This window comes from Paraflavitalea speifideaquila, assembly GCF_032395985.1.
GTDB classification, from domain to species: domain Bacteria; phylum Bacteroidota; class Bacteroidia; order Chitinophagales; family Chitinophagaceae; genus Paraflavitalea; species Paraflavitalea speifideaquila.
In genome coordinates this window covers 2,303,229-3,206,286 of record NZ_CP135920.1, presented here as the reverse complement: position 1 = coordinate 3,206,286, position 903,058 = coordinate 2,303,229, and the positions used below count along the sequence as shown (strand labels likewise).

Annotated in this window: 1157 protein-coding genes, 4 tRNA genes, 2 other RNA genes and 67 pseudogenes (1 of these 1230 running past the window's edge); 634 read left to right on the top strand and 596 right to left on the bottom strand. The window is 46.1% G+C overall.

The annotated features are described in order from the left end of the window. Positions 1-429: 429 nt before the first annotated feature. Together RS881_RS21990 and RS881_RS21985 are read right to left on the bottom strand one after the other, a co-directional pair. Positions 430-735 carry a hypothetical protein gene (locus RS881_RS21990; protein WP_315823052.1) on the bottom strand — a complete coding sequence of 102 codons (306 nt, stop codon included), beginning with the start codon at positions 733-735 and terminating at the stop codon, positions 430-432. A gap of 538 nt (positions 736-1,273) precedes the next feature. Further along, positions 1,274-1,582 carry a hypothetical protein gene (locus RS881_RS21985; RefSeq protein WP_315823051.1) on the bottom strand — a complete coding sequence of 103 codons (309 nt, stop codon included), beginning with the start codon at positions 1,580-1,582 and terminating at the stop codon, positions 1,274-1,276. Positions 1,583-1,686: 104 nt separating this feature from the next. Between RS881_RS21985 and RS881_RS21980 the strand changes: the two genes are divergently transcribed. From RS881_RS21980 to RS881_RS21670, 69 genes are all read left to right on the top strand, one after another. After that, complete coding sequence (locus tag RS881_RS21980) at positions 1,687-1,902, top strand: hypothetical protein (RefSeq protein ID WP_315823050.1); 216 nt, start codon at positions 1,687-1,689, stop codon at positions 1,900-1,902. 107 nt (positions 1,903-2,009) lie between these two features. After that, positions 2,010-2,213: a hypothetical protein gene (locus RS881_RS21975; protein WP_315823049.1), complete on the top strand. Its 204-nt coding sequence runs from the start codon at positions 2,010-2,012 to the stop codon at positions 2,211-2,213. 1,141 nt (positions 2,214-3,354) lie between these two features. Continuing rightward, positions 3,355-3,437: transfer RNA gene (locus RS881_RS21970), tRNA-Phe, on the top strand. 296 nt (positions 3,438-3,733) lie between these two features. Then, positions 3,734-3,940, top strand: a complete 207-nt coding sequence (locus tag RS881_RS21965; protein WP_315823048.1) for a hypothetical protein — start codon at positions 3,734-3,736, stop codon at positions 3,938-3,940. Positions 3,941-3,944: 4 nt separating this feature from the next. Continuing rightward, on the top strand, positions 3,945-4,241 hold the full coding sequence (locus tag RS881_RS21960) for a hypothetical protein (RefSeq protein WP_315823047.1): 297 nt from the start codon (positions 3,945-3,947) through the stop codon (positions 4,239-4,241). Between the two features lie 138 nt (positions 4,242-4,379). Next, a complete protein-coding gene (locus RS881_RS59835; RefSeq protein ID WP_350340162.1) occupies positions 4,380-4,733 on the top strand; it encodes an ERF family protein in 354 nt (117 codons plus the stop codon). Further along, positions 4,679-4,948 carry a hypothetical protein gene (locus RS881_RS21955; protein ID WP_315823046.1) on the top strand — a complete coding sequence of 90 codons (270 nt, stop codon included), beginning with the start codon at positions 4,679-4,681 and terminating at the stop codon, positions 4,946-4,948. The genes RS881_RS59835 and RS881_RS21955 overlap by 55 nt, the downstream gene beginning before the upstream one ends. Beyond that, positions 4,939-5,112, top strand: coding sequence for a siphovirus Gp157 family protein (locus RS881_RS59830; RefSeq protein WP_350340161.1), 174 nt, complete (start codon positions 4,939-4,941; stop codon positions 5,110-5,112). The genes RS881_RS21955 and RS881_RS59830 overlap by 10 nt, the downstream gene beginning before the upstream one ends. Positions 5,113-5,675: 563 nt before the next feature. Further along, entirely contained in the window at positions 5,676-6,110 is a 435-nt protein-coding gene (locus RS881_RS21950) for a NinB/YbcN family protein (protein WP_315823045.1), read from the top strand. Positions 6,111-6,522: 412 nt separating this feature from the next. Continuing rightward, positions 6,523-6,963, top strand: a complete 441-nt coding sequence (locus tag RS881_RS21945) for a hypothetical protein (protein ID WP_315823044.1) — start codon at positions 6,523-6,525, stop codon at positions 6,961-6,963. A gap of 41 nt (positions 6,964-7,004) precedes the next feature. Beyond that, the gene (locus tag RS881_RS21940; RefSeq protein WP_315823043.1) at positions 7,005-7,406 is read left to right on the top strand and encodes a hypothetical protein; all 402 of its coding nucleotides are present in this window, start codon (positions 7,005-7,007) and stop codon (positions 7,404-7,406) included. A gap of 210 nt (positions 7,407-7,616) precedes the next feature. Further along, entirely contained in the window at positions 7,617-8,672 is a 1,056-nt protein-coding gene (locus RS881_RS21935) for an RNA-directed DNA polymerase (RefSeq protein WP_315823042.1), read from the top strand. Continuing rightward, positions 8,563-8,859 (top strand): DUF8468 domain-containing protein, encoded by a 297-nt coding sequence (locus RS881_RS62585; RefSeq protein ID WP_527250412.1) that lies wholly within the window; start codon positions 8,563-8,565, stop codon positions 8,857-8,859. The genes RS881_RS21935 and RS881_RS62585 overlap by 110 nt, the downstream gene beginning before the upstream one ends. Positions 8,860-9,062: 203 nt before the next feature. Continuing rightward, positions 9,063-9,302, top strand: a complete 240-nt coding sequence (locus RS881_RS59820) for a hypothetical protein (protein WP_350340160.1) — start codon at positions 9,063-9,065, stop codon at positions 9,300-9,302. Beyond that, positions 9,238-9,849, top strand: coding sequence for a hypothetical protein (locus RS881_RS21930; RefSeq protein WP_315823041.1), 612 nt, complete (start codon positions 9,238-9,240; stop codon positions 9,847-9,849). The genes RS881_RS59820 and RS881_RS21930 overlap by 65 nt, the downstream gene beginning before the upstream one ends. 60 nt (positions 9,850-9,909) lie before the next feature. Next, positions 9,910-10,161: a Lin1244/Lin1753 domain-containing protein gene (locus RS881_RS59815; protein ID WP_350340237.1), complete on the top strand. Its 252-nt coding sequence runs from the start codon at positions 9,910-9,912 to the stop codon at positions 10,159-10,161. A 360-nt stretch (positions 10,162-10,521) separates the two neighbouring features. Further along, positions 10,522-10,737: a hypothetical protein gene (locus RS881_RS21925; protein ID WP_315823040.1), complete on the top strand. Its 216-nt coding sequence runs from the start codon at positions 10,522-10,524 to the stop codon at positions 10,735-10,737. Then, positions 10,737-12,251, top strand: a complete 1,515-nt coding sequence (gene dnaB, locus RS881_RS21920) for a replicative DNA helicase (protein WP_315823039.1) — start codon at positions 10,737-10,739, stop codon at positions 12,249-12,251. The genes RS881_RS21925 and dnaB overlap by 1 nt, the downstream gene beginning before the upstream one ends. Continuing rightward, positions 12,251-12,658 (top strand): DUF1064 domain-containing protein, encoded by a 408-nt coding sequence (locus RS881_RS21915; protein WP_315823038.1) that lies wholly within the window; start codon positions 12,251-12,253, stop codon positions 12,656-12,658. The genes dnaB and RS881_RS21915 overlap by 1 nt, the downstream gene beginning before the upstream one ends. Continuing rightward, positions 12,655-13,503, top strand: a complete 849-nt coding sequence (locus tag RS881_RS21910) for a hypothetical protein (protein WP_315823037.1) — start codon at positions 12,655-12,657, stop codon at positions 13,501-13,503. The genes RS881_RS21915 and RS881_RS21910 overlap by 4 nt, the downstream gene beginning before the upstream one ends. 45 nt (positions 13,504-13,548) lie before the next feature. Further along, positions 13,549-15,255, top strand: a complete 1,707-nt coding sequence (locus tag RS881_RS21905; RefSeq protein WP_315823036.1) for a DNA cytosine methyltransferase — start codon at positions 13,549-13,551, stop codon at positions 15,253-15,255. Beyond that, the gene (locus tag RS881_RS21900) at positions 15,252-15,455 is read left to right on the top strand and encodes a hypothetical protein (RefSeq protein WP_315823035.1); all 204 of its coding nucleotides are present in this window, start codon (positions 15,252-15,254) and stop codon (positions 15,453-15,455) included. The genes RS881_RS21905 and RS881_RS21900 overlap by 4 nt, the downstream gene beginning before the upstream one ends. After that, positions 15,452-15,865 carry a hypothetical protein gene (locus RS881_RS21895; RefSeq protein ID WP_315823034.1) on the top strand — a complete coding sequence of 138 codons (414 nt, stop codon included), beginning with the start codon at positions 15,452-15,454 and terminating at the stop codon, positions 15,863-15,865. Before RS881_RS21900 ends, RS881_RS21895 begins: the two co-directional genes overlap by 4 nt. A gap of 3 nt (positions 15,866-15,868) precedes the next feature. After that, entirely contained in the window at positions 15,869-16,288 is a 420-nt protein-coding gene (locus tag RS881_RS21890; RefSeq protein ID WP_315823033.1) for a hypothetical protein, read from the top strand. Then, entirely contained in the window at positions 16,285-16,506 is a 222-nt protein-coding gene (locus tag RS881_RS21885) for a hypothetical protein (RefSeq protein WP_315823032.1), read from the top strand. The genes RS881_RS21890 and RS881_RS21885 overlap by 4 nt, the downstream gene beginning before the upstream one ends. A 181-nt stretch (positions 16,507-16,687) precedes the next feature. After that, positions 16,688-17,029, top strand: coding sequence for a hypothetical protein (locus tag RS881_RS21880; RefSeq protein ID WP_315823031.1), 342 nt, complete (start codon positions 16,688-16,690; stop codon positions 17,027-17,029). A gap of 195 nt (positions 17,030-17,224) precedes the next feature. Next, the gene (locus RS881_RS21875) at positions 17,225-17,434 is read left to right on the top strand and encodes a hypothetical protein (RefSeq protein WP_315823030.1); all 210 of its coding nucleotides are present in this window, start codon (positions 17,225-17,227) and stop codon (positions 17,432-17,434) included. A 46-nt stretch (positions 17,435-17,480) separates the two neighbouring features. Then, the gene (locus tag RS881_RS21870; protein WP_315823029.1) at positions 17,481-17,681 is read left to right on the top strand and encodes a hypothetical protein; all 201 of its coding nucleotides are present in this window, start codon (positions 17,481-17,483) and stop codon (positions 17,679-17,681) included. A gap of 6 nt (positions 17,682-17,687) precedes the next feature. Then, complete coding sequence (locus tag RS881_RS21865; RefSeq protein WP_315823028.1) at positions 17,688-17,930, top strand: hypothetical protein; 243 nt, start codon at positions 17,688-17,690, stop codon at positions 17,928-17,930. Then, the gene (locus RS881_RS21860) at positions 17,927-18,247 is read left to right on the top strand and encodes a hypothetical protein (RefSeq protein ID WP_315823027.1); all 321 of its coding nucleotides are present in this window, start codon (positions 17,927-17,929) and stop codon (positions 18,245-18,247) included. The genes RS881_RS21865 and RS881_RS21860 overlap by 4 nt, the downstream gene beginning before the upstream one ends. Before the next feature lie 19 nt (positions 18,248-18,266). Continuing rightward, entirely contained in the window at positions 18,267-18,743 is a 477-nt protein-coding gene (locus tag RS881_RS21855) for a hypothetical protein (RefSeq protein ID WP_315823026.1), read from the top strand. 201 nt (positions 18,744-18,944) lie between these two features. Then, complete coding sequence (locus tag RS881_RS21850; RefSeq protein ID WP_315823025.1) at positions 18,945-19,547, top strand: hypothetical protein; 603 nt, start codon at positions 18,945-18,947, stop codon at positions 19,545-19,547. After that, on the top strand, positions 19,544-19,747 hold the full coding sequence (locus tag RS881_RS21845) for a hypothetical protein (RefSeq protein WP_315823024.1): 204 nt from the start codon (positions 19,544-19,546) through the stop codon (positions 19,745-19,747). The genes RS881_RS21850 and RS881_RS21845 overlap by 4 nt, the downstream gene beginning before the upstream one ends. Positions 19,748-19,887: 140 nt before the next feature. Continuing rightward, complete coding sequence (locus RS881_RS21840) at positions 19,888-20,325, top strand: hypothetical protein (RefSeq protein WP_315823023.1); 438 nt, start codon at positions 19,888-19,890, stop codon at positions 20,323-20,325. A gap of 127 nt (positions 20,326-20,452) precedes the next feature. Next, the gene (locus RS881_RS59810) at positions 20,453-20,737 is read left to right on the top strand and encodes a helix-turn-helix domain-containing protein (protein ID WP_350340159.1); all 285 of its coding nucleotides are present in this window, start codon (positions 20,453-20,455) and stop codon (positions 20,735-20,737) included. 197 nt (positions 20,738-20,934) lie between these two features. Further along, positions 20,935-21,303, top strand: coding sequence for a terminase small subunit-like protein (locus tag RS881_RS21835; protein WP_315823022.1), 369 nt, complete (start codon positions 20,935-20,937; stop codon positions 21,301-21,303). Next, positions 21,293-22,945 (top strand): hypothetical protein, encoded by a 1,653-nt coding sequence (locus RS881_RS21830; RefSeq protein ID WP_315823021.1) that lies wholly within the window; start codon positions 21,293-21,295, stop codon positions 22,943-22,945. Before RS881_RS21835 ends, RS881_RS21830 begins: the two co-directional genes overlap by 11 nt. 80 nt (positions 22,946-23,025) lie before the next feature. Then, positions 23,026-23,673 (top strand): hypothetical protein, encoded by a 648-nt coding sequence (locus tag RS881_RS21825; RefSeq protein ID WP_315823020.1) that lies wholly within the window; start codon positions 23,026-23,028, stop codon positions 23,671-23,673. 28 nt (positions 23,674-23,701) lie between these two features. Beyond that, complete coding sequence (locus RS881_RS21820; protein ID WP_315823019.1) at positions 23,702-24,172, top strand: hypothetical protein; 471 nt, start codon at positions 23,702-23,704, stop codon at positions 24,170-24,172. An 83-nt stretch (positions 24,173-24,255) separates the two neighbouring features. After that, on the top strand, positions 24,256-24,834 hold the full coding sequence (locus tag RS881_RS21815; protein ID WP_315823018.1) for a hypothetical protein: 579 nt from the start codon (positions 24,256-24,258) through the stop codon (positions 24,832-24,834). Between the two features lie 612 nt (positions 24,835-25,446). Then, entirely contained in the window at positions 25,447-25,764 is a 318-nt protein-coding gene (locus tag RS881_RS21810) for a hypothetical protein (RefSeq protein WP_315823017.1), read from the top strand. 207 nt (positions 25,765-25,971) lie between these two features. Continuing rightward, a complete protein-coding gene (locus RS881_RS21805; RefSeq protein WP_315823016.1) occupies positions 25,972-26,238 on the top strand; it encodes a phage portal protein family protein in 267 nt (88 codons plus the stop codon). 133 nt (positions 26,239-26,371) lie between these two features. Next, a complete protein-coding gene (locus tag RS881_RS21800; protein ID WP_425476387.1) occupies positions 26,372-27,097 on the top strand; it encodes a phage portal protein family protein in 726 nt (241 codons plus the stop codon). Positions 27,098-27,105: 8 nt separating this feature from the next. Beyond that, the gene (locus RS881_RS21795) at positions 27,106-27,417 is read left to right on the top strand and encodes a hypothetical protein (RefSeq protein WP_315823014.1); all 312 of its coding nucleotides are present in this window, start codon (positions 27,106-27,108) and stop codon (positions 27,415-27,417) included. Continuing rightward, positions 27,414-27,629, top strand: coding sequence for a hypothetical protein (locus RS881_RS21790; RefSeq protein WP_315823013.1), 216 nt, complete (start codon positions 27,414-27,416; stop codon positions 27,627-27,629). Before RS881_RS21795 ends, RS881_RS21790 begins: the two co-directional genes overlap by 4 nt. A gap of 799 nt (positions 27,630-28,428) precedes the next feature. Further along, entirely contained in the window at positions 28,429-29,622 is a 1,194-nt protein-coding gene (locus tag RS881_RS21785) for an ATP-dependent Clp protease proteolytic subunit (protein WP_315823012.1), read from the top strand. A 64-nt stretch (positions 29,623-29,686) separates the two neighbouring features. Continuing rightward, positions 29,687-29,842, top strand: a complete 156-nt coding sequence (locus tag RS881_RS21780) for a hypothetical protein (RefSeq protein WP_315823011.1) — start codon at positions 29,687-29,689, stop codon at positions 29,840-29,842. Between the two features lie 142 nt (positions 29,843-29,984). Further along, entirely contained in the window at positions 29,985-30,686 is a 702-nt protein-coding gene (locus RS881_RS21775; protein WP_315823010.1) for a hypothetical protein, read from the top strand. An 88-nt stretch (positions 30,687-30,774) separates the two neighbouring features. Then, positions 30,775-31,206, top strand: coding sequence for a hypothetical protein (locus tag RS881_RS21770; protein WP_315823009.1), 432 nt, complete (start codon positions 30,775-30,777; stop codon positions 31,204-31,206). Between the two features lie 69 nt (positions 31,207-31,275). After that, a complete protein-coding gene (locus RS881_RS21765) occupies positions 31,276-31,746 on the top strand; it encodes a hypothetical protein (RefSeq protein WP_315823008.1) in 471 nt (156 codons plus the stop codon). A gap of 159 nt (positions 31,747-31,905) precedes the next feature. Then, on the top strand, positions 31,906-32,274 hold the full coding sequence (locus RS881_RS21760) for a hypothetical protein (protein ID WP_315823007.1): 369 nt from the start codon (positions 31,906-31,908) through the stop codon (positions 32,272-32,274). A gap of 17 nt (positions 32,275-32,291) precedes the next feature. Continuing rightward, positions 32,292-33,266, top strand: coding sequence for a cupredoxin domain-containing protein (locus tag RS881_RS21755; protein ID WP_315823006.1), 975 nt, complete (start codon positions 32,292-32,294; stop codon positions 33,264-33,266). Positions 33,267-33,719: 453 nt separating this feature from the next. After that, positions 33,720-34,151, top strand: a complete 432-nt coding sequence (locus RS881_RS21750) for a hypothetical protein (RefSeq protein WP_315823005.1) — start codon at positions 33,720-33,722, stop codon at positions 34,149-34,151. A 108-nt stretch (positions 34,152-34,259) separates the two neighbouring features. Then, positions 34,260-34,760 carry a hypothetical protein gene (locus tag RS881_RS21745; RefSeq protein ID WP_315823004.1) on the top strand — a complete coding sequence of 167 codons (501 nt, stop codon included), beginning with the start codon at positions 34,260-34,262 and terminating at the stop codon, positions 34,758-34,760. A 196-nt stretch (positions 34,761-34,956) separates the two neighbouring features. After that, positions 34,957-36,120: a coiled-coil domain-containing protein gene (locus RS881_RS21740; RefSeq protein WP_315823003.1), complete on the top strand. Its 1,164-nt coding sequence runs from the start codon at positions 34,957-34,959 to the stop codon at positions 36,118-36,120. A gap of 96 nt (positions 36,121-36,216) precedes the next feature. Further along, positions 36,217-38,457 carry a coiled-coil domain-containing protein gene (locus RS881_RS21735; RefSeq protein WP_315823002.1) on the top strand — a complete coding sequence of 747 codons (2,241 nt, stop codon included), beginning with the start codon at positions 36,217-36,219 and terminating at the stop codon, positions 38,455-38,457. Between the two features lie 516 nt (positions 38,458-38,973). Further along, positions 38,974-40,224, top strand: a complete 1,251-nt coding sequence (locus tag RS881_RS21730; protein ID WP_315823001.1) for a hypothetical protein — start codon at positions 38,974-38,976, stop codon at positions 40,222-40,224. 32 nt (positions 40,225-40,256) lie between these two features. Continuing rightward, complete coding sequence (locus tag RS881_RS21725; protein WP_315823000.1) at positions 40,257-41,876, top strand: hypothetical protein; 1,620 nt, start codon at positions 40,257-40,259, stop codon at positions 41,874-41,876. 61 nt (positions 41,877-41,937) lie between these two features. Then, positions 41,938-42,729: a hypothetical protein gene (locus RS881_RS21720; protein WP_315822999.1), complete on the top strand. Its 792-nt coding sequence runs from the start codon at positions 41,938-41,940 to the stop codon at positions 42,727-42,729. 775 nt (positions 42,730-43,504) lie between these two features. Next, positions 43,505-44,446: an SGNH/GDSL hydrolase family protein gene (locus RS881_RS21715; RefSeq protein WP_315822998.1), complete on the top strand. Its 942-nt coding sequence runs from the start codon at positions 43,505-43,507 to the stop codon at positions 44,444-44,446. Next, entirely contained in the window at positions 44,443-46,173 is a 1,731-nt protein-coding gene (locus RS881_RS21710) for a hypothetical protein (protein WP_315822997.1), read from the top strand. Before RS881_RS21715 ends, RS881_RS21710 begins: the two co-directional genes overlap by 4 nt. Before the next feature lie 537 nt (positions 46,174-46,710). Further along, the gene (locus tag RS881_RS21705; protein ID WP_315822996.1) at positions 46,711-47,985 is read left to right on the top strand and encodes an alpha/beta hydrolase family protein; all 1,275 of its coding nucleotides are present in this window, start codon (positions 46,711-46,713) and stop codon (positions 47,983-47,985) included. 39 nt (positions 47,986-48,024) lie between these two features. Next, the gene (locus tag RS881_RS21700; RefSeq protein ID WP_315822995.1) at positions 48,025-48,303 is read left to right on the top strand and encodes a hypothetical protein; all 279 of its coding nucleotides are present in this window, start codon (positions 48,025-48,027) and stop codon (positions 48,301-48,303) included. An 11-nt stretch (positions 48,304-48,314) separates the two neighbouring features. Beyond that, positions 48,315-48,452 carry a hypothetical protein gene (locus RS881_RS21695; protein WP_315822994.1) on the top strand — a complete coding sequence of 46 codons (138 nt, stop codon included), beginning with the start codon at positions 48,315-48,317 and terminating at the stop codon, positions 48,450-48,452. Between the two features lie 295 nt (positions 48,453-48,747). Beyond that, positions 48,748-49,116, top strand: a complete 369-nt coding sequence (locus RS881_RS21690) for a hypothetical protein (RefSeq protein WP_315822993.1) — start codon at positions 48,748-48,750, stop codon at positions 49,114-49,116. Further along, positions 49,113-49,676 carry a lysozyme family protein gene (locus RS881_RS21685; RefSeq protein ID WP_315822992.1) on the top strand — a complete coding sequence of 188 codons (564 nt, stop codon included), beginning with the start codon at positions 49,113-49,115 and terminating at the stop codon, positions 49,674-49,676. Before RS881_RS21690 ends, RS881_RS21685 begins: the two co-directional genes overlap by 4 nt. A gap of 39 nt (positions 49,677-49,715) precedes the next feature. After that, positions 49,716-49,970: a hypothetical protein gene (locus tag RS881_RS21680; RefSeq protein WP_315822991.1), complete on the top strand. Its 255-nt coding sequence runs from the start codon at positions 49,716-49,718 to the stop codon at positions 49,968-49,970. Positions 49,971-50,047: 77 nt separating this feature from the next. Beyond that, the gene (locus RS881_RS21675) at positions 50,048-50,296 is read left to right on the top strand and encodes a hypothetical protein (RefSeq protein WP_315822990.1); all 249 of its coding nucleotides are present in this window, start codon (positions 50,048-50,050) and stop codon (positions 50,294-50,296) included. Positions 50,297-51,195: 899 nt separating this feature from the next. Beyond that, positions 51,196-51,690 carry a hypothetical protein gene (locus RS881_RS21670; protein WP_315822989.1) on the top strand — a complete coding sequence of 165 codons (495 nt, stop codon included), beginning with the start codon at positions 51,196-51,198 and terminating at the stop codon, positions 51,688-51,690. Between the two features lie 272 nt (positions 51,691-51,962). Here RS881_RS21670 and RS881_RS21665 read toward each other — a convergent pair whose 3' ends face one another. The 3 genes from RS881_RS21665 to RS881_RS21655 form a co-directional block, all read right to left on the bottom strand. Next, positions 51,963-52,265 (bottom strand): hypothetical protein, encoded by a 303-nt coding sequence (locus RS881_RS21665; RefSeq protein ID WP_315822988.1) that lies wholly within the window; start codon positions 52,263-52,265, stop codon positions 51,963-51,965. Between the two features lie 589 nt (positions 52,266-52,854). Continuing rightward, positions 52,855-53,115 (bottom strand): hypothetical protein, encoded by a 261-nt coding sequence (locus tag RS881_RS21660; protein ID WP_315822987.1) that lies wholly within the window; start codon positions 53,113-53,115, stop codon positions 52,855-52,857. A 17-nt stretch (positions 53,116-53,132) separates the two neighbouring features. Further along, positions 53,133-53,414: a helix-turn-helix domain-containing protein gene (locus tag RS881_RS21655; protein WP_315822986.1), complete on the bottom strand. Its 282-nt coding sequence runs from the start codon at positions 53,412-53,414 to the stop codon at positions 53,133-53,135. Positions 53,415-53,653: 239 nt separating this feature from the next. Between RS881_RS21655 and RS881_RS21650 the strand changes: the two genes are divergently transcribed. From RS881_RS21650 to RS881_RS21640, 3 genes are all read left to right on the top strand, one after another. Further along, on the top strand, positions 53,654-54,019 hold the full coding sequence (locus tag RS881_RS21650; protein ID WP_315822985.1) for a recombinase family protein: 366 nt from the start codon (positions 53,654-53,656) through the stop codon (positions 54,017-54,019). 56 nt (positions 54,020-54,075) lie between these two features. Next, a complete protein-coding gene (locus tag RS881_RS21645; protein WP_315822984.1) occupies positions 54,076-54,372 on the top strand; it encodes a recombinase family protein in 297 nt (98 codons plus the stop codon). A 75-nt stretch (positions 54,373-54,447) separates the two neighbouring features. Continuing rightward, positions 54,448-55,101, top strand: coding sequence for a recombinase zinc ribbon domain-containing protein (locus RS881_RS21640; protein WP_315822983.1), 654 nt, complete (start codon positions 54,448-54,450; stop codon positions 55,099-55,101). 76 nt (positions 55,102-55,177) lie between these two features. Here RS881_RS21640 and RS881_RS21635 read toward each other — a convergent pair whose 3' ends face one another. Then, positions 55,178-55,531, bottom strand: coding sequence for a HesB/IscA family protein (locus RS881_RS21635; RefSeq protein ID WP_315822982.1), 354 nt, complete (start codon positions 55,529-55,531; stop codon positions 55,178-55,180). 163 nt (positions 55,532-55,694) lie between these two features. On the opposite strand from RS881_RS21635, the gene RS881_RS21630 reads away from it, so the two are divergent. The 5 genes from RS881_RS21630 to RS881_RS21610 all read left to right on the top strand — a co-directional run bounded on the left by RS881_RS21630 (position 55,695) and on the right by RS881_RS21610 (position 60,652). Next, positions 55,695-56,162, top strand: coding sequence for a DUF7935 family protein (locus tag RS881_RS21630; protein ID WP_315822981.1), 468 nt, complete (start codon positions 55,695-55,697; stop codon positions 56,160-56,162). 115 nt (positions 56,163-56,277) lie between these two features. Next, entirely contained in the window at positions 56,278-57,840 is a 1,563-nt protein-coding gene (locus RS881_RS21625; RefSeq protein ID WP_315822980.1) for an acyl-CoA mutase large subunit family protein, read from the top strand. 31 nt (positions 57,841-57,871) lie between these two features. Continuing rightward, the gene (locus RS881_RS21620; RefSeq protein ID WP_315822979.1) at positions 57,872-58,423 is read left to right on the top strand and encodes a GNAT family N-acetyltransferase; all 552 of its coding nucleotides are present in this window, start codon (positions 57,872-57,874) and stop codon (positions 58,421-58,423) included. A 54-nt stretch (positions 58,424-58,477) separates the two neighbouring features. Beyond that, entirely contained in the window at positions 58,478-59,833 is a 1,356-nt protein-coding gene (locus tag RS881_RS21615; RefSeq protein WP_315822978.1) for an amidohydrolase, read from the top strand. Between the two features lie 129 nt (positions 59,834-59,962). Further along, positions 59,963-60,652 (top strand): glycine-rich domain-containing protein, encoded by a 690-nt coding sequence (locus RS881_RS21610; RefSeq protein WP_315822977.1) that lies wholly within the window; start codon positions 59,963-59,965, stop codon positions 60,650-60,652. Positions 60,653-60,793: 141 nt separating this feature from the next. On the opposite strand, the gene RS881_RS21605 is transcribed toward RS881_RS21610, so the two are convergent. From RS881_RS21605 to RS881_RS21590, 4 genes are all read right to left on the bottom strand, one after another. After that, complete coding sequence (locus RS881_RS21605; RefSeq protein ID WP_315824567.1) at positions 60,794-62,407, bottom strand: glutamine--tRNA ligase/YqeY domain fusion protein; 1,614 nt, start codon at positions 62,405-62,407, stop codon at positions 60,794-60,796. Positions 62,408-62,616: 209 nt separating this feature from the next. Next, positions 62,617-63,339, bottom strand: a complete 723-nt coding sequence (locus tag RS881_RS21600) for a LytR/AlgR family response regulator transcription factor (protein WP_315822976.1) — start codon at positions 63,337-63,339, stop codon at positions 62,617-62,619. 13 nt (positions 63,340-63,352) lie between these two features. Next, positions 63,353-64,096, bottom strand: coding sequence for a sensor histidine kinase (locus RS881_RS21595; RefSeq protein ID WP_315822975.1), 744 nt, complete (start codon positions 64,094-64,096; stop codon positions 63,353-63,355). After that, on the bottom strand, positions 64,072-64,359 hold the full coding sequence (locus tag RS881_RS21590) for a hypothetical protein (RefSeq protein WP_315822974.1): 288 nt from the start codon (positions 64,357-64,359) through the stop codon (positions 64,072-64,074). The genes RS881_RS21595 and RS881_RS21590 overlap by 25 nt, the downstream gene beginning before the upstream one ends. 246 nt (positions 64,360-64,605) lie before the next feature. On the opposite strand from RS881_RS21590, the gene RS881_RS21585 reads away from it, so the two are divergent. Then, positions 64,606-65,040: a dioxygenase family protein gene (locus RS881_RS21585; RefSeq protein ID WP_315822973.1), complete on the top strand. Its 435-nt coding sequence runs from the start codon at positions 64,606-64,608 to the stop codon at positions 65,038-65,040. Positions 65,041-65,608: 568 nt separating this feature from the next. Further along, positions 65,609-65,788: a hypothetical protein gene (locus RS881_RS21580; RefSeq protein WP_315822972.1), complete on the top strand. Its 180-nt coding sequence runs from the start codon at positions 65,609-65,611 to the stop codon at positions 65,786-65,788. Here the strand turns inward: RS881_RS21580 and RS881_RS21575 are convergent. From RS881_RS21575 to RS881_RS21565, 3 genes are all read right to left on the bottom strand, one after another. After that, on the bottom strand, positions 65,764-66,351 hold the full coding sequence (locus RS881_RS21575; protein ID WP_315822971.1) for a YggS family pyridoxal phosphate-dependent enzyme: 588 nt from the start codon (positions 66,349-66,351) through the stop codon (positions 65,764-65,766). The two genes, RS881_RS21580 and RS881_RS21575, sit on opposite strands and share 25 nt — an antisense overlap. Positions 66,352-66,533: 182 nt before the next feature. Next, positions 66,534-67,688, bottom strand: coding sequence for an acyl-CoA dehydrogenase family protein (locus tag RS881_RS21570; protein WP_315822970.1), 1,155 nt, complete (start codon positions 67,686-67,688; stop codon positions 66,534-66,536). A 249-nt stretch (positions 67,689-67,937) separates the two neighbouring features. Beyond that, complete coding sequence (locus RS881_RS21565) at positions 67,938-68,114, bottom strand: hypothetical protein (protein WP_315822969.1); 177 nt, start codon at positions 68,112-68,114, stop codon at positions 67,938-67,940. 407 nt (positions 68,115-68,521) lie between these two features. On the opposite strand from RS881_RS21565, the gene RS881_RS21560 reads away from it, so the two are divergent. Further along, positions 68,522-69,169 carry an alpha/beta hydrolase family protein gene (locus RS881_RS21560; protein ID WP_315822968.1) on the top strand — a complete coding sequence of 216 codons (648 nt, stop codon included), beginning with the start codon at positions 68,522-68,524 and terminating at the stop codon, positions 69,167-69,169. Between the two features lie 588 nt (positions 69,170-69,757). On the opposite strand, the gene RS881_RS21555 is transcribed toward RS881_RS21560, so the two are convergent. The 5 genes from RS881_RS21555 to RS881_RS21535 all read right to left on the bottom strand — a co-directional run bounded on the left by RS881_RS21555 (position 69,758) and on the right by RS881_RS21535 (position 71,514). Beyond that, positions 69,758-70,039, bottom strand: a complete 282-nt coding sequence (locus tag RS881_RS21555) for a hypothetical protein (RefSeq protein WP_315822967.1) — start codon at positions 70,037-70,039, stop codon at positions 69,758-69,760. Positions 70,040-70,152: 113 nt separating this feature from the next. Beyond that, positions 70,153-70,692 carry an SRPBCC family protein gene (locus RS881_RS21550; protein ID WP_315822966.1) on the bottom strand — a complete coding sequence of 180 codons (540 nt, stop codon included), beginning with the start codon at positions 70,690-70,692 and terminating at the stop codon, positions 70,153-70,155. Between the two features lie 15 nt (positions 70,693-70,707). Continuing rightward, complete coding sequence (locus tag RS881_RS21545; protein WP_315822965.1) at positions 70,708-71,085, bottom strand: DoxX family protein; 378 nt, start codon at positions 71,083-71,085, stop codon at positions 70,708-70,710. Between the two features lie 4 nt (positions 71,086-71,089). After that, positions 71,090-71,362 (bottom strand): VOC family protein, encoded by a 273-nt coding sequence (locus RS881_RS21540; RefSeq protein WP_315822964.1) that lies wholly within the window; start codon positions 71,360-71,362, stop codon positions 71,090-71,092. Next, on the bottom strand, positions 71,359-71,514 hold the full coding sequence (locus RS881_RS21535) for a VOC family protein (protein ID WP_315822963.1): 156 nt from the start codon (positions 71,512-71,514) through the stop codon (positions 71,359-71,361). Before RS881_RS21535 ends, RS881_RS21540 begins: the two co-directional genes overlap by 4 nt. A 195-nt stretch (positions 71,515-71,709) precedes the next feature. Between RS881_RS21535 and RS881_RS21530 the strand changes: the two genes are divergently transcribed. Then, positions 71,710-72,612 (top strand): GlxA family transcriptional regulator, encoded by a 903-nt coding sequence (locus tag RS881_RS21530; RefSeq protein WP_315822962.1) that lies wholly within the window; start codon positions 71,710-71,712, stop codon positions 72,610-72,612. 258 nt (positions 72,613-72,870) lie between these two features. Here the strand turns inward: RS881_RS21530 and RS881_RS21525 are convergent, their stop codons facing one another. Next, positions 72,871-73,329, bottom strand: a complete 459-nt coding sequence (locus tag RS881_RS21525; protein WP_315822961.1) for a CE1 family esterase — start codon at positions 73,327-73,329, stop codon at positions 72,871-72,873. Between the two features lie 494 nt (positions 73,330-73,823). Here RS881_RS21525 and RS881_RS21520 point away from each other — a divergent pair, with 494 nt between their 5' ends. From RS881_RS21520 to RS881_RS21510, 3 genes are all read left to right on the top strand, one after another. Next, positions 73,824-74,066, top strand: coding sequence for a hypothetical protein (locus tag RS881_RS21520; protein ID WP_315822960.1), 243 nt, complete (start codon positions 73,824-73,826; stop codon positions 74,064-74,066). A gap of 1 nt (position 74,067) precedes the next feature. Beyond that, on the top strand, positions 74,068-74,292 hold the full coding sequence (locus RS881_RS21515) for a hypothetical protein (protein ID WP_315822959.1): 225 nt from the start codon (positions 74,068-74,070) through the stop codon (positions 74,290-74,292). A gap of 81 nt (positions 74,293-74,373) precedes the next feature. Then, positions 74,374-74,871, top strand: a complete 498-nt coding sequence (locus RS881_RS21510; protein WP_315822958.1) for an SOS response-associated peptidase — start codon at positions 74,374-74,376, stop codon at positions 74,869-74,871. Positions 74,872-74,935: 64 nt separating this feature from the next. Here the strand turns inward: RS881_RS21510 and RS881_RS59805 are convergent, their stop codons facing one another. From RS881_RS59805 to RS881_RS21490, 4 genes and pseudogenes are all read right to left on the bottom strand, one after another. Next, positions 74,936-75,463 (bottom strand): DNA polymerase Y family protein, encoded by a 528-nt coding sequence (locus RS881_RS59805; protein ID WP_425476386.1) that lies wholly within the window; start codon positions 75,461-75,463, stop codon positions 74,936-74,938. Beyond that, positions 75,461-75,996, bottom strand: a pseudogene (locus RS881_RS61680) (DNA polymerase Y family protein); the annotation flags it as partial. The pseudogene RS881_RS61680 and the gene RS881_RS59805, both read right to left, overlap by 3 nt. 106 nt (positions 75,997-76,102) lie before the next feature. Beyond that, entirely contained in the window at positions 76,103-77,977 is a 1,875-nt protein-coding gene (locus tag RS881_RS21495) for a helix-hairpin-helix domain-containing protein (RefSeq protein WP_315822956.1), read from the bottom strand. Beyond that, positions 77,913-79,247 carry a PHP domain-containing protein gene (locus tag RS881_RS21490; RefSeq protein WP_315822955.1) on the bottom strand — a complete coding sequence of 445 codons (1,335 nt, stop codon included), beginning with the start codon at positions 79,245-79,247 and terminating at the stop codon, positions 77,913-77,915. Before RS881_RS21490 ends, RS881_RS21495 begins: the two co-directional genes overlap by 65 nt. 30 nt (positions 79,248-79,277) lie before the next feature. Between RS881_RS21490 and RS881_RS21485 the strand changes: the two genes are divergently transcribed. Further along, positions 79,278-79,436 carry a hypothetical protein gene (locus RS881_RS21485; RefSeq protein ID WP_315822954.1) on the top strand — a complete coding sequence of 53 codons (159 nt, stop codon included), beginning with the start codon at positions 79,278-79,280 and terminating at the stop codon, positions 79,434-79,436. A 1,056-nt stretch (positions 79,437-80,492) separates the two neighbouring features. Continuing rightward, on the top strand, positions 80,493-80,657 hold the full coding sequence (locus RS881_RS21480; protein ID WP_315822953.1) for a hypothetical protein: 165 nt from the start codon (positions 80,493-80,495) through the stop codon (positions 80,655-80,657). A gap of 384 nt (positions 80,658-81,041) precedes the next feature. Here RS881_RS21480 and RS881_RS21475 read toward each other — a convergent pair whose 3' ends face one another. Further along, positions 81,042-81,797, bottom strand: coding sequence for a hypothetical protein (locus RS881_RS21475; RefSeq protein ID WP_315822952.1), 756 nt, complete (start codon positions 81,795-81,797; stop codon positions 81,042-81,044). 846 nt (positions 81,798-82,643) lie between these two features. Between RS881_RS21475 and RS881_RS21470 the strand changes: the two genes are divergently transcribed. The 5 genes from RS881_RS21470 (at position 82,644) to RS881_RS21450 (ending at position 85,006) form a co-directional block, all read left to right on the top strand. Then, entirely contained in the window at positions 82,644-82,778 is a 135-nt protein-coding gene (locus RS881_RS21470) for a hypothetical protein (RefSeq protein WP_315822951.1), read from the top strand. A gap of 432 nt (positions 82,779-83,210) precedes the next feature. Beyond that, on the top strand, positions 83,211-83,384 hold the full coding sequence (locus RS881_RS21465; RefSeq protein ID WP_315822950.1) for a hypothetical protein: 174 nt from the start codon (positions 83,211-83,213) through the stop codon (positions 83,382-83,384). Further along, positions 83,381-83,617 carry a hypothetical protein gene (locus RS881_RS21460; RefSeq protein ID WP_315822949.1) on the top strand — a complete coding sequence of 79 codons (237 nt, stop codon included), beginning with the start codon at positions 83,381-83,383 and terminating at the stop codon, positions 83,615-83,617. Before RS881_RS21465 ends, RS881_RS21460 begins: the two co-directional genes overlap by 4 nt. A gap of 447 nt (positions 83,618-84,064) precedes the next feature. Beyond that, positions 84,065-84,283: a hypothetical protein gene (locus tag RS881_RS21455; RefSeq protein WP_315822948.1), complete on the top strand. Its 219-nt coding sequence runs from the start codon at positions 84,065-84,067 to the stop codon at positions 84,281-84,283. Between the two features lie 48 nt (positions 84,284-84,331). Then, positions 84,332-85,006 carry a hypothetical protein gene (locus RS881_RS21450; protein WP_315822947.1) on the top strand — a complete coding sequence of 225 codons (675 nt, stop codon included), beginning with the start codon at positions 84,332-84,334 and terminating at the stop codon, positions 85,004-85,006. 32 nt (positions 85,007-85,038) lie between these two features. On the opposite strand, the gene RS881_RS21445 is transcribed toward RS881_RS21450, so the two are convergent. After that, complete coding sequence (locus tag RS881_RS21445; protein WP_315822946.1) at positions 85,039-85,437, bottom strand: helix-turn-helix domain-containing protein; 399 nt, start codon at positions 85,435-85,437, stop codon at positions 85,039-85,041. A gap of 545 nt (positions 85,438-85,982) precedes the next feature. Here RS881_RS21445 and RS881_RS21440 point away from each other — a divergent pair. Continuing rightward, positions 85,983-86,654 carry a hypothetical protein gene (locus tag RS881_RS21440; protein WP_315822945.1) on the top strand — a complete coding sequence of 224 codons (672 nt, stop codon included), beginning with the start codon at positions 85,983-85,985 and terminating at the stop codon, positions 86,652-86,654. A 100-nt stretch (positions 86,655-86,754) separates the two neighbouring features. Here RS881_RS21440 and RS881_RS21435 read toward each other — a convergent pair whose 3' ends face one another. From RS881_RS21435 to RS881_RS21415, 6 genes are all read right to left on the bottom strand, one after another. Next, positions 86,755-86,991, bottom strand: a complete 237-nt coding sequence (locus RS881_RS21435) for a hypothetical protein (protein ID WP_315822944.1) — start codon at positions 86,989-86,991, stop codon at positions 86,755-86,757. Positions 86,992-87,380: 389 nt separating this feature from the next. Then, on the bottom strand, positions 87,381-87,764 hold the full coding sequence (locus tag RS881_RS21430; RefSeq protein WP_315822943.1) for a hypothetical protein: 384 nt from the start codon (positions 87,762-87,764) through the stop codon (positions 87,381-87,383). A gap of 294 nt (positions 87,765-88,058) precedes the next feature. Further along, positions 88,059-88,268 (bottom strand): anti-sigma factor domain-containing protein, encoded by a 210-nt coding sequence (locus tag RS881_RS59800; RefSeq protein ID WP_350340234.1) that lies wholly within the window; start codon positions 88,266-88,268, stop codon positions 88,059-88,061. Next, positions 88,202-88,366: a hypothetical protein gene (locus RS881_RS21425; RefSeq protein WP_315822942.1), complete on the bottom strand. Its 165-nt coding sequence runs from the start codon at positions 88,364-88,366 to the stop codon at positions 88,202-88,204. The genes RS881_RS59800 and RS881_RS21425 overlap by 67 nt, the downstream gene beginning before the upstream one ends. Positions 88,367-88,484: 118 nt before the next feature. Further along, a complete protein-coding gene (locus RS881_RS21420) occupies positions 88,485-88,841 on the bottom strand; it encodes a hypothetical protein (protein ID WP_315822941.1) in 357 nt (118 codons plus the stop codon). A 1-nt stretch (position 88,842) separates the two neighbouring features. After that, positions 88,843-89,385, bottom strand: a complete 543-nt coding sequence (locus tag RS881_RS21415) for an RNA polymerase sigma factor (RefSeq protein ID WP_315822940.1) — start codon at positions 89,383-89,385, stop codon at positions 88,843-88,845. A gap of 333 nt (positions 89,386-89,718) precedes the next feature. Here RS881_RS21415 and RS881_RS21410 point away from each other — a divergent pair, with 333 nt between their 5' ends. The 7 genes from RS881_RS21410 to RS881_RS21380 all read left to right on the top strand — a co-directional run bounded on the left by RS881_RS21410 (position 89,719) and on the right by RS881_RS21380 (position 93,011). After that, positions 89,719-90,048 carry a hypothetical protein gene (locus RS881_RS21410; RefSeq protein WP_315822939.1) on the top strand — a complete coding sequence of 110 codons (330 nt, stop codon included), beginning with the start codon at positions 89,719-89,721 and terminating at the stop codon, positions 90,046-90,048. 121 nt (positions 90,049-90,169) lie between these two features. Further along, entirely contained in the window at positions 90,170-90,364 is a 195-nt protein-coding gene (locus RS881_RS21405) for a hypothetical protein (RefSeq protein ID WP_315822938.1), read from the top strand. A gap of 149 nt (positions 90,365-90,513) precedes the next feature. After that, positions 90,514-91,263: a DUF6090 family protein gene (locus tag RS881_RS21400; RefSeq protein ID WP_315822937.1), complete on the top strand. Its 750-nt coding sequence runs from the start codon at positions 90,514-90,516 to the stop codon at positions 91,261-91,263. A 405-nt stretch (positions 91,264-91,668) separates the two neighbouring features. Then, positions 91,669-91,965: an NAD(P)/FAD-dependent oxidoreductase gene (locus RS881_RS21395; RefSeq protein WP_315822936.1), complete on the top strand. Its 297-nt coding sequence runs from the start codon at positions 91,669-91,671 to the stop codon at positions 91,963-91,965. After that, positions 91,923-92,288 carry an NAD(P)/FAD-dependent oxidoreductase gene (locus RS881_RS21390; RefSeq protein ID WP_315822935.1) on the top strand — a complete coding sequence of 122 codons (366 nt, stop codon included), beginning with the start codon at positions 91,923-91,925 and terminating at the stop codon, positions 92,286-92,288. The genes RS881_RS21395 and RS881_RS21390 overlap by 43 nt, the downstream gene beginning before the upstream one ends. Next, the gene (locus RS881_RS21385; protein ID WP_315824565.1) at positions 92,177-92,671 is read left to right on the top strand and encodes an NAD(P)/FAD-dependent oxidoreductase; all 495 of its coding nucleotides are present in this window, start codon (positions 92,177-92,179) and stop codon (positions 92,669-92,671) included. Before RS881_RS21390 ends, RS881_RS21385 begins: the two co-directional genes overlap by 112 nt. 10 nt (positions 92,672-92,681) lie before the next feature. Continuing rightward, on the top strand, positions 92,682-93,011 hold the full coding sequence (locus RS881_RS21380) for a 2Fe-2S iron-sulfur cluster-binding protein (RefSeq protein ID WP_315822934.1): 330 nt from the start codon (positions 92,682-92,684) through the stop codon (positions 93,009-93,011). Positions 93,012-93,313: 302 nt separating this feature from the next. Here the strand turns inward: RS881_RS21380 and RS881_RS21375 are convergent, their stop codons facing one another. After that, positions 93,314-93,661 (bottom strand): hypothetical protein, encoded by a 348-nt coding sequence (locus RS881_RS21375; protein ID WP_315822933.1) that lies wholly within the window; start codon positions 93,659-93,661, stop codon positions 93,314-93,316. Positions 93,662-93,787: 126 nt separating this feature from the next. Here RS881_RS21375 and RS881_RS21370 point away from each other — a divergent pair, with 126 nt between their 5' ends. From RS881_RS21370 to RS881_RS21350, 5 genes are all read left to right on the top strand, one after another. Next, a complete protein-coding gene (locus RS881_RS21370) occupies positions 93,788-94,066 on the top strand; it encodes a hypothetical protein (RefSeq protein ID WP_315822932.1) in 279 nt (92 codons plus the stop codon). Between the two features lie 101 nt (positions 94,067-94,167). After that, on the top strand, positions 94,168-94,368 hold the full coding sequence (locus RS881_RS21365; protein WP_315822931.1) for a hypothetical protein: 201 nt from the start codon (positions 94,168-94,170) through the stop codon (positions 94,366-94,368). Next, a complete protein-coding gene (locus RS881_RS21360; protein ID WP_315822930.1) occupies positions 94,368-96,197 on the top strand; it encodes a glycoside hydrolase family 127 protein in 1,830 nt (609 codons plus the stop codon). The genes RS881_RS21365 and RS881_RS21360 overlap by 1 nt, the downstream gene beginning before the upstream one ends. Beyond that, entirely contained in the window at positions 96,167-96,385 is a 219-nt protein-coding gene (locus RS881_RS21355; RefSeq protein ID WP_315822929.1) for a hypothetical protein, read from the top strand. Before RS881_RS21360 ends, RS881_RS21355 begins: the two co-directional genes overlap by 31 nt. Continuing rightward, a complete protein-coding gene (locus RS881_RS21350; protein ID WP_315822928.1) occupies positions 96,357-96,554 on the top strand; it encodes a hypothetical protein in 198 nt (65 codons plus the stop codon). The genes RS881_RS21355 and RS881_RS21350 overlap by 29 nt, the downstream gene beginning before the upstream one ends. Before the next feature lie 190 nt (positions 96,555-96,744). On the opposite strand, the gene RS881_RS21345 is transcribed toward RS881_RS21350, so the two are convergent. The 15 genes and pseudogenes from RS881_RS21345 to RS881_RS21275 all read right to left on the bottom strand — a co-directional run bounded on the left by RS881_RS21345 (position 96,745) and on the right by RS881_RS21275 (position 109,452). Next, entirely contained in the window at positions 96,745-97,014 is a 270-nt protein-coding gene (locus RS881_RS21345; protein WP_315822927.1) for a DUF4890 domain-containing protein, read from the bottom strand. Between the two features lie 146 nt (positions 97,015-97,160). Beyond that, positions 97,161-97,781, bottom strand: coding sequence for a LytR/AlgR family response regulator transcription factor (locus tag RS881_RS21340; RefSeq protein ID WP_315822926.1), 621 nt, complete (start codon positions 97,779-97,781; stop codon positions 97,161-97,163). A gap of 200 nt (positions 97,782-97,981) precedes the next feature. After that, on the bottom strand, positions 97,982-98,515 hold the full coding sequence (locus RS881_RS21335) for a hypothetical protein (RefSeq protein WP_315822925.1): 534 nt from the start codon (positions 98,513-98,515) through the stop codon (positions 97,982-97,984). Positions 98,516-98,540: 25 nt separating this feature from the next. After that, on the bottom strand, positions 98,541-100,070 hold the full coding sequence (locus RS881_RS21330; protein ID WP_315822924.1) for a SusD/RagB family nutrient-binding outer membrane lipoprotein: 1,530 nt from the start codon (positions 100,068-100,070) through the stop codon (positions 98,541-98,543). 51 nt (positions 100,071-100,121) lie between these two features. Then, a complete protein-coding gene (locus tag RS881_RS21325; protein ID WP_315822923.1) occupies positions 100,122-102,284 on the bottom strand; it encodes a TonB-dependent receptor domain-containing protein in 2,163 nt (720 codons plus the stop codon). Then, entirely contained in the window at positions 102,271-103,230 is a 960-nt protein-coding gene (locus RS881_RS21320) for a TonB-dependent receptor plug domain-containing protein (RefSeq protein WP_315822922.1), read from the bottom strand. The genes RS881_RS21325 and RS881_RS21320 overlap by 14 nt, the downstream gene beginning before the upstream one ends. 217 nt (positions 103,231-103,447) lie before the next feature. Further along, entirely contained in the window at positions 103,448-103,837 is a 390-nt protein-coding gene (locus RS881_RS21315) for an alpha-L-rhamnosidase C-terminal domain-containing protein (protein WP_315822921.1), read from the bottom strand. Between the two features lie 124 nt (positions 103,838-103,961). Further along, positions 103,962-104,108 carry a transposase domain-containing protein gene (locus RS881_RS21310; protein ID WP_315824521.1) on the bottom strand — a complete coding sequence of 49 codons (147 nt, stop codon included), beginning with the start codon at positions 104,106-104,108 and terminating at the stop codon, positions 103,962-103,964. Further along, positions 104,109-105,007, bottom strand: a pseudogene (gene tnpC / locus RS881_RS21305) (IS66 family transposase); the annotation flags it as partial. A gap of 37 nt (positions 105,008-105,044) precedes the next feature. Next, positions 105,045-105,548 (bottom strand): hypothetical protein, encoded by a 504-nt coding sequence (locus tag RS881_RS21300; protein WP_315822920.1) that lies wholly within the window; start codon positions 105,546-105,548, stop codon positions 105,045-105,047. Positions 105,549-105,724: 176 nt separating this feature from the next. Further along, on the bottom strand, positions 105,725-106,108 hold the full coding sequence (gene tnpB, locus RS881_RS21295) for an IS66 family insertion sequence element accessory protein TnpB (protein ID WP_315822919.1): 384 nt from the start codon (positions 106,106-106,108) through the stop codon (positions 105,725-105,727). A gap of 3 nt (positions 106,109-106,111) precedes the next feature. After that, positions 106,112-106,429: an IS66 family insertion sequence element accessory protein TnpA gene (tnpA, locus tag RS881_RS21290; RefSeq protein WP_315814461.1), complete on the bottom strand. Its 318-nt coding sequence runs from the start codon at positions 106,427-106,429 to the stop codon at positions 106,112-106,114. A gap of 1,165 nt (positions 106,430-107,594) precedes the next feature. Beyond that, complete coding sequence (locus RS881_RS21285; RefSeq protein ID WP_315822918.1) at positions 107,595-108,596, bottom strand: AAA family ATPase; 1,002 nt, start codon at positions 108,594-108,596, stop codon at positions 107,595-107,597. Positions 108,597-108,777: 181 nt separating this feature from the next. Then, positions 108,778-109,041, bottom strand: coding sequence for a helix-turn-helix domain-containing protein (locus tag RS881_RS21280; protein ID WP_315822917.1), 264 nt, complete (start codon positions 109,039-109,041; stop codon positions 108,778-108,780). Positions 109,042-109,275: 234 nt separating this feature from the next. Next, positions 109,276-109,452, bottom strand: a complete 177-nt coding sequence (locus tag RS881_RS21275; protein ID WP_315822916.1) for a helix-turn-helix domain-containing protein — start codon at positions 109,450-109,452, stop codon at positions 109,276-109,278. A gap of 559 nt (positions 109,453-110,011) precedes the next feature. Here RS881_RS21275 and RS881_RS21270 point away from each other — a divergent pair. From RS881_RS21270 to RS881_RS21250, 5 genes are all read left to right on the top strand, one after another. Continuing rightward, entirely contained in the window at positions 110,012-110,302 is a 291-nt protein-coding gene (locus RS881_RS21270) for a hypothetical protein (RefSeq protein WP_315822915.1), read from the top strand. A 175-nt stretch (positions 110,303-110,477) separates the two neighbouring features. Further along, positions 110,478-110,729, top strand: coding sequence for a hypothetical protein (locus tag RS881_RS21265; protein ID WP_315822914.1), 252 nt, complete (start codon positions 110,478-110,480; stop codon positions 110,727-110,729). A 164-nt stretch (positions 110,730-110,893) separates the two neighbouring features. Beyond that, on the top strand, positions 110,894-111,130 hold the full coding sequence (locus tag RS881_RS21260) for a hypothetical protein (protein WP_315822913.1): 237 nt from the start codon (positions 110,894-110,896) through the stop codon (positions 111,128-111,130). 255 nt (positions 111,131-111,385) lie between these two features. Continuing rightward, positions 111,386-111,643 carry a hypothetical protein gene (locus RS881_RS21255; RefSeq protein ID WP_315822912.1) on the top strand — a complete coding sequence of 86 codons (258 nt, stop codon included), beginning with the start codon at positions 111,386-111,388 and terminating at the stop codon, positions 111,641-111,643. A 29-nt stretch (positions 111,644-111,672) separates the two neighbouring features. Next, positions 111,673-111,963 carry a hypothetical protein gene (locus tag RS881_RS21250; RefSeq protein ID WP_315822911.1) on the top strand — a complete coding sequence of 97 codons (291 nt, stop codon included), beginning with the start codon at positions 111,673-111,675 and terminating at the stop codon, positions 111,961-111,963. 261 nt (positions 111,964-112,224) lie between these two features. On the opposite strand, the gene RS881_RS21245 is transcribed toward RS881_RS21250, so the two are convergent. Genes RS881_RS21245 through RS881_RS21225 form a run of 5 tightly spaced genes read right to left on the bottom strand, consistent with a single transcriptional unit; the run spans position 112,225 to position 116,767 of the window. Then, a complete protein-coding gene (locus RS881_RS21245; RefSeq protein WP_315822910.1) occupies positions 112,225-112,722 on the bottom strand; it encodes a RagB/SusD family nutrient uptake outer membrane protein in 498 nt (165 codons plus the stop codon). 56 nt (positions 112,723-112,778) lie between these two features. Then, on the bottom strand, positions 112,779-113,708 hold the full coding sequence (locus RS881_RS21240) for a RagB/SusD family nutrient uptake outer membrane protein (protein WP_315822909.1): 930 nt from the start codon (positions 113,706-113,708) through the stop codon (positions 112,779-112,781). A gap of 31 nt (positions 113,709-113,739) precedes the next feature. After that, a complete protein-coding gene (locus tag RS881_RS21235) occupies positions 113,740-114,543 on the bottom strand; it encodes a SusC/RagA family TonB-linked outer membrane protein (protein ID WP_315822908.1) in 804 nt (267 codons plus the stop codon). Between the two features lie 14 nt (positions 114,544-114,557). Next, positions 114,558-115,487, bottom strand: a complete 930-nt coding sequence (locus RS881_RS21230) for a TonB-dependent receptor domain-containing protein (protein ID WP_315822907.1) — start codon at positions 115,485-115,487, stop codon at positions 114,558-114,560. A gap of 2 nt (positions 115,488-115,489) precedes the next feature. Further along, on the bottom strand, positions 115,490-116,767 hold the full coding sequence (locus tag RS881_RS21225; protein WP_315822906.1) for a SusC/RagA family TonB-linked outer membrane protein: 1,278 nt from the start codon (positions 116,765-116,767) through the stop codon (positions 115,490-115,492). Positions 116,768-117,411: 644 nt separating this feature from the next. Here RS881_RS21225 and RS881_RS21220 point away from each other — a divergent pair. From RS881_RS21220 to RS881_RS21200, 5 genes are all read left to right on the top strand, one after another. Next, complete coding sequence (locus tag RS881_RS21220; protein WP_315822905.1) at positions 117,412-118,329, top strand: TonB-dependent receptor plug domain-containing protein; 918 nt, start codon at positions 117,412-117,414, stop codon at positions 118,327-118,329. Between the two features lie 121 nt (positions 118,330-118,450). Continuing rightward, the gene (locus tag RS881_RS21215) at positions 118,451-120,094 is read left to right on the top strand and encodes a TonB-dependent receptor domain-containing protein (protein WP_315822904.1); all 1,644 of its coding nucleotides are present in this window, start codon (positions 118,451-118,453) and stop codon (positions 120,092-120,094) included. A 38-nt stretch (positions 120,095-120,132) separates the two neighbouring features. Beyond that, positions 120,133-120,300 carry a hypothetical protein gene (locus RS881_RS21210; protein WP_315822903.1) on the top strand — a complete coding sequence of 56 codons (168 nt, stop codon included), beginning with the start codon at positions 120,133-120,135 and terminating at the stop codon, positions 120,298-120,300. A gap of 22 nt (positions 120,301-120,322) precedes the next feature. Continuing rightward, complete coding sequence (locus RS881_RS21205; protein ID WP_315822902.1) at positions 120,323-121,921, top strand: RagB/SusD family nutrient uptake outer membrane protein; 1,599 nt, start codon at positions 120,323-120,325, stop codon at positions 121,919-121,921. Positions 121,922-122,000: 79 nt separating this feature from the next. Further along, positions 122,001-123,125 carry a multiheme c-type cytochrome gene (locus RS881_RS21200; protein WP_315822901.1) on the top strand — a complete coding sequence of 375 codons (1,125 nt, stop codon included), beginning with the start codon at positions 122,001-122,003 and terminating at the stop codon, positions 123,123-123,125. A 152-nt stretch (positions 123,126-123,277) separates the two neighbouring features. Here RS881_RS21200 and RS881_RS21195 read toward each other — a convergent pair whose 3' ends face one another. The 10 genes and pseudogenes from RS881_RS21195 to RS881_RS21150 form a co-directional block, all read right to left on the bottom strand. Further along, positions 123,278-123,652, bottom strand: a complete 375-nt coding sequence (locus RS881_RS21195; protein WP_315822900.1) for a group III truncated hemoglobin — start codon at positions 123,650-123,652, stop codon at positions 123,278-123,280. Positions 123,653-123,668: 16 nt separating this feature from the next. After that, complete coding sequence (locus tag RS881_RS21190; RefSeq protein ID WP_315822899.1) at positions 123,669-124,790, bottom strand: hypothetical protein; 1,122 nt, start codon at positions 124,788-124,790, stop codon at positions 123,669-123,671. Further along, complete coding sequence (locus tag RS881_RS21185; RefSeq protein ID WP_315822898.1) at positions 124,781-125,161, bottom strand: glycoside hydrolase family 2 TIM barrel-domain containing protein; 381 nt, start codon at positions 125,159-125,161, stop codon at positions 124,781-124,783. The genes RS881_RS21190 and RS881_RS21185 overlap by 10 nt, the downstream gene beginning before the upstream one ends. Beyond that, positions 125,158-126,090, bottom strand: coding sequence for a glycosyl hydrolase 2 galactose-binding domain-containing protein (locus RS881_RS21180; protein ID WP_315822897.1), 933 nt, complete (start codon positions 126,088-126,090; stop codon positions 125,158-125,160). Before RS881_RS21180 ends, RS881_RS21185 begins: the two co-directional genes overlap by 4 nt. Then, a complete protein-coding gene (locus tag RS881_RS21175) occupies positions 126,087-126,368 on the bottom strand; it encodes a hypothetical protein (protein WP_315822896.1) in 282 nt (93 codons plus the stop codon). Before RS881_RS21175 ends, RS881_RS21180 begins: the two co-directional genes overlap by 4 nt. A 14-nt stretch (positions 126,369-126,382) precedes the next feature. After that, positions 126,383-127,477, bottom strand: a pseudogene (locus RS881_RS21170) (alpha-L-fucosidase); the annotation flags it as partial. Positions 127,478-127,484: 7 nt separating this feature from the next. After that, on the bottom strand, positions 127,485-127,700 hold the full coding sequence (locus RS881_RS21165; protein WP_315822895.1) for an alpha-L-fucosidase: 216 nt from the start codon (positions 127,698-127,700) through the stop codon (positions 127,485-127,487). A gap of 325 nt (positions 127,701-128,025) precedes the next feature. Next, positions 128,026-129,717 carry a carboxylesterase family protein gene (locus RS881_RS21160; protein WP_315822894.1) on the bottom strand — a complete coding sequence of 564 codons (1,692 nt, stop codon included), beginning with the start codon at positions 129,715-129,717 and terminating at the stop codon, positions 128,026-128,028. Beyond that, positions 129,666-130,061, bottom strand: coding sequence for a hypothetical protein (locus tag RS881_RS21155; RefSeq protein ID WP_315822893.1), 396 nt, complete (start codon positions 130,059-130,061; stop codon positions 129,666-129,668). The genes RS881_RS21160 and RS881_RS21155 overlap by 52 nt, the downstream gene beginning before the upstream one ends. Before the next feature lie 98 nt (positions 130,062-130,159). Beyond that, positions 130,160-130,441 carry a hypothetical protein gene (locus tag RS881_RS21150; RefSeq protein ID WP_315822892.1) on the bottom strand — a complete coding sequence of 94 codons (282 nt, stop codon included), beginning with the start codon at positions 130,439-130,441 and terminating at the stop codon, positions 130,160-130,162. 148 nt (positions 130,442-130,589) lie between these two features. Between RS881_RS21150 and RS881_RS21145 the strand changes: the two genes are divergently transcribed. Both RS881_RS21145 and RS881_RS21140 read left to right on the top strand, forming a co-directional pair. Next, entirely contained in the window at positions 130,590-131,342 is a 753-nt protein-coding gene (locus tag RS881_RS21145) for an XAC2610-related protein (RefSeq protein ID WP_315822891.1), read from the top strand. A gap of 36 nt (positions 131,343-131,378) precedes the next feature. Continuing rightward, a complete protein-coding gene (locus RS881_RS21140) occupies positions 131,379-131,594 on the top strand; it encodes a hypothetical protein (RefSeq protein ID WP_315822890.1) in 216 nt (71 codons plus the stop codon). A 73-nt stretch (positions 131,595-131,667) separates the two neighbouring features. Here the strand turns inward: RS881_RS21140 and RS881_RS21135 are convergent, their stop codons facing one another. Next, positions 131,668-131,934 carry a hypothetical protein gene (locus RS881_RS21135; protein ID WP_315822889.1) on the bottom strand — a complete coding sequence of 89 codons (267 nt, stop codon included), beginning with the start codon at positions 131,932-131,934 and terminating at the stop codon, positions 131,668-131,670. Positions 131,935-132,032: 98 nt separating this feature from the next. Between RS881_RS21135 and RS881_RS59795 the strand changes: the two genes are divergently transcribed. Then, positions 132,033-132,428, top strand: a complete 396-nt coding sequence (locus RS881_RS59795; protein ID WP_350340156.1) for a C10 family peptidase — start codon at positions 132,033-132,035, stop codon at positions 132,426-132,428. A gap of 478 nt (positions 132,429-132,906) precedes the next feature. Here the strand turns inward: RS881_RS59795 and nhaA are convergent. From nhaA to RS881_RS21110, 5 genes and pseudogenes are all read right to left on the bottom strand, one after another. Continuing rightward, positions 132,907-133,964 (bottom strand): annotated as a pseudogene (gene nhaA / locus RS881_RS21130) (Na+/H+ antiporter NhaA). 514 nt (positions 133,965-134,478) lie between these two features. Further along, positions 134,479-134,700: a hypothetical protein gene (locus RS881_RS21125; protein ID WP_315822888.1), complete on the bottom strand. Its 222-nt coding sequence runs from the start codon at positions 134,698-134,700 to the stop codon at positions 134,479-134,481. A gap of 69 nt (positions 134,701-134,769) precedes the next feature. Beyond that, positions 134,770-135,330 carry a sensor histidine kinase gene (locus tag RS881_RS21120; protein WP_315822887.1) on the bottom strand — a complete coding sequence of 187 codons (561 nt, stop codon included), beginning with the start codon at positions 135,328-135,330 and terminating at the stop codon, positions 134,770-134,772. Next, on the bottom strand, positions 135,212-136,150 hold the full coding sequence (locus RS881_RS21115) for a histidine kinase dimerization/phospho-acceptor domain-containing protein (RefSeq protein ID WP_315822886.1): 939 nt from the start codon (positions 136,148-136,150) through the stop codon (positions 135,212-135,214). Before RS881_RS21115 ends, RS881_RS21120 begins: the two co-directional genes overlap by 119 nt. Next, positions 136,150-136,845 carry a response regulator transcription factor gene (locus RS881_RS21110; protein WP_315822885.1) on the bottom strand — a complete coding sequence of 232 codons (696 nt, stop codon included), beginning with the start codon at positions 136,843-136,845 and terminating at the stop codon, positions 136,150-136,152. Before RS881_RS21110 ends, RS881_RS21115 begins: the two co-directional genes overlap by 1 nt. Before the next feature lie 272 nt (positions 136,846-137,117). On the opposite strand from RS881_RS21110, the gene RS881_RS21105 reads away from it, so the two are divergent. The 7 genes from RS881_RS21105 to RS881_RS21075 all read left to right on the top strand — a co-directional run bounded on the left by RS881_RS21105 (position 137,118) and on the right by RS881_RS21075 (position 141,253). Further along, on the top strand, positions 137,118-137,516 hold the full coding sequence (locus tag RS881_RS21105) for a tetratricopeptide repeat protein (protein WP_315822884.1): 399 nt from the start codon (positions 137,118-137,120) through the stop codon (positions 137,514-137,516). Next, positions 137,455-137,910, top strand: a complete 456-nt coding sequence (locus tag RS881_RS21100; protein WP_315822883.1) for a tetratricopeptide repeat protein — start codon at positions 137,455-137,457, stop codon at positions 137,908-137,910. Before RS881_RS21105 ends, RS881_RS21100 begins: the two co-directional genes overlap by 62 nt. A 41-nt stretch (positions 137,911-137,951) precedes the next feature. Continuing rightward, on the top strand, positions 137,952-138,464 hold the full coding sequence (locus RS881_RS21095) for a hypothetical protein (RefSeq protein ID WP_315822882.1): 513 nt from the start codon (positions 137,952-137,954) through the stop codon (positions 138,462-138,464). Beyond that, the gene (locus RS881_RS21090) at positions 138,347-139,912 is read left to right on the top strand and encodes an MFS transporter (RefSeq protein ID WP_425476385.1); all 1,566 of its coding nucleotides are present in this window, start codon (positions 138,347-138,349) and stop codon (positions 139,910-139,912) included. The genes RS881_RS21095 and RS881_RS21090 overlap by 118 nt, the downstream gene beginning before the upstream one ends. Continuing rightward, entirely contained in the window at positions 139,803-140,126 is a 324-nt protein-coding gene (locus RS881_RS21085; RefSeq protein ID WP_315825060.1) for an MFS transporter, read from the top strand. The genes RS881_RS21090 and RS881_RS21085 overlap by 110 nt, the downstream gene beginning before the upstream one ends. A gap of 41 nt (positions 140,127-140,167) precedes the next feature. Next, positions 140,168-140,386: a cyclic nucleotide-binding domain-containing protein gene (locus tag RS881_RS21080; protein WP_315822881.1), complete on the top strand. Its 219-nt coding sequence runs from the start codon at positions 140,168-140,170 to the stop codon at positions 140,384-140,386. Positions 140,387-140,743: 357 nt separating this feature from the next. Continuing rightward, a complete protein-coding gene (locus tag RS881_RS21075) occupies positions 140,744-141,253 on the top strand; it encodes a type 1 glutamine amidotransferase domain-containing protein (RefSeq protein WP_315822880.1) in 510 nt (169 codons plus the stop codon). 102 nt (positions 141,254-141,355) lie between these two features. Here RS881_RS21075 and RS881_RS21070 read toward each other — a convergent pair whose 3' ends face one another. The 12 genes from RS881_RS21070 to cobA all read right to left on the bottom strand — a co-directional run bounded on the left by RS881_RS21070 (position 141,356) and on the right by cobA (position 148,534). Further along, positions 141,356-141,616: a hypothetical protein gene (locus tag RS881_RS21070; RefSeq protein ID WP_315822879.1), complete on the bottom strand. Its 261-nt coding sequence runs from the start codon at positions 141,614-141,616 to the stop codon at positions 141,356-141,358. 127 nt (positions 141,617-141,743) lie between these two features. After that, the gene (locus RS881_RS21065) at positions 141,744-142,400 is read right to left on the bottom strand and encodes a hypothetical protein (RefSeq protein ID WP_315822878.1); all 657 of its coding nucleotides are present in this window, start codon (positions 142,398-142,400) and stop codon (positions 141,744-141,746) included. Positions 142,401-142,640: 240 nt separating this feature from the next. Beyond that, positions 142,641-142,916, bottom strand: coding sequence for a hypothetical protein (locus tag RS881_RS21060; protein ID WP_315822877.1), 276 nt, complete (start codon positions 142,914-142,916; stop codon positions 142,641-142,643). A gap of 79 nt (positions 142,917-142,995) precedes the next feature. Continuing rightward, positions 142,996-143,652, bottom strand: coding sequence for a TonB-dependent receptor domain-containing protein (locus RS881_RS21055; RefSeq protein ID WP_315822876.1), 657 nt, complete (start codon positions 143,650-143,652; stop codon positions 142,996-142,998). Then, positions 143,649-144,212: a hypothetical protein gene (locus RS881_RS21050; RefSeq protein ID WP_315822875.1), complete on the bottom strand. Its 564-nt coding sequence runs from the start codon at positions 144,210-144,212 to the stop codon at positions 143,649-143,651. Before RS881_RS21050 ends, RS881_RS21055 begins: the two co-directional genes overlap by 4 nt. After that, positions 144,209-144,868, bottom strand: coding sequence for a carboxypeptidase-like regulatory domain-containing protein (locus RS881_RS21045; RefSeq protein WP_315822874.1), 660 nt, complete (start codon positions 144,866-144,868; stop codon positions 144,209-144,211). The genes RS881_RS21050 and RS881_RS21045 overlap by 4 nt, the downstream gene beginning before the upstream one ends. A gap of 227 nt (positions 144,869-145,095) precedes the next feature. After that, complete coding sequence (locus RS881_RS21040) at positions 145,096-145,752, bottom strand: LytR/AlgR family response regulator transcription factor (RefSeq protein ID WP_315822873.1); 657 nt, start codon at positions 145,750-145,752, stop codon at positions 145,096-145,098. Beyond that, on the bottom strand, positions 145,746-146,192 hold the full coding sequence (locus RS881_RS21035) for a sensor histidine kinase (RefSeq protein WP_315822872.1): 447 nt from the start codon (positions 146,190-146,192) through the stop codon (positions 145,746-145,748). The genes RS881_RS21040 and RS881_RS21035 overlap by 7 nt, the downstream gene beginning before the upstream one ends. 14 nt (positions 146,193-146,206) lie before the next feature. Beyond that, positions 146,207-146,713, bottom strand: a complete 507-nt coding sequence (locus RS881_RS21030; protein WP_315822871.1) for a histidine kinase — start codon at positions 146,711-146,713, stop codon at positions 146,207-146,209. A 344-nt stretch (positions 146,714-147,057) separates the two neighbouring features. Continuing rightward, on the bottom strand, positions 147,058-147,576 hold the full coding sequence (locus tag RS881_RS21025; protein WP_315822870.1) for a Crp/Fnr family transcriptional regulator: 519 nt from the start codon (positions 147,574-147,576) through the stop codon (positions 147,058-147,060). Positions 147,577-147,764: 188 nt separating this feature from the next. Then, a complete protein-coding gene (locus RS881_RS21020; RefSeq protein WP_315822869.1) occupies positions 147,765-147,920 on the bottom strand; it encodes a hypothetical protein in 156 nt (51 codons plus the stop codon). Continuing rightward, positions 147,902-148,534 carry a uroporphyrinogen-III C-methyltransferase gene (cobA, locus tag RS881_RS21015; protein ID WP_315822868.1) on the bottom strand — a complete coding sequence of 211 codons (633 nt, stop codon included), beginning with the start codon at positions 148,532-148,534 and terminating at the stop codon, positions 147,902-147,904. The genes RS881_RS21020 and cobA overlap by 19 nt, the downstream gene beginning before the upstream one ends. A gap of 190 nt (positions 148,535-148,724) precedes the next feature. On the opposite strand from cobA, the gene RS881_RS21010 reads away from it, so the two are divergent. From RS881_RS21010 to RS881_RS20920, 19 genes and pseudogenes are all read left to right on the top strand, one after another. Continuing rightward, positions 148,725-149,237 carry an NAD(P)/FAD-dependent oxidoreductase gene (locus RS881_RS21010; protein ID WP_315822867.1) on the top strand — a complete coding sequence of 171 codons (513 nt, stop codon included), beginning with the start codon at positions 148,725-148,727 and terminating at the stop codon, positions 149,235-149,237. After that, positions 149,204-150,523, top strand: a complete 1,320-nt coding sequence (locus RS881_RS21005) for an FAD-dependent oxidoreductase (protein WP_315822866.1) — start codon at positions 149,204-149,206, stop codon at positions 150,521-150,523. The genes RS881_RS21010 and RS881_RS21005 overlap by 34 nt, the downstream gene beginning before the upstream one ends. Beyond that, positions 150,411-151,223 (top strand): ferredoxin-like domain-containing protein, encoded by an 813-nt coding sequence (locus tag RS881_RS21000; protein WP_315822865.1) that lies wholly within the window; start codon positions 150,411-150,413, stop codon positions 151,221-151,223. The genes RS881_RS21005 and RS881_RS21000 overlap by 113 nt, the downstream gene beginning before the upstream one ends. 170 nt (positions 151,224-151,393) lie before the next feature. Next, the gene (gene nirD / locus RS881_RS20995; RefSeq protein WP_315822864.1) at positions 151,394-151,744 is read left to right on the top strand and encodes a nitrite reductase small subunit NirD; all 351 of its coding nucleotides are present in this window, start codon (positions 151,394-151,396) and stop codon (positions 151,742-151,744) included. A 383-nt stretch (positions 151,745-152,127) separates the two neighbouring features. Beyond that, a complete protein-coding gene (locus RS881_RS20990) occupies positions 152,128-152,253 on the top strand; it encodes a hypothetical protein (RefSeq protein ID WP_315822863.1) in 126 nt (41 codons plus the stop codon). Between the two features lie 68 nt (positions 152,254-152,321). Next, positions 152,322-152,552 carry a hypothetical protein gene (locus tag RS881_RS20985; protein ID WP_315822862.1) on the top strand — a complete coding sequence of 77 codons (231 nt, stop codon included), beginning with the start codon at positions 152,322-152,324 and terminating at the stop codon, positions 152,550-152,552. Between the two features lie 53 nt (positions 152,553-152,605). Then, positions 152,606-152,866 carry a hypothetical protein gene (locus tag RS881_RS20980; RefSeq protein ID WP_315822861.1) on the top strand — a complete coding sequence of 87 codons (261 nt, stop codon included), beginning with the start codon at positions 152,606-152,608 and terminating at the stop codon, positions 152,864-152,866. Positions 152,867-152,903: 37 nt separating this feature from the next. Further along, complete coding sequence (locus tag RS881_RS20975; protein WP_315822860.1) at positions 152,904-153,263, top strand: hypothetical protein; 360 nt, start codon at positions 152,904-152,906, stop codon at positions 153,261-153,263. Between the two features lie 42 nt (positions 153,264-153,305). Further along, a pseudogene (locus RS881_RS20965) lies at positions 153,306-154,027 on the top strand (MFS transporter). Beyond that, on the top strand, positions 154,024-154,398 hold the full coding sequence (locus RS881_RS20960; protein WP_315822857.1) for an MFS transporter: 375 nt from the start codon (positions 154,024-154,026) through the stop codon (positions 154,396-154,398). Before RS881_RS20965 ends, RS881_RS20960 begins: the two are co-directional and overlap by 4 nt. Further along, on the top strand, positions 154,371-154,649 hold the full coding sequence (locus tag RS881_RS20955) for a hypothetical protein (RefSeq protein ID WP_315822856.1): 279 nt from the start codon (positions 154,371-154,373) through the stop codon (positions 154,647-154,649). Before RS881_RS20960 ends, RS881_RS20955 begins: the two co-directional genes overlap by 28 nt. A gap of 58 nt (positions 154,650-154,707) precedes the next feature. Continuing rightward, positions 154,708-156,114 carry a molybdopterin-dependent oxidoreductase gene (locus RS881_RS20950; RefSeq protein WP_315822855.1) on the top strand — a complete coding sequence of 469 codons (1,407 nt, stop codon included), beginning with the start codon at positions 154,708-154,710 and terminating at the stop codon, positions 156,112-156,114. Then, positions 156,114-156,941 (top strand): molybdopterin oxidoreductase family protein, encoded by an 828-nt coding sequence (locus RS881_RS20945; RefSeq protein ID WP_315822854.1) that lies wholly within the window; start codon positions 156,114-156,116, stop codon positions 156,939-156,941. The genes RS881_RS20950 and RS881_RS20945 overlap by 1 nt, the downstream gene beginning before the upstream one ends. 103 nt (positions 156,942-157,044) lie before the next feature. Next, the gene (locus tag RS881_RS20940) at positions 157,045-157,896 is read left to right on the top strand and encodes an NAD(P)/FAD-dependent oxidoreductase (RefSeq protein WP_315824563.1); all 852 of its coding nucleotides are present in this window, start codon (positions 157,045-157,047) and stop codon (positions 157,894-157,896) included. Positions 157,897-157,958: 62 nt separating this feature from the next. Beyond that, entirely contained in the window at positions 157,959-158,204 is a 246-nt protein-coding gene (locus tag RS881_RS20935; RefSeq protein ID WP_315822853.1) for a (2Fe-2S)-binding protein, read from the top strand. Positions 158,205-158,309: 105 nt separating this feature from the next. After that, the gene (locus RS881_RS20930; protein ID WP_315822852.1) at positions 158,310-158,456 is read left to right on the top strand and encodes a hypothetical protein; all 147 of its coding nucleotides are present in this window, start codon (positions 158,310-158,312) and stop codon (positions 158,454-158,456) included. Next, entirely contained in the window at positions 158,450-159,619 is a 1,170-nt protein-coding gene (locus RS881_RS20925; protein WP_315822851.1) for a rubredoxin, read from the top strand. Before RS881_RS20930 ends, RS881_RS20925 begins: the two co-directional genes overlap by 7 nt. Beyond that, the gene (locus RS881_RS59790; RefSeq protein WP_350340155.1) at positions 159,592-159,804 is read left to right on the top strand and encodes a rubredoxin; all 213 of its coding nucleotides are present in this window, start codon (positions 159,592-159,594) and stop codon (positions 159,802-159,804) included. Before RS881_RS20925 ends, RS881_RS59790 begins: the two co-directional genes overlap by 28 nt. Before the next feature lie 116 nt (positions 159,805-159,920). Then, complete coding sequence (locus RS881_RS20920) at positions 159,921-160,394, top strand: acyltransferase family protein (protein WP_315822850.1); 474 nt, start codon at positions 159,921-159,923, stop codon at positions 160,392-160,394. Positions 160,395-160,508: 114 nt separating this feature from the next. On the opposite strand, the gene RS881_RS20915 is transcribed toward RS881_RS20920, so the two are convergent. Continuing rightward, complete coding sequence (locus RS881_RS20915) at positions 160,509-161,090, bottom strand: molybdenum cofactor guanylyltransferase (protein WP_315822849.1); 582 nt, start codon at positions 161,088-161,090, stop codon at positions 160,509-160,511. 112 nt (positions 161,091-161,202) lie between these two features. Here RS881_RS20915 and RS881_RS20910 point away from each other — a divergent pair, with 112 nt between their 5' ends. After that, positions 161,203-161,808 carry a TetR/AcrR family transcriptional regulator gene (locus RS881_RS20910; protein WP_315822848.1) on the top strand — a complete coding sequence of 202 codons (606 nt, stop codon included), beginning with the start codon at positions 161,203-161,205 and terminating at the stop codon, positions 161,806-161,808. 9 nt (positions 161,809-161,817) lie between these two features. On the opposite strand, the gene moaCB is transcribed toward RS881_RS20910, so the two are convergent. The 10 genes and pseudogenes from moaCB to tnpA (RS881_RS59785) form a co-directional block, all read right to left on the bottom strand. Next, the gene (gene moaCB / locus RS881_RS20905; protein ID WP_315822847.1) at positions 161,818-162,729 is read right to left on the bottom strand and encodes a bifunctional molybdenum cofactor biosynthesis protein MoaC/MoaB; all 912 of its coding nucleotides are present in this window, start codon (positions 162,727-162,729) and stop codon (positions 161,818-161,820) included. 2 nt (positions 162,730-162,731) lie between these two features. Further along, the gene (locus RS881_RS20900) at positions 162,732-163,172 is read right to left on the bottom strand and encodes a molybdenum cofactor biosynthesis protein MoaE (RefSeq protein WP_315822846.1); all 441 of its coding nucleotides are present in this window, start codon (positions 163,170-163,172) and stop codon (positions 162,732-162,734) included. Between the two features lie 17 nt (positions 163,173-163,189). Beyond that, the gene (locus RS881_RS20895) at positions 163,190-163,423 is read right to left on the bottom strand and encodes a MoaD/ThiS family protein (RefSeq protein ID WP_315822845.1); all 234 of its coding nucleotides are present in this window, start codon (positions 163,421-163,423) and stop codon (positions 163,190-163,192) included. A gap of 50 nt (positions 163,424-163,473) precedes the next feature. Beyond that, positions 163,474-163,968, bottom strand: coding sequence for a TSUP family transporter (locus RS881_RS20890; protein ID WP_315822844.1), 495 nt, complete (start codon positions 163,966-163,968; stop codon positions 163,474-163,476). 248 nt (positions 163,969-164,216) lie between these two features. Then, positions 164,217-164,462 carry a hypothetical protein gene (locus RS881_RS20885; protein WP_315822843.1) on the bottom strand — a complete coding sequence of 82 codons (246 nt, stop codon included), beginning with the start codon at positions 164,460-164,462 and terminating at the stop codon, positions 164,217-164,219. Next, positions 164,414-165,220, bottom strand: coding sequence for a molybdopterin molybdotransferase MoeA (locus RS881_RS20880; RefSeq protein ID WP_315822842.1), 807 nt, complete (start codon positions 165,218-165,220; stop codon positions 164,414-164,416). The genes RS881_RS20885 and RS881_RS20880 overlap by 49 nt, the downstream gene beginning before the upstream one ends. Then, positions 165,154-165,303, bottom strand: a complete 150-nt coding sequence (locus tag RS881_RS20875) for a hypothetical protein (protein WP_315822841.1) — start codon at positions 165,301-165,303, stop codon at positions 165,154-165,156. Before RS881_RS20875 ends, RS881_RS20880 begins: the two co-directional genes overlap by 67 nt. A 121-nt stretch (positions 165,304-165,424) precedes the next feature. After that, positions 165,425-165,658, bottom strand: a complete 234-nt coding sequence (locus tag RS881_RS20870; protein ID WP_315822840.1) for an Rdx family protein — start codon at positions 165,656-165,658, stop codon at positions 165,425-165,427. 94 nt (positions 165,659-165,752) lie between these two features. After that, positions 165,753-166,523: a GTP 3',8-cyclase MoaA gene (locus RS881_RS20865; RefSeq protein ID WP_315822839.1), complete on the bottom strand. Its 771-nt coding sequence runs from the start codon at positions 166,521-166,523 to the stop codon at positions 165,753-165,755. A 514-nt stretch (positions 166,524-167,037) separates the two neighbouring features. Continuing rightward, a pseudogene (gene tnpA / locus RS881_RS59785) lies at positions 167,038-167,445 on the bottom strand (IS200/IS605 family transposase). 455 nt (positions 167,446-167,900) lie between these two features. Here tnpA (RS881_RS59785) and RS881_RS20855 point away from each other — a divergent pair. The 6 genes and pseudogenes from RS881_RS20855 (at position 167,901) to RS881_RS20830 (ending at position 171,251) form a co-directional block, all read left to right on the top strand. Next, positions 167,901-168,098 carry a hypothetical protein gene (locus RS881_RS20855; RefSeq protein WP_315822837.1) on the top strand — a complete coding sequence of 66 codons (198 nt, stop codon included), beginning with the start codon at positions 167,901-167,903 and terminating at the stop codon, positions 168,096-168,098. Between the two features lie 14 nt (positions 168,099-168,112). Further along, positions 168,113-169,009, top strand: coding sequence for a DUF1800 family protein (locus tag RS881_RS20850; RefSeq protein WP_315824562.1), 897 nt, complete (start codon positions 168,113-168,115; stop codon positions 169,007-169,009). Further along, positions 168,900-169,585 (top strand): annotated as a pseudogene (locus RS881_RS59780) (DUF1800 family protein). The gene RS881_RS20850 and the pseudogene RS881_RS59780 overlap by 110 nt, the downstream one beginning before the upstream one ends. A 121-nt stretch (positions 169,586-169,706) precedes the next feature. Beyond that, positions 169,707-169,919, top strand: a complete 213-nt coding sequence (locus RS881_RS20840) for a hypothetical protein (protein WP_315822835.1) — start codon at positions 169,707-169,709, stop codon at positions 169,917-169,919. A 71-nt stretch (positions 169,920-169,990) separates the two neighbouring features. Then, the gene (locus RS881_RS20835) at positions 169,991-170,164 is read left to right on the top strand and encodes a hypothetical protein (RefSeq protein WP_315822834.1); all 174 of its coding nucleotides are present in this window, start codon (positions 169,991-169,993) and stop codon (positions 170,162-170,164) included. After that, positions 170,130-171,251: a DUF1501 domain-containing protein gene (locus RS881_RS20830; protein WP_315822833.1), complete on the top strand. Its 1,122-nt coding sequence runs from the start codon at positions 170,130-170,132 to the stop codon at positions 171,249-171,251. The genes RS881_RS20835 and RS881_RS20830 overlap by 35 nt, the downstream gene beginning before the upstream one ends. Positions 171,252-171,426: 175 nt before the next feature. On the opposite strand, the gene RS881_RS20825 is transcribed toward RS881_RS20830, so the two are convergent. The 11 genes from RS881_RS20825 to RS881_RS20775 all read right to left on the bottom strand — a co-directional run bounded on the left by RS881_RS20825 (position 171,427) and on the right by RS881_RS20775 (position 177,422). Then, complete coding sequence (locus tag RS881_RS20825) at positions 171,427-172,185, bottom strand: alpha/beta fold hydrolase (RefSeq protein WP_315822832.1); 759 nt, start codon at positions 172,183-172,185, stop codon at positions 171,427-171,429. Continuing rightward, on the bottom strand, positions 172,182-172,577 hold the full coding sequence (locus tag RS881_RS20820) for an epoxide hydrolase N-terminal domain-containing protein (protein WP_315822831.1): 396 nt from the start codon (positions 172,575-172,577) through the stop codon (positions 172,182-172,184). The genes RS881_RS20825 and RS881_RS20820 overlap by 4 nt, the downstream gene beginning before the upstream one ends. Before the next feature lie 218 nt (positions 172,578-172,795). Then, the gene (locus RS881_RS20815) at positions 172,796-173,290 is read right to left on the bottom strand and encodes an MBL fold metallo-hydrolase (protein ID WP_315824561.1); all 495 of its coding nucleotides are present in this window, start codon (positions 173,288-173,290) and stop codon (positions 172,796-172,798) included. A gap of 129 nt (positions 173,291-173,419) precedes the next feature. Continuing rightward, positions 173,420-173,689 carry a hypothetical protein gene (locus tag RS881_RS20810; protein ID WP_315822830.1) on the bottom strand — a complete coding sequence of 90 codons (270 nt, stop codon included), beginning with the start codon at positions 173,687-173,689 and terminating at the stop codon, positions 173,420-173,422. 44 nt (positions 173,690-173,733) lie between these two features. Further along, positions 173,734-174,261 (bottom strand): TetR/AcrR family transcriptional regulator, encoded by a 528-nt coding sequence (locus RS881_RS20805; protein ID WP_315824560.1) that lies wholly within the window; start codon positions 174,259-174,261, stop codon positions 173,734-173,736. A 99-nt stretch (positions 174,262-174,360) separates the two neighbouring features. After that, positions 174,361-174,741, bottom strand: a complete 381-nt coding sequence (locus RS881_RS20800) for a LytR/AlgR family response regulator transcription factor (protein ID WP_315822829.1) — start codon at positions 174,739-174,741, stop codon at positions 174,361-174,363. 5 nt (positions 174,742-174,746) lie between these two features. Further along, a complete protein-coding gene (locus RS881_RS20795) occupies positions 174,747-175,073 on the bottom strand; it encodes a LytR/AlgR family response regulator transcription factor (RefSeq protein ID WP_315822828.1) in 327 nt (108 codons plus the stop codon). Next, on the bottom strand, positions 175,070-175,996 hold the full coding sequence (locus RS881_RS20790; RefSeq protein ID WP_315822827.1) for a sensor histidine kinase: 927 nt from the start codon (positions 175,994-175,996) through the stop codon (positions 175,070-175,072). Before RS881_RS20790 ends, RS881_RS20795 begins: the two co-directional genes overlap by 4 nt. Before the next feature lie 108 nt (positions 175,997-176,104). Next, positions 176,105-176,542, bottom strand: coding sequence for an ankyrin repeat domain-containing protein (locus tag RS881_RS20785; protein ID WP_315822826.1), 438 nt, complete (start codon positions 176,540-176,542; stop codon positions 176,105-176,107). 38 nt (positions 176,543-176,580) lie between these two features. Next, the gene (locus RS881_RS20780; RefSeq protein ID WP_315822825.1) at positions 176,581-177,141 is read right to left on the bottom strand and encodes a GNAT family N-acetyltransferase; all 561 of its coding nucleotides are present in this window, start codon (positions 177,139-177,141) and stop codon (positions 176,581-176,583) included. After that, positions 177,114-177,422: a hypothetical protein gene (locus RS881_RS20775; RefSeq protein WP_315822824.1), complete on the bottom strand. Its 309-nt coding sequence runs from the start codon at positions 177,420-177,422 to the stop codon at positions 177,114-177,116. The genes RS881_RS20780 and RS881_RS20775 overlap by 28 nt, the downstream gene beginning before the upstream one ends. Positions 177,423-177,756: 334 nt before the next feature. Here RS881_RS20775 and RS881_RS20770 point away from each other — a divergent pair, with 334 nt between their 5' ends. The 11 genes from RS881_RS20770 to RS881_RS20720 all read left to right on the top strand — a co-directional run bounded on the left by RS881_RS20770 (position 177,757) and on the right by RS881_RS20720 (position 183,891). After that, positions 177,757-178,563 (top strand): acetyltransferase domain-containing protein, encoded by an 807-nt coding sequence (locus RS881_RS20770; RefSeq protein WP_315822823.1) that lies wholly within the window; start codon positions 177,757-177,759, stop codon positions 178,561-178,563. A 136-nt stretch (positions 178,564-178,699) separates the two neighbouring features. Further along, positions 178,700-178,906, top strand: a complete 207-nt coding sequence (locus RS881_RS20765; RefSeq protein ID WP_315822822.1) for a hypothetical protein — start codon at positions 178,700-178,702, stop codon at positions 178,904-178,906. Between the two features lie 19 nt (positions 178,907-178,925). Further along, the gene (locus RS881_RS20760; protein ID WP_315822821.1) at positions 178,926-179,201 is read left to right on the top strand and encodes a hypothetical protein; all 276 of its coding nucleotides are present in this window, start codon (positions 178,926-178,928) and stop codon (positions 179,199-179,201) included. After that, positions 179,108-179,536: a GNAT family N-acetyltransferase gene (locus RS881_RS20755; protein WP_315824559.1), complete on the top strand. Its 429-nt coding sequence runs from the start codon at positions 179,108-179,110 to the stop codon at positions 179,534-179,536. Before RS881_RS20760 ends, RS881_RS20755 begins: the two co-directional genes overlap by 94 nt. Before the next feature lie 52 nt (positions 179,537-179,588). Further along, positions 179,589-179,804 (top strand): hypothetical protein, encoded by a 216-nt coding sequence (locus RS881_RS20750; RefSeq protein ID WP_315822820.1) that lies wholly within the window; start codon positions 179,589-179,591, stop codon positions 179,802-179,804. After that, the gene (locus RS881_RS20745; protein WP_315822819.1) at positions 179,774-180,568 is read left to right on the top strand and encodes an ankyrin repeat domain-containing protein; all 795 of its coding nucleotides are present in this window, start codon (positions 179,774-179,776) and stop codon (positions 180,566-180,568) included. Before RS881_RS20750 ends, RS881_RS20745 begins: the two co-directional genes overlap by 31 nt. Positions 180,569-180,600: 32 nt before the next feature. Continuing rightward, positions 180,601-181,479, top strand: a complete 879-nt coding sequence (locus tag RS881_RS20740; protein ID WP_315822818.1) for an ankyrin repeat domain-containing protein — start codon at positions 180,601-180,603, stop codon at positions 181,477-181,479. After that, positions 181,431-181,853: an ankyrin repeat domain-containing protein gene (locus RS881_RS20735; RefSeq protein WP_315822817.1), complete on the top strand. Its 423-nt coding sequence runs from the start codon at positions 181,431-181,433 to the stop codon at positions 181,851-181,853. The genes RS881_RS20740 and RS881_RS20735 overlap by 49 nt, the downstream gene beginning before the upstream one ends. 14 nt (positions 181,854-181,867) lie before the next feature. Next, positions 181,868-182,455, top strand: a complete 588-nt coding sequence (locus RS881_RS20730; RefSeq protein WP_315822816.1) for a VOC family protein — start codon at positions 181,868-181,870, stop codon at positions 182,453-182,455. 93 nt (positions 182,456-182,548) lie between these two features. Further along, positions 182,549-183,409 carry a retropepsin-like aspartic protease gene (locus tag RS881_RS20725; RefSeq protein ID WP_315822815.1) on the top strand — a complete coding sequence of 287 codons (861 nt, stop codon included), beginning with the start codon at positions 182,549-182,551 and terminating at the stop codon, positions 183,407-183,409. Between the two features lie 50 nt (positions 183,410-183,459). After that, positions 183,460-183,891: a GNAT family N-acetyltransferase gene (locus tag RS881_RS20720; RefSeq protein ID WP_315822814.1), complete on the top strand. Its 432-nt coding sequence runs from the start codon at positions 183,460-183,462 to the stop codon at positions 183,889-183,891. 73 nt (positions 183,892-183,964) lie between these two features. On the opposite strand, the gene RS881_RS20715 is transcribed toward RS881_RS20720, so the two are convergent. The 3 genes from RS881_RS20715 to RS881_RS20705 all read right to left on the bottom strand — a co-directional run bounded on the left by RS881_RS20715 (position 183,965) and on the right by RS881_RS20705 (position 186,085). After that, the gene (locus tag RS881_RS20715) at positions 183,965-184,807 is read right to left on the bottom strand and encodes an FKBP-type peptidyl-prolyl cis-trans isomerase (RefSeq protein ID WP_315822813.1); all 843 of its coding nucleotides are present in this window, start codon (positions 184,805-184,807) and stop codon (positions 183,965-183,967) included. A 331-nt stretch (positions 184,808-185,138) separates the two neighbouring features. Further along, entirely contained in the window at positions 185,139-185,357 is a 219-nt protein-coding gene (locus tag RS881_RS20710; protein ID WP_315822812.1) for a DHH family phosphoesterase, read from the bottom strand. Continuing rightward, positions 185,270-186,085, bottom strand: coding sequence for a DHH family phosphoesterase (locus RS881_RS20705; RefSeq protein WP_315822811.1), 816 nt, complete (start codon positions 186,083-186,085; stop codon positions 185,270-185,272). The genes RS881_RS20710 and RS881_RS20705 overlap by 88 nt, the downstream gene beginning before the upstream one ends. A 219-nt stretch (positions 186,086-186,304) precedes the next feature. Here RS881_RS20705 and RS881_RS20700 point away from each other — a divergent pair, with 219 nt between their 5' ends. Next, positions 186,305-186,721, top strand: a complete 417-nt coding sequence (locus RS881_RS20700) for a nucleoside-diphosphate kinase (protein WP_315822810.1) — start codon at positions 186,305-186,307, stop codon at positions 186,719-186,721. Between the two features lie 52 nt (positions 186,722-186,773). On the opposite strand, the gene RS881_RS20695 is transcribed toward RS881_RS20700, so the two are convergent. Continuing rightward, entirely contained in the window at positions 186,774-187,514 is a 741-nt protein-coding gene (locus RS881_RS20695) for a TraB/GumN family protein (protein WP_315822809.1), read from the bottom strand. Then, the gene (locus RS881_RS20690; RefSeq protein WP_315822808.1) at positions 187,511-187,750 is read right to left on the bottom strand and encodes a hypothetical protein; all 240 of its coding nucleotides are present in this window, start codon (positions 187,748-187,750) and stop codon (positions 187,511-187,513) included. The genes RS881_RS20695 and RS881_RS20690 overlap by 4 nt, the downstream gene beginning before the upstream one ends. Positions 187,751-188,057: 307 nt before the next feature. Here RS881_RS20690 and RS881_RS20685 point away from each other — a divergent pair, with 307 nt between their 5' ends. The 11 genes from RS881_RS20685 to RS881_RS20635 all read left to right on the top strand — a co-directional run bounded on the left by RS881_RS20685 (position 188,058) and on the right by RS881_RS20635 (position 193,835). After that, positions 188,058-188,924: a DUF3857 domain-containing protein gene (locus RS881_RS20685; protein ID WP_315822807.1), complete on the top strand. Its 867-nt coding sequence runs from the start codon at positions 188,058-188,060 to the stop codon at positions 188,922-188,924. A 26-nt stretch (positions 188,925-188,950) separates the two neighbouring features. Further along, a complete protein-coding gene (locus RS881_RS20680; RefSeq protein ID WP_315822806.1) occupies positions 188,951-189,094 on the top strand; it encodes a hypothetical protein in 144 nt (47 codons plus the stop codon). 28 nt (positions 189,095-189,122) lie between these two features. Continuing rightward, entirely contained in the window at positions 189,123-189,734 is a 612-nt protein-coding gene (locus RS881_RS20675) for a hypothetical protein (protein WP_315822805.1), read from the top strand. Continuing rightward, entirely contained in the window at positions 189,731-190,003 is a 273-nt protein-coding gene (locus RS881_RS20670) for a DUF3858 domain-containing protein (RefSeq protein ID WP_315822804.1), read from the top strand. The genes RS881_RS20675 and RS881_RS20670 overlap by 4 nt, the downstream gene beginning before the upstream one ends. Positions 190,004-190,039: 36 nt before the next feature. After that, positions 190,040-190,381, top strand: a complete 342-nt coding sequence (locus RS881_RS20665) for a hypothetical protein (protein ID WP_315822803.1) — start codon at positions 190,040-190,042, stop codon at positions 190,379-190,381. A 37-nt stretch (positions 190,382-190,418) separates the two neighbouring features. After that, on the top strand, positions 190,419-191,303 hold the full coding sequence (locus tag RS881_RS20660; protein ID WP_315822802.1) for a DUF3857 domain-containing protein: 885 nt from the start codon (positions 190,419-190,421) through the stop codon (positions 191,301-191,303). Positions 191,304-191,350: 47 nt separating this feature from the next. Then, positions 191,351-191,944 (top strand): DUF3858 domain-containing protein, encoded by a 594-nt coding sequence (locus RS881_RS20655; RefSeq protein ID WP_315822801.1) that lies wholly within the window; start codon positions 191,351-191,353, stop codon positions 191,942-191,944. Positions 191,945-191,949: 5 nt separating this feature from the next. Continuing rightward, entirely contained in the window at positions 191,950-192,765 is an 816-nt protein-coding gene (locus RS881_RS20650) for a DUF3857 domain-containing protein (RefSeq protein ID WP_315822800.1), read from the top strand. Continuing rightward, entirely contained in the window at positions 192,762-192,956 is a 195-nt protein-coding gene (locus RS881_RS20645) for a hypothetical protein (RefSeq protein WP_315822799.1), read from the top strand. Before RS881_RS20650 ends, RS881_RS20645 begins: the two co-directional genes overlap by 4 nt. Continuing rightward, positions 192,941-193,420 (top strand): hypothetical protein, encoded by a 480-nt coding sequence (locus RS881_RS20640; RefSeq protein WP_315822798.1) that lies wholly within the window; start codon positions 192,941-192,943, stop codon positions 193,418-193,420. Before RS881_RS20645 ends, RS881_RS20640 begins: the two co-directional genes overlap by 16 nt. A 241-nt stretch (positions 193,421-193,661) precedes the next feature. Next, a complete protein-coding gene (locus RS881_RS20635) occupies positions 193,662-193,835 on the top strand; it encodes a hypothetical protein (RefSeq protein WP_315822797.1) in 174 nt (57 codons plus the stop codon). Here RS881_RS20635 and RS881_RS20630 read toward each other — a convergent pair. The 8 genes and pseudogenes from RS881_RS20630 to RS881_RS20595 form a co-directional block, all read right to left on the bottom strand. Continuing rightward, positions 193,822-194,328: a UbiD family decarboxylase domain-containing protein gene (locus RS881_RS20630; RefSeq protein WP_315824558.1), complete on the bottom strand. Its 507-nt coding sequence runs from the start codon at positions 194,326-194,328 to the stop codon at positions 193,822-193,824. The two genes, RS881_RS20635 and RS881_RS20630, sit on opposite strands and share 14 nt — an antisense overlap. A gap of 123 nt (positions 194,329-194,451) precedes the next feature. Continuing rightward, a pseudogene (locus RS881_RS20625) lies at positions 194,452-195,404 on the bottom strand (UbiD family decarboxylase); the annotation flags it as partial. A gap of 35 nt (positions 195,405-195,439) precedes the next feature. After that, positions 195,440-195,754 (bottom strand): UbiD family decarboxylase domain-containing protein, encoded by a 315-nt coding sequence (locus RS881_RS20620; protein ID WP_315822796.1) that lies wholly within the window; start codon positions 195,752-195,754, stop codon positions 195,440-195,442. Positions 195,755-195,919: 165 nt separating this feature from the next. Beyond that, positions 195,920-196,246 (bottom strand): hypothetical protein, encoded by a 327-nt coding sequence (locus RS881_RS20615; RefSeq protein ID WP_315822795.1) that lies wholly within the window; start codon positions 196,244-196,246, stop codon positions 195,920-195,922. Beyond that, the gene (locus tag RS881_RS20610; protein ID WP_315822794.1) at positions 196,243-196,794 is read right to left on the bottom strand and encodes a DUF6089 family protein; all 552 of its coding nucleotides are present in this window, start codon (positions 196,792-196,794) and stop codon (positions 196,243-196,245) included. Before RS881_RS20610 ends, RS881_RS20615 begins: the two co-directional genes overlap by 4 nt. A 464-nt stretch (positions 196,795-197,258) precedes the next feature. Next, positions 197,259-199,124 (bottom strand): triple tyrosine motif-containing protein, encoded by a 1,866-nt coding sequence (locus RS881_RS20605; protein ID WP_315822793.1) that lies wholly within the window; start codon positions 199,122-199,124, stop codon positions 197,259-197,261. A gap of 16 nt (positions 199,125-199,140) precedes the next feature. Further along, complete coding sequence (locus tag RS881_RS20600) at positions 199,141-199,335, bottom strand: hypothetical protein (RefSeq protein WP_315822792.1); 195 nt, start codon at positions 199,333-199,335, stop codon at positions 199,141-199,143. Continuing rightward, positions 199,319-199,969 (bottom strand): hypothetical protein, encoded by a 651-nt coding sequence (locus tag RS881_RS20595; protein WP_315822791.1) that lies wholly within the window; start codon positions 199,967-199,969, stop codon positions 199,319-199,321. The genes RS881_RS20600 and RS881_RS20595 overlap by 17 nt, the downstream gene beginning before the upstream one ends. A gap of 230 nt (positions 199,970-200,199) precedes the next feature. On the opposite strand from RS881_RS20595, the gene RS881_RS20590 reads away from it, so the two are divergent. The 3 genes from RS881_RS20590 to RS881_RS20580 all read left to right on the top strand — a co-directional run bounded on the left by RS881_RS20590 (position 200,200) and on the right by RS881_RS20580 (position 202,105). Then, a complete protein-coding gene (locus RS881_RS20590; protein WP_315822790.1) occupies positions 200,200-200,817 on the top strand; it encodes a carboxypeptidase-like regulatory domain-containing protein in 618 nt (205 codons plus the stop codon). After that, the gene (locus tag RS881_RS20585; RefSeq protein ID WP_315822789.1) at positions 200,745-201,845 is read left to right on the top strand and encodes a SusC/RagA family TonB-linked outer membrane protein; all 1,101 of its coding nucleotides are present in this window, start codon (positions 200,745-200,747) and stop codon (positions 201,843-201,845) included. The genes RS881_RS20590 and RS881_RS20585 overlap by 73 nt, the downstream gene beginning before the upstream one ends. An 80-nt stretch (positions 201,846-201,925) precedes the next feature. Further along, positions 201,926-202,105, top strand: coding sequence for a hypothetical protein (locus RS881_RS20580; RefSeq protein ID WP_315822788.1), 180 nt, complete (start codon positions 201,926-201,928; stop codon positions 202,103-202,105). A gap of 91 nt (positions 202,106-202,196) precedes the next feature. Here the strand turns inward: RS881_RS20580 and RS881_RS20575 are convergent, their stop codons facing one another. Further along, positions 202,197-202,322 (bottom strand): hypothetical protein, encoded by a 126-nt coding sequence (locus RS881_RS20575; RefSeq protein ID WP_315822787.1) that lies wholly within the window; start codon positions 202,320-202,322, stop codon positions 202,197-202,199. 98 nt (positions 202,323-202,420) lie between these two features. Between RS881_RS20575 and RS881_RS20570 the strand changes: the two genes are divergently transcribed. The 11 genes from RS881_RS20570 to RS881_RS20520 all read left to right on the top strand — a co-directional run bounded on the left by RS881_RS20570 (position 202,421) and on the right by RS881_RS20520 (position 208,905). After that, entirely contained in the window at positions 202,421-203,014 is a 594-nt protein-coding gene (locus RS881_RS20570) for a hypothetical protein (RefSeq protein ID WP_315822786.1), read from the top strand. Next, positions 203,011-203,286, top strand: coding sequence for a TonB-dependent receptor (locus RS881_RS20565; RefSeq protein ID WP_315822785.1), 276 nt, complete (start codon positions 203,011-203,013; stop codon positions 203,284-203,286). Before RS881_RS20570 ends, RS881_RS20565 begins: the two co-directional genes overlap by 4 nt. 18 nt (positions 203,287-203,304) lie before the next feature. Beyond that, positions 203,305-203,541, top strand: coding sequence for a hypothetical protein (locus RS881_RS20560; protein WP_315822784.1), 237 nt, complete (start codon positions 203,305-203,307; stop codon positions 203,539-203,541). 99 nt (positions 203,542-203,640) lie between these two features. Further along, positions 203,641-204,804 (top strand): RagB/SusD family nutrient uptake outer membrane protein, encoded by a 1,164-nt coding sequence (locus tag RS881_RS20555; RefSeq protein ID WP_315822783.1) that lies wholly within the window; start codon positions 203,641-203,643, stop codon positions 204,802-204,804. 39 nt (positions 204,805-204,843) lie between these two features. Then, complete coding sequence (locus RS881_RS20550; protein WP_315822782.1) at positions 204,844-205,473, top strand: PKD domain-containing protein; 630 nt, start codon at positions 204,844-204,846, stop codon at positions 205,471-205,473. Further along, complete coding sequence (locus RS881_RS20545; protein ID WP_315822781.1) at positions 205,464-205,736, top strand: hypothetical protein; 273 nt, start codon at positions 205,464-205,466, stop codon at positions 205,734-205,736. The genes RS881_RS20550 and RS881_RS20545 overlap by 10 nt, the downstream gene beginning before the upstream one ends. Before the next feature lie 140 nt (positions 205,737-205,876). Next, positions 205,877-206,590: a Calx-beta domain-containing protein gene (locus RS881_RS20540; protein ID WP_315822780.1), complete on the top strand. Its 714-nt coding sequence runs from the start codon at positions 205,877-205,879 to the stop codon at positions 206,588-206,590. Continuing rightward, entirely contained in the window at positions 206,584-207,084 is a 501-nt protein-coding gene (locus RS881_RS20535; protein ID WP_315824557.1) for a glycoside hydrolase family 16 protein, read from the top strand. Before RS881_RS20540 ends, RS881_RS20535 begins: the two co-directional genes overlap by 7 nt. Before the next feature lie 138 nt (positions 207,085-207,222). After that, a complete protein-coding gene (locus RS881_RS20530; RefSeq protein ID WP_315822779.1) occupies positions 207,223-208,035 on the top strand; it encodes a tRNA dihydrouridine synthase in 813 nt (270 codons plus the stop codon). Beyond that, complete coding sequence (locus RS881_RS20525; protein ID WP_315822778.1) at positions 208,020-208,259, top strand: hypothetical protein; 240 nt, start codon at positions 208,020-208,022, stop codon at positions 208,257-208,259. The genes RS881_RS20530 and RS881_RS20525 overlap by 16 nt, the downstream gene beginning before the upstream one ends. A 259-nt stretch (positions 208,260-208,518) precedes the next feature. Next, positions 208,519-208,905, top strand: coding sequence for a hypothetical protein (locus tag RS881_RS20520; RefSeq protein ID WP_315822777.1), 387 nt, complete (start codon positions 208,519-208,521; stop codon positions 208,903-208,905). A gap of 88 nt (positions 208,906-208,993) precedes the next feature. On the opposite strand, the gene RS881_RS20515 is transcribed toward RS881_RS20520, so the two are convergent. The 3 genes from RS881_RS20515 to xylA form a co-directional block, all read right to left on the bottom strand. After that, positions 208,994-209,899, bottom strand: coding sequence for a DUF1338 domain-containing protein (locus tag RS881_RS20515; RefSeq protein WP_315822776.1), 906 nt, complete (start codon positions 209,897-209,899; stop codon positions 208,994-208,996). Positions 209,900-209,909: 10 nt separating this feature from the next. Then, positions 209,910-210,980, bottom strand: a complete 1,071-nt coding sequence (locus RS881_RS20510) for a saccharopine dehydrogenase family protein (RefSeq protein ID WP_315822775.1) — start codon at positions 210,978-210,980, stop codon at positions 209,910-209,912. A gap of 300 nt (positions 210,981-211,280) precedes the next feature. Next, positions 211,281-212,609 (bottom strand): xylose isomerase, encoded by a 1,329-nt coding sequence (gene xylA, locus RS881_RS20505; RefSeq protein ID WP_315822774.1) that lies wholly within the window; start codon positions 212,607-212,609, stop codon positions 211,281-211,283. A 202-nt stretch (positions 212,610-212,811) separates the two neighbouring features. Between xylA and RS881_RS20500 the strand changes: the two genes are divergently transcribed. From RS881_RS20500 to RS881_RS59765, 13 genes are all read left to right on the top strand, one after another. Next, complete coding sequence (locus RS881_RS20500) at positions 212,812-213,462, top strand: cupin domain-containing protein (protein ID WP_315822773.1); 651 nt, start codon at positions 212,812-212,814, stop codon at positions 213,460-213,462. Further along, positions 213,423-213,596 (top strand): helix-turn-helix domain-containing protein, encoded by a 174-nt coding sequence (locus RS881_RS59775; RefSeq protein ID WP_350340233.1) that lies wholly within the window; start codon positions 213,423-213,425, stop codon positions 213,594-213,596. The genes RS881_RS20500 and RS881_RS59775 overlap by 40 nt, the downstream gene beginning before the upstream one ends. 137 nt (positions 213,597-213,733) lie before the next feature. Next, a complete protein-coding gene (locus RS881_RS20495; protein ID WP_315822772.1) occupies positions 213,734-214,255 on the top strand; it encodes a carbohydrate binding family 9 domain-containing protein in 522 nt (173 codons plus the stop codon). After that, positions 214,228-214,485, top strand: a complete 258-nt coding sequence (locus RS881_RS20490) for a DOMON domain-containing protein (protein WP_315822771.1) — start codon at positions 214,228-214,230, stop codon at positions 214,483-214,485. Before RS881_RS20495 ends, RS881_RS20490 begins: the two co-directional genes overlap by 28 nt. Beyond that, complete coding sequence (locus RS881_RS59770) at positions 214,466-214,924, top strand: DUF5916 domain-containing protein (RefSeq protein ID WP_350340232.1); 459 nt, start codon at positions 214,466-214,468, stop codon at positions 214,922-214,924. Before RS881_RS20490 ends, RS881_RS59770 begins: the two co-directional genes overlap by 20 nt. Further along, positions 214,851-216,383, top strand: coding sequence for a DUF5916 domain-containing protein (locus RS881_RS20480; RefSeq protein WP_315822769.1), 1,533 nt, complete (start codon positions 214,851-214,853; stop codon positions 216,381-216,383). The genes RS881_RS59770 and RS881_RS20480 overlap by 74 nt, the downstream gene beginning before the upstream one ends. After that, complete coding sequence (locus RS881_RS20475) at positions 216,373-216,525, top strand: hypothetical protein (RefSeq protein ID WP_315822768.1); 153 nt, start codon at positions 216,373-216,375, stop codon at positions 216,523-216,525. The genes RS881_RS20480 and RS881_RS20475 overlap by 11 nt, the downstream gene beginning before the upstream one ends. Positions 216,526-216,934: 409 nt before the next feature. Then, complete coding sequence (locus tag RS881_RS20470) at positions 216,935-218,521, top strand: SpoIID/LytB domain-containing protein (RefSeq protein ID WP_315822767.1); 1,587 nt, start codon at positions 216,935-216,937, stop codon at positions 218,519-218,521. A gap of 83 nt (positions 218,522-218,604) precedes the next feature. Continuing rightward, the gene (locus RS881_RS20465) at positions 218,605-219,345 is read left to right on the top strand and encodes a SpoIID/LytB domain-containing protein (protein ID WP_315822766.1); all 741 of its coding nucleotides are present in this window, start codon (positions 218,605-218,607) and stop codon (positions 219,343-219,345) included. Further along, positions 219,324-219,467, top strand: coding sequence for a hypothetical protein (locus RS881_RS20460; protein WP_315822765.1), 144 nt, complete (start codon positions 219,324-219,326; stop codon positions 219,465-219,467). Before RS881_RS20465 ends, RS881_RS20460 begins: the two co-directional genes overlap by 22 nt. A 43-nt stretch (positions 219,468-219,510) precedes the next feature. After that, positions 219,511-220,050 carry a M23 family metallopeptidase gene (locus RS881_RS20455; RefSeq protein ID WP_315822764.1) on the top strand — a complete coding sequence of 180 codons (540 nt, stop codon included), beginning with the start codon at positions 219,511-219,513 and terminating at the stop codon, positions 220,048-220,050. 456 nt (positions 220,051-220,506) lie between these two features. Beyond that, on the top strand, positions 220,507-220,644 hold the full coding sequence (locus RS881_RS20450; RefSeq protein ID WP_315822763.1) for a hypothetical protein: 138 nt from the start codon (positions 220,507-220,509) through the stop codon (positions 220,642-220,644). Positions 220,645-220,738: 94 nt separating this feature from the next. Beyond that, positions 220,739-220,954 (top strand): DinB family protein, encoded by a 216-nt coding sequence (locus RS881_RS59765; protein ID WP_350340231.1) that lies wholly within the window; start codon positions 220,739-220,741, stop codon positions 220,952-220,954. 234 nt (positions 220,955-221,188) lie between these two features. On the opposite strand, the gene RS881_RS20440 is transcribed toward RS881_RS59765, so the two are convergent. From RS881_RS20440 to RS881_RS20425, 4 genes are all read right to left on the bottom strand, one after another. Next, entirely contained in the window at positions 221,189-222,088 is a 900-nt protein-coding gene (locus RS881_RS20440) for a glycosyl hydrolase family 28 protein (protein WP_315822761.1), read from the bottom strand. Then, positions 222,058-222,261, bottom strand: coding sequence for a glycosyl hydrolase family 28 protein (locus tag RS881_RS20435; RefSeq protein ID WP_315824556.1), 204 nt, complete (start codon positions 222,259-222,261; stop codon positions 222,058-222,060). Before RS881_RS20435 ends, RS881_RS20440 begins: the two co-directional genes overlap by 31 nt. Then, positions 222,252-222,857, bottom strand: a complete 606-nt coding sequence (locus tag RS881_RS20430; protein ID WP_315822760.1) for a glycosyl hydrolase family 28-related protein — start codon at positions 222,855-222,857, stop codon at positions 222,252-222,254. Before RS881_RS20430 ends, RS881_RS20435 begins: the two co-directional genes overlap by 10 nt. A 95-nt stretch (positions 222,858-222,952) precedes the next feature. Beyond that, positions 222,953-223,318 carry a DUF2200 domain-containing protein gene (locus RS881_RS20425; RefSeq protein ID WP_315822759.1) on the bottom strand — a complete coding sequence of 122 codons (366 nt, stop codon included), beginning with the start codon at positions 223,316-223,318 and terminating at the stop codon, positions 222,953-222,955. Positions 223,319-223,719: 401 nt separating this feature from the next. Here RS881_RS20425 and RS881_RS20420 point away from each other — a divergent pair, with 401 nt between their 5' ends. Next, entirely contained in the window at positions 223,720-223,956 is a 237-nt protein-coding gene (locus RS881_RS20420; RefSeq protein WP_315822758.1) for a hypothetical protein, read from the top strand. Positions 223,957-224,172: 216 nt separating this feature from the next. Here RS881_RS20420 and RS881_RS20415 read toward each other — a convergent pair whose 3' ends face one another. After that, a complete protein-coding gene (locus RS881_RS20415) occupies positions 224,173-224,391 on the bottom strand; it encodes a hypothetical protein (protein ID WP_315822757.1) in 219 nt (72 codons plus the stop codon). Positions 224,392-224,535: 144 nt separating this feature from the next. Between RS881_RS20415 and RS881_RS20410 the strand changes: the two genes are divergently transcribed. Next, positions 224,536-224,934 carry a carboxypeptidase-like regulatory domain-containing protein gene (locus tag RS881_RS20410; RefSeq protein ID WP_315822756.1) on the top strand — a complete coding sequence of 133 codons (399 nt, stop codon included), beginning with the start codon at positions 224,536-224,538 and terminating at the stop codon, positions 224,932-224,934. Positions 224,935-226,818: 1,884 nt separating this feature from the next. Here RS881_RS20410 and RS881_RS59760 read toward each other — a convergent pair. Together RS881_RS59760 and RS881_RS20405 are read right to left on the bottom strand one after the other, a co-directional pair. After that, entirely contained in the window at positions 226,819-226,995 is a 177-nt protein-coding gene (locus tag RS881_RS59760; RefSeq protein WP_350340154.1) for a nuclear transport factor 2 family protein, read from the bottom strand. Then, a complete protein-coding gene (locus RS881_RS20405; protein ID WP_315822755.1) occupies positions 226,941-227,165 on the bottom strand; it encodes a nuclear transport factor 2 family protein in 225 nt (74 codons plus the stop codon). The genes RS881_RS59760 and RS881_RS20405 overlap by 55 nt, the downstream gene beginning before the upstream one ends. Positions 227,166-227,653: 488 nt before the next feature. Between RS881_RS20405 and RS881_RS20400 the strand changes: the two genes are divergently transcribed. Next, entirely contained in the window at positions 227,654-228,220 is a 567-nt protein-coding gene (locus RS881_RS20400) for a hypothetical protein (protein WP_315822754.1), read from the top strand. A 47-nt stretch (positions 228,221-228,267) separates the two neighbouring features. Here the strand turns inward: RS881_RS20400 and RS881_RS20395 are convergent, their stop codons facing one another. The 4 genes from RS881_RS20395 to RS881_RS20380 all read right to left on the bottom strand — a co-directional run bounded on the left by RS881_RS20395 (position 228,268) and on the right by RS881_RS20380 (position 231,118). Next, positions 228,268-229,833 carry a hypothetical protein gene (locus RS881_RS20395; protein WP_315822753.1) on the bottom strand — a complete coding sequence of 522 codons (1,566 nt, stop codon included), beginning with the start codon at positions 229,831-229,833 and terminating at the stop codon, positions 228,268-228,270. Continuing rightward, positions 229,830-230,273 (bottom strand): ATP-binding protein, encoded by a 444-nt coding sequence (locus RS881_RS20390; RefSeq protein WP_315822752.1) that lies wholly within the window; start codon positions 230,271-230,273, stop codon positions 229,830-229,832. The genes RS881_RS20395 and RS881_RS20390 overlap by 4 nt, the downstream gene beginning before the upstream one ends. A gap of 216 nt (positions 230,274-230,489) precedes the next feature. Next, positions 230,490-230,753: a DUF4159 domain-containing protein gene (locus RS881_RS20385; RefSeq protein WP_315824555.1), complete on the bottom strand. Its 264-nt coding sequence runs from the start codon at positions 230,751-230,753 to the stop codon at positions 230,490-230,492. An 86-nt stretch (positions 230,754-230,839) separates the two neighbouring features. Beyond that, on the bottom strand, positions 230,840-231,118 hold the full coding sequence (locus RS881_RS20380) for a DUF4159 domain-containing protein (RefSeq protein WP_315822751.1): 279 nt from the start codon (positions 231,116-231,118) through the stop codon (positions 230,840-230,842). Positions 231,119-231,309: 191 nt separating this feature from the next. Between RS881_RS20380 and RS881_RS20375 the strand changes: the two genes are divergently transcribed. The 20 genes from RS881_RS20375 (at position 231,310) to RS881_RS20280 (ending at position 243,862) form a co-directional block, all read left to right on the top strand. Beyond that, complete coding sequence (locus tag RS881_RS20375) at positions 231,310-232,335, top strand: AAA family ATPase (protein ID WP_315824554.1); 1,026 nt, start codon at positions 231,310-231,312, stop codon at positions 232,333-232,335. Positions 232,336-232,418: 83 nt separating this feature from the next. Further along, entirely contained in the window at positions 232,419-233,264 is an 846-nt protein-coding gene (locus RS881_RS20370) for a DUF58 domain-containing protein (protein WP_315822750.1), read from the top strand. Positions 233,265-233,350: 86 nt separating this feature from the next. After that, entirely contained in the window at positions 233,351-234,157 is an 807-nt protein-coding gene (locus tag RS881_RS20365; RefSeq protein WP_315822749.1) for a BatA domain-containing protein, read from the top strand. 159 nt (positions 234,158-234,316) lie between these two features. Then, the gene (locus RS881_RS20360; RefSeq protein ID WP_315822748.1) at positions 234,317-235,231 is read left to right on the top strand and encodes a hypothetical protein; all 915 of its coding nucleotides are present in this window, start codon (positions 234,317-234,319) and stop codon (positions 235,229-235,231) included. Positions 235,232-235,578: 347 nt separating this feature from the next. Continuing rightward, positions 235,579-236,316 carry a DUF4175 family protein gene (locus RS881_RS20355; RefSeq protein ID WP_315822747.1) on the top strand — a complete coding sequence of 246 codons (738 nt, stop codon included), beginning with the start codon at positions 235,579-235,581 and terminating at the stop codon, positions 236,314-236,316. Beyond that, positions 236,304-236,588 carry a hypothetical protein gene (locus tag RS881_RS20350; protein ID WP_315822746.1) on the top strand — a complete coding sequence of 95 codons (285 nt, stop codon included), beginning with the start codon at positions 236,304-236,306 and terminating at the stop codon, positions 236,586-236,588. Before RS881_RS20355 ends, RS881_RS20350 begins: the two co-directional genes overlap by 13 nt. After that, a complete protein-coding gene (locus tag RS881_RS20345) occupies positions 236,585-236,815 on the top strand; it encodes a hypothetical protein (protein WP_315822745.1) in 231 nt (76 codons plus the stop codon). The genes RS881_RS20350 and RS881_RS20345 overlap by 4 nt, the downstream gene beginning before the upstream one ends. Beyond that, a complete protein-coding gene (locus RS881_RS20340; protein WP_315822744.1) occupies positions 236,769-236,984 on the top strand; it encodes a hypothetical protein in 216 nt (71 codons plus the stop codon). Before RS881_RS20345 ends, RS881_RS20340 begins: the two co-directional genes overlap by 47 nt. Next, positions 236,984-238,069, top strand: coding sequence for a hypothetical protein (locus RS881_RS20335; protein ID WP_315822743.1), 1,086 nt, complete (start codon positions 236,984-236,986; stop codon positions 238,067-238,069). Before RS881_RS20340 ends, RS881_RS20335 begins: the two co-directional genes overlap by 1 nt. 100 nt (positions 238,070-238,169) lie before the next feature. Further along, a complete protein-coding gene (locus tag RS881_RS20330) occupies positions 238,170-238,805 on the top strand; it encodes a hypothetical protein (protein ID WP_315822742.1) in 636 nt (211 codons plus the stop codon). Between the two features lie 165 nt (positions 238,806-238,970). Then, positions 238,971-239,123: a hypothetical protein gene (locus RS881_RS20325; protein WP_315822741.1), complete on the top strand. Its 153-nt coding sequence runs from the start codon at positions 238,971-238,973 to the stop codon at positions 239,121-239,123. Then, the gene (locus RS881_RS20320; RefSeq protein WP_315822740.1) at positions 239,105-239,470 is read left to right on the top strand and encodes a PmbA/TldA family metallopeptidase; all 366 of its coding nucleotides are present in this window, start codon (positions 239,105-239,107) and stop codon (positions 239,468-239,470) included. Before RS881_RS20325 ends, RS881_RS20320 begins: the two co-directional genes overlap by 19 nt. Positions 239,471-239,499: 29 nt before the next feature. Next, positions 239,500-239,802, top strand: coding sequence for a hypothetical protein (locus tag RS881_RS20315; RefSeq protein ID WP_315822739.1), 303 nt, complete (start codon positions 239,500-239,502; stop codon positions 239,800-239,802). A gap of 47 nt (positions 239,803-239,849) precedes the next feature. Further along, positions 239,850-240,605: a TldD/PmbA family protein gene (locus tag RS881_RS20310; RefSeq protein ID WP_315822738.1), complete on the top strand. Its 756-nt coding sequence runs from the start codon at positions 239,850-239,852 to the stop codon at positions 240,603-240,605. A gap of 212 nt (positions 240,606-240,817) precedes the next feature. Beyond that, entirely contained in the window at positions 240,818-241,012 is a 195-nt protein-coding gene (locus RS881_RS20305; protein WP_315822737.1) for a hypothetical protein, read from the top strand. A 50-nt stretch (positions 241,013-241,062) separates the two neighbouring features. After that, positions 241,063-241,680, top strand: a complete 618-nt coding sequence (locus tag RS881_RS20300) for a metallopeptidase TldD-related protein (protein ID WP_315822736.1) — start codon at positions 241,063-241,065, stop codon at positions 241,678-241,680. Continuing rightward, on the top strand, positions 241,673-242,104 hold the full coding sequence (locus tag RS881_RS20295) for a metallopeptidase TldD-related protein (RefSeq protein ID WP_315822735.1): 432 nt from the start codon (positions 241,673-241,675) through the stop codon (positions 242,102-242,104). The genes RS881_RS20300 and RS881_RS20295 overlap by 8 nt, the downstream gene beginning before the upstream one ends. A 116-nt stretch (positions 242,105-242,220) precedes the next feature. After that, on the top strand, positions 242,221-242,724 hold the full coding sequence (locus RS881_RS20290) for a PmbA/TldA family metallopeptidase (RefSeq protein WP_315822734.1): 504 nt from the start codon (positions 242,221-242,223) through the stop codon (positions 242,722-242,724). Further along, complete coding sequence (locus tag RS881_RS20285; protein WP_315822733.1) at positions 242,709-243,071, top strand: hypothetical protein; 363 nt, start codon at positions 242,709-242,711, stop codon at positions 243,069-243,071. The genes RS881_RS20290 and RS881_RS20285 overlap by 16 nt, the downstream gene beginning before the upstream one ends. A 35-nt stretch (positions 243,072-243,106) precedes the next feature. Continuing rightward, the gene (locus RS881_RS20280) at positions 243,107-243,862 is read left to right on the top strand and encodes a TldD/PmbA family protein (RefSeq protein WP_315822732.1); all 756 of its coding nucleotides are present in this window, start codon (positions 243,107-243,109) and stop codon (positions 243,860-243,862) included. Positions 243,863-244,125: 263 nt separating this feature from the next. Here the strand turns inward: RS881_RS20280 and RS881_RS20275 are convergent. The 17 genes and pseudogenes from RS881_RS20275 to RS881_RS20200 form a co-directional block, all read right to left on the bottom strand. Next, positions 244,126-245,190: pseudogene (locus RS881_RS20275) on the bottom strand (endo-beta-N-acetylglucosaminidase H); the annotation flags it as partial. Between the two features lie 356 nt (positions 245,191-245,546). Next, complete coding sequence (locus RS881_RS20270; protein ID WP_315822731.1) at positions 245,547-247,187, bottom strand: SusD/RagB family nutrient-binding outer membrane lipoprotein; 1,641 nt, start codon at positions 247,185-247,187, stop codon at positions 245,547-245,549. Between the two features lie 86 nt (positions 247,188-247,273). Continuing rightward, positions 247,274-248,086 (bottom strand): SusC/RagA family TonB-linked outer membrane protein, encoded by an 813-nt coding sequence (locus RS881_RS20265; RefSeq protein WP_350340153.1) that lies wholly within the window; start codon positions 248,084-248,086, stop codon positions 247,274-247,276. 62 nt (positions 248,087-248,148) lie between these two features. Further along, a complete protein-coding gene (locus tag RS881_RS20260) occupies positions 248,149-248,478 on the bottom strand; it encodes a hypothetical protein (RefSeq protein ID WP_315822730.1) in 330 nt (109 codons plus the stop codon). Then, positions 248,457-248,729, bottom strand: a complete 273-nt coding sequence (locus tag RS881_RS20255) for a hypothetical protein (protein WP_315822729.1) — start codon at positions 248,727-248,729, stop codon at positions 248,457-248,459. Before RS881_RS20255 ends, RS881_RS20260 begins: the two co-directional genes overlap by 22 nt. Continuing rightward, positions 248,717-250,390 carry a TonB-dependent receptor plug domain-containing protein gene (locus RS881_RS20250; protein WP_315822728.1) on the bottom strand — a complete coding sequence of 558 codons (1,674 nt, stop codon included), beginning with the start codon at positions 250,388-250,390 and terminating at the stop codon, positions 248,717-248,719. The genes RS881_RS20255 and RS881_RS20250 overlap by 13 nt, the downstream gene beginning before the upstream one ends. A 217-nt stretch (positions 250,391-250,607) precedes the next feature. Beyond that, positions 250,608-251,774, bottom strand: a complete 1,167-nt coding sequence (locus RS881_RS20245; RefSeq protein ID WP_315824551.1) for a TonB-dependent receptor domain-containing protein — start codon at positions 251,772-251,774, stop codon at positions 250,608-250,610. Then, entirely contained in the window at positions 251,684-252,259 is a 576-nt protein-coding gene (locus RS881_RS20240; RefSeq protein WP_315822727.1) for a hypothetical protein, read from the bottom strand. The genes RS881_RS20245 and RS881_RS20240 overlap by 91 nt, the downstream gene beginning before the upstream one ends. Before the next feature lie 184 nt (positions 252,260-252,443). After that, on the bottom strand, positions 252,444-253,445 hold the full coding sequence (locus RS881_RS20235) for a TonB-dependent receptor plug domain-containing protein (RefSeq protein WP_315822726.1): 1,002 nt from the start codon (positions 253,443-253,445) through the stop codon (positions 252,444-252,446). Then, the gene (locus RS881_RS20230; protein WP_315822725.1) at positions 253,439-253,942 is read right to left on the bottom strand and encodes a secretin and TonB N-terminal domain-containing protein; all 504 of its coding nucleotides are present in this window, start codon (positions 253,940-253,942) and stop codon (positions 253,439-253,441) included. The genes RS881_RS20235 and RS881_RS20230 overlap by 7 nt, the downstream gene beginning before the upstream one ends. 60 nt (positions 253,943-254,002) lie before the next feature. Then, positions 254,003-254,179, bottom strand: a complete 177-nt coding sequence (locus tag RS881_RS20225; RefSeq protein WP_315822724.1) for a DUF4974 domain-containing protein — start codon at positions 254,177-254,179, stop codon at positions 254,003-254,005. Between the two features lie 8 nt (positions 254,180-254,187). After that, positions 254,188-254,940 carry a FecR family protein gene (locus RS881_RS20220; protein WP_315822723.1) on the bottom strand — a complete coding sequence of 251 codons (753 nt, stop codon included), beginning with the start codon at positions 254,938-254,940 and terminating at the stop codon, positions 254,188-254,190. Between the two features lie 72 nt (positions 254,941-255,012). Beyond that, on the bottom strand, positions 255,013-255,213 hold the full coding sequence (locus RS881_RS20215) for a hypothetical protein (protein ID WP_315822722.1): 201 nt from the start codon (positions 255,211-255,213) through the stop codon (positions 255,013-255,015). 58 nt (positions 255,214-255,271) lie between these two features. Further along, entirely contained in the window at positions 255,272-255,388 is a 117-nt protein-coding gene (locus tag RS881_RS59755) for a hypothetical protein (protein ID WP_350340230.1), read from the bottom strand. Between the two features lie 28 nt (positions 255,389-255,416). Then, a complete protein-coding gene (locus RS881_RS20210) occupies positions 255,417-255,752 on the bottom strand; it encodes a sigma factor (protein ID WP_315822721.1) in 336 nt (111 codons plus the stop codon). Between the two features lie 239 nt (positions 255,753-255,991). Further along, positions 255,992-256,252, bottom strand: a complete 261-nt coding sequence (locus RS881_RS20205; RefSeq protein WP_315822720.1) for an Ada metal-binding domain-containing protein — start codon at positions 256,250-256,252, stop codon at positions 255,992-255,994. 8 nt (positions 256,253-256,260) lie between these two features. Continuing rightward, positions 256,261-256,857, bottom strand: coding sequence for an alpha-ketoglutarate-dependent dioxygenase AlkB family protein (locus RS881_RS20200; RefSeq protein WP_315822719.1), 597 nt, complete (start codon positions 256,855-256,857; stop codon positions 256,261-256,263). A gap of 315 nt (positions 256,858-257,172) precedes the next feature. Here RS881_RS20200 and RS881_RS20195 point away from each other — a divergent pair. Beyond that, positions 257,173-257,246: transfer RNA gene (locus RS881_RS20195), tRNA-Pro, on the top strand. Positions 257,247-258,048: 802 nt separating this feature from the next. On the opposite strand, the gene RS881_RS20190 is transcribed toward RS881_RS20195, so the two are convergent. The 4 genes from RS881_RS20190 to RS881_RS59750 are packed head-to-tail and all read right to left on the bottom strand — an operon-like array spanning position 258,049 to position 259,884. Beyond that, positions 258,049-258,933, bottom strand: coding sequence for a TIR domain-containing protein (locus RS881_RS20190; RefSeq protein WP_315822718.1), 885 nt, complete (start codon positions 258,931-258,933; stop codon positions 258,049-258,051). Then, on the bottom strand, positions 258,891-259,223 hold the full coding sequence (locus RS881_RS20185; RefSeq protein ID WP_315824550.1) for a hypothetical protein: 333 nt from the start codon (positions 259,221-259,223) through the stop codon (positions 258,891-258,893). The genes RS881_RS20190 and RS881_RS20185 overlap by 43 nt, the downstream gene beginning before the upstream one ends. Positions 259,224-259,270: 47 nt before the next feature. Further along, positions 259,271-259,468 (bottom strand): hypothetical protein, encoded by a 198-nt coding sequence (locus tag RS881_RS20180; protein WP_315822717.1) that lies wholly within the window; start codon positions 259,466-259,468, stop codon positions 259,271-259,273. Further along, the gene (locus RS881_RS59750; protein ID WP_350340152.1) at positions 259,423-259,884 is read right to left on the bottom strand and encodes a toll/interleukin-1 receptor domain-containing protein; all 462 of its coding nucleotides are present in this window, start codon (positions 259,882-259,884) and stop codon (positions 259,423-259,425) included. The genes RS881_RS20180 and RS881_RS59750 overlap by 46 nt, the downstream gene beginning before the upstream one ends. 492 nt (positions 259,885-260,376) lie before the next feature. Here RS881_RS59750 and RS881_RS20175 point away from each other — a divergent pair, with 492 nt between their 5' ends. Next, positions 260,377-261,555 carry a hypothetical protein gene (locus tag RS881_RS20175; RefSeq protein ID WP_315822716.1) on the top strand — a complete coding sequence of 393 codons (1,179 nt, stop codon included), beginning with the start codon at positions 260,377-260,379 and terminating at the stop codon, positions 261,553-261,555. On the opposite strand, the gene RS881_RS20170 is transcribed toward RS881_RS20175, so the two are convergent. From RS881_RS20170 to RS881_RS20150, 6 genes and pseudogenes are all read right to left on the bottom strand, one after another. After that, entirely contained in the window at positions 261,493-262,080 is a 588-nt protein-coding gene (locus tag RS881_RS20170) for a hypothetical protein (protein ID WP_315822715.1), read from the bottom strand. The two genes, RS881_RS20175 and RS881_RS20170, sit on opposite strands and share 63 nt — an antisense overlap. After that, entirely contained in the window at positions 261,987-262,496 is a 510-nt protein-coding gene (locus tag RS881_RS59745) for a recombinase family protein (protein WP_350340151.1), read from the bottom strand. Before RS881_RS59745 ends, RS881_RS20170 begins: the two co-directional genes overlap by 94 nt. 54 nt (positions 262,497-262,550) lie before the next feature. After that, a pseudogene (locus tag RS881_RS20165) lies at positions 262,551-263,102 on the bottom strand (recombinase family protein). Between the two features lie 262 nt (positions 263,103-263,364). After that, a complete protein-coding gene (locus RS881_RS20160) occupies positions 263,365-263,694 on the bottom strand; it encodes a hypothetical protein (RefSeq protein ID WP_315822714.1) in 330 nt (109 codons plus the stop codon). Positions 263,695-263,721: 27 nt separating this feature from the next. Then, the gene (locus tag RS881_RS20155; protein ID WP_315822713.1) at positions 263,722-263,985 is read right to left on the bottom strand and encodes a hypothetical protein; all 264 of its coding nucleotides are present in this window, start codon (positions 263,983-263,985) and stop codon (positions 263,722-263,724) included. Between the two features lie 216 nt (positions 263,986-264,201). Further along, on the bottom strand, positions 264,202-264,450 hold the full coding sequence (locus tag RS881_RS20150) for a hypothetical protein (RefSeq protein WP_315822712.1): 249 nt from the start codon (positions 264,448-264,450) through the stop codon (positions 264,202-264,204). A 156-nt stretch (positions 264,451-264,606) separates the two neighbouring features. On the opposite strand from RS881_RS20150, the gene RS881_RS20145 reads away from it, so the two are divergent. From RS881_RS20145 to RS881_RS20070, 17 genes are all read left to right on the top strand, one after another. Then, on the top strand, positions 264,607-265,035 hold the full coding sequence (locus RS881_RS20145; RefSeq protein ID WP_315822711.1) for a helix-turn-helix domain-containing protein: 429 nt from the start codon (positions 264,607-264,609) through the stop codon (positions 265,033-265,035). Positions 265,036-265,229: 194 nt separating this feature from the next. Beyond that, positions 265,230-266,354, top strand: a complete 1,125-nt coding sequence (locus RS881_RS20140) for a type II restriction enzyme NmeDI-related protein (protein WP_315822710.1) — start codon at positions 265,230-265,232, stop codon at positions 266,352-266,354. A gap of 141 nt (positions 266,355-266,495) precedes the next feature. After that, a complete protein-coding gene (locus RS881_RS20135) occupies positions 266,496-266,957 on the top strand; it encodes a hypothetical protein (RefSeq protein ID WP_315822709.1) in 462 nt (153 codons plus the stop codon). A gap of 112 nt (positions 266,958-267,069) precedes the next feature. Beyond that, positions 267,070-267,522 (top strand): DUF3347 domain-containing protein, encoded by a 453-nt coding sequence (locus RS881_RS20130; RefSeq protein ID WP_315822708.1) that lies wholly within the window; start codon positions 267,070-267,072, stop codon positions 267,520-267,522. A 109-nt stretch (positions 267,523-267,631) separates the two neighbouring features. Continuing rightward, positions 267,632-268,129: a DUF3347 domain-containing protein gene (locus tag RS881_RS20125; protein WP_315822707.1), complete on the top strand. Its 498-nt coding sequence runs from the start codon at positions 267,632-267,634 to the stop codon at positions 268,127-268,129. Between the two features lie 91 nt (positions 268,130-268,220). Next, positions 268,221-268,400: a heavy metal-binding domain-containing protein gene (locus RS881_RS59740; protein ID WP_350340150.1), complete on the top strand. Its 180-nt coding sequence runs from the start codon at positions 268,221-268,223 to the stop codon at positions 268,398-268,400. A 67-nt stretch (positions 268,401-268,467) separates the two neighbouring features. Further along, positions 268,468-269,448 carry a multicopper oxidase domain-containing protein gene (locus RS881_RS20120; RefSeq protein WP_315822706.1) on the top strand — a complete coding sequence of 327 codons (981 nt, stop codon included), beginning with the start codon at positions 268,468-268,470 and terminating at the stop codon, positions 269,446-269,448. Positions 269,449-269,462: 14 nt separating this feature from the next. Next, positions 269,463-269,960, top strand: coding sequence for a cupredoxin domain-containing protein (locus RS881_RS20115; RefSeq protein ID WP_315822705.1), 498 nt, complete (start codon positions 269,463-269,465; stop codon positions 269,958-269,960). A 118-nt stretch (positions 269,961-270,078) separates the two neighbouring features. Continuing rightward, the gene (locus RS881_RS20110; RefSeq protein WP_315822704.1) at positions 270,079-270,522 is read left to right on the top strand and encodes a multicopper oxidase domain-containing protein; all 444 of its coding nucleotides are present in this window, start codon (positions 270,079-270,081) and stop codon (positions 270,520-270,522) included. Positions 270,523-270,527: 5 nt separating this feature from the next. Beyond that, positions 270,528-270,980: a hypothetical protein gene (locus tag RS881_RS20105; RefSeq protein ID WP_315822703.1), complete on the top strand. Its 453-nt coding sequence runs from the start codon at positions 270,528-270,530 to the stop codon at positions 270,978-270,980. Between the two features lie 152 nt (positions 270,981-271,132). Further along, on the top strand, positions 271,133-271,264 hold the full coding sequence (locus RS881_RS20100) for a hypothetical protein (protein ID WP_315822702.1): 132 nt from the start codon (positions 271,133-271,135) through the stop codon (positions 271,262-271,264). 117 nt (positions 271,265-271,381) lie between these two features. Next, the gene (locus RS881_RS20095) at positions 271,382-271,669 is read left to right on the top strand and encodes a hypothetical protein (RefSeq protein ID WP_315822701.1); all 288 of its coding nucleotides are present in this window, start codon (positions 271,382-271,384) and stop codon (positions 271,667-271,669) included. Positions 271,670-271,868: 199 nt separating this feature from the next. After that, positions 271,869-272,123 (top strand): P-type ATPase actuator domain-containing protein, encoded by a 255-nt coding sequence (locus RS881_RS62295; protein ID WP_315822700.1) that lies wholly within the window; start codon positions 271,869-271,871, stop codon positions 272,121-272,123. Then, the gene (locus RS881_RS62290; RefSeq protein ID WP_484557627.1) at positions 272,120-272,839 is read left to right on the top strand and encodes an HAD-IC family P-type ATPase; all 720 of its coding nucleotides are present in this window, start codon (positions 272,120-272,122) and stop codon (positions 272,837-272,839) included. Before RS881_RS62295 ends, RS881_RS62290 begins: the two co-directional genes overlap by 4 nt. Then, on the top strand, positions 272,818-273,438 hold the full coding sequence (locus tag RS881_RS20080; RefSeq protein ID WP_350340149.1) for an HAD-IC family P-type ATPase: 621 nt from the start codon (positions 272,818-272,820) through the stop codon (positions 273,436-273,438). The genes RS881_RS62290 and RS881_RS20080 overlap by 22 nt, the downstream gene beginning before the upstream one ends. A 23-nt stretch (positions 273,439-273,461) precedes the next feature. After that, positions 273,462-274,244 carry a hypothetical protein gene (locus RS881_RS20075; RefSeq protein ID WP_315822698.1) on the top strand — a complete coding sequence of 261 codons (783 nt, stop codon included), beginning with the start codon at positions 273,462-273,464 and terminating at the stop codon, positions 274,242-274,244. A 94-nt stretch (positions 274,245-274,338) separates the two neighbouring features. Continuing rightward, positions 274,339-274,842 carry a class I SAM-dependent methyltransferase gene (locus tag RS881_RS20070; RefSeq protein WP_315822697.1) on the top strand — a complete coding sequence of 168 codons (504 nt, stop codon included), beginning with the start codon at positions 274,339-274,341 and terminating at the stop codon, positions 274,840-274,842. 575 nt (positions 274,843-275,417) lie between these two features. On the opposite strand, the gene RS881_RS20065 is transcribed toward RS881_RS20070, so the two are convergent. Together RS881_RS20065 and RS881_RS20060 are read right to left on the bottom strand one after the other, a co-directional pair. Further along, the gene (locus RS881_RS20065) at positions 275,418-276,122 is read right to left on the bottom strand and encodes a tetratricopeptide repeat protein (RefSeq protein ID WP_315822696.1); all 705 of its coding nucleotides are present in this window, start codon (positions 276,120-276,122) and stop codon (positions 275,418-275,420) included. Positions 276,123-276,178: 56 nt separating this feature from the next. Next, on the bottom strand, positions 276,179-276,853 hold the full coding sequence (locus tag RS881_RS20060; protein WP_315822695.1) for a hypothetical protein: 675 nt from the start codon (positions 276,851-276,853) through the stop codon (positions 276,179-276,181). Between the two features lie 180 nt (positions 276,854-277,033). Here RS881_RS20060 and RS881_RS20055 point away from each other — a divergent pair, with 180 nt between their 5' ends. Beyond that, entirely contained in the window at positions 277,034-277,651 is a 618-nt protein-coding gene (locus RS881_RS20055; protein ID WP_315822694.1) for a hypothetical protein, read from the top strand. Between the two features lie 111 nt (positions 277,652-277,762). After that, entirely contained in the window at positions 277,763-278,188 is a 426-nt protein-coding gene (locus tag RS881_RS20050; protein ID WP_315822693.1) for a hypothetical protein, read from the top strand. A gap of 123 nt (positions 278,189-278,311) precedes the next feature. Here the strand turns inward: RS881_RS20050 and RS881_RS20045 are convergent, their stop codons facing one another. The 3 genes from RS881_RS20045 to RS881_RS20035 are packed head-to-tail and all read right to left on the bottom strand — an operon-like array spanning position 278,312 to position 279,790. Further along, positions 278,312-278,908 (bottom strand): PD-(D/E)XK nuclease domain-containing protein, encoded by a 597-nt coding sequence (locus RS881_RS20045; protein ID WP_315824549.1) that lies wholly within the window; start codon positions 278,906-278,908, stop codon positions 278,312-278,314. Then, positions 278,905-279,204 (bottom strand): P-loop NTPase family protein, encoded by a 300-nt coding sequence (locus tag RS881_RS20040; protein ID WP_484557654.1) that lies wholly within the window; start codon positions 279,202-279,204, stop codon positions 278,905-278,907. Before RS881_RS20040 ends, RS881_RS20045 begins: the two co-directional genes overlap by 4 nt. 46 nt (positions 279,205-279,250) lie before the next feature. Continuing rightward, the gene (locus tag RS881_RS20035) at positions 279,251-279,790 is read right to left on the bottom strand and encodes an AAA family ATPase (RefSeq protein ID WP_315822691.1); all 540 of its coding nucleotides are present in this window, start codon (positions 279,788-279,790) and stop codon (positions 279,251-279,253) included. A gap of 574 nt (positions 279,791-280,364) precedes the next feature. Between RS881_RS20035 and RS881_RS20030 the strand changes: the two genes are divergently transcribed. The 4 genes and pseudogenes from RS881_RS20030 to RS881_RS20010 all read left to right on the top strand — a co-directional run bounded on the left by RS881_RS20030 (position 280,365) and on the right by RS881_RS20010 (position 287,650). Continuing rightward, on the top strand, positions 280,365-281,819 hold the full coding sequence (locus RS881_RS20030) for a pyridoxal phosphate-dependent decarboxylase family protein (protein WP_315822690.1): 1,455 nt from the start codon (positions 280,365-280,367) through the stop codon (positions 281,817-281,819). 36 nt (positions 281,820-281,855) lie between these two features. Next, positions 281,856-282,601: pseudogene (locus RS881_RS59725) on the top strand (SDR family NAD(P)-dependent oxidoreductase). Between the two features lie 49 nt (positions 282,602-282,650). Beyond that, positions 282,651-282,761 (top strand): annotated as a pseudogene (locus RS881_RS20015) (transposase); the annotation flags it as partial. A 794-nt stretch (positions 282,762-283,555) separates the two neighbouring features. Next, the gene (locus RS881_RS20010; protein WP_315822687.1) at positions 283,556-287,650 is read left to right on the top strand and encodes a sugar-binding protein; all 4,095 of its coding nucleotides are present in this window, start codon (positions 283,556-283,558) and stop codon (positions 287,648-287,650) included. 239 nt (positions 287,651-287,889) lie between these two features. Here RS881_RS20010 and RS881_RS20005 read toward each other — a convergent pair whose 3' ends face one another. Continuing rightward, positions 287,890-288,840: a DUF4421 family protein gene (locus RS881_RS20005; RefSeq protein WP_315822686.1), complete on the bottom strand. Its 951-nt coding sequence runs from the start codon at positions 288,838-288,840 to the stop codon at positions 287,890-287,892. A 55-nt stretch (positions 288,841-288,895) separates the two neighbouring features. Between RS881_RS20005 and RS881_RS20000 the strand changes: the two genes are divergently transcribed. From RS881_RS20000 to RS881_RS19990, 3 genes are read left to right on the top strand one after another with little or no spacing between them, the layout of a single operon-like run. Beyond that, positions 288,896-289,171 carry a hypothetical protein gene (locus tag RS881_RS20000; protein WP_315822685.1) on the top strand — a complete coding sequence of 92 codons (276 nt, stop codon included), beginning with the start codon at positions 288,896-288,898 and terminating at the stop codon, positions 289,169-289,171. Next, positions 289,090-289,743, top strand: a complete 654-nt coding sequence (locus RS881_RS19995; RefSeq protein WP_315824548.1) for an acyloxyacyl hydrolase — start codon at positions 289,090-289,092, stop codon at positions 289,741-289,743. The genes RS881_RS20000 and RS881_RS19995 overlap by 82 nt, the downstream gene beginning before the upstream one ends. After that, positions 289,632-290,000 carry a hypothetical protein gene (locus RS881_RS19990; RefSeq protein ID WP_527250431.1) on the top strand — a complete coding sequence of 123 codons (369 nt, stop codon included), beginning with the start codon at positions 289,632-289,634 and terminating at the stop codon, positions 289,998-290,000. Before RS881_RS19995 ends, RS881_RS19990 begins: the two co-directional genes overlap by 112 nt. Before the next feature lie 55 nt (positions 290,001-290,055). On the opposite strand, the gene RS881_RS19985 is transcribed toward RS881_RS19990, so the two are convergent. After that, complete coding sequence (locus tag RS881_RS19985; RefSeq protein WP_315822683.1) at positions 290,056-290,199, bottom strand: hypothetical protein; 144 nt, start codon at positions 290,197-290,199, stop codon at positions 290,056-290,058. A gap of 71 nt (positions 290,200-290,270) precedes the next feature. Here RS881_RS19985 and RS881_RS19980 point away from each other — a divergent pair, with 71 nt between their 5' ends. Continuing rightward, the gene (locus tag RS881_RS19980; RefSeq protein WP_315822682.1) at positions 290,271-293,060 is read left to right on the top strand and encodes a S41 family peptidase; all 2,790 of its coding nucleotides are present in this window, start codon (positions 290,271-290,273) and stop codon (positions 293,058-293,060) included. Further along, a complete protein-coding gene (locus tag RS881_RS19975) occupies positions 293,057-293,530 on the top strand; it encodes a S41 family peptidase (protein ID WP_315824547.1) in 474 nt (157 codons plus the stop codon). Before RS881_RS19980 ends, RS881_RS19975 begins: the two co-directional genes overlap by 4 nt. Before the next feature lie 102 nt (positions 293,531-293,632). On the opposite strand, the gene RS881_RS19970 is transcribed toward RS881_RS19975, so the two are convergent. From RS881_RS19970 to RS881_RS59720, 3 genes are all read right to left on the bottom strand, one after another. Next, positions 293,633-294,103, bottom strand: coding sequence for an rRNA adenine methyltransferase (locus RS881_RS19970; RefSeq protein WP_315822681.1), 471 nt, complete (start codon positions 294,101-294,103; stop codon positions 293,633-293,635). A 291-nt stretch (positions 294,104-294,394) separates the two neighbouring features. Beyond that, entirely contained in the window at positions 294,395-294,676 is a 282-nt protein-coding gene (locus RS881_RS19965; protein ID WP_315822680.1) for a hypothetical protein, read from the bottom strand. Between the two features lie 298 nt (positions 294,677-294,974). Beyond that, positions 294,975-295,145, bottom strand: a complete 171-nt coding sequence (locus RS881_RS59720) for a helix-turn-helix domain-containing protein (RefSeq protein WP_350340148.1) — start codon at positions 295,143-295,145, stop codon at positions 294,975-294,977. Positions 295,146-295,288: 143 nt separating this feature from the next. Here RS881_RS59720 and RS881_RS19960 point away from each other — a divergent pair, with 143 nt between their 5' ends. From RS881_RS19960 to RS881_RS19925, 8 genes are all read left to right on the top strand, one after another. After that, on the top strand, positions 295,289-295,576 hold the full coding sequence (locus RS881_RS19960; protein WP_315822679.1) for a DUF6597 domain-containing transcriptional factor: 288 nt from the start codon (positions 295,289-295,291) through the stop codon (positions 295,574-295,576). Beyond that, positions 295,569-296,069 (top strand): helix-turn-helix domain-containing protein, encoded by a 501-nt coding sequence (locus RS881_RS19955; protein WP_315822678.1) that lies wholly within the window; start codon positions 295,569-295,571, stop codon positions 296,067-296,069. Before RS881_RS19960 ends, RS881_RS19955 begins: the two co-directional genes overlap by 8 nt. Positions 296,070-296,144: 75 nt before the next feature. Then, entirely contained in the window at positions 296,145-296,309 is a 165-nt protein-coding gene (locus RS881_RS19950; RefSeq protein WP_315822677.1) for a hypothetical protein, read from the top strand. Positions 296,310-296,538: 229 nt separating this feature from the next. Beyond that, the gene (locus tag RS881_RS19945; protein ID WP_315822676.1) at positions 296,539-297,717 is read left to right on the top strand and encodes an FAD-dependent monooxygenase; all 1,179 of its coding nucleotides are present in this window, start codon (positions 296,539-296,541) and stop codon (positions 297,715-297,717) included. A 137-nt stretch (positions 297,718-297,854) separates the two neighbouring features. Next, the gene (locus RS881_RS19940; protein ID WP_315822675.1) at positions 297,855-298,319 is read left to right on the top strand and encodes an RDD family protein; all 465 of its coding nucleotides are present in this window, start codon (positions 297,855-297,857) and stop codon (positions 298,317-298,319) included. Between the two features lie 71 nt (positions 298,320-298,390). Then, positions 298,391-298,921: a hypothetical protein gene (locus RS881_RS19935; RefSeq protein WP_315822674.1), complete on the top strand. Its 531-nt coding sequence runs from the start codon at positions 298,391-298,393 to the stop codon at positions 298,919-298,921. A 9-nt stretch (positions 298,922-298,930) separates the two neighbouring features. Then, positions 298,931-299,224, top strand: coding sequence for a hypothetical protein (locus tag RS881_RS19930; RefSeq protein WP_315822673.1), 294 nt, complete (start codon positions 298,931-298,933; stop codon positions 299,222-299,224). 254 nt (positions 299,225-299,478) lie between these two features. Beyond that, complete coding sequence (locus RS881_RS19925; protein WP_315822672.1) at positions 299,479-299,724, top strand: hypothetical protein; 246 nt, start codon at positions 299,479-299,481, stop codon at positions 299,722-299,724. A gap of 431 nt (positions 299,725-300,155) precedes the next feature. Here the strand turns inward: RS881_RS19925 and RS881_RS19920 are convergent, their stop codons facing one another. Continuing rightward, positions 300,156-300,473, bottom strand: coding sequence for a hypothetical protein (locus RS881_RS19920; protein WP_315822671.1), 318 nt, complete (start codon positions 300,471-300,473; stop codon positions 300,156-300,158). Positions 300,474-300,625: 152 nt separating this feature from the next. Continuing rightward, the gene (locus tag RS881_RS19915; protein ID WP_315822670.1) at positions 300,626-301,072 is read right to left on the bottom strand and encodes a CYTH domain-containing protein; all 447 of its coding nucleotides are present in this window, start codon (positions 301,070-301,072) and stop codon (positions 300,626-300,628) included. 419 nt (positions 301,073-301,491) lie between these two features. Between RS881_RS19915 and RS881_RS19910 the strand changes: the two genes are divergently transcribed. The 4 genes from RS881_RS19910 to RS881_RS19895 all read left to right on the top strand — a co-directional run bounded on the left by RS881_RS19910 (position 301,492) and on the right by RS881_RS19895 (position 302,795). Continuing rightward, a complete protein-coding gene (locus RS881_RS19910; RefSeq protein WP_315824546.1) occupies positions 301,492-301,824 on the top strand; it encodes an SRPBCC domain-containing protein in 333 nt (110 codons plus the stop codon). A 193-nt stretch (positions 301,825-302,017) separates the two neighbouring features. Then, a complete protein-coding gene (locus tag RS881_RS19905) occupies positions 302,018-302,395 on the top strand; it encodes a hypothetical protein (RefSeq protein ID WP_315822669.1) in 378 nt (125 codons plus the stop codon). A gap of 17 nt (positions 302,396-302,412) precedes the next feature. After that, positions 302,413-302,661, top strand: a complete 249-nt coding sequence (locus RS881_RS19900) for a HEAT repeat domain-containing protein (RefSeq protein WP_315822668.1) — start codon at positions 302,413-302,415, stop codon at positions 302,659-302,661. Continuing rightward, entirely contained in the window at positions 302,646-302,795 is a 150-nt protein-coding gene (locus RS881_RS19895; protein WP_315822667.1) for a hypothetical protein, read from the top strand. The genes RS881_RS19900 and RS881_RS19895 overlap by 16 nt, the downstream gene beginning before the upstream one ends. Before the next feature lie 19 nt (positions 302,796-302,814). On the opposite strand, the gene RS881_RS19890 is transcribed toward RS881_RS19895, so the two are convergent. The 3 genes from RS881_RS19890 to RS881_RS19880 form a co-directional block, all read right to left on the bottom strand. Continuing rightward, complete coding sequence (locus RS881_RS19890; RefSeq protein WP_315822666.1) at positions 302,815-303,417, bottom strand: fatty acid desaturase; 603 nt, start codon at positions 303,415-303,417, stop codon at positions 302,815-302,817. Positions 303,418-304,098: 681 nt separating this feature from the next. Beyond that, positions 304,099-304,533: a phosphotransferase gene (locus RS881_RS19885; RefSeq protein WP_315824545.1), complete on the bottom strand. Its 435-nt coding sequence runs from the start codon at positions 304,531-304,533 to the stop codon at positions 304,099-304,101. Between the two features lie 5 nt (positions 304,534-304,538). Then, entirely contained in the window at positions 304,539-305,036 is a 498-nt protein-coding gene (locus RS881_RS19880) for a phosphotransferase enzyme family protein (RefSeq protein ID WP_315822665.1), read from the bottom strand. A 565-nt stretch (positions 305,037-305,601) separates the two neighbouring features. Here RS881_RS19880 and RS881_RS61675 point away from each other — a divergent pair. Then, complete coding sequence (locus RS881_RS61675) at positions 305,602-306,651, top strand: hypothetical protein (protein ID WP_315822664.1); 1,050 nt, start codon at positions 305,602-305,604, stop codon at positions 306,649-306,651. 5 nt (positions 306,652-306,656) lie between these two features. On the opposite strand, the gene RS881_RS19870 is transcribed toward RS881_RS61675, so the two are convergent. Next, positions 306,657-306,779 carry a hypothetical protein gene (locus RS881_RS19870; protein ID WP_315822663.1) on the bottom strand — a complete coding sequence of 41 codons (123 nt, stop codon included), beginning with the start codon at positions 306,777-306,779 and terminating at the stop codon, positions 306,657-306,659. A gap of 186 nt (positions 306,780-306,965) precedes the next feature. Between RS881_RS19870 and RS881_RS59705 the strand changes: the two are divergent. Then, positions 306,966-307,369 (top strand): annotated as a pseudogene (locus RS881_RS59705) (winged helix-turn-helix transcriptional regulator). A 96-nt stretch (positions 307,370-307,465) separates the two neighbouring features. Further along, positions 307,466-308,170 carry a hypothetical protein gene (locus RS881_RS19855; protein ID WP_315822660.1) on the top strand — a complete coding sequence of 235 codons (705 nt, stop codon included), beginning with the start codon at positions 307,466-307,468 and terminating at the stop codon, positions 308,168-308,170. 130 nt (positions 308,171-308,300) lie between these two features. Here RS881_RS19855 and RS881_RS19850 read toward each other — a convergent pair whose 3' ends face one another. The 8 genes from RS881_RS19850 to RS881_RS19815 form a co-directional block, all read right to left on the bottom strand. Further along, the gene (locus tag RS881_RS19850; protein WP_315822659.1) at positions 308,301-308,750 is read right to left on the bottom strand and encodes a helix-turn-helix domain-containing protein; all 450 of its coding nucleotides are present in this window, start codon (positions 308,748-308,750) and stop codon (positions 308,301-308,303) included. A gap of 47 nt (positions 308,751-308,797) precedes the next feature. After that, positions 308,798-308,989, bottom strand: coding sequence for a DUF6597 domain-containing transcriptional factor (locus tag RS881_RS19845; protein WP_315822658.1), 192 nt, complete (start codon positions 308,987-308,989; stop codon positions 308,798-308,800). A gap of 255 nt (positions 308,990-309,244) precedes the next feature. Beyond that, the gene (locus RS881_RS19840) at positions 309,245-310,246 is read right to left on the bottom strand and encodes a T9SS type A sorting domain-containing protein (protein WP_315822657.1); all 1,002 of its coding nucleotides are present in this window, start codon (positions 310,244-310,246) and stop codon (positions 309,245-309,247) included. Positions 310,247-310,254: 8 nt separating this feature from the next. Then, the gene (locus RS881_RS19835; RefSeq protein ID WP_315822656.1) at positions 310,255-310,584 is read right to left on the bottom strand and encodes a hypothetical protein; all 330 of its coding nucleotides are present in this window, start codon (positions 310,582-310,584) and stop codon (positions 310,255-310,257) included. A gap of 116 nt (positions 310,585-310,700) precedes the next feature. Continuing rightward, positions 310,701-311,261: a hypothetical protein gene (locus RS881_RS19830; protein WP_315822655.1), complete on the bottom strand. Its 561-nt coding sequence runs from the start codon at positions 311,259-311,261 to the stop codon at positions 310,701-310,703. Continuing rightward, a complete protein-coding gene (locus RS881_RS19825; RefSeq protein WP_315822654.1) occupies positions 311,162-311,554 on the bottom strand; it encodes a hypothetical protein in 393 nt (130 codons plus the stop codon). The genes RS881_RS19830 and RS881_RS19825 overlap by 100 nt, the downstream gene beginning before the upstream one ends. Before the next feature lie 327 nt (positions 311,555-311,881). Then, the gene (locus RS881_RS19820) at positions 311,882-312,226 is read right to left on the bottom strand and encodes a YciI family protein (RefSeq protein WP_315822653.1); all 345 of its coding nucleotides are present in this window, start codon (positions 312,224-312,226) and stop codon (positions 311,882-311,884) included. Positions 312,227-312,387: 161 nt separating this feature from the next. Then, positions 312,388-314,808, bottom strand: coding sequence for an ABC transporter permease (locus RS881_RS19815; RefSeq protein WP_315822652.1), 2,421 nt, complete (start codon positions 314,806-314,808; stop codon positions 312,388-312,390). A gap of 132 nt (positions 314,809-314,940) precedes the next feature. Here RS881_RS19815 and RS881_RS19810 point away from each other — a divergent pair, with 132 nt between their 5' ends. Further along, complete coding sequence (locus tag RS881_RS19810) at positions 314,941-316,794, top strand: M1 family metallopeptidase (RefSeq protein WP_315822651.1); 1,854 nt, start codon at positions 314,941-314,943, stop codon at positions 316,792-316,794. Between the two features lie 60 nt (positions 316,795-316,854). Next, positions 316,855-317,010: a hypothetical protein gene (locus tag RS881_RS19805; protein WP_315822650.1), complete on the top strand. Its 156-nt coding sequence runs from the start codon at positions 316,855-316,857 to the stop codon at positions 317,008-317,010. A 73-nt stretch (positions 317,011-317,083) separates the two neighbouring features. On the opposite strand, the gene RS881_RS19800 is transcribed toward RS881_RS19805, so the two are convergent. After that, positions 317,084-317,395 (bottom strand): SMI1/KNR4 family protein, encoded by a 312-nt coding sequence (locus tag RS881_RS19800; protein ID WP_315822649.1) that lies wholly within the window; start codon positions 317,393-317,395, stop codon positions 317,084-317,086. Positions 317,396-317,723: 328 nt separating this feature from the next. Here RS881_RS19800 and RS881_RS19795 point away from each other — a divergent pair, with 328 nt between their 5' ends. Together RS881_RS19795 and RS881_RS19790 are read left to right on the top strand one after the other, a co-directional pair. Beyond that, on the top strand, positions 317,724-319,058 hold the full coding sequence (locus tag RS881_RS19795) for a hypothetical protein (protein WP_315822648.1): 1,335 nt from the start codon (positions 317,724-317,726) through the stop codon (positions 319,056-319,058). A 17-nt stretch (positions 319,059-319,075) separates the two neighbouring features. Next, positions 319,076-321,157 (top strand): right-handed parallel beta-helix repeat-containing protein, encoded by a 2,082-nt coding sequence (locus tag RS881_RS19790; protein ID WP_315822647.1) that lies wholly within the window; start codon positions 319,076-319,078, stop codon positions 321,155-321,157. A gap of 732 nt (positions 321,158-321,889) precedes the next feature. Here the strand turns inward: RS881_RS19790 and RS881_RS19785 are convergent. Together RS881_RS19785 and RS881_RS19780 are read right to left on the bottom strand one after the other, a co-directional pair. After that, complete coding sequence (locus RS881_RS19785) at positions 321,890-322,243, bottom strand: hypothetical protein (protein ID WP_315822646.1); 354 nt, start codon at positions 322,241-322,243, stop codon at positions 321,890-321,892. Positions 322,244-322,684: 441 nt separating this feature from the next. After that, the gene (locus RS881_RS19780; RefSeq protein WP_315822645.1) at positions 322,685-323,128 is read right to left on the bottom strand and encodes a VOC family protein; all 444 of its coding nucleotides are present in this window, start codon (positions 323,126-323,128) and stop codon (positions 322,685-322,687) included. Positions 323,129-323,490: 362 nt separating this feature from the next. Here RS881_RS19780 and RS881_RS19775 point away from each other — a divergent pair, with 362 nt between their 5' ends. The 5 genes from RS881_RS19775 (at position 323,491) to RS881_RS19755 (ending at position 326,677) form a co-directional block, all read left to right on the top strand. Continuing rightward, positions 323,491-324,129: a hypothetical protein gene (locus RS881_RS19775; RefSeq protein WP_315822644.1), complete on the top strand. Its 639-nt coding sequence runs from the start codon at positions 323,491-323,493 to the stop codon at positions 324,127-324,129. After that, the gene (locus tag RS881_RS19770; RefSeq protein WP_315822643.1) at positions 324,123-325,022 is read left to right on the top strand and encodes a hypothetical protein; all 900 of its coding nucleotides are present in this window, start codon (positions 324,123-324,125) and stop codon (positions 325,020-325,022) included. Before RS881_RS19775 ends, RS881_RS19770 begins: the two co-directional genes overlap by 7 nt. Before the next feature lie 278 nt (positions 325,023-325,300). Beyond that, positions 325,301-325,753 (top strand): AraC family ligand binding domain-containing protein, encoded by a 453-nt coding sequence (locus tag RS881_RS19765; protein ID WP_315822642.1) that lies wholly within the window; start codon positions 325,301-325,303, stop codon positions 325,751-325,753. 22 nt (positions 325,754-325,775) lie between these two features. Continuing rightward, positions 325,776-326,192, top strand: coding sequence for a helix-turn-helix domain-containing protein (locus RS881_RS19760; RefSeq protein ID WP_315822641.1), 417 nt, complete (start codon positions 325,776-325,778; stop codon positions 326,190-326,192). A gap of 2 nt (positions 326,193-326,194) precedes the next feature. Beyond that, positions 326,195-326,677, top strand: coding sequence for a DUF983 domain-containing protein (locus RS881_RS19755; RefSeq protein ID WP_315822640.1), 483 nt, complete (start codon positions 326,195-326,197; stop codon positions 326,675-326,677). A gap of 354 nt (positions 326,678-327,031) precedes the next feature. Here RS881_RS19755 and RS881_RS19750 read toward each other — a convergent pair whose 3' ends face one another. The 7 genes and pseudogenes from RS881_RS19750 to glk all read right to left on the bottom strand — a co-directional run bounded on the left by RS881_RS19750 (position 327,032) and on the right by glk (position 331,085). Beyond that, on the bottom strand, positions 327,032-327,418 hold the full coding sequence (locus tag RS881_RS19750; RefSeq protein WP_315822639.1) for an alpha/beta hydrolase: 387 nt from the start codon (positions 327,416-327,418) through the stop codon (positions 327,032-327,034). Between the two features lie 13 nt (positions 327,419-327,431). Then, positions 327,432-327,743, bottom strand: a complete 312-nt coding sequence (locus RS881_RS59700; protein WP_350340228.1) for an alpha/beta hydrolase-fold protein — start codon at positions 327,741-327,743, stop codon at positions 327,432-327,434. Then, complete coding sequence (locus RS881_RS19745) at positions 327,692-327,895, bottom strand: hypothetical protein (RefSeq protein WP_315822638.1); 204 nt, start codon at positions 327,893-327,895, stop codon at positions 327,692-327,694. The genes RS881_RS59700 and RS881_RS19745 overlap by 52 nt, the downstream gene beginning before the upstream one ends. An 11-nt stretch (positions 327,896-327,906) precedes the next feature. Next, positions 327,907-328,314, bottom strand: a complete 408-nt coding sequence (locus tag RS881_RS19740; protein WP_315822637.1) for a carboxy terminal-processing peptidase — start codon at positions 328,312-328,314, stop codon at positions 327,907-327,909. Beyond that, positions 328,251-329,735: a S41 family peptidase gene (locus RS881_RS19735; RefSeq protein ID WP_315822636.1), complete on the bottom strand. Its 1,485-nt coding sequence runs from the start codon at positions 329,733-329,735 to the stop codon at positions 328,251-328,253. The genes RS881_RS19740 and RS881_RS19735 overlap by 64 nt, the downstream gene beginning before the upstream one ends. Further along, positions 329,722-330,006 (bottom strand): hypothetical protein, encoded by a 285-nt coding sequence (locus RS881_RS19730; RefSeq protein WP_315822635.1) that lies wholly within the window; start codon positions 330,004-330,006, stop codon positions 329,722-329,724. Before RS881_RS19730 ends, RS881_RS19735 begins: the two co-directional genes overlap by 14 nt. Positions 330,007-330,168: 162 nt before the next feature. Then, positions 330,169-331,085 (bottom strand): annotated as a pseudogene (gene glk / locus RS881_RS19725) (glucokinase). Between the two features lie 546 nt (positions 331,086-331,631). Between glk and RS881_RS19720 the strand changes: the two are divergent. From RS881_RS19720 to RS881_RS19700, 5 genes are all read left to right on the top strand, one after another. After that, on the top strand, positions 331,632-332,129 hold the full coding sequence (locus RS881_RS19720; RefSeq protein WP_315822634.1) for a GYF domain-containing protein: 498 nt from the start codon (positions 331,632-331,634) through the stop codon (positions 332,127-332,129). 29 nt (positions 332,130-332,158) lie between these two features. After that, on the top strand, positions 332,159-332,866 hold the full coding sequence (locus RS881_RS19715; RefSeq protein WP_315822633.1) for a hypothetical protein: 708 nt from the start codon (positions 332,159-332,161) through the stop codon (positions 332,864-332,866). Next, a complete protein-coding gene (locus tag RS881_RS19710) occupies positions 332,857-333,048 on the top strand; it encodes a hypothetical protein (protein WP_315822632.1) in 192 nt (63 codons plus the stop codon). Before RS881_RS19715 ends, RS881_RS19710 begins: the two co-directional genes overlap by 10 nt. Before the next feature lie 261 nt (positions 333,049-333,309). Continuing rightward, positions 333,310-333,606 carry a carboxypeptidase regulatory-like domain-containing protein gene (locus tag RS881_RS19705; RefSeq protein ID WP_315822631.1) on the top strand — a complete coding sequence of 99 codons (297 nt, stop codon included), beginning with the start codon at positions 333,310-333,312 and terminating at the stop codon, positions 333,604-333,606. 241 nt (positions 333,607-333,847) lie between these two features. Further along, positions 333,848-335,356, top strand: coding sequence for a saccharopine dehydrogenase C-terminal domain-containing protein (locus RS881_RS19700; protein WP_315822630.1), 1,509 nt, complete (start codon positions 333,848-333,850; stop codon positions 335,354-335,356). A gap of 37 nt (positions 335,357-335,393) precedes the next feature. Here RS881_RS19700 and RS881_RS19695 read toward each other — a convergent pair whose 3' ends face one another. The 6 genes and pseudogenes from RS881_RS19695 to RS881_RS19670 form a co-directional block, all read right to left on the bottom strand. Then, a complete protein-coding gene (locus RS881_RS19695) occupies positions 335,394-336,080 on the bottom strand; it encodes an SIR2 family NAD-dependent protein deacylase (protein WP_315822629.1) in 687 nt (228 codons plus the stop codon). A 308-nt stretch (positions 336,081-336,388) separates the two neighbouring features. Continuing rightward, positions 336,389-336,550, bottom strand: a complete 162-nt coding sequence (locus RS881_RS19690) for a hypothetical protein (RefSeq protein ID WP_315822628.1) — start codon at positions 336,548-336,550, stop codon at positions 336,389-336,391. A 115-nt stretch (positions 336,551-336,665) separates the two neighbouring features. Then, positions 336,666-337,159 (bottom strand): annotated as a pseudogene (locus RS881_RS19685) (DUF4349 domain-containing protein); the annotation flags it as partial. A gap of 35 nt (positions 337,160-337,194) precedes the next feature. Further along, positions 337,195-337,383 (bottom strand): hypothetical protein, encoded by a 189-nt coding sequence (locus RS881_RS19680; protein WP_315822626.1) that lies wholly within the window; start codon positions 337,381-337,383, stop codon positions 337,195-337,197. A 266-nt stretch (positions 337,384-337,649) separates the two neighbouring features. Next, positions 337,650-337,736, bottom strand: coding sequence for a hypothetical protein (locus RS881_RS19675; RefSeq protein WP_315824544.1), 87 nt, complete (start codon positions 337,734-337,736; stop codon positions 337,650-337,652). 50 nt (positions 337,737-337,786) lie between these two features. Further along, on the bottom strand, positions 337,787-338,056 hold the full coding sequence (locus tag RS881_RS19670; RefSeq protein WP_315822625.1) for an EVE domain-containing protein: 270 nt from the start codon (positions 338,054-338,056) through the stop codon (positions 337,787-337,789). A gap of 829 nt (positions 338,057-338,885) precedes the next feature. On the opposite strand from RS881_RS19670, the gene RS881_RS19665 reads away from it, so the two are divergent. Genes RS881_RS19665 through RS881_RS19655 form a run of 3 tightly spaced genes read left to right on the top strand, consistent with a single transcriptional unit; the run spans position 338,886 to position 340,283 of the window. Continuing rightward, positions 338,886-339,107 (top strand): ferritin-like domain-containing protein, encoded by a 222-nt coding sequence (locus RS881_RS19665; protein ID WP_315822624.1) that lies wholly within the window; start codon positions 338,886-338,888, stop codon positions 339,105-339,107. Continuing rightward, on the top strand, positions 339,104-339,430 hold the full coding sequence (locus tag RS881_RS19660; protein ID WP_315822623.1) for a ferritin-like domain-containing protein: 327 nt from the start codon (positions 339,104-339,106) through the stop codon (positions 339,428-339,430). The genes RS881_RS19665 and RS881_RS19660 overlap by 4 nt, the downstream gene beginning before the upstream one ends. A 10-nt stretch (positions 339,431-339,440) precedes the next feature. Beyond that, a complete protein-coding gene (locus RS881_RS19655; RefSeq protein WP_315822622.1) occupies positions 339,441-340,283 on the top strand; it encodes a ferritin-like domain-containing protein in 843 nt (280 codons plus the stop codon). 178 nt (positions 340,284-340,461) lie between these two features. On the opposite strand, the gene RS881_RS19650 is transcribed toward RS881_RS19655, so the two are convergent. From RS881_RS19650 to RS881_RS19640, 3 genes and pseudogenes are all read right to left on the bottom strand, one after another. Continuing rightward, positions 340,462-340,797 (bottom strand): DinB family protein, encoded by a 336-nt coding sequence (locus RS881_RS19650; RefSeq protein WP_315822621.1) that lies wholly within the window; start codon positions 340,795-340,797, stop codon positions 340,462-340,464. A gap of 407 nt (positions 340,798-341,204) precedes the next feature. After that, positions 341,205-341,420 carry an AAA family ATPase gene (locus RS881_RS19645; protein WP_315824543.1) on the bottom strand — a complete coding sequence of 72 codons (216 nt, stop codon included), beginning with the start codon at positions 341,418-341,420 and terminating at the stop codon, positions 341,205-341,207. 18 nt (positions 341,421-341,438) lie between these two features. After that, positions 341,439-341,857 (bottom strand): annotated as a pseudogene (locus RS881_RS19640) (ATP-binding cassette domain-containing protein); the annotation flags it as partial. A gap of 889 nt (positions 341,858-342,746) precedes the next feature. On the opposite strand from RS881_RS19640, the gene RS881_RS19635 reads away from it, so the two are divergent. The 3 genes from RS881_RS19635 to RS881_RS59695 all read left to right on the top strand — a co-directional run bounded on the left by RS881_RS19635 (position 342,747) and on the right by RS881_RS59695 (position 344,689). Then, positions 342,747-343,550 (top strand): lipase family protein, encoded by an 804-nt coding sequence (locus RS881_RS19635; protein ID WP_315822620.1) that lies wholly within the window; start codon positions 342,747-342,749, stop codon positions 343,548-343,550. A 322-nt stretch (positions 343,551-343,872) separates the two neighbouring features. Then, a complete protein-coding gene (locus RS881_RS19630; RefSeq protein ID WP_315822619.1) occupies positions 343,873-344,550 on the top strand; it encodes a DUF6597 domain-containing transcriptional factor in 678 nt (225 codons plus the stop codon). Next, positions 344,474-344,689, top strand: a complete 216-nt coding sequence (locus RS881_RS59695; RefSeq protein ID WP_350340143.1) for a helix-turn-helix domain-containing protein — start codon at positions 344,474-344,476, stop codon at positions 344,687-344,689. Before RS881_RS19630 ends, RS881_RS59695 begins: the two co-directional genes overlap by 77 nt. A 57-nt stretch (positions 344,690-344,746) precedes the next feature. On the opposite strand, the gene RS881_RS19625 is transcribed toward RS881_RS59695, so the two are convergent. The 6 genes from RS881_RS19625 to RS881_RS19600 all read right to left on the bottom strand — a co-directional run bounded on the left by RS881_RS19625 (position 344,747) and on the right by RS881_RS19600 (position 348,289). Then, positions 344,747-345,172: a hypothetical protein gene (locus RS881_RS19625; protein WP_315822618.1), complete on the bottom strand. Its 426-nt coding sequence runs from the start codon at positions 345,170-345,172 to the stop codon at positions 344,747-344,749. Next, on the bottom strand, positions 345,117-346,313 hold the full coding sequence (locus RS881_RS19620; RefSeq protein ID WP_315822617.1) for an ABC transporter permease: 1,197 nt from the start codon (positions 346,311-346,313) through the stop codon (positions 345,117-345,119). The genes RS881_RS19625 and RS881_RS19620 overlap by 56 nt, the downstream gene beginning before the upstream one ends. A gap of 67 nt (positions 346,314-346,380) precedes the next feature. Further along, the gene (locus RS881_RS19615) at positions 346,381-346,839 is read right to left on the bottom strand and encodes an ABC transporter permease (RefSeq protein ID WP_315822616.1); all 459 of its coding nucleotides are present in this window, start codon (positions 346,837-346,839) and stop codon (positions 346,381-346,383) included. A gap of 53 nt (positions 346,840-346,892) precedes the next feature. Continuing rightward, positions 346,893-347,207, bottom strand: a complete 315-nt coding sequence (locus RS881_RS19610; protein WP_315822615.1) for an ABC transporter permease — start codon at positions 347,205-347,207, stop codon at positions 346,893-346,895. Between the two features lie 100 nt (positions 347,208-347,307). Next, positions 347,308-347,598, bottom strand: coding sequence for an ABC transporter permease (locus RS881_RS19605; protein ID WP_315822614.1), 291 nt, complete (start codon positions 347,596-347,598; stop codon positions 347,308-347,310). A 265-nt stretch (positions 347,599-347,863) separates the two neighbouring features. Next, on the bottom strand, positions 347,864-348,289 hold the full coding sequence (locus RS881_RS19600; RefSeq protein ID WP_315822613.1) for an MBL fold metallo-hydrolase: 426 nt from the start codon (positions 348,287-348,289) through the stop codon (positions 347,864-347,866). 151 nt (positions 348,290-348,440) lie between these two features. On the opposite strand from RS881_RS19600, the gene RS881_RS19595 reads away from it, so the two are divergent. From RS881_RS19595 to RS881_RS19580, 4 genes are all read left to right on the top strand, one after another. Next, positions 348,441-349,721: an ABC transporter permease gene (locus RS881_RS19595; protein ID WP_315822612.1), complete on the top strand. Its 1,281-nt coding sequence runs from the start codon at positions 348,441-348,443 to the stop codon at positions 349,719-349,721. Beyond that, a complete protein-coding gene (locus RS881_RS19590; protein ID WP_315822611.1) occupies positions 349,640-350,749 on the top strand; it encodes an ABC transporter permease in 1,110 nt (369 codons plus the stop codon). The genes RS881_RS19595 and RS881_RS19590 overlap by 82 nt, the downstream gene beginning before the upstream one ends. Then, the gene (locus RS881_RS19585) at positions 350,746-350,907 is read left to right on the top strand and encodes a hypothetical protein (RefSeq protein WP_315822610.1); all 162 of its coding nucleotides are present in this window, start codon (positions 350,746-350,748) and stop codon (positions 350,905-350,907) included. The genes RS881_RS19590 and RS881_RS19585 overlap by 4 nt, the downstream gene beginning before the upstream one ends. 458 nt (positions 350,908-351,365) lie before the next feature. After that, on the top strand, positions 351,366-351,680 hold the full coding sequence (locus RS881_RS19580) for a hypothetical protein (RefSeq protein WP_315822609.1): 315 nt from the start codon (positions 351,366-351,368) through the stop codon (positions 351,678-351,680). Positions 351,681-351,852: 172 nt separating this feature from the next. Here RS881_RS19580 and RS881_RS19575 read toward each other — a convergent pair whose 3' ends face one another. The 16 genes from RS881_RS19575 to RS881_RS19500 all read right to left on the bottom strand — a co-directional run bounded on the left by RS881_RS19575 (position 351,853) and on the right by RS881_RS19500 (position 360,147). Beyond that, positions 351,853-352,158: a hypothetical protein gene (locus RS881_RS19575; RefSeq protein WP_315822608.1), complete on the bottom strand. Its 306-nt coding sequence runs from the start codon at positions 352,156-352,158 to the stop codon at positions 351,853-351,855. 11 nt (positions 352,159-352,169) lie between these two features. Beyond that, on the bottom strand, positions 352,170-352,625 hold the full coding sequence (locus RS881_RS19570) for a hypothetical protein (protein WP_315822607.1): 456 nt from the start codon (positions 352,623-352,625) through the stop codon (positions 352,170-352,172). A gap of 136 nt (positions 352,626-352,761) precedes the next feature. Beyond that, on the bottom strand, positions 352,762-353,361 hold the full coding sequence (locus RS881_RS19565; protein WP_315822606.1) for a hypothetical protein: 600 nt from the start codon (positions 353,359-353,361) through the stop codon (positions 352,762-352,764). After that, positions 353,310-353,522 (bottom strand): hypothetical protein, encoded by a 213-nt coding sequence (locus tag RS881_RS19560; RefSeq protein ID WP_315822605.1) that lies wholly within the window; start codon positions 353,520-353,522, stop codon positions 353,310-353,312. The genes RS881_RS19565 and RS881_RS19560 overlap by 52 nt, the downstream gene beginning before the upstream one ends. Positions 353,523-353,731: 209 nt before the next feature. After that, a complete protein-coding gene (locus RS881_RS19555) occupies positions 353,732-354,130 on the bottom strand; it encodes a hypothetical protein (protein ID WP_315822604.1) in 399 nt (132 codons plus the stop codon). Between the two features lie 19 nt (positions 354,131-354,149). Further along, a complete protein-coding gene (locus RS881_RS19550) occupies positions 354,150-354,818 on the bottom strand; it encodes a hypothetical protein (RefSeq protein WP_315822603.1) in 669 nt (222 codons plus the stop codon). A gap of 511 nt (positions 354,819-355,329) precedes the next feature. Next, the gene (locus RS881_RS19545; RefSeq protein ID WP_315822602.1) at positions 355,330-355,500 is read right to left on the bottom strand and encodes a hypothetical protein; all 171 of its coding nucleotides are present in this window, start codon (positions 355,498-355,500) and stop codon (positions 355,330-355,332) included. A gap of 198 nt (positions 355,501-355,698) precedes the next feature. Next, positions 355,699-355,995 (bottom strand): hypothetical protein, encoded by a 297-nt coding sequence (locus tag RS881_RS19540; protein WP_315822601.1) that lies wholly within the window; start codon positions 355,993-355,995, stop codon positions 355,699-355,701. A 62-nt stretch (positions 355,996-356,057) separates the two neighbouring features. Next, positions 356,058-356,495: a hypothetical protein gene (locus RS881_RS19535; protein WP_315822600.1), complete on the bottom strand. Its 438-nt coding sequence runs from the start codon at positions 356,493-356,495 to the stop codon at positions 356,058-356,060. A gap of 11 nt (positions 356,496-356,506) precedes the next feature. After that, on the bottom strand, positions 356,507-357,229 hold the full coding sequence (locus tag RS881_RS19530; protein ID WP_315822599.1) for a kelch repeat-containing protein: 723 nt from the start codon (positions 357,227-357,229) through the stop codon (positions 356,507-356,509). Positions 357,230-357,243: 14 nt separating this feature from the next. After that, entirely contained in the window at positions 357,244-357,528 is a 285-nt protein-coding gene (locus tag RS881_RS19525) for a hypothetical protein (protein WP_315822598.1), read from the bottom strand. A gap of 331 nt (positions 357,529-357,859) precedes the next feature. After that, positions 357,860-358,354: a cytidine deaminase gene (locus RS881_RS19520; protein WP_315822597.1), complete on the bottom strand. Its 495-nt coding sequence runs from the start codon at positions 358,352-358,354 to the stop codon at positions 357,860-357,862. Between the two features lie 265 nt (positions 358,355-358,619). Beyond that, entirely contained in the window at positions 358,620-359,201 is a 582-nt protein-coding gene (gene lepB / locus RS881_RS19515) for a signal peptidase I (RefSeq protein ID WP_315822596.1), read from the bottom strand. After that, positions 359,177-359,281: a hypothetical protein gene (locus tag RS881_RS19510; protein ID WP_315822595.1), complete on the bottom strand. Its 105-nt coding sequence runs from the start codon at positions 359,279-359,281 to the stop codon at positions 359,177-359,179. The genes lepB and RS881_RS19510 overlap by 25 nt, the downstream gene beginning before the upstream one ends. Before the next feature lie 7 nt (positions 359,282-359,288). Continuing rightward, positions 359,289-359,621, bottom strand: a complete 333-nt coding sequence (locus tag RS881_RS19505; RefSeq protein ID WP_315822594.1) for a hypothetical protein — start codon at positions 359,619-359,621, stop codon at positions 359,289-359,291. Further along, the gene (locus RS881_RS19500) at positions 359,572-360,147 is read right to left on the bottom strand and encodes a DUF5684 domain-containing protein (RefSeq protein ID WP_315822593.1); all 576 of its coding nucleotides are present in this window, start codon (positions 360,145-360,147) and stop codon (positions 359,572-359,574) included. Before RS881_RS19500 ends, RS881_RS19505 begins: the two co-directional genes overlap by 50 nt. Before the next feature lie 173 nt (positions 360,148-360,320). Between RS881_RS19500 and RS881_RS59690 the strand changes: the two genes are divergently transcribed. From RS881_RS59690 to RS881_RS19455, 10 genes and pseudogenes are all read left to right on the top strand, one after another. After that, positions 360,321-360,548 (top strand): MerR family transcriptional regulator, encoded by a 228-nt coding sequence (locus RS881_RS59690; protein ID WP_350340142.1) that lies wholly within the window; start codon positions 360,321-360,323, stop codon positions 360,546-360,548. Between the two features lie 73 nt (positions 360,549-360,621). Further along, a complete protein-coding gene (locus RS881_RS19495) occupies positions 360,622-360,912 on the top strand; it encodes a hypothetical protein (protein ID WP_315822592.1) in 291 nt (96 codons plus the stop codon). 87 nt (positions 360,913-360,999) lie between these two features. After that, entirely contained in the window at positions 361,000-361,338 is a 339-nt protein-coding gene (locus tag RS881_RS19490; protein WP_315822591.1) for an RNA polymerase sigma factor, read from the top strand. A 348-nt stretch (positions 361,339-361,686) separates the two neighbouring features. Continuing rightward, a complete protein-coding gene (locus RS881_RS19485) occupies positions 361,687-362,820 on the top strand; it encodes a FecR family protein (RefSeq protein ID WP_315822590.1) in 1,134 nt (377 codons plus the stop codon). Then, the gene (locus tag RS881_RS19480) at positions 362,817-363,035 is read left to right on the top strand and encodes a hypothetical protein (RefSeq protein ID WP_315822589.1); all 219 of its coding nucleotides are present in this window, start codon (positions 362,817-362,819) and stop codon (positions 363,033-363,035) included. Before RS881_RS19485 ends, RS881_RS19480 begins: the two co-directional genes overlap by 4 nt. Next, complete coding sequence (locus RS881_RS19475) at positions 362,948-365,098, top strand: SusC/RagA family TonB-linked outer membrane protein (protein ID WP_315824542.1); 2,151 nt, start codon at positions 362,948-362,950, stop codon at positions 365,096-365,098. Before RS881_RS19480 ends, RS881_RS19475 begins: the two co-directional genes overlap by 88 nt. A gap of 115 nt (positions 365,099-365,213) precedes the next feature. Then, on the top strand, positions 365,214-366,182 hold the full coding sequence (locus RS881_RS19470) for a SusC/RagA family TonB-linked outer membrane protein (protein WP_315822588.1): 969 nt from the start codon (positions 365,214-365,216) through the stop codon (positions 366,180-366,182). Positions 366,183-366,226: 44 nt separating this feature from the next. Beyond that, positions 366,227-367,099, top strand: a complete 873-nt coding sequence (locus RS881_RS19465; protein WP_315822587.1) for a RagB/SusD family nutrient uptake outer membrane protein — start codon at positions 366,227-366,229, stop codon at positions 367,097-367,099. Further along, positions 367,084-367,221, top strand: a complete 138-nt coding sequence (locus RS881_RS19460; RefSeq protein ID WP_315822586.1) for a hypothetical protein — start codon at positions 367,084-367,086, stop codon at positions 367,219-367,221. The genes RS881_RS19465 and RS881_RS19460 overlap by 16 nt, the downstream gene beginning before the upstream one ends. Before the next feature lie 20 nt (positions 367,222-367,241). Further along, positions 367,242-368,045 (top strand): annotated as a pseudogene (locus RS881_RS19455) (RagB/SusD family nutrient uptake outer membrane protein); the annotation flags it as partial. 389 nt (positions 368,046-368,434) lie between these two features. On the opposite strand, the gene RS881_RS19450 reads toward RS881_RS19455, so the two are convergent. The 6 genes from RS881_RS19450 to serA all read right to left on the bottom strand — a co-directional run bounded on the left by RS881_RS19450 (position 368,435) and on the right by serA (position 374,772). Further along, positions 368,435-370,834 (bottom strand): TonB-dependent siderophore receptor, encoded by a 2,400-nt coding sequence (locus RS881_RS19450; protein ID WP_315822585.1) that lies wholly within the window; start codon positions 370,832-370,834, stop codon positions 368,435-368,437. 107 nt (positions 370,835-370,941) lie between these two features. After that, a complete protein-coding gene (locus RS881_RS19445; protein ID WP_315822584.1) occupies positions 370,942-372,180 on the bottom strand; it encodes a tetratricopeptide repeat protein in 1,239 nt (412 codons plus the stop codon). A 2-nt stretch (positions 372,181-372,182) separates the two neighbouring features. Next, the gene (locus RS881_RS19440; RefSeq protein ID WP_315822583.1) at positions 372,183-373,007 is read right to left on the bottom strand and encodes an ATP-binding protein; all 825 of its coding nucleotides are present in this window, start codon (positions 373,005-373,007) and stop codon (positions 372,183-372,185) included. Next, on the bottom strand, positions 372,977-373,201 hold the full coding sequence (locus RS881_RS19435; protein ID WP_315822582.1) for a hypothetical protein: 225 nt from the start codon (positions 373,199-373,201) through the stop codon (positions 372,977-372,979). The genes RS881_RS19440 and RS881_RS19435 overlap by 31 nt, the downstream gene beginning before the upstream one ends. Positions 373,202-373,236: 35 nt before the next feature. Next, positions 373,237-373,512 carry a tetratricopeptide repeat protein gene (locus RS881_RS19430; protein ID WP_315822581.1) on the bottom strand — a complete coding sequence of 92 codons (276 nt, stop codon included), beginning with the start codon at positions 373,510-373,512 and terminating at the stop codon, positions 373,237-373,239. Positions 373,513-373,521: 9 nt separating this feature from the next. After that, positions 373,522-374,772: a phosphoglycerate dehydrogenase gene (gene serA / locus RS881_RS19425; protein WP_315822580.1), complete on the bottom strand. Its 1,251-nt coding sequence runs from the start codon at positions 374,770-374,772 to the stop codon at positions 373,522-373,524. 522 nt (positions 374,773-375,294) lie between these two features. Here serA and RS881_RS19420 point away from each other — a divergent pair. The 5 genes and pseudogenes from RS881_RS19420 to RS881_RS19400 all read left to right on the top strand — a co-directional run bounded on the left by RS881_RS19420 (position 375,295) and on the right by RS881_RS19400 (position 378,169). Next, positions 375,295-375,867, top strand: coding sequence for a serine hydrolase domain-containing protein (locus tag RS881_RS19420; RefSeq protein ID WP_315822579.1), 573 nt, complete (start codon positions 375,295-375,297; stop codon positions 375,865-375,867). Between the two features lie 124 nt (positions 375,868-375,991). Continuing rightward, positions 375,992-376,135 (top strand): hypothetical protein, encoded by a 144-nt coding sequence (locus tag RS881_RS19415; protein WP_315822578.1) that lies wholly within the window; start codon positions 375,992-375,994, stop codon positions 376,133-376,135. A gap of 48 nt (positions 376,136-376,183) precedes the next feature. Further along, complete coding sequence (locus RS881_RS19410; protein WP_315822577.1) at positions 376,184-376,621, top strand: hypothetical protein; 438 nt, start codon at positions 376,184-376,186, stop codon at positions 376,619-376,621. Positions 376,622-376,671: 50 nt separating this feature from the next. Then, the gene (locus RS881_RS19405; RefSeq protein ID WP_315822576.1) at positions 376,672-376,887 is read left to right on the top strand and encodes a hypothetical protein; all 216 of its coding nucleotides are present in this window, start codon (positions 376,672-376,674) and stop codon (positions 376,885-376,887) included. Continuing rightward, positions 376,808-378,169: pseudogene (locus tag RS881_RS19400) on the top strand (NAD(P)H-hydrate epimerase). The gene RS881_RS19405 and the pseudogene RS881_RS19400 overlap by 80 nt, the downstream one beginning before the upstream one ends. 643 nt (positions 378,170-378,812) lie before the next feature. Here the strand turns inward: RS881_RS19400 and RS881_RS19395 are convergent. Continuing rightward, a complete protein-coding gene (locus tag RS881_RS19395; protein WP_315822575.1) occupies positions 378,813-379,889 on the bottom strand; it encodes a beta-N-acetylhexosaminidase in 1,077 nt (358 codons plus the stop codon). 130 nt (positions 379,890-380,019) lie between these two features. After that, positions 380,020-380,310, bottom strand: a complete 291-nt coding sequence (locus tag RS881_RS19390; RefSeq protein ID WP_315824541.1) for a glycoside hydrolase family 20 zincin-like fold domain-containing protein — start codon at positions 380,308-380,310, stop codon at positions 380,020-380,022. A 479-nt stretch (positions 380,311-380,789) separates the two neighbouring features. Between RS881_RS19390 and RS881_RS19385 the strand changes: the two genes are divergently transcribed. Continuing rightward, complete coding sequence (locus tag RS881_RS19385) at positions 380,790-381,230, top strand: hypothetical protein (protein WP_315822574.1); 441 nt, start codon at positions 380,790-380,792, stop codon at positions 381,228-381,230. A 648-nt stretch (positions 381,231-381,878) separates the two neighbouring features. On the opposite strand, the gene RS881_RS19380 is transcribed toward RS881_RS19385, so the two are convergent. The 4 genes from RS881_RS19380 to RS881_RS19365 form a co-directional block, all read right to left on the bottom strand. Further along, a complete protein-coding gene (locus RS881_RS19380; protein WP_315822573.1) occupies positions 381,879-382,250 on the bottom strand; it encodes a tetratricopeptide repeat protein in 372 nt (123 codons plus the stop codon). After that, positions 382,247-382,669, bottom strand: coding sequence for an anti-sigma factor family protein (locus RS881_RS19375; RefSeq protein WP_315822572.1), 423 nt, complete (start codon positions 382,667-382,669; stop codon positions 382,247-382,249). The genes RS881_RS19380 and RS881_RS19375 overlap by 4 nt, the downstream gene beginning before the upstream one ends. 81 nt (positions 382,670-382,750) lie before the next feature. Beyond that, positions 382,751-383,017, bottom strand: coding sequence for a hypothetical protein (locus tag RS881_RS19370; protein ID WP_315822571.1), 267 nt, complete (start codon positions 383,015-383,017; stop codon positions 382,751-382,753). A 34-nt stretch (positions 383,018-383,051) separates the two neighbouring features. Continuing rightward, positions 383,052-383,405: an RNA polymerase sigma factor gene (locus RS881_RS19365; RefSeq protein WP_315822570.1), complete on the bottom strand. Its 354-nt coding sequence runs from the start codon at positions 383,403-383,405 to the stop codon at positions 383,052-383,054. A 107-nt stretch (positions 383,406-383,512) separates the two neighbouring features. On the opposite strand from RS881_RS19365, the gene RS881_RS19360 reads away from it, so the two are divergent. Beyond that, positions 383,513-384,475: a hypothetical protein gene (locus RS881_RS19360; RefSeq protein ID WP_315822569.1), complete on the top strand. Its 963-nt coding sequence runs from the start codon at positions 383,513-383,515 to the stop codon at positions 384,473-384,475. A 222-nt stretch (positions 384,476-384,697) separates the two neighbouring features. On the opposite strand, the gene RS881_RS19355 is transcribed toward RS881_RS19360, so the two are convergent. Next, positions 384,698-385,624 (bottom strand): hypothetical protein, encoded by a 927-nt coding sequence (locus RS881_RS19355; protein WP_315822568.1) that lies wholly within the window; start codon positions 385,622-385,624, stop codon positions 384,698-384,700. An 89-nt stretch (positions 385,625-385,713) separates the two neighbouring features. Between RS881_RS19355 and RS881_RS19350 the strand changes: the two genes are divergently transcribed. Together RS881_RS19350 and RS881_RS19345 are read left to right on the top strand one after the other, a co-directional pair. Then, positions 385,714-386,001, top strand: coding sequence for a CBS domain-containing protein (locus RS881_RS19350; protein WP_315822567.1), 288 nt, complete (start codon positions 385,714-385,716; stop codon positions 385,999-386,001). Beyond that, positions 385,941-386,150: a CBS domain-containing protein gene (locus RS881_RS19345; protein ID WP_315822566.1), complete on the top strand. Its 210-nt coding sequence runs from the start codon at positions 385,941-385,943 to the stop codon at positions 386,148-386,150. Before RS881_RS19350 ends, RS881_RS19345 begins: the two co-directional genes overlap by 61 nt. Positions 386,151-386,316: 166 nt before the next feature. On the opposite strand, the gene RS881_RS19340 is transcribed toward RS881_RS19345, so the two are convergent. Then, positions 386,317-386,448: an ester cyclase gene (locus RS881_RS19340; protein WP_315824540.1), complete on the bottom strand. Its 132-nt coding sequence runs from the start codon at positions 386,446-386,448 to the stop codon at positions 386,317-386,319. Positions 386,449-386,557: 109 nt separating this feature from the next. On the opposite strand from RS881_RS19340, the pseudogene RS881_RS19335 reads away from it, so the two are divergent. Then, a pseudogene (locus RS881_RS19335) lies at positions 386,558-387,654 on the top strand (IS630 family transposase). Positions 387,655-387,972: 318 nt separating this feature from the next. On the opposite strand, the pseudogene RS881_RS61670 reads toward RS881_RS19335, so the two are convergent. Then, positions 387,973-390,095: pseudogene (locus RS881_RS61670) on the bottom strand (endonuclease MutS2). A gap of 265 nt (positions 390,096-390,360) precedes the next feature. On the opposite strand from RS881_RS61670, the pseudogene msrA reads away from it, so the two are divergent. From msrA to RS881_RS19300, 5 genes and pseudogenes are all read left to right on the top strand, one after another. Further along, positions 390,361-391,052 (top strand): annotated as a pseudogene (msrA, locus tag RS881_RS19320) (peptide-methionine (S)-S-oxide reductase MsrA). Between the two features lie 75 nt (positions 391,053-391,127). Further along, positions 391,128-391,703, top strand: coding sequence for a Crp/Fnr family transcriptional regulator (locus RS881_RS19315; protein WP_315822562.1), 576 nt, complete (start codon positions 391,128-391,130; stop codon positions 391,701-391,703). A 130-nt stretch (positions 391,704-391,833) separates the two neighbouring features. Next, entirely contained in the window at positions 391,834-392,604 is a 771-nt protein-coding gene (locus RS881_RS19310; RefSeq protein ID WP_315822561.1) for an acyl-CoA thioester hydrolase/BAAT C-terminal domain-containing protein, read from the top strand. A gap of 346 nt (positions 392,605-392,950) precedes the next feature. Continuing rightward, the gene (locus tag RS881_RS19305; RefSeq protein WP_315822560.1) at positions 392,951-393,364 is read left to right on the top strand and encodes an Xre family toxin-antitoxin system antitoxin; all 414 of its coding nucleotides are present in this window, start codon (positions 392,951-392,953) and stop codon (positions 393,362-393,364) included. A 3-nt stretch (positions 393,365-393,367) separates the two neighbouring features. After that, positions 393,368-393,820, top strand: coding sequence for an RES family NAD+ phosphorylase (locus tag RS881_RS19300; protein WP_315822559.1), 453 nt, complete (start codon positions 393,368-393,370; stop codon positions 393,818-393,820). Positions 393,821-393,992: 172 nt separating this feature from the next. Here RS881_RS19300 and RS881_RS19295 read toward each other — a convergent pair whose 3' ends face one another. Continuing rightward, complete coding sequence (locus RS881_RS19295; RefSeq protein WP_315822558.1) at positions 393,993-394,259, bottom strand: hypothetical protein; 267 nt, start codon at positions 394,257-394,259, stop codon at positions 393,993-393,995. A 392-nt stretch (positions 394,260-394,651) separates the two neighbouring features. Here RS881_RS19295 and RS881_RS19290 point away from each other — a divergent pair, with 392 nt between their 5' ends. Genes RS881_RS19290 through RS881_RS19275 form a run of 4 tightly spaced genes read left to right on the top strand, consistent with a single transcriptional unit; the run spans position 394,652 to position 396,489 of the window. Beyond that, positions 394,652-395,251 (top strand): hypothetical protein, encoded by a 600-nt coding sequence (locus tag RS881_RS19290; RefSeq protein WP_315822557.1) that lies wholly within the window; start codon positions 394,652-394,654, stop codon positions 395,249-395,251. Then, complete coding sequence (locus RS881_RS19285; RefSeq protein ID WP_315822556.1) at positions 395,197-395,403, top strand: histidine kinase; 207 nt, start codon at positions 395,197-395,199, stop codon at positions 395,401-395,403. Before RS881_RS19290 ends, RS881_RS19285 begins: the two co-directional genes overlap by 55 nt. A gap of 23 nt (positions 395,404-395,426) precedes the next feature. After that, a complete protein-coding gene (locus tag RS881_RS19280) occupies positions 395,427-395,816 on the top strand; it encodes a LytS family sensor histidine kinase (RefSeq protein ID WP_315822555.1) in 390 nt (129 codons plus the stop codon). After that, positions 395,797-396,489: a LytR/AlgR family response regulator transcription factor gene (locus RS881_RS19275; protein ID WP_315822554.1), complete on the top strand. Its 693-nt coding sequence runs from the start codon at positions 395,797-395,799 to the stop codon at positions 396,487-396,489. Before RS881_RS19280 ends, RS881_RS19275 begins: the two co-directional genes overlap by 20 nt. A 126-nt stretch (positions 396,490-396,615) precedes the next feature. Here the strand turns inward: RS881_RS19275 and RS881_RS19270 are convergent, their stop codons facing one another. The 4 genes from RS881_RS19270 to RS881_RS19255 form a co-directional block, all read right to left on the bottom strand. After that, entirely contained in the window at positions 396,616-396,759 is a 144-nt protein-coding gene (locus RS881_RS19270; RefSeq protein WP_315822553.1) for a hypothetical protein, read from the bottom strand. Continuing rightward, entirely contained in the window at positions 396,744-397,343 is a 600-nt protein-coding gene (locus tag RS881_RS19265; protein ID WP_315822552.1) for an ABC transporter substrate-binding protein, read from the bottom strand. The genes RS881_RS19270 and RS881_RS19265 overlap by 16 nt, the downstream gene beginning before the upstream one ends. A 68-nt stretch (positions 397,344-397,411) precedes the next feature. Beyond that, entirely contained in the window at positions 397,412-397,906 is a 495-nt protein-coding gene (locus RS881_RS19260) for an ABC transporter substrate-binding protein (protein ID WP_315822551.1), read from the bottom strand. Beyond that, positions 397,903-398,244: an ABC transporter substrate-binding protein gene (locus RS881_RS19255; protein WP_315822550.1), complete on the bottom strand. Its 342-nt coding sequence runs from the start codon at positions 398,242-398,244 to the stop codon at positions 397,903-397,905. Before RS881_RS19255 ends, RS881_RS19260 begins: the two co-directional genes overlap by 4 nt. A gap of 73 nt (positions 398,245-398,317) precedes the next feature. Here RS881_RS19255 and RS881_RS19250 point away from each other — a divergent pair, with 73 nt between their 5' ends. The 3 genes from RS881_RS19250 to RS881_RS19240 are packed head-to-tail and all read left to right on the top strand — an operon-like array spanning position 398,318 to position 399,998. Then, positions 398,318-398,557 carry a hypothetical protein gene (locus RS881_RS19250; RefSeq protein WP_315822549.1) on the top strand — a complete coding sequence of 80 codons (240 nt, stop codon included), beginning with the start codon at positions 398,318-398,320 and terminating at the stop codon, positions 398,555-398,557. Continuing rightward, a complete protein-coding gene (locus RS881_RS19245) occupies positions 398,557-399,834 on the top strand; it encodes a M1 family metallopeptidase (RefSeq protein WP_315822548.1) in 1,278 nt (425 codons plus the stop codon). The genes RS881_RS19250 and RS881_RS19245 overlap by 1 nt, the downstream gene beginning before the upstream one ends. Positions 399,835-399,839: 5 nt before the next feature. Further along, positions 399,840-399,998, top strand: coding sequence for a hypothetical protein (locus RS881_RS19240; protein WP_315822547.1), 159 nt, complete (start codon positions 399,840-399,842; stop codon positions 399,996-399,998). A gap of 132 nt (positions 399,999-400,130) precedes the next feature. On the opposite strand, the gene RS881_RS19235 is transcribed toward RS881_RS19240, so the two are convergent. The 3 genes from RS881_RS19235 to RS881_RS19220 form a co-directional block, all read right to left on the bottom strand. Continuing rightward, positions 400,131-400,220 carry a DUF6576 domain-containing protein gene (locus RS881_RS19235; protein WP_315824539.1) on the bottom strand — a complete coding sequence of 30 codons (90 nt, stop codon included), beginning with the start codon at positions 400,218-400,220 and terminating at the stop codon, positions 400,131-400,133. Positions 400,221-400,611: 391 nt separating this feature from the next. Further along, complete coding sequence (locus tag RS881_RS61665; RefSeq protein ID WP_425476363.1) at positions 400,612-400,971, bottom strand: rhomboid family intramembrane serine protease; 360 nt, start codon at positions 400,969-400,971, stop codon at positions 400,612-400,614. Between the two features lie 214 nt (positions 400,972-401,185). Next, a complete protein-coding gene (locus RS881_RS19220; RefSeq protein WP_315822546.1) occupies positions 401,186-401,803 on the bottom strand; it encodes a C40 family peptidase in 618 nt (205 codons plus the stop codon). A gap of 330 nt (positions 401,804-402,133) precedes the next feature. On the opposite strand from RS881_RS19220, the gene RS881_RS19215 reads away from it, so the two are divergent. The 9 genes from RS881_RS19215 to mqnE all read left to right on the top strand — a co-directional run bounded on the left by RS881_RS19215 (position 402,134) and on the right by mqnE (position 410,137). After that, positions 402,134-403,120: a PHP domain-containing protein gene (locus tag RS881_RS19215; protein WP_315822545.1), complete on the top strand. Its 987-nt coding sequence runs from the start codon at positions 402,134-402,136 to the stop codon at positions 403,118-403,120. Continuing rightward, entirely contained in the window at positions 403,018-404,376 is a 1,359-nt protein-coding gene (gene dnaE / locus RS881_RS19210; RefSeq protein ID WP_315822544.1) for a DNA polymerase III subunit alpha, read from the top strand. The genes RS881_RS19215 and dnaE overlap by 103 nt, the downstream gene beginning before the upstream one ends. Continuing rightward, positions 404,373-405,731, top strand: coding sequence for a helix-hairpin-helix domain-containing protein (locus tag RS881_RS19205; protein WP_315822543.1), 1,359 nt, complete (start codon positions 404,373-404,375; stop codon positions 405,729-405,731). Before dnaE ends, RS881_RS19205 begins: the two co-directional genes overlap by 4 nt. A 155-nt stretch (positions 405,732-405,886) precedes the next feature. Continuing rightward, a complete protein-coding gene (gene trxA / locus RS881_RS19200) occupies positions 405,887-406,222 on the top strand; it encodes a thioredoxin (protein ID WP_315822542.1) in 336 nt (111 codons plus the stop codon). Positions 406,223-406,506: 284 nt separating this feature from the next. Continuing rightward, on the top strand, positions 406,507-406,983 hold the full coding sequence (locus RS881_RS19195) for a hypothetical protein (protein ID WP_315822541.1): 477 nt from the start codon (positions 406,507-406,509) through the stop codon (positions 406,981-406,983). Positions 406,984-407,144: 161 nt separating this feature from the next. Beyond that, positions 407,145-407,330, top strand: a complete 186-nt coding sequence (locus RS881_RS19190; RefSeq protein WP_315822540.1) for a Na+ dependent nucleoside transporter N-terminal domain-containing protein — start codon at positions 407,145-407,147, stop codon at positions 407,328-407,330. Positions 407,331-407,338: 8 nt separating this feature from the next. After that, the gene (locus RS881_RS19185; protein WP_315822539.1) at positions 407,339-407,911 is read left to right on the top strand and encodes a NupC/NupG family nucleoside CNT transporter; all 573 of its coding nucleotides are present in this window, start codon (positions 407,339-407,341) and stop codon (positions 407,909-407,911) included. Further along, positions 407,911-408,843, top strand: a complete 933-nt coding sequence (locus RS881_RS19180; RefSeq protein WP_315822538.1) for a NupC/NupG family nucleoside CNT transporter — start codon at positions 407,911-407,913, stop codon at positions 408,841-408,843. The genes RS881_RS19185 and RS881_RS19180 overlap by 1 nt, the downstream gene beginning before the upstream one ends. A 124-nt stretch (positions 408,844-408,967) precedes the next feature. Then, the gene (gene mqnE / locus RS881_RS19175) at positions 408,968-410,137 is read left to right on the top strand and encodes an aminofutalosine synthase MqnE (protein WP_315822537.1); all 1,170 of its coding nucleotides are present in this window, start codon (positions 408,968-408,970) and stop codon (positions 410,135-410,137) included. Here the strand turns inward: mqnE and RS881_RS19170 are convergent, their stop codons facing one another. The 7 genes from RS881_RS19170 to RS881_RS19140 all read right to left on the bottom strand — a co-directional run bounded on the left by RS881_RS19170 (position 410,138) and on the right by RS881_RS19140 (position 413,438). Then, a complete protein-coding gene (locus RS881_RS19170) occupies positions 410,138-410,410 on the bottom strand; it encodes a hypothetical protein (RefSeq protein WP_315822536.1) in 273 nt (90 codons plus the stop codon). Between the two features lie 48 nt (positions 410,411-410,458). Then, positions 410,459-410,608 (bottom strand): hypothetical protein, encoded by a 150-nt coding sequence (locus RS881_RS19165; protein WP_315822535.1) that lies wholly within the window; start codon positions 410,606-410,608, stop codon positions 410,459-410,461. Positions 410,609-410,658: 50 nt separating this feature from the next. Continuing rightward, complete coding sequence (locus RS881_RS19160) at positions 410,659-411,012, bottom strand: hypothetical protein (protein ID WP_315822534.1); 354 nt, start codon at positions 411,010-411,012, stop codon at positions 410,659-410,661. Between the two features lie 72 nt (positions 411,013-411,084). Then, positions 411,085-412,011, bottom strand: coding sequence for an L-serine ammonia-lyase (locus RS881_RS19155; protein ID WP_315822533.1), 927 nt, complete (start codon positions 412,009-412,011; stop codon positions 411,085-411,087). Continuing rightward, positions 411,945-412,469: a serine dehydratase beta chain gene (locus RS881_RS19150; RefSeq protein ID WP_315822532.1), complete on the bottom strand. Its 525-nt coding sequence runs from the start codon at positions 412,467-412,469 to the stop codon at positions 411,945-411,947. The genes RS881_RS19155 and RS881_RS19150 overlap by 67 nt, the downstream gene beginning before the upstream one ends. Before the next feature lie 210 nt (positions 412,470-412,679). Continuing rightward, the gene (locus RS881_RS19145) at positions 412,680-413,042 is read right to left on the bottom strand and encodes an FKBP-type peptidyl-prolyl cis-trans isomerase (protein WP_315822531.1); all 363 of its coding nucleotides are present in this window, start codon (positions 413,040-413,042) and stop codon (positions 412,680-412,682) included. A gap of 60 nt (positions 413,043-413,102) precedes the next feature. Continuing rightward, positions 413,103-413,438 (bottom strand): hypothetical protein, encoded by a 336-nt coding sequence (locus RS881_RS19140; RefSeq protein WP_315822530.1) that lies wholly within the window; start codon positions 413,436-413,438, stop codon positions 413,103-413,105. Positions 413,439-413,566: 128 nt separating this feature from the next. Here RS881_RS19140 and RS881_RS19135 point away from each other — a divergent pair, with 128 nt between their 5' ends. The 4 genes and pseudogenes from RS881_RS19135 (at position 413,567) to RS881_RS59675 (ending at position 415,005) form a co-directional block, all read left to right on the top strand. Then, complete coding sequence (locus RS881_RS19135) at positions 413,567-414,034, top strand: hypothetical protein (protein ID WP_315822529.1); 468 nt, start codon at positions 413,567-413,569, stop codon at positions 414,032-414,034. A 40-nt stretch (positions 414,035-414,074) separates the two neighbouring features. Next, positions 414,075-414,344 carry a hypothetical protein gene (locus tag RS881_RS19130; RefSeq protein WP_315822528.1) on the top strand — a complete coding sequence of 90 codons (270 nt, stop codon included), beginning with the start codon at positions 414,075-414,077 and terminating at the stop codon, positions 414,342-414,344. Next, positions 414,341-414,496, top strand: coding sequence for a hypothetical protein (locus RS881_RS19125; RefSeq protein WP_315822527.1), 156 nt, complete (start codon positions 414,341-414,343; stop codon positions 414,494-414,496). The genes RS881_RS19130 and RS881_RS19125 overlap by 4 nt, the downstream gene beginning before the upstream one ends. 3 nt (positions 414,497-414,499) lie before the next feature. After that, positions 414,500-415,005 (top strand): annotated as a pseudogene (locus RS881_RS59675) (cupin domain-containing protein). Between the two features lie 77 nt (positions 415,006-415,082). Here RS881_RS59675 and RS881_RS59670 read toward each other — a convergent pair. From RS881_RS59670 to RS881_RS19105, 3 genes are read right to left on the bottom strand one after another with little or no spacing between them, the layout of a single operon-like run. Further along, positions 415,083-415,880, bottom strand: a complete 798-nt coding sequence (locus RS881_RS59670; protein ID WP_350340141.1) for an APC family permease — start codon at positions 415,878-415,880, stop codon at positions 415,083-415,085. Between the two features lie 43 nt (positions 415,881-415,923). Continuing rightward, complete coding sequence (locus tag RS881_RS59665; protein WP_350340140.1) at positions 415,924-416,484, bottom strand: APC family permease; 561 nt, start codon at positions 416,482-416,484, stop codon at positions 415,924-415,926. A gap of 43 nt (positions 416,485-416,527) precedes the next feature. Further along, on the bottom strand, positions 416,528-417,619 hold the full coding sequence (locus RS881_RS19105) for an aromatic ring-hydroxylating oxygenase subunit alpha (RefSeq protein ID WP_315822524.1): 1,092 nt from the start codon (positions 417,617-417,619) through the stop codon (positions 416,528-416,530). A gap of 45 nt (positions 417,620-417,664) precedes the next feature. Between RS881_RS19105 and RS881_RS59660 the strand changes: the two are divergent. After that, a pseudogene (locus tag RS881_RS59660) lies at positions 417,665-418,287 on the top strand (3-keto-alpha-glucoside-1,2-lyase-like domain-containing protein). A gap of 315 nt (positions 418,288-418,602) precedes the next feature. Here the strand turns inward: RS881_RS59660 and RS881_RS19090 are convergent. The 8 genes from RS881_RS19090 to RS881_RS19055 all read right to left on the bottom strand — a co-directional run bounded on the left by RS881_RS19090 (position 418,603) and on the right by RS881_RS19055 (position 424,103). Next, positions 418,603-418,893 carry a hypothetical protein gene (locus tag RS881_RS19090; protein WP_315822522.1) on the bottom strand — a complete coding sequence of 97 codons (291 nt, stop codon included), beginning with the start codon at positions 418,891-418,893 and terminating at the stop codon, positions 418,603-418,605. Continuing rightward, a complete protein-coding gene (locus tag RS881_RS19085; RefSeq protein WP_315822521.1) occupies positions 418,884-419,249 on the bottom strand; it encodes a hypothetical protein in 366 nt (121 codons plus the stop codon). Before RS881_RS19085 ends, RS881_RS19090 begins: the two co-directional genes overlap by 10 nt. Positions 419,250-419,399: 150 nt before the next feature. After that, positions 419,400-419,993 carry a YARHG domain-containing protein gene (locus RS881_RS19080; protein ID WP_315822520.1) on the bottom strand — a complete coding sequence of 198 codons (594 nt, stop codon included), beginning with the start codon at positions 419,991-419,993 and terminating at the stop codon, positions 419,400-419,402. A gap of 309 nt (positions 419,994-420,302) precedes the next feature. Then, positions 420,303-422,510 (bottom strand): ABC transporter permease, encoded by a 2,208-nt coding sequence (locus RS881_RS19075; RefSeq protein ID WP_315822519.1) that lies wholly within the window; start codon positions 422,508-422,510, stop codon positions 420,303-420,305. Next, the gene (locus RS881_RS19070) at positions 422,483-422,734 is read right to left on the bottom strand and encodes an ABC transporter permease (protein WP_315822518.1); all 252 of its coding nucleotides are present in this window, start codon (positions 422,732-422,734) and stop codon (positions 422,483-422,485) included. Before RS881_RS19070 ends, RS881_RS19075 begins: the two co-directional genes overlap by 28 nt. Before the next feature lie 148 nt (positions 422,735-422,882). Continuing rightward, positions 422,883-423,407, bottom strand: a complete 525-nt coding sequence (locus RS881_RS19065; RefSeq protein ID WP_315822517.1) for an acetyltransferase domain-containing protein — start codon at positions 423,405-423,407, stop codon at positions 422,883-422,885. Further along, positions 423,362-423,820, bottom strand: a complete 459-nt coding sequence (locus tag RS881_RS19060; RefSeq protein WP_315822516.1) for an acetyltransferase domain-containing protein — start codon at positions 423,818-423,820, stop codon at positions 423,362-423,364. The genes RS881_RS19065 and RS881_RS19060 overlap by 46 nt, the downstream gene beginning before the upstream one ends. Next, on the bottom strand, positions 423,801-424,103 hold the full coding sequence (locus RS881_RS19055) for an acetyltransferase domain-containing protein (protein ID WP_315822515.1): 303 nt from the start codon (positions 424,101-424,103) through the stop codon (positions 423,801-423,803). The genes RS881_RS19060 and RS881_RS19055 overlap by 20 nt, the downstream gene beginning before the upstream one ends. Positions 424,104-424,662: 559 nt before the next feature. On the opposite strand from RS881_RS19055, the gene RS881_RS19050 reads away from it, so the two are divergent. The 7 genes and pseudogenes from RS881_RS19050 to RS881_RS59655 all read left to right on the top strand — a co-directional run bounded on the left by RS881_RS19050 (position 424,663) and on the right by RS881_RS59655 (position 430,162). Continuing rightward, positions 424,663-425,127 (top strand): carboxypeptidase-like regulatory domain-containing protein, encoded by a 465-nt coding sequence (locus tag RS881_RS19050; protein ID WP_315822514.1) that lies wholly within the window; start codon positions 424,663-424,665, stop codon positions 425,125-425,127. After that, positions 425,124-425,726, top strand: a complete 603-nt coding sequence (locus RS881_RS19045; protein ID WP_315822513.1) for a TonB-dependent receptor — start codon at positions 425,124-425,126, stop codon at positions 425,724-425,726. Before RS881_RS19050 ends, RS881_RS19045 begins: the two co-directional genes overlap by 4 nt. Before the next feature lie 197 nt (positions 425,727-425,923). Further along, a complete protein-coding gene (locus RS881_RS19040) occupies positions 425,924-426,706 on the top strand; it encodes a TonB-dependent receptor domain-containing protein (protein WP_315822512.1) in 783 nt (260 codons plus the stop codon). Between the two features lie 191 nt (positions 426,707-426,897). Further along, positions 426,898-427,422: a hypothetical protein gene (locus RS881_RS19035; RefSeq protein WP_315822511.1), complete on the top strand. Its 525-nt coding sequence runs from the start codon at positions 426,898-426,900 to the stop codon at positions 427,420-427,422. 166 nt (positions 427,423-427,588) lie between these two features. Next, positions 427,589-427,765, top strand: a complete 177-nt coding sequence (locus RS881_RS19030) for a hypothetical protein (protein ID WP_315822510.1) — start codon at positions 427,589-427,591, stop codon at positions 427,763-427,765. Positions 427,766-427,794: 29 nt separating this feature from the next. Then, positions 427,795-428,631 (top strand): DUF4876 domain-containing protein, encoded by an 837-nt coding sequence (locus RS881_RS19025; RefSeq protein ID WP_315822509.1) that lies wholly within the window; start codon positions 427,795-427,797, stop codon positions 428,629-428,631. Between the two features lie 3 nt (positions 428,632-428,634). Further along, positions 428,635-430,162 (top strand): annotated as a pseudogene (locus tag RS881_RS59655) (DUF6850 family outer membrane beta-barrel protein). Between the two features lie 1,488 nt (positions 430,163-431,650). On the opposite strand, the gene RS881_RS19010 reads toward RS881_RS59655, so the two are convergent. The 13 genes and pseudogenes from RS881_RS19010 to RS881_RS62580 all read right to left on the bottom strand — a co-directional run bounded on the left by RS881_RS19010 (position 431,651) and on the right by RS881_RS62580 (position 440,436). Further along, a complete protein-coding gene (locus RS881_RS19010) occupies positions 431,651-432,007 on the bottom strand; it encodes a group II intron maturase-specific domain-containing protein (protein ID WP_315816028.1) in 357 nt (118 codons plus the stop codon). Then, complete coding sequence (locus RS881_RS19005) at positions 431,992-432,705, bottom strand: reverse transcriptase domain-containing protein (protein ID WP_315822506.1); 714 nt, start codon at positions 432,703-432,705, stop codon at positions 431,992-431,994. The genes RS881_RS19010 and RS881_RS19005 overlap by 16 nt, the downstream gene beginning before the upstream one ends. Then, on the bottom strand, positions 432,684-432,947 hold the full coding sequence (locus RS881_RS19000) for a hypothetical protein (RefSeq protein ID WP_315822505.1): 264 nt from the start codon (positions 432,945-432,947) through the stop codon (positions 432,684-432,686). The genes RS881_RS19005 and RS881_RS19000 overlap by 22 nt, the downstream gene beginning before the upstream one ends. Before the next feature lie 1,155 nt (positions 432,948-434,102). Further along, positions 434,103-434,639, bottom strand: a complete 537-nt coding sequence (locus RS881_RS18995) for a hypothetical protein (protein WP_315822504.1) — start codon at positions 434,637-434,639, stop codon at positions 434,103-434,105. Next, positions 434,585-434,884 (bottom strand): hypothetical protein, encoded by a 300-nt coding sequence (locus RS881_RS59650; protein WP_350340139.1) that lies wholly within the window; start codon positions 434,882-434,884, stop codon positions 434,585-434,587. The genes RS881_RS18995 and RS881_RS59650 overlap by 55 nt, the downstream gene beginning before the upstream one ends. Positions 434,885-435,068: 184 nt before the next feature. After that, the gene (locus tag RS881_RS18990; RefSeq protein WP_315822503.1) at positions 435,069-435,257 is read right to left on the bottom strand and encodes a hypothetical protein; all 189 of its coding nucleotides are present in this window, start codon (positions 435,255-435,257) and stop codon (positions 435,069-435,071) included. A gap of 744 nt (positions 435,258-436,001) precedes the next feature. Then, the gene (locus RS881_RS18985; protein ID WP_315822502.1) at positions 436,002-436,292 is read right to left on the bottom strand and encodes a tyrosine-type recombinase/integrase; all 291 of its coding nucleotides are present in this window, start codon (positions 436,290-436,292) and stop codon (positions 436,002-436,004) included. Further along, on the bottom strand, positions 436,244-436,858 hold the full coding sequence (locus tag RS881_RS18980; RefSeq protein WP_315822501.1) for a tyrosine-type recombinase/integrase: 615 nt from the start codon (positions 436,856-436,858) through the stop codon (positions 436,244-436,246). Before RS881_RS18980 ends, RS881_RS18985 begins: the two co-directional genes overlap by 49 nt. Beyond that, a pseudogene (locus RS881_RS18975) lies at positions 436,855-437,420 on the bottom strand (tyrosine-type recombinase/integrase). The gene RS881_RS18980 and the pseudogene RS881_RS18975 overlap by 4 nt, the downstream one beginning before the upstream one ends. Continuing rightward, on the bottom strand, positions 437,408-437,749 hold the full coding sequence (locus tag RS881_RS18970) for a hypothetical protein (protein WP_315822499.1): 342 nt from the start codon (positions 437,747-437,749) through the stop codon (positions 437,408-437,410). Before RS881_RS18970 ends, RS881_RS18975 begins: the two are co-directional and overlap by 13 nt. Positions 437,750-437,915: 166 nt before the next feature. After that, positions 437,916-438,887 (bottom strand): MTBMA_p00010-related P-loop-containing protein, encoded by a 972-nt coding sequence (locus RS881_RS18965; RefSeq protein ID WP_527250430.1) that lies wholly within the window; start codon positions 438,885-438,887, stop codon positions 437,916-437,918. Positions 438,888-438,954: 67 nt separating this feature from the next. Next, complete coding sequence (locus RS881_RS18960) at positions 438,955-439,944, bottom strand: toprim domain-containing protein (RefSeq protein WP_315822497.1); 990 nt, start codon at positions 439,942-439,944, stop codon at positions 438,955-438,957. Positions 439,945-439,992: 48 nt separating this feature from the next. Next, positions 439,993-440,436 carry a hypothetical protein gene (locus RS881_RS62580; protein WP_527250429.1) on the bottom strand — a complete coding sequence of 148 codons (444 nt, stop codon included), beginning with the start codon at positions 440,434-440,436 and terminating at the stop codon, positions 439,993-439,995. 281 nt (positions 440,437-440,717) lie between these two features. Here RS881_RS62580 and RS881_RS18945 point away from each other — a divergent pair, with 281 nt between their 5' ends. Both RS881_RS18945 and RS881_RS18940 read left to right on the top strand, forming a co-directional pair. After that, positions 440,718-441,074 (top strand): helix-turn-helix domain-containing protein, encoded by a 357-nt coding sequence (locus RS881_RS18945; protein ID WP_315822494.1) that lies wholly within the window; start codon positions 440,718-440,720, stop codon positions 441,072-441,074. A 351-nt stretch (positions 441,075-441,425) separates the two neighbouring features. Further along, entirely contained in the window at positions 441,426-442,022 is a 597-nt protein-coding gene (locus RS881_RS18940) for a hypothetical protein (RefSeq protein WP_315822493.1), read from the top strand. A 244-nt stretch (positions 442,023-442,266) separates the two neighbouring features. On the opposite strand, the gene RS881_RS18935 is transcribed toward RS881_RS18940, so the two are convergent. The 12 genes from RS881_RS18935 to RS881_RS61660 form a co-directional block, all read right to left on the bottom strand. Next, positions 442,267-443,775 carry an RHS repeat domain-containing protein gene (locus RS881_RS18935; protein ID WP_315822492.1) on the bottom strand — a complete coding sequence of 503 codons (1,509 nt, stop codon included), beginning with the start codon at positions 443,773-443,775 and terminating at the stop codon, positions 442,267-442,269. Continuing rightward, on the bottom strand, positions 443,772-444,155 hold the full coding sequence (locus RS881_RS18930; RefSeq protein ID WP_315822491.1) for a hypothetical protein: 384 nt from the start codon (positions 444,153-444,155) through the stop codon (positions 443,772-443,774). The genes RS881_RS18935 and RS881_RS18930 overlap by 4 nt, the downstream gene beginning before the upstream one ends. Before the next feature lie 8 nt (positions 444,156-444,163). Continuing rightward, positions 444,164-445,648 (bottom strand): hypothetical protein, encoded by a 1,485-nt coding sequence (locus tag RS881_RS18925; protein ID WP_315822490.1) that lies wholly within the window; start codon positions 445,646-445,648, stop codon positions 444,164-444,166. A 268-nt stretch (positions 445,649-445,916) separates the two neighbouring features. Further along, a complete protein-coding gene (locus tag RS881_RS18920; protein WP_315822489.1) occupies positions 445,917-446,492 on the bottom strand; it encodes a DUF6443 domain-containing protein in 576 nt (191 codons plus the stop codon). A 281-nt stretch (positions 446,493-446,773) separates the two neighbouring features. After that, positions 446,774-446,914, bottom strand: a complete 141-nt coding sequence (locus tag RS881_RS18915) for a hypothetical protein (protein WP_315822488.1) — start codon at positions 446,912-446,914, stop codon at positions 446,774-446,776. 5 nt (positions 446,915-446,919) lie between these two features. Continuing rightward, complete coding sequence (locus tag RS881_RS18910) at positions 446,920-447,360, bottom strand: hypothetical protein (protein ID WP_315822487.1); 441 nt, start codon at positions 447,358-447,360, stop codon at positions 446,920-446,922. After that, positions 447,311-448,888, bottom strand: coding sequence for a hypothetical protein (locus RS881_RS18905; RefSeq protein WP_315822486.1), 1,578 nt, complete (start codon positions 448,886-448,888; stop codon positions 447,311-447,313). Before RS881_RS18905 ends, RS881_RS18910 begins: the two co-directional genes overlap by 50 nt. 594 nt (positions 448,889-449,482) lie before the next feature. Further along, a complete protein-coding gene (locus RS881_RS18900; protein WP_315822485.1) occupies positions 449,483-450,520 on the bottom strand; it encodes a hypothetical protein in 1,038 nt (345 codons plus the stop codon). Positions 450,521-450,688: 168 nt separating this feature from the next. Then, a complete protein-coding gene (locus tag RS881_RS18895) occupies positions 450,689-451,408 on the bottom strand; it encodes a hypothetical protein (protein WP_315822484.1) in 720 nt (239 codons plus the stop codon). After that, entirely contained in the window at positions 451,402-452,043 is a 642-nt protein-coding gene (locus RS881_RS18890; protein WP_315822483.1) for a hypothetical protein, read from the bottom strand. The genes RS881_RS18895 and RS881_RS18890 overlap by 7 nt, the downstream gene beginning before the upstream one ends. 509 nt (positions 452,044-452,552) lie before the next feature. Then, positions 452,553-454,157, bottom strand: coding sequence for a molecular chaperone DnaK (gene dnaK / locus RS881_RS18885; protein WP_425476362.1), 1,605 nt, complete (start codon positions 454,155-454,157; stop codon positions 452,553-452,555). Between the two features lie 8 nt (positions 454,158-454,165). Then, entirely contained in the window at positions 454,166-454,474 is a 309-nt protein-coding gene (locus RS881_RS61660) for an Hsp70 family protein (RefSeq protein WP_425476361.1), read from the bottom strand. 355 nt (positions 454,475-454,829) lie between these two features. Here RS881_RS61660 and RS881_RS18880 point away from each other — a divergent pair, with 355 nt between their 5' ends. Beyond that, entirely contained in the window at positions 454,830-455,486 is a 657-nt protein-coding gene (locus tag RS881_RS18880) for a YdeI/OmpD-associated family protein (RefSeq protein ID WP_315822482.1), read from the top strand. Between the two features lie 8 nt (positions 455,487-455,494). Here the strand turns inward: RS881_RS18880 and RS881_RS18875 are convergent, their stop codons facing one another. Both RS881_RS18875 and RS881_RS18870 read right to left on the bottom strand, forming a co-directional pair. Beyond that, a complete protein-coding gene (locus RS881_RS18875) occupies positions 455,495-455,896 on the bottom strand; it encodes a helix-turn-helix transcriptional regulator (RefSeq protein WP_315822481.1) in 402 nt (133 codons plus the stop codon). Between the two features lie 92 nt (positions 455,897-455,988). After that, positions 455,989-456,252, bottom strand: coding sequence for a hypothetical protein (locus RS881_RS18870; RefSeq protein ID WP_315822480.1), 264 nt, complete (start codon positions 456,250-456,252; stop codon positions 455,989-455,991). Positions 456,253-456,664: 412 nt separating this feature from the next. On the opposite strand from RS881_RS18870, the gene RS881_RS18865 reads away from it, so the two are divergent. After that, complete coding sequence (locus RS881_RS18865) at positions 456,665-457,114, top strand: VOC family protein (protein WP_315822479.1); 450 nt, start codon at positions 456,665-456,667, stop codon at positions 457,112-457,114. Between the two features lie 6 nt (positions 457,115-457,120). On the opposite strand, the gene RS881_RS18860 is transcribed toward RS881_RS18865, so the two are convergent. From RS881_RS18860 to RS881_RS18845, 4 genes are all read right to left on the bottom strand, one after another. Continuing rightward, positions 457,121-457,300, bottom strand: a complete 180-nt coding sequence (locus RS881_RS18860; protein WP_315822478.1) for a GtrA family protein — start codon at positions 457,298-457,300, stop codon at positions 457,121-457,123. Positions 457,301-457,308: 8 nt separating this feature from the next. Further along, complete coding sequence (locus tag RS881_RS18855) at positions 457,309-457,551, bottom strand: hypothetical protein (protein WP_315822477.1); 243 nt, start codon at positions 457,549-457,551, stop codon at positions 457,309-457,311. A gap of 505 nt (positions 457,552-458,056) precedes the next feature. Then, the gene (locus tag RS881_RS18850) at positions 458,057-458,260 is read right to left on the bottom strand and encodes a tyrosine-type recombinase/integrase (RefSeq protein ID WP_315822476.1); all 204 of its coding nucleotides are present in this window, start codon (positions 458,258-458,260) and stop codon (positions 458,057-458,059) included. 129 nt (positions 458,261-458,389) lie between these two features. Next, entirely contained in the window at positions 458,390-459,127 is a 738-nt protein-coding gene (locus tag RS881_RS18845) for a tyrosine-type recombinase/integrase (RefSeq protein WP_315822475.1), read from the bottom strand. Positions 459,128-459,383: 256 nt separating this feature from the next. Here RS881_RS18845 and RS881_RS59640 point away from each other — a divergent pair, with 256 nt between their 5' ends. From RS881_RS59640 to tnpB (RS881_RS59635), 8 genes and pseudogenes are all read left to right on the top strand, one after another. Continuing rightward, the gene (locus tag RS881_RS59640; RefSeq protein WP_350340226.1) at positions 459,384-459,761 is read left to right on the top strand and encodes a 2OG-Fe(II) oxygenase; all 378 of its coding nucleotides are present in this window, start codon (positions 459,384-459,386) and stop codon (positions 459,759-459,761) included. A gap of 404 nt (positions 459,762-460,165) precedes the next feature. Then, positions 460,166-460,558, top strand: a complete 393-nt coding sequence (locus tag RS881_RS18840; RefSeq protein WP_315822474.1) for a hypothetical protein — start codon at positions 460,166-460,168, stop codon at positions 460,556-460,558. A 344-nt stretch (positions 460,559-460,902) separates the two neighbouring features. Then, positions 460,903-461,478, top strand: a complete 576-nt coding sequence (locus RS881_RS18835) for a hypothetical protein (RefSeq protein ID WP_315822473.1) — start codon at positions 460,903-460,905, stop codon at positions 461,476-461,478. After that, complete coding sequence (locus RS881_RS18830; RefSeq protein ID WP_315822472.1) at positions 461,466-461,915, top strand: ankyrin repeat domain-containing protein; 450 nt, start codon at positions 461,466-461,468, stop codon at positions 461,913-461,915. Before RS881_RS18835 ends, RS881_RS18830 begins: the two co-directional genes overlap by 13 nt. 303 nt (positions 461,916-462,218) lie before the next feature. Next, positions 462,219-463,567: pseudogene (locus RS881_RS18825) on the top strand (ISNCY family transposase). Positions 463,568-464,373: 806 nt separating this feature from the next. Continuing rightward, positions 464,374-466,122: an arginine--tRNA ligase gene (gene argS / locus RS881_RS18820; protein WP_315824536.1), complete on the top strand. Its 1,749-nt coding sequence runs from the start codon at positions 464,374-464,376 to the stop codon at positions 466,120-466,122. 104 nt (positions 466,123-466,226) lie between these two features. Next, positions 466,227-466,544: an IS66 family insertion sequence element accessory protein TnpA gene (gene tnpA, locus RS881_RS18815; RefSeq protein ID WP_315815416.1), complete on the top strand. Its 318-nt coding sequence runs from the start codon at positions 466,227-466,229 to the stop codon at positions 466,542-466,544. Between the two features lie 3 nt (positions 466,545-466,547). Then, positions 466,548-466,856: an IS66 family insertion sequence element accessory protein TnpB gene (gene tnpB / locus RS881_RS59635; protein ID WP_350340138.1), complete on the top strand. Its 309-nt coding sequence runs from the start codon at positions 466,548-466,550 to the stop codon at positions 466,854-466,856. Positions 466,857-466,887: 31 nt separating this feature from the next. Here tnpB (RS881_RS59635) and RS881_RS18810 read toward each other — a convergent pair whose 3' ends face one another. From RS881_RS18810 to RS881_RS18790, 5 genes and pseudogenes are all read right to left on the bottom strand, one after another. Beyond that, positions 466,888-467,034 carry a transposase domain-containing protein gene (locus RS881_RS18810; protein ID WP_315824535.1) on the bottom strand — a complete coding sequence of 49 codons (147 nt, stop codon included), beginning with the start codon at positions 467,032-467,034 and terminating at the stop codon, positions 466,888-466,890. After that, a pseudogene (gene tnpC / locus RS881_RS18805) lies at positions 467,035-468,416 on the bottom strand (IS66 family transposase); the annotation flags it as partial. A 265-nt stretch (positions 468,417-468,681) separates the two neighbouring features. Then, positions 468,682-469,034: pseudogene (tnpB, locus tag RS881_RS59630) on the bottom strand (IS66 family insertion sequence element accessory protein TnpB). A 3-nt stretch (positions 469,035-469,037) separates the two neighbouring features. Continuing rightward, a complete protein-coding gene (gene tnpA / locus RS881_RS18795) occupies positions 469,038-469,304 on the bottom strand; it encodes an IS66 family insertion sequence element accessory protein TnpA (protein ID WP_315818468.1) in 267 nt (88 codons plus the stop codon). A gap of 94 nt (positions 469,305-469,398) precedes the next feature. Further along, entirely contained in the window at positions 469,399-469,665 is a 267-nt protein-coding gene (locus RS881_RS18790; protein WP_315822471.1) for a hypothetical protein, read from the bottom strand. Between the two features lie 145 nt (positions 469,666-469,810). Between RS881_RS18790 and tnpA (RS881_RS18785) the strand changes: the two genes are divergently transcribed. From tnpA (RS881_RS18785) to RS881_RS59615, 6 genes and pseudogenes are all read left to right on the top strand, one after another. After that, positions 469,811-470,077, top strand: a complete 267-nt coding sequence (gene tnpA / locus RS881_RS18785) for an IS66 family insertion sequence element accessory protein TnpA (RefSeq protein WP_315818468.1) — start codon at positions 469,811-469,813, stop codon at positions 470,075-470,077. Between the two features lie 3 nt (positions 470,078-470,080). Next, positions 470,081-470,463, top strand: a pseudogene (gene tnpB / locus RS881_RS18780) (IS66 family insertion sequence element accessory protein TnpB). Positions 470,464-470,639: 176 nt separating this feature from the next. Then, complete coding sequence (locus tag RS881_RS18775) at positions 470,640-470,885, top strand: hypothetical protein (protein ID WP_315815411.1); 246 nt, start codon at positions 470,640-470,642, stop codon at positions 470,883-470,885. Between the two features lie 125 nt (positions 470,886-471,010). Beyond that, positions 471,011-472,077 (top strand): annotated as a pseudogene (gene tnpC / locus RS881_RS59625) (IS66 family transposase); the annotation flags it as partial. After that, entirely contained in the window at positions 472,075-472,224 is a 150-nt protein-coding gene (locus RS881_RS59620; protein ID WP_350340209.1) for a transposase domain-containing protein, read from the top strand. The pseudogene tnpC (RS881_RS59625) and the gene RS881_RS59620, both read left to right, overlap by 3 nt. A 22-nt stretch (positions 472,225-472,246) precedes the next feature. Further along, entirely contained in the window at positions 472,247-472,525 is a 279-nt protein-coding gene (locus RS881_RS59615; RefSeq protein ID WP_350340225.1) for a BsuBI/PstI family type II restriction endonuclease, read from the top strand. A gap of 229 nt (positions 472,526-472,754) precedes the next feature. Here the strand turns inward: RS881_RS59615 and RS881_RS18760 are convergent. Together RS881_RS18760 and RS881_RS18755 are read right to left on the bottom strand one after the other, a co-directional pair. Further along, positions 472,755-472,838, bottom strand: a tRNA-Leu gene (locus tag RS881_RS18760). Between the two features lie 91 nt (positions 472,839-472,929). Beyond that, positions 472,930-474,081, bottom strand: a complete 1,152-nt coding sequence (locus RS881_RS18755) for a sensor histidine kinase (RefSeq protein ID WP_315822469.1) — start codon at positions 474,079-474,081, stop codon at positions 472,930-472,932. 187 nt (positions 474,082-474,268) lie between these two features. Here RS881_RS18755 and RS881_RS18750 point away from each other — a divergent pair, with 187 nt between their 5' ends. From RS881_RS18750 to RS881_RS18735, 4 genes are all read left to right on the top strand, one after another. Beyond that, on the top strand, positions 474,269-474,925 hold the full coding sequence (locus tag RS881_RS18750) for a glycosyltransferase family 2 protein (protein WP_315822468.1): 657 nt from the start codon (positions 474,269-474,271) through the stop codon (positions 474,923-474,925). Continuing rightward, on the top strand, positions 474,913-475,284 hold the full coding sequence (locus RS881_RS18745; RefSeq protein WP_315822467.1) for a hypothetical protein: 372 nt from the start codon (positions 474,913-474,915) through the stop codon (positions 475,282-475,284). The genes RS881_RS18750 and RS881_RS18745 overlap by 13 nt, the downstream gene beginning before the upstream one ends. A gap of 43 nt (positions 475,285-475,327) precedes the next feature. Beyond that, on the top strand, positions 475,328-475,537 hold the full coding sequence (locus RS881_RS18740) for a hypothetical protein (protein WP_315822466.1): 210 nt from the start codon (positions 475,328-475,330) through the stop codon (positions 475,535-475,537). Between the two features lie 138 nt (positions 475,538-475,675). Next, positions 475,676-475,748 (top strand) — tRNA-Gly (locus RS881_RS18735). A 322-nt stretch (positions 475,749-476,070) separates the two neighbouring features. On the opposite strand, the gene RS881_RS18730 is transcribed toward RS881_RS18735, so the two are convergent. The 4 genes from RS881_RS18730 to RS881_RS18715 all read right to left on the bottom strand — a co-directional run bounded on the left by RS881_RS18730 (position 476,071) and on the right by RS881_RS18715 (position 478,216). Then, positions 476,071-476,310, bottom strand: coding sequence for a hypothetical protein (locus RS881_RS18730; RefSeq protein ID WP_315822465.1), 240 nt, complete (start codon positions 476,308-476,310; stop codon positions 476,071-476,073). Positions 476,311-476,419: 109 nt separating this feature from the next. Then, the gene (locus RS881_RS18725) at positions 476,420-477,040 is read right to left on the bottom strand and encodes a hypothetical protein (protein ID WP_315822464.1); all 621 of its coding nucleotides are present in this window, start codon (positions 477,038-477,040) and stop codon (positions 476,420-476,422) included. Further along, positions 477,025-477,336 (bottom strand): hypothetical protein, encoded by a 312-nt coding sequence (locus RS881_RS18720; protein WP_315822463.1) that lies wholly within the window; start codon positions 477,334-477,336, stop codon positions 477,025-477,027. Before RS881_RS18720 ends, RS881_RS18725 begins: the two co-directional genes overlap by 16 nt. A gap of 67 nt (positions 477,337-477,403) precedes the next feature. Beyond that, a complete protein-coding gene (locus RS881_RS18715) occupies positions 477,404-478,216 on the bottom strand; it encodes a hypothetical protein (protein ID WP_315822462.1) in 813 nt (270 codons plus the stop codon). A 410-nt stretch (positions 478,217-478,626) separates the two neighbouring features. On the opposite strand from RS881_RS18715, the gene RS881_RS18710 reads away from it, so the two are divergent. Further along, positions 478,627-479,568: a hypothetical protein gene (locus RS881_RS18710; RefSeq protein ID WP_315822461.1), complete on the top strand. Its 942-nt coding sequence runs from the start codon at positions 478,627-478,629 to the stop codon at positions 479,566-479,568. A gap of 93 nt (positions 479,569-479,661) precedes the next feature. On the opposite strand, the gene RS881_RS18705 is transcribed toward RS881_RS18710, so the two are convergent. From RS881_RS18705 to RS881_RS18665, 9 genes and pseudogenes are all read right to left on the bottom strand, one after another. Continuing rightward, positions 479,662-479,835 (bottom strand): T9SS type A sorting domain-containing protein, encoded by a 174-nt coding sequence (locus tag RS881_RS18705; RefSeq protein WP_315822460.1) that lies wholly within the window; start codon positions 479,833-479,835, stop codon positions 479,662-479,664. Beyond that, entirely contained in the window at positions 479,835-480,518 is a 684-nt protein-coding gene (locus RS881_RS18700; protein ID WP_315822459.1) for a hypothetical protein, read from the bottom strand. Before RS881_RS18700 ends, RS881_RS18705 begins: the two co-directional genes overlap by 1 nt. Further along, positions 480,494-480,823, bottom strand: a complete 330-nt coding sequence (locus tag RS881_RS18695) for a hypothetical protein (protein WP_315822458.1) — start codon at positions 480,821-480,823, stop codon at positions 480,494-480,496. The genes RS881_RS18700 and RS881_RS18695 overlap by 25 nt, the downstream gene beginning before the upstream one ends. Positions 480,824-480,879: 56 nt before the next feature. Further along, positions 480,880-482,286: a DUF8202 domain-containing protein gene (locus tag RS881_RS18690; protein WP_315822457.1), complete on the bottom strand. Its 1,407-nt coding sequence runs from the start codon at positions 482,284-482,286 to the stop codon at positions 480,880-480,882. A 43-nt stretch (positions 482,287-482,329) separates the two neighbouring features. Beyond that, positions 482,330-490,528, bottom strand: a complete 8,199-nt coding sequence (locus tag RS881_RS18685; RefSeq protein ID WP_315822456.1) for a beta strand repeat-containing protein — start codon at positions 490,526-490,528, stop codon at positions 482,330-482,332. A gap of 85 nt (positions 490,529-490,613) precedes the next feature. Continuing rightward, positions 490,614-491,207 carry a right-handed parallel beta-helix repeat-containing protein gene (locus RS881_RS18680; protein WP_315822455.1) on the bottom strand — a complete coding sequence of 198 codons (594 nt, stop codon included), beginning with the start codon at positions 491,205-491,207 and terminating at the stop codon, positions 490,614-490,616. Continuing rightward, positions 491,114-491,659: a hypothetical protein gene (locus tag RS881_RS18675; protein ID WP_315822454.1), complete on the bottom strand. Its 546-nt coding sequence runs from the start codon at positions 491,657-491,659 to the stop codon at positions 491,114-491,116. Before RS881_RS18675 ends, RS881_RS18680 begins: the two co-directional genes overlap by 94 nt. After that, positions 491,641-492,174, bottom strand: a complete 534-nt coding sequence (locus tag RS881_RS18670; protein ID WP_315822453.1) for a hypothetical protein — start codon at positions 492,172-492,174, stop codon at positions 491,641-491,643. Before RS881_RS18670 ends, RS881_RS18675 begins: the two co-directional genes overlap by 19 nt. 639 nt (positions 492,175-492,813) lie before the next feature. Next, positions 492,814-494,162: pseudogene (locus tag RS881_RS18665) on the bottom strand (ISNCY family transposase). Between the two features lie 491 nt (positions 494,163-494,653). On the opposite strand from RS881_RS18665, the gene RS881_RS18660 reads away from it, so the two are divergent. From RS881_RS18660 to RS881_RS18635, 6 genes and pseudogenes are all read left to right on the top strand, one after another. Then, the gene (locus RS881_RS18660) at positions 494,654-495,169 is read left to right on the top strand and encodes a response regulator (protein WP_315824534.1); all 516 of its coding nucleotides are present in this window, start codon (positions 494,654-494,656) and stop codon (positions 495,167-495,169) included. Between the two features lie 29 nt (positions 495,170-495,198). Next, positions 495,199-495,384 carry a helix-turn-helix domain-containing protein gene (locus RS881_RS18655; RefSeq protein WP_315822452.1) on the top strand — a complete coding sequence of 62 codons (186 nt, stop codon included), beginning with the start codon at positions 495,199-495,201 and terminating at the stop codon, positions 495,382-495,384. 9 nt (positions 495,385-495,393) lie between these two features. Continuing rightward, positions 495,394-495,699 carry a hypothetical protein gene (locus RS881_RS18650; protein ID WP_315822451.1) on the top strand — a complete coding sequence of 102 codons (306 nt, stop codon included), beginning with the start codon at positions 495,394-495,396 and terminating at the stop codon, positions 495,697-495,699. Beyond that, positions 495,696-495,830 (top strand): annotated as a pseudogene (locus RS881_RS18645) (chloride channel protein); the annotation flags it as partial. The gene RS881_RS18650 and the pseudogene RS881_RS18645, both read left to right, overlap by 4 nt. 40 nt (positions 495,831-495,870) lie before the next feature. Then, positions 495,871-496,341 (top strand): chloride channel protein, encoded by a 471-nt coding sequence (locus RS881_RS18640; RefSeq protein WP_315822450.1) that lies wholly within the window; start codon positions 495,871-495,873, stop codon positions 496,339-496,341. 121 nt (positions 496,342-496,462) lie between these two features. Beyond that, on the top strand, positions 496,463-496,696 hold the full coding sequence (locus RS881_RS18635) for a chloride channel protein (protein ID WP_315822449.1): 234 nt from the start codon (positions 496,463-496,465) through the stop codon (positions 496,694-496,696). A 44-nt stretch (positions 496,697-496,740) separates the two neighbouring features. Here the strand turns inward: RS881_RS18635 and RS881_RS18630 are convergent, their stop codons facing one another. From RS881_RS18630 to RS881_RS18605, 6 genes are all read right to left on the bottom strand, one after another. After that, positions 496,741-498,450, bottom strand: a complete 1,710-nt coding sequence (locus RS881_RS18630; protein ID WP_315822448.1) for a sensor histidine kinase — start codon at positions 498,448-498,450, stop codon at positions 496,741-496,743. Further along, positions 498,396-498,824 carry a hypothetical protein gene (locus RS881_RS18625; protein ID WP_315822447.1) on the bottom strand — a complete coding sequence of 143 codons (429 nt, stop codon included), beginning with the start codon at positions 498,822-498,824 and terminating at the stop codon, positions 498,396-498,398. The genes RS881_RS18630 and RS881_RS18625 overlap by 55 nt, the downstream gene beginning before the upstream one ends. After that, complete coding sequence (locus RS881_RS18620; RefSeq protein ID WP_315822446.1) at positions 498,785-499,018, bottom strand: hypothetical protein; 234 nt, start codon at positions 499,016-499,018, stop codon at positions 498,785-498,787. Before RS881_RS18620 ends, RS881_RS18625 begins: the two co-directional genes overlap by 40 nt. A 193-nt stretch (positions 499,019-499,211) precedes the next feature. Beyond that, complete coding sequence (locus RS881_RS18615) at positions 499,212-499,823, bottom strand: two-component regulator propeller domain-containing protein (RefSeq protein WP_315822445.1); 612 nt, start codon at positions 499,821-499,823, stop codon at positions 499,212-499,214. Positions 499,824-500,528: 705 nt separating this feature from the next. After that, entirely contained in the window at positions 500,529-500,711 is a 183-nt protein-coding gene (locus RS881_RS18610; protein ID WP_315822444.1) for a hypothetical protein, read from the bottom strand. Further along, a complete protein-coding gene (locus RS881_RS18605; protein WP_315822443.1) occupies positions 500,708-501,265 on the bottom strand; it encodes a cupin domain-containing protein in 558 nt (185 codons plus the stop codon). The genes RS881_RS18610 and RS881_RS18605 overlap by 4 nt, the downstream gene beginning before the upstream one ends. 426 nt (positions 501,266-501,691) lie before the next feature. On the opposite strand from RS881_RS18605, the gene RS881_RS18600 reads away from it, so the two are divergent. The 8 genes from RS881_RS18600 to RS881_RS18565 all read left to right on the top strand — a co-directional run bounded on the left by RS881_RS18600 (position 501,692) and on the right by RS881_RS18565 (position 507,340). Further along, positions 501,692-502,468, top strand: a complete 777-nt coding sequence (locus RS881_RS18600; protein ID WP_315822442.1) for a hypothetical protein — start codon at positions 501,692-501,694, stop codon at positions 502,466-502,468. Continuing rightward, positions 502,465-502,596, top strand: a complete 132-nt coding sequence (locus RS881_RS18595) for a hypothetical protein (protein WP_315822441.1) — start codon at positions 502,465-502,467, stop codon at positions 502,594-502,596. Before RS881_RS18600 ends, RS881_RS18595 begins: the two co-directional genes overlap by 4 nt. Next, on the top strand, positions 502,572-502,724 hold the full coding sequence (locus RS881_RS18590; protein WP_315822440.1) for a hypothetical protein: 153 nt from the start codon (positions 502,572-502,574) through the stop codon (positions 502,722-502,724). Before RS881_RS18595 ends, RS881_RS18590 begins: the two co-directional genes overlap by 25 nt. Before the next feature lie 2 nt (positions 502,725-502,726). Then, complete coding sequence (locus RS881_RS18585) at positions 502,727-503,287, top strand: DUF885 family protein (RefSeq protein ID WP_315822439.1); 561 nt, start codon at positions 502,727-502,729, stop codon at positions 503,285-503,287. Then, on the top strand, positions 503,284-503,415 hold the full coding sequence (locus RS881_RS18580; RefSeq protein WP_315822438.1) for a hypothetical protein: 132 nt from the start codon (positions 503,284-503,286) through the stop codon (positions 503,413-503,415). Before RS881_RS18585 ends, RS881_RS18580 begins: the two co-directional genes overlap by 4 nt. A 35-nt stretch (positions 503,416-503,450) precedes the next feature. Further along, a complete protein-coding gene (locus RS881_RS18575) occupies positions 503,451-505,718 on the top strand; it encodes a S9 family peptidase (protein ID WP_315822437.1) in 2,268 nt (755 codons plus the stop codon). A 99-nt stretch (positions 505,719-505,817) separates the two neighbouring features. Next, positions 505,818-506,489 carry a M61 family metallopeptidase gene (locus RS881_RS18570; RefSeq protein WP_315822436.1) on the top strand — a complete coding sequence of 224 codons (672 nt, stop codon included), beginning with the start codon at positions 505,818-505,820 and terminating at the stop codon, positions 506,487-506,489. Further along, positions 506,486-507,340 (top strand): M61 family metallopeptidase, encoded by an 855-nt coding sequence (locus RS881_RS18565; RefSeq protein WP_315822435.1) that lies wholly within the window; start codon positions 506,486-506,488, stop codon positions 507,338-507,340. The genes RS881_RS18570 and RS881_RS18565 overlap by 4 nt, the downstream gene beginning before the upstream one ends. Before the next feature lie 7 nt (positions 507,341-507,347). Here the strand turns inward: RS881_RS18565 and RS881_RS18560 are convergent, their stop codons facing one another. Beyond that, positions 507,348-509,033 (bottom strand): GH39 family glycosyl hydrolase, encoded by a 1,686-nt coding sequence (locus RS881_RS18560; RefSeq protein ID WP_315822434.1) that lies wholly within the window; start codon positions 509,031-509,033, stop codon positions 507,348-507,350. A 336-nt stretch (positions 509,034-509,369) separates the two neighbouring features. Here RS881_RS18560 and RS881_RS18555 point away from each other — a divergent pair, with 336 nt between their 5' ends. Together RS881_RS18555 and RS881_RS18550 are read left to right on the top strand one after the other, a co-directional pair. Continuing rightward, positions 509,370-510,692, top strand: a complete 1,323-nt coding sequence (locus RS881_RS18555; RefSeq protein WP_315822433.1) for an acyltransferase family protein — start codon at positions 509,370-509,372, stop codon at positions 510,690-510,692. Beyond that, positions 510,649-511,307 (top strand): annotated as a pseudogene (locus RS881_RS18550) (HAD family hydrolase). Before RS881_RS18555 ends, RS881_RS18550 begins: the two are co-directional and overlap by 44 nt. 321 nt (positions 511,308-511,628) lie before the next feature. Here the strand turns inward: RS881_RS18550 and RS881_RS18545 are convergent. The 9 genes from RS881_RS18545 to RS881_RS18510 form a co-directional block, all read right to left on the bottom strand. Next, entirely contained in the window at positions 511,629-512,306 is a 678-nt protein-coding gene (locus RS881_RS18545) for a sodium:solute symporter family transporter (RefSeq protein ID WP_315822432.1), read from the bottom strand. Between the two features lie 5 nt (positions 512,307-512,311). Further along, positions 512,312-512,959: a sodium:solute symporter family transporter gene (locus RS881_RS18540; protein WP_315822431.1), complete on the bottom strand. Its 648-nt coding sequence runs from the start codon at positions 512,957-512,959 to the stop codon at positions 512,312-512,314. A 41-nt stretch (positions 512,960-513,000) separates the two neighbouring features. Next, positions 513,001-513,231, bottom strand: a complete 231-nt coding sequence (locus RS881_RS18535) for a sodium:solute symporter family transporter (RefSeq protein WP_315822430.1) — start codon at positions 513,229-513,231, stop codon at positions 513,001-513,003. Positions 513,232-513,564: 333 nt separating this feature from the next. Beyond that, positions 513,565-513,741: a hypothetical protein gene (locus tag RS881_RS61655; protein ID WP_425476360.1), complete on the bottom strand. Its 177-nt coding sequence runs from the start codon at positions 513,739-513,741 to the stop codon at positions 513,565-513,567. After that, positions 513,698-515,053 (bottom strand): L-arabinose isomerase, encoded by a 1,356-nt coding sequence (gene araA, locus RS881_RS18530; RefSeq protein WP_425476359.1) that lies wholly within the window; start codon positions 515,051-515,053, stop codon positions 513,698-513,700. Before araA ends, RS881_RS61655 begins: the two co-directional genes overlap by 44 nt. Before the next feature lie 520 nt (positions 515,054-515,573). After that, complete coding sequence (locus RS881_RS18525; protein WP_315822429.1) at positions 515,574-515,780, bottom strand: class II aldolase/adducin family protein; 207 nt, start codon at positions 515,778-515,780, stop codon at positions 515,574-515,576. Between the two features lie 2 nt (positions 515,781-515,782). Then, a complete protein-coding gene (locus tag RS881_RS18520) occupies positions 515,783-516,274 on the bottom strand; it encodes a class II aldolase/adducin family protein (protein WP_315822428.1) in 492 nt (163 codons plus the stop codon). Between the two features lie 44 nt (positions 516,275-516,318). Then, positions 516,319-517,428: an FGGY-family carbohydrate kinase gene (locus RS881_RS18515; RefSeq protein WP_315822427.1), complete on the bottom strand. Its 1,110-nt coding sequence runs from the start codon at positions 517,426-517,428 to the stop codon at positions 516,319-516,321. Further along, positions 517,362-518,057 (bottom strand): FGGY family carbohydrate kinase, encoded by a 696-nt coding sequence (locus RS881_RS18510; RefSeq protein ID WP_315822426.1) that lies wholly within the window; start codon positions 518,055-518,057, stop codon positions 517,362-517,364. The genes RS881_RS18515 and RS881_RS18510 overlap by 67 nt, the downstream gene beginning before the upstream one ends. A gap of 652 nt (positions 518,058-518,709) precedes the next feature. Here RS881_RS18510 and RS881_RS18505 point away from each other — a divergent pair. The 4 genes from RS881_RS18505 (at position 518,710) to RS881_RS18485 (ending at position 522,792) form a co-directional block, all read left to right on the top strand. Further along, complete coding sequence (locus tag RS881_RS18505; protein WP_315822425.1) at positions 518,710-518,946, top strand: hypothetical protein; 237 nt, start codon at positions 518,710-518,712, stop codon at positions 518,944-518,946. Then, positions 518,943-520,241 (top strand): alpha-N-arabinofuranosidase, encoded by a 1,299-nt coding sequence (locus tag RS881_RS18500; protein WP_484557636.1) that lies wholly within the window; start codon positions 518,943-518,945, stop codon positions 520,239-520,241. The genes RS881_RS18505 and RS881_RS18500 overlap by 4 nt, the downstream gene beginning before the upstream one ends. A 689-nt stretch (positions 520,242-520,930) precedes the next feature. Next, positions 520,931-522,211 carry an alpha-L-arabinofuranosidase family protein gene (locus tag RS881_RS18490; RefSeq protein ID WP_425476358.1) on the top strand — a complete coding sequence of 427 codons (1,281 nt, stop codon included), beginning with the start codon at positions 520,931-520,933 and terminating at the stop codon, positions 522,209-522,211. 158 nt (positions 522,212-522,369) lie between these two features. Further along, positions 522,370-522,792 carry a DUF2147 domain-containing protein gene (locus RS881_RS18485; protein WP_315822422.1) on the top strand — a complete coding sequence of 141 codons (423 nt, stop codon included), beginning with the start codon at positions 522,370-522,372 and terminating at the stop codon, positions 522,790-522,792. A 16-nt stretch (positions 522,793-522,808) separates the two neighbouring features. On the opposite strand, the gene RS881_RS18480 is transcribed toward RS881_RS18485, so the two are convergent. The 8 genes from RS881_RS18480 to RS881_RS18445 all read right to left on the bottom strand — a co-directional run bounded on the left by RS881_RS18480 (position 522,809) and on the right by RS881_RS18445 (position 527,397). Beyond that, the gene (locus tag RS881_RS18480) at positions 522,809-523,720 is read right to left on the bottom strand and encodes an outer membrane beta-barrel family protein (protein ID WP_315822421.1); all 912 of its coding nucleotides are present in this window, start codon (positions 523,718-523,720) and stop codon (positions 522,809-522,811) included. Positions 523,721-523,724: 4 nt separating this feature from the next. Then, a complete protein-coding gene (locus RS881_RS18475; protein WP_315822420.1) occupies positions 523,725-524,396 on the bottom strand; it encodes an outer membrane beta-barrel protein in 672 nt (223 codons plus the stop codon). Further along, a complete protein-coding gene (locus tag RS881_RS18470) occupies positions 524,333-524,716 on the bottom strand; it encodes a hypothetical protein (protein ID WP_315822419.1) in 384 nt (127 codons plus the stop codon). The genes RS881_RS18475 and RS881_RS18470 overlap by 64 nt, the downstream gene beginning before the upstream one ends. A gap of 121 nt (positions 524,717-524,837) precedes the next feature. Then, positions 524,838-525,203, bottom strand: a complete 366-nt coding sequence (locus RS881_RS18465; protein WP_315822418.1) for a carboxypeptidase regulatory-like domain-containing protein — start codon at positions 525,201-525,203, stop codon at positions 524,838-524,840. A gap of 273 nt (positions 525,204-525,476) precedes the next feature. Next, positions 525,477-525,761 (bottom strand): helix-turn-helix domain-containing protein, encoded by a 285-nt coding sequence (locus RS881_RS18460; protein WP_315822417.1) that lies wholly within the window; start codon positions 525,759-525,761, stop codon positions 525,477-525,479. A gap of 61 nt (positions 525,762-525,822) precedes the next feature. Beyond that, positions 525,823-526,653: a hypothetical protein gene (locus tag RS881_RS18455; RefSeq protein WP_315822416.1), complete on the bottom strand. Its 831-nt coding sequence runs from the start codon at positions 526,651-526,653 to the stop codon at positions 525,823-525,825. A 40-nt stretch (positions 526,654-526,693) separates the two neighbouring features. Continuing rightward, a complete protein-coding gene (locus RS881_RS18450) occupies positions 526,694-527,254 on the bottom strand; it encodes an NUDIX hydrolase (RefSeq protein ID WP_315822415.1) in 561 nt (186 codons plus the stop codon). After that, entirely contained in the window at positions 527,251-527,397 is a 147-nt protein-coding gene (locus RS881_RS18445; RefSeq protein WP_315822414.1) for an NUDIX hydrolase, read from the bottom strand. Before RS881_RS18445 ends, RS881_RS18450 begins: the two co-directional genes overlap by 4 nt. A gap of 145 nt (positions 527,398-527,542) precedes the next feature. On the opposite strand from RS881_RS18445, the gene RS881_RS18440 reads away from it, so the two are divergent. Then, positions 527,543-528,412: a serine hydrolase gene (locus RS881_RS18440; protein ID WP_315822413.1), complete on the top strand. Its 870-nt coding sequence runs from the start codon at positions 527,543-527,545 to the stop codon at positions 528,410-528,412. A 99-nt stretch (positions 528,413-528,511) separates the two neighbouring features. Here the strand turns inward: RS881_RS18440 and RS881_RS18435 are convergent, their stop codons facing one another. From RS881_RS18435 to RS881_RS18425, 3 genes are all read right to left on the bottom strand, one after another. Further along, on the bottom strand, positions 528,512-528,775 hold the full coding sequence (locus tag RS881_RS18435; RefSeq protein ID WP_315822412.1) for a CBU_0592 family membrane protein: 264 nt from the start codon (positions 528,773-528,775) through the stop codon (positions 528,512-528,514). A 136-nt stretch (positions 528,776-528,911) separates the two neighbouring features. After that, positions 528,912-529,262, bottom strand: a complete 351-nt coding sequence (locus RS881_RS18430) for a hypothetical protein (protein ID WP_315822411.1) — start codon at positions 529,260-529,262, stop codon at positions 528,912-528,914. 29 nt (positions 529,263-529,291) lie between these two features. Next, positions 529,292-529,669 (bottom strand): winged helix-turn-helix transcriptional regulator, encoded by a 378-nt coding sequence (locus RS881_RS18425; RefSeq protein WP_315822410.1) that lies wholly within the window; start codon positions 529,667-529,669, stop codon positions 529,292-529,294. A gap of 95 nt (positions 529,670-529,764) precedes the next feature. On the opposite strand from RS881_RS18425, the gene RS881_RS18420 reads away from it, so the two are divergent. Continuing rightward, entirely contained in the window at positions 529,765-530,505 is a 741-nt protein-coding gene (locus RS881_RS18420; RefSeq protein ID WP_315822409.1) for an SDR family NAD(P)-dependent oxidoreductase, read from the top strand. A 336-nt stretch (positions 530,506-530,841) separates the two neighbouring features. Here RS881_RS18420 and RS881_RS18415 read toward each other — a convergent pair whose 3' ends face one another. From RS881_RS18415 to RS881_RS18380, 8 genes and pseudogenes are all read right to left on the bottom strand, one after another. Next, the gene (locus RS881_RS18415) at positions 530,842-531,120 is read right to left on the bottom strand and encodes a hypothetical protein (RefSeq protein WP_315822408.1); all 279 of its coding nucleotides are present in this window, start codon (positions 531,118-531,120) and stop codon (positions 530,842-530,844) included. Beyond that, positions 531,101-531,532 carry a hypothetical protein gene (locus tag RS881_RS18410; RefSeq protein ID WP_315822407.1) on the bottom strand — a complete coding sequence of 144 codons (432 nt, stop codon included), beginning with the start codon at positions 531,530-531,532 and terminating at the stop codon, positions 531,101-531,103. Before RS881_RS18410 ends, RS881_RS18415 begins: the two co-directional genes overlap by 20 nt. Positions 531,533-531,742: 210 nt before the next feature. Continuing rightward, a pseudogene (locus tag RS881_RS18405) lies at positions 531,743-533,214 on the bottom strand (glycosyl hydrolase). Between the two features lie 352 nt (positions 533,215-533,566). After that, on the bottom strand, positions 533,567-533,776 hold the full coding sequence (locus tag RS881_RS18400) for a hypothetical protein (RefSeq protein ID WP_315822406.1): 210 nt from the start codon (positions 533,774-533,776) through the stop codon (positions 533,567-533,569). Continuing rightward, entirely contained in the window at positions 533,773-535,086 is a 1,314-nt protein-coding gene (locus RS881_RS18395) for a TonB-dependent siderophore receptor (RefSeq protein ID WP_315822405.1), read from the bottom strand. Before RS881_RS18395 ends, RS881_RS18400 begins: the two co-directional genes overlap by 4 nt. A gap of 110 nt (positions 535,087-535,196) precedes the next feature. Further along, positions 535,197-535,478 (bottom strand): TonB-dependent receptor plug domain-containing protein, encoded by a 282-nt coding sequence (locus tag RS881_RS18390; protein ID WP_315822404.1) that lies wholly within the window; start codon positions 535,476-535,478, stop codon positions 535,197-535,199. After that, positions 535,460-535,738, bottom strand: coding sequence for a peptidase associated/transthyretin-like domain-containing protein (locus RS881_RS18385; RefSeq protein WP_315822403.1), 279 nt, complete (start codon positions 535,736-535,738; stop codon positions 535,460-535,462). Before RS881_RS18385 ends, RS881_RS18390 begins: the two co-directional genes overlap by 19 nt. Positions 535,739-536,469: 731 nt before the next feature. Next, positions 536,470-536,733, bottom strand: a complete 264-nt coding sequence (locus RS881_RS18380) for a LytR/AlgR family response regulator transcription factor (protein WP_315822402.1) — start codon at positions 536,731-536,733, stop codon at positions 536,470-536,472. 515 nt (positions 536,734-537,248) lie between these two features. On the opposite strand from RS881_RS18380, the gene RS881_RS18375 reads away from it, so the two are divergent. From RS881_RS18375 to RS881_RS18315, 12 genes and pseudogenes are all read left to right on the top strand, one after another. Then, the gene (locus tag RS881_RS18375; protein ID WP_315822401.1) at positions 537,249-538,271 is read left to right on the top strand and encodes a catalase family protein; all 1,023 of its coding nucleotides are present in this window, start codon (positions 537,249-537,251) and stop codon (positions 538,269-538,271) included. Positions 538,272-538,294: 23 nt separating this feature from the next. Continuing rightward, a pseudogene (locus RS881_RS59610) lies at positions 538,295-539,009 on the top strand (LodA/GoxA family CTQ-dependent oxidase). Beyond that, complete coding sequence (locus RS881_RS18360) at positions 538,967-539,350, top strand: hypothetical protein (RefSeq protein ID WP_315822398.1); 384 nt, start codon at positions 538,967-538,969, stop codon at positions 539,348-539,350. Before RS881_RS59610 ends, RS881_RS18360 begins: the two are co-directional and overlap by 43 nt. Positions 539,351-539,477: 127 nt before the next feature. After that, positions 539,478-540,200 carry a LodA/GoxA family CTQ-dependent oxidase gene (locus tag RS881_RS18355; protein WP_315822397.1) on the top strand — a complete coding sequence of 241 codons (723 nt, stop codon included), beginning with the start codon at positions 539,478-539,480 and terminating at the stop codon, positions 540,198-540,200. A gap of 28 nt (positions 540,201-540,228) precedes the next feature. After that, positions 540,229-540,867: an NAD(P)/FAD-dependent oxidoreductase gene (locus tag RS881_RS18350; RefSeq protein WP_315822396.1), complete on the top strand. Its 639-nt coding sequence runs from the start codon at positions 540,229-540,231 to the stop codon at positions 540,865-540,867. Next, the gene (locus RS881_RS18345) at positions 540,864-541,295 is read left to right on the top strand and encodes a hypothetical protein (protein ID WP_315822395.1); all 432 of its coding nucleotides are present in this window, start codon (positions 540,864-540,866) and stop codon (positions 541,293-541,295) included. The genes RS881_RS18350 and RS881_RS18345 overlap by 4 nt, the downstream gene beginning before the upstream one ends. A gap of 129 nt (positions 541,296-541,424) precedes the next feature. Continuing rightward, positions 541,425-542,045, top strand: coding sequence for a RhuM family protein (gene rhuM / locus RS881_RS18340; protein ID WP_315822394.1), 621 nt, complete (start codon positions 541,425-541,427; stop codon positions 542,043-542,045). A 152-nt stretch (positions 542,046-542,197) separates the two neighbouring features. Continuing rightward, positions 542,198-542,623: an SMI1/KNR4 family protein gene (locus tag RS881_RS18335; RefSeq protein WP_315822393.1), complete on the top strand. Its 426-nt coding sequence runs from the start codon at positions 542,198-542,200 to the stop codon at positions 542,621-542,623. 30 nt (positions 542,624-542,653) lie between these two features. Next, entirely contained in the window at positions 542,654-543,202 is a 549-nt protein-coding gene (locus RS881_RS18330; RefSeq protein ID WP_315822392.1) for a plasmid pRiA4b ORF-3 family protein, read from the top strand. A 948-nt stretch (positions 543,203-544,150) separates the two neighbouring features. Further along, the gene (locus RS881_RS18325; protein WP_315822391.1) at positions 544,151-544,888 is read left to right on the top strand and encodes a tetratricopeptide repeat protein; all 738 of its coding nucleotides are present in this window, start codon (positions 544,151-544,153) and stop codon (positions 544,886-544,888) included. Positions 544,889-544,997: 109 nt separating this feature from the next. Next, positions 544,998-545,216 carry a hypothetical protein gene (locus RS881_RS18320; protein WP_315822390.1) on the top strand — a complete coding sequence of 73 codons (219 nt, stop codon included), beginning with the start codon at positions 544,998-545,000 and terminating at the stop codon, positions 545,214-545,216. A 135-nt stretch (positions 545,217-545,351) separates the two neighbouring features. Next, on the top strand, positions 545,352-545,876 hold the full coding sequence (locus RS881_RS18315) for a PH domain-containing protein (protein ID WP_315822389.1): 525 nt from the start codon (positions 545,352-545,354) through the stop codon (positions 545,874-545,876). Positions 545,877-545,965: 89 nt separating this feature from the next. On the opposite strand, the gene RS881_RS18310 is transcribed toward RS881_RS18315, so the two are convergent. The 10 genes from RS881_RS18310 to RS881_RS61640 all read right to left on the bottom strand — a co-directional run bounded on the left by RS881_RS18310 (position 545,966) and on the right by RS881_RS61640 (position 553,678). Further along, a complete protein-coding gene (locus RS881_RS18310; RefSeq protein ID WP_315822388.1) occupies positions 545,966-547,162 on the bottom strand; it encodes a RagB/SusD family nutrient uptake outer membrane protein in 1,197 nt (398 codons plus the stop codon). 62 nt (positions 547,163-547,224) lie between these two features. Then, positions 547,225-547,455: a hypothetical protein gene (locus tag RS881_RS18305; protein WP_315822387.1), complete on the bottom strand. Its 231-nt coding sequence runs from the start codon at positions 547,453-547,455 to the stop codon at positions 547,225-547,227. 41 nt (positions 547,456-547,496) lie between these two features. Further along, entirely contained in the window at positions 547,497-549,113 is a 1,617-nt protein-coding gene (locus tag RS881_RS18300; RefSeq protein WP_315822386.1) for a SusC/RagA family TonB-linked outer membrane protein, read from the bottom strand. 49 nt (positions 549,114-549,162) lie between these two features. Next, complete coding sequence (locus tag RS881_RS18295) at positions 549,163-550,452, bottom strand: TonB-dependent receptor plug domain-containing protein (protein ID WP_315822385.1); 1,290 nt, start codon at positions 550,450-550,452, stop codon at positions 549,163-549,165. Positions 550,453-550,819: 367 nt separating this feature from the next. Continuing rightward, positions 550,820-550,957 carry a hypothetical protein gene (locus tag RS881_RS18290; RefSeq protein ID WP_315822384.1) on the bottom strand — a complete coding sequence of 46 codons (138 nt, stop codon included), beginning with the start codon at positions 550,955-550,957 and terminating at the stop codon, positions 550,820-550,822. 8 nt (positions 550,958-550,965) lie between these two features. After that, positions 550,966-552,045: a hypothetical protein gene (locus RS881_RS18285; RefSeq protein ID WP_315822383.1), complete on the bottom strand. Its 1,080-nt coding sequence runs from the start codon at positions 552,043-552,045 to the stop codon at positions 550,966-550,968. Further along, the gene (locus tag RS881_RS18280; RefSeq protein WP_315822382.1) at positions 552,042-552,488 is read right to left on the bottom strand and encodes a QcrA and Rieske domain-containing protein; all 447 of its coding nucleotides are present in this window, start codon (positions 552,486-552,488) and stop codon (positions 552,042-552,044) included. Before RS881_RS18280 ends, RS881_RS18285 begins: the two co-directional genes overlap by 4 nt. Before the next feature lie 13 nt (positions 552,489-552,501). Further along, the gene (locus RS881_RS61650) at positions 552,502-552,837 is read right to left on the bottom strand and encodes a di-heme oxidoredictase family protein (RefSeq protein ID WP_425476357.1); all 336 of its coding nucleotides are present in this window, start codon (positions 552,835-552,837) and stop codon (positions 552,502-552,504) included. Beyond that, on the bottom strand, positions 552,834-553,064 hold the full coding sequence (locus RS881_RS61645; RefSeq protein WP_425476356.1) for a hypothetical protein: 231 nt from the start codon (positions 553,062-553,064) through the stop codon (positions 552,834-552,836). The genes RS881_RS61650 and RS881_RS61645 overlap by 4 nt, the downstream gene beginning before the upstream one ends. Further along, positions 553,061-553,678 carry a di-heme oxidoredictase family protein gene (locus RS881_RS61640; RefSeq protein ID WP_425476383.1) on the bottom strand — a complete coding sequence of 206 codons (618 nt, stop codon included), beginning with the start codon at positions 553,676-553,678 and terminating at the stop codon, positions 553,061-553,063. The genes RS881_RS61645 and RS881_RS61640 overlap by 4 nt, the downstream gene beginning before the upstream one ends. Before the next feature lie 401 nt (positions 553,679-554,079). On the opposite strand from RS881_RS61640, the gene RS881_RS18270 reads away from it, so the two are divergent. Continuing rightward, a complete protein-coding gene (locus tag RS881_RS18270) occupies positions 554,080-554,436 on the top strand; it encodes a hypothetical protein (protein WP_315822381.1) in 357 nt (118 codons plus the stop codon). Positions 554,437-554,443: 7 nt separating this feature from the next. Then, positions 554,444-554,581 carry a hypothetical protein gene (locus tag RS881_RS18265; protein ID WP_315822380.1) on the top strand — a complete coding sequence of 46 codons (138 nt, stop codon included), beginning with the start codon at positions 554,444-554,446 and terminating at the stop codon, positions 554,579-554,581. A gap of 95 nt (positions 554,582-554,676) precedes the next feature. Here the strand turns inward: RS881_RS18265 and RS881_RS18260 are convergent, their stop codons facing one another. Then, entirely contained in the window at positions 554,677-554,823 is a 147-nt protein-coding gene (locus RS881_RS18260; protein ID WP_315822379.1) for a hypothetical protein, read from the bottom strand. A gap of 31 nt (positions 554,824-554,854) precedes the next feature. Further along, positions 554,855-555,085 (bottom strand): winged helix-turn-helix transcriptional regulator, encoded by a 231-nt coding sequence (locus RS881_RS18255; RefSeq protein ID WP_315822378.1) that lies wholly within the window; start codon positions 555,083-555,085, stop codon positions 554,855-554,857. 86 nt (positions 555,086-555,171) lie between these two features. Here RS881_RS18255 and fabF point away from each other — a divergent pair, with 86 nt between their 5' ends. After that, positions 555,172-556,410: a beta-ketoacyl-ACP synthase II gene (gene fabF / locus RS881_RS18250; RefSeq protein WP_315822377.1), complete on the top strand. Its 1,239-nt coding sequence runs from the start codon at positions 555,172-555,174 to the stop codon at positions 556,408-556,410. A gap of 33 nt (positions 556,411-556,443) precedes the next feature. Here fabF and RS881_RS18245 read toward each other — a convergent pair whose 3' ends face one another. The 3 genes from RS881_RS18245 to RS881_RS18235 form a co-directional block, all read right to left on the bottom strand. Next, on the bottom strand, positions 556,444-557,283 hold the full coding sequence (locus RS881_RS18245) for a CvfB family protein (protein ID WP_315822376.1): 840 nt from the start codon (positions 557,281-557,283) through the stop codon (positions 556,444-556,446). A gap of 165 nt (positions 557,284-557,448) precedes the next feature. Then, the gene (locus RS881_RS18240) at positions 557,449-557,934 is read right to left on the bottom strand and encodes a Gfo/Idh/MocA family protein (protein WP_315824532.1); all 486 of its coding nucleotides are present in this window, start codon (positions 557,932-557,934) and stop codon (positions 557,449-557,451) included. Positions 557,935-558,082: 148 nt separating this feature from the next. Beyond that, a complete protein-coding gene (locus RS881_RS18235) occupies positions 558,083-558,442 on the bottom strand; it encodes a Gfo/Idh/MocA family protein (RefSeq protein WP_315822375.1) in 360 nt (119 codons plus the stop codon). 108 nt (positions 558,443-558,550) lie between these two features. Here RS881_RS18235 and RS881_RS18230 point away from each other — a divergent pair, with 108 nt between their 5' ends. The 3 genes and pseudogenes from RS881_RS18230 (at position 558,551) to RS881_RS18220 (ending at position 560,002) form a co-directional block, all read left to right on the top strand. After that, a complete protein-coding gene (locus RS881_RS18230) occupies positions 558,551-558,802 on the top strand; it encodes an SDR family oxidoreductase (protein ID WP_315822374.1) in 252 nt (83 codons plus the stop codon). A gap of 20 nt (positions 558,803-558,822) precedes the next feature. Then, complete coding sequence (locus RS881_RS18225) at positions 558,823-559,284, top strand: SDR family NAD(P)-dependent oxidoreductase (RefSeq protein ID WP_315822373.1); 462 nt, start codon at positions 558,823-558,825, stop codon at positions 559,282-559,284. Positions 559,285-559,556: 272 nt separating this feature from the next. Further along, positions 559,557-560,002: pseudogene (locus RS881_RS18220) on the top strand (DUF6934 family protein). A gap of 278 nt (positions 560,003-560,280) precedes the next feature. Here the strand turns inward: RS881_RS18220 and RS881_RS18215 are convergent. Beyond that, a complete protein-coding gene (locus RS881_RS18215) occupies positions 560,281-560,973 on the bottom strand; it encodes an ArsR/SmtB family transcription factor (protein ID WP_315822371.1) in 693 nt (230 codons plus the stop codon). A gap of 69 nt (positions 560,974-561,042) precedes the next feature. Between RS881_RS18215 and RS881_RS18210 the strand changes: the two genes are divergently transcribed. The 10 genes from RS881_RS18210 to RS881_RS18165 all read left to right on the top strand — a co-directional run bounded on the left by RS881_RS18210 (position 561,043) and on the right by RS881_RS18165 (position 568,358). Continuing rightward, positions 561,043-562,200, top strand: a complete 1,158-nt coding sequence (locus tag RS881_RS18210) for a cytochrome P450 (RefSeq protein WP_315822370.1) — start codon at positions 561,043-561,045, stop codon at positions 562,198-562,200. 242 nt (positions 562,201-562,442) lie between these two features. Beyond that, a complete protein-coding gene (locus RS881_RS18205) occupies positions 562,443-562,904 on the top strand; it encodes an NUDIX hydrolase (RefSeq protein ID WP_315822369.1) in 462 nt (153 codons plus the stop codon). Between the two features lie 27 nt (positions 562,905-562,931). Continuing rightward, the gene (locus RS881_RS18200) at positions 562,932-564,149 is read left to right on the top strand and encodes an XdhC family protein (RefSeq protein ID WP_315822368.1); all 1,218 of its coding nucleotides are present in this window, start codon (positions 562,932-562,934) and stop codon (positions 564,147-564,149) included. Then, on the top strand, positions 564,146-564,736 hold the full coding sequence (locus RS881_RS18195; protein WP_315822367.1) for a nucleotidyltransferase family protein: 591 nt from the start codon (positions 564,146-564,148) through the stop codon (positions 564,734-564,736). Before RS881_RS18200 ends, RS881_RS18195 begins: the two co-directional genes overlap by 4 nt. A 200-nt stretch (positions 564,737-564,936) precedes the next feature. Continuing rightward, the gene (locus tag RS881_RS18190; protein WP_315822366.1) at positions 564,937-565,350 is read left to right on the top strand and encodes an SMP-30/gluconolactonase/LRE family protein; all 414 of its coding nucleotides are present in this window, start codon (positions 564,937-564,939) and stop codon (positions 565,348-565,350) included. Beyond that, positions 565,347-565,868, top strand: coding sequence for an SMP-30/gluconolactonase/LRE family protein (locus tag RS881_RS18185; RefSeq protein WP_315822365.1), 522 nt, complete (start codon positions 565,347-565,349; stop codon positions 565,866-565,868). The genes RS881_RS18190 and RS881_RS18185 overlap by 4 nt, the downstream gene beginning before the upstream one ends. Before the next feature lie 91 nt (positions 565,869-565,959). Then, entirely contained in the window at positions 565,960-566,682 is a 723-nt protein-coding gene (locus tag RS881_RS18180) for an alpha-L-fucosidase (RefSeq protein WP_315822364.1), read from the top strand. Next, on the top strand, positions 566,628-567,416 hold the full coding sequence (locus RS881_RS18175; RefSeq protein ID WP_315822363.1) for a discoidin domain-containing protein: 789 nt from the start codon (positions 566,628-566,630) through the stop codon (positions 567,414-567,416). The genes RS881_RS18180 and RS881_RS18175 overlap by 55 nt, the downstream gene beginning before the upstream one ends. A 94-nt stretch (positions 567,417-567,510) precedes the next feature. Next, positions 567,511-568,224, top strand: a complete 714-nt coding sequence (locus RS881_RS18170; protein ID WP_315822362.1) for a ThuA domain-containing protein — start codon at positions 567,511-567,513, stop codon at positions 568,222-568,224. Further along, on the top strand, positions 568,212-568,358 hold the full coding sequence (locus RS881_RS18165; protein ID WP_315822361.1) for a hypothetical protein: 147 nt from the start codon (positions 568,212-568,214) through the stop codon (positions 568,356-568,358). The genes RS881_RS18170 and RS881_RS18165 overlap by 13 nt, the downstream gene beginning before the upstream one ends. A gap of 280 nt (positions 568,359-568,638) precedes the next feature. On the opposite strand, the gene RS881_RS18160 is transcribed toward RS881_RS18165, so the two are convergent. Beyond that, a complete protein-coding gene (locus tag RS881_RS18160; RefSeq protein WP_315822360.1) occupies positions 568,639-569,487 on the bottom strand; it encodes a polysaccharide lyase in 849 nt (282 codons plus the stop codon). A gap of 325 nt (positions 569,488-569,812) precedes the next feature. Here RS881_RS18160 and RS881_RS18155 point away from each other — a divergent pair, with 325 nt between their 5' ends. From RS881_RS18155 to RS881_RS18135, 5 genes are all read left to right on the top strand, one after another. Next, positions 569,813-570,421 carry an amino acid kinase family protein gene (locus RS881_RS18155; RefSeq protein ID WP_315822359.1) on the top strand — a complete coding sequence of 203 codons (609 nt, stop codon included), beginning with the start codon at positions 569,813-569,815 and terminating at the stop codon, positions 570,419-570,421. Next, on the top strand, positions 570,418-570,843 hold the full coding sequence (locus RS881_RS18150; protein ID WP_315822358.1) for a PUA domain-containing protein: 426 nt from the start codon (positions 570,418-570,420) through the stop codon (positions 570,841-570,843). Before RS881_RS18155 ends, RS881_RS18150 begins: the two co-directional genes overlap by 4 nt. A 10-nt stretch (positions 570,844-570,853) precedes the next feature. Beyond that, the gene (locus RS881_RS18145) at positions 570,854-571,054 is read left to right on the top strand and encodes a hypothetical protein (protein ID WP_315822357.1); all 201 of its coding nucleotides are present in this window, start codon (positions 570,854-570,856) and stop codon (positions 571,052-571,054) included. A 120-nt stretch (positions 571,055-571,174) separates the two neighbouring features. After that, on the top strand, positions 571,175-571,435 hold the full coding sequence (locus tag RS881_RS18140; protein ID WP_315822356.1) for a hypothetical protein: 261 nt from the start codon (positions 571,175-571,177) through the stop codon (positions 571,433-571,435). Beyond that, positions 571,432-572,091, top strand: coding sequence for a glutamate-5-semialdehyde dehydrogenase (locus tag RS881_RS18135; protein WP_315822355.1), 660 nt, complete (start codon positions 571,432-571,434; stop codon positions 572,089-572,091). The genes RS881_RS18140 and RS881_RS18135 overlap by 4 nt, the downstream gene beginning before the upstream one ends. Before the next feature lie 2 nt (positions 572,092-572,093). Here the strand turns inward: RS881_RS18135 and RS881_RS18130 are convergent, their stop codons facing one another. The 4 genes and pseudogenes from RS881_RS18130 to RS881_RS18115 all read right to left on the bottom strand — a co-directional run bounded on the left by RS881_RS18130 (position 572,094) and on the right by RS881_RS18115 (position 577,678). After that, a complete protein-coding gene (locus RS881_RS18130) occupies positions 572,094-572,624 on the bottom strand; it encodes a DUF7737 domain-containing protein (RefSeq protein ID WP_315825059.1) in 531 nt (176 codons plus the stop codon). Next, a pseudogene (locus tag RS881_RS62285) lies at positions 572,552-576,782 on the bottom strand (DUF5724 domain-containing protein); the annotation flags it as partial. The gene RS881_RS18130 and the pseudogene RS881_RS62285, both read right to left, overlap by 73 nt. A 32-nt stretch (positions 576,783-576,814) precedes the next feature. After that, a complete protein-coding gene (locus tag RS881_RS18120; protein WP_315822354.1) occupies positions 576,815-577,198 on the bottom strand; it encodes a hypothetical protein in 384 nt (127 codons plus the stop codon). Positions 577,199-577,222: 24 nt separating this feature from the next. After that, positions 577,223-577,678, bottom strand: coding sequence for a hypothetical protein (locus RS881_RS18115; RefSeq protein ID WP_315822353.1), 456 nt, complete (start codon positions 577,676-577,678; stop codon positions 577,223-577,225). A gap of 84 nt (positions 577,679-577,762) precedes the next feature. Between RS881_RS18115 and RS881_RS18110 the strand changes: the two genes are divergently transcribed. Beyond that, the gene (locus RS881_RS18110; protein ID WP_315822352.1) at positions 577,763-579,334 is read left to right on the top strand and encodes a phage tail-like protein; all 1,572 of its coding nucleotides are present in this window, start codon (positions 577,763-577,765) and stop codon (positions 579,332-579,334) included. A 215-nt stretch (positions 579,335-579,549) separates the two neighbouring features. On the opposite strand, the gene RS881_RS18105 is transcribed toward RS881_RS18110, so the two are convergent. From RS881_RS18105 to RS881_RS18090, 4 genes are all read right to left on the bottom strand, one after another. Further along, on the bottom strand, positions 579,550-579,771 hold the full coding sequence (locus tag RS881_RS18105; RefSeq protein WP_315824531.1) for a LytR/AlgR family response regulator transcription factor: 222 nt from the start codon (positions 579,769-579,771) through the stop codon (positions 579,550-579,552). Between the two features lie 157 nt (positions 579,772-579,928). Further along, complete coding sequence (locus RS881_RS18100) at positions 579,929-580,258, bottom strand: LytR/AlgR family response regulator transcription factor (RefSeq protein ID WP_315822351.1); 330 nt, start codon at positions 580,256-580,258, stop codon at positions 579,929-579,931. Positions 580,259-580,357: 99 nt separating this feature from the next. Next, positions 580,358-580,546, bottom strand: a complete 189-nt coding sequence (locus tag RS881_RS18095; protein ID WP_315822350.1) for a hypothetical protein — start codon at positions 580,544-580,546, stop codon at positions 580,358-580,360. Further along, positions 580,540-580,962, bottom strand: coding sequence for a histidine kinase (locus RS881_RS18090; protein WP_315822349.1), 423 nt, complete (start codon positions 580,960-580,962; stop codon positions 580,540-580,542). The genes RS881_RS18095 and RS881_RS18090 overlap by 7 nt, the downstream gene beginning before the upstream one ends. Positions 580,963-581,540: 578 nt before the next feature. On the opposite strand from RS881_RS18090, the pseudogene RS881_RS18085 reads away from it, so the two are divergent. Both RS881_RS18085 and RS881_RS18075 read left to right on the top strand, forming a co-directional pair. Next, a pseudogene (locus RS881_RS18085) lies at positions 581,541-583,813 on the top strand (TonB-dependent receptor). Next, positions 583,810-583,986: a hypothetical protein gene (locus tag RS881_RS18075; protein ID WP_315822346.1), complete on the top strand. Its 177-nt coding sequence runs from the start codon at positions 583,810-583,812 to the stop codon at positions 583,984-583,986. Before RS881_RS18085 ends, RS881_RS18075 begins: the two are co-directional and overlap by 4 nt. A gap of 136 nt (positions 583,987-584,122) precedes the next feature. Here RS881_RS18075 and RS881_RS59605 read toward each other — a convergent pair whose 3' ends face one another. From RS881_RS59605 to RS881_RS18065, 3 genes and pseudogenes are all read right to left on the bottom strand, one after another. Further along, a complete protein-coding gene (locus RS881_RS59605; RefSeq protein WP_350340224.1) occupies positions 584,123-584,512 on the bottom strand; it encodes a putative sulfate exporter family transporter in 390 nt (129 codons plus the stop codon). Positions 584,513-584,583: 71 nt separating this feature from the next. Then, a pseudogene (locus RS881_RS59600) lies at positions 584,584-584,976 on the bottom strand (putative sulfate exporter family transporter); the annotation flags it as partial. Continuing rightward, positions 584,943-585,365, bottom strand: a complete 423-nt coding sequence (locus RS881_RS18065) for a hypothetical protein (RefSeq protein WP_315822345.1) — start codon at positions 585,363-585,365, stop codon at positions 584,943-584,945. The pseudogene RS881_RS59600 and the gene RS881_RS18065, both read right to left, overlap by 34 nt. Before the next feature lie 1,029 nt (positions 585,366-586,394). Between RS881_RS18065 and RS881_RS18060 the strand changes: the two genes are divergently transcribed. Beyond that, positions 586,395-586,922, top strand: a complete 528-nt coding sequence (locus RS881_RS18060; protein WP_315822344.1) for a hypothetical protein — start codon at positions 586,395-586,397, stop codon at positions 586,920-586,922. A 195-nt stretch (positions 586,923-587,117) separates the two neighbouring features. Here the strand turns inward: RS881_RS18060 and RS881_RS18055 are convergent, their stop codons facing one another. Further along, on the bottom strand, positions 587,118-587,522 hold the full coding sequence (locus tag RS881_RS18055; RefSeq protein ID WP_315822343.1) for a hypothetical protein: 405 nt from the start codon (positions 587,520-587,522) through the stop codon (positions 587,118-587,120). A 447-nt stretch (positions 587,523-587,969) separates the two neighbouring features. Between RS881_RS18055 and RS881_RS18050 the strand changes: the two genes are divergently transcribed. From RS881_RS18050 to RS881_RS17990, 13 genes are all read left to right on the top strand, one after another. Next, entirely contained in the window at positions 587,970-588,344 is a 375-nt protein-coding gene (locus RS881_RS18050) for an FAD-binding oxidoreductase (RefSeq protein WP_315822342.1), read from the top strand. Continuing rightward, positions 588,325-588,627, top strand: a complete 303-nt coding sequence (locus RS881_RS18045) for an FAD-binding protein (protein ID WP_315822341.1) — start codon at positions 588,325-588,327, stop codon at positions 588,625-588,627. Before RS881_RS18050 ends, RS881_RS18045 begins: the two co-directional genes overlap by 20 nt. Positions 588,628-588,671: 44 nt before the next feature. Next, on the top strand, positions 588,672-588,941 hold the full coding sequence (locus RS881_RS18040) for an FAD-binding oxidoreductase (RefSeq protein WP_315822340.1): 270 nt from the start codon (positions 588,672-588,674) through the stop codon (positions 588,939-588,941). A gap of 124 nt (positions 588,942-589,065) precedes the next feature. Beyond that, positions 589,066-589,452 (top strand): FAD-binding oxidoreductase, encoded by a 387-nt coding sequence (locus tag RS881_RS18035; RefSeq protein WP_315822339.1) that lies wholly within the window; start codon positions 589,066-589,068, stop codon positions 589,450-589,452. Beyond that, positions 589,440-590,786 carry a (Fe-S)-binding protein gene (locus tag RS881_RS18030; RefSeq protein WP_315822338.1) on the top strand — a complete coding sequence of 449 codons (1,347 nt, stop codon included), beginning with the start codon at positions 589,440-589,442 and terminating at the stop codon, positions 590,784-590,786. Before RS881_RS18035 ends, RS881_RS18030 begins: the two co-directional genes overlap by 13 nt. Positions 590,787-591,120: 334 nt before the next feature. Then, positions 591,121-592,149, top strand: a complete 1,029-nt coding sequence (locus tag RS881_RS18025; protein ID WP_315822337.1) for a methionine ABC transporter ATP-binding protein — start codon at positions 591,121-591,123, stop codon at positions 592,147-592,149. Next, positions 592,142-592,456: an ABC transporter permease gene (locus RS881_RS18020; protein WP_315822336.1), complete on the top strand. Its 315-nt coding sequence runs from the start codon at positions 592,142-592,144 to the stop codon at positions 592,454-592,456. Before RS881_RS18025 ends, RS881_RS18020 begins: the two co-directional genes overlap by 8 nt. Before the next feature lie 20 nt (positions 592,457-592,476). Beyond that, positions 592,477-592,704 carry a MetQ/NlpA family ABC transporter substrate-binding protein gene (locus RS881_RS18015; protein ID WP_315822335.1) on the top strand — a complete coding sequence of 76 codons (228 nt, stop codon included), beginning with the start codon at positions 592,477-592,479 and terminating at the stop codon, positions 592,702-592,704. Further along, a complete protein-coding gene (locus RS881_RS18010) occupies positions 592,691-593,146 on the top strand; it encodes a MetQ/NlpA family ABC transporter substrate-binding protein (RefSeq protein WP_315824530.1) in 456 nt (151 codons plus the stop codon). Before RS881_RS18015 ends, RS881_RS18010 begins: the two co-directional genes overlap by 14 nt. A gap of 210 nt (positions 593,147-593,356) precedes the next feature. Next, complete coding sequence (locus RS881_RS18005) at positions 593,357-593,752, top strand: hypothetical protein (RefSeq protein ID WP_315822334.1); 396 nt, start codon at positions 593,357-593,359, stop codon at positions 593,750-593,752. A gap of 2 nt (positions 593,753-593,754) precedes the next feature. Further along, positions 593,755-596,322, top strand: a complete 2,568-nt coding sequence (locus tag RS881_RS18000; protein WP_315822333.1) for a VPS10 domain-containing protein — start codon at positions 593,755-593,757, stop codon at positions 596,320-596,322. A 76-nt stretch (positions 596,323-596,398) separates the two neighbouring features. Further along, the gene (locus RS881_RS17995; protein WP_315822332.1) at positions 596,399-597,205 is read left to right on the top strand and encodes a TonB-dependent receptor; all 807 of its coding nucleotides are present in this window, start codon (positions 596,399-596,401) and stop codon (positions 597,203-597,205) included. Beyond that, on the top strand, positions 597,172-598,590 hold the full coding sequence (locus tag RS881_RS17990; RefSeq protein ID WP_315822331.1) for a TonB-dependent receptor domain-containing protein: 1,419 nt from the start codon (positions 597,172-597,174) through the stop codon (positions 598,588-598,590). The genes RS881_RS17995 and RS881_RS17990 overlap by 34 nt, the downstream gene beginning before the upstream one ends. A 30-nt stretch (positions 598,591-598,620) precedes the next feature. On the opposite strand, the gene RS881_RS17985 is transcribed toward RS881_RS17990, so the two are convergent. Beyond that, positions 598,621-599,250: a sugar phosphate isomerase/epimerase family protein gene (locus RS881_RS17985; protein ID WP_315822330.1), complete on the bottom strand. Its 630-nt coding sequence runs from the start codon at positions 599,248-599,250 to the stop codon at positions 598,621-598,623. After that, positions 599,247-599,570 carry a hypothetical protein gene (locus RS881_RS17980; RefSeq protein WP_315822329.1) on the bottom strand — a complete coding sequence of 108 codons (324 nt, stop codon included), beginning with the start codon at positions 599,568-599,570 and terminating at the stop codon, positions 599,247-599,249. The genes RS881_RS17985 and RS881_RS17980 overlap by 4 nt, the downstream gene beginning before the upstream one ends. A 191-nt stretch (positions 599,571-599,761) precedes the next feature. On the opposite strand from RS881_RS17980, the gene RS881_RS17975 reads away from it, so the two are divergent. The 10 genes from RS881_RS17975 (at position 599,762) to RS881_RS17930 (ending at position 605,240) form a co-directional block, all read left to right on the top strand. Beyond that, entirely contained in the window at positions 599,762-599,923 is a 162-nt protein-coding gene (locus RS881_RS17975) for a hypothetical protein (RefSeq protein ID WP_315822328.1), read from the top strand. A 275-nt stretch (positions 599,924-600,198) separates the two neighbouring features. Beyond that, entirely contained in the window at positions 600,199-600,369 is a 171-nt protein-coding gene (locus RS881_RS17970; protein ID WP_315822327.1) for a hypothetical protein, read from the top strand. An 83-nt stretch (positions 600,370-600,452) separates the two neighbouring features. Then, entirely contained in the window at positions 600,453-600,938 is a 486-nt protein-coding gene (locus tag RS881_RS17965; protein WP_315822326.1) for a hypothetical protein, read from the top strand. Then, positions 600,935-601,375, top strand: coding sequence for a sensor histidine kinase (locus tag RS881_RS17960; RefSeq protein WP_315822325.1), 441 nt, complete (start codon positions 600,935-600,937; stop codon positions 601,373-601,375). Before RS881_RS17965 ends, RS881_RS17960 begins: the two co-directional genes overlap by 4 nt. Further along, a complete protein-coding gene (locus RS881_RS17955) occupies positions 601,327-601,515 on the top strand; it encodes a hypothetical protein (protein WP_315822324.1) in 189 nt (62 codons plus the stop codon). The genes RS881_RS17960 and RS881_RS17955 overlap by 49 nt, the downstream gene beginning before the upstream one ends. Continuing rightward, entirely contained in the window at positions 601,512-602,267 is a 756-nt protein-coding gene (locus tag RS881_RS17950) for a LytR/AlgR family response regulator transcription factor (RefSeq protein ID WP_315822323.1), read from the top strand. The genes RS881_RS17955 and RS881_RS17950 overlap by 4 nt, the downstream gene beginning before the upstream one ends. Before the next feature lie 309 nt (positions 602,268-602,576). Next, complete coding sequence (locus RS881_RS17945; protein ID WP_315822322.1) at positions 602,577-603,356, top strand: hypothetical protein; 780 nt, start codon at positions 602,577-602,579, stop codon at positions 603,354-603,356. Positions 603,357-603,550: 194 nt separating this feature from the next. After that, positions 603,551-603,811, top strand: coding sequence for a hypothetical protein (locus RS881_RS17940; RefSeq protein ID WP_315822321.1), 261 nt, complete (start codon positions 603,551-603,553; stop codon positions 603,809-603,811). A gap of 489 nt (positions 603,812-604,300) precedes the next feature. Next, positions 604,301-604,636, top strand: coding sequence for a hypothetical protein (locus RS881_RS17935; protein WP_315822320.1), 336 nt, complete (start codon positions 604,301-604,303; stop codon positions 604,634-604,636). Continuing rightward, positions 604,614-605,240 carry a TlpA family protein disulfide reductase gene (locus RS881_RS17930; protein WP_315822319.1) on the top strand — a complete coding sequence of 209 codons (627 nt, stop codon included), beginning with the start codon at positions 604,614-604,616 and terminating at the stop codon, positions 605,238-605,240. The genes RS881_RS17935 and RS881_RS17930 overlap by 23 nt, the downstream gene beginning before the upstream one ends. A gap of 90 nt (positions 605,241-605,330) precedes the next feature. Here the strand turns inward: RS881_RS17930 and RS881_RS17925 are convergent, their stop codons facing one another. The 10 genes from RS881_RS17925 to RS881_RS17880 all read right to left on the bottom strand — a co-directional run bounded on the left by RS881_RS17925 (position 605,331) and on the right by RS881_RS17880 (position 612,300). Next, positions 605,331-606,149, bottom strand: coding sequence for a hypothetical protein (locus RS881_RS17925; RefSeq protein ID WP_315822318.1), 819 nt, complete (start codon positions 606,147-606,149; stop codon positions 605,331-605,333). Next, positions 606,098-607,657: a GAF domain-containing protein gene (locus RS881_RS17920; protein ID WP_315822317.1), complete on the bottom strand. Its 1,560-nt coding sequence runs from the start codon at positions 607,655-607,657 to the stop codon at positions 606,098-606,100. Before RS881_RS17920 ends, RS881_RS17925 begins: the two co-directional genes overlap by 52 nt. Before the next feature lie 632 nt (positions 607,658-608,289). Further along, positions 608,290-609,135 carry an isocitrate lyase/PEP mutase family protein gene (locus tag RS881_RS17915; RefSeq protein WP_315822316.1) on the bottom strand — a complete coding sequence of 282 codons (846 nt, stop codon included), beginning with the start codon at positions 609,133-609,135 and terminating at the stop codon, positions 608,290-608,292. A 418-nt stretch (positions 609,136-609,553) separates the two neighbouring features. After that, positions 609,554-609,802, bottom strand: a complete 249-nt coding sequence (locus RS881_RS17910; protein WP_315822315.1) for a hypothetical protein — start codon at positions 609,800-609,802, stop codon at positions 609,554-609,556. Between the two features lie 9 nt (positions 609,803-609,811). Further along, a complete protein-coding gene (locus tag RS881_RS17905; RefSeq protein WP_315822314.1) occupies positions 609,812-610,303 on the bottom strand; it encodes a LytS family sensor histidine kinase in 492 nt (163 codons plus the stop codon). Next, the gene (locus RS881_RS17900; RefSeq protein WP_315822313.1) at positions 610,287-610,886 is read right to left on the bottom strand and encodes a hypothetical protein; all 600 of its coding nucleotides are present in this window, start codon (positions 610,884-610,886) and stop codon (positions 610,287-610,289) included. Before RS881_RS17900 ends, RS881_RS17905 begins: the two co-directional genes overlap by 17 nt. Next, a complete protein-coding gene (locus RS881_RS17895; RefSeq protein ID WP_315824529.1) occupies positions 610,864-611,343 on the bottom strand; it encodes a type 2 periplasmic-binding domain-containing protein in 480 nt (159 codons plus the stop codon). Before RS881_RS17895 ends, RS881_RS17900 begins: the two co-directional genes overlap by 23 nt. Positions 611,344-611,366: 23 nt before the next feature. After that, entirely contained in the window at positions 611,367-611,597 is a 231-nt protein-coding gene (locus tag RS881_RS17890) for a hypothetical protein (RefSeq protein WP_315822312.1), read from the bottom strand. 107 nt (positions 611,598-611,704) lie between these two features. Next, positions 611,705-612,094, bottom strand: a complete 390-nt coding sequence (locus tag RS881_RS17885) for a hypothetical protein (protein ID WP_315822311.1) — start codon at positions 612,092-612,094, stop codon at positions 611,705-611,707. Then, a complete protein-coding gene (locus RS881_RS17880; RefSeq protein ID WP_315822310.1) occupies positions 612,043-612,300 on the bottom strand; it encodes a hypothetical protein in 258 nt (85 codons plus the stop codon). Before RS881_RS17880 ends, RS881_RS17885 begins: the two co-directional genes overlap by 52 nt. Before the next feature lie 347 nt (positions 612,301-612,647). Between RS881_RS17880 and RS881_RS17875 the strand changes: the two genes are divergently transcribed. From RS881_RS17875 to RS881_RS17855, 5 genes are all read left to right on the top strand, one after another. Further along, positions 612,648-613,571, top strand: a complete 924-nt coding sequence (locus tag RS881_RS17875) for an alpha/beta fold hydrolase (protein WP_315822309.1) — start codon at positions 612,648-612,650, stop codon at positions 613,569-613,571. A 211-nt stretch (positions 613,572-613,782) separates the two neighbouring features. After that, positions 613,783-615,309: a M14 family metallopeptidase gene (locus RS881_RS17870; RefSeq protein WP_315822308.1), complete on the top strand. Its 1,527-nt coding sequence runs from the start codon at positions 613,783-613,785 to the stop codon at positions 615,307-615,309. 35 nt (positions 615,310-615,344) lie between these two features. Next, a complete protein-coding gene (locus RS881_RS17865; RefSeq protein ID WP_315822307.1) occupies positions 615,345-616,574 on the top strand; it encodes a hypothetical protein in 1,230 nt (409 codons plus the stop codon). Positions 616,575-616,905: 331 nt separating this feature from the next. Continuing rightward, entirely contained in the window at positions 616,906-617,115 is a 210-nt protein-coding gene (locus RS881_RS17860) for a c-type cytochrome (RefSeq protein WP_315822306.1), read from the top strand. Between the two features lie 109 nt (positions 617,116-617,224). Next, entirely contained in the window at positions 617,225-617,728 is a 504-nt protein-coding gene (locus RS881_RS17855; RefSeq protein WP_315822305.1) for an anthrone oxygenase family protein, read from the top strand. A 355-nt stretch (positions 617,729-618,083) separates the two neighbouring features. On the opposite strand, the gene RS881_RS17850 is transcribed toward RS881_RS17855, so the two are convergent. From RS881_RS17850 to RS881_RS17835, 4 genes are all read right to left on the bottom strand, one after another. Next, on the bottom strand, positions 618,084-619,433 hold the full coding sequence (locus tag RS881_RS17850) for a cytochrome-c peroxidase (protein WP_315822304.1): 1,350 nt from the start codon (positions 619,431-619,433) through the stop codon (positions 618,084-618,086). A gap of 80 nt (positions 619,434-619,513) precedes the next feature. Further along, complete coding sequence (locus tag RS881_RS17845) at positions 619,514-619,762, bottom strand: hypothetical protein (RefSeq protein WP_315822303.1); 249 nt, start codon at positions 619,760-619,762, stop codon at positions 619,514-619,516. 232 nt (positions 619,763-619,994) lie between these two features. Beyond that, positions 619,995-620,150 carry a hypothetical protein gene (locus tag RS881_RS17840; RefSeq protein WP_315822302.1) on the bottom strand — a complete coding sequence of 52 codons (156 nt, stop codon included), beginning with the start codon at positions 620,148-620,150 and terminating at the stop codon, positions 619,995-619,997. 84 nt (positions 620,151-620,234) lie between these two features. Beyond that, the gene (locus RS881_RS17835; RefSeq protein WP_315822301.1) at positions 620,235-620,687 is read right to left on the bottom strand and encodes a GNAT family N-acetyltransferase; all 453 of its coding nucleotides are present in this window, start codon (positions 620,685-620,687) and stop codon (positions 620,235-620,237) included. 227 nt (positions 620,688-620,914) lie between these two features. Here RS881_RS17835 and RS881_RS17830 point away from each other — a divergent pair, with 227 nt between their 5' ends. Genes RS881_RS17830 through RS881_RS17820 form a run of 3 tightly spaced genes read left to right on the top strand, consistent with a single transcriptional unit; the run spans position 620,915 to position 623,047 of the window. Beyond that, the gene (locus tag RS881_RS17830; protein ID WP_315822300.1) at positions 620,915-621,430 is read left to right on the top strand and encodes a hypothetical protein; all 516 of its coding nucleotides are present in this window, start codon (positions 620,915-620,917) and stop codon (positions 621,428-621,430) included. After that, the gene (locus RS881_RS17825; protein ID WP_315822299.1) at positions 621,412-622,815 is read left to right on the top strand and encodes a PKD domain-containing protein; all 1,404 of its coding nucleotides are present in this window, start codon (positions 621,412-621,414) and stop codon (positions 622,813-622,815) included. Before RS881_RS17830 ends, RS881_RS17825 begins: the two co-directional genes overlap by 19 nt. 37 nt (positions 622,816-622,852) lie before the next feature. Then, the gene (locus RS881_RS17820; RefSeq protein ID WP_315822298.1) at positions 622,853-623,047 is read left to right on the top strand and encodes a T9SS type B sorting domain-containing protein; all 195 of its coding nucleotides are present in this window, start codon (positions 622,853-622,855) and stop codon (positions 623,045-623,047) included. Between the two features lie 26 nt (positions 623,048-623,073). On the opposite strand, the gene RS881_RS17815 is transcribed toward RS881_RS17820, so the two are convergent. Both RS881_RS17815 and RS881_RS17810 read right to left on the bottom strand, forming a co-directional pair. Further along, positions 623,074-623,220 carry a hypothetical protein gene (locus tag RS881_RS17815; RefSeq protein ID WP_315822297.1) on the bottom strand — a complete coding sequence of 49 codons (147 nt, stop codon included), beginning with the start codon at positions 623,218-623,220 and terminating at the stop codon, positions 623,074-623,076. A 21-nt stretch (positions 623,221-623,241) separates the two neighbouring features. Next, positions 623,242-623,991, bottom strand: a complete 750-nt coding sequence (locus tag RS881_RS17810; protein ID WP_315822296.1) for a Nif3-like dinuclear metal center hexameric protein — start codon at positions 623,989-623,991, stop codon at positions 623,242-623,244. Between the two features lie 405 nt (positions 623,992-624,396). On the opposite strand from RS881_RS17810, the gene RS881_RS17805 reads away from it, so the two are divergent. Further along, complete coding sequence (locus RS881_RS17805) at positions 624,397-624,894, top strand: hypothetical protein (protein WP_315822295.1); 498 nt, start codon at positions 624,397-624,399, stop codon at positions 624,892-624,894. 312 nt (positions 624,895-625,206) lie between these two features. Next, positions 625,207-625,473, top strand: a pseudogene (locus RS881_RS59595) (DoxX family protein); the annotation flags it as partial. A gap of 63 nt (positions 625,474-625,536) precedes the next feature. Here RS881_RS59595 and RS881_RS17800 read toward each other — a convergent pair. Continuing rightward, entirely contained in the window at positions 625,537-625,884 is a 348-nt protein-coding gene (locus tag RS881_RS17800; RefSeq protein ID WP_315822294.1) for a hypothetical protein, read from the bottom strand. A gap of 119 nt (positions 625,885-626,003) precedes the next feature. On the opposite strand from RS881_RS17800, the gene RS881_RS17795 reads away from it, so the two are divergent. Beyond that, positions 626,004-626,501, top strand: a complete 498-nt coding sequence (locus RS881_RS17795) for a methyltransferase family protein (protein WP_315822293.1) — start codon at positions 626,004-626,006, stop codon at positions 626,499-626,501. A gap of 5 nt (positions 626,502-626,506) precedes the next feature. Here RS881_RS17795 and RS881_RS17790 read toward each other — a convergent pair whose 3' ends face one another. The 6 genes from RS881_RS17790 to RS881_RS17765 all read right to left on the bottom strand — a co-directional run bounded on the left by RS881_RS17790 (position 626,507) and on the right by RS881_RS17765 (position 631,175). Then, entirely contained in the window at positions 626,507-626,968 is a 462-nt protein-coding gene (locus RS881_RS17790; RefSeq protein ID WP_315822292.1) for a cation:proton antiporter domain-containing protein, read from the bottom strand. After that, entirely contained in the window at positions 626,944-627,555 is a 612-nt protein-coding gene (locus RS881_RS17785) for a cation:proton antiporter (RefSeq protein ID WP_315824528.1), read from the bottom strand. The genes RS881_RS17790 and RS881_RS17785 overlap by 25 nt, the downstream gene beginning before the upstream one ends. Positions 627,556-627,568: 13 nt before the next feature. Next, positions 627,569-627,763: a hypothetical protein gene (locus RS881_RS17780; RefSeq protein WP_315822291.1), complete on the bottom strand. Its 195-nt coding sequence runs from the start codon at positions 627,761-627,763 to the stop codon at positions 627,569-627,571. An 84-nt stretch (positions 627,764-627,847) separates the two neighbouring features. After that, entirely contained in the window at positions 627,848-630,058 is a 2,211-nt protein-coding gene (locus RS881_RS17775) for an alpha-galactosidase (RefSeq protein WP_315822290.1), read from the bottom strand. Positions 630,059-630,072: 14 nt separating this feature from the next. Then, positions 630,073-630,588, bottom strand: coding sequence for a methylated-DNA--[protein]-cysteine S-methyltransferase (locus tag RS881_RS17770; protein WP_315822289.1), 516 nt, complete (start codon positions 630,586-630,588; stop codon positions 630,073-630,075). Between the two features lie 131 nt (positions 630,589-630,719). Further along, positions 630,720-631,175 (bottom strand): DUF6642 family protein, encoded by a 456-nt coding sequence (locus tag RS881_RS17765; protein ID WP_315822288.1) that lies wholly within the window; start codon positions 631,173-631,175, stop codon positions 630,720-630,722. Between the two features lie 446 nt (positions 631,176-631,621). Here RS881_RS17765 and RS881_RS17760 point away from each other — a divergent pair, with 446 nt between their 5' ends. The 7 genes from RS881_RS17760 (at position 631,622) to RS881_RS17730 (ending at position 637,938) form a co-directional block, all read left to right on the top strand. Beyond that, a complete protein-coding gene (locus RS881_RS17760) occupies positions 631,622-632,374 on the top strand; it encodes an ATP-binding cassette domain-containing protein (protein WP_315822287.1) in 753 nt (250 codons plus the stop codon). A 191-nt stretch (positions 632,375-632,565) separates the two neighbouring features. Next, positions 632,566-633,219: an ATP-binding cassette domain-containing protein gene (locus tag RS881_RS17755; RefSeq protein WP_315824527.1), complete on the top strand. Its 654-nt coding sequence runs from the start codon at positions 632,566-632,568 to the stop codon at positions 633,217-633,219. A gap of 146 nt (positions 633,220-633,365) precedes the next feature. Next, the gene (locus RS881_RS17750) at positions 633,366-633,959 is read left to right on the top strand and encodes an RNA polymerase sigma factor (RefSeq protein WP_315822286.1); all 594 of its coding nucleotides are present in this window, start codon (positions 633,366-633,368) and stop codon (positions 633,957-633,959) included. A gap of 99 nt (positions 633,960-634,058) precedes the next feature. Further along, positions 634,059-635,288, top strand: coding sequence for a FecR family protein (locus tag RS881_RS17745; protein WP_315822285.1), 1,230 nt, complete (start codon positions 634,059-634,061; stop codon positions 635,286-635,288). Between the two features lie 194 nt (positions 635,289-635,482). Then, the gene (locus RS881_RS17740; RefSeq protein WP_315822284.1) at positions 635,483-635,884 is read left to right on the top strand and encodes an STN domain-containing protein; all 402 of its coding nucleotides are present in this window, start codon (positions 635,483-635,485) and stop codon (positions 635,882-635,884) included. Next, positions 635,863-636,105: a carboxypeptidase-like regulatory domain-containing protein gene (locus RS881_RS17735; protein WP_315822283.1), complete on the top strand. Its 243-nt coding sequence runs from the start codon at positions 635,863-635,865 to the stop codon at positions 636,103-636,105. The genes RS881_RS17740 and RS881_RS17735 overlap by 22 nt, the downstream gene beginning before the upstream one ends. Before the next feature lie 96 nt (positions 636,106-636,201). Next, positions 636,202-637,938 carry a SusC/RagA family TonB-linked outer membrane protein gene (locus RS881_RS17730; protein WP_315824526.1) on the top strand — a complete coding sequence of 579 codons (1,737 nt, stop codon included), beginning with the start codon at positions 636,202-636,204 and terminating at the stop codon, positions 637,936-637,938. A gap of 115 nt (positions 637,939-638,053) precedes the next feature. On the opposite strand, the gene RS881_RS17725 is transcribed toward RS881_RS17730, so the two are convergent. Beyond that, entirely contained in the window at positions 638,054-638,248 is a 195-nt protein-coding gene (locus RS881_RS17725) for a hypothetical protein (RefSeq protein ID WP_315822282.1), read from the bottom strand. Positions 638,249-638,434: 186 nt separating this feature from the next. Here RS881_RS17725 and RS881_RS17720 point away from each other — a divergent pair, with 186 nt between their 5' ends. From RS881_RS17720 to RS881_RS17700, 5 genes and pseudogenes are all read left to right on the top strand, one after another. After that, positions 638,435-638,851: a hypothetical protein gene (locus RS881_RS17720; RefSeq protein ID WP_315822281.1), complete on the top strand. Its 417-nt coding sequence runs from the start codon at positions 638,435-638,437 to the stop codon at positions 638,849-638,851. Positions 638,852-638,959: 108 nt separating this feature from the next. Next, on the top strand, positions 638,960-640,327 hold the full coding sequence (locus RS881_RS17715; RefSeq protein ID WP_315822280.1) for a RagB/SusD family nutrient uptake outer membrane protein: 1,368 nt from the start codon (positions 638,960-638,962) through the stop codon (positions 640,325-640,327). A gap of 20 nt (positions 640,328-640,347) precedes the next feature. Beyond that, the gene (locus RS881_RS17710) at positions 640,348-640,788 is read left to right on the top strand and encodes a RagB/SusD family nutrient uptake outer membrane protein (protein WP_315822279.1); all 441 of its coding nucleotides are present in this window, start codon (positions 640,348-640,350) and stop codon (positions 640,786-640,788) included. Positions 640,789-640,954: 166 nt separating this feature from the next. Then, complete coding sequence (locus RS881_RS17705; protein WP_315822278.1) at positions 640,955-641,197, top strand: hypothetical protein; 243 nt, start codon at positions 640,955-640,957, stop codon at positions 641,195-641,197. Next, positions 641,119-641,540 (top strand): annotated as a pseudogene (locus RS881_RS17700) (DUF4202 family protein). The gene RS881_RS17705 and the pseudogene RS881_RS17700 overlap by 79 nt, the downstream one beginning before the upstream one ends. Before the next feature lie 114 nt (positions 641,541-641,654). Here RS881_RS17700 and RS881_RS17695 read toward each other — a convergent pair. Further along, positions 641,655-641,861, bottom strand: coding sequence for a hypothetical protein (locus tag RS881_RS17695; protein ID WP_315822277.1), 207 nt, complete (start codon positions 641,859-641,861; stop codon positions 641,655-641,657). Positions 641,862-642,211: 350 nt separating this feature from the next. Between RS881_RS17695 and RS881_RS17690 the strand changes: the two genes are divergently transcribed. Then, positions 642,212-642,649, top strand: a complete 438-nt coding sequence (locus RS881_RS17690; RefSeq protein WP_315822276.1) for an N-acetylmuramoyl-L-alanine amidase — start codon at positions 642,212-642,214, stop codon at positions 642,647-642,649. Here RS881_RS17690 and RS881_RS17685 read toward each other — a convergent pair. Continuing rightward, complete coding sequence (locus tag RS881_RS17685) at positions 642,588-642,869, bottom strand: hypothetical protein (protein WP_315822275.1); 282 nt, start codon at positions 642,867-642,869, stop codon at positions 642,588-642,590. The two genes, RS881_RS17690 and RS881_RS17685, sit on opposite strands and share 62 nt — an antisense overlap. Then, positions 642,838-643,299, bottom strand: a complete 462-nt coding sequence (locus tag RS881_RS17680; RefSeq protein ID WP_315822274.1) for a serine hydrolase domain-containing protein — start codon at positions 643,297-643,299, stop codon at positions 642,838-642,840. The genes RS881_RS17685 and RS881_RS17680 overlap by 32 nt, the downstream gene beginning before the upstream one ends. A gap of 345 nt (positions 643,300-643,644) precedes the next feature. Between RS881_RS17680 and RS881_RS17675 the strand changes: the two genes are divergently transcribed. The 5 genes and pseudogenes from RS881_RS17675 to RS881_RS59590 all read left to right on the top strand — a co-directional run bounded on the left by RS881_RS17675 (position 643,645) and on the right by RS881_RS59590 (position 646,119). After that, positions 643,645-643,968, top strand: a complete 324-nt coding sequence (locus RS881_RS17675; protein WP_315822273.1) for an ArsR/SmtB family transcription factor — start codon at positions 643,645-643,647, stop codon at positions 643,966-643,968. A 6-nt stretch (positions 643,969-643,974) separates the two neighbouring features. Continuing rightward, positions 643,975-644,439 (top strand): SRPBCC domain-containing protein, encoded by a 465-nt coding sequence (locus tag RS881_RS17670; RefSeq protein ID WP_315822272.1) that lies wholly within the window; start codon positions 643,975-643,977, stop codon positions 644,437-644,439. A gap of 22 nt (positions 644,440-644,461) precedes the next feature. After that, the gene (locus RS881_RS17665) at positions 644,462-645,040 is read left to right on the top strand and encodes a YdeI/OmpD-associated family protein (RefSeq protein WP_315822271.1); all 579 of its coding nucleotides are present in this window, start codon (positions 644,462-644,464) and stop codon (positions 645,038-645,040) included. An 82-nt stretch (positions 645,041-645,122) separates the two neighbouring features. Next, positions 645,123-645,461 (top strand): DoxX family protein, encoded by a 339-nt coding sequence (locus tag RS881_RS17660; protein WP_315822270.1) that lies wholly within the window; start codon positions 645,123-645,125, stop codon positions 645,459-645,461. Positions 645,462-645,556: 95 nt separating this feature from the next. Then, positions 645,557-646,119, top strand: a pseudogene (locus RS881_RS59590) (DUF4256 domain-containing protein). Positions 646,120-646,143: 24 nt separating this feature from the next. Here RS881_RS59590 and RS881_RS17645 read toward each other — a convergent pair. Continuing rightward, positions 646,144-647,037, bottom strand: a complete 894-nt coding sequence (locus RS881_RS17645; RefSeq protein ID WP_315822268.1) for a helix-turn-helix transcriptional regulator — start codon at positions 647,035-647,037, stop codon at positions 646,144-646,146. Between the two features lie 118 nt (positions 647,038-647,155). Here RS881_RS17645 and RS881_RS17640 point away from each other — a divergent pair, with 118 nt between their 5' ends. From RS881_RS17640 to RS881_RS17620, 5 genes and pseudogenes are all read left to right on the top strand, one after another. Then, positions 647,156-647,875 (top strand): class I SAM-dependent methyltransferase, encoded by a 720-nt coding sequence (locus RS881_RS17640; RefSeq protein WP_315822267.1) that lies wholly within the window; start codon positions 647,156-647,158, stop codon positions 647,873-647,875. Positions 647,876-648,034: 159 nt separating this feature from the next. Continuing rightward, positions 648,035-648,813, top strand: a pseudogene (locus tag RS881_RS62280) (glycoside hydrolase family 78 protein). Further along, entirely contained in the window at positions 648,711-650,072 is a 1,362-nt protein-coding gene (locus tag RS881_RS17630) for a family 78 glycoside hydrolase catalytic domain (RefSeq protein ID WP_315822265.1), read from the top strand. Before RS881_RS62280 ends, RS881_RS17630 begins: the two are co-directional and overlap by 103 nt. Next, entirely contained in the window at positions 649,985-650,716 is a 732-nt protein-coding gene (locus RS881_RS17625) for an alpha-L-rhamnosidase-related protein (protein WP_315824523.1), read from the top strand. The genes RS881_RS17630 and RS881_RS17625 overlap by 88 nt, the downstream gene beginning before the upstream one ends. Beyond that, positions 650,602-650,916 (top strand): alpha-L-rhamnosidase C-terminal domain-containing protein, encoded by a 315-nt coding sequence (locus RS881_RS17620; protein WP_315824522.1) that lies wholly within the window; start codon positions 650,602-650,604, stop codon positions 650,914-650,916. The genes RS881_RS17625 and RS881_RS17620 overlap by 115 nt, the downstream gene beginning before the upstream one ends. A gap of 379 nt (positions 650,917-651,295) precedes the next feature. Here RS881_RS17620 and RS881_RS17615 read toward each other — a convergent pair whose 3' ends face one another. From RS881_RS17615 to RS881_RS17575, 10 genes and pseudogenes are all read right to left on the bottom strand, one after another. After that, complete coding sequence (locus RS881_RS17615) at positions 651,296-651,772, bottom strand: MFS transporter (RefSeq protein WP_315822264.1); 477 nt, start codon at positions 651,770-651,772, stop codon at positions 651,296-651,298. A gap of 16 nt (positions 651,773-651,788) precedes the next feature. Next, positions 651,789-652,409, bottom strand: coding sequence for a hypothetical protein (locus RS881_RS17610; protein WP_315822263.1), 621 nt, complete (start codon positions 652,407-652,409; stop codon positions 651,789-651,791). 82 nt (positions 652,410-652,491) lie between these two features. Next, a pseudogene (locus RS881_RS59585) lies at positions 652,492-652,611 on the bottom strand (transposase); the annotation flags it as partial. 63 nt (positions 652,612-652,674) lie between these two features. After that, entirely contained in the window at positions 652,675-652,821 is a 147-nt protein-coding gene (locus RS881_RS17605; protein ID WP_315824521.1) for a transposase domain-containing protein, read from the bottom strand. After that, a pseudogene (tnpC, locus tag RS881_RS17600) lies at positions 652,822-654,203 on the bottom strand (IS66 family transposase); the annotation flags it as partial. Between the two features lie 232 nt (positions 654,204-654,435). Continuing rightward, positions 654,436-654,818, bottom strand: a pseudogene (gene tnpB, locus RS881_RS59580) (IS66 family insertion sequence element accessory protein TnpB). A 3-nt stretch (positions 654,819-654,821) separates the two neighbouring features. Next, complete coding sequence (tnpA, locus tag RS881_RS17590; RefSeq protein WP_315814461.1) at positions 654,822-655,139, bottom strand: IS66 family insertion sequence element accessory protein TnpA; 318 nt, start codon at positions 655,137-655,139, stop codon at positions 654,822-654,824. A gap of 530 nt (positions 655,140-655,669) precedes the next feature. Next, positions 655,670-656,392: a hypothetical protein gene (locus tag RS881_RS17585; RefSeq protein ID WP_315822262.1), complete on the bottom strand. Its 723-nt coding sequence runs from the start codon at positions 656,390-656,392 to the stop codon at positions 655,670-655,672. 47 nt (positions 656,393-656,439) lie between these two features. After that, on the bottom strand, positions 656,440-656,883 hold the full coding sequence (locus tag RS881_RS17580; protein ID WP_315822261.1) for a hypothetical protein: 444 nt from the start codon (positions 656,881-656,883) through the stop codon (positions 656,440-656,442). Further along, positions 656,856-657,329, bottom strand: a complete 474-nt coding sequence (locus tag RS881_RS17575) for an SWIM zinc finger family protein (protein ID WP_315822260.1) — start codon at positions 657,327-657,329, stop codon at positions 656,856-656,858. Before RS881_RS17575 ends, RS881_RS17580 begins: the two co-directional genes overlap by 28 nt. Before the next feature lie 253 nt (positions 657,330-657,582). Here RS881_RS17575 and RS881_RS17570 point away from each other — a divergent pair, with 253 nt between their 5' ends. Next, positions 657,583-658,572 (top strand): Fic family protein, encoded by a 990-nt coding sequence (locus RS881_RS17570; protein ID WP_315822259.1) that lies wholly within the window; start codon positions 657,583-657,585, stop codon positions 658,570-658,572. Between the two features lie 256 nt (positions 658,573-658,828). Here the strand turns inward: RS881_RS17570 and ssrA are convergent. From ssrA to RS881_RS17545, 5 genes and pseudogenes are all read right to left on the bottom strand, one after another. Continuing rightward, positions 658,829-659,201: a transfer-messenger RNA gene (gene ssrA, locus RS881_RS17565) on the bottom strand. A gap of 265 nt (positions 659,202-659,466) precedes the next feature. Continuing rightward, positions 659,467-659,751, bottom strand: a complete 285-nt coding sequence (locus tag RS881_RS17560) for a hypothetical protein (RefSeq protein ID WP_315822258.1) — start codon at positions 659,749-659,751, stop codon at positions 659,467-659,469. 740 nt (positions 659,752-660,491) lie between these two features. Next, entirely contained in the window at positions 660,492-661,880 is a 1,389-nt protein-coding gene (rseP, locus tag RS881_RS17555) for an RIP metalloprotease RseP (RefSeq protein ID WP_315822257.1), read from the bottom strand. Positions 661,881-662,138: 258 nt separating this feature from the next. Further along, a complete protein-coding gene (locus RS881_RS17550; RefSeq protein WP_315822256.1) occupies positions 662,139-663,308 on the bottom strand; it encodes a 1-deoxy-D-xylulose-5-phosphate reductoisomerase in 1,170 nt (389 codons plus the stop codon). 178 nt (positions 663,309-663,486) lie between these two features. Continuing rightward, a pseudogene (locus RS881_RS17545) lies at positions 663,487-664,978 on the bottom strand (GH3 family acyl-acid amido synthetase). Positions 664,979-665,522: 544 nt separating this feature from the next. Here RS881_RS17545 and rplU point away from each other — a divergent pair. Then, complete coding sequence (rplU, locus tag RS881_RS17535; RefSeq protein WP_315822254.1) at positions 665,523-665,825, top strand: 50S ribosomal protein L21; 303 nt, start codon at positions 665,523-665,525, stop codon at positions 665,823-665,825. Between the two features lie 149 nt (positions 665,826-665,974). Further along, positions 665,975-666,172, top strand: coding sequence for a 50S ribosomal protein L27 (locus RS881_RS17530; RefSeq protein ID WP_315824520.1), 198 nt, complete (start codon positions 665,975-665,977; stop codon positions 666,170-666,172). A gap of 109 nt (positions 666,173-666,281) precedes the next feature. Here RS881_RS17530 and RS881_RS17525 read toward each other — a convergent pair whose 3' ends face one another. Continuing rightward, entirely contained in the window at positions 666,282-666,512 is a 231-nt protein-coding gene (locus RS881_RS17525) for a hypothetical protein (protein WP_315822253.1), read from the bottom strand. Positions 666,513-666,580: 68 nt separating this feature from the next. Here RS881_RS17525 and RS881_RS17520 point away from each other — a divergent pair, with 68 nt between their 5' ends. From RS881_RS17520 to RS881_RS17490, 7 genes and pseudogenes are all read left to right on the top strand, one after another. Beyond that, a complete protein-coding gene (locus RS881_RS17520) occupies positions 666,581-666,784 on the top strand; it encodes a helix-hairpin-helix domain-containing protein (protein WP_315822252.1) in 204 nt (67 codons plus the stop codon). Further along, positions 666,781-666,936, top strand: a complete 156-nt coding sequence (locus RS881_RS17515) for a hypothetical protein (RefSeq protein WP_315822251.1) — start codon at positions 666,781-666,783, stop codon at positions 666,934-666,936. The genes RS881_RS17520 and RS881_RS17515 overlap by 4 nt, the downstream gene beginning before the upstream one ends. Before the next feature lie 237 nt (positions 666,937-667,173). Continuing rightward, complete coding sequence (locus tag RS881_RS17510) at positions 667,174-667,533, top strand: hypothetical protein (protein ID WP_315822250.1); 360 nt, start codon at positions 667,174-667,176, stop codon at positions 667,531-667,533. Further along, positions 667,458-668,336 carry a PHP domain-containing protein gene (locus RS881_RS17505; protein WP_315822249.1) on the top strand — a complete coding sequence of 293 codons (879 nt, stop codon included), beginning with the start codon at positions 667,458-667,460 and terminating at the stop codon, positions 668,334-668,336. Before RS881_RS17510 ends, RS881_RS17505 begins: the two co-directional genes overlap by 76 nt. Positions 668,337-668,816: 480 nt before the next feature. Further along, positions 668,817-669,277, top strand: a pseudogene (locus RS881_RS62575) (phage tail-like protein). A 395-nt stretch (positions 669,278-669,672) separates the two neighbouring features. Next, complete coding sequence (locus tag RS881_RS17495) at positions 669,673-670,965, top strand: tail fiber domain-containing protein (protein ID WP_315822247.1); 1,293 nt, start codon at positions 669,673-669,675, stop codon at positions 670,963-670,965. Between the two features lie 24 nt (positions 670,966-670,989). Beyond that, a complete protein-coding gene (locus RS881_RS17490) occupies positions 670,990-671,964 on the top strand; it encodes a T9SS type A sorting domain-containing protein (RefSeq protein WP_315822246.1) in 975 nt (324 codons plus the stop codon). Positions 671,965-672,158: 194 nt separating this feature from the next. Here the strand turns inward: RS881_RS17490 and RS881_RS17485 are convergent, their stop codons facing one another. From RS881_RS17485 to RS881_RS17470, 3 genes and pseudogenes are all read right to left on the bottom strand, one after another. Then, on the bottom strand, positions 672,159-672,293 hold the full coding sequence (locus tag RS881_RS17485; RefSeq protein WP_315822245.1) for a Rieske 2Fe-2S domain-containing protein: 135 nt from the start codon (positions 672,291-672,293) through the stop codon (positions 672,159-672,161). 337 nt (positions 672,294-672,630) lie between these two features. After that, positions 672,631-673,691, bottom strand: a pseudogene (locus RS881_RS17475) (NAD(P)/FAD-dependent oxidoreductase); the annotation flags it as partial. Positions 673,692-673,774: 83 nt separating this feature from the next. After that, a complete protein-coding gene (locus RS881_RS17470) occupies positions 673,775-674,182 on the bottom strand; it encodes a DUF4142 domain-containing protein (RefSeq protein WP_315822242.1) in 408 nt (135 codons plus the stop codon). Between the two features lie 112 nt (positions 674,183-674,294). Here RS881_RS17470 and RS881_RS17465 point away from each other — a divergent pair. Then, positions 674,295-675,394: pseudogene (locus tag RS881_RS17465) on the top strand (IS630 family transposase). A 168-nt stretch (positions 675,395-675,562) separates the two neighbouring features. On the opposite strand, the gene RS881_RS17460 reads toward RS881_RS17465, so the two are convergent. From RS881_RS17460 to RS881_RS17445, 4 genes are all read right to left on the bottom strand, one after another. Continuing rightward, positions 675,563-675,913: a hypothetical protein gene (locus RS881_RS17460; protein ID WP_315822241.1), complete on the bottom strand. Its 351-nt coding sequence runs from the start codon at positions 675,911-675,913 to the stop codon at positions 675,563-675,565. 280 nt (positions 675,914-676,193) lie between these two features. Continuing rightward, positions 676,194-677,516 (bottom strand): IS4 family transposase, encoded by a 1,323-nt coding sequence (locus tag RS881_RS17455; protein ID WP_315818148.1) that lies wholly within the window; start codon positions 677,514-677,516, stop codon positions 676,194-676,196. An 80-nt stretch (positions 677,517-677,596) separates the two neighbouring features. Next, on the bottom strand, positions 677,597-677,782 hold the full coding sequence (locus RS881_RS17450; RefSeq protein ID WP_315822240.1) for a DUF6496 domain-containing protein: 186 nt from the start codon (positions 677,780-677,782) through the stop codon (positions 677,597-677,599). Between the two features lie 11 nt (positions 677,783-677,793). Then, complete coding sequence (locus tag RS881_RS17445) at positions 677,794-678,255, bottom strand: Hsp20/alpha crystallin family protein (RefSeq protein ID WP_315822239.1); 462 nt, start codon at positions 678,253-678,255, stop codon at positions 677,794-677,796. Positions 678,256-678,462: 207 nt separating this feature from the next. Between RS881_RS17445 and RS881_RS17440 the strand changes: the two genes are divergently transcribed. The 4 genes and pseudogenes from RS881_RS17440 (at position 678,463) to RS881_RS17425 (ending at position 681,221) form a co-directional block, all read left to right on the top strand. After that, positions 678,463-678,933, top strand: coding sequence for a ferritin-like domain-containing protein (locus tag RS881_RS17440; RefSeq protein WP_315822238.1), 471 nt, complete (start codon positions 678,463-678,465; stop codon positions 678,931-678,933). 157 nt (positions 678,934-679,090) lie between these two features. Further along, positions 679,091-680,187 (top strand): annotated as a pseudogene (locus RS881_RS17435) (IS630 family transposase). A 22-nt stretch (positions 680,188-680,209) separates the two neighbouring features. After that, positions 680,210-680,757, top strand: a pseudogene (locus RS881_RS59575) (DUF4142 domain-containing protein). 248 nt (positions 680,758-681,005) lie between these two features. Beyond that, the gene (locus RS881_RS17425; protein ID WP_315822237.1) at positions 681,006-681,221 is read left to right on the top strand and encodes a hypothetical protein; all 216 of its coding nucleotides are present in this window, start codon (positions 681,006-681,008) and stop codon (positions 681,219-681,221) included. Positions 681,222-681,379: 158 nt separating this feature from the next. Here the strand turns inward: RS881_RS17425 and RS881_RS17420 are convergent, their stop codons facing one another. Continuing rightward, positions 681,380-681,526: a lmo0937 family membrane protein gene (locus RS881_RS17420; protein ID WP_119054256.1), complete on the bottom strand. Its 147-nt coding sequence runs from the start codon at positions 681,524-681,526 to the stop codon at positions 681,380-681,382. Between the two features lie 164 nt (positions 681,527-681,690). On the opposite strand from RS881_RS17420, the gene RS881_RS17415 reads away from it, so the two are divergent. The 5 genes and pseudogenes from RS881_RS17415 to RS881_RS17400 all read left to right on the top strand — a co-directional run bounded on the left by RS881_RS17415 (position 681,691) and on the right by RS881_RS17400 (position 684,177). Next, positions 681,691-682,614 carry a YihY/virulence factor BrkB family protein gene (locus RS881_RS17415; protein WP_315822236.1) on the top strand — a complete coding sequence of 308 codons (924 nt, stop codon included), beginning with the start codon at positions 681,691-681,693 and terminating at the stop codon, positions 682,612-682,614. Between the two features lie 25 nt (positions 682,615-682,639). After that, a complete protein-coding gene (locus tag RS881_RS17410) occupies positions 682,640-682,894 on the top strand; it encodes an FAD-dependent oxidoreductase (RefSeq protein WP_315822235.1) in 255 nt (84 codons plus the stop codon). Between the two features lie 29 nt (positions 682,895-682,923). Continuing rightward, positions 682,924-683,478: pseudogene (locus RS881_RS59570) on the top strand (NAD(P)/FAD-dependent oxidoreductase); the annotation flags it as partial. Between the two features lie 89 nt (positions 683,479-683,567). Further along, positions 683,568-683,858: an NAD(P)/FAD-dependent oxidoreductase gene (locus RS881_RS59565; protein ID WP_350340223.1), complete on the top strand. Its 291-nt coding sequence runs from the start codon at positions 683,568-683,570 to the stop codon at positions 683,856-683,858. A 31-nt stretch (positions 683,859-683,889) separates the two neighbouring features. After that, entirely contained in the window at positions 683,890-684,177 is a 288-nt protein-coding gene (locus RS881_RS17400) for a PLDc N-terminal domain-containing protein (protein ID WP_315822233.1), read from the top strand. Between the two features lie 97 nt (positions 684,178-684,274). Here the strand turns inward: RS881_RS17400 and ligD (RS881_RS17395) are convergent, their stop codons facing one another. The 3 genes from ligD (RS881_RS17395) to ku form a co-directional block, all read right to left on the bottom strand. Next, on the bottom strand, positions 684,275-684,595 hold the full coding sequence (ligD, locus tag RS881_RS17395; protein ID WP_315822232.1) for a non-homologous end-joining DNA ligase LigD: 321 nt from the start codon (positions 684,593-684,595) through the stop codon (positions 684,275-684,277). Between the two features lie 19 nt (positions 684,596-684,614). Continuing rightward, a complete protein-coding gene (gene ligD, locus RS881_RS17390) occupies positions 684,615-685,085 on the bottom strand; it encodes a non-homologous end-joining DNA ligase LigD (protein WP_315822231.1) in 471 nt (156 codons plus the stop codon). Between the two features lie 229 nt (positions 685,086-685,314). Further along, entirely contained in the window at positions 685,315-686,088 is a 774-nt protein-coding gene (ku, locus tag RS881_RS17385; RefSeq protein WP_315822230.1) for a non-homologous end joining protein Ku, read from the bottom strand. Between the two features lie 506 nt (positions 686,089-686,594). On the opposite strand from ku, the gene istA reads away from it, so the two are divergent. The 6 genes from istA (at position 686,595) to RS881_RS59555 (ending at position 689,609) form a co-directional block, all read left to right on the top strand. Beyond that, entirely contained in the window at positions 686,595-688,148 is a 1,554-nt protein-coding gene (gene istA / locus RS881_RS17380; RefSeq protein WP_315814078.1) for an IS21 family transposase, read from the top strand. Positions 688,149-688,167: 19 nt separating this feature from the next. After that, on the top strand, positions 688,168-688,350 hold the full coding sequence (locus RS881_RS17375; protein WP_315815414.1) for an ATP-binding protein: 183 nt from the start codon (positions 688,168-688,170) through the stop codon (positions 688,348-688,350). Between the two features lie 2 nt (positions 688,351-688,352). After that, on the top strand, positions 688,353-688,799 hold the full coding sequence (locus RS881_RS17370; protein ID WP_315824518.1) for an ATP-binding protein: 447 nt from the start codon (positions 688,353-688,355) through the stop codon (positions 688,797-688,799). Then, positions 688,792-688,923, top strand: coding sequence for an ATP-binding protein (locus RS881_RS59560; protein WP_350340136.1), 132 nt, complete (start codon positions 688,792-688,794; stop codon positions 688,921-688,923). The genes RS881_RS17370 and RS881_RS59560 overlap by 8 nt, the downstream gene beginning before the upstream one ends. Before the next feature lie 69 nt (positions 688,924-688,992). Beyond that, positions 688,993-689,403 carry a porin family protein gene (locus tag RS881_RS17365; protein WP_350340135.1) on the top strand — a complete coding sequence of 137 codons (411 nt, stop codon included), beginning with the start codon at positions 688,993-688,995 and terminating at the stop codon, positions 689,401-689,403. A 53-nt stretch (positions 689,404-689,456) separates the two neighbouring features. After that, a complete protein-coding gene (locus RS881_RS59555; protein ID WP_350340134.1) occupies positions 689,457-689,609 on the top strand; it encodes a hypothetical protein in 153 nt (50 codons plus the stop codon). 113 nt (positions 689,610-689,722) lie between these two features. Here the strand turns inward: RS881_RS59555 and RS881_RS17360 are convergent, their stop codons facing one another. From RS881_RS17360 to RS881_RS17320, 9 genes are all read right to left on the bottom strand, one after another. After that, positions 689,723-690,907, bottom strand: coding sequence for a two-component system sensor histidine kinase NtrB (locus tag RS881_RS17360; protein WP_315822229.1), 1,185 nt, complete (start codon positions 690,905-690,907; stop codon positions 689,723-689,725). Further along, positions 690,904-691,158: a response regulator gene (locus RS881_RS17355; RefSeq protein ID WP_315822228.1), complete on the bottom strand. Its 255-nt coding sequence runs from the start codon at positions 691,156-691,158 to the stop codon at positions 690,904-690,906. Before RS881_RS17355 ends, RS881_RS17360 begins: the two co-directional genes overlap by 4 nt. Before the next feature lie 10 nt (positions 691,159-691,168). Continuing rightward, positions 691,169-692,056 (bottom strand): sensor histidine kinase, encoded by an 888-nt coding sequence (locus tag RS881_RS17350; protein WP_315822227.1) that lies wholly within the window; start codon positions 692,054-692,056, stop codon positions 691,169-691,171. Then, on the bottom strand, positions 692,050-692,325 hold the full coding sequence (locus RS881_RS17345; RefSeq protein ID WP_315822226.1) for a hypothetical protein: 276 nt from the start codon (positions 692,323-692,325) through the stop codon (positions 692,050-692,052). The genes RS881_RS17350 and RS881_RS17345 overlap by 7 nt, the downstream gene beginning before the upstream one ends. Beyond that, positions 692,310-692,723 carry a PAS domain-containing protein gene (locus RS881_RS17340; RefSeq protein ID WP_315822225.1) on the bottom strand — a complete coding sequence of 138 codons (414 nt, stop codon included), beginning with the start codon at positions 692,721-692,723 and terminating at the stop codon, positions 692,310-692,312. The genes RS881_RS17345 and RS881_RS17340 overlap by 16 nt, the downstream gene beginning before the upstream one ends. A gap of 9 nt (positions 692,724-692,732) precedes the next feature. Next, the gene (locus tag RS881_RS17335; protein WP_315822224.1) at positions 692,733-693,140 is read right to left on the bottom strand and encodes a helix-turn-helix domain-containing protein; all 408 of its coding nucleotides are present in this window, start codon (positions 693,138-693,140) and stop codon (positions 692,733-692,735) included. A 36-nt stretch (positions 693,141-693,176) separates the two neighbouring features. Further along, positions 693,177-694,088 carry a sigma-54-dependent transcriptional regulator gene (locus RS881_RS17330; protein ID WP_315822223.1) on the bottom strand — a complete coding sequence of 304 codons (912 nt, stop codon included), beginning with the start codon at positions 694,086-694,088 and terminating at the stop codon, positions 693,177-693,179. Between the two features lie 193 nt (positions 694,089-694,281). Further along, on the bottom strand, positions 694,282-694,818 hold the full coding sequence (locus tag RS881_RS17325; RefSeq protein WP_315822222.1) for an RNA polymerase factor sigma-54: 537 nt from the start codon (positions 694,816-694,818) through the stop codon (positions 694,282-694,284). 47 nt (positions 694,819-694,865) lie between these two features. Then, entirely contained in the window at positions 694,866-695,693 is an 828-nt protein-coding gene (locus RS881_RS17320) for an RNA polymerase factor sigma-54 (RefSeq protein ID WP_315822221.1), read from the bottom strand. 172 nt (positions 695,694-695,865) lie between these two features. Between RS881_RS17320 and RS881_RS17315 the strand changes: the two genes are divergently transcribed. Together RS881_RS17315 and RS881_RS17310 are read left to right on the top strand one after the other, a co-directional pair. After that, positions 695,866-696,534 (top strand): CHASE3 domain-containing protein, encoded by a 669-nt coding sequence (locus RS881_RS17315; protein WP_315822220.1) that lies wholly within the window; start codon positions 695,866-695,868, stop codon positions 696,532-696,534. Beyond that, complete coding sequence (locus RS881_RS17310) at positions 696,509-697,261, top strand: sensor histidine kinase (RefSeq protein WP_315822219.1); 753 nt, start codon at positions 696,509-696,511, stop codon at positions 697,259-697,261. Before RS881_RS17315 ends, RS881_RS17310 begins: the two co-directional genes overlap by 26 nt. 6 nt (positions 697,262-697,267) lie before the next feature. Here RS881_RS17310 and RS881_RS17305 read toward each other — a convergent pair whose 3' ends face one another. Beyond that, the gene (locus tag RS881_RS17305) at positions 697,268-698,104 is read right to left on the bottom strand and encodes a glucose 1-dehydrogenase (RefSeq protein ID WP_315822218.1); all 837 of its coding nucleotides are present in this window, start codon (positions 698,102-698,104) and stop codon (positions 697,268-697,270) included. A gap of 110 nt (positions 698,105-698,214) precedes the next feature. Between RS881_RS17305 and RS881_RS17300 the strand changes: the two genes are divergently transcribed. The 4 genes from RS881_RS17300 (at position 698,215) to RS881_RS17285 (ending at position 700,727) form a co-directional block, all read left to right on the top strand. Beyond that, positions 698,215-699,000, top strand: coding sequence for a Gfo/Idh/MocA family protein (locus RS881_RS17300; protein WP_315822217.1), 786 nt, complete (start codon positions 698,215-698,217; stop codon positions 698,998-699,000). Between the two features lie 59 nt (positions 699,001-699,059). Beyond that, positions 699,060-699,224 (top strand): hypothetical protein, encoded by a 165-nt coding sequence (locus RS881_RS17295; protein WP_315822216.1) that lies wholly within the window; start codon positions 699,060-699,062, stop codon positions 699,222-699,224. Positions 699,225-699,339: 115 nt separating this feature from the next. Continuing rightward, positions 699,340-700,038: an alpha-amylase family glycosyl hydrolase gene (locus tag RS881_RS17290; RefSeq protein ID WP_315822215.1), complete on the top strand. Its 699-nt coding sequence runs from the start codon at positions 699,340-699,342 to the stop codon at positions 700,036-700,038. A gap of 206 nt (positions 700,039-700,244) precedes the next feature. Next, positions 700,245-700,727, top strand: coding sequence for an alpha-amylase domain-containing protein (locus RS881_RS17285; protein ID WP_315822214.1), 483 nt, complete (start codon positions 700,245-700,247; stop codon positions 700,725-700,727). A gap of 544 nt (positions 700,728-701,271) precedes the next feature. On the opposite strand, the gene RS881_RS17280 is transcribed toward RS881_RS17285, so the two are convergent. Then, positions 701,272-701,745, bottom strand: coding sequence for a hypothetical protein (locus RS881_RS17280; RefSeq protein ID WP_315822213.1), 474 nt, complete (start codon positions 701,743-701,745; stop codon positions 701,272-701,274). A 330-nt stretch (positions 701,746-702,075) separates the two neighbouring features. Here RS881_RS17280 and RS881_RS17275 point away from each other — a divergent pair, with 330 nt between their 5' ends. Beyond that, positions 702,076-702,282 (top strand): response regulator, encoded by a 207-nt coding sequence (locus RS881_RS17275; protein WP_315822212.1) that lies wholly within the window; start codon positions 702,076-702,078, stop codon positions 702,280-702,282. Continuing rightward, on the top strand, positions 702,254-702,505 hold the full coding sequence (locus tag RS881_RS17270) for a response regulator (RefSeq protein WP_315822211.1): 252 nt from the start codon (positions 702,254-702,256) through the stop codon (positions 702,503-702,505). The genes RS881_RS17275 and RS881_RS17270 overlap by 29 nt, the downstream gene beginning before the upstream one ends. A gap of 123 nt (positions 702,506-702,628) precedes the next feature. Here RS881_RS17270 and RS881_RS17265 read toward each other — a convergent pair whose 3' ends face one another. From RS881_RS17265 to RS881_RS17255, 3 genes are all read right to left on the bottom strand, one after another. After that, a complete protein-coding gene (locus RS881_RS17265; protein WP_315822210.1) occupies positions 702,629-702,886 on the bottom strand; it encodes a hypothetical protein in 258 nt (85 codons plus the stop codon). A 60-nt stretch (positions 702,887-702,946) separates the two neighbouring features. Continuing rightward, a complete protein-coding gene (locus RS881_RS17260; protein WP_315822209.1) occupies positions 702,947-703,174 on the bottom strand; it encodes a hypothetical protein in 228 nt (75 codons plus the stop codon). Positions 703,175-703,376: 202 nt separating this feature from the next. After that, a complete protein-coding gene (locus RS881_RS17255; RefSeq protein ID WP_315822208.1) occupies positions 703,377-703,502 on the bottom strand; it encodes a YtxH domain-containing protein in 126 nt (41 codons plus the stop codon). Between the two features lie 153 nt (positions 703,503-703,655). Here RS881_RS17255 and RS881_RS17250 point away from each other — a divergent pair, with 153 nt between their 5' ends. Then, complete coding sequence (locus RS881_RS17250) at positions 703,656-703,994, top strand: response regulator (RefSeq protein WP_315822207.1); 339 nt, start codon at positions 703,656-703,658, stop codon at positions 703,992-703,994. Between the two features lie 154 nt (positions 703,995-704,148). On the opposite strand, the gene RS881_RS17245 is transcribed toward RS881_RS17250, so the two are convergent. The 9 genes and pseudogenes from RS881_RS17245 to RS881_RS17205 form a co-directional block, all read right to left on the bottom strand. Then, positions 704,149-705,063: a TonB-dependent receptor plug domain-containing protein gene (locus RS881_RS17245; protein WP_315822206.1), complete on the bottom strand. Its 915-nt coding sequence runs from the start codon at positions 705,061-705,063 to the stop codon at positions 704,149-704,151. After that, the gene (locus RS881_RS17240) at positions 704,976-706,436 is read right to left on the bottom strand and encodes a TonB-dependent receptor (protein WP_315822205.1); all 1,461 of its coding nucleotides are present in this window, start codon (positions 706,434-706,436) and stop codon (positions 704,976-704,978) included. The genes RS881_RS17245 and RS881_RS17240 overlap by 88 nt, the downstream gene beginning before the upstream one ends. Positions 706,437-706,714: 278 nt before the next feature. Beyond that, complete coding sequence (locus RS881_RS17235) at positions 706,715-707,113, bottom strand: hypothetical protein (protein WP_315822204.1); 399 nt, start codon at positions 707,111-707,113, stop codon at positions 706,715-706,717. Continuing rightward, entirely contained in the window at positions 707,107-707,538 is a 432-nt protein-coding gene (locus RS881_RS17230; protein ID WP_315822203.1) for a hypothetical protein, read from the bottom strand. Before RS881_RS17230 ends, RS881_RS17235 begins: the two co-directional genes overlap by 7 nt. 12 nt (positions 707,539-707,550) lie before the next feature. Then, the gene (locus RS881_RS17225; RefSeq protein ID WP_315824517.1) at positions 707,551-708,015 is read right to left on the bottom strand and encodes a TlpA family protein disulfide reductase; all 465 of its coding nucleotides are present in this window, start codon (positions 708,013-708,015) and stop codon (positions 707,551-707,553) included. Positions 708,016-708,051: 36 nt separating this feature from the next. Next, the gene (locus tag RS881_RS17220; protein WP_315822202.1) at positions 708,052-708,597 is read right to left on the bottom strand and encodes a heavy-metal-associated domain-containing protein; all 546 of its coding nucleotides are present in this window, start codon (positions 708,595-708,597) and stop codon (positions 708,052-708,054) included. Positions 708,598-708,618: 21 nt separating this feature from the next. After that, on the bottom strand, positions 708,619-708,903 hold the full coding sequence (locus RS881_RS17215; protein ID WP_315822201.1) for a heavy-metal-associated domain-containing protein: 285 nt from the start codon (positions 708,901-708,903) through the stop codon (positions 708,619-708,621). 279 nt (positions 708,904-709,182) lie between these two features. Then, a pseudogene (locus tag RS881_RS17210) lies at positions 709,183-709,549 on the bottom strand (HYC_CC_PP family protein). Between the two features lie 333 nt (positions 709,550-709,882). Further along, positions 709,883-710,374 carry a hypothetical protein gene (locus tag RS881_RS17205; protein WP_315822199.1) on the bottom strand — a complete coding sequence of 164 codons (492 nt, stop codon included), beginning with the start codon at positions 710,372-710,374 and terminating at the stop codon, positions 709,883-709,885. A gap of 597 nt (positions 710,375-710,971) precedes the next feature. On the opposite strand from RS881_RS17205, the gene RS881_RS17200 reads away from it, so the two are divergent. Continuing rightward, positions 710,972-711,118: a hypothetical protein gene (locus tag RS881_RS17200; RefSeq protein ID WP_315822198.1), complete on the top strand. Its 147-nt coding sequence runs from the start codon at positions 710,972-710,974 to the stop codon at positions 711,116-711,118. A gap of 159 nt (positions 711,119-711,277) precedes the next feature. Here RS881_RS17200 and RS881_RS17195 read toward each other — a convergent pair whose 3' ends face one another. The 5 genes from RS881_RS17195 to RS881_RS17175 all read right to left on the bottom strand — a co-directional run bounded on the left by RS881_RS17195 (position 711,278) and on the right by RS881_RS17175 (position 715,298). After that, positions 711,278-712,207, bottom strand: a complete 930-nt coding sequence (locus RS881_RS17195) for a putative porin (protein ID WP_484557635.1) — start codon at positions 712,205-712,207, stop codon at positions 711,278-711,280. 53 nt (positions 712,208-712,260) lie between these two features. Continuing rightward, entirely contained in the window at positions 712,261-713,049 is a 789-nt protein-coding gene (locus RS881_RS17190) for a putative porin (RefSeq protein WP_315822197.1), read from the bottom strand. Positions 713,050-713,459: 410 nt separating this feature from the next. Then, positions 713,460-714,281, bottom strand: a complete 822-nt coding sequence (locus tag RS881_RS17185; protein ID WP_315822196.1) for a purine-nucleoside phosphorylase — start codon at positions 714,279-714,281, stop codon at positions 713,460-713,462. 175 nt (positions 714,282-714,456) lie between these two features. Next, a complete protein-coding gene (locus tag RS881_RS17180) occupies positions 714,457-714,762 on the bottom strand; it encodes a hypothetical protein (protein ID WP_315822195.1) in 306 nt (101 codons plus the stop codon). Then, the gene (locus RS881_RS17175) at positions 714,756-715,298 is read right to left on the bottom strand and encodes a hypothetical protein (RefSeq protein ID WP_315822194.1); all 543 of its coding nucleotides are present in this window, start codon (positions 715,296-715,298) and stop codon (positions 714,756-714,758) included. Before RS881_RS17175 ends, RS881_RS17180 begins: the two co-directional genes overlap by 7 nt. Before the next feature lie 640 nt (positions 715,299-715,938). Here RS881_RS17175 and sucC point away from each other — a divergent pair. Beyond that, a complete protein-coding gene (gene sucC / locus RS881_RS17170) occupies positions 715,939-717,150 on the top strand; it encodes an ADP-forming succinate--CoA ligase subunit beta (protein ID WP_315822193.1) in 1,212 nt (403 codons plus the stop codon). A 368-nt stretch (positions 717,151-717,518) separates the two neighbouring features. Here sucC and RS881_RS17165 read toward each other — a convergent pair whose 3' ends face one another. After that, entirely contained in the window at positions 717,519-717,764 is a 246-nt protein-coding gene (locus RS881_RS17165; protein ID WP_315822192.1) for a hypothetical protein, read from the bottom strand. 579 nt (positions 717,765-718,343) lie between these two features. On the opposite strand from RS881_RS17165, the gene RS881_RS17160 reads away from it, so the two are divergent. The 4 genes from RS881_RS17160 to RS881_RS17145 all read left to right on the top strand — a co-directional run bounded on the left by RS881_RS17160 (position 718,344) and on the right by RS881_RS17145 (position 721,011). Further along, complete coding sequence (locus RS881_RS17160) at positions 718,344-718,562, top strand: sigma factor (protein WP_315822191.1); 219 nt, start codon at positions 718,344-718,346, stop codon at positions 718,560-718,562. Positions 718,563-718,571: 9 nt separating this feature from the next. Then, complete coding sequence (locus RS881_RS17155; protein WP_315822190.1) at positions 718,572-718,730, top strand: hypothetical protein; 159 nt, start codon at positions 718,572-718,574, stop codon at positions 718,728-718,730. Between the two features lie 145 nt (positions 718,731-718,875). Next, a complete protein-coding gene (locus tag RS881_RS17150; RefSeq protein ID WP_315822189.1) occupies positions 718,876-720,111 on the top strand; it encodes an IS701 family transposase in 1,236 nt (411 codons plus the stop codon). Positions 720,112-720,525: 414 nt separating this feature from the next. Beyond that, positions 720,526-721,011, top strand: a complete 486-nt coding sequence (locus RS881_RS17145; RefSeq protein WP_315822188.1) for a GNAT family N-acetyltransferase — start codon at positions 720,526-720,528, stop codon at positions 721,009-721,011. A gap of 52 nt (positions 721,012-721,063) precedes the next feature. Here the strand turns inward: RS881_RS17145 and RS881_RS17140 are convergent, their stop codons facing one another. The 4 genes from RS881_RS17140 to RS881_RS17125 form a co-directional block, all read right to left on the bottom strand. Continuing rightward, positions 721,064-721,558: a SprT-like domain-containing protein gene (locus RS881_RS17140; protein ID WP_315824515.1), complete on the bottom strand. Its 495-nt coding sequence runs from the start codon at positions 721,556-721,558 to the stop codon at positions 721,064-721,066. A gap of 57 nt (positions 721,559-721,615) precedes the next feature. Beyond that, the gene (locus RS881_RS17135; RefSeq protein ID WP_315822187.1) at positions 721,616-721,921 is read right to left on the bottom strand and encodes a hypothetical protein; all 306 of its coding nucleotides are present in this window, start codon (positions 721,919-721,921) and stop codon (positions 721,616-721,618) included. A gap of 207 nt (positions 721,922-722,128) precedes the next feature. Further along, positions 722,129-722,635: a bactofilin family protein gene (locus tag RS881_RS17130; protein WP_315822186.1), complete on the bottom strand. Its 507-nt coding sequence runs from the start codon at positions 722,633-722,635 to the stop codon at positions 722,129-722,131. 34 nt (positions 722,636-722,669) lie between these two features. Then, entirely contained in the window at positions 722,670-723,065 is a 396-nt protein-coding gene (locus RS881_RS17125; RefSeq protein WP_315822185.1) for a hypothetical protein, read from the bottom strand. Positions 723,066-723,207: 142 nt separating this feature from the next. On the opposite strand from RS881_RS17125, the gene RS881_RS17120 reads away from it, so the two are divergent. From RS881_RS17120 to RS881_RS59550, 9 genes and pseudogenes are all read left to right on the top strand, one after another. Continuing rightward, positions 723,208-723,828, top strand: coding sequence for a hypothetical protein (locus tag RS881_RS17120; RefSeq protein ID WP_315822184.1), 621 nt, complete (start codon positions 723,208-723,210; stop codon positions 723,826-723,828). Beyond that, the gene (locus tag RS881_RS17115; RefSeq protein WP_315822183.1) at positions 723,791-724,849 is read left to right on the top strand and encodes a tetratricopeptide repeat protein; all 1,059 of its coding nucleotides are present in this window, start codon (positions 723,791-723,793) and stop codon (positions 724,847-724,849) included. Before RS881_RS17120 ends, RS881_RS17115 begins: the two co-directional genes overlap by 38 nt. A 14-nt stretch (positions 724,850-724,863) precedes the next feature. Further along, on the top strand, positions 724,864-725,799 hold the full coding sequence (locus RS881_RS17110; RefSeq protein WP_315822182.1) for a tol-pal system YbgF family protein: 936 nt from the start codon (positions 724,864-724,866) through the stop codon (positions 725,797-725,799). Between the two features lie 123 nt (positions 725,800-725,922). Next, positions 725,923-726,330 (top strand): hypothetical protein, encoded by a 408-nt coding sequence (locus tag RS881_RS17105; protein WP_315822181.1) that lies wholly within the window; start codon positions 725,923-725,925, stop codon positions 726,328-726,330. A 260-nt stretch (positions 726,331-726,590) separates the two neighbouring features. Beyond that, positions 726,591-727,358, top strand: a complete 768-nt coding sequence (locus RS881_RS17100) for a transglycosylase domain-containing protein (RefSeq protein WP_315822180.1) — start codon at positions 726,591-726,593, stop codon at positions 727,356-727,358. A 4-nt stretch (positions 727,359-727,362) separates the two neighbouring features. Next, positions 727,363-727,728, top strand: a complete 366-nt coding sequence (locus RS881_RS17095; protein WP_315822179.1) for a hypothetical protein — start codon at positions 727,363-727,365, stop codon at positions 727,726-727,728. Beyond that, positions 727,725-728,333 carry a penicillin-binding transpeptidase domain-containing protein gene (locus RS881_RS17090; RefSeq protein WP_315824514.1) on the top strand — a complete coding sequence of 203 codons (609 nt, stop codon included), beginning with the start codon at positions 727,725-727,727 and terminating at the stop codon, positions 728,331-728,333. The genes RS881_RS17095 and RS881_RS17090 overlap by 4 nt, the downstream gene beginning before the upstream one ends. Positions 728,334-728,639: 306 nt before the next feature. Further along, entirely contained in the window at positions 728,640-728,930 is a 291-nt protein-coding gene (locus RS881_RS17085) for a hypothetical protein (RefSeq protein WP_315822178.1), read from the top strand. A 790-nt stretch (positions 728,931-729,720) separates the two neighbouring features. Beyond that, positions 729,721-730,832 (top strand): annotated as a pseudogene (locus RS881_RS59550) (tetratricopeptide repeat protein). 183 nt (positions 730,833-731,015) lie between these two features. On the opposite strand, the gene RS881_RS17070 reads toward RS881_RS59550, so the two are convergent. The 22 genes and pseudogenes from RS881_RS17070 to RS881_RS16965 form a co-directional block, all read right to left on the bottom strand. Next, positions 731,016-732,101 (bottom strand): redoxin domain-containing protein, encoded by a 1,086-nt coding sequence (locus tag RS881_RS17070; protein WP_315822175.1) that lies wholly within the window; start codon positions 732,099-732,101, stop codon positions 731,016-731,018. Between the two features lie 12 nt (positions 732,102-732,113). After that, positions 732,114-732,593 (bottom strand): bifunctional phosphoribosyl-AMP cyclohydrolase/phosphoribosyl-ATP diphosphatase HisIE, encoded by a 480-nt coding sequence (gene hisIE / locus RS881_RS17065; RefSeq protein WP_315822174.1) that lies wholly within the window; start codon positions 732,591-732,593, stop codon positions 732,114-732,116. Further along, positions 732,559-732,708: a phosphoribosyl-AMP cyclohydrolase gene (locus RS881_RS17060; RefSeq protein WP_315822173.1), complete on the bottom strand. Its 150-nt coding sequence runs from the start codon at positions 732,706-732,708 to the stop codon at positions 732,559-732,561. Before RS881_RS17060 ends, hisIE begins: the two co-directional genes overlap by 35 nt. A gap of 79 nt (positions 732,709-732,787) precedes the next feature. Beyond that, complete coding sequence (locus tag RS881_RS17055; RefSeq protein ID WP_315822172.1) at positions 732,788-732,958, bottom strand: hypothetical protein; 171 nt, start codon at positions 732,956-732,958, stop codon at positions 732,788-732,790. Continuing rightward, the gene (gene hisF, locus RS881_RS17050; protein WP_315822171.1) at positions 732,955-733,716 is read right to left on the bottom strand and encodes an imidazole glycerol phosphate synthase subunit HisF; all 762 of its coding nucleotides are present in this window, start codon (positions 733,714-733,716) and stop codon (positions 732,955-732,957) included. Before hisF ends, RS881_RS17055 begins: the two co-directional genes overlap by 4 nt. 5 nt (positions 733,717-733,721) lie before the next feature. Beyond that, positions 733,722-734,281: pseudogene (locus RS881_RS17045) on the bottom strand (LysE family translocator). A 72-nt stretch (positions 734,282-734,353) separates the two neighbouring features. Then, on the bottom strand, positions 734,354-735,067 hold the full coding sequence (hisA, locus tag RS881_RS17040; RefSeq protein ID WP_315822170.1) for a 1-(5-phosphoribosyl)-5-[(5-phosphoribosylamino)methylideneamino]imidazole-4-carboxamide isomerase: 714 nt from the start codon (positions 735,065-735,067) through the stop codon (positions 734,354-734,356). Further along, positions 734,962-735,444, bottom strand: coding sequence for a GNAT family N-acetyltransferase (locus RS881_RS17035; RefSeq protein ID WP_315822169.1), 483 nt, complete (start codon positions 735,442-735,444; stop codon positions 734,962-734,964). The genes hisA and RS881_RS17035 overlap by 106 nt, the downstream gene beginning before the upstream one ends. A gap of 41 nt (positions 735,445-735,485) precedes the next feature. After that, the gene (gene hisH, locus RS881_RS17030; protein ID WP_315822168.1) at positions 735,486-736,070 is read right to left on the bottom strand and encodes an imidazole glycerol phosphate synthase subunit HisH; all 585 of its coding nucleotides are present in this window, start codon (positions 736,068-736,070) and stop codon (positions 735,486-735,488) included. A gap of 22 nt (positions 736,071-736,092) precedes the next feature. Further along, entirely contained in the window at positions 736,093-736,533 is a 441-nt protein-coding gene (locus RS881_RS17025; protein ID WP_315822167.1) for a tryptophan synthase subunit alpha, read from the bottom strand. Further along, entirely contained in the window at positions 736,454-736,900 is a 447-nt protein-coding gene (locus tag RS881_RS17020) for a tryptophan synthase subunit alpha (protein ID WP_315822166.1), read from the bottom strand. Before RS881_RS17020 ends, RS881_RS17025 begins: the two co-directional genes overlap by 80 nt. A gap of 58 nt (positions 736,901-736,958) precedes the next feature. Continuing rightward, the gene (trpB, locus tag RS881_RS17015; RefSeq protein WP_425476355.1) at positions 736,959-738,179 is read right to left on the bottom strand and encodes a tryptophan synthase subunit beta; all 1,221 of its coding nucleotides are present in this window, start codon (positions 738,177-738,179) and stop codon (positions 736,959-736,961) included. 108 nt (positions 738,180-738,287) lie between these two features. Then, on the bottom strand, positions 738,288-738,806 hold the full coding sequence (locus tag RS881_RS17010; protein WP_315822165.1) for a GNAT family N-acetyltransferase: 519 nt from the start codon (positions 738,804-738,806) through the stop codon (positions 738,288-738,290). 222 nt (positions 738,807-739,028) lie between these two features. Continuing rightward, entirely contained in the window at positions 739,029-739,511 is a 483-nt protein-coding gene (locus RS881_RS17005; RefSeq protein ID WP_315822164.1) for a phosphoribosylanthranilate isomerase, read from the bottom strand. A 95-nt stretch (positions 739,512-739,606) separates the two neighbouring features. Then, positions 739,607-740,275: an indole-3-glycerol phosphate synthase TrpC gene (locus RS881_RS17000; protein ID WP_315822163.1), complete on the bottom strand. Its 669-nt coding sequence runs from the start codon at positions 740,273-740,275 to the stop codon at positions 739,607-739,609. Positions 740,276-740,482: 207 nt separating this feature from the next. Then, a complete protein-coding gene (locus tag RS881_RS16995; protein ID WP_315824512.1) occupies positions 740,483-740,986 on the bottom strand; it encodes an anthranilate phosphoribosyltransferase in 504 nt (167 codons plus the stop codon). A gap of 64 nt (positions 740,987-741,050) precedes the next feature. Then, on the bottom strand, positions 741,051-741,161 hold the full coding sequence (locus RS881_RS16990) for a hypothetical protein (protein WP_315822162.1): 111 nt from the start codon (positions 741,159-741,161) through the stop codon (positions 741,051-741,053). Between the two features lie 20 nt (positions 741,162-741,181). Continuing rightward, positions 741,182-741,472 carry a hypothetical protein gene (locus tag RS881_RS16985; RefSeq protein ID WP_315822161.1) on the bottom strand — a complete coding sequence of 97 codons (291 nt, stop codon included), beginning with the start codon at positions 741,470-741,472 and terminating at the stop codon, positions 741,182-741,184. Positions 741,473-741,474: 2 nt separating this feature from the next. Next, positions 741,475-741,995, bottom strand: a pseudogene (locus tag RS881_RS16980) (anthranilate synthase component II). A gap of 137 nt (positions 741,996-742,132) precedes the next feature. Next, a complete protein-coding gene (locus RS881_RS16975; RefSeq protein ID WP_315822160.1) occupies positions 742,133-742,258 on the bottom strand; it encodes a chorismate-binding protein in 126 nt (41 codons plus the stop codon). Positions 742,259-742,272: 14 nt separating this feature from the next. After that, positions 742,273-743,181, bottom strand: a complete 909-nt coding sequence (locus tag RS881_RS16970) for an anthranilate synthase component I family protein (protein WP_425476354.1) — start codon at positions 743,179-743,181, stop codon at positions 742,273-742,275. Beyond that, positions 743,154-743,513 (bottom strand): hypothetical protein, encoded by a 360-nt coding sequence (locus RS881_RS16965; RefSeq protein WP_425476353.1) that lies wholly within the window; start codon positions 743,511-743,513, stop codon positions 743,154-743,156. Before RS881_RS16965 ends, RS881_RS16970 begins: the two co-directional genes overlap by 28 nt. 596 nt (positions 743,514-744,109) lie before the next feature. Between RS881_RS16965 and RS881_RS16960 the strand changes: the two genes are divergently transcribed. The 3 genes from RS881_RS16960 to RS881_RS16950 all read left to right on the top strand — a co-directional run bounded on the left by RS881_RS16960 (position 744,110) and on the right by RS881_RS16950 (position 746,447). Beyond that, positions 744,110-744,604 (top strand): hypothetical protein, encoded by a 495-nt coding sequence (locus tag RS881_RS16960; protein ID WP_315822159.1) that lies wholly within the window; start codon positions 744,110-744,112, stop codon positions 744,602-744,604. 790 nt (positions 744,605-745,394) lie between these two features. After that, positions 745,395-745,976, top strand: coding sequence for a hypothetical protein (locus tag RS881_RS16955; RefSeq protein WP_315822158.1), 582 nt, complete (start codon positions 745,395-745,397; stop codon positions 745,974-745,976). Between the two features lie 189 nt (positions 745,977-746,165). Next, positions 746,166-746,447: a GNAT family N-acetyltransferase gene (locus RS881_RS16950; protein WP_315822157.1), complete on the top strand. Its 282-nt coding sequence runs from the start codon at positions 746,166-746,168 to the stop codon at positions 746,445-746,447. 69 nt (positions 746,448-746,516) lie between these two features. On the opposite strand, the pseudogene hisB reads toward RS881_RS16950, so the two are convergent. The 10 genes and pseudogenes from hisB to RS881_RS16900 all read right to left on the bottom strand — a co-directional run bounded on the left by hisB (position 746,517) and on the right by RS881_RS16900 (position 753,330). Then, positions 746,517-747,655, bottom strand: a pseudogene (gene hisB / locus RS881_RS61635) (bifunctional histidinol-phosphatase/imidazoleglycerol-phosphate dehydratase HisB). A gap of 81 nt (positions 747,656-747,736) precedes the next feature. Next, the gene (locus RS881_RS16940; protein WP_315822156.1) at positions 747,737-748,120 is read right to left on the bottom strand and encodes a four helix bundle protein; all 384 of its coding nucleotides are present in this window, start codon (positions 748,118-748,120) and stop codon (positions 747,737-747,739) included. A 67-nt stretch (positions 748,121-748,187) separates the two neighbouring features. Continuing rightward, positions 748,188-748,601, bottom strand: coding sequence for a c-type cytochrome (locus tag RS881_RS16935; protein WP_315822155.1), 414 nt, complete (start codon positions 748,599-748,601; stop codon positions 748,188-748,190). Between the two features lie 12 nt (positions 748,602-748,613). Next, a complete protein-coding gene (locus tag RS881_RS16930; RefSeq protein ID WP_315822154.1) occupies positions 748,614-749,867 on the bottom strand; it encodes a PQQ-dependent sugar dehydrogenase in 1,254 nt (417 codons plus the stop codon). Positions 749,868-749,961: 94 nt separating this feature from the next. Beyond that, complete coding sequence (locus RS881_RS16925) at positions 749,962-750,132, bottom strand: aminotransferase class I/II-fold pyridoxal phosphate-dependent enzyme (RefSeq protein ID WP_315822153.1); 171 nt, start codon at positions 750,130-750,132, stop codon at positions 749,962-749,964. Continuing rightward, positions 750,120-751,013, bottom strand: coding sequence for a histidinol-phosphate transaminase (hisC, locus tag RS881_RS16920; protein ID WP_315822152.1), 894 nt, complete (start codon positions 751,011-751,013; stop codon positions 750,120-750,122). Before hisC ends, RS881_RS16925 begins: the two co-directional genes overlap by 13 nt. Before the next feature lie 107 nt (positions 751,014-751,120). Further along, positions 751,121-752,407, bottom strand: a complete 1,287-nt coding sequence (gene hisD / locus RS881_RS16915; RefSeq protein WP_315822151.1) for a histidinol dehydrogenase — start codon at positions 752,405-752,407, stop codon at positions 751,121-751,123. Between the two features lie 62 nt (positions 752,408-752,469). Continuing rightward, positions 752,470-752,679, bottom strand: a complete 210-nt coding sequence (gene hisG / locus RS881_RS16910) for an ATP phosphoribosyltransferase (protein WP_315822150.1) — start codon at positions 752,677-752,679, stop codon at positions 752,470-752,472. Next, the gene (gene hisG, locus RS881_RS16905) at positions 752,652-753,125 is read right to left on the bottom strand and encodes an ATP phosphoribosyltransferase (RefSeq protein ID WP_315824510.1); all 474 of its coding nucleotides are present in this window, start codon (positions 753,123-753,125) and stop codon (positions 752,652-752,654) included. Before hisG (RS881_RS16905) ends, hisG (RS881_RS16910) begins: the two co-directional genes overlap by 28 nt. Before the next feature lie 46 nt (positions 753,126-753,171). Next, the gene (locus RS881_RS16900) at positions 753,172-753,330 is read right to left on the bottom strand and encodes a hypothetical protein (RefSeq protein ID WP_315822149.1); all 159 of its coding nucleotides are present in this window, start codon (positions 753,328-753,330) and stop codon (positions 753,172-753,174) included. A 507-nt stretch (positions 753,331-753,837) separates the two neighbouring features. Between RS881_RS16900 and RS881_RS16895 the strand changes: the two genes are divergently transcribed. The 4 genes from RS881_RS16895 to RS881_RS16880 all read left to right on the top strand — a co-directional run bounded on the left by RS881_RS16895 (position 753,838) and on the right by RS881_RS16880 (position 761,079). After that, the gene (locus RS881_RS16895) at positions 753,838-756,255 is read left to right on the top strand and encodes an alpha/beta hydrolase family protein (protein WP_315822148.1); all 2,418 of its coding nucleotides are present in this window, start codon (positions 753,838-753,840) and stop codon (positions 756,253-756,255) included. Between the two features lie 902 nt (positions 756,256-757,157). After that, complete coding sequence (locus tag RS881_RS62570) at positions 757,158-757,727, top strand: DUF2961 domain-containing protein (RefSeq protein WP_315822147.1); 570 nt, start codon at positions 757,158-757,160, stop codon at positions 757,725-757,727. Continuing rightward, positions 757,694-758,278 (top strand): DUF2961 domain-containing protein, encoded by a 585-nt coding sequence (locus RS881_RS62565; RefSeq protein ID WP_315822146.1) that lies wholly within the window; start codon positions 757,694-757,696, stop codon positions 758,276-758,278. Before RS881_RS62570 ends, RS881_RS62565 begins: the two co-directional genes overlap by 34 nt. Before the next feature lie 434 nt (positions 758,279-758,712). Then, positions 758,713-761,079 carry an ABC transporter permease gene (locus tag RS881_RS16880; RefSeq protein ID WP_315822145.1) on the top strand — a complete coding sequence of 789 codons (2,367 nt, stop codon included), beginning with the start codon at positions 758,713-758,715 and terminating at the stop codon, positions 761,077-761,079. A gap of 71 nt (positions 761,080-761,150) precedes the next feature. Here the strand turns inward: RS881_RS16880 and RS881_RS16875 are convergent, their stop codons facing one another. From RS881_RS16875 to RS881_RS16850, 6 genes are all read right to left on the bottom strand, one after another. Beyond that, a complete protein-coding gene (locus tag RS881_RS16875; protein ID WP_315822144.1) occupies positions 761,151-761,630 on the bottom strand; it encodes an MBL fold metallo-hydrolase in 480 nt (159 codons plus the stop codon). Then, positions 761,618-761,887: an MBL fold metallo-hydrolase gene (locus RS881_RS16870; protein ID WP_315822143.1), complete on the bottom strand. Its 270-nt coding sequence runs from the start codon at positions 761,885-761,887 to the stop codon at positions 761,618-761,620. The genes RS881_RS16875 and RS881_RS16870 overlap by 13 nt, the downstream gene beginning before the upstream one ends. After that, complete coding sequence (locus tag RS881_RS16865) at positions 761,884-762,111, bottom strand: hypothetical protein (protein WP_315822142.1); 228 nt, start codon at positions 762,109-762,111, stop codon at positions 761,884-761,886. The genes RS881_RS16870 and RS881_RS16865 overlap by 4 nt, the downstream gene beginning before the upstream one ends. A 185-nt stretch (positions 762,112-762,296) precedes the next feature. Next, positions 762,297-762,563 (bottom strand): FN3 associated domain-containing protein, encoded by a 267-nt coding sequence (locus tag RS881_RS16860; RefSeq protein WP_315822141.1) that lies wholly within the window; start codon positions 762,561-762,563, stop codon positions 762,297-762,299. Next, positions 762,548-762,817 (bottom strand): family 20 glycosylhydrolase, encoded by a 270-nt coding sequence (locus tag RS881_RS16855; protein ID WP_315824509.1) that lies wholly within the window; start codon positions 762,815-762,817, stop codon positions 762,548-762,550. The genes RS881_RS16860 and RS881_RS16855 overlap by 16 nt, the downstream gene beginning before the upstream one ends. Further along, entirely contained in the window at positions 762,814-764,133 is a 1,320-nt protein-coding gene (locus RS881_RS16850; protein ID WP_315824508.1) for a beta-N-acetylhexosaminidase, read from the bottom strand. Before RS881_RS16850 ends, RS881_RS16855 begins: the two co-directional genes overlap by 4 nt. Before the next feature lie 386 nt (positions 764,134-764,519). On the opposite strand from RS881_RS16850, the gene RS881_RS16845 reads away from it, so the two are divergent. From RS881_RS16845 to RS881_RS16730, 24 genes and pseudogenes are all read left to right on the top strand, one after another. After that, positions 764,520-765,314, top strand: coding sequence for a universal stress protein (locus RS881_RS16845; RefSeq protein ID WP_315822140.1), 795 nt, complete (start codon positions 764,520-764,522; stop codon positions 765,312-765,314). Positions 765,315-765,393: 79 nt separating this feature from the next. After that, entirely contained in the window at positions 765,394-766,089 is a 696-nt protein-coding gene (locus RS881_RS16840) for a LysR substrate-binding domain-containing protein (RefSeq protein ID WP_315822139.1), read from the top strand. Next, a complete protein-coding gene (locus RS881_RS16835) occupies positions 766,062-766,328 on the top strand; it encodes a LysR substrate-binding domain-containing protein (RefSeq protein WP_350340222.1) in 267 nt (88 codons plus the stop codon). Before RS881_RS16840 ends, RS881_RS16835 begins: the two co-directional genes overlap by 28 nt. Before the next feature lie 105 nt (positions 766,329-766,433). Continuing rightward, positions 766,434-767,666: a threonine synthase gene (locus tag RS881_RS16830; protein ID WP_315822137.1), complete on the top strand. Its 1,233-nt coding sequence runs from the start codon at positions 766,434-766,436 to the stop codon at positions 767,664-767,666. Between the two features lie 131 nt (positions 767,667-767,797). Further along, positions 767,798-768,091 (top strand): class I SAM-dependent methyltransferase, encoded by a 294-nt coding sequence (locus RS881_RS16825; protein ID WP_315822136.1) that lies wholly within the window; start codon positions 767,798-767,800, stop codon positions 768,089-768,091. After that, positions 768,073-768,447 (top strand): class I SAM-dependent methyltransferase, encoded by a 375-nt coding sequence (locus RS881_RS16820; protein WP_315822135.1) that lies wholly within the window; start codon positions 768,073-768,075, stop codon positions 768,445-768,447. Before RS881_RS16825 ends, RS881_RS16820 begins: the two co-directional genes overlap by 19 nt. Positions 768,448-768,675: 228 nt before the next feature. After that, the gene (locus RS881_RS16815) at positions 768,676-768,888 is read left to right on the top strand and encodes an RNA polymerase sigma factor (RefSeq protein WP_315822134.1); all 213 of its coding nucleotides are present in this window, start codon (positions 768,676-768,678) and stop codon (positions 768,886-768,888) included. Next, positions 768,870-769,259: an RNA polymerase sigma factor gene (locus tag RS881_RS16810; protein WP_315822133.1), complete on the top strand. Its 390-nt coding sequence runs from the start codon at positions 768,870-768,872 to the stop codon at positions 769,257-769,259. The genes RS881_RS16815 and RS881_RS16810 overlap by 19 nt, the downstream gene beginning before the upstream one ends. Positions 769,260-769,335: 76 nt before the next feature. Next, the gene (locus RS881_RS16805; protein WP_315822132.1) at positions 769,336-770,145 is read left to right on the top strand and encodes a FecR family protein; all 810 of its coding nucleotides are present in this window, start codon (positions 769,336-769,338) and stop codon (positions 770,143-770,145) included. Positions 770,146-770,278: 133 nt separating this feature from the next. Continuing rightward, entirely contained in the window at positions 770,279-770,356 is a 78-nt protein-coding gene (locus tag RS881_RS59530; RefSeq protein ID WP_350340221.1) for a hypothetical protein, read from the top strand. A gap of 30 nt (positions 770,357-770,386) precedes the next feature. Next, the gene (locus RS881_RS16800; protein WP_315822131.1) at positions 770,387-770,617 is read left to right on the top strand and encodes a hypothetical protein; all 231 of its coding nucleotides are present in this window, start codon (positions 770,387-770,389) and stop codon (positions 770,615-770,617) included. 35 nt (positions 770,618-770,652) lie between these two features. Beyond that, the gene (locus tag RS881_RS16795; protein ID WP_315822130.1) at positions 770,653-771,087 is read left to right on the top strand and encodes a carboxypeptidase-like regulatory domain-containing protein; all 435 of its coding nucleotides are present in this window, start codon (positions 770,653-770,655) and stop codon (positions 771,085-771,087) included. Next, positions 771,053-771,391 (top strand): TonB-dependent receptor plug domain-containing protein, encoded by a 339-nt coding sequence (locus RS881_RS16790; protein WP_315822129.1) that lies wholly within the window; start codon positions 771,053-771,055, stop codon positions 771,389-771,391. The genes RS881_RS16795 and RS881_RS16790 overlap by 35 nt, the downstream gene beginning before the upstream one ends. Further along, the gene (locus RS881_RS59525) at positions 771,370-771,480 is read left to right on the top strand and encodes a hypothetical protein (RefSeq protein ID WP_350340220.1); all 111 of its coding nucleotides are present in this window, start codon (positions 771,370-771,372) and stop codon (positions 771,478-771,480) included. The genes RS881_RS16790 and RS881_RS59525 overlap by 22 nt, the downstream gene beginning before the upstream one ends. Positions 771,481-771,524: 44 nt before the next feature. Next, complete coding sequence (locus RS881_RS16785; RefSeq protein WP_315822128.1) at positions 771,525-773,177, top strand: SusC/RagA family TonB-linked outer membrane protein; 1,653 nt, start codon at positions 771,525-771,527, stop codon at positions 773,175-773,177. Continuing rightward, positions 773,156-773,383, top strand: a complete 228-nt coding sequence (locus RS881_RS16780; protein WP_315822127.1) for a hypothetical protein — start codon at positions 773,156-773,158, stop codon at positions 773,381-773,383. The genes RS881_RS16785 and RS881_RS16780 overlap by 22 nt, the downstream gene beginning before the upstream one ends. 8 nt (positions 773,384-773,391) lie before the next feature. Next, positions 773,392-773,808 carry a hypothetical protein gene (locus RS881_RS16775; protein ID WP_315822126.1) on the top strand — a complete coding sequence of 139 codons (417 nt, stop codon included), beginning with the start codon at positions 773,392-773,394 and terminating at the stop codon, positions 773,806-773,808. Positions 773,809-773,846: 38 nt separating this feature from the next. Further along, positions 773,847-774,599 (top strand): SusD/RagB family nutrient-binding outer membrane lipoprotein, encoded by a 753-nt coding sequence (locus RS881_RS16770; RefSeq protein ID WP_315822125.1) that lies wholly within the window; start codon positions 773,847-773,849, stop codon positions 774,597-774,599. Between the two features lie 79 nt (positions 774,600-774,678). After that, positions 774,679-775,424 (top strand): annotated as a pseudogene (locus RS881_RS16765) (SusD/RagB family nutrient-binding outer membrane lipoprotein). 115 nt (positions 775,425-775,539) lie between these two features. Further along, positions 775,540-776,514 (top strand): TonB-dependent receptor plug domain-containing protein, encoded by a 975-nt coding sequence (locus RS881_RS16755; protein WP_315822123.1) that lies wholly within the window; start codon positions 775,540-775,542, stop codon positions 776,512-776,514. Next, positions 776,436-777,740 carry a SusC/RagA family TonB-linked outer membrane protein gene (locus RS881_RS16750; protein ID WP_315822122.1) on the top strand — a complete coding sequence of 435 codons (1,305 nt, stop codon included), beginning with the start codon at positions 776,436-776,438 and terminating at the stop codon, positions 777,738-777,740. Before RS881_RS16755 ends, RS881_RS16750 begins: the two co-directional genes overlap by 79 nt. Then, positions 777,716-778,678, top strand: coding sequence for a SusC/RagA family TonB-linked outer membrane protein (locus RS881_RS16745; RefSeq protein WP_315822121.1), 963 nt, complete (start codon positions 777,716-777,718; stop codon positions 778,676-778,678). Before RS881_RS16750 ends, RS881_RS16745 begins: the two co-directional genes overlap by 25 nt. A 31-nt stretch (positions 778,679-778,709) precedes the next feature. Then, positions 778,710-779,515: pseudogene (locus RS881_RS16740) on the top strand (SusD/RagB family nutrient-binding outer membrane lipoprotein). Continuing rightward, the gene (locus RS881_RS16730; protein ID WP_315822119.1) at positions 779,512-780,318 is read left to right on the top strand and encodes a SusD/RagB family nutrient-binding outer membrane lipoprotein; all 807 of its coding nucleotides are present in this window, start codon (positions 779,512-779,514) and stop codon (positions 780,316-780,318) included. The pseudogene RS881_RS16740 and the gene RS881_RS16730 overlap by 4 nt, the downstream one beginning before the upstream one ends. Before the next feature lie 258 nt (positions 780,319-780,576). Here the strand turns inward: RS881_RS16730 and RS881_RS16725 are convergent, their stop codons facing one another. Both RS881_RS16725 and RS881_RS16720 read right to left on the bottom strand, forming a co-directional pair. Further along, complete coding sequence (locus RS881_RS16725) at positions 780,577-780,924, bottom strand: MBL fold metallo-hydrolase (RefSeq protein WP_315822118.1); 348 nt, start codon at positions 780,922-780,924, stop codon at positions 780,577-780,579. A gap of 72 nt (positions 780,925-780,996) precedes the next feature. Next, the gene (locus tag RS881_RS16720; protein WP_315822117.1) at positions 780,997-781,851 is read right to left on the bottom strand and encodes a helix-turn-helix domain-containing protein; all 855 of its coding nucleotides are present in this window, start codon (positions 781,849-781,851) and stop codon (positions 780,997-780,999) included. A gap of 520 nt (positions 781,852-782,371) precedes the next feature. Between RS881_RS16720 and RS881_RS16715 the strand changes: the two genes are divergently transcribed. Next, positions 782,372-782,920, top strand: coding sequence for a hypothetical protein (locus RS881_RS16715; RefSeq protein ID WP_315822116.1), 549 nt, complete (start codon positions 782,372-782,374; stop codon positions 782,918-782,920). Positions 782,921-782,923: 3 nt separating this feature from the next. Here RS881_RS16715 and RS881_RS16710 read toward each other — a convergent pair whose 3' ends face one another. The 9 genes from RS881_RS16710 to RS881_RS16670 all read right to left on the bottom strand — a co-directional run bounded on the left by RS881_RS16710 (position 782,924) and on the right by RS881_RS16670 (position 794,156). Then, positions 782,924-783,487, bottom strand: coding sequence for a hypothetical protein (locus RS881_RS16710; protein ID WP_315822115.1), 564 nt, complete (start codon positions 783,485-783,487; stop codon positions 782,924-782,926). Between the two features lie 29 nt (positions 783,488-783,516). After that, positions 783,517-785,037 carry a sodium:solute symporter family protein gene (locus tag RS881_RS16705; RefSeq protein WP_315822114.1) on the bottom strand — a complete coding sequence of 507 codons (1,521 nt, stop codon included), beginning with the start codon at positions 785,035-785,037 and terminating at the stop codon, positions 783,517-783,519. Continuing rightward, positions 784,995-785,252, bottom strand: coding sequence for a hypothetical protein (locus RS881_RS16700; protein ID WP_315822113.1), 258 nt, complete (start codon positions 785,250-785,252; stop codon positions 784,995-784,997). Before RS881_RS16700 ends, RS881_RS16705 begins: the two co-directional genes overlap by 43 nt. Before the next feature lie 105 nt (positions 785,253-785,357). After that, complete coding sequence (locus tag RS881_RS16695) at positions 785,358-785,555, bottom strand: hypothetical protein (protein WP_315822112.1); 198 nt, start codon at positions 785,553-785,555, stop codon at positions 785,358-785,360. After that, a complete protein-coding gene (locus tag RS881_RS16690; RefSeq protein WP_315822111.1) occupies positions 785,556-788,009 on the bottom strand; it encodes a PIG-L family deacetylase in 2,454 nt (817 codons plus the stop codon). It lies immediately after the preceding gene. A 340-nt stretch (positions 788,010-788,349) separates the two neighbouring features. Further along, complete coding sequence (locus RS881_RS16685; protein WP_315822110.1) at positions 788,350-790,341, bottom strand: M14 family zinc carboxypeptidase; 1,992 nt, start codon at positions 790,339-790,341, stop codon at positions 788,350-788,352. 8 nt (positions 790,342-790,349) lie between these two features. Beyond that, positions 790,350-790,694, bottom strand: a complete 345-nt coding sequence (locus RS881_RS16680) for a hypothetical protein (RefSeq protein WP_315822109.1) — start codon at positions 790,692-790,694, stop codon at positions 790,350-790,352. Positions 790,695-791,079: 385 nt separating this feature from the next. Then, complete coding sequence (locus RS881_RS16675) at positions 791,080-793,158, bottom strand: TonB-dependent receptor plug domain-containing protein (protein ID WP_315822108.1); 2,079 nt, start codon at positions 793,156-793,158, stop codon at positions 791,080-791,082. Continuing rightward, positions 793,098-794,156 carry a TonB-dependent receptor gene (locus tag RS881_RS16670; protein ID WP_315822107.1) on the bottom strand — a complete coding sequence of 353 codons (1,059 nt, stop codon included), beginning with the start codon at positions 794,154-794,156 and terminating at the stop codon, positions 793,098-793,100. Before RS881_RS16670 ends, RS881_RS16675 begins: the two co-directional genes overlap by 61 nt. Positions 794,157-794,279: 123 nt before the next feature. On the opposite strand from RS881_RS16670, the gene ggt reads away from it, so the two are divergent. The 3 genes from ggt (at position 794,280) to RS881_RS16655 (ending at position 796,691) form a co-directional block, all read left to right on the top strand. Continuing rightward, positions 794,280-795,995: a gamma-glutamyltransferase gene (ggt, locus tag RS881_RS16665; protein ID WP_315822106.1), complete on the top strand. Its 1,716-nt coding sequence runs from the start codon at positions 794,280-794,282 to the stop codon at positions 795,993-795,995. Positions 795,996-796,143: 148 nt separating this feature from the next. Continuing rightward, positions 796,144-796,596: a DUF1572 family protein gene (locus RS881_RS16660; RefSeq protein ID WP_315822105.1), complete on the top strand. Its 453-nt coding sequence runs from the start codon at positions 796,144-796,146 to the stop codon at positions 796,594-796,596. Then, the gene (locus RS881_RS16655) at positions 796,566-796,691 is read left to right on the top strand and encodes a DUF1572 family protein (protein ID WP_315822104.1); all 126 of its coding nucleotides are present in this window, start codon (positions 796,566-796,568) and stop codon (positions 796,689-796,691) included. The genes RS881_RS16660 and RS881_RS16655 overlap by 31 nt, the downstream gene beginning before the upstream one ends. A gap of 149 nt (positions 796,692-796,840) precedes the next feature. Here RS881_RS16655 and RS881_RS16650 read toward each other — a convergent pair whose 3' ends face one another. The 3 genes from RS881_RS16650 to RS881_RS16640 all read right to left on the bottom strand — a co-directional run bounded on the left by RS881_RS16650 (position 796,841) and on the right by RS881_RS16640 (position 798,141). After that, positions 796,841-797,020: a hypothetical protein gene (locus RS881_RS16650; RefSeq protein WP_315822103.1), complete on the bottom strand. Its 180-nt coding sequence runs from the start codon at positions 797,018-797,020 to the stop codon at positions 796,841-796,843. A gap of 139 nt (positions 797,021-797,159) precedes the next feature. Next, positions 797,160-797,324: a hypothetical protein gene (locus tag RS881_RS16645; RefSeq protein WP_315822102.1), complete on the bottom strand. Its 165-nt coding sequence runs from the start codon at positions 797,322-797,324 to the stop codon at positions 797,160-797,162. A 277-nt stretch (positions 797,325-797,601) separates the two neighbouring features. Further along, a complete protein-coding gene (locus RS881_RS16640; protein ID WP_315822101.1) occupies positions 797,602-798,141 on the bottom strand; it encodes an AAA family ATPase in 540 nt (179 codons plus the stop codon). A gap of 413 nt (positions 798,142-798,554) precedes the next feature. Here RS881_RS16640 and RS881_RS16635 point away from each other — a divergent pair, with 413 nt between their 5' ends. The 5 genes from RS881_RS16635 to RS881_RS16615 all read left to right on the top strand — a co-directional run bounded on the left by RS881_RS16635 (position 798,555) and on the right by RS881_RS16615 (position 803,402). Then, positions 798,555-799,031 (top strand): AsmA family protein, encoded by a 477-nt coding sequence (locus RS881_RS16635; protein WP_315822100.1) that lies wholly within the window; start codon positions 798,555-798,557, stop codon positions 799,029-799,031. After that, on the top strand, positions 798,968-799,555 hold the full coding sequence (locus RS881_RS16630) for an AsmA family protein (protein ID WP_315822099.1): 588 nt from the start codon (positions 798,968-798,970) through the stop codon (positions 799,553-799,555). The genes RS881_RS16635 and RS881_RS16630 overlap by 64 nt, the downstream gene beginning before the upstream one ends. After that, on the top strand, positions 799,542-799,817 hold the full coding sequence (locus RS881_RS16625; protein ID WP_315822098.1) for a hypothetical protein: 276 nt from the start codon (positions 799,542-799,544) through the stop codon (positions 799,815-799,817). Before RS881_RS16630 ends, RS881_RS16625 begins: the two co-directional genes overlap by 14 nt. A gap of 172 nt (positions 799,818-799,989) precedes the next feature. Next, positions 799,990-801,882, top strand: a complete 1,893-nt coding sequence (locus tag RS881_RS16620) for a hypothetical protein (protein ID WP_315822097.1) — start codon at positions 799,990-799,992, stop codon at positions 801,880-801,882. Continuing rightward, positions 801,879-803,402 carry a translocation/assembly module TamB domain-containing protein gene (locus RS881_RS16615; protein ID WP_315822096.1) on the top strand — a complete coding sequence of 508 codons (1,524 nt, stop codon included), beginning with the start codon at positions 801,879-801,881 and terminating at the stop codon, positions 803,400-803,402. The genes RS881_RS16620 and RS881_RS16615 overlap by 4 nt, the downstream gene beginning before the upstream one ends. Before the next feature lie 109 nt (positions 803,403-803,511). Here the strand turns inward: RS881_RS16615 and RS881_RS16610 are convergent, their stop codons facing one another. Then, positions 803,512-804,714: a bifunctional 3,4-dihydroxy-2-butanone-4-phosphate synthase/GTP cyclohydrolase II gene (locus RS881_RS16610; protein WP_315822095.1), complete on the bottom strand. Its 1,203-nt coding sequence runs from the start codon at positions 804,712-804,714 to the stop codon at positions 803,512-803,514. A gap of 670 nt (positions 804,715-805,384) precedes the next feature. Here RS881_RS16610 and RS881_RS16605 point away from each other — a divergent pair. Then, a complete protein-coding gene (locus RS881_RS16605) occupies positions 805,385-805,696 on the top strand; it encodes a carboxypeptidase-like regulatory domain-containing protein (RefSeq protein ID WP_315822094.1) in 312 nt (103 codons plus the stop codon). Positions 805,697-805,863: 167 nt separating this feature from the next. Then, entirely contained in the window at positions 805,864-808,629 is a 2,766-nt protein-coding gene (locus RS881_RS16600; protein ID WP_315822093.1) for an outer membrane beta-barrel protein, read from the top strand. A 77-nt stretch (positions 808,630-808,706) separates the two neighbouring features. Here RS881_RS16600 and RS881_RS61630 read toward each other — a convergent pair. The 16 genes and pseudogenes from RS881_RS61630 to RS881_RS16520 all read right to left on the bottom strand — a co-directional run bounded on the left by RS881_RS61630 (position 808,707) and on the right by RS881_RS16520 (position 824,306). Further along, positions 808,707-809,566, bottom strand: a pseudogene (locus tag RS881_RS61630) (DUF1338 domain-containing protein). Positions 809,567-809,619: 53 nt separating this feature from the next. Continuing rightward, positions 809,620-810,882: an aminotransferase class III-fold pyridoxal phosphate-dependent enzyme gene (locus RS881_RS16590; protein WP_315822092.1), complete on the bottom strand. Its 1,263-nt coding sequence runs from the start codon at positions 810,880-810,882 to the stop codon at positions 809,620-809,622. Beyond that, complete coding sequence (locus RS881_RS16585; protein WP_315822091.1) at positions 810,858-811,730, bottom strand: phosphotransferase; 873 nt, start codon at positions 811,728-811,730, stop codon at positions 810,858-810,860. Before RS881_RS16585 ends, RS881_RS16590 begins: the two co-directional genes overlap by 25 nt. After that, complete coding sequence (locus tag RS881_RS16580) at positions 811,703-811,909, bottom strand: hypothetical protein (protein ID WP_315822090.1); 207 nt, start codon at positions 811,907-811,909, stop codon at positions 811,703-811,705. The genes RS881_RS16585 and RS881_RS16580 overlap by 28 nt, the downstream gene beginning before the upstream one ends. Before the next feature lie 4 nt (positions 811,910-811,913). Next, positions 811,914-813,029, bottom strand: coding sequence for an MGH1-like glycoside hydrolase domain-containing protein (locus tag RS881_RS16575; protein ID WP_315822089.1), 1,116 nt, complete (start codon positions 813,027-813,029; stop codon positions 811,914-811,916). Between the two features lie 5 nt (positions 813,030-813,034). Further along, the gene (locus tag RS881_RS16570) at positions 813,035-813,802 is read right to left on the bottom strand and encodes a trehalase domain-containing protein (protein ID WP_315822088.1); all 768 of its coding nucleotides are present in this window, start codon (positions 813,800-813,802) and stop codon (positions 813,035-813,037) included. Between the two features lie 5 nt (positions 813,803-813,807). Continuing rightward, the gene (locus RS881_RS16565) at positions 813,808-815,043 is read right to left on the bottom strand and encodes a beta-galactosidase small subunit family protein (protein ID WP_315822087.1); all 1,236 of its coding nucleotides are present in this window, start codon (positions 815,041-815,043) and stop codon (positions 813,808-813,810) included. Then, positions 815,040-815,915 carry a glycoside hydrolase family 2 TIM barrel-domain containing protein gene (locus tag RS881_RS16560; RefSeq protein WP_315822086.1) on the bottom strand — a complete coding sequence of 292 codons (876 nt, stop codon included), beginning with the start codon at positions 815,913-815,915 and terminating at the stop codon, positions 815,040-815,042. Before RS881_RS16560 ends, RS881_RS16565 begins: the two co-directional genes overlap by 4 nt. Then, entirely contained in the window at positions 815,876-816,898 is a 1,023-nt protein-coding gene (locus RS881_RS16555) for a sugar-binding domain-containing protein (protein ID WP_315822085.1), read from the bottom strand. Before RS881_RS16555 ends, RS881_RS16560 begins: the two co-directional genes overlap by 40 nt. Positions 816,899-816,961: 63 nt before the next feature. Then, on the bottom strand, positions 816,962-818,488 hold the full coding sequence (locus RS881_RS16550; RefSeq protein WP_315822084.1) for a RagB/SusD family nutrient uptake outer membrane protein: 1,527 nt from the start codon (positions 818,486-818,488) through the stop codon (positions 816,962-816,964). A gap of 23 nt (positions 818,489-818,511) precedes the next feature. After that, on the bottom strand, positions 818,512-820,878 hold the full coding sequence (locus RS881_RS16545) for a SusC/RagA family TonB-linked outer membrane protein (RefSeq protein WP_315824505.1): 2,367 nt from the start codon (positions 820,876-820,878) through the stop codon (positions 818,512-818,514). Then, positions 820,806-821,006: a TonB-dependent receptor plug domain-containing protein gene (locus RS881_RS16540; protein ID WP_315824504.1), complete on the bottom strand. Its 201-nt coding sequence runs from the start codon at positions 821,004-821,006 to the stop codon at positions 820,806-820,808. Before RS881_RS16540 ends, RS881_RS16545 begins: the two co-directional genes overlap by 73 nt. Before the next feature lie 32 nt (positions 821,007-821,038). Beyond that, positions 821,039-821,590 carry a carboxypeptidase-like regulatory domain-containing protein gene (locus tag RS881_RS16535; protein WP_315822083.1) on the bottom strand — a complete coding sequence of 184 codons (552 nt, stop codon included), beginning with the start codon at positions 821,588-821,590 and terminating at the stop codon, positions 821,039-821,041. A 657-nt stretch (positions 821,591-822,247) separates the two neighbouring features. After that, entirely contained in the window at positions 822,248-822,523 is a 276-nt protein-coding gene (locus RS881_RS16530; protein WP_315822082.1) for a hypothetical protein, read from the bottom strand. After that, a complete protein-coding gene (locus tag RS881_RS16525; RefSeq protein WP_315822081.1) occupies positions 822,481-823,470 on the bottom strand; it encodes a tetratricopeptide repeat protein in 990 nt (329 codons plus the stop codon). The genes RS881_RS16530 and RS881_RS16525 overlap by 43 nt, the downstream gene beginning before the upstream one ends. Before the next feature lie 35 nt (positions 823,471-823,505). Next, entirely contained in the window at positions 823,506-824,306 is an 801-nt protein-coding gene (locus RS881_RS16520; protein ID WP_315822080.1) for an alpha/beta hydrolase, read from the bottom strand. Positions 824,307-824,525: 219 nt separating this feature from the next. Here RS881_RS16520 and RS881_RS16515 point away from each other — a divergent pair, with 219 nt between their 5' ends. The 11 genes and pseudogenes from RS881_RS16515 (at position 824,526) to RS881_RS16460 (ending at position 834,285) form a co-directional block, all read left to right on the top strand. Further along, a complete protein-coding gene (locus RS881_RS16515; RefSeq protein ID WP_315822079.1) occupies positions 824,526-825,479 on the top strand; it encodes an ATP-grasp domain-containing protein in 954 nt (317 codons plus the stop codon). A 137-nt stretch (positions 825,480-825,616) separates the two neighbouring features. Next, positions 825,617-826,726: pseudogene (locus RS881_RS16510) on the top strand (carboxylate-amine ligase). 523 nt (positions 826,727-827,249) lie between these two features. Continuing rightward, entirely contained in the window at positions 827,250-827,711 is a 462-nt protein-coding gene (locus RS881_RS16505) for a zinc metalloprotease (protein ID WP_315822078.1), read from the top strand. 44 nt (positions 827,712-827,755) lie between these two features. Then, positions 827,756-829,024, top strand: coding sequence for a M43 family zinc metalloprotease (locus tag RS881_RS16500; RefSeq protein WP_315822077.1), 1,269 nt, complete (start codon positions 827,756-827,758; stop codon positions 829,022-829,024). Beyond that, positions 828,964-830,313 (top strand): T9SS type A sorting domain-containing protein, encoded by a 1,350-nt coding sequence (locus RS881_RS16495; protein ID WP_315822076.1) that lies wholly within the window; start codon positions 828,964-828,966, stop codon positions 830,311-830,313. Before RS881_RS16500 ends, RS881_RS16495 begins: the two co-directional genes overlap by 61 nt. A 107-nt stretch (positions 830,314-830,420) precedes the next feature. Next, complete coding sequence (locus RS881_RS16490) at positions 830,421-830,933, top strand: hypothetical protein (protein ID WP_315822075.1); 513 nt, start codon at positions 830,421-830,423, stop codon at positions 830,931-830,933. After that, positions 830,908-832,058: pseudogene (locus tag RS881_RS16480) on the top strand (amidase). Before RS881_RS16490 ends, RS881_RS16480 begins: the two are co-directional and overlap by 26 nt. Before the next feature lie 15 nt (positions 832,059-832,073). Beyond that, positions 832,074-832,484, top strand: coding sequence for an imidazolonepropionase-like domain-containing protein (locus RS881_RS16475; RefSeq protein ID WP_315822073.1), 411 nt, complete (start codon positions 832,074-832,076; stop codon positions 832,482-832,484). Continuing rightward, entirely contained in the window at positions 832,388-833,701 is a 1,314-nt protein-coding gene (locus tag RS881_RS16470) for an amidohydrolase (RefSeq protein ID WP_315822072.1), read from the top strand. Before RS881_RS16475 ends, RS881_RS16470 begins: the two co-directional genes overlap by 97 nt. A 97-nt stretch (positions 833,702-833,798) precedes the next feature. Next, complete coding sequence (locus tag RS881_RS16465; protein ID WP_315822071.1) at positions 833,799-834,119, top strand: hypothetical protein; 321 nt, start codon at positions 833,799-833,801, stop codon at positions 834,117-834,119. After that, positions 834,112-834,285, top strand: coding sequence for a hypothetical protein (locus RS881_RS16460; protein ID WP_315822070.1), 174 nt, complete (start codon positions 834,112-834,114; stop codon positions 834,283-834,285). The genes RS881_RS16465 and RS881_RS16460 overlap by 8 nt, the downstream gene beginning before the upstream one ends. A 17-nt stretch (positions 834,286-834,302) precedes the next feature. On the opposite strand, the gene RS881_RS16455 is transcribed toward RS881_RS16460, so the two are convergent. Genes RS881_RS16455 through RS881_RS16440 form a run of 4 tightly spaced genes read right to left on the bottom strand, consistent with a single transcriptional unit; the run spans position 834,303 to position 835,571 of the window. After that, positions 834,303-834,479, bottom strand: a complete 177-nt coding sequence (locus tag RS881_RS16455; RefSeq protein ID WP_315822069.1) for a hypothetical protein — start codon at positions 834,477-834,479, stop codon at positions 834,303-834,305. Between the two features lie 29 nt (positions 834,480-834,508). Next, positions 834,509-835,144: an alkaline phosphatase family protein gene (locus RS881_RS16450; protein WP_315822068.1), complete on the bottom strand. Its 636-nt coding sequence runs from the start codon at positions 835,142-835,144 to the stop codon at positions 834,509-834,511. 41 nt (positions 835,145-835,185) lie between these two features. Then, a complete protein-coding gene (locus RS881_RS16445) occupies positions 835,186-835,368 on the bottom strand; it encodes an alkaline phosphatase family protein (protein ID WP_315822067.1) in 183 nt (60 codons plus the stop codon). Beyond that, a complete protein-coding gene (locus RS881_RS16440; protein ID WP_315822066.1) occupies positions 835,356-835,571 on the bottom strand; it encodes a hypothetical protein in 216 nt (71 codons plus the stop codon). The genes RS881_RS16445 and RS881_RS16440 overlap by 13 nt, the downstream gene beginning before the upstream one ends. 253 nt (positions 835,572-835,824) lie before the next feature. On the opposite strand from RS881_RS16440, the gene RS881_RS16435 reads away from it, so the two are divergent. The 9 genes from RS881_RS16435 (at position 835,825) to RS881_RS16395 (ending at position 839,008) form a co-directional block, all read left to right on the top strand. Next, the gene (locus RS881_RS16435) at positions 835,825-836,082 is read left to right on the top strand and encodes an SGNH/GDSL hydrolase family protein (protein ID WP_315822065.1); all 258 of its coding nucleotides are present in this window, start codon (positions 835,825-835,827) and stop codon (positions 836,080-836,082) included. A gap of 4 nt (positions 836,083-836,086) precedes the next feature. Next, positions 836,087-836,356 (top strand): SGNH/GDSL hydrolase family protein, encoded by a 270-nt coding sequence (locus RS881_RS16430; protein ID WP_315824502.1) that lies wholly within the window; start codon positions 836,087-836,089, stop codon positions 836,354-836,356. A 92-nt stretch (positions 836,357-836,448) separates the two neighbouring features. Beyond that, positions 836,449-836,838, top strand: a complete 390-nt coding sequence (locus RS881_RS16425; protein ID WP_315822064.1) for a hypothetical protein — start codon at positions 836,449-836,451, stop codon at positions 836,836-836,838. Beyond that, entirely contained in the window at positions 836,826-837,305 is a 480-nt protein-coding gene (locus RS881_RS16420) for a hypothetical protein (protein WP_315822063.1), read from the top strand. Before RS881_RS16425 ends, RS881_RS16420 begins: the two co-directional genes overlap by 13 nt. 127 nt (positions 837,306-837,432) lie before the next feature. Next, a complete protein-coding gene (locus RS881_RS16415) occupies positions 837,433-837,822 on the top strand; it encodes a hypothetical protein (RefSeq protein WP_315822062.1) in 390 nt (129 codons plus the stop codon). Between the two features lie 14 nt (positions 837,823-837,836). Further along, a complete protein-coding gene (locus RS881_RS16410; RefSeq protein ID WP_315822061.1) occupies positions 837,837-838,067 on the top strand; it encodes a hypothetical protein in 231 nt (76 codons plus the stop codon). After that, on the top strand, positions 838,022-838,354 hold the full coding sequence (locus RS881_RS16405; RefSeq protein ID WP_315822060.1) for a hypothetical protein: 333 nt from the start codon (positions 838,022-838,024) through the stop codon (positions 838,352-838,354). The genes RS881_RS16410 and RS881_RS16405 overlap by 46 nt, the downstream gene beginning before the upstream one ends. Continuing rightward, entirely contained in the window at positions 838,354-838,623 is a 270-nt protein-coding gene (locus RS881_RS16400) for a hypothetical protein (protein WP_315822059.1), read from the top strand. The genes RS881_RS16405 and RS881_RS16400 overlap by 1 nt, the downstream gene beginning before the upstream one ends. Before the next feature lie 64 nt (positions 838,624-838,687). Next, complete coding sequence (locus tag RS881_RS16395; protein ID WP_315822058.1) at positions 838,688-839,008, top strand: cupin domain-containing protein; 321 nt, start codon at positions 838,688-838,690, stop codon at positions 839,006-839,008. A 112-nt stretch (positions 839,009-839,120) separates the two neighbouring features. Here the strand turns inward: RS881_RS16395 and RS881_RS16390 are convergent, their stop codons facing one another. The 3 genes from RS881_RS16390 to RS881_RS16380 form a co-directional block, all read right to left on the bottom strand. Further along, on the bottom strand, positions 839,121-839,711 hold the full coding sequence (locus RS881_RS16390; RefSeq protein ID WP_315822057.1) for a hypothetical protein: 591 nt from the start codon (positions 839,709-839,711) through the stop codon (positions 839,121-839,123). Between the two features lie 123 nt (positions 839,712-839,834). Beyond that, a complete protein-coding gene (locus RS881_RS16385) occupies positions 839,835-840,482 on the bottom strand; it encodes a hypothetical protein (RefSeq protein ID WP_315822056.1) in 648 nt (215 codons plus the stop codon). Beyond that, positions 840,446-840,829, bottom strand: coding sequence for a glyceraldehyde 3-phosphate dehydrogenase NAD-binding domain-containing protein (locus RS881_RS16380; RefSeq protein ID WP_315822055.1), 384 nt, complete (start codon positions 840,827-840,829; stop codon positions 840,446-840,448). The genes RS881_RS16385 and RS881_RS16380 overlap by 37 nt, the downstream gene beginning before the upstream one ends. 423 nt (positions 840,830-841,252) lie before the next feature. On the opposite strand from RS881_RS16380, the gene RS881_RS16375 reads away from it, so the two are divergent. The 3 genes from RS881_RS16375 to RS881_RS16365 all read left to right on the top strand — a co-directional run bounded on the left by RS881_RS16375 (position 841,253) and on the right by RS881_RS16365 (position 843,272). Continuing rightward, positions 841,253-841,519, top strand: a complete 267-nt coding sequence (locus RS881_RS16375) for a hypothetical protein (RefSeq protein ID WP_315822054.1) — start codon at positions 841,253-841,255, stop codon at positions 841,517-841,519. 271 nt (positions 841,520-841,790) lie between these two features. After that, on the top strand, positions 841,791-842,711 hold the full coding sequence (locus tag RS881_RS16370; protein WP_315822053.1) for a transglutaminase domain-containing protein: 921 nt from the start codon (positions 841,791-841,793) through the stop codon (positions 842,709-842,711). Positions 842,712-842,891: 180 nt separating this feature from the next. Then, the gene (locus tag RS881_RS16365; protein WP_315822052.1) at positions 842,892-843,272 is read left to right on the top strand and encodes a hypothetical protein; all 381 of its coding nucleotides are present in this window, start codon (positions 842,892-842,894) and stop codon (positions 843,270-843,272) included. Positions 843,273-843,403: 131 nt separating this feature from the next. On the opposite strand, the gene RS881_RS16360 is transcribed toward RS881_RS16365, so the two are convergent. Then, the gene (locus RS881_RS16360; RefSeq protein ID WP_315822051.1) at positions 843,404-843,799 is read right to left on the bottom strand and encodes a hypothetical protein; all 396 of its coding nucleotides are present in this window, start codon (positions 843,797-843,799) and stop codon (positions 843,404-843,406) included. A 14-nt stretch (positions 843,800-843,813) separates the two neighbouring features. Next, positions 843,814-844,101 (bottom strand): hypothetical protein, encoded by a 288-nt coding sequence (locus tag RS881_RS16355; protein WP_315822050.1) that lies wholly within the window; start codon positions 844,099-844,101, stop codon positions 843,814-843,816. Positions 844,102-844,402: 301 nt separating this feature from the next. Between RS881_RS16355 and RS881_RS16350 the strand changes: the two genes are divergently transcribed. The 4 genes and pseudogenes from RS881_RS16350 (at position 844,403) to RS881_RS16335 (ending at position 847,680) form a co-directional block, all read left to right on the top strand. Continuing rightward, positions 844,403-845,224, top strand: a complete 822-nt coding sequence (locus RS881_RS16350; protein WP_315822049.1) for an aminopeptidase P N-terminal domain-containing protein — start codon at positions 844,403-844,405, stop codon at positions 845,222-845,224. Then, positions 845,203-845,648 (top strand): annotated as a pseudogene (locus tag RS881_RS16345) (M24 family metallopeptidase); the annotation flags it as partial. The gene RS881_RS16350 and the pseudogene RS881_RS16345, both read left to right, overlap by 22 nt. Before the next feature lie 45 nt (positions 845,649-845,693). Beyond that, entirely contained in the window at positions 845,694-845,861 is a 168-nt protein-coding gene (locus RS881_RS16340; protein ID WP_315822047.1) for a hypothetical protein, read from the top strand. Between the two features lie 733 nt (positions 845,862-846,594). Next, positions 846,595-847,680 carry a WD40/YVTN/BNR-like repeat-containing protein gene (locus RS881_RS16335; protein ID WP_315822046.1) on the top strand — a complete coding sequence of 362 codons (1,086 nt, stop codon included), beginning with the start codon at positions 846,595-846,597 and terminating at the stop codon, positions 847,678-847,680. 232 nt (positions 847,681-847,912) lie between these two features. On the opposite strand, the pseudogene RS881_RS16330 reads toward RS881_RS16335, so the two are convergent. Next, positions 847,913-848,202 (bottom strand): annotated as a pseudogene (locus RS881_RS16330) (DMT family protein). A 113-nt stretch (positions 848,203-848,315) separates the two neighbouring features. On the opposite strand from RS881_RS16330, the gene RS881_RS16325 reads away from it, so the two are divergent. Beyond that, positions 848,316-848,846 (top strand): ferritin, encoded by a 531-nt coding sequence (locus tag RS881_RS16325; protein WP_315822045.1) that lies wholly within the window; start codon positions 848,316-848,318, stop codon positions 848,844-848,846. 190 nt (positions 848,847-849,036) lie between these two features. Here RS881_RS16325 and RS881_RS16320 read toward each other — a convergent pair whose 3' ends face one another. From RS881_RS16320 to RS881_RS16305, 4 genes are read right to left on the bottom strand one after another with little or no spacing between them, the layout of a single operon-like run. Then, positions 849,037-849,663 (bottom strand): coiled-coil domain-containing protein, encoded by a 627-nt coding sequence (locus tag RS881_RS16320; protein WP_315822044.1) that lies wholly within the window; start codon positions 849,661-849,663, stop codon positions 849,037-849,039. After that, a complete protein-coding gene (locus RS881_RS16315; RefSeq protein WP_315822043.1) occupies positions 849,614-851,053 on the bottom strand; it encodes an SMC hinge domain-related protein in 1,440 nt (479 codons plus the stop codon). Before RS881_RS16315 ends, RS881_RS16320 begins: the two co-directional genes overlap by 50 nt. Before the next feature lie 17 nt (positions 851,054-851,070). Further along, a complete protein-coding gene (locus tag RS881_RS16310; protein ID WP_315822042.1) occupies positions 851,071-851,988 on the bottom strand; it encodes a coiled-coil domain-containing protein in 918 nt (305 codons plus the stop codon). Further along, positions 851,921-852,559 carry an AAA family ATPase gene (locus RS881_RS16305; RefSeq protein WP_315822041.1) on the bottom strand — a complete coding sequence of 213 codons (639 nt, stop codon included), beginning with the start codon at positions 852,557-852,559 and terminating at the stop codon, positions 851,921-851,923. The genes RS881_RS16310 and RS881_RS16305 overlap by 68 nt, the downstream gene beginning before the upstream one ends. A 371-nt stretch (positions 852,560-852,930) precedes the next feature. Here RS881_RS16305 and RS881_RS16300 point away from each other — a divergent pair, with 371 nt between their 5' ends. The 6 genes from RS881_RS16300 (at position 852,931) to RS881_RS16275 (ending at position 855,212) form a co-directional block, all read left to right on the top strand. Then, on the top strand, positions 852,931-853,122 hold the full coding sequence (locus RS881_RS16300; RefSeq protein WP_315822040.1) for a hypothetical protein: 192 nt from the start codon (positions 852,931-852,933) through the stop codon (positions 853,120-853,122). 6 nt (positions 853,123-853,128) lie between these two features. Next, a complete protein-coding gene (locus RS881_RS16295) occupies positions 853,129-853,515 on the top strand; it encodes a hypothetical protein (protein ID WP_315822039.1) in 387 nt (128 codons plus the stop codon). After that, the gene (locus tag RS881_RS16290) at positions 853,497-853,799 is read left to right on the top strand and encodes a hypothetical protein (protein ID WP_315822038.1); all 303 of its coding nucleotides are present in this window, start codon (positions 853,497-853,499) and stop codon (positions 853,797-853,799) included. The genes RS881_RS16295 and RS881_RS16290 overlap by 19 nt, the downstream gene beginning before the upstream one ends. Then, positions 853,796-853,951, top strand: coding sequence for a hypothetical protein (locus RS881_RS16285; RefSeq protein ID WP_315822037.1), 156 nt, complete (start codon positions 853,796-853,798; stop codon positions 853,949-853,951). The genes RS881_RS16290 and RS881_RS16285 overlap by 4 nt, the downstream gene beginning before the upstream one ends. A gap of 146 nt (positions 853,952-854,097) precedes the next feature. Then, positions 854,098-854,538 (top strand): hypothetical protein, encoded by a 441-nt coding sequence (locus tag RS881_RS16280; RefSeq protein WP_315822036.1) that lies wholly within the window; start codon positions 854,098-854,100, stop codon positions 854,536-854,538. Positions 854,539-854,585: 47 nt separating this feature from the next. Continuing rightward, entirely contained in the window at positions 854,586-855,212 is a 627-nt protein-coding gene (locus RS881_RS16275; protein ID WP_315822035.1) for an NUDIX hydrolase, read from the top strand. A gap of 106 nt (positions 855,213-855,318) precedes the next feature. On the opposite strand, the gene RS881_RS16270 is transcribed toward RS881_RS16275, so the two are convergent. Together RS881_RS16270 and RS881_RS16265 are read right to left on the bottom strand one after the other, a co-directional pair. Beyond that, the gene (locus RS881_RS16270) at positions 855,319-855,684 is read right to left on the bottom strand and encodes a methylated-DNA--[protein]-cysteine S-methyltransferase (RefSeq protein ID WP_315822034.1); all 366 of its coding nucleotides are present in this window, start codon (positions 855,682-855,684) and stop codon (positions 855,319-855,321) included. Then, positions 855,662-856,162: a helix-turn-helix domain-containing protein gene (locus tag RS881_RS16265; protein ID WP_315822033.1), complete on the bottom strand. Its 501-nt coding sequence runs from the start codon at positions 856,160-856,162 to the stop codon at positions 855,662-855,664. The genes RS881_RS16270 and RS881_RS16265 overlap by 23 nt, the downstream gene beginning before the upstream one ends. 136 nt (positions 856,163-856,298) lie before the next feature. On the opposite strand from RS881_RS16265, the gene RS881_RS16260 reads away from it, so the two are divergent. Next, positions 856,299-856,754, top strand: a complete 456-nt coding sequence (locus tag RS881_RS16260) for a hypothetical protein (protein ID WP_315822032.1) — start codon at positions 856,299-856,301, stop codon at positions 856,752-856,754. A gap of 32 nt (positions 856,755-856,786) precedes the next feature. On the opposite strand, the gene RS881_RS16255 is transcribed toward RS881_RS16260, so the two are convergent. The 7 genes and pseudogenes from RS881_RS16255 to RS881_RS62275 all read right to left on the bottom strand — a co-directional run bounded on the left by RS881_RS16255 (position 856,787) and on the right by RS881_RS62275 (position 862,141). After that, positions 856,787-857,344 (bottom strand): N-acetylmuramoyl-L-alanine amidase, encoded by a 558-nt coding sequence (locus RS881_RS16255; protein WP_315822031.1) that lies wholly within the window; start codon positions 857,342-857,344, stop codon positions 856,787-856,789. A 494-nt stretch (positions 857,345-857,838) separates the two neighbouring features. Then, positions 857,839-858,195: a group II intron maturase-specific domain-containing protein gene (locus RS881_RS16250; RefSeq protein WP_315816028.1), complete on the bottom strand. Its 357-nt coding sequence runs from the start codon at positions 858,193-858,195 to the stop codon at positions 857,839-857,841. Between the two features lie 52 nt (positions 858,196-858,247). Further along, positions 858,248-858,937 (bottom strand): group II intron reverse transcriptase/maturase, encoded by a 690-nt coding sequence (locus tag RS881_RS16245; protein WP_315822030.1) that lies wholly within the window; start codon positions 858,935-858,937, stop codon positions 858,248-858,250. Next, complete coding sequence (locus tag RS881_RS16240) at positions 858,934-859,140, bottom strand: hypothetical protein (RefSeq protein WP_315822029.1); 207 nt, start codon at positions 859,138-859,140, stop codon at positions 858,934-858,936. The genes RS881_RS16245 and RS881_RS16240 overlap by 4 nt, the downstream gene beginning before the upstream one ends. Positions 859,141-859,748: 608 nt before the next feature. Next, a complete protein-coding gene (fsa, locus tag RS881_RS16235) occupies positions 859,749-860,420 on the bottom strand; it encodes a fructose-6-phosphate aldolase (RefSeq protein WP_315822028.1) in 672 nt (223 codons plus the stop codon). 124 nt (positions 860,421-860,544) lie between these two features. Further along, positions 860,545-860,642: signal recognition particle sRNA small type (gene ffs / locus RS881_RS16230), an RNA gene on the bottom strand. Positions 860,643-860,855: 213 nt separating this feature from the next. Then, a pseudogene (locus RS881_RS62275) lies at positions 860,856-862,141 on the bottom strand (type IX secretion system plug protein). A 170-nt stretch (positions 862,142-862,311) separates the two neighbouring features. On the opposite strand from RS881_RS62275, the gene RS881_RS16220 reads away from it, so the two are divergent. Together RS881_RS16220 and RS881_RS16215 are read left to right on the top strand one after the other, a co-directional pair. Next, positions 862,312-862,875 (top strand): ABC transporter permease, encoded by a 564-nt coding sequence (locus tag RS881_RS16220; RefSeq protein ID WP_315822027.1) that lies wholly within the window; start codon positions 862,312-862,314, stop codon positions 862,873-862,875. Continuing rightward, the gene (locus RS881_RS16215) at positions 862,872-863,540 is read left to right on the top strand and encodes an ABC transporter permease (protein ID WP_315822026.1); all 669 of its coding nucleotides are present in this window, start codon (positions 862,872-862,874) and stop codon (positions 863,538-863,540) included. The genes RS881_RS16220 and RS881_RS16215 overlap by 4 nt, the downstream gene beginning before the upstream one ends. A gap of 80 nt (positions 863,541-863,620) precedes the next feature. Here the strand turns inward: RS881_RS16215 and RS881_RS16210 are convergent, their stop codons facing one another. After that, positions 863,621-864,262, bottom strand: a complete 642-nt coding sequence (locus RS881_RS16210) for an RNA methyltransferase (protein WP_484557634.1) — start codon at positions 864,260-864,262, stop codon at positions 863,621-863,623. Between the two features lie 178 nt (positions 864,263-864,440). Between RS881_RS16210 and RS881_RS16205 the strand changes: the two genes are divergently transcribed. The 5 genes from RS881_RS16205 to RS881_RS16185 all read left to right on the top strand — a co-directional run bounded on the left by RS881_RS16205 (position 864,441) and on the right by RS881_RS16185 (position 866,779). Then, a complete protein-coding gene (locus tag RS881_RS16205) occupies positions 864,441-864,938 on the top strand; it encodes a hypothetical protein (RefSeq protein ID WP_315822024.1) in 498 nt (165 codons plus the stop codon). 20 nt (positions 864,939-864,958) lie between these two features. After that, positions 864,959-865,189, top strand: a complete 231-nt coding sequence (locus RS881_RS16200; RefSeq protein ID WP_315822023.1) for a hypothetical protein — start codon at positions 864,959-864,961, stop codon at positions 865,187-865,189. A gap of 104 nt (positions 865,190-865,293) precedes the next feature. After that, entirely contained in the window at positions 865,294-865,476 is a 183-nt protein-coding gene (locus RS881_RS16195; protein WP_315822022.1) for a hypothetical protein, read from the top strand. Then, positions 865,473-866,030 (top strand): hypothetical protein, encoded by a 558-nt coding sequence (locus tag RS881_RS16190; RefSeq protein ID WP_315822021.1) that lies wholly within the window; start codon positions 865,473-865,475, stop codon positions 866,028-866,030. Before RS881_RS16195 ends, RS881_RS16190 begins: the two co-directional genes overlap by 4 nt. Beyond that, complete coding sequence (locus tag RS881_RS16185) at positions 865,973-866,779, top strand: BamA/TamA family outer membrane protein (RefSeq protein ID WP_315822020.1); 807 nt, start codon at positions 865,973-865,975, stop codon at positions 866,777-866,779. Before RS881_RS16190 ends, RS881_RS16185 begins: the two co-directional genes overlap by 58 nt. A gap of 191 nt (positions 866,780-866,970) precedes the next feature. Here the strand turns inward: RS881_RS16185 and truB are convergent, their stop codons facing one another. From truB to RS881_RS16095, 18 genes and pseudogenes are all read right to left on the bottom strand, one after another. Beyond that, positions 866,971-867,516, bottom strand: coding sequence for a tRNA pseudouridine(55) synthase TruB (gene truB, locus RS881_RS16180; RefSeq protein WP_315824501.1), 546 nt, complete (start codon positions 867,514-867,516; stop codon positions 866,971-866,973). Between the two features lie 23 nt (positions 867,517-867,539). Continuing rightward, complete coding sequence (locus tag RS881_RS16175; protein ID WP_315822019.1) at positions 867,540-867,662, bottom strand: hypothetical protein; 123 nt, start codon at positions 867,660-867,662, stop codon at positions 867,540-867,542. A gap of 89 nt (positions 867,663-867,751) precedes the next feature. Next, positions 867,752-868,558, bottom strand: coding sequence for an efflux RND transporter periplasmic adaptor subunit (locus tag RS881_RS16170; RefSeq protein WP_315822018.1), 807 nt, complete (start codon positions 868,556-868,558; stop codon positions 867,752-867,754). Beyond that, positions 868,555-868,797, bottom strand: coding sequence for an efflux RND transporter periplasmic adaptor subunit (locus tag RS881_RS16165; RefSeq protein WP_315822017.1), 243 nt, complete (start codon positions 868,795-868,797; stop codon positions 868,555-868,557). The genes RS881_RS16170 and RS881_RS16165 overlap by 4 nt, the downstream gene beginning before the upstream one ends. Continuing rightward, positions 868,794-868,997 carry a hypothetical protein gene (locus RS881_RS16160; protein WP_315822016.1) on the bottom strand — a complete coding sequence of 68 codons (204 nt, stop codon included), beginning with the start codon at positions 868,995-868,997 and terminating at the stop codon, positions 868,794-868,796. Before RS881_RS16160 ends, RS881_RS16165 begins: the two co-directional genes overlap by 4 nt. 67 nt (positions 868,998-869,064) lie before the next feature. Then, positions 869,065-870,219 carry a TolC family protein gene (locus RS881_RS16150; RefSeq protein ID WP_484557626.1) on the bottom strand — a complete coding sequence of 385 codons (1,155 nt, stop codon included), beginning with the start codon at positions 870,217-870,219 and terminating at the stop codon, positions 869,065-869,067. Then, positions 870,198-871,169: an efflux RND transporter permease subunit gene (locus RS881_RS16145; RefSeq protein WP_315822015.1), complete on the bottom strand. Its 972-nt coding sequence runs from the start codon at positions 871,167-871,169 to the stop codon at positions 870,198-870,200. Before RS881_RS16145 ends, RS881_RS16150 begins: the two co-directional genes overlap by 22 nt. 14 nt (positions 871,170-871,183) lie before the next feature. After that, a pseudogene (locus RS881_RS16140) lies at positions 871,184-872,843 on the bottom strand (efflux RND transporter permease subunit). A 25-nt stretch (positions 872,844-872,868) separates the two neighbouring features. After that, the gene (locus tag RS881_RS16135; RefSeq protein WP_315822014.1) at positions 872,869-873,330 is read right to left on the bottom strand and encodes an efflux RND transporter permease subunit; all 462 of its coding nucleotides are present in this window, start codon (positions 873,328-873,330) and stop codon (positions 872,869-872,871) included. Between the two features lie 272 nt (positions 873,331-873,602). Then, positions 873,603-873,884 carry a hypothetical protein gene (locus RS881_RS59500; protein WP_350340218.1) on the bottom strand — a complete coding sequence of 94 codons (282 nt, stop codon included), beginning with the start codon at positions 873,882-873,884 and terminating at the stop codon, positions 873,603-873,605. 264 nt (positions 873,885-874,148) lie between these two features. Continuing rightward, positions 874,149-875,393, bottom strand: a complete 1,245-nt coding sequence (locus RS881_RS16130; RefSeq protein WP_315822013.1) for a DUF58 domain-containing protein — start codon at positions 875,391-875,393, stop codon at positions 874,149-874,151. A gap of 76 nt (positions 875,394-875,469) precedes the next feature. Then, positions 875,470-876,405 (bottom strand): AAA family ATPase, encoded by a 936-nt coding sequence (locus RS881_RS16125; RefSeq protein ID WP_315822012.1) that lies wholly within the window; start codon positions 876,403-876,405, stop codon positions 875,470-875,472. Positions 876,406-876,480: 75 nt separating this feature from the next. Further along, positions 876,481-876,765: a DUF4350 family protein gene (locus tag RS881_RS16120; protein WP_315822011.1), complete on the bottom strand. Its 285-nt coding sequence runs from the start codon at positions 876,763-876,765 to the stop codon at positions 876,481-876,483. Positions 876,766-876,806: 41 nt separating this feature from the next. Continuing rightward, entirely contained in the window at positions 876,807-877,190 is a 384-nt protein-coding gene (locus tag RS881_RS16115) for a hypothetical protein (RefSeq protein WP_315822010.1), read from the bottom strand. Positions 877,191-877,273: 83 nt separating this feature from the next. After that, positions 877,274-877,633 (bottom strand): hypothetical protein, encoded by a 360-nt coding sequence (locus RS881_RS16110; RefSeq protein ID WP_315822009.1) that lies wholly within the window; start codon positions 877,631-877,633, stop codon positions 877,274-877,276. Between the two features lie 22 nt (positions 877,634-877,655). Next, positions 877,656-878,153, bottom strand: coding sequence for a DUF4129 domain-containing protein (locus tag RS881_RS16105; RefSeq protein ID WP_315822008.1), 498 nt, complete (start codon positions 878,151-878,153; stop codon positions 877,656-877,658). Then, entirely contained in the window at positions 878,150-878,470 is a 321-nt protein-coding gene (locus RS881_RS16100) for a hypothetical protein (RefSeq protein WP_315822007.1), read from the bottom strand. The genes RS881_RS16105 and RS881_RS16100 overlap by 4 nt, the downstream gene beginning before the upstream one ends. A gap of 65 nt (positions 878,471-878,535) precedes the next feature. After that, a complete protein-coding gene (locus RS881_RS16095) occupies positions 878,536-879,489 on the bottom strand; it encodes a stage II sporulation protein M (protein WP_315822006.1) in 954 nt (317 codons plus the stop codon). Between the two features lie 239 nt (positions 879,490-879,728). Between RS881_RS16095 and RS881_RS16090 the strand changes: the two genes are divergently transcribed. Together RS881_RS16090 and RS881_RS62560 are read left to right on the top strand one after the other, a co-directional pair. Then, on the top strand, positions 879,729-880,352 hold the full coding sequence (locus RS881_RS16090; RefSeq protein ID WP_315822005.1) for an RDD family protein: 624 nt from the start codon (positions 879,729-879,731) through the stop codon (positions 880,350-880,352). A 13-nt stretch (positions 880,353-880,365) separates the two neighbouring features. Continuing rightward, the gene (locus tag RS881_RS62560) at positions 880,366-880,476 is read left to right on the top strand and encodes a DUF8484 domain-containing protein (protein ID WP_527250405.1); all 111 of its coding nucleotides are present in this window, start codon (positions 880,366-880,368) and stop codon (positions 880,474-880,476) included. A gap of 60 nt (positions 880,477-880,536) precedes the next feature. Here RS881_RS62560 and RS881_RS16085 read toward each other — a convergent pair whose 3' ends face one another. The 11 genes from RS881_RS16085 to RS881_RS16035 form a co-directional block, all read right to left on the bottom strand. After that, complete coding sequence (locus RS881_RS16085) at positions 880,537-880,755, bottom strand: hypothetical protein (protein WP_315822004.1); 219 nt, start codon at positions 880,753-880,755, stop codon at positions 880,537-880,539. 5 nt (positions 880,756-880,760) lie between these two features. Next, positions 880,761-880,985 (bottom strand): hypothetical protein, encoded by a 225-nt coding sequence (locus RS881_RS16080; protein ID WP_315822003.1) that lies wholly within the window; start codon positions 880,983-880,985, stop codon positions 880,761-880,763. Positions 880,986-881,015: 30 nt separating this feature from the next. Further along, entirely contained in the window at positions 881,016-881,441 is a 426-nt protein-coding gene (locus RS881_RS16075; RefSeq protein WP_315822002.1) for a hypothetical protein, read from the bottom strand. Between the two features lie 21 nt (positions 881,442-881,462). Then, positions 881,463-881,897 (bottom strand): DUF5362 family protein, encoded by a 435-nt coding sequence (locus RS881_RS16070; protein WP_315822001.1) that lies wholly within the window; start codon positions 881,895-881,897, stop codon positions 881,463-881,465. A gap of 604 nt (positions 881,898-882,501) precedes the next feature. Beyond that, positions 882,502-882,921, bottom strand: a complete 420-nt coding sequence (locus RS881_RS16065) for an O-methyltransferase (protein ID WP_315822000.1) — start codon at positions 882,919-882,921, stop codon at positions 882,502-882,504. Continuing rightward, entirely contained in the window at positions 882,888-883,187 is a 300-nt protein-coding gene (locus tag RS881_RS16060) for a hypothetical protein (protein WP_315821999.1), read from the bottom strand. Before RS881_RS16060 ends, RS881_RS16065 begins: the two co-directional genes overlap by 34 nt. A gap of 160 nt (positions 883,188-883,347) precedes the next feature. Beyond that, positions 883,348-883,839: a dihydrofolate reductase gene (locus tag RS881_RS16055; RefSeq protein ID WP_315821998.1), complete on the bottom strand. Its 492-nt coding sequence runs from the start codon at positions 883,837-883,839 to the stop codon at positions 883,348-883,350. Positions 883,840-883,843: 4 nt separating this feature from the next. Continuing rightward, entirely contained in the window at positions 883,844-884,626 is a 783-nt protein-coding gene (locus RS881_RS16050; protein WP_425476352.1) for a thymidylate synthase, read from the bottom strand. A gap of 179 nt (positions 884,627-884,805) precedes the next feature. Then, positions 884,806-885,546, bottom strand: a complete 741-nt coding sequence (locus RS881_RS16045; protein WP_315821997.1) for a hypothetical protein — start codon at positions 885,544-885,546, stop codon at positions 884,806-884,808. Between the two features lie 186 nt (positions 885,547-885,732). Continuing rightward, the gene (locus tag RS881_RS16040; protein ID WP_315821996.1) at positions 885,733-886,200 is read right to left on the bottom strand and encodes a hypothetical protein; all 468 of its coding nucleotides are present in this window, start codon (positions 886,198-886,200) and stop codon (positions 885,733-885,735) included. Then, on the bottom strand, positions 886,182-886,991 hold the full coding sequence (locus RS881_RS16035) for a hypothetical protein (protein WP_315821995.1): 810 nt from the start codon (positions 886,989-886,991) through the stop codon (positions 886,182-886,184). The genes RS881_RS16040 and RS881_RS16035 overlap by 19 nt, the downstream gene beginning before the upstream one ends. An 880-nt stretch (positions 886,992-887,871) precedes the next feature. On the opposite strand from RS881_RS16035, the gene RS881_RS59495 reads away from it, so the two are divergent. The 4 genes from RS881_RS59495 (at position 887,872) to RS881_RS16020 (ending at position 890,671) form a co-directional block, all read left to right on the top strand. Then, complete coding sequence (locus RS881_RS59495) at positions 887,872-888,054, top strand: carboxypeptidase-like regulatory domain-containing protein (protein WP_350340129.1); 183 nt, start codon at positions 887,872-887,874, stop codon at positions 888,052-888,054. Continuing rightward, complete coding sequence (locus RS881_RS16030) at positions 887,978-888,721, top strand: TonB-dependent receptor plug domain-containing protein (RefSeq protein ID WP_315821994.1); 744 nt, start codon at positions 887,978-887,980, stop codon at positions 888,719-888,721. The genes RS881_RS59495 and RS881_RS16030 overlap by 77 nt, the downstream gene beginning before the upstream one ends. Positions 888,722-889,133: 412 nt before the next feature. Then, positions 889,134-890,063 (top strand): TonB-dependent receptor domain-containing protein, encoded by a 930-nt coding sequence (locus tag RS881_RS16025; protein WP_315824499.1) that lies wholly within the window; start codon positions 889,134-889,136, stop codon positions 890,061-890,063. Next, positions 890,021-890,671 carry a hypothetical protein gene (locus tag RS881_RS16020; RefSeq protein ID WP_315821993.1) on the top strand — a complete coding sequence of 217 codons (651 nt, stop codon included), beginning with the start codon at positions 890,021-890,023 and terminating at the stop codon, positions 890,669-890,671. The genes RS881_RS16025 and RS881_RS16020 overlap by 43 nt, the downstream gene beginning before the upstream one ends. 150 nt (positions 890,672-890,821) lie before the next feature. On the opposite strand, the gene RS881_RS16015 is transcribed toward RS881_RS16020, so the two are convergent. Continuing rightward, on the bottom strand, positions 890,822-892,060 hold the full coding sequence (locus RS881_RS16015; RefSeq protein ID WP_425476380.1) for an IS701 family transposase: 1,239 nt from the start codon (positions 892,058-892,060) through the stop codon (positions 890,822-890,824). A gap of 248 nt (positions 892,061-892,308) precedes the next feature. Between RS881_RS16015 and RS881_RS16010 the strand changes: the two genes are divergently transcribed. Genes RS881_RS16010 through RS881_RS16000 form a run of 3 tightly spaced genes read left to right on the top strand, consistent with a single transcriptional unit; the run spans position 892,309 to position 894,844 of the window. Continuing rightward, a complete protein-coding gene (locus tag RS881_RS16010) occupies positions 892,309-892,989 on the top strand; it encodes a SusD/RagB family nutrient-binding outer membrane lipoprotein (protein WP_315821992.1) in 681 nt (226 codons plus the stop codon). Continuing rightward, a complete protein-coding gene (locus tag RS881_RS16005; RefSeq protein WP_315821991.1) occupies positions 892,887-893,870 on the top strand; it encodes a SusD/RagB family nutrient-binding outer membrane lipoprotein in 984 nt (327 codons plus the stop codon). Before RS881_RS16010 ends, RS881_RS16005 begins: the two co-directional genes overlap by 103 nt. Before the next feature lie 23 nt (positions 893,871-893,893). After that, entirely contained in the window at positions 893,894-894,844 is a 951-nt protein-coding gene (locus RS881_RS16000; protein ID WP_315821990.1) for a DUF1735 domain-containing protein, read from the top strand. A 788-nt stretch (positions 894,845-895,632) separates the two neighbouring features. Here RS881_RS16000 and RS881_RS15995 read toward each other — a convergent pair. Then, positions 895,633-895,791, bottom strand: a complete 159-nt coding sequence (locus RS881_RS15995; RefSeq protein WP_315821989.1) for a hypothetical protein — start codon at positions 895,789-895,791, stop codon at positions 895,633-895,635. A gap of 916 nt (positions 895,792-896,707) precedes the next feature. Here RS881_RS15995 and RS881_RS15990 point away from each other — a divergent pair. The 5 genes from RS881_RS15990 to RS881_RS15975 all read left to right on the top strand — a co-directional run bounded on the left by RS881_RS15990 (position 896,708) and on the right by RS881_RS15975 (position 899,314). Continuing rightward, positions 896,708-897,016: a hypothetical protein gene (locus RS881_RS15990; protein ID WP_315821988.1), complete on the top strand. Its 309-nt coding sequence runs from the start codon at positions 896,708-896,710 to the stop codon at positions 897,014-897,016. Between the two features lie 153 nt (positions 897,017-897,169). Further along, positions 897,170-897,337, top strand: a complete 168-nt coding sequence (locus RS881_RS62270; RefSeq protein WP_484557625.1) for a chryseobasin-related MNIO class RiPP peptide — start codon at positions 897,170-897,172, stop codon at positions 897,335-897,337. A 352-nt stretch (positions 897,338-897,689) separates the two neighbouring features. Further along, positions 897,690-898,514, top strand: a complete 825-nt coding sequence (locus tag RS881_RS15985) for a multinuclear nonheme iron-dependent oxidase (RefSeq protein WP_315821987.1) — start codon at positions 897,690-897,692, stop codon at positions 898,512-898,514. A 132-nt stretch (positions 898,515-898,646) separates the two neighbouring features. After that, positions 898,647-898,946: a glycosyltransferase family 2 protein gene (locus RS881_RS15980; RefSeq protein ID WP_315824498.1), complete on the top strand. Its 300-nt coding sequence runs from the start codon at positions 898,647-898,649 to the stop codon at positions 898,944-898,946. Positions 898,947-898,960: 14 nt separating this feature from the next. After that, positions 898,961-899,314, top strand: a complete 354-nt coding sequence (locus RS881_RS15975) for a glycosyltransferase family protein (protein ID WP_315821986.1) — start codon at positions 898,961-898,963, stop codon at positions 899,312-899,314. Here RS881_RS15975 and RS881_RS15970 read toward each other — a convergent pair. The 4 genes from RS881_RS15970 to RS881_RS15955 form a co-directional block, all read right to left on the bottom strand. After that, positions 899,301-900,431 carry a glycosyltransferase family protein gene (locus tag RS881_RS15970; RefSeq protein ID WP_315821985.1) on the bottom strand — a complete coding sequence of 377 codons (1,131 nt, stop codon included), beginning with the start codon at positions 900,429-900,431 and terminating at the stop codon, positions 899,301-899,303. The two genes, RS881_RS15975 and RS881_RS15970, sit on opposite strands and share 14 nt — an antisense overlap. Before the next feature lie 262 nt (positions 900,432-900,693). Then, positions 900,694-900,939, bottom strand: coding sequence for a hypothetical protein (locus RS881_RS15965; protein ID WP_315821984.1), 246 nt, complete (start codon positions 900,937-900,939; stop codon positions 900,694-900,696). Then, on the bottom strand, positions 900,927-901,172 hold the full coding sequence (locus tag RS881_RS15960; protein WP_315821983.1) for a hypothetical protein: 246 nt from the start codon (positions 901,170-901,172) through the stop codon (positions 900,927-900,929). Before RS881_RS15960 ends, RS881_RS15965 begins: the two co-directional genes overlap by 13 nt. 98 nt (positions 901,173-901,270) lie before the next feature. Then, the gene (locus RS881_RS15955; protein WP_315821982.1) at positions 901,271-902,161 is read right to left on the bottom strand and encodes a helix-turn-helix domain-containing protein; all 891 of its coding nucleotides are present in this window, start codon (positions 902,159-902,161) and stop codon (positions 901,271-901,273) included. Positions 902,162-902,469: 308 nt separating this feature from the next. Between RS881_RS15955 and RS881_RS15950 the strand changes: the two genes are divergently transcribed. Then, positions 902,470-902,802 carry a hypothetical protein gene (locus RS881_RS15950; RefSeq protein ID WP_315821981.1) on the top strand — a complete coding sequence of 111 codons (333 nt, stop codon included), beginning with the start codon at positions 902,470-902,472 and terminating at the stop codon, positions 902,800-902,802. Between the two features lie 201 nt (positions 902,803-903,003). After that, positions 903,004-903,058 carry the 5' end (the start) of an LA_2272 family surface repeat-containing protein gene (locus tag RS881_RS15945; RefSeq protein WP_315821980.1) on the top strand. Its footprint extends 557 nt past the window's final position, so only the first 55 of its 612 coding nucleotides appear in the window; the start codon lies at positions 903,004-903,006; its stop codon lies off the right edge, out of view.

The following is a 903,058-nucleotide window of genomic DNA, read 5'->3' as shown; positions in this document are numbered from 1 at the left end:
GAAGATTTGGAAACTATCTACAAAATTTTTGTAGCTTGATTATCAATTACCTGAATTCCTTATTTTAGCTTTCTTGCCCTCCGTATTACGTCAAGTTCCTCTTTTGTTACCCCTTGTTTTTCACAGAGCTTTTCAAGGAGATCAATGATGGCCCGTTGCTGCCTGACCTTTGTTTTCGTATTTGTGGCTGATTCGATGATCATATAAATGCATAGGGCATTTACCAGGAATCCGAATATTATATACCATAGCAAGTCTGACTGGTTCATATATAAGGGATTTATAATAATATTTACCGCCTTCCAAACAACTTATCAGCTTGTCGATTATTCTCTAATTCAAAATATCCCCGATCTAAAATTTTGACCTGAACACTTTTCTGAGTGAAGATTTTAACTGTTTTAATGCTAATAAAAGTTTCACCCAATTTTAAATTGACGACAGTATTATTATCAGACCTAAAGGCGTTTTTATTGTGATATATAACTGATCAAGGGCATTATCCACATTCTTAAATGTGATACTTTGAAGGCCAGAAAATGCCCTACCTACATCTGTATAAGCAAGACGGAAAGTAGTGTCACTCTCCATTACTACATAACTAATACTAGCAATAAAAACTAATCCTGATTTTGCCTTCCCTATTTCCTTAAAAGGTGCAGTAGCAACCTGGGATAATTGACCTAACGCAGATCCACAGCAAAACAATAAAAGCAAGAAGGAGAGGATTTTCATATTGAGTAAATAAATATTTAAAAGGATCAAATTGGGAAATAATAAGTAAAACCACTTACTGCCTTGCAATATACCACAAAGTGGGTATTGCAAATTGGTAAGGAATGCTTAGTTTCATAACCCCAATCGCACATATTTACACAGCATACTTACTATCACAACTATTCAAAGGCGTCAGTTTTAAAATCCGGTGTCTATAATCACTATTCTTTTACCTCAAAACCCTCTTCACATGAGCTATCCTAATGAAGCGGTAACGCCTTGTTTTTTGTGTGCTAGACCTCATTGTTCTTACTGGCATCTGGACGAGTCTCGGCGGCAAAGATATTGTCCATTTCACCCAGCAACTCGTTTTCTTTCTCTTTATTGCCGCCCGAATGTAATCGAGCCATTACCTTTACCCAGGCTTTATTGCTTGTCTCTTGGACAGCTTGGCCCTCATGCAATCTGTCAAAATTAATGTGCATCGAATTTTGTAAACCCGCTAAACCGTTCACAAGTAAAGTTTGGAGGAACAGATTATGTTCCTCTATTTTATTTATATAATCTCCCAAGGTTTTTTTACACCTGTAGGATCCAGTTCGTAATCTTGTTTAGGAAGCTTAGTCTTTGCATTTTGCAAAGATTCCTTGTACTGCTTTATTCTTTCCATAAGTTTTGCTGAAACTTGGGGCCCATTGCCTCTCTTCTCTCTACTTCTCAATTGCGCAAAATATCCTGCATTATACCCCAATGACAAAGCAATTTTTGTCTCATTTTGCCCAGAATTAGCCTCGATTATAGATTCTATCAAAGAATCCATCTCCTTTGTTGAATATTTTTCAATGTCTTTGGCTGATGATTTCACAATATGAAAAATTTGCAAAATGCAAATAAAACATTGCATTTTATTTTGAACATTGCAAAATGCAATGTAATATTGCTTTCAGAAACGCTACCAAAAATAATACAATGGCAAACAAATCTGAAAGAAAGGGTAAAAAGATACCAGACTCGGTAGTAGGAGCCCTGGCTGATGCCTTCGAAAATTCCACCTATACCATTTTGCGATGGTTTAAGGAACATGATGACCGATTAACAAGTGATAAGGCCCGTCGTGTTTATGAGCAACATGGTTTTGAGTATTGTCCTTCGGTATTGGAATCAGAAACGCTAACGAGTAAATGATCTGGATTCTGAAGTGAGGATTGATTAATGAAGGGACAAAGTAACAACTCAGAAACCGGAAAGTCAATACCCACTTAGTAGTAATTATTTTAATACGATAACAAAACATGAAAAGCATAAAGCTGACAGAACGCTTCAAACTGATTGCAGACATTAAGCACACAGTATCTCCTGATGCTCTTAAGGAATTGACAGAAGCTGGGATTGAAGCAAGGGCTAAGTGGACAGGCAGTCATTTCCGATTTACTGTTCTCATTCGTGCCAAAGAGGCAACAATTGCAGCATCCATACTTGAGAAATATGCAGATTAAGGTTAACTGATGAGCCGTATTTCGGCGAAACCGGGAAGCATAATGAGGCACTTGAGTCACCTCGCTACCGGTCTTAACCAGAAAGCGCAAACCGAAGCTGGCGGAATAAGTACCCGCAGATGTGCTTAGCAAGCGAGATTGGAGAGGGACGAGGTGATGAATAAATCTTGAGTTAGGTTAACTGATGAGGGTTGAATACCCGAAACGGCCACGGCGTGAAAGTCGCCGGGTTCGTCTTAACCAAGGAGTATGATAGTGAACTTGACCATAGAGGAAGCATTAAAAGCCTGTACCAGGATCATGAACCCCAACCGGAAGTAGTATGGAGAAGAAGGAAATCATAGAACCTGCGCCTTTTGATCGGTCATTCATTGACTGGTATGCTTCCCTTCTTGTTGAACGAGTAATTGAATTAGTGGAAAACCCTCAATCCCAACCCTGTCAAACAACTGAGCAATGATTATCCTAACAATGACCGCTATCCTTTTTGTGCTTACCCTTTTCCTAACATTCAAAATTGTTAAGCATGGTACGAATCTTAAATAAAATATGGCTTGCTTTCATGGCTTTATGGGTGCCGTTGTTTATAGATTCTCCCATAGAGCTTGATCCTGACACCGAAATGTTTTACCATGATTAAGCGTATAGGAATGCTACTGATAGCCTGTATTGCACTTTGTTTCATCAAGGTTGATGCAGAGGATTACTATACCAAAGATTAGGCCCTATGACAACCATCACAGCTACGCTAAGTATTATCATTCTGATATTGGACTGGGTGACAACCAGGTCAGCAAAAGCGGTTAAGGCGCTGAACTCTCAGGCACAGGGTGCCGATTAATGGGTACGATTGATAAGAGCGGTTGTTTTATGTCGGCCGCTCTTCTTTAAAAGTTCTTTGCATCGGGTTTAGGGAATACTGGGTGGTGGCATGGGGCCGCCCCAGTTTTTAACCCAAGCTCTTAAAATATTACAACCAGCACTGCCGGCATTCCTTTTCCAGGGGATGCACGAAAAGATTAACAGGCTCGATGTAGGTGGTTTACGCAGTGCTGGTAAACTCTTTAATCACAGGGTACGGGCGCGCTGCAATAGCTGTAAAAAGTGATTTGTCTCGACGGAGGAAATACCCGCCCTTCAAGGAGCAGTGGGCATAATGGCGAATAGGAATGTCATCCGGCTGAACACCGGTGCTAAGAGTTGGTTCGAATCCAACCTGCTTCACAAACCTTTTAATGTAGAGAAGCTGTGGGGAGGAGCCACAGATAGGCGACAGGCGCCGAAACTTCTGTAGGGATAACCTGGATAACTCTATTCCGCCTGCGGCAAAATCGGTTGTCGGTGAGCCAATGGATGACAGAGAAGGATTTCCGATACTGTAAGCCAGCCGCGTAAGTGCTGGCATTCTTTAGGAAGATTTCTTTTTCATAATGGCAAGCAATGATTGGTAAACCAGGGACCGGTATACGGGCCGGTCCTTCTATTCAGTCTCTTATTTATTCATCATAAAACAAATCGAAATGATTGATCCAAAAGAACAAGCTGCAGCTGAGCAACTTTCCCCTGAACTGCCAGCCGAAAACACGAATGCTGCAGGACAGGAAGGCGAGGCCGCCCCCAAGAGGTTATTGAGTAATCTTGTTTATGCCTACTCATTAAGTAAACATAAGCCCCGGTCACGTGAAATTACCGGGGCTTATAAAAAGCTAAATCTAAAAGCGAGATAAAGTTATGGAAATAGAAGTACAACGGAAGGTGAAGGACACAATATCCATCAAAACTCCTTCCTATTACAAATACATGCCGGGTGGTTTTTCCTGCATTACCGAGGAGGGCAAGGTGATTAACGTTTCCAAACGGGGTTTAACTGTATGGTCTCCCGAGGATGGAGATTTCTGGAGGAGTAGTGTTGAAGAACTATTTACCCCGATGTATTCACCGGCCACTAAGGAAGAGTTTGAGGCGGCCTACCAGGCTTCCATTCTCCAGATTACCGGCGCCCACGATTCAATATTGTTAACTGCATAAACATCCTTGCTATGCAAAAAAGCGAATCAATAAAAGCATTGCCGCAGCCCTTCTGCTGTTTCATGTAAAGGTTGGAGCGATTAAGAAGGATGCTAAGAACCCCTTTTTAGAGCCGGATATGCAACCTTATCTAACATTTTGGACCACATACAAACCCCTCTTACCGAGAGTGGACTAACCTTTACCCAGGTTCCCACTGGTGACGGGGGGTTGACAACTATGTTGATGCATGCCGAATCAGGTGAATACATTATTGGCGAGTATTTCATGAAGCCGGTTAAAAATGATCCACAAAGCTTAGGGTCCGCTATTACCTACCAGCGTAGATATTCCCTTTGTGCTGTGCTTGGGTTGAATATTGAGGAAGACGATGATGGTAATGGTGCCAGTGGGAAGGATGGTAAAAGGAGCCAAAGAAAGACAGCAAAGAGGGTGAATTGCCATGGCTTAATGAGGGCACTAAAGAGTGGCAGGGTGCAGTGGAGAAGATGATGGCAGGAAAGAGCAGTGTAGAAGCCCTTAAGAAGTATTTCCGCATTTCTGCTGCTAATGAAATCACTCTATTAAAGGCACAACAAAAACAACATCTAATGCTCCAGCCAACTAATACGATGTACAATATCCGGACAGAGCACGTTGCTCTGATCCGGGAGTTGAAGAAAATGGCGGGGAACTTACCCCCGAGTTGGAACAGGCTTTGGCATTAACTGAAGATGAGTTCCAGGATAAGGCGGTCAGTTATGGGTTTGTGGTGAAGTCCTTTGATGATATAACTACAGCCATTGAGAATGAAATAGCCAGGTTACAGGTTTTGAAGGGAAATCAGTTAAGCGGAGCGAAGCCTTTAAAAGCCGCTTGGATGAGGCTATGAGGCAGTTTAAAGTGGAGAAGATAGTTACACCTACACTTACGCTTTCTTACCGGAAATCCAGCCCCTGAACCTTGTAGATGGGTTTGAGGACAATATATTAAAGTACGCAAAGGTTAGCATCGTTTGGGACCCTGAAAAGTTGAAGGAAGCCACTGAAGATGATTTAAAGATTATCCAGGGGCAGATGTTGACCTGCTGGACTACTTCGACCTATCCCCTCGATTAGTAAGAAGCGGATAACTGAAGCCATTAAAGGTGGCAAATCCGTTCCTGGTGCATCCTTGGATGAAAAGAAAAACCTTCAAATCAAATGAGCCAGCTTTCCGCTATAGAGTCTATTCTATCTCAATCCGAGACTGGGAAGGTGATGTTGGCTGACCCTGTGCAAGTGAGCCTCCCTCACAATATGACTTTTAATGTTTATGGTGCATGGCTTGGGCCTGATGGGGTATATCTTATGGATGGTACTGGTGATTGGCATGGACCAATATTGGAGACTCAGTTGAATGCACCTGCTATAATAGCCTGCTTACATCATCGACTTGAATCCTTAATCATGTCCCATGCGTAACCTTGAATTGAATGCCTCCATTGACAATACCGGTAAGTTAACGGTGCACAATCGTAAAAGGCTGGATCAATATTGCCTGGATAATAAAGGCAAGGAAATCAAGGTGAAGTTTGAGCGGAAAGCGAAAACGCGATCATTACCCCAAAACAACTATTACTGGGGTGTTGTGGTGGTAGAGGTCAGGCTTGGCCTGCTCAATATTGGTTATGATATGACTACTGAGGAAGTTCATGAATTCCTGAAAGGAAATTTCAATAAACAACAATTGGTCAACAGTGATGGTGTTGTAATGGAGTTTGGTGGTAGTACCACTGAAATGACCACCGTCCAGATGATGGAGTACGTGGACAAGATAGCCCAATGGGCAGCTGAATACCTGAGTATAACGATACCGCTACCAGATCAGGAATTAAAATTCAACTACTAATCCGCTCCTATGAAAACCCAAACCGCCCCTGTAAACATCCGACCTGCCCGACTAATGGCCCCTGCAGGCGCCCTCCGAAGCCCAAGAAAAACGAACCCGAATCCGCCCTGTAGGTAAGAAGCAAGCCAAAAGGATCCGCATTTACTCCGCCCAAAAGAAAACTGAATTCAAAGACAGGCCCGTTTGTTCCGTCGCCCTAATCGAAGCCAAATCACATGAGATCATTACGGCCTTCCAGGATTGCCAGTACTGGGCAACTGAAAAGCATCATCCGGCCGGCCGATTAGGAGATAGGTTACATGACGAGTGCGTGAAGCTGTGCACGAACTGTCATCGGGTAATAGAAACACATCCCACCCTGGCTAAGAGCCTGGGGCTATCAAAAAAGCAGATTAATTAAAACATCATAACAATGGAAAATTTGGTTATTACAAAAGAGAACGCCTTAAAGGCCTATAACGCTGGATGCGACGACGTAAAAGCCGTGTTATCCAACTTGTTTGGTCCACAGACATTCAAGTCACAAATCGTCCTCGAACGGGTTACAACCCTCGAACAGGCCTGCGAGGAATTGGGGATTGATTTTGACGACCTGTTTGATAATTGCGAGGATGACTACGAAAAGGCAGAGGTGGCCATTAAGACATTTGCTGCAGCACTTCGGGAGGGTAAGCCAGCAAAGGAATGTTTTTACTATCCCTACTTTCTCCGTTCTTCCGGTGGCGGTTTTTCGTTCTACGATTGCGATTGCGGTCTCGTTCTTTCGTGCGTCGGTGCCCGCCTTCGCGTGGATACAGCTAAAAGGCTGAACACCTGGGCAGGTGCATGGAGGCATACTACAAGACATACCTGACCGGCGAATAATTTCTTTCACCTTCTTAATCAATAAAACGCATGTTACCAGAAATCAAAGAACAAACCAAAAAGGACTTCGAAGCTGCTGCCCAAAAGCTGGGTATCTCCACTGAATTGCCAAATGTCAGCATGTTACGGCCTGACCTGGCCCTTTACATCACTGCTCATTACATGCTGGCGGTGCTTATTGAGGCATCCAAGGATGGTAAGCAGTATGACATTACCAATCATTCAAAGCGGAAATATAGCGCATGGTTTGAGGCTGAGGAAGGATATGTACCAGGTTCTTCCGGTGGCAGTTTTTCGTACTTCGATTTCGGTCACGATCTCGATTCTTCGAACGTCTGTGCCCGCCTTACCTCCAACACCTGGGAGGAATGTAAAGAATTTGCTGAGAAGTATATCGACTTGTGGGAGATCATAATGTTATTGGTTTCCTAAACCGAATAGGTTGTGTACTGTAAGCCTGTAGTTCTTCCAGTGGCAGTTTTTCGTACAACGATTACGATAACGATCACGATAATTCGAACGTCAGTGCCCACCTATATAGCTTTCTAAAACAGTACAGACCTTGGCTCTTGCCAGAAAAATACATTCTTTTTCGAGGGCATTGGTATCTACGGAGAAGGTGACCTCTTAAAATAAAGGCTGATGAAGCGAGTAGGTAATGTTTATCAACGGATTTGTAGCATTGAGAACCTGGAAGCTGCGGATATGATCGCCCGGAAGGGTAAGAAGGACCAATATGGTATCAAGGTCCATGATCGAAACCGGGAGGCTAATATCCTGGCTTTGCATCACAGCCTACTTGATAAGACCTTTAAAACGTCTGCCTACACTACATTTTTTGTGTACGAGCCGAAGGAAAGGGAAGTATTCCAGTTGCCTTATTATCCGGACAGGATCGTACACCATGCTGTAATGAACGTAATGGGGCCCATTTTCGTCTCTACGTTCACGGCTGATACCTACAGCTGCATTAAAGGCCGGGGAATTCATGCGGCTGCCAAGGCCGTTAAAAGGGCTCTTGCAGATGAACAGGGAACCATGTATTGCCTGAAGTTCGATATCAGGAAATTCTATCCCAATGTTGATCACAGAATACTAAAGCAGCTATTAAGAAGGAAGATAAAGGACCAGGATCTACTATGGCTCCTTGATGAGATCATAGACAGCGCCCCGGGCCTGCCGATCGGCAACTACCTATCCCAATACTTCGCCAATTACTACCTGACTTTCTTTGACCACTGGGTTAAGGAGGTGCTGAAGGTGAAATACTACTTCCGTTATGCGGACGATATCGTGATCCTGGCGAGTAGTAAAGAGTACCTGCACGGTCTATTGATCAAACTTGCCGACTACCTGGCCGATCAGCTGTGCCTGGCTGTAAAAGGAAACTACCAGGTATTCCCGGTATCTGCGCGGGGTATTGATTTCGTGGGTTATATATTCTACCACACCCACACCAGATTAAGAGAAAGCATAAAGAAACGATTTGCCCGAATGATGGCCAGGAATCCAAACATGCGATCCTTTGCTTCCTATTATGGCTGGGCATGTCACGCGGATTGCAGACATCTACTAAAAACCTTAACTAATGACAAAATTTTCCGACCTGGGCATAACCATCGAAAGAAAGGGTTATACCGGGGACAAAATCAAAATCGACTGGATATTGAACCGCCTGATTTTAATACACGCCTATGAGATAAAGGATTCTATCTACAAAGACAAGGGCAAATGCCTGCACATGCAGATATCAGTTAACGGGACAATGCATGTGGTGTTTATAGGCTCTAAGTCTTTAATGGAAATACTCGAAAAGGTGCCAAAAACAGCCTTCCCATTAGAGACGACAATTCTTAAAGAGAACAACCTATTCATTCTTTCATAATCCTGAAATATGGAAATAAGCTATATGAGCATACCTGGTATAAAACAATGTTTGAAACGGGAGTTCCCTAAAACACCTGACATGGAAACGGTAATAGATACCGTTTGTAATCGCCTTGATGTGACCAAGGAAGAAATCCTTGAAAGCGCAGAAAGCGGAAGATTGTTTATGCCAGGCATATTGCTCAATACCTAATATGCTTATTGAGTAAGGCGACAGTCACGTCGGTAGCAGATCGGTTCGGTGCGCGGCATCATTCTACCGTAATCCATGCCCGTGACAGGCTAAAGGATTTAATATCTGTACACGAATACACACGTAATGAGGTAGAGTGGTTAAAAATGAGGTATATAACGCTTACTTATCAAAGTAACTCCTATGCACTACGAAAAAGCGAGAGATATAGCCATTTCAATCTGCGAGAAACTGGCTCCAAATTGTGAAAGGGTGGCTCCTGATAAGACACGGATCAATATTGCAGGAAGCATCCGACGCCAAAAATATGAGGTAAAGGATATAGAAGTGGTTTGTCAGCCTCTTTTTCTGCCACAGGTTCATGCGGATCTATTCGGAGCTACCCAGGTCATGGTGATTAGTCCAAGGTATGTTGAGGTGGTGGCCAAGTTGGGCAAGGTGATTAAAGGGGAGCCGACAGGCCGGTACATGCAGATTGTGTTACCACAGGGTATCAACCTAGACTTGTTCATGCCGGTGCCCGACGACTATTACCGGCAACTGGCTATCCGGACCGGGAGTGCCGACTATGTGGCCAGAAACATAGCAGTAGGCTGGAATAAGATAGGCTGGGTAGGCACCGACCAGGGATTGCGTAAGAAGGCAGACTGTATTGGTACAAAACAGAAGGATGGGAAGATACTTTGGAAGTGCATCAACCCGTATGCTGAACGGCCGCCCGCCTGGCAGTCCGAACGCGAGTTTTTCGACTGGATCAAAGTACCATGTATAATGCCCAAACTCCGAACCATATAATCACTTAAAACCTATGGCAAGACCGAAAAAAATGGAGTTGATTATTTTTCCCATGACTGTATATCGGGGAAGACCCTATTCATAGTTGAGCAGAAATTTGGCAACGATGGTTATGCATTTTGGTTCAAGCTCCTGGAGTTCATTGGTACTCAGGATGGCCACTATCTGGATTGTAATAACGTCGCTGACATGGAGTTTCTACAGGCCAAAACCCGGCTATCCAGTGAGACAATCTACCAAATATTGGATTTGCTGGCTGGTTTGGAGGCAATTGATCGGGAATTGTGGAGTAAAAAAGGTTGTCTGGTCTGATGGGTTTGTAGGCAGAATATCTGACGTATATGTTAATCGTAGGCAGAAAACCCCTGAAAAACCGAGTTTCTACACTGAAAACCCAGGCGAAGCAGATGTTTCTACATCAAAAAGTACACAAAGTAAAGTAAAGGAAAGTAAAGGAAAAGAAACTAAAGAGACTCCTAACGGAGTCATGGCCTCAGGCGAGGCCGACATACAGGCCCAGTTGAAAAGGATTATGAAACACTTTGTGAAACAAATACTGGCAAGGATGCGAGGGAGGTGTATACGGCTATAAAAACTTTTGTAACCGAACACAAGCCACATTTTGCCGAACCGTATGTTGATGCTTGGAACATTTTTGCACCAAACAATGGATTGGAAAAAGTAAAAAGCATTACACCCGACCGGCGGAATAAGATTCGCATCCGTACAAGGGAACCCGAATTTGATTTCTTCAAAATCCTTTCCTCTATCCGGCAAAATCCATTTTACACAGGCGATAATAACCGGAATTGGAAGGTTGACTTCAACTACGTGATCGAGAGTCCGGCAAAATACCAACCAATCATTGAACGATACAAAGAGCATTGATGAACAGCAAAAACACTTTTTGGGATAGGAAGCAGGATAAGCGACGTCCAGCGGTGGATATGAGCAACATGGTCTACGGGAAAGTGCCACCGCAAGCAAAGGATATGGAAGAAGCTGTACTTGGTGCATTGCTGCTGGAAAATGTGTTTGATGTGGTTTCCGAAATTCTTAAACCGGAATGCTTTTATGTTGACGCCAATCAACGGATATACGGAGCAATGTTTCGCCTTCAGCAAAGGAACCAGCCCATTGATATATTGACCGTGGTTGAGGAATTGAGGAATCAAGACGAATTGGAAATGGTAGGAGGCCCCTATTATGTAACCCGGCTCACTAATTCAGTGGTCTCGTCAGCAAACATTGAAACCCATTCACGCATCATACTGCAAAAGTACATACAGCGGCAAATCATTAAACTCTGCGGTGAGGCTATCGGTATGGCTTATGAAGATTCGACTGACGTTTTCGATTTGCTTGCCGAACATGAAATGGGTATCACTGCATTAACTACCGGTAGTCTGAAGCAAACATATAGCGCACTGGATTCAATTATGGTGAACACGGTAACGAGGATAGAGCACCTACGTAAACAGAATGTAGATATTACTGGTATACCAAGTGGCTTTCCTGCACTCGATAAAGTAACAAATGGATGGCAAAACACTGACTTAATTATTCTTGCGGCCCGACCGGCAGTTGGGAAGACGGCCTTTGCTCTTAACCTGGTTCGTAACTCTTCTCTTGACCCTTTTAAGCGTACACCAGTAGCTCTTTTCAGCCTAGAAATGAGCAAGGAACAGCTCTGTCAACGGATGCTGTCTGCTGAAAGTGATATCTGGCTGGAAAAGATTTCCCGTGGTAAAATGGATGATCACGAAATGAACCAATTGTATGAAAAGGGCATACAAAGGCTTGCGCAGGCGTCCATTTTTATTGACGACACAGCAGCATTGAATATCATGGAGCTGAGAGCAAGAGCCCGCCGATTAAAACGGAAACACAACATTGGACTGATCATTATTGATTACCTGCAGCTGATGAGCGGAATGTCCGGCAAAGGAGGGAACCGGGAACAGGAAATATCTGGAATATCAAGGGGATTGAAACAGATAGCCAAGGAGCTAAATGTACCAATCATAGCCCTATCACAATTAAGTCGTGCAGTAGAATCACGGAAAGAAGGGAATAAGATGCCGCAGTTGTCGGACTTGCGAGAATCCGGCGCTATCGAACAGGACGCTGATATGGTCATATTTATGTACCGACCTGATTACTACGATCAAAATACCAATGAGCACGGCGAATCTACCAAAGGGGAAACGCATATCCGGATCGCAAAACACCGGAACGGTTCGCTGGAAACGATCAAGCTACGGGCATTGCTTCACATTCAGAAGTTTATTGAAATGGAGGACATGAATCTTCCATCCGGCTTACCTACTGGCCAGGGGCAAAAGTGGTCACCTGTTCGTACAAATTTTTACGAAACTGAAAGAGACGATCAGCCTTTCTAATGCGCTTCACTATACAACATATCGCTAATAGCAAGGTAGCACACCTGAACCAGCACTTATTAGGTGGCCAGCACAAGAAGGAGAAGCGGAGCAAGTACAACAACCGGAAAACTATGGTAGACGGGATCGAGTTTGACAGTGTGAAGGAGGCGAAGAGGTATGGAGAATTGAAGCTGATGCAGAAGGCTGGTCATATTGGTTTCCTGGAACTACAGGTAAGTTTCGAACTGAAGGTGAACGACGAGAAGATCTGCACCTACATCGCCGACTTTGTTTACCTGGATGCCAAGACCGGCGAAAGAATCGTGGAGGATGTGAAGAGCGAGGTAACCCGGAAGATACCCCTGTATCGAAGAAAGAAAAGCCTAATGAAGGCCATTTATGGAATAACAATTAAAGAAGTATGAAAATAGTCACCTCTGTAAGCGGCGGTCAAACATCGACATATTTAGCGGCAAACTATCCAGCCGATGCATTGGTGTTTGCATTGGTGAGGATTGAGGATGAAAGATGCCGGTTTCCAGACAGGGTTATCATAAAGGAAGTAGAGGATCGCATACAAGCCCCTTTTATAGCCACCGCAGAGGATGATACCATCATTTACACAATGCTGGACCTGGAACAGTACTTGGGTAAACGAATTGATTGGGTGACAGGTCCAACCTTCGATTGGGTTATAGCCAACCGCGGTGGTTGGCTACCTAATAAGCTGCATCGCTATTGCACGACAGCTTTGAAGATTGAACCAATGTTTTATTGGTGGGCAAAAACCTATGGATTAAGCCAGCCTGTAAAAATGAATATTGGTTTTCGAGCGAATGAGATAAAGCGGGCTAATAAGATGGACAGAAAACTTAATGATGATGGATTACTCGAAATGAAAGCATCCTTTGAAAAGCACCCCAATGGTGATAACAAATGGATTTCAGTTCCTTGGCAAAGGCCACAATATCCGCTTATACAGGATGGAATTTTCAAGGATACAATCAGTAGGTATTGGGCAGGTAAATCAGTCCGTTTTGCAGATTACAATAATTGTGCTGGGTGTTTTCACAGAAATCCTCCTTTCCTAAAATATCAATTCCAAGTACAGCCAAATAAAATGCAATGGTTTAGGGAACAGGAGGGCGGAAAGAATGGCTTTTGGCGGTCAGATGGTTCTTATGCCAAGATAGAAAAGGCTTATGCCCAGCTTATCCTACATGCAGATGACTTTACATCCTGTGATAGCGGGTATTGTGAGATAGAGTAAAACGAAGAATTACACAACACTGATTGATCAATTAAAGGAACTGAAATGACCGACCCATTATTCATAGTAGTAGATCTATTCTGTGGCGCCGGCGGGACAACAACTGGCTTTGCCCTTGCTGAACTAGAAGGAAGTGGAATTGCGAAGGTGGTTGCCTGCGTGAACCACGACCCGAAGGCTATCAAAAGCCACTGGCTGAACCATCCAGAGGTTACCCATTACGAGGAGGATATCCGGACGCTTGACCTTACGGCCTTGGTTGCTTTGGTGAAGGAATACAGGCGAATGTACCCCAATGCCTACCTGATCCTTTGGGCAAGCCTGGAATGCACCAACTTCAGCAAAGCAAAGGGTGGCCAGCCTCGCGACGCAGACAGCCGGACCCTTGCCGATCACCTACCCAGGTACATAAAGGCCATTGATCCGGATTACGTGCAGATAGAAAACGTGGTAGAGTTCATGTCATGGGGGCCGTTGGATGAGAATGGTAAACCGATCAGCCGGAAGAACGGTGAGGACTGGATGCGGTGGCGCAGCGATATCTGCAAATTGGGTTACCAGGACGAATGGAAGGAATTAAACAGTGCGAACTATGGCGCCTATACTTCCCGCAACCGCCTCTTTGGAGCGTTTGCCAAGGATGGCCTGCCCATTACCTGGCCGGGAGCGACGCATGCAAAGGTCAAAGCCAAAGGGCATGCCTTGTTTGCCACTGGTCTTTCGCCATGGAAGCCGGTAAAAGATGTGCTCGACTTCGCAGATGAGGGCGAGAGCATCTTCACGCGGGACAAACCGCTATCGGATAAAACCCTGGAACGTATCCTGGCTGGTCTTCACAAATACGTGGCAAAGGGAGACACATCCTTCATCAGCAAGTATTACAGTGGCCGGCCAAATGGGAAGGTGAATAGTGTGAATGATCCTTCCTCCACTGTAACAACCGTAGCAAACCTGGCCCTTGTTCAGTCTGTTGGGTTTACGGCTCAATCAGTGGAGCAGCCTGCCGGTACTATTACGACTGTTGATCATCATTCCCTTGTTAAAGCAGCTTTTATACAGCAACGTAACACGGGAGAACCGGAAAGCAAGCTGGTTGATGTAAACGGACCGGCCAGGACGATTACGGCTACAGGCGGCAACCAGGATCTCGTGCAAGCGAAGTTTCTCACAATCTACAATGGTAAAAGCCTTTGCCGATCGGTAACAGAGCCGGCGCCAGTGATCGCCTGTAACGATCGGTTATCTCTGGTGCAACCTGAATACTTTATCGATAAGCACTACGGTAGCAATCCTCAAAACCAATCGATCGATCAGCCGGCAGGAACAGTGGTTACGAATGATAAACACAGGCTGGTTCAGTGTATACCATTCATTATGCCAACCAACTTCGATAACAAGCCAACAAGCATCGACCAGCCATCCCCAACCATTACCGCGAACCGAAAACATCACTACCTCGTACAGGCGGAAAGTGGTGAATTGGCCATCGCAATCTTAGAAGGAGACAGTCAGGTAATGATCGCCATTAAGCAGTTCATGGCGGCGTATGGGATCGTCGATATTAAGATGCGCATGTTACGTGTGCACGAACTGCTGGCTATTCAAGGTTTCCCGGCCGATTACAAACTGGTAGGCAACCAGGCGGACCAAAAGAAGTTCATCGGCAACTCGGTCGTACCGCAGGTTGTGAAGGCTTGGACAGAGGCCATGGCCAGTAAATTAATTGACAACCAAAACAAAAAGGTAGCATGAGTAACAACAATAGGCTGATTGGTATTCGCCCCACGATTGTATATGGCAATCCCAAAACAAAGAAGGCGAAGGACTATAAAAACGATGTTCGCCGCCTGAACAGTGAGTACAGCAACATTGACTGGAACCAGATGGTGGACAGGATAATGGAAGTCCCTTTGCCTGATGTGAAGCAGAATAAGAAAGGAGGAAAACCATGATCACTAGCAAAGGATATTCAAAGGACCCATCTATCCAGCCGGACGGCATTGTGCTTACCCTGCCGGTAGCCTTCTTCGAGGATCGCGGGATGACGACAGAGGAATTCAAACCAATGTTTGAACGGTACATGCGTCAGGAGGATGCTATCTGGAACTTCAAGCTCACCAACCTGCCGCTGCATGATGTTGCCTTTGTTTACCTGGTCTTTGACAAGCAGATCCAGTACCGCTGCCAGTTCATCATGTATGAACGGAATGTATCAAAGGAGTTCTATGACGCGCCAGATGGGCAGGTCAGGTCCTTTCCTCCTACGAATTGGGTGCTGTTTACCGGGCCAGTTGTGAAGCCGCCGTATGAGTGGCCGCAAAAGGGCTTCCAGGGATTTCGTTACTCAACAAAACTTTTTTAAAAAATGAAACTACAAGACCAAGTATGCAGCTCGGATCAGGCCAAGCGCCTGAAAGAACTTGGAATAGCACAAGACAGTTTATTTGTAATTACCTACGGTACAGGACGAACGGTTACCAGAGACGAAGCAGAAAAGAATGATTTGGCTGGTAAGGCTGCTTTCACAGTAGCCGAACTGTTAATGATTTTGCCAGAAGTCATTGAAGTTCCTAACACCCCACATTCAGCAGTATTTATCCTGGAAAAGGGATATGATCACTATTCGGAATCCGAATGCTATACCGCAGGTTATAAACTGAATGGGGACTGGTTTATAGGATCAGGATTTCCAAACGCTTCAGAGGCACTTTGTGAGGTATTGCTGACGCTGCTCAGAGAAAAGTTCTTAACGGCCGAAGAGGTCAATAAAAGACTGCAGGCATGACAGACCAAGAAGCATTTGAGCTTATGATAAAGTACGGAGGTGAACAATCCCTGCTAAGAATCAATGAAATGATCCTGGTTGCTGGCGTGGAGGTAGCAACCAAAAATATCATTGAGGTTTTTAAGAAGCATCACGGAACGATTCCACCAGATGTAGAAGAATGGATCATACAAGGGGTCCGTTATGCTCAATGGAAAATGCAACAACCACTTAATTAACAGCCATAAAATGAAAGTATTAACATTTTCCAGGGTCTTCCCTGGTAAGCACCCGAAAGCCGGGCAACCGACCTACTTTGTAGAAAAAGTACTGTATCATCTTTATAGGAAGGGTCATTATTCGATCGAAAAGTGTTGTGAAATAGCGCGTCAACTTGGTTTTCCTGAGAGAATTCATCCAATGCGCTTCATTGATACATTCCAGGATTACGTATGTGATTTACCTAAGGCACACACAATACGTGCCGGCAACCGCTGGAAAGCAGGCGACCTGGCCAGTCTACGGGTATGGACAGGAAGGCCTTACAATAGCAAGCAGATCGAGTTTGCCCAGGTGGAGGTAAAGAAGACATGGGATATATCAATTGCTGATGATTTCCTGCACCTGGGTAATGGCATTTCAGGGTTTAATGAGGACCATCCATTAATTCAACTAATAGCCAAAAATGATGGATTGTCCCCAACAGATTTTATATCCTGGTTTCAGCCCCAAAAATATCCCCTGATTTTCATGGCCAGATAATCTGCTGGAATGACTCGATTGAATACACCGGAAAACCAGCAGGCCTGGAGAAGGAGGTAACCAATGGTGCATAATGCTCAGACCTGCGACCGTTGTCAACGCTTGACAGAGTATCCTACCGTATGCACTTATCCCGATAGCGATGATACTACAACCCGTTGTCCTACGTGCATCGAAGAGGAAGGTCATTTCTGTATGGGATGCGGGGAATTCTGTGCGGGTCAGGCGGATTTCGACTTTAAACATCCCGGGTATTGTGGTGCCTGCTGGGATGAAATCGAGGAACAAGCAGACGATGAGTTCTTCGAATGGCTGGACGCCGAGGATCCAAACGAAGACGATCCCAACGATTACAATGACGCCTATGACGATGAAGAGTTCCCAAACGGGTCACTCGATTATTAATCAGTAAATAGAATGAATAACCATGTCAACGTCACATCACCTTCAGATGGGTATAGCCAAAGTCTTGACCTGGGAAGATAAAGACCTGGCCAGCTTCTTCCAACTACCGGGTGAAAAGGTCCGGAGTGAACTGGAACAACGCCTGGCGGCCGGCGAGGTCTACATCGGATCACAGAACTGCGAGGGCTTCGACCCCGTTAAGGGGTGTCCGGGGCATATTGAAATGGATTCTATAACCCAACAATAGTATATCATGCCAGAATTAATAATAGTTCCAACATTCACATTTGAACAGGGTGATGTGTTCTCCGGTGATCACAAGGTAGAACGCCCTATCTGCGTCGAGTATTACAACGGCACCATTGTGCTTAATCAGGGCGAAAATGGCTGCGTGAACATTTTGCCGGAATACTTCGACAAATTGGTAAGGGAGATAAAAAGGCATAAGAAGGACGCTGAATGGGCCTTAAACGGTAAAAAGCCTGTAAAGCCATGAGTAAGAAGCGAAAACATACAACCACAAAGAACACTATGGCGAAGCCGCCTGTAACAAAGTTGATGATACTATCTGTCGAGTGTAATGGTCGGTTTGACCTGGTGACCGACTTCCCAACAGAAGAGGCATTTGATAAAATATTCAGGGAATGGTACGACCACCCGGATACAAAAATGTGGTGTGCCGAAAGCCTGATCATGTACATCAAAGCGAAGCAGCCCAAGAGAATATGCCTGCTGAGGGAAGACTACGATAAAATCACCAAGGGCAAAGTAATACCTGCCACGAAAGAAGAATGGGAGGCAGAAAATAACTAACCAGCAAAACATAAATACCATGCAACAATACAGAAAAGAGACTGAAGAATATCTAAGGAAAGTCGGTTGGTTCAGAGGGATGACGGCCGAATGGGATTACGATTCTTTAGCCCGAGTCCTGGAAATGTATGCAGATGAGGTAAAATTGGAGCAGGCAGGCCCAAAGTGGGTAAAGGCTACTGATCGCCTACCGGCTGAGGGGCATTACTCTATAAAGTATGAAGGCCAACCAATGGGGGCTTATTGCAGGCCGGATGATATTGGCGGCTCCTATTTCAGCACTCCCGATAAGATAGTCTATGATGGGTCTTTCTATAAAATTGAATGGCTCGACGAATCAGGTGCCCAGCCTGCAATTGAAGCTACTCCATTGGAACGAGCGCCAACTGATGCCTATAAGTTCTGCAACCACCACCATGAACTTACCCCGGATTACGAGATAGTCAATTTCGGCGATGGCGATTTCGTGGCCAATAAGGCTGCTATCCCCTGCTGAAGGCTCTTAACGAAGCAGGCTTGCGCACCAGGTCACACCACATAGACACTCCCGGCCAGGGCTGGTTCACTATCCTTCTGGACAATGTAGACCTCGAAATAAAGAAGGTGTTAGAAATCCACGCCGACCGCCACCGGTATGATGGGAAGACAGAGGTGCTCATACGATGGGGATACCGTAAAGGATAAAACAACACATTATATGGAACAGAAAGAATACTGCCCTGCGGGCTGCGAACATAAACATGACAATGATCAATCCTCCTGGAATTGGATCAGCGAAACCAGCGGCACCGGTGAGAACTTCAATTTTAAGGTAGAGACAGGTGTTTGCATGCTATGTGGTGATATCCGGTTGGTTGGCCACAGAGATGGCAAAAGGTTTGATGAAGTCTTCAATATTCACTTTCCAGAGGCTGTAGAGGCCATTGTAAAACAATGTAATTGGTTAAATACGGGAGACGGATATATCCCTTTTGTTCGACAGACCACAGACGTATTAAAGGAACTGGAAGGACTGCGTCGATGGAAGTCGGAAATGCTGGAAGTATGGCAACCGTTATTGGATTGGGGATACGCCCGGAAGGATATTACGGTCGGAACCAACATTACAAAGGAGATCCAAAGGCGCCTGAAGCACTATGATGAACTCACTGCCCAACCTTTTTATTCTAAAGATAAAATACTGGCCGCGATCCGGGAGGAGCTGACCAGGTCAGAAATGATGGGCGAAGACAAGGGCTACTACTATACCATCGCCGGCATTGTAGGCAGCGCATTAGAAAACTACAACCAAACTCCATGAACCCAGCATACAAAGTACTCTACGACCACGTAATGAACGAGATCCACGACAACGAGCAGGCCCGCAAGATCGTAGACTTCGCCCTCCTGGAAGGAATGACCGTGGGCGTAGAGACGAAAGACCCGGAAGCGGGGACCAGGAGAATGATGGAGGAGATAGACCGGCTGGTGGAAATCCATAAGCATCAGCAGAGGAAATAGAACTGATTTTTCACGTGCAACACGTTATGCACAGTCGGTCACCCTATGTTCATAACTGATATTGGCCGGCTTCAATAAAACCTCCATCTTTGCCATACCACTTACATCGAGCCTGTTTTTACTAAAACAGTGCTTTTCTCATGTCCCTCATTAACACGCCTGGTCTTACCCATTTGGAAGAGGTTTCTATTCTCTTGAATAAGATACAAGCAGAGCTCGCCGCTCTTCGACAGGAAATCTCCATTCCAACACTCGAAAGAAATCAGCCACCATTATTTACTACTGCTGACGGGGTGAAAATTTATGATCCCAGTACAGTAGTGTATGTTAATGTGTTACTGGTGTTTCCGGGCAAACCTTCTGTGCTCTCAGGAATCTTTGCAGAGGAATTAGCAAAAAGCGTTTATGATTACCCTGGAACTAAATTATGGCGTGTCTATTCCACACCTGAAGCAGCGGAAAAGGGGTATGAAGCATGGCTTTTGGAACAGCCTGTTCTGACTGGTTATGACCTATTCAAATGGAAGGATGGCGCAAATCTTAGCGAATTGATAAAATCAAAACTTCCAAAGCCATGAGAAAATTAGCAAGAATATTATTTTATGCCATTGTGATTAACTTCATGGTAACCCAGTCAATTGACACATACAGCCATCCAGACCTGACACGTACTCGGGTACTATACAGAACTCCAAAAACATTCTTATGGAACTTCAGCAAGTAAGCTACCGCCACCTACTTCCTGCCCGCATCAAAGACCTTCGTAAACAGGCGAGTTATACTATCAAGCAGGTGGCGGACCAATTGGGAGTCAAGATAGGCCGATATCAGCACTATGAAGCTGGGAGAGCTACACCGGATATTGATATGCTCATTGCAATAAGCCATATTTATAAATTATCCTCGACCAGTTACTTAGCAGTGACCCGCCCAGGGAAGGCGAGTTCGAACGAAAATATAACGCATTGTCACCGGAACGCCGTCGAGTGATCGATCTCATGCTGGCGAATGATGCTAAATAATTTAGTATTTTTGAAACATGGCGAAGCATACAAAAAGCGATACCAGTAAGGAGGCAAATAAACGTGGCAGGCCGGAGGTATACACTCCTGAAATTGCTGATTTCATTTGTGAGCAGATAGCCACTACTTCAAAAAAGCCTTCGCACAATATGCAAAATGCCAGGTATGCCTGCCGTCTCAACGGTTCTTAAGTGGTTGAGAGAGAACAGGGAAGATTTTTCAGCACAATACGCGCGCGCGAAGGAGGAACAGGCGGATTTCATGATCGAAGAGATGATCGAAATAGCTGATGATGGCACTAACGACCTCATGACCATTGAGAAAGGAGACATTTCCTACGAGGTTGAAAACAAGGAAGTGACTAACCGGTCCAAGTTGCGGGTTGAAACAAGGAAGTGGATTGCCAGCAAACTGAAGCCAAAAAAATATGGGGAGAAGCTGGAGACTAAGAATGAGAACACTAACTACAACTCTAAGCAACTGACGACCGAGGAGATTAAGGAGATCGGTAAAGCTCTGGAAGATGAATGTTGAGGTTGACAAAGAATCAGTCCTGAAAGTTGCCAGGTTTAAGTGCCGGCAATCGCTTTTGTTCATGACGCGGTACCTGTACAAAAAGAGGCAGGGCCGAAAGTACATTGTTGCTGAACCCCACGAGCTTATTGCAGCCGCTCTGGAAAAGGTGCTGAAGGGCGAGACGAAGAAACTGATCATCAACATTGCCCCTCGGTATGGAAAGACGGAGCTGGCGGTAAAGAACTTCATAGCCCATGGTCTGGCCCTCAACCCAGCGGCCAAGTTTATCCACCTGACATATTCTGCAAAGCTGGCATTGGACAATTCAGAAGAGGCCAAGGATATTGTCATGTCCGAACCCTTCCAAGAGTTGTTCGATGTACAGATCAAGAAGGACAGCAAAGCCAAGGATAAGTGGTATACGACAGTAGGTGGCGGTGTGTATGCTGCCGCTACCGGTGGCCAGGTAACGGGATTTGGTGCAGGTAAAGTAGATGAGGAGGACAAGGAAGAGAACAGCACGATCGATGGTGATGCCCTGGACGAGTTCTTCTCCGGCATGCAAGAGTACTCCACCAAAGGAGAGTTCGGCGGCGCCCTGATCATCGATGACCCTATCAAGCCCGAGGACGGCCATTCTGTTACCAAAAGAACCCGTATCAACGAGAGGTTCGAGTCTACCATCCGTAACCGGGTGAACAGCCGCCATACACCAATTATCATCATCCAACAGCGCGTACATGAGAACGACCTCAGTGGCTACCTGATGGAAGCTGAACCAGGCGAATGGACCATATTGCGTCTGCCTTGCCTTAAGGAAGACGGCACAGCCTTATGGCCATTGAAGCATACTGTCGAGGAGTTATTGAAGCTACAGAAAATCAGTAACTACGTTTTTGAGGCCCAGCTGCAGCAAGACCCCAAGCCGATCAAGAAGGGTGGCGAATTCTATAAGCTGTTCGACCTGAAGCGAAACACGGTGGTCAACAAGTTGCTGAATGGTTTACCATACCTGTACAACCCAAATATTGCCTTACACGTCACATTCGACTTTAATGTTCACCCATACATGACTTGCCTGATCCACCAGATCGTAGGCAAGAAGGTTATCCAGATAGCTGAGATATGCTTACGGTCGCCCCGCAACAGAACTGAGGACGTATGTCGGGAACTGTGCAAAATTTTTAAGGGGCACAAGGCAGGCATGTTTATCTACGGTGACCCGTCCGGTCGTAAGGAAGACACCAGGAGCGAGAAGGGCAGTAATGACTATACTATCATCATGAGGGAGCTAAAGGAGTTCAGGCCCTCCCTACGTGTGGCAGAATCAGCGCCCAGTGTCGTCATGCGCGGCAAGTGGATTAACGCAGTCTTTAGTGAGAGCTTGGAAGGACTCGAATTCATCATAGGCGACAATTGCCAGCACACCCTGGCAGATTACCAATTTGGTAAGGAAGACAGCGACGGAACCAAACTGAAGGAGACTGAGAAAGATACTGTCACCCAGATAACCTCACAAAAGTACCACCACTGTACAGATGCAAACGATTACTTCTACTGCTTTGCCTTCTCCTCCTATTTCTTCAGGTATCAAAAAATGGGGTCCTCATCAGGTGGTGGCCATAAAACCGGAAAGGTAGCTAACCGTAATACGTACTAAGAATATTTGATAGGCACTACTAATAACATTAGCCTAAAAATATTAGTAACTCATTACTACCTTAGAGCAACAATTCTACAATGGGTTACCTATATCCCGCTGACTATAATAAAGCAATCCAAGACGTCTCCCTTCAACAAATCATTTCGGGTGATAGGACCCTCCTCGTTTCTGCTGAACTCTTTGCACAGTCAGAGATAACTTCCCACCTCGTTCAGAAGTATGACACAGAAAATGAGTTTACAAATACTCAAGCCTATAATCCGCAGGTAAATTATCATGCGGCCGATAGGGTTTATCTGGATGCACCCGCATTCAGTAGTGCTTCGACTTATATCGAGGGGCAATTGTGCCTGCAAGGCGGTAAGGTTTACCAGTGCATAGTTGCTGTTCTGGTGCCCGGGGTATTCAACCCCTCGCACTGGCTATTATTGGGTATCCAGTATGATCTATTCTATGCCAACTATCCCCATCCGGTATTTGATCTTAAAGGGCAATACAAGGGTGGCGACCAGGTGTGGTACAAGGATCACATCTACACGGCGCTTTTAGGAACCCGATATTTTGGCCATGATACACTAATCCAGTTCGGTAATACCAACTCGATACCTCATCAAAACTATTTTCCTGACGACCCAGTAAATGGCTCCAAGGCCTGGAAGGATGATGGAGAATTTGTTATACCTGCCGGCAATCTGCTTTACAACCTCACCAAGTCAAACGGTTAGGTTATTCCAAGCAAGGGAAGATCTTATATTGGTAGCTGGGGTAACTGATGACATGGATGTGGGTGCAGATTCCTATAATCCACCTGCAGTTGGTGAACCAGGGTCGCTGATCGGCTGGAAATTCGGTATAGAACGTCGTGGGACCTTTGGCACTATGACCGAAGGTGTAGACTATGAATTTGATCAAGTCGACAATGAGTTCCGTCTATTGAAGCCAGGCGATAAGTTTGCCAACAATGAGGTATTTGTAGTACACTTCCTGCCGATCACGGACCAACCGGTACCAGTTCCCTCCAGCGGATTGAACGCTTACCAAGTCATCATGACCTACTTCACCAAGGGCGACAATCGAAACCAGCAGATGGTGGCTTACATGCTTGATATCATGATATACCGCATGTACACCCGTATTGCGCCAAAGAACATACCAGAGGATCGCAAACACAACTATGACATTGCTCTCATTTGGTTGCAGAACGCTGCCAGGGGAATACTATAACTGCTGACCTTACAAAGAAACAACCGGCTCAGGGGCCCGTATCCGTTGGGGAAGCAACATAAAGCAACAAAACAGCTACTGATATGAGAAATAAAGCCCTGCTTACAGATATTGATCTTCCTGCACCGCAACCAGAACGGTACGGTATAACCAAGGAAGAGATTATGAATAGAATGTTAATGCGGCTTGGAAGGCCATTCGTTGTCCCTTACGACCACCTGCGCTACGAATTTGGGTTTAGGAGAATGCCTGGCGAGCAAATCATGCTCGCTAAGTTGGTAAAACCGTCAGCAAGTGAAGATGAGTTGCAGATATCACCGGATTATGAGGTCCACGAATCAATAAGAAAATGGGCCATGGATAATCGAGTGGAATGCCGGTATGAACCTGAACGGCAACATTATGTATTCTGGACCCATGCCCTATTCGAAAGGTTAGAGTCCATAATTGCAGAAAAACAGAGTGACTTTCATAGGACAAGAGGTTGGTGGAATCTTACAATGGTTGTGCTTCCTATTGAGATTGCTCGTGCAGCCTATGAATGGATGATAGAGCGATACTTTTGTAGTGCCCCACCAGATCAGAATGGTAAGTGGAAAATTCGAGGTCTTACAATTATAGAGGCCGTCAATGTTAATCCAGACTTTGTTGAGGTTTTATAATGGGACGATTACCTGGACGATATGCCCCTCCTAAACCCATAAAGCCTGGTACTGAGCAAGAGGCAAGAGCACATGAAACCGACAAGTTACTTGCAAAAGCTTTACGGGGTACCTGGTTAACCAAACTAAAAATACTTTTCATAATCTATTTTGTAGATAATGGCACGAGTAGCAGGAATAAAGAATAAAGCAACTATCATCAAGTCAGACAGTGAGGACCGGTTTCTTGCTGACTGTTTGGAGCGATATACATATTGGAAGGCCATGGCCGCCAAAATCAAAGAGGAAGGTGGTTCCGGCGCTAGGGAGATAGAGTATGCCGAGTATTTCAAGATCGGCGTCAACAAGTTTTCAAACATTGAGGGATAAGTAATGACAACCACGGAAGCCATATCGATCAAAGTACCGTTTCGGCAGCATACATTGTCCGGATGTGCTAGCTACTCTAAGGCCAACCTATTCAATGATGGGCGGTTCATAGAAGGCGTCGAGGATCTCAAAGTTGGGGAAACTCTGGCTGGTATGAATAGAAAAATGGACAGGTACCGACCAGATATGTACATCGAGCCACTTTTCTGTATCCCATCTAACTTAACCTTACAAGAAAACCGGTTGGTAGATGAAGTTGTGTTTGGCATTAAGTGGGACCTGGTAAGTGAGCTCGAGAAAAAGAACTTCTTCAGACCTTTCTTCGTGTCCTTTCTCCGACCGTCTGGCATGGCTCATTGTATATTGGTCGTACAAAACCTTGAAACGGATTTGCTCCATGTGGTCGATAGCAAGCTGGACGAAGTAGTAATACTGAGTAAGTGGGAGCTGATCAAGAATTTGCATATCATTTCAGTGGACCACCTCTGTCTATGGAATCAAACGAACCCAGAGCATTCCGTGTTTATGTATAAGGATGAAAACAAGCATTTATTCCCATGAGCAACGCACTCAAATCCATAAAAGCTACTACTTCCCTGTCACGGATCCGACTGTCGTGCAAAAGGGATCTTTGGTTAAACAGGCCGCACAAAAGGACTTACGGAACTATATTTCCAAGGTACAGTTTCAGCGGATTCGCCAGGATATCAAAACCTGGCGCGATGCGATTTCAGAGGCGGAGCAACAATGGTACCCCACAGAGTAAGAATGCAGCGGCTGTTCCAGGATACAATTCTTAATGGCCATGTATTGGCCTGTCTTGAACGCCGGTATGACATGACCCTCCTGCGTGATTTCAAAATTTGTGACGATAAGGGTATCGCAAACGATGATCTTAAGAAGCTGTTCCGAAATGTAACCACCAATACCAGTGGTCAGGAGGAGAATAGTGCCGCGTGGTTTGATGATTTTATGAAGTATTCCTTACAGTCTCCCCAATTTGGGTATAGCCTCATTGACCTGGGGACGTTGTGAATAATACCTATCCTAATATAGGGATTATCCCCGCCAGAATGTTTCACCAGACCGGTTAATTGTTTCGACATTCGTATACTCAACGGCTGGTGCGAAGTTCTTGGATGAGCCTTACGCTGATTGGCATGTATGGGTGCCAACCCCTTCGGATATTGGAGCAAGTAAATGCGGGTACGGATACCTATACAACGTGGCCTACTACGAGATATTCCTGCGCAACAACATGGGATACAATGCCGACTTCATTGAAATATTTGGACAGCCAATTCGGAAGGGCCGAACAACAAAAACTGATGAGGAGGAGCGAGGGGCATTCGAACAGGCATTGGCAGCTTTTGGTTCATCAGCATATATTCTGCTTGATGAAGGCCAGGATGAAGTCGAATTGATCGAATCCTCAAATGCTGGTACTGGTTGGCAATCCTATGAGAATTTTGAACAAAGATGTGAGAAAAAAATCAGCAAAATCATTTTGGGGCATGCCGATGCCCTTGATTCAATACCGGGTAAGTTAGGGGCTGGCCAGGGTGAAGAGTCGCCAGCATCGGCCGCTATGCGGGATAAACAGGTAAAAGATGGGGTGTTTATTCAAAATGTTGTCAATAGCAAGCTTATACCCAGGATGCGGAAACACGGGTTCGATATACCCCTTAACTTCCACTTTGAATTCGTTAATGACTCCGAGAAGGAGGAGTTTCGCCGCCGGGAGGATACCAGTAATAAGCTGACCACAGATATCGCTGTTGCCATGAAGAATGCCGGCTTACAGATGGATCCAAAGTACTTTGAAGAACGAACAGGAATTAAGCTGGTTATTCCTCAACAACAAGAGGGCATCCCTCCAATAGAGAACCAATAATTAAAACTATGAGTACCAAGCGACCATACGACATTACGAAAGATTTCAGGCCAACTGGTTGCAAGGCCATTGACCAGGTAGCCTCCTGCATAATTTTCTACCAACAACGGTGCATTGCTCTAAAAGCCATACACCTAAAGGAACCATATTACAGTTGGTTCAAGATGGGTCTGGAAGTACTAAATGGCCGCCCCATGTTGGAGGGAGAAGAGATGGCCTTTAACGGTATTGATATAGAAAAGGGAAGCCGGTTCCAAACTGACCCGATCCTACCGGAGCGGTGGCCGGTATCTCGTGAAGACGTAATGAATCCGCAATGAGCGATACTAAATCACAAACAAGAGAGCGTGGGCACATAACCTACCTGCCACCACTGTATGACAGGTATTTCCGGGGTTATGTGGCTTATAATGCTACCAGCTCAAGTAGTGTCATGGCTGATATTGTGAAAAAGCACTTTGACTCGATGCCGGCCATAGAGCGCGAAAGATTCTTGAAGCTGGCTGAAAATCCTTCGAAAAACAGCTATTGATAACTTACCTTAGCAGTATGCCTATTTACTCCTTTGAGGAAATTGTCGAGCACATCCGCTGGGCTGAAACACCAGAGGATGTAATTCTTTGGGTGAACCAGGTTATGGATGAGGCAGCACAATACTGCCCTTTTCACCTACGCCTGATTACTGAGGCAGCCAGGCAGAAACGTTTATTCTTTCAAGCTATTCAATCACCATGACACTTCAGGAAGCAAACACTTTAGATTACGGAGTCTATATTATTTACTGGAAAATGGAGGAAGGGGGCGGCAGCTCTCTCGCTTCAGTAGGCGGACTCCATAATGGTGATAGATGGCTGGCCCCTCCAATTGGACATCTACCATGGAAATAACCTTCGGTGCTGGTTATTGGGACAAAGTGGAAAAAAACGGAATTGATTTTAAGTAATCGTAACCTTATAGATTATCAGGGAAATAAAAGCTATTAATATATGGGATTGATCCATATATGCATGATGATTACGGGTGTTATTGTCTTCGCCACTTACCTGTATTATGGTAAGGGAATGTTACGCCAGCTATTTGCTGCAATAGTCCTGGCCTTAATATTTTACATTTTGACTTTTTGTTTAATTGGCCATAACGGTTCCTGGAAAGTATTTATATGGATATTAATGCCCATATTAGTTTTCTGTTGTTATAGAAACCTTATCGAATATATTGATCAACGAATGAAGTAATATTCGTGTTCTGGCCCCTAACTAATAAATATTTGTAACTCACATCTAACTTACTTCTCCTTCCCTGATTGCTGACATTTATACTTTTATGTCAGCATGAATCCCACCATTTCGTTTTTGTACACAGTTGATATAGATGCTGATGAGCCCATAATGCTCATTGACAAACATATCGGCTTTGATGAAACCGATGGTTATGGTATCATGGGAGATCTTTTCCAGAAGGAATTGCTGGCGCTCGATGGTATGGGTAAAAAGAGGATTGAAATATGGATTAACAGTCCAGGTGGCGTTGTTGCTGATGGATACAACATCCACAATGCAATGCTGAAAAGCAAGACTCCTGTTGATACCTATTGTACTGGTATTGCCGCCAGTATCGCTGGGGTATTATTTGTGGCCGGCCGCAAGCGAGTTATGGCAGATTACAGCCAATTAATGTATCACAATCCCTATGGGGGTGACGATGACAAAGGGCTGGCTGCAATTCGAGATAGCATCGCCAAAATGGTTAGCAGTCGTTGCGGGAAATCTGTGGAAGAAATCCTGAGTATCATGAATAAAACTACCTGGATAGGAGCAGAGGAGGCAAAGGAAATCGGATTCTGCGATGAAATCCAGCATAGTGGCGAAATAAATAAGAAACGCAGTATCGGCATAATCAACGATGCCCGAGCTTTTTGGAAGGAAGCAGCCACCATCACCAACAGTCTGTTATCACCTAACAATAATTCTTTAAACAGTCAATCAATGAAGAAGATCGCAAACCGCCTTAACCTGGTTTCGGACGCATCCGAAGACAGTGTAATCGAGGCCATCAATAAAATGGAAGAAGCCAATAATGGTCTCAAGGCAGAGATCAAGACCCACCTCACTGATATCCAAAATCGCAAGACGAATATGGAGAAGAAGGAGGAGGAATGCAAAGCCCTTGAAGAAGAACTCGAGAAGGCTAAAAATGAGCTTGAAGAGATGAAGAAAAAAAAAGCCAAGGCTAAGGCAGAGGCAGAGGAGCAGGAAGAGGAAAAAGAGAAAGAGGAAAAAGCCAAGAACCTGATCAATGGCTTTGTTACAACCGGTCGTATTAAGAATGATCCCACCATTATCACCAGCTGGGTGAACAAGGCCAAGGAAGATCACGATGGCGTAAAGGCTATGATTGAGGGCTTACCAATCAATAAGGTAGCTGCCAAAATTGAAGTGCAATCCACCTCAATCACAAAACGCGAAGGTTCCCAAGTGGCAAATACCATGGCAGGGGTACTTAAGAAACTGGGCGGCAAGATATAAGGCCCGTCCTTTTTTTGAAATTGAATGCTAAATTATTTAGTAATTATTAAACCAGCATAGTCAAATGGAAGCTTTAAATATAACAGACACCACGTATGCCGGCGAAGCGGCCAGCTACATGATCACCAAAGCGGTGGTTGGTGCAGATACCATTGAAAAAGGCTGCATCTACGTGGAGGATGGCATCAAAAGAAAAGGACCATCCCTCGTTTGGATGTGACCAACATCATGCAGCGTCGTGCTGCAGTGCCTACGTCCAGCGGCCAAATTACCGTTGACGCACGTGCGTTGGAGCCAAACGATCACATGCTTTATCTGGAATTTAACCCCGGGATTTTGAGCAGCATTGGTATGCGGTGCAGATGAATCCAGCTTTGCTGGATGCGGAAATGCCGCCAACTGCCAATGAATATGTGACCATCATGGTCATGAAGCGCCTGAATGAGTTCTTCGAGAACGGAATCTGGAAAAGCCGTAAGCAATACGACCTTGAAGGGGATGCGGTAGATCCTACCACCAAGGGTGGCGCGGCCAATGATGCCATTTACTTTTATTGGGATGGCATTGTTAAGAAAGCCCTGGATGATCCCAACACGATTGATGTGAGCTCTCCAGTTGCATTAACTGGTGGTGCGTCTGGCAACATAATCGATGAATTCCAACGTGGATACCAACTGGTACCTCCTGCATTAATCGGCAAATATGGTCCTCTCGGGCTTAAGCTGTTTATCAGTATCCCTGATCAGCAGAAGTATGAAAATACTATGCAGCTGAAGACCACCTTCAAGAACCAGGATACAACCGAAAAGGGCATCAACCGGTACAACGGCTATGATGTGGTACCCTTGGCAGGCATGCCGGAGAATACCTATTTCTGGGGTATGGGTGTTCCTGATACAGGATCCAACCTTTGGATGGGTATCAACAGCCAGGAAGATAATGAGCTGCAAATGCAAAAGCTCCAGAACAATGCTGAGATGTGGTTCATCAAGGGCCTGTTCAAGACCGACGTACAAATCGGTTGGACTCAAGAGCTGGTAATGTACACCTCACAGGTTGCGTAAACGAAAAATAAAGCGCCCGGTCAAGCGCCGGGCCTTTTCATAAGGTATTCAATTTCAAAGATAATTCATACATCAAAAGGAACAATCAATGAAAAAGCTTTTCGCCATTCTGGCATTTTCTTTCGTAATGGTACTGTCTACCGTTGCACAGAGCACAACGCCACGTTTCGGTATAACTCCGAATAACGACAATACTGGTCGATCCCTGACCTACAAGTTTGCGGCTAAAACAGATGCTACAGGCAACGATACTTTCAAGATCGTGCCCAACGCATACAAGACCATCTATCGGGTAACCCTCACTGACTCACTGGGCTTCAATGTCACCAGTACTCTTAACTGTTATGCAGGTGATCAAATCCAAATCATTGCATCTGGCGCCAGTGGTACGAAAGTAACTTTTAAAGGATCGAATTGGATATCAGCTGGCACAGCGACTCTATCATCAGGCTTGAGAGCGGTCCTTAACCTGGTATTTGATGGATCAAAGTGGGTCGAAGTCTCACGGGTAGTACAATAGCTTTTTCAAATACCGCATGATCCATAAACCGATAATCCTACCCTGAATAATCAACAACAAAATTTTGTTATGGGAATCAATAAGAAATCCGAACAGGCTTTAAAAGACCTTAAGAATACTTTGCGAAAGTACTCTCATATTGAAGAAGTACACTTCACTGCAGAAGGAGAGCATTATTTCTCGTGTCATGAATATGCTGAACCAATCATCGACGAGCTTGGCAAGCAAAAAGGAAAGAAACAAACCAGGAAGTATGGATTCCTGCGTTCAGAAATGAAAGTTGCCCGGGTTGTAGGCGAACGGAAGTTCTTCAAAAGCGTGTCAGTCGAAACCCCGAAGCCGAAATCGTTGAAACTCTTTCCAGGGACGAAGTGCTGGAATATGAGTATTCAGCCGATGCAGGCGGCGATGGCGGGGAAACTGCCAAGACCCAAAAAGGTCCCAAAGGAAACAAGACTAAGAAGGCTGAACCAGCCGATGCAGGCGGCGATGGCGGGGAATAATGCTGCACATAAAAACATCACCGGTAGGGATCGATAAGCAGATCCAGGGGTTTCAGGAATACCTATACCCACTATTGAAAAACGATGGCCGGTTGATGACAGTACTTATGATAGCTATGGCCGCTGTTACCGAAACCAGGTAGATGCCGGCTACATTCCGGAGGTCTTTGTCAGTTCAGAGCAGACGAACAATACTGTGTATAAAGAAGCCTGGTTTGACGATACTACCAGTAAAGCCATGAGCTTTTTTGATATGTATGATGAGACCAAGTATGATAAAGGATCCTCTTTGGCTAAGGTAGATATGGTTTTTGTGGTCAGTGTTCCATTGCTCAAGCCTACCCTCCAGCACAGAGGGGATGAAGAGATCAGGCGTGATGTTGAGCAATTATGTGCTACGCCACGATTCAACTTCACAATGAACACCTTCAAGACCGGGTTTAAAAATGTGTTTAGCCGGTTTGATGGGTATCTGAAAAAGGACCAAGTGACTTTCCGGGATTTACACCCCATTCATGTGTTCAGTATTGGCTTTAGCCTGCTGTACGATATCAATGATTGTTAATTTTTAAACAGCAAATAATGTCAGCTTTAAATCAGTTTTCCTGCTTAACCATCAGTGCCAACACTGGTATAGGTGCGTGCCCGGTTAACTTTAAGAATATTGTTGGTGCCATCCTCACCCCAAAAGGGTTCAAGGCTACTACGGCCAGTTTGGCGGCTTTCAAGACTGCTTTGATCAATGCTGCCCAAGCTGCTCAGAAGTCTTCAAGGCTGTATCCTGTGTACGACTTCAGGCCATTGGCGGATAACAGTGAAGCCCCAGTCATCCAGACCTTCCCTACCGGTCAAAAAGTCGTTGTTCGTGAAGGAGTTTCAGACTGGACCTTCCAGTTTATTGCAGGGGGCATTGATCTGCTTAAACGCCTGCGCCTACTGAATGCAGCCTCCACCTCTTACGACTTTTATTTTGTAGATAGCCAGAACTTCATTCTGGGTGTATCAGATGAAGAAAACGACGCCCTGATGGCGATTCCTTCCGATGGTGGCTTCTTCTGGGCTCATCCCTGGAAATCAAATGATGGTAGTAAGGTTGCTGAATACAGCCTTCAATTCACATTCCTGCCCAAGTATATCAATGAATTACTGGGCTACGTAAAGGCTGACTTCGACGTTCAATCCACAGTATTTGGGTTGAAGGATGTTGTGCTTTCCAGCCCCAGTGTCAACGTAACCTCTGGCTCCTACAATGTTGCTGTGAAACTGAAAGATGGCGGGGAAGATATGGGAGGCAGGTACGAAACAGAGCTTGAGACTATTGCTAACTGGGCGCCAAAGAACAAGGCGACCGGTGGTGCGATTACTGTAACGTCCTCCACCTACGTTCCAGGCACACCAGGTTATTTTACGCTTGCTTTGAGTACTGCTGATCCTGATTATCCTGACATTCCTGGCAACATCACCTTCGGCCTGGCAGCCCCGCTGGTATTGGCCGCTAATGGCCTGGAAGGTTTCGAGAGTAACACTGTGGATATAGCCAGCAATACCGCACCGTAATGGGCACCTTTTTCTTCGATAGTGTCGGGTTTAATGATGAGGTCGTCAAAAGGATGACGGAAAAAGAATTCATTGATCATCAAATGCACGAGAACCATTACACCCGACTCAGTAAATCTGAAAAGCGAAAGGTTCTAAAAAAGATATTCAAGCTAATCACGGGCTCTGGTCCCGATCAAATAACAGAACGGCGGGATGAATAATACCTGCCGTTTTTAATTATGCCATACTACGTAACCGCCATACAAGCAATTAACCCAATGACGGGCCAACTGGTCAACTGGATTGGTCCTTATATCCATGCAAGAACTGAGCAACTTGCTCAGAAGATTTGCCAGAAGAACGGGATTGGGTTCTGTACCATAATTGGCGAACTGGTTTCAGAAAAGGAGGCGGAGGGGATGGTATGGTGATCTGGCCAGGGGAACGAATAATACATTCTCAATGACAACGGTGGACGATGCACTGGAAGGCTGGGAAAAGGTAAACCTTGACCTGCTCATTGAAGAGACCTTCGATGAGACTGCAGAGCAATTTGCCGATTTCAATGCAGAGCAGATGTATGCCGGTGAACTAAACGATGGCAAAAGGATAAAACCGCCATATAGGCCATCTACCGTATCGATCAAGAAAAAGAAGGGGCAGCCAACAGATAGGGTCACTTTACGAGATAAAGGTGATTACCATGAGGGACTTACCGCCTCAAGGACTGGCCAAGAGTATGAGATCAGCAGTCCGGTCAGCTATGCAGAGTACATCGAGAAGAAGTATACCCTGGAAATCTACAGCCTAAATGAGGAGTTCATGGAGAAGTTTAAGCCAGTATTTAACGGCGTGTTGGCCAATAAGATTTCCGATGTTTCTGGGCTTTCATTTTCAACCTAAATACGATGAAGTGTGATACCTGCGGAAGCACATACAATATCCAACAACACCAACGAAGGGACAATATCGTCGCTGCTATCAAGTATGCAAAAGAGAACCTGGTCTTGGTTGCGGTTTACCAGGAGGCGGGGGAATGGACATTCGGGACAGTCGAATATCTCCAATCAATCGGTATCCCTTTTCGGGAAGTGTATTCAGAGCATTCACGATTGCCCACTTGACCGGTTTGAGACCTGCCTCTGTGATGGTGACTTTACAGCTTTAATCCTTGAGGGGAAACCCTCCAAGGAAAAGCTTGCAGCAATATGGGCTACAATTTATCAGGATTATGCCGATGCTGTCATGGGCGATACCGAGGTAGCTATCACCAACTATATACGGAAAATATCCCTGCTCGAATTTAAGATAACCAAAACAACGGCAATTCTTGAACTTATTGCCACTACTGAAAAACTTGGTGAAACAGTTGATCCTGAAATGTATAGCATGTTAATTCATGTTGGCGCCGCTGATGGGCGGAAGCCTGAAGGTGATACACTGGAAGCCTCTTGGTATAAACGGATAGCGGGGAGAATAAAGCGGTGGCAGGGGAGGTTGAGTTTGAGGTGAATGCCTTAACCGCAATAAAACAAACTCAACTGTCTGGAGGAACCACCAGCCGCGAAAGCTTCCAGTCTTTAATCGTACAAATCGAGAAGTATATGAAGTATCATATCAATTCCAGGGAAACAACTGTTGCCCGTTTCATTGCAATGATCATGGACTATCAACGCTACCTGATCGCTCAAAAGAAAAATAAAAAATAATGCCAGGTAAAGGGCGGATAGATTCAATAATCGACATCCCATCAGTCAAGTCGGAATATGACGAGTTGAAAAAGATGCTGGGTGACCTGGGCTTTTCTATCAAGAATGCCGGGAATGCTGATGCTTTGAAGAATCCATCTATTAGTATGAAGGACTTACGTAAGGCAATTGCGGAGGTACTGGCAGAGCAAGAAAAGCTTATAGACAATACAAAAAAGACGCAGAAGGCAAAAAGTGAATTGGAACGGGCTGAGGAAAAGCTAATTAATTCCTACTCCGCTGAGGCTAGGTCCCTGGCTGAGATCAAGGAACAGCAGACACTAGTAAATAGGGCAAACAAGCTTTCTGCCCAGGAAACACTTGGGTTGATCGATGCCTATAAGCGCCTGGAGATAGAGTACAATAAGGCTCAGCGTGAGGCTAAGAATTTACTAGCAGCCCAAGGAGCCGGTAGCAAGGAAGCTCAGATTGCCGCGCACCGTGCTTTTGAGTTAGGAGAACAACTTAAAAAAATTGATGCTGCCGTCAACCAGCACCACCGCAATGTCGGTAATTATACCAATGCACTGAAGATACTTGAAAAGGAATTGGGTGATGTGAAGAAGAAAATCGAGGACTATACCAAAAGCGGCAATCAGAATGCTGATGTGTTGGAGGAGTTGCGGAACGAACAAGAGCTTTTGCAGCAACTGGTCAACAATCAAACTGTTGGGTTCTCTGCTCTCGCTGCTGAGTTGAAGGAAAACGAAAAGGCGTTGCTGGCCCTGAAGGCTGCCGGCAAAGAAGATACAGAAATGTATCGCGAGCTTTTTGTACATATTGCCCAAGCAAAGGACGAGTTGAAAGATTTCAAGGAGGAAATGGCCAATCGTGGATCAGGGGAATTAGCGCTAACTGCAGCCATAGAGGCCGCTCAAACTCTTACTGCGGTATATGGTATAGCTGAAGGAGCCACAGCCCTTTTCGGCGAGGAAAACGAACAGTTGCAAAAGACCATGGTTAAGCTGCAGGCCGTTCTTGCTATCCTAACTAGCCTGGAAGCTCTTAACAATACGCTCAAAAGGAATCCTCCCTTCGGATTGCTATTTCTATTGGACTGCAAAAGGTACAACTACTTCATACCAATCTGCAGACTTATGCAGAATCAAAAATATAATAGTTAAGTATGCTGCCATCGCTGCCCAAAAGGCCTTGAATGCAGTGATGATGGCGAATCCGATCATGTTACTGATCGGGGACTGGCTCTGCTAACATTGACTTTGTCCTCCTTTACATCAGCCAGCGATCATGCTACTAAATCTCAGAAGGAATTCAATGAGGCTTTGGAAGCTAGCGCAAAGAGACGAGAATCTATACTTACTGGACTACAAGCAGAAGGGGACAAAACCCTCAACACCTTGAAATCGCAGTTTGCCGCTGAAAAGGATATGCGTGCAGCTAAGCTTGAAAACCTGAAGTTACAGTTGGAGCAGGCGAAGCAGGAGGATGAGATGAACCAGCGTAACCTTTCAAACCTACTGAAAGCTCGCGGTCCCAGGCGCCGCCTGAGTGATGAAGAAAAAGAAGAGGAGGCCAAGGCTAGAGAGTTGAAAGAAGCGGCTAACTCGCAATACCTGAACCTCATGAACCAGCTAAATGCTGCCGAATTGGAGGATGTAAGAGCTACAAAGGAAGAGGAGGTCAAAATTACTGAGCAATCCATTGAGATAGAGAAAGTTGCTCTTACGGAACGGGCAAAGGCGCAATCCGAGATCGCCAGCAATGAACGTAAAACATTTGAAGAACGTATTGCTGCTACCCGACGTTTTGCTACCCTGCAACAAGAGATTGTCCGAAAAGATCTTCAAAAGCAGCTTCTTGATCCCAACCTTAAGAATGAGCCAAAGCGAAGAGAGTTTATCGAAAGACAGGCACAAGCGGCTATTCGGCAGGCAAGGTTGGAAGGACAAAAGCAGGTTGAAGCCTTGGATCGAGAACATCAGAAGCGCCGTAGAGCTGCTCAATTCGAGATCGCAAAAACAGCGATGGAGGGCGAAGCGGCTGTTGCGGATAAGATAGCCGATAACGAAAAGAAGGGATATGAGGTGCGCCTGGATGCTGCCTACAAGGCCTATGAAAAGCGGCGCCAGGTTATTGAGGCCGAGATGAAAAAGGACTTAGCAGCAGACGGATTGATTGAGGAAGAAAGGGTCACTATCCATGCACGGGCTGCAGAAGCAATCAATCAGCTCACCAGGGACTATACAGACAAACAGACTGAGATATATAGGGCGGGTAATGAAAAGGCCATGGAGGTTTTCCAAAGCTCCTATGACCGCCGTGAATATATTATCCAGGCTGCCAACTATAAATCATTAACAGCTATTGAGCAGTCCTTCCGGCAAAGGCAAATCAGTACCACTCAATATGAGAAGATACAGCGCGAGTTGGAGTACGACTCCCGCATCCGGTCTTTAATGAATGAAGTGAATCGCCAAACAGGCCTTCTGATTGCGACAAAGGAGGGCACGAAGGAGAGGGCTGAGGTTGAAGCTGCACATTCTAAGGCTGTTTATGAATTGAATAAGGCACAGAGAGAAAAGGATCAGGGTGAGGAAAATACCAGTTGGCAAGAGCGGATTGCAAAACTTCAGGGGTGGTCTGCCGCCTCCCTTAATATCATATCCAGTGTTGGTGAATTGAGGTCTATTCACTTTGATAGGGAATTAGCTCAATTGGATGAACTGACCGCTGCCAATGAAAAGTTGAAAAATGCTGAAATTGATCGGATTACTAAGTCTTCTTTGAGTGAACAGGATAAGGCAGCCAAGATCGCTGTAATTAACGCCCAAGCAGAATCTCAACAACAAGAAATAGACCGGCGCCGACGCAGGGCGGAGATTGAGAAGGCCAGGTTTGACAAAGCAGCAAATATTGCAAATATTATCACCTCCACTGCCCTGGCAGTTGTCACCATGCTGGCTGATAAAACAGTTCCCGGTTTCATAAGAATTCCTCTTGCAATTTCGGTTGGGACACTTGGTGCTGCTCAACTGGCTAAGGCCATCGCCACACCCCTCCCAAAGTTCGCTAAGGGTACAGATAGTTCACCCGAAGGTTGGGCTGTTGTTGGTGAGGAAGGATCGGAAATGAGGATTGACCCAGGTGGTAAGGTTTCTATGACTCCCAATCAGGCAACCATTACCTGGTTAGAGCGAGGAACGAAGATCGTGCCCCATGATGAACTTAACGAATCAATGTATCGTAGCATGATGCGAAATACTGCTATGATGATATCCGGACAACCAGATGATTCAACCAATAAAAAGCTGGATGCGGTAAAGGATGCTGTGATCTGGTTGGCAGGAGAGATGAAGAAGAACCAGGCTAAAGCAAAGGCGCCAATAGTAAATATTTATGACATGTCTGTGTGGCATGCGCACATCAAAAAAATGTGTTTGACTAATGGGATTCGGAGCACGGAAAATATTCATGTATTCCCTGGTAGAGCTGATTACTAAGCAATACTATTACCAGGATGCTGCCGGTAGAATTCAACTGGGAGGCTTTCATTTCCTGCAAGACGACCCAGATGGATGGCTCGATAGCAAGGTGTCTTTCGGTCGGAGTACAAAATATTATGGGCTCAATAGGTCCTTTGTTGTTCCTCTGCGGTTTTTTGGAGATGGAGCAGCAATAATTCGAAATATACTATACCAACGACGCGGAGTTGAGCAACCTGTTGGTTTTGAGGTCAGGAAATGGAACCCTGAAAATGATGTCTATGAGCTTTACTATGTTGGGGTTCTTGATCTGACAAAAGCAAATAATAAAGTTGCAGAGTCCATTACTGTCAATGTTATGGAGGGAGGAGTGGTTCAGCTGGTGAAGGCTTATGAAAACCGGACCTATCAAATTCCTTGCGATGGTTCCATCCCTGAGAATATCAAGGTTAAATTAGATGGAGTTCTTTTAATGATGTTTTCAGGTATGATTTTATCCCAATTACCATGGATACAGGTAACTGGGTACAGCCCTTGGTATTCTCAACCAACGATGGGGATAATATCAATATCACCAAGGGAGACCCATCTTACGATGATGCAAATACCCCCACACCGCCTGAGTATGTTAAGAATAGCTCGAACTTTCTTTTTAGTTCAGGTCAGGGAATAACAATCACTCTGGATGGTTTTCTTAAATTAAAGCCAGCAACAGATGACCCCAATACTGAATATGCCCTTCGATGGTTCACAGATAAGGATCGAGATGGATTTGTAGTAAATGTTACTGATGTAATAACAGAGGTTCAGGTGCCCACTAATTTCTCTATCACATTACAACCAAATGAGAAACTGTTTTTAATCGGATTTGCCGGTTTTGGTGCGGTTGAGATAATGGAAGGGAACCTAAATATTACCTTTTCGTCGAGATATAAGACTACAGAGACGTGGGCGATTACTGCCTATGACTTGTTCAAATTATTGGTTGCCGAGATCAATAAGTCTGGTAGTACTGGCCAGCAAATATTGAATTACCAGGCGGAGAGTAGGTTGTTATCGGCTTATAAAAACCTGGTCCTTTGTTCAGGCGATGCCCTACGTGCCGGAAATGATCCGTCCTACCCTGGGCCCATTGTCATCAAAACGTCGCTTTCAGACTTCTTTGATAGCATGAATGCTATTCTATGCGCATCACTTGGAAATCAGCAATTACCTGAACTAGGAGAGGTTCTTTTCTTTGAGGAGCGGGAATATGTTTTTTACCCAAGTGAGGTAACACTGAATATTGGTGAGGTAAGCGACTTAGGGATTGACATTGCTACTGATTATTACTGGAATCAGTTAAAAATAGGCTATCCTAACCAGTCGTATGATCAGCGGGCAGGAAAATACGAGTACAATACCACGGCTATTTATGGGGCTCCCATCAAATCAATTGCTAAGGAAGTCGACCTTGTTAGCAAGTATCGAGCTGATAGCTACGGGATTGAGTACACACGATTCAATAGCGGGGGTAAATCTACTACCCACAACAATAGTGACAACAGTGTATTCATTCTAAACATAGATCCTCCGAATGGGGAGTTCAGCCGGTACAGTGCTGATCGCGGGGCATTAACCTTGACCTCTGGTTCCTCCAACGTCGCTCTACCCCTCCCCAACACGATAGGCGACTACTTCAAAAACAACGAACAATATACCGTATTCACTTTTGTTCGCTCCCTAAACATGCCACAGTTTGGTATAACCTGGGAGTCAACGGCGGCGCTACGGGCTCAGGTGTAGCAACATTCACATTGTTAAAGAATGGGGTTATAGTGGACACAATAACCCAGGGTGCAGGCATATTTATACGATCCAGCGACCTAGTTGGAGAGATTTTCGAAGCTGGAAATACCCTGGAGATAAGGTATTCGGTCCCTGTCGGTTTGTCGATGGATCTATTGGGAGGTTTCTTTCTTGCAAAGTCAGAACAGATAGTATTATACCCATTACGTAGGATTGTTTACGATGCTGTTTCCGGCGTTCCTAATCCAGAAACAGCGTTTAACATTGAGGATCTTACGCAAAAACGGATGCTTCAGCGGCATTACTCTTGGCTAAATGGTGTGAACTATAATCTTGCGCCCGACTCCATTACCTTTCAAACCCTTGACCGAAACCAAGAACTGGTCACTATTCTGAATGGACTGGCGACAATCGAAAATGCTTCTTTACCAGTAAGTACATTGGGTAACCCCATGTTCTACCCCTTCCTGTTCAGCTTTAAAACTAAGGTGCCGCTCAACTTCGCTGCGATCATGAATGGCGCCGCTAATGGTCATATTCAGTTCACCTACAACGGTGTCGATTTATATGGATTCCCATTGGATGTATCTCAACAGCCTGCTCTCAACGAGTCACAGGTATGGAAACTATTGTGTTCTCCCTTGACTGATCTCTCTGATTTAGTAAACCTTGACATTGATGGTTTAAATTATCTCGATATGCCTGGATTATCAGCATTCATCTCGCACGCTTGTCCGGTTCATTTTGTGAAGTTGAACTTCCAGAACCCCTCCAAATACCATACAGCTACCATGGATCAGGATTGGTTCAAGAACCGGATAACTAAGTGGGCAGCAAACAATGACTACTTCAACCCCTGGCAGAACGATGACACAATTCGCCTGCAGTGTTTGACCAATGGGTTAGGCCCTGTAACAGTAGATATGCTCAACTGCAAAGCTGAGATCGTAGGTAGCTATGAATTGGATGTGAAAGCCAGCAATGCAGTCAAATCACCCTATATCCTATATGAAGGGAATATCCCATTGCTCGATATTCCGGAGGATGTCTATTACCTGTTGCTTAAAGCTGGTACCGGCACAGCAATCGTAAACTACATTTCAGAGCCTCTCTGGATCAGGGAAAGCTGGCCTGAAACCATTCTGTTCGAATACAGCAATAAGGTCAACAAGCAAGCGATGATATTCGACACAGGATACAATCCGTCTCTACGAGTCGAAGGAAGGATCGGCAGATATGAACCAGGAAGCCATTTCGCCACTTATGAAAATCAGCCGGCTGATATCGAAATGATGGACGGCATTGCATTCGATACCTACAATTTAGAAATAGGATATCACAATGGAGGTGTTCCGGACTACAAGATCCGCAAGATTGCCAGAATCATGCTACTATCAGATACTTATATCGATGGCACAGCCTATACAAGAAACGGAGATTCGAAGTTCGACCGAACAAACTTCCCGGGCCAGCCACGAGAATATTGGTCACTTGGCATAAGGCCGAGAGATAACCGCGACGGTATTACTGTTTCCACCGAGGGGACCATTGATACCAACATCAGCATTGTATACAACATTCAGGGAACAGCTTACGGTGACAATAGCGGTGTAAGCAATGTTTTCCAAGTAACCGAAGAAAACCAATAAGATGCCTATTAATTGGAATGTCAGTATTAAAGCCGAACCCTCAAACCCTGCCAACTGGCTGGTGGCTGCAATATATGATGCGACTGCCCCCAATGTGGTTGTAGATTTCAAGGTCTTACCCAAACCTTACGGGGATACAAAGAATATTACTTTCCTATCCCTGGAATTCATTGTGTATGACTTCAAGCTTTTTGAGTCACCGACTGAATCGGTTGCAGGTACAGTCCGAAACACTTTCTCATTTCAGCCGGCTCAGGGAACGATCACAACTATAAGGGAGGACTTAGTATTGACCGGCGGTCTAACACCTGGCTTTGATGTGGGAGCCATCTTATATACAGACAATACACTGAAAAACTGGGTGTATGATATTGAGCGTCGTGGCTTTGGAACCATGGAAAAGAATATTGACTACAGACTTACGCTGGATGGTGTTCCAGAGGACAGTATAGCAGCCAATGGTTGGGAACTCATAAACGATGGGGATGTGTTTGGAGACCAGGAAAAGTTTATACTTCACTTTCAGCCTCAGATTACTGCAGCCAATACTGGTGGAGGTGGCGGCGGAAGTGCTAACCTCGTGACTGGGGTAGCTGTCCTAACCAACAATATTGCGTTGGATATATCGTACATGAAAAAGCTGTGTCTTTTGCAGGGTGGAGTTGGTGTTACTCATTTCACAGTTACTTTACCACCGCTTTCTGAGGTAGGCGAAAATCAGCAGATTGGCTTTGTGAGTGAAGGTGGCAACCATATTTCCGCAACTCTTGATGCAGCCGGTTCGGAGGTGATAAACTTTAATGGGCCGAAAGCAGATATTAACATGCTACAGGGGAGGAAATTTGGTTCATAAAAACAGGAGGTGCCTGGTATGTCCTATTTGCAGATGGTAACTTCAAAACAGTTGGGCAGATTGTAGACAGCTATTTCACCATAGAGCCTAATTGTCTATTTGCCAATGGTGCACTTGTTTCAAGGGCTGAATATGCACGGCTATTTAAACGAATTCAGCCAATTGCTGTACCAGACACACAATGGAATATAACTCAAAGTGTAAATGGCCGTACAGTTTATATTAACAGAGGGAAGTTTACCCTGGGGGATGGAGCTACAACAATTCGGTTACCTATGATTTATACAGTTGGTAATCGGAAGGCAGTTGATGGGTCAACTCGTTTGGCTGGATCGTTCGAGGCCGACCAAGTAGGCCAGTTTGAGGGAGTAATAAATATACCACAGGGTAACAGTTATACAGGCGGAGGTGGAAACGACAGGACTGGCCGAGGATCAGCGAGTCCAAACGATCTTGTGATAAATCAAACCTTCAACACAAACAAGGAAAACAAAGAAGCCAACTTTGGTATCTATGCTCTAATTCGGGTGTAGAAATGTAACTCACTTACAAGGCATCTTTTTTTAATACTACTACTTTTATTGGCATGAAACGAATGCTAAAAATATTAGTATTTCTATTGACTGCACAGACAACAGTTGGACAGATATACTTGAAGCCAAATAACAGTTATGGAATAATTACAAACAGATCACGACCAGACTCTACGCAGTGGTTGCCAACAGGATGTGGACCAGCAATTGGTGTCGAGTCCTTAAGGAGCATTGATCAACACATGTCTGCGCTTTATTATGACAGTTGTGGCCATAAATTATATGTGTTTGATCCTTCTTTGTTCACGTGGCAAAGGTCGGGCGCAACCCAATTAAACGATACCGCTTTTGTAGTTGGCAAGGATACAATTACAATACATGGAACAGGTGGGGGCGGCGGAGGGTCCGGTACAGTAAACAATGGTACCCAGTACCGTATTGCATATTATGCAGCAAACGGAACCGCTGTTAGCGAGAATGCAGCCATTACCGGCAACCGCGCCCTGGCAAGTAATGCTAACGGGCTTCCTATTGCTTCTACCGTGACAACTACCGAGTTGAGTAATTTATCCGGTACAACGAGTGGAATACAAGCGCAATTGAATGCAAAGTCCGGTCCTATCGTGTCCGATTATAAAACCCTTTCCCAGGTCAAGATATACAGTGCTGCACAGGGAGTTGCAAGCAGCAGCAACGTTACCAACTACAGCCATACTGCTGTTGACTCTGTGAGATATAAATTCTCTACTACCCTTGCCGGCCAGATAGGTGCTGAATTTGGTGGTTGGCTTGCAGCATCTACCAGCGGAGATAGCATAAAAGTAACAGCACCCTTTGGCGTTTTGACTGGGGATAGCCAGATTGAAGGACATCCAGGTAGGCATGGCAGGTTACACCCATTGGTATCTGGAACCCCACAAAACATTTTCAAGTACGATTACCCGGACAGTACGGGACAGTTATCCTATCATCTACGACAGCTCACCAATTACCGGTGGTATAATCATGGCATTGGCGGGCAAACCACCGTACAGTTACGGCAAAGGTTTTTACGCGATTGTTTTGGTGTTGTAAGTAATCCGAGCGACGGAAGGGGTACGCAAACTCTTAACCGTTTACCAAATGTTGTGGTTATCATTTGCGGGATAAACGATGTATTCGAATCAACCATAACCCCGAAATGACCATTGCCAACCTGGAATGGTTTGCAGCAGAGTGCCAGCAAAGGGGCGTAAAGTGCGCTGTGGCTAACCTGCCTGGGGACGCTATAAATACACAAACGGCGCTTCGCAGAATAAGCCAAATAAATAATGCCCTTAAGAATGGTATTTTGGATCAGTATGGTGCTGCCGTGGTGGATTACAACAGATGGTGGCAGGACCCCGCATACGGCGATAATGTACACCCAAATCCTTCTTTAATCGTTGATGACATTCACCCAAGTATGTCTGGTTATGACAGCCTTGCCAAAGTAATTTTTAGAGAAGCGAAATTACCGGTTTTAACCAAAGCAATTTTTATCAACGAGCTGGACCCTGCGGGCTTTACTGGGTACTCCCGTCCTGCTGGAGTTACCATTAACGGCGCTCCTTACACAATTTCCAGTGCAATAGATACTGTTAATATTAATTCCTACGTACCGGATAGTACGTGGATTAAGATCACTAGCAGCACAAATATTACTGGTACATCCTATAGCGGTTTTAGTTCAATCCTCTGGTACTTAGATAACAACGTACAGGATAGCACCTGGTTCACCAGAAAGGGGTTCTATACTGGTAATACAAAAACGAGCCAGAACATCTCCAACCTACTTATTCAGAACCCCGACTATTCTACACCCAGGGCTTTCAATATTAAATACACGGACGGCACCGATGCGCTTGTAGTAAATGCAGCCAGTAATGTAAACATGATCGTGGGTGGTACCAACCCAATTGCAGCAAACGTGTTAAGTGTTTATGGATCGATTGGTACCAATTCTAACGTTGTAGCTACGGGTGCTGGTAGCCAGTTAGGAAACCTGCAAGTAGGTAATTCTTCCGGGGCAATGACCACCGGCTTTGGTATTGGGGTTTATTCTAATGGGATATTTAATGAAAGCAATGGAGGTTCTGGCACTCCTGGTTTTACCTTTAAGCATTGGGCTAGTGCAATTAATGGCGGAGTGGGACAGAATACAGGAGTGCGTATCGCGCATAATTTCAACCAACTTACTGGTGACAACAGTAGCACCTTTCAGCTTCGCATTGACCCAATTCTAAACAACACGACTTTTGGCGCCATTAGTAATACATACGGTGGGATTTTGTTCGATCCGACAATAACCAATCAGGGCGGCTCATTCCTTACTGGCTTTCGAAACAATGTGGGCAATAACTATTTCAACGTCCGCGGTGGGCGTACCATTGTTGGCGATAGTGCCCGCCACGGGTCAGCGCTATTAGAAATGACCAGCCCGAAAAGGGGTTTCCTTCCTCCCAGAATGACAACCGCCCAAAGGGATAGCATAGGCTATATTTCCTCTATTGCAATCGTAGGAGGTTCCTATACGGTTGCGCCTTCTATAAGCATTACAGGAGGTACAGGTAGTGGTGCCACTGCCAATTGTTACATACCTACCGGTACAACGATTGCCGCCCAGGTGGTAAACCAGGGGATAGGCTATAAGCCAAGTGTCCCTGTCACCGTAACTCTCACAGGCGGTACCGGTAGCGGAGGAGCCGCAACTGCCACGATCAGTGGCCCCGACAGCGGGCTGGTGATCTACAATACTACTGTGGATAGCCTCCAATACTATAACGGTACGAATTGGGTTAATATCGGAGGGGTGGAACTACTGGAATTACCTCTATTAACTCTCAATCTGGACCAGCCATTACCATTGCCGAAGGAACCGGTATCGATATAACCACCACAACAAATACTGTTACCATAAACGTAGATCCTGCCTACATAAGCACTGCTGTAAAGGATAGTGCCGGATACTATACTATAACGGGCAACACCACGAATGCAACACCCACAATTATTGGAACAGTACCGATATCCAATGGCTATGTAATTGCCATAGAGGCTACTTGCGTTGCAATCACCTCTGATGGGAACCATAGCTATTCGGGAGTTAGGTACCGTTCGTTTGGTAAAGATGCAAGCGGAACGTTAACCAATGGCGTACTCGCCACCCTTGTCGCGGATAATTACATGTCTACCGGGGGCGGTTTAACTACAGCCACGTTTACCCTTACAAACAGCGGTGCGTCGGCAGCAGCCATCCAGGTAACTGGTGAAGCATCTACAACCATTAACTGGAAGGTACGATTTAAACTACTTACACTTAATATACCATTCTAACAGCATGAAAAAGTTTTTATCCTTTTACTGGCGATCATAACCCTGCAGGTGCAGGGGCAAAACTTGTGGGCGGGAGGTTATACGGAAAGCATGATTGCAAATTCAGGGCCCAACCTTTTTTTCGTCCGTAGACTATGGAATTGTTCAAAAGGGCGACACAACTTATTATACCCGGGTAAACGATAATAGCACTACGGTTTACCGGCAGGTTGGCTTTGGGGTGATCAAATTTCCCAATATCCAACCAGGTAAATACTACCCCGTGGTGGTTCTTATACATGGTCGCGGTGAACTTTCTGAAGGAAAGCTTGAAAACCTTCGTAACGTTATAATCGGTTTTGACTACGGTACCGGGGTGCGCCAATATGCAATAGCCTCTCCAGACTTCAAAGAGGCTATAAGGACCGGCCAGTATATAGGCGTGGTGCCAACCTATGCAAACAACCTTTCCGTTAGCGATATAAACTATATCCTCGACCAGGTCGAAATGGATTTTCCTGTAGACAGGACGAAGGAGGGCCTTGTTGGCTTTTCACTTGGCGGCGGCGCCGTGGTTCGATACATTACATCTTCGCCTTTAAACGCCGGCCGGCTGGCCTTTGCAGTAGCAGCTGCGCCGGTCAACTGGGCAACCGATTGGAAGATAGTAGCGGATGCCCGGCTACAGTTTATAGGGATTACAACAGAAGCGGATAAGGTAGTAGATCCATCCAACATAAAAGGGATGGTGGACAAACTTAATTCCTACAATCCAGCCATTAAACCCAAGCTGATCATCTTGCCTGGTGATGGCCACGGAGGCCTGAACGAAATTATTTCCCTTTCTCATCCACTGGTTCCCCAAACCATTGGAGCATACCTGGCCACTGTTTCTACTGCTGATCGCAAGCAGTACCCCACCAATACAACAACTACGCCTCCAACACAGCCTCCTACGACTACTTTAACGGCCATTGCAAAGGAGATTGGAATAACCACAGTTAGCACGGTCACGCTGGATGGATCGGACTCTAAAGGGGCCACAGGTGCCAGCTGGGGTTGCATTAATGTACCAGCTGGGGTAAACCCCTACACCAACTTCTTTCCTAAAGGATCCGGGTGGTATACTGTTACCGCGACATTGCCAAAGGAGGGGGCATACACGTTTGTCCTTAACGCCTATAATTCTACGGCCACTGCCCGGGATACAATCGTGGTGACCTACCAAAAGACCACGGTACCGGTTCCCGTTGTGCCGATGAGCTACGATAGCAATACTGGATACCTGGTGCTATCGGATGGTTCTCGCATCCTGGCCACGGCTACTGTAGACTTCAGCACGAAGAAAGTAACCATTAAGGACCAAGCGGGAGTAGTATATACCTGGTAAGTCGTACATCCAATCCCTATATCAAACAACGTCCTTGAAATGCCGCCAAACAAAGAAAAAGACGATGCTATGTTGGCAAAAGCAAAAGCCTCCGCATTTAATTGGTTAGCCACTGCGCTTATTAGTGTCGTGATCTGGATTGTTACAGACATGCGTAGCGATCTTAAAACGGTTATGAGCGTGATACCAGTAATGCGGTTACAGATCGAGTATCTGCAGGATGGACAGTTAAAGAGCCGACTGAATTCCATTCCCGTAGTGCCATCCCCGGCAAAGCATGAGGAACCAATTACTTATGATTCACTAACTAATAAATGAAATATTAAATTATGCCAAACGTAACCACACAAAAGCAGTATTCTCTTAATTCAAGGGACCTGCTGCGCGGCCTGCTGGTAGCAGTGATCAGCGCTGTTCTTACCGCCTTACTTCCTGTAGTTGAAAGCGGCAGCTTTGATTTTAATTGAAAGCCATCGGGGCAGTAGCTGCAACGACCGGTATTTCCTATCTCCTCAAAAATTACTTTACTCCGACAGAGGTTGTGGTAACCAAAATTCCCGAAGACCTGGCTAAGGATGTAAAGGAGGGGAAGGCAAAAGTAAACATCAGTTAATCACCCGGCCGGGTGACAACCGGCCACAACTTTTATACAATGGCAAAGAAAAATGGTAAAACAGCAGTAGGCCGGCTGCTTCAGAAAATCGGCAATGCCATCGCTAGTCTTTTAAAGGACTGGACGAGGCAACCAAGAAACTGATTCCCTTGGCTTCAGAGTTGGTCAACAATATGAAAGCTATAACAGATTCACATCTTGGAGACGTTCTGACCTCCATCATTCCTGGAACAGTCGATGATAAAATCTATGCTAAGCTGAAGGAGTTTATTCCTAAAGCAGTCTCTGCAATTGCCTTAGCAGACGAGTTTGCCAATATCCAAGATCCCAATGAAAAGCTTCGGGCTATTCTCGCAAAAATAAACGTAGCACCGACTGAGGGTAAGAAAGTGTTTTACACTGGCTTTGCCCGGCTCTTCTTGGAATGTATTGCAGATGGGGACCTTTCATGGGTGGATTCAGGTAGGCTTGCTGATTATTACTATGAAAACGAGCATCTTTTAAAGGAGGCGGCATGACCGAAAAGCAAATTATCACCTGGATTAGCCGGGAGCTCGGGCCGGTAATTGAGAAGGCCCTAACAGAGGCTAAGGTAAGGAACCCAGCATTGCTCTACACCAAAGACTGGCTCGTGGCAATGGCCTACCGGGAGACAGGTTTGCTTATTGCAAAGCTATTGGCTCAAGGAGGCAAGACGCCCGCTATCTACAGCCTCATGCGCGGCGACTACGGCCAGCGGCCTGGCGAAATAGAAAAATCTTTCCATGGCTTCGGCCCCTGGCAGATCGATATAGGTTCTTTTCCAGAGTTCGTAAAGTCTGGAAACTGGAAAGATCCATACAAGACCTGTGTGAAGGCAATAGAAGTCCTGGAAGGCAAGCGAAAGTACTTGCAAAGCAAATTCCCTAACCTGTCGGGCGAGGCCCTGGAAAGGGCTATAACAGCAGCCTACAACTGCGGGGAGGGGAATGTAAAGAAAGCCCTCGAAGCTGGCGAAGATGTAGATAGCCGCACTCATCAGAAAAATTACAGCAAAGAGGTTTGGCGATTCAGAGAGATAGCCAGACCAATTATTTAACTAAAAAGCCGGGGACGGGGTAACCGAACAAAATAAAAGATGAAATCACCGAAGCCTTACAGTCTTGGTGGAACAGTATTGTACGTTCCTGAAGCTACCGATGGTCTATGTTCAAATAATGGCGCAAAAGTGCTGCCAGCTGTGATTGTACGAACCTGGGAGAATACCAGCTATGAAAGCGATGAGGTTAATTTGAAAGTATTCACGGATGGGGAAATAAACGCATGGCGAACATCGGTTCCCTATTCCGAAGGCAAGGAGCCTAATACCTGGCACTGGCCCGAAGTAGAGTAAGAATTTTCTGAGGTATACTTTGGACAATCATAATTTTTACCATAATCCGGGAACAGGGCCACTGAACAATTAATAACATGGGGACTTTTAAAATAGAAATTACCGCAATAGGTGGTCACGGCCAGCAAAGAGACATAAAGGATGGAGAAACGATCGATCTGGGAGCAATGCCCGAGGGTACACCCGATGAAATAGCCGTTGATTTTGTAAAGGTTCTGCAGGCTGCTGGCTGCGATGTAAAGGAAGCAAAAATAGTCCATTGGCCAGGTGATCCTTCACAGGTGAGTGATGACCTAATTACTGGCGTTCGAACAGGCAACTTTTAGCAATCAATTTTCTCATAAGCAGTATAGTTTTGGTTATAGCGGCCGGCATGTCTATGCTGGCTTTTTTTTTCGATAAGGATTTTTCCTATTTCCCAGATTCAGGTTTTTCCTAATTGGCGGATTCGGTTCTTTGTAATAAAAAAATTATGAAACAGAAACGCACAATTGAATTAGGGGACAAGGTTTTCTTTACAGTTCCAGCCCACAACAGAGAAGGAATAGTCGAAAGTATCGACGAAAATGGGTATGCAAAGGTGAAGGTGTTTGAAACGGAAACTGATTACATCCAACTTCACCGATACCTACAATGCCCCGTCGTAGACCTTCGTCATATCGACCATGTAAACACTTTTTCAGGAACCTCGATGCCATGGGATACGCCAGGTTTGGCAGAGTCGCTTACCAAAGCCAATAAAGGTAAAAGGTGGAATTTGAAATGCCAACTCATCCCCAGGTTGGGTACATCGAGGAATTCTTACCCAACGCAAATGCGCGGATAAAGATTTATGCCGTCAAGGACGAGCAAGTCGAGGAGGCTTACACCTTCGTTGAAGTACCTGTTAGTGAGTTCAAGCTTGTAAGGGAGTAACTATTTTTTGGATATACGGGAACCCGTAAGAAAATGGATTTGGCGGCATCTATCTTTGGGAAAAGGATATTTATGGAGAACGAACTATTGATGCCGTTTATTAATCAATCCCCCATTTATGTCTTAGGCTTCGAACTCGGACAGGTCTGGCAAATACTGGAATCCGGAGAGTGTATTGATTACCGTCCAATCCATAAGGAGAACGTTGAGCAATTTAGGCTGATGGGGAGGCATTAGGAGTCAATATTGAAATATCTGACGGGGACGAGACCTGGTCTTTCCTGACTGTGAGAACCGCAATCCATGGATTATGACAAAATACATGAGGCTTGAACAGGGTACACATACCTTCAGAGTCGATGGGTATTTAACCTTGTATGTAGATAACGGGTTTACCTCGCTCCATTGGGATAATGTGTTTCAGGTAGAGCGTACCCAAATGACCCTTCCCAAATCTAAACGGTATGAATGCACTTGTCCGGCTGGCATAATGGAAGACGATAAGGCACGCTTTGCCCAACAGATCACCCTGCAGCTGCACGATAATAGCCTGGATAAAGCGCGGCGATTTAAAGAAGGCCTATCACCTATGGTCTGCATAGATCCGTGCATTGTGGAAGCCATACAGAAGCTATGGGAGCAAGGGATCGAAACGCAGGGCTGTTGTTGTGGGCATGGTGTTTTGCGAGGGTTCGTTAATGTCCACGAAAAGGATTATTGCAGGATGTTTCAGTTAGGATACGAGCAACGGCCGGTTGAAGTGGTAGGAGGGTCTGTTATGGGACTCTATACCTTCTATCTATAGGCAATATATGATACATTGTTTTAGTAAGATTGAATGTTTGAGCCCCTTGGTGTCTACCTGGGGCTTTTTATTGAGGCTTTTCGTAACCATATCGTTCAAGCTCCATCTCGAAAGCATTTAGATATTTTTCGGGGATCGATCGTGCACCATTAAAAGCCTTTAAGAAATTGTCCGGATCATAACCGATCATATTGGCAAGTGCACTACGGAAATCAATGGATGATCAATTAGCCAAGTTACTATTGATTCAGAGCGTTCCTTGTTGGGGTATTTCATTCTGCAAAGTATTTCCCTTTCTTAATAAAACGGATAGCCTGTGGTTGTATTACTACTCCTTCGGGGCAATCGTCGCTATAAACTCCCTCCATTACACAATAGCTATCCAATTCGCTCTGAGCATCGAAAATATCCCTCTGGAACTCAGCAGCCTCTTCTATTGCATCGACAATATTGTCTGCGTTCAATTCATAGGCGCATAAGACTGGCAATGCCTGTGCATAGGCTTCAAAGTGCTTATGGTATTTATACCCCACTGCTTTGACATCGGAAAGGTGGTAACTTACCTTTCGTTCCATATCTGCATTTGGCGTATCCGTGAACCGAATATAGAACCCCATGTTTTGAGATGATTAAGTGGTAAAGATAGTAGGAAATAAATAAAATGACCTGTTTTACGGTCATTTTATTTTTAAATGGAAATCAAAACCACTGGATAGGTTAATCCCCATGGTATTATGAAGCTAATAACTCGGCCTCCTTCTGTTGCCGGTATGCCTTTTAAACGCCTTCCAGGCTTTCCTCATTTCACGCTCGTGTTGGTGCATGCATAACTCTGCAACAGCGTCTTCTTCCATTCCCAGGTAAAGCGATAGAGCGAGGGTGTGCTTTGGTTTCGACTTGCCTGGAAAAACAACCATCCGTTGGACGTCCCGGACACTCTTTTTAAGAACGTTAGCGACCTCTTCCATGGTTAAAGGATAGGGATCGGTCGTAAACAATTGATCGAATCGAGTTATGTGGCCAGCGAGTATCTGGCTTCGTAAAAAATAGTGGGTATCATTTTTCATGCCGCGAAGAAACTCATCCGGCGCCAAGGTGATGTTATACGAAAAGGATCAAATTGGCAAGAAACTACAAAGCGGATCAATTACAGTACAGGTCATCTTATAGAAGTTCCATTTCTTTCTTTTGGTTGGCAATTAACTGGAACATTTCTGTAGGTGTTACCTGAAAGTAGTCGGCTATGGATATTATCTGGTCCGCATTAAGAAGGCCCGGATTCTCTATTGCCCTTCTCATCCGAGGCACGCTTATTTCGATGGCATCGGCTACAAGCCGCGTGGGGTACTTTTGGGCGGTGAAAATACTATGAAACTGGGTTAGGGCCCTTCGCTGGATCAGACCGCCAATTCCGATTCGTTTCAAATCCTCCATATTGTAATTTACGAAAATCCTTCCGAGAAGAATTGCTCCAAAGTAATGCCATGGGCTTGACAAAGGCGTTCCAGGGAGGAAAGGCGGAGATCGGTTCCCTTTTCGTAGGCAATGTACTGGGACCGATTAAATCCGTTTTTAAAGGCGAAAATCTCTGCAGCTGTATAGCCTGCATCGATGCGCAGTGCCTTTATTCTCGCTGCCGTTTTAAGCGACAACGGCAGCAGCTTCTTTACCTTCTTAGACTTAACCTTTCCTTTCTTCGTGGCCATTACCCAAAACTGACGCAAAACCTATTGTTACACAACCTATTATTGCCGGTTCGGTAATTAACGGACTTTTCACGAAAAAAGTGTATCTTGGTAGTCTGTCTTACGGGTCAACGTAGATAAAAGGTGCCGGGAACGGGGAAACAAAATTGCCAATTACTCAGCTGAATCCCTCGAGACCTGGGCCTTTTATTTTTTGATCAACCAAGTGGAGAGGGCACCACAGACGCCTGGTGCCCTTTTTTTCGTACATTAATACCATGAATGCGATCGGATACATTCGGTTGAGCGAGGAAGATCAAAGTAATTATTCCCTAACCTTCCAGGAGCAGGGGATAAAGGATTATTGCCAACGTAATAAACTAAACCTGCAAAAGCTTTTCACTGACAATGGGCAGAGCTCCTACACATTCGACCGTAAAGCGTTTAACAACTTAGAAGCTGAATTAAAAACGCTGAAGCCACAATACCTGGTATTGTACCACTTGGATAGGTTCGGCCGGAATATGGCTGAGGCGATGCTTAAGGTGAGAGCCTACCTGGAAAAGGGAATAAGGGTTCGTGACATATCGGAGCCGATTGATCTGGATGATGAAGACCCCAATACTTTTTATTGCGATCCATGAAGTTTATGGCGGCGGAGAGTGAACTACACCGGATCCGGTCCAGGACCAAAAGCGGTTTGCGTCAGGCCAAGTTGAATGGCCGGTATTCCGGAATGGCTCCCTTTGGTTTCCTTAATGCAAAGGATACTGATGGGCGGGCCATTCTTACAATTGACGAGGACAAGGCTACAATTGTACGTATGATCTACCGTGAGTATTTAGACGGAATGCCAGTCGAACAATTAAGAGCCATGGCTTCACCTTATGGCCGCCTCCCTAAAGGATCCAGTGCGATGCAGAAGATGCTGGGAAATCCAGTTTATGCCGGGCTGGTTCATGTCCCTGGAACTAAAGGGAACCAGCCAAGCTGGTAAAAGGAATACACCCCAATCATTTCCGAACAGGATTACTGGCTGGTACAGGAAAAGCTTCATGCAAAAACGATCACTGTGCAGAATAATGAAGATGTGCCTTTAAGAGGGGTCCTGCATTGCTGGTGCGGGCGAAAGATGACTGCCGGTAATAGTAAGAGTAAATCCGGACGATATTACTGGTATTACCTCTGCAAAGACCATAAGAAGAACCTTTCTGCAGTTACCCTTCACTCCCAATTCTTGGAAATCCTTGATCACTTGAGCCTTACTATGGAGGCATTAAAGCAGTTCAAGGAAGTTGCAGCCAGCAAACTGGAATCCTATCTGAATTTACGCGAGGCTAATTTATCTACCATCCGAAACCAGTTGACAATAATCGAAAATAAAATATTGGCAGCAGAGGAACGCTATTTAACTAAGCCAGATATTTCGGAGTCTTCATATAACAAAGTTATGACTGGCTATAAGGCAGAAAGATCACGACTCTACGAGCAACTTGCCAAAGGCAATACCAACCAGGAAGCTTACTGGACTATGTTTAATGAGCTGTTATTGCGAATGACAGATATACGTGGAGAATATGAAAGATCACCATTAGGAAAAAAACAAAGGATTGTTGACTATGTGTTCGACCATTCCCTTTACTATCAAGAAAACAGCTATCGAACACCCAGGGTGCATGAGTTATTTAGCCATAACTTAAAGACTCTGAACGAAAAGGGCTACTGAAGATCAGCAGCCCAATAGTCTCTTTAGGAGAAAGTTCGAAAAGTACCCTTGAAGGGAGTTGAACCCGCCCTAACATTCAGGTTATTCTTTTAGACTGAAAGGAAGTACCACAACCGCAGGTTTTACTGGCATTGGGGTTGGTGAAGGAGAAGCCACGGGCATTGAGGCCATCCTGCCAGTCGATCTGCATACCCATGAGGTACAGCCCGTGGGACTTATTCATAATAAAAATAAGGCCATCCAGCTCATACTGTTCATCATCGGCCTGTTTATCATCAAATCCCAGCACATAGCTAAGGCCCGAGCATCCGCCGCCCTTTACCCCTATCCGCAGGTATTTGCTGGTATCAAAACCAGGGTCACCCATAAGGCGAGTGAGCTCCTTGTGGGCATTGGGTGTGAATTGTACGGGGGCAGAAACTGTTTCCATTACACAATATTTACTCCAAAAGTACAAATAATGGCATGAACAGTCAATGGCCTAACAAACAATTGACAATCATAGGACCTGGCAGACTATAACCGCCCTAAAAACCGTTAGAGAGAACTCAAAAACCATTTCACTACATTTGTTGACTCAAAAACTAACCCGAATGACACTTTCCTGGAATCAACTGATCTGGCAGCTGATCATAGCCTTAACCCTGGGCGGTACCCTGGCCTATTTGTTCTGGAAGCAGCGCAAAGAGGCTAAACAGGCCCAGGAAGCCCGTAAGAAAACAGAAAAAGTGGAAGCCACTCAAACCACGGCTACCAAACAACTGCAATTACAAGCCTATGAAAGGCTGATCCTGCTGGTTGACCGGATTGCCCTGCCCAACCTGATCAGCCGCCTCAATGAACCCGGCTTGACGGCCCGCGAAATGCAGGCAGGGTTAATACACAATATCAAAGGAGAATTTGAATACAATGTAACGCAGCAGATGTATGTAACTCAGGAAGCCTGGGAAGCTGTATGCAACCTGAAAGACCAGAATATGTTGATCGTAAACCAGATCACGTCTTTTTACCAGCTGAAGCCACGGCACAAGACCTTAACCGTAGTATATTGGAAATGCTGATGCAAAATCCTAAAGCATCTTTACATGGTGTGGTAGCAGACGCCTTGAGCTATGAGGCCCGCAAGCTGATGGCCTGATGGAGCTACCGCGCAATATTTGAAATCAATGATTGCTTATGCCTGAAAAAAAGATCTTTACAGACAGTGGAATTGAGATCCGGGAATTGTATGATGCCCAACAGCTACAGGGCATTCCTCCATTGCCGCCTCCAGGTGATTTTCCTTTTACCCGGGGTGTGCAGCCGGATATGTACCGGGGTAAGTTGTGGACCATGCGGCAATATGCCGGTTTTAGCACTGCCGAAGAAAGCAATAAACGATATCACTATCTTCTGTCACAGGGCGTAATGGGTTTAAGTGTTGCGTTTGACCTGCCCACTCAGATAGGTTATGACAGTGATCATGCCCTGGCTGAAGGAGAAGTAGGCAAAGTAGGTGTAGCCATTGATAGCCTGGAAGACATGCAAACGCTGTTCAAAGGCATCAAGCTGGAGGACGTATCGACTTCCATGACCATTAATGCTACGGGATTTATCCTGCTTAGTTTGTATGTAGCCCTGGCCAAACAGCAGGGCGCCGACCTGAAAAAGATCACCGGCACCATTCAGAATGATATTCTGAAGGAGTATGCTGCGCGGGGCACGTATATCTATCCGCCCAAACCTTCCATGCGTATCATTACTGATATATTTGAATGGTGCAGCCAGGAATTACCCAAATGGAATACAATCTCGATATCCGGGTACCATATCCGGGAAGCAGGTAGTACAGCGGTACAGGAAATTGCCTTTACGCTTAGCAATGGAAAAGCCTATGTAAAGGCAGCCCTGGAAAAAGGGCTCGACATCAATGTATTTGGCAAACGCTTGTCCTTCTTCTTCAATGCGCACAATAATTTATTTGAAGAGGTGGCCAAGTTCCGCGCTGCCCGAAGTATGTGGGCCGTAATGATGAAAGAGCTGGGAGCCACGGATCCCAAGGCCATGATGCTGCGTTTCCATACACAAACAGGAGGCAGTACATTAACGGCCCAACAACCACTGAACAATATTGCCCGCGTTACCGTTCAAACACTGGCAGCGGTATTGGGCGGCACTCAATCACTGCATACCAACGGCTATGACGAGGCACTTAGTCTGCCCACAGAAGAAGCGGCCCGGATAGCACTGCGTACACAGCAAATTGTAGCTTTTGAAAGTGGTGCGGCCGATACGGTTGATCCACTGGCAGGCTCGTATTTTGTAGAATCCCTCACCAAACAAGTAGAAGAAGAAGCCTGGAAGCTGATGGGTAAAATAGATGCCATGGGCGGCAGCGTAAGCGCTATTGAACAGGGCTTTATACAAGATGAAATTGCCCGTAGCGCCTATGATTACCAGCGACAGGTAGAGCGCAATGAAAAGATCATTGTAGGCGTCAATAAATTCCAGGTAACTGAAACCAATACTACTCCTGGTTTTAAGATAGATGACTCCATCCGCCAGGTACAAAGTGAAAAACTGGCCATCCTGCGCCGGCAACGTAACCATTCTAAATGCGACCAGCTTTTGCAATTGTTGAGCGATAAAGCGGGCAGTGATGAGAATATCATGCCTACGGTGATCGAAGCTGTAGAAAACAAATGCACCCTGGGTGAAATTGCCGACACATTGCGAGAAGTATACGGGGAATACAAATAGGCCAGGAAGTCGAAATTCGTATTTTTGTACTATGTACCTAGCCACCACAGTTGGTTCTGACAAAGAACTGGAACAGATCCTGCAATTGCAGCAACTGAACCTGAAACAACATATCAGCCAGGAAGAAAAAGACGCCCAGGGCTTCTTAACGATGCAGTTCAGCCTGCCCATGCTGCAACAACTGCACGCCTTTGCCCCCAGCGTTATCGTGAAGCATGAAGATGAACTGGCTGCTTATGCCATGACAGTAACTTTGGAAGGGCGGCAAGCATATCCCGACCTGGAGCCTATGTTCCAAAACTTTGAACAGTTACAATGGAAAGGAAAACCCTTGTATGATTACCAATTTTATGTGATGGGACAGATCTGCGTTTCCAAAGCACACCGGGCCAGGGGATTGTTCGACATGCTCTATCATCACCACAAAGAGGTATACAGTCCCCGCTACGATTTTATTATCACAGAAATTTCCACCACCAATTACCGCTCCCTGCAAGCCCACAAACGGGTAGGTTTTGAAACCATTCATACCTATGAGGACAATATGGACACCTGGCATGTAGTAGTGTGGGATTGGAAGTAGTGAATTGTGAGTAGTTCGCAATTATTGTACTATATTGAAGCACAATCATTCTTCATGCGTTTAACAACCAAACTACTCTGCCTCGTACTGCTGGCATCATATACCAATGGTATTGCGCAGCAAAATATATCCATACAAATAGATCAAAAAGCCAGCGCTATTCAATCCAAGCTGGTTGAGTGGAGACGTTACCTGCACGAACATCCTGAGCTTTCCAACCGGGAGTATAAAACGGCTGAATATGTTGCCGCCCACCTCAAAGCATTAGGCCTGGAAGTACAAACAGGTGTGGCTAAAACCGGCATAGTAGCCATCCTGCGTGGCGGCAAACCTGGCCCTGTAGTGGCGCTGCGGGCCGATATGGATGCCCTACCGGTACAGGAACGCGTAAATATCCCTTTTAAGTCAACGGTAGTAGCTGATTACCTGGGGCAATCAGTACCAGTAATGCATGCTTGCGGACACGATAGCCATGTGGCCATGCTAATGGGTACTGCCGAAGTACTGGCGGGTATGAAGAAGGATGTACCAGGTATCGTGAAGTTCTTTTTCCAGCCCGCTGAAGAGGGCCCTCCCGGCAATGAAGAAGGTGGCGCTCCACTCATGGTAAAAGAAGGGGTTATGGACAACCCTAAAGTAGATGCCGTATTTGGAATGCATATTGAATCGGATATTGAAGTGGGTAAGTTTGAATACAAACCCGGGGCATTTATGGCCTCTTCCGACTGGTTTACGATTAAAGTAAAAGGCAAACAATCGCATGGTTCACAACCCTGGAAAGGTATAGACCCCATCGTAGTATCTACCGAGATCATTGGGGCCCTGCAAACCATTGTGAGCCGACAATCCGAACTTACGAAGGCACCTGTGGTGATCACCGTAGGCAAGTTTCACAGTGGCGTACGTCCTAATATCATCCCAGAAGAAGCGTTGCTGGAAGGCACCATCCGCACACTCGATAGTAAGATGCAAAAAGAAACGCATGAGCGCATCCGTAAAGTAGCCACTACGGTAGCAGATGCCCTGGGCGCAGTAGCCGAAGTAACCATTGATACCAAAACACTGGTTACCTACAATGACCCCGAACTGGTAAAAATGATGCTGCCTTCGCTCGAAACTGCAGCCGGAAAAGGCAATGTTACAGAACGGGAATGGGTAACTGGCGCTGAAGACTTCTCCTTCTTTGGCACCAAGGCACCCTCCTTTTTTATCTATTTTGGCGGTATGCCCAAAGGCGCCGATAAAGCCAAAGCCCCACCTCACCATACACCCGATTTCTATATTGATGACAGTCGACTAGATGTGGGTGTGAAAGGTTTTTTACAATTGGTATTTGACTATGCCAAATTGAAAGCGGGTGGCGATGCAAAAACAATTCCAAGAAGGGGTTTTAATCGCATACAGAATTAATTCACTACGGGCTCGGTCCTAACATAATATACATTACTAATTTACTATCCATTGCAAGGTTATTAACGTTGCTCTAAACACATAACATTGGGGTAATATTGGCGAGTTATTTTTGTAAAAGAGTTCTTTATGATTATTGATGAAACCCTGTTGTGGAGCAAACTGGAAAGTTTCTCGCCCAACAACCCTTACGATGCATTAAGCTTCTCGCAAAGGCTGGCACAGGAAAATGGATGGCCGCCTTTCTTTACAGACCGGGTCATTTTCGAGTACAAACGATTCCTTTTTCTATGTACGATCAGTCCCCACCCGGTAACGCCCTCCGATGAAGTAGACCAGGCCTGGCACCTTCACTTAGTCTACACCAAATCCTACTGGAACGACCTCTGCAAAGACATCCTCGGAAAAGACCTTCACCACACGCCCACCACCGGCGGCCCCGCCGAAAGAGACAAGTTCATCAGCTACTACGAATCGACTTTACAGCTTTACTTCGACAAATTTGGCCAGGCACCTCCCGATGATATCTGGCCACCCTCCCACAAGCGATTTGGCACAGCAGATTTTGTAAGAGCCAACACCGACACGCACTGGATCGTCCCTAAAAAGCCCTGGCATAAAAACATAAGCGGATTGGCGCTAATCGCTATCGGTTTAATAGCTGCAGCAGTCAGTTCCAATCCTGCCTTCCTTTTCCTCTTTGGTATATCGGGATTGTTGGTTCTAGCTTATACATCGAACAACCGCTTACGGGGAGAGGGCGGTAGCGGATGTGGCGGAGGAGGAGGTTGCGGTGGCGGTTGCGGAGGAGGAGATTAAAGTCGGTTATTTTGTTTCACCTGGCTGCTTGATGAAATCTGGGGAACCATGAGCGGTCAATAAAAAAGTCAGGCTGTTTCCAACCTGACTAGTTCTGTTTTATTGAACAATCCGTAATCCTTTAAATCCAAAGAATCATGGTTAGTTTTTCTTCTTCTCTTTAGCCCAGGTATCCTTCAGGGTAACTGTGCGGTTAAAAATCAACCTTTCTTCAGAAGTATCTTTATCCAGGCAGAAATAACCTTTGCGCAAGAACTGGTAGCGTTCTTCAAAGCGGGCCGTTTTTAAAGCGGGCTCTGCATAGGCTGTTCCAATTACCTTCAAAGAATCAGGATTGATATAGTCCTTAAAATCTCCTTCTTCACTGGAAGGATCTTCCACTTTGAATAGGCGGTCATACTCCCTGATCTCGCAACTAATGGCCTGTGGCACACTCACCCAATGCAGGGTACCTTGTACTTTTACTCCCGATGTATCGGAACCACTTTTGCTTTCAGGGATGTAAGTACATTTTACTTCTACAACCTTTCCGTCAGCGTCTTTTATCACTTCTTCACAACGGATGATATAGGCGCTTTTCAGCCGCACTACCTGTCCGGGTGCCAATCTGAAGTATTTCTTGGGTGGGTTTTCCATGAAATCTTCCTGCTCTATATACAATTCCCTGCTGAAAGGTACATCACGGTGGGTACCTGCCGGATCCTCGGGATTGTCTTCGCTTTTCAGCATTTCCATCTGCCCTTCGGGATAATTGGTAATGGTCACCTTCAAGGGATCGAATACCACCATACGGCGAAGGGCGATCTTATTAAGGTGCTCACGGATACAGAATTCCAGCAAAGACAGGTCGATCATATTATCACGCCTGGCCACTCCTACCCGCTCGCAGAAGTCGCGAATAGATTCAGGCGTGTAGCCTCTGCGTCGGAAAGCGCTGATGGTAGGCATCCTGGGATCGTCCCAACCGGTAACATGTTTTTCCAATACCAGTTGCTTCAATTTACGCTTGCTCATCACTGTATAGTTCAGGTTGAGGCGTGCAAACTCATATTGGTGGGAAGGAAATATTTCCAGCTCTTCAATCAGCCAATTATACAAAGGACGGTGGGGAATGAACTCCAGCGTACAAATAGAATGGGTGATATGTTCGAGTGAGTCGCTTTGTCCGTGGGCAAAATCGTACATGGGATAGATGCACCAGGCATCGCCCGTACGGTGATGTTTAGCATGTTTGATACGGTATAGGATCGGATCACGCATGTGCATATTGGGTGAACTCATGTCCGCCTTTGCCCGCAATACTTTTTGACCATCTGCATATTTGCCATTGCGCATATCTTCAAACAGGCGCAGGTTCTCTTCAATGCTCCTGTCGGCGTATTGATTCCTGGTACCGGGTGAGGTGGGTGTTCCTTTCTGGGCAGCGATCTCTTCACTGGAAGAATCATCCACATAGGCCAGGCCCTTTTGGATCAGCTTAACGGCAAAACCATATAGCTGTTCAAAATAATCAGAGGCATATAATTCATTGGCCCATTGGAAGCCGAGCCATCGAACATCGGATTTGATACTGTCCACATATTCAGTGTCCTCTGTAACGGGATTGGTGTCGTCAAAACGGAGGTTGGTTTTACCGCCGTATTTCTGCGTTAAACCAAAGTTGAGGCAAATACTTTTGGCATGGCCAATGTGCAGGTAGCCATTAGGCTCCGGCGGAAAACGGGTAGTAATAGAGGTGTACTTGCCCGCCTTCAGGTCTTCTTCAATGATCTCCTCTAAAAAGTTGAGGCTTTTTCTTCTGCTTTTTTAATCTCAGTCATAGTACCTGTATTTACAAATATGCCACGGTCTTTCGACACCCGTGGCATATGGTAAATGCGAATTTACGAAGAAATTTCGGGATCCGGGAGGGCGGTTATTGGATTCTTCCCGTATAAAACGCTGATTATGTAGGATTCAGGGGGCTATCGTTTCAGCAAACGGTTCTGGAGTAGCTGCTGGAGTACAGTTTCCCGTTCTGTACGGCTAATGGGAATATGGTGCTGGCCAATCCGGATGTCGTTGCCTTCAATGCTTTCGACCTTGGCGGCGGCTACAATAAAAGACTTATGGGTGCGTACAAAACGGCCGGCTGGCAGGTATTCTTCAATGCTGCGAAAAGTAAGGTAGGTAATGTATTTTTTATCGGTGGTATGAACAGCCACATAGTTTTGCAGGGCTTCAATAAATAGTATTTCCTCATATTTCACTTTTATGAGCTTGTTATCACTTTTTATAAAAAAGTAATCAGGCTCTGTCCCGGCACCAGTTGCAATAACTGTTGTAGCTGGCTCACACAATGATTTTGCCCTGATGGCCGCTTTCAGGAAACGCTCAAAAGAAAAAGGCTTCAGCAGGTAATCAATTGCATTCAATTCAAACCCCTCCACCGCATATTGAGGATAGGCAGTAGTAAAAATGACCAGGGGTGGTTTGGTTAATGTTTTCAGGAATTCGAGTCCCGTCATCCGGGGCATCTGAATATCCAGGAAAATGAGGTCAATCTTTTGCTGCATGAGCAGGTCAATCGCCTTCATGGGAGTGTCGAACTCTCCTGCCAGTTGCAGGAATTCTACATCCTGGATGTATTCCTTCAACCCGGTACGGGCCAAGGGTTCATCGTCGATGATAATGCATTGTAGTGTCATGACAGATGAAGATTTAGCGATACTTTAAAGGTAGCATCATTATTATCGATCTGCAATTCGTATTTCCGGGGTACAGCAGTTCCAACCTCCGTTTCACATTACTAAGGCCAATCCCGCCTTGCGGCTCTGTGGATCGATGGTGGGTTTCTTTGGAATTTTCCACCCTAAAGTGGAATATTCCATTCCCCCTGCCCAATGTTACCTGTACAAAATTCCGTTGATCGCTATGGTGTGAAATATGTTTAAAGGCATTTTCGACAAACGGGATAAGCAATAAAGGGGTAATCCGGAATCCCCGCACCTCAGGCGCTACATGTACCTCCACTTCATAATGGTGGTCCTTGCGTAATTGCTGCAGCCGGATGAAATCTTGCAGATAGGTCACTTCCTTTTCAATCTCAATGGTATCGGCATTACAGTCATATAGCTGGTAGCGTAACAGGTCGGAGAATTGTAATAAGGTCTGACGGGCCGTGGCATTTTGTTTATCAATGAGAAAATAGATCGAGTTCAGTGAATTAAACAGGAAATGCGGGTTGATCTGTGATTTCAGGAAATTCAGTTCAGCTTCCGCCTTTTCTTTAGACACCTCTCCCAGCCTACGCTGGGCCCGGGCATAATCCATCAGCAGCTTAAATGCAGCACCAGTACTTACCAATAGGATATGAGGAATTACATTGTCATAAAATCGCCGCTTAGGATCGGTAAATACATTGAATAGTGAAGGCCGGTTCATGATCTGACCTTCGAGGTACATTTTGAGCCAGCTGAATCCAGTAACGACCACCAGAAAGGTAATGGCAAAGAGTAGATATTTCTTTTGTACAGTAGTTGTGGTATCAGCAGGTAATTGGTAATATAGACCATGAGCGCCAGATCGGCTACTTTAAGACCGGTGATCAGCCAGCCAATATCACGGGGATAATCCTGGTAACGGAAGAAATGCCAGCCGCTAAACAAAATCAGCCAGCCCAGCAGGTGGTCGAGTTTATAGCGCCGGAAGATCGTTTGTTTGTTCATACCTCAAAATAAATATACAAAAAGCAGCCGTTATTTTTCTTACACCTGAGGCCCAAACCCCTACACGAAATGCTAATTAGCGGCATTTGCCTTTTTTGTTTTCACCTGGTTAGGTCAAACAGGGTATATACCGTACTCCTGAAATACGCTTTTCATCAAGTGATAGATACCTGATGTGTAAGATTTTTCCAGTTGGGCTATTGTTGTGTTCATTTTACAGGAAAATAATCATCTAAACGGTTTACTATGAAAGTAATCATACTGCCAATATTTCTGTTGTTTTTAAATTTAACCTCCTGCGCCCAAAAGAAAAGTGGCGGTCAGATCGGAGGCCCTTGTGAAGGCTGTGATGCTATTTTTGAATGTCCGGTACCTTTTGATCAACTCAACTGGATTGACACCTTACCCGATTTCAAGGATGCAGGCCCTAAAATGCTGATCACAGGTACTATTTATGAAGCAGATGGGAAAACACCAGCCCGCCATGCAGTGCTGTATATATACCATACCGATCAGCGGGGAATCTATGCAATGAAAGGAAACGAGAAAGGATGGGCCAAAAGACATGGCTATATCCGTGGGTGGATACCTCCCAATGAAAATGGACGTTATGCCTTTTATACATTGAAACCGGCAGCGTATCTCAGGGAATCCATACCAGCACATGTTCATCCAGAGTAATCAAGGAAGCTGATAAAACGCTTTATTTTATTGACGAATACCTGTTTGACGGTGACCCATTATAAACGACAGCCGAAAGAAAGAAGCAGCTCCAATATGGCGGCAACGGTATCATTAAACTTACCAGTAAGGATGGCTTGCTGATTGCTAACCGGGATATTATTCTGGGTTTACATATTCCCAATTATCCACTAAAAAAGGGCTGTAGAAACAGCCCCTGATTCATTAATCAATAACCTATGAAAAACACTATCTTTTGCCTTTAATACTTACATAAAACTACTCTCCGGAAGGGCCATTGCATAATCTATTCGATGTTTGAAAGAGAAACCGGGTTGAATGACCAGAACAGGTCGATTGCCTGAACCAGGATTAAGGGGATTGTAAGGTTTTTGCCGAACGGAACGGATCATCCCACCACCCAACAGAAAAATTACTGCAGGAAAAGCTGCATTGACCATGCTTGTTAACACAAAAAAGAGCTGTAGAAACAGCCCTTAACCATTAATCAATAACCTATGAAAAACACTATCTTATATCCTATTTGCACAATAAAATTACTGTTGGAATGACAGGTGCTATAATTTATTCGGTATTTGCGCTTAAATGGAAGATGACAGGCCCTAAAATGGCGATTTCAGGCTTTGGAGCGGGCGCCAAAAAGCAGGCTACCAATTCGCACCATATTGCTGCCACAGGTAATAGCCAGCTGATAATCACTGCTCATCCCCATGGAAAGTATGGGTAATGGGGAGCCGGCAGGGAAGTATTCGTCAAAAAGCCCCTGAGGTACATAAATTCCTTTTTAATAGATAGCTGATCCCCGGTAAAGGATGCCATGCCCATGAGACCCTGTACGCGCACATGACTCAGCTGCCCCTCGGCCTGGCTGGTACGCAGGCTTTGCAGTACTTCGGCCAGCTCTTCCTGGCTGAAACCAAACTTGGTTTCTTCCCGGGCAATATGTACCTGCAACAGGCAATTAATAACCCTCAGGTTCTTAGCCGCCTGTTTGTCTATTTCCAGCAATAATTTATAACTATCCACCCCATGAATCAGGTGCACATAAGGGGCTATGTATTTCACTTTATTGGATTGCAAATGGCCAATGAAATGCCAGCGGATATTGGCGGGTAAAAGCATTTGCTTTTCCACTAATTCCTGTACATAGTTCTCACCAAAATCGCGCTGTCCCAGGTCATACAGGGCCTTGATATCTTCTGCTGGCTTTGTTTTGGATACAGCTATAAGGGTTGCCCGATCGCCTAGTTCGTTTTGTATTTTGAGATATTGCTCTTTATTGACTGCCATTATTCAAGTATTGTTTTTGGTATTCGGTTCTGCAAAAGCAGGGTCAAAACTAATACTAAAACCTGAATCAGTTACCAGGGCCAGTAAGCTTGAGAAAGAGTTCATCACAAGTAGTAGATAAAAAATATGCCAACGACACAGGCGGGAGTCGTTGGCAATTATTGAGTTTATTTGACGGAAAGTTATTTCAGGATAGAACGGCTGATAACAATGCGTTGTATTTCGGACGTCCCTTCATAGATCTGAGTGATCTTGGCATCGCGCATCAACCTTTCCACATGGTATTCTTTTACATAACCATAACCACCGTGGATCTGAACAGCTTCTACCGAAGCCCACATAGCTGCTTCGCTGGCAAACACCTTGGCCATGGATGAACTTAAGGCATAATCCTGGTGCTGATCTTTATCCCAGGCGGCTTTGAGGCACAATAAGCGGGCGGCTTCAATACGGGTAGCCATATCGGCCAGCTTGAATTGAATGGCCTGGTGTTGCATCAATTCTTTGCCAAAGGCTTTTCGTTCTTTGGCATATTTAAGCGACAGCTCATAAGCGCCGCTGGCAATTCCCAGTGCCTGTGAAGCGATACCAATACGGCCTCCGGCCAGGGTTTTCATGGCAAAGGTGAAACCAAAGCCATCTTCGCCAATACGATTGGCTTTGGGCACTTTTACATCATTTAACAAGATACTGTGGGTATCGCTGCCGCGAATACCCAACTTATTTTCTTTGGCACCTACCACAACGCCCGGCCAATTTTTCTCTACAATAAAAGCATTGATCCCTTTACTTCCCTTGGCAACATCTGTTTGAGCCATTACCAGGTATACAGAGGCTGAAGAACCATTGGTGATCCAGTTCTTGGTACCATTCAACAGGTAATAATCGCCTTTATCTTCGGCCGTAGTACGTTGGGAAGTGGCATCACTACCTGCTTCCGGCTCGCTTAACAGGAAGGCCCCGATATATAATTCGCCATCCTTACGCCCCTGCGCCAATGGTGTGAGGTATTGTTGTTTTTGTTCTTCGGTTCCATAAGCTTCCAGTCCCCAGCTTACAAGGCTATTGTTCACACTCATACATACGCTTACGCTGGCATCGATCTTACTGATCTCTTCCATGGCCAATACATAACTCACGGTATCCAGACCACTACCCCCATATTTAGGGTCTACCATCATGCCCATAAAACCCAGTTCGGCAAGTTTAAGAACCTGTTCTTTGGGAAATTTTTGGTGTTCATCTCTTTCAATAACGCCTGGCAAGCATTCCTGCCTGGCGAAATCTCTGGCCGCATTGCGGATCATGAGTTGTTCTTCTGATAACTGGAATTGCATATGGCCTGTCTGTTTTTGTGTTTAGGAACAAAAGTAATAGAAATTATCACAAAAACTAACAAATGTTCGTATTAAGAGTTGGGTAAGGGAATCTCGGATTGATCCAGAAAGATGGCTTTCCCTTTGGCTTTGCCGGTAGCCACCATTTCATCGGCCCGGCTGAGGGCCCTCCGATGCGTAATACGGCATCACAATGATCGATCAACTGTACGGCCACGGGATGAAAGATCTCCTTGAAAATGGCGTCTCCTATCTGTTTACTGCCAGCTGCTTCCAGCAAGGGAGGGCAAACCATTCACCTAAAACCGGTAAATGGCCCATACGATAAATGGCCAGGGCAGTATCGGTCATGTGTTTTACATTGGCAGCAATGAGTAAGGGATCGTCATTGGTACCGGAACGGTAAGGGCCGGCTACCAGGATCATAAGTGACTTTTTTGACATATTATCATGGTTATGGTAAATGCAAAAATAGCAGATATGCTATTGCCTGATTGCTGTATTTATTTTCGATGCTGGCTATTTGAATAAAAGGTAGAAAAGACGCATATAAGCCAGATCGTTTTGCTAATTTCATTACATTTAAAATTCAATAATTGCGGGCCTTCCGGCCAATTATCATCAATCGAACATTTTCCTACACAACCTTAAAAGATAGCCATGTTATTGCTTCGTTTCTGCTGCCTGCTGTCACTACTTCAATTATTCCAGCCACTACATCTCCCGGCACAAACGGCCGGCGATACTACCGGTCCCAGGTGGGTAATTAAAGGCAAGGACTCTCTTTTTATAAACCCTATTATTCCAAAACTCCAGGTAACCGCCCCACCCTTGTGGTGATCATACATGGTGATGCTCCTTTTAACAAGCCCAGTTACCAGTACCGGACAGCTCGCTTGATCGCTTCAAACAATGAAAATGTAATGGCTATTGGCATATTAAGACCTGGCTATACTGATCCTGACAATCATCATTCTACAGGCGAACGGGGATTAACATCTGCTGATAACTATACACCAGAAGTGGTTGACAGGATCGCTTATGCGATCGGTATCATTGCGGATCAGCACCATGCAGGAAAGATCATTATTGCCGGTCATTCGGGCGGAGCAGCTATTACGGCCAATATTATCAGCCGTCATCCAACACTGGCGCAAGGCGCTGTATTGGTCGCTTGCCCCTGCAATGTGCCCGAGTTCCGAATACACATGAAAGAATTAACCAAAGCGCCCAGTGTATGGGATGTACCCGTAAAGAGCTTATCGCCGCATGAAGGTGTAAAGAAAGTAAGTAAGCGCATTAAAGTGATGGTGATCTCGGGCGATCAGGATGATGTAGCCCTACCCCGTTTCAGCCAGGAGTATTATGCCTTATTGCAAAAACAACAGGTGCCAGTGGAGTTTATAAATATTGCAGGTGAAGGCCATGAAATATTGCTCAATGAAAAGGTACTGGAAGCTATTGGAAGGATGGTTAAATAGTAGAAGGTAACAAAGGTTACACTACCTGAACCACTCCTGATGTCTTGCATCACGCTTCAAATACCGAAAAACATCCGACCGGATCTATCGCTACTAAGATATTGGATCAAATAATTCCCTGATATTTCTTTGACCAGGAAGCCAGCCAATGGCTCTGGCGGCTTTTGCCCATTATAGATCAGATAGAGCGTGTCTGAAGTTTCTCTCACCTTCCCCTGGTATGAGTACGGTCGTATTTCTCCGGTACTGCTATCTCGATGGTGTATGGTATAAAGAAACCCACTATCACGGTAGAAATTGAATTGTCTTGGCAATGTACTGTCCTCATTCCATGCAAGGCAAATAATTTGATTTAATTCATGCATCGAATTTTCATTTGCTGGCTGGCCGCTTAGCTTACCCGAAGATTTACAGGCCCCAATGATCAATATGACAATAAGTAAAACGTTGAAGAATCGAAACATAAGTCAGAGGAATTAGCGATTCCTGTTGTCTAAAATGGAATACCAACAACTGATAATTTTCAACAACAAAATACAGCGACAATTGCTTAAGATTTGTTAAACCCTGGTAAGAACATATACTGAGCTATAATTTCCCTTCTTTTTCCAATTGTCTCACATAGATATCCAAGCTCTGAGCCAGGGCGTCTTTGACGCTCATACTGCGCAGGCTTCCTTCTATCAGTTTCCAATCGATCCGTTTTAACTTGAGCCCATGGCTGCGGAGAAAAGGACGATTACTTTGGAATACAATGGAACCATTACGGCCCGAGACCCTGAAATGCTCGAACTGAGGTGTAGCATAAATACGCTCTACCGGGTAGTGCCTCATAAAGCCCTCAATACGTACTGTGATCTCTCCTTTCACAGCGCTAAATTACTAAACATTTTAGCAATTAGCAAATCCAATTATCCTATTCTTACACTTGCCAGGTTGCACACGCAAGTGGGTTGACAACCAAAACTATAAGCTTACATTTTCTATTGTTTCTCCAGAATGCCTTTCAGGTTGCCCAGGCTGGTATCCAGGTCTTTGCCCAGCAGCTTATCCATATTCATGAACAGGAGCATGATGTTCATGGGATATTTCATACGGCTGCTCAAACCCCAGGATAATTTTGTTTGATTGCCATCAATCGACTCTGTAACAAACGGCGCGTGGCCTATGGCTTCAAAAGGCTTGACAAAACGCAACTCTACATCCAGGCGCTCACCTTCGATAATTCTTTTGATCTCCTGCTCGCCTTTGCCAGCTTGCTTGTTTCCTTCCCAGGCATAAATAAAACCTGCTGTGCCGTCAATTCCTTTGAACTCTTTCTTCAGGTTAGGATCCATCATTACCCATTTATTGAAATGGTCCTGGTTTTTCAGGTATTTAATATAGTTGAATACTTCCTGGCGAGGCTTGTTGATAATGATGCTACGGCCGATCGAATAATCACTTTTGACAAATAAGGCTAGCAGGAGCAGGAGGACAACCAGTCCTCCTATTATACTGAGAAGGATGATAACGAAATTCATAGTTTGCAGTTTTAATTATTGTTTGACCAATTGATATTTCTTCCAAAGTGCATAGAGCAGGAACATAATTGCCAGCATAATAAGCGGCAATACGATCAGCCCCAAACCATCACCGGCAAAAGCCCTTGAAGCAAAAGCGCCCAGGAAGTTGAAGGCAAAACCAGCAAAGGCCCATTCTTTGATGGTTTGATACTTTGTTTGCACAATGGCTATTACGCCGAGCAGTTTGGCTACGCCAAAAATAATAAGCGCATACATGGGGTATCCCAGGTGACGCATCACTTCTTGTCCGGCTTCCTGTTGGGTAACACCTCCTATTCCATCAAGGAACATGGCCAGGGCAAATACAATTGTTAATATCCAATAGAGGATTCGGGTGGTCTTCGGTTTCATGTTATTATTGATTTTGGGTATAATTGATCATCCATTGAACAGCATACTTATCGGTACACATACCGAAATAAGCACCCCAGAAAGTTTTATTGAGGGGCATCCCTACCTTGCCACCAGCCGACAACGCGTTAAAGATCTTTTCCGTTTCCGCTTCACTTTTGGTGTGGATGCATATATGCATATTGTTGCCTATGATCAACTGGTGCTCCATCGATTCCAATAAATCAGTAGCCATGAGGGTGCCGCCATTGGCCACTGTAAGGGAAATATGGATCATCTTTTGTTGATTTTCCGGAGGCATTTTTCGCCACCAGGCAAATCCTTGTACCGGGAGAAGATGGTAAATTCACCACCCAGTACTGATTTGTAGAAATTCATAGCTTCTTCTGCCGTTCCCCTGAAATGTAGATAGGGATTGATTGTTAACATGGTTATACGTTTGTTTGCGTGATAGGACACAAAACTACTGCGCAGCTTCCTTTCTCATACTGTGTAAATGCGACATTCTTAGGTGGGTATTTGCGACACGCTTTTCTACTACATTTGTCGCATGGTACATGTATCAATCCTTGCGCTCAAAAACGCAGTACTGGCCTCTATTGCAGATAGCAGACATGTTTTTCCATGGTCAATGAGTTCCTGCAGCAAGCAGGTAAACCGCCTTTATTCCAGGTACAATTGGCAGGGCTTACAGCAGAGGTAACATTGAATAAGGGCCTCTATACCCTGCATCCGGATGTGTTGTTAAAAGACATTACGCATACCGACCTGGTGATCATACCCTCAATGACGGGTGATATGCTCAGTTCAACGTATACGAATATTGATTATGCACCCTGGATCGCACAGCAATATAAGAATGGCGCCGAAGTTGCCAGTCTTTGCGTAGGCGCTTTCCTAATGGCATTCTCGGGTATTCTGAAAGACAAGCAATGTACTACGCACTGGCAGTATGCCAATGAGCTTAGGCATTTCTATCCTTCGATTAAAGTGGTGGAAGAAAAAGTAATGACAGTTCAACAGGGCGCCTATTCCAGTGGCGGCAATAATGCCTATTGGAACCTGCTCTTATACCTGGTAGAAAAATATACCGACCGGCAGATCGCCATCCATACGGCCAAGTATTTTGTAATTGACCTGGACAGGCATCAACAAACCCCTTTTGTAATATTCAATGGCCTCAAAGATCATGAAGATGAGGTGATCAAAAACGCCCAGGAGTTTATTGAAGTGCATTATGAGGACAAGTTAACAGTAGATAGCATTGCCGATAAGTTCAACATTACGCGGCGGACCTTTGAAAGAAGGTTCAAAAAAGCCACCTTTCTTACGGTAGCAGAATATATTCAACACGTGAAGATCGAAGCCGCCAAAAAGCAACTGGAAATGGGCAGACGATCTATTACAGAAGTAATGCTAACGGTAGGCTATTCGGACACGCAAACGTTTCGGGACGTATTTAAAAAAATTACCGGTATGACGCCCGTGGATTACCGGGATAAATATAATTCTGTGTTTAGGATTTAGGGATTAGGTGTTAGCACTTTTACTACGATACTGGCTAAATCTTAATACCTAATAGCACTTTCAACTTATGGCAACTGGTATTGTTTAAAGAATTCCCACAAAAGGTCGTTGGCGTTTATAACTTTGGAAGGTGTATCGCCATTGAGGCTTCCGGTAAACCGCCCGGCCAGGCATGTCCTCCATCCTTTGTTAAATAATAATGGATTGCCGTATTGTTGTTACAGCCCACCCAGCGGGTAAATGTATAACTGCTGTTATTTACTGCCACCTGTGCTTTGGTGACACAGGCATTTTTGAAGACCACACATTGAATACAGAATCTAATGGCGGCGCATAGACACCAGAAACTCCATTTCCCCGGCCACCGGTATAAGGGATGTGTTCATCCAGTACAGAATGCATATGCAGGATGGGTACGGCTCGACTGGGATTGCAGGGTTGTGTAACAACCATTGTAGAAGCATTGGGAGCAATGGCGGCAATTTTATCAGCAACCTTACAAGCGAGGCGGTAAGCCATCATAGCTCCATTGGAATGGCCGGTGGCATATACTTTCTTGGGATTGATCTTATAAGCGGTCACCAGTTTATTAAGAAGCTGGGTAATGAATTTTACATCATCAATATTGTTGGTAACAGCAAAATCACAGCAGGTACCGGCATTCCAGGTACGGGCGCCTAAAGGACCTGTGCTCTTTACCCCTTCCGGGTATACCACGATGAATTGTTCGGCATTGGCTTTTGCGTAAGCCGGGAGGAGGTTTCAAATTGTGTGGCAGATCCACCGCCGCCATGCATCGCAATAACGAGGGGGAATCCGGTATTTTCATAATAAGCGGGGGTAGGTTCAGCAAATAGGTTCTTTCCCTCCCATCAACCGTAATGGAGCCTTCCAGCCGATAAACCTTTTCCGTATCAGTATCCTCTTTCTTTTTACTGCAACCCATGCCTGCCGGTAGCAGGCCGCTTACCAATAGGGTATAAATGATCAATTTCTTCATAAATAGTTGCTTAATGCCGTGCATCTTAGGTTTACCGCAGGGGCCTTATAAAACGAAAAACACCCAGCGATATTATTTCTTATGACTCCTTTGACAGCAGAAGGTTTAAGTGTTAATTGGCCAGGGGCAAATAAAGCCACGCTCTTTACTACTAATTAATTTAGCATTTCGTATCTTTATACTTATATTTCATCATCAAAAAACTGATCGTATGGAAGCTGCAGGTGATGTTTTTGAGATTATCTTCAATGATAAGCCGATACTGGTGCGTGAATTGCCTGGTTCTGGCAGGCCCCTTTTCCTGATACCGGTGCAGGAGGGGAAACCGCTGGTAATTACCACTGCTACAGGTGCTGATGGCGCGGTATTCTGGACTTCGATACCGGAAGGCAGGCAAGCCCTGGCACAATCGATTGGTAAACTCATTGAGGCGCATTTCAGAAAAACAAATTAATATGTGTTATTACAATGGCGTACGGGTAACCCGCATTGAGTACATCAGGCTGAAACAGCTTGAGAAATTAATTGCCAATTATGATTTCCTGAGCAATCCCCTGCATGTAGGGTTTGACTATTCCAATCATCCTGTATTAAAAAGAAAGAAGGGCAGGACGATTTTGAGTTGGTGCAAATGGAATGGGGGTTTATCCCCGCTTACCAGAAAACCCGGGAATCGGTAGGCAAAATGCGGTTTTGGGTATAAGGATGAAAGCGGCCAGTTTCACCCGCCCATTACCACCCTGAATGCCATTTCGGAGGAGTTGTTATTACCGAGGAAGATCTACCGCCAGGCGGCCCTCTCCCGCCGGTGCCTGGTACTTTCTACCGGCTTTTATGAATGGCGGCACCTATTTCCTGCAAGCAAGAAAACGGGCAAGCCAGTTAAAACGGCTGTCAAATATCCCTACCATATCACTGTAAAGGATAAGCCCTACTTCTTCATGGCAGGCGTATGGCAGCCCTGGACAGATGTAAATACGGGCGAATATGTAGAGAGTTTTGCCATCATTACCACTGCCGCCAATGGCCTGATGGAGCAAGTACACAACAGTAAGAAAAGAATGCCTACCATACTTCCCGAAGACCTGGCTTTTGAATGGCTGCTAGGCGATCTTTCGGAAGAACGTATTACTGAAATAGCAAGGTATCAATACGCTCCTGCAGAAATGGAAGCTTATAGTATTGCCAAAGATTTCCGGGAAGCATTGGACCCTGCGGCGCCATTTGTATATGAAGAATTGCCGGCGTTGGCGGTGTGAGAAAAGGCAACGAGGCAGCAAGGCATAAAGGCAACGAGGGGGAAGGTATTGAGGAAGCGAGGCATCAGGTGTTAGCGCTCATTCCCCGGGCGCGGGCGACAAACTTTTCACCGTATTGATGTTTGATGCTGTCTATAGCCTGGTACAATTGCACCATGTGTTCTGTATCTTCAAACATATTGATCTGGTCATTACCTGGCACCAGGTGAGAGAAACGTATGCCTACTAACCGCACGAGCATACGACGTTCATACAATTTATCAAACAGTTCCCGCACTACTTTAATGAGCTTGTGATCGGCCCCGGTAAAAGCAATGGTCTTTTGCCGGGTAACGGTATCAAAATTGGAATACCTCAGTTTTACCGTTACACAACCGGTTAGCTTATTTTCCTCCCTGAGTTGAAAAGCGATCTTCTCGGTCATACGCACCAACTGGGCATACAGCAAATCCATGTCGATGGTATCCTGCTCAAAAGTATTTTCGGTGGAGATGGATTTTTGTTCATGGTACGGCACTACGGGCGATTCATCGAGGCCCTGTGCTTTACGCCAAAGTGACAATCCATTTTTACCCAGCAGGTTGGTCAGCATTTCTACCGGTATTTCGCTGAGTACCTGAATGGTTTCCACGCCCATCTTCAGCAGGAGGAAAGCCGTTTCCTTGCCTACACCAGGCATTTTGGCAATACTAAGTGGCGCCAGAAAGCTCTTTTCCTGTCCCCAGGCCACCCACATTTCGGCATTGGGTTTTCCTTCATTGGTAGCCACTTTACTGATGAGTTTATTACCGGCCAATGCATAAGAAATAGGCAAGCCGCTTTCTTTCACCACTTTCTTTTTGAGGTTGGCAGTAAAAAGCTGTGATCCAAAATATTTATCCATCCCGGTAAGGTCAACATAAAACTCATCAATGGATGCTTTTTCAAAGAGGGGACGGTATCGGCAATGATATCCGTAACCAGGTGGGAATACTTGCTGTACGATTCCATATCACCCTGGCGGATGATGGCTTGTGGGCACATGCGCCGGGCCAGCTTCATGGGCATGGCCGAGTGAACACCAAATGTGCGCGCTTCATAGCTGCAGGAAGCCACTACTCCCCTGTCGCTGCTGCCACCAACGATTACCGGCTTTCCTTTAAGGCGGTTGTCTTTCAGGCATTCTACGGATACAAAAAAGTATCCAGGTCAAAATGTGCGATATGTCTTTGCGAAGGGATGATCATATTGGTTAGAGGTTTGCGTAGGTTCTTTCTTTGTAGCCGATCTTTTCCATGACGCTTACTTCCACGCTGTGAAAGCCGAAGTCTTCCACTACCTTACCACGTATATGGTAAAAGCCTTTTCCTTTGAAGGGATATTGTTGGAAAGAAGGAGGGAAATGAACGGTATCTACCCAATCCATTTGTTCATCCAGGAAAGCCCCGAACGACATGGTGGTACCATTGGCAGTGGGTACTACTTTATAATCTATAAAATAGAGCAACATATTTACCTGTTTGCCCAGGTACTGTGGTAATGCTTTGGCCGGCAGGCGGGAATAGGTTTGCTCTAACATCAGTTCAAAAGGATTGCGGAAAGGGAAACCGATAATTTCCATTTCATCATACATATCATCCACGGGATGGTCTATTAAACTGGGTAGTTTAAAAGCAATCGGCTTCTCTTTGAACAAAGGCTGTGCTACCACCGGCGCCTGGTGACGCTTTTGCAGGAAATTGGCTTCCCACAACAATTGCTTTTTTGACTGGCCGGTAAACCTGAGTGCACCTGCCGATACCAGGATATTCAGTTGCTCGGGATGAATGGCGGTTCTTTCTATAAAATCCTGTAGGTGCAGGTAGGGCCCATTGTGTTCTCTTTCTTTGACGATGCCCTGTGCGGTGGCTCTTTCCAGGCTAGTCAGGTGCACAAAACCTGTATATACCTCTTTACCTTTTAAGGTGGTATAGTAATGGCTTGTATTTATACAAGGCAGGTGGGGTATACCGCCGACTTTGCGCAGCTCAATGAAATACAGTTCGGTATTGTAAAATCCGCCGAAATTATTGATCACACCTACCATGAACTCAATCGGATAATAGGTTTTGAGGTAGAGGTCCTGGAAGCTTTCAACGGCATAGCTGGCAGAATGGGCTTTACAAAAACTATAACCAGCAAAAGATTCCATCTGCCGCCATACTTCGGCAGTCAATTCAAGGGCATATCCTTTTTGGGTGCAGTTGTTGAAGAACTCATCTTTCAGTGCAGCAAAATGATCGGCACCGCGCGCTTTGCCACTCATGGCGCGGCGCAGGGAATCGGCTGCCGCCAGGTTCAATCCGCCAAAATGGTGGCCTACTTTCATCACATCTTCCTGGAATACCATTACACCGAATGTTTCGCTGAGTATTTGTTCCATTACAGGATGCAGGTATTGGGTGGTATGGGGCGCCAGGTAACGTGAGATGTATTGCCGCATCATACCACTGCTGGCTACGCCGGGCCTTATGATAGAACTGGCCACTACCAATACGGGATAGTTATCGCAGCGGAGTTTACTCAATAGCTGGCGCATGGCCGGGCTTTCAATATAAAAGCAGCCGACGGTATTTACCTCCCGCAGCTGTGCCTGCACACGGGGATCTTTCTTAAACTTTTCGACCTCATCAATATGTATGCGGATGCCCTGGTTTTCCTGTACGAGGCGGATGGTTTCTTTGATATGCCCCAGGCCACGCTGGCTAAGCACATCCAATTTGTCCAGGCCAATATCTTCTGCGATATGCATATCAATTTGGGTAGTGGCAAAACCTTTGGGCGGAAAAAAAGTAGTGGTATAGGCATGTATGGGCTTTTCGCTGATGAGCATACCGCCTACATGTACGCTGATATGGCTGGGAAAATTATGGATGAAGGGGCTATAATATAGTATTTTCCAAATCACTTCATCTACAATACCACGAGCCAGGGGCGATTGGCTAAGTGCTGCTGTTTCTTCGTTGGTAAGCTGGTATTTTTGGCCCAGCCTTGTAATTATGGCGAGGTAATCAACAGGCCGGTTATTGGTTTGGAACCAGGCAATGCCTTTGTGGTAATCGTCGATAGAGGCGGGTCGTGCACGCAATTTTTCCAGGCTTCAAAAGCCAGGGGGTAACAAAAGGCATCTTAGAAAGGCCCTGTATCTCCGCATCGGGCAGGCCAAATACTTTTGCCAGCTCGCGTACCACGGCCCGTTGCTGGAAGGTAACGTACGCGCCCATGAGGGCTACGTATTTTTCGCCATAGCGTTTGAAAATATAATCCATGATCTCATCGCGCTCGAGCCAGGAGAAGTCGATATCAAAATCGGGTGGCGATGTTCTTTCGGGGTTGAGGAAGCGTTCAAAGTAGAGGTTAAGCTCCAGGGGATCAACATCGGTTATTTTAAGGCAATAGGCTACGATGCTATTGGCGCCACTGCCCCGCCCTACATGGTAAAAACCGCGGCTTTTGGCATAGCGGATGATATCCCAGGTAATGAGGAAATAGGCGGTAAAACCGAGGTCATTGATCACCCGGAGCTCTTTGTGCAACCGATCGGTCGCTGCGGAATGAAGGCCGTAACGTTGCTGCAGCCCGTCGATGGCCAGTTTCCGCAGCAGTATTGCATCATCTTCTTTACTGATGGTAAAGTATTGCTTGTTTTTATGGGTATTAAAATCCAGTTCAATAGTACAGGCATCAATGAGCCGGAGGGTATTGGTAATAATATAAGGCACTGATTGAAAAGCCTGCAACAGGTATTGCTGTGGCACAAAGTATTCGCGGGCATCGCATACGGCGCCGGCAGGTAATTTAGACTCCACCACATTGTGGTGCATAGCCCGCAGCAGGCGATGTACATAATAATGATCTTCGGTTTGAAAAGTAACGGGCTGGCGGATGATGCATTTATCGCGGTATTGTGGCGGCAGGTTGTACAGTTTGTTTACCTCTGCCGGCAATATACCTACCAGCTCATGGCGCAGTAATGTATCGAGCGGCTTGGCCCCCAGGGGATAAATAACATAGCCATCACTGCTTTGATTGAAAAAAGAGGTGATGGTTGTAGCTGCCGGAAATGGTTCATTGTTTTTAAGATAAGTGGAAATAAAGGCATTGATCCATTCAAAGCCTTTGTTGGTTGCTGCCAGCAGGATATACAATAAGGTATCGCCATTGCGGATCTCGGCGCCCAGGATGGGTTTAATGCCTGCCTGCCTGCATTGTTTTACAAAGGGCCAGGCATCGGCGGTATTGTTAATATTGGTCAGGGCCAGGGCTGCAGCCCCTTTTTCCAGGCCTTCCTGTACCAGGGCCCCGGTACTGAAAGTGCCGTATTTAAAGCTGTAATATGTTTTACAATTCAGGTACATGTATCTATTCTTTCTACTACGGTTTATGCTATGATTGATCAAGCCTTGCCCGGTATGGGCAAAGGGGTGCTGTTGCAGGATTTCGCCTGCGTACCAAAAGCCTATGTAAATGGTGTTAGCGTATCACGAATTGATGTGGCTTATCAACAGGGAGGGACAAACGCCTGCATCAATGTACTGATGATATAAAATTACTAAAAATATTAGCCGAAGGAACGGAGGCCAGTTTACCGCTCTGTTTGGCAACACGTTTTGTATGATCTAAAGTAAAGTATAAAACCAATAGGAAGGAAATGATTGATCAGACAAGGGTTAGCGTGTATGGGGACAGGTAATGGAGCAACGAAAATATAACGACCTGTACTTTGAGGAATACGACGAAATAGTAAGAAAGGACTGCTTGTGCTTTTAAACAGTATGCCATTGATTGTAATTAATACAGCCTGTTCTACAAAAAATACACTTTGCATGTCAGAAAATACAAATTGTCTTATTCAAAATACAAATTGTAATATAGAAAATACTATCTGTATATAAGAAAGTAACGATTTATTACCTTAAAGAATACGTTCTTGTTCTAATTTAGATTATGCACATAGATGCCAGGTATATGGTGATCAAAGACCTGATCGAAACCAATAGAATAACAGCATTTGCACAGATATTCATCACCTTACCAAAATCAATACTGGCCAGGGACCTAAGAAAAACCCCGGCCGCATGGCCAAGTTAATTGAACATCCGGAGGAACTAAGCTACAAGGATATTAAAAAAATAAGTTCACTCATTGGGGTGAGCTGCAGTACGATCATTCGCCTGTTTGACAAAGAATTTTCATAACCCAAAAACATATAAAAGCCAGTCAACATTAACCATACATTATTTACATCGTTTTGTACCATTAGCCTATCCTTATCATTTATCTGATGTTCTGTGAAAACCAAGATTTACACAACGGAGCGCCTAAACTATCCTTTGAGATAGCTCCTTCCGGCAAGTTATTACAGGGTCCCCGTTTTAAAAAGTCCCGGCCGTTTTTATCGGTCGGGATTTTTGCAGTCTCTACATTCAATGACAATGAAGATCGTAACAACGGAGGAGTATGATTATGCTTTCGTTCGCGGCCAGTAAAAAGGAAGTTTTGTCACTTTATTAAGCAGATTCCGTATTATGCCAACTACCATTTGTATTTAAAAAAGTATCCCATGTATTGCAGAAAGTACTTTTTGTAGTAAGGAAACCCAGGTGTTCATTTTACTTTCGATCATGCATACGGATGTACGTTTCAAAACAGTGCGGGACCTTATCACAACCAACAGTATTACCAGGTTTGAGCAAATATTTGACACTTTACCCAAATCAATGCTGGCAAAGGCATTAAAAAGAACACCAGTCGTATGGACGACTTGATAGCCCGGCCTGAAGAACTAAGGTACAAGGAGCTAAAAGCTATCAGCGAGCTATTGAATGTACCAGGCAGCGCACTCATCCGTTTATTTGATAAAGGTTTTCCTGATTGTCTTTTTAACCATGAGGACCAACAAGCAGCACCCAAACTTATATACAATGTTATGTACCATTAACCTATCCTTATCGCCAACTGATTTCCTGTGAGCAACCTGCCTACATAATGGAGCGCCTAAACCATACTTGCAGTTGGTTTCTCCCGGTAAATCATTACAAGGTCCCCGTTTTTAAAAAGCCCCGGCCACTAAATGCGGCCGGGGCTTTTTATTGGAAGAAGCTACAAACAATTGGCTTCTTCGTGAGCATATCATTGCACAAAGGGCATGCTTATGGCAGATCGACTGCTACCACCTGCAAGGAACTTTGGTTTTTACTCAATGGATATTGCTTACCATTGAGCAGCCTGACAAACTCGATTCCAAACACCAGAAAAATGGGATCGGTGCTATTGGGCAGAATTGACAAGGACATATTACCTGCAACGGTAGCTGTTTTGTTGTACAATTCGTAAGGTGCACTGACCCTTGATGCGATAATAACACCCGTATCAAAATTGATGGCAGCCGCCGCCCCAAAGAAAGAATAATGGGTGGCGCCGTCAGGAGCAATCACATCCTTTTCTGGAACGAAGGAGGGCAAAGGCATGGTGCAAACGCCTGTGGCTCTATTAATGGCGGGTTCATACCGCCATTGTAATACCACATCAAGCGGGGCATCAATATTGAAATTGAGCCCAGTAAGCACGGTAAGATCGCCCTGGGTTACACTGCGCTGGCCCCAATCATTCACGGGATCGGCCTGCAAGGCCTTTACCATTAATTGAGCAATACGGCTAACCACGCGGCCGTCTTTTGCTTTGTTCATTTCATTGGCCCATACCAGGCGGAAGAGCTTACCGGATTTACCGGCCCGGCCAAATTCCATGCCGTTGTAACGGGTGTTTTGAAAGGCGGCATCGTTCCTGATCCGGTCGCCGTTTACACCTCCTTTTTTACGCGCCAAGTATCCATCCTGGGTTTCATAGAATGTTAATTCATCGAAGGTGCCTTTTAGTTTTACTATTTGGCTTATTTGCTTTGGCATAATTAAAGTTTTTAAAAATGAATAATTAAAAGACTCCGTTGCCCGCGGTGCAACGCTTATAAACAGGCCTTTACATAGGTACAGGGGCGCCAGCTACTCTTGTATTTTTGTAAAAGCTGTTCATTTTCTTGTCTGATACTATTTTCATACACTATCCATACACCATCCATACACTATCTATACCCTATCTATACACCATCCATACACTATCCATACACCAACTATACTCCTCCACTACCCATCCCTGCCTTTTTACTACTTAGTATCTTCTCGATATCCGGCTGTATCAACAACACAGCACAAACGTAAATACAAACTGAAGCGATTCCAAATGAGCATGACCGAAAGCGGTCATTGTGACCGGTTATGACCTATAATGACCTGTTGAAAGCAATGCAGTAAAGAACATGACCGGTCATAACCGGTCATAACCAGACAATACCGGACCTGGCATTTGGAAAGGGTGCGTTTGCTGTTGTAGGTTTGTATCGAAAAGCTGATCACGATTCATCACCACCCCGGGCAATGATTAATGAAGCCACCGGAGTTGCAACACGTTGGCATGATCAGTACTTCACTTCTGTAACTGGAAAAACTTTATCAGAGCTGCCGGAAAAGACTAATAGGGCCGTGTGAACGCCAGCCACCAGCCACACAGGATCTTTCCTGAAGCACCTGCAGCATAGGATAAAGCAGCCATAGTAAGCCGGCAGCTTAGTTTATTAGCGGTTATAGAACATTGTCTATTTATTACTCACCTTTTTAATTATCAATTATGAGTATTCAAGAAAGAATGCAAGCGCCTACGCCTCCGTTTTTCTCAAGCTGCGGAATATATCTATTCTGTTGGCAGCGATCAGCGGAGCCTTGCTTACTACACCGGCTGTACTGCCCGCCATTGTAACCCAGGTGGCAGGCTATCTGGCTGTAGCCGGCACAGTGGCCGGCGCCGTAAGTCAGGCAGCAGTAGCCAAGGAATAACGCACTGCTGGTTGAACCATTACATGGAACCGGGGCTTTCCCCGGTTTCTTACACCTAACAAAAAACATTGAACAATGCGTAAAATCATCTGCCCGTATTTCGAAGCGAGCAATACGTGGCGCCATTTTAATACCCAAAGACGGCTATTATCAAATAAGGAAAGCGGGGATCAGCGGTGAGCGGGTAAAGAAAGACCCGCGGTTTCACAATACCCGGCTGGTAGCAAGGGAGTTTAGCCAGTGCTCCAAATGGAGCCGCCTGCTACGGCTGGCACTCCTGAGCGGAACGGGCTTTAAGCAACGAGCCGCTGTTTTACAGGGCGCTTTGCAAAAGTTATTGAATACGGACCCTGATAATAACCTGGGAGCCGCCACCTGCTGAACTGCGACCTAAGCAACCTTGCGGGCTACAACTTTCATGAAAAGGAACCCTTGCACGAGGTGCTGAAGCTAAGGCCAAAGACGCAGCACAATGAATCAGGTAAGTTAATTAGTATTGAATTGCCCGGCTTTAAGGTATTGAAGTCTATTGCTGCGCCTATGGGCAGCAGGTATGCACAGGTATTTGCCATTGCGGCTACAATTGACCTAACAGGGAAGCAATGAGGGTAACTGAACAGCAAGGGCCCCTGGTTGGGATTGAGGCCAACTGGCAGCCACCACTACAACTATCCATGCAACTGCATGCAAGCAGCCACCAATTGTGTATAGTAGCCCTGGGTATTTATTGGTACCATGAAGTAAAGAAGGCAAGAGGTGTAAAACTTTACCGCAAACCCGGCTCATTGGCCATTTTGAAAGCCTGGCCTACGGATGGGGATGGAAAGCATATCTATTGACGTTGTATTTTTTTAACAAAAAAGTTTATGAATGCTTGTGGAATATTATGGAGCGTGAATCTCAATATAGGAACCTGATCCTACCATCACAGAGCCTAAGCGCCCAACCAAGCAAGTCTTCTTTTTGTACCAATAAGTCCTGTATGCCAGGCAGCAGCTATCCTCACTCAATGCCATAGCCTGCGGCAACTAAACAGGAAGAATAAGCAGTTCCCATTAGCCGGTAGCCACCGGACGCCTCCATCCTTTTTTATTATTCCACCTTATCCTTCGATTGCGTGCATTGAAAAGATGCACCAGGTTGTATTTCATTAAACAAATCGAATTGTTATGAAAAGAATGCCGGCTTACCAGCCCCATGCGCGGATGCGGCCCTTAGCCCATGGACCGCCGCTAGTATGCAACGACTTGAATTTATTCTTAACCTAACACATAACACCAAATTTATTGTATGAAAAAACCGAAGCGTCCCCCGAATTACAGGTATTAACGACCAAAGATGTAGAAGCCATTACCGGGCTACTTGAGCGACAGGCACGCCGATTAATAAGGCGGGTGCGGAAATACTTTCAAAAGCCACCATGGGCCAAAATAGTGGTTACCGAATTTTGCCATGTAACGGGCTATAAAATAGAGGCTGTCTACAATTTCCTGAATCTTGATTAGGGCTATGATTATAACAACCTTAGAACTTTTCATCTAAAACTTGCAATTATGAAAACCAATAGATCATTTTTCTGGACCTGGTTTCAACGGTATGCCCATGTACTTAAAAACCTGCCAGACAAGTCAGAGAAAGAATTTTGTTTTTGGATACAGCAGTTGCAGACAGTGCTGGCAGGCTGTAGCCATAAGCAGCTATATGCGCTTATTGAATGGCCGGAGGAAAATGAAATGCCTCGACTGGTGATATCGGCCCGGGGCGATTACCGGCATTTTAACCGGGTGGAAACGCTGGTAAATCAGGCGCCCTTATCGCCGCCCTGGGAGGTGGTAGCTTTTGAGCCGCCCCGGCCAATGGACTACCTGCTGGATCGCTTTTTCCCGGATCTCGCTTTTGCTCCGGAGGAACTTTACTTTATACCGATGGAGCTATACGAGGATTATACTAATGAAGGGGCCAGGCTTACGGTTTACTCGGCCAATTATATGGAACCCTGCAAGCGACACTTGCTTGCAGTGGAAACCGTGATCTATAACCTACTGGGCGAAAGAAGCTGTATTCAAGATATAGCCAAGGTGGAGGTAAAACAAATAGGCGCATTGACCGAGAAGCAGGTGGAAGAAACCTGTATGCTTGAAATGCTACCTGAATTTATAATAGAGACTATGACCTCCGGCTATGAAATAGATGCTGAAGGAAAACTTAGACTAAGGAAACCGTGGTAGGGTAAAGCGCGGGCCTGCAGGGCAGGCAATGGCTAGAACAATCTACAGCACTCTCCGTGTATGTATGGCGCGATTAGTAGCACCTTATCCTTTTGCTCTTTGCTTGAAAAAGCCTGCGCTATCGTTTCTTTTTGCCGGTGTTTTTTACTGGCAGGCTTTTTCTTAATTTCTTTTTCAGGTGCATCAACAGGGAATGCTTTGGCAGGCAAGAACTCCCTGGGCGAAATACCAAAGTAATCGGCCAGGGCATTGATGTGGCGGATGTTGTATTTAGCTATTACTTTAGGGCTTTCAGCCTGACTAACAAAAGCACGGCCAACGCCAATAATACTAGCAATGTCTAATTGAGTAAGACCTTTATCAGTTCTTAATTTTCTTACAAAATCAATTACGTATTGTTCTGCCGGGGTTATATGTTCTTGTTCACTCATTGTATACTAAGTAAGAAAAGAATAAAAGAAATAATGCTCATTATATAGAGCATATTAAAATATTGCATATATTGCATTCAAATTACGGTTATGACCTAACGCAGTAATATAATACATTTGCGACTACTTCAATAAATGCATTGAAGCTGTTCGCTTTGATTCTCGCACTTGGAACCTACGAAATTTCATCCCACGAGACACAAAGTGAAGAGCCCGCGCACCATAGTGCGGGTTCTCTCTTATCGTGGGCGGGCTTCCTAGGGCCTCAAGTGCGGTAAGTAGAGGCCCGCACTATGGTTTTTTATTAGTACCCGCCTCGACCAACTCCCCTCGCACACACCCGATAGGTATCGGGATCACTCACTACCACCGGGTATCAGGCCCACCTATTTATTGTCCGCTACCGGCGGATGATGCAGCAATTATTACCTGTAACGCCAGGGCAGCCAACAACTGCCTGCAGTAGCTGCATGCCTGCGGTTAACAATTCTATTATTCATACAATTTACTACTTATGAAAAATGTACTAAAAAAAGCTGCAAAAGGTGAATAAGCCATTCAACCGGCTTGTTTGGCTATCTAATGAGGCAAGGCAACACCCCATGGACTACCTGAAAGGTTTTTTTATGGACAGTGATGTGAGTGAATTAAGAAGTGAATTATGGGAATGGCTGGTTTCGGCACTGTCCAGTAATGATCCTGCGCTTAATGATGGCATTAGCAGGGCCAACCTGCTGTGGCTGTACAAACAACTGAATGAACTTGTAGAAGCAAGTTATTTAGTTAAGAAACAGAACTTGAAAAGCCAGCACATGAAGGAAGCCAAGAAAAACCCGCTACCAAGTTGGTGTGACAGTGTCACACCAACCCATTATTTTAATTATTGCATTATGAAACTGGAGCTTATCATTACGCTCAATGACAGCGTATTTTTGACCATCAAGGAACGAAGCATCCGTAAAATAAAGCAGTTTAAACAGATAATACCGGTGCTCAATATCAAATTCCCGAAAAGTGAAGGGTATGATATTAACCTACGCATTACCTGTACACAAACGGAAAATGTAGCCCGGGGTGAACTGGTATCCATGGTAGAGAAAGGCAGTCCCAAACGCTTTTTTCCCGCATCAGGCATGAATGGCAAGACCATCGGGACTTTGAAACAGCGGTTAATATTATTTGCCTGGATTCGATGGTTGGATGAACAGGATCTATAACAATTTAGTATATTAGCTATGGCCCCTTCATTGGTGGCCGGCAGACTGCCCCCATGGCGCAACTGAAGGTAATAGTGTATACTATCTTTGGTTAAGGCCGCTACCTCTTTTGTATACAATACACCTGCAGGGGTTTTAAGGTCCAACCGGAATTGAGCCGGCTGGCATTGTGGGTGATGTACAATTTACTGTTTACACAATACACATTAAAGGGAAAGAGCCTGCCCGCGGTGTTGGTGTATGTCATCGCGGCTTCGCTGGGCAGGAGCATGGTATGGCCATCTTTTACTTTGGCATTCAAGAGGGCCAGCACGCTTAAAAAGGCCTGCTCCTGCATGGGGTGGTCAATTACGCGGTCGAGGCTGTCGAAGAAGGCAAAAAGGGCTGCTTTGGAGGTATAGTGATAAAGTGCCGGATGGGTTTTATGAGTTTGCTTTTCAAAAACTGCAGGTCGACTTTCAGGGCCGTTGTAGTATATAGTTTATTTACATCATGGGGTGTTTGCCGGGCTGCGAGGGGCAGCATCCAGAGCAATAGTGGCAGCAAGAGCATGGTAGGGTATGGCGTAAGCATAGGGTAAGATAAAAAATCGGGTTAACCGGCAGCCTTGCAGGGCTGTATATTTTCCTTTATAATGTTAGGGCCTACGGGGTGGACGTAAAAAGCCCGTTGAACACAGGTTCAACGGGCTGCTGGTTTTGCAACCTGCTACTATAGGTTATCCATTCACCCACAAAGTCCAATGTCTATCGAACTTGTACCACTTACCATCGGAGCCTTCCCATTTCCATTCAGGTACTTCGGCCCATGCTTTACCATCAGTGCTCCATACCAGTTTTTATCGTGGATCTTTAACCATTTGCCTTCTTTATCGGCCCAGGCGCCATCCTTTACATCGGCCCATTTCTTACCATCAGTACTCCACCACAGGCCGGCTTTCTTATCCAGCTTGTACCAATAGGTAACACCATCTTTCATACCGGCCCAGGTGCCGGTGGCCGACCTGGTCCAATCGCCTACTGTTATAGTATGCGCCGTAGCAGGCATGGGCCTATAAGCTGCCTGTACATTGGCGTTAGTAGCGATCAGTAAGGGCAGAGCAAATGCCATCAGGTTCATTGTCCTTTTCATTGTTGTAAATATTAAATGTTAATAATTATTGATTCCCCGGTTAAGGTATTGGCAATGGTGATTGCCTGTTAATACTGTAAGTCGGCTGTAGTGTTTCCTTTATTCATTTTTGTGTGGGTGTCAATATATATACGATGTGGGTTTCTGAAAGGTTTTATGTGTACTGCTTAATTGGTGGGCATAAAGAAGCCGCCTTTGTGGGGCGGCTCCGTACATCTGTACTGATAATGCCTGCATATCAGTATATTTTATTTCAGGATTGTACTTTACCCATTACATAAAGCTGGGTAAGATCGGGTACAGGGCTTCCGCCGGCTTTTCGAGGGTGATGGCAAAGGCCTGGGCCTGTTGAATATTTTTTAACTGGCAAAGGCCATCGCAGTTATCCAGCATACCGGCATCTACAGGCTTGCCATCTACGAGGGCCCATAGCTGGTATTGCCTGCCTGCCGGTGCGGGGGCAGGCTGTTGGCAATCAGGTATACGTTTTTGCTGTGGGTATCCCAGTAAACGGTAGCCAGGCTGTTTTCTTTGCCTGCAATACCTGGCATGGATATTTTGAGTATACCGGGCGCCGCCATCAGCTGCATATTGTTGTGCAAGGCAGTAAGGCGGCCCTGAAAGGCTTTGTTATCGGCCAGCAGGTTATTGTGTTCATTTTGCAGGGAAATATAATCGTTGGCGGCCTGGGTATATTTATTATAGAGGAAAAAAATTGAAGGCTACGCTGGCCACCAGCAACACGAGGGAGGCGGCCACCAGGTATTTGCTAAGAGGGCGCATGGTAGGTACAGGAGCGCTGACTACAGGCGCCGGGGTAGCAGCAGGAGGGGTAAATTCATCCTGCAGGGTAATTAATAATTGGTCTTTAATATTACGGGTTACGGGAACGGCCGGGGCGGTATCTTTTAGCCATTGCTCGGCCTGCTCAACAGCGGTGGCAATTTCGGGATACAGCAGGCGGAGCCGTTGAAGTTCGGCCACTTCATCGGCATTGGCTATGCCCAACATATAGCTTTCAATGACGCCGCTTTGTATGTATGCCTGTATATCCACTTTACAATTTAACCTGTTGTCGTAATTGCACTATTGCTGCCCTGATCCTTGTTTTCACAGTACCCAACGGGATGTTGAGCATCCCGGCAATCTCTTCCTGTGTATATCCCTGAAAATAGGAAAGCTCTACCAATATTTTATAATCGGCTTTTAAGTTTTGTATGGTCCTGCGTAGTCCCAATTCATCAGCCGGCTGCGCGCTGTTATCGGCCAGTAAAGTATACTCTTCGGTTAATGAATGGTTGCGTTTGCTGTTCTTCCAATCCCTGCTGCGCAAGGTATCAATGGAGGTAGTACGGGCTATATTATACATCCAGGTGAATAACCTGCCCTTGGCCGGATCATAATGTTCTATCTGCCGCCAGATCTTTACAAAAACCTCTTGTAATACATCACCGGATACTTCGCCATCCTGCAGAATACCCATAATTACGCCATTGAGGGTAGGTGCATAGTTATCGTACAGGTAGCTAAAAGCTGCCTGGGTGCGTTGTTTCAGCGAACTAACCAGTTCCTGCTCAGTATATGTTGGTGATCCTTTCAAAAGCGATAAGTAAATCAGATGCACCTTATATACGAGATCGCAAAGGAAATAGTTTACCCGGCCGCTCTTTTGGAGTAATACTGAAAAGCCAGGGGTGTTTTATGGGCTTATAGGCTATTGTGCAACTGTATTAGCCGGGAGCTTGCCAATACATAGCAAATATGTATATTTGTTACCGGGCGCATTATTAGTCTTTTACTGCCCAAACGCCAGACCGGGAAAACCCGATTCCCCCTTCTCCCGCAGTATACCCTTTACCATTGTTCAGTAGATGATGCCGACTCATAGGCCTATCCAATCGATTTTGCTCATATAAACTAAAATAAGATGCAAATGAAACGTTATCTACTTCCCTGCCTATTGTTGCTGGTAGTTTTTATGTTTTCCTGTGGTAGTAATACCCGGATCACGGGCTCCTGGATTGATCCGGATATCAAAGGAAAGCCCAAAGAAAATGCGCGTGTATTCATTGCCTCGCTAAGCCGTTATATAGAGGTGCGCACCAAACTGGAAAGCGCCCTGGCAGCGCAAGCGGCACAGCGCGGCATCAAGGCCATCAAGAGTACGGAGTTTTTCCGCCAACCTTTTATGAAAAACTGCCTGCCCGGGAGGCATTGCTGGACAAGATCAAAGAATCGGGTGTTGATGCCATCCTTACGGTAGGATTGATCAATAAAGAAAGTGAGACGCGTTATGTGCCGGGCAATAACCGGTATTATGCCCCCTACCCTTTTACCGGTGGTATGGCGGCTTTTATACGTATTATAATTACTGGTACCCCAATATGTGGGATCCCGGCTACTACACAACGGATAAAACGTATTTCATGGAAACCAACCTGTACGATGCCAGCAATGAAAAGTTGATCTGGAGTGCGCAATCGGAAACAATGAACCCCGGCAGCATCGACAATTTTGTCCGGGATTATCCCAAAAAGCTGGTAGAACAATTGGTAAAAGACGGATTGCTAAAGAAATAACCCGGCCAACCTCCTTTATCGTGTTACTTACCAGCCTGAAATCAGGCTGGTAAGTATTTTTTTCCCTATTTTAGTCCCTTCGGTGTACTACAATACCATCAGGCATGCAGGAAGAACTTACTAAACATGGGAGAAATATATTCCACACAATGAAAGGAACCACGCACACTTTTAGAGAAAAGGTAAAGGAGATATTCATAGAAATATGCATTATAGTTTTTGCGGTCAGCCTGTCTATTTGGCTACATAGCTGGTCGGAACACCGGCACGAGCAAAAAGAAGTGGGTGGATTTTTACAGGGTCTTAAAAAAGACCTTACAGAAGATATTAAGTTACTGGAACAGCAAAAGAATGTAGTTACGGGATTGAACGCTAATTTTCAATCAATAATAAGGATTAACAGCAACAGCAATACAAGGGGCTATCATGACAGCATCATTAGCCGTAACCTGGTATTTGAAATACCGGTTACCCGCCCCAGTGCCGGACGGTATGAGGGCTTTAAATCAAGTGGCAAAATAGGAACAATTGAAGATGAAAAGCTGAAGCAGGATATCCTGGAATATTATCAGCAAATTATTCCCGACATCAGTTATGGTGAGAATTATGTAAACTCGGTACAGGTGAAGATCATTGACCTGGCCATCGACCGGAATGATAAAACATCGCTCACAGACTTTGTAACAACACGCAAAATGAGGTCCCTACTCATGCTGGCCTCACAAAATTTCGATGTCAATATCCGTGGTTATGACGAAGGGCTTAAAAAGCAAAAGCAATCGTTGCAGCGATCAACGAATCGACTGGGGAATAAACGCCGTCCCTGTCCTGTTGGCTTGCACGGCAACTGGCAGCGCCTTGCCTGGTTGGAAGCCAGGTTTAGCTGGTTGACAGATTGAATAGTAAGAGCAAGGCAGGCCGGGCTAATATTGGGAATCAAATTACCTTAAGGCATACGTGTTGATGAACAATGCCACGATGAGCCAGGGTGAAATATTTACGCTTCAAGAGAGATAGGCTTTTCTTTTAGAGGCCAACAAACAAATTTTCCGGCATCGCTTCCACCTGAATGTCAGCGAACTATCTGTCTTCACCGTTGTTAATACTGCAGGCAAAAACGGGTTTGGTTCGTGATTTTTCCAATTGCGTAAACATGTTTTCCAAATACGGTTGATAATGAACTATCTGCGTCGTAATTTTGCAGCCTGTAAAAATCAACCATTATTACACCTACCTACGAATGCTTGCTACCATGAAAGGGGTAAAGAGCCCGCTTTTATTTAATTTAATGCGTATTATACATAATGATTACAACTGATATTTGTATTGTTGGCGCTGGCCCTGTTGGATTATTTGCTGTTTTTGAAGCTGGTTTATTGAAAATGCGTTGTCACCTGGTCGACGCTTTACCGCAACCAGGCGGGCAGCTTTCAGAGATCTATCCCTATAAGCCCATTTATGATATTCCGGGTGCCCCGGAGATCAAAGCGCAGGAATTGGTGGATAACCTCCTGAAGCAGATCGCTCCCTTCTCTCCTACTTTCAGCTTGGGGAAAGGGTGGAAACCATTGAGAGGCAGGAAGACCAGTCATTCATTGTAACGACCTCGGACAATACAAAGATCCACTGCAAGGTAATTACGATTGCCGGAGGACTGGGATGTTTTGAGCCCCGCAAACCAGCCATCGAACAGCTGGAAGCGTTTGAAGGCAAAGGGGTAACGTATATGGTGAAAGACCCTGAACTGTTCAGGGATAAGAATATTGTACTGGCCGGTGGCGGCGATTCGGCACTGGACTGGACGATCTATTTATCGAATGTAGCCAAATCGGTAACGCTGGTACACCGTGGGGATACGTTCAGGGGGCTCCCGATTCGGCGGAGAAAGTATTTCACCTGGCCGAGACCGGCAAGATCAACCTGATCCTGAAATCGAATATTGTAAAGATCAATGGCAATGGCAAACTGAATGAAGTGCTGATCGAAGGCAGCGACAAATCGGTCACCAGCATGTCGACGGATTACCTGATCCCTTTATTTGGCCTGAGCCCCAAACTAGGACCTATTGCAGATTGGGGTTTGCAGATCGACAAATCGGCTATCAGTGTTAATACGGCTGATTATTCAACCAATATAGCGGGTATTTATGCAATTGGGGATATCAATACGTATCCTGGTAAATTGAAGCTGATCCTTTGCGGATTCCATGAATCGGCCATGATGGCGCACAGTGCATTCAAACACGTGTACCCCAATCAGCGCCTGAGCTTTAAATATACCACGGTGAATGGTGTGAACGCTTTTTAATAAGATTAAGATGATCAATATAACCGTACTTAATAAGACAGGAGAAGAAAGGTTGTTGGAAGTTCCTGAAGACATGGGCTTAAACCTCATGGAGATCCTGAAGGCACATGAATACAATGTACTGGCTACCTGTGGCGGCATGGCCATGTGTGGCACCTGCCATGTGCAGGTACTGGAAGGCCAGGATAACCTGCCATTGCACAGTGATGCGGAGTTGGATATGCTGGATACGCTGCCTGATGCAACAGGAGCCAGCCGATTGTCCTGTCAATTGCAGATTGATGAAAACATGGATGGCGCGGTGTTTAAACTAATGGCTGAAGAAGATATTGCCGTATAGGATATCAAGCTGTAGCCGGAGGCTACAAAATATCCTCGCTCGCCAGAGGCGAGCGAGTGCAGAAAACAGTTTTGACAAGCTTCTTTAGTCCAGGGTGAGCCGCCCCTTCGAGGGCGCCCCATCCGTTAACAAGCTACTGACATTAATAGAACAAGCCTGAAATCACTTTCAGGCTTGTTCTATTATATACATTATTCTATCTTTTTCCATTCGGAGGACCCCATTCTGTTCTACCTTCATGCCGGCTACTTTTCCTGTAGCATTCCGGGTAAACTCCACAATCGTTTCTACCGGCACACCGGTTAATATGAATTTGCTTTGTGTAAGTGCATGCCCCGGAATGGCCCGCCATCGATTGGAAACAATGCATGGCCTGTTCTTTTAACGGCAATGGTATTGGAGCCTGAAACTGTCTGGTATTTGCCTGTATAGGTATCTATATAGTACCCTAAAGGAATGGCTTTATACAAAATAGATTCCTGAAACAAGAGCAGGTCTAAACAAGCCAGGGATATAAGCCAAAGCAACCGTGCCAGGAACCGGTGGGTCTTTCGATTGTGCTTACTCCAAAATAACAGACAGCCTGCGATAGTGCCCTGCAGCACGCCCAACATTATAATTGTCTTTAATACACCTATCACAGTAAACATACAACTGGGTATAATTTTGCGGAAGGTTAATAAACACCTTGCATTGGTTAAAATACGCGTATTGCAATCGTTTGCACCTTTTTAAATTTGAACTGGTACCACAAGGTTAACTTAATTGAACTCTATATGAAAATAAAATGTTCTGTACGCAATGGCGGCCTTACTGCCCTGGTTGCTGTGATGGCGGCTGGCATACCGGCCATTGGCCAGGAAGCCAAGGCTGGCAATAACTTGCCCAACCTGGCCATAGTAGCCACGCCCAGCGCCGCCGGCCGGTTTGGCAATTCGCTTGATGCGCTTAATGACGGGCTCACCCCACCCCGGCAGGCAATAACCGGGGCGGCGGCAACCGGTCATTTCCCCGCTCGCAATACTGGGTACAATATGAATGGGCAGAGCCGGTAAGTACGGCAACGATTGGGGTATACTGGTGGAATTACAATGGCAGCCTGCGGCTACCGGAAGGATACCGCCTGCAATACTGGGACGGAAAGGATTTTGTACCGGTGAAAAATGCAACAGGTTTTGGTCTTACCAACAACCAATACAATACGACGCATTTTGATGAAGTAAGGACCACGAAGCTCAGGCTGGAATTGGATTCGGCTGACAGGGCCAGTGCCACGCTACTGGAATGGGCTGTATACAAAACCAACAACTCTCCCACCCCGGCCCCGCTGGTCATAGCGGGGTTGACCGTGATGTAATGACGGGAGGTAATACCTGGCTGGCAGGTACGGTTAAATCGGTTACACCTGTGAGCAATACAGCATGGACCAAGGTATCGGGCCCTGGAACAGTTAGTTTTAGCAATGCCGGTGATAAAAATGGCACGGCCCGGTTTTCGGCACCCGGACGATATATAATAAAGCTATCCGCCACGGAAGGCCAGCAAACAGCAGCTTCCACGCTTACGGTCAAAGTGCATCAGCCACCTAAAAACAAGCGTCTCGATGTAGTATATACCAAGCGGTACAAAATTGACAGTAAACTTTGGAGTGACAGGGCCAAGGCCATGATCGTAAACTGGATACCTTTTTGTATTGACCAGAATGAACGTACGGATATTACCACGGGCGAAGGAGGTATTGACAATTTCATTGAAGCGGCCAAAGCGCTACGCGGCGAGCCTCATGCCAAACACAAAGGATATGTATTTTCCAATGCCTGGGTACATCAAACGGTAGAATCAATGTGTATTGCGCTGATGGTAGATGCACAGGGAGATGCGGCGATTATTGCCGCGCAGGAGAAAATGAAGAAGAAGCTGGAAGAATGGATACCGATTATTCTGGCGGCACAGGAACCCGATGGCTACCTGCATACGGCGTATACGCTACGGGATACTGCCCGCTGGAAAGAAAGATGGGCGATTAGAAACCGTGGTGATCACGAAGGTTATGTAGCTGGTTATTTTATTGAGAGTGCCATCAACCATTATACGCTCACGGAAGGAAAGGATAAAAGGTTGTATGATGCTGCCAAGAAACTGGCGGACTGTTGGGTGGCCAATATTGGCCCCGGCAAGAAAGCCTGGTATGATGGTCACCAGGAAATGGAGCAAGCGCTGGTTCGTTTTGGCCGGTTTGTAAATGATATGGAAGGCAAGGGCAGTCATGGTGATAGTTATATACAACTGGCCAAATTCCTGTTGGACAACCGCAAGGATGGCAGTGAATATGATCAGAGTCATGTACCGGTACAACAGCAATACGAAGCGGTAGGGCATGCTGTACGGGCTACCTACAACTACTCGGCCATGGCTGATGTAGCGGCAGAAACAGGTGATGTAGATTACCAGAGTGCGGTCATGTCGTTGTGGGATAATATGATCAATAAGAAATACTATCTCACGGGAGGCATTGGCAGTGGTGAAACATCGGAAGGTTTTGGTGGTAATTACTCCCTACGCAATAGCGCCTACTGTGAATCTTGTTCCAGTGCTGGCCTTATCTTCTTCCAGTATAAAATGAACCTGGCGTATCACGATGCCAAATACGCCGACCTGTACGAAGAAACGATGTACAATGCGCTGCTGGGTTCTATTGACCTGGAAGGAAAGAACTTTCTCTATACCAATCCGCTTTCTTCGGCACAGGCACGCTATCAATGGCATGTATGCCCTTGTTGTGTAGGTAATATTCCACGCACCTTACTCATGATCCCTACCTGGACCTATGTAACAGGTGAGAATGGTATTTATGTGAACATGTATGTAGGTAGTACTATTAAAGTAGAACGTGTTGTAGGTACGGATGTGGAAATGGTACAAAAAACAGATTATCCCTGGAATGGTAATATTGGCATTACGGTGAACCCGAAGGTATCCAAAAGCTTTACGGTGTATGTACGGGTGCCCAATCGCACTACCAGTGAATTGTATACACCAGTACCGCAGGTGAGTGGCTTGCAATCGCTGAAAGTAAATGGCCAGGCAGTAGCTGTGAAGATCGAAAATGGTTATGTGGCCATCCGCCGCGCCTGGAAAAAGGTGATAAAATTGATGTGGTACTGCCTATGGAAATACAAAAGGTGACGGCTGATGAAAAGATAGAAGCGGATAGGGGCCGCGTGGCCCTGCGGGTGGGTCCACTGATCTATAATGTAGAAACAGCTGATAATGGAGGTGATATCAACCGGTTGATTGGCAAAAACGCCTTTAACGCTGGAATGGAAGCCAGCATTCTTAAATGGTGTGATGACGATCAAAGGTACCTGGAGTGACGGCACGCCCTTAATAGCTATTCCTAACTATGCCCGGCTGAACAGGCTGGCCACTACCCCATTGCCATCCACTGCGCAACAAACGGCTCCTACGCGCCCCAATGAGCCGCCACAGGCCCGAATGGACCGGGTAGCCGCCTCGGCAGTGTGGATCAAGGAGAAGGAATAATGCGCACAGACAGATAAGTGATCATAATACTTAGGGAAGGAGCATCCCATTAAATACGGGATGCTCTTTTTTGTGAAAATCAGTCCTTGGTTATGCTTTTCGTTTGCCTCTGAAACCCTGGCGGGCTTCGGCTTTATTTTCTTTTTATGGGCCAGGTATTCTTTGAATTGCTCCTCTGTCAATACGGTTTTCAGGGCTTTTTCGCGCTCCTGATTAGCCGCCTTGATCTTTTGAGCTTCTCTACTCTATCACCACCTTCTGTTTTGATACTGGCAGCCCTGGTGTTAAATTCTTCATTAATAGCCAGCACTTTAGGCACCTGATCGGCATTCAGTCCCAGCCTTACTGTCATTGAATCCGTCATTCGTTTTGCTCCTGCTACCTTCTTCCCCTCCTGGGCCTGTGCAACCGTGATACCATTGCCAATAAAAATGGCTAATACGATCAATAACTTTTTCATGGTTTTTTACTTTTTAGGGAGGTATTGACTGTAATTGTACCAAAAGGTTTAATGTTGGTTCAGGGCTCCCTACAAAAACTTAAGAGGGCCATGAATGGCCCTCCGCAGCAAAATCAATTTGCACATGAGAAAATCGCTTACACTTCTTATGATCCAATAACCAGGCTCCTGCCACCAGGGTGTTCCCGGGTTAGCCAGGAAATTATATTACGCTTACTCGCCCAACCATTGTCTGAACAAGGGAGCTCTAAGTTTGCTGATAATGATATTGGCTTGGTCGCCGGGTGTGAGATCAACCCGCAAAGTGCCATTGAACCAGATAATGATCTTTTTTTTATTGCGTGGCGGCTTACAATCATTTGCCGGCTGATGCGAAAAAAATCGCGGGGCGATACGGTATGTTCAATCTCTTCTATGCTTGCTTTGAGGATATGGTTCCTGTCGTCCTTTGTTTTCAGGTATACGGTTTTATTTTCACAATAAAAGAAAGCCACCTGGCTGATATGGACTGAAATGAGGTGCCGGCCTGTTTTGACCAGGAACCGTTCTCTTGCCAAATGCAGGCCTTGCACCGGCTCATCGTCTTTCAACAATAAAGCAACACAGGAGTTTAACAGCTTCTTTAAGAGTTCAGGCTCTCTTGCTTTGAGGAGGTTAAAAAGGTTCATCAGCTCATGATCAGTGGATGACTCTTCGGATTGTTTTTCATTTCTTCCTTTCACAGATGTAGTAGGCAGGGAATTGATGGTTGATATTTCCTGTTGCATAAATGGCTATCGTGCTAGGTTACATGTATAATTTGACAGTGTAAATTATGCACAGGAAAAGCGGAAAAGGATGCCAGAACTACCAATTTCGTAATAGTACGATGAAAGCAGGTGATGCATTTCATCGTACTATTTAGGGCTTTTATCGGTTTTAACATTATTTGGACAGGCTGGCTGTTGTACCCGCACCATCCACCTGGTCATCGAGGTACACGGAGCGAAACCGAAAGTATCTGTACATTGGGGCTGATAAGATTTCCATTGCCCCCGGCATCCTCTATCTCAAGGCGCAAACCATAGTTTAGGCCAGGGGTGATCAGGTTCTTTTTAAGAATGATCCTGATGGGCGCCATCCTGGTGCCCGGCTCAATAGTGATCTCATTCAAAGGAGTAACAAATGAATAAGCATTGCCGGGCAAGGCGGTTACCGTTGCAGGCAAGGCCGCATTATTCAGTTTGAGCTTAACTTTCACCTGTGATACAGGCAGGGTTGAAGAATTAAATCTAACGTATCCGAGCAGCAGGTTTTCTTCGGCAGGAGTGGCCGCAACGGCAACAGAATAAACGCTTGTAGCCGCGGGCTGGCCCTGACCTGTTCGTAAGAGCTCAACGATGCCGGCCACTTCGTTATTCAGTATTTTATTAGCAGCAGTGTCGGCCTCCTTTAAGCAACCCGTAAGGGTGAAAGCAGCCACAAAAATGGCACCAGACAATAAGCAATTATTGAGTTTCATATATTCATTTTAGCTTTTAAAAATATTATTTCACATCCCAGAATATGCGGGATGTAAATACATTAATTTCTCCCTGTGCATTCACGTTGTTAATATTTGTGCTGTACTCATCCTGGGGATAATATAACCTAACAGGTCTTTCAGGCAGCCGGGCCCGGTTTATTGAGAGCGGAATAGCGGGATAATCATTCCTACGGAATTCGGACCAGGCTTCCAGTCCATTAAAATTCGCCATAGCTACCCATTTTTGATATAGGATAGCCTTCACTTTATCGGGAGCAGTTACAAAGTTGGCACTTTTGCCTATCAGGTTGGCAGCAGCCTGGTCGGATGCACCCAATAACCGGAATGACTCGCGGATACCTTGTTCATAGAGCGTTTGGGGATTGCCTAAACCAGCAATACCAAATCTTTGAGCAGCTTCTGCTTGCAGGAACAAACATTCGGCGGCTGTAAAAATAACCTGTGGAGCACTGGCCTGCCCCCTAATAATGCGGGCTGGCCCAACATTAGAGCTATTGGCTGAAAGATATGCGTTGTTAGTCTCGCCACCGAAAGGCACTCCTGAATAGTCGGCCACATTACCCATATAAGCATCTGTGGCGCCAGCCGGTCTCCGGCTATCGGGCACAGCAGCCAGGTACTTTAGGCGGATCGTATCATTGTTTTGCTTGAGTGTGTCAACCAGGTATTGACTCATCCGATAAAGCCGGTAGCCTGTTGTGGTAGCATCATTTTCATCGTAGCCTGCCCAAAAATAGAATGGATTCATTTTACCGGCAGCTTTCAAATAGCCAGGATTGGAGGTTACATCCCCACCTGGATTAATGAAACCACTACCTTCTGTCAATATCTTTTGTATCTCTGTACGCACAAAATTCTGACGGGCAGGCATATTGTTTAACCGCATTAAAATGCGCAACTTGGCGGTATTGGCAAATCGCACCCAATCGGCCGGATCATGGGCATCATTAATGGTATAAATATTACCAGGAAAGGTAACCGGAAAATCGTGCTTCTTCAAATCTGCAATGGCTTCATCCAGCATTACGATCAATGAATCATAAATATCCTCGCCTTTATCATATTTTGGTTGAAATACGGCAAGGCCTTTAAACGCTTCGGAAAAAGGTACATTGCCATAAATATCTACCAATTCCTGGTAGCGAAGTGCCTTGATTATTTTTGCAGGCCCTTTCAGATAAGACAGTCCCTCTTTATCAGCCACCCTGATCACATGCTGCAAATCGGTAAGGTTATCAAAAATACCTGTCCAGTAATTGAAATTACCATTGGTAAAGTTGTAAGTTTTCTCCGGGCCTCCTGTTGTAAAACTGGTAGAATGCGCCCAAAAACCACCCCAGTAATTACCAATAAGGTTGGCCCCACCCGCAAGTGAGGTAGCGTAGGCATTCAGCCCATTGGTGAAGATCAAAGCCGCTCCGGCCGATTGTGCGCTATTGGGGTTTTTATTTACATCAATAAACTTCTTGCACCCTATGCCGGCAATAGCAACAGCAATAGTCAGTATACTTAAATGTTTATTCAATTTCATGTCATAGTTTTTTTGTAATACAATTCAGGCTTCTCTTAATACGCCTGTCCTTTAAAAGGTCATAGATAAGGTAGCACCGTAGGACCGTACAGGTGGTGTATTAAAAGTGTTGTTGATACCAAGGGAATTACCTGTTGTATTGGCAAATTCAGGATCGGTATACACATTATCCTTAGGCAATAAAGTGAGCAGGTTCCGGCCAATAAGGCTTAGGGTGGCGGTTTTAATAAATTTTATTTTGCTTATTACAGTTGCGGGCAGTGTGTAGGTAAGGTTCACTTCACGTAATTTCCAGAAATCACCTCTTGTAACGAAGTTTTCACCTGCATTCTTGAAGTTAACATCCCAGTAAGTATAATGTCCGTCGGCCACCGGAATACTGGTATTTTCCACATACTTGCCGGTACCATCATCATATACTGAATTGGGTACAATAAAATTCTCCCGTCCGTATTTGGCCGTGATGGCAGCAACACCTGTAAATACCATACGTGAGCCTAGTCCGTGGAAAACATAATAACCGCCCCGGTATTCTACAGTTGTAGCCAGAGACAGGTTCTTCCAGGTTAACCGGGAAGTGATGCCCATTGTATGTTTGGGAATGGTACGCCCAATTGGCATTTGCGTTTGCGCTGTAATTGGATAGCCGGTATTTCTGCTTACAATGATCCTGCCCAGGCTGTCGCGCATAAAGGCAGTGGTCGTTAAATAGGGATATGGGCTCCCTTTACGGGCAAAGGTAAATGCAGTAGTTACCCCTGATTCAACATAATTATTGCCAAGCGCCAGGGCATCCATATTGCCATATAGAGATTTTACCACATTATCATTGTAGGAATAATTCATATTCAGGTCCCAGTTCAGGCCCCTGGACTTTATGACCTGCAATTTCACCTCGGTCTCAAAGCCTTTATTATCCAGTCGCGCTGCATTTAACCGGGCATTCCTAAAACCTGTTCCCGCACTCATTTGTACGTCTATGATCTGTCCGTCGGACACCTGCTTATAGTAAGTAAAATCAATCCCAATACGATTCTTCAGTATGGAAAGTTCAAAACCACCTTCAAATGATTTTACAAATTCGGGTTTCAGGTTATCTGACGGAATGGTATTATCAATGGTGGCGGCGCCTAAAGAGCCATACGGGAATCCTGCTCCTGTAGAATACAATAGATCAAGGCTATAAGGGCTGATATTATCATTGGCATTTCTATTGTAACCAGCTCTAATTTTCAGGTAATCGAGCAATCCGCTTTTAAGTGTAGGAACGGCATCTGTTAAAATAAAAGACAGATCGGCTCCATAATACCAATATTGATAAGCAGAAGCATTGCGCCCTTCCTTATAGAATATGGATGTACCATCCCGGCGTGCAGCACCATGCAGGAATAAATAGTCATTGATCCCTACAGTAAGGTCGCCATAAAAACCAAACTTCCTGGTTCTGGTATAGGTTTGATCACCGGTAAGTTCACCAGTCCTATTGGATATATTAAATACCTCTGGTATCAGGAGCGCACCTGAGCCTACTGAAAAAGAATTGGTGGTTCGCTGTTGTATGTTGTTTCCGAGCACAAGCGTAGTCGAAATATTGTTAAAATCCCTGGTGAAGGTCAACAAAAAGTCGGAGTTAACCCTGTTATTGGAGCTCGCTCGTGTAGCCACATCACCCAGGATATTGGCTCCTGCCCTGTCAATGCCATTATAACTATTGACCCATGGGGCAGGTACATAAGCTTCATTGTGGGCATAGTCACTATAGATAAATTGACCTGTTGTCACTTTCTCCTCGGTATTCGAATTCACTAATCCAAGGCGGTAGGTAGCGCTAAGCCAGTTGTTAACTGCATATTGCAGATCAAAGCTGGCATTGAAGTTTTTGATAATGCCATTACGACGCTGATTATCCAGTTCGAACCAGGGATTGTTGACATAATCATTATAGTATCCATTGGGGTTGGCAAACTTATTATTGCGCCAGTCGCGCAAATCGTTTAAAGGCACATGCGCTGCCGCATTGAGCACATTGAGATAAAAATCAGAGGCAGTTCTATCGAATTTATCCTGGGCATAAGTAGCCTGGAAACCTGCTTTTACTTTGCCAATAGTGCGGGAGCTATTGAACCTGAATGCATCACGGCGGCGGGTATCGCCAGGTACAACACCGCTGATCACAGCATCCTGGAATGACAAGTAAAAGTTACTTTTTTTCATCGCCCCCTGCAAGAGATATATCGTTCTGAAAAACACTTCCAATATCCCATACCTTTTTCTTTTCATTAGGGCGTGCGCTATAAGGCACCATCAGGGTATCTCCATCTTCTGTAACCCGTCCAAGCGGCCTTCTTGATCCGTCATATTCATCACCATAGGATTGGTTTTCAAAAGCGCGGTAATTTTGTGCGGGGGTATTACCATATCCGGACCCAGAACCAAACCTATTTTGAAAATCAGGCATAAAACTCACCTGCTCAGCATTGGCGGAGGTAGTAAAAGTGACAACATTGCGGCCACTGCGCCCCCTTTTGGTAGTAATTACTACCGCACCATTTACCCCATCAGATCCGTACAAGGTTGCCGCCTGTCCACCTTTTAGCGTATTTACACTTTCAATATCATTGGGGTTCAGGTAATCCAGTGTACTGTTAGGCACTGGTACACCATCCAGTACAATCAAAGCCTGGTTATTACCGGTAATTGACCGGTTGCCACGCAATACCACGCGGGTATTGGCCTGTACGCTACTGTTGACGTTGGTGACTACAAGACCAGCTATCTTACCGGTTAAAGCGCCGGCCAGATTTGGGTTATTGGCTGCCGTAATTTGTTCATTTTTAATAATGGTAGTGGAAAAACCCAATTCACGCGGTTTGCGGCGGATACCCAGGGCAGTAACCACCACTTCATCGAGGCTACCGGTCTTTTGCAACGATACTTTATAGGTATTGGCTGCACCAACCGTTAACGCCTGGTTATTGGTGCCGGTAGCAGAAACAAGCAATACCGAACCCGATTGTACCTCAATTGTAAATACACCCTGTTCATTGGTGGTAGTACCTTTAGTAGTACCCTGAATAACTACGGAAGCAAAGGGAATGGGAAGCCCCTTTTCATCGGTAACCGTGCCCGTAACGGTTTTGGACTGGGCTGTTGCCAACACCCCATAAAGAAGAAGGGCCGTGACCAGCGATAGAATTTTGACATGGACTTGTGCTTTGGTTAAAAAAAAAGAATACACACCAAGACAAATTCAAAAACAAAAACGCTCGCTGTATTGGCTGAATAACCTGAAATACCGGATAGAGTTCACTTTATTACACCCCAATACATCCTGGCTGTTGTAAGCCAGCGTAAGGCAACCACCCTATCGCTATAATTTATAATACAATGACCTGCCTGCCACTCCTAAGTAGTTTTACGGAGTTTTTCCATATAAAAGTACCCGTTAGGCCGGGTGGCAAAGTAATGGTAGCCTGTATACCCTGGGCACCTTTTCGTTCAAAAGCAACCAGTATATCTCCATCGGGATGGGGTAAGCGGCCACTGGCTTGTTGCAGTTCGCCAGGCTCCGGCTTTATCTGCACTTTCCGGAAACCCGGCGCTGCCGGTGTAATACCACAAATGGTAGCCAGGAAATCATAATTGGGACTGGCGCTCCAGGCATGGCAGTCGGACCGGGTAGGATCGGGATTCTCGGCAAAGGTGGTAAGACCATTTGCCAACATATCGCGCCAGGGTTTTAGCTGGGAGTAATACAATTGTCCCATGCCCGCTTTCTTCAGGGCAAGGGTAACACCGGGAAAGGTAATCCAGCTGGCTGGCCAGTGGCTTTTTAACAGTGTGTCTCCGAGTAGCCTAAAAAATCGTATTGTTTAGTTGCCTAATTTTGCTTTAAGCCGTAGTGATGGCTTGTGTTTTTTTCCACTGGTGGGGTAAGAGTTTCCTGAGTTGCCCGGTAGTCATCTCGTTGATGTTATGACTAAGCACTTCGCGGAGCCACTCATAAGGGTTTACGGTATTAAGTTTGCAGGTAACCAGCAGCGAGTATAAGAGGCCTGCTCTTTTGGCCGCTTCATGCGAGCCACAGAACAGGTAGTTTTTGCGTCCGACAGCCAGGTTTTTCATACAGCGCTCTATGGGATTATTATCAATATGCAAATGATTAGTAGAGGCATAGAGACTTAAGCCGTCCCAGCGTTTGATGCTGTAAGCTATAGCCTGTGCTATAGGGCTTTTCGGTTTTAGCTTTACATACTCCTGCTTCATCCACTCTCCCAGTTCTTTTAAAATAGGCACAGATTGTTCTGTCCGCCGCACTTTGATCTGGTCCGGGTTGAGCTGCTCTTCTCTACATTGCTCCTCGATCTTATAAAGCTTCGCTATCTCGGTCAAAGCATATTCTGCCCGAACTTTATCATTGCCTTTCGCCTCATAAAAATGACGACGGGCATGGGCCATACAAAAGAACACATGTATTCCTTTGATGTCCAACTCTTCATAGACATCATAACCATCTACCTGCAAGTGACCCTTAAAATGTTGTAAGATATGTTTGGCTGCCAATGTATCCCTCCCCGATGATAATCAAAGTAGATCAGTTGCCCGTTATGCGTTAAGTACGTCCAGTAATACCCCTGGTGGGTATCTTTCTTCTTATTCCTGTCCAGAACCTGTATGGTTGTTTCATCACCATGCCAATAATCATATTGGTACATCTCATGCAGGTGCAGATGGCCCAGTGGCGCTACCACGTTCGCAACCTGCCGTACCCAATCGGTAATGGTTGAATAAGCAATGGTGACATTACTTCTCTTGAAGCAGTCCAACTGACGATTCAGCGGTTTATGATCTATAAACTTATCTATAATGATCTGTGCTAACAACTCCGGCGTGGCAATGCTCTTAGACAAGGCTTGCTCTGGAAGATGCGCCTGCACTATACGATGCTGATCAGGCCGTTCTGCTACAGAGCATTTATACTGAGGGATAATAGTACGTTGGAGAAATATTTCTCCCGGCTTCCAGCCAAGCTGTTCCTTTACTTCTTCTCCCACCTTCTCGCATCCGCTCACATCTTCCGGAGGCTCTATCACGGTCTCTTCCACCCGTAGATGATCCGGAAAGGCATTGGCTAACCCGTTTTCCCGTTGAACCTGTTTTTGCTTTTACGTAACTTATCTTTTGAACATCAGCAAGGTTGGTTGCTTTATACCCCTGCTCAAAGGAAAGGCCTAATTCCTGCTGTTGCTGTAAAGGGGAAGGAACAAACTTCTCAGTCTTAAAACCACCCAGTAACTTCGTTAGTTGATACAATTGATATTGAAGCTGCGTTACCTGATCGCGTAATTCTTTATTGCTTTGTAATAGCTCCTGGTTGTTTTGTGGTAATTGTCCATTATTTTGTTGCTGTAGTTGCAGCATTGGAAGCAGTTGCTCATAGAGCGCTTTGTAATCTATATTTTCTGCTGCTGCTGACATTATACAAAGATAGCCCGGCTATGCATTTAAGCTATATCGTATAACCGAAAGTTATACAGCCGATGCGTGGATAAACCCGCATTCAAAAATGATTTTAAAAAACAGCACCAAAAATGTGGATAACCCGGCCTGTTTTTCTTAAAATAAAAAACGTTGCCATTTTTTCGATGGCAACGTCAAATATATTCAACCCATGATCCATAAGGATTACATCGTACCGATGTACCGCTTTCGAAAAACGCTTTCTTCAAAGAAACGCCCTGTAAGATCATACTTAATTGTTTAGCCGTAATACTACTGTGAGTGCCTTCCATAATACCTGCCGGTAACTCAAAGGTACCTTCCTCTAATCGCTTATAGTATAAGCTAAAACCATCCCCTTCCCATTCTAACGCCTTCAGGTGCGTTTGCCGTTTGTTCAAAAAGATAAATACATCACCCGTCTGAATTTCCATTCCCAGTTCGTTGGTAACAAGCCCGCTCAAACCGTCAAAACTCTTCCTTACATCCGCCCACTTATGATACAACCAGTAATGGGTGCCGTTGTTGATCTGTAACATAAGTTAACTGATTAAAGCTTTTAAAAAACTCACAGATGGCTCCCGGTAAAAACGGATGCCCCGGTATTCCGCAAAGAGATCCTGGGAAATGGAAACCTCTTGCTGCCCTGTCACTGTTAGCAAAGTGAAACTACTTTGATTCTCCATCGGCTTATCTTCCAACCGGGCGTGATATTTCTTCTGCCAGTAGTGATATGTACCAGGTGAAAGATCATACAACTCACAAAAATCTTTTACTGTCATCGAACTGGCTTCATGTTCAGCTATCAACGCGAACATTTTTTGCTCCTTCGATAAGCCACTTGATTGCTTTTGTTCCATACGTTTACATTTTTGATAAGCCCAAAAGTAAACTTTTTATAATATCTTAATTTTTAGCTACTCGGAGGTACACTTTTAACAGTGCAGGATTGATGGGTAGCTGTTGTGCATTAACAACGGACACTATAAGCAGGAGTGGCAAAAGGATAGCAGGCAATCTCATTACAAATAGCATTAGCAGGTGAAGAATAGTATGCTAAATGTATTGAAAAAAAGAGGCCGGCACAAGGCAGGTGGATAACAAACAGAGCAGGATGGCTACTTTGCTACCAGGTCCTCTGCTTGATCACTGGCGATAGCCCCCAAACTATCTACAAATATTTTAAGGCTTTCATTCTTCGCACAAGCCTCCTCAATATCTTGTCGTTTCTTCCAGTTTCTCAATATATCATCGTACGCTCTTATGCTTTGAGAACAATTTTTATCATTGGAAGAAATGGTGTTCATATTTTTTTAGCAAGTGCACGGTTCAGCTTGTCAACACAATTAAGGAAAGCAGCCTTTTTTGAATACCGGAAGCAGCCAGCATTCTATTTCGCTTACGCAAATAGCAAAAGTATCCTATCCTTATACACTTCCCATATATCAGGCTTGATGGCACTTATCAATCTATCCCTGACATCTAAGCATAGTTGCGCTTCCGGTTTTTGTTTATTATTCCCATCACTACTACTTAAATTGAATGGGGCTTCCTGGCAGTGATCTGTATCAATCTGGATAACCAGGTAATCATTCTCAAACAAAATGTCACGCAACTCTTCCCGGCCGCAATATTTCAATACTTCATTCCAGCCACCTGGTGCTACCTGCTTGCCGTTTACAACTTTTGGTTGAATCTGTCTTATGACTACCTCAAAACTTGCGCCCTTAAAAACTTTAAAATGATATGTTTAACAATCCTATGTTCCGAGGCACCTTCGGTAATTTGTGCAACATTCATATAGCAAGCAGTCGGTTTTGGATTTTAAAATTATCAGGCAAGCCGCCAATAAAGCCGCTCGTCCACACTTCAGACAGCTTCATTCTTCTTTCGGCTTTATATTCTATTCTTTGGGCCTTCGTATGCCCTTCGTCATTTCGCCTTACAACAAACAAGCGCTGGTTGTCATCCTGTAAGTTCAGCCCATCCAGTATAGCAGGGTTTTGAGTGGTAACAATTACCTGCTTACCTTTTTTGCGCCAGCTCTACAAGGCTTCTGATAAGCTGCATACATAATTTGGGATTGAGTGAAGTATCAATATTATCAATTGCAAAAAAAGCCGGCGTATCATCTGACAGGAAAAGGACAGAATAAAACAGAAGATACAAAAAGCCCTCATTGGTGCTTCTTTGGTCAAAATACTGAAGTTGGGGATTCAGGTATTTATCTTTAATATTTAGGGTAAAGTCATTGCTCAATGAGCTTTCAGGCAGGTCAAATTTTTCATACCAGTCAAGGAGGATTAAATTACTTTTTATAGCCTTCAATAATTCGTTGTTCTTTTCATTTGCACCTAAGTCTTTTAAATATTGAAACAAACCTTCTCCTTTAATTCCCAGTGGGTATATTTGATTGGTTTCTTCAAATTTTCTTAGACTGCTTTGTTCGGGTGCATAAATTATAAAGTTTGAAATGACAGGATTGGTATTAATCAAACCAATATTCATATCCCCAATTACCTCGATTAATTTTTCTATACTATAAGTTTGGGGATCAGAATTTACTACCACTAAAAGGGTATCCCGAAGTGACTCAATTCTTTTAATTAACACTTTGTTATCTTTCAATAAAACATTAGCTTTTGCAGCACGCAAAGCAGCATTATTTTCATTCAAAATAGGAGCGATCTGATTAACCGAAAGTTTATAAGAACGCTCACTCGATTTATTTACCCACTTTCTTGGATTAGCCGGGTCATGTGTTAATGGGTAAGTATAATTGCTAAAAAACTCATTATCGGTTTTATACGATATTAGAATCTGTTTATTTTCATTAATATTCTCAAAAGCAGCATACATAAATTCCGGATTGGTAACCCGTACCCCTCTGCTACCCAGAAATTCATAATCCAGTTTATCAGCACAAGCTGCTGCGCCAAAAGCAAGTGCTTCTAAAATATTAGATTTTCCACAACCGTTTTCTCCAATAAGCACATTGAAAGTACCTAACTCCAGCGTTAGGTCCATTACTGATTTAAAATTTTGAATGTAAACCGATTTAACTATTTCCTTACTCATATTGTATGGCAAATATAGGCGTATTTGCGCCTGTTTTTGAAGGCCGGTTCCGGCCTACCGGCGCTCCGGATAGCGTAAAGGCGCTTATAAGGTATGCAAAATAATGTATATTAGATAAACAAGGCTGCTTTTACCTTTTCCTGGCAGTCTTTTTTACAGCCCCCTTCCTGGCAGCTACTTGCTTCACCGGCGCTTTCTTTGTTACCAGCTTCTCCACTACCCCATCAACCGGGAAGGCTTTTTCGGGCAAAAACTCACGGGGCGACATGCCAAAGTAACCGGCCAGGGCATTGACGTGGCGTGCATTGTACTTACTAGGCTTTTTATTGCCTTCAACATCGCTGATAAAAGAGCGTGATACGCCAATAATAGCAGCAAAATCCTGCTGGCTCATTTTTTTGTAGTTCTCAATTGCAAAATGAAATCAATCATGTATTGCTCAATAGGTGTAATTGGTTCGTAGTCACTCATGGTACCTGTATGTAAAAGAATATTAAAAATAGTAAACCCATTATTTACCCGCTTTTTTGGATGCAGGCCTGTTATTCTCTTTCTTCACCGCCTTTTTACAGCCCCTTCCTGGCAGCTACTTTCTTCACCGGCGCTTTCTTTGTTACCAGCTTCTCCACTACCCCATCAACCGGGAAGGCTTTTTCGGGAAAAACTCACGGGGCGACATACCAAAGTAATCGGCCAGGGCATTGACGTGGCGCACATTGTATTTAGCCGGCCTATTAACCCCTTCAACATCGCTGATAAAAGAGCGTGATACGCCAATAATAGCAGCAAAATCCTGCTGGCTCATTTTTTTGTAGTTCTCAATTGCAAAATGAAATCAATCATGTATTGCTCAATAGGTGTTATTGGTTCGTAGTCATTCATGGTACCTGTAAGTAAAAGAATATTAAAAATAAAATTGCCGTTCATGCACCGCGTATGAATATTTTACATATATTTACATCAAATTACGGTTATGCCATAACGCAGTAATATAATATATTTGCGATTACTTCAATAAATGCTTTGAAGCTATTCGCTTTGATTCTCGATTTGAAACCTAGGAAACTTCAGTACACGAGTTGAAAGGTGAAGCGCCTGCGCACCATAGTGCGGGCTCTCTCTTATCGTGTACGGGCTTCCTAGGGCCTCAAGTCGGTAAGCAGAGGCCCGCACTATGGTTTTATAGCGCGCATACATACCATTGGCGCCCGCCGGCAGCTTACACGTCCATTTCCATCTATCATTCATCAGGTACTCCAAAGCTCCTCCTTTGGATCACTCAGCATCATTGCAATCAACATCACTTTCCGCACAGCAGGAAGGCAGGCCGCCTGTTTTCTTAACCACCAAAAAAATGTAATGTTATGAGCAATCCTTACGAGGAGCTGCGCATAGGCCAGGGGCATGTGTACCCGGCAGATGCAGCCAAACTATTAATGTACTTTTTTGAAGACTTTTCGCTGGAAGATGTGCAATCATACCTCAGCAAATTGCTGGTATGCGCCCTTACCGAAAGCAGCGATCAGTTTACTACCTGTACCGATCGCAGCAATATTCTTTTCTTTTGCGAGCGGCTATGGCATGCAATACAAGCCTGCAGGCTACTGCAGCAAAAAAGTAAATGCAGCAACCCACCTTCTTCATCACTTCATTAAACTACTACCATGGCCACAATCACAAAAAACAATTGCCAAAGCCTCATCCCCCCGTTCTCACCGCCATTACTGCAGCGCCTGCCCCGGCGCCCGGCCTGCCATTAAATGCGGCCCAGCTGGAGGCCCTCATTGTGCAGTTTATGATAGAAAAAACCTGCCACCCATACGTGCAAAAGTGCGCAAAGTAGGGCTTACCGTAGCAAACTATAACCGGCCCGGCCAGTGCTATATACCCTACCTGCGTTTTTTTGGCAAATGGATGCATGATGCCGGTTTTGTAGAAGATACCTATGCCAAATTCATCAGCATTAAAGGCATGCTCATTATCATTCCCGGCGCCCCGCCCCCGCCCCATGCTATGCTGCAGCCGGTGGCCCGGCAGCCCCTGCCATACAACACAAGTAGTTGCCCGCTTGGTCATATATAGGTATACACCGGGTACAGGCTACTGCATTGCCCCCTGGCCTGGCAGTAAAGCTGCCAGGGGCAGGCGGTACGTTGTAAAGAAATGGCTGGCCGTTGTAAAGTGCCGGTATTCCCTTAGCAGGGGTTGGTGTTCCTTTACAAGGGTTGGCTGGCCGTGGTAAAGCTATGGCAGCCTGTTGTACTGCGCCGCCTGCCGGTACCCAACGGATGGCTATCCGTTATGTACCGCTCATCAACAGTTGTAAAGCAGCGGCTGGCCGTGTACAAGCCATGGCTGGCTGTTGCAAAGGCCCCGGCGGGGGTTGTAAACGGCTGATTGGCCGTTTAAAAGAAATAGCCCTTTTTATTGACAAATCTCATAGCAGCCCTCAAAAACCATATACTACCGGCCAACACAATTAATATTTATCAAATAATAATACCTTACCGGGCACCTATATACTAATAAACTATACAGTACCGTTATATACAAAACAGCTATCCGGAAAGCATCTATCAGGTATCCTGCATGCACAACCGCCCTTAACCCCGTACCTGCCGCTCATTATTCTTGTACAAGCCATTGGTTAATCGTTTATCAGTAGCAGCCTGTGCCACTACAAAGCGGCATGCGCCCAATAAATTATTTTAAACCTCAAAAATTCAATTATCATGAAAATGCCAAGATTAAAAACCGACTTCACCGTATTTACTGATCCTGAGCTGGAAATTAAAGCGCAGGCCATTGTAGCAGCAATGACAGACAATGTTTGGTTTACCGCCCCCGTGCCTAGCCTTACGGTCGTAAATTTGCAGATAACCACTTACTCGGCCGCATTGGCCAAGGCGCAAACCCGCGATAAAGCCGAAGTTGCCAACAAAAACCTGGTGCGCGGCACATTAGAAAAACCTTATTCGACCTGGCCGGGTATGTAGCTTTTACGGGCAGCGGCAATGAGGCAATATTGGTAAGCAGTGGTTTTGAACTGGTAAAACCTGCCAGCAACCAACCGCCTATTGGGATGCCCGAAAATTTTTCGGTAGGCATTGGCATCAATGAAGGCGAAATAGTATCTACCGTTGACCGTGTAATGGGCGCCAAATCTTATATTCACGAATACACTGCCGACCCGCTTACGCCCGCCAGCGAATGGACGCAACAGTTTACCACCGTACGCAAATGCACTTTTGGCGATCTTGAGCCTGGTAAAAATACTGGTTCAGGGTGGCAGCCATTGGCCCCCGCCAGCAAATAGCCTATACCAACGTTCAGTTGCGTATGGCTGCCTGATGCAGCATCAACTATTTGCTTTCCATTATACCGAAAGGCAGGCAGGCACCAGCATTACTGGCGCCCTGCCTGCCTTCGCGGTTAATTTTTATCTGCTGCTGCAGGGCCTTGCCCATGCATCAACTGTTAACTATCATCTGTTATCTATCCTTCCTCTTGCTCATACCGCTCTACACACAAACTACAATGCCAGGCTACGGGTTCACTATTGCCTGTACACCATGCTCTAATTTGCCAGCGGATTGCTTTGCAACTCTACATCGGGCAGGGCAAACAGGAACTTTGAAGGGGTTGGTTTACGAATGGGTTGTTTGATCACATTGCGTACTTCAGTAATCAGTTGCGCAGCCCTTCCGGTGCGTACCATATCAAACCAACGTTTGGCTTCGCCTATGAACTCATACCCTCTTTCACGAAATACCATATCGTCAAATGCAGTTTGAGACAATCCAGCTGGTAAGTCGGCCAAGAGACTTGGCGCATCAAAACTCACCCCATAAGCTCTTCTACGCACGGTATTGATAGCAGTATAAGCCTCCACTGTAGGGCCATTGACCTTATTGTCGGCTTCTGCAAAGATCAGGAGTATATCAGCAAAGCGGTACAGGTAAAAATCGTTGCCATTACCGGTATCGATCGGCGCATCGGGGTCTTTGTATTTTCCCAAACGGATATCATAAATATCTGTTTCCACTTCCGCTTTTACCACCTGCCCATTGATCACGTAGGTAGTATAAAGGCTAAACTGGCGGCGCAGGTCGCGTGTATCCCAGTTCTTGATCAGGGAGCCTGTGAAATAATGCCGCCAAATTTATTACCACTTACTGAATAACCGGCAGCCTTGGCTTTTGAATCGGCATAATATGAGGCCAGGAAAGAACCACGGTCTACAGCTTGCGTAAACTTCAGCGAAAATACATCTTCGGCATTGGTAGGCAGTACGGGCGAATACACAACAGCCAGCTGGGTTTCGAGATTATACCCATAGCTGGCTTTGTTATCAATTACTTCTTTGGCCTTCTCCCTTGCTTTTGGGTAATCGCCCTGCGTTAGGTACACATCTGCCAATGCTACCTTGGCGGCCCCTTGTGTGGCACGGCCTGGAGACAATGTTTTGGCAGGCAATATGTTTTCTGCAAACTTAAGGTCGTCAATGATCTGGTTATAGATCACCGGTATCTCTGCTTTGGCCAGCGGCCAATTGTTGAAATCCAATATAGGTTTTAACCGCAATGGTACTTTCCCCCACACCCTTACAGCAAAGTAGTAACAAATAGCCCTAATGAAACGTGCTTCGCCATAAGCCTTATCTTTTATGGCTTGCGTCAGGGTTTTATTGGAATCCAGGGAAAGGATGAGGTAATTAGCCCGCCCAATAGCTTCATACAAGGTAGTCCAGGGCGGCCCCATACTATTGGGATTGCTATTGATGTTGTTGTAATTGCCCCAGGCCACTTGTGAAGGACCGCCATCAGCATATTCACTCATCAGTTCCAGCCCCAGCCCCACCGTCGATTCCCATAAGCGCCCACGGCTTCGCGTAAGCGGTTCATAGGCGCCTGTAATTAATTGAGTCAATAATTCAGGCGTCAGTTCGCCCAGCCGCTGGGTGGCTTTGGGGTTTTCTTCCAGCAGTTTCTTACACCCTGTTTGGCCGGCGGTTACCAGCAACAAAGCAATGAGTAAAGTATAAAAAGTAATTGGTTTCATATTGCAAATAGTTTACAGTAATTGGTCAAGGTTAAAAACTGATACCGAATCCCAGGTTATAGGTTTTGGCTGATGGGTAAGCGCCCAGGTCTACCCCCTGCCGCCGGTCATTGCCATTAAAGCTATTCACTTCAGGATCGTACCCGCTATAACCGGTAAAAGTGATCAGGTTTTGCGCACTGAGGTAAACATTCAGGCTCTTAATGGCCTTGCTTTTCAATTTGAAAGTATAATCCAGCCGCACATTGCGCAGGCGAAAGAAATCGCCACTTTCCACAAACCGGGATGAACGCAAGTGGAAATTACCGGCTGTTTGGCTGGGTCTTGGATACAGCTCATTGGCTTCTTTCAGTTTATTGAACTGGTTGGAAATTACAGGGGTCGTTAAATCGTACCTGGCAAAATTGTTGAGCAGCATTCCGCTAACGCCCGCCCAGATCATACTTAATGAAAGTTGCTTGTACCGTACTGAAGGTGAAATGCCATAATACAAATCGGGATAGGGACTACCCGTTACCTGGTTGTCGGCTGCATTGATCACATCCCGGCCATTGCCGTCTTTATCGCCATTGAGGTTTTCATGGAGGGGTATACCGTCCTTATCAAGCCCCAGGAACTTAGGGGTGAAGAAAACCGAAAGTGGCTGCCCTACCCTGATAATACTATTGGAACCCGAGGCATCATTACCACCGGCGATGGTGGGTATATCTTTGTTGTCTTTTGTTTTGGTAACCTTGTTCTTGTTTTGTGAAAAATTAAGGTCTACGTTCACGCCCCAGTCGTCCGTATTGATGATGGTGGCACCCAGAGATACTTCCCATCCTTTATTTTCCACCGCACCTACGTTGTCTATGATCTGCCCCGGGCCTGTACCGATGCCCGCACTAACACCGCCTGATGGCGGTAACTGTACCAGGGCCAGCAGGTCGGAAGTTTTTTGATATAGTAGTCGAAGGTGATGCGAAATCTGTCACGCAGCAACCCCAGGTCGAGGCCGATATTGGTTTGCGCAGTCGTTTCCCATTTCAAAGCTGGATTGGCAAAAGTGGGAGCAATACCTACGGCCAATCCTGCACCAGCACCCTGCCCTGTATTTACCGTTTTGCCCAGCAGCAGTGATTGGTAGGGCTTAATGGCCGGGTTACCCGCCTGGCCCCAACTGGCGCGCAACTTAAGGTTGGATACCCAGGTAAATTTCTCCATAAACTTTTCACCCGTAACACGCCAGGCCGCCGATACAGAAGGGAATACGCCATACTTGTTGTCTGCTGCAAACACCGAAGCGCCATCACGTCTTATGCTGGCGGCAAACAGGTATTTATCGCTCATATTAAAACGAACCCGGGCAAATGCCGACAAAATAGTGTTCTCGGTGATATCTGTTAGCGGCTTGCTGATGGCATTGCCCGAGCTGAAATTATAGTTCTTCAGGTCATCACTGCCAAAACCGGATGCAGCCAGATCGGTTTGGTCATAACGGTCGCGCTGATAAGAAACACCGCCAATGGCTTCCATGGAAAGGTCACCGGTAAACGCGTGTTTGTATTCCAGGAAGTCTTCCACCAGGGCCGATGTTTTGTCATACTGTCCCAGTTCGGCCGATCCGATATTATTACCCAACCGGGGCAATATGCGCGGATAATACAGATCACGGCGTATATGGTAAAAGTCGCCTGACAGGCGCACGGTATTGGTAAGCCCTTTTACAATGGCCCACCTGATATCTATACCTCCCTGTATCCTGGTAGTGGTATTGCGGTCCAATATCTCCCTGGTCATCGCTACCGGATTTTCTGCATCAATCCCATTAAATCCAAAGGGGTCACATCGGTATAGGTACCATCGGCATTTTTGATGCCTACAGTGGGCAAAGCGCGTAGTACGGAGCCTATACCCGATTTACCAAAATTGCGCGTATTATCGCCAACAGCAGGAGAAAAACCATTCTGTACAGCCCTGGATACTGTAAACCGGGTTTGGATACTAAAATGATCACTTAGTTTATTATCCAGGTTTACCCTGATGGAACCACGTTTATAATTACTGCCTGCCACAATACCCTGCTGGTCTACATAACCACCGGATACATAATACCGGCTACGGTCTGTACCTCCCGAAACACTAAGGCTGTTATTCAGGAGCAATGCGGTGCGGAAAACTTCATCCTGCCAATCGGTGCTGACGGTAGGCGTAAAATTGACCAATTCAGCAGGAGCATTGCCTCCGGTATTGGCATAGTACCGCCTGGCAAAATCAATATACCCGGTACTGCTCATCATCTCCAGCTTTTTGCGCACCTGCTGTATGCCTACCGAATTTTCAAATACTACCCTTGGCTGGCCTGATTTGCCCGATTTGGTAGTAACCATCACTACCCCATTGGCACCCCTTGATCCATAGATAGCCGTGGCCGAAGCATCTTTCAACACTTCTATGGATTCGATATCTGATGGATTAATGGTGGCCAATCCGTTTACACCCCGTACATCATCATTAAACTGTGGCAGTCCATCTATAACATACAGGGGTTCATTACCGCCGGCAATAGAAGAAACACCACGTACGCGGATACTGATACCGGCACCAGGCTGACCTGATGTTTGCTGTACCTGTACGCCGGGCATGCGGCCCTGCATGGCCTGTTCTACGCTTACTACCGGCATTTCCCGGATCTTATCACCCCTAAGAGAGGTAACAGCACCGGTAAGATCGGTTTTCCGTTGAGTACCATAGCCCACTACCACTACTTCACCCAGGTCTTTTACATCTTCCTGTAGCTGTACGGTAACCGGGCTACCGGCCGTAACTGTTAATTCTTTGGAGGCATAGCCTACATAGGTAAATACCAATACGACCTTATCGGATGGCGCAGCAAGGGAGAAGGCTCCATCTTCGGCAGTGGTGGTAACAAGGTTGGTATTTTTGACCTGTACGGTTACGCCAGGCAGGGGTTTGTTATCAGGGGAGGATACTTTACCGGAAACCGGCTTGTTTTGTGCCAGGCATGGTATACCCGCAAGCAAAACAAAAATTACTACAAGTAACTTTGTTGTTGGCATATTAGCAATTGTTTTTGGTTAAATGGATGTTTCAGAAAACATCTATCGTAAGTTCAATATTTTTTACATAAGTACATGTTTATTAACGGAAACGTTTGCAGATAAGAATTCTCTTTAAACACTATTACGGTTTAGCTCAAACCATACAAATCTTAAACTTATCAGGTAGGCCTCCTTATCTCCCTCCACTAACCATCGCTCATCATCAACTCAACGTGTATTACCACACCGCGTACAGCAATAAACAAAACGCAGCACAGGTAATGAGCAACTTTAATTGTCGTGTTTACAATTAAAGTTAAAATCTGACAAAACCCGGTTAAATACCATAAACGGTTTATGAACTGTTCGTGATATTTTCGTTACATCCTTATCAAGGCATTTATAGCAAGGCTGTGAAAAACGGCGGGGTAGTTTATTGCCATACATCTTATCCAGAACCTGATCACGAAGTACCCTACAATATCTAAAATACATCAACATCACTTACCCTGGTAAGCGAACGATTGTACATAAACACTAAACAAACAAATCAAATTGCTTATGATTAAGCTTATTGCAGGCGCAGGATTAGCCTCCTGGCTATGTTTTTCGCCTGTTGCAGCCAAGGCTTTTGTTACCGGCCTGCCGTTTCATAAAAAGGCATGATGGCCATCACTGTTTCGGGTATCGTAAAGGATGCCAAAGGCGATCCATTAGCCGGCGTAACGATACAGGTAAAGGATTCACAAAAAGGTACGGCCACCGATGCCAAAGGGGCATTTAGCCTGGAGGTAGCTGATGGCGAAAGCATCCTGGTATTTTCTGCAACAGGTTATACACCGCAGGAAATAAAAGTGGGCAACCAAACCAGCATAACCATTACGCTGCAATTGCGCGCTGCCAGCCTGGATGAAGTTGTGGTGGTAGGTTATGGCAAGCAGAAGAAAGGTGAAATTACGAGTGCCGTTGCCAGTGTAAAGGCGGAAGATTTCACTAAGGGTTTTGCGCGGGATGCGGGTCAATTGATACAAGGAAAGGTGGCCGGCGTAGCCGTGGTAACTGCCAGTGGCGACCCCAATGCTACCACCTCCATTTCCCTGCGTGGTAATAGTACCATCATGTCATCCACCCAACCGCTGGTACTGATCGACGGTATTCCCGGACAGCTTAATACGGTAGCCCCGGAGGATATTGAATCTATTGATGTATTGAAAGATGGATCGGCCGCTGCCATATATGGTACCCGGGGTACCAACGGGGTGGTATTGATCACTACGCGCAAAAAGGGCAGCCGCCCTTCTACCATCATGTATGAAGGGCAGGTGAACATACAAACCATTGCACGCAAGATGGATTTCATGACTGCCGATGACTATCGCGCGGCCATCAAAGAGGGCATCTTCCCGGCAGCCAACGACCTGGGCCAATCTACGGACTGGCTGGACCTGATCAGCCGTGATCCGCTCAGTCAAACGCATAACCTTACGCTTCAGGGGGCAATGCGCAAACCAACTACGTGGCTTCGCTCAACGTGCGGCAATGGCAGGGGTTTTTCAAGCGTTCAGAAAACAAACAGTTGACGGGCCGGGCGGATATTAACCATTCCATGTTTGACAACAAGTTGAAAATAAACCTCAACATCATTGGCCGCAACCGGAATTTTTCAATGCGCCTAATTACTCTTATATATACCGGCAGGCGTTGATCCGCAACCCTACGGATAGTGTGTACAATGCAGCTGGCTTTTACCGGGAAGATCCCAATGCCTATAACTACGACAATCCCTTGCGTCCTATAGAGGAAGTGAGTGGTGAGTCTACCGTAAACGAAATGCGTTACAATGCGAATATCGTTTTCACACCGATCAAAAACCTGAACCTGAAACTGTTGTTGTCTTCTGTAAAGTTGACCTCTCAAAATGGCTATGCAGAAAACCTGCGGCACAAGTCGTCAGAGGTACTTAAAAGGACTGGGTATGCTTCGCGCAGTACTGATTATACGCGCGATAACCTGCTGGAGCTTACAACTGATTATACGCGCCAGTTTAACCAACACCGGGTAACGCTGCTGGGTGGTTATAGCTGGCAGGATGTAACAAATGAAGGATTTAGCCTGAACAACTCTGATTTCCCTACCGACCTGTATACTTATAACCGCATCCAATCGGGCGACGCGTTGTATTTCAACAACAATACGATGGGTATGAGCAGTTATAAGAATAACCACAAGCTCATCGGCTTTTTTGCCCGATTGAATTATGTATTTGACGAAAAGTACATGTTGATGGCCAGCCTGCGCCACGAAGGCTCTTCCAAGTTTGGCGCCAACTACAAATGGGGTAATTTCCCTGCGGTATCAGCCGGATGGCGCATCAACCGGGAATCCTTCCTGGAAAATGTGGACTTCATCAATGACCTGAAACTGAGGGCCGGTTTCGGAGTTACGGGTACTGTACCATCTACCCCCTACCTGTCGCTCATTAGTATGAACTATAACAGCGGCAGCCGCTTTTTGTACAATGGCCGCTGGATACAACCGATCGAGCCAGTGCGTAACCCCAACCCGGATCTACGCTGGGAAAAGAAAACAGAGTACAATTTCGGATTGGACTTTGCCATCTGGGGCAGCCGCATCAGTGGTAGTATTGATGTGTACCAGCGCCATACCAAGGACATGTTGTACGATTTCCCGGTACCGGTTCCTCCCAACTTAAGTAGTGTTACAACAGCCAATGCGGGCGAGATGAAGAACCAAGGGGTGGAAATATTGCTTAACTATGATGTGATCCGCACCAAGGATTTCGAATTCAGCAGTAATATTACCTGGTCAACGAATAAAAACAAGCTGGTATCGATCTCTTCCGATTCCCGTTTCAAACTGGCCAATGATTTCTTTGATGCCGGACATACTGGGGAGCCTATCCAGCTAATCACACACCGGGTAAAAGTGGGCCTGCCAATTGGCAACTTCTATGGGTATAAATCAATCGGTATTGATGATGCCGGCAAATGGATCATCGAAGACAAGGATGGCAATCCCAAATCGATCCTGGATGCCAAAACGGATGACCGGAAGATATTGGGCAATGGTGTTCCCAAACAAACAGCCGGTGTAAACCTGTCCTTCCGGTACAAGCGCCTGGACCTGGCAGTTAATATGCGGGGCGCCTTCGGTTACCAGATCCTGAACTTCCAGCGGATGTATTATGAGAACCCTTCTGTTAAGGCCTACAATATGCTTACCAGCGCTTTGGATAAAGTATATGGAAAAGTACGCTTAACCTCCCCCTGGCTTATGTATCGCATTATATCGAGAATGGCGACCACTGGAAGATCGACAACGTAACGCTTGGTTACAATATCAATACTACAGGCATTAAGTATATGAGAAGTCTGCGTGTATATGCATCGGCACTCAACCTCCTCGTGATCACCAAGTATAAGGGCCTTGACCCTGAGGTAAACCGCCTGGGCCTTGATCCCGGTAATGACTCCAGGGATAAATACCCCACTATGCGGACTTTCACATTAGGCGTCAACATTACTTTTTAACTAAAGCATTAGCACTCACTTTATGAAAAAGCAATCAATTCTCTGCTCAATTTACCTGGCCCTTGGCGTATCTCTCCTACTGGGCGGCTGTACCAAGCTGGATGAAGAAGTATATGACCAGGTATTGGAAACTTCTTATAAACCTACAGATAAGGACATTCCTTCCATTATCGGCTCGGCCTATACACCGCTTCGTACGGTGATGATTGGCTGGCAGGGAGATTTTGACCTGCAGGAAGAACCGGCAGATATTATCGTAACGCCGGTGCGGCCCAATGGCTGGTATGATGGCGGTACTTACCAACGTATGCATAAACATGAATGGAATGCTGCGGAATGGCAACCGATCAATAGCTGGAATCAGAATTACCGGGGCATCAATACAGTGAACCGCATCCTGTCGCAGATCGATGAGGGGTCTATTCCCGTATCGACTGGCAAGGCCGAACTGATCGCAGAACTGAAGGGGCTGCGTGCGTTCTATTACTCAGTACTTGTAGACAATCATGGCAATGTGCCGCTGGCGGTGAACTTCAAGGATGCATCATTGCCCAAGCAAAGTGCGCGGGCAGACGTATACAAATTTGTAGAAAAGGAATTGCTGGACAACCTGGCGCTACTAAGCACCAAGAATGATCAAACGACTTATGGCCGTTTCAATAAATGGGCTGCGCACGCCACACTGGCCCGCCTGTACCTCAATGCGGAAATATATACAGGTACGCCTCAATGGGAAAAATGTATTGAACAATGTAATGAGATCATCGACAAAGGGCCTTTTGTATTGGAAAGTAATTTCAAAACCAATTTTCTGACGAATAACCATACATCGAAAGAGCTGGTATTTGCAGTACCGTTTGACGAGATCCTTGCTACGGGCAATACGATTCACATGAAAACGCTGGCCACGGCCCACCTGAATGTATTGGAAATGGCGGCTCAACCCTGGGGAGGTAACTGTGCGGTACCTCAATTCATTGACACCTATGATCCCGATGATACGCGCTTGAAAGATACCTGGCTACAAGGACCTCAACGCAACGTGAGCACAGGCGCGCTGATCCTCACGTATACCAAACCCGTGCCCAGCATTGACAGTACAGGATTTTTTGATGGTTTCCGGATTGGTAAATACGAGATCAAAGCGGGCGCCCGCAATGCACTGAGTGTTGACTATCCCGTATTCCGCCTGGCTGGTATCCTGATGATGAAAGCCGAAGCGCTGCTCCGTACCAATAAGGCCGCTGATGCTGCGGTGATCGTCACCAATGTAAGAAAAAGGGCCTTCCCTGCTCCCAATGCAGCCAAGGCCACAGTTACAGGGGCCCAGCTATTGCTGGGCAGCTCTTATAAATATGGCTGGCAAAACAAGGATGGTTCTATTGCTGAATACCAGGGCGGAGATGATATTCCCTTTGGCCGTATGCTGGATGAACTGGGCTGGGAATTTGCAGCAGAGGGGCAACGCCGTCAGCAGTTGATCCGGTTCGGTGTATACCATCGTAAGACCTGGTTCAACCACCGTCCTAAAAACGATGGCAAGAAACGCATTTTATTCCCGATACCTCAGGTAGAGATCGACAAGAACCCCAACCTGGTACAAAATCCGGATTATAAATAGGCAAGCAAGATTCCTTATATAGCAGTTAGTTTGGTAACCCCTTGTTTTTACAAGGGGTTTTCCTCCTTATATTAATATTATGAAACGATTCCAACTGGCCATCGTTGCCACGATTGCCCTCCTCATACTCACCCTGTCGCAATGTATGGAAGCGCCGGAACCTACTATCAGTGCCGCCACCGATTGGCGGGGCAGCCAGTATGCGGGCGCTGCAACCTGCGGCACCTGCCACCGGGATATTCATACAAGTTACCTGGCTACCGCACACCGGCACACTTCTGCCAGCCCTTCTCTTACCAGCATTAAAGGCAGCTTTGAGCCAGGCAGGAATGCCTTCCATTATCGCGCTAATGTAAAGGTGGCTATGGAACAGCGCAATGGCTGGGTGTACCAGGTGGCTTATATGAATGAGGTAGAAAAGCAGGCTTTTCCTTTTGGAGTGGTAATGGGATCAGGCCGTAAGGCGCAAACCTATTTGTTTTGGATGGATGACAATGTATTCCAGTTACCTGTATCCTGGTCGAAGGTGGCCAATAACTGGGTAAACAGTCCCAGTTATCCCGCCGACAAAGTACGATTTGACCGGCTGATCAATATCGGTTGTTTTGAATGCCACGGCTCTTTTATTGAACGCAAGGGCATGCAGCAAGAGGGAGAAAGGCTGGTAGATTACTTCGACAAAACAAAGGTGATCTATGGTATGGATTGTGAACGTTGTCATGGGCCAGCCGCCGACCATGTAAGCTTCCACACGGCGCATCCTGAAGAAAAGGAAGCACAACATATTGCCATTTATAAGAAGTTGACCAGGCAACAGCAGGTAGAGCTTTGCGCACAATGCCATTCAGGAGGCCATACCTCCAAAGGATCCATCTTTTATTTCAAGCCCGGCGATTCGCTGACGCAATATTTCACTGCCAACGTAAAAGCTGGTGGAGATGTACGACAATTGGATGTACATGGCAACCAATACCAGTTGCTCAGCGGTAGTGCCTGTTATATCAAAAGCAATATCCTTACCTGTACCTCCTGCCACAATACCCATGTGCAGGAAAGAGACAATATGCCGGTGCTTTCCCAACGTTGTCAAAACTGCCACCAGCAGCAGGCACATAGTTTTGATGGGCAATTGCCGGCCAATGCGATCAACAGTAATTGTATCGACTGCCATATGCCGGCCCTCCCTCCCGCGCCATTACCCTGAAGCAGGAACAAAAAGTGGCTGCTGATGCCAACCTGGTACGCACGCACCTGGTTGCTATTTATCCGGAGATCACTAAAAGGTTTATGGATTCATTGAAGGCCACGAAGTAAAGCTACGAGCTGTGAGCTGCGAGCGAAATGCAGTAAGGCGCGTCAATGCCGGGCGGCGATTTTAGCTTTCATGATCTGTGCAATGGACTGTGCCCGGTCGATGGCTTCATTGGCTTTATCGCCTGCAAATAGCTGGCGTACGGTTTCCTGCCACAGGTAAAGCCACCTGTCGAAATGCAAGGGATCGAGGGGATACAAGGCATTCAGGTCTATATGCTTCACCATGGGATTGCCTTTGTAAGATTGCTTGCCCAGGAGGAGGGTTTCCCAGAAGGAGATCATTACGGGAATATGGGCTTCCCAGCTAAAATAAACTACGCGCGTGAAGAAATGACCGATCAGGCGATCGGGCACCACTTTCTTGTAGAATTCATTCACCAGCAGCTCTATATCTTCACGGGTTTGTATGTCATGCATAAGAATACAAAATTACTCATTTGCCGGGAGTTCCTGTTGAGGGGATCACCGTTTTTGGAGTCGCATTCCATCCTTCTATGTTCACCAGGGGAGTCAGGGACTTGTCGTTCCATTCGATGAAAACATACTTTCGTGTATAAGGTAACAGCGTGATATAATTATCGCTGTAGAAAGCCGGCAGTATCCGTTCTTTGGTCAGGGGATGCAATATTGAAATACGATTAAAGAAGGCAATAGCGCCAGTCTCATTTATTAGCTCTACGCCCATTTGGCCGGGCTTTTCAATCGTTGCGTTAAGAACCAATGTGGCTGGCTTCAGTTCGTTGAGACCTGTGTATTGTCCATTGGCAGCAGGCAGCCAGTATATATTGTTGCTAAAGGTGCGTTTGTTGGTATTGCTTAAATGAATAGACAGGAATATTCCTTTCGCAGCCCGGAGTTTATCCAGGGTATCCTTTATGCTCTTAAATGTATTGACAGCGCCGGCATCCAGTTTCACAATGCCATAGCCACCAGGCAGCGCTGTACTATGCCCATCCATGTCGAAAGCTTCCACGGTCAGGAAACCATTATTAATGGAAGTGAAACGATTGTTAACTGTCATGACGGTACCTTCAACGGGGTTATACATGGCATGTACAGGCTCGCCGCCATTACGCAGGCCATAGAGGCAGGCATTGGGATCGAGGTAGTAATCGTACATCTGGCCGCGCAGGGCTGTCCAGGGGTTTTGTGTTTTCCAGATGATGGTACCGGTGTACCAACTCCACATGTGGGCGCTGAAACCTTCCATGAGGGCACGGTACTGATCGTAATTAACCAGTTGTGCTTTCATGGCAAAGTCACGCGCATCTTTTACGGGGCCGTAGCGGCTAATATAATCCTGGTAGCCTATATACTTATGGTATTCCCATACCGGATCAGCTTTCTCGCGGGCACGTTGGCCATTAGCGGCAGCCGTATACACGGGAGGGGCCATATTCTCCATAGGTAGGAATCGTTTCAGGGATTCATAATCGCCCAACCCTACCGACCCCACTTCTGAGTTGAAGGGGTAGGTGCGGAATTTCCAAAAGGTATCAGTAGGCTGAATATTGTAAGGACCATCTCCATTTCCTTTCAGTATGTTCATCGACATGCTGTCGGAATTGAGTAATCAAAGAATACGCGTGTACCATCCAACTGGGGCAAGAGGGAATCGCGCATAGCCGTGAGGATATCATCGGGCGGCGTAATCTCATTGCCGCCGCACCAGATAGCCAGGGAAGGGTGATTGCGGATGAGTTTGATCCCATCGGCCACGGAACGCAGGAACAGGTCGTGGTCATCAGGATATTTGCGCCTCGTGGCCTGGTCCTCTGCTTTCTTAGGGTCTTGCCAGCGGCCATTGCAATCGCCCGACATCCAGAAGTCCTGGAATACCAGCATACCATATTTATCGCAGGCTTTATAAAACTCCGGCCGTTCCAGTAAAGCTCCTCCCCATATACGAATGAGGTTGAGGTTCATATCACGGTGGTAACGTATTTCCGCATCATACCTTTCATCAGTAAGGCGCAGCATGGCATCGGAGATGATCCAGTTGCCGCCTTTGATGAATATCTTTGTCCGTTGACGTTGAACTGACTGCTCAAGGTGGTAGTATTCCATACCCGTTGGATCTCCCGCACGCCGAAGGTTAGTGATTCTTTATCGCAAGGCTTGCCACTGACCAGGAATTGTAATTCGGTAGTATACAGCTCCTGACTGCCATAACCTGCCGGCCACCAGAGCCGGGGATTGCTGAGTATGGCATTGGGTAAGGTAACCACTGTGGTGCTATTGGCCGGCAATGTAACCTGCTTCGATATCTTCTTTCCTGCCAGGCTGTATTGCAGTACACCCTGCATGGGTTTATTGGAGGTATTTTCCAGTTCGGCGGCCATCTTAATAATAGCTGGCTGCTGCGGCCCCGAAGGAATCCTTTTACCCGGCACCAATGTTACCACATGCGGATTCTTCAGATTCACCATGCCGGTCTTTTCAATATACACCTTGTCCCAGATACCGGTATTGCGATCCCGGATAGGCTGTATCCAATCCCATCCTGCTACGTATTGATGGGATACATTTTTGGCTATGCGGCCATCACCACCTTGACCGCCATTGGGATTGCCTACCGGATCGGGCGGATACACAATCACTGCCAGCCTGTTACGGCCATCTTTACTGAGCCATGGAGTGATATTGTATTCCTGCCTCAGAAACATGCTTTTGTGGGTAGCAGCATTGAGCTGATGACCATTAAGGAACACATCACAAGCATAATTGACGCCACGGAATTGCAGCCACACCTGCTGACCGGTAACAGGATAGGCTTCTTTAAAATCCTTGACAAACCAGTAGGTATAATATTCCCGGCCAGTAGTATAAATATCGGGTATCAATTCATTGTTCATGCCATAAAGGGATCGGGAACCTGTTGATGATACAGCATGTTGGTGAGTACTGTGCCGGGTACAACAGCAGGTTTCCAGCCTGATAAATCATAGGAAGGAAGAGACAGATCGGTTCCCCGGGCTTTGGTGGTAGCTACGGGTGCATATTGCCAACCGGTGTTCAGTTCATAACGATCCTGGGATACTGCCTGCAGGGAAAAGAGGCAAAGTAATATGGAGAGTGTACGTGGAAACATCTTGTGGGTTGTGAATAGTTCAACTGTTACTTCGATGAGCACTTTTGCCGGGAAAGCTATTTGTTCTCCGGGGTGAAAGCAAAAGCCAATGCCGGATAAGATGCTGTTGATTTCAACAGGGCAGCAGGCAGGGATATATTCACCGTTTCACCTTGCTGTACCCATTTAACGGGTTGACCAGTTTGTAATAATTTGATCTTAGTGCCTTTCTTTGGCAGGTTCCCTCTCCACTCAATCATTGCAGGCAAAGGCTCTCCTTCTTTTAAGCATACCAAAGCATATAAGGTAACGGAATCCTTGCTTCGGGTAAAAAATGTACTCCCCTGCTGATAATTATTAATGGTACGGGTGCCATAGATCGCATCACCATTTACCTTCATCCATTCGCCAATGGCAGCCAATCGCCCGGTGGCCTCTGCAGGCAAGGTTCCATCTGGTTTGGGCCCAATGCCCAGCAATAGGCTGCCTCCTTTGGCTACAATTTCTATGAGTGAATGGATCACTTTGGCAGGCGATTTAAACTGATCATTGGCCACAAACCCCCAATTATTGGCCAGGGTCATACAACTTTCCCAGGGATAAGCCAGTTGTTTCTCAGGTATGCGCTGTTCGGGTGTTTGGTAATTCTCATAAGGTCCATGTACGGTACGGTCTACTACCAACAGGCCAGGTTGATTGCGCCTGGCCATCGCGGCGATTTTGGGCATGTCAATATCCTGGCTCCATTCAGGTATGGGTGCACCCCAGGAAAGCACTTCAGCATTCACGGTTTCGCGCGGACGTACCCAGCCGCCATCCAGCCAAAGGATATCCATGGCGCCATAATTGGTCATCAGTTCCTGGATCTGGTGATAGGTAAATGCTTTGTATTTATCCCAGCGCCAGGGATATTTGCGTATATCGTAATTATTGTTGCGGTTGGCGGTAGCATATTTAGGCCACCAATAATTTTCTGTATGCCAGTCGGGTTTAGAAAAATATGCGCCGATCATGAACCCTTCCTTGCGGAATGCATCAAATACATGCTTTGCTACATCGGCCCTGGGGTGAGCGGCAAAGGGACCATTGGAGATCTTAAAGTCCGTTTCTTTGGTATCGAACATGCAAAACCCATCATGGTGCTTGGTGGTAAATACCAGGTATCGCATCCCGGCTCCTTTACCAGCAGCCGCCCACTGATCGGGATTGAACTGTACGGGATTGAAGTCTTTTTTTTAGCCCCCAGTACCATTTCTTGAAATCGTCATAAGCCATATTGCTGTCCCGGTCGATCCAGTCTTCCGAACAAAGGGCCCAGGATTCGATCATACCAGGCACTGCATACAGCCCCCAATGGATGATCATACCAAATTTCTGGTCCTGCCATTTATCCAACTTTGTTTTTACCAATGGATCGGCTGGCCATTCATAGGTGGCAGATTGGGGTGAACACCCTGCTGGGCATTAACAGTACAAAACAGTAATAACAATAAAAGACTGAATAAACTACGCATAATGCCCTGCCGCTTTTGGTTAAAGATGCTAATTTTATGATGAACGCTATTTGTATCCTATTACTACCCTTCGACTACCCTTCAGCTACCCTTCGGGTACCCAACAAACCTACTTATGAATTAATGAGGTTCCTAATTCATGTGGCGGCTTTTGGCCGAAATCAGGTAAGATTACCTATAACGACCTATTATGGCTAATTTTGTCCCTACTGCATCTCTTCAGCAGTCAATTGCCAGTTATGATCATAGAAGCCGGCCATCTTAAGACCTGTTGCCCCGCTGTGCAACATATCCAATCCAAAGATCATAAAATCGGGGAACCCACTGGCGCCGGCAAAGTATTGATTGGCTGAAGCGGCCTGCATACCTTTTAAGCCGCTACCGGTAACTGCTGCCACCGAAGCAAGGGAAGAATTCTTAATAGGCCACACCAGGTAGGCGCCATGCTGATCACCAGTTAATAGTTGTTTTCCAGCAGTGATGATATTTTTATCAACCTGTATGGGGCAATCGCTTAACAAGATAGTCCAGGCGCTGTTGGTGGATTTATTGCCATACAAGATCACGCCACGGTCTTTGTACTGTTCGGGTTTATAATCTTTATCGGCAATGATATCTACTGCTCCATTGCCCCGGTAGTACCAGGTTTCTGCATCGAAACGGGCTTTCTCCAGTGCCCAGGCATTTTCTTCCTTGGAACCGGTGGTACCATACACGAATACCATATTGTGGTTAAAAGCATCTTTGAAAGTGCCATACCGGTGCGGGCCTTTTTGCCAGGCATCGGGCTGCGTAGTGATCATCCATTGGTTGTTTTCTTTTACCAGCACCAGGCTATCCTTATTGCTTTGGATGGTATAGCTCAAAGTGGGGGCTCCGTCTAATATTACTTTAACCGTAGTACCGGCAGTAAAATCACTCAAGGCAAACTTTAGCAAACGTACATTGCTGGTGGTACCGCTAATACTGCCCGCCGCCCTGTCTCTACGCAATTGCAGGCGACTGTATTGCAAGGGGTGGGTTTGTTGCAAAATGGTTGCCCAGCGAAAAGAAGCAGAAATACCAGGACTAGCTGTGCTGAAATCAATGGTATTCACACTGCTGTCGGGCAGGCGGTGATGCCATTGAAAGAAATCGAACAAGGGCTTCCAATCCACACTATGATCACCAAACCAATGGCTGCCGCCGGGATATTCATAGTAGCTAAGGTCGGCATGAAAATCACCCAATAACTTCCGCATTTGCCGGGCATAAGTTACCGGCACCGTTCTGTCATCATCGCCATGAAATATATACACCCCATGGGCTTTATAATTAGTAGCCAGCTTGGGCACATCACTTTGGTTGCCCGAACGCAGGAGCAATTGCTCCAGGGGATTATTGCTGCTGTCCGGTATCAGCCCATCGGCCGATCCATATCCCTTCATGGTGGGATAACCGGCACAGGGTGCAATGGCCGCCCACTGATCGGGATAGGTAGCGCCCAGGAACCAGGTACCATGGCCACCCATAGAATGACCAGTGAGGTAAATATTTTGCGGGTTGGGTTTGAACTTTTCTTTGGCAATACCCAGTACTTCCATAGCGTCCAGCCTGCCCCAGTCTTCCCAGTTAAAACCCCGTGGGCGGCGGTTGGTAGCAGCAACCAGCGTACCCCAGTCTTTGGGTTTGTAAGCCCGGGCCTGGTTAATGGCTTCTACCCCTGCCCCGTGTACGGATAAGAACAGGGCGCTATTGCTGTTGTGAGGCGTTGATTGGGGTGTCACCGAATAATACTGCAGGCTTCCATCAATGGCACTGGTGAAAGTGCTGTTGTATTGTTCGGCAGGTGTTACTGCTTCAATGCTTATCTTTTTTTCATCCAGCATCCTCCCTTGTCCAGCAAGGTAACTGTACATTCATATTTGCCTTTGGTTTCAATACCGCTGCCATCAAAACTGAAGGGCACTTTACGGGATGACAGGGCAGGAATGGCAGGTACGCTTATCGACACCTGTTTGCCCTGCAAAACACTTTTGAGCAAGAGGCCTTGCAATGGCTTGCCGGAGGTGTTGAGCACCACGATGGCGCCCTGCAATACACCCGACTGCAGTCCCGGCACCACAAAAGGCATGGTAAGATCATCTGCACTGAGTTGTACTGGTTTACCAGGAAAGCTAAGACTGGCCACTGCGGTAGCGCCCCGCACATAAAATTCATTCAGTCCTTTTTTGAGTTGGATGGGCAGGTACAAATAACCCATGCTATAAGGATCGCCTGTATGCTGTTCTCCATTTACAAATACGCCACTATTGCCTTTTATATTGAGCAGTGCGGTTTGTGCTTTGGAAGAAGTATAGGTCAGGTAGATATAACTACCGCCGGCACCCAGGCCACCCCTGGTAGCGCCCGGCGTAACACCCGGCCAGCCGGCGCGCCACCTCTTGCGGCTCCTCCCCGCAGGCGGAGCCGGTGGGTACTATCGGCCTCAATGGGTTGCCAAATGATGGGCTGCCCTTTATCATTGGCGCCAATACTGTCACCCGCTATTGGGGTTTTCAGGGTTTGGGTATACAGGCGATAAGCCAGCTCATCGCTATATACTGCTTCGCGGCCATAGCGGCTGGGCAGGTTGGCGATCAATCCTTTTCAAAATAGATCTCCTGACTAAAGGCAGGGAACTGTGCCAGGAGGGCAAGTATCAATGCAGCGGTAAGTATTGATCTCTTCATGGTTGCGGGAACAGAAACGGGTTTGAAAATGTAATAGCCAGGTTTACGGACTAAAAATATTGATTAATGAGATATGTTGCGTCAAACAAATTATTGTATCCCTTTTCACACTTTTCCATAATGGGTTACGAGTTATTATTGGTACCTTGGATAGATTCACCCCTTCACAAAAAAACCTACTTATGAATCGCTTGCTGCAGTACTTTCTGCCGGCCCTTTTTCTTATCACACCTTCTGTACTTTGGGCACAATCAGCAACCCATTCTGTGATCCTGTTTAAGGATTCTTCCTGCCGGCTGGTGTTGAAACCACTTGACTCCGTCGACAACCCCGCCAATGAAGAAGTGAGCAATGCTACCTTAACTTTTTATAAATCAGGAAAGCTTATTTTTATTGATTCGCTATACAGCTATATGCCAGGTATTGAATTTAAAGATTTTAATAACGATAAGATTAAAGACATCGTTATCCCTTTTGTTTCCAGCGCCCGTAGCTGTATTTATAATCACCTATACCTTGTTGACCCAATCAAAAAGCAGTTGAAACGAGTGGCGGGGTTTGAAGAGCTGCCCAATCCTTCTCTTTCAGATACAAAATATAATATTATTACAACCCTGGCGCTATATGGCAGTACGCAAGCCTTCGCGTTTTACCGGATACTACGAAATGGTAAACTCATTGACCTGGGGCCTTATGTTAAATTAGATTTGGGAGGCCCAGACGATAATCAATTAGAAAAAGCTATACACCAAATTCTATTGCAGGACAAGAAAAACGCTGCAATAGTACGCAAGCATGTAAACAAGAAATAACTTGCCAGTGCTGGCATTTTCCTGATCATTGGCACCATGATCATCTATTCACAGTTCAACTTCCTCACCAATGAAAAACTGGGTTATGATGACAGTAACCTGGTGATGGTTGATATTCGTTATAACAGGGGTATTAAACATCAAGATGCGCAGGTATTAAGGGACGAATTGATGAAATTGGTGGGTGTTTGCCATGGCAGGTATATTGGTAGCCTTGATCGCACTGGTAACGATAAGCTTCCATGCCATTAAAGCAGCCATGGCCAACCCGGTTAAGAGTTTAAGATCGGAATAAAAACAGGGGCTTAGGCCCCTGCCCTACTATTTAATCTTCTTCTTCATCTTCTTCCAACCAATCCATATAATCACTATACCATTCGCCCAGTTCATCCAACAGTACCTGTAACTGTACAGGATCGTTATTGAAAAAGCCGGCAACATCGTCAATCTCTTCTACGATATCAATATGGGCATTGTCATCATCGTCCTCTACCCTTTTAGCGATAAAACGAGGCTCCTGGGTATGGAATATATACTCATTATCCGGATCAGTAACCGGATCGTCGGCGATCATGAATTTAGGTAAAGCCATAATTGATATTATTAAATAATTGAAACCAAAGGTACTACGTAAAACGATTGATGCTTACACCCCATCCAGGGTTTATTTACGCTCAAAATACGTTTTGATTGGGTAGGGCTGGTCCTTTTTCGTCCTTTTGTTCTACAAAAATTAGCCATGTTAAAAAAACAATTCCTGTACTAATTAGCCTCCTCTCCTGTGTTCATCTCCAGGCGCAACAAACTGCAGCAGAAAGGCCAGGCCGGCCCTATTTATTAAAGACCAATTGGGACCAATATGGCCTTTATACCAAATATACTCCCAATAATGAAGTATTAGGCTGCTGGAGCACCGCTATGGCTCAGATACTATATCACCACCGGCTACGGCCCAGTGGCCTGGTCAACTACCAGTGCAGTAAGGGCTTTGTGATTACGGACACCCTGGATAAATACGCCTTGTCCTGGACCGATTTTAGCGCCTCATTAGACTCCACTTCCTCCCCCGGGTTATTGAAACGGTAGCCCGGTATTCGATGCTCACCGCCGAAGCCATACGCAAGGATTTTGGGAGCTCCAGGTACCTGCAAATGGTAAACCCTGCCGGGCAGATCGAAAAGTACTTTACCTGTAAAGCTACTTTCTATGCTGCTTTCAGCGGAGACATTCCTATTTCACCCGCCCAGGTGGAATCCATAGCCAAAAAAAGAAAACATACAACACCTCATTGGCCCAGACAGTGTGCAATTGATCATACAACAGGAAATCAGCCACCAACGCCCTGTATATTTCCATTTTGGCAATTTTACTTCCTATGGGCATTCCACTGTTATTGATGGATACTTTGAAGAAGCCGGCATTTTTGGGTACATATCAATTATGGATCAGGCGGCAAACGTACCGGATGGTACAAGCTGTTTCAACCAATTGATGTGGTTGATGATATTAAACTAAGGGCCTTTGTAACCATTAGCCCTTTGCAGACAAAGGCAGGAAAATAAGATCATGCTTTCTTCAATGATAGCTTCAACGCTACGAAACCAAGCACCCCGGCCAACACTGAACCTAGGATGATGGCTATTTTGGAACTGATCACGAGGGTTTCATCGGTAAAAGCCAGGTGGGTGATAAAGATGGACATGGTAAAGCCAATACCTGCCAGCAAACCGGTCCACAACAAGTGTACTTTACGAACACCCAGTGGCATTTTGGATAATCCTAATAGAACGCTCAACATGCCAAACAGGAAAATTCCCACGGGTTTACCTATCAGTAGACCGAGCATAATACCCAAACTATTGGAAGACCCAAGGTCTTCCCTCCAGGTGCCGGGTATTGCAATGGCCGTATTGGCCAGCGCAAACAATGGAAGGATAAAAAATGCTACGGGCTTGTGCAAAACATGCTGCAAATTATAAGAGGTTGATCTTTCATCACCATTCCCAAAGGGAATGGCAAATGCAACCAACACACCAGTAATGGTAGCATGTACACCCGAGCGGTGCATAAAAAACCACATCACTACGCCCAATACCAGGTATATCCATACCAGGTGTATCCGTAGCCTGTTAAGTATCAGCAAAATGGCAAAGATGCCTAAGGCTAGCCCAAGGTAAAGGGCCGAAATGCCTTTGGTATAAAAGAGGGCTATAACGAGTATAGAGCCCAGGTCATCAATAATGGCCAGGGCAGCCAGGAATACTTTTAATGAAGCGGGTACACGATTTCCCAACAGCGAAAGCACACCCAGGGAAAAAGCGATATCGGTTGCCATAGGAATGGCTACGCCATCCTGCGCCGGCGTACCGTAGTTAAATACAAAATGGATCAACGCTGGTACTGCCATACCACCAACGGCGGCAAAAACCGGTAACATTGACTTTTTAATTTCAGCCAGTTCACCATTGTAAAACTCCCGCTCCAGTTCCAACCCTACCATCAGAAAAAGATGGCCATCAGGGCATCGTTGATCCAAAACTCAACAGGCTTATTACCCACTTCTGTATGCCACAAATGAATATAGCTTTCGCCCAGGGTGGTATTGGCAAGGATCAATGACACCAAAGTACAAGCCACGAGGATCAGCCCCCAGCCTTTTCACTATTGAAGAAGTCCGTAAATAACCTTGTCAATCTCATAATGGGTCAGTATTGCAGTTTTGATTTTCGACCCGCTAAGATACAACTATAAGTATGTTACAACATTAACTTTCAAGTATTTAATAGCTGGCTATAAACCGGAGCTGGTATTCATTAATGAGGGCATGCAATGATTTGAAGCGCCCCCGTCCGGCACTTCCTTCAGCGCCATTGATCTGCCTGCATTTTTCATTCAGTTCATCAATGTAAGCGATCAGGCGCTCATTAAAGACTTTTTCCTGTAGATAACGCTAGCAGCATTTACTTCTAACAGGTGGGTTTCCATGCTGTCTTCTGCAAACCGGCGTAATTCAAGAACTTCGGTTAGCGTGTGATTCATACTGTACAATTTATTGTCAGGAATTCATGTTGACCAAATACTCATTCGGGCGATCGGCTTTTTGTGTTCCATTGCCAATAATCAGACCCTATCCTTACTATTTTGACCACGCAGTAGCTCTTTTACGTTTCAATGAATTCTCCTGCACCTTTTCCAGCTCACGCTTTAACTCTATATTTACCGACATCAGGGAATCATTTTGCAATATCAATTCCCTGTTCTTCAGCTTGTACGATACCCGTTGCTTGAAAAGGCAGGCGCTCAATGATAATAAGGCCAGGATAAATAGTATAAGGAAAATGGAGTAATTAAATTTCATGCTGCTCGCTTTCCGCAGCAAATTGGTTCCGCATGATTAGGCACCGCTTAGTTTGACATTATAATTGGATTAGAATTTGGCAGCAGGCAGTATAATGTGGAATAAAGTCCCTTCTCCCTGTTGAGAGTTAACAGTAATTTCGCCTTTGTGCAGTTTAACAATCCGGTGTGCCAGGGACAAGCCCAGGCCAAACCCGCCGGTACCATTGGTATGATTGACGCGGTAAAAAGGCTGGAATATGTATTTCAATTCACTTTCGGGTATCCCAATCCCCTTGTCTTCCACGGAAATAATAAACTGATGATGTTCTGTATCCAGCTTTACAACCGCTTTGTGATCGGCCGAATACTTGCAGGCATTTACTACAATATTGCGTACTGCCAGGGAAAGCAGTTCGGCATTGCCAAAAACAATCAGCGCATCATCTTCCAGGGGCATATTGCCGAAGGAGAGGGAAACAATATACTCCGGACCGATCTTATTGATATCCGCCGGTAGCGCTAGTATTATCTCATCTACCCTTACCGGTTGGAGCTCCAGTCCGCCAGGGTTGCCCGAAGCTTGTGCAAACTCCAGCAGGGTTTGCGTAAGTTTGCCCAGGTGCCGCACATCCTGGTAAACACTCTGCATTACCCCCGGTATTTATCTGCTTCCCGGTCTTTTTGAGCGACACTTCCAGCTGGCTGGAGATGGAGGTTAACGGCGTAGACAATTCATGGGAAGCATTGGCAATAAAACGCCTTTGCATATCAAAGCTTTCCTGCAAACGGTTCAGTAATTGATTCAATGTTTCGGACAGGTATTGCCATTCATCATGCACCTTACCTGCACGGATACGCCGGTTGAGATCCTGGGCGGAGATCTCGTTGATATCGTCTGCAATCTTTTTAATGGGCTTCAGCAGGCCACCCGAAAAGAAGTAACCAGCGGCAAAAGCAATGATACTACCTGTTAAAAAGCTAATCAGCAGGATATGCCGAAGCTCCTGCAGTTTATTCAATCCCAATTCATCATAGGCTGCCGCCACCACCACCACCCGTCGCTTGTCGGGATCAGCATGGTGATATGCCACAGCTTCTTTGGTACCGATCCTGAAATAAACCGTTCCTTTAACCCGGGCATCATCCAATATGGTTTTATCTACTGTAAGAGTATCACCGGGTTCATCGCTATAGCTATACACTTTTTGGCCCAGGTAATCATAGGCCTGCAAGGTCTTTTCCTTCAGCGACATCAAGGTAGAGGAATCAATGGTGCGCAGCAGGTTCTGATCAAACAGGTTGGGCTGATCAAGTAATCGTGCGCGGGTAATGGCCCGATTGGTCAACAGCAGGATAATATCCTGGGTACGTTCTGTACGGGAGAAATAATAGACGGACCCGCAAACAAAAAGCAGGATCAGCAATACAATGCTTCCAAATAGCAGGGTGATTCGAAGTCTTACCGGCATCAGGAGGAGCTTTCCTTTAAAACATATCCCATTCCCACTTGTGTTTGTATCAGCCGCTGCGAAAAATGCTTGTCGATCTTGTTTCGCAGGTAATTGATATACACATCAATCACATTCGTATTGGTATCAAAATCTATTTCCCATACATTTACGGCGATATCAGCGCGGGATACTATCCTGTTCTTGTTGCGCAGCAGGTATTCCAATAGCTGAAACTCTTTCATGGTGAGTGATATCCTATTGCCTGCACGTACTACCTCCATTTTATCGAGGTCCATCGTAAGGTCAGCAGCGCTTAAAATATTACCCACCGGTATTTGCTGGTTCATGGTACGTTTCAGCAATACCCTGATCTTCACCAGCAATTCTTTGAACTCAAAGGGCTTTACCAGGTAATCATCGGCCCCGGCATCATACCCCTCCATTTTATCATTCAACCTGCCCAATGAGGTAAGCATAATAATGGGCACCTGCGCATTTTTACTGCGAATGATCTTGCATAGATCATACCCATTGATGCCAGGCAGGTTAATATCCAGTATCACCAGGTTAAAATCATGCGCCATAAATACACGCTCCCCAATCTTGCCATCATAAGCTACTTCTACATGGTAGCCATTCTCTTCCAAACCCGCTTTCAAGGTATCGGCAATCTTATGCTCATCTTCCACGATCAATATCTTTCTTTCTTCCATAGGCTGCTACAGATGGGTAATTTCACTACTAAGTTACGGCAGAAAAAGCAGCTACGAGCCATGAGCTGCGAGCTACGAGCTTGGACGGATAAAAGTCGGCCTGATGCGGGCACTAATTCTAATCTTATTCTAATCCCGCACTAATAAGTGACTAATCACACTTTTTTAAGTTTGTTCAGACCGGTGCTCCTATTACAAATGGTTAAGAAATGTACTTCAAACCTGCCGCGTATTCTGGAAGGAAACGTGGCAATCAAGCAATCTAATCAACAATGAAAAAAACACTCCTACTGGTTAGCAGCCTCTGTTCATCCGTAGCGCTGGTGGCGCAAACTGTTCCCGATGCCATACAGCTTATTTACCATGAGCGCTACCAAAGCGCCAAAACCTCCTTACACCAGGTTCTGCAGGCCGATCCTGGTAATGGGGCAGCCTGGTATTACCTGTCACAAGCCTACCTGCCGCTGAAAGAAATTCAACCGTTGGCAGATAGCCTGCAACGGGCAAACGTCGCAGTAAAAGACAATCCATATTATAAAGCAGCCTATGGCCAGCTTTTGCTGGCGCAAAATAAGGTTGATAGTGCCCGCACGTATTTTAACCAGGCCATTGGGGAAGGGCGTAAAAGACCCGGCCATCCTCCTGGCGGTAGCCAATGCATGGATCAATGAGAAGAACGGTGATCCCAACACAGCTTTGCAGGTATTGGATATGGCTGCCAAAAAAGACGCCGATAACCCTGCCTTTAATGTATTAAGGGGCAATGCTTACCGTAAGCTCACCAATGGCACGGAAGCCTACCGCGCCTACCAGGCTGCGTTGAATGAAGATGGCAAAAATGCAGCGGCACTCTATCAGATGGGGAAGATATTTGTGGCTCAGAAAATGCCGATGGCTACCTGGAATATTTCAACAAAGCCATTACTGCCGATCCGCTGTATGCACCAGCCTGGTATGAACTGTACTACGATGCCTATTTTAAAGATGCCGCCAAAGCACTCGATTATTTCCGGCATTACCTGCAGCTATCCGACTATAATGCCGCAAATGAGTACCAGCATATAGACCTGGTATACCTGAATAAGCAGTTTGATTCGGCCATTACCATGGCCAGAAATACCCTGGCCAACCTGCCTGTTGATTCCATGCCCCGCCTTTATAAGTTGATGGCCTATAGCTACATGGGATTAAAAGATACCACCCAGGCGCTTCATTCCATGACCACCTATTTTGCACAGGAAGACGATAGCAATTTTGTGGTAAAGGATTATGAGGTCATGGCCGATCTGTATAGTGCTACAGCAGGCAAAGAAGATTCTGCACTGGTATTCTACCAAACAGCGGTTACCAAAATAACCGATTCTGCAGCCCTGTTTAATTATTATAAAAAGCTAAGCGATCTGTATAAGGATAAAAAGACAATGCCAATCAGGCTATTTGGTTGGGTAAATATTACACCAACAATGGCAAGGCTACCAATATCGACCTGTTTAACTGGGGTATTGCGCATTTCAAAGCCGAAGAATATGCACAGGCCGATACCGTATTTGGCAAATACATTGAAAAGTATCCCGAACAGAGTTTTGGGTATTATTGGCGGGCAAGAGCCAATTCACTGAAGGACTCGGCAATGGAAAAAGGACTGGCCATACCCCATTACCATGCATTGGCAGGTGTATTGGAGAAGGATAGCGCCAGCGCTACTGCCACCACGAAGAAATGGCTGGTAGAAGCTTATGGATATATTGCCGCTTATGAAACCAACCAGGAAAAGGACTATGCCGATGCTATTGAGCACCTGCAGAAGATATTGGAAATAGACCCGGCCAATAAGGATGCGCAGCAATACATATCCATCCTCGAAAAAAAGTCAGTGCCGATAACAACGGCAATAACAATAAATAAAAAGTACCATCCCACGATAAGGCGACCAGCTTTCTTGACTGTTGATTTCTTGCTAGATAGACGGGAGAACTCTTTCTCCTGGCTTTTTTATTCCCGCTTTCTACCGGCCTTACCTGCTGCCAGACAAGGCTCCCCACAACCCCTCGTTTTACATGTACAGGTTGGTTATATTGTGTACCTTCGCGGCTTCATTAAGCAGAATTTACCTATGGCTGGTGACCCGGAAAGCGTATCTCCTGTAAGAGCCCGTATCGCAATTGCTGTTTTCTTTTTTGTTTCAGGCTTTGGCTTTGCCACCTGGGCTTCACGCATTCCCACTATCCAACAAAAATTACACCTTAACGAGGCGCAATTAGGTGCGGTATTATTTGCCATGCCGGCCGGCCTCATGCTCACCCTGCCCCTTACCGGCTTTTTGCTTCGCCGTTTCAGCAGCCGTTATATTATGCTGGCAGGTGCCCTGCTTTTCAATATCATGATGTGCCTGGTAGGCTTTGTTGATCAAACCTGGCAATTGGTGGTGGTGCTGTTCTGTTTTGGCTCGGCCCGTAACCTGTTCAATATTTCGGCCAATGCCCAATCTATCGGTGTGCAGGCATTGTTTAGCCGCTCCATCATTGCTTCCCTCCACGGTATCTGGAGTACAGCGGGTTTTGCAGCTGCTGCCATCGGCACGCTGATGGTATCGGCCCATATTGCCACCTCCTGGCACTTCGGGGTGGTAAGTATCCTGCTGACCAGTTTATGTTGCTACTTTTTCAAAGACAGTGTACACCAAATGCCCTCACCGCATGAGCGCAAGGGTAGCTTTGTGTGGCCCAACAGAACGATGTTGAAATTTGGGCTGGTAGCCTTTGCTTCCATGGCCTGTGAAGGCACGATGTACGACTGGGCAGCCATCTACCTGCGCAAAGCCACGGGCGCGCCGGATGGGATCGCCACAGCGGGTTATGCCATTTACATGGTAGCGATGACCCTGGGCCGTTTTACGGGCGACTGGATGGCCAACCGCATCGGCATCAAAAAATATGCTCAAATACAGTGGCATACTGATGGCCAGTGGGCTGTTGCTGGCCGCACTGGTACCCGCTACCTATGTGGCCGCTTTTGGATTTATGATGGTAGGATTTGGTGTATCCTGCGTGGTACCCATGACCTTTAGCATGGCAGGCAAGGTTAAGAATATGAGCGGCGGCCCCGCCATTGCAGCGGTATCCACCGTCGGTTATTTTGGCTTTTTGCTGGTACCACCCGTGGTAGGTTTTATTGCCCATGCCTTTAATTTGCGCTGGTCATTTGCCATTATGTCTCTCCTGGGCCTTCTAATCCTCTGGATGGTAGGTAAGATCTCCGTGCAAACAGCTCCACAGCATTAACAGAAAACATTGTTACTTTACAGTACCATCAATCAGGCAAAGTGCTACCCTATGAGTCAGTTTTTAAGACAACATTTAGAAAAATAACTTCGTTTACCAACAGTGAGTTTGATTATATTCTGCTCAACAGTACGGCCAAAGAGCGCTATGAGCAGTTCCTGCAACAATACCCCACCCTCACCCAACGGCTCCCCAAAACGCTTATCGCCGCTTACCTGGGCGTTTCCAGGGAAACATTAAGCAGGTTGTATACTGTTTAATGTGATCTACCTCACACCAAAATCGTGACCTTTGTCCTGTGCCGGCATCCGGGAAGGATAGACCTTTGTGCTATCAAATTACCGGCAACAATGAAACAAATCACCAAAGGTATTATTACAGGAGCAATGGTTATCGCCTGTTGCACCCTTGCTCTTGTGTATAACCAGGCAACAGCACAAATCAATCAATCTGGAAAAATGAAAAAGAAGATACTCTTTGTGGTCACCAGCCACGACAAAAGGAAGTACCGGCGAGCCCACCGGGTTCTACCTGGGCGAAGTATCGCATCCCTGGGAAGTATTGCAACAGGCAGGTTATGAAATTGATTTTGTAAGCCCCAGGGAGGCAAAGCACCCGTGGATGGCTTTAACCTCGACGACGCTACGAATAAGAAGTTTTGGGAAGAAAAAAAGTACCGCGAGAAAGTAGAGCACACACTGCTGCCTTCGGCTATCGATCCCAAAGACTATGCGGCTATTTATTTTGCCGGCGGCCACGGCGCCATGTGGGATTTTGCAGACAATGAAGCACTGGCCAAAATAGCGGCTGCCATTTATGAAAATGGCGGGATCGTGAGCGCCGTATGTCATGGTCCGGCTGGATTGGTCAATATCAAGTTGAGTAATGGCCAATACCTGGTGAATGGCAAAAAGATCAATGCGTTTACCAATGAAGAAGAAAAGGCGGTTAAACTGGACAATGTGGTGCCTTTCTTACTGGAGAACAAACTCATTGAGCGGGGAGCCAGGTTTGAGAAGTCCGGCCTGTGGCAGCCGCATGTAACGGTTGATCAACGGGTGATTACGGGACAAAATCCCCAATCGGCCAAAGGTGTTGGCGAAGCGCTGCAGACAGCATTGCAATAACTACCGGCAAGTGCCTGAGTGGAATAAGCTTAGTAAAGTAATGGGCAGCCTGCAGATGGAATTTTTATCTGCCGGCTGCCCATTACTTTCATTGGTAAAGCATTATTTCCCCGGCTGTACATCAGCAGCATCCTGCTGATACCAGCCACAGGCATGTTGCCCACTTTGCCTGTGGCGCCAGCCGCCAAAACGGAAAGACAAAGCAGTTGTTGCAATGAACAGTACAATAGAAAATACAACGGCTACCTTGGTGATTGTTACCAGCGCTGGTTTCCGGGAAAACCCACCGAAAACATACCCGACAATAAATACCATGCTCGCCACAAACAATACACGCATTAAAATGATGATAATAAACGGCATAAAATATAATTTAAAAGTGATAAAATAGGTCAGGCCACTTCACCCGGGAAGCTGGCCGTTTGGCAGCGAGCGACGTTTACGGCTGCCATTAGTGACCTGACCAGAAGAAGCGCTTTGACCAGCCTCCTTATTTCAATTCTTTCAGTAACTCATCTACTTCCTGCCTGCCCCAATGAGGATTGCTCCCTACAGCGCCCTGGGCACTCAATTGCTGGGAGGCTTGTTCCAATAATACCTTTGCTTTCTTTTTATCGCCTCCCCACATTTTAGGAGTAGAATACTTCTCCCATCCTTCCAGGTAACTGGCCCTGGGGTTGTTGGGATTGGCCGCCAATGCCTGCTGTATATATTTGGCAGCCATGGGGCCATGTTTGCGACCATAGGTCATGGGATTGATAAATACTTTTGCCCGCTCGGCCATACTCAACACGCAATACACTTCCGACAATTCCTTTTTTTGCTTCACAGTATCCAGTAAAGCAAGTGCCGTATTGATCTGCTCTCCGGCCAGGTTGGCAAATGGTTCTATCTTGTCACCATCATTTTGATACAACCAGCCTACTTTGGCATTGCAGTAAGCAGCATAGTACCAGGATAACCAGTTTGTTTTTTGCTGCGCCGCAATACCGGCAAAATCCAATGCCAGCTGCCGGTAATCTTTCACGGCCACCGCTTTTTCCAGACGGCCAATGGCCTCTTGCAATTGCTGCTCCTGTGTATCCTGCGCCCATGTTGCCGCAATGACCATACAGGCGGCCATCATCATAAAAATCGCTTTCTTCATATTATTTAGTTTTTAATAATGACGTTACAAAAAGAGGTGGCACCATTGCCTTTGCTGAGCCCCGTAGGGGATCTCGCTTTGTAGAAATCGTTTTCAAAGGCATTGTGCGCTGTAGGCGCACCACCCACGGTTCGTCGCCTACGGCGCCGCATCAAAAACGCTACATGTTGCTACAAAGCGGAGACCCCTCAAAGACCCATCGAATATTGACTCCTTAACTAAGCAACATTGGTTCACGATCTACAGATTCTCATTGATAAAATCATCCCTTCTGTCAATGCCAAAGCTCATGAACAAGCCCGCATACCAGGTCCTTACAGCCACTTGGGTAATAGGCAGTTTGTGTAACCCATTGTAACTATAGTTGTATCCAAATACCTGTTCCCTGCCAAATACGTTGTTCATACCAAACCCAATACCGGAGAAATCCTTATTCTTCCATCCTTTGAACATCGTGAAGAGGTAGGCAAAACTTAGGTTCAATCCACTGTACGTATTGGTAGTCCCCTTATCCAATACATAAGACGTTCCTTGCGCATCGGTTTGAAATTATAATAAGGTCGTCCCGTAGCCAGTGTATAAGAAAGGTTGGCACTCAGGTTAATGGCCTGAAATAGCGTTTCACTACCAGCGATGCGGTATGTGGGGTAGCAAAGGAAGGCCGCAGGGATGCCGGATAATCCATGAACCTGCGTTTGGTATCCAGGTAGGTATAAGTAACCCAGTAATCGATATTTTTGAATGTTCGTTTATCTCTGAAAAACAATTCTATCCCCTGCGTATATCCCGTTCCATCATTGCCCACGGTTGGCTGCGTGGTGATCAGTTTACTATAACACTTATAATATCCTTCGATCCTAAGCAGGCGGTTACCCGATTTGTATTGGTAATTGATAATGTAATGATCTGCCCGGCTAAAGAAGAGGTCTTTATTTTGCAGCAATTGTATCCCTTCGGGCTTTTGGTAAAATACACCATAAGCAATATTGATCTGGCCGGCCTCCGGGAAGCGATAAGCCAAACTGATCCGGGGCGCCACATTGAGGCGTTGCAGTAAGGTTGTATACTCTGCCCGCACACCTACCTTAGCAGCTATATTACGGGCAATATATACATCCCCTTCGGCAAAAGCTACTGCCAGGTTATCCTGCAGGGTGGTTTTTGTATCATTGCGGGTATACTGGTCTTTACTGTAGAAATATTCACCGCCCAGGCGGAGGGCCTGCCTGCGCCGGAAAAGCCTGGTGATCACCGCCCTGGCCTGCGCAAAATCAGACCTAACACTTCGTGCAATATTCTTTTCGCTGTATGGATAAACAGGAATAAAGACAGGGTCTTTTTATCATCCAATAATTGATTATGCACATCTTCTTTAAAATAATTGTAAGCAATAGCGGCATCTATTTTCCATTGACGGCCCAGCGACTCGCGATAAGAAAGGTTATTGTACACATTGAACCCTTTCAACTCAAAAGCCGACAACAAAGCCGCACTATCTACATCCTCCCGGCTCATCCCCGTTCGACTATAACCATAATTGGTATAGAACTTTACCATACCCGTTTTACTGGCCTTGATGCGAAAATTGGCATCACCGGTAAGGTATTCAGGGCCATGCGTAAAATCGGGCCTTGCATCTGTAAGCCGGTTGTACAAGCGGGAATTACCATAACGTGCATTAATACCGTAACTACTTTTCCGGTCCTTACCAAGTTCCTGCCACCCTACTCCCATCGACATGGGAAAAAGGTGCAGACTGGCCGATGATTGATCGGGCAGATCAACCGTTTCCAATATCAGCGCACTGCTCATGGCCTGCCCATATAAGGCCGAATAGCCACCGGAGCTGAACAGGATGCCCTTAAACAAAAAGGATTGAGCCTGGCAGGCTGTGGTACCCCTGGTACACTGGAAAAATTAGGATGCGGCAGCAGGGCACCATCTACAAATTGTTTGGCCTCCTCACTGGTGCCCCCGCGTACAAACAACCCTTCCGTTTCACCTACCTGTTGCGCCCCTGGCAAGGAGCGTAGGGCATTGGCAATATCGCCCCCATTGCCCGCAACGGTTACCGCATCAATGGGCGTTAAGGAAGCGCCTTTCGCTTTATCGCTGGCCTCAAAACTGCCGGCGCCTACCACCACTACTTCACCCAGGCTTTTCCCTTCCTCTTCAAGTATTATTTCAATGGCAATAGAATCATTCACACTCACGGTTACTTCTTTAGGCAGGTAGCCTATGGAAGAGGCTTTCAATACCACCTTATCCTGCAGCGGCACCCGCAATGTAAAAGCACCCACCGAATCGGCCGTAGCACCCACGCGGGGCTGTTTAACAGTAATCGTGGCCGCCGCCAGGGGCTCTCGTTTATTGTTCATGACCTTACCACGAACCGTTACCTGCGCTGTAACCGGCAGGCCAGTGAGCAGCAGTACACTAAAAAGCATGGATACAGTAGTATGTTTCATGGTTCAATACTTTAAAAGCAATAATGACATCCCAAAAGTATTTGAACCAGGTAGTGGCTGACGGCAAGAATAGACTTTGGTAAAGCCTGAATAGACGTAAGGGGAAAATGAGGAGACTTGTGATAACCGGAAATAGAGTAGCGATAGGCTAACCCACAGGGCTGCAGGAAGAACCTGGGTTTATCAGAGAGCAAGTAATTGTTCTACACCAGCTTTAAAGCCTTCACTCAGGGAAGTTCCAGGGCGCCAATACAGATCAGGTCACGCTTAACGGCAGTCACCTTATCAGCAGCCACAATAAAGGATTTATGGGTACGGATAAAACGGAAGGCGGCCAGTTTTTCCTGTATGGCTTTCATGCTCATTTTGGTGATCACCGGCTTGGAGGTGGTGTTGAGGAAGATCTTGATATAATCCTTCATTCCTTCAATGTATAGTATAGCAGGTATGGAGACCTTCACCTGTACATACTCTACATAGACAAAAAAATAGTCGATGAGCGCTTCTTTAGGTGCAGGCTTTTGCTGCAGGTTAAACAGTTCCTGTGCCTTATTACAAGCTTTCAGGAAACGATCAAAGGATACCGGCTTTAGCAGGTAGTCCACCACATCGAGGTTGAACCCTTCCAGCGCATATTCTTTATACGCCGTTACCAAGATGACCATGGGTGGATTTTTCAGGGATTGCAGGAATTGTAATCCATTGAGGCCAGGCATTTGTATATCCAGGAAAATGAGGTCGATGGTTTCTGTATGCAGCACTTCTGCCGCCTCCATGGCATTGCGGCAGCGTTTCACCAGCTGCAGGAATGGCACCTGCTGTATATTATCCACCAGCAGGTCCAGTACCAGTTTTTCATCGTCTACTGCAATACATTTCAGCATGATAAAGCAAGTTTTAAGCTGGCATTGTACACCTCGCCATTGTCCTGTATGTTCAGGGTATATTGATTGCCGTATAAAAGCTGCAGGCGGTTGCGTACATTGGCCAGGCCTATGCCCGAATTATTATCCTTAGAAGTATTGTCACGGCTGTAATTGTTTATCACCTGAAAATACAAATATTGTTCTTTTACCTGCAAGGATATTTTTATATAGGGATCTTTCACCAAACCAATGCCATGCTTAAATGCATTTTCCACAAAGGGAATGAGCAGCATCGGCTCAATAGTACAATTAGAATCGCTGTTTTCCATAGTTACCTGCACAGTTACATCGTCGCTAAAACGCAGCTGCTGCAATTCGACATAGTTGTTCAGGTATTCAATTTCTTTAGACACTGCGAACCGTTCGCCATTGGTTTCATACAACATATAGCGCAGCATGTCGGATAATTGGATCAGGGCCGGTTCCAGTAAGGGTGATTTTTACGGGCCAGGGAAACCATATTCGTCAATACGTTGAACAGGAAATGAGGGCTTATCTGCGACCGCAGGAATTTCAGTTCAGAGGCCAATCTTTCGGCCCTGGCTTCCTTCTCAGCCCTTTCGGCCAATATCCGGTCTGTGATCAGCCGGTAAATGATGGAAGCAATTAAAAATGGAATGGGCGGAAAAAGAAAATAACCTGTGTTCAATCCCCGGGTCAATGACTCCGGGCAAAACAACATGACCGCCCCCACTTTCAGGTAATAGGAGCCCCACACGATGATACCTAAAAAACAAATGTATAAAGGCCAGCGTTTCCGCGTCAGGAAACGAGGATAGAGATAAAAAGCATTCAGGTAAAATAAACCCACATGGTACAGATTGCCAAGCAGGAAAAAGCCATTGGGCAAGCCCGTATCCATTTTATGGAATACGATCAAGGGCACCGTCAATAGCGCGGTCCAGATAACAAGATGCATTCCGGGTGAAAAGTATTTAATACGATCAGGCATAATATTAAATCGGCAATACATGCAAGATAGCCACTATATCTGCATCCTGTAAAAAAGAGTAGACCAGGGAGTTGTATGGGTAGACGAAACTATCGGGGGCAATTGTAAGACACCCTGCCGTGCAGGCTTATCCACTCAAATGCCTCTGAACCCTGCCTGCATATCCACTACTACTTGCACTGGAAGCGCCTAAAACAGGCCTCCACAGAGGGCGCCAGTGCAAGTAGTTGTGAATGCCTGGTGAATGTTCAGTGAATATCCCGGCTAGTGCACTAGCATCCCTATGCACCCGGTAAAGGGTGCATAGGTAATTAATGGTGCTCAGGAGCCAATGCCTTCTCCCTCCTGTGTAGGCGCAGCAGCGCCGCTTCGTCCAGTATGGTGATATCTTTATTATCAACAGTAAGAATTTGAGCCTGGGTAAGATCGCTGATGATGCGGAATACGGTTTCGTAGGTGGTGCCGGCATAAGAAGCAATGTCCTGCCGGGTGAGGGAGATATTGATAAACCCTTCGGGGGTAAGACCAAATTTCTCCTTGAGGATCAATAAGGCATAGGCAATACGTCCTTTTACCGGCATATGCGCCAGGTTGCGCATACGCTTTTCTGACTCCTGCAATTCCTCTGCATAAAACATCAGCAGGTCGTAGGTGAAATCGGTATTTACCTTGAGGGTGGTTTTAAAGAAAGCCAGGTCAATAAAACAAACGGTACAGGTTTCCAGTGCCGAAGCCGATACGGGATAAATGGTTTCTTTGCCCAATCCCCGGTGGCCAATAATATCGCCCTTGCGGGCAAAGCGGATATTCAACTCTTTCTCCTCCCCCATTTCTTGTGCACTTTGGCTTTACCATCATACAGGAAGTAGATGCCGGTTACCGGTTCCCTTCCCGGAATATCAGCTCTCCCTTTTAAACTGGTAACTTTTCTTATTGGCCTCAATGGCAGGTATCCATTCTTTTAAACAACGCTTACATAAAAAACAACTTTGTTGGTCGCAACTGGTTTTAACCTGCTTCATGAACGTGAAGATAATACGATCTGTTCATTTACCTGCGCAGGCAATAAGGAAGGGTGTAACCTGACGACTTCTCCAATAACAATAATGGCGGGATTACCCAGTCCTGCATGTTGTGCGCTGAATACAATATCCTTTACAGAACCCAACACCATTTTTCTTTGGAAGTAGTGCCGTTCTGTATAATGGCTACTGGTGTAGTTCCCTTGCCATAGGCCGCAAATAGCTCCATAATGGCCTCCAGCTTACTCATAGCCATCAGTATAATGACGGTAGCAGTAGACTGGGCCGCCAGTCTAATATCAGCCGACAGCTCGCCCGATTGTGTGGTACCTGTTGTAACCCAAAAGCTTTCATTCACACCCCGGCAGGTAAGGGGTATCATTTGAGATGCCGGTACTGCCATTGCACTGGAAATGCCAGGTATTACCTGTACAGCAATACCGGCTTCGCGGGCTGCGGTGATCTCCTCCTGGGCCCGGCCAAAAACAAAAGGATCACCTCCTTTTAAACGCACTACATGACCGTGAGCCAGTGCCATTTCAACCATGAGCTGGTTGATCTCCTGTTGTGACAAAGCATGACAGCCGTACCGCTTGCCAACAAAACGGGTAATAGCCCCGGGTTTTGCATAGATCAGCAAAGCGTCATTGGCCAGGGCATCATACAGTATTACATCCGCCTCTTGCAATGCTTTGATCGCTTTCAGGGTAATTAATTCAGGATCTCCGGGACCTGCACCCACGAGGGACAAACGGGGTATCGGCATATATACAATTATTATTTATGTGATATTTATCAGGATTAAATGTTTTTAATACGCATAATTATTCCTAAATTTATGACACAAGTCACACAAATACTAATTTTTCAATGATGATTACTTGCCATATTATTACATTGTTTTTTTCTAATGCTTGTTTGTCAGTTCCCATTAACACTTAAAATCAGGGCACTGCATGAAAATCGTCATCATTGGTAACGGAATGGCCGGTTACAAGTTTTGCGAAAAACTACTGGCCAAACAAGGAAATCAGGCTTATGAGCTGATCGTATTTGGAGAAGAAATGAGGCCCGCCTATGACAGGGTACACCTCAGTGAATATTTTGCCGGCAAATCTGCAGACGAACTGACACTCGCCCCTGCTGAATGGTATGCCAGCAATGGTATTCGCCTCCATTTGGGCGATCCGGTACAAAGTATTGACCGGGCTCATCAGACGGTCCATTCATTTAAAGGTATTACGGAAAGCTACGACTACCTGGTACTAGCTACGGGTTCGGCTGCTTTCGTGCCACCCATCCCCGGCGTGGAGAAACAAGGTGTATTTATTTACCGCACGATTGAAGACCTGGAGATGATGACCACCTATGCCAGGCATGCCAAAAAGGCGCTGTTATTGGCGGCGGTCTACTGGGTCTGGAAGCTGCCAAAGCCATGCTCGATCTGGGCATTACCGATACGCAGGTGATTGAATTTGCTCCCCGTCTCATGCCCCGGCAAATAGATGAAGCCGGTTCCCGCACGTTAAGCGCCAAACTGGAAGCATTGGGCCTCCGGATGCGCACCAATACCAATACTACTGCCATCCTGGGCGATGAACACATTACGGCCATGCAATTTGCCGACAATACGGTGATTGATGTAGACATGCTGGTGATTTCGGCAGGCATCAAACCGCGTGATGAACTGGCCCGGCAATGCGCCCTGGAAACGGGTCACCGTGGCGGCATTGTTGTCAATGACCAATTACAAACTACCGATCCACATATTTTTGCCATTGGCGAATGTGCGTTGTATAAAGGCATGATCTATGGCCTGGTAGCACCTGGTTATGATATGGCCGATGTAGTAGCCACCCACCTTACCGGTGGTAGCAAGACTTTTACGGGCTATGACATGAGCACCAAACTCAAACTGATCGGCGTGGATGTAGCCAGCTTTGGCGAACCTTTTGTACACCCGAATGACGGCCGTTGTATGGTATGGGAAGACACACTCAAAGGCATCTACAAACGCATTAATATCAGCCATGATGGCAAGCATTTGCTGGGCGGCATACTGGTGGGCGATGCAGACCAATACAATATGTTGTTGCAAACCTGCAAAAACAAAGTAATACTGCCGCCCAACCCCGAAGATGTGATCCTGGGCGCCCGGGGTGGCGTTGCCGAAGAAGGGGCAGGCGTTACCAGCCTGCCCGATGATGCCCTCATTTGCAGTTGTGAAAGCATTACCAAGCAAACTATTTGCCAGTCGGTTAGTGAACAGGGATGCGAAACGGCAGATGCAGTAAAGAAATGCACCAAAGCAGGCACCGGCTGCGGCGGCTGTGTGCCCATGATAAAAGATCTTGTGACGCATACCCTGCAGGCACAGGGCAAATATGTACGCAATGTACTTTGTGAGCATTTTGCCTACAGCCGGCAGGAGCTGTTTGATCTGGTAAAAGTACATGACCTGAAAAGTTATGATGCGGTATTGGACAAACTGGGCAAAGGTGATGGCTGTGAAATATGCAAACCTGCCATTGCCTCCATTATTGCCAGCCTCTGGAATGAAATGATCCTTCAAAAGGCAATGCCACTGCACAAGACTCAACGACCGTTACCTGGCCAATATCCAAAAGGGAGGCACCTATTCGGTGGTACCCCGTATACCGGGTGGAGAGATCACACCCGAGAAACTGATCGTAATAGGACAAGTAGCACAAAAATACCATCTCTATACCAAGATCACGGGCGGCCAGCGGATTGACTTGTTTGGCGCCCATGTAAACGACCTGCCTGCTATTTGGGAAGCGCTCATTGCCGCAGGTTTTGAAAGCGGCCACGCCTATGGCAAAGCTTTGCGCACGGTAAAAAGTTGTGTAGGCAGTACCTGGTGCCGTTTTGGCCTGCACGACAGTGTTAGTTTTGCCATCCGCATTGAAGAAAGGTACCGTGGCCTGCGTGCGCCACACAAGCTCAAGTCGGCCGTATCGGGTTGCATCCGGGAATGCGCCGAAGCACAATCAAAAGACTTTGGCATTATCGCCACCGATAAAGGCTGGAATCTTTATGTATGCGGCAATGGTGGCTCCAAACCACAACATGCGCGTTTACTAGCCACCGACCTGGACAGTGAAACCTGTATCCGGTACATCGATCGTTTTCTCATGTTTTATATAAAGACCGCCGATCCATTGACAAGGACAGCCACCTGGCTGAACAAAATGGACGGCGGTATTGCTTACCTGAAAAATGTAGTGGTTCATGACAGCCTGGGACTGGCCGAACAACTGGAAACGGAAATGCAATTGCTGGTAGACAACTACAAATGCGAATGGAAGGAAGTAGTGGACAGTCCCGAACTACGCAAACGATTCAATCATTTCGTCAACGCACCGGAAGATAAAGATCCTACTGTACAATTTGAGCCCATGCGTAGCCAAAAACGGGCTACGGAATGGAAGTAAGATAGACCGGAAGTCCGAAAGCCACACGAGCTATATATAATTTCCTCTAACGATTGAATGCCTGCGCTGATCAAACAGCGACAGCCTGCTTGTTTTTGTATTGCCCCAAGGTCCCGTCCCGCGTATGCGGGACAGGGGCACTGGCTTCTTATTGACCAAACTTTATTATTATGCTGACACTTGAACAAACGCTCACCTGGTTTACCGCCTGCCGGGTAGAAGATGTACCGGAAAATGGTGGTGTATGTGTAAAATATAAAGATGAGCAAATAGCGTTATTCCACTTCTCCCGTCGCAATGAATGGTATGCTACGCAAAACCTTTGCCCCCATCGTCAACAGATGGCATTGAGCCGTGGGATGATCGGCTCTCAAAACGAAGAGCCCAAGGTAGCGTGTCCCTTTCACAAGAAAACATTTTCCCTGCGCTCGGGCGAATGCCTAAGTGGCGATGAGTATGTACTTAAAACCTATCCTGTGAAGGTGGAAGATGGGTTGGTATTTATCGGGGTGCCGGAGTGAGTTGTTAGTAGTGAGTTGGAGTAGAAAAACGGACATAGCGAAGAACCGGCATTTTCAAATGCTCAAATTGTCAGATTCGCACATTAAAACAATAAAGCCCGCGGAGATTGGCGTCGCACACGGGCTTATGATCTTAAAATGGATTTCTTCACCTTAAAACCAGCCCAAAGTAACATGAAAAAATGGTATTCTAAAACAGGGCTGCCTGTTCTTTTAGTTGTTGTACCTTCTCTGCTGCGGAGGCGCAACTAACGCTTACAGGCCAGCTGCGTACCCGGACAGAGTTCCGGGACGGACAAGGGGCTCCCCTCCCATCGGGAGCCAAACCGGCATTCTTTACCTCCCAACGCAGCCGCTTATCGGCCGGCTATGAAACCTACCGGTTGAAATTCGGGCTCACCGTACAGGATGTACGGGTATGGGGCCAGGATGTATCCACCATTAACCGGACCACTACCCAGGACAATAATGGGTTTATGTTGCATGAAGCCTGGGCCGAGATCTTTTAACGGACAGTTCGTCCAAAAAGCAAACGCTGAGTGTAAAGCTGGGCCGGCAGGAACTGGTATACGACGATGTGCGCCTGCTGGGTAACCTCGACTGGCTGCAACAGGCGCGGCGGCATGATGCAGCGCTCCTGAAGTTCAATAGTGGCCCCTGGATTTTGCATGCAGGACTGGCCTTCAACCAAAACAAAGAAAATGGCAGTGGTACTATATACAATAGCACCCCACCCGGCTATGCAGCCAATACCAATGGCGGCGCTGCCTACAAGAGTATGCAGTTTCTCTATGCCGGTAAAAATTAAGCGCCGGCAATACCTCCCTCCTCATTTTTGCCGATCAGTTTTCCAGGTTCAGGATGGATAATACAGTAAAGGTGTATGAACCTGGCTCCTGGAGCCGGTTTACAACGGGCTTGTACTATACCAATACCTTTCAACGGATCAACCTTACGGGTTCAGCTTATTACCAGTTTGGTAAAAATGCCAATGGGCAAAAGCTCCAGGGAGAATTGGTGTCCTTAGCCGGTCAATACACACTGTCTAAAAAAATTCAGTGCGGGCCTGGGATACGACTACACCAGTGGCGGCAGCTCGGGCAGTACCAGCCGGGCATTTGATCCGCTGTATGGAACGCCGCATAAGTTTTGGGGATACATGGATTATTTCTATGTAGCCAGTGGCTTTGGCAATAAAGGGTTGCATGATGGCTATCTCAAAACCAGATACAAGGCTTCGGATAAATTGATACTTACAGCGGATGGGCATGTTTTCAACAGTGCCTCGGAAGTCCTTGCTACCAATGGCAATAAGCTTAGCCGGTACCTGGGTACGGAAGTGGATATCGTAGCCACTTATGCCCTTACCCCCGTCATTGGTTTTGAAGCTGGTTACAGCCACTTCTTCAGTACGGGTACGCTTAGTTCGCCCACGGTGAAGAATGTAACGAATGCGAAGCAAAACAGCAACTGGGCCTATTTGAGTATCAATATCAAACCCACGTTCCTGGTGAAATAATCAACGGTTTCATTAACCATTACAAAGTTTAAACTCACTGCTATGTCAACGATCGATCAACAACCGCTTCATAAATTAAATATCTTTTCGCTGAAGGGGATACAAATGCGCACCTTTCATATTACCTGGCTCACCTTTTTCTTTTGCTTCTTTGCCTGGTTTGGTATTGCGCCCCTGATGCCGCTGGTGAGTGAGCAATTGCATTTAACCAAGGCCCAGAAAGGGAATATTGGCATTGCTTCTGTATCGGCTACCATTATTGCACGGCTCATCGTGGGCCGCTTGTGCGATACCTGGGGCCCCGCAAAACCTATACTTTATTATTGTTATTATGCGCCGTTCCCGTTATGCTCATCGGGCTAAGCCAAACCTATACCAGCTTCCTCATTTTCCGGCTGGCCATTGGTGTGATTGGCGCATCCTTTGTGTTGACACAATTTCATACCTCCGTCATGTTTGCCCCCAATATCAAAGGTACCGCCAATGCAGTGGCAGGCGGATGGGGCAATACGGGTGGCGGCGCTACGCAGATCATTATGCCATTGATCGCCGCTGCCTTTGTAGGCCTGGGCTGGGTAAGCAAAGAAAACAGCTGGCGCCTGGCCATGATCGTACCCGGCATCCTCTTACTTATAATGGCCTTCCTGTATTTCCGCTATACCAAGGATACTCCACAGGGTAATTTTGATGAAGTAGCACGCTATACCGGCAAAAAGAAAATACCATCCTACTGGCGGCCAAAGATTATCGCACCTGGATATTGACCATTGCTTATGCGGCCTGCTTTGGAGTGGAGATCACGGTTGACAATTTTGCGGCCTCCTATTTTCATGATGAATACAGTGCCGGGCTCATCATGGCTGGTTTAATGGCCAGCATCTTTGGATGGCTCAACATATTTGCCCGTGCCATTGGCGGCATTGTATCGGATAAGGTAGGTAATCGTTTTGGCTTCAATGGCAAAGTGAACTTACTTACCGGGTTACTATTACTGGAAGGTATTGGCATCATCCTGTTTGCCAAAGCAGGCAGCCTGGGCGCTGCCATTGCGCTCCTGTTCTTTTTGGTCTTTGCCTTAAAATGGCCAATGGGGCTACCTATAGCATTGTGCCCTTTATCAATCCCAATGCCGTAGGCAGTGTGGCAGGTATTGTAGGCGCCGGTGGCAATGTGGGCGCCATGCTGATTGGGTTTCTGTTCAAGTCCATGCCTTATGCAGATGCATTCTTCTACTTAGGCATGGGCGTATTTGCAGTGGGCATCATCATTTTAGTGTACCGGCTTATCAGTAAGCAGGAGGAAAAACAGAAGCTACTCCTGCGCTGCAGGCCGCGAAGTAGAGTCGGAAAGTCGGAAAGTCCGGAAGAAAGACCTGTAGGCGGCTAAATAATCCGAAGCAATCGCTTCTGAATTCTGTATTCTGGCTTCTATATTCTGTATTCTTATGACTGAATCGTTCAAATCAACCTGTTGTTATTGTGGCGTAGGCTGCGGCATCCTGGTGCACAAAGAAAAAAATGGCAGCCTGCGGGTGGAAGGCGACCCTCATCATCCTGTCAATAAAGGCATGCTCTGCAGCAAGGGCATGAACCTGCACTATACGGTGATGGATACCAGTGACAGGTTGCTGTACCCCGAAATGCGGTATAGCCGCCACCAGCCCCGGCAAAGGGTCAGTTGGGACGAGGCGCTAGACCGGACAGCGGCGGTATTCAAAACCCTGATCCAAAAGTACGGACCAGATAGTGTGGCTTTTTATGCTTCGGGCCAATGCCTCACTGAAGAGTACTATGTGATCAATAAACTCATCAAAGGTTTTATTGGCAGCAATAATATTGATACCAATTCACGCCTGTGCATGAGCAGTGCAGTAGTAGGTTATAAAATGGCGCTGGGCGAAGACAGTGTGCCCATTAGTTATGACGATATTGAATTGGCCGATTGCATCCTGGTGGCTGGGGCCAATCCCGCCTGGTGCCATCCCATTCTTTGGCGAAGGGTGGAAGCTGCCAGGGCCACCAATCCCAACCTCAGGGTCATTGTAAGTGATCCACGTAAAACGCAAACCTGCTCACTGGCCAATGTGCACCTGCAATTAAACCCCGGTACAGATGTGGTATTGCACCATGCTATAGGCCGCTGCCTCATCGAAGAAGGCCAGGTAGATCATGACTTCCTTACACACCATGCGGAGGGATATGAAAAATACCGGCAAACGGTATTTGAACGCAGTGTTGCCGAAGCTGCCATTATTTGTGGTGTGCAGGAAGCAGCCATCCGGCAGGCTGCCGCTTATATCGGTCAGGCCAAAGGATTCATCACCATGTGGACGATGGGGCTTAACCAAAGTGTGATTGGTGTAAACAAAAACCTAAGCCTTATCAACCTCAACCTTATTACAGGGCATATTGGCAAGCCTGGCTCGGGGCCTTTCTCCCTCACGGGACAGCCCAATGCGATGGGCGGCCGGGAAGTAGGTGGATTGTCGAACCTGTTACCTGCCCACCGCGACCTGCTCAATCCGGAGCACCGCGCAGCAGTGGAACAATTTTGGGGAGGCGGCAAAATAGCCCCGAGGCCAGGATTGACGGCTACGGAAATGTTTGAAGCATTGAATGATGGACGACTAAAGGCCATCTGGATATTGTGTACCAACCCATTGATCAGCCTGCCCGATGTGCGCCTGGCCGAGGAGGGGTTAAAGAAAGCCAAATTTGTAGTGGTACAGGATATCAGCAACAGGCCCGAAACGCTTGCCTATGCCGATGTAGTATTGCCAGCCGCTGCCTGGACAGAAAAAGAAGGCACGATGACCAATTCGGAGCGGCGCATCGGTTATTTACAAAAGTAGTGGACGCGCCGGGTGAAGCACTGCCCGACGCCACCATCATTTGCCGCTTTGCACAAAAGATGGGGTATCATGGTTTCAACTACAACAATTTTTCAGAGATCTACCAGGAGCATGCGGCTTTAACAGCCGGCACCCGCATTGATATCAGCGACCTGAATTACGATATACTCAAAGAAAAAAGGAGTGTACAATGGCCCTACAATAAAGGGATCAATGGCTATGGCACGCCACGCCTATTTACTGATAAACAGTTTTACACACCTTCGGGCAAGGCCATCATACATTCCTTTCCGGACAACAATGAATCGGAATTGCCGGATGCGGACTTCCCACTCATCCTCACCACGGGGCGTATCCGCGACCAATGGCATACGATGAGTAAAACGGGTAAGGTGAATAAGTTAAAGCAACATATTGCCGAAGCATTCCTGGAAATACATCCGGAAGATGCTTTTACACGCAACATCCGCGACCAGGAGGTAGTGGTGATCAACAGTCGCCGGGGAGAGGTACGGGTAAAAGCCAGGCTCACCACGGATATTAAACCGGGGGTGGTCTTTCTGCCCATGCATTGGGGTAAGGTGCTCAACAGTGATCTGAACCGGGCCAATAACCTGACCAATAACCTGGTAGACCCCAAAAGCAAGGAGCCTGACTTTAAATTCAGCGCGGTACAGGTACAACGTTATCAAAAGCCCCGGCAAAAGATCATTGTCATTGGCGCCGGAGCAGGGGCCTGTGGTTTTGTAAAAGTTACCGGGCACTCAATACCCAGGATGAAATTGTGGTGTTCAGCAAGGAGGACTTTCCTTTTTACAACCGGGTAATGTTGCCGGACTATATCAGTGGCACTCAGGAATGGCATCAGCTGGTAAAGATGACGGACCGGGAAGAATATGACTACAATATTACCCTGCACCGGGGCTAAGCATTGAGCAGGTAGACCGGGCCGGTAAAACAGTTACCGATAGCCAGGGAAAGGTACACGAGTATGACCTTTTGCTAATGGCTACCGGCAGCCGCGCAGCTATGCTGCGCGACATACCGGCGCTGCAAGGCATTTTCACGATGCGCAGCCGGGTAGATGCCGACAATTTCAAGCAACATGTTGACCCTGGAAAGGGGAAAGTGGTCATTGTAGGCGGCGGTTTATTGGGTATTGAACTGGCAGCCTCATTGCGTGAGGTACAGGTAGAGGTAATGGTGATCCAACGTATTTCACGGCTAATGGACCGCCAGCTCGATCCCCTCGGCAGCCAGTTATTGCATGAAGAGCTTACGGATAAAGGCATTGACATCTACTACAATGATGAAATAGAACGCTTCCTGGGCACGCAACAAATAGAAGGCATCCGTTTAAAAAGTGGTTTAATGATCAACTGCCAGGCTATTGTAATGGCTATCGGTACGGTTCCCAATATTGAGCTGGCACGGTCCAGTGGGTTGGAATGCAAACGCGGGGTAGTAGTGGATGAGTACCTGCGCACCAGCGATCCGCATGTATTTGCTATTGGAGAAATAGCCGAGTTCAAAGGATTTCTCTATGGTATTACGGCTGCTGCCGAACAACAAGCCGACATAGTAGCCCGCTACCTGGGTGGTGATATATCCAAATATTATGAAGGTTCGCTATTGATGAATATTCTTAAGATGCATGGCACAGACCTTTGTTCACTCGGTTTGGCAGAATGCCCGGCCGATCCGGCTTATGAAGAAGTTGTATTTATTGATAAAGCCAAAAGGTATTACAAAAATGCATCATTCATAATGACCGGCTGGTAGGCGCCATCCTGATTGGAGATAAATCGGAGTTCCTGGAATTCCGTGACCTGATACAAAACAAGATGGAGTTAAGTGAGAAACGTTTGCAATTGTTAAGATCGGGCAAGAAGGCAGAAGCTGTGATAGGCAAACTGGTGTGCAGTTGTGGCAATATTGGGGAAGGCAATATCATCAATAAGATCAGAGAAGGATGTACTGAGCTAAAAGCCCTTTGCCAGGCCAGCGGTGCGGGGATGGGCTGCGGCAGTTGCAGACCGGAAGTACAGGCAATTTTGGAGGGGAAGTGGCAAGTACCGGGAACCTGGTAGCGAGTGGCTAGAAAGGTATACAACCCGCTCCCGAAAGCCCTCGGGACTATTCACTACCAGCCGTAGTTTTAAACGCTCAATGTTCAATTTTCAAAGCTCAATTGTATGAAGTACACCTACACCATCAAGATCAATTTCAGGGGAGGCATTATTTCTCCCGGCGACCTGCTGAATATACTCATCGCCGCAGGTAAGGCCGGTATTACGGAAGTGCGGTTTGGCCTGAGGCAGCAATTGCTTTTGATGTGGTGAATGAAGATTGCCCGGTATTAAAGGAACAATTGCAGCAATTGGATGTACAGTATGAGGTGGATGAAGACCGTTATCCCAACATCGTGAGCTCCTACCCTGCTGAAGAAGTGTTCATCAATCAAACCTGGCTAAGTGAGGGGGTATATAAAGACATATTCGACCTGGTGGATTACCAGCCCCGGTTAAAGATCAATATATCGGACAGCAATCAAAGTTTTACACCCTTGCTTACGGGTAATATCAACTGGGTAGCGTCGGCCCATGCCCCTCATTTCTGGCACCTCTTTATCCGTTTTCCCCGGACCAATGTAATTTATGAGTGGACCGAAATGGTATATACCAACGATGTGGCCCGGTTATCAAAACATATTGAAACCCTGATCTTTCAACAGGCTGATCTATTTTACGACAATGCACAGGCCAACGGCGATGAGTTGTTCAGGCAAATAACACAGGAAACTTATATTACGAAGACAGCCATTGCCCCCGCAAAACTCCCTGCCTTCAACCTTCCTTATTATGAAGGATTGAACAGGTACCATGACAAATACTGGCTGGGTATTTACCGGCGTGATGAATTGTTCCATATTGGTTTTTTGAAAGACATTTGTCGTCTTTGCCTACAAACGAAGATCGGGCAGGTATGTTCTACACCCTGGAAATCATTGATCATTAAAAACATTGCAGAGAAAGACCGTCATCTCTGGAATAACCTGCTGGCCAGGCACCAGGTCAACGTGCGTCATGCAGCCAATGAATTGAATTTCCAGGTGGAAGACAATTGCAAGGAAGGGCTGCAGCTCAAACGTTACCTGTTGAGGCACCTGAATAATGAAGATACCCGCACTTTTGGGATCTGTATTGGCATCAAAACAAGGAGGAAAAGCGAAGTATTCAGCAGCCTGTTGGTACGGCGCCGGCCTTTGCTCACCATTGCGGGTATAGAAATGTTCTTTGTATATGATATTTTATGTGCGCAGGATTTTAATCCCAATGAAAGGACAGGTTTCGTATTCAGCCAGGGCAATCCCAAAGCGTTTTTACCGGAACAATTGCGCCGTGCCATCCTGCTTTATTACAGGCAGCAATTGGAAAATATTACAGCCAGTGAAAAGGCAGCTACCCCTAAAAAGAAATGCCTGCTGCGAGCGACCAGCAGGTAGAAGTGTATCAATGCAAACACTGCCTCACCGTATATGATGAAGCTTTTGGCGAACCGTCCAACCATATTCCGCCGGGGACATCCTTTGCCTCCCTGCCAGCCGGTTATTGCTGCCCTTTGTGTGAAAGCCCTATAAGCGATTTCAAGCTGGCAGCAAAACCAGCACTGCTTTTACGGACGGTATAAACGATTGTCTATGCCGCTGTTTTAGTACTTTTGGCCTCCCTATGCCCCAAACAACCATGGTTGTCCATCCTGTACAGCAACCAGCCATAGTAAATACAAAATAGGATGCAGGCTCTATGAAGTTTAATGCGCTGACCGGGTTCCGGTGCCTGGCAGCCAGTTTGGTTTTTGTATATCATAACCGAAAATACTGGCTCAACGATCTACACCCTGAAATACTTCGCTTATTTAATGAATTCCATATTGGTGTTTCCCTCTTCTTTGTACTCAGTGGTTTTCTCATCACCTATCCTTATGCAGACAAGCCGCTGCAATCTGTTGGGTCTTATAGCCGTTATATTCTATTAAGGTTAGCCAGGATAATGCCTTTGTATTGGTTAATTCTCACCTGCTATTACCTGGATCCGCTTTATGGCAAAGGAAGGTTTTCCTGGCTTACCTATTCACTTATCCATGCATTCTCCGACAAACATAACCTGGATGTCCTGGCCCAGGCATGGTCACTCAATGTGGAAATGGTCTTTTACCTGCTGGCCCCTTTGTTGTGTCTGCTGCAGCGCAAACATAATATCTACCTGATCGCTTTTTAGGGTTTTATTTTTCGGAGCATGGGCTATTGGTCTTGCCTGGGATTGAGAAAAACATTTACCAGCTCTGTCGCCGGTGGCTACAGCCTCCTCCCGCACCGCCAGTTACTTCTATACCTATAACCCATCCAGCTCAGCAGGAGAATTAAAATTGCGGAAGTGCTTTTCCTGCCCCTCCTCCAAGGGAATGGGAAATACGTCAAGCTGTTGTAAAAGGAACTTCATACTGTATCTTACCAGCTCCTGGCTTTGGTAGCGGCGCAGGGTAGTAGCCAGGGCGGTAGCCGTATAAACAGCACACAATGGCTCGGGCTCACCCTGGTCGGTAAATACATAAGCCGCTGCCTGGCGGTTGTTGTAAATCGTCATTAATTGTTCCAGTGTACTCAATTCCATCAGTGGCATATCGCAGGCCAATACCAATAGATCCTGCTGCGGAAATTGTTGGTGTACGCTTAGCACACCCAGTAAGGGGCCCTTCACTGTAAGGCTGGCATCATCCTTTACCAGCTGTTCAGTTGCCAATAAATCTGCATAGGTTTCGTATTGAATGGCATTCACCGAAACAACCACCTGCAGCTGCAAAGCAGCCAGTTTATCCAAAGCTGATTGCACCCAGGTTTTCTCACCCAATCGCAGCATCCCTTTGTCGATACCCATACGCGAACTTTCTCCGCCTGATAATACTACACCCAACATGCTCATTTGATTTAATACAAGGTACTAAGGAGTGATGGAAAATCTGAAAATCGTTCGTAAATTAGACATCCTGTAGCCCACAATATTTAGTGAATAATACCTTGCCATCATTATGGGAATCAAAGAGAGAAAAGAACGCTCAAAATTAAAGGTCCGTGCGGACATCCTCAAGGCAGCGTTGTTCATCATTAAAACAGAAGGAACCCATGCGCTCAGCATGCGTAAAATTGCCGACAGCATCGAATATGCTGTTCCTGTGATCTATGACCATTTCGACAACAAAGAGGCCATTCTAATTGAGTTGTGCCGGCAAGGGTATACGGCACTGATCAGGCAAATCGTACAGAAGGAGAAAAGTGCCAATGCCCCGAGAGAAAAGCTGGAAGTAATAACCAATGCCTTGTGGAATTTTGCCATCAAAGAACAGGAACTATACCAGCTCATGTATTCGGTAGGCATTGGATGCCGGGATGTGGAACAAACATTTCCCGAATTGTGTACATTTAATAAACTGGTGAAAGATGGGATCAGCACCCTACCTCAAAAGGGCAAACTGGCCGACAACTTGCTTCACTGTAAATACCTCAGCTTTATTTCCATGGTTCATGGCCTGGTATCAGCCAACTACTTCCTGAAAGATATTGATCCAGCCACCAACCGTAAGGTACTCAAAGAATTTATCGACCACCTGGTTCGCTCCAAAAGCTTTTCCCAATAAGGCCTGGGTTTAATCATGCCGCATTCCTTCGGCCACCCTGAATATATGCAGTATATAGGGGAATAAAGCATCCATTGTTTCTGTAGCACCACGTGTAGATCCCGGCAAGGTCAATACGAGGGTATTGCCAATAAATCCGGCCAGGCCCCTGCTCATCATGGCAAAAGGGGTACGCTCCTGCCCATAAGCACGAGCAGCCTCCATAATACCAGGCACCTGCCTGTCGAGTAAGGGGGCAATGGCTTCGGGTGTTACATCGCGTGGAGAAAGCCCCGTACCGCCGGTAAACAGTACCAGATGATACCCTTCATTGCTTAATGCTCCTGCTTTTTCCTGAATAATAGTAAATTCATCGGGAATGATGTCATACAAAGACGCTGCCAACCCATGTTGTTCCAGCTTTCCAATAACGGCTTTACCTGCCAGGTCTTGTTTACTGCCGGCAGCAATACTATCCGAACAAACGATCACTGCACAACGCAATGACTTGGTGAGCCGGTCTTTAAAGTCAGATTTCCCACCTTTCTTTTGCTGCAGGCTGATAGAAGTAATTTCAATGCCCTTATCAATGGGCTTTAGCATATCATACATGGTAAGCGCTGTTACCGATGCGCCATGCATGGCTTCCACTTCCACGCCTGTTTTGTAAATAGTATGTACTTCTACTGAAATGACCACCGTCAGGTCTTCAATGGCATAAGTAATAGCGGTATACTCAATGGGAAGGGGATGACAATCCGGAATCACATCACTTGTCTTCTTTACTGCCAGTAAACCAGCCGCCCGGGCAAATTCAAATACATCGCCCTTGGGCACCTGCCCGTTTTGAATGGCAGCAATGGTTTCGGGCTTTGATACCGTTAACCGGGCTACAGCAATGGCCATGCGCAGGCTGCTCACCTTATGGGTAATATTCACCATACTTATTTATTTTCCTTCCACTGATGGGTTTGATTATCAAATAATTCCCTGCCCCAGATAGGCAACTCGTTCTTAATACGCTCCACTACTTCTTCACAGGCAGCAATGGCTGCTTTCCGGTGCCCGGACGAGGTGAATACAAACAGGCAAATATCACCGGCAGCAATACTGCCCAAACTGTGGTGAATATGCATACAGGTAAGGGAATACTTTTGAAAGATATCCTCCCGGATAATGGCCATTTTTTCCAGGGCCATTTCTTCATAGGCCGTATACTCAATAGCTACCACCTGTTTCCCCTCCACCACATCGGCCCTCACCTGCCCCATGAAAATACTGTGTGCGCCAATATCTGTTTTGGTGCTATGCTTTTGAATGCTCTCCGCTACAAAGGAAGGGGCTATTGCGCCCTGTACAAATATGTTCCTGATCTTCTTCTCCATACTCATTAAATAATCGGTTATCCGCCTGAATAAGGCGGCAATAAGGCAATGACAGAAGATGATTGCAACACGGTATTGCCGGTAGCGATGTCTTTATCTACTGCCACCAGGTAGGGAATACTTTGCAAGGCCGGGAACAGGGTTTCCAGCTTGCGCCTCAAAGCATCAGTATCAGCAACCGCCTCTACCTGCCATGTTTGACTGCCCGCCATTTCGGCAAACTGTCCAAAAAGCCGGATCGTTAATCCCATGATCGTTTACTTTTCCAGGTTCTTCAAAATTACTACTTTATGCAGTAGTATCAGGCGGTGGTGAATACCAGCTTGAATACCGCCAGCAACAATACGGCAGCCAGGATATATTTTAATACGGAGTTCTTAAACCTTGCCGCGCCCAGGTAGGCGCCTGCCAGTCCGCCGATCAACGCAATTCCAATATATGCATACATGGACGGAGTAAAAACAGCTGTTTTCGATTGTATCATGCTGACAAGTCCGGAAAAGGAATTCACAAAAATAAAGATGGCACTGAGTGCCGCTGATTGTTTGATAGTAACCCAACGCAGCAATAAAAGGATGGGCGACAGGATAATACCTCCTCCAATACCGATCATTCCAGAAAGCAACCCGATACTCCCTCCAATGATAAATAACCAGGTACGATTGGCAGGCCTTAGTTCTCCCGTTGATTTGCCTGCCGGCATCAGGAATCGCACGACAGAGATCAACAGCACCACACCCAGTATCTTTTTATAAATATCATCATGAAGGGTGATCCGGGCGCCTATATATGCCATGGGAACTGAAGCCAGTACCAGCGGCCAGCAGATATCTTTTTTAAAATGTTGCCCCGGTAAAACTGGATAAACGATACGCCACTAACAAAGAGGTTCAATACCAGCGCAGTGGGTTTCATGACTGCCGGAGCAACGCCAAAAGCGCCATCAAGGCCAGGTAACCACTGGCGCCCCCATGGCCTACAGACGCATATAAAAAAGCAACCAGCAATAAAAGACAGTAGAATAATATCAGCGTTGGCTCCATGTTATACAGGTAATAGATGTACGTTGACCAATTGACCCTTGGAAAGGTCTCCCGTTTCTTCCGGAATTTCGATCAAACAATTACATACTGCAAAGGAATGCATCCGGTAGGATTCCTGTGCCTGTAGTATCAGCACACCTTCTGCATTCCAAAAACCTTTCAGGAACTGGGTGAGTCCGGGTTTACGGGTGTAATCATTCAACAAAGGAATGCGAATGGAAGACAGGTTGGTTTGCGCATAACCCATTTGCTCCCGGATACAGGGATAAACATATTCATAGAAGCAGGTGAGCACGGAGGAAGGATTTCCAGGCAATCCAAATACCAGTTGCTCATCTCTTTTGCCAAAAACAAGGGCTTGCCAGGCTTTTGCTTCAGCTTATGGAATATGGGGGTTACACCACATACTTCCATTGCTTTGGCTACATAATCATAATTACCTACACTGACACCACCGGTGACCAATACCAGGTCGGAGACGGATAAGGCTTCGGCAATTGTTTGTAATAGTTTATCAAAATCGTCTTCTACACTTACAAAGCTCACCGGTCCTACCTGCATTTGTTGAAGGGCCGTACGTAAAGTGAAGGAATTGGATTCATACACCTGGCCGTACTGTAGTGATTTGCCGGGCGTTTGCAATTCATTGCCGGTTACAATAATAGTAATGGCTGGTGCTGGGTATACTTGTACTTCATGAATGCCGATACCTGCCAAAAAACCAATGGCTGCGGGTGTTAATAAGCTGCCGGTAGGCAGGGCCAGGGCACCAGCCTTTATTTCAGAACCAATGGGCCTTACATTGGCCCCTGTTTGTATTGCTTCATCATCGATCAGGAGTTGATCGTCATCTACCCGCACTTTTTCCTGCATCACTACTGTATTGGCTCCTGCGGGCAAAGGCGCACCTGTAAAAATGCGCACTGCCTGCCCCGTGGTTATTGAAAAAGGGGCGGTAGCCCCTGCCGCCATCTCCCCACTATGGAAAGCGGCTTTTTTCCCCATCCTTCATAATGAAATGCGTATCCATCCATGGCCGATTGCTCAAAGGCAGGCAGGGATACGGTTGAATAGATACTGGCAGCCAATACTTTTCCCAGCCCTTTTCAAGGGGAATGGTCATAGGAACAGGCAATAAGGTATGGGTAGAGATCAATAATCTTGCTTCCTGCACTGACAACATAGTAGGTGTTTCTTTTGGATTAGACATTATTTCTTATCAGAATGGCCAAGGCTCCTGGCGGGGTTTACAACATCACGAATCAACTGTTTTAGCGCTTTGATCTCTGGAAAATGGCCTGCTTCCTTTCGATCAAAGACGATGTCTTCATTAATAAAGATGGTATAACGGCCGCCTGTTTCGGAAGGCTGGAGGGTCACACTTTTGATCTCTTCACTAAAGGTTGTCAGCAATTCCTGCGCCATATAAGCAGCTCTTAACATCCAGCCGCATTTGGGGCAATATTCAATAGTTATGGTTGGCTTCATTTATTGGAATAGGTTGAAATATTCGTTAATGGTTAACTTATTCGTTCGTTTACCCTCCTATGGCAATCATGCTACGGTTTTGCAAGGACAATGGATCGGTATGTGTATAATCGTCGGTAAACTGTCCTCCCCGCTCTGCTGCTTTTGCCGCTATGCAAGCCCTGATCAAGGGCTCCAGGTCCTCTCCCCGGCGCAGCGCCCCAAGCAAGTCGGTTTCTGTTTTGGAGAACAGGCAATTTTTCATCTTACCATCGGCAGTAAGCCGCATCCGGTTACAATCGCCGCAGAAAGGAGTGGTCATGGTACTGATCACTGCAAAAGTACCGGCATGACCGTTTACCTGGAAATTTTTAGCGGTATCATGTTTCTTATGTTTGATGGGCTCAAAGGAATAATCTTGTGCTACGATATCCAGGATCTCCTGTAAACCGATCACTTTGGCATGATCCCAATGATTGCCGGTAAAAGGCATGAACTCGATGAAGCGTATATGCAGGGGCAGTGCCTTCGTCAAGGCTATGAACTGGGTGATTTCTTCATCATTCACCCCCTTCATGGCAACAACATTGACTTTTACCCGCATACCCCGTGCAGCCATGAGGAGAATATTGTCGTACACTTTTTGAAATTGGTCTCTCTTGGTCAGCAATAGGAATTTGTCGGCTTGTAGTGTATCCAGGCTAATATTGACGGAGCACATGCCGGCAGCTTGCAGGTCGGCAGCAAATTCACCCAGCCTGATGCCGTTGGTGGTCATGGTAAGCTCTACGGGATATTTGCCCAATTGCCTGATAATGGCGCCTGCTTCTTTGCGTACCAAGGGTTCGCCACCAGTGAGTCGGATCTTTTTACGCCCAGCTGCACAAACAGACCGGCAATATGATCCAGTTCATCCGGTTGCATGAGGTGCTTATTGGGCAGGCTGGCTATTTTTCATCGGGCATGCAGTAAAAGCACCTGAGATTGCAACTATCTGTCAGTGAAATCCTCAGGTAATCATGAACCCTGTTATATGAATCAATCAGCATGCGCTATAGGTTGAAAATAAACCCCTTACCGGGCCTGCACTTACTCTCTGATCCAGGTCATAGAAAAGCGCGGAAATGCCGTATAAAGATACCGCAAAAATGGTGTCGGAGCTATGTTTTTATGTGGAACCTGAGTTAGTAGAGCAACCGGCTTTCACTGCCCCAGCGGGGCGCCGTTTTGTAACCGGGCGTGTCGACAAGTATTACTTGCCACGTAGGGGCAAAACCAACCCACTCAAAGGGGGTTAACTTCGTCTGTAGGCTCTGTAAAAAGGTAACGCTGGTCATATTGTATACCAAAGTCCTCTAACATTTTAAGGTATTCACTCGCAAAACTGACCTTTTATGATGTTCCTGCTGGTTATGGATGTATTTCACTACCGTATCCAGCTGAGATTTGGCATGGCTAAAAGCCCCATATCCATTTTGCCACTGGAATTTCCGCCTGGTTAACCTTTCCTAATTAATCCATTCGGAAGACTCTCCTTTGACCAATTGCATCATATCCGAAATGGATTGTCCAGGGTGCAATCCCACAAAAAGATGAAGGTGATCGGCCATGTTATTAATGGCCAGCATTTTGTGTTTATGGTTTTGAACGATGCCAGTAATATACATTCGTAAACGTTGATCCCAGGAGGTGTCCAACAAAGCTGCTCTGTATTTGACTGCAAATACGCAATGAATGTATAACTGTGTGTAGGTATTGGCCATTGGATTTTTGTCATATACGAATTTTATTCAATTAAAGATGTATACGGCAGTGGTGCACCTACGGCGCACATGCTATCCGTTGAACAATGGTTCTACAAAGCGGTGCCCCGAGGGGGCATGGATGCCGCATTGCATTCCTGTACATGACTTGTCTCTGACTACCCGCAACACGCGTGCACCTACGGCACACATACTATCCATTGAACAATGTTTCTACAAAGCGGTGCCCCGAGGGGGCATGGATGCCGCATTGCAGCCTCTCCTTCAATATTTTCTTTAACACCCCGTTAAACTTTGGATAAAGATGAAGGTCTCAAACTCGTTATGCCTGTTAAAAACCAGGCTTATCCAATCAGGTCTGGTACACATCATTTGTGGCAGCTTTTTTGCCGGGTATCCTGATACCCACATCAGCAGCCGGCCAGGTATAAGCATCACCCTGCAAAAATCTTGATATGAAAAATTCCATCCGGATATTTTACACCAGCTTCCTGGTATTGGTACTGGGCGTTTTGGCCAGTTCCTTCTTCCTGCGCCCCATCGTTCCACCGGCCCATTTCAGCTTTCCTTACAAAAAAGCAAAGCTCACTGAAAGGCAGGCCGCCGCTCACCTGCTCAACCGCTTTACTTTCGGTGCGCGGCCGGGGATGTAGACCAAGTAGTGGACATGGGATTGGAGAAATGGTTCCGCCAACAGCTGGATGCCAACCTGCCCAATGATACGCTTACCCAATTGCTTGGTCAATACGATGCCTTGAAATTGACCAATGACGAGGTATCGGATATCTACCCCAAGGGCGGACAATTGGTGCGCATGGCTATAAGGGATGGGTATATTGATAAAGACTCGGTGAACAAGAGTGACCAAAAGGCTTACCGCGACCAATTACAAGCCTATATGCAGGCCAAGAACCTGAAACCCCTGCAATCATTGTACAGCCAATTCTTCAACCAGAAGATATTAACAGCCACTTATTCCAATAACCAATTACAAGAGGTGTTGACGGATTTCTGGTTCAACCATTTCAATGTGTCACTTACCAAGAATGATTGCGGCCCTTATGTACCCGCCTATGAACGGGATGTAATACGCCCCAACGTATTTGGTAATTTTGAAACCATCCTGGTAGCTACGGCCAAATCGCCAGCCATGCTGTATTATTTAGACAATTTCACCAGTATGGGCGAAGACATGCCACCGGCCAACCCACGAGCTGCCCGCTTCCAAAAACAACGGAACCAGCGGCTGCAGGATATGGAGTCTGATACATCGGCCAAGGCCATGGCAGCTAAAAAACTACAACAGCAACGCAAAGCCCGCGGACTGAATGAGAATTATGCCCGGGAAGTCATGGAATTGCATACACTGGGAGTAGATGGGGGTTATACGCAGCAGGATGTAACCCAGGCGGCTAAAATATTAACGGGCTGGACGGTTTATCCTTTCAACGAATATGGTGGTAATGCAGCCCGGAAAGCACTGGAAAAACTGGGTGAAGAAAAATGCAGCAACAAGGATTTGTGCGGGAAGGGGATTTCCTTTTGCTGCCAATCGGCACGATAAAACCAGCAAAATAGTACTGGGCAGGCAATTTAAAGGCAATGGAGGTTATGAAGAAGGGGTTGAGCTTTTGAATATGCTGGCACACCACCCTTCCACCGCCAAGTTCATTTGCCGCAAACTGGCCGTACGTTTTGTCAACGACAATCCACCACAAAGCCTCAACGATAAAATGGCCCAGACCTTTTTGGCTAAGGACGGTAATATCCGGGAAGTGTTGATCACGATGGCTACTTCGCCCGAATTCTGGAACAAAGAAGCCTTACGCGAAAAACCAAGTCGCCCTTTGAATTGGCCATTAGTTCGGTGCGCAACCTCAATGCCACTATTCGTCAGCCTTACCAGTTGTATACCTGGATCAATAAGATGGGGCAAAGATTGTATTATTACCAGGCGCCCACTGGCTTTCCAGATAATGGCAAGTACTGGATCAATACCGGCTCTTTGCTGAACCGTATGAACTTTGGACTGGCGCTGGCCTCCAACCGCATACCGGGCATTACAGTAGACCTGGCCGCACTGAATAATCATCATGAACCCGAGAGTGCTGAAGCGGCATTGAAACCTACGGCAAAATGATCATGCCCGAACGCGACCTTGAAGCTTCTATCAAACGCCTCACTCCCTTGCTTAATGATCCGGAACTTGGTCAAAAATAGATGAAGCAGCGGGCAAAACCACCGCATCGAAAGAGCCCACTATGGTGCAGGGTGATGAAGCAACGGAGACCATGGATGAAGGCAATGCACTGATGGCTACTAAAAAGCAGGGCGGCAAAAAGAACCCTAATAAAATACCCAAGAATCCGAACAAGAACAATTACGCATCCCTACCAATGGCCAAGGGCAACAATACCATGCTTTCGCAGGTGGTAGGTATCATTATTGGTTCACCAGAATTTCAACGCAAATAGCAACACAGATGTAGGGATTGGAAGGATTTCGCAGATGAACCTATAGCGTTATAAACTTATAAACTTTTTCTATGTCAACGAGAAGAGGATTTTTAAAATCAGGCGGCCTTGCATTATTTGGCATTGGTGTAGGTGGCGTACCCACCTTTATTGCCAGGGCTGCCAATAGCCAAAAGATCATAGGACCTTATAAAAGAATAAGATACTGGTTTGCATTTTCCAGCGTGGCGCCATGGATGGTTTGATGGCGGTCACCCCTTTACGGATGAATACCTTAAAGCAGCCCGCCCTACCCTGTTTATGACGGCAGCCAAGGGCGATAACAACGGTCAATTGATCGACCTGGATGGCCGCTTTGGTCTGCATCCTTCCATGGCTTCTTTTGAGCCCTTGTTCAGGGAAAAACGCCTGGCCATTGTACATGGCATCGGCTCCCCCAACAATACCCGTTCGCATTTTGATGCGCAGGATTATATGGAATCGGGCACCCCCTTCAATAAAGGCACTTCCAGTGGCTGGCTCAACCGGGCGGTAGGATTGCTGGGACATGATGCCACGCCTTTCCGTGCTGTGAGCTTAACCTCTTCCATGCCCCGCTCTTTCTATGGCGACAATCCCTCGGTATCCATCAGCAACCTGCAGGATTTTACCATCCAGATGCGCGGCAATCCTATGGGCACCAATGTAGCAGCCAGGAGTTTTGAAGACCTATACGATCAAACTTCTTCTTCCCTGCTGAATAAAACAGGTAAGGAAAGTTTTGATGCTATTAAGATGTTGCAGAAAGCAGATGTAAAGAATTATAAACCTGCCAACAACGTAGTATACCCAGCCAGTGCGCTTGGTAGTTCATTAAAGCAAATAGCCCAGCTCATCAAAATGGATGTGGGAATGGAAGTAGCTTTTGCTGAATCTGGCGGCTGGGATACCCATTTTAACCAGGGCGCAGTAACCGGCATCTTCTCCCGCAATGTGCTGGACCTTAGCAGCAGCATCACGGCTTTCTGGAACGATCTTAGTGCCTACCAGGATGATGTAACGGTGATGACGATGACCGAATTTGGCCGTACGGTAAAACAAAATGGAACAGGCGGCACTGATCACGGTCGTGGTTCCTGCAATTTTATACTGGGTAATACTGTTCGTGGAGGCAAAGTACATGGACTTGTCAATCCGCTAGCGGTAGAGAACCTGGAAGATGGGCGCGACCTGGCTGTAACCACCGATTTCCGGGCAGTGTTCAGTGAAGTAGCCAACAAACACTTACGTATTAATAACGATACCGTCTTATTTCCCGAATGGAAGGGACAAAAGATCGGTGTGATGAGTTAGCAAGCATTCAGGAAACAAAAGGTGGGCCACCCTGCAGCGCTGCAATGCGGGGCAGCAGGGTGACTCACCTTTTACGTAGGAAGAGGTGACACCTTTCGTCTGCTTCGCAAAGGAAAGGTGTCACCTCTATGAATCCGGGGAGTTGTTTACTACATAGCTATACTTTCCCTTTTATCTAATTGGCATCTGCACTCCAAAAGAAGGCATTCAGCTCTCCCACCCATGCCTCCGGCACTTCCAGTGCGGCAAAGTGACCACCTTGGGGCATCCTGGTAAACCGCTTTACATTCACCATGCGCCGGGCCCATTCAATAGGCATGGGCGCTTCGGCGGGAAAAACAGCCACACCTGATGGTACTTCCACTTTTACCGGCGCTTTAGGCCCTTGTGGTCCATAGCTGGCCCTGGCATTCTCCAGGTAGGTGCGTATTGTACTATTAATAGTTTCAGTCACCCAATAGATGGTGATATTGGTCAGCAACTCATCTTTGGTGAAACTGTTTTCAATATTGCCTTTATTGTCACTCCAGGTATTGAACTTCTCCAGTATCCAGGAAGCCAGGCCCACCGGTGAATCATTGAGCCCAAATGCCAGGGTTTGTGGTTTGGTGGATTGTATCATATTGTATGCACCTTCTGAATACCACCAGTACTGAATGAACTGCCCAAACTGTTGTTCGGCGGGAGACATCGTTGACCAATCTTCCGTACCATTGGGGTAACCCACATCTGTCAGGTGAATGGCCTTCACCGTTTGAGGATATTGAACAGCCATTGATTTAATGATGCCTGTTCCCATATCGCCCCCGGCAGCTACAAAATTTTGATAGCCCAATACATCCGTCATGAGATGCGCAAAGATCCTGGCTGTGCTATCATCCGCCAGTGACACATGATCCGAGAAACCAAAACCCGGTATAGAAGGCACGATCACATCATACGACTCATCGGGGTTACCGCCATGGCTGGCAGGATCGGTAAGCAGGGGATCACCTTATAAAAACGGTAAAAGCTATCAGGCCAGCCATGAACAAGCAACAAAGGCTTGGGATTTTTACCCTTTCCTTTCACATGGATAAAGTGGATACCAACACCGTCAATAGTTGTTTTAAAATGGGGAAACTGATTCAAAGCAGCCTCTTGTTTACGCCAGTCATATTGATTGATCCAATAATCGACCAGTTCTCTTAGATAAGCGGGATTGGTGCCATAACCCCATTCCGCATTCGCTGGTGCGTCAGCCCATCGTGTACGCTGTAAACGGGTTCTAAGATCATCTAAAACTGGTTGTGCAATTTCAATGTGGAAAGGTTGTGCTTTGCTCATAGTTGTATATGTTTTATTGGTTTGGGTAATTGAATACCCGGTTAATGCAATGATTGATAATAGGTTAAGTATATACTGCATACCTGGGCGCGATTTCTGTATGCAAACTACAAGACCCTGGTGACAACAGTATGTCAGCAGTGTTATTTAAAAATAAAAAAAGGTGCTATCCCTAAAAGATAACACCCTTTATACATAAGATCAGGAAAGCAACAAGCCTATTTCACCGTCCTGTTGGATCCATAACTGGTAAGATCTACTATTTTGCCAGCTACAGGCAGCTCTATTTTCCATGTACCTGGTAAACCCGCTGCTTGCTGTTGCAATACACTAATGGGCTCCCTGTAATGGGTAAAAGTGGTATGATGCACAGGAATGGTAAGCGCCGGATGCAGTGCATTGATGATCCGGATGGTTTCCGCTGCATCGAGGCCCCGCCTGCCCAGTGCACTTCCGGCACCCACCGCTCCCACATGTGGCAGCAGCAGGGAAAGATCCCCATATTGTTTGAATTGCGCAATCTCATCAAACCACACCGTATCACCTGTCCAATAGATTCGGTATACCTCCGCTCCTTTTTTGTATTCAATAATATAACCATTCACTTTCCCCAGTTCCGTATTAAGTGGCTCAGCAGCGTGCATGGCTCTTACTGCCACGATATGCAATACCTCCTCCCCTTTTATGAAACTTAGCTCCTTATTCCATTCCAGTCCGGTGGCATCCGTAAACCCCCAGCTTTGGATCAGTTCTACATTGGAGGGGAAGGATCGCTTTCAGCCCTTTTGATAGAACTTCCCTGGCCTGCTGATCCATGTGATCGGCATGCAGGTGGCTGATCATCAACAAATCAATACCAACCGTATCAAAAGGCGCCGGCGGCACCAACCTTTTACCGGTACATTTAACTGGCCCGTCATCGGGTCCTTCTTCAAATAGAATGCAGCATCCGATACAGGCCCCAGCATAGGGTCGGTCAATATCCGGAAACTACCTAATTGCAAAACATAGGTAGGACCGCCGATCCATTGAAAAGTAGTGGGGCTTTGAGATTGTGCTGTTAAAACGGGCAAAATTCCGGTGGCGAGTGCCAACCAATTGAGGGTCTTCATGGCTTAAATAGACAAATCTGTCTGTTTTAGGTTAAAAAAACGAATTACCTGAGTAATTGCTGTGCTGTATGCCTGGCATTCTGGATGGGCCAGGCGTCGCGGTATATTTTACTGCCAATAATGGCAGCTTCAAACAATAAATAGATTGTAGCGGCTGTGTGTAACCCTGTTTCGCTTTCACCTTTGGCTGCCAGGTACAGGTCAAGTATTCGTTGCTTAACCGATGTTTTATGGGCCACCACCTCTTTCCGGATAACAGAATCTTCAAGCGGTAATTCGTCAAGCATTTTGATGAACCGGCACCCTTTGAAGCCATTCGCCTTATTGTTTTTCTCCAGGAAATCAAATAGACCCAACACCTTTTCGACCGGTGTATCAAAATTCAGGAGAAAGGCCTCAATAGCTATGAACCAATCTTTCCTGGCCGCCCGGATATATTCAATTCCCAGTTCTTCCTTTGAACTATAGTATTGGTACATACTGGCCTTGGCCACTTTTGACTCTGCCAAAATCTGGTTGATGCCCGTACTATTGTATCCCTGCTCATAAAAAGCCGGGAAGCAGTTTCCAATACTCTTTCTTTGGGATTAGAATGCCTGGACATGCAACAAAAGTAGGGATAACTACAATAACAGACAAATCTGTCTGTTACGCTTTTCTTAAGAAACGGTTCATCGTTTCAGCAACCGCTGGTCAACCAGCCCCATCAGTGCATCGCGGTAGTTGCGGCTTACAGGAATGATCTTGTCTTTGATCAGCACCGTATTGCCTTCAATGGCTTCGATGCGGGAGCAGTTGACCAGGAAGGATTGGTGTATTTTAAGAAATGCGGCAGCAGGCAATTGGCTTTCCAGTCCTTTGAGGGTGAGATAAGCCATGATGCGTTTATTATCCGTATAGATATTTACATAATTGCCCAGGCTTTCAATGTAAAGTATATCCTTCAGCTCTACTTTTTCGATGCGCTTTTCACTGCGTACAAAGATCCAGGAAGGCAGGGAGGCAGGAGAAGAAGCATCACGCAGTTCGGCAAACTCTTTGGCCTTCTGCACAGCCTTTAAAAACGAGGAAAGGCAACCGGCTTCAGCAAGTAATCAATGATATCCAGTTCATACCCATCCAGGGCATATTGAGGAAAGGCAGTGGTTAAAATAACCAATGGTGTAACGGTTGCTTTTTTCAGGTAATCCAGGCCCGAACGTTTGGGCATTTCAATATCCAGGAATAGGATATCGGCCTTATTGGATTGCAGGAAGGCTTCGACCTTGATCACATTTTCAAACTGACCGGCAGGCTCCAGGAAAGGCACCTGTTCCACAAACTCCTGTAATATTTTGCGGGCAATGGGCTCATCGTCCACCATGATACAACGTAGCTTCTTCATGTCATCAGGGTTAAATGAACAGTATAAACGGGAGGCTCCTTCACAATTTCCAGTGTATAACGATCCTTATACAGCAAATCCAGGCGGCGGGTAACATTACTTAAACCAATACCACCGGCAGTAGGTTCCTGCACTTCATAAGCATTGGTACAGGTAAACAGGATACTGCCGGGTACCTGTTGTAAGCTGATACTAATATGATTCACCTGATTATCTTCCCGCGTACTGAATTTAAAGGCATTTTCAACAAAAGTAAGAAAGATCAAGGGGGCAATTTTCACTTGCTTATCAACCATATTGATGGATAGATCAACATATAGGTTACTGTCACTGCGGGCCCTTTGCAAGGCCACATAATTTTCGAGGTAAATGGCTTCCTTTTCCAGTTCCACCCAATCCACATCCGCCTCGTATAGGTTGTACCGCAGCAGATCGGCAAACTGTAGCAGGATATCCCGCGCCTGCTGGTTTTCCCGGTCAATGGAGCCATAGATGGTATTCAATCCATTGAATAAGAAATGGGGATTGACCTGTGCCCGCAGGTATTTAAGCTCTGTTTCCAGTTGTGATATCTGAATATTCTTTACCTGCTCACCTTGTTCATACGACTTTTGAGAATAATAGACCATGGTGGACATAACCAGGAACCACAAAGCATTAAAGAAATTCCAGTGCAAATAGGATCTTACTGTCATAGGCTCATCGGGCCACACTTGTGCATCCCAGTACTGCTGGTTTAAGCTTCGCAGGTAGGTGTACAAAACAACAATAATACAAAGGCCTGCTATATACAGTAAGGTTCTTTTCTTTTCCAGCAATACCGGTATCAGAAAACGGATATTGCCATACAACAAGAGGGCGATCATGGCATAAAACAGCAGTAAGGATTGCAGGGACCATACAAATCCTTTTTCATGATCCACCCGCGGGAATCCATGATCCCATACAGGATATAAATACCCCAGAAGAGCCAGTGAAATAAGTTTCTTTTTGAAAGAAGGCAGGCAGGACTTTTATTTTGGTGGATGTATTTATAGGTGTGCTTGTTTTTCTTTATCCTGTTGGTATTGTTTGATCAGGGCAATAATGGCTGGTCGTTGAAAATAGTGGGCCCAACCCATGGGGGTAGTACCTGCTATTTTATCGTGTATGGTAAGATCGGCGCCGGCCTCCAGGGCCAGTTGCGCCAGGGCCGTATCGTCCTTTTGTGCAGCGATGTGCAGTAAGGTACTTTGCCATTCACCATATTGGCGGTTCACTTCACCTGGTTTGCCGGACAACAATTGGGCTGCACGTTCTTTCCAGCCAAGCTCCCAGGCTTCGAGGGCGGTATAGGATACGCCTTGCCCGATCAACCATTCTGCGGCAGCAGGCTGGTTAAAATGTGCCGCCAACTGCAGCAAACTCATGTCATTATTAAGGGGCTTATTCAATACCTCCGCTTCCAAATAAACTGCCGCCCTTTCCATAGCATCTGTATCCCCCCTACCCGTAGCTTCGGCCAACGCTACCAAAGCAGGCGAAGGTGGATTGGTGATGTATTTTTATTGGTTAACCACCAGGTACATCCATAACTAATGAACCGGAAGCCTACCTGCTCATAAGTACGGCGGCCAATATGATTGGCATTCAACATCACATACCGGTACCCCCTTCCTTTGGCATACTGGCAGGCTGCCGTTACAATGGCTTTACCAATGCCCTGCTTTTGCAGGGAAGGCAATACACCCACATTGTACATACCGGCAATACCCAATGGTCCGGTAGTGAAAAAAAGGCAACATTGGCCTACAATGGCTCCATCCAGGAAAGCGATGAAACGTTGTATCTTTTCCGGATGCACCCGCAATAAAGCATCGGAGATGGCGCCACCATTTTCGGCATAAGGAAGATCTTTAACCCCCTGTACAGGAATATCATTGGCGGCACGCAGCTCCAGGCCTGCCGGCGCCGCATACCCGGTTTGAACAGCCCCTACCTCCAGCGACATCCAACAGGGCTGCCAACCAGGCTGAAAACCCCGGGCCAGCAAAGCAATACCTATATCAGCCGGACAGGCAGGATACAATGACCAATACCCGATATTATCGGCCCCTTTCGACCGGAAAAATCCATCATACCATCCAAAGCTTGCTTTAGGTGATCAGCCACTAAAGAAGGGAATACGACAGCTGATCCATTGAAAGGGGTATTCGTATAAGTTAGTCCATCAATCGTATTAACAGTGCCACCCAATGCTACCGCATTGAGGTAAAACAATTGCCGGTGGTTTTCAGCAATGGCCTGCTCCAACTGTCCTGCACTGGCATTTCGGAGCACCTGGGTATCGTTGGCCGGAATGGAAGTCATAGTATTAGTTTAATGATTCAGATCTTGACCTCAATCGTAAATCTGTCCCACCATCTGGCGGGAGCCATTCGTTTGCTATGACAAACTGCCCGAAGCTCACAGCTCATAGCTTGCATTCCCCCACTCGCCTCTCTCCAAAACTAACAGAAAATTATATGCACTTTCCAACTATGTTTAGCCCCCACGCCCCTTTTCACGGCAATTACACGGATTATGTAGAATTTCATACAGGATATCACAAATGTTTTTTGATGCCCTGATTTGCCTGAAATTCAATCTGTCAGACATAAGAAGGCAGGCCTAAGGGAAAGTATAGCCATAAAAATTCAACCGCATGAACAACACTATTCTCTACACCCGCCTGCAGTCTATCGACCTGTTGCGCGGCGCTATCATGGTCCTGATGGTTATTGATCATGTACGTTGTTATTCGGGCATTCCGGCGGGTGGTCCGGACCCTGCTATCTTTTTCACCCGCTGGATCACCCATTTCTGCGCCCCTGTATTTTGCTTTTTTGCTGGCGCCGCTGCTTACCTGCATGGAAAACAACTCAATGACCAACGCAAGCTGGCGCTTTTCCTGGTTACCCGTGGCCTATTGCTGGTGGTGTTGGAACTTACCCTGGTGCGTTTTTGCTGGGCTTTTAAGATCGATTATACCCGGTTTGTGTTTATGGGCATCTTGTGGATGCTGGGGTGGTGTATGCTGATCATGGCTTTGCTGGTTCGGCTTAAACCCCTGGTGGTGGGCATCATTGGTATGGCCATTATCATTTTTCAACCCGTTTTTGCCTGGGCGCCCAGGGCGCTGCCCCCATCCCAACAAGCGGCCTTTGCCAGGGTATGGGAGTTTATCTATCCAACAGGACAGGATTGGCCGCCTCCTTTTGCCATCCTGTACGTGATCGTACCCTGGATAGGTGTTATGGCAGCCGGTTATGCGTTTGGTCTTATCCTGCAAATGGATGCTGCCCGGCGTCGCCGCATTTGCCTGCAACTGGGCTTATGCGCCACTGCTTTTTTTATTGTAGGCGCCAGTACCCTGCTAATACGGGAGCCGCAGGAAGAAAATGCCCCACCCTTTATTTTCCGGCTCCTCAACCAGCGCAAATACCCCGCATCCCCTGGTACCTGCTCATGACCCTGGGCCCCGTAATTGCCCTGATACCCTATGCTGAGAAAGCAAGCGGATGGCTGGCAAGGGCACTCTGTACCATTGGCCGGGTACCCCTCTTTATTACCTTTTGCACATTCCCCTAATCCACCTCAGCGCACAATTGGTTAACTTTATTCGTAACGGGTTCATAGCGCCTCAATGGTATTATACCGCACCATTTTCTTCCGTCCCTTCTCAATACACCTGGAACCTGGGGCTGCTATACCTGGTGGTACTGCTGGATGTTCTACTGCTTTACCTGGCCAGCCGGTGGTATGCCGCCTATAAGCAGGCACACCCGGCCAACCGGTGGCTCAAATATTTGTGAACCAGATATAACAGCAATTATGAAACTCAATCACCGCATCGGCCGGTTCATTATGGGACTTAAACGGCCCTCCAAATCCACCAATATGCGCAGACTGCGTGAATGGGGCGAAACGCTGGAAGCCTTTACCATCCGGGAAGTTACAATGAATGACCTGCCAGCTTTGGCAGCCCTGCATGTGCAAACCTGGGCTGATACTTACTGGACCATAAAAATCCACCCACTTACGAGATACGTGAACACCAGTGGCGTGAGCAATTCAGGAAACAAGATGGTAGCTGGTTTTGCTTTGTAGTCCAAAACCGCGAAGGCAAGCTCATCGGCTTTGCCAAAGGCGAAAAATACAATCACCATGACCTCCCCGATTTCGGTGGAGAACTCAATAAGATCTACCTGCTGCTGGAATACCAGCGCCTGGGCTTGGGCAGGCTACTGGTGGGCCATGTAGCCCGTCGATTCCTCGACATGGGTATTACCTCCATGGTATTATTTGGTACACCCCAAAATCCATCCAACCGGTTTTATGAAGTATTGCATGGGGAAAGGTTGTATGACAAGAAAGGAGAATTTCATGGAGGCTATGGTTGGCGTGACCTGCAGAAGCTGGCAGAAATATGTCCTATTGATTAATCCCTGCGTCATAGAGAGAACCGCAGTTACCACTTTAACACAATAGCACTCCATGATACAACCCATTGAAATGAAGCTGGAATTACCTATGAAGGTATACAACGATACCGCTACCACCAGTAAGGTATGGGCAATGTTAATAGCCAGCCATAACGGACAAGTAGACAAAGTAAAAGCACTGGCGGCTGAATGTCCGGGCCTGTTATATGCCCAATACAACTATACGCCCCCATTCACTTGGCCGTACGGGAAGGGCATACAGCTTTAGTAGAATACTTGTTGAATGAAGGAGCATTGGACCCATCCTACCGCATTTATCCATTTTTAGACAGTCTTCTCACCATCGCTCAGGATAGGGAACACCATGCTATTGTCCGTTTGCTTGAACAATACCTCAGCAATCCTTCTCTTTGCCAATTCACCGGCGATACCGGTGGCACCCTCTATAACCGAACACCAACGGAAACAGCATTTGAACAAGCAGTAAATAAAGATGACCTGGAACAAGTTGAAAAATTATTGGATGTGCATCCTTCCTTTGCACTGGATGACACCTTCTTTTGGAGCGAAGGTATTTTGATGATGCCTGCCAAAGTAGCCAACTATAGAATGGTGGAGTTATTAATGCGCTATGGCGCCAGGGTTCCCCCTATATTAAAGTGGGCACAGTTTTATTATTTTGAACGATATGAAAGTGCTGTTTTTATGATGGAACATGGTATGAACCCGCATGTAATGAGTTGGCATCATGTAACCCTATTGCATGATATGGCGCAAAAGGGTTTCCTGGATAAGGCAGCCCTGTTGATAAAGTATGGTGCCAAGATCGACCTTGTTGATGAAGAGTACCGGTCTACTCCACTTGGTATGGCTGCCCGCTGGGGCCGGGAGGATATGGTAGACTATTTGCTGCAACAGGGTGCCGATCCCAATCAATCAGGCGCCCCCTGGGCCACACCACTTGCCTGGGCTAAAAAGAAAGGGTATACCAACATTGAAAGCAAACTTCGCCGTGCAGGCGCGCTACATTAAATACAACCAGGTGCCGGTAAAAAATAAATGCCATGTACATAACACCATTACCAATAACAGCCAACCTGGAACAATACCAACAGCAGGTAGACAGCTTATATACCGGTTGCATGGCACGCGAAAAGGATGCATTGCAGTTCATGTATAACCATCACCCTCAATGGTGGAGAAAGACAGAGGCAGAAATGCTCAATACCCCCATTGCAAAAGAAAATGCCACCAATGCCCTTGCCTGGTTTTATGCATTCACCAGTTGGGAAACCCTGATGGCCTGGGTGGCAGCTATTACAGAACCAGGCGCTCAAGCCGCAAGGTTTGAAGAAGCTGTGGATACCATCGTAGCCGGTGATATCCCAGCATTAAAGACATTGTTGCATAATGATCCTTCCCTGATCAACGCAAGATCACTACGCTCCCATCATTCAACCCTGTTACATTATACGGGCACCAATGGCGTGGAAGGTTACCGCCAGCGTTATCCGCCCAATGCGGTGGAAGTATTGCAATTGCTATTGGCCGAAGGTGCTGAAGTAGATGCCCAGGCGGGGATGTATGGTGGCGGTTCTACTACCCTGGGATTGGTAGCTACCAGTATCCATCCGGCCAAAGCCGGTATTATGACCACCCTGTTGGATATTTTACTAAAGGCCGGAGCAGTGATCGACCAGCCCGGCGCTGCCGGCAACGGACACTATGCCATTAATGGTTGCCTGGCTAATGGCCGGCCCGAAGCGGCCGACTACCTGGCCCGCCATGGCGCCCTGCTCGATCTGGAAGGCGCAGCAGGTGTAGGCCGACTCGACATCGTAAAAGCTTCTTCGGGAAAGATGGCAGCCTGCAGCACAATGCTACCCGCCAGCAAATGGAAGCGGGTTTTATTTGGGCCTGCGAATTTGGCCATCCACCTGTAATAGATTACCTCATTGGCCAGGGCCTTGATCCCAATATAGCGGTAAATGGTATGTATGGATTGCATTGGGCCCTTATTGGCGGTCACCTGGAAGTAATACAATTACTCCTGCAACATCGGGTGTCGCTGGAAGCCCGCAATCAGTATGGCGGCAATGCCATTGGCTGCGCCGTTTGGTCGGTATGCAACAGCGATGGCGTCTATCGCTGGCCCGAAAGAGAAGTGGATTATATGCTGATCATTGAAACCTTGCTCAGAGCAGGTGCTTCCATTGAGCAGGGTATGCTGGCCTGGCTGGCACAGCAAAACGATATGCCTGCATCCACCAGGCAAAGCCTGGATACACTTTTTCGCCAGTACGGCGCCATCACCTGATCAATTATCCCACCATGCCAACAACCCATAACGAACAACTACCACCGCAAAAACCGGCCATCTTATTTTTTGAAGTAGACGAAGTACATACTATGCAGGAGGCTATTGCTGCCCGTGGCGGTAAAACCAGCCGGCCGGAAAAAGTGAACTGGATCAAGATAAACTTCTTTGAAGTGCGTGATCCCGATGGGCATATCCTTTGGTTTGGTAAATCCTATCATGAATTCTATGCCGATGTCCATACCGAAGTAGGCAAAGGACAATTACGCACCATTATGCCTTGTATGCCCCTTAGCAATATACCTGCCGGTATTGCCTGGTATCGCGATGTACTGGGATTCAGCATCAACTACCAGCAGCACGACCTTGGCGTGATGGATCGGGATAGTATACGCCTCTTACTCATAGCACGCAGCCCGCAACATAATGGCATTGGTAGCTGTGCTTTTTATATCCACGACGCCGATGCACTCTATACAGAATTATTGGCTAAAGGTGCGCTTATTGCTGCCCCACCCATAAGTCAACCCTGGGGTCTGCGGGAATTTCACGTATCAGATCCCGAAGGGAATACCCTCACCTTTGCCCAAACATTCGAATAACCTGTTTTATTTTTTAGTTCAAGCTGCGATTTTGTGTCTACTTTGGTCTTTCAATAAATAATCCTAACTACATGAGAAAAAGACACTCTTATCATGCTTTATTATATTGTTCGCACTCCATTCTATCCAGGCGCAACTAAAAAGCCCATTGTCATTCCTTTTACCTTAACCAGCGAAGGGCATATCCTGGTCAAAGCTACCATCAATGGTGTGGAAGGTGATTTTATTTTTGATACAGGGGCTGGTATCAATATGGTTACCCAAAAATTTGCGGACAAACTGGGATCACTACAGAAAACAGATGGTTTTTATGTAGGCCACCGCGCCACTGGAGAAGCTATCTCTACCGACCTATGGGTGATCAAAGACCTCCAAATGGGGGCATTCGCCTGCACCGGTCAAAAAACCGCAGTAGCAAAGGTCGATTTCCCGTTGGATGGATTGATATCGCTTATGCCATTTATCAACTCACCGATCACCATCGATTATAGCAACAAGCGCCTTACCATAGAATCCAATTCATCCCTGCAGCAATTACTGCCTCAAAGCAAGATCATTCCCTTACAGATCTCTTATGAACGCGAAACAGTGGTCGAAATATTTACGTATGTAAGATTGAACAACCAAATTACCGCTCAAATATCACTCGATTGTGGTGCCGGTTTTAATGTCTTTAGGTTTAACTCCCGGTACATGGCCCCACTGGGTATCGACAGCCTGAAAGCCGTGAAAAAGTATATTAAAAGCCCCTTTGACACGACCAAAGGGAATACCTATTATACAACTGACCTGGCTGAATTACGTACCATTTCCAATGGCACCACTGCCAACAATATCAAGGCTACTTTTATAGAGGGACTGATTGTAGAAGGGATCACCGGCATGAACTGGCTGGGCGACCAGATCACCATTGATATTGCCCATAAGCGAATGTTGGTACGATCAAAACATTGACAGTCCTATTACAAGGCAATTCAATTACAATCAAGAACACCGTACCATTCATGCAGATCAATCAGGCAACCAGAGAACACCATCCCATACTGATCGATATATGGGAAGCCTCCGTACGCGCCACCCATCATTTCCTGACCAATGAAGACATCCTGTATTTCAGGCAGCGTATACCGGAGCAATATTTTAACCTGGTAGACCTCTACTATATTAGCAACGAGCAACAAGAGATTACCGGCCTGCTGGGTTTATCGCCCGGCAAGATAGAAATGCTGTTTATCCATCCCCGCCATTTCAGGAAAGGCTATGGCAACCTGCTGACCGGTTATGCCATCAGGCAGCACCAGGTAAACCAGGTGGATGTGAATGAACAAAATCCCCAGGCTGTAGCTTTTTATCTCCGGCAAGGCTTCCGGATTATCAACCGGCTCGAAAAAGACAATGAAGGAAAAGATTTCCCGATACTGCAAATGGAGTTGTAGTAGCAAGCAGTAAAAATAATAAAAGAGGCCGCCTTAACAGGTGGCCTCTTTTATTATTGGAAAAACTATAATCTTAGTGACCAGGGTGCGGTTGAGCGGCACCAGGTGCGGGTGCTGTGGGAGCAGGTGCAGGTGCATTCGCATCTGTTACATCCACGATCTCAATATCAAAGATCAGGCTTTCATGTGGCTTTCCACCAGGACCGGGCCTGTCGCCATAAGCCTGGAAGAAGGGAATGTACAAAGTACCTTTACCGCCTTTCTTAAAGAAAGCCAGTCCCTCATCCCATCCGGGAATTACTGAACCAGTACCCAGTACCAGGTCGAGCGGAGGCCTGCTGCCATCCATATTGCTTTCAAATTGCGTGCCTGTTGAAAATACCTTACCAGTATATTTAACAGCCAGTTTTTTACCTACAGCAGCTTGTTCGCCAGTACCCAATTGTTTGATCTGTACATAAGTACCGCCGGCAGCTTTTTGTGTAGTGATCTTATTCTTGGCCAGGTAGTCTTCGATTTCCTTAATAGCCGGTGCTTTCAATTTTTCACCTTCAGCAGCGAGCTTCTGTTGCTCAACTTGCTGACGGGCTTGCTCTTTGGTGCTTTCAGCCATCTGGTCTTTCTGCGCCAGGCTATCGGCAGTAAATACATCCAATACCTTAAAGGTGATGAAGATCTTGTCTTTCTTGGTAATGAATGGAGGCAAGCCACCTGGATTCTTTTTAAACAGTGTATCAGCCAGCATTACTACTACTGCGCTATCGCCTTTGCGCAACAAGGGGAAAATTTCAGCCGGGTGATACATTGGGCCGATGCTGTCTACTTGAGCATAAGAAGGCATTTTACCATAAGTTTCGCCCAACAGGGAGTCTTTGCTACCCCCTTTAATGCGTTGTGAAACATGAAACTTCAGCACCTGGCCGCGTTGTACAGGCTTTCCTTTACCATCAGAAATTACTTTGTATAAGAGGCCGCTTTTTGTTTTTTTTTGAAACCACCGCCTGAACATGCTGCCATTAACAGGATTACTGCCAGGCTACCAAGAAGAATCGTTGTCCTTTTCATTTGAGTTAATTGTTTTTATAGGTCACCTGCCACTTCACCAGCGGCAAAAATATAGTGCTGATTCTAAGAGAAATTTCAAGTATACTGGCTTCCGGTCTTACTGACTTCCCGACTTGGGGATTTAATCCTGTAATTCCAGCGCGCTCAGTTTCATCGCTTCCAGGAAATCCTGTACCGTTTGATCAAGGGGCGCTGCTGCGTCCACCGGCCGCATTGAAATGGCCCCCGCCTTCAAAATATTTACGGGCAAAGGTATTCACATCAAAATCGCCCTTGCTGCGGAAACTCCATTTGCGTTCCTCGTCACGGTCAATCACCAGTGCAGCCAGTTTGATACCCTGTATACTGAGCGGGTAGTTAACCAGGCCGTCGGAATCGCCGGTCTTGATCTCATACCGCAACAGGTCTTTTTGGAGATCGCTATCAATGCAGTATTGTATTCATAATAGATCTCCATGCGGTGCAGTAGTACATGACCAATGAAGCGCAAACGGTTTTCCAGGAAATTGTCATAAACGTTTTCATGTACCTGCGTATGGTTCAATCCCCTGCTTTTCAGGTCCGATACCATGGCGTGCACGGCAGCGCTGGCGGCCGGGAACCGGAACGAACCCGTATCGGCCATTACTCCGGCATAGAGGCATTCGGCTATCGCGAGGTTGATGGTATCGCCATGGCCCGAGCCGGTAATAAAATCATACACCATTTCGCAGGTGGAGCTTTTAGACGTATCGCTGATGCCATAAGCAAAACTTTCCACTTCGGGTTGTTGGTGATGGTCGATCAGGATGCGGGTATTGGCTACCGCCCTTATTTTGGGTGCCAGGTTCTTAGTTCGTAATAACACATTGAAATCCAGGCAAAAAAGCCATTCAGCTGCCTGAAGCAAGCCTTCTGATCTTTCCCGGTTCAGTTCAAAATCTACGACTGTATCACAACCCGGCATCCAGTTGAGCCACCTGGCCCAATTGGTGGGCGAGATCACTGTAACCTGGTGGCCAAGCTGTTTTAGAAAATGGTAGAGGCCCAGGGCTGATCCCATGGCATCCGCATCGGGCTTCTGGTGCATGGTTATCACCACCGTACGGGGAGTAGTAAGTAATGGATATAATTCCTGGATAGGTAGCATAAAATGGTGGCAAAGTTGCAGAAATAAAGTCCAATGACCAACTATTTCAAAGGCAGAAATTAAGGATTTACAACGGTTGCCGCCAATTGCCTATTGGATTACCCCTACACCCGGTACAACAGCACCTGACAACTCACAAGCCTGTGTAAGAATCCTGGTACCCAAGCCCTAAATCCAGAATCAAGACTTATATTTGCGGCCAAAATTGAGTAAAACTATATGAGCAACCGCACGTTTACGATGATCAAGCCCGATGCAATGAAGAATGGTCATGCCGGAGCGATCCTGGACAGGATCATTAAAGAAGGCTTCAGGATCGTAGCCTTGAAACAAACGAAACTGAGTGCTGAAAAAGCCGGCGAATTCTACGCTGTACACAAAGAACGCCCCTTTTATGGCGAATTGGTATCTTTTATGAGCAGCGGGATCATCATTGCCGCTATCCTCGAAAAAGAAAATGCGGTGGCTTCTTTCCGCAAACTGATCGGTGCTACCAATCCGGCTCAGGCCGAAGAAGGTACTATCCGTAAATTATATGCTACTTCCTTAGGCGAGAATGCCGTTCATGGTAGTGACAGTGATGAGAATGCCGCCATCGAAGGCAGCTTCTTCTTTAGTGGATTGGAGCAGTTTTAATTTGAAAATATCGCAATTTGAAAATGTGCTAATGCCATCCACGTAGAGCGCATTAGCACATTTTCAAATTATCAAATCCGCCCATTAATTCTTCAACGGCGTCAAGGTATACCCCTTCTTCTTCAACAAATTGATCACCCCTTGTTCCCCCCAGGTGGCCGGCACCTACGGCAAATAAAGTAGAACGGGGGCCCATCATATTGGGCATATTGGCTACCCAACGACGGTTACGGCCAAACAACAGGAGGTCCATATACTGCTCCATACCAGGATCACTCTTTTGTACCAGTGCGTCCATTTTCTGCAAATCCTGTTTACGGTACACATCCACCATTTCCAGTGTTACCTGTTTGTAACTGTCAATACTATCAATATACGCTACCAGGTCCTTGGCCTGTTTGTCGTAAGGAATGCTGTCAAACAACCCAGCCTGGAACTCGGCCGTTTCCAGTCCCTTTATTTCTTTCTCATATTGCTTGCTTTCCGCCATGATCTGCTGTTCCATGCCGTTCTTCTTTTCATTGTCGCAGGTCATCACCTGTTCGCCGATCAGGCTGGAAACAAAATAGGGCTTAAAGCGGTTCATAAAGGAAAGCGACATGGGCATTTTATGTGCTTTGAAGTATTTGTCTACCCGGTCATATTCTTCTTTGGTAAGCAGGTCCGATAGTTTCTTACCGTCATTCATCTTCAGGTATTTCATGGCTCCCATCAGCTCATTCATATCGTCCATATCCAATTCAAAATAGATCACCTGCACATCTTTGATCGCCTTTTTAAGGTTGGCGCTCAAGCCGGCATCCTTATCACAAAGAATATGCATGGTGCCAAACAGGTAAGATGGTTTTCTAAGCCATTGCCTGTTATCTCCCACAACAGGGTATTTTGGCCGGCTGCTTTGCCGGGCGTTTTGGGTTTAGCGGCAGCCGGTTTGGCGCCCATCGTTTTCACCTGGGCTGTCTTTTTCGTTTGGGAATACCCTAAACCGGCCATGGCTACCCAACAGATCACCATAAAAGATGTTTTCACGAACATGGTCAAGTGCTTTATTTTTTTATTTTACCAATCAAGTCTTTTTTTACCTTATCATTGTGCTCTAATACCCCCTAGTATGCATACCCTCCTAAACCCCAGGTACCAGGTACCTGATCTTTCATGCCAGTCCTTTCCCAACCATCCACCTCCACAGACAAAACTAATGGGCGGTATTCACAAAAGCCAATAAAAATAATTATTCCTGTTAAAGGTTCTGAATAATAGCCGGTTAGTTCCTGCGTTATTACGCAAGACTATAGCAGCTGGCAGAACCTCCCAGGTTCAAAAACTAAACAACAATATGAGAAAAATGATCGCCCTGATCACAGTTTTGGGGCTTACGCTGTCTGCTTTTGCCCAAAAAGACAAGGATATTCCTGCTTTTGGCACGGTTGATAAAGCCGACCTGTTGTTAAAGGAATGTGAATTTGACAAGGATGCCGAGGCATTGGTATTATTCGACGTGGGCGAAGCCTATCTCGACATGATGGGTTCCATTGAACTGGTCCATCATGTACGCATTAAGATTTTAAAAGATAAAGGGCTGAAGGTTGCCGATATCCATATTCCCTATCATAGCTACCGGAATGACGAGTCGATCAAAAGCCTGTCGGCCCAAACCTATAACCTGGATGCCGCAGGCAATATGGTGATTACGAAAGTGGAGAAAAAGCTGATCTACGAAAAGCCGCTGAGCAAACGATATTCCGAACAGGTCTTTACCTTTCCCGAGGTAAAAGCAGGCAGTATTATTGAATACAAGTATGTACATACCAATATTGGCCTGACCAGTTGGTATTTCCAGCGCGCCATGCCGGTAAAATACAGCCGTTACCGGGTAAGTTTTCCGGATGAATATGAATTCACCGCCACTCCTTATTGTGTATTGCCGGTAGAGAAGAAGTCGGAAAACAAAGCCCGCCGAACTACACAGACACTTATCATGTCTAATATCCCTGCACTGCGGGATGAACCCTATATTTCTTGTGATGATGATTACCTGCAACGGGTTGAGACCAGGGTTTTAGCCTATAATCCGCCTTATGGACTCCGTCAAAACAGGCAGCCCAACTGGCCACAAATTATTAAATACCTGGCGGAAGATGAGGATTTTGGTGTACAGCTTAAAAGGGAGATCCCCGTACGGCCGACCTGGATGAGGCTTTGAAAAAGCTGACGGACCCCTACCAAAAAATGGAGACCATTCATAACTATGTACGCAAAAACATGGAATGGAATTCCTATGGCGGCATTTGGGCATTGAATGGCGTTAAGAGTGCCTGGAAAGATAAAAAGGCACTTCGGGTGAGATCAACCTCATCCTGGTCAACCTGCTGAAAGATGCCGGTCTCAAAGCCTCCCCCTATTGGTAAGTACCCGCCAGAATGGCCGTGTCAATACCTCATTTGCCGATTGGCGCCATTTCAATAAAGTATTGGCCTATGTTACCATAGGAGAGAAAGTATATGTGCTCGATGCCACAGAAAAACATACTCATTCCAAGCTCATCCCCTATGAAGTAATGTATTCGGAAGGGCTGGTGATCGAAAAGATCGATACCTGGGAATGGGGCTGGCGCACCTTGTGGGATGAAAAACCGCACCTCCGGGAAACAATTTTTCTAAGGGCCAATATTGATGAGAAAGGGCTTATGCAAGGCGAAGCCAGCGTTTCCAGCTATGATTATTCACGCGTTCGACGCATGCCCATATTAAAAGAAGGGAAAGATAAACTGGTAGAAAAATTCTTCACAGCCGGTAATACCAGCCTAAAAGTGGATAGCATCACCCTCAAAAATGAAGAGGTAGATTCCTTGCCACTTACCCAATCTATTCAATTCAGCCAGCCCATTAATAGTTCCGGCGATTACAAATACTTTTCGATCAACCTATTTACCGGCCTGGAGAAGAATCCCTTTCTGGCCGACAGCCGGTTCTCGGACGTATTTTTGGTTCCAACCAGCATTATCAACTGGTGACCAATATCACCATCCCGGAAACCTATGAATTTGAGGCGCTGCCCAAAAGCATGCGGATGATAATGCCCGATACCAGCATTGCCATCAGTCGCTATATTAACTCAGAAAACAATGTATTAAACGTTCGTATCTCCCTGGAATTCAAAAAACCTTATTTTACAGCTGAAGAGTACCCCGATTTTAAGGAATTTTACAAGCAATTATTTACATTACTGAATGAGCAATATGCCATTCGTAAAAAGCTAAACCCTGACGTACATGAAATTTGAGCCTGGTATGGTAAGCCCCAACGTAGAAAATTGCTATTGATCGTATTATCCTTTTTCCTGAGCGCAACCAGTTGGGCGCAGCCGGAATTTGAAACCTGGAATAAACTTACCCAGGAAGAACGGGAAATGAAGGTATGCGCTTTTGACAGCGAAGCAGTAGCCATTGTACTGCTCGATGAAGCTGTTTCTGATTATGATGATCAACGCCAACTCATCACCCATCGCCATATCCGGATCAAAATACTTAAAGAGAAAGGGATTGAACATGCCAACATTGCTATCCCCTTTTACGCCAAGAATGATTTCCAATCCATTGACATTATTGAGGCCCAGGCTTTCAATTTCGATGCCAACAACATGCAAACCATTCAGGGGTAGACAGGAAATCAATTTTTACTGAACCCCGCAATGAAGCGTGGCACCTGAAAAATTCACCTTCCCCGGCATCAGGGTGGGCAGTATTATAGAGTACCTATACCGAAGCACAGAAAAGAACTACTTCAACCTGGACGATTGGGAGTTTCAACACGAATTACCGGTTGTACAAAGCAAATACGACCTGGGCATTCCTCCCAATTATGAGTTCGCTTATATGGTACACAAAAGCGATCAACTGCCTATCACTGTAAAACCCAATTCAAGGGATGGAAGGATATTCTTTGAAATGAAGAATATTCCCGGTTTGCGCGATGAGCCCTATATGGATGCAAGGAAGGATTACCTGCAACGAGTTACCTTTCAACTATCGGCCTTTAACAATGGGAGCTTTGGAAGCAGAAAGTACATGACCTCCTGGGAGGAAGTAACCCGCGAATTGAACAACGCGCCCTATTTTGGCACCCAGATCGGCAAGAATATCAGTGGTACCGACGACTTCATTGCCCAAATGAAAGCACTGCCTTCGGCCATGGAAAAAATGAAGCGCATCTATAATTATACCCGTAATTATATGACCTGGAATCGCTTTTATGGCTATGGTAGTTCGGACGGTGTAAAAGCTGCCTGGAACAAAAAAACCGGCAATATCACCGAGATCAACCTGATCCTGCTCAACCTCCTAACCGAGGCAGGACTGGAAGCCTACCCTATGCTGGTGAGTGAGCGGCAACATGGCAAAGTGTATACCCAGTATCCGTTTGTCGACCAGTTCAATGCTACCTACGTAGCCGTTCAGATTGACGGTAAAAAGTATTTCCTGGATGCTACCGATCCTTATGGCCAACCCGAAATGGTGCCTTTTGAGATACTAAATACCACCGCCTTTATTGTAAACCGGAAAAAGGCGGCATTATTCAAATAACCGATGAGTCACTGCAATTTAAAGACAATATCACCATTACCCTTAAAATGGGCGCCAGCAATATGCTGCAGGGCGAGGTCTATTTGAATAGCCAGCAATATGCACGTATTGACCGCTTGCGCCGTTGGAAACGAAGCCGCGAGAAATATGTGAATAGTTTTCAGAAAGCCGGCACTTCCATTATCGTAGACAGTATTGAAAGTAAAAATGATGACCAGGATTCCCTGCCCCTGAACCAGCATATCCGTTTCAGGGTACAGGCCAACAGTACCGGTGATTATATCTTTATGCCCATCAACTTGTTCTCGGGCTTTGAAACCAATCCCTTTATTGCCACCAACCGGTTCAGCGATGTTAATTTTGGGTATCGGCAAAACATCAGTTTCAGCACCTATATTGAGGTACCCGACGGATACGCGCCCGATGCCTTGCCCAAATCACTGCAATTGGTCAACACCGATAAAACAGTGATCTTTATCCGGGAATTGTTTGATGATCCGGCCAATAAAAAAGTACTGGCACGCGTACGGATCGAATTTAAAAAGAGCCTGTACACCGTAGATGAATATAGCGAACTGAAGGAGTTTTATAAGAAGATGTTCGACATGCTCAACGAACAAGTTGTATTTAAGAAAAAGTAATGGTTATGAAAAAGCGATTGTTGATAGCTATGCCCGCTTTATGCTGGTGCTGCTTGGTGGCAGCCCAGTTACCCAGTTATGATGTAGCCTCTATACCAGAGGAAGCCAAAAAGAAAACCTCGGTGATCAAGCGGTATGAAAATACCATTTTTGAGGTAACTGGGATTGACCGGGCTACTTTAAAGACCCATGAGGTATACACCCTGCTAAACGACACCTATCGTGGAGCACTGAACTTCAGTGAATACAACAACAAGTTCCATATACTGGAGGATGTTGAGATCAAAGTATATGACGCCAAAGGCAAACAGATCAACAAGTACCGGAAGAAAGATCTATACATGCAAGCCTCGTCGGGTGACGGGTTGATCGATGACAGGAGCTTTTACAGCATCAACATTCCAGTGGCCGTTTATCCGGTTACAGTAGAATATATATACGAAGTACGTTACAAAGGCACCCTGTTCTATCCCTGGTACACACCAGGCCATGGAGTACTGCAATCGACCTTTACAGCCAAGGTGCCAAAGGATATGGACCTCCGGTACCTGGCAAAAAACGTTACATTAACGCCCAAGATAACGGAAGAAGAAAAATATAAAACCTACCAATGGGATGGCAGTAACCTGCCACGTATAGAACAGGAAGAAGGCTCTACCAGCAGCCGGGAAAGTATTTACCCCTGCATTGTACTGGCTCCTTCCCGCTTCAAAATGGATGAGTATGATGGCAATATGAGCTCCTGGAAAAGCCTGGGCGCCTGGTACAATACCATGCACAAAGGATTGGATGTATTGCCCGAAAGCAGGGTAATCTTTTGAAAGACCTGGTAAAAGATGCCAAGGACGACCGGGAAAAAGCAAGGATCATTTATGACTACCTGCAAAAGAATTTCCGTTATGTCAGTATTCAACTGGGCATTGGTGGCTGGCGCTCACTATCGGCCGATTTTACCGACCAAAAAAGTATGGCGATTGTAAGGGACTCTCCAACTATATGTATGCCGCATTGAAAGCCGTAGGTGTAAAAAGCTATCCGGCATTGATCAGCGCCGACTACAACAAAGAACCATTAGACCCCAGCTTCCCTATGAGCGGCTTCAACCATGTGATCCTTTGCGTACCGCAGCCCAAGGATAGCATCTGGCTGGAATGCACCAGTAAAACCAACGACTTTGGGGTATTGGGCAGTTTTACCGAAAACAGGAATGCCTTGCTGATCACAGAAGATGGTGGTGCACTGGTAACTACTCCTTCCAGTAAACCAGCCGACAATAAGTTCGATATAACAACGGTGGTTGCCTTACAAATGGATGGCTCGGGTAAAACAACGAGTACCTTCAAAACTACGGGCGAATACAAGGAAATGATGGGCAGTGTGATCGATGAAAAGAAAGATGACCAGAAAGATTTTATCATCAATGGCATGGGCTTTAAGCAGCCCGATGAATTTATACTGCAGAAAAAGAAGCCTTGAAAACGTTGACCACCGAGTTGGAGATGCGTATTGAAAAAGTGCCCGAATTCATTGCCGGAAACAAAATGTTCTTTAGCCCCGGATGTATAAACTTTTCGGCAGCAAATTACCCACGTCCGAGAAACGAAAAAGGGATTTTTACTTCCACAATCCCTATCAAAAACCGACACCACCCTGTTGCAACTGCCCGAAGGATTTGCGGTAGATGCCCTGCCCCAGTCTAAAAGCATTACATGTCCCTTTGCTGCCTATACTACCCAATACTGGTATGATGATAGCAAAGAGCCGTTTATTCCACCAGCTCTTTGGTATTGGAGCAACACCGGATACCCGCTGCTCAATATGCCGAGGTAAAAAATTCTTTGAAGAAGTATTACTGGACGATGCCCAACGAATAGTGATCAAGAAGCAGTAACCACTGCTTCTTCTCCATACATCTGTCCTTTGAACTTCAGCGATGGCGAAGGCAGCATGGCGCCCAGTCCCAGCTCAGGCCATTTCTTATCCACCGAAGCAATGGTTTCATCGGCGGCCACAATGATATTGGGCCAGTCGCGCTGAAAATCATCAAAGGCCTTGGTCTTGATCGTACCATCAAAACCCATACAGGCCCATTTTTTACCTGGCTGTTGCAACGAAAGCTGTTCGGCCGGCAAACTATCGCGCCGGGGGTCGAGGTTATTACAGAAGCGCCATAAAGCCACCGGCAGGTCATTGGCATCTACCGTATGCTCTACATACAACACCATTTTAATACCTTCAATAACATGACTCTGGCATAACTGCTGGTGCAGTTCCCGAACATGCCCCTTACGCTCCTTCTTAACGGATACGACCAAACAGGGAATATCAAGCGCCAGTAAGCCCGTATTGATACTATGAATTTCCGGGAACTGCGAAAGGATCATGGCATCATCTACCTTAAAATCCGTAAGCTGCAAAAAATAAGTATCGTCTGTTTCTTCTTCCAGCTTAGCCGTTCCGTCGATACACATTTTTCCACCAAAGCCTAATTTACTACAACTATGGTCCAGTACATCCATGGGCCCTTGTGAGAAATAGATATCAGTAGCCGGATTGAGGTGCTTAAAAATATATTGCGCCAGTGTTTTATAATCCGTGATGGGCACTTTACCATCTGCTAAAACCAGTATCTTATTAAACATCATCTGCCCGGCACCCCACATGGCATTCATCACTTTTTGTCCCTGACCGGGGTATTCCTTGTTGATCTTCGTGATCACCAGGTTGTGAAATACCCCTTCTACCGGCATATCCATGTCAACGATCTCGGGCACCATCGTCATCTTGATCGGCGCCAGGAAAATACGTTCCGTAGCTTTCCCCAGCCAGGCATCTTCCTGTGGTGGAATGCCAACAATCGTAGCCGGATAAACCGGGTTCTTGCGGTGTGTAATGGCGGTAATATGAAAACGGGGATACCAGTCGGGCAGGGAATAATAACCTGTATGGTCGCCAAAGGGGCCTTCCCAGATCAATTCATCAGCCGGGTCTACATATCCTTCTATAACAAAATCCGCGTCGGCCGGCACTTCAATGGAAGGCTGTGTAATACATTTCACCAGCTCTACTTTTTTCTTGCGCAGGAAACCCGCCAGCATGTACTCATCCACATTCTCGGGCAAAGGCGCCGTGGCGGAATAAGCATATACCGGATCGCCTCCCAGGGCTACTGCAACCGGCATTTTTATGCCCAATTTCTTGTATTCACTGAAGTGTTTGGCACTCACTTTATGCCGGTGCCAATGCATACCCGTTAATTGCGGACCAAATACCTGCATGCGGTACATGCCTACATTGCGGGTATTGGTGTGGGGTCTTTGGTATGAATGATGGGCAGCGTCACAAAAGGACCGCCATCCTTGGGCCAGCAGGTGATTACCGGCAACTTATTGATATCTGCCTGCTCTCCTTGCAAGATCACTTCCTGACAGGCGCCCCGGCCACTTTTCACTTTGGGCATCCAGGAGGCAAACTCGCTCAATTTGGGCAGCAGTTTCAATTTATCCAATATACTTTCCTTGGGAGAAGAAAGCAGCTTAAAAGGTCTTCTATATTACGTGCTACATCATCCAGGTGCTGTACCCCCAGCGCCAGGCACATGCGGCGCTCACTACCATAGGCATTCATCAATACAGGGAAATCGTATCCCGTATTTTCAAACAACAGCGCTTTGCCACCGCCCGGCGTTTTACTGATACGATCAGTGATCTCTGCTATCTCCAGTTTGGGGTCAACATAAGTCTTTATACGAACCAATTCACCCGCCTGCTCCAGGGTGTCAATAAAATGCTGCTGATGCTTGTATGCCATGCTTTTGTATTTGCGGGTGCAAAGGTACGGCAGAAATGAAAGCCGGCCAGAAGGAAAAGCGTAGCGCTCAATCCCGCCTTTTTGCCGGCTTTAGACAGGGCCTACAACAACTGCGGCGCCCAAAAAGGCGCCACAGCATCCTATTAGCAGGTAGTGAGTGATTGATCAATAAACATTCCGGGGGCAACCCAAGCGGCTTCCGCCCCTGCCGCCCCTGCCGCCGCCACCACTTTTGCCCGAACCGCCAATGCCAATGGTGAGCGTAAGACCCTGGAAATAATACCAGTCCTTTGTTTTAGCATTACCCCGCAAAGCATCTACAGGCGGATAATTAGGATCACCATCCTTTAGCTCACCGCCCCGGTACGACATTTCCACCGCCTTCAGCCCTTTTTCCTGTGCCAGTATAAAGGGGTCTACATACCGCGTACTTACATCGTCCAGGTAATCTGTAAATGTTTTACGCAGTCCCACCTCATAAGCGAGGATCACATTATTACTGATGCGGAATTTAATCCCCCACCAAATGGAATGGCAAACTGTGTAAGCTTGTATTCCTTCCTGTCAGGATAGGCCGCGAGCCCCTGCCCTTCTGTACTCAATGGTTTCAGATATACTTTATTTCCCAGGCTGTCAAAAGCATAAGGTTTGAAATGAAACAGGCCAACGCCAGCAAATACATAGGGAGATATCTTCTTATCTTCCATATTGAACAACGTGTATTCCAATAAGAGGTTACCCTCCACGATCCGGCTTTGGAAGCTAAGGTTACGGGGACGTAATTTGGCATCGCTATTCTCCCGGTCGCTGCCTTCAATGGTTCCATATTGGATTCCCGTACGAATGGCAAAATGAGGCGTAAAATCATATTTCAGACCAGCACCAATACCCAGGTTGGATTGATTGAGCGTAAATGCCCGGCCTTGTAATTCGCCCTGGTAATTGGTCACCCCACCAAAAAGCGTCAGGTGCAAACGGCTTGATTCCTGGGCATAACTAAATACAGGTAACAATAAACACAATAGTGCGGACTTTCGCATACGTAAGATAGATTTTTGGGTTTCAGCAGCTATTTGGCTGTGATAAGTTCTTGGGACAGATCAATCTCTACGGATGCGGTCAATATAAGGGGATAAAAGCACCTTAGGAATGGTACATGGAACGCAAGTTTCGCGCCAATTATCAAACCGGGAAAGTTCAATTCACCACAATGGTTCGGATGTGGATAAATCAATTCATCCTGCCGGTATTTAGGGGTATTTAAAGATACGGGCAACCAGGAAAGAGGGTTGGGTATCAGGTACCGGTCAATTTGATGGTGAGCAGGAATTGGAAAAGATTGGTATCGGTAGACAATTGTAGTTTTTGCGCAAGCGGTACCGACTGATTTCCACACCACGCACGGATATATTCATTAACTGCGCAATTTCTTTGGTTGATAAATTCATCCTCAGGTAGGCGCATAATTTGATCTCATTGGCTGTTAACTGCGGATAATGTTCTTTCAATGCCACCAGGAAATCACTATGCACCCGGTCAAAATGGAAAGCAAACTGCTCCCAGCCCTGATCCATCTTGTCTTCTTCATGTAAGATACGCAACAATTTTTCAACTCTTCCCCATCATCAGCATTAACGGGCATTTTCTTCAACCGCGTCAACTCTTCTTTGATCCTGGTAAGTAATTCTCCTTTTTGCACCAGGTGCATGGCCGAGGAAGCCAGCTCTTTATTCTTGTGATCAATTTCTGATTCCAGTTTTTCATTGCGCAGCTTCACGATTTCCTTGTCCGACTTTTCCAGCTCCAGTTGATGCAGGTACTGTAATCTTTTTTGTTCTTCTTCATGTCGTTGCTGCTGACGGATGAATTTCTTTTGCTGCCGCCGGTATAAACCAAAACCAAGTCCACACAAGGCCAGTAAGTACAACCCATAAGCCCACCAGCTTTGGTACCAGGGTGGTAATATCCTAAAAGCATAACTGCTGGCCTGGGATTCATTGCCAAAATTATTACGTGCCTTTACTTCAAAAGTATAATAACCCGGCGGCAGGTTGGTATAATCCTTTTCCGTTTTGCGCGACCATTCCGACCATCCCTTATCGAATCCCTTGAGCTGGTAACTATAGGTAATATTGGAGGGTTGCCCATACAAAGAACTGGAGTACTCAATATGCAAGGAGTTCCATTTCCAGGCAATGGATGGCACAGCCTCCTGCTTTTGCTCGTTGCCATCATTGACCTCCCCAAAATAACCACCAAATATCAACCTGTCCGAAGGGCCGGTCGAAGTAACCGTATTGATATGTGCCTGCAACAGGTATTTATTCTTCCTGTACTGCTCATAGTTAATATGATAAAACCCATTTTCAGCACCCATGAATATATTGCGGGCATTGATGGCATAGATATGCTCAAAGCCACTTACCATTTTCCCATTCAATTCGGGCAGGTAAACGATCCGGGGAGTAGCTGCCGAAAAATCAATCACCCCTAATTGCTTTTCATGGATAAACCAAATATTACCATCTGTATCTTCCCTTAGGTAACGCAAACTGGTATTACCCAATATATTTTTGTACCAGGCCGAGCTTTCAAACTGGTCTGTGTGGTCATTATAAGTATATACTCCCTTTTCAGTAGCCACAACAACCTGGTTCCGGATATTATAAACATGGTTGTTCATAAAAGAAGGCAATCCCTCTTTATCCGTATATAGTTTAATACGTGCCGGGGCAGTACTCAAATCTATGCGGTATACACCCCGATACGGATGGGAGGCCCAGGCAATATTGTTATTATCAAACGTTATAAAACGAGCTGGTTCATCCAGCCCAACCACCGGACGGCCTGTATGAAAGGAATTATTCTTATAATCCAATATCTCCAGGCCGTGATAGGTACCCGCTAATACCTGATCTGAAGGCAATACCTTGCTTACAGGCAGGTAGGTCCAATATCCCCAGCCAGGTTTGGCGTTAACAGGAATGGCCCCTTGTGGGTTCACCAGGAATGAACCATCATGATGCCCCAATAGCACATGACCATTAACCTCCGACAAACCCCATACCTGCCCTTTGGTGTTGGGAACCAGCATGAACTGTCCCTTTACAAAACTTAGGTCATCCATTATAGTAAGGGGAACTGTATACAGGCCATTGGTGGTACCCAGGTAAAGGTGATTTTGATGGATCAGTGCAGCATAACCCGATCCTTCATTCAGGTTTTCCGGGTAAATATGTTTGATGGCATTATCATAAGCAATGAAATCAATGCCATTATCCAGCCCCAGCCAAAGGTTGTTATTCCGGTCACGGAATATGCTGGTAATATTGTTATTCTGCAACCCTTCTTTGCGCGAAAAACTTTGCACCAGCTCCCCTTTCCTGTTAAAAATATGACAGCCCCCAAGCTGGTAGCCAGGGCAAACCAATTGCGCCCCAGTGCCAGCCCCCATAAATGGTTTCCCGGGAAATCAGGTTCAGGTCGGCTGAATGGAAGGGCGATAGCCGGTTACCAGTCAATAAAAAGACCCCATCCTTCAGCGTAGCCAGCAGGGAACTGTCTTTACCCATTCGTATCATGGCGCTGGTATACAATCCGGGGAATATCTTCCCGCCGCATCAATGGCTGCCAACTTCCCTGGTTGAACTTTAACAGGCCATGACTCATGTCCTGCGCCACCAGTTGGTTATCGTGAATACCCATAAAGGCCCATTCGGATACAGCCGGGTACACGGTCACTGTTTGATTGGTCAGTTGTAAGATCTTATGGACTGAACGGAAAAAGATATCATTGCCCCAGGGAATAATATCCCAGACATCAGCAAAAGACCGCTCTTTCTCCGGTATGAGTTGCTTGATCGAGGTAAAAACCAGTACCCCTGTCGTATCGGGCGAAAAGTACCCAATCTCATCCTGGCCGCCGGCATAGATGCGCCGGTCTTTGCCAATGGCGATCGACCGTACAATGGTTTTATTGGGCAAGGGGTAGATACGCCAGTGGGTGCCATCAAAACTGAGCATACCCTCGTTATTAGCAAAATACATAATACCGTTCACATCCTGCTGGATGTCCCAGTTTTGTGTACCTCCCCATAAATATGTTTGGAATAGTTGATGATCTCGGGCAAACCGATGGTGTTTTGCCCCAGGCAGTACATTCCTGCCAGTAGAAATAGCAGTAGCAATCGTTTTGATCCTTTCATAAGCAGGCAAGGTATTCAGGAGCCTTCCAGCATCTCCCTTTTCACAGGCATCACCCGGCTCTTTGGCGTATGTGAAAGTAAGATTTTTCGATGATGTAGTATTGTTGTACCTAAAAAGCGCGATATGATTGAATTACAATAGGGTGATGTAGTGGTGATGTAGTCCGAAAATATGCGCATGCAGTACTGAATGATAATTTTATTCTCTGTTCAATCATCCAAAATTGTTTGCTTATGAAAATGAAAGTTGTACTGCTAAGCCTTGCAGTACTATTCCAAACACTGCTAACGAGCCAGGTCTACGCCCAGACCATACCGGTCAACGGCACAGTAACCAGTAAGATCACCGGCTCGCCTGTTTCAGGCGCCACCATTGCCATTAAAGGAACTAGCACGGCTACCTCTTCCGATGCACAGGGTAGGTTCTCTATCACCGTACCCAAGGCAGGTAGCGTATTGGTCATCTCCCATATTGCGATGACGCAATACGAGTACACCGTACGCGATGCTACCGCCCTCACCGTTACCCTCGAAGAGAAGAACAGCAGCATGGATGAAGTAGTGGTAGTGGGTTATGGCACCCAGCGTAAAGGGGCCGTTACTACTGCCATTTCTTCTATAAAGGCAGGTGACCTGGATAATATGCCCGTCCAACGCCTTGAACAATCCCTCCAGGGAAGATCATCGGGCCTCACGATTACCAGTGGTTCGGGCCAACCCGGCGATGGCGCCACCGTAAGGATCCGGGGCACCACTACCACCGGCAACCCAATCCCCTGTACATTGTGGATGGAGTTCAGATTGAAGGCGGTATCGAATACCTCAATCAAAGCGATATTGAGTCCATTGATGTATTAAAAGATGCAGCCTCGGCCTCTATCTATGGCGCCCGCGCGGCCAATGGCGTTATCATTGTAACCACCAAAAAGGGAAAAGCCGGCAAAATGACCGTTAGTTATAACGGTTACTGGGGTACCCAAAAAGCCTGGCGCAAACTCAAGCTGCTGGATGCCACCCAATATGCCCATATGCTCAATGAAGCCTACGTAGCCAACGGACAGTCGCCCCGCTTCGCCAATCCTGAACAGTTTGGTAAAGGCACCGACTGGCAAAGCCATGTTTTTGACAATGGCGCCCCCATCACCAATCATGACCTGGGCTTGAGTGGTGGTTCGGAAAGATCTACTTATTATGCTTCTTTTGGCTACCTCGATCAAAAAGGTATTGTTGCACCCGACAATTCCAACTTCAAGCGTTTTACAGCCCGTTTTAACGTTACCCATAAGATCACCAACGCCATCACCTTTGGTAGCAATATTGGTTATACCCGTATCTCCTCGGTAGGGGTGGGTACCAATGGTGAGTGGGGTACGCCCCTTAACCGGGCTATTAATTTAGATCCCATCACCCCACTGATCGTTACCGACCCGGCCCTGGCCAATGCCCCTCCCTACAGCAACCAACCGGTAGTGCGGGATGCCAATGGCAATCCCTACGGCATCTCCAACCTCGTTACCTCTGAGATACTGAACCCCGTTGCCGCATTGAAGGTAGCCCAGGGCAATGGCTGGTCCGACAAGATCGTGGCCAATGCCTTTGGAGAGGTAGAACCTATTAAAGGATTAAAGCTGCGCAGTACCATCGGTACCGACCTGGCCTTCTGGGGCGATGAAAGCTTTTCGCCCGTTCATTACCTCAATACTACTAACCAGGTAACCCTCAATGGCTATACGCGCAATTCCAACCGGGGTGTTTTATGGGTTTGGGAAAACCAGCTCTCCTACCACCGTACCATTGGTAAACACGATGTGACTGCCATGGTGGGTACTACCGGCCAAAAAATACCGGCAAGACCCAGGGAGGTACCAAACTGGGCCTCCCCGTAAACGATATCAAAGATGCTTCCCTGGGATTCGATGTACCGCCAGCCAACCAACGGTTCTGGGGCGGTGAATACCAGGGCACCTTGTCATCCCTGTATGGACGTGTGATCTATAGCTTTGATGACAAATACCTGTTAACAGGTATCATACGCCGTGATGGATCTTCCAAATTCGGTCCCAATAACAAATACGGTTATTTTCCCTCTGTTTCAGTAGGCTGGATAGCTTCACGCGAAGACTTTTTCCAGCAACAGATGCAGTAAGCTTTCTCAAAGTACGCGGCTCTTATGGCATTACCGGGAATGACCGCATTGGCGATTTCAATTACCTGGCCACTGTAGGTCTTGGCAGAAATTATACGATGGGCTTATCGCCTGTATTGATCCAGGGAGTGAGCCCCAATGCCATTTCAATCCCGACCTGAAATGGGAAGAAACCTCTCAGCTTAATATTGGTTTGGATGCCGTATTGTTCCGTCACTTCAACCTCACCTTTGATGTGTATTCCAAAAGACCTCAGGCATCCTGGATCGCACCCAGGTACCAGGTTATGTAGGCAATACCGGCCCTATTGCCAATGTGGGCAATATGGAAAACAGTGGCGTGGAATTGGAATTGGGCTACAACAACAGAATTGGGGATGTTACTTTTAAAGTAAGTGGCAATATCTCTTACCTGAAAAATAAAGTAACCTTCCTGGGTTCAGATAAAACCTTCCTGCCTGGCCAAACCTTTGGCCCACAAGGCGTGGAAATGACCCGCACGGTATTGGGCAATGCTATTGGTTCCTTCTTTGGATTTAAGACCAATGGATTATTCCAGAACCGGGATGAGGTATTGAATTATAAGAATAAAGACGGTGGTTTGCTGCAACCCGATGCACAACCCGGCGATATCCGTTTTGTTGATTATAACAATGATGGCAAGATCAATAACGACGACCGCCATATCATTGGCGACCCTACGCCCAACATCAGCTATGGTTTCACCGCCGAAGCGGCCTGGAAAGGATTTGATATCCTGGTGTTTGGACAAGGGGTAGCCGGCAATGATGTATTCCAGGCCCTACGCCGCTTTGACCTGCCCACAGCCAATTGGACAACGGAAGCACTGAGCCGTTGGACAGGTGAAGGCACTTCAATAAGTTCCCCCGCATTGTATACAATGATGTGAATGGCAATTATAGCCGCAGTTCAGACCTGTACCTGCAGGATGGTGCTTATTTCCGCATCAAGGTTTTACAAATTGGTTATACCCTGCCGGCCTCCTTGATCCAAAAAGCAGGACTTAGCAAACTGCGCATTTACCTAACGGGTAACAACCTGTTCACCTTTACCAAATACAATGGCTTCGATCCCGAGATCGGTGGTGGCAGCTATGGTATTGACCGGGGTATTTATCCCCAACCACGCAGTTTGATGGCAGGAATTAACATTGGTTTTTAATCCACAAAATCTACAACAATGAATCGGCAACGAATCAATATAAAATGGTGGCCTGTACTGATGGGCGGATTGCTGGTTACAGCATCCTGCAGCAAGCGTTTCCTGGAGCTGGAACCCAAGGGCACACAACTGGAAGACAACTTTTATAAGAACCAGGAACAAGTATTCCAGGGACTGGTAGCTGTATACGATGTAATGCAATGGGGCAACTCGGGGGTATACCATGAAGATGCCATTACTATCAGCAGCATCTGATGATGCCTATGCAGGCGGTAGTGACGCATCGGATCAACCAAGTTGGGTAGCTTATGATAATTTCACACTCGATCCCTACCGGGGACCGCAACAAGGGCTTTGGCAAAGAACTATACTGGCGTATACAGGGCCAACCTATTACTGTCGAAAATTGAAAAAGTAAATGGCCTGCCCGCTAATTTTAAATCGCGGGTAATTGCAGAAGCCAAAACCCTGCGCGCCTATTTCTATTTTGACATTGTGCGTTTCTTTGGCAGGGCGCCACTCATTACGGGTGCCATACCTACCAGTGAACTGTACAACCAAAAGCAGGCAGAAGCGGCGGCTCTTTTCACACAAATTGAAAAAGACCTGACAGAAGCAAGGCCCGATCTACCCTTAACTCTACCGGTTAGTGAATACGGGCGCCTGACCAAGGGTGCCGCTACCGCCATCCTGGCCAAAGCCATCCTGTACCAAAACAACAATGCCCGTATGGGCGAAGCAGCCAACCTGCTGAAAGAGGTCAACACTTCCGCCGCCTATCATTTACTGGCGAACTATGGGGATATCTTCAGGCCCGATAATAAGTTCCATGGCGAATCCATTCTGGAGATCCCGCATTCCAACCTGGCCGCCTGGGGCGATTGGGGCTGGATCAATGGGGGCGAAGGCAATGTGGCTGCCCAGTTTGTAGGCGCAGCGGATTATAGCGGTCCCCTATATTCCGGAGGCTGGGGCTTCTGTCCAATTACGGAAGACCTGGTAGCAGCAATGAAAGACGATCCGCGCTTTCCCCATACGATTATTGATGGTAATGCGATGAAGGCCCAGGGCGCCAAATACAATGCACGGTATCAGAACACTGACTACTTTATACGGAAATATGCGCCGGTAACCGCCTATCGCTCGAATGTAGGTACTGCCGAGATCAACTGGCCCATCAATGAAATTGAAATACGGCTGGCCGATACTTACCTGCTGGAAGCAGAAGCCCTGGTACGTGGTGGCGGTGATGCCGCTCGCGCCAAATCCTTGCTGGATGCAGTACGCGGAAGGGTAAACCTTCCCTCTATAACTGCCACACTGGACAATATCTATAAAGAAAGAAGGCTGGAACTGGCTACTGAAGGACATCGTTTCTTTGACCTCGTACGTACGGGCAAAGCTGCCGAAGTATTGGGGTCACGTGGTTTCAAAGCCAATAAGAATGAGGTATTGCCCATACCACAGCAAGAAATCGATGTAACCAATAAAGTATTGGAACAAAACAAAGGGTATTAAGCGACCCACATTGAAATGGATCATTTTAAAATTACCATTATGCAACACAGGAATATTAATACAACCTACTATTGGCTGCTGCTTTTGCTGGTGCCGGTGTTTATACCGGGATGCAGCCCCAAGAGCAGCTTTGGCGATATAGGCAATAAACCCCAAGCCGCTTTTACAGTAACGCCCATAGCAGGTAAGGTAAATACTTACCTGCTCACCAGTACAACGGCTGATGCTTTTTATTACCGCTGGAATATTGGCGATGGCGGTGGCGCCCGCACCGGCAGAAAAATAGATACTGCTTATTATCCTGAAAAAGGAGAGTATACTGTAAAACTGTTGCTGATGTCTGGCGGCGGCATCGACTCTACAACTGTCAAAGTGAGCGTAGCAGCCGATGACCCCAATGGCTGTGCCGGCCGGAAAGCCCTGCTTACCGGTTGCGCTTCCAAAACCTGGATATTGGACCAGCCAGGTGGCGGCGCCCTATGGGTAGGCGATCCTGGTGGCGGCCAGTGGTGGGCCAGTGGTGAAGGTGACGTAACAGGCCGCCCTTGCTCTTTCAATGATGAATACACGTTTAAGAAGGATGGTACTTTCATTTTAGATGTCAAAGGCGATATACGGGTGGATGATGAGGAGGCAATCCCTGGCCCGCAGATATCGGTTTGCCAGTAGGATGTGCTACCGTAGCTCAATTGCCCGCCAAATACCAGCCCTGGGGCGGCGGCAGTTTCAATTTCAAGATCATTGGCAACAGCAAATTGCAGGTTACCGGCAATGGCGTTTATATGGCCCTGTACAAAGCCGGCGACCTGGGCACTTCCGGAGCACCCGAATCATCCATCACTTACGACATCATTGAAATGACTGCGACCAAAATGGTGATCAACAAGAAGTACGACTGGGGCCAATGGAAGTTCACCTTCAAAGCGAAATAATAACCAATGTGCTGATTTGAAAATGTGCCAATGTGTAGATGGCTTAACGGGAAGGGCTAAGACAATCCCGTTTTTGCCCAACAACACGTGCCAATTTAGTGCTTTAGCAAATTATATTTATGATTACAAGATGGCATTATATGATCCAGTTGATTTCTGCAATAATCTGCTCCCTATCATTCACCTTTACCTCTGCAGGATGCAGTAAAAGCAAGGGCGGCCCTGATAACAATGAGGCGCCCCCTGTCATCTCTATTAATGATGTAACCCTGTTTGAAGGCAATAGTGCAACAACCGATTTTGAGTTCCTGATAACGCTCGACAAAAAATCGAGTAAGGAAACCAAGGTAAGCTATACCATTACCAGCGGAACCGCTAAGGAAGGAGAAGACTATACAGCTGTGGGCAGCCAAACGATCACCCTTGCAGCAGGAGAAACCCAAAGGAAGATCATTATACCGGTAATAGGTGATGACATCAAGGAAGGCGATGACAATTTCACTGTGCAACTACAAAACCCCATCAATGGCAGCTTGCTAAAATTGGTGGGCAGTGGCACTATCCGCAATGATGATACCAGGGTAGCATTTCCCAATACAGGATACGAAGCCCCCACCTCCTACCCTGGTTATTCATTGAAATGGAGCGATGAGTTCAATGGCAGTTCCCTGGACCTCACGGCCTGGAGCCACCAGAATGGTGATGGCTGTCCCAATGTTTGCGGATGGGGTAATAATGAACTGGAATATTATACTGACCGGCCAGAGAACCTGTTTTTCCAAAATGGGAAACTGATCATCGAAGCCAAACCCGAAAGTTTCAGGGCAAAGGATATACCTCCTCCAAGATCATAACCCAGGGCAAAAAGCCTTTCAAATTTGGGCGTATCGATATCCGCGCGGTATTACCAAAAGGCAAAGGCATTTGGCCAGCTTTATGGCTGATGCCTGATAAAAGTGTATATGGTGGATGGCCCAAAAGCGGGGAGATCGACCTGATGGAAGTGGTAGGTCATGAGCCCAACAAAACACATGGTACCCTGCACTATGGTCCCGGGCCTGGCAGCATTCAGATCAGTCGCAATTATGTGTTACCTGCCAAAACCTTCAGTGATGAATTTCATGTATTCTCCCTGGAATGGAAGCAGGACCAGATCAAATGGTTTGTGGATGGCAACCTGTTCTCAACTGTCAACAAGGCCGATCTGGGCGCTAATAACTATCCCTTTAATGAGGAGTTCTTCCTGATCTTCAACCTGGCGGTAGGCGGTAACTGGCCGGGCAATCCCGATGCCAATACCTATTTCCCGCAATGGCTGGTTGTGGATTATATCAGGGTGTATCAATAAATTCTGAGTGGCTAGTGGTAAGTGGCGAGTAGCAAATGCTTTAATTAGTTGACAAGCAACAACTGAGGCCCACTTGCTACTTACCACTAGCCACTCATCTTTTCTTCCTACCTTTGCGGCCCAAATAAGCCTAGCAAATTGATTAAGATTGGCCACATTACCCTACCCGACTTCCCCCTTCTCCTGGCGCCCATGGAGGATGTAAGTGATCCTCCCTTCCGGGTGGTATGTAAGGACAATGGGGCCGATCTGTTGTATACCGAATTCATTTCCAGTGAAGGCCTTATCCGCGATGCCATCAAAGCCCGGCGCAAACTGGATATTTTCGATGAAGAAAGGCCCGTGGGCATTCAGATCTTTGGCGGCGATGAAGAACGCATGGCCATGGCAGCCCGCATTGTTGATGTGACCAATCCAGATCTACTGGATATTAATTTCGGATGTCCTATTAAAGGCATTGTAAACCGGGGCGCCGGCGCCGGTGTATTGAAAGATGTAGACCTAATGGTAAGGCTTACCACAGCCTGTGTAAAAAGCACCCGCCTGCCGGTTACCGTAAAAACCCGCCTGGGCTGGGACGACAATAGCAAAAACATTGAAACGGTAGCCGAACGCCTGCAGGATGCAGGTATCCAGGCACTGGCTATTCATGGACGCACCCGCTGTCAATTGTACAAAGGAGAAGCCGACTGGAGCCTCATTGCCAAAGTGAAGAACAACCCCCGCATACATATCCCCATTTTTGGAAATGGGGATATCAATACCCCGCAAAAGGCTTTGGAATATAAGAACCGTTATGGGGTAGATGGCATTATGATTGGCCGTGCAGCGATTGGTTATCCCTGGATCTTCCGCGAGATCAAACACTACCTGCAAACAGGCGAATTACTCCCCCACCCACAGTTGCCGAAAGAGTGGCAGTATGCCGCAAGCAATTGTATAAGTCCGTAGCCTGGAAGGGGCCTATTGCCGGCATTTATGCCATGCGCCGCCAATACCTCTATTACCTGAAAGGGTTACCAGAGTTTGCTGCCCTCCGCAAACAATTGGTCACCGCTACCGTGGCCATTGAAATAGAAAATGCCCTGGATGAGATCCTCGCTAAATACGAAGACTTTGAAATGGAGCATGCCCCCATTGTATTGAAGGATTACCACGAGAACTGTGCTTTATAATAAGGTTGCCCCCTGCCACACGCATCCAATAATATAAATATATTTATACATATATTTACAGGGCAATACCTCCTATGTTGAAATCAATACAGCGTCCAATCTTTCTGGCATTACTACTGTGCCTGGGTGTCATGGCCCATACACAAGAGCAATTTATCAATCCGGTAAATCTCGCCACCAAGAGCGGCGAAACCGTGCTCTCCACGGCCATCTCAAAAGCCCTGATCTCTTTAAAAACGGAACACGCGAGTTTAAGGCAGTGATCGGCTTGTTTCCCATCATACCCAACCCCGATATTATAGATTCACTGGAGAATCAGAATAAACCATTACTACTGAATGTGGAAGGGCAATTCCCTATCAGCAACCTGGATTTTCTAACTACCGCGAACAATGGCACTGGGGGCAGCATCAATGCCACCCTGCGCATGAATGACAGTGTTCAAAATATTCCCATCAGCATTACCCTGACCATACGCCGGGAACCACCCGTTGCCGCCAATGGCACTATACCCAGGTATCGTCCGCGGTTAAACATGGCCTTTGCTATTGACCCAAAAACCTTTGGACTTAACAACTCCCCCTTCCATGTAAATGATGTGATACTGATAGAGATCACCAATGGGGTGATTAGCCGGGTGTATTAATAAATAACTATGGTGTAACAAGAACAACAAAAAACCGGTGCTAAATGGGGTATAGTACCCCGCACCAGGGGCCTGGCGGCCCCTCATGTTATCTTTTAGCTGCTTGCTCCATATACGTACTCTCGAAAATCTTATCCGCATTCCCTGCCTCAAAACCTTCCCGCCGGTGCGCAGCCGTGATCTGATGGGCCGGCAAATGGCGGAATGGCTCCAATACCCTGCGCTCGGCAAACTCCACATAAGAACCTGGAATGGTTTTATGTTCCCCACCTGCAAAAACCGCATCTACCATCCCGGCTACCGTACTGCTTTGTAACAGGTTGCCATCCGGGCTTTGCTTGATCTTTCCGCCAGCATCATTGAGCACAATACCATTTTGCTCCAGGAAAGCATTGAAGGTTGCCAGTGTATTATAAGGCGCCTTCAAATTATGCACTGAAAGTGTATAATGATTCAGGTAGTACCGGTTATAAATAGCCCAGGCAGCGTATTCCGATTCGCCCGCCAGCGCTTCATAATCGGCCAACTCAGGCAGTTCCCAGGAACTACTGTGCAGGTAATGATCCACAGCCGCCGCATCATCCAGGTTGATACCATCTACCGGATCGGTGGCTACCTTATCTGTATACCGGTGAATGATGGCTTGTGTGGCAGCGCTTAAATCGGTCACCCGCAATTCAGATACAAATATGCGGGGCTGCCCGGCAACCGGCGGCGCATACCAGAAAGCATTCAATTTCTTTTCCTTGAAATAGTAATAATCGCGCTTTTGATACCCATAATGCAGGAACACTTTTTCCAGTGAGCCAATGCCCAGGTGCGGCACGCCCAGCGTTCGGAAAGCAATATGATCGTTCTCTATTTCCTCCCCGCCAGCAATGATACCCACCTTGATCATGGCCTGGATGATCGCTGCTACATCGGGCACCCGCGCCTGGTAGCGCTGCATGAGCCCTGCTAAGACTTTATCGAGTGTTTGGTTGGTGGTTGACATATCGAAAAATTTAAGTGAACGATTGTTCATCGGCATAAAGGCGACCCCAGCGTGTGGCATAAAACGCATCCAGGCCAATATCCTCTTGTTTCACAAATCCTTTGCCAGGTAGTTGCCCCCTGGCCACCATTTCTACCACAGCAGCTACCGAAGCAGCTGTAGTCCAGGAAATGGCCCGCCAGTTGCGCCCATTGATATCCCGTGGATGATAGGCCCGGTAAAACTCTTCCCTTTTTAGGTCCTGCCCATTCCATCCTTCTACCACAGCATAAACATAAACTACATCTTGTTTTACCGGCGGTTTGGCTTCCGTCAATATTTGTTCCAGCAACTCTCTTTTTTCTTTCAGGATCAGTTCATACAACAGGAACCGCATCAGCCGCGCATGACCCGGATAGCGGATCGTTTTATAATTGAGCGTATCCACTTTCCCATCGAGCGTTTCGCACAAGGTACCCAGTCCGCCGGAGGTGGAAAAAGCTTCAAACTCCTGCCCTTCAATATTGATCGTTTCCAGTCCTTCCAGCGAAGGTACCATTTTGCGCACCCCATTGTGGATCACCTCTGCATCATTGATGTATTCATTGATCACACCCGCCGGCGACCAGGTAAAGGAATAACCCATCAGTCCATTGGGGTACCTGGGCAATGCCCCTACCCTTAATTCTATATCCCTGATTTTGGTGAATGATTGTGCCAGGTGGGCACCCGCAATACCAATAAAGCCGGGCGCCAGTCCACACTGTGGTATCATGGCAGCTTTGGCTGTTTCCGCCATTTCCCGGATAGCGGCTGTAGTAGCTACGTCCTCCGTAAGATCAAAATAATGGATGCCCAGGGCGTGTGCTGTGCGGGCTACAGCCAGGTTAAGGTGATAGGGTAAGCAGGATACAACCGCATCCTGACCGGCCAGCAATTGGCGCAAGGCCTCCGGATCGGCCACATTGCCATCTACCGTGGGAAATGTAACAGGGGCCGCAGGCGCCTGGCGGTCAATACCAGTAACAGTAAACAGATCGGCCAGTAAGGTGCCCACCAATGAGCCTACCTTACCCATGCCGGTAACAGCAATTCGTTTCACAGTAAATTGTTTAAAATGAATAAATAACCGGGGCGGTTACCCCGTCATCAAGAATAGCAATAAAAAGGAAAGGAGTTGATTATGGCACGTTCGCACAGGCGCTCCGCAGGAAAGCCATGTACGAATAGAATATTTTGAAGGAGTAATTCATTTTGTGCCTTGCAATATTAGTAAAAAGGTTGGGATTGGGAAATGAGGCACAAGGACGTTCAACTTGTAACAGGTTGCAAGGCATAACCACAGCAAAACCAAAGGGCGCCCTTCGCAGGACGCCCTTTCAAATTTATTGGGAATACAACCTTACAGGTAATTATTGATGATGTTCTCCATGTATTCCTGCTTACCACTGCGCGTGGCAGGCTCACCATTTTTAATGGCATAATCTCTCAGATCTTCCAGGCTGGATTTACCCTGCTCAAAAGCTTTGGCTTCTGCGCTGTCATAAGAACTGTAACGATCCTCACGGATCTTCTTATAAGCGCTTTTCTGCAGAATGGCATCAGCCGTAATGAGCGCACGGGCAAAAGTATCCACCCCGCCAATATGCGCCAGGAACAGATCCTCAGGATCGGTTGAATTGCGGCGGATCTTGGCGTCGAAGTTGATACCGCCACCCTTAAAGCCACCGCCTTCGAGGATGATGAGCATCGTTTCAGCCAACTCATTCAGGTTGGTAGGAAACTGGTCTGTATCCCAACCATTCTGGTAGTCGCCCCGGTTGGCATCCATGCTGCCCAACAGGCCCGCATCAACAGCCACCTGCAGCTCATGCTGGAACGTATGGCCGGCCAGGGTGGCATGGTTCACCTCCAGGTTAAGTTTAAAGTCGTTCAACAGATCATATTGACGCAGGAAACCAATCACTGTTTCGGCATCATAATCATACTGGTGTTTCGTAGGCTCACAAGGCTTCGGCTCAATGAAGAAGGTTCCTTTGAAACCATTCTTCCGTGCATAATCCTTAGCTACATGTAGAAAACGAGCCAGGTGCTCTTTTTCCTTTTTCATATTGGTATTGAGCAGGCTCATATACCCTTCCTGTCCTCCCCAGAAAACATAGTTTTCTCCACCCAGTGCAATTGTAGCATCCAGCGCAGCTTTTACCTGGGCAGCAGCATGGGTAAGCACATGGAAATCGGGATTGGTAGCAGCCCCGTTCATATAACGGCGGTTGCTGAACAGGTTGGCCGTACCCCACAGCAGTTTCACCCCACTGGCATCCTGCTTTTGTTTGAGGTATTGTGCAAGCGTAGCCAGTCTTTTATCATTGTCTTCCACATCATTGGAATACTCTACTACGTCAACGTCATGGAAGCAATAATAGGGCAGGCCCAGTTTGGTAATGAACTCAAAAGCTGCATCTGCCTTGTCCTTCGCCTTTTCAATAGGGTCTTTCTTTACATCCCAGGGAAACAGGTGCGTGGCCTCACCAAAAGGATCAGCACCCGATCCGCAGAAGGAATGCCAATAGGCCACCGCAAAGCGCAGCCAGTCCTTCATGGGCTTGCCGGCCACCACTTTACTTTCATCATACCAACGATAGGCCAGGGGATTATCTGTTTGCAAGCCTTCATACTTAATGGCGGGAATTCCTTTGAAGAATTCAGTAGCACCCGTAACAATTTTCATATAATCGTTTTTTAATTTCACACAATCAGCAAATATTACCCAATTTGCCCTCCCGAACAACCGCTATTTTAGAAAGAAAATATGCTATCTTATCAAATGATGCTACATTTATGGCCAATGGCTGATAAAATCCTTTCTATACACCAGTGAAAACACTCATTCAAAAGTAGAACCAGATGCCAATCAAAGCTTTGCCTGCCGGGTGTATGAAACCCCACATTTTGAAACCAACTGGCATAAGCATCCTGAATATGAACTGATCACCATCCTCAGCGGCCATGGAACGGCCCTGATTGGCGACCATGTATGTGATTACAAAGTGCACGATGTATTCTTTATTGCCGGCAACCTGCCTCACTGGTTTCGTAAAAACCATCCCCAAATGTCCTGCGCCGTACTGGTGGTACATTTTACGGGCGACTGCTGGGGCCCTGGCCTGTTGCAAATGCCCGAAATGAAGGCCATCCAAGCCTTATTGAAAAAGAACAATGGTATTCTGCTGCAAAAGCGCCTGAAGAAGGAAATTGCGCCCGGCATACACGCGCTCCATGCTGCAAATGGTATTGAAAAGCTCCTATTGTTGTTCCAGCTACTCCAAAAGATCGGCACTTCCAGCCAATACAAAATACTCACCGAAGATTTCCACGATCCCGCCGTGGCCGTAAACCCCGCTATAGAGAGGATCATCGATTATTCCTTCAAGCATTTCCTGAAGCCCATCACCCTCGAAGAAATTGCTGCTATAGCCAATATGACCATCCCCACCTTTTGCCGTTTCTTTAAGAAGAACATCAAAAGACGTATTTTGATTTCATACGCGACCTGCGCATCAGCCATGCCTGTAAACTGCTGACCAGCACCAGCAAACCCATCCTGGAAGTATGTTATGAAAGCGGCTATAAAAGCTGGGCCCACTTCAGCAAGCAGTTCAAGGAAGTAAAACAACAGACACCCAGCCAGTTCAGAAAGCTGTTTATCCAGAGCTAACTCTCCCCTCATAGGGTGAAATCCGTCGTTTGGCCGGATATCACGACAAATTGACCGTTGCTAAACTTTCTCATCAATATCTTTTTCTATTCCAGTAACATTGTATTCATACGCCCTTCTAACGCCATGAGAAATATTTGCTTGACTATCCTGCTATTGAGGCACTTTTTGCCGGGGCACAAACCAACCCCGCAGATTCCTTTACAAGAAAGAAATACTATACCCAACACTTGAAAAGTGAGATCACCCTTGACGGTATACCCTCCGAAGAAGCCTGGCATTCAGTGGATTGGGGTGGCGACTTTATCCAATGGCAACCGCATGAAGGAAAACCTCCCTCGCAACCTACCAGCTTCAAAATTTTGTATGATGAAAAGTACTTGTATGTAGCCTATCGTTGCCATGATGCAGCCCCCGACTCCGTTATCAGGCGTATGGGCAGGCGCGATGAGTTTCCCGGCGACTGGTTGGAGATCAATATTGATAGTTACCATGACCTCCGTACGGCTTTTTCATTTACCCTTTCCGCATCCGGTGTACGAAGTGATGAGTTTGTAACCGGTGATGGCGCTAACTGGGATGCCAATTGGAACCCCATCTGGTTTGCCAAAACGCATATGGACGATCAGGGATGGACAGCAGAAGTAAAGATCCCCTAAGCCAGTTACGGTATGGCAATGAATCGGATAAAGTATGGGGTCTACAGATCAACCGCCGTTTGTTCCGCAAGGAAGAACGCTCCTACTGGCAGCATATTCCGCAAAACTCCGGCGTATGGGTAAGCAGGTTCGGTGAACTCCATGGGCTCAAAACATCCCCCTGCACAGGCAAGTGGAAATTGCTCCTTATGTCATCGCCCAGGCCGATAAATACAAAAAGAACCTGGTAATCCCTTTGCCAAGGGTTTTGATACCAAACTAACTGCGGGCCTGGATGGGAAGCTGGCGGTTACGAATGACCTGATCCTCGACTTTACCATCAACCCGGATTTTGGACAAGTAGAAGCGGATCCCTCGCAGGTACGTATTGATGGCTTCCAGAACTTCTTCACAGAACGTCGCCCTTTCTTTATAGAAAGCAGGAATATCTTCGATTACCAGCTTACCGGTTCTGAAGCAGGCGGCGACTATGATTCCGACCTCTTGTTTTATTCCCGGCGCATAGGCAGCCCGCCCCACGGGTATCCCAACCTGAACAATGGAGACCACGTTAAATATCCCCAAAACACATCCATATTAGGCGCTGCCAAATTCAGTGGCAAAACCAAAAAAAGGCTGGAGCATTGGTATATTGGAAAGCATCACCCAACGCGAAATGGCAACCATTGACCATGCGGGCGACAGGCGGAAAGAACTGGTAGAGCCCCTCACCAGTTACTTTGTAGGCCGGTTGCAAAAAGACATCCATTCCGGGAATACGATCATTGGTGGTATCTTTACAGGCGTTAACCGCGAGAACGGGCTCAATGATATCCTGCACAGCAGCGCCTACTCGGCCGGCCTGGATTTTTTACAGTACTGGCGCAACCGTACCTGGTACCTGCGCGGCAATGTTGTTTTTAGCCATGTACAAGGCAGTAAAGAAGCCATTCTCAATACGCAAACTTCTTTTGAACACCTCTTTCAACGTGCCGGCGCCCCCGAAGTATCGGTCGACAGCAACCGCACTTCGCTCACTGGCATGGGTGGTACAGTGCGCTTTGGCAAAAGCGGAGGGCGGCCAGGCAAACTGGGCCAGATACTACGGTTTGAAACGGGCCTCACCTTTCGTTCACCTGAACTGGAATTGAATGATATTGGCTTTATGCTCACGGCCAATGAGGTCAATCATTTTACCTGGATAGGCGCCCATTATCAAAAACCATTCTTCCTGTTTCGCCAGGCCCGGCTGAACTACAACCACTGGTTCAGGTGGGATTTTAGTGGACAGTTTATCTACCATGCCGTCAATTTCAATTCCCATGCTACTTTCAAAAACAACTGGCAGGCTGGTACCGGTATTACCTGGAACTCATACGATGTATCCAATACAGCTTTAAGAGGCGCGCTATCGATGCGAAGGCCTGCCGCCTTAGCCCACAACTTGTATGTGAACAGTGACTTCAGGAAAAAGGTATTCTTCAACCTTAACCTATTTAATATCTGGGGATTTGATCATACGATCAAAAGCAATGAACCATCCATCACTGTCAATTACCAGCCGGTTAATGCACTAAAGATCAGTCTTGCCGCAGCTTACACACATTACTGGCGCCGGCAGGATCAATACGTAAGTACGGTCAATTACAATAATAACATGCGCACCATTGTAGGTGAAGTAAAACAAAACACCCTTCGTTTCACAGGCCGCCTAAGCTATAATATCACCCCCGACCTGACCCTCCAGTATTATGGACAGCCTTTTATTACCAGGCCGCTCTATGATAAATTCGGGTATGTATCGGCCCCATTGGCCAACAAGTACGACAACAGGTTCCAGGTATATAGTCCAGGGCAGATCAGCTTCGCCAACAACAGGTATTCTGTAGACGAAAACATGGACGGTACCACGGATTATAGTTTCAGCAAACCCGACTTCAATTTTGTACAGTTCCGCTCCAACCTCGTGGTACGTTGGGAATACAAGCCTGGATCAGAGCTTTACCTGGTATGGTCGCAAGGCAATACCCCGGATGCATCAGCCGATCTTGACAGGCCATTGGCAAATAGTTTATTTGACAATGCGTTTTCAAATGGACAGGCCCGGAACATCTTCCTGGTGAAATGCACCTACCGGTTTGTACGATAACAAAAGCATCCTGTGCGCCAATTTGCCCGATCTTAAAACAACCTATACATACAACCGTTACACTGCCAGCAGAAACCCGCAAACCATTGGGGATGTAGAAAAATATTTTATCCAACTGATCTTATCGACTGTTTCCTCCTAACGATATGATTGCTACCTTTTCATCAACACTAACGCAGTTCAATAGCTGACATCGAAGCCATATTCATGCAAAAAACCTCATGGTAAGTTGAAAACTTCTGTGTAATATTATATGGCATATTACATCGTAAACCAACCTATCTATCCGATGAAAAAGAATCTTCCGCAATGGTATGCCACCAGGCCACCCTGCTGTTATGAACCCTCTTCTTTATTCCCTACTTAGTTACTTATTTAAACCAGTTGTGTAGCCTGCCTGCTATTTATGCCCATTAGTAACAGGGGTGTATCCCCTGTTGAAACCCCTATTGCCCGGCATTACCGGAAAAGCAATAGGCAAGGGCCCCTCCTATCTCTAATAATGCTGTACATATTCCATCAATCATTGCAAACCAATTAAAGCTAATTGTATGAACAAAAAATTTACGTTCACCAGCCGCAAAGCCCTGGCATGGCTGCTTTGTGCATGTGTACTATTATTGCAAACGCAATTGCAGGCACAACAGATCAGTGTTATTGTACAAGATCAGCAAACCGGTTTTGCTGTTGCCGGAGCTACGATCAACGTAACAACACCCAGCGGGAAATCATTTTATTTACAAGCTGCCAAAAACGGCAAAACGCAGCTATCAACCGGCTCAGGAAGGTATAATTTCTCTATTACAGCCCCCGGTTACCATACGCTGGAAACCTATTTTGACGCCTCTGCCATCACCACTATTGAAGCCAATATCAACCTCGACCCCATTAACAACCCACCATCAAATGAGGCCCGCCAGTGGCCAGGTAGTAAAGACCAGCTCATCCTTAGTGGTTATATACGCGATGGGGATGAGAATGCACCCCTGGAAAGTGCAAGCATTAAAGCCGGCGCTTATACCGCTATTACAGATCGCAAAGGTTTCTTCTCCCTGGAAATACCCGTTGCAGCCAATATCATCACAGAAGGAAAAACACCGCCCACTATCACCATACAGGCATCAAAAAAAGGTTACGCAACTTATACCATTCAAAACTTTTATGCCATACCCGATACCTATACCTTGAAACTAGCCCTTACTTCAGCCGCCACTTTGAAACAACAGCCGGGCAATATCCCACCAGCTGTAACCGAAACATACCACCATGGGCTATTCGATAGAGCCGAGAGCGATGAGCAAGAACGATACAAAGAGCCCACTACCCAGCCTATTGCACAAAAGAATGAGGCGGCAGCCATCACCCTGGCAGTGGCCGTACCCGGCACCATCCGCGTAGGCACCAGTTGTTCCTGTACGAGTTGCAGCGTGGTGCAGGTTATGAGCCTGGAAGCCTATACACAAAGCGGACTGGATGATGAATGGATTGCCAGTTGGGGAGCGGCATCCTTACAGGCCGGGGCGGTAGCTTACCGTACTTATGGCGCCTGGTATGTATTGCATCCTGTTGCTGGCAGCTATGATATTGCCGCCACCACCTGCAACCAGGCCTGGCAAAACGATATAGCCACGAGTACAAAGAATGCCGCCATTGCAACAGCCGGCACTGTATTACTAAAGAGCGGCGCCATTTTCAGGTCCGAATATTCGGCCGAGAACAACAATTCAGGATGCGGCAATGGCTACAGCGGTACCGGCACATCCTGGCCTTGTATATCTGACGCCCGTTGTGCCGGCAGAACCAAGAACGGTCACGGACGGGGTATGTGCCAATGGGGCTCCAGTTTTTGGGCCAGCGATAAAACCTATCTGTGGATACTGAATCACTACTACAACCCAGGTGGTGTAACGGTACAACTGCCTGCCTCGCCCGCTGTGACCACTCTCTCCTTTACAGTAAAAGACCAAAACACAGGAACGGCTATTGCCAGCGCTTCGATCGCTGCAACCAAAGTAGGTGGTAGCACTACAACCCTCACTACCAATGCCAGTGGTCAGGTAGTTTTTGGAGCGGATACCGGCCGCTATAATGTTACCATCTCTAAAAGCGGCTACATGGCCCTTACTACTTTTTCATAGGCAATGCAGCCGATGATTCCATAGCAGCCGACATTAACCTCGATGCCACAGGAGCCGTCACCCCTATACCAGGTGTTCCTTCGGTGATACGTGTTGCTACCAGTTGCGCCTGTACCACCCCATGCAGTTCCCTGTCCCTGCAGGTCATGAGCCTGGAAGCTTATGTACAAACCGGCCTGGATGACGAATGGGTGTCCAGTTGGAATGCCCCTTCCTTACAAGCCGGTGCAGTAGCTTACCGCTCACGCGGCGCCTGGTATGTACAACACCCTGTTGCCAATAACTATGACCTCTCTGCTGCCGCTTGCCACCAAACCTGGCAAAGCGACCGGGCTGCCTCCGTAAAAAGTGCCGCGATTGCTACCGCCGGTACGGTACTGGTCAAGAACGGCGCCATCATCAAAGCCGATTATGCAGCAGAGAACAACAATGCGGGTTGCGGGGATGGGTTTAGCGGAAATTCAACTACCTGGCCCTGCATTGCAGATGCACGTTGCGCGGGAAGGGCCAATAATGGAAATGGAAAAGGTATGTGCCAGTGGGGTTCCAGCTTCTGGGGTACTGACCAAACCTATACCTGGATATTGAATCACTATTATGGTCCGGATACCGTCACCATACAAACGCCGGGATCTTTACTGACTACCAGGGCTGCTACCAGCAATAGTACCACTGAAACCTTTGCCAGCCACCTACGGTTATGGCCCAATCCTGTTACCGGTACCGAAGTAAAACTCACTTTCACCATGAAAGAACCGGCACAACCGGCCATGATCTTATTGATGGATCACAATGGCCGCCCGTGCGTCAACAAGCTGTTATAGTACAACAGGGTAATAACCAGCACAGCCTGACAACCGGTAAATTAAAAGCCGGCTTTTATTCCGTGACCATTCGCTTACAAACAGGCAGAACAGCCAGTCAAAAACTACTGGTAACCGAATAACAACGAAGCCTATTTTTTATTTCTAACAATAAAACCAACAACGATGACACCTTCCATGAGAAAAATGTCGCTGGGTATGCTGATCCTAATTGTGATCTCCTTATCCTGTAGTAAAGATCAAACAACAGCCGAACAGGAAGCGCTTATTGACCAACAGGCCGCAACCACCAATGCAGCAGGTGCTGCTGATGTATTGGCCCGGATCGCTTCACCTGTTCCAGGTAAAACTGTTACCTACCCCTATGGCATCATTGACCCCCGGTATGCAGCAGGTTATCATACCGGCGATGATTATGCAGCACCCACGGGTACTAATGTAGTAGCCGTACTGGGTGGCACGATTGGCTGGTCCAATAACAACGGCGGGGCCTATGGCAGGTGGATCGGCCTGCGCGCCACCAATGGCCGGGATTATGTGTATTGCCATCTTTCCGTACGCTCAGTAAGCACCGGCGCTACCGTAGTAGCCGGTCAGAAATTGGGTGAGGTAGGCGCTACCGGCAACGTAACAGGCCCGCACCTCCACTTTGAAGACCGCCCACGGGGTGGTGGCTATGGACAGGTACGTAAACCAACCTGGTAAGAGCTGCGCATAGCAGGATACCGACTTAACGGTATTTGGGGAGGGTCACCCTCCAAGGGAGGCTCAAAGGAGCTTACCGAAATCTATTTGGGGTGGGTCGCCCTCTCAGGGGCGGCTCACCCTCATCTAAAGAATGTTCCCCTGCTTTTCATTACCTTTAGGTTCTTACTCATTTCCGCCCTGCGAAAGAGGCCATTATTTTGTCCGGATCCACCCTTTAAATGTCTGTCTTACCCCTCCCATTACCCGTTTGAGACCCTAATTTTGCGCACTAATTATTCATCAATAATTGCTTAGGTATGAAAACGATGCTATTTACTTTTGCCACGCTGATGGCATTTGCTTTTGTTCTCCCTGCTGATGTCCTTTCCAAAAAGAAAGGAAGAGCGCCATTCAACTACTAAAATCTAACGAAAAAGACCTGAAAAAGAGCTGAAAGGCCTTAGCGAAGCACAGTTGAAATGGAAATCGGCGCCCGACCGCTGGAGCGTGGAAGATTGCATGAAACACATCGCTGCTTCCGGACAGGCAATTTGGCAAATGACAGAAGCAGGGATCAAGCAACCTGCCAACCCTGAAAAAGAAGTGAGTTAAAAATGAGTGATGAGCAGGTCGTACAATCGGTCGAGGACCGCTCTACCAAACACCAAACCTTCGACCAATTAAAACCAGAAAATATTCCTTATAAATCCGCAGAGGAAGCACTAGGGGCCTTAAAAGTGACCAGGCCAAACTGATCGACTACTTAAAGTCAACTTCCGATGACCTGCGCAACCACGTGGTGGCCCTCCCATTTGGCCAGTTTGACTGCTACCAGATGATCCTGTTCCAGGCCGGACACACCAACCGCCATATCCAACAGATCAGGGAAGTAAAAGCCGATCCGGGTTTTCCCAAAGAGTAAGGTACGGACAGCTACCTCACCAGCAAATGCCCCGGTAAGGGCATTACAGTCTCATAGCGCCCCGAACTTAGCCGGGTAAGGCATTCCTGCGCAACCAAAAAGTCGCGGCAATGTATTTCTGTGCCCCTTACTCAGCAAGGCTACAGGCTATCCAGGTAAAAGTGTAGGGGACCTGCCTTATCATTGCCCGGAAGCCCACTACCAGGTTATTTTCTTTTGCCAGCCAGCCCAGGTTTACCGCTTTGGGGAGGCCCCATTATTGATTACCAACTGTTTAGCAGCTTTACTAATATCCCCGCCATCTACTTTAATATTTTCTGTAGCGGCTCCTTCTACCTGCAGAAAAACGGCTGCAGGCGTTAATACCCGGGTAGCTGTAAACAGCAGATCCTTAGTATTCACCAGCCTCAGCAATTCTGTTCCGGGACTGCCCTGCACACTCAACCCGGTAATGGTGGCATCCTGCACATTATCCAGGATGATGGCAGGCCGCGCATCTGGCTTTTCATAAGTAAAGCGCACATTATTTAAGGTCAACCCCTTTACATTACGTGCATACAACCCATAAGCCGGCGGCCCAAATGGCCTGGTACCCCATACCCCAAAATATTCAGCACTCAACTCGGGCACTTCGCGTTTGGCCGCCTGCTCTTTTGTGCCGCCGCCAGCATATACAACATGCACATCGGTAAGGCTGATATTTTCCAGGAATACCTTCCCCACCCCATTGAGTGTGATACAGGAATTAAGCTCTCCATCAAAAACATTGACCCCAAAATGGATGTCGGGATGATTAACGGGTTTCCCCACCACCGTGGCCCGGATATTATTAAAGGAGATATTGCGTACGAAGGAAGGAGCCGCATTGGCCTCATTAGCCGAAGCGTTACCGCCCGTAAACCCAATACCAATCGGGCCTGTTACGTTGCGCATCACTATATTGGAAAAATGCAGGTTCTCTATCCGCGCTTTGCCCGAGCTGATCTTGACCGGGCAGCCATAGGTATCATAGATCAGGCAATTGGAGATGGTTATATTCTGCGCTTCGCCGCCGCCAAAACGGAAGATGGACCAGCGTGTACTGAAACTGCAATTGGTAACTGTTACAAACTGGTTACTGCCAAAAGGGCACACGCATCATCCTGGCATTGCACATCGCAATTGCTGATGTGTACATACTGTGTATCATTGAAATGAAAACCATCATTGTTTTTATTGACGCGGTTGTAGATGCGGATATTGTGCAGCTGAACATGCCTGCACTTCAGGATGCGGAAACAATGGTAAGCACTGTTGGTTAAAAATATATCCCTGACCTGAAACCTTGTACATTGATAAAAATGACCAGGTGGGGGCGGTCAAAATTGCCCCCTACCCCTTTTTGTCCGGGCCCCGTATTATCTCCTTTCCCATTGTAAAAGGCCAGTCCATTCCCATCAATTGTACCATACCCTTCGATAGCTATATTCTCAGCATTCACTGCGTAGATGAACACAATATTGCCATTGCCGGAAGGCACGCCTTTTCCGGCGGTATAATCCTCCCGGCGGGTACTGCCCAATAACCGCCCATTGGTGGCAATGTGCAGTGTAACACCCGATCTCAGTTCAATGGTGCCACAAATAAAATCACCCACCGGTATCAACACTGTACCTCCACCAGCACTGTTACAGGCATCAATGGCGGCCTGGATAGCAGCGGTATCCAGTGTTTGCCCATCGCCTTTGGCGCCAAAATCCCGAACATTGTATATACTACCAATGGGTAATTTTTCATCCAGGGAATTGTCGGCCGGGGTGGCCATAGCGGGCATGCCAATAAGACCTGCACCTGCTACCGTAAGGGCAGGAACAGCCATCTTTTCAAACCATTGACGACGGGAAACAGGTGCTGATTTTTTCATACCCCGAATATGCAGGATTATCCTGCTGCCTTGTTCCAAAAAAAAATGGCTTTTGGCTAAGCTATTTTAGCGGGGTGGATGCATGGATCTGCAAGCTATGCGCCACGCAGTATCTTCTCCATCTTCCTGCCTTTGGCCAACTCGTCTACCAGCTTATCCAAATACCTGGCCTGTTGTACCAAAGGGTCCTCAATTTCCTCCACACGATACCCACAGATCACGCCTGTAATGAGGTGGGCGTTGGGGTTCAGTGTAGCACGTTGAAAGAATGTTTCAAAAGTTACTTTCTCCTTGATGAGCTGCTGTAACTGCTTATTATCAAATGCTGTTAACCATGTTATGACCTGGTTTAATTCCTCCTTTGTCCTGCCTTTCTTCTCCACTTTTGCCAAGTACAAGGGATAGACCGAAGCAAAGATCATTTTAGGAATACGGTGGTCCTGGTTGTTGGCTTTGTTCATACCTCCTGTTTTAAGGTTAATAACTCAAATTATTTTACCCCGCGAAAGCCCGATAAACGAACGCTTTTCATCGTGCAAGGCAATTTCTATGGCTTCAAATATACCCACTTCGCTATATTAATATCCATTTGGACAATTAATATTGGCTTATAAGGGCCTTATCAGCTTTTTAAGCAATTAAGTTACTACTGCCCCCAAAAACCATTCAACATTTGCGCAGCCCTCCGGCATTCCGGATTTACTCGATTTTTACGAACTTAGCAGTGGATAATCGTTTTCAGACCTATTTGATACAGATTATCTCTTCCCGTACAGTAATATAAGCACAAAGTAAAAAACAACACGATGAAAAAAGTAACAGGCATCGGCGGCATTTTTTCAAATGCAAAGACCCCAACAAAATGAATGAGTGGTACCAAAAACACCTGGGTTTAAACACCGGCCAATACGGGGCATCATTTGAGTGGTATGAAGATGCAGCAGGTAAAAAGAAAGGGCTTACCCAATGGTCAGCTTTTCCTGAAACAACAAAATATTTTGAACCAGCAACGCAAGACTTTATGATCAATTACAGGGTTGACAACCTGGAAGGATTGGTGGAGGAATTAAAAAAAAGAAGGGGTAACGATTGTAGATAATATCGAATCGTATGACTATGGCAAATTTGTACATATTCTCGATGCCGAAGGAAACAAAATTGAATTGTGGGAGCCCCCTGCTGAGTAGGCCACCTGCCACCGGAATTACATTCACCACCGCGGGCTCCATGCATCCCCCAAAAACAAAGAGGATGTATAGTTTCATTGAGTAATGACGGTTTTGATATATACCGTTTAATACCGGACCCGGATGGATCATGGAATAAAATCTTCCTCCAATACCAGCGCCTCATACTGCAACTGCTGGCAGACCAGCCACTTTTTCCTTCCATAAGATACTACCAGGAACACACCAGCCGGAATGACCGCCACCCAATAGAAAACGTGGTTAAAAATACCAGCCAGTACAGCAGCCAATACACCGGCACTTATATACAAAGGCGGATGAAACAGGTAGGACAGCCTTACCCGCATAGCTTACCTGCGCGATGAATTCATAGCATAATAATTTAATTGCATCGGCAGGGATTCCATAACTGTTAAAATTATTTGGAATACCGGACAGGGATATTGTATTTTTGTCCACAAATTTAGTGGACTATAAGTAAGCCAACAAATATGTTTCTTAAATACCTTACCACATTCATACTGGCATTCCTATTGCTGCAACCAGTTTGGTCGCAATCAGCAAGCCGTACCATCACGGGCACCGTCACTTCTGATGAAGATACGAATCCACTCGAAGGGGTATTGGTATCCGTCAAAGGCAGCAACATGGTATCGGGGTCGCAAGCCGATGGTGTTTATTATATTCCCGTCACAACAAAGGATTCTGTTTTGGTATTCAGCCACAGCGAGTTCCAAACCAGGGAAGTAAAATTGACAGGAGCCAGTGAATACAATATTGTATTGCATAAAAAAAGGAACCGTCCACTAGCGGTTTATCCTTCCGTTCCCTTCCTTACTGCATGCGCCAATCAGGAGCAGCTTCATTTATTTATTTTGAACAGCCTTTAGGTTTTAAAGAAGTCCTTTGGTCAGGCAGCCGAAAACAGCCTCGGGCGACGAGCAAGGAGCTGTTGAGCCACGTGCCTTTTGCTTCAAAAAAGTTTTCTGCCCTTCGGCAGGACGTAGCCTGATAACGACCACCGGATCAAAGAACTTTGTGAAACGGTTGCCCGCGGTGCAACCTATCTACATCCACTGTTGCCCTGGGTGGGAGGCGCCAGCTTCCCTGCCACTTTGTGCAAAAATGGGCTGTTTTTGTGTTTAGTGCTATTAGCATACTCTATCTATAGGGAAGGTATACTGAAGGTATACTGAAGCTATAGAGAAGCTATACTGAAGGGGTACTGATTACTGATTATTGATTATTCTGAGCTTTGTATATGCTTTACTGTTGTCTTCTGTGCTTTGCTTCTGGTCCTTATCCTTTCCTTTCTTTTCTTTTTCAGTAACACTGCAGGGCAAACGTACGACACTGGATAGGCCATTTCCAAATGTGTTTTTGTCGTTTCGGCTATTTTATGTCGAAAGCGCTATAAATCGACGTAATTGACGTCGATTTATAGCCGAAACGACATAAACCGGCAATGGGGTATTGGAAACGGGTATCTGACTGTCGTATGTTTGTAATCGAAGAATGAATCGCAGATAGAATCGCTGATTAATGGATTAAAGTGATTTCGCGGATTATGAACTTTTGCTTCGCTGGATGTCTTTTGAGGGGTTTGGCGGAGTATCAATAAAGAAGCTGATCGACTGTGTGGACGGGGCCCCTAAGCACGGTTGATGTACGAGGAGTGTTGTGCAACACTTGGGAATACCAGCTTGGAGCGACGAGCTACGAGCTGTGAGCCTTAGGAGTCAGCAGTCAGGTTTTAGGTTTCAGCCTTGGCTTTTAGCGGCCAGGTTGGGCTATTAGCGGTTGGGTTTTAGCAGTTAGCCCGAAGGTTTCGCTATTAACAGTTTGTTGATGGCTACCGGTTGAGGGCTATTGCCACTGGTTTTCATTTTGCTGCTGTGATCTATAAAAAGCCCCGGTGAGCCAGCCGCCAGGGCTCGACGGCACAAGTACGCCTGGCACAGTTACCGGGCTGCAAACTTGCGCCAGGAACAGCAGAATGGAAGACAGGTTTTGGCCGGGAATATAAACCGAAAGGTTTTAACTGTTAGGGTCTAATGGTTATGTAGTTTATTTTCTAACGTTTAAATGTATCATTGAATATACAGGAGATGATCTCCTGTAATGGTCTAGTATTTTTATGAAGCGGCCCCGTTCGTAAGAGCGGGGCCATTTTTTTATCGCTGATTGAATCGCTGATTGAAGGATTATATGGATTTCTCGGATATGTGTTGGCACGTAGGTGCGCCAGGGGCTAAGAGGTGACGCCTTTTCGTTTTCGGGGTAAGAGAAAGGTGTCACCTCTTTCCTGATGAAGGTGAGCCGCTCTACAACGCTGCATTTGCCAGTCTGCAGAGCGACCCACCTTTCGCCAGGGGCAAACAAATAAAATTTGGATGACAGTTCCTTGCGCCAGGGGCTAAGAGGTGACACCTTTTCGTTTTCGTGGTAAGGGAAAGGTGTCACCTCTTTCCTGATGAAGGTGAGCCGCTCTACAACGCTGCATTTGCCAGTCTGCAGAGCGACCCACCTTTCGCCAGGGGCAAACAAATAAAATTTGGATGACAGTTCCTTGCGCCAGGGGCTAAGAGGTGACGCCTTTTCGTTTTCGTGGTAAGGGGAAGGTGTCACCTCTTTCCTGATGAAGGTGAGCCATTCTCCAACGCTGCATTCGCCGAGCGACAGAGCGACCCATCATTGTACCTTGCACCAGCCGAAATAAATTAGGATGATAATTCCCTGCGTCACTCCCTGGAGCTGCTTTTAACACCCGCTAATTACTTTTTGGTAATGATATAAGAAGTCATGTTTTTGATCAATCCCTTGTTCAATTCATATACATCACAATAGTACATATCAAATACTTTCCCGTCATTGCCTTTACAGGTTACCTCACCATTTACGGCGACCTGATCGCCGTCAACAATAATATGCTCTTTGGTTGAGGAAACCATTTCCATTCCTTGCATGGCAACAAAAAAGCACGCATCTCATCCTTACCTGAAACTACCTGATCGCCCACCATATTCCAGGTTACATCTTCGGCCAGGTGATGAAGAATTGTTTCCGGTTGGTTATTATCGAATGCTGCAATTACTTCCTGTATGATCTGTCTGTTGTCCATAACTGAATTTTTAGTGTGTATTTGTTCAACACAAACTTATGAACAACAACCTGCTTGAAGGGAGTGCGGAATTGACAATTTCCGGGGCTAATGCGACATATACCCCATCCACTCCCAAAGATTACCCCACCTTGCCCAGTTCCCAACCTACCACCTCCCCGTCTCCCGGCCCTTCTGCCTCCCCCGTCTTTCGCTCTTTTCCAACTTACGGACTTTAAGTCTTTCCTGTCTCCCTGTCTTCCTTACCTTCTGAATCCGCGAAATCAGTAAGATCTTATAATCAGTAATCCCGGACATTTCGGCCATCAACGGTCATAAATTTGGAACAGCTTATGATAAACAGTAGGTTTGTCCTGTTACGCATAAATGACAAAAGGACGGACAGGTGTAAGTAATGAGCGGGTTTGACAGGAATAAACCCAATTATTTCATCTTATCACCTGATCAACTTTCGGATCTTCCGGACTTCTCTTTAAAACGACATACCTATGGATCAATTTTTCCATATCCGGATGCTCATGAGCATTATTGTCAGCCTAAGTATTGCTACTTTATTGAAAGGAGTAGCCCGGCTCATAGAACATCCAACCAGGGTAAAATTGTATTGGGTACACCTTGCCTGGGTGGCCTATGTATTTCTTTCTCTCGTCGATTTTTGGTGGTGGGAGATCAGGCTCAAAGGGATCAAGGAATGGAACTTTCAAACGTACCTGTTCATCATTTGTTATATCGTAGTCTTTTACATTACCTGCTCCCTGCTCTTCCCCGACGACATGAAAGAGTACGATGGATACAAAGAATATTACTATTCCAGGAAGAACTGGCTTTTCTCCTTTCTCGGCATTTCATTTCTATTCGACATTGGTGATACGCTATTAAAAGGTGCTGATTATTACCAATCGCTGGGCACGGAATACCTGGTCAGGATATCAATCCATGTACTACTTTGCGTGGTAGCCATCCGCTCCCGAAATGAAAAAGTACATGCTGCCCTGGTGATCTTCTTCCTGCTGTATAACCTGTTTTGGTTTATCAGGAAATACCAGGTATTATAAAGTGAAGCTGGCAAAAGTCAGGGATTGGGCAATACCTATTACAAGGGCTAAACAAGCTGCCGCTGAATAGCTGCACTATTACCCGTAGCCGACTTCAATACCTCACCGGCTGATTCATGCACCTCATTCAATAACTTCCTTTCCAACTGCAATTTATCATTCAGGAACTTGTGTTTCATTTCAAAGTCATTGATGAGCTCACTCCATTTTCTGACATAGATCTTATACTGCCCCGACTTAAAAGCCAAGGACCTTTCGCCATGTGGTTTGGCATTGTCCAATGCCGCCTCTATCTCTCCCCTGCTGTTAAAGTCTGTGCCAACGAGATAAAACTCCCAACTCATATTATTGCCATTGAACTGTGGCTCATGCATGATCACGTTCATGTATTTTTTCACTTGTGTAAGTTCGTTTTCGCCCAGTTTCAAAGCAGGGTGTTTCAACTCCACCACGATATTCCTGATCTCATTGGTCAATATATCCTGGCGGCAAAGGAAAATATCCATCTCCCGGTACTTATCTTCATGGTCAATAGGCGTTACTGTATTCCCGCCACGCAACAGATGAACATGCCGCCGCAGTGCCTCGTCAAATTTAGGTTCGGCCGCCGTCACCAGGTGATATTGTTCCCCAAAGATCCAGTAATGCGCCTCTACCAACTTTTGTAAATGATCGCGTTCATTGGCTTTTAGCTCCTTCCGAACAATCAGGTCACGCAGCTGGTCAATTGTTTTATACCGGTCTTCAATGAGCCTGATGGTATGATTTACATGGGCAAGCCGGGTTACTTTGATAAGATCGGCCATTTGTTTCCTTTCATCATAAGAAAGTTCTATAACGCCATCGAGGATATCAAACAACTTATCGCGCTCGAGGCTGTCCAACAACAGGTTCAACAAACGCACAAAGGTTTTCTTCTGCTCTATATTGAGGTTCAGGAAAATCTTCGGCTGTATTTCGTAGAGGTTTCGTACCAGGCTTTCCAGCTCTATTTTCCGGTGTACATCCCAGGGATTGTCACTGAATACAGGGAAGATCCGGTCCTCTTCATATTGATTGATCAGGATATCAGTATACATTTTAAGATAAGGTTTGCGTTTGTCGAGCAAATAAGAAGACAGCCATTTGTGTAGAAACCGGAAAACCGGATCGATGCGCGTGCCACCTAATAATGTCAGTTGCGGATCGGCAGCATTGCTTTTGAACCTGAACTGGTCAAAATAAGTGCTCTTGATATAAACGCTGTGGTAAAAATGATCTCCCTTATTGTTGAGTGAGGTAAACTCTTTATACCGTTCTACGTGATCAGATCCCATGTAATAGTATTTGGAAAACTCTTTATTGATCTTCGCATTCCAACGCACATAGCTCACTTCAAATTCCTGACCGCTATCGGCATGGTTTACCATAAAGTGGTGTGTATCGCCAATGATGGTGGAATAATCCAGGGCCTTTCCATTGATCAATAAAGCATACTCATTGTTTTTATTAAGCTCCAGGTACCAGCCAAATTCCAGGCAAAGGAAATCCATTAACTCTTCTTCCAGTTTGGCATCTGTGATCTCCGGCAGGATATTGTAGAAGGTGACAATAGTACCCGTTGGCTTTCTCACACCCCGTACACCTGAATCGGGGCTCGTATATTTATTGATGGATTCAAACTTGATATTGATAAAATACTCGTAGTGCTTTCTTTTTCTTCATACACGGTATGCCAGATGGCTTCTGAAGCAAACTTGAAAAAGGTGAGGCGGCCTACCCCATTTTTGCCATGGACCGCCGACGTGTTTTTGGGTGATTCTATTTCAATGGCTTTCTGCGAATCAAAGAAGGGCGAAAACTTATCGGCCAGTTGCGTCCGGTTAATGCCATACCCATTGTCAATAATGGCTATCCTGGATACAAAGCCCAACTCATTCGCCTCATAATTGAATTGGACGGTAGTAGCCTTTGCATCAAATCCATTCCAGATATACTCGGCAATTGCCTGTTTAAAATCAAACTTGCTAAGTACTTTCTGGATACCTTTTCCTGTAATCTCAATATTTGCCATTGGTTGCCGCTTAGAAATGTTAATTTATTTAGCTAAAATACGGCTATAATGCTAAATAAATTAGCATTCTACTGCATTATTATCCACAGATGTGGCAGCAACATCGCATCCTGTTGTCGTATACATTCATTTTGAGCCTGGTAGGGATCGCAGATTTCGCGGATATGGGCGGATGGCCTGGTTTGGTACTGATAAGTGGTATTATTTGTTTGATTATCAAACATTCATGGCGTAGAAGATGATATTCAGGCCAAATTTGGTATTGTCTTCCGCCATAAACCGTTTATTGCGGAAATCGTAATCCCATTCGCAGCCATAATCTTTATTACTGTACAATACTGCAATACGGCCGTTGATCTCAATGGCTTTGAGGTAATCATGTACCAGGTCATCACCCCAGCCATTCAATTCAAAAGAAGTGGGAGGAGGTCCCTTTTCAAAAGTGAAGAAGGAGCGGTATAGCTCGTGTGTGGAAGGTATTTTTTTTCAGTGCATGGGCCCCAAAGGTAGCGCCCATCTGTGCTTCAAAGGATTTGGCAAACAAACCATCAATATCGTGGTTACAATCATCTACAAATACAAAGCCCCCATTCTCCACATATTTTTTTGAAATTGGCCTGCTCCCTGCCATTGAACTGCACCAGCTTATGACCACTGAGGTAGCAGAAGGGGGCGGAGAAGATGTCCTCACTGCCCAATTCAATGATCCGCTCCTGCGGATTTACAGGAATGGTAGTGTATTCGACCAATGAGTTCAATAAATTTGAAGGCATGCGCTGGTCGGTATCCCAGTCGCCGGAACGATAGCTCAATCGTGAAAAGATAAATTTATTGCCCTGATTCATAGAAAACCTGATTACGCCTGAATAGTTGTTCCGGATAAAATTTAAACTACATTAAAATGCTGATTTTTTTCATAAGGGGCAAAAGAAATCAATCATTATGACGTCAAAAGCCCGAACTTCCGTCGCTACCAGAAAAATAGTTCAATAGGCTATTAAAAACCTTACTGTCAACATTGCTTTCCTAGAAACTAATTTTAACCAAAACTACTATTGACGTTGGTATTAACAGAAACAACAATCAGCGAACTGCTGAAAAAGGTATCCCTACTGAAAAAGAGATCCAGAAAGTAATTGTTGGGCAGGATGAAGTACTGGAAGAATTACTGGTAGCCTTACTGGCCGGTGGTCATTGTTTGCTTGAAGGGGTACCCGGCCTGGCCAAAACCCTCATGGTACGTACCCTCTCACAGGCAGTACACCTTAGTTTCCGGCGTATCCAGTTTACCCCCGATCTCATGCCTTCGGATATCATTGGCACAGAAATATTGGAAGAAGACCTGGTGACGGGTAAAAGGATGTTCACCTTCACGAAGGGGCCTATATTTGCGAATATCCTCCTGGCGGATGAGATCAACCGCACACCGCCCAAAACACAGTCGGCGCTATTGGAAGCCATGCAGGAGTTTGAAGTAACCTATGCCGGCAAAACCTATCACCTGGATCGCCCCTTCTTTATATTGGCCACCCAAAATCCGATAGAACAGGCTGGGACCTATCCGCTGCCCGAAGCCCAGCTCGATCGCTTTTTATTGTATGTAAAGATCGGCTACCCTTCAGAGCAGGAAGAAATTCAAATACTCAGCAATACGACGGGTATTCGCAAAAATAAGGTAGAAGCCATAGTAAGCGGCGAGGAGATCATGCAGCTACAAGGCCTGGTAAGGGAAGTAACGATCAATGATGACCTCACGGGCTGGGCCGGCAAACTGGTGCGGGCCACGCGCCCCAATAGCACTACCGCCAGCTATGTAAAGGAATGGGTACGCTGGGGTGCAGGACCAAGGGCCGGACAGGCATTGATACTGACCGCCAAAGCCAGGGCGCTGCTTCATGGCCGCTATGCGGTGACGGAAGCCGACATTCAAACGATGGCCTATCCCGTACTGCGGCACCGTATACTAATGAATTTTAAAGCGGATGCTGAACAGATCAGCCCGGATATGGTTACAGCCAACTTATTAAAAGTAATTGAAAGGCCGGTGAGTGGTAAGTGGTGAGTAGGGCGTTAGGTTCGTTTCAATTTGTGTCATTCGTGTAATTCGTGTTCCATTAATTCGTGTTCTTAGACCCTCACATATTATTGTCACTGAGAAATCTGTCGCTGGCGGCCAAAACGACCATTGATGGTTTTATGACGGGCGCCAACAAAAGCTCGATCAAGGGCAGTGGTATGGAGTTCAGTCAATATCGGAGTTATATGCCCGGCGATGACCTGCGCTGGATGGATTGGAAAATGTATGGGCGCAGTGACCGCTATTATATCCGCGAATCGGAATCGGAAACCAATATCAGTGTACGGTTGCTGGTAGATGCCAGCGCTTCCATGGATCACCGGGATGGGGCCTATACAAAAATGGAATACGCCCGGTACCTGGCAGCCTGCCTGGCCTACCTGGCCAATAGGCAGGGTGATGCGATCGGATTGTATGGCCTGCGCGAAGATGGCATCTTCACGCTGGCGGCACGCCAGGGATTTCAACACCTTAACCGTCTCTTTTATCAGCTCGAACAAACGGGCCCCGCCGGAAAATTCACGCAGCCTGTTCATTACAAAGATATCTATGCAGGCGGGCGCAGCAGGGAATTACTGATTTTCATAACTGATATGTACCAACAGGAGGATGAAATATACAAACTGCTGGACCTCCTGGGTGCCCTGCATCATGAGATCATCGTACTGCACCTGATGGGCCGCAATGAAATGGAACTGGATTATGCAGGCTATAGCACTTTGGAAGACCTGGAAACAGGAGCCACCATCCAGGTAGATGCCGAAGCCATCAAACAACCTTACCAGGAAACGCTGAACAATTATTTAAGCAATATCAAAAAAGAATTGCTCGGTCGCCATATAGATTATCGACTCATGATCACCGATGAACCGGTGGATCAGGCATTGAGGGAGTATTTGCGATTACGGAAGTAGGAAGAGAATACAGAAGACAGGAGACAGGAGAAAGGAGAAAGAAAACAGAAAACAGAACACAGAATTTAGAATACAGCATTTAGGCATTGTTACAATTATTAAACCCCATAGCATTAGTAGCAGCCACAGCGGTCATTATACCGGTGCTGGTACACTTATGGAATGTACGCAAGGGTAAAACCTTGCGTGTAGGCAGCACGGCTTTATTATCGGCCAGTGCACGCAAGCGCGCCACTTCTTTCCGCATCAATAACTGGCCTTTATTCCTATTGCGTTGTTTAGTGGTGCTGTTGGCCGCCTTCCTATTGGCAAAGCCCGTATGGATGGATCGCCCCAGGGCAGCGAAACAAGCCGGGTGGGTACTTATCCCCCAACACCAATTAGGTATAGCCTATGCACAATATGGTACAGCCATCGACTCCCTATTGCTTGCCGGTTTGGAATTGCACAACCTATCTCCCAACTTTGAAAAGATACAATTAAAAGATACAGCAGGTAACGCAACCCCAACAGATACAAACAGCCATAGCAGCTTATCTACCTGGTCGCTGTTAAAAGTGTTGGATGCCCAACTCCCTGCCGGATTTCCTCTCCACTTGTTTGTAAACAATCGCTTGTCATCTTACCAGGGCGCCAGGCCCTCTACCCGCCTGGCCCTTCATTGGAACAGTTTTAGCTCCGGCGATAGTCTGCAACGCTCGCCTTCTTTTTCCTGGGTAGCTGATAAAGGAACCATCAGGAGCATGGAGGGGGTGAGTACGCCTGCCGGAAATTATTTTATCCAACACAACAATGCAGTCAGCTTTGCAAGGGGGCAGATACCTCCATCATCCGCATTGCGCTCTATGCGGGCAAGCACCTGGCAGATGCCCAATATATTGAAGCAGCCATAGCGGCCATCCGTGAATTTACCGGCAGAAGGATCAACCTGCAATCATTGACCGCAGGAGAATATCCCCCGACCGAACAACACCTTATTTTCCTATTGATGAATCAAAGGCCCTCGGACAAGACCAGTCAAAACCAGGCTTTCCAAAAACCTGTTATCCCTATTGACCACCGATGGCATCCTGTTCCAATACGATACGGGCAACGCCGTAACTCTCGCTTCCTGGCAACAGGAAGGCGCCCTAGTAACAGGCGAAACTGTACACGATAAAGTTTATCAATACATTCCGGGCAAAACCAATGGCATTCCCGTATGGACTCTTGCCAATGGCCAGGCATTACTTACGGTGACGGAACAGGACAATAAACTGGTTTATCGCTATAAAGGCCGGTTCAATCCCTCCTGGGGTGATATGGTATGGGAAAGCGGTTTTGTAAAAACCATCTTACCCCTGGTGATTCCGGCTTTGAGCCGTTTGAACTCCGAAGACCTGCGAATCATCAGTGATGAACAGGTAATACCACCACTGGACCTGGAGAATGATAAGGATACAAATGATGGTAACTGGCAAGCTGAACGGCAAGGCTGGCTTCGCCACAATGCCCAAGACCTTACCACCCTGTTTTGGGTACTGCTTTTCATCATCCTGTTAATAGAACGCATTTATACTTATGGGCTACAACGCATAAAAATGCCTGATCAAAAGAGTCAACATATCATTCATGCACTGGCGGGTAAGTGGAGCAGAAATAACCTATGGGCCTCCCTGCTGAATGCGATGGCATTGGGGCTGGTTCTGGCAGCATTGGCATTTTTTATTTTTCACTTACCTGTGTGGGCTGTAATAACCACCGGTGCACTGGCCACTGTATTGTTCTATTGGCTCAGGCGATCGAAGCCCCTCACACCCGTCGAACTGTCCAGTTTCCTCAACCGGTCCTATCCAGCGCTGGAGGAGAGCACTCAGTTATTGTTGATTCCCGAACAATCTCTGAGCCTGTTGCAAAAGATGCAAGTGCAAAAATATCACCCTCCCTGGCAGGCATGCCCGAGCCGCCAGCCATGCGCAAGCCATTAAAAAAGCATTCCTATTGTTAGGCTCATCGCTAGCCGCTACTGTATTGATCGCGCTGCTGGCATCCCTGCTAGCAGCCAACAGCAGTTACAACAAGCCCAACACTCAGGCAGCAACCACTCATCCACCCGAACAAATCTTACCGGGGATTGCATCCTTCGGGATACAGGTTACTCCACCGGCGTATACCAATAATAAAAGCAGGCAACAACAACAGTTTTCTCTCAAAATAGAAGAAGGCAGTACGGTACAATGGGAAATACGGACCAATCAAAAGTACAGCAACTACAATTCATTTTCAATAGCCAGGATACGCTTGCCTTTGTACCCGTATCCGACGACAGTACGCATTGGACGTTGCAAAAAACATACAAGAAGCAGGTTTTTACCAGCTGAGCCTGGCCGGCCATGCTTCTCAACTGTATACGCTTGAAGTGATTCCCGACCTGCCGGTCAACATCAGCATCATCACGCCACAACAATACACAACCATCGATCCCGGTGGTGCAGCTTTATCCCGTCTTTCGGTTCAACTAACAGACGACTATGGGATTCATAACGCAGGTATTGTAGCTACCCAGGCCAGCGGCAAGGGTGAAAGTGTGAGTTTCAAAGAACAACAACTGTCCTTTCCTGTCAGCTATAACGGTCAGCAGCAAATGACTCTCAACAAAGTATTGGACCTGCATGGGCTGGGCCTCCATGCCGGTGATGAATTATACTTCTATATAAAAGCATGGGACAACCACGGACAAGAAAGCCGATCTGACATGTATTTCATTTCCTTACCCGATACAGCCGAACTGCTGAGCATGTCGGGCATGGAATCGGGCATCAACCAGGTACCTGAATATTTCCGAAGCCAACGGCAAATCATTATTGATATAGAGAAGTTATTACAGCAACAAGCCAGTATTCCGCTGGATACCTTCCACCTGCGCAGCAATGTATTGGGCGATGATCAGAAACTGCTGCGCCTGCGTTATGGCAAATTTGTGGGGAAGAATGGGAAAGCGGTGGGCATAGTCCCGATGATGGGCATGACCACGGTCAGGAGGAGGATCATGAGGAAAAGGTGGTTCCCATAGGGGATATCAAAGCGCTGGAAGACCAGTATGCGCATAAGCACGACAATGCAGAAGATGCTACTTACCTGGAACCAGCGCAAAAGGCACAACTGAAAACGATCCTCACGGAAATGTGGAGCAGTGAATTAAAGCTCCGCACTTATTACCCGCGCGAAGCGCTGCCCTATGCTTATAAAGCGTTGCGCCTGCTCAAAGACATGCAGCAAAAATCAAGGGCCTATGTAAGTAAAACATCTATTAAGATGCCGCCCTTAAAACCTGAAAAAGGTTGACGGGCGATTTGGATAAAATAGGTGATGCCAACAACAAGAAAAACAACGGAAGTGATAAGCAACCGGAAATACGCTTACAGCAAGTCATGGGTGTACTGGAACAACTAAAACAAGAAGCTGGCATTACAGCTCAACAAATGCTTTTGCTGATCGAAGCAGAAAAAGATTGGCGCCAGGGCGGTGAAAGCACCGGCCGACTACCTGGCTGCTTTGAATGGCATCCGTAAAATAACAAACCAACCCGGTAAAGCAAGCAAAGCAACGATCCTCCAGGTACAAGCAGCGCTGCAAAAGATGCTGAAAGAAGGCGCACTACTGCCCCAAAAAGAAACCAGTACGGATGATAATGAGCTGGCTGATCATTACTTTAACGAATTAAACAAAAGCAGGCGCTGATGAGAATAGAAACAGGCATCCTCATCGCTTCCCTGCTGCTGGTATCTGTACTGGTATGGAAAGAAATCAGCAGACCTGCCAGGGCGCACCTAGCGCTTCGTATCATAGCGAGTATATTGGCGGTGACAGGCATGGCCTTCCTGGCAATACCCATTACTTATACGGTTACTACGCCCTCCAATAACAACAACAAGGCCATCCTGCTTACACCAGGTTATCCCAAAGACAGCCTGCATAATAAAGGAGGTGAGCAGTTATACACGACCCACCCTTGGCTGGTTGCCAGTCATATTACTTATCTGCCCGACCTGGGCTGGTTCCTGGCCCAACATCCGGAAATCAATGCATTGGAAGTATGGGGATATGGGCTGACAGAAGAAGAACTAGCTGTTGTATCCACGCAGGGTATTGCTTTGCAGTATCATGCACGGGCTACACCCACCGGATTCACGGCAGCAGGCTGGCCCCGGCAGTTAAAACAGGGTCAATGGCTGGATGTACAAGGTGCTTACCAACCCGCCAACAAGGATACGGTAAAAATTGTACTAACTGGTTTGGGAGCCCGGTTTGATTCTGTTACGATTGGCCCAAACGCCACAGGCTATTTTAACCTGCGCTGCCAACCCAAGCACCAAGGCAATACGCTATATGAACTGGAAGTCATTAGCCCGGGCAAAACCATTGCCCGCGAAAAACTCCCGGTACATATAGCACCTGCCCATCCGCTACGGGTATTACTGTTAGCCGCCTCCCCGGATTTTGACAATAAATTCCTCCTTACCTGGTTGTACGAAAACCAGTACCCAGTAGCTATCCGCAATACGATCAGCAAAAACAAGTACAGCCGCCAATTCCTGAATAGGGATGGCCTTCGCATACAAGATATGAGCACCGGCCTGTTGGAGCAATTTGATGTAGTGATCATGGACGATCAACAACTCACCACGCTGACCACCGCAGAAAAAAACACCCTGCGGTCGCAAATACAAAAAGGGCTGGGGCTGATCCTGCAAACCGATAGCGCCCATTCCTTTCGTCAATTATCTACGGAACTACAGGTAAAAAACAAGCTGCCTCACCCGTAGGCCCACGATCATTGGCCATGCCAGCCCTTTTGCAAAGACCAGTCCCCTGCTGCCCACGGATTGGTTTTCTATTGAAAGCAGCAAACAGGCACAACCGCTGGTGATGGATGACCAGGGCGCGGTAGTAGTATCGGCAGCTATTGCGGGAGCGGGCAAACTGGTATTGAATACTGTGAACAATACGTATAGCTGGTTGCTGAATGGCAACCGGCAGGACTATGCCCAGTTCTGGACCTTGCTGCTCAACAAAGCTGCCCGGCCTGACTGGCAGGGAAGCCGGTGGCAAGGGGTGAGCGCCTTCCCCACCCTGGGTAGCCCCGTGCAATTGGCCCTGGATAGCAAGGGCGCGGGCATCCCGCTCATTGAAACCCCAGCCGGGCAAGTAGGGGTAGCCCAGCAAGCCTGGCTGCCCCAAAGCTGGACGGGCCAGTACTGGCCCACCATGGCTGGCTGGCAAACTATCCGCCACGGGACGGACACTATGCACTTATATGTTTATGAACGGACTGACTGGCAGGGGGTACAAGCTACCACTTCGATTATGGCCAATACACGGTATACCGCAATTTCCGGTAAAGCGAGGTCGTCTAAAGCAACGGTACAGGGACAAACAAAGAAAGCGTTACCACCGGTCATTTTTCTCATGGTATTCTTGTTGTCTTGTAGTTATTTGTGGTTTGAGGGAGGGTCGGGAAGTCCGGAAGACGGGAAGTCCGGAAGGAAAACGGACAATTAACTACAGTATAGCTTACCGACTTTCGGGCTTTACTGGCTTTCGGACTATTCAGGAAGTCAGGAAGGAAGGAATGACGGCTTCGATAGGTTTATGACCTTCCTATTGAGTTATAATAATTGCGCATATATCCTTTTTATCAACCATTAAAAACTGAGGGACTCTGCTTTGAAACGAAAAGATTTTATCTACTACACGGGGCTGGGCCTAGGCTCGCTCATGCTTCCGAAAATGTCCGCCTTTGGGCGTGATATTGACCCCGCAGAAGCGCTGCAGGGGATTGATTCGGCGGTTAAAAAGAATTGGCCAATGTTGGCTTGAATGCGGCGAAGGCCAAAGGCGCCAGTTATGCGGATGTACGCATTGGCCGCTACCTGCGGCAGTTTGTTGCCACGCGGGACAAACGGGTGCAGGGGGTAGCCAATACCGAAAACTATGGCGTGGGCATCCGGGTGCTGGTCAACGGCGCCTGGGGATTTGCTGCGACGCATACGGTAACCAAGGAAGCTATTGCCAAGGCCGCCGAACAAGCGGTAGCAGTAGCCAAGGCCAATGCCAAGATCCAGGGCGAACCGGTACAGCTGGCCCCACAAAAAGGGTATGGCGAAGTAAACTGGAAAGCCCCTATTGAGATCAATGCTTTTGAAGTACCCATTAAAGAAAGGTAGACCTGCTGCTGCAGGTAAATGATATTGCCATGACGAATGGCGCCAGCTTTGTTACGGCGATGATATCGGCAGTGAACGAGCAAAAGTATTTTGCTTCTACTGATGGTTCTTATATTGACCAGGACATTCACCGCATCTATCCCACTTTCAATGTAACGAAGATAGACCGCGCGGCCGGCAAGTTCATGCAACGCAATGCGCTGAGTGCTCCCATGGGTATGGGCTATGAATACATGCATGCCCGCCCGCAAGACAAACTAAGTGGTATTGTTACGCGGTACAAAGACCGCTATGATATGCTGGAGGATGTAAAAATGCCACCAAGGATGTAGATGATAAACTGAAAGCGAAGTCAGTAGAACCCGGCAAGTACGACCTGGTGTTGGACCCTTCCCACTTATGGTTAACGATCCATGAATCAGTAGGCCATCCTACTGAACTGGATCGGGTACTGGGTTATGAAGCCAATTATGCCGGCACCAGTTTCCTCACGCTGGACAAATGGCAATCCAAGAAATTCAATTTCGGCAATAAACTCGTCAACATAGTAGCCGATAAAATGCAGAAAGGTTCGCTGGGAGCAGTGGGCTGGGATGATGAAGGGGTAAAATGCCGGGAATGGGACCTCATCAAGGACGGTATGCTGGTGAATTACCAGGCTATCCGTGATCAGGCGCATATTCTTGGACTAAAAGAATCGCAGGGGTGTTGCTACTCACAAGGCTGGGATGATATTCAATTCCAACGGATGCCCAATGTATCCTTACGCCCCGGTAAAGACAAACTGAGTGTGGATGATATGATCAAGAATGTAGAGAAGGGTATTTACATCATTGGCGACGGCTCGTACTCAATTGATCAACAACGTTACAATTTCCAGTTTGGCGGACAAACGTTTTACGAGATCACGAATGGTAAAATAACCGGGATGCTCAATGATGTGGCTTATCAAGCCAACACGCAGGAGTTCTGGAATTCCTGTGCTGCTATTTGTGATGAGAGCGATTATCGCCTGGGTGGTTCCTTCAACGATGGCAAGGGGCAACCTTCACAAAGCAGTGCGGTATCACACGGTAGCGCAACTACCCGATTCAATGGCGTGAATGTGATCAATACGGCCCGGAAGATCGGGTAAGGTTATTCCTCTCACCCAGAGTTTGTCGAAGGGTATCACTGAAGACGGTTTCGACAGGCTCTTTTAGACCAGGGTGAGCCGCCCTTGGAGGACGACCCACTCTTGGACAGGCTCAACCTGACAACCAAATTATTATCAAACTTTTTTAAAGCATAATAACCAGTTATGGCAATAATAAGTAAAGACGAAGCGCAAGCGATACTGAAAAAGTGTTGAGCTTCGCCAAAGCTGATGAAACAGAAGTAGGTCTCGGCGGACAACAAAGCGGCAATATCCGCTATGCGCGCAATGCGGTATCTACTGCAGGAGAAGTAAGTAACCTGAACCTGAGTGTAAGCTCTTCTTTTGGTAAAAAACGGGCAATGCTACGATCAATGAATTTGATGATGCATCGCTCGAAAAAGTAGTACGCCGTGCAGAAGAGCTGGCACGGCTGGCTCCCGAAAATCCGGAGTACATGCCCCTGCTGGGCCCTTCCAACTTTACTGAATCGATTGGTTTTATTCCTTCTACAGCCGCTATGACACCGGATACCCGGGCCGAAATGGTAGCGAAGAGCCTGAAGGTGTCCAAAGAGAATAAACTGGAATCAGCGGGCTTTTTGCAAAACAGTGCAGGCTTCCGCTCTGTGATGAATTCCAAAGGGCTTTTTGCTTACGGCAAAAGCACGGATGTATCGTTTTCAGTAACTGTACGTAACCAGGAAGGTACTGGTTCGGGTTATGTAGACCATAGTTTTAATGATGTAGGCAAACTGGATACGCTGGCGCTTACTAAAATAGCCGCCAACAAAGCTACGAGTTCAGCCGGCGCCAAAGCTATTGAACCAGGCCGTTATACAGTGATCCTGGAACCATTGGCGGCCAGTGATATGCTGGGTGGTATCATCCGTGGTTTTGATCAGCGCACAGCCGATGAAGGCCGCAGCTTCATGAGTAAGAAAGGTGGCGGCACACGCCTGGGCGAACAACTGTTTGATGAAAAAGTAAATATCATCAGTGACCCCATGAATGCCGAATTACCAGGCGCTACCTGGAGCGGTGATGGGATGCCGGTTGAAAAACAATTTGGGTAGAGAATGGGGTGGTGAAAAACCTGGCCTGCGGCCGTTTCTGGGCGCAGAAAAAGGCATCAAAGCCCTGGCAGGTCCTGGTGGTGGCCGCTTTGGCGGTGGTGGTATGATCATGGCGGGTGGGACGGCTTCTATTGAAGATATGATCAAGAATACCGAGAAAGGTATCCTGGTTACCCGTTTCTGGTATATCCGCCTGGTTGACCAGCAAACATTGGTACAAACAGGCCTCACGCGTGACGGAACTTTCTATATTGAGAATGGCCAGATCAAGTTCCCGGTAAAGAACTTCCGCTTCAACGAAAGCCCTATTATTATGCTGAATAATGTAGAAGAACTGGGCAAACCCGTTCGCAGCGGCTCCTCCATATTGCCACCGATGAAGATCAGGGACTTTACGTTCACTTCTTTGTCAGATGCAATCTAGGAAGACAGCTTTCGCTTCAGACGGTAATAATCAATAATTATTGGTTATTGATTATTACTGTTCGATAGAATGATCCTATTTTCCCGAAATCCATTCTTTAATTACAAATAAAGAAATTGAAAAGAAGAAACTTTATCGGCATGGCGGGAATGGGTGCTGCCGGGGCCTTACTTCATGGCATACCCGCTATTGGCAGAACAATTGCTGAAGCCGACCTGCTGATGGTCCGTGCTGATGCAGCTGCTAAAAAACGGATGGCCGATATAGCGCTGCAGGCAGCCCGCAGTAAAGGGGCTACTTATACGGATGTGCGTATAGGCAGGTACCTCAACCAGGCGGTGATCACCCGCGACAACCGGGTGCAGAATGTGGCCAATACGGAATCCTATGGTATCGGCATTCGCGTGATCGCCAATGGCAGCTGGGGATTTGCCGCTTCCGAAAAAATGGATACTGACAGTATTGCCAAAACTGCGGCCCTTGCAGTAGCCATTGCCAAAGGCAATGCCAAACTATTGACGGAACCGGTTCGGCTGGCACCTCAAAAGGTTTTGGTGAAGTCAATTGGAAAACGCCCATCGAAAAGAATGGCTTTGAAATACCGGTGCGGGAAAAAGTAGACCTCTTGCTAAGTGTAAATGATGCCGCACTGAAAGGCGGCGCCAACTTTGTCAATGCAGCCATGTTCATGATCAATGAACAAAAATACTTCGCCAGTTCTGATGGCTCTTACATCGACCAGGACATTCACCGGATATGGCCCACCTTTACGGTGACCAAAACAGATAAAGCGTCGGGTAAGTTTCAAACGCGCGACAGTTTTAGCGCCCCCATGGGTATGGGGTATGAATATCTATTTGCCTCGCCCGAACACAAGATCACCGGCGGCCCTACTACCCTGTACAAAGGCCGGTATGATATGCTGGAAGATGTAAAACTGGCCACGATCCAGGTAGGTGAAAAATAGGCGCCAAAAGTGTAGAACCCGGCAAGTACGACCTGGTGCTGGACCCCACGCACCTGGGCCTCACCATTCATGAATCTACCGGTCACCCTACTGAGCTGGACCGTGTACTGGGTTATGAAGCCAATTTTGCCGGTACCAGTTTCCTGACGCTGGACAAATGGAAAACGAAACAATTCAATTACGGCAGTAAGTTGGTGAATATCCAGGCGGATAAACTACAACCCGGCTCCCTGGGCGCTGTAGGTTATGACGATGAAGGGGTACAAAGTGGTCAATGGGATATCATTAAAGATGGTATCCTGGTCAATTATCAAACCATCCGCGACCAGGCGCATATCCTGGGCTTGCAGGCCTCACAAGGATGTTGCTATGCGGATAGCTGGGATAGTGTACAGTTTCAACGCATGCCCAACGTATCGCTGATACCCAACAAACAAACCCGGAGTGTGGCCGATATTATTAAGGGTGTTAAGAAAGGCATCTATATCCTGGGCCGTGGCTCCTACTCTATCGACCAGCAACGTTACAATTTCCAGTTTGGCGGTCAGTTGTTCTATGAGATCAAGGACGGTCAAATTACGGGCATGCTCAATGATGTAGCTTATCAGTCGAACACTCAGGAGTTCTGGAACTCTATGACGGATATTGCGGATAAAAATGATTACCGCCTCTTTGGCACGTTCAATGATGGTAAGGGACAGCCTTCGCAAGCCAGTGCCGTATCGCACGGTTCGTCTACAGCTAAATTTGAAGGTGTAAATGTGATTAATACTGCACGGAAGATTGGTTAACTTCTTTTAACTAACCTTCTTTAAATCAACAACACAATAATCAGTAATTAATAATTAATAATTACTGATTATTGTGTTTGCGTGTCTAACAATGCCCCGTTATAGTTTATTGAGCCAATCTATTATATAATCTGGATCTTCTTTCCAGGTCGATTGTCCCAGTACATAGTGATTCCGTCCTTGTTGTATATATCAATGGTGCACAAAAAGGCCCCGTCCGGAAGAACGGGGCTCGACTGAATAACACAAACTACAAACCACAATTACTGAATCTTTACCGAAGTGACAACATCATTGGCATTGGGCGATAGGCCAGGAAAATTGGCATTGCTGGATGTCAAGGTCCAGGAAGTGCCGGTAAAATTATCATTGGAATACATGATCACTGTCCAGCCGGCAGGTACAGTAATCGACGAAGCCCAGTCGTTCACAAAACCATAGGCCTGCAATTGGGACAGGGTATAATTGCCCTTGGGTATATTACTGGTAGCAGTACCACCATAGTTGGTGTGCTGGTAGAACTTCACACCTGTTGCACCTCCGCCATTGTACACTGCAGGCTGACCATACAATACATTGGAGAAACTGCTGAGGTAAGTGCTCACATCGTTGTTGGGTAAATTATAGGTAAGGTAAATACCATAATTGCCATTCACGGTTTGTGTGGCCAAGGAAGCCGCTGTAGAAGAACTGGTAGAGGTGATATTCACTGCGGCCGGGCCCAGGTTGGCCGCCGTAAGGCCAGGCACATCAGGTACAGAGAAACTACCATAAATGGCATTCCAGCTATAATTGACCTTGGAGCCTACGGTTACACCGTTGTAAGAAAGGCGGGAAGCAGCCGGACCATAATAATAAAAGGAAATGATCTTATTGGGCATGAGTGCGCGTAAGGCTGTTACCAGGTATACAAAGGAGCTGGCATTGGGCTGCCCGGTTCCGTTGACACCATAGTCGCTGTACTCATCGTCGAAATCAATACCATCGAGTCCATAGGTATTGACAGCATTGGCCAATAATTGGGCAAAAGCCTGGGCAGCCGCCTGGCTGGGGAAATTACAGATACCGGCACCCTGGTGGTTGCCGAGGATGGACAACAGTACCTTAGTGCCCCTGGCCTGCACAGGCTGAATGGTGGTAGCCCGGTTGTTCAATACGGTTGTTACCTGGGGATTAAAGAACAGGGTAGCTGTCTGCGTGGAGGTATTGTAATTGATATTGGCCGCAAAGATGATCCCGATATCGAAAAGCGGCTGACCGGTAGCGAGAGAATATTTTCCTACATTGGCAAAATCGTTGCTATTTACTTCTACGTATACTACGGTTTTGGGGCCGCTTACCCAACTGCGTTGAGGCCTACTTCATCATCTTTGAGTTTGGGGTTTCCTCCTCTCCGGGAAGGCCCTTCTTACAGGAATACGTTAAGCTTACAATCAATAAGAGCAGGAATACCGCGACATTTTTTCTGATCAAATAGAATAGGTTTACCATAAAAGGATGATTTTAAATAATAGAATAAAATACCGTGCACAGCATTTCAGTTTATTACCATAGGCGATACCATTTGAGGGTGAGGGATAATTGTTTACGTAGTTGATACCAGGTTAGGGTCAGGCAAAGAAAGCCCGGGCCCATGCCCGGGCGCTTTCTTAGAGGTATAATACAAGAAAATGGGAATCGGAGGTTAAGGCTTTTTATCCCACCAAACCCTGGTGCCTGGATTGTCGGGCCCACTCATGGTAGCAACGGCTTTATCATAACCAGCCTTGTTGCTGTTCCTGAATTTGGAAGGGATGGGCAAGCGCTTGATAAAACCGGTTACCTGTCCATTGCTGTTGTTAAGGACTACGGGGAACAACTTGGGATAGCCTGTACGACGGAATTCAGACCAGGCTTCTTGTCCGTCGGGATAAACGGCCAGCCATTTTTGTGTGATGATGCGTTCCAGTTTTTCTTCCGTACCGCCTGCAGCATTCCATTTGATGGTGATGGTGCTTAGGTTGGCATTGCCAGCCGGTACGTTATTAGCGCCTGCGACTTGTGATTTAGGATCTACATAAGGAGCGGCTTTGCTGACAGCATCGGCTTTATAAGCCGCAGCGGAACCGGCGCCCCACTCTTCAAACGAACGGTCAATACCGGTTTCATAAGCTGTTTGTATATCACCGGCATTGGCCCAGCCACGAAGTGCTGCTTCGGCTTTCAGGAACCAGGCTTCGGCAGCCGAAGCAACCTTGGCTTTACCCGTGCCTTTGTCAAAATAATCGCCACTGGCGGATTTGGCCACGGGTTTTGAATAACCGGAATAACGCGCCTTGGCATCAATGGCAACGCCATTCCTGATACCAATATACTGTCCAGATACTGCCGCATCAGAAGCTGGGGCCAGGTATTTAGAAACACGGGGGTCACCGTATCCAGTCAACAAGGAGCTAAGCGGCGCTCCGGCGCGGATATCATCCCAATCATTGATGATCACACCAATGGGGCTTTCCGTACCATAGGCTACGAGTGCATTATCGCTCACAGCAGCCATGAGGCCGCCATTGGCCGGATCCAGCGCTTTTTCACCCTGTGTTTTGGCGGTAGCGGCATCGGCATATACAATGCGCAAGGCCAGGCGCAAACGCAGGGTATTGGCCAGGCGTAACCACTTGGCAGGATCGCCACCAAACATCATATCTGCCTTTTTAAAAGCTGTACCTACTTTTTTAGTGGCAGCCGCATAAGGTTTCAGGTTGTTCACCGCAATATCCAGGTCGGCAAAGAAGGCTTTATAAGCATCCTGCTGGGAATCGTAGTCGATGGAGAGATCGGCATTGGGCTTGCCATAATGGCTATAGATCACGGGGCCAAAAATATCAGCCGATTTGTGCATCCCAACAACACTGAGGATCTTCGCAATGGCCGTTGCATCGGCCAGGTCGGCCGAAGTATATTCCTTACTGAATCTTTCGTAATCAGCGGTTGCCTGCATCACCCCATCATAAGCAATATTCAAAATCCATTCATTCCAGCCATCCATCATGAAATAATTGCTATTGTTGTTGTTGCCATTAAAAGGTGTGGGGGTCATCATATAGCCACTGTAGATATCGGCATTGAGGTTTTGCTGTAACTGGTATTGCCAGTTAACATAGTGTACCAGGTTGCGCTGGCCATTCTGCAAGGGCAGGATAACTTTTTGAAAATCGGCCAGGAATACATCGGGTTTCACACCCGCGGGATTGGTATTGGTTTCCTGGAAATCTTTGGAGCAGCCGGTTCCCAGCGTAGCAGCAATGGCACAGGCTGCGGTTAATTTATATAGGGAAGTTTTTAACATGGTTTAAATCGTTTTAAGCATTTTTGAAATTCCTGCTCTTACTTAGCCTTCCGCAAGTTCAGGACTGGATGAGAAGGTTTTTGTTACTAAAATGTACATTTCAGGCTAATACCATAGCTTCTGTAAGCAGGTAAGCCAAAAGCATCAATACCTGTACCACCTGCATTTACACCAGCCACCTGCTCAGGATCGAATGGCGCTTCTTTCTTAAAGAAGAACAGGTTATTTCCAATCAAAGCCACGCGCATATCTTTCACCACTTTGTTATTGAAGGGAAGCTGGTAGCTAATGGCAATCTCACGCATCCTTACTGCAGTAGCGCTGTAGGTATAAGCGGCACCGGCAGGGGTTTTACCACCAATATACTTGTAGTAGGTTTGTGCATCTACCGTACCACTCCAGGCATGTCCACCTTCATCCACCGCATTGTTGATGGTCACCGTATTGCCATTGTTCCTGGCATCAGCCGATCTTTGACTTACACCCATCTGATCCAGGTAACCCTGTGTAATGCTCAATACCTTACCACCAAATTTACCATCGATCAGCATGTTTACATTAAACCGGCCAAAAGAGAAGTTGTTGTTCCAGCCCACAATGTATTTAGGATTGGGATTGGCAAAAATGCTGTCTACAAACAAAGGCAGGTGCGTGGTCGTGTTAACGATCACGCGGCCCTGGTTATCTGTTTTAAACGTACGGCCGTACAGGTCGCCAAAAGAACCATCCAGCCTCAACGCCGTATAACTACCGCTGCTGCCAAGGGTATAAATAGACTCCTTCGTTACGTTGGCTACGATCTTGGGATCAAACAACTCAATGATCCTATTCTTATTATGCGAGAAATTAAGTGTTGTGTTCCAGGTAAGTTTTTTGGAATTGAACACTTTGTACGACACTGAAGCCTCAATACCTGTATTCTGGATATTACCAGCATTGAAATCTGATTTGGTACCACGTGCTAACTGAAGATTGATACCACTAAAGTACTGGTTGTAGGTATTCGACTTATACCAGGTGAAGTCAAGCGAAAGCCGGTTTTGGAGGAAACTCCATTGTGTTCCGATCTCAAAAGATTTGCTTTTTCAGGCTTGAGTTCCAGTCCTGATACGTCAAGGATCGGATAGCTGCCGGGAGGATTGGCAATACCACCCTGATTAAAAGTATACAGCGGATTGGTGCTGAATGCACTTACATCATTACCCACCTGTGCATAAGACACTCTCAGTTTGGCATAGTTGATAGCAGCAGGCATTTGGAACAGATCGGTCAGTACACCACTGGCGCCCACTGAAAAATAATTGTATCCCTTTTTTCAGTAGGTGTAAAGGCCAGGGCCGAAGACCAGTCATTACGGTCGCTAAAATCAAGGAACAACTTGTTCTGGTAATTCAGCTGTACAGAACCAAAAGCTGAGTTCACCCTTCTTTGTGCGGGCGAACCATTATCTGAATTGTAATTACGCAGATCAATGGTAGCCCTTTCCAAAGCTGATTCCAGGAATACATTGGGAACTGTAGGGGTACCATTTACGGTGAGCATTTTACCTTTTGATCCTGTATGGCGGCGCCCAAGGTAAAGTTCATTCCGATATCCTGTGTCAGTTGTCTGTCGCCACTCAACAATACATCACCATACAAATTCGTGGTATTGATCCTGGTGGTATTGAGGTTACCATTGAAGCGGGCCAGCGTACCTTGGGTGGTAGCATAGATATGCCGCTCATACTGGTTTACAAAGTTGTTGATATTACCCCTCAATTGCACTGTGAGCCAGGAGTTGATCAGGTACTTGGCCGACAAGGAAGCATATACATTCTGGTTTTTATTATCAACCGTATTGCGGTTCATGACCCAGTAAGGATTTTGCTGGTAATCCTGGCCACCCCAGCCACCACCATTGGCCTGGTCTTTATCATAGTTAATATTCCACCAGTTTTGTGCATTCAGGTAACGGGTAGGTGAAAAGTATTCATAGTTCTTATAGCTGTTGAAATCAAGTCCACGGGGAAAGAGGTACAAACCAGTCAATGGATTGTAATAGATACCCGGTGTACTACGGTTGTGCGTATTTTGGATACTACCGGTAAAGGTTCCATCGAGTACCAGTTTATCCTGCAATAAACGGGTAGTTTGCCTGAAGGTAAGCGTATGCTGCTTCAGTGTGCTGGTAGGCAGGATACCTTTATTCTCGGTATTGGAATAAGAAAGATAGTTGGAAGACCTTTCATTACCGGTAGTGAGACCAATGCTATTGATAAAGGTGAGCCCGGTTTGAAAGAATTCTTTTACATAATCGCCTGAAGTATTGGTCGCTCCTTTTGCGCCCCAGGAATCTTCACTGCCTGGGCTCACTGCATCGGGTGCTGTAGACTGTTTATAATCGTATTGCAATTTGGGCAGTACATAGGCCTTATCCATCGTAATACTGCTGGAGAAATCCAGTTTAGCTGTGCCTGATTTACCTTTTTTGGTAGTAATGAGGATTACCCCATTACTTCCCTGGCTGCCATAGAGGGCCGAAGCGGAAGCTCCTTTCAGTACGTTGATCGATTCAATATCATCGGGGTTCATGGTACTGAGGATATCCCCGCCATCGGGTGCACCATTATAGAGACCGGCATCGGGGCCACCTATTTGATTGGCAATGGGCAAACCATCTATTACATACAACGGCTGGCTGTTACGGGTAGATTTATCACCACGCAATACGATACGAACGGAACCACCGGCGCCGCCTGAAGTACGGTTTACCTGTACGCCGGCCACTTTACCGTTGAGGCTATTCAATACATTCGTATTCTTTACTGTAGAAAGCTCATCGGCGCTAATGGTTTGTGTGGAATAAGTAAGCGAGCGTGCTTTGCGGGTAATACCCAGGGCGGTAACAACCACTGTTTCGAGGTTCTGTGCATCGGCCTTCAAAACGATGGTGAAGGAACTGGCATTATCACCAATGGTTACAATTTGCCGGGTAAACCCTGTAGATGAAATTTCAAGGGCATTATCAGCGCCGGAGACGGCGAGGGAGAATCGTCCACTTTCATTCGTAGTGGTTCCTGCACTGCTTTTGTTGGCTTTTACACTGGCAGAGGCGATGGCCTTTCCCAGCGAGTCGGTCACCACCCCAGTCACGGTGCGACCTTGCGTAAATGCAAGTGACGAACAAAATAGCAGGAGAAAACCAAGAAGCAATCGTTTCATAAGCAATAATTTTAGAGGTTTGATGTTTGGTCCTCTAAAAGACTCACAGTCAACAAATCGGTACCTATTGCTTTCAAAAAAAAATCAACCGCCCTGTTAAAGTGTATATTGGAAACTAAAGCCAATGCTCCGGTAGGCCGGCAGGCCAAAGACATCTACCCCTACCCCGCCTGGATTAACACCCGCTACCTGTTCGGGATCGAAGGGGCGCTCCGTTTCAGGAAAAACAGGTTATTGGCAATGATACCCAGGCGTATATCACCCATCTTTTATTGCGCAGGGGCAGCCGCCAGGCAAATGCCACTTCTCTCAAGCGGATAGCTGTGGCACTGTACATGAAAGCTTCGGCCAGTGGGGTTTTTCCTCCTATATATTTATAATACCTTTCTGCTTCAATACCGCCTTTCCAGAGATGTCCTGATTCATCTACTGCATTTTCCAGGTATACCATGCCCCCGTTGTCTCTTGCTTCACCCGTTTTACGGCTGATACCCATTTGAGCCATATAACTTTCGGTAATACTCAGTACCCTGCCTCCAAACTTGCCATCGATAAGCCAGCTGATGGTACAGTTGCGGAAAGAGAAGCTGTTTTGCCATCCCAGGATCAGTTTTGGATTGGGATTGCCCAGGAAAAGATCGTCTTCCACAAAAGGAAGGCCTTGTGAGGACATGATGATATGCCCCGCGGCATCTCTTCTGAATCCGCTGCCATAAAAATCGCCGTAAGACCCTCCCTGCTTCAGGATGCCATCGTAGCCGCCGGTACCTCCCTGCAGGCGGTACAACTGGTTGGGCGTACTGCTGGGTATCACGGCCGGATCGAACAACTCAATTACCTTATTGGTATTGTGGGAGGCATTGAGTATGGTGGTCCATTCAAAGGAACCCGATTCAATGACCTTATACCGCAAGCTTCCCTCTATGCCCATATTGCGGATATTGCCGCTGTTGATATCGGCATAACCACCCGAACCAAGGCCCGGCGGCAATGCTACACCTTTAAAATACTGGTTAACAATATTCGATTTGTACCAGGAAGCATCCAACTGCAGCCTGTTGTTAAATGACTTCCATTGTACACCTATCTCCAGTGACCGGTTCTTTTCGGGTTTCAGCACCATGCCGGGAATGACAACAATGGGCGCACTGCCCGGCGGTTGGGCATTGCCATTGGTAAACGTATACAAAGGGTAACTGCTGAAGGAAGCGATGTCATTACCCACCACAGCATAGGAGGCGCGCAGGCGCAGGTAATTGATCCAATGCGGGAGGTCCATCATTTCATTGACGACTACAGCTGCACCAACTGAGAAATAATTATAGCCGCTTTTTTCGGAAGGTGTAAAGGCCAATGTAGAAGACCAGTCATTCCGATCGGACAGGTCGAGGTATAATTTGTTCTGGTAGTTAACTTGTACTGTGCCCAGCAAAGACTGCACCTGCTTTCGGGCAGGGCTATTTGTTTTTCATCAAAATTCCGGATATCAATGGTGGCCCTGTCCAGCGCCGATTCCAAAAACACATTGGGCACGGTGGGCGAACCACCTACATACAACAGTTTACCGTCATGTTGTTGAATAGAGGCCCCGGCTGTAAAGTTCAATTCCCAGTCATTGTTCAATTTCTTACTGCCGCTCAGCAAGATATCTCCATAGGCTGTTGTATTGGTGGTTTTGCTGGTATGCAAATTACCATTGAACCGGGACAAGGTAGCTTGTGTAGTGGCATAAATATCCCGTTCATAGTCATTGATAAAATGATTGAAATAGCCACGCGCCTGCAGGGTGAATCCGTTATCCAGGTAATATTTAAGCGAAGCGGATAAGTAAGCATGCTGGTTGCGGTTTTGTACTGTATTGCGGTACATGACCCAATAGGGATTTTGCTGGTAATCCTGACCGCCCCATCCGCCGCCATTGGCCAGGTCTTTATCATAGTTGATATTCCACCAGTTTTGCGCATATAGATAACGAGTTGGCGACAGGTATTCAAAGGTTTTAAAATTGTTGAAGTCGATGCCCCGGGGCAGCAGGAATAAACCGGTGAGGGGATTAAAATAGATGCCGGGGTGAGCCGGTTGTGTGCTTGCTGGATGCTGCCCAGGAAGCTGGCATCCACCACGAGTTTATCATGCAGGAATTTACCTGTTTGCCGGTAACTAAGTGTATGTTGTTTGAAGGTGCTGCTGGGCAGGATGCCTTTATTGCTGGTATTGGAATATGATAAATACTGGGAATTTTTTGGTGTGCCTCCTGTAATGCTGATGCCATTGATAAAGGTGGTGCCGGTTTGAAAAAATCTTTCATGTAATTACTGCCGGGTAAAGTAGTGCCTTTAGCTCCCCAACTGTCTTCACTGCCGGGACTGCTGGTATTGCCCATAGTGGACTGCCCATAATTGGATTGTGTTTCGGGGAAGAGGATGGGTTGCTCTGTGGTGAAACTGCTGGACAGGTTGATACGGGCAGCACCTGCATTACTACCCCGGGTGGTGATAAGGACTACTCCGTTGCTGCCCTGGCTACCATAAAGTGCCGATGCGGCGGCTCCTTTTAAAATACTTACGCTTTCAATATCATCGGGATTAATGGAGCTGATGATATCACCGGCATCGGGAGCATCGTTGTACAAGCCAGCCACGGGTCCGCCGGTAGGATTTACCAACGGCAATCCATCCAATACGTACAAGGGCTGGCTATTACGGGTTGATTTATCGCCACGCAGCACCACCCGAACCGAACCTCCTGCCCCACCGGAAGTACGGTTTACCTGCACCCCGCTCACTTTACCATTGAGGCTATTGAGGATATTGGTGTTTTTAACGGTGCTGAACTCTTCGCCCGATACCTTTTGCGTGGCATAGGTTAAAGACCGGGTTTTACGGGCCAGGCCCAATGCGGTAACGGTGATCTCATCCAGCCGGTCTTCTGTTTTTTGTAAGTTCACCAGCATCTGTGGTGTTTTATCAGTAACCTGGATGGTTTTATGCCAGGATTCATAACCTACAAAGGAGATCATGAGTGTATAGGCGCCTGAAGGCACATGATCTACCAAAAATTGCCTTCTGCATCTGTTAGCGCCGCCCGCCTGATCTCTTTCAACATCACCGAAGCGCCACCCAGGGGCAAACTGTCCTTACCCCGAATGATGCCCTGTATGGCATAAAGTAATTTATTGTCAGCCGCCTGCGCTTCCTTTTCTTTGATGACGATGATATTATCGGTAATTACATAGGTAAAGGGCAGGTCTTTCAGACAATAGTCGAGCACAGTTTCAACTGAGGCATCCTGTACCTTGATATCTATTTTCTTATCGTTTTTGATGAGCCGGCTGTCATAGAAAAGTGACAAGCCACTTTGTTGCTGTACGAGGTTAAATACCTTACCGAGTGGGATTCCTTTTGGACAATAGTTATTTTCTGGGCAGGGGAGTCCAGTCTTAGCAGCAGTAGTAAAATAGTAAGCAAAGCAACGATAATCCGCATTCCAGCAGTTTACAGAATGAAATTCATTCAGCTTGTAGCAATTTATATCTTTTGCTCCTGTTACCATAAAAATTCATCATATTTATCCCTCAGGTTGCACCCCAATTGGAAAGGGCCTGCCGACGTATTAGGGGTAAACCAATAGATGGTCATTGTCGATGGCGCATTTGATGCCTCCCTGTTGCAATGCGTTCACAATACCCGAAAGCCGGATATTCCTGTTGATCCTGCCGTTGAACCTGGCACTGGAAACTGTATCCTTGTATTCAATATCAACATCATACCAGCGCGATACCTGCTGCATGATGGAAGCTACGCTGGCATCATTGAACTGAAAAAGCCCTCTTTCCAGGCAATGGCTTCATCCAGGTCGGCATTGGGCACGATCCTGAAGGTTTCTTCGTTAACGGCCAAAATAGCCTGGTTGCCGGGCGTTAAAAGCGCCTGGGCTGCATTCCGCTTTGCAGCCACTTTGCCTTCGAGCAAGGTTGTTTTCCAGTCTTCCCCGGCATAAGCGCAAACATTGAAATGCGTACCCAGTACCTGCACATCAGCCCGTTTTGTACGCACAGTAAAGGGGCGGGCGGCATCTTTGGCCACTTCAAAATAGCCCTCTCCATCCAATTCCACGATCCGTTCATTGCCAGTAAAAGCCACCGGAAAACGTAAGGAGGAGGCTGCATTGAGCCAAACTTCGGTTCCATCGGCCAGGATCAGCTTGTATTGACCGCCCCGGGGCACTTCTACTGTATTAAACAACAGTGCAGTCGTACTATTCGTATTGGGCGTTGTTTCGGTGGTAGTATAAGACAGTTGTCCATTGTCGCACTTGGAAATTTGGGTATTGCCCTGTTGTGCCAAAGCTCCATTGGCCAAGGTATCCAGCACAATAACTGAGTTATTGGCCAGGATCAGCCGGGCTTTGTTGTTGCCGGGATTGATATCTCCCTTAACAACCTCCTGCGGGCCTGTTACACCGTTAAAAGGTTTTTTATTGAGGGCCAAAGGTAAAAGGTGGTAATGGCAGCCGCTGTTATGACCGCAGCCACTGCAATCTTTTTCCATAAAGCAATGACCCGTATTGGGGGCCGGCCCGGTATAGCAGTCCTACCCGCCAATTTATCGGCAGCCAGTATTTCATCTGCCATTTGGGCGATCCGTTCCTGGCTGGGGAGGGTATGCGTAGCCGGTTGCGTGTTCAAAAGCAGTTACCTGGTCTGTTACCGTATATTCGGGATCGTCTTTCAGGGCACCTGCCAGTACACGCAGCTCTTCCTGGCTAGCAGTACCAGCCAGGGCTTTGTCCAGTAAATCCTTGATTTGAGCTTCGTTTAGCATGATGCACCCAATTTTATTCAGTTAAAAGACGCGTTGGTCCTGTTTTAGTACCTATGGATCATAAAAAAACCAGCAGCGCATAGCCTGCCTTTTCCAGGTATTCCCGGATAAATTTCAAAGCTCTTACGAGCGTGTTCTTCACCGATTGTTCCGAAAGCCCGATCTCATTTGCTATTTCTGTTGCTTTTAAACCGCTCTCCCTGCTAAGCCGGTATACTTTTTTTCTGCTGGCGTGGAAGCTGGTCTACTGCTTTTTTGATCAATGCTTCCGTGCTTTTAAAGGCCAGCATCATTTCTGTATCGGCGGGGGCTGTCTCGTCGGCAGCGATATTGGCAACTGCTTTATGGTGAATAGATTGATCCCGCAGAAAGGTGAAAGCCTGGAAATAGGCGATGCGGAGTATCCAGGCGCGTGGGTGGCGGATCTCTTTCAGTTTGTCGCGGTGTATCCAAAGCCGGAGAAAGGTTTCCTGGATAATGTCTTCCGCTACCGGGCCCGATTTCGTCACTTGCACAATCATAGGAAACAGGATGGGCATATAGTCCTGAAAAAGCTTACGAAAAGCAGTTTCCTCGCCTTCCGCTATGCGGGCAAACAGTATTTTTCATCAGACGGTTGAGCATGGGCATCCAATGGCGACAATCCTTTTTGCAAATAAATATAAAAAATGGGCGAATCGGAAAGAAAGTTTGAGACGGCTGCTGAATCGGAGTCCTTTATCACGGTTATTGAGGGGTAAAGGTTAATTTGTTGATTAAAAATAAGGAGCCGGCCCCTTTATTTTGATTGTTTCCACTTTTGGTATTCCCGGGGCATACAATGGGCACAGGGGCGGTAACCTGCCTCAATAGCTTCCTGTATGCTGGTAAAAAATACCCGGTTGGCTACTTTCATCCGTTTGCCCGAAGTACAGGAGAGCCTGCCGTATATTTTACCAGGCCGGTAGCCGCCCCATTGGATCACGCCCTTTTTAATGAGGGCAAGTGTTTGGGCTTTCCTATTGGACGGGTTGGTTCCAATGTCGAGGTGATGGATCATGATGACTGTTATTCGATCATTGTTCTGAAGGTGAGGTTGATCCGGGGTCGTATGATCCTGGTGGAGGGCGGTATGCTGTGCAGCCAATGTGTTTGTGTGACTCCTTTCATGACCAGCAAACTGCCATGTTCCAACAGTATGGAGGTGGTTAGTTTGGTGTGCTTGTGTTTGAACATGAATTTCCGTTCGGCCCCCAAACTAAAAGAGGCGATGGTGGTATTGAGGCCAAGGGCGGCTTCATCATCGCTGTGCCAGGACATAGCTTCTGAACCATCCTGATAAAGATTCAATAGGCAGGAATTAAAGGCTGTTGCCAATTGCTTTTCTATGGCGGTTTTCAATTCCAATAATTCCACTGTCCAGGGCAAAGCCTGCCGGGTGACGCCGGAGTAGGTATAGGCGTACTGGCGGTTGCCATACCAGGCTACTTTTCTTTTGGTGCTGCGCAGTTGGCCGCCTACAAAAACCTGGTCATTTTTCCAGGGGATATTGTTCAATAAAGCCTGGAAGTAATGATTGGCATTGAGTGGCAGCCGGCCATAATACATGACTTCCCCATCATAGGGAAGCAGGTTGGCGCCATAATTGGTAAATAGATCCATCATACTTGACAGGCATTGAACAGAAGTAGCTTTCGTCTTAATTTGCTGCAAAGGTATTGGCGACGTTGCAGCCTTCAAACCTATTTCTTGCGCATTTCAGGATACGACATTTCTACGTAGTGGCTTAGGAATCATGCTGTGGGATGGAATGATCAATGGGCGCTGCCTGGGGTTTTTTTTGTTGGGGGCATAAAAAACGGGAATTTTAGGGTAAAAATGTACCTGTTTTCAGGAAATATGAATTTTTAGCTTACATTTGCACCCCCATTCGTAACTACTTGCTGATGAAGCTGGTAGTACTTAACTTCGTAAAAGTTTCGGGACGTAGCGCAGCCCGGTAGCGCACTTGCATGGGGTGCAAGGGGTCGCTAGTTCGAATCTAGTCGTCCCGACGAAATTGGACAAGGCAGCAGCAATGCTGCCTTTTCTAATTGGGTCTTAATAATTTACATAACGTCTTCAAAAAAAAACATCTACAACCTAAAACTCAACTCCCTCTTTGCAGACTCCAATACGGAAATTTGGTTAGGGTCTTTAAATTTGAATTTATGGATGTTCGTCAACCCTTTCTCGATGCTTTGTAATAGTTGGGGCGTATTGGTAAGGCTCCTTGCCGAGGTGTAAAGCGCCACCGAAGCCTGGTATCCGAGAAATGGCTTCTCGATATCGCCTACATGTTCAGCTAACCAGTCAACATAATCCGGATTCGGTTTTCTTGTAAAGTGGCAATGGCTGCTAACCTTTTTCCCGGCGAGGTACTGGCAGTTAAATAAGGTAATAATGTTTCGGTATCCGACGCTTTCGCCTTCATTTTTCAACAATATCCTGCATGAGACGCGTCCTACTGTTGCTACTTGGCATCTGCTTTCGGAGATTTTCATAAGCAAAGGCCAGTGCCTCTATCTCAACTTGGATATTTTTTCCTGCATGCAGTGAATCTTGACTTACCTGGTCGATTCCTCGGATACTTTTGCCACCTCCTTCACCAAATGTTCAATGATGGTACCAAATTGGGCATTTAATTTTGTACTGTTTAGAATAGCTTCCTTGGTAAAAGCGCTTAGATCATTAAGTTGCTTTTCCCGAATAAACATCGGCAAAGGCATATCTACTTGTCCTTTCTTATAGAGCAACGGAAAAACAATATTGGCGTCAATTGTTTTTGTTTTGTTTCAACGAATAGCAACTCATTGTTTACAAAAATACTTGTAAGCTCCGATGCGTCAGAAAATACAAACAAAAAACTTTTGATTTCTCCAACGCCTCCTTGTAAGCAATACTCCAATCGGTGCCTGGCAACGTCTCACTGCTATCGAAAAATATCTGCGGATTGTATCCTAATTCATCATTCAAATACTCCGTCAGCCCCGGCAGCAACACCTCCCGCACCCATTGATAGACAGAGCGGGGAAAACTGATAAACACATCGTACTTATACTTCTCTGGCGATTTGCTTTGCGCACCGATCAACACTTCCTTACTTTTCTGATAGGCTTCCTTTTTCTCCAGGTAATAATTGGAGCCTAAAAATCTTTCAATATCCGTGAAGTCGCTGGCTAAAAAATCAGCTAGTTTTGCATAAATAAAACCCATTCCTTCGGGATCGTTGGTCCCCTGCTCTACCACAGCCAATTTCTCCCCAAAACTGAAATAATCAACCTGTGGAATTTTGATCTGCTCCAACACAAATCTTGGTTCAATCCACTTGGGCAGCCAATCACTGAAACAATCCCGTAAAATATCTGCAATGCGGTCTAACCATTCTTGTGACTCTTTGTATTCTATCCTGGTACCAAAGCGCGAAGGCAAAGGCAAAATCGTCAAAGCCATTCGATCCACAGACAACCTTTGCCGTGCCGATTGCGCAAAACTCATAATATCACGAATGCCGAATAAACTTTGGTAATTAGCCGTAAACATTGGTATCACCACATCTGGCAACATTATAGTGCAAACGCCGCTAGCATCACTAAGCCCAGTCCGGCTGTCGATCAACACCAGATCGAAATCTTTCAACCACTCATTCCTCAAATCCTCTAAATGCTTTCCGCCACCATCCGGTTTGAAAAAGTGTCCCACTTGAAAGCCTCCAGGTCAGATGAATATTTTGCAGGATTTTTGTCACGGCCGCTGTATAGCAAATAAATGGGCTGACTGAACTCCGTGGTAATCGTCCACAGGTAATCTTTGTAATTGGCGGCCCGGTTGTTTTGAAATTCCATCAGCAATTGGAGCAAGCCGTCGGAGGCCCTGTTGATCTCAAATTTATGGAAGTAGCGCTCAAGACCAGGCGCCTCCAGATCCCAATCGACCATCAACACTTTTTTGTTCCGCCTAGCCAGCTCGAAGGCAATATTTGCAAGTGACATACTTCGTCCTACGCCACCTTTGTATGAATAAAATGTAACAATGGTACTCATTGTTGTGCGAATTTGGGTGTTTGGGTTTGTTGGGCCTGTGCACCTTTAAAGAATTCCCTGTAAAAAGCATTAGCAGCCTCTATTTTCCAATCCTCCTGCCAATCAGGAGCAGTCTCAATAGCACCGGCAATGGCCTTTCCCAATGGTCTTAATTTTTCCGACAACTCTTCCGCTTTCTGGCTATCCGGTGACATGCGCAGAATGAAACAATCCTGAATCTCGACTTTTGAATAGAGGATAAATTAACTGGCATCGTTTCACCGTCATGGATTACAGTAGGAAAGATCAGTCCTTCCGGCCTTTGTACCGTTCTTAAACCGATTTTAGACTCCCGTTCCAGCATGTGGCTGATCTCGCAACTGCACCAAACGCTGTTGAGATATGCTTTTGACCAAAGCGGGATGATGGTTCTAGACTTCCCTAAGGCAATACCTAGTGACAAGGGCCAATTGGTGCCACTTTCCAGTTGCTCATCAATAAAAAAGTTGGGATGACGCCCAAGTTCAAGAAATACGTGAGCACTTAACAACGGGATGAAATGTTTTCCAATCCATGCTCTGACAAGATCGTCCCTCCGATAGCTGATAAACACATCATGTTGGTAGGCCATATTGAATGGTGTTTGTACAGTCCGCAAATGCTGTAATGATATCGGTTTTCAGTAAAAGTCGACACCGTTTTTCACCTTTTCTGAGAAGATATTAAATTACTTATGAAGGTTTATTGAATGTCTAAGCCTCTGAATTTCTATCAAATCCTCCAAATATTGGTTCGAAATTGGTCCAGCCAACCCGACCAGAAAAAATGAACCCTTCAGATCGTTGGATTTGAAGGGTTTGTAGTTTAAAGAGATTTGTATTGCATTTGCGTCCCAATGACAATCTATTGTGCCAGAATTCCTTACGAGGTTCGAAAAGAGATGAGCAGGATTCAAAAAGGTTCAAGTAATATGGAAAATATTAATGGCTTCTGGACCAAAAACAACGGAGCTTACAGGCAGTGGCCAGGAAGGTATTGTAATAGGTAAAAACATCTATCATGCAATAGCCATTTATCCCCTGCGTTAAACATATACCTAACAACCCTTAAACCTATTTGTCGTATGAAAGAATTTTACACTATTGTAACGCTTCTATGCTCTCTTACTTCTATCAGCCAGGTGCCGGAACCAATTATAGTCACTACTCAAAGCATTAATATTACTGGTTCATTGGTGGTTGGCAGTTGGATGAGTGAACACCCTAAACAAACATACCCTGACTACCCAAAAATGTACTACGGATTTGCGGAAGGCGATGAGATTGTAATTGATATTGCTACCGAAAACAAAAAAGGAACTCAGGGAATTGAAGTGACAGAATTTGAATCCAAATCAGTTGTTTACTCCAACCACCAGTTTAAAACGCTTGACGGCATAAGAATAAAGGTTCCTAAAACATCCGTGTACAAATTTGAGTTTGGAACAAACCACGTATTCGACCGGCAAGCTAAGGTAACCATTAAGCGTATTCCTGCGTCCGATGTTACTAAGAGTTTTAATTGTAATGTAACCTGGAAAACTATAAATGACACCACTTTTACAGTGGTTGAGGAAAAGAAGAAACTAAGCAGCTCCTATGAGGCTCTAACCTTGCAAACACCAATTGACCAATATGTCAATAGCGGAAGAAATGCCCTGCTCCAGGGAGGTAAGTCAAGAATCATTTGCCCGATAACGTTGCCTGAAAATACGGTTGAATGGTATTACACCTTTGCCACTTCCAGAAGCAAAAATGATGTAGCTTCTACAAAAGCCAGTATGAAACTGTTCAGTGAGCTTGCAGGTTTATTAGATCGTACAGGTATTCTATCGCTTGGGGTTAATGCGCTTACACAACCGCCGGGGGCTGATTATTGCGATGTTTACCTACTGAAACCTGAACACTTTCAGGCATTCCTGAATAAAGATGACGGTAAATGGGGTTATATTGCTGAAGGAACAAAGGAGAACTTAAAATTGGGTATTGTTAGAATAAAGAACTGTTGCACAAATAATACCTACTACCTGGGCTTTAGAAACCCTGATTCGGGTGTGGGTGTTAGTGTAATGTATGAAATTGTGGCTGTAGTAGAAAAGGCAAAATATGAAATTGTACAGGTGAAAAAGCCAGTTTCTTATGTTGTAAAAAAGTGCCGGTATTTGGGAATTAGTAATTTGCTTGGTTATAATAAAGCAATGTTACACCCTGTTATCGTATTTAGTAATATGTTTAAGCCGTTGAATTTCTATCAAACCGTCTAAATACTGGTTCGAAATTGGTCCAGTCACCCCGACTTGACAGGACAAATGGGATTTTTTTCCGTTTGTCCTGTTTTCATTTTCGCCAAAAGCATTGTCCAGCGTGTATATGATGCGTACCGCTTCATTGATGCGGTTAGTTCGAAATGAAAATCCGTCAAAAGTTAATTTTTCAGGATACATCGAACTAATAACTTCCCGCTTCTTTTCAATATCCCCTGTTTCATACGCATAATCCAGCTTTAAAAGGTTGTTCAGTCCCTTGTCCAGCAGGTCTTTTATATTTACCTGGTCTTGGTCAAAGGTGCTTAGCTTGGCTTCCAGCTTTTCAAGTTTACTGCTGTACGCTGTTTTCATTTCCCGGAAATCAGCAGGCTCTATTTGCTTTGAGGAAAGCAGATCCCTTATATAAGATAGCTTCCCTTCCAGTTCCTTTATCTGTAATTGCAGTTGTTTTTGATCGTTCTGCAAATGGTTGGTCTGATCGTACCATGCTTCGGAAAGTGTGATCTTGTACAGGTCTGCCATTTCCGGGCGGGGCATGTATTTTTGAGTTCATAAACAAACAGGCTGTTTGCGTTATCTGCCCTGAACCGGCAGGTGCAACCCGTGGTGCAATGATAATAGGTGTAATACTTGGTAAGCCCTTTTGATTTGCTACCAGTTAACAACTTGCTACATTCGGGGCAAATTAAAAACCCGCGTAGGGGCAATTCGGGGCTGGTAAGAATTTTGAGACGGTAAGGCACTCTTTTCCTGCCGTCCAAAACGTCCTGCACTTGGTAAAACAGTGCTTCTGAAATAATAGGTTCATGCAAACCCTTGACAAATCGGGCTTCTTCGTCCTTATATTTGGCGATAAATATTTTCCCGCAATAAACAGGATTGCGTATAACAAACCAGAAAAGGCTTTTAGTTCCCTTAAACCCCTTCTCCTTTGCCATTTTAAAAACCTGTTCCGTGTTGTACACTCCTTCGGCTATCTGCTCAAAAGCCCATCATATAATACTGGCCTGCGGTTCTTCGGGAGCAATATATTTATTGTTGTGCTCGTCTGTTTTGTTTTTATAACCGATAGGTGCTAAACCCATATAACGTCCTTCTTTCCTTGCCCTGCGCATGCCATGAATAACATTCAATGCCCTGCGGTCGTTCTCTACTTCAGGAGCAGCTAAATAAAAGGCCAGCATCATTTTATTTTCGGGTACGGACAAATCCATCGGCTGTTCTATAGACTGCGGTTCTACGCCCAACTTCCGAAGTATATTGATCATTTGGTACGCATCCCCGGCGTTACGGCTGAACCTGTCCCATTTAAGAAAGAGTACTACATCAGCCTGCCCCTTGTGCTACTTTAATTCCAACAGGTATTTTTTCCATTCGGGCCGGTTAAAGGTTTTGGCAGAATGATCCTCAAAAATCACCTTACGAATGGATATTTTGTTGATGTCGCAATATTTTTGCAGCAGTTCATGCTGGCTCCGTTGGGAATAGCCTTTGTCTGCCTGTTCATCGGTACTTACCCGGATATACAAATCAGCTATTTTCATTGGTTGTATCTTCTATTCTGTGGTTGTGTCCCCGATATTCATGACAATACAGTTTTGGGTTTACAAAAACTTGCTTGTGTTGGTTACTTATAGGCTAAAACAGTGGTAACGGCATAGCATTCCCGGAGCTGGTCTAAATATTCTCGCTCAAAATCCCCAAAATGTTCTTTAAAAACGGTTATATGACCGCCTGCCCTGCGTATCCACTCTGCTAAACCGGCATCCCTTAACGACGCTAACAAGTAAAAAGTTTTGCCATCTTCTAAGAAAAGGTTGTTTCTGTGTTGTATTTGTAAATATTCCTGTCCCGTACAGCAGCTTTCATTTGTAGCTGGTAAAATGGCCCTTTATCCCAAAGCTGAAAGTGAAGATGTGGTCTATCTTTCATAAGGGAGATACGCTTAATCCTTGCTCTTTGCGGTTTCTCTTTCAGTTCGCGCTTGTTGTACATGCAATAGCTATAAATAAACTCCTGCTGTAATAACAGCGGCATAGCCTTTTCCCATAGGCTGAAAACGCCATCGGGTGAACGTTCTTGTTCTGGTTCGCCTTCTATCAATGAGCCACATTGCGTTTCAACCTGCTGCCACATTTCGTAACAAATGCGGTTTAAGGCTCTTTAATCATCTGTTAAAAACTGGTTGTACTCCTTTTCTGTGCCGCTGATGAAATGATGAAAGCACTTAATGCTATCAAGTGATTTATTCAATATGCCTAAGCAGGGTAGCAGGAATGTGAGGTATTTGTTATGGTAATGACTAACCATAATATAGGTGATAACAGTATCCCTTGTTTGTTGCACCTGCGCGGCTGACGGCAATTTCAAAACCTCATCAATGGGCAAACCTTCCATTTTGTCAGCCAATTGGCAAATACTGCCCAAAATGGGCTTGGGTTTAACAGAAATACCGTCCCCGTTATTTTTCGAACAAAGTATTTCTTGTGGTTGGCTGCAATCTCCATTAAGCCATTGGGGTGATAGTCTTTAAAATAGTCGGTACTTCGGAAAAGCATTAGCCGTTCAAGGGCCTTGCAGGTATGTAGGCATGGCGTTTCAACGGGCTGATTGCAGCTACAGGCAATATGCAGCTTATCCGGTTCAATGCTGACGGTCATTTCGTGGGATACATCCCGGCAAGTAAGCCGTTTTTAAAGTAGTATCTTCCATGGAAAGAAATTTTAGTTTGGGATAAAACCATTCCCTCTTTCTTTGAAGGCGTTCATCCACCTGCCTTGTCAACACATCCTGGCTTAATATGTAGGGCTCATTCTCCAAGTGGATGGTGTAGGGCTCGGATGAACTGCGTAACCCGATACCCTGTGTCCTGGTGTTCTTATGGGTTGCCATGTAGTATAATTTATATTACTCCCGAAGATAACAGCATAATGACCTTATATTCAATTAATTAAAAGTATATTCTAGAGTAATAATGGCATAGTTTAGCAGTATTATATCCAAAATTTGCGTATATTACCACTTGCCTAAAAAGGTTAAATTTGTACCATGATAAATACTGATATGCCGAATAAAGTACACGAAGGAAGGAACGTAAAGCGTTTTAGGGAAATGTTAGGGATTAAGCAGGAAGCTCTAGCCTATGAGTTGGGCGAAGATTGGACGCAAAAAAAAGTTTCCATAGTAGGACAAAAAGAAACTATAGAACCGGATATTTTAGAACAAGTGGCTAAAATCCTGAAGGTTCCAGTCGATGCCATAAAGAACTTCAGTGAAGAAGCGGCTATTAATATTATATCGAGCACATTGCATGACAATGCCGGTTCAATAAACAACAATTGCACCCTTACCTTTAATCCCGTAGATAAATGGATTGAAGCGTTAGATGAAAATAAGAAGTTGTACGAACTACTTCTAAAGGAAAAAGATGAGAAGATTGTTTTACTGGAAAAGCTGGCAGGTGAAAAGAAAAAGTAGCAAGTCCCTGATATTATAATAAAGCCACCATACGGTGGCTATTTTTATGCAGACTACAATAAATTTATGGTATGAAAAATACCCTTACCCCTGTTATCCGGCAATATAAAGAAGATAGCGAATCCGTGTACAACACCTGGTTTATCAACAATGAAGAACGGCTTAAAGCCTTTCGTTCCATACGGCGCGGCGTAATGCAGGTTATTGATGATATTAAGTGCAAGCGCTTCCCCAATGACTTTAAAGGATCTTCCCTGGAATTTGTGCTCACCTGTATTACTGAACAAAAGCAAGTATTTGAAGGTGCAGCCCATCCGTTTTACTGGAAACCTAAACTTCGTATCCCGGATATTTATGAACAGGATGCCAATAAACAAGCATTTGGCCAGTTTTTAGAAAACTGCCTGAATGCAAAATCTGAAGAACAGCTTATACGTGAGATCCTCCAGTTAGACAGTCTAAAAATTAAAGGTCTTGGACCTGCGGTGGCCAGTATTCTTTATTTCCTGCATCCCACTATCATTCCTCCTTTTAATACCGCCATCATCAATGGGTTCAACTATTTGTTCAAAGACAAAAAGAAGCTCGGTAGTTGGAGTGAATATCTAAAACTGCGGGAAGTATTGATAGATGCTAACAGCCAACACCGTACCGAATTATCAGGTGATTTGGGTGCGATAGCCGGATTACTATTTGAAATTGGCGCACAAAAATTGATACTCGGAACAGATGAATACCTCTCTGAAGAAGATAGAAAGAAACTCGAAAAAGTAATAGAAAAACGACACAAAATTGTGCAGGAGGAAAAAGAAGAAGAAAATTTACATACTCTGATGCAGTACCATTTGTTAAAGATTGGCAACGCCCTGGGCTATGATGTTATTGCTGCTGCCAATGATCGTTCCAAAAGTTGCCACGGGCAAAGTTTCTCTTTTATGAGCCTACCTACATTTCCCGTTATGAAATGTGACAGGGAAGTATTAACAACTATTCAGCTTATTGATGTTGTATGGTTTCAAAAAGGCACCAATAATGTGATTGCCGCTTTTGAAGTAGAGAAAAGTACCAGCATTTATTCAGGCATCCTGCGGTTGTCTGATTTAAGTTATACTATTGCTGATGGTGATGAAGTATTTTACTTAATAGTACCAGATAACCGGGAAAAAGACGTTGTATTGCAACTGTCCCGTCCGGCAATCAGGCAAAATAATGTACCTATCAAATATATCCTGTTTTCGGATTTACGGCAACATTGCGATGCGTTGTGCAAGTTTGGCGACAGCCATCATATAATGGAAAAGATTGCCAAATCGGCATAACGCCTGAAATTTTATAAATTTTTCCTATGATTATATAACCGGCTTAAAGGGGTACAGAACTACCTTTAGGGTGAAATTCCGAAAAAAAAATTGAACTTTTTTTTGTTGGTTTAAATAGTTTTACCTTTGCATTGAATTACAATGAAAAGAAACAGGGCCATACGATTAAAAGCATTCTTTCTGCTGGCGGTGTTTGTCTTAAATACGCTAGTGGGGTTTGCCTGTGCTGTTGGCCTGGATATGGGGTTTAATACAAAGCATCATCACCATGATGATCCGATTGCCGCAAACATAACCCACCGCCATGACGAAGGTGTAACACTGCATCACAATCATCATGAAGAGGCGGACAATGCTAAAAAATCAGCCACAGACGATAATTGCTGTAATAATGATGTTATCAGGTTTACGCAGTTAGACAAACTACTGGCCCATGCGGTAAATACAAGTATAGAAGCGCCTGCTATATTAGTATATTTTCATTTTCTTTACCAATCTTATATATCCCCTTTTACCCAAAGAACAAGGCAATTGCAGGTAGTCCGACCTTATGTTGAAAGTTCTCGTGGGATACGTGTGTCCATTCAGTCCTTCCAGATTTGATTTTTGCAGTGAACAGGTAGGTTAAACCTTCTGCTAATTATATATTTCAATGCCTTCAGGGGCTTTGGATTATGTGGTATTTCCATTTATGCAAATAATTAAATCTACTAAGATGAAAACGTTCATTATTTCAGCAATAATCGCGGTTACCCTTTCATTTACCGCAAAGGCAGATTACTATAACCCATCCAGTCAGGTAATATTTATGGCTGCCGATACTCAAACTCCTGCCTTATCGCAATTACTTACCTTATATTATAACATTAAAAATGCTTTGGTAAGTGGTAATGCTGCTAACGCGGCCACCCAAGCGGAGGAGTTTGTGAAGGCCGTCAATGGTATTGATATGAAAACCCTTTCGGAAGCGGATATGAATGCCTTTATGCCTTTGCAGGAGAAACTGGCTTTTGATGCCAAGCATATTGCTGAAACCAAAGAAATTGGCCATCAGAGGGAACATTTCCAATCATTTTCTACCAACTTTTACAAGTTGGCCAAAGCAGTGAAATTGTCTGATCAGGTAATTTACCAGGATTATTGCCCTATGAAAAGGCATACTGGTTAAGCAGTGACGCGGCTATAAAAATCCCTACTTCGGCAATCAAATGCTTACCTGTGGTAAGATAAATGATACCATAAAATAATTCCTTTTAAAATCTCCGCAGAAGCTATGGATGCTGAACTTACATAGCTTCTGCAATTCAGTTACTCACCACAAAAAAATAAAAATGAAATATCTTATTTTGTCCGCAGCTTTTGGTATAGCCATCTTTACAGCTTGCAATAGCAACAGTAATAATCAATCTAAGGTCAGTAACGATAGCGCAGCAACAAATCCGGAAAGTAAAAGCACTCTACCAACGGCTGCAGAGGCGAAAACAACCTCTCCTGTTAAGGAAATCATTGCAGGTTACCTGCAGTTGAAGAATGCGCTGGCAGATGACAAAGGGAATGATGCCGCCACAGCAGGTAATGCAATGGTAGCAGCCTTTCAGAAGGTGGATAAATCTGCATTAACTGCCGAACAAAAGAAAACTTACGAAGATGTGGAAGATGATGCCAGGGAGCATGCAGAACATATTGGAAAGAATGCGAGGTTGACCAATACAGATAAAACATTAATTATGGATTGGGCCAGGAAAACAAAAGACAGCCTTACTGCAAAAAATTAAAACAATGTTCAAACGTATTGCAAAAATTGTCCTGCGGATAGTGAAAGCCGTTTTTGTCCGGAAGAAACAATGTTGCCAATAAAAAATAGCCATGCAAAAACTATTAATAGTAATTATATTGCTTTTTATGAGCCCATTTATATGGGCGCAACAGGGAAGTAAGAAGCAGGAACAGACTGTTGTATATACTTGTGTAATGCATCCAGAGGTGCAAATGAGTAAACCCGGCAATTGCCCTACATGCGGGATGAAGCTGGTAGGGAAAAAGTGAAGGGATCTGTAAAGCAACCCAATCAGCATAAAATGCAGATGTCTAAAGACACCTCAAACCGATGCCCATGAATATGGGTGATAAGGACACTATGCAAATGCCTGTAAGGGAAAATAACAACCCGGGGCAACCCATCACTTATACCTGTTTAATGCACCCGGAAATTCATACTTCCAAACCGGGTAATTGTCCTAAATGCGGTATGAGGCTGGTAAAGGAAGAAACAAAAGTATTGCCTCCTACCCATCATCCAGCCCATGATAGCATGCAAATGCCCATGAAAGACAGTTCTAAACAAATGGATAATATGAACGGCATGAATATGGGGGATAACGGTACACTTACGGAGAATATAAAGACAGCAAAAGCGAATTTAGGACCTGTAAAAACAATTGTAACTACTACACCGCCACACACTGTACGGTATGACTTATATATTGCTGATACAATGGTGAATTTTTCGGGAAAAACAAAAAGTGCTATTGCGGTGAATGGACAAATCCCCATGCCAACACTCACTTTTACCGAAGGTGACACCGCGGAGATTTATGTTCACAATAATTTAAACGAAGAAACAGCTTTACACTGGCATGGGTTATTTCTACCCAATAGAATGGATGGGGTACCCAATCTAACCCAGATGCCCATAAAACCGCACGCTACTTATTTGTATAAATTCCCTATTGTTCAACATGGCACCCATTGGTACCATAGTCATTCCGGCTTGCAGGAACAAATAGGTATGTATGGTGCTTTTATCATGAATAAAAGAAAAGAGTGGGATATTCCCACACTCCCTGTTGTGTTAAGTGAGTGGATAGACATGAAACCCGGAGAAGTGCAACGTAGCCTGCACGCCGCTACCGATTGGTTCGCTATAAAGAAAGGGGCTACTCAAAGTTATGCAGAGGCTATAAGAACAGGCCATTTTAAAACAAAGGTTACCAATGAATGGAAGCGCATGACGGCAATGGATGTAAGCGATGTATTCTATGATAAATTTTTAATAAATGGAAAAATAAAAACGAACAACCACAATTTAAAGTAGGCGATAAAGTAAGGTTGCGAATAGCTAACGGCGGTGCTTCTGACTACTTCTGGCTTACTTATTCAGGCGGGAAAATAACAGTAGTTGCTACAGATGGAAACGATGTGGAGCCTGTTGAAGTAGATAGACTAATTATTGCAGTATCTGAAACCTATGATGTAGTGGTTACTATCCCTGATAACAAGAGTTATGAATTTTTAGTAACACCGGAAGACCGCACCAAATCAGCTTCATTATGGCTTGGCAGCGGCGAAAAAGTGCCGGCCCAAAAGCTGCCCAGGCTCAAATACTTTGCAGGTATGAAGATGATGAATGACATGATGGACATGAAAGGTGATTTAATACCGATGGAAGGAATGGAAATGCGCAACCAGATAATGGATATGAATACGGTGATGTATCCTGAAATAACCGGTGAAGAACCACCCAAAAAGAGAAAAAGAAAGGTACTACACAAGGGCATGATATGCACAATATGTCAATGTCCGGTAAAGATGATATGCAGGGAATGAATATGACATCGGAAACGCCCGATATTGTAACCCTGAATTATGAAATGCTGCGTGCCCCGGTAAAACCACTTTACCGTCAGGCCCATTAAGAGAACTACATTTTACCCTTACCGGGAATATGAACCGCTATGTTTGGAGCCTGGATAATAAAGTGGTTTCAGAAAGTGACAGGATTCTCATTAAAAAGGGAGAAAACGTAAGACTTATTCTCTATAACAATAGTATGATGCGCCATCCCATGCACCTGCACGGTCATGATTTCAGGGTACTGAATGGGCAGGGAGACAATGCACCCATGAAGAATATCATAGACATGATGCCCATGGAACGGGATACCATAGAGTTTGCCGCTACAGAGCCAGGTGGTGACTGGTTTTTCCATTGTCATATTTTGTACCACATGATGAGTGGTATGGGCCGGATTTTCAGGTATGATAACAATCTGCCAAACCCGGAAATACCCAACCCCAAACTGGCACAGCGGAAATTATTTGCTGATGACCGGATGATACACCCGATGGCAAGAATAGGTTTGAAAGTAACGGCAGTGACGGTGAACTGATGTTTATGAATACCCGATACCGCCTGCAGACTGAATGGCGTGTTGGCTTGAAAGCACACCACGGTTATGAAAGCGAAAGCCATTTTGGAAGGTATTTCGGAAAAATGCAATGGCTGTTTCCTTATATTGGTTGGGATTTCCGTAACCGGACCTTAGATGATCCGTTTGAGAAAAACTTGTTCGGACAGTTACTGGCTCCAAAGAAAAATTTATTCGGACAAACCAATACAAAAAATTTCCGGCAGGTTATCCATGCAGGCGTTGAATATACACTTCCTATGCTCATTATAGCTGATGGATCTGTTGACAGTGAAGGCAAATTTCGTTTCCAGCTAAAAAGAGAAGATATACCCATATCAAAACGTTTACGATTCAATTTTTCGGCCAATACTGATAAGGAATATATGTTCGGTTTCAGGTATATCGTCACCAAATACTTTAACCTCTACTCATTTTGATAGCGATATGGGTGTGGGGGCTGGATTAACATTAGTCTATTAAACTTAAACTATAACTTTTATGAGAACCACCCTTAATTTAACTGTAAAAAGCTGTTATCGGCCTTGGAGCAATTACTGCATTATCCTGCAGCAGGTCAAAAAATGATGACATGAACATGGGAGAAAAGAATATTGATTATCCAGCCGCCTATGTGGTGAATGGTGAAAGTAGCAGTATTTCTGTTATTAACCTATCCACCAATACGGTTTCAGACAGCATTGAGCTTGCACGGCTTATGTAACTAATCAGTTGGCAGCAAGCGTTTCAGTTATAAAAGTGTCTGATCATTCCAAAATAAAGGATTTGACTGTGGGCAAAAGCCTAACGGCATTGTGATTAAACAATAAAAACTTCACACATGGAAAATCAGCATAACCATCACCACGGCCATCAGGAGCATAAAGGTCATGACCATGCTGCTATGCAAACGTTGGAACATGCACATCATAAACAAGAGGACGAACATAATGGTCAAGACGAACATGCCGGGCATCATACCGCAGATTTTCTAAAAGGTTTCTGGCTATGCCTGGCGCTTACCATTCCTGTCCTGCTGCTGTCGCACATGATACGGCAGTGGATAGGGTTTAAACTATCTTTTGCTGGTGACAAATATTTGCTGCTTGCACTTAGTAGCTTCATTTAGGGGATGGTGGCTGGCCCTTTCTTACAGGCCTGATACGGGAACTAAAACACCGGAATCCCGGCATGATGACATTGGTGGCGGTAGCCATTACCACTGCCTACATATACAGCGTAACTGTGGTATTCGGACTAAAGGGTATGGACTTCTTTTGGGAGCTGGCCCCCTGATTGATATTATGCTACTTGGTCACTGGCTGGAGATGAAATCGCAGATGGCTGCTTCCCGTGCGCTGGAGTCACTGGTGGCATTATTGCCAGCAGTGGTGCATGTGGAGTGGAATGGAGAAATAAAAGACATTTCTTTGCGGGAATTACAAAATAGCGATGTAATCGTGGTAAAACCTGGCGAAAAAGTGCCTGCGGATGGCTTGATACTGGAAGGCAGTTCTTATCTCAATGAAAGTATGCTTACGGGAGAGAGTGTGCCGGTAAAAAAGAGAAAGGCGCTAAAGTGATTGGCGGCTCTGTAAATGGTGATGGTGTTTTAAAGGTACAGGTTACCGGCGCTGGTAATGATAGCTACCTCAACAAAGTAATTAACATGGTACAGTCAGCCCAGAGCGCTAAATCCAAAACACAGAACCTGGCTGGCAAGGTAGCCATGTGGCTAATCATTGTTTCCATCAGTGTAGGCATTATTACTTTTATCACATGGTTGGGGCGTGGACGGGAATTGTCTTTTGCGCTGGAACGGATGGTGACTGTCATGGTCACCTCCTGTCCACATGCTTTGGGGGTGGCAATCCCGCTGGTGGTAGCTATATCAACTTCCCTATATGCGATACATGGGCTACTCATTCGTAACCGTACGGCTTTTGAGAATGCACGAAATATCACTACTATTATTTTCGACAAGACTGGTACGCTAACCAAAGGTTCACATCAAGTACAAAAGATTATTCCATTGAACGAGCAGTTTTCTGCTGATGATATTCTTCAATATGCTGCAGCTCTTCAGCAAAGTTCGGAACACCATATTGCACATGGCATCATGCAAAAGCTAAAGGAAAAGAACCTGGAACTATGGAAATCTACGGATTTCAATTATATGCAGGGGGTGGGTGTTACTGGAACGGTAAATGGAAAAACATTGTGGCGGCAGGTCCCAATTATTTTAAACAGGAAAACAGGGAAATACCAACTGTTCCTATGGAAGTTGACCAGGCGGTAGATACTGTGAATTTTGTATTGATAGATAAGGAGCCGGTTGGTATTATTACGTTGGCGGACAGCATACGGGAAACCGCTGCAGACGCGATTGCAGATTTAAAAGCGATGAAAATAAAATCATTCCTTTTAACCGGCGATAATGAAAAGATAGCGGCTGCTGTGGCGAAAAAGCTGAATATGGATGGCTATTTGGCCAATGTGTTACCACATGAGAAGCAAAGTAAAGTAAAAGAGTTTCAGAGCAAGGGCAAAATTGTTGCTATGACTGGTGACGGGGTGAACGATGCCCCGGCGCTGGTTCAAGCAGATGTAGGTATTGCTATTGGTTCAGGTACAGATGTGGCGGCAGAAACAGCCGATATTATACTGGTGAACAGCGACCCAAAAGACGTGGTGCAGATGATCACCTTTGGTAAGGCCACCTACCGGAAAATGATTCAGAATTTGTTATGGGTGGTGGGATACAACATAGTGGCCATTCCACTGGCGGCAGGTGTATTGTATCCAACGTTCTTATTAAGCCCGGCAATGGGGGCCATCTTAATGAGCGCCAGTACCATGGTGGTAGCCATCAATGCCAAACTGCTAAGAGTAAAATAATTGTTAGTCAACCAATACTGCTTATGGCAAAGAGTAAACATTATTATATTCGTAAATCACACCGCTATTTAGGGCTTATTTTAGGCATCCAGTTTTTGTTATGGACAATTGGCGGCCTCTATTTTAGCTGGAGCAATATGGATGAGGTGCATGGAGATTTTCAAAAGAAGAAAGCCCCTTTATTACCTGCTGATATAGTGGCAGTATCACCCACTGTTATTGTGGACAATATAAAAAGGGTACACCCTGTGGATTCATTTATTTCCATACAACTTATTGAAATATTTGGCAACCCTTTCTACCAGGTAGGTTTGGCAAGCGTCAACCATGACAATACAGGCGAACATTCTATCCACGCCTTGAACCATCTGGCTGATGCTGTTACCGGACAATTACGCGGGGCATTGACTAGAGAGGAAGCTATTGCAGTTGCAAGCAGTAGGTTTAACGGTGAGGCGAAGATTAAATCTGTTGAGTACCTGACTACGGCAAACGGCCATCATGAATACAGGGAAAGTCCTCTACCCGCTTATGCAGTTACATTTGAGCATCCTACCGCTACCACCGTGTATGTAGCCAGCGAACTAGGGACCGTTCAAAAGTTCCGCAATAACAAGTGGAGGGCTTTTGATTTGTTATGGATGCTGCACACAATGGATTACCAGTCGCGGGACAATATCAGCAATATTCTGTTACGCATTTTTTCCATATTGGGCCTGGTAACAGTAATCTCCGGATTTGCACTTTATATAATCAGTTCCAGAACGCTAAAGAAAAGTTTCAAAACACGAAAAATGACAGCATAATGTCATCACTTGGTTAATATTTATCATTATGTCACACGTGCCAACTTACATACCAGCTTTAAAGTTCAACCGGCTAACCAGGTTTTATGATACTGTGCTGGAGAAATTGCTTCGGGAGAAAAAATGGAAATCCTATTTGCTCGAAAGTTTCATGAATAAAGAGTCTCGACAGGTTTTGGACATTGGGTGTGGTACAGCCACATTAACTTTAATGCTAAAACAAAAGTTTCCTGCTGCAACAGTTACAGGGTTAGACGGCGATACAAAGGTATTGACCATTGCTGAAAAGAAGGTAAATACACAGCGGGCAGAGATAAAACTGCTGAACGGTTATTCGTATGACCTTCCATTTTCAGATAATTATTTTGATGCAATAAGCAGCAGTCTTATGCTTCATCATTTGACTACAGAGGACAAATATCGTCCCTTTAAGGAAGTGCTAAGGGTATTAAAGCCTGGAGGTGAGTTTAATATCGCAGATTGGGGAAAGCCGGCTACTATTGGTTTCCGGATTTTATTTTATCTGGTTCAACTGCTGGATGGCTTTGCCACCACAGAAGACAATGTAAAGGGATTGATCGTTGAAGCAGCTCACTGACCGAACAATTAAAGTACAGGATTCCGAAGTCTATGAGGTCACGACCTCTGCCGTCGCCTTGGTCGAACCACACATTCAGACGTCGGTTTACCTTAAAAGATGCTCTTGTTTCCTGCCGGAGCGGAGAGAAGTACCAATAATCATGGTTCCTGACATGGTCGGGGTAGTGGCCCAATGAGGCCAGATAGTCCACCAGATCAATTTGTTTTGCGTCTGCACACATTAATTTTTTCATACACACGGTTTTCGGGTTCACAATTAGGTATGCACAATAGAAAACGGCCTGCAAACAATTGGCTATCAAATAGCTATGTTTGCAAGCCGTCTTAAATCCATCAAAAATAAGTTCGAAATTTGTACAGGCAGGGCGACTATAAAAAATGAACCCTTCAAATCGTTGGATTTGAAGGGTTTTTAGTTTTAAGGAATTACTACTGTATTTTCCTTTAATACAATTGATTGTTACAGAAATTCTAGTGGGTTCGAACTGGGAGGGGCAAAATGCAAAAGGGTTCAAATAATAATCCTAAAAGCCTATTGGCCGGAATGAAGGGAAGCTTACACTTTCGCCAAATCTACAAATGCTTCATGTATAATTCCGAACTGCTCACCAACAACGAAGTAAATTTATCCATCTCTGCCGGGTTGCTTCTGGCAATGCCAATTAACGTCAACACATGCATTGCCCGGTTAATCTGTAGTAGTTGTAACAATTTGTACTGTAGCTCTCTTAAAGCGCTATCCGGTATACTTTCCAACAAGCTTCCATAAAAATCAGCCATGCAAAAGTCTTCGATATGAAGATAGTAAAGCAGCCAGGCCGAATTAAAATGAATGAACTCATTGATGTGAAAGTGCTTCCTGGCACTATACAGATCCGACAGATACCATTTCGAATTAAATAAGCCGGGCACTTCTTCGGGGCGGTCATGCTTTAAAAGCCACTCTGCATAAATAGTTTTGGCAACAAGGTATTCTGGAAACAGGTTGACCGTCTCATACATTTCGGCTTCAGCGGCCTTTTTATCACCTAGTAACAAATATGCATTATATAGGTAATTTCTGAATACAGGATTGTGGGGCCATCGGCTGATTCCTTTCTTTAATCCTTCAATGGCCTTTTTAAGTGCCTTATGTGACCTGTTATTATCGAAAAGCTGTTCATATAGTTTTCCTAATTCTTCTTTTTCCTCCATGCCATATAGCCATGTTTGATCTTCAACACTCTCTTCCCAATCCACTCCTTTACCTGCATCTTCGACCATTTTACGAAAATCCAATCCGCGCTTTTTTAATTCGGGACGTGTAACGGCGCACATGTTGATATAGGATACTTCTACACCAAAGCGTTGATAATTATCTTGTGAAAGATTGTTGATAAACGATTCCCATTCCTCTTTACTCCAAAAATGCAGTCTATACCTTCCTCCTCATCCACAAAATCGTCATCATCTTCCTTGAAGGGTTCACCCTCCAAAATGGTATAGCCATACCCACCTTCCCCGGCATATTCCTTAACACGGGCAAGCGCAACAGGTTGTTTATTATCTGAACTCACTATCAAATGTGGCAGGCCATTCTCATCTCCGGTATGTATTTCAATCAAGGGTATCTTCTCGTCATCATCTTCAAGTAAATAGCAGGTAGTGCTAACAAAATCAGGGTGCTGCGGAATATGATATTCGGTTGCAAGATCATGTCCGGCAAAAATGATATTATGCGCCAGTGAATATTCGATCTCTATCATTTCTGTTACCTCACTGTGAGTATCAAGCCAATCCTCCAAATGATCCTGAAACATATTAAACTCATAATAGGTGTCTTTTACACCAAGGCATAAAAGATCAACCAAATAGCCTGCATAAGTAAAGTTCCCATTGGTATGTTTGCGAATGATAATCACATGAGCCATCCGGCTTGTTTCCCAATCGGCATTTACCAGGCAACGGTCAATAATAAGGGTTCTCGCACGTGATTGAATGTATTTTTCGGCAGAATGGGGCTTTGTCATATTGACAAAATTAATAGGCCAACCATTTCTATAAAAGGGAGTTATCCACAGACCTTTAAAGTCTGCGAGGGGTATATAAATCGGATTACAATACCTTTGCCGGCATCAATTCCTACTATAATGTCCGACTATAAGCTTTTACTCAACCGATGTCAGTATGTTAATAAAATTTCCGCTTCGTTGATAGACGATTTTTTAGTGTATTATGCGGCCAGGCAGGATAAGGTGGAGCGTGAATTCGAGTCCAGGGTCTCCCGATTCAAAGATGTTGAAAAGGAAATGCCGTCTAATTGGAAGGGCATGATTAAAGCACAATACATCGGTCAGCGAATTTTTAAAGCCAGCGGCCTTATACATAAATACCTAAATAGTGCTGCTGTTAAAGCCCGTGATGCCGAGGAGCAGGAATTCCTCAGGACCATGGCAGCTTATCCATGGCGGTTTAGCTTCAGCGAGATCCGGGCTAACCCGGCTTCAGATTTCTACGAAATGGAAGATGTTTTTACGGGCGACATTTCTCTTCTGTATTCGCCCTCTGTTACAAGGATACTATCAGATCATCCTGTATTGCTATGGTTCAACCTTATAGGCTACAATGGTTCCTGCTGGCAAACCTATGGCCCGGTAACTGCTTTCCGTGGATTCTCTGCAGATGATATCTTTTTTTATGCAACCGAGTTGAATCCTGCTATTGAATCGGAGGCCGATCTGATAGCCGATGTTGACGACAACCCCATCAGGTATATGGTCCCTGGCCTGCGGCGCCAATTATCCGTTGGTGACTCAGCAGGAAAATGAAGTGTTGCAGGTGACCGGTGAAGGAACTTATACCGGAATCGACGTGCAGGCATTAAGAAAAGACTTCCGCGTTGAATATGCAGAAGGGGTGTTTAAATTAAGTCATGAGATTTGGGTGAGCCACCGCACTTCGCTGAAACATTCTACGAAGAAGCATCGGGTAAAGTCCTTCTGTTTGCGCTAACTGACCGGGGCTACCAGGAACTGTCGGCCCTGCTGGTTGCATATGGAATGGAAATCCCCGCCGAACCCGATATTCGTTTACACATTCCCATGGGTTTAGTTATTAAAAAGACGCTCAAAAAGTTGCTAGTCCTTAATCCATACAGCCAATTATTTGAAAGACGAACATCTCCTGAAAGCCAGGCAGAAATGTCTAAAATCAACGGATTCCTGGCCCTTGCACTTCCTTATATCAATGCAGGGCAGCAGCCAGACATAACTGCGCTTGCAAGGGAAGCCGGAATTGACCTGGAACTGGCAGCCGAAATACTTCAAACGTCAATGGGAAGAATTAACGAAATGAGGAAATTTTGATATGGCCAGAATGCCAGGTAATTAATACCGTATTTAATACAGCCGGCTACTGTTACACTGGCAATTACAATTCTTTGACGCGGTGATCAGCAATGTTCCTTTGTTCAGAAGAGAACGCAACGCCTATGGCCAGTTTTTACGCTCGTCTCCCGCATAAGGTTGTAAATATCCTTTTTCAAAAATTTGATCCAGCGCCTCACTGGCTGAACCGTCCAGTTTCAATTCAAGCACATAGATGAACCGTTTTGTTTTTACAATAACGTCAACGCGGCCTTTGCTGCTATGTACTTCTGCCGAGATATCTATACCAACATTTTTAAACGTGAGAAGGGTAATAATATGAAAAATAGACTCCGTATCCGCACGCCAGAGGTCATAAGGGACACTTCCGATCACGGCATTTAATTCGTTGACGATACGGTGTATATCGCCTTGTTCAAATGCGGCTCTGAGATCGGCAGTGACCGATATTGAAGTGCCTGGAAAAACTTCGCGGTAAGCGCTGAGCAAATTATCCAGCAAGCTCACCTTCACTTCGCGATTCGGGTAATCCAGCGTATACAATTGTGTATCGGGGTTATAGCTTTTGATCGTAAGATAGCCTGTTTGAAATAACAAGGGTCCTGAAACTGGGTTCTCGATTTGAAAACTACCTAATGATATGTCTGATTCACGGACGTTTTCGAAATTATATTCTCTTTTCTTCTTGAGGAGGTTCACCAAAAAGAAGGAGAACCATTGGCAAACCAGAAGTTTCTAAAAGCCTCTTCTTTCATGAAGGAGAGTAACGAAAATGGATTATACAACGTCTCCTTTCCATCCCAACTATAACCAATATACCAGTTTTTAATGTTTTCCAGCAATTGAACCTTATCTATGCCGAGTACCCTGGGTAATGTATTAAGCTCATCCGAAAAGTTTGTTTCCAATTCCTGCTGGGTAATTCCCGCTATATTGTTGAAATGCTTACTTAAGGTAATATCTTCCAGATTATTGAGGTCAGAAAAAATACTCACTTTTGAGAACCTGCTTACTCCGGTAAGAATTAAGAGGCGAATGTGTTTATCCGCATCTTTCAGTATAGAATACAATTTTTTTAAAATAACACGGTTTTCTTCGGCCCCTGGGAATATCATCCAGATAATCGATCAGGGGTTTGTCATATTCGTCGATCAGGATCGCAACCTTGCCTTTTGGGGCAGCTTTGGTAATTAATTCTTTAAATAACTGATCGTAAGCAGTGCCCGTTAGCTTAACCTGTAAGCGGAGGGCATTTTCGTGTAATGCGCCTTCAATAGCGCTTTGCAATCCGATTGTACCAGTACCAATATTCGAAAATGAAATCCTGATAACGGGCGTTTTATTATCCCAATCCCATTTATCGTGAATCCAAAGCCCTTTAAATAGCGTTTCACTCCCGCTGAATAGTTCTGATATGGTATCCAGCAATAAGCTTTTCCCAAAACGACGAGGCCGGCTCAAGAAATAATACTTCCCATAATTTACCATACGGTGTATTTTTTCCGTCTTATCTACATAAACGAATCCACCTTCCCGGATTTCTCGAAATGATTGTAAGCCAATGGGATACTTTCTTGCCATACTGCAAATATAATTCATTGAAAATTAATGAACCAGATCTGATTAACCTTCAAAAAGTCTATTTCAGAATTAGTGCCGAATGCTGACCTTTAATAATTCGACCATTCAGCATTTTGTTAACAATGATGCCAGCATAAAACGGGTTTGAAAAGATTAATTTCCTGCTAAAAGAGAAGTATAGAAAAATGTTAAGTCATTCAAAAGGCAAAGAATATATGTATGAATGGGACTCTCCGGAAGGTTCGACGAGGCTGATACGACGTAAATGAATCTGAAACATCCATGAAATCTTATTGACAAAAGGCTTCTTTCGACTGATCTCATACAAATCAGTCTCCTCGCCTGGCTCATATAGCTCTTTGATCCTGTAAAAGCTGTCTCTACTTTAGTCCATTACTTTGCCAGCATGCCTAAATGTGCTAATAAAATTCAGCAGTCCTACCTTAGTTTTGGTTAACTTAGTTTCCGGGTTCAGGATCTGATAGGTTGGGATTGATGAAAGTGTAGTTGCTTTAAAGTTAATCTCATTCGGCAGATCCAATCTTACCTTCTACGCTTAATTTAAACCTATTTTATGATCACGAAAAATGAGAAGTATAACTCCTCTCAACATGATCCGGCAGATTGGAGTCCGACGGACTTTGCTGCATATGGTCATCACATGATCGAAAAGATAAGGGAATACTTCGAGTCTATGAAGCATCGTCCAGTCTGGACGCCATTTGAGACTAATGAGTGGAACGAAATATTTGAAGCACCCATGCCTGCAAATCCAGAATCTTTTCTGCAAATCGCAGATGATACCTGGAATTTTGTAATCCCTGGGAACCCCACCTGGCAACACCCAGGATTTCATGGCTTTTTCAATATAACGGCGTCTTATCCCTCAATACTAGCTGAACTTTTAAGCGCTTCGATCAATATAAATGCTGTCAATTATACTGCAGCTCCAGCTGCAGCCAGGCTAGAAAAACTCGTACTAATTTGGATGGGGAATATGCTCGGTTTAAGTCCTTCCTATGATTCCCTACTGATGGCAGGAGGATCTTCGCTAGGAAATTTTTACGCATTAGCCGCCGCGCGGGAACAAGTACTAGGTTCTGCCGGAAGGGTTGCCGGCATGACTACTGCTAATTCAGCACCCTTGAGATTATACACAACACGGCAGGCACATAGTTCTGTTACCAAAGCGGCTATCGCGTTGGGTATTGGTACAGATAATGTAATAATGATACCTGTTGATACCCATGAATGTATGGATATTCAGGCTCTCAAACACACTATTATCACAGATCGGTCCAATGGGTTGATGCCCTTTGCAGTTGTAGTCACGATAGGCTCAACCACAATTGCATCAATCGATCCTATCAATTCTGTGGCTGTTATATGCCGGGAAGAAAATGTTTGGTTACATGCCGATGCTGCATACGGTGGATTCTGGCGTATTGTTCCAGGGCTCCGGGAAGCAATTGGAGACCTTTCGGTGGCTGACTCTGTGGTAGCAAGTCCTACCAAAAGCCTTTTTATTAGTATGGATGGAGGGGCGCTATATGTAAAGCGAAAAGGGGCACTCCAACAGGCATTTAAGCTGAACTGGAATTTTTTGGAAACAGATGCCGCTGAAGAACCAATGGACCTTTCGTTGCAGTTGGGAAGGGCTTTCCGTTCATTGAAACTATGGTGGGTTTTACGTTCTTTTGGACTTTCTGGTATACAACGTCATATGACCCATGCAGTAACACAAGCGGCTTGGTTTACTGAGGAGGTTGCAAAAAATAAAGAATGGAAAGTGGTCAATAATTCAATGCTTCCGGTAGTGTGTATTTGCCATCAACATCCTTTATTTGAACAATCTGTACAAATGATCATTGAAGCCGTTAATAATAACGGCCGTTGGTTTATTACGGCTGCAACATTCCGGAAGAATACTGTTATAAGGATCTCTTTTGGTGGTTTGGGTACAAAAGATACAGAAGTAGCAGCATTATGGGCAACCCTGCAGGATGAAACTGAGCGACGGATCAGATAAATAGAGGTATTTTCTATTCGCTTAAAACAAACAAAAATGAGCAGATCTATACTGGTAACTGGTGGTTCAGGCGGAATAGGTAGTGCAATTGCCCGACGTTTTGCCACGGCTGGTGACCGTGTGGCTGTGCATTGGTTTAGCGGGGAGCAACAAGCTATTTCGGTACTTGAAAACTTACCTGGAGCAGGTCATATCACGGTGCAGGGAAATTTGACTGAGCCGGATGAAGTTGCCCGGATTGTGGAAAAACTGCAGGGGCATTCAATGGTATTGATGTCCTGGTAAACAATGCAGGTATATATATGTTGCATCAGGCGTCTAAAACAACTTACATTGAATGGCAGTTTGCGTGGAATCAGATAATTAATACCAACCTTATTGGCCCGGCTAATATAAGCTATTGTGCATTGAAATACCTTCCACAACCCGGTGGCCGTATTATCAATATTGGTTCACGATCAGCTTTTAGAGGAGAACCTGAACAACCGGCATATGCCGCCGCCAAAGCAGGTCTGTTTGCAATGAGCGGGTCTCTTGCCAGAGACCTGTCAACCCTCGGCATCAGCGTGTCTGCCGTAGCTCCTGGTTTTGTGGATGCAGGCATGGCTATACCTTTTATGGAAGGACCTGAGGCGCCTGCATTGAAAGCGCAAAGCGGATTTAATCGGGTTGCACGTGCTGAAGAAGTAGCGGAAGCTGTATACTACCTGGCCTCACCTGATGCGGAATTTGCAAGTGGCACTATCATCGACTTAAATGGAGCATCATATTTAAGACTATGATAATGGTATTTGCAACTTCAATACCCCGCAAGCTTGACGGGAAATGGCACTGGATGCTGTAGAGTTTATCAGGCGGTTTGCTTTACACATCCTGCCAAAAGGTTTTGTACGGATCCGGCATTATGGTATCCTGAGCAGCAACCTGAAAGTAATAGCACTACCATATACCGGAGCCTGGTTATTAAACTTACTGCATTAAACAAGAGTTTGATCATTTTCTGCGTCTCCAAGAGCTTTATCATAGAAAGTGGAAAATTCACGCTAATATATATAACAATTAAAGACTATAAATAAAGTCCAGACATAGAAAATAAATAATCGACTTTCGCTTGGAGGCAGTAGGCTCTCCTGTGTTCCCGTACTACTCCTGTCTGCCTGTGCTATATTCCCAGACCCTGGCCGAATCTCCCTATTCGTCTTAACGCTGGGTTGATGTGGTACTGATCTATGGAACATCCAGGACCTCGGCATTTAGGACAGTTTTCGGGCTCTATAGCTTATATTAGGGTTATATTCAAAAAAATCAACTGCAACAGTAATTGCCTGGCTAACACAAAGCTGTCTTTTAAAAAACATTCCATTTTACCCTAATTAGCTACATTCCCGTTATACTTTTTGGCATTGGCCTGTCACTTGAATTACCTTACACCACTTAACACCTAACGCATTTTTCCGTGCCCCCTTCCCTAAACAGGTTTTAGTCTTTTAGCCTTTTGCGTTTAGTGTTTAGTGTTTAGCGTAAACGTTTAGCTTGCCGTACCCCCTCATCATTTTTTATCACATTCCCTACTTCACCTGAACAGGTTGCTATCAACGCGTTGAGCACCCTGATCAAACAATCATTGCCATATTATTAAACACCGGCCTGGTGAATGGCTATCTTATGGGGTTAGCCCAACAGGCCTTAAAACCAGATGCCATTATGAAAAAAATATAGTACTAATTGCATTACTGTTGGCTTGCCTGTCGCCCTGGCGGCTGCTGGCGCAAAGTGATGGACAACCAAGGGGCGCCAACAATATGCCTTACACGCGCTACGAATCGGAAAACGGCAGTTATGGCGGTGGCGCTTCGTTACAATCCTCTGTACAGTTTGTTCAGACAGACATTGCTTCCGAAGCTTCCAATCAACGATATGTAAGCCTGCCCTCCAACGGCTCTTTTGTGCAATGGAAAACCAGTGCCGCCGCCAGGGGTGTGAACTTACGATTTACCATGCCCGATAACAGCAGTGGTACAGGGCTTACCGGCTCATTGAACCTGTACGTTAACAATGTACTGGTAAAAACGATCAACCTCTCCTCTTACTGGGCCTACCAATATTTTGATGTAGGCGGCGAAGGCGATCCATTTCAAACACCCCGCACAAAAACCTTTATGCGTTTCGATGAAGTGCATTTTACGGTTACCAATACCATCAATACAGGGGATACGGTTAAAATTCAAAAAACAACTGGTGATGGTATTACCTATGGGGTTGACTTTATTGAGCTTGAATCTGTGCCGGCTGCCATTACGCTGCCTTCGGGTTATTTGTCTATAACCGACTTTGGCGCGGTAGCCAATGACGCCAACGACGATTATGCCGCTTTTAATAGCTGTATAGCTGCAGCCAAATCACAGGGACGGAATGTATATATACCGGCAGGCCGTTTTTTACTAAGTGATAAAATAATGCTGAATGTCACGAATATGAAGATCATGGGTGCAGGCATCTGGTACACGGAAGTGTACTTTTCGACCGACAAACAATTTTACGGAGGCTTCCTGGCCCGGAGCAGCGGGGTGGAAATTTCCAACTTTACACTGGGAACGGCCAATAATGACAGGTTAAAATATGATGAACCCAACCCACGCGACGGTCAGAAATACAAAATTTACAAAGGCTTCATGGGAACCTACGGCACGGGCTCGAGCATACACCATATTTGGGTAGAACATTTTGAATGCGGATTCTGGATAGGCGGCTATGATGCGCCTTACCCGGTAGATGTAACCCGTAACCTTAGCATTGCCAATTGCCGCATAAGAAATAACTATGCGGATGGGGTTAATTTTTGTATTGGCACCTCCAACTCTACGGTAACGCAATGCAGTTTGCGTAACAATGGGGACGATGCATTGGCCATGTGGCCTGCCAGTGATATCCAGGGATCTGTACAGGAGCGCAACAATACGTTCAGCAATAATACGATTGAACATACCTGGCGAGCCGGCAGTATTGCCATCTTTGGAGGAACAGGCCACCAGGTGCACCACAATTATATTAAAGATGGGGTGGCTGGCTCAGGTATTCGCTTTACCAATGATTTTGCGGGTTTTGGCTTTGAGTATCCCGGAGATCTCACTCATTTTTATGAGAACACGATCGAAAACTGCGGAACCAGCTATGATCTGTGGAACCAAATGCGGGGCGCTATAGAAATTTTTGCAGGTTCGGGCATCTTTAATATGCAGTTCGATAATACCACCATTCTCAACGCACAGCGTGATGGCATTCGCATCAGCGGCAGCAACCTGCATCATATCGTATTTACCAATACGATCATAAATGGTACAGGTAAAGACCCGGTAACGAGGGATATTCCTGCAGATGTGTACGGCGGCTTTGGTATTTATTGTGATGCCAATTCGCAGGGGATGACGTTCAACAACCTCTCGGTGACTGATGCAGAATCGGGAACCTACATCAACAGGAACCCCTCCTTCCAGCTTATTTTTCAGAATGTGAATGTACCGGTTACAGGTGTTAGCATCAATCCGGCTGGCGATACAACCCTGGCACTAAATCAGGTTATCCAATTAACACCGGTAATTATACCTACCGATGCCACCAATAAGACCGTAAGCTGGAGCAGCAGCAACACGCAAGTTGTTACTGTTGATGCTTCCGGGAAAATAACTGCAGTGGGTACGGGTACGGCTACGATTACCGTTACAACAACCGATGGCAACAAAAAAGCCACCAAAAATATAGTGGTTAGTCCTGCCGTAAATATAAAGGCCACCGACGATGCAGCCGGTGAAGGCGGCAACACGGGTGTTTTTACCATTAGTACGGCTGGTATTACACAGGCTGTTACCATACAATATGTCGTTAGCGGCACTGCTACAACTGCTGATTATACGGCCAATCCGGTCCTGAGCGGTTCAGTTACCCTTACCCCATCGCAGCTTTCCCAAACAATTACGATAACACCGGTTGATGATACGCAGTTTGAAGGCGCTGAAACAGTACGGATTTCCCTGTTGCCTGGCGCCGGTTACAAGCTGGGCCCCGATACGACGGCTGTCATTACCATTGCCGATAACGATAACCCGCCCTGTACGGCACCGGTTATTGCGCTGGTAAATGGTACGCCACCGGTTATAAACGACCTCATAGAACCTGTTTGGTCATCGGCACCAGTCAAAGACATCAACCAGGTTGTATTGGGCAGCCGTCCTTCAGATTACAACGGGAAATGGCGGGGGCTGTATGACAACAATTATCTGTACCTGCTGGTAGAAGTAAACGATGCCAACCGGATTAATGATTCAGGCGGCAACTGGTGGGAAGACGATGTAGTGGAGGTATTCCTCGATGGCAATAACAGCAAGGGCAGCAGTTACGATGGCATGAACGATTTTCAACTGGGCTTCCGCTGGAATGACAATACTGTACATCCCGGTGGTAATTCAGTAAACAATACAACGGGCATCAATTTCAGGATGTATGCCACGGCTTCGGGCTACAATGCAGAGATCGCCATTCCCTGGACAACCATTGGCATATCACCGGCTATAGGCAAAGCCATTGGCTTTGATGTACAGATAGACGATGATGATAACGGCGGCACACGCGATGCGCAGATCACGAGTTTTGCCACCAACACCACCGCATTTCAGAACCCTTCGGTGTTTGGCACGGTGTATATGACGACCTGTAGCGGCCCCATTAACCAGCCGCCAGTTGTAAATGCAGGCGCGGATACAACCCTGAATGCGGGTACTACAGGCATTACCCTGCATGGAACAGGTTCTGACCCAGAAGGCAATACAGTTACTTATAGCTGGTTGCAAGTGAGCGGACCTTCCGTTGCCATTAGCAATGCTGCTACTGCTAATCCGGTTCTATCAGGATTAACAGATGGCAATACGTATGTATTTCAGTTAACTGTAAGTGATGGCGCATTAACTGCTTCAGATAATGTGTCAGTAGCTGTGCTATCAGTATTCAATGGTATACGTGCCTACCCTGCCGGTGGTACTATTACGATCGATGGGGTTATAAACGAATCTGCCTGGAGACTGAATAACAGTATTGCTAAAAATGTGATCGGCACTTCGAATAATACGGTAACGTTTGGCGCATTATGGGATAATAATAACCTGTACCTAGCCGCCCAGGTATTGGATAATACGCTTAACAATGACTCGCCCGATCCCTGGAATAACGATGCCATAGAGTTTTATATAGATGCCAATAATAATAAACTCACCACCTATGATGGCAACGATAACCAGTTTATAAAAGGCTGGAACAGCAGCTCTCTTTTCAGTAAAGTAGCTGTTAGTGGTGTGCAGCATGCCTGGGCTGCCATTAGTGGCGGATATGCCATTGAAATAAGCATACCCTGGTCGCAATTGGGTATTACTCCCGCAGCAGGCAGGCAAATAGGTTTCGATATAGGTAATGACGATGATGATAACAGCGGCGATCGCGACGCCCAGGCTGTATGGCAGGGCACTATTAACAATTATCAGAATACTGCTGCTTTCGGTACGCTGGTACTTGAAAGTAATGCTCCAGCCCGGGTGAGTAACCAAATAGTGCAAAACCTGCGTATTGTAACTGATGTAAGCAGCATGCAGGTAGTACCCAACCCGGTAAGTACGGGAAGTGCCACTGTACTGATCCAGGGGACATCAGAAACAGGAACTGTAAAAGTATTCGATATGGCTGGCCGCCTGGTATATACAACCAGGGGCAGTTATGGATACCATTGCATTTGCCATCACTACCCAAGGGATTATATACGGTTCGGTTTGAAAGCAGGACCTTGTTGATCAGTAAACAACTATTGGTAAAATAGGCGGCGTGCAGCATTGAAGATGATACAGGGAGGCCGTCTCAAAAGAAAGGGACGGTCTCTTTGTTTTTACGGCTGGGAACTGTGCTTGCCCGGGTGAGCGGGCTTACATTTTTATTCGCTTGGCTGCCTTGTCGAACGCCGCCTTCAATTTGCGCGGCGCGGCGAGACGGTAACCCACTGATAGCTGAAGCACAATACGGTCGTCTTCCGTGGTTACATTCGATTTACCTTGTCTGAAGGCCGATTCCAGCAAACGGCCATACAGGCCCGAAAAAAGCGCGGACCATTATAACCAATACCGGCACGTGCATCCAGGCGTAAAATGAAATTGGCTTGATTGCCTTTTCCTGTTGTACCATTACCATACCGGGTGGTGATGCGGCTGAAGATATAACCTGCATTAGGAGCCATACCCAGCGCCGCATACCACCTTTGCTGCAACACGAAATTGTAGAAGTAGCCTGCGCCGAGCAGGATCTCAAGATTAGTTCCCTTCTGGTTAGAACCACCGGGTGCAGGTGCGGCTTTATTGTCGTTGATATAATACCGGTACAGTAACTGGGGTATGAAACTGCCGGCGCTTTTCAGTTGCCTTTCCGATAGTGTGGATAGTGCATTTACGGAAAAAGAAGCATTAAAATTATACGCTGTGCTGCCCTGGTATTGGGTGAAAACAAGATCGGGAAATTGAATATAAAGCTTGCCGGGTGACCAGGAAGGGTCGAAGCGGTCTGTATTTTCAATGTAGTACCCCTTGGTGCGGCTGTAAGATAATTCCTGCAACCAGTGGCGGCCATTGAAAGCCAGGGCCAAGCCAGCACCCTTGGTTTTACCCCTTTCCACGTCATCATTATTACCCGGCAGGAAACGAGGCACCCATGTGATATAAGCCGAAATAAAACGATAGCTGACCCCAATACGGGTAACGGTTGAAGCATTGGGGCTAAGACGGATTTCTGTAGCCGGACTTTTGACGGCGAGTTTCTCCACATCCGTGCTCTGCGTCAGCCATAGTGTCAACCACTCACTCATCGGCTCTATTTTTCCGGAAGAAACAGGCGCTACCATCATGCTGTCGGTTGGCTTGATCTGTGCACACAGGATAGAATAAGAAAAGGATAGCAACAGCAGGCATATTCTCATAAGCAAAAGTAAGTTACTCATTTTATATACCTTTATTCGATCTTAACCACCCAATGCTAAACCACTATACAGACTTATGACCACTGCAAGGGTGCTCGCTTTTATCCTGGTGATGGAATATCCGGTATTACTAATTGCCCAAACAGAACAGTCGAAAGGCAAATTCCGGTTCATCAGCCTCAAATTTCATTCCGGAAGGCATTTCTACACTGGTACCGAATTAAAAGATGCGCTCAAAAATGGCTACAACTCTTTTGAGGTAAGGGTGGGCTGGCAATCCCAGGGAAAGCAGGCCTGGCAAAGGGAACACCTCTACCCTTCCTATGGCATTGGTTTTACAGCGGCAATGTAGGGGATATAGAAATATTCGGAAGACCGCACGCTGCATTTGGTTTTATCACTTTCCCATTCAGCAATAAGCGCCGGAACAATTTTCAGATTGAGCCAGCTCTTGGCCTTACCTACAACCTCAAGCCTTATAATCCCGAGCACAATGTGATCAATGACGCCATCGGTGCAAAGTTTGCGGTATACTTCGCCTTGAACCTAGGAGGGAAATACAAAATCAACCGGGAGATAGATCTGTTGTATGGATACGACATTACTCATTTCAGCAACGGCAGGACGGTAACTCCCAACCTGGGGCTAAACATGATGGGATTTAGTGTTGGCGGCCGGTACAACTTCAATGCTGCACAAAGAAAAACTGACAATTCCATTTTCCCGACTACTCTACTTGATGCCAGGCCCCATTTGCAGCCAGCGCAGCCCCATCAAAGATCAGAACTGATAATATCGCCATCTACCAGGCCCTGGGCACTGTACAGAACAAAGACGATGCAGGCACCGGCCATCGTTACCTTGTTTCCACAACGGTATTGGAATACCAACATAAGTTCAATACAAAACATGCAGCCAGCATAGGGTTTGATCTCTTTATTGACCCCAGCATGCGGGATACGGCGGAATATCCCGCCAATAAAATGGCCCAGGAGCAGGTATTTCCTGCCCTGCATGCTGGTTACGAGTTTATATTCTGGAAATTGAGCATTCGGATGCAGGCAGGAGTGCACCTCAGCAGCATGGGCCGTAAGCTGAAAGGCAATACCTTCATCCGGCCTTCGGTTCGTTATGAATTTAATAAGCACCTGTTTGCACAGCTGGGATTAAAAACCATGTAGGGAGGTACAGCCGATTGGGTTGAATGGGGTATTGGCTACCATATATTTCAAGCCATTAAAAATTGACCCCATGCCCGGCATTGATGGTGGCAGTGGATGTTTTGGAAAGGATATTTGGAGAAGGCAGGGAATAGTAGGGCGGGATGAGCAATCCAAGGCCCAAGCCGCCCATCAAACAAGGGGCAGGGCTGACTTCCATTTCCCAGGAATACCGTATTTTCAGCCTCTTATGCACTCCATACATCCCATTCATAAAAAGTATCATCGCTAATGAAAAAACTAATCACAGCCTTTATCCTGTTCGGATCCGCCCTGACCTTAAACGCGCAACAGGAAGCCCGCCTGCTTCGCTTCCCATCTGTGTACGGTAACCAGGTTGCCTTCACGTACGCAGGCGACCTCTATATTGTTCCGGCTTCAGGCGGGGTGGCACGGCGGATCACCAGCCATCCCGGTTATGAAATGTTTGCGCGTTTCAGTCATGATGGTAAATCAATTGCCTTCACGGGTCAATATGACGGCAATACAGAAGTATTCACCATTCCTGCTACCGGCGGCGAGCCGAAACGGATCACCTACACGCCCACCCTGGGCCGTGATGATGTGGCAGACCGAATGGGGCCTAATAATATTGTGATGGGATGGACGCCCGACGACAAAAATGTGATCTATCGCGGCCGCGGTACGTCCTTCAATGCATTTAAAGGGAAATTGTACCTGGCTCCACTGAATGGAGACCTCAGCCAGGAGTTGCCATTCACGGTCGCATCCTGGGCGTCTTATAGCGCCGATGGTTCCAAACTTGCCATGAACCGGGTATTCCGGGAGTTCCGTACCTGGAAAAATTATCGTGGCGGCATGGCGGATGATATTTGGGTAGTGGACCCTGCAACAGGAAAAGCAGAAAATATCACGAACAACCCGGCACAGGACATTTACCCCATGTATTATGGAGACAAAATATACTTCGTGAGTGAGCGCGACAAAACCGCGAACATTTTTGTCTATGATACGAAAACAAAGCAGACGCAAAAGATAACGACCTTTAAAGAGTTTGATGTCAAATTCCCCTCCTTAGGTGATAAGGCTATTGTGTTTGAGAATGGGGGTTATATTTACCTGCATGACCTTACGAACGGGCAGACTAAAAAGCTGAATATTGTTATCGCAGAAGACCTCGCCTCGGGGCGTTCCAAACAGGTCAACGCGGCCGATTTCATCTATAGTTGGGATGTTTCACCCGATGGCAAACGCGGCGTGTTCGGCGCACGCGGAGACGTATTCACTGTTCCAGCCAAAACAGGTGTAACACGCAATCTCACTCAATCCAGCAATGCGCATGACCGCAACGTTGGCTGGAGTCCCGATGGAAAATGGATCAGCTATATCTCCGACCGTACAGGAGAAGATGAATTATACCTGCAGCAACAGGATGGATTACAGCCAGCTAAACAACTTACAAAAGGCGGAGGGGCTTATAAATTCAACCCCTTGTGGAGCCCTGACAGTAAATCGCTGTTGTTCAGCGATCGTGCACAGGACCTATTCACCATTGATATTGCTTCAGGAACCAAAACGCTGGTAGCGCATTCTGATGCAGGTACTCTCCGGTCCTACACGTTTGGGCCAGACAGCAAATGGATCGCTTTTACTGTTCCCGGAAAAGCACGTGAGTTCAGTGTGATCAAACTGTATAACACTGACACCAAAAAAACCATCACTGTTACTGATGCCTGGTACAATAGCGGGGCGCCACAGTTCAGCCCCGATGGAAAACTCTTGTATTTCGTATCACAGCGTGACTTCAATCCCACTTACGGCAATACAGAATGGAATCATGTCTACACGGATATGTCGCGTCCCTATTTTGCCCGGCTTAGTGCTGATTCTAAATCACCCTTTGCCGAGAAAAACGACGAAGTAGCTGTAAAGGAAGAGGCAGACACGAGTACTAAAAAACCAGGTAATTCAAACAAGGCAGCACCTGCAGGCAAGGGGGTTACGGTGGTAGTAGATGAAGAAGGCCTGGCGGACCGTATTGAAAGCCTGCCGGCATCACCCGGCTCGTATGGCGGACTTGTACCTGTGGAAGATGGCGTTTATTATTCCTCGGCCGGCCGCAGCGGAGCCGGAGTCAAGTTCTTTAGCCTCACGGATCTGAAAGAAACAGAGATCGGCAGCTTCGGCGGATACAGTATTACACCGGATGCGAAGAAAATTATGTTCCGGTCAGGAAATGATTTTTATATTGAAAGTCTCAGCAAGTCGAAGATCACTCCAACCAATAAGATCGACCTAAGCGGATTGAAGATCACGGTAGACCTGAGAGCTGAATGGAAACAGATCTATGACGAAAGCTGGCGTCAAATGCGGGACTATTTCTATGACCCCAATATGCATGGGTTAAACTGGAAAGGCATGCACGACAAATATGCTCCGCTGCTACCCTACGTGAATCACCGCGACGATCTTACCTACCTGATCGGTGAATTGATTGGAGAATTGAATATCGGACACGCGTATGTTAATAGCGGCGACAGGCCTTCGATCAACCGTATTCAGATGGGTATGTTGGGAGCAAGATTCAGTCGCGACAAAAGCGGATACTATCGTATTGACAGTATTCTGTCGGGAGAAAGCTGGAACAAGACATTGGTATCCCCGCTACGGGTAGCAGGGGTGAATGTAAAAGCAGGAGAATATATTATCTCGATCAATGGAACCTCCATGAAGTCGGTCAACAATCTTTACGAGGCATTAACGGGCAAAGCGGGTCAGTTGGTGGAGATCGAAGTGAGTAGTTCTGCATCGGCTGCCGGGGTAAGGAAGTTATTGGTAAAACCGATTGCCGACGAATCGGCTCTTTACTACCACGAATGGGTGCAGCAAAATATAGCTAAAGTAACGGCGGCCAGTGGCGGCAGGATTGGCTATGTGCACATTCCCGACATGGGACCGGAGGGACTTAACCAGTTTGCCAGATATTTCTATCCTCAGCTTGACAAAGAAGCGCTTATCATTGATGACCGTGGTAACGGGGAGGCAATGTGTCGCCTATGATCATTGAGCGGTTATTACGCAAGCCCGGACTCGGAACGGTGATGCGCAACAGCAAAACGGCTTCCCTCAAACCGGACGCGCATGTAGGACCCAAGGTTTGTCTGATCGATCAGTACTCAGCTTCCGATGGGGACTTGTTTCCCTGGCAATTTCAATACTATGGTATTGGTCCTTTGATTGGCCAACGTACCTGGGGTGGCGTAGTTGGCATCAGTGGTTCGCTGCCATTTATTGATGGAGGAGATATGCGGAAACCAGAATTTGCACACTTCGCCCCGGATGGATCTAAATTCATCATAGAAGGAGAAGGGGTTCATCCTGATATTGAAGTAGCGAACGATCCTTTTAGTGAGTACAAAGGTATCGACACTCAACTGGCACAGGGCATAAAAACGCTGTTGGAGAAATTGGGCCAGGGCGGCAAGACGGGCGTACCCAAGATCCCGTCCTTTCCTGACAAATCGAAATAGGGATTTAACAGTCAAGACCTGATTGGACACACGATAATAAATAAGAAACCCGCAGCGACGCTGCGGGTTTTACTTTTTCAGCCCTGTGGAATGCCTGCACTCCTATGTGTTGTACCGCTCTCCTGCTGTTGTTCGGTTTAATCTTACTAGTTGCACCCGTTCTATTGCTTTATTGATACCGGACTTAATCATGTTGCCATAGCCATCGTCCGATAAAAAGGAAACAAAACTAAATGCTAACTGATAATGATCATAAGCCCGATCAAGCTCGTTCATATCCTCGTAACATTTGGCAATATTCAAATACAGTGAAGGGAAAGCGGATTTAATTTCCAGGTTATCGATTTTAAGAGCGTAATCCATTGCTGTTTCGTCCCATTTTAATTTATCGGCAACAGTGGGCTGATGCCGGGCAACATAATGGGCGGCAATAAATTTCTCGGTAGTGGTTGTAGCTTCATTCCACGCTTGTTGAAACTGATTGGCAGCCTCTACAGGTTTCCCCTTACCCTCTAATTGCATCCCCTGTGCACAAAGGATAACAATATTGTTTTCCGGATCGAATTGCATCATGTGATACCAGTTAAAAGCGCTTCTTTAAGCATTGAAATCATCAGTGGTGGCAGCAAAGTTATATCAATTTGTAAGTCAATCCCAATCGCAGGATATTTGAGTAGGAATTGGCGTTTGATTCATTTTTAAATCCCGTCAATCCAATTGAATAACCCAATATCAAGCCTACTTTCTCAAATTGGATCTTTGCCTGCACTCTTGGTCTGAAATCAACAACAGCTTTTGTTTTGTAATCAACCGAGACACGTTGGCTTTTATCAAATGACACTGCTTCGCCGGTAATATGGCCTTTTAAAGAAAAAGCAACATCAAATCCCCGGTCAGGTCAAGCAATGCCTTACCGGCCCTTATTCTCTTTCCTATAAAAGGGTTTAGAGTTATGAACGAATTCTTGAAAGTTGATTTTCCGGTGGTGGCATATTTTGAATAAAGAAAGGCGACTTCTGCCGCGGAGTCAATATCTATGGTACTTTTCAATGCTTCAAAAGCCAGCCCTGCACCGTACAGGAGGTTGCCCTTGGTTATACGCTGACCTGACAATTCAAATGAATAAAAAAGTTGGGCTTTTTGCAATAAGGGTTATATGTCGATGAACCAAAGGGGCTCTGCCCCATCCATGAAGTGGTTGCCGAACCACTGCCCCGGAAATAAGATATACCACTGTAAGCGCTGATATTTACTTCGCTTTTTTGGCCAAAAGAATGTGTCATAGAGACAACCAAAATGGGTATTGAAAGAAATACGCGTAAAAAGTGTGTCATAGCAAGGTTTATACTGCTGACAATAAAAATGAACAGGTCGTTGCAATTTTGTTTGCAGCTAAAGTCTTTACCATTCTAAGTCATTGAATTTCTACCAAATGCTCCAAATACTATTTCGAAAATGGCCAAAGGGTATATGTATTATCCCGTAAATCTGTTGGGGTGGAACCCGTTTGGGCCCTGAAAAATTTGGAACAATAAGCATGATCAATAGCTCCGAGTTCAAAGGCGATCTCCTTAATGGGCCTGGTGGTTGACTGGAGCAACTGTTTGGCTTCCATTTTATAAGCCGGTGTGAGCCATAGTCATAATAATCATTTCAGTGAGTAACAGTCCAGGGTAAAGATACTAGTATAGGGGACTGTAATAAAAAAGCACGAATTGATCAGCAGTAAGGGTTGGGCCAAATAGGTTAACTTTCCGTATGCTACACCAGGAATTTGAACCGCCGGAAGCGCTGCGGGATAGCATCAAGTGCTTTTGGTATAACCAGATAGAGCTGGGAGAACAGGAATCCAGCTTTGAAGTATTACCCGATGGCTATGCCGAAATCATCTTTCATTTCGGTAGCCCTTGTAGCGTTTATAACAATGGCAGCTTGCAGCCATTGCCATCGCCCTTATCATGGGGTTGCTTAATCAGCCTGTTCTTTTTACTCAAGAAACCGCTTAGAGATTATTGGCATCCGGTGTTTTCCCTGGACGGTGTTTGATTTACTCGGCCTACCATCGGGTAAAGGCGGCGTGCACGTATTTGAACATCCTATCGCTCAGTTGCAGCCCGCCTTACATCAATGGATGGAAGCTGGTAAAATAGCGGAAGCGCTAGCTTATGTACAGGCGTATTTCCTGACTACCAGATCGCAGATCGCCATTGATAGTATGCTCTACAAAGCGGGAGTTGCCATTCGAAAAGCAAATGGCAGCTTGCCTGTAAGTGATGTAGCGGCAGCCGCGCATGCCACGGTTCGTACCCTGGAAAGGAACTTCAAGCAATCCTCTGGCCATACAGTTAAAGACGTATCCAGCCTGATGCGCTTTGAACAGGCACGAAATCATTTATGGATTCACCCGAATACCAATATTGCCGGCCTGGCCCAGGAGCTGGGCTATACAGATCAATCGCACCTAAGTAGGGAATTCAAACGGTACAGCGGCACTACACCAGCGGCCTTTGCGCGAAAAGCAAAAAAGGGAAACAGGTAGTAAAGGATGATTTTGTCGCGTTTGTACAAGACTAAGACCAGCACATGGCAGAATTTTGTGTTTCATTTATTCTGTATGCAAGCTACCCTTGAAAACAAGTCATCAGCACCATCTTATGCTACTTACGATGTGATCATTTCCGGCGCAGGACCTGTAGGTCTCTTTCTGGCCTGTGAATTGGCCCTGGCCAAATGTACCGTTCTGGTACTCGAAAGGCCGAAGATCCGCACTCCCCTTTGAAGCAACTTCCTTTCGGTATCCGGGGACTCTCCGCACCTACCATTGAAGCGCTTTACCATCGCGGGTTGTTAGGCGAACTGGAGATACATAAACGCCTTAAAAGTCCCCATGCAAATGCTGTACAAGGACCTCGTCGTCAGGCAGGTCACTTTGCCGGCATTCCCTTCCTTGAGGGGATATTGACACCACACAGTGGAAGTTCCGCTTGCCAGGTTCCACTCCCACCAGTTTGATCACTGAAATGGAAGAGTTGGAAACGGTGCTGATCCGTCGTGCAGAAGCGCTGGGCATCACCATCAAGCGCGGCTTTGCGGTTACCCAGTTTCATCAGACAGCGGAAGGCGTAACTGTTGAGTCAGGTGATCAAAGCTTTACAGGTAAATGGCTGGTGGGCTGCGATGGCAGTCGCAGTGTTGTTCGCAAGATGGGCGGTTTTGAATTTGCCGGTACGGAGCCCACCTTCACCGGCTACACTACGCTGGTTGACATTGCGGATCCGGAACAACTCAGTCCAGGTCGGAATCTCACCCCCACCGGCATGTATATGCAATCACAGCCAGGTTACCTGATGATACAGGATTTTGATGGTGGGGCCTTTCATCAATCAGGAAAACCCATCACACCTGACCATGTACAGGAGGTGCTACGCCGTATTTCAAATACTACTGTTACGATCAGCGCGCTGCACATTGCTACGACCTGGACCGACCGGGCCAGGCAAGCCACCTGCTACCGCAACGGACGGGTGCTTTTGGCAGGGGATGCCGCGCACATTCATTCTCCCCTGGGAGGCCAGGGGCTTAACCTTGGATTGGGTGATGCCATGAACCTGGGTTGGAAACTCGCTGCCACGATTCATGAGCAAGCACCAGCGCATTTATTGGATAGTTATCACGCTGAACGATACCCCATTGGGGCAGGGGTACTGGATTGGTCACGCGCGCAGGTTGCCATTATGCAACCAAATCCAGCGGCCCGTGCACTGCATGCCATCGTACGTGACCTGGTGAATACCCGTGATGGCGCCACCTATTTTGCCGGAAAGGTATGGGGAATTTTCAACCACTATAATCTTGGCGGCAACCATCCGCTGGCAGGCTACCCTGTTCCCAATTTTACGTTTGAAAACGGTACAAGTCCTGGTGAGTTAATGCACGATGGCAAAGGCATGCTGCTTGACTTAGGGATGAATGCTTCTCTAAAGACCCTGGCCAATGAATTTGGCTCCCCAATCAAGTATGTTTCAGCCTCACTTGGTATCGAAATGAAGGGCGATTTAACTGTCAGCGCTGTACTGATACGGCCTGACGGCATTGTGGCCTGGGCTGCTGACAAGGACCTGGATTATGATGCACTTCAACAGGCTGTCATGCGCTGGTTTGTTAGCAACTCGCCAATCAACCAGTAAAGCTGTCCTTCCGCCCGCCTTACATAGGCATTTTTTTCATATAGGCATGAGTTTAGGGCGGTATCCGATTAATTATGTATTTTGGCAACCAGTAAAATAATTGTCTTACCGTTTATTGACCCTAAAACCCCAACCCCATGCAGCTTGAAAAAGCCCCTGAAGATCTACTGGCAGATGAAATTATATATGAAAGAGCCAGTGCCGGCAAGCGCTTCGCTAATTACATCATTGATATGATTGTATTTTATGCGCTGGTGATTGGTTTTGCCTTCCTACTCATTGAGGTAGCACCAAATACTATTGAATCCTATCCGGAATCCTCTGGGTTTAATCTCCTGGACAGGTTAATTGCCATTGCACTTTATGGGTTGTATATGTCTTTGGTAGAGACTGTGCTCAAAGGAAAGTCTTTGGGTAAGTATATTACTCAAACCAAGGCTGTGAACCTCGATGGTAGTCCCATTTCCGCTGGCACCGCTTTTGCCAGGGGTTTTAGCCGGGCTGTTCCTTTTTGCGCATTTAGCGCCCTGGGTAATGAATGTAATCCCTGGCAAGACAGGTGGACCAATACGATGGTCATTAATGATGTAAAGCGCATATAAGCTTAACTACCATGGCTATTCCTTTTGAGCTTCATATCACCACTTCTCGCCTATCAGAAAATGAGGTTCCGGTGTTTCAATCTTTTTGCCTGAAATATCAGGCAAAACCGCTGTTAATAGAGCTTGAGTGTGGTGATTATATTGAGCAACCCATGTTCAACAAGGTGGTATATTGTGAAAACCTACAGGAAGCACTGCAAACAGCCAGGGCAGTATCCGATGAAATACAGACGAATAATTGGCCATTGAAACGCCTGAAGATCGAAATCCCCGACTATCTAGCCGGGCACCTGCAACTTGAGCCATCCGGGCATCGTCCCTATTTTGAATGGCATGGGAAGATACATGGTGAGATTACAGCCAGTTTACGCGAATTATGCCGTTTACATAAAGTACACCTTTCTTTAAATGCCCTGAAACGAGCGGAGCATTTCCGGTTCATTACTTTAAGAGAGTATGGTAGTGCAGGGGTGTTCCACCAAAGAGTGAACAGCCTGAAAGCGGCTCTTTCAGATGCCGACTGGCCCTTGCTGAAGGATATCTCTGAATACTGTGTATATGATAATAATGTTAACCTGGATAATGGCTGGCTGCCTAAATAATGATCTTTAATGAACTTATCAAACGATAATAATTTACTAATACTGGCCTACGAGGCCATTTTACGCCGGGCTGCTCAACTGGAACATCCTATCATGTTGAAAGGAAGTTATGTCACCAGACAGTATTTTCCAGATCCTGGGCTTAGAATTCCTAATGACCTCGACTGGGTTTACCTGGAGCGCCTGGAGGATGAAGACTATGCCACAAAAGCGTTCAACGACTGGATGATCCAGCTTACAGAGTTACATGAAAATGACGGTGTACGTTTTGAGAGTTTTGGGAAAAACACTTTTGGAGAATGATCGATTATTCCATGGCTGACGATTTTCCCACAGTGAATACTGATCTTTTTGCTGGGTAGATGGGGAGGAAGTGAATCCGTTACAATTAGACATTTCTTTCAACCTGCCGGTAAATGTTTCACCGCACCCCTTTTATATAAACCAGTCAGAGGTGGGTCGTTTATACTCCCTTATTCAGCTCCACTGGCACTACAGGTTTCCTGGAAATTGCATCAATCGTTGGTACGAGCCCGGTTCAAGGACCTTTTGATCTGATGCACCTGGTGGTACACCCAACATTTACTTCTACCGTATTGGAACAGTCCATTGCGGAATTGGTCAAGGAGTGTGCTTTAGACAATACTGATCCTGCAAGGCTTTGGTATTTACTGAATGGGGATTGGGATGAGATTTTTCACATCAGGCATGTAGAAACACCCTGGGATTATTGGCGTCATGAAAAAGGAATGCTTTTTCAGGGTGGGTACCTGCCGATATTAACGATACGGCAAGGAGGATAACGGATGCAGAACAATTACCAGAAACCTTACCAGGGTTTATAGATCAGTTTAAACAGGCACTTCAGGCTGCGGGATTCTATAACATAGATATTACATCACTTAACAAGCGTGCGGGAGAAGTAAGTTTAGTTGATTTTTTTCAGACAGAGGCCCCACCCAAGTCTACAGTAACCGAAAAAAGCAAGGCAATTGGATGCAATTTCTAAGGCAGCTTTTAATTCAGGCAAATAAAATCAGGGCAACAATAGCTCAAAAAAGGCATCAAGCTCAACCTATTTAAACGGAGTACTTAAACCGTGTATTGGGTTCATGGCAAATCATAAAGCCGGGATGGAAGGTTTCATTAAGAGATGCATCCAAACTGGTCATAATGCCATCAATGGTTCCCCAAAAGACCCTACCAAATCCATCTGATTGGGGAGAGAAAATGGCTAGCCAGATAGGTTCGGGGATAGCAAAGTAAACAAAAGATCCTTAAAAGTATATCCCTCCTCCTCTCCCTTGCCCATTCCAAATATTTGAGCAACATACAAATCCAATCCATCGCCTTGAACAGATATGGGTTGCCACTCAATACCACGAAGCGAACGCGGTACTTTTGATTGAATGTAATCAAAGTTGTATCGTTCCAATATCTTCAATTCGAAGTTGGAGCCAAATTTACACTCCGGAGGCCCTTGCGGATAATTAACACCATCCCACTCAAAATGGGGTATTTTAAATGGCAGCCCTGTTATGGCTGATCCCACAGGAAGTAGAATTTCAAAGTCAGCGTCCATATAAACAACAAAAAAGGTTAAACAGTTGTGCAAGCGTTTCCGCCATGTTCAGCTCCCTCCCAAACACAACACTCAGTCCCCATGGAAAGATATCGATATTAATAATTAGTTGGCTGACACCACTACATAGTTTCCCGAACCCAATTCTTATAGGGATCGATGGCCAGGTTGGAATTGTAATACTTCGCATCTTCAGTGACCTCCTTCCCTACCCAATCCGGGCATTCAAAATACTCATCTTCCTGCTCCAATTCTATTTCGGCGATCAACAACCCAGCATTATCGCTCAAAAACTCATCTACCTCCCAGGTTTTATTCTTATACACGATATTATACCTGATCTTCGATAGCTCTGAAATCGAGAAATTGTCCAGTAGTTCATTAGCTTCATTACCGGGTATTTCATACTCATATTCCAACCGTGAAGCACCGACTGAAAGGCCTTTGATCGTTAAAAGCCTGCAGTTCCTTTCAGGCGAACCCTGATTGTCTTTTCCGGGTCCGTTGTTAAGTAACCTTGCCTGATGGGAAATCCGATGGGTTTCTCCATTTTTGCCATGCCTCAACATTGATCAGAATTTTCTTTCTATTTCTTTACCCATAAGCCGGAAAGCTATCAAATATTTCAGAAAAATGGGAAGATTAGTCTCCCCTTTTCTTATTTAGCTTTTAGCGATTCGTATTGCGAATATGTAGCTCACGCCATTTGCTGAACTCAAATCTGAAGGCCATGGTAGCTGTTTGCTTCGCTGGGGGCTTTTGGGGCGATTGGTCCTGCAGGCCCTGTTTTGGGCCGGTGGCTAAAAATATTTGCGCAACTGAAAAGCTGCTCTTATGTTTGCAACCGATTAGTTGCACACCTAATTACGCAACTGGATAAGTTAATATTAACCATATAAAAAGAAAATATGAGCAACAAGATCGCTGTAAATGCAACCATCAACGCTGATGTAAAAAAGCCTGGGATTATTATACGCAACCGGAACATATTACTCAATGGAACTTTGCCGACCCCTCCTGGCAATGCCCCAGCGCATCGAATGACATGCGGGTTGGCGGAAAATACTCAGCCAGAATGGAGGCTAAAGATGGCAGTTTTGGATTTGACTTTGAAGCTATTTACGATGAAATTGCAAGTGGCGAAAAATTTACTTATACTATGTTGGACGGCCGGCAGGCAACGGTTGTGTTCAGCAAGAATGGCAACCAAACGGATGTTGCTGTAACGTTTGACCCGGAGACAGAAAACTCGGTAGAACTGCAACAGGCTGGCTGGCAAGCGATCCTGAACAGCTTCAAAAAATATGCAGAAGCCAACTAAGAATTCTGATCAGGCTGTAAGTTCAGCGAATAGTTATGAAAAAACAAGGCACCTTCGATGGAGGTTGCCTTGTTTGTTTTACAGACATCCAACTGTAGCCATCGATGTGGCTGCCTTATATGATGCAAGGTTCTTAAAACACCAATTCGTTTTATTGTTGCCCGTAGAATTCAATAATGTTTTTATTACATTTATGGCAAAACACGATTTGATGGCCTTTTATGATCTGCCTAAACATGAACGGATGGCTGTTGTGGAGGATATCCAACAACAGGTACTACAGGAGCTAAGAAAACCTCCGCCGGCAAAAACAGTGTTGTTTTTTCAGGACGAGGATACGTATATCAGAAAATCAGCTTATTTGTCTGTGGGCAGGATCTATGCCGCACATGAAAACCTGCGCAAGGCAATCATTACAATGCTGGAAGGCCTGCTCCTTGCAGCCAATTTCAAAATAAGGCAAACGGCCATCAATGCTGCGGGAGAAATAGGCAAGGTGGATTTCGCAGTAGTACAGCATTTTTTGATACGGGACTATTTGACCCGCATCACTCTCCCCGCAATGCGGTGATAGGCAGCATTAAAAAAATGGGCGAAGTGAATCCGCTACCTGTTTTACAATGGGCCGCCGGCTACCTGCAGCATCCGAAAGTAGAGATCCGCCGGGAGATATGTCATGGTATTGAATTGCGGGGACGCAAGTATCCGCAGGATATCCTGCCGCTGCTCAAAACGCTACAGCATGATAAACCAGCCCGGGTTCGTAACACGCTGGTGCATGTGTTGGGACAAATTGCCTACAAAAAGGTTGCCTGGAAACGGTGGTGCAGGATCTAAAAACCTGGGAAAATAAAGGGCTTGTTGCCGATGCACTGGCCGAAATTATTGATGTACACAACCGGTACAACAATTTCTCGTACTATACTCAGCAACAAGCCCGCCGGTATATTGAGTCTCAAAAAGTCATATAGGGGTTACGCCACAAGCTGCTTAGCTGGTCATCGCTTCGCCGGATTTCATTTGCTTATAGGTGTCAAGAAAACCATAGGATATGTCACCTTCTCCATCGCATAGCTCTTTATAGGAAGTGGGGAGTTTGAACCAGGGAATGGTTGGATATTTATGGTGCATATAATGATAGCCATTGTTGTAGGTAATCAAATTAATATAACGGTTTAAGTTGCTACGGGTACCTGTACGTGTATTAAAATGGTCGGATACCTCAGACCAATATAAAAAGCTGTAATGGCACCATAGCATTGGTATGATCCAATAAAGCAGGAGGATATGAGCAAGATTGAAAATGGTAAAACAGGTTAGTATGAGTGTCCAGAACAACGCTATTTTCAATCCACTGTACCGGAATGGCTTCAAGGTTAATTTTTGCAGGTAGAACCAGCCGGCATATCCTACTACCGGTTTTATGAACCACAACCAAAAGTAATTGGCGCCGGGTGTTGAAAAGCCAAACTTTTCATAATCGGTTAATAGTTTATCCTTGCCGGGTTTACCCAAATGGCTATGGTGCTTCAGGTGTTCTTTACGATATATCTGTACGGTGGTAAAAAAGGGTAAGCTGTACAAAAATTCCAACTTATAATGCCACTCTTTTTTGAGAACAGGGTATAATGTGATGCATTATGGAGCATGCATTCTCCCAATGTAAACTGGAAGGCGCCAATTATCCAAAGGGAGGGAATGTACAGCCAGATTGACCAATAATGGGTATTTAGCCAAATAATAGCTACAATAACAGTCCAGTTACGCAATATCCCAATCAATGAATAGCATGAAGTGGGCTTGAGCCAGTCTTTTGAAAATGTAGAAGCATGCATAGACAACCGTTTAGCATATACTCAAATAAGTATTCACCTGAGCTACTTCAGCGCTTGCTATATGCCGCCAATCAGGGTCTTCTATACAGTAGGGAAAAGATGTGGGATGTTTAGTTGTAACAACTGAATGCAATATACGTAAATCAACCCGAATAGATCTGATTGGGCTGAAGCCATGCCAATTCCCATAAAGAAAAGCACTGCAATTAAGAAGGATGCCATTGTTTTCATGCCTAAAGCTGTTTGCGGGATGATGGGCCAGCCTTGTGCCAATTTTATAACCCCGTGCAAATGAAAGAACTACACGCTACCGGAAAGTTTAGGGATGTACGGATACAATACAAGGATTGTTCGTTTTTGTATCGTCTCGCAGTAAATGTCTTTTATTATTTCTCCCAATAAGTATCTACTACATGCCTTAAGAATCCGGTATAAAGTTTTACATGGGCTGGCTGGGTAAACGCATAAAACTGATCGTGTGTGGTATGAAACGCCATATAAAAAGCCAGAACCCCAGGGAGAGGTAAGGCACCCCGGCCAATTCCTGTTCACTAACAGGGCGGATGGCACGATACCCTTGCAGGAAAACAGCATAGGCTTCCCGGGCTGCTTGTTGTGTCATTCTTCCGGCAAACACATCGAGGGTAAGGTGTTGCCAAAAGGTCATGATATCATTTATCAGGAAGCCATAACCCATAAAATCAAAGTCAAAGAAGGTAACGTTGTCGCCTTCAAAGTGAAAGTTTTTGGGCAGGAAATCAAAATGGCAATAGCCTTTTGGGAATGCGGCAGCATTTAGATGTAATAACTTTTTCTCTACCTGGCTTGCCATCAGTTGTAGCCACACATAGGTTTCCGGATCATGCGCCAACACGGGCTTCAAACTTTCCAGGGGTTTGTAAAGGGTTGTTTCAGGTCAAAATGCCACCTGGCTGTTGCTGGTTGTAAGGAAGCTGATACCTGGTGAAAGCGTGCCATTTCGCGTCCAAGGGTAAGGAGTTGGGTTTCACTCAGCATCCTTTCGGAACGGCCAGGTGCATAGGTGAATAATACCGCATACCGATCTCCTTCTACTGCATGCAAGGATTGAATGGCTTCGCCGGAAAGCGCGGGGATGGGATAAGAAACCGGTATATGGGCTTGTTTCAATGCCAGCAGCAATTGTACTTCTTCTTTGATTTGCGGTAAACTACGATGGGGAGAACGATAAATGCGCAGTATATAACGGTGTTGGGAGGACTCCACCAAATAAGTATCGCCTACTCCCCTCACCAGGAGTTTGCATTGTACGTGGGGCAATGCATATTGTTCAGTGATCAAGGAGGCCAAAGCATCAGGACAAAGGGTGGAATAAAGGGCAGGAAAAACAGGCTTCATGTGTTAAAGATATACTACAAATTGTTTATCTTTATACTGATGATATAATCATCTAACATTTCAACAGTGTCTTACTTACCAATCCATCGTATAATAACGCTCAACCCGGCCAATTGGCCGGGTTGATGCTTTCTACTTTCGGCCGCCCGGCTACTATATTCCTACTATTGGGCTACTATTGCCCTACTATTACCCTGGCTTTGATTAGCGTTTACCTACGGATTACCCACCTACTGTCCATGACTTTCAATGGAACAGTCTGCCCTTTATCAGCCTTTCAGGTGCCGTAATACCAGTATTATACTGTATTAAGTACTGATCATCTTATCGGATTGATGTGTTTATGCCCTATTCATTAAATACTTTCAAACAGGGTCCCATATCAGCATGAATGGCTGCCCAGGCTGACCAGGGAGGGTAATCAATGTTTTCTAAATCTTAGCAGCATGTTTTTTTCGGGTAGCAGGCATCGTAATTTTATTAAAATTATTTTTTATGGCTAAGCAAGCAGGCCACATCAAATTAACGGGCTCCATGGGAGGGGTCATCTATTACAAGGGGAAGGATGGAAGCTACCAGGCCCGGGAAAGAGCGGCCCCTCCCCGAACAAGTGCGCAAGAGTAAACGTTTTGTGCGCACGCGCGAAAATGCAACGGAGTTCAAGCGGGCGGTGCGGGCGGGGATGCTGGTGCGTTATTCTTTGCGGAAGTTGGTAAAGGACCTGCGGTTGGCAGATACCTCCATTTCGGGCAAGCTGCATGGGCTGCTACTACGGGTGGTAAGATCCGACCAGGTGAATGACCGCGGCAAGCGGTTGGTGTCGAAAGGGGAAGTGGACCTGCTGGAGGATTTTATTTTTCAGGAGAACAAACCATTCAGTAGTGTGTTCCAGGCAGGTCCCATGAGTACAATGGATACGGCTACAGGCCAGGTAAGTGTATCCGTCCGTGCCTTCAATCCACAGGAATGGATAGCTGCACCGGATGATGCTACGCATTATAAACTCGTGCTCAACAGCCCTGCTATCCATTTTGAGAAAGAACGACGTGAACAGGAGCTTACAGAAAGTAACTACTTGTTATTAAGTGAACCTATGGCCGGCCCGCTATGCCTGGAGCATATACAAGCGGCGCAACCGGGTTATTGTTTGCTGTCGGCCCTGGGAGTTGTGTTTTATAAACAAACAGCGGACGGACAGTTTACGCGGGTGGAAGGTGGGGTTATGAAAATATTGCAGGTGGCTATGGCTGCGGGTGAAACACCTTTTAGGAAGCAAGGGCCAACGCAAGTTACAGCAACGCTTGTACAGGAAGAAGTAAAGGCTCCTGCTTGTGTGGCAGTTGCTACCAAAAAAGTAGTATCAGAATGCGTAATGCCGCATACCGCCATCCACCAAGGCGACGGTACCGGTGATGTAGCGTGCACGGGGCGAAACCAGGAAGGTAGCCATATTGGCCATGTCTTGCGGCGTTCCGAAATCGCCCAGGGGATTTCGCGGCTGGCAAAAGCTTTGCGCTCTTCTTCATTGAAAAACGGCGGATATTGGCGGTATCAATCTGGCCCAGGCTCGACAAAGCCGCTGCGGCGATGTTTTGAGGCGCATCGGGTGCAGTAAAATCCCTAGACATAGGTAATGGGTTCCACGCCACCAGCCTTGATCACTTCTTCTTTGAGGCTATTTAACAGGTCTTCATTTCTGGCTGTGGCCAATACTTGTACACCTTCGATTGCCAATTCTTTCACAATAGCGCGGCCAATACCCTGGCTGGCGCCCGTTACTACGGCTGTTTTCCTTTTAAATACAGGTCCATATTGCTATTCTCCTTGTTAAAATTGAACTGTTGATTGAAAATTCTTTGCAAAAGTAGGGGCAGGTTTTAATTTTACAGGTGATACGATCAATTGTCCGGTACGAACAAACATGTAAGTATGGCAGCCAGAAAGAAAAATTCGACTTATACACGCAATGAGGAAAGTCTTATTGAATGTGACCTTAGTTATGCCATCAGTAAGATTGGCGGCCGGTGGAAATTGCAAATATTAAGTATGCTGGAAGATAAAAAGTGCAGGTATAGTGAACTCAAAAGGAGTTTTCCTTTATTACTGAACGGATGTTGACCTTGCAACTGCGTACGCTGGAACAGGATGGACTGATCAACCGAACGGTTTATGCCGAAGTACCTGTTCGGGTTGAATATGAACTAACGGCCATCGCCATCGAGTTGGTGCCTATCTTACAACAACTAAGTACCTGGGGCGGCAAGAGCCGGCAAAACGATTTGCAGTCAGCAGTTATTCTCTCTCCGCAAGAATACAGGGAAGATCCGCTGTGATCTAATACCCCTGAAACGTATAAAATAAAGTCAAAGCTGTCGAAAGCCTGCCAGGATTTAGGAGAAATGTGGGAGCCTTGCAGAAAGTCTATAGCCATGAGAAAATTATTAACGATCGGATTATTGTTGGTCGTGGCCAGTACGGCTGCCCAAACCAATACCATTGCTCACTTTTCGGTGTGGCACCCCAAACCGGGGCAAGGGGAACAGTTTGAGAAGGGCTATAAGAAACACCTGCAATGGCATGCCGCCAATAAGGACACCTGGAGCTGGTATGGCTGGTACGTAATATTAGGACCGCGGGTGGGTTATTTCATAGATGCTACGTTTGATCATAGCTGGAGTGATTTTGACAAGCCGGTTAATCCGGCAGGTGATCATGCCGACAATGCTTTGCATACGGAGCCTTTTGGCAACTTTAAGTTATCGTATAAAGTTAAGTTCCTCCCGCAACTTAGTATAGCCAATGCGACCAGTCTGCAATCAACCTTTCTGCGGTACATTACGCTGACGGTTACGGATATTGAACAAGCCAAACTTTGTATTGAAAAGTTAAAGACCAATTACCAAACAAAAGGAGTGCAAAACTTCCTGGTGTATGAGATGGCAGATGGTGGCTCGCTGAACCAATTGTTAGTATTGATAGGTTATAACAACATTGAAGCATTTGGCAAAATGGATAATATCCGGGAAGAGCTATCCAGGATCGAAAATTTACAGCAGGTGAAGGTCTTTACGGAAGTGGTTTCCGAGACCTGGCGGTATCAAGCTGCCATGAGTTTATTCCCCTCTTCCTTCTAACATAGCCAGCATATATTTTATCTTTTACCAACATAATACTGTGAATAGTTTCAACTGCAAAACTATTGCCTGGTGGTGGCGGAGAATTGTATAAACCGGTCGTTTTTATTCTTGAACAGTTCTCCAGGGGTTACGCCGGCATATTTTTCACTTCGCGTATGATGTGGGCCTGGTCGGCGAAGTGTTGTTCGGGAAAGAGCTTGCCTGCTTTGATCTGCTGCAGGGATGCCCTGAAACGTAAAATATTACAGTAGGTTTTTAGTGAGAGGCCAAACTGCTGGTTGAAGTAACGATTGATCTGCCGGCTGCTCCAGAACACTTTGGCCGAAAGTACTTTCACGGTCATTGCTCCTTGAGATGCGTAGATAAGGTCAAATAGTTGTTGCTTTCTGCTATCAGTTTTCCCGGTAATGTTTTCTTTTATGTTGGCGGTGGCCTTACTACCAAAAGCGCCAAAGTCATGGAGTCCATCAGGCCCTATTCCCCAAAAGTCGTTAGGCAGTTGGTGACCTTCATTGAGTAAATGGGAGAAACTGGTTTTGAACAGGTATTCTACGGCCAGTAACTTAAAGCTTACCACGAACATGGTAGTTTTCGGTGGTATAATCGCTTGTGAGGGGTTCAGTTCTAAACCCAATAATACGACATGGAAGGGTACAGTAGCAGAATGGGAAAAATGAGATCAATACGTCCATCGGGCAATACGATCACCTCGCGCGCTGTCTCCTCCTGCATGGTCAGCATCCAATAGCTTTCTACAAAATCCTCCAGGGAGGGATCGGGTTGTATCACCTGGTATGCCATATTGTTGGTATCCATATCGGGCTGTTGGTACGATTAACCTTTGCTAACAGGCTACAAATTAGCATCATTTTAGGAAAATGCAGAAGAATACAGGAGACAGAAGACAGCATACAGAAGAAGGCAATGAACAGAGAAATAAGCGGGCGGGGGTAAAAACAGCAAGTCCGTAAGCATTTTCGATTATTACGAATTTACTTACGGACTTACGGTCTTCCGACTTCCGGACTTTCGGTCTTTCCGACTTCCATTCTTCCGGACTTCCGGACTCTCTTACTTCACCAATAGTTTTTGTGTACTGCTGGTGGTAGCATTTTTAATGGTGACGATATAGGTGCCGGCTTGCAACCACTTCGGATCAATAATATAATTGTTGCCGGTAGTGATGGCTTCAAACACTTTCACACCTGCCAGGGACACCATGGAGATAACGGTTTTCTCTTTGGCGTGATTCACAAACTCAAGGTATACTTTATTGCTGGTGATTACGGGATTGGGATAAAGTTGAAACTTATCGGGATTGATGATCTTCTTAACGGCTGCTACTTCTCGGGTATGTTGATAAGCATGGGTACAGTACTTAGACATATCGATACCAATGGCGGCTTCCTTACCGGCCACTTTTGCGGTAGCCAGGGTAGCGGAGTTGTACCATTTGGTATTGACGGCAGCAGCACCTGTAGCACCTGTTACCAGGCGCAGGCGATAATCGAACTTGGTGGTGCGGGAGCTTTCGCCATTGTAGATATAGTCGGTATTGGTGATCACAGCAATCACTACCCCACTGGCTGGTGGCGTATCCAATCGCAAGCTACAGTTGCCGCTGGATACAATCTGACTGTATACAGGCACGCCGGTAGTGGAGCGGTATACCAGTTGACAGGTCATATTAGCACCAATGGGTTCAAAGTTAACGGTCACCATATTGCCCGTAACGTTCAAAGGGATTTGGTTGGCGCCCGACCATCCGGGCAAGGTGCGTGCTTCGGGTGTAAGCAATCCTGCATTGTTGGTGGTCACTACATAAGGAGTAGCGGTCCATGCTGCGGGGTTGAGCCAGGAGGGTTGCCATTCGGCCTGAATGGTTTGTCCAAAGTGGGCATTGAGCAAAGCCAGGATGGCATTTTTCCAGGGCCCGAAATCGACCAGGGCTTGTTTGGCGCGGTATTCGGAAATCAGCCGGCGCATTTGTGCTACACCGATACCGGAAGCAATACCTTCCAATACGCGGTTGGGCGCATTGCGCCAGATCCAGGGTACAGCACCATCACCCAAGGTATTGCCTAAAAGGTGGGGAAGGAGCTGCTGTATTGATGGCCGCCCAGGTAAGTGCGCCAGGTACACAATTGCTGACCGCTGGAATTATAACGGTTCACGCCTTCGGCCGAAGGACCGCCAAAGCTGCCATCCTGCAACCAACCTGAATAGCATTCTATGGGCATAAAGGGCGCGATGAAATCGGTACCATTCAAATCGCCCATGGATCCAAAATTGTTGTTCCTTCTGGCATCTGCTGTTTGTTGCAACCATACATTACCGCCTTCATGAAACCAGGCGGATTGTTTTACACCGGGCAGATCGGCCAGTACGGAATGGATGCCTTCATGTACCATGGCGCTTTTTGCGATTCCCTATCGGCATAAGGACAAGCTGGATCATAGCTATAGATGGGGTAATAAGAAGCCAATACCATTGGCCAGTTAACGCCGTTGTAATTAATAGCGCTTTGTCAGCCACCTAAAGCAGTATTGGGGGCATTGTCGGTACATAAGCCGGAACCATACAAGTATACGGCGCTGCGGTAACCATTTTTGGCCCGCAGGTCGGGTGGCCAGCCCATCTGGTCACGGAAGTAGGCAAAATCGGTATTCAAGCGCGCCAACATGGGGGTTATGGCGGCTGTGGTAACTAGTGCATTCTTATTGGGTCCCCAGCGGAATGTCCACCACTGTGATGACTGCGTACCTACTACCTGCGGACAATCATTCAATACGTTGCCGGGGGTAGGCAGGGATGGAAATTCATCGCGGAAATTGTAGCTAATGGTAGGAGAATAGGAAGGCCAGGTAAAGGGATTACCGGTGCCCCCTCCTACTGCTGTGCCCATCACGCGCCATTCCAATAAACCAGTAGACTGGGTGGTATTGCGCATGGTAACGCGTATCCTGCTCATGTTAACGGCGGTAAAGCTCAAGGTATTAAAGGCATTGGTTGCCAGGGGTACATTGCCCAGGTTGACCCAGGCCGAACCATTCCAATACTCCGCATAAGCGGTGGTAGGGGTAAGCACGCCTCCCCATCGTTGAACCAATATACCTGAATGGAACTTACTGAGTAGGTTTGTGCCCAATCGTACTGTACCCATTGCAGTGAGTTTGGATTGTTCCAGTTGCCATAAGCGCCATGGGATTTATCGTTGGAATTGGCGGGTGTGAAATTATCATTTAAGGCAACAATTGTTTCCCAGGAAGATACAAAGGAAGTAGAAGCGGTGGCTTGTGGTGCAATATTGGCTTGGGCTTGCACCGTCAATGCCCCCATAACAAGGCAATAAAAGAGTAAACAGGTTTTTAACTTGTTCATAAAACAGGTTTTAATGTAAGTAATAGTGAGGCATTACGATCCTACCGCCAGGAGGCGCTGCCAATAGCAGGCGCTGCCGGCGTATCGTGTATGATACTGCGCAGTAAATACGGGTAGGGATGCCTTTTGCAAAAGGGGGAAAAAATGAATGGAGTGTTGATACCGGCAATAAATATACTAAGACATCAAAAGAACCGGCTACCAGATATTAACCTGTTATAGGGGATATTTACTTGTTATATTGACAATTAAAAGAAGCAACCCACTTTATGGCGGTCTTACCTGTCGCCCAAGCGAATTGCTTCTTTGCACTGATTGACACCAACATTAATCCTTCTCGTCGGGGGTAAGTACGGCCCTTACTTCTACATTACCACCCGCTTTAAGAATGGGATTGGTTTGGGCCAGTTCAACGGCCTCTTCAATGTTGTTGGCCTTTACGATCATATACCCATTGATGAACTCGGTCGCGGCGGTATAGGGACCATCGGCTACCAGATTACCTCCCTTTACCAGCTTGGCCTGGCTGGCAGAAAGACGATTGCCTTTATCGGCCAATTTGTTTTGGGAAGCAATGCCGCCCAGCCAGTTCATCCTTGCCTGTATTTGTTCGGGTGATGGATTGGCATGGGGGTTCCGGTTGCTCCTGAAGATCAATACGAACTCTTTCATGGTATATACAATTTATGGTTTGCCCTTACGACGATTGAATCATGTCGAATAGGACAAACCATATTATATTTTTCAAAAAAGAAGTTTTCCATCAAGAGGTGACACCTTTCCTTTGACTCGAAAACAAAAGGTGTCACCTCTGATATGACCTATTAGATGTGCTACTCGTCCCGTAAGGAGCGGGTGGGATTGGAAAGGGCTGCTTTTACGGTGAGTGATGCGGTGGTAAACAGGGCAATGATCACCAAGGCTATAACGGGCAATACAAATTGCCACCAGCTCAGGGATACCCTGAAGGCATAGCCATTGAGCCATTGCACAATCAATAGATAGGCCACGGGCAGGGCTACCAGGCTGCAAAGCAAGATGAGCCTGATCACATCCCAGGTAAGGAGCAACAGGATATTTTGAACAGAAGCACCCAATACTTTGCGGATACTGATCTCTTTGATACGCCGGGCAGTTGAATAGGCCGTTAGTCCCAACAAGCCCAGGCAGGTAATAAAGATGGCCAGGGAGGAGAAGATCAGGAAGTTGCGACTGAAATGTACTTCCTGCTGGTATTGACGGTTGTAGAAATCATCCAGGAAAAAGAAGTCGAAAGATGATTCCGGGAAATAACGGTTCCAGGTTTGCTCCAGGGCCGCAACTTTATTGCGTATTTGTCCGGCATTGAGCTTTACAGAGAAATAGTCGGCCGGTATCCAGCTCAGTGCCGGATCCATAAACAGGATAAAGGGGGTATAATTCTGTTGGAGTGATTGCTGGTGGTAATTTTTGATGACCCCGATCACTTCATTGGGTTGTTTGTCGACTGTTTCCAACCATACCTTTTGACCAATGGCAGCCTGTGGGGAGGTAAAGCCGAATTGATGTACGGCAGATTCGTTAAGGATAACCCCTGTAGAATCGGCAGGCCTGCTACGGTCGAATTCTCTTCCGGCAATGATCTCCAAACCATAGGTGCTAATAAATTCATGATCGGCTTTCAACATTTCATAGAGGCGTTCATCGGAGGCGGAAGCACCAAGGCGTTTATTGGCCAGGGACTTGCCCACCGCTTTACCGGGCACCGCACCAGAAGCAGTTACAGCCTGCACGCCAGGGAGGGATCGTAGGGATGCCTTGAGGTTTTGTATCTTCTGGGCATAATCATTGGTTCTTACAGGTGCCTTGATCACAATGGTCTGATCGATGTTAACGCCGGTACTTTTGTCCATCATATAACTGATCTGGCGGTATACAGCTACCGTACCAGCAATGAGTAAGATGGAAACTACAAACTGGAAGGCCACCATACCTTTGCGCAACAGCACGCCTTTCTTAGAAAAAGAGAATTTCCCCTTCAATATGGTGATGGGTTTGAGCTTTACCAATATCATCGCGGGGTAAATACCCGATACGAGGGTACAAATCAAAAATACCAGTCCGGTATGTATAAACAGGTCCTTATTGAGTAACAAGCCATCCAGTCCATTGGTGCTCAGGAAAAGTGGCAGGAAGGAAACAGAACCCATTACCACCAGGATAGCAAATATGAGGGCCAGGAGATTAACGATCAGTGATTCCAGCAGGAACTGACCAACCAGTTGGGTTACGGGAGCACCATTTATTTTACGGATACCTACTTCGCGTGCCCGGTCCATGGATTTGGTGGTGGCCAGGTTGATATAATTGATGTAGGCAATGAGTAATATGATGTAAGCAATGATGTTGAGGAACCCGATGAAAAAGCGGTTGCCCTTGGCTTCTATTTCGTAGGGCTTGGCGGCATTGAGGTGCAAATCTCTTAAAGGCATTAACCGGATGCCCCATTTTTGTTCTTTCATGGCGGGCCCTGTTTTATACTTTTCGGACATGGCTGGGAACTGGCGTTCTATTTCAGACACCAGGGCGCCGGGGACCAACTTAACAAAGGTGTAGGATTCATGCTGGTACCAGAATTCCTTTTGCCATTCGGGCGTGGAAGCCCAGGAGAGGAGGAAATTCAGTTGCAGCGTGGAGTTTTTGGGCATGTCTTTAAACACACCGGTCACCATGGCCTGAAAGGTCCTGGACTGGGTGGATACATCCAGCATTTTGCCCATGGGATCGGCATTGCCAAAATATTTCCGGGCTGCGGATTCGGATATCACGAGGCTATTGACGCCCTGCAGCACAGTAGCCGCATCCCCTTTTAATAAGGGATATGAGAAGAAGGAAAAGAAATTGCTGTCAGCATATACCACATGGTCTTCACGAAACTTGACATCATTGTTCCGTATGACACGTTCTGCTCCCTGCCAGTTAACACGTGTATAGGAGGCAATACCGGGCAGGTTTTCTTTCATGGCGCGGGCATACCCATTGGTACTGGTAGCCCAATCGTCGATCAGGTCGGCTCCTTTATAAAACTGGCTTTCTACACGATAAATATTATTCGCATCGGGATGGGTATTGTCATAACTTTCTTCAAAGCGTACGTAACCGCCAATCAATAGAAAGGCAGCGATGCCCAGGGCAAGACCCAATATGTTAATAGAAGTATAGGCTTTGTTGCGGAGGAGATGGCGATAGGTGACAAGCAAGATGTTCCGGATCATGGGTTAGTTTTGATGTCGAAATATACTACATTCTGCGCATCAACTAATTGATTTCCTGCATAATCCTTATCTTGGCATCCCTAAAATCACGCTATGCACCGTTGTCTGCCAATTTGCCTTTTTCTACTTATCGTGTCATTCGCCAGCCAGGCCCAGGACCCGCCCTTGTATATGCCGCGTGAAGTACAGCAAGCTTATAAAAATAAAACCCGCTGGCACAGGGGAACACCCACAGCCTTTTACTGGCAAAACAAGGCCCGGTACAATATTGAAATCACCGCCGCCCCACCCAGCCGCACGATCCAGGGCAAACAGGAGATTGTGTATTTCAACAACAGTCCTGCACCCATCCAATACCCCACTTTCCGGTTATTGCTCAATATCCATAAACCAGGCGCAGCACGGTCGGGTAATAAAAGAGCCTCCTACCTCACCTCTGGTGTACATGTGGATAGCTTTTCAGTAAATGGTGCATCCCAAACCTGGCCCGACCCCGATGGGTTTGTATTGCAACGGGTGAAGTTGCCACAGCCGGTAAAGCCAGGTGATTCCGTACGTTTTAGCTTTAACTGGCATTATGATGTATCGGTATCCAGCAACCGGGAAGGCATGATCGATTCTACTACTTTCTTCCTGGCTTATTTCTATCCGCGTATTGCGGTGAATGATGATATCAGTGGTTGGGACCGTAGTACCTTCGACGATCAGCATGAATTTTACAGCGACTTCAATGATTATACGGTAACGGTAAAAGTACCCGCCAATTTCATCGTATGGGGTACAGGCTCCTTACAGCAACCCGAAACGCTGTTGCAACCAGCGATAGTCAACCGCTACAAGCAATCGCTGACCAGTGATGTGGTGATACCGGTGGTAACGAAGGCAGATTGGCAGGCTCAACGGGTAACTACACAAAATGCGGTGAATGCCTGGCAATTTACCGCCAGCAATATTCCGGATATGGCTTTTGGGATCAGTGATCATTATGTATGGGAAGCGGCCAGTACGATCGTAGATGATGCTACGGGACGGCGGGCCAGTGTACAGGCAGCATACCATGATACGGCCAAGGACTTTCCGCATATGGCCCGGTGGACGCAGCATACCCTCCATACACTATCTCGCAACTGGCCGGGCATCCCTTATCCGTATGAGAAAATGACGGCATTCCAGGGGTATGCGGATATGGAATACCCCATGATGATCAACGATGAAACCTGTGATTCGGATACGACCATGACCAAACTGATCGCCTGGCATGAAATTGCGCATACGTATATGCCCTTTTATATGGGCATCAATGAAACCAGGTACGGATTCATGGACGAGGGCTGGGCTACGACGTTTGAATACCTGATTGGTCACGCAGAAAATCCAGCGGTGGCCGACAGTCTGTTTAAAATGATCCGGGTGGCGCCGATGGTGCAGGATCCTTCTGCTCAATTTGAAGTACCGGTTATAACGCCCGGCATTTCGTTGACTGGCTATGCGCTCACAGCCAATCAATACACCAAGGCGGCGCTGGCTTACCTGGCAGCTAAAGACATGATGGGCGATGCGCGTTTTAAAAAGTCGCTGCACAGATACATGCAGGCGTGGAACGGTAAACATCCGATACCCTGGGATTTTTTCAAGCTGTTTATCGCGCCCGACATGCGTAGTATTGATTGGTTCTGGAACAACTGGCTCTTTAGTTTTCACCATATGGATATAGCGGTAAAAAGTCTGGTAAAGGGCCCCAAGGGTTATACGTTGACCGTTGACAATGTGGGCGGCTTTGCCATTCCATTCGATGTACAGGTAGTGTATTCAGATGGCAGTAAGGACAGTTTTCACCAGACGCCTGCTATCTGGCGTGGCAATGAGCGTCAGGCTACTGTAGGACTTAATACCAATAAATCTATCGTCTCTTTAAAGCTGGATGGGGGCATTTTCATGGATAGTAATGAGGCGGACAATATATGGAAGGCGCCTGTAAGAAAATAGGGCTGCTTTCAAACATAATTAACCTTTGGGCTGTAGTTGCCAATAATTCAACTGCAGCTGATGAGAACCTGGGAGCCCACCAATCCACCCATTGACTGGAAAGTGATCTTACATACCTGGGGTGTTTACCACCTGATACGTACGCTGGCAGCGGTGGGGAGTTTTATTGTTTTTATAGTAGCTACTCATTCGGCTGCCGGCAAACCCTCCAGGTAATGATCACTCTTTTCCCTGAACAATTATTTTCTTTAGATCATCCAGGAGGTGGCTCTGGGGCCGGAGTCCATAGCTATAAGTTTTTTTCGTCTTCATCCTCCAGCACAATGGCTTTGTCACATTTACCGCTTTCGATGCGCTTCCTGATGAATACCAGGAAAGCTGTAAGGTTGGGAGCAATCTGGAACTTCAGGCTTTCATCCCTGCCGAAGTTAATTACCTGTCCCTTTATTCCCTTGGTATCCGGATCGAGATCAATGCCGGCAAAATTACCAGAATGGTCACAAAATATTGGTATCCAATGCGTATAAAGTCTGCCAATTTTATGGTTTTTCAGGATGTGAGCTGTGCAATTTGGGATCCTGGAATTCGGGATGCTCCTCATTAATGACCTTACGGTTATTATATTGCGTTAGTACCCTTGAAATGCTTAAAAACTCAAATCCCATAAAAGCCCCTTGAATTGTCTGGGAGCCAAACAGGTTTTCACCATTATTTATTTTATACAGCTGGATCAGTTCAGCTGGCAGGTCAAATGGGAAGGCAGCCAAAATACTTTGCACAAGCAGGTATTGAAACGCCTGGGGTACGATGGGAACATTCCCGGACGCAGGGAAGGTTCCCAGTTAAATAATGTGGACTGATTGTTTTGACAGGTATTGTTTTTTGCAAAGATTGTGGGTACAACGATTTGCAAAACCAATACTTGCTATATGAGAACAGTTCTCTTTCTCCTTCTATTGCTGTGCACGCTTAGCAGCGGTGCACAATCCTTTGGCGCCGGAAATATCGTGGTAGTGCGAATAGGTACCGGCCCCGCTCCTATGACAGCCGGCATGGCGCAACCGGTATTCCTGGATGAATACAACCCTTGCGGGGAGCTACAACGTAGCATTGCGCTACCGGTTGCAGTAAGTGGCGCTCACCGCCGTCTTACCCTCCCACCGCTGGCAACAGATTACACCGAAGGTTTTATCAGTCGATCAGAAGATGGACAATACCTGGCACTGGCCGGTTATGATGCAGCTACGGGCACAGCCGGTGTGACTGCAACCACCAGCGCCTCGGTCAACAGAACCGTGGCCGTAATTGATGGTGCCTGCACGGTAAACACCACTACCGCTTTTAGCAACCGGTTTAATACCGTGGTGGTACGGGGTGCGGTTGTAAATGGTACTGACCTATGGGTAACCGGCGGCAATGGCGGCATCGTATATGCCACCGTGGGCAGTACGGGTACCAGCAATACACTGGTCACTACCCTGACAGGCCGTTGCCTGGGTATTTATGACGGGCAGCTGTATGCCAGTTCTACAGCTACGGGTGTGCGCCTGGCGCGGGCAGGCAGTGGGCTACCCACCACCACGGGACAAACGATGCAAAACCTGCCGGGTTATCCTTCCTCCGGTGGCAGTCCCTTTCAATTTTTTATGACGCGGCTCAATGGCAGTGATACGGTGAATGTGGTGTATATAGCAGACAACAATGTGCTGCGTAAGTACTCGCTGGTATCCGGCAGCTGGATGGACAATGGTACGATTGGTGTATTTACCGACAAATACCGGGGCGTTGCAGGTGTAGAGCAGGATGGTATTGTAACGCTGTATACTGTACGCAGAAATGATATAGGTGGTGAGGTGATCCGGTATATCGACAGCACCGGATACAATGCCAACTTCTCCAGCCTGAAGGCGACCATCATTGCACAGGCCGACAGCAATACTGCTTTCAGGAGTGTGGCCATGGTGCCACAGGCATTAGCGCCACTTATGCGCACAGCCAACAAAGCAACGCCAGTCAATAGTTTGCAAGTGATGACCAATGGGCATCCCGGTGCCGTACTGGCTGCGGTTACCACCCCTGTCCCAGTAAAGGGCGTAGTGCAGGTGCATGACCTCAATGGCCGGTTGCTCTATACGCGGAACGTTATCACGGTAAAAGGCATTAACCGCTATCCGCTGCTAATGGGCGCCAGTGGCCGCGGTGTATACACCGCCAGCTTTATTGCTCAGCAGAGACAACTGCTCACCAGCAAGTTCATTTATTAATCCTTAAAGGCATTTGCATGAAACAAACTATACTACGTATGGTGGCTTTGCTGTTGGTATTGACGGCTGCCACTGATAAAATATACGCCATTAGTGCACCGGGCTTGTCGGCTCCTGTGAATAACAGTACAGGTTATGTTCGCAATCCTTCTTTCCTGTGGCAGTCGGTCACCAACGGTTACAGTTACGATATACAAGTGGCTACTGATGCGGGCTTCAGTAATATCATCGTTGCCCGCAATGATCTGTACATCACGCGCTTTGTACCGGTGAGCCAATTACCGCTGGGCAATGTGTACTGGCGGGTACGGGCCAAGGACCAGGCGGGTACGGATATCAGCAGCTGGTCGGCCACCTATACCTATACTGTAGCCCATCCGGCAAGAACCTATACCGTTCCTGCCGGTGCCACCCTGCAAGCCATTAAGGACAGCTTACGCAAAGCCATCCTAAATACGCCGGCGGTTCTGGCTTTTACGCCCAATGCTACGTATGAACTGGATGCGGGGCTTACCGGCCTATTTGCCATTGATACGGGCAATATCAATGACCTCATCATTGAAGGCAACAATGCGCAGATACTGATCAAAAACCACGCGCATGTAGGCTTTATGAAAATAGCCAATAGCAACCGGGTAACGGTACGACGGTTATTTGTTGACTGGGATCCCCTGCCCCACTCCCTGCTGGATGTGACCGGGGTGAACAATTCGGACAGCAATACCCTCAACATCAATGTACGGTTGCGTGGAGTGACGGGCAAAATGTCGCCCTACTATCCGGCCATTTATAACAATCCTTCGTTTACCAATTACTGGTCGTGGGCCTACCTGGTAGATCCTGCCGATCCCGGCAGTTTGAAGAAGATCAACAACAATACGTTTGGAATTGGGCCGGCTGATGTAACGCCGCTGGCCTGTAAGGATACGCCCAGTTACAATATTTATCGTACCGGCAGCAAGGCTGGTAAATACTTTGCGGTGGGTGATGTGCTATCTATTGTAGCGCGTGACAATGTGGGGCCGTTGATGAGCACCCGCAATTGTACGGACCTGGTATTTGACAGTGTGGTTAACTATGCCAGTCCCATTGGCTGTTATTATTCCTACGATGGCAGTGATATGAAGGTGCTCAATTGTCAAACGCCCTTGAAAGATGCCAGCAGACTGGTATCGGCCAATGCGGATGGGGTGCATTGCCGGGCCAATGCCATTGGTCCCTGGGTGGAGAACAGCACTTTTATAGGTAATGCCGATGATGGGGTGGCGCTGTACAATAAGGGCATCTTTGTAAAAACAAAGGTGAGCACGACTACGCTTACGCTCACCAACAATGAGTTTATGAACCTGAAGAAGGGGCATGTGTTCCGCATCTTTACACCTAAAACGGGCAAGGTGATGAGCCCCAATTTCACCGTGGATACCGTTTACCTGCAAAGCGGGGCTTACCGGGTACAATTTTCGCCGGCCATTCCTACGGCGGATTATGATAGCATGGTAGATATTGGGCTGACCGACCTGCAGCAAAATGTGCAACTGTACAATACTTCGTTGCGCAATGAACGGTTTATGATCAGTAATAGCCGCTTTACGGTGCGGGCGCGGGGTAATATCATCCGGTCGGCCAAGGGCATGGTGGAAAACAATCAGTATTATGGTTGTTCTTCGCCTGCGATTGCGTTGTACAATGAGGCGGATTTCTGGTACAATGGTTTGTACAGCCGGGATATCTGGATACAGAACAATGATATCCGGACCTGCGGATTTGACAACCTGGGAGCAGATGCAGGCTCCATCAATATCCGTATCAATAGGATCGACTCGGTAGGGATCAACAACAATTTTGTTGATAGCATGTCGACGGTTTCATTCGATCATGCCAATATCCTGATCAGGAACAATACGATCCGGAACTTTGCGCAGCATGGGATATCTCTTTTCAATGCAGCCAACTGTACGATACAGGACAATACTTTTATCAGTGATACGCCGGGGTTTCTATGGCCAGGAAATCATTATGGTATTTATATCAATACCACCTATGGAACATCGATCATCAGTAATAACTTTTCGGGGATACGCGAACGCCCAAAACGTTGATACAACGAGTGAATGATACGGGTACAACGGTAATACCTTAGGGTATAAGGGCACGAGTACAAAGAGGTGACACCTTTCCCTTGCCACGAAAACGAAAAGTGTCACCTCTCATCTCGGCCCGGATTGTCCTACCAAGGCAGTCCGGGCTTTTTGCGGCCTCATTTCGCCACGTTTTAGCGCAAAATAGACAGTTCATGGGGTGCCTTAAGGTTGTCTTAAGGTAGCCTTAACCTTGTCTTAAGGTAGGGTGCACTTGTAAGATACCGGAATGCCAGGAAAATGGTCAGAATAGGGTTAGTCGAGGAACAGAATAATTCAATGCAATTATTTTAAAGATTTCATGTGTATTCTGAATGAAAGATGTAAGGGAGGAGATAATAAAATAGAAAACTACCAGACTTCTCATTATGATTACCAATATTTTAATTGGTTAATTATTTTATCTATTGCTGCTTTTTTATTCAAATCAACTCGTATTGATGCAAGCCTAGAATATAAATATCAGCGCTTATTATTAATTTTTAATTCCAATACCATTTATTTTTATTCCTACATTAATATGCAAATCAATTGGATTTAAGTGACAAAGTTTATATGTTCCAAATAGTGCAGTAGGAGAGTTTCCCCAGTCAGTAAATCGCCCAATTGAATCAAGGAGTCAAACTTAGCTGAATCGCGTACCACAATATTCTTTTTATTTTAACACCTTGATCTCTAAATAAAGGACTTGCTTTAAATTTCCCACAACAAACAAACGACATTCCCCCTTCTTCTATCAATCCCTGAGCAACCGGCAGACACATCCATTGTCCATCGTTCTGGGACAATCGTTATTGTGCTATAACTGGTCGCCTGATCAAATTGTGATGAATAGTAATACAAGTCAGGTGGGAAACGAGAATGAGAAGAATCAGCTAAAGCAATGTAGTTTAACAAATCAGAAAAACAAGAATCGACCTCGTATTGTTCAAAGTGCAATTGAAATGTTCCTTTTTCTAACTGATAACTTGCGGATTTTGTCTGCCCTTTGCATTGAGTTTGCAACAGTAAAATTATACAACTCATATAAAACAAAAACTCTTTCATGAAATAGCTTATTTAATTTCCAGTTTTTTTCTTCGAGGCGCAGTGATAATTATTTCTGGCAATGCGTCTTTTTTGTACTTCCAGAGTATCGTGTACTGAACTTAATCAAAAGGCAATCACGTTTTAACCATTTTACGCATACTCTAACCGCGGCAACTATAATGGGAACGGTTGGTAGTTGTAATCATGCTGTACGGAGAAAAAGCGCGACAAAGAAAAAACAGGCTGGAGAGGTTGCTGGTACAAGGTTAACAAGAATTATACACAGGCACAAACAGGCGGGGTTGAACTTTTGAAAATACTACCATTCGCAATACGAGCTGAATAAAACGCCAGTCTGAAGCCCGGCATTAAGCGGAAGTCTGGGTCGAAGCAGCAGTAAACAAATCAACCCTATTCAATCAGATGCAAATACTAATTGTCAGCATCAAATAGTAGCTATTAGTCGGAAGATTCTTTGATGCGCCGTTTGGATTCTTCCAGCGACATATCTTCTACATGGGTAGCGATCCACCAGATATTTCCGGCCAGGTCCTTAACACAGCCATACCGTTCGCCGGCATGGTGCATGGTCTTTACTTCGGCCATGGAAATGCCGCCTGCCTGTAAAGCTGCTGCGTAGGTTTTGTCGCAATCCGGTACATACAGGTAGAGGGATGCTGGCATGGGGCCAAACTGTGGTGTAGGTTCACCCATCATGATCACATTACTACCAATTTTCACCTCGGCATGCATGATGGCGCCATCATGCCGATCCAATTTATATTTCAGTTCTGCGCCAAATGCTGCTTTTGTAAACTCAATCAAGCGGCTCACATTCTCGGTCATGATGTAAGGAATGATGTTCTGGTGCGGGTATGGCATGGGATTTACTGGCTGATCCATATACGTGAAGGTTTAACATTGAACGATAGCGATTCCATGAAAGTGGGCGATTGTCAAAGATACTCAACACCCAGCTGTTTCCGCCCGTACCTGTCAGTTAGTTTTTTTTTGGCTATATGATATTTGTTCTTACCTTCATTTCCAGTTGTTTTTCTACAGATCACTAACTATGGCTACCGGGTTCAAACAAGGTAGTCATTCTCTTCCACCTCACATCAATTCCTTCGGTTAGCGCCCTGTTTTATTGCAAGGTTACTTGTATTGTTAATGCTATGTCACAATCAGTACGATATCAGCAAGGTTATGTCCCTGTCATTTCGCATTAAATGATATTGATTCCATCAACAAAATTCAATCAACTTATGAGAAAGATCGTTTTCGTTGCTGCAGGTCTGTTTACTGCTGCCGTTTTTTATTTCAGTTGCCAGGATCCTGCTACCAAACCCGGGGATCAGGAGAAAGATAATGTAGCCGGTACTAAGTTTGATTTCAAAATCTATTTTGATTCGGCCAGGGCTCCTTATAGCCTGGAAAAGGGCTCCGATAGTGTAGCACTTATCTCCTTTGCCTGGAATGAGTTCCTGGCCCTTCACTGGAGATCAGGTTATGGCAACAGTGCTGGTCGTGACATGCCCGATCGCAGTTGGAATTATAATACGCCCGGTAAGTATCCCGACCTGGCCGTGTGGGAAACCTATGCCCACCGGAGTGAACTAAGGCCCTTTGACGATAATTTGCAGGAATTCAATGTAGGCCCCCATTACAGTATGGGTTCAGGCTATGAACCAAAGCCTGGCTCCAATGCCAGCTTTAAATTGTGGAATAACCTCGATGAGAATAACGAGATCGGAAGTTGCTATCTGTATGGTCGCACGGATGCTTTTCCCAACAAAAGCAACCTGGTATTGTACCAGGCCAAGTGCAATTATGACGAGTACAATTATCTATTAACATACGCTAATAAAAAGCGATCTTATACGAAAAGGAAGCGAGGGTGGTGAAGAGTATTGCCACGGATACGTCTTATTGCCCCCGGCACCGGTACGATGGCACTTGTTATACATGCCCTCCACTATTCTTCCAGTTGCCCTGCGGTGAAAATCCACGCGGCGACCTTAACAGGGGGAGAATCGGTGTTATGGAAGTAAAAACAGCCTGGAGAAGATTGGCGCCTGATGAAGACAGCAATACCTTCATTACCCGCACAGTAATCTCGTATGAACAGGATTCTATTTCCAAAAAAGTGTATCATATCAATTCGCAATATGCCCTGATTGGTATGCACATCATTCATAAAACTCAGTTTTACCAGAATTTTATCTTTGCTACCTGGGAGCATGTTGATGTAGAAAAACACAAGATGGGTTATGTTGAGATCCTTGATCATAATAAGGAGGGACCACTGACGGTGGATTATCCCCGCCTGCATCCCATACCCAAGGTGGTACAAGCCTCTTCCGATTATATACATGCCGAATTAAAGAAACGAAACAAGGACAATGTACTGCAATATTACCGCCTGGTGGGGGTGCAGGGAGAACCCACCAGCGATTCTACCACCTTTAGTTATTTCCTGGCCAATTATGTAATAGAATCCAACCCTTCGCTGGCCAGGTTTCACGGTGACAATGTGCATGACCCTTTCAATAACCAGCCCAATGGATTGCACAATGGAAATTATGTTACCATGGGCGGATGCCAGGGCTGCCATGGCGTGAATTCGATCAGGCAAGGCGGGGACTTTTCCTTCCTCATGAACAGTTTTGGCAAACCTGTTGATACACCGGATATTGCTTCTCACCGGAATAAATTGCTCCTGTATGCCGAAGGCTTTGATAAAGCCAAAAAGATGCAGGAAGCCATTGCTTTGAAAAACAAACAGCAGAAGAAATAAGGGGAAATGCCCAGGCTTTCAGTAAAGAGGGTGTAAAAAGTACGATACACCCTCTTTTTATTCGGGTCCCTGTCGGAGACTTGAGACCGTTTAAACGATTCTCAAGCCCTAATTTTATTTTTGATACTTCCTCTTACTATGTCAGGCCCAGGGAGAGCCGCTCTCAGAGAGCGACCCACCCAAAGTCACCAATCAGTAAATAGTGCCATTAAAGCCTTAAATTATACCATATTCATTGCACTTTTCGGATGTAGCTTTGCTTCACAATTCAGCGCACCATGGCAAAGGAAAACATACCGGTGTATGATATTTGCAGCATCAGCCAGGAAAAAGGGGCCAATGACGACTTACTGGTGGACCGGCTTTCGAGCTACCTGCACAAGTACTACGAACAGCTTCATTTTCCACACCGCCATTCCTTTTATCACCTGGTACTTTTTACCAAAGGAAAGGGTACGCATTCTATCGACTTTACCACATTTGATATAAAACCCTTCCAGGTTTATTTTATGATACCCGGGCAGGTGCACAGTTGGCATTTTGAGGGTAATATGGAAGGCTTCATCATTAACTTTTCGGAGAACCTCTTCAAGGTATTCTTACAGCATCCGCATTACCTGGATCGCTTCCCATTCTTTAGCGGCATTAGTGAGGAAGGGGTAGGTCAATTGCCGGGGATATACACCAGGAGGTGGCCCATCTATTTGAGTCGATATTGGAACAGGGGGTAATAACCAACAGCTCCCAACAGATATGGTCCGGGTATTGCTGCTGCAAGTGTTTCTACTGATCGACCAATCGCTTGCAGCACATAACAATAAGGCAATACCACAGCAAAAGCTCATCTTGCTCCGGGGGTTCAGGCGGTTGATCGATACGCATTACCGTTCTATCCGCCTGCCGAAGGAGTATGCTGATCTGTTGTATGTTACGCCCAACCACCTCAATGCCTTGTGCCAGGACCTGATGGGCAAAACAGCGGGTGAAATGATACGCGACCGGGTATTGCTGGAAGCCAAACGTTTGTTGACCAATGCCCGGATGACGGTAACAGAGATCGCTTATGATTTGAATTTCCAGGACAACTCTTACTTCAACCGGTTCTTTAAAAAGTATACGGGTATGACGCCGGATGAGTTCCGGAAACAATTTTACACAGAAAATAACTGATCATGGAAAATATACATGTAATAGGAATGCCAACAACCGCCAAAGAACCTACTCCCAGTGCTTTGAATATGTTTAGGTGCAAATGTCCACGTTGCCGCAGGGGCAATATGTTTGTGGAACCCAATCCCTATAAACTTATGCGTACGATGAAAATGTATGAGGAATGTCCGGTGTGTAAGCAGGCTTTTGAATTGGAGGTGGGGTTTTATTATGGCTCCAGTTATGTAAGTTATGCCTTGTCGGTGGCCGTCAGCGTAGCATCGCTGGTTGCCTGGTGGGTGTTGATTGGTTTAAGTACTGCCGACAACCGTTTCTTTTACTGGATGGCGGTGAATGGTGTGTTGTTGATCGGATTGCAGCCCTTACTGATGCGGTTGGCACGGTCGCTTTGGCTGGCTTTCTTTGTGAAGTACGATCCCAACTGGAAAGTGGAGGCGCCGGAGCAGCCGGAAAGGGTCAATAAAGACCAAATGAATAACTGGTAATCATAAAAGAGAAATGGGGCCTGCCGTCGCAGGTCCCATTCATGGCTATACTTTCCAAAGGATCAATCATTTACCAACCAAATCAATAACGTGAGAACAAATCTACGCCCCGCCCGGCCATGGTACAACGGCAAATAGGTAGAGGCCGATTCATAGCGGTTAAAGCCCTTTTTTGTCGGTAAAGGAGGAAGCAACCTTTCTAAGACTTCGATGACGGCATCAACAAAGCCAGCGGCTTTGAAATAACCGTCACCAGCCAGAGGCTGGCGACTGTGGGGAGGCTCTTTAGGGTGAGCCGCCCTTAGAGGGCAACCCGCCCGCAGAAGGCGGCTCACCCTAAGCAAGTTGGTCTATTTAATGAGCTGCCAGGGGATACAGTAAACGAAGTGCATTAAAAACAGCGAGGTGCATAATGGTGGCATGATCTTCTTGCGGGAGGTAGTCGAATTGAACGGTAACCTGTTTGCTTTGGGTTGTTTTGATCTTATCCACCAGCAGGTTGGCATCCACTTCCATTACGCGGGGATTGGCAGTGGGTGTAAGTCCCTCCTTCCCTACCCCCACATAGACATCGGTTTTTTGTGCAAACTTGCCGGCCAGGAGGGCGGATGGTTGATCCAACAGGGATCCATTGTTCCACCATAAACTGGGGCTGATAATAATATATTTATTAAACAGCAGGGGATGCTTCAGTAATATCTCGGCTGCCAACAATCCACCCAGCGATTGTCCGATCAGCATATTGTCTTTGCCACTACCCTTGTATTTTTATTGATAAAAGGTTGTAGTTCTTTCTCCAAAAAGGAAATAAACTGGCCGGAACCACCGGCTGTTTTAAACTGTTCCTGCTCTTTTTAACGCTGGTAGGGAAAGTAAAATCCCTTTTCCGGTCGGTATTTACAATACCAACCAGGATGGAGGGCGGAACGCGGTTGATCCAGGAAAAGTTATTGAATTGAATGAGCCCGGCAATATGTATAAAATCTTCATCGGCAGCGCCATCCAGCAGATAGATTACCGGGTATCGTACCGTATCCTGTTTATTGTAACCTTCGGGGAGATAGATATTGACGGTTCTTTTTCGCCCAATTGTTTAGACCACAGTTCATCCACGAGGCCCATCACAAAGGGTTTGCTACTGTCTGAGCTGGTTGTTCTTTGTGCCTGCGTACCTGTTGCCAGGAAGATGGATAGCAGTACCAGGGAAATTATTCTCATGCAGGTGTGGGTTAGCTTATTTGCAGGCGCAGGTAATCATACATCACATATACGGCTTCTGATAAGAACAGGTCGCGTTTCAGGGAATTGAGCCAGGCTTTGTTGCTGTCATTTTTGAATTGCTCTTTTGTTTTAAGCGACTCTTCCATATCGGTCGTATTCTTTACACCCATGGGTTTTGCGGATACCAGTTGTTTCCGTATATCGCGTACTTTGGCCTGGAGTTCTTTTTCGGCAGCCCGGTATTTTTCCAACTGTAAGGCATAGATGCCGGTCCTGTTTTGCATCCACTGCAGGTTTTTGGTAAGGGCGCTTAAGGTAGTATCCTGCTGCATACGTCCGCCGGAAATAGCCACTACCTTGGGTATGGCTCCCTGCTCATCAATACGGCGAATGGTACGGCCTGGATGGTATCCCAAGCGAGGGCAGTAGGATTGTTCTTTTCCTGCATCTTATATGGCTCGTAGATACCAGGCAGTTTGATATCGGGTTCTATTCCTTTCAGTTGGGTAGCAGCACCTGTAATACGGTAGTATTTCTGCAAGGTAACATGCAGGGTGCCCAGGTCGGTATTCACGGCATTTGCTGCAGCCACCCGGTTATCGCCTATGCCAAAGGGACGTTGTACAGATCCCTTGCCATAGGTAGAGTTGGCGCCTACAATAACACCCCGGTGATAGTCCTGTATGGCAGCAGCAAATATCTCGGCAGCCGAAGCGCTCATTTCGTTGACCAATACAACGAGGGGCCCATCATACAATACGGCTTTACCTTTAACACGACTCACATAAGGCTCACCAGCGGGGCCTTTTACCTGTACTACCGGTCCTTCTTTGATGAAGAGGCCAATCATATTGATCACTTCGCCCAGGCTACCGCCGATATTATCTCGGATATCAATGATAATGCCTTTTACATTTTCCTGTTGCAGGCGGGCCAGTTCACGCGCCATATCGGCTGCACAGCTACGTCCATTGGCATCGCCAAAATCGGTATAGAACTTGGGGAAGGAAATATAGCCTAGTTTAACGGAGTCTTCAATGATGGCACTCTTTACAAAGGTGTCATCCAATTGAAGGGCTTCCCGTTTGAGGGTCACGTCTTTCAAACTGCCATCGCTTTTGCGAAAGGTAATGGTAACGGCTGTTCCCTGCTGGCCGCGGGTAAGCTTGATCACTTCACTCATAACAAAACCGGCTACTTCTACGGGCTTACCGCCTTGCTGGGCCACTTTTACAATGACATCGCCTTTTTCTACCTGGCCCGATTTCCAGGCCGGACCTCCGATCATCAGTTCGCCAATGCCAATCTTACCCTGCATATCGGCCAGCAAAGCACCTATGCCATAATATACGCCACTTAGGTTTTCCTGAAATTCGCGGCGATCAACTGGTAAGAAATAGTTGGAATGAGGATCATACAGGTTGGTAATGCTGTTGACATAGGTATTGAACGCCTCTTCATCAGTAGTTAACTTTTGCAGGTTGGCGATATTGCGTTTTTCAATGCGCAGGATGGTTTGGCGGGCTTTCTCTTCCATTTGGGCATCGGTCAACTTATTGGCCGTATCCCTTGCATGGATATCCAGCAGGTCTTCATACTGCCCCAATACCTGAAACTTGAGGTAATTGCGCCAGCGGTTTTTCAGATCGTCGAGTGATTTACAATAATCCAGTTTATCGGTATGGGTATTGTATACCTCCTGGGTATTGAACTTAAAAGGTTGCTTGAGCAGTTCTTCTACCATAGCTTCCGACTCTTTGAGCCGTTGGCGGAAGGAAGTATTCACGACTTTATAAAAGTGTACTACCTTCCCTTTCATTTCATCATCCAGCTGCAATTGATATTTTTGAATTCCTGCAGGTCTTCCCGGAGAAAAAGCGTTTGCCGGGATCCAATTGTTCCAGATAGGCTGCGAACACCTGGGTAGAGAATTTGTCGTCCAGCTTTTTAGGGGCATAATGTATTTGCTGGAGCATCTCGGCGGTATTGTGAAAGACGAGGTCTACATTCTCGGTCACTTTACTTTTCTGGGCAAAAGAAGGAGTTACCTGCAAAGCCACTACTATACCAACACACAGGAAAAACTGATAACCACAACGCTTATTCATACTAAGACAATTTCGGATTTAGCATTTACAATTCCGGATGCTTCGGGTATTACAAATACTCGATAACCAGGGCGCCTTACAGGTAATGCCGGGAACACTTGCAATCAAATTTAACATTACAAGGGATACATTGTTCTCCGTTCATGTATATATTGGAATTAATTACCATTCTCCATAAGCTCCATAATAAGCAGCGCCCAGTAAGCCTGTTTTATCGTTTTTAATGATGCGGATCGGCACTTCCTGTAATAGATGCTGCATGCGGTCGCTATCCATATAATGGCGGTAAAAAGCTTCCTGCAAAAGCAAGGGAGCTATCTTGGGGGAATACCACCGCCCAGGAAAACGCCGCCGGTGGCCTTCATTTTAAGCACCAGGTTGGAGGTTTCGCGGGCAAGATAGCGGATGAACAGATCCATTGTTTCTACGCAAATGGCGGCTTTATTATGAAGGGCGGCCTGGCTGATCACGGCCGAATCATCTTTCTCGGATGTCAATTGTTCGGATAACCAGGCAGGCACGTCCCGCTTCTTCACATCGCGCAAAAAGGTAAATATGCTGGTGATGGCAGGTCCTGCGGCTACTTTTTCCCAGCTTACTACCCCATCGTTTTGCTGGAGGTACTTACACAGGTCCATATCCAGATCGGTACGGGGTGAAAAATCGCAATGGCCTCCTTCTGTAGGGAAAGGGAAATAAGCACTGCCATTCCAAAACAGGCCAGCCTGGCCCAATCCGGTACCGGGGGCTATAATGGCCATATTGCCTATAGCCTGGCCCTTACCGGGGTGTATGGTAATTAAGTCATCCGGTGTCAATCCCGCCAACCCATAGGCCATGGCTTCCAAGTCGTTGATCATGACCACTTTCTCAACACCGATATCCCGGGCAATGGCAGCCTGGTCCAATACCCAACTTAGGTTGGTCAGATCTACCTTTCCATTCAATACAGGACCGGCTACTCCCAGGCTAATACGATCGGGCAAAGCCAGGTCATAGTCTGACAGGAAATGTTGTATGATCGAAGTCAGCGAGTTGTATTCAGCCGAAGCATACCTGGCGGATTGGGCCAGTTTCATACCCTGGGCGCTAACCTTATAAACAGCCAGGTTGGTTTTGGTACCACCTAAATCCCCGCCAGTACGGTAATGCCGGCGGCAGGTACCTGGTTACGGCGAGGCAATGACAAAGGGATGGGTTGCTGGCTGATAGCTCCTGTAGTTTCCATAAAATAATGCTATAAATGAAGTAGTTGTAAAAATAGAGTTTAGAATACAGAATACAGCATTTAGCATACAGAATCTTGGGGGTAAGTACCGGATTAATAGTTGGCTTCAGGGCGGCAGTAAGTGGCTGGTGTTAAAAAGCCAGGGTGAATGGGTATACGTTAATACCATCGGCTCAAACGCTTCTGAATTCTGTCATCTGTATTCTTGTATTCCAACGCTTTTAACAATTTTTCCGGCCAGGTTATTGGAATAAGTGGGGGCAAGTTATTAACTTGCATAGAACCTGGAAAACATCCACTTCCGATTCTTTTCTCTATTCCAATCCCCTGAAACACTACCCGACATCGTACCTCTACAATTGCTGAATGAGCTTTTGTGTATGCTTATCGATGAAATATGAACAAGTATTTATTACTCCGCGACAACAAGCAAACGGGGCCTTACTCGGTAGAAGAGTTGAAAGAAAAAGGTCTCAAGCCTTATGACCTGGTATGGTTAGATGGCCGAAGTGCTGCATGGCGTTATCCCAGTGAAATAGCCGAATTAAGCAGCTTTGCCCCTGCTGTTGAAGAACAACCTTATGATCGTTTCTACAAGAAGAAACCAGCGCAACAAGCCACTGCACAATCATCCGCTAAAAACGGCATCCAACAGGAAACTGTGCATACCGAAGCCGTTGTGGTTACCACACCAGTAGCCGTCACAACGAACGTTCCTCAAAATATTTCGACCAAGAAGATCTATGTCACCTTGCCTGCGGGAGCTGGCAATCGCAATAACAATACGACCACTACGGCCAATACCACGCCAGCCAATACCGACAAGACTGAAGCCGATGCCAATGCTGCTTTGCTGTTGGATGAAAAGTTTGCCCGGCTGCGGGAAGAAAAATAAAGCAAGCCGAAACAGCGGCCGCCAATCCGGTGATAGCCGATAAAGTCATTGGCGAGTCTATTGACGATCCTATGCCGGTAGCTGCTGTAGGTTTTTCAGCGATTGTTGAAAGGAATCATCCCCAGCAGGATGAGGGCTTGGCCCGCGTACTCCATTTGCGGCCTAATAACCATAAACTGGTCATGCGCAGTATTGCCGCCGCCTGCCTGTTATTGGGCGGTGTGATCATTGGGCTTATTATCAGCAATAGTCGCAATCAAAGGGACAGTGCAGCATTGGACCAAATGGTGAAACAGATCCAGGAGCGGGACCGGAAGAACCAACAGCTGGTGGCCCGGGAAGCCGCCGCTACGGTGCCCCTTCAGGAGAACCAGTCAACCAGTGATGCCAATGTGGCCACTGATCAACAACAACCAACCGTTGAACCAACCAGCCATAAGCAGGAACCTATTGGCCAACCTGTGAGCCATAAAACCGAGGCCCTTACCATCAAAGAATCCTTACCGGTGAAGGATGTATCACAAAGACAAACGGTAAAGGTCATTCCCGCCCTTGTTACGAATAAACCCGAAGAAACCCCTGTAAGCCGTCAGGAGGCGGAACAGACCCGTAAAAATATACACCAGCTGGTAGCCCTGGACGCCAATAAATACAAGATTGGGGTATTGGGCGGTATTTCTGATCTGCAGCTTACTATATCCAATAACAGCCTTTACCCCTTGATGAGGTGCAGGTAGAGGTGCGTTACCTGGGCCCCGAAAAGCGGGTAGTAAAAACCCAAATGCTCCTGTTTAGTGATGTGGCACCGGGTGAACAGAAAACAGTTGAGGCGCCCCGTACCAACCGGGGTGTAACAGTTGATTATGTTATTACCCGTATTAACTCCAAAGCCCTGGGGCTGGCCCATGCAGGATATTAAATTCCGGTTAACTTAATAACGTATTATAGTACTTCAAAAGCGATCAGCATGCTGATCGCTTTTGAAGTCCAGGATCTTCCGTCTCCCAGTGCCTCGCTATTTACCCACGCAGCCACAAACCATGGCACAAAAATTGAATAACTGTCATCCTGCGATTGCTTTATCATTCCCCCTCTCCCTTTTTAACCGTTGCCTTTGTGGATACCTGCCTGCCTTGAACAGCAGGATATTGGATTTGTACCATCGCTAAAACCATTCGTTATGAAAAAGACCATTGCCACGCTGGTTGTTATTATCATCGCGGTATTCAGTCTGCACGCCGTTCGCGTAATGCATCAATCGTCTATTACGGGGAAAATTTCACCTTCCGATGGAGCGGAAGTAGTGATCGCTATTAATGGAACAGACTCTCTTAAATTAAAGTCAGCCGACAGGGGCTTTAGCTTTATTGTAAAGCCCGGCGCCTGGAAAGTGTTGGTGAATGCTAAAAATCCCTACAAGGATGCCACGCTGAATGCCGATGTAAAGAAGGTCAAACGACTGACCTGGGCGAGATAAAACTACAACAATAACTCATTTTAAGGACGGCTCAGAACGAGAAAACCGGGCAGCTTACAGCGGTCCGGTTATTCTTTGTCTGGAAAAGTCCGGAAGACCGGAAGTTTGTACAAAACCAAGCGAAGTTACTTACCTACTTTCCGTCTTCCGGACTTTTGGACTTTCCGACTTTCAGACTGCCCTTCTTTGGGGCTCAAGGTCTTCCGGACTTTATTATCTTGCAAGCCATATCCGCAATTGCATGAAACATATTGTTGTGTTTGGCGCTGGTAAGTCGGCCACCTGCCTTATTGAATACCTGATCACCACTGTACAGGCCAACGCCTGGCAACTTACGGTAGCAGATAATAACCTGGCCCTGGTCCAATCCAAAACAGGCGGAGCGCCGCATACTCAGGCCGTGGCCCTGAATGTGGAAATGGAGGCCGATCGAAAGGCATTGGTAGCAAGCGCCGATATCGTGGTCTCTCTCCTCCCTCCCTCCCTGCATTTCCTGGTAGCCGGGGATTGTGTAGCATTGGGCAAACACTTGCTTACGGCCTCTTACGTAGATGAAAAGATTTCGGCATTGGCGCCCCGGATCCAGGACCAAGGACTCCTGTTCCTCTGTGAAATGGGGCTGGATCCCGGTATTGACCATATGAGCGCCATGCAACTCATACACCGCATCAAAAGTACTGGTGGGCGTATTACTTCTTTTAAATCGCATTGTGGCGGGCTGGTGGCACCTGAGAACGATGATAATCCCTGGCATTATAAGATCAGCTGGAACCCACGCAATGTAGTATTGGCAGGAAAAGCAGGGGCCGTGTACAAAGAAGATCAGCAGGAGGTTCACCTGCCTTATGAGGCGCTTTTCGATGCCAACCGGGTAGTGAAGGTGCCCGAACTGGGCCTTCTTGCGTATTATCCCAATCGTGATTCACTTAGTTATATACCCGTATACCAGTTGGAAGAAGCCGCCACTTTTATACGCACAACTTTGCGTTATCCGGAATTTTGCTTTGGCTGGAAAAACGTGATCGAACTAAAGCTGACGGATGAAACGGAGCAATATGATACGGATGGCATGACATTGCAACAGTTCTTTCAGCAACATTTTAATACGCATGGTTTTTCGGAATGGATAGAAACGCAATTGACAGCCAGGTTTGCCCAAACCAAACAGCTATTGGAGAAACTACAGCAATTGCTGCAGGCTGAGCAGGAGGTGGATGAGAAGGATCGCAAGGCATTGCAGGATTTCATGATGGTGGATGATCAGGGGCAACTGATGGACTTCAACCTGGATGAGGTAAAAACAAAGGCTGCGGCCACGGTAGCCGGCCAGATGCATGAAGCCAATCTATCTATGAAGCAATTGTTCTTCCTGGGTATGGAGGACGACAAAACGCTGATCAATAAAGGCACCTGCAGTACGGCCGATGTATTACAATTTGCCCTGGAATCCAAACTGGTATTGGGCAAGGAAGATAAGGACATGATCGTGATGTTGCATGAAATAGGTTATGAATCAGCAGATGGCGACTCCCATTATATCACCAGCACGCTTATTGTAAAAGGAGAAGACCAACTACGTACGGCCATGGCAAAAACGGTGGGGCTGCCACTGGGTATTGCAGCCAAACTCATTTTGCAAGGCAAGATCCAACTTACCGGCCTGCATATACCCATTCATGCGTCTATTTATGAACCAGTATTGAAAGAGCTGGAAGAACAGGGTATTGTATTCTTTGAACAAGGGTCATAAAGTGGCCCTTTTCAGGCCACTTCACAAGCGCTTATTTTTATATACCCCTTAGGAGATTACTGAATTCTTTTACTCCTTCTGTGGCGGGCTTTTCAATCAAAGTAAGATGGCCAACGGAAGAAGTATAGGGTATTTTTTTATCAATGATGTATTTCGGAATATGGTGGGCGGCATAGTTGACCAGCCCAGCGGCTGGATATACCACCAATGAAGTACCTACCACAGCAAATATATCAGCCTGCCGTACGATCCGTACGGCTTCTTCGATCATGGGTACGGGCTCTTCAAACCATACGATATGGGGCCTTAACTGGGCGCCATCTTCGGCCTTATCGCCCCACTTGATATCTCCTTTGATATCATATACCAGGCTTTCATCTTTTTCACTGCGCATTTTGAAGATCTCCCCATGCAGGTGCAATACCTTAGTGGAGCCTGCCCGTTCGTGTAAATCGTCGATATTCTGTGTTACGATATGTACATCAAAATCATTTTGCAGATCGGCCAGTCCAAAATGGGCGGCATTGGGTTGAGCTTGCAGTACATTGCCACGACGCTGGTTGTAAAACTCCAGCACCAGCTTGGGATTTTTGTTCCATGCCCTGGGTGTAGCCACTTCTGTTACTTCATATCCCTCCCATAGACCATCACTATCTCGAAAGGTTCTCAATCCACTTTCGGCACTGATGCCTGCACCGGTCAGGACTACTAATTTCTTTTTCATAAGATGATCGTATTTCAGTTGTTGTTTTTCTATTTTTATTAAGGGGGCTTCATGAGAAGGCAGGCGTGAATAGGAGTTGATATTAAAAATAGGTAACTAAATAGCAACAATCTTTGTTTGGCTACCTCTTTTGACCGCAGCAGCCCATTGCCGATCCACGAAAATACAGAAGGCGCCTGGCAACACCAAAGCTGCCAAACGCCGTTCTGCTATAAAAAGACCCAGCAATGAAAAACATACATCAAGGAACAAAGGTGAATCACCCTGCTGCCCGGTCTAAGCAGCGTTGCAGCGTAGTATACCTTAAATTATTCCTGGGTAGTGGGTGGCGCAGGCTGTGCTACTGCTACTCTTTTGGCAGGACGGTACTTACGGAATAACCACCATCCTGCTAACAATACCAGCCATGCGGGCCAAAGTGCAAGCAATAAAATGATTAGCTCTCCTACCCATGCCAGTCCTTCCCCCAATGCGAGTAATACTTTTTCCCAAAGCCGGGCGGCGTTTCCTGATCCCGGGCCTGGGGTCCAATACCTGGAAAAAGCTCAGTTCAATGGTGCTATAAGCGGCAGCATGGGTAAGGTAATTGATGCGGCCAGCCGCAGCCTCCATATTTTCCTGTATATCGTTGATCTCATTTTGTACCTGTAGTATCTCTTCCATGTTTTTGCCTGCTTGAGCAGGTCCAGGTAACGAAGTCTCACCTGGCGTTTGGCCTCCAGCCGTGATTTGGTATCTACCACTTCGCCCGTTACATCCTGCGAGGTGATTCGCTTCACCAGTATTTTTTCTTTACCGGGGGTAAGGGCCAGCACGGTATTATCAAACTGATCAACCGGCACTTTAATGGTAAGGCTGTTCTCTACTTTGTAATCCGATTCGCTTTGTTCTTCCCTGGCTATATAACCACCGGATTGTTTGACTGCGTTACGCACCAGATCGTTGAATTGGGTATAGGCTTTTACTTCTACCGACAAGGTGGCGTTCTTAATGATCTTTTTATCCCAATCGGGATTATCTGCAACCGCTTGTTTAGGGGTTGGCGCCTGGTGTTGCTGCTTTTTATCACCGGCCGGCATTTCATGATCTACCTGCTGCGCAATGGTATCAGCAGCTATATCAAGTGTTCGTTTTCCATTTTGTATTCGTCTGGGGCCGGGGCATGGGCTTGTGTGGCAGCAATTAATGCCAGCTTTGCTTCAGTAGGAAGGGATACTTCTTTTGACGCTTTATTCTTACAGGCATTGGTAGTCAGGAGCAGTACCGCCAATAGGGGTAACTGCCATTGTGTGTTGAATTTCATGGCTATACTTTTAGACGTAAGTGAAGATTAGATGCAGTAAATTTTATTTTACATAAAACAATTTGCAAATGATTATTTCCTGCTGTGGACTGTGCATACGGCTGTTTTTCCATACCCGTGGAGGTATAGTTAACATGCACTCAATAAAATGTATTGGATTTACAGCAAAGGGGCCCGTAGCAGGCCCCTTCAATGCGGACTTGTAATTATTTATACCCTACATGCAGAAAGGGTAACCCTTTGGAGGGTAATCAATAAAGGGGCGCTTACTCTCCTGCCAGTTCCATTACCACCGCCCATTCTTCGCTGGTAACCGGGCCTACAGACAGCCTCCCCAGGCGCACCAGGGCCATATTGGCCAATCTTTTATCGGCCTTGATCTGGGCCAGGCCTACGGGTTTCTTTAATTTTTATAGGGCGCCAGGTTCACCACTACCCAGGCATCCTCATCGGTAGTAGGGTCCTGGTAAAACTCTTTGGTTACTTTGGCTATGCCCACGATCTCCAGCCCTTCATTGCTATGGTAATACAATACCTGATCGCCTTTTTTCATTTCCTTCATAAAGTTGCGGGCTGCATAGTTGCGCACACCATCCCAATAGGTTTCCTTGTCTTTTACAAATTGATCCCAGGGATATTTGAATGGTTCGGATTTTACAAGCCAGTAAGCCATGGTAGTAATTTAATAACAGGTTGTAATTAAAAAGTAAAAATACATCCCCATAGGAAATTAAGCAGCGCTTACTACGGATTTCAATAAAAATGGATTTATGATCTTTAAAAACATAAAAATCGGGTTTGGTAAATCCAACAGGAGGCCTTCTTACGTAAGTAATTCAACTACCTCCAATACTGACTCCGCATAAGAAGAAAGTCGACCAAACCAATAGCCTGCTAAATCATCTATACTAAATGACATTTTTGTTCATATGATCGATCATGTGGTGTTACCCAGGAGCTAAAAGGCTCACACGAGGGCTGGCTTTTGCCGGCCTTCCCTTTTTATACCTATTACTACCGCCATAAGATCTATGAACCTCAACACCCTCCATCAAATCTTTTCTACCCATTCAAACCTTCTGTTTCTTCACTACGTATATATTGGTGCATCAGCATTTTTGTTATAACAAACCAGTCTGATTGTCTTTATTAAGCTTATAAAGTTCAGTCTCAAGTGCCCCAGTGTAAGCCTTCTGATCTCTAAAACATGTTTAATTATCAACAAATCTATTCAGTTAAATACTGAACAATGATGTTGGTCCTGGTAACGGATCATGTCCACACCTGATCATTTATTGTATCCACCAAAGGTTACGCTGTAACCTCTATTGTATCATTCAGCAAAAAAATTGTATGAAACAAAAACACTTGTATGTTTCTGAAGATCAGCATGCCATTACTGCAAAGGGAATGGCAAGAAGGCGCTTTTAACCCAAACAGCCGGGCTGGTTACAGTAGCGGCTCTGGCAGACGCCTGTAAGAAAGATAAAAATAATGATGACATGGGCATCAATCTCGGCAGTGGGGATATAGGTATATTAAACTATGCCTATGCACTGGAGCAATTGGAAGCAGCTTTTTATTTACAGGTTATCATGACCCCCTTTAGCGGCATCACGGCTACAGAAACCGCTTTGCTTACTGATATCCGGGATCATGAAGTAGCCCATCGTGAATTCTTCAAAAAAGCACTGGGGATAAAGCGATCCCGGGCCTGGAAGTGAATTTTGCGTCGATCAACTTCAGCAGCCGCGACAGTGTATTGGGCACAGCTAAAGCATTTGAAGACCTGGGGGTCTCGGCTTATAATGGCGCCGGCAAATTGATTACCAGTCCTGACTATTTATTGTTAGCCGGTAAAATTGTATCCGTGGAAGCACGCCATGCGGCCTTTATCCGCGACCTGATCTCCAATGGTTCCTTCGCCGATAATACGGTGATTGACAGCAATGGGCTGGACATGGCCAAAGCACCGAAAGATGTATTGGCCACGGCCTCGTCTTTCCTGAAGTCGAAGCTGAATGCAAATAACTTACCCACTTCCTAAAATAAAACACATGAATATCCATCATATTATTACAGAAGTAGAGCAGGTAGATCCTGAAATATACGACCGGCTCAATCCCCGTCGTAAGGTAATTCAGCAATTTGCGAAGCTGAGTGGTAAGCTGGCATTGGCCGCCGTGCCCCTGGCCCTGGGTAGCTTGTTTAGCAAGGCTTATGGCCGTGGTACCAATGGTACGGTGCTGGATGTATTGCAATATGCCTTAACATTGGAATACCTGGAAGCCGAGTTCTATACCAAAGCGGTTATGAGCGGCATTGTTCCAGCCGGACCACCCACGGGCGCTTTTACTACCATCCGTGATCATGAAAATGCGCATGTGAACTTTCTGAAAACAGCCATTACCGCCAGCGGTTCTACACCACGCACCAAACCAACGTTCGATTTTAGTGCCGGCAATGGCTCGGGCAATGGTCCGTTCAAAGATGTATTCACCAATTATGGCTTATTGCTGGCAGTAGCACAGACCTTTGAGGATACGGGCGTTAGGGCCTATAAAGGACGTGCAGCAGAATTGATAGCCAATAATGATGTACTGACAGCGGCACTGCAGATACATTCTGTTGAAGCCAGGCATGCGGCCCATATACGGTACATGCGCCGCAACTTTTTGAGTAATACCACCATTAAACCCTGGATCACAGGTAAAGATACCGGCGGTATCGGTGCTGCTGTACAGGCAAGTTATAATGGGGAGGACCTAACCACTCAGGCAACTATTGACATTGTAAATATCAACGGAACGGGCATTTCTGTTAATGCGGCTTCGGAAGCATTTGACGAGCCGCTGACTGAAGCAGCTGTACTGGCCATTGTGGATCCGTTCATCGTGTAAGACTAATGGAAGGAGTGTTCTAGTGATGAAAATAGAATGGTTCTAGCTTGACCTGTGCGGTGGCGGCTGCCATCGTACAGGTCTTTTTATCACCAGCCTTTCCTGTCACGCAGGGAAGTGATATGCGCTACATGGTGTTTACCATGCCAGGCATACATGCCCAGTAAATGCCAGAGACTCATCTCTTTTTATGTTCGGGATGCATGACGGTTCTTTTCCATTGGTCATTGCTCAGGTCGCGGATGGCGGCATGCCAGCGGGTATGTAATGCATACAATAAAGTAATAGATATATTTACGGGCACCACTTCTACATCGCGCAAACCGGCCCATAACCCTTCTTCATATGGCTTTATTACAGGATTATCTTCTGTAAGTCCCAGCTTAAAACGGGTATAAGCATTCATATGGCTATCAGGTACGTGGTGCACCACTTGTTTCACGGTCCAGCCACCATCCCGGTAAGGGGTATCGAACTGGCGTTCGTCCAGGTTTTCTATAGCCTCTTCCAGCAAACCCGGTAAGAACTGAATGTCCTGTAACCAGGCCTTTTTTGTTTATCAGAAAAGGGTTGGGGTTCGTATTTACCAATAGGATAACGTAAGTCCATGTTAATTTGAGAATTTGAAAATTAGGTAATTTGAAAATGATCCATTTTGGGCACCCAAAGAGGTGACACCTTTCTTTTGCTGCGAAAACGAAAAGGTGTCACCTCTTCGCTTTAAATCGATAATTTAACAATTAAGACAACCTATCACCTTACAGCCTTGCAAAGCACAGGCATTTTCAAATTTTCAAATTACCACATTAAATCATTACTCCCCTCTCAGATCATGGCCGGTTAAATGAATGAACACATCTTCCAGGTTGGCTTTCTTTACCTCCCTGGGGCGTTCAAAACCAGTAGCCACCAATTCATCGATCATTTTATCGGGAGTTTCAGGGCAATGATCTTCCCGGCATCAATAATGGCAATGCGATCACACAACATCTCTGCTTCATCCATATAGTGGGTGGTAATGATCACGGTAGTACCCTGGGCGCGGATTTTCAAAACAAGGTCCCAGAGGTTGCGCCGCGCCTGTGGGTCGAGGCCAGTGGTGGGTTCGTCCAGGAAAATGATCTTAGGTTGATTGATCAGGGTGGTAGCAATGGAAAAACGTTGTTTTTGACCACCGCTTAATTCCTTGAACTTGTTTTTGGCTTTGTCTTCCAGGTTTACGCTTTTCAGCAATTCGCGGCCATCAACGGTCCGGTTATACAAACCGGCAAACAGGTCGATCAATTCCAGGAGGTTAAGGCCGGGATAGAAGCCGGATGTTTGCAGTTGTACGCCAATGATCTTTTGATCTCATTGGGGTCTTTATCGAGGTTAAACCCGTTGACGATGACCTCGCCAGCCGTTTTATCGCGCAGGGTTTCAATGATCTCCAAAGTAGTGGATTTACCGGCTCCATTGGGACCCAGCAGGCCAAATATCTCTCCTTCCCGCACGTCGAAGCTGATGCCTTTCACAGCTTCAAACTGGCCATATTTTTTAACAAGGTTCTTGACCGAAATGATCACCTGACTCATAAAGACAATATTTGAGGCTGCAATCTAAGAAAGAATCGTCACTCATGGGCTGCCAGGGATGAGTTCCAGCAGTTCACCAGACCCATGAAAAAAATTACACTATGAAAAAGCCCCTCCACGTAGTGAGGGGCCTCATACACTGGGCAGGGGTTCATCGTACTTATAGGGTCACTATGAACATTTGGACATTGATGTTATGGCTAGCACCAGTACGTACTACAATCCCTGCCGGCATCTATAATCCACCAACGCATTACGGGTTATGCTAACCGTAAGCAAAACAGATTTAAGTAATGGTAAGTGGATTTTAATAGGAATGGACAGACGAATGCCATCAAATGAAAATTGGCAAAATATAAGCAATTAGGATTGACTTGAATTACCTATCAGCAGAGGAAATTGGATGTTGCCAGGCAGTGTTGATGAACAAAGTCATCATTGCAGAAAAAGTGGATTTTGAGTAAGGTAGTAAGGTTGAATGAGTGTGGCACAAATGGTATGCATCAAACGGTAAACTCTAATACTAATTTACTATAATATCTATCACGTAACAAATATAATTTCAATACTTGATCCCGAACAATAACAGAATATAGGGTGATCCTGGTCAATGACTATTTCGTCCACATTTTTCTTTTTCTTGTCATGAATCCTAATCTGCATCAACTCATGGGATAATAGGGGACTTTATAGGAAAATTCAATAGATTTATATAAAACAGTCTTATTATGCGGATACCGGGACATACTCCTTCATGCATACCCGCCTTATGGTACCACCCCTTGAATAAGCTTATTTTTGCACGCTTCTTGCACTCCTGCCCGGCCTATATGCTGCCAATGCCCAATCTATCCTGAAGCCTGGTTTTGAGATCCACGAATACCTGGAAATGCTGCGCATCAATGGCAGGATTGCGGATTCGGCCCTTATGAAGGAGCAACCACCCAAGCCATTACAATACCGGTTGATCCATCGCTCGCCGGAAGTGGGATTGAAGAACCAATGGGACCTATGGCTGAGGAAGGATGACCAGGTGGGGGTGATCAGCCTACGGGGTACGGTGGCCGATGCAGCCAGCTGGTTGGAAAATTTCTATGCAGCCATGGTACCGGCCACGGGACAGGTACAATTGAATGACAGTACAAACTTCTCTTATAAACTGGCCGAAAGCCCGGAGGCTACTGTACACGTAGGCTGGCTGATTGGCATGGCCTCTATGGCCCCTGCTATTGCCGAACAAATCAAGGCCTATCGGCAAAAAGGGGTGCAGGAATTTATCATAATTGGGCATAGCCAGGGCGGCGCCCTGGCGTTTTTGTTGCGTTCCTGGCTGCATTACCAAACAGCAGCCGGTGTATTGCCGCGTGATATTGTGTACAAAACCTATTGCAGTGCTGCGCCTAAACCGGGCAATATGCAGTATGTATACGATTATGATTTCATTACCCGGCCAGGTTGGAGCTATACGGTGGTCAATGCATCGGACTGGGTGCCTGAAACACCCTTTAGCCTGCAGTCGTTGAAGGATTTTAATGAATTGAATCCATTCACCAATGTAAAACCTGCCCTTAAAAAACAGCCCTTGCTGGTTCGCTGGTACCTGAACCATGCTTTTAATTCCATGGACCGTGTATCGCGGCGCTCACAAAAAAGTTTCGTAAGTACCTGGGCAAGGTGGTATTCAAACAGGTAAAAAATACTTGCCACAATTGAGGGAACCTGCCTACTCACCAGGTAGTAATTTTATGCGAGCGGGCAGCCCCATTATCCTGATGCCGGATGCAGTTTATCATCAAGAATTTGTATCCGATGGAAAAAATGTTTTCCTCCACCACATGCCCCCGGCCTATTATGCCCTGGCACAACGATTGTATGGAAAGCAGTGAGTGGGCGCTTGCTTCGGAGAGAGGCAGGGTTAAAGTAAAGAGGTGACACCTTTGCTCTTACGAGACGGACGAAAGGTGTCACCTCTTTGCTAGTCTATAAAACGTTATATTTGAGACAATCAGCTTTCCATGAACACCAGGTATTATACCATACCGCCTCCGCCTGTTCTGGCACCCTTTGTACGCTTTTTCTGGGTATTTGAGCACGATATAGCGCCAGGCAGTACCTACGTATATCGTTCCATGGCCGATGGTTGTGCCGAAATGGTATTCCACTACAAGGGTTTGTTCAGCCCCATTGCCGCCGATGACAGTATTACGCCGCTGTACAATTACTCTCTGCTGCAAGCGCAGTCCAAACACTTTAAAAGGTTTGTTACTCAGGAAAGTTTTGGCATTTTTGGCGCCTACCTCTACCCTTTTGCCATTCCACAACTATTTGGGTATGCGGCCACGGATATCATCAATCACATGATTGACCTGAAAGATCTCCTCGGCGTCGAAGGAACCTTACTGGAAGAAAGGATCATGTTGGCCATCAGCAATGAACAACGGGCCCAGCTCCTGGCAGCCTTCCTGGAAGCACAACTGCATAAGAACAAGCAACGGGAACCCACTATTCAAACGGCAGTGAAGCAAGTGATCCATGCTCAATCGCTCATGAACATAGAGCAGCTGTCGAACCATTACAATTTATCGCGGCGGCAGTTTGAACGCAAGTTTACGGAATATGCAGGCTTCACCCCAAAGTGTATTCCCGCATTATCCGTTTCAGGAAGCGCTTCAACAATATGGGAGCACCTTTAAATCGCTAACCGACATTGCCTACGAATGTGGTTATTATGATCAATCACATTTCATTCACGACTTCAAGGAGTTTTCGGGTTATCATCCCGGCCAATACTTCAAGGGAAGGCCGGAAGGTATAGAGTATAAGGAAGTATGATGGCTTTCTATTTTTGCGGCGGTACGAACCCCTCCACAATAACCTTTACTAACCGTATCACTCCATCCAAGATGAAAACTGCTCGTTGGCCAGCTCCGCATACCGCAAAGCAATATTACCGGCAAAATCATAACCAGCCAGGGCAAAACGGGCAGTATCGGTCTTAAAAGTGGCGTCTATATGCTGCCCTGCTTTATTGATGCGTTCCACCGCTGCTGCATCAGCAAATAATTGTTCACCCATGGACATATAGACCACCAACAGGTCATTGTTCCAGGCCACATTGTGTAACCGGGTTTCCGGCAGCAGGTTTCCCGGACTGTTAAAACAGGTGATCAACAGTAAGGTACCCTTGATATTATTGGACCTTGGGCGCACGGCCAGGTAATACCCATTGGTAGTATCACTTTTATCAAATACTACTTTTTCAACAGATTGGGCATTTGCCTGAAAGGGGAATAAGGCGATTGTCGCTAACAACAATACCAGTACAGTAAACAGGATACGGCGAACGGTTGAATAGATCATAAATAAGGGAATGGATATTATTATTCTGTTTTAAACTCTTCGAGGGGCTTGTGAGCGCCGCCCTGATACTTTGAAAGCTCACGGTGATCAACGCAATGATCACCGCCAGCAGCCCTGCCACTACAAAGATCCACCAGCTGATATTGGCCCGGTAGCTAAAAGCTTGCAACCATTCATGCATTACCCACCAGGCTACGGGTGTGGCCAGTACGATGGCGATCAATACCAGCTTCAGGAAATCCCTGGAAAGCAAGCCAACAATATTGGTAACACTTGCACCCAATACTTTGCGCACGCCAATTTCTTTGGTCCGTTGCTCGGCAGTAAACGCAGCCAACCCAAACAATCCCAGGCAGGCAATAAAGATGGCCAAACAAGCAAAAACGGTGGCCAGTGTACCTACAATGGATTCACTTTTGTATTGTTGCCGGTACCCTTCATCAATGAAAGAATAGGTAAAAGGGAAGCCAGGATTCATGGTACGGCAAAGTGTTTCCATAGCGGCCAGGGCCTCTTTTGTTTTACCAGGCTCCGTACGCACCAGCAGGTTATCGTAACTGTATTTTTCGTCCATCCGTATGATCATGGGTGTGATACGGTCGTGGAGGGAATTAAAATGAAAATCCTCTACCACCCCGATGATCGTTCCCTGCTTACCCCAGATAGAGAGAGGTTTGCCTACGGGGTCTTTATAACCAATACGGGCTGCCGCCGTTTGGTTGATCAGGAAGTTGTTGGAATCTGCAAATGCCGGGGAGAAGTCCCGTCCCGCAATAATATTCACCTTTAGCACTTTGGCAAAATCATACCATACACCCGTTTGATTGAAGGATATCATATCATTCGGGTCCTTACCTGGCCAGGTAACGCTTTCGGTGGTATTGCCGTTATATAAAGGATTAAGAGCCGCATGCGTCACCGCACGGATGCCCGGCATTTTCAGTAGTTCATTGCGGAAGGTGGTATACTTGTCGGCCAGGCCATGCTGACCGGGTATGCTGACCAGGTTCTCGCGGTCGTACCCAATATTTTTCGTTTGTATATAGTGCAGCTGCTTGTACACCACCAGCGTGCCGGTAATCAACAGCATGCTCATGATAAACTGAAATACCACCAGGCCGCGACGGAATAATATGGCCCCTGCTCCAAAACGCAGGGCGCCTTTAACACCCGAACCGGGTTGAGGGAGGAAAGAAAAAGGCCGGATAACTTCCTGCTAAAATACCCATAATAACCAACAGGCCGGAAAGGATGAACCATACCTGCGGCTGGCCAAGGGACAATACCAGTTGTTTTCCGGTCAGGTGATTAAAGGCTGGCAGGAATACCATCACCAACGCAACGGCTATAACCAGGGCAATGAGGGTTAGCAGCAAAGCTTCTCCCATAAATTGCCGGATCAGGGAAGCGCGGGCTGCGCCGATGGCTTTGCGAACACCTACTTCACGGGCCCGTTTTACAGACCGTGCCGTAGCCAGGTTGGTAAAATTGATGCCTGCAATCAACAATAGGAATATAGCCACGATAGCCAGCAAACGAACGGATTCGATACGACCTCCATCCTGGTAACCATTTTTAAAACCAGAATAGAGGTAGGCATTGGCTTCAGGTTGCAGGAACAACTCAATATGAAAAGTGGAATTAAAATCAGTATTTCTTCCTTTCAGAAAGTCTTTCAGCTTTGCATCAAACTTTTGACATCTGCATCAGCGCTAAGTTGTATACGGGTTTGCGGTCCGCCATTGGTCCAATCCTTCGCCCAACTGTTGCGACGGAGAAACTCATCCCAATTGAGCAGGTAATCATATTGTTCGGGTTCATTGGCAGGCAAGGTTTCAAATACAGCTGTCACCTGGTAATTGACTGTATTGTCGAACCTGATGGTTTGACCAATGGCCTGCTGGGGAGTACCAAAATAAGTTGCTGCCAGCTTACTGGAAATAGCTATTCCTGAAGGCGTATTAAGCGCATTGGCAGGCGTACCCTCCAACAGGGAATGCTGTACATGGCAAACCAATCGGCCCCGGCATAACGGCCTATCTGTCTGATGATCTTATCACCTACTGTCAGTACATGCCCTTCGGGCCAGGTTATACCAGCCGCATGTACCACTTCCGGGAATTGCTTTTAAGCTCCCCGGCCAAAATACCTGGTGTATCTCCATCGGCAACTACTTTACCGGATGAATATTCCCGTTCCATGATACGAAACAATGTAGAACTATTCTTGTACTGCCTGCCGATGCTTAATTCATCCTTGACCCAGAGAAATATGAAAAGACTGGCCGCCATTCCCAAAGCAAGGCCAAGGATATTAATAGCCGAAAAAGTTTTATTGCGGATCATGCTCCGCCAGGCAATCGTACAAATGCTTTTTACCATGCAGGGAATTTTGAAACAGTTTGAACCAAAAGCAATGCCCGTCTCTATACAGCTAATAATCAATCAAATACAAGAAATCTACCCAATCAAACTGTACGTTTATGATACAAATTACGTACGGTTTTAGGATGGCTGAAAGGCTATGCAGCAATGGGTTTACTTTCCCTGTTTGAACATCATGGGTTCGCCTGGTTGCAGGAAGATCGTTTTCTCCTGTATGAAGGGGCTTGCCGCGATGGAAGTGCGCAAAGTGGATTCTTTTTCTTTAAAATGTATCCAGCCCTTGTAATGGATGGGAATAAGGGTATTGGGCTGGAGTAGCCGTAATACGCAGCCCTTTTACTTTACTGGTTTCAATGGAAATGGTTTCCCAATTATCCAGTTCCGTTACCTGTTTCATTTCCCGGGCTGCTTTTTTGGTAGAGAGTACCCTTGCCGAAGTAGCTGCGAGGAATGCCTTTCCATTGGTATCCAGGTTGTCTTTATGCTGGTGATGGCTTAATAAAACAAGGTCAATATTTTGCAAGCTGGTCATGGGTACCGCCGGGTTTTCGGTTTTACGGGAGGCTGCCCCAAACCCATGATAGTACAAGCCGCCGGCATTGTCGAGCGTAGGATCGGTCAGTATACGGTAGCCGTTCATCTCCAACAGTATGCAGGCCGTATCAATATGGGTAATGGTAAGGTTCATTACTGGTATCGGCAGGCTTGTACCCCCTTGTAACAAAAACGTACGCCTGCTGTATCGTTAATGAACATATTGCTTTTTAACCCAACCTGATTATCAGTCTCTTAAAAACCGGTACTATTGTAGTGGTTGACTACATTATAACTTATCTGCTATGATTCGCAACATGCTTTTGACAGCTTTCAGGAGCTTACAAAAAAACAAGTTCTTTTCCCTCCTCAATATTACCGGCCTTGGCATTGGCATGGCTGTTTTCTTGCTCATTGCGTTGTATGTAAAGTTTGAGCGCAGTTATGAGGACTTTATTCCAGACAAGGATGATATATACCGGGTAAAACTGGATACCTGGCTCAACAATGAGCTGATCATGTCTTCTGCCGAGAATTATCCCGGTGTAGGGCCAGTCCTTCGCCATGAACTTCCCGGAGTAACGGATTATGCACGACTATACAATGTAGGCTATAAGAACAATGTGGTCATTACCTATAAGGAAGCCAAACCCGAACCCATTGCGCTCAAGCAACAGCATTTTTTATATGCCGATTCTTCCTTCTTGTCCATGATGGGTTACCCAATGGTAAAAGGAGATGCCCGGACAGCATTGGCAAGACCATTGACGGCCGTGATCTCTGAAACGTATGCAGCTTTGTATTTTAAACGGGAAGACCCTATTGGCAAAACCTTAGTGTTGCAAGACGATGACCTTAATATGGAGCCGGCACAGGTAACGGGTGTATTCAAGGACCTGCCGGAGAATACGCATTTACAATTTGATGTACTATTCTCCTACAAGACCCTGTTTGGGCGCGGCAATGAAAGTCCAGGACGGTATGACAATGGATGGAGCCGGAATGATATGTACACCTTTATCAGACTGCAACCCGGAACGGATCGCCAGGCCATTGAAGCCCGCTTGCCGGCAATCGTAGAAAAATATAAACCCGGTTCAAAGAATAATGGGCAACAATACGTGTTAGGCCTTCAACCATTAAAAGACATTCACCTTAGGTCGGCCCTGGCCGAAGAAGCCACTGCCAATGGCAATGAACGGATCGTTGTGTTCATGTCCGTAATCGGGCTTTTTATCCTGGTCATTGCCTGGATCAATTATATTAATCTCGCCACAGCCCGGTCGGTGGAAAGGGCCAAAGAGGTAGGAGTACGCAAAGTGATGGGTGCTTTCAAAGCACAGCTCATCAAACAGTTTCTTGTGGAGGCAGCGCTGGTCAATCTTATTGCCATAGCAGTAGCGGTATTGCAGATACTGATGGCCCTCCCTATTTCAATAGTTTATCGGGACTCTCACTTACTCACTCATCACTTTACCAATCCTGGTTTTTATCAGCTATTACTTTGTTATGGATTGGCGGCACTTTATTATCCGGCTTTTATCCTGCGCTGGTACTCTCTTCCTTTAAGCCGCTCACGGTACTAAAAGGAAAGCTGCAACACAGCGGCCGGGGCATTTTATTACGCCAGGGCCTGGTGGTGATACAGTTTATTGCATCCATCGTTCTCATAGCCGGCACCATCATTATTTACCGGCAACTGAACTTTATGATGAACCGCAACCTGGGTATGAACATTAACCAGGTGATGGTAATGGAGCGGCCCGCCATTACCAATCCTGATCGCGCCATCTTTATGCAATCCATAGACCTGTTTCGTAATGAGCTGAAGAAAATACCCGGTGTAACAGCTACTGCAGCCTCCCTGACGGTGCCGGGCAAACAACGGGAATACAAAGTATTGGTGAAAAGGATCGGTGGCCAGCATAATGATTCGGTAGTCGTACGGGCCAATAGTATGGACCATGATTTTCTGCAAACATTTCAAATGCAGTTAATAGCCGGCCGCAACTTTTCGCCCGCCTATGAAGATGAAGAAAACAGTGCAGTGATCGTTACCGAGTCAACAGCCCGGTTGTTGGGTTATACAAATGTGGCCGATATAGTAGGGCAGACCATTTCCATACCTGCTTTTGATGATTCACCACGAACCATTGTAGGCGTAGTCAACGATTACCACCAGGTATCACTTAAGAAAACGATCGACCCTGGTTTATTTGTTTTCTCAAAATACCAGGGTGAAATGTATTCCGTACGGATCAATAGCGATCAACCTGCACAAACGGTAGCCGCCATTCATCGGGCCTGGGATAGGGCCTTTGCGGGCAATCCTTTTACCTATTTCTTCCTGGATGAATATTTTAACCGGCAATACAGCAACGAGCGCCAGTTTGCTACCCTGTTCACAACATTTGCCATCCTGGCGATTGTGATCGGATGCCTGGGGCTGCTGGGGTTGTCGGCCTATACAGCCAGTCAACGAATCAAAGAAATTGGTATCCGCAAAGTATTGGGTGCTTCGGTAACAGATATTGCCAGCATGCTTTCAAAGGACTTCTTGAAACTGATATTCATTGCTATCGTAGTGGCCATCCCCTCACCTGGTATATCATGAACAATTGGCTACATGATTTTGCCTACCGGGTAGCCATTGGCTGGTGGGTATTTGTAATTGCCGGTATGAGTGCATTGCTGATTGCTCTGATCACCGTTAGCTTTCAAGCCATCAAGGCCGCCACGGCCAATCCGGTGAAGAGACTAAGAGCAGAATAAGAAGCGAAGGGGAACCACAGGTTGATGAAAAGTATACCCTAAAGTAATAGGGCACCCATGTAAAAAACATTGCACGGACTTCCAACCTTATCGCTTTTTCCACTCTTATTGAAAACCCTATTTATGCTTGCTAAAACAGCCCCCTGCTTGTTGTCTTACCTGAATCGCCTATATATCCTGTGCAGCTTTTTCCTGTTTACGTGCCAACAGATGACCGCTCAAATTACACCGGCGGCACAAAAGACCATTCAAGCCGTAATACAAAGGCAACAGCAGTTGCAACGAGTTACTTATACCATCCACCGATTAGACACATTCACTACAGCCACTATTTTGGAACATACTGGTCATTGCGATATTACAATGGACAGTACAGATCCTCTTTTTGGTTTTTCTTTCAGGGCCAACCGGGATGATATACCCTCCGAAACTGTATACACGGGGGCAAATCTTTTCAAATGGATACTGAAAAGCGTATCTATACTATGAATCTGAAACCAGGAAAAGGAATTATGGGCTCACCTGGCGGACAAATGGTTTTTCCTGACCTGGTAAAATTAGATACGAATGGTGTGATCAGCGCCAGTGTTACTGAAAATGATTCCTGTTATGTATTGCGGTTTGATTATGCAGACAACGCTACCTATAACGCCGAGCAAAGATTCAAGCTGCTGTTTATTGATAAACATAGCCTGCTGCCCATGGGCCTATACGATCACCTGGTATCACTGGGCAAACGGCAGGTGCTTACCAGGCAGGTACAAACCCTATAGAAAGAGCGTTTCTGTGCAGTTGTACCGCCTTCTACTTGTATTTGCGATAACACCTGTTCCCGGGCCTGCTTTCCATTTTCGGTTATGTACTGAAAGCTCCTGCCCTTCACCTCTTGCTCATAATGCAGCTTTGCCTGCCCGGCACTCACATAACTGATGGCATACCTCAACTCTACTTCCCGCGTCGTTGCCGGAAAACTGATATAGGCTTTAATTCCCTTGCCCGTAATATTGTTTTGGCTTCCAATCGTCCGTTCTCCCATACCCCTGTGGTGCCGCCAATACTCCATACACCATACAGGTATACTTTCACATCCCCATGCCAGGTTTCCATACCCATTACTTCTGTAGGAGAGGGAAAACGGTATTGCGCCTCGCCGCTATTGTATACGTCGAACAGGATAGCAGTATGGGCCGACTGTGGAAAACGGAAACGGTAAATACCCGTTTTCTTGCCTGGTGTAAAGTCAACCGTCACCTCCTCGTCGATCAGGTACGTGCTATAATGCCAGGGGCGGTTGATCTCAGGTCATGGTCATAAGCCATTTTTGCCTGCCAGCTTTCCCGGCTAAGGGGCTTGATGCAGGGCTTTATGGAGAATACCTGCCCCAACCGGCGCGAAACAATGTTTAAGGGGAAACTGGTGATCTGGTTATCCAGGTAATCTTTTCGTTGCGGTGCTACCCGGATCATTTGGTTGGGAAGCTGGATGGTGGGATGGGTAGGTTCCAGTAATTGGCCCACATTTCCGATGGTAGGATCAACGTATTCCAGGTTGGATCTTTCCATCACCTGCCGGGGAGCCCTGGCAGGCTGGCGGGCATATAAGATGGCCATGGGGTACAAGAAAAGTGAGAACAGCAGGGCTGTTTCATATTGTAGGCAAACATTTTCGTTGAATAAAAATCTACCTGCAATAAAACCGGGAGGCACTAATAAAGGCATTAATAAACCCATTAATTGAGAAATTAATGGGTTGTTTTTTAAGTTTTTAGATAAAATAATGAGATTAGGGTTTCACTGGGCTCCGCCCAGGTTACCAGGTTGGCAGAAGAATCGGTCCACGCCCTTCTTTTGTACTTTAGTGAATGGGTGGCTGTTCCTGGTTTTTGGGAACAGGCGGAAGCCCGCAACTATCCGTTTCAAGTTGTTCATCTATATCACAATGACTAAAAGGTTGTGGCGTGCCATCCGTTACGTGGCCATGCAGTGAGGTCGAAGACTCCCACCATATTACATTAGCCCCCAGGTCGTGTTCCCGCTTTTGCGTATTCCCTATCACTGTCACCAGATCACCCGTACGCAGGGTGGTGCCCAAAGTAGAATCATCGGGAGTAAGATCTGATGAGGCTGCCTTGCCGATCTGCCCACCCACAAAGGCCCCTGCCAGTACGGCTACCGCCGCAATAATGGCTGCCAGCAGCAGGGCCAGAATACAGAGAATAACCGTTGCGCATCCCGAAATAAGGATGGCTGCGATCACTACCCCCACCACAGCCCCGGCAATGCCGCCATACAAAGCACCTTTGGCAGCATTACATACCTGGGGGTTGAAATAATATACCCGCATCACCTCCGAGCGCCCGGGAATTGCATCGCCAACACAAAATACATAAGCGCCGCTGGCTTCTATGAGTGGCCAGTAACGCGATTTAACAACAATATCCAGCCGGTCGTGCATGGCAGTAAAGGAAACAGGTCTTCCGTTGTTTCACTGAAGCTGCCCACAATTTCATTGACTGCACCCGCAATACAATTTCTAACTCCATCACCCTGTGAACAACGATCGCTTACAAATAAGCCAATCATGATAATGCCGGCTACCCCTACCAGGCCAGCCATAATCGCCGCACCACCGGTAGCCCCTACAGCTACCCAAAAATGGTCAGTACCCCGCCCACTACTTCAATCGCTTTTAAAATGCCCAGTATCCCCAATATAGTAGACAGGACGCCTAATATGGTACCAAATTGGGTGATCGGTTCCGGAACAATGTCGGATGAATCCGGTGTACTACAACCCGGCAAAATTGGATTACATGCCATTTTGTTTTATTTAAAAAGTTTGGAAAACCTGCATAACAAATACCCGATCAACATGCCTATGAGCATACCCAACAGCCATGACCAGGGAAAAACATTCCATTTCCATGACCAATAGGTGGTGAGAAAAACTACGATGATCACATTAAAGAACGCGGGAATGGCAACCTGCGATAACTTCAGGCGGGCCATCACCACAAACAGAAAAAGGATCACGATCCAGTAAAACAGGATCAGCGCTACCGTTACCTGGAAAAACTGCTGTGTCGAAAAACTCAACGCTCCTTCATATTGTATATTCAATATAGTAAGCGTAATACCTGCCAGGGTTCCCGCTATCAGCCCCGTATTTCCGCAAAGGCCAATATGTTTCAGGTAGGTACTCAGCCATTTTATCATAGCATTCATATCCGGAGGTTTTAATTGTTTATGCGAAGCATTTGGTGACGCCGCCAACCAATGAACTATCGGCCAGCCGGCCAATAACACTCACCTCTTTTTCAATGTAGGCAGCAGGTGTACCTTGCAGGAAACCCGGCACTTCTACATGCAAGGTGGCCAGGAACTGTTCATGGGGAGCAAAAAAATGGCTGGCAGGACTGATGCTCGCCACCAGGTCGGTAGGCAGCACACTCAGGAAGATCTGGCGACTGAAATTGGAATTATTCAAAACCGGGATATGCATAGAAAAGTTTCTGCCCGATTCCGTAGTAAAGCTGCCATCATGCACCTGCGAACCATAGTTATTGATGAGGTTGGGATCATTGGGGTGTTGGATCTTTATATGCACCCCTGCCCGTTGATCACCATTCAGGGTACTTTGGTCAAGAGGAAAATTAAGCTCTACCTGGCTGGCAGGGCCCAGCGAGATCATTTTAGTAGCAAACAACTGTTCGATGGTACCAATACCAAATGGAGATATATAGTAATGTACCAGGGCATTGACAGCCGGCACGGTAGGAGATATATTCCTGACAACGACTTTGGCCTCGGGCAATAGGGTAAATGGCCCCCAGTTATTGGTGGTAATATCCGGACTGTTCCAACTAGGCACACCGCCTCCCTGCAGTACTTCCACCTGACTATAGATAGCCATATCGGGCTTTTCAATCGGCTTATCAAAAGTGACACACTTACACCGCCCTCTTTTTGTAGGATGTGGGCTTCGGCAATTACAAAGCCTGGACAAAAATTTCCGGTTGCAGATGCACGATTGGTGGCAGCAGCAAGTGCCGCACGTGATGAATGTGTTTGCTCCATGTTGGCATGTTGTTTTACGGTGATGTAAACCAATACAGTAGAAAGGCGAAAAGGCAGGATGCTAAAAATCAGTGAAGATCAACCAATCACAATGACCGGGTATACGGAAGTGTAACCTTCAATACAAATCTACTATTACCAACAGGGAAAAACAATACTACTTTAATGGTATTTTAAGAAGCCGGGCAGTGAGCCGGTTATTATTAAATACAGGATCACAAACCAGTTACTTCCGTAAAGGATCGCTCGAAATCCTGTCCATCATTCTCCCGGTATTCTTTGGTAAACTTGAGGTAGGCGTCTTTGGCCATACCATGCCGGCCTAACAATACCAGGCATTTGCATTTTCAGGCCAGGGCATCTGCATTGAGCTGATCAAAAAAGAAGATGCAGTTGGTATCCTTAATAATAAACTCAGCTTCTGCAGCCAGGTCGGCAGTGGATATATAATGTAGTAAGGTATCAATGGTTTTGCCCGATACTTCCGATTTAATATTACCCAGCCAACTGTAATGCATGGTGCTAAGGAATGCCCCCTGCCTACCATTTGCATCAACGGGTTTACATAAGCTTTGTTGATGGGGCCTTTAGTAGCTACCAGTTCCATATAATGCTGGTAATCTATCCGGATAGAATCATGCAGGATATCCAGCTTCCACCTGCCCGATTCTTTACCGATATGGCACTCCCCACTTTTTCGAGGATACCCTTTAGCTTTACCACGTTGACGGAAAAATTGTTCCGGGCATCCTTGATGGGTTTATCCCCCACAAGGTTTCATACAACTTTTCAGAGGCAATGCCCTTGCCATCTTTAAAAGTATAAACCAGTACCAATAAGAATAACTCTTTCAGTATAGGCGTAAACATTTTGGTGATAACGTTCCCTTCTTTGTCAATTACCTCTAATTGACCAAACAGGTAAATAGCAGCACGGTCTTTATTGCCGGCTGGTGCTCCCTGGTCAGCCGCCTCATAGCCTAAGATGGCCGGTGTGGGTATTTTGCCGGACAAAACAGGCTACTGCGGTACTTCCTGCTGCGCAAGTTGACCCGCCCTTTTCTTTCGCCACATCATCAGCAATACACCGGCAGCCACCAGGCAACCGGCTCCCAGGAACCAGATCCAGTCGCGCGAAGCATTGGCCTTTGCGGCGGCGCCACCGCTATTTTGTTGGGCGGAAAATCGATGGTATACACCTTTACCCGGGTAATATTCTGTTTGTTGGTGAACAAAGTTACCGCCACCAGTTTCTTACTGGCCGGACAATAATACAGATCGGCAAAGGATTCAATATCGTGAAAGGCATAAGGAATGGTATCTCCCATCAACTGGTACCCGGGTGATTGCAGTGACCCTTTCATTAATTGCAATACCGAGTTAAACCGGTCGATCGGATGGATCAAAGCATAAAAATCGCGGGTAGCAGGATCAATCACCAGGCTATTGGCAAAACAAAATTGCTGCGCCGGGTCCTTCAGGTGATAGATACTTTTAAATGAATGACTCTTCACGGACCAGGCAATCAGCTCATAATTGTATTTCGGGTTGATCGTCTGGTCGCCAGTTTTACTGCCAAATCCCCCATAATATAAGCTGTATCGCCGGCATTATTGACGCCCAGCGCAGCCAGGTACCTGGGCATAAAGAAATCACCGTCGGGGTCTACCGGCTCCCATTCCCTGGTCGGGAAATGGTAGCGCTGTACTTCATTCCTGTATTGCAATTGCCCATACCCGCCAATAATATATAAGGAGCTGTCTACCGGTGATAGAAATTTATTGGCTTGCCAATAAACCGTCAATGGTCCTCCTTTAAAATTCAAATCCCATTTACCAGCCTGTGGCAACCAGGCGCTTATCGCCTGTTCGTCAATATTAAAATTATATAAGGTATTCCCGGCTGCACTAAAAATAGATTGGTTACCGGGTGGTAAGGTATCATGCCCCATAGATAGTCTTAATCCTGTCAGTTCTCTTTGCTTAAAAGAATATTGATACAATGAATCCGATGAAACGATATAGAGGCGTTCACTATTCTTATCAAAAGCTACACTGGCCACACCCCGCGTATCCAGTGTTACGGCCCCCACCCAATTTTGATGGCGTGGTTTGATCCATACCGGGTTTTTAACCACCGCCACCCGGTTCTTTATTTCATCCACTCCTTCCGTGCCATCAATTTCCGAAAGGGGGTAATAAGCCACTGGCACACCACCTGTCGAAATCCGGATATCCTTGATATTCATAGGCGGGATATCGGTTATTTGAAACCCTGATAGATCATTGGTACCAAAAAGACCCGATAACAAGCAGCTTGTGAAATATTGGCCTTACCCGTAGCTATCAGCCGGTTATTGAGGTAAAAACGGGTATCCTGTGTTTGTCCATCCAGCGTAAGTTTAAACTGGTTCCATTGATTGTACAAGTGGAGTGAATCAATGGTAAATTCACCGGAAACCGTTTCCCCGATCACAAAGTTGAACTTCTGTAATTTCTGATTATAAACAATATCGATGTTCTGGTTATTACTGGTCACCAGGCGCATGATATAGCCAAAGTAGGTTTCCAGGTTGGGCGTAAAACCAAGATCGAAGCTTATTTCGGTTGGCTGTTTAAAGCATAGGGGGCTTTAGGCGTCAGGTTAAGGGAGGTTCTTTTTCAGGAACAACCTCATGACTGGAAAACCTTAATCCATGCGACTGACAGAAAGCATTGTGGGCAATCAATAAAGAACATACCAATAAAAGGAGTCTCCCCATAAGCAAGCGAAACTAATATAAAGTACAAATTACTTATTCTGCCGTATTAAACGGGATAGATGCCCGCAAATTTTACTACAAGAAGAAATGATAAATAATGGAGACTGAAATAGTTATTTATAACTGTATGTCAAGTTCATCCCCAGTAAAGGCCAGCGGCATCAACATACTGGCTGTGGGGATAATATACACTTTGCCTGTTTTGCCGGCCAATATCAACCGCACCGGATGTTGGGTGCGTTGTTCAAACTCCTGCAACCGTTGGCGGCAAATGCCACAAGGGCTTATTGGATGATCAGCGGGAACGCCATCACCTTCATAACTCACCGCCAGGGTTTCAATGGCCTCACCAGGGTAAATAACACCTACTGTTGACAACAATACACTTTCGGCACATAGGCCCGCCGGATAAGAAGCATTCTCCTGGTTGGCACCAATAACCAATTGCCCATTTTTTAACCGGGCTACCGCTCCCACCCTAAAGCGGGAATAAGGCGCCCAGGCATTTTGTGTCACCTGCCGGGCTTCTTTCAATAAAAAGGCATCTTCCTTTTGCAGGTCTTCAATGGAATCATATACGTCGTAAGAAAATTTGTATTCTGCTTGGTTCATGCTTACAATTTAAGGAAAGTCAGGTACAATTAAAGTCCGAAAGTCGGGAAGTCGGAAAAGTCCGGAAGACGGAAAAGTCCGGAAGACGGAAAGACAGAAAAGTCAGGAAGTCGAAAAAGCCGGCAAGTCCGAAAGTCAGGAAAACAGTAGGCCCGAAACATCATTTTATTAGTCAGGAAAGAAAAAGCCCGGAAATCAGCAAGTATTTTACCAATCAGCGAAATACTTTCGGACTTCCGGACTTCCAGTCTTACCGACTGATCTATTAATGAATACTGCTAAACATACGGCTCCAGCGAACGCCCTTATCCCAGCTCATCCAGATGAGCCATGCTTCACCTACCACGTGATCTTCAGGCACAAAACCCCAGAAACGGCTATCCTGTGATTGATGGCGGTTATCACCCATCATCCAGAAATAATCCATTTTAAAGGTATAGGTATTCGTGGGCGTACCATTCAGGAATACTTTACCATCGCGCATTTCCAGTTCATTGTGTTCATATACCCGGATGGCCCGCTCATACATGGCATAATTATCGTCCGTAAGTGTAATGGTAGCCCCTTTCTTAGGCACCCACAGTGGTCCGAAATCATCTACCTGCCAATGGTGTTTACCATCGCGCGGAAAGATCTTGGAATCCTGTTGCTTCAATACAGTAAAGCTATCGGCCACGCCATTCTTGATCATTTTATCCTTGGCTTCATTGGTTAGCAGCATGCGATAGCGGTTGCCGCCCAGTGGAATGATCTCCGATTCATCAGCCTTGTCAAAATCATACTCTTCTTTCAGTACATCAAAGTCCAGTTGCTGGCCCTTTGTTACAACATCATAATACAACTGCATCTTGGGCGGCAGGAAGGCTTTTTACCATTGATGTACAATACTGCATCAATGATCTGCAAAGTATCGCCTGCAATCGCCACACATCGTTTAATATAATTCTCTTTTTTTATCTACAGGGCGCACAATGAAGGGATACTGCTCGGGATCATTCAGGATAACCTGACGGCCCACGTCCATATTGCGGTTACCCAATTCCCAGGCTACATCATAATAAGGGTTTTTGGATTGGAATTCCGGCAGGTTGATCACCGTATCGCCCGCAGGGAAATTGAACACCACCACATCATTCCGTTTTACCGGACTGGCAAACCAGCGGGTATAAGGAATGTGGATCAATTCGGAATACGACTTGCTATGCGTAATGGGCAGTTCATAGTGTACAAAAGGTACCGCCAGGGGTATTGGGAATACGGGGACCATAACTAAGCTTGCTCACGAACAGGAAATCATTCACCAGCAAGGTCTTTTCCATGGATCCGGTGGGAATCGTATAGGCCTCAAATACAAAAGTGCGGATCAGTGTAGCTGCTACAATAGCAAATACCCCGGCATCGATCCATTCCCGGGCAGCCGTCTTTTTATGTTTTTTAACGATTTCCGGACCATAATACTTCTCTTTGGCGCTAAAACCAATCACAGGCAGGTAAAGGAATCCGAGCAATACCGTAGCGGCATGCTCTAAAAAGCGAAACTTGCCAAAAAGTTTAACAAACTCTACCAGTATCCATAAACTGATAAACCAGCCTCCCACCGGGATGAACTGCCAGAAAAACCAATGCGTTTTTAGCCCCGATACCTTTACCATTTCCCAGGTATTCAGGAAGGGTACAAATGCTTTCCAGGCCGGAATACGCGCCTTTTGGAACATTTTATACAATCCTACGGCAGGCAATAGTACAATCAGCAGCGAGATAATAATGATAACGGTCAGATCGTGTGAACTCATGCTGTGCTTTTTAAAAAATTCCGGGCAAAAATACCATATTAATTCTCATTGAAACAGGGTATTAACCAGGATTTTACGAATATATTGCCCCCTCCGGGTGGTCCATTTTTGGAGGCTAAAAAGTATTTGAACAGTTCTATTAGTTGTAATATCTTCCGGTTTGTTACCTATTTATGGTATTATTTTCCATACGCGACGTCCAAAACCTTACTGGTATTAAAGCACATACACTCCGCATTTGGGAACAGCGGCATAGCATCCTCAACCCCAGACGCAAGCAAAGTAACCACCGGCTTTATGACAACAACGACCTGAAACGCTTGCTCAGGGTTGCCTTCCTGTACCAACAAGGATACAAAAATACTGAAAGCAATAGATACTCTCGAACGCCCGGTGCCTAAAACCCGGCGCCGGGTATTATTATATACACTACTTGGTGAGCGACATGAGATACCCCTGCTATTCATGCAGTATATGCTCAAAAAAAATTGTATCCCCTCTATTTACCTGGGCAGTAATGTAAAGACAGAAACCTTGAAAGCAATATGCACCCAATTTGAAAAGCAGCATCCCGACCAGCCCATTACCCAAGTGTATTTTCACCTCATTACCAATCTCATTAAATCCGACCTGGGCGATTACCTGCATAAGGTAGGTGGCTTGTTTCCTGGTAAAGAAGTGATCTATGGAGGTTCCAAAACAGGCACTTATATAGCCCGTGGCATCCCGGTTAATGTAACCCTGATCCGGGAACGGCCGAGCTAAAAGCATTTTGCGAGGCCAGGTAACAATCTGGTAATTTTAATTTCGGGGAGAAAATGTAATTTAGGCCCATCTAACTAACTGCCTGCGATGGAAATCGAAATTACCAAAAAGCTCCTGAATGGTTCAGAAGTGAGCTTTGAAACTGTGTATTATACTTACAGGGATAAGTTATATTTCTATTTTTTAAAGCGCATCAAAGACCAGTCTGTTTGCAAAGACCTGGTACAAGATACCTTTATTAAACTGTGGCGCTACCGCGCCAGCTTAAGGACCGACCTGAGCCTGTCCTTACAGATCTTCCGCATTGCCAAAACCTCTCTTATTGATGTGCTGAAAAACAAGCCCAGCACAGGATCATTAATGTGCCGGAAAAAGAACTCCATACCATTGCCGAGCAGGAAAGAGAAGAAGAGAATGAACATGTAGTTTACCTGAAGCGGGAGATCAAAACACTTCCTCCCATCCGCAAAAGATCATCGAATACAGGTTGCAGGGATTGACCAACCAGGAAATAGCCGACCTGCTGGCCATCTCAAAAGAACCGTAGAAAATCAATTGAACAAAGCATTCAGTGAGATCAAAAAAAAATGCAGACATCCCTACCCTGCTCATTTGCCTCATTATAAAAGCCAACTGCTGATCCATTAAAATTCACATACATACCGCGCTTTTTATCAGTACACTTTCGCCCTTCCCAGGCTAGCTTCAAAATTCTTATGTTAATAGATTATTACCGGTAGGTACATTTTTACTTCCAATCGTATTTATATATCGATGGAAATAACGAAACAACAGATCAGTCTGTTCCTTGCCAATAAATTACCTGCTGCTGAAGCCCAACAGGTAGCCGACCTTCTAACCGCCCACCCCCACCTGCTGGATGAATTTTTCAGTGAGGCGGAATGGGAAAGTTTTGAAACCCATGAGCAGGTGCCCGCCCATATCAACCAGGAAATGCTTGCCTTTATCAAAAAACGCCAACAGCCGGGTATCATCAGGCGCCTTACCAGGGGGTGGCTAAGAGTAGCTGCCGCCCTGCTGGTAGTCGTGGCAGGATGGCTTTTGTACCAGCAATTGGATCACCAGCCCTTACCTGAAAAAAATACCCCGCCAGCACAAGCCAGGGTAATCCAACAAGAGATCGTTTTGTCCAATACCACCAAAAAAGAAATGAGTTACAGATTAGAAGATGGCTCCGAGATCATACTGTCAAAGAACAGTACCGTCAAATACATCAAGCCCTTCGACGCACATAAAAGAGACCTACACCTTACCGGTGAAGCCCTGTTCAAAGTGGCCCAAGACAAGGACCGGCCTTTCACCGTATTTGCCAATGGATTTTCGACCACCGCTTTAGGCACCTCTTTTAGGATCAAGGCTTATACGGCTGATAAAATGGCCCATGTACAATTGTATACGGGACGTATCGTAGTAAAGAACCTGCGGCAGGCCAATAATGCCCTGTACATGGCGCCAGGCGATCAATGCTCTTTTGATTATACGGCCGTTAGTTTGGCAAGGGTTACAACCAGTCAATCGCCTACTGTAACAGCCATACCTAAAAAGCATCCCTCCCTTGTTGCCACCGGAGGTATTGAAGAAACAGCCGAAAGCATCATTTTCAAGAATACAAACCTTATCACCGTCATGAACAAGCTGAGTGAAGTGTACCGGGTACGCATCAGCTATGACACAGCAGCCATACAAAATAAAAAGTTCATAGGAACCATTGCCAGGGAAAGCACACTGGAAGATGTATTAAATACCATTACACTGCTCAATGATCTACAATTTATTAAGAAGGAAGAAGTTTACTTCATAACAAAAAAAAACAATAGCCTGACAAAAGCCAATATTGGAACACCCCAAACCGGGGATGACATTGTATTACCTAAACTAATAAAATGAAAAATTTTACCCATGCACGCGCATTTGTTTGCCTGCTAACCGTGTTGTTGCTCACGGGCAAACTGTATGCTCAACAAAAAAAAAAGGATGCACTAAAGGGAATTGTTCAAAATGAGAAAAAGAACCCCTGGCGGGAGTATCTGTTACTATCCAAAACAGAGCCGCTGGTTTTAGCAAAACAGTTCAAACCGATGAGAAAGGGATCTTTGCATTGAGCACCCTCACTGTTGGAGGGCCTTACAGCTTTGCCTTCTCTTACGCGGGTTATGAAAAGAAATTATTGACCGGCTACCAATACAATGAAGAGGAAGAGATCAGCTTAGCCGTTCAGCTGGCGCCATTGCCCAAACAATTGGATGAAGTAGTGGTAGTGGGTTATGGAACACAGAAAAAAGTAACGGTTACCGGTGCTGTCACCACTTTGACTTCCCGCGAGCTGCAGCAAAGCCCTGCTTCCAACCTGACCAATGCCCTGGCAGGCAGGTTACCAGGCTTAATTGCAAGCCAATTTTCCGGTGGTGAGCCTGGTAACGACAAAAGTACGCTGCTGATACGCGGCTCCGGCACTTTTGGTGGTAGTACAGCCCCCATTGTTATTGTGGATGGTATTGAACGTGACTTCAGTAACCTCGATCCCAATGAAGTTGAAACATTTACCATCCTGAAAGATGCCTCTGCTACTGCCGTTTATGGGGTGCGGGGCGCCAATGGGGTAATCATTGTGACGACCAAACGGGGCAAAACATCTGATAAAGCCGTGGTGAGCTTTAAAAGCTCCGTAGCCCGCAGTTCATTGATCAAAGTGCCCGAATATTTAGGATCTGCTGATTATGCCATGTTGTACAATGAAGCCAGGTTGAATGATAACCCCGGGGCCAATCCAGCATCATTGGGGCTTTTCAGTGATCAGCAAATTGAGAATTTCCGGAAAGCCAAAGGTGATAACTCCGATGGTTTGGGCTACAATCTGGATCTGCTGGACTATGCCTTTAAGCCCAACTGGATGCAGAACTATAATTTAACCGTTGCAGGCGGTACCAACAGGGCCCGTTATTTTGTTTTGGCCGGCTATATGAATCAGAAGGGTAACCTCAACCATACTATAGACGATCAATACAATACCGGTTCCGCTTATAAACGGTATAACTTCAGGTCTAATATTGATATCAATGTTACCGACAACTGGTATGTACGCCTGGACCTGGGCGCCCAGATCGGTGATCGCAATACGCCTGGTGTATTCAACCGCGATAACTCTTTGCCAACGGTGAAGAACATCATTATGCTGGCCAATACCCAGGCTCCTTATCTCCCCATCACCTTGCAAAACAATAACAACCCGGCCAACGCTGGCAAAATTGCCAACTTCCCCAATGGCATGTTGTTTGGAGACGCTTTGTACCGGTGGAATATATTGGGTGAATTGTCAAGAGCCGGATTTTCACAAGAGAAAAGTACAGCCATGCAGGGTGCTTTTATCATGGGGCTTAAACTTGATGCCATTACCAAAGGCCTGAAGATAGAAGGTACTTTCTCTTATGATTTCAACAATATCTCCACCATCGACCGGTCAACTGCTATTGACAAAGATGGATATAAGCAATATGCCACTTACGCCTATTTTGCACCTAATGCAGGAGCCAACGTATACATGAATGGCGGCAAATATGAAGGCGTTTATACTGGCCGGCGGGATGTAGACAATACACTGAACAATGGCCTGAACAATGGCAACAACACTTCCCGGATGTTTGCCATGGTTAAGCTGGATTATGCTCGCTCCTTTGGATTGCACAATGTGACTGGTTTGTTATTGGGTACCCGTGAACTAAGGACCATCGGCAACCAGGTGCCTTTTGCCAACCAGGGTTTGTCGGCACGCGCTACCTACAACTATGATGAACGTTTCCTGGGTGAAATAAACATGGGTTATAACGGTTCAGAAAACTTTGCCAAAGGAAAACGGTATGGCTTTTTTCCCGCTATCGCTGCCGGCTGGATCTTGAGCAATGAAAAATTCATGAAGGATGTTTCCTGGATCGACTTCCTGAAAATCAGAGGATCATTCGGGATGGTAGGTAACGACCAGATTAGTGGCAACCGGTTTTCCTATATTCAATTTTTGCCCCGGGCGGGAGCAATGATTACTACTTTGGCACAGACTACTCCAATCTGTACAACTCCAGTAACCGGATATCGGAAGATCAGCTTGCTAACATGGATGTTACCTGGGAGAAAGCAAAGAAAACCAATATCGGTCTTGACCTCGCTTTCCTGAAAAACGACTGAATATAATTTTCGATATATTCTTTGAGCACCGGTACGATATCCTTACCAGCTTAGCTGACCCCAACAGGATCGGATTCCCACAGGTATTTGGTAAGGTCGCGCCGTTGATCAATGCCGGAATCGTAGACAACAAGGGATTTGAAATTGAAGTAAGCTGGGCTGATAGGATCGGTAAAGATTTTAGCTATAGGATACGTCCTAATTTCTCCTTCGCTCGCAACAAGGTCATTTTTATGCGGGAAGTAGTACGCAAGTATCCCTGGATGTACCGCACCGGCCAACGACTGGGTCAGCAATTTGGATATGTATTTGATGGGTTTGTGCAAGATCAGGCGGAGGCGGATGATATTACCAACAATGCCCGCCAGTTTGGAAGGGTCATCCCGGGAGACCTCAAATACAAGGACCTGAATGGAGATGGAAAGATCACCCAACTGGAAGATCAGATGGCGCTCGGTCATCCCCGTACACCCGAAATACAGTTTGGTCTGCCCTTCGACTTTAGCTATAAGAACTTTGACCTAAGCTTCCTGTTCCAGGGTGCGGCCAATAGTTCTATTTTCCTGTCCACCTCTGCTATATGGGACTTCCCCGCCATCACCAATATTCAATCTGAAGGGGATCGTATTGGAAAAGTAAAAGCCATTCACCTGCAAAGATGGAGACCAGGTTTGTCGGCCAAGGAAAATGCCAATGCCAAATACCCGGCTCTGCATTATGGCTCTTACGAGAACAATAAACTGACCGGTAACAATTTCAATAGCTCCTTCTTCATGTATGATGGTCAGTATATCCGTTTGAAGAATGTGGAAATAGGTTACAATATGCCACTGTCATTGATCAAAAGATGGAAGCTGCAAAAGTACGGTTTTATATACAAGGCTCTAACCTTTTTACCTGGGATAAACTGGGCGACCTGGATTTTGACCCGGAAATGGGTAATACCAGCGGCAGCAATAACAGCGATGGTTATTGGTATCCCATCAATAAGGTCATCAATTTGGGTCTTGAAATTTCACTCTAAATCATGTCAGCTATGTTCAATAAAAATAACAACCAATTATTACTCTTGACCTCAGTACTGATCCTGACAAGCCTATCCTGTAAAAGGGATTTCATGGATCGGAGGCCGGATGATAAAATGTCTGAAGCACAGGTTTTTGCCGATTACACCAAGGTCAATAAACTGGTAGCTGTACTGTATGGCGATATGCACAATATTGCCCGGGGATTTGCTTACCTGCAGCACTTTTCTTTAAGTTCTGCCACTGACGAGTGTGAAGGCAGTGGTGTGCAAAGCGCCCAATCTACCAATTTCAATACCGGCAACCTGAATCCGGCCAGTATTGGCAACAATTCAACAGGCGACCAGTACAAGTGGGACTGGTTGTATACCGCTATCCGTAAAACCAATGTGATATTGGAAGGGGTGAGAAAATACAAAACACCCGATAATCCATTAAGTACTGGCGACCTCAATGTACGCCTGGGTGAGACTTATTTCTTCAGGGGTTATTACCACTTTCTGTGCGTCCGGTTATATGGCGAGATCGTATACATGGCTCATGCTGGTGATATTACTGAAGATATGAACTATAAGCGTGAGTCATTCCACGTAATTGCCGATAAGATCTGTAAGGATATGGATTCGGCCATTGCCCTGTTGCCCGCCAATCAGCCCAATGCCGATTTCTTCCGGGCAGAAAAAGGCGCCGCCCTGTCAGTCAAAGCCATCGTACGCTGGATGCAGGCTACCCCCTATACAATGGTGGTACTTTTCCCGGCAGCGAAAATCGCATCGGTAAAGATTATGGCAATAAACCCGAACGCTGGACCATTGCCCGCGATGCAGCCAAAGCTGCTCTGGATCTGCAAGGTTCCAATGGCGGACCCCGCTATTCCTTATATGCCAAATATTCCGCCAGTGATTTTGTCAGCGGCTCTAACAATAAGGTATATACCCGGCTGCGGGAAATGTTTCATGATATAGATGCCTTTAAGAACGAAGCCATCTTTATCAATTCCATTGATAAAAACCAGGCCTGGCAGGGTGACAATTATCCCCTTCGGCCAACGGCCAGTCGCGCAATACACCTGTACAGGAACAGGTAGACGAATATGAATACAAAGCACCCGACAATTATGGTTACCCCATCTACGCTGCCAATGCAGCAGCCAATGGATATGATGACAAAAACCCTTATGAAAGTGTGCAACGTGATCCCCGCTTTTACCGTGATATCATGTACCATGGTAGCACCTTCAGAAGTGCAGTGATCAATATTGCAGATGGAGCGGATAAATTAGGCGCCGTAGTCAATAGGTCTACTTATACCGGTTATTTCCACCGTAAGTTTTACCGCGAAGAATACTTTGGTGGGTCGCCCACTTTTAACATGAGTTTCCCCTTGATCCGCCTTCCAGAGATCATGTTGATCTATGCCGAAACATTGAATGAAACCAATGGATCTGCTGCCGATATTGTCAATATCCTGAATACCATCCGTACCCGCTCTTTTATGGTACCTGTGCCTCCTTCTATCCAAGGAGATAAAGCAAAAATGAACGAGTACCTGCAGCGCGAACGCCGGGTCGAATTGTATTATGAGAACAACCGTTTCTTTACCACCCGTCTGTACCTGGACCCTACCAGTCCCACAGAGTTGGCCAAAGAAGCCGCCTGGAAAGCTGCTGGAGCTACCAATGACGAACGTTCACAGAAATGCGCCCTGCCTTATCCCAAAAGTCAGCGTATGATCAATGGCATGCGGCCTGTAGAAGATCCTGCCGGTAAGATCGTGATCGGAGGTAAGAAATACCGCATGGAACGTTATTGGAAGGAAGACCGTGTATTCCTGCCACAATTCTATTTCTTCCCCTTGCAGGCAGAGGAAGTCGCCCGCTGCCCAAGTTTGGGACAGAATCCCGGATACTAAATAACCAGTTCCTATTAATTTAACGAGGCTGATCAAATTGAAATTATTTCAATTTGATCAGCCTCGTTAAGCTTTGAAGAAACAATTTTAACTTAGGTAATTCAATGTGTGCCTGGATGACCTACCCCGTTTTCACCACAATCATTGCCTGATAACATGGCCCGGCAGCAACCGGCACACTCCATTTGCTGCCTATGTACAGCAATACCATCCAGGGCCGGTTTTTGGCAGGCATGATCAGTGAGCGCTGGCAGGCAATTTACCAGTTACAAAGGTGGGCCACTCTGCAGCGCTGTATCAGCCGGGCGGCAGCGTGACTCACCTTAAAGCAGCGACAAGCTTAAACGACATTGATTCACCATTGTCGATTGCCGATTCACGACTGCCGATCAAAACCTAAAGCTCACATTCGCACTCACCCTCCGGGGCATCATGGGTTCTACCGTGGTCCAGCCTTTATAATATTCTTTATCCGCCAGGTTGTCTACTTTCAAACCAACCCGGAAATTACTGCCATTGTAAAACAGCGAAGCATTGAACACCGTATATTCAGGAATGGCAAATACCCCATTGGTCGTATTATTCGTGATCTTGTTCACACTGGCATAGTTACCACCAAAACCAAGTCCCAGCCCTTTAAGATCTCCATTCAATAAAGTATAGCTGATCCATCCATTGGCCAGGTTTTGCGGCCCCGCACCTACCGGCCGCAGACCAACCGTGGTTTTATCCGTTTTATCATTCTTGCTTTCATTATAAGCATAGCCGGCAATTACACTCAATCCAGGTATTGGATTGGCAATGATATCTGCTTCAATACCCCTGCTAAACACATTACCATCCTGGATCGTATAACCTGCTTTCTCGGGATCAGGTCGCGTGACATTCGTGACAAAAATATCATAGTAGCTCACCGTACCAGCCAGTTTACCACCAAACAGCTCCATCTTCACTCCCCCTTCCCACTGGTTGGCTTGTTGTGGTTTGAAATTGCTCACACTACCATCCGGTTGTGTGGCAGCTGCCACATTTTTAAACCCATTCATATAGTTGGCAAATACCGACACCTGGTCTTTCACCACACTGTACACCAGGCCAAACTTGGGCGAGAAAGCTGTTTGAGCATAAACGCCGGTGGTTTTACCATTGCCAATATTGTACGTGCCTTTATTGTCAAAACGGTCTACCCGCAGGCTTACCATGGCCAACAGCCGATCCGTTATATTCAACACATTCGATGCATAAGCACTATAAGTATATTGCGTAGTAATATTTTTGGAAGGCGTTATCAGCGCAACCTTAGCATCTGCTGCCGCTTTGTTGAGCTGACCATACCGTACATCATCCGTCTTCACACTGTTCACCAGGTCAAACAGCGCATAAGCCTGGTTATTATTGCCCTTGTTGCTGAAGTAGTCGAGGCCGGCCACCAACCTGTTGCGCATGCCCAATACCTTAAAATCGCCAATAAAGTTTTGTTGTATATCCAGCGTGGTGCCGGTCGAGTTCTGCGAACCTACATAACGGCTAAGCAGGGTATCCGTGGCGCCAAGGAACATCACATAAGAGTACAAGCCCTGTGATTTTCGCACACTTTGCGATACGATCGTTTGTGAAGTCCATTGGTCCGATATTTTATAGTTCATCTGGCCATAGAGGTTCATGGTAGGCGTTTTGATCGTAATATCATTGGCCGTAAAAGAACGCTTCCAGTCAATACCCAATTCATTGGGCGTGGTAGCAACCAATTTACGCGTACGATTCAGGAATACCATCAGTGGGTTGGTACCTTCACTGCTGAAAAACTCTGCATTGAAATGGAAATTGAGCCGGTCGCTGGCTTTATAGATCACCGAAGGCGCTACAAATACCGATTTCTTAAAACCGGCATCCTGCCAGCTGTTCTCATAATGATAAGCAGCATTTACCCGGAACAATACATTGCTGTCCTTTCCCAGGGGCGTATTGAAATCGGCCGCTACCCTATTGAGGCCAAAAGCGCCGCCGGTATAACTAATCTCTCCACCAAAACGATCATAAGGCTTTTTGGTAACGATATTGATCAGGCCGCCAAAAGAAATAAGACTGCTGCCAAACAAAGTACCCGATGGGCCTTTGATCACTTCCATCCTTTCAATATTCGCTGGATCAAGACCGCCATTGCTCAAACCGGCAATGCCATTGATCATGGATGGCTGTACCACAAATCCCCTTAAGGTAAAATAAGCAGCACCATCACCACCACGACCGGTTGATGACCATAACTTATCAATACCTGGTGCATTTTTCAAAGCATCATCCACATTCACAATGAGCTGTTCTTTCATCAGCTCATTACTGATCGTAGAATAAGCTTGCGGGTTTTCCATATTCTTCAGCGGCATGCGCGAAACATAATCACTTGATTTACGAACAAACTTGCGCCGGCCACTGGTAATCGTCACCGTTTCCAGTTCTTTCTCCGACAACTTTAGCTCTATGGAAACAGCAATGGTTTCTTTATCAGTTACGATCACCGTTTGCGTAGTAGTTTCATAGCCCGTGAGCGATATCTCCAATTGATAGGTGCCAGCCGTCAGGTTCCTGGCGATAAAGCTGCCATCATCCGCAGTTACGGCTGTTCTTTTTAAACCTTTGAATTGAATGGTTACAAAAGCAGCGGGCTGGCCATCGGCCGTGCTGATCTTTCCTTTGATAATGCCATTGCCCTCTTCGGGGTCATTGGCCAGGGCCTGTAAAGAGGCCACCAGTAAAATTAGTATGGATAAATGCCGGAGTAATTGCTTCATATTGCGGTTCAATTTTGAAGCCGCAAATGTCCGTCCGACTGCCTGCAATCCATTTCCTAATGCGGAAAATGGGTTTACGGGATAGGGAAATTACTTCCCAAACACACTTACCCAGGTATACAGCACAAAGCTGATACCATAAGCATATAAAAGCGTAACCGTAGCAGGGTGCCCAACAAAACACACGCGATGACGATGAATCCAAAGAGCGCCAGCGCCATCGAGTACCATTGTACCAGCAGGTTGCCTTTCAGGCGAATAGGGAAGATCATATGCCCCAGCGGCAATCCCAGTGACATAATGACCAGGCCGGCAAACACAACAGGCTCGGGATTACGCGGCAGGAATAAGCCCGTGATCACTACGGCAAGGCCAGCTACCAACGAAGTAATAAGCGCAATGGCATTCGTCTTTTCACGATTGCTCAGCGCATATTTGCCATCTTTATGAAATAAGAGGAAGAAGTTGGCCAGTGGGTTGATCACCCAGCTGGTGATCACAAACAACAGATACAAGGCCATAATACCCAATCCTATAACCGCAATACCGTCGCCACCCCGTTCAGAAAGACGGGTAATGACCTGAATGCCTACGTAAATACCCAATGGAATGACCCAGCGGGCTCTTTTTCCTTTATTGTTGATCCAAAAACTGTATTGCAATAACCATTTGTAAGGAGGGATCTTTGATTTCAACGCCTGCTTCAATCCTTCGCGGGCGCCTTCCAGGTTGGGATGCAGGCGCAGGGCTTCGCGGAAATGGGCGGCAGCTTCTTTGTGCCGCCCTTTTTCCAGTTTATTCCAGCCTACCGTAGTATGTGTATAAGGATTTTCAGGGTCTTTCTCCAGCGCATCCTGCATCGTTTCAATGGCATCATCTACCCTTTTCAACTTATTCAAAGCAGTAGCGCGCACATTGAGGCAGGTAATATTTTCAGCATCTACCGCCAGTCCTTCATTGGCTTTTTGCAAGGCTTGCTCAAACTGCTTTTCTTCCAGTAATACCAGTCCCCACAGGCCAAAAAATTCGGCACTCCAGGGACTTAGTTCAACTGCCCGTTGCAGGTAGCGCAGGGCCTGGGCATTTGAGTCGAGTTGGTAATAACCAAAGGCCAGCAGGTAAAAGTAATACCCTTCATGCGGCATCAGTTGGATGGCCCGCTTGATCACTTCGATGCCTTCTTTGTATTGTTGCTGATCAAATTTGCACCGGGTCAGTAAGCCCAGCCCATAATCATTTTCCGGATCTATGCGCAATGCATCGGCCAATTGCCGTTCCGCATCTTTGGGTCGCCCCTGCGCCAATAATAAATTAGCCCGTTCCAGCAAGGGCGCTACATCCGTCATGATTACTTTTTGATCTTAAGGAATTTCAGGATATCATCGTACAACCCGCCTTCATTGGCATATAAAGCATAATTGCGGGCCGATGAAAACCATTCCAGTGTAGTAGGACGGTGTTGCTTTGCCGCCTTCAGCAGGTCTTTGGTGCCCAGTGGCTGCAGGTTGCCGCTGGCCATCGAATCGCGCAGCTTATCTTCTACCGCAATATCGATCATCGCTTTGATATCAGCCCCTGAATAATCCGGTGTTTCTTTCGCCACCTTGCGCGTATCAATATCCTTTACGGGCTTATCTTTCAACATGGCTTGTATGATCTCTTGGCGCGCTGTTTCATCGGGCGGCTCAACAAAGATCACCCGGTCAAACCGGCCCGGCCGGCGGAAGGCTGCATCCACACTCCAGGGAGCATTCGTAGCTGCCAGGATCAATACCCCTTCATTGTCCGATTGTACCCCGTCCATTTCGGCCAGGAACTGATTGATCACATGCCGCATCGCCGATTGACGCAAATCACTGCGACTGGCACCCATCGCATCCACCTCATCAAAAAAGAGTACACAAGGTGCATTCTTACGCGCCAGTTCAAAAATACCATGCAGGTTCTTCTCACTGTTGCCAATCCACATATCCAGGATATCGTGTAGGCCGATACTGATAAACTTAGCATGGATCTCACCAGCAGTGGCTTTGGCAATATATGTTTTACCACATCCCGGTGGGCCATATAATAAGATACCGCCGCCTATTTTTTTCCCATAGGCCTTGTACAGGTCAGGATTCTTCAGCGGCTGGATGATCTTCATTGATATTTCATCCTTGATTCTCGCCATACCCCTACATCGGAGAAGTTGATGGTAGGTTTCTCTAAAAAATAACTGCTGGCGCTGCGTTCCAGGTCCAGATCATCATCAAGATCATCTCCTTCAGGGACGGAGGCGCTGCCGCCTGGCATCCGTAATTTGGTATCGATCTCCTCATCCCTGAAATCCGGATTCAACGCTATGACCTTTTGGTAGATCTCCACCGCCTGTTGTAACGAATGCTCTTTGATAAGGCATTTTACAAAAACACCATCGCATCCGAAGGCAGGTCGGGATACAACTCTTCATATATAATGATTGCGGCTGAATACTTCTGTTGGTAAAACCAGGCTTCCGCCAGGCCCAGTTTGGCTTTGCTATTGCCATAACTGAGGCGCAACACTTCACTGTATTGCTCTGCCGATTCGCCATACATCTTCTCCCGCATGAATACTTCCGCCAGGTGCAACCGCAAGGGTACATTGTCGGGAGAAATTTGCAAGGCTTCCTGTAAACTCTTGATATGATCACTCATGCTATGAAATTAATACAACAAGCGCACCTTGATGGTTTCCTTGACCTCTTTTAACAATTGGAACGCTGTGTTCGAGATCTTCCTGTCTACATCCAATACGACATAACCGATCTCATCGTTGGTTTTAAGGTATTGCGCCAGGATATTAATATGGTGTTTGGACAATTGCGTATTGATCTCCGACAAAACACCTGGTACGTTGCGGTGAATATGCAAAATGCGGTGCGTACCTTCCTGCGGTGGCAGGTTAATGGCCGGTACCGTATGTGAGCCATTCGTAAGCCCCATTTCCAGGAACTGGAAAAGCTTATTGCTCACATCTTCGCCAATATTCATCTGCGCTTCTTCCGTCGATCCGCCAATATGCGGCGTCAGGATCACATTGGGCAATTCCTGTAAAGGTGTTTCAAACTTATCGCCATTCTTTTCAGGCTCCCAGGGAAATACATCAATAGCTGCGCCGGCAATTTGTCCGTCCAGGATGCATTTACGCAACCCTTCCAGGTCTACCACCTCTCCACGCGCGTAGTTGATTAAAATAGAGTCTTTCTTAAAATTCTTTAAGGCATTCTTATTGATCAGGTTCTTTGTCGCATTGTTATCAGGTACATGCAGCGTAATAATATCTGCTTGACTTACAACATCTTTGAGCGATTTTTTGGCAATCGCATTACCCAGGGGCAGCTTGGTTAATGAATCATAAAAGATCACTTTCATGCCCAACGCTTCGGCTAGTACACTCACCTGCGAGCCGATATTGCCATACCCGATGATACCCAGGGTTTTGCCCCTCAATTCATAACTCCCCTTCGCTTCTTTCATCCAGATACCCTTATGGGCCGCATTGTTTTTATCGGGAATACGGCGAATGAGCATGATGGATAAACCGATCACCAGTTCCGCTACCGAACGCGTATTGGAATAGGGCGCATTGAATACGACCACACCATGCTCGGTAGCGCTTTTCAGGTCAACCTGGTTTACGCCAATACAGAAACACCCAATGGCCTGCAGCTTTTTGGCTGCTTCCAATACCCGGGGCGTGATCTGTGTTTTGGACCGGATACCCAACAAGTGTACGTCTTTTACTTCCCGTACCAGGTCGTCTTCCGTAAGCGCTCCACCCAGTTTCCTGACCGACGCATAACCGGCATCTTTGAAATTTTTCACCGCTGCATCACTGATGTTTTCCAGGAACAGGATGTTTACTTTCTCTTTCGGATAACTTGTATTTTTTTCTCGCTCATAATGATGGCTCATCTTTTGCGTTAAGTAATCGAATCGCAGATTTCAATGATTTATAGGGATTGCGCAGACCAAACGCAATTTTTATCGATTATACAGTTTATACGGATAATTACAGATAATAGGAAGGGCAGGTTCAGCAGCCTGGAGAATGTGAAGAATATCTATCATTCCAACGAAAACATTGAATATTATCCACCAATCTGCGAAATCTTTTACAATCCGTACAATCTGCGTTCCGGGGTGCAAAGATGTCGCATAAATCGCAGATTGTGAAAGATTCATCAGATTTCCCTGATTTTTACAGGACAGCAATCGAAGAATTGAAAGATTTACCGGATTATCCAGCTAAGAAGAAACAGCATCATAACATTAAGAGGTTCACCGAATTTTCGTTGGTTAAGATGGAAACTAATATTTATCAACAGATTACAATAACTAAAAATCTGTGAAATCGGCTTAAAATCAATTAAATCAGCGTTTATTTGGTATTTTTGCCGATCACTAACCCAGAATAAAACAGTCCTTTTGAAAACCATGTTAAGGTTCATACCACTAAGCCTTTTTGTGATTGGCTGTGCACAACTCAGTGATAAACAGCCTGTATTAGTAGCGCAGTCCAATGGACAAGCCACCCTGTCGGCTGCCAGCTCGCATGCAAGCAATTCAGACTCATCCAGTTATTACATTTCCCTCGTTAGGGGTTTTATAGATACCACCTTTGGTGAACGGCTCAATGGCAGTATCCTGGTAGCCCGCAAAGGGCAGGTACTCTATGAGGAATATGCCGGTTTTGCCAACCCACGGGGTTATGGCGATTCCATTACAGCCACCACCCCCTTTCACCTGGCTTCCGTAACCAAAACCTTCACCGCCATGGCCGTACTGAAGCTGTGGGACGAAGGAAAACTCAATATTGACGATCCCGTGAGCAATTACCTGGCAGGGTTTCCCTGTGCCGGCGTGACCGTCAAAATGCTGCTCAATCACCGCAGCGGCATTCCCAAGTATGATCATTATATGTCCAGCCTGGGTTGGAACCGTCGCAAGATCATGAACAACCAGGATGTACTGGATTTCCTGATCGCCAACCGCAAAAGATCGCTGTAGGCCGCCCCGACCGTGGTTTCAGCTATTCCAATACCAATTATGCCCTGCTGGCCCTGGTGATTGAAAAGTAAGTGGCCAGTTCTATGGCGATTACCTCAAGCACACTTTCTTTGACTCCCTCGGCATGCGCGATACCTATGTATTCACCCGCGCCGATTCGGCCCGCAGCCTCCCCTCCTATTATTACAATGGACACCAATATGCCTTCGACTTCCTCGATATGGTGTATGGTGACAAAAATATTTACAGTACCCCCGCGACCTGGTAAAATGGGACCAGGCCCTGCGCAATGGCATGTTCAGGCAATCCACCCTGGATGCCGCTTATACCTTACAGCAATGAAAAAGCAGGCACCCACAATTATGGCCTGGGTTGGCGTATGTATGTACTGAAAAATGGGAAAAAGCTCATTTACCATACTGGCTGGTGGCATGGCAACCGCACCATCTTTGTGCGTTTGCTGGAAGAGGATGTAACCATTGTAGCCCTTTGTAATAACGACTCCCGCAACATCTATACCGCCAAAGAAATGGCCGATTATTTTGGCGATTATATGCAGCATACCGACCGCGATGACGAAGATGGCCGCGTAGCACGCAACACTGTGGTACGTAAGCCAACAGCACGTAAACGTGCTAATGTGATCGTGCGTAAATCATCGTCTAAAAAACACCTGGTTGCCAAAGCCAAAGTAAAAACCACCAAGAAAAGAAGCACCACCACCTCTTATGCCGGCAAGGCAGGCAAGAAATGACGTGAGCATGTGCATGACGAGTGGTATATTAGCTTAATCATTAGTCAGCCATGCACATCTACTCTGCCAACGAGATACGCGCCTGGGATGAATATACCATCCTGCATGAACCTATTGCTTCCATCGACCTGATGGAACGTGCTTCCCTCGCCTGTTATGACTGGCTACAGCAATACCAGCCTGCCAATGCCAGCTATTCTATTTTTTTGCGGCAAAGGCAACAATGGAGGCGATGGACTGGCCATTGCCCGTTTACTAGCCGATAATGACCAGCCTGTAACCGTATTCATCCTGGAGTTTGGCCACAAAGGGACTGATGATTTCCAAACCAACCTGGCCAGGTTGCATGGCGGCAAGGCCATCGTTAAATTCATTTCATCCGAAGAAAATATCCCGGTCATCCCGGAAACCGATACCATCATTGATTCCTTATTGGGCTCTGGCCTCAACAGGCCGCTGGAAGGACTTACCGCAAAAGTAGTAGAACATATTAACCAAAGTAGCCAGCCAGTTATAGCCATTGATATTCCTTCGGGACTGTTTGTCGACAGCAGTTCTACCGGCAATACCGTTATCAAGGCTACCCATACCCTAAGCTTTCAATGTTATAAACCAGCGCTCCTGGTAGCAGAGAATGAACACTATATTGGTCACCTGCATATACTGGATATTGGCTTGCATCCTGCTTATCCTAAGAAACATCCAACAACCCTTCACTGGATCAACCAGGCCCTGGTACAAACCATTATCAGGCCGCGCAGTCAATTTTCACACAAAGGCACTTATGGCCATGCCGCCATTGTAGCAGGCAGTATGGGTATGATGGGCGCCGCCACCCTGGCCGCCAGGGCTTGCCTGCGCAGCGGCGCCGGCAAACTCACCATGCATATTCCTGCCATAGGGTATACCATTATGCAGTTGGCCGTTCCCGAAGCCATGACCTATACCGCCGGCAAAGAATACATTGAACTGGCTGTCAACCTCGCTCAGTATGATGCCATTGGCGCCGGCCCTGGATGGGGCCAGCAGGCCAGTCACCAGGCATTACTGGAAAGCATTTTTCAGCAAAGTAAAAAGGCACTCGTGCTCGATGCCGATGCACTGAATACCTTGGCGCAACATCCATCATTACTCCAACAATTGCCCCCAATACCATCCTTACCCCCACCCTAAGGAATTTGAGCGCCTGTTTGGTAAAGCCGCCAATGACTTTGACCGCATACAACTGGCCATCAATAAGGCATCAGAACTAAAAGTGGTGATTGTACTCAAGGACGTTACACCCTGGTGGCAACACCACTGGGCATGACCTATTTCAACAGCACAGGTAATCCTGGTATGGCTACCGGCGGCAGCGGCGATGTACTTACCGGCATCATTACCGGATTAGCCGCCCAGGGATATGCTGCAGCCGATGCAGCCATTGCCGGCGTATTCCTCCATGGACTGGCCGGCGACCTGGCCGTATCTTATACCTCTCAGCAATCCCTCATCGCCTCCGATATCGTTGAATACCTGAGCGATGCCTTTCACCAATTAGTCGTTTAATTTACCATCAGGGTTCATAAATGAGTGACCTGCCATTCCCCGTCAATCGTCAACACTTGTCCGTCATTCATCAAACTTTATTGCTTACCGCTCACCCGGCCTGTTACTTCGCAGTACAAAAAACAAACATGTACCAAACAGGACAAAAGGCAGCGACTTCAATGGCAGTATGGTTTATTTCAGCGATCTTATTATTAACACATTTCAATACCCAGGCCCAGTTGGGAGCATCCTTCCATACAAGCCATTGAAGGCAATACTGTTCATATACACCACAAACTCATCCCTATTAGCCGCAGCCAGCGGGAGGAACTGATGGAAAAAGTAGTGAACCGCGCCCTCCTATCGAAAGACGGGAAAAATGAAAGCTGATCTAAAGGGTTCATTCCTGACTACGATCCGCCTGACCCCTAATTCGTGTATAAGCATCTTCCAGGTGGCAGCACGTAGACTCCCGGCAGAATATAAAGTATCCCGGAAATCATTCGTGATGACCTTTAACGAAGTGCACCTCTGGTTAGGCGTTTCTATAACTACCTCCCGGATATCTTTGAGTGCATATACCTGTCATTTCCAAAAGCTGATCGGATTTTTAATGATCAGGTAATTACTTTTTCCCGCACAAAAATTCCCTCAGGATCACTTATCGCTCCGGCTCTGCCGATTGCTGCGTTTGCCGGAAATCATAAAACTGTATCCCTTGTTTTTGGAATAAGACCAGGTGTCCCTCCATTCTTTTGGTAAAGCTGTTGAAATCCTTTTGCGCAGGCTGTGTCCAGGCTGTTTCGGCCAGGGCACAAAGGCGCGGAAAGGTCATAAAATCGAGCCTTTGTTCTGTGCGAATGGTCTCCGTCCATACATTGGCCTGCAGGCCCAATACCTGTGGCAATTGAGTGGGTTGCACCGGATAATCGGCCACCGAAAACCTATACACATCCTCCAGCGGCGCATACAACTTTTTTGCGCCCCATTTACGGCCTACTTTATGCGTACTGTCTTGTACAAAGTCAAAGTAAAAAGGCAGGCGCGGGCACATCACTACTGAATAACCTTTGGCTAAAGAAGTGGTCAGCTGCTGCGGATGTTCCTGCCGCCACCAGAACACAATGGTTTGCTGTGGTTCCAGGCTGGCCTGCGTGGCCTCATCCCATGCCAGCACTTTATTGCCCATCTTCTTCAGGCTATCAGCCATACGGCGGATAAAATAAAACTCTACCCCTTTGGCATCTTTCAAGCCTTCTTTGGCCATCAACTGTTGTATATCCGGATTGGCCATCCATTTCTCATTGCCAAAACTTACCTCATCACCACCAATATGGATCATTTGAGATGGGAACAGCGCATCCGTTTCTTTCAGTATATCCGTTAAATATTGATAGGTAGCTTCCTTACCTGGATTAAAAGTAAACTCGGGATGTTTGGCCGAACCACCACCGCTGTATTGGGGATAGGCGCGGTTGGCCGCCGTGGCATGACCCGGCATATCAATTTCAGGGATCACCGTAATAAACCTGGCAGCAGCATAAGCCACCACCTCTTTGATCTCTGCCTGCGTATAGTACTGCGCAGGCGCCAGGGCATCACTATAATTACCCTGACCACCAGCTAATGCCAGCGCCGGGTACTTCTTGATCTCGATCCGCCAGCCGGGCTCATCCGTCAAATGCCAATGAAAGCGGTTCAGCTTATAAAAAGCCAGTTGATCCAACAGTTGCTTCACCTTGCTGGTACCAAAAAATGCCGCGATTCATCGAGCATAAAACCACGCCAGCCATACAGGGGACTGTCCGTAATTTGCCAACAAGGAATAACAGCTTCTTTATTCAGTGAAGCGAGTTGTAACAGCGAGATCACACCATAAAAACACCCCCTCCCGAATTACCCGTAATTGTCACCTCACGGGGCGTCATATTCAGTGAATAACCTTCGGCAGGCAATTGCTTGTTGCCAGCCAACAACAACTTAACCACCGATCCCTTGGCCGCCTTGCCCAGCTTTACCTGACTGTTGTGCAACTTGTACAATTCCTGCTGCAGGTATTGCGCAATGCCTTGCAATGAATCGCCTATTGCAATGATCGTCGTTTGTTGTCCGTATCTGAATACACCGCTTAGTTGTTTGGCAACAGCTGGCTGGGGTATTACCGGGCAGGACGTTTGCGCCCATGCAGATGAGATCGAAAAAGGAAGAGAATACAGGCTATATAAGATTTCAACAATTTATCTTTTGCATGATACATCCATTGTTTCCGCATCAAGGTAAGCCATTCATTATTCGATAATAAGGTCAAACGTTTGCGGATATTTTTGCCTCTGCCAAAAGCCTTTACCCATGGGCAGACTGCAAAAACCTGCAAGTAGTTTCGCTGTACTAAACACCTGGCGGCCGCACGCTTTGAATATTGCTCAATCCCCATTATATTTAGTACCTGTTTAACCACCAAAACAACCCTCCATGAACGAAGTATTTCAACTCAACAATGAAAAAGCTGGCAATCGCTGCGCTTAACTGATGACAAACTATACCTCATCAACAGTTCGTATAAAACACCCGACGAGTTTATTAAGGGCTATGAAAATACGGGGCTGGCCCGTTTGCTGAAGTCTAAAAAGAAATCGACATGTATGCCATCACCGAATTGCAGCATGCCGAAAAAGAGCCTGTTGAATTGAACATCCGGCATGATGGTAAAAAGACCATGCTCAAATTCAGCAACAGTGCCGACTTACAAGCCGTGACTACCTTCCTGTCTGCCCAAAAGAAGTTCACCTACAAAACCCACCAGTTAAGCCTCATCAAGGCCATCCAGAGTCAATTAATTGGTGTGGGGCTCATTTTACTATTTGGATGGGTGTTATATAGCGAAGCGCAAACCATCGAAGCAGGAGGCTCTATTGACACTTCAGGTCGCCGGGCCCTGACCAAACGACTGATGGCCTGGGTGGCCGAAACCCTGGGCTCGCAAGGCGTATTGATCGTATCCGGAGTGGCCCTGGCAGCTTGCGGTTATTATATTTACAGAAACCTGAAAACGCCGCCCAACCAGGTGGTGTATGCGTAACAAATACATTACACAGCGCCATCTTCCGGTTAAACCAACAGGGAGATGGCCTTTTATTTGCCTGCTAATGCTGTCGCAGGATGAGGCAACCAATCACATCACCCAGCCGCATTACAGCTCATTCCACCCCCGATCTCCACCCCATCACCCCAACCTCCCACCTCGAACTCCCCAACCCCTAAAGCGGCTCTAATCGCCTATAACACGAAGCATTCACTTTTTCGTCTCAATCCTTACCGGAGCCGTGGTTGATGGCAGGAGCGTACTAGCAAAACTGCCTTAACCTTGCCTGGCGTCCCACGGGGACTTGCCTCCGACTTGCACTGGAAGCGCCTAAAACAGGGGGCTACAGAGGGGCCAGTGCAAGTCGGAGGCAATGTGCAGTGCATGTGCAGGCAAGTCCACCAGGATCCGGCACAAGTAGATAAGCCCCTTAATTTTCCAACAATCACCCGCCTGCATTTGATCTTTTTGTAAATAACAATATATTTACACCCACACTTAATTTCATTGAAATATGACAGACGAACTGGGCTTGGTTATACTGGCCATAAGCGTTGGTCTTGGCGCCCTTTGGTACCGGTGGAGGATGAGAAGGATCAGGGAGCGGGACTCACAGGATTGGAGGAATGGGAAGTGGTAAATAACTTACAACTTCTTCATCAACTCCTGCGCTTTGGCATAATTGGGTGCATCGGCAGGTATTTTTTCCAGCCAGTCTTTGGCGTTGTCTTCATCTTTTTCTTTCAGGTAACTAAGGGCTTCATAAAAGGCAGCCTCGTATTTAAAGGCTGATTCGCCCTTGAACAGCTTTTCAAATACCGCCCGGGCGGCAGGCGTCTGATTGGTTTGTAATAAGGAAACACCAAAATAAAAGAGGGCAAAGCTATTGTCGGGCTGGTACTGGAGCACCTCGGCCAGGTTCACAGCAGCTACATTGAATTCGCGGTTATTAAAAGCCGTCGTGGCTTCCAGCAATACAGTATCCAGGTGACTGCCCCGTTCTACCTGCGCCATCATTTTCGTATCTGCATATTTTTCGTATAGATTGCCGGCAAAGGATTCCATACCAGCAATGTCACCACCAACAAGGCCGCCACCGCCATGGCAGCGCCCAGGTATCGCTTCATCGACACTACCTTGCCAGTGGGCGCTACTGGAGCTGTCTGCACCGGCGCTACCATTGCTTCCTCACTTGTAGCAGTATTGGACTTTGTTCCAAAATAAACTGGGCGCATGGTTTGCAAAGCGGCCTTTAACTGTTCCCGCTCTGCCTCACTGGCAAAGTGCTCCTGCAAGGAAATATCTACCTCCCGGTACAAAGCCAGTTGCTCTTGCAACTCCTTGTCGGCAGGCAGGGCGGCCTCAAAGGCCTGCTGCTCCTCGGCCTCCATCAGGCCATCCGCATACCGGGCAATATCTTCTAATGTATATTTCATAAACGTAACTTCTAAGGTTAATAAATGAGCAAGCCCTTACCAACTACACAACACTTCTATTCACGGCTGCCGACTGCCGATTCACGATTGCTGTTTAAAAGCCAGGCGTATCATCTGTGTTAGCGATGCCATACATTCACTTTTCTTCTTCCGGAGATAACCATAAGTCACCTTCAACTGTTCCGCAATCTTTTCCTGGTCTTCACCACCCATGCATTTCCGGATGATCTCTTTACAGGTATTGCCCATCTTTTCAAAACACTGCAGGAATACCTGCATTCTTTCATTGTTGTGCTTCAACTGCTCGGCCAGGGCAAATACATCCTCCCCTATAGATAAATCATCCACTTCTTTTGTTACCGGCTGCCGCTCTCTTTTTTTTTCAATTCATTGAGCCATTTCCTTTACATACTATAATAAGGAAAGGCTCAAACGGGCAGGTCAGTTGTAACCCCTTGTGTTTTGCCTGGTTATAGACATCTATCAATGACTCCTGGAAAATATCGGCCGCATCGTCCTCCGATCCGCTATTGGCCAATATATAATGTCGCACCTTGCCGGCATACTTGTCATAGATCTCCCGCACCACCAGGGTGTCATTATCCAGCAGGGCTTGTACGTATCGCTGATCGGTATGAATAACGGTTGTAATAATAATAGGTTTATAAGTGAGTGATATACATGGCACAAGGGCCAGTTTCGTCCCTACCCGTAAAAATAGCCAAAAATATTTCATGATAAGGGGGTAACAAAAATACCAGGCTGCTGATATACCTGTGAACACGCAAGGGGCGGACGCCGAAAAGCCCAATCAAAGAGTAGGCACTACAAAAACTGATCAATATGAAACGTTCATTATTTGCAGCCACTGTTATAGCTGCTTCCTTCGCCACACTGGTATCTTGTAAGAAAAACAATGATGGTCCTGAATATACCCGTGCAGAATCTTTCTGGGATGCACATAAAATACCTACCCAAAGTTTTACCGGCAATGCGGCTACCGGCTTCTCCATCATCGGTGAAAAAGGTACCAAGGTAAAATTCCCCGCCAATGCCTTTGTTGATGGCAGCGGTAATATAGTAGCCGGTAATGTAACTGTTACCCTCAAGGAAGTACTTAGTAAGAAAGATGTTATTTTCTCCGGGGTAATGACCGAATCGAATGGCCAGCTCCTGGAATCAGGTGGTGAGCTGGAAGTAAAAGCCCTCAAAGATGGTAAAGACCTGCGGGTAAATCCAGCCCTGGGCGATACCGGCATCAAGGTAGAAGTACCCAAGGTGATGAATAACCGGGATATGGGATTATTTGTACAACAAAAACGCGATCAGCCACAAGGTGGCGGCAGCGGTGGTGGTCAACAACCACAAAACCCTACCACCTGGGTTCCTGCACCTTACTATCCCTTTGGCAATGGACCTAACAGCTATAGCTTTACACTGCCAGGTTTTACCTGGGTAAACTGCGACCGTTTCTACAGCGATCCCAATCCCAAAACAACGGTAACCGTTTTACCAGTCTTCCAGGACAACAACCAGGTAACTGACCTGCAAGTGATCCTTGTATTCAAAAACATCAGTACCGTGATCACCTTCCCTTTCAACTATAGCATTCAAAAGTTTGAATCATACCAGAACTCACTGCCTATTGGCTCACAAGCTCACCTGGTATTGATCGGAAAAGACAATGATGGTTTCTTACAGTTTGGCACGCAGCCCATTACTATCAGCGCCAACATGCACATTGATGCGCCGATCCACAAAGCCACACAAGCTGAAGTAGATGCATTCCTGGGTTCAATACAATAAACAGGTCGCAGGAATCAGGGAGAGGTGGTCGGCAAAGCGCCTCTCCCATTTTTAAACAGGCTTATCTCCGGGACTTTTTCAGTCGGTTTACCGTACCTACCAAGGCCGTCTCCATCAGGAGGCAGCCTTTTGTTGTAGCAGGGAAAGCACAACTTTGTCCTGTATTATGGCCTCATGAATGGCACACAAGTGAAATTTCTAAAATAGTAATGGGCTCAACCATTAATAAGTATGGGTAGTCACCGATTCTATCGTGCCCGTAGTGCCATTGAGCTCTTTAAAACTAAGGGGCCCTGATTTTACCAATGGCCTGCCAGCGGCATCATACGTATAATTATACCGGGCATCGAAAGTGGCCGTCAGCACACCCGTACGGAAAACATGGCCTGGATTGTTCAATTGTAACCTTACGGACGGCAGCAGCACCGGATGATGAAGGGGTGTATGCAGCAACGCAAAACCATCTACATTGGTTTTATTATCGTAATTCTCATACGTATCGGTATAGAAATTCTCCATCATGGGCCCTATGGCGAAATTGTGGTATTCGATCATTTTCAGGTTGCCATCGGCATAATAACTGAAGGTGAGGGTTTGCTCAGGCAATAAGCCCGCCCCCAGGTCCAGTTCCCATTGCAGCTTTTGCAATTGCTGGTTCGCAGAAAAGGAAAGGACACATTTTCTGTACAAAACGCCCGCTTTGCTGACCACCCTAATAGCAGCTACCTGGCCATTAACGTATTCATAGTCAAGCCTGTCCTTAATAATATCGGCTGCAATATTTTTATTGACCTCTATTTTTTGTATCCTTTTTCCGGCATAAGTTGGCTCATAAAACATAAGTCCCGATTGATGAACCAATTGCGTAATATACCCCGAATCATTATAAGTAAATTTATAATAGGGTGAAGGCAAACGTTGGATGCTCATTTCTTTCAGTTGTACCATCGCCGTATCGCTTCCTATGACGGGCTCAGGCGGAGGATTGGGGCAATCATCTTTGCGACAGGCAAAAAGGGATAAGGTACATAGGATCAGGAGGAATGATTTTGTATGCATGGTTATATTGTTTTGATCCAGTTTATTACGCAGGACGTAATCGGCAGGTTGCCAATGGCAATAGTACACACACAATTGGGTAGAAAACATCCCCAAATCCGGTGATGAATTCCAGTCCCGTATCATCAAAATGTCGTATATTACAATGATCGAATGCATCACCAAAACAATAAAGCTGTATGAACAAAAAAGTAGCTGATATACTATTGCGCAAAGGCAGTAACATTACCACTGTGCAACCCGGCACATCCGTACTGGAGGCATTGAGGATCATGGCCGATCAGAACATAGGTTCTGTGATGGTGATGGACGATGGCCGTTACCAGGGTATAATGACCGAACGTGATTACTCCCGTAAGATCATCCTGAAAGGAAAAGTTCTACCGATACACCTGTATCAGAGATCATGTCCAATGATTTTCCCCGGGTTACCACCGCCGACTCTATCGACTATTGCATGCAACTGATGTCGGACAAGAACATCCGTTACCTGCCCGTATTTGATGGGGAGCAGGTGCTGGGTATTATTTCCATTAATGATGTAGTAAAGGAGACCATCCTTTCACAAGAAGAAACCATCACACAACTAAAAGATTACCTGCATTCAGCGCGGTAAATAATTGATACTCAATTACCCCCTGAGTAATAAAGGCCCTGCCAGCGCGGGGCTTTTTTGTAGGTTAGATATAAGAACGAAATATACAAATTAATCTTCACCTACCTCCTGCCCTTTAACAGGTTTTACTGTGCAGCAAGCCCCAACAGGGCGAAGGATCAGATTATCAGGGTACAAACCCCAATTGTTTCATCAGCGTCAGCTCATCCGTCACCCGCCAATGTTCAATGATCTTGCCATTGCGTACCTTCTCGATATTCATCTGGTTTATGCTCACCTTCCCGCCTGTGGGTGGCAGGTTAAAAAGCTATCGAGCTGCGTGCCCGTCATTATATTTCCTCAACCTAGTGTAATGACAAATTAATTATGAAACATTTTGTATATTAGTGCTCTAAATCGACACTAATATGGCATTATCCTTAAAGCTTAACCGGAAAGAACTATCCTTTCTAGAGTCTAAAAAGCAAGGTAAGGATTTGGGGTTGCGCAGATATAACCGCATTAATGTGCTATTGCTTCTTCACAAAGGGAAGAAGGCGTCAGAGATAGAGGAGTTCCTGGGAGTCGACCGTATCACGGTCTGGCGCACAAAGAATCGTTATCTGGAGCAAGGGATAGAGGCGGCCATTGAGGAAGAAAGTCGTACAGGTCAGCCGGTGAAGTATACAAGCGATCATGAAGCTGAATTGGCCTCATTAGCCTGTGGTCCGTGCCCTGCAGGCAGAAAGCGTTGGACAATACGTTTACTCACAGAAGTGATCCGGTCCAAACCCGGTTTTGAACAGATCAGCCGCGAAAGTGTGCGGCTGGTGTTAAAAAATGAATGTAAGCCTTGGTTAAGGAAGATGTGGTGCATTCAGGAGATAACCCCGGAATATCGTAAACGAATGTACCGGCTCCTGGATCTTTACAAGCAGCCATATGACGATAAACACCCGGTGATCTGCCTGGATGAAAAAAGTAAACAGTTATTAATGGACAGCCGTTCACCGATAGCGGCCAAACCCGGAAATCCGGAAAAGTATGATTACGAATACAAGCGAAAAGGAACCTGTAACATATTCGTTGCAGTTGTACCCAAAGCCGGAAAGCGTATCGTGAAGGTAACAGATACAAGAACAAAGGCGGACTTTGCCTGCTTCGTTGAAGAACTGCTGAACAACCATTTTCCAGAAGCCGATTACATACAGTTAGTCGTGGACAACTTAAATACACATTTTGAACGTTCCTTTTATGAAACAATGGGGCATCAAAAGCTTCCCGGATACTGAAGCGAATAAGATTTATTTACACCCCGAAACATGCAAGTTGGCTGAATATGGCAGAAATTGAAATCAATATTATGGATAGGCAGTGTACCGGCGGCAGGATAGAATCAAAGAAAAAATTGATCACTGACATCCACGCCTGGAGCAAAAAGCGCAATCGTAATAAATGTGACATCGAATGGAAGTTTACACAGCAGGACGCAGATAAAAAACTTTCTAAACACTACGTTTCATAATTAATTTGTCACTACACTAGGTTAGGCCCCTCATGAAAGCTTTGTAAATTATCCTTTCGCTATGCAGGAAGAACGATGCTAGTGCCCCTGTAACGCCTGCTCTATTTCGTAGCGTTTTACTTCGTGAGGATAGTTTACATAATATAACTGGTCTTCATTCATTCTATAGCCACTGAGGTAGGATTGTTTGGCAATCTCCAGGTGTTTCTTTTTCTGCCGTCGTTTCAGTTAGTTTGCTGTCATAAACCAGGTAGGTTTGCGCGGCAGTTGGCAGGCCATACAGCCATACCAAGACAAGGAATACATATTTCATGCGTATTACTGGGGTTGGTCGGGTGCTTTCTCCGTTACCACCGTCAAATCGCCAATATCCACGGTAATGGGCATCAAGCCCAATTGTACCACTGCCTTGCGACCACGTATTTCTTTTACAAACCCTACCTGGTGGTTCTTTTTCATCAGCACTTTATTGCCAATTACGATTTCACCACCCACTTCCTCGTATTTGCTACCGATCTTCTTTTTTACTTTCTCATTCACCTGTTTCTGATTTTGTCCAAATAACAGGGCATGCAATTGCTTCATCAGATCGCGTTTATCTTCCTGACTGGCAGCTTTGCGCCAGTCCAGTACGACCTGCTTCAGCTTGCGGTCCATATCCTTCAGGTAGGCAATACGTTCTTCCGTTACTTTATTCTGGTGTTTCAGTAACTCCACCTGCTGGTAATGCCGCTCTTTATCCATGAGCGCTTCCATATCCTTCTTCATCCGCTCATTTTCCTTCAGCAGCTTATTGAGTTCTTTTTCTTTCTTTTCTATTTCCTGCAAGTCCTGCTCTGTACGGTTGAGCAGCTTATCCAACCTGAAATGATCTTCTTCTACCAACTTACGCGCCCGGGTGATCAAGGCGGGATCAAGGCCAATACGCTCCGCAATGGAAAAAGTGTAGGAACTACCCGGCTTGCCGATGATCAGTTTGTACATTGGCAGCAGGTTCTTCTCATCAAAGCCCATCGCCCCATTGATTATGCCTGGTGTTTTATTGGCCATCACCTTCAGATTGAGGTAGTGCGTGGTAACAATACCCATCGAATGCTTGCGAACCAATTCTTCCAGGATCACTTCTGCAAAAGAGCCACCCAGGTTGGGATCACTACCACTACCCAGTTCATCAATAAAGAACAACGTTTTTCCATTGGCCACCTCCATAAAATGTTTCATGTTCTTGAGGTGCGAGCTATAGGTACTCAACTCAAATTCCAAGCTTTGCGTATCGCCAATATGGATCATGATCTGCTTAAAGATGCCGAACTGTGATGTAGGATGTACTGGCACCAGCAAACCACTCTGAATCATCAATTGCAATAGCCCAACCGTTTTCAAGGTCACCGTTTTTCCACCGGCATTGGGCCCGGAGATCACCAGGATGCGGTTCTTTTCATCCAGGGTTACCTGTACCGGGATGGTAGGTTTTCCCGAACGTTTATTGTACAGGTACAACAACGGGTGATAAGCCTGCACCAGGTGTACATGGGCCTTATCGTTCAGGATGGGCAGGTTGCCGTTTACATCCACTGCCAGTTTGGCCTTGGCGCGGATAAAATCATATTCACCTAAAATATCATGGTACGATTTAAGCAGTGGCGCATACATGGCCAGTTTGGCCGTCAGCTCCCTCAGGATACGGTACACTTCACGGCTTTCTTCATTTTCCAGCGAAAGATCTCATTATTGAGCTCGATGGTTTCCTCTGGCTCAATAAAAGCTGTTTTACGTGTATCACTTTCGCCATGGAGGATACCTTTTACCTGCCTTTTTTGCTCGGCAAAGACCGCTACTACCCGCCGGCCATTGAGGAAGGCCTCTTCAATATCAGCTGCATGCCCCGCTTTCACCAACTTTTGTACGATCCGGTCAAACAGGCGGCGCAACTCATTGCGGCGTTTGTACAGGTTTAAGCGTATGCGAGACAGCTCTTCTGAGGCATTATCTTTCACATTGCCACTCTCATCCAACACATCATCAATGAGCTCAAGAATGGCTTTTTCATAATATGTTTCGGCTATCACTTTCGCCAATGCCGGGTAGGCTGTTCGCCGTTCCGTATCAAACCAGCGGAATATACTTTGCAGGCTCTCGGCCAGCTTGCGCACCAACATGAGCTGTTCTTCCGACAATACCGCGCCGGGTATCCCCAGGAGTTTCAGCTCCCGGGCAATATTGAGGATGTGATCGTTGGGGAAATACATGGCATGCTGCAACAGCAGCTTGTGTTCATGCGTTTGCTGCAGGTCGAGGTCTATAAACTCCTTGCGGGTGTGGATCCGCAGGTCTTTTGCTTTTTCTTTGGCATACAGGGTTTTACAATGCTCTTCTAACAAAGCCTTCACCTTCTCAAATTCCAATTGCACCAATGCCGACTCGGGAAAAATTTCATAAATGATTATCGCAGATATCCTCTTATTTTTAGGTGGTGCAAAGGTACAAAGAGTTTACGGGTTTCTAGTTTCGGGTTTCCGGTTGCTGCCATACATAGAAATTGTTGATTAAGAGCAGGTTTCTTGCGTTTTTGACGTCTAATGCTGCATCCGGAATACCATATCCCGAATTCTGTATGCTTTGTTAAAAGCAGCCTCCTGTCGGCCGGGCTGCAAACCTACCAGCGTTATTTCGCGTTTATAGTGTAGTAAAAATCCAATATCGACAATGGCTGATTTAACAAAAAGACGCAGCATGAAACTGATGTTTACAACGACCGTTATTTCGATGGTAACCTTACTGTCCTGTGCAGTGCGAGAAAATCCTCAAAAATATATGACAAGCAGTTTAACAGCTCCCTCATCGGAGGAAACTACCCTCCGCACTGACACCGCTACCTTTGGTACCGGCTGCTTCTGGTGTACGGAGGCCATTTTTCAACAACTGGAGGGTGTACTAAAAGTGTCCTCTGGTTACAGCGGCGGTCACGTAAAAATCCAACTTATAAAGAAGTTTGCGAAGGCACTACTGGCCATGCCGAATGTGTAGAGATTGTATACGATCCCCAAAAGATCAGTTTTGATGAATTGCTGGAAGCATTCTGGCAATCCCATGACCCCACTACCCTCAACCGTCAGGGCAATGATGTAGGGTCCCAATACCGCAGCGCCATCTTTTACCACAATGCCGAACAAAAGGCCAAAGCGGAAAAATACAAAGCCGAACTGGGGAAAAGTGGCGCCTGGGACAAACCCATCGTTACAGAGATCACGCCTGCTTCGGAATTTTATGTTGCCGAAAACTATCACCAGGATTACTACAACAACAATGGTTCGGCCCCTTATTGCTACTATGTGATCCGCCCCAAGTTGGAGAAGTTTGAAAAAGTGTTCAAGAACAAAATGAAGAAGACACATTGATCATGTGCAGTTCCGCATAAAACTAAAAGCCCTATTCTGTATTGAATGGGGCTTTTACATTAAACTACTTGCCGTATGACAGATACATTTTATCCTTTACTACAACAATTTGAAAAATACATACCGGTAAATGAAGCCTTGAGGCTGGAGCTACAACAACGCTGTCAGTTACAAACTTTTCAAAAGGGGGCCCTGATACACCACGCTTCCAGGGTAGCCACCCATAGCTATTTCATCATCAAGGGCCTGACCAGGACTTATTTCCTGAAAAACGGCGCAGAGATCAGTGAATACTTTTCCTGCGAAAATGAATGGATCAACTCTCCTAAAAGTTTTATCCAGCAAACCCTGGACATTTATCATATTGATGCCTTAGAAACCACGGAGGCCTATGCTCTGCATGTGAAGGACCTGGTGTACCTGTTTGACAATTTTCCCATCATGGAGCGTTATGCCCGGTTATCCATGGGCAGCGTATTCGGCCACCTGATGGAACGGATTACTTCCCAGCGCTTTAGCACAGCAAAGGAGAAATATGATCACTTTCTGCAAACCTACCACGATATCTACCACCGCCTACCCCTGGGCATGGTGGCCTCCTACCTCGGCATCACGCAATCCACCCTCAGCCGGCTAAGGGCCCCAAAATGATTATTTGATCCAGGACAAAAATAGTATCACGCCAATGCCCAACTTTGTGTAAAATTATTACATGCACCCTGCCGATAAAATAATAGCTATCCTGCTTTTAATAAGCTGCCGACTTTTTGCGCAAGATACTTTGACCACTAAAAACACCGATGCCATCCTATATACAGGCCCCGGCAATAACCAGCCCTTGATCGTAGCATTGGGCGGCTCGGAAGGCGGCAATGCCTGGGCCAGTAATTATTGGAAACAGACAAGGGACCAATTCATAGAAAAGGGTTATGCCTTTTTGGCCATTGGTTATTTCAACACGAAACATTCACCCAAAATATTGGATAAGATAGCCATTGAAGATGTGTACAATGTCATTGTCAGCGCCAAGACAAATGCCAAAATAAAAGGGAAGAAGATTGCCGTTGTAGGAGGTTCACGCGGCGCTGATCTGGCTTTACTGTTAGGATCTTATTACAAAGACATCACTTGCGTTATTGGTATGTCGGGCAGCCATGCGGTATTCCCCGGCCATACCGATCATTTCACCACCTCCTGTTGGACCTTTGAGGGCAAGGAACTGCCCTTTATTCCGGTGAATGAAGCAGCCGTACCTTTTCTCATGAAAAGAGACCTGCGGGGCACTTTTGAGGCCATGCTTAAAGATACAGTAGCTGAACAAAAGTCTTTGATCAGGGTGGAAAACATCAATGGCCCCGTGTTACTGATGTCTGGCACCAAAGATGATATCTGCCCTTCCACACCTATGTCAGAAAAAGTAATAGCCCGGTTGAAAGCCCACCAGTTCAAAAGCTATACCGAGCATATTGCCTATGAAGGAGGCCATGCAGAACCCACTAAACATTTTGATAAGGTATTTGACTTCCTGCAATTGCATTTCGTGGATAAATAAGCTGAACTTCTCCCATCTTACTGCCCGAAGGCAGACCAAGATACATTGCACTTTACCGTACTGGATATTCTCTTACTCAATATATGGCATGTACAACACCATACGGCATAACTCAACCTGTTCGTAAGACAAACTACCCATTCGGCACCGGACTGGATATCCCAAACTGAAGAGATCATCCATTAATACAAATTTTAAAACAGGCATAATGAACACATTATCAAATAATAAGAAATATCTTATCCAAGGACCGATTGCGGAATAGGAAAATATTCCGGTTATACTCGGAAAAATGCCTATATTTATTGTTCAATAATTGGTGCAGGTTATGACAAGTACAGAGCAAATGAGAGTAGCCCTTCTCAAAGAAGTCCCGGGGCAAATTAATGATAGTGAGATCCTTGATTTTCTATACACCAAAGAAGTCAATTATAAACATATCAATGCCATAAAAGACCTCACAGCCTTTACCGATGACACCATTTCTGATTGGTTGAATGTAAGTGTAAGAACCTTCAGAGAATACCGTAAACCCAAAAGTACTTTTAAAGAGAATGTAAAGGAACATGTACTACTGCTCCTGTCGCTTATTAAGCATGGCAAAGAAGTATTCGTTTCTCCCAAAGCATTCGACACCTGGCTGGACACGCCTAATTTTTATTTCGATAATAAAACCCCTTCCACTTTTTTAAATACCATTACCGGCATCAAGTTTGTCGATGACCGCTTAACCGCTATGGAGTTTGGAGACAATATTTAAGCTATGGAAGTATTCAGGATCGCTAAGGAGGCCTTTTCAAAAGTTTTAACTTCTTCAGGTAGTGCCAACCGATGGAACAGGAAAGGCCAGCAAGTTCTTTATGCAGGCTCATCAAGATCCCTTTCTTCCCTGGAACTTATCGTTCACAAGGGATCAGTAGTGCCTACTGAGACTTATAAAGTAATGGTGATCTCGATAGCAGATGAAGATTATTTATGTAAGAAAATACATATCAAAGACCTTCCAGCCAACTGGCGCACCTTTGCCGCCTATTCCGCATTGCAGAAAATCGGCTCGGATTGGTTCAATAAACAAGAAACGCTGATATTAAAAGTTCCTTCGGCGGTAATCCCCTACGAATACAATTATATCATCAATACGGAACATGCCGTCTTTAAGGACAAAGTTCACCTGGCAAGAACAGAAGAATATTTCTGGGATTCAAGGCTGCTATAATCTTTTAATGCAAAGAAAATTACTCCTATGTTTTTGATCAGCACGACTGCCCCATTGAATACAATTATAGCACATCAATGCCCAATAGCACTATCAACCTCCTTATATAAAGTCCATGTGCCCGTGCAATCAAATTCTTTAGGAAACTCATCTTCTGTTTTATAGTGTACGGTCATCTCCCATTCTCCTTCAAAACGATCTTCCACCAATGTTCCTGAATAATGTATATCCGTAGCAGGTTCATTTTCATAAACGACAGGTATCGGGTCTTTTGATCTTTGAATTTCCAAACATAAGCAGGCAGCACAAACGATTGCGTTAATATATCCTTACCCTTCATCACCAACGTATACCACCGGTAAGCGCCATCCTGTTGCCGGGTTGTTACTTTCGCATCAACTATTTCGCCACCACCTGACCATACAAGGCTATCAGGCAACCGGTAGCGTATCCTGAGTGTATTACCCTTTGTTGGATGAACAGGAAGAACGAAGGCCGACTGTGCAAGACCAGTTATATTAACTACAATAAAACACAGTGATAATAATATTCTTCTTATCTTTTGAAAAACAGGAATATGCGAAAATGGGGTAACAATAACATAGTTTTTTTACCAAAAGAAGCGAACAAGCCAGGCAGATAGAAAAATGATTGACTAGTTTATAGAAAGAACAGATGAACAGGCATAGTAAAACGACGATTAAATATTACCGCATCCCAAGTTTCATTCGTCAGTCTTACCCCGAAATTGATCCCGGGCAGTACTCTATTTGTCAGCACAGGATGGCCATTTGATCAAAATCCAGGACATTTAAGGCTACAACCAAGGTTATGAGCTCTACTATTGTTATTCCGCAAATGAAAGAAAAAGTGTTTACCAGGGGCACCCAATACCTCATTGCTCTTTGGCAACGCTCGTTTACCGATCCCTTGTATCGTTTGTTACTGCATGTTGCCTTCTGGGTTTTCCTGCTTTTTTATTGGCTCCGGGAAAATATGATCGTTCATATTGAAGTGGCCCAGGATTATGCCATCACCCTTACAGGCGTAGCCCTTGGCCTCTTCTTGTTTTACGCCCTGGTATATGGTATTATACCGTTGATAATAAAGAGGCGCTGGCTCCTGGCCATCATCAGCTGCGCTTTGTATTACCTGGTGGCTGTTCTGCTGCGTACGTATCATATAAGCCAGTTGGTGGAACAATACAAAGGAGCAAACGGCTGGTTTGCCGGTCAGGATTTTTGGGATAATTTTTACAGCCACCAATTGCAACCTCACCAGTTATTCACTTATTTCTTCAACAGCATTACGGGCCTCATCACCATTATCTACATCCCCTTACGCTCAAATTTGTACGCTATGCTTATCATAAGAACATGCTGCAAAGCCAGCTGGAAAAAGAAAACATACAACTGGAATTCAATTTCCTGAAAGCGCAAGTTAATCCCCACCTTCTTTTTAATTCACTCAACAACCTGCAATCCTATATCGTACATGATGAAAAAGAAAATTCGGTTGAGTTACTGAACCGCCTGGCAGATCTGTTGCGTTTTTCATTGTATGAAGGTCAGGGGAATGGGTGAGCCTGCAACAGGAAGTTACCCCGTTGCAAAATTATATTGCAGTTGAAAGGATACGGTATGATGAGCAATCCAGCATAACCACCGATATTCGTACCACTCCAGTAAGTTATCCGTTGCCAGCCTTATTATTGATGCCCTTGGTAGAGAATGCCTTCAAATACAGCGCGGCCCTGCCCGAAGCATCAGTACAGATACAATTAATTACACAAAACGATGTGTTGAAATTTGTAACCAGAAATAGCTATGCCTATGCCGGAACGCCACAACACGGGGGCATTGGTCTGCAAAACGTACGCAAAAGGTTGCAGCATCACTTCCCAGACCGTCATTTGCTGGAAATCCAGGATACACAACACATTTTTACAGTCACATTAACAATATACCCATCAGCACATGAACTGCCTAATCGTTGATGACGAACCAGAAGCAAGAAAACTACTGACCACCTATGTATCTTCCATCCCAGGATGTAAGATTGTAGGCGCCTGCCGCAATGCCATGGAAGCCTATGAAGCATTACAAACCGGCAAAACCGACCTGCTATTGCTGGATATTCGCATGCCTGTTATATCAGGTACCGATTTCTTGGGGTCGCTCAAAAACCCTCCGCTCGTTATTTTCACTACAGCCTATGACAAATATGCCATGGAGGGATATGAGCTCAACGTGGTTGATTACCTGTTGAAGCCCATTGCTATGCCACGGGTTTTACAGGCTGTAGAGAAAGCCTGGGACCGGTTCAAAGAAAGGATATTCGTTACCCCGCCGCCACCACCTGAATATACTTTTGTAAAGCAGGAAAATAAACTGGTAAAAGTATTGTTTAGCGATATTCGCTTTGTAGAAGGGATGCAAAACTATATCAAGATCCACCTGGCCGATTCCATCATGATCGTTTCTTCCACAATGAAAGCCTTTGAAAAATACTCCCCCGCCCAGTTTATTCGCGTGCACCGCTCTTATATTGCATCGGTAAATTATATTACTGCCATCCGCAACAGCCAAGTAGAAATGCCAGGCATGGAGTTACCTATCGACATTAGCAATAAGGATGACTTGTATAAATCGTTGGGTAATGAACAATAAAAAAAAGTAACCGGCCATCAGGCCGGCCATTAACTTCTTTTCAACCTGCTTAAGAGCCCTACTCTACCGCAGTAATGATGCAGGTGATCACTACTTTAAAGAGCATGATATTAGTGGTGGAATTTATTATTTCTCCAGATGCGCCCTTCTCAACTCTAGCAAATTCAACCCATTGGCCGGAAAACCTTTTACCCATAATTGTTCGAGGTGAATTACTTCATCGTACCAAAGTGGCACTACCGGAGCATCCTGTATTACCAGCTGATCCATCTGCTGGTACAGTTTATAACGCAAACTGTCATTATCGGTAATGATGGCCTCTTCATATAATTTATCAAAGGCAGTGTTCTTATAACGGGTATAATTAGGTGGTGCCGGATTCTTACCATAAAAACACTCAGGTAGTTTTCTGCTTCGGGATAATCAGCCATCCAGCTGCCCCGGAAAAACAAAGCTTGTGATTTGGCCGTTTGTTCCAGCAACAAACTTTTCTGTACTACTTCCACCTGTATCTTCAGGCCTACTTCTTCCAATTGCCGGGCAATAAAGCTGGCCAGGTCTGAATAAATGGCAATGGTGAGTAATTTCACAGGTGGCATTCCCTGACCATCGGGAAAACCTGCCTCACGCAATAAACGACGCGCTTTAACAGGATCATAAGGATATCCTTTCACTACTGAGGAATCGAAAGAAGGCAACCCTGAAGGGATAAAACCGCTTTCGGCGGGTGTACCAATCGAATTACGCAGGTACATCATCATTTTACGGCGGTCGAACCCATAATTGATCGCCTGCCGGATAGCTTTGAGCCGCAAGGGGGAGTTTTTAACCAGTGGGTTGCTGCTGTCTACCATGATACCCAGGTATTCTGTATTAAGATAGGAATGTTTGGTTAACCTGATCTTGCCTTCCCAGTCTTTCCTTAGTATTCCTTTTTAGTTAGCACTTCATCTTTGAAGGAGGCTTCTATATCATTGATAAAATCCAATTGTCCCTGACGGAACAACAGGAATTCGGTGGCTTTGCTATCATAAAAACTGGCTTTGACCGCATCCAGGTAAGGCAGGCGATTGCCTGCACTGTCTTTCTCGAAATAACGTTCATTTTTTACCATGATCAGTGCCTGCCCTTCCTCCCAATTCTTGAGGGCAAAAGGGCCAGTACCAACCGGATGGCTCCTGAAATCAACGCCATAGTGGGCCACTGCTTCGCGGGCCACGGCCGAGCAATACTGCATGCTTAACAGCCCCAGGATGGGCGTAAATGGGCGCAACAGGGTAAGGCGGAAGGTAGAATCATCCAGCGCTTTGAACCCGTCAGTAGCGGCAATGCGGTTGTTGAATATCCAGGCCCCGCTGCTGGCAGTAGCCGGATCGGTGATGCGTTTAAAGCTGTATTCAATATCCCGGGCGGTCATTTTACGCCCCTTGCCCCTGGAAATGCCTCATTATGGTGGAAATACACATCATCCCGCAGGTGGAAGGTATAGACCAGCCTGTCAGCACTCACCTCCCAACGGTAAGCCAGTGAAGGCACAATGCGTAGCTCATTGTCTGTTTCCACCAACGTATTGTACAACTGGTGGACGGCCCAGATAATGGATTGATTCTTGGCAAAAGCCGGGTCCAGGGTGGCAATACCACTGTATTCATTGTACCTGAATACCTGCTTATATGCGGTAGAATTACTGCCGCATGCGCTCAACAGGACAACCGGGGAAAAGAAGAGGATAAAAAATAGTGGGTTAGCTTTCATAATCTGCGCTAAATTTAGCACTTCAAAAACATATCGCTTTGATCTGCTCAAAAATTATCACCTGTCGTCCTTTTTGGGGAACACTCCTGGGTTCCCTGCTGTTTTTCATCGGAAACTCCTGTTCAGCCCAGCCGTTGAGCCAGAAAAAGGCTTTTCCCGGCAGGATACCTTACGCGGCAGCCTGCGGCCCGAAAGAACCTGGTGGGATGTACAGCGGTACGATGTACACGTTACCCCCGATTACAACAGTAAAACCATCAGTGGTGTGGTATACATGCACTTCAAAAAAGTGGTAAGGCTAGCACTTCCCTGATGCAGATCGACCTGCAGGAACCCATGATCCTCGACAGTGTAACGTATGATGTGCAGGAAGGCAAAACAACAAAGCATTTTACTGCTCCCCTTCGCCGCGAAGGCAATGTATATTGGGTCGAAACAAAAGCTTTTCAACGGTACCTCAACAATGAAGACCCACTCCTTACCCTTTATTTTCAGGGCAAACCCCGGGAAGCAGTTCGCCCACCCTGGGATGGTGGCTGGATATGGAGCAAAGACAAACAAGGGCGCCCCTGGATGAGTGTGGCCTGTCAGGGTTTAGGTGCCAGCGTTTGGTATCCCTGCAAGGACCACCAAAGCGATGAGCCCGATAAAGGCGCCTCCCTTACTATTACTGTTCCCGATACCCTGGTAGCAGTAGGCAATGGCCGCCTGGTCAACAAACGCCCTGCGGGCAATGGCCTTATAACCTATAGCTGGAACGTAACCAACCCCATCAACAATTACAACCTCGTTCCATACATTGGCAAATATGTAACCTGGCATGAAGACTTTGCCGGCGAAAAAGGCAAGCTCGATTGCGATTACTGGGTATTGGACTACAACCTTGAAAAGGCCAAAGAGCAATTCAAGCAGGCGCCTAAAATGTTGAAATGCTTTGAACACTGGTTTGGCCCCTACCCCTTTTATGAAGACAGCTACAAACTGGTAGAGTCACCCCACCTGGGTATGGAGCACCAAAGTGCTGTGGCCTATGGCAACGGATTCCAGAATGGTTATCGTGGCCGTGACCTGTCGGGTACCGGCTGGGGCAATAAATGGGATTTTATCCTGGTACATGAAAGCGGCCATGAATGGTTTGCCAATAATATTACCAGCAATGATATTGCCGATATGTGGCTTCATGAAGGCTTTACCAATTATTCTGAAACCATTTATACTACTTGTGAGTTTGGTGTGGAAGCTGGCAATGATTATTGCATTGGCACGCGCAAAGCCATCCAAAATGACATTCCCATTATTGGGCAGTATGGTGTAAACCAGGAAGGAAGTGGAGATATGTATTACAAAGGGGGCAACCTGCTACATACCATTCGCAATATCATTGGTGATGATTCAACGTTCCGCCAGATATTAAGGGGGCTGAATAAGGAGTATTACCACAAAACCACCGATACAAAAGATGTAGAAGCTTATATCAGCCAACGCGCCGGCATTGACCTTTCAAGGTTTTTGACCAATACCTGCGCACCACGCAGCTACCCACCCTTGAGTACAAAACAGCAGCAGGCACCATTGAATTTCGCTATGTAAACTGTGTGAAAGGGTTTGCCATGCCACTCAGGGTGAAAGCCGGCGATCAAAAGCTATTGATCACACCAACGGAAGTATGGCAATCGCAAAAGATCGACAATTATGATGGGAAAGGTTTTGAGGTAGATCGTAATTTTTATATCAATACCAAGCAAGCTAAGTAAGGTTGAAAAGTTAAAAGGATAATAAGGAGAAAGCCTTCCTTATTATCCTTTTAATTTTATTGGGCAATACATATGTACTTGGTTACCTTGTTAACTAATCAAGTTTTCAACCTGTCAACTTCCCGCCTACCATTACCTAATCCGCTTCGAGTACTCCTCTAGTTTCTCCTTCTCGGCCTTGGTAAGGCTGCGCATACCCGATTTGTTGATCTTGTCCAGTATCCGGTCAATTTCCTGTTGCCGGCTATGCTGTTCTTCATTGTACTTCTGATCAATCGTATAGTTGCGTTGGTGTGTTTTATAGAAAAATTATCGATCAGCAACAAGTGTGGCCTGGTAATAATGAGATAAATGAAAACAATGGCTGGTACACTGATGATGAGTATCGTAATATAGTTTGCCAGCAGCGCCTGCGGTTGCATCACTAAGGCCACGATCATACCAATCACGGCACCGCCCAGGTGGGCATCATGGCCAATATTCCCGGTTTTCGACCTGATACCATAAATGGAAATAAGGGTATACAACAAACCAAAAAGCCAGCCCGGAATGGATATGGGAATGAAAAAAAGCCCTATGTCGATACCAGGAAACAATGCTATGGCTGCAAAGATTACCCCGAAACGGCCCCCGAAGCGCCCATTGAACTATAATCACCACTATGGCGGTGAATAAATAACGAAAGCAAATTGCCACCTACCAGGCCCATAAAATAAACGATCAGGAAACCCCACCAGTCCAGGACGATACTTAAGGAGCCACTGAAAAATACAAGGCAAACATATTGAAGATCAGGTGCAGCCAGTTGGCATGCAAAAAAACCCGAGGTGATGAGCCGTTCATATTGGCGGTAGATCAATATACCATCCACATTAAACTTAAACCGGTCGAAGAACACTTCGTTGCCAAATCCCTTCCAGGACATCAGCATATTAGTCACAATCAGCAGAAATATGATAATTCCAGTCACCATTTAGTAAGGGATTTTTAAACGGAGAACAGCTACTTGCGACTGAAATATATTGATCCTTTGGCAAAACGTCAAATCGGAGTATTTGGGGGCAGGAATCCGAATTTCTGCGGACTCCTGTATTCTGTTTCCAGTATTCTATATGGGGTATGCTTACCTGATCCGCCCCCGCCGGCAAAATGGGAAGAATAATATCCTTCGCTGATGTCATTGATCATTACCCGCCGGAGGTGGAGGCATGTACAAATTTATTATTGCGCAGGTAAACGCCTACATGCGAAACGCCTGCTTTACGTCCGCGCGTTTTAAAGAACACCAGATCACCTACTTCTAATTCTTCTTTGCGGAGTCGTTTACTATTTTGGTATTGTTGGGCGGAAGTGCGGGGCAACATCAGGCCATACATGGTAAAAATAAAGGTCTGGGCAAATGCTGAGCAATCCACCCCGTTTTTGTCATTGCCGCCGTATTTATAGCGGGTGCCATACCAGTCTTCAATAAAACTGATCATTTTCCCATCGGTAAGTTCTTCCACCGGCGAGTCGAGTAGGATGGAATATTTGAATTGAAGGGGATCACTCAATTCCACCGTAGCCCCTGTATGCACCGAAGGGCCGGGACTATACCGTTCATTATTGCTATTGCCCACCATATACCGGCGCGAACTATCCCCTGGTTTAATAGAAATATTTTCAATAAATCGAGGCGATCCTGAGGTAGATCTGTTACTGGCATTGGATGGTGCAGCAGTTGTTGTTTTCCGCTGGGTACTGCAACTGGTAGCCGCCAGGGCCACCAATCCGATCAACCATCCATATTTTAACATATTATACATTAGCCACCTATTAAAAACAAATGCCGCAAAGGTAACAAATACATTGCCAAAACAGCAAGAAACGGCAATCGACAATCGGCATTCGGTAATAAGTTCCTGATAGATGTAGTGGCTGACAAAAAACAAACTCGCTATTTAGCAAGTTTTTAGGAGTTCAGCGAGCCATTGCCGACTCATTTTATTAGTAACAACCTGTGGGGAAATATTGCCATTTGTTTAGCAATTCTTCAGGAACTTTGCAGTTGACTTTGTGTTATCACTAACCAGGAATCTGAAAACGTCGATTTAATGTGTAAATTCTCTCATCTTCACGTCCATACCCAGTTTTCTTTGCTCGATGGAGCAGCCTCTATTCAATCATTGTATAAAAAGGCTGTTAAGGATGGTCAGCCGGCCATTGCCATTACAGACCATGGCAATATGTTTGGCGCCTTTGAATTTGTAGCCGAAGCCTATAAACACAAAAATGAGGATGGCTCCCTGAAGGTAAAACCCATTGTGGGCTGCGAATTTTATGTGGTGGAAGACCGTCACCGCAAGATATTCTCCAAAGAAGTAAAAGACGAACGCTATCACCAGGTATTACTGGCCAAAAATAAACAGGGCTACCAAAACCTCATCAAGCTCACTTCACTGGGTTATATAGAGGGTATGTACTCCAAATATCCGCGTATTGACAAGAAACTGATCGAGCAATACCATGAAGGATTGATTGCTACCACCTGCTGCATCGGCGCCTATGTACCCCAAACCATTCTTCATGATGGGGAAGATAAAGCCGAACAGGAGTTCAAATGGTGGCTCGACCTCTTTGGTGAAGATTATTTTATTGAAGTACAACGCCATGATATCAAGGAGCAGATTCAGATCAATGAGGTACTCCTGAAATTCGCGAAGAAGTTCAATGTACCCATCATTGCTACTAATGATAGTCACTATACTGACCAGGATGATTACAATGCCCACGACATCCTGCTATGTATCAATACTGGTGAAAAGAAAAGTACACCCGGTTATGATGATATTGTCAATGATGACCTTAACGTAAAGGAACGCCGGTTTAAATTCCCGAACGATCAGTTCTATTTCAAAACGCAGGATGAAATGAAGAAACTCTTCAGCGACATTCCTGAGTCCATCGACAATACCAATATGATCGTTGACCGGGTAGAAGTATTGAACCTCAAAAGGACATCCTCCTGCCTGCCTTTCCGTTGCCCAAAGAATTCCAGACTACTGAGGACAGTAACCTTAATCAGTGGACTTACCTGCACTACCTTACTTATGAGGGTGCCAGGCAACGCTATTCAGAGCTAACCCCTGAAATAACAGAACGGCTCGATTTTGAGCTCTTCACCATCAAAACCATGGGTTTTGCGGGTTACTTCCTGATCGTGAGTGACTTTATCAAGGCGGGCCGTGACCTGGGTGTATTCATTGGCCCTGGCCGGGGTTCGGCAGCCGGTAGTGTGGTGGCTTATTGTATAGGCATCACCAATATTGACCCTATCAAGTACAACCTGCTGTTTGAACGTTTCCTCAACCCCGACCGTAAGTCGATGCCAGATATTGATACGGACTTCGACGATGAAGGCCGTCAAAAAGTAATAGACTATGTGGTAGATAAATATGGTAAAGCACAGGTGGCCCAGATCATTACTTATGGTACTATGGCCGCTAAAATGAGTATCAAGGATGTGGCGCGCGCACTTGATCTTCCGCTGGCTGAATCGAATGCCCTGGCCAAGCTGGTGCCCGACAAACCTGGTATTGAACTGGGCCGGGTATTAAAAGCCCCCATGACGGCTAAGGAAGGGGAAAAATCGCTCGAGGAAAAAGAAGGCCTGGGCCCGGATGAATTGGAAAATGTAAAACGCATACGCGAGATCTATAAAAGTGATACGCTGAACGGATCGGTATTGCATGAAGCCGAACGTTTGGAAGGCTCAGTACGCAATACCGGTATCCACGCTGCCGGTATCATCATTGCCCCCAAAGACCTGACGGAACTGATCCCCGTATCTGTTGCCAAAGACTCTACACTCTGGGTAACCCAGTTTGAAGGTAGTATCATTGAAGATGCCGGAGTAATCAAGATGGACTTCCTGGGTTTAAAAACCCTGACCATCATCAAGAATGCCCTGGCAATGATCAAGCAGAACCATGGTGTGGATATCGTGATCGACGATGTGCCCCTGGATGATGAAAAGACCTATGAGATCTACCAAAAAGCGGATACCATTGGTACTTTCCAATTTGAAAGTCCCGGTATGCAAAAATACCTGCGCGACCTGAAGCCTGACCAATTTGCTGACTTGATTGCGATGAACGCCTTGTATCGCCCGGGTCCGCTGGCCTATATCCCCAACTTCATCGACCGGAAACATGGCCGGGAGCCCATCACCTATGATGTTCCGGAAATGGAAGAATACCTGGCCGATACCTATGGAATTACGGTATACCAGGAGCAGGTAATGTTGCTTGCCCAAAAACTGGCCGGCTTTAGTAAGGGTGATGCCGACGTACTGCGGAAGGCCATGGGTAAAAACAAAAGGCGGTACTGGATAAAATGAAGGCGCAGTTTGTAAAAGGTGGTTCTGCCAAAGGCCATCCTGAAGACAAGCTGGAAAAGATATGGACCGACTGGGAAGCCTTTGCCCAATACGCCTTCAACAAGTCGCACTCTACCTGTTATGCTTTTGTGGCCTATCAAACTGCCTACCTCAAAGCCCACTACCCTTCCGAATACATGGCGGCCGTATTGAACAACGCCGGCGCCATTGAAAAGCTCACCTTCTTCATGGAAGAATGCAAGCGGATGGGCAAGATGGTACTGGGCCCGGATATCAACGAATCTTTCAAGGGTTTCTCTGTAAACCTGGAAGGCCATATCCGTGTAGGATTGGGCGGATTAAAAGGGGTGGGCGAAGCAGCCGTGGATAATATCATTGCTGAACGGGAGGCCAACGGACGATTTAACAATATTTTTGATATGATCAAGCGTGTGAACCAACGCGCGGTGAATAAAAAGACCCTGGAATGCCTGGTTTATGCTGGCGCCTTCGATAACTTTAAAGAGTTCCACCGGGCCCAATATTTCACGATACCACAGGGTGAAACAGCCTCCGGCCTCGAAAAGATCATCAAATTTGGCAATATTTACCAGCTCGAGAATAACAGTACGGCCAATACTCTTTTTGGCGATCTACCCAAGGCGCTGGACATTCCGCTGCCCAAAATTCCTCCTTGCGAGCCCTGGACACTGACTGAACTGCTGGACCGGGAAAAAGAGGTGACAGGGATGTTCATCAGCGGCCACCCGCTGGACCATTTCCGCTTTGAAATAAAGCACTATGGCTTTACCACCCTCCAGGATTTCAATGAATTTAAAGATGCCATTGGGGTTCAGTCAAACCCTGGGCGTTCCTTCCGCCTTGCCGGACTGGTAACGGATGCGCAGCACCGGGTAACCAAAACCGGGCGGCAGTTTGCCTCCTTTATAGTGGAGGATTATACGGGCAAAAGTGAGTTTATGCTCTGGAGTGACGATTATATGCGGTTTTCCCACTACATGGAAAAAGGCAAAAACCTATTCATAACCGGTTTTTTCAAGCCCCGCTTTAATAAGGTCGAATTTGAATTCAAGGTTGATAAGATCGTTTTGCTGGAGAGTATCAAACAAAATCTTACCAAACAGGTTATATTAGATATTGAAGCAAGGCACGTGAGTGAAGAGATGGTCAATTTCTTTGAAAAGAATGTTAAAACCCACCCTGGAAAGGCTGGTTTGAAGTTCAATATCAAGGAGATGAAGAAACAGTATAAGATCAGCCTGTATAGCCTGGAAACGGGCTTTGAAATGAATGACGAAATGACGGCCTGGCTGCAGAATAAACCCGAGGTAGATGTACAGGTTGTCACTGTGTAAATGTGGATAACGACATACGGGCAGGAATACTGAATTGGTTATAAATTTGCCGGTTCTTAGTAGTGAGTTTAGGAACAAAGTCCCATAAAGGGAAACCCGGTCCAGGCTTACCATCAAGTAATAAAATAATTAACTTTACAACTAAATTTAGATTTATGGCATTAGAATTCACCGATGCGAACTTCAAGGAGAAGGTAATCGCTTCCGATAAATTGACTGTGGTAGACTTTTGGGCTGAGTGGTGTGGACCTTGCCGCGCAATCGGACCAGTTATTGAAGATCTTTCTAAAGAATACACGGGTAAAGTAAATGTGGGCAAAGTGAATGTAGACCACAACCCACAGATATCTGTTGATTACGGTATCACTTCTATCCCTGCAATCCTGTTTATCAAGGGTGGTAAAGTGGTAGACAAGCTGGTTGGTGCACAACCTAAAGCAAACTTTGTAAAAAGATCGAGCAACACATCTAAGTGTAGCCGTCACCTATAAAAAAGCGACTCCGCCTGGCGGGGTCGCTTTTTTATTGGCCCCACCGGCAACGATAGCATGGTTTTTGGTGTTATCCCCCAACCAACAATACCGCTTATACCGGTACGGTAACCGTAAACAACCATTATTACAGGTACAGTGGTCAATTGTAATGCTGCCGTTGTTACAAATGGCTATGTGACCATTAAACTGGAGGGAGCGCCTTTTACCGGGTAAGTATTAACAATGGCGCTTTCAGCTTATCTATCACGCGCTGCTCTATTAGGCCCACTACAGCCAACGTAGTGCCCTTCGACATTGGCTCCAGTCAGGCTGGCCCCGGCACCACCATCAGCGTTTCAAGCGGAAATGTCCCTGCAGGTCAGTTAGCAGCTTGTGGTACTTCCCTTACCGAAGTGATCAATTATACACTCAATGGCATTAGCTACAACTACAATGGACTGGCCGACTCGCTGAGCGCCATCCGGTATGATCAAAACCAGGAAACGGATATATCGGGCTCACGGCCCAATGGCAACGCTAATATCCGTTTTTCATTTACCGGTGCTGCTCCTACAGGATCCAAACCCATGTATTACCTGACTGTATGGAACAATGGAAAGTATTATATTATGGCCGGGAGCCCCAGCGTTAACGTTACAGAATTCGGTGCGCCTGTCAACGGCTTTATTGCCGGTAATTTTAGAGGTAATGTAAAAGATTCAGCTACCGCTGCTCAGTTCCCGATCTACTGTACTTTCCGGGTTAGAAGAAGCAATTAACCTTCTTTTACCCTTATCGGCTTACCGGGTATTGTAAAACCAATGTTGGCTTTACAATACCCGTTTTTTATGATATTTCCCGTTCCCCCAGGTCTAACCACGCATAAATAGTTCTTCTACCAGCCAGTTTTTGTCCTGAAACCTTGTCTAATTAAACAGGATTGCGATTTATCGTTATATTGCCCAATCTTTTATTTAACCAAACTACCGGCATGAATCCCGTCCTGGTCAATATTTCCCGCGGTGCACTCGGCATGTTCTTCCTGATCCTGATTTGTTACCTGTTGAGCAACAACCGGCGGGCCATTAACTGGAAGTTGGTAGGTATGGGCCTTTTGCCCAGGTGATGTTTGCCATGGGGGTATTGCATACTACCGTCTTTGGCCAGCCTGTATTCTGGCTCCTGTTTGGATGTATCCTCGCCTATACCATCTTTAATAAATTCAACCGGGTAAGAAATAAGGTCGAAGGCAATCATATTACCTATGATGCTGCCAGCTTAACATATGTATTAATCTGGCAATTGTTCTTTGTTATAGGGCTTATTCTGGCGCCCAGGCTGTTAGGGAAATGGTCCAGCCTATCTATCTTTATTAGTTGCCTGGCTATATTGTTTTTTAGTTTCCGCATAGGTAAAAAGCATGCAGAATTGATGAAATGGTCAATCCTGTTATCCTGCGTATTCATTACAGTAGCCGTTTACACCAAGGTGTGTAACCCGCAGATATTTAAGATCATCCTGCAATCTGCATCAAACGTATTTGTTGAGCTCATCAATATCAGTCATAGAGGTACCGAATTTATGTTTGGTAAGCTGGCCGATGACAAACAAAGCTGGGCTTATGTGTTTGCCATTCAGGTATTACCCAATATCATTTTTTTGCCGCCCTCTCGTCCGTACTCTATTACCTGGGTGTATTACAGGTAGTGGTGTATGTATTTGCCTATGTACTCAATAAATTAAAGATTTCCGGTTCAGAAAGCCTTTCAACAGCTGCCAATATTTTCCTGGGGCAGACCGAAGCTCCTTTAATGATACGTCCTTACCTCGACAAGATGACCCGGTCGGAGATACTCTGTATCATGATTGGAGGGATGGCCAATACTGCAGGAAGCGTGCTGGCCGCCTATGTAAGCATGCTGGGAGGGTCAGATGTGGCGCAACAGCATTATTTTGCCTTGCACATGTTAAGCCAATCCATCATGAGCGCCCCTGCTGCTATTGTTTGTTCCAAAATACTCTTTCCACAAACGGATGAGCACATGGTATCCAAAGACCTAACTGTCCCCAAGGAGAAACTTGGCGACAATTTTCTGGATGCCCTATCGCTTGGAACCACAGACGGGTTAAAACTGGCGGTCAATGTGGGCGCCATGCTGATCGTATTTACAGCTATCATGTGGGTAGTGAATGGGCTGATGGGCTGGGTAGGCAGCATCACTCACCTGAATGAAGAAATTGCTATTTCGACCGGAGGCAGGTATACGGAACTTTCCCTGCAAATGGTACTCGGCTATTTATTTTCACCTGTGGCCTGGATGATTGGGGTACCGCAGGGTGATATGGTAGCCGTTGGGCAATTGCTGGGCACGAAAACCATCTTAAATGAATTTGTAGCTTATATCTCTTTGGGAGAAATGAAAGCCGCTAAAGTGATCCAGGATCCCAAATCCCTGCTGATCGCCACATATGCGCTTTGCGGATTTGCCAATTTTGCGTCTATTGGTATCCAGATTGGCGGTATCAGCCAGTTGGCTCCCAACCAGCGCCGAAACCTTACGGAATTGGGTGTAAAAGCCTTGATTGGCGGCACCATTGCCTGCCTCATGTGCGGCTGTATTGCGGGGGCGTTAATGTAAGGCCTTTCCTATTATAAATGCCTCTAAATGGTAATGTTCCCCGTTTAATTCCTCCGAATCCGGGGAGTTAAAACAAACATTTTACCTCTTTGATTGTAAGAACACTGATGTAACTTTGCCCATCATGAGTATTTCCATCCAGCAGATCATTGCCGCTGAACCCGATGCGGCGCTCCGCACCATCGCCAATAAGGTACTGAACAAGGAACGCATTACGCCTGAGGATGGCGTAACGCTGTTTGAAAAAGCCAATGCCCCCTTTGTTGGCGCCCTGGCCAACTTTGTACGTGAACGCCTGCATGGTAATAAGACTTATTTCAACCGCAATTTCCATATAGAGCCTACCAATGTTTGTGTATTTGCCTGTAAATTCTGTTCTTATTCCCGCCTCTATGCCCATCGAGAGGAAGGTTGGGAACTGACCACTGAACAAATGCTCAATATTGTAAAAGGGTACGATGGGAAACCGGTTACTGAGGTACATATTGTGGGTGGTGTACACCCCAAACTGACCCTCGAATTCTTTGCCGACCTGCTGCGCAAGATCAAGGCTCACCGTCCTGAATTGCACATCAAAGGTTTTACCCCGGTTGAACTGGATTATATGTTCCGCAAGGCGAAGAAAACACCCGAAGAAGGAATGGCCTATTTACATGAAGCGGGGCTGGACTCTTTACCCGGCGGCGGCGCCGAGATCTTCCACCCCGAAATACGCCAGCAGATCTGTGACGATAAAGTAGATGCCGATGGATGGCTCCGGATACATGAAGCAGCCCATAACCTGGGTATGCATACGAATGCTACGATGCTCTATGGGCATATTGAGCAATACTGGCATCGTGTAGACCATATGGAAAGGCTAAGACAATTACAGGATAAAACAGGCGGCTTTAATACTTTCATTCCGCTCAAATTCCGCAACAAGCAAAATGAGATGAGTAATGTGTCGGAGTCGGGCATTATTGAAGACATGCGGATGTATGCCATTGCCCGCCTGTACATGGATAATTTCCCGCATCTCAAGGCCTATTGGCCCATGCTGGGCCGCCAGAGTGCCCAACTCACGCTGTCGTTTGGTGTGAATGATATTGATGGTACTATTGACGATTCAACGAAGATCTACTCTATGGCTGGTTCAGAAGAGCAAACGCCGGCCATGAGCACTGCCCAACTGGTGACGCTGATCAAACAGGTAAAACGCCAGCCTGTAGAGCGGGATACGCTGTACCATGAATTAAGGGATTATACGGAGATCGATATTAAGGAGATCGAAGTAAATCCATTGCTGAATTAATTAATCGCCCAGCGGCTCCAGCACCCAGGTTTCGCGTCCCTGCATCCATTCCCGTACTTTATCTTCTTCGATAATACGGGTAATGAGCCTAAGTGAGCTCAAGGCTGTAAAATCAATATCAATGCGCCGTTTGACCGCAAACCGGCAATCCCGGAAGAAATCGTGTGCGGCTTCATAGCTATCAAACTTATTCTCTTCTATCCGGTGTTCTTCGAGGAACCTGGTGAGTTGTTCATCAAACTGCTCCTGCGGCTGCTCGAGCAAGCGGGTCATATCTTTTGATGTATACATCACCGGTAACCCAATAACCACCCCGCTCTTTCAATAAGCGGTGCAGCATGGCACAGAGCTGTTTTTTTCGTCCCAATTCAGGTACATCAGTAAGCCTTCATTCACAATGGTAACGGGTCCGGGTGGCAATAGGGCCACGACCTGGTTAAACTGTTCTTCATCCAGTGCATTGAGGGGCACTATAAGTAACCTGCCTTTGGGGGCCAGGTGTTTTGTGGCAATCAGCTTGTTTACCAGGTCCTTTTTTGGGGAATGAATGCGGGCAGGTCTGTATCTACATAGGTAACGGCCTTATGAAGTACGGTATCCAGGCTACGGCAGGAAAAGCCAGAAGAGAGTTCCAGTATTCCTTGCGGGTTGATGTCTGAAAGCGCCAGATCAATGGTTTTGTACCGGTTCTCAAAATGGATGATACGTCCCATCAATACGCGGGAACGTTTTTCACGGGCGGATTTGGTGAAGGCTTCCAGATCGCCTACCATGGCGGCTGTATCCCGGGCAAAAGGAATATCGGTAAGGGCCTTCATCATGAGTAAAGCACCGGCAGAAGGACTGATGGTATTGAAATCGCGTTCTCCGGTCATAAGGCGCATTTATTAGTAGCCTAAATGTACAGAAATAACACATTGCCATCGGTAACGCTGCCGGTCACCCCTTTAACATTCGGGCAAACTAATGGGTATATGAACGGCCAGGCCGCCTTCGGCTGTTTCCTTGTATTTAAAGCTCATGTCTTTGGCTGTATCCCACATCGTTTTGATCACATTGTCGAGCGATACTTTGGCAAAATCGGGGGTGCTTTGGAGTGCGAGCTGGGAGGCTGTAATGGCTTTGATAGCTCCCATGGTATTGCGTTCAATACAGGGTATCTGTACCAGTCCACCGATGGGGTCGCAGGTAAGTCCCAGGTGGTGCTCCATGGCTATTTCGGCAGCCATTAAGGCCTGTCTTTGTGTACCTCCCATGACTTCCGTTAGACCGGCAGCAGCCATGGCAGAAGAGACCCCTATTTCGGCCTGGCAGCCACCCATGGCAGCGGAAATGGTAGCCCCTTTCTTGAAGATGCTTCCTATTTCGGCTGCAGTGAGCATGAACTGGAGTATTTTATCTTCCTTATAGCCGTCGCAAAAAGCCACAAAGTATTGTAATACAGCAGGTATTACCCCTGCGGCGCCATTGGTAGGGGCTGTAACCACGCGCCCAAAAGAGGCATTTTCTTCATTGACTGCCAGGGCAAAGCAACTCACCCAGTCGAGTGTATATTTAAAATGATGGCCTCCATCCCGGATAGCCTGCAGCCAGGAATCATAATTGGTATAGGGTCTTCCTTCCAATAGTTTTTTATTGAGATCGGCGGCCCGGCGTTTAACCTGCAAGCCACCGGGCAATACTCCTTGTGTATTGCAGCCGCGGAAAATACATTCTTTCATTACCCGCCAGATTTGCAGCATTCCCATGCGTGTATCTTGTTCGGACCGCCAGCTATTCTCATTTTCCATCACCACTTCGCTGATGCTTAGGCCTGTCTTACGGCACCAATGCAACAGATCATCTGCTTTATCAACGGGAAAAGGTAATTGCACAGCAGCAGTACCGGTTGCCGCATCCTCTTCTTCTCTCTTAACAAATCCCCTCCTACGGAATACCAGGTTTCGGCTACTGAATCACCATTATGAAAAGCAGCCAGGAAGGTCAGTGCATTGGGGTGATAGGGTAAGGATTCTGTCATGAGGAAATCAATGTCCTCTGCCGGGTCGAAATCTATTTCATGCTTGCCATGGAGCAGCAGTTTTTTCATGGTCCTGATGGCTTCCGTTTTAGAGTCGATCAGGTGTACATCGAAGGTTACGGGATCATCGCCACTGAGGCCCAATTGTACAGCGATATCTGTACCATGGCCTTTGCCTGTTTTGGCCAGGGAGCCATAGAGTAATACGCGTACAGCCTCTACCTGGAACAGTTGGCCTTTATCTTCCAGGGATTGTAAAAAACGTTGAGCAGCTCTCCAGGGACCAAGTGTATGAGAGCTGGAGGGGCCCACCCTATTTTGAACATGTCGAATACAGAAATAGCTTCGTGTGGCAAGGAATTATTGTTTGCTGCAAAGGTAAATTAAATAGGCAATAGGTTTTCCTATAGTACTTCGTATAAGGAGATTTCGTAGATCATGATCGAATTGGGGGTACAACTTCCGTACTACCCACTTTTTTACCGTCCTTGCCATATGCGAGGGAGGGTGGCAGCCAGATCCTTATTTTTCCCCCACCTTGATCATTGGCAGGGTAATACGCCAGCCTTCGAGCATTAATTTCAGGCTAAGTACTGTATGGTCATCCCGCTCTACCTCAGTTCCATTGGTGAGCTTGCCGGTAAACCCTACTTTAATGGAGGAACAAATAGCGGGACTGATACCTGTACCTTCTTGTATTACCTGGTAATAGAGGCCGCTGGAGTGTTTGGTAGCGCTGATGCCATAGGAAGTCAGGTAGTCGGCCAATGTCATCTGCTCTGGGGCAGGCGCTGTAATATCGCGTGGTACGCAGTCATTCTTATCTTTAAAACAATTAGCCATCAGGCATGCTACACAAAACAGGCACAAGGCGATTTTCCGCATAATTGTTTTTTGCAGTGATGAGTTTGTTAAAAGACAGCGGTACCAGGATGATAGCTGCACTTAGGCTTTTGCCTCTTTCTCCTCCAGTTCCTGCCGGGCTTTCAATTGCCGGTAGTACTGCTCTTTCTGGTCCCATTGATGCCGCTTGTAAAAGATAGAAACAAAAACTGTAATTACAAATACTGCAATGATCAAAACATAGGGATTCATCATGGTATTCATGGCCATATCGGCTCTTTTGTACCATAGCTTACCCGTAAAAATAATGGCCAGTACAGGCAGGGAAAAGATAAGTCCCATTGGGATGCCCGCCAGCAATTGTGTTTGCCATTTTTGGTCCCTCAGGCGGTTGGCCTCCCAATATTGGATAAACTGTTTTTCCCGATCATTCAGCATATAAGGAATTTAAACATGGTATAAAAAGGGATTTCCTACTACAAAGGTCTTGCAAAAATAGCATACCTGGCTGCATATTACTTGCATACCAATAATTTATGATTAACTTGTGCGAAATCAGCAATACCTTGAAATTAGCTATCCTTTTAGCCCAGTACTTTTATCAGCACAAGCAATTGAACCTGCCATCGATTGGTTCTTTTAGTCTCGATGCAGCTGTAACGGTGCCCGACCAGAATGATAAGAATTTCCGTGAATTCCTCAAATATGTACAGTTCAAACAGCAGCCCATTGCCAAAGCGGATGAAACGCTGATCGATTTTATCCGTGCGCATACGGGCAAGATCAAGCCATTGGCAGAATCGGACCTGGAATCCTACCTGGCGGATGGTAAGCTCCTGCTCAATATTGGCAAGCCTTTCCATATTGAGGGGATTGGCACGCTCCACAAGAATAAGTTGGGTATTTATGAATTCATTGCCGGTGAACCAAGCCTGGAACGCATGGAGATCGTGAATGAGCCCAAAGAGGTAGAAAGAGAAAGGCAGTCGCCCCCAAGGCATCTAAAAGAAATCGGCTTTCGACGAAAGTTATAGCCGTATAGAAGCTCATAATGTTCGCCGCAAAAGATTGTTGGTGGGTACGCTGGTCATGATTGCCCTGGCTGTAATTGTATGGGGAGGTTATGTGTTATACAACAACAATGATGGCAAGGAACTCACCACCCCTACTCAGGTACCAGTCGATACCCAGGTGGTAGTACCCGACACCACGGCTAAAAAGCCAGTTGATTCCATTGCAGCGCCTTCTACAGCCGGCGCGCCGGCAGGCAGTTATAAATTCATTTTTGAAACCACTACAAAAAAGCCAGGGCGCTTAAACGGCATGCTTTCCTATTGCCTTTGAACAAGGACATTAAACTGGAAACAACTGATTCCATTACCTTTAATATCAGCGTTATTTTAGCCGCCACACCGGCTGATACGATACGCCTCAAAGATTCGCTCAATGCCTGGTATTATGGCACCAAACCTGTTAAAGTACGTATAGAACCATAACCCATGCGTTCGACAGCCGAGTACTGGATCCAGCATTTGCAACTCACTGAACATATTGAAGGTGGTGCATTCCGCGAAGTATACCGTTCTCCTTTGCAGTTGCCGCCATCGGCCCTGCCCGCTACTTTTGGAGCGTCCCGCAATAGCAGCACCAGCATTTATTTCCTGCTCAAAGACAACCAGTTTTCCGCCTTTCACCGCATCAAAAGTGATGAAGGATGGCATTTTACTACGGTGATCCCTTGATCGTGTATGAATTGGAAAACAATGGTACCCTTACCCAGCACCTGTTGGGCAATGACCCGGAGCAAGGGCAACAATTTCAATGTACCATAAAGGCTGGCAACTGGTTTGCCTCCCGCGTGCAGCAGGGCGGCGCTTATTCCCTGGTAGGTTGTACTGTTTCGCCTGGGTTTGATTTTGCCGATTTTGAACTAGCTGATCGGGAATTACTGTCGGCAGCATATCCTGCTTATAGCAGTTTAATAGAAGAACTGACAAGAGTTTGAATACAGATCATTGATTATTTCGCTCATCGTCGATTAGCGGAAAGCATTTTCACGTTTCACTTCTCACGTCTCGCGTCTCACGTCTCTCCTTTCACGTCTTTCAATTGACGCTTAAAATACAAATACAACGGCACGCCGGGGGCTATAATGGCCAGCCCCAGTAAGGAGTTTACTACCGGCACCTCTGCTGCCCTGTACCGCGCGATATCATTCCATACGGTACTTACTACATAGAAAGCAGCAAAGGCGATAAAGAGTAAGGGCACAACGGGGTATCCCCAGGCTTTATAAGGCCGTGGATGATGGGGCATTTTTTTGCGTAGTACGAATATCCCAATGGCGCCAAACAAGTAAGCTACCCAGGCTGTGAAGGTGAACATATCGGCCAGCATATCGAAAGAACCACTCATGATGAGTACTGATGACCATACTCCATGCAACAACAGCGCATTTCCCGGGGTATGAAAACGCGGGTGCTTTTTACCTGTCCATGCAAAGAACAATCCGTCTTTTCCCATGGCATAGGTAACCCGCGATACTGCCATGGTATTGCCATTAATAGCGCCGAAGGTACAGATCACAATGAGGGCTGCTACAATAGCACTGCTGGTTTTACCCAACGCAATGGCAATTGCATCGGCAGCCACCAATGATGAACCGGCCATTTGATCGACCGGTAATACATACAGGTAAGCCTGATTTACCAATAGGTATACGCCAATACAGATAAACAAGCCGGTTACCAAACTGCGCGGGATATTTTTACCTGGCTGTTTGATCTCCCCGCCTACAAATGTGACATTGATCCAACCATCATAGGCCATGAATGCCCCGGTTAGGGCGGCTACCAAACCGCCCACCAGTTCCCAGTTCATTTTGGGTTGGGCTGAAGGTTGTACAAAGTGGGCTACTGACCCATTACCTGATAAAAACACCAAAGATCAGCAGTCCGATCACGCCCACTTTGATCAGGGTGGAAATAACCTGTAGTTTACCACTGGCCTTTACGCTGCGGTAGTTGACCAGGGAAAGTGCCGCTACCAGCAGGATGGCTACTAATTTTACTCCAATATTTTGTAAGGGGTATAAGGAACCCAATCCGGGAATATGTACTAGCCAGGCTTGTTCAACAGGCAGGGGTAAATGGGGTAACTGAAGAAAGTAATCTGCATATTGCGCGCACACGAAAGCGATAGCTGCAACTGAGGCCGAATTGATCACGGCAAAACCAGCCCATCCATACAAGAAGGCTACAAAGTCGCCATACATGTGCCGGAAGAATACATACAAGCCTCCTGTTTGCGGAAACATAGCTCCTACTTCGGCATAGATGAGTGCTCCAAATAAAGAGAAAATACCAGCAAGAATCCAGGTAATGGCCAGCCATAAGGGGAGGCCAGTTGCGCCGCCATGGCGGCAGGCTTCATAAAGACGCCTGACCCAATGATACTGCCTACAATAATGGCTGTAGCTGTCCAATAGCCAAGTGAACGCTGCCCCGGTATACTATCTGCTGAATGCTTCATGCTTCAGAATCCATAAATGAAGCAATTATGCGATGAAAATGATGTGTACCCTGCTCCCGCGTTACTGAATACCTGCCATGTTGGTAAAAGCGTGAACGCACGCCTTTCTGTACGGCCTCTACCACTTCTTCATCTTCCCTTTCTACTGTGTCCAGGTCGGCCCCTGCCCCGGTATTGAATTTATCTTCCTTCCATACATAAGTAAGAAAGGATACTTTACATTGATGAAGTGATAAAGGCTGCACTATATTGATGCTAAGTCCCCAGGGATAGAAATTGAACATCATATTGGGAAATACAAAGAAATAATAGGCTGCTACTTTTTTGCCATAGTCGGGCGAACTTTCAGGCAGCTCAAAACAATCTTCATCCTCTTTTGCAATGCCCAGTTGCAGGTTGGAATAGGTAAAAAGTTCGGTGGTATAGTTGCCAAAGTCGATTACGGCATTGAGTCCTGCATGTACAAAAGGAATATGAAACCCTTCGAGGTAATTTTCACAGTACAAGGCCCAATGGGCCTGAACAATATAATCTTTGGAGAGTTGTGGTTGATACACGAAATCCTGTACGGGCAGCCAGGCGACCCGGTTCATCATATCCTGCAGGTAGGGCTGCATGGCTGAACCTTGTTGCAGGGAAGCAAATAACCAGGGCCCCCATTGAAATAGTGGCAGCTGGCTAAGGTCGTCATCGGCGGTAGGAAAGTTTTCTACTTCCTTGAATTCGGGCATGGAATGAAATCGCCCATCCAATTTAAACAAACGCCCATGATAGCGGCAACGCAGCTGGGCTACTTTACAAGGTTCATGCACTACAATGGTGCCCCGGTGTGTGCATACATTGCTAAGGCAGTGCAGCTTATTTTCTTTGTCTTTGGTGAGTACCAGGGGCTCATGGAGGTAATTTTCCAATAAGGTAAAGGGATGGCATTGGCCCGGTTCATGTACTACACCTGCATCGCCAATGAATTGCCAGGAAGGTGCAAAGATTGTTGTTTTGGTCTTTTCATATACTGCCGGGTCCACATAAAAATCTGTGTGCAGTGTTTTGGCTTTGGCAATCTGCGGGTCAACAAAAAAGCGGGACATGTTGAAACGATTGTATCAGTAAGATAAGAAAGAGTTGAAGTAAAAATGGTATCTTCCCCAATAAATCTGTATACAGTGAAATATTTATTGTACCTCTTCCTTTTTGTTACCCCTGTTGTTACGCTTGCCCAGAAAACCAAGCGTCTTTTTAATGGCAAGGACCTCACCGGCTGGACGATCCATGGCACTGAAAAATGGTACGTTGACAAGGGCGAGCTGGTTTGTGAAAGTGGCCCCGACAAACAATACGGGTATCTTTCTACCAATAGCAAATACAAGAATTTTGAGCTCACTCTCAATTCAAGCAGGAGGCCAATGGCAATAGCGGCGTATTTTTCCGTTCATCTATTGAAGGGGTAAAGATCAGCGGCTGGCAGGTGGAAGTAGCCCCTCTTAACAGCCACACGGGGGGTATTTATGAATCTTATGGCCGTGGCTGGCTGATTCAGCCCAAAAAAGAAGATGAGCAATGGTTAAAACCCGGCGAATGGAATGAATTGCGGATAAAAGTAGTGGCTGGAGAGGTAACCACCTGGCTTAATGGCCACCAAATGGTCTATTTCAAGGATGATAAAATTGCGGGGGCTGATGGATTCATTGCCCTGCAGATCCATGATGGCGGCGGTATTAAAGTTCGCTGGAAAAAACTCCGTATAAAATCTTTATAAGGATTTGGTTTAATTTTTGCTAATATTGTACCCGGGACAGGATAACTACCCTTCACGAACATGGCGCCTGTCCCGTTCAGCTATTGCATTGTCTATCACCTTCCCTATGCAACCCTCCCCGCCTTTACACCGTCATTTATAGAGTTTTTATCCATACCCTCTCCTTTTTATCTCTGCAACCCGTTTTTATCCGTAAAAAGAGCCTTTGGCTGTTGAAGTCAAAGGATTTGATCAGGTACCGGGGGCATTGTATGCCCAATCTTTTTGAAGATGCTGCCGGGCTGTTGCAAGATAGCCTGGCGGTATTTTCAATGTCTATTGCAGCAGCTCATTGTAGCGCGTAATGATCTTAACAAAATCTTCAGCTTTGTCCATCCGGAATGATTGCTGTGCAACAAATTCCTTCAGTTGTCCGGGATGTGCAGGCAATTTTTTCAGCAGTTCTTCTTTGTCTTTGGGCAGGTTGGTCATGACCCCATCCTGCAGCAGGTAATAATATTCCTCATCTTCCAGCCGGCTGTGATTGTTGGTACTGACCATTTGTTTTTCTTCGACCAGCACTTTTGTAACCAGTTTTAGTAAAACGGCCTTACCTCCTACCAGCACCTGGTAATAGGTATCGGGGGTATATTTATCAATAGGAGGATACCCTTTCCGGAAAAGTAAGGAGTCTTTATTCTTACGGGAGGGGTGTACAACACAAATTCTTTTACCTGGCTTTCTGCAGCAAAGGCATTGCCTTCAAATTGAAGCATCAAACGGTTACGGGCACAATCAAAGCGCAGTTTGAATTGCTTTACGACCCGGCCGCTTTTAAAAAACACGACCCCATCCACCCAGTCTTTGAACAAGTAGGGATTGCCGGAAGCGTTGGAGATTTGGTCATCGCTAATCGAAGATTCAGGGTCTTGGGCCAATCCCTGCTGCGCCACCAGTAAGAGGCACCAAAGCAGATATTTCATGGCAAATGGTTTATGTTAATAAGGTACGAATTCTTTGCGGAAGTTGGGACAACCATTCTACGAAAGGTCATTTCCGCAGATAACATCACCCAAATCACCTGACGCTATGTAAAACATGTAATTATACCTAGAGACATTGGGTAAACGCCCTCATTCTTTTTCAAACCGTTGTATTTTGGCAATATTTTTCCGTTCGATCTCATTCAGTAAATGCATTACGTTATCCAATCCAGGCCGGTACCAATCCTGCTTCCTGAAATACATATCTATTTTACCACCCTTTACGAAACGCATGCCATAACGGGCAAAGATCTCATTGCGCATCAACTGCAACTCCTCCTTACTTTTCAATTTGAACCAGGCATCCTCCATCAGCTTATACGACAGTTGCGGGTATTTCCCATCCACAAGTTCATCCAATCTCGTAGGATCCTTAAAACCCATTTCGGCCGTATCACCTGGCGTATATAAATTATCTTTCTGGTTGGTAAGTATCAATGCTTGTTGGGGCTTTTGTCCCGGCTCTAGGTAAATCGTAAAAATGCCTTGCAGCGCCCCCGCCTTGAATCGCCCATTCTTCAACTCCACCGTATCATAGGTATCGATATCCCTTACCCAGGTTTGCTCACCCTCCTTCGTTTCGCCCCAATGACCAGCAAAGCTTTGCATGATCAGGCGCGTATCGACTTTCATGACGATCAACGACCACTCCGATTCCGATTCCCCGAAATGATAACTACCCACATACTCCTGCAGGTTGTTAGTGGTCCAAAACTTAATATCTTTTACATTGATCGGGTCTTCCCCCAGGCTTTAAAGATGTACTTGGGCGTTTGCGACCAGGATACATTCGACAGGAGTAATCCTAGAACAAAAATGGTATATTTCATATCCTTATTAATTCAATTTGATGGTACAGCAATTGGTGAAATTGAATTCAGGCCGTAATATAATACTCCCGGAGTTCAATACAATAACCTATTCAGATAGGCCCATAAAAAGCCCCGGGCAAAAGCTCCAGGGCTGTACTAAATAGTAAACAAAACAAAATTTTTATTCGCTGCGCAAACTCTTAATTGGATTGGCCAGCGCGGCTTTTACTGCCTGGAAACATACTGTAATGATGGCTATCAGCAATATTGCCAGTCCCGCCATCACAAATACATCCCAGGTAATGCTGATACGATAGGTATAATCTTCCAGCCATTTCTGCATCAGGAACCAGCCCAGTGGCACAGCAATGACCAGGGAGATCAGGATGAGCTTTAGGAAATTATTGACCAGCAGCATGAACAAGCCCGAAATGGAAGCGCCCAACACTTTGCGGATACTAATTTCTTTATTACGTTGTTCGGCCATGAAAGCTGCCAGGGCAAATAAACCCAGGCAGGCCACTATAATGGCCAATACAGCAAAACAGGTAAAGATGAGGCCCGTACGTTGCAGGTCGGCATACATATTGGAAAAGCTTTCATCCAGGAAGGTAAACCGGATGGGTTGATTGGGTGCAAAACCTTTCCAAATACCGCCAATTGCAGCCAATGCCTGCTTCACCTCCCCTGCCTTAATTTTCACCGACACGATATCATTGCTGCGTCCCAGTGTTAAACAAAGCGGCTCCACCTTTTGCTTCATGGTTTCAAAGTTGAAATCTTCCACGATCCCTATCACGGTGAGGTGCTGCCAACCATTGGTGATCATTTTCCCAACCGGGTTGGGATAACCAATGGCTTTGGCCATGGCCTGGTTGATAATGGCGGTTTGTGTATCGGTAGGCAGCTGGCTCGAAAAATTTCTGCCCGCCACCAGTTTCATGCCCAATGCAGGGATATAACTATCATCGACATACCATTTCTGTCCTCCTACAAAAGCTTCCTCCCTGGTTTTCCCTTCTTTCCAAAAGGAATTTCCATCCCGCTTGGTGCCTGCTACGGGCAGGTAACCACTTACGGTTACATTTTTTCCCTGCGGCAATTTCAATAGCTCGGTTTTAAGCACATCTGTTTGCCTGCCTAGTGTATTGGTACCTTGTATCATTACCACCTGGTCTTTTTCAAAACCAATCTTGCTATTGAGGACATACTGCATTTGCCGGTAAATGATGAGCGTGCCAATGAGCAGAATAATAGAAGTTGTAAACTGGAAAACCACCAGGGTACTGCGCAGGCCTGAATTTTTACTTCCACGGCTTAACTGTCCTTTCAATACCTGGATGGGCTTAAAGGCGGATAAATAAAAAGAAGGATACAAGCCGGCCAGGATGCCAATGAACAAGGCTGCAGCAATAAACAGTGGGATCATCCACCACTCTGTAAGCGGCGCACTCAAGGCCTTACCCGCCATTTTATTAAAGAAGGGCAAACCAGTCCAGGCCAGTATTAAACCAATTACAAATGCACAACAACTGTATAAGATCGACTCAACCAGGAATTGTTTAATAAGGCCACTGCGTTGTGAACCGATCACTTTACGCAAGCCCACCTCTTTAGCCCTATTGGCGCTTCTGGCGGTGGAGAGATTTAAAAAATTGATACAGGCTATCAGTAGAATAAAACAGGCAATGGCTGCATACATCCACACAAAACGGATATCCCCGCGCGGCTCCCAATCCCACATATCATACGACTTCAAATGAATATCCCGGATGGGCTGCATGTACAACCGCAGTTTGCTCAGTTGTTCCGCCGCATTTACCTTGCCGGCCGTATTCATGGCGGTCAAATAATACTTTTGAATAATGCCGGCATTCCCCTTCTTTTCAAATGCTTTTATATCCGTACCGGGCTTCAGTTGCAGATAAGTGCTGTAATTGCTGGCCATCCAGTTATTTTGCTCGCCATCCCATAAAGACACTCCCGTGAGGGTAAGTAAATAATCATACTGCAGATGTGAGGTGGTGGGCCAGTTTTCCAATACGCCGCCAATTTTATAGGGCCGTTTTTGATCATTGTTTAAAAACATGATCTTGCCTACCGGGTCCTGACGGGGAAAGAATTTATCGGCTTTGCGCCGGGTGATCACCATGATATTGGGTTCCGCCAACGCCGATGAGCGGTTACCATATACCATTGGCAATTGAAGAATATCCAACAATTCCTGGTCGGCATAAGCAAAACCTTCTTCGTACGTATTGTTCGGATCATCATTTCTCCGAAGTTGGTTACTACCTGCCCCATCAAAGAGGTTACTGGGCATTAGCCGGCCAGCTTTTTCGACCTCGGGGAAATCATTTTTCATGGCCTTGGCAAAAGGGGCCGGCATACTGGGGCTTTTTCTTCTTTGCCCTTTTCCATATAACCAACAATGGCCCGGAAAATTTGCGGACCATTGGCGTATTCTGTATCATAATTCAGCTCATGCCTGATCAACAAGCCGATCAGCAAACAAGCCCCAATACCAATGGCAAACCCACCGATCTTGATAGCTGTGTACATCTTTTGCTTCGACATATTCCGAAAGGCAATGCGCAGATAGTGTAAGAACATATCATTTTATTTCAGTGAACAACATGGGTTCACGAAATATACCAAAGAGAATGCCTATCGCCATTAAGCTAAAGATCAGTCACTTACACAACACTTACAGCATGCCGGTGTTCGCTTATGATACAACCACTGTAACCATCCGGTCGGTTTACAAATAACTTAGCCACCAATGCTCTTTATGGTAAGTTTTGTACCGGTCGTACCACTTACAAAGTGGATACAGTAATACGACGACCAGGCCCCATACCAGGTAGGTAACTCCCAGTGAAAAGCCATATCCCTCCAATTGAGCTGAGGACCGGCCTGTCCATAGTGCATAATCCAGCACCATATCACGCCAAGGGTGACCGCTGAAGGTGGTAGCAAACATGGCCAGCAGGTGGGCCAGGTATAGATGCAGGATATAATAAAAGAGTGGTACCCTTCCGAAAACCGTTAGTTTTTGTCCCAGCCAACCGGGCTTTCTTTCTGTCCAGGCCAGAAAAAGTAATGCCGGCCCGATGGTTACCAGGAGATACAATAAGGAAGGAGGATATTTATTGATCTTCAGGAATGACAGGAAGGTAAGCAGGGGTGAAGATTGTGTACTCCAGGGATGTGGGTCACCATATACATTGATGGCCCGGATCAGGATAAACAAGGCGATCGATGAAAACCAAGTATCATTAACCATTTGCGCCTTTGTGCTGCCGGATAATTTTTCGTGTAGAGTGTTCCCAGACAGTAGCCCAGGGCCATTACGCCCACCCAGGGAATGATGGGATAGCCGACCAGCACCATAAAACCATTGTAGAAGAAAGGATGTTGTTCATGCAGCAGGGCCCAACCAAAGTTTTGCCAGGTATCACCTGATACACGGATACCATCCAGCAAATTATGACCTCCTACCATTAGCAAGCTTAGGGTCAGCAGCGCCCATCGCGGTAAATGGATCAAAGCTGCCAGTAAGATCATAGAAAACCCCAGTGCCCAGATCACGGTAAGATCTATTCCACGTCCTACAAAATTGAAATACCAGGCCCAATGTACGACGGTTAGCTCCAGCACAATAAGCCATACGCCTCTTTTAAGCAGGAAGGCGGACAATTCTTTTAGACTTGCGTTGACCGCTTAGGAAGGCAGAAATACCGGATAGGAACATGAATACGGGGGCGCAATAATGGGTGATCCAGCGGGTGAAGAAAAGGACGATATTGGTTTTGGTAAGATCAAGCGGGTCATTGACGAGGGCATCGGCATGAAAATAATCACGCACGTGATCCAGGGCCATAATGACCATGATAAGGCCCCGCAAGAGGTCGATGGACTCAATACGGGTAGTGACGGCTGCCCGTGGAGGGGCAGCCGCAGGAATGGCTATACTTTGCATGGCTATACTTTTAAGGATCTAAATATACAGACATTTTATCGGTACAATGCAAATAAAACAGAATTTTATTCTGAACAGTGTGCATATTACAGATTTTTATTCCAATCAACAACCCAGTTCTTGCGATAAATCCTGTTCGCACCTGATTGGCTGGTGCCAGGAAACTGTCGAAGCGGGTTGGACGACCTCCTTTGGACAAAGGTGAGTCACCCTGCAGCCCGGCACAACAGCGCGGCAGGGTGGATCTGGTGGGTGTCAATACATCACCCTACTTCATGCCGGGCCAATCATTTTTGTTTTATGCAACCAACAATAATGAATCAGGCACTACAACACCAACAACCTGCAAAAACATTCAAACACAGCTACCTAAGTGTCCATTTTCCGTTTTTCGTAAATGGTTTTTCCGTCTTCGCATACCCAAAGGAAGGATTAGATCTCACCTTCGCGGCCGGAATCAATTTGGTTAAAGGACAAAAAGGTATTTGGTATGCAGCCGTGCCCCACCCGGTTGTGTTCGTTTGCTATGAAGACTAGCCCCCTAAACAAAACAGGTATTGTGCTGACTGTATTGCTGCTCTGCGCGGTAGCTGCAGTAGCGCAACAATCCAGCGCATCCCTTTCCGGCCGGTTGCATGAAGCCAATGGGCTGTACAGCGCCAAGGCTGTTCTGGTGCAAGCACAAAGAGATGGCATCAGGTACAAGATCATCAGTGATACTACCGGCGGTTTCTCTTTTCGCCATCTTCCCACGGGTGTTTACCGTGTTAATATCCTGAGTCAGTTCTATACGACCAATACCAGGATCGTTCATCTTCGCAAAGACGAACATATTGATATGGTCATTGAAAAAGTGGCTACTGTACTGTCTGAAGTATACATTACGGCTTCCGAATCCAGGGGTATGACCAGCGCTTCTGTTATCGACCGCAAAGCGATGCAGCACCTGCAGCCCTCCAGTTTTACGGACCTGCTGGAACTGCTGCCGGGGGCAGGGCCAAAGACCCTAACCTCACCGGCATGAACCAGATCAGGCTACGTGAAGTGGGCGTCGATGCCAGCCGGTATGATATCACTTCATTGGGCACCTCCTTCCTGATCGATGGCAATCCCATTAATACCAGCGCCAACCTGCAAAGTACGGCCAACTATTCGCTAAGCAGTCCCAACGATTCACGCAATGCGGTCAACAAAGGGGTGGACATGCGCACGCTCTCCACTGACCAGATAGAAAAAGTAGAAATCGTGCGGGGCATTCCTTCTGTGGAATACGGCGACCTGACCAGCGGGCTGATCCAGATCACGCGCAAAAAGGCGCAACTCCTTATACCGCCCGTATCAAAAGTGATGGCTTCAGCAAACTGTTTTCGCTGGGCAAAAGGCTTCTATATTCCGTCTAAAAATATTACGCTGAATGTTGACTTCGGTTTCCTCGACGCGAAGGATGAGCCGACGAATAATTTTGAAACGTATAAGCGAATAAATGGCAGTCTGCGCCTGGAAAAAGCTGGAACAATAGCAGACGTGAACAGAAATGGAGTATCAGCCTGGATTATGCTGGCAATATTGACAATGAACGTGTTGATCCCGATAATGGGTTTGCACCTATTGACAAATACGTAAGCCGCAACAACAACTATGGTTTTAGCACCAGTCTCAAAAGGAATATCACTAAAGCAGGAGGAGGCATAAAATATTGGGAACTCACGGGCAGCATCAGTTATACCAACTCACCGCTGGATCAAACCAAATGGGTACAACCCAAATCGGCTGGCATCCGCTTCAATGCTATCACGGCTGGCGATCATGATTTGAGTTATATGGGTGGGGGTTATGCTTCTCAACTGCGGGTAGATGACCAACCGCTCAATGTCTTTTTCAAAGCGCTGACCAAGGTGGAATTCCATACGGCAGGGATCAGGCATGAAGCCAAGATAGGATTGGAAACCAGGTATAGCAGGAACCTGGGTGATGGACAAGTTTATGACCTCAATTTTCCACCCAATCCCGATGGCATTCCGGTACGTCCACGCGCCTTTAACAACATTCCCGGTATGCTCAACCAGGCCTTGTTTGCGGAAGACATGTTCACTTTCCATGTTGGGAATCACCCGGTGACAACGGCTGCAGGTATCCGGGCCATGAGTCTGCCGGGCATGAACAGCCGTTATACGATTGCCAACAAACCCTACATTGATCCCCGTATCAACGTCAGGTGGCAGCTACCACGCACGATGGTTGCCAACAGAACGATGATCATAACACTGGGTGGCGGATATGGTGTGCATACGAAGATGCCCACCCTGGATCAGCTATATCCCAATGACCAATACGAAGATATAGTTCAGCTTAACTTTTACCACAACAACCCCGCTTACCGCAAGGCGAATGCAGTAACGTATATAATTGATCGCCGCAACTTCGACCTGGCCCCAGCCATCAATTACAAATGGGAGGTCAACAGTGATATAGAATGGGCCGGTAACCGTTTTTCCATCACCTACTTTAAGGAACGAATGACCACCGGTTTCAGGGATATCGGTCATTACCAGACGCTGGCTTATAAAAATATGATAGTAAGTCTGTCGATGCGGCCAACCTGACGGCTCCTCCACAAACCAGCGATTTCTCCTATACCTCCGGCAACCGCTATTTTCCTTATAGTATACCCTCCAATGGAAGCCGGATCATCAAAGAGGGTATTGAATACCAGTTTACTTCCAAACGGATTAAAGGCATCAATACGCGGTTTACGGTTAATGGCGCCTGGTTCAATACTACGTATACGAATAGCATGCCTACCTACAAAACGCTTTCCAATCTACAGGTGGCCGAACAATATGTGGGGCAATTTGTGGCTACCTATGCAGAGGATGCCCAGTATAACTACCTGCGTCAACAACTCAACACCAACCTCATTATTGATAGCTACTTGCCCAAACTGGGCCTCATCATATCCACCTCCCTGCAAAATATATGGTTCCTCAGCCGGCAAAATGCTGTCGCTGCATCCCTGCCCACCAGCTATAAGGATATCAATGGGAATGTTTATCCCTATACCAAGGCCAGCCAGGACGACCCCATTCTGAAATTCTTCGACAGGGTGTATACCCCTGCTGACTTTTACAAATGGACGATCCCCATCGACCTGCAGGGCAATATTAAAATAACCAAAGAATTCAGGAAAGTAGCTGCCATTTCCATGTTTGTGAACAGGCTGTTTACCTATACGCCGGACTATACGAACAATGGAGTAAGGTATACAAGGCCCAGCTTCAGCAGCCCTTATTTCGGTATGGAACTAAACTTTAAATTTTAATCTATAGGTATATGCAACTATCCAAATTACTTGTATCGTTTCTCGCCGCAGGATTACTGATGGCGGGCATTGGCTGTAAAAAAGCGACCATTCCGTAAAAACATCCACCGTAAGCTTAACACTTACCACTCCTGCCAACCTGCAAGGCGCCACTACCTCCAACCTGGTGGTTAGTTTCCGGGAAGTGAACACCAATATTACTACTACACCTACCCTCACCGGTGCTGGTCCTTACACCATTACGTTGCCACAAGGATCGTATGAAGTGACGCTCGAAGGGGATATCAAATACACGGATGGAACGGAACAAAGCAGCAAAGTACGCGGGTACAAAAAGACGTAGCAGTAACAGGCGATAATACCACGATCACGTTGCCCCTCTTCCTGTACAATGCTACGGCCAAGTTTGTATTCAAAGAGATATTCTTCACCGGTACGGTTACCCCGGAAGGCAAGGCCTACAATGGTGATAAATATTTCATCCTGTACAACAACTCGGCCGACACGCTGTATGCTGACCGCTTACTCATTGCGGAGGCCGCTTTCTTAACCACTACCAAACGCCAATATTCGCCCGATATCATGGCCGAAACATTCTCTGCCGGATCCATCGTCATGATCCCCGGCACTGGCAAAGACTATCCTGTATATCCCGGCAAACAACTGGTGATCGCCAATAATGCGATCAACCATAAAGCTATCAACGCGAACTCAATGGACCTTAGCAAATCGGACTTTGAACTGACGCTGTTGCCTTCTATCAATGTCGACAATCCGCAGGTAACTGACCTGATCAACGTTACTTCTGCCATGACCATGCACAACCGGGGGTTTAAGACGTATGTAATTGCACGTATGCCCGCCGACATGACGGTAGATGGATATAAAACACAAAATACTTATCAGTATTCCTATCTCAATACAGCAGGCAATACGACCACGCTCACCGGATACAAGATCTCGAATAGCTGGGTTATGGATGCTGTTAATCTTTCTGTAGCATCGATCTTTGAGTGGATCCTGGTGGCGCCCTCACTGGATATGGGCTGGAGTTATTGCGGCAAGGTAGATTCGGACGCTACGCGCTACAACAAAGCGGTAAGGCGCAAGGAATTGTCTACCAATCCGGATGGCCGTGTGATCCTGAAAGACAACAACAATTCAACTGTAGATTTCGAGCCAGAGGTAAAACCCTCTTTAATGCCCTGATAAATGCGTTGGCAAAATAACATATCCTTACTCTTACTGATCCTGGGCATGCGTACAGCGGATGCCCAGGATTCTCTTTCAACAGGGTTGTTGAAAGAGCAACTTTCTCCTATTACCTCGCTGCGGGATGGCATTTATGCCAGCCCTTCCTTGCGGGCGTGGCAACGGCAATACAACTATGCGCAACTCGGGGTTTCCTTCCGTAATTATAACCAGGATCGCTACCTGCAGCAGGAAGGCAGCGGCCAACGGGTATTGACGCTTCATTCAGAAACCTACCTCCGGCAAAATGGCACTACTACTCTATGGGGCAATGCCACCTACCACAACCGCAAGTTAAAAAGGTACGGTTCAATGAAACCTCGGATTACCAACTGGTTTATCCTTATGTAACGAGTGACTCGGTAGGCGGCGACCTCAAAGCTGAAAGCTATGGCTTCCAGGCGGGACTGGCCAAGGGAGTTGGGCAATACCAATTGGGCCTGCAGGCTGGCTATAGGGGGAACAAACTTATCGCGACCGGGACCCCCGGCCCAAAAATACCAGTTCCACACTCGACCTCGTACTGTCAGCTTCCCGCCGGCTCAATAGCCGGTACGCTTTGGCATTGGACATTAATGGCACCAAGTACAATCAGAATAATTTACTGTCGTTCCTCAACGCCCTGGGTACGCCGATGGTTTACCAGGAAGCAGGTCTTGGCATGTACAATGAATTGTTGAAGGGTACAGAAAGCCAGGGCAAAGTCAACCAGGTTTATAAAGGGCTTGGCTATCGTATTGGGGTGCAATTGGCGCCGCTTCAATACCAGGGCTGGTTTGTTCGCGCAGGCTTTTCGCAGTTCAATATAGAAAAATTCAAAACCTCGATCATTGAGGCGCTCAGCACCAGCCGTAAGCAAAAGGTGATGGGCACTGTTGGTTACCTGAACGAAACCAGTAAGGGGCATTTCCTGGCGCAGGTACAGGGCAGCCTGGAGAAACGAGAAGGAATAGAAAGTAAGTTCATTTTACAATCAAGGGATTCCAACAATGTGGTCAGGTTGTACAAACTGGCCGACGAATTGCGTTATAGGCACAACTATACACGGTTGACGGCACGAACTGTTTATGGCCAAACAACCGGTTCCATTAGGTGGTATGGCGGCCTGGAAGCAGGCTACACCAATAGTAGTCAGCAATATGTACTACCCACCAGGGAATTATCTTATAGTCAATGGCAGGCAGGCATTGACCTCACGGCCATCCGATGCTTTCGTACTACCACGATAAGCCTGGTCCTACAGGTGCAAAAGCAACAAAACATTGACCATACGGGCTACTGGCCGGACCTGGCTACCGACCGGGCGCACTATTACATGCTCACGAGCAACCTGGCCTACCTGTCGGCCTCCCGCATGATCTATGGCGGTTGCCTGCGGGTAGATTTCCCGCTTACGGATAAGCTGGGCGGCACTGTACGCATTGATGGCGGACACGAAACGGGCATCGGCCGTACTGATTTCAGTGCTACGATGGCCGTAAGATTTTAAAGGCTAAACGGCATAAGGCTACTATGCGCTCCATAACGGACAGACCCAAAGGCCGACCCCGGTAATGGCTAAGTTTGCCTGCAAATCAAAGTTCCCTGATCAGGCAGTTTTTCCATCGCTGAATACTGCTGAACGTTTGAGGCTTTACGGAAGGCGCCTTCGGCAAAGCCCGGTGAGCTAGCAGTGCGGTGCAAAAAGACCACCCGATCAAAGAACTTTATAAAGCAGTTGCCCGCGGTGCAACTTATCTACATCCACTGTTGCCCTGGGTGGGAGGCGCCAGCTTCCCTGCCACTTGGTGCAAAAATGGGCTGTTTTTGTGTTTAGTGCTATTAGCATACTCTATCTATAGGGAAGGCATACTGAAGCTATAGAGAAGCTATACTGAAGGGTTATTGATTACTGATTATTGATTGCTCTGATCTTTGTAAATTCTTTACTGTTGTCTTCTGTGCTTTGCTTCTGGTCCTTATGCTTATCCTTTCTTTTCTTTTTCAGTAACACTGCAGGGCAAACGTACGACACTGGCCAGGCCATTTCCAAATGTGTTTTTGTCGTTTCGGCTATTTTATGTCGAAAGCGCTATAAATCGACGTAATTGACGTCGATTTATAGCCGAAACGACATAAACCGGCAATAGGGTATTGGAAACGGGTAGGTGGATGTTGTATGTTTGTAATCGCAGATAGAATCGCAGATTTAATCGCAGATTAAGGGATTAAAGTGATTTCGCGGATTGAATCGCAGATGCAAGGATTAAATGGATTTCGCGGATTATGAACTTTTGCTTCGTTGGATCGCTTTTGAGTGGTTTGGCGGAGTATACATAAAGAAGCTGATCGACTGTGTGGACGGGGCCCCTAAGCACGGTTGATGTATGAGGAGTGTTGTGCAACACGAATTGAGGCGTTTGGAATAGCTGTTAGCGGTTAAGCATTAGCTGTTAGCAGTCAGGTTTTAGGTACCAGCTACAGGCGGTTAGGTTTTAGCAGTTAGCCTTAAGGTCTTGTCATTAGCAGTTTGTTTGATGGCTACCGGCTGAGGGCTATTGCCACTGATTTTTGTTTTGCCGCTGTGATCCGTAAAGTGCTTTGGAGAGCCAGGCGCCGGGCACTAAAAAGGAACACAAGCAGCGGAATGAAAAGCAGGTTTTGGACGGAATGTAAACCGAGGGGCTTTAGCTGTTTGTATCTAATGGCTATGTAGTTTATTATTTAACGTTTAAAATGTATCATCGAAAATACAGGATATGAATTCCTGTTAGGATTTAATATTTCTATGAAGCGGCCCCGTTCGTAAGAGCGGGGCCATTTTTTATCGCAGATTAATGGATTTTAATGGATTTCGCATATGGAGTCGTGGATTAGAATCGCTGATTACGTAGATCATATACACGAATTATGGAGATAATCGAGTAGGTTGTGAGGGATTAATTCCCTCACAGACCTCTCACACCACCGTACGTACCGACCGGTATACGGCGGTTTGTCAGAATAACTTAGTTTGGTGAGTTGTTTTCCAGTAATAGTAGTTTGCGAACCCTACGTATCCATGCCTGACAAAGTATTCATTATTTAATGCCCTTGTCAATATTGGACTGTGTGCAATGCGGCAATAGCCCCTACGGCTATTTGACCACTCATAGGCTTTCCCAGGATTGATTCCCAGCCTTTTCAGGTTAATCCACCGCGTTTTTGGTCTTTTCCATTGTTTCCATATTCCCATCCTTAGACGCGTTCTTACCCATCTGTCCAGTTCCTCCATTCTGCTTTTGGCTTTGGCTATCCTAAAGTAGTTCACCCAACCAACGATTGTCGCCTCCATCTTCTTTATCTTGTCTTCCACTTTACCGGGGATTTACGCTGAGTTCGCTCTTTCATCTTTTCTTTAATCTTTCTCAGCGATTTGGGCGCAATACGTATTTGCCAGCCCTTTTCGCTTCGGTAAAAAGAAAAACCCAGTAGCGTACTGTCATTGGGGCGGCTGACTTTACTTTTTGTGCGGTTTACTTTTAACTTTAGCTTCTTTTCTATGAACTCTGTGATTGTAGTCAGCACTCGAGCCGCTGACTTTTCACTTTTCACATAGATGCTACAGTCATCTGCATATCGTACATACCGGTGGCCTCTTGCCTCTAACTCTTTGTCCAGTTCATTTAAAACAATGTTGCTCATCAGCGGTGATAACGGAGAACCTTGAGGAGTGCCTTCTTTGCGTTCTATCACTACTCCATTCTCCATTATTCCGCAGTTCAGGTACGCTCGCAGTAGCTTCAGTGTCCGCTTGTCCGTTATCTTTTGGGCCAGCGCCGACATTAACCGGTCGTGGTTCACCCGATCGAAAAACTTCTCCAGGTCCAGCTCTACTACCCATTCATTGCCGTCGTTCAGGCTGGTTTGAGCCTGATACACTGCCTGATGAGCACTGCGATTCTCTCTAAACCCATAGCTATAATTGGAGAACTCCGCTTCATACTGCGGACTCAACCACTGGGCTATTGACTGCGTAATTAGCCTGTCGATTACTGTAGGTATTCCCAACATCCTTTACCGCCTCCGTTTTCCTTGTCTATTTCTACTTTCTTCACTGCCTGGGGGCGGTACGTGCCTTCTAAAATACTAGTACGCAGTGTTTGCCAGTTGGTATTCAGGTAGTCGCGAAGTTCATCGGTCTGCATACCATCTATACCTCCAGCCCCTTTATTGGCAGTTACCTGCTTAAAGGCTTTTTGTACATTGCGGATATCTAATATTTCTTCCAGCATACTATTACTTAAAAAAATCATCCCAGCGTTATTCCCATTGGTTGCATGATGAGGCTCAACTCCTCCTGTGTTTTACTTTTAGCTTCCGGCTTATCCTCACACAGGTAGTTTTCTAATGTTCTTCTATTGTAATCGCCTCAATCATAAACGTCTTGTTCATTTTCGCCATTCTAACATTCGGCCCTTCGGTTTGGCTGTGAGTCTTCCGTCTTTGCCCTTTACGGGGAGATGGCTCGTTTCCTTCCTACTACGGCTTCGGCTGACTTCTGCTCTAAGCGAAGAATCGCCTGCAGACCTCCCGGGGTAAGTATATCCGCTTTCCGTTCATGTAGCCTCTGCATTTACGTTCTGACAGTCTGCACAGTGTAGGGTTTCTGTTTGTGTTGCAACATCACCCATGTCAGCCCGCCTTGTATGCAATTTCTGTTCGTAGGCTCGAACGTTTGCCGCCGGCTTCTTTCAGATTCCACCTCGCGATGGACACCCTTGCCCTTGGCTAATACTATGCACTGTAACACGTATTCGGGACTTTCACCCTAGAGCTGATATACATGCCCGGCACACAACAAAAGCCCCTCGCATTTGTGCGAGGGGCTCTATATTAAATCACTGATTGTTGTATAAATCCCGGCTACATTTATTCCTCAATTGCAAAGCAGTGAGTAGCAGGTTTATGATACTTCGCTTTAAACTGTCAAATTTGTTAGCCAAATTGCAAGTATCAATGGGACAACCATAATTAGCAGAACGTATAGAATATTTCTGTATGTAAAAACATTTCTTTCACCATTATGCTCTAAAATCTCATTCGACTTCCTTTTATAATATAATTGATATACAATAAAAACAACAAGAGAACTATCGGAAGTAAAACCAACCTATTAAAACCATATTTATTAGAGAAAACACCGACATTAAAACCCGTAACAAATCTGAGTATTGAATGAATCAGCCCTACATGTATAATGATTGCTAATCCGACCATAGATGCTGCCAAAAATGGAGATCTAAAGCCCTTCCGCCACTCAAAAAATCTATAAAAAAATAAAATATAAAATTGTACATACCTCTATTTGTCAAATAAGTTTTCTGTAATACTCTTTCCTGTTGTACTCGTTACTATTAAATCAGCAACAAAATAAGTTAAACCAATACCCCAACCAATAGGACCACTACCTAAAATAAAGGTCTGCGCAACTCCAATAGCCAAATCAGCGGTATGATGATTCTGCCATCCTTTTTAGATGTAAGTCCATCAACGATTGTTATACCTAAAGATGCCATACCTGCACCGGTAGAAATTTTGCCTGCAGCTGATGAAGTTCTACTTAGTCCATTTGCAGATTTAACAAGTCTAGTAAGGTCATCAGCATTGTCTAAATTTTGTTGCATTGCATTGGCAACCAATTTAAAACCTTGCTCAGCTCCTTGTTGAACAGCACCAACACCAGTGCCTGCCGCGCTTGCAGCTTTCCCAAGAGCTCCCAAATCAAATGCTGGAACTTCTTCAAACTTCCCTCCATCATGTAAAGCCCACGTTTGATTACCATTCTCGTTCGATTTATATACGGCTTCTTTTCCTAAATTTTCAGCACCTTTTCCACGAACTGTTTCTAATTGTTCCTTTGTCGTTTCTGAATTTACATTAACATCCCAGGTCACATGCGTCTTGCCATCTTTGGTTTTATATTTAACCCAGTCATCGGGAGCCATCCCATCGGGGTCAATAAAACGAATTGGATTATCAAATGCATAGTTATAAGGGAATGCCTCCGCATTTTATCCGCCATTGGATCCACAACATGCCACCTTCCAATCTGTACATCATACATCCTGGCGCCATAATCGTACCATTCCAACCCACTGCCATCACTGAACTCTTTCTCCTGTTTTTCTTTACCGTTGTATTCGTATTTATTATCCAGTTTGCCGATGGCTTTGGAACTTATCCCTGCCATTGTCAATCCAAAAGGATAGTAATCACTGTCCTCATTTTAATGCTTCTCCGGATTTTGGGGAAGCTGCTTTATAGGTTGTTCAAAGAACTGCTAACAGTCTCCAAAATATGATTTTTATTTTCAATTGAAAGAAAAAAATCCGGGTTGGAGGCCCGGATTGGTAAGCTGCAATCATTACTGATGATCAGCCTTGATCATTAATGTGCTGACCGAACTTAATAAGCACATCCTGTATGCTGCTGCCGACTACAATAATGCGGCTGCCGTATTCCTGCAGGAAGGCTTCTTCCTGCTCCGGCTGTACTTTCATAATGACGAGGTCGTCTGCACCTTCGGGATGGCCGGGTGTTTGTTTGATGATGTAAACGTTCATAATAATGGATTGATTGGTTAAAAATAAAAGGCAGCAAAAACTGCATAGCGACCAGCCATTGGCGGCGTGTGCGCAAGGCCAAAAGGAAACGGAATAAAAAAGAAGGCTTCTGTGGGTGAGGGCTGTGTTTTTATGCCGTAGTCTTTTGGCGGGTCCTGTGGGTGGGCACGCCGCAATATCTTTGCGTGGCAGTTTTATGCTGGTTGGATTGGACTTACTTCTTCTCTTTGAACTTCCTGCTTTACTCTCTTGTGTGTCGGCCCTGTACGGCTTTCCCGCTAAAGCAACCTGCGTTAGCCTTTGTGTGCAGGCTTGCTTTTAGCGGCGCTGCGGTGTTGGCTACTTAGCATAATGTGCCTATAGGATGGCGCTATCGGGCATGCTTGCATAAGGGCGGCCAGCGCCATGCGCAGCGAACCTATAGGAACACATTATGTTTAAGTAGCTTCCGCCGGTTTTTTGCTGGCGTGAGTGGCGCTGTGTGGCTTTGGGGCGCCACGGCTTTTTGTGTGCGCATCGGGATGCAGGGATGTACCGCCCGCAGGTACGAGGACGGATACATGGCTGCATGTGTTTAGCGACAAAAAGCATGACAGCAAAAACGGCGGCAACAACGCAGGGGCAGCGAGTGGGTTGGCCTTGTGTGTCAGGTCGCTGCCCGAGCCGTATCTGTGGGTGGGTCTGGCTTTGTTGGATGGTTTGAACTTTGTCCAGTTCTCCAGGGACAACTGGATTCGAACCGGTTCAACTCATGGGATGGTGTTGCTGTAACTCGTTTTGGAGGTCGTCCAGGTTGTTGAGCTGGTAACGTTGGGTGGAGCTTACATACTTATGCCCGGCCATGTATTGTACCTGCCGCAGGTTGTTTTGACGTAACCAGTGGGTGATAACACTGCTCCTGATCTGTTTGGCATTGATCACCTTTGGATTGAGTTGCCTGAGTTGATCGAACAGGTGTTTTACCCGGTTGTTGATGTTGCGTTCGCTTACTTCTTTTTTTTTCTTCCTTCTGTAAACAATGCTCCTTCCTTCCATTTGTTTTTGTCCAGGTATCGCTGTAATGCTATGACCTGGCTGGCATGAAGGGGTAGTATTCTTTCATTAGTTCTTTTGGTTCCCCTGATCTTTATTTTACCCTCTTTAAGCTGTATGTCTTTTTGTTCTATTCTTACCAGTTCTCCTACGGTTACTCCCTGGTAGACCAGTATGCCGAACATGATCTTTTTACTCTGGTCAACATTTAACTGTATGTTGTATTGTTTGTAGAGTTCTTCCAAGTCTTCTATGCTTAACAGGTTGGCGGGTAATTTTCTTACCAGCCCTTTGATGAACACACCAGCAGCCGGGTTATCTGTTCGCCTGCCTTCATAGATGAGGTAATTGCAGTAGTGACGTATTACACACAAGATATTGTGCAGGCTTCTTTGGGTAATACCCTGCTGTCGGCAGTGCCGCATAAAGTCTAACAGTTCATTGTAGGCAAAACTGTCTGCAATGGCTTCCTGTGCTGTCCAGGTTAAAAACCGTTCGATGTAACCCGTGTAACGGTCTACCGTTGCAGGGCTGTATCTTTTCTGTTGCAGGTATTCGGTAAAAGTCATGATGTTTCATTTGCAAGGTGAGTGTATATCTGTGTGCTGTCCAGGTCGCCATGCCCTAAGAATTCCTGTATCTTTTCGAGCTTCATACCGCTTTGCAGTAAGTGCGTAGCGATGCTGTGCCGCAGGGTATGGGTACCCACCTTCTTTTGATCTTTGCTTTCTTTACTAATTGCTTTATCCGAACGTACAGGCTTTGCTTTTGCATGGGGTGACCTTTATTGGCATCTATAAACAAGGATTCCGTTTTGTGTTCCTGCAGCAATAGCAGTCTTGCATAGTCAACGTACAGGCGCAGCTCTTCATAATTCTTCGCGGCGATGGGCACATACCTTTCCTTGTAATGCTTGCCTTTGCGGACGTGCAGCAGTTTGCGGTCGGCAACAATGTCTTTGAGCTCAAGATTGGCCCCTTCATTTAATCGTAACCCACAACCGTAATAGACGGCCAGCATGGCCCGGTCCCTTATCCCTAATACCGTATCACTGGTGGCTTCATAGAGGCGCTTTATTTCCCCTTTCGTGAGGAAGGCAGGCTTACCCCTTACTGCTTCTATTCGCTCCAATATAAAGCCCCTGTCGCTTCTGCCAGTCTCCCGGATATAACGACTGAACAGGTTGAGGGCTTGTATGTATTTGTTGAGGTGGGCGGAACTGAACGGTTTACCGGTACGCTCACCGGTCTTTCCTGCAGGTGCCCGATAAACTGGCTGGCGTCGGTAGCTTCCAGTTGGGTTAAGAAGGGTTTGTCGTTTTGCTCCTGGTAGTGCAGGAACGCCTGCAGGTGGCCGGGCAGCACCTGTATCGTGCCACCGGAATAGTTGAGTAACTGTAACCATTCTTTGTACGCCTGGTGCAATAAAAGGTACTCACTGCTTTGCAATGTCTTTTTCATGATAATAATTTTTTTGCTAATAGTCTTTCCGGATGAACTACTGAACCACTGGCAGTAAATGCAGGATTGATCTGTGTTTGAGTGGTTCATTTGGGTTCAGTGAACCACTACTGAACCACTGAACTACTACTTTTGATCGTGGTAAGGATGGCCTGCAGGTGCTGGTCTATGGAGCTTTTGAGCTGCTCGTATTCCTGCAGGTTGGTAATGGTGTATTCATAGCTGTTGCGGTAGCGGTTGCCATTGCCTTTGATGTAACCATAGCGCACCAGTTCAGACAGGTAGCGTTTGAGGTTACCGGGATTGATGCGCAGGCGCTCCCGGATGTCCTGGCATTAAAGCTGGCTTCGCCGCTTTGCTGCTGCTGCCGTTTTAGTTGTTCTAAAAACTCCCTCGTTGCCTTCGTTAGTTCATCACTCTTTGAGAACAGCACATCTTTGAGCAGGTTAAACGCTGCTTCTATGTCTTCCACTGTTGTAGTGATGTACAACTGACCGTTGGCATCTTTCTTAACGGCTCTTTGATACTGATGGTAAAACGTCACTGCTTCAATGAAGCCTAACAGCAAGGTCATGGTGCGGCGGGGCTTAAAAACTTGTTCCGGGAGCTGGATGTATTTGGCATAGGGATTAATGATCTGGATGGGACGTAAGACCCGCTGCATGTTTTTAAAGAGTTCCTTGTATTGGCTTTCTCTTTCCCTGTTTACTTCTCCTGCGGCCAGCTTTGTCTGGTACTCGTTGATGCGCCTGTCCTGGTCTTTGGTCATGTCGGTATACAATAACAGGCAGCGGTTGGCATTGTCCTCATAGATCTTTTCCTTCGTGGTGCAGCCGCTCACGCATACCGGGCCTTCTACCGTCAGGGTGATCGTTTTTAAGTTGCCTTTACTGTCCTTTAACGTTACCGTCTTGCTGATCTTTCGTTTGGTCTGTAACTCACGCAGTGGATAGAATACGGTCATAGCGCCGTCCAGGTCCTCGATCAATATCAGTTTGTTTTGCAGTTCATGCTGTTTAAAGTAGTACAGGGCGTTTTCGGTGATCTGCGTGATCTCGATTTTGTCTTCCTGGGGTATAAGGTCACTGATGCGCTCCTGCAGCCAGGTCTTGCCGCTGCCGCTGCTGCCCAGGAACATGATGTGCAACGGTACGGCTTGTTTGCGGGTGCAGTAGACCAGGTAAGCAATGAGGCTGTTGGTGGTCTCACCGACGATGCCACTTTGCTGTATCAGTCTGGCTGGTACGTTGCAGCAAGTTTGGTTTCTGCAGCTCGCTGATCGCCGCCTGCCGCTGTACGGGAGATAATTCAGGGAGTTGTTCCTGTTTTGGTTGCAGGGATTCGATACGCTGCAGGCGGTAGCTCTCCAATGCTGTGATGAGTTGTATAAATGCCTGCGTGGTGGCTTGCGTGGGGGTTTCAAAAGTCTCGGTTACACTCATGATGGTCTGCTCGCGCTGCACCTGGTTGTACAGGTCTATGCTATACCATTGCGGATTGTGCAGCTTTTCTTTGTGCAGGATTTTAAGGGTGACCTTCATCCGGTCAAGGCCGGTGACCTTGATGCCGCCTAAGATTTCAATGTACAACTCGCCATTGTCATAAATGAGCAGTTCCGGGTTGACTGTGTTGAACTTGCTTTGTGGTGATGAAGGTCGCGGGATGGTTTCAGCAGCAACCTTTTTGCTTTCATCCCGGCTAACATGCGGGACAGGATTTGAAAAAGAAAGGTCTGTCCGCTGTTCGATTAAGTCAATCAGCAGTTTTGCATTATGTCCCTGCAGTAAACTGTTTACGTCCTCACCTGCAGGTAATGATACTTTACTTATGTTGACTGCAGGTAAAAGCTGTTTTAAAGTAACGGTATGCTTGGCTGTAGCCGCGTCTCCGGGCTCATCGGCATTCAGCATGAAGATGATCTCTTCCAACTGCGGCAGGGCTGTAATGGCTTTGATATGTTCTTCCGTTAAGCCATTTGTTCCATACAATGCTAATATTTCATAGTGGCTGATTATAGCCGCTTGTTGTAACAGGCTCACGGCATCTATGATGCTTTCCGTCAGTATGAGCCTTGTAGTGCCTGGTTTAGGGTAGTGCGGGTACAACCCTTCACGGCTTGCTAAATAAAAATGCCGTTGCGCCCGTCCTGAGCTTGTCGAAGGGTCGTTGGTAATGCTCCTGCCGTACAGGCTCACGATGTTGCCTGCCGCATCCTTCAGCGGGAACAGGATACAGTCTTTGCCCTACACGTTGTAACCGCCTGCGGGGCGGGGTTTCAGCAGGCCATACTGTACCATGCTTTGCACCAGGTGCTGGTGTTTGCTTTCTGCATGCAGCCCGCCGCTGTTAAAAGCTGTTTCGGTTAGCTTATAGTTGATCGACCGGCTTTGCAGGTAGTCCACCGCTTTCCTGGACCGGTACAGGCCGCTTTTATAATAGTAGAAGACTTCCGTAAGCAGGGCTGTTTTATCCAGGCTGTTTTGCAGTGGTTGGCTTTGCGCTATAAACAGTTTAGCGGCTGGCGCCGGCGCAGCGGCAACTCCGTTGCCGCCCGCAAGGGCGGCGGCTTTTATTAATGCTTCGTGTTTGGTGCAGTGCTCTTTGAGCTGGATAAACTGGATTACATCTCCGGTGCCGGCCGTACAGTTGCTGCTGAAGCAGCAAAAGGTATTGGTGGCGGGATAGATCTGCAGGGAGGGTGTTTTGTCATTATGGAAGGGGCAGTGCAGCCGCTGGTGTTTGTCCGGCTGCAGACCGTAATGCTGTAAGACCTTACTGATAGTGAGCTGCTACTTGATGTCCGGTAGCTCCATTGTGGATAATTTAACGGGTTGTCATTTCGGGCACAAAAGTATCCTTAAATGACACTTTTCCAAAACAGACAAATCCTAAATTATCCACATAGTGGCACCTTGTCCTTTATAATTAGCGCCGCATAGGATACTTTTGTGTGGATAAATACTCAAAAATGAAAGAGAAGTTGGCGGACAGGATAGTTCTTTTACGCAAACAGGCGGGGTTCACCCAGGTGGAACTGGCCGATAAAATAGGGGTTTCCAAATCGCAGTACATACGCTATGAGACCAAAGATGTGCAGCCGCCGGCCAATATTATGAACAAACTGGCCGATATGCTCGGCACTTCTGTTGATTACCTGATCAGCGGGGATAAAACAGAGAAGGCTAAAGCATCACTGAAAAACTCTGAACTGATACAACGCTTTAAAGAGGTAGACGCCCTGCCCGAAGAAGAACAGGGCGTGCTGATAAAAATTATCTCCGCTTATGTGAGAGACTACAAGGCTAAACAGGCCTATGCTTCCTAAAATTATGAAGCCACCAGTACAAGCGGCTTCATAATTTTTAATCAGGCACAAGATGCTTTCTCACAAACCCGCCCCTCAATCTTGCGCCAGTTTCGGGGCCTTCCATTATTTTATCGAAACGGACCTACCCTGTATCTTTGCATAAGCTGAAAGACCCAGAGTCCAATCACAAGATTCTATTTCTCAGTATCTGCCATTCATTCTTGTACCATTGCAGAGGTCAGGTTCAAGGTTGATAGGCCTAAAATATTAACAGTAAGGCTTATATTTGTTACCTATGTTTGGATTCTTCAAAAAAATACATATGTATGCCCCGTTGCGGAGGATGTAAGGCTATGGATAGAGAATACTATGATTTGGCTTATTACCCAATTTGGAGAAGAAAAGATACAAACTGGAAAGATGCTATGGCCCATTCCCGACCACTTCCCGGTTTTGCTTGATGGCAGTGAAAAAATGGCTACAGGCATACTTGATATTGTGGCAAAGCAGATGGATGCTAATCCAGACGTTATCCAATTAGAATTTTACAATGAGCAGTTACTGGAGTTTAAGGGAGCAATGGGTAATACGATTTATGGACAACAGTATGAAAACGATCAATATTCCACCGGCCTTTATGGTGGCAAACATGAAAATAAGTATTTAATAGCTATTGAAATTGGCCAGTTAAAAGCAGTGGATAAAGTAGTCGCTACCCTTGCTCATGAAATTGCACATATAAAAATACTGGGAGAGAAACGTTTGAATGAGAATGATGAATTCCTTACAGATTTAGTAACTGTGTTTTTGGATTGGGTGTTTTTAATGCCAACGCATCGTTTCAATTTTATGCCAACAGTGAAAAATGGGGATATAGTAAGCAGGGTTACCTTACGCAGCAAGAATGGGGTTACGCATTGGCTTTATATGCTTACATCAGGAATGAAAAGAAACCTGATTGGATAAAGTTCCTTGCCCCCAATATCCAATCAGATTTTAAAAAAGTGAATCTTATATTAATCACAATACAGATAAAGTATTGGTATGATCCAACATATTATCCACGGAAGGTTGGAAATCCATCCCTGCCTAATCCACGGCTAAAGAAAAGTATCCACAGCAAGTAAAGAATTGCAGCTAAAAATAACATGATCCGAACCCATCTCGGTATGCCTATATCCTTTTTTTCTTCATGTATTGTAGTTTAAGCTTAAAAGTTACTGTTTGAACTAATAGAGGGCCTGATTTCCCTACGTGATTCTACCAACTTAAAGTCATTTTCTTTTTTTGTCCCATTCAAAATTTGATCTCGTGGTGAAGGTCCTAATAACGAAATAGCTGCTTTCGTGCCTGCAATGGTTTTTTGAGTCTTCGATATCCAGCCTTGCCATTCTTCGGCAGAAGCACCTGTGCCTGGTTGGGCTGGAAGTTTATTCTGATTAAGTATGGCCTGTACTTTGCTTTCATAAGCTCCTTGCAACTCATTAAACTGTTGCTCCGCGTTCTTATTTTTCCAAGTAATATCAACCTGTACGCCATTTGTCGCAATACTAAACCCGGTTACAGTTTGATCGGTATTTACCTGTACTTTTTCAATCTGTCCTTTCAGATCATCAATAGCATCAATCATCTTTGTGCCAAGGTTTCCGAGAGTATTTCCCCTTGTCACAAAAGGCCCTGTATGTTGATTGCCTGTACCTGGTTCAAAATCTTCATAGATACTAGCCGGCCTAGGTGCACGCCCAGCTTCCTGATTAGGAATATAAGTACCTGATGTCCTGTACAATGAAGCTCTTGGAACATAACTATTTACCTGCCGGTACAACCTAACATTGTTAGTATATTTAATACGTGGTACTGCATATCTTACTCCACCGCAACATCCACTTGGCTCCATACCATCCTCATCAACCAATTTTATGGGATTGTCAAGAACATAGTTATAAGGCGACCAATCTGTCATTTTTTCACTCATCTGATCCACCACATGCCACCTTCCAATCTGTGCATCATACATCCTGGCGCCATAATCGTACCATTCCAACCCACTGCCATCACTGAACTCTTTCTCCTGTTTTTCTTTACCGTTGTATTCGTACTTATTATCCAGTATACCGATGGCTTTGGAACTGATGCCTGCCATGGTGAGCCCAAACGGATAGTAATGGGTTTCCTCAATGATAGGACCAGTTATATGCTGTACGCTCAGGTTATCAAAGAACACATCCCAGTTCTGGGTCTCATTGCTGACGTAAATATACAGAAAACCATTTTGGGTCATGGGGATGGTGGCATTCCCTATGGGTTTTACTGCATTGGGGTCGCTGACGGGAAGGGCGCCACTGCTGGCTTCTACATATTTGAGTTGCTCATCCAGCAAAATCCAGTTGAGGTAGGCCTTGGGTTTGCTGTTGCCAGCCTGGGAAGGCTGGTTAACATTCTGAAAATTGGTTACGGCACTTGCCAGGGGGCCAGGATTTCCGCTGAGCTGGGACAAGGTACCCTTGCCCTGGCCTGCTACACCTACAATGCCGCCCGCTAATGAAGACAGGATGGTGGGCACCATATTCGCACCATCATTGTAACTACCCCCACTGCGGTAAAAATGGCTTACACCAATACCAACTGTATCGCCACTCATAACCTTGAGCACAATAGCCGGGCCGATTTTATTACCGCTGGCATTGACCTTGGCTACAAGGTCATTGGGATTGGTCACAGGTTTAGGATCGGCTGGGTAACCGCCCGGTACGCTGTTCTTGGCAACAGCGGTTTGAGCGATATTAGCAAAAAGTTGCTCTTCCTTGGAACGGTAAGCATTTTCCATGGAAGCCAGGTACTGGGCAGTATCTTTTGTTCGGTAAGTACCATGCGCACATTGCCCAGGTGGTCTTTGAGGAAGTAATCGTACTGGAATTGATATGCGCTGTCGCCATTGACGAACCTTCTTTTTACATAGCGCAAACGGCCCTCCTCCTGGCCTATATACTGCAGGGTATCGTTTTCATATATAATTCCATCCAGGTACAGGGTTGTTTTATCTGGCTTCCCGGTTTCCCGTATGATCTTCTTTAATTTAACTCCCAGGTTATCATACACATATTCTATTACTCCTTGTTCTTCACCCTGATCTTCACGGGTAAGTTCAGGTGATTGTATTCAATAGCCTCCAGGCTGGGATCGTAAATGTCCTTATTCAGGTCTTTTTTAAGGTTACCATTCAGATCATACTGATAATCTGTAGCATTTTCATTTTTAGTTCCTCCCAGGGCAGTCATGTATGTTGACGAACTACGGAAATCACCCAGTTTGGTTTCAGTGTCATTGGTCTTGTCCCATACGTTTTTCAGGCGATTGCTATAACCCTGTTTATGATAGGCATAAAACAAATTGTCGATAGTATTACTTCCCCCTGGCTTCCATCCCTTCTGATCCATACGCAGGATATTGCCATTGGCATCATAACTTAGGTTGCTGACGGTAAAATCAAGACCGTCACTTTTATCCCAGCCCTGACCATTTTGCTGATTGAAATCGGCGCCTGTAAGCCGGTTGGCTGCGTCGTAGGTAAAATCATACTTGCGCGGCATTCCGTCGCCTCGTGACTTCCACAAAGTACCAGTGATATTACCACTGAACTGGGTATTCCAGAACCAGGTGTAATAGCCTTTGCTATTGCTGGTTTTATCATAGGCCAGTTCATAAGCAAACCAGTGATTGAGTTGGGAGGGTGTTTCCAGATAAGAACGATTCATGCCCAATGACCAGCCCCGGATATTGTAATCATATTCCAGGGTTTCAAGAGGTGTTCGCCCAACCCCGCCTGCGGGTGCCAAGGCTTTCTTTTTCAGTTGCCCCAGGGCATCATATTCATTGGCGGCAATAACCTGTTCCGGCTTGCTGCGGGATTGATTGTTGATGGTGGTGTTGACTGTCTTTTGGGTAGTGAGCAGGCGGCCCAGCTCATCATACTCCATTCTGGTAACAAGGGTATGTGTCTGCGGATTGGTCCCTTGTTTATCCTGATAGTAAACGACTATAAGGGGCTGACCGTTAAAATTATATTGGGTAGTAGTAATATCCCTGGCCCCGGTGATATTAAAGCTTTTGGTTTGAACTACCCGCCCCTTTTGGTCATAGATATAAGTAGTAACCGGGCCATTGGTTACGTTGGTTTGCCATATACCTGTTTTGAGTCCCCGGGTATTGACAGACCGGGTTACAGGTTCTGCATAGGGATATGCTGTAGTACTGGGATTAAGCAAATAGCTGTCAAAACGATTGTCTATATCGCCCCATGAAGACCCATGCCATCCGGTCCAGTCATAATCATCATAAAAGGTAACGGTAAGCAGGTTACTGAGTGTAGCCAAAGGAAAGGAATTATTCAGGCTATACCTTTCAACTATTCCAGGATTGTAGGTTTCATACCTGCCCATGTTTTGTGTGGTCAGGTAGTTCTGCATATTGGATTGGGTGGTATGGGTGGGATCGGTATAGAAACCAGTTACAACCGGCCGGTTCAACTGATCATACTTGGTGAATAACCATTTGTTGGCAATCCTTTGATTGGCATCCTGGACAAGGACCAATCTGTCCCATTTGTCGTACACCATCCATACTTCACCGGCGCCGGGTACTTTTTCATGATCATGCGGCGGCGAGTATCGTACTCATAACGAAAGGACAGTTCATTTAGGATAACGCTGCTATTCCAGGTGGTATTCCAGTTGTTTAATTTCAGTAATTCAACACCCCTCGGCTGTACAACGAGTCGGAGGTTATTAAAATCATCATACAGGTAATAGGTACAAAGCCAGCCGTCATAATCGCTGCCGCTGCCATTATCGGCAGTGGCAGTTAATTGTACCTTTTGAGGATGACCTGGCCTTCCTTGTCTTTGAATTCAATGACCTGTTTGTCTTGTTCATCGACAGAAATGGTCTTATAGAGTTGGCCGGCTGTGTATACGCCAGTCACTGTGTAGGTGCCCCAGCTGTTGGTAACATCATCTACTCTCCATTGCTTCACATCATCGGAAGGGGTATTGAAGTAGTATTTTGTTTTGATGGAATGCCGGTTGGCTTCACTGGCCTGGGGATTGGTACCAACCCAGCTGACGCCGGGTGCAAAGGTCTCCTGTACCCGGTTGAGGGGAGAAGCTTCAAAGGTGGTCTGACCATAGGCCCAGTTGAGGTTGTTTGGTCCCACATTGGTTTCTCCGGATTGACCGGTCAGTTGATTATTGTAAAACTGTGCCTGTTGCTGAAAGGGATTGGCTTTAAAGAGACCATCATTAATAGAGGGATTGCTACCGGCATTGTTGGCGCCGAAGGGCAGGTACTTGTATTGTTCGCGGCCAAACTCATCGTATACTACTGCGCTCACCATGTCCACCGGACTGTTGCCAGTGGTGAGGGAACCTTGTTTGACCACGGTTTGCAGGGGGCGGCCCAGGCCATCGAAGTAAGCCGTGGTTTGTTGAACGTCGCGCAGGGGCGGGTAACCAGAGTAGTAGGGTTTTGCTCTGGCGCTTTGGCATCCCAGGTTCGTACAAAGTTAACTTTAGTACTGCTGCTATAGGGATTCTTTAGCGGGACAGGGGTTTGTGCCTGGACCAGGGTTTGCAGGTACAGGAAAACCAATAGCAGGCACGAGCTGAGTTTATACTGACAGTTAGTTATATACTTATTCATGATTGTGAGGATAGGGAAGGGTTATTGGTTTTGGTTTTTCTGGTACTGATAATCGATGGTCTTAAGCACGTTTTTGTATTCATCGCGGATGATCTTCAATCGGCCGAAGGCATCAAACTCGTAGTAAGTAATGCGGTTATTGGCATCGCATTGAGAGGTCATACCTATCAGGGGTTCATAAGTATAGGTGGACATTTGAGCGCCTTGGGGAATAACCTAACCTCATCCATATTGGCAGAAGCTATTTCAATAGCAGACACGTTGATCAAATTCCAGGTGAATAATTGCCAGATACCCCTGGTAATACCCGGTATACCCGACTGGCCATTGACAGTTGCAAAACCTCCGGTATTGACCCAAAGTGTAACGGTATAATTACCCGATGGTACAGTTTTCCGTATAGTTCCTGAAAAGGATTTAGTACCACTGAAACTTTTAGTGGCGTCAATGGTTGAGCCGGGGTTTATTTCCCAACCTCCCAGTCCATCCGATTCGAAAGAGGTGTAGGCCATACTGCCCATCGAACTACCCACTACCTGGGCGATTGGTAGTTGCCCACTATAATCCCAGATATAAGATGTATTTATATCGCCCTCTTTTTGAAACACTGAGGATGTTACCTTTATCATCATATCCATAATAACGGACCCGTATTTCAGATGAATTATTCAACTGCTTGGTCTCAGCCGTTTCCGAAGCAATAATACCATTACCCCAATCTTTATAATTGATCTTATAAGATTGCAAAAATGTACTATTCTTAAGAGAAGATTGTTCGATAACAGGCGAAATCATATTCTTTTGAACCATTGACGAATAAGGGACAATGGCAGAAAAGTCACTCGGGTATTTAAATTCTGTAGTTAATATATCGCCATTACTCTTGTATGCTGTCTTTTTCTTCAATAAGTCTTTCGCGTTATACAGATATTCAGTTATTGTAGATAATGATCCAGCTACAGAGTATAATTTTTCTACCGATTGTGTAAGTAATATGGATTGGGACCTTAAAGCTGGATAGATCATGTTGGTTACGCCATAGATCATGGGCAGACCAAGGAAACAGGTGCCAATAATCTGTCCAGAACTGTTCTCATGACCAGGCCCACCTGGGCCTACTATCAACCGATCGGCCCAAACAATTCCATTTGTCCCATTTCCCGTTCCTGAATAACTGTTCTCCACCTGTTTCAGTACACTAAACTGACTCGTCTCCGGTTGGAACAAATAATCTACTGATTTCACCAGTTTCCCATTCGCATTATCCTGAAAATTCTTAAGCCCGGCCGGCTTATAATCAAAGTAGATATCAAGATGTAATTGATCATTAGGTAATCCCAGTCCTGGCATTTGGACACCCGGGAAAAGAAAGTATCCAGGAAACAATTCTGTGCTGGAATAGGTATACCATTTATACTTTGTTGCCCTGTAGGGCTTGTTATAGTAAACATCCAGATGCTTGATATTATTTTGCTCTGTCACAACACTGTCGTATCCTATATTTCCACTTACACTTGCTTCAGACTGCAAAGCCACTTTTTGTTTATCAATTTCAAACTGTGTGGTAAAATAAACCGGCCTGTCCATTAGTTTTCCGGCAGAATAAGTTTCCATTAATCCATTCTGATTGCTGTCGGCCTGAAATTCATAGCGATAATTAACCGATGAGCTAATTTCGTTCCCAAAAGCGTAATTTGAAACATTCTTTACTCTTAATCCTCCTGCATATTTATACCTGATCCCATCTCCTGTCAGTTTACCATACTTATACCATGATCCGGTTACAGTATAAGTAAGGCAGCTTTTATCTACCGTATTGCCTCCTAGTTTTACTTCAATACTATAATTACCAGGGGCAAGTTTTTGAAGTGGAAAATCTACAGCATAAATATTACCACCTTCATTAATTAATCCACCAAACGCATTAAAGGATACTTCATGAAGTACTGCTCCTGATGCATTCTTGAGTCTGATAAATGTAAGTGTGGTGCTTGGAGAGGAAGCCATGCTTTGTACCCTGGCTTTAAACTTCATATTGATCAAAGCAGTCGACTCTCCAGGCAATACATCAATTACACCAACACTAAAATTGAAGGTTTGCGAATAATTTGCCGGCATATAGGATACTCCCGTCAACGAAACAAAATCCTGGTTGGCTGCGTTAAAATTGTACAGTTCTGCATTTTGATCAAGCTCAAAAGATTTCTCGGGATCGTAGGTATTTTGCTCATAAGTAAACTGTGTAGTACCCCTGTTGGATAGACAATCTTTTTAAGTATGAAAGCCTGGCTAAAGTTGGGGGCTACCTCCCGGTTAGCACCTGATCGGGAGGTATAATACTTAAGAGGAGACTCGAGGTATTCTACATTCTGATCGGTAATCCCTTGTTCAAAATTGGGAGTACAGGTATACACAGGTGGCAATGAACGCCTTATCATCCCAGGATATGCCCATGAAAGCCCTGGTATTAGATTGTCTCCATTGGCAGCATTGTTAAAATATCCCCAGTGATCTCTGGAAGTGCTGTTTTTAAGGGCAATAGTGTTTCGTCGTATTCGAATAAATGTGAAAGTACTGTTGAGCCATCACCAGATTGTTCCTGAAGTTGTGTTAATTTTAATCGTTTCTTTATCCAATTGCTGTCTAATTGTGCGTTACCCCACAAGGAAGTACCTAAATCTATCGTATTGCCCGTTGATGCATTCGCGGTGAAATAATCCTGAATGAGGTTTATTCTTTTATGATTGTCCCTTTCGTATTTACCACTGTGACAGAGGTGAGTCTTTTATCTCCCTGCACATCTACTCTGTTATCATAATTAAAAGAAACAGAGCCTCCTGAAAAGTCAATACTGCTCAGTAATAGATTATTATACTTGTTGTGGGGCTGGGTATTTCTTACAATGTTTCTATGTGATCCACCAATATCCAACACATAATCAGAAGGTGAGTTCAAAGTGACAGTATACCCTGAATTATTGGTTAAATAATTAAAGGTTACTATTGTATTGTTGTTTGTCTGTACTTTGGTTAAATACCAGGCAGTTATACGATTGGGGACCGTTAGCGGGCCTGCTGTTTCACTATATTCGAATTGGTCAAAATAATAGTTGGTACCATCACTGCCAGTTGCTATAATCTGACAGCTTTGACTTAGACCGCTAAAGGGCGGTACAATAGTACTAATTAGAAATTTCACTTTCATATTTGAAGATGGGTCTTCAAATACAGCTGAGGTATCCTGCTTTCTTATTACGAATTTTCCGGAGTTACCCAAAAAATTACAATAGAAAACATCCGGCTCAAAATCGGCCCATACATACGGATTAGTTGGATCGAGAGTAGAGCCACCCAATTTCCGTGATATATCATAGGTATTTCCTCCAAAAGGTAGAGACAGTGATGTTATCATGCTTTTTGTAGGTGCCCCGATCAGATCAAATGAATTGGGCGCTAATGCCTTACTTGTTAAATCATCCAACCCCATCACATTCCTGCTTATTGTTCCGCCAGCCTCCAAAGACCACCCTAATCCGATCCTAGAAGATTCTTCCCCCACTTTGATACCAGCCGCATGATATGCTATACTTATAGGTATTGAAATATCTTTTAGATTAATAGTGTACAAAGGGATGTTTATATTAGGAACACCCGTGTAGGTACCCACCTTGTAATCACCATACTTTTGGATAGCCGCTACACTGGGTGAGGGGCCGATCACCTTCGGTAAATCAACACCCGTTGCTTGACTAAATCCAACAAGACCCAAAAGAAAACATTGAAAAAGAATAACACACAAAATCTTCTGATCATAAAATCTATTGAGAATTAAAAACTATATCCAACACGAAATTTAATAGCCTGGGCCTTAGGCAGCTGCTGATAGCTCAAAAATCCCACATCAATTGGACCTTTGTTTTCTTAAAGGTTTTACTCTTTAAGGAAATGATCTTACTGATGCCCACCAGTCCACTCTGCTGCCATTCTTCAGCCCGTTTCTGTTCCTGAGGCGTGAGTGTTTGTGTATTCGACAGGGGCTGGTAATTGTATTCAAATCCACCAGAGGCAAAAAGCTGCCCTTGAGTTTTACGTCGAGAAAAGAACGCAGACCGGCCCCCTGGCTGCTAATGGCAATATGGCGGATATCCTTACCCCACCCTACTTTGTAACTGCCGCCAATACCAATAATACTTTTATCGCTGAGCTTATAGCCCACGGAAAGCCCCAAATCGGAAGTGGTAGGGAAGAAATTGCTGGATTTCTGGGTTTGCAGGTTGGTGCCATATTCCAGGCGCTTCCAGAATGATTTAGTTTTTTGGTTATTGGGCTTAAAATCGGGCATATCCATATCCGCACCATCAGCACCCAATTTATTGATCTTGTCTTTCAAGGCATTGAGCTGTGCCTGGGCAGCCTGCAGGTTTTGTTGCAGAAGTTGTTGAGCATTAGGACCGGCAGCAGACAATTGATTTTGCATCAACTGCTGTACCTGGCTGCGGGTTTGTAATCCTGCCAGGCTTTGATTGCTGCCATAGCCGGCAGGTACGGCAAACAGCCCTGCCAACTCAGAATGCTGCTGCATAAAACTTTGAAAGGCGGGCAGTTTATTGAGCAGGGACAATGTTTTGGTGAGGAGTTTATCAGGATCATTCAGCATGTCCTTGTATTCCTGTAGTTGTTGGGAATAATAAAAGAGTTCTTTGTTAAAATCCTGGTAACCCCTGGTAGTCCCTTGGGCAGTGTAGTATACCGGCTCAGGGTGGCTTTGATCTGTTCTTTGCGTTCCCTGATAAAGGCTTTGATCTGTTCGCTTTGCTGTAGTTTACCCTGGAGTTGTTGCACCTGCTGAAGAGAGCCTGTTACTTTCTTCGCTTCTTCAGAATTAAGCAGACCACTGCTTTGCTGCAGGAAAGAAAGGGAGGTTTTGAGGGAATCCACATAGGGCATGTATTGTCCGCCGCTGCGGCCGGTGATGGCCGTTGGATCCTTTAACTGTGCTTGTAGCCGGGCATATTTTTCGGCTGAACCATCAAAGAGTTGTTTGGCGGCCGTGGAGTCGGTCTTCATTAATTTCCGCCGGAGTTTTTCCTCCTTCCTGGCCAGGCGCTGCAGGTACTTTTCCGTTTGCCGGGTTAGTTGGGCTTCGAGCTTATCCGTCTTCCTTTGAATACGTTCGTTAAACCGTACGGGGAGGCTAAGCCAGTGGCTTACACTTGACTGAGAGTCCTGTGCAACTAAGATGCACGGACATGCAAAATGCAATAAAAGTATAAGCAGCCATTGGCTTCTCATTCGGCGAATAGTAATTCAGAGGTTAAGCAAATGCAGGAAGGACAAAGCTTTTGTAGCGTTGCGCTATCCTGTTACGGTTTACCGGGCGCGAAATAAGTACGATTTCTTTAAACCACCAATTAAAAATTAACACCTTTTTTATAATCCCCGAACGGGTGATGTCAAATTAAAATCAGCATCAGTATTACATCTCCTGATTCTTAAAAGCCACACTATAGCTTTTGGTGGAATTTCCTCGCTTTAAGGAAATCTTTAATTGTCCCATGTTTTTTGACTTTGTAGTCAACTTTTTTAGGACCAGACAACCAATAAAAAGGGGGTGTATCAGAAGTACGATACACCCTCTTTTTATCCGGGTCCCTGTCGGAGACTTGAGGCCGTTTAAGCGATTCTCAAGCCCTAATTTTATTTTTGATACTTCTTCTCTATATTTAATCACTGATCATTCTATAAATCCTAGCTTATGTGTATTAAATCCGTGCAATCCTTCTAATCCTCAAATCAGTGATTTATTTTACTTCTTCATACTCGGCATCGGTCACATTTTCGCTGCTGCCGCCAGCGTTGGGTTGACCACCGCCGTTAGCACCTTGCTGACCACCATCAGCGCCAGGTTGTGCACCTGCTGCTGCCTGTGCCTTATAGATCTCTTCAGAAGCGGCAGTCCAGGCATTGTTCATTTCTGCTACTGCTGTATCAATGGCCGCTATATCCTGTGATTTGTGTGCATCTTTCAGCTTATTCAAAGCTGTTTCGATAGGCCCTTTCTTATCAGCAGGGATCTTTTCGCCAAACTCTTTCAGTTGCTTTTCGGTTTGGAAGATGAGGCTGTCTGCCTGGTTCACCTTTTCTACTTTTTCACGGGCTTCCTTGTCGGTAGCTTCATTGGCACGGGCTTCGGCTTTCATCTTTTCTACCTCTTCCTTGCTTAAACCACTACCTGCTTCGATGCGGATCTTTTGTTCTTTACCGGTGCCCTTATCTTTCGCAGTCACGTGCAGGATACCATTGGCATCGATATCGAAGATCACTTCGATCTGCGGTACACCACGGGGAGCTGGCGGGATATCCGCAAGGTTGAATTTACCCAGGCTCTTGTTCTGATTGGCCATCGGACGCTCACCTTGCAGTACATGGATCTCCACACCGGGCTGGTTATCGCTGGCGGTGGAGAAAGTTTCAGATTTCTTCGTCGGGATTGTGGTATTGGAATCGATGAGGCGCGTCATTACACCACCCATGGTTTCAATACCCAGGGAAAGCGGTGTTACGTCGAGCAACAATACATCCTTTACTTCACCTGTCAATACTGCACCCTGGATAGCGGCACCTACTGCCACTACTTCATCAGGATTTACTCCTTTGTTGGGCTTCTTACCGAAGAACTTCTCAACGATCTCCTGTACTTTGGGGATACGTGTAGAACCACCCACGAGGATCACTTCGTCGATTTGAGAAGTATTTAAACCGGCATCCTTCAGGGCTTGCTCGCAAGGTTTCAGGCAACGCTCAAACAGTTTATCGGCCAACTGCTCAAATTTAGCACGTGACAGCTTCTTCACGAGGTGTTTGGGAACACCGTCCACTGCCGTGATATAAGGCAGGTTGATCTCTGTTTCGCTGGAAGAAGACAATTCCACTTTTGCTTTTTCAGCAGCTTCTTTCAAACGTTGTAAAGCCATAGGGTCTTTACGCAGGTCGATGTTCTCATCTTTCTTGAATTCCTCTGCCAACCAGTCCATGATCACTTTATCGAAGTCGTCACCGCCCAGGTGGGTATCCCCATTGGTTGATTTTACTTCAAAAACGCCATCACCCAGTTCCAGAACGGAAATATCGAATGTACCACCACCCAGGTCAAAAACAGCGATCTTTTGATCGTGCCTGCCTTTATCCAGGCCATAAGCCAGGGCAGCAGCGGTGGGCTCATTCACAATACGGCGTACGTTGAGACCGGCAATTTCACCGGCTTCTTTGGTAGCCTGACGTTGAGCGTCATTAAAATAAGCAGGAACGGTAATTACCGCATCTGTTACATCCTGACCGAGGTAATCTTCGGCTGTTTTCTTCATTTTCTGCAGCACCATTGCCGAAATTTCCTGCGGCGTATACAAACGACCATCTATGTCAATACGTACGGTATTATTGTCACCTTTACCACTTTATAACTCCAGTGGCTGATCTCTTCGGTCACTTCGTCGTATCGACGACCCATAAAACGCTTTACGCTGGTAATAGTATTTTGGGGATTGGTAATGGCTTGACGTTTTGCCGGATCACCCACTTTACGCTCTCCATTTTTCAGGAAAGCCACTACAGACGGGGTTGTACGGCGACCTTCGTCATTGGCTATCACCACGGGTTCATTACCTTCCATAACCGACACGCAGCTATTGGTAGTACCCAGGTCAATTCCTATTATCTTTCCCATATTTGTGTTGAATTTAATGTTCACTTATGGTTATCAATGATTATGCCGTGGCTGTCAGAAGTGAAAAAATGTCAGGTGGCCGATGGCCAGGCTGCCTGGTATCTTAGAAAGTGATTGATTTGCAGACCAGTGCAAGTGTTTTCCTCCCTATCCGGGGCTTAGAATCCAACATATCTAATTGATTATCAATCAATACAAGTACCAAAGTTATATAACACATGTGTGAACCATGTGGCTAACCAGTAGGGTTTATTGGAGAATACCGCTGCCTGACATATAGATAGTAGCGGGATGATGCCAGGTTGGTAGGTGGTTGCCTGACATCCTTTCTGTAACTTCCGCTAAAATAAAAGAAATGGCTGCCACCCTTGCCATCAAACTAAAGATCAAAGAAGGCTATACGCTCCTTACTCTCCACGCTCCCAGCAATTTTGAGGCAACTTTGTCACCCTTACCCGACAAGGTAACCATCACTGAAAACGGGAAAACTTATCAGCAGATCCATTGGTTCGTACTCAACCGGGCGCAAATGGAAAAAGACCTGCCCAAGGTGCTCAGGTTATTAAAAGAAGGGGTAATCTGTTGGACGTATTATCCCAAAAGCAGTTCTGGTATTCAAACTGACCTCGCGCGCGACAAGGGCTGGGGAAAACTGCTTACCATCGACATTCAGTGGCTTACGCTGATTTCTTATAGTGACACCTGGTCGTCTTTTGCCTTCCGGCTCAAAAATGAAGCCGATGTGATAAAGGCCGCAAAACCCAAAGAAGAGCGGCTTATCTTTCAATATGCCGATCCCAAAACAAAGACCATTCGGCTACCTAATGACCTGGCCAAAGCGTTGACCAAAAACAAACAAGCCGCCAAAGCATTTGAAGCGCTGCCCTACAGTCATCGACGGGAATATATAGAATGGATCATCACGGCTAAGAAAGCGGAAACAAGAACGAAAAGAATTGAGGGAATGCTGGAAAAATTGCTGAAGGGATGGAAGAATCCGGCTAATAACTAATGATACTGCTATAGCATAAGCAGGCAAGTTGTATGGCGATGGCCTTGATATCGGGCAAAGAGCAGGTCACTTTGCCAGTTGATAGCCTTCAATAAAACAATGTGGAATAAAGGTCCTGGGCTGTACCCGGGCCTTTTGTTTTTCATCAACTGCATATTGCGGTAATGCTGCGGTCCGATACCTACCTCTTTTTTAAAGAGTACGCTGAATGAGCTGATGCTTTCAAAGCCTACTTCATTGCAAACTTCTGTTACGCCTTTATTTTGGGCCAATAATTCCTGGGCTTTGTCCAGCCTTTTGCGGGTAAGGTATTGATGGGGTGTTTTACGGTAGATGCGGCTGAATAAACGATGAAAATGGAAACGTGAAAAACAAGCCTTGCAGGATATCCTCCAGGTTAATGGGTTCATGGTAATTCAGATCCATGAATAACTTGGCAGCCACTATCCGTTCGTATATGTCGGGCGTGAGTTCCATTGGCCATTTTCTTATTTCAAATATACTACAATAAATCGGCGTTCCTGAATAGTCCGAAAGTCGGGAAAGTCCGGAAGTCGGGAAGACGGGAAAGTCCGAAAGTCAGTAAAGTCTGAAAGTCGGTAAGCAATACAGCATCGCTGTCTTTTCTTCCGGCGTTCCTGAATAGTCCGAAAGTCGGGAAAGTCCGAAAGTCGGTAAGCAATATAGCATCGCTGTCTTTTTCTTCCGGCGTTCCTGAATAGTCCGAAAGTCGGGAAAGTCCGGAAGTCGGGAAGCAATACAGCATCGCTGTCTTTTTCTTCCGGAGTTCCTGAATAGTCCGAAAGTCGGGAAAGTCCGGAAGTCGGTAAGCAATACAGCATCGCTGCCTTTTTCTTCCGGCGTTCCTGAATAGTCCGAAAGTCGGGAAAGTCCGGAAGTCGGGAAGACGGGAAAGTCCGAAAGTCAGTAAGCAATACAGCATCGCTGCCTTTTTCTTTCGGCATTCCTGAATAGTCCGAAAGTCGGGAAAGTCCGGAAGTCGGTAAGCAATATACTAATCACGGTCTTGCTTCCGGTCTTCCCGACTTCCCGACTTCCGACTTCCCGTCTTTTCCGACTTCTCAGCACAAAAGCAAGATCCAATAAGTGGTTTCCTCGCCCATTCAATAGCTTTGGTTACTCAAATAACAACTTATATGATTACCAAAATGTCGCACATGTCCATATTTGTCCTGGATCAGGACAAGGCATATGATTTTTATGTCAATAAGCTGGGGTTCAAAGTACATACTGATGTAACGATGCAGGGAGGAGATACGGGTTGTGATGATGAAGGCGGATTAAAGCAGGAAGATGGAAGTCCGGCTCCTTTTCGCTGGCTTACTCTCAATGCCCCCGATCAACCGGACCTGGAGATCATCCTGATGCCACTGGCAGGCTTTGACGAGGAATCTACCAAGGCCATCAAACTCTTACTAGACCGTGGACTGATGGGCGCCGGCGCATTCTATACCCCGGACTGCCGGGCTACTTATGAGGAACTAAAAGCGAAAGGGGTAGAATTCAAATCAGCACCCAAGGAACAGTTCTACGGCATTGAATGTATTATTACGGATGGTGTGGGCAATTGGTTCAGTATGACAGAGCCCTTGCCACAACAGGGATAGCCATGATTATTTATGATCAGTAGCAGGTGCCGAAGGATCATCTTCGGCATTTTCTATTTTAAAGGTAAAGTTCTTTTGGGTGAGGTAACTGAAGGAAACGACAATGATGGTGGTAAGGGCTTTGGCAATGGTGGGAAAGATCCCGAATTTGTCTACAAACAGTGTGATGAAAACATAGTTGAGCACTATACAAATCACCACCAATAAAAATACCGGAATAGCTGTACACGTCCCTGGAGGGTAGAACCCGGGAACACAATATTCCTGTTGAGGAAATAACCGGTGGGAAAACTGATGGCAAAAGCGATGAGGAAGGCTGCGATTTTGGCGCTGATGGTAACAAAGGGCAATGGAGGTCCTGCCCTTTCAGGACAAAATGGAAACTTACCCAGTATAAGAATATATCCAGCAGGGTATTTCCCCGCCACAGGCCGCATACCGGAAAGTTTGCGGGGTCATGTATTTACGGAAGGGCGGGTAAAAGAAGTCGATTATAGCAATGATTGCGTCCTTGAACATCAGTATTTTCTTGCGCTGCAAAAGTAATTCAATTCACTGTTCCTTCCATACCGTTTTATGTTGATAGTGGTAATATCTTCGCATCATTCGGCGCACATATAATAAAATCCCATAAACCGTAGTACTATAACGATTTACGTAGTTCTACTTTGACGGCGATCAATAAAAAGTATACTTGACAATTAATCAGTTAAAAAGCACATATTTGATACTGAACTTGTTGTTTAACCCTAAATCTGCAAAAAGCTGTTCTGAATAAGAGCAGCTTTTTGAATTATACCCGCTGATTGGAAACGCTGATTACACGGATTGGAAACGCAGATTTTGCGGATCATAAATGCCGGCCTCGCAGGTCCTTTAGCCCGGTAGACCATGCAGCCTTGTGCTAAAAATTGGCATCCCTCTTTCTTCCTAAAACTGTGTTTACAAAATCCTGTCAAGCGGGCATTTGATCTTGCCCTTTTCTGCATTGCTTACATGAGTATAAAGCAAGGTCGTCTTACTATCGTTGTGTCCTAATAATTCCTTTATCAGGCTTATATCTGTGCCATACTCCAGCAGGTGGGTAGCATAGCTGTGACGCAATCCGTGGATGCCTATTTTTTTATTGGCCTTCGCCTTTTTCATAGCATTTTAAAAACCTGCTGTGGGCTTCGAATACTATATGCCCCACCATACTGTCCTTCAAAAGATACTCAACCGGTTTATTTTCCCGGTAATAGGCGCTCAATGCTTCCAACACCGGGACGGGTAGATTTACATAACGGTCTTTTTACCTTTTGCGCCTGCTATCAGCACCTGCATAGCCTGACTATCTATATCTCTTATGCGAATGTTTACAATCTCGCTAACACGCAGCCCCATTCCGTAGCAGAGCCTCAGCATCAGATTATGTCTGGGGTGTACTGTATGTTCCAGTATTTTCGTTATCTCCTTTTCGCTAACCAGCCTGGGTAGCAAAGAAGGCTTCTTAGGTCGGGGGATATCTGTACAGAATTTTTCCCTTCCCAATACTTGTTCAAAGTAAAACTTAACAGCATTAAGGTGGGAATGCCATGTATTTTCAGACAACTTTACTTCGTGGACACAATATAAAAAACAGCTACGGAGGCGCTGTGGGGAAAGCTCATCTACAGGATAGCTTTTAAGTATGTACAGTAGTTGTGCAAATTCTATCGTGTATGTTTTTATCGTACTATGGCTATACATTTTCAGTTCAAGCGTTTCACGGAGCTTTATGAAAGCCGGCTGATTTACAGGATGGACCTGAAGAATGGTTTCTTTACGGGCAGGAACAGGTTCCATTCCAAACATCTTTCTGTAAGCATTTGTATCATAAACATACCAGCATTGCTTAGATTGGCTCCAGGCGGAAGCGGTAAGCGCTCTGACCTCGCTGATCAGCGCTTTATCATAATCAAACCTTATCCAGATCACATCCTTTTCCTTGTGTGTGCCTGGCTCAAATGAAATCTTGCTGATATTTTTAACCATCGTAAGCCATTTGCAATAATGGTAATACAAAATGCGCAAGCGCAATTTGCTGCATAACCTATTGATGTTATATAAAATAAGTGATAATGAATGAATGAATGAATTTGCAGAATAATTTAACTTGAGTATATTTGAGAGTTTGGCTGCCATTTTAAACGACCATTATGCAATTGTACAGTTTGACAAATAACATATTTACAATTGACAACTTTTGGACAAAACAAGAGTGTGAAGATTTTATTTCAAAAGTGAACTAATTGGTTATGAGCCAGCAACAATTGACACAGAAAAAGGACAAATTGTAGTAGAAACAGTTCGTAATAATAATCGTGTTGTTTACAAAGACACAATTTTAGCAGACAAACTTTGGCAAAAACTCAACCCATTTGCACCTGCACAAATTGGCAACAGCAAAGCAGTCGGACTCAACGAACTATTTCGGTTTTATAAATATCAAATAGGGCAAGAATTTAAAAGACACAGAGACCAAAGTTTTATTCGTAACGACATAGAGGCAAGTTATTTTACTTTCATGATTTACCTTAACGATAATTATGAAGGTGGTGAGACAACTTTTACCAATTTGACTATTCAACCGAAACAAGGTACAGCACTTATATTTTTCACGACCTAGAACACGAAGGCAGTTCAGTGAGACAAGTCATAAAATATGTTTTGCGAACAGATATAATGTTTAGACTTAATCCAGAAGATTAATAATTTTTCATTGTCATTTGTGGACGAAAAAAAGGGTAGCCAATATTGGGTTTTATGCAAGTTGGGCCTGACATCGTAGCATCAGCAAATTACAAATCCAGGCTGTATCAGGCTGGACGAATAAATCTCAACATTAGTTCTTAAATTCAACTTTATATTTTCAATCAGCAGCGGTTACCGGCAGACGGAATGCTAATACCCAACCTGCATAAATCCCTGCTCGTTATGGGCAATTAATTGACAATGGCAATCTTTAAGGAAATAACCGATAATAATGAACTATACCTGTACATGAACGGTAATATCATATACAAACGTTGGTTGGACACTGAACAATCAAAAGTGTTTGATATTATGGCTTATGACAAGTATACTTTAGCAAGCATCAGAGATTTGGAATACGAAAATCCCGGAGAACTTATTTCAATAAAGGCCAAGCTGACTGTGAAGAAGACCGAAGACGGTGGCAGACAGAACGGATTTGTTAGTGGATACAGACCGAATCATGTCTTTGAGTACAACAAAGATCAACTCTTACAAACATATATTGGTGACATTATTTTCGAGGGGCAATCCACAATCGAACCCGGTGAGACAAAAGACGTAACTGTTCGGTTTTTAGTTAATCAACCAATTGAAAAATATCTTGACAAGGGTAGAACATGGTGGATTCATGAGGGAGAAAGGATTGTTGGAGAAGCTGTCATTATATAACTACCCAAAACAAAAGTATTGCCAAAAGCGGGGCAGACGGAAGATCAATCAGCTGCAAATCAATTCTGTACTGCATCTGGGCTTGACGGAATACTGTTCAACACGACTTGTTAACTTATACTTTTATTACTTTATTCGGCTGTAGTTCCGGGCTGGACAGGCAATGAATATCCCGCCTTCGGCAATACCCGGTCGTTGGCAGTAAGTTTAGAGTGACTTCGTAACAAACAACATAACATGTCTTTTTAAAAAAACTTTTCGGCACGAATAAAAAACAAGAACCTAAGAGTTCGGAAGACGATTTACCTTGGATAGAAGCATCAGAAAATCCTTGGGGCTTAAGATTGCTTGATTTACGACCAATAAGTCAGGCAATGCTTTCAACTTCCCAAGACCCTCAAATGGCAACAAACGCCATTTCCTATGGAGCAGAAGACGGTACATTTTTCTGGGGACAGAAGCCAAACAGTAACAGAACAATCTCATCAAATATTGTATTGCCCATTGACGGCGTTCTAGCACCAGGAGTGTTATTTACACCTAATACAATGGAGCATAAATGGGCTATCTATTTCGACGGGGAATTTTTGATTTTCATTCGTAGCTGGTTAAGACAGGTTTTTGTAATTGCTAAAACTTCACAACAAAACGACCATTTGTTTATTGAGAACATAATTGGTGAATTTACTGAAGGGGAAACGAATGAGTTCTCAAATTCCTTTTTAAATTTTCTATTAATCAGTCATTCAATCGGACAAATTGTTCCTGCCCCTTTGTTAAAAGAATTTGAGACAAATACAAGAAATGCAGTACTTTGGGCATTTTCAAGTTATGGGAACATGGCACATATAGGAACATTCGACGAAACATTCATAGCACCGGCAACAGAAAAATGCGTTCGCATTCTTTGTTGCATATAGCAGTTGCAAAGTCTAACATAAATGAAATTGAGAACCAAGTAAAAAATGGAATAAATGTAAATTCCTTAGCAGGTGATGGGTTAGCTACTTTGCATTGGTCAATAGCAACGGAAAGCATCGAGCCAATGCAAAAACTTTTAGAACTAGGCGCAGACCCAAATGTAAAAACTACGCAAGGTGCGACCCCTATTATGAATGCTGTGGAGTCTAACAAAATAGAGCATTTAAAGACACTTTTGAAATCAGGTGCTTTTGTGAATGCAAAAGATAATAGAGGATTCACGGCTTTGCATAGAGCTGCTGAGATGGGTCATCTAGAATTGTTGAAATTGCTACTAATGAATGGGGCGGACAAAGATATTGAAGCAGAAGGTCACACTGCTTTGACGTTAGCTAAAGCAAGAGAAAACAAACAAATAGCCGAACTATTAAATTGAAATAAAACCTACGCCCAACATTGCATTGGCAATATGGCGGGGCGACGAATATATTCTCAACTTTTGGTTCGCTATTCGGCTTCGATTACCAGCAGACAAATAAAGCCAAGCAACAGAATAAACAATCTGCTTTTATATCTTTAATTAGCAGCGGCACCTGGCAGACGGTACACAGAATACCGCCACATCGCCAATGCTTTACCGTTGTGCGCTATTAGTTAGAGTCTGTCCATAAAGTCATAAAATTTTGATTAGTAATTAGTTGGGTTGATCTTTGAAAAGATATTTTTGCAATTTTGTGTCATGCGCATGAAATTATTTGAACCCTTGCAATTGAAGTTTCAGCAAGCTGACTGGGCCAACAATCCGGAATTTGGATTGATGGATACCATCCTTGATCATCACCCGAGGTTGTTGAATTATGTGGCAGAAGATATTACGGAAGGCAACAAACGCAGTGATTTTGGCAGACAAGACGTTCCCAGTGTAGAACAGATCGTGAGGGCGGCAATTTATAAAGAGTTGAAGCAATTGGATTACCGGGAGTTGGAATACCATCAGGGTGATTCCCGTATTTGCGCCCGGTTTGTAAAAATTGATGATCTGCGTCCATACAGTTTCCAGGTGTACCACAAATACATCTCACGAATCAAAGCAGAAAATCTGGAACGGTTGCTGGTAGAACTAAACAAGATAGCCATTCACGAAGGGCTGGAAGACATCAATCAATTGCGCCAGGACAGTACGGTAGTAGAAACTAATATTCACTACCCTACAAACAATTCCCTGGTGTGGGATTGTATTAAAGATAGTCACCGGTTGCTGGAGCAGTTGCAGGAAGAAGCGAGCCAGCTTGAATGGCAGGATTATCGCAAACGAGCCAAGCGGTTATTTTTAAGATTAATAATACACGAAGCGCAGACAAGCGGGCAGACCTATTCAAAAGCAATTGAATATTTTCACCAATAGCATTAACCAGGTAGCCAATGCAGTAAAAAAAAAAGTCAAGCTTTAGTTTTAGAGGAATGTGCATCGAACTATCCCTGGAACAATTGCTGCCCGTAATGGAGCATGTATATAGTATTGCTGAGCGTAAAGAGCTTATGGGCTTGAAAGTACCGAATGAAGAGAAAATATTTTCAATCTATGAGCAGCATACAGATATCATTGTTAAAGGTCAGCGGGAAGCTGCATTTGGTCATAAGATCAATCTGGTGACAGGTAAAAGCAATCTGATTGTAAGCTGCGAAGTGTTAAGGGGCAACCCATCAGATAAATCGCTGTACGCGGGAACCATTGATAAAATTAAGAAGACATATGGGGTCGTTCCCCGTGATATTGTAACCGATGGTGGCTACGCTTCTAAAGATAACCTGAAGTATGCAGAGAAAAAGGGTATTGTGAATATTGTATTCAATAAGATAGTAGGCAGTCTTCAAAATAAAGTAAGCAGTAAGAACCGGGCAACCAGATTAAAGAAATGGAGAAGCGGCATAGAAGCCAATATCTCCAACATAAAAAGAGGGTTTGGATTGTTCCGTTGTAATTGGAAAGGATTTGAACATTTTGAGGCCAAAGTAATGTGGAGCGTTATTGGGTATAACATACGGGTAATGACGGCGGCCATGCTGTCTTTACTAAAAACAGCCTGATACCGCCTACTTATAAAGCAGTACAGGGAAAGGCATGTCCTGGAGTAAAAGAAAATGGTAAAAACGCTTATCATGCCTCAAAAAAATGATAAACCCTGAAAATACCTGAAAAAGTCATTTAAAATAATATCCATAATGTCTACATTATTTATAGACTGTTTGGTTAGACAATAGAAATTGAGACTTTATGGACAGACACTAGTTAGACACTCACTGCTATTTGTGGAAAGGCTTATTGTTTGAATCTTATGTAAAAACAAATGCGACTAAAGCATATTTTAGTTCTGACAATTTTCTTTAGTTCTTGTAAGCAAGACACCCCCAAAGTGACCTTACTAAAACGCAAGGTTTTGTAGTTCCTGATACGACGATTGAATCTACCTCACAAAAAAACCATTGATTATCAATGATATATTATCCGTTCTATTGTCTTATTTTTGCACCCTCAAAATTAAAACATGGCACTGGTTTCGATAATTCAAGAAGTAGTAAGCAAGCAATTTGAGCATTTATATAAAGTTCATATTCCATCTTCTGAGATTCAAGTCAATGAAACCAAGTCCGAATTTGAAGGCGACTATACAATTGTTCTCTTTTCTCAAGTAAAAGCATTGAAAAAGTCCTGAAGTCCTTGGTCAGGAACTTGGAGATAATCTCATCCAAACAAATCCCGAACTTTTCGAGAAATATAACGTCATTAAAGGTTTTTAAATCTAAGTCTCTCTGATAGTTTTTGGCTACAATTTCTGCATTCAGAATTCAACAATTCCAACTATGGCCGAAAAGAGAAAAGCGGACATCGGGTGATGGTCGAATACTCGTCGCCTAACACCAATAAGCCGCTCCACTTAGGTCATCTGAGAAACAATTTTTTAGGTTGGAGTATCGCCGAAATCTTTAAGGCGAACGGAGATGAAGTAATTAAGACTTGCATTGTAAATGATCGCGGTATCCATATTTGCAAAAGTATGCTGGCCTGGCAATTATTTGCAAATGGAGCGACCCCTGAATCAACACATACAAAAGGAGATCATTTTGTAGGAAATTATTATGTCAAATTCAATGACGAATTATCAAAACAGACCAAGCCGATATTAGCTAAAATTCAGAGTAAAGATTTTAGCTTATTTGACGAGAACGATCGAATAAAGTTGCAAAAACATGTAGAGGCTAAGGAAAAGCTGGAGTCTCTACTAGAAAAAGCCATTGTCTCGTTAGACCAAAATGCTGTTGAGAAAATTGACTCAAGACTTAAAGAATTAATCGAAAAGGCAATACAACATAGCATTAATTGGAAAAGTATTATAAAATTTTTTGATGGGTCAGAATTTGACAATCTTGACACAAAAGAAAAAGAGGCCGCACAAAAGCAATTACAGAAACTTCTTAAGCCTATTATTTCCATCGAGGAAAAGATCGAGGACGAAAATGGAGAAATAAAAGAAATAGCGCAAAATAAGACTGAGTTGATGAAAGCAACTCAACAAATGTTACTGGATTGGGAAGCAGGAAAACCAGCTGTCCTCCAACTCTGGAAAGAAATGAACAGTTGGGTGTATGCCGGCTTTGATGCTACGTATAAACGCATCGGGAGTGATTTTGACAAGATCTATTATGAGAGTGATACCTACCTATTGGGTAAAGACCTGGTAGAAGAAGGATTAAAGAAAGGGGTGTTCTTCCAGAAAGAAGATGGCAGTGTGTGGATTGATCTTACGGCTGACGGGCTCGATCAAAAGATCGTTCGCCGCCGTGACGGCACTTCGGTATACATTACACAGGATATTGGACTAGCAGTCAATAAATATGAAGAATACAAATGCGATCAAAGCATTTATGTGGTAGGTGACGAACAGAACTATCATTTCAAAGTATTGAAGCTGATTGCACAAAAATTAGGTCTACCTGCTGCCGACGGAATTTTCCATCTTAGCTATGGTATGGTGGAATTGCCCACCGGCAAAATGAAAAGTCGCGAAGGTACGGTAGTAGATGCTGATGACCTGGTAGATGGTATGGTACAGATAGCCCAACAAAAAACGGAGGAACTGGGTAAGGTAAAAGACTTTAATGAAGATGAATTGGCCGGTTTATACGATACGCTTGGATTGGGCGCCCTAAAGTTCTTCCTGCTGCGGGTTGATCCTAAAAAGAGAATGGTATTTAATCCTGAAGAGTCGATAGAATTCACTGGCTTTACGGGGCCGTTTATTCAATTCACACATGCCCGTACTAAATCAATCTTAAGAAAGGAACAGCCAAGCAAAGCTAAACTTACAGGTTCTCTACTGCCCTTAGAAAAGAATGTGATCATTGAATTAGAAAAATATCCCACCATTTTAGAACAAGCGAAGGTTGAAATGAATCCATCAGCCATTGCGCTGTATGTGTTTAAGCTGGCTCAAACCTTCAGTACTTTTGTAACTGAATTGAGGGTACTAACAGCCGAAACGGAGGAGAAGAAAGAATTAAGGTTACAACTGTGTCAGATGACAGTGAACGTTATTTCTTCAGCTATGCACATTCTAGGCATCAAAGTTCCCGACCGGATGTAATTGATCAATCTCAATACATACTACCGAAGTGTACCTCCGAGGAGTTAAAAACTAAGGCGTCGAAAAATGTTTACTTTTTGGGTTTATCAAAAAAAAGTAAACAAATGGAACAGAAACAAGTAAATGGGTTATCGAAGGAGCAAAAGATGTTTGCACTGATAGCCGAACATGAGGCCAGTACAATGACAGTAAAAGATTTTTGTGAGTTATACGATCTGTCGGTTGGGAGGTATTACTACTGGCAAAAGAAATATCACGCCCGGTTAGAAGATAAGCCGATAGTGAACCAAAGTAGTTTCACTTTGCTTAACGTGACGGAGTCGCAAGAAGTTTCCAGTGCCCAGGATCTCTTTGCGGAATACCGAGGTATCCGTTTTTACCAGGAGCCATCTGTAAGTTTTTTTAAAGCTCTAATCAGTTAACTCATGTTACAGATTAACAACAGCACCCATTACTGGCTGTATCACAAGTGGGCGGATGTAAGGAAGAGTTTTGACGGTTTGAGCGGGCTTGTCACCAACGAACTGGGAATGGAAATGCAGACAGGTGACGTATTTATTTTTTTGAATAAACGGCAAACACATCTGAAGGCATTAGAATGGGAAGGGGATGGTTTTAGCTTATACTATAAGCGATTAGAGGAAGGGACCTTTGAGTTACCGGCAGGTATTATGGAAGGCACTCACAGTAGTATTACAGTGTGTCTCCGAGTAGTGTGTCTCCGAGTAGCCTAAAAATCGTATTGTTTAGTTGCCTAATTTTGCTTTAAGCCGTAGTGATGGCTTGTGTTTTTTTCCACTGGTGGGGTAAGAGTTTCCTGAGTTGCGCGGTAGTCATCTCGTTGATGTTATGACTAAGCACTTCGCGGAGCCACTCATAAGGGTTTACGGTATTAAGTTTGCAGGTAACCAGCAGCGAGTATAAGAGGCCTGCTCTTTTGGCCGCTTCATGCGAGCCACAGAACAGGTAGTTTTTGCGTCCGACAGCCAGGTTTTTCATACAGCGCTCTATGGGATTATTATCAATATGCAAATGATTAGTAGAGGCATAGAGACTTAAGCCGTCCCAGCGTTTGATGCTGTAAGCTATAGCCTGTGCTATAGGGCTTTTCGGTTTTAGCTTTACATACACCTGCTTCATCCACTCTCCCAGTTCTTTTAAAATAGGCACAGATTGTTCTGTCCGCCGCACTTTGATCTGGTCCGGGTTGAGCTGCTCTTCTCTACATTGCTCCTCGATCTTATAAAGCTTCGCTATCTCGGTCAAAGCATATTCTGCCCGAACTTTATCATTGCCTTTCGCCTCATAAAAATGACGGCGGGCATGGGCCATACAAAAGAACACATGTATTCCTTTGATGTCCAACTCTTCATAGACATCATAACCATCTACCTGCAAGTGACCCTTAAAATGTTGTAAGATATGTTTGGCTGCCAATGTATCCCTCCCCGATGATAATCAAAGTAGATCAGTTGCCCGTTATGCGTTAAGTACGTCCAGTAATACCCCTGGTGGGTATCTTTCTTCTTATTCCTGTCCAGAACCTGTATGGTTGTTTCATCACCATGCCAATAATCATATTGGTACATCTCATGCAGGTGCAGATGGCCCAGTGGCGCTACCACGTTCGCAACCTGCCGTACCCAATCGGTAATGGTTGAATAAGCAATGGTGACATTACTTCTCTTGAAGCAGTCCAACTGACGATTCAGCGGTTTATGATCTATAAACTTATCTATAATGATCTGTGCTAACAACTCCGGCGTGGCAATGCTCTTAGACAAGGCTTGCTCTGGAAGATGCGCCTGCACTATACGATGCTGATCAGGCCGTTCTGCTACAGAGCATTTATACTGAGGGATAATAGTACGTTGGAGAAATATTTCTCCCGGCTTCCAGCCAAGCTGTTCCTTTACTTCTTCTCCCACCTTCTCGCATCCGCTCACATCTTCCGGAGGCTCTATCACGGTCTCTTCCACCCGTAGATGATCCGGAAAGGCATTGGCTAACCCGTTTTCCCGTTGAACCTGTTTTTGCTTTACGTAACTTATCTTTTGAACATCAGCAAGGTTGGTTGCTTTATACCCCTGCTCAAAGGAAAGGCCTAATTCCTGCTGTTGCTGTAAAGGGGAAGGAACAAACTTCTCAGTCTTAAAACCACCCAGTAACTTCGTTAGTTGATACAATTGATATTGAAGCTGCGTTACCTGATCGCGTAATTCTTTATTGCTTTGTAATAGCTCCTGGTTGTTTTGTAGTAATTGTCCATTATTTTGTTGCTGTAGTTGCAGCATTGGAAGCAGTTGCTCATAGAGCGCTTTGTAATCTATATTTTCTGCTGCTGCTGACATTATACAAAGATAGCCCGGCTATGCATTTAAGCTATATCGTATAACCGAAAGTTATACAGCCGATGCGTGGATAAACCCGCATTCAAAAATGATTTTAAAAAACAGCACCAAAAAATGTGGATAACCCGGCCTGTTTTTCTTAAAATAAAAAACGTTGCCATTTTTTCGATGGCAACGTCAAATATATTCAACCCATGATCCATAAGGATTACATCGTACCGATGTACCGCTTTCGAAAAAACGCTTTCTTCAAAGAAACGCCCTGTAAGATCATACTTAATTGTTTAGCCGTAATACTACTGTGAGTGCCTTCCATAATACCTGCCGGTAACTCAAAGGTACCTTCCTCTAATCGCTTATAGTATAAGCTAAAACCATCCCCTTCCCATTCTAACGCCTTCAGGTGCGTTTGCCGTTTGTTCAAAAGATAAATACATCACCCGTCTGAATTTCCATTCCCAGTTCGTTGGTAACAAGCCCGCTCAAACCGTCAAAACTCTTCCTTACATCCGCCCACTTATGATACAACCAGTAATGGGTGCCGTTGTTGATCTGTAACATAAGTTAACTGATTAAAGCTTTTAAAAAACTCACAGATGGCTCCCGGTAAAAACGGATGCCCCGGTATTCCGCAAAGAGATCCTGGGAAATGGAAACCTCTTGCTGCCCTGTCACTGTTAGCAAAGTGAAACTACTTTGATTCTCCATCGGCTTATCTTCCAACCGGGCGTGATATTTCTTCTGCCAGTAGTGATATGTACCAGGTGAAAGATCATACAACTCACAAAAATCTTTTACTGTCATCGAACTGGCTTCATGTTCAGCTATCAACGCGAACATTTTTGCTCCTTCGATAAGCCACTTGATTGCTTTTGTTCCATACGTTTACATTTTGATAAGCCCAAAAGTAAACTTTTATAATATCTTAATTTTTAGCTACTCGGAGGTACACCTTTCTAAGTAACAGGGTCAGTATCCTGGGTATCTCCTTCCTGTTATTGTCATCAAAGTATTCTTCTATGGCTGTTAGCAGCAGGCCATATTGTTGAGCTGCCTGTACAAAATCGGATACATGATGGTTAAAACATTCTACTACTTGCGTGCCCTCGTCCGTATCAAACCGGGCCTTGCTGCCGGTATATTGTTTGAAAGGATGTAGTTCTCCAATATACAGATGTCCGCCAGGTTTCAATACGGCGGCTACTTTCTCAAAGTGTACCTCCGAGTAGCTAAAAATTAAGATATTATAAAAAGTTTACTTTTTGGGCTTATCAAAAATGTAAACGTATGGAACAAAAGCAATCAAGTGGCTTATCGAAGGAGCAAAAATGTTCGCGTTGATAGCTGAACATGAAGCCAGTTCGATGACAGTAAAAGATTTTTGTGAGTTGTATGATCTTTCACCTGGTACATATCACTACTGGCAGAAGAAATATCACGCCCGGTTGGAAGATAAGCCGATGGAGAATCAAAGTAGTTTCACTTTGCTAACAGTGACAGGGCAGCAAGAGGTTTCCATTTCCCAGGATCTCTTTGCGGAATACCGGGGCATCCGTTTTTACCGGGAGCCATCTGTGAGTTTTTTAAAAGCTTTAATCAGTTAACTTATGTTACAGATCAACAACGGCACCCATTACTGGTTGTATCATAAGTGGGCGGATGTAAGGAAGAGTTTTGACGGTTTGAGCGGGCTTGTTACCAACGAACTGGGAATGGAAATTCAGACGGGTGATGTATTTATCTTTTGAACAAACGGCAAACGCACCTGAAGGCGTTAGAATGGGAAGGGGATGGTTTTAGCTTATACTATAAGCGATTAGAGGAAGGTACCTTTGAGTTACCGGCAGGTATTATGGAAGGCACTCACAGTAGTATTACGGCTAAACAATTAAGTATGATCTTACAGGGCGTTTCTTTGAAGAAAGCGTTTTTCGAAAGCGGTACATCGGTACGATGTAATCCTTATGGATCATGGGTTGAATATATTTGACGTTGCCATCGAAAAATGGCAACGTTTTTTATTTTAAGAAAAACAGGCCGGGTTATCCACATTTTTTGGTGCTGTTTTTTAAAATCATTTTTGAATGCGGGTTTATCCACGCATCGGCTGTATAACTTTCGGTTATACGATATAGCTTAAATGCATAGCCGGGCTATCTTTGTATAATGTCAGCAGCAGCAGAAAATATAGATTACAAAGCGCTCTATGAGCAACTGCTTCCAATGCTGCAACTACAGCAACAAAATAATGGACAATTACTACAAAACAACCAGGAGCTATTACAAAGCAATAAAGAATTACGCGATCAGGTAACGCAGCTTCAATATCAATTGTATCAACTAACGAAGTTACTGGGTGGTTTTAAGACTGAGAAGTTTGTTCCTTCCCTTTACAGCAACAGCAGGAATTAGGCCTTTCCTTTGAGCAGGGGTATAAAGCAACCAACCTTGCTGATGTTCAAAAGATAAGTTACGTAAAGCAAAAACAGGTTCAACGGGAAAACGGGTTAGCCAATGCCTTTCCGGATCATCTACGGGTGGAAGAGACCGTGATAGAGCCTCCGGAAGATGTGAGCGGATGCGAGAAGGTGGGAGAAGAAGTAAAGGAACAGCTTGGCTGGAAGCCGGGAGAAATATTTCTCCAACGTACTATTATCCCTCAGTATAAATGCTCTGTAGCAGAACGGCCTGATCAGCATCGTATAGTGCAGGCGCATCTTCCAGAGCAAGCCTTGTCTAAGAGCATTGCCACGCCGGAGTTGTTAGCACAGATCATTATAGATAAGTTTATAGATCATAAACCGCTGAATCGTCAGTTGGACTGCTTCAAGAGAAGTAATGTCACCATTGCTTATTCAACCATTACCGATTGGGTACGGCAGGTTGCGAACGTGGTAGCGCCACTGGGCCATCTGCACCTGCATGAGATGTACCAATATGATTATTGGCATGGTGATGAAACAACCATACAGGTTCTGGACAGGAATAAGAAGAAAGATACCCACCAGGGGTATTACTGGACGTACTTAACGCATAACGGGCAACTGATCTACTTTGATTATCATCGGGGAGGGATACATTGGCAGCCAAACATATCTTACAACATTTTAAGGGTCACTTGCAGGTAGATGGTTATGATGTCTATGAAGAGTTGGACATCAAAGGAATACATGTGTTCTTTTGTATGGCCCATGCCCGCCGTCATTTTTATGAGGCGAAAGGCAATGATAAAGTTCGGGCAGAATATGCTTTGACCGAGATAGCGAAGCTTTATAAGATCGAGGAGCAATGTAGAGAAGAGCAGCTCAACCCGGACCAGATCAAAGTGCGGCGGACAGAACAATCTGTGCCTATTTTAAAAGAACTGGGAGAGTGGATGAAGCAGGTGTATGTAAAGCTAAAACCGAAAAGCCCTATAGCACAGGCTATAGCTTACAGCATCAAACGCTGGGACGGCTTAAGTCTCTATGCCTCTACTAATCATTTGCATATTGATAATAATCCCATAGAGCGCTGTATGAAAAACCTGGCTGTCGGACGCAAAAACTACCTGTTCTGTGGCTCGCATGAAGCGGCCAAAAGAGCAGGCCTCTTATACTCGCTGCTGGTTACCTGCAAACTTAATACCGTAAACCCTTATGAGTGGCTCCGCGAAGTGCTTAGTCATAACATCAACGAGATGACTACCGCGCAACTCAGGAAACTCTTACCCCACCAGTGGAAAAAAACACAAGCCATCACTACGGCTTAAAGCAAAATTAGGCAACTAAACAATACGATTTTTTAGGCTACTCGGAGACACACAAAAGAATTGGCTTTATCTAATTGAAGCAGTTACTTCACATGGTCCCGTTTCGCCGAAGCGAGTAATTGAATTAGAAGATCTTCTCAAAGATTGCAAAGCAGGTAAAGTATATGTTTCTGCATTCCCAGACTTTGCAGAATTTAAAAAACATTCAACAAACATAGCTTGGGAAACAGAGGTTTGGGTAGTTGACTTTCCTGAGCATATGATACATTTCAATGGTGACCGTTTCATGGGGCCGAGATAGCCTGAGTCTGCAATTTGATTATATACATTCGGTAGCCAATTTCATCTCCCAAAAAGTAACCTTTCGGTTATCGACGTTAACGAGGCGATTACAAAGGAGCATACATTTGTATTTGCACTTTGAAGCTATTGTGATGGAGTTATTAGAACAAAGTTTGATATTCAAAACAGAATAATGCTCCAAAAACAAAAAAGCCTCCTAAGTTTTAAGACTTAGAAGGCTTCTAAAGTGCCCAGGACAAGATTCGAACTTGCACACCGGTTAAGGCACCACCACCTCAAAGTGGCTTGTCTACCAATTTCAACACCTGGGCGACCTGTCCTCCTTCCAGACCTTGATCTGAAATTCGGGAGGCAAATGTAGTATGTTTTTACCAAAATACCGAAGTCAACTTAAAAACCACCTCATTTTTTTAACACGATCCGGAAAGTCGTGCCCTTATTGAGTTCTGATTGTTTTACAAACAGTTGCCCCTTGTGGTATTGCTCAATAATGCGGCGGCTAAGGCTCAACCCCAGTCCCCACCCTCTCTTTTTGGTGGTAAATCCCGGCTTGAACACCTTGTGTATATTCTGCCGGGCAATACCCTTGCCCGAATCAGTCACATCTATCAGCACTTCTCCACCGGGCTGCCTGATCTGCACCGCAATATTCCCCTTCCCCTCCATAGCATCCAGCGCATTTTTCAGCAGGTTCTCTATCACCCAGTCAAACAAAGGAGGTGATATATGCGCCGGAATATGCGTTTCACCTTTGGTATCCAGCGAAAACAATACTTTACCCGGCGCTCTTTTACGAATGTATTCGATCATCGTTTCCACCTGCGCCACTACATTGTGCTCCTCCAGGTGTGGCGTACTGCCTATTTTTCCAAACCGGTCCGATACCAGCTTCAGCCGGTTCACATCCTTTTCCATTTCCACCACCATCTTTTCATTATCGGGATTATCTTTCAGCATCTCCACCCAACCCTGCAACGAAGAAAGAGGCGTACCCAGTTGGTGGGCCGTTTCCTTGGCCATGCCCGCCCATACACGGTTCTGCGACGATTTAAAACTGGTAGTAAGCGCCGTGATCGTTATAATAATAAAGAGGCTCACGATCAGCAACTGTACCAGCGGGTAATAACGCACCTGGTTCAGCAGGCTGGTATGTCCATAATAATAGCGATTGGTACGCCTGCTGTCACGCGGATCGGCCCAAACGATCGGCTCATTTTGTTTGCTGAACTCTTTCAACCGTTGCTTGGCATAATTGCTATCCTGCACAATACTGGCCGAATCAAGGTTGATGTATTGCGTAATATTATTCTTCTCGTCCGTTTCAATAATGGGGATCGTCCGGTTCTCCGAAATAATAATACTCACCAGCTTATCACTCATACCCGTGGTATCATTCATCAGCAACTTGCCTGCCTCCACCCATTGTTCTACCTTTTGCCGCTCCTCCCGCGCTATTTGTTTGGCCAGGAACTGTGAATAGAAAACCGTACCGCTTACAATCGCAATGGCAATGATCGCCAATCCCGTTCTCCAGTTAAACAGCGGTTGAATCATGTACAGGCAGATTTGTTGATTTTAATCAGGTTGACGTTGCCAGATAGCGTTACAAAGCAACTTGCAAGATAAAGTTTATGTAAATCGGTCGCATACCCCACGGAAAATACTAAGAATCTATAAAATCCGTTCCTTTGCATCCCCGCGTATGCGGAATCATCCCGGAATAACCGATATGACACAACCTTTGGTATCAATAGTAATCCTCAACTGGAATGGACGGAAGTTCCTGCAACAGTTCCTGCCATTCATTCAGGCATCTACCTGGACCAATAAGCACCTGGTGGTTATTGACAATGCATCAACAGATGATTCCATTTCCTTTCTTCAATCAAATTATCCCCAGGTACAAATTGTGCGCAATGCGGCCAATTATGGATTTGCCAAAGGATACAATGAAGGACTGAAAGCCGTAAAAGGCGATTATTATGTGCTGCTGAATTCCGATGTAGAAGTAACGCCCGGTTGGATAGAGCCCGTCATCGCCCTCATGGAATCTGATCCGGCTATCGGCGCCTGTCAACCCAAATTTTTGCAATTCCAGGATCGTACCTTATTCGAATATGCCGGTGCAGCCGGTGGATGGATGGACTACCTGGGGTATCCCCTCGCCCGTGGACGCATATTTGATGTATGTGAACCCGATCATGGCCAATATGACAGCGCAGAGCCCATTTTTTGGGCCAGTGGGGCCGCCATGTTTGTAAAAGCACCTCTTTACCACCAATTGGGTGGCCTGGACCCTTTTTCTTTGCCCACCAGGAGGAAATTGACTTCTGCTGGCGGCTCCAACTGGCAGGTTATCAGGTATATGCCTGCCCCCAATCGGTTGTGTACCACGTAGGTGGCGGCACCCTGCCCAAGGGCAATGCCCGGAAAGTATTCCTCAATTTCCGCAACAACCTCATCATGATGGCCAAAAATATGCCCAAAGGCATGGCCACCTGGAAAATATTGTACCGGTTTTGGCTGGATACCATTTCAGCCTTCAAATCATTACTGGCCGGTGAAGGCACCTATTTCCTGGCTGTATTCAAAGCCCATCTTGCTTTTACAGGCTGGTTGCTTTTTAAACAAAAGCAAAGTATTTTTCCAGCCAATAGAAAAGGTAAACTGCAAGGATACCTTCATAAAAGCGTGGTGTGCAGCCATTTTATAGAAGGCAAAAAAACCTTTGCAGAAATTATTGGTCAGAAAAGATGATTTTTCAATTGAACCATTATTTTTGCATCGCAATCAACTGATTATGGATCAACATCAAGAGATAGAGCAAAGCAGCAGCAAAGACTTTAAAAGTAACTGGGTAAACTCTTCTGTATTCTTATTTTACCTCCAGGTATTTTGTTTGGCAGCATTCGTATTAGGTGGCTGTTATAGCTTGTACAAACACAGCTATAAAGGAAAACCTGAAGTGAACGTACCCTCCAACACGCTCTATACACCCGAGTACAAATAGGTGATAATTAATCAGAAATAATCTCAAAAAGATTTTGCAGTAATTAAAAGTTTCCTATTTTTGCACTCCCAAATAACGAAATAAGTTCTTTAAAAAATAATCGGTCCTTCACAGTGAATTCATGAATGACTGATACAAGCGGAAGTAGCTCATTTGGTAGAGCACGACCTTGCCAAGGTCGGGGTGGCCGGTTCGAGCCCGGTCTTCCGCTCTGAATAAAAAAAGCAGATAGCATTGTTATCTGCTTTTTTCGATATTCGTAACCCAGTCACCCGGGTGGCGGAATCGGTAGACGCGCAGGACTTAAAATCCTGTTTGCCGAAAGGCGAGTAAGGGTTCAACTCCCTTCCTGGTACAACAAAGGGCTGCTTATTAAAGCGGCCCTTTTTTATGGCACCTGATCCATAACATTCCAACCAACATCCACCTTCTCCTCTACCCTTTCTACAAACTACAATGATAATCCCCGCTATTATTTTCTACGCCTGCCCCTTAGCCGATTGTTGCATTTACCATTAATAGCCCCATTTTACCTACCCGCACCTTAACTGACCAACACGTGGATGCACGGTATTTTTGTAATACTCAGCCTTTTCCCGAAGGGCCCTGGCCGCATCATTCCTATTGCGGGTTTCAATGGCTTGCACTTCCTCCTCAAACCGCTTGTATTCCGCTACTTTTTGCTCCCAACAACTGATATTCCTGGTCGCCCGCACATAGCTATCACCACCAGGTTTGATCCTTCCTGCTTCCAACGCACTTTTACCTTGCACAGCTCATACTCCGTTTGCCGCCTGTCCAACTTGATGCCATCAATAAAACTATATTCGTTCGCCATTGTCGCAACTGCTTGTGAATTATTGTGCGCCAATGTCTGGTCCTTTATCTTTTGTTGCAGTGCTTTCTTTTTTGCTCCTCTTCTTGTTGATATTGCAGCAATTCATATTTCTTTACCCCACAGGGACTATTATCATGGCTCATCTTTTCTACTTGCTTGGCCAGGTCGCCCTCCAGTTTTTGCTCTCGTTTCTCAGTGGCCTCAATACTTTTCACGAGGGCTGTCTCTTCATACACCTCAAACAAAGAAGGGTCAAAACTAGCCATCGCATTTTCCAGGTCTTCGATACTGGTTATGGTAAAACGGGTGCCCTCATAAATGTATTTCAGGATAAAAAAATTGCCCTTGCTCGTTTTCAGGTACCCCAATCCATAATTACCCAGGTAACCAAAAGCTGCCAGCTCACCGGGATAATCCTTGCCATATAGATACAGTACGTTTTTTCCATCAGCCGTGCGGTATTCCCAACCCTTGTACCTGCCATCACAAAATTCCTCACTGACGCCCTTATTATACAGCATTTTTGATTCCAGTAAAGCTGCCATGGGATTGCGGTGGGTATTGCCCGTTTTTACGTAGTGCTTTAAAACAGGCACATTGGATTGCCTGTTTTTCTCAATCCGGTTAAAATAAGCATATTCATTCCCCTTCATACCAACCAGCATAAACAGGAATTGCTCCTGGCGAATATCCAACTCGCAGGTAGGTCTGCCCAACCTGGCAATAGGCGTAGCCCCGTTATACCCCATTTGGTGTTGACCATAAAACAACCTTCATAACTGGCCGCACCTACTTTGCTGATAAACGTAAACCGTTTATCAAAATACATTTTCTCAGTAGGCGTTACCGCTTTGGCGGGCGTAACCCCTTTCAGCACATCACTTTCATACAGCTTTTTTTCCTGCGCCATACAAAACAAGGCAGGAACCAACATAAGGAGGACCAGGTTGATACTTTTCATGCGTTGAAAGTAATAAACCCGCTGGAGCCCCCATTACATGATGATGTAGTAATGAATAGAGAAATGGTTATTTATAGGGCGCAAGTTCCTCCTTGAATGACGCCAGTTCACCCTTGGTAATACCGGGACCGTCGGTTACTTTCCACACCATTTCCTGGATACGGGAATAGATCTTGTTCCATGGCGCCTCTTCATATCCATCCTGGTACATCTGCTGCGGATTCCAATGTTTGGTGAGTTTCAGCTTGGGATATTGCGCTAGTAAGGCTGCTAATTGCTGCAGGCCCTTATGATTGGTAATCACAGCAGGCATATACTTTCCTTTACCGATCGGATAATCTTTCACATCATCAGTATCCTGGATGTTTTCCTCCCAGGGCATCGCCAGGCTTTTATTCAGGCACACCAGGCCAATGTATACAGTAATGGTATCACGTAAACCGCCAGGCCCTATCCCTGTAGGAGGGATGGTGATCCGTATCCGGTCCATGAACATCCCATTTTGGTACCTGCTGGATGCCGCACTCAACATCACCAACGCAGGCTCGAAAGTGATAAAGGTAGGCGCACCTACCTGTACACTATCCCTGTTAATCTCGATGTTCACATCGGCATAAAAGGTATTGGCATTGCCCAACAACAATTTTGGATTGGGGTCAAATGCCTTATTGGGCCTTTGCACAAACCGCATACCCCGTGGCAACTTAAAAGGCGTTCCTTCAGGAATACCTTCATTTTGTCCAAGGCCGGGTTCCTTGCCAATACCGGGAATTACAATTTTGAGATCATCCAGGTTCTTCTTCACCATATCCTGGGGCGACTGGGCCCGTAGTTGCATGGAAGAAATAACTGCCAGCCATAAGAGGGTGATACGGAGCATATTTCAAATTTAAGGCGGCAAATATGCTACAATCGGACTGCAAACTACCCCCAACATCGACTAATCGACCAATAACCCGACCAAATGATGCGAAAGGTAACTCAATAATATACACGAAAATTGGCACTTCAACAAATATCCGGCAAAAGTTAACCCTAAAAAAATAGTTAAATTCTAAAACTACGTTTAGACATATCAGGTAAATAATAATTATATTTGATTATACACTACGCATTGCACAGTTAGCAAACGCATCAATACTCTCCACCATTATTGATCCCTGCCTTAGGCACTGGCAACAGTGCCCGGATTTCTATTGCAGTTACCTGATGGAGTTTCCCAAAAATCCTTAAAAGAGTAGGGCGCAATGCCGGAATGCGACAAAGAAGGCTACCATTAACACCTTGTATATGAAAAGCATCAACATCGCCATCATGGCATCAATGCTGCTCCTGTTGGCAGCCTGTAACAAACAAGCAACCATTCAACCCGGTCCATTATCCACTACATCAACAGAAAAAGCATTGGCTGCACCAGCTCCAGCGCCTTGCCAGCCAGTCTTTTTTAACCTGGTGGTTGATCCCGCTACAGGCAACAGCTTCCTGTTTAAAGTGGTGGGCTCACCCACCGTTCCGCCGGTTACCGTAACACCCGTACTCGGCAGCCTGGGCACCAACCAGTTAATTACCTGTTCAGGTGCACCCATCAAATTTGCCACCGGTATATCTTACGAACCTGGCACCAATACCTTTTATGGTACTACAGGTATTGCGCCCAGCTCACCTGTTAACCATATCCTGAAGTTCGTGGATCCCAATTGCATTAGTATCGCACCGGCTGTTAATACTTGCGGTATTGTTCTTAACCTAAGCGATGTAGAACGTGATCCAACAACAGGAACTTATTATGCCATTAACCGGGGTACCGTTAATCCCAATAACCGCATCGTTAAACTGGGGTTGCCAGGCAGCGCTACTGTAAACTGTTTGCCCGCCTTCCTCTCCCCCAGCCTGTTTTTACGTGGATTGACCGTTACGCTGGGCGGCAAATTGTATGTAATGGCAGTAACTGGCACTACAGGCCGGTTACTGGATATTAATACGGGTACAGGAGCTATCTCCTTCACCTATTCCTATCCCGGCCCCATTACACCCGGCCCTGGTGTAAATATCCCTGAAATGGGCTTGCACCATGATTCATTATGTATCAACCGCTTTATTACCGGTAATTATGACCCTGTAGGTCCTCCTGTTCTCATGACAGATGGTATCCCTGCCGGATTACCTGGCGGTCCGGTGTATGCCCCCTTGTCGGGCGTGCTGAAACCAACGGTAGATTTTTCCCGTCCATAACATAATGGTATTCCTAATGACAATAGGAACTTGCGTAGTGTAACTAAAAGGGCGCCTCCCTGCAAAGAGAAGCGCCCTTTTTAATATCATGCCTTATCTGCTTATGAGGAATTTCACGGACTGAACGGTACCATCGGCTGCTATTACTTTAGCCACATACAGGCCCGCTGGATAACCTGCCACATTACAACTGAACCGCGTAATGGACGATTCCACCAGGTTGCTTTTCTCCACCCGGTACAGTTTGCCGGCGGCATCAGTGATCACTATTTGCGCGGATTGTTTTTGGAAGACTGTATATCCAAATTCAACTGGTTCTGCACCGGATTAGGCCGCACCTCAACAGTAAAATAAGGCTCACCAGACAGGCTAGCCATGGCAATGGCAGAATAACGCACCCTCCCATCTAAATCGGTTTGCTTAATCCGGTAGTAATACCGGGGGCCTTTTACTACCTGCTCATCCTTGATCGTGTAATAAGAGGGCACACTCGTAGTACCCTTTCCAGGAACAGTGGCTATAGCATGATAGCTTCGTCCTTTATCATCACTTCTTTCTACCTCAAAACCAGCATTATTTTGTTCGGAAGCAGTAGCCCATTTTACTTCAATGTACCGGTTGTCTTTAGCGCCGGCCCGTACATAGAGCCATTCCACTGGCAGGGGCGCCATATTGGTCACCAGGTTCAGCACATCCGTATTCAGACCACCATTGTGAATGAAAGAAGTTGTACTGATCCCACCAAAGCTCATCAGGGCAGGTACATCCGAAGTCAACACTTCCACACAACTGGGGCAAAACCACTGCACCGGTGTCTTAAACTCATATAGTAGCACCTGCGTTCCACCGGCAATATTTTGCACTGCCTGCGCCGAGCCCACTACCTGAAAATACCAGTAGCCATCATCAGGACCTCCAAAACTAGTTACATCAAATATGGCCAACTCCAACCCACCAGTAAAAGATCGACTGGTGCTGCACCGGTAAAAGCTGTTTGTTCAGCTGTTATTTCCGGTGTGGCGCCGGGCGGTGTGGGAGGCGCCGGTGGCGCGGTGGGCGCCGGCATAGCTGCTGTTTTTGGAATACGCCAGGTGAGGTTCATATCGCCCCAGGCATTGTTGGGCGCCGTAGCAAAACCAGCACCCGTAGCGGTAGCCATTAGCTGTATCCTGTTGAGACCAACATTGGTAACCGTTACATCCAGTCTTTGTGCCTGCAGCAAAATGGAAACCGCCAGCAACAGGCAGACCAACAATAGAACCCTTTAATACTTTTCATAGTTAATATTTTAGTGAGCAGCAGGCTCCCTGCTTATGGTAATTGTTGCATGATCACAAAGGCTGCCAGTTTGAATACGTTGGCCGGATGCATGTTCACATTATTCACAATGACTGTCCGGTCAGATGGCGCCGCAGTATAATACACCCTACCATCGAGGTTCACATCGAAAGGACTATATACATTGCTAAAACCTGTATAAGCAGGATTGGCCGTGGTATTGCCCGCATGGGTAAGTACCGCACTGACCACACCGGATGCGTCCGAAGGTTTGGCCGAATGCCGAATGGAGGGATCGCCATCTAAATTGCCGGCCCATAGCCCCCATACGCTACCGCCCAGGTCTTTGCGGGCATTACTGCCATAAGTTCCTGTTGCAGCTACGGTGAGATCAATAGCGGCCACTCCGGTACTAAAGTCAGCCATATTCAAGGTCATCACACCAAGGTGGTTACGATGACGTACTGCCACCCTGTAACTACCATCGGGCACATTGGCAAAGGCCACAGGCTGCAGGTAATTCGTATCCACAATATTACCATTAGCCAGCAGCAAAGCTGCCCTGGAAGCTACTACCGTAGTGGGATTTGCATGATCGCGCAGCTCTACCAGTACCCAATCCACTACTGCCGCTGCAGTAGCATTGGGACTTACTGATGGTGTGGTACTTTGTCCGTAAGGATCAGTAGCCGGCAACACACCTGCCGCTTTAAGGTCGGTCCTCATGGCGCTGCCATTCCAGGCACCCTGCAGCACGGCCTTAATGGCCAGGCGCAACGATTGCGGTCCAATAGCCACCGTAAACACAGCCCCATTGGCAAGGGTCGTCACACCGTTGAATACAGCCTTATTGCCGGCATAGCTGGTAGCAGGTACCTGCTGTATCGTACCCGTAGTGAAATTACCATCACCATCATTATCGATCAACAGGGTGAAATCGGCGGCAGTGGTGCCATTATGCGTTATACCCGTAAGGTCGAACTCCAGGGCAACAGGCCTGACCTGGTTATTGAAATTACTGATACTCGTTTTCCATTCCTGTGTCAACCGTTGGCTAAACAAAGCAGGCAGGTCGGTATTGCTCAGCGTAAGCGCTGTTGAATTGCTGCCCCACAATAAGTACGACGTATCGCTGCCAAATACATTGGTATTGGCCAGGTTGTCTGTTGCGATGGAACCTAATCCCATTGCCAGGATCGCGCCAGGGTGAATGCTCTTCGCTTGTCGTTGGTCAAGCCCTTCTATATCATCACGACCAATGCCGGCAATATTATTCTTGTACAGCGCATTGGCTATGGCATCCCAGATCACGGTACTATTCGTGTTGAGGTAATGGCTGTTGGGCGTTGCCTGATCGATCGTATACCCATTTTTGATGGCCAGGTAAGTACTCACCCGCTGCCGTTCATTGTTATTGAGTTCCCTGTCGAAGGCGATCACTTCAGAGATCGGACCACTCCAGTATTCTGCACCCCACGGACTATTACCTATCCGGGCGCCGCCTGTTCCCGTATTCAGGGTTTAGCAACAGGTGCAACCAGGAGGTCATTTTACTGTACAGGTTTGCCTGCCCTCCTGCACCGGCCCAGGTACCGAAAAGCTCATTGGGCACGTTCACCTGCCAGAAACCGTTGGCAGTAATAACATCATTAGCATAACCTATAAAATTCCCTGAACCGCTTGTATATTGAATGATCCCGGCGCCCTGGTTGGTAGCTGCTGTACCATATCCGAGGAGATAACGGCTCGCACCAATATTGTTCAGGCTGCCTACACCGATCAGCGTTCTCGCGGAACTACCTATCGGCAGCTTGGTCACATCCAGGTTCAGATACTGGTTGGTGCCGTTGAATTTCACGACGGGATTATAGTTGATATTGTCTGTAACATTTTGCTGGTACACGGGCTGTATGCCCGCAGTGGCCTGGTTGGCATTGTTCACTTCATTGCCATAATCCACCCATACATCCACCGGCGTACCATCTGTGTTATTTTGTATACCCCGGTCAGCCCTTACCCACAGGTTGGTGGCTCCTACCCCACCCGGTGATTTAATAAAGGCAGCCACGGTGAAGTATTGACCGGTAGTAAGGTCAACTTTGGCAGCCCAGTGCTTTTTACCATTGATGGTGATATCATACATGGGGAGGTAGGTATCTGCATTGTCAATCGTAGCATCTCCACTCACAACGAGGTACGATTGTTTTGGATTGGGCAATGCATCGTATGGGAAGGCTACTTCCACCTGTCCTACCGTACCCGTTTCCTGTACCGTCCACAACCTGGTCATGCGGTAGTTTACATTCGCATTGCCGGCCATGGGCGTTTTAAAGGTCACAGCGGCATTGTCATCGCCCCAAATGAGATAAGATTTGTCTGCTGCAAAATTGTTCACATTGCCAATATTGGTTTCGGCAACAGTCCCTAAGCCGATGGCGATACGCAAACGGGTAGTATCCGTATTACGGCTCTGTTTCTGGTTCAGTCCTTCGAGGTCATCACGGCCGATACCCGTAATACCATACTTATAAATGCTGTGGGTTGTCTTATCCCATATCACCGTATTATCCGTAGCCAGATAGCTGGTATCGCCATTAGCCAGCGTAAATCCGTATTTAAGCGCCAGGTAAGTTTCTATACGAACCCTTTCATTGGGGGTAGTTTCCATACCATATACAATGATTTCCGGTAAGGCGCCATTAAAAGGCTCTACAATGCCCTTGAGATTGCCAATACGGGCAATAGCATCCGTGTAATTAATAGAACCCGCAGTACCGCCGGTAAGCGTAGTGACCTGCTGGACACCATTTCTGTATGTCAGTGCATTCGTACCATTAAATATCGCCGATCCTCCTTTAAAGGTATGCGTACCCAATACCGGAACATTGTTCGCCAGTACAGGGCCTGTCGCCCATATATTAAAATAGCTGTCCCATATCATTTGGGTGGTGTTGAAATAGGATATATAAGCCTGCTTATCAGCAGAGGTTCCCAGGTGAAGTATGAAATTACGTCCTGCCAGGCTTGCAGGTTTCGCTACAAAGAAATGACTGATGGGAATATTGCCATTGGCGAATCCCATTTTTGATACAGTTTCAAAATAATCGTTGCTGCCATCAAATTTCATGATCGGATTGAAGTTGATGTTATCCAGCATATTGTTTTTATACAATGGCTGACTGGCGCCTGTGGCCTGAACAGCATGGTTGATGTCCGCACCAAAATCATCCCACTCATTGATAGCTGTTCCATCCACGGTAGAAGAAGTACCAAAGTCAGCACGCACCCACAAGGCAGGCGCTGCTACTCCACCCGGCACTTTCAGGTCAGTAGCAAAGGTGAAGAACTGACCGGTATTGAAATCCTTCGTAGCTACCAGGTGATTCACACCATTGATCACCAGCGGCGTCAACTGGATGTATTCATCCGTAGCATCAAACACATTATCACTGCTCACTACGAGGTATGATTTATTGGGATTGGCCAATGCATTGGCAGGAACAGCCACCCGAACATTACCCACCGTACCCGTTTCCTGTACCTTCCAGAGGCGGGCCATACGATAGTTGGCATTGGCAGCTACGATGGCTGTACGGAAAGTAACCGCCGCACTATCATCGCCCCATACGAGGTAGCTCTTATCCGCTGTGAAACTATTCGGATTGGTGGTATTGGTAGAATCAATGCTGCCCAGGCCCATGGTAACCTGCAGGCCGGTATTGATGCTGCGGCTTTGCTTTTGACTCAGGGCCTCTTCATCATCCCGGCCAATGCCGGCAATATTCTTTTTATAAGCGGCATTCGCAACAGCATCCCATACAGTGGTAGTGCCATCGGTAGCGAGGTAACTGGTACCGCCATTATTGAGCGTAATACCGTATTTCAAGGCCATATAGGTATTTACCCGTTGTTGTTGAACTGGCGTCAACGCATTGGTATAAATAATTGCCTCCGCTATCCGCCCATTATAGTTGTAGGCCCCTGCGTTCCAGCCAAGCTGGAACGCGCTATTATTGCCAACATACTGGCTGGTATTATTGCCATTGCTCACATTCATACCATTTTTGAAAATGGACTGACGGTTGGCAGCCAGTGAAATATTACTGGTAGCCATCCAGAGAATGGATTGATTGTTGATAACGCCGGCATCATAGGTTGTCCGGTTGGAAACATAAGGCGGATCCCAGTACACAATATTATCGCTCCAGGTAGCATGCAGCGAGAACTGCGTGCCCGTAGCGACGTTTTCTGTCCACACAAGCGCATTGACAGCCGCTACCTGGCTATTCACTACAAAAGTAGCGGCGCCAGTATAGGTCCCTGTTTTCAGGATAGACGCCCCCAACATACCACTGCTGCTGCCATTGAAAAGAACAACCGGATTGAAGTTGATATTATTGGTGACGTTATTCAGGAAGGTCGGCTGATTAGCGGCCGCAGGCTGCTTCACATTATTGGCAAAGGCGCTCAGGTCATTCCATTCATTGATCGCTGTATTGTTGACAACCGATGAGGTTCCAATATCCGCACGCACCCACAAAGCATGACCCGATACGCCACCCGGAGACTTTAACGGCGCACCGAAGGTGTAATAAATATCAGTACCGGTAAACAAGGCCGAAGAGAAGGTAATAGTGCCATCAGCTGCCACCGGCACTTCCTGGCTGAAAGTAGCAAAGGTGGGATCACTGCTGATGAGCAGGTAATTGTCGATGCCAATGGGTTTTATCTTGAACGTAATGGTCTGGTCCACCCAGTTTGTTTTCTGCACTTTCCATACACGGGCCATACGGCGGGTGACATTGTGGGCGCTGCCCGCAACAGTTACCGTAAAGTTGGCAGCCGAAAGTCCATTGTCACCAAATACCAGGAAGGATTTATTATTGCTAATGGTATTACTATTGGTTTCATTGGTGATAGGAATACCGGTACCCAGTGCCAGCGTTACAAAACCGGTATCGGCACTAAGCGATTGTTTGGTATACAATGCCGTGCTGTCATCGCGGCCAATACCGGTGATCCGGCTCTTATAGGTAGCATCGGCTGTCCAGTAAGTGGTGTTATCCGATGCGAGGTAGCTGGTAGTGCCATTGTTCAGAGTGATACCGTACTTCAGGCCGAGGTAGGAATCTACTGATTGGCGCTCTGCATCGGTAAGTACCCGGTTATAAACGATCACCTCACTAATATTACCCAACCAAAATAACCCCCTGCCCGCATTGATCCTTGACCCTATGGAAACAAAGTTGGCCGTAGCAGGACTCAGGGTTACGCTACCCTGGTTGTCCAACCTGAAATTCTGGTACAGTTTAGCGCCGTTGGCAAGATTGGATTGTGTTCCGCTAAACAAATAAGGTCGACCATCAACATAGGTACTTAATCCGCTTACAGACTCGATGGCAGAGCCATTCGCTTCCAGGAATTGCAGCGTTGTCGCCATTCTAAATTCTGCACCATTGGCGGCGGCCAAGCCTCCGCTGCTCACGAGTTCTCTGCCGGTAGCAAATCCCGATCCGGAGGCTGCTACAAATATGGTAGAGCTATCCGGATGCAAGCGGGTAGTATTGATATCCATGAAATCATCCGTACCATCGAACTTCAATCCATAGTTGAAATTGATAGCTTTCGCATCCGTAGCCGGTTGACCTGCTACCACACCTTGCAGCGCCTGGTGGCCATACCCCGCATAATCTTTCCAAGCGGCGCCGCTGGTATTGCCATCATCGGCACGCAGCCAGAAGTTGATGCCTTTATTAACCCCATTGGGGCCTTTAATATCTGTTGCAAAGGTGAAGTAGACGCCATCGGGCAGGTTGCTGGTGTTCAGGGTAACCGTGCTATCGGCATTCAATACATAGCGGGTATCACTTCCATTAAACACGGCGTCTGTACTTACAAGCAGCCAGGTTTGCGCATTGCCGCCCTTCAGCTTAAACGTAATATTCTGATCGGCCCAGTTGGCTGTTTTATCCACCTTGAATATTCTTGTCATCCGGTTGGTGATGCCGCTGAAACCCGTTACCGGTGTTACAAAGGCGGTGCTGGCGCCGTTATCGCCAAATACAAAGAATGATCTATTATTGGTGATAGTGCTTGTATTCAGTGCATTGCCGGTAGCCACTGTATTACCCAGTGCTATCGTTACCACGCCAGTATCAATACTTAATGATTGCTTTTGGTTCAGCGCGGTAACACTATCGCGGCCAATACCGGTGATGTGCTTTAAGTAACCGGCATTGGCAGCAGCATCAAAATAAGTGGAACCATCACCGGCCAGGTAGCCGGGCACCCCTGTAAGATTCAGGGTAAGGCCGTATTTCAATGCCAGGTATGATTGTATTTTCTGGCGATCGGTGGCCGTCATCGCAGATGAATTGTTGTACACTACAAATTCTGCTATACGGCCATTGAAGTAATCAGCGAAATGGAACACGCCCAAAGAGAAGGGCTGGTTATTACCAGTAATGCCCGTGAATGTACCATTGGTGGTGCCCACATTCGTATTGTTGAAATAGATATTGAGCTGTGAAGGCGTCTTGGTGAAACCATATAAGTTGTACCGTGGGTTGGCATAACTAACCGGCGGTGTGGGGAGTGCGGTGGTATTTACAGCCCAGTTTAAAGGCGGATAAAAGTAAACATGGCCATTACTATACGGCGCCCAGGCAGTAACACGTTCGTTGTTACTTACATATTCAGCAAACAAGCCACTACCCTGGCCATTGGAGCCTGCTCCATCAGCAGCAGTTACGGCAAATACCGCAATATTATCTATAGAAGCAGTGCCAAACAACGAGGCAGCGTTCATAACGTCTACGTTCCCGAATTTTAAAGCAGGTTGATAATTGATGTTAACCGGCAGCAGTTCTGGTTGCTGGGCCACATTAAGTTGTGTAAACGTTTTGCCATTGCCGCTGTAATCGCTCCACAGGGTAGCAGCAGCATCATAATCAGCCCGCCACCAGGCAGCGATGCCGGAAGTGACATTTCCGGGTGCAGTTAAAGCGTTAGCAAAAGTAAAGTAAGCACCATTGGGAAGTTGGCTGCTATTCAGTGTTACACGGCGGTTGGTAACGGGCAATACCAGGTCGCCCGCGCCAAAGCTCGCATCTGTACTGATAATGATAAACTGGGGCGCACTAAGACCAGTATCCGTACCGATGGTAATCGTTTGATCAGTCCAATTCGTCTTTTGCACTTTCCAGGTCCTGGCCAGGGCTATATTCACACCCGTAAGGCCAGTCACCGCAACGGAATAGGCTTTGGCAGCGCCATTATCACCTGCTACAAAGAAGGACCTGTCGGCAGTAATGATACCGGCATTCGCCGCATTACTGGCAGCAAGAGTGTTGCCCAACGCTACTGTGATATAACCAGTATCTGTACTGACAGACTGTTTTTGCAATAAAGCAGAAAGGCTATCCCTGCCAATACCAGTGATATGTTTGGAATAAATCGCATTGGCAGTGGCATCCCAGTATTTGGTAGTGCCATCACTGGCCAGGTAATCCACAGGCAGCGTGATGCCATATTTGATAGCCAGGTACGATTCTATCTGCTGACGTTGGGTAGCAGTAGTACCTGCCGCATTATTGTACACGATCAGCTCGGCTATTTTTCCATTGAATGCCTGTGCCGTAGGAATGATACCACCTACATAGAAAGGACTATTCGATCCTGCAATATTGTTCATAGCTGCCGTAGTAGTACCTACGACGATCCTGTTCCTGCTGGCGCTCATCGTGGCCGGCGAACGCAGGAAACTCCAGAGATAAGGAGTACCCAGTGTGCCGCCCCAGGCGCCCTGCGCCCGGTAACCATAAGGTGCATCCCAATAAACAATACCATCACTCCAGGGTACATGCGCATGAACATACTGCCCGTTGGAAACCAGTTCACCAAACAGGTCCTGGTTTTGAATATTATCTGTGGTAGCTATAGCGTATAGCTGTATATTATTAGTGCCGTTGGAGGTAAACATACTGGGCGCAGTCAGGTAATCATTCACACCATCGAACTTCAGCATCGGGTTGAAGTTCACGCCCGTTGGCAATACAGTCGCCTGCCGCGCAGTTTCGGTTTGTGTCGCACCATTGCCACTACCGCTGAAATCGCTCCACGCAGCGCCACTGGCAGCACCATCATCGGCACGCAGCCATAAGCCGATACCCGTCGTTACGTTACCAGGGCCCTTCACGTTAGCGCCAATGCTAAAATAGATGCCATTGCCCAATTGCGAGGAAGGGATGGTAATGCTACCTGCACCATTCAATGCCAGCTCCTGGCTGATCGTGGCAAAACTGGGATCTGTACTGACCAGCAGGTAGTTGTTGACGCCTGCCCCTTTTATTTTTAAAGTGATGTTCTGATCTGTCCAATTCGTCTTCTGTACCTTCCATACCCTGGCCATACGCCGGTTTGCAAACCCAGCAGTCACAGCAGCAGTATACGTAACTGCAGCGCCGTTGTCGCCAAAGACCAGGAAGGACTTATTGGCGCCAATAGTACTTGTATTGGAAGCATTGTCTGCCGCAATACTGCTACCCAGCGCCAGGGTAATAATACCGGTATCGGCACTCAGCGATTGCTTCTGGCTCAGGAAGGTGCTATCATCCCGCCCGATACCCGTAATATGTTTCAAATAACCGGCATTGGCAGCACCATCCCAATGAATCGTAGTACCATCAGAAGCTACATAATTACCCGGCAGGCTAATACCATATTTAATAGCAAGGTAAGCATGTACCCGGTCGATCTCTGCCGCAGTCAGTTCCCTGTCGAAAGTAACCACTTCCGCTATATCGGCTGTAGTGGTGCAACACCAGCCCGCATTATAACCACCGCCCACGAACCATTGTTCCGCATTGAAACTACCTTTATTGTATGCTGCTGTACCCAGGGTGGCCCCGTTATAATACAGGGAATGGGCGCTGGTATTGGTGAGCGAGGAAAAGAGGCCGGGTTTCCCCAAGGCGCCGGGCACAACGGGATTCTCCCACCCATTACGGTGGGTTTGGATATTCGCGCCATTCCTGCCAAAGACGATCGACTCCCCATTGGTATTGTAATCATATCCGCCGGAAGCATTGTCGTATACCACGTATACACGGCTGCCGTCTGCAGCAGCAGTATTTTTATTGAAAACAGCAAAAGAAGTAATATTCGGACTATTCAACCAGGTACTGCCATTACCGGCTGCCTGCATCGCAGCACCGTTAAAATAGCCCGTGGGGTTGAAGTTGATCCCTGCTTTTTTATAGGTAACGGTACCGGTTGAAGTGCCTCCATCAGGCGCACCACCAAGACTGAAATTAACCCACTTGTTCACCACCTGCCCATCCGTAGTGGGCGCACTGGTATTATTCATAAGCCCGGCATCGGCCCGCAGCCACAATTTTATATTGGCATCTACATTACCGGGGCCCTGTGTACCGATGTACAACCTGTCACTAAATTCAGAAGTACCGCAATTATTGGCGGGTATCAGTAGCGTAGCTGTCCAGAAACCAACTCCCGTGGCCCCCGGCCCGGTATTGTAGGTAACCGTCCGGGTATTATTACCGCTGGTAAGTCCGGTTAACCTGGTCACGAAATACTGACCACTATTAGCCGAAGTAGCAGGATCATTGGCATAAATATCCACCGTATAGCCAGTCGGCACAATAGCCGGCAAATTGATCACCAGTTGGTATTGTCCGCCCCCAATGAGGTCGAGGAAACCAGCACCGGCCGGTTGACACCTTCATAGCCACAATTGCCTGTATTGATCACATCAATACCGCCCCGCTATTGTTATAGATCGAATTTTGTGTGATCTGTATTTTATCGGGCTGGTCTATATGGATACCAGCACCACCGTTATCATATACAACACAACCCGTGACGGCCACGTCGGTAACCGCCGACCCGCCATGCAGCCAGATACCATGGTTCACATGGTTGTACACCGTATCCCCGGTAAGGTCAATGTCCGATACGGCATTGGCCACATTGGCCACAATGCCACTACGCCCACCCGGCAATCCTTTGAAAGATGAATTGATAATATCTACATTGCTGCGTGGTGCATTATTGTAGAATTCTATACCATCAAAATTATTCGTGAAAGTAGAATTGGTCAGTTGAAAATTGGTATTGGCGCCTCCCACATAAATACCATCCGTATCAAATTCATTGACAGTAAGACTGTCCAGCGTAATGTCATTGGCGGTACCCATAAATACAAGCCCCAGATCAGCATCATCTGTATTGCCGGGCTTATCTCCATTCAGTAGGGTATTACGGATATTGACATTGCCGGCAGTGCTTTCAAAACGGATAAACTGCGCACCACCATACAAGCCGGGTATCGTATTCTCCAATACCGCATGATTAATGGATACATTACTGGCAGCACCCTAAACCAAATAAAATAAATATCACTTTCATGCAGGCGTACCGTATCCATCGTAACACCGTCCACGGTATTGTCAAACCAGATGGGATAATCGCCATCGTCATCGGCGCCAATCGTATTCAGATCGATCACCACCTGCTTTAGCTGGATATTGGTATTGACAAGATCCGAGTAAAAACCCATCGACACGCCCGTGGGCAAAGAATCGAGGGTAACGTTGCGCAACAAAACATTATTAGCGGTCTCTACAGGACCGCCGGTATTATCGAGTACAATGGCATTCTGAAAACCGCTGACATAACTATTGGTAAAGGTCCAGCCGTTGACAGAGGCATCCCGGAAGACGATACCTTCACATCCCCTGGTATTGCCCTGCGTACTCAGGTTGATGCCATCCATTACCAGGTTGGTTTGCATACCCCCGGCAAAGTAAATGGCCCTGCCAACGTTGGGGAGGAACTACCGCAGGGCTCCACATCAGTAGAACGAAGGTTGCGGAGCGTAAGACCCGTAGACCCTCCTTCCACATATACCAGCGAGTTGAGGTAATTACCCGTTGTACTGCTGGTGGTAATATTTTCTACCACTACACCAGTCGTATTGCCACGCACAATGATATCTATATCACCATTATTGGTCAGCGTAAAATTACGGACCGTCACATTATCCGCCTGGATATCGAAAGGATTGATGATGGAATTCGTTCCGTTGGAGTTGATCGTGATCTTGTGCTGTCCATCAATGGTCACCTGGCTTTGCTTGATCGTAGGAAGCGAGGTCAAAATAGTGATTTGCCCATACACATTAAATACGATATTATGAGGCCCCGCTCCGGCTGCATTCACATCAAGAATGGCCTGTCGGAAAGAGCCGGGTCCGGCATCATACGTATTGGTAACAGGAAAAGTTGCCGCCGCAGCGCCCCCTGCCAATCAACAAGCCTGCTAGTAAAAGCAGCAGGTAACTCACAGGATGGCATACGTTTTTAATAGGAATGAAGGATTCATTTTTCTCATAAACACTAGTATTGTAAAGGCAAAAGATTACTTGACCCTTTGGTAATACAAAAGGCAATGAATGAAATGATCATTGCTGTCACCACGAGACCATACTTCCTATAAGAAGCATTGGTCTACACCAGTTGGATCAGGGGTGCTACTATGAATAAGAAACCAGGAATTGAGCCGGTTACACAATCATCAAATGTATAATTTGTGTATTTAACACCGTGTAGTAGAACTTTAATTCCCGTGTAGTAAAAAATTTTACAAATACCTGTTGGCAGTCAAAGTATAAAGAAAGCAGAAGTTAGAAGCAGGAATTATTATTCCCGCTTCCGGCCTTCTGTTCCGTCCTGCAATTACTATAATTAGTGTCTGTCCATAAAGTCTCAATTTCTATTGTCTAACCAAACAGTCTATAAATAATGTAGACATTATGGATATTATTTTAAATGACTTTTTCAGGTATTTTCAGGGTTTAGCATTTTTTGAGGCATGATAAGCGTTTTTACCATTTTCTTTTACTCCAGGACATGCCTTTCCCCTGTACTGCTTTATAAGTAGGCGGTATCAGGCTGTTTTTAGTAAAGACAGCATGGCCGCCGTCATTACCCGTATGTTATACCCAATAACGCTCCACATTACTTTGGCCTCAAAATGTTCAAATCCTTTCCAATTACAACGGAACAATCCAAACCCTCTTTTTATGTTGGAGATATTGGCTTCTATGCCGCTTCTCCATTTCTTTAATCTGGTTGCCCGGTTCTTACTGCTTACTTTATTTTGAAGACTGCCTACTATCTTATTGAATACAATATTCACAATACCCTTTTTCTCTGCATACTTCAGGTTATCTTTAGAAGCGTAGCCACCATCGGTTACCATATCACGGGGAACGACCCCATATATCTTCTTAATTTTATCAATGGTTCCCGCGTACAGCGATTTATCTGATGGGTTGCCCCTTAACACTTCGCAGCTTACAATCAGATTGCTTTTACTTGTCACCAGATTGATCTTATGACCAAATGCAGCTTCCCGCTGACCTTTAACAATGATATCTGTATGCTGCTCATAGATTGAAAATATTTTCTCTTCATTCGGTACTTTCAAGCCCATAAGCTCTTTACGCTCAGCAATACTATATACATGCTCCATTACGGGCAGCAATTGTTCCAGGGATAGTTCGATGCACATTCCTCTAAAACTAAAGCTTGACTTTTTTTTTTACTGCATTGGCTACCTGGTTAATGCTTTGGTGAAAATATTCAATTGCTTTTTGAATAGGTCTGCCCGCTTGTCTGCGCTTCGTGTATTATTAATCTTAAAAAATAACCGCTTGGCTCGTTTGCGATAATCCTGCCATTCAAGCTGGCTCGCTTCTTCCTGCAACTGCTCCAGCAACCGGTGACTATCTTTAATACAATCCCACACCAGGGAATTGTTTGTAGGGTAGTGAATATTAGTTTCTACTACCGTACTGTCCTGGCGCAATTGATTGATGTCTTCCAGCCCTTCGTGAATGGCTATCTTGTTTAGTTCTACCAGCAACCGTTCCAGATTTTCTGCTTTGATTCGTGAGATGTATTTGTGGTACACCTGGAAACTGTATGGACGCAGATCATCAATTTTTACAAACCGGGCGCAAATACGGGAATCACCCTGATGGTATTCCAACTCCCGGTAATCCAATTGCTTCAACTCTTTATAAATTGCCGCCCTCACGATCTGTTCTACACTGGGCACGTCTTGTCTGCCAAAATCACTGCATTTGTTGCCTTCCGTAATATCTTCTGCCACATAATTCAACAACCCCGGGTGATGATCAAGGATGGTATCCATCAATCCAAATTCGGATTGTTGGCCCAGTCAGCTTGCTGAAACTTCAATTGCAAGGGTTCAAATAATTTCATGCGCATGACACAAAATTGCAAAAATATCTTTTCAAAGATCAACCCAACTAATTACTAATCAAAATTTTATGACTTTATGGACAGACTCTAATTAGGTATATCAATAAATAAAGAAGTGTTGTGAATGATCCTTTCCATTGCCCTACCTGGAAAAGCGGGGCATTAGGAAAGAATACAACTTAGGAAAACCTGGGGAATACCTTCACTGCAAAGTTGAACGATATCCCGCGTGTACATGACCCGAAGATTGATTGCACAATATTTTGAGTAAAAACCGGCAGCCGGAAATGAGATAGCCCACCTGGCAGAAAAAACCAGGGTATAGGCTGTTGATGCATATACCCTGGCAGGTAAGCGTCAGCGTTTTTCATAGGACCTTCAGTTCTTGAATAAAACATTGGAATAATTATTTTTCTACCTCAACAAAGCTATTCTTTACGAATTAAATTTCCCCTACTACAATTTCTACAAGTATGTAGTATAAGTTCGATTGGTGTATAGAAGAAATCGTATATTACAGTCTGTTTAGTCAGGCTTCATCCTCCAACCACCAATCTGATACTCACCATGAAAGATCAAAACTATCATGTCCTGATTGCGGACGACCATGCTATTGTACGTTACGGAACCTCTTTTTAATAAAAGAATTACTCCCCGCCGGCACCGTCCGGGAAGCCCACACCTTCGATCAGGCCCTCAAATTACTGGATACAAATAAGTTCGATCTGCTGGTATTGGACATCAATATTCCCGGCGGCAACAACCTCCAGATGATAGACGTAATAAAGCTGCGCCAGCCAGATATTAAAATACTGATATTCTCAGGTTATGATGAACAGGTATATGCCCTTCGCTACCTGCAGGCCGGCGCAGACGGATACGTAGTAAAACAAGCACCTGAAACTGAATTAAAAACGGCTATCCAAACCCTGCAAAACAACGATAAGTATATCAGTCATACCGTTAGGCAAAGCCTGCTCGATGGGCTTTCCACTAAAAATCACTTTCCCTGAATCCCCTTACCTCCCTTTCCAACCGGGAAATGGAGATCATGCAACAACTGGTGATGGGCGCCGCCGTAGCAGAAATAGGAGCAACCCTTGGTTTACAGATCTCAACGGTAAGTACCTATAAAAGTCGCATCTTTGAAAAATTGAAAGTAACCAATGTGGTGGACCTGGTAGAAAAAGTAAAACTGTATGATCCTTCTACCATAAACCATGAATAATGACCGGCTTTGAACGCAATGAAAAAAATAGCTTCCTCCTTTGAACAACTCTTTATTTTCCGTCATCTGCTAAAATGGACGCTACTGACCATCCCGGTAGCAGTTGTAGCAGGTTCGCTGGCAGCATTATTCCTATGGCTGCTGGACGAAGCTACCCAACTGCAGTGGAATAATGGCTGGCTCCTATTCCTGCTTCCATTGGCAGGCATTGTTATCCATTTCTTATATAAGCTATGGGGTAAAAATGCAGAGGCAGGCAATAACCTCATCATGGATGAAATTCATGAACCCGGTGGCGGGTGCCAGCCAGGATGACCCCATTGGTAATGGTAACCACACTTATTACCCACCTATTTGGTGGCTCCGCAGGCCGTGAGGGTACCGCTGTTCAGATGGGAGGCAGCATGGCCAGTGTATTGGGAATGTGGTTCAACCTATCTAAAGAAGATACCCGTATTATATTAATGACAGGTATTGCTGCCGGTTTTGGGGCTGTTTTTGGCACCCGCTTACAGGAGCCATTTTCGCATTGGAAGTATTGGCCATCGGCAGGATCAATACAATGCATTGGTGCCCTGCCTCATGGCAGCTGTATTTGCCGATATAGCTTGCAGCGCATGGGGCATCAAACATACACACTATCACATCAATACATTTGTTGCCGCCCCTGATTCATTTACCTTTCTGCACGTTGACTTTCTCCTGCTTGCCAAAATAATCCTGGCAGGTATCACCTTCGGCCTCTCGGGCTACCTGTTTGCCCGCTTAACCCATGCTATTAAAGTCCAGGGCAATCACTTCATTACAAAACACAAATGGCTGATCCCCGTTATTGGAGGCTGCCTTATTATTCTATTAACGCTATTACTCGATACCCGCGACTACCTGGGGCTGGGCGTGATGCCCAACCATCCGGGCGGCGCTTCCATTACCACGGCATTTCAGGCCCAGGGGTAAGCACCTGGAGTTGGTTTTGGAAACTATTATTTACAGCCATTACAGTAGGCACCGGCTTTAAAGGCGGGGAAGTGACTCCCTGTTTTTTATTGGTGCCGCCCTGGGCAATACCCTGGCAGTAATGACCGGCGCGCCGGTTGATCTGCTCGCCGGCCTTGGTTTTATCGCCGTCTTTGCCGCTGCCACCAATACCCCCTTGGCCTGTACCCTCATGGGCGTAGAATTGTTTGGAACAGATCACGTACTATACTATGCAATAGCCTGCTTTACCGCTTACTATTTTAGCGGACATTCCGGTATCTATTCTTCCCAACGTATAGCCATATCCAAGTCGGGCGAAGGATCGAAGCAGTAGAAGTTATTAGCTTTAGCGATGACGGAGCAAGGGAATACTCAAAACTAATCGCCCAATGCGCTACCTACCGCTTGCCGGTTCCGAAACAGCAACGTTACCTTTGTTCCACTTTCGTGGCTGCTGCTCACCAACAAACGGCCACCTACCAATGCCAGCAACTCCTTAATTATGACCAGCCCAAAGCCTGCATGACCAACCGTATTATTGGGTTGATCACGCTCGGTTAATTCAGCATTACACCACCTCACCATGTCCGCGTGCATACCAATACCCGAATCTTCTATTACAATATGAAGCGTATCGCCCGGAACAACATATATTTTAATGTACCCTTTAAACGTCACTTTCACGGCATTATCAAGCAGGTTGTGAATAATTACACCCAACAGGTGAAAATTACTGCGCATGCTTATCCCGGCAGGCACTTCATCCAGTACAACAGTATCCTGTACCCCGGCAATGTCCCTGAATATTTCTACCTTATCGCGGATCACAGCTGCCAGATTTACTTCTTCAATCACCACCTGCTTATCCATCGATGATAGCTTAATGTATTGTAGTAAGTTATCCGTGAGGTGATACATCCTATATCCCGCTTCATACAACATCTCCGCATTCTTATGCGCATCATCCGGATCATCCCTAACCAACGATTGGTTGATGAGCCGTTTAGCCGAAAACATCATATACCGAAGCGGGGTTTTGATATCGTGCGTAATGGCCGTTATAAGCCGTTCCTGCAATTGTGTCTGCTTACGAAGCACCTCTTCCGATTCCTGCAACTCATTCAACGTAGCTTTCAGGGCAGTTGTTCGCTCATCAATCCGCATTTCCAACATCTTATTTTTATGCCTTACATATTGAAGCCGGAACCGGGTATAGATCCATATACAAAGTAAACCCAACACCACCATACACCCCTTAAACCATCCCCTTTCATAATAAGCTAAGGGAATAACCAGCACCACATTTTTATAGCGATAACTATTCATTCCAAAACCGTTCAATTTACGGATCTCCAACTGATAAGTACCTGAAGGCAGCGATGCCAGTGAAACACTTCCGTCTGTCCCGACCTTATTCCATACCTTTTTTTCAGCATGACGATTCAAAGCAAACTCCAGGCGAAGATTATAAGGATTGCCAAAGTAGGGCGTAGAAACATATAATTTAAACAGATCGAACTCCCTCGTAAAAACAAAGGTATCCAGGCCAGACATTCGTCTTCCATCTACCTCGGCCCTATCAATAAAAATGTCTTTATCCGGTAATTCTATATCGCGTTCGGCAGACTGGATCATGACCAGTCCATTCATGGAGGGAAAAGACAAATGACCATCAGGCAGCTTTATACCGCAAGGCTGACATCCCCCATTAAACTCGTTGGTATAAAAACCAGCATACTTATCATAGTAATGATAATAAATATCAGTTATTTTATTATCTGCATAGTCAAGCAGGTCTTTTTTTTTTGCCATCCTGAACAGGCCTTTATTGGTGGTGATCCAACAATAACCATGGTCATCCTCCATGAAACAATGGGAAGCATACAGGAAATGCTCCCCATCAAGCGGAAATTTAGTAAGGCGATCATTCCTGAATAGATAGAAGCCATCTTCGGCCGTGGTGATCCATACCTCATTAGCCTTGGCAATATACAGGCTACGGATATGCTTGCCCTCCAGGCCTTTTATCGTTTCTATCTTACGACTGGAGAGGTTAAGTGTATAAAGGCCTTTTTGGTACCCACCCAAAGCATCTCAGTCGTTTCCTGCTGCATATAAGTAATATCCCGCATGCCGTCAGTAAAATATTCCGGGGTAGCATCCATCATGTACAAGTTCATTACATATAAGCCTGTACTGGCGCCAATCCATAATCTGCTGTTTTTGTCTTCATAAAGCTGGTTGATCAGCGGGGTAAATTTCCATTCATCCAGCAATTGCCGCCCTCCTTTAGCCAGCTTATAAAGGGAATTGCGGTGTTTTACCCATATATAACCACTAGCATCCGTAAGCATGCTGTAACTGTCGTTGGTTTGCAACTGACGCATGGCTGGCAATATGCCTGGCTGGAACGACAAACCCATTACCTCTCCCGCTGCCGTAATGACCTGCCCATTACCCAAACTTGTTTGCGCATAAAACACATCATCACCACCAGATTGCCCGGATCGTAAAGCACTGAATGGCCTGCGGGTAAAAACATACAGCCCCGGGTAAGGCTGCCCAGGAAAAGCCGCCGGTACTCATCATCATAATAGGCCGACACAATATTATTGCCAGCCAGGTCAAAACCAGTGAGCAGTAATTGTGTATCCAATTCACCCGTAGTAAGTTGCTTTACCAGGTAAAGCGATCGGTTGAGATAAATGAATACATCTTTTGATATAAGATTCCAATACAGTTGCAGCTTCCCGCTGCTTTTGCCAAAAGCAGTATTTAATAATATATCCCCTGCAGGCTGCCTTTTTTGACAATGCCTTCCCCGTCTATACTAAATACTTCCTGATCATCTACATAATACAAGGCACTGCCCAGGTTGAAAAACGCCAGAAATCCGCATGCCGGAAATCAGTCAGGAACAGTCGTTTTTTATTTTTATACAATGACACCACTTGCCCGGTAACCAGGAAATAATCCTGGTTATTGATCGGTATGGCATAGCCGTCAAACGAAATAAAATTTTTATACAGGTTGGGCAATCCCGACGCGGGGTAAATATGGAAACGCCCATCTTTGCTATGAAGGGTACTCCAGGAAGCCTGCTGTATATGGCTGCTGTCCAGTCGGGCCTCTCCGTTTTGAACATATACAACCTGACCTACCTCATTAATGGTGTACAGGTTATCTACCTCGTTGCCGGGCATGATGGTATAAATACGGCTGGAAGCAAGTGCGAGGTTACTTTTGTTAAATACCCTGAACCGTTGCCCATCAAATCGGACCAGGCCATTTTCGGTGGCCAGCCACACAAACCCCTTTTTATCCGGGGCAATGAACTTGATACTATTCTGTGGCAAACCATTTTCATCTGTGTAGTGACGTAGCGCGTATTGCAGGGTATCTGCAGCACGTAAGCAGCTACAGGCCAATAGGCCACTCATCAAAAGGGATAGGTCTTTCATGGCGGGGAATCCGGAAAGTAAGCGATTAATGTTCTACAATAAAGTTGCGTGGAGAGTTGCTATCATTCCCTGTATCCCAACAGGAGCGATCTTATAGTCGTCAAAAATACACAAATAATGGAAACCTAAGTGGAAACCTGTAACAGCAAATAGAGAGAATTTAATATACAATGGAATATAAAACCAATAGCACTCATCCAATCAAACTTATACAAATATGTTTGACCTAAGATTTACAGGGAATTATTAATCGCAATGAACGTATACCCAAATTAACATATACAAAAAAAATAAGGGTTGCCAATTACTGCAACCCTTTGGTGAGCGCCATTTCCAGTTATGTGCTTCAGTAGGGCCAGTCAAGTTGAACGCCGGCCCAATCCCTACGTTTTGCTTCCTGCGGCTTTCCTATAAGCCAATACAAAGCTAGGACCATAGGTACTACCGCTAACCGGCTTTTACGTATCTGGTATGATTTATTGAGTAATTGACCTCAAATGCCCTGTAATTACCATTCATTACCTCGTTGCCTTAATGCCTCCTTGCCCAGTTGCCTCATTGCCGCCTTAATCAATCTTATGCAGGTATTCGTTCAGGAACTTCTTGGGGGCTGTCCGGTGATCTTCTTAAAAACCCGGTTGAAGGTCACCGCATTGGTAAAACCTGTTTGGTAGGCAACCGTGGCAATACTATCAAAATCCTGCGCTACGATCTTTTGCAGGCCTCATTGACACGTACCTCATTGAGGAAGGTAATATAGGTTTTACGCGTATGTTTTTTAAAGTATCGACAAAAAGCCTGTGGCGTAAGATGGGCGATAGAAGCGATTTGATGCAAACTGATATTCTCCGTGTAATGCGCCATCGTAAATTGATAAACATCATTCATACGCAATCCCTCTGATTCACTGATCGAGTATTCGGCCCCGGCATTGGCGAGCGTACGGTATTTTTGATCGTGGTCATCAACTGCAGCAATTGGATAAACATAGCCAGTCGAATGCCGTTGCGTGCTTCTTTTACCTGCAGCATTTTATCCATTACCTGCGGTTTATAAGCTTGGGGTATCTGCATACCCGCTGCCGTGGCCTCCAGGAACTTCTTCACTCCCTTCATTTCCGGTAGGTGCAGGATATTACTGAACAGCCCGCCCGGGTCAACAAACATCGTCAGCGCATGGATTTCCTTCTTATTCCGCTTTTCAAAATAGGCCGGATCACTTTTAAACAAATGCGGCTGGTTGGCCCCAATAATAAAAATATCACCTGGCTTAAAACGTTGCATCGAATTACCCGCAATTAACGTTCCTTCACCTTTCATTACCCAGGTAATTTGTATCTCATTATGGCGGTGCAGGTGGTTGTAAAAGTAGGGCAACACATCTTCCTGCACGATAATAGAATACTCCGTAGCTACTGGTATCGTAAACTGTACAACTTTCATACTTAACCAATATTACCACCTTTTTTTGAAAACAAAACCAGGCAGGTTAATATCGGTTAATAAGTGATTAAATGATGCATCTTAGAAAGGTGGGCCCAGGCAATCCAAACCATACATAAGTCATTGATTATTTGCAAATAATAACAATTGTCACAACAACACCAATCTCATCATTCCCTGGGTTAATATTGATACCCTCCTGCATCTCCCGGAAGCTAAATACTGTATTCCTCCTGTATTCTGTATTCTGTATTCTGTATTCTGTCTCCTGCATCCCCCTCCCAACAAATCCTGCCTGATCCTTAGCCAATCTTAACTCCTTTTATAAATGGTAAGGCACGAATCAATATTTTACTGAACTTTCAACCCTTAACCATCATGACCTTATCAACCATCAACCCATCAACTTTTCAACTAATTACTGCTATGAACCAAGCCCTCAGTTCAAAATTCGCCTTACTACTTTGTATGGTACTCTGTTTCCAGATGGGAACAGCCCAAACAAATACCCTTTACCAACAAACCAGTGAGGTCAATAACCTCATGGTGCAATACGATGCCGACCGGGGAAGCCTGAGCCGCTTCTATGCTTTAGAAAGCTCGCCCGACCGCCGCCAGCGTTTGCAGCAGTTACAAAATGACTATTTAAAACAGCTTCAACAACTGAAATTTGAATCCCTGTCCACAGGCAGCAAAGTCGATTACCTCCTTTTCAAAAGGAATATGGAGGCCCAATTGGACCTGTTGAAAGAAGAAGAACAGGAATATAATAATGTAAGCAAATGGTTTGGTTTTGCCGATCAGATCTATGAAGTGGAAAGGATCCGTCGCAGAGGTACCCAGCAAGATGCTCAAAAACTGGCGGCTACCATGAACGCCCTGGCCCTGCAGATCAATACCACGGCCAGGCAACTCGACAAAGAAACAGGTATTGACATCAGCCTTAGCCGCCGGGCCGGCGGCATCGTTCGCGGCCTGCAAGCCGCTTTAAGAAGCGTAAATGAGTTTTATACAGGGTATGACCCCGCTTATACCTGGTGGACGCCAGAGCCCCTGAAAAAGCTGGAAAGTGCATTGAGTGATTATGCCAGAAGCTGGCAGCAAAAGAAAAATCCGCCCCGGCCGGTAAAGATGATGGCAGCGGTATCATCGGATTCCCCATCGGACAAAAAGAATTGGTACGCCAGCTGCAAGCCGAAATGATCCCCTATACCCCCGAAGAACTGGTAGAGATCGCCAACAAAGAGTTTGCCTGGTGTGATGCCGAAATGCTGAAAGCTTCCCGCGAAATGGGCTTTGGCGATGATTGGAAAAAGCCATTGAGAAAGTAAAGAATACCTATGTGCCACCCGGCAAACAACCAGAAGCCATCATGAAGTTGTACAATGAAAGCATCGACTTCCTGAAAAAGAATAAACTGGTGACCATTCCCCCATTGCCGAAGAAACCTGGCGCATGAGTATGATGAGCCCCCAACGCCAATTGGTAAGCCCCTTCTTCCTGGGTGGCGAAATGCTCATCATCTCCTATCCTACCAATACCATGGCCGAAGATGATAAACTGATGAGCATGCGTGGCAACAATCCCCATTTTTCACGCGCTACTGTGCACCATGAACTGATTGCTGGTCACCACCTCCAGGGCTTCATGAATAACCGTTACAAAGCCTATCGCGATTTCCGTACCCCCTTCTGGACCGAAGGCTGGGCTTTGTATTGGGAAATGATCCTTTGGGACCTTAAATTCCCACAATCGCCCGAAGACCGTATTGGCATGCTTTTCTGGCGTATGCACCGTTGCGCCCGCATTATCTTCTCCCTGAATTATCATTTGGGTAAATGGACGCCCCAGCAATGTATCGACTTCCTTGTAGATCGCGTAAGCCATGAACGCGCCAATGCAGAGGGAGAAGTACGCCGCTCCTTTACTGGCGGATATGGTCCTTTGTACCAATTGGCATATATGATTGGCGGATTACAATTCTATGCCATGAAAAAGAACTGGTCGATAGTGGCAAGATGACCTTTAAACAATACCATGATGCCGTGTTACAGGAAAATGCCATGCCGGTAGAGATGGTACGCGCCATCCTTACCAATCAATCTTTATCAAAGGATTTCAAAACCAATTGGCGATTCTATACCAAATAGCGAAACGTTCCGATTCACGACCCAACCATCATTGTATGTTCACCCATAAGCACATCATCATTTCCACTTGCCTGGTGGCAGGCACCCTGTTGACCAATGCCCAACCCAATAAACCCACCGGCTACCAGCCCGGCCGGGAAGAAATACGGCAACGGTACCGTGATGCAGCCGAATTGGATAGCCTGGCACGCAATACCGTTTTTAAGATGACGGTGCAAGCCAACTGGCAGGCAGATAATAAAAGCTTCTGGTACCGGAATAATGGGAAAGACAGTACAACAGCCTATATCTATGTTGACGCTGTAACCGGTAAAAAAGCGCCGGCCTTTGATCATGACCAGCTGGCTACCGCTCTTAGCCAGGCTTCGGACAAAACAGTAAGCGCACAAAGATTAGGTATCAGCGCCCTGGTATTTAACAACCAAACCAAGCAGGTTAGTTTCCGCCACCAGGATAAATGGTGGCTATATGATGCTGTACAACTAACTTGTAAACCAACGCCCCCACCCGATACCGCAACAGCCAATACCCCCAACCCACGCCGCCGGCCACGGTGGGACCGCGATAGCAGGTGGGACAGCGCTTCGCCCGACAAACAATGGGTTGCTGTTATCAAAGACTACAATGTTTTTATCAGGTCTGTTGCCACCAATGAATTGATCCAATTTACCAGCGATGGCAACAAAGAAAAGCCCTATGGACAATTGGCCTGGTCGCCCGATAGCAAGTACGCCATTGGTTATAGAATTGATCCGCGTGAACAAAAGGAAGTATATTATATCCTTAGCTCACAACCCAATACCATGCGTGGTCAGTTGCGTTCCCAACGTTATGCCCAACCGGGTGATGAGTTTACCAGCTATGAAATGTATGCCTTCCGGATAGCCTCCAAAAAGGCTGTAAAGATCAACACCGAGAAATATGATTTCCTTGGTTCACCCTATATCCGCTGGCGAAAAGACAGCCGTTATTTTACCTATGAAAAAGCCGACCGTGGCCACCAGCGTTTCCGCATCATTGAAGTAGACAGTGAAACGGGCAATACCCGCAATATCATTGATGAACAAACCAATACCTTCATCTATGAACAACGCATCTTTACCCATTACCTGCCTGAGACGGATGAGATCATCTGGAGCACTGAAAAAGAGGGATGGCGCCACCTGTACCTGGTGGATGCCACCAGGGGCATTGTCAAAAATGCCATCACGGCCGGTCAATGGCCGGTGCGTGACATTGACAGTGTAGATGAAAAGAAAAGGGAAATATGGTTCCGCGCCAGTGGCATGCAATCTGGCGAAGATCCCTACAATGTACATTACTATCGCATCAGCTTCGATGGTAAAAAACTGGTATCACTTACACCCGCTCCCGGTAACCACACCCTCAGTTATTCGCCCGACAGAAAGTACTTTATCGATACGTATTCCTCACCAGCTGTAGCTCCGGTCACCTCCCTGCATCGAACAGCAGATGCCAAACCCGTTATGGAATTGGAAAAAGCGGATGTAGCTGCCTACCTGGCATTGGGCGTACCCCTGCCCGAAGTATTTGTAGCCAAAGCAAGAGATGGTAAAACCGATATATGGGGGGTAGTATGCCGGCCCCGCCATTTTGATCCCAACAAACGCTACCCCGTTATTGAAAATATCTATGCCGGTCCACAGGATGCCTTTGTGCCCAAGAACTTTATGACTTATGGCGAAATGCAAAGCATGGCCGAACTGGGTTTTATTGTAGTACAATGCGATGGTATGGGTACCGCCAACCGGTCCAAAGCATTCCATGATGTATGCTGGAAAAACCTGGCCGATGCCGGCCTCCCCGACCGCATCTTATGGATCAAGGCACTGGCTGAAAAATATCCCTATGTGGATGCTACCCGGGTGGGTGTATATGGAACATCAGCCGGTGGACAAAACTCTACCGGTGCATTGCTCTTTCATCCCGAATTTTATAAGGCAGCTGTATCAGCCTGCGGCTGTCACGATAACCGGGTAGACAAGCAGTGGTGGAATGAACAATGGATGGGTTATCCCATTGGCAGGCACTATGAAGACCAATCCAATATTACCAATGCAGCTAAATTGCAGGGAAAACTCCTGCTCATAGTTGGTGAAGCCGATACCAATGTACCCCCCGAATCAACCTATCGCCTGGCCGATGCACTGATCAAATCCAACAAAATGTTTGATTTCCTCACCATTCCCGGCATGGGCCATAGTGATGGCGGTCCCTATGGTAGAAAAAAAGAAAAGAGATTTCTTTGTAAAACAATTATTGGGCGTAGATCCGCCAGATAGAAATACCGGAGAAATAAAATAATATAAGGAAGCCTCCCGCTTGTCCGGCAACAAGGGGGCTTTCGCTTTGTAGAATACATATTAAAACAGTATCCGTTTATGCATTATTCCATACGCAGGATCGCGTTGCTGATCAGTATGCTCCTCATGAGAGAAGCAATCACAGCCCAACAGTTCCATTTCGCCGTTTCCATGGAGCAGCCAGCCAGTCATTATTTTCATGTGGAGCTGCACTGTTCCACCATAAAAGATACGGCAACGGACTTCAAAATGCCGGTATGGACACCCGGCTATTACCAGCGCATGGACTATGCTAAAAACGTAGAACATTTCACCGTAAAGAACCAGGCAGGTGACACCATTGCCTGGCAACAAAGCGCCGGTAATACCTGGCATATTTCCCATTGTGGCCAAACGGCCTTTACCATCAGCTACGATGTAAAGACCACCCGCTTATTTGTAGGTACGCCCTATGTAGATGAAGAGCGGGCCTTTATCAGACCGGCGGGTGTATTCATCTACCCTGCAGGAAAGCTTAATCTTCCCTCAACAGTACAGATCAAACCCTATTGCGGGTGGAACCATGTAGCCACCGGACTAGATTCAGTGGCTGGTAAAGCATTTACCTATACAGCAGCCAACTTTGATATCCTGTTTGACAGCCCATTGCTGATCGGCAACCTGGAAGAGCTGCCTGCTTTTACTGTGCGGGGCATCCCCACCGGTTCATTGGCTACAAACTGGGTGAATTTGACAGGCAGGCATTCATGAATGACCTCCAAAAGATCATAACCACAGCTACCAACCTCATGGGTGATATTCCCTACAAACATTATACGTTTTTGTCAATTAGCCCCAGAGGAATGGGCGGCATTGAGCAATTGAACTCTACCGCTATCTCATTCAGCGGAGAGTCGCAAAAAGATACTGCCTCCCGCATACGGGCCCTCAACTTCCTGGCACATGAATATTTCCATCATTACAATGTAAAGCGTATCCGTCCTATCGAGTTGGGCCCCTTCGATTATGACAATGGCAGCCGTACCAACCAGCTATGGGTATCAGAAGGCCTTTCCGTCTATTATGAATACCTTGTTGTTAAGCGCGCCGGCCTCAGTACGGAAGAAATTTTGCTCAATGCTTTCACCGGTAATATCAAGGCTTTTGAAAAGGGGATCGGTAAACGGTACCAATCCCTGCAGCAGGCCAGTTATGAGACCTGGTCGGATGGACCATTTGGCCGCAAGGATGACAAAGAGAACAAGACCATTTCTTATTATGACAAAGGCCCGGTGGTAGGAATGCTGTTTGATTTTGCCATCCGGCATAAGACAAACAATAAAAAGTCGCTGGATGATGTGATGCGCACCCTTTACAAGGTATACTACCAAAAGAAGCAAAGAGGTTTTACAGAAGAGGAGTTGCGCCAGGTGATCATCAAAATTGCCGGTGATCCATTGACCGAATTGTTTGAGTATGTCTATACCACCAAAGAGCTGGATTATACCAAATACCTGGGCTATGCAGGATTGACCCTTGACACAACAACATATAAAATAACACGGGTACCCAACCCAACTTCCTTACAAAAGACAATTTTAAATTCCTGGCTGGGAAAGTAACCAACCCTTACCATTCCACTTTCAACAACACCACACCTTGTCTTTCGATGGTAATGGGAACGATCAGTTTCCCATCCAGCACCGCTACATTCCGTTGTACACTGGTTTGCTCCAACTGGCCGGCTTTTTCCAGTTGACTCACCTGCCCAGGTGTAGGCTGCTGGGGTGATCCCATCTGCTTCCACACCTCATAGGAATTGCTGTGGTGTTTATCTACGACATATTGTGTAAGGATAACTTTCCTGGCGGATACTCCTTCCATCACTACCTGCACATTTTCAGGTTGGCCTGCCAGGTCATCATCATGATAGTTCCAAATCATTATAGTGGCACTCTTTTTATAGCTGGCTGCCATTCCACCAATATCCGTAGCCGGCTTCCGTATACCTGAATCACGGATCATAAATAAAGGCGTCATCCGGTTGCCCGTTACTTCGACCCGCTTGCCCTTCATCATGCCAAACATGCGAAATACATTCAGCACCGGTTTATCAACGCCATTCGTAGCCAGGTCGCGGAATCCATAAAACCAGGGTTGGTTCTCAAACTCAAATGACCAGGATACTGCCCCCAGGAAATTAACACCCCAATGATCGGCCAGTAAGTACTTACGGGCAAAGGAGGCTGCTGTATAAGAAGAATACATCGTGCCATTGCGGTAAGCATTCTCGGGATTGGTAGCCATACCACAGGCGGCACACCCTTCAGGGTCAGACTCACCGATCACGATCGGCAGGTTCTTCACAGCAGCTATGGAAGCTACCAACTTAAACCCTTCTGATATATCGCGCAGTTGATTGCCTATCCCCATCCGCACATGCCCATCCACTACCTTCGGCGCCCCTTTGGCATGGAAAGCAATGAAGTCAAGTGGCGTACCGATCTTACCCGTTACATAATTGGTATCACTGGTACAATGCTGAATAAAGGTCTTGAGAAATTTGGCAGCCATATCCCAGGAAGGGCCCGTGGCATCCGGTCCGCCAAGCCGGGCCGTAGGCAATGCCCGTTTCACGGCATCGGCTGTGTAGTCATACAATTTACAAAACTCCTGCACCGTACCTTTCCAGTAGCCGATATTGGGTTCATTCCACAATTCCCAATACCAGCTTTCCACTTCTTTCTTTCCATAGCGTACCACACAATGTTTTACCCATTCATATACCAGGGCGCCCCACTTCTTATAATCATTGGGTGGATAAGCCCAGCCGGTATAGATAAGGTTGTAAGGCTGGCCCGGCTGCCAGTAATGCCGGTAGGGATCAGGTTTTACCGACAACGCTTCGGGCATAAAACCGATCTGCGCCAGGGGCTTCATACCGCGCTGCACATAGGTATCAAAAATACTGTCTGCAATACGCCAGTTATATACAGGATTACCCTGAGCGTCTTCGGTATACGCATTCGTAGAACCCCATTTTAAGGCTGCCGTACCATCGCCTGTAGTAAGCAGGTTGTGCGCCCGTACATATACCGGCACCGGACTCAGCGCCGCCAACTCGGACAGCAACTTTTTCCCATCCTTCATATACGTATAATTGGGTTCATCATACCCAAACCAGGCCCATACGGGTCTCATATCTCCGGTCGTTTTGGACAGATCGGCCCGTATCACCACCGGGTCATTTTGCCCATAAGATGTTATTGTACAGGAGAACACCAGCAGGAAACTGGCTACGGCAAGTTGTTTCATAGTTCGTTAGTTTTATCCGATCTCTATTAACCACCCTTTATCGTTGAACAATTTTTCTACCCGTCACAAAAGGGTGGTGATGATCCAATCATTAAAGTGTTAATTTAACAATTAAACAACGAACCTGATCAACTCATCAAAAGAATATTTGCTCTTTGCTTCCAAAGATCGCTCACCATTTCGTTTTCCAGAAAGTGGTACGGAAAGAGGTGACACCTTTCGCTTGCGACGCATAGGAAAGGTGTCACCTCTCCTGCATCGCATGGCAAAGCTGTCACCCCTCTGCAAGCATTATTTTCCTGAAACTGTAACTTTTCCGGGTATCCAATCGTTTCAGTGAAAACCAACTTCATGGTGGCTACCCCAAATCGCACCTTATGGCTTGACTACCTGCGTTCTGCACTCACTGTACTGGTGGTGGCCCACCATGCGTCGCTGGCGTATACTACTTTTGCCACCTTTCACCCGGAAGCTTATATACTTTCCACCCACCCGGTAGTAGACACCCACCGGTGGATCGGCATGGACATCTTTGAAAACTTCAATGACGTATTCTTCATGTCCCTGATGTTCTTTATCAGCGGCATTTTTGTGCTCCCTGCCCTGCGTAAAAAGGGGGTAGCCGCTTTTTGCGCGACCGGTTTTACCGCCTCTTCATTCCTTTTTTTTGTGGCGGTATCCCTATTGATGTTACTAGCCTACTACCCTGCTTATTACCTGGCCCATCACCGGCACAATATCAAAGACTATATTATTGATTTCTTTACCACCGAGCAATGGCCTGTAGGGCCACCCTGGTTTATATGGGTATTGTTTGCTTTCAACCTGGTACTCGCTTTGCTTTACCCAATGGTGAGTGGCCTGCTCACCAAGGCAAGCGCCTGGCTATCAGCATTGCAGAACAAACCCGGCTGGCTTTTCCTCTTTCTATTCCTGGCTACCTTCCTATTGTATGTACCCTTGGCATTTGCAGTAGGGCCTGGTACCTGGACGGGCTTTTATCCGTTTGATTTCCAGCTCAGCCGCGTGGTGCTCTATTTTGGATATTTTATACTGGGCGTTTTGGCAGGCAGCATTGACCTGGGAACAGGCCTCTTCGCCAATACTTCAGCACTCAAACAAAAGTGCCCTATATGGACTATTTTATGCGTGGTGATGTATGTGTTGCTCACCATCGTTCCGGATATACTCACCAATCTCGTTAAAACAAAACAACTGGATGAACTACCCGCCTGGTTATTGTATTTTTCTATTTATACAGCATCTTGTACAGCCAGTTGCCTGGCCTTTCTCTCCATCTTTAAAGCAAGCGTTCAATCGCCCGAACCGGCATGGCAATCGCTCACAGCCAATGCCTATGGCATTTACCTAGTGCACTATATTTTTATAGTTTGGTGCCAATACCTGCTGTTGCCATTGCCTGCCCATGCTGTTGTAAAATTCAGCATCACTTTTATCATCGCTCTTGCATTAAGCTGGCTCACCACTTTTATAATAAGAAAAACACACTCATCCGTAAATACCTGTAATACCCCTCCCCACCTTTTCACTCTTCCCCTCTTTCCGTCTTGCCGTCTTCCGGACTTCCGGACTTCTCAACTTATCTTTGCCTCCTATGAAAGCATTCTTATTCGACCTGAATGGAACGATGATCGATGATATGGGTTATCATATAAAGGCATGGCATACCATCCTTACTAATTTGGGCGCCAATATTTCTTTAGAACGTACCAAGGAGGAATGTTATGGCAAGAACCATGAACTGTTGGAGCGCATATTCCCCGGTCGTTTTACCGAGGAAGAAAAAAATGCCATGAGTTATGCAAAGGAAGAACAATACCAGCGCGAGTTCAGGCCCCAACTGCAGCTAATAAAGGGACTGGATCAATTCCTGGAGCGGGCATTCCGCCAGCACATCAAAATGGCCATTGGTTCTGCAGCCATCACTTTTAATATCGACTTTGTGCTCGATGGCCTCCCATACGGCATTATTTTAGTAGTATCGTAAGTGCCGATAATGTAATAAAAAGCAAGCCCGATCCGGAGACCTATCTCAAATGTGCTGCTGAACTGGCAATAGCGCCGGAAGATTGTGTGGTCTTTGAAGATGCCCCCAAAGGTGTGGAAGCCGCTCAAAATGCCGGCATGCAGGCAGTGGTCATCACGAGTATGCATACCAAAGAAGAGTTTGCCGCTTACGACAATATTATTGGCTTTACAGAAGACTATACTGCACCCTGGTTGCAGAAAACCTTACTTGCCGCTACGGTTTAAAGCCGCTCACAAGCCATTAAAAGCCTTTTGACATCAGCCTCTTAGCGGCCCTTTCCACCTGACAATTCACGCTGCCTGCCTGCAACCCCAGGTACCATTTCCCGCCCATTCCATACATCCAATAGATCCCGGTTCAGGCAAAATAACAACAGCAGGCCTCTCAGCCTGCTGCTATTCAAAAAAGATATATTACCAGATTCGGCTTACCAGAACTTCACGTACAAAGCAATCAGTATCATCAAGGTGATCACGATCAGTACCAACGTAGCTGGTTTCACCTTGAACATAGAGCTGTCGATCTCAAAAGCCTTGGGATTCACCTTAGGACCCCTGAGGCTGATGGCAACCATTGTTGCTACAGTAATAACAAATGACCAACCCATATTGATCAGGAATGGAATTTCGGTAATGGTCTTCAATACACCACCTTCCATTTTTTTGGTAGGTATAGGCAGTATACATCAGCGTTTCTTTACCAAAAATGCCTATTGCATAGTTGTTGAAGAAAATAGCCAGGGCAAAACCAAGGATCACACCTACCAGGGCAGCTGCACCGGTAGTTCGTTTCCAGAACATACCCAGTATGAACATGGCAAAAACACCAGGACTGATAAAGCCTGTATACTTTTGGATAAAGGTAAAGCCACCTTCGCCACCAATACCCAGCAAGTCTTCCCAGGTAAAGATGAGTGAGATAATGATAGCTGCCAATACGGTCATACGGCCAATCCAAACCATCTTTTGCTCATCTACATTCTCGTTCACATATTTCTTATGAATATCGAGGGTATAAATGGTAGAGATACTGTTGAGCTTACCCGCCAGTGAAGCCACAATAGCTGCCGTTAAGGCCGCAATCGACAATCCTTTCAGGCCATTGGGCAGGAAACCCAGGATGGCTGAATAAGCACCGTCTTTGCTCGCTAATTGTGGCAGGTGGCCATTTTTATACAATACCCAGGCGGCAATACCCGGCAACATAACAATAATAGGCATCATCAGTTTCAGGAAACCGGCAAAGAGGATACCTGTACGCGCAGTCTGCAGATCAGCTCAAGGGCGCGCTGAGTGATGTATTGGTTACAACCCCAATAGTTGAGGTTCACGATCCATTGACCGGCAAAATACATGGCAATACCGGGCAACACCACATACTTCTGGATCTGCAGGTTGTTGGGCGTATCAATCACCCCCACTGTCGATTCAGGTTTATCCAATATCATCTTAAAGTGCTCTGGCGAATCTTGCAGCAGCGCATTGAAACCAGCCAGCGCCCCTTGTCCTACACCCAGTTTTTCGGCAACGATCGTCAACGCCAGGTAAGTAGTAGCCAGGCCGCCAATGATCAATACCGCTACTTGTATTACATCGGTATAACCAATTACTTTCATACCTCCCAGGGTAATGATCAGCGCACATACCGCCAGCACCAGCATGATGGCATGCAAATGTTGACCACCCAATAAACCATTAATGGCCACCGCACCCAGGTACAGAATAGAGGTCAGGTTTACAAACACATACAGGAATAACCAGAATACCGCCATGATCAAAGCCACAGTTTCATTGTACCGTGTTTTGAGGAATTGCGGCATCGTGTAGATCTTGTTCCTGAGGTAGATGGGAATGAACCAGATGGCAATGATGATCAATGCCAGGGCGGCAATCCATTCGTAGGCAGCAACAGCTGTACCTACAAAAAGCCTTCACCACTCATACCAATAAACTGCTCGGCCGAAATATTGGAAGCGATCAGCGAAGCGCCAATGGCCCACCAGGTCAATGAACCTTCGGCCAGGAAGAAATCCTTGGTATCCATCGCAGCCTTCTTCTTGCGGCGGTAGATCCAATAGCCATAAGAGCCAACCAGGATGAAGTAGAGTACGATGATTAAATAATCGTAAGACACGAGACTGTTATTCATACGCAGTAACCGTTTTGAGATTGGTTATTTAAGTTGGTTATTAATGGATGAGAAAGGCTTATTAGGCAGATAATAACGACTGTTAGTATGACCAATACCGACGAAGTTTATTTTCATATGTTAAGCACTTTCCAAACGTGAAAAATAGCGATTATTTTAATAACAATCACACGGAATTCATCATTCCTTGTACCAGGAATCTCATTTTTATGCATTCCTGCTCACCCATTTCCCGTTTATTTAGCTTTTACTTATGCTATCTTATCAATCTTGTATGTTATCTTAACAAGATGCTATCAACCCTCCTTAATGCTGGATGCTATAGGCTTAATGCTATCTATAATACACCTCATTCCACCTCAGCTCATTCTTCAGTTGGTACAGGTTCGTATCCTTACCGATCAATACAAACTCTACCCCTGCCATCTCTGCAAAGTCCTGGAAGTATTCGGCCGTAAGATTTTGACTATACCCTGTATGGTGCGCCCCCTGCCAGTATCCAGGCAGCACAGGCTGTTTTCATATCCGGTAATGGCTTCCACAATACCCGTGCTACAGGCAGCTTGGGCAGGTCATGTTCAGGTTTCACCGCTTCCACCTCATTCACCAGCATCCTGAACCGGTTGCCCATATCAATCAGCGAAGCATTCAGTGCTTTACCAGGAGCACTGTTGAATACCAGGCGTACCGGATCGGCCTTGCCGCCAATACCTAGCGGATGGATCTCGCAGGATGCCTTGCCATCAGCAATGGATTCACAGATCTCCAGCATATGTGCACCCAGTACCTGTGGATTGATGGGATTGAAATGATAGGTGTAATCTTCCATGAATGAGTTACCACCCGGCAAGCCCTGTCCCATCACCTTCATGGCCCGTACCAGGGCAGATGTTTTCCAGTCGCCCTCACCCGCGAAACCATAACCACTGCCCATCAAACGCTGGGCGGCAATGCCTGGTAATTGGACCATGCCATGCAGGTCTTCAAAGGTGTCAGAGAACCCTTTAAAATTACCTTGCTCCATAAAAGCACGTAACCCTAATTCTATCTTCGCGGCATCACGCAAGGAGTTATAACTACTGCCACCTTTCTTCAATACATCAGCCACTTTGTATTTGTCGTTATACTCCTGTACCAGTTTGTCTACCGTTCCATCACTTATTTCATTGATCACCTGCACCAGGTCGCCAATACCATGTGTATTCACGGAAAAACCGAATTTGTATTCAGCTTCTACTTTGTCGCCATCCGTTACTGCCACATAACGCATGTTATCGCCAAAACGTACAAAGCGGGCACCCTGCCAATCATGCCAGCCGGCTGCTACCCGTGTCCATACGTTGATACGTTCCAGTACCTCTTCATCCTGCCAATGCCCGACCACCACTTTGCGGTTGAGGCGCATACGCGTCATGATAAACCCAAACTCCCGGTCGCCATGCGCACTTTGGTTCAGGTTCATGAAGTCCATGTCGATCTCTCCCCAGGGAATATCACGGTTAAACTGCGTATGCAGGTGCAGTAAAGGCTTGTTCAGGATCTTTAACCCACCGATCCACATTTTGGCCGGTGAAAAAGTATGCATCCAGGCAATGATACCGATACAGTTTTCGGCCGTATTGGCTTCCTGGCATACTTTATAAATTTCTTCCGGCGATTTCACCGTGGGTTTCCATTGAACCGTAACGGGTATTTTTGAAGAAGCATTGAGCGCCATAGCAATAGTCTGTGCATGTTCAGCAACCTGCTTCAAGGTCTCGGGGCCATACAGATGCTGACTACCGGTTACAAACCAAACTTCCAAAGTCTTTAAATGGATCATCTATCGTTTATTTACTGAGTTTATAATCTTCTTATAATGTCAATGTCCTAAATTATTAAAGCAAGCCTATCACACACCCTGGCGCAAGTATGCCTTTGAAAGGTGGGCCGCTCTGCAGCCTGGCAGATGCAGCGTTGTAGAGCGGCTCACCTTCATCAGGATAGAGGTGACACCTTTTCGTTTTCGTGGCAAGGGAAAGGTGTCACCTCTTAGCCCCTGGCGCAAGTATGCCTTTGAAAGGTGGGTCGCTCTGCAGCCTGGCAGATGCAGCGTTGTAGAGCGGCTCACCTTCATCAGGATAGAGGTGACACCTTTTCGTTTTCGTGGCAAGGGAAAGGTGTCACCTCTTAGCCCCTGGCGCAAGTATGCAGCGCTGGCTTTGTGATGCAGGGTACTTGTGCCCAACCATTAGCCCGAAAGTCAGTAAAGTCTGAAAGTCGGTAAGTAATGAAGTACCCGCATTGCCCTTTTTCTTTCCAACTTCCCGTCTTCCCGTCTTCACGTCTTCACGTCTTTCCGACTATTCCTGCCCATAATACGAATCCGGTCCATGCTTGCGTTCAAAATGCTTTTTGATCAGCGCATCCTTTAAGCGGGGCGCCTTCGGATTGATCTGTTCCGTTAACAAGGCCATTTGTGCAATATTTTCCAGTACCGCACTATTGTATACTGCTTTGGCAGCTGTTTTACCCCAGGTAAAAGGCGCATGGTTACCTACCAACACCATTTCTAATTCTTCATAGTGTAGCCCTTTTGATTGCAAGCAGTTAATGATCTGAAGCCTGTTTCATGCTCATAATCGCCTTTGATCATAACATCGTCCATAGGAGGCGCACAGGGAATATCTACGGTATTATGATCTGCATGCGTAGTACCGAAAATAGGAATATCCCGCTGCGATTGCGCCCAGGCAGTGGCATAGGTAGAATGGGTATGAACAATACCCCCAATTTTATCCCAATGCTTATACAATACAGCATGTGTTTTGGTATCCGACGAAGGGCGCATAGCTCCCTCCACCACTACACCATCAAAATCAACGACCACCATATTGGCGGGCGATAAGGAAGCATAAGGCACCCCGCTGGGCTTAATGGCAAATACCCCTGCCTGGCGGTCTACCGCACTGACATTGCCAAAGGTAAAAAGCACCAACCCCAGTGCTGGCAACTGCATATTCGCTTCATACGCTTCCTCACGGATATGTTGATAAACACTCATAGCTTAGAATTCAGAATACAGAATTTAGAATACAGCATGCCGGGTTAATTTACTGCTGTTAACCCTGGCTTGCCTTTCACAGCTCGTAGCTCGAGGCTCACAGCTCGCAGCTTTTCAAGCCTGGTCTTCAATAAAATTACCCAAAGCATGGTATCGCTGGTATCTTTTGCATACAATGCTATTTTCTGCTGATCGGGATGATATTCCATATCAAAGCCCTGCCCCATGGCAGCCATGGCATCTTCTACCCTGGTATAGATGCCGGCAGCAGTAGCAGCAAACATGGCTGCACCGGCTGCACAGGTTTGTTCAGACCGGTGGATGCGGATGGGCATATTCATTACATCGGCCATCATTTGCATGATGAAAGGCGATTTGCGGGCTACGCCACCCAGGCCGATCAATCCTTTCACCGGTACCCCTTCCTGGTTAAAACGATCAACAATACTTTTAGCACCAAAGCAGGTAGCTTCCACTACCGCCCTGAAAATACGCGGTGCATCACTGCCCAGGCCCAGGTTGCTGATCACTCCTTTCAAGGCCTGATTGGCATCCGGCGTACGACGTCCGTTAAACCAGTCTACCGCCAGTTCGCTGTGGTCATCAAACGACAATTGTGCCGCCTGAGCACTTAGTGCAGGAATGAGTTTGTCCAGCATCTCTGCCGATAGCCTGTCGGCCGTTTCTTTATTGATGATTGCCGATTGAGCCAATAACTGTTGGGCAGGCCAGGCCAGTACATTCCTGAACCAGGCATAGGCATCACCAAAAGCGCTTTGGCCCGCTTCCAGCCCGATCATACCGGGTATTACCGATCCATCCACCTGACCACAGATCCCCTTTACCAGTTTGCCTTCCATATCCGCCCTGGGCGCCACCAGCATATCGCAGGTGGAAGTACCCATTACCTTACTTAAATGATAAGGTTCTATCTGGCCACCCACAGCACCCATATGCGCATCGAAGGCGCCCACACCGATCACCACCTCGGTAGAAAGGCCCAGTCGTTCGGCCCAGGCAGCAGTGAGCTTGCCTGCCGCCTGATCGGCCGTATAGGTATCTTTAAAAAGTCGGGAAGTAAATCCTTTTAGCAAGGGATCAAGCGAAGTAAAGAACGTGTCGGGCGGCAAGCCACCATATTCAGCTGCCCACAATGATTTATGTCCGGCCGAACATACCCCCGGCGGATATCCTGCGCCCGCTGCCCGCCGGTAAGCAGGAAGGGGATCCAATCACAATGTTCCACCCAGGAGTAACAAGCTTTGCGCACGGGCTCATCCACCCGCAGCACATGCAGCAGTTTGGCCCAGAACCATTCCGACGAGTAAATACCGCCCACATATTGCAGGTAATTAACGTCAAACTGTTCTGCATGCGCATTGATCTGAGCCGCTTCTTTGATGGAAGTATGGTCTTTCCACAACACAAACATGGCATTGGGGTTCTGTTCAAAACCCGGCAGCAAAGCCAGGGGTGTACCCGTTTCATCTACTGCTACGGGTGTAGAACCGGTCGTGTCTATGGAGATCGCTTTCACCTGGGCAGCTACTAAAGGGCCAGCCTGTTGCAAACAACGCTGAATGCTTTGTTCCAACCCTTCCACATAATCCAGCGGATGCTGGCGGAACTGGTTAATCCCGGCATTGCAATACAAACCTTCTTTCCAGCGGGGATAGGGAAATACCGCAGCGGCCACTTCTTCCCCATTAGCAACATTAACGACGATCGAGCGTACAGAATCTGTTCCGTAATCCACTCCTATTACATATTGATCCTTTTTCATTCGGCAATTCGTGTCAAGGTAACACTTATGTGTTTATGTGCAAAAGAATTAACAAAAGTTGATATTACAAAATCAGGTGCGGCTAAACCCGACCTCTCCTACCGGCCGGGATACAAAACTACCAAAGTAAACCAATTCACAAAGCTCAAAATATGATGCACCTTTTACAAATAATAACCAGTTCCCTCATTTACACACCTCCCGTACCTACCTGCCCAGCCCCTGGTTTGCCATTTACCTATTCAAATAATTAAATGTAGTTGTGACAATTATTGAATTAATTACTTTAATTTGCTGCCACCTTTTGCTATTGCTATATGGAAAAGACCCTTTCCCACACCCGGCCTCTTGTCCTGTCTGCTATGCAGTCATGTTACTTCCTGCATGGAATGACCTCATCAAATCAGCGATCCGCAACCGGTTATACTACCTTACGGCACAAACACAAACCCCGTTTATTAACATACACATTTGCAAGGGAATGAACCAGTCAACCTGTATGCAAACAGGCAGGGGAATTGATTTACCGTTGCCAATACCATGGTTTAATCGTAGTAACAAGTTCGCCGTTTCTAAGGCAGGCTTACTATATTTGAATAACAGTACCTATTACACTTATTACAAGAAACGAGTTCAAACTAAATATCTTTCCATGAAGCATTTGTTTATCCTTCCCCTGGCATTAGCAGGTTATATCACTGCGCTGGGACAGAATGAGATCACGGTCAATGCCGATTCGGCCAAAACACTGATCAGTAAGCAGATCTACGGTCATTTTGCCGAGCACCTGGGCCGTTGTGTATATGGTGGTTTTTATGTGGGCGAAAATAGTAAGATACCCAATACCGCCGGTGTGCGCAATGATGTGGTAGCGGCCCTCAAAAGCTGAAGATTGCCAACCTGCGCTGGCCCGGCGGTTGTTTTGCGGATACCTACCATTGGAAAGATGGCATTGGCCCCAAAGACAAACGGCCCCTGATGGTGAATACCTGGTGGGGCGGCGTAACAGAGAACAATAGTTTCGGCACCCACGACTTCCTCAATATGTGCGAGCTCATTGGCACCGATCCCTACCTGGCCGGCAATGTGGGCAGTGGTACGGTTCAGGAACTTACTGACTGGGTGCAGTATGTGAACTTTGCCGGCGAAAGCCCCATGTCCAACCTGCGCAAACAAAATGGCCGTGAAAAGCCCTGGAATGTAAAGTTTTGGGGCGTGGGCAATGAAGCCTGGGGTTGTGGCGGCAATATGCGTCCCGAATACTATGCCGATATCTATCGCAAATATGCCACCTTCATGACCGGTTGGTCCGAAGGGCAGATCATGCGCATTGCTTCCGGCGCCAGTTCCGATGATTATAAATGGACGGAAGTGTTGATGAAGAATATTCCTGGCAATATGGTAGGCGGTGTAGCCCTGCATCATTATTCAGTGATCGACTGGGGACGTAAAGGCCCCGCCACCGGATTTACCGAAGAGCAATATTTCACCACCATGCAGCGTGCGCTGCTAATGGACTCGCTGGTTATCAAACACTCGGCCATCATGGACAAATACGATCCGCGCAAACGCATTGCGCTGGTAGTGGATGAATGGGGTGGCTGGTATGATGTAGAGCCCGGTACCAATCCCGGTTTCCTGTACCAGCAAAATACCATGCGCGATGCCATGATTGCGGGTGTAACACTCAACATATTCCACAACCACAGCGACCGTGTACGGATGGCCAACCTGGCACAAACGATCAATGTATTACAGGCTGTATTGCTCACCAATGAAGAGAAAATGATCCTTACGCCTACCTACCATGTCATGGAAATGTACAATGTGCACCAGGATGCCAAACTGTTGCCCATTAGCATCAAAAGCAATGACTATACGCTGGGTGGTAAGAAGCTGCCTGCGGTATCTTGTTCAGCGTCACGCGATACATTGGGTGTAACGCATATTTCGCTGGTGAATATCGATGCCAAAAATGCACAGGATATTTCCCTGAACCTGAAAGGCGGCAAGTATACCGGAGTTACCGGCAGGATACTGGCTTCGGGCAAGGTGCAGGACTATAATACCTTTGAAAACCCGGAAAAGATAAAGCCTGCTACTTTCAATGGAGCTGCTTTAAAAGGCACCCAACTTACGGTAAAATTGCCTCCTTGTTCGGTAGTGGTGTTGGAATTAAAATAAACAAGTCAATGAAAAGAATAGCCATATTGTTGGCAGGTGCTTCCTTTTAGCCTGCCCTGTCAAAGCACAAACCACACAGGTATTCACGGTAAAGGCCAACCAGGTTAAAACTACCATACAAAAAACCATGTGGGGTATCTTCTTTGAAGACATCAATTTTGGCGCCGATGGTGGTATCTATGCCGAGCTGGTGAAGAACCGGTCATTTGAGTTTGCCCAGCCACTGATGGGCTGGAAAGAACAAAAACAAAACAATGCACAAGGCGCAGTGCTCATCATCAATCGTGGTGAGCAACTGACCAATCCCCGTTATGCCCGCTTTAAGGTTACTACCGCCAGTGGTTATGGCATTACCAATGAAGGTTTTCGCGGTATGGGTATTACGGCTGGTAATCAATACAACTTTTCTTTACTGGCCCGTGTACCCGAAGGCGCCCTGCAACTCCGCCTTGAGCTGGTCAATGCAGCTAATCAGTCCATCGCCACCACCACCCTCCCGCTGGCAGGCACGGAATGGAAAAAATATACGGCTACCCTTATACCCAAGGCTACTGAAGCCAAAGCCAAACTCAATATCTGGTTTGAAGGCACAGGCCTGGTAGATGCCGATATGCTCTCTCTTTCCACAAAACACCTGGAAGAACAGGCCGGGCGGCCTGCGTGCCGACCTGGTACAACTGCTGGCCGATATGCAACCTGGCTTCCTCCGTTTTCCCGGTGGATGTATAGTGGAAGGCCGCGACCTGGACAACCGTTACCAATGGAAAAAGACCATTGGAGATATCGACCAACGGGAGGTGATCATGAATCGCTGGAATACAGAATTCCGCCACAAGCCTGCCCCCGATTACTACCAATCCTTTGGACTTGGCTTTTATGAATACTTTCTCCTGTCGGAAGATTTTGGCGCCGAGCCTTTGCCCATCCTCAATTGCGGCATGGCCTGCCAGTTCAATACAGCCGAAGTAGTACCTGCTGACGCACTGGACCCTTATATACAGGATGCGCTGGACCTGATCGAGTTTGCCAATGGCGATGCCAATAGCCGGTGGGGCAGGGTGCGTGCGCAAATGGGACATCCGGCTCCTTTTAATCTAAAGCTGCTGGGTGTAGGCAATGAGCAATGGGGTGAACAATACATTGAACGGTACAAGTTGTTTACCAAAGCCATCAGGGAAAAGTATCCGGCCATTCAACTCATCAGCAGCGTAGGTCCCTATTCTGATGGCCCCCTCTTTAATTACCTCAACCCTACCCTGCGCGGTTTGAAGGCCGATATACTGGATGAACATTATTACCGCGCCCCGGAATGGTTCCTGAAAAATGCCCGCCGCTATGATGATTATGACCGTAATGGCCCACGCATTTTTGCAGGTGAGTATGCAGCGCACAGCAAGGGCCCAGACAATACAGAGAATATCAACAACTGGCAATCTGCCCTATCTGAAGCCGCTTTCATGACCGGTCTTGAACGCAATGCCGACCTGGTGTATATGGCATCTTATGCTCCCCTGTTCGCCCATGCCGAGGGTTGGCAGTGGTCACCCGATCTCATTTGGTTCAATAACCTGCAATCGTACGGCACGCCCAATTACTATGTACAAAAGTTGTTTTCTGTTAACAGGGGAACCCATGTCATCAACATGACCCTCAATAATGAAACAGCTGCCGGTCAAAACGGCCTCTATGCCAATGCCTGCATTGACAGCACCAACAAAGAAGTGATCCTTAAAATAGTGAATACAGGTGCTACACCACAAACCGGGGAGGTGCATATTGATGGCGTGAAGAAGTTAGCAGCAAACGCCTCTGTTGATATCCTGCAACAAACAGACCTGCAGCAGGTCAATTCATTTGCCCAGCCAGCCGCCATTAGTCCGAAACAGGCTGCCATCGCGTTAAAAGGTAAGAAACTCAACCTCACGCTGGCCCCTTATTCGTTCCAGGTGATCAGGGTAAAGATATTGTAAACTCATTTGAGCTAGTGGTAAGTGGCTGGTAGCGAGTGGTAAATAAGCACTTGCTGCTGGTCACCTATTTTTCACACCTGGCGATTTTTCCCTATCTTCGATCTGACCCCAACAACGAACATGAGAACGGTAACCGTATTTTCTATCAAATCCTGATTATGAAAAAGTTCCTCTTGTTGTTGTTGCTCTCTACCTCCCTGGGCGCCTATGCCCAAACCTTCCAGGCTGATGATGTAACCGGCACCTGGCTTACGCAGGACAAATCGGGCCAGGTATCCATATACAAGACAGATAGCAAATACTATGGTAAGATCATTGGCGGCAATAGCCAGGAACATTTTGATGTACACAATCCTGATGCCCAAAAGAGAAAAGAACCACTGATCGGTTTGGTGATCCTGAAGGATTTCAAGTTTGATGGCGATGACCAATGGGGAAAGGGCACTATCTACGATCCTAAAAGCGGTAAAACCTATAGTTGCACCATGACCATCACTGATAAAAACACCCTAAGGATCAGGGGTATATCGGTATCAGCCTCTTCGGAAGAACAGAGATCTGGAAGAGGATTAATTAATTAGTAAATTAGACCATTAGTTAATTAATTCGGTTTCTCTCCTCCTCATTACCAAAACTCCTTTGCTTCACATTGATCTTATTGTTACCAAATTGCCAGGTCAGGGAGAGCCTGAAGAAACGGCTACTGTTGTTCTCCTGGTACACCTGTTTAATGCCATTCACTACCGAGGTATAATCTTTTAAATAGGCCGTATTGAATACATCATTACACAGCAGTGATAGCTGCAACTTATTGTTCAGCAGACTTTGTTTCAGCGCGATATTCAAGCGCGATTGATAACCTATGGCATACAGACCCCGCTTAAAAGGAGAGCTATACATATAGTCAACCTGCAACTTAGTGGTTTTGCTAAGCGAAAGGGTATTGTTGGTGGACAGGTATAGCTGTCCACTATTTTGCGGAACGGCTTTGAGATGACTGGTAAATTGGCTCCTGGAAGCCAGCAAGTACAGGGTGTTCTGACTTTGCCACCAGGGCGTTATGTTTACGGTATACGTTTCTCCGATCCCGTAATAATATTCCTTAAAATAATTCTGCCTCGATATCACCAGTGTATTCGTTTGCGGGTTGGAAGTAAACACAGGGCCAAAGCCCCCGCTGGTGATATTGAAGAACAGGTTGGTCCTCAATACCCCCTTGTATACATGCGTAAGGTCCATATTGTCATTAAAAGAAGGCTGTAGAAAAGGATTGCCTTCCGAATAGCTGGTACTGTTGATATAAGAACGGAAGGGATTGAGCAGCGAAAATCCGGGTCTGTTGATCCGCCTGCCATAATTCAATATATACTGATGGTTCTGACTGGGCTGATAAGCCAGGTACACTGTGGGGAACAATTTGAGGTAGTTGTTCTTAGTCCGTTGGTCCAGGATTTTGGAATAACCGGAAGTTTGTGTATTCTCCAACCTTAGTCCCGCCTGTACACTCAATTGTTTATTGATTTTTTTGTGCTATTGATGTAAACAGCCTGGTTATCCTCGCGGTATACAAACTCATCCGACCGTTTAGGGTCCAGTTCAGGCGTTCCGGAGATCGTGTTGAAATATTGCACATCCCCCTGCTCCCGGTAGTACTTAACCTGGCGCCATAAGCAAGCGCCAGGAATTTCAGCGGGTGTTCCATGTCTACCCGCACACTGCCATTGTCAATATGCTGGTTCGAGAGATTGCTGGCTGCCTGGTCGGTATACCTGAACTGCCCTGCCGGTGAAAATACATCGGCCACAAAGTGGTTGTCGAGGGATGCTTTGTACCTGAAGTAATCTACATCAACGGCAATCTTCCTGCCTGCTGAATCCAATTGCGATACCAGGTGTGCATTGAAAGTATGGCTACCAGTTTGTTCTTCCCGCTGGCCTTTATTGACAATGAAAGAATCGATACTACCCCCGTCATTCAGGATATTGATATGCACCAGGTCCCTGCTATCCGGGTTGGCCCCATTCAACAGGTAATGCACGCCAATGGTAGTACGTGGTGTAAGGTCATAATCCAATGTCATGCGGCCACCGAATTTATTTTCCTGTTGCCGGCCATCGTAATTCAATTCCCAGGACCCGTTGGGATAATGTGTGGCCAGGGCCTGGTGTATCTTCCTATTCCCCATTTGCCATTGCCGCTTAGCGACAATTTCCATTGGTCCTTATTGTACAAAAGTGAATTGCTCACCGACCCCGCAGCATAGGTATTTTGATCATAGGCCACGGTGGTGGTGTTTCTCCAGGCATTGCGCACGCCCTTTTTAAGTACGATATTGATCAGCCCGCCATCACCACTGGCTTCGTATTTGGCAGGCGGATTGGCGATCACCTCAATACGTTGGATATCGCTGGCCGGAATGGACGCCAGGAACTGCAGCAGTTCCTGGCCCGCCAGTTCCACCAGGCGGCCATCGATCATGATCCTGGCAGCCCCCTTACCCAGCATGCTGATGTTATTTTGCTGTATCACCAAACCAGGGGCGGCACCCAGGGCCTGGATAGCATTGCCCCAATGGCCGCCACACTATTCTCTACATTAAATACCAACCGGTCGGGCCGGTATTCGATCAGTTTCTTTTGCTGACCACCGTAACGGCGGAAAGCTCGCCGGCACCTGGTTGAAGAATAATGGCGCCCACGGTCGTATCCTGTTCCAATTTGATTTCCCTTTCCCAGGTAACAAAACCCAGGAAACTGATGGTTAGCCGGTAATTTCCTTTCGCAGCCCTCAATTCAAACCTGCCATCCTCCTTACTAAGCCCGCCGGCTATCATTTTGCCCTCCGGGCTGGCCAGTACCACATTGGCCCAGCCTATAGGCCCTTCCTTGCCCCTTAATGTTCCTGTCAACAACACCTGCGCATGTGTACAAAAGGGCAGCAGGAATAATAGGATAGCGATACTAAGCGTGCCATTTTTCCGGTTGGTGTTCATTCCTTTTTCACGTAATAATTAATTTGACACAAACCTGGCGAAAGGGCCACTACCAATAGTCCGACTTCAAAAAGTCGAACCCATTACTGTCCCGGAAATCGGTCCGACTTCTTCAAACAGTAGTTCGACTTTTTCTAACTAGATAATAATTAATTACTTACAAATCAGCTTTGTTGCCGCGCCAAGGTGGGCCTCCCTGCAGCCCCGCAAAGCAGGGAGGCAGGGAGACTCACCTTTACAAGGTTTTGAATAGGCCGGCATTCGTTTATTAAATTAATGAGATTGAATTCTATACTGGGTAGGCGTCATACCGGCATATTTCTTAAAGGCGGTATTGAAGGAAGATTTTGAATTGAAACCCACTTCATAAAAGACTTCCTGAATGTTCAGCTGCTGCCTGGCAGGGTCTTTTAGTATGCTCATGGCTTTACGGATGCGGTATTCGTTGATGAAGTCGAAGAAGTGTTGTCCGAGGTGGTGATTGATGAGAATGGAGAGGTCCCTGGCTGGTATTTTCATCTGTGTAGCCAGTCCATGAACGGTGAGGGAGGGTTCCAAAAAGGCTCCTGCCGGTCCATGAAGCTTTTTAACTCCTGTACCTTTTGTTCCATTTCCCGGTTTACCCGCACTTCCGTGGCCGGCTGGTCAATTGCCTGCCCGGTAACCGGGGCCGATCAACCGGGGTGGTCAATACCATTTTCTCCACAGGCTGAATGCCGGAATCCACTGTTCTGAAAAGGGAAGGATTGTACAAGGCTTTCATCACAAACCAACACAATAACAGGGTGGCATTCATTCCTACCAGTAGCTGTGCATTGGCAAAGAAATCGCTATTGCCGGTATACCCCACCAGGTCCTTCAACCATACAATGGAATGTACCACCGTAACAATGGTTACCAGTTGAAACAGCCAGCGGTAGGTAATAGAACCTGCATCGGCATAGTTTTCGAGAAAGATCCGTTTGTATTTGCTTAGCACGAGGTAAATACCTGCGATGTAGAAAACAAATTGCACATGCCCCAATACATTGCCTACTAAATAATCAGGACTTTCGCGATAGGTTTCGAGGAATTGGATCTTGGCCGCCTCCTCCAATAGATAAAACCGGGGAATCAATACCAGGTTGGCCACTACCAGGGGCAGGGCATGCAGCAGGTGCACTGGTCTTAGCCTAAAATCCGAATAGCAAAGGGCCAGGGCATACAAATAAAACAGGGGATTGATGAGCCAGGAGAGGCGGGACTTGAACAATAGCAGGTTCAAATGATCCAACATGTATTGGTCCAAAAACCAGGCGCTGATATCAATGGCATTGAATAAGATGAAAAGCCCCAGCAGGAAATTGGCCAGCTTATTCTTTGTTTTAACCGTAAATAAGAACAGGGAAAAGAGAATAGAAATAAGAACAAAAACCAGGCTGATTATACTGAGTAAATTGAACTTTTCCATTTATTGATTTTGCCTTAACGGCTATTCACTTTCCGCCGCCCTATATCAGGTTATGGGCATTGGGGATGATATTCAGGAAATTATGGAATTTGGAATTGTATTTCCTTTTGTCCAGCTTATAATAAAATGCACCCCGCTTGGAGCTCTCTTTCTCTTTTTCCTTTTGTTTTACCAGTAAACCGGTAGATAATACCTTGCGGCTGAAGTTGCGCTTATCGATCTCGGCATCATAAATACCTTCATACAGGGTTTGCAACTGGGGAAGGGTAAATTTATCGGGCAACAATTCAAAGAGAATGGGATGTAAGGCGGCTTTGTATTGTAAGCGATCCTTAGCCATATCGATCATTTCCTCGTGATCAAAGATCAGGCGGGGATGTTTGCGTATGGGGAACCACTCGGCATGGTAATCATCATTGAGCTGTTGCTGGTATTTGCGGATGTCAATGAGGCTGAAGTAGGTGATGGAGGCCGTACGTTCCAGGGGATCGCGGCGGGGATCGCCAAAAGCATGTAATTGTTCCATGTATACACCGCTAAGTCCTGTTAATTCCTTTAATACGCGGCCGGCGGCCTCTTCAAAACTTTCTGTGGGTTTCACAAAGCCCCCATGAGGCTCCATTTACCTCTTTCCGGTTCAAAGCCACGTTGTATGAGTAACAGTTTCAGTTCTTGTCCGTCAAAGCCAAATATGATGCAATCTACAGCTACAAGCAATCGGGTTTGTTGAGAGTAACGTTTCATGTGCAGTTTAAAATATGGATAAAAGTAATAAAGATTAGACTATGACAAAGTTTTTATATACCATCCTTGCTCATTTTACCCTATTTTTAGTTTGGTGTTCTAACCTCAATCGTATGCGTAAAACGGTCAACCCTGTTTTATTACTGTGGGTACCCCTGCTGGTGGTATCCTGCCAATCAGCTATGACTCCTCAAATAGTACAAAAGCCATTACCGAAAAGCTGAGGAAGCTGGAAGGCACCTATGCGGTAGCGTTTAAAGACCTGACTACCCAAACAACCCTATTCATCAACGCAGACACGAGCTTTCATGCGGCCAGTACCATGAAAACACCGGTACTGATAGAGGTATACAAACAGGCGGCGGCAGGCCGCTTATCCCTCCAGGACTCCATCCTGGTCAAAAATGAGTTCCATAGCATTGTTGACAGCAGCACTTATAGCCTTAACCCGGATGATGATAGTGAAAAAAAGCTGTATACCCTCATCGGCACCAAAAGAACCTTGTACGACCTGGTTTATGACATGATCATCATGAGCAGTAACCTGGCCACCAATATCGTGATCGAACTGGTGGAGGCCAAAAAAGTAACCCAAACCATGCGCGACCTGGGCGCCAATAGCATCCAGGTAAGGCGGGGCGTGGAGGACAGCAAAGCTTACCAACAGGGATTGAATAATACCACCACAGCCCTTGACCAGTTGGTGATCTTTGAAAAAATAGCCACCGGCCAGGCGGTAGACTCCGCTTCTTCCCAGGCCATGATCAAGATCCTGCTCGACCAGCAATTCAATGAGGTGATACCCGCCAGGCTACCCAAAGAGGTGAAAGTAGCCCACAAAACCGGCAATATTACCGGTGTGCAGCACGATGCCGGTATTGTATTCCTGCCCGATGGCAGGAAATATGTACTGGTCATTTTATCAAAAGGCATTAAAAACGAAAAGGCTGCCATAACAGCCATGGCTGGTGTAAGTGAGCTGATCTATCAATACGTAACATCGCAAGTTCGCTAATGCTTAAACCCTGGATTCATAAGCGAAAGGCAAAACAAGTATTTTTATTGGCTATCGCTCTTGTATTAGGTCAATGTTTTATACATCACGCAAACGTTGCTAATTAGCCGCTTGTTTATTTACTGCTCCTTTCTTCATTCTATGCTTAATAATCGTCACCACGGGTATGAAGACCCAAATAATGTTCACAGCCATGGAGGGATAGGCCTGGTGGTAAGCAGTATTGATGATGAGCAAAGCACTGCCTGCAATATTCAAGACATAATAGGTCATCGAATCGGCAGCCAGCTTTTTATTCATATTCAAAGCATAGGCTACCAGCACAAACAGGGAGCCTATCCAGCCAAGGATCTCTATCAGCATAATTAGCTTTTAAACGAGGTTTGACATCATCACTTCGTCCAGGAACCGGTTTTCTGATCTCAGCCAGGTATATTTTCTCAATATCCCTTCACGCACAAAGCCTGCTTTTTCATACAAACGGATGGCCCGCTCATTTTCAGTAGATGCACTCAGCTCTATGCGTAAAATACCTTTTGCCGGCACAGTTCAATGATCTCCCGAAGCATGATCTTTCCATGGCCCACCCCGCTTTATCGGGATGTATGGCCAATCCACCCAGGTAGGCGATATGAGCGGCACGATAGGTCTGTGGCAGTAATTTAAACATGCCGGTAGGCACGCCCTCACTTTCATAAATATACATCACCTGCTTTTCCAGCAGCTCATTAAAAATAGGTTCAAACGCGGCTTCATCCATCACTTCATACAACAGGTAGGGATTGGTAGCCGGATGCATATACAATTCAAATACAAAGGGAAAATCTTCCCGGCGCATCGTTCTGGTCATAGTTACGGAGATTTATTAACAAACGGCCATTAAGCGGCCGACAACTTTTCTTCTTTCATTTTCTTTTTCAGGCGGGCAATGCCCCAGTCTGACAAGCTTTCCAGCAGCGCTTGCATGGAATACCCATCGGGCGTTAATTCATACTCCACACGCGGGGGTACTTCGGCATATACGATGCGTTTTACCAGGCCATCACTCTCCAACTCCCGCAGCTGCAATACCAGCATGCGCTCCGATACCCCGGCCAATCCCTTACGCAATTCATTGTAGCGCATCCTGCCTTCCAACAGGCGGCATAAGATGCTGGGTTTCCAGCGGCCACCGATCACAGAAAGGGTATGCGCCATACCACAATGAGCATCAATAATGACTTTATTACGCGTATTGGTTGAACTACTCTTTCTCATACTTACATTTTTGTTAGTACTTAACAATTGTGATAGTACTTACAAATATACAACTACTCCTGTAGCTTTGTAAAACAATAAAACAAATAAGTATCATGAAACCTCTTGAAAACAAAGTGGCCCTGGTAACCGGCGGCAGCCGGGGTATTGGAGCAGGCATTGTAAAACGGCTGGCAGCCGAAGGTGCAATCGTAGCATTTACCTATGCCCAATCGGCGGCAGCAGCTAATAGCCTGGTAAAAGAAATAACAACAGCAGGCGGCAAAGCGCTGGCCATACAGGCCGACAATCAATCACCCGAAGCCCTGCCCCGGGCGGTAGAAGAAACTGTTAAAACTTTCGACCGCATCGATATACTGGTGAACAATGCGGGTTTGTATGTAGCGAATACCATCGAAGGATACAGTCTGCAAAATTATGAAGATACCATGAATGTAAATGTACGTGCTGTATTCCAGGCCTCCCAGGCAGCAGCCAGGTATATGCAGGCAGGCAGTCGCATCATTACGATAGGCAGCAATATGGCCGACCGGGTAACCAACTCCCACGGAGCCTTGTATGCCATGAGCAAATCGGCCCTCATTGGCCTCAATAAAGGGATGGCCCGCGACTTAGGTCCCAAAGGTATTACAGTAAACCTGGTACAACCCGGCCCGGTAGATACGGATATGAACCCGGCCAATTCGGACTTTGCCGACCAGCTGCGCAGCCGTATGATCATTCAACAATATGGCACGCCCGCACAGATTGCCGGCCTGGTAGCCTACCTGGCAAGTGAGGAAAGCGCTTTTATGACCGGTACAGCCATCACCATTGATGGAGGATACAATGCCTAACCGGTAAGTATATCGTTCGAGAGGTGACACCTCTTGCTAATAAAGGTGAGTCACCCTGTCGCACTGCTTTGCCGGGCTCTAGGGTGGCCCACCTTTTGTCTACCTTGCAGATGAAAGGTGTCACCTCTACAAGAAGGTGAGCCGCGCTGCCAGACTGGCAAATGCCGTGCTGCAGAGCGACCCACCTTTGAACCTGTAAGATGAATCCTCCTTCCAAGGTGGGAGTGCTCCACCTTTAATTACTTTATTTTGATACCACTTAGCTCATATTGACAACTGCCCCTGGCTGGTTGCTATAATTACACTGGCCAGTAAGGGTAAAGGTTTGCCCTTTGTTCACCCGTTGCGTAAATGGCAGAGCAGGCGTATCATGATCCGCTGGGTGGTTCTACCATTCACTTTAAAGAGAAAAGGACATAAGCCTTTATTGCGTACGGAAAACTCCACCTGCATATCGGCATCACTGCCATTGCGAAAGGTCCACAGGGTTTTCTCATCTGTGAGGCATAGATTGGCCGATGTACTGGGTGTAAGTGCATGTACTACGGAATCTCCTGCCGGCACCAGGGGCAACTTATCCCATTCTTTTGATCCTTTACCTCTTGCCCTGCACAAAAGCGGAAATTATACCGGCAGTTATTGCTATTGGGTTTCCCTTCTGCACACTGCACAACAAAACGGATGGCCCCATTATCCTGGGGCGCATTGAAAGCATGCATGTATTGGGTATTGGGAGGTATGGGCCCGGCAGTTTCTTCTCCCAATCGTACATACTGGTTTCCCCCACATTCCTGCTTTTAAGTACCTTGATCATCAGGGCACAGTCGCCCGCATTGTAAAAATTATACACGAAATACTTGTGGTTGCCCGCATTTTGATACATAGCCGTGGTGTCGCTGGTATTACAGGTACGCGCTGGTGTAGTTAAGCGCGGCAATGTTTCGCCATTGGTTTCCACCCTTTCCAGCTTCATATAGGTTTTGCAGGAAAACAGGCCAACGGTCAGAAAAATAAATAGCCATCTCATAAAAGCTAATTTTTATGGTGAACAATTTAAAACCAGCTACTAATGAGTATTGCCTATTGGGTACTGTTACCTGGAGAGGAATCCTGTAGTATTAACAGGGGACGGAAGTAAGTAATAAAAAGGGAGAAGGTACCCTTAAGGTAGAAAAACTTACAGAAAACACCAATTAAACCTTATACAGTAGGCCATGTACAATATGGCGGTTGCCTACTAAGATGTTGGCTTTTTCCTGGGAGGTACTTTTCCGGAATACCTGACCTTTATCCCTTTTTTATGGGCCTGCCTGGTCAGTGTACCATAAAAGCTATCTGTTACCAGGGCAGTAATTGTTTGCCGCACATCGAATAAAAAACGTTCGGAAGTTGCAGCATCCTGTACGGGCGTGCCCGTCATGGCCAGCAGGTAGGGCATGAGATCGTACCCACGCCGTTTTTAAATTCCTCCGGTAATACCGTGCTCCAATTCTGACTGCTGTATGTCCCGCCATCTACCTGAAACAAACTAATCACTTCTTTGGTCAGCGCAGCACCAGCCCGCTTCACTACTTCACCATACCATTTATCAAACTGCCACCTGACTGCTTCGGGATTCAATTGATCACAGGGCAGGCCAACCCCACTGGCACTCCTTAAACGACCTATAGCCGTATGCCCTATGCGAACAATAACCCAATTGCCGGCAGGCGAATGCCAATTGAGCTTGCCATCGGCATCCGTTTTATCCGTCAGGTCAACAATGGCATTGAGCGGCACACATACCGAATCGGGCAGCTGCTGTACCGTTGATTTTTTACTCACCCGCCCAATAGCAGCATGCTTGCTTTCATATTGGTTGATGACGGGTTCATCAGACAAATAAATACCGGACACTTGTAAAGCCCGCTTCCATTGGGCTGCGTCTACCTTTTCCGTGCCTGGTTCCGGGCCCGTTTTATCAAATACAAAGCGGTAGTACAAAGCGCTTACAGCCGAAATGGCATGTGTTATCACTTCAATAGTATCCTGCCCCTCATGCCGGGGAGGTTCCAGCCGGGTAATAGTAGTAAAATCATACCCATCATTGCTTACCTGTACCAACAATCGATGCCCCTGGTCATTATTGCCACCAGTACGAATGGTAATGGAGCGACAAGTAAAAGGTTGCGGGTATTTGTATTGTATCCAACAAGCCGAATCACTTTTAAAACTACCCTTGCCCCCACCGTCAAATGCCAGGAACTGTACTTTAGCACCGGGTAGGCTGCTGGTAACTTTCGGTATCAATACCGTATCACTAAAAACCTGGGTACTATTGGCCGGATAGGCCAATACCGCAATATCCTTGTAATAATCCTCCTTGGTTTCAGGCTGTGGCAGGGAAATACCAAGCATTTCCCCTCCTTTTACATATTCCTTACTCCATACCAGTTTTTGCATCGCCCCTTGCGGAGTGATCCAGGGGCCACCTGCCAGGCCAAAATCATTATTGATAGGTAAAGCCAGTTTAAGCCCCCGTCTTTTCGATTCCTGCATGGCAACATGTACCATGTCCCACCATTCCGGACTAAGCTCCCGCACCGGCGGATTATGAAGGGAAGAAGAAGTAGTATCCTGGATGCTCATGAGGTAGGCGCCGCCGATGCGCGCTGCTTTCATCGCGTCCAGATCGGCTGTGATGCCCGCCTTGGAAATTGCGCCATGCATCCAGTACCAGATCATCCAGGGGCGGGTGCTGCTCCGATGATGACGGAACAGGGCTTCTGTAAGCGGTCCCATGGTATCCGCCGTGGGAGTATAATGAGTCAACTTTTCCTGTACCAGGGAGGCCGGATGGCCAGTCAGGGACGGGATATTACTTGTTTGATCATTTTGTAACCACCAACCAGTAAGGGATAGGGACAGCAAGCCCGCAATCATGAATAAATTCTTGTGCATCATCAGGTAACCTTATCGCGTGCGAAGTTAGGGCAACCGATGGTTTCTGGTAAAAAAAAACAGTCCGGGCATCCACCCGGGCCGTTATGGCCATTCACATTAAGTGTACTTTAGACGACGCTTATAGCTTGAACGAAACACTCGAGATAAAATGAGCTGGTTTTTGGGGTGTGCCGTTGTTATTCCAAAAACGTTCATTCGACAGGTTATTGCCCTTCAGCGATACCCTGAATGTAGGCGCATCGTAGAAAACGGTTCCACTCAGCAAAGTATATTCCGGCACTTTGAAGGAGTTCGCCGCATCAAACCAGGCTGCACCTACATAGTTCACTCCCCACCTATACCCAAACCTTTTACTTTTCCAGTCGGCACGGTATAGCTTATCCAGATATTGCCGATATGGTTAGGACTGAAAGTCACATTTTTGTCTTTCAAGGCAGTGGTAGCCTTGGTATATTCATTTTCATTGTACCCATATCCGGCAACAATGCTCATTCCCTTCAGTGGACTTGCAATCACCTCGGCTTCTATACCCCTGCTGCGCTGGGTACCATCCTGGAAAGTAAAATTCTGGCCATTCACCTGTTCTGTTCTTGTAGAATTGGTCACATCGATATTATAAATGCTGATGCTACCATTCAGTTTGGTATTGAAGAGATCAAACTTAACACCCCCTTCCCATTGATTGCCATATTGCGGTTTCAGCACCAGGATGGTGTTGTCCGGTTGTGTAATGGGCGCCAGGTTCACAAATCCATTCATGTAATTGCCAAACACCGAAAGCCTGTTCCGTATCAATTGATACACCAGTCCGAATTTGGGTGATACAGATGTTTGCTCGTAGGCGCCAACATATACACCCGTGGCAGGGGTCAGCGTTCCTTTGGTAGAGAACCGGTCAATCCGCACACTCAGCATTGCCATTAATTCGGTGGTAATATTCACTACATCCGAAACATAGATGCTGGCATTCTTTGAAACAGTATTGGTAGCAGCAAATCCACGTTGCGCCGAAGCGGCTTCCAGGGCAGGTACACTGACATTCCTGATGGGCCGGCGGATATTGATGGTATCAAAATTGACCGTTGCCCGGTAAAGTTCATTGTAGTTGTAATTATAATCAATACCAGCTACCAGGCGATTACGCACGCCGCCGATCTTAAAATCACCAATAAAGTTCTGCTGCACTTCTATATTTCCAAATGTTTCCGGTGTTTGGTTTCTTATTACCCGGGCATAGGTGGAGTCAGTGATCATATTCAATGACGTCCAATACAGGTTCTTGTAAAATCCAACGGAATACAAGTAGTTGGTTTGTGATTTCCATTGGTCGGATATCTTGTATTCCATCTGTGCCTGGATATTGTTGATCCCATTATTAACAGCAATGCTATTGTTGATATACGACTTGTTGTAGTCCAGTGGCAGGTCTTTGAAGTTGCGGGCGCTGATATTGGCAAGATTGCCCAGGGCGAAAGATACTACGGTGTAATTACCCCGTGTTGCTTCCATGTCCAGCATGAACTTCAACCGGTCGTTGACCTGGTAAGAAAAAGTAGGGGCGATCGTATAATTCTTTACAAATCCCTGATCCTGGAAACTACCTTCCGATTGAGCGGCTGCATTTACACGCACCAGCATGGTCTTTTCCTTATTGATGGGGGTATTGATATCGGCTGTTACCCGGCCAAATTCATAGCTGCCTGCTGCGAAACTGATCTCTCCACCGAATTTCTCATAGGGACGTTTGGTTACGTAATTGTAAACGCCCCGAATGTCACATTACGGTTGCTGCCAAACAAGGTACCGGATGGCCCTTTGATGGACTCCACCCTTTCGAGGATAATGGGATTCAGGGGAACGATGGCGCTGGTGGCCATACCATTCCGCATGCCGATGGTGGTTGAAAATCCACGCATGCTTAAACCCATGGAGCCGCCCGCTGAAAAATTGGGTACCGCCCCTGGGATATTGCGGTACAGGTCGGTGCGTTCAATCACCACCTGGTCCTGCATCAGGGCACGTCCCACCACATTGTACACCTGGGGTTTTCCAGGTTGCGCAAGGGCATACGGGCCACATATTCGCTGGACTTGAAAACAAATTTGCTTTTGGAGTTGGTAACTGTTACTTCCTGCAACTGGTTGTTGGAAATGGTGATCTGGAGATTAACAGTAACCGTCTTTCCCTCTTCCACCACCACTTTTTGGTGAAGGGTTTCATAGCCAATAAGGGTTACTTCAATTCCTGTTCGCCGGCCGGCACTTTTGATAAGGTAAAAATCCTTCTTCATCGCTGATCACACTACGGTCGGTACCCATTACCAACACAGTCACAAAAGCTGCTGTCAGACGATCGTTCGTCGTTACCCTTCCTTTAATCGTGCCGGAAGGGACTTCCTTCCCCATTGCCAATGATACAAATGAAAAACTTACTAATACCAAATACAGGATCTTCTTCATAACAGTTCGTAAAATTTGGCGCGAAATTGAGGGATCTCAGCTGTTATTGAAGTAGAGATCAGGAAAACCTGGTTACTAATTTGGAAAACAAAATCGCAGATTACACAGATTAGAATGGATTTCGCTGATGAATCGCTGATTACCTTAAATTGGGAGGAATGTGCGGATGGAGGCACGAGCACGCAACTCGCCTTGCCTGGATTGCATGATTGCGTTATTGAGGGAAACAGGTTGACAAGTTGGAAGGTTGAGCGGTTGTAAAGTTAGTAATATGTTTATCATGCTACGTGTTGAAGGGGTGGCATGGGGTATTGGGCCAGTTTATGCCGCCAACGTTCTTTTTCTTTGTCCATGGGCTTGCTGCGGAGTGGCTCCTTGAGCCACCATGGTCATGGCTATACCGGTAAAATCGCGGTACATCCAAAACTGACGCCACTTTACTACGAAAGCGGCACCCTTCAGGTACCCTTTGCCTACCCCAGAACCGCCCCTGGACCCGTTGATCAGGCAGATTGGAGTGGATTGCGTGCCCCCGATTTCATACAGCTGCCTTCCATTATTTTCAACGCACCAATTTCTCCACCTCCCCCGCATACGCAGGCCCTACGGGCAGCAGTATACTCCCCACCCATACATTACTCTTATCAATTTTGGTAACGCGACTTTTAGCTACAAGGTAGGAACGGTGAATGCGGATAAAATCGTCAACAGGCAACAGGGCCTCCACTTCGGCCATGGTGAGCCGGGAAAGGATCTTTTGTGCAGTCAATGCAAACTGCATATAGTTACCACTGCTTTCTACATACAAAATATCATTCAGCTCCACCCGTATTTGATCATATCCACTTTTGATGAAGATGGTCCGGGAGGAAGGTGCAGACAGTGTGCTGCTTTTCCGAAGTTCGTATTGTTGGCTGGCCTTATTACATGCTTTCAGAAAGCGGGCCTGGGAAAAGGGTTACGAAGATCAACTCATGCCTTCTCCACCACAACTTCCCTGGTGTGACTGCTATAGCCGGGGATAATTCCTTAGTGTGCAATGCCATGGGTGATAATTTCCAACAAGATAAATCCTTAAACAAAAGAGCCGCGGGCAAATGTGATGAAACCGCCCAAAAATGGGGCAGAGAGAAAAACCTGGGATCAAATTAATGGCAACAGGTGCATTTACCTGGAAAAAGCTGCTGGCCTTCCCGGTAATGTATTACCCCAATGGTCAACCGGACGTATAAATACCGTAGTTTCTCTGCCAGGATCAGGTGAAAACACGGATTTTTGGAGGTCTTTTGCCGGTACATTTAGTACGCCTTCCTATATCGTTAACTAAAAATCCATCCGCTTATGAAGCTTCAACAGAAAGCAAGTTCCTCCACACCCAATTGCGGCGCAGATCCTGCCCTGGCGCTCAAGCAAATGTTTATCGACATGACAATGGGTACCCGCATCAATGCCGGTCAATGCCCTGTACGGCGCGCTGTATTCCTGAAATTGCATGGAGTAGCCAAAGCCGATTTCATTGTAACACCCGGCCTGCCGCAGGAATACCGGGTGGGCATCTTTGCCAAAGAACGGTATGATGCCTGGATTCGTTTTTCGAGTGATACGGTTCCCGGCGCTCCCGATCTCAAAACCACCGTAGGCGCAGGGATCAAATTATTCGACGTACCCGGCAAGAAATTACTGCCCGGTGATGAGGATGCCACTACTGCCGATTTCCTGCTGCAGAACATGGACATCTTTTTTGTGGATACGGCAATGGACATGTGCGAGTTTACGTATGCAGGAGCCGTATTGCACGACTATGGTAAATACCTGGCCGATCATCCCCGTACTGCCGAGATATTAAAAGAGATGGAAAAAGTAGTGCCCAGTTGTTTGACCACGCCTTACTGGAGCGGCCTGCCCTATTCCTTTGGCGATAAAAATGTAAAGTATAAACTGGAACCCATTCCCCCACCCTTTGGCGCTCCTCCCAATCAAAACAACAGCGACTACCTGGAAGCCGACTTGCAGGCCCGGTTGAATATGGGCGAAGCACAGTTCAGGTTCATGGTGCAATTCCAAACCGATCCCGCAACAATGCCGCTGGACAAAGCCACGGTACCATGGTCGGAAGAAGATTCACCGCCCATACAACTGGCTACGCTGGTGATACGCCAACAGGATATCAGCGTACAGGGACAAGCTGCTTATGGCGAAAACCTGTCTTTCAATCCCTGGCGTACTTTGCAGGAGCATGAACCACAGGGCAGCATCAGCGATGTACGCAAAACGGTGTACCAGGCTGGCGCCGCCCTGCGCCGTTTCAAGAATGGGGTACCGGCAGTAGAACCACAGCATCCCCGTGAACTGAATCAACCATAATCCATCCTACCAAAAACACTATTATGAAGCGCAATGATATCAAGAAAGTCGCCATTTATCCGGCTATAGGCATTGCCCGCATTGGCAATTCGCCCGAATATTTTTTAGCCTCCGATATTCCCGATCAGGCGCCTTCGCCCGATGGTGGTTATAAAGCCGGCAACAACCTGTTCAAAAGCAAGTACCCCGGTTTCGTGTATATGCTTTGGACGATGAAGGCAATCCACTTGGTGAAATCTATACGGGCATCGAAGGGCTGGAGGTGAAAATAGAATGGACCGTACATATCGCCAACCGAAAAGCTGCCTGGTACCAGTTCAACAATGCGTTGGACCTGGGCGCCAACAGCATCAGCAGTACCCACCGCAATGGAGGTGTAACGGGTACCGACCGTAGCAACCTGGTGATTGACCCTGGGCCCCGCACCATCACCGGCGTCAGCAAAGAAGGAGCCGAATACCAATTTAATACAGGCACTTTTTTGATACGCCTGTATCGTTGGGCGAAATACGTACGGACAGCAAGGGCCGCCTGCTGGTATTTGGCAGTGACGGCAAAAGCGTTTCCCGCTTTGGCATTCCCGCCATCACTTTTGCCAACAATGATGGCTGGCATGATGACGTATCTGACGGAACGGTAAGAGCTACCGTTACCATCAATGGCGACAAAATGGAGGCCAGTCCAGCCATGGTAGTTTGTACACCCCCAATTTCGGGCCAGGCCTTTTCTCACTGGTAACCATGTACGATGTGGTGTATGACCTGTATGTACGGGAAGGCTGGCTGCCCGCTCCTGCTAAGATCAGTTTCTGGGAACATATTTACCCTATGTTCCACCGCATGAGCAGCGCGCAATGGGTCAATGAAGGCTTTTTCATGCTGTTTGGCACCAACTCACCCAGCGATTTCAACAATCCCGACCTGATCAAAGTATTGAGCGATCCTGCAGCGCAGCACCAGGCCCAGCGCACGCATGTATTCAAATGGTTTCGCAATACGGCATCCGATACTTATCAACCCGATCTGATCCCCCTTATTATGGCGACCTCTTTGGTGATTATGAGAAGCAGCCGCATGTAGACTTGTCGGTAACAGCTACGCAGTATGCCCTGTTGAACCGCTGGGCCGAAGGTGATTTTATAACGGGTACTCCCCGGTTGCGGTACCCTTTGAGGAATTGACTCCCGCGCAACAGACAGCCGCCTTATTGAAAGCCCCCTTGGAAGAATGCCTGGGTGGCCCTTTCCATCCGGGTATTGAGATCACCTGGCCCTTCAGGCATTTAAGTATGTGGATGGAACCTTTCCGCCTGAAACTATTACCCGCCAATAAACCGGTATCGGACGATTATGGTCCGTTGCTTACCCCTGCTATTGCCTTGGGCCCTGGCGGTCCGGTGGATGGCAGTGGTCCCGGTTCTATTACGCGCTGGCTGGGTGTACCCTGGCAAACGGATGAAGCCAGCTGCCTCTCGGGTTATGATACCACCCTCTACTTGCCCATTCCTTCTTTCTGGGCAGCGCGGGTACCCAATCATATATTGAGTATGGACAGTTATAACCGGGCTACCCATGAAGGACTGAATACGGGCCAGCGGTTGAAACATTTTGCTTACCGGGTTGACTGGCTGCGCGATTTCAGCGCCTCTTATGTGGGCCGTATCAATAATATGATTGCTAAATGGCATGAGTTGGGTGTCATCAGTCAACATACCAGCACAGCAGGTGAATTTTTACCTACAGAGTGGTGGGTAGAAACACACCGCGATGGACCAGGTGGTGATGACCCCACGTATATCCAGGTATTGCGGGCCGAGCAGGACCTGCTGCAGCCGGTGCTTAAGGGCAAGAAAGCACTGTTCATGACCGAAGAAGCACCAAGGGCAGTAGCACCGCGGGAAAGCAGGCCATTGAAAAGACACGAACTATAAAAAGCCAATCAACTTACCCGTAGTAATAGTGGGTGGCGGCCCGGCAGGGGCCGCCACTGCTATTGCTTTACGGCGGCAGCAAATACCCTGCGTAGTATTGGAAGCAGGCACCAGCAATGTTCGCAAACCTGGTGAAACGATACCTCCTAATGCACGCGTTACTTTACAGGAGTTGGGCATCACTCATTTATTGGCCGATGCACAACACCAGCCTTGCACCGGCAATACGGTGGTATGGGGTAATGACCAGCCACATGACAGATACTTTTTTACAGAACCCATGGGTGATGGCTGGCATATTAACCGGGCTTATTTTGAGCATCAGCTGAGTGAAGTGGCCAAAAGTATGGGCGCTTATTGGCTGAAGGGTAATCATTTCAAAAGCTGGGAGCAACAGGAAGATCAATTGTTGATCCATTGCAGCACTACCCAAGGCCATCCCATTACGATCAAAGCAGCTTTTGCTATTGATGCCAGTGGCAGATCAGCCATTCTGGCCAGGAAGGCAGGCGCTACGCGGCAAAGCCTCGACCGACTCACGGGTTATTATGCCATTGTTCCTGCCCCCTGGCTTCCCTGGGCAGTACTACTTTTATTGAAGCTACCGCCGATGGATGGTGGTATGCAGCCGCCCTGCACGACAACAGTACGGTTATCAATTTCATGACCGATGCGGATATACACCCTATCGACCACCAGCCATTACCAGATTGGTTGTTCCAACAATTCCGTCAAACTGTTCACCTGCAACAGCGCTTATCCATAGCAACAGCAACGGACCTGCACCAGGTGATGGCCAAACCAGCTTCCACTTCTTTCCTCACTTCACCAGCCGGACCGCATTGGCTGGCGGTAGGTGATGCGGCCTGTACCTATGATCCACTCACTTCTTATGGTATTACCGCTGCCCTGGGGAGCGGTCTTTATGCAGCGCTTGCCGTTGCCGATTTCCTCAACGGCAATGAACTGGCCACAGATGCTTACTGCTATATACAACAGACCACCTTCAACAAATGCCTGGCCATGTTGCAGCAACAGTACAGTCATGAAAAGCGCTGGGTGGGGAGTGAGTTTTGGCAAAGGAGAAGAAAGTAATTTGGTTAATACTCTTCGTCAGGAAATCGTTAATATTGGTATTTGTTACCGAACATTGTTTTAGGCAAATAATTGAGTACATGTTTATTAGCAACGTTCTAAATTTAACGGCAAATCGATGATCAAGATATGAGCAATACGCCCGAAAAGAATATGAATTTCCTGCTGTACCATTCTGAAACAGCAAAGATTACCATACAAGTGATTGCCGGAAATGAGACCGTATGGCTTACGCAAAAGTCTATGGGTGAACTTTTCGGAGTAAATGTACCGGCCATAAGCAAGCACTTGTCAAATATATTTGAAGAGCAGGAATTACAGGAAGATTCAGTTGTTTCCATTTTGGAAACAACTGCCACAGAAATTATTTATAACGAAGCAGATGCACAAAAACTCTTCATGGGCTTAACCTCCTGGAAAAATGCTCCTGAAGGAAAAATATTAAAATCAGATGTATGTATAGCTAAAAACTACCTATCAGAACAACATATCAAGGAGTTGGAGCAAATAGTTTCTGCTTATCTCGACCTGGCAGAAAATCGCACTCAACGGCAAATTCTAATGAAAATGGATGATTGGACCACATTCCTCAATGGCTTTCTTGAATTATCAAACTATCCCATTTTACATGACCAAGGGAAAATCACACAAGAACAGGCGAAGGTCAAAGCTGAACAGGAATTCAATAAATACAGGGTTATTCAAGATCAAAACTTTGAGAGTGACTTCGATAAAGAAATAAAAAAATAATGCCCACAAACAAGCCTTGAGCCACTCCGCTTTGCCTCCTATTTATTCTGACTACCTGGACAAATTTACATAACCAGCAAAAATTTTCTATTTACTGCCAATCCCTAACCTAAAGGTTGATATCCCCTCATCCATCAACTCTACATCCGCTCATGAATCCTTTTGCCAGTATAGAAGACAAACTTGGTTATCCATTGCCCGGGTCTTGCAAAGCCTTCTTTTTAGCAACTGACAATCACCAATACATCGATAAGATATGCCCCCGCATTTTACAGGATGGAGATACCGCCGATGGCCGTATAGAAGGCATGGTGACCATCGACAGCTTTTGGAAGTACAACGATTACTGCAATGAACATTTTGAGGACATGCAGGCTCATTTTGAGAGCCCTACCAGTTATGTGGAATCGGCTCACCTCTACACCATAATTTTAGGTGTCAATATGTGTATCTGCATGGCACTAAATGGCTTACACAAAGGCAAGGTATATAGTGTAGACAATGGCGATTTTGGTATTATCTACCAGGCCGACAGCCTGGATCAGTTTCTCCAGCAATTATTCCGACCTACTGTATAATGCCAAATCCTCCTTATCTTACCACCCGCTATGAAAGAAATACTGCAACTGAAAGTATCTTTAGTCCATTCAAAACCATTGATTTGGCGCCAGGTGCTGGTGCGCCAGGATATTACTTTTTCCGACCTGCACCAGGTATTGCAAATAGCCATGGGCTGGGACAATACGCATTTGTTTGAATTTGACCTGCAAGGCTACCGGATAGGGATCGTAGATGAAAGAGAAAAAAACATGGGATATGGCAGCGACCAGGTACTGGATTCTAAAACAGTAAAGATCAACGATATTGTTACGGCCTCCCGTGAGGTGTTTAAATACCTGTATGATTTTGGTGATGGCTGGGCCCATCATATCAAAGTTGAAAAATCCATGGCCCCCGATAAAGACATCATCTATCCTCTATGCCTGGATGGCGAAATGAACTGCCCGCCCGAAGACTGTGGCGGTATTCACTTCTTTTACCATTGCCTGGAAGTGCTGAAAGATAAAAAGCATCCTGAATACAAATTCATTGCCCAGCAGTTTGATAAAAATACAATCCCGACCTTTTCGATAAGAAAAAGATCAACCTGGAACTAAATAAGTGGAGCAAGGAATAAATGTATCGCATCCGGGTGTTCACAGAAGCAGACCGGCCTTACCTACAACAAATACTCCTACAGGTAAGGCAGCGCAGTTTTACCTGGCTTGATACCAGCAGGTACCATCTGGAATCTTTTGACGAGGAAACTGAAGGTGAACATAAAAGAATACCTCCGCCATGACCTTTTATAAAAACCATGGGTTTATAGAGAAAGAAAAAGGCGAATCGAGTGATGGTCCTTATATCTTACTTGAATATAAATAGGCTCACCCACCGCATTACGGGAATCCGTACACTTTTGTCAGTGCGAACTGGGTAATTTTACGCAAACATTAAAAAATTGACTTTAGTCATATCAAAAGCGTTTATTGTTTGCAATTATATGTCGAATTTAACCGTTATCCAGGACTATATCTGACTCTGACCGATACAAGTAATGTAGTACGCTACCCTTCATCATTATTTGCATTCTGGCAGTATTTGTCTCGACTAAGGGGAATTATTCCACCCAAATTTCACATTCATTGATGTGCACAAGGTCGCATAGCAAATAGTATTGCAATATGACAGGAGAGAATTGTCTTTGGCTTAACCAACATTTATCTATTGCCCACAAACAATAGGATACCTAACATTCTTAATACTATCATCATGAGATATGTTCCCCGATTAATCCCCGACAGCTCCAAAGTGCTCCCCATTATTTTAAAGGAAATATCTATAAGCCGTCAGATAAAAATCAAGTAAAAAATATTGCCTTGTGGATAAGCGGGATATTCCTTCTACTTGGTTCGCTTGCGTGGGTAGAATACCCGTTATTATGCCTGCTAATGGGACTTATGGGTATAGTTATGCTTCCTCCAGGCCAAAGCATGATAGAAAAGCGTATGCGCTTTAGACTAACCACAAAATTAAAAATTATAACAGTCGGCAGCCTTGTTATTGTGGCTACGCCATTGATGAATAAGTATACAGACCTTGAAAAACAAGCCGCTGTTCAACAAAAAATCGCCGCGAGCATCCTCGATGCAGAAAAAGCCAAAGCAGATGTACAAGCACAACAGCGAAAAGACAGCTTCGACTATTATATTAGAAAAAGCAATAGCCTAAAAGACCGACGTAAAACGCATGAAGCGGTCAAACAATTAGACTATGCAGCCACTTTTGCCAACGGACAATTTGAGACCGATCAAATTGAAAAAGAGAAAAATGAGATTAAAACAACTGAAACCATTAACCTGGTTAAAGCAGGCAAATATAAGGATGCCTTACCAGTCATTTCGACGCTTTTACTCACTGACCCTGCTAATTCAAATCTGCGCTACCACCAGGCTATGTGCTACAGTAAAACAGGTGATGTACAGGAAGCTGTTAACACTTTAAAGCCACTTATCCAGTCAGGGAATCCGGAAGCGGAAAAACTTCATAATAAAATTAATCCTATCCGCAAAAGAGTAGCATATTATGTTACCCGCTGTTGGGACGGATCAACATCCGGAGCTAACGGCAGTGGAGCCTGCTCACACCATGGCGGTGTAAAAACTGGAATGAACCTGTTTACGAAGAATACAGAAAATATGAATAACCAAATGAAAAACAACCTTTTCCAATCTACTCCATTGGTAAAAACCAGCTTCATGCAGCATTTGCTCAAGCAGTTCCCCAGGAAAATGCAGTTATAGAGGTAAATAACCTTTTGGCAGAAAAGCCTGTAAAAGATATTACCAAACAAAATATAGGAGATATTGAAAAAGATACCAGCTTAACCTGAACAGGGAATTCAGATTGAACATGGAAGAGTTCTATACTGTTTATCTTAATTATTGCCTTACCGACAAAGTGTTAAATACGCAAGAAATTGAAGAGCTGAACCATTTAAAACAGGTATTGGGCTTAGATAACAAAACGATTAACAAGCTACATACCAAACTTGGCGAAGTCATATATAGAAAATCATTCCAGGAAACAATTGCCGACGGAAGGTTGACAAAAGGTGAACAGGATTTTTAAACCAGCTTGAAGCAACCCTGCAGCTCCCAAAAGAATTGGTCGAAAAATATCTACCGAAATGAGATCAAGTTATATTGAAAACTATGTGACTACAATTGTTGCAGATCAGCGTTTTCACCAGCAGAAGAGCAGGAATTGGTTGCCATTTCCAACAGCCTCAATGTAAACATCCAACTAAGTGACAAAACAAAGGATCAGCTTAGAAAGTTAAAGTTGTACTGGGCGCTGGAAAACCTGGACCTACCCATCATCCAACACAATTTGACACTTTCAAAATCAGAAGCCTGTCATTTAATGATACCCAACGTACGTTGGCATGAGCTTCGCAGTGTTAGGCAAAGAACTGGCCATAGTTATTCAACAAGCATCAAGATAGCTAAGGGCTTTTACCTGCGCTCAGGAAATAGCAATTCAAGAAGCTACAGTGTAGATACGATGACCTTAATTGACACAGGCAGTTTATACCTGACCAATAAAAGAATCATTTTTGCCGGAGCAAAGAAGACATCCAGTATTCAATTGGGGAGGATTATTAACCTATCGCCCTATGCAAATGGCGTTGAAATAGACAAGGAAACAGGCAAAAGCCCTACTCTCGAAATTAAACAGCATGCAGATATATTTTGCATCATGCTGGAAAGATTATTGAATGAACGGTAGTTATTAAGCATTAACAATACTGATTTAACCTAAAGAAAAGGGCCGCCTGGAAAGGCAGCCCCACATTTAGTAACGAGAAAAAACAAAACTTAATAATTGGGATTTTGTTGGGCATTTTCATTGGCATTGCGAACACTTTCCGGTATGGGCAACGTCCATTCACGGTCATTAGGTTCCAGCTTACAATCACCAGTGGGAGATATCGCAGGTTTACCGCAGGTACTACCCCGTTCGATGTAGCGCGTGGTTCGCTTCAGGTCAAAGAAGCGGTGGCCCTCTCCCATCAGCTCCCTTCTTCTTTCGTTGGCAATGGCTTCCTGCAACAGGTCGCCCGTTAACCCTGTTACCGGTACATAACCATTGATGCGGGCAGCCCGCAATGCGTTAAGGTCATCCAATGCCGGCCCTTCCTGTGCATTCCTGGCGCGGGCCTCGGCCCTGATCAGGTACATTTCACCTGTACGGAAAGCAGGGAAATTGGTCTGCCCATCAGATACTGATCCTTTCCCCCGGTATTTGGTGAGCGACAGTTCGCCGCTGACCGGGGTAAAAAATGCGCTGTAACGGATATCATTATTCCTGATGAGGCCTGTAGTGCCTGCAACGGTAGCTATTTCGAGGGCTGGCCTGAAGTAGCTGCGGCCATTGGTAGCAAAGTACACCAGGAAAGTAGGCCCCTGCTGGCCCGTTTCAAATTGTACATTCCAGATGATCTCACCTCTGCTGGTTTGATTGTACATACCCGAAAAGGCAGCCTGATCAAGGTTTACCAGGGGGCGTTCAGCAATCACTTTCGTAGCAGCAGCAATCGCTTCGGGCCACATGCCGGCATACAAATACACCCTGGCCAGGATAGCCTGTACTACCACCAGATCAATATTGGGGCGGGTAAGACCCGTTACCGGATTGATAGGCACATCAACATTACCCAACAAGGTAACAGCCCTGGAAAGGTCATTGAAGATAGAATCATAATACTGTTTATTCGGTAACCGGGCAGGTTTCACATTGGGTTGCACTACGAATTGAGTACTGTAGTAAAGCGCCAGGTCGGTCGTACTGTTCCGGTCGTACTTAACAGCGAAATAGCGCATCAGGTCAAAATGCGCCAGGGCACGCAAGGCATACGCCTGGCCCTTAAGACGGTTAGACAGCAATTGCTTATCGGGGGTAGTAAATTTATCAATATCCCGCAATACGATATTGGCGTTGGATATTACCCCATAAGGTGCTGCATACAGTGTAGCCAACTGCGGCGTATTGGGCTGGTACAGCCAATCGGCCATGGTCCTTGAGTTGGACAAGGTTTGCAAAGTTTCGTATAAATTATCGCTCAACACGTCGGGCATCAATACCCATCCCGAACCGGTACCACTGCCCGATCAATATAATTGGCATTGCGCAGGGCTGCATAAGCCCCATTCAATACCTCTTCCACTTGTTTTATACTGGAAGGATTGGCCAGGGCGTCCAGGTTAAATTCAGGATACAGATCGATCAGCTCCTTTTTGGAACAACCTTGCAATACCAGGCTCACTAAACAGAAGGGTACAATAAATCGCTTTGCTATTGTAAACATACTATATGCTTTGTAGTTATAAGAGAAACGCTAAGATTGGTTTAGAAACCGATTGACAGGCCAAGGGTGGTTTGGATCAGTGCAGGATATTGAGCACCGGTCAATGAGCTACCCACCATTTCAGGATCAAAGCTCCTGAAGTCCGTTTTTGTCCACCAGTTCTGTCCCTGAACAAATACCCGCGCCGACCTGATCTTGGCCGTATTGAGCCAGGTAGCAGGTAAGTTGTAACCCAGGGTTACGTTGCGCAAACGCCAGAAACTGGCATTCTCCAGGAAACGGGTAGTTTGGGTTTGAAAGGCATTACCATTCGATGAGGTAGGACGAGGTACATCCGTTTTATCTCCCGCTTGTTTCCACTCCCTCAAAACATCTACCACCATATTATCCACGAAGTAGGTAGGATTGGTGACATTGGTCCGGTCGTTATTGTACATATACCTGTTGAGGAAGAAATTAAACTGGGCGCTCAACTCGATGCCTTTAAAAGATAGAGATGTAGAGATGCCTCCAAACCAGGGCGCATCTGAAGTACCCAGAATTACTTTATCATTCGTATTGTAAGTAGGTGTGGTCGACTTGTCCAGCTTGTTGTACAAGGCATTGCCGGTATTGGGGTCTACACCTGCATATTCAACCAGGTACAAACTATTGATGGGCCGTCCTTTGGCCAGGATATTAAGACCTACCACCGTAGAGTCGCGCTTCAACTCCAGCACTTTATTTTTGTTATAGGTAATATTCCCTTCTATTGTCCAGCGGAAATTCCTGGTGAGTATTACATCGCCGCGCAGTGTTAGCTCTACGCCCCTATTCCTCAGCTTACCAAAATTACCATCAATGGTAGCGAAGCCATTCAAAGCAGGGTCGATGGGAATACCATAGAACAGGTTTTGCGTTTGCCGGTCATATAACTCAACAGTTCCTGACAAGCGCTGTTTCAACAAGGTAAAATCAACACCCAGGTTGATCGTACGGTTGGTTTCCCAACGCAGATCAAGGTTACCCGGACTGCTAATACCCCATCCACTTACACCCGCATAGCTACTACGGGCAAATAAAGGCAAGGCATAATTGGCGCTGGCATTGTTGCCATTGGTACCAATGCTCAAACGCACTTTTAATTCATTGATCAGTTCCACATTACGCAGGAATGATTCATTACTCATGACCCAGGTAAGGCCTACCGATCCAAAATTGCCATAGCGATTATTGAATCCAAAGCGGGATGATCCATCACGCCTGCCCACCAGGTTGAGGTAATACTTGCTATCATAACCATAGTTGATCAGCGCAAAATAAGATTGCAGTCCGCTTTGTCCGCCGCCACCTGCCAGTTGTGGAATATAGTTGGGATTGGTTACACTGCCGGCCGTAATACCCGTTTCGTTTTCAAAACCATTGGTAAAGCCAAAGCCAAGGAAACCAAAATTGCGGCTATTATTCTTGACCACTTCAAAAAACAGTCCGCCATCCACTTCATGTTTACCAAACGCTTTTTTATAGTTGAGGGAGGTAGTACCCGTATAACGCAGGTTGCGGGAGAAATTCCTGTTCAGAGCCCCTTGCCGGGCCCTGCCCGCAGATACCCGTGGGCTGGTAAAGACTTCCCCTTCTGTTTGGCCGTAATCAATACCCCAGTTGGTGCGTATATACATTCCTTTTACAAAGGGCACATGGTATTCGAGGTAGGCAACACCAATGCCTTTAATTGAAGGGTAGCATTGTGATTGAGGAATAACTCCATGGCGCCATTGGGCTGGCCCGAAGTAAATTGGCCCGTCCCGGCGCCACCGGTTTCCTGGTAATCGCCCGTACGTGGATCAATATCCCTTTCATAAGGATTGCCCCAACGAATGGCATTGAGGGGAGAATTGGTGGTGTGGTAACCGCTTCGGCAGTATTGTTGAATTTGGCATAGCCACCTTGCAGACTGATACCGAAACGCCAGTTCTTTACATTGTTATCAACGTTTACACGCACTGTGTAACGTTTCAGACCGGTTGTTTTTAATATACCACCCTGGTCCAGGTACGACAATGATCCGAAGAAGCGGCTGGCCTGGCTGCCGCCGCTGGCGCTGACCTGATGCTGTTGGGTAACACCCGTTTCAAAAAGTGCATCGCGCCAGTTGAAGTTTACTTTGCGCAAGCTATCTGCCTGGGCTGGTGTCCAGCCAAAGGGATTACCCCGCTGCAACTCATAATCTATTTTTTGCTGGCTCTTCATCAGTTCCAGCCGGTCTTTGGGCAATTTGCTAAAGCCTGCCTGGCCATCATAATTCAATTGTAGCTGGCTGGCCTTTCCGCGACGGGTATTGATCACAATAACGCCATTGGCCCCACGCGATCCATAGGCAGCAGTAGCTACCGCATCTTTTAGTACTTCTATCCTGTCGAAATCGGCCTGGTTAACAGCAGAAAAATCTGCCGCCGAGATCTCAATACCATCCATAATGTATAATGGAGCATTGTTACCATTAATAGAACCATTGCCGCGTATGCGCACCATACCATTGGCACCCGGCTGACCACTATTGGCGTTCACGGATACACCAGCAGCCTGCCCTTGCAGCGCCTGGTCAAAAGAGGCCATGGGCTGCCTGCGTACTTCGGCCGATGATACCACCGCCGAAGCGCCTGCAAACTTTTTACGCTGTATCGTTGTATACCCGGTTACCACCACTTCTTCAATCAACGTACCTTCTACTTCCAGGGCAATGAGGAGCGTATTACCTTTTACAGGTGCAATGGTTTTGCGATAGCCCACCGAAGTGATCACCAGATTTTTAGTGGCGGCAGGCACTTCAATCACAAAGGCGCCTTCTGCATCGGCTCTGGCAGCTACTTCATTCTTTTCTGTACTGATGGTAGCGCCGGGCAATGGAGCACCCGTTTTGGCATCTGTAATTTTACCGCTGATCTTTTGGGTTTGGGCAAAGGTGAGATGAAAGCAGAGTAAGGACAATACAATGGTTAACCCATAGCATTTTCGCATGAGACAGTAGTTTTGATTGTTAATAAATAGCAGCCATTCACAGATAAGGTTTCCATCACAATAACAGGCCACTATCCGCCCATAAGCAAAGCGGATGCATGTAGCTCATAACAGGACAGCTGATAACACGTGTAACCAGGGTCTTTCAACAAGATCCGGGAACTAAATTCGCAGTAAACTTGATTTGAATGTTGGTTAATATCTGTGCAACAGGTTGTATCCTACCAACGGATCGCAATAGGGCATCATATACCATTAATGGGAGATAACTGGTTATGAACAGCATGGATCGCCCTGTATCATTGATCCCGCGCGGGATACAAGCGATCGATGTATAGCAGGTTGGCTGATTTTAGCAGGTTGCCGGTCAGAAGTAAGTAGACAGCCCAATCTGGAAACCAGCCACCCTGGTAGCGGGGTTACCCAGCAGGTCCCTGCGCCACTCACGCCGGTAATTGGCCCTGAATACGGTTTGAGCAGTAGGTCGGAAACTGATGGCGGGCACCAGGGCTATTACATGATCATAAATATTACCCCCGTTTGTTTGAATTTGCCCACATTATAGTCGGCATACTCAGCACGCAGTGCAATATTGATCACCGCATGGTCCCAATCAAAGATCCGTTTCCTGATCACCGGTTGAACGATATCAATAAAACCGCCTTGTTGTTTGCGGCCAAACTGTTCAGTATAATTATCCGGTAATTGTACAAAGGTCCAGGCCCATTCGCCATTGAGGAAAGTTTTAAGCCCTGGCAACGTGCTATTGAAATCAACCGCTGCCACATCTACCCGGCGCTTTTTATCCAGCACAATGCCATCTTCTTTGAATTTATTGTACACGCCGCCCATATAAGAGAGGCCCAGTTCACCCAGTTTCCGGTGTTTAATAGCAAACTTACCGGTAAACAAAGGACTGCCATTGAAGCTCTCTTCAAAACGGTCTTTGTTTTCCTTACTGGCGGGTAAGAAGGTCCTGTTTTGTGTATTGGCAATGATCTTGTCATCAAAGCCATTGGTGAGGTACAGTTCATAAGCATATACCCAATCGTTGCTGAATTTTTTACCGTAGAGGCCAAACCCTACATTACTCCAGGTAGCGGGTAATAACTGTGTAGCCGAAATGGGCCGGTCTACAAACTCCCATTTGGGGCCGTCATGGTTTTGGTTAAAAGCGCCAATGGGATTCATAACGATACCTCCGCGCAGGTTAAGCAGGGGCGCCAGTTCAAGATCAACCGATGCAAACTCAATATTGATCTCCTTGGTGCCGTCTTCAAACTCTATTTCTGTAAGGAACCTGATGCGCCGGGATATGGAGGAGGACAGGAAAAGGGTAAGCCTTCTCATCTGAAACTGGTGCCCTTCACTTACGCCATTTTCACCCAGGTATTGATAATTGGCTTCGGCATAACCGCCAATGGCTACGGGTAATTTGCCCAATTGCAAAAAGGGCCGGTTATATACCGCATCCATATTCATTTGAAAGGAATCGGTTTTTACCGGTATCCGCCGCAACAATTCAGGATCGATCTGCGCTTGTAGCGTAAAAGTGATCAGGCATCCGAGAACAATAAGTAAAGCTGGTTTCATGATTTGCGCAGGTCTATAAATAATTGATGATTGTTTATCGTAACAGGAAAGGTGCGCAGGTCGCGCTCGGCAGGGCCATTGGTCACCCGTCCTTTGTTATCGTATTCACTGCCATGAGCAGGGCAATGCAGGTGCGTACCTGCCGCCTGCAGCTCTGCCCCCTGGTGGGCGCATTGCATCCAGATAGCGGTATATTCCGTATCACTGAAACGATAAATGCAAATGGGAAACTTTAGTTCTTCATTCCGCACCACGATATAAGGGCGATAAGTTGCCTGGCCCTGTTGATTGGTTTTAAAATCGTCCTTGTCGATGGTCATACCATCCTTATCCAACCGCCCGTTCACAAAATGCGTGGTTTTACAAGCGGTCAGTCCCACTGCCAGGCCCGTCATGGATAAACAGGCGGTACAGCTGCTCACAATAAATTCCCTTCGTTTCATGCTGGAGATAATGTTATAAGGATTCAAGAAATTGGATCAGCTTGCGCTTGTCTTCTGCACTTAATTGTTTGTAGCCATTACTACTGGGTAACCCTTCACCACCATGCAGGCCAATGGCTGCTTCAATACTGGTAGCCCGCCCATCGTGCAATAAAAAGTACTGGCCACCTTGTGATTTTTTAGAGAGCCCCAGTCCCCATAAAGGAGGAGTGCGCCATTCGGGCGTAGTAGCCGTTCCTTCGGTATACCCATCATCAAGGCCCGGCCCCATGTCATGTAAAAGGAGGTCAGTATAAGGAAAGAAGGTTTTATGCGCCAGGGCTTCAATGGGAGAAGCGCCCGTTTTCATTTCGGGCAGGTGGCATTTGCCGCAACCGATCTGCGTAAAGATCTTTTACCGGCCACCACTGCGGCATCGTCTGGTGTACGTTGCACCGGGGCTTTCAATGTTTTAAGATAGGCCACCACATCGATCACTGTTTGATTGGTTACCTCCGGATCCACTTCCAGGTTACTATACGTATCGTAAGGATCATAGGTAGAGGCAATACCCATATCCTGGTTATAGGCATTCACCGTTTGGTGCAGCAGGTCATAAGCTGCTGCTTTTTTCCAAAACGGCCAATGTATTTGCCTTGCCGCGTAGCCGCCTGTGGCCGTTCGTACAGGTAAGCCGGGATGGCGATCCAGTTGGGCTTACCCGAAATACCATCACCATCCAGGTCCAGGGGATCGGCATGGGCCAATAGATCGTCATCACTTACAGCATCCAGAAAGCCCAGTCCTGTATTGGCAGGTGGGGTGAATTTGGAGAAGGTGGCGCCTGGTGGTATTTGCTCAGGCTGGTAATTGCCAATGGCCCGGTGTTGCAATTGGGGACCTCCCGCATGCAGGAATTTGTTGCCCGTACTATCCGTTTGTCCAAAACGGGTAAGGGTAGAAAAGGGATGGCCCTTGCCATCACCGGCATGACAGGTGCCGCAGGAAGTAGCTACAAATAGCGGCCCCAGCCCTTTATCGGGTGTAAAGATGTCGTCATTAAAAGCTACATCGCCCCGGATAAATTGTAAGGATTGTTCGCCTGTCAATCCTTCTACCGGACCATCCAGGATATCCTCCTCAGCAGGGCCTTTGGGCAATAGTTTCTCGCAGGCAAGAAACAAGGCAATGGTGGTTACCAGGCACCCCATCACAATCCCTTTTTTTAGTTATGGCTCGAAACATTTTTAGTCTTGTCTAAATTTATATTTATACAAGACTAATCCTTTTTAGGATATAAGCAAAATATTACCAGGCAATTGCAGGGGAACATGCCTTCCTAAAAAGACATGTTGTTGCATAAATAGCCTGGTGGCCAACTGGATGGCCGTGGGGTAAGCCTGGTTGAATAGCGTTCCGGTAGCAGCCTGCTCCATTCAGGGTGCATAGAAGAGGCATGGTTGAAGCCTGGTTGGTTCAGTTAGAATGGTAAGATATTCCGTATACATTCCGTATACATCACGTAGATATTACCTATATAACACGTACTTATAAAGGACGTAATATCTAGGTATTATCTAGCTAATGTGATCGTGATCAATACGTAATACCTATGCTCTTACCTCACATCTTCAATAGGCATGGGACGGATGGACCATGGCTGGTCCGGTCTACTGCCGACTTCCCGTCTTCCCGTCTTCCCGTCTTCCCGTCTTCCCGTCTTCCCGTCTTCCCGTCTTCCCGTCTTCCCGACTTCCCGACTTCCCGTCAGGCGGCGCCCACTACGCCCGGCAGCATTTCCTTTAAAAAACTTAATCAAGCGGTTAAAGAGATCTATCAACATAGAGATAAATACATCGGCATTCTACAGAAGGCTGTGCAGGGTATTGAAGGATATATGATTGCCAATACCGCCACCGGTGGGGGCTATTACTGGCGATCATCTGGTATTATTTGGCAAGAGGCCTAATAAGGTTGTGCGTGCTGGTAAAAAAGCAGGAAAAGTGGCCCTGGCGGGCGGACTGGTGGGCTCGGCGCTCAGTGAGGATTTTCAGGAAGGGGGAATGGGAAACTGTACAGGATATGGGCAGGCATGGGATGAATGTCCCGGGTAAGTGTATTTTGTTTTTTTACAGCAGTGGCCATAACCTATAATTTTGAGGAGGTACAACCACTACTATATTACAAATTTTGTGTCAAATGATTGGGCTTATTTCAAATGCTGTTCCCGCAGGCGTTGTTTTACCTGCCTGATACCCCGGGTATAGTTTTTCCGGGCTTCGCCCAGGATAATATCGCGGTGGGGATTGAGTTTATCGGCATATTGATCGGCCCACATGCCAATGGCGATGACCACGGGCAGCAGGTCGATGCCCTTTTGGGTTAAGCTATAAATAAGTTTCTGCTTGTGCTCTTTGCTTTTTTTTCTTTACAATGATCTTTTGCTTTTCGAGCATGGCCAGCCTATCGGCCAATATATTGGTCGAAATAGCTTCGGTCGATTCCAGGAACTCGCCATAATAGCGTTTTCCAAAGAACATGAGGTCCCTTATTATTAAGAGTGTCCATTTATCACCAAAGACCTCCAGCCCGAAATTTAAAGGACAGTCTGACCGCATAAATATCCTGTTAAAGTACCATGCAAAAATACAGGAGTTATTTTGTACTTTTGCCATTCACTTGTAAAATACAAGTGGTTTAATTTATGAAAAGAGTAGTTATAACCGGCCTGGGAGCCCTGACTCCTTTGGGCAATGATGTAGCCACCTTTGGCAAAAATTTATTTGATGGACAGAGCGGCGCAGGCCCTATTACGCATTTTGACGCCACCCTCTTTAAAACAAAATTCGCCTGCGAGATCAAAGGTTTTAATGCTGCCGATTTCCTGGATAAGGCCGATATCCGTAAAACGGACGCTTTTACGCAATATGCGCTGGTGGCGGCCGACCAGGCAGTTAAAGATTCGGGCCTGGATTTCAGTAAGATGGACCCTTTTGCTACGGGTGTTATCTGGGGCTCGGGCAATGGGGGCATGCAAACTTTTGAAGAACAGGTAAAAGAATATGCCACGGGCAATTTTGTACCGCGTTTCAGCCCCTATTTCTGTCCCAAGATCATCGTCAATATCGCCGCAGGACTTATTTCCATGAAGTATGGCCTGATGGGCATCAACTATGCCACTGTATCGGCTTGTGCCACTTCCAATACCGCCATCATGGATGCATTTAACTATATCCGCTGGGGTAAGGCCAAAGTAATGATCACCGGTGGCTCGGAAGCGCCTGTTACCGAAGCCTCCATTGGAGGGTTCAGTTCCATGAAGGCCCTTTCTGCCCGCAATGACGATCCTGCCGGAGCCTCCCGCCCCTTTGATGTAAACCGCGATGGTTTTGTAATGGGTGAAGGCGCTGGCGCCCTGGTGCTGGAAGAATATGAACACGCCAAACAAAGAGGCGCCACGATCTATGCTGAACTGGCAGGCGCCGCTATGACGGCCGACGCTTATCACATGACGGCTACGCATCCCGAAGGCCTGGGCGCATATATGGCTATGAAGTTTGCCCTGGAAGATGCTGAACTAAACACTGCCGATGTAGACTACCTGAATGCGCATGCTACCTCTACGCCAGTGGGCGACCTAAGCGAAGTGACGGCCATTGCCCGTTTATTTACCGAGAAAGACAACCTGTCGGTAAGTGCTACCAAATCCATGACGGGGCATTTACTGGGCGGTGCAGGCGCTATAGAAGCCATTGCAGCCATTTTAAGTATCAGGAACTCCCTGGTGCCTCCTACCATCAACCTCGCCAATCCTGATCCTGCCATACCCGGCTGGATGCATATTGTAAGTGGCAAAACCATCGAAAAGAAGGTGGATGTAGCCATGAGTAATACCTTTGGCTTTGGTGGGCACAATGGTATTGTGGTATTCAAGAAAATATAAAAGGAACTATTATACGGTAGCAGGGGGAGCGAACTATTCGCCTTCCCCTGTTGCTTTAATACCAGTGGTGGTAAAAACAATCTTCTTTTGTTTGTACAGGCCGCCGGTGGTCATTTTAAAGGTCTTTTTGCTCATACCAAAAAAGCTATAGATCTCATCGGGCGATGATTTGTCGTTATACGGCAGGTACCCATTGTTTTCCTCCAGGAGGCGCATTACCCTGGCAGCCTCATCTTCCACCCGCTGGTAGCCGGGTTTACCAATCACCACATCGATCTTATTATCGGGAGATATAGACTTGATATATCCTTTGAAGGCATAACCTTCGGAAATATGGCGGTAAATTTCATTGAAATGGAGTACCCCGGTATGCTGGTTATTAATGATCATGACATAGCCAATATCGGTACGGCGATATACGATAAGATCTACCATGTCCATTTCCTTTACCGTCAGCACTTCATTGCTCAGGAATGGCTCCAGTTTTTCGGTGGCAGCTACCCGGCCTGTTTGGTCATCGATGTAAATTTTCACCAGGTACCGGCCACCGGGCCGCATACCCATCAACTGTTTTGATTTGGGAACAAATATATCTTTCATCAGGCCCCAGTCCAGGAAAGCCCCCTGTGGCGTAACGGATACCACTTCCAACATCACGATCTCCCCTACCGTACCCAATGGTTTTTGGGTGGTAGCAATGAGCCGCTGCTCCGAATCGTGGTAAACAAATACGGTGAGCTCATCACCTTCTTTGGCGCCACGTGGCACAAAACGTTTGGGCAACAGGATGCCATCGCCCCCATCTTCCAGGTACAACCCAAAATCCACTGTTCTGATTACCTTCAATGTATTGTACGCTCCAACCTTGATCATATTGTATATCAGTTACTATTTAATTAACACCCAGTTATATCCCTTAGAGTCCGAAAGACCGGAAGTCCGAAAGACCGAAAGAAAAACTTTCAGTATCCTTCGATTAGTGTAGGGGACATTGTTCAGGCGGACATTTGTTCTCGAAATAATGGGTAAAGGTAATCCTTATTCGTCAGCAGCATACTTAATACCCGCTGCTTTACGGATGGCATCCAGGGTATCCATTAAAGCCAGGGTATCGGCAAAGCACATGATGGGGCTTTCAGTAAGTCCTTTTTGCAGGCACGCTGTTACGTGCCGGGCCTCGTATTGATAGCCAAAACCTTCTTCTTTAGTAACTTCAATGACCTCCCTGGTATCCAGGCGGCCGGGATACCATTCGAGGCGGGCGGCGGTATCAAAAAAGCGGGTGGTAAGGCGCAGGCGTCCTTCGGTACCACAGATATCAGCCTCCGTAGCCAGGTCGGTGGCAAAAGTGGAGAATAATTGGGCTATGGCGCCATTATTATATTTGAACAACACAGCACACTGCTCATCCACGCCCGTAGCGGCAGGTGTCATAGTAGCCTCTATACTATCGGGCTTGCCCAAAATGCTCATGGCCAGAAAGGCATTGTAAATACCGATGTCCATGATGGAGCCACCCCTAATAGCGGATCGTATAACCGTGGAGATACAGGGGGCAGGGGCCTAAAGCCAAAGTTGACCAACACACTCTTCACCGTTCCCAATTTTCCCTGGCTGAGCAGCTCTTGTACTTTGGTATACTGGGGCAGGAACTTAGACCAGAGGGCTTCCATTAAAAGACCTGCTTCTCTTGTGCCAGTTGGATCATGGCTTTGGCCTGGCGGGTATTCAGTGCAAATGGTTTTTCACACAGTACGGCTTTCCCATGTTGCAGGCATAGTAGTACATGTTCATAGTGCATGCTGTGTGGCGTAGCAATATAAATAACATCCACGGCCGGATTGGCCACCAATGCCTCGTAGCTATGGTGTATATATTCTACCGGGAAAACTGTAGCAAAAGCAGTTGCTTTTTCCTGGCTTCTGGAAGCTATGGCCACCAGTTTTGCCTCTTTTACCAGTTGAAGATCGGCAGCAAATTTTTTGGCAATATGCCCGCAACCTAAGATACCCCAGCGAATCATGTGAGCCATACAATTGTTTTGAATAAGGCCTAAAAATAGGAAAGAAGACAGGAATATCAGGGCACCAAATTTCCAGGAGGTGTAGGCGCATTGGACGGGAATATTATCTTTGCGCCCATGCACACCATAGCCGGCAAGAATATTTTAGTACTGGGCGCCAATTCGGATGTAGCCAAAGAAGCCATTAAACTGTACGTAGCGCAAGGACATACGGTGATAGCGGCTTCGCGCAGCACACAGGAGTTGCAGCAATTTGTAGCCACGCAAATAGCCCATCCGGGAAAAGTGGTGGTACAGCATTTTGATGCGGTGGCATTTGATACCCACCAGGCTTTTATGACGGCCTGCCTGGCAAACCGCATATTGTAGTATATGTCGCCGGCTTCCAGGTGACCAATGAGGAAGCGCTGGTCAACTTTACAGGCACCTACCAGATGATGAAAGTGCATTATTGTGGCGCTGTTTCCATCCTCAATATCATTGCCATGGATACCTCGAATGATGGTCTGGAAAGGATTATTGGTCTTAGCTCCTTATCGGGTGTGCGTGGCCGGAAAAGTAATTTTGTATATGGCAGTACCAAGGCCGCCTTCACCACCTACCTGGCCGGATTGCGCCAATACCTCCTACCCCGTCAAGTAATGGTCAATGCCATTGTAGCCGGTTATATCCGCAGTAAAATGACGGCTCACCTTACCTTACCTGAATCACTACTGCTGGAACCTTCTTTTATTGCACAAACGATCGTACAGCCGCCCAATCGCTTTACCATTGTGCCTGGTTTCAAATGGAAGATCATATACAATATCCTGCGCCTGCTGCCGGAAGGATTGGTGGCCAAGCTGCCGTGAGGGAAATTGGCCCCGCAAGCATGCGGGATGAATTGGCAATGGGTTGTTTCGTGAAAGAGTGAATGGTGATCTGTTTTTAACTTCATATATTAATAGGTATCATGTACACACCCTTTAATTACTGTTATACAGTTCGATTCTAAAAAATTATAGGATACTGACATCCATATCCAACCGCTTATCGTTTATTACTCCGTAAACAGCATTTAACTGGCTCTGACGATCATAACTAGCATGGCATTGAACCCATCTAACTATCGTGAAATTCAGCTATGAGAAAACCAGTTTACCCGTATCGTAAATGCGACGAAAACACCTATGAATTCGTCAGTATAGGAAAGAAAAACATTGTTAAGAATGTCGAATTTACGCCAACAGCTATTGAAGGTATTATTAACCTTGGGTTCGGCGACCTATTGGACGATGGAAGTCTCAATGACCAGGTTAATTCAAACAACGGAGATATTGCCATGGTAATATCTACAATCATAAACATTATCACAGCCTATACTTTGGTTAATCCTACGGTCAAAATCTTTTTCAAGGGAGCACAGAGGATAGAACAAGATTTTATGGAAGAGTTATAAAGACCTACTACCAGGAATTTACAAGCAATTTTGTGATTACCGGCCTGAGATTAGACACTATGACTGAAGAACTCTTCAACACTGACCAACCTTATATATATAAAGTTTATTTTATTCAAAGAATTGCTTAACTTTACACTATGTTATCAAAAAAGGAAAAATCAGCTATACCAAAGGTAACTACCTATTTTTTGATGAAAATGGAGTGGTGCTTGGTAAAACCGTTTCAGACGGGCCTACAAAATTTCAGAAAAGCTGGCCAGCGCCAATGAAATACTGAAAAAGCAACTTTGCTTCCTCCCTATAATAAAAAGTAAAGCAGTCTTCCAATTCAAGGAAGTTCCCGATAAAAGAAGAGGGTTTAGCCGGCTTGAAATCCAGCTAAACCCTCTTCTTTTAAATACGCTTGTTAGCAGTTTTTGATATGGATACCCAATTGAGCCACTGCCTTTTCACCTTTGGCAGTGAGGATCACCGTTCGTTCATGGGCTTTTCTGCGCAACCAGTTAAGCGCCAGCATTTGATCCAGCAAAGCGGCGCCCAGTGCACCGGCCAGGTGGTGCTTCCTTTCTGTCCAATCGAGACAGGGGCGTGCAAACAAACGCTTTTGCTGCTTCAGATCAGCGATATCAATACCCAGTTCCTCAAACCAGGTAGTTCCCTTAGTAGTAACCTCGTATTCATCCTCCCGGAGGTGGATGATTTTTTGCTGAACCAATCCCTGTGTGAGGTTGACGGCTACTTTACCAGCCAGGTGATCATAACAGGTACGGGCATATTGAATATCGCCATTCTTAAAAGACTTGCTGGGGTGTACCTGTTCCTTACCCGGTATTAGCTGTGAAATGGCCTCCAGGGCTGTGGCTACTTCCGATTTGGCAAACCGGTAATACCGGTGCTTGCCCTGCTTCTCCATTTTTAAGAGATCGGCTTCCATGAGTTTAGTCAGGTGGTTGCTGGCTGATTGAGGTGAGATACCGGCCATCAGTGCCAGTTCGCCGGCAGTATACGCCCTGCCATCCAACATACTCCACAACATGGTAGCGCGGGCTGGTTCCCCTATCAGGGTTGCCATTGCAGCAAACTGTTGATCAAATTCCATATTTCATTGTTGAATGAAGTGTAGTGATATAAAGGTAGGTATTATTGCTGCCGTAAAACAAATATACCCATGACTCAACCGGTATTATTCCGGCATTCGGACATGCACGATCCGTACAAGCATTATATGCACATGCTGGAACAGGAAAATCTATTTTATGATGCGGATAATAAGCTCTGGGCCGCCTATAGTTATCAGTGTTGTTCCTTGCTATTGAACCATCCTGCTGCATGGATACCAACTCCTGCTGTTCCGGCTGCGGGCGTTTTAAATGATGCAGCCAACCTGTTATTGGAACACCTGGTAAGGCTTAGCAATCCACCGGCTCATACAACGATCAGCAGCATTACTATGCAGGTATACCAATGCTTGCAGCCCGTTCCTGTTGATCCTTTATTGAAAAGATTGCTGGCAGCAGGTGCTATTTCCGGACAGGTAGATTGGGTAAATGGCATTGCCAAACAATTGCCTGTATTGCATTTACTACAAGGCTTTGGTTTTACTGATGATGATAGCAAAATTGTTTTGCAATACATCGCGCAGCTTGTACAAATCATGTTGCCGGTAAAAAATGAACAGCAGGTAAAACAGGTCAATGAAGCGGTGGATAAATTGTATGGTATTGCAGAACAATATATTCTCCATCATAAGGCGCTTGCTGCCATCATTGGTAAGAACGGTCCTATTCCGGCCCACGAATGCCTGCTGCTTGTTACGGTGAATTTACTGGGCCTGTTGATCCAAAGTTATGAGGCAGGCAGGGGGCTTTTGAGTAATGTTTTGCTGCAAGCTTTGTCATTTCCAGGCCAGGAAAAATGGCGGAATAATCAAATAACATGGGAAGCATTCGTAACAGAAACGCTGCGATACAATCCACCCAACCATCAAACACGCAGGATACTACAAGAAGACCTGTTATTGAACAACCGGCTGCTACCCCAGGGAGCGATGGTGGTGTTGGTATTGGCATCGGCCAACAGAGACCCTGCACGGTTTAGTGATCCTCATTTATTTGATCCCTGCAGGCCGGGCAATGCAGATCACTTAAGTTTTGGACGGGGCGCTCATGCCTGTATTGCACGGTATAGCCTTTTGCCCCTGGTAGCTGAAGTCATGAAAAGCCTGTTCACTGAATATCCGCAAGTGCGCTTATCAACTGGCTCAATCAGTTACGAACCGCTTATTCATGCGCGCCTGCCCGCTGCTATGTTCTTGTCTTTATACTAAGAATCAACTTATCCTACCAGGTATAGCCATAAAAACCATCCGGCAATAGCGGGATGGTTTTTCCTGACCCCTTGGTCAGCAGATATTTTGATGGATCTTACTCCGGTTAGGCGAAACCAACCTGGAGTGCCCATGAATGATCTGTTGATTTCATGAATACCTCCTTTTCTTTGGTGAATCCTAAAGTTAGGGAAAAATGATCATGCGTTATGTTGGCAATAATAATTTTAACTTTAAGGCAGATGAGTAAACAAAGCGCAGGCATCCTGTTGTATAGGAAGGCCCACAATCATATAGAAGTGCTGCTGGTATATCCGGGCGGCCCCTATTTTACGGGCAAAGATGCCGGCAACTGGACGATTCCCAAAGGGGAATTTACGGAAGAGGAAGCGCCTTTACAGGCGGCCATACGGGAAATGGAAGAAGAAACGGGCTTCACGCCGGAAGGTACCTTCGTGGCGTTGAACCCCATCAAACAAAAGAGCGGTAAAATTGTTCACTGCTGGGCGGTGGAAAGTGACCTGGATGTAACAACCATTGTCAGCAATACTTTTGAACTGGAATGGCCTCCCAAATCGGGGCGTAAGAAAACCTACCGCGAGATAGACAAAGCCGCCTGGTTTACCATTACAACAGCGAAAGAAAAGATCAATGAACGGCAAATACCGCTGCTGGAAGAGTTGGAGCAAATAGTACACAGTTAGGCGGGTTTTAGTAACTTACCGCTGGTTATGAAAGAGATCGAAGACATCATAGGCGCTTATCAAAAAGCCACTGTCGCCGGTAAGCAAACCGCCCTGGCTACTGTAGTACATGTAGAAGGATCATCCTACCGAAGACCGGGGGCCAGGATGCTGGTAACAGCGGATGGCGAATTGACAGGCGCCATCAGTGGCGGATGCTTGGAAGGTGATGCACTCCGGAAAGCATTACTGGCCATATCGCAGCAAAAGAATAAGCTGGTGACTTATGACACGACGGATGAAGATGATCTGCAATTTGGCGTACAACTGGGCTGTAGTGGCATTGTACACATCCTGTTTGAACCTATTGACGCTTCACTTCCTCTCCACCCCATTAGTTTATTGGAAAAAGCCATGGCTACGGGAAAAGAGACAGTGATCGTAACCCTGTTTTCCCTGCGTGCTTATGATGGTATACAACCTGGCACCTGCCTGCTGCATACGGAAGCAGCTACCTATAGCCGGATAACAGATACCGCATTGGAGAATGACATTCACCGGGGTATACAAGAAGCCTTGCACAGCGACACCTCCCTGCTCCGTGAATATACGCCCGGACCTGTTCCCATTACAGCCCTGATAGAATGGTTACAACCTCCACCCTCGCTGGTGGTGGCAGGTGCAGGCAATGATGCCATTCCGCTGGTTAAGATGGCCCATATCGCAGGCTGGCATATTACGGTAGCTGATGGAAGACCCAGCCAGGCCAACCGGCGCCGGTTTCCGGAAGCCAGGCATATCATTGCCGACAAACCACCGGCAGTAATAGCACAGTTGAAGACCAATCCGCAAACAGCCTTTGTACTGATGACGCACAATTACAATTATGACAAAGAAATGCTGCAACTATTGCTGCAGCGGTCCTGTAGTTATATTGGGGTATTGGGGCCAGGAAGGAAACTGGAACGCATGTTACAAGAAATAACAGCAGCAACCGGCCAGCCCATAGAGGCAGCTACAAAAAGCCATCTATATGGCCCTACGGGCCTGGACATTGGGGCAGAAACTGCCGAAGAGATCGCCCTATCGGTAATGGCAGAGATCAAGATGGTGCTGGCGGGAAAGAAAGGACAATCGCTGCGTGATAAGAAAGGATCGATACATGAGCATGAACACGTGATTATACGGGATGAAACGCCCAGGCCCAGCAACACAGCGGTAAGCTGCACCATTACCGATCAACTCAATAATCCTACGGAGATATGAATACAGCCGTATTGGTATTGGTTGCCGGCGCTTCTTCAAGAATGGGGCAGCCCAAAATGTTCCTGCCCTATAAGGGCAGCACTTTATTGGACCACCTGCTTGAGGCAGCAACTGCGGTGAGTGATCCGGCTTTTGTAGTAACGGGCGAACACCATGCTGCCATTGCTTCGGCCCTTCAAGGCGCTCCCATACACCTGATCCACCATCCTCAATGGCAGGAAGGTATGGGCTCTTCCATTGCTGCAGGGGTAACGGGCATACTGCAAGCCGGTTATACACCCAACGAGATCATCCTTACAGTTTGTGACCAACCTTTTGTAAATGGGGATCTGCTGCACCACCTGGTTATTACCAAATACGGATCGGGCAAGGACCTGGTAGCCTGTGCTTACAACAACACGATTGGAACCCCTGCCTTGTTTGACAAGAAATACTTCAAGGCGCTGATGGCGCTACAGGGACAACCGGGTGCAAAAAAGCTCCTGCAACAATCGCCTTCCGAAGTGGCTACGGTGGACTTTCCATTGGGAAGCATTGATATTGATACGCCTGAAGATTATGAACAATTAGTTAATTTGAGAATTTGAGAATTTGAAAATGCCTTTGAGGAACCAAGGGATCGTTTGGGATAAACTATTGGATAATTTGAAAATTGGATAATTTGAAAATGCTTTTGAGGAACCAGGAGGTAGTTGGGCTTGGAGTATGCTTTTGTGTAAACGATTGAGAAGTAAAATTTGAAGAATTAACCAGGCTTGCTTAGCATTGTATACTCAATAACGCCAATATGATCACCAGCCGGTCCTTTTTACCCCTTGTTGTAACGGTTCTCTCTGCAGGACTGCTTTCCTGTAGCTCAACCGGGAAAGCTACTTCCACTACCGGAGCAGATACTTTATCACCTGTATATGAAAATGCACAGCCCCAGCTGATCGCCCGGCAGTTTAAATTTACAGAAGGTCCGGCTGCGGATGCAGCTGGCAATATCTATTTCACCGATCAGCCCAATGATAAGATATGGAAATATGATACGGAAGGTAAACTCACGCAGTTCCTCGATAAAACCGGCAGGGCGAATGGTCTTTATTTCGACAGGAATGGCAACCTGATCGCCTGCGCCGATGATGTCAACGAACTGTTATCGTTCACACCCGACGGCAAGGTGACGATCCTGATGGACAATTACCTGGGTAAAAAATGAATGGTCCGAATGACCTGTGGATCGACAAGAAGAATGGTATTTACTTCACCGATCCCTATTATCAACGGGATTACTGGACCAGGAAGCAACCCGAACTGGACAAACAACAAGTGTATTACCTGGCGCCAGGCAGCAAAGCACCGGTGATGGTAGCCGACAGTTTTAACCGCCCCAATGGCATTGTAGGCAGCAAGGATGGGAAAACGCTGTATGTAGCAGATATCGGCGCGGGTAAGATCTATCGCTACAGCATTAATAAAAACACCACTTTAAGCAACCGGACGCTTTTTGCCAACCAAACGGCCGATGGTATTACACTGGATAATGAGGGAAACCTGTACGCGGCCGGCAATGGCATCACGGTGTATAATCGCAAAGGAGCAAAGATTACCCATATTGATATCCCTGAAAAATGGACCGCCAATCTTTGTTTTGGCGGTAAGAACAGGGACCAGCTATTTATCACCGCTTCTACAGCCGTATATGTTTTACGAATGCGCGTAAAAGGAATAGAATAAATACTGCCCGATTGGATTAGGGTACTGGGCTCTACAAACGACATACCTGTATTCACCGTAATTATATCATTCATTAATACCTGTATAACCGATGCGTGCTTTATTCAACTACCGTTCCCTGCTCCTCTCCTGTTTATTACCTGCAGGATTGCTGGCCCAAAAGAACCAACAGGCGCCTGCTCCTGTATTGCCGGTACCCACTGCGCAGCAGCTGGTATGGCATGAAATGGAAATGAATGCCTTTGTACATTTTACGACCAATACTTTTACGGACCTGGAATGGGGGTATGGGGATGAGCAACCCGGCATTTTCAATCCTACGCAGACCAATGCGGGTCAATGGGCCAGGACACTGAAAGAAACAGGTTTTAAAACGCTGATCTTAACCTGCAAGCACCATGACGGCTTTTGCCTTTGGCCCAGCAAATACACGGAACATTCTATTAAACACAGTCCCTATAAGAATGGGAAAGGAGATATTGTGCGGGAGGCCAGCGATGCTGCCAAAAAGTATGGGCTGCAATTCGGGGTCTACTTATCGCCCTGGGACAGGAACCGGGCCGATTATGGCCAGGCTTCTTATCTTACTTATTACCGCAATCAATTAAAAGAATTGTTTACCAACTATGGACCGGTTTTCGAGATGTGGTTTGACGGAGCCAATGGAGGTGATGGTTATTATGGCGGGGCCAAAGAAAAAGAAGGATCAATGGGGCTACGTATTATGACTGGCCCACCACTTTGCAATTGGTGCGCGGTATGGCGCCCAATGTTATCTTCTTCAGCGATGCTGGTCCTGGTGTGCGGTGGGTAGGCAATGAACGGGGTGTGGCCGGCGAAACGAACTGGAACACTATTTCTACGGACACCTTATTTGCCGGTAAAGCGAATATAGAAAACCTACTCAATACCGGGTCGCCTGATGGACAACAATGGGTACCTGCAGAAGTGGATGTATCCATCAGGCCAGGCTGGTTTTACCATGCCAAAGAAGACAGCCTGGTTAAAACACCTGAAAAGTTATTTGACATCTACCTCACCTCCGTAGGGCGTGGATCAACGCTGTTATTGAATGTGCCGCCCGACCGCCGGGGTTTGTTTCATGAAAACGATGTGAAGGCATTGTATGGATTTGCGGCGCTGCTGAAGAAGGAATTTGGGAAGAACCTGGCTTTCAAAGCAGCAGTACAGGCTGATAGTTACCGTGGCAACCAGGCGGACTTTGCAGCCAGCAACCTGACCGATGGCAAAAAAGAAACTTACTGGACTACAGATGATGATAAAACGACGGGGAGCTTTGAAGTAACACTTCCAGCCAGCTCGCCTGTAAAATATATTGTACTGCAGGAATATATTCAACTGGGTCAACGGGTAAAATCCTATACAATCGAAGCCTGGCAGAACGGCGCCTGGAAAAAAATAGCCGACGGCACCACCATTGGGCATAAGCGCATTGTTAAGATCGCCCCGACCACTACCAATAAGATCAGGGTACATATTACCGGTTCCAAAGCCTGCCCTGTTATTTCAAACCTGGAAGTATTCTAAATGGTTAACCTATCTATCCGCCGGGGGCAAAACGTTTAAAGTAATATCTCCCCTGGCGGATTTAAAAAAGCATTAATTTGGAGCAAACCTGCTATTGATTAATGTATACCAACTTAGTACGAAGCATTGCCTGCTGCCTCTTCTGCCTGGGCCTGTCAAGCGCCCTGCTTGCACAGAACAAACAGCCCCTTTTAAAGTCATCGGATTTTATACAGCCAAAAGTGATCAGGCGCATATCAGTTATGTGCATGAGGCCAATAAATGGCTGGCCAGGGTGGCTACCGAAAATAATTTTGTTTACGACTCCACCAATGACTGGAACAAGTTGAACACTTCCTTGCTGGCGCAATACCAGGTAGTGCTGTTCCTGGATACCCGGCCCGATTCGGCAGCACAGCGTACCGCCTTTCAGCAATACATGGAAAAAGGAGGCGGCTGGATCGGTTTTCATTTTGCCGGCTTTGCCCTCACGCCTTCTGCTTATCCGCAAAACTGGGATTGGTACCATGACCAATTTTTAGGGGCAGGACAATACAAGGGGAATACCTGGCGGCCCACATCGGCGGTATTAAGGGTAGAAGGTGGTAAACATCCCATTACGCAACACCTGCCAGCTACTTTTAGATCGGCGCCCAATGAATGGTATAGCTGGGAAAAGGACCTGCGCAAGAACCCCGCAATAAAAATACTCTTGTCGATCGACTCCACCAGCTTTCCCTGGGTACAGGCCCCAAGCAACATGAAATATGGCATAGTGGTTATTACCCGGTGGCCTGGACCAATACGCATTACCGGATGCTGTATGTAAACATGGGGCACAATGACATTGATTATGAGCACAAGACCAATAAGGAGTTGTCGCTCACTTTCTCCAATACCACGCAACAGCGGTTTATACTCGATGCCCTGATGTATTTGGGCAAGCATAAAACAAGGAAGTAATAAGATATGGTGTTGAAACAAAGACAGGGTCAGGTGGTACTTGTTGACCGGCAGTCTTGTCGAAGGCGGGCCACCCTGCCGCGCTGCTTTGCCGGGCTGCAGGGTGACTCACCTTTGGTCTAAAGGAGCCTGTCGAAACCTGCTTAACTGCCTTCCCTGCCTTCGACAGACCCTGGCTGACAGGTATCAAACAAAACCCCGGAATGGCCTTTGCAGGTTGTTCCGGGGTTTGTGTTGTATGGGCTTGTTCCAGCTTGCGGCAGTTAGTTATTCTATCCTTTTAGCTGATCTTATGCACGTACAGGTTGTCATAATAAACATATCCTACGGTAGAAGACATCCAATAATCCTGGCTGCCTCCACGGAAGGTATGGAAAGTAACATTTTTGATCAGGCGCTGTGCATCGTTGGTAGTCCAGCGGATGGGAATATCCAGCAGGGTATTACCATCGATAAGTATCTGCGCCCGGCCATTGGTACTGCTGCCTGTATTGCTTTGGATGTACATGTGCACCCGGTAGGTTTGTCCTTTGACCAGGCTACCTGAGGAGGGATAGGATTTCCCGAAGTTATCACCGTATTGACCTACCTGGTCACGATGATAAACATAGGGATGGAAATACACGCGGCCATTGTTGTTGTACCACATGAGGCGCAGGGTACCGCCATTGCCATCCCAGGCAGGATCGCCGCCTGTGTTTCCTTCGCCAATGGCAAAACCGAAACCACATTTACCACCCCTGCTCCAATCGAACTGGCTGTGGAAACGGATATCAAAATCGAGTTCATAAGCCGATCCGTCAGAGACATCAATATTGCTTACAATACCACCCGCGCCGGAAAGGGCATTGGGCTCCAGGGTAGTACGCAGGGTACCATTGGAGATCATGGAGCGGCCCTGGTTCCAACCGCTGATATTACCAAAATCGGCATTGGCCTGGGCGGTGGTATACTGGCTGCCATGGGTATAGCTGTCCCAGTTTTCTGAAAAAGTACTGTTAATGGCATTCAATGTTACATCTTCCGGCGTCGCGCCTTTGTGCAGCTCTTCTATATCAGCCGGTTGGTCAATGGGCGACTTTTGACAGGATAAGGTAGCTATGCACAGGAAAAGCAGGCAGATAGCCACATAATGGTGAGATTGGTTTTGATTTGCATTTTTCTTCATTTAATTGGATAGACAATATAATAGGAACAAGACCATACGCATTATTGGTGGGCTTGACCACGCCCGGGCAGGCGTTTTAGCAGCAAATCACTTGGGAGAACATGAAACCATGGGCGCTTAGCGGAAAAAAAGAGGCGCCTGTATTGAAGATAATACATTGTTTTAATCAAAAGATAATCCCGGTTGGCAATTTACTAAGCTGTATATACCTGCAGGACCAATAAAGCAGGGGTCGTTAGCTGGTTATTTATTATTTTTACAGCCATTACTCTATAAAAGAAGTAGAATGTCGGGGAAAGTATTAGTTGTTAAGCTGGGAACAGCGGTGATCAGTAACCAGGAAGGGAATATTGATACACATATCATTAAAAAGGTAGCGGATGAGATTGCGGTATTGAGCCGCCAATACCGGTTGGTATTGGTATCGAGTGGCGCGGTGGGCAGTGGCAAAAAGTTCCTGCAGGATTATAAAGGCAGTTTATCGGAACGCAAGGCGGCCGCGGCCGTAGGCAATCCGATCCTGATACAATTGTATGCGCAGTATTTCAAACCACATGGTATTACGGTGGCCCAGGCGCTTTGTGAGCGGGTGCATTTCTCTAACCGGAAGCAGTTCCTGCAGTTAAAAGAAACCTTTACCACTTTTTGGCAAAACGGCATTGTACCGGTGGTGAATGAAAACGACCTGGTGAGTAATGTGGAGATCAAATTCTCTGACAATGATGAACTGGCTACGCTGATCGCCATTGGTTTTGATGCTTCGGCCCTGGTACTGTGTACGTCGGCCGGTGGTTTGCTGGACGACCAAAAGCAGGTTATACCACGTATAGAAAAAGTGGCTTCGGTGATGAAGTATGTGAGTACAGAAAAAGTGGACTGGGCCTGGGAGGCATGATCTCCAAACTTACTTTTACACGGTTGGCCACTTCACTGGGTATCCAGGTAGTGATATGCGGCCTGAAAGGCGATCATCCGCTTACAGCAGCCTTAGCAGGGCGCAATGGTTCTTACTTTGAACCACAGGCATCGACCCTGGGCGCCCGCCAGAAATGGCTGGCCAGCGGCTCGGTAACGCTGGGTACTATTTATGTAGATAAAGGAGCAGCCAAAGCATTGTTGTCCAGGAAGAGTTTACTCATGGTGGGCATTACACATACTACCGGCAAATTTGCAGCGGGTGAGGTAGTGCAAATCATTGATGAGGAAGGAAGTATTTTGGGAGTGGCCAAAACCAGGGCAGATGCCAAAGCCATCAATACTCAATTAACCGTGAAGAATGTGATCGCCGCCCATGCGGATGATATTGTGCTGTTTTAACATCAACACCATGAAAGCAGTATTACCCTTATTGATAAAAACACACCGGGCAGCCACCAGCCTGCAAGGGCTTAGCAATAAAAAATTGCAGCAATTGCTGCAGGCGCTGGGTGATGAATTGGTGGCGAGCACCAAAGCACTGCTCAAAGCAAATGCCCAGGACCTGGCTAAACAAGCGGCGGATAATCCCGCAATGACCGGCTGCTCTTAACAGCAGATCGCATTAAAAGCATTGCCAACAGCATTAAAAAAGTAGCCAAACTACCTGACCCAACGGGCAAGGTATTGGAGAAAAACGCTACCGAATGGATTACAGTTACAAAAAATAAGCGTGCCCCTGGGGGTAGTAGGCGCCATCTATGAATCGAGGCCCAATGTAACTTTTGATATTGCCGCGCTTTGCCTGCGCAGCCGCAATGCCTGTGTATTGAAAGGCAGTAGTGAAGCAGCACATACCAATGAAGCAGCAGTAAAGCTGATCAAGAAGGTGTTGAAAGCACAAGGCATCCATCCCGATGTAGTAACGCTGTTGCCCGCCGCACGGGAAGTAGTAGACCAGCTTTTACTGCCACCAAATACATTGATGTATTGATACCCCGGGGCTCGGATAGCCTGATACAATATGTACGCAAGAACAGCCTGGTGCCGGTAATAGAAACAGGGGCAGGTGTGGTACATGTATATGTGGAAGGAAAAGCCAACCTGCAAAAAGCAGTGAATATTGTGGTAAATGCCAAAACATCACGCCCCTCGGTATGTAATGCTGCAGACACGATATTGGTAGATAAAAAAGTAGCCAGGCCCTTCCTGAAAGTACTGGCTCCCTTATTCAAAGCACAGGAGGTGGAAATATTTGCAGATACCACTGCACATGGATTACTGAAGGGATATCCTCATTTACAAAAAGCCAGGCCGGTTGATTTTGGCCGGGAATTCTTAAGTCAAAAATGCGCCATTAAAATAGTAGCAGGTTTAGATGAGGCATTGGCCCATATCGCCACCTACTCCACCAAACATTCGGAAGCCATTGTATCGGAAGATAAAAAAGCCTGCGAACGTTTTATCCTGGAAGTAGATGCGGCTGCGGTGTATACCAATGCATCGACGCGCTTTACCGATGGAGAAGAATTTGGCCTGGGCGCCGAAATAGGCATCTCTACGCAAAAGCTGCACGCGCGCGGTCCCTTTGCCCTGGAAAAGCTGGTGACAGAGAAATGGGTGATACGCGGTAATGGGCAGATACGGTAACGTTATCCATTCAATTGTTGTAATATCGTGGGATCCTGTATTTGGTGATCCCTTGCCAGGAGCAGCACTTTGGCCATCACCTCTGCTGATTTTGGATCCTCATCTACAAAGGGCAGGAATAAGCGGCCCCGATGCTGGGAATGAACCGGCAGGATTGATAAATAACCTGCCGCCATTTTATGGGCTATTGCGCTACCGAGGTGAACGCTGTATTGGCCCATGGTACCCACTATTTTTGCATGACTTCCTATGATCTCTACGTTGCTGATCTTAAACAACCGCAAAGTCTCGCGCAAGAGCGCTGCACGCATTTCTATGGATGAATGGCTGGCCTCGGCATCTACTGCTCCTGCATGGGCCACACTGACCACAAGATCAAGATCGCGCATCACTTCACTGAATATGATAGCTGGAATATCAGTAAAGGCAATATTTTTGAAGGTTTTCAGATCATGAAACACTACTGTTTCGAGGGTAGGGTTCTCAATTTCTGCCGGTGAAAACCAATCGGCCATCGCAAATATTTTGGCCACGAAGCCTTTCTTATGAAATACTTTTGCAGGCCTTCTTCATAGCTTACCTTCCAGTTCCTTGCCTTCAATAAGGCCGCAGTTTGTTTGGGCTGCACCTGGTGGCCGGCATAGCGCCGGGAAACAGACTTTTCACTCAGTTCATCAGCCGTAGGCAGGTACAACTCGCGGAATACCTGTTTAAATGGTTGTTGCAGGGATTGGTCAAATATATACCGCTGGTAACTAACCCAGGCACCCAATCTGTGTAGATCACTGCAATGGGCAATACGCAACAATGCCGTTGCAGGTACGGAAAAGGCTTCTCCATCGGCTGTTACCAAATGCCCGTCGCGGAAAAAGCCATGGGCTTCTATTGCACTTTCTGGATTAACTGCTACCAATACCAGCTTTTGCAGGTGTTTGATAATGACGGGATGTTCAAAAGGTTGACTATTTCGGAGAATAAGAATTCGTCGCCCCGAACCATGGCTTCCTCCAGCGCCTTACGGGAACGTTTCCATTGTTCCCGCAAGGTTTTCCTGAACTCCATCAGTTCTACTACTTTCTTATCCTTTTTATATTTAGCCGGGATGGCTTTCAGTGCTTTATCGTCTTTATAAGCTATCACATCGGCCTCCCCTTCTTCATCAATAGAGAGTCCGATCATTATATCGTCGTATTGTACGCGGGTTTCTTTGGCCAGGATCTGCTGCACCTGTTTTGACTCCATGGCCCAGGTAAGACGTTGAGGATCGGGATAGCCGGCATTGCGGGCCAGGTTTTCCATGGCCACCCGGATGGCCGATGCTTCACTGGATTGTTTGAGGCTGCCAAACTCCCTGCTTTCTTTCCTGAACTGCTGCAAGTATTCATATCTTGCCAATACATCTTTTGCCGGGTTGGATTTAAGCAATGGCACCAGGCCATAGATACGCAGGTAATCCTGATCGCGTTTGCTTTTAATCTTTTCTGTAACCTCTTTCAGGCTGAGGATGCCCAGTAGCACATCTGCATATATCCTGGCCCTGCGGTGGCCATTCCCATCACTGATGTATTTGGCAGCATCGTATACAACGGCCCATCTTTCTTTTCCTATTTCTTTATAGGCTTTCAGGAACCATTCTTTATCGACAGCCCCATCTTTGAAGTCCTGCAGATCGACGGATGAATACCGGGCTATTTCGGTTTCCGACTCGCCGGTCTCCTCTTTGTAAACATCTGTTTTTGTATGGGCATGCATCCACCAGATGGCAAATTCAATCCTTTCCAGCCAAGGTAACTGCTTACCATTTTTTTCCATTGAGGGGCGTATACGGCTGTTTCAATAAGGCGGACGTCGTTGACCTTTATGTTGTTCATGGCCTCATCAAACATTTGCTGTGTATCTGCCGGGGCCGGATGACAGGATTTGAGCAGTGCGCTGAATGATTCCTGTTTATTCTTTTCTTTGCTTCCGTAGGAATAGATATAACCCTTGTACAAAGTGGTTTTACCCATGCCGGCCAAAATTTCGGCCAGGCGGTTTATGCCAAAAATAGTCTGCAGTCCGGATGTAAATTCCGTGACCGGGGTGGTGGAATCGCCCCTTTTCAATTCAATATCCAACAAATGCTCCCTTACCTTTTCAAACATGGGTGGCAGAAAAGGGAAAGCGACATCATAGCTGTAATCTTTTTTATGGCGTTGTGTTTTTGACAACACCTGCATATTATCGGTGGTCAACAAGCCGCGGTACATTTCGTCTTCGCTAATGATACCGGCCTGGTATGCTTTACAGAAGATCAACAAGGGACCGTTATTGCCTTTCGCCGCTTCCAGCAATCCGGAGAATTGCCGCCAGTGGTACAGATCCCAACAACTTTGTACGAGGCTGTCTTCGAGACCCTCGAGGTGGAGTGCCTGCAGGAAAACATTGAGCATGTGGATGGATTGCCATCCACGGTTGTCGCTTGTATTATAAGGATTGGGATCCCGGTATTGCAAAAGGGAACTGTCCATGGATGCAAATAATCTTGTTGCAGCACCTAAACAAAATTCATTCTTTTGCTCAAAGGGGTATATACAATTAAGCGCTTTAGCAATACCGAATATGGGGTTCCAATAGCCCGGTTTGGCGGTACTATTGGGCAGTAGGTTATCCAATTCCGGTATTTGCTTTGCCAGGAGTTGTATGACAGCCTCCTCCATTCCATAACCACTGTTGGCCGACAGGGAAATGATGAACAGGTCAGCGGGCTGAAAGTTCCATTTCAGGTACCATTCTTCCCATATCCCAGACAGTGGATAGGTCTCGTATTCTTCACGGCCCGTAGCGCCTTCCTGCAGGATTCGTGTTTGTCTAAACTGATTGCCCAGTAAGATCTTTTGTTTCGTGTTATCCCAATTTTCTACCTCATATTCATGGTCCTGGTATTGGGCTACGAGGTCGTTGAGGTCTGTAAGGGCTTCTACCAACCGGTTCAACGGCATGGAGAAGGCATAATCATGCCGGGCGTAGCATTGTTCATAAAAGCTATCGGGATCAATGCGGGGTATTTTCACTTTGGCTAAACCGGCGGGATTGAAAATACCAAAACCATTGGCAGCAGAAACATCGGCGAAGCTTTCGCCGGTGGTTAGTTGGGCCAGTAATATCTCTTCTTTCTGCGAAATGTTCTTTCTTTCTCTAAAGTCGGTGAGCCAGGTAGCAGCGGCGGCAGGCAATTGATCTGCCTTGTGCAGCTGTAACAGGATGTCGAGACCGGCGAGCCGCTGTTCGCCATCTCCCTGGCGCAATACTGTTTCCAAAATGGGCAGTAAGTGCTCTGCCGGTTGTTTTACCAACAGGGAAATGACGAGGTTGCGGAACCCTGCCGCTTTGCGTTTTAGCAAATCGGGGAACAGGCCCATCTCCTCTTTGGTAAAGACGGTATTGTATAGAGCCTTATACGCGATATCATATTCACTTCTGTCGCCAATAATGGAAAAGGCATATTTGCGTTGAAGGGGTGTTAGATCTGTATTATTATTATCCGCCACCTTATACGTGTATTCGGTGTGTTTGGGCAGGATGATGCGGCTTAATTGACGCCTAGTAGCTGCATCCATATCGCTTAAATAAGACAATACGGTGTGCAGTTTATCTTCCGCTGATTCCACGAGGTGCAACATAGCTTTTAGGATATTCATTTTATCAAAGCCGATGGTAACCCAGGGAAACAGGTAATGCTCAAAACGCTTTTCCTTTACGGTGATGCGCTTATAAAGGGCTTCGAGCTTGTGGAATAATTCGGGATACCAGTTGTTGTAATAAGCAGCATTCCCTGCGGGTTGCACAACCAAATGAATACAATTGATGGCATAGGAAAGGGGCTGTAATTCTTTATCGTCCAACGCCTGGTAATACAAAGGCATTTCAATCTTGTAGTGGCCTGTTTGGCTGGCAAAGAGCAGGGCGAGGGTACGCTTTTCGGCATTACCGTTTTGGTATAGTTGCTGCAAATAAGGGATGGTCTGCTCCACATCATATATGCCCTGTGCCCAGAGGGCCATGTACACCTCTGCATTGTTCTCGCTTTGTATGGCTGCGGGAATGCGGCCGGGATCTTCGAGGTAGTGGTGTGCTTTTTCGAGGAAGCCCCTGACAGTGTTTTCCCGCTCACTCTCCCAGCCCAGTCCGGCCCACACATCGACTGCCCTAACTACGGAAGAAAATCTGGCAAGGTTATGATCTATTATTACTTTGATAATGTATTTCAAGCCACCGATGCTGGTTTCATCGAGTGCTTCGAGTATGGTTTGCCGCAAGCCTTCTTGTCTTTGGGCAGCCAGCAGTAATTTCTCTACCAATAACCAGGCTTCCTGTTTTTCGCTGGCGAGGAGGGCTTTGATGATGCTGCGGGTGGCTTTCCCAATTTCGCATTTATTGAAAATAATATCTTCCAACTGTTGCAGCACGGGCTGGTGACCGGCATCAATGGCGGCCGCCCATAAGCGAAATAGACTGGCATTGGCATCACCCAATGTGTGGGCATACTTTATTTGTTCTGTAAGGGACAGGTCATAATACTGAAATACGGGGGTGTAGGAGGCATCATATCCGAATGTATAGGACTGGCGAATGACCTCTATGATGAAATCTATCTGATTGCGAAAATATAGTTCTTTATCGTTGGGAGACCGGAATGAACGGCGAGTCATTCCCTGCTGGTACATCTGGTACCTGATCTGTTTCAGGCATGGTTTACACAGGGGGCTTTTTCTGTTCCAAACCAATATTCCAACAGGACATAGTTTTCGGGATTGTCCCACTGTTCATAGCCCAGCAGTTCTTCTATCCGGTTGTACCGATCACTTTTGTAAGTAATCTTATCCATATAGTACCATTGCGGCTCCCCTAAATTAGCCTCGGGGATGATAAACAGCATTCCCAGTTCGGCACTATGCCTGGTAAGCAGTTGACCGGGCTGCCTGGCCCCTACTGCCGCTTTCACTGTAGGCTTCAGATTGGTTTGTTCTTTGGCATCGAGTATTTGCCGGAAATAAGTGGTGCTGGTAAGGATCCTATTCGGCATTAATTTCTGTTCCAATGCGGGGAGGGGCGACTGTAGCTTCATGATGCAGGGGTGTTTTGATGGGGGTTACCAATAGCTGCCGGCTAGAAAGGTGAGGCGTATAAAGGTGATGATGGCTTGTTCGCTGAGGGTGATGGACTGGCCGAGGCTGGTGCATTCTTCTTCCTCTACAAAGAGTGCAAACAGCCCATCTTCGAATGCCCGGATGGCGGTGTCGACTGCTTTGGCCGGATCGGCTTTGTTTTCATTGTAGATGCTACCGAAACCTATTTTGCCGGTAGAGCTTTGGGTTTGGACCGCTGTTTCACTCAAAAAAGGCAAGATGTTCTTTTCGGGAGACTTATTGTTGTATTCATCTACCTGCTGCCGCACTACTGCACTGATGAGTGCCTGGACAGTGGGATGCGTGCCAATGTCTTCAATATCAAAGACACGGGCACCAATCAGATCGTGCTTGCTGCCTGGCTGCTTTACTTTAATGGTTAACTGCATATCACTTACAATATAAGAAATGTTGTTCACCTACAATATCCCGTTGTTGGCATACAATGTACTCCAGCCCGGCCCTTTAGGGTATATTTTTATTTCCCTAATAAATACCTGCCAATGCGCCTGAAATTGTTATTGTTGCCAGCCTGCCTGATCTTTACTTCCTATGGTTTTGCCCAGGTAGCTATTAATGCCGACGGAACTGGTCCGGACAACAGTGCGATGCTGGAAGTAAAAAGCACGACCAAAGGTTTACTGATACCATCCATGACAGCGGCTCAACGAGCCGCCATAACCTCACCAGCTACCGGCCTGCTGGTGTATCAAACAGATGGCACTACCGGTTTTTATTATAACAACGGTACTGCTGCCACTCCCACATGGGTAATGCTCACCACCGCCAATGCAAGCTGGCAAACGGGCGGTAACAGTGGTACTACACCCACTACGCAATTCCTGGGTACAAAGGATGCGCAGGACTTTGTTCTAAAATCAAACAATATCGAGCGCTTACGGACCACGGGCGCCGGACAGGTGGTGATCAATGGCACGACTCCCAAATCAGGCATGGATGCCCTGGAAGTTTTTGGCAGTGGTGTGCCTGGGGCTACCACTGCTTTCGGGTTCCCCATCAATGGATATAGTGCCGGTAATTATGCGGGGGTATATGGAGAAAATACAGGCGTGGGTCAGGGCTTATTGGGACAAAACACATCCACGGGCGTAGGCGTGTATGGTGTGAACAATGGTACCGGCTTTGGGGTAGCGGGGCAAGCTACCAGCGGAAATGCCCTATGGGGACAAACCAATTCGGCTACCAATAGCGCCCTCAAAGCAACCAATGCTAATGCCACCGGCACGGGCGTACTGGCGGTGGGCAATAATATTACGGCCCCCGCCATGCATACCACAGGCTCGGGCCTGGCAGCCAGCGGCCGGTATGCAGGCACCTACACAGTAGGTACGGATGCCCTCGTTGGCATTGGTACGATTTCGCTGGGCAATGGGCTGACCAGTTATACTCATTTAGGCGCGGGCGCTGGCACCATTGCGGTGGGTGAAAACTATGGTGTGATTGGTTATGCCAGTACATCAGGGAGCCCTGTTGCAAACAATAAATGGGCAGGGTATTTTGATTATTTACCTTCCGGTAACGGATATGCTTTTATTGGTGGCCGTATGGGCAATGTGGATTATGGTATATTATCGATGGGTGTGAAATCGACCATGGTGCAGGATGCCGAAGGCAGGAATCGCATTATGTATTGTCCGGAAGCACCGGAGGTATTGTTTACCGATGCAGGAACAGGTAAACTGGTGAATGGCAAGGCATATATCACCATCGACCCTGTGCTGGCACGCAATATTACAGTAACACCGGAAAAACCATTAAAGGTATTTATACAACTGGAGGGAGATTGTAATGGGGTATATGTGACCAACAAAACAGCAGCGGGTTTTGATGTGATCGAATTGAAAGGTGGGCGTTCCAATACTTCTTTCAGTTACCAGTTGATCGCCAACCGGGCCAATGCAGTAGAGGCTAACGGGCGGGTACGTGCATCCTTTGCAGATGCCCGCTTCCCTGTAGGACCTGAAAGACCCGGTGGAAAAGAAACGGAAGTGGAAGCTACTAAAAGTCAGGAAGATGGAAAGTCGGAAAGACCGGAAGCCGGAAGGTGGAAATGAGTCTGGAGAGTCCGGAAGACCGAAAGTCCGGAAGACGGAAAGTCGGAAAGACCGGAAGCCGGAAGGTGGAAATGAGGATGGAGAGTCCGGGAGACCGGAAGACGGGAAGACGGGAAGTCGGAAAGTCGGGAAGAAAAAGATCAAAGCGGCGACTTCAGTACTTACTGACTTTCGGACTTTACTGAAGGATGACCTCGACAGGTTGACAAATAAGTTTAGAGTCCTAATTCTTTCAGGAATGCTTCTTTGTAATTGCTGCCCAGCGGTATTTCGATCCTGTTGAGGAATACCCGGTTGCCTTCGATGTGTGAGATGGCCGATTTATTAATGATGAAGGAACGGTGCACACGGATGAACAAGGAAGTGGGTAATTGTTGTTCAAATTGAGAGAAGGTCATGCCGGGCATGAAGGTATTGTGGTGGGTTATTATTTTGATATAATTGCCACTGGCCTCGGCATATAAAATTTCCTTATGGGGTATCCGGTAGATTTTGCTATCGGTTTTGATAAAAGGGCATCTTCGGGTTTAGGTTCTCCGGTTGACTGCATTATCGGGACCTGCTTATTCAAATGGCCGATGGCCTTATCTACTGCTACAATAAAACGCTCCAGGAAAAGGGTTTCAATAAATAATCGCAGGCAGCCAGGTCAAACGCATTCAGGGCGTACTCTTTATAGGCGGTGGTAAAGATCACCTGGGGAGGATCTTTTACTGTTTTGAGAAAGGCGATGCCATCCAGCACAGGCATGTTGATATCGAGGAACAGGATATCTACCTGGTGTTGCTGCAAGGCGGCTTTGGCCTCCAGGGCATTGGTACAGGAAGCCACTACCTGCAATGCCGGCAGGTGATTGCAATAGCCCTGGATTATTTCACGGGCAATGGGCTCATCATCGGCTATGAGGCAATTGTACCTGATCATATCATTTCGCTTTTAGCTGTAGCATCACGGTATAAAATTCATCGCCATCTTCGATGCTCAGGGTGTATTGGTCTTTATACAATAATTCTAATCTTTTCTTCACATTATCAATCCGAAACCGCTATTGGCATTCAGGATACCTTTTTCGCCCTTCATTCCTTTATTAGAATTTTTCACAGAAAACAGGATAGAATGCCCCCATATCTTCAGGCGCACATCGATATAGATATCCTTTTCGGTAGTATCCTTGGCATGCTTGAAAGCATTTTCAATAAATACGATCAGCAACAGGGGGCGATCTGTATTTTAGGATCAATATGGTAATCAAATTCAGTGGTCAGTTTCAGTTTCTCTCCGATCCGTATTTTCTCGAAGTCGATATAGTTATGGATATAGGCCATTTCACTTTGCAGGGGCACAAACTGCTCCCGGGCATCGTATACTGAATAGCGCAGCAGGTCGGACAGCTTCAGGAGCAGGGGCGGCACATTTTCATGCCTCGACAGGGAGATGCCGTAAATATTATTGAGGGTATTGAACAAGAAATGCGGACTAAGCTGGCTTTGTAACAATTTAAGTTCGCTTTGGCTTTGGGCTGCATCGGCGCGGGCATCCTGGAGTTGGCTTTTAATGGTGGTACGCACCGTCTTGATCATGATGCCCGTGGTTACGCTCAGCACCAGCAGGGGTAATCCAACCAACATAAGGGCAATAAATTGTATTTGGATCCTGAGAGAGAGATTAGCTGTAATAAAAAGCAGGATGGCGCAAGCCAGTATAATGATGATGAGGCGGGTAAAAATGAACGGGGAATCTCCTTGTATTTGCTGATCCATATTTGCGAAACGTACCGGCCAATGTAAATGCCCATCAGGAAATAAACAGTGATCAGGAAGGCCACCTGTTCTGTATTCCTGTTCATGCTGGCACTGGTATACATATTGGCTGCTAAAAAATGGGGATACCCGCAGCCAGGGTAAGCCATATATACTGAGAGTTGCTGCCAGACCGTTCACCGCCTTTATTTCTCCTCAATAACATATCAAATATTTTCATGCTTAAAAGTATTGCCTGCAAAGTGACGCGACCCCGGCATAAATAAAAACTTACCTGACGAAACCGGCCGGGGTGTTGCAGACCCCTGTTGGCAACTGACGAAGGCTTTGTCCTCCCAAATGGGCCTTCTGCCATGGACCCGCCCCCATACGTCATGATTATTTCAGGAGGCTGTTTTCGTGGGCCATTTTTGCCCTATACCCAAGCGACCTAAAATAACTACGCCATGAAATCATTCTTTACTATTATTAGCTTTCTGCTTATTTCACTGACCTTACTGGCCCGCCAAGGGGGCAAGACACTCAGCGGCCAGGTCAAAGATATACAAAATGAACCCGTACCGGGCGCTACGTTACGCCTGTTGCTGGCAAAAGACTCCAGCGTGATAGCCACTAAAACGGCCAGGGACAATGGCCGGTTTGAATTTACCAACCTGGCCAGTGGGGTTTACCTGCTTAGCATTACGGCTGCCGGCACGCAAAAATACACCAGTGGGCCGCTGACCCTGGAAGACAGCCGCAGCCAACTGGCGCTTCCTGCCATTATTTTAATGCCCCCAAAGAAAACAGACCTGAAAGCCGTAGAAGTGGTGGCCAAAAAGCCGCTCATAGAACAGGATATTGATAAAACGATTGTGAATGTGGAATCGATGATCAGCGCTTCCACCAGCAATACGCTGGAGGTATTGGAGAAAACACCGGGCATTACGGTTGACGCCAATGGCGAGATCAGCCTGCAGGGTTCTTCCGGCGTAAATGTATTGATCGATGGCAGACCTACTTATATGAGTGGCCGTGACCTGGCAGCTTATTTGCGGTCACTGCCGGGCGGCATGTTGGATAAAATAGAGTTGATGCCGAATCCACCCGCCAAATATGATGCTGCCGGAGGGGCGGTGATCAATATCCGCCTTAAAAAGAAAAGAACACAGGGGTATGCGGGAAGCGCCTCGCTTAATTATAACCAGGGAAAGATCGGCAGAAGTTACAATTCACTCAACTTGAATTACCTGAACCGGAAAGTAAACCTCTTTGGCAATTTCAGCTATGGCCGGTATGCAGGATTTTATGATGATGTAACAGACCGGTCGTTCAATACAGGCAATCCGCCTAAAACCGCTGCTGTGCAATTGCGGACCTATAGCTCTTCGGGCAGTGATGAATTTGGCGGCCGTTTGGGCATGGACTACACCTTATCGGCTAAGACCACCATAGGTTTTATTGTTAATAGTTCGAGCAGTGAAAGAAAAGAGCTACTGGATTATGTAAGTAATAGTTACAGTATAGGGAGTGCACCTGATTCAGTAGGTTGGGGCAGCACAGATTCGCGGGGCAGCTGGCGACAGTTGAGCGGCAATATCAACCTGCAACATAAGTATGATGATAAAGGAAAAGAGTTGACTGCTGATATAAATTACATTAATTACAACAACAAAGGTCATCAAACGCTGCAGAACTATGTAGCGGTTTCGCCAGGCGGACAGCCCCGGAATAATGACTTCTATTATAACCTGCCCTCCAATGTTGATATTTATACAGCCAGGGCCGATTACTCGCACCCCTTAAAGAACCGGGCGAGCCTATCAGGTGGACTCAAAACCAGTTTTGTAGAGAATGACAATCAATCGGATTATTATGGGGTGGCCGGTTCGACGAATACACCCGATTATGGCAGGTCGAACCATTTTATCTACAAGGAAAATATCAATGCTGCCTATATCAATGGCCGCAAGGATTGGAAACGATTTGGCATGCAGTTGGGGTTGCGGTTGGAGAACACGCAGATAAAAGGCAATCAGCTGGGCAATGCGGCCGTGCCTGCCAGTAGTTTTACCAATGATTATACCGGTTTATTTCCCACTGCTTTTTTTCCTATAAGCTGGATAGCCCGGGCCGCCATAGTTTGTCGTTCAACTATGCCAGGAGGATCAATAGGCCCGGGTACCAGCAATTGAACCCCTTTCTGTTCTTTGTGGACCAGTATTCATTTAACACCGGCAACCCTTACCTAAAGCCTTCTTACAACAATAGTGTATCCTTAACTTACCGGTACAAACAGCTGATCAATGCGATCTTCAACGTAGAGCGGGCTACGGACGGCTTTTTCAGCGCCGCCCGGATGGAAGACAATGTTATGATCTCCCGGTCGGAGAATATTGCTACGCGGCAGTTGGTCGCGGTGCTTTTATACCTCAATACAACACCTACCAAGTGGTGGACGTTCAACTTTCATATTGCCGGCGCAGAGTTTAGCACGAATGGGCAACTGTATACAGAAAAACTGGACATCAAGATCTATACCTGGCGCACCAACTTCCTCAGCCAGATGCGCTTGGGTAATGACTGGAGTCTGGAAGTATTTGCCGCTTATAATGGGAAGATGAATAACTGGCAGCGCCTGGTGCAACCAAGATATTGGGTGAATACAGCAGTTCAAAAGAAAATACTGAAAGGCAAGGGCTCGCTAAAGCTCAACGTAGAGGATGTTTTTACACCATGAAATGGAAGGAGGAGTTGAAGGGTTTGAAACAGGCGCAATCACTTAAAACTACCGTGAATGATACGCGCCGGGTAGGTATCTCTTTCAGTTACAGTTTTGGTAAAGAAACTTTTACGCGTAAACGCCGGTATAATGACAATACAGCGGATGATGTGAAAGAGCGAGTACAATAATACAAGCTGCGAGCTACGAGCTGCGAGTGGTGCGCGACAGGCTGTGAGCGGGGCAGTGATTTGAGAGCGGCGAGCATTATATGGAGATAGTCGGTTTATCATAAAGTGGGGAGCGGGTGTAGTGGCCCGCTCCTTTTTATGTTGTTACATTATTTGATATCAGGCGCTGCGAGAAGGATACCTCAAAGAGCAGCCAGGCCCAGATAAGGGTCCACAATATATTGAACAATTGGGCGCCAATGAAGGCAATGGCCGGACGGCCACCTTCTATCTTTACCAGATCGGTAAACCTGGCTTCCAATCCGATGGCAACAAATGCCAGTGAAAACCAAAGGGTACGCAAGCTGTTGAGGATACCGCTTACCGATTTGGCGGTATCGGCAGGTATCAGGAAGGAGAAGATGAGGGAGGCAGCAATGAAGCCCAATACAAATTTTGGAAACCTTTCCCATACAAGGCCCAATCCTGGTTTTTCGGTCTGCTCCTGCTTACCAGCTGTGGCAGCTTTGCGATAGGTCCACCAGATGGCAATGAAAAAGCAGCAACGCCTATCAATACATTTTGAGAAAACTTGATGATCACGCCTGCTTTCAAGGCCGCAGGTCCTACCAGGGCAGCGGCTGCGGTAACAGAAGCAGTCGTATCGAGTGTACCACCCAACCAGGCGCCTCCTACTATTTCGGGGATGTTGAGCACTTTTACGAGCCAGGGTTGTAGGATCATCATAGGAATGGCTACCAGCAATACCAGGGTAGTGATGTAAGACAGTTTCTTTTTATCGCCTTTAATAGCACCACTGGCTACAATGGCGGCTGATACACCGCAGATGGCCACAGCCGAGGCAAGTATTACGCCAAACTCATCATCGACCTTCAGCTTACGGCTAAGCCATAAGGCAAAGAACCAGACGACGCTGACCACCAATACCGCTTGCAGGATGCCGGGCAGTCCTGCCTTCACAATATCTGTAAACAGTACGCTGGTGCCCAATATAACGAGCCCTGTTTTGATAAAGAATTCAGAACGGGCAGCTTCCGTAGCCAATCGGGAATTTTGGTGAGGTTGCCAATGAGCAAACCTATCACCAGGGCAAATACCACATATTCCACGCCATAATAGCTAATGGTTTTATTGCCTGCAATGATAAGGGAAATGATACCCAGGATAAATATGAGGGAAAAACCTGCCAGGTAGTTTTTGATACTGCCACCTGATAAGCCAATAGCAATAGCAGACAGGAAGGCAAACAGGACTCCCAAACCGGCTACTAACAACAGATTGGAAGCAGTTAATACCTTATTCAACAGATCATCTGTAGTGGCCCATTGGTACACAGGTACGGAGAATTTGAAACCGGAAGTAAGCAGTACAATGACCAAGGCGCCAATAATGATGGCGCCGCCGATGAGTACTGCCCACCAGTCTTCGGTGAGCGTTTGGAAAAAGTCTTTTTAGTGGATGGGGGTTGCAAGGTTGCCGTTGCACTATTCGTGTTTTCGTATGACATGATTCGTTTTTATGATCTCTGAACAGATTGTTTCATAACATAGGGTGCTCTTGTGTTCAAAGATAGGGCTCCGGGACCTAACTGGATCATCCACTTTAGGGATGGGAACGTTGCCGGGAAATAACACAAGGTTGCCGGGAAATAACACAAGGTTTCCTGCCAAAAACTATTTTCGATGCCTTAATCACCTTGTACCATCTATAAAGCCATGATCAAATTTGCACATACCAACATCATCAGATGTAGCGGCTGTACTGGCTGCAGTGATTGCCATGGAGGAACCCAATGGGCCCAGTAGCCGAAACCGGTATTGCGCAAGTGGGGCACCTTACCATTGTTTATGCGCAAGATATTGATGGGAATATTGTGGAGCTGCAAAACTGGCGCTGATACAATTCCTTCTTTTATTCGCCGGGCTGGTGCTGGAAGCAATAGCCGTTGGCAATTTTAGTGAGGTGCTTACATCTTGTGCCTTTTTAGTAATCCCTTTGCACTGAACAGATGAGCTTTGGCCCCGGGCCTTATTTTCTGACGACAGGAGCAATTGATCCACCAGAGGTTTGCACACTTTACAAGGCTCCAGTCCCAGGACTCTGGCTTGTTGCAGGGTTATTTTTTCTGATACGTTTTTGACGGTGCGGCAAGCGCCCAGGTGGTATTTTTGCCAGACGGGGTTTTGTAAATAGCCTGTGCGGATGCTGCAACAGCAAACATGATGAAAAAACATATCGCAACCGCATATCTACAGAAGGGACCCATTACTACAATGTACAAAATACCGGCTGAAGTGCATAACGAGATGAAAATGATGATGGGCCCTTATTTGCCATTCATAAAACTTTGCTAAAGCGTTGCAACGGTAGCTGGCAATCGCTTGTCACGTTGAAAAGCAGCATACCTTATGCAAACGAACCGACTGACCTTTTCCTTCCCAAGACAATTTTATTACCTGTTACTGGTATTGCTGGGCGCCGTGAGCTGGGCACCAGGGTGCAAGAAATCAACTTCATCGAATCCATGCGAAGACCTGCTAAGTGAAGGCATGCCCACCCAGTTGGGGCTGGTATTTGTGGATAAACAAACGGGGGCGAATATCCTGCTATCAAAAAATATTGATGCCGCCACCATCACCATCACTTCAGCGCCGGCAGGTGTTGCTGCAGAACGGGGAGTGATTGTAAAAGAAATAAATTCACCCATGTATGGATCACTGTTGTTTCCTATTGCTGATACAAAGCAGGGATCATTCAAATATACCATCAACATTCCCCAGGTAGGAACTACTACCCTCTCTTATACCAATAAGGAAGTAAAATCGGACAATCCCTGTAAGCCATACTATATCAGTGTAACTGACCCGGTGATCGAAGATCATCCTTTTACCGTTTCACGGGTCAACTCCCGGCTGGTATTTAAGATAACGCTTTAAGGTCTTAGTCCTGCAGCTCTCGCAGAAAGATATTTATATATTGATGGAAAGAACGGATCTCGGCCTGTAACTGATTGATCATTTCGGAACGATTGTACAGATCATCAGCCAGGTACCAACCTCCTTCGGAAAAATTAACGGACGCACCTGCTTCATCAGCATTTCCATCAAACTGGTACCTGATCCACCTGTGTTTCAGGTTATCCAGTAATGAACTGGTTCCGGCATTACTGAACCGTTTTTCGGTGAGCATAAACCACAAAAAGGCGGGAACTCATGATTATTTTCCTGCAGCCATACATTACGCAACAGGTTTCTTTTATGGAACAATTCAATTTTCTTGCCTTTGGGATTAAGGGTAGCGACGCCCAGCCCTACGCCGGCCACGCCGCCGCCTATCGCGATACCTTTATTCCAATTAGAGTTACTCACCAGTGCCCCGGCAACGCCTGTTACTGCCCCCATCACAATGGATGCCACGGTAAGCCTCGTAGTTCGTTTGGCATTCAGCGACTCCACGTATTTGACTAACTGATCAACACGTTCACCTTCACAATCCAATTCAACTGCAACAGCACCGATGCCTGAATTGGCTTGCAATATCCTGGCATGGATGTGTTGGGATCAACAATTGTGAAGGCTTTCGGGATACAGTACAGGCATTCAAAAGAAGGAGACTAATCAGGCAGGTAATGGCCCTGCTCAGTGCTGTATTATAATTTGTACTGCCTACCTTCATAGTGATATTGATTAAAACACAGGCTGAAACCTGTCACACAACCTGCAATTACCGCTTCTATAAAAGTAAGGTATCTGTTCAACTTGTTAAATCAGGCCATGTATTTGCTAAATAGATGCAGGTTTCTCTTTGCAGTCGGTTTCCAGGCTGCTTATTTCCCCGATCACCCCGGACGAACCAGCAGAGAGGCTTGATTTTCAACGTCTCCGGATAGAGATTGGCCAGGCAAGGCATGGCAGCTGAGGAAGTGGTGCGTATCTTTGCACGCAAGGGCAAACCAACCGAATGCCGTAAAAATACGAGCCTCCATGAACATTGAAGAAGCGCTGCAGTCCATTCTACCCAGGGAACGTATCAAATGTAAACTGATCGACCTGGTAACGTATGCCGCAGATGCGGGGTTTTATTCGCTGAAACCGCAGGCGGTAGTCAACCCGGTATCGGAAGAAGAGGTGCAGGCCCTGTTCCAATTCTCCCACCAACACCATATTCCACTTACCTTTCGTACAGCAGGCACGAGTCTTTCGGGCCAGGCCATTACCGATGGCATATTGGTAGACCTTAGCAAGCACTGGAACAGCATCCGCATCGAAGCCGGTGGAGATTTAGTACGGGTGCAACCAGGCATCACCGGCGGCATGGTAAATGCCTACCTCAAGAAATATGCAAAAGATAGGCCCTGACCCGGCCAGTATTAATTCGGCCATGATGGGCGGCATTATATCCAACAATGCCAGTGGCATGTGCTGCGGGGTACAAAAGAACAGTTACCACACGATCCGCCATATCCGGTTTATGTTGCCCAACGGCATGAACTTCTCTACAGAAATACCAGAAGATTATCACCGGTTTGAAAAAGCATGTGCATCACTGGCTGATAGTCTCGCCGCCTTACGAAAGGAGATACTGGCCAGTCCGGTCATGTACGACCTGATCCGCCACAAATACAAAACAAAAATACAGTAGGTTATTCCGTCAATGCGCTGATCGATTATGAACGGCCGCTGGACATGATGGCGCACCTGCTGGTAGGCGCCGAGGGCACGCTTGGCTTTATAGGAGAAGCGGTGCTGGAAACGGTACCCGACTATCCGGAAAAGTCGACAGCCCTGCTGTGCTTTGCAGATATACAGGCTGCCTGCAATGCCATTGAACCACTCATTACTTCAGGCGCAGAGGCAGTAGAGCTAATGGACAATGCCTCGCTACGGTCGGTAGCGCATTTACCAGGCATACCAGACATACTGGGGCTTTGCCTTCTACCGGGGCAGCACTGCTGACAGAATACCAGGGACACACCAAAGAGGAAGTAGCCGCTAAACTGGTACAGTTCCAAACCCAGTTACAATCTATTCCTTTTGCCATCGCACCCCGCTTTACAGACAATGCAGCGGAACAGGCTTTTTGTGGAAGATCCGCAAGGGTATGTTCCCTTCGGTGGGGGCCATGCGGCAAAGTGGCACCACGGTGATACTGGAGGATATAGCAGTACCGGTAGCCCAGCTGGGCAATGCCATCCTGGACCTGCAAGGGCTCTTTGATCAATATGGCTATAAGGACGCTATCATATTTGGCCATGCCAAAGACGGGAATATCCATTTCGTAGTTACCCAGCCATTTGATTCGGAAGCAGAAGTACAACGATACGACCTGTTTATCCGCGAGGTGGTGGCCCTGGTAACCGGAAAATACGGCGGCGCCTTAAAAGCAGAGCATGGCACAGGACGCAATATGGCGCCATTTGTGGCCACGGAATGGGGGCGGACATTTACCGCATTATGGAAAGATTGAAGCAGGAAGCGGACCCTATGAACCTGCTGAACCCCGGCGTGCTCATCAACCCGGATGGGCAGGCGCATATTCAACACCTCAAAGCACTGCCACGGGTAGAGGAAGAAGTAGACAAATGCATCGAGTGCGGGTTTTGTGAGTACAAATGTCCGAGCCGGGACCTGACGATGACACCCAGGCGCCGGATCGTAGCGCGGCGTGAGCTGGCGCTAATGCAGGAAAAGGGACAACAGGAGGATTATAAAACTTTATTACAGCAATACAGTTATGAAGGCTTATCAACCTGCGCCGTGGATGGGTTGTGTGCAGAAGCCTGCCCGGTAAGCATCAATACGGGTACGCTGGTGAAGCGGTTGCGCAATGAGAACCACAGCAAAGGAGCCAATAGGATGGCAATGACAGTAGCCAAACATTTTGGTAAAGTGGCGTTGGGCGTGAGTGCAGGCGTACGGTCGGCTACAGTGGTAAACAAACTGCTGGGCAGGAATGCAGTATTGCGCCTTACGAAGGGCGTAAAGAAGATCATTCCGGCTACTCCCCTATGGTCAAACCAGGTGATCCCCTCCTCCATGGGTCAGGCACGTAAGTTGGCCGGGGCTACACAAGGGGAACAAACGGTGGTGTACTTTACCACCTGCATCAACCGTACGATGGGCGGTTCGGCCGTACACAAGAAAAATATGGCAGAGACACTGGTGAGCATTGCCACCAAGAGTGGTATCCGCCTGGTGATTCCCGATTCGCTCAACAGTGCCTGTTGCGGACAGATCTTCTCTTCCAAAGGATTTACCCAGGCCTTTGAACATACGGCCAATGATACCATTGAACGCTTGTGGAAATGGACACAGGAAGGTAAGTGGCCTGTGGTATTGGACATCAGTTCCTGTACCTATACGCTGCAGCATTGCCGGCCACAACTGACGCCAGTCAACAGGCAAAAATTTGATGCCCTCACTATCCTGGACAGTATTGACTTTATTGCCGATTACGTATTGCCCGTAGCACAGGTGCGCACGATGAAACAAAGTATTGCCTTGCACCCGGTATGTACCATGCAGAAAACAGGCCAGGAAGGCAAATTCCTGCAAATAGCAAAGCGGCTGGCCAGGGATGTGAAGGTACCAGTACATGCAGGCTGCTGTGGTATGGCGGGAGACCGGGGATTCCTGTTTCCCGAACTAACCAGGTCGGCTACCCTTCAGGAAGCGCAGGAAGTAAACCAATGCAGCTATGAGGGGTATTACTCCAGTTCAAAGACCTGCGAGATCGCTTTATCAGAAGCAACGGGCAAAAACTATGAATCGATCGTGTATTTGCTGGATGAATGTATGTAACTGCATCAGTTACAGCAGCCAGGAGGTAATAGTCTCCTTTAGGAGTATTGTTAAAATAGCGCTCCACCATGTTAAAAACAGGTTATGTACCAGGGTAATATTTGGAGTCAATACAATATTACTCTACCTTCGCGCTAGACTATGAATGTAATGAATTTCCGATGCTACGATATTTACAACAAGCACATCAACGGGCAATTGCCTGTGGGTTGCTGCTGTATGTATATGACGATGAAGCAATTCATTGAATGACAGGAGACCAATAAATACCCTATATATTATTACAGTCCCCGGTTCAATATCCGGGGACTTTTTATTTAAGTCTATTAGTTACATGATCCAGATAAAGAACATTTCTAAAACTTTCCGGCAACGGCAGCAGGCATTTAAAGCGCTTGATGGTATTGACCTCGACATTGCAGCAGGTGATATTGTAGGGATCATTGGCAGTTCAGGAGCAGGTAAAAGCACACTGATCAGGTGTGTGAACCTCCTGGAGCGACCTGATGGAGGGCAGATACTGATCAACGGAACGGATATTACACAGCTCAACAGCAAGGGACTGGCGCAACAGCGCAAAAAGATGGGTATGATCTTTCAGCATTTCAACCTGCTATCCTCCAGAACAGTATTTGGAAATGTGGCGCTGCCCCTGGAGCTTGATGGGGTGGATGCTGCGATCATCAAGCAAAAAGTTGGTGAATTGCTGTCGATCGTAGGCCTTGAAAATAAAGCGCAGGACTACCCTGCCAGTCTTTCCGGTGGGCAGAAACAACGGGTGGCCATTGCCAGGGCATTGGCCAATGACCCGCACCTGTTGTTGTGTGATGAAGCGACGAGTGCGCTGGACCCGGCTACTACGCAATCAATACTGCAATTGCTGCGGGATATCAACCAACGGCTGGGGATCACCATTTTATTGATCACACATGAAATGGAAGTGGTAAAAGCAATATGCAACCATATAGCGGTGATTGACCATGGGAAGCTGGTAGCCAAGGGCACGCTGACAGAACTATTGACAGAAAACAAACATCCAATATTTCAACAATTTATTAATACAGACAGTATGACCGTACCACCCGAACTATTTATACAATTGAAACCTGACCAGGCAGAGGGGCGCACTCCTCTTGTAGAACTGGAATTAACAGGCAATATATCTTTCGATGAATTGATTGACACGGTGTACAATCAATTGCATATACCGCATAAACTGATCAAGGCGGATATTGAATATGTAGGAAAAACAAGCTTTGGCAAGTTGCTGCTACACCTGCAGGGAACTGATGGTGATAATGACAAGGCAGTTCAATATTTCAATAAGCGCAAAATAAAAAACGCCATTAAGGGATATGTTTGATAGCAACACTGTTTCGCTACTGCTGAAGGGGCTGTGGGAAACCATTTTTATGACATTCGCATCGGGCTTCTTCGGTTTTGTATTGGGCTTACCGGCAGGCGTTTTTCTATTCCTTACGCGAAAAGGGCAATTGCTGGAGCATGGATTGTACCATCGCGTACTTTCTGCGCTCATCAATGTATTCAGGTCCATTCCTTTTATCATTCTCATTGTATGGATGATACCTTTTACCCGCCACATTGTGGGCACTTCTATTGGCATGAGTGCGGCGCTGGTGCCCTTAAGTGTGGGCGCCGCCCCTTTATAGCCAGGCTGGTAGAGAACAGCTTGCTGGAAGCCAAAGAAAAATACAACCTGGAGGTGGAGTTGATCGCCTTCAACGATTATGTAGTTCCCAATGAAGCGCTGAACCAGGGGGATATTGATGTCAATGCTTTTCAGCATGTGCCCTACCTGGAAGCGCAATCGAAACAAAGGGGGTACAAGCTGGCTGTAGTGGGTAATACCTTTGTATATCCCATTGTAGCTTACTCCAAAAAAGATAAAAAGCATTGAAGCGCTGCAACCGGGCAGCACCATTGCCATTCCCAATGACCCTACCAATGGCGGCCGTTCGCTTTTGCTGTTGCAAAAGAATGGATTGCTAAAACTGAAAGACGGTGTGGGGCTGCTTCCTAAAGTAACGGATATTGTAGAGAACCCCAAACAGTTGAAGCTGGTAGAGATTGAAGCACCGCAATTACCACGTGTATTGGACGATAAGGAAGTGACGGTTGCCATCATCAATAACAATTTTGCGGCACAGGCCAACCTGGACCCGGCAGAGCTGGGCATCCTGAAAGAAGATGCAGCCTCGCCTTATGTGAACGTCATTGTAGCCAGACAGGATAATAAAGACCAGGAGAAGGTGCAGCACTTTGTAAAAGCGTATCAATCGGAAGCCGCCCTGCGGGCAGCAGAGAAAGCCTTTAAGGGTGGGGCGGTGAAGGGCTGGTGAGTACAATTTGTGGGTGCGCCATGCAGGCAGCTAATATAATTTGCAAAAAGATTTTAAACAACCGGTTGCGCAAATCAGGGGCACGTATGTCAATATTCTGCCGCTCAATCCCTTACAATCAAATTGGTTTTAGGACGGTGCAAGGTTTGTAATTTACTATACGCGCATATCAGTATTTGTTAGTATATTAACTATACAAAACCTTATCACATGAGAAAATTGACCTTGCTCTTCCTGCTGGTGGCGCTATGCGGCGCTGCTCATTCCCAAACAGACATTTTTGCTTTAATGGAACGAACGGACCTGCCGCTGCAGGTAATAGAGCGGCTTGCCAACCGTTATTTTGACAGTGTGGGTACCGGTCGTGGTACCGGCTATAAACAATTCCAACGTTGGCTGTATGAGAAAAAGTTTCATACCGACGACAAAGGATTCCTGATCGATGCGGAAACGGAAGCTACACGGTACAGAGCGGCGAAAGGGGTGATGAAGAGGCGGCAACTGGAAACAGCCAGGGGCACTTTTGGCAGCTGGCTTGAGCTGGGCCCCAAGAGCTGGACCTATACCAGCGGCTGGAATCCGGGGTCGGACGCATCACTTCGGTAGCGGTGCACCCTTCGAACCTGAATATTATCTATGTTAGTTCGCCCGGTGGGGGTATCTGGAAAAGCACCAATGGTGGCACCAGTTGGACATCACTGGTGGATTTTACCTCCTCTGCCTGGCTGAACATTTTCCATCTTCATATTGATCCTTCCAATCAGAATACCATTTATGCTGCTATCCAGGGTGGTGGTGTTATCAAATCATCGGATGCAGGTGTAAGCTGGGCAGCAACGGGCTCCGGCCCCACTTCCTCCAAAAAGGTAGTGGTGCATCCCAGCAATTCTTCTATTGTATTTGCTACAGGGAGTAATGGCATTTTTCGTTCTACAGATGGCGGTATCAGCTGGGCAAATGTTCATACGGAAGCCAAGGAAGACATCGAATTCCATCCTACCAACCCGAATATCATGTATACCTCCGGCTCGGGAGGCACCAGCAGTGTGTGGCGCTCCACCGATAATGGTGTGGCCTGGACTGCTATCACGGTGGCGAATGGAATTACGAATACGGGGAGAACGTTGATCGGTGTATCGCCTGCTAATGTGGGGGTGGTGTATGCAGTGCAGGCCAGTGGTAGCCTGTTTGGCAGGATGTACCGATCAGTCGATACAGGTAAAACCTATGTAACTACGGTAACAGGCAGCCCCGGCAGCGGCACCAATTATTTTGGTTATGAAACGAATGGTACGGGTACTTCCGGTCAAGCTACCTATGATATGGCTATTTGTGTAAACCCTTCGAACATCAATGAAGTGATGATCGGAGGTATTATTTGCTGGAAGACGACCAATGGAGGCACTTCCTTTGTAGCGCAAACAGCCTGGAGTTATCCCAATGCTACGGGTTACAACCACGCGGATGTGCATGCGTTGGAATGGATCGGCACCACCATCTTTTCGGGCAGTGATGGGGGTATTTACAAAAGCACCAATAGTGGAGGAGACTGGACAGATCTTTCGTCAGGACTTGGCATCCGTCAATTTTACCGGATAGCCAATGCCAAAACGGACCCCGGTGTAATTACGGGCGGGGCGCAGGACAATGGTTCTTCATTCCGGCGCACTGACAGCAGTTGGAAAGATTGGTTGGGAGCGGATGGTATGGATTGTGTCATCAGTCCCACCAATGCCAATATTGCCATTGGCACTTCACAAAATGGGTCAATCTACAAAACCACCAATGCCGGACAATCCTATTCGAACCTGACAAAACCTTCCAACGGCAACTGGGTAACGCCATTGGTGATGCATCCTACCAACCACAATACGGTATATGGAGGTTGGACGGGCATTTACAGATCGGCAAATGGCGGCAGTACCTGGACAAATATTTCCACAGGTGTGATCACGGGAATGCTCGCTACCCTCGCGGTGGCGCCTACAGATACGCAATATATTTATGGATCGATAGGGAGCACTTTGTACCGGACACATAATGGTGGCAGCACCTGGGTAACCATAACGGCTCCTGCAACGATCAACGCGATCTTTGTAAGCCCGGTGAATCCCCGGAAAATATACCTGGCCTGCAACAGTACCACCAACCGGGTGTATGTATCTACTGACACGGGAAGGACCTATACCAATCTTTCGGCCGGATTGCCTGCACTCAGCGCCCGGTCGATAGTGGTGGATGACAATGCAAGTGAGGGCATTTATGTGGGCATGAATGTAGGTGTATACTACCGGGATAATGTGGATACGAGTTGGGTAGAACATGCCAGTGGATTACCGCTGGTAGCGATCAACGAGGTGGAGATACAAAAATCTTCGAATAAGTTGCGGGTGGCCACCTATGGAAGAGGTGTATGGGAAACCAACCTGTGGACACCGGTATTGGAAGGCACCACAGACATAACAGACGATGGGGGGATACTAGATGCACAATATACGAGTGGCTCGCCTGCTGGTGAAGAATTTACGAAGGTGATCGACAATAATCATAATACGAAGTATGTAACCTTTAATTGTGGAGCCTGGATACGGTATGTGGCCACCAATAACTATGTGCCTAAAGGGTACAGTATTGTTTCGGGAAATGATTTTCCGGACAGGGACCCCAAGAGCTGGACACTACAGGGATCAACGAATGGGAGCACCTGGGTGGTACTTCATACGGTTACCAATGAATTTTTCGGTGGCCGTGGGCAGGAAAAAGTCTACACTTTCAACAACCTTGCCACCTACAAATACTTCCACTTCACTTTTACCTGCAAAACCGGAACAACCCTTCAGTTGGCAGAAATTAAGATCAATGGCATACTACAACCTGCCCTGATGGCAAAAGGGGTGAAACAGCCTGAAAATACTGCAGTGACCACTGCCGAAGAGATAGAGGCCGCAGGTATCAAGGCTTTCCCCAATCCTGTGTCCGGAAAACTCACCATCACAGGTCTGAAGAATGGACAAACCATCGCATTATACGATTTGAATGGCAATAAGGTACGCTCACAAAAAGTGAACCGCCATTCAGAAGAACTTGATATGCAAAAACTAGTAGCCGGCGCCTACCAGTTGCTTATTTCTGATAAAGAAAACCGGATAACCAATATCAGGATCATCAAGCAATAATAATCAACAGGGTTGACCAGGAGATTGCCTGTACTGCACGCTTCTGATCAGCCCTTTCACCAGCTCAATCAACCGCATGAAGTTTATTCTAATCCTCCTTGCAGGATGGTGTTGGCTACCCATCTATGCCCAACGATCACCTGCAGATACCACCAACCTGTTGGAAGAAGTGATCATAACAGCCAGTAAATTCCCTGAGAAAAGAAAATACATTGCCCAGCCAATCATCGTGATGCGGCACTCCGAAATTGCGCGCTCACTATCGAATAATACAGCGGGCCTGCTGGAGCAATCGGGAAAAGTATTTGTACAACGCAGTCAATTGGGTGGCGGCAGTCCCGTTATTAAAGGATTTGAGGCAAGCCGTATTTTGTTGGTGATAGATGGTGTCCGGATGAACAATGCCATTTACCGGACAGGTCACCTGCAAAACGTGATCACAATTGATGACGATATTCTTGAAAAGGTCGAAATACTACCGGGGCCAGCTTCTACGATCTATGGGTCGGATGCGCTGGGAGGGGTGATCCATTTTCAAACAAAACAACCCTTGCTGGATAAAATACAAACCAACGTATCTGCGCGGTACAGCAGCGCCATGGATGAATTTACCGGGCATGCGGATGTGAATATCGGAACGCACAAATTTGCTTCCCTTACCTCTTTCAGTTTTAGTCGCTATGGCGATTTGCGGCAGGGAAGTCGACGTAAAAGCCGATATAGCGATTTTGGCAAACGGGCACAATACATTGCCACCATCAATGGTCTGGATTCGATCGTACAGAATGACAATGTGAATATCCAACGCACCAGCAATTACCAGCAGTATGACCTGTTGCAGAAATTCCTGTGGCAGGCCAGGCCGGGGAATCGCATGAATTGAACTGGCAATATTCCAACAGCAATGATATTCCGCGGTATGACCGCCTTACAGATGTAAGGAATGGGCGCTTACGGTGGGTCGAATGGTATTATGGCCCACAGGAAAGGCTGATGGCTTCGTATCAATATAAATCGCAACAGTTGCGGGGATTCTTTGATCAGTTGAAAACGGGCGCCAGTTATCAGCATATTGAAGAAAGCCGGATGCAGCGTGCCTACAGAAATCCATTACGGGAAAACCGCATAGAGCGCATTGACGTATGGGCATTGAACCTGGACCTGCATAAAAGTACGGGCAGACATGAGTGGACTGTAGGGGCTGATGGTCAATTCAATGTACTTCGGTCTACAGCTTTCAACTATCATATTATTTCCGGCGCCAAAACGGGAGGCCTGACCACGCGTTATCCCGATGGCAACAACAATATGCTGTACAGTGGTGTGTATGGACAACATTCGTTCAAGATCATACCCGGCCGGTTGATCCTGAATGATGGTATACGCATCAATTATAGTAACCTGCATGCGCGCTTCAAAGACACCTCACTGCTACATTTACCTTTTACGAAGGCCCGGCAGGATCATTTTACGTATAGTGTTCATGCGGGTTTGATCTACCTGCCGGATATGCGCAGCCGGATTGCTTTCAATTTTTCTACAGGTTTCCGTTCACCCAATATAGATGACCTGGCCAAAGTGTTTGAATCAGCTGGCGGTGTGCAACTGGTGGTACCCAATCCTGCATTGCGGCCGGAGCAAACTTTTCAATTCGATCTTGATCTGACCAAGGGGATTGGGAAATGGCTGGAGCTGGAAGGGAATGTTTTCTATACCCTATTCCGGAATGCGGTGGTGCTGGATCAATTCACACTCAATGGAGCATCCAGTGTACTGTATGATGGCAAGATGACTCCGGTAGTAGCTTCGCAAAATAAAGCCCGTGCCTGGCTGTATGGATGGCAGGGAGGTTTTACACTCCGCCCAGTTGCCTGGCTAGGCCTCTATTCGCATTTGACCTATACCTACGGCAAATACAAACAGGACGATAAGCAGCAGGTTCCATTGGATCATATTCCTCCTGTGTATGGGAAAACGGGTGTCACAGCGCGGTACCAATGGCTGGAAGGAGAAGTGTACCTATTGTACAATGGGAAAAAGCAATTAAAGGACTACAATCCTTACGGCGAAGACAATTTGGTGTATGCCACGCCAGAAGGAATGCCCAGTTGGCAAATATGGAATGTATCGGCCCGGGTTACGGTAGGCAAACAATACTCATTACAACTGGCTGTGGAAAATGTATTGGATCAAAATTACCGGGTATTTGCTTCGGGCATCAGCGGAGCAGGCAGAAACCTGGTAGTAAAGTTGAGGGCGGGGTTTTGAATACTATGTGATTGTTGCCAGGCAGGTTGATCACACACCCGCTTTCCGTATGGTGTCAATCGTTTTACGCAGGCCGGTTTCGGCTACCTTTTGCAGGTCCTGTTTCCAATAATCAGGATTGTACAATTCGAGTGATACACAACCGGTAAAACCTGTGTCTTTGAGGTCTTTCAATATTTTAGGTAAGGGCAGGATACCATCGCCCGGATATACGCGGTGTTTGTCTTCCAGCAGGCCTACTGCCGGCGTGGCGGGTGCATCGGCAAACTGGAAGATGGCAATGGACTTACCATTGATGAGGGAAAGGCCATCGAACCCACCTGCTGAAATATGCTTGTGGTAGGTATCGGGAATGATCATGGCGCCGGGATGGTTGGCATCGAGGGCCACACCCATGGCCTGGCCCATGGTTTTGAGGGGAAAGAATTTTACAAATACCAGGGCGGGATGGATATTGAATTCTTTTAGCCCTATTTCCAGTATATCGTGGTAACGGGCAGCCACATACTTTTGATCGTACTGTTCGCCCACGGTGTTGGGAATGGTTTGGATGTGTTGTGCACCAATATCCGCCGCCATGCGCATGCGCCGCCTGGTATCTTTCAAAGAAAGCTCAAATGCTTCCTTTCCGGGTGGCAGGGCATTCCACAAACCGATCACACTGGGTACGAACAGGCCCAGGTCTTTAATCTTTTACCAAGGTCCCTGAGGTTGCCTCCATCTGCTTCGTATTTCTCCAACTCTCCATCCCAGGGTTCAATAGCATCATAACCAGCTTTGTGGGCAATGCGCACTTTCTCGTCGAGCGAAGCCGGACGGATAGTAGCGGTATCCAGGCATACCGGCCAGGGGCTAACGCCTTTTTGGTAGCGCCTGGGCTTTTGCTCAGGCGCTGTTGATTGGGCTATTACAAGGTTAGGAACAGCCGCTGCCGCCAGGCCAGCCACGCCCGTAAGGGAAAGGAATTTTTTCCTGTTCATTGCTGTATGATTAGTGGGGTAGTAAAGTACTAATCTTCGGCCAATTAGCGGGGAAAATTACAGTCGGCAGCGGTCCATTACGGTTAAAATACGGCTATTTTCAAACCAGCAGCTACCTGTTTCAAATTGGCAGTAAGGAATGGCGCCAGAAATCAGTTATTTTGGCTTGCATTCAAACTTGTAACGGATACATGAAACAAGCCATTTATAGTCTTCTTTTACTGCTGCCGCTGGCCGGATCCAGCCAACGGATAGCAGACACCCTTCATCCTTTATTCAAAGGAGAGCTGAATGGGGACAAGATCAGGGAAGTGTTTGACCACTATGAGCTGCCCAGGGAAAATAAAAAGTAAAGGGAATCTATAACGAAATCATCTTATCTGTTTTTCATTCCAGGAATCTTTATACGCAAACCGCGCTCAACAGGAAGGAAGTATTGAGAGAACTCAAAGCTTTCCAGGTTATGCCACTTAAGCCTGCCAGTGGTATTATGGAAATTAGGCTGGGCCAGCCCCATAGTTCTGTCATCCCGCTTTTGATTCCTCCGACATCATAGTAACTGCTTATGGCATCAACCCTCAAAATATTGCGTTGTACGAATTCAGGGTTTTGCAAAAATAAAACCAGGGTGCTTCAAGACTGGACGGGTATCAAATACTTTGCGGGAAGCTTTATGGGTTATAGGTACAATGTTGATGGCACGGAGCAAACGCAAATGGCTTACCTGGGGGCTTTTAATGCACCACTGGGCAATAGCCTGACGATCGAGGTAAGGAATAAAAGATACCAGCGGAGGTAGCGGCTATTTCGGCGATATGGATCAAAAGAAGGCCTGCAGTAATAGGTACATTTACCAGCCATTCGCTGAAGGATTTCATTGAAGTGTATAAATATCAATGGAAACATGATTTTCTTAGGCCCGAGAGTACCTATTACGGGGATATTGAAATGAAACCGGTAGATAGTTTACTGCAAATGCAGGATGTATTTAAAGCGGGAGAAAACAGTCTTTTCTTTTACTTAAAGGATAAGGTAAAAACAGCCAGTCTGGTAGAATACCAGTTGGTGCGGGGCAAGGACAGTAGTGGCTGGACACCTAATGATTTTGACCCTAATATCATCTGGTTAAAAGACCTGGCGCCGGGCAAGTACCAATTGTTGATGCGGTATAGTTTTCAACGGCAAAATACAAGTTCGTACTCTTTTCGCCTGCAGGCTGCCTGGTACCAGACGAGTATATTCAAGCTGGCATTGGGGCTATTATGCTTGTTGGCCATTGCTTCTCTTGCATTGTTGCTTAAAAACAGGCACCAGGCCAAAAGATCAGGTCGCAGGGTATTGAGCAGCAACTGGCGCAGGCGGAATTGAAATCGATCCGCTCGCAGTTCAACCCGCACTTTGTATTCAACTCGCTCAATTCGATCCAGGGGCTAATCACCAAAAACGATATGGACGGGGCCAATAAATACCTGACGGATTTTAGTATCCTGTTGCGTAATTCGCTCAATGAAAGTCAGCGTGATTTCACAAGCCTGTCGAAAGAGGTGGGTATGCTGGATAATTACCTGAAGCTGGAGCAACTGCGATTTGGTTTTTCTTATAGCATTAACGTTGATCCAACGCTTAATAAGGAGGGTATTGAAGTGCCGGTCTTATTGCTGCAACCAGCCATAGAGAATGCGGTGAAACATGGCATTGCCCGCAAATATGAAAAGGAGTACTGGACATCCGTTTTACTGCATCGGGTAACAACCTATTGGCCACGATCCAAGACAACGGGCAGGGATTTTCTACCAACGCGGTAAATGGCATTGGCTTAAAACTTACAAATGACCGGATCGACCTGCTCAATAAAACCATGCAGGGGCAAACGATTGAATGGACAATCCGCAGCAATGAACAGGGTACGGAGGTAAATTTTAACTTTAAAAACTGGCTGGCATGATACGCTCGATCATTATAGACGATGAGAAGAACAATATAGAGAACCTGGTGGGCTTGTTGAAAAGGCATTGCCCCGAGGTAAGGGTGGCAGGCGTTGCGTTGAATGCAGATGATGGGGCAGCCCTGATCAGTCAAATGCAGCCCGACCTGGTATTCCTGGACATTCAAATGCCGGACAAGAGTGGCTTTCAGCTATTGGAAGGGCTAACGGAGTATAACTTCGAGATCATCCTGGTCACCGCCTTCGACCAATACGGCATCCAGGCGGTTAAGTTTTCGGCCATTGATTATTTACTAAAGCCTGTCAATATAGAGGAATTGAAAGCTGCTGTGGACAAAGTAGAAAAACGGCTACAGGCCAAAAGGCAAAACCTGGAATTGCAAAACCTGTTGCTGTTGATAAAACACCAGGAGCAGCGGTCGGCACACCGGCTGGCGCTGCCCACGAATAAAGAAACGCGGTTTATTAATCCGCAGGACATCATCCGCTGTGAATCGAGTAATGCCTATACCAGTTTTTATTTAACAGATGGACAAAAGATCATGGTATCAAAACCCATCTATGAATACGAAGAGCTGCTAAGTGACTTTGGGTTTATCAGGTGCCACCAATCGCACCTGGTGAATAAAAAATTTGTAAAAAGCTGGGTGAAGGAAGATGGCGGCAGCCTGTTGCTGGTTGATAACAGTAGTATCCCTGTTTCAAGGAATAAAAAGGAGGCGGTCATGAACGCGCTCCATACGATCCGATAACACCTTTATTTATTGTTCACCCTACCCCTTCCGGATATGCCGATGCAGCGGTATACCGGGAGGGTTGTAAAACATGCACATGAAGTATTATTTCCTGTTATGTATATTATTGGGTAGCCTGTACTGTTGTGCTCAACAGGCCACTGCTCCCCAGCCTTTGGCACTTGAAAATGCCCGGATGGATGGGTATTTAAAAACAAAAATCCCGCTACTATAACGATCCAGGTCGACAACCAACTTGCCGCCCCCGCTCCTGTAGGGATCAATTATGTAGTGGTGCAATTAGGCGCCCGGACGCAAACAAAAAGTATGCGCGGCTTAACAAAAAAAGGGGCTGCAACTATTGTATTAGAAGACAATTTACCCTATCAGCAGGTATGGCTTACGGTAGACAGCTTATTGTATACGGGCATTGTGGTGAATACCAACCTGCACATCCATATTGATGTAGCGATCACAAAAGGAAAAGAAGTATTCCTGGCAGGTGAAGGAGTTACTTTTTCGGGAGTCGATGGGGCGTTGAATACAGTACTAAATACGCATATTCTATTCAGGAAAGCAGAGCGGGACAACATTGAAAGTTATTTTGTAGACCGAAGCCTGGCAGCGGCTAATAAGCAAATTACGATGGAGGCATTTCTACAAACAGCCGACTCGGTATACCAGCAACTGCAGGCAATAAATGATGAATTTATCGCTAAATGCCCTAGCTACGGGGAGATCATCCGCAATGAAACCAACTCGATGTATTATAGCTGGTTTTGTGTGCCCTTCAGGTTTAAGGAAATGCCCAACGCAATGTGGGAAAAGATCAAAGCGCACCAGCCCTATTTTGTGAGTAATGATGGGGTGGCATTTTATCAGCAACTGAGTAATAATACAGTTTATAACAGTAAGCATGGCCCTTTAAATATCCAGCAATTGTTATACAGTAATTATGCCACGTACAATGCGGTTCAACAGTCGATACTGGACTCTATTCAACACTATGAACAGTTAAGTGAGTCGGAAAAAGAAAAGGCCAGGCAGGTGCTGAAAAATTTGTACAACAAGCGGTATGCCCATTTTGCGGGGAGCAAACGCTGCTGATAGAAAAACGTCATATCAAAATTATTGACGGTACTTATACAGGCCCCGGGCCGATCTGTTGAAGGTATGCCTGATGAATGGCCTGAAAGAGCATTATGCTACTGCCTATCCTGAGTTGCTGGCGAACCTGGGTACGGAATGGTGTAAAAGATTGTGCGAACGCAATTGAGTGAATCGATGGCACGTCAAAAGAAGTGGACAGCTTGTTCAACATTGCCAAGCGCATCAAAAATGACAAACTGTATATTGGAAAGCCACTGGTTCAATTGCCTTTTGGGGCCAACCTGTACCGGCTGGATAGTATTGGCCAGGCAGATGACTTTATCGTTAACCTGCAGGCAAAGTTCAAGGGCAAGGCTATCATCATTGATTTTTGGGCTACCTGGTGTAGCCCCTGTCTGTCGGACCTTCCCCGCAGTAAAAATTACATGAAGACAATAAGGACCTGCCCATAGAATATGTGTACCTGTGCACTACCGGAAGCTCGGACGAAAAGACATGGAAGAAATACGTGGTGGACATCAAAGCGCCGGGCACGCATATTTTTGTGGATGATGTGATCATCACGGAGCTTAAGAAAAATTCAATGCAGAAGGTGGCTTTCCCGCTTATGTAGTAATTGACCTGGCAGGTAAGGCCAGCGCCTCGAAGATACATTTTATGGGTGAACTAGACCGCGAGAAGCTAAAGCAGGTGGCGGGACTCTAACGGGCCAACTAATACCTTCATTTATTATTTACCCCTACCCTTCCGGTATGCCTATCCAGCAGCATACCGGGGGCTTTAAAAACATGCTCATGAAGTATCATTTTCTATGCTGCTTATTGCTTGGCAGCTTGTATAGTATTGCCCAACAGGCGGCAGCGCCCCGGCCCTTGCCTATTGAAAGCGCTCAAATGGAAGCCTATTTAAAAAACAGAAAACCCGCTACCATAACGATCCAGGTGGATAACTTACCCACCTCGGCTACACCCATCGGCGTTGGTTATAAACTGGTTAATTTTGGAATCCATTCACAAAACCCACAGTTTACGCAGCTTAACAAAGCCGGAGTGATGACGATTGTTCTTGCAGAAAATTTACCTTATCAGCAGGTATGGCTAACGGTAGACGGCTTATTCCGGCAAGAAATTCTGGTTAACTCCAACCTGCACATCCGTATTGATGCTGCCAAAATAAAAAAAGAAGCAGGTATTGAGAAATTTATACATTCAGCGGTTGAAGCATTTGGGAGGCGAACAAATGCTGCTGATGGAAATGCGCCATATAAAAATTATTGACAGTACCTATACAGGGACCCGGGCCGACCTGCTGAAGGTATGCCTATTGAATGATATGAAGGAGTATTATGCTACTACTTTTCCGGTATTGCAGGCCCACCTGGTAACTGACTGGTGTAAAAGGGTTGTGGACGCACAATGGAACCAATCGATAGCTCAGCAAAAGGAGGTAGACAATATTTATACCAGTGCCAAAACCATCAACAACGATCAGCACTTTATAGGAAAGCCCTTGGTGCAATTGGATTTCGGGGCCAATCTATACCGGCTGGATAGTATTGGCAAGGCAGATGAATTTATCATTGCCCTGCAATCAAAGTTCAAAGGCAAGGCGATCATCCTTGATTTTTGGGCCACCTGGTGCGGCCCCTGCTTGTCGGACATGCCACGTAGCAAAAAATTGCATGAGAGCAATAAGGACCTACCGATAGAATATGTGTACCTCTGCCCAACCGGAGCATCAAATGAAAAAACATGGAAGAAATATATCGCAGACATGAAACTGCCGGGTACGCATATTTTTGCAGATGACAGGCTCTTAACGGAGATAAAGAAAAAGCTAAATGCATCAACAAGTTATCCCGCCTTTGTGGTAATAGACTAGGCAGGAAATACCAATGCCGCTGGTATCAAACGTATGAGTAGGCTGGACCGTACCAGTTTAAAGCAAGTGACCGGGCTGCAGTGAGAGGACTTAATAAATAATACCCACCCGGAGGGCCCGCAGGCCAGTGATACCCTGCAGGTCCTCCAATTCAAGTTCTTCCATATCAGGCATCAACATACCCGTTTCCTGCAGGTATTTGAGATGGGGCAGGTAATCATTCAGGTCCTGGCGGTTAAAATAAATGATGGCCATGGTATCGGGTTGGGTCAACCGTTGCTTGGTATTCCTGATATGGACCTTATCAATACGCTTTTTGATCATTTCGTAGCGGATATTATAAGCGCCCTCCACATCAAACCGCCGTTCGTCGGTTCGGAAAGAGATATCGATGGTTTGATCGTGAATAAAGATCAGTTGGGTGGTTTGGAGTGGAACGGGCATTTGAGGTAAGAGGGCATGTGTGGTGCGCGCAATGGTGGTCATGGAAGACAATTGCCAAAGGCGAAAATCTTTCAGGTAGAAATGATCGAAGGGTTTATCGGGCGCTATGGATTGCCCGAGGTAACAATCGTATTCCAATCCATCCGTCCTGAACTTTTCAAAATAACAGGGATAGATCTGTTGCAGGCGGGCGTTCTCGGCATCCAGGAAATTGCCAATGGTGTTGTTGATCATTTGCATGGAGGCATCGAGGGCGCGCCGGTGGCTGGAAATGGGGCTGTCGGCCCCCTGGATCAGTTGACGATATTGATCAATGGGCACTTTGGCCTGCGCTTGCTGTAGCTTGACGTGATCGAGCCAGGCGCTGATCTCTTCATTCAGAAAATAATTGAGGCTGGCTTCATCGGAAGAGGTCAATACTTCCTGCGCAAGCACCTTTTGCCACTTGCCAATGGTATAGAACATTTGTTCGGTGAGGGAGGATTGATGCAGCGGTTGCAGGCTGGTAAGGGTATTGTGCAGTAGTTGTAAATGGGCGCCGAAATCGGCTTTGATGGCCTTGTTCCGCTCCAAACTGGAATGGCGGATATCCACGGCGCCATACAGGGGATAAAGGGCCTCAAACTGGATCTTGTAATTGGCAGTTGGCAATTGTTTTTAGTTTGGTACAGGTGGTGCCAGGCCGCCTCCCTGAATTTCCATTGCACAGCAGGTTGAATAGCGGTATATTTTTCGCGGATGATATTGTTTATTTCAAGGTTGAACGAATCAATAAACACCTGTAATAATTGGGCAATGGATGGCAAGGCTGTTTCCAATAGCCCGACGGTCTTTTCGTCAAACTGGTCATCGCCCAGGGTGTACATACACACGGTACCTACCATGGTGCGTTCATTAAATACAGGGGTAGTGGCCATTGACCGCACATTGGCCTCAATGAAGTGTGTAAGCCATTTGTTTTTGCTGGCTTCCTCCTGGTGAATATCAGGTGAAAAAAAGGAACGGGGATTGGCGGCATAACCTGCTGCCTGCAGCTGGAACTCTTCGGGTGTAAGGGTCTGGTCGCCCCATACACTATACAATATGCCAGAGCCTCCCACTTCGTACCCATATACATACTTGCCATTGACCTGTACCATGGGGAAAAGATCAAATTCAATGTTATTGCTACGCACCAATGTTTTCAGGGAACGGATGACATCCTGAAGGGCATCACTGGCATCACCGCTTGCCTGGGTAAGGTGTACTTGCCGCAGGTTCTCCAGCGAACGTTGGGCCGTTACATCGGTAATGGTAGATACTGAGATACCCTTGAAACGGAACAGTTGCAAGGGCAGTATATTTTCCAGCACTTCATAACCAGCACCTACCTGCAACAGGTCGTTCAGGTTGCGCAGGTCAAGCGGCGGTAAAGGGCCATCGGTAGTCACATCGATAAACTGGGCATTGATGTGGATGGTATAATATTGCAGGAGGCCGGTAGCAGGATTCAAATAGGCATGATAATATTCATTGAGGCGGGGATGAAAATGATACAGCTTACGGAGGATAAAGGTATAGACCATTTGCAGTTGCTCACGCCGAAAATCTTCGGGAGTACGGTGGTGGAGATCGATCTTGTGTTGCTGGATCAATTCATAAAAAGCATTGGTGCCATAAAATAACAGGGGGCGGGCTGGTACCCATAAGGACCACATGATCTCTTCTTCGGGCTGGGCAGCGGGAGTAATACAGGTGTATATCCATTCCAGCAATTCGGCATACTCAAATACCTGGTCAACCGGGATAGCAGCCGGTAGTTTGTCGTGGGCCTCAAATTGCTCCAGGGCCATTTCATACAAACGGCGTTTGGCCGTTTTTTCTTCACCAATTCTTTTCCGAAGCCAGCGGAGGAAAGGTTCAAAGGAAAGTGCACAAGAAAGCTGCTGAGCCTGCCAGTCGGCTCCGGAATAATCGAGTATTTGTTTTTTCATGACAGGAAAATGGAATTAATAGCAAGGTACCTTAAATCGGTTGTTGTGTTGATGGCTATCATTAAGAATCTATTTTATAGATAGATTCCATTATTTATCATAGTGATTTTTCGACACTAAAAATGCCTTATTAAGTTCCCCTATTTTTCAGGACAAAACAGTAAAAAATATTTTTGCCTATAGCAATCAATAATGAAATGATTAACAGCGGTTTAATTGAAATACATTTCCAAGGTTACCAAATCATAAAAAGATTGTTAAAAAATTCTCACTTTTTCTTTAGTACTAAATGTCGGAAAACTTGTTATATAATAAAGGATAAGGTTTAATGGTTAACGAATTTGATTAGTGTCGCCCTGCTTTTCTAAGCGGGGCTTTTTCTTTTTTATCCCTATATCTCCTCCACTGGTTCATTCCATTCTCCCCCACCACACCATTTTTTTCGGGTTTTGTTCGTATCTGATTCGCCTCTCGTTCGGGTCTTGTTCGGGTTTTGTTCGGGGCCCGCTTAGGCAAGTGCGCTTTAACCTCGAATTTGGCCCGAACCTGGCCCCTTTTTGACCCCTTTTTGGGGCCTTTCAGGTAGGAGGCAGTTACTGTATAACCAATTGGGATGGGAACGCCTTGCATGATCAGGATTGCAACAACCGGTTAATATCGGCATAGGAGGTGGTTTCCTGTGTAAAGTTGAAACTGCCTTTATGGTGTATTTCTTCAGCCGCCCGCAGGAAGCCGCTGTAGGCGGCGCGTGCCAGGGAAGAACCCAGGCTGACACGTTTTACACCCAGATCGCCCAATTCGTTTAATGAAAAGCCAGTAATGCCCAGGCCTATCACCACATTAACGGGCTTAGGCGCCACGGCATTAACTACAGCTAGTATTTCTTCGCTGGAGGCCAATCCCGGGGCAAACAATACATCGGCGCCGGCATCGGCATAAGCTACGAGGCGGTTGATGGTATCTTTCAGGTCGGGCCGTCCATAGATAAGGTTTTCGGCCCTTGCCGTGAGGGTAAAGGGAAAGGGCAGACTGCGGGCTGCCTGCACCGCCGCCTTCACGCGTGCTACCGACAGGTCAAATGGATAGATGGGATCTTGTGGCCGTCCGGTCGCATCTTCTATCGACCCGCCTACCAGGCCACTGGCAGCGGCCAGCAGGATGGTGGCGGCACAATCTTCCGGTGCATCACCATAGCCATTTTCCAGGTCGGCCGCTACGGGCAGGTTGCTGGCGGCGATGATAGCGCGTGCATTGGCCAGGGTTTCTTCGCGGGTAAGGGCCCCTTCGCCATCGGGTTTGGCGAGGGAAAAGGCAAGCCCGGCACTGGTGGTAGCCAGGGCTTCAAACCCCAGGACGGTGAGCATTTTTGCAGAACCTGCATCCCAGGGATTGGGAAAAGCGAATATACCAGCACGTTTATGCAGGGCTTTGAAGGCTATGGCTTTGTTGAGCTGTGATGGGGAATACATGGTTTCCATTTTTCATTAGCTATTTTGGTGATGTGTAATTTGAAAAGTGATGGCTATTTCAAAGCCCCTGGCTTTGAAATAAGCGTCATCCGCCATTCGGCGGGAAGGCTGGTGACTGAGCAAACTGAAAGTTACAGAATATACCCATGTTGAGGCAAAAAGGCATGGAGGCAACCGGTGAGGAAGGTGGCTTCGATGAATACTATTGAGTCGGAAAGTCCGTCCCGATATCTATCTGAATGAAAGGAAAATCCTTTTAGCCTTTCGATCAGGTATTCTACATGGTTGTAACAAAGCCGGAGGCTTTGAAATAGGCGTCACCAGCCAGTGGCTGGCGACTTGGAGGCGTCTGTTAAGCGAAATCGGCATTTTGTAAAGTGCAGGCGCCGGTAATGGATGGGTATAAGACGACCCGGCAGATCAGGGATCAATTGCACCTGGCCACGCCGGTGATCGCTATGACAGCACATGCCTTATCGGGTGAAAGGGAGAGATCTTCGCCGGCTGGCCTGCCTACATTTTTGATCAGGAGTTCCAGCTTATTGTCTTTTTCCTTCAACTGTAAACTGTCTATGGCCTTGCCCACAGCCTGTTGAAGCTCTTCAAAATTGATGGGTTTGAGTAAATAGTCGCTGTTCATGACTTCATCTTCTACAATCACGGCTTTATATTTCATAGTAAAAGTTTAATTCGTATCAAATAAAGGTTGTGGTATCTCAAGGGTAGCGCTGTTGAGCAGGGTACCATTCTCCTGCCCTACTGTTTTGCTGCTGGTGATCTTTCTTTTACCCTGGGCATTGAACAGGTCGATACGACGCAACAACATGGCATCATCACCATTCATCATGCCTTTTTTCTTATCCAGCCTGGCAGCATCTGCTCGTGAAATGCCGTTATCGGTAACCTTCACCACCAGGGTATCGTGCCCGGTAGCAAATTCAATACACAATTTCCCTTTATGCCCATTGGCGAGGCTGAGCACGCCCTTGTACAAAGCTTCTTCTACCAGGCTATGGGTAAGGAGGGGCAGGATGGCAGCATTCCTGGCTTCGGGTGCAACGAGTATCTCATAGTCAAATTTATCCTGGAAGCGGCAATGCTCCAACCACAGGTATTCGGTCACCAGCTCGGCTTCATCTTTTACGTTGATGAACAGTTCATCACCAAAATTGATCACCTTCCTTAAGAAGGCCGAAAATCGCCCAATATATTGCAAGGATGCTTTTTATCATCGCCCGTAATAAAATATTGAATTGAATTGAGGGAGTTGAATAAGAAATGGGGTTCATCCTCGCCTGCAATATTTTCAATTTCAGGAGCTGGTTCATTTGCTCTATCTGGTCGTTCTTGGCATGCAGCTGTTGGTTGAGCTTTTGTTTTGTTTGAAAACGGTTGTACAGGAGCAAGGCCAGCACGATGGCAGAGAGAAACAATACCAGCATGATGTTCCTGAAAGACCGGTGTTTTTGTACTTCTACTGCTGTATCCATTAATCTTTTGGTAACGATCTCTTTTTCGAGGGATACCAGGTCGAGGGCGGGTGCGGTTTCCATTACGTTTTCAAATACGAGGTCTTTGATCTCAGATCCGAGGTATTTGGACACGATGGCGCCAGCTTTCATGCGAAAGAGCTCGGAAGCAAAATATTCATCCATGAGGGGTTTCCAATCGCTTTGCAAGGGCATAATAGCTGCAAACCCTGCCGGCGGCTGGAGAGTACCTGTTGTCTTTTGACCTTTATACCTTTTGCAGGGCAACAATATAAACGGATAAGGGTACGTAACCAAAGCCTTTGCTATCGGTAGCAATTGTTCTCATGACCTCATAATCCTGCTCCTTGTAAGTAATAGACAGGCCGGGGAAAAAGTTGGATTTCAGTGACAACACGTCTTCGGTCATCGTGGTACCATCCATGGTATAGGCCCTCATTTCACGAATCCTGGAAGTAAATTCCTGTGAACTGGCATACATTGGCTCCAGGTTATTTGTAACCAATACATTCAAATCGGGCATATAAGGCAAACTGAATTGTACCTGCTTTTGGCGGGCAGGGGTAATGGAAAAGTAAGACCATCCAAAAACGCCCGACCGGCTGGTATTCCTGACCTTATGGTAAATGCTATCAAAAGATCCGGCCGGCTCCCATTCAATGGTGAGGTTGATACCATATTTTATTTGCAGGTATGATTTCATGGATTCCATGATCTCGTACTCCACGCCTTGCAATACACCTTCCTTGTTTACATAGATAAACGGCTCAATATTATCCCATAAAGCAGTAACAGTACCCTTTTATTGTTGAATACTTCCTGCCATGAATCTCCCTTGCCCCGGATGGACTGGGCATTGGTGATGCTCCACAATACCAGCAACAGGAACATAACCCCTACCCTTTTTCCAGTTTCCAGGCTCCTCATCGTATTGGTCGTTTTGACAAAGATGGCAAAAGAAGCATAAAACCAACCTCTCACTTAATGAATGGCCGGTTTCACTTAATGGATACCATGCCGGATTGAGCAGATGGCAGGTTGCAGGTTACCGGTGGCAGGTTGCTAAGGCCGGGACAACCCGGCCTTTTTTATTGTACTGCAGCTTCCAGCAGCACGATGATGTTTTTGGGATGATCGCCAAAGAGGTCATTCTCCCAATCGGGTTGGGTTAGTTTATCCAGGACCAGGAACATGGCCAGGCCTTCTTCCTGCGACCATTGGTTGCGCTTGCGCCGCATACCTTCCACGGCTTTTTCATACGGGAGACTGGCCCCCTGAAGAAGTTGCAGCCAATAGAAACCTGCAAACTGTCCCAGCCCTTCCATGGTGAGGAAAATATCATCGAGGGGTTTCAATACAGCATGGTTCTTGATAAACCAGGCAGCCTGCCGTTTCTTTAACAAAGCCAATGCTTCACGTGTAATCTTTATGGCCTCTTCCTTATCTGCCGCAAATGCCGCCTGATAGAACAGATCCACCTCGGCCCGGAATGCTCTGACATAAGCGCTGTCTTTTGAAAAACGTGTTGTACAATATCATCACTCAACTCCGGATCTTTGAATGTATGTTTCTTCTCTATAGAGTCCCCCATGGCGCCCATACCGGATTGCTGGCGGGTATGGGAAAACTCATGTAAGAAGACGGCTGTTACCAGGTTGTCCAGCCCCAGTTCCTTACTCTCCACACCTGCTGCTTTCCAGAATGCCGGGGCAGCTGTTCTTTATCAGCATTACTACTATTTCCACCACATCCAAGAATAAAAAATAGTATACTCAACAGGGCAAGGGCAGGTTTCATCATTGTAATTTTTCAAAAGATACAGTATGTATGGCAAATAGAGGCAATAATGTGAATAGCCTTTTTCGATGTGCAAACAACCAATACTTCAAACAACATCGGCGGAATTAACCCCTCATAATGTCGTAATCGCACCGTGTTTGTTTTTAAAATCCCTAGCATCTTTGTCTTGTCAAATGAAACAGTAACCATTGTCCTTTAAAAATTACAGCACCTACTTATAAAAGTATAGTCATGAAAAATAAAAACACCCAATCAAACAACATCGCCATGAAACGTTCCTATGCACCGGCCCTTTTATTGCTGGCCGTTGCCTTCTTATTAGCCCCTTGCTTCAATGGGGCTACGGCACAAACAAAGGCTTCTTCTTTTCAGAAAGGCTATGCGCTGGTAAACGGATTGAAAATGTATTATGAGATCCACGGGCAGGGAGAACCGCTGGTGCTATTACACGGCGCTTATATGACCATTGAAGGTCCCATCCGGGATATGGCCAAATACTTTGCCAGTAACAACCGGCAGGTGATTGCTGTAGAGTTACAAGGTCATGGCCGCACCGCAGATATTGACAGGCCCCTGACCACTGCCTTGATGGCGGATGATGTAGCTGCACTACTGAAGTACCTGAAAATTAAACAGGCAGATATACTGGGCTACAGCATGGGTGGCGGCGCCGCATTACAGCTGGCCGTCAGTCATCCGGAAGTGATCAGGAAACTGGTCGTTGTTTCGGCTGCCTACAACAACAGTGGTATGTACCCGGAACTGCTGAAAATGATCCCTACGCTGACACCTGAGATGTTTGAAGGTTCACCCTGGAAAGCGGTTTATGACAGCATTGCCCCCAATCCCAAAGACTTCCCCAAGTTGATGGCGAAACTGAAAAAGCTGGATGAATTGGGCTCTCCCATTCAATCCGAACAGCTGAAAGCCTTTAAAGCGCCTGTAATGATCGTGATAGGTGATGCGGACGCTACCAAACCCGAACATGCAGTGGAAATGCTGCACCTGTTTGGCGGAGGCGTAATGGGCGACCTGGTGGGCGTACCCAGGGCCAGGCTGGCGGTGTTGCCCGGCACTACGCATGTAGGCGCCATGGGCCGTCCGGAATGGCTAAATCCCATGGTAGAGGTATTCCTGGACGAAAAGATCCAATAACCGGACACCCGAACGGGTATTATAATAAACACACAACACCTGATAGGGCGGATCATTCCGCCCTTTTTATTGAAAAAGTGTTAATAACTTACCGCGCGGAAGCAAAAGACGTCTTGTCAAAGGATCGTCTGATTGGCTGCCAATACTCAACCAATTCTTTGCTTTTGGCACACATGAGAAAACTTAATTATTCATCAACTTTGATCTCCCCATGATTCGTACAAACCGCTGCTTTACGTTTTCCCTGTTCTTTTTATTAACTGCTGCGCTGACGAAGGCGCAAACGGTGCCCACCCCTAAAGAACATTTTGGGTTTAATATTGGTGATGACTTCCAACTGACGACCTATACGCAGGCGGAAGCTTATTTCAAGAAGTTGGGTGCGGCTTCGGACCGGGTAAAAATGGTGGATATGGGACTTACTGAAGAGGGCCGTACGCAATGGATGCTCATTGTGACTTCGCCCGAAAACCACAAAAACTTAGATAAGTACAAAACGATCTCGCAAAAGCTGGCGCATGCCGAAGATATGACGGATGAGCAGGCGCGTGCCCTGGCAGCAGAAGGTAAAGCGGTGATCTGGATCGATGGCGGCTTGCATGCTACGGAAACGGTAGGCGCCCACCAGTTGATTGAAACGGCTTACCAGCTTAGCAGCCGCAAGGACCCTGAAACGATGCGCATATTGGACAATGCCATCATTTTGATGGTACATGCCAATCCGGATGGGCAGGAGTTGGTATCGAACTGGTATATGCGGGAAGCGAAACCCGAAAAGCGCTCGTTGAACCAATTGCCCCGGCTGTATGAGAAATATGCGGGACACGATAATAACCGGGACTTCTTTATGGCCAATCTGAAGGAGACGCAAAACATGAACCGCCAATTGTACATTGAATGGCTGCCGCAGATCATGTACAACCACCACCAGGCAGGGCCGGCAGGTTCGGTAGTTGCAGGAGCACCTTACCGGGATCCTTTCAATTATGTGTTTGATCCTTTGTTGATGACGAGTATTGATGCGGTAGGCGCCGCTATGATCAACCGGTTGAATGTAGAAGGGAAACCCGGCTATACGCAACGTACGGGCTCTGTCTTCTCTACCTGGTACAATGGAGGTTTACGCACCACTACTTACTTTCATAATATCATCGGTTTGCTTACAGAGATCATTGGCAGCCCCACCCCTTCTGAAGTGCCGCTGGTGCCACAACGCTTATTACCCGATGGGGCTACGCCCAACCCGGTAACACCGCGCAAATGGTATTTCCGCCAGTCGATCGATTATTCGATTTCGCTGAACTATGCAGTATTGAATTATGCGGCACGCTACCGGGATGAGTTGCTGTACAATATTTACAAGATGGGCAGGAACTCGATTGAGCGGGGCAGTAAAGATTATTGGGGATTATCGCCCAAAAGGATCAATGCGATCAATACAGCCTATCAAAATGACCAGAAGAAAAATACCAATACACGGGGTACACAACCTGCAGAAGGTACTGGCGCTGGCGGCGGTTTCCGCATGGGTGGCATACCGGTAAAATTCTATGATACGGTGATGAAAGATCCGGCTACACGCGATCCGCGTGGGTTTATCCTGCCGGCTGATCAACCTGATTTTCCTACGGCTACCAAATTCATCAATGCGCTGTTGAAAACAGGTGTGCTGGTGCACAAGGCCACCACTGAATTCACGGTGCAAGGCAAAAATACCCGGCAGGCTCTTACATTGTAAAAACCAACCAGGCCTTCCGTCCGCATGTATTGGATATGTTTGAACCACAGGATCACCCCAACGACTTCCGTTATCCCGGCGGCCCTCCCGTGGCGCCTTATGATGCAGCAGGCTGGACGCTCGCCTACCTGATGGGCGTGGAATTTGACCGGCTGACAGATGAATTCGATGGCCCCTTCCAGCGTATTCCTTATGGCGAGCAGCAATCGCCCAAAGGGCAGGCTACCAAGGTAGCTGCGGGGTATGTGTTGAGCAGTGCCGCCAATAACTCTTTCCTGGTGGTGAATGAATTGTTGAAAGCGGGTGCGGGTGTATTCCGTATGAAGGAAGGCACGCCTGGTTTTGCCGCCGGTTCCTTCTTTGTACCTGCATCGGCTAAGGCCAAGGGGGTGATCGAAAAAAGCGTAGCCGATTTTGGTATTGAAGCAGGCACGGTGAGCAAGAAGCCCGCCGGACTTAAACCAGTGAACAGCTTACGCATTGCACTATGGGATACGTATGGCGGCTCCATGCCTTCGGGTTGGATGCGTTTTATTTTTGAGCAATATCATTTCAATGCGGATGTGATCTATCCGCCTACGGTAGATAGTGGCAGCCTGCGTTCAAAATATGATGTGATCGTATTTGTAGGAGGCGCCATACCCGGTGTAGGGAGTGAGGGAGGACGTGGTTTTGGCGGCGGCGGATTTGGTGGCGGACAGCAAAACGATAGTATTCCTGCTGAATTTAAAGGGCGCCGGGGCAGGATCACGGTTGACAAGTCCATCCCTGAACTAAAACGCTTTCTTGAAGCAGGTGGCCGTATTGTAACGATTGGTTCCAGTACCAGCCTGGCCTACCATCTTCAATTGCCGGTGCGCAATGCGCTGGTGGAAATGAACAATGGCGAAGAACAGCGCCTGCCTGCGGAGAAGTACTATATACCCGGCAGTGTATTGCAGGTACGCCTCGATTCAACACAGCAAGCCACCTATGGTTTACCTACTGATTGTGATGTATATTTTGATGCCAGTCCGGTGTTCAACCTGGCGCCAGAAGCGGTAGCCAAAGGCTCCATCAAGCCACTGCTGTGGTTCCCCAACAACAAACCACTGCGTAGTGGCTGGGCTTGGGGACAATCCTACTTACAAGGTGGGGTAACTGCTTTTGAAGCCACGGTGGGTACTGGAAAGCTATACGCCTTTGGTCCGGAGATCACGTTCCGGGCGCAAACGCATGGTACATTTAAACTCTTGTTTAATCAGTTGCTGAGTACAGCAGAATAACTATAGTATGCCTCCAGGTGAGCTACCCAGGGAGGGTGACCCACCTTGGGTTTGTTGCAGGGTGAGCCGCTTGAAGAAAGCAGCTCACCCTTTTAGTTAAGGAAAAACGTGACACCATTCGTCCGCGTTGAAAAGGGGAAAGGTGTCACCTTTTCGACGCAAACCTTTTCGCACGCTGTCGGTTTTGTTCTATTTCCGGAGGATGGGGCACTATAGTTTTGTGTGAAATAAAAGCCATGAAACCTTTAATAGCCACCATCACCGGAACTTTGACCCTCCTTTTACTCCTTTCGTTTACGACTATGGAGCAACGGGAAAAACAGGTAAAGAATTGTTTGAAAAACATTGCAAGCAGTGCCATGGAAAAGATGGTACACGGGGCTTGTTTGGTGCTAAAAATCTACAAACCAGCCAGTTGGCCGATGACGCCTTGTACCTTACCATTGCCAAGGGGCGTAAGGTCATGCCTGCCTGGGGAAAACGAATGGATTCAGCAGAACTGGACCTGGTATTGGCTTATGTGAAGACGCTCAGGAAATAGCAGCGGGAGGCAAGCTGCGAGCTTCGAGCTTCGAGCTACGAGGCATTTGCTTCGATCCGATGGTACCCCAAAATGTATTTATTATAAATAACCGATATTTAGTATAACCATGAAAAATAGCAACATGATCACTTTTGTACTGGTATTATCCACGCTTTCAACAGGCTTAATAGCTGGCCTGTTCTACGCTTACTCCTGTTCTGTAAACCCAGGCCTTGGCCGTTTGTCAGATGGAGAATACCTAAGCGCCATGCAATCCATCAACCGGGCTATTTTAAACCCTGTGTTCTTTATGACCTTTATGGGCACGGTAGTATTGCTGCCCATCAGCGCCTGGCTCTGCTACCAGGGCCACCCTTCCAGGCAGTTCTGGTATTTCCTGGCAGCAGCCATTCTTTACATTGTGGGCGCTTTTGGGATAACCATGGGCGGTAATGTGCCACTTAATGATGCGCTGGACAAATTCAATCTTGTTGGCGCCTCACCCGAACAGTTGGCGCAATATCGCTCGCAGTTTGAAGGCAAATGGAATATGCTCCACAGCGTTCGTACCATCGCCAATATAGCCAGCTTCTTATTCGCTATCCTGGGTTGTATGGCAAGGGTGAAATAAATAACAAAGGCCACCTCAATACACATTGAGATGGCCTTTACACATACCTTCCTTCTTAAAATACATTCACCTTGACCCCTGCCTGGGCCGTCGTTCCTGTATACAAAGAATAATAAGTATACTCCGGTTTCCACATATACCGGCGCTGTGATTGATTCAGCAGGTTGTTGGCATTGGCAAAAATTACCCACTTATTAGAAATAAAATAATTGGCATTGGCATCCAGGTAATATTAAAGGCGGTGAGGTCTTTTTTGATCCACTGTACCTGAGCGCCGGCAGTATCATATAAGCGGGTGGAATTACTGTCTTCTTTTCCGTAGGAATCAAGCGACAGGAAATGTACATTCCCAATATCATAAGAATAAAAAGCGGGGTACCGGAGGGAACGCCACCTGCTTCCCTGTGGCCGAAACATTTCTCACGGTAGGTGTTTTAAATGCCTTTTCATAAAACTCCATGGGAAAGATGTTGAACCGGCCCCTATCAGTATCCGGCTCTGGCTTATCCAGGTTATCTGTACGGGTTGTGCCCAGCACTTCCAATTCGGTAAGGTTGTACAAGGGAGGTAGCAGCCCATTGAAAAGGGGTGCAAAATGACAGGTACCACATTGCGCCTTGCCCATGAATAAATTGAAGCCCCTTATTTCCGGCGCAGTTAGTATGGCAGTCCTTCCCTGCATATATTGATCAAACCTTGAATTGCGTGGATTCAAAGTCCGTATATAGGCAGCAATGGTGTTGGCTACCTGGTTCATGAGACCCATGGTATCGTGTGCTTTTGGAAATGCTTGCTGAAAAAGGTTGGTATATTCTGGTTTGCGGTTTAGCAAGGACTGTATGGTAGCCTGGCCGCCATCCATTTCCTGCGGGTTACTCATAACAGTACGAACCTGCTCTTCAAGGCTTTTGGCCCTTCCATCCCAAAACTGCCCGTATTGAAAACCGGCATATAGCAGGGAAGCAGCATTCCGTTGTACATGGGTATGCCCATCTATAGCCAGGCTGGCAGGCAAGGCATCGGTGAAATACTTTCCTGGATCATGGCAGGTAGCACAGCTTACTTTATAATTGCCCGAGAGACCGGTTTCAAAAAACAATTTTTGTCCGAGTTTTACCAGTAAGCTATCCGGCTGATCACCTGCGCGGGGAAAGGACTGTATATTGAGTGCATCCCCGCTAAAGATATTGCCGGCATCATAATTAAGCACGCCGCTGGTGGTATTGTATTCCAGGTTCAGTTCTTTAATGAGGTAACCCAGGTGCTGTTGCAGGGGCAAAATATATTGTGTGAGGAAAGTAAGCCGGTTGAAGCTATCGAAATCCTGGTGTTGTTCCAGGAAGCGCAGGCTGCCTGTCAGGTATTTTATTACACTGTCCGATTGCCGGTTACCGCTATCCAAATAAGGGCGCAGCACATAGGCTACCGCCTGTAGTGAGGCGGTTGCTTCTGCTATACCCGACTTCAGCAACGGCGCATCAAAGCCGGTAATCCCCAGGGTGATCACTCGTATCAACTCCAGCCTGATGCTTTCCAACAATTGTTTGTCTGCTGCCTGAAAACCGTATAACAAGGCATGCAGGTCTTTGGCCGATGATACAATGGCATCAGCCTGTTGCAACAGGGCCTCCTTCTTTTCCCCTACCCTTTTCTCAAAAAGAAGCCCCTCTATTACCTGTAACCCAATAGGCTCCTGGTATTCCATATAAGGTTCTTCGATCTCGATCTTTGGCGGCGCATTATAAATGAGGGATGAACTTTTGAAGAAATAGGCCAGGAAGAATTCTATTTTTTATAATAAACCCGGCAGGTGGTCAATGCTTGCCGGGCCTGAAGCACGGTGACGGGTTTGTTTTCATCAATGGCACCAAGGGCTGTTTGTAATTGCATAGCAGCAATGGCAAAACTGTCGGCGTGTATTTTAAAGTATAGTACGGCAGGTTCCACCCCCTTCGTTTCCTGCGAAGGATTGGTAAGGCTGATCATTACCACCAGGCAAAAGCAGCAACAAAACATGCCAACTAAATACTTCATCGCCTTTACTGTTGAATAGTTCTCTGGTTTAAAAAAGCGTTCCTGACCGCGAGTACAAAAATGCCATTTCCATCAGGTATTTGACAAATTCCGGTTGTTGTAAAAGGCAGCAATCGGGTGAAAGGCATAGACAAAAGGAAACTTTTGTTACAAAATCCTTCAAACCTTTTGATTAACAGTCATTTTATTTGAACAATATTGGCCATTAACAAAAGATTAAATGATGGTCATTTTACAAGGATTGTATGAACATGGTAAGGCTTTCACCTTGCGGCAGGTTTAGTTTTTTACGTAGCCGGTAACGCATCACGCGAATGCTATCTTCCGAAATGCCCAATAAGGTAGCCATATCGGCCGAGGTAAGGTTCATTTTAAGGAGGGGGCGCATAGTGCTTTATACAACTGGTCAACAGCAGCGTGGCTATAAATAGAAATCGGGTTGTACTATTGCGGGACTTGTTGTAATTCCATATCATACCGGTCGATGCCTGGAGCATAAAAACCGGGGTGATCTCTGTGACCACAAATCCCAGTTTTTCAAAAAAGAATAGGTATGTTGGGAAGTATCTAAGGCGATCATACAAGTGGGACAGATGGATTGAATGGCCTTGAGCCTGTAAAGAGCAAACGCTTTGCCCAGTCCCTGCTTGTGGAAGGTATTGTGTAAAAGCCCCCAGGTAAGGACGGCCTTACTATGATCGGGTTCAATATAATAGCCGCCACAGCCCACTACCTGGTGCTGTTTCAACACTACATAGTATTGTTCTGTAAGATGGTGGTTAACAGCTGCCATACGATCTTCCTGCTCATCCAGCCAGGCTTCAAAATCCCGTACTTCTGAAGGGGCAAAGAATTTAGGCATATTGCTGATGAAGGCTTCTAAACAGGCTTGCCTGTCGGCAGACGTATATGGACGAATGATCATACCATAAAAGTAGGCATACCAGGGATGAATCTTCCTACTGGGGTCTATGAAATTGTCGTTTTAATAATTACTTTAGCGTTGGAACATTTACCCTAACCCCAACGCCACCCACGACTTGAGAAAATCAGGCTTCTATTTTACTGTAACAATACTCTTATTGTTATTATTATCATCTGTAACCGCTTTACAGGCACAGGTACAGGCGCGTTTTACGGCCGACAAAACGGATGGCTGCTCTCCCTTACCATCAATTTTACCAATACCAGTACCGGCGTTGCTACCGGGGCTCAATACCTGTTGGATTTTGGCAATGGGCAAACCTCTACGGCCTCCATCCCGCCCCGGTATTCAATACCCGGGGAACTTATGCGGTGAAACTAACCGTCAATAGTTCAACAGGTTGTACCGCCACCAAAATAGCCACTGATTACCTGAATGTGGCCAACTATTCGACCGACATACAACTGCCTTCCCTTGTTTGTAAGGATGGTACAGCAGATTTTAAAGCTGTATGTACTCCTCAGGCCAATGCGCTTGATTGGGAAATAGATGGAATAGCTCATCCTTTGCACAACAAAGAGATACAAGCACCCTTCACTACAACAGGCACGCATAGCATAAAACTGAAAGCCACCTATGGCTTGTGCCAGCAGGAAACAACCCGTTTATTTACGGTAAATGATCTACCCAATGCCCCCGAATTTGAAGTGATATACAACACTGTTTGCGGTGGGGGCCGGTAACCTTCAAGGATACGAGTACAGATGCGGTGAAATGGGAATGGAATTTCAACTACCAATATTGGCAGTATCCTGAAATTGTGAACGCTACAACGAAAGAAGCTACGCATACTTATACACCCAATGCCTATTCGGTATCCTTGAAAAGTTACAATGCAGCCGGTTGCTCTAAGCGGGTGATCAAGCAAATCAACCTGCAGCCGCCCGTTGCCGATATTTACAGACTGGGGGATAATCCGTATGGTCAGAGAGTTGATTGCGATCCGGCTACCATTTCGTTTAAAGCCACTTCATTGGCCACGCTTGCCAAATATAAATGGACTTTTGATATTGCAACCGCTACCTCAACAGAGGCGGAACCAACCTATACGTTTTCAGGGCCAGGATATCACCAGTTGAGACTTGATTTTGAAACAGACAAAGGCTGTAAAGGAGAAGCCTTTTACTACTACGACATTTCAGTACGAACAAAGCCTGTTGCCAATTTTGAATCAGTAACTCCCACCACCGTTTGCGGTAATACAAAAGCAATATTCAAAAGCACGGGAACAGGATCATCCAGTACAGCTGAAGTATGGAAGGTAAATGGTGTTTTTGCCAACACCAGCTACTATAACACCTTTGAATGGCAGTTCAGTGAGAAGGGAAAACATACCATCCAACTTATTGCTGGTGCTATAGGTTGCCAGGATACCATGACAAAGGTTGATTATATTGATGTATTGCCCCCATTTCCCAAGATCATAAGGTATGAGTACTCCTGCGATGATCGCAGTAAAGTGACTGTTTTCCACAATTCACGGTATGCAGAAAAAACAATCTGGGATTTTGGAGATGGCAATACGGGCAATGCACAAGACGGCAATACTACCCATACCTATCCGCTGCCAGGTAATTACAACCCTACCCTATTGATGAAGGATGTAAATGGTTGTATTTCTACAGTCAGCATGTATGATAAAGTAATTATCCATCCCAACCCGGTCATACAGGTTTCTCCAGGCTTAGGTTCTCTGTGCGTTGGCCAGCCAATACAACTCACCGCCAGTGGTGCAGCTACTTACACCTGGACACCGGCCACGGGTTTGAATGATCCGCAATCGGACCGGCCCATGGCTTCGCCCATCCAAACCACTACTTACCAGGTAGAAGGTATAGATGTACATGGCTGTAAGAATACGAAAGCCTATGTGCTTACGGTACACCAGCCATTTATCCTGCAACTGGCACCGGAAGCAGCCCTTTGTGTGGGAAACGCAACGACTCTGCAGGCATCAGGGGCCGATAAGTACAAATGGATCAACAATACAACAGGGCTGGCGAATACTTTGGCTGGAACTACGCAGGCAACGCCACCAGCCACTTCCATATATACAGTAGTAGGATGACCATTTGGTCATACTGGGCACTTCAATTGTTAAACATATGGTGGTGTTTAACCGATGGGGCAATAAGGTATTTGAACGCTATGATTTCCCTGCCCGGTATGCCGCTTATTGCTGGGATGGCAAAATGAATGGTATTGACCAACCCATAGGCACTTATGTATATTATGTTGAACTGCAATGCCCCAAAGGGGATGCATTTATAAAGAAAGGAACGGTAACGTTGATAAGGTGACTTCAACCATAGGGTAAGACCGGGTATTACAACCAGGTAAAGGGATCACCTGAGCCAATATGGGTAACTTTTATGGCGGGCAGTTTGGGTTGCAGCCAATCTACAAACCACTCCATGCCAGGTTCTTCACTCACGCTATGACCCAATACGATCAGGGCCGTTTTGCCACCCAATAAACGGCCATCGCGTATATACTAGGCCGTTTCCCATTCCGACAACTCTCCCACGATCAATACATCGGGTTTTTCGGTTTCGACAACGGTCACCTGCCGCTGCCCACCCCAGGCGCCGGGCATTAAGGCAATACGGGCGCAGGATTGTTGCAGGTTGCCAATGACGCGTACATGGGCAATATGAAGGGATGTTTTAAGGTGTTGTGCCAATGACTGCAAGGCCAGGGTTGGTATGGTAAGCATCAACTCACCCATTTTAAAATAAGGAAGCCAGTTGGCTTTTTTGGCTACGCCATAGCTAATGACATCGGGCTTCAGGGAATGACAATAATCATGGAAGCGCCACACTACAATTCCGTGTTTTGCCAGCAGTTCCTGTTTTTGCTGTACTACCCTATTGTCCTTTACCCATTGTGGATCGTCCTTATGGTTATAAAAAGTAGGCTCATGCGCTATAATGAAATTGGCTTTCAGCCTGGCTGCCTCTTCTATTACAGCCACCGTGGCAAACATGGTGGTAACAATGCCCGTTACCGTCTGATTTGCCTGCCCGGCTTTGATGGTATCTACCGTATCCTTGATGGGCTGCAATTTGCCTTCGGCCAATATGAGGTTGATGATATCCTGTACCGTCTGATCCTGACCCTGGTGAGCGGCGGTTCCGGCCAGTGGTAAAGACAGCAGGGCCATGCTACCGGCAGTGGCCAGGGTATGGGTAAGAAACTGTCTTCTGTTGAAGAGATCATTCCAGGGAAAGGAGGATGGATTCATATAGCTTGGTTGTAAGTAAATATAAACTTTTGTGGCGTACGCGGCAGTCAATTTGTCCGATTGATACGGTTTTGTTGAGAGACAAGCCCACCCATGGTTAAGACAAGGGTAAGACAAGGTTAAGGCTAGCTATAGTATAATGACAGGCTGACAATTGCAACACTAGGTCAAAAATAAATCTTTACCAGGCTGGTATGAACCTGGTAAATCAGGTCCTTCAGATCCCTCAATTTTGTTTCAGCGCTTTTGAAAACAGTATTGCAGTTAACATCAGCAGCTAGCACTGATGGTTGATCGCAGTAGTTGGATTCATCGCCGGCCGGCAAGGCGCGCTTGTAACAAATTGTAAACTTTCTAAATTTTTATATCATGGCACAGTCTAAAAAAAATGTCGTTATGCACGGCATGTCAGGAATCATAGGCGATCTGTTGCTGTTCAGGCAACGTGCAGGGAAAACCTTTGCAGGTAAGATCCCTGTCAATGAAGCGGAACCCACTGCCTCGCAGTTGGCGATCCGCGAAAAATTCAAAGCGGCATCACGTTATGCGCAGCAGGCCATTGCATATCCAGCGATCAAGCAGGCTTATCTGGAAAAAGCTACACCGGGCCAAACGGCTTTTAACGTAGCATTTGCGGATTACTTCAAGAAGCCCGAAATCCTTTCTACGGATACGAGTGGTTATTCGGGCATTCCGGGAAGTGTGATCCGTATGCAAGTGGCAGACAATTTCAAGATCAAGCGGGTAACTGTATTGATCGTCACGGCAGCAGGCGCCACCCTTGAACAGGGTGAGGCCGTACCGGAAGCAGGGGTACAGCCTGGTTGTATCCTACGCAACAACCTAAAATGTCCTGGCAGGCACCAGGGTTGTTGTAACGGTTACCGACCTGCCCGGCAATGAAGCAATTGCCGAAACAGTGGTCGCATAAGCCAATTGCCACAGGTGTTTCTTTTGATTGGTGGGGTGTGCCGGAAGGCGCACCCCATTTTTTATGGTTGGTCAGCATGCCAGCCCGGGGCCGGTGAGCCTGGTAGTGGGCATCTTTGTCCCTGTATTCACAATCATACCTTTCATTTGGTTATGGCCAACCGTGCTGGCATCCATATTCGGCAAGCGGGATCAACAGTTTTACAATCTTGTTTATTGCAGTGTGGTACCCATACTGTTACTTATCATGAACAGGACTTACGGTATTATCTAAACTAACAAAACATGCAATCAAAATTATCCAGCTCCCTCAACGGAGAGCTGACGATCATGCGTGCTATATTTTATACAGGCTTTACTTTTATCTTTGGTTACGCCGCCTTGTTCAAGGTATTTGAATGGCCGCCGATGATGACAGGTATGGAATCTTTTGGATTTAATCGTAGGTGGACGCTCATCATTGGATATGCAGAGCTGGTGGGATTTACCGGTCTGTTGTTGGGGCTGCGCTATCCCCTTCTATTGCGTTGGTCCATTGTGTGGTTGATTCCTTTTTCCATTGGCGCTTTTACGGCCCATAGGGCCAGACCGGAATACCAACATTTTCACAATTCCTTATTTTGCTCCCAATCCGTCCAGGGGCACTTTTTCCCAATCTTTCTTAGGGGCAAACCACCACAGGGAGCTATCTTCCATCAAGGCTACAATACGGGCATCATTGCTGAACCCTGTAGATTTAAGAAATACGGTAATTTCTTTGATCTTGGCGCCTGCGGGCAATCCCGTATTTTCTATTAATTCCCAATCTTTCCCTTCGGCATACCACCAAATGGTATTATCGCTCATCAGGGTAACCAGCCTGGTTTCAGTTCCTATCATGCCAGGTTTCTGATATACTTCAATATCTAAAATATTGGCTTTAGCAGGCAACCCGGTTTTAGAAACGGTTATCAGTAGCAACATCCCTGCTATACGTCACAAAATTTTCTCCAGCAGTTTTAATCGAACTACATTCGTACAAACGCGGAGATCAATACCTGGAAACAGGTATACAATAGCAGCTCACACCAATACAGTATACCATGACTGACAAAGCAAGTAACGGTAATAGCTCTCTTTTCCTGCGCAACCTCCTATTCACGATCCTGCAGCCGGGTATGGTAAGCGGCCTGATCCCCTGGCTCATTGCCAAAGATCATTATCAACTGGCCCTATCCAGTGTACTCTCTTTTGATCAATATATTGGTATCCTGGTATTCATAGCCGGTATCATCATTACCATTCATTGCATTGTGCGCTTTGCGCTGGATGGCCGTGGTACGCTATCACCAGCCGACCCAACCAAACAGCTTGTGATATCGGGTCTGTACCGGTATTCCCGTAATCCCATGTACATTGGTGTGATGTCGATATTGATTGGCGAATCGCTATTTGTTCAATCCAGGAGTCTTTGGCTTTATACGCTGTTGATCTTTATTGCTTTTAACGTGTTTATCATCTTCTGGGAAGAGCGCCGGTTACGAAAGGATTTTGGCAAAAGTTATGAGGACTATTGCCGTAAGGTGCGGCGGTGGATTTGAGGATACTACTTTTTCGTTTTCCTGACTGTTTTAACGATCCAGGGCAAGGTAAGGCCCTGGCCTAACAAGGTAAACAACACCACGACTACCGAAATAAAGATAATGGCATTGCGTTGTGGAAATGGGCTGCCATCGGCCAGGGTAGGCGGGAGGCCCAGTGCAATGGCCAGGGAAACGATACCGCGCATACCCGACCAACTGATCACGAGGCAGGTTTGCCAATCCAGCAGGGCATCTTCGGGTATTTTTCGTCTTCTGCTGTGCTTACTTTGAAAGGCCCGTTGCAGGTTTACCTTTTGTAAAAATACCCGGGCCATTCGTAAGCCAAGGGCTCCCACGGCAATCACAAAAGCATAACCCACATAGGGTAATACCTGCTTTTCGGGAATATCTCTGGTGACATACGGAAACTCCAGGCCGATCAGGATAAAGATGAGGCCATTCAATAAAAGATAATGATCTCCCAAATAGATTTTGATTGGTACTTAATGCTTTCAGGGAATATTTGCCGGCTAAACCGGGAGATACTCAAGCCCAGTACGACTACGGCAATGACGCCGGAAACATGAAATTCTTCGGCCAGGCGGTAGGTAACAAATGGCATTAATAACATGAAACTAATAGATACCACCGCATTCTTATGCAACCGGTTCAGTATAAAAGCCAGTAACTTGCCCATTATTACCCCCACCAGGAAACCACCTGCCATCAGCAACAGAAATTCGAGGGAAGCCTTCCACCACACAAAGGCAGCACCGGTTACGGCCGCCACGGCAAAGCGGTAAGCCACCAGGGCCGAGGCATCATTCACCAGGCTCTCCCCTTCCAGTATAGTGACGGTTTTATGGGATAAACCCAGGCCCTTGGTAATGCCGATAGCCGCTACGGCATCGGTTGCCGAAAGTATTGCTCCCAGTACAAAAGATACAGGCCAGCTCATGCCAGGTATCATAAAATGGGCGATGACGGCAATGCCAGTAGTGGTTAAGAATACCAACCCTATTGCCAGTGTACTAATGGTATTAGCATGTGTTTTGAAATCCTTGAAAGAGATATTGAAAGCCGCATCATACAGCAGGGGGCAGGAAGATGAGGAAGATCACTTCGGGATTGAGCTGCACTTCAGGCATCCCCGGAATGAAACCAATGCCAATACCTGCTGTAATAAGTATTACCGGATAGGGTAATTTGATGTTGTTAGCGATGGCAGAAAGGCCAATCATAATAGCCATGATGAATATAACAACGCTATAGCCTTCCATAGATAGTTTTTAATCTGTACGGGATCGCAGAATATTACCGAATATAACGAAATCAGTAATAGGGTTGGCAGGCTTCCTGGTGCTTTATTCAATCGTGAGCCAGGTATAAGAGCCTGGCTCCATAGTTACATTGACCATGATGGAATAATCGCGGTTCAATGTATATGTTTTGGAGGTCAACCCTTTTTCACGCACCCGGGCTGTGGTAGTTAACCCTGTATAATACAAAGGCACCCGGATGGTGCGGGTAATACGTTGTTGCAATGGATTGTACAACATCATCAATCCTTTTGTTTTCAATTGGGGGTTCACATGCAGTATTCCATCCCAATCCCTGCCATCTGCCCGGCGCAGGTGGATAATATCGGCGTTGAGGATATCACGGTATCGTTTGTACCAGGCAATGACCTCACTTACCTTCTTCCGGGTGACTTCGGTATCATACAACCGTGGACCCCGGTAGCAGGCCTGTACGCCGGCTCCATAATATTGCATCATGAGCTGCTCATAGTCCTTCAGGTGTTCGGACAAAGGCTCCAGTACAGCTTCCGGTCCACCATCCTGGTAGCGGGTTAAAGGAACAAAACCCCAGCCCATGGATGGTGTTTTATCCCAGGTGCCATCATATATATTTTGGCGGTTCAGTATCATTTGCTGTTCGCGCGACAGGGAAAAATTAACCTCCCGGTAACCAATAGCTATTTTATGCGTACCGTCCAGGAAATACCAGTCGGGCGCATTTACATATACACCTTTCTCATTGCACCAGTGGTACAAGTCCTTTTGTAGTTCCATTTGCCGCCATTGGGAATCATCCAATCCTTTATGTCCCGGATGGGTAGTAGAAGCGCAGACATCGCCTGGATAAGGACCGTCATTCTCAAAGAGATCGAACCCTGTTTGACTGATAAAGATCTTCAATTTTGCCAGGTATTCCAGCCCCCATTTACTACCCAGGCAAGGTGCATTCCCGAAAAAGGCTCCACCTGGTTTGCCTGTCTTTGGATCGATCACATCCGTTTCATCATCGATACGCCGGGAACTGAACAAAGAATAACTGCCTATGAATACGTTTTTACTGTGTGCATAATCGGCCAGCTTTTTCCACTTTTGTATATTGGCCGCCGAAGTATCCTCCATATTGCAATGGCTGCCAAAGCTTAGTATCAGGGCCTCGTAACCAGTAACAGCGCATTGGTCGATGGCCGTAATCACCTGCTCGTCATTACGGCTCACCAGGTGCATAAAAATGGGGTTTGCCGTAACCCAGGGCGCAATGGTGCGGTACATTTTCCGGATGGCCAATCCCCTCCGCTCCCGGTCGTAACTGTCCTGTAATAGCTCATAGGTCCTTACCGATTGAAAGGCAACTCCTGGCGCCAATTCAATACCTGGTGCTTTGAGCGGATATACTTCCAACACACAAGGCGTTTGGTAATTGTAATTGACTTGTGAGGTATAAGTAGTATCAGTTTTCCAATGCAGGGTTTGATCACTGATATCATAACGCATAGCATTATTGAAAGCATAATTGGTTTCCACATACAGGCCCGCAGGCTTTCTCATTTGCTCCAGGCTGCCCACAACGGCGCTTTCTTCTTCTACCATTCCAATGATCTCATTGACTACCCTGTCCAATTTATAGGTCTTGCTACCCGTATTGGTAATGGCCAGTGATTTACAAATGAGGGGTATGCCATCATACAATTCATAAGAAACTGTTACGGTGAGCCCTTGTAAGGATCCGAGATTGGATTGATAGTGAAATAATAATTGCTTGCCTGTAGGTCGTTTGGGTTGGCCTATCCACATAGCTGTTTTCCAGGCCAGTTGTGGTTGCAGCTCGTTCACAGTATGGGATACATAATGAAAGGCACTGTCCTGCGGCTTCAACCGGTCTATCCAGGCTGGTACCAGGTATGCTTGTTCTGATTGACCATACAATCCGCCTACATTGTACTCCTTGCCATCGATGCGCAGCCGGGCTTCGGCTTTGATAGCCCGCAGCAACTGCTGGCCATTGACCAGGTTGCGGTAATCAATACAGGCCACACCGGGCTTTATCCTAAATACCCGCTCCACCAGCCCATTGGTGAGAATAAGATCATTTTCGTTGTTGGCTACCTTCACTGCTGCTTTTTGAACAGGACTTTGCAATAGCCAATCGGTCATGGCCATACCATTGGCAAGAGATGCCTGCTGTGCCAATAAATGAGCAGGAGTTGCCAGCAGTAAAATCATCGCACTGTAAAACGCAGTTGTAAACAGGGTTAGTTTGGTCAGTTTATTTTGCATCCTATAATTTTATATTAAGCCAGGGGCAGTTCTATTTGTGGACTTTCGTTTTTTATTCCTTCCAATGATAACAAGGCTGCTTTGGCAGCCAGCCCGCCAGCAAAGCCCGTCAGTTCACCCGAACTGCCAATCACCCGGTGGCAGGGTACAATGATGGAAATAGGGTTTCGTCCATTGGCAGCCCCTACTGCCCGCACTGCTTTACTATTTCCCAACTGCCGGGCAATGGATAAATAGGTTCTTGTTTCTCCATAAGGTATGCTGGAAAGGACCTTCCATACTTCCCTTTGGAAATCCGTGCCAATTGGATCCAGTTCCATGGAAAAGGAAGTCCGCTTGCCCTCAAAATATTCATTGAGTTGTTGTTCCGTCTCCAATAGAATGGGGTGGTTATTATCCTCCCTATATTCTCTTACCCGTATCCGGTTGGGATTATCATTTTCCCAAAGGATGGCAGCGAGCCCTTTTTCACTGGCCACCATCCTCAACCGGCCAACCGGAGAATTCATTTCCTTATAGTAATATTCCATAAAAGGTGTTTACCAGTGAAGCAGTACCAATGCCGTTTTCTTAAGAGAATCGTTTGCCAGGCACAAAGGTGGGCCACTCTGCAGTACTGCATCCGCCGGGCGGCAGAGTGACTCACCTTAAAGCCAAGCGGTTATTTTTCGTAGATCAGTTTAAAGCCCAGCTCCCGTGCCAGTTTGCCGTAATACAGTTTTACGTCCCTTTCTATCAGGTACATTTTCTGGTATTGTTGGCAAAATTGGAAATACAGCAGGTCGAGAAAGGTACTGGGCATAAAGTCGATGGTATTCTCATATCCCGAAATGGCCAGGGCGCCGGTTTTCTTCAAAAACCGGGTCAGATCGCGCCGCATTACATACATGGTTTCACAACTGCCAAAGTGAATGATCTTATTGGCGGCTTTGCCTTCCAGCATTTCGGCGATCTCCTCCAGGCGCATCGTTACCCGCTTACCTACATGCAGCCTGCCCGCATTGCCATGAAAGGCTAAATAAAGGATACTGTATTGGTCGTATCTTTTTAAACAGGATTCTTTCAGCAGGTTTTCAAACTCCTGCCTGGAAGAACACTGGCGGTGGGTATGCAACACATTCTTTTGCTGTATGAATTATGTTCCAGGAACTCCAGGGCCGTTTTAATACTCCTTCTATCCCGCAGGTCATTTGTCCAATTACCCTCTATACAAAAAATATTCTTGTGTTTTGACTTGGCAATTTTCATGTGGTCAATGGATTAACTGGTTGGGTAAGCCTTTCAAAAATAATGATTTCTGCGACTTTAGGGAACGATCGGTACAACAATAGCGCCAGTTAAACGAAGACGCTACCCGGGTACTTGACATTTCCGGATAATTGTTTACCTTTGCGCCATCATGAAATTGTAATCCACACATACCTGCAGCGCCCGCTGTTTTACCGGCCAGCCGGCCTCCCTTTTATTTTACAATACATTTACTGTTTTCAAAAATTAAAGACATGAAAATTACATCCTGCCTCCGGACTATTCCATTCATTTCCCACCCTCAACACACATTTCATGCTTATCAACGCACAACATATTACCTACCATACGCCGCATCGCGGGCTGCTTTTTAACGATATTGGTTTCTCCTTACAAAAAGGGGAGAAGGCCGCAATTGTAGGCAACAACGGTACAGGAAAGACCACCCTGCTGAGAATATTGACCGGTCAAGTGAAAGGCTTTGCAGGTGATCTTTGGATCACTGGTGCGCTACATTACGTGCCGCAGCATTATGGTCATTTTAACCAGCTATCCGTAGCGGCAGTCCTTGGTATAGCGCCTCTGCTCCAGGCCCTCCAGGCTGTTGAGAATGGCGCTACTGACCAGCATTATTATGACCTGTTGGAACACCATTGGGATATAGTGGTCCGATGTGAAGAAGCTTTTGCCCACTGGGGCATCACGGGCATTGCACTCAACCAGCCTTTACAGCAACTCAGTGGCGGTATGAAAACAAGGTTATTCCTTTCTGGCATCGATATCTTTGAACCAGCCATTGTATTATTGGATGAGCCAACCAATCACCTGGATGCAAAGGCCCGTGCCCAATTGTACGAATGGATGGGAAACACCTCCTGTACCTTACTGCTCACCAGTCACGATCGTCAATTGCTCCGCTTGTGCCATCCCATTTGGGAATTGCAGCCATCCGGCATCAGGGCTTATGGCGGCAATTACGATTTTTATGCAGCACAAAAGATAGAGAGACCGCTGCCCGGGAGCATGCCCTGGCCCACCACGAAAAAGCCTGGAAGGAAGCCAAACTAAAACAACAGGAAGTACTGGAACGCAAACAACATGCAGACGCGCAGGCCCGCAGAAAAGGATTGCAGAGCGGATTGCCCAAAGCGGTGATCAATGGACGGCGAACCGCTGCCGAAGGCAGTACCGGCAAACTAAAACAGGCACACCATACCAAAGTGAGCGAATTGCGTAACAGCCTGGAGGAGGCAGCAGCCATGGCCGAGGTACAACGTATCATGAAAGGGTATTTCGATAATTCCATATTGCCACGCGGCAAAGTGCTGATACAGGCAAATGATATCAATTATGGCTATGGTACTAATCCCCTGCTCTGGGGCCAGCCATTAACCTTCACCATCCGCAGCGGCGAAAGGTTGGCCATTTCCGGGCTCATTGGCAGTGGCAAATCCACCTTGTTTCACTTGCTGCGGAGCCAGAAGCCACCCTCAGAGGGAAGTTTACAGATAGCCCCCTGCACTACCCTGCTGCTGGACCAGGATTACAGCCTTATCGACCGCAGCAAAACAGTGCAGGAACAAGCCCTGGCTTTTAATGATGCGCCAGTTGAACCAGCGAAGGTGCATACCCTGTTGGCTAACTTCCTGTTTATGCCGGATAGTTGGGATAAGCCTTGCGCTGTACTAAGTGGTGGTGAAATGCTGCGCCTGGTATTATGTTGTATGGTATTGCAAAACAGAACGCCCGATATCATCTTCCTCGATGAGGCCGTCAACAACCTTGATTTAAGCAATATTCAAATGCTGGCTAAGATATTTACGGAATACAAGGGTACACTCATCGTCATATCCCATGATAAGGGCATTCTACAAGAAGCAGAGATCCTGGAGGAACTCCCCTTGCAGGGATAAAAATAAGCTGGAAATACCCATTACAGGTAAGCAACGTCTGTTTTTAGATAATGGATGCAGCCTGCCAGTACAAAATTTCATTGATTGTTGAACTAAAAATCTTTAATTTAGGCCCGACCTATTGCTAACGAATCCAAACTAACTGCTTGTCAAACCTTTCTATCAATGATGTAAATGGGTTGCTTTTACAGGTATCCGAAGGAGATGAAAACGCCTTCGCACAACTTTTCAGGGCATACCACAACCTCTTGGCAGATTATATTATGCGCATCACTGAATCGGAGCAGCTGACCCAGGAAATAGTGCAGGATGTGTTTTTAAAAATATGGATCAATCGTCACTCCCTGCCAACAATCGATTGCTTTAAAGCCTATTTGATGGTAGTTGCCAGAAATCACGCCTTTAATTGCCTGAAACAAATTGCGCGGGAAAAAAACCGCAAGAAAGAATGGGCAAACTCAGTGTTGCATCTTGCATTAAATAATACAAATGAACCACCCTTCCCTGACCCCAGCCAGCTAATTGATGAAGCCGTGGAATTACTTCCCCGCCGTCAGAAAAATGTATATCTCCTGAGCCGGAAAGAAGGCATTAGCCAGGAAGCCATAGCCCAAAAACTAAATATTTCCCATGAAACAGTCAAGAAACATATGGTGCTGGCCCTCCGCTTTTTAAAGAATCATCTTCGCGCAAATATTCGTTTCTTCCTCTTTCTTATTACCTGCTTGTTCCGCCACTAAAAAAATATTCAATTCCATTACCTCTTTGGGATACCACCGTTGCCTTACTATATCACAAAGGGGAAATGATCATTTCCTTATTTATTGGGAATACGCTTTATGGACAAATCAAGACTAACTTACCTGTTCCGGGCTTATTTTAATAAGACCGCTACTCCGGCAGAGCGTGATGAATTCATGCAAATGGTAGAGCAAGCCGAAAATGATGAACAGGTAAAAAGTTTATTGACAACTACCTGGCAACAGCATACCAGCCAAAACCAGCCCATCAAAGCGAGTAAGGGCGAGGAGATGCTGGACGCTATCCTACAGAAAGGAAAGGCAGATAAGCCAGTAGCGATTATTACGTCCAGACCGGCATCCTGGTGGCGGCAAAGAGCTGCCGCAGCTGCTATCCTTCTTATCGCTTGTACAGGTGGTTATCTCTGGTTAACGTATCAACCAACCACACAACTTGCTGAAACCAAAGTGCTTCCTGCCAATGATACTATTGTACCCGGTAGAAACAAGGCCGAGCTTTTATTAGCCGACGGCTCAAAGCTCCTGCTTGATTCCACTCAACAGGGCACCCTTACTAAACAAGGGGACGCAAAGGTTATCAATCTTAATACTGCTGTTCTTGCTTATGATGCCCCCAGGACAACTAGCCAGGAGGTTGTTTACAATACACTCTCTACACCCCGTGGAGGGCAGTATCAGCTAAAATTAGCTGATGGCACCAAAGTCTGGCTCAATGCCTCTTCCTCCATCCGGTTTCCCGTAGCCTTCACCGGAAAAGAAAGAAACGTATCCATTTCAGGAGAAGCCTATTTTGAAGTGGCCAAAAATCCAGCAATGCCTTTTATAGTCCATTTCTCCTCTCCCACCGGAGCCCCGACGGATATCGGGAAGGAAGGGGCTGTAGAAGTGCTGGGCACCCATTTCAACATCATGGCCTATGATGACGAACGCTCGATCAATACAACTTTATTAGAAGGGTCCGTAAGAGTATCCAAAGGCACTCAATATAAGATACTAAAGCCTGGCCAGGAAGGCAAGATCACTCAATCAGGAGACATAAGGACGGGCATAGCAGATATTGAAGCTGTAATGGCATGGAAAAATGGCTGGTTTCAATTTAACTCGCTGGACATAGAAAGGATCATGCGGCAGGTGGCTAGATGGTATGATGTTGAAGTTGCATATGCAGGCAATATTCCGACAGGTCATTTTTCAGGTATCGTAAACCGGAACAATAATATCGCCCAGGTATTAAAGATCATGCAGGCAGGTGGTGTGAATTTTAAAATTGCTGGCAGGAAGGTAATTGTCTCTGAAGATCACCAATAACCCCCAGCACCCAATAAAGTAGATAGGTTTAATATTATTGAATGTATACTTAGTTGTATACGTAATGGAAATCTTTTTTTCTTAAACCAGAGCAATAGTTGCTTATTGTTTAATTAACTGCCAAAAGTATGAAAAAGGAATGTTCATTATTATGCCGGAGACCAAACCGGGCAACCGCCACCAAAACAATGTTGATGATGAAATTAACAGCTGTTTTACTGTTGGCCACTTTTTTACAAGTGAGTGCTAAATCGATTGGGCAAACAATTTCTATCTCCCAGAAGAACACTTCACTGGAAAAGGTATTCAAAGAGATACACCGGAAAACCGGCTATCAGTTCTTCTACCAGGATGAATTATTAAAGCAGGCCAAAAAATTCAGCATTGATGTGAAAGATGCATCGATTGAACAGGTACTGGAAATTTGTTTCCGCGATCAACCGCTGCACTTTGTGATCACAGAAAATACCATTACCGTTAAAAGAAAAGAAGCCGGCAAAGAGGCCAATGCACCTCCTGCCGTTCCTCCTATTGAAGTGAAAGGGAAAGTAAAGACAAAAACGGTAATCCCCTCGTGGGCGTTACCGTATCTGTAGTAGGCGCAAAGGGAGGCGTCACCACAGATGAGAACGGAAACTTTACGATATCCGTTCCCGAAAATGGCGTATTAAGTTTCTCGTTTGTAGGATTTAAAACCGAGAACATCCGCGTTGGAAAAGATAACAAGGTACTTGACCTATCACTGACGCCTGAAATAGCGGCATTAACGGATGTAGTAATAGTTGGTTATGGAACACAAAAAAGGTATCTGTTGTAGGGGCTATTACTTCTATCGGCACTGCAGAACTCAGGCAAAGCCCTACTACCAACCTCTCCAACGCTTTAGCGGGCAGGATGGCGGGTTTGATGGTTAATCAGTTTTCCGGGGGAACCGGGGGTAGATCAGAGTGAAGTTTTTATCCGCGGTATAGCTACATATAATACCGGCAATTCACAAAAGCCGCTGGTAATGGTGGATGGTATTGAGAGAGATTATCAATACCTCAATCCGGAAGAAGTAGAAACTTTCTCTATCCTCAAGGACGCATCGGCCACCGCGGTGTACGGCGTAAGAGGAGCCAATGGGGTAATCCTGGTCACTACCCGCAGGGGCAGAATAATGGATAAACCGAATGTTACCTTTAAGGCTTCCGCCGGCTTATCTGCTCCCATCAAATTCCCTGAGTACCTGGGATCAGCCGATTACGCTACCCTCTACAATGAGGCGAGGTTGAACGATAACCCTGCTACTACTGCTGCCCTCTTTACACCTGCCCAGATAGAGAACTACCGGAAAGCAAAAGGAGACAACTCTGATGGCCTGGGATATAATATCGATCTTTTCGATTATGCATTCAAGCCAAGTATCCAACAGGACTATAACCTGAACATCCAGGGAGGTAATAAAAGTGTCAAATACTTTATGATGGCTGGGTATACCAACCAGGATGGCAACTATAAGCATACCAAACTGGGTCCCAATAATACCAACGCCATCTTTAAGCGGTATAATTTCAGGTCCAATATCGATATCAATATTACGCAGGACTTTTATGCACGTTTAAACCTGGGTGGGCGCATTCAAAACCGCTTAGCGCCAGGCACCACGGCAGCCAGGGTGGTTAACATTGCCAATACCCAACCTTCTATCTATCCAGTCATTCTGGAAAACAATGATAATCCGGCAAACAAAACTTTTATAGCCAAGCACCCCGAAGGATTATTGTTCGGAACGCAATTGTACAGGTACAATATATTGGGAGAACTGGCTTATTCCGGATTCATCAATGAGTATAAAACCTTTATGGATGGAAGTTTTGCCCTTGGCCATAAACTTGATTTTATCACCAAAGGATTAACTTTCGAAGTTCAGTTTTCTTACGATACAGAATCCGGCAATACGGTAGACAGAACGATCCCGCATGAATCAGAGGGTTATCGCGAATATGGTGGCTATGCAACTTTCTATCCTAAAGACGGAGTAGATGTATTGATGAATGGCGGACATTACCAGGGGGCCTATGCATCTCCCCGCCGAACGGAGAATAACACGATGAATAATGGCTTTGACGCCCGTACTCCACAGCCGCAGCGTAAGAACAACTTACAGGTTACTTTAAATTATGCACGGTCTTTCGGTCTCCACAATGTGACCGCCTTGATATTGGGTAACAGGCAAAGACGTACCTACCAGAACGATGTTCCTTTTGGCAACCAGGGTGTTGCTTTCCGAACCACTTATAATTACGATGACAGGTACCTGCTCGAACTGAATGCAGGCTACAATGGTTCCGAAAGCTTTGCAAAAGGGCGTCGATATGGTCTATTCCCGGCAGTAGCTGCGGGTTGGATCGTAAGCAATGAATCATTCATGAAAAAAACAACCTGGATCGATTACCTGAAGGTCCGGGGCTCTTTCGGGTTGGTAGGAAGTGACCAATTGCCCGGAGAAAGATTTGGCTATCTCCAGTTTTATAATGTAAATGGCGACACCTACAATTTTGGTACAGACCTTAGTGGAGGCGTGCCCGCCAACGTATTTGAAGCACCGCTCGCCAACCCTTTGTTAACCTGGGAAAAAGCCAAAAGGCCAATATCGGAATCGAAATAAGGACCCTGAAAAACAGGCTGAGTTTTTCAGCCGATGTATTCAGGGAACACCGGTATGACATCCTCACCAATCTTAATAATGAATACGGTTCCAGGAACGTATCGGCAGTAGTTGGTCAAAGCGCCCCCAACTCAACCTCGGTATTGTAAATAATAAAGGGTTTGATCTCGAAATCGGCTGGACCGATAATATTGGAAAAAGCTTTAGCTACTATATCAAGCCCAATATTTCTTTTGCCCGCAATAAGATCATATTCATTAATGAGCGAGATCGAATTGCACCTGATGGCAAATCCGTAGCTTATGTTCAACGTACAGGAACACGGATCAAAGAACAATTTGTTTACGTATTTGACCATTTCGTAGCAGACCAGGCAGAGGCAGACAAATTAAATGCGGCCGTTTATCAGAAATGGGGAAAACTGATCCCGGGAGATGTTGTCTATAAGGACCAGAACGGCGACGGCCAGATCACCGACCAGGAAGACAGGGTTGCCATGGGGCATCCCCGCAATCCAGAGCTTCAGTTTGGTATTCCTATGGGTGTTTCTTACAAAGGATTTGACCTGAGCATATTGTTTCAGGGAGCTACCAATACCAGCGTTCAGTTAACAAACGCAGCGGCCTATGACTTTCCAACGTACGGACAGGATATCATTGGAAGGGTTAAGAAAATACATTTGGAACGCTGGACCCCTGCTACCGCAGCAACAGCCACTTACCCGGCCTTGCATTATGGCACCCACAACAATAATAAAAACCCAAACAGTTCGCTCTTTCTGGCCGACGGTTCTTACCTGAGGTTAAAAAATCTTGAAATAGGTTATTCTATTCCGATCACTTTCCTGAAAAAAATTTGGCGCTACCAAGACCCGCTTTTATCTCCAGGGTTTGAACCTGCTTACCTGGGATAAATTATCAAAATTCGATGTCGATCCGGAAACCAATACAGGAGGCGACTGGTATCCCATTCAAAAGGTCATCAATTTCGGCGTTTACGTAACTTTTTAAAGATTGCAATTATGAAAAATAGAAAATATATTCCCTTAATAGCTATCTGTTCTATAGTGTTCTTCGCATCCTGCGAAAAATTTCTTGATAGACAGCCGGATAATAAGATCGATGAAGCAACTGTTTTTACCAATTGGGACAAAGTGAATGGTGAAGCCAATAAGTTGTACCGGGACATGCGTGACCGCGACAGGGGTATAGTTGGCCTGCAAGACTTTTCGATCTCCGGTATTACTGATGAATGCAAGGGCACACAGGTAGAACAGGCCATTCCTGATCAATTTAATTTCGGAAGCTTCGGGCCTTCTATTGGTATGCCCAGCAAAGCAAATGGGATGTATTGGGGCGATTTTTACAATTCTATCCGCAAGGCAAATGTGTTTATTTCAGGCGTAGAGAAATATAAATCACCTGATAATCCCTTGCAACCAGGTGATCTGAAAAACCGGGTAGCAGAAGCCTATTTTATGCGTGCTTATTTTCACTGGCTGGTAGCACGTTGGTATGGCGATATTGTTTACATGGATTATGTAGTAGATCTGTCTAAAAATGAGCAATTTGTACGCCAGTCATGGCCCGATTTTCTGAAGAAAATACTGGCAGACCTTGATTTTGCCATCAATGAATTGCCGGTTCGCCACCTGGATGTTGAATTTGGAAGAATAGATAAAGGAGCAGCCATGGCTCTGAAAGCAATTGTATTGTACATGAACGCAAGCCCCATGTACAATGGCGGTAAACTACCAGGCAATGATACCCGGGTGGGTAAAGGGCAGTATGCTGCTTATGATAAAGAAAAATGGAAACTGGCCGCTGATGCCGCCAAAGCAGTAATAGATCTGAAGAACGGCAGCGGTCAACGCTATAGCTTGTATATGGGCAAAGGCAGCGATTTTCAGGCTGAAAGCAATAACAAGGTATATGCAAGGATCAAACAGATCTATATCGACCCAGCTGCTATTCAGAATGAATGGTTGTTGATCATCTCCAATAATAAGGCTGAATCCTGGCAAGGTGACCATATTCCTCCTTCTTATGGAGGGGGCTCTCGCCTTCAACCTTTACAGGAGCAGGTAGATGAATACGAGTTTATCGGTAATGATGGCTACGGATATGCCACCTACGACCCGCAGGCAGCAGCCAAAGGTTGGGATGAAAAACAGCCCTACGAAAAACGCGACCCCCGCTTTTATTCTGACGTCATGTATCATGGTGCTACTTATCAGAATAAGATCATTAACACAGCTACCGGCTCTGATAAGATTGGGGCCAGCAATGCCACTTCGACCGGATACTACCTACGCAAGTTTTACCATGAAGACTGGAAAAGAAGCGGGGCTGGCCCTTACACTTCCCTTCTATCCGGCTCCCGGAAATGATGTTGATCTACTGTGAGGCGATGAATAGATACAGCGGCCCCAATGGTGAGATCTATGCCCTATTAAACACACTGCGCGCACGCTCTTTTATGGCCCCGATACCTCCTGGCCTGGATGCAGATGCACTGCATAAATACATTCAACGCGAACGGCGTGTGGAGCATTTTTATGAGAACAAACGTTACTTCTATGCCCGTTGGAATTTAGAGCCAGATGCACCGTCAGAATTAGCACGGGAAGCTACCTACAAAGCCGCGCCGGTACCCGCCAATGTATGGCCGTACCCAAGAACGCAAAGAGCAGCCCATGGCATGACGCCTGTTGCTGATCCCGCAGGAACCATGGTAGTAGGCGGTGTGAATTATAGAATGCAAAGGTTTAAACTGGAGGATAGGGTCTTTACTTCCAAAACTACTACTTTCCACTGGTGGCCAGTGAAATTGCCAACGCACCATCCTTAATACAAAGTCCTAACTGGTAATAAAAATTGATATAGAACCATTTAAAAGCAAAACCCCTTCACTGCCTGAAGGGATTTTGCTTTTAAGGGGCTCTCTGAAAAAATCATCCGGCTTTCTTATTGCATATATTTTAACTTTGAGGATAACAGTATAAATTGCTGCTCTTATGACAAAAATGGAACAGGCCTTTAACCTATTTGACACCTATAATAAACAGGACCCTTCGGAGACAACATGGAATGGACAGCATTATCCATCAGAATATTTTTATGCCATTAAGTTGTATGAACGGGTGAAAGATCTTGCGCCCCAAGCCAGTACCCCCTTTTACTGGCCTCCAGGTGCCAGCATATCGGACGATGGGAAATCGCCAGAAAAGCATTTCCTGAAGGCAGGGTGGGTTACCTGAAGTGGAGAACCGAACTCTCCAAATTCCACGCACATAAAGCCACGGAGATACTGCATTTACTTAACTATGAACCGGACATTATTGCCAGGGTCACTGAAATTGTACTGAAAAAGAAGCTTACAACCGATACCGAAGTTCAAACGATGGAAAATGCCCTTTGCCTGGTATTCCTGGAATTTCAATACGATGACCTGATAAAAAACAATCAGCAGAGAAAATGATAAGCATCCTCCAAAAAACATGGGCCAAAATGAGTACCCCGGGAAGGCAGGTTGCCGCATCGCTCAACTATAGTGAGACCGGTAAGGCCCTGTTGAACCAAGCCCTGGAAAGCCTTGACTAAGATATTAGCCCGAAGCCCGGCTTCTCTCACCTGCCACAATCCAGGGTAAATTGATAAACTAGTTGGATAACCCTTCCAAAATAGCCAAAAGCAAAAAAAGGTGACACCATTCCTTCACGACGAAAACGAAAGTTTACCATACTGGTTATAACGAAGGTGCTGAAGGGTTGTGGTGATGCCCAATTCCTTCAACCCTTCCAGCAACAGCAGGTTGCCCCATAAAGAACAGTATGCATCCTGCCACCTGTGAAAGCCTTTGATCTTTGTGCTTTGCGCTTCAGATAGCAGCAGGAGTTTTTGCTCAAAAACAGCTTCATCCAAGCGGCCCTCAAAAAATGATACAGTAAATAGGTCATGAACGTTATTGAATAGACAAACACGCAATAGACACAATGATCAATTATGTATTGTTCCTTGTTTTCGTTAATTTAGTAAAAACAGTTATCCCATACCGCATTATGCAAATCATTCACCATTTATTATACACGGCGCCTGGCCAGTCTTGTACCATTCGTAAAAGCCCTAACCATGGCGCATTGCTGGAGCCCCGTTTGCTGATCATGCATTATACGGCCATAAACGGTATGGATGCTGCCCTCGAAAGATTGACTGACCTATAAAGCGAGGTATCCTGCCTTCTGCTCATAGGACGGGGAGGCGAGCTTGTTCAATTGCTTCCTTTCAATACCATCGCCTGGCATGCTGGTGTTAGCGAATGGAATGGACTGACCAACCTGAATAACTATTCTATTGGTATTGAATTGGATAATGCCGGCTGGCTTACCCACAACAATTACCGTTTTTTATCATGGCAGGAACAGGAATATCCTTTTGCAGAAATATACCACCACCAAACCTATGCACCTGGTCAAATGGAATACTGGCATGCCTATACCGAAGCTCAAATAAATATGGCCCTTAGCGTAACCCGTCTATTGGTGGAGCAATTTGACATTGAAGCCATCCTTGGCCATGAAGAGGTAGCGCCCGACCGGAAAAAGATCCAGGTCCGGCATTTCCCATGCAAACATTTCGCCAACTACTTGTTTAATAGGGCTGTCCATTTCCTTGCAACTGGGCACTCGCATATTTCTCTCGATAGGCATTGATGAGCCTGTCGATCTCATTTCTTTTATAGCCAAACAGTAATCCTTTATCATAAGGGATTCCTTGATTAAACTCAAAAGTAGGGTCAAGGCGGAAATACCTTTCTACTGCCTGTATGCGTTTGCCAAGCGTATCCCAGCCCCGATGAATAAAACGAATATCATCAGAAAGAATACTCTCACCATACTGCTCAATATTGGCCGGGAACCTTGGATTGTGCAAGGACCTTTATCGTTATTTCAAGCGCATTAGGAGCATTGGTGGCCGTTATTTTTGAAATAGTGCTCCAAGGTATGCCACTGGTGTGGTGCAGTAGTTGGCGTATGGTGATGCGTGGGCTCCTGTTTTTAAAAGAAACTTTCAACCACGGAATCAATGTTGACACTGATTCATCCAGGCTTAATAGCTGCCGCTGCGCCAGTGTCATCACGGCTAACGCAGTAAATGCTTTTGTACACGATCCCAATTCAAACAAAGTATGTTGTGTTACCTGCTTTTTATCCCGGAGATCGGCATAACCATAATTTTTGATTACCTGGCGACCGTCTTGTATCAATATAATACTTAGACCCGGAATATTTCCGGCACGCATGAGCTGCCTTATCTCCTTATCAGCTTCACGCCACAGACTGTCATTGGTAATTTGTTGCAAAAGCAACTACCTGCGGCCATCAGACAGGTCTGCAGCAAAACGAGGGCTTTCGATATATTCCTCACTATTTGTATTTTATATAATATGCCCGCTTTTTTTTTCTTACCATATACAGCTGCTTCCCTGATCAGCGCCAGGGCCAGTACATTGGTTGAGTACACCCTCTTTTTATTCGGGTCCCTGTCGGAGACTTGAGACCCTTTAAGCGATTCTCAATCCCTAATTTTATTTTTGATACTACCTCTTTTTTTTGATACCTGCCTCCTAACCAACTTCTTGTAGCCCCAAAAATAAATTTGAGTAGTTAAATAACTACACATATATTTGTAGTCAAATAACTACACAATGAACCTACGACGAGACGTTTTCCAAGCCATTGCCGAACCCACCAGAAGGGCCATCCTCCTGTTGGTAGCCGCCCAGGCCATGACAGCTGGGGCAATAGCTTCCTACTTCGACACCGCCAGGCCAACAGTTTCCAAACACCTGCAAATCCTCACAGAATGCGAATTGCTCGAACAAAAGCAAACCGGAAGAGAGATCCACTACTACATCAACGCCAAAAAAATGAAAGAAGTAGCCGACTTTATAGAACCCTTTCGCCTTATGTGGGACGACCGGTTTACTAAACTGGAGTCCATCATGAAACAATACAAGAACAAACAATGACCTGACATGAAACAAAAAACAAACATAGACGCCGAAAACGGCAAACAGGATTTAGTCATCACCCGGGAATTTGATTTGCCTGTAGAACTACTCTTCAAGGCTTATATAGAGGCTGAAATTGTTGAGCAATGGATGAACACCAAAGTACTTAAACTTGAAAACAGAAAACATGGCGGTTACCAGTTCGAAACAACCGATCCTATGGGTAACAAACACCTGTTCAATGGAGTGATCCATGAATTTACACCGCACCAGAAGATCACCAGGACCTTTGAAATGGAAAACACCCCATTCCCCGTTCAACTGGAATTTCTGGAATTTGAAAAACTGACCGACGATACCAGCAAACTCACCATGCACATCGTGTACAAATCACCCGAACACCGTGACCAAATTTTGCAGATGCCCTTCGCCAAAGGCATCAATATGGCACACAACAGGTTGCAGGATGTCACCAGTAAACTAAAATAATACACCCCAAAAACCAGCCATCATGAATCCCAAAGTCGATTTCTTTTTCATCAAAGCCTCCAAATGGCAGAAGGAATATGAGCACCTAAGGTCCATCATGCTCGATTGCCAGTTAACCGAAGAGCTAAAGTGGGGCGTTCCCTGCTACACTTTCCAAAAACGCAATATTGTTTTAATCCACGGATTTAAAGATTACTGCGCCATATTGTTTATGAAAGGCGCCCTGTTGCATGATCCCAGTGGTATCCTGATCCAACAAACGAAAAACGTGCAGGTTGCCCGCCAGATCCGCTTCACCAACGTCAAAGAAATTGTAAAACTCAAAACCATCCTGAAAGCTTATATTTATGAAGCCATCGAAGTAGAAAAGATCGGCGTCCAGCCAATCTTAAAGAAGAGCTCCGAATTTGAGGTCTGCGAGGAATTTCAAACCAAACTGAAGAAGACCCCCGGCCTGAAAAAAGCCTTTGAGGCACTGACGCCAGGGCGGCAAAGAGGATACCTCCTGCACTTTTCTTCAGCCAAATTACCCAAAACCCGCGTAGCCAGGGTTGAAAAATACATCCCCAAAATTCTCACCGGAAAGGGATTGGAGGATTGATTCTCTCGTAGGATCCCCCTTTTATATCCATTTTTCCTTTCCCTTCAATATTTTCTTTCCCACCCACTCAAATAAATCAACAATGGAAACACTCAACAACACAGCAGCAAAAAGAAATAAGATCATTTATTGGATCGCAACCATCTGGTTGGCTTTGGGCATGACCGCCACCGGCATTGTACAACTACTCCACCAAAAATCAGAAGTAGAAAACATGCAACTCTTAGGATATCCCCTTTATTTGCTTACCTTAATAGGTATATGGAAAATATTGGGAGTAATCACATTGTTCGTCCCCAAACTCCCTTTACTGAAGGAATGGGCCTATGCAGGCTTTTTCTTTAGCATGTCCGGCGCTATATTTTCACATATTGCTGCAGGTAATACCTTCAGTAAGGTAGCACCTCCCTGTTATTGTTGATCCTTTCCGTAATATCCTGGTACTTCAGACCGGCCAGTAAAAAAGCAATACTGGCTACCCAACAATAAGTACCCACCTTCTAAACTGACACACACATGAGCAACAATAAGAAACTGTCTGCAGAAGAACAAGATGAACTTCTCAAAACACTGAAGACCCGTTTTGAGAAAAACAGGTCTCGCCATAACGGCCTTGAATGGGCCAAACTACAAACAAAACTGGAAGCCAATCCCGGCAAATTATGGTCACTCCATCAAATGGAATTGTCAGGCGGAGAGCCCGATGTAGTGGGCCATGATAAAATGACCGGTGAATACCTCTTTTATGATTGCTCCCCGAAACACCCAAAGAACGAAGAAACGTTTGTTACGACCGTGAAGCCCTGGATTCCAGGAAAGAACATAAACCGGCAGACAGCGCCATGGATTTGGCAGCAGCTATGGGTATTGAACTATTAACCGAAGTAGAATACCGCGACCTACAGAAATTAGGAAAATTCGATACCAAAACATCCAGTTGGATAGTAACACCTGCTGATATCAGGGAACAAGGTGGCGCGCTCTTTGCCGACTATCGCTACGGCCATGTATTCGTGTACCACAATGGAGCCCAATCATATTATGCTGTCAGGGGATTCCGAGGCTCACTAAAAGTTTGACCCTTGCGCCTCTACCCCTCATTTTTAGGTATGTTCATCCCTGTAACGATCCTTTTGTTTAACCGAAGAGGGCGCTAGTCCAAAACGTTTTTTAAATGAACGGCTGAAGTGCGAAACACTTTCGAAACCACTACCAAAGCTGGCTTCACCGATCGTTTTTCCCTTATCCCTTAAGAGCCCCATCGCATGATTCAACCTTTCCTCCAACAACCATTTCCCGGGTGTAGTCCCATATATTTTTCGAAAATCCCGTTTGAAGGTAGCCAAACTCCTATTGCTTAATTGCGCAAATTCCCTCAACTTCAGATTAAAGAGGTAATTCTCGCCCATTACCCGCTTCAGCCAAACATGTTGTGGCTCATGCATTAGTGAGCAGAAATACGATACCAATTCATGATTCTGCGGGTTGTCTGCAATCGTCAGGATCAGCTCCTTAAATTTCAGCTCCAGCAATGAACGATCAGGCTCATGCGTTTCAGCAAAATATGACGAGACCGAAAGAAAAAAGGCAGCCAATGTATCACTCCTATCCAACAACATCACCGGTTGGTATTGGCGCAATTCCTTGCTCAGCGGCTTCGTTCTCGTCCTTAACGTATTACAAATGAAATCATCAGGAATAAAAAACAAAACAACACAAAACCCCTGCTCCAAAAAACTCTCAAATATCCAGGCCCCTTTTCTTACAAACACACAAGTACCTTTACCTATATCATAGGCTTTGTCCGCTGTATGCCAGATCTTTCTTCCCTCAATCACGTAAAATAAATAGTTATACTGACTCCAAAGACTGGCAAACCTCGACTTCATAAGCCTTGCCTCAAGCGGACAATTAAATACAGTGATCAGCGAATCGCTGCAATTGAATTGACGATAATAATTGGGGTGCTGCAGCACACTTTCGTAGAAATTTACCATACTGAATCGTCATCCAATTTACAAAAAAATAGCGGAATGAGCTTTTTAGACATAAATATGAGCTGTTGGGTAAAATCAAGCCCACACCAATATAGTAGCTTTGTTTAAAACAATGAAGATGAACCCAAATAAACAACTCTGGGAAAAAGGCGACTTTACCCGCATTGCAGAAACCATGCGCGAAAGTGGCGCAGTACTGATTGCTAAACTCGGAATTACCAATGACATGAAAGTACTGGACCTTGGTTGCGGAGATGGCACCACAGCCATACCTGCCGCTCAATTAGGTGCCCACGTGACAGGTGTTGATATTGCCGAAAACCTGGTGGCTGCCGGCAATAGCCGGGCAAAAATAGCAGGCCTTACCAATTGCACCTTTCAGCAAGGAGATGCCACTGATTTAAATGCCTTGAAGGATCAAAGCTTCGATCTCATTATCAGCATTTTTGGGGCCATGTTCGCACCCAAACCTTTCGAGGTAGCCAGCGAAATGGTCCGCGTTACTCGCCCCGGTGGACGCATTGTCATGGGCAATTGGATCCCGGGAGATCCTACACTCGTAGCACAAATATTAAAGATCAGCGCTTCCTACACCCCGCCACCACCAGAAGGGTTTGTGAGTCCCATGTTATGGGGTGTGGAACAACAGGTCATCGAACGTTTTGCCAAAGCAAGTATACCACCTCAAAACATCTCCTTCAAAAGAGAGACCTATACCTTTCAGGCCTCCTTCCCACCTTCAGAACTCGTAAATAGGTTCAGAACTTTCTATGGCCCTACCATGAACGCTTTTGAAGCAGCAGAAAAAAAATGGCAAGGCCGCCGACCTTCAGCATGAATTAGAGACCTTATTTACCAGTCAAAATATAAGTAACAGCGCCAATAGCACCGCTATCCCGGCCACCTTCCTGCAGGTAACCGTATCATTGTAGGAAGATTCCCTCCTATAAAAGGCAGCTCCAACGGGCTGCCTCTTTGTTTTTATGCCCGTGAACCGATGTCCCGATCCCACCGCAGGACGCGGCAGGATGGTAAACCCTTCAACCTCCTGTATATTCGGCATCAATGTTTTGCGGAGTTAAATGTAGACTGCATCTGTTATTTGACCCGCCTTTTTATTAACAGAATTAATTCGCATGCTAAATCTTGCTACATGAAAAGACTGCTTTTGCTATTTGCAGCCATGCCTGCCCTTATGACTATGGCCCAGGTACAAGTACAAAACCTCACCACAGAAAATCTTGTCAACCCCATTGGCCTCGACATTACCCAACCCCGCTTTAGCTGGCAACTTCTTTCCACAAAACGCAACGTGATGCAAACGGCTTATGAACTAAAAGTAGCCACCAACCCTGCCATCAAAGGCAAAGACACCTGGACTACCGGCAAGATCAATTCCGACCTGTCTGTCCTCATTCCTTATGCCGGCGCCCCCTTCAATCCGGCACACGTTATTACTGGCAGGTACGCGTATGGGATAACCAGGGCAATGCCTCTGCCTGGAGTGCCCCGCCTGGTGGCAAACAGCCCTGCTCCATCCTTCTGATTGGAAAGCCAGCTGGATCACACCCGGTTTTGATGAAGACGCACAAAGAGCCTCTCCCCTGTTTCGCAAAGAATTCACCAACCATAAGAAGATCAGAACAGCCACTGCCTATATCACCGCACATGGTATGTACGAAGCACAGATCAATGGAAAAAGGGTCGGCGACGCCTACCTCACCCCCGGCTGGACCAGCTACAACAAACGCCTCCAATACCAGGTATATGATGTAACCGACCTGCTGCAACAAGGCAGCAACGCCATCGGTGTTACCCTGGGCAACGGATGGTACCGTAGCTACCTCGCATGGAGTAATGCCAGGAATCATTACGGCTCAGACATTGCCCTACTGCTTCAATTGGATATTACCTATACCGACGGCACTACCCAATCCATTCTCTCCGATGAAAGCTGGAAGTCTTCCACCGGCGCTATCCGTTATTCCGAAATATACCATGGCGAAACCATCGATGCCCGCGAAGAAAAGAAAGGCTGGGCCACCGCCGGTTACGATGATAGATTCTGGACCCATGTGCTCAAAACAAATGCGTCTAAATCTGTATTGATTGCAACTTATAATGAGCCCGTCAAAAAACATGAAACTTTTAAACCCCTCCGCATTTTCAAAACACCCAAAGGTGAGCAAGTGGTCGACTTCGGTCAAAACCTCGTAGGTTGGGTCGTAATTAAAGCACAAGGTAAAAGCGGAGATAAGATCACCTTGTCACATGCCGAGGTGATGGACAAATCCGGCAACTTTTATATCGATAACCTGAGAGCCGCCAAAGCACAGAATAATTACATTTTAAGCGGAGAAGGCACAGAGACCTTTGAGCCACATTTCACCTGGCAGGGCTTTCGCTACATGAAAGTAGAAGGATACCCGGGAGAACTAAAACCGGAAAACCTGACCGCTGTAGCCCTCTATTCCGATATGAAGCCCACCGGCACTTTCACTTCCTCCAATCCCTTGCTCAATCAATTACAACACAATATCGAATGGGGACTCAAAGGTAATTTCCTCGACGTACCCACCGACTGTCCACAAAGAGATGAACGACTTGGCTGGACTGGCGATGCCCAGGCCTTCTCCCGCACGGCATCTTTCTTACAAGGCGTTGACAACTTCTTCGACAAATGGATGAAAGATGTAGCTGCTGACCAATTGCCCACTGGCAGCATACCCCATGTAATACCCAATGTGCTCGGCAACCAGGGAGGCAGCGCCGGCTGGGCCGATGTATCTACCATCATTCCCTGGAATATGTACCTGGCCTATGGAGACAAACAGATCCTCGACCAGCAATACCCCTCCATGAAAAAATGGGTGGATTACATGACCAGCCAAAGCACCAGTAACTTGTGGAACAAAGGGGGCATTTTGGCGACTGGCTTTTTTACAGCATCAATAACGACCTCGATGGCAGATCAGCCGTTACCGACAAATACCTCATCGCACAATGCTTTTATGCATATTCCACCCAGTTGCTGATCAAAGCCGCCACCCTGTTGGGTAAGAACGAGGAGGCAGCAACCTATACAGCCTTGCTCAATAAAATAAAAGAAGCCTTCCTGAATGAGTATACCACACCCAATGGAGGTACCACCAGCAATACCCAAACCTCTTATGTTTTGGCCCTGCAATTCGACATATTGCCCGAAGCACAAAGACAGCTGGCGGCCGACAGGTTGGTGAAGAACATCAAACAATACGGTAACCACCTCTCAACCGGCTTCCTGGGTACCCCTTACCTCTGTCATGTGCTCAGCCGGTTTGGACATACCGAAATGGCCTACACCCTCCTCCTGCAGGAAACCTATCCCTCCTGGTTATACCCTGTAAAAATGGGCGCCACCACCATATGGGAACGCTGGGATGGTATGAAACCCGACAGCACCTTCCAAACACCTACCATGAACTCTTTCAACCACTACGCTTATGGAGCCATTGGCGATTGGATGTACCGTGTAATGGTAGGAATTGATACCGAAGAAGATCGACCGGGCTATAAAAGATCACCATCAGGCCCCATATCGGGCAGAAGATCACACAAGCCGCCGCCACCTACCAAACACGATACGGCAAACTGTCGGCAGGCTGGAAAACAGAGAACGGTAAACTATTATTGGATGTAGAGATCCCGGCCAATACGACAGCCACCATCTACATTCCCTCCACCGGCACGGCCATCACGGAAAATGACAGTCCATTGTCCGCCTCCGCAGGCTTGCAGGTAGCAGGTACAGAAAAGGAATATGTAGTGGTAAAAGCAGGTTCCGGAACCTACCGGTTCAGCGCACCCTGGAAACCAGCACAGCCCAATACCGGCAACTGACGGTATAAGCATATACAACTTCCGGGGAGTGGTAGTTTTACGAAAACAACGCCTTGTGCCGCTCTCCCCAATCCCTTAATTGAAAGATAACAGGCAATAGTTCGTTGCCAATGGGGTTAAGTTCATATTCCCCAGCGAGTTCACCGTCTCCTTTGAAATAACCTTCCATTACATACAGGCCGATTACAGGCCCTGTTTGCTTATTATACACTGAAACACCGAGCCACCCCCGAAAGAATCGAACAGAGCCCAACTGCTTATCTCTTGTTTGCCGGGGCCCTGCAATAAATACGTCGCTAGCTACTACTCTGCTTCAGTGTTGATTTCACCGCATCCGTTAAGTCCAATTCCCGGCTTTTGAAGTAATGCCTGCCAACATTTATACAGCCACCTGCCCCACCGCTTTTTCTTTCGGTCCAAATATCAGAAAACTCACCAGCGCCAACGCACATATCCCTATACCGCCAAATAGCATCACCCAACTAAATCCTTGTACCAATGCTGCATGCCCTATAGCCCCTGGCACATCCGTTGTAGAAAGCCCCGCTGCTATCTTTTCTGCTGCCGTATGTAACTGCAAAGGCCCAACCGTTCCCCGCAACGCATTTTCCAAATAAGCATAAATGCCTTCCACCAGTATAAATCCCATCAGCGTAATATTGACCGCTAACGTGATCAACCGCGCACTCATATCAATGCCCGAAGCCATACCTGCCCGGTCTGGAGTAACCGCCCCAGTGGTCGTATTCGTAACTGGTGTATTCGTAAGACTCAAACCCGTACCCGCCAACAATGAACCCGGCAGCATCGTTAACCAACTCGCATCCGGTACTATACTGCCGTAACCCATCAGCAAAAACCAACCCCGATCATCAACAATCCCGAAGGAATAATAATTCGCGGCTGGTAACGGAGCGCCAGCCGTTCTGCCAACGGAGGCACCACCAGCGTAGCAGGTGATCTTCAAAGCAAACACCATCATTGGTTGTCGGGTGAACGCTGATACCGGTAATGAACTGCTCTTCACTGCCAGCCATTATATTGTAGGCAGGGAGAACCTCCACTTTGTTTTTCATCATCATGGCGCTGGCATCAGGGTCTGTTTTGTTGTAGCCACTGCGCTTGCCGGCTTTGGTGATCTGATTGGTGTACTTGTCTATTTTATGTTCAGCCGCCTTTAGCTTCTTTTTCAGTGTCATTGCCTTGCGACGCTTTCTTTTGGCTGTAGCTGTGCGGATCGTATCATTCAAATCTGCTACTTTAGCTGCAATGGCTTCCCGTGTAATAGAGGACCCATTTCCATGCTCTTCCAGATCTGCTGTACCGTAAGTTGTTTGTTCCTGCCTGTTCAACTCATCAATCTGCTTAAACAGATCCCGACATTTTTCTACACTTTTTAATCCATAGCGTTCTGCATTCTTCTTCCATACCATCTTGTGCTGGTTGGCATCGGCCCGTAAGGTCGTGCCATCGCAGAAGTAGTTCTCCAGCAATGTATTGGTGCGCTACCAGGAACTCAAGCATCTCCTTAAACAGCTGCTCTATGACCTCTTTGGCCTTGCTGCTACGGAAATTATTGATGGTCCGGAAGTCAGGCCGGCTCATACCACTGAGCCACATAAAATGTATATCCTGACTGAGCGCTTTGGCTATTTTACGACCCGTGTAGATCTTGACGCTGTAAGCATACAACAATACTTTTAGCGTGTGTCTCCGAGTAGCCTAAAAAATCGTATTGTTTAGTTGCCTAATTTTGCTTTAAGCCGTAGTGATGGCTTGTGTTTTTTTCCACTGGTGGGGTAAGAGTTTCCTGAGTTGCCCGGTAGTCATCTCGTTGATGTTATGACTAAGCACTTCGCGGAGCCACTCATAAGGGTTTACGGTATTAAGTTTGCAGGTAACCAGCAGCGAGTATAAGAGGCCTGCTCTTTTGGCCGCTTCATGCGAGCCACAGAACAGGTAGTTTTTGCGTCCGACAGCCAGGTTTTTCATACAGCGCTCTATGGGATTATTATCAATATGCAAATGATTAGTAGAGGCATAGAGACTTAAGCCGTCCCAGCGTTTGATGCTGTAAGCTATAGCCTGTGCTATAGGGCTTTTCGGTTTTAGCTTTACATACTCCTGCTTCATCCACTCTCCCAGTTCTTTTAAAATAGGCACAGATTGTTCTGTCCGCCGCACTTTGATCTGGTCCGGGTTGAGCTGCTCTTCTCTACATTGCTCCTCGATCTTATAAAGCTTCGCTATCTCGGTCAAAGCATATTCTGCCCGAACTTTATCATTGCCTTTCGCCTCATAAAAATGACGGCGGGCATGGGCCATACAAAAGAACACATGTATTCCTTTGATGTCCAACTCTTCATAGACATCATAACCATCTACCTGCAAGTGACCCTTAAAATGTTGTAAGATATGTTTGGCTGCCAATGTATCCCTCCCCGATGATAATCAAAGTAGATCAGTTGCCCGTTATGCGTTAAGTACGTCCAGTAATACCCCTGGTGGGTATCTTTCTTCTTATTCCTGTCCAGAACCTGTATGGTTGTTTCATCACCATGCCAATAATCATATTGGTACATCTCATGCAGGTGCAGATGGCCCAGTGGCGCTACCACGTTCGCAACCTGCCGTACCCAATCGGTAATGGTTGAATAAGCAATGGTGACATTACTTCTCTTGAAGCAGTCCAACTGACGATTCAGCGGTTTATGATCTATAAACTTATCTATAATGATCTGTGCTAACAACTCCGGCGTGGCAATGCTCTTAGACAAGGCTTGCTCTGGAAGATGCGCCTGCACTATACGATGCTGATCAGGCCGTTCTGCTACAGAGCATTTATACTGAGGGATAATAGTACGTTGGAGAAATATTTCTCCCGGCTTCCAGCCAAGCTGTTCCTTTACTTCTTCTCCCACCTTCTCGCATCCGCTCACATCTTCCGGAGGCTCTATCACGGTCTCTTCCACCCGTAGATGATCCGGAAAGGCATTGGCTAACCCGTTTTCCCGTTGAACCTGTTTTTGCTTTACGTAACTTATCTTTTGAACATCAGCAAGGTTGGTTGCTTTATACCCCTGCTCAAAGGAAAGGCCTAATTCCTGCTGTTGCTGTAAAGGGGAAGGAACAAACTTCTCAGTCTTAAAACCACCCAGTAACTTCGTTAGTTGATACAATTGATATTGAAGCTGCGTTACCTGATCGCGTAATTCTTTATTGCTTTGTAATAGCTCCTGGTTGTTTTGTGGTAATTGTCCATTATTTTGTTGCTGTAGTTGCAGCATTGGAAGCAGTTGCTCATAGAGCGCTTTGTAATCTATATTTTCTGCTGCTGCTGACATTATACAAAGATAGCCCGGCTATGCATTTAAGCTATATCGTATAACCGAAAGTTATACAGCCGATGCGTGGATAAACCCGCATTCAAAAATGATTTTAAAAACAGCACCAAAAATGTGGATAACCCGGCCTGTTTTTCTTAAAATAAAAAACGTTGCCATTTTTTCGATGGCAACGTCAAATATATTCAACCCATGATCCATAAGGATTACATCGTACCGATGTACCGCTTTCGAAAAACGCTTTCTTCAAAGAAACGCCCTGTAAGATCATACTTAATTGTTTAGCCGTAATACTACTGTGAGTGCCTTCCATAATACCTGCCGGTAACTCAAAGGTACCTTCCTCTAATCGCTTATAGTATAAGCTAAAACCATCCCCTTCCCATTCTAACGCCTTCAGGTGCGTTTGCCGTTTGTTCAAAAGATAAATACATCACCCGTCTGAATTTCCATTCCCAGTTCGTTGGTAACAAGCCCGCTCAAACCGTCAAAACTCTTCCTTACATCCGCCCACTTATGATACAACCAGTAATGGGTGCCGTTGTTGATCTGTAACATAAGTTAACTGATTAAAGCTTTTAAAAAACTCACAGATGGCTCCCGGTAAAAACGGATGCCCCGGTATTCCGCAAAGAGATCCTGGGAAATGGAAACCTCTTGCTGCCCTGTCACTGTTAGCAAAGTGAAACTACTTTGATTCTCCATCGGCTTATCTTCCAACCGGGCGTGATATTTCTTCTGCCAGTAGTGATATGTACCAGGTGAAAGATCATACAACTCACAAAAATCTTTTACTGTCATCGAACTGGCTTCATGTTCAGCTATCAACGCGAACATTTTTTGCTCCTTCGATAAGCCACTTGATTGCTTTTGTTCCATACGTTTACATTTTTGATAAGCCCAAAAAGTAAACTTTTTATAATATCTTAATTTTTAGCTACTCGGAGGTACACATTTTAGCAGCATCCGGGGATGGTAGGAACTGGTGCCGCCACCCTGGTACAAGTTAATTAAGTCACTGATATCCATTGACTCTACGACTTCGTTGACCACCCGCACAAGGTACTTTGCTTCAATTAATTCCTCAAGAGATGGTGGCAGTAATAAAGATTGTTGCTGATTGTATTGCTTAAATATTACGGAAGTCTTTACTTTAGCCATTGTAATTTTTGAGTGTGGTAACTTAAAATTACAATGCAGCCCTTACTTCTTTAAACAAACTGACCTTTTGGGTCAGCCCCTCTTGTTACTTTTTGGTAGTACCATTTACCGAAGTGGAGTCCGCCGGCAGATTGTCGAACCAATTAAAGGAATTTCTTAAGCGTATAGCTACTGTAAGGCAATTGATAGATAAATTCAAGCGCATATAACAGCCCTTGATGTATGTGTTGTAAATCGGGGCAGAAGGATTATTTTATTTTATCCAGTTCCTCAATCATAGCCGGGCGCCTCGGATATTTTTGTTTTAAACTCTTTGCCAGGACAATAATTTTAGGTTTTGCAGCGGGAATATCCTTGATTACCATTTTCATTTTACCGGCTAATTCACCATATTCGCTGCGGCTGTTGCACTTGTCGGCCCTGTGTTCAAATGCCTGAAGATACATTTCTATCAATTCTCCCGGATAATCCCTGGAAAGATATTTATGATATTCCAATATAGCGTACAGATCGGCTTCCTTTTGAACCAACGCCAACAGCCTGTCCCAATATTTTTCCTGGATGTAAACAGGAGCTATAACTCTTAATAACGGTGGATTTGCGGAAGGGTTCCACATCTTCTTTCTATTTTTTTCATGATCCCTTGTTATTTCGTTAATTGTTTGCTCAATGTGTTGTTCAATAACATTTTTCCATTCAGTTACTGTAAATGTTTGTTTCCACTGGTTATAATACGATTCATTGAACCATCTATCGAAAGCAAACAGTTTGGTATAATACCGAATGATCGCCATGTCTTTTTCCAACACAGCAATGCGTAATAATTGTTCCTGCCATTGTGCAACCGTACCAAGATGTTCTTTCTTTTTAGCTATTTTAATGCCTCCTGTAATTAATATTTTGGCTTTCCCAAAATCCTTTCGGTTAATGGCCTTGCTTACTTCTTTCATCCGAACTTCAACAATATCCAAATTTTGATGAACAAGCTTTTCGGCTTCTGCTGATTTTCCTATTGCCTTTAAAAATCAATTTTTTGCTTCCTATAGAAGTCTTTTCGGTAATCGGTATAAGAGCCCGTAACGTTGTCAATCCTACCCTCAAGGAATTGTAAAAATTGTTCTGGTTTGCCAAGCTCAATAGCCAGGCTTTGATAAATACCTAATAGTTCATAGCCAAAATCACCATAATCGAAATAAATAGCATTACTTAGCTCGCCTTGCATGAAATTAAACACCTGCTCCTTCAATTCATTGGCGACATCATCTGCGTCAGTAATGGCTTCTATCAATTGAACAATACCGCTGATTGTTGTGCCGATGTTCCCAGCAGAATCATCACAAGCTGTAATTACTTCCATCATCTGCTTCAAAAGCGGTTTTACCAGTGCAAAAGCATCTTTGAAATTTTTCTTTTTTAGAAGTTCTTCTCCTGTATCTACAAGTTCATCAATTTCCCGCGACAAACTAAAAGCGGATCTATAGTCAACAAAACCATGATCGGCATATTTTCGGATAATTTTTGGATTAATTCTGAATACTTTTTGCTTATATCGATACGCTCGTCCTTCTCAGCAAAATGCAGCTCAAATGCGGCCCTAAAATCTTTGTTCTTTAAGGCATAGGCTGCAACAAATTGTTGTAGCTCATTCAGCCCGATCTTTTTCAACAAGTCGTTGAATACTATCTTTTTGTTAGGTGCAGCAGGTGAAGCATTCATTAATTCTTCTTTGATAGAAAAAAGTGCAGCCACTACATGTTTGCAGACTATACCTTCGAACGGACAGGTACAGGAATAATCCTTGATTTCTCTCTTTTTATTAAGAAGTGTGATTTCAACTGAATATCTTTCCGACCCTTCTACTTCGGCCTGCCATAAATTATCATCTGATTCTTCCAGTTCTATTACCATTCCCTGCTCGTAATAATTTTTCCCACGTTTCAGAATGGTATTATTAATCTGCTTCTCGAAATTGGATAGTGTAAGCATATGTTATTATAAATGGAATATTTTAGAATACCTGTCTTATCCATCTTCAATTAAGCTCACTAAATTTATATTTAAAGCTCAAAAGCCCAAATTTTGAGCCTAATAATACCTAATTATGAGCCAAAATTGAATGAAGCTCGTCTGAATGCCAAATATAGCTCAAAAAATAAGGAATTTGAGCTATATTCAACAGCAAAATGAGCTTCAAATGACTAATGATATAGGTAAAATTATCATTGAATATATCAGAAAACACCCTCTACAGTCGTCCCGGGAAATTTATGATAACCTGGGACTTGAAATTGGCTATGCAACCATTAAGCGAGCTTTGAATCAGCTACTTTCGGAAAAATTACTCAGTACAATAGGAAAAGGAAAAGCGACAAAATATATAATAAGCTCATCTTATGAATTGCTTCATTCGGTTGATGTAGAAAGTTACTTTGGGAAAGAACAGGATGAGCGACCTGTCAAAGACGGCTTTACGCTATCACTTATTAATGATGTGCTAAAGAATGCTGACCTGCTTAACGAAACAGAGCAAGCGAAACTTAAAACACTACAGGCAAAATTTAAAGAGAATATTGCGGGCTTATCTGCAACTGCATACAATAAGGAAATGGAACGGCTGGCCATCGATCTTAGCTGGAAATCGTCGCAGATAGAAGGTAATACATATACACTTTTAGAAACAGAGCGATTACTCCGGGAAAAAGAAACTGCCGAAGGCAAGCCAAAAGATGACGCCATAATGCTGCTTAACCATAAAGATGCGCTTAATTTTATTATTGCCCATCCTGATTACATTGTTCCTTTAACCGTCCGTGGTATAGAAGATATCCATAGACTTCTTATTAAAGATTTAGGTATCGACCGCTACATCCGCCAAAGAAGAGTAGGTATTTCAGGTACCAACTATAAGCCAATGGATAATGAACACCAGATCAGGGAAGCATTAATTGACATGTGTGAACTGATCAATGTAAAGGAAGACGTTTTTGAGAAATCTTTGCTTGCCCTTGTTTTGCTTTCCTACATCACGGCGTTTGTGGATGGTAATAAAAGAACAGCTCGCATTGTAAGTAATGCCATATTAATTGCTCATGGATATTGTCCTATATCATTTCGCACTGTTGATTCAATTGAATATAAAAGGCCATGTTGATCTTCTATGAACAGAATAATATCAGTGCCTTTAAAGAAATATTTATTGACCAATATGAATTTGCAGTGAATACTTATTTCTAACTGGTAAATGTTAACACATACTGTATGTCTACAGATACCTGCAGACATACTTATACAAGAATACTACCGGATTCGAACCCGAAAACAGTTCATTCTAAAGACATAAAACATCTTAAAAGATCAATTCGATTCCTTAAAACACAAAACCCGCTACCATAGCGGGTTTTACAATTTTGTGGAGTCGAGGGGACTCGAACCCCTGTCCAAACATATCCTTCAAAAGCTTTCTACATGCTTATTTGATTATTACTTGTCGGGAACAGGCAGGGAACCAACAAACCAACCTGATCCTTAGCTGAATGGTCTTAAACTACCGGCACAGCCTTCGGCAGCAGCAACCTGTATTTGTTTTGAGTCGGCGGCGGGGCTTGGTAACAGATCAACCGGCCCGGCGGCCCAAATGACTATCTAATCACTGATTAGGCAGCCATGGCATACTGAGTATTGCCATTTGAGTTTTGAATATTCAGATTTACGTGCTAATTATCCAACGCACGACATGCTTACACTTTCAAAGATCTACGCTGTCAAAACCAATACGACCCCATAACTTATTAAGGATTAGAACCAGGCACTTCAGCCACCACCAGGTCAGCCCCATGCTCTTCCCTTCCTTCATAAGGGTTACAAATATAATGCAAATCCCCGAAGCCCGACAAAATAACAGCCTTCTGCCTACCCCTTTATCCCTCCTTGCCCGCCTTCTTCCATCCACCAGCTTCCGCCGTCGCCCCTGCCCCACATTTCCGGATATCCTTACCTGTTTCAGCATCACCTGTTTGCCAGCCGCTTACCCATTACATGCGTATTGTCACTTTTGCAGCCCGATAAAAAAAACCTTCATCCGTCCATTAAGCGTCCCTCCCTTCACACCTTCCAGGCTTGAACGCAACCCCCGCCGCAACAATGTCGCTTCTTTTACCGCCAGCCCAAACTCATCCGCATTCAACCGCGTACGCCGGAAATTATCCGATGTCAGCACTTCCTCACGGGTCGGCCCAGGCTTCATCTGCGCCACCAGGCCATCCTTCGTTTGCCGGAACGTTAGGTCACTGATCGTCCCGCTGATCTTAAACAAACTAATCACCTTCGCCATAAGCTTGGATTTAATTGTTACCAACAACCCAAATCTACACCACCGCCACACCCATTTCCAAGCAGCATGGCCGTTCATGACCGAATTGGCCGGGCAAAAGACCAAATTCAATAAATCCGGCCACCTGAAATCGGTGATCAGCCGTAGATACACCAGAGATAGAGATAAGATCCATCACCCATTAGCCCACCTGGTTCCATCACAGTAGAAAGCCAGCGGCAACACAATAGCAAGAAAAAATGCACAAATGCAGGCCCAATGCGAAAAATTGCTCAGAGAGAGATTTGGAAAGAAAACAAACAAGCAGTACAAATCAGTTATAAATCGCTTGTATTCATGGATATGTAAGTTACAAAAAGTGCACCGGCAAACACAAAAAGACCCCCGATAAGAATAACGGGGGTTAACCAAAACTAACTGCTATGAGAAAACTCTATAAAACTTACTAAGTACTTTAAGGCTGTTTCCTTATTGATAACACAAAGTAACGCCATCCCAGTGCCCTGGAAAAGCCCTTTTGGACGAAATGCCTGCTTAGTTTAGTAGAATGTAGTAAAATGCAGATAAACGGGAAGACCCGCGCCAGGCCTCAATCTCCTCACTATCAACTCTGAATTGAACAATACCCATATAGTGGTATTTTTGATCCACTTTCTCCCGCATCCTATCAAACCAACACTAACTTTATCGCACAAAAAAACCGGAAGCCCATCTCGAACTTCCGGTTTCAATACTATATTCTAAATGCTGTTATCTATATTCTGTCTCTTGGATTCTCTACTTAAACAAGAACCTCCAAAAATCCAATCAATCGCATACGCCATCAGCCCCAGCAACAACACCATACCCACCATCTGCGCATACTCCATAAACTTATCACCCGGCTTACGGCCTGTAATGATCTCATACAACGTAAACAATACGTGACCACCATCCAGTGCAGGGATCGGCAACATATTCATAAAGGCCAATACCACACTCAACAAGGCTGTCATACTCCAGAATATTTCCCAATCCCAGGTTGAGTCAAACATATTACCAATGCTCATGAAGCTACCCAATGATTCACTCGCCTTCACTTCATCCGAAGTAAACAGCAGCTTGAAGTTCTTTACATTCATCACCAAATTCTCCCATCCCTTACGCACACCGGCAGGGAAGGCAGGGAAGAAATCGAATTTCTGCTTGTAAGAGCCCGCTACCCTTTCAGGGATCACCAAGAAACCAATCCTGCCCAACGTATCAGTTTTAGCTTTCACCAACATCGTATCCTTATTCCGCAACACCGTTAAGGTCACTTCTTCGTTCTTGTGTTTGGGCATTTCCGCACGGTACTGATCATAAAAAGTAACCGGTGTATTGTTCAGCGCCAACACAAGGTCTCCTCTCAACAAGGTACCCTGTGTAAAAGTGGCCACTCCAGGAAACAAAGTATCAACAATGGGATATACCCTGGGCTCAATAAATGATTGCTTGCGTTTGATCAAACTGCGGATCGTTCCTTTCGGTAAAGGCAGGCTGATGATCTGACCATCACGCTCCACCTGTACCGTTTTCACCTCATCCAGAATAATATCGCGCGTAAGCGAATAATAGTCTTTAACTGGCTTGCCATCAATACTCACGATCTTGTCGCCATTCTTCACACCCACACTGTCGCTGATAGCATTAATCGCAACCCCATGTTTCATTTGCGACATAGGCAGCCTGTTCTCGCCCCATACCCATAAGATCATCGCAAAAAGGAAGAAACCGAGCAATAGATTCACCGTTACACCACCAATCATAATGATCAGCCGTTGCCAGGCTGGCTTACTCCTGAATTCCCAGGGTTGAGCCGGTTGCTTCATCGCCTCTTTGTCCATGCTCTCATCGATCATACCGCTGATCTTTACATAACCACCTAGCGGCAACCAGCCGATGCCATACACAGTTTCGCCAATCTTCTTTTTAAAGAGGGAAAACCAAGGATCGAAGAACAGGTAGAACTTCTCAACGCGGCACTTAAACCATTTGGCGGGCAAAAAGTGTCCCATCTCATGCAGGATCACCAATATGGATAAGGAGAGAATTAATTGAAGCGCTTTGATACCAACTGAAGCCCAATCAATGGCTAAGAATGTGATCATAATCGTGAATCGTCAGTCGTGAGTCGTGAATAAATCGCTGATCAGTCAGCTTTTTCCCTCCTTCACTCCTGCCCTTGGCTTTTGAGTTTTTTGATAATTATATGCTATTGAGAATAACCGATCCAGTATCCAATATACCCGATCTGGAATTCTCCTTCCCCAAATATCCGTTAATAAATGGTATATCCATGCCGCTCACACAAATTCGTTATTTATTAACGGTAAAAACGTTCTCAATGATGCAAATGGTATTGGTAATCAGAGCTTAATTACAGAAGCGGCAAAATTACGGGCCTCCGCATCACTCTCGAAATATTCCTCCAGCGTAGGCTTTTCGATCCAGGGCACCTGGTGCATCGTCCGTTCAATCAGATCCGTCATATCCAGGAAGCCGATCCGGTTACGTAAAAACGCAAAGACCGCTATCTCATTGGCGGCATTCAATATACAGGGCAGGTTACCCCCTTTAAAAAGCGCATCCGTAGCCAGTACCAGGTTCCGGAAAGTCTTCGTATCAGGCTCCTCAAAAGTGAGCTGCGCAGGCTTGCGGAAATTATAACGAGGAAAATTATTAGGTAAACGTTGCGGGAACGTAAGCGCATATTGGATGGGCAGCTTCATATCTGGTAGCCCCATCTGCGCTTTGATACTCCCATCTTCAAACTGCACCATGCTGTGAATAATACTTTGCGGATGTACCTGCACCGACACCTGGTCCGGCTGCAGGTTAAACAACCACCGCGCTTCGATCATTTCCAGTCCCTTATTCATCAGCGTGGCCGAATCGATCGTGATCTTAGCCCCCATATTCCAGTTGGGATGCTGCAAAGCATGATCTCGCTTTACATTCACCAGGTAATTGGGTTTCTTGCCCAGGAAAGGCCCGCCCGAAGCCGTGAGGATCACTTTTTCTATCCGGTTGCGCGTTTCGCCCACCAGGCATTGAAAAATGGCCGAATGCTCCGAATCCACCGGTATAATTGGCGCCCGGTATTCCACCGCCTTCTGCATCACAATATCACCCGCTACCACCAGCGTTTCTTTATTGGCCAAGGCAATCGCCTTCCCTTGTTCCACGGCACGTAAAGTGGGCCGCAAACCGGCAAAACCTACAATGGCCGCCAGCATTACATCGTAACAATCCATCGCTGCCACCTCTTCCAGCGCCTGCTCACCGGCAAATACCTTCGTATCCGTATTGGCCAATGCAGCCTTTACATGCGGATACTTACGCTCGTCGCCAATTACCACAATATTCGGCTTAAAACGCATCGCCTGCTCTACCAGCAACTCATCATTACTATGAGCTGTCAGCACCTCCGCTGTGAATTTATCAGGATGAGAAGCAATTACCTCCAGCGTCTGAGTCCCTATCGACCCCGTAGATCCAAATAAAGCAATACGTTTTTGAGGAATACTGTTTGACATGAACCGGTTTTTGAAAAACAATAATACGAAGGAATCAGGAGTTAGCCCACCCGGCATAATTTTGACACTCCATTTTTGTCATTTCGACCGCAGTGAGCAATCCGCTATCGAAGCAAACGATTCGAAGCAAACAACTGTCGATTACCGACTGCTCCCGCCCATTGGCGGGACCGATTCACTACTCCACATACTTCTCCAACGCAACAGCAATTTTACGGTCATTGCTCAGTCGGGGCACTTTATTTTGTCCACCCAGCTTGCCGATTGATTTCATATAATCTATGAAACCATTCTTTTTAACCGTGCGGATATGCAGCGGCAATAAGATATTACCCGTTATAAGATCGTTATAATAGATGTTTTTATTGCGCAGATGATGGTCTACCTTAATGGCAAACCGGCTCATATCGGGAGGTTTGTTTTCAAACTCAATGAACCACTCATGGTACGATTTACCTTCTCCCTGCGTAATCATCGGCGCCACCGTAAACTCCGTAATATGCACTCCTTCCTCTTCAGCCGCCTTGATCAAACTGTATTCCACTTCCTCGCCAATCACATGCTCTCCAAAAGCAGAGATGAAATGCTTGATACGCCCCGTCACTACCAGCCGGTAAGGGTTCGTAGAAACAAACTTAACCGTATCACCGATATTATATCCCCACAGCCCGGCATTGTTATTAATGATCAGCGCATAGTTCTCTCCCACTTTTACATCCTTCAAACTAAGCCGCGTAGGCGTATTCGAGAATATTTCACCCGCAGGGATGAATTCAAAGAATATACCACTATTTGTATTGAGCAATAAACCTTCCTCTTTTTGCGAATCCTGGAAAGCTATAAATCCTTCCGAAGCAGGGAAAGTCTCAATCGCAGCGATCTGCTGACCGATGCTTTCAAATAATTTATTACGGTAAGGCTCAAAATTCACCCCGCCATGCACCAATACCGAGAAATTGGGGAAGATATCCTTGATCTTTTTACCCGTGTTTTGGTGAAGACGGTCAAAGTACATCTGCATCCATGGTGGAATGCCACTGATAAGCGACATGTCCTGGTGCAGCGTTTCGGCTACTATTCTATCCAGTTTCGTTTCCCAGTCTTCAATACAATTCGTTTCATAAGAAGGCAGCTGATTGCGCCGCAGGTAATTGGGCACATGGTGGTTTACAATACCACTCAAACGGCCCGTTGGGATGCCCCCACCCGGTCCAGCTCAGGCGACCCGGATAAAAAGATCATTTTACCATTCGTGAACTGACTATTGCCCGACTCGGCAATATAACAGAGCAAGGCATTCCTGGCTGTATTGATATGATTGGAGATCGACTCTTTGGAGATCGGTATATATTTAACCCCGCTGGTAGTACCCGACGTTTTAGCCAGGTAGATCGGCTTGCCCTTCCATAATATATTATGACGCCCCTCCTTTATTTTTCAATATAAGGTTTGAACTGCTCATAATCCCGGACAGGAACAGCCTGTATATACTCTTCATACAAGGAAACATTTTGTAGCTGGTGTTCTTTGCCAAACTCAGTTGTTTTCCCCGTCTTCAACAATTCCTTCAGAATGTTTTCCTGGTCCTCTACCGCTGTAGCCATTCCCTTTCTAACACCCTTGTATACATAATTGGCAAAAGGTTTTGCCAGTAAAGATTTGATTTGCATAAGTATTATCTATGGCGCAATCACACGAAATTAGTGTTAATTCGATTATTACAAAAGTTAATCTCCCTATTAGATCCATTACAGAAATCAGCCCCAAAAGATGTTAGAATCCGGTTAGAATTAACCACTTAAACTTTTCCTTCTCCTATACCTCATTGCTTGCTTCCAGCCCCGGAACACTTAGCTCCTCGTCCAAAGCTCGCAGCTCACAGCTCATGTCTTACATTCCCTGGCTTGTATTCCCCACCCCTATCAACCTACTAACTTATCAACACTCCCCTCAAGGCACTCAACTTGTCCCGCCCTGGCGGAAACTCCCAGCTCAGAGCTCCAAGCTTGCACCCCTTTTCAACCAGCTAACTAAATGATTTACAGAAATCTATCCACAACCTCCCCATCTCCACCAGCTCCCTATAAATACGTATATTTGCCCTCCAAAACCCGGTAGCGGCAACTTTATTGTGAGATGTTAAAAAAATTGCCACAAAGCCCGTGAAATCTGCCTTAAACCTATTACCTTTGCACTCCTAATTTTTGGAAAGTTATGTTAGCAATTGTTAAAATAGCCGGTCAGCAATTCAAGGTTCAAAAGGACCAAACTTTATATGTTCCCCATGTTGACGGCATCGCCGGCGACAAATTGGAATTCCCAGAAGTATTGTTGGCAAGCGCTGATGGAAAGTTATCTGTAGGCAGTAGTGTAAAAGCGATCGTTAAAGCCGAGATCGTTGGTCAAGTACAAGGTGATAAAGTAATTGCCTTCAAAATGAAAAGAAGGAAAGGTTTCCGCAAGAAACATGGTCACCGTACCCATTACACAAAAATCAAAGTCATCGACATCGCTTAAGAAAGCCGAAGACAAGAAAGTTCGAAATGCGAAAATGAGCAGCCAGAATTTTCAAATCTTCAAATTTTCAAATCTTCAAATTAATTTATCATGGCACATAAAAAGGGGAAGGTAGCGTAAAGAACGGCCGCGACTCACAGAGCAAACGCCTGGGAGTTAAAATTTATGGTGGTCAACCTGCTATTTCCGGTAACATTATCGTTCGTCAACGTGGCACTACTTACCATCCTGGTAAAAATGTGGGCGTAGGAAGAGATTTCACACTGTTTGCCTTAAACGACGGTGTAGTGGAATTCAGAAAGACGAAAAATGATAAAACAGTAGTAAGCGTACTTCCAGTAGCATAATAAATTTTTCTTACAAAATGTAAAAAAATTTTGGCGGTTTCAAATTAGTTTATATTTTTATGGTTGTAAATTTATTTACTAACCATTTTAAATTCGCAAAACATGGCAACTAAGAAAAAGCCGCTAAAAAAGCTGCAAAGAAAGCCGCTCCAAAGAAGAAAGCCGCTAAAAAAGCTGCAAAAAAGAAATAACTTCTTTGAAACGCAGAAAATATCAAAGTCCCGGATTTATCCGGGACTTTTTTTTTTTGTCTATACCCTACTGCCCCAAACCCACGCCCCACCAGCATTTCAGCTTGAATGCAAGTATACAGCACCAAACTTTGCCCCTTGTATTCCATACTGTATGCTGCCTCCTGTATTCTGTATACCATCTTCTAAATTCTATATTCTTCCCCCAGCGTTAGCCTTGTACCCCTCCAGGCAAACACATGGCCAACTGCTGATTGCCGACTCACCACTTACCACTATTTATTACATTTGCCCCATGACCATCGACAACACCTATATAGCCGACCAATTCGACCTCCTGTCCAAAATCATGGATATCCACGGAGAAAACAGTTTTAAGTCCAAAACCTATTCCGTGGCAGCTTTCAATATCGAAAAATGACACAGGACTTGGTCAACACCCCGCCCAGTGAGCTATTCTCTATCAAAGGCATTGGCGACTCTGTAGGCAAAAAGATACTCGAAATCGTCCAAAACGATGGCCGTTTGAAAGTCCTGGAAGAGTACATCGAAAAAACACCCCAGGCATTATAGAGATGTTATCCATTAAAGGCATTGGCCCTAAAAGATCGCCACCATCTGGAAAGAGATGGGTGTTGAATCCATTGGTGAGCTATTGTATGCCTGTAACGAAAACCGCCTCACCCTGTACAAAGGCTTTGGAGAGAAGACCCAGAAGAACGTACAGGACTCCATCGAATTTTATATGCGCAGCCAGGGCAGCCACCTGTTTGCAGATACCGAAGCCTATTCCTTAGCCGTTGAAAAACCTTGCGTGCCCAATTCCCCGCTAACAAGTTTGATATCACCGGCGAGTTTCGCCGCCAGCAAGAAATCATCAACCAACTGGCCTGGGTAACCACTACTGTGTTAAAAGACCTCCAGACCTTCCTGGAAGCAAACAATTTCAACACCCTCGAAACTACCGATGCCATCCTAACCGTAAAGGGACAAGAGAATATCCCCTCAAATTTTACCAGGCTCCCGACAACCTGTACTATAAAATACTATTCACCACTTCTTGCAGCGAAGAGTTTGCGCAGGCATGGCAAGCCTTGCCCGCTTGGGATACCAACGCTACCTACACATCAGAAGAAGCAATATTCACCAATACCCAAATACCCTATATAATACCAGCCAGGCGCGAGAAAGCAAGCATTCTCTCATCCAACCCAAACCCTGGTCAACTCATCCAACCTGAAGACATCAAAGCCATCATCCACAGCCACAGCGATTGGAGCGATGGAGCCAATACCATCGAGCAAATGGCCAAAGCTGCCATCGACAAAGGATTTGAATACCTCGTCATCAGCGATCACAGCAAAAGCGCCTTCTATGCCAAGGGCCTTTCTGAAGAAAGGATCAAAGAACAGCACCATTATATAGAAGAACTGAATAAGAAGCTCGCCCCTTTCAGGATATTCAAAAGCATTGAGTGCGACATCCTCAACGACGGTGCCCTCGATTATTCCAATGCCATCCTGGGCACTTTCGACCTCGTCATAGCCTCCGTACACTCCAACCTCAAAATGACCGAAGAGAAGGCTATGATGCGCGTTATGAATGCCATTCAAAACCCCTACACCACCATCCTCGGCCACATGACCGGCCGCCTCCTGTTAAGCAGGCCTGGTTATCCCCTCGACCATCAAACCATCATCGACACCTGCGCAGCCAATGACGTCGTCATCGAATTAAATGCCCACCCACGCCGGCTCGACATCGATTGGCGCTGGATTGACTATGCCCTCGAAAAAAATGTATTGCTCTCAGTAGACCCCGATGCCCACTCCATCGAAGGTTTTAATGATTGCCGTTATGGCGTACTTGCAGCCCAGAAAGGTGGCCTCACCGCCAATCGCAATCTCAGCAGTTTCTCCCTGCCCGAGTTTGAAGCCTTCATCACCAAAAGAAAAACAGCCAAGGGAATTTAACTTACCAACACACTTGAATTGGGCAGGTTATCAGAAGCCTGCCGAAACTACCTAAATGCTTTTCTTCCAGGCTTACGGACTTTCCAATTTTCCGGACTCTAAAACATGAACATTTACACCTATACGAGCTTGTGATATATTATATAATTATTAAAAATCACAACTCCTTATAAATTAAAGTATTTATACTCGCTACCTTCTAAATAAAATTAAATACTTTTACAGCTCATCCTCTACCTGTGTTTATCCGGATAACCACGGGTATCCTATTTTCTATTACCTGTAACCAGAGCGACCCTCAAAGGTACCAGTGCGTGGATTCTTTGCCACCTGCGCACAATTAATACCGTATCCCCACGTCACCATTTCCCTGTGCAGGAACCAGCATTCCCATGAACAACCTTCATGCAGTGGCCACTGCATGCTCTACCCTATGAATACCATTTATCAAAATCATAAACGCTAAACGTTAATCGGTTTATGAAAAAAATTCTCCTCAGCATTACCATATGCTGCCTGGCATTCTTGACTACTGGTTATACCCAAAATCTAGCCATCAATGCAGATGGAACATTACCCAACGCCAACGCCATTCTTGATGTTAAATCCGCCAATAAGGGCGTACTCATCCCACGCATGAGCACCACTGCACGCAATGCAATCCCCCTACCCAGGGCCTATTGGTATATGATACCACTACACACTCCTTTTGGTACCATACCGGCCAGCAATGGCAAGCCATAGCTACCAGCAATACCACCGCCCGTTCCACCGCCGGCAATGCCTGGCTATTAGATGGCAATACCGGTACCGACAGCACCAGCTTCCTCGGCACCATCGATGATGTCCATTTACACATCCGCGTAAACGATAAACCATCCGGCCTCATCGACCAGCATTTTAACAATGCCACCTGGGGTTACAATACCGGCAAATTCTAACCACCGGCATCAACAATACCGCACTGGGCAACCTGGCACTCTATAATATCACCACCGGATTTGCCAATACCGCAACCGGCTTCCAGGCCCTTTATTCCAATAAAGAAGGCCTCTCCAATACAGCTACCGGCGAAGCTGCCTTATACCACAACCTTACCGGTTATGCCAATGCCGCCGTAGGCGCAGGCGCACTCCACGACAACAAAGGAGGCTATAGCAATACCGGTATAGGACATATTTCCTTATACCGCAATACCGATGGCACCAGAAACTCAGCACTCGGAGCCGGTGCCCTCTATTCCAACACTACCGGTAAAGAAAATACCGCCGATGGCTACCAATCCCTCTACAAGAATACCACCGGCTCCCACAATACAGCGTCGGGTTATCAAGCTTTGTACTCCAATACCGAAGGCAATAGCAGTGCCGCATTCGGCTTCCAGGCTTTGTACAGCAATACCGAAGGCGCCGGCAATACCGCTACCGGTTATCTATCCTTGCATAAAAACACCCTCGGCTCCTTCAATACAGCCAATGGCTACAAGGCACTAGGCACCGGTTCTGGCAACGCCAATACAGCCGTTGGATACGAATCACTCCTGAACTCCAATGGACATGCCAATACCGCTGTAGGTTACCAAACCCTGCTTAACAACGGCATGGGCGAATACAATACCGCCATCGGCATACAGGCATTGAACGCCAATACCGGTAGCAGAAATACCGCCATTGGCGCCAATGCTTTACGCGTTAGTGCCTTAGCCGTTGACAATACGGCCGTTGGCTACGACGCACTAAAGTCTAACACAACCGGCAGCGTCAATGTCGGCCTTGGTAGTAAAGCTCTCAACAGCAATACTACTGGAGAGATGAATACCGCCCTGGGAGTAGCCGCAGCTGTACTTAACACCACCGGCAACCAAAATACCGCCGTAGGTTTCCTCACATTAACACAGAACAGTACTGGCTCCTACAATACTGCCAGTGGACACGCTGCGCTTCAAACGGCAACAGGCAATGGTAATACAGCCATGGGAATGGCAGCCCTTTTAAACAACAATGCCGGTGATTACAATACCGCCATTGGCTATAGGGCCAACGTTCCCGATCAACTCATTCCCATTGTGAATGCCACTGCCCTTGGCGCCCATACCATCGTGGATGCTTCCAACAAAGTAAGGATCGGCAATGCCGCCGTAACCGTCATTGAAGGCCAGGTACCCTTCACGACTCCTTCCGATGGCCGTTTTAAATTCAAGATCCAGGATGATGTAAAAGGTCTTGATTTTATCCTCCAACTCAAGCCCGTTACCTACCAGTTTGATGTAAAACGGTTCGATAACCAATACGAACAGAAAGAAGGTCAGGTCATCCCTGCCAGCAACATCATTCAGACATCCTACGATGAAGCAGCCCGCATCCGCCGCAGTGGCTTCATTGCCCAGGAAGTGGAACAAGCCGCCAACGCCAGCGGTTACAATTTCAGCGGCATCATAAAACCACGTACCGAGCAAGACCACTACAGCCTCAGCTACGACGCCTTTGTAGTACCACTCGTAAAAGCTGTACAAGAACAACAAAAGATCATTGAAAAACTGCAGGAGATCAATACCAACGAACAAAGCAGGATCAGCCGGTTGGAAAAACAGGTCGAAGAACTCCTCCGCCAGCTAAAAGCATCCAAATAATTTTCATCATCCATGCGATTCATTATGAAACCTATATTTGTTTCTTATGGCCTAATACTCCTGCTATTGGGTAATACACCCAATGCCGAGGCCCAAAAGCAGGTCTACCTGTCACCAGGGCTTTATCTAATTGCCCTCGATGCCCCCCGCCTGGTTTTCCAAAACCTGGACCTTAACAACAATGGGCATTTTACTGCCGACAATAGTACCGTCATCTTTACCGACCATTTAAACCAACGGCCTGCGCTTATCAATGGCAATAGCAAAACAGCCTTCCACCACCTGACCATTAACCAGCCTATTCAACTAGCCCATGATATCCAGGTTACGGGCAACCTGTTGCTTAACCAGGGCAACCTGCAACTGGATCATTATACCCTCGACCTCGACAGTTCGGGTAATATCATTGGCGAAAGGAATGAATCACACATCATCGGCAGGTCGGGAAGCAGCATCACCAGAACCGCTGTACTACAGGCGCCACAACAGGTCAATCCCGGCAATATCGGAGTGTCCATCACCAGCCCTGCCAACCTGGGCCTTACCCGCATTATTCGCGGGCACAATACGCCTGTACCAACCAGCAGTTCAGCCGCCACCAACCGGACCTTTGATATCCAGCCAGCCAACAACAAAAACCTCCAGGCCACTCTCCAGTTTCATTACCTCGATGCCGAACTATCGGGCAACGAAAATGAACTCACACTCTTTACAGGGGATGGATACAACTGGAAGGCCGCCGGCAAAGACAAAAGCAATGCCGCCGCAAACTGGCTGATCAAAAACAAGTTGGATCAACTACATCGCTATACCCTGGCGGGTAATGGCTTCGCAAAAATGCAGGTATACCCCAACCCGGTGAAGAATAGGTTCACGCTTACCTGGCAGTCCACTGCCCGGCAAGAGATCGTACTACTCCTAACTGATGCATCCGGTAAGATCATGGAAAGGAAAAACAAAACTGCCGCGAAGGCGTCAATTCCATCGAATGGAATATGACCCGTTATGCAGCCGGCAACTACCACCTTTCTGTGGAAGGCGTACAAACCAATGCCGTTAAGATCTTTAAAGAATAAGATACTGAAGAAAATGCAACAGAGGCAAAGCTGTTGCGGTTACAGGCCCTGATGAAAGCAACGAGTGGTAAATGACAGTGCATAGGAAAATGACAAAGAGCCATTTGCCATTCGTTTTTATAAGATCACCTTACCCATTTTAATATCATATACCGCCAGGTTCTTCCGCGCCGGTCCCGTTAATACCTCTCCCGTAAAAGAGAACCGCGATCCATGGCAAGGGCAATCCCATGTTTTTCTGCCCCATTCCATTTAACCGAGCATTTGATATGTGTACAACCCGGATCAATGGCAAATACTTTCCCTCGGTGTCTTTATATATACCCATTTTCTTTCCTTCAAATTCTACTATACGGCCTTCATCCAAAGCAATATCCGCCAGAAATGGCAATCGCTCTGCAGGAAACAAGCCACCCACCAGTTTTCCCACCACATCTGCCGCCTCTTTTACAAAATTGGCAAAACCCGCTACCAGTTTAATGCGGTTGGGGTCCAGCAATTCTTCCAATGGACTGTTTCCCTGCACGATCAGATCGCACAATAAAATAGCCGATAAGCTACCATAGATCATTCCATTGCCACCAAAACCTGTAGCCACAAAAATATTATCCGGGTGCCCTGGCAGGTGACCAATATAAGGCAGCCCATCTGTTGACTCAAAGTATTGTGAAGACCACCTGTAACTCACCTCCTTGACCTCAAAAAATTCCGCACATGGCTTTCCAACCGCCTGAAGCAAGCCTCCGTATTTTCTTCATGCCCTGTCTTATGATCTTCTCCACCTACAATCAGATACTGCTCCCCATTCACTTCCTGGCACCGGTAATAGTGATAGGGATCTTCCATATCATACGCTACCCCTTCCGGGTAATACCCATCTTTTAATTGTACCGCAATGGCATAACTCCGGTAAGGCGCACAACGAAAATGCAATAGGTTTACCCCAGGAGGTATATGCGTGGCATACACCATTTGCCGGCATTTGATATTCCCTTTCGTGGTCACCACTTCAATCGTTTCATTATTCGTGGCATGCAGCATGCGGCAATTTTGCAACAATACGCCCCCTGCCTCTTCAAAAGCCTTAGCCAGCCCATACAAATATTGAAGTGGATTGAACTGCGCCTGGTTCTCAAACAAAGCCACCTCTTTATAAGGCATCGGGAAAGGCGAATCATTAATAAACCCAGCCCCTACTCCCACCTTTTGAGTGGCCGTTACTATCTCTCCCAGTTCAGTGCTTTGCTTTTCATTCACCGAAAACAAATAACCAGGCAACTCTTTAAACTTACAGTGGATATCAAATGCCCCAATATTACCCTTGATTAGGTCAATAACCGATTGTACCGCCCCAGCCATCAGCTGTGCATCCTCCCCCGAAAAGTTCTTGGCTATCTGCCCATAAGAGCTATCCATAAAAGTATTGAGATGCGCCGTCGTTCCTCCCGTGCTGCCAAAACCTATATTATGCGCCTCCACCAGCACACATTGCTTACCCCATTGCTGCAACCGTAGTGCAGTACTGATCCCTGTAATACCACCACCCACGATCAAAACATCCTGAATCCCTACAGGAATATAATTGGCCCGTGCCCGGTAATCAGGCAGGGAAGATTGCCATAAACTTTGACAGTTGCCATCTCTTTCCATATATTTTTTATGTTATCGGTTATAAACCTAATGCCACAAAAAAAGACGGCCTCCCGGCCGCCCTACACAAACCTTAATCGCCATTAAGATTTATCTCTGCAAGATTCCAATTGTTGCTGATTCGCTTTTAGGATAGGTAACACATCTGTTACCAATTTTTTGATACCCTTTTCTTTAGCTGCTCGTGATTCAGCTTCATACCGGCTGATTCCCGCCGCATTCCAGGTGACCATCTTCTCCACCCATTGCTCGTCAAATGCTTTGCCCGAAAGCTGAGCCAACTCCTTTCTACTTCCATCATTATAGTTGGGCATACTATCACTAGCAGCTTTCTTTTGCAACTTTTGTAATCCACTGTACAATTGCCGTTGGTCAAGGCCTATTCTTTGCGCCACTTCTTTTATTGCTGGCCGGCTGGCCTTCCGCATACCCAGGTCTGCTAAGGCAATCGTTTCTTCAGCCCGTTGTAAGGCATTGACCACAAAATGCACATCAGTTTGTAAAGTGTCTGTCTCTACCAGTTGCCTTGGAAACTGCGTACTAGTGTAATGACAAATTAATTATGAAACATTTTGTATATTAGTGCTCTAAATCGACACTAATATGGCATTATCCTTAAAGCTTAACCGGAAAGAACTATCCTTTCTAGAGTCTAAAAAGCAAGGTAAGGATTTGGGGTTGCGCAGATATAACCGCATTAATGTGCTATTGCTTCTTCACAAAGGGAAGAAGGCGTCAGAGATAGAGGAGTTCCTGGGAGTCGACCGTATCACGGTCTGGCGCACAAAGAATCGTTATCTGGAACAAGGGATAGAGGCGGCCATTGAGGAAGAAAGTCGTACAGGTCAGCCGGTGAAGTATACAAGCGATCATGAAGCTGAATTGGCCTCATTAGCCTGTGGTCCGTGCCCTGCAGGCAGAAAGCGTTGGACAATACGTTTACTCACAGAAGTGATCCGGTCCAAACCCGGTTTTGAACAGATCAGCCGCGAAAGTGTGCGGCTGGTGTTAAAAAAATGAATGTAAGCCTTGGTTAAGGAAGATGTGGTGCATTCAGGAGATAACCCCGGAATATCGTAAACGAATGTACCGGCTCCTGGATCTTTACAAGCAGCCATATGACGATAAACACCCGGTGATCTGCCTGGATGAAAAAAAGTAAACAGTTATTAATGGACAGCCGTTCACCGATAGCGGCCAAACCCGGAAATCCGGAAAAGTATGATTACGAATACAAGCGAAAAGGAACCTGTAACATATTCGTTGCAGTTGTACCCAAAGCCGGAAAGCGTATCGTGAAGGTAACAGATACAAGAACAAAGGCGGACTTTGCCTGCTTCGTTGAAGAACTGCTGAACAACCATTTTCCAAAAGCCGATTACATACAGTTAGTCGTGGACAACTTAAATACACATTTTGAACGTTCCTTTTATGAAACAATGGGGCATCAAAAAGCTTCCCGGATACTGAAGCGAATAAGATTTATTTACACCCCGAAACATGCAAGTTGGCTGAATATGGCAGAAATTGAAATCAATATTATGGATAGGCAGTGTACCGGCGGCAGGATAGAATCAAAGAAAAAAATTGATCACTGACATCCACGCCTGGAGCAAAAAGCGCAATCGTAATAAATGTGACATCGAATGGAAGTTTACACAGCAGGACGCAGATAAAAACTTTCTAAACACTACGTTTCATAATTAATTTGTCACTACACTAGGGTCCACATGCTCTGCCACCATCTGCGAATCCTTTGGCTTTTCATCCTGCCGCACACTGCCTTCCCCACAGGACAACCATCCTGTAATAGCCAACATTATCAATAGGATCCAACAACACTTCATACATTATTATTAAGGTAAAACGACTCAGGTTACTATCTCATCCAGGATGAAGGGTATCTTTTGTACATACTCCTGGTCATAGGCCCACCCACTACCAGGTATCTTGAACAACTGCCAAACATGACTTTGCAATTTCACCAGCGTAAACATATACCGCCTATTGGGTGCAAAGATCTCATACACCAGGTAGCCCGCCGTATGATCTGCATGGTACCCAAAGCGAATGTGCTTATCATTCTCCGGCTCTTCAAACCAGGTGAGCATTTTTTTACACCAGTCAAAATAATAGAGTTGATCTATCTTTTTACCAATCATGTCAGCCAATACAGTAAATCCCATATCCTGTTCCACCCATTGCCCATATTCCACATCCACAAAAAGATGTTCTCATAACCATCCTCAAACACTGCATGAAACATACAATGAATGGGGTGCACCATTTCGTTAAGCATTACCGTTTGCTCTCGGCCATCAATCGTCAACCGCAGTTGATGTTCCATATAATAAATAAATTGTTCATAGTGTAATTCCCCGCTTGCTCACCACTCCTCGAAGCAAAAGATTGCCGATTTATCCCGCCCCTTGGCCTATCGTGTGGACACATTTTTCATTATCATCCATGCATCGAAAGCAGCTTTAAAGTATTGTATTCCAATCAAAGGGTCGTAATACCAGGGTGTTTTCTACTTTCATAGCCCTTCCATCCGCCCATTCTTGCAATAACCCATACAAACCTTTTTAAATCCTGAGTTCTGTATGGGTTCTTTTGTTTTTCCGTTTTGCCTTCCAGTCGTATAATCTGGTGTTCCAGAAACAATTGTTCATCCTCACTAAAACAAGCCTCTGCCCCAAGGGCGACTTCAGGTTCTGCATAAGACAACCTCATCAGGAACAGTTTAATGACCACTTCCATAATCAGTAAACACATCTTTCGCACAGAGGAAGCATATTCCAGTTCCGATGCTTCTATGTTATAACCTTCTTTCTTCAGTATCTTAAATACTTCTTCAATCATCCACCGCCAGCTATACCACTCAATGCAACTTTTTGCCATGTCCGCGCTTTCAACAGCCAGGGTGGTTAACAAACGCCAGCATATCTTATCGGATCCCTCATAACCCACTTCCTTTGCTTCTACCAACCAAAGTTTAACCCATGGAACTACTCCTTCGCTGCTACCATACGTTCTCTTAATTTCCACTTCTCTATACCGGACTTCCATTCGGGCAATTCGCTTCTTCCTGCCGTTTTTAGCATCCACAACCAGTTCATAAGTGCCTTGCACCGGATGATCTGACAAACAACTGAATAACTTTGTTTTATCCTTTAATGTCCGGTTGGTCCTTACCCGGATTAGTAAATCGGCCCCTGCTTCCGGAATAACAGCAAATTGCTCATAGATATCACCTTCCCGGTCCTGTACAATGACCATTCCTTTTACTACATCCCCCAACGCCTCTTTGGTGTTTTTAGACACTTCTATCCATCTGTACGACTCTTTTTCCTCTATCGGCAATGAACTATAGTTGCGCTCATGTTTACTTTTAAACTCCAGTGACCGGTTCCAGACCTTGATATCTGCATAGCCATAAGGAATCCCTTCAACAGCATCCAATACCAGGCTGGGGTGCAGCAGGAAACCCAAACCCTTTTTATTATTGGCATTGGTGGTACCTATATACTCATCTTTTTTAATCCGCCTGCTATGGCTGCTCAGGTTTATTTCTGTAGTATCCTGAATACACACCACATACTTATCCTGGCAGGCAGCTTTACAGTTAGCGGACAGATTCCGGACAATTTCTTCTTCACTCACACGGTCATTCTGCAAAAAACGATAAAACCCCTTGGCAGAAGACTCATCAGACGATAGCTGCCGGATCGAGTGGACACCTTTGCTAAATAAATCCCCTAAAATCTTATTGCCACGATACAATAAACGCAGGTCGTCTAATTCCGTAAATTCTCTCTTTTGCATAGTTTAAACACGCAAACTATACAAAAATGTGTCCACACGATAGGCCAAGGCGGGACCGACTGCCGATTGCCACTGCCGACTCATGTCTTCTTCTTCGGCACCTTGGCGCCTTTCTTGCGCGCCTCTGACAAACCAATTGCAATAGCCTGCTTGCTACTCTTTACGGTGCCGCCCTTACCTCCCTGACCCGATTTCAGCGTTCCCTTTTTCTTGCGGCGCATGGCGCTTGCAACTGATTTCTGGGCACCTTTTGAATAAGTAGCCATATATAACAGTTTTAATGGATAGGAATGCATTCCGAATAACCAGGCCCATTAACAGGCAATATCCGGACAGCCCCCTTCTTTAAATGAATAAACAAGATCCCTTCTTCCAAGTTGGCCGAAGCCGTATCAATATCTTCTGGTAATAAAAAGGTTCGAGTGAATGACTCTACACAAAACTCCTTCTTGTAAAAATGCAACACCTCTTCATAATGTTCAGGCACACAGGAAGCTACACCACTAATCATTAACATATCCCCTTCAATCAACACCTGTAGGTCGGTTTTCTTATAGCCCGGCAAAGCCAGTTCCAGCAAGTATTCCGACACCGTCTCTGCAATATTAACGGCAGGTCTCCTATATGACCCACTCTCTGCATGCAACTCTTCCTGCAAATGATCCATATCAGAAAATCTACCACAGAACGTACGAACGAGGGCATGATCAGCTATTCCTATTGCGCTTATAGTATTCATACGGCTATTACATTTATAAAAGATAATCACTAAATTTTTATGCCATCTCGTGGATCAACTATGGTGAAGGATCGCCCTCATTTCTTAACAAACCAGCACGCTATCGAGGAACTCCCTCTACAAAACAACCAAGCTTGCTAAACCCTCATTCATTGGTATTATTTTTTTAATCTTATAACTATCTGTAAACCATAAAATGATTTTGTTATGCAAAACAATGAAGAACTGGTGGAGGCACTGAATGACCTGATCCGCATCAACAATGACCGCATTGAGGGTTATGAAAAAGCAATCAATGAAACAAAAGATATAGACGTTGATCTGAAAACACTCTTCCGGCGTATGGCCGATCAAAGCAGGCAAAACAAAGCCGAACTGATACAGGAAGTGCAAAAGAAAGGTGGAAATGCTGATACCGATAGCACTACAAATTCTGGCAAGATCTACCGCACCTGGATGAGCGTTAAAGCTACCTTCTCGGGGAAAGACCGCAAATCCGTATTAGCAGCCTGTGAATTTGGTGAAGATGCTGCCCAAAAAGCTTATCAGGAAGCTTTGGAATCCGACGCAACCTTGGATGTAGATGCACGTCAGACCATTGTAAAACAAAAAACATCCTTAAAAGAATCACATGACCTCATTAAACGTCATCGTGACATGCAAACTGCTGGACGATAAATGGCAAGTGGAAAAAATTTGCCACTAGCAACTCACCATAATTGATAACATCTTTTATACAAACAAGCAACACATGAAGAATACTGTAAATAAACTAGTGTAATGACAAATTAATTATGAAACATTTTGTATATTAGTGCTCTAAATCGACACTAATATGGCATTATCCTTAAAGCTTAACCGGAAAGAACTATCCTTTCTAGAGTCTAAAAAGCAAGGTAAGGATTTGGGGTTGCGCAGATATAACCGCATTAATGTGCTATTACTTCTTCACAAAGGGAAGAAGGCGTCAGAGATAGAGGAGTTCCTGGGAGTCGACCGTATCACGGTCTGGCGCACAAAGAATCGTTATCTGGAGCAAGGGATAGAGGCGGCCATTGAGGAAGAAAGTCGTACAGGTCAGCCGGTGAAGTATACAAGCGATCATGAAGCTGAATTGGCCTCATTAGCCTGTGGTCCGTGCCCTGCAGGCAGAAAGCGTTGGACAATACGTTTACTCACAGAAGTGATCCGGTCCAAACCCGGTTTTGAACAGATCAGCCGCGAAAGTGTGCGGCTGGTGTTAAAAAAATGAATGTAAGCCTTGGTTAAGGAAGATGTGGTGCATTCAGGAGATAACCCCGGAATATCGTAAACGAATGTACCGGCTCCTGGATCTTTACAAGCAGCCATATGACGATAAACACCCGGTGATCTGCCTGGATGAAAAAAGTAAACAGTTATTAATGGACAGCCGTTCACCGATAGCGGCCAAACCCGGAAATCCGGAAAAGTATGATTACGAATACAAGCGAAAAGGAACCTGTAACATATTCGTTGCAGTTGTACCCAAAGCCGGAAAGCGTATCGTGAAGGTAACAGATACAAGAACAAAGGCGGACTTTGCCTGCTTCGTTGAAGAACTGCTGAACAACCATTTTCCAGAAGCCGATTACATACAGTTAGTCGTGGACAACTTAAATACACATTTTGAACGTTCCTTTTATGAAACAATGGGGCATCAAAAAGCTTCCCGGATACTGAAGCGAATAAGATTTATTTACACCCCGAAACATGCAAGTTGGCTGAATATGGCAGAAATTGAAATCAATATTATGGATAGGCAGTGTACCGGCGGCAGGATAGAATCAAAGAAAAAATTGATCACTGACATCCACGCCTGGAGCAAAAGCGCAATCGTAATAAATGTGACATCGAATGGAAGTTTACACAGCAGGACGCAGATAAAAACTTTCTAAACACTACGTTTCATAATTAATTTGTCACTACACTAGTCATCTTTTTCCTGGTAGCAGGTAGCCTGGTAACGGCCTGCCAGGATGAAACCAAACCCGAGGAAAGCAAAGAAGTAGCCGAAGAGTTAAACGACAACAAGTTCAAGACCGATTCATCTGAACATAAAGCTGAATTTGTAGTAGAAGCCACTTCAGGCAATTATGCAGAGATCAAACTGGCCCAACTGGCCATTCAAAAAACCACTGATAAGGAACTCAAAGACATAGCTCAATCACTGGAGGCTGATCATACTACCGCGTTGAATGAGTTAAAAACACTGGCCGAAAGTAAAAGATCAGCATCCCCACAGAAGAATCTGATAAAGCAAAGGAACAGCTCAAAGACCTCGGCAATGATAAACCGGCCGATTTCAACAAAGCATGGGTGAAAGCATTGATGGACAAACACGAACAAACGATCAGTAACTACGAAAAGGCGCTCTCCGAATTAAAGGACGAAGACATAAGAGCCTGGATCAATAAGGTGCTTCCCATCATCCGCACACACCACGATAAGTTAATGGCATACAACTCAAAGATTAAAAAATAGTTTTTCATAAGGCACATTGGACTTTACGAGGCTGGTTTCTACCAGCCTTTTTAGGCCCCAGTAAAAACAGCAACCACAATAATCAGGAATGCTGCCCCATTAATCAGTAATTAGTAATCAATAATCAACAATTGTTGACTTTTTTTCCCCCTTTAGACCCAACCGTCAGTTGGCAATAAATTTTCATATACTTTCAAAAAGAAGTCATGTTGCCCGAGCATTCTGGTCCATTACCCTACCTAAAAAGTTTGTCCAACTGCCTCCATACCGTAGTAACTGGCGGATATACAGTCAATTTTGAGGTGGTCGACACAGGCCTGTACTCCTCACTCACAAAACAGGTGTACCAACCGGCCGAGATCAAAGCGATGAATTTCTTCCACTTTGAAGGCCTTTCTGCCGCCCACGAAAAGGTAATCCTATACATCATCGAAACCCGCGACGGCCAAAAGGAACACTCGTAAAAACTTACGACACCCATGGTGACCCTGTCCTGGAAGATTACCTGCTTTCCCTGAAAAGCAACAGAGTATTACCCATAAAAATGAGGTTGGCTCCAAAGCTCCTTACTTGGAAGATCAACCCCATGATTAAATCAGGTGACTACGTTACCCGCCTACCTTTATGTTCTTCTGATCAATCCCAATAACAGCGAAATAATAGCCAGAATGATCAGTATATGGATTAGCCCCGAGGCGCTATATACAAAGAACCCAAGTATCCAGCCAATAACCAGTATCACAGCGATAAGATATAAGATGCTTCTCATGTTATAATGTTTAAGGTTATCGATAAAAATCTGTTGCCCCTCCAAACACTTCCTCCCTGGCCTCATTCTGTAGATGCTTTTCCCCAAGCGCCACCTATTATTGATCCTTTCTGCTACCACCTCCCCATTCCTCTTGCGGCACGTTTATTTCTCCCTTTCCCCTTATGCTGTCCATCCATTCATTTTTCAGGATATTAAAGAAAGCAGTGTCGGCCTTTATAGAAGACAATGCATTCAAGCTAAGCGCTTCCCTGTCCTATTATACCATCTTTTCCATGGGCCCCATTATCATCATTGTAATATCCCTAGTAGGCATCTTTTATGGACGGGAAGCTGTCCAGGGAAGAGTATACGGGCAGGTAAAAGGATTTATTGGCAGTGACGCAGCCATTCAATTGCAGGCTATCATTAAAAATATTGAATTGTCGCAATTTAAGACAACCGGTATCATCATAGGAGTGGTCATGTTATTGTTTGGCGCAAGCGGGGTATTTACAGAGATCCAGGATTCCGTCAACCGCATTTGGTCCGTTAAGGCCAAACCTAAAAAGGGATGGCTCAAATTCATCACCAACCGACTCCTGTCCTTTTCACTCGTAGTAGGTCTGGGTTTTATCATGTTGGTATCCTTGCTCGTAAGCACCCTCGCCGATGCTTTAAGTAAACAACTGGAGCGCTTTTTCCCAGACAATATCATTATCATTTTCTATGTCCTGAACCTGCTGATCGTGTTGGTCCTCATCACCGCCCTGTTTGCCATCATTTTTAAGGTCTTGCCCGATGCCATTATCCGCTGGCGCGAAGTGATCAGTGGCGCTTTATTTACCGCCCTCCTGTTCCTGGGCGGGAAATTCCTCATCAGCTTTTATATCACGAAGTCTAATATTGGCCTTACCTATGGCGCAGCCGCTACCATAATTGTCATTTTACTGTGGGTGTATTACTCTTCCGTGATCCTGTACTTTGGCGCAGAATTTACCAAGTGTTATGCCGTGGAATCAGGGAGTGGCATCCGGCCCAAGGATACAGCCGTATTTGTAGTAAAGCAGGAAGCCAGAGAAATCCCACCTTCTTACCTCGATACGTAATCCGATACTTAAAATTCAATACACTATGGATCTCCGGTCAGACAAACCGTACGCGTTACTCAAGCATGGGCTCGGTCATGTATATCCTTCCTTACGAAAAGACCAGAAAGCGGATGTAGCCATCATAGGTGCTGGTATTACCGGCGCCCTCGTAGGATGGCACCTCCTCCAAAAAGGTATTCAGCCCGTGATAATAGATCGCCGCCATGCCGGAATGGGTAGTACCGCCGCCAGCACATCCCTCCTTCAATACGAAATTGATACCCCCTCCATAAGTTAATTCCACTGGTAGGCGAAAAAAATGCCGTATTGAGTTACCTCCTTTGCCGGCAAGCCATTTATGATTTGCAAGAGGTATGTCAGCAATTACCCACCAAATCTGCCTTTACACTTCGGCCCAGCTTTCAGTTTGCCAGTTACAACAATGATGTGAAGGGCCTGGAAAAAGAATACCTCCTGCGAAAAAGAGCGGGCTTTAACCTCCAGTTATTATCTGAAACCGAGATCAGTCACCTGTTCGGTTTCAGCAAACCAGCCGGCCTCCTGTCGGCCGATGGTGGCGCCGTCGAAGCTTACGAACTCACACATGCCCTACTGAAACATGGGCAGGATAAAGGCATGCTGGTATACGACAATACCCTCGTAACAGGTCTTGATTTTGAAGAAAACGGTGTAGTACTCCAAACCGAGTGGGGCTATAAGGTAAAAGCAAAACAATTGGTGATTGCTTGCGGGTATGAATCACACCAATACCTTCCTAAAAAAATAGAGAAACTCCATTCTACCTATTCCATCATCAGCGAACCATTCAATGCCACTGATTATTGGCACCAGAATGCCCTGATATGGGAAACCGCCAATCCTTATTTGTACATGCGTATAACTGCCGATCAACGCATACTCGTAGGCGGCAAAGATGACCCCTTTACAATCCGGCCAAGCGCGATGCCAGTCTGCCACGTAAAACAAAGCAACTGGAAACTTCATTTGCCAGATTATTTCCACAGATCCCCTTCCGTACTGATTTTGCCTGGGCAGGAACCTTTGCCAGCACCAGAGATGGATTGCCTTATATTGGACATATTCCCGAACGTCCACATACCTGGTTTGCATTGGGATTTGGCGGCAACGGTATCACCTTTAGTCTCATTGCCGCACAGATCATAAGCGATTTGTTGTCAGGGAAAAACAATACCAATAGCAAGCTATTTGGGTTTAACAGACCAGCAGGCGCGATGGCATAACTTTGGTACCCATATCCTTAAAAATAAGGGTATGAAAAATATAAATCGGCCCGCATTCATACTGGCAATGATCAGCACAGCGCTGATATTGATTGGCCTTGTTACTATGCCACACAATGAAATAGGAACCTATATCATGTACACAGGTTTTTTATTGGCAGGTATCTTTTGGATATGGGCAATATGGGATGTGATCGCAGCACATGATTTGAAGTATTATCAAAAAATGTTCTGGCTCATCATCACCATTTCTGTTCCCGTCATGGGCGGTTTATTATTCTACATACTCCACCAACGCCCTAATAAGATCGTTACCTAACCGAAGAGGTGACACCTTTCCTTACTGCGAAAAACGAAAGGTGTCACCTCTTCGCATCCATTCCAAGCAAACGCATTGCTGATTTTCGATTGCCGATTCAATATCCCAAATTCTTCAAACACCCTTTCAGGTTATTCCCTTTCTTCAGCACCATGTAGAATAGATCACCCAATTTCTTTACCCGTTTTTCAATATTATAAATAGTGAATTGAGAAGGATGCAGGCCACTTTTCACCTCCTTCCAAAGGAGCGGAGTCGACACCGATGCATCCGGTACAGGACGCAAACTATAGGCCGAAGCCAGCGTTTGTCCTTTTGAATTTTGCAGGTAATCCACATAGATCTTATTACCCCTTTTGCGCAACGACCTTTCCAGCGAAGTGATACCCGGTAATTGTTCATGTACCAGCGTGGCCACAATGTGCGCAAATTCCTGGCTACTTCATACGTATAACGAGCGCCGAGGGAACGTACACATGTATGCCCGTAGCCCCCGAGGTTTTGCAATAACTGATGGCCCCTGCCCGGTTCAAGATCTCCTGTACAGCTTGCGCTACCGATACCACCTGGTCAAACGTATTTTTGTCCGAAGGGTCAATATCGATCATGAGGTAAGTAGGCTTGTCCGGTGAGCGTGTAGTAGAGTTCCAGGGATTCATTTCAATACAGCCCAGGTTGGCCAGGTAGATCAGCGTGGCTTTCTCGTTACAAACAATGTAATCGACCACCTTATTGCTAGACTCAGCATATTCACCAAACGAATTGAGCCAGGAGGGTCCACCTTTAGCCGCATCTTTATGGTAAAACCCTTTATCCGCAATACCATTGGGATTTCGTTTCAACGATAATGGCCGGTTCTTCAGATAGGGCAGCACATAATCCGCCATCGCGTTATAATAAGCGATCACATCCCCTTCGTGATCTTTTCCTTCGGGAAATAGATCTTCGACAGGTTGGTAAGCTTAAGCGAACGCTTATTGATCGTCACCATGCTTTCTTTAGCTGCTTGTTCTTTTACTACCATAACACTTTAATTTATCCTATACGCAAAAATTACGCTGCTTTGCTACCGCAATCCCTCGTTGCCTCACCGCCTCTTTTCCTCGTTGCCTTGTTGCCTCAATGCCTCGTTGCCTTCTACGACGCCCTCTTTTTCTTCGTATCCAAACTGGCTTTCAATTGGCTCATCAGGTCTTTGCCCCTGGAGTGGACCACCTTCATATGCGGAACAGTCACTTTTTTACCTTTGGCCTTTGCCTTGATCAGTTTCATCAATTTGTCTGCATACGTATCCTTATAGGCGCTAATGTCAAACTTTTCAGTCAGCTGATCGATCAGCGATAAAGCCATTTTCAATTCACTGGGTTTACTCGTCAGCTTGGGGATCGTAAGACTGCCAGTATCCCGCACCTCTTCCTGAAAGCGGATCTTTTGTACCACCAGCACATCTTCCGCTGGCCTGATCACACAAAGGCTTTCCTTGCTACGCAATACAAAACTGCCCATGCCTACCTTGCCTGTTTTGTGCAGTGCACTCCACAAAAAAGCATAGGCGCGGGCGCCCGATTTATCAGGATCAATATAATAGGGCGTTTCATACAGCATAGGATCAATTTCTGCTTCTTTTACAAAAGCCATGATATCAATACTCTTCGTTTTCTCCGGCATGGCTTTCAGAAAATCATCTTCCGTCAATACCACATAATGGCCATCCAGGTTATAGCCTTTTACAATATTGGCCCATTGCACTACTTTGCCCGTTTTTTCATTGATTCGCTGGAATTTAATATTCGAGTGATCCTTTTTATCCAACATATCCAGGTCAAGATCACTTTCCTGTATGGCACTGTATAATTTGATGGGTATGTTCACCAGCCCAAAGCCGATGGCCCCGCTCCATATTGCACGCATAAAAATGATTTTATAATACCTGTATAAAAATGTTGCCCAACCGGTTCAACCTGTCTGCCAGGAACAACCGATCACATTAATAATCAATGAATATGAAGGCTTTTGTAGACAAGCGTACACATACCATTGCCTGAATGTCCAGCATTGTACATTTTTAAGGCAAGGAATATTAATTGATCCACTCCAAGCATCATGCAGGCTCTGAGATCATGCATGTTCACTTGAATTACTCAAATCATGATTGAAAACATCGCAAAACAGAACACAATGAAAAATGCAACAAGTAGCTTAAAAACTCATCCTTTTAACGGCGTTTACAGGCGTTTTAACAGCCACCATGGCGCAGGAGCAGCAAACCTGTAATCGGCAACTACAACTACACAGTTTTCGGCAATCAGGAATACATAGAAATCGGCAACAACTGATACATAGTTTTCGGCAACAACGGTGCAGAGAAATCGGCAACAAAGAGTGCAGAGCTTTGTGGGTTAATCAATACCCCATTCATGGCGCTGACACCGTATTTATCGAAGCTTATGACGTATCACGAAGTACACAGATTATCGAGAGAAGGATTTTCCATCAGTTACATCAGCAATCACCTGGGTTTAAACTGGCGTACTGTAAAGCGCCTGTTGGTGGTAGAGGATGACCGTGATTACGAGGAGATACTGCAACGTGGGGTAGAAAAGGATTGTATATTGGATCGCTACGAAGTGTTTATAAAGTTGAAGCTGGAGCAGTATCCCGACACCTCATCGGCACAGATGCACGACTGGCTGAAAGAACATTACCCTGATCTGCCTTCCGTATCTGTGAGAACCGTATTTAATTACGTATCCCGTGTACGCCAGCGGTACCAGTTAGTGAAAACCGAAGGGGTACGGGTGTATGAGATGGTGCCGGAGACACCTTATGGAGCGCAGGCACAGGTCGACTTTGGGCAGTACAATATGCGTAACACACAGGGTGGTAGGGTTAAAGTATACTTTTTTACACTAGTGCTGTCAAGATCCCGGTATAAGTACGTCTTTTTCTCACAGGAACCCTTCACTGCCATCACCGCTATAGAAGCCCATGAGCATGCCTTTGCCTTTATAGAGGGACTGCCTGATACAGTGGTATACGATCAGGACAGGTTGTTCATTGTAGATGAGAATAAGGGAGATCTGATCCTTACTGAACAGTTCAGGGCCTATAGCAGCCAGCGTAAGTTCAAGCTGCACTTCTGCCGTAAATCCGATCCGGAAAGCAAGGGAAAGGTAGAGAACGTCGTAAAATACGTAAAACAGAACTTCCTGTATAATCGCTCCTTTAGCGATATAGATACCCTGAATGCAGAAGCACTGGCCTGGCTAAGCAGAACAGCCAATGAGTTACCCCATAGTACCACCCGCAAACAGCCCATACAGGAATGGATCATAGAAAAATCCCTGCTTCATCCTTATACGCCACTGGTACTGCAAGGGCCTAAAGGAACGCTTTATGCCGTTCGTAAAGACAACAGCTTCTCCTATAAAGGCAACTTCTACTCTTTACCTTCCAGCACCTATCAGGGACGCGGCAGCCAGGTGCTGCTGGCAAGGCAAGGCACCTGCATTGTTGTCTATAATTTAGAACACCAGGAACTCTGCCGCCATCTGATCAGCTCTGGCAGCGGAGAGAAAATTATTAACAATGATCATCGCCGTGACAAGAGTCCTGCTATACAGGAGCTGGAAGACCAGTTCTGCTCACTGGTCAGTGATGCTGAAGCTGCCGGCAGGTTCATCTCTGCCATCCGGCAGGATAAACCTCGTTACATACGCGACCAGTTACTGCTGCTGATACAGGTGGCGCAGCATTGCCAACCGGTTATTGCAGCGCAGGCATTAGCCTATTGTCTGAAGATTGGAGCAAAAGGAGCTGCCGACTTTAAATCAGTGGTGCTGCATCTGAACAACGAGCTGGAAGATCAGCAAGCCCCTGTAGTGTACCTCAATCCACTAAACCACAAAACACCCACAGAGGCACTAATACAGCCTGACACCAGCTCTATTAACGATTACGATATGTTTTAAACACACACAACAGCAATACATGGAACAAAAACAAATGATCAGGCAGTACTGCCAGCAGTTTAACATGACTGGCGTAAACAAGGTAATAGACGAACTTATTACCGATGCGGAAGCCAGGGCGCTGGGGTATATTGATTATACCCTGGGCTTCCTGACCACCGAAGCAGAGTACCGCAGGCAAAGAGACATCAAAAGCGGCTAAAACTGGCCACCCTGCCCCGATACTGTGATCTGGCAGCTTATGACCCAGCCTTCACAAATGGCCTTAGTATTACCCGGCTACATCAATTACGGGAGCTACACTGGATGGATCAGATTTTTAATATCATCTTGATGGGGCCATCCGGTACAGGAAAAACATTCCTCTCGGCAGGACTATGCAATGAAGCGGTAAAGAAAGGCTATAAGGCTTACTTCCGCACTATGGACACACTTATCGGCACGCTTAAGATGAAGGAGATTACAGCCTCCGCAAAGGCTGAATACAAGCGTCTTTTAAACGCCCACCTGATTGTAATAGACGACATCATGCTGTTCCCCGTAGAAAAGAAAGAGGCGGTATTACTGTTCAATTTTATTAACCAGGTTTATGAAAAACATCTTTCATTATTACCACCAATAAAAACCGGCGGAATGGGCACAGATGCTTAATGATGAGGTGCTGGCAACGGCACTACTGGATAGGCTACTATACCAATGCGAAGTGATTAACCTCACTGGAAAGAGCTACAGGCTTAAAAATCGCAAAACTATTTTTGAAGAACAGAACAACTAAATCTACTTTTGAGCTCTGCACTCTTGTTGCCATTTTTGTGTACTCATTGTTGCCGAAATCTCTGCACTCGTGATTGCCAAAAACTCTGCACTTTGGGTTGCCGACTACAAAACCACTTCAGAAACCAGTTTACAGCCTAAAATAGGTATTAAAGGAGGTATAAACCTTAGCAACCTGTATGTGGACGATGTGGAAGATGAAAACATGAAGGTAGGCGTTAATGTAGGCGTATTTGCCAAATTCCCCCTTACCAGGGGCTTCTCCATCCAACCCGAATTATTGTACAGTAGCAAGGGAGCCAAACTCACCTACAATAATATCCTGGGACAGGGGGAATACCGGTTCAACCTCAACTATGTAGAACTGCCCATATTAGCCGTATTCAACCTGGGTAAAAACTTCAACATCCATGCCGGCCCTTATGCAGCCCTTCTCACCTCTGCCAACATCAAAAGAAAGACAAGTCAAGCGGGGATGTAGATGATATCGCAGATCTGGATACCGACAACTTCAAAAGGTTCGACTATGGACTGGTGGGTGGTATCGGATTTGATATTGAGAACTTTACATTGGGCGCCCGGTATAATTATGGCTTAAATAAAATTGGCGATGGTGGTATTGCCGGTCAAGCCACTAAGAATTCAAAGAACAGCGCCTTCACTTTTTATATTGGCATAGGGTTCTAACGGACAAATGGATCCCTGGTAAAATGGCCTGGCGGAATTACCACCAGGCCATTTTCGTTTTTATATCGACCATTAGATTTATTAGCTAACCACTAACAGCAAACTCCTGATAGCTAGTTACGAAATGTTATCACAAAAGTCGTCCCGCTACCCACTGCCGAATGTACATCCACCTCCGCATGGTGCGCCTGTAAAATATTGAGCGTAGCCGCCAGCCCCAGCCCCAGTCCATTTCTTTTGGAAGTAAAATAAGGTTCAAAAAGCCTTTGCAGGTTGTCCTCTGTAATACCCGTTCCATTGTCCGTAATACGTACTTCACAGACATTTGTATGATGCATCATGCCCACTTCCAGTTTCCCTTCTTCTTCTTCCATTGCCTCCACCGCATTGATGATGATATTGAGAAAAGCTATTTTAAGCTTGTCCTTATCCGCCGCTACATATAAAATTTCATCCGGGTACCGTATCTGCAGTTTGATGTTCTTCAGCACGATCCTGTCCATGGCAGCCGTGATGCTTTCATCCAGGATATCCTGTAATGAAGTTTGCTGCAACAACATTTCCGAAGGCCGGGCTGTATCCAGCAATTCCGATATGATGGCCCCAATGCGTTTGGCATTGCGTTGAATGATACCAAAATAATTGGATTGCGCTTCCGTAATATCATTTACCCGCAGGTGATCGAGCGAAAGATGAATATTCGTAAGCGGGTTCCTGATCTCATGCGCCAGCGTACGCGCCAGCCTGCCTGTGGCAGCCAGTTTCCCGGCCATTAATACCGTTTTCTCTGCCTTGCGCAAACCCGTAATATCATGCAAGATACCCTGTACATATTGTGTACCGTCGGGCCTTTCTATGATCGTAGCCGAGAAAATACAAATGCGTTCTTCCCTATTCTTGTTCAACAGGCCCGTTTCAATATCATCCAGTTCTCCTGTTTGCAACAACAGTTTCAGTCCACTGGCTTCCTCCTCTTCAATCATCAGGTTATAAAAGCTCATATTCGTCAATTCAGCGGGTGTATAACCCAACAAAAACGAGGTAGCTGCGTTGACAGCAAAGAAACGCAGATCCGTATCTGCCAAAAAGATGGCATCCTTCGAACGTTCAAAGATATTGCGGTATTTAAGTTCATTATCCCGAAGCGCCTTTAAAGAACGCGCCTTCTCCATCGTATAGCGAATACAACGCTCCATCTTTTCAGTGGTCAGGTCTGTTTTGATCAGGTAATCCGCGGCTCCCACCCGCATCGCTTCAATATCCACCGCATGATTGCCCTTACCCGTTAACAATATCATGGGCGCCTCACAATCTTTTCCACGGCTTCCCGCAACAGGTCGAGCCCGGTTTTAGCACCCAGGAAATAATCTATAAAATAAAGATCGTACCGTTTATGGCAAATATGGTCCAGCGCTTCCTGGTATTTATAACACCAATCAACTTTGAAATTATCCCCATTGATGTCTTTGATCGTACTGTTCGTAATATAAAAATCGTCTTCATCATCATCTACTATCAGGATACGCAATGGTTCGGAGGAGATAAACATTAGATAAAGTTTAAGTCGCCTGAGTCTCAGGCAATATAATAGAGAAGGTAGAACCATGCCCTGGTGTACTGGCAGCCATGATCAGCCCTTTGTGGTTATCTGTGATCTTACGGCAAATAGCCAGCCCCATTCCCGAACCAGGATACTCCGCCTTTCCGTGTAAGCGCTGGAAAAGCTGGAATATTCTTTCCGAATACGTTTCTTCAAAACCAATCCCGTTATCAGTCACCATAATGCGGTAATAAGGATTCCCCGTGCGCAATTTGAACTTGTCTTTCTCCGCCATTGTTAGCTTTTCACTACTGATGGTGATCAAAGGGGCAACCCCTTTACGCCTGAATTTGATGGCATTGCTCAACAGGTTATTGAAAAGCTGCTTCATTTGAGACATGACCATATCAACCGATGGAAGTGAACGTATTTCAACATCCGCTTTTCCTTCTTCCACCTCCAGGTCTTGTTCATTCAATACCTCCTGCACTACCTCACCAAGGTCCTTGCGCTCAAATGGATTTTGTGTACGCGTAACCCTTGAGAACTCCAGCAGGCTGTCAATCAGCCGCCGCATGTTCTCGGCCGAAGCCATCATACGATTCAGGTACAGGCTCCCTTCTTCCGTCAACAGATCAGCACATTTACTTTTCAATCGCTCACCAAAAGTCGTCAGCTTACGCAACGGCTCCTGCAGGTCATGCGAAGCTACATACGCAAAATCTTCCAGGTCATGATTGGAACGCTTCAACTCCTGTACCTTTATTTCCAGCTCCTGTTCATATTCTTTCAGCCGGGTAATATCGCGCACAGTACCAAGCACCTTGGCCGCTGCCCCTTGCTGGTCTTTCAGCACTTTGCCAAATACCTCTACCACTTTTACCGTTCCATCCCTGGTGATCAACACCGATTGCCGGATATAGGTTTCACCATTAACAATGATCTCCTGTATCGCTTTATTGGCTTTTTAATCTCTTCCGGCTGCATGTGCAGTCGATAGAACTCATACAAGTCTAGCTCTTCTTTACGGTCATTAGGGCCATAACCTAATAATTGATACATCCCTTCCGACCAGGTCAATTTATTCGTAGCCAGTTCCAGCTCCCAGTTCCCTACATTCAGGAATTCTTCTTTCTGCCCCACGATCCGTTTATAATGCATCAGATCATGTAGCATTTGCGTTTTTCCGTTACATCACGGTTGATGGCCACCCCTTTAATCACTTCGCCGCTACTGTCCAGCACAAATTTCATCTTGATATTGATGATCTTTTGTTCCTGTTGGTACGTCGTCATCCGGTACGTATATTCAAAAGGTGTTTTAGTAGCAATGGCATTGCTACGGATATGCCTTAACTCTTCGGCATCCGTCGGATGGAGATGGCTCAGGTATAATTCATCGGATAATTGGGGCGGGTCGTTGTGATCATAGCCCAGGATGCGGTACATGCCTTCGGACCAGGTTATCTTATCAGTAACCACATCCCATTGCCAGGTACCAAATTGCAATAACTCCTCAGAATCCTGGAACAACTCTCTGAGTTTATTGATATGGGTCGTTTCTTCAACGGTCATGATATTGGTTTAGCGATTATTCAACTCCTGGTAGAGCTTGATCTTATTATAGAGGGTCTTTCTGTCGATATTCAGTAATCTCGCTGCTTTGCTTTTATTGAAATTCGTTTCTTTAAGCGCTTTAAGGATCATTTCATATTCCAGGTCAATAGATGCCTCCTTAAGACTATTCTCATTAAGGGGCTTCCGTGCCGGTACCGTAGCAATCGTTTCCCGGATCGGCACTGCTGCTGTTGGCGCTTCCAGCGGCCCTTCGCTATTGTGCTCAAACAACAATTTGCGGTAGTTGCTGATCTCGAATGGCAGGCTACGGTCTTCCACATAATCACCATCCGTCAGCAGCGCCGCCCTTTTAACCACATTCTTCAGTTCCCGCAGGTTGCCATGCCATACATAGTTCCGGAATATCTCTTCCACTTCCGGCGAAACCCCCTGATCCTTTTTTGCAATCCTTCATTGGCCTTGTGCAGGAAGTGACGCGCAAATACCATGATATCTTCCTTCCGCTGCCGTAACGGGGTACTTCAATCGTAAATTCATTGAACCGGTGAAAGAGATCTTCCCGGAACTTACCTTTTGTGCGGCATCCCATAAGCGTTCATTACTTGCTATAAGGATCCGTACATCCAATGAAATATCTTTCACGCCTCCTACCCGGCGCATTTTTCGTTCCTGGATCACCCGCAACAGTGATACCTGTATCTCGTAAGAAAGGTTGGCGATCTCATCCAGGAATATTGTACCCCCATTGGCCAGTTCAAAACTACCGGCCTTCTGGTTAACAGCGCCTGTAAAAGCTCCTTTTTCATGGCCAAACAATTCACTACCCGCCAGTTCTTTAGACAGGGCACCGCAATCGATGGCCACAAAGGGATAACTGCTGCGTTTGCTGCGTTTATGGATCTCCTGCGCAATCGCTTCCTTACCACTGCCACTCTCGCCATAAATGATCACACTGTAATCAGTAGGCCCAACCAGTACGATCTGATCCATGATCTGCAGGAATATCGCACTCGTACCGAAGATGTAATCGCCATTGGCGGTAAACGACTTCTTCTTATCTCCATGGTCGTCCAGGGCTGTAGCGCCATTGGAAGGCTGTTCAGGCTGAGCCACCACCGGGGCCGAATTCAAGGCCGATTGTATGGTATTGAGGATCTCCTCCGGGAACAACGGTTTCGTCACATAATCATACGCCCCCATTTTCATAACATCCACGGCCGTTTTCAGGTCATTGTATCCCGTAATGATGATCACCGGCAGGGAAGGGTATTTTTCTTTGATCTTCAGCAGCATCGTTTTACCATCCACCCCTTCCAGCCTGTAATCACATAGTACCAGGTCAAAATCAGTTATCTGCTCCAATAGCTCCAGGGCTTTTTGGCGGTATAGGACTCATGTGTTTCGTAACCATGCTTGGTAAGAAACTTATTCATAAGAAAGCAAATGTCACGGTCATCATCAATCACTAATATTTTAGGCATATAAGTGGGTTTACGTGGTGTGATTTGGTATTAGTTAATGTGTTGTTTTTACTTGATTGAATAGTAATCCTTTTCTATCCCCACAGGGCCCGCATTTGCGCGGTCGGTATCCTTAATAATTCCCGGTATTTGGCCACCGTGCGCCGGGCGATCTTATACCCTTTACGCGCCAGCACCACTACCAGCTGGTGATCGGTAAAAGGCGATTTCTTATCTTCTGCCGCAATGGCTTCTTCCAGGGCAAACTGGATAATACGGTTGCTGATCACTTCTCCTTCTACGTTCGGCATCCCTTCAGAGAAAAGGTCCTTCAACAGGATATTGCCAAAAGGCGTAGCGGCATATTTGTTACTCGTAATGCGCGATACTGTACTAATATCCACCCCGATCTCCAAAGCGATATTTTTCAGGATCATGGGTTTCAATAACAAGTGATCCCCTTCTTTAAAAAACTCATACTGCCATTTCACAATGGTTTTCATGATCTTCAGCATCGTGCTTTCTCGTTGCTGAATGGCCGATACAAACCATTCTGCTGCCTGCAGCTTGCTCTTCATGTATTGTTCAGCCGCCTTGTCCTTTTTGGCGCACTGGCTTTTTACCGTTTCCATCCAAGCATGGTTAATATGCAGGGAGGCCGAACGCTGCCGGGCCAGGACTACTTCGATATTCTCCCTTCTACCGTAATGATAAAATCGGGGATGATATAGTTCTTAGCCACTGGCTCTTCCAGACGCACATTGATGGGCTGCAATTGCAAGGAGGCTACCAGCTCCAATATGATCCTGAACTCATCTTCATCCAGCCGCAGGCAATCCCGCACTTTTTCCAGTTGACGGTTCTTAAGATCTGTATAATGGTCACGGATCAGTTTCAACGCCGCTGCCACATCCGGCCGGGCCGTATTCATTCGCTCCAGCTGTAACAATAAGCATTCCCGTATATCCCGCGCACCTACACCCGGCGGGTCAAGGCTCTGGATCGTATTCAATACCCCTTCCAAAGCCGGCCCTTCTATCCATTCACCATATTTGAACGACATATCCTCGGCCAACGTAGAGAGACTTTGCTCCAGCATACCACTTTCATTCAGGGAATCAATAATATAACAGGCCCTGATAAAATCCTGCTCCCCCAATAAAAGCAAGCGGCATTGCTCCTTCAGCTGCTGCCTGAAATCGGCCGTTTGCACCAGCGGACGTTCCGGAATATCCTCCCCCGAAAAATAATTGGCATATTCTACCTTATAATCGGGAATATCATCATAGCCAAACTCCTCCCAATCAGCAAAATCCTGTACCGCTTCTTTTTCATCCTTTAATACATTCTCTTCATTCTTCGTTTCCTCCAATAAAGGATTCTCTTCAATTTCCTGTTCAATACGATGTTCCAGTTCCAGCGTATTCAGGTGAAACAAATTCAACAGTTGGATCTGTTGAGGAAGAATACGAACCTGCTGCTTCTGTGTAAGGTGTTGATGGATCATGCGAAAAGATTATAGTATTTATACTACAAGCCTTACTCCAAAAAATAAATTTCTCATTAAAAACTCCTAAATACCGTATTTTACTGTTCTCTAGCCCTTTTTACGCTTTTTTACCCTTTCAACATCCACCTGAAACTGTAGAACAATTTACACAATTTGAGGAATTACGTCTATGAAATTCAGGTTTCAATATATCTACTCCCTGTTCATTTTATCATTTGGGATCCTGACAATCTTTTCCTTACTGTTCTACAAACGGCTGATGGAGTCTACCCAGGCGTCTAATGAAGTAGAGCATAATTATGAAACCATGTTCCTCCTAAGCCAGGTAGATTCTTATTTAAAAGATGGTATCAATAGTGAGCTGGGTTTTGTGTTGACGGGCGATAGTACCCTGCTTTACCCGGCACTTACCCAGGTAGCAAGGATCCCCGACATCCTTGCCAGCATCCGCGCATCTAAACATACCAGCAATAACCTGAAGATAAACCTGGTCAAATTACAAGGGTTGATCGCCGAGCGGATCCGGCAACTGAAGGACAATATTTCCGAAGCGGCCAAAGGACTGGACAAAGAGAACCTGACCTTTCGTTTACTCCAGGCCAAGGTAGTGATGGCCGATTACCAGCAGTTGTATGAAAAAATACAGGGTATTGAGGCCCAGACCAAGGTGGAGCGTGACTCGCGTAAGGAGCAAGGCCAGCGGATCACTCCCAATTTCCTGTACGCCACCTTCATCTTTGCAGCAGCCTGCCTCATCCTTTCCTTCTTTTTCATTATTCGGGAATTGAAAAAGACTGGAATTCCAGCATCAATTGCAACAACAGGTGGGCAGCCTTAACCGCGCCAATGCCGAGTTGGAGCAACTTACCAATATTGCCTCCCATCATTTGCAGGAACCGCTACGCAAGATCCAAACTTTCTCCAACCAGGTTACCACCCGCTTCAAGGCCCTGCCCGAAGAAATGACTGTACTCCTGGACAAAATAGACAAGGCCGCCAAACATATGCATGGCCTGACCAGGGATATGGTAAAATATTCCAGTCTCATTAATACCCAGGAAGCCCTGATGCAGGTAGACCTGAATTATGTACTCATGAAGGTAGCCGAACAAATGGATGAGCAGCTAACCATCCACCAGGCCAGGGTGATCGTCACCAATACCCTGCCCGTGATTCAGGGCATTCCTTCCCAACTGGCCATCTTATTTGAACAACTCATTGATAATTCCATCCGGTTTTCGCGTAAGGAAGTGCCGCCTGTTATTTCTATTTCCAGTGAGCCCATCGCCGGCAGTAAGATATCCAACAAGGTACTGTCTGTTCTGGGCACCACTTTATACTATAAAATAAAAGTAGTCGATAATGGGATGGGCTTCGATAATAAGTACATCGATAAAATGTTTTATCTCTTCCAACGGTTGGAAACCCAGCAGGGATTGCAAAGTAAAGGCATTGGGTTGCCCATGGTGCAGCGTATTATGATCAATCATGGCGGCAATGTAACGGCCATGGGCATAGCGGGAGAAGGCGCCGAATTCCACCTGTATTTCCCCATCCCCGCTTAATAAAGATCATCCTCCCACCACTTCTCCGCCGTTTACATGAATCACCTGGCCCGTGATATAAGCAGCATCGGCCGAAGCCAGGAATAAGAAAGCCGGCGCTACCTCATAAGGAAAGCCCGCCCGCTTCATGGGCGTTTTCTTACCAAATTGCCGGATATGTGCTTTGTCGAAAGAAGCAAAGATCAGCGGCGTCCAGATAGGGCCTGGCGCCACCGCATTGACCCGTATCCCTCCCCCTGCCAGGTTCTTAGCCAGCGACCGGGTAAAGGAAACCACCGCCCCCTTGGAAGCGGAATAGTCTATCAGGTGTTCACTGCCCCGGTAAGCAACCACTGAAGCCGTATTGATGATACAGCCATCTTTCTCTATATACTTCAGGGCTTCGTGTGTAAAATAATAGAAAGAGAATATATTCACTTTGAAGGTACGCTCAAACTGCTGACTGGTTACCTGCATAAAATCATCATCCGGTTCGTGTGTACCGGCATTATTGACCAGGATGGATAGTTTGCCGAACCTATTGTACACCTCATCCACCACTTTACGGCAAAATGATTCCTGAGCAATATCCCCTTTAAAGCGGTAACAAGTTCTGCCCGTGGCTTCTACCAACGCCTGGGTTTCTTTGGCATCTCCATCACTGTCCAGGTAAACAATGGCTATATCAGCGCCTTCAAGGGCAAATAATACAGCTACCGAGCGACCAATCCCACTATCACCACCTGTAATAATGGCTACTTTATTGTTCAATTTCCCAGAAGGTTGGTAACCAGGCCTTACAATGATTTCCAAATTGTCAAGGCCAGCCTGCTTGGGAGTTCGTGGTGTTTTAACACTTGCCATTGTTTTTCCTACACCGCTGAAAATCCCATACCCTTCCATGTAGATCAACCTCTACAAGCGCCATTGGTATAAGTGTTGCCTTTGCCTAAAATGTACTTATACCTATTTGAATGGATACTTTTTCTTGGGGCATTATAGGGCCTGGCAATATAGCCACTGAATTTGCACAGGATCTGAACCTGATCAAATCGGCCAGGCATCGCATTAGTGCCGTGTTATCACACAACCTGGAAAAAGCTGCTGCCTTTGCTGCCAAAGAAGATGCTCCGCAATACTTTGAGGATATAACAAGTTTCCTGCAAGCGGCAAAGGTAGATGCCGTTTATATTGCCACGCCCCATCCGCTGCACTATGAAGAAACTTTGCGCTGCCTGCAACACCAAATACCGGTGCTTTGCGAAAAGCCGCTGGCCATGAATAGCTACCAGGCCCAAGAAATGGTAAATGCCGCTGTATTACATCATACGTTCTTAATGGAAGGCATGTGGATCCGTTTCTTACCTAGCATCCGACAATTATTGTCCCTGATAGAAAACAATACCATTGGCCCCATCATATCCCTGAAAGCCGACCTTAGTTTTAAAGCACCTGATGATCCTCAAAGCCGTTATTTCGATCCGGCCCTGGGCGGAGGTTCCCTGCTCGACCTGGGCATCTATCCTGTATTCCTGGCACATCTCTTATTGGGTAAGCCTTCCAATATCCAGGCCCAGGCTCGCTTATCGAACAAACAAATAGATGAAACCTGTGCCGTTGTGCTGGGTTATGACAATGGCCAATATGCCCTCGTCGAATCTTCCCTCATCACCCAGACAGAACGTACGGCCACCATTTATGGAGCAACTGGCCGTATCCATATTGGCACCCCTGGAATGAGCAGCCATCCACCATCATAACCACCCGGTATGCCGATGGCGCCCAGGAGCAGCATCCCTGTGCCTGGGAAGGACATGGATTGCAATTTGAAGCGGAAGAAGTGTATCGCTGCATCAGGCAGGGCAAACTATACAGCGATCAATTATGCCATTCCTTTAGCCTGGATGTAATGAACACCCTGGATACGATCCGGAAGCAGACGGGCATCACTTATCCGGCAGATAAACTTAAAACTACCATATGAACAACCCCATCATGTTTCAGTTTTTCATTGGGACTATCCCGATGATGGCAATTTATGGAACCATTGCAAGGAACAGGCTGCCTGGCTGTCCAGGCTGGGCATCACCCATATTTGGTTGCCCCCTGCTTATAAATCGGCCCGTGGCACCTGGGAGCCGGGTTATGCCGTCTATGATCTTTTCGACTTGGGCGAATTTGACCAGCAAGGTACTGTACGCACCCGCCATGGCACCAAACAACAGTACCTTGATTGCATTCAAGCCTTGCACGAACATCAATTACAAGTCATTGCCGACATTGTATTGAACCATAAACATGGGGCCGATGAAACTGAGAAGATGGGCGCCCGGGAAGTAAATACAGAAAACCGGAAAGAAATGGCGGATGAGATCATTGAAATTGAGGCCCATACCAAATTCACCTTCCCCGGAAGAAAGGGGCAGTATTCTGATTTTATATGGGACAAGGAGTCTTTCACCGGCGTTAGTGAAATGATAGACAATAAAGAAAGGATCTTCCTCATTCAGCACAAAATGGGTGATAACTGGGACCAGATGCTGGATGATGAGATGGGCAATTTTGATTACCTAATGGGGGCCGATATTGATTACCGGAATCCTTTTGTACGGGAAGAGGTGAAGAAATGGGGCGCCTGGTATGTGGAAACCACCCAAATAGATGGTTTCAGGCTGGATGCAGTAAAACATATCAATTACCGTTTATTCCAGGAATGGCTGCATTTCCTTAAGGACAAATTCAAAGGGATTTCTTCTGTGTGGCCGAATACTGGAGCAGCAAAAAGATTCGATCATTAATTATTACAACGCGCTGGGCAATCAATCCTTGATGTACGACGTGCCGTTGCATTTTAACTTTTTGAAGCAGCGAAGCAAAAGAACAAGTATGACCTGCGCAGTATCTTCGACAATACGGTGCTTAAATACCTGCCCGAAGGCAGTCTCACCTTTGTTGACAACCACGATAGCCAACCCGGCCAGTCCCTGGAATCATATGTGGATTATTGGTTCCAACCCTTGGCCTATGCCTTGGTCCTTTTAAGGGTAAGAGGGTTTCCCTGCGTTTTTTCCCGCATCTCTATGGCGCCAAATACGATATACAGCAAGGCGAAGAAAAGCTGCCTATTGAAATAGTGCCCGTTCCGGCATTGGAATACCTGCTGGCAGTACGCTCATTATTAGCCTATGGTGATGAATACGATTACTTTGACCATCCCAATACGGTAGGTTGGGTAAGGAAAGGATTGGAAGACAAGAACCTTTCCGGTTGTGCAGTGTTAGTAAGCAACGGAGAAGAAGGTGATAAGATGATGGAATTGGGAGACCAGTTTGCAAATAAAACCTTTATTGACATTACCGGCAACCGGCAGGATCAAATAACTGCCGATGAATATGGGCGGGCAACGTTCCGGGTAAATGGTGGTTCTGTTTCCGTATGGATACTGCAAGAAGCTACTGGGCTAGTGCAGGATCTGCTTAAGCATTAATTCATTTTTAATGTTTTTAATGATTGGTTAAGCAGGGTAAAATAGCACCAGTTCTGTGGATAGCCATACACAAAGATGCGAAAAGGAGCCTAAAAATACGGGCATTGATTTTTTGACAATTGTTAATTCAACAATTTCTACATGACAACTAAATATGCTGTTCAAAAGGGCATCGGCATCGCATCAAGCATTTTATTAAGATCCATGCGGAGCCGGTCAGCAAACAAGAACCGGCCCAAAATCAAAATAGCTTTCCCGCCATTCCGGATAACCCACTCCCTGTGAGTGAACCTGCAAAAAACAATTTCCCCTTATTCATGGAATTGGTGTACAAAGCCAAGGATTTTGACCCCTTGTGAATTATTTTGTTTGGTACTTACGCCTGTGGAATAGAGTACCTTTTCCTTTAAAGTGCAGTGTAAGCCACTAGCACTTTTTTATGTGCTGGGCTGGTCATCAAAAAACCCGGCAGTTGTTACTACCGGGTTCAAAACAACCAAATCAACGTCCGCCGCTAAAAAGATCAATAATCCCAGGGGTCACTTTACAGTGAATTGCCTTTCGGGATCTTCTTCTCTGTTTTCTCTGCATCTGGTATCGGTGAATCAATTTCAGGATCGGTTCGGTGAGTTGAATTACCGGCTTGCTCATCTACCGGCTCATCTTCCCATTTGTCTTGCTCTTCTGTATTGGTGATGTCATTTTCCTGGTTAGTAACCTTGGGATGCTCCTGTTGTTTACCACCGGGTCGTTTGGGGTTCTTCTCATCATAGCCACTATTGGCCGTTCCGGTTTGCGTATTGGAATTATTAGACAATCCCTCATCGAATGCTTTGCCTTTCTTAGGTTGCTGATCAGGATATTGATCCAATTCCTTGCCCTTCTTTTGCTGTTGATCAACTGGTGGTTGATGCTGTTGATGCTGGTCAGTATGCTGCGGAGGGGCCACCTTTTCCTGCTTACCTGCCAGTCCCTTTTTATCTTGGCCCGTCTTTGTTTTTGGATGGTGTATGCTCATAAAAAATATTTAATAATTAAACATTTATATTTCCAGTTCCTCACTGATCATGGGCTAAAAAACCATACCGTATTGAACAACCGGGCGCTGCGGGAAAACATTCCACAAGCCTTTGCTCATCATGGGCGGCATACTCTACAAGCGTCGCTGATTACCCCTAAACGGGGCCTGAATGCTACGGGAATTTATTGCCCCTGCTGCCAGGGACCCGGATCACCGTATTTTCCGAAAGGCCCCTTTCCACTTATAAATATTTAAGTAGGAATTTGTTGATTTTTAAGGGGTTAGAAGCGAGTTCTCTACATTTGCGTAAATTGTATCACCACCGCTATGCAGAAACTCTTTATCCTCATCGCAGAAGATGATGCAGATGACCGTTTTTTATTACAAACGGCCTTCGAGGAAAATGGCTTTACGGATACGCTTGAGTTTGTTGAGAATGGTATTGAACTAATCGATTACCTCTCCGGTATCATGCATAAAAACCCTGGACGTTCAATATCCGGGCTTGATCCTGCTGGACCTGAATATGCCTAAGAAAGACGGGCGTGAAGTGTTAAAAGAAATCAAACAACATCCGCAATTAAAGAAGATACCCGTCATCATTTTCACCACTACCAAAAATGAACATGAGATCAGGCGTTGTTATGAACTGGGCGCTAATACGTATGTAGTGAAACCGGTAAGTTTTGATGCCCTGGTACGCGTAATCCAGGAGATCAGAAGTTATTGGTTCAATACGGCTTCTATTCCTGCGTAGCCGTTTGATGCTTTTTAGGGGTATTCAGTTTTTGTATCAGTTTACTGATCAATGCACCGGCTGCCCCTGCCGCTACTTTAGTAGCGATATTGCGTACAAAAAAACTTCCCAGTATACCCGTTATCAGGCCACTCTTTTTGAATAACCTTTTTTCAGGAACAGATCAACGGCCAAACCGATACCCGATTTCAAGAGTGGGTTCTTAGCACCCATGGCAGTAATACCGCCCACGGCCGATAAGATGGTGCCCACTGGCGCCAGTTTTTCCCTCACCTCCCGGATCCTTCCATTCAATTCGGCTTTTTGTACAGCGAGCTGCTTACGCAGCCGCTCCTGTTCCTGCAACAGGTTATTGTATGATCTGATGGCCGGCTTATTCATATACTTTCCGGATAATGAAGTTCCTGAATCCTGTCATAAGTTTCTTACGGAATAACCATATCAGCAACATCGATAATAAAAAAGACCAGCTACCAGGAAATATCCTGCAATGGTGCTATTGAGTAATTGGCCCAGCCAGGTACCCAATGCCAACCCAATAAAGAGGACTACAAAAATACCGATGATAAAAATGGCCATAAAGGTTACTACTGATGAAGCTATTCCCGACACCTTGTCGGTAATGTTCAGCAGGGTAAGCTTATAATAAGTTTCAAGGAAATCCATCACATTATCGGCCAGGTTATCGCTGGTATCTGTATCTTTTACTTCTGCAAATTGTATGTCCTCTGTTTTTGCCGCATAGCTGGTCTTTTTTACTTATCCAAGGTTTTCTTTTACCCGGTTATACTTGTTACCGGCTTCGGATGCCAGGTCTTCCGCTTTTTCTTTTCCTGCAGCAAAGAGGTCCGACAAACTGCTGGCCCAATCATTACAATTGTTTTTGATCTTTTTTTCTTAGTTCGCTTCCTTTATCAGGTGCTACTAACATACCTATCACTACACCGGCTGCGGCAGCGCCTACGATCCCTAATAATACTTTTGTTGTTGTAGTCATTTTAAATAATTTTAAATGATGGAATGATCTTTATATTAGTAAAAGGATGCCGCCCGCAGCACAGCATGGAAGCGGGGAAAATAATCCACAGAACCTGAAGGCACTTTTTTTTCTTGTCCCTACGTTAGTTTACTAATCTATAATAATCTAGGATTGGCGAATAAAAAGAAGATATTGATCATTGATGATGAACCTGACCTTTGCCTGTTGATGACATCTTATTTTGTCAAAAAGAACTATGATGTACACAGTGCCGCTACCTTGCAGGCAGGGCTCAACCAAATGCAACAGATAATACCAGATATCCTCTTCCTGGACAATAACCTGCCCGATGGCATTGGCTGGAGCAAGGTGGAAAGTTTTCTGCACGTAAACCCTTCCCTGCGCTTATTCCTCATGAGCGGTTACCCTCCTACCTTCCCCAATATCCCTGGCTTCTCCTACGAAGTGTTGATCAAACCCATCTCCTTTGCTGACTTAGAGATCTTGTGACGGCAATCGTGAATCGGTTACCGGCAGTTGTAGATAAGCAGTCACCAATCGGCAACCATTTGCTTCGACTCCTCCCGATCTATGACATCCGGACTTTCGGTCTTTCCGACTTTCCGACTCTAAATTCTGAATTCTATATTCTGTATTTCCTCCCTTAATTCATCGTCCAACGTACACCCAAAAATCCACGCATCCCCTGATTGGGTGCGTATACATAGTTGGGATCAAAGGTTAACTTATAAGGGTTATCGGCTGTTGCCAATACTTTGCCCTGTGCATCATATTCCACTTGTTTATCAAAGGGATCCTGTGAACGGGCAATGAGGAAGGGCGCGTTCTTGGCCGGTGTCCAATTCAGCAGGTTCTTAATACCACCGTATATTTCTATCCCCTGTTTTAGCTTTTTGGTGAGCTGAATGTTCTGAATACTCCACACCGGCGATTTGGGGCTGCGTGGATCAAGGTCCGATAGCAAAGGCAATAACATGGGCCCGTAAATATTGCCTGTGTAATCAATTACCCAACCACCTGTATTAAATGTATACGACAATGACCAGGTGCCACTCCATTTTTCTGTGAGTAACTGTTGTTTGCGTTGTTTCTTGCCATTGTTATTTTTTTCAACAATCGTTACATCCTGCCTGGTTACCCCAATATGGCCGCGGAGGGCATTGGTAAAACCAAATTCGGCATTCATACTGGCGCCCTGTGAAATGGAGTAACCCGTCAGATTGCTATAGCGTATTTCATTGGGATTACTTTCATAATCGGGTAAGATGCGGTTGGAGAAGTGCGTATACCATACCGAAGCATCGATATTGACCCAGAACGCTGGCGTGTATATTTTCTTTACATAATTGAGGTTGACGTTGTAACTGCGCTCGGGTTTCAATTCCCCTTCAATCACCACTTGCCGGGCGCCGGTCAGTGCGGCATGGTCTTCTGTAAACAAGTTCACCACCCGGAAGCCCGTACCGGCATTCAGCCGAATGATATCGTTGGGTGTAAGGGAATATTTCCAGGCGACGCGGGGGTAAAGATATTGCCGTGTACGGGGTGATGATCCCACCGGGCGCCCAGCAATAATTTTTGTTGACTGGCCAGGGTAATTTCATCCTGGATCAGGAAGCCTGGCAAGGGCGTACTTTCGGGTTTATTGCGGTGGTTGAGCGAATCGTTGGTGGCCGGTGTATTGTCGTCATAATACGTATACCGGAATACCGCTCCCGCCAGCAGGTCATGCGCCCCCAGGGTTTTATCCCAGGTCAATTGTCCGAATGCTACCTGTTGGGAAGCATTGTAACGGGTGGTGCCGTATACCGATCGTTGGTTGTGGGTATTGAAGGAATAAGAGAACAGGAGTTTCTCTTGTACCGGCAATTGGTAATTGCCGATCAGTTCCAGTCGGGAGGTGTAGATACTTTCTGCATAGAGGCTATCTCCGCCCCGGAAACGTTTATTCCAGCGCATATCGCCGCCCCAGCGGTCTTCATATACATAACGCACCGCCATATTGGCTATACGGTTGTTATTGCGTTGAAAAGCATATTTATTGAAAAGAGAGATCCTGTTTTGAAGCGTTACATCAGTAAAGCCATCTTTATTCTTATCAAAGCGCCGGGTAAAGTTGAAATAATTAACACCCAGTAAAGCAGTGACCTTTTTAGCAGGACGGTATTTTACCGCCGCATCCACATTGTATTCATTCCAGGTGGTGGAAGAAAGGTCGATGGATACCAGGGGCGCTTTGGTAGGATTCTTCGTGATCACATTGATCAGTCCGCCAATGGCTTCCGATCCATAGAGGGAAGATGCAGGACCTTTCACCACTTCAATTCTTTCCACCAGCGAGTTGGGTATGCCCGATAATCCGTATACAGAAGAGAGGCTGCTGACAATGGGCATCCCATCGATCAGGATCATGGTATACGGCCCTTCCAATCCATTGATATGGATATCGCCCGTATTGCACACATTGCAATTCAATTGGGGCCTTACGCCATTGACCTGCTGCAAGGCATCGAAGATGGAAGGGGTGGGATTACGCCGGAAGAACTGGGGCGTATACACTTCTACAGGCACCGGGCTCGACATTTTATGAACGGCCTTCATGGTGCCGGTGATCACTACATCCGTCAATACCCCCGAACTGGTTTCCAATAATACCATCAGGGGTTTTGTTTGATCGCCTACCTGCAAGGTATCAGCTTTATACCCCACCATGGATACGATCAGCCATACAGGCAGGGTATCGTTCCGGCTAATGCTGAAACGACCGCCCCTGTCTGTTACTGCTTTCTGGTTGGACACCATAATGGTAGCGCCTGCCAATAGATCTCCGCTTGCCTTATCGCGCACCAGGCCACTGATGGTAGTAGCCTGCTGTGCCTGTAATACCATAACTGCTAAACAACATCCTGCCGTGTAAAACCATTTTTTCATGTCTGTACTTTTTGTCTTGTGTAACTTATATTTTAGGCTTGTCTAAATTATTGTTTAGTCAAATGTAATAATATTATTAGAATAAACAAAAGAGGGAGCTGATTATTGGTTATTGGTTATTAGTTGACTGGGGTGGTAGCTGAAGGGCATTCCAGGTAAAGTGTCGCAAAAGAGACTGCGCTTGTCTTTGCCCATAAAAAGCCGGTGCCTCCTGCCGGAAGCGCCGGTTACACCGCCGGAGGGTCCCGGCGAAAGTTGATGATCAACCCATTGCGGGTTTATGATTGCTTCTTTTTTAAAGCATTGAGGAACACATACTCAAAACTCAACTGCCAGCTTTTCTCTGCCATGCGGTGCATATCGCTGTTGAGTTGGAAACGGTGCCCCAGGTTGAGCTTGGCATTGCTGTTGAAAATGAGCTGAATGGCAGGCGCCAGGTCGAGGTAATACTGCTTGCGGTCGAGGGTTTGCTGTCCCAGCAGCTCTACATATACATTCAGGTTGGTTTGGCGGTAACTGGTATACTCCCGGGGCAATACCAGGTAGCCGGCCGAGAGGGTATAATTCAAGGCCTTCCAGGGATACGCATCCTGTATGTATTTGGGCTTTTTCGTCGTAACCTGGGCATAACTTACCGACGAAGAAAGCGCCAGTTTTTGCCATAGCTGGGTCACCACAATGCCCCCAACACACCACTCTGATCGCCATCCAATGCCACCTCCTCATAATAGGCGGGGTTCACACTATGGGTGGCTTCACCAAAAGCAGCTACTCTGAAATGCTGGTGCACATCATCGATCGACAAAAAGCGGTATTTGGCATACAATCGCACACTCTCCCACCGTATGTTGGAAGAATACATATCGGAAAAAGTACCCGCCACATGCACCATCCATTGTTTGTTAAGCCCCAGCATGATCTCGGGCGTATGCCGTTGCTCTACGCGGTCATTATGTATGCTCTTCAATAATTTGGTATTCCACTTGGCGCTGATGGATTTGGCTGGCATATTGGAAGCCGGTTCGGTATAGGGAAATAGCTCCTGGGCATAACCGGTTGCCGATACCAGCCCCAGCAACATCATTGTTAAGATCTGTTTCATAAGCGACCGGGTTTAAGGTAACAGGGATTTCAACAGCGCATGCAGCTCTGCTTCTGTTGGATCCACTGCCACCACCTTACCTTGTTTGTCGATCAGGAAGGCCGAAGGCAGTTGTTCAATATTCCAGGCTTTGGCTGTACGGCTTTCCCAGCCACCGGGTTCATTCACCTGTAACCAGGTGATCTTATCGGCAGCGGTGGCCTTTTTCCAGGCAGCTTTGTCTTCATCGAGACTAATGCCATAGAACTCAAATCCCTTGGGTTTGTAAGCTGCATACGCCGTACGCAGGGCTGGCATGGCCTTGCGGCAAGGACCACACCAGGAAGCCCAGAAGTCGATCAACACTACTTTCCCTTTGAGGCTGGAAAGTTTTACCACCTTGCCTTGTGCATTGGGGATGGAAATATCAGGGACCTTGTCGCCTTTTTTTTGGGTTGTGCCTGGGTGGTAGCTACTACCAACAAGAGGCTCAAACAGGCGAGCAATATTTGTTTCATAAATAGACTATTTTGTTTAGATGGTTACATGATAAATGCGGCTATCGGCAGCAATACCTTCTTTGGTACAACAGTTTTGCGCGCGGCCGGTTTTAATACAAGCCATGCTGGTAGCAGCGCTGTACTTCTTGTATTCTTTGGTGCTCACAAAATCTTTGTCCACCAGGGTAATGGATCTTTCCCCTTGCAAGGTTTGCTTATTGATGTTGAGGAAATGAAAGGTTTTACCATCTATTTGTACATGGGCATCATTTTCAACTGTTACTTTATCAAATATACCCACCACCTTTAGTTTGGCCACTGAAAAACCAGCATCTTCCACGGCTTTCCTGATCACATCAAAATCAACGGGTATCCCTTCTTTAAAATTTACCTGGAATGAAGAAGTTTTGATATCCACTTTCACATCCTGTATAAAGGGCACCTGTTCCAGGGCTTTGTTAATGGCCTTGGTACACATGGCGCAGGTAAGACCCGCAGCCTGCAGATTGGCGCTTTTAAATTGTGCCTGGCCAGCCATACCCACCATGACTACCAGCAGCACGAGGATCGTCTTTTTCATATCATACATGCTTTAAGGTGATTAATGATGGTTGGCAGGTTCGTTTTTATCGGCATTGGCAGCAACAGCCTTGCGATCATACTTGCAGCACTCATGCAGCTTGTCATAAGCGGCATTATCAGCCGTCAGGTCGCGGGTATCATACCCTGCAGCGGCAACAGCCTGTTGTATTTTCTGTGTGCTGGTCTTCGTGGTATTATAGCTAACTGTCAACATTTTGCTGTCGGTATTCCAGCTGGCCGTAGTAGCGCCGGAATCTTTGGCGGCCTTTTCAATGATCTTTTGCACATGCCGCACTCGCCCCATACTTTCAGGGTTTCTTTTTCTGTGCGGCGTCAGTCTTTTTCTGTGCACTGGCTGTGATGGCAGAGAATAATACGAATGCTAAGGAGAGAACAATATGTTGCGTTTTCATGATATTTAATTGTAAGTAGTGAATTGAAATGCATCTGCAGTCGGCAATCGTGAATAATGTTGTTTAGTTAAGCTGGTCGCTCTATTAAGGTGCGTCAGTCTGCCGCCCGGCTGATGCAGCAGGGTGGCCCACCTTTGTAACCAGGCACAATTTTCTTAACTAATCGACATTCATTCGGGATTCTTCAAATCAGATCCTGAAAACGCAATTAAGGAGGTAAACGTTGTTAAGATGGATATCCGGCGGGGATGGTATTGAAGTGCCAGGTATTGATCTTCCCCGGCAACCGGTAATTGAAAAGTAGATAGTGGTGCAGGTGCTTCAGCAGGTAATGCCAGAAAGGCCACCTGTGCTTGTGCCAGGCGATGTTCGTCCTGCAGCTTTACCAGTTTGTATTCGGTATGGCAACAGCCTTTTTTTAGTGGCCGACATACCACATTTGCCACACTGGGCATGATCATCATACCCATATTCCACAGAGGCAACACGCCCCATGCAATAATGTATATTCACCACCACACCACTGGCAATGGTCATATACAAAACGGCTAATATGGCTATGAGGGCCCTTTTCATCCTGACTACAAATGTAATTTGAAATTCTAATGATTAGAAGTCAGGGGCTTACTGCGCTTGTTAAAATCGCTGGAATGGGTTATTAATAATTGATTATTATGTGTATCTAAAGAAATAGCCCGCTCCTTATGCATAATGCCGGGAACGGGCCATTAATTTATTACGAACCGGTTACGGAAGCACTGCCCTCACAAAGCCAGAAGCTTTGAAATATACGTCACCAGCCAGAGGCTGGCGACTGAGAGGGGCTGGCGACTGTGAGACTGTGAATGCTGTATGCTGTCTTCTCTCCCCCTACTTCGTCAGGTGGTAATTGATATAAACGGTTTTGCCTTCAAAGCTGATATCATCTTGCAATACCATGTCATTGGCAGTTACGGATTTAACAGTCAGTTTATACCCATCGGTAATCCTGGCGGGTTTTGCACCACCGGGCATTTTTTTAAACATAAAAGTGGGCATTCCATTTTCTGTTGCTACACCCCAAAAAATAGTCCTTTCGCCGGCATTACAATCAGCTCCGCCGGGTAGTGTGTAGCTGCCATTGCCACTGGCTACCAGGTTCCACTGGCTGCCAATAAAACAGGTATAAGGTGCATCATCAAATACGGTGACCTTCACCTTACCGGTCACGCCTTCCATATTGACATCCTGCACCGTCCAGTTGCCGCTGATTTTTACGTTTTTGCCGCCATCGGGATTGGCTACCCTGCTGGTAGAGCAGGCGCCCATTAGCAAAAGAACAAACGATAATGCTGTAACGGATAGAATCTCTTTGTTTTTCATATTTATCATTTTTCGTAAGTGAAGTTACCTATCTCTCTGCAAATACTGCTCCAAAAGCAATGACTGCCAGGTGTTAATGCCTAAGCGGCAGGTCCCGGGATCATTCCGCAATGATAACAATTCATTTCCTATTTTCTGCATGTTGTACCATCCGGGGTTTCATCCATTGTATGTTGCAGCTACATTCACTTCCAATTTATATGCCATGGAAAAAGAGTATTTGAAAACCCGATCATCAAGGACAAAGTAACGCTGGTCAAAAGCAGTCAGGAAACCAATGGAGCTTATACGCTGGTGGAAGTTGAATTGGAGGCGGGGGCGGTAATAACCTGCATTACCATACCAGTTTTACGGAAGAGTTTACGGCCATTGAGGGGTACTGAGCATCGGCTTTAAAAATAGGCAGCTGCACCTAAAGCCAGGAGAGAAAGCGGTAGCCTCCATCAACCAGGTACACCGTTTTTACAATGCCGGCACTACACCCATCCGTTTTGAAGTAAAGCTGGTACCCGGCTTCGTCAACTTTGAAAAGGGGGTGGCCATCGGTTATGGGCTTGCCAGTGATGGCCTGACGAATAAGAAAGGGATCCCTAAAAGATGGACCACCTGGCGGTGATCCTGGACCTCACGAATACGCGGTTAACAGGTTTTATCGTACTGATCCAATATTTCCTGTTGCGCCGCGCTAAAAGGCCCGGCAGAAAGGGGTATTGGAATGGTTGGAAAACAGGTATTGGAAGATGAAGGCTTAGATGAAAAGCTGAGAGGTTGAAAAGTTAAAAGGGAAAGCTGGCAATCCGCTGCGAGGAGCAGCCAGGAAGGCAAGTGATACAGGGTGCACCTGTACGAAACAAACATGGCAGCTCAAATAATTCCTTGATGCCCCGGCGCCTCATTGCCTTTCTAATTCACAAAACTCCAGAAGATACCTACACGTATCTGTAGACCAGGATAGGGATAATTGATGGTTGGAATACTGTTTTTGCTAAATCCTCCCTTCGACAAATTGAACGTATTGAGGTTCTCGGCACGTATATAGGCATTGAAGCTCTTAATGCGGAAATGCATATAACCGCTCAATTCGGGTACGCTCAAACTAACCTTCAGTGAATCCTGGTAATAATACTGTCCCAGTAAGGGTGAATAAGCCGGAGCTTTATAGGAGCTGAAGTACCTGCCTTCGAGGCCAAAGCTGATGTTGAGGTTCTTAAACCCAAGGTTACCATCATACCCAATGGTATTGCGGGTAGTGAACAAAGGCACATTCACGGGGCCATCGCCTGCACGTTGTTGGAGTATGATCCATGTTTTCCAGTTCCATCCTCTTTTTCCCAAAGGGAAAACTTTTTCGGCCGTTACGCGCAGCAGGTTAAACAAGGAAGAAGCCTGATCAGGCTGCAACTTCGACTTGAAATAGGTCAGGTTGGTCACCAGGTAATAAGAACCCGATAACCTAGCGCGATACCTGGGCATATCAAGGGAAGCAAATATATTGGTGATGTTTTCCTTACTAAATGTTAGGGGTGTAGCTGCCGGCAGGTAAAAGCTGCTGGCCTGGTTATACACGAAGGAGGGGGTACGATTGGTATTCTGAAAACCCGCCCGCAGGTAGCCGATGCGCTGACTGATGAAACGCTGCAAACTCACCAGGGCATCATAATCGCCGGCATTCATTCCATTTACATAAAAACGCCCACTGGCCTCTATATCCCATTTTTTATTGCGGGTTCTGTTGCGGTATTCGCCGTGCAAAAAGAAGTTATGGTCCTTGGTAGTAACCCTGCCCGAATCGAACTTGCCATTGAGCATTTGTAAAGCGGCACCCACTTTAATAAACTGTTGGGCATTCTTAGCATCGGGAAACTGGTAGATGGAGAAATCATTGGTCAGGTCGGTCCAGTAGTCCTGTATAAAAACGTATCGCGTGGCAGGCGTATATCGATGCCATAATTATTCATGTAATAGAGGCTATCAACCACCTGTTTGTCTTTGAACCGGTATTTATAAGTGCTGTAGCTGATGGTATGCTCCAACCGCAGGCGGGGATAAAAAAGTGGAATGACGGTAGAATCTGTTACGATGGAATCTTTTTGCCCCAGGTCATACTGCTGCCGCATGAGGTAGGTGGCATTGGTAAAAAAGGTACCGGTGCCAATATTGGTTTCGAAGAAATTACGCGTGTTAAGTGGAGCCACGCCCAATTGAGAAGGAATAGACGCCCTGTCATCATAACCGGTACTGTCCAAATAGTTCTTGCTCTTGATCCCTCCACTCTCCCCCGATTGCAACTTATTACCCACGAGTACCACAAAATTCTGATAACGCTTATTGGGCGATTGGTACCAGGAGGTGAAACGATAGCTGTTGTGGTTGGTATTGCCATTTTGGAACAAACCCGGCGAATTGATGAGGCGGTATTGAATGCCGAGGTTCCAATTGGGTTTTACATTCTGGGTATGTACCAGGTTGATCATTTGTTCGGCCCGGGAGCCCAATAAATAGTTCAGTTCGGAATAGGGCCTGGTAGTATTGTAGAAACGGCTTTCGGCCACGGTAAAATTGTAATTGTCGTAGGCATGGAAGCCATGGTCCCAACCCGATTGCATGATGGGGGTGAACAACAGGCTACGGGAAGCATTGCCGAAATTGCCCAGGTGGACATTGTACCAGGGCATGGGCACTTTTTGGTAAAATCGTAAATGGTGGAATCAAAACCACGCAGGCGGCTTGAATCCAGGAAACGGAAGTGGATGGTAATGGAATCTTCCAGACCGGTACGGTGGGCCACAGAATCGCCGCCCTTACCTCCCCCACTGCCCAGGGCGCCGCCCATACCTCTAATACGGTCCATAGCGCCACGCTGGGCGGATGCTGTATTCACAAAGCCGGCCGATAACAGGACTATTCCAAAAAGTATATAAAAGATCCTCACCACTTGTGCCTTATAATTTGGGAAACAAATTAGTAATTAATACCGGCCTGCCGGTTATACAAAAGTTAATCTTACTGAAAATCAAGCTATGAACAAGCAGCTACGAGCTTTGAGCAGCGAGCTGCGAGCCAATACAGCCCGAGTTCAAGAACATTATAGCTCATTCACCAGTTGCTTAAAAATAGCCGAGAGCTTAGGCTCCGCTGCTGCGGCAGCTTCCAATACTTCGGCATGGGTGATCACATTCTCTTCATCGCGTATACCCAGGTCGGTAATGATGCTGATGGCTACCACGGGCAACCCCATGTGCACAGCAATGATCACCTCCTGTACGGTACTCATGCCCACGGCATCACCGCCCAATAGGTGGATCATCTTGTATTCGGACCGGGTTTCAAAAGTAGGTCCGGTTACGCCAAAATAAACGCCCTCTTGCAACGGTAATTGTAAGGAAGCAGCAATGGCTTTGGCTTTCTTTTGGAGCTCTTTGCTATAAGGTTCGCTCATATCCGGAAAACGGGGACCCAAATCGCCATAATTCTTACCCAACAAGGGATTCACAATGGCCAGGCTGATATGATCGGTGATCAGCATCAGGTCGCCCACTTTAAACGTTGGATTCACGCCTCCGGCCGCATTGGAAACCAGCAGTTGCTGAATACCCAGGAACTTCATGGCCCGGATGGGATAGGTCACCTGCCCGGGCGTATACCCTTCGTAGAAATGAAAACGGCCAGCCATGGCTACGATCTTCCTGCCCGCCAGTTCGCCCAGGATGAGCTTACCGGAATGGCCTTCTACGGTAGATACGGGAAAATGGGGTATGTCGGAATAGGGTATTTCTTTCTCCACCTTCATCTCGCTGGCAAAATTGCCCAGCCCGCTGCCCAATACAATACCGGCCTGAGGGGTATGGGGATAAAGCTGGCGGATATAGGCGGTGGTTTCCTGTAACTGTTGGATCAAATCAATCATAGTACGTATTTAACCTATGTACCGTTTTTGAACGGAAGGCAGCAAAGATAATTGGAAAAGGAGAATACAGGAGACAGAATACAGAAGACAGAAGAAATACAGGAATTGAGAAGTCGGAAAGTCCGTAAGTCGGAAAAGTCCGAAAGCCTGCAACACCGAAAGGACAGAAGATATTCTAACGGACTTCCGAACCTTCGGTCTTCCGGACTGTATCCCATTCATATTTATAAAAGTCGCAATTGTCTTCATCACACAAAAGGCCCTTTAGCAAGGGGTTCTTCAATACCGCCTCATAATCCATCCAGCGGCCGTCTACTTTGATCTTGCGGTACACCAGGCGGATGCCATGGCTGTAATCAACGTACCAGTCCACATGGCCCGTATAGAGCGGCTGAATGGCCTGGCCATTCAGTTGGTGCCAACCATAGATGGCTACGCGGTGGGGCTTGGGATCGCGGGTTACTTTGCCAGAGATCACCACATCTTTTTAACCCCGGCAATGAGGCCCCGGCGCTGCTTGCGCTGGCCTTCGATCATGAGGTGGTGGTACCAGAACATAAGGGCGCTATCGCGGTACTGGAACAAGGGCATGGGCTCCAGCTTTACCTGGGATTGCTGGTAGATATCGTTCACCATTTTACGGGTGGGCAGGAAACAGGTAAGCCCATCGGCAATTTGCTGGGCGGCCATGGGTGTCAGGGGAATGCGGGCAAAATCGGCATTGCTGCCAATGGACAGGTAATCGGGCGACACATAATACTGGGCCGTATGGGCGATGCCCAGGGAATCGGTCATGACGGTTTGGATGCGCACAAAATATTTGAGAAAGGGCGGGATATTGCCCGACAGCACCTCCCGTATGGCCAGGCGCTCCCGCTCTTCGCGGCTAAGGGGTATCACCTGCTTGTAAAAGGTGCTGCCATTGATGGCTTCCACCGGGCGGGCAGGGATCACAATGTATTGATTGCTACGGCAGGCAGCGAGGAAATAAATCAGTATAATGAGTAATCTGGACATAATGGGTGTTGCAGGTATGAAGGTAAATATTGAAGTCGGAAAGTCCGAAAGACCGGAAGTCCGTTATAATATCTTCCGCACTTTCGGTCTTGCAGGCTTTCGGACTTTTCCGATTTACGGTCTTTCCGTCTTCGCCATTCCTGTATTTCTTCTATATGCTGAATTCTATCCGCTGCATTCCCTGCCTTTTTCGTACATTGTATCCTATAAATAAAGTCCATTATTTCATGACCGGGAACTACGATTTTATTATCCGCATTTCGATCAAACCCTTGCCGGTATTGAGTTTACCAATCAAAACCATTACAAACCAGCGTCCTGCCTGCATTTGACCCCTCCAGCCTTACTATTGCTTTACTGTTCCTTTACTGTTGCTTTACTGCTGACCTGGACCTGACCAGGGAGAACCCAGGACTTACCCAGGAAGTACTATGGCAGTGATGGGGCGTGTACCATAGGGTGATCCGGGAATGATATGGAAAACAGCCGGACCTACCCATCTGGCGGAAGTTCTCTCCACGGGAGTGCCAAAGACAGCTGAAAGTGCTGACATTCAAAGCACGGCAGCCATTCTGAATTCTATATTCTTGCCTCTGTATTCTTGCATTCTTTCCGTACTTTCGCCCAAAATTATTCCTGCATGAATCTCCACGAATACCAGGCAAAAGAGCTACTGAAGAAATACAATGTACCGGTACAGGAAGGCATTCCGGTAGACAGGGCTGATGCAGCCGAAGAAGCGTATAAGAACCTTAAAGTACAGTTTGGCAATAATTTCGCAGTTGTGAAGGCCCAGATCCACGCGGGCGGACGGGGTAAAGGAAAGATCAAGGGTACAGAGCAACGCGGTGTGGCAGTGGGCAAAAGTGCCGAAGATATCAAGCAGATCGCTTCCAATTTATTGGGTGGTGTACTGGAAACGATCCAAACCGGCCCTGCCGGCAAACTGGTGAGCAAGGTATTGGTAGCCCAGGACGTATACTATGGAGAAAAGGACCTTACCAAGGAGTTCTACTTATCCATCCTGCTGGACCGCGGTCGTGGCCAGAATGTGATCATGTACAGCACCGAAGGTGGTGTGGACATTGAAACCGTAGCCCATGATACGCCCGAAAAAATATTTAAAGAGTGGGTACATCCCGGTGGTGGCCTCCAGGCTTTCCAGGCACGTAAAATTGCCTTCAACCTGAAATTGAAAGGGGAAGCTTTCAAGAACTGCGTAAAGTTTGTTACTAATTTATACAATGCGTATGTTGGATTGGATTGCAGCATGCTGGAAATCAATCCATTGTTCAAAACTTCAGACGATAAGATCATTGCGGTTGACTGTAAAATGAACCTGGACGACAACTCCCTGATGCGTCATCCCGAGCTGGAAGCCATGCGCGACATCAGCGAAGAAGATCCTACGGAAGTAGAAGCCGGTAAATTCAACCTCAACTTTGTAAAACTGGATGGTAATGTGGGCTGTATGGTAAATGGCGCGGGCCTGGCCATGGCAACCATGGATATGATCAAGCTGAGTGGTGGTGAGCCTGCCAACTTCCTGGATGTAGGTGGTACGGCCAATGCTACTACGGTAGAAGCTGGTTTCCGCATCATCCTGAAAGATCCCAAGGTAAAAGCGATCCTGATCAATATCTTCGGTGGTATTGTACGTTGCGACCGGGTGGCTCAGGGTGTTATTGACGCCTACAAATCCATTGGCAATATTGAAGTGCCCATCATTGTGCGCCTGCAAGGTACCAATGCCACGGAAGCCAAGAAACTCATTGAAGAAAGCGGCCTGAAAGTACAGAGCGCTATCTTATTGAGCGAGGCAGCTGCCCTGGTAGGCAAAGCAGTAGCGTAGGGATTATTGATTACTGATTTTTGGATTCGTAAACGAATATAGGTCGCTGAGTTTTCAGCGACCTTTTTTGACTTTGCCCAGTCAACGTAACCCATTCTTCGACTCTGGTTCGTATCTGATTCGTACCTCATTCGGGACTTGTTCGGGGTTCGCTTAGGCGGATACGCTTTAACCCCGAATTAGGCCCAGCTTTGGCCCCTTTTTTGGTACCTGTTTGGTACGCCTAAAAGCAGATGGAGCCACTCCAGGCCCATCTGTTCAATTCCTACCGGATTGTACCAATTATAAATCGCCCTGCATAAAGCGCTTGAGCATACTGATGACGGAGCCGATGTACCGTTGGGACTTTTGCAGCAATTGTTCATATACTACAGAGGAGACAGCCTGGGGCTTCTGTTCGAGGGGGAAAAGGTATTTGCTGTTCTTTTATTGGCCTCCAGGTGACGGATGGAATAGCGGTAGCCGCTGGGCAGGAGTTCTATTTCCAGCTTCAGGGCTACGGGTATGGTAAAACTGGATAGTTTATAATGTACGCGCACCATGATATGGCCCTTGGCGGTATGGGTATTTTCTACAAAAGCCACTGAATCCCAATGCACGATAAAGGGCGACATAAAAAACTCCGGGATCTTTTCTTCAATATGGAATCAGGGGCATTGAGGGTAATTTCCTGGGTAAATTCATATTGATCAAGTGCATTACGGGGCAATTGGGCCTCGGCACTGGCACTCATGATAAGCAGTATACATAACCAATAACGCATGGTACTACAAGTTAGACAATTTTTGAATCGCAGATCAACAGATGTGGATGGATTGCGCGGATTGGGGAGGGACGGGCAATCGACAACCGGTAATGCTTCGTAGTCTTTAGGTTATTTTTTAGCACCAACTCCCTGCATTTTTGCTTACAGGATATGGCTAAAAACGAACAGCTCAAGGTTAGCAGCCCGAAACTCATAATTAGCAGCTAAAAGCAATGGCACCAACATTGCAACGAAATATAGTTTTTATTAAACAATCCATTTTTCCTAACTTTTCAAATTCTATTCGATTCCCCCATTTACGCTATTCTTTTTACTTCCACGGTCCCCAAGACAGATAAGCACCCCCTATGGAATTTTAGTTAACAACATTACCATGTACCAGTAATCGGTACCAATTTTCTAACTATTCTCTATTAGCCTATCTGTCATGAGGGAACCATCATCAACCAATGACCCGTCATTTAACCTAACGTACGAAGAACTGTTTTATCCATTGACCTATTTTGCTACCAGATTGCTCAACAACCAGGAGGACGCAGAAGATGTGGTGGCAGATGTGTTATTGAAACTATTGCAGCTAAAAAAAGAATTTGTATCAGCGGATGAAAAGCGCAGGTATCTATACGCCATGATCAGGAACAAGTGATATGACCTGATGCGCAAACAACGCAAGCAAACGCAGGTATTGAATCGCCTGGGGCAGGAGGAGGAAGGAACTGTTGACAATGAGGTACAAAACCTGTTTATAGAAACGGAGTTACTGGTGATGGCCTGTATATTGAGCAGTGCGGCCGGGCATCAACCAGGGCATTAAGCAATTATTATTTATTTTTTATTTTATCTCTACTTTGTCAAATTAAGATCTTTGAATTTTTTTAGGGTCGAAATGCACGTCAGAAGCGGAAGAAGCGTAAAATCGCTGACAGAAAAAGCAACACCCACGGGGTGTAAATAAAAAAATGCGGCTCATCCAGAGTCGTTTGCCCAAATTTCTTTCCCGTTTTCAAAATTTATTTACCAGTCTTACGCGCAACGTATCAGCCACTGCTGTGATTTACCTGAAAGGATTGTTATTGTGCTCTCGCCGTAATTGCCAGGTGATGTCCGAGGAGTTACAAGAATCAAACGGACAACGGTTACATCATTTTATTACCAACTCCAGGTGGTGTTTTCAATCGGTAATGGATGTGGTTACGTTACAGTTTTGGCAAATGCTTCAGCGTTTAGGTTTGACAGAGGATAGCTGTCTGATCATAGATGAATGCGGCAATCCTAAGAAAGGGTATCACTCTGCCATAGTTAAACGACAATACTGTGGACAGTTAGGCAAAACCGAGAACAGCCAGGTAGGTGTATTCGGTGCTTTATGTGGAGGTTCGCTGGTGAACCTGGTGCAGGCCCGATTATCTGGAATACAAAAGCAAGTAAGCAAAATTGACCAGGCGGCAGAGATCATCGCCCATGTAATAAAAGGGTTAAAAATAAAAGTTCGCTGGGTATGTTTTGATGCTTTCTATGGACGGGATCTGGCGCTGCTGGCGGATTTGATTAAAAATGGGATTGAGTTTGTTGCAGATGTTCCGGATAATCTGCAAATGTGGCTGGAACCATTCCAGATGGGGAGTACCTGCAAAGAAAAAGGTACCCATGGCAGGCGATGTAAAAATCCCAAACCGAATCTGGCAGGAACTTCAATAAAGAAATATGCCGGGTCATTGACAAAAAGAGACTGGAAATTCATTACGGTACGACCTCAAAGCGGCGGCAGAAAATTACAGGCATGGTTCCACTCAAGAGAGGTCTATATCCTCAATCCGTTGACCAACAGACATCAATTGATAACTTTGCTGATCCGAGAAGATAAGGATGGCACAATAAAATATAGTTTTTGCCATTGCCCTGGAGCATCATTAAAAGAATTGGCCTACCGTCAAGGCAAGAGGTATATGGTATGGTGTGACCTTAAAGATTGTTGCATCAGTAAAGCCACCTGTTTTACGCGTATGATATCTGTTTCGGTCAATACAAAAACCTTCATGCAATTTCGGTTAATGGTTTTAACAGTGATTAATTCAATCCATACAATTATTAAGGGTACGCCCGGTGTAAAAAAACTACCAATTGGCTATCCGGGAAGCAGCGATGGTAATGCCTGTAATGAAAGTGTAAAGGGTAAGAATAGGGGCAGTACGTAGCTTCTCCTCCTCAACGTACAAATAGTGATTTGTCTATTTAGCATTTTTCTCTATTCAAACGGGGTGTCGGCCGCTAAATAGGGTAAAAACGGTAAGGGTAATTACGTAGCAGGCAGTAATTATCCCAATTGCATCCTGGGTGAAAACACCCAATGGGCGCATTCTTGAGGCCAATCAGGCAGCACAGCCCAACCAGGTTGAACAACCTTTTTCAATTTATTTATACCAGCCACAAAATAGTTGGCATATATTTTTCGTTACCCATGCTCAATCAACCATTCATTAACCTTTCAACATTCACCTCCATCATGAAAAGTCCTATCAAGGTCTTCTTCGGTATTCTCTTTCTTAGTTATATACTGCTGTATGGCATTATGGCGATGATCAGTTGATCGCCCGTTGTATCTTTGCTCCATGCAACCTGTACAGATCAGGACTATTGAAAAGGCCGACAATGCCGCCCTGGCCATCGTTGTTCGGAATACCCTCGCAGAATTTGGCGCCAACCATCCCGGCACGGTTTATTATGACAGCAGTACCGATGCGCTGTATGAACTATTTCAAACACGCGGCAGCATCTATTTTGTAGCGCTCTTCAACGATCGTTTATTGGGAGGAGCAGGAATTTTCCCTTCGGACGGACTACCCCCAGGCACCTGCGAATTGGTAAAAATGTACCTATTGCCCGAAGCGCGTGGTCTGGGGCTGGGCAAACTACTCATTGAAAAAGCACTGGCTTTTGCCCGGGAAGCGGGTTACGAACAGGTATACCTGGAAACCATGCCCGAGTTGAAGAAAGCAGTCAGTGTATATGAAAAGTTTGGATTTCACTACCTCGATGGCCCCATGGGGAATACCGGGCATTTTGGATGTGATATCTGGATGTTGAAGGTCCTTTAGGCTACGCTCTTCACTTCATAGATGGGGCTGAATAGGTACATTTTGCCGGTCTTTACTTCCAGGCATTGGTAACGCTTGCGCAGTTTCTTTCCTTTCTTGAAGATCCTCCCTCTCCGATATCAAATAGCTGTCCTTCGGGAATGTCCTCCACCATCACCATTCCATTCTGACGGTCGTATTTTTTCAATACCCGCATCAGGGTTTCATCAGCACAACTGCTGGCGGGCAGGTCGTGCAGGGATTGACGGATGGCTTGTTGGATATCAGCTGGGAAAACGCTTTCTTTCAGAAATTCGGCCAACAATACGGCATAAAGCGTTTTCCATTCTTTACCATGCGATTGTACCCGGTTGCCATATTGGGTAAAGGTGACCAGGTGGGCCAGTTCATGTACGAGGGTAATGAGGAATGCATAAGGATTGAGGGTGCCATTAACGCTGATGCGGTGGGCTTTATATTGGGTAGCGTGGCGATAATCGCCCAGCACTGTTTTGCGTTCCTGGGTAATGGTGAGGTGTACGTTGTACTGCCGGAGGTATTCCAGCACTTTCAATACAGCCGGCTCAGGGATAAACCGGCGGAGATAATCCAGGGGGCTTCCTGTTTAGGCATTCTTGTTTTGCTTGCTAAGTTTCATCACAATAGCAGCTTCGGTAAGGGTATAAACAAAATAGAGGAACATAAATCCCAACACGCCTCCGGCATTTACACCTTTGCCAGCTGTGATTATATATATAAAGGCTGCTACACCGCAAATGGCCATCTTGATCAGCATACTTCCTTTGATCATCCGCAAAAAAGCATGGATGTTTTTGTTACGCAAAGCCCGGACATGCTGGTAAAATGAAAAAGCAGTGAGCAGGATGAGCAGGAGGTTACCTATAATCAAAACATCCGTATCTACCCCCATTTGGTCAATAATGACCGGCCCACAATAAAGAATGTATTGGTAATGAGAAAGATAATGGTAATAGGCAGAAAAGCCCTGGCGGCAGATTTAGTGTCCATGCGGCAAATTTACGGAATACGGCAAAAACAACCTTACCCAGCCCTTTGGGCCAGGTATGTATTGAAAATAAACCAGCTATGAAATGCATCCGTAGGGAGGAGCTGCTGTTTAAGCGCCTGCCAGTACTGCTTTCTCGGTACGCTTATCGGCCTGGCCATTGGAAGCGGGCTGAACGTTAGCTGTTTCGGACCCGGACATATGGCACTGGCCATTAAAATTGGCACTGGGTTCAATTTGCAGCTTACCAGCATGGAGATTGCCATTTACCAGGCTTCCTCCTTTGAGTTGCAGTAATTCCTTCACCTTGATGGTGCCGGTAACCTTGCCCATGATATCGGCCTGCTGACCGGCAATATCGCCATTGACCACGCCATTGGAACCAATGACCACCTTGGCGGTACAATGGATATTCCCCTGGAGGGTGCCATCAATACGGATGTCGCCGCTGCTGCTGATATCGCCTTTAAGGGTAGTGCCTGAGGCAATAATACTTGCGCCACTGGGAGTGGACGTTTCCTGGAAAGTCTCGGATTTAGTTTTTGGTTGAACATAATGATCTGGTTTTAAATGAGTTTGGATATATAAACAGTAAATCGAAGCTAATTGGTGTTTCACCTCCTGGCCTTAATGCCTTGTTGCCTGATTGCCACTATTCATCAATCGTTTCCGGCTTCGGAATATCCAGAGAGGTGGTATCCAGTTTCACACTCAGGTTGCCCTGCAGCACATTCTTTACATTGTCGAGGTACTGACCCCGCTGGTGCATCACATTTTCCAGGGAATCGGTCCTGATCTTCAGCTCCCGCAGCTCCCGGGTGGCATTTACATCCCCATAACCTGGAATATACATGCGCAGGGGAGTAAATACGATCAAAGCCACAGTAAGGCCGGTAAGCAGCACAAAAATGGTGCTAAGTACTATGTAAACACTGAGCCGTGATAACTTAAACGTAACAACCTCTTCGTAAGTATCATCATTCATCACTACCAGGCGGTAGCGGTTCTGTAAACGTTTCAAAGTGGAATTGGCATCGAATTTGGCCATACAGAGGTTTTTCAGCGCTTTAAAGGTAACAAGATAGACCGAAAAGCTCACTACTGTGGAAACAAAAAATAAACGCTACTTTTAAAAATAATTTTCTTGAAAATCAGTTATGAAGGATTTAGTTTGCGGAGCAATGACGGTTTTGAAACGGATCATCTTACCACTAATTCTTTCCCTCGTTTGGTTGCCGGCGCTTTTGGCCCAGCAGCCCCTGCTTTCTTTTGACCTGAAAGGCAAACCTAAGAAATACGAAGACAAGAAATTACGGTCTGAAAAAACCGGCGAGAAGAAATGGAACCTTTGGCGGCAGTTTACCCAAAATGGGGTCACCAAGTTCAACTGGCACTTCAATGCCAATGCCAAGTTGGAAGAGATCATTGACCGGGCCAAATACAATTTTAAAGACGATTATACCCAATTACTTCCCTTCTATAATTACAGTTTACAGCAAACAGCCCAGGACAAAGACCTTGATTCGGTTATTTACAAAGCCAATACGGGTATCCTGATCCATGACCTGCGCACTACCTGGACGGATAACCTGTACATGCTGATGGGCAAGGCTTACTATTACAAGAATATCCTGGACACGGCCTATTTTACCTTTCAATACATCAATTACATCTTTGCCCCCGTGAAAAAGACGGGTATGATATTCCCATTGGTAGTAATGCTGTTGAAGGAGGTAATGTTTTTCCATTTCTACCAAGGAGAAAACCGACCTGGTGCACAAGGTATGGAGCTCCCCGCCCAGCCGCAATGAGTCCTTCATCTGGCAGATCAGGACCTTCCTGGCCAGGGATGAAATGCCCGAAGCCGCGGGTTTGATAGAAACACTTAAGCACGATCCTAATTTCCCGGAAAGGCTGCAAGGCGACCTGCGGGAAGTACAGGCCTGGTGGTTTTATAAACAACAATTGTATGACAGCGCCGCCATTTACCTGGAACAGGCCCTGCCCAATGCCCCCAGCAAACGCGAAAAGGCACGTTGGGAATACCTGATAGCCCAGTTGTATGAACGCATAAAAGACCACCAAAAGGCCCAGGAATTCTATAACCGGGTGATCACCCATACCCTTGATCCCGTACTGGAAGTATATGCCCGCCTGAACAGCATCCGCCAAAATAAAGGCGACGAAAAAGCCATTCAGGAAAACATCAATGACCTGGTAAAAATGGCCCGCCGGGATAAGTATACGAATTACCGCGACATCATTTATTTTGCCGCTGCCCAAATGGAACTGGAGCGCAACAATATAGCCGGGGCCAAAGCCCTTTTATTAAAGTCTGTCCAATATACCAATCCCAATGGCGACAACCTGTACAAATCAAGAGCCTACCTCATGCTGGGCGGATTGGCTTTTGACGAAAAAAAATATGCCGAATCTAAAAACTATTACGATAGTGTTACGGTGGTTGACTCTTCCATCCTGAGTCAGCAAGTGTACGATATACGGAAGGGCGCTTTGGTACGCATTGTACAGCACTTATCCGTCATAGAAAGGCAGGATAGCTTGCAACGTATTGCCGGTATGCCGGAGGCCGCCAGAGAGGCTTTTGTGCGTAAATTGGCCAAACAGCTCCGCAAACAGCAAGGCATTAAAGAAGAAGATCCTTCTGTTCCCTCGAACAATGATCCGTTAAATCTCAACAATAACAATGCTCCCCACCCGACCTGTTTAGCAGCAGCAATGCCAAGGGAGATTGGTATTTTAACAATACTGGCCTTAAATCAAAAGGCTTTACCGAATTCAAGAACAAATGGGGCACCCGCCAGAATGTAGACAACTGGCGCCGCATGGCCGCGGTACGGCAAGCCGCCAACCAGGCTGTTGCACAAGATCCCACGATGGGCAACCCACAAGGAACAGATATGAGTAGTGGTGATGCTTCAGCGCCTAAAGACCTAAGTTTTGAAGGCCTGATGAAGAACCTGCCACTCTCGGAGAAGCAGCTGGCGTTTTCTAATGACTCTATTGAAAATGCCCAATTGCAATTGGGTATCGCTTATATGGAAGGCCTGGAAGATTATGCTTCGGCCATAACAACGCTGGAAGGTTTCCTGGAAAGATTTGGTTATAGCAGCCTGCGCCCGGAAGCACTATTCCACCTGTACTATTGCTACAATAAAATGGGCCTCACAGCCAGTGCCGCCAAGGTAGCTGCAGAACTGAAAGCCAAATATGCCGGCACTTCATTTGAGAAAACGGTTTCTAATCCAAAAGGTAGTCCGGAAGAACTGGCGGCCAAGGCAGCCATGACCCGCCAATATGAGCACGTTTATAACCTCTTCATTGAAGGTAGTTTCAAAGAGGCCCTCATTCAGAAGCAAATAGCAGATAGCCTGTATGGTAAAAACTACTGGACACCACAATTACTTTACATTGAGTCGGTTTACTTTATCAAGGACCGGCAGGATGATTCGGCCAAGGCTGCTTTGAACAATATCATAAGCACCTACCCCAATACACCGATGGCCGAAAAAGCCAAAACGCTGATCGATGTATTGAGCCGCCGCGCACAGATCGAAGATTACCTGACCAAACTACAAATAGAAAGGCCGAAGGATGATAGCATCACTATCATAGATGATTCGCCCATACAGCCAGTTGTGAAGGAACAACCCGTAACGCCGCCGGTAGTGGAAGAAGAACAGGCCCGTATCAAAGAAACGACTACCAATCCTACTGCCATTAAAAAGACAGTTCACAAAAATACCCAAGCCGGGCATTAATACCGACAAACTGAAACGCGACGCCCTGGTGGTCAATGCCACCCCCATTCCGCAACAACCGGCAAAAGACAGCGTTGTACAAAAACCACCCCCGCAAAGGATAGTGTAGTTAGGGCGCGGGAAGTGATCGTAGCACCTGGCAAACCTGCCTTCTTGTATGATCCCAATGCTCAGCACATGGTAGCGTTGATATTAACCAAGGTAGACCCCGTATACATTACCGAAGCACGCAATGCCTTCAACCGCTATAACAAGGAGATCTATTACAATAAAACATACCAGATCAGCAATGTGGCGCTTTCCGATACAGTGCGGATGATGACCATCAGCAGCTTTGAAAATGCCAATGCCGCTATTGCTTATATGGAAAAAGCCCGCAAAGCAGCTCCGGGTGAACTGATTCCCTGGTTGCCTGCAGCTAAATATTCATTTGTGATCGTTACGGATGCCAACCTCGGCAAATTGCAGGAAAACAAGGATGTGGATACTTATAAGTTATTCCTGCAACAGCTATTTCCCGGGAAGTTTTAGCGGAAGGAGCATGCAATATTCACCTTTTAGAAATGCGTGCTGTTACAGGGGCCCGACAACTTCCGGACGAAAAGGCCCGTCTTAGCATGCAGGAAGTGTTACAGCAAGGTTTTAACATTTTCATGATTGACGTAAAAGTCAGAACTTTGTTGAGAAACAACCACTTATATACCAGCCCTGCCAGATAGCCTTACATTAGGCCAATCAAGTATGGTTTTTGCAGTTGATTGATAACCCTTACTTAAAGTTAATATATTAATATGACCCGTCCTGTTAAGATCTTTTGGCGCATATTCCTTTATGGTTTCCTGGGCGTAGTATTGTTTATACTACTCATCAATTGGGGCGTATTTGGTAAAATGCCTTCTATTGATGAATTGGAAAACCCTTCCATTACCCTGGCCTCGGAAGTATTTGGCGATGATGGTACGCCCATGGGCAAATACTACCGTGAACGTGGCAACCGCAGCTACGTAAAATACAACGACATTTCTAAGCATGTTATCGATGCGTTGGTGGCTACAGAAGACAAACGCTTCTATGACCACTCGGGCATTGATGGCATCCGCCTTGCCAAAGCAGTTAGTACCCTGGGTAGGGATGGTGGCGCCAGCACCATTACCCAACAGCTGGCCCTCAATATGTTTGATGAACGCGCCACCAATATTGTATCGCGGATCCTGCAAAAGATCAAAGAAAACATCATAGCCATCAAGCTGGAACGCAATTTTACCAAGCAAGAGATCATTGCGCTTTACCTCAATACGGTTCCTTTTAGTGATAATGTGTATGGCATTCGCAATGCCTCCCGCACGTTCTTTTTCCAAAGAGCCCGACCGCCTTTCGATAGAAGAAGCCGCCGTGTTGGTGGGTATGCAAAAAGCCACCGGCACCTACAATCAAGAAACAATTACAAAGCCTCTTTTGATCGTCGCAATACAGTGTTAGAATTGATGGCCCGCAATAGTTTTATCACCGATGCCGAGGCCGCCAGGTTGAAAAAAAGAACCCATCCGCCTGAACTATAAAAAGATGGATGAGAACAATGGTATTGCTCCTTACTTCCTGGATGTGATCCGCGAAGAATTGAAAAAATGGGCCAAAGATCATAAGAAACCCAATGGAGACGATTATGACCTGTATGCCGATGGCTTGCATATTTACACCACCATTAATCCCCGCATGCAATTGTATGCAGAAGAGGCAGTGGCCAAACACCTGCCGGTATTACAACGGGCATTGGCAGCACAACGTGGTGTAAAAACCGATGCCGTTTGGAAGGGGCATGATAACATCCTGGAAGGTTATATGAAAAGCAGCCAGCGCTGGAGAAACCTCAAAGAGGATGGGCTTAGCGATGCCGAGATCAAAAAACCTTCTACCAGAAGGTGCCCATGAAGGTATTTGCCTGGAATCCAAAGAAAGAAAAAGATACGGTGATGACACCGATGGATTCTATCAAATACAACCGCGAGATGGTGCAGGCATCTTTCATGGTGATGGACCCCTTGAACGGACAGGTAAAAGCCTGGGTAGGTGGTATTGATTTCAAGAACTACAAATATGACCACGTTAATCTACGTACCAAACGCCAGGTAGGATCTTCCATCAAGCCATTCCTGTATTCACTTGCTATTGAAGAATACGGTTTTACTCCCGAAACACAGTGTGAGCAAACCCAACAATATTTCCCGGGATCAGGTTATGTACCTGCCAAGAACAGGGGCCGTACCGGCACACGCACCATGGCCAGCGGATTGGCCTGGTCTGTAAACGAAGTAGCCGCTTATATTATTAAGCAGACTACCCCGCAGCGTTTTGCTGAATTTCTGAAGCAGATCAATATCCCTACCAAGGTCGATCCCTTCCCTTCTATTGCCTTGGGTAGTTGCGATCTGTCGTTGTTTGAAATGATGTGGGGTATACCATATTCCCTTCGGGCGGATTTAGTACGAAACCCATCTATATTACACGTATTGAAGATAAAAATGGTAATGTACTGACGCCTTTTACTACAGAACGTAAAGAGGTGATCAGCCAAACTACGGCTTATACTATGAGCCGTATGATGCAGGAACTACCGACTATGGTACTGCAGCGGGCTTAAGGGCTCGTTTAGGCATTGCTGAAATGGGCGGCAAAACCGGTACAACCAATGACAACTCTGATGCCTGGTTCTTTGGATTTACTCCCCAACTGATGGCAGGCACCTGGATTGGCTGTGACGACCGGTTTATCAGGTTGGATAATGGATTGGGAGAAGGTGGCAGGGCCGCCCGTCCTATCTGGGAGTATTTTTCCAAAAAGCATTGGCCGATAAAACCCTGGGATTGGATAGACAAGCCAAATTTGTACAACCCGAAAATATGCGCAGTGAACAGCTGTACGACTATGGTGGTGTGGCCGACCGTACGCCAGACCCCGGCGCTGAAGGCGACAATGTAGGCAATGGTACAGCCGATGAATACCTGGGTAAGCCAGATACGCAAAACATACCGACCGATTCCAGGCAAGCCATAGAAGAACAAAAGGTACTGGAAGAAGCGGTAAAACCTAAAAACCAGGTACCTGAAAAAAAAAGGATACCAAAGAAGAAGTGAAACCAGCCGATACGAAGAAGAAAGAGGGTCTCTTCAGACGTATTTTTGGAGGGAAAAAGAAAGACAAAGAAGGAAATTGATCTTCGATCAAATAGTATTAAATAGTGGGTCGCCCGGTGGTCTGATACAGTCAGCCCGATGGTCGGCCCACTTTTCTTTGGAATCCTCAAAGAGACTTTATAGAGGCCTTATAGAGACCTTATAGAGACTTCTTAGAGACCCAGGCCCCCGGCTGCCTCGGTTCACACCCGGCGCTCGCCTACACTACTCCCAATTCCTGTCTGGTGACCGCCCTATGGGAGATCCTTAAGCTCCCTTACGTCTAAGTTGAAAACCAATAAGCCTACTGAAACAACGAGGTAAAGTAAAAATGAAAGCCACATAAAACAGGTATAAAAGAGGGTTAGTAAATAAGGGTCAATGGCCCTTAACGTTGATGATGAATTATTTATTATCACACAAAGTAACTACCCGGGCCCACATGCTTTTTATCGTATTTAGTGAAGTGCCTGAAAAACTTAATAGATGGTAGCAAATGCTTCATAGAATGTATTACAAGCTTACCGATGTATTAACAACCCGCTGTGCCACATGAATGGCCAAACAAGGCCAACGAACGACCTGTTGCACTGGTTTTCAGCCTGGTATACATAAAAAGAACAACTCTCGCATCTATTTACCTTAGGTCATAATAAACGTCAGTTCATCCTGTTCTTTTGACGGCAAGTCCCAATTTCCTTTCCTTGTCTAATAATCTTCTTTAGCTTTAATCAACTAAAACAAAGCCTACATGAAAAGCATACTGCTCGCCGCAGCTTCCCTGCTGCTATTGTTTACCCAAACCAATGCGCAATTAACCTCAGCTCCTGATGGGGGCAACCGCAAAGCCCAGGTAAGCGAGAATATTGGTATTACCTATGTTACGGTTGAATACAGCCGGCCAGGCGTAAAGGGACGCGAAGGAAAGATCTGGGGCGATCTGGTTCATAAGGGTTATGCCGACCTGGGATTTGGTACCAGCAAAAATGCTCCCTGGCGGGCAGGCGCTAATGAAAACACGGTGATTGAGTTTACCACACCTGTTATGGTGGAAGGCAAAACAGTGCCTGCCGGTAAATATGGGCTATTCATTGCGTATGATCCGGTATCATCTACCGTAATCCTTTCCAAAAACCATACTTCCTGGGAAGCTTCTTTTACGACGAAAGGGAAGATGCTTTACGGGTAACTGTGAAACCTGTACCACTGGACAAAAGTGTAGAGTGGTTAAAATATGAGTTCCTCGATCAAACCGATTCATCAGCCACTGTAGTATTGGAATGGGAAAAATTAATGATCCCCATCAAGCTCACAACCGATCATGTGAACCTACAGTTGGCGTCTTTTCGCAAAGAATTGCGCTCCGAGAAGAGCTTTAATCCCGGCTGGCAAACCTGGAACCAGGCTGCCAATTATTGTTTGGTGCACAATGTAAACCTGGAAGAAGCATTAGCGTGGTCCGAACAAGCCATTACAGGAACATTTGTAGGCGAAAAGAATTTCACCACATTATCAACCAAAGCGCAGGTGCTCACCAGGTTAAACCGTACACCAGAAGCAGAAGCATTGATGAAGGAAGCATTACCGATGGGCACTCCTCAGCAGATACATGCTTATGCCCGGCAACTATTACAGCAAAAGAAGCCCAAAGAAGCTTTTGATGCTTTTAAACTGAACTACGATAAAAACCCTAATACTTTTACCACCAATATGGGCATGGTACGCGGATATTCAGCCCTTAGCAATTACAAGAAGGCATCTGAATTTGCACTCAAGGCATTGCCGCAGGCGCCAGATAAGGTCAATAAGGACAATGTGATGCGGATCATCCAACTGCTACAAGACGGCAAAGACGTGAACTAGAGAAGACAGAATACGGAATTCAGTATACTGAAGGGGTTCATAAAATTTTAAAGGCGTTGACTATTCATCAACGCCTTTAAAATGCTGCAACATCCCGAATTCAGATTTCCGACTTTAGTTTTAAACCTGCATCTTCTGTCTTTTATTCTGTATGCTGTATGCTAAATTCTGTATTCTTGTTTTTTAATTACATCCCAGCAATTCACACAACTTCGATTGCAGGCCGGCCCCTCTCAGGTTTTTGCCAACGATCTTACCAGCCGGATCGATCAGGAAGTTTTGCGGTATACCCTCTACTTTATACAGACGGGCCACTTCATTGCTCCAGAATTTGAGGTCACTTACCTGCGTCCAGGTGAGGTTATCATCTTTAATGGCTTGTAACCAGGGTTGCTTATCCCTGTCTAGGGATACACCCAATACGGTGAAGTTCTTATCCTTGAATTTATTGTAGGCAGTAACTACATTGGGATTTTCCATGCGGCAGGGCCTGCACCAGCTGGCCCAGAAATCGATCAATACATATTTGCCACGGAAAGAGGTCAACGTTACTGGTTTGCCCGTTGTATCGTTTTGAGAAAACTCAATAGCCTGACTACCCACAGCGCCGATCTTACTATCATCAATACGCTGTTTGAGTATTTTGCCGTAAAAGCCTTGCTGACCTGCAGCGGCCAGCAGATTATAATGTTTTTCCAATACCATGATGTCCTGCTCCAACTCACTCGTCACTACCAACACAAAAGGAGCTACCGGAGAGGTTTTCTTTTCGTTGGTAAATTTTTCAATAGCAGCTTTTGTCTTATCAATATGGTTCGTATAAGCTACCATAATAGAATCGCCAGGCTGCACATTGGGCATGGAAGACAGTTGCTGGTTCATTTCCGATAACTTCCGGAACAGGGGGTTAAAGGTGGTCTGGAAGGCAACAAAATCATCGTGTACCGGAGAACCTTTTACTTCCAGTTGTTGTACATTCTCAATATTACCCTGTATTGTGATCTGATCGTTGCCCATGAACAGGACGAACTTCTTCATCACCCCATCAAAATTGAGTTGGTACAAGTTGGCTTCTTTAACCGTTCCTTTTAATGCAAAAGCACCTTTTTCTACCGAACCACGGGCCAGGGTATCGGTGGCATTATTAATATCGGTGAGGCTCAGTTTGGAGGCCTCGGGCAGGCCCATTACATTTCCCTTGATTACAAAACCCGACTGGGCCAATAAACCTATGGGTATCAACAATATGCATACCAGTAACTGCTTCATAGAGGGGCCTTTTTATTTTGAATGGCGTTGTTGTAGAATGTTTACTACGGCCTGTAAATTATGACCTTTTGCGTTAAGTAAAATCAAATAATGGAAAAGCAGATCGGCGGCTTCATTCAGAAAAAGATCGTCATTGGAATCCTTTGCTTCTATCACCAATTCCACCGCTTCTTCCCCCACCTTTTGCGCCATTTTATTGATTCCCTTGCCAAAGAGCTGACGCACATAAGATTTTTCGTCACTGCTCTTCTTCCGCAGCTCAATGATATCTTCCAGGTAATACAAAAAGTCTTCCTGGTGGTTGCGTTCACTCCAGCAGGTATCGGCACCAGTATGGCAGGTGGGGCCCAATGGCTGCGCTTTAATAAGCAGGGTATCATTGTCGCAATCCGACAGCACTTCTTTCACCAGCAAGTGATTGCCACTCTCCTCTCCCTTGGTCCATAAACGCTGTTTACTACGGCTGTAGAAAGTAACTTTCCCTTCGGACATTGTTTTTCACCGCCTCTTCATTCATAAATCCCAGCATCAACACTTTATGTGTTTTGAAATCCTGCACTACGGCAGGTACCAGGCCATCAGCGTATTTTTTATAATCTATTTTCATGTACACGAATTAAATAATCACGAATTTAAACCTGCCCTCTCTTCCGGATTCTATATTCTGTCTCCTGAATTCACTATCCCTACTCCTCCCCTTTCTTAGCTCGTAATGATTCGATCAGTTGCTCTTGTTTTTCGTGCAGCCGCTCACGCCGGTCCTCTTCTCTTTCTATTTGCTTATTTTTTAAATAATTAAATAGTACCAGCATCATGCCCAACACAAAAACAAGGAATATGATAACCTGAACGATCATATTGGTCTGATAGCAATTTGTTTGCCCTGCAAATATCCCTTTAATTCCGGAATACTGATCTCCTTAAAGTGGAAGATACTGGCGGCCAGGGCTGCATCCGCCTTGCCCTGCTCAAATACATCTACAAAATGTTGCATATTACCACCGCCGCCGCTGGCAATGACTGGTACCGGCAAAGCTTCGGCCAGTTGACGGGTAATGTCAAGGGCAAAGCCCTGCTTGGTGCCATCGTGGTTCATGGAGGTGAGCAGGATCTCTCCGGCGCCCAGGTCTACCCCCTGCCTGGCCCAATCAAGACAACCCATTTCAGTCTTTACCCGGCCTCCATTGAGGTATACATACCATTCGCCGTTGGCTTCCTGGCGGGTATCGATGGCCAATACCACACATTGACTGCCAAATTCACGGGCCAGCTCTTTGATGAGTTCAGGCCGTTTAAAGGCGGCAGTGTTGACTGATATTTTATCGGCGCCATGCTGCAATAATACCTGAACGTCTTCCACACTGCTGATGCCGCCACCTACCGTAAAGGGAATATTGATATGGTGTGCGATGCGATTGACCAGTTCACTCAGGGTTTTCCTTCTTTCATTGGTAGCTGTGATGTCCAGGAATACCAGTTCATCGGCACCCTGCTGTGCATACAGTGCGCCCAGTTCAACCGGATCGCCCGCATCACGCAGGTTTACAAAATTGGTACCTTTTACCGTACGGCCATCTTTGATATCGAGGCAGGGAATAATACGCTTTGTTAACACCTTACTTATTTTTTAGAACTTAATGCTACTTTAATACCCAAACCAATCAGGATCAGTCCAGTGACCTTTTCCTGTATCCTAACATAACGGGGCGATTTACTCAACCAGTTGCCCAGCTTACCAAATAAATAAGCCACCAGGAAATTCACCAACGTTCCGGAACAATTGAACCAAAGGCCGAGGAACAATATCTGCATTTCTGTATTGCCATGGTGTACGTTTACAAATTGCGGCAGGAAGGCCAGGAAAACAAGGCAGCCTTTGGATTGAGAATATTGGTTAATGCCCCTTGCCAGAATATTTTGCGAAGCGGTTGCTTATCAACTGCCTCCATCGCAAAGGCCGAAGGTTTCTTATTCAACAAAGCCTTCAGTCCCAGGTAAATCAGGTAGGCCGCCCCTACATACTTAATAATATTAAAAGCCATGGCCGATTGAGCAATGATAGCCGACAATCCTGCTACGGCGGCTGTAATATGAACCATACACCCAGCCATCACGCCCAGCGAAGAAATGATACCAGCTTTGATACCCTGGCGGGTACTACGCGTAGCAATGAACAGCATATCGTTGCCCGGTGTGATGTTCAACAACAGGCTGGCCAATGCAAACAACCAGAAATTTTGTATGCCCATGGTTTATATTTTTACAAGATCACTAATATGGATATGACCCTCATAAATGGCTTTGCCAATGATGGCGCCGCTGCAACCAATTTCCTGTAATTGCAGTACATCATTCATATTGCTCACGCCGCCACTGGCAATCAGTTGCAGGGAAGGGAATTTTTGAATAATGTTTTGATAGAGTTGGGTAGCAGGTCCCTGCAGCAAACCATCTTTGCTTACATCGGTACAGAATATCTGCTGTACGCCATGCGCCAAATACTTCTCAATAAAATCATAGATCCAGATATCCGTTGTTTCCAGCCAGCCACCTACGGCAATCTTTTCCTCTTTTACATCAGCGCCCAACAGGAATTTATCGGCACCGTATATCAAAAGCCACTTCACAAATTCCTGTTCATTCTTCACCGCAATACTACCCACGGTAGCCAGGGCTGCACCGGAATTGAAAACAATGTCTACATCCTTATCGGTTTTGATACCACCGCCAAAATCAATCACCAGTTTGGTTTTACCAGCAATGGTTTCCAGCACCTTCCAGTTCTTCACGGCGCCGGCTTTGGCTCCATCAAGATCCACCAGGTGCAGGCGTTCTAAGCCGGCATCTTCAAACTCCAGGGCTACTTCCAGCGGGTTTTCATTGTATATTTTCTTTTGCTGGTAATCGCCCTGTGTAAGCCGCACGCATTTACCGTCAATAATATCAATAGCGGGAATGATCTGCATAGTGTGTTGTAACTGTTTTCCATTTTAATAAACTCAATGCCATACTTACGCCAGGTAGTACCCGTGGCCAGCATGCCAAACCTTTTATAGATACCTGTGGCCGTTAACCGGGCATTACACCAGATGGATCGTTTACCCTTACGTTGCGCCCAATCCATGACATATTGTAATAAGGCCGTTCCATAACCCTTACCCTGAAGAGCGGTGCGCGTAGCAAATTTCCTGAATTGCACCTGCCCTCCTTTTTCAAATACAGAGATCACAGATACCAGCTCCCCAGTGTCATACAATCCCCAATGCAATCCTTTTTCATCTTCTGGTAGCTTCACAAAATCAAGTGACTCCCGGGGTACATCACCAGCTGCCGCATGTTCCATACATCCGCTAAGGGTACGGGTTTGATTTCCATCTTAGAGGCTCAAAAAGTTTTTAATAATTGTTCTCCTACCTGTGCACTCTTTTCGGGGTGAAACTGCAGGCCATAGAAATTATCGCGGTGCAGGCCTGCACTGTAAGGCTGCACATAATCGGTTGTTGCAATGGTATGATCACCAAGGGCGGCATAATACCCATGTACAAAGTAGCAATAGCTGTTTTCCGGTGTTTGCTTCAACAGGTTGGTCTTCAGGTTGTAAATGGCATTCCAGCCAATCTGCGGTACTTTGAGGTTACTGCCCGTTGGCGGCGTAAACAATTTTACCTGTTCGGGAAAGATGCCCAGGCAGGTGGTATCATTCTCTTCGCTATAAGCGCACATCAGCTGCATACCCAGGCAGATGCCCAAAACCGGCTGCTGCAATCCCTTCAACACTTCATCCAATCCCCTTGCTTTAAGGTAGCGCATGGCGCTGCTGGCTTCTCCTACCCCGGGGAAGATTACCTTCTCCGCCTGGCGTATCTGTTCATGATCATCTGTCACAGTTGCCTCTACTCCGATCCGCTCCAAAGCATAAAGCACTGATTGAATATTACCAGCATTGTATTTAACGATGACTAAACTCATAACTGTTATTGTAAAACCTTATTCAAAATTGCTGAACAGCCAAAGGCATATCTGTTGTATTTTCCAGCGCCTTGATAAAAGCAGTGCCAATAATGGCGCCCTGTGCATACTGGCAGGCTGCTTCAAAACTGGCTTTGTCCTTGATACCAAAACCTACCAATACCGGGTTCTTCAGATCCATTTCCTGCAACCGTTGCAGGTAAGCACTTACACCACCCATATCTTTATCTTTTCCCGTAGTAGAGGAAGAAGAAACGGCATACAGGAACCCTGTACTCAAAGCATCCAATCGCTTAATACGTTCTACAGATGTTTCGGGTGTTACCAGGAATATAAAATCCAGTCCATGCTTCTTGATGATAGCGCCATAGACTGTTTCAAATTCATACTCGGGCAGATCGGGCAAGATGAGCCCATCGATACCTACCGCTGCTGCATCGGCACAGAACTTTTTCAAACCCATATTGTAATACGGGGTTCATATAGCCCATGAGGATCACCGGCACATGAATATGGCCTCCTCTAAGACCACCAGTGCCGCCACCTTCGGCATCCACTGTACCGGCCTTGCCCCTCATATCCTTCAATTGTTCAAAGAGGGTTTTGATGGTCATGCCATTGGCCAGGGCAATACTGCTGCTGGCCTGTATAACGGGCCCATCGGCCAGCGGATCGCTATAGGGCATGCCCAGTTCGATGAGGTTGGCGCCATTGTCCTGTAATGCCTGCATCACGGGCAGCGTACTGGTCAACTGCGGATAACCTGCTGTACAATAAATATTCAGTACATGATCTTTCTTCCTTTTGAATAACTCCTGTATCCTGCTCATGTTATTTACTTATGCTTGTAATACGATTTTTAAAAAGGTATTAGTTGTTAGCTAACTCCTATTGCTCCATTGCTTTCATATAGGTAGCCAGGTCTTTATCGCCCCTGCCCGATAAGCAAAGTACTACTACATCATCCTTTTTAAAGGAAAGCTGTTTCAAAGCTGATAAGGCATGGGCCGATTCCAGGGCGGGAATAATGCCCTCCAGCCTGGCCAGGTTGAAGGCAGCTTCTAATGCTTCTGTATCCGTAGCACTTAGGAACTTGGCCCTACCCGTTTCAAACAGGTGGGCATGCAAGGGGCCAATACCAGGATAATCAAGTCCTGCTGAAATACTATGTGGTTCTACTACCTGTCCATCGGGTGTTTGCATCACCAGGCTTTTGCTGCCGTGCAGTACGCCGGGTCTTCCCAGTTGGGTGGTAGCTGCGCTCATGCCACTGTTTACACCATGGCCAGCCGCTTCTACGGCTACCAGTTGTACGCCAAACTCTTCCAGGAAATGATAGAAAGCGCCTGCGGCATTACTGCCCCCGCCTACACAAGCCAACACATACCCGGGCAATTCGCTGCCTGTTTCTTCTTTCAACTGGCGGCGGATCTCCTCGCTGATCACACTTTGAAAACGGGCTACCATATCGGGGTAAGGGTGAGGGCCTACCACACTGCCAATAATATAATGTGTGTCTTCCGGATTGTTGATCCAGTCACGGATAGCTTCGTTAGTGGCATCCTTCAGCGTTTTACTGCCACTGATGGCAGGCACCACTGTAGCACCCAGCATTTTCATCCGGGCTACATTGGGAGCTTGCCTTTCAATATCCTTCTCGCCCATGTACACAATGCACTCTACGCCTTTCAAGGCGCATACCGTAGCGGTGGCTACGCCATGCTGACCTGCACCCGTTTCGGCAATAATGCGTTTTTTACCCAGCCGCTCGGCCAACAAGATCTGGCCGATGGTATTGTTGATCTTATGAGCGCCGGTATGGCAAAGATCTTCCCGCTTGAGATAGATCCTGGTATTGAATTGCTGGCTTAGTCGTTTAGCAAAGTATAAGGGTGTAGGCCGGCCTACATAATCCCTCAACAATTGATGGAACTCCTTTTGAAACGACTCCTCATACATGATCTTCAGGTAACGGTTCTTGAGCTCTTCCACATTCCGGTGCAGCATTTCGGGAATATAGGCGCCGCCGAAATTTCCATAATACCCATAGATATTGGGCTGTTGGAAAGTTCCTTTATATTGCCCCAGGGGCATGGTTCGATTGATCATTGGTCTACTATTTTAAATACGCTTATTATCGTTCTGACTGTTGTTATCCCTCTCTTCGAGAACTTGTCCGGGGACTACAGCTATACAAGGCTTGGTACCGAACCTGCTTTATTTTTCTGCTGGCGTTACTGGTGTGTCCAGTACCAATTGCATGAATTTTAGGTCAAGCCATCGACCAAATTTATAGCCCACCTGTTTAAAATGGGCCACTTCTTTAAATCCAAACCATTCATGCAATCGCACACTGGCTTCGTTGCTGGCATCAATTCCTGCCAGGATCGTATGCATCTGCAACTTCGTGGCGGCTTCAATCAATGGACGCATCAATAATTTTCCGACACCTTTTCCCCGGCTATCCGATGAAACATAGACTGAATTTTCAACGGAATATTTGTAAGCTGCCCAGGCCCTGAAAGGACCAATAGAGCTAAAGCCTGCTAATTTATTATCTGCTTCAGCTACATATACCGGGAACCCCTGCTCCTTCTTGGTATCCCACCACTGCTTTCTCATAGCAGCCGTATGCGGTTGGTAATCGTATACAGCTGTGGTGTTTACAATGATGTCATTATAAATGGTCAATATCTCCGGAAGGTCTTTCTCTTCCGCAAGACGAACAGTTATCATAATACAGGTTTTATAGTAAAGAACTATTTTGAAATAAATCAACCCTTCCAACTAATTAGCTACTCACAACTCACGCCCGAAAGCTTTCGGGACCACTCACCCTTTACTTTATCAATAAACCCCTTCACCTTCTCCATATCCTTTACGCCGGGGTCAGTTCAAACTTGCTATTGATATCAATGGCAAATAAGGCTTTCGCTGCCGGTTCCCCGGCAAAGTTTTTCAATTCTTCTTCATCGCCCGGCACAATACCACCGCTAAGAAAAAAGGCTTCCCGATGGTACTGTTTTTCAACACACTCCAGTCAAACTTTTTACCTGTACCACCATAACCAGCGCCCATGGTATCAAACATAAACATATCGCACACATCCATATAGGGCCTGATCATATAATCAACATGGTCATTATCACTTAAGCGAAATGCTTTTACTACCGAAACATAATCGGCAATCTTTTCACAATACTTGGGTGGTTCGTCACCATGTAGTTGAACCATGTGCAGGCGGCACTCATCTACCAGGTGCAACACTTCTTCAATAGGCGTGTTTACAAATACACCTACTTTATTGATATTATTCACTCTACGGATCTGTGTTACGTTCATGTGTTTAAACACAAACCGCGGGCTCTTGGGATAAAAAATAAAGCCGGCAAACATAGCGCCCATTCCAGCCAATGCTTCTACCTGGTCGGGTTGTGTCATGCCGCATACTTTTACTCTCATGTGTTGTCAGATTTTAAGTGTTAGTTGTATCTGGCAAATCAATCGCCCATCTGCTGGTATTCCCCTGGGAAACATCAGTAGATGGTTTTAACGAATTGTTCAAAGGCAAGGCCAGGATTGGCCTCCTTCATAAAGTTTTCCCCGATAAGAAAACCCCGGAATCCATGATCTTTGAACAGGCGGATATTCTCCGCAGAAGAAATGCCGCTTTCTGCGATCTTCACTTTACCGGCAGGAATACGCCGGGCCATGGCCAGGCTGCGTTCAATATCCACCACAAAGGTCTTCAGGTTGCGGTTATTGATCCCTACCAATACCGTTTCATCACATACATGCGCCAGCTCTTCTTCATCATGCAATTCCAGTAAAACTTCCAGTTGCAATTTTTGGGCAAAGGTAGACAGTTGCTTCACTTCAGCTGGTGTCAGACAGGCTGCAATGAGCAATATTACATCGGCTCCCATAGCTTTGGCTTCTACGATCTGGTATTCGTCAATAATAAATTCTTTACGCAGGATGGGGATATTGTTCACCCGTGCTTTTACAAGGTCCTCAGTGCTACCACCAAAGAAAGAAGTATCCGTCAGTACCGACAGACCCGATGCCCCATATTCGGTGTATGCTTTCGTGACTGCCACTACATCTGCATCGCCATTAATGATGCCCTTGGAGGGTGATTGACGTTTAAACTCGGCAATAATGCCCGTTTTGCTATCGTCTAGTAAATACTGTTTCAACGACAATACCGGCCGCGCAAAAGCAGGGCTTTTCTCCAGGTCGGCAATACTTGTCTCTTTTTCCGATCCGCTACTTCTTTTCTTTTAACCGCTATGATCTTGTCCAGAATGTTCATGTCTTGATTCAATTGTATGTATACGAAACATCTTGCCCCTGACAGTCTACTCCTAATAAACCTTTCAAACCTCCCCACCTGTCAACTTTTCAACCACTTATTGCAATTCCACCAGCTTTGCCAATGCCTCCCGTGCCTTTCCACTTTCCAGGCTTTCCACGGCAGCGGCATAGGCATCATCATATTTACTGAAGTTGCCCGTGCAATGCAAGGCCATGGCAGCATTGGCCAGTACCACTGCATTTTGCGCCCAACTACCTTCCCCGTTCAATATCTTCACAAATATTTTGGCAGCCTCTTCTACTGTATTACCGCCGAAGATATCTGTTGGCGCCACCATCCGTTTACCCAATTGCTCGGGTGTCATCACCCGCTCGCCGGCATTGGTGATCACCTTGGTGTCATTGGTAAGCGATATTTCATCATATCCGTCCAGGCCGTGAATGATAGTAAATGCCTTGTCGGTTTGCTGTAATAAATAGTTGTAAATACGTGCCATTTCCAGGTTGTATACGCCTACCAACTGAAAGGCCGGTGCCGCCGGATTGACCATGGGGCCCAGCATATTGAAGAAGGTACGTACACCCAGGTTTTTCCTGATGGGCCCTACAGTCTTTAATGCTGGATGAAAAAGGGGCGCATGTAAAAACAGATATTGGCTTCTTCTACTTCTTTTTTAAGAGTGCAGGATCATTCTTGAATTTATATCCCAGCTGTTCCATTACATTGGAAGCGCCGCTGATGGAAGAAGCTCCATAATTGCCATGCTTACTCACTTTTTGCCCCGTACCGGCTACTACAAAGCAAGCCAGGGTAGAAATATTGAAGGTGTTTTTCCATCACCACCAGTGCCTACAATATCAATGGTAGCATGCCCGTTGAGGTCTACCGGTACACAAAGCTCCAGCAAAGCATCCTGAAAGCCCTGCAGCTCCTCAATGGTGATGCTCCGCATCAGGAATACCGTCATGAAGGCAGTTACCTCATGCTCATTGTATACCCCTTTACCAATATTCACCAACACGTCTTTGGCCGTAGCCCTGCTGAGTGTTTTGTGTTCAAATAAGAACTGTAATATCTTTTTCATACTTAGTTTTTCAACCAGTTACGTAATAGCTGTTCGCCTACAGGGGTTAGTACACTTTCGGGGTGAAACTGTACCCCTTGTACATCGTATTTTTATGTTGTAAGGCCATAATGTAATTGTTGGCATCCCGGGCTGAGATCTCCAACTCTTTGGGGAACCCTTCTTCACTGATCACCCAACTGTGGTATCGCCCCACTTCTATTTCGGCCGGCAACCCTTCAAATAATGGAGCCTTGCTATTGATGATCTGGCAGGGAGTGGCCACCCCATGGTATACTGTAGTCAGGTTGACCAACGTACCACCAAAGGCCTGGCCAATGGCCTGATGGCCCAGGCACACGCCCAGTATGGATTTGGAGGAAGCATACTCCTTGATGAGGGGTAATAAAAGCCCTGCCTCTTCGGGAATACCCGGGCCTGGCGACAGGATGATCTTATCATACTCCTTTACCTTTTCCAAAGCAATCTGGTCGTTACGAAATACTTCTACTTTCTGATGCAGGATCTTTTCAACCAGGTGCACCAGGTTGTACGTGAATGAATCGTAATTGTCGAAAACTAATATCCGGGTCAATGTATTCGGTTTTAATAGCTGCGAGCTTTGAGCTGCGAGCTTCGAGCCCTTTTGCTCGCAGCTCAAAGCTCGTTGCTCAAAGCTTGTTATTTAGAAATATCCTCTGCAAAAATGATTGCCTTCTTTAAAGCACCTAACTTATTATTCACTTCCTGCAATTCGCTCTCGGGTTTACTGGCTGCTACCACCCCTGCCCCTGCCTGGTAAAACAAGGTATTCTGTTTACTTAAAAAGTACGGATCATAATGGCATGGATACAAGTACCATCAAATCCCATAAAACCAATAGCGCCGCCATAATAACTGCGGGTAGTGGGTTCATAACTATCGATCAGTTCCATGGCCCTGAATTTGGGCGCACCGCTTAGCGTACCAGCCGGAAAAGTTTTGGCCATTAACTCAAAGGGATTGCTGTTGGCGCGTACCTTGCCACTTACCTCACTGACGAGGTGGATCACATGGCTATAGTATTGTACTTCGCGGTAATGATCCACTTTCACGTCATCACAAACCCTGCTCAGGTCATTGCGGGCCAGGTCAACCAGCATTACGTGCTCTGCATTTTCTTTGGCATCTTTTAATAAACGATCGGCTTCCAGCTTATCGGTTTCATCATCGCCCGTACGTTTAAAAGTACCGGCAATAGGATGTACTACCGCCTTGCCTTGTTGGATAAGTATCTGCGATTCGGGCGAAGAGCCCAGCAGTTTATAATCGCCGTAATCAAAGAAGAATAAATAAGGAGAAGGGTTGATGCTGCGCAGGGCTCTGTATACATTGAACTCATCACCCCGGAAGACCTGCTGGAAGCGACGGCTCAATACGATCTGGAACACATCGCCCCGGAAACAGCTTTGAATACCCCTGGTCACCATATCCCGGTACGCTTCATCCGTCATATTGGACACTTCTTCTCCCTGGGCTTTGAAGGGATATACAGGCACATCCTTACTGCGGATCAGGGATTCCACCACTGCCAATTCGCTTTCCAGTCCCTTGATCACATTTTCGCAAATGAAGAGTTCATCTTTATAATGGTTGATGGCAATTACATATTGGTACAGGCGGTAGCGCATCAGTGGTATCTCAGGTGTTATACTGCCCGATTTCAACCGGATGGTATCGAAGAATTGCACGGCATCGAAAGTGGTATAGCCATACAGGCCCTGCGCAAAACGGCTTTCTTTGGAAGGGTGCCGGAAACCTCAAAGCGTTGCATGAAATCCCATAAGAGCTGAGGCACTTCCTGCACATCTTTAACAGTAATCTTTTCAGGTGTTTCTCCAGGCCATTTGAATTCAATGCTGCGGGTGGAGGTGATCTCCATGCCGGCAATGGCATTGATACAAATAAAGGAGTAGCTGTTTTCGGCCGCATGATGGTCGGTACTTTCAAGCAGTGCCGTATCCCGGAACCGATCGCGTATACGTAGGTAGATACCCACTGGGGTATATACGTCGGCCAGCATCTTTTTACAGTTCGTCTGAATAGCTATTTTTTCATGCCTGGTCCCTCTGAAAGAGATTTATAATTGATAAAAATAAAAAAAAGCCCCGATGGTATATCGGGGCCCTGAATATAGTGTCATTAAACAACAATAGCAGCGTTACAAGCCCCGTATAGAGTTTGTATGCCACCACCACTGATTAATTTGTTTGTTCAGTACCATTGTACTGCAAATATGCAGTAGCATTTCCATACTGCCAAAAAAATCTGTTACCTAAGCAGCTTGTACATCAGGCGACTAGATTGCACTTACTCCAATTAAAACAATTACATAAAAATGGAAGTCGTTATGATTGACAATAGTTTAAAATAAGGTGATTTCGCATGTATCGCTTTATGGAAAGTTGATTCATGAACAGTTATCATCCTGTCAATGCGCTTGTATTAGCTGATAATCAAACAATTATGACTGATAATATAATTCCTCCATTAGTTACCTCCTGCGCGTCAGGCTAAGGTCTTTGAAGCTCATCGCACAGTAATACGTGATCCTTAATCATATTAGATTATTTTTGTACTTTAGCCAATAACCTTTGCCAAACGTTTGAATAACTGCCTATGATTCCAATAGATATTAACCTGACTTTGAAAAAACTTAAAGGGCCTACCCAAGAACAAATAATAACATTTAACCAATGGGCTATCGTTGCACTTGAACGATACCACCCAAATGAAACAGCAGCTTTCGAGTTCGAAGTGGATGGTATTCGCCATTCAAGTAAACTTATCTGGGACAATCAGTTTTCAAGATCTGCAATGAGGGAAAAAGTCGATATGGCTAACTTTGGAGGTGTAGCTATTGCTATGTTTGTAATGGCTGTATTTCTTAATTACTCATATGTCGAACAAACTGAAATCGGCGATGGAGTAGATTACAAGTTTCTAGAGAATGAACCTGATGAAAATGACCTTAATTTCTTAGCGGGTGGGCATTATGTTGAAGCTTCTGGCATACTTGAAGAAACTGGTACAAATACTTTAGCAGCACGCTTGAAGACTAAACATCAACAAATAACAAGAGGCAAAAAAATAAAGAAGCCTCATCTGCAATAATTACATTATTTAAACAACCCAAAACAGTAAAGGAAATACATTCATGAAGCCCAAATTAGTACATCAAGAAGTCATGGAGTTCTCCTTTAAAGCCAAGCAAGCTATTGCCTCTGGAGATTTTTATCCGCCAATGAATATTATATAAAGGCAGCAGAACGTGAGGGTGAGTTTGCCAGATTTTATTTTGATAAACCAGACCTCGAACCCACTCGAAGTACTATTTTACGAAGTGCAGTATTCCTTCATTTAAAAGCGGGCTTAATCCAACAAGCACAACAGCTTATATTTTGGGGGCTTCTTAATTTGGAACAACCTCAAATAAAGGAACAACTTGAACAAGCTCTGGAACTTACCATTGCTCTAAAAATACTGATCCTAAAAGCTTAAGTTACAATGTTGATTATTTCAGGCTTCTTCGTATGAGAAGTGTTAACTATACAATGGAGACCGTTCTCCAAAGTTTTAGCAATTTGGTTTCATTGGAAATGTTTAAGGACTTTGCCGTTGATTATCTCCGATCACTAAAGTCCTATGCTAAAGCTACATTTTTAAGAACTGATTCTATTATTAAAAGATTAGGAGGGAAAATAGATGAAGCAGCAGAACAGTTTGAACAGGTTGTAACCCCCTTATCACAACCTCCGGAATTGGCAGTTTTACTTTCGCCATTGCTAATGATTTTCTATCCCGGGGCGAAGATCAAGAAATTGTAAAACTCAAAGCCGACATCCTGATTAATTACCATGAAAACATATTCATCAACCCTTTAGGAGATGAAGAAATCAATCTATTGAAAGGAGAGTATAAAGATGATGAAATAAATCAAATTTTTAAACCAATTGCCAAAATTAAATCAGCTAATTCTCCTTATAAAATAGCCTATTACGACATAGATTCATATCATAAAAAATATGTTCCCCAGATTGCAAAGGCCCAGCGTAAAAAGTTATTACCTCTACTTCCACCATCGCCTGAGGACATTGGGGTTTTAGAAAGCTCAATTATCCATGCTCGGCAGCTTAATGATGGAAAGAAAAAGCGTAATGTGATTTTAAAGGAACAATTAAAGACTTATGAATTAGAGTTTAAAACAAACCAAATTGATCCAAAGGATATAAGGCCTTTGATACTAAACGAGGAAATCGTCATAGACGTGGACTTTGATGCTGGGAAAGGTTTCACTTTTACATTTGAGGAACTAGCAATCAATCATACAGATATAGATTATAACCAAGGGCTTCAAACATTTTATTCAAAGTTCCATAATAGATTGGTTGAACTAATTAAACTACATAATCAAAATAAAATAGATACAACAGATTGGGAGACACTATCCAGGCTAATTAACAACCCCGAAAGCCTGACTAAATAACAAGCCACTAGTTACTTATCCAGTTTTATCATGAACCCTATCGTATTGATCCTGCCGGGCCCGAATAGCTCGAACCTTGGGGATTACGGGCATATTAATTCAGCCTCCAACCTGGGCTTGTGGCCGGAAGGCTTCGCCCTGCTCCAACAATTGTATTAATTTGCAACATTCACCACAACACATTAAAAGATGCTGATACAACACAAAGAAGGAAAGGTCAAGAGCATGTTCTATGTAGAGCAGGACGGTAAAATACTAGCCGAAATGGTTTACTCTACACCCAATCCCGGTCAAATGCTCATTGAACACACAGAAGTAGATGAATCCCTTAGCGGTAAAGGCATCGGCAAACAATTGGTCTATGCAGCCGTAGAATATGCCCGTACCAACAATATCAAGATCATTCCACTTTGCCCCTTTGCCAAATCAGTGTTTGACAGGGTGAAGGAATGGCAGGACGTGCTGGTATGATCCGGGATTAATTAATAGGCATTAGCTGTTAGGAATACAGATAATTGCTAACAGCTAATAGCTGTACTCTTACAACACCCCCTTCGTACTAGGTAAATAGTTACTCAGCGGATCACGCTTTACTGCCATACGGATGGCCTTGGCAAAAGCTTTGAAGATCGCTTCGATCTTGTGGTGCTCATTGTCGCCATGGCATTCTATATGCAGGTTGCATTTAGCAGCATCAGAGAAGGATTTGAAAAAGTGGAAGAACATTTCAGTGGGCATCTCCCTATCCGCTCACGCTTGAATTCGGCATTCCAGACGATCCAGTTACGGCCTCCGAAGTCGATCAGTACTTTGGCGTCGGCCTCATCCATCGGCAAAGCAAATCCATACCGTTCCATACCTCTTTTATCTGCCAGGGCCTGTGCAAAGGCCTCTCCCAGTGCAATGCCGGTATCTTCGATGGTATGGTGCTCATCAATATGCAGATCGCCATTGGCGCGGATGGTGAGGTCCATTTTACCATGACGGGCTATTTGATCCAGCATGTGGTCAAAGAAACCAAGTCCGGTTATGATCCTCGATTTACCACTACCATCTACATTCAGTTCGATCTTGATCTGCGTTTCATTCGTATTTCGCTCATGGATCACGGTCCGCAATCCCAGTCGCAGGTATTCATAGATCGCGCTCCATTTCGTAGTCTCCAGGGCAATCACCGGCTGTAGTTCAGCTACCTTGTCCTTGATCTCACCAGCGCCCAGGGAAGCATCGTTATTGAGCCAGATGGCTCTACAACCCAGGTTCTTGGCCAGTTGCACATCTGTAATACGGTCGCCTATCACATAGGAATTCTCAATATCATAGTCCGGGTTGTCGAGGTATTGCGTCAACATGCCCGTACCGGGCTTGCGCGTAGGTGCATTGTCTTTGGGGAAGGAGCGGTCGATATAGGTAGCGCTGAAATGAATGCCTTCACCTTCCAGGCTCTTCATCACCAGGTTGTGCAGGGGCCAGAAAGTATCTTCCGGAAAGCCGGCTGTGCCCAATCCATCCTGGTTGGTAACGATCACCAGTTCATAGTCAAATTCACGGGCAATGCGTCCCATATACTCAAACATACCTGGATAAAAAGTGAGCTTATCATACGAATCCAACTGATAGGTTGGAGGCGCTTCATTGATCAAGGTACCGTCACGGTCGATGAATAACACTCGTTTCATGTTGAATACAGAATTTAGCGTTTAGAATACAGGAGACAGAATACAGAATAAGGATTCAGTATCTAAACGAGTATCAAATATTTAAGTTGATTTGACAATTGCGTTATGATAAGAAGCAAGCATACGGCCTACTTCGTCCAATAAGTTTCGTAACAGATGATTATCTCCATAGCCAAGGTCTCCAGATAAAATCAGGTAATACCGGCACTCTTCCAGTGAACCTTGTGATATATTCATAAATTTTGCTTTGTCTTTTTCTCCCTTTTTCTTAAAACCTTCGGCAATATTCGCAGCTATGGATACTGCGGACCTTCTGAATTGCGAAGTTAACCCATATGCTTCTTCCCTGGGAAAATTACGGGTATAATTATATATCCCAATTGTGAACTGATGCGCTTTTTGCCATACAAGTAAATCTTCAAATTTTTCGCTGGTTGCATGTAGTAATTCTTTGAGGTTAAGCAATCAATTAAACATGCTACCAACCAGTGAGCCTTCTGTATTCTGTCTCCCGTATTCTGTATTCTTGCCTTTACTTGGTCTTGGCGCGAATGGTTTTCACCTCCGCAGGTGTGATCATACCCGCCTTATTCTGAAAACTATTTCTGATAAAGGTGGTTACGTCGGCAATTTCCTGATCGGTGAGGTAATCATGGGCAGCCATTACATTGTCATACGTTTCTCCGTCCACTTCTACCCCTTTCATGCCTTTTAAGATTACCTGTACCAGCCTTGTTTTATCGCCGGTAACCCAGGTGGTCTTTGTTAGTGTAGGGGTCATATTGGGCACCCCACTGCCATCCTGTTGATGACAGGGCAGGCAATAAATATCATAAACTTTCTTACCATTCTCCATTACCTTTTTGGGTACCGGTTTGGGTTTTGTTTGTGCAGCCATTAAAAGCAAGGTGCCCACGCAGGTGATCAGCAAAAATGATTTACGCATAGCAGGAAGCATTTATTTTTTAGTGTAGGTTACTTTCCAAAGACGACCTTTCTTGTCGTCAGAGATATACAAGGATCCATCCGGTCCCTGTGCCAGTCCACAAGGACGGAACCTTGATTTGGCAGGCTCCCTCGATCCGCCGGCAAAACCATCCGCAAAGATCTCATATTCGCCATTGGGTTTACCATCCTTAAAGGGAAGAAATACCACAAAATAGCCAGCCTGGGGTTTGGGTGCCCGGTTCCAGGAACCATGAAAGGCTACAAAAGCGCCATTCTTGTATTTCCCGGGAAATTGGTTGCCCGTATAGAATAGCAACGCATTGGGGGCCCAGTGACCAGGAAATGAGTAAATGGGTCTCTTCTTATCGGCACAAAGGCCTTCTTTCTTTTTGTCGCCACCATATTCCGGTGCCAGCACCTTCTTATTTTGTTGCCAGTCGAAATAGCAATAAGGCCAGCCAAAATCATCGTTTTTATTGATCTGGAATAGTTCTTCACCGGGCAATTCTGCACTCTCCTCTTCATTGAATAGTTCGGGGAATAAGGAGTTCAGGTTATCCCGTCCATGCTGCATGGCAAATAGGGAGTTGGTGGTTTGCTCCCAGTCCAGTCCCATGATATTGCGGATGCCCGTAGCATACCGGATACCTTCTGGATAAGACTGGTTCAACTTATCGGCTTTGAACTGCCATACCCCTCCTACTGAATCCAATAAAGGACAGGGATAGGGAGAAGGAGAACCTTTCTTACGATCTTCCAGTTGACAAGCATTGGAGGGCGCACCAATGTTTACATAAATATTGCCCACATTGTCCAGCACCAGCGATTTGGTATTGTGCGTATTCCGGTCGATCAGGCCCGTAATGATCCGCTCGGGCTGATCAGTGTTGATGACCTCCTGTTTATCGTTCAGTTTATAACGAAAAACCTCTTTATTGGAAGAAGCGTATAAGTAACCATCTTTAATAGTAATACCCGTGCCGGCATAATTACCAAAAGCAATGGATTGGTCGGCTACCCCATCTTTATTGGTATCCCGCAGGCGGAGAATGCCTTTACCATCTTTCAACCTGAACAACATGACGTACAGGTCGCCATTGGCGGCTGTTACGATATGCCTGGCCCTGCCTACAGAATCTGCTACCACCACGGCTTTGAATCCTGCCGGTAGCGTAATGCCGCCATTCTCTTCAACGGGCGCTGCTTTTCGAGGCTGGTGTTTGATATGCGTAGTGTCATTGCCATAAGCAGCAGATCCTGCCAATAAAAAAAAGGGGGAGCATTTTACTAATCCAATTCATGTTGCTGGTTTAGGTGAGATGAAAATTAAAAATCAGGTTTTATACAGATTACACCAACTAACTGGTGTATTTTTTCAATGCGTTAACCAATACTTCATTTTCAGCAGCCGTACCCACCGTAATACGCAGGCTACCTTCACAAAGGGTTACCTTACTTCTATCGCGCACCACAATACCTTCCTGCAACAAATACTGGTAAATCGCGTGTGCGTCCGTTACCTGTACCAATAGGAAATTGGCATCGGAAGGATATACTTTTTAACTACCGGTATAGCAGGCAATAGCTTTTCCAGTTCTCCTCTTTGCGCTACGATCTCCTTGATCATATCATTTACCTGCCCTACTTCTTCCAATGCCTGCAATACCAGGTCCTGCGAAGCCTGGTTGATATTATAAGGGGGTTTTACCTTATTCATGATCTCTATGATGGAAGTGGAAGCAAAAGCAAGCCCCACACGCAAGGCAGCCAGTCCCCAGGCCTTTGACAAAGTTTGCATCACTACCAGGTTGGGATAATCTTCCAACTCCTGGGTAAAAGACCTGAAGCGCGAGAAATTGATATAGGCCTCATCAATCACTACCAGTCCGAAATAGTTATTCAACAATACTTCAATATCATCGCGCTCCAATGAATTACCAGTAGGGTTATTTGGCGAACAGATGAAGATCATTTTGGTATTGTCGTCCACCGCTTCTTCTATGGCCGGCAGGTCGAGCTGGAAAGCAGGCGTTAAAGGCACTCTCTTGATGGCCACATCATTGATATTGGCGCTCACTTCATACATGCCATAGGTAGGCGGGCAAATAATGATATTGTCTTTTCCGGGATCACAAAAGGCGCGAATCAATACATCAATACATTCGTCACTGCCATTACCTAAGAAGATATTTTCGGTAGGCACGCCTTTGATCTCACTCAGTTTGTTCTTTACTTTCTTCTGTAAGGGATCAGGATACCGGTTGTACCACTTGGTGAGTGGTGAACCCAGGCTGTTTTCGTTGGCATCCAGGTAAACGCTGGCCTCGCCTTTAAACTCATCCCGCGCAGATGAATAGGGTACCAGTTTTTTAATATTCTCTCTTAGTATATTATTTAGATCGAAGCTCATTGTTTCTTTTTTTGAAATTCATGAATCGGGGCCGGCAATCGTGAATGGGTGTGTCCTAGTCTACCAATTAACTTTTCAACTTATCAACCTATCAACTAGCCCAACCCTCAGGATTCTGTATTCTTCAAGCGCACCCGTACCGCATTGGCATGTGCCTCCAGCCCTTCCGCTTCCGCCATCAGTTCTACTGTGCGGCCAATGTTTTGCAATCCCTGTTGGGTAAGCTGCTGGAAGGTGATCTTCTTTACGAAGCTATCCACGCTTACACCGCTATAGGCTTTGGCATAACCATTGGTAGGCAGGGTATGGTTGGTACCGCTGGCATAATCGCCTACACTTTCGGGCGAATAATGCCCCAGGAATACTGAACCAGCATTCACTACTTTACCTGCCAGTTCTACAGCATTGGCACAAGCCAATATCAGGTGTTCGGCTGCATATTCATTCAGCAGGTCAATAGCGGCCATTTCATCCTGCATAACAAAGATCTTACTATGTATCAGCACTTGCGCTGCCAGGTTCTTCCTGGGCAATAGGGCCAGTTGTTGTTGCAGCTCTTCCTGCACTTGCGCTACCAACGATGCCTGGTTCACTACTAATATCACCTGGCTGTCCATGCCATGCTCGGCCTGGCTTAGCAGGTCGGCCGCTACAAAAGCCGGGTTGGCTGTTTCATCCGCATATACCGCTACTTCGCTGGGCCCTGCCGGCATATCGATCGCAATACCTTCCTGTTGTATCAATTGCTTGGCACAGGTTACATATTGATTGCCGGGTCCAAATATTTTTGATACCCTGGGTATGGATGTTGTTCCATAAGCCATGGCCCCAATGGCCTGCACACCCCCTGCTTTGAAAACCTTTGTTACACCTACTGCTTGCGCGGCAAATAAGATTGCCGGATGCAGTTTCCCATTTTTATCGGGCGGGGAACAAAGGATGATCTCCTTACAGCCAGCCAGTCTGGCCGGCACGCCCAACATCAAAATGGTGGAAAACAACGGGGCCGTACCGCCGGGTATATACAAACCTACTTTTTCAATGGCCACCGATTTTCGCCAGCATTGTATGCCGGGCATGGTTTCTATCACTTCCGGTTGACTCAACTGCTTTTCATGAAAGGCAGTAATATTGGCCTTGGCCGTTAAAATAGCTGTTTGCAATGCCTTGTCGAGCAATCCGGCCGCTTCCCTAAATTCCGCCTCACTTACCAGCAACTCATCAATAGCCGCCTTGTCGAACTGAAGGGTCAAGGCTTTAATGGCTTCATCACCGCTGGCCTTTACCTGCTGCAGGATAGCGCTTACGGTTGCTTCCAGTTTTGCGGCTTCTGCCACCGGTCGCTGCAATAAGCTGTCCCACTCCTTTCTTGCCGGATTATCAAATACTTTCATAAACGCGTAATATTATTGTGCTTTTTGATTGGTTTGGTGCGCTGATTTACCGGTGTATTCATTTATATTATCATTTTTTCAATAGGGACCACCAGGATACCCTGTGCACCAGCGGCTTTGAGCTGTTCAATAATGTCCCAGAAAGTATCTTCACTCAGTACGCTATGAACACTGCTCCAGCCTTCCTGAGCCAATGGTAGTACTGTGGGGCTTTTCATACCGGGCAGCAGGCTGATGATCTCTTTCAATTTCTCATTGGGTGCGTTGAGCAATACATATTTGGTACGCTTGGCTTTTTAACCGCACGGATACGGAATACCAGTTTGTCCAGCAGTTGCTGTTGCACTTCATTCAATTGGTTATTCTTAATCAGTACGGATTGGGACTGAAGTATGGTTTCCACCTCTTTCAATCCATTCATGAATAGTGTAGAGCCACTGCTTACCAGGTCGGCCACCACATCGGCCAGGCCAATGCCAGGGGCTATTTCCACGGAACCGCTGATCTCATGGATCTCGGCCTGCACCTTATTCTTTTCCAGGAAAGCATTGACCAGGAAGGGGTAGCTGGTAGCGATGCGTTTGCCCTGTAGGGAAGCCACTCCTTCATATTGCTGACCACGGGGTACCGCTACGGACAGGCGGCATTTGCCAAAGCCCAGTTTTTCTACTACCTCGGCCTGCTTGTTCTTTTCAAACAATACATTTTCACCTACAATACCAATATCCGCTACCCCATCTTCTACATATTGGGGAATATCATCGTCACGCAGAAAAACACTTCCAGGGAAAATTGTCGGCCTCTGTTCTCAGACGGTCCTTTACATTGCGCAGGTCGATACCGCATTCTTTCAGCAGTTGTACCGAATCTTCGTATAAACGTCCTGACTTTTGAATGGCTATTCTTAGCATTGTCTGAACCATGATTTTTTTTGATTTTATGGATTGGCAGGAATTGGACCTGCCTGCTATAACTATTTTAGTTTCCGATTAGGCAAATAAAAGGGCTTACCTGCGGTAAGCCCTTAATATGATATGGCACTGAACAAAGCACCACCGGCCTACCTGGTGAGGTAAGTATGATGATGGTGATGTATGTGCGTAAATATGTTCATTTCGAGTCGCAAAAATAGGATATCCTTTCTTTTATCAAAATTATTTTTTCCGGAGGCCCCTGCTCATCCGATACATATAAAATTATCTGATTATCAGCCTCCTGTATTTCTGCTGTTTACTGTATGCTCAATTCTGTAAGCTGTCCTCCGTATAGCCATGCAGCCAGCTGTCCTATTCAGCAAGGAGCTTAAAAGGGGCAATACTTAACTTGCTCCCCACCCTACACAGGGGTTTTGGTCATCTGCCGTCTAATCATTTGTCATCAATCTATCTATTCTAAACTACATTACTCATGAGAAAATTATTAGTAGTTGTTTGCCTTTTGTAGTAACCCTTTGTTCGGCGCAGGACGAGGGATATAAATTACCTCCCAAGGAGATAGCCGACCTCCTGCTGGCGAAGCCTACCCCAGGTGTAAGCATTGATGGAAAAGCAGCCTGGATGTTGCTGATGGAGCGCAATAGTTACCCAGCCGTTGAAGAGCTGGCACAGCCCGAACTCAGGATTGCCGGACAACGTATCAATCCTAATAATTTTGCCCCCAGCCGTCAGAACTTCATCAACAATTTAACACTGAAGGATATCAAAGCCGGGAAAGAATATCCCGTAACCGGCTTGCCAGCCAATTTGCTCGCAGGTAATATCAGTTGGAGCCCCAATGAAAAAAAGATCGCTTTTACGCATACCTCCAACAAAAGCGTAGACCTGTATGTGATTGATGTAGCTACACACAAGGCCGCCAAGGTGAACAAACAGCCCCTGAATGTGATCCTGGGCCAGGATTTTATCTGGGCAGACGATAACACCCTCTTGTATAAAACGACCTTACAACCCGCTTCTGCAGCACCTGTAAAGTCCCTAACACCTTCGGGCCCTGCCATCCAGCAAAACCTGGGTAAGGTAGCACCCAGCCGTACTTACCAGGATTTGATCAAATCGCCTTATGATGAGCAATTATTTGCTTTTTACAGTACGGTTCAATTAACAAAGAATGTGAATGGTGTAGAGACCAGGATCGGCAAGCCTGCTATTTATTTATCCTTCGGGTTGTCGCCTGATAAGAAATACATGGTTACCCGTACCATTCATACACCATTTTCTTACCTGGTGCCAGCTTTTGGTTTTAATTCAACAGTAAGCATAACTGATCCTGCTGGTAAGGTAGTGAAAGTATTGGCCGATTTGCCTTCTTCTGAACTCTCACCATCGGGTTATGATAATATACTGAATGCACCCCGTGGTTTCAGCTGGCGCGATGATGAAGCCGCTACTATTGTATGGGCCGAACCATTGGACAGCGGTATCTATAAGAACAAATCAGATTTCCATGATGTGGTATATTCCCTGAGTGCTCCATTTACGGGCACCCCCAAAGAACTCCTGAAAACAAGCTGGCGCTTTGGTGGCATCACCTGGGGTGATGACAACCTGGCCCTGGTGAATGAGTATTTACAAAGTAAACAAACCACCCGCCTAAGTCTCTATAATCCTACTAGCGGCCAACTGGAAACCTTGCAGGAACGCAATATGACGGATGCTTACAATAGTCCCGGTTCTCCGGTAACGATGAAAAATAAGTATGGCCGTCAGGTGATCAGAACCATCGACAATGGTACCAAGCTGTTGATGAATAACCAGGTGGGCAGCTCTCCAAAAGGTGACCTTCCCTTCCTTGCCAAATTTGACCTGAAAACCAAGAAAAATGAGATCATCTGGCGTTGCCAGGAAGGAATATATGAAAGCATATCTGATGTACTGGATGCCGACAAATTGATCTTACTTACCCGTCGTGAGTCACAGAAAGACATGCCCAATTACTATATCAAGAATTTAGTATTGCGCATAGCCGACCAGCCCATTACCAGCTTTGCCAATCCTTATCCACAACTGGATGGCATCACCAAAGAAAAGATATCCTACAAGCGGTCGGATGGTGTAGACCTTACCGGCAGTTTATACCTGCCGAAGAACTATGATCCCAAGAAAGATGGTCCTTTGCCTGTATTGATGTGGGCCTACCCCCGTGAGTTCAACTCAGCGGCTGATGCAGCACAGATCCGTGGCTCCAAAGATCGCTTCACGCTCATTGGCTATGGCGGTCCCATTTTCTGGGTAACGCAAGGTTATGCTGTATTGGACAATGCCGAGTTTCCCATTGTATCAACCGATTCGACCAAGAAACCCAATGACAATTTTATTGATCAGTTGCGGATGAATGCCGAAGCAGCCATTAATAAGTTGGCAGAAATGGGCGTTGGCGACAGGAACCGTGTTGCTGTAGGCGGTCATAGCTATGGTGCTTTCATGACAGCCAACCTGCTGGCACATACTAAACTGTTTAAAGCCGGTATTGCCCGCAGCGGCGCTTATAACCGCACCCTCACGCCTTTTGGTTTCCAGAATGAAGAACGTACTTTCTGGCAAGCGCCCGAACTGTATGCAGCGATGAGTCCCTTTTACCATGCCGACAAGATCAAGACACCCTTGCTCCTGATACACGGTGAAATGGATGACAATCCCGGTACTTTTCCCATCCAAAGTGAGCGCTTGTTCAATGCAGTAAAAGGTCATGGCGGCACGGTACGTTTTGTAAGCCTGCCTTATGAAGCACATGGTTATCGTGGTAAGGAAAACCTGCTCCATCTCTTGTATGAACAAAATGCCTGGCTGGAGAAATACGTGAAGAACGCCGATAAGAATACTCCCGGCGGAAATAATAAGAAAGCATTTTAAGAAGTCGGAAAAGTCCGGAAGTCGGAAAGTCCGAAAGCAATACAGCTTTCAACGCATTTCTTTTCTGACTTCCGGTCTTTCGGACTTACGGTCTAAAAAAAAAAAGAAGGATAAGAATACTCAGGCGGAAATAATAAGAAAGCGTTTTAAGAAGTCGGAAAAGTCCGGAAGTCGGAAAGTCCGAAGGCAATACAGCTTTCAACGCTTTTCTTTTCTGACTTCCGGTCTTTCGGACTTACGTTCTAAAAAAAGAAGGATAAGAATACTCAGGCGGAAATAATAAGAAAGCATTTTAAGAAGTCAGAAAAGTCCGGAAGTCGGAAAGTCCGAAAGCAATACGGCTTTCAACGCTTTTCTTTTCTTTTCTGACTTCCGGTCATACGGACTTACGGTCTAAAAAAAAAAGAAAGATAAGAATACTCCCGGCGGAAATAATAAGAAAGCATTTTAAGAAGTCAGAAAAGTCCGGAAGTCGGAAAGTCCGAAAGCAATACAGCTTTCAACGCTTTTCTTTTCTGACTTCCGGTCTTCCGGTCTTCCGGTCTTTCCGACTTCCGGTCTTTCGGACTCTCGGACTCTCGGACTCTCGGACTTTCGGACTTTCGGACTTTCGGACTTCCGGACTTCCGGACTTCCGGACTTCCGGACTAAAAAAAAAAGAAGGCCTTCTCAATTGTTGTGCGACTTGAGAGGGCCTTCTTATTTCTACAACCAAAAACAACCAATCAACACGATATGTAAGGCAATCTTCCGATTACCCTTGATGGTTATTAAGTATATAAGGTATTAATCATTTATCGTGCCTGGCTGCCCATATTCTGTTAAAGAAATGCAAAAGAGAAAACTTTTGTACCTTCCTGTTACTTAAAACGCTGTTACACATGAGGTCAATATTCCTGTCAATGGTGCTTGCCATTGTAACGACTGCTGCTATAGCACAGAAAAATAATGCTTTCAATGATCTTGATGTAAACCTGGGCAATCTTTACCGGGTATCCAACGCAAAAACACGCTCTATCAGCCCCGAAAACTTCACGGGCGAACCTGGTAAAGGAGGCATGGCTACCCTGGAAAACGGGTCGGCTAAAAATGAAGCCCGGGAGTTGGGACAAGGTTGGAAAGTAAGTCCGTATGTAATGGTTAAAAAAGGCACCACTTTCACCCTGGGCGAGATCAGTGGTTCGGGGGCCATTCAGCATATTTGGATGACGCCTACGGGCAACTGGCGATTTTCTATTCTCCGGTTTTATTGGGATGATGAAAAAGAACCTTCAGTAGAAGTACCCGTTGGGGATTTCTTTGGTATGGGATGGGGCGCTTATGCCCCACTTAATTCATTGGCAGTGACAGTGAATCCCGGTAGTGCCTTCAATTGTTATTGGACCATGCCCTTCCGCAAAAATGCCGTATCACCCTGGAAAATATTGCCACAGAAGATATGCGCATCTATTACCAGATCGATTATACATTGACCGAAGTGCCAGATGATGCCGCCTATTTCCATGCACAGTTCCGCAGGAACAATCCTACACAAGGTGGCTTATTCACCATGGTAGACAATATCAAAGGCAGGGGGCAATATATAGGCACGTATATGGCCTATGGCATTCACAACAATGGCTGGTGGGGCGAAGGAGAGATCAAGTTCTTTATGGATGGTGATACCCAATTTCCTACCATCAACGGAACAGGAACGGAAGATTATTTCTGCGGCTCTTACAATTTTGATGTGAAGGGCAGATACACAGAATTCAGTACCGCTTATGCTGGCTTACACCAGGTGATCAGGCCAGATGGATTGTACAATTCACAACAACGTTTTGGCATGTATCGCTGGCATATTACCGACCCGGTACGTTTTGAAAAGGACCTGAAGATCACCATGCAGGACCTTGGCTGGAAGAGTGGCGGCAGGTACCTGCAACAGCAATCCGATATCAGTTCGGTCGTTTTCTGGTACCAGTTGGAACCGCATGTATCCTTTCCTAAACTGCCTTCTAAAGACCTGTTGGAGCAGAACTGAGGCCGGGAATCGTGCATCGGTCCCGCCAAGGGGTGGAACAATCGTGAATGGCTCGCTACAGAGGTGACACCTTTCGTTTGCGAGGCAAAGGAAAGGTGTCACCTCTTTTCTTTTGTTCAGACAAAAAAGAGGGTCTTCACGGCTCCAGCCGGAAGACCCCTTAGAAGAGACTGATTTAACCCCTAAACCCGTCTTACTAAATCTTACTAAAAATGTAGCAGTGCATCTGCCGTATATGTTGACATTGATCAAGCACCTATCGTTGCAGCCGGTCGATATTTTTTGATGGGGATACAAAACGAACAACCGGTGTATTGAAAACGGACAGTAAACCGGGCATTTCACCCCCTTAACAAACTATTTATCAACACATTGTAAATTTGGCACTCTTTTACATTCTATTAGCATAACCACCCTGGTAAAATACATTCTGTATGTTTAAAAATCACCTGAAAACGGCCTGGCGCAACTTAGTCAAGAACAAATTCTATTCAGCCATCAATATTGCCGGACTTACCGCAGGCCTGGCTGTGGGTATCCTGATTCTATTATGGGTGCAGGATGAATTGAGTTTTGATCGTTTTCATCAACAGGCTGATCAGATCTATAAGCTCGAAAACCAGGTAGGTACGGGCGCCAGTGTACAGATATGGACGGAAACTGTGGCGCCTATTGCGCTCATGGGTAAACAGGAGCTGCCCGAGGTAAAAGAAACCGTACGCTGGTGTGATGGTGGTCATTATTACTCCCTGCTGTATAAGGATAAGCGCCTGGATATTGACAGACCCATTTATGCCGACCCCAGCTTTTTCCATATGCTCAGCTTTCCGCTGATCAAAGGCAATGCAGCCAATCCTTTTCCGGATAACAACAGTATTGTGTTGACTGAAACGATGGCTAAAAAATACTTTAGGGAAGAAGACCCCATTGGCAAAGTGATCGTGGCCGACAAAACCACCTATTTTACAGTAACGGGTATCACCAAAGACGCTCCCAGGAATTCCAGCATTCAATACGATATTGTAATGCCGATGTCCATGTATGCCAAGCTGAATTATACAGACATTAACAGCAAGCAAACGATCAACAATGATTTCTCCCAATTCAATTTCGATACCTACCTGCTGCTGAAGCCTGGTACTGATCTTGGTAAACTGGCTACCCGCCTGCGCGATATCCACCTGCGTAATAAACCCGATGATACCGATATTAAATACCAATTCCTGTCTGTCAATGATATGCACTTATATCACTCTGATGGTAAAGAAGCAGGTATGGAAACGGTACGCATGTTCATGTGGATTGCTTTTGTGATCCTGATCATTGCCTGCATCAACTATGTAAATTTAAGTACCGCCCGTTCTATGCTGCGTGCCAAAGAAGTAAGCATGCGCAAGATCGTAGGCGCGGCCAAATGGCAATTGTTCCTGCAATTCATGGTAGAAACAGCGCTGTTGTTTATACTGGCATCCATTCTGGCTATGGGCGTTATTCACCTGTTGCTGCCTTTCTTTAACCAGCTTTCCGGAAAAGAACTGGTATTGGACCTGACCGATTACCACCTCTGGATCTTATTACTGGTCACCATCATTGGGTCACTCATTATTTCCAGCATCTATCCTGCACTGCTGCTTTCTTCCTTTGAGCCCTTGAAAGTATTAAAGGGCAAAATGAATGCCCGCATCAGTGATGCCCTGTTCCGCAAAGCCTTGGTGGTTACCCAATTTGCCTGCTCAGTGGCCCTGATCATCAGTACACTCATCATCAGCAACCAATTACAATACATCCGTTCACGACAGCTGGGATACGATAAGACCCATGTGTTTTCCATTTTCCTGCGGGACGGAGGAACCAGTTATGATGCCGTTAGATCAACTTTGCTTAGCCAGCCGGGTGTATTGAACGTTACACGGGCCAATGGCAATATTGTTAAGCTCGGCAATCAAACAGGTGATAATTCCTGGGACGGAAAAGGCGCCAATGAAACCATGATGATGCGCCCGATGGGTATCTCGCCGGATTTCATTCCCTTTTTCAAAATGCAATTAACAGCTGGTAAGAACTTTACCGGCACGCCTGCAGATTCCGCTCATTTTATTCTTAACGAAACAGCTGTTCGCCAGGCAGGCATCAAAGATCCTATTGGCAAAAAGTTCAGGTTATGGCAAACCACCGGTACCATTACAGGTGTTGTGAAGGATTTTCATTTTGCTTCTATGAAGAATAAGATAGAACCGGCCATCTTTTTCAGGCATACCGGAAAGAATGCAATTATCTATATCAGGACCACGGGAAAAGAGGCATCCAGGGCCATTGCTGCCAGTGAAAAGATATGGAAACAATTCAATGCTGAGCTGCCTTTCCAATATACCTTTCTGGATGAAACCTTTGAAAAGCTCTATACCACCGAAACGCGTACAGGCACCATCTTCAATATTTTCGCCGTCATAGCCATCCTGATCTGCTGTCTGGGGCTGCTGGGACTGGCTGCTTACACTGCACAAGTACGTACCCGCGAAATTGGCATCCGCAAAGTATTGGGAGCTAGCGTAGCTGGCATCATCCGTTTACTGGCCAGGGATTTTATCACACTGGTATTGATCTCCATTGTCATTGCAGGACCTATTGCCTGGTATATGATGAACAAATGGCTGCAGGACTTTGCCTACAAGATCAATACCGGCTGGTCGGTATTTGTGTTGTCAGGTGTTATTGCCATCTTCATTGCCATTATCACCATCAGCTTTCAATCGATCAAAGCCGCTTTGGCCAATCCTGTGAAAAGCTTAAGGAGTGAGTAATAAAGTTCCGGGCCACGAGCTGTGAGCGATCAATGACGTCAATATTTTCTGGCGTTCATAAAACTGTATTATTATAATTCAATGATCTCGCCCTGGTAAGCCACTGAAAATCCATTTGCTATTACTTTCTCTTTTTCTGGAGATCTTTCTTTCAGCAAAGGATTGGTATGATTGAAATGGATGAATTTGATCTGCTGTTTTACTGAATCGGGGACGGATGAAAATAATTGCATGGTCTCTTCTACAAAGGGATGGGGTATTTCGCTCATGCTCCGGCCTTTTATTTCGCCATCCTTATAAAAAGTTCCATCCAGTAATGCAATGTCTGTATTGCTTACTTTTTCAATGATATCCTTGTCCCATTTATTCCATTTATCAATATCCGGAATAAACAACACTTTCTTTTTTGGAGTTTGTATCTGATATCCGACGGTTTCTGAAAACTCATCCCTGTGTGGCACCCTAATGGGAGTAATAGTTAGTTGATCGCTGATGGCCATGCTGCTGTCGGCTTTCATCTTTACTAACCGAATATTGTTTAAGGCAACCAACTGGCTCCATGGACCATTATTCCGTAAAAGGAATCTATGCGTGGCATGGCATACACAGGCATATTTTGTGCTCCCATTGCTTCCCTTCCCAAAAACATCAATCCGGCATAATGGCCAATATGGGCATGTGTAATAAAAATACCTTGCGGGGAATAGTTCGGGGCACTCCCTACATAGTTTTGCACCTCCTGCATTTGTGCTGTCATGTCTGGCGTGGCCTCGAAGATCCAGTATTTGTTATTGATCCTGTCGATCAATGCCAGGCAGGTGGTGTGCTTTTTACTTTCTTTACCTTCCCAATAGGCTTTGCAACAGCTTTTTCGCAGCCTATCTGTGGATAACCCGCGTCCTGCGCAACTCCCAGTACTACTAAAAATATTGACGGGAGTTGCATTGAAGCCTGCTTATCTATTTTTTTCTCCGGTGGTGTACAGCCAATGATAGCAAATACAGTTACCATCAGGGCGAAAAATAGACGCATACATAACTTGCAGTTCATCGCTTCGATTTAAAATAAAAGTAGATAATTCTCCACCAGGTACCCCAATTTAAAAGGCTGTATCCTGCTTTATTGGATACAGCCTCTTTGTATTTACCATTAACTGCTAAAGATTCAACTTTTCAACCTATCAATTGCTCAACCCTCCTGTATGCTGTCTCCTTTCCTCACTTTTTCCGCTCTGCCCGCCTTACCAATTCCGCTACGGGAATAGCCACTTGCCTGCCTACCTGTTGTTTGCCTTTATAAGTAACCAGTTTGAGGTTCACGGCATCTTTGGGTACCACAAGGGTGCCAGTATATTTGGGATAGAAGCGGTCGGGGAAGGAATTATCAAAGCTGTAGTAAATATCCAGTCCTTCTATCTCGGTAGTGAGATCTACTTTCAATCCACCTGCTGCATTCTTAGAAGCACTGATCAGGGGCTCGTACATGCTGGGGGCGTACTTTTCTCTGCCACTTCATATCGCTCAAAATGCTGTTCTACGCGGCCTACAAAGTTATTCCAGTCCTTTTTCGCTTTGGGGCTCCATACTGCTTCTGCCACGGCAAAGCCCCGGGGCCAAACCATGTATTGCAGGTGGCGCATATTGTATACCTGCTCTGTCCACAAGTTGGCTTGTCCACCTTTGATCAGGGAAGGGTTGACACCTTCAGGTACCGGCTCAAACTGGTAGGCGCTTTTCAGGCGTACGGTGCTGTATACAGGGGGTTCAATAGCACCATCCCCTGCATCAGGTCAATGTATACATTTGAATTGGGGCTCATTACTACTTCATGGCCTGCAGCAGCAGCTTCCTTGCCTCCTTTCACGCCCCGCCAGCTCATTACGGCTGCACCGGGCGCCAACCCACCTTCCAATATCTCATCCCAGCCCATCATCTTTTTACCTTTCGATTCAATGATCTTGCCGATCCTTTTCACAAAATAGCTCTGCACTTCATGCAGGTCTTTCAGCTTCTCTTTTTCCATTAATTGCTTAATGGCATCGCTTTTCTCCCAGAAGTTCTTGGCACACTCATCGCCGCCCATATGGATATAACCAAAGGGAAACAGTTCGGCCACCTCGGTAAATACCTTATCCATAAAGCTGTACACATTTTCATTGGCCGGGCACAGGGCATTGTCTATCAGGGCATAAAAGGTACCATCGCCATTCCATTGCATGAACTTCTCGCCCGAATTCACCCGGTAGGTACCAGGCGTGCAGGATAGTTCGGGATAGGCCGCCACAGCGGCCATACTATGGCCGGGGATATCGATCTCGGGCAGGATATTCACAAAACGGTCGCCCGCATATTGTACCAGCTCTTTAATGTCCTCATGGGTATAAAAGCCCCCATAGGTGCGGGGCTCATCAGCTTCGGGAGTGCTAAAAGTGCCGAAAGTACCGGTTTTATCCACCCTCCAGGCGCCTACCGAGGTCAGTTTAGGCAGACTTTTGATCTCCAGGCGCCAGCCCTGATCGTCGGTCAGGTGCAGGTGCAGGATATTGTATTTGTATTTCACCATATCATCAATGAACTCCTTTACCTGGGCTTTGGTAAAGAAATGGCGTGATACGTCGAACATCAATCCTCGCCAGGCAAAACGGGGGTAATCGGAGATCCGTACAGCCGGCAAAGGCCAGCTTTTCCTGGCTACTACCGTTTTACTTTCAATGTCTTTGGGGAAAAGCTGCAACAGGGTTTGCATGCCATAAAACAAGCCGGCGGGCTTATTGGCTTTCACAATAGCGCCGGTGGGCCATACTTCCAGGCGATAGCCTTCATTGCCCAGATCGGCCTCTTCGGCTTTATTGAGGGTAAAGCTGATCACATTGGTCCGGGTGACGGCAGCGGTATTTTGTACAGCAGCAGTATAACCAGTGGCCTTGCGCAGCTGGCTGGCAAACCAACCAGCCACCCGAAGTGCGTCCGGATTACGATCAGTAGCCTCAATGCGGGTTTGTGCATTGAATAAGAACTGACCTTCCCGCTTTTCAAGGGAAACAGGTTGGGGAATAATTGCTACGTCCGTAGCCTGTTGGGCAAATAATGTTAGTACAGTAAGAACATGGACCAGAACAAGGAATCCTTTTTCATGTGCAGGTATTTATACAAACTGGAATAATGGTTCTAAAAATAGGGAATTATTGGGGATGCACTAGTAGTAAATGGCTAGTGGTCTCCCTTATTCACTACTAGCCACTTGCTTCTCCCCACCAGCTACTTACCACTACCCAGTAGCCTTTCCGCCATTCGCTATCCAGAGAAACTTTTCCAATGTGTATATTCACGATTCATGACTTTGCCGTATCTTCCGAAAAACTGACGAACACATGAAAAATTTCTCGTTCCCACTGATTTCTCCGATACTTCAAAAATGCGGCCAAATTCGCGGCACAGGCTGTGTCAGGAGTAAAGGATGCAATGATCATTCTCTACAATGTGTCCGATAAAGTAGCAGCAGGTTCTGATGGTTCCCTGCTTACGGAAAGTGACAATGACAGAAACATCATACTTGGCAATGCGCTGCTGCAGTTGAAGGATGAAATTCAACCCTTTGCCGGCGCTACCAAAATAGATACGGTACTGGAATACGGCTCTTCCCTGGTAGAAAATATGGAACGCTATGTGCGTCATTACGATATTGATATGGTGATCATGGGCATTACGGGCGCTACCCGCATTGAGCAGATCTTCATTGGCAGCAATACCCTCGATATGGTGAATACTGCCGTGGTGCCTGTACTCATCGTTCCACCCGATGCCGCTTTCCGCCAGATCAAAAATGTAGTATTGGCCAGCGACCTGAAAGATGTGGCCATTACAACTCCTGTAGCGCCTATTAAAGCGGTACTGGACATTTTCAAACCAACGCTGCACATTGTGAACGTAGACCATGAGCATTATGTAGCGGTGACCGACGAATACAAAGCCGAAGCCAATATCCTGGAAAGCATGCTGGCCGATTATAAACCAGAGTTCTTCTTCATCAGGCAGTATGACTTCCTCGAAGCCATAAGCCAATATGCGCAGGACAAGAACATTGACCTGATCATCATTATCCCTAAAAGGACTCTTTCCTGGGTGGCATCTTCAAGACCAGCCATACCAAGAAACTGGCTTATCATAGCCATATTCCCATTGTTGCTATCCATGAGTAATACATATACCTCTTGTGTAAAAGCGTTCCGTGGCTGACGGAACGCTTTTTTATTTGTAATTTCATCATTGGCCACTCACTCCCGAAAGCTTTCGGGGCTACTCACAATTCACAGCTATGCTCAACTTTGGTCACCTGGTCTTCTTTGAAGTAGCTACCCAGCTCAGCTTTTCCAAAGCAGCAGAAGTGTTGTACATCAGTCAGCCGGCTATTACCAAACATATCCAAACCCTGGAAAAGCAGTATAAGGTGAGCCTGTTTGAGCGCAAAGGCAATTCCGTATCCCTTACTGCAGAGGGTAAAATACTATTGGAATATGTAGTTCAGGGCCGGGAACTACAAAGGCAGCTGGAATTTGATATTACGAGACAGAAAAACCTGCACATCGCCAAAGGGCGACTTACGCTGGGCACCAGCACCACCATTTCCCTGTATGTGATACCACCCGTATTTTCCGCATTTCACCAGCAATACCCCAATATTGACCTCACGTTGGTGAACCGCAATTCAGAAAATATACTAAAAGCATTACTGGATCATGAGATCGACCTGGCCATTACTCAGGGTAAGAACAATATCAATACAGTTAAATATCAGTACTTTCTTACTGATGAGGTAATACCTGTGTGCAGTGCACGTAGTGAGCTGGCCAAAAAGAAACTGATCCAGCCCGAAGAATTGAAAAAGATACCAGTAGCCTTGCGCGAGCGGGGATCGGGCACCTTATCGGCAGTAACGGAAGCCTTGCATAAATGTAAACTTAGTATTGGCGATATAAAAAAAGGATCATACTGGGTGGCACAGAGGCCCTGAAGAATTTTCTACTGGATGATACCTGCCTGGGTTTTTTACCCTTGCGATCAGTAGCCCGGCAACTGAAGAATGGAGAACTGATCCGGCTTACCATCCCCGGTATATCCATACAACGTCCCTTCTACTTTGTGCAACGCCGCGGCTCAGAAGCCGATCGCATTAACCTGCAATTTATTAAGCTGGCCACCAGCTACTATAGTAAAAGTACCAATCGCACCGACTCCAAAAGCAAACATTAATACCTCCATTAAGGTGAGTCTCCCTGCCGCCTTGTTATTGCCACCCTGCAGGGAGGCTCCCCTTTACCTTTTAGGTCATAACTAAAAGTTATAGTATATAAGCAAATGGTATGGCGTACTTGCCGGGTGAAGGATACTTTTGTATTGTCTAAACCCGCTACCATGCAAACAGTACAACAGTTTACCTCCTTATCACATCTTTCCTGTTCACAATGCGGACAGTTGTACAGCATCTTTGAAGTACATAGTTATGCTACCTGTTGTAATGTACCCTTGGTAGCTCATTATGATTTACCGGGCCAGTTTTCCAAATCATCGTTGCGCAACCGGGTTACCAGCATGTGGCGTTACCGGGAAGTATTACCCGTTTTTGAGCCAGCTAATATTGTAAGCCTTGGAGAAGGCATGACGCCCATCCTTAGCCCAAAGCATCTGCGATCAACCCATGAGCTACCCCAATTATACATCAAAGATGAATCAGCCAATCCTACCGGCTCTTTTAAAGCACGGGGGTTGAGTGCAGCGGTTTCCAAAGCCAAAGAAGCAGGCGCCCATACCTGTATTGTGCCTACCGCAGGCAACGCAGGTGGTGCGTTGGCAGCCTATTGTGCAGCAGCCGGCATGAAAGCCATTGTAGTAATACCCAGTCATACACCCCAGGTGTTCAAAGACGAATGCCTGTTGTATGGTGCCGAATTGGTATTGGTAGATGGACTGATCAGTGATTGCGCCAAAAAAGTAGGTCAGTTAAAACAAAAGATCGAGTGTTTTGATATTTCCACGCTTAAAGAACCCTGGCGCCTGGAAGGCAAAAAGACCATGGGTTATGAAATAGCGGAGCAGTTTGACTGGACCTTGCCGGACGTGATCCTCTACCCTACGGGTGGAGGTACAGGGCTGATAGGTATGTGGAAGGCATTTGCCGAGATGGAGCAAATGGGATGGATCGGCCCTCAACGGCCACGAATGATCGCTGTACAGGCAGCTACCTGTCAGCCCATTGTACATACCTGGCATGGCGTACAGGCCAATGCCAAAAACTATACCGGCCGCCCTTCTATTGCCAATGGCCTCGCAGTACCCAATCCTTTTGCCGAAGACATGATCTTACGGGTATTGCGGGAGTCCGGCGGCCTGCCCATTGCCATACAGGATGAAGATATGATCGCCGCCGTAAAGGAAATAGCCAAAGCCGAGGGCATGCTAATAGCACCGGAAGGCGGCGCTTTATGGAAAGCCCTATTGGATTTGCTCGATCAACAACTGATCCAACGCCATGAAAAGATATTGATGCTAAACACCGGCTCAGGTTATAAATACCTGGAGAACATTGTGTGAGCAAGATGCGCCGCTATTGCTTGCCATTAGTCATCAACAAAGCAGCGGCCAGACCGTTCGTCAACGTTTGTTTGATTATGGATGTTTTATGTTAAAGGTTGGCCTCCGTGGGAACGGAGGCCTTTTTTTTTTTGACGGTAGGCACCCTTCCTTTATTCTGCCCCTTATTCTCTACTTTTACACCCATGAACGACTTGCCATTGAATGCCGACTACTGGGACAACCGCTACCAGCACCAGCAAACCGGCTGGGATATTGGGTATGTATCCACCCCCATTAAAGATTATATTGACCAGCTTATTCATAAAGACCTGGCGATATTGATACCAGGATGTGGCAATAGTTATGAAGCCGAATACCTGTTACAACAAGGGTTTACCCATATCACCCTCATTGATATTGCCCCTTGCTTACCAGTCAATTGAAAGAAAAGTTCAGCAACTACCGGCAACAATTAAACATCATAACCGGCGATTTCTTCGATCATGTTGGCCAATATGACCTCATCATCGAACAAACCTTCTTTTGTGCCTTAACACCTACCCTGCGCCCAGCTTACGTTGACCGGATGCACAAGTTATTGAAACCCAGTGGTAAACTGGTCGGCGTATTGTTCAATACACATTTTGAAGGCGGTCCCCCTTTTGGTGGCACCCTGGAAGAATACCAGTCATTATTTGAGCACCAACTCAACTTAAAAACCCTGGCATCTTGTTACAACTCCATCCACCCAAGAGCGGGTACAGAAGCATTTATCATCGCTCAAAAAGAGTTGGCGTAAATAACTGCAGTACTACCTCCTGGTTTTCAAATCATTCTCAACTTTTTCAATTTCATACCAGTATAAATCCTATTAATCATCAAATCAATCATGACGCCCATCACAGGCAGCAATAACAGAAAATAAAATAAATCCCTTTTTTTCTTCCTATATTTCGTTACAATTCTTCTCTGCACGGAATTATATAGAAGATTGCTTAACCAAAACCATCCTTGTTACCGCCATACAATGCTCAGCAGTTATTCAGATAACGAATTGGTATCGCTGATCAAAAACGATAGCCACGCTGCCTTCAATACTATTTATGAGCGTTACGGCAAGCCCTTGTACCTATTTATCTGCAGCAAGCTGGAGCCAGGTGAGATCAGTAAAGATGTACTTCAGGAGCTATTTGTTTCCCTTTGGGAAAAAGACGCACGCTGGTGTTACAGGAATCACTAAAAGCCTACCTCTTTCAGGCAGCACGGTACAAGATCATCGATATCTACCGTAAAAACGCCAATTACCGTAAATACCTACAGCAACTCATCGAGCATTTCGATACGCAGCCACATTCCGTTATTGATATTATTGATAATAAGTCCAGGGCCCAGGACCTGCTGGAGGCCATCAACCACCTGCCCGACCGCATGAAACAAATATTCATGCTGAGCAGATTTGACCATCTTTCCATAGAACAGATCTCCCTGCACCTGGGATTATCGCAGCAAACAGTAAAAAACCAGATATCTGAAGCACTAAAAATATTAAGGAGGTTCTATGTCGGGTTAAAAACCATCCTGTTAGTATTGACAATCAGTTTTTCCCTTTAAAACCGGAGAAATCGGGATCAGGAATAGTACCTTTTCCAGGTTATCACGACTTTACTTCTATTCAAAATACGATCAGGTGGATCTAGAACAGGTAAAAATACTGCTGGAGCGATACAATCAGGGACTCTGTACTCCAGAGGAAGCTAAGCTGGTAGAGCAATGGTTTGACCGTATCGATCAAACTACGTCCACCGTCATCAACGAAACCGAGACCGGGCATCAGCTCAACGAGATAAAATCCCGGATAGACAGGCAAATAGCACCACCCCAACCTACATTCCGCATAAACCGTGCTTATGCCCTGCCCGCCATTGCAGCTATGCTGCTTATTGTAGCGGGTATTTTCTGGTACAATCAACGCAAACAGCCTCCTAAAGGGAGCGATCCAATTGTACAAACCACAGCACCCTCCAGGGGTATTCACACCACCAGGAATGGCCTGGTGGAAATCACTACTCCACGCACAGTGAAAGACACGGTCAGGTTGCCCGATGGCAGTACCATTGTGCTAAATGCCGGCAGCAGGTTGCACTACCCGGAAAACTTCAGTAATACAGAACGAAGTATCTCGCTGGAAGAAGGAGAAGCCTTCTTTGAGGTGGCGCACGACCCTGCCCACCCCTTTGTGGTACACACCGGCCCCCTCACTACTACTGCGCTGGGTACCAGTTTCAATATCAGAACCTATGCTACAGAAAATAAAGTAACCGTAGCCTTGTTTACCGGCAAAGTTAAAATAGACCATCTCAACACAGCCGGCAACAAGGCATCTACCATGATGCTCTTGCCCAGCGAGCAAGTCAGTTTTGATCGCCGGCAACTCAGCCTCAGAAAAACATCTTTTGCCAAATCAGAGGAGGTAGCTGGCTGGAAAAAGGATACCTGATCTTTAAAGATGCCGCTTTTAATGAAATATCGAATAATATAGAAAACCATTTTGGAGTAACCATTATTAATCAAAGTAATAAAACGGTTGGAATTATACCGGCACCTTCCGGAATGAAAGCCTGAATGATGTAATGAAAACCATTAGCCTCGCTACTTCACTCTCTTACACTATTAAAACTGACACGGTATATCTTGTAAATAAAAACTAAACTGCTCGTATGAGGGTAAAACCGTGCATATTGAAATGGTTTGGATCCCTGACGCTCATACTGAACCTTATCCTGGCCGCCAGCCTGAATACGGTGTCCATGGGGCAAGGTCAAAAACAGGAATTGCCGGCCATTCTGGAAATAACCCTACGGATAAAGAATAAAAGCCTGGAAATGGTGATCATAGAAATTTCCACCAAATCAGGGCTTAATTTCCATTATGATAAAACAGAGCTCAACCTAAAAAAAAGGTCACGCTAAGCTGCTTTAAAGCCCCTATTGAAGAGGCTTTGGCGTTGCTGTCAGCGCAAACCGGTCTGCAATTTACCCGTGTCAGCAACAAGGTCATTGTAGGGACAATAGATAAAGCAGGCAATTCACCTTCCACTAACGCGATCGGCCAGGGCTCACCCGAAATAGAAATAACAGGAACTGTGCACGATAGCAAGGGCAATCAACTGCCTGGTGTTACTGTACTGATACAACATACCAACAAAGGCACGCAAACCGATACAGAAGCAGGTTTCCGCATCAATGCCAGGCCCGGTGAAGTATTGGTATTTAGTTCCGTTGGCTTTATCACCCATGAAATTCCTGTTAATACTGGTAATAACATGCAAGTGGTGCTGCTTGAAAATATCAAAGCGCTGAATGAGTTGGTTGTTACAGCGCTGGGGCTGCCCAAAAGCAAGGGAGTTGCCCTACTCCACCCAGCAATTGGGCGGCGATGATCTAAACCTTGCCAAGGATGCCAACTTCATCAACGCGCTAAGTGGTAAAACTGCTGGCCTGGTCATTTCCCGCAACGCATCCGGGATTGCAGGCTCAGTACGGGTGGTCATGCGCGGTAATAAATCAACCCGCGAAAACCAACCCCTGTACATTGTGGATGGCGTTCCCTACGCAAACTATATGCCTGCTCAACCTGCCGATGTATGGGGACAGGCTAATAATATCAGTTTCACTGGTGGCCGCGATGGTGGCGATGGTATTTCAATCTCAATGCTGATGACATTGAAAGCATCAGCATCCTGAAAGGCGCTTCTGCAGCGGCCTTGTATGGTAGTCAGGCTGCCAATGGAGTGATACTCATCACCACCAAAAAGGAAAAGCAGGAAAAATAAAAGTTGATGTTTCAACCGATCTCACTATCGAAAAACCCATGCTATTGCCCCACCTGCAATTCCGCTATGGGCAAACCATACCTCCCTATTCCGACAACCTGGGCAAACCCTACCCGGGTTCGCTTGGTAGCTGGGGCAATCCAATTCTTGGACGAGATCATGTAAAGCATTATTTCAAAACCGGTAACACCTCGTTCAATACCATTTCATTAAACGGCGGTACGCCCATAGCTCAAACCTACTTCTCCTATGCCAATACCAATAATAGCGGTATACTGCCTACCTCCCGGTTTAACCGTCATACGGTCAACATTCGCCAAACCTTGAAATTGCTCAATAATAAACTACAAATAGACGCTTCGATTTCCTTCCTTACACAAAGATCCAATAACCGGTTTTCTTCGGGATTATACTACAGCCCCATTTCGGGTTTGTATCTATTTCCCAGGGGCCAGGATTTCAATGATTATAAAAACAACTTTGAATACTTTGACCCTGTTCGCAACCTGAACATGCAACGTTGGTGGAATATAAGGAATGACAAAGACTGGATAGGCCAGGATGACCAGCAAAATCCGGAATGGGCGCTGCGTCGTAACCACCGTATAGATGCACGTTACAGGACCATGGCAACACTCGCGCTCAACTGGCAACCCAACAGCTGGCTCTCCTTAAAGAATCGCAGCAGTTTTGATCAATCATTGGACCAGTACGAACTGCAGGCGTATGCAGGCACCCAGATCGTGGTGGCAGGGGCCAACGGCAGGTATACCCTGGAAAAAGAATACAATACACAGTTCTATTCCGATATAATGGCCAATGCCAATGGAAAGATTAACCATTGGCTGCATCTTGCGGGGAACCTGGGCGCCAGCATCACCCATATCAAAGCCCATGAACGAACGTATAATGGCACCAACCCCAATGCTGAACCTGGACTCATAGCACCCAACAAATTTTCCGTTTCCAATATCAGCCCTGCTTCCAGGGATGCACAATATTCCCTGGAACAGAAGCAATTGCAGGCCTTGTTTTCTAATGTACAGGTGGGTATCAACAATAATATTTTCCTGGAGGTAACGATACGGAACGACTGGTCGAGCACTTTTGCCTTCACGCCAACAGCGGGCAAAGGCTACCTTTATTACTCAACCGGGGTGTCCGTCATTTGGAGTGATCTGTTCAAACTGCCAAAACCCTTCAATTATCTGCGTTCCCGGATCTCCTATGCCAGGGTGGGCAATGATATTGCCAGCTATTCGTCCAAACCTTCGGATTTCATCAGGCAACAGGTGGCAGGCGTTCCACGGGTAGTCCTGAACCAGCGTACGCCTTACCCGGGTATTTACCTGCAACCGGAGGACAACCGTTCACTGGAAACCGGTATTGAAATGCGGTGGTTCAACAATCGGCTAAACGCCGATATCACCTTCTATAAAAACAATAACTACAATCAATATATGGAAGTGCCGGCTCCCCGCGGTACGGGTTACAATAGTTACTACCTGAACCTGGGCAATATCCAGAACCAGGGTTGGGAGATTACCATAGCAGCCATCCCTGTGCGCAAAAACACCTTTAACTGGGCTACTACGGTCAACTTTGCGACCAATAAAAATAAGATCATATCACTCAGCAATGCCGCTGCGGCGGATCTAACCCGGACAATTTATTTGTGCTTACTGATTTTGGGGTGAACATGTTTGGTTCCTTTATTCAGGAAGGCGGCTCCTGGGGCGATATCTATGCCAATAAGGAACTACTCACCAATGAAAAAGGACAGTACCTGATAGATGCACAGGGCAGACTGAAAGTACAAGCCATGTCAAAAAAGTGGGTAATCCCAATCCAGACTTCACCCTGGGATGGAATAACAGCTTTGATTACAGGGGTTTCAACCTAAGTTTTCTGGTGGATGGTCGTTTTGGCGGCAAGGTCATGAGCGTAACACAGGCTGTACTGGACTGGTATGGCGTCAGTGAAACAACAGCCTGGGCACGAGACAAAGGCGGGGTGGTGATCAACGCCGTGAACGAAGATGGAAGTTCCTTCCCTGGCAAAATGGATGCTCAGGCTTATTACACCGGTACGGGCAGCAGGGCCGGTATCGGAGAAATGTACATGTACAATGCCACCAATATCCGCCTGCGGGAGCTAAGCCTCAGCTATCGCATACCCCTGCGATGGAAGTGGTTGAGAAATATGCGTGCCGGCATTATTGGCAGAAATCTTTTCTTTTTCAACTACATGCTCCTTTTGACCCGGAATTGTCTATGGGCTCGGGTAATGGCCTGCAGGGTGTGGATGTATTCGGATTACCACAGGTAAGGAGTATGGGTATCAATCTTCGGTTGGGATTATAAAATGTGATCCATGAAAAAAGCAATATCATACCATGGCTGGTTTTCACGGCAATACTGCTGGGAAGCGCCTGTACGAAGAATTTTGAAAAACTGAACACCAATCCCAATAACGAAACGGAGGAAGAGTTGAGCGTGGGTTACCGGCTGATGGGTGAGCCCTTATTGCAGGCACAGCTCAATTTGCTCATTTATAATGATCCTCCTACAGCACAGTTGCAACAAAATTTGAACGCCGATATTTTCGGCGGCTATACGATGACGCCCACTCCCTTTGAAGGCAACAACAATAATTCCAACTATGGACTTATCTTTTATTGGAACAATCATCCCTGGAATGTAACCTATAGTAATGTCATGAAGTCCTCTGTGTTTGCGCAAGAGAAAGCCAGGAACAAATACCCCGATTTCTATGCATGGGCTCAGATCCTGAAAGTGGAGGGCATGCATCGCCTGGCAGATATTTACGGCCCCATCATATATAGTCACTATGGCCGGCCGAATCCTGACCAGAGTGTGGATTATGACACACAGCAGGAAGTGTATTACCAATTCTTCCAGGATCTCGACCACGCCATCCGTATCCTGACAGATTATGTAAACAGCCAGGCTGAACAGCGTTTCAAGTCATTTGACCTTGTATACAAAGGCAATTATACCCGATGGATCAGGTTTGCCAACTCCTTGCGTTTAAGACTGGCCATCCGCATTTCGGGTGTGGACAAGCAAAAGGCCCAATTGGAAGGGAAGCCGCCTTAAATCATCCGATAGGGCTTTTAAGAGACCAGGAGGATATTTTTCAGTGGATATATCGCCGGTTAGCCATCCACTGAACATCATGTGTTATACCTGGGCTGACCTTCGGATGAGCGCTCCCATGGAATCAATGCTGTCAGGCTACCAGGATCCCCGCCTCTCTGCCTACTTTGTACCCGTGAATGGCATCGATCAATATCATGGGATCCGCCAGGGCATCAAGATCATTTCCAAGGAGCAATACGCTGGATTTTCGCAGATCGCCCGGCTCGATAAGCGGATTACCTTCATGACGGTGGCCGAAGCCTGGTTGCTAAAAGCCGAAGCCGCCCTGCAAGGTTGGCGGGGAGCCGGTAATGCCGCCCAAAATTACAACAATGGCATCACTGCTTCCTTTCAGCAATATGGACTTCCCAACGTAAACGACTACCTACAAAACAGCACGCTAAAAGCCAAACCTTATACCGATCCCCGCAACTTTGAAAACAATATACCAGCAGGAAGTCCGTATTTGAGCACCATCACCATCAAATGGGAGGAGGCTGCTTCCCCGAAGCAAAACTGGAACGCATCATTACCCAAAAATGGATCGCCATGTTCCCAGAGGGGCAGGAAGCCTGGAGCGAGTTCCGCCGTACGGGTTATCCGAAACTGTTTCCGGTAGTGATCAATAACAGCGGAGGCACCATATCGAAAGAGAAGTTCATTCGCCGGCTCCCCTTTCCCCAAATAGAATATATTACCAATCCCAAAGCAGTGGAAAAAGCGAAAGCCTTCCTCCCTGGCCCAGACACTGGTGGAACCCCGTTATGGTGGGACCTGAGATAAACCTCAAAAAAACTAGCGCAGACATAGTACTTCCCTTCTACTCATACGACATCTTCCCTGCCGCCAGGTAACCTGACGGGGTAGAAAAACCATTATTAACCAATAAAGGGCAAGTATGAAAATCAACCAACGCCTTATAAAAATGTGTGCTGTAACAGGAATAGCATTCATTTCTATAACGGCACAACATGCTTATGCGAATTTTGCCGGTCCTTATTCGCCAGAAGGCATCACTTTTCAGGACAAAGAAATAACCGGTACTGTACGTGATAAGAAAGGAACTCCATTACAAGGTGTATCCGTACAGGTAAAAGGAACTGCCAGGGGTACGCAAACCAATGCCGATGGAGTATACAGGATCAATGCCACAGAAGGCGATATACTGATCTTCAGCTCGGTCAACTTTACGAACAAAGAGCAACGCGTTGGGAGCAGCGCCACGCTGAACCTTGCACTGGAAGATGACATTAAAGGTTTGAATGAAGTAGTGGTAACAGCGCTGGGTATACAACGGAAGGCGAAAGACCTGACCTATTCAACCCAACAGGTAAAAGGCTCCGATCTGTCTATTGTAAAAGAAACGAATGTCATCAATTCGCTTTCCGGCCGGGTAGCAGGTTTGCAGATCAACAGAAGCGCTTCTGGTGTGGGCGGTTCTGCCCGGGTGGTGCTTCGCGGTCAAAAATCGATCCGTGAAAACCAGCCGCTGTATGTAATTGATGGTATTCCTATTGTGAACTTCACGGCTGCACAGCCCAGTGATCTGTGGGGACAATCAGGTGGCCCTAATTCCAACTCAACCGGCCGGGATGGTGGCGACATTCTTAGCACCATTAACCCCGATGATATTGAAAGTATGAACGTATTAAAAGGTGCTTCTGCTTCTGCCCTCTATGGCAGCCAGGCAGCCAACGGTGTAATCATTATCACCACCAAAAAGGAAGATCAGGACAAACCAGGATCAGCTTTTCATCTGACCTCACCCTCGACCGGGCTGCCTACCGCCCTGAATTGCAATACAATTACAAACAATCCGGACCAGGCACGCTTTATAGCTGGGGAGATAAAGGCAGCAGCCCGGATCATGTGAAAGATTTCTTTCGTACGGGCACCACTTTCATCAATGCCCTCAATATTTCCGGAGGAAATGATAAAGCACAAACCTATTTCTCCTACTCCAACACGACCAATAAAGGAGTTGTACCAACTACCCGATACAATCAACATACCCTCAACTTCCGGGAAACCGCGAAATTGCTGGGCGATAAACTGACGGTGGACGCCAACGTATTGATGACCACACAAAACGCCCACAACCGCCCAACATCAGGATTGTACTATAATGCACTCACCGGTTTGTACCTGTTCCCCAGGGGGCTTGATTTCAACCAGTTTAAAAATAATTTCGAATACTTCTCTCCTACACGTAACGTATTCCTGCAGGACTGGTGGATCCAGAATCATGATAAAAACCTGCCTGGACAGGACTCGCAACAGAACCCTTACTGGATACTGAACAGGAATGTGACCGAAAATAAAAGAGATAACCTGATCGCTTCGCTTTCATTCCGGTATGCCATTAACGATTGGTTAAGTGTGCAGGCCCGGGGTAACGCAAACAAGGCATGGGACAAATACGAACAGAAAGCGCATGCAGGTACACAAGGTACGCTTGCAGATGCGAACGGACGTTATACCTATGATTACATGACCAGCACCCAGTTCTACGGCGATCTGCTGGTAGTAGGCAACACCAAACTGACTGACAAGGTTGGTTTCAGCTTCACCACAGGGACCAGCATCACCGACCTGAGACAGGACCGCAATTTTGCAGATTCAAAAGATGCCGACCTGGCTTTTGCCAATCAGTTCCATATCGGTAATATTAACCTGAACCCGGCTGCTAAAATTTACAATACAGGTGTTAAAAGACAATTACAATCTATATTCGGTACGGTAGGTTTTAACCTGGACGAAAAGGTGTTTCTCGACCTTACAGCTCGTAACGACTGGTCTTCCACACTCGCTTTCACACCCGATATGAAAAAGGGTTTCCTGTATTATTCAGCAGGATTGAATACCATCCTGAGCGATCTGGTTAAACTACCTGCATTCATTGACTACTCCAAGATCCGAATTTCGTATGCCAAGGTAGGTAACGATGTACAACCTTACGCCACCTTACCTGTCAACAGCGTACGTTCGGGTCAGCTCACTTCCAATACTTCCGGTCCTTATCTGGACAAAGTACTGAAGCCAGAGATGACTACTTCCATAGAGATCGGCACAGAGTGGCGCTTTTTAACAACCGGCTGAGCTTCGATATCACCTGGTACAACTCACACACCAAAGATCAGTACTTCGATTTCCCCATATCTGCGGGGTATCTTTATCCCAATGCGTATTTGAATGCCGGTGATGTACAAAATACCGGTATCGAAGCCACTATCGGCTATCAGGTTATCAAACAGCAGGACCTAAACTGGCAAACTACCGTCAACTTTACCCACAACAGGAATAAGTTGATAGAACTGGCCCCTCAACTGAAAGGTGACTATACCATCACCCCCAAAGGAGACAATGTAAACAGCTATGCGCTTAAACTACATCAGGGAAGTTCTTATGGGGATATCTATGGCGTTAAATTCAAACGTGCCGACGATGGTTCTATCCTGGTGAATGACAATGGAAGGCCCATTGCACAATCAGGCGCTATGCAATTCCTGGGCAACCCTACACCCAAATTCCTGCTGGGCTGGATGAACACGGTTACCTGGAAACAATTTACGCTGAATGTGCTGATAGACGGCCGGTTCGGCGGTAAGGTCATGAGTATTACACAAGCTATGCTGGACGAATACGGAGTTTCCAAATCCACTGCTGATGCGCGTGATGGAGGTGGTGTGGACATTGCAGCCACCAAGGCGAGCGGAGGTAAATTTACCGGCAAGATCCCTGCTGATATCTTCTTTGGCACCGTCGGCGGCCGCGCAGGTATCACAGAGTACTATATGTACGATGCCACCAATGTCCGCTTGCGTGAGTTGGCCATTGGGTACGCTATTCCAGTAAAGGCTGGCCTCATCAAAGACCTGAAGATTGGCCTTGTAGGCCGCAACCTTTTCTTCTTCACTAAAAAAGCGCCCTATGACCCCGAGCTTAGTATGAGTACTGGCAATGGAGTACAAGGTGTGGATGTATTTGGCTTACCAGCTACCCGCAGTTTCGGCATCAACCTGAAATGCACGCTCTAATTACCTACAGAACAACCTAAAAAAATGTGTTATGAATTACTATAAAGCATTTAAGAGAACGGGCTGCACCATACTCATTACCGCAGTCCTCGGCCTCAGTGGTTGTACGAAGAACTTTGAATCGTACAATAAAGATTCTTACGGATCAACCGATAAAGACCTGGAAGCTGATTTTGCCATTGTAGCAGCGCAATTGCAACAGGCGCAACGCAGCATTTACCTGTATCAGCCGGTGCCTACCTTTCAATTGCAGCAAAACCTGCTGGGAGATGTATTCAGCGGCTATATGATGCCTCCCACACCCTTTGGAGGCAATATCAATAATACCAATTACAACCTCATTGATGGCTGGATCACGGCCTCGTGGACTACGGCCTATTACAATGTAATGAACCCCTGTATAAAAGCGGGTATCTTCTCTAAGGAGAAATTCCCGGAAACCTATGCATTGGCCAAGATCCTGCAGGTAGAAGGCATGCATCGCGTGAGTGATATTTACGGGCCCATCATCTACACCAAATACAATCAGCCCAATGCGGAAGGAGGGATTGACTTTGACAGCCAGCAGGATGTCTACAATGCCTTTTTGCCGATCTGAAAGAAGCCATTGCGATTCTGACGCCTATCAGGAACAATGCAGCCAGTATATTATTTACCAAATCCGATCTTGTATATGGCGGTAAGTATGCACAATGGCTGAAGCTGGCCAATAGCTTACGGCTCCGGTTGGCCATCCGCATCTCCAATGTCGATGCGGCCAAATCAAAAGAAGAAGGGGAAGCCGCCCTCGCCAATGTAGGTGGCCTGCTGGAAGTACCGGGGACAATTTCAATGTGAACATCGGTTCCACTACCCATCCGCTGAATACGATCAACGCCTCCTGGGGCGATATCCGCATGGGTGCGCCGGTAGAATCCATTATGGGCGGTTACAATGATCCGCGCCTGGATAAATATTTCCTCAAAGCCACAGATCCCGCAGTAGCAGGCACCTTCAAAGGGATCCGCAATGGTATCAATATAGATGCCAAGGCCCGCTATCTCGACTATTCGTCCCTGGCGCCATTAGACAGTTACATTCAATTAATGACGGCTGCCGAAGTATGGTTCCTGAGAGCGGAAGCGGCCGTACGCGGCTGGACTGGAGGCGGTGATGCTGGTACCAATTACAACAATGGTATCCGGCAGTCGTTTGTACAGCACAAAGTGGAAGGCACTGCGGATGCTTACATCAATAACGCTACCGCCAAACCTAAGCCGTATATCGACCCCAAGGCCATCACTCCTGGTCAGAACGATGTAACCACGGGCCCCAATCTTAGCACCATTACCATCAAATGGGATAATGCAGCTATCCGGGAAATCAAGATGGAACGTATCCTAACCCAAAAATGGATCGCTATGTATCCCGAGGGGCAGGAGGCATGGTCGGAGTTTCGCCGTACAGGTTATCCCAAATTATTTCCGGTTGTTATCAATAACAGCAACGGTACCATCAGCACAACCGATTTCATCCGCCGGGCAGTATATCCAGGTACTGAATATGCTGTCAATGGCAAGGCAATTGAAAAAGCCATTACTACTTTCCAAACTCCCAAAGACCTGGGTGGTACCCGCCTTTGGTGGGATGTGCCGAGATAATTATATAAGTGGCAAGGTGAGTCACCCTGCCGGGCTGCTATGCCGGGCAGTCCCGCAGAATTGCGGGAGCCCACCTTTAAAGATCTTTTTCCTTTAACAGGTTGAAACTGCCCCCTAAAGTGTCAAACTTTTTGGGGGCACTTCACCGTTCATTTTCCAACCTATTTGAAAGAGGTGACACCTTTCGCCTGCCACGCAAGGGAAAGGTGTCACCTCTTCCATTTATACGCCAGGAAACGGGGGTTGCCACTGTAGAAGTTATCGTACTCTTCTTTGGATACATGTAGTTCCATAGCCGGAAAATCGGCCACCCCCAATATGGTCACAGTCAAGATGTGTAATTACACAATGCTTTACGTCTTCCGGCCGAAACCCCAGTTGTTCAATTTGCCTATGGGCCGTAAGCTGCTCATCAAACTTAAATCCTGCCTTCTCTATCATTTGCGTGCCCAGGCGCCCTTCCGGGTCGCGAGTATCCAGCAGACCAATGCCCGCCTCTATCAGGGTGAGCCCTTGTTTATCTTCCAGCAGGAGACAGTGTCCAATGGCTTTGGCACCCATGGGCGAATCGATGTCTACACAGTTGAGGTGATATATGTTTTTCATACTTACCCGTTTTAATAGCAGGTAGTACAAAACTAGCAGGCGCTCAGCAGGCAAAATAGAACGGTAGCGACATTATTGGGGACAGATCAGCAGGCGGGTAGACAGCAGGAAGGGCTGGCCGGTTTCCGGCAAGGCTGTCATGCTCTCTACCTGCACAGGCTTTTGTTGTTGCAGAAAATCTTTGGGCGTATAACCGGAGAACAATTTGAACTCACGGATGAAATGTGATTGATCGGCAAAGCCAAGCTCATAGCCTATATCAGATAGTTTGCTGAATGATTGATGGTTGATAGCTTGCAAGGCATGCTGAAACTTTAGAATACGGATATAGGTTTCAGGAGAAACACCCAGGTGTTGCTGAAACCTGCGTTGGTATTGCCGCTGCGACAGGTTGTACCTGACAGGCAGGTCTTTGGCATGAACAGTTGCAATTTGCCTGGCTATTTCCTGTACACTGTGTGCCATGATGGCATCTTCCTTTTGGTTGCGGATAAGGTTTTGCCATAGGCAATTGCTCAACAGCTTTGTTATTTGTAGAGGGGCAGGCGTATTCAATAGTTGTTCAGTAATACCAAAGCCAGGCAGTTGGTCCAGCTCGATGGCGGTATTGGTAACTTCACTGGCATCCACCCGGAAAAGCTCTTTCCATACGTGCTGCCGAAAGTGTATGCCAAAACACGAAGTACCTGCTTCCATAGTGTTGATGCCTGGCGCCGTAGCTTGTCCATAAGCGAATGCTACGGGCAACCTGTATCTCTCCTGCCAGGTAATACCGGAATGTCCTTGCTTGTGCTGGAAGATGAGCCCCGGAGCGCCATCGGGCAGTATCTTAAAGTTTTGCTGATGTGTAGAAGGACCGGCATACCAAAAGCTCCTGACATACTTGTTCAGGTGTGGTGGTGGCGGTATGATGGCGATGCCTTGCAAGACTGCAAGGTAGTCAATCCTGGTCCAGATCGCATGAAGTGTTGCTGGCCTTATAATCTGACATCACATCTTTTAAAATAGCTACAAATAAATGGTATACAATTCATTGCAGGTCATCGAAGTAAAGGTAAAACCCGCCTGATCCCTGTTTAAACCATATACCAAGTGCGCTTTAACCTGCAAGGATAACACAAGGTTGACACAGGGTTGGGGCCAGGATTCCAGGGGTGTCGCAAAAAAGCTCACCAAGGGGTCTGAATCGTATTTCCTTCGGGTCTTGTTCGGGTCATGTTCGGGTCATGTTCGGGTCATGTTCGGGTCATGTTCGGGATTCGCTTAGGGTTTCTTCGGTAAATCCCGAAGAAACCTCGAAGAAAACCACACCAAGGTACGGTCTTGGTAATATCCAGACACAAACAAGACCCGGATAAAACCCCTTGTTTGAAGGGAATAATCAATAATAGTTATTGATTTTTTATTGAAAAATGTTCTTTCTGCATCTATATAGTAAATATGTTTCATGGCCAGGTTCAATTGCATACCACCTGTTACGGGCACCATCGGCCCTGTGTGCATCTACCAGATGTATGGGAAGTATTTCCTGCGCACCCGCAGCTCTCTAACAGGTCAGCGGGTGAAGAAGGACCCGGCTTTTCGTAAAACGATGCAATATGCGGCCCTGCTGGGCAAGGCATCTCGCATTGCATCAACAGTGTATGCAGCATTGTCTGCTCATAAGAAACAGCATGCTTTGTACCGAAAACTCACGGGAGAAGCGATGACCTGGCTCAAATATGAATGGGCAGCAACCGACATCATCGACTACCTGCTCAAACAATATGGTGAGCCCGATATTAAGCTGAAGCGGGAGCCGGCAGCAGTGCAATTGCGTACCTCTTACCGCCGTAAAACACAGCGTTTAAAAGACCGCAAGGGCCGGCCAATAAAACCCATCAAGGAGAAGAAACCATCGCTGGCCTTGTATATGTACCAGCTAAACGAACGCGCCTTCCGACGGCGATACAATGAGGGCATTACTACCTACACCTGGGCCGAATCAATGACGTAACACTTACAGGTATTTCAACCTCCTGTTTTTACATCCCCAATCAAAATAATAATGGGAAGGATTTTTCTTGTCGATATACAAGCCTACTTGCCCTTCGTCGATATGCATTTTCAATGCGACATCCGATTGTAGTGTTGGCTGACTGATGAACTTATACGTTTGCCCTCTATACTTCTTTTGAAAAACAATATAAGTCTGGAGAATTGCTACTGTTTTATGGTTCCGGTCCTGAGCCAATACACCATCCCACATTTCAACTCTGCCGGGCATATCGTCATTAACAATTTCCTGCTGCCAGGAGCGGCTCTTCACTTCACAATTATCCAGGGTTATTTTTATATTCTCTCCTGTTTTTTGCAATTGCTCAATTTGCAACAACCTACTCAGGTGACTATCTGATGTTCCCAATAAACTGCGTTTTGCCATCAAATAAATACCTGCTCCTACTACACAAAGACTCAATACAAGACACAATGCCTGCGGTATCCAAGTTACTGAATAACTTAGGCTAAAAGCTACGCCCATCATACCAAGGGCCACTACAATATAACCGGGATTCTTAAACATAGATAAGTGTGTAAATGTACAGGCTCCTATTAACTACCCGTTTCATTAGACGGCACTTTCCGCGCCGGACAGAAAGGTTGCAAGGCCAGGCTGAACAAAACTACGGCAACGGCGCCTATTACATTCAACCATAAGAAAGAAACGATCTTCATGTAATACACGGAAATCACGATCACCTCGGCAATGGCAGCACCGGCAAAAACAGCATGCCCTCCTACCCGCTTTAGCCAGAATGCCACGAGGAAGATACCCAGGATAGGACCATAGAATAAAGAACCCAGGATATTCACCGCTTCAATCAGGCTATTGCCCAGGTTATAAGCAAACTGGGCCATGATAATACAAATGACTCCCCAGATGAAGGTATACCGCCGGGACCATTTGTATTCCTGCAATGGGGTGATGGGTCGCTTGGAAAGACGCATATGGTAGTCCACCATGGTACAGGAGGCCAGGGAGTTCAACGCCGGTGCAATGCTGCCCCAGGCGGCCAGGAATATAATGGCTATGATGAGCCCCACCAATCCATTGGGCAGGGTATCGCCCACAAAACGAAGGAAGATATAATTGGTATCATTGCCATCACTACCGGGATTGGCTTTGCGTATAATGGCTTTCACGGAATCGCGCTGGTGTTTGGCAGCTACTTCATGCAATTGTAACTCTTCCCGGTATTGATCGATGGCTTGTTTGTTATCTGTTTTGATGGCAGCAGCCAGGTTGGTGAGGGTGCCCCGTTTTTCTTCCTGCAATTGTTGGTACTGCTTTTCTGCAGCCATATATTCACCGGCATATTTGCCGGACTTTGCCTGCTCTTCTTCGGCCAGGTTAAAATAAGCGGGCGTTTTATTAAATTGATAAAAAGAGAAAATGAATATCCCTATCAATAGGATGCCAAATTGCAAAGGCACTTTTACAGCGCCATTGAGCAGCAATCCCAGTTTACTTTCACCATCGCTGCGTGCCGACAAATAACGGCCTACCTGGCTTTGATCGGTACCAAAATAACTTAGTGTCAGGAAAAAGCCGCCAATCAATCCACTCCAGATATTGAAACGGTCTTTCCAGTCGAAGCCTTGTTCTGTAAAGCCGGAAGTGATCACATTGAGTTTACCCGATTTGCCGCTGATGTGCAGGGCCTCATTAATACCAATGCCGTCGGGCAACATTTTAATAGCCCACCAGGCAGCGGCAAACATGGCGGCATAAATAATAATAAACTGCAACTGTTGGGTATAAGCTACGGCTTTGGCGCCGCCACTGGTGGTATACAGCAGCAGCAGGCCGCCCATGAAAAGGTTGGTAATGGTAAGGTCCCAACCCAACATGCTGTGCAGTACCAAGGCCGGTGCAATGATGCTGATGCCGGTGGACAAACTACGCGACAGCATAAACAGCAAAGAGGTCAGTAACCTTGTTTTTACATCAAATCGTTGTTCCAGGTATTCATAAGCTGTATATACTTTCAGCTTGCGGAAAATAGGTACAAAAGCTATACAAACTACTATCATGGCCAGTGGCAGGCCAAAATAGTATTGTACAAAACGCATCCCATCGGTATAGGCCTGCCCCGGAGCCGATAAAAAGTAACAGCACTGGCCTGGGTGCCCATGATGCTAAGCATCACCACCCACCAGGGTGTTTGCCGGTCGTTGAGGAAATACCCATCCAGGCCTTTTGACGCACGGCTTTTATATACTCCATAGAGTATAATGCACAGCAAAGTTGCGCCCAGTACGATCCAGTCTAACCGGGAAAAGTTCATGCGTAATGTTTGGTAAACAAATAAAACAATAGGATCAGCAAGGCCAGGAAGCCAATAACAAGCCAGTACCAATGGCTCCACTTCCTGAATACAGGTACTTTTTCGTTAGGAGATGCAGACATATTGTTTGTCAATCGTTGTATTATCGTTTTTCTTCGACCAGATCATCAGGAACATCAGTCCCAATATGGCGCCGATGGCAAACCCGATGGTGGCTTTCTTGATCAGCTTACCAATTATCAAGCCCACTACTATCGCTACAACCAGGGCAATCTGGCCCTTGGCTCTGGAAGGTGCACTCATTTAAAATCCTTTCTTTTTATTCAAAGCTATGATATTCGCCAGCAAGCGGTAAGCACCCGGAATACCAGCAGGCAGTTCCCGGAAAAATACCAGCCCGGTATATACAAACTTCCCTTTCCCATAATCAGCTACCACCAGGCTATTGTTCAAGGGCTGCTCACCAGGATCGGCCATTGACAAGATGGACTTAAATGCCGGATCCAATTGTTCGGGGAAATAGATACCCCGCTCTTGTATCCAACCATCGAAATCCTTTTCGGTGATCTTATTGGGATAGTTCAATACCGCATGCCCGGGCAATAAGAAGCTTACTTTGGCTTTCTCATCGGTAATACGGTTACGGGAAATGGTGAAAGGATAAGGCCCGATACGGCTCTTCACCGAACTAATAAAGTTATTGGTATTGTATTGCACAATGAAATTGCCGCCGTTCTTCACATAGTCCATGAGGATACCATATTTGGCAAAGAGGAAGTCGTGCACGTTATAAGCACGTACGCCTGTTATAACAGCATCCATTTGTTTTAATACAGCTGGCGTGATATCCTTTTCCTTTAACAACACAACTTCATATCCCATTTGCTCCAATGCTGCAGGCACTTTATCACCAGCACCTTCAATATAGCCAATGCGTTTACCTACAGTTTGGAGGTCTATGTTCAATACCTTCACTGCATCCTGGTAAAAATAATGGATGGGAGGAATATGATCGTATTGGATGCTGGTCATATTGAGCCAGGCGGGTTGTTCTTCTTTGCCGTTCTTCAATTCTACGTAGGCCTGCAGATTATCCTGCTCAAGCCCTTTCAGCATACCGCTGTTGATGGTAAAATAATACGGTTTGCTTAAACCTTTAACGATGGAGAAACTGGTATCGGTGACTACCGAATTATCATTCTTGAGTCGTTTGGACACTTTAGCAGTATAGTGATCAAATGTTTTATTGGCTGTTACCTTTAGTACAATATCCTGGGCGGCTTTTTCATTTTTACGGAAGATCACGATACCGGGTTCGGTGCTAACTGTGGCCGAGGGCGTCACTACCAACGGGCGGTACAACTCGCCTTTAACAGGGTCGGTGAATTTATACTGTACAGGCCGTACAAAGGTGAAGGGGGTGCCTTCGATACTCACCTCAAAGCTGGCCAGGTAAGAAGGAATGCTTTCCGGGCGGCCTATGAAGTTTTGTTCGTTGACGTTGAAGGAACCTTCGCTCATTTTATGTTCCAGCCAGTACGGTTGAGTAACCGGTTTGGTAGTAAACACATAAATGGGGCGTATGATCACCGTATTGGTATTGATCGCTAAAGGCTTATTGAAAGTAGAATCAAATACATCGAGTGAAAAACGTATTAGTTGTGCATTAGCACCCAGGCGGTTATTAATGGCGGCATTTACCCGCATGGTATCACCCTGTACTACAAACTCCGAAGTGGATGTTACATCCATCCACAAGCCACTGCAACGTTCTACCAACTGCTGTACTTCCTGCAGTTTTTGTGTACGCCAATAACTTCCGGGCAGGTTGCGAATAGCTGCATACAGGTTTACGAGGGCGGGTACCGAACGTTCGGGATGGAGTAAGGAATAAGCATTCAGTACTTCGTCGATCTTTGTTTCTATGGCAGCGCCATTTTCTATTTTGGACCAGGAAGCATTGACATCATCCATAATATCGCTCCTGGCAGCTTCGCCTTCTACAGGGGTAAAATACTCCCAGGCAGTTCCCCTGCCGGCCGGTACACCAAATCCCTGGCTTTTGTGCTGGCTTCTGCTCTCGGCGGCTATTTCACCATAACCCTTGCCCAATACACCATTGTAGCCGCCTACATCTATTTTCAACTGATCGTTGGAAGTAGTATTGGTGCCACCAAAGTTGAAGGTATTCCACATGATGCGTTTTACTTTCCAGGGCTTCACACCTTGTTTCAATTGCTCGGGGAAAGCAGCAGGATCAGCCGCCAGGCGGAATGCCTCATGGGCCAATACAGCGGAGCCGGAGTGATGGCCATGCCCTGCCCGGGCATCTTCGGGGAAACGGGTAATGATGACATCGGGCTGAAAGCGGCGGATCACCCAAACCACATCTGACAAGATCTTTTCTTTACCCCAGGTAGCTAATGCTTCGTCTGTACTCTTGCTAAATCCAAAATCAAATGCACGGGAGAAAAATTGTTCGGCCCCATCAATACGGCGGGCAGCCAACAGTTCCTGTGTACGTATCAGTCCCAGGTCAATACCCTGCTCATCACCTATGAGATTTTGTCCACCATCGCCACGGGTCAATGAAAGATAACCGGTACGATACAGGCGGTCTTTCGACAGGTAGGCCAGTAAACGGGTATTCTCATCATCGGGGTGTGCAGCTATATAAAGTACCGAACCCAATACTTTCAGCTTTTTGATCTGCAAATAAATATCTGCTGCAGAATAAGCCGGTGGGGTTTGGGCCACCAGGTTGAACGTATTCAGTAAGAGCAGTATTGAAAAAGACTACGTTTTGGGTAAAAAATTCTCATCATGGAACTGATAGGTTTTACAACGATGTGCCAAAGTAAGCAAAAGCGGGGCAGTATACTGCCCCGTTGGTATAATTTTAACGATTCGGAAAGAAGATACTATTACTGTCCTACCAGGAATACCGCATTACAGAACAACAGTTTACCATTTTCCCAGAAGTTCCTGAACAGCGGGTTATCGGCCATATACACCACAGATCCCCGGCCATATTCCTGTACCCCGAATAAGACGCCATCTTTCAGCTTTTCTTTCAGGCGGGCGCCTACAAATCCGGCTACCTGGTTGTTTTTTTGATCACCCCTACATTCCAGCTGCCATCTTTAAAAAACTCATAGATATTATCATCCTGCTTGAGGGTGTAATACACACTATCATAACCAAAGGCCAGGGGATGTGAGTTGTCGAGCTCTACTTTAAAGATGGAACCGGGATTAAAGCCGGGAATAAAATCACGCTCCCTGTTCTCATAGCGTTTCAACATGCTGTAATCATCCTTCTTGTCGTCCTTTTTATCGTCTTTCTTATCTTCCTTTTGCTTAATGCCCCATTCGGCACGTGCCAGTTGCGCCACCGCATTTTCCAGGGCTATCAGTTTGCCCCCGTTGCTGACCCATTCTTTCAGGTTATCGTTCATGCCTTTATCGCCAAACAAGCGATAATTGCCATCTGGCAAGATCAATACATCTGTTTCCTTTAATACATTTCCATTCAGGTCGTTGGACCATACGATATTGAGGGGATAACCCAGTTCCTTATCAAAGAAGTGCCATACTTCGCCCATGCCCAGGGAAGATACCCCCTCCCCTGCCAGCAGGGTGATGCGGGGCGCCCGCATGATACGCACCTTGCCCGATCCCAGGTCGAAGCCTTTGTCTACATACCCTGAATTAAGGGAATAGCAGTGCACATCGGCTTTACCAGCGGCATCCAATACGATGCTGTGCAGCGATTCGCCCAGGCCGGCATTGCTGGTACGCGCAATAAGTAAGGTACCCCGCTCAAACTGCTCGCCATTGGCGCTAAAAGGCTCTTCGGCAAAACGCACTTTCACTTTCTTCTTCAGCAATTCTGCCAGGAAACGTACGCTGCTGATGCCATTCCAACGTACAGCATAAGCCAGGCTGGCTTTGCCTTGGGGTGGCATAGCAATAGAAAGTTCTTTGGTAGTAGCCGTTACATACGCATTGAGGCCATAGGTAGTAAGGCCATATACATAGGGCATTGACCAGGCCGTGATATCATACGTGGCCGAGTCGGATAATTTAGAAGTTCTTTCAAACAATACATCTACCAGGTTGGCATTGGGTTGATTGGCATTGATCACCACATCGCGCTGTACTGTTTTAAAGCTTTCACTTTTACCGGTAAAATAATTGAGACCTGTATACGAGGCGGCATTGACATAGGCCCAATCAATACCATTCCGGTCGAGTAGTTTCTTTAAACGGGTAAGTTTATCACCAGCATCGGCTTTGATGATATAGGCTTTAAATTCACCGGGCGGGCTGGTGCGGGCTTTATCGTAATACTTTTTGTACTCCTGTACCAGTTTACCAGCATTTTGTGAGCTTACTTCAATAGTAGCCATACCAGTAGTAAAGTGATGGTACAGGCGGTCCCACAAGGCAAGGGTATCACCATCTTCATTGATCACCGCAGCGCCACCACGGCTATGGCCGCCCTGCTCATAGGTCATACCGATGGCTCCTTTATAAATGGGATAGGTATCGCCATAGCTGGGATAAAACAGGTCAAAGCGTTCTTTGGTAAAGAACAGCCAGCCATTCTCATCAAAGTATTTCGCATTGTTCTTACCAATTTGTACCTGGAACTCACGCTGCCAATTGGTGATCACTTCATGAAAAGGTTCGGCCGCAGGTGCAAAATAATAGGGCTCATTGTATCCCTGCTCATGGTAATCTACATGGATCTGTGGCAGCCATTGGTTGTATTTGGCAAGTCTTTGATGTGACTCTACCTGTGTTTGCCAGGCCCAATCGCGGTTCAGGTCAAAATTGTAGTGATTGGATCTACCTCCGGGCCAGGGTTCGCTGTGCTCGCGGGTAAAGGGTTGTGGATTGGGATTGATGCCCACCACACTGTTGAACCAATTTACATAGCGGTCGCGGCCATCGGGATTGATACAGGGATCAATCACAATGACGGTATTCTTCAACCATTCTTTGGTTTTGGTATTGGATGGATTGATGAGCTCATACAGGGTGAGCATCGCTGCTTCGGAGGAGGAGGTTTCATTGCCATGCACATTATAACTTAACCATACGATGGCTGGCCCTTTTCATCAGGCGCTGCTTTATCGTTGGTCATGCCTGCCAGGCGCAGGTTATTGAGCCTGATCTGCTCCAGGCGCGAGAGGTTGTCGGGTAAGGCAATATAGGCCACCAATAAGGGGCGGCCTTCATTGGTACGGCCATATTCTTCCAGCTTCACCATATTGGAAGCGGTAGCGGCTATTTCTTTAAAATAATTGACGACATTGAAATGAGGGGTGTAGCGGGAACCAAGCTTGTATCCCAGGAACTGTTCGGGCGATTTAACCTGGGTATAACCAATCATTGTAGCGGATACTAAGAGCCATAAGGCCAGGACTTTCTTCATGATATATCGGTATAAGCCATGAAAATAAGGAAATTCAGTTTAGAATACAGGATCCAGAATACAGAATTCAGAAGGAATACAGGATGGATGGCTGGCTGAAAGGTTGATAGGTTGTGAAGTTGAAATGTTGACAGGTTGACAAGGAAACAGCCATTGACGATTGCCGGCTGCGGATTCAATTTTGTTTAGTCAGGCTTTTCGCACTCTTAAGGTGAATCACTCTGCCGCCCGGCTACTGTAGCGCTGCAGCGTGGCCCAACTTTTTAACTGGCAAAAGCTTTCTTAACTAAATAACCTTGATTGCCGGCTGCGGATTCACAAAAAGGCATCCCCGTGCGGGATGCCCCTGAGATTTCTCATGTGACTGTATAGCGAATACTAAGCTCTACTTCCTGGGAAGTGCATTTTTGATGGTCTTGCTCAACTCAAACACATCAATACCGATCCTGGCAAACAGGTACCGGCCATTAAATCCAAACTGGTTGGCGGTAAACAAGAAACGGCCCCTGTTGGAAGCATCCCGCGATGCATTGTAGCCACCTACGGTTTTATTGGCGCCGGTAGTAACCGGTGTGGCATAATAGGCGGAAGGATCATTCCGGGGATCGATGAAGATCCTGTCGGGATAGATATCAAACACATTATTAGCACCGGCGGTAAGGCTGATGCCTTTGGTTACTTTATAGGTCACCACCAGGTCGGTAGTCCATTTGGCCTTAAAGGATTGATCGGTACCAATGGCTACATCATTAAAATAGGCGCCTGTGACGGGATTGGTAGAAACGGGGTCGATATTGTGTACGTATTCCACTTTGCCAAACCGAACGGTACGTGCCATGAAATTCCACTTGGGCAGGTCATAGCTAAAAGTGATATTGATCTTACTCTTGGGTTGTGCAACTTCTATGCGCGAACGTTGCTGGCGGTCGAACAAGCCCGTGCTAAGGTCATTGGCCGGGTTGGCGGCAGGATTGCTCCAACTGGGATTTACCTTGGGATCATCGACTACTGAATTGGTATTCAACCCACCCACCACTTTGTTTTCATTGAAGTTGGCAGCTACTGATAAATTGGCATTGCCCTTCCCTAATTTAAACCTTTCTGTAACCACGATATCAATACCCTTGGTTTCAGTATTAATGGCATTGGTCCAAAATTGGAGGGCATTTACAGAAGCAGGTACATTGTTTTTCTTCATGATAGAATCAACAATGGTATTGCTGCGGGCAAACTGGGTTGACAATACGATGCGGTCATCGATCTTGATGAAATAAGCATCCACGGTAAAGGTGAGGTGATTGCCTACGGTACCCACCACACCAGCGGAAAAGCTGGTAGAAGTTTCAGGCTTCAGTTCCTTGATACCAAAAGCATCACGTACAACAGGATTATAGTTATTGGCAGTTAATGCCTGTAAGGGCAATCCACCCACAAACTGGGTAGAGGTGTTTTGAAAATAACGCTGGTGCAGGGAAGGGGCGCGGAAACCGGTACTTACCGAAGCACGTACGGCCAGGTACCTGTTGATATTGTAACGACCGGTGATCTTACCGCTCAGGTTATCATAATTGGCGCCAAATTCTTTATAGGTTTCATAACGCGCAGCTGCACCCAGGATAAATTTTTCACCCTGCAACTCACCATCTGCATAGAGGGCAAATACATCACGATGGGCTGTGGTGGAATCGGACGGACGGAAGCCCGGAAATACTTGTGCACCTGGCACTGCAGGGCCACCAGCAGGGGTATATACCAGGGAGGTACCGGGATAATTAGGCACTGGCTCGGGCTGGAATCTTCTTCCGTTTACAGAAGTATCCATCCATGAATTGAGTTCACCGGGACGGATGAGGTAACGCTCATACCGGTATTCTCCACCAAATGCAAAGTTGATGGTTTTCTTTGCTCCAATATCGAACAGCCTGTTCACATCCAGGTTCAGGGTGTTTTGCAGGAAGGATAATTTACCGGCATAAAATTCAGTTTGTACCTGGTCACTGGCGGGCAGGGAGGCATTGCCGGTGTTCTTAATATCATACCGGATGGTATTGCGGCCCAGGGTATTGCTCACATCGAGATCCCAGTTGCCCAGGTCGGCTTTAATGCCCGCAATCAGGGAGTAATCGTTGATCTTGGTATGTATCTGTGGCAGGAACCCATCATAATAGTAACGTTGTCCGTTGGCCAGTACAGGCTGTTGGCTCCAGGAATTGGGGTTGCGGCTAAAACCGCTGGCAGCGCCTGTTCGATGGGATCCTCCTACTGTGAAATAAGCTTCTACTTTATCGCTGATGGGGAAACCGGCATTGAGGAAGGCACCCAGGTTATTGGCTGAGGAATTACCGGCTACAATATTGCGACGGTCGTATTTGCGTTCGGCAGCAAAAGCCTTGTCTTTATCGATCAGCCAGCGGTAATAGTCTGTAGGATGCACGCCCGGCGGTACTGCCGAAGTAGGAGGCAATGATCCGGCATTGCCATAGTAGAGGAGGGGGATATTGTCCAGTCCGCTGCGGTTACTGCCATCTCTTTTAAGCCATTGGCCGCTGAGGTTAATATAGGCGCCTTTTTGTTGGCATGCCCCAGGCTGAAATCGATCTGCCGGTTCAAGCCGTCATTGATATTCACCCCACCTGCATAAGGCATGGAAGTAATGTTTTCGCCGGCTTGTCCGGATATATTGAAACCCGTGTAGTTTTTCTTCAGTACTACATTGATCACGCCGGCAATGGCATCGGAACCATATTGGGCAGCAGCGCCATCGCGCAATACTTCAATACGTTCGATAGCAGCGGCGGGAATGGCATTGAGGTCGGTACCTACCGATCCACGACCTACGGTACCATTGATGTTTACCAGTGCGGTGGTATGCCTGCGTTTGCCATTGACCAGCACCAGTGTTTGATCGGGCCCCAGGCCGCGTAAGCCTGCCGGGTCAATATGGTCGGTACCATCCGAAATGGTTTGACGGGCCGATTGGAAGGAAGGAGCGGCATAAGTAAGCATTTGGGACAGGTCGGCCTGGGCAAATTGTTTTATTTCCCGTGTACTGATCACATCCACGGGCACGGCCGTAGTGAGTTTACTACGGGGCTGCCGGGAGCGGGAACCGATGACGACTACGCTGCCCAGGTCGGCAATTACTTTCAAGGTGGCATCCTGCTGTACCGTGCCGCCAGCTGCCACTACTACCTGGAAGCGTTGTGTTTCCTGGCCTACAAAACTTATTAAGAGGGTATACGTACCAGAAGGGACCCGTAGGGAATAACTGCCCGAAGCATCGCTAAGTGTTCCGCCTTTTTGCCCTTCAATAGCAATAGAAGCGCCACTTAACAAATTGCCGCTGGCATCTTTAATAATTCCACGAATGGTACCGGTAGTTTGTGCGAAGGTTGACAGGAAGGTGAGTAACAGGAATGTAAGAACACTCACCCCACGAATTGGGTAGATAGATTTTCTCATAATCTGGAGTCCGGTTTGTTTTGGTTAAATGCGGCCCCATGGCCATACATTGATATACGTAAGATAAAATATTTTATTGAATTAGCTTTGGTATTTTTAAAGTCCCAACCGAAAAAGCGTTATATGAGAAAAAAGTACACCTATATATTACTGGTAGCAGTGCTATTGTATGGCTGCGCCGGCAACCGCCCGGTAATAGGCCCTAAGCAGGTCAACCCTTACCAATACACCATTCAGAAAAAAGCAACTGGTACACATGGCGCCGTTGTATCGGCCCATCCCCTGGCCAGTGAAGCAGGCCTGGCTATCCTGAAACTAGGAGGCAATGCTATTGATGCCGCCATTACCACCCAATTGGCGCTGGCCGTCGTATACCCCGGCGCCGGTAACCTGGGTGGTGGAGGTTTCCTGGTAGCCCATCTGGCTGATGGTAAGGATATTACACTGGATTACCGGGAAAAAGCCCCTGCCAAAGCCCACCGTGATATGTACCTCGATGCTACGGGTAAAGCCATTACTTCCCTTAGCCTTTATGGTCACCTGGCCTCCGGCGTACCCGGAACGGTAGCCGGATTATTTGCTGCTGCCCAATATGGCAAATTACCCTTTAAGCAACTCATACAGCCCGCTATTGACCTGGCCGAAAAAGGATTTGTGATCACCGCTGATGAAGCCAGCGACCTGAACCGCACACGCGAAGCATTTGTGAAATACAATACGATAACGCCTGCATTTGTAAAAGCCAGTCCATGGAAGGCCGGAGATACGTTGATACAGAAAGACCTGGCCAATACCCTGAAGCGCATCCGCGATCAGGGACGGGCCGGATTTTATGAAGGCGAGACTGCCCGGCTCATCGTGGAAGAAATGCAACGCGGCAAGGGTATCATCAGTTATGACGACCTGAAAAACTATCAGGCCAAAGACAGGCAGGCATCTATTTTTGATTATAAGGGATATACGGTGGTGACCATGCCACTGCCCAGCAGTGGTGGCATCTTACTGCCCCAGATGATGAAGATGATCGAGGACAAACCGATCAAATCATACGGCTTTCAAACAGCCCAATCGGTACAACTGATGACGGAGGTAGAACGCCGGGCTTATGCCGACAGGGCGAAATTCCTGGGCGACGTGGACTTTTATAAAGTACCCATTAAAACGCTCACCAGCGATGCCTATGCCCGGGAAAGAATGAAAGACTATGATCCTTCCAAAGCAGGCAGCAGTGCAGCCATACAAGCAGGCATCATTCCCGAAAGTGAAGAAACTACCCACCTTAGTGTATATGACAACAGTGGCAATGCGGTAGCGGTGACCACAACGCTAAATGGTGGTTATGGCAGCAAAACAGTGGTTGGCGGTGCGGGATTCCTGCTCAACAATGAAATGGACGATTTCAGTGTAAAACCCGGCGTACCCAATATGTATGGAGCGGTAGGGGGTGATGCCAATGCCATTGTACCCGGCAAGCGCATGTTGAGTTCGATGACGCCTACCATCGTATTGAAAAACGGCAAACCCTACCTGGTAATAGGCACGCCTGGGGGTACCACCATTACCACTTCGGTATTCCAGACCCTGGTCAACATACTGGAATTTGATATGAATGCCGATGATGCGGTAAATAAACCCAAGTTCCATCACCAATGGCTGCCCGATGAGCTCATGGTAGAAAGAGACTTCCCGGTGGCTGTGCGGGAGCAACTGCAGAAAATGGGTTATAAGGTCACCCAACGTAATGCGATCGGTCGTACGGAAGTGATCCGCCTATTGCCCGATGGCAGCTTTGAAGCAATAGGTGATAAACGGGGCGATGATCATGCGGCGGGTTACTAATTGAAAATTGAGCATTGAGTATTGAACATTTTGTTAGTTGTCTGTAGAAAGCTCTATCAATATTCAACTTTCCATGCTCCATGTTAAAACCCGTTAATCCCGGCCATCGTTTTTCTGAACGATTTACCTTTGCATCAAACAAATAGTCATGTCAAACAGTGTAGGCACTCTATTCTTATCCAGCGCCATCAAACGCCTGCGTTATTACAAAACATTGGGGGAACGGACTTTTGCACAATTGGAAGAAAAAGACTTCTTGTATCAACCCAATCAGCCATCCAATAGCATAGCCATTATCATCCAACACCTGCATGGAAATATGCTGAGCCGCTGGACCAATTTCCTTACGGAAGATGGCGAAAAACCCTGGCGAAAAAGAGACGAGGAGTTTGGGGTGATCCAATATTCTAAAGCACAGTTGCTGGATAAGTGGGAACAGGGATGGGCCTGTTTCCTGGGTGCGCTGGAATCCTTAACTGAAGCCGATCTATTAAAAACAATCACCATTCGTCAGGAGCCCCTGATCGTGGGGATGCCATTAACCGGCAATTGGCCCACTATCCTTATCATGTGGGTCAAATTGTGTACATCGGCCGTATGATCAAGGACCAATCCTGGCAAAGCCTTTCTATAGAACCCGGAAAATCAGCCGAGTACAATGCCAGTGAGGGTATCAAGGACCCGGCGAACAGGTAAGGGCTAGTTATTACTTAACCAGTCTTTTAGTTGTAGAAGCGGTTCGTTTTTCTTTTGTATAAGATCGTCTAGTAATCGCTCATAGGCACTCAACCGATTATTTATTACGTTGTGCAAGCCATTTCCCCTGGCAGGTAAGCCATAGCTACTTATATCAATATTGCTTTTTTGCAGGCCGCTATGATCCAATCTTCCAATTTTGGTTTTAATATAAATATCCTGTTGTTTAGCTTTTCATCAACACAGTATTTAATGCCAAAGGCTTCCTGTTTTACCTGAAGCATCTGCTCATAAGGATTGGGAACGGCGCTGGGATCTTCATCCACCATGGCCAACTGGTTTTTGTAATTGCGGATATGGGCAAATACCCTATTTTTCCTGCATGATGTTGGATTTGCTTTTTTGTATACCCCAACTTCTTCAACAAAGTTTCATCAGGGATACATTCAACGTGTATAACCATAATGATTAATCAATGATTCGGTCAAGATTCAGGAAAACATCGGCGTTCAAATCTAAAACTTCACCTATCTGTGCTTCATTTAAGACTGTGACCTTTGTTTCATAGTCCTTCATGGAAACCACACAAACATTAATATCCTGCGCTTTAGATTTTTCAATCAGGTGCATCAAAAGGTAAGGGTTGTGAGTAGTAAGGAAGAATTGGTTTGTTTCATCGAGAGCAATTCGCTCTCCTAAAAACCAGTATAAAAGGGGAAAGTATTGCTGTCTGGCTCGTCAAATAACAATACAGATTCCTTATTAGACATAATAGCCATCATATAAAAAACAACACGCTGCAAAGTTTCTGAAATAGCATGGTAAGGATAACTATAAATTTCGTCATTAACCACCTTGCTCATATTAATTTCGTTCTCTGCCGGCTTCAGTGTTAGCCTAAATCCTTTACTCAGAAAAATTCCGAAACCCAACTCCGGAAATCCTTATTACTGAGCAACAAGGCAGGAAGATTATCACCGTAGGGAGGTGCAAGATGTGGGTAAAAATTAATTGCAAAACTGCTTAATCTTTTATACTCATAAAAACGAAACTCAGTTGTAATGAGATTTCCTGTGTTTAATATCAACCCATCATGTGCAATCCTCATATTAGGAAACTCCGACGAAATGGGCAATGCTTCAAAATGAAATTGATTTTCTGGAACACCGTCTGCACGCACGGCATATTTCAACCTATAGCCCGCGACATCTGCAAGCACTTCGATTGGTCTATTAATATTAAAATCAAAAAAAAGGTCCCCCATATTTTTATACCTGATGATATCCTTCGAAACCTCCTTTCCAATTACGCCCTGACTCATCAGGCTCAGTGCCTCAATAATATTGCTTTTACCACTATTGGGCTCCCCAATAAAAACATTCAATTTCTTACAATCCAGCTCTATGTTTCTTATTGATTTATAATTATTTATGCTAATTTTTTGTATCATCCGGCCCTGTTATAATTAATGAGATCAGTTTTTTTATAATGCGAAAAGGATTAAACCAAGCTACTTAGAAATAGTCCCGTCGCATCAACTGTTCTTCCAATCTATTACCGAAGGTACTTTTCTTTACTACAATCCCATACTGTTTTTATCTAAATACTCCCCTGGATATTGTACTAAAACCGCATGTATGCCCGACCTCCGATGGTTGACACCCTCCCGGTTATGAATTCTCCGCTGGGCATTTACCACAAGCCCTCCCCGGTTACCCACTCCCCCTTGTTAAGCCCCCTTAAAGCCGATATTTATCAATTCATTTCAATTCATTGGTACTGAATTTGCTCAACACTATGGAATACCTAATTTTACACCCGAATACGTAGTTCCTGAGAAAATTTTGGAAAATATCCCGGACCGTGCTGCTGGTACTGATCGGCCTGATCTTACTGGCCTGGATGGCCGTCCAAACAACTCCTGTCCAGAACTGGCTTGTGCACCAGGTTACCAAACGCCTTTCCAAAGACCTGCATACGACGGTAGAGATCAAACATGTTGATTTTGCCTTATTTAATAAAATGGTGCTGCAAGGCACGCTGGTAAAGGACCAGCAACAGGATACGCTGCTTTATGCCGGGGCCGTAAAAGTGAATATTACGGACTGGTTCTTCTTCAAAGACCGCATTGAACTCAAATACATTGGCCTGCAGGATGCCGTGATCCATTTGCAACGGCAAGACTCTATCTGGAACTACCGCTTCCTGGCCGATTATTTCAGCGGCCCCAAGGACACCACCACCAAAAAGGGAAGTATTAATCTCGACCTGAAAAAGTGGAGTTCGACAATGTTGCCTTATTGCAGCGGGATGGCTGGCGCGGGGAAGACATGGAAATGAACTTTGCGGCCCTGAAGATCGATGCCGATAAACTGGACCTCACGCAACGGAAGGTAAGGATCAATACGGTGGCGCTAGACCAACCGGTATTTTCCATCTCCAATTATGAAGGCAAAAGACCCGATTCGCTAAGGCCCAAAGATATTGAGACCAGTTTTGTGAATGACCCCGCCCACCTACGGTGGAACCCCGGCAATTGGGATATCGCCATCCAGGAAGTGACGCTCAACAAGGGAACCTTTAAAAGTATCTTACAAACAGATGAAGCAATAGCTGCTTATTTTGACCCCAGTCACATCGAGTTCAACGAAATCAATGCGCATTTTAAACAGGTGGCATTTAAACAAGACTCCATCACGGCCAATATGCAGCTCAATACGAGGGAACGCAGTGGGTTGATCGTCAAAAAGCTAAATGCACAGGTAAGGATACACCCGGAAGCGATGGAATTTCATCAGCTTGACCTGCAAACCAACCGGAGCCATCTGCACAATTACTTCGCCATGCGTTATGATACTTTTTGATGACATGGCCGATTTTGTTTCCAAAGTGCGTATGGAAGCGGATTTCAATGAGGCCGACCTGGACAGTGATGATATTGCCTTCTTTGCACCAGCTATGCAGAACTGGAAAAAGAAGATCCGCATCAGTGGGAAAATAAAGGGGCCGGTAGAAAACCTCACTGCCCGTAAGTTGATCGTAGAAGCCGGAAAAACACGTACCTCAACGGTAATATCAGCATTAAAGGTTTGCCGGATATCAACAATACGTTCATTGATTTTGTAGCCAATGATTTCAGAACCACTTACCCGGATGCCCTTACCATTATTCCCCAATTAAAAAGATTCAGCAACCAAGGATCGACAAACTGGAATACCTGCAGTTCAGGGGCAACTTTACGGGCTTCATCAATGACTTTGTAACCTACGGAACCATTCGCACCAATTTGGGTACGATTGTGAGTGACCTGAACATGAAATTTCCGGAGAAAGGCAGTCCCTCATATTCGGGCAAATTAAGAACAGATAGTTTTAACCTGGGCCAGTTTGTGGATGTAGCTCAAATAGGAAAGATCAGCTTTAATGGCGGCGTATACGGCATTGGTATGAAAGCCAATAGCCTCAATGCCAAACTGGATGGCACCATCCGGTCGCTGGAATTAAAGGGCTATACCTACCAGAACATCACGGTAAAGGGAACAGTAGCCAAGCGTTTGTTCAATGGGGAACTGATCTCTAATGACCCCAACTTGCAGTTCACGTTGAATGGATTGGTTGACCTGGGTAAAGAAATACCACAATTTAACTTCGATGCCAATATTACCAAGGCCGATCTGAAGAATATTAAACTATTACAGGATAGTGTAGAGGTAACGGGCAAATTCCGATTCAACTTCAGCGGTAATACGATCGACAACTTCCTGGGAACAGCCCGTGTATATGAAGCATCGGTATTCAAGAAGGGGAAACGCATTTCGTTTGACTCCCTCAATATTGAATCCAAAACCCTGGGCACCAACAAGGTCATTACAGTGTTAAGCAATGAATTTGATGCAGCCCTGGTAGGCCAGTTCTCTATCCTTGACCTCCCCTCCTCTTTCCGTACTTTCCTGCACAAATATTATCCCAGCTACATCGGTGAGGGCCGTGTGATGCAACATGACGAAAATTTCAGTTTTGTGATCACCACCAAGAAGGTGGATGAATACCTCGATTTTTTTGACAAGAACCTGAATGGATTTAACTACAGCACAGTTACAGGCCGGATCAATACGAAAGAAAACCTGCTGGATCTGAACGTAGAAGTGCCGCAGTTCAGTTACAAGAATATCGCATTCTACAATGTAGCCTTGAAAGGTACAGGTAACCTGGATAGTCTTTCACTGGAAAACTCCATCGCTGATGTATACCTCAATGATAGTCTCCATTTTCCTGGCTCTACCATCGAGATCCGTTCGGCCAATGACATTTCGGATATCACGCTTAAAACAAGTGCCAGTCAAACGCTCAATTCGGCCAATGTAGTAGCCCGTGTACAAACCATGCCTAAAGGGGTGCGCATTGTTTTTAATGAATCGCATTTTGATGTAAATGGCAAGAACTGGCTTATTGATAAGGATGGAGAATTGGTTTTAAGTGAGGACCTGGTAACGGCCGATGGGGTAAAAATATACAGTGGCGACCAGGAAATACTGGTCACCACGCATCCTTCAGACATTGGCAATACCAACGATATCAAAGTAGAACTAAAGAAGGTTAACATTGGCGACTTTACGCCCTACATTACTAAAACAACCCGCCTGGAAGGTTTGCTCAATGCCACGGTGGATGTAATGGATCCTTTTGGCAAAATACAGGTGGAAATGAATGGTGAGGCCGAACAGTTCAGGCTGGATAATGATTCATTGGGAAGGGTTCAATTGAATGCCAATTACAACCAGCGGAGTGGCGCTGTAAACTTTGCGGCCAATTCGGACAACAAGGATTATGTGTTTGATGTGAAAGGCGTTTATAACCTGTTTGACGACAGTACCAATAGTAAAATACCACTTGACCTGACTGGCAATTTCAAAGACACCAGGATAAATGTGCTGGAGAAATACCTGTCGGGCGTATTTAAAAACATCAATGGATTTGCCACGGGGCAGTTACGTATCACAGGGCCTACGGACAACCTGAAATACCTGGGCAAGGTACAATTGCGTGATGGGGAACTGCGGGTGAACTATACCAATGTATTGTACCGGATACCGGCTGCTACCTTTGATTTTAAAGATGATCATATCAACTTTGGCAGCTTTGCCATCCGGGATGAATATGGCAATACCGGTACGGTAAGCCGGGGATATTGAAACACCAGGGATTTGACAACCTGGATTTTGATTTTGCCATCAACAGCAATAAGTTGCTGGTATTGGCTACAGATGGTACGGGCAAAGACCCATTCTTTGGAACCGTGTTTGCCAAAGTGAATATGACGCTGAAGGACAAGCTGGAGGATATGAAGATGGACATCAAGGGTGAGCCCGCAGATAGCTCCAGGTTGTACATCCGTTCGGGTGCGTCCAGGCAGAGTGGTGAAACAGATTATATCGTATGGAAGGTATATGGCCGCGAGATGAAAGAGGTGGATGCTTTTAAGGGCAGCAACCTGAAAGTATCATTGGACGTTACGGCCAACAACTACATCAATATGTACGTGATACTGGATGAGTTGACGGGTGATATCATCCAGGCGGTAGGGCATGGCAACCTTAAAATGACAGCCCGCACGGATGGGGAGTTTTCCATTTCGGGCCGGTATGATATCGACAAAGGCTATTACAATTTCAATTTCCAGTCGTTGTTGCGTAAACCCTTTGTACTGCGCCCCAATGCGGGCAACTATATCCAATGGCAGGGCGATCCTTATGCCGCTACCATCAAGATCGATGCGGAATATACAGCCGAGAATGTACGTTTCAGCGACCTGGGTTTGGATGCCTTCTCCCTGCAGTCAGGTTCTGATGCTTCAGGCGGTATCAATAACAATGTGCGTAAGTACCGTGGATCGGTAATTGTGGTAGCCACTTTGAAGAACAGGCTCATGCAGCCCGATATCAGTTTCCAGATAGAAATGCCTCAAAACAGTACGCTGAAGAATGATGCCGACGCGCTGGCCATCCTGCAGCGTATTCAAAATGACGCCAATGAACTGAACAAACAGGTAGCCTTCCTTATAGTGTTCAACAGCTTTGGCCCCTTGTCTACTTCCACCAACCAGGGCGCCCTGGCCAACCTGGCTTTTGAAGGGGTGGTGATCAACAGTATTTCCGGTGTATTGTCCAATACCCTCAGCAAGCAGTTCTCCAATATCTTTCAGAAGATCTTCAACGATAAAAGCATCAAGGTCAACTTCAATGCGCAGATGTACAGTGGATCGAACTTCATTGATAATGTAAACCGCAATAAGTTTAATATTGACCGCACCAACCTGAACTTCAACATTGGTAAAAGCTTTCTCAATGAACGGTTAACCTTCACCTTTGGCAGTGCGCTCGACTTTGGCCTTAGTTCGCAACAGGTGCAGGCTACACAGAACCTTCAATTCCTGCCTGATATTACTGCCGAATGGAAAATACGGGCCGATGGCAAGGTAGTGCTCACCTTCTTCTATCGCGATTCATATAACTATATGAGTGGTGTAGGCGCCCGCCAAAACCGCTCCGGCGCCAGTATCAGTTACCGGCACGATTTTGACCGGCTGGGTGATATATTCCGGAGTGAACGCAAAAGAAAAGAGAAAGCAGATCAAAGGCGGGTTATAGACTCTACCAATGCTACCTCATCATCTGATAGCAGTAAGTCGGATACAGCAGGTAAACAACCTTAGGAAAGCTGCGAGCTACTCATTGCATTAAAAACATCGAATGTTACCAATAAAAAAGCCCCTTCTTACAAAGGGGCTCGAAGCTCATAGCTAGCAGCTCGGCGCTGTTTACTTATCCTTTCAAAATTTCGTGTCCTAATTTATCGCGCTTAGTAGTGAGGTATTTTTCGTTGTGCGGATTGGGGCATATTTCAATGGGAACTGCTTCCACCACTTCCAGGCCATAACCCAATAAGCCCGCCCTTTTCTTGGGGTTGTTGCTCATAAGGCGCAACTTGGTTACATTCAAGGCACGCAATATCTGTGCACCAATACCATAATCACGTTTATCCATTGGGAAGCCCAGGTGAAGATTGGCTTCTACGGTATCGTAACCATTTTCCTGTAATTTATAAGCTTTCAGTTTGTTCACGAGGCCAATACCCCGGCCTTCCTGGTTCATGTATACGATGACGCCCTTGCCCTCTTTTTCTACCATCTCCATGGCAGCATGTAACTGATCGCCGCAATCGCAGCGCATAGAACCCAGGATATCGCCGGTAAAGCAGGAGGAGTGTACCCTTACCAGTACAGGTTCATCCTGTTTCCACTCGCCTTTGATCAACGCCAGGTGTTCCATACCAGAGCTCTTTTCCCGGAAAGCAATGAGTTTAAAATGCCCAAACTGGGTAGGCATATCCACCCGCACAATTTCTTCTATCAGGCTATCACGTTTAAGGCGGTATTCAATAAGGTCTTTTATGGAAATGAGTTTCAGGTCAAACTTTTTGGCTATTTCCTCCAATTCGGGAAGGCGTGCCATGGAGCCATCTTCATTCATGATCTCCACCAGTACACCAGCGGGTTCCAATCCGGCCAGCTGAGCCAGGTCGATGGTAGCTTCCGTGTGCCCGGCCCGGCGTAATACCCCACCCTCTTTGGCACGTAAGGGGAAGATATGTCCCGGGCGGCCCAGGTCCTCCGGTCTGGTGGCCGGGTTGATCAAAGCCTGGATGGTTTTGGCGCGGTCATGCGCCGAAATACCAGTGGTGCAGCCATGCCCCAACAGGTCGACAGAAACGGTGAAAGCGGTTTCGTGTAAGGCCGTATTGTTATTGACCATCAATCCCAACTGCAGTTCTTCGCAACGGCTTTCCGGCAAAGGGGCACAGATTAGACCACGGCCATGTTTGCTCATGAAATTTATAACCTCGGGGGTTACATTCCGGGCTGCTGCGATGAAATCACCTTCATTTTCACGGTCCTCATCATCTACCACAATAACCATTTTCCCGTTTTTAATGTCTTCTATCGCACTTTCTATTGTATCAAGCATGGAGCTAAATTTGACGCGAAGTTACTAATTAAGGTACAAGTTACAAGACTGGTGGTTACTCCCCCATCTATCCTAAGTAATTGATTTTTAGCAATTATCTTACCATGGCCAATGATCACACCTGTAATTGAAAAAGAAGTAATCCTCCAATCCGGTAATTGAGCGCCCGTAACAGGCAATTAATTGCTGTATACCAGTAGTATAACGCCTTAAATGAGCAAAAGGTTGCTGCCAGGCAGCCAGTGGGGTGAATATTATCGCTGTGTAAAGATGCAGCATTTGGACAATGGTATTTGCCCTGTATAATAGTTCATAGAAATGATAAATGGAGCAGGAATATCGGGGTTTTTGGGTAGTTCAGCGGGCGTGCATTGCTGTGCATAACCTGTGTATGCAATTTTAACTTTTCCTTTTATTTTCTGTTACATTTGCCGCATCGACTGAAAATTATCCTGATTCCCTTTGAAACTCTCCACCGATTCTTGTTTTTCCATGAAAAGCAAAAAAGTTCCATTTTACCCAGAAACATTGACCTATGCTGTGATGCAGCCGGAATTAATCATTTGATAATAGCAGTTGATCCATAGAGCGGACCAGATCATTGTTTCTTTGCGCCCTGAAAATATAAACATGCATATATGAGAAGATCCACACAGATCATTTTGTTTTTTTGCTGGCTATTGTCAGCTTTACAAGCGTGGTGGCGCAGGTCACCACCAGTAGTATGACTGGCGTTATCAAAACCGACAAGGGTGATGCGCTGGTAGGAGCTACTGTAACCCTTAAACATGAACCTACAGGATCCGTATTTACTGTTATTACCAGAACAGGTGGCCGGTTCGATGTAGCGAATATTCCTCCCGGTGGCCCTTATGCCGTAAAAGTATCTTATGTAGGGTTTTCCGATTTCACCAGGTCTGATATCAATATCCCCTGGGTGAAAAATTTGATCTGCAAGCCACACTGGCCGGCGCTGGTGTAGAACTGCAGGCGGTAACCATCAGTGCAGGCCGCAGAAGCGTTACCGTTAAAACCGGTGCTTCTACCAACATCAGCAACAGGCTGGTACAAAACCTGCCCAACGTTGCCCGTAACCTCACCAACCTCACCCGCCTTACCCCACAGGCCAATGGCAATAGTTTTGCCGGTATGAATAACCGTTATAACAATATTACCATTGACGGTTCTTTGTTCAACAACAACTTTGGCCGTAGCGGTGATGGTATGGTGCCCGGTGGCGCTACCTCTGCTATCTCCGTTGATGCGGTTGACCAGATCCAGGTAAATATCGCTCCTTACGATGTACGTCAGTCGGGCTTTATCGGTGGCGGTATCAATGCTGTTACCCGCCGTGGTACCAACAACTGGTATGGAACTGCGTATGGTTATTACCGCGATCAAAGCTTCAATGGCAAGAAAGTAAAAGGACAGACTGTACCCAATGCCGACCGTTCAACCAAGATCTTTGGTGGTAGCATAGGCGGTCCGATCATTAAGGATAAACTGTTTTTCTTTGTTAACTATGAGCAGGAAAACAGAACCCAGCCCGGGCAAACATTTGTTGCCAAGAAAGATGCAGGTGATACAGGTCCCAATGTGACCGGTGTACTGGCCAGCGACCTGGACAAATTAAAACAATACCTGATCTCCAATTATAAATATGATCCAGGTATTTACCAGGGGTATGATTTTGAAACTGATAATAAAAAATTCCTGGGCCGTATAGATTGGAACATCACTCCCAAACACCGTTTAACACTCCGTTATACGCAGTCTGAAACCAATGATGATGACCAGATCAATTCATCCAGTGGTCCAATCAACCGTATCAACAGCAATAGCCGTCGCGGTGGCCGTGGTACAGGTGGTTTGAACTTCTCCGGTTCCAACTTTAAGAACAATGTAATCGTAAAATCGGGTGTTTTGGAATTGAACTCTAATTTCAGCTCCAGGGTAACCAACCAGTTAATTGCTTCTTATACCGACAACCAATTGAAGCGCATTCCCAACAGCACGGCTGCCTTTGTTGACATCATGCGTGATGCGGATAACGTACTGACCTCCTTTGGTACTGATCTGTTCTCTTACCAGAACAGCATCAGCGACAAGGCCCTGAATATAGCCAACAACCTTACCATTAACCTGGGTGAGCACACTTTGACTGCCGGTGTAAGTTATGAGTACCTGCAGTTTGCCAACTCCTTTACCAGCGGTGCAGGTCCTGCCTACTATCGCTTTGCTTCTTTACAGGATTTCCTGGACAACAAAGCCCCTACCCAGTTTACAGTAGCTTATGATCCAACTAACCGTCTCGGCATTAAAGTGCCCGAAGCCAAATTTGCCCAAGTAGGTATCTATGCACAGGATGTATGGACCCCTTCGGCCAAGTTTAAGCTGACTTATGGCCTGCGTGTTGATCTGCCCTTCTATCCTTATGATCCTCCGCGGAACCCAGCACTCGAAGCAGTTACCTTTAAAGATGCTGATGGTAAAGATGAGCGTTTTGACGTAAGCAAATGGCCTAAACAAAAGCCTTTGTTCTCTCCCCGCGTAGGTTTTACCTATGATCCGGAAGGCGACAAATCGATCATTGTTCGTGGTGGTACCGGCTTATTTACCGGCCGTATCCCCTTCATCTGGCTGGTAAACCAAGTAGGAGATAATGGCGTGATCAGGGCTGCATTTATCGCTAGTACTACAACCAACCCAAAACTCGCCGACGTCCGATACAATCCTGACCGTAACACCTATATCCCAGCCCAGGGCGATATCCCTCCTGTAGGTACGACCATCCCTGGCGGACGTCCTTCTTACAGTGCGGTTGACAAAGACTTTAAAATGCCGCAGGTTTGGAGAAGTAACCTGGCTGTAGACAAACGCTTTGCAGGAAACTATGTATTCACCCTCGAAGCTATTTATACCAAACAGGTGAACAATGCCTTTTTCCGGAATGCCAACCTGGGTGCACAAAATGGTACACTGGCGGGTGCAGACAAAAGGCCTTATTATAATAACCGGTTAAATGACAACATTAACCAAATGATCGTGTTGGATAATACCAGCAAGGGGTACAGTTTTTCATTGACAGCCCAGGTACAAAAAACCTTCTCCAATAACTGGGAAGCAGGTTTAGCGTATACCTGGACATTGGCTGAAGAAGTAGCCATCGGTAGCTCTGACCAGAGCGCCAGTGGTTTCAACACCAACAATATCATCTACAACCCCAACAGGCCCGACCAAGGACCTTCTAACTATTCCATTCCTCATCGCATTGTAGCCAACCTGTCCAAACGCTTCAATTACTGGGGTGGCAGAACAGCTACCACCATTGGTATGTTCTACGCAGCACAGCCGCAGGAAAGGTATACATACCGTTATGGTACTGACATCAACAACGATGGTCAGTCCAACGATATGCTGTATATTCCGAAAGATGCTTCTGAGATTAAATTTGTGGAAGGATATAAACCCAGTACCACTAATCCCAGAACCTATACAGCCAAGGAACAAAGCGATGCCTTCTTTGCTTTCATAGAGAGCGACAAATACCTTCGCAAGCACAAAGGTCAGTATATTGAAAAATATGGCGCCCTGCTTCCCTGGTCGCACACCCTTGATGTCAGGGTATTGCAGGATTTCAATTTCACTGCCGGTGGAAGGAAACATACTGTTCAATTCAGTGTTGACCTGCTCAATGCGCTTAACCTGATTAATTCACAGTGGGGTTACCGCTACCAGTATACTCTGGGTACCTTCCAGGATATGGGTATCCTTGGCAAGCCTTCCACCTTCAACAAGGACAATCCTACCTTTACACTTGATGCAGATAATCTACCCAAGTCAGGTTATCAGCCCAACTATACTACCACCAGCACATGGGGTATTCAGTTAGGCCTGCGTTATATCTTTAATTAATAAAGATTGATCATAAAAGATGGGGCGACTTCGTAATGAAGCCGCCCTATCTTTTAGCTACCGGGTGATCTTTCGGGTTAGTGTTTATTGGTTTGTGAGGCGTAGGTACTTTCAAATATTTTATTGGCATTGGCAGCTTCAAACCCTTCGCGCCGGTGCTGCCTGGTAATATGGACAGGATCGAGGTCCTGAAAATCAGGCAATACCCTGCGTTCGGCAAACTCTACATAAGAACCGGCAATACGGTGCTTTTCGCCGCCTGCAAATTCAGCGTCCATCATTCCCGCTACTGTTGAGCTTTGCAGCAGTAAGCCATCAGGGCTCATTTTAAACTTACCACCTGCATCATTGAGTACGAGGCCATGGCTTTCCAGGAACTGGTTGAACTGTTCAATCGTATTGTAACCGGGCTTCAGGTTATGTACGCTGATGGTGAAATGATTGAGGTAATAACGATTGTAGATGGCCCAGGAAGCATATTCACTTTCTTTGGCCAGGGCGGTAAAATCGTTATAAGCAGGGATGCGCCAAAGGCCACAGTGCAGGAATTCATCTACCAGGGCTGCATTGTCCAGGTTCAACTGCAATACCGGATCACTCACTACCTCATCCGTATAGCTGTGTATAAGCTGTTGCGTGGCAGGTGAAAGGTCTTTCACCCGCAGCTCACTGATAAAAATACGAGGCTGAGAAGGTGCAGGAGGTGCATACCAATAGGCATCCAGCTTCTTTTCGGAGAAATAATAATAATCCCTTTTGGTATACCCATGGTGCAGGAATATTTTTCCAGCGACTGGATGCCCAGGTGGGGCACCCCCATGGTTCTGAATGCAATATGGTCATTCTCTATATCGGCGCCCGATCGTATCAGGCCTTCCTGCACCATTGCCGGGATCACTTTATCAACATCCGGCACGCGCTCTTTATAGCGGCGCATCAAACCATCCAATATCAATTGCAAATTATTCATGGCTATACTTGTATTTAATATTAAAGATTGGACAATACCTCATCCAGATGATGCACCATATCGGCTGCATTCTCTTTACTGAATACGAGGGGTGGTTTTATTTTCAGTACATTGTACAACGGACCATCGGTGCTAAGCAGGAACCCTCTTTCTTTCATCCTTTCTACCACCGCATTGATCTCGGCTACAGCCGGCTCTTTGGTAACCCTGTCTTTCACCATTTCGGCGCCTACAAAGAGCCCATGCCCGCGCACATCACTGATGATGGCATGTTTGCTCATCAACCCTCGCAGCTTTTCCATTAAAAAATTACCGGTTTCAAGCGCATGCTGTTGCATGTTTTCGGTTTGTATTACCTCCAGTACCGCCTTACCGGTAGCCATGGAAACAGGATTGCCGCCAAACGTATTAAAGTACTCCATGCCATTGTTAAAAGCATCGGCAATCTCTTCTGTAACCACTACAGCAGCCAGGGGATGGCCATTACCAATGGGCTTGCCCAATACTACGATATCCGGTTCCACACCCTGTAGTTCAAATCCCCAGAAATGCTCGCCTATCCTACCAAAACCAACCTGTACTTCGTCGGCAATACAAAGACCACCATCCTTACGGATATGTGTGTATACCTTTTCAAGGTAATGATCGGGTAATGGTATCTGGCCACCCACACCCAATAAGGTTTCGCAAATGAAAGCAGCTACCTTACCGGGATACTGTGCCAGTATGAAGGCTACATCCGCAGCATATTTTTCGCCTGCTGCCGGATCGTCATAACCATAAGGACCACGGTACAGATCGGGTGAAATGGCTTTGTGGATATACGGCATTTGACCAAACCCTCCCTTGCCATCAAATTTATAGGGGCTCATTTCTATGGCCACGGTAGAAGTACCATGATAGGCATGATCCAATACCATCACCTCTTTTCTTTTGGTATAATGACGGGCCATGCGAATGGCCAGGTCATTGGCCTCACTACCCGAATTGGTAAAATAACATACGGATAGCTTAGCAGGTAAAGTACGATGAAGGGCTTTGGCAAAATCTACCAGGTGATCATTGAGGTACCGGGTATTGGTATTGAGGGAAGCAATTTGTTTCTGCATCGCCTTTACCACTACGGGATGGCAATGGCCCACATGACTCACGTTGTTCACACAGTCAACAAACGTGCTTCCCTTGTCGTCATAGAGGTATTGTAAAGCGCCTTTAACGATCTTGAGGGGCTTATTATAACTGATGCTAAGGTTCCTTCCTATAAAAGCTTTTCTTTCGCGCAACAGGGGCTGTAATCGTTTTCCTGGTGGATCAGGGCAGGCCTGCCACAGGCTTTCCGGAAAGTATCGGCTGCCTTCAGGGGATTGGTTCGGATGAGCTGGTCCAGCAATACCCAGGCATGTTGTTCGGTCACAAAGTGGTGACTGTTGACCGAGCCCAGGGATGTTTGCCAGGCCGATTGGGTAACGCTGATACAAAGTCTGGCAGCTACCAGGTAATAAATGAGGTCTATCTCCTGATCGGTCAGGGGAAAGGCTTTATGGTAACCTTCTATCACCCAGGCAGCAGCCTGAATGGGATGGTCGGTATTGAGCATTGCATAGGTACAAGCAATAGCTACATTATTGACCAGCGCTGAGTACACCATATCGCCCAGGTCGATGAGGCCACTTACTTCTCCCTCCTTCACCAGGATATTGTAATCATTGGCATCATTGTGAATACAAGCGTGGCGCAGGGAACTCAAAACTGGTAATACCTCGGTTTCAAAAGCCAGTACGAAATAACCAGCCACCCGGCGTTTGGCCGGGTCGGTAATACAATGCAGCAGTTGATTGGAGTTGGCTGCGGTATTCACATCCCAGGTATAGGGACGGTGCAGGGCATCATGCTGAAAATCCTGCATAGCTTCATCGGTTTTACCTAAGAAGCTACCCAACCCCTGGTACAATGACCTGGATTTATCCTTCACCTGTACCCAACAATCACCTTCGAGCCAGGTAAGGATGCGTAGATAGTATTGTTTACCATCTTTGAAAATGGGCGTCAGTTCCTGGCGGTTCTTATTGCGGAGCACCTGTTGAAACTTCCAGGCTACCGGACTTACCGTAAGGTGTTCCAGTATACGCAACTGAGCATCGAGAAAGAATAAGATTTCTCCTCGCCTGTGATCTTCAGGATCAGTTTCCGGCCCGAAGCATCGGTGATCTTGTAATTGAATTCATCGTAACCCGAAAGTGTTTCAACCTCCACTGCCAGCAGGTAATTTTTTTGCACCAACTGCTTCACTTCAATAGCTGTAAATTCCATGTCTTTATTTATTTTTCAGTATCATTAAGAGATGCGCCGCCGACCAGCTGAAATTCCTTGCATTGAGCCCCTTACCGGTAAGGGGATGGTAATTCTCGTACAAGGGGCCTTGTGTAAGTAAACCTTCGGCCTGCTCCAGCAATTTCTTTTCCAATGTATTGGCCAGTTGATGATAACCATATTTGCGCAGGCCCGTGGTGCCAAAGGCAAACTGGTCGAGCCAAACCGGCCCCCGCCAGTATCCCTTCATCGGGTCGAAAGCAGGATGATCGGCAGCCAGGGTAGGCAATGGTATTTTGGTATTGAACTTGGCCGGGTCTTCCATTTTTCTTTTAATACTTTCGGCCTGTTGCTGAGTAGCTATACCAGCCCACAAGGGAATCCACCCTTCAGGCCCATCGATCCTGATCCGCTCCGGAGCGCCTGCCAGCCGGTCGTAAAAATAGCCTGCCGTTGGATCATAAAACTGGTTGACAATTTTGGGCAGCAGGATGGCTGCTTCCTGCTTAAATGCAGACGATTTGTTGCCTGCGATCACCGATAATTTGTCTAAATACAATTTCTCGGCATAAAGATACGCGTTGAGGTCTACGCTTTCCTGGTTAAGCGACCAGGCGCCATCACTATTCTTCAACATAACAGCACTATCAAACCGCACTGCATTGTCCATACCACTTTCCCAGGCAGCCGCAATGCGGGTGCCGTCGGTAGAACCATATTCACAAAGACCGTTGCGGTCATGATCCCGGTACTGGTACCACCACTGATGGTAACGGATAAGCTTTGGCAGCATTTCCTGCACAAAAGCTTTATCCCTGGTATGCCGGTATACTTCCCACACAGCCCAGGCGGCCAAAGGCGGCTTGGTATCCCGCCAGTTATTTTCTCTTTTATCGGCATAGATACAGTCGGCTATCATACCCTGTTCATCCTGGTAATCGAACATGGAACGGATATTGTTTTTGGCCAGTTGTGGAAAGAAACTGGCGAGGCCCGCAGCCTGTTTCCAGCTATCCCAGCTCCACACACCATAAAAGCCCTGGTAATTGATGGAAGGAAACACCCCATCATGCAAAATATCTTTCGATTGGCTGCGCCAGTTGGTCAACAGGGTAACCATGCATTTTACTGCCAGCCTTTTTCAGCAACACTTAACTGGTTTGAGGTACCAAAGTACCGGGCGAGGTAATGATTCCACCGGCTTGTATTCTGCTGCAAGGCTATAGTAAAATCGTAGGTACGGGGTTGCTGCACCGTATCGGGATAATAAGCCTGGACCTGGGTTTGTGCGTAGCTGCCACCTGGTTGAATAGTAACGGGCCATTGTGCTGTGTAATGCAGGCTGTCTGTTTCCAGCCTGGTTCCTATGGGAAAGCTGATCCTGAATTGCTGCACTAGTATACTATTGTTACCGCTGCTTATACCGGGCGCCTTGCCGCTGTACTGCACCAACAGTTTTCTGCTACGGCTTGTTTTATTGAGCAACCGGGTGTGCAACAATGCTTCCCGGTTCGATACAAAGATCAATTGTTGCAGGATGGTGAGGCCGGCTATATCCAGTTGTTGTTCCAGGAGGCCCGGATAATAGGTAATGCGGGCTTTTGCATCAGCCAGGGAAATTGTTTCACCGTTTTCGGTAAGTGCCAGCCTGGAGAAGGCATCACTCAACCAGCTGCCTTGCATGTCCATCAACAAGGGACCTATGAATGCGCCATTGTCTTCTTTACGCGCAGGTAGTGCATAAGCATGCCAGGCGCCCATATCGCTGAACACATTGTGGGTGATGGTTTTGCCTATAGGTGGCGCTGTGCGCAGGTTCAATACATCGGGATAACTGGTACGTTGTGCCTGGGCTACCTGTACGGCAAGGAGCAGGCCGATCCATATTTTCATTGGCTTTATTTTACAATGGGGCGAAGGGTAAAGGAATAATGGTAATCCTGGTAAGGCAGCCAGTATTCCGCATGTGGTTTGGCGCCCCAGCTATTATCGCCTCCTACACCCATTTGTTTGAAATCAATATTCCACCATACTTTATCCTCATTGATCATGCTGCCACCATGGTTATTTTCTGCAGCATGGCGGTCAAACTCCAGACGATCCATATTGAAGTGCAATACCCCGGCACTGATCAGCGGATTGCCCTGGGCAATAAGGCCCATGCCTTTGCCATTTACCAATTGCATCCAACGCACCTCTGTTCTATAACCACTTTCCTGCGCCCGTGGATAAGGATGAAATAGCTGGCTGGCATTCATGCTGTATACATCAACAGCCGCCGCCGTATTCCTATCGGCATAATTATCAAATGGACCACGCCCCAACCAACGCACCTGATCGAATGCTCCCTGTAACAATAGGCGCATACCAAAACGGGGTAATTCAGGCATCCGCTCTTTCCCCGCTATCATACCAACGGCAACCTGGACCTCACCACCTGCCGCTACGGTATAAGTAGCTTGGTAAACCGCTTTTACCGCAGACAGGTAATGCCAGGTGTGAATGGTTACATGCCCGTCATCGGTCTTAGACACCTGCATGGAATCAAGTCTTACTGTTTGTAAAACATCTTTCCAAACCGCGCAACGTATCTGTTGGCTATTACCAATATCATTATCGGTAGCCGCCCGCCAGAAATGCGGCTGCAGCGGCGAAGCCATGATGGGCTGTCCTTGCCAGGCATAGGATTGCAGCCAGCCGGTGGTACGGTTAAACTGTAATTCAAAATCACCATCGGCAATAGTAATCTGCTGCCCGTTGTCCTGGTAGTTTACAATTTTATTACTTTCCCTGGGTTGAAGCGGTGCCTGGAATACAGGCAGCCCGAATTGTTCCCAGGCGGCCAGTTCACCCGCAGGCAGTAGGCTGCTGGCATACCGGGTATGCGCCTCTATTGTGAGAAAGTATTCTACCCCAGGTTGAGGAGCTATGACTGGGAGCGGCAGGTTGATGATCTTTTCGCCATGTGGTGCCAGTGAACCAACCTCCAGATCGCCTCCATGTAGCTTTACACCATTTGCTTTTATGTACCAGGAGAAAGTAAATTGATCAAGGTCGGTAAAGTCAAGTCGATTGATCAACCGGATACTATTGGCCGACAAGGCTACAGGTTCAAAGGCGACTGGCTGTATCACTTTTTTAAACTCAAATGCCTGTGGATGGGGGTACGGTCGGCCGCAAACAATCCATCGGCACAATAACTCGTGTCGCTGGTAAGGCCCACATTACCCATATCGCGGCCATAGGCCCAAATATCCCTTCCTGCCTTGTCTTTCATTTTAAGGGTCTGGTCCGAAAAATCCCAGATAAAACCACCTTGTAATTGCGGGTACTTGTAAATAAGATCCCAATAGGCTTTGAGGTTACCACCGCCATTGCCCATCATGTGGACATACTCGCATTGGATAAAGGGCCTGTCGCGCCATTCTTTCACATATTCCAACATGACATTGGGCGATTTGTACATGGGGCACACGATATCGGTAAATTCATTGCGGCCAGCGCCTTCATACTGTACAGGGCGGGTCTCATCTTTTGATTTCAGGTACCGGTAGGTAGCCATGAAATTCTCGCCAAAGCCGCTTTCATTACCCAGGCTCCAGGTAATAATGGAACAGTGGTTTTTATTGGATTCAAACATCCGCTGGGTACGATGCAGGTAGGCCTGCTTCCACAAGGGTTTATCTGACAATGTTTTTTCAGGATGAAAACTCATGCCGTCACATTCTATATTGGCCTCATCCACCACATAGATACCATATTCATCACATAGGCGGTACCATTCCGGGCTATTGGGATAATGGCTGGTACGCACCGCATTGATATGGTATTGCTTCATGAGCTGTATATCTTCCTTCATGCTGGCAGCCGTAATCACTTTGCCCGTATACATATTGTGCTCATGGCGATTCACCCCTTTGATCTTCACCGCTACGCCATTTACCAACAGCAACCCGTTCCTGATTGCTACCGTACGGAAACCTGTTTTGTGCGCAATACATTCCACCAGCTTACCCTTTTGTTGTACTGTGTTATAAGCAGTGTATAAAGTTGGGGGCTTTCTGCATTCCAACTTTTTACCTTACTTAACAGGCCCTCAAAATGGTAATTGGCGGCCCCATTCAATGGGCTTTGTTGCTGTAGAACTGTTGTGCCTTTATCGTCCAGCAATTTGATCTGAAGCCGGCCTTCAGCTGCTGCCTTGTTCAACTGTACATCGAGGTTGAAGATACCTTTGGTATAGGTACTGTCGAGGGCAGCCCTTACAAAGAAATCCTGTATACCTATGGGAGGCCTGGCAATCAGTTGTACACTTCGTTCTATGCCGCTAAGCTTCCACATGTCCTGTCCTTCCAGGTAAGTGGCGTCACTAAAGCGAAATACCTGAACAGCTATTGTGTTCTCCCCTTTTCTTAAATAATCAGTGATGTCAAACTCGGCGGCTGTTTTACTATCCTTGCTAAGGCCCACGTATTTTCCATTGACCCAGCAATAGAAAAATGAATTGACCGCCCCAAAGCGCAGGGTTATGTTTTTACCGGCCCATGCCTGGGGTAGGGTAAAATGGCGGCGGTAAGAACCTACCGGGTTATCGTTTTGCGGCGGGAAAGGAGGGTTTACAGGAATGGGATACTCCACATCCGTAAAAATATATTTATCAAACCCTTCGGTTTGCCAGTGAGCTGGTACTTTTATATTGCTCCAGCTACTCACATCATATTGGTTCAGGTAAAAACTGTCGGGCCTAAGGGCAGGCGACGCTGCCAGTTTGAATTTCCATACGCCATCCAGCGATAGTACATTGGGAGAAGATAAAGCGGCCAGGGCGGCCGCTTCAGATATGGACGGTACAAAAGAGGCATGGGGTGCGAGCGCATTTTCCGTTTGCAGGGCCGGGTTTTCCCAGGCATTTACTGCTTGCTGCGCCCGGGCAGTAAAAACATTCATTCCTAATAACAAACCAATACTCAATCCAGTGCTGTACTTCATTAATGCCAGGTTAATCAGGATGAAAAATATCGCACCGGTATATGGCTATACCGGTGCGAAGGGTTAATACAGATTGTTCTGTTCCAATAATGGGTTTACATTTATTTCTTTCAAAGGAATGGGAAAACGGATGTGTTTATCTTCTACATAATTATTGGTTGATGGTTTTCCATGGTTTACCAACAGGGGTTTCACCAATTGTTTGGCAGTAGCGCCACGTCCCCAGCGTACCAGGTCAAACCAGCGGATGCCCCATTCCATGGCCAGCTCAACCGGCCTTTCGTGGTTGCGGATCTGTTCACGCAATTGGTCTTTATTCAACCCACCCACGGCAAGCGGTTTGGCATGGCTGCGGTTACGCACTTCATTCACAAAACCGGTAGCTTCACCTGTTTTATTATTTTCATTAGCCGCTTCGGCCAACATCAACAACACATCGGCATACCGGATCACGGAAATATTGGTACCTACATAAGCACCACCCCGGTCGTTAGGATAGGCATACTTATTAAAATATACCGGACGTTGCAGATTCGATGCTACTGTGCTATAAGATACCAGGTTGGCAGGGATATTCAGGTCCCACATTTTGGAGGCCGGGTCATTGAAGAAGATCGTGCCGTATACACGGTCACTGTATTCGCCACCGGTTGTCTTATCATTCTTCAGGGTAGTTACCAACCAGTCCGAAGGATAATAGATCTCCCATCCATCGAGCGCATAAGGCCGTACTTCGAAATTGAAAGGATGCCTTTCATCCGAGATAGCGCGGTCGCCACTGAATTGTATCTCAAAGATCGATTCTGGACCATTTTCCTTGGTACCATTGAAATTATCGATGTAATTACTGTTCAACGCAAACTTGCCATAGATCTCCCGGAACTTTGCTTCTGCTTCTGCCCATTTTTCACGAAACAGGTAGGTTTTACCCAACAGTGCTTTGGCTGCATTCCTGGTTGCTCGGCCTTTATAGGTATCCGCATAAGATAGAGGCAATGCCACCTCAGCATCCTTGAGGTCCTTCTCGATCTGCGCCCACACATCCGCTGCCGCAGCTTGTGGCACTTGTAATTTGTTAAGGTCTTTTTCAAACTTCAATACCAGTGGCACATGCTCAAAACCATTTACCAATACAAAATAGTTGTACGCCCTTAGGAACTTTGCTTCTGCCACGATCTCATTGCGTTCCTGTTCGGTCATTACCGTAATACCCGGTACTTTTTCAATAACCTGGTTGGCACGGCCAATGCCGGCATAACAGGTAGCCCACAGGTTCCAGGGGCCACTTTCGTCGGCATTGTTTACAAAGGCTGCCAGGTTTTTACCATAAGGCTCATTTTTATTATTGTCAACATCATCGGCCTTATAGGCAAGTGTGATATATACTTCTTCAAAGAAGGTCCATTTAGAACCATCATGTCCCTGTAAGGCAGCATAGGTGGCTGTAATGCCTTGCAAGGCGTGTTGCCTGGTAGTCCAGAAAGTAGTTTCTGTAAGACTTTGTTTATCGTCCAGTTCCAGGTATTTATCAGAGCAGCCGGTGAAGATGGTGGCGGCAGATATGAAAAGGGCGGCTATTTTTAACTTCATGATTGACGATTTAAAATTTCAGATTAGAATCCAAGGTTTACACCAAATACAAAAGAGCGGCTCATGGGGTAATAACCACGGTCGATACCACGGCTAAATATGCCGGTATTGGAAAGATCCGGATCAAAACCAGCGTAGTTGGTAATGGTGAGCAGGTTATAAGCGCCTGCATAGATGCGTAAGCGATCAATGTGCATCTTTTCTGTTAACGCCTGTGGCAGGGTGTAACCTACTTGCAGGTTGCGCAAACGGATAAAGGAGGCATCTTCCAGGAAATAATCTGATACCCGCAGGTTCTCATTCTCATCAGCATTGGACAAACGATATACAGAAGCATTGGGATTAGAAGGGCTCCAGGCATTCTGCAGATCGGCCGAACGATAAAAGCGGTACAGGAACATTTTGGCGCCATTGTACATCTTCTGTCCTTGCTTACCATTCAGGAATATGGTGAAATCGAAATTCTTATAACTGGCATTAAAGGTCAATCCGAAATCCAGTTTAGGCAATCCATTTCCCATTAACAGTTTGTCATTGTCATCCAATGCACCATCGCCATTGGTATCCTGGAAACGGAGATCACCTGGTTTTGCATTGGGTTGTAATTTTTCACCAGCTTTGTTTACGTGTGCATCTACTTCGGCTTGTGACTTGAAGATGCCGGCAGTTTGATACAGGTAGAAGGAAGCCAGGGCCTCTCCTTTCTTGGTAAGGGTAGTACCGCGGTTATTAAAATCAACAAAACCATCGGCAATCACGCCTTCATCATAACCCAGGCGGATGATCTTATTTTGGCTGTGAGAGATATTAGCCGTCAGGTCCCAATTAAAGTCACTTTTAGCAGGATGGTGGTAAGTAACGGTCATTTCCCATCCTTTATTTTCCATATCGGCAATATTGGTCAGCGGCAGTGCTGTAATACCGGAGGAGGAAGGGATGGGTGTTTCGGCCAACATATCAGAAGTACGGGAACGGAAATAATCGAAGCTACCACTGATGGTGTTCTTCAGGAGGCTGAAGTTCACACCAGCGTTCAATGTAGCCGTTTGCTCCCATTTGATATTGTTATTGGCCAGGGTTGCTGCAATAGCACCCACATATACCTGCTGACTAAGTGCTGTACCAAAAGGATAATTGAGGTAAGGATTAGAACCTGCCAGGAATATTTTGGCGAGGTATTGGAAATTGCTCACGTTTTGGTTACCTACTGTACCGTAGCTGATACGGGGTTTCAGTTCGGAGATCCAGGGCACATTAAAGAAACTTTCTTTATGCAGGTTCCAACCAGCCGAGAATGAATAGAAGGTTCCGTACCGGTTTACCGATCCGAATTTGGAAGAACCATCACGGCGAATACTTCCCTGCAGGAAATATTTGTCATCATAATTATAGCTCACCCGGCCAAAGTAAGATTGCAGGGTACTGGTAAAATTCCAGCCACCTGCACGGATAAAGTCGCCCGTACCATCTACAATAAGGCCCGAGAGGGCTTCAATGAGCGGACTGCTCAGGTGGTTACCAGAGCCTGAAGTTCCCTGGCTGATGGATTTCTCGCGAGAAAAACCATACATGGCTTTGATGCGGTGATTGCCTATTTCTTTTTCATAATTCAGCAAGTGGGTTAATACGGTAAATTCGTTCCGGCCACGGCTTTCGGAGCGGCTGGGATTTTCTACCAGGGCTTGTGCACCAAAGTCATACGGCGCACTTTGGTTAAAATCGAAGGTGTTTACTATATTGCGGCCCAGCGTAAAATTGTAAGAGAGTCCTTTCCACAGGCGCAGGTCGGCCGAGATATTGAATTGCAGGTGATCATCGATGGTGCTGCCATTACTGAGCATTCTTTCGCCCACGGGATTACCGGAGCCCAGTTCAGTTTCAGGTTTTGCATATCCATTCACTTTAGTGGCATCATAAATAGCTTTATGAGGCAAGGTATTGTACACGTTCATGATGGGTGAAAAACCTGCATTGCCATCACCATTCACATCGCCAAAATTCTTATTGTTGAAACGGGTGTAAGCAAAGATGGGGCTGATCTTAAGCCGGCCGCTCAGGAGCTTGATGTCTGAATTGAGGCGGATATTATCGCGCTTGGAACCAGAGTTAATGATGGAGCCGGAGTGTTCCCAATGGCCAAGGGATAAGCGGTACGTGAGTTTCTCCGTGGCGCCCGACATATCCACATCATATTTTTGCTCTACCCCTTGTTTGGTAAAAGCATCCACCCAGTTGGAATTGGCATATTTGCTGTCATCCTGTACATAGATGGGGGCCGTTTCGCCATCATTGGCATACGCTTCCCGTACTACCTTGTTCATGGGCACTTTTTCCAGCAGGTCAATATTGTTGTTGAGCCTGTGGAGTGATACATACGAATTGAAGTTGATGCGGGGCTCACCTGATTTTCCCTTTTGGTGGTGATGATGATCACACCACCTGCTGCCCTGGCGCCATAAATAGTAGCTGCAGAAGCGTCTTTCAGGATGCTCACAGATTCGATATCATTGGGGTTGATGTCGTACGCATAGCCCAGTGGAATACCATCTACTACATACAGGGGTTGTCGTTATTGATACTATTGAGACCGCGCACCAGTACTACGGGATTGGCGGCGGGGTTACCCGTACCGGCACTCACGATCACACCGGCGGCTTGTCCCTGCAGCATCATTCCAATATTGCCGGTTGGCTGCTTTGCCAGGTTTTTGGTGTTCACAGTAGAAATGGCAGCGGTGAGGTCACCCTTTTTCTGGTTACCATAACCAATCACCACTACTTCATCGAGGCCCTTTTTGTCTTCTTCCAGTACGATGGCCAACTCCTGATCGCTGGTCAATTTGATCTCCTTTTTCAGAAATCCGGTTGCCGAAATAACCAGGGTAGCATTGGCTGGTACGGTAAGGGTAAAGCTACCCGTTTCGCTGGCAGAGGTTCCGGTAGTCGTATTTTTAACCTGAACGCTGGCGCCGGCAATGGGCTGGCCGGCGGGGCCTGTAATTTTACCCCTGAGGGTCCAGTTGGGGGCGTTACCTGCCCATTGGCAGTTATCCCGCATAAAAAAAGGAACAATAAGATTCCGTTCCCTCTTAAAAATTTCCACATACGTGTTTTGGTTTTAAGTTTTTAATATGGCTTTGCATGTACAGGTTGGCAGCAACCATTCAGGTGGTTACAACGTAACCAGCCTTCCCGAACAGGGCAAGTAATGTAGTCAGGAAAAATGGGGGCAGGTGCTTCCGAAGCCTCTATTCAGGCTTTCCAGGTACCCCTACAGCACCTCTACAAGAGGGCTAATTAATTGAATAAGAAGGGATCAAAAATTGGACAGAAAATCGGAGAGGCTCTCCTTATGATCCAGGTTGAAGGCTTTACGCAGCCGGTAACGGGCCATTTCGACCGATTTGACAGAGATATTATTGAGAGAAGCGATGTCTTTAATAGACAGGTTGAGCCTGATCTGGGCGCAGAGCCGCCGTTCATTTTCTGTAAGGTCAGGGTATTTTTGGAGCAGGTTAAAGAAAAATCCTTGTGGATCTCATTCACCGAGAGGTTGAAGTCCTGAGCATCTTTATTAATGTCCAGGTCATGTTGGAATTTATGCACCATCCGGTTAAACCGGGTAATGTTCTCCTTTTAGCATCATTCTGGATATCCAGGTTCATCAGCTCGTCAATAAACTGGCGGATCATTTCATTACGCTGGGAAATATAGAGGGCGTAATTTTTAAGGTCATTGTCCCTGAATTCCAGTTTGTTATTCAGGGCTTGTTTTTCCAGGAGGGCGCCGTCCAGCTCCTTTTAATCAATTCACGCTTAACCGCTTCCAGTTCTTTATCCTTTTTCTGCTTTTGTCGCAGTTTACTATACAGCAGTAATCCGATAATTAATATAAGCACCACTCCGGCCCCCAGTGCGTTGCGCTGAAAGGCCCGCAGTTCCTTCTGGGCCACCAGGGTAATGATCCTGGTTTCGTTCTCTTTGGCCTCCCTTTTCAGTTTGAGTGCCGAGATAGCTTCACTTTTACTTTTGGACAAGATCTGGTTGCGCACCCTGGTATATTCCTGCAGCTCGGTAAACGCTTTTGGTAGGACCCCAGTTCCTGGTAAAGCAAAACGGAATTGGTGAGGTTATCCAATAGTTTTTCCTTCCTGGTATTGGAATTGGATTGGTTTATCAGTTGCCTTGCCTGATGTAGCAGGGCTTCGGCCTGGGAATAATTTTTCAGTTTGATATGTGAATAGGCCATCTGGTTCAGTACCTCGGCATGCGACAATTCATCTACCCGGCTCAGGATGGCAAGGGCCTGGTTAAGGTCGGAAAGCGCTTGCTGGTATTGGCCAAACTCATTATAGCAAATACCCCGGTTGCTAAGGGCGGTGGCCCGCATGCCCTCCAGGTGGTATTGCAGGGCAATGGCCAGGGTACTGTCAAAATACCGGCGGGCTGTTTCAAATTCATCTTTCAGGAGGTATACCAAGCCCAGTGCATTGGTAGATACGGCCAATCTGCGGGGATCGCCTCCCTTCTTATATATATCATAAGCCTGCTGGTGGTACTGCAATGAAAAGTGTGTATTCTCCGTATCATAAAATATCCAACCCAGGCTGGTATAACAACGGGCAATGGCACTGTCATTTTGAGCGGCAAGGCAAATATCCAAAGCAGTATAGGCATAACTAAGGGCCTGGTCGTATTGATCATTATATAGATAACCTTCTGAAAGGTTGAGCAGGGAGGCGGCCTGCAGGGCAGTATTCTCTTCTTTTAAGGAAAGCAGGTAGGCTTCATTGGCCAACACCAGGGCCAGGTTGGTAGAATCTTTATTGTAATGGGCAGCCAGCAGGTTGAGGGTAGTGATCCGGTTGAGAGTGGTTAACTTTTTATCGGCCAGCAGCCCGTTGAGGCTATCCACATTCAACTGCGAATGGGCAGGTATCCCGAAGTACAAACAGGCAGTGAGGAGGCATAGCAATCTTATCATGGAAACCAGCAATTTTTGTATCTACAGGTTGCTTACTACTGCTCCTCCCCTTTTCCCCGCCATCCCCATTTCAGAAATGCGGGTAAAGCTTTGGCCCAGGTAGGCACATCGTGCCGTCCCTTGGGTAATTGCAGGTAATACATATCCCTGCCGTCTTTATATCCCTTTTGTAATAATTCCCGCATCAGGTCGATGGTATCGTCAATGGAATCAATAACACCATTCCGGTTGCGGTCTTCCGTTTCGTCGAACAGGCCGCATTGGAAGAAGAATTTTTGCCCGGCATGATATTCTCCTTCCCGTACCTGGCGATGCATCATGCGATGCTTATCGCCGTGGTAATCTTTGGCATCCTTGTCTTTTGAACGCCACCAAAGGGAACCTGAAAAAACACCTACTTTGGAAAATACTTCGGGATTGGTCCACACAATATCCATTGCACTGAGCCCGCCCAGGGAAAAACCGGCAAATGCTTTTTCTTTGAAATTAGTGATCTTGTAGTGACTGTATAGGTAAGGTAAAAGTTCTTCAAATAAAAAACGTTGGTAAGCCGCCCCCTTGGTACCCCGGCCTTTAAAATCGGGGCCTATCATCATACCATATTCATTGAGGCGGTCGTCTCCGCAATGAATACCTACTACTAAGAGTGGGGTGATTTGGTTGGTTTCGGTCAGATAGCTGACCATTTTATCAAAGCCCATTGCTTCCAGATCCTGTCCGTCATTCACCAGCAGCAGGCTGATCTCTTCCGGCCGGGCAATATTGGTGGGCAAGTAAAAATTCACCGTTACCGTTCGTTCCAGAAATTCAGATGGCAATGCTACGGTCTCAACCATGATGCTAGTAGTGATCTCAGTGTGCATAAGCCGCAAAAGTAATGAAAAAGAAGTCGGAAGTCCGGGTGCCGTGGTCGGAGGCCGGCAGCCCAATATCCGGCCTCGCTCCCGAAAGCTTTCGGGATTACGCACAACTCGCATTTGGTATTTCCCTTTCATTCAGATAAATTTGGTTACTACTCTCCGCACACTACATTCATCATAAAAAATTGAGCGCATATGAAAAAAATAGGGATTCTCTTTGGGAAGGAAAGGTCATTTCCCATGGCATTTGTAGAAAGGATCAATAGTAAGGGGGTGAATGGAGTGGTAGCCGAACCAGTTCGCATAGACAAAGTGGTGCAAGGTGCTGCGGATGAATATGCTGTCATTGTGGACCGTATCTCACAGGATGTACCTTTTTACCGGGCTTTCCTCAAAAATGCAGCTATTTGCGGCACCGCTGTTATCAACAATCCCTTTTGGTGGAGTGCCGACGAAAAATTCTTCAATAATTGCCTGGCCGTCAAAATTGGCGTACCGGTTCCTAAAACGGTCATACTGCCCTCCTATGAATTACCGCCGGATACCACCGACCAGTCGTTCAGTAACCTTACCTACCCCTTGGACTGGGAAGGTATCTTTAATTATGTAGGGTTTCCCGCCTATATGAAACCCTTTGCCGGTGGCGGCTGGAAAAATGTATACAAGCTCCATGATATGGAGGATTTCTACCGCAAGCATGGCGAAACGGGTCAATTGGTGATGTTGTTGCAGGAAGAGATCATTTTTGACGAATATTACCGCTGCTATTGTATTGGCGGAAAACATGTACGCATCATGGGTTATGAACCTCGCAACCCGCATCACCTGCGCTATACGCATAATTTTCATCCTTCTCCCGAACGGTTGCAACAAATGGAAGAGATCGTATTACGCATCAATCAATACCTGGGTTATGATTTCAATACGGTAGAGCTGGCTATACGCGACGGCATACCTTATGCTATTGATTTCTGCAACCCGGCTCCTGATGCCGACCTGCCGAGTGTAGGGGAAGAAAACTTCAATTGGGTAGTAGAAACTGCTGCCAATTATGCCATAGAGCGTGCACTGGCCCATGAACCGAAATGTGATAACCTTACCTGGGGAGGTTATATTAAACACAGCGCTGCGAAACAACCGCTTATTTAAAGCGGGGGCTCTGCAGGGGAATATCCCGTAAGGACAGCTATCAGGTATTACTATCAACAAATAAATGGTTTGAAATTTGAGTACAGCCTGCCATTAGCATTCTCAAATTATCAAATTCCCAAATCTTCAAATTATTAATGTCAAATACCAACTATAAACAATTTACGCTGGGTATCGAAGAAGAATACATGGTACTGGACCCTAATACCCGGGAACTGAAAAGTCATGAGCAGCGGATCGTTTCTGAAGGGCAGAAAGTGATCAAAGACAAAGTAAAGGCCGAGATGCACCAGGCCGTAGTAGAAGTGGGCACGGATATTTGCCAGAATGTGGATGAAGCTTTTCACGATGTGGGCACCTTGCGCAAAACGATTGCCGGTATTGCCCATGAGCTGGGCTATGCGATGGGCGCGGCGGGCACCCATCCATTCAGTCACTGGGAAAGTCAATTGATCACCGACCATATCCGTTACAATGAAATAGTCAACGAATTACAAGAGGCCGCACGCAGCAACCTCATTTTTGGACTGCATGTACATGTAGGTATGGAAAGCCGGGAAATGGCCAATCATATTGCCAATTCCACCCGTTATTTTTTACCGCATATTTATGCCCTGAGCACCAATTCGCCTTTTGGGAAGGCCGTACTACGGGTTATAAATCCTTCCGCACCAAGGTATTCGATAAATTCCCCGGACAGGTATACCCGATACATTTGATTCGATAGAGTCTTATGACAATTACATCAAACTATTGGTAAAACCAACTGTATAGATAATGCCAAGAAAATATGGTGGGATCTACGGGTACATCCCTTTTTCAATACTGTAGAGTTCCGTATTTGCGATGTACCCATGACGGTGTCGGAAACAATTGCCATTGCGGCTTTGTTCCAGGGAGTATGTGCCAAAATATACAAGCTGCGCAATCAAAACCTCAACTTCATACAGTATTCCAGGGCATTGATCAATGAAAACAAATGGCGCGCGAGCCGGTACGGTATTGATGGCCGTCTGATCGATTTTGGAAAGGAAGAGGAAGTCAATGCCCGGGTATTGATCTATGAGCTGCTGGATTTCATTGATGATGTGGTAGACCCGCTCGGCAGCCGCCATGCCGTGAATTATGTAGCCCGTATGATGGAAGAGGGTACCGGCGCCGACCGGCAATTAAAAGTGTTTGAACAAACGCAAAGCCTTACCAGTGTGGTAGATTACATTCAAAGTCAGTTTCTTAGCGGATTGTAAATACGGCGAGTGGGGAATGGCTAGTGGCTAGTGGGAATAATAAATAACTAATAACCAATAATTTATTCTTCTCTCCCTGCTCCCGCCCCACTCACAACTCCTGCCCTCCGACACAAAAGCACTCACTCCCGCCTGCTTTCGGGGCCAATCACAGCTCACAACCCAAGGTATTTGGGTAGAATAGCATTGCCCTTCCCTTCTAACAGATACCAATATCCCTTACACGTAGTAATTACGCATGACGAAAGCATCTAATCAATTCGCTTAAGGTCACAAAATCCTCATGGGAACTGTGTTCCAGGAAATAAAAATTATACCTGCCGGAAAGTATACTAAAAAAATGAGTAAATTGAGGATAGCAACTCTTGAGACTCTACTATTATTGAACCAAAACTTTATTGCCTTGAGAAAATCTACTCTACGTACTGTGGCAGCAGGCATATTTCTTTTCATCAGCCTGGTTGCTAGCGCCCAAAAACAAAAACGCCTTCCTGACGCACAGCTAAACCACCGATGCGGGACCATGGACATGATCAACAGGATTGTGAAGGAGGACCCCTCTATTTTAACAAGATGGCAGGAAGAAGGGCAGAAACAATACCAGGCTTATCTACAACGCAAGCAAGACCAAAGCGGTCAGCGCATAGAAGCAGGAGAGATCGTTATTCCTGTGGTATTCCACCTAGTAGGCTCCAGTTCGGTGCTAGGTACGACCCCCGATAGAGATGTTTATGATCAGCTGGAGATCCTCAATAATGACTTTTCGGGTCATAAGGCAGAATTTTATAAGGCCAATGGTGTTTTTGCACCTGCCTTTGTACCTGCCATTGCTAATATTCCTGTAAGGTTTGTACTGGCCCGGCGTACACCCGGTGGCGCTGCCACCAATGGTATTGAACGCCGGATAACTACCCAAACATTTTCCCAAACCACCATCAATCAACTAAAAGTACAGCCCTGGGCGGTCTTGATCCCTGGGATGTAACTAAATACCTGAATATCTGGTGTGCTACTTTTTCTGATAACCTGTTGGGTATTGCCACCTTCCCCTTCACCAATTCGGCATCAATCGGACCACAGGGTGTAGCCATTCATATAGGCACCCTTGGCGGTAATACCTGCCGGAATTTTTTTCCCAACTATAGTGAAGGCGCCACCCTCTCACATGAAGTAGGGCACTACCTGTATCTATGGCATACTTTCGGAGATAATGCAGGCTGTAACAACCTCGACTTCAGGATACAGGCCGGATGGCCGCTTACACCTGCAGCCTCCAACGATGATACACCCTCCGAAAAGGCTGATGATAATACCATGTATGGCAACGTGAGTGGTATGTATACCGATGGCTGTTCACCTGTGCCCAACGGCATCATGTACATGAACTATATGAACTATTACGATGACCGCTCCCTGTTTATGTTTACCAATGGACAAAAAGAGCGGGTAGTGGCCACGATCGACATGTACAGGGCTTCTTTAAAAACTTCCAATGGAGCCACCCCACCATCGCCTGTTACAGATGCCTACCTGCTGAGTATTACCCCCATGGGTAAATGTGATACGAGGAGCCCCATACTCAACAATACTCCCCTTAAAGCTACCATCCGGAACTATGGTACCACTGTACTTAATTCCGTAACCGTGCATGTACAACTTGATGCCGGCCCGGTAGTACCCACTACTTTTGCTATAACGCTACCGGTATTGGGTGATACCACGTTGAGCTTAGGCAATATTACCGGCGTAAGAGGCAATCATACTGTTCAGGTGTACACTACCGCCCCCAATGGCGGTGCAGATGGTTACCTTCATAATGACACCATTATTTCAAGAGTTAATATCCGCGACAATTACCTCACCGCACCATTTACCGAAAACTTTGGCGGCGCTTTCTTTCCGCCCCGTTTGACTGCCGCCAATGACCTTTGGTATATAAACAACCCCACCGGTAGTAATTCCTGGTTTTTAAGTGATGTTAATTATACTTATAAGGGAGCAGCCGTATCCCGCAATTATACCTTTAATGATGCAGGGCAATTGGATGAACTGATCACCCCTCCTATCGACTTCGGAGCATTCGATAGTTCAGTGCTGAGCTTCAGGGTAGCATTTGGCCGTTATAGCAATGCCACCTATGAGTGGGATGGACTGGAAGTACATGCCTCGAATAACGGTGGACAAAGCTTTTCCTGCTGTACAAGAAAACAGGTAGCGACCTTCAAACCCAAACGGCCTTGGCTACCTCGGCTTTTGACCCGGGAACCAATGCTGCCTTGTGGCGTACAGAAAAGGTAGATATTACACCATTTATCGGTAGTGGGCAAAAGCTGATCCTTAAATTCAGGAACCTCAATGCGTATGGCAATAATATCTTTATTGATGATATTGGCGTAACCGCAGCAGCACAGTCATCCAGGGATGCTGTTGCAGTAGGCATTAAAGGAGTAACTACCTTCCAGTGTAATAGTTTCAATATTAACCCTGTTTTAACCATTGGTAATAAGGCCAAAGACCCGCTTACAACTGTAAAGGTCAATTACCGTATTGACAACAATGCAGTGACTACCCTTACTTTCAATGGCAATGTGGCCAAAGGAACTGTAGCAGATTTTGCATTGGGTACCATTTCCAGCCTCCCTGCAGGCGCCCACGTCCTTACCGTGTATACTTCCCTACCTAATAATGGATCCGACCAGGATGTAACCAATGATACAGCCAAATTCAGGTTCACTATCTTTACGCCTGTCAATGCACCCATCACCCAAGGATTTGAATCAGGTAGTTTCCCACCAGAAGGCTGGGGATTGCAATCGTCCGGAACAAATTATTCCTGGGAAAGAAATACCCTTAGCTCAACTGAAAAAACAGCTTCAGCCTGGGTACGCAATTACCAAAGTACTTCAGGACAAACAGATAACCTGTATTCACCCATCGTTAGGATTGAACCTGTTGATTCTATCTATGTACGTTTTGATGTAGCCCATGCTACTGCCGTATACCCGGGAAGCACTGGCATACCCATGGATACGCTGGAAGTACTGGTTACTTCAGATTGCGGACTTACCTATACTTCGGTGTATAAGAAATGGGGTACCGAGCTGCAAACCCTGGGTGATCCCAATACAGCACCGCTATACGATCACAGTACCGACCCCATTGGTTTTGTGCCCAATAATAATTACTGGAGAAAAGAGTTCATTGATATTACCCGCATTGTTACAGGCAAGAGTAGCTTCCAGGTAATATTCAGGAATACCAGCAATGCCGGTAACAATACCTTCCTGGATAACATCAATATTTCTACAGTAATACTGCCAGCCAAACTGAAATCGGAAGGATACCTGGTTTATCCTAATCCTTTCAGTGGCTCCTTTGAGGTAAGACACCTGATACCACCTACCAACCTGAAAGGAATGGTAGTGATCAGTTCATCGGGCCAGGTAGTGTATCAAAGATCATTCAAAGGCAATGCTGCCAATAATATCCGGGTAGACCTTAGCCACTTCAGCAGTGGCATCTATACCCTCAGGATGTTCTATGATGATAAGGTAGTCACTCAACGTATTATCAAACGACCTAGCTAAAAAGGCATATACCACATAAAACAGCCATCTTACCGGGTGGCTGTTTTTTTATGAATTTACAATACCTTTAAACCTGCGGGTACCTTTCACTAAAATGCATTGACAATATGAAGCATCTATATTGGATACTTTCGTTTTTGGCAATTGGCTCATTGCAAGCGCAGCAGAAAATAGATACCACCGCCATTACACAGGCAGCCAGGCTCATCGGCCTCTCTTTTACACCGGCAGAAAAAGATTCAATGGCAGATGGGTTGAATGACAACCTCCAGCATTACCGGAAAATGCATCAGCTTTCCATTCCCAATAGCCTGCCCTACCCTTTTGCTTTTAACCCAGCCCCTTATGGATTGGTGGTTCCCACAAAACAAGCGTCGATAAAATGGAATATCCCCGTCCACATAAAACTACCCGTCAACAGGAATGAATTGGCTTTTTATTCTGTCATGCAACTGGCTTCCCTCATTAAGTACAAAAAGATCAGTTCGGTGGAGTTGACGACTTTCTTTTGGACAGGCTTAAAAAATGGGGATACGTTGGAATGTGTGATCACCCTTACACCCGAACTGGCGCTTGAACAAGCCAGGGCAGCCGATGAAGCACTCAAAAGGTATCTATAAGGGTCCGCTACAAGGCATCCCTTATGGGTTGAAAGACCTGTTTGCCGTAAGAGGATACAAAACCACCTGGGGATCGGTACCTTACAAAGACCAGGTCATAGAAGAGGATGCTTTTGTATATACCCAACTTAAAAAGCCGGGGCGGTACTTTGCGCCAAACTCACGCTGGGAGAGCTGGCTTATGCCGATCTATGGTTTGGTGGAAGAACACGCAATCCCTGGAACCTGCAACTGGGCTCCAGTGGATCATCGGCAGGCTCAGCTTCTGCTACGGTAGCCGGTTTGCTGCCCTTTGCCATTGGTACCGAAACCTGGGGCTCCATTGTATCCCCTTCCCATACCTGCGGCGCTACAGGCCTTAGGCCCAGTTTTGGTTCGGTAAGTCGCACTGGCGCCATGGTACTTAGCTGGAGCCTTGATAAAGCAGGCCCTATTTGCCGCAGTGCCGAAGATGCGGCCATCGTATTTTATTACCTCAAAGGCACCGACGGTAAAGACGCCAGCGCCATTAACCGCGCCTTTAATTATACCGGCAAAGCCGATCTGCCCAAATTGCGCATTGCCTATGCCGGCAATTACTTTAAAAACCTTCCGCCCAACGCACCACAATGGGAGGTATTGGCAACCCTTCGTGCAGCCGGGGCTAATATTAAAGAGGTCAATTTTCCCGACTCCGCCATTTACCCATTTAACATCATGGATGTAGTGATCAGTTCGGAATCAGCCGCGGCTTTTGATGAATTGACCCGTAGCAACCAGGACGACCTGATCAGAAGGCAGGATAAAAATTTCTGGCCAAATAGTTTCCGGGTATCCCGTTTTATACCAGCAGTGGAGTATATCAATGCCAACCGGCACCGGCATCAGCTCATTGAACAACTGAATGCCTTCACCCGTCAGTATGATGTTATTATTGTGCCTACCTTCAGCGGTAATCAACTGGCTATGACCAATCTTACCGGTCACCCGGTAGTGGTATTCCCGGTAGGATTTAATCAAAATGGATTGCCTACCAGCATTACACTGTTGGGTAATTTGTATGAAGAAGCTACCTTGCTGGCCGTAGCCAAAATATACCAGGATGCTGGTGATTTTCATACTAAACATCCTGAAAAATTTAAATAGTAACCCTGGTTCAACATGAGAAAGACTAATTGGATCGCAGCATTAACGATGCTATTTGCCTGTCAAAACAAAGAACAGGCCGACCTCATCATATACAATGCGGTTGTTTATACGGTAGACTCGGCTTTTTCTACTGCCGAAGCCCTGGCAGTAAAAGATGGAAAGATATTGGCAACCGGTAAAACAGCCGATCTGCTGGCACAATATGAAGCCAAGGAAAAGAAGGATGCCGATGGACAGTTTGTTTACCCGGGGTTAATTGATGCCCATTGTCACTTCTTCCGTTATGGCGTGGGGCTCCGGGAAGCCAACCTGGTGGGTACCATCAGTTGGGAGGAGATACTCAAAAGTTACAGGCTTTTGCAACGGAAAATCCGACAGGATGGATCACAGGACGCGGCTGGGATCAGAATGACTGGCCGGTAAAAGAATTTCCCACCAACGAACAGCTCAATCAACTATTTCCCGACAGGCCGGTATTGCTGGGGCGTATTGACGGTCACGCTGCTATTGCCAATCAACAAGCCTTGAGCCTGGCAGGCCTGCAACCTGGGATGACGCTGACAGGAGGTACGATAGAAGTAAAGCATGGAAAGTTAACGGGTATCCTGGTTGACAATGCCATTGATAAAGTAAGTACAAAGATACCCTGGCCTACGCGCGAAGAGATCAAAAAAGGGGTATTGCAGGCGCAGCAATATTGTTTTGCCCAAGGGCTTACCACAGTGGATGATTGCGGTCTGGACCATGAAGAGATTAGCTATATTGACAGCTTGCAGCGTGCCGGCGATCTGAAGATGCGTATCTATGCCATGCTGAGTGATGCGCCTAAAAACTATGCCTACATCTTTGCTAAAGGCAAAATAAAAACAGACCGCCTGAATGTACGTGCATTCAAAGTATATGCTGATGGCGCCCTGGGTTCAAGAGGAGCCAGTCTGTTGGCCCCTTATAGTGATAAACCCGATTGGAAAGGGTTTCTACTTAGTAACCCCGCACATTTTGATTCGGTAGCGAGTGTACTGATCAAAAAAGATTACCAGATGTGCACGCATGCCATTGGCGATTCGGGCAACCGTACTATCCTGAAGATCTACGCTAAATACCTGGGTGGCAAGAATGATCTACGCTGGCGCATAGAACATGCCCAGGTGATCAACCAACAGGATTTCAATTTATTTGGTCAAAACAGTATCATTCCTTCCGTACAGCCCACCCATGCCACCAGTGATATGTATTGGGCCGGCGACCGCCTGGGGCCGGAAAGAGTAAAAGGCGCTTATGCCTTCCATGACCTGCTACAACAAAATGGCTGGATACCACTGGGCACTGATTTTCCGGTAGAAGATATTTCGCCCTTTAAAACATTTTACGCCGCATTTGTTCGCAAAGATGCTAAGGGCTGGCCCGAACAGGGTTACCAAATGGAAAATGCATTAACCCGCCAGGATGCTTTACGCGGCATGACCATCTGGGCCGCCAAATCTAATTTTGAAGAACGGGAAAAAGGCAGTCTGGAAGCCGGTAAGCTGGCCGACTTCATTATCACCAACAAAGACTTAATGAAAACGGCACCGGCAGAATTGTTACAAATTCAAGTACAGTTTACTTACCTGCAAGGAGAAAAGGTATACGGAAAATAACGTGAAACATCTTACTACACTGGAAGCCTACTGCCGTACGATCAGTATTCCGGTACCCCGATAACCAATTTTTGATATCCGGGATTTTGAAGAGAACATGAAAACGGTAAAGCAAAAGGTAGGCCCTTTTCGCCATGAATTTTATGCCATGGCTTTACGTAAAAGGGGGAGAAGGATAACGCATACCGGGCAGTTTACCAAGCAATATGGTCAGGACTGTACCATCTTTTTCAATTCACCTTACCAGGCTATAGCCTGGGACATTGAATTGAACCGGGAAGGGTATTATATTATTTTCACAGAAGATTTTATTCGGAAAAACCCGCTGGGCATTAACCTCCTGGCGGATTTTCCATTCCTGCGACTCGATCATACCATACCTTTTCCCGTAGACCACTCCCACTTTACTAGTGCATAGCGAGGAAGGAGCCATCCCCCATGGCGCAAAGCAATTCTATGAGCAACTGAAAAGCAACCAAAAGGATTTTGTCTGGACCAGCGGCAACCAGTTTGACTTTTATGACAAGGAGACAACCGTTAATTTCTCTATTGATAAAGTAGCGGACTGGTTCAGAAAGAAATAGCAACCAGGAATAAGAAGTTATCGCATAATAGACTTCAACACTTCTGCCCGGCTGTCTACCGGCTGATCGATGGTCAGCCCTAGCAGCCGGGCTATGAATGCATATACATGTACATTCTCAAATGACTTGATCTGCTTCCGCTTTTTGAATGCCGGCCCCCAAGCCATAAAAGTGGCTCCCATTGCTTTTACCATACGGGGATCATAGCCATGCCGCCCCGGATTTATCTTTTACCACCCCAGGTAAATATTTTCGGATAGCGGGCTACTAAAAACACATCCCCTATCCGGTTGTAGCGGTCATCCTGCTGGTTATAATGCCAGCTTTCGGGCAACTGGTTGCGCAGGTAAACATCATAATCCGTTGCAGAAGCCTTTAAACGACTATACAGTTCGGGAATGTAAGCCGTGTCTTTGGCATAATAACTTACCAATACATCACCGGCAATGATTACTGCTTTTGCCGCATCCACCACGGGTGCTGTCAGCGTATGAACTGTATCAACAAGAGCCATTCCATGGTCAGACAAGAAGACATAGTTAACAGGCAATTGCAAGGAATCGACCATGGCACACAATTGTCCAATGGCATTGTCAATGATACCAATGGCCCTGGTGGTTTCTTTACTATCGGGTCCATATTCATGTCCTGCTTTGTCGACCTGCGGCAGGTAGAAAGTAATCAAATGCGGTCTTGTTGCTTCCGGCATTTGCAGCCAATATTTTACTGTTTGCAACCTATCGCTCAAAGGGATCTCCTCATTATAAGGGTAATAATAAGTGGGCAATGTACCTTGTATTGCAACATCACTACCTACCCAGTAAAAGCAGGCTGATAACAATTCCTGTTGCTCGGCCAATACCCACAATGGTTCACCGCCATAATAATATGGATCTTCGGCTATTGCTTTTTTGATCTTACATACACTTCGGCCCGCTGCCTGTCATAAAAACTATTGTTCACCATACCATGATGGGCAGGATATAAACCGGTAACGATGGTATAATGATTGGGAAAAGTAAGGGAAGGAAAAGCGGGGATCATGGATTGGGCCCTGATGCCCTGGCGACTTAGGCGCAGCAAGTTTTTGCCTGGTATTGTTGGGCATAATCATAGCGAAATCCATCGGCCGAGATCAGGATCACGTAAGGCTTAGCCTGTTGTGGCACACTGTTGCGGCGGCCTGCTGTTACCCGCTGTGAAGTATCTTTCTCCTGGGCAAAACTGTTATTAGCCACTGTGAGCATGGCCGCCAACAGAACCCATCTTATGCTGCCAAAAAACATATTATTTTATTTTATCCCTGGTGTGTATTGCACAACAAAATAAGCGATCCAGGGGCAATTTTCACCTACTTCTTTTTACAAGCAAAAACCATTAGTTTTGACCACCCAACCAATTGCAGTATGAAAAAGTATTGATTATTACCGCTTTTACCAGTTTATTGATGGCTTTTACCATTCCCCAGCAAAAACAGCGCATTGTATTTTTGGCGATTCTATAACCCAGGCAGGTGTTAAACCTGGTGGTTATATTACTGTGTTGGGAGACCTGTACAAACAAAAAGGGGTGCAGGACAAGTATGAGTTGATAGGCGCCGGTATTGGCGGCAATAAAGCATATGACCTGTATCTCCGTATGGAAGAGGATGTGTTGGCAAAAGATCCCAATACAGTGGTAATATGGGTAGGTGTAAATGACGTATGGCACAAAAAACATCCGGTACCGGTACGGATGCTGATAAGTTTGAAAAATTTTACAATGCCATCATCAAAAAGCTACAGGCTAAAAACATGAAGGTATTGATCTGTACGCCTGCTGCTATTGGCGAAAAACAGACTTCAGCAATGAACTGGATGGCGATCTGAATAAATATGCCAATATCATCCGCGGTATTGCTCAAAAGAACAATGTACAGTTAATAGACCTGCGCAAGGCCTTCCTCGACTATAACCTGGCCAATAATCCCGAAAACAAGGACAGGAATATACTCACCACCGATGGGGTACACCTCAATGACAAGGGCAATCAGTTGGTGGCGGAAGAAATGATGAAAGCGCTTGGTAAGTAAGACAGGACGCCGGCATTCCCCGGCAGTAAACATCTGGGTTGCTTAAATGTTATAATAAGTGGCCTGCCATAGGCAAAACGGCAAAAATCCTTATGTTTGCAGGCATGTATATGAGCGATAAGAAACACATACACATAGCAATCCTCGATCTCTATGAAGGCCAACCCAACCAGGGGATGCGCTGTATCCGGGAATTGTTAACCCAATATGGGCAAATTCACCAGCTCGAAATCAGCTGGGAAGAATTTGATGTAAGGCTCAAACAGGAGCTGCCTGATCTCTCCTACGACATTTATATTTCCAGCGGTGGTCCCGGCTCCCCTTTAGATAGTGAAGGCAGTGAGTGGGAAACGCAGTACTTCAATTGGTTATCAACTATTGAGACCTATAATGACGCCGCTCACAACCCTGTTAAAAGAGCGTATTATTTATTTGTCATTCCTTTCAACTGGCTTGCCGCTATTTTAAAGTGGCACAGGTAGCCAAAAGAAGGTCAACCGCTTTTGGCGTATTTCCCGTGCACATGCTGGAAACAGGCCGGGAAGAACCCGTATTTGCCGGCCTACAGGATCCCTTTTATGCTGTTGACAGCCGGGATTACCAGGTCATACAACCCGATACCAGGCAATTGCGCAAACTGGGTGCTACCTTATTGGCGATCGAAAAAGAACGTCCCCATATACCACTCGAAAGGGCCATCGTGGCCATCCGGTTCAATGAATTCATGATCGGCACTCAATTCCATCCCGAAGCCGATGCCACCGGTATGAGTATGTACCTGCAGCGGGAAGACAGAAAACAGACGGTCATCGACAGTCATGGTTTTGACAAATGGCAATCCATGATCGAGCAACTCAATGATCCGGATAAAATTGGTTACACCAATGCACACGTTATTCCCAACTTTCTGAAGCAATCCATCGGCAACCTGGTACCAGTTGAAGCCTGAAAATGAATAACAGGGCTACCCCCATTATTCATTTTCAAAGCTCGTTGTCTGAAGCTTGCAACTTGTTCCGCCTTGACGGGAGCTCGTAGCGCTTATTATCGTATCTTCCATAAAAACCAAGTCTGCCATGGTACCCAACCTGCGCAAAGCCTATAATGAGGCCTTCACAGTTGAACAGTTCAATGCTTTTTTGAAAGACCTGAAGGGGAAATATCCCGGCGCTATAGAATTCCGGCTGGCAGAAACACCTGTGTTTGTAGATAAGAGCTTTGCCCAAAAAATATTCGATGCCTGTGAAAGCATTATAGATGTGATCATTGATCCATCCTTCAAATCACTCACCGAAAGGGCCATACCTGCAGGCGAAAGAGTGCCCAATGAAAATGCGCATGCCCACATGATCGCTTTTGATTTTGGCGTTTGCGAAGCGGCAGACGGAACGCTGGAACCCCAGCTCATAGAAATGCAGGGTTTCCCCACCCTTTTGGTTTCCAGGTATATTATCCCGACCTCCTAAGGCAATACTTTCCAGTGCCCGACAATTATACACAATACCTCAATGGCCTGGACCATGACACCTACCTCAAACAATTGAAGGAAGTGATTGTGGGTGACCTGCCGGTAGAAAATGTGATCCTGCTGGAGATAAAGCCGCATGAACAAAAGACAAAGATTGATTTCTATTGCACCAGAGAATACCTGGGTATCGAGCCTGTGTGCATCACCGACCTTATACAGGAAGGGAAAAACTCTATTACCTGAAAGAGGGACAGAAAACGCAGGTAAAACGCATTTATAACCGCATGATCTTTGATGACCTGCGGGCACAAAAAGACAAGCTGGGCAACTTTGTGGATATTACACAAGACCTTGAAGTGGAGTGGGTGCCCCACCCCAACTGGTTTTACCGCATCAGCAAGTTCACACTTCCCTTTATACGGCACCCCTATGTACCAGCCACCTGGTTCCTCAATGAACTGAAACAGGTGCCTGCCGACCTGGAAAGTTATGTACTGAAACCGTTGTTCTCCTTTGCAGGCCAGGGGTAGTGATTGATGTAACACCGGAACATATAGCCAATACCAAGGATCCCGAGAACTGGATACTGCAACGAAAAGTGAAGTATGCCGAAGTAATCCCTACACCCGATGTACCAGCCAAAGTGGAGATACGCATTATGTACCTGTGGAAGGATGGCTGGGACAGACCCCGCCCCGCTATCAACCTGGCCCGCCTGAGTAAAGGCAAAATGATTGGTGTAGATTACAACAAAGACAAGGAATGGGTAGGTGGCAGCGTAGGCTATTTTGAACAATAGCTCAGCGAAGAGCCATGCACGACCTGGCAGCCGGCTCTGTCATGATAATAGCAAAATAATTTGTATGCAACACCTCAATGATATTAAAGGAAAAGAGATCGTACCTGGCTATTTCGGGCGGTTTGTGCATGGTGATAAGCTCACCCTGTCCATTGTCGATATCAAAAAAGGAAGTCCCTTGCCAGAGCACCACCATCCCCATGAGCAGATAACTTTCGTCCTGGAAGGAGAGCTGGAAATGGTGATCGGCGGCGTGAAAATGGTATTGACGCCCGGCACCACGCATGTGATTCCCGGCAATGTACCGCACAGCGCCATTGCCCTGACCGATTGCCGTGTGCTCGACGCATTTTCGCCGGTACGCGAAGATTATATTATAGACTAATTGATAAAAAGCAATGCCGCCTGTTGTGAGGCGGCAATGCTTTTTAGTTTTTAAATGAAGGCTGCCTTTCGTTTCGTCAGCGTCATAAAACAAAGGCACACAATATCACGTACTATTTGCCGGTCATCCAATCAGGCCTTACTTCACTGTCTTTCTTTTTACTTACCATATTCACATTGACCACCCATTCATCCAGTTTGTAAAGGAGCTCCAATTCAATGTGGAATTCACGGAAACGCTCGTCGGCTGTTTGGATCGTCAAAGCACTGGTTATAAAGTCAGTCTCTTCCGAAGCAGCTTCATAATCTCCATCCAGGTAATAGATACTTCCATCTACCATTTTCAGCCTGCAAAGCTTCAGTTGCTGGTAGAGCCGTTTGTAAGCAGCAGCGGCTTTACCAAAGGTTTCACTCCTGAACATCAGGGCCTGCCAACTGGCTGTAGTGTCGAGCTCGGAATGATACAAACCTACCACGCAAGTTTCTGATCCTGGAAGGATTACCGTAGAAGCATATTGATGCCAGTCGCCCGTAGCTTCTACCAGTTCGCCCGTAATGTGTTTGTAATTGTAAGGGAAATCACCCAGGATAGTTTCAACGGCTTTGATAAAGCCGGGTGATGGATCTCTATCCATTTTCAATTGTGCATGCACAGAAAAAGACATGGCCATACAGGCCAACAGCAGGTTGGTTAACTTCTTCATTGGGTTAGATTTAGAGGTGAATAAACGCTTGGTTTTCCACAGGATATTAACGCATACACATAACGGTATAAGTCAAAAAATTGTGAAGCCCCTCACATATAATTCTTCTTTATCTAATACTTTTTACCCCAATACACTTTTCCAGTAAAGTAGCCAATCCAACATACGGCTGGTATAGCCATATTCATTGTCGAACCACGTAATGATCTTCACATGATTGCCCACTACAGAGGTCAAGGTACCATCAACAATACAGGAGTGGGTATTACCCTTAATATCCAGTGATACCAATTGCTCTTCTGTATAATCCAGAATGCCCTTGTATTCGGTTGCGGCTGCAGTACGGAAAAGTTGGTTGATCTCCTGCGCCGTTGTCGGTTTTTTCAGTTGGATGGTAAAGTCGGCCAGCGCGCCATTGGCTACCGGCACGCGGGTAGATACGGCGGCGATCCTGTTTTGCAATACCGGGAAGAGGGTTTCCAGCGAATGGGCCAGGTCGATCTCTACAGGAATAATTGATTCGGCAGCAGCCCGTCCCCGCCGAAACTGTTTGTGGGGCGCATCGACAATTCCCTGGCGGGAGGTATACGAATGCAGTACATTGATATGGGCCGATTCTATGCCAATTGAATTGAGCAGGTACAGGATATGGGTTGAACAATTGGTCATACAGCCACCCGGTGAAATGATAGCCGTTTCCGGGGTCAGTATATGCTGATTGAATCCATAGATCATCAGGGGAATTTCTGGTGAGCCAGTGGTAGACAGCAATACTTTTTGGCGCCAACGGCCAAGTGGGCCGAAGCGCCGGCCTTGCTGGTAAAGCGCCCCGAACATTCCAGCACCACATCTATTGCCAGTGCTTTCCAGGGTAGTTTAATGGGATCGGGCTCCTGTAAAACAGCAATCGACTGCCCATTCACCGCTACTTTGTCATCCTCCTGGAGGGTGATATTGTAGGGAAAAGTACCGTATACCGAATCATATTTAAGCAGGTAAGCCAGGTTGTCCGGCTCCATAATATCATTAATAGCTACCAGTTCGATGTTGGGGTCTCCTACCAGTCTTCTGAAGAGTAATCGGCCAATACGTCCCATTCCATTGATCGCAATACGCATATACTCAGATTTTAAAAATGCTGCAAATATCGCAAAGAAGCGGGGAATAATACCTCCCTGTTTTCCTGCCTTTTGAGCCAATTTTGGGTATCCGGGGCTTTTGGCGGCTGTACAATGGATATTTATGAATAATTATACAATTTATAAATAGTTAATAATCAACAATAAACAATCCAAATTATTAAGGTTCCGCAAAAATTTGCCCCCGGCCCCGGCCTTCCGCCCGGCGAATACCATTATTATCCTACATTTGGCCTTACCAACCTATCAGAATTCTACCAAACCAACCCCCGCTATATCCATTAAATTCTGCCAGGATCATTTGCCTTTGAAAAAATGTGCCTAAAGCACAAGGTAGTTACTTACTATAACCTATTAAGTTTCTTATTAAAACACTTAACTAAAACGGTGGAGGGAGAAAGTATGTATTCGTATGCATTGTTAGAGTCTGGTTGTTATTACCTCGTACAGGAAAAGGAAGAGAGCCCTGTATCATTGATCAAAGTAACGGTGGAAACAGATTATTGCCTGTATGTGACCCAGTATGCAGAAGTGCCGGTGTTGGAATGGAAGAAAAAGACCGACCCCATTTTCGACATCCTGGAGTTACTGAGTGATGACAAAGTGAAGGAATGGGAATCTGTTTACAATGATAATCAGGATGCCTATTACGAAGAAGATGACGATTAACAATATAAACCGGTTCTCCTTAGGCAGGGGGAACCGGTTTATCGTTTTACCCGCTCACCGCACTCAATAGATCTTTCTACTTATCAGGAATACCGTTAGTATTGTAATTTCCATTGCTCCCCGCAATTATTATGTTCAGATTAACGTAAAATTGTATAAATTCAGGTTGCGTCGCAACAACTAAAGATCCTTTTCTTAAAACAACCTGCTTAGCCGGTTTGCTTAGGCGCAAAGTGGAACAAATTGGTACAATTTTCACTGGATCTATCTAATGGAAGCTACAGGTATGAACTTCAATGATGATAAGTATTTGAAAATACGTAAGGTATTGCTGATCATAGTCAGCATACTCACCGTATTACCCCTGGCCCCGCTCATCAACCGGTATATTCCGCCCCTGATGGTGGGCGACTGGAACCTTGACCTGGCCGTTTCGGTCATCCTGGCCGGCCTGGCCACCTGGTTGGTATTAAGGGTATTCCGCTTCCTGCTCATCCCCGCTGTGGCACTCTGCCTATTGGTATTACTGTACAACCAACTCACCAACGGCTATGGCTTCAGCCATATGGTTACCGACTACAGAACGATGGTAGAAAATAACTGGGGACGTAATGACCAGAAAGAAACCAACCTGGTACTTACACCCGGTATATTTGACGGGCCACTTACCAAGACCATCAAAGCGCTCCAATCCAAGGTAGACTTCAAGGATTCCATTGTACGGAATTTTGCCGTCAAGCATTCGCTGGAAAATTTTGATCAATACCACACCAAGTACGGTCCCGTGGTACGGCACCTTTCCTTGTTCAAATACATCAATGCCAATTTCAAGTACGTACCCGACTCCGAGCGGGATGAATATTTTGCCACCGCCCGCGAAACCATCCTGAATGGTTTGGGTGGAGATTGTGATGATCATACCATCCTCATGGTTTCTACCCTCAAGGCCATTGGCGCCCATTGCCGCATGGTGCTTTCTGAAGGGCATTTGTATCCTGAATTGTATGCAGGCGACAAGAAAGCATTTGACCGCTTGCAGCAGGCGATCATTTATCTTTTTAGCGACAGGTCGATTGACAATATTTATTACCATGAGCAAAATGGCCAATATTGGATCAACCTGGATTATACAGCCAAACATCCGGGAGGTCCTTACCTCAGTGAGAAGGCCTATGCCATAATAGACCTATAATACCAACCACGTATTAAATCAGCTAATATTTATTTGTGACGATGTTATATTGACGGATATGTGCTATTTTTAGGAGATATCGGTTAAGGCATGACTGTAGCACCCCTTGCAGCCATAATAGCATCGTATTCACTATTGGCGATCCCTATCACTCTATTACTTATCCAACGGCCCTTCCGTATGGGCCTTACTTTTCGTCTGCTATTCATCTACTCCATCACCGCTTTTATAATCGACCGCTTTTCGGGCTTTATTGAAACCAATCCGCTTGCCACCCGCATGTTGTCATTTGCATTTACCATATTTGAGTATACCATTTTCACCCTGTTCTTTTACCAGTTCTTTCACCGGCGAAGTTTCAAACGGTGGGTAGTAGCAGGATCCTTGATATTTATTACTACGGTTGTACTGGAATTAGATAGGTTTGGGGTGGTATATTATAGCCGGTTCAATGCAGGAACTGCCGTTATACTCATAATCTGCTACAGCTTGCTGCTGTTTTATGAATGGTTGATGGATGACCCGATGGAATTCATCTATAAAAAGCCGCATTCTGGATAACCCTGGGTTGCCTTATATACCTGTCGGGCAATTTCTTCTTCTTTATTACAATGGGAAAACAATGGAAGCAAAACTGGCTCATGCATACAGTGTTCAACCTGATGAAGAACCTGCTTTTTGTGATCGCTATCTTACAAGCCTTTCCTGTGACTCGGCCCAAAAGACTTTCTGATGGCGGTATTAGAAGGTATTTTTTTCAGCCCTTTCAAAAGCAGGCCACTGCTGCCAATACCGATAGAAATAATGGTGGAAATATAATAGATCAGGAATTTGTCGACCCCATCGGCCACATCCACAATGAAGTAATCAAAAACATAAACTACAATATAGGTACCATATTGAAACAACAAGGCACCATGAATGAGCAGTAAGGCTTTTTCACGGGCTACATGTACTACTTGCTGGAGGTACAGGGATATCTGCCAAATGACAAGCGTCATAAGAAAGATCAACCCTACTCCAATCACATACTTCAAGGAGGCATACCTGAATCCGCCGTGCACCAGGCAAATGATCTCAAACAGCACGAATAATAAGAGGGTTATACGAATGATCTTTTAAACTTTGGAGAGAAAGCCGACAAATAGATGATGCCCACCATCATGGGGAAATCGAGTAAATTGTAGATCACACTGACTACCTCTATGAGTTTCCTAGGAAACCACTCTATCAGTAACATGGAATTCACCAGTCCATTGATGACCCAGTATATCGCATAGTATTGAAAAGGAGAAACCCGCCAAAGTTTTTTAAGCAATACGATCACTACGGGTACGCAACACATGATGACCGTTAAGTAGGATACGACCTGGTAAATTTGAGTTTTCACTGAGCTGGCATTACCCTGTAAAATCGTTAAAAATTAATGAATTATTGCATCTTTTGCCTTTTTCAGTATTACTACCCTGAAAGATCCTGCATAAAATACGATTCACTTTTGCGGCTTTTGAATAGCCTGCCGTAAATTCACTTTCAAGGCCCATTTCAATCTACCCAATCACCCTGAAATGGCCTTCGGCCTCCAAACTCACCACTTGCCTTTATTCCTCGCCGTCCACCCCATTCTATAGGTAGCAATAGCCAACAAGTTCTATATTTATTACATTCATTGAAGCCTTAAACAACTAGCTATGCGTTTACGCAATTTCGTTATGGTGGCCAGCTTACTGCTAACCACTCCTGCCTTTAGCCAATCGCCCGATGATCTGCCACAAGATTATCTTACGCCGGCCTTTCATGCCAGTCGCCGGGATTCCTTGCGTCAATTGATGCCTGCTAATTCTGTAGTCGTGGTATGGGCTTATCCCACCCGGAATTTTTCAAATGATGTGGATTATGTATACCATCCCAATCCCGACTTGTATTATTTTTCCGGGTATAAGGAGCCGCATTCCTTGCTGCTGGTTTTCAAAGAACCACAAGCAGCAGCTGATGGCAGCACCTACGAAGAATTGTTGTTTGTGCAAAAGCGCGATTCATTGGCAGAACAATGGACAGGGAAGAGATTGGGTGTAGCGGGGTCCAAACAAAAGCTGGGTCTTACTCATGTATACAATGGAGAAGATTTTAAGGCATTGCCCCTGGACTTTTCCAAATTTGACAAGATCATTTTTGACCGCCTGCCTGCAGATATTGCAGATGCCCGTTATGATAAAGCGGACCTCTATGACCTGATCCAACAGTTGAAGGAAAAGGCACAGATAACAGATAATTATGCACAGGATAAACGTTTTGGCACTACTTTATACCGTCAATACACAGGACAGTTGCGCGAAATAAAAACGGATGAAGAACTGGCCCTGCTGCGCAAAGCGGTGGAAATATCCTGCCAGGGACAGGCCGAAGTAATGAAGGCCGTACGCCCCGATATGTCGGAAAGGGAAGTACAGGGCTTACATGAGTTTGTACATAAAAATACGGCGCTGAATATGTGGGTTATCCTTCCATCGTAGGGGCTGGTAACAATGGTTGTGTACTGCACTACCAGGAAAATGAAAAACTGCATGTTGAGAACAAGATGATCCTGATGGATGTGGGCGCCGAATACCATGGGTATACGGCCGATGTAACACGCACAGTACCTACTACCGGCAAGTTTACTCCGGAACAAAAAGCCATTTATGAGCTGGTATATGAAGCCCAGGAAGCGGCTTTCAAATTGTGCAAGGAGGGCACAACCTGGCAGGAGCTGGATAAAGTATCCCGCGGCCTCATAGCCGAAGGATTGCTAAAACTCGGCATCATTAGCAAAAAAGAGGAAGTCAGTAAGTACTATCCCCATGGCTTGGGTCATCATATTGGCCTGGATGTGCACGACAGAAGCGCCTCTCAAAAATTGAAAAAGGCATGGTCATTACCATTGAACCCGGTATCTATATTCCCGAAAACAGTCCCTGTGATAAGAAATGGTGGACCATTGCTGTGCGGATAGAGGACGACCTGCTGATCAAAGAAAAGGATTACGAACTATTGTCCTGGGCGGCTCCCCGTAAGATCAGTGATATTGAGAAAATGGTAGCCGAAAAAGCCCGCTTGATCATTTTACCCTACCCAAACTGGGATCGGGCAAAAAGGATTTTAAATACCTAAATGGCCTTATACACAAAAGAGGTGGGACCCCTTCACAGACCACCTCTTTTGCGCTTTTAAAGGCCTCTCTGCGAGCCAGGTACCCATAAAAACTCATGCCAGGCAGTGTTTTTATGCAATAAATGCGCATTTACCGGCAATCGTACAAAGGACAGTCGATGGGTAAAATTCAGTATAAATACCAAATAATACCGGGTGTTTTTACCAAAAACTGGTAGTTTTTCGCAAAAACACTATCTATTTTTAAGTAATATTTCTAATAGAGATAGAAATATTTACGATACGAAGGGTAATAACTGAAGCCAAAAAACAGGGCAGATTTGCGCTATGTCAATTAATGTTCCTACGGTATCTTTGAATTAGTTGATCCAACTATCCACACAGAAAATACCGCCTCCAATATCCGGCATCCAATATCATCTGAAAAGATCCTTTCAAATCCCTAAAGAGACCTGCGGATTTTATCCAGTGATTCTAATTGTAGCAAAAAGGTTTCTAGAAACATCCTGAAAGACCACATAGTATATCCAATACCTGAAAAGATCAAGATCCGGTAGTATGTGAAAACCCAGTCGATATCCTGAAAGCCCAACCGCCAAACAGATCGTGCCAGACATCCAATACCTTTGAAATGAGTTTACCTTCGTTCGATCGACTGAAAGATTAAGACATTCAAAAAGCCATCGCTTCCAATAGGACGATGGCTTTTTGATTTTTGCTTATCTTACCGGTTATGATGATCAAACCTTACTGGACCTCCTGCCTGCTCGTTTTTAGTATGGCCGGTACTGGTCTTCAATATGTAGCATCGCAACAGGGTATAGTAGCTTCTCTACCTCCCCGGGCGAGCGCTCCTGCTTGCATTACCCCTCTACCCGACACCACTCCCCGTATTGAATTGCTGACCAGCGGCACCCCCACCAGCCTTAGGGGACTAAGTGTGGTTAGCGACCGGGTAATATGGGTCAGCGGCAGTAAGGGTACGGTGGGCCGTTCTATCGACGGCGGCAAGAGCTGGCAATGGACAACGGTGAAAGGGTTTGAGAAACGTGACTTCCGTGATATAGAAGCATTTGATGAAAAGACCGCTGTGATCACCGCCATTGCCGAACCGGCCAATATCCTCAAAACAACGGATGGCGGCCTCACCTGGAAAACAGTATTTACCGACAGCACAAAAGGCATGTTCCTGGATGCGATGGATTTTATCGACAAGAAACGGGGCATCGTAGTTGGCGACCCCATCAATGATACCGTGTATTTTGCTACCACCAAAGATGGCGGCAATACCTGGAAAAAGCTACCAGGCGTAGCGGTAAAAGTGCAGGCCGGCGAAGCCTTCTTTGCCGCCAGCGGCACCAATATCCGTTATCATCCGGATGGCTCTTTTACCCTGGTGTCGGGCGGTAAAGCCTCGCGGCTGATCAACCCTTCGGAATTCCTGCCGCTGGACATTATCCAGGGCCGTGAAATGACAGGCGCTAATTCGATTGCTTTGCGGGGCCGAAGGGCCGTAATTGTGGCGGGTGATTTTGAAAATCCCAAGGATACCACCCAAAACTGCTTGTTCACTCCAGATAATATCCGGGAATGGCAGGCGCCCACCACCAGGCCCCATGGTTACCGCAGTTGTGTTGCCTTCATTGGCGACAGCCAACTGATCACCTGCGGACTGACAGGCGTGGATATCTCTACTGATGGGGGCAATAACTGGACCCTGATCTCAACAGAAGGGTTTCATGTATGCCAGCAAGCCAGGAAGGGCAAGGCCGTATTCCTGGCAGGAGGAAATGGAAAGATCGGGAAACTGGTTGAATAAGCTTCGAGCTGTGAGCTACGAGCCCCTAAAGGGGCTCCCGCTTTGTAGAAGACGTTTATAATGTTTCTTTTGTGCGCTGTAGGCGCACCACCTGAGGTTCGTCGCCTACGGCGCCGCATCGAATACACAACATGTTGCTACAAAGCGGTGCCCCTAAAGGGGCTAAATACCCATCCAATGTTGGTAACTTAAGTAAACGATCAGAATTGCCGACTGCCGATTCTCACGTGCCTCATTTCTTAAACATAAAATAAACGGCACCAAGCAGGAAAACGAAACTGACCAGGTATTTCCAGTGAAACGGTTCTTTGAGGTAAACCACGGCAAAAACAGTAAATACAATGAGGGTGATCACTTCCTGCGTCATCTTCAACTGAAACCCGTTGAACCCATTGGAAAAACCCCAGCGGTTGGCCGGTACCATCAGGCAATATTCAAAAAGGCAATACCCCAGCTCACCAAAATGGCTTTCCACAATGGCAGGTGTTGCTGCTTTAGGTGACCATACCAGGCAATGGTCATAAATATATTGGACAACACAAGCAACAGGATAGTGCGCATATTAAGTTATTTTTGCAGTAGTTATAAAGGGCCGAAATTAGAAATTCGTATATTCATCACAAAACTATCTAAATATGATATCCAGCAAAATTGATGCAGCCCTTAACCGGCAGATCGACCTGGAAGGTTTTTCTTCCATGTATTACCTGGCGATGGGTTCCTGGGCTGAAGTAAAAGGGTATAATGGCGTTGCACAGTTCCTGTATCACCATTCTGATGAAGAACGTCTGCACATGCTAAAGCTGTTTCACTATATCAATGACCGTGGTGGTCACGCAATTGTACCTCCCTTTGCAGCGCCACAAAAAGACTTTAAGAATATCCAGGAGATCTTTGAGATCGTTCACTCACACGAAGTAAAAGTATCCAATGAGATCAATGCCCTGGTGGAGCTTTGCATACAGGAAAAGGATTATACTACCCACAATTTCCTGCAATGGTATGTGACCGAACAAATTGAAGAGGAAAGCCTGGCGCGCCAAATACTGGACAAATTAAAGCTGATCGGAGAAGATAAAGGCGGCATGTACCTCTTTGATCGCGACCTGGGCACCATGAACCCACAGGGTGGCAGCGGCGGTGGAAAAGGCAAAGGCGGCCATTAATACCAATGTGGTAATGTGAGAATTTGAAAATTTGAAAATGTGCTAATGCTTTTGATGTAGCTGTTCGATGAATAGGGAAGTGCCTGTAGGGCTACTTCTAATACATAAAGAAAATCCCGCTTTTGAAGCGGGGTTTTCTTTATAGTGATTTACATTTTCAAATTACCACATTCTCAAATTCTCAAATTGCCTAATTGAGACTTCTAAAGTCAACAGGTACCAGCTTACTTACACCGGGCTCCTGCATGGTTACCCCATAGATCACATCTACTGTGCTCATCGTTTGTTTGTTGTGGGTAACGATGATGAACTGGCTCTCTTCAGAGAACTTGCGGATCATATTGGTAAACTTGCCTACGTTGGCATCATCGAGTGGTGCATCCACCTCATCGAGGATACAGAAAGGTGCAGGCTTGATGAGGTAAATGGCAAACAACAGGGCCGTTGCTGTGAGGGTCTTCTCTCCCCCACTCAACTGGGTGATAGAGGAAGGACGTTTACCCTTGGGTTTGGCAATGATATCAATGCTGGTTTCGGCCAGGTTTTCCGGGTTCTCCAGGATCATATCGGCCGTATCGTCTTCTGTAAACAATGCTTTAAATACACGCTGGAAGTTTTCCCGCACCCGGTTAAAGGTATCGAGGAATTGCTGGTTGGCTGTTGCTTCTACTTCCTGAATGGTTTGCAGTAAGCTGTCCTTGGCAGTTACCAGGTCATTCTTTTGTTCCAGGATAAACTCGTACCGTTTCTTCATTTCCTGAAACGCTTCAATGGCCGTTGGGTTCACCTCTCCCAGGTTTTCCAGGCGCTTCTTCATCCGGTCGCTTTTTTTCCTGCAACTCTTCGGTAGGTACCTCCCCAATTCTTGGCTGGTCGATGATATCATCGAGGTTAATACGGAATTCCACATTAAGCCTTTCTTTCATACCTGCCAATTGGAGCTTCAACTCATTCAGCTTGTCCTTGATCTCAGTAAGCAGGTGCTCCAGCAGTTCCCGTTCTTTTACCTTGTGACGCAATTCGCTTTCCTTTTCATTCAGCGCATTACGCACGTTATAATAAGCCTGGTCGGTTTCGTTCAATATTCTCTCCGCTTCTTCTTTCTTACGCATCAGGTCTAGCAGGCCATTTTCTGCGGCAGTAAGGGTTTCTGCACTTTCCGTCATGTTCTCAATAGTTTGTTTCAACTGTGAGGCATTGGATTCGATCTGTGTGCGGAGGCCAACCAATTGGTTGCGTTTGAACTCCATCTCCTGCGTCAATGCATTGATCTTACTTTGCTGACGGGTTACCTGGAGATTGAACTCATTATAGCTGGCCAGGGCACCGTGGTACTGACTTTCAGCAGCTTTGTAATCCACTTCAGCCGCTTGCAGTTTCTCCCGTACTTCATTCAATTGAGCCACCAAAACCTGCCACTCTTCACGCGTACCCGAGATAGAGGATGTAGTATTTTCCAGGTTCATCTGCAACTCTTCCAACCTGTTCTGGGAAGTACTTTTCATCCCATGCAGGTTCTCGATCTTATTTTGTAAGGAGAATACGAGGTTGGTAAGACGGTTGATATCTTCCTGGGCTTGCTTGATAGCCGTTTCTTTCAGTTGCTCATTGAAGCTGATCACTTCATTGTGCTTTTCCTGGATAGCAGCTTTCAGCTCATTTACAATGCGCTCCTGAACCTGTATTTGCTCATACAGTTTTTCCAGGTTCTTGGCACGGCCAATTTTCTTTCCTTCAAAAATGCCTACACTTCCACCAGTCAGCGAATATTTTCCTTTTACGTATTTACCATGTTTTTCCAGTACAATGGAGCCATTGCTATTGGAAAGGGCATCTTCATTTTCAGCAATGAAAACCTGCCCCAGCAGGTGTTCGGCCAGTTGACGGTATTGTGCATCCACTTCTATTACCTGCATGGCCGGGATGGTACCTGCTGGCTGGTGGCCAGTGGCTTCCACATTGCCGTTGAGCTTATCCAACAGGAAAAAGTTGGCCTTTCCTTTCTTGTTCGCATCCAGCAGATGCACCGCCTGTAGACCTTCCTGCAGGTCATTCACCACATAATAGTTCAGGTAAGGTTCCAGCACGTTTTCAACAGCTGCACGGAACTCTTCCTTTACATAGATAATATCAGATAAAATAGGTGCTGTATGGTTCCAGTTGGGATTCTTGTGCAAGAACTTTACACTCTCAGGATAACCTTCCATCGAATCGATCAGACTTTTCAGCAGGTCGTATTCATTCTTTTGGCATCCAACTTACGGCTTTCTTCCGCCAAGGTCTGGCGCAGCCTTTCCATTTCACCCTGCGTTTGCAATATCTGCTCTTTGGTGCGCTCATGGTGCTCCTGCAGTTGTTGCAGGTCACGCTGGCGGCTTCCCAGTTCTTCTTCTTTGGTGATGTGCTCTTCTTCCAGTTGCTTGAACTGGCTATTGCGCACTTCCTGTTCTTCTTCCAGGCGGGCAATGCTTTGCTCCAGGTTGCGGATCGAGTTGTCGGCAATCGCCACTTTCTTCTCCGCCTCAAACTGGTTACGTTGCATATTGAGGTTTTCGCTACGCAGGCTGTCTACATGCACCCGTTTTTCGTCGAATACCTTGCGTTTTTCCTCACTGGTTTCTTTGAGGTCCACCAGTTGTTGTTGCAGGCTTTCCAGCTTACCTTCCTCTTCAGTAACCTGCAAGGTGGTAAATTCAATGCTTTCTTCCAGTCCTTTCAGTTGTCCCTCACTTTTATTCATGAATTCCTGGAGGCTATTCTCACGTTCCTTCAGGAAGTTCAATCGTTGGGAAGCAAGGTTCTTATCATTTTCTTTCGTTCTTAATGTTTGTAATAGGTCGTTGAACTCGTGTTGCATGCTTTGCAAGGCACGTTCTTTTTCAATGAAACCCACTTTCTCCTGCTCAATGGTAGCTTCTTCATTGGCGATTTCAGCTTCCAGCCTGATCTTTTTATCCGTTTCTACTTCAGACTGGGTATTGAGGTCGCGCCAGGTAAGGTTAAACCCTTCCAGGGAGGCTTTGGCCAGTTCAATGCTTATTTCACGGTATTCTTTCTTGATCTCGTAATACTTCTCAGCTTTTTTTTGCCTGGTTTTCGAGGCTCTTGAGCTGGTTGTTGATCTCGAATAAAAGGTCTTCAATACGTGCCAGATCCTGCTCAGTGGCGTCCAGCTTTTGCTTGGCTTCCTTTTTACGTGTCTTATAAATGGTAATACCGGCCGCCTGTTCCAACATCCGGCGACGGCTGTTTTCTTTGTCTTTGATGATCTCATCCACCATCCCCAGTTCAATAATGGCATAACTGTCGGTACTTACACCAGTATCCATAAACAGGTTCTGGATATCTTTCAGGCGGCACTGTACATCATTGAGGCGGTATTCACTTTCGCCGCTTTTATAGAACTTCCTGGTAACAGTAACGGTATTGAATTCTGTAGGCAGCAGGTTCCTGGTATTTTCAAAAGTGAGGCTCACTTCGGCCAAACCACTGGCCGAACGGGTTTTGGATCCGTTGAACACCAGGCTATCCAGGTTTTCACTACGCAGGTGGCTGATCTTCTGTTCCCCGATTACCCACCGGATACTGTCGATGATATTACTTTTACCACAGCCATTGGGCCCGATAACGCCGGTAATACCTTCATCAAAATTCAGTATGGTTTTGTCGGCAAAACTTTTAAACCCTTTAATTTCTAAGCTCTTTAATCGCACAGTGTCTTGTTTTTTAAGGACAGCAAATATAGAAGAATAGGGGTACAAATTACATAGGCCAATAATTACCCACAGGATTACCCACATAGAAATATACACAAACACTGCACCATGTGGATATCCCCAAGGACTTGTGGATAAAATAGCCTTGCATGGTGAATAAATCCTTTCGTAAAAGCTGCCAATAAGGCACAATAAGCTTATTCCCTTATAATAAAATTGGGTAAATTGGGTAATACCACTTTTATTCACCTACACTGCCAAACGAATGCCATGAAAAGTTTATTTGCAGGATTCTTGTTGTTGGGGACAAGTTCCCTGATAGCGCAAAAGCCACTATTGAACAGGTAAAGCTGGCTGATGGTGATACGTTGAGGGGAAAATTGGACCTGCCAGCCAACGGAGCCATCCGGCAACTGGTCATTTTTATCCATGGTACAGGGCCGGCCACTTATCTTGATCGTAGAAAGGCGGGCGATTCCACCTTCAATTACTTCGACCTGTTTGCCCGGGAATTCAATAAAAGGAATATTGCTTTTTTACTTACAACAAAAGGGGTGTAACCATAGGTGATGCCCCCTACCTACGACCTGGTTGACCGGGAAAAGTACAAAAAGGTATTGCCACACACCGAGGTAGCCGATATAGAAACGGTATTGCGCTACCTGCAGGCGGATAAACGGCTTAAAAAAGTGCCCATTACCTTGCTTGCCTGGAGTGAGGGCACCATACTGGCGGGCATGTTGGCCGATAACAAAAAGAACAATATCCGCGCGCTCTTCCTCGCCGGCTATGCACACGAAAACCTGTCGGATATTATTAAATGGCAGTTCTCCGGCGAATCCTCCATGATCAACATCAATAAGTATTTTGACACCAACCACGATGGCGTAGTAAGCCGGACTGAGTATGAAGCTGATAGCAGGGGGCTACCGCCATGCGTACGAATGGACTGAACAATGCTAAATTTGAAGGGCTGGATATCAATAAAGACAGTGTACTAAGCAGTGACGATTTTAAACGGATGACGGCTATGCGGTACCAATTTTTGCTCAATGCCATCGACAAGGGTAATGATGACTGGATCTGGAACAACTATTTCAGGGTTACTTCGGGCTGGCTAAAGGAGCATTTTACCTTGGAGCCTAATAAAACAAGGTTATTACGGGTCAACACCCCCTCTATATTTTCCAGGGGGATGAAGATGCCAGTACGCCGGCAACAGGTGCTTATGCCTTGAAGGAAGGCTTTAAACAGGCCAATAAAACCAACTTGCAGGTATTTGTCTTTAAAGGACACAATCATGACCTTAACTACCAGGAGTGGATCCGGAAAAAGACCATACCGGAAGGGATTGAGCAGATCTTCGAAGTGGCGGCAACATTAAAATAAATAGTTTAGCCCATGCTTATTAAACAGGTGCATCTGGAAGGCATAAAAGCAGGTACGGTAAAGCTAGCATTTCGCCGCTGGACAAAACCTTCGGTAAAAAAGGCAGTACTATCAAAACCAGTATTGGCCTGGTAACAATAACCGATGTGAAGGAGGTGACAGAGAGCAGCATTACCGACGCACGAGCCAAGGCCGCCGGTTATCCCAATAAAGCTGCCCTGCTGAAAGACTTAAATAGCCGACCTGCCGGAACGATTTATAAAATAGCTGTCAACTACCATGCTCCCGATCCACGCATCGCCCTGCGTCAACAGCGTAATATTTCTACCACTGATTTCGATACGGTCAAAGCCGCGCTGGCACGACTGGACAAATACAGTAAAACAGGTCCCTGGACCAGGCGCATCCTGCTGGCTATCCGCGATAATCCGGGTTTGCGGGCAGCAGATCTGGCGGTAAAAACGGATAAAGAAAAAGACTGGCTAAAGATCAATATCCGCAAACTAAAAGAGCATGGGCTCACCATTAGTCTTGAACCTGGCTATAAACTATCGCCCAGGGGTATGCAATTTTTGAAAAAGTGGTGAGGTAGTCCGGCTTCGTAGTTTTAATTTCGGCAATAAAATCAATCGCCTTGACCAACCCTATGCTCAATCTGGCCAAACGCATCAAATCCATTGCCGATACAGGCCTGCTCTACAGCTCCAACGAATATGACCGCGAACGCTACACGGAACTGCTTGCCATCAGCCATGAGTTGATGGGCCAGCTCACCGGACTGCCGGTTGAAGTGATCAAAAACTTTTATGCGCCCAATAAGGATTATCCAACCGCCAAGGTAGATGTGCGTGGCTTGCTGCTCAATGAGCAGGGCCAGGTGCTATTGGCGCGGGAAATGGCAGATGGAAAATGGACACTACCGGGTGGATGGGCCGATGTGGGTTATTCGCCTGCCGAAGTAATTGAAAAGGAATTCCTGGAAGAAACAGGCCTGCAAGTAAAAGCTACACGCCTGCTGGCTGTATTTGATAAACGTTGTCATCCTCATCCACCCCAACCTTTTTATGTGTACAAATTTGCCTTGTTGTGTGAGCTGAAGACAAAAGAGCAGTCCTTGAATAAGGGGTTTGACATCCTGGAGACAGGTTATTTTCCAGTTGATCAATTGCCTGATTTATCGGAAGAGCGGATATTGGCGGCACAAATTGAATTGCTCTATAAAAAGGCAACGGGAGGAGATTTCGCTGCTTATTTTGATTGAGGTAATGAATCTCAAACGAAGAGGTGACACCTTTCGCCTGCATCGCCAGGGCAGGGTGTCACCTCTTAAAAATTTCCTACAAATCCTAACAATCCCTAAATCATGGTTAGATAGCTGTTTTTGCCATTTCCCAACCAAGCATGGCCTTTTTGCGTTCGGTACCCCAATGGTATTCTCCAATGATCAGGTTCTTCTTAATAATACGGTGGCAGGGTATCAGGTAGGCAATGGGATTGGCCCCAATGGCCGTTCCTACAGCCTGCAATGCATTGGGCTCTTCAATATGGCGGGCGAGTGACTGGTAGGTGCTCACGGTACCATAGGGTACTTCCAACAGGGCATTCCACACCTTTACCTGGAAGTTGGTACCTTTTACCAGCACACTCAGCTTTTCCTGTGATCCGGGTTTGCGGTGAAAAATAGCCTGGGCCATCAGGTCGGTATTGCGGCTATTTTTCGCGCACCAGGGCATTGCCCCACACACTTTCCAGTTCTTCTATGGCCGCACTCCTGTTTTCCTGCTGCAAAAAGGAAAGGTGACATATACCACGACCCGTAACGCCTATAATGCACTCGCCAAAGGGCGTATTGTGAAATCCATATTCTATCAGGATACCGCTCCCCTTCTCTTTGTACTCTTGTGGGGTAACCGCTTCGAGATTAACAAAGAGATCGTACACCCGCGACTGGCTCGACAGCCCCGCTGCATCGGCTGCATCGAGCAGGTTGTCAAAACCAGTAATACGATGTTTGAGGTAGTCGGTAGTCAGAAATTGCAGGAATCGTTTGGGGCTGATGCCTGCCCATTCGGTAAACATGCGCTGAAAATGAAAAGCGCTCATATTTACCTGCGCAGCTACTTCTTCCAGGCTGGGTTGGTTACGAAAATTGACATACAAGTAATCAATAGCCCGGGCTATCTGCTGGTATTGGTAAGCATCAGTAGTCACAGGATCAAAATTTAATATTTTTCTGATAGCATAGTGATGTTTATTAGTGTATGCAATTTGTCCCCGATTACCCGCCTGCTCAACCTGTTTCTTGCTATATTTAACACGGCAGGCATACAACTGTTTAGGGTTATTTTTGATCTTGCAACCAGTTAATACTTTACAATTGAAGGCATTTTATTACTTCCTGGTTCTCATACTGGTATTTAGCAGCCGGGCTGTACTGGGACAGCAGGTAGACAGTATTTTTTTCCACCTGTACACAGACAGTTTGAAGAAAGGAGTGCACAATTACATCAACGTGGATGGAAAATTATCCAATGGTCAATGGCAGCCGCTCACTGCAAAAGAGCTACATTTTACGGCCTCGGCAGGCCGGTTTGAAGGCAATAACCTGATTATTGACACATCCTTTAAAGGGGAGAAAATAGACGTTAAAGCCACGCTGAAGGCCAATGCACAGCTGTGGAAGGAGATTACGATCTATATAAAAACAGAGGATACCACCGAAAGGCTCAAAACGATGGAGGAGGTACTCCCCGGCAGCTCTTCACCAGGGCGAAAGAGCAAAAGGAACCGGCGAAATCCCTGACAACCATCCTCAACCTGGTTTTTATTTCCTACTTATTTAGGCTTGTGGGCCTTGACCTGTTCAGCCGTTGGCTGCCACCACACATAACCATGTTTTTCGGCCAGTTTTTTCCCATCGATACGAATAGGGTCGGCCCTGTTCCAGGGTTGTACAACGGCATGGATAGTCAAAAACTTCAGAGAAGGCACTTCCGACTTCAGGTGGGCCAGTAATTCATTGAGGGCAGCGATCTGTTTGGCCGGATAGGGCTCCGGATTGACTTTGCGCTGGATATTGGCCAGGGATACACCAATGGATGATTTGTTGATGGCCAATCCACCCGGCGCCGGAATGGTAGAACCTACATGGAATGCATGTTTGTTGTTAGGCACGCAGTGAAAAATGATCGACTCGGTATTTTGTGCGTTGGCACTGGTACCCGAATCCTTGCCATCACGGGCAATAATATAATGATAGCTCAATCCTACACCACGTAAATGGTTGATACTGCTTTTAGCGGTTCCCCCTGCAGTAGCATGCAATACCACCATTTCGGGTTTATTGGTCCGGTCCCTGGAAGGGAGGAAAGGATTTAACGCTTGAATATTCATATTGAAGGTATTAGGTGAATGATTTGAAGACACACAGCCAAAGATGGTTATTCCTAACCGGCTTGCCACCGGTCAAAGCACCCTGAATGGCTACCGTGTTTTTACGGGTAACCAGGTTGCATCCAGGTGGCCATGGTATGGTACCAGGTAGGAAGGTCCATAGAAGACGTACGGGTAGTGGTAGCTAAATCTGGAATTATATAAGTGATATAAAACAGCTATAGTATGCTTATTAAAGAGATATTCCAGACTTTAAAAGGTGCCTTATCTCTGCATTATAGCTGCTTTATATGTGGAATATCTCTGGAATATCCTATTATCTAGAATAGTTGATGTATGTAGTAACAATACAGCAAACCACCACTTGGGCTGCTATTTGGACCTATCTCAAATAGACGGTGTTTTGGAGGCCAAAATCGAGTAGGTTGTGAGGGATTAATTCCCTCACAGACCTCTCACACCACCGTACGTACCGACCGGTATACGGCGGTTTGTCAGAATAACTTAGTTTGGTGAGTTGTTTTCCAGTAATAGTAGTTTGCGAACCCTACGTATCCATGCCTGACAAAGTATTCATTATTTAATGCCCTTGTCAATATTGGACTGTGTGCAATGCGGCAATAGCCCCTACGGCTATTTGACCACTCATAGGCTTTCCCAGGATTGATTCCCAGCCTTTTCAGGTTAATCCACCGCGTTTTTGGTCTTTTCCATTGTTTCCATATTCCCATCCTTAGACGCGTTCTTACCCATCTGTCCAGTTCCTCCATTCTGCTTTTGGCTTTGGCTATCCTAAAGTAGTTCACCCAACCAACGATTGTCGCCTCCATCTTCTTTATCTTGTCTTCCACTTTACCGGGGATTTACGCTGAGTTCGCTCTTTCATCTTTTCTTTAATCTTTCTCAGCGATTTGGGCGCAATACGTATTTGCCAGCCCTTTTCGCTTCGGTAAAAAAAAAACCCAGTAGCGTACTGTCATTGGGGCGGCTGACTTTACTTTTTGTGCGGTTTACTTTTAACTTTAGCTTCTTTTCTATGAACTCTGTGATTGTAGTCAGCACTCGAGCCGCTGACTTTTCACTTTTCACATAGATGCTACAGTCATCTGCATATCGTACATACCGGTGGCCTCTTGCCTCTAACTCTTTGTCCAGTTCATTTAAAACAATGTTGCTCATCAGCGGTGATAACGGAGAACCTTGAGGAGTGCCTTCTTTGCGTTCTATCACTACTCCATTCTCCATTATTCCGCAGTTCAGGTACGCTCGCAGTAGCTTCAGTGTCCGCTTGTCCGTTATCTTTTGGGCCAGCGCCGACATTAACCGGTCGTGGTTCACCCGATCGAAAAACTTCTCCAGCTCCAGCTCTACTACCCATTCATTGCCGTCGTTCAGGCTGGTTTGAGCCTGATACACTGCCTGATGAGCACTGCGATTCTCTCTAAACCCATAGCTATAATTGGAGAACTCCGCTTCATACTGCGGACTCAACCACTGGGCTATTGACTGCGTAATTAACCTGTCGATTACTGTAGGTATTCCCAACATCCTTTTACCGCCTCCGTTTTCCTTGTCTATTTCTACTTTCTTCACTGCCTGGGGCGGTACGTGCCTTCTAAAATACTAGTACGCAGTGTTTGCCAGTTGGTATTCAGGTAGTCGCGAAGTTCATCGGTCTGCATACCATCTATACCTCCAGCCCCTTTATTGGCAGTTACCTGCTTAAAGGCTTTTTGTACATTGCGGATATCTAATATTTCTTCCAGCATACTATTACTTAAAAAAAAAAAAATCATCCCAGCGTTATTCCCATTGGTTGCATGATGAGGCTCAACTCCTCCTGTGTTTTACTTTTAGCTTCCGGCTTATCCTCACACAGGTAGTTTTCTAATGTTCTTCTATTGTAATCGCCTCAATCATAAACGTCTTGTTCATTTTCGCCATTCTAACATTCGGCCCTTCGGTTTGGCTGTGAGTCTTCCGTCTTTGCCCTTTACGGGGAGATGGCTCGTTTCCTTCCTACTACGGCTTCGGCTGACTTCTGCTCTAAGCGAAGAATCGCCTGCAGACCTCCCGGGGTAAGTATATCCGCTTTCCGTTCATGTAGCCTCTGCATTTACGTTCTGACAGTCTGCACAGTGTAGGGTTTCTGTTTGTGTTGCAACATCACCCATGTCAGCCCGCCTTGTATGCAATTTCTGTTCGTAGGCTCGAACGTTTGCCGCCGGCTTCTTTCAGATTCCACCTCGCGATGGACACCCTTGCCCTTGGCTAATACTATGCACTGTAACACGTATTCGGGACTTTCACCCTAGAGCTGATATACATGCCCGGCACACAACGAAAGGGTGTACCGGAATCCGGTACACCCTTTATTATCAATCAATTAGATTATTTCGCTTATTTAGCGCCTGCTAGGGCAGGACCTGCCATTTTTGGCATCTTCCAGGAACTTGGCCAGGCCAATATCGGTTAAGGGATGTTTCAACAATCCCAGGATCGGCTCCAGCGGGCTGGTTACCACATCAGCACCAGCTTCAGCACATTTTACAATGTGGAGGGGGCTGCGGATAGAAGCTGCCAGGATCTCTGTTTTATAACCCTGGAGGTTATAAATATGAGAAACCTGCTCAATCAGCTGGATACCGTCCCAATTGCTGTCATCAATACGGCCAATGAAGGGAGAAAGGTAGGTAGCGCCTGCTTTGGCAGCCAGGATGGCCTGACCAGCAGAAAATACCAGGGTACAATTGGTTTTGATACCATTATCAGAAAAATACTTAATGGCTTTGATACCATCTTTGATCATGGGTACTTTTACAATGATATTGGGGTGAATAGCTGCGAGTTTCTTACCCTCTTCCACAATATCCTTGAATTCAGTCGAGATCACTTCTGCGCTGATATCACCATCCACCATTTCGCAAATGGTGAGGTAATGCTTCATAATGGCTTCTTCACCTTTAATGCCTTCTTTGGCCATGAGGGAGGGGTTGGTAGTTACACCATCGAGGATGCCTAATTCATGCGCTTCTTTGATCTGGGCCAGGTTGGCCGTATCAATAAAAAATTTCATACTATTAAAGTTTTGAGATGTTGACCAGAATATGCTGCTGGCTGTTGAAAGAGAAGTATTTTTTCCGGAGCAGAAGATGTGTACAGGTTACCATTGGCCAGGCTCTTGGATAAAAAAAAAGAAAAAAAGGCAGATTACTTACATCGCACCGCTACAACCGCCTACCCTTGCTGCCTTCCGGCCCTGGGGGTTCAGCAGGAGCTGGTCGTGTAAGACCTGCCGGCTGCAAAGATAAGGCAAAACAACTAATTACTGATTATTGATTCTTAATTATTTCCACAAATGCCTACAATGAGACAAAATGAACAAAATAATTATTGATTACTCATTACTAATTATTGACGATTTCTATAATCACCCTCCAACCTGCGCTGTTTCACACAGTAATTCAATAGGTCAGGAGCTAATGATCAATACTCATTAATAAATAATCACTTACTGCCGCCATCCTGGCCTACTTGTCAATGAGTTAACGGTGGTTATACCAATCAGCTCATCTGCCCGGCCGCCCAGGTGACGATAATATACCAAAATGGTATAGTTGTTTTCGGTTTCCCAGTAATTGCCTTCGGTAAAATCAAAAGAAGCCTTTCTCTTTTTGTCGTTGCGGTCGATGGTAGCATAGCAATAATCATAATACCCCATTTTCAGGAACAGGCTCCGTTCATAGGCGCCTTTTTCGGTATTGAATACCATTTTGGCCGAATCGTTCAGGTTGTAATTGGTGAGCTGCCCTACAATAAAAACATCCTTATCGGGAAAAGGAGCATTATTACCTGGTACGAAAGTAAAATGCACGGTAGCATAATCGGCCTGCCAAAGGGGATTGACGCTTTCTGTGGTTTCGATGGTAAACATACCATTGTTATCGCGGAAGAAGTTAAAACGCTGGGAGCTTCTGTTGGCATCCGGACGTACTATAATGTCGGTACTGCTGGTACCATATTTTACACTTTCTATGCGATCGCTCTGGAATCGAAAACTGCGCATATCAAGCCAGCGCCATTCCTTGCCAGCCGGGAATACAGCATCATTTTCCGTATTGTATTCCAGTGTATTCCTGGAAAAGAAGGAAGGCCTGATATTGGTCACAGCATTATCCCAGCGATAATTTTGGAGAATGACCACCTGTATCTGCTGCAGTTGATTTACCACGTTGAGGCCTTCGTTCAAGGCTACTTTGAATTGTATTTTTGATGGGTGCGGAAGATCTGGCCATTGAAAGGCTGTTGTATCTGGGCTGAAATAGCAGATTGTTCTTTCACAACCAGCATCCTTTTGGTAATTATCAGTTTGGAAGTATCACCATTCAGGAAAACTTTAAGGATATAATTACCAGACCGGCTAGGCGCGCAGTTTCTGTCGGGTAAGGTGGCCTGGTAATGGGTATAACGGGTAAAAGCAATAGAAGAAACCCGGTAGGTATTGATGCGTTGCTGGGAAAAGCCACTGATAAAATCGAATTGGCTCAAAATGGCGGGAGTCCAATCAGCATTGCAAAGCTGAAACGTATAGGAGTAGTTTCTAACATTGGCATCCAGGTCATCAAAATGCAGTTCCAGGCCGCCTATAGCTCCCAAAGTAATAATGGGCTGGCCCAATTGGTTGCCATAGGGATGTAATAACACGGTTTGTATCCGGGGAGAATATACGGCATCGGGTATCTGTGCCTGCACCGTCAGTAATTTTAACAGGAGTATGCACAGCAAAATATATTTCATCCGCTTGTTTTTTCGTTAATGGTCAGCAGGAAAAGTTCCTTGCTTTGGGTTGCAACTGAAAATACTTTCGGGCATTTTCGATGTTGAAGGTATAGAAATCCTCAAAAGACAGCTTTTTGGAATGGAATGGTTGCTTTCTGTTATTTTTACGACCGAAAAATCAATGCCGATTGAATATCGCCGCCTTTATAGCCCGCCGCATCGCTTTTAATCAACAAAAGTCGTTTTCCCGATTTGTGATCCGCCTGTCAATCGGCGCCACAGTGATCAGTGTAGCCGTAATGATCCTGACGATTGCATTTGCCAGTGGGTTTCAAAAAACGATCGCCCAGAAGGTATTCAGTTTTTGGGGGCATATCCGCATACAGAGTTTTAATGCTACTTCGGTATCCATTGCGGAGGAAGTCCCTATCCCCAAAAATGATTCGGTATTAAACCTCATAAAGGTCAATCCGGACATTAAAACGGTACAGGCTTTTGCTACTAAAAATGCCATCCTTAAAACATCGGCCACCATCGAAGCAGTATTGCTAAAAGGGGTGGAAAAAGAGTATGACTTTGGCAACCTGCAAAACTTCCTGGTAGAGGGGCGTTGGGTACATTTTAAAGACAGTGGTTATAGTACAGAGATCAATTTATCGGTCTATACGGCAACACAGTTAAAGTTGAAGGTGAATGACCAGGTGCTCATCTATTTCATTCAACGGGGCGCTCCTCCCCGCCCCGAAAATTGACGCTGGCCGGCATTTTCAAAACAGGTATTGAAGATTATGACAAACATATTGCCATTGGCGACCTGAAGCTGATACAACGGCTCAATGACTGGGACAGCACGCAGGTAGGTGGTTATGAAATATTTTTACACGATTTCAATAAGATGGACAAGGTAAGTGAGGATATTGTTACCGAGCTGCCCATTGGCCTGAAATCGACGACTATCAAGAATATTTACCCAAACATTTTTGATTGGCTGGCCCTGCAAAATAAAACGATTGCCATTGTACTGACGATCATGATCGTGATCGCTACGCTGAATCTTATTACCTGTTTGCTGATACTCGTATTGGAACGTACGCGGATGATTGGGGTGTTGAAAGCTCTGGGGGCTCGTAACCAAACGGTTCAACAGGTTTTTCTGTATCATGGATCTTATATTACTTTCACAGGCTTATTACTGGGCAATATCATTGGATTGGGTATCTGCTGGTTGCAACAGCGGTATGGCTTTATTCCCTTGCCCGAAGAGGCTTATTGGATATCCAAAGCAGTGGCCGATGTGGTTTGGTGGCATGTAGTGCTGGTAGATGTGGGCACCTTCCTGGTTTGTTTCCTGGTTTTACTGATTCCCACCATCATTGTACGGAAAATACAACCGGTTAAAGCGATTAGATTTAGCTGAGAACAGCTACGAGCATTGAGCTACGAGTTACGAGTCCTTTGCTTTGTATTGGCTCGAAGCTCATAGCTAGCAGCTCGAAGCTATTTTACAATATGCGATAAGATGATGCCGGTAGCTACGGCCGCATTGAGCGACTCGGCCTGGCCTTTCCGGGGAATGGTAATGCGGTGGCTACAAAGTTGTAACAGTTCTTCCCGGATGCCTTTCGACTCATTGCCGATGACCAGCACCCCCTCCAGGATTTGCGGCAACTGGTGCAGGTTGGTACCATGCAGGGTAGCGGCATAAGCTGGTATACCAGTATGTTGCGCCATAAAATGGGTCAGGTCCTCATAGATCACCTGTACACGGCTAATGCTTCCCATGGTAGATTGAACCACTTTAGGGCTGAAAACATCGGCACTATCGGGACTGCAAATGATGGTAGAAATGCCAAACCAGTCGGCACAGCGGATGATGGTGCCCAGGTTGCCAGGGTCCTGTATGGTATCGAGCATCAGGAAAAGCTGGTCCCGGTAACTGGTGATTTTCGGAAACCGGGGTTTTCTGAAAACACCCAGCACCTGGTTGGGCGATGGGAGCAGCGATAGGCGTTCCAACTCCTTTTCACTGACCTCAACCACGCTACCAGCCTGCATTTGGGGGTGTTGGCTTATCCAGTCCGGCACTGCATAAAGCTGCTGTACCTGTATGTTGGGCCTGCTTAAGAGTTCGTTAATAATCTTGGGGCCTTCGGCAATAAATACGCCTTCCTCATCTCTTGATTTTTCTGGCTTAAACTTTGAATATATTTGACCTGCGATTTAACCAACATTGCACCTCGTTTATAAGTTATATGACATCCGGCCGGCAAGTTAGCTTTTTACATTTTCCAGGTGGTCTTTATATGGCCTGCTCTGTATGATACTGGCTGCATCCTGCTCAGTGAGGAATTACAATTCCAGCAAACCTTTTCCTTACCGCACGACGATTAGTATTGAAGGCAAAACCCCGGAATATGACCGGCTGGACCTCCAGACAAAGTTAGAGAACCAGGTAGACGACAGTTTGAAAACCCGGCTCATCGCCTCCTTGCTGGTCCTTAAAACGCTCAAAAATCCACCTGTCTTTGATTCCCTGAATATTGGCCGCTCAAAAATATACCTCACTACCCTGCTTCATTCAATGGGTTATTTCAACCCGGTTATCCGGGATACCTTTTACATTAAAACCAAGCAAAACAAGCGGCGCGGTGAACAGAAAAGGGTGTTTACGGATTTTTCCATTACGCCTGGTGTGGCCATGCGCCTGGATTCCATTGGTTATGCAATGGAAACACCCGAATTGCAGGAATTGGCGCTGAAAAGCCAGAAGGAATCGTTGTTAAAAAGGGAGCGCCCTATTCGGATCAGCATGTAAACGGCGAGCTTGACCGCTTATTGGGGGTGTACCGGGATAGTGGCTATTACAAATTCTCCAAAGAAAATCTCTATGCCGAACGGGATACGGTAGTAGCTGCGCTGATCGATCCTACGTTGGACCCATTTGAGCAATTGCGTTTATTGGATTCGCTAAGTAAAAAACGGGAAAAACCTACGATCAGTGTTACCATCAGGCAGCGGCCTGTAAAGACAGCACGCATATTCAAAAGTATTATATTGGGAATGTAAAAGTATATCCCGATCAATCGATCCTGGAAGATACTATTACCTCTACCCGCGACAGTACCACGATACAGGGTTATCAATTCTATTACAATACGAACCGGTTTAAATTGCCCTTTATTGCTAATAATATCCGCCTGCGTCCCGGCTCGGTTTATTCCCAACGGCGCTATTACCGGGCGATCAATACTTTTAATCAATTGGGCGCTTGGCAAAACGTGGACCTAAGCCTGCAGGAAAGGCGCGATACGGTGCCCTGCTGGATGCAGTATTGCGTTTATACCCGGCTATGAAGCACAGTCTGAATGTAGACTTTGAAACCAGCCGGAACGTAAGTGAATTCCTTTCCCAGGGTACGTTTTTTGGATTGGGTCTTAATTTCCGGTTACTGAACCGCAATGCCTACCGGGAAGCGATTCAAACCAGCACCAATGCACGTTTTGGTATTGAGATTGGTACGCACCTGGTACAAACCCTGCAAGCAAGTCTTTCGCATAATATCTACTTTCCCAAGGTCATTTTGCCCAGGTTCCTGCTGGATTGGTTTCCCCGGAAACCAGAAGGGAATGAACGCACCATTGCCCGGCGTACAGTACTGAATATGACGGGCGCCTATACCGACCGGCGGGATTTCTTTAAAGCGCCCTCTTTTAATACCTCCTGGGGATATGAATGGACGCGGAGAAAAACCAGGGCATCAGACCCCGATAATGCAACACAACGATGGACCAAGAGTTATACGTTAACCCCTTTAATTTTGAGTATACCGACCTGTATAAAACAGACAGTTTGCGGAAGCTGGAACAGGACATCCCGGCCTACAGGTTTGCCTTTAATGACGGAATGATCATCAGTACCATATTCAGTGTAACTGCAGGGAAGCAATATGATGACGACAAGAAACTGACGTTGATACGGGGCCGTATAGAAGAAAGTGGTGGATTATTTGGACTGATCAAAAGTCTTGAACTGGGCGACCTGCGCCGTTTTGTAAAAGTGGATGGAGAGGTAAAGCATTATATTAACCGCAAACGGTCGTCGTGGGCTTTCCGCGCCTTTGGCGGTATTGCCTTCATTTATGGTAAAACAGATACCGCCGGCGTGATCGTCAGAGAAAATAACCTGCCCTTCTTCAAAGCATTCTTTGCAGGAGGTCCGTATAGTATGCGCGCCTGGCAGGTACGAAGGCTGGGGCCAGGTTCCTCTACGTTGTATGACCAGAGTGATACAACACGGGTAGACCGGTTTGGTAACATGCAATTGGAGTTCAATGCCGAGTATCGTTTTAATATAACCACCATTGCGGGTGTCAAGGTAAACAGCGCCCTGTTTGTTGATATTGGCAATATTTGGAGTAAGGAATATGAGAATGGTCAAAAAATCCCGGAATCCTCTTTTAAGTTAAGCCGGTTGTATAAGGATATAGCGCTGGGGGCCGGTACGAGCTTACGCCTGGATTTTGAATTTTTCCTGATCCGCCTCGACTGGGCTTACCGCCTTAAAAACCCTCGATATGCCAGCGTGAATAATGGCTGGTTCCAAAAAGTAGATATCGGCAGTGGGCAACTGCAATTGGGAATTGGGTATCCGTTCTAGTCGGCAATCGTGAATCAATGTCGTTTAGATAAGTTATAAGGTGAGTCACTCTGCCGCCCGGCAGATGTAGCGCAGCAGAGTGGCCCACCTTTGTTCCTGGAAAAAGGTTTACTAACCAAACGACATTGAATCGGCAATCTTTGGTGTCGAATCTTTTCGTAGTAATGGGCTCGCGGCTGTGCATTTCCCTGCTATTGCCCTAAAGCTGTTTTAATCATTGCCTGTGCCTCTTCTACTGTCATTGATTGATCAATAGTAAACGCCCCGATCCTGGTACGGCATAAACTACTGAGGTGACCTCCACAGCCCAGGGCTACGCCTACATCATTGGCCAAGCTACGGATATAAGTGCCGGTAGAACAAACCACCCTGAAGTGAACAATGGGCATATAAGTAGCGGTAATATCGAATGCTTTGATGGTGATCTTTCTGGGCTCTAATTCTACATGCTCTCCCCTACGGGCCAATTCATACACGCGTTTACCATCTTTCTTAATGGCCGAATGGATCGGCGGCACCTGCATTATTTCTCCCATGAATTGGGTAGTCACCTCCTGCAGTTGCCGGGGAGTAATGGCTGAATAATCTTTAAAGTTTTCAGGGTCACTTTCCAGGTCGTAGGTGGGAGTAGTGGAGCCCAGTGTAATGGTACCCGTATACTCTTTTTCCTGGGCCATGTATTCATTGATACGTTTGGTAAACTTTCCCGTACATAAGATCAGTAGTCCCGTAGCCAGGGGATCGAGGGTACCGGCATGGCCTACCTTTTGATCTTCATCTGCCCTCTTAATTTACGCACCACATCAAAAGAGGTCCATTCAAGGGGTTTATTGATCAGCAATACCTGTCCATCAGCAAAAATATTATTAACGCCCTGTTCCATGCGGCGAAGATAGTGGAAAAGCCCGCCATCACGTGCAGGAAGGCGGGCTTTATGGTTCTAATGGGCATGTTCTCCATCTCCTGAATTGGTCATCTTGGCCAGTACAAAAATACACCTTTGGTTACGATACGCGCATCAGCCGGTATGGATCTAAGCAGGGTTATTTGCGTATACCCTACCTCCGAAGTACCCTTTGCAACAGGTACTTTTTCAAATGTCACCCCCTTTTCCGGCTGCTTGGCGGGTTCCTTATGATCATGGGGTTCTTTCTCGTTATGGGGTTTGCTATCCTTGCCCTCCTGGTGGTGCTCCTCTTCGGTATGCGGGTCGGTTACCATGAAAATATAATCCTGGCCCTGGTAGGTAACGATCGCATCCTGAGGCACGGCAGGGGCAGTAATTTTATCCAGGCTGATCAGTGCCGTAATGTTCATACCATCGATCAATCCTGTTTTATCGCCTTTCACCTGTGCATGCACGCTCACAGCCTTGCTTTCATCCTCGAACGTAGAACCCAAAGAGAATATCTGCGCATCGTATTCTTTACCAGGATTATTGGTCAGTGTAAAGTGTATACTTTGGTTGTTCTTCAACTTTGGAAGATCCTTTTCATAAATAAAGAGATCGAGATGCAGCTGGCTATTATCGATCACTTCTGCTACCGGTGTACTAACATCCACATAGCTACCCATCTTAACCGAAACATTACTAACAATGCCACTAATGGGCGTGCCTAATGACAATACGGACATCAATTTGCCATTAGAAAGCGTGGCCGGATTGATACCCATTAGTTGAATTTGTTGTTCAAGTGCAGCTCTACGGGTATTGAGTGACCTTACATCAGACTCGGCGGCCTGCAGGTTCTTCAACGCGCCTGCATTGCCTTGATTCAATTCTTTTGACGAGTCAACTCCTGTTCCGCCAATACTGCTTTGGGACCAATGGCCAGGTACTCTTCCTGCATCTTGATGAAATCGGGATTGGCAATGGTAGCTATTACCTGTCCTTTCTTTACGATATCGCCAGGTTGTATCAACAGTGATTTAATTACCCCGCTGTAAATGGAGTTAATGAGCGCTTTGTTTTGATTGGGAACCCTTAATGCGCCATTGGCTCTGACTGAAGCCGTCAATTGTTTTCCTCTATTTCCCCCAGTTCAATACCAATACTTTTGACCTGGTCAGCAGTAAAGGTGGCCGTATTCTCATTTTTGTGCTCACCTTCATGCGCTTCCCTGGCTGCAGGCACTTCTGCGTTGCTGTCATTGCTCTTGCAGGATATTTGAAGGAAAGCCATCAAGGCAATGGATATCATCCAGCATACATTTTTCATCGGTAATATTTTTTGTGCTATTGATTGAAGTAATAATAATATTGGATCACTGAGTGGTTATAGGCATTCAGATTTTCAAGATAGTTGCGTTGAATATCGATGGCCTGAGACAGGTATTGCGATAATCCTGTAAATCCGATCTCTCCAGCCCGGTAGGCCAGGGTGGCTGCCTTAATGATCTCCGTAGCTTGTCGCAAGCCCGTATTTTCATAAAAAGAAAGCATGGTGGCATTTTTTTGCACCTCTTTCTCTGCCTGTGTCCGTTCGGTAAACAGGAGTTGTTGCGTATAATCAAATTGCTTTTTTGCAGATCAACTTCCGCCTGTGCCACTTTGACCTTATTCCTGGTAGCGCCGGTTCCTAATAAAGGGAATGCCACGGATACGGAAAAACCGGTAAAGGGATCGCTCATGCCATACAATCGCTGACTGAAGAAACGACCGGAGAACTCGGGCCGGTTTTCATTTCTTGTAACAGCTATTCCTGCATTGGCTATGTTGACCTGCTGTTGTTGCAGCGCCAACACTGGATGCAAAGAATCCGGACGATTCATGACCAACGGCAGTTTTTCCAAAGCCCCTGCCGCTGGCAGGTAAGCCGAATCTGTATTCAGCAATTGCATCAATACTCTTTGTTGTACTTCTACATCGGTGGCCGTTTGTTGCACCAACGCCTGTAGCTCCCGCAGCCGCACATTGGCTGCAATGCTATCCAGTCCGGGACTGTCACCAGCTTTTACTTTGATAATAGCGGCGGTACTCAGCGATCGGTAGATACTGTCCAGCCGTTGGTATAGTTGCTGTTTATCCTGCAAATACCATAATTGGTAGTAGCCTGTTCTTACGTTTCGTTTTACATCGGCATTGATCACGGTGGTATTTACCTCATAATAATTCACCTGTTCTTTGTAAAGCTTCTTTTGTGCACTGTACCATCCAGGCCAGGCAATACTTTGAGAAAGCCCTACTTTCAAGATTCCTTTACTGTCGCTGGGACGCAGGTCCTCATTTTCAGCAAAGAGGCCTGTTTTGGGCAAGGCGCCGGCTGTCCGTACCTGCACCTGCCCTTTAGTGATCTGTTGATTGTTGATGCCAAATTGGAGGTTACGGCCTGCGGCTGACATGGCTTGTTCAATGGTCAACCGGGTACCGGTGGGTTGTTGTGCCTGTGAGAAAATGGTTGTCAACAGCAACCCAGCTATTAGGGCCGTAACAGGCACCACCTTATTACCACCTTTTCTTTTTTGTTGAATAGAATGTATAGCATAGGGAGTACAAAGAGTGTTAGAAAAGTGGCGCTGGCAAGCCCTCCGATCACCACTGTTGCCAAAGGCTTTTGAACTTCGGCACCCGCGCCCGTAGAAAGCGCCATCGGTATAAAGCCGAGGGAAGCCACTGTGGCTGTCATGAGTACCGGCCTAAGCCTGGTTTTGGTGCCTTCAAACACACGCTGGAATACATCGGTGATCCCTTCTTTTTCCAGCTGGTTGAAGGTGCTGATCAGCACTATGCCATTCAATACCGCTACGCCAAACAGGGCGATAAATCCTACCCCCGCAGAAATGCTAAAAGGCATATCCCTGAGCATTAGGGCAAAAACACCCCCTATCGCACTCATGGGAATGGCGGTATAGATCAATAGGGCTTCCTTGAAAGAATGGAAGGTAAAATAAAGCAATAGAAAAATGAGCGCCAAGGCGATGGGAACGGCTATCTGCAACCTGGCAGAGGCTTGCTGCAGGTTTTCAAAAGTGCCGCCGTAGGTGTAGTAGTAACCGGTTGGGAGCAGTTGGGCCTGATCAAGTTTTTGCTGTATTTCACCAACTACACTTTGCACGTCTCTACCCGAAATATTGAAGCCCACTACAATACGGCGCTTGCCGCCTTCCCGGCTGATCTGTGCTGGCCCTTCCTTAAACTGTATGGTAGCCACCTGGGAGAGCGGTATCTGTTTGTTGTCGGGTGTGGCCACAAATAAATTGCTTACATCGTCGATGGAAGAGCGGCTTGTACTGTCAAGGCGCACCACCAGGTCGAACTTCCTTTCATTCTCAAATACTACGCCTGCTGTTTGACCGGCAAAAGCAGTGCTGACGGTAGTATTAATATCGTCGATATTCAAGCCATAGGCCGCAATCCTGGCACGATCATATTGGATGGTGATTTGCGGCAATCCTGTAGTACGTTCTATTTGCGGAGCAGTAGCCCCTTTACCGTTTGTACTACTTTGGCAACCTTATTGGCAAGCGCTGCTAATGTGTCTATATTTTCGCCAAACACTTTTACGGCCACATCCTGCCGTACGCCTGTCATCAGTTCATTGAAACGCATTTGAATAGGTTGATTCACTTCAAAGAATACGCCGGGTATCACCTCTAGCTTTTCTTTGATCATGTCTGCCAGTTCATTGTAATCTTTGGTGGTTGTCCACTCCTTCGTAGGCTTCAGTACAATGATCAGGTCCGATGCTTCGGGGGCATGGGATCGGTGGGCACTTCGGCTGAACCTGTTTTCCCCACCACCATTTTTACCTCGGGGAAGGATTTGATAATACGGCTGGCCTGCATGGATGTTTCAATGCTTTGAGAAAGCGAAGTACCTTGTGGCAGGATACAATGGAATGCATAATCGCCTTCGCGTAGCTGGGGTATAAATTCGCCCCCAGCCTGCTAAAACAGAAAATGGCCAGGCCAAAAATGGCAACGGTAATGAACACGACTGCCCGCCGGACCTTTAGCGCTTTTGTCAGCAGGGGCGCGTAAATACGCTGTAGAAAGTCCATCATCTTATCTGAAAAGGTTCTTTTCGTCATTGGCTTTTTGGGCAGGATCAATGCCGACATCATGGGGATATAGGTAAGCGAGAGGATCAATGCGCCCAGAATAGCAAAACTGACGGTTTGCGCCATAGGACGGAACATCTTACCTTCTATGCCCACCAACGACAGAATAGGGATATATACAATGAGGATGATGATCTCCCCAAATGCTGCACTACTGCGGATCTTAGAAGCGGAGTCAAATACTTCGATATCCATTTCTGCCTGCGTGAGCCTGCCGCCCGTTTTTCGTAATCCCAGGTGGTGAAGGGTGGCCTCTACTACGATGACAGCCCCATCCACGATCAATCCAAAGTCGATGGCACCCAGGCTCATGAGGTTGGCACTCACGCCAAAAGCATGCATCATGCCCAAGGCAAATAACATCGACAAGGGAATGGCAGATGCCACGATGAGACCCGCCCGGATATTGCCCAGAAAGAGCACCAATACGAATATTACGATGAGGGCACCTTCGATCAGGTTGGTCTTTACAGTACTCACAGCACGGTCTACCAGATCCGTTCTATCCAGAAAAGGTTCTATCACCACATCCTGGGGTAAGGAGTTTTGAATGGTTTTCATCTTTTCTTTCACCCTGCTCACCACGGCTGCACTGTTGGCCCCTTTGAGCATCATGACAATACCCCCTACCACTTCTTTTTCGCCATTGTAGGTTACTGATCCATAGCGGATGGCATTGCCCAATTGAACGGTAGCTACGTCTTTAACCAGTACGGGGATGCCGCTCACGTTTTTGATCACGATATTCCGGATGTCTTCCAGTGAGGAGACCAGGCCAATGCCCCGGATAAAATAAGCATTGGGCTTTTTATCAATGTAGGCGCCACCGGTATTGGCGTTGTTCTTTTCAAGGGCAGTAAATATTTCAGCAATGGTGGTGTTCATCCCCTTCAGCCGGTCGGGATTAACGGCCACTTCATATTGCTTGAGCAATCCACCGAAGCTATTCACTTCAGCTACACCGGGTGTGCCATACAGTTGCCGGGCTACAATCCAATCCTGCATGGTACGCAGGTCCATGGCAGTATATTTATCTTCTGCCCCTTTTTTTGGGATGGATCACATATTGGTAGATCTCACCCAGGCCGGTACTTACAGGGGCCAGTTCGGGCGTGCCAATTCCCTTAGGTATTTTCTCTCCTGCTTCCTTCAGTTTTTCTGAAATCAGCTGCCGGGCGAAGTACACATCCACTTTGTCATCAAATACAACGGTGATCACAGAAAGGCCAAAACGAGAGATGGACCGCATTTCAATCAGGTCGGGGAGATTGGTAATACTTTGTTCAATGGGATAGGTGACCAATTGTTCTGTTTCCTGGGCTGCCAGCGTTGGGGTCAGTGTAATTATTTGTACCTGGTTATTGGTAATATCGGGTACAGCATCCACGGGCAGTTTACTGGCGCTCCATATTCCCCAGATGATCAATCCCAGGGTGAAGATGCCAATAACCAGCTTGTTTTTAATAGAGAAAAGTATGATTTTGTTCAGCATAGCTTATCTATAAGTTGATATAGTATGAATATTTATTCACATTTCCCACCATTGCAAGCATTCGTAAACTGGTAAAAAGCACCAGTGTAATGGTCCTTACAATCCGCATCCAGATGGGCGCCAGGGAGTCTTGATTTCACTCTATGCGCCGTACTTGCAGGCTAGTGACTTTTTATAGTCATCACCAACAGGTGGAGGCTTTCATCAAGAAAATGAAGTGAAACAATCAACAAGGGAAGGTTTGTACATTCAGAAATGCCCAGTTGATTTAATTAGGCTACTAACTGTGGGGGTTGCCAGATAGGCAAAGAAATGGAGATCAATGTACCGTTGTAATAGGAGCAATGTGCTAAGCAAGTGCTAACGGAATGTACCGTAGTAGCAGTAATGAAAGATTGTGGGCAGGAATGTGCTGAACAGCAGGCACAGGAGCAAAGTGGAGGACAATCATCCGCTGCTCCACCATGATCATGACTTTCTGAAACAGCGAATGAAGTTTGGCTTTTATTGCTTTTTATAGTTCCAGGCGCATCCGCACACGGTGTGCAGCTCATGATCAAGATTATGATGGCCATTATGAAAGCAAATAATTTCATTCGGGGTAAAGATATAGTATTTAATTTTTTTCTTCCCTAAAAACAACCCTGTTGCATAAACTCATTGGTATTACCTGGTGGGTGTTTTTGTCACCCCGCTCTTTTCGCCATTCGCTTAAATAGCCTGCCTGGCTTTCAGCTCCAGGTATTTGTTGACGGTATTCACCGTGAGGTTTTCGGGAGCAGTAAGGATGGTGAAAATGCCGTGTTGCTGAAGTTCCTTCACAATGAGTTTTTCTCGTGGATAAATTTCTCGGCAATGGTTTTTACATATACAGACTCTATATCATTGGCTTTGGCATCGGTAAGCTGACGCAATTCCGTATTCTCAAAAAACACGACCAATACCAGGTGATTGCGGGCAATGCTCCGGATATAGGGCAGCTGGCGTTGAAGACCGGCCAGGGATTCAAAATTGGTGAATAACACAATAAGGCTCCGCTGGGTAATGCGGGCGCGGGTAAGTGCATACAATTTCTCGAAATCTGTTTCCAGGAACTTCGTTTGCTGGTTGTACAAGGTTTCGAGGATACTACCCATCTGGGCCGCCTTACGGTCGGCAGGCAAAAAATGACCAATCTGCTCGGCAAAAGTGATCACCCCGGCTTTATCCTGCCTGATCAAAGCTACACGTGAAAGGATGAGGGTAGCATTAATGGCATAATCCAGGAGTGTCATACCTTCAAAAGGCATTTTCATCACACGGCCTTTGTCGATCACACAGTAGACCTGCTGGCTGCGTTCATCCATAAAATTATTCACCATCAACTGACCTCCTTTGCGGGCAGTAGCTTTCCAGTTAATGCTGCGAATATCATCGCCGGTAACATATTCCTTGATCTGCTCAAACTCCAGGCTATGACCAATTTTGCGGATCTTCCTGCTGCCGGCTTCGGCTAGGTTATTGGACAAGGCCAGCAATTCAAATTGACGCAGGGCCAGGTATGACGGAAATACTTTCACCAGTTGTTGTTGTTCCTGATTGGTTTTGATGCAACGCACCACCAGGCTCAGCGGACTTTTGATATAGAGATTGGTATCATGAAAAACATACTCCCCTCTCTCCACCGGGCGCAATTGATATACCAGTTGTTGTTGGTGGTGACCGGCCAGAGAAGCTTGTAATGCAAAATCCCTGAGTTGAAACTGAATGGGTATTTCATCAATAATATTCAGGTGTATCCGGAAGGGATAATGGCTGGTGAGGTGGAGTGTTACCTTATTGGCATCCCCATTACTAAAACGATCCGTAAGTTCCCGTTTTGCCTCCACACCCCGCTTATTAAAAAACAGGATGGCATAATCCAGCAATACCAGGGCTACCAGGAATAAGAAGGCCAGTTGCCCGACCCTGAACAGGAATGGCCAGGGATAGGAAACCAGGAACAATAAAATAATTCCCGCCAGTAGCCAATAGAAGCGGCGTGTAAAGAAAAGTGGCTTGATATATTTGTTATAGAAACGCAAGATCTGAATTTAGTTTGAAGCTGTTAGCGAATACCCAAAAGCCAATACCCAAAGGCTACTGGTTAATTGCTGTATTCTATCGTGGTACTTCAATGCTTTGAATTACCTGTTGGATCACATCATCGGTGGAAGCGCCTTCCATTTCCTTTTCGGGAGTTAGCACAATGCGGTGACGTAATACAGGAGGAATGATATAAATAATATCCTCGGGGGTAACAAAGTCACGACCGCGCATGGCAGCCAGCGCTTTGGCACCATTCAGGATGCCAATGGAAGCGCGGGGTGATGCGCCGAGGTAAATGGATTTATGGTTACGGGTATTGGCAACTATGGAGGTAATAAAATTGATGAGTTTTTCCTCGATGCGGATGGTACGTACCTGCTTGCGCAATGCCTCGATCTCCTGAGCCGAAATAACAGCTTTCACTTCTTCCAGCATGCTGTTGAGGGTAGCCTGGTGGTGGTTGTAAAGGATGTGAAACTCCTGTTCAATGGTGGGATAGGTAACATTGATCTTGAACAGAAAGCGGTCGAGCTGTGCTTCGGGCAGGTGGTAAGTACCCTCCTGCTCTATGGGGTTTTGTGTAGCCACCACCATAAAAGGGGCCGCCAGGAGATAGGTTTGCCCGTCGACAGTTACCTGCCTTTCTTCCATCACCTCAAACAAAGCCGCCTGTGTTTTGGCGGGTGCGCGGTTGATCTCATCAATCAAAACGATATTACTGAATATGGGACCTTGCTTAAATTGAAAGGAGGTCTCCTTTGGATTGAAAATAGAAGTCCCGATCACGTCACTGGGCATCAGGTCGGGCGTAAACTGAATACGGGAAAAACCTACCGAAATGCTTTTGCTCAGCAGTTTGGCGGTAAGCGTTTTGGCAACACCCGGTACGCCTTCTATGATAACATGCCCATCGGCCAGTACAGCGGTGAGTAATAATTCCACCATCTGCTCCTGCCCTACTACCACCTTGGCAATTTCCTGCTTTAAGGTATCTACCGATAGTTGCAAGGAGCTAAGGTCGGTACGGAGTTCAAAAAAGTTTCTTCCATCGTATCAGGCGTTATTGATTAAATATACACACCATCAGGCGTGTTGATAAAAGGTTTCTAATTTATGGTTCAGTTCCAGCAAGGCCTGATCTGATAATTGCGGTGCATCCGCCGCAAATTGCAGGTCATAAACCAGGGCCTGCACGGCTTGCTGATCGTACCCGCTTTTATAAGACAGCCGTTTCACAAATTCATCGTCCATATCAGCCGAACGGATATTGTAACGATTGCGCACATGGCTCATAAAATGTACGGTCATCTTGTGCGCCAGGTCTTTGTTGTCTTTACGTTGAAAATACATCCGTCCAATGGTCTTCACAAAATCAAGGGATGCATTTTTCAAGGGTTCAATAACCGGTATCACGCGTTGTTTCCGTTTGATTCAAACAGGTAGATCAACAAGAGGAGGATCAGTAATAACCACCAGCCCCATGCCAGTGCCGGCTGTTTAAGCAACCAGCTCATGGCCGAAAAAGCGCCCTTCGTATTGTCACCATCCTTACCATCGCCGTGCGAACTATTGCGAAAATAGTCATCCCAGCGCAGCTTTTCCACATTACGGGGTACCCAGGATAATACCTGGTCGTAATAACTTTTATTGTTCTTATGAAGCAGAAAGAAATTAGTAAAAGCCATGGGAGCCAGGTGTATATAGAAAGCACCGCCACTTTCGTAAGCGATCTTTACAAAATTGGCCTTGCCTTCGGCATTTTTCCCCAATACGGTAGTAATCGAAGAATCCACATAGCTGAAATAATTATCAAACGACTTACCGGGATAGGAATAGCTGGTCTCCTGCCAGGAAACAGGGTCATATACCTTTACGGTCAGGGAATCATGGGCATTGGAAAACCCTGAAAAAGAGAAGCTTTTAGCTGCAGGCTATCGAGCAAGACCTCATCGATGGCCGAGGAGGAGATAAATACCTTGGCCCCACTATGCACCAATCCGATCAACCCTTCCACTTCTTTTTCATCGGGTAGCACCTCATTGGCAACGATGAGGTAACAGGTTTTATCTATATCCTCATCATAAGAGCCAAAAGCATCGCGGAGGCTCCCTTTATGATAGGGATCGGGTGATTTTTTACTGTTGACGATGGCAGCATCGGGGAAAACGTGTTGCAGGTTTTCATGGGCATAATACGTACCATAGGGTATTTTATCATTGCGCCATAAGGTAACCATTTCGTTCAGCCGCTTTGACTGGTTACAACTGCTGGCAAAAGCGGCCAGCAAAAACAAAGAAACTGCTATGTATATCGGGGAGCGGCTCACGGTTTAACAGCATTAAAAAGTGTTGGAAATTCTTATGTACCCTATCAAATTGCTCGTCCGACAAAGCAAATTCACCATACCAAACATATTCATAAACATGGGTAAGAAAACGAAACTCATTGCCTACTCCATAAGGATGTACCTGGCTGATGTATTCATTATTGGTACCCTGGGCATGGTAACGAATCCACCCCTTTTCACTAAGTGAACGCAGGGATTTAAGGTACATCAACCGGATAGCGCCCCGGTAATTTCGTTCCTGGATAGCAACCTGGATGCGTGCATCGAGGTTATGGTCATCCAATTCAATATCCAATTCATCCACAGCCTCTTTTCTGCGGCGGGAAGCCCCGGTCATAAACAGGTTATTTACCACAATGATCCGGTAAATGATAAGCACTAAAATGACCCCCAGTATGATATAGGTCACGACGCGAACGGATTCGCCGGAGAAAAAGTCATAGAAGTAATCCCAAAAGCTTTTGCCGCGCCTGGTGGGTTCCTGGTTTTTTTACCCCAGTAGGCCGAATCATTGGCATAGGCAAAGGCCTTCTGATTTTTAAGCTGGTTGACGGAAGAATCGGGTACGCCCCGTAATTCGGGTTGTACCGGCGTTTCTGCTACCGGCTCTTCATCAGGGGCTGCCATCGTATCAACATTCAAGCTGGTGATAACGGTGTCGACAACCTCTCCTTCTTCATCCTGTGCTATTACCAGGGCAGGCATAGACAGCAAGAGCACCAACAAAAGGCTCCTACCCATCTTTTTAGCCAACTATTTAATGAAAATGGTAACATGCCAGGCTTATACGGTTATTTGGTTTGAAGGAGCTTTTTTTCCAGGCGGATGGGATAGAATACAAAATACCACAATATAAAAGTGAACGACATGACCAGAATAGCTATACTGAGCCACTGGGGCATGGCAGAATAGCGGGTAACATATCCTTCCAGGAAGGCGGCCACAATGAAAACGGGTACCAAACCGATCATTAGTTTCAAGCCGGCTTTAGCACCGCTTTTCAGGGAATCAATGCGTTTGCGCGTGCCCGGAAACAGGATGCTGTTGCCGAGAATAAAGCCGGCGCCTCCTGCAATAATAATGGCTGATATTTCGAGTGTACCGTGTATCCATATCACCAATACAGATGGCCAGCCCAGGCCCTTGGCAAAGAACATATACTGGAAAGCACCCAGCATGATGCCATTCTGAAAAAGAAACCAGGCTGTACCAATGGATAAAAAAATGCCTGCCACAAACACTACGAGGGAAACCCGGATATTGTTCAGGGCAATGCGCATAAACATAGTAATCTTATCACTGTCCTTATAAACCCCAAAAGGGTCGCCTTTGGCAATATTGTCTTCTGTCATTTCTACATAGCTGTCACCCAATACACCCCGTACAAAAGTTTCGTCATGGGCGGCGGAAAAAGCAGCCATAATGGCCAGGGAGGTAAAGATGAGAAAAGCATACAATAGTTCACGGTGGTACTTCCGAACGGTGAGGGGCAGCTCGGTTTTCCAAAAGCGTACAAACCGGGAACTTTCTTCGCGCTTATTGCGGTAAATACCCAGGTAGATCTTAGAGGCCAATCCATTCAGGTATTGGGTAACCTTGCTATGGGGATAGAAGGTTTTGGCATAGCCGAGGTCATTCACCAGTTCGGTAAACTGCTGCGCCATTTCATCGGGGTTGGAAGCTGCTTCATATTGGTATTGCTTCCACTTATCAATATTTTTCTTCAGAAAAAGGCCTTCTCTCACCGGGAGGATGTTTTATATTTTCAAACCTACAGGAAAAGTTCATTGAACAAAGACTGATAACCAACGTCATCTGTCTTTTTAGCTTGTTTTTCGCCTGGTTCTGCGTCTTTTGGCGTGCCGGTGTAAATAGCCGGGCAACCTGTAATTTGCATAATTTGTGTGGTCGGCGTAATTAATTAATTTTAAGAGCGTTTACACAATGCTAAACGAATTTATTCCCCTATTGTTGCAATATGCTGTTGGTTAAGTTAGATACGGGTTTTAACATCGAGGTGGAGTTCCCTATCTCCCCCTTCCACAAACGTTTGTTTGCGTGGCTGATCGATATATTCATCTGCTGGCTCTACCTGCAGTTAATGACGGCGATCATTGACGTTCCAATGTTTGGGGTAAGCTGGAAACAGGTGGTGATTGGGATACCTGCACTCCTCTATTTCCCGCTGTGTGAGATCACCATGAATGGGCAAACACTGGGGAAAATGGCCATGCGGATCAAAGTGATTACCGAAGAAGGGGGCCAACCGAGTATTGGCCAATACCTGATCCGGTGGTTGTTCAGGATGATCGATTTCCCCTGGTGGCTACTGGGAGCTGTACTAAATGAAGTGCTTCCCTGGTGGATATTGCCCCTTATTTTCCTGGGACTGGCCTGCGTGATCTATACCCCCAAATCGCAACGTATTGGTGATCTGTTGGCAGGTACCATACTCATTGACCTTAAAAACCGCCTTTCCTGGCAGGATACGGTATTTACAGAAGTAGAATCGACCTACAAACCCCGCTACCCGCAGGTAATGCAGCTTAGCGACCGGGATATCAATACGCTGAAAAGCATCATTGAAAGTGTAAGGCGAAAAAAATGATTACCAACTGGCCATGAAGATCGGCGACCGGATCAAGTCTAAATTAAAAATGGATAGTGACCAGGACTCCATTGAATTCCTGCAAACCATGCTCAAAGATTATAACTATTACTCCACTAACTAGTATAAAAAATACCTGCAGCAGCAAGCTACAGGTACTTGAATCGATTATAGGGTATGCTCGTTATCGGCCCAAAGAAGCCAATAATTGAAGCAAGAATGCTAATACATAGAAAGCGATGATCACAATGATAACAATACCCCAATATTTGTTATAGAGTTTTAATTTACCAAGTGATTCATTTAATAATACCTGATCATTGTTCCTGATAGCCTTTAATGCTTTCGTTGCAAACTGGTAGCGGAAAATATTTGGTATCAGTTGAATAGCAACAATGATCAAATAAACTACGATGATGATGCCCCCAGGCCGGAGCCAGAGATGCTGGAGTACACTCCACCGCTTAATGATGCTATTAAGCTACCGGCAAACAGGGCAGCAAGAACAATAAAGCCACAGATCACAAACCATACAATAGCCAGGAACCTGCTCCATTTAGCCGATTCGGTAATATAGGCTGCAGCCTGGAGGTCGAATTCCAGTCCAAATAAACTGTCATTAGTTTGGTCCATATATAAATAAAATTAAATGCTATAAATTTGTTACCCCCTAAGTCCTAAGCCGATGCCCATGAAAAGGAAGAAAACGATACAAAGTGCTAATACAATAATGATCAGGATACCCATGATCTTAAAATAAGTTCTTAGGTTATTGACGCCTTCATTGAATTGTATTTGATTCATACCATTGAGGCTGGCGAGGGTATTGGTCGCGAACCTGAACAGAAAGATGTTGATGATGACGCCAATGGCAATAAAGATCATTAAAAACAAGACACTCCCAGTCTTTGCGGCCGCACTTTCAATAGGATTGCCGAAGATGGCTTCCAGGAGGGATATGCCTGCACTAATAAATCCAATGATGGCAACTATCCGGGCCCAAGTGGCAGCTGTAACCAACAGGCTTCTCGCGTTACCTTCAATACTTATATTGAATAAATTACTTTCTTGATTACTAGTATTTTCCATAAATAAAGAATTAGTAGGGTTTTAAAACAAGGTTTGGATTAGGGTTACCACTTTATAAACCAGGCCCAGTACGCCCAATACGCCTGTGATCAAAAAATAGTTTTTCAGGTTCTTAAGCCCATCATTAAAAACGGCCTGGTCCTGGGTGCGGATCCCTTGCTTTAGGAGGGTTGCAGCCTGGTATAGCAATATCGTGATATAGGTATAAAGAATAAGAACAACGATAATAACAGTTATGGCTAATCCACCCACGGTTGCCAATTGAGGCATGATCGTACTTAAAGCTTGCAATAAATATGCACTGGATACTGCCAGTAGTAAAATACCGATACCAATACCAATGAAACAAATAATGGCAATAAATTTTGCCCATTTACTGGCTTCATTGAATTTTTCGGCGGAATCGTAATCTACTTCTAATTCTAATAAAGGTTCGTTGGAGGGTTGCTGTTCCATCTTGAGTTGGTTTAATTGATAAATATTAAGAACACTAATATAACAAAATTTTTAAGCCGCAGGTACAGGGTTCATTACAATATTCCATTCTGCATATAAATAATAGATAGCCGAAATAAGGTCCAATACACATAGCAAAGCGGCAATACTAACATTTTTGACCAGCCATTTCATAGAATCATTAAATACCTCTGTTTGCCCTAATTCAATAGCCTTCTTGCAGGAAGCAGTAAATCGAAAGAAATAATAGGACTGAAAAATAACCAGGACACTGCAAAAACCAATACAAAGGAAAGACCCTCAATTCCAGAAAAGATAACACGCTTCCATTTATTTCATATTGTCGGTAATTAACATATCGCATGATAGCAGTGATCATGAATAGGACACAAAAATGGAGGCTATTGAAAAGATCCAACAAGTAATCCTATAAATACGCAACATATCCGATGCTCCTTCCTGTGAAAGGGTGATCGTAAACAGTGGTTCCTGCGTGGGGGTATTCATGCAGGAAAAGTAGCAAAAATAGATTGACATGCCAATAGCGCTCGCCAGGCTCCCCAAATACCCGGATTGAAATGGCGGCCCTTTCCGGTAAGTAGTCCTAAAAGCGGACGGTAAAATGCTGTTTTACCTTAAAATCCTTGCGAAAGAATACCAGGCCAATAAAAAACAGATCGACCGTCAAGGTTACTGCAGGATGTTCTTTCACCTGTTGCCAGGCCTGCTCCATACCCTCACTCCAATGTATATCATCGAGGATAATGATACTCTTATCAGTTATATGGGGCAGTAGTTGTTCAAAATAATGCAGGGTGGGTTCCAGCCGGTGATTACCATCAATAAAAGCCAACTCCACGGGCGATAACCGAGCTAGCATGGCGGGCAGGGTTTCATCAAAATTACCGGGCTCCAGTTGGATGCGTTGTAATCCCAATTGCTGAAAGTTGCTAAGGGCCTTTGCGGCAATGGCCTGGCTACCCTCTCCTGTCATGACGCTGGTTGTGGGATTGGCCAATGCCATATACGCAGTGGATATTCCCAAAGAAGTGCCCAATTCAATATAGTTGCCGGTTGGTAATATTGAACAATCCGGAATAACAGCTGGCTAAACTTCTTTGATTTGGCAGCATGGCGGGCTATACTGCTAATGGATCGCTGAAACGTATTGCTAACGGCAGACCCAGCTCCAAAATCTTCGACCTGTAAAACTGTCTTATCAGCCAGGAGCTCCCGGCGCAATGCCTCTACCCGGTCATAAGCAGAAAAATGCCGGTCATCGTTCAGCACCTTTTGATAAACTCAAATACAAACGGAGAATGAACGCCATGCCCCTTGCCATTGGAAGCGGTAAAATAATAATGAATGAATTTCTTAGCTAACTGCCAGTTTGAGAACATGAAAATTGAATGTAGAATGCAGAATAGAGGATGGAATAGCCAGAACAGGTTTATCGCCTGCGCCATACCTGGAAACTATATCCGTAAGCATGCTTTTCATCGGCCGGGAAATCAAGATTGGACAGGAGCTCCCATTGCTGCTCATCGAATGTTGGAAACCAGGTATCCCCTTCAAAGGTAGCATGTACCCTGGTAAGGTAGATCAATTGGGCCATGGGCATGGCAAGTGCATAGACCTCGCCCCCACCAATTACAAATGCTTCTTTGGCATCGGTATCAGCCGCTGCTGCAATGGCTTCTTTCAGCGTCTTTACCACTTTGACTCCAGGAGCAGTCCAGTTTTCCTGGCGGGTAATGACAATATTGGTTCTTCCTGCCAATGGTTTACCCAGTGATTCAAAGGTTTTGCGGCCCATGATAACAGGCATGCCCCAGGTAGTGTTCTTGAAGAACTTCATGTCATTGGGCAAACGCCATAACAACTGATTGTTCTTACCAATCGTATTGTTCTCAGCAGCAGCTACAACTAAGGCTATTCGCATACAATTATTTATACCGCCACCGGCGCTTTAATAGCCGGGTGCGATTGGTAGTTTTCAATGTAAAGTCTTCAAAAGTAAAATCAAACAGATTTTTGACTGCAGGATTCAACTTCATCACCGGTAAGGTATAAGGAGTGCGTGTTAATTGCAATTTGGCCTGTTCCATATGGTTACTGTACAAGTGCACATCACCAAAAGTGTGTATGAATTCACCAGGTTCCAGGTCGCAAACCTGTGCCATCATCATGGTCAGCAAGGCATAGGAGGCAATATTGAACGGTACACCCAGGAAAACATCGGCCGAGCGTTGGTAAAGTTGGCAGGATAGTTTTCCTTTTCCACCATCAACGCCCGGGGCCACATAGAACTGGAAAAGGGCGTGACAAGGCATCAAAGCCATTTCGGGCAATTCGGCCACATTCCAGGCGCTTACAATTATGCGGCGGCTACCGGGGTTGTTCTTAATCTGTTTCAGGGCATCGCTGATCTGGTCGATGGTTTTACCATCAGCCCCCACCCAGCTACGCCATTGTTTACCATAAACAGGGCCCAGGTTACCTTCCACATCGGCCCACTCATCCCAAATCCTTACACCATGTTCTTTGAGGTAACGGATATTGGTATCGCCCTGAAGGAACCAAAGCAATTCATAAATGATACTTTTCAGGTGTAATTTCTTGGTGGTAACCACGGGGAAACCCTGCTGCAGGTTGAAACGCATTTGGTAACCAAAGCAACTGGTGGTACCGGTGCCGGTACGATCGGTTTTAGTTAGGCCCTTATCCAAAATATGTTGCAGCAGATCAAGGTATTGTTGCATGAGCGCAAGGTACTAAGAAGTCCGGAAGTCGGTGAGTCCGGAAAGACCGTAAGAATCCCCAAACTGTGCATAAATAGTCTGGAAAACGGGAAGAGGCGGAAATGGTATTGCTTTTGGACCTTTCCGATTTTGCTAGTTTACCGACTTTATTCGGCATTCAATTTTTTCCACATTTCCTCGATAGGATCGCCTTTGGAGCTCAGGCCGGAATGATCCCATTCATTGCCGCGCACTTTACCATTGAAGGTAAGGGATGCCCCTACCCGGCTGTTATCACGGCTGAAAAACTCAATATTTTCTGTGTATTTCCCATTTTTAAAGCTGTAGGTGCCGCCTCCGGTACCAGAAAACTCCTTGGTATCTAGGTTGATGGCCACCCATTGGAACCGGGTACCGGACAATATCTTAAGCGTCCGGCGGGCTCCCAGGGGCATGGCAACTGGCTGTGTTCCCTGTTTGCGGCCAGCAATACGCCAAACGCCTGCCAGCTCACCTAAGCCCTTGTCGACCTGTTTCCAGGTCCTTTCGGCCCCATCTATATTGGCTACCAATTGTTCATTGTTATCGGACCAGCTAATGCTAACTGTTTCTCCTACTTTTTCTTTGTGGCGTGTATTAAACTGAATGGTGATCTCCATTTTATCATCTTTCACTATATAAGGCCCTCCCCAGGTATAGCTGAATTGTTTGCCGGTTTTGTCGTAAACAGCATGTACAAAATAGCCATCCACAAAAGTCAGGGTTTCCTCACGACCATTCTCCTGGTATTGCCAGGCGCCCGTAATTGATAAAGTGCTGACGGGGGATGAAACGCGGTTACAACAATGAGGAGTAAAATCGTAATGATGAAGTTGTTTGCAGGGGCATACTTTCTCATACGGGGGCAATTTACCGTAAGTTAACGAAACTATAACGATTCCTTATGCAGCGGCATACGGAAGCAAATGTTAAAGTTATCCTAAGACACCCAGTACAGACACTCATTGGAGGGGCATTACAGCCCGAAAGGAATGTAAAAATTGGGAGGTGATGCCAAGGAAGTAGGTACCTCAATAATTTGATGTCTCTTACATTTACAATGAAGCCTGTAATCGCAATACTTCGTTTTGACCGGTCTCATTACCGGTAGCAAACTCTTCCGGCATTGGGTTGACCAATACATGCTGACCGAGGGATTTGGTCAATTCGCTGTAGATCTTAAGTAATAGCTGGCTACTCAATTCCAGTTTTGTTTCGAGGGCGGCAGCCTTCTGTTGTTCCATGTCCAGGTGCTCCTGCAGGGAACGCATATTGTTCTGTTGATCAGCTATTTCTGTTTGAAGCAGCCCTTGTTGCTCCTGTAAGCTATGGACATTGTGTTCCAATTGTTCAATTTGACCTGCTCTGGCAATCAGGAGCTGCTGTTGTTCCATCCCCTCTTCACGGCTATGTTCCAACGCAGACTGCCACTCGGCAGCCTGTTGCTGCCTTACTCCCAGTTCATTGGTAAGTTGTTGTATCTGTTGATCAAAACCACTTACAGTTACTTGTAATTGCTGCAATAACAGGGCTGATTCGCTCGCCTGCTGCTCAAGGATATGGTAGTTTTTAATCCGCTGTTCCAGTTGGCCTTGCAAAAATCGATATGTGCTTTCTTTTCTTCCAGTACATCCGGGAGGTATTGCTGGTCCGCCAATTGCTCTTTCAAGGTTTTACGTTCTGCTTCAGCCTGTGCAAGCAGCTTTTGTAAAGCTTGTATACGCTCATCATGCTGGTGTCCACCGGGAGAACCAGAGGCAGCCACCAGGAGTTGTAAGCGACTATTTTCTTCCTGCAATTGCTGCACAAGTAAATGATCCTGCTGCAGGTGGGAAATTTTTTCTTTGTAGCTCTTTATATCTTGTTGCAACTGTTCTACCAATGTTGTATCACTTTCTTTATCTGTATGATATGCCTTATTACGCAAGTCGGTATACCTGCCTTCCAACTCCCTGAAATCCTGTTCCAATATCCCATAGTTCTCCCGGTAACGGCGTAGCTCGTGTTCATATTTTTTTAGCAGGGAAGTATTATCGGGATTAGCACTGGCCAGCCAATCGGGCAGGGCTTCCGGTTGTTCTCCTGCAGTAGCTTGTAATACAGGGCTTGATGCTGGTGTAGTCGATAGTTTTTCGGACCACCCATTCTCATCATGGAAGGCCAGTTCCAGTCCGTCCTGCTTTTTCTTGCGGCGGTAATGAAAGAATATTGTAAGACCAATGGCAATCAAGGTAGCAGGCACAGCAATCCACAGTACAATCTGGAGGAATTGTCTGAACTCATACAAGGATACAAGCAACAATAGCGGCATCATGAAAAATTTTAAGTACAATTTTTCTCATACACAAAAAGTAAACACATAAAAATACAGGACTTCGGAATAATGATACAGTGAAGGAGGAAGGGGTAATGTTAGCTGGAATCTAGTCACAAGAATAGTACCAAAAAAAATCATATAAATCTTATCGGACAAAGGAACGCTTAATCAGGCCTGGTGAATGAACTACCGTCTATCCCGCTTGCATACATTTTGCCGGGCAAACGTTTGCGCCATCGGAAAACAGATTTTTGTTAATGAAATCCTTTTTTATTTAACATATTCGTCTTAATTTTCTTTTCAGGCATTCTCCCTACTCTTTCCAATATGCCTCATCCACGATCAATATTGTTTAGCCGCCCCCGATCCAATACGCCTTTCATCCATGCTGACATAGCCATGCTATTACCGTTTCGGAAGAGGATGCGTGTGTCCGGGATCCATCACCGGCGAAAAAGCTTTGAATTAGTATAGCCTTCCACGTCAATGAATTGTTGCATGTACGCAAGCAGCTTGCTGCATGCGCTGTTATCTGCATGCCAAGAGAAAAACGTTACCCTGACTATTGCTATTAAGGATCCGCCTTTGTAAACATGGTATAAACTGTGGTGCAGTTTATATAAGGGCGGCATTGGGTGTAAACTCAGGGTAACCCATTTCATTAACCAATAAACACCGTATTAACGCAGTGGCTTTGTAGTCAACAGTTATGGATGATTACAATGCCTTTCATAAACACTCATTTTTGTAACCAAAACTTCAGTCATATGAGAAAACTACGCCACTTCAGCTGGCTGGTTACTTGCATTCTATTGCTATCTGGTAACGTGTATGCCCAAAGCAAAAATTATCAGGAAAAGTAACTGACGAAAAGAACATGCCTCTTGCCGGTGTTTCCGTGAAAGCAACGGGAACCAGGGTCACTGTTCAAACAGACAATGCAGGCAACTTTGCTATTGCCTTCCCGGAGAAATCTTTGTTTCTTGAATTTACTTTCATCGGGTACAATAAAAAAAGAAGTACCCATAGGGTCTTCAACGATACTCAATGTACAGCTTGAGTTATCGGGTAATATTCTTGAAGAAGTAGTCATTGGCGCACAGGGTATCAAAGCCAAGAAGAAAGAACAAGGATTTGCCCAAACCTCTATTAACACACAACTACTAACCGAAGCCAAACCGGTAAACCTGGTAGCAGGCCTCACCGCCAAGGTAGCAGGTTTACAGGTCAACGCCATTAGTGGAGGTGTAAACCCGACAGTCAGGGCCGTACTGCGCGGTAACCGTTCACTACTGGGTGATAATACTGCCTTGATCGTTGTAGATAATGTAGTTGTACCCGGTTCATTACTGGGCAACATCAACCCCGAAGATGTGGAAGATGTGAACATCCTGAATGGAGCAGGAGCAGCTGCCCTGTATGGATCAGACGCATCTAACGGCGCCATCATCATCACCACCAAAAAGGGGAAAGCAGGCACCAATACGGTTAAATTGTCCAATACCACTACCCTGGCCATGGTAAGTTTTTATCCTCAATTGCAGGATCGTTTTGGATCTGGTTACCAGACACTGGTGCCCGCTTATGTGCCTTATGAAAACCAACAATACGGGCCCGCTTTTGATGGATCACTGGTAGAGATCGGCCGTCCATTGAAAGATGGTAGTATTCAAAAATACCCTATTCGCCCGTTACTGACCGCAAAAGTTTTTGGGAAACGGGGGTAACCAATCAAACCGACCTATCCGTTTCATCAGGCGACGAACGGTCTACTTCTTATGTAGCTGCTCAATATGTAAATGTAAAAGGGGTTACCTGGAAAGATAAGTACAATCGTTTTTCCATCAGGGCCAATGGCACCCGCAATGTAACCCGCAATTTTAAGATCACTTATAAATTTAACTATGTACAAAATCGTTACGATCAAACTACGGCAGGGGGTACTATCTATCAAAACCTGTTAAACACGCCGGCCCATATTCCTTTAACACAATACAAAGATTGGCAGAATGATGTCTTCGCCAATCCACAGGGGTATTATAATGATTATTATATGAACCCCTATTTTTATATCGGCAATAACCGGTCGAAGACAAGAAATGACTACCTGACGGGTAACCTGAATTCAACTGGAAACCGATCAAATGGCTTGACCTCGTATACCGGGCAGGCATTACTACCCGCAACCAAAGTTATAAGCAATGGGTAGGTAAATTTATCTATGACCAATTCTACATTACAGGCAGTAAGTCCAATGTAGCCGGCAGCGTAGCCGATGGTTCCTTCTACTCTACTCAGCTTACCAGTGATTTTCTGGCTACAGCTTCCAAAGACCTGGGTGACCTTACGCTGAGTTTAACCCTGGCCAATCACATACGAAGTGATATTTCACAGGGAATTGATATTTCCGGTTCGGGCCTTGTGGTGGATGGCCTGTATAATGTAAGTAACAGGTTATCGCCTCAACCCGGCGCATCGGAAGGAGATGCCAATAGTCGTCAATATGCCGTATATGGGCGTTTCAAGGCTGGTTACAAAGATTTCCTGTTCCTGGAAGCAACGGGTCGCAATGATTGGGTTTCTGTATTGGATCCTGCACACAACTCCTTCTTTTATCCGGCGTTAAGTATGTCGTTCATTCCACAGAGCGCATTTCCGCAATTAAAAACCATTGAATTTATCAATAGCCTGAAATTAAGGGCAGGATGGTCGCAAGTGGGTAATATCAATATTGGGGCCTATGCACTGCGACCCACCTTTGGACAAGCCAATGGCTTTCCTTATTCCACCGGCGCAGGTTTTACTACCGGCAATACCTTGGTAGCGCGCGACCTGAAGCCAGAGATCACCAATGGTTGGGAATTGGGGTTTGATGGGGAGTTTTATAAGAACCGGATCACTGCGGGTTTAACTTTTTACACTACTAGTACTACAGATCAAACGGTAGCAGTTGGTATATCCACAGCTACTGGTTTTTCCAGTTTCCGCACCAATACAGGGAGGTTACTAATAAAGGTATTGAAGCCTTGCTGCATGTATCACCCATTAAGAATGCGGAATGGGAATTGACCGTTGGCGGTAATTTTACCTGGAATGAGAACAAGGTAGTATCGATCAATTCAGAACTACCACGGTTAAATATCGGTAGTACCATCTTTGCCGTGGAAGGATTGTTATTTCCCGTCATTATTGGAACAGATTACTTACGTGATCCAATGGGCCGCATTATTGTAGACCGCAAGACAGGTTATCCTTCGGCCGACCCCAACACCAAAGTGCTGGGTAATACCAATCCCAAAGAACGTCTGGGTCTTGACCTCTCCCTTAAATACAAGCAGTTCCGTTTGTGGGCGCTGGGAGAGTTCAGGGGCGGTTTTGTGATCTTCCAAAATGGAGGTGGCACCTATGACTTTTCCGGCTCATCGGCCAGGAGTGTGATGTATAACCGGGAAAGATTTGTTATGCCCAATTCGTCTTATGAAGATCCTGCCAAGCCTGGGGAATACATTGCTAATACAAATATTGCAGTAAGGGATGGAGGTTCGGATTTCTGGACCAGCAGCGCTTACAATACGGGCATTACTTCCAACTATATTACCAAAGGTAATTTCTGGAAGCTAAGGGAAGTATCGCTTACCTACACAGTACCGCGCCGGGCATTACAAAAACAAAAGTGATCAAGGATGCCAGCATCAGCCTGCAAGGCCGCAACCTGCTTATTTTTACGCCCAAGTCCAACGTGTATACTGATCCCGAGTACAACTTCTCCGACTCCAACACGATTGGTATTACTGCTTTCGGTGAACCACCCTCCAGGTACGACTTTGTCACATTCTTAAATAGAACAAGTTATCGAGGGTGCTTTTACGGAATGGCTGTTTCCAACGGATAATAGAAAAAACCTTTTCTGAATAGCTATCAGGGAATAAGACTTTCATTTTGATACATCTTACGATCTCTCCTGTGGTAAGCTTTAAGTGATGTCGGACTTTTTGGCGCAGCTTCTCTGTGTTAATAAACAATTGAGCTAACATACATAGTGCCATGTGCCTGAGCCATCCAACTTCACTTCGGGTCTGGTATTCATTGAGGCCCAGTTCTTTCTTGGTATCCCTGAATGCCTGTTCAATAAAATACCTTTTACATTGGCGGTATGCCAGCACCCGGGTACGCACATATTTAGGAGCATGGCAAAGGCTGTATTTGATCGTTCCATCCTTATCCTTTCTGACAAGCAGAATTAACTTCATTGCCTGGCTTGTCAATGGATTCAATACATATACATCTTTTCGATGGAACTTTGCTTTTAGCTTTCCTTTACTTTGATAGCGTATCGTCAGCTTTTGCCAGTCCTTTCTTCTCAACGATGAACAATAGTCCCGGATCAAAATGGATGCTGTAGTGGGTTTTAGCCGGGTTGGCTTTCTGCCTTTGCCTGGCAGTTTGCCGGGTATCTCCATTTCAAAACAACTCAGCCATACATGGATGTTACCTGGAACATCTGCGATAAATTCCTGCCCTGTTTCTGCCAGGGCACTCAGGAAGGATGTATCCCTACCGTAAAAGGCATCAAAACCAACCCATTGGACAGGTATCTGCAGATCTGTGGTAACATGACTTATGATATCCCTGGCGTGGTCTATCTTACTGATGTTTTGATCTGGCTGATATAAAGCTGCCTGAACAAGATTAACCATGGAACCACCATTCAGTGCAGCAAAAACGCCTACCTGACAATTATCTATTTTCCCTCTTTGGCCACAATATTGCCTGTTTACACCAGCTGATTGGTTACCCTTCTTTGGGAAAGAACTCTCATCCAGCAACAGGGCAATGTCCTCATCGGGATGATAGCTTTGGAGATGGCGATAAAAATCAACCGTGATCCTGTCCATAACCCCACTGGCTTCCCACTTTGCCTGCGTGAGCAAGTGGTGAAGACGTTGATCATTAACGCCATCCATTTCCTGCGCCATCGCCTGACAGTTACGCCGGTGGGTGATCATTAAGCCGGTACAATAAACGGACGCAGTTGCTCCTACTGATCGAGTCTTTGATCTGAACAGATCTTCATACTCCTTAAAAAAGAACCGAAACGATTACCTATGAGCGAGACATCCTGTATCTTCGACTCATATTTAATTTTTTTGTTTTTAAATAGCCCTTGCTTTTTCCATGAGAAAGGGCTATTCTTTTTGCTCACGCAATTTACGCGCACTAATTCCGCTTATACTATTTCAATGACTGTTTTTATTAGATTTATCTAATGTGACAAAGTAGAGTTAATCCCAATGCAAATGAAACGAATCATTGGATGGGGGTTGCCCTCATTGCCTCCTTACCATCATGCAAAAAATTCCTCGCTGTAAATACGAATCCCAATTCGCCTACTACGATTGAAGCCAGCCTGGTATTGCCGCAAGCCATTGTTTACACAGCATCCACAATGGGCGTATCCTTTCATGATTATGGCTCCTGGCAGGTTGGTTATTTTGCCAATGCCGGAGGTTTTGGAGGCTGGGGTAATACGATCACGTATGAATTTACAACCAACAGTTTCACGGGCCTATGGAGCAGTACGTACGACAACCTGGAGGATTATGAATACATCATAAGCTCTACAACCGGGCGCGACACATTTGCCTACTTCAACGCGACGGCAAGGATCATGAAGGCGCTAAATTATCAATTACTGGCTGACGAATATGACCAGATACCCTATGAAGATGCCTTAAAGGGCCTGGATGCATTGACACCCAAATATGATGCCGCCCAGGATGTTTATAAAAAGCTCTATACAGACCTGGATGAGGCCATTGGCGTTATTAATAATGCTAAGTTTCCCAATGCGCTGGGAACGGCAGACGTTGTTTTTGGCGGCAATATGACCAAGTGGAAGCAACTGGCCAATACATTGAAACTGAAATTGAGGATCAGGGTTTCCAAAAGCACCGTTTTTCGGGAAATCCTACCTTCTCGGCTGATGGATTCTTAACAGAGGACGCCATTGTAAATCCTGGTTATGCCAAGGTAGCGGGCCAACAAAATCCTTTCTGGAACACCTATCACAGTTCCGCTACGGGTTCACAAGCAGGCAGCGGCCGTTCGCGCATTCCCACTTACTGGATCGTTACATTTTATGATGGCAGTAAAATTGATGATGAAGGCCGTCGCAATGTAATCTTCCGTGGGTTTAAGAATGGGTTTTATCCACCGCGTAACCAATTGGGAGTAACCTCCTCGGGCATACAATCAGCTCCCACAGATAATACATCCTGGTATACAGAGAATTTGAACTATGCCAACTCAACCAATTCGGTGGGGGTGCTCAAGGGCCCTGCCATGGGGCAGCCCTTATTACTGGCAGCGGAAAGTTATTTACTCCAGGCCGAAGCAGTAGAAAAGGGATTGATCACCGGCAATGCCAAATCCTTGTTTAACAAAGGTATTGAAGCGTCTTTTACATATTTGTATAAAGGCCCAGACAATAAAGTAGCCGCCGGGCTAAATCCTGTAATGGACGCAGCCAATTACCTGGCAGTCAATAGCACTAGCAAACTGGTGAATTATGACCTGGCACTTACACCTGCTGAAAAACTGGAAGCCATCATTACGCAAAAATACATTGCCTTCAATATGATCGATGGCCGTGAAGCCTGGGCCGAATTCAGGAGAACAGGCTATCCAACTATCAACAATGCCCTGCCCCTGAACCAATATAATACTTTCGTTTCAACGGTATCGGCTTCTACCGCACCCGACAGGTTGCCGGGAAGGATCCTTTATCCCAATAATGAATTCCAGGTCAACCCCGACAATGTACCACGGGGAGTAAACACCTTTACCTCCTATGTATTCTGGGATCGTAGAAAGTAATTTTTAACCATTAATGAATTACAATGAAAAAATATCCTTTCTTATTTATAAGCACTTTTGTATTGTGCGGATTAAGCTCCTGTCTTAAAGACAAGGATCAGCTTGATCCCGAAGGCTCACAAAATACCATTGAATTTTTAAATGTGGATATCATTGCCTCTCCAACTACCAGCACTTATCCCCTATACAATATCAGTTACAATATTGTACCAGAAGCCGACCTGGCGCTTACGGTAAACTATTCCGGGGCGCATGCTGCCCCACAGGATATTGAAGTGAATATCGGGATCAAAGCAGAAGCCTTAACTACCTATAATACTGAAAATGCCACTACGTTCACCTTATTACCGGCTAATATGTACACAATGCCGGTTACCAAGGTAATAATCCCCAAGGGACAAAAAAGTGCCGGTTTTACTATAAAGTTCAAAACAAACCTGTTTGACCTTACCAAAAAGTATGCAATCCCTGTTTCCATCCAGTCAAGCTCGTATGGTATCATCAGTGGCAATTTCGGCACCCAGCTTTTTGCGGTGGTGGCCAAAAACAAGTATGATGGCATTTACACGCTGCGGAGCAGACAAGGATCGGTACCAGACAGGACTTTCACTACTACGCCCTATTCATGGCCATACGAAATATCGTTGATCACTACAGGCCCCAGCACGGTAGCTATGCATAATACCGGATATGCCAATGACTATACACATCCGCTCCAATCGACTGCTTCTGCCTGGAGCAGGTTTGGTTCGTATACGCCGGTATTTAAGTTTGATGGGAGTGATAAGCTCACTGATGCCGCTAATTACTACATAAATCCAAGTAATGGGCGCGGAGGCAAAATAAATGCCACTATTACAACCAGCCGGTATGATGCAGCCAGCAAAACGATCTATGCAGCTATTCTAATGACACAACCAGGTTTTACCGATTTTCCGATGTATGACACACTGGTATTTAAAAAGGCCAGATAAAAATTTACCGTACCCCTCTTGTGACAATCCGGCCGCCTCCTTAGGGGTGGCCTTTTTTAATTAAACGCTGTAGGCAATACGGGTTTTGCTTTGCCTTACGCAGCGAAGGCCTTTGAGGTCATTATAGGCATCAAAACCAAAGGCCGAAATGGACATGAGCAGCCATAATAAGGCCAAATAACCATAAGCCCAGGAATACGCAGATGCCGGCGTGTAGCAGGATAATAGACAAAAGCCAAAATTTTTGAAGCGCGTCTAAAGAATATATTCTAGCAACAGGCATCAGCATTACATAGAATAAAGCAATTTGCAGAAAGATGTCAACACCATACACATACACTTCGATGGTGCACATGAGGATATAATGGCAAAGAAAAGTAAGGAAGGAAAAAATTTTGGTAAATATGCCGAGCAATAACAATAGTGCACTGGTTACATATACCCAGAAAAAGCCGCTACAAAAGCATCCTCACTCATGTGCAGGAAAGAGAAAAAGGAATGCAATTTTTGTATATGGAACTTATACGCATAAAATATCAATTCAATGATTTAGTTGCTCTTTAATATAAAATCGGTTGAATACAGTTCGGATACCTTTACGGTTTCTTTTTTAATTAACCCTTTCATGGAGGGGTACCTGATGCTTCTTAGGGTATAGGGTACTTTCCAAATATCAGGATTGATATTAAACATCCTTGTTGCAATATGTTTTTATTTCAATTTCATTACTCTTGCCTACATCAGGTGAAAAAAGCCGTATCGCCAAACGGAATAGTTAATACTACACATCATGGTAAGGGCTTTTTCCAGGGGCTCATTCTTATGGTATATTTTCTCGTCGAGTGCATGAAAAAAACGGTTTCCAGCTTACCGCCCTTTGAAACAGCCACGATATAAACAATACCATCATCAGATACGATCAATACCACATATCCATGTTCGTCCATCGGATTACGAACCTTTTTACTTGCTGTAGTTCTCTCATAGATACTTTTCTGGCACCATACACTTCTTTTCCATTGTTGAACTGAAGCCGATACTTACTTTTGTCAACTCCCTCAAATCGTTTGACAATTTCTTATTTATCCTCCGCTGAAATTGCTTTTTCCTGGCTAAATGATTTGCTGGAAAGAGACACGAGCAACATGAGACCTACCGCATAAAGAGTTAGCGATTTAATAGTTGATTTTTAAATGATTATATAAATACTAATAAAGAACCCAAGGTTAAAGGCACAATATGCCTGGACTACGCAAAGCGAAACTGGTATATCCGTTGACCTGTGATATACAATACTTCAGACAACACACAGGGGCTGTGTTTTGAAACAGGGATACATTGTGCTTACTACTAAATCAGATGGTGGAAAAGGTTACTGATAAGGTTGGTATAGGGACTTATTGGTAAAATATACCAGGTAAAAGGAACCGTTTGGCAGGAATAAACGCATAGTCAAAATAAAGGTACAGCTAATAAACTCTATAAAAATACCACAAACTGGGTAAATATAAAAAAATCAAATACGGCCTGCTGCCCGAAAGCGGTCATTAAGAGGGATATTAATGCAAAAGGGATAAAAGAATAGTTTTCTTTCTTGCCCCGTATACTAATATTTTTAGTATTTTTGTTTAATCAAAACCTCCCCTTGTTGCTAGCATAGCACTTGTTTCTATTATATATGAAACAAGTATTCAATCTATGTTACGCCTCCTGGTACTTCATTACAGCGGCTATAACGCTAACCAATAGAAGGCATCACAATTATAATGACCAGCCGTCACCAAACAATTCCGGATTGTAACAATAAAAGAACAATCCATACTATATGCTAATTTATTTATCATTTGTTTTTTTCTTTGAGGTATGACAAAGGATGAAAGGTATACAGGAGTAAAACAGTTGATTGAATCGGGGCATATTACCGAATTCAAACAAATCTTTACGTACCTCCCGAAGACAGTTTTGGCGGGCGACCTGGGCACCAACAACAATCGTATGACAAGACTGATCAATAACGTACAGGAGTTTACACTGGAAGAGCTGGACAGGATCAGTCAGCTGATTGATGTTTCTTATGACTCCATCAATTTGCTGGTGAATAACCAATTCAAAAAAAAGCAAGCATCTAAAAAAGGGATAATAAGTATCCCCAATAAAACGTTTTCCCAGTAGTGCTCAAACCAAATATGCGGGAGGGTATCAATCAGCCGATTGACCCTCTTTTTATCTTGTTTCTTATTTATTTGACGAATACCTCCTTTTAAGCCACGTTTTTGGGATTAAGGCTGTCAACCATCATAATTACTCATTTTTAAAGACCTGAAAATGAAATTACCAAAAACGCTACTCAGTGCCATCTTGATCGGCATTGCCGTACAAACAGCCATTTCTTGTAAAAAGACAAGGATCTTCCTGACACGAAAGCAAAGAAGGAAGCCAAGGAAGAAGAAAAACAAATTGCCGTATTCCTGTCCAGCATGCGGAATGGGCTAATCTTGCTTGCATCAACAAACGCTTTCAATTTCATCTAAGTGTCCAAAATACTTTCCACCGTAGCCTGTAACCTGGATACCCATATTCTTGGTGCCTGTTTTCCGCTAATGGAAGAATCAAGAATAGAGGCGTTGGAATGGTCGTTTGATACACTTTATCAATTACAGGAAATCCCAACCTGGTTCCAGGAATTACTGACTGCATTCAGTAAAGAAAAAAAGGCTCATAGGTCATGGGGTTTTCTTTTCACTTTTCTCAGGCAGATGGCTTCCGGAACAGGAAGCCTGGATAAAAACTGGCAGCTGCCAGCGCCGAATACCAATTTGACCATATCACGGAACATTTTGGGTTCATGACAGGCGAAAACTTCCACCAGGGAGCTCCTTTGAATATTCCTTATACCATCAGCACCCTGGCCATAGGACGGGATAGACTGCAGCGGATTGGCGAAGCCTGCCAATGTCCTGTAGGGCTTGAAAATTTAGCGTTTTCCTATTCATTGGATGAGGTAAAGCAACATGGTCAGTTCCTGGATCAGTTACTGGAACCTGTCAATGGTTTTATTATCCTGGACCTACATAACCTCTGGTGCCAGATTCATAATTTTTCTATTTCATTTGAGGACCTCATTGCATTGTACCCATTGAATAAAGTGCGGGAAATACATATTTCAGGAGGTAGCTGGGATTATTCCGCTATTGAAGACGGCCGTTCGGTAAGGAGGGATACACATGATGATGGTGTACCCCGGGAAGTTTTTCAACTGTTGAAAATGACGATTGACAGGTGCCCAAATCTGAAATATGTAGTACTTGAGCAATTGGGCAATGGTTTGCTGACTGATGAAAGCAAGCAACAGTTCTATACGGATTTCCTGGAAATGGAAAGCATCCTTACTGCCGCCAACAAAACCCGGCAAGGGTATCTCCAGCAATCATTTTTACCACCATTGCCTTTCCGTGTGAATGTGGCGGTGGAAGATGAATTACTATACCGCCAGCAATTGGAGCTGTCGAGTATCCTGGAGTCGGCCGCTTCTTATGAGGAGGCTAAAACCCTATTGCAACAGTCATCACTGCGCCAATCCAGCTGGCAGGTGGAAAACTGGGACCCCGCCATGCTGGAAACAGCTATCAGGATAGCCCAAAAGTGGAAAGCGGGCTTTCCTTCCACCTAATCCCATGGGTATTGGAATAATTAATTAATATTGCGGCTCAATTACGTTTCACTGCATGGTTAATGGTCAAAAAGTAGTAGTCGTCCTTCCTGCTTATAACGCTGCACTTACGTTAGAAAAACCTATAGCGAAATAGACCGGAAAATAGTAGATGAGGTCATTTTAGTAGATGATGCCAGCAAGGACGATACGATTAAAGTCGCCCAGGCAATTGGGATCACCCATATTATTCGCCATGAAAAGAATAAAGGATATGGCGGCAATCAGAAATCATGTTATCGAAAGGCGTTGGAAGTGGGCGGCGATATAATTGTAATGTTGCATCCTGATTACCAATACACACCTGCCCTTATTGGGCCAATGGTCTCTTTAATTGCCAATAACGTATATCCGGTAGTACTTGGGTCGAGGATATTGGGAAAGGGGCTTTAAAAGGTGGGATGCCTTTGTACAAATACATTTTTAACCGGTTTCTGACAGCTTCGCAAAACCTGCTGATGTGGCAAAAATTATCCGAATACCATACCGGGTATAGGGCCTACCACAAAGATGTGTTGCTGGCCATACCTTTTGAGCACAATTCAGACGATTTTATTTTTGACAATGAATTACTAGCCCAGATACTGTATAAAGGGTACGAGATTGCTGAAATAACCTGTCCAACCAAATACTTTGATGAAGCCTCTTCCATCAATTTCGGCAGAAGCCTAAAATATGGTATGGGAGTATTGTGGGTAAGTTTTCAATATTTCTTTCATAAAACTGGGATTGCAACCTCCCGCATCTTTAAAGGTCTATGATACCGATTTCATTTCCCAAGCGTTTATTTTTTTGGGTAACCCGAATCAGGAGGGAACTGGAACCCATGTACATGATCATCAGGGGAAATATTTTAAATAGGCCTCTTTTAGTAGAATTCGCTATATCAAGCAACGGCAGCAGATACCCCAGTACCGGCAGGCCACAATAAATTACCAGTACTGCAAATAACCAGTTTCGGGAGCCTGGATTCAACTTCACCGAAAAAATCAGGTCGCAGAGCAGCACAAGCAGGAAAATAAAGAAACTATAAGCGTACAATTGGATCCCATGTTCGCTAAAGATCAATTCCTTGTTCATGGCTTTCAGCCTTTCCCATATGGGGGTAAGGTCCAGGAGGTGCTGATTCACTAACCCTTCTACATCATATTTTTGTGGCAAGTAGTAATTAACATGTACCGTGATCGATAAAACGTAAAAGATAACTGCAGGTAATAAGAAATACAAGCCAGTACTTAGCAAACTGGCCAGGCTTTCCCACTTTTTGATATGCCGCCATAAGATAGCCAACGTCAATATTCCAACCAGGATCAGTGTTTCAGAACGGATATAGGTAGCAAATCCCATAAGCAGGCCTGCCATTGCCAAGTCATTTCTCTTATTACTTTTGAAATACGTTATCATAAAGTAAGTACCCAGGAAAAAGAACACTGCATTGCTATAATCAAACAGGGCCATAAAGGTATAGGCATACATTTCGGGTATTGCCAGGAATATCAACATCAACATTCCCGCCAATATCCTGTGTATTTTAAGGCAGAGTGCATGATACAGAAATATTAAGAAGCAAATAAATAGGGTACTAAGCCATATCTGACCAAAAGGGAAGCCAGCATACTTGTAAATAACCTGTAATGAGGTTATAAAAGGCGGTTTAAATTGATTGTTGGTAGTTTCAAGGTTTACCGTAAAAACCGAATTGACCATCGTTTTCTCTTTCACTGTATACTCTGCAATCACTTCGGCCCCGGATGTTAGATCCCTGGGAGAAGGAGGATAATAAAAGCAACGCCATGCACTCACCATCACTATTACTGCCAATACCAGCAGAAAGGGTAATTCATACAACTTGATACGAAACCGGGTTTCGGAGATCATTCTTTTAAATTGATCAACCGTTTTTTTGAACTTGATATTTAACAATAAACAAACCGCCGCCAACGCCGTAAAAATATTGAAGGCAGTGAGTGGAATAAAAACAAATGCAATAAAAACGGAACAATTGAAAACACCATAACCCCACAGAGTATGGATAAGGAAAGCAGCATTCCCGGCTTTAACCGGATCCTGAATAAGGTCACCAAACCAAACCCCATTAGCAATTGCACTATTGTGAGGAGAATAATTGTTAACACGGTACTCATAGCGTTACCCCCATTTTTTGGAAAACACCAATTGTGTCCTGCAGCTTTTTCTTATCTGTCACACTGTCAACAATAATTTCTCCCTGGTAAACCCGCACAAACCAGTTGGCTTGAACAGCTTCCTTACTGTTTGCCCAAATAGTCTTCAATCCCGTATAATAATAGAACACGGCTGGCTCTGGTACATGGTACTTAATACCCATCTTGTGAAAATAATTTGATGGAGGCATTAATACAAGCATTTCTCCTTTAATACCTTTTTGATCAAATTGATCTGCAATATTTTTTGAAAAAGATAGTCATTCCCGAAACGTTTGGTCATGCGGGTCTCCCGATCGAGGTGGTTATGTTGTTTCTTGAAATCATGGGCATAAGAAAGAACGGTAGCCCACCATTGCCTGTTTTGAGGCAATAATAAAAACCCAACAATAAACAATATACTTATAATGAATAATATAATATTTTTCTTTTGCATATACTGGGCGCAAAGAAAATAAAAAAAGAAGAAATAAAACCAAACCTGCTTTCAGTAGTGCCAGTACGGGAACATCGTTTAGTTTTTAACTGGTTCACTTAGTCCCTAAGCGTATTAAAAAATCTGTTCCTGTCTTTTTCACCCGATCTGCTAACGAGGGTCGACTTGCTAAGGAGTGTATTAAAAGTATCAAACGCTTTTGCAGCAAACCGGTCATCCTGGGTGATCAGATAGCTGAAAACACTATAGGTAATCATGGATATCTTTTTATTATCGAGATTCAGGAGAATAGTATTGTTACCCAGGATCAACTCATTCACATAAAACTGAATAGGACCTCTATGGGCTACATCTGTAGTGCCGGGCATAAACTTTACACCTTTGCCTGCCTGGGCCTGCAGGTGATCAACCATTTGAATAAACGACTCTACAACGGCCAATAGGTCCTTTTTCTCCCTGAAAATACCGGCCTCCCTATAATAAGCAATCTGGTTAATGCTGCTGTGTATGCTTTCCAGGTTCCACAGTTCAATCGTATTCATCCGGCTGTGTTCATCCAGTATCTGCTGGCCAATAGCAAAACATTCTTCAAAACGATGTTCTTCTAATGAAAATGACTGATCTATCAATGCCGGTTCATTGTTGATGGTCTTACACCAGAAAAAGGTTTTGAAAGCAGCCATTCCCGGAAAAAGATAGAAATACCAGAAGGGAGCATCCTTACAGAGGTAATAAAGTTCGCCCTGTTTGAAGGAATTAAAATATTTGAACTGATCCAGCATGCCCTTCATATGGCTGGCAAAAGGAATGGAAGGATTGGTTATACCAGGAGCCTGAAAAAGTACTGAATCATTTTTCAATTGCAATAGTTGGTCCAGGGAAAGGCGGTAATGCTCACATATCTGTTTTAACTCAATAAGGGTCACTGGTTTTTCACCCCGTATACGGCGATACACACTATCGGCGCTTAGGTTAAGCAACTGGCTCAATTCCTCTGCGAGGAAAGATGGGTTGGCAAGCTTTCCTTCAAATGCCGGAAAAGCTGCTGCTGCAATTGTTTTGTTTCCATTACTACAGGAAATTACTGAAAATCCATAATACCCCTACTTTGTTTACGGATTTCTGCCATTAAAATGACCGGCAGGCATTGCAAAAATGGATAATCCGTAATCATTTTTGTATCCCTACGCATTTTTATGGCTGACTACTAGTCCTGGAATTCAATAAGCCAATACCCATTAGGAGCTGCGGATGAGGTAGAATAGGTTTGTGGTCATCACTCCAAAACCTGCTTATTATGCGTTTTATCACCCTTATACTTCTATTCTTGTGTGGCATTACTATGAACTGCCTGGCGCAGCAAGATAGCAGTCAGAACCTTTATTTTGTAAAAGAAGACGGTGAAGTAAAATTCGATAAAAACGATTACAAGCCCGGCAATAACGCTTTCTACATTTACCGCAACTGCATCTATGATGTTGTTTTAAACAACAAGAAAATCATATCCATCAAGGTGGTGGATATCAGGAACGATTCCATCTATTATACCAGTGCTTTCAATCATAGCAGACCTCCTCAATCAAAGCCTTTTGACACCCTGGCCCTGCACCCTTTACAACTTAAAAATTAAAGTTGATTGGCGACCGCCTGCTGGGATTATATACCAATTATTCTTTGACCAATTGCAGGCACGTATTTGAGAAAAGACCTACAGCTAAGGTATTCCCCGTAGAAAAAAAAATTGCATATGCTTCTGACTGTAGTAATTCCATTACCTATGAACTGGTATATTATCTTACAGCCCAGGGGTTGAACCAGGTATTTGAGGATCGTGATACCACCTTTTTACTACCTGGGCACAGGTCCACGGCTTGACAAGGATACCC

What these genes read in the sequence shown, in the direction of transcription:
- RS881_RS21990 (WP_315823052.1), bottom strand. Translation starts at nt 735, where the DNA reads ATGAAAATCCTCTCCTTCTTGCTTTTATTGTTTTGCTGTGGATCTGCG.
- RS881_RS21980 (WP_315823050.1), top strand. Translation starts at nt 1,687, where the DNA reads ATGGCAAACAAATCTGAAAGAAAGGGTAAAAAGATACCAGACTCGGTA.
- RS881_RS21975 (WP_315823049.1), top strand. Translation starts at nt 2,010, where the DNA reads ATGAAAAGCATAAAGCTGACAGAACGCTTCAAACTGATTGCAGACATT.
- RS881_RS21965 (WP_315823048.1), top strand. Translation starts at nt 3,734, where the DNA reads ATGATTGATCCAAAAGAACAAGCTGCAGCTGAGCAACTTTCCCCTGAA.
- RS881_RS21960 (WP_315823047.1), top strand. Translation starts at nt 3,945, where the DNA reads ATGGAAATAGAAGTACAACGGAAGGTGAAGGACACAATATCCATCAAA.
- RS881_RS21950 (WP_315823045.1), top strand. Translation starts at nt 5,676, where the DNA reads ATGCGTAACCTTGAATTGAATGCCTCCATTGACAATACCGGTAAGTTA.
- RS881_RS21945 (WP_315823044.1), top strand. Translation starts at nt 6,523, where the DNA reads ATGGAAAATTTGGTTATTACAAAAGAGAACGCCTTAAAGGCCTATAAC.
- RS881_RS21940 (WP_315823043.1), top strand. Translation starts at nt 7,005, where the DNA reads ATGTTACCAGAAATCAAAGAACAAACCAAAAAGGACTTCGAAGCTGCT.
- RS881_RS21935 (WP_315823042.1), top strand. Translation starts at nt 7,617, where the DNA reads ATGAAGCGAGTAGGTAATGTTTATCAACGGATTTGTAGCATTGAGAAC.
- RS881_RS62585 (WP_527250412.1), top strand. Translation starts at nt 8,563, where the DNA reads ATGACAAAATTTTCCGACCTGGGCATAACCATCGAAAGAAAGGGTTAT.
- RS881_RS21930 (WP_315823041.1), top strand. Translation starts at nt 9,238, where the DNA reads ATGCACTACGAAAAAGCGAGAGATATAGCCATTTCAATCTGCGAGAAA.
- dnaB (WP_315823039.1), top strand. Translation starts at nt 10,737, where the DNA reads ATGAACAGCAAAAACACTTTTTGGGATAGGAAGCAGGATAAGCGACGT.
- RS881_RS21915 (WP_315823038.1), top strand. Translation starts at nt 12,251, where the DNA reads ATGCGCTTCACTATACAACATATCGCTAATAGCAAGGTAGCACACCTG.
- RS881_RS21910 (WP_315823037.1), top strand. Translation starts at nt 12,655, where the DNA reads ATGAAAATAGTCACCTCTGTAAGCGGCGGTCAAACATCGACATATTTA.
- RS881_RS21905 (WP_315823036.1), top strand. Translation starts at nt 13,549, where the DNA reads ATGACCGACCCATTATTCATAGTAGTAGATCTATTCTGTGGCGCCGGC.
- RS881_RS21900 (WP_315823035.1), top strand. Translation starts at nt 15,252, where the DNA reads ATGAGTAACAACAATAGGCTGATTGGTATTCGCCCCACGATTGTATAT.
- RS881_RS21895 (WP_315823034.1), top strand. Translation starts at nt 15,452, where the DNA reads ATGATCACTAGCAAAGGATATTCAAAGGACCCATCTATCCAGCCGGAC.
- RS881_RS21890 (WP_315823033.1), top strand. Translation starts at nt 15,869, where the DNA reads ATGAAACTACAAGACCAAGTATGCAGCTCGGATCAGGCCAAGCGCCTG.
- RS881_RS21885 (WP_315823032.1), top strand. Translation starts at nt 16,285, where the DNA reads ATGACAGACCAAGAAGCATTTGAGCTTATGATAAAGTACGGAGGTGAA.
- RS881_RS21880 (WP_315823031.1), top strand. Translation starts at nt 16,688, where the DNA reads ATGCGCTTCATTGATACATTCCAGGATTACGTATGTGATTTACCTAAG.
- RS881_RS21875 (WP_315823030.1), top strand. Translation starts at nt 17,225, where the DNA reads ATGGGATGCGGGGAATTCTGTGCGGGTCAGGCGGATTTCGACTTTAAA.
- RS881_RS21870 (WP_315823029.1), top strand. Translation starts at nt 17,481, where the DNA reads ATGGGTATAGCCAAAGTCTTGACCTGGGAAGATAAAGACCTGGCCAGC.
- RS881_RS21865 (WP_315823028.1), top strand. Translation starts at nt 17,688, where the DNA reads ATGCCAGAATTAATAATAGTTCCAACATTCACATTTGAACAGGGTGAT.
- RS881_RS21860 (WP_315823027.1), top strand. Translation starts at nt 17,927, where the DNA reads ATGAGTAAGAAGCGAAAACATACAACCACAAAGAACACTATGGCGAAG.
- RS881_RS21855 (WP_315823026.1), top strand. Translation starts at nt 18,267, where the DNA reads ATGCAACAATACAGAAAAGAGACTGAAGAATATCTAAGGAAAGTCGGT.
- RS881_RS21850 (WP_315823025.1), top strand. Translation starts at nt 18,945, where the DNA reads ATGGAACAGAAAGAATACTGCCCTGCGGGCTGCGAACATAAACATGAC.
- RS881_RS21845 (WP_315823024.1), top strand. Translation starts at nt 19,544, where the DNA reads ATGAACCCAGCATACAAAGTACTCTACGACCACGTAATGAACGAGATC.
- RS881_RS21840 (WP_315823023.1), top strand. Translation starts at nt 19,888, where the DNA reads ATGTCCCTCATTAACACGCCTGGTCTTACCCATTTGGAAGAGGTTTCT.
- RS881_RS59810 (WP_350340159.1), top strand. Translation starts at nt 20,453, where the DNA reads ATGGAACTTCAGCAAGTAAGCTACCGCCACCTACTTCCTGCCCGCATC.
- RS881_RS21835 (WP_315823022.1), top strand. Translation starts at nt 20,935, where the DNA reads ATGCCTGCCGTCTCAACGGTTCTTAAGTGGTTGAGAGAGAACAGGGAA.
- RS881_RS21830 (WP_315823021.1), top strand. Translation starts at nt 21,293, where the DNA reads ATGAATGTTGAGGTTGACAAAGAATCAGTCCTGAAAGTTGCCAGGTTT.
- RS881_RS21825 (WP_315823020.1), top strand. Translation starts at nt 23,026, where the DNA reads ATGGGTTACCTATATCCCGCTGACTATAATAAAGCAATCCAAGACGTC.
- RS881_RS21815 (WP_315823018.1), top strand. Translation starts at nt 24,256, where the DNA reads ATGAGAAATAAAGCCCTGCTTACAGATATTGATCTTCCTGCACCGCAA.
- RS881_RS21805 (WP_315823016.1), top strand. Translation starts at nt 25,972, where the DNA reads ATGCAGCGGCTGTTCCAGGATACAATTCTTAATGGCCATGTATTGGCC.
- RS881_RS21795 (WP_315823014.1), top strand. Translation starts at nt 27,106, where the DNA reads ATGAGTACCAAGCGACCATACGACATTACGAAAGATTTCAGGCCAACT.
- RS881_RS21790 (WP_315823013.1), top strand. Translation starts at nt 27,414, where the DNA reads ATGAGCGATACTAAATCACAAACAAGAGAGCGTGGGCACATAACCTAC.
- RS881_RS21785 (WP_315823012.1), top strand. Translation starts at nt 28,429, where the DNA reads ATGAATCCCACCATTTCGTTTTTGTACACAGTTGATATAGATGCTGAT.
- RS881_RS21780 (WP_315823011.1), top strand. Translation starts at nt 29,687, where the DNA reads ATGGAAGCTTTAAATATAACAGACACCACGTATGCCGGCGAAGCGGCC.
- RS881_RS21775 (WP_315823010.1), top strand. Translation starts at nt 29,985, where the DNA reads ATGAATCCAGCTTTGCTGGATGCGGAAATGCCGCCAACTGCCAATGAA.
- RS881_RS21770 (WP_315823009.1), top strand. Translation starts at nt 30,775, where the DNA reads ATGAAAAAGCTTTTCGCCATTCTGGCATTTTCTTTCGTAATGGTACTG.
- RS881_RS21765 (WP_315823008.1), top strand. Translation starts at nt 31,276, where the DNA reads ATGGGAATCAATAAGAAATCCGAACAGGCTTTAAAAGACCTTAAGAAT.
- RS881_RS21755 (WP_315823006.1), top strand. Translation starts at nt 32,292, where the DNA reads ATGTCAGCTTTAAATCAGTTTTCCTGCTTAACCATCAGTGCCAACACT.
- RS881_RS21740 (WP_315823003.1), top strand. Translation starts at nt 34,957, where the DNA reads ATGCCAGGTAAAGGGCGGATAGATTCAATAATCGACATCCCATCAGTC.
- RS881_RS21715 (WP_315822998.1), top strand. Translation starts at nt 43,505, where the DNA reads ATGTCTGCGCTTTATTATGACAGTTGTGGCCATAAATTATATGTGTTT.
- RS881_RS21710 (WP_315822997.1), top strand. Translation starts at nt 44,443, where the DNA reads ATGACCATTGCCAACCTGGAATGGTTTGCAGCAGAGTGCCAGCAAAGG.
- RS881_RS21700 (WP_315822995.1), top strand. Translation starts at nt 48,025, where the DNA reads ATGCCGCCAAACAAAGAAAAAGACGATGCTATGTTGGCAAAAGCAAAA.
- RS881_RS21695 (WP_315822994.1), top strand. Translation starts at nt 48,315, where the DNA reads ATGCCAAACGTAACCACACAAAAGCAGTATTCTCTTAATTCAAGGGAC.
- RS881_RS21685 (WP_315822992.1), top strand. Translation starts at nt 49,113, where the DNA reads ATGACCGAAAAGCAAATTATCACCTGGATTAGCCGGGAGCTCGGGCCG.
- RS881_RS21680 (WP_315822991.1), top strand. Translation starts at nt 49,716, where the DNA reads ATGAAATCACCGAAGCCTTACAGTCTTGGTGGAACAGTATTGTACGTT.
- RS881_RS21675 (WP_315822990.1), top strand. Translation starts at nt 50,048, where the DNA reads ATGGGGACTTTTAAAATAGAAATTACCGCAATAGGTGGTCACGGCCAG.
- RS881_RS21670 (WP_315822989.1), top strand. Translation starts at nt 51,196, where the DNA reads ATGACAAAATACATGAGGCTTGAACAGGGTACACATACCTTCAGAGTC.
- RS881_RS21665 (WP_315822988.1), bottom strand. Translation starts at nt 52,265, where the DNA reads ATGGAACGAAAGGTAAGTTACCACCTTTCCGATGTCAAAGCAGTGGGG.
- RS881_RS21650 (WP_315822985.1), top strand. Translation starts at nt 53,654, where the DNA reads ATGAATGCGATCGGATACATTCGGTTGAGCGAGGAAGATCAAAGTAAT.
- RS881_RS21635 (WP_315822982.1), bottom strand. Translation starts at nt 55,531, where the DNA reads ATGGAAACAGTTTCTGCCCCCGTACAATTCACACCCAATGCCCACAAG.
- RS881_RS21630 (WP_315822981.1), top strand. Translation starts at nt 55,695, where the DNA reads ATGACACTTTCCTGGAATCAACTGATCTGGCAGCTGATCATAGCCTTA.
- RS881_RS21625 (WP_315822980.1), top strand. Translation starts at nt 56,278, where the DNA reads ATGCCTGAAAAAAAGATCTTTACAGACAGTGGAATTGAGATCCGGGAA.
- RS881_RS21620 (WP_315822979.1), top strand. Translation starts at nt 57,872, where the DNA reads ATGTACCTAGCCACCACAGTTGGTTCTGACAAAGAACTGGAACAGATC.
- RS881_RS21615 (WP_315822978.1), top strand. Translation starts at nt 58,478, where the DNA reads ATGCGTTTAACAACCAAACTACTCTGCCTCGTACTGCTGGCATCATAT.
- RS881_RS21610 (WP_315822977.1), top strand. Translation starts at nt 59,963, where the DNA reads ATGATTATTGATGAAACCCTGTTGTGGAGCAAACTGGAAAGTTTCTCG.
- RS881_RS21600 (WP_315822976.1), bottom strand. Translation starts at nt 63,339, where the DNA reads ATGACACTACAATGCATTATCATCGACGATGAACCCTTGGCCCGTACC.
- RS881_RS21595 (WP_315822975.1), bottom strand. Translation starts at nt 64,096, where the DNA reads ATGTACCTCGAAGGTCAGATCATGAACCGGCCTTCACTATTCAATGTA.
- RS881_RS21590 (WP_315822974.1), bottom strand. Translation starts at nt 64,359, where the DNA reads ATGAACAAACAAACGATCTTCCGGCGCTATAAACTCGACCACCTGCTG.
- RS881_RS21585 (WP_315822973.1), top strand. Translation starts at nt 64,606, where the DNA reads ATGAAAGTAATCATACTGCCAATATTTCTGTTGTTTTTAAATTTAACC.
- RS881_RS21580 (WP_315822972.1), top strand. Translation starts at nt 65,609, where the DNA reads ATGACAGGTGCTATAATTTATTCGGTATTTGCGCTTAAATGGAAGATG.
- RS881_RS21575 (WP_315822971.1), bottom strand. Translation starts at nt 66,351, where the DNA reads ATGGCAGTCAATAAAGAGCAATATCTCAAAATACAAAACGAACTAGGC.
- RS881_RS21570 (WP_315822970.1), bottom strand. Translation starts at nt 67,688, where the DNA reads ATGCAATTCCAGTTATCAGAAGAACAACTCATGATCCGCAATGCGGCC.
- RS881_RS21565 (WP_315822969.1), bottom strand. Translation starts at nt 68,114, where the DNA reads ATGATCCTGGTAGCCGGCCCTTACCGTTCCGGTACCAATGACGATCCC.
- RS881_RS21550 (WP_315822966.1), bottom strand. Translation starts at nt 70,692, where the DNA reads ATGAATTTCGTTATCATCCTTCTCAGTATAATAGGAGGACTGGTTGTC.
- RS881_RS21545 (WP_315822965.1), bottom strand. Translation starts at nt 71,085, where the DNA reads ATGAAACCGAAGACCACCCGAATCCTCTATTGGATATTAACAATTGTA.
- RS881_RS21540 (WP_315822964.1), bottom strand. Translation starts at nt 71,362, where the DNA reads ATGATCCATATTTCCCTTACAGTGGCCAATGGCGGCACCCTCATGGCT.
- RS881_RS21535 (WP_315822963.1), bottom strand. Translation starts at nt 71,514, where the DNA reads ATGTTAACAATCAATCCCTATCTACATTTCAGGGGAACGGCAGAAGAA.
- RS881_RS21530 (WP_315822962.1), top strand. Translation starts at nt 71,710, where the DNA reads ATGGTCAATGAGTTCCTGCAGCAAGCAGGTAAACCGCCTTTATTCCAG.
- RS881_RS21520 (WP_315822960.1), top strand. Translation starts at nt 73,824, where the DNA reads ATGGAAGCTGCAGGTGATGTTTTTGAGATTATCTTCAATGATAAGCCG.
- RS881_RS21515 (WP_315822959.1), top strand. Translation starts at nt 74,068, where the DNA reads ATGTGTTATTACAATGGCGTACGGGTAACCCGCATTGAGTACATCAGG.
- RS881_RS59805 (WP_425476386.1), bottom strand. Translation starts at nt 75,463, where the DNA reads ATGCTGACCAACCTGCTGGGTAAAAATGGATTGTCACTTTGGCGTAAA.
- RS881_RS21490 (WP_315822955.1), bottom strand. Translation starts at nt 79,247, where the DNA reads ATGTACCTGAATTGTAAAACATATTACAGCTTTAAATACGGCACTTTC.
- RS881_RS21485 (WP_315822954.1), top strand. Translation starts at nt 79,278, where the DNA reads ATGATTGATCAAGCCTTGCCCGGTATGGGCAAAGGGGTGCTGTTGCAG.
- RS881_RS21475 (WP_315822952.1), bottom strand. Translation starts at nt 81,797, where the DNA reads ATGCCAAAGCAAATAAGCCAAATAGTAAAACTAAAAGGCACCTTCGAT.
- RS881_RS21460 (WP_315822949.1), top strand. Translation starts at nt 83,381, where the DNA reads ATGAGGGTAACTGAACAGCAAGGGCCCCTGGTTGGGATTGAGGCCAAC.
- RS881_RS21450 (WP_315822947.1), top strand. Translation starts at nt 84,332, where the DNA reads ATGAAAACCAATAGATCATTTTTCTGGACCTGGTTTCAACGGTATGCC.
- RS881_RS21445 (WP_315822946.1), bottom strand. Translation starts at nt 85,437, where the DNA reads ATGAGTGAACAAGAACATATAACCCCGGCAGAACAATACGTAATTGAT.
- RS881_RS21435 (WP_315822944.1), bottom strand. Translation starts at nt 86,991, where the DNA reads ATGCAGGAGCAGGCCTTTTTAAGCGTGCTGGCCCTCTTGAATGCCAAA.
- RS881_RS21430 (WP_315822943.1), bottom strand. Translation starts at nt 87,764, where the DNA reads ATGGCATTTGCTCTGCCCTTACTGATCGCTACTAACGCCAATGTACAG.
- RS881_RS21425 (WP_315822942.1), bottom strand. Translation starts at nt 88,366, where the DNA reads ATGGCGGCGCCCGGTATACTCAAAATATCCATGCCAGGTATTGCAGGC.
- RS881_RS21410 (WP_315822939.1), top strand. Translation starts at nt 89,719, where the DNA reads ATGAAACGTTATCTACTTCCCTGCCTATTGTTGCTGGTAGTTTTTATG.
- RS881_RS21405 (WP_315822938.1), top strand. Translation starts at nt 90,170, where the DNA reads ATGTGGGATCCCGGCTACTACACAACGGATAAAACGTATTTCATGGAA.
- RS881_RS21400 (WP_315822937.1), top strand. Translation starts at nt 90,514, where the DNA reads ATGAAAGGAACCACGCACACTTTTAGAGAAAAGGTAAAGGAGATATTC.
- RS881_RS21395 (WP_315822936.1), top strand. Translation starts at nt 91,669, where the DNA reads ATGATTACAACTGATATTTGTATTGTTGGCGCTGGCCCTGTTGGATTA.
- RS881_RS21380 (WP_315822934.1), top strand. Translation starts at nt 92,682, where the DNA reads ATGATCAATATAACCGTACTTAATAAGACAGGAGAAGAAAGGTTGTTG.
- RS881_RS21375 (WP_315822933.1), bottom strand. Translation starts at nt 93,661, where the DNA reads ATGTTTACTGTGATAGGTGTATTAAAGACAATTATAATGTTGGGCGTG.
- RS881_RS21370 (WP_315822932.1), top strand. Translation starts at nt 93,788, where the DNA reads ATGAAAATAAAATGTTCTGTACGCAATGGCGGCCTTACTGCCCTGGTT.
- RS881_RS21360 (WP_315822930.1), top strand. Translation starts at nt 94,368, where the DNA reads ATGACGGGAGGTAATACCTGGCTGGCAGGTACGGTTAAATCGGTTACA.
- RS881_RS21345 (WP_315822927.1), bottom strand. Translation starts at nt 97,014, where the DNA reads ATGAAAAAGTTATTGATCGTATTAGCCATTTTTATTGGCAATGGTATC.
- RS881_RS21340 (WP_315822926.1), bottom strand. Translation starts at nt 97,781, where the DNA reads ATGCAACAGGAAATATCAACCATCAATTCCCTGCCTACTACATCTGTG.
- RS881_RS21335 (WP_315822925.1), bottom strand. Translation starts at nt 98,515, where the DNA reads ATGAAACTCAATAATTGCTTATTGTCTGGTGCCATTTTTGTGGCTGCT.
- RS881_RS21330 (WP_315822924.1), bottom strand. Translation starts at nt 100,070, where the DNA reads ATGAAATTGAATAAACATTTAAGTATACTGACTATTGCTGTTGCTATT.
- RS881_RS21325 (WP_315822923.1), bottom strand. Translation starts at nt 102,284, where the DNA reads ATGAAAAAAAGTAACTTTTACTTGTCATTCCAGGATGCTGTGATCAGC.
- RS881_RS21315 (WP_315822921.1), bottom strand. Translation starts at nt 103,837, where the DNA reads ATGGGACAATTGTATTACTCCCAGCTAAAACCCTGGCGCGATATGTTG.
- RS881_RS21300 (WP_315822920.1), bottom strand. Translation starts at nt 105,548, where the DNA reads ATGTCAGCAGCAGCAGAAAATATAGATTACAAAGCGCTCTATGAGCAA.
- tnpB (WP_315822919.1), bottom strand. Translation starts at nt 106,108, where the DNA reads ATGTTACAGATCAACAACGGCACCCATTACTGGTTGTATCATAAGTGG.
- tnpA (WP_315814461.1), bottom strand. Translation starts at nt 106,429, where the DNA reads ATGGAACAAAAGCAATCAAGTGGCTTATCGAAGGAGCAAAAAATGTTC.
- RS881_RS21285 (WP_315822918.1), bottom strand. Translation starts at nt 108,596, where the DNA reads ATGGACCTAACGCTGGAGTTAGGTACTTTCAATGTGCTTATTGGAGAA.
- RS881_RS21280 (WP_315822917.1), bottom strand. Translation starts at nt 109,041, where the DNA reads ATGAGCCAGCAGGATTTTGCTGCTATTATTGGCGTATCACGCTCTTTT.
- RS881_RS21275 (WP_315822916.1), bottom strand. Translation starts at nt 109,452, where the DNA reads ATGAGCCAGCAGGATTTTGCTGCTATTATTGGCGTATCACGCTCTTTT.
- RS881_RS21270 (WP_315822915.1), top strand. Translation starts at nt 110,012, where the DNA reads ATGAGCAATCCTTACGAGGAGCTGCGCATAGGCCAGGGGCATGTGTAC.
- RS881_RS21260 (WP_315822913.1), top strand. Translation starts at nt 110,894, where the DNA reads ATGGCAGCCTGTTGTACTGCGCCGCCTGCCGGTACCCAACGGATGGCT.
- RS881_RS21255 (WP_315822912.1), top strand. Translation starts at nt 111,386, where the DNA reads ATGCCAAGATTAAAAACCGACTTCACCGTATTTACTGATCCTGAGCTG.
- RS881_RS21240 (WP_315822909.1), bottom strand. Translation starts at nt 113,708, where the DNA reads ATGAAACCAATTACTTTTTATACTTTACTCATTGCTTTGTTGCTGGTA.
- RS881_RS21230 (WP_315822907.1), bottom strand. Translation starts at nt 115,487, where the DNA reads ATGACCAGGGAGATATTGGACCGCAATACCACTACCAGGATACAGGGA.
- RS881_RS21225 (WP_315822906.1), bottom strand. Translation starts at nt 116,767, where the DNA reads ATGCCAACAACAAAGTTACTTGTAGTAATTTTTGTTTTGCTTGCGGGT.
- RS881_RS21220 (WP_315822905.1), top strand. Translation starts at nt 117,412, where the DNA reads ATGATGGCCATCACTGTTTCGGGTATCGTAAAGGATGCCAAAGGCGAT.
- RS881_RS21210 (WP_315822903.1), top strand. Translation starts at nt 120,133, where the DNA reads ATGAGAAGTCTGCGTGTATATGCATCGGCACTCAACCTCCTCGTGATC.
- RS881_RS21205 (WP_315822902.1), top strand. Translation starts at nt 120,323, where the DNA reads ATGAAAAAGCAATCAATTCTCTGCTCAATTTACCTGGCCCTTGGCGTA.
- RS881_RS21200 (WP_315822901.1), top strand. Translation starts at nt 122,001, where the DNA reads ATGAAACGATTCCAACTGGCCATCGTTGCCACGATTGCCCTCCTCATA.
- RS881_RS21195 (WP_315822900.1), bottom strand. Translation starts at nt 123,652, where the DNA reads ATGCATGACATACAAACCCGTGAAGATATAGAGCTGCTGGTGAATGAA.
- RS881_RS21190 (WP_315822899.1), bottom strand. Translation starts at nt 124,790, where the DNA reads ATGTCGATGAACATACTGAAAGGAAATGGAGATGGTCCTTACAATATT.
- RS881_RS21185 (WP_315822898.1), bottom strand. Translation starts at nt 125,161, where the DNA reads ATGAACCTCAACCTCATTCGTATATGGGGAGGAGCTTTACTGGAACGG.
- RS881_RS21180 (WP_315822897.1), bottom strand. Translation starts at nt 126,090, where the DNA reads ATGAACAATGAATTGATACCCGATATTTATACTACTGGCCGGGAATAT.
- RS881_RS21160 (WP_315822894.1), bottom strand. Translation starts at nt 129,717, where the DNA reads ATGTACAGTTACCTTGCTGGACAAGGGAGGATGCTGGATGAAAAAAAG.
- RS881_RS21155 (WP_315822893.1), bottom strand. Translation starts at nt 130,061, where the DNA reads ATGGGTTATTTGTACCTGCCCATCCAACTCAAAAAAGGACTGAATGAA.
- RS881_RS21140 (WP_315822890.1), top strand. Translation starts at nt 131,379, where the DNA reads ATGATCATCTATTCACAGTTCAACTTCCTCACCAATGAAAAACTGGGT.
- RS881_RS21135 (WP_315822889.1), bottom strand. Translation starts at nt 131,934, where the DNA reads ATGGCTTTACCTAAATTCATGATCGCCGACGATCCGGTTACTGATCCG.
- RS881_RS21125 (WP_315822888.1), bottom strand. Translation starts at nt 134,700, where the DNA reads ATGAAATTTAATTACTCCATTTTCCTTATACTATTTATCCTGGCCTTA.
- RS881_RS21120 (WP_315822887.1), bottom strand. Translation starts at nt 135,330, where the DNA reads ATGCAGAGTGTTTACCAGGATGTGCGGCACCTGGGCAAACTTACGCAA.
- RS881_RS21115 (WP_315822886.1), bottom strand. Translation starts at nt 136,150, where the DNA reads ATGCCGGTAAGACTTCGAATCACCCTGCTATTTGGAAGCATTGTATTG.
- RS881_RS21110 (WP_315822885.1), bottom strand. Translation starts at nt 136,845, where the DNA reads ATGGAAGAAAGAAAGATATTGATCGTGGAAGATGAGCATAAGATTGCC.
- RS881_RS21105 (WP_315822884.1), top strand. Translation starts at nt 137,118, where the DNA reads ATGAAAAAAACACTCCTACTGGTTAGCAGCCTCTGTTCATCCGTAGCG.
- RS881_RS21095 (WP_315822882.1), top strand. Translation starts at nt 137,952, where the DNA reads ATGGCCAGAAATACCCTGGCCAACCTGCCTGTTGATTCCATGCCCCGC.
- RS881_RS21085 (WP_315825060.1), top strand. Translation starts at nt 139,803, where the DNA reads ATGGCCAGTGGGCTGTTGCTGGCCGCACTGGTACCCGCTACCTATGTG.
- RS881_RS21070 (WP_315822879.1), bottom strand. Translation starts at nt 141,616, where the DNA reads ATGCCGTTTATTATCATCATTTTAATGCGTGTATTGTTTGTGGCGAGC.
- RS881_RS21065 (WP_315822878.1), bottom strand. Translation starts at nt 142,400, where the DNA reads ATGAAGAAAGCGATTTTTATGATGATGGCCGCCTGTATGGTCATTGCG.
- RS881_RS21050 (WP_315822875.1), bottom strand. Translation starts at nt 144,212, where the DNA reads ATGAGCAGTGCGCTGATATTGGAAACGGTTGATCTGCCCGATCAATCA.
- RS881_RS21045 (WP_315822874.1), bottom strand. Translation starts at nt 144,868, where the DNA reads ATGAAACATACTACTGTATCCATGCTTTTTAGTGTACTGCTGCTCACT.
- RS881_RS21040 (WP_315822873.1), bottom strand. Translation starts at nt 145,752, where the DNA reads ATGCTGAAATGTATTGCAGTAGACGATGAAAAACTGGTACTGGACCTG.
- RS881_RS21035 (WP_315822872.1), bottom strand. Translation starts at nt 146,192, where the DNA reads ATGCTGCGCTATATGTTGTATGAAACCAATGGCGAACGGTTCGCAGTG.
- RS881_RS21030 (WP_315822871.1), bottom strand. Translation starts at nt 146,713, where the DNA reads ATGCATCTTGTTATCTGGACCGCGCTATTGACGGTGCCCTTGATCGTA.
- RS881_RS21025 (WP_315822870.1), bottom strand. Translation starts at nt 147,576, where the DNA reads ATGGGGGAGGAGAAAGAGTTGAATATCCGCTTTGCCCGCAAGGGCGAT.
- RS881_RS21020 (WP_315822869.1), bottom strand. Translation starts at nt 147,920, where the DNA reads ATGGTGTTGGGTTCTGTAAAGGATATTGTATTCAGCGCACAACATGCA.
- cobA (WP_315822868.1), bottom strand. Translation starts at nt 148,534, where the DNA reads ATGCCGATACCCCGTTTGTCCCTCGTGGGTGCAGGTCCCGGAGATCCT.
- RS881_RS21010 (WP_315822867.1), top strand. Translation starts at nt 148,725, where the DNA reads ATGAAAATCGTCATCATTGGTAACGGAATGGCCGGTTACAAGTTTTGC.
- RS881_RS21005 (WP_315822866.1), top strand. Translation starts at nt 149,204, where the DNA reads ATGCTCGATCTGGGCATTACCGATACGCAGGTGATTGAATTTGCTCCC.
- nirD (WP_315822864.1), top strand. Translation starts at nt 151,394, where the DNA reads ATGCTGACACTTGAACAAACGCTCACCTGGTTTACCGCCTGCCGGGTA.
- RS881_RS20980 (WP_315822861.1), top strand. Translation starts at nt 152,606, where the DNA reads ATGGATAATACAGTAAAGGTGTATGAACCTGGCTCCTGGAGCCGGTTT.
- RS881_RS20975 (WP_315822860.1), top strand. Translation starts at nt 152,904, where the DNA reads ATGGATTATTTCTATGTAGCCAGTGGCTTTGGCAATAAAGGGTTGCAT.
- RS881_RS20950 (WP_315822855.1), top strand. Translation starts at nt 154,708, where the DNA reads ATGACTGAATCGTTCAAATCAACCTGTTGTTATTGTGGCGTAGGCTGC.
- RS881_RS20935 (WP_315822853.1), top strand. Translation starts at nt 157,959, where the DNA reads ATGGAGTTAAGTGAGAAACGTTTGCAATTGTTAAGATCGGGCAAGAAG.
- RS881_RS20930 (WP_315822852.1), top strand. Translation starts at nt 158,310, where the DNA reads ATGAAGTACACCTACACCATCAAGATCAATTTCAGGGGAGGCATTATT.
- RS881_RS59790 (WP_350340155.1), top strand. Translation starts at nt 159,592, where the DNA reads ATGCCTGCTGCGAGCGACCAGCAGGTAGAAGTGTATCAATGCAAACAC.
- RS881_RS20920 (WP_315822850.1), top strand. Translation starts at nt 159,921, where the DNA reads ATGAAGTTTAATGCGCTGACCGGGTTCCGGTGCCTGGCAGCCAGTTTG.
- RS881_RS20915 (WP_315822849.1), bottom strand. Translation starts at nt 161,090, where the DNA reads ATGTTGGGTGTAGTATTATCAGGCGGAGAAAGTTCGCGTATGGGTATC.
- RS881_RS20910 (WP_315822848.1), top strand. Translation starts at nt 161,203, where the DNA reads ATGGGAATCAAAGAGAGAAAAGAACGCTCAAAATTAAAGGTCCGTGCG.
- moaCB (WP_315822847.1), bottom strand. Translation starts at nt 162,729, where the DNA reads ATGGTGAATATTACCCATAAGGTGAGCAGCCTGCGCATGGCCATTGCT.
- RS881_RS20900 (WP_315822846.1), bottom strand. Translation starts at nt 163,172, where the DNA reads ATGGAGAAGAAGATCAGGAACATATTTGTACAGGGCGCAATAGCCCCT.
- RS881_RS20895 (WP_315822845.1), bottom strand. Translation starts at nt 163,423, where the DNA reads ATGGGATTAACGATCCGGCTTTTTGGACAGTTTGCCGAAATGGCGGGC.
- RS881_RS20890 (WP_315822844.1), bottom strand. Translation starts at nt 163,968, where the DNA reads ATGGCATATATAGGCGCCCGGATCACCCTTCATGATGATATTTATAAA.
- RS881_RS20885 (WP_315822843.1), bottom strand. Translation starts at nt 164,462, where the DNA reads ATGGGTTATGCGCAAACCAACCTGTCTTCCATTCGCATTCCTTTGTTG.
- RS881_RS20880 (WP_315822842.1), bottom strand. Translation starts at nt 165,220, where the DNA reads ATGGGGAAAAAAGCCGCTTTCCATAGTGGGGAGATGGCGGCAGGGGCT.
- RS881_RS20870 (WP_315822840.1), bottom strand. Translation starts at nt 165,658, where the DNA reads ATGTTAAGAGCTGCTTATATGGCGCAGGAATTGCTGACAACCTTTAGT.
- RS881_RS20855 (WP_315822837.1), top strand. Translation starts at nt 167,901, where the DNA reads ATGAAAAATTCCATCCGGATATTTTACACCAGCTTCCTGGTATTGGTA.
- RS881_RS20850 (WP_315824562.1), top strand. Translation starts at nt 168,113, where the DNA reads ATGGGATTGGAGAAATGGTTCCGCCAACAGCTGGATGCCAACCTGCCC.
- RS881_RS20840 (WP_315822835.1), top strand. Translation starts at nt 169,707, where the DNA reads ATGGTGCAGGGTGATGAAGCAACGGAGACCATGGATGAAGGCAATGCA.
- RS881_RS20835 (WP_315822834.1), top strand. Translation starts at nt 169,991, where the DNA reads ATGTCAACGAGAAGAGGATTTTTAAAATCAGGCGGCCTTGCATTATTT.
- RS881_RS20820 (WP_315822831.1), bottom strand. Translation starts at nt 172,577, where the DNA reads ATGAGCAAAGCACAACCTTTCCACATTGAAATTGCACAACCAGTTTTA.
- RS881_RS20810 (WP_315822830.1), bottom strand. Translation starts at nt 173,689, where the DNA reads ATGAAGACCCTCAATTGGTTGGCACTCGCCACCGGAATTTTGCCCGTT.
- RS881_RS20795 (WP_315822828.1), bottom strand. Translation starts at nt 175,073, where the DNA reads ATGAAGAAGCTACGTTGTATCATGGTGGACGATGAGCCCATTGCCCGC.
- RS881_RS20785 (WP_315822826.1), bottom strand. Translation starts at nt 176,542, where the DNA reads ATGGAAAGGGCGGCAGTTTATTTGGAAGCGGAGGTATTGAATAAGCCC.
- RS881_RS20775 (WP_315822824.1), bottom strand. Translation starts at nt 177,422, where the DNA reads ATGACTTCCATTCCGGCCAACGATACCCAGGTGCTCCGAAATGCCAGT.
- RS881_RS20770 (WP_315822823.1), top strand. Translation starts at nt 177,757, where the DNA reads ATGAACAACACTATTCTCTACACCCGCCTGCAGTCTATCGACCTGTTG.
- RS881_RS20760 (WP_315822821.1), top strand. Translation starts at nt 178,926, where the DNA reads ATGAAACTCAATCACCGCATCGGCCGGTTCATTATGGGACTTAAACGG.
- RS881_RS20750 (WP_315822820.1), top strand. Translation starts at nt 179,589, where the DNA reads ATGATACAACCCATTGAAATGAAGCTGGAATTACCTATGAAGGTATAC.
- RS881_RS20740 (WP_315822818.1), top strand. Translation starts at nt 180,601, where the DNA reads ATGTACATAACACCATTACCAATAACAGCCAACCTGGAACAATACCAA.
- RS881_RS20735 (WP_315822817.1), top strand. Translation starts at nt 181,431, where the DNA reads ATGGAAGCGGGTTTTATTTGGGCCTGCGAATTTGGCCATCCACCTGTA.
- RS881_RS20730 (WP_315822816.1), top strand. Translation starts at nt 181,868, where the DNA reads ATGCCAACAACCCATAACGAACAACTACCACCGCAAAAACCGGCCATC.
- RS881_RS20725 (WP_315822815.1), top strand. Translation starts at nt 182,549, where the DNA reads ATGCTTTATTATATTGTTCGCACTCCATTCTATCCAGGCGCAACTAAA.
- RS881_RS20720 (WP_315822814.1), top strand. Translation starts at nt 183,460, where the DNA reads ATGCAGATCAATCAGGCAACCAGAGAACACCATCCCATACTGATCGAT.
- RS881_RS20705 (WP_315822811.1), bottom strand. Translation starts at nt 186,085, where the DNA reads ATGCTACCTATCCAGGAATTATATCCATTACTTACTACTCCCCGTACG.
- RS881_RS20700 (WP_315822810.1), top strand. Translation starts at nt 186,305, where the DNA reads ATGAGCAACCGCACGTTTACGATGATCAAGCCCGATGCAATGAAGAAT.
- RS881_RS20685 (WP_315822807.1), top strand. Translation starts at nt 188,058, where the DNA reads ATGAGAAAAATGATCGCCCTGATCACAGTTTTGGGGCTTACGCTGTCT.
- RS881_RS20680 (WP_315822806.1), top strand. Translation starts at nt 188,951, where the DNA reads ATGGAGACCATTCATAACTATGTACGCAAAAACATGGAATGGAATTCC.
- RS881_RS20655 (WP_315822801.1), top strand. Translation starts at nt 191,351, where the DNA reads ATGGGCGCCAGCAATATGCTGCAGGGCGAGGTCTATTTGAATAGCCAG.
- RS881_RS20650 (WP_315822800.1), top strand. Translation starts at nt 191,950, where the DNA reads ATGAAAAAGCGATTGTTGATAGCTATGCCCGCTTTATGCTGGTGCTGC.
- RS881_RS20640 (WP_315822798.1), top strand. Translation starts at nt 192,941, where the DNA reads ATGTATGCCGCATTGAAAGCCGTAGGTGTAAAAAGCTATCCGGCATTG.
- RS881_RS20630 (WP_315824558.1), bottom strand. Translation starts at nt 194,328, where the DNA reads ATGATCCTTTCGCAGTTCCCGGAAATTCATAGTATCAATACGGGCTTA.
- RS881_RS20620 (WP_315822796.1), bottom strand. Translation starts at nt 195,754, where the DNA reads ATGGCATACAAGCATCAGCAGCATTTTATTGACACCCTGGAGCAGGCG.
- RS881_RS20610 (WP_315822794.1), bottom strand. Translation starts at nt 196,794, where the DNA reads ATGCGAAAGTCCGCACTATTGTGTTTATTGTTACCTGTATTTAGTTAT.
- RS881_RS20600 (WP_315822792.1), bottom strand. Translation starts at nt 199,335, where the DNA reads ATGATACGAATGGGTAAAGACAGTTCCCTGCTGGCTACGCTGAAGGAT.
- RS881_RS20590 (WP_315822790.1), top strand. Translation starts at nt 200,200, where the DNA reads ATGAAAGTTGTACTGCTAAGCCTTGCAGTACTATTCCAAACACTGCTA.
- RS881_RS20560 (WP_315822784.1), top strand. Translation starts at nt 203,305, where the DNA reads ATGAATCGGCAACGAATCAATATAAAATGGTGGCCTGTACTGATGGGC.
- RS881_RS20550 (WP_315822782.1), top strand. Translation starts at nt 204,844, where the DNA reads ATGCAACACAGGAATATTAATACAACCTACTATTGGCTGCTGCTTTTG.
- RS881_RS20540 (WP_315822780.1), top strand. Translation starts at nt 205,877, where the DNA reads ATGATCCAGTTGATTTCTGCAATAATCTGCTCCCTATCATTCACCTTT.
- RS881_RS20515 (WP_315822776.1), bottom strand. Translation starts at nt 209,899, where the DNA reads ATGTCAACCACCAACCAAACACTCGATAAAGTCTTAGCAGGGCTCATG.
- xylA (WP_315822774.1), bottom strand. Translation starts at nt 212,609, where the DNA reads ATGAAAATTGTTACGGGTGCTACTGAATTCTTCAAAGGAATTCCCGCC.
- RS881_RS20490 (WP_315822771.1), top strand. Translation starts at nt 214,228, where the DNA reads ATGGACAGCAGAAGTAAAGATCCCCTAAGCCAGTTACGGTATGGCAAT.
- RS881_RS20470 (WP_315822767.1), top strand. Translation starts at nt 216,935, where the DNA reads ATGAACAAAAAATTTACGTTCACCAGCCGCAAAGCCCTGGCATGGCTG.
- RS881_RS20455 (WP_315822764.1), top strand. Translation starts at nt 219,511, where the DNA reads ATGACACCTTCCATGAGAAAAATGTCGCTGGGTATGCTGATCCTAATT.
- RS881_RS20430 (WP_315822760.1), bottom strand. Translation starts at nt 222,857, where the DNA reads ATGAAAAAATCAGCACCTGTTTCCCGTCGTCAATGGTTTGAAAAGATG.
- RS881_RS20425 (WP_315822759.1), bottom strand. Translation starts at nt 223,318, where the DNA reads ATGAACAAAGCCAACAACCAGGACCACCGTATTCCTAAAATGATCTTT.
- RS881_RS20420 (WP_315822758.1), top strand. Translation starts at nt 223,720, where the DNA reads ATGAATGAGTGGTACCAAAAACACCTGGGTTTAAACACCGGCCAATAC.
- RS881_RS20415 (WP_315822757.1), bottom strand. Translation starts at nt 224,391, where the DNA reads ATGCGGGTAAGGCTGTCCTACCTGTTTCATCCGCCTTTGTATATAAGT.
- RS881_RS20410 (WP_315822756.1), top strand. Translation starts at nt 224,536, where the DNA reads ATGTTTCTTAAATACCTTACCACATTCATACTGGCATTCCTATTGCTG.
- RS881_RS59760 (WP_350340154.1), bottom strand. Translation starts at nt 226,995, where the DNA reads ATGGTTTCCTCAACCAAAGAGCATATTATTGTTGACGGCGATCAGGTC.
- RS881_RS20405 (WP_315822755.1), bottom strand. Translation starts at nt 227,165, where the DNA reads ATGGACAACAGACAGATCATACAGGAAGTAATTGCAGCATTCGATAAT.
- RS881_RS20400 (WP_315822754.1), top strand. Translation starts at nt 227,654, where the DNA reads ATGGATCAATTTTTCCATATCCGGATGCTCATGAGCATTATTGTCAGC.
- RS881_RS20390 (WP_315822752.1), bottom strand. Translation starts at nt 230,273, where the DNA reads ATGGCAAATATTGAGATTACAGGAAAAGGTATCCAGAAAGTACTTAGC.
- RS881_RS20380 (WP_315822751.1), bottom strand. Translation starts at nt 231,118, where the DNA reads ATGAATCAGGGCAATAAATTTATCTTTTCACGATTGAGCTATCGTTCC.
- RS881_RS20335 (WP_315822743.1), top strand. Translation starts at nt 236,984, where the DNA reads ATGAGAATAGAAACAGGCATCCTCATCGCTTCCCTGCTGCTGGTATCT.
- RS881_RS20315 (WP_315822739.1), top strand. Translation starts at nt 239,500, where the DNA reads ATGACGAATGGCGCCAGCTTTGTTACGGCGATGATATCGGCAGTGAAC.
- RS881_RS20300 (WP_315822736.1), top strand. Translation starts at nt 241,063, where the DNA reads ATGCCCCTGCTGGGCCCTTCCAACTTTACTGAATCGATTGGTTTTATT.
- RS881_RS20270 (WP_315822731.1), bottom strand. Translation starts at nt 247,187, where the DNA reads ATGTTAAAAACTTCCCTATATAAATTAACCGCAGCCTGTGCCATTGCT.
- RS881_RS20255 (WP_315822729.1), bottom strand. Translation starts at nt 248,729, where the DNA reads ATGCTCACCGTAAATGGTACCCCTACAGTTCCCAATGTATTCCTGGAA.
- RS881_RS20250 (WP_315822728.1), bottom strand. Translation starts at nt 250,390, where the DNA reads ATGAAACGATTGCTTCTTGGTTTTCTCCTGCTATTTTGTTCGTCACTT.
- RS881_RS20240 (WP_315822727.1), bottom strand. Translation starts at nt 252,259, where the DNA reads ATGTACCGCAATACAGTACAAAACCGCAACCAGCATGCTTACTTATCC.
- RS881_RS20230 (WP_315822725.1), bottom strand. Translation starts at nt 253,942, where the DNA reads ATGGTAACAGGAGCAAAAGATATAAATTGCTACAAGCTGAATGAATTT.
- RS881_RS20225 (WP_315822724.1), bottom strand. Translation starts at nt 254,179, where the DNA reads ATGCAGCAGGTATCGCGCTGGTATGATGTTGATATTGAATACAAGGAT.
- RS881_RS20220 (WP_315822723.1), bottom strand. Translation starts at nt 254,940, where the DNA reads ATGGAAAAAGATTGCAGTGGCTGCGGTCATAACAGCGGCTGCCATTAC.
- RS881_RS20215 (WP_315822722.1), bottom strand. Translation starts at nt 255,213, where the DNA reads ATGCTAAACGAAGCTCAAATCAAGGATTTACTGGACAAAGCCCTGGCT.
- RS881_RS20210 (WP_315822721.1), bottom strand. Translation starts at nt 255,752, where the DNA reads ATGCCCATCCTGTTTCCTATGATTGTGCAAGTGACGAAATCGGGCCCG.
- RS881_RS20205 (WP_315822720.1), bottom strand. Translation starts at nt 256,252, where the DNA reads ATGATCCATCACCTCGACATTGGAACCAACCCGTCCAATAGGAAAGCC.
- RS881_RS20200 (WP_315822719.1), bottom strand. Translation starts at nt 256,857, where the DNA reads ATGATGGATCTATTTACCAATTATGGCGCCAACCTGCTTCCCTATGAT.
- RS881_RS20185 (WP_315824550.1), bottom strand. Translation starts at nt 259,223, where the DNA reads ATGTCACTTGCAAATATTGCCTTCGAGCTGGCTAGGCGGAACAAAAAA.
- RS881_RS20180 (WP_315822717.1), bottom strand. Translation starts at nt 259,468, where the DNA reads ATGTCACCGGATAGCCAGAAAGCGGAAGAGTTGTCGGAAAAATTAAGA.
- RS881_RS59750 (WP_350340152.1), bottom strand. Translation starts at nt 259,884, where the DNA reads ATGGCCTACCAACATGATGTGTTTATCAGCTATCGGAGGGACGATCTT.
- RS881_RS20175 (WP_315822716.1), top strand. Translation starts at nt 260,377, where the DNA reads ATGAAAGAATTTTACACTATTGTAACGCTTCTATGCTCTCTTACTTCT.
- RS881_RS20170 (WP_315822715.1), bottom strand. Translation starts at nt 262,080, where the DNA reads ATGGCAGACCTGTACAAGATCACACTTTCCGAAGCATGGTACGATCAG.
- RS881_RS59745 (WP_350340151.1), bottom strand. Translation starts at nt 262,496, where the DNA reads ATGGCAAAGGAGAAGGGGTTTAAGGGAACTAAAAGCCTTTTCTGGTTT.
- RS881_RS20160 (WP_315822714.1), bottom strand. Translation starts at nt 263,694, where the DNA reads ATGTGGCAGCAGGTTGAAACGCAATGTGGCTCATTGATAGAAGGCGAA.
- RS881_RS20150 (WP_315822712.1), bottom strand. Translation starts at nt 264,450, where the DNA reads ATGGCAACCCATAAGAACACCAGGACACAGGGTATCGGGTTACGCAGT.
- RS881_RS20145 (WP_315822711.1), top strand. Translation starts at nt 264,607, where the DNA reads ATGATAAATACTGATATGCCGAATAAAGTACACGAAGGAAGGAACGTA.
- RS881_RS20140 (WP_315822710.1), top strand. Translation starts at nt 265,230, where the DNA reads ATGCAGGTTATTGATGATATTAAGTGCAAGCGCTTCCCCAATGACTTT.
- RS881_RS20135 (WP_315822709.1), top strand. Translation starts at nt 266,496, where the DNA reads ATGAAAAGAAACAGGGCCATACGATTAAAAGCATTCTTTCTGCTGGCG.
- RS881_RS20130 (WP_315822708.1), top strand. Translation starts at nt 267,070, where the DNA reads ATGAAAACGTTCATTATTTCAGCAATAATCGCGGTTACCCTTTCATTT.
- RS881_RS20125 (WP_315822707.1), top strand. Translation starts at nt 267,632, where the DNA reads ATGCTGAACTTACATAGCTTCTGCAATTCAGTTACTCACCACAAAAAA.
- RS881_RS59740 (WP_350340150.1), top strand. Translation starts at nt 268,221, where the DNA reads ATGCAAAAACTATTAATAGTAATTATATTGCTTTTTATGAGCCCATTT.
- RS881_RS20120 (WP_315822706.1), top strand. Translation starts at nt 268,468, where the DNA reads ATGAATATGGGTGATAAGGACACTATGCAAATGCCTGTAAGGGAAAAT.
- RS881_RS20110 (WP_315822704.1), top strand. Translation starts at nt 270,079, where the DNA reads ATGAACCGCTATGTTTGGAGCCTGGATAATAAAGTGGTTTCAGAAAGT.
- RS881_RS20105 (WP_315822703.1), top strand. Translation starts at nt 270,528, where the DNA reads ATGAATACCCGATACCGCCTGCAGACTGAATGGCGTGTTGGCTTGAAA.
- RS881_RS20100 (WP_315822702.1), top strand. Translation starts at nt 271,133, where the DNA reads ATGAACATGGGAGAAAAGAATATTGATTATCCAGCCGCCTATGTGGTG.
- RS881_RS20095 (WP_315822701.1), top strand. Translation starts at nt 271,382, where the DNA reads ATGGAAAATCAGCATAACCATCACCACGGCCATCAGGAGCATAAAGGT.
- RS881_RS62295 (WP_315822700.1), top strand. Translation starts at nt 271,869, where the DNA reads ATGAAATCGCAGATGGCTGCTTCCCGTGCGCTGGAGTCACTGGTGGCA.
- RS881_RS20080 (WP_350340149.1), top strand. Translation starts at nt 272,818, where the DNA reads ATGGAAGTTGACCAGGCGGTAGATACTGTGAATTTTGTATTGATAGAT.
- RS881_RS20075 (WP_315822698.1), top strand. Translation starts at nt 273,462, where the DNA reads ATGGCAAAGAGTAAACATTATTATATTCGTAAATCACACCGCTATTTA.
- RS881_RS20060 (WP_315822695.1), bottom strand. Translation starts at nt 276,853, where the DNA reads ATGACAAAGCCCCATTCTGCCGAAAAATACATTCAATCACGTGCGAGA.
- RS881_RS20035 (WP_315822691.1), bottom strand. Translation starts at nt 279,790, where the DNA reads ATGGCAAGAAAGTATCCCATTGGCTTACAATCATTTCGAGAAATCCGG.
- RS881_RS20030 (WP_315822690.1), top strand. Translation starts at nt 280,365, where the DNA reads ATGATCACGAAAAATGAGAAGTATAACTCCTCTCAACATGATCCGGCA.
- RS881_RS20005 (WP_315822686.1), bottom strand. Translation starts at nt 288,840, where the DNA reads ATGAGTAACTTACTTTTGCTTATGAGAATATGCCTGCTGTTGCTATCC.
- RS881_RS20000 (WP_315822685.1), top strand. Translation starts at nt 288,896, where the DNA reads ATGACCACTGCAAGGGTGCTCGCTTTTATCCTGGTGATGGAATATCCG.
- RS881_RS19985 (WP_315822683.1), bottom strand. Translation starts at nt 290,199, where the DNA reads ATGGAAGTCAGCCCTGCCCCTTGTTTGATGGGCGGCTTGGGCCTTGGA.
- RS881_RS19980 (WP_315822682.1), top strand. Translation starts at nt 290,271, where the DNA reads ATGAAAAAACTAATCACAGCCTTTATCCTGTTCGGATCCGCCCTGACC.
- RS881_RS19975 (WP_315824547.1), top strand. Translation starts at nt 293,057, where the DNA reads ATGATCATTGAGCGGTTATTACGCAAGCCCGGACTCGGAACGGTGATG.
- RS881_RS19970 (WP_315822681.1), bottom strand. Translation starts at nt 294,103, where the DNA reads ATGATGCAATTCGATCCGGAAAACAATATTGTTATCCTTTGTGCACAG.
- RS881_RS59720 (WP_350340148.1), bottom strand. Translation starts at nt 295,145, where the DNA reads ATGGAAGCCAAACAGTTGCTCCAGTCAACCACCAGGCCCATTAAGGAG.
- RS881_RS19960 (WP_315822679.1), top strand. Translation starts at nt 295,289, where the DNA reads ATGCTACACCAGGAATTTGAACCGCCGGAAGCGCTGCGGGATAGCATC.
- RS881_RS19950 (WP_315822677.1), top strand. Translation starts at nt 296,145, where the DNA reads ATGCAAGCTACCCTTGAAAACAAGTCATCAGCACCATCTTATGCTACT.
- RS881_RS19940 (WP_315822675.1), top strand. Translation starts at nt 297,855, where the DNA reads ATGCAGCTTGAAAAAGCCCCTGAAGATCTACTGGCAGATGAAATTATA.
- RS881_RS19930 (WP_315822673.1), top strand. Translation starts at nt 298,931, where the DNA reads ATGAACTTATCAAACGATAATAATTTACTAATACTGGCCTACGAGGCC.
- RS881_RS19925 (WP_315822672.1), top strand. Translation starts at nt 299,479, where the DNA reads ATGCACCTGGTGGTACACCCAACATTTACTTCTACCGTATTGGAACAG.
- RS881_RS19915 (WP_315822670.1), bottom strand. Translation starts at nt 301,072, where the DNA reads ATGTTGAGGCATGGCAAAAATGGAGAAACCCATCGGATTTCCCATCAG.
- RS881_RS19905 (WP_315822669.1), top strand. Translation starts at nt 302,018, where the DNA reads ATGGCAAAACACGATTTGATGGCCTTTTATGATCTGCCTAAACATGAA.
- RS881_RS19900 (WP_315822668.1), top strand. Translation starts at nt 302,413, where the DNA reads ATGGGCGAAGTGAATCCGCTACCTGTTTTACAATGGGCCGCCGGCTAC.
- RS881_RS19880 (WP_315822665.1), bottom strand. Translation starts at nt 305,036, where the DNA reads ATGAAGCCTGTTTTTCCTGCCCTTTATTCCACCCTTTGTCCTGATGCT.
- RS881_RS61675 (WP_315822664.1), top strand. Translation starts at nt 305,602, where the DNA reads ATGGAAGCTACCAGGCCCGGGAAAGAGCGGCCCCTCCCCGAACAAGTG.
- RS881_RS19855 (WP_315822660.1), top strand. Translation starts at nt 307,466, where the DNA reads ATGAGAAAATTATTAACGATCGGATTATTGTTGGTCGTGGCCAGTACG.
- RS881_RS19845 (WP_315822658.1), bottom strand. Translation starts at nt 308,989, where the DNA reads ATGGATACCAACAATATGGCATACCAGGTGATACAACCCGATCCCTCC.
- RS881_RS19835 (WP_315822656.1), bottom strand. Translation starts at nt 310,584, where the DNA reads ATGGTACATGAAGGCATCCATTCCGTACTGGCCGATCTGCCCGGTGTA.
- RS881_RS19825 (WP_315822654.1), bottom strand. Translation starts at nt 311,554, where the DNA reads ATGAACAAGTTAAAAACCTGTTTACTCTTTTATTGCCTTGTTATGGGG.
- RS881_RS19820 (WP_315822653.1), bottom strand. Translation starts at nt 312,226, where the DNA reads ATGAAAGAGTTCGTATTGATCTTCAGGAGCAACCGGAACCCCCATGCC.
- RS881_RS19815 (WP_315822652.1), bottom strand. Translation starts at nt 314,808, where the DNA reads ATGATCCGGAACATCTTGCTTGTCACCTATCGCCATCTCCTCCGCAAC.
- RS881_RS19805 (WP_315822650.1), top strand. Translation starts at nt 316,855, where the DNA reads ATGAGAACCTGGGAGCCCACCAATCCACCCATTGACTGGAAAGTGATC.
- RS881_RS19800 (WP_315822649.1), bottom strand. Translation starts at nt 317,395, where the DNA reads ATGAGGAGCATCCCGAATTCCAGGATCCCAAATTGCACAGCTCACATC.
- RS881_RS19795 (WP_315822648.1), top strand. Translation starts at nt 317,724, where the DNA reads ATGAGAACAGTTCTCTTTCTCCTTCTATTGCTGTGCACGCTTAGCAGC.
- RS881_RS19790 (WP_315822647.1), top strand. Translation starts at nt 319,076, where the DNA reads ATGAAACAAACTATACTACGTATGGTGGCTTTGCTGTTGGTATTGACG.
- RS881_RS19785 (WP_315822646.1), bottom strand. Translation starts at nt 322,243, where the DNA reads ATGAAAGAGTTTTTGTTTTATATGAGTTGTATAATTTTACTGTTGCAA.
- RS881_RS19780 (WP_315822645.1), bottom strand. Translation starts at nt 323,128, where the DNA reads ATGGATCAGCCAGTAAATCCCATGCCATACCCGCACCAGAACATCATT.
- RS881_RS19775 (WP_315822644.1), top strand. Translation starts at nt 323,491, where the DNA reads ATGAGAAAGATCGTTTTCGTTGCTGCAGGTCTGTTTACTGCTGCCGTT.
- RS881_RS19765 (WP_315822642.1), top strand. Translation starts at nt 325,301, where the DNA reads ATGGCAAAGGAAAACATACCGGTGTATGATATTTGCAGCATCAGCCAG.
- RS881_RS19760 (WP_315822641.1), top strand. Translation starts at nt 325,776, where the DNA reads ATGGTCCGGGTATTGCTGCTGCAAGTGTTTCTACTGATCGACCAATCG.
- RS881_RS19755 (WP_315822640.1), top strand. Translation starts at nt 326,195, where the DNA reads ATGGAAAATATACATGTAATAGGAATGCCAACAACCGCCAAAGAACCT.
- RS881_RS19750 (WP_315822639.1), bottom strand. Translation starts at nt 327,418, where the DNA reads ATGCTGATCGGACAATCGCTGGGTGGATTGTTGGCAGCCGAGATATTA.
- RS881_RS19745 (WP_315822638.1), bottom strand. Translation starts at nt 327,895, where the DNA reads ATGAGAATAATTTCCCTGGTACTGCTATCCATCTTCCTGGCAACAGGT.
- RS881_RS19730 (WP_315822635.1), bottom strand. Translation starts at nt 330,006, where the DNA reads ATGAATAAGCGTTGTGGTTATCAGTTTTTCCTGTGTGTTGGTATAGTA.
- RS881_RS19720 (WP_315822634.1), top strand. Translation starts at nt 331,632, where the DNA reads ATGAACAAGTATTTATTACTCCGCGACAACAAGCAAACGGGGCCTTAC.
- RS881_RS19705 (WP_315822631.1), top strand. Translation starts at nt 333,310, where the DNA reads ATGAAAAAGACCATTGCCACGCTGGTTGTTATTATCATCGCGGTATTC.
- RS881_RS19700 (WP_315822630.1), top strand. Translation starts at nt 333,848, where the DNA reads ATGAAACATATTGTTGTGTTTGGCGCTGGTAAGTCGGCCACCTGCCTT.
- RS881_RS19695 (WP_315822629.1), bottom strand. Translation starts at nt 336,080, where the DNA reads ATGAAAAAGAAATTAGTAGTCCTGACCGGTGCAGGCATCAGTGCCGAA.
- RS881_RS19680 (WP_315822626.1), bottom strand. Translation starts at nt 337,383, where the DNA reads ATGAAATTCAACACACAATGGCAGTTACCCCTATTGGCGGTACTGCTC.
- RS881_RS19675 (WP_315824544.1), bottom strand. Translation starts at nt 337,736, where the DNA reads ATGGCCCTGGTGCGCCTGGGGAGGCTGTCTGTAGGCCCGGTTACCAGC.
- RS881_RS19670 (WP_315822625.1), bottom strand. Translation starts at nt 338,056, where the DNA reads ATGGCTTACTGGCTTGTAAAATCCGAACCATTCAAATATCCCTGGGAT.
- RS881_RS19665 (WP_315822624.1), top strand. Translation starts at nt 338,886, where the DNA reads ATGGGCATCAATCTCGGCAGTGGGGATATAGGTATATTAAACTATGCC.
- RS881_RS19655 (WP_315822622.1), top strand. Translation starts at nt 339,441, where the DNA reads ATGAATATCCATCATATTATTACAGAAGTAGAGCAGGTAGATCCTGAA.
- RS881_RS19635 (WP_315822620.1), top strand. Translation starts at nt 342,747, where the DNA reads ATGCTGCGCATCAATGGCAGGATTGCGGATTCGGCCCTTATGAAGGAG.
- RS881_RS19630 (WP_315822619.1), top strand. Translation starts at nt 343,873, where the DNA reads ATGAACACCAGGTATTATACCATACCGCCTCCGCCTGTTCTGGCACCC.
- RS881_RS59695 (WP_350340143.1), top strand. Translation starts at nt 344,474, where the DNA reads ATGCAGGCTTCACCCCAAAGTGTATTCCCGCATTATCCGTTTCAGGAA.
- RS881_RS19620 (WP_315822617.1), bottom strand. Translation starts at nt 346,313, where the DNA reads ATGAGCATGCTGTTGATTACCGGCACGCTGGTGGTGTACAAGCAGCTG.
- RS881_RS19605 (WP_315822614.1), bottom strand. Translation starts at nt 347,598, where the DNA reads ATGGTAAAAAGCATTTGTACGATTGCCTGGCGGAGCATGATCCGCAAT.
- RS881_RS19600 (WP_315822613.1), bottom strand. Translation starts at nt 348,289, where the DNA reads ATGAACCTTACCATTACCCATATTGATACGGCCTGCATACTGTTGGAG.
- RS881_RS19595 (WP_315822612.1), top strand. Translation starts at nt 348,441, where the DNA reads ATGATTCGCAACATGCTTTTGACAGCTTTCAGGAGCTTACAAAAAAAC.
- RS881_RS19585 (WP_315822610.1), top strand. Translation starts at nt 350,746, where the DNA reads ATGAACAATTGGCTACATGATTTTGCCTACCGGGTAGCCATTGGCTGG.
- RS881_RS19580 (WP_315822609.1), top strand. Translation starts at nt 351,366, where the DNA reads ATGGATACTGAAAAGCGTATCTATACTATGAATCTGAAACCAGGAAAA.
- RS881_RS19570 (WP_315822607.1), bottom strand. Translation starts at nt 352,625, where the DNA reads ATGCCTTTATTAGTGCCTCCCGGTTTTATTGCAGGTAGATTTTTATTC.
- RS881_RS19565 (WP_315822606.1), bottom strand. Translation starts at nt 353,361, where the DNA reads ATGCACGACCGGCTGGATATTGTTGTTAAATCGCGTTACTGGCCACTC.
- RS881_RS19560 (WP_315822605.1), bottom strand. Translation starts at nt 353,522, where the DNA reads ATGGCTGGCCTGGTAGGGGTAGCCGGCATTATCATGATTGGCTTATTT.
- RS881_RS19555 (WP_315822604.1), bottom strand. Translation starts at nt 354,130, where the DNA reads ATGAATGCTATGATAAAATGGCTGAGTACCTACCTGAAACATATTGGC.
- RS881_RS19550 (WP_315822603.1), bottom strand. Translation starts at nt 354,818, where the DNA reads ATGGCTATCTATAGTCAGGTGGAAGTACTGCAGGGAGGCGGTGTGCCT.
- RS881_RS19545 (WP_315822602.1), bottom strand. Translation starts at nt 355,500, where the DNA reads ATGCATTACAGTTGGCTGGGTAATATTAAATCGGAAGTATCGGGCAAA.
- RS881_RS19530 (WP_315822599.1), bottom strand. Translation starts at nt 357,229, where the DNA reads ATGAATATCAAGGATATCCGGATTTCGACAGGTGGTGTGCCAGTGGCT.
- RS881_RS19525 (WP_315822598.1), bottom strand. Translation starts at nt 357,528, where the DNA reads ATGCGCCTGGTGACCAGTAATAACCAGAACATCGATATTGTTTATAAT.
- RS881_RS19520 (WP_315822597.1), bottom strand. Translation starts at nt 358,354, where the DNA reads ATGAACCAAGCAGAATACAAATTTTCTTACGACGTATATGATTCCATT.
- lepB (WP_315822596.1), bottom strand. Translation starts at nt 359,201, where the DNA reads ATGCAGTTGTATTATGATGTTGTAACAAAGGGCCAGCAACTGGACTTT.
- RS881_RS19505 (WP_315822594.1), bottom strand. Translation starts at nt 359,621, where the DNA reads ATGGTCCCCGTATTCCCAATACCCCTGGCGGTACCTTTTGTACACTAT.
- RS881_RS19500 (WP_315822593.1), bottom strand. Translation starts at nt 360,147, where the DNA reads ATGAGTTCACACGATCTGACCGTTATCATTATTATCTCGCTGCTGATT.
- RS881_RS59690 (WP_350340142.1), top strand. Translation starts at nt 360,321, where the DNA reads ATGGTATTATTTTCCATACGCGACGTCCAAAACCTTACTGGTATTAAA.
- RS881_RS19495 (WP_315822592.1), top strand. Translation starts at nt 360,622, where the DNA reads ATGCTCAAAAAAAATTGTATCCCCTCTATTTACCTGGGCAGTAATGTA.
- RS881_RS19490 (WP_315822591.1), top strand. Translation starts at nt 361,000, where the DNA reads ATGGAAATCGAAATTACCAAAAAGCTCCTGAATGGTTCAGAAGTGAGC.
- RS881_RS19485 (WP_315822590.1), top strand. Translation starts at nt 361,687, where the DNA reads ATGGAAATAACGAAACAACAGATCAGTCTGTTCCTTGCCAATAAATTA.
- RS881_RS19480 (WP_315822589.1), top strand. Translation starts at nt 362,817, where the DNA reads ATGAAAAATTTTACCCATGCACGCGCATTTGTTTGCCTGCTAACCGTG.
- RS881_RS19465 (WP_315822587.1), top strand. Translation starts at nt 366,227, where the DNA reads ATGGATCGGAGGCCGGATGATAAAATGTCTGAAGCACAGGTTTTTGCC.
- RS881_RS19460 (WP_315822586.1), top strand. Translation starts at nt 367,084, where the DNA reads ATGTTTCATGATATAGATGCCTTTAAGAACGAAGCCATCTTTATCAAT.
- RS881_RS19450 (WP_315822585.1), bottom strand. Translation starts at nt 370,834, where the DNA reads ATGAAGCAATTACTCCGGCATTTATCCATACTAATTTTACTGGTGGCC.
- RS881_RS19445 (WP_315822584.1), bottom strand. Translation starts at nt 372,180, where the DNA reads ATGACGGATGTAGCGCCCTTGCTGGAACGGGCTAATTTATTATTGGCG.
- RS881_RS19440 (WP_315822583.1), bottom strand. Translation starts at nt 373,007, where the DNA reads ATGGCGAGAATCAAGGATGAAATATCAATGAAGATCATCCAGCCGCTG.
- RS881_RS19430 (WP_315822581.1), bottom strand. Translation starts at nt 373,512, where the DNA reads ATGAGTGATCATATCAAGAGTTTACAGGAAGCCTTGCAAATTTCTCCC.
- serA (WP_315822580.1), bottom strand. Translation starts at nt 374,772, where the DNA reads ATGAGCCATCATTATGAGCGAGAAAAAAATACAAGTTATCCGAAAGAG.
- RS881_RS19420 (WP_315822579.1), top strand. Translation starts at nt 375,295, where the DNA reads ATGTTAAGGTTCATACCACTAAGCCTTTTTGTGATTGGCTGTGCACAA.
- RS881_RS19415 (WP_315822578.1), top strand. Translation starts at nt 375,992, where the DNA reads ATGCGCGATACCTATGTATTCACCCGCGCCGATTCGGCCCGCAGCCTC.
- RS881_RS19410 (WP_315822577.1), top strand. Translation starts at nt 376,184, where the DNA reads ATGCCGCTTATACCTTACAGCAATGAAAAAGCAGGCACCCACAATTAT.
- RS881_RS19405 (WP_315822576.1), top strand. Translation starts at nt 376,672, where the DNA reads ATGCACATCTACTCTGCCAACGAGATACGCGCCTGGGATGAATATACC.
- RS881_RS19385 (WP_315822574.1), top strand. Translation starts at nt 380,790, where the DNA reads ATGTATGCCATCACCGAATTGCAGCATGCCGAAAAAGAGCCTGTTGAA.
- RS881_RS19380 (WP_315822573.1), bottom strand. Translation starts at nt 382,250, where the DNA reads ATGATGGCGCAGGTAGAACGGGGCAGTCACCTGGATACTGTATTGCTG.
- RS881_RS19375 (WP_315822572.1), bottom strand. Translation starts at nt 382,669, where the DNA reads ATGAAATATACATTAGAAGATATTGCCCGGTATGCGGATGGCCTGATG.
- RS881_RS19365 (WP_315822570.1), bottom strand. Translation starts at nt 383,405, where the DNA reads ATGAAATATTTTTGGCTATTTTTACGGGTAGGGACGAAACTGGCCCTT.
- RS881_RS19360 (WP_315822569.1), top strand. Translation starts at nt 383,513, where the DNA reads ATGAAACGTTCATTATTTGCAGCCACTGTTATAGCTGCTTCCTTCGCC.
- RS881_RS19355 (WP_315822568.1), bottom strand. Translation starts at nt 385,624, where the DNA reads ATGTTTTCTACCCAATTGTGTGTGTACTATTGCCATTGGCAACCTGCC.
- RS881_RS19350 (WP_315822567.1), top strand. Translation starts at nt 385,714, where the DNA reads ATGAACAAAAAAGTAGCTGATATACTATTGCGCAAAGGCAGTAACATT.
- RS881_RS19345 (WP_315822566.1), top strand. Translation starts at nt 385,941, where the DNA reads ATGTCCAATGATTTTCCCCGGGTTACCACCGCCGACTCTATCGACTAT.
- RS881_RS19315 (WP_315822562.1), top strand. Translation starts at nt 391,128, where the DNA reads ATGACAGATACATTTTATCCTTTACTACAACAATTTGAAAAATACATA.
- RS881_RS19305 (WP_315822560.1), top strand. Translation starts at nt 392,951, where the DNA reads ATGAGAGTAGCCCTTCTCAAAGAAGTCCCGGGGCAAATTAATGATAGT.
- RS881_RS19300 (WP_315822559.1), top strand. Translation starts at nt 393,368, where the DNA reads ATGGAAGTATTCAGGATCGCTAAGGAGGCCTTTTCAAAAGTTTTAACT.
- RS881_RS19290 (WP_315822557.1), top strand. Translation starts at nt 394,652, where the DNA reads ATGAGCTCTACTATTGTTATTCCGCAAATGAAAGAAAAAGTGTTTACC.
- RS881_RS19285 (WP_315822556.1), top strand. Translation starts at nt 395,197, where the DNA reads ATGCTGCAAAGCCAGCTGGAAAAAGAAAACATACAACTGGAATTCAAT.
- RS881_RS19275 (WP_315822554.1), top strand. Translation starts at nt 395,797, where the DNA reads ATGAACTGCCTAATCGTTGATGACGAACCAGAAGCAAGAAAACTACTG.
- RS881_RS19270 (WP_315822553.1), bottom strand. Translation starts at nt 396,759, where the DNA reads ATGGATCAGCTGGTAATACAGGATGCTCCGGTAGTGCCACTTTGGTAC.
- RS881_RS19265 (WP_315822552.1), bottom strand. Translation starts at nt 397,343, where the DNA reads ATGGTAGACAGCAGCAACCCACTGGTTAAAAACTCCCCCTTGCGGCTC.
- RS881_RS19260 (WP_315822551.1), bottom strand. Translation starts at nt 397,906, where the DNA reads ATGACCGCCCGGGATATTGAATACAGCTTTAAACGCATCACCGATCCG.
- RS881_RS19255 (WP_315822550.1), bottom strand. Translation starts at nt 398,244, where the DNA reads ATGAAAGCTAACCCACTATTTTTTATCCTCTTCTTTTCCCCGGTTGTC.
- RS881_RS19245 (WP_315822548.1), top strand. Translation starts at nt 398,557, where the DNA reads ATGCAGATCGACCTGCAGGAACCCATGATCCTCGACAGTGTAACGTAT.
- RS881_RS61665 (WP_425476363.1), bottom strand. Translation starts at nt 400,971, where the DNA reads ATGGTGACTGGAATTATCATATTTCTGCTGATTGTGACTAATATGCTG.
- RS881_RS19220 (WP_315822546.1), bottom strand. Translation starts at nt 401,803, where the DNA reads ATGTATAATATGTTAAAATATGGATGGTTGATCGGATTGGTGGCCCTG.
- RS881_RS19205 (WP_315822543.1), top strand. Translation starts at nt 404,373, where the DNA reads ATGAAGGCGCAGTTTGTAAAAGGTGGTTCTGCCAAAGGCCATCCTGAA.
- trxA (WP_315822542.1), top strand. Translation starts at nt 405,887, where the DNA reads ATGGCATTAGAATTCACCGATGCGAACTTCAAGGAGAAGGTAATCGCT.
- RS881_RS19185 (WP_315822539.1), top strand. Translation starts at nt 407,339, where the DNA reads ATGGGGGTATTGCATACTACCGTCTTTGGCCAGCCTGTATTCTGGCTC.
- mqnE (WP_315822537.1), top strand. Translation starts at nt 408,968, where the DNA reads ATGAGTATTTCCATCCAGCAGATCATTGCCGCTGAACCCGATGCGGCG.
- RS881_RS19170 (WP_315822536.1), bottom strand. Translation starts at nt 410,410, where the DNA reads ATGACCCGCTTGCTCGAGCAGCCGCAGGAGCAGTTTGATGAACAACTC.
- RS881_RS19160 (WP_315822534.1), bottom strand. Translation starts at nt 411,012, where the DNA reads ATGACCGGAGAACGCGATTTCAATACCATCAGTCCTTCTGCCGGTGCT.
- RS881_RS19145 (WP_315822531.1), bottom strand. Translation starts at nt 413,042, where the DNA reads ATGCGGAAAATCGCCTTGTGCCTGTTTTGTGTAGCATGCCTGATGGCT.
- RS881_RS19140 (WP_315822530.1), bottom strand. Translation starts at nt 413,438, where the DNA reads ATGCTGAATGATCGGGAAAAACAGTTTATCCAATATTGGGAGGCCAAC.
- RS881_RS59670 (WP_350340141.1), bottom strand. Translation starts at nt 415,880, where the DNA reads ATGAACTGGGAACTGGTGGGCGGTTTGGTAGCCGCCCTAACCGGGGCA.
- RS881_RS19105 (WP_315822524.1), bottom strand. Translation starts at nt 417,619, where the DNA reads ATGTCCCGCTTTTTTGTTGACCCGCAGATTGCCAAAGCCAAAACACTG.
- RS881_RS19085 (WP_315822521.1), bottom strand. Translation starts at nt 419,249, where the DNA reads ATGAAATATCTGCTTTGGTGCCTCTTACTGGTGGCGCAGCAGGGATTG.
- RS881_RS19075 (WP_315822519.1), bottom strand. Translation starts at nt 422,510, where the DNA reads ATGCCGGCCCCTTTTGCCAAGGCCATGAAAAATGATTTCCCCGAGGTC.
- RS881_RS19070 (WP_315822518.1), bottom strand. Translation starts at nt 422,734, where the DNA reads ATGTTCTTACACTATCTGCGCATTGCCTTTCGGAATATGTCGAAGCAA.
- RS881_RS19065 (WP_315822517.1), bottom strand. Translation starts at nt 423,407, where the DNA reads ATGGTTAATGATACTTGGTTTTCATCGATCGCCTTGTTTATCCTGATC.
- RS881_RS19055 (WP_315822515.1), bottom strand. Translation starts at nt 424,103, where the DNA reads ATGCAAAGTATAGCCATTCCTGCGGCTGCCCCTCCACGGGCAGCCGTC.
- RS881_RS19045 (WP_315822513.1), top strand. Translation starts at nt 425,124, where the DNA reads ATGAACCAGATCAGGCTACGTGAAGTGGGCGTCGATGCCAGCCGGTAT.
- RS881_RS19040 (WP_315822512.1), top strand. Translation starts at nt 425,924, where the DNA reads ATGGGTGGGGGTTATGCTTCTCAACTGCGGGTAGATGACCAACCGCTC.
- RS881_RS19035 (WP_315822511.1), top strand. Translation starts at nt 426,898, where the DNA reads ATGCCTACCTACAAAACGCTTTCCAATCTACAGGTGGCCGAACAATAT.
- RS881_RS19005 (WP_315822506.1), bottom strand. Translation starts at nt 432,705, where the DNA reads ATGTTGGGAATACCTACAGTAATCGACAGGCTAATTACGCAGTCAATA.
- RS881_RS19000 (WP_315822505.1), bottom strand. Translation starts at nt 432,947, where the DNA reads ATGATTTTTTTAAGTAATAGTATGCTGGAAGAAATATTAGATATCCGC.
- RS881_RS18995 (WP_315822504.1), bottom strand. Translation starts at nt 434,639, where the DNA reads ATGGCTCCCGATGACTGGGTTAAATATAAAACCAAAGATGGCAAGACG.
- RS881_RS59650 (WP_350340139.1), bottom strand. Translation starts at nt 434,884, where the DNA reads ATGGCAGGGATAAGTTCCAAAGCCATCGGCAAACTGGATAATAAATAC.
- RS881_RS18990 (WP_315822503.1), bottom strand. Translation starts at nt 435,257, where the DNA reads ATGAACGTTTACATCATCAAACAAACACCCGGCCATCCCGAAGGTGCA.
- RS881_RS18985 (WP_315822502.1), bottom strand. Translation starts at nt 436,292, where the DNA reads ATGGAAGGAAGGAGCATTGTTTACAGAAGGAAGAAAAAAAAAGAAGTA.
- RS881_RS18980 (WP_315822501.1), bottom strand. Translation starts at nt 436,858, where the DNA reads ATGACTTTTACCGAATACCTGCAACAGAAAAGATACAGCCCTGCAACG.
- RS881_RS18970 (WP_315822499.1), bottom strand. Translation starts at nt 437,749, where the DNA reads ATGAAAAAGACATTGCAAAGCAGTGAGTACCTTTTATTGCACCAGGCG.
- RS881_RS18965 (WP_527250430.1), bottom strand. Translation starts at nt 438,887, where the DNA reads ATGTTCCTGGGCAGCAGCGGCAGCGGCAAGACCTGGCTGCAGGAGCGC.
- RS881_RS18945 (WP_315822494.1), top strand. Translation starts at nt 440,718, where the DNA reads ATGAAAGAGAAGTTGGCGGACAGGATAGTTCTTTTACGCAAACAGGCG.
- RS881_RS18940 (WP_315822493.1), top strand. Translation starts at nt 441,426, where the DNA reads ATGATTTGGCTTATTACCCAATTTGGAGAAGAAAAGATACAAACTGGA.
- RS881_RS18915 (WP_315822488.1), bottom strand. Translation starts at nt 446,914, where the DNA reads ATGACCTCTCAATGCGATGCCAATAACCGCATTACTTACTACGAGTTT.
- RS881_RS18895 (WP_315822484.1), bottom strand. Translation starts at nt 451,408, where the DNA reads ATGCTGAATGATCCTGATAAACTCCTCACCAAAACATTGTCCCTGCTC.
- RS881_RS18890 (WP_315822483.1), bottom strand. Translation starts at nt 452,043, where the DNA reads ATGAGAAGCCAATGGCTGCTTATACTTTTATTGCATTTTGCATGTCCG.
- RS881_RS61660 (WP_425476361.1), bottom strand. Translation starts at nt 454,474, where the DNA reads ATGGGAAAGATAATAGGAATTGACCTGGGTACTACCAATAGCTGCGTG.
- RS881_RS18880 (WP_315822482.1), top strand. Translation starts at nt 454,830, where the DNA reads ATGGCTGCCACCCTTGCCATCAAACTAAAGATCAAAGAAGGCTATACG.
- RS881_RS18875 (WP_315822481.1), bottom strand. Translation starts at nt 455,896, where the DNA reads ATGAACCCATTAACCTGGAGGATATCCTGCAAGGCTTGTTTTTCACGT.
- RS881_RS18870 (WP_315822480.1), bottom strand. Translation starts at nt 456,252, where the DNA reads ATGCTGTATTGCTTCCCGACTTCCGGACTTTCCCGACTTTCGGACTAT.
- RS881_RS18865 (WP_315822479.1), top strand. Translation starts at nt 456,665, where the DNA reads ATGTCCATATTTGTCCTGGATCAGGACAAGGCATATGATTTTTATGTC.
- RS881_RS18855 (WP_315822477.1), bottom strand. Translation starts at nt 457,551, where the DNA reads ATGCGGCCTGTGGCGGGGAAATACCCTGCTGGATATATTCTTATACTG.
- RS881_RS18850 (WP_315822476.1), bottom strand. Translation starts at nt 458,260, where the DNA reads ATGAAAAAGGCGAAGGCCAATAAAAAAATAGGCATCCACGGATTGCGT.
- RS881_RS18845 (WP_315822475.1), bottom strand. Translation starts at nt 459,127, where the DNA reads ATGGTTAAAAATATCAGCAAGATTTCATTTGAGCCAGGCACACACAAG.
- argS (WP_315824536.1), top strand. Translation starts at nt 464,374, where the DNA reads ATGGTCGAATACTCGTCGCCTAACACCAATAAGCCGCTCCACTTAGGT.
- tnpA (WP_315815416.1), top strand. Translation starts at nt 466,227, where the DNA reads ATGGAACAGAAACAAGTAAATGGGTTATCGAAGGAGCAAAAGATGTTT.
- tnpB (WP_350340138.1), top strand. Translation starts at nt 466,548, where the DNA reads ATGTTACAGATTAACAACAGCACCCATTACTGGCTGTATCACAAGTGG.
- RS881_RS18775 (WP_315815411.1), top strand. Translation starts at nt 470,640, where the DNA reads ATGTCAGCAGCAGCAGAAAATATAGATTACAAAGCGCTCTATGAGCAA.
- RS881_RS18755 (WP_315822469.1), bottom strand. Translation starts at nt 474,081, where the DNA reads ATGATTCAACCGCTGTTTAACTGGAGAACGGGATTGGCGATCATTGCC.
- RS881_RS18740 (WP_315822466.1), top strand. Translation starts at nt 475,328, where the DNA reads ATGGATCAACATCAAGAGATAGAGCAAAGCAGCAGCAAAGACTTTAAA.
- RS881_RS18725 (WP_315822464.1), bottom strand. Translation starts at nt 477,040, where the DNA reads ATGCTGGTTGGTATGAAGGGGAATGAATATGCTTATTTTAACCGGATT.
- RS881_RS18720 (WP_315822463.1), bottom strand. Translation starts at nt 477,336, where the DNA reads ATGAAAAGTATCAACCTGGTCCTCCTTATGTTGGTTCCTGCCTTGTTT.
- RS881_RS18715 (WP_315822462.1), bottom strand. Translation starts at nt 478,216, where the DNA reads ATGCTCCGTATCACCCTCTTATGGCTGGCAGTTATTTCTTCCATGCAA.
- RS881_RS18710 (WP_315822461.1), top strand. Translation starts at nt 478,627, where the DNA reads ATGAAAAGCATCAACATCGCCATCATGGCATCAATGCTGCTCCTGTTG.
- RS881_RS18675 (WP_315822454.1), bottom strand. Translation starts at nt 491,659, where the DNA reads ATGCAAACCAACCTGGTAATGGATGGCATCAACCTGAGTACGCAGGGC.
- RS881_RS18655 (WP_315822452.1), top strand. Translation starts at nt 495,199, where the DNA reads ATGGAGATCATGCAACAACTGGTGATGGGCGCCGCCGTAGCAGAAATA.
- RS881_RS18635 (WP_315822449.1), top strand. Translation starts at nt 496,463, where the DNA reads ATGACCGGCGCGCCGGTTGATCTGCTCGCCGGCCTTGGTTTTATCGCC.
- RS881_RS18615 (WP_315822445.1), bottom strand. Translation starts at nt 499,823, where the DNA reads ATGAAAGACCTATCCCTTTTGATGAGTGGCCTATTGGCCTGTAGCTGC.
- RS881_RS18610 (WP_315822444.1), bottom strand. Translation starts at nt 500,711, where the DNA reads ATGAATGATGTTTATCAATTTACGATGGCGCATTACACGGAGAATATC.
- RS881_RS18605 (WP_315822443.1), bottom strand. Translation starts at nt 501,265, where the DNA reads ATGAAAGTTGTACAGTTTACGATACCAGTAGCTACGGAGTATTCTATT.
- RS881_RS18600 (WP_315822442.1), top strand. Translation starts at nt 501,692, where the DNA reads ATGAACCAAGCCCTCAGTTCAAAATTCGCCTTACTACTTTGTATGGTA.
- RS881_RS18595 (WP_315822441.1), top strand. Translation starts at nt 502,465, where the DNA reads ATGATCCCCTATACCCCCGAAGAACTGGTAGAGATCGCCAACAAAGAG.
- RS881_RS18585 (WP_315822439.1), top strand. Translation starts at nt 502,727, where the DNA reads ATGATGAGCCCCCAACGCCAATTGGTAAGCCCCTTCTTCCTGGGTGGC.
- RS881_RS18580 (WP_315822438.1), top strand. Translation starts at nt 503,284, where the DNA reads ATGACCTTTAAACAATACCATGATGCCGTGTTACAGGAAAATGCCATG.
- RS881_RS18575 (WP_315822437.1), top strand. Translation starts at nt 503,451, where the DNA reads ATGTTCACCCATAAGCACATCATCATTTCCACTTGCCTGGTGGCAGGC.
- RS881_RS18570 (WP_315822436.1), top strand. Translation starts at nt 505,818, where the DNA reads ATGCATTATTCCATACGCAGGATCGCGTTGCTGATCAGTATGCTCCTC.
- RS881_RS18565 (WP_315822435.1), top strand. Translation starts at nt 506,486, where the DNA reads ATGAATGACCTCCAAAAGATCATAACCACAGCTACCAACCTCATGGGT.
- RS881_RS18560 (WP_315822434.1), bottom strand. Translation starts at nt 509,033, where the DNA reads ATGAAACAACTTGCCGTAGCCAGTTTCCTGCTGGTGTTCTCCTGTACA.
- RS881_RS18545 (WP_315822432.1), bottom strand. Translation starts at nt 512,306, where the DNA reads ATGATGCCTATTATTGTTATGTTGCCGGGTATTGCCGCCTGGGTATTG.
- RS881_RS18535 (WP_315822430.1), bottom strand. Translation starts at nt 513,231, where the DNA reads ATGAATAACAGTCTCGTGTCTTACGATTATTTAATCATCGTACTCTAC.
- araA (WP_425476359.1), bottom strand. Translation starts at nt 515,053, where the DNA reads ATGATCCATTTAAAGACTTTGGAAGTTTGGTTTGTAACCGGTAGTCAG.
- RS881_RS18525 (WP_315822429.1), bottom strand. Translation starts at nt 515,780, where the DNA reads ATGGTGTTGGTAGGTAACCATGCGCCTTTTACCTGGGGTAAAACAGCT.
- RS881_RS18520 (WP_315822428.1), bottom strand. Translation starts at nt 516,274, where the DNA reads ATGAGTGTTTATCAACATATCCGTGAGGAAGCGTATGAAGCGAATATG.
- RS881_RS18510 (WP_315822426.1), bottom strand. Translation starts at nt 518,057, where the DNA reads ATGAAAAAGGATCAATATGTAATAGGAGTGGATTACGGAACAGATTCT.
- RS881_RS18505 (WP_315822425.1), top strand. Translation starts at nt 518,710, where the DNA reads ATGAAGCATTTGTTTATCCTTCCCCTGGCATTAGCAGGTTATATCACT.
- RS881_RS18490 (WP_425476358.1), top strand. Translation starts at nt 520,931, where the DNA reads ATGCAACCTGGCTTCCTCCGTTTTCCCGGTGGATGTATAGTGGAAGGC.
- RS881_RS18485 (WP_315822422.1), top strand. Translation starts at nt 522,370, where the DNA reads ATGAAAAAGTTCCTCTTGTTGTTGTTGCTCTCTACCTCCCTGGGCGCC.
- RS881_RS18475 (WP_315822420.1), bottom strand. Translation starts at nt 524,396, where the DNA reads ATGGGGAATAGGAAGATACACCAGGCCCTGGCCACACATTATCCCAAC.
- RS881_RS18470 (WP_315822419.1), bottom strand. Translation starts at nt 524,716, where the DNA reads ATGCTGGGTAAGGGGGCTGCCAGGATCATGATCGATGGCCGCCTGGTG.
- RS881_RS18465 (WP_315822418.1), bottom strand. Translation starts at nt 525,203, where the DNA reads ATGAACACCAACCGGAAAAATGGCACGCTTAGTATCGCTATCCTATTA.
- RS881_RS18455 (WP_315822416.1), bottom strand. Translation starts at nt 526,653, where the DNA reads ATGGAAAAGTTCAATTTACTCAGTATAATCAGCCTGGTTTTTGTTCTT.
- RS881_RS18445 (WP_315822414.1), bottom strand. Translation starts at nt 527,397, where the DNA reads ATGAAACGTTACTCTCAACAAACCCGATTGCTTGTAGCTGTAGATTGC.
- RS881_RS18435 (WP_315822412.1), bottom strand. Translation starts at nt 528,775, where the DNA reads ATGCTGATAGAGATCCTTGGCTGGATAGGCTCCCTGTTTGTGCTGGTA.
- RS881_RS18430 (WP_315822411.1), bottom strand. Translation starts at nt 529,262, where the DNA reads ATGACCAGAACGATGCGCCGGGAAGATTTTCCCTTTGTATTTGAATTG.
- RS881_RS18425 (WP_315822410.1), bottom strand. Translation starts at nt 529,669, where the DNA reads ATGAGAAAGAGTAGTTCAACCAATACGCGTAATAAAGTCATTATTGAT.
- RS881_RS18420 (WP_315822409.1), top strand. Translation starts at nt 529,765, where the DNA reads ATGAAACCTCTTGAAAACAAAGTGGCCCTGGTAACCGGCGGCAGCCGG.
- RS881_RS18410 (WP_315822407.1), bottom strand. Translation starts at nt 531,532, where the DNA reads ATGAGATGGCTATTTATTTTTCTGACCGTTGGCCTGTTTTCCTGCAAA.
- RS881_RS18395 (WP_315822405.1), bottom strand. Translation starts at nt 535,086, where the DNA reads ATGCTGGTGCGTGTAAATGCAGCCGCTCAATCGGAAGGTAGTTTCCAG.
- RS881_RS18385 (WP_315822403.1), bottom strand. Translation starts at nt 535,738, where the DNA reads ATGAAGAAGGATTTTTACCTTATCAAAAGTGCCGGCCGGCGAACAGGA.
- RS881_RS18375 (WP_315822401.1), top strand. Translation starts at nt 537,249, where the DNA reads ATGAAGCTTCAACAGAAAGCAAGTTCCTCCACACCCAATTGCGGCGCA.
- RS881_RS18345 (WP_315822395.1), top strand. Translation starts at nt 540,864, where the DNA reads ATGACCGATGCGGATATACACCCTATCGACCACCAGCCATTACCAGAT.
- rhuM (WP_315822394.1), top strand. Translation starts at nt 541,425, where the DNA reads ATGAGCAATACGCCCGAAAAGAATATGAATTTCCTGCTGTACCATTCT.
- RS881_RS18335 (WP_315822393.1), top strand. Translation starts at nt 542,198, where the DNA reads ATGAATCCTTTTGCCAGTATAGAAGACAAACTTGGTTATCCATTGCCC.
- RS881_RS18330 (WP_315822392.1), top strand. Translation starts at nt 542,654, where the DNA reads ATGAAAGAAATACTGCAACTGAAAGTATCTTTAGTCCATTCAAAACCA.
- RS881_RS18320 (WP_315822390.1), top strand. Translation starts at nt 544,998, where the DNA reads ATGGAAGAGTTCTATACTGTTTATCTTAATTATTGCCTTACCGACAAA.
- RS881_RS18310 (WP_315822388.1), bottom strand. Translation starts at nt 547,162, where the DNA reads ATGGCCGATTGGCTGTACCAGCCCAATACGCCGCAGTTGGCTACACTG.
- RS881_RS18305 (WP_315822387.1), bottom strand. Translation starts at nt 547,455, where the DNA reads ATGTTTACAATAGCAAAGCGATTTATTGTACCCTTCTGTTTAGTGAGC.
- RS881_RS18300 (WP_315822386.1), bottom strand. Translation starts at nt 549,113, where the DNA reads ATGTATATACGCACCAACTGGGGTATTGATTACGGCCAAACAGAAGGG.
- RS881_RS18295 (WP_315822385.1), bottom strand. Translation starts at nt 550,452, where the DNA reads ATGCGAAAATGCTATGGGTTAACCATTGTATTGTCCTTACTCTGCTTT.
- RS881_RS18285 (WP_315822383.1), bottom strand. Translation starts at nt 552,045, where the DNA reads ATGAAACCAGCTTTACTTATTGTTCTCGGATGCCTGATCACTTTTACG.
- RS881_RS18280 (WP_315822382.1), bottom strand. Translation starts at nt 552,488, where the DNA reads ATGAAACGAAGGGAATTTATTGTGAGCAGCTGTACCGCCTGTTTATCC.
- RS881_RS61650 (WP_425476357.1), bottom strand. Translation starts at nt 552,837, where the DNA reads ATGAAAACGGGCGCTTCTCCCATTGAAGCCCTGGCGCATAAAACCTTC.
- RS881_RS61640 (WP_425476383.1), bottom strand. Translation starts at nt 553,678, where the DNA reads ATGGGGTGCCTGGTAACCACCATTGCCTTGTTTCTTGCCTGCGAGAAA.
- RS881_RS18270 (WP_315822381.1), top strand. Translation starts at nt 554,080, where the DNA reads ATGCTCTTACCTCACATCTTCAATAGGCATGGGACGGATGGACCATGG.
- RS881_RS18255 (WP_315822378.1), bottom strand. Translation starts at nt 555,085, where the DNA reads ATGCGGTCAGACTGTCCTTTAAATTTCGGGCTGGAGGTCTTTGGTGAT.
- fabF (WP_315822377.1), top strand. Translation starts at nt 555,172, where the DNA reads ATGAAAAGAGTAGTTATAACCGGCCTGGGAGCCCTGACTCCTTTGGGC.
- RS881_RS18245 (WP_315822376.1), bottom strand. Translation starts at nt 557,283, where the DNA reads ATGATCAAGGTTGGAGCGTACAATACATTGAAGGTAATCAGAACAGTG.
- RS881_RS18235 (WP_315822375.1), bottom strand. Translation starts at nt 558,442, where the DNA reads ATGGCTCACATGATTCGCTGGGGTATCTTAGGTTGCGGGCATATTGCC.
- RS881_RS18230 (WP_315822374.1), top strand. Translation starts at nt 558,551, where the DNA reads ATGCACACCATAGCCGGCAAGAATATTTTAGTACTGGGCGCCAATTCG.
- RS881_RS18215 (WP_315822371.1), bottom strand. Translation starts at nt 560,973, where the DNA reads ATGGAATTTGATCAACAGTTTGCTGCAATGGCAACCCTGATAGGGGAA.
- RS881_RS18210 (WP_315822370.1), top strand. Translation starts at nt 561,043, where the DNA reads ATGACTCAACCGGTATTATTCCGGCATTCGGACATGCACGATCCGTAC.
- RS881_RS18205 (WP_315822369.1), top strand. Translation starts at nt 562,443, where the DNA reads ATGAGTAAACAAAGCGCAGGCATCCTGTTGTATAGGAAGGCCCACAAT.
- RS881_RS18200 (WP_315822368.1), top strand. Translation starts at nt 562,932, where the DNA reads ATGAAAGAGATCGAAGACATCATAGGCGCTTATCAAAAAGCCACTGTC.
- RS881_RS18195 (WP_315822367.1), top strand. Translation starts at nt 564,146, where the DNA reads ATGAATACAGCCGTATTGGTATTGGTTGCCGGCGCTTCTTCAAGAATG.
- RS881_RS18190 (WP_315822366.1), top strand. Translation starts at nt 564,937, where the DNA reads ATGATCACCAGCCGGTCCTTTTTACCCCTTGTTGTAACGGTTCTCTCT.
- RS881_RS18185 (WP_315822365.1), top strand. Translation starts at nt 565,347, where the DNA reads ATGAATGGTCCGAATGACCTGTGGATCGACAAGAAGAATGGTATTTAC.
- RS881_RS18180 (WP_315822364.1), top strand. Translation starts at nt 565,960, where the DNA reads ATGCGTGCTTTATTCAACTACCGTTCCCTGCTCCTCTCCTGTTTATTA.
- RS881_RS18175 (WP_315822363.1), top strand. Translation starts at nt 566,628, where the DNA reads ATGGCGCCCAATGTTATCTTCTTCAGCGATGCTGGTCCTGGTGTGCGG.
- RS881_RS18165 (WP_315822361.1), top strand. Translation starts at nt 568,212, where the DNA reads ATGCTGTATGTAAACATGGGGCACAATGACATTGATTATGAGCACAAG.
- RS881_RS18155 (WP_315822359.1), top strand. Translation starts at nt 569,813, where the DNA reads ATGTCGGGGAAAGTATTAGTTGTTAAGCTGGGAACAGCGGTGATCAGT.
- RS881_RS18150 (WP_315822358.1), top strand. Translation starts at nt 570,418, where the DNA reads ATGATCTCCAAACTTACTTTTACACGGTTGGCCACTTCACTGGGTATC.
- RS881_RS18145 (WP_315822357.1), top strand. Translation starts at nt 570,854, where the DNA reads ATGAAAGCAGTATTACCCTTATTGATAAAAACACACCGGGCAGCCACC.
- RS881_RS18120 (WP_315822354.1), bottom strand. Translation starts at nt 577,198, where the DNA reads ATGAAGCTACAGTCGCCCCTCCCCGCATTGGAACAGAAATTAATGCCG.
- RS881_RS18110 (WP_315822352.1), top strand. Translation starts at nt 577,763, where the DNA reads ATGCGCCTGAAATTGTTATTGTTGCCAGCCTGCCTGATCTTTACTTCC.
- RS881_RS18100 (WP_315822351.1), bottom strand. Translation starts at nt 580,258, where the DNA reads ATGATCAGGTACAATTGCCTCATAGCCGATGATGAGCCCATTGCCCGT.
- RS881_RS18090 (WP_315822349.1), bottom strand. Translation starts at nt 580,962, where the DNA reads ATGTTGGTTGGATTACCCCTGCTGGTGCTGAGCGTAACCACGGGCATC.
- RS881_RS18075 (WP_315822346.1), top strand. Translation starts at nt 583,810, where the DNA reads ATGAAATGGAAGGAGGAGTTGAAGGGTTTGAAACAGGCGCAATCACTT.
- RS881_RS18060 (WP_315822344.1), top strand. Translation starts at nt 586,395, where the DNA reads ATGCAAACGAACCGACTGACCTTTTCCTTCCCAAGACAATTTTATTAC.
- RS881_RS18050 (WP_315822342.1), top strand. Translation starts at nt 587,970, where the DNA reads ATGAACATTGAAGAAGCGCTGCAGTCCATTCTACCCAGGGAACGTATC.
- RS881_RS18045 (WP_315822341.1), top strand. Translation starts at nt 588,325, where the DNA reads ATGCAAAAGATAGGCCCTGACCCGGCCAGTATTAATTCGGCCATGATG.
- RS881_RS18040 (WP_315822340.1), top strand. Translation starts at nt 588,672, where the DNA reads ATGATGGCGCACCTGCTGGTAGGCGCCGAGGGCACGCTTGGCTTTATA.
- RS881_RS18030 (WP_315822338.1), top strand. Translation starts at nt 589,440, where the DNA reads ATGGAAAGATTGAAGCAGGAAGCGGACCCTATGAACCTGCTGAACCCC.
- RS881_RS18025 (WP_315822337.1), top strand. Translation starts at nt 591,121, where the DNA reads ATGATCCAGATAAAGAACATTTCTAAAACTTTCCGGCAACGGCAGCAG.
- RS881_RS18020 (WP_315822336.1), top strand. Translation starts at nt 592,142, where the DNA reads ATGTTTGATAGCAACACTGTTTCGCTACTGCTGAAGGGGCTGTGGGAA.
- RS881_RS18005 (WP_315822334.1), top strand. Translation starts at nt 593,357, where the DNA reads ATGAGAAAATTGACCTTGCTCTTCCTGCTGGTGGCGCTATGCGGCGCT.
- RS881_RS17995 (WP_315822332.1), top strand. Translation starts at nt 596,399, where the DNA reads ATGAAGTTTATTCTAATCCTCCTTGCAGGATGGTGTTGGCTACCCATC.
- RS881_RS17980 (WP_315822329.1), bottom strand. Translation starts at nt 599,570, where the DNA reads ATGAACAGGAAAAAATTCCTTTCCCTTACGGGCGTGGCTGGCCTGGCG.
- RS881_RS17975 (WP_315822328.1), top strand. Translation starts at nt 599,762, where the DNA reads ATGAAACAAGCCATTTATAGTCTTCTTTTACTGCTGCCGCTGGCCGGA.
- RS881_RS17950 (WP_315822323.1), top strand. Translation starts at nt 601,512, where the DNA reads ATGATACGCTCGATCATTATAGACGATGAGAAGAACAATATAGAGAAC.
- RS881_RS17945 (WP_315822322.1), top strand. Translation starts at nt 602,577, where the DNA reads ATGCGCGGCTTAACAAAAAAAGGGGCTGCAACTATTGTATTAGAAGAC.
- RS881_RS17930 (WP_315822319.1), top strand. Translation starts at nt 604,614, where the DNA reads ATGCGCCATATAAAAATTATTGACAGTACCTATACAGGGACCCGGGCC.
- RS881_RS17925 (WP_315822318.1), bottom strand. Translation starts at nt 606,149, where the DNA reads ATGTTCTATACCATTGGCAAGTGGCAAAAGGTGCTTGCGCAGGAAGTA.
- RS881_RS17920 (WP_315822317.1), bottom strand. Translation starts at nt 607,657, where the DNA reads ATGAAAAAACAAATACTCGATTATTCCGGAGCCGACTGGCAGGCTCAG.
- RS881_RS17915 (WP_315822316.1), bottom strand. Translation starts at nt 609,135, where the DNA reads ATGGAAACCATGTATTCCCCATCACAGCTCAACAAAGCCATAGCCTTC.
- RS881_RS17910 (WP_315822315.1), bottom strand. Translation starts at nt 609,802, where the DNA reads ATGAAATATAAAGCCGTGATTGTAGAAGATGAAGTCATGAACAGCGAC.
- RS881_RS17875 (WP_315822309.1), top strand. Translation starts at nt 612,648, where the DNA reads ATGAAAAATAAAAACACCCAATCAAACAACATCGCCATGAAACGTTCC.
- RS881_RS17870 (WP_315822308.1), top strand. Translation starts at nt 613,783, where the DNA reads ATGATTCGTACAAACCGCTGCTTTACGTTTTCCCTGTTCTTTTTATTA.
- RS881_RS17865 (WP_315822307.1), top strand. Translation starts at nt 615,345, where the DNA reads ATGTTTGAACCACAGGATCACCCCAACGACTTCCGTTATCCCGGCGGC.
- RS881_RS17855 (WP_315822305.1), top strand. Translation starts at nt 617,225, where the DNA reads ATGAAAAATAGCAACATGATCACTTTTGTACTGGTATTATCCACGCTT.
- RS881_RS17850 (WP_315822304.1), bottom strand. Translation starts at nt 619,433, where the DNA reads ATGGAATACCAGGAGCCTATTGGGTTACAGGTAATAGAGGGGCTTCTT.
- RS881_RS17845 (WP_315822303.1), bottom strand. Translation starts at nt 619,762, where the DNA reads ATGAAGTATTTAGTTGGCATGTTTTGTTGCTGCTTTTGCCTGGTGGTA.
- RS881_RS17840 (WP_315822302.1), bottom strand. Translation starts at nt 620,150, where the DNA reads ATGCGCCCCCTCCTTAAAATGAACCTTACCTCGGCCGATATGGCTACC.
- RS881_RS17835 (WP_315822301.1), bottom strand. Translation starts at nt 620,687, where the DNA reads ATGATCATTCGTCCATATACGTCTGCCGACAGGCAAGCCTGTTTAGAA.
- RS881_RS17830 (WP_315822300.1), top strand. Translation starts at nt 620,915, where the DNA reads ATGGCTGCTCTCCCTTACCATCAATTTTACCAATACCAGTACCGGCGT.
- RS881_RS17820 (WP_315822298.1), top strand. Translation starts at nt 622,853, where the DNA reads ATGGTGGTGTTTAACCGATGGGGCAATAAGGTATTTGAACGCTATGAT.
- RS881_RS17810 (WP_315822296.1), bottom strand. Translation starts at nt 623,991, where the DNA reads ATGAATCCATCCTCCTTTCCCTGGAATGATCTCTTCAACAGAAGACAG.
- RS881_RS17805 (WP_315822295.1), top strand. Translation starts at nt 624,397, where the DNA reads ATGTCAGGAATCATAGGCGATCTGTTGCTGTTCAGGCAACGTGCAGGG.
- RS881_RS17800 (WP_315822294.1), bottom strand. Translation starts at nt 625,884, where the DNA reads ATGTTGCTACTGATAACCGTTTCTAAAACCGGGTTGCCTGCTAAAGCC.
- RS881_RS17795 (WP_315822293.1), top strand. Translation starts at nt 626,004, where the DNA reads ATGACTGACAAAGCAAGTAACGGTAATAGCTCTCTTTTCCTGCGCAAC.
- RS881_RS17780 (WP_315822291.1), bottom strand. Translation starts at nt 627,763, where the DNA reads ATGGAAGGCTATAGCGTTGTTATATTCATCATGGCTATTATGATTGGC.
- RS881_RS17775 (WP_315822290.1), bottom strand. Translation starts at nt 630,058, where the DNA reads ATGCAAAATAAACTGACCAAACTAACCCTGTTTACAACTGCGTTTTAC.
- RS881_RS17770 (WP_315822289.1), bottom strand. Translation starts at nt 630,588, where the DNA reads ATGGAATATTACTATAAGGAAATGAATTCTCCGGTTGGCCGGTTGAGG.
- RS881_RS17760 (WP_315822287.1), top strand. Translation starts at nt 631,622, where the DNA reads ATGCTTATCAACGCACAACATATTACCTACCATACGCCGCATCGCGGG.
- RS881_RS17755 (WP_315824527.1), top strand. Translation starts at nt 632,566, where the DNA reads ATGGCCGAGGTACAACGTATCATGAAAGGGTATTTCGATAATTCCATA.
- RS881_RS17745 (WP_315822285.1), top strand. Translation starts at nt 634,059, where the DNA reads ATGGACAAATCAAGACTAACTTACCTGTTCCGGGCTTATTTTAATAAG.
- RS881_RS17740 (WP_315822284.1), top strand. Translation starts at nt 635,483, where the DNA reads ATGATGAAATTAACAGCTGTTTTACTGTTGGCCACTTTTTTACAAGTG.
- RS881_RS17720 (WP_315822281.1), top strand. Translation starts at nt 638,435, where the DNA reads ATGGGGCATCCCCGCAATCCAGAGCTTCAGTTTGGTATTCCTATGGGT.
- RS881_RS17715 (WP_315822280.1), top strand. Translation starts at nt 638,960, where the DNA reads ATGAAAAATAGAAAATATATTCCCTTAATAGCTATCTGTTCTATAGTG.
- RS881_RS17710 (WP_315822279.1), top strand. Translation starts at nt 640,348, where the DNA reads ATGAATAGATACAGCGGCCCCAATGGTGAGATCTATGCCCTATTAAAC.
- RS881_RS17705 (WP_315822278.1), top strand. Translation starts at nt 640,955, where the DNA reads ATGACAAAAATGGAACAGGCCTTTAACCTATTTGACACCTATAATAAA.
- RS881_RS17675 (WP_315822273.1), top strand. Translation starts at nt 643,645, where the DNA reads ATGAACCTACGACGAGACGTTTTCCAAGCCATTGCCGAACCCACCAGA.
- RS881_RS17670 (WP_315822272.1), top strand. Translation starts at nt 643,975, where the DNA reads ATGAAACAAAAAACAAACATAGACGCCGAAAACGGCAAACAGGATTTA.
- RS881_RS17665 (WP_315822271.1), top strand. Translation starts at nt 644,462, where the DNA reads ATGAATCCCAAAGTCGATTTCTTTTTCATCAAAGCCTCCAAATGGCAG.
- RS881_RS17660 (WP_315822270.1), top strand. Translation starts at nt 645,123, where the DNA reads ATGGAAACACTCAACAACACAGCAGCAAAAAGAAATAAGATCATTTAT.
- RS881_RS17645 (WP_315822268.1), bottom strand. Translation starts at nt 647,037, where the DNA reads ATGGTAAATTTCTACGAAAGTGTGCTGCAGCACCCCAATTATTATCGT.
- RS881_RS17640 (WP_315822267.1), top strand. Translation starts at nt 647,156, where the DNA reads ATGAACCCAAATAAACAACTCTGGGAAAAAGGCGACTTTACCCGCATT.
- RS881_RS17630 (WP_315822265.1), top strand. Translation starts at nt 648,711, where the DNA reads ATGTACGAAGCACAGATCAATGGAAAAAGGGTCGGCGACGCCTACCTC.
- tnpA (WP_315814461.1), bottom strand. Translation starts at nt 655,139, where the DNA reads ATGGAACAAAAGCAATCAAGTGGCTTATCGAAGGAGCAAAAAATGTTC.
- RS881_RS17575 (WP_315822260.1), bottom strand. Translation starts at nt 657,329, where the DNA reads ATGGTAATAGAACTGGAAGAATCAGATGATAATTTATGGCAGGCCGAA.
- RS881_RS17560 (WP_315822258.1), bottom strand. Translation starts at nt 659,751, where the DNA reads ATGGCGAAGGTGATTAGTTTGTTTAAGATCAGCGGGACGATCAGTGAC.
- rseP (WP_315822257.1), bottom strand. Translation starts at nt 661,880, where the DNA reads ATGATCACATTCTTAGCCATTGATTGGGCTTCAGTTGGTATCAAAGCG.
- RS881_RS17550 (WP_315822256.1), bottom strand. Translation starts at nt 663,308, where the DNA reads ATGTCAAACAGTATTCCTCAAAAACGTATTGCTTTATTTGGATCTACG.
- rplU (WP_315822254.1), top strand. Translation starts at nt 665,523, where the DNA reads ATGTTAGCAATTGTTAAAATAGCCGGTCAGCAATTCAAGGTTCAAAAG.
- RS881_RS17525 (WP_315822253.1), bottom strand. Translation starts at nt 666,512, where the DNA reads ATGGAATACAAGGGGCAAAGTTTGGTGCTGTATACTTGCATTCAAGCT.
- RS881_RS17515 (WP_315822251.1), top strand. Translation starts at nt 666,781, where the DNA reads ATGACACAGGACTTGGTCAACACCCCGCCCAGTGAGCTATTCTCTATC.
- RS881_RS17490 (WP_315822246.1), top strand. Translation starts at nt 670,990, where the DNA reads ATGAAACCTATATTTGTTTCTTATGGCCTAATACTCCTGCTATTGGGT.
- RS881_RS17485 (WP_315822245.1), bottom strand. Translation starts at nt 672,293, where the DNA reads ATGGAATGGGGCAGAAAAACATGGGATTGCCCTTGCCATGGATCGCGG.
- RS881_RS17455 (WP_315818148.1), bottom strand. Translation starts at nt 677,516, where the DNA reads ATGCAAAAGAGAGAATTTACGGAATTAGACGACCTGCGTTTATTGTAT.
- RS881_RS17450 (WP_315822240.1), bottom strand. Translation starts at nt 677,782, where the DNA reads ATGGCTACTTATTCAAAAGGTGCCCAGAAATCAGTTGCAAGCGCCATG.
- RS881_RS17445 (WP_315822239.1), bottom strand. Translation starts at nt 678,255, where the DNA reads ATGAATACTATAAGCGCAATAGGAATAGCTGATCATGCCCTCGTTCGT.
- RS881_RS17440 (WP_315822238.1), top strand. Translation starts at nt 678,463, where the DNA reads ATGCAAAACAATGAAGAACTGGTGGAGGCACTGAATGACCTGATCCGC.
- RS881_RS17420 (WP_119054256.1), bottom strand. Translation starts at nt 681,526, where the DNA reads ATGAGAAGCATCTTATATCTTATCGCTGTGATACTGGTTATTGGCTGG.
- RS881_RS17415 (WP_315822236.1), top strand. Translation starts at nt 681,691, where the DNA reads ATGCTGTCCATCCATTCATTTTTCAGGATATTAAAGAAAGCAGTGTCG.
- RS881_RS17410 (WP_315822235.1), top strand. Translation starts at nt 682,640, where the DNA reads ATGGATCTCCGGTCAGACAAACCGTACGCGTTACTCAAGCATGGGCTC.
- RS881_RS17400 (WP_315822233.1), top strand. Translation starts at nt 683,890, where the DNA reads ATGAAAAATATAAATCGGCCCGCATTCATACTGGCAATGATCAGCACA.
- ku (WP_315822230.1), bottom strand. Translation starts at nt 686,088, where the DNA reads ATGCGTGCAATATGGAGCGGGGCCATCGGCTTTGGGCTGGTGAACATA.
- istA (WP_315814078.1), top strand. Translation starts at nt 686,595, where the DNA reads ATGGCGCTGACACCGTATTTATCGAAGCTTATGACGTATCACGAAGTA.
- RS881_RS17375 (WP_315815414.1), top strand. Translation starts at nt 688,168, where the DNA reads ATGGAACAAAAACAAATGATCAGGCAGTACTGCCAGCAGTTTAACATG.
- RS881_RS59560 (WP_350340136.1), top strand. Translation starts at nt 688,792, where the DNA reads ATGCTTAATGATGAGGTGCTGGCAACGGCACTACTGGATAGGCTACTA.
- RS881_RS17360 (WP_315822229.1), bottom strand. Translation starts at nt 690,907, where the DNA reads ATGATATTGTTAACGGGTAAGGGCAATCATGCGGTGGATATTGAAGCG.
- RS881_RS17355 (WP_315822228.1), bottom strand. Translation starts at nt 691,158, where the DNA reads ATGTTTATCTCCTCCGAACCATTGCGTATCCTGATAGTAGATGATGAT.
- RS881_RS17345 (WP_315822226.1), bottom strand. Translation starts at nt 692,325, where the DNA reads ATGCTACATGATCTGATGCATTATAAACGGATCGTGGGGCAGAAAGAA.
- RS881_RS17340 (WP_315822225.1), bottom strand. Translation starts at nt 692,723, where the DNA reads ATGACCGTTGAAGAAACGACCCATATCAATAAACTCAGAGAGTTGTTC.
- RS881_RS17325 (WP_315822222.1), bottom strand. Translation starts at nt 694,818, where the DNA reads ATGGAAACGGTAAAAAGCCAGTGCGCCAAAAAGGACAAGGCGGCTGAA.
- RS881_RS17320 (WP_315822221.1), bottom strand. Translation starts at nt 695,693, where the DNA reads ATGATCCATCAACACCTTACACAGAAGCAGCAGGTTCGTATTCTTCCT.
- RS881_RS17315 (WP_315822220.1), top strand. Translation starts at nt 695,866, where the DNA reads ATGAAATTCAGGTTTCAATATATCTACTCCCTGTTCATTTTATCATTT.
- RS881_RS17305 (WP_315822218.1), bottom strand. Translation starts at nt 698,104, where the DNA reads ATGGCAAGTGTTAAAACACCACGAACTCCCAAGCAGGCTGGCCTTGAC.
- RS881_RS17300 (WP_315822217.1), top strand. Translation starts at nt 698,215, where the DNA reads ATGGATACTTTTTCTTGGGGCATTATAGGGCCTGGCAATATAGCCACT.
- RS881_RS17280 (WP_315822213.1), bottom strand. Translation starts at nt 701,745, where the DNA reads ATGAGCATACACCATCCAAAAACAAAGACGGGCCAAGATAAAAAGGGA.
- RS881_RS17275 (WP_315822212.1), top strand. Translation starts at nt 702,076, where the DNA reads ATGCAGAAACTCTTTATCCTCATCGCAGAAGATGATGCAGATGACCGT.
- RS881_RS17265 (WP_315822210.1), bottom strand. Translation starts at nt 702,886, where the DNA reads ATGAATAAGCCGGCCATCAGATCATACAATAACCTGTTGCAGGAACAG.
- RS881_RS17255 (WP_315822208.1), bottom strand. Translation starts at nt 703,502, where the DNA reads ATGACTACAACAACAAAAGTATTATTAGGGATCGTAGGCGCTGCCGCA.
- RS881_RS17240 (WP_315822205.1), bottom strand. Translation starts at nt 706,436, where the DNA reads ATGAAAAAATGGTTTTACACGGCAGGATGTTGTTTAGCAGTTATGGTA.
- RS881_RS17230 (WP_315822203.1), bottom strand. Translation starts at nt 707,538, where the DNA reads ATGAAACAGATCTTAACAATGATGTTGCTGGGGCTGGTATCGGCAACC.
- RS881_RS17220 (WP_315822202.1), bottom strand. Translation starts at nt 708,597, where the DNA reads ATGAAAAAGACGATCCTCGTGCTGCTGGTAGTCATGGTGGGTATGGCT.
- RS881_RS17215 (WP_315822201.1), bottom strand. Translation starts at nt 708,903, where the DNA reads ATGGGGCGAGTGCGGCATGTGCAAAAGATCATTGAAAAGGCCGCCAAA.
- RS881_RS17205 (WP_315822199.1), bottom strand. Translation starts at nt 710,374, where the DNA reads ATGAAAAACAAAGAGATTCTATCCGTTACAGCATTATCGTTTGTTCTT.
- RS881_RS17200 (WP_315822198.1), top strand. Translation starts at nt 710,972, where the DNA reads ATGGACCACCTGGCGGTGATCCTGGACCTCACGAATACGCGGTTAACA.
- RS881_RS17190 (WP_315822197.1), bottom strand. Translation starts at nt 713,049, where the DNA reads ATGCCCTGGTACAATGTCCACCTGGGCAATTTCGGCAATGCTTCCCGT.
- RS881_RS17185 (WP_315822196.1), bottom strand. Translation starts at nt 714,281, where the DNA reads ATGATTGATTTGATCCAACAGTTACAGGAAACCACCGCCTATATCCGC.
- RS881_RS17175 (WP_315822194.1), bottom strand. Translation starts at nt 715,298, where the DNA reads ATGTCCAGATTACTCATTATACTGATTTATTTCCTCGCTGCCTGCCGT.
- sucC (WP_315822193.1), top strand. Translation starts at nt 715,939, where the DNA reads ATGAATCTCCACGAATACCAGGCAAAAGAGCTACTGAAGAAATACAAT.
- RS881_RS17165 (WP_315822192.1), bottom strand. Translation starts at nt 717,764, where the DNA reads ATGTCGCCCTTTATCGTGCATTGGGATTCAGTGGCTTTTGTAGAAAAT.
- RS881_RS17160 (WP_315822191.1), top strand. Translation starts at nt 718,344, where the DNA reads ATGAGGGAACCATCATCAACCAATGACCCGTCATTTAACCTAACGTAC.
- RS881_RS17155 (WP_315822190.1), top strand. Translation starts at nt 718,572, where the DNA reads ATGCGCAAACAACGCAAGCAAACGCAGGTATTGAATCGCCTGGGGCAG.
- RS881_RS17150 (WP_315822189.1), top strand. Translation starts at nt 718,876, where the DNA reads ATGCGGCTCATCCAGAGTCGTTTGCCCAAATTTCTTTCCCGTTTTCAA.
- RS881_RS17145 (WP_315822188.1), top strand. Translation starts at nt 720,526, where the DNA reads ATGCAACCTGTACAGATCAGGACTATTGAAAAGGCCGACAATGCCGCC.
- RS881_RS17135 (WP_315822187.1), bottom strand. Translation starts at nt 721,921, where the DNA reads ATGGGGGTAGATACGGATGTTTTGATTATAGGTAACCTCCTGCTCATC.
- RS881_RS17125 (WP_315822185.1), bottom strand. Translation starts at nt 723,065, where the DNA reads ATGGCCAAATTCGATGCCAATTCCACTTTGAAACGTTTACAGAACCGC.
- RS881_RS17110 (WP_315822182.1), top strand. Translation starts at nt 724,864, where the DNA reads ATGGCCGCGGTACGGCAAGCCGCCAACCAGGCTGTTGCACAAGATCCC.
- RS881_RS17100 (WP_315822180.1), top strand. Translation starts at nt 726,591, where the DNA reads ATGACCCGTCCTGTTAAGATCTTTTGGCGCATATTCCTTTATGGTTTC.
- RS881_RS17095 (WP_315822179.1), top strand. Translation starts at nt 727,363, where the DNA reads ATGGATGAGAACAATGGTATTGCTCCTTACTTCCTGGATGTGATCCGC.
- RS881_RS17090 (WP_315824514.1), top strand. Translation starts at nt 727,725, where the DNA reads ATGAAGGTATTTGCCTGGAATCCAAAGAAAGAAAAAGATACGGTGATG.
- RS881_RS17070 (WP_315822175.1), bottom strand. Translation starts at nt 732,101, where the DNA reads ATGAAGCAGTTACTGGTATGCATATTGTTGATACCCATAGGTTTATTG.
- hisIE (WP_315822174.1), bottom strand. Translation starts at nt 732,593, where the DNA reads ATGTCCGAAGGGAAAGTTACTTTCTACAGCCGTAGTAAACAGCGTTTA.
- RS881_RS17060 (WP_315822173.1), bottom strand. Translation starts at nt 732,708, where the DNA reads ATGAAAATAGATTATAAAAAATACGCTGATGGCCTGGTACCTGCCGTA.
- RS881_RS17055 (WP_315822172.1), bottom strand. Translation starts at nt 732,958, where the DNA reads ATGATCGTTCAGGTTATCATATTCCTTGTTTTTGTGTTGGGCATGATG.
- hisA (WP_315822170.1), bottom strand. Translation starts at nt 735,067, where the DNA reads ATGCAGATCATTCCCGCTATTGATATTATTGACGGTAAATGCGTGCGG.
- RS881_RS17035 (WP_315822169.1), bottom strand. Translation starts at nt 735,444, where the DNA reads ATGGAACATGCGGCAGCTGGTGATGTACCCCGGGAGTCACTTGATTTT.
- hisH (WP_315822168.1), bottom strand. Translation starts at nt 736,070, where the DNA reads ATGAGTTTAGTCATCGTTAAATACAATGCTGGTAATATTCAATCAGTG.
- RS881_RS17025 (WP_315822167.1), bottom strand. Translation starts at nt 736,533, where the DNA reads ATGGGTTTGAAAAAGTTCTGTGCCGATGCAGCAGCGGTAGGTATCGAT.
- RS881_RS17020 (WP_315822166.1), bottom strand. Translation starts at nt 736,900, where the DNA reads ATGAGCAGGATACAGGAGTTATTCAAAAGGAAGAAAGATCATGTACTG.
- trpB (WP_425476355.1), bottom strand. Translation starts at nt 738,179, where the DNA reads ATGATCAATCGAACCATGCCCCTGGGGCAATATAAAGGAACTTTCCAA.
- RS881_RS17010 (WP_315822165.1), bottom strand. Translation starts at nt 738,806, where the DNA reads ATGATAACTGTTCGTCTTGCGGAAGAGAAAGACCTTCCGGAGATATTG.
- RS881_RS17005 (WP_315822164.1), bottom strand. Translation starts at nt 739,511, where the DNA reads ATGACACAACCCGACCAGGTAGAAGCATTGGCTGGAATGGGCGCTATG.
- RS881_RS16985 (WP_315822161.1), bottom strand. Translation starts at nt 741,472, where the DNA reads ATGAAAAAGATATTACAGTTCTTATTTGAACACAAAACACTCAGCAGG.
- RS881_RS16965 (WP_425476353.1), bottom strand. Translation starts at nt 743,513, where the DNA reads ATGCTGGCCGACGTATATACCCCAGTGGGTATCTACCTACGTATACGC.
- RS881_RS16960 (WP_315822159.1), top strand. Translation starts at nt 744,110, where the DNA reads ATGATTCCAATAGATATTAACCTGACTTTGAAAAAACTTAAAGGGCCT.
- RS881_RS16950 (WP_315822157.1), top strand. Translation starts at nt 746,166, where the DNA reads ATGCTGATACAACACAAAGAAGGAAAGGTCAAGAGCATGTTCTATGTA.
- RS881_RS16935 (WP_315822155.1), bottom strand. Translation starts at nt 748,601, where the DNA reads ATGCGTAAATCATTTTTGCTGATCACCTGCGTGGGCACCTTGCTTTTA.
- hisC (WP_315822152.1), bottom strand. Translation starts at nt 751,013, where the DNA reads ATGAGCTTCGATCTAAATAATATACTAAGAGAGAATATTAAAAAACTG.
- hisD (WP_315822151.1), bottom strand. Translation starts at nt 752,407, where the DNA reads ATGAAAGTATTTGATAATCCGGCAAGAAAGGAGTGGGACAGCTTATTG.
- RS881_RS16900 (WP_315822149.1), bottom strand. Translation starts at nt 753,330, where the DNA reads ATGGTTCAGACAATGCTAAGAATAGCCATTCAAAAGTCAGGACGTTTA.
- RS881_RS62570 (WP_315822147.1), top strand. Translation starts at nt 757,158, where the DNA reads ATGGTGCTTGCCATTGTAACGACTGCTGCTATAGCACAGAAAAATAAT.
- RS881_RS62565 (WP_315822146.1), top strand. Translation starts at nt 757,694, where the DNA reads ATGCGCATCTATTACCAGATCGATTATACATTGACCGAAGTGCCAGAT.
- RS881_RS16880 (WP_315822145.1), top strand. Translation starts at nt 758,713, where the DNA reads ATGTTTAAAAATCACCTGAAAACGGCCTGGCGCAACTTAGTCAAGAAC.
- RS881_RS16865 (WP_315822142.1), bottom strand. Translation starts at nt 762,111, where the DNA reads ATGCGTCTATTTTTCGCCCTGATGGTAACTGTATTTGCTATCATTGGC.
- RS881_RS16860 (WP_315822141.1), bottom strand. Translation starts at nt 762,563, where the DNA reads ATGTACGAGCCCCTGATCAGTGCTTCTAAGAATGCAGCAGGTGGATTG.
- RS881_RS16840 (WP_315822139.1), top strand. Translation starts at nt 765,394, where the DNA reads ATGCTCAACTTTGGTCACCTGGTCTTCTTTGAAGTAGCTACCCAGCTC.
- RS881_RS16830 (WP_315822137.1), top strand. Translation starts at nt 766,434, where the DNA reads ATGGTATGGCGTACTTGCCGGGTGAAGGATACTTTTGTATTGTCTAAA.
- RS881_RS16815 (WP_315822134.1), top strand. Translation starts at nt 768,676, where the DNA reads ATGCTCAGCAGTTATTCAGATAACGAATTGGTATCGCTGATCAAAAAC.
- RS881_RS59530 (WP_350340221.1), top strand. Translation starts at nt 770,279, where the DNA reads ATGAAAACCATTAGCCTCGCTACTTCACTCTCTTACACTATTAAAACT.
- RS881_RS16755 (WP_315822123.1), top strand. Translation starts at nt 775,540, where the DNA reads ATGAAAATCAACCAACGCCTTATAAAAATGTGTGCTGTAACAGGAATA.
- RS881_RS16725 (WP_315822118.1), bottom strand. Translation starts at nt 780,924, where the DNA reads ATGAAAAACATATATCACCTCAACTGTGTAGACATCGATTCGCCCATG.
- RS881_RS16715 (WP_315822116.1), top strand. Translation starts at nt 782,372, where the DNA reads ATGGCCAGGTTCAATTGCATACCACCTGTTACGGGCACCATCGGCCCT.
- RS881_RS16710 (WP_315822115.1), bottom strand. Translation starts at nt 783,487, where the DNA reads ATGTTTAAGAATCCCGGTTATATTGTAGTGGCCCTTGGTATGATGGGC.
- RS881_RS16705 (WP_315822114.1), bottom strand. Translation starts at nt 785,037, where the DNA reads ATGCGTTTTGTACAATACTATTTTGGCCTGCCACTGGCCATGATAGTA.
- RS881_RS16700 (WP_315822113.1), bottom strand. Translation starts at nt 785,252, where the DNA reads ATGAACTTTTCCCGGTTAGACTGGATCGTACTGGGCGCAACTTTGCTG.
- RS881_RS16695 (WP_315822112.1), bottom strand. Translation starts at nt 785,555, where the DNA reads ATGAGTGCACCTTCCAGAGCCAAGGGCCAGATTGCCCTGGTTGTAGCG.
- RS881_RS16680 (WP_315822109.1), bottom strand. Translation starts at nt 790,694, where the DNA reads ATGAAGAAAGTCCTGGCCTTATGGCTCTTAGTATCCGCTACAATGATT.
- RS881_RS16670 (WP_315822107.1), bottom strand. Translation starts at nt 794,156, where the DNA reads ATGAGAAAATCTATCTACCCAATTCGTGGGGTGAGTGTTCTTACATTC.
- ggt (WP_315822106.1), top strand. Translation starts at nt 794,280, where the DNA reads ATGAGAAAAAAGTACACCTATATATTACTGGTAGCAGTGCTATTGTAT.
- RS881_RS16660 (WP_315822105.1), top strand. Translation starts at nt 796,144, where the DNA reads ATGTCAAACAGTGTAGGCACTCTATTCTTATCCAGCGCCATCAAACGC.
- RS881_RS16650 (WP_315822103.1), bottom strand. Translation starts at nt 797,020, where the DNA reads ATGGTGGATGAAGATCCCAGCGCCGTTCCCAATCCTTATGAGCAGATG.
- RS881_RS16640 (WP_315822101.1), bottom strand. Translation starts at nt 798,141, where the DNA reads ATGATACAAAAAATTAGCATAAATAATTATAAATCAATAAGAAACATA.
- RS881_RS16625 (WP_315822098.1), top strand. Translation starts at nt 799,542, where the DNA reads ATGATACTTTTTGATGACATGGCCGATTTTGTTTCCAAAGTGCGTATG.
- RS881_RS16610 (WP_315822095.1), bottom strand. Translation starts at nt 804,714, where the DNA reads ATGCTTGATACAATAGAAAGTGCGATAGAAGACATTAAAAACGGGAAA.
- RS881_RS16600 (WP_315822093.1), top strand. Translation starts at nt 805,864, where the DNA reads ATGAATAACCGTTATAACAATATTACCATTGACGGTTCTTTGTTCAAC.
- RS881_RS16580 (WP_315822090.1), bottom strand. Translation starts at nt 811,909, where the DNA reads ATGGAATTTACAGCTATTGAAGTGAAGCAGTTGGTGCAAAAAAATTAC.
- RS881_RS16575 (WP_315822089.1), bottom strand. Translation starts at nt 813,029, where the DNA reads ATGGTTACCCTGTTGACCAACTGGCGCAGCCAATCGAAAGATATTTTG.
- RS881_RS16570 (WP_315822088.1), bottom strand. Translation starts at nt 813,802, where the DNA reads ATGAAAATATGGATCGGCCTGCTCCTTGCCGTACAGGTAGCCCAGGCA.
- RS881_RS16555 (WP_315822085.1), bottom strand. Translation starts at nt 816,898, where the DNA reads ATGAAGTACAGCACTGGATTGAGTATTGGTTTGTTATTAGGAATGAAT.
- RS881_RS16550 (WP_315822084.1), bottom strand. Translation starts at nt 818,488, where the DNA reads ATGAAGTTAAAAATAGCCGCCCTTTTCATATCTGCCGCCACCATCTTC.
- RS881_RS16525 (WP_315822081.1), bottom strand. Translation starts at nt 823,470, where the DNA reads ATGATAAGATTGCTATGCCTCCTCACTGCCTGTTTGTACTTCGGGATA.
- RS881_RS16520 (WP_315822080.1), bottom strand. Translation starts at nt 824,306, where the DNA reads ATGGTTGAGACCGTAGCATTGCCATCTGAATTTCTGGAACGAACGGTA.
- RS881_RS16515 (WP_315822079.1), top strand. Translation starts at nt 824,526, where the DNA reads ATGAAAAAAATAGGGATTCTCTTTGGGAAGGAAAGGTCATTTCCCATG.
- RS881_RS16505 (WP_315822078.1), top strand. Translation starts at nt 827,250, where the DNA reads ATGGACATGATCAACAGGATTGTGAAGGAGGACCCCTCTATTTTAACA.
- RS881_RS16490 (WP_315822075.1), top strand. Translation starts at nt 830,421, where the DNA reads ATGAAGCATCTATATTGGATACTTTCGTTTTTGGCAATTGGCTCATTG.
- RS881_RS16475 (WP_315822073.1), top strand. Translation starts at nt 832,074, where the DNA reads ATGAGAAAGACTAATTGGATCGCAGCATTAACGATGCTATTTGCCTGT.
- RS881_RS16465 (WP_315822071.1), top strand. Translation starts at nt 833,799, where the DNA reads ATGAAAACGGTAAAGCAAAAGGTAGGCCCTTTTCGCCATGAATTTTAT.
- RS881_RS16455 (WP_315822069.1), bottom strand. Translation starts at nt 834,479, where the DNA reads ATGGTAAAAGCAATGGGAGCCACTTTTATGGCTTGGGGGCCGGCATTC.
- RS881_RS16440 (WP_315822066.1), bottom strand. Translation starts at nt 835,571, where the DNA reads ATGTTTTTTGGCAGCATAAGATGGGTTCTGTTGGCGGCCATGCTCACA.
- RS881_RS16425 (WP_315822064.1), top strand. Translation starts at nt 836,449, where the DNA reads ATGTTTGCAGGCATGTATATGAGCGATAAGAAACACATACACATAGCA.
- RS881_RS16415 (WP_315822062.1), top strand. Translation starts at nt 837,433, where the DNA reads ATGGTACCCAACCTGCGCAAAGCCTATAATGAGGCCTTCACAGTTGAA.
- RS881_RS16395 (WP_315822058.1), top strand. Translation starts at nt 838,688, where the DNA reads ATGCAACACCTCAATGATATTAAAGGAAAAGAGATCGTACCTGGCTAT.
- RS881_RS16390 (WP_315822057.1), bottom strand. Translation starts at nt 839,711, where the DNA reads ATGAAGAAGTTAACCAACCTGCTGTTGGCCTGTATGGCCATGTCTTTT.
- RS881_RS16380 (WP_315822055.1), bottom strand. Translation starts at nt 840,829, where the DNA reads ATGCGTATTGCGATCAATGGAATGGGACGTATTGGCCGATTACTCTTC.
- RS881_RS16375 (WP_315822054.1), top strand. Translation starts at nt 841,253, where the DNA reads ATGTATTCGTATGCATTGTTAGAGTCTGGTTGTTATTACCTCGTACAG.
- RS881_RS16370 (WP_315822053.1), top strand. Translation starts at nt 841,791, where the DNA reads ATGGAAGCTACAGGTATGAACTTCAATGATGATAAGTATTTGAAAATA.
- RS881_RS16365 (WP_315822052.1), top strand. Translation starts at nt 842,892, where the DNA reads ATGGGCCTTACTTTTCGTCTGCTATTCATCTACTCCATCACCGCTTTT.
- RS881_RS16350 (WP_315822049.1), top strand. Translation starts at nt 844,403, where the DNA reads ATGCGTTTACGCAATTTCGTTATGGTGGCCAGCTTACTGCTAACCACT.
- RS881_RS16335 (WP_315822046.1), top strand. Translation starts at nt 846,595, where the DNA reads ATGATGATCAAACCTTACTGGACCTCCTGCCTGCTCGTTTTTAGTATG.
- RS881_RS16325 (WP_315822045.1), top strand. Translation starts at nt 848,316, where the DNA reads ATGATATCCAGCAAAATTGATGCAGCCCTTAACCGGCAGATCGACCTG.
- RS881_RS16320 (WP_315822044.1), bottom strand. Translation starts at nt 849,663, where the DNA reads ATGAAGAAGCGCCTGGAAAACCTGGGAGAGGTGAACCCAACGGCCATT.
- RS881_RS16315 (WP_315822043.1), bottom strand. Translation starts at nt 851,053, where the DNA reads ATGGAAGGTTATCCTGAGAGTGTAAAGTTCTTGCACAAGAATCCCAAC.
- RS881_RS16290 (WP_315822038.1), top strand. Translation starts at nt 853,497, where the DNA reads ATGCGTACGAATGGACTGAACAATGCTAAATTTGAAGGGCTGGATATC.
- RS881_RS16270 (WP_315822034.1), bottom strand. Translation starts at nt 855,684, where the DNA reads ATGCCCTGGTGCGCGAAAAATAGCCGCAATACCGACCTGATGGCCCAG.
- RS881_RS16255 (WP_315822031.1), bottom strand. Translation starts at nt 857,344, where the DNA reads ATGAATATTCAAGCGTTAAATCCTTTCCTCCCTTCCAGGGACCGGACC.
- RS881_RS16240 (WP_315822029.1), bottom strand. Translation starts at nt 859,140, where the DNA reads ATGATTTTTTTTTTTTTAAGTAATAGTATGCTGGAAGAAATATTAGAT.
- fsa (WP_315822028.1), bottom strand. Translation starts at nt 860,420, where the DNA reads ATGAAATTTTTTATTGATACGGCCAACCTGGCCCAGATCAAAGAAGCG.
- RS881_RS16205 (WP_315822024.1), top strand. Translation starts at nt 864,441, where the DNA reads ATGATACTGGCTGCATCCTGCTCAGTGAGGAATTACAATTCCAGCAAA.
- RS881_RS16190 (WP_315822021.1), top strand. Translation starts at nt 865,473, where the DNA reads ATGAAGCACAGTCTGAATGTAGACTTTGAAACCAGCCGGAACGTAAGT.
- RS881_RS16175 (WP_315822019.1), bottom strand. Translation starts at nt 867,662, where the DNA reads ATGGAACAGGGCGTTAATAATATTTTTGCTGATGGACAGGTATTGCTG.
- RS881_RS16160 (WP_315822016.1), bottom strand. Translation starts at nt 868,997, where the DNA reads ATGAAAAATGTATGCTGGATGATATCCATTGCCTTGATGGCTTTCCTT.
- RS881_RS16135 (WP_315822014.1), bottom strand. Translation starts at nt 873,330, where the DNA reads ATGCTGAACAAAATCATACTTTTCTCTATTAAAAACAAGCTGGTTATT.
- RS881_RS59500 (WP_350340218.1), bottom strand. Translation starts at nt 873,884, where the DNA reads ATGAGCTGCACACCGTGTGCGGATGCGCCTGGAACTATAAAAAGCAAT.
- RS881_RS16110 (WP_315822009.1), bottom strand. Translation starts at nt 877,633, where the DNA reads ATGGTTACCTTATGGCGCAATGATAAAATACCCTATGGTACGTATTAT.
- RS881_RS62560 (WP_527250405.1), top strand. Translation starts at nt 880,366, where the DNA reads ATGAAGATCGGCGACCGGATCAAGTCTAAATTAAAAATGGATAGTGAC.
- RS881_RS16080 (WP_315822003.1), bottom strand. Translation starts at nt 880,985, where the DNA reads ATGGACCAAACTAATGACAGTTTATTTGGACTGGAATTCGACCTCCAG.
- RS881_RS16075 (WP_315822002.1), bottom strand. Translation starts at nt 881,441, where the DNA reads ATGGAAAATACTAGTAATCAAGAAAGTAATTTATTCAATATAAGTATT.
- RS881_RS16070 (WP_315822001.1), bottom strand. Translation starts at nt 881,897, where the DNA reads ATGGAACAGCAACCCTCCAACGAACCTTTATTAGAATTAGAAGTAGAT.
- RS881_RS16065 (WP_315822000.1), bottom strand. Translation starts at nt 882,921, where the DNA reads ATGGCATTGGCCAATCCCACAACCAGCGTCATGACAGGAGAGGGTAGC.
- RS881_RS16055 (WP_315821998.1), bottom strand. Translation starts at nt 883,839, where the DNA reads ATGCGAATAGCCTTAGTTGTAGCTGCTGCTGAGAACAATACGATTGGT.
- RS881_RS16035 (WP_315821995.1), bottom strand. Translation starts at nt 886,991, where the DNA reads ATGATGCCGCTATTGTTGCTTGTATCCTTGTATGAGTTCAGACAATTC.
- RS881_RS59495 (WP_350340129.1), top strand. Translation starts at nt 887,872, where the DNA reads ATGCCTCTTGCCGGTGTTTCCGTGAAAGCAACGGGAACCAGGGTCACT.
- RS881_RS16010 (WP_315821992.1), top strand. Translation starts at nt 892,309, where the DNA reads ATGGGGGTTGCCCTCATTGCCTCCTTACCATCATGCAAAAAATTCCTC.
- RS881_RS16000 (WP_315821990.1), top strand. Translation starts at nt 893,894, where the DNA reads ATGAAAAAATATCCTTTCTTATTTATAAGCACTTTTGTATTGTGCGGA.
- RS881_RS15995 (WP_315821989.1), bottom strand. Translation starts at nt 895,791, where the DNA reads ATGGACGAACATGGATATGTGGTATTGATCGTATCTGATGATGGTATT.
- RS881_RS15990 (WP_315821988.1), top strand. Translation starts at nt 896,708, where the DNA reads ATGACAAAGGATGAAAGGTATACAGGAGTAAAACAGTTGATTGAATCG.
- RS881_RS62270 (WP_484557625.1), top strand. Translation starts at nt 897,170, where the DNA reads ATGAAATTACCAAAAACGCTACTCAGTGCCATCTTGATCGGCATTGCC.
- RS881_RS15985 (WP_315821987.1), top strand. Translation starts at nt 897,690, where the DNA reads ATGACAGGCGAAAACTTCCACCAGGGAGCTCCTTTGAATATTCCTTAT.
- RS881_RS15970 (WP_315821985.1), bottom strand. Translation starts at nt 900,431, where the DNA reads ATGATCTCCGAAACCCGGTTTCGTATCAAGTTGTATGAATTACCCTTT.
- RS881_RS15965 (WP_315821984.1), bottom strand. Translation starts at nt 900,939, where the DNA reads ATGCTTGTATTAATGCCTCCATCAAATTATTTTCACAAGATGGGTATT.
- RS881_RS15960 (WP_315821983.1), bottom strand. Translation starts at nt 901,172, where the DNA reads ATGCAAAAGAAAAATATTATATTATTCATTATAAGTATATTGTTTATT.
- RS881_RS15950 (WP_315821981.1), top strand. Translation starts at nt 902,470, where the DNA reads ATGCGTTTTATCACCCTTATACTTCTATTCTTGTGTGGCATTACTATG.